Origin of the sequence: Stutzerimonas decontaminans, from assembly GCF_000661915.1 — a bacterium.
GTDB classification, from domain to species: domain Bacteria; phylum Pseudomonadota; class Gammaproteobacteria; order Pseudomonadales; family Pseudomonadaceae; genus Stutzerimonas; species Stutzerimonas decontaminans.
Genome location: NZ_CP007509.1, coordinates 3,603,870 through 4,521,204, shown reverse-complemented (window position 1 = coordinate 4,521,204; position 917,335 = coordinate 3,603,870). Strand labels below are relative to the sequence as shown.

The 917,335-nt window shown below is 62.2% G+C and carries 815 protein-coding genes, 11 tRNA genes, 3 rRNA genes, 1 other RNA gene, 23 pseudogenes and 1 riboswitch (2 of these 854 only partly in view); of the genes and pseudogenes, 472 read left to right on the top strand and 381 right to left on the bottom strand.

Annotated elements, in window-relative coordinates:
- Nucleotides 1-341 carry the 3' portion of a hypothetical protein gene (locus UIB01_RS20870; protein ID WP_038664811.1) on the top strand. 178 nt of this gene lie to the left of the window's left edge, so the window shows 341 of its 519 coding nt (coding positions 179-519); the start codon falls outside the window, past its left edge; it ends in the stop codon at nt 339-341.
- Between the two features lie 128 nt (nt 342-469).
- A complete protein-coding gene (locus UIB01_RS20865) occupies nt 470-1,402 on the top strand; it encodes an AEC family transporter (protein WP_038664808.1) in 933 nt (310 codons plus the stop codon).
- Nucleotides 1,403-1,515: 113 nt separating this feature from the next.
- On the opposite strand, the gene UIB01_RS20860 is transcribed toward UIB01_RS20865, so the two are convergent.
- Both UIB01_RS20860 and UIB01_RS20855 read right to left on the bottom strand, forming a co-directional pair.
- Complete coding sequence (locus UIB01_RS20860; protein WP_038664806.1) at nt 1,516-2,463, bottom strand: methyltransferase; 948 nt, start codon at nt 2,461-2,463, stop codon at nt 1,516-1,518.
- A gap of 22 nt (nt 2,464-2,485) precedes the next feature.
- Nucleotides 2,486-3,904 carry an iron-containing redox enzyme family protein gene (locus UIB01_RS20855; protein WP_038664803.1) on the bottom strand — a complete coding sequence of 473 codons (1,419 nt, stop codon included), beginning with the start codon at nt 3,902-3,904 and terminating at the stop codon, nt 2,486-2,488.
- Between the two features lie 186 nt (nt 3,905-4,090).
- Between UIB01_RS20855 and UIB01_RS20850 the strand changes: the two genes are divergently transcribed.
- Complete coding sequence (locus tag UIB01_RS20850) at nt 4,091-4,297, top strand: hypothetical protein (protein WP_038664800.1); 207 nt, start codon at nt 4,091-4,093, stop codon at nt 4,295-4,297.
- Between the two features lie 166 nt (nt 4,298-4,463).
- Nucleotides 4,464-4,805 (top strand): PilZ domain-containing protein, encoded by a 342-nt coding sequence (locus UIB01_RS20845; RefSeq protein ID WP_038664797.1) that lies wholly within the window; start codon nt 4,464-4,466, stop codon nt 4,803-4,805.
- Between the two features lie 27 nt (nt 4,806-4,832).
- On the opposite strand, the gene UIB01_RS20840 is transcribed toward UIB01_RS20845, so the two are convergent.
- The 7 genes from UIB01_RS20840 to UIB01_RS20810 all read right to left on the bottom strand — a co-directional run bounded on the left by UIB01_RS20840 (nt 4,833) and on the right by UIB01_RS20810 (nt 12,041).
- Nucleotides 4,833-6,929 (bottom strand): flagellar biosynthesis protein FlhA, encoded by a 2,097-nt coding sequence (locus UIB01_RS20840; protein ID WP_038664795.1) that lies wholly within the window; start codon nt 6,927-6,929, stop codon nt 4,833-4,835.
- Nucleotides 6,926-8,068 carry a flagellar type III secretion system protein FlhB gene (gene flhB, locus UIB01_RS20835; protein ID WP_038664792.1) on the bottom strand — a complete coding sequence of 381 codons (1,143 nt, stop codon included), beginning with the start codon at nt 8,066-8,068 and terminating at the stop codon, nt 6,926-6,928. Before flhB ends, UIB01_RS20840 begins: the two co-directional genes overlap by 4 nt.
- Complete coding sequence (fliR, locus tag UIB01_RS20830) at nt 8,061-8,840, bottom strand: flagellar biosynthetic protein FliR (protein ID WP_038664790.1); 780 nt, start codon at nt 8,838-8,840, stop codon at nt 8,061-8,063. Before fliR ends, flhB begins: the two co-directional genes overlap by 8 nt.
- A 21-nt stretch (nt 8,841-8,861) precedes the next feature.
- On the bottom strand, nt 8,862-9,134 hold the full coding sequence (locus UIB01_RS20825; RefSeq protein WP_014595416.1) for a flagellar biosynthetic protein FliQ: 273 nt from the start codon (nt 9,132-9,134) through the stop codon (nt 8,862-8,864).
- 947 nt (nt 9,135-10,081) lie between these two features.
- Nucleotides 10,082-10,837 carry a flagellar type III secretion system pore protein FliP gene (gene fliP / locus UIB01_RS20820; protein WP_038664787.1) on the bottom strand — a complete coding sequence of 252 codons (756 nt, stop codon included), beginning with the start codon at nt 10,835-10,837 and terminating at the stop codon, nt 10,082-10,084.
- A complete protein-coding gene (gene fliN / locus UIB01_RS20815; RefSeq protein ID WP_038664784.1) occupies nt 10,834-11,205 on the bottom strand; it encodes a flagellar motor switch protein FliN in 372 nt (123 codons plus the stop codon). Before fliN ends, fliP begins: the two co-directional genes overlap by 4 nt.
- A complete protein-coding gene (locus UIB01_RS20810; RefSeq protein WP_038664781.1) occupies nt 11,202-12,041 on the bottom strand; it encodes a FliM/FliN family flagellar motor switch protein in 840 nt (279 codons plus the stop codon). The genes fliN and UIB01_RS20810 overlap by 4 nt, the downstream gene beginning before the upstream one ends.
- Before the next feature lie 433 nt (nt 12,042-12,474).
- On the opposite strand from UIB01_RS20810, the gene UIB01_RS20805 reads away from it, so the two are divergent.
- From UIB01_RS20805 to UIB01_RS20725, 17 genes are all read left to right on the top strand, one after another.
- A complete protein-coding gene (locus UIB01_RS20805) occupies nt 12,475-13,857 on the top strand; it encodes a sigma-54 dependent transcriptional regulator (protein WP_038664777.1) in 1,383 nt (460 codons plus the stop codon).
- Between the two features lie 20 nt (nt 13,858-13,877).
- The gene (fliE, locus tag UIB01_RS20800) at nt 13,878-14,198 is read left to right on the top strand and encodes a flagellar hook-basal body complex protein FliE (protein WP_038664773.1); all 321 of its coding nucleotides are present in this window, start codon (nt 13,878-13,880) and stop codon (nt 14,196-14,198) included.
- Between the two features lie 20 nt (nt 14,199-14,218).
- Nucleotides 14,219-15,895, top strand: coding sequence for a flagellar basal-body MS-ring/collar protein FliF (gene fliF, locus UIB01_RS20795; protein WP_038664770.1), 1,677 nt, complete (start codon nt 14,219-14,221; stop codon nt 15,893-15,895).
- On the top strand, nt 15,867-16,934 hold the full coding sequence (locus tag UIB01_RS20790; RefSeq protein WP_038664767.1) for a FliG C-terminal domain-containing protein: 1,068 nt from the start codon (nt 15,867-15,869) through the stop codon (nt 16,932-16,934). Before fliF ends, UIB01_RS20790 begins: the two co-directional genes overlap by 29 nt.
- A 1-nt stretch (nt 16,935) precedes the next feature.
- On the top strand, nt 16,936-17,634 hold the full coding sequence (gene fliH / locus UIB01_RS20785) for a flagellar assembly protein FliH (RefSeq protein WP_038664764.1): 699 nt from the start codon (nt 16,936-16,938) through the stop codon (nt 17,632-17,634).
- Between the two features lie 3 nt (nt 17,635-17,637).
- Entirely contained in the window at nt 17,638-18,972 is a 1,335-nt protein-coding gene (gene fliI, locus UIB01_RS20780) for a flagellar protein export ATPase FliI (protein ID WP_038664761.1), read from the top strand.
- The gene (locus UIB01_RS20775) at nt 18,969-19,394 is read left to right on the top strand and encodes a flagellar FliJ family protein (RefSeq protein WP_038664757.1); all 426 of its coding nucleotides are present in this window, start codon (nt 18,969-18,971) and stop codon (nt 19,392-19,394) included. Before fliI ends, UIB01_RS20775 begins: the two co-directional genes overlap by 4 nt.
- A 134-nt stretch (nt 19,395-19,528) precedes the next feature.
- Complete coding sequence (flgM, locus tag UIB01_RS20770; protein WP_038664754.1) at nt 19,529-19,804, top strand: flagellar biosynthesis anti-sigma factor FlgM; 276 nt, start codon at nt 19,529-19,531, stop codon at nt 19,802-19,804.
- On the top strand, nt 19,801-20,241 hold the full coding sequence (locus tag UIB01_RS20765; RefSeq protein ID WP_038664752.1) for a flagella synthesis protein FlgN: 441 nt from the start codon (nt 19,801-19,803) through the stop codon (nt 20,239-20,241). The genes flgM and UIB01_RS20765 overlap by 4 nt, the downstream gene beginning before the upstream one ends.
- A gap of 340 nt (nt 20,242-20,581) precedes the next feature.
- A complete protein-coding gene (gene fliD, locus UIB01_RS20760) occupies nt 20,582-21,850 on the top strand; it encodes a flagellar filament capping protein FliD (protein WP_038664748.1) in 1,269 nt (422 codons plus the stop codon).
- Nucleotides 21,850-22,245 carry a flagellar export chaperone FliS gene (gene fliS / locus UIB01_RS20755; RefSeq protein ID WP_038664745.1) on the top strand — a complete coding sequence of 132 codons (396 nt, stop codon included), beginning with the start codon at nt 21,850-21,852 and terminating at the stop codon, nt 22,243-22,245. Before fliD ends, fliS begins: the two co-directional genes overlap by 1 nt.
- Complete coding sequence (locus UIB01_RS20750; protein WP_038664742.1) at nt 22,229-22,549, top strand: hypothetical protein; 321 nt, start codon at nt 22,229-22,231, stop codon at nt 22,547-22,549. Before fliS ends, UIB01_RS20750 begins: the two co-directional genes overlap by 17 nt.
- Nucleotides 22,549-23,691, top strand: coding sequence for a flagellar hook-length control protein FliK (locus UIB01_RS20745; RefSeq protein ID WP_038664739.1), 1,143 nt, complete (start codon nt 22,549-22,551; stop codon nt 23,689-23,691). Before UIB01_RS20750 ends, UIB01_RS20745 begins: the two co-directional genes overlap by 1 nt.
- A gap of 36 nt (nt 23,692-23,727) precedes the next feature.
- Nucleotides 23,728-24,177 (top strand): flagellar basal body-associated FliL family protein, encoded by a 450-nt coding sequence (locus tag UIB01_RS20740; RefSeq protein ID WP_038664736.1) that lies wholly within the window; start codon nt 23,728-23,730, stop codon nt 24,175-24,177.
- Between the two features lie 11 nt (nt 24,178-24,188).
- Nucleotides 24,189-24,923 carry a FliA/WhiG family RNA polymerase sigma factor gene (locus UIB01_RS20735; RefSeq protein ID WP_038664734.1) on the top strand — a complete coding sequence of 245 codons (735 nt, stop codon included), beginning with the start codon at nt 24,189-24,191 and terminating at the stop codon, nt 24,921-24,923.
- Between the two features lie 4 nt (nt 24,924-24,927).
- The gene (gene motA, locus UIB01_RS20730; protein WP_038664731.1) at nt 24,928-25,800 is read left to right on the top strand and encodes a flagellar motor stator protein MotA; all 873 of its coding nucleotides are present in this window, start codon (nt 24,928-24,930) and stop codon (nt 25,798-25,800) included.
- Nucleotides 25,797-26,741: an OmpA family protein gene (locus tag UIB01_RS20725; protein ID WP_038664729.1), complete on the top strand. Its 945-nt coding sequence runs from the start codon at nt 25,797-25,799 to the stop codon at nt 26,739-26,741. Before motA ends, UIB01_RS20725 begins: the two co-directional genes overlap by 4 nt.
- Nucleotides 26,742-26,777: 36 nt before the next feature.
- Here the strand turns inward: UIB01_RS20725 and UIB01_RS20720 are convergent, their stop codons facing one another.
- The 4 genes from UIB01_RS20720 to flgA all read right to left on the bottom strand — a co-directional run bounded on the left by UIB01_RS20720 (nt 26,778) and on the right by flgA (nt 30,401).
- Nucleotides 26,778-27,260, bottom strand: coding sequence for a hypothetical protein (locus UIB01_RS20720; protein ID WP_038664726.1), 483 nt, complete (start codon nt 27,258-27,260; stop codon nt 26,778-26,780).
- Nucleotides 27,257-28,084: a transcriptional regulator gene (locus UIB01_RS20715; protein ID WP_038664723.1), complete on the bottom strand. Its 828-nt coding sequence runs from the start codon at nt 28,082-28,084 to the stop codon at nt 27,257-27,259. The genes UIB01_RS20720 and UIB01_RS20715 overlap by 4 nt, the downstream gene beginning before the upstream one ends.
- A gap of 372 nt (nt 28,085-28,456) precedes the next feature.
- On the bottom strand, nt 28,457-29,338 hold the full coding sequence (gene lafA, locus UIB01_RS20710; protein ID WP_038664720.1) for a lateral flagellin LafA: 882 nt from the start codon (nt 29,336-29,338) through the stop codon (nt 28,457-28,459).
- A gap of 274 nt (nt 29,339-29,612) precedes the next feature.
- The gene (gene flgA / locus UIB01_RS20705) at nt 29,613-30,401 is read right to left on the bottom strand and encodes a flagellar basal body P-ring formation chaperone FlgA (RefSeq protein WP_080695119.1); all 789 of its coding nucleotides are present in this window, start codon (nt 30,399-30,401) and stop codon (nt 29,613-29,615) included.
- 98 nt (nt 30,402-30,499) lie between these two features.
- Here flgA and flgB point away from each other — a divergent pair, with 98 nt between their 5' ends.
- From flgB to UIB01_RS20645, 12 genes are all read left to right on the top strand, one after another.
- Nucleotides 30,500-30,865, top strand: coding sequence for a flagellar basal body rod protein FlgB (gene flgB / locus UIB01_RS20700; RefSeq protein WP_038664717.1), 366 nt, complete (start codon nt 30,500-30,502; stop codon nt 30,863-30,865).
- The gene (flgC, locus tag UIB01_RS20695) at nt 30,865-31,293 is read left to right on the top strand and encodes a flagellar basal body rod protein FlgC (RefSeq protein ID WP_014595442.1); all 429 of its coding nucleotides are present in this window, start codon (nt 30,865-30,867) and stop codon (nt 31,291-31,293) included. The genes flgB and flgC overlap by 1 nt, the downstream gene beginning before the upstream one ends.
- On the top strand, nt 31,293-31,958 hold the full coding sequence (locus tag UIB01_RS20690; RefSeq protein ID WP_038664712.1) for a flagellar hook capping FlgD N-terminal domain-containing protein: 666 nt from the start codon (nt 31,293-31,295) through the stop codon (nt 31,956-31,958). The genes flgC and UIB01_RS20690 overlap by 1 nt, the downstream gene beginning before the upstream one ends.
- A 50-nt stretch (nt 31,959-32,008) precedes the next feature.
- Nucleotides 32,009-33,199, top strand: a complete 1,191-nt coding sequence (flgE, locus tag UIB01_RS20685; protein WP_038664709.1) for a flagellar hook protein FlgE — start codon at nt 32,009-32,011, stop codon at nt 33,197-33,199.
- Nucleotides 33,200-33,208: 9 nt separating this feature from the next.
- The gene (locus UIB01_RS20680; RefSeq protein WP_038664706.1) at nt 33,209-33,937 is read left to right on the top strand and encodes a flagellar basal body rod protein FlgF; all 729 of its coding nucleotides are present in this window, start codon (nt 33,209-33,211) and stop codon (nt 33,935-33,937) included.
- A gap of 14 nt (nt 33,938-33,951) precedes the next feature.
- The gene (flgG, locus tag UIB01_RS20675) at nt 33,952-34,737 is read left to right on the top strand and encodes a flagellar basal-body rod protein FlgG (RefSeq protein WP_038664703.1); all 786 of its coding nucleotides are present in this window, start codon (nt 33,952-33,954) and stop codon (nt 34,735-34,737) included.
- Entirely contained in the window at nt 34,737-35,405 is a 669-nt protein-coding gene (gene flgH / locus UIB01_RS20670) for a flagellar basal body L-ring protein FlgH (protein ID WP_015278779.1), read from the top strand. Before flgG ends, flgH begins: the two co-directional genes overlap by 1 nt.
- Before the next feature lie 12 nt (nt 35,406-35,417).
- Nucleotides 35,418-36,530 carry a flagellar basal body P-ring protein FlgI gene (locus UIB01_RS20665; RefSeq protein ID WP_038664700.1) on the top strand — a complete coding sequence of 371 codons (1,113 nt, stop codon included), beginning with the start codon at nt 35,418-35,420 and terminating at the stop codon, nt 36,528-36,530.
- A 147-nt stretch (nt 36,531-36,677) separates the two neighbouring features.
- Nucleotides 36,678-37,799, top strand: a complete 1,122-nt coding sequence (locus UIB01_RS20660; RefSeq protein ID WP_038664697.1) for a lytic transglycosylase domain-containing protein — start codon at nt 36,678-36,680, stop codon at nt 37,797-37,799.
- Nucleotides 37,796-39,175 carry a flagellar hook-associated protein FlgK gene (gene flgK, locus UIB01_RS20655; protein ID WP_038664694.1) on the top strand — a complete coding sequence of 460 codons (1,380 nt, stop codon included), beginning with the start codon at nt 37,796-37,798 and terminating at the stop codon, nt 39,173-39,175. The genes UIB01_RS20660 and flgK overlap by 4 nt, the downstream gene beginning before the upstream one ends.
- Before the next feature lie 37 nt (nt 39,176-39,212).
- The gene (gene flgL / locus UIB01_RS20650; RefSeq protein ID WP_038664691.1) at nt 39,213-40,121 is read left to right on the top strand and encodes a flagellar hook-associated protein FlgL; all 909 of its coding nucleotides are present in this window, start codon (nt 39,213-39,215) and stop codon (nt 40,119-40,121) included.
- Nucleotides 40,122-40,137: 16 nt separating this feature from the next.
- A complete protein-coding gene (locus tag UIB01_RS20645) occupies nt 40,138-41,175 on the top strand; it encodes a hypothetical protein (RefSeq protein ID WP_038664689.1) in 1,038 nt (345 codons plus the stop codon).
- An 11-nt stretch (nt 41,176-41,186) separates the two neighbouring features.
- Here UIB01_RS20645 and UIB01_RS20640 read toward each other — a convergent pair whose 3' ends face one another.
- Nucleotides 41,187-42,380, bottom strand: coding sequence for a lactonase family protein (locus UIB01_RS20640; RefSeq protein ID WP_051605122.1), 1,194 nt, complete (start codon nt 42,378-42,380; stop codon nt 41,187-41,189).
- Nucleotides 42,381-42,502: 122 nt separating this feature from the next.
- On the opposite strand from UIB01_RS20640, the gene UIB01_RS20635 reads away from it, so the two are divergent.
- Both UIB01_RS20635 and UIB01_RS20630 read left to right on the top strand, forming a co-directional pair.
- Entirely contained in the window at nt 42,503-43,660 is a 1,158-nt protein-coding gene (locus tag UIB01_RS20635) for an acyl-CoA dehydrogenase family protein (protein ID WP_038664686.1), read from the top strand.
- A complete protein-coding gene (locus tag UIB01_RS20630; RefSeq protein WP_038664684.1) occupies nt 43,657-46,443 on the top strand; it encodes a response regulator in 2,787 nt (928 codons plus the stop codon). Before UIB01_RS20635 ends, UIB01_RS20630 begins: the two co-directional genes overlap by 4 nt.
- Here UIB01_RS20630 and UIB01_RS20625 read toward each other — a convergent pair.
- From UIB01_RS20625 to UIB01_RS20615, 3 genes are read right to left on the bottom strand one after another with little or no spacing between them, the layout of a single operon-like run.
- Complete coding sequence (locus tag UIB01_RS20625; RefSeq protein ID WP_038664683.1) at nt 46,406-46,627, bottom strand: hypothetical protein; 222 nt, start codon at nt 46,625-46,627, stop codon at nt 46,406-46,408. The genes UIB01_RS20630 and UIB01_RS20625 overlap by 38 nt on opposite strands.
- The gene (locus UIB01_RS20620; RefSeq protein ID WP_038664680.1) at nt 46,624-47,751 is read right to left on the bottom strand and encodes a PepSY-associated TM helix domain-containing protein; all 1,128 of its coding nucleotides are present in this window, start codon (nt 47,749-47,751) and stop codon (nt 46,624-46,626) included. The genes UIB01_RS20625 and UIB01_RS20620 overlap by 4 nt, the downstream gene beginning before the upstream one ends.
- On the bottom strand, nt 47,751-49,955 hold the full coding sequence (locus UIB01_RS20615) for a TonB-dependent receptor (protein ID WP_038664677.1): 2,205 nt from the start codon (nt 49,953-49,955) through the stop codon (nt 47,751-47,753). Before UIB01_RS20615 ends, UIB01_RS20620 begins: the two co-directional genes overlap by 1 nt.
- 288 nt (nt 49,956-50,243) lie before the next feature.
- Here UIB01_RS20615 and UIB01_RS20610 point away from each other — a divergent pair, with 288 nt between their 5' ends.
- From UIB01_RS20610 to UIB01_RS20600, 3 genes and pseudogenes are all read left to right on the top strand, one after another.
- Entirely contained in the window at nt 50,244-50,702 is a 459-nt protein-coding gene (locus UIB01_RS20610; RefSeq protein WP_038666047.1) for a YybH family protein, read from the top strand.
- An 88-nt stretch (nt 50,703-50,790) separates the two neighbouring features.
- Nucleotides 50,791-51,147 carry a YciI family protein gene (locus tag UIB01_RS20605; protein WP_038664673.1) on the top strand — a complete coding sequence of 119 codons (357 nt, stop codon included), beginning with the start codon at nt 50,791-50,793 and terminating at the stop codon, nt 51,145-51,147.
- A 2-nt stretch (nt 51,148-51,149) separates the two neighbouring features.
- A pseudogene (locus tag UIB01_RS20600) lies at nt 51,150-52,398 on the top strand (RNA polymerase sigma factor).
- A 279-nt stretch (nt 52,399-52,677) separates the two neighbouring features.
- Here UIB01_RS20600 and mifR read toward each other — a convergent pair.
- Together mifR and UIB01_RS20590 are read right to left on the bottom strand one after the other, a co-directional pair.
- Complete coding sequence (mifR, locus tag UIB01_RS20595) at nt 52,678-54,021, bottom strand: sigma-54-dependent transcriptional regulator (protein ID WP_038664670.1); 1,344 nt, start codon at nt 54,019-54,021, stop codon at nt 52,678-52,680.
- Nucleotides 54,022-54,052: 31 nt separating this feature from the next.
- Nucleotides 54,053-55,816 (bottom strand): sensor histidine kinase, encoded by a 1,764-nt coding sequence (locus tag UIB01_RS20590; protein WP_038664666.1) that lies wholly within the window; start codon nt 55,814-55,816, stop codon nt 54,053-54,055.
- Between the two features lie 201 nt (nt 55,817-56,017).
- On the opposite strand from UIB01_RS20590, the gene UIB01_RS20585 reads away from it, so the two are divergent.
- The 3 genes from UIB01_RS20585 (at nt 56,018) to UIB01_RS20575 (ending at nt 59,877) form a co-directional block, all read left to right on the top strand.
- Nucleotides 56,018-57,232: a cyclic di-GMP phosphodiesterase gene (locus UIB01_RS20585; protein ID WP_080695118.1), complete on the top strand. Its 1,215-nt coding sequence runs from the start codon at nt 56,018-56,020 to the stop codon at nt 57,230-57,232.
- 291 nt (nt 57,233-57,523) lie between these two features.
- Nucleotides 57,524-59,011: a SulP family inorganic anion transporter gene (locus UIB01_RS20580; protein WP_038664660.1), complete on the top strand. Its 1,488-nt coding sequence runs from the start codon at nt 57,524-57,526 to the stop codon at nt 59,009-59,011.
- Between the two features lie 14 nt (nt 59,012-59,025).
- The gene (locus UIB01_RS20575) at nt 59,026-59,877 is read left to right on the top strand and encodes a universal stress protein (RefSeq protein ID WP_038664657.1); all 852 of its coding nucleotides are present in this window, start codon (nt 59,026-59,028) and stop codon (nt 59,875-59,877) included.
- Nucleotides 59,878-59,916: 39 nt separating this feature from the next.
- Here the strand turns inward: UIB01_RS20575 and cfaB are convergent, their stop codons facing one another.
- The gene (gene cfaB / locus UIB01_RS20570; protein WP_038664654.1) at nt 59,917-61,098 is read right to left on the bottom strand and encodes a C17 cyclopropane fatty acid synthase CfaB; all 1,182 of its coding nucleotides are present in this window, start codon (nt 61,096-61,098) and stop codon (nt 59,917-59,919) included.
- Between the two features lie 147 nt (nt 61,099-61,245).
- Between cfaB and UIB01_RS20565 the strand changes: the two genes are divergently transcribed.
- Entirely contained in the window at nt 61,246-61,620 is a 375-nt protein-coding gene (locus tag UIB01_RS20565) for a DsrE family protein (RefSeq protein ID WP_038664651.1), read from the top strand.
- Nucleotides 61,617-62,081, top strand: a complete 465-nt coding sequence (locus tag UIB01_RS20560) for a glycine cleavage system protein H (RefSeq protein WP_038664648.1) — start codon at nt 61,617-61,619, stop codon at nt 62,079-62,081. The genes UIB01_RS20565 and UIB01_RS20560 overlap by 4 nt, the downstream gene beginning before the upstream one ends.
- Nucleotides 62,082-62,175: 94 nt before the next feature.
- Here UIB01_RS20560 and UIB01_RS20555 read toward each other — a convergent pair whose 3' ends face one another.
- The 9 genes from UIB01_RS20555 to UIB01_RS20510 form a co-directional block, all read right to left on the bottom strand.
- Entirely contained in the window at nt 62,176-62,493 is a 318-nt protein-coding gene (locus tag UIB01_RS20555; RefSeq protein WP_038664645.1) for a hypothetical protein, read from the bottom strand.
- A gap of 130 nt (nt 62,494-62,623) precedes the next feature.
- Nucleotides 62,624-62,719: transfer RNA gene (locus UIB01_RS20550), tRNA-Sec, on the bottom strand.
- 39 nt (nt 62,720-62,758) lie between these two features.
- A complete protein-coding gene (gene selB / locus UIB01_RS20545) occupies nt 62,759-64,675 on the bottom strand; it encodes a selenocysteine-specific translation elongation factor (protein WP_038664642.1) in 1,917 nt (638 codons plus the stop codon).
- Nucleotides 64,672-66,081, bottom strand: a complete 1,410-nt coding sequence (gene selA / locus UIB01_RS20540) for an L-seryl-tRNA(Sec) selenium transferase (RefSeq protein WP_038664640.1) — start codon at nt 66,079-66,081, stop codon at nt 64,672-64,674. The genes selB and selA overlap by 4 nt, the downstream gene beginning before the upstream one ends.
- The gene (gene fdhE / locus UIB01_RS20535) at nt 66,078-66,995 is read right to left on the bottom strand and encodes a formate dehydrogenase accessory protein FdhE (protein WP_038664638.1); all 918 of its coding nucleotides are present in this window, start codon (nt 66,993-66,995) and stop codon (nt 66,078-66,080) included. The genes selA and fdhE overlap by 4 nt, the downstream gene beginning before the upstream one ends.
- Before the next feature lie 130 nt (nt 66,996-67,125).
- Nucleotides 67,126-67,749, bottom strand: coding sequence for a formate dehydrogenase subunit gamma (locus UIB01_RS20530; protein ID WP_015278740.1), 624 nt, complete (start codon nt 67,747-67,749; stop codon nt 67,126-67,128).
- A gap of 56 nt (nt 67,750-67,805) precedes the next feature.
- On the bottom strand, nt 67,806-68,744 hold the full coding sequence (fdxH, locus tag UIB01_RS20525; RefSeq protein WP_038664631.1) for a formate dehydrogenase subunit beta: 939 nt from the start codon (nt 68,742-68,744) through the stop codon (nt 67,806-67,808).
- On the bottom strand, nt 68,744-71,818 hold the full coding sequence (gene fdnG, locus UIB01_RS20520; RefSeq protein WP_146031063.1) for a formate dehydrogenase-N subunit alpha: 3,075 nt from the start codon (nt 71,816-71,818) through the stop codon (nt 68,744-68,746). Before fdnG ends, fdxH begins: the two co-directional genes overlap by 1 nt.
- A gap of 154 nt (nt 71,819-71,972) precedes the next feature.
- Nucleotides 71,973-72,809, bottom strand: coding sequence for an AraC family transcriptional regulator (locus tag UIB01_RS20510; protein ID WP_038664621.1), 837 nt, complete (start codon nt 72,807-72,809; stop codon nt 71,973-71,975).
- Nucleotides 72,810-72,928: 119 nt separating this feature from the next.
- On the opposite strand from UIB01_RS20510, the gene UIB01_RS20505 reads away from it, so the two are divergent.
- On the top strand, nt 72,929-73,357 hold the full coding sequence (locus UIB01_RS20505; protein WP_038664618.1) for an organic hydroperoxide resistance protein: 429 nt from the start codon (nt 72,929-72,931) through the stop codon (nt 73,355-73,357).
- 37 nt (nt 73,358-73,394) lie between these two features.
- Nucleotides 73,395-74,345, top strand: coding sequence for an alpha/beta fold hydrolase (locus tag UIB01_RS20500; protein ID WP_038664615.1), 951 nt, complete (start codon nt 73,395-73,397; stop codon nt 74,343-74,345).
- A 120-nt stretch (nt 74,346-74,465) separates the two neighbouring features.
- On the opposite strand, the gene UIB01_RS20495 is transcribed toward UIB01_RS20500, so the two are convergent.
- The 3 genes from UIB01_RS20495 to uvrD form a co-directional block, all read right to left on the bottom strand.
- The gene (locus UIB01_RS20495) at nt 74,466-75,308 is read right to left on the bottom strand and encodes a Tim44 domain-containing protein (RefSeq protein ID WP_038664612.1); all 843 of its coding nucleotides are present in this window, start codon (nt 75,306-75,308) and stop codon (nt 74,466-74,468) included.
- Between the two features lie 169 nt (nt 75,309-75,477).
- A complete protein-coding gene (locus UIB01_RS20490; RefSeq protein WP_038664608.1) occupies nt 75,478-76,581 on the bottom strand; it encodes a TRAP transporter substrate-binding protein in 1,104 nt (367 codons plus the stop codon).
- Nucleotides 76,582-76,654: 73 nt separating this feature from the next.
- On the bottom strand, nt 76,655-78,844 hold the full coding sequence (gene uvrD, locus UIB01_RS20485) for a DNA helicase II (protein WP_038664607.1): 2,190 nt from the start codon (nt 78,842-78,844) through the stop codon (nt 76,655-76,657).
- A gap of 257 nt (nt 78,845-79,101) precedes the next feature.
- Here uvrD and UIB01_RS20480 point away from each other — a divergent pair, with 257 nt between their 5' ends.
- Entirely contained in the window at nt 79,102-81,954 is a 2,853-nt protein-coding gene (locus UIB01_RS20480; RefSeq protein ID WP_038664604.1) for a putative bifunctional diguanylate cyclase/phosphodiesterase, read from the top strand.
- 33 nt (nt 81,955-81,987) lie between these two features.
- Here the strand turns inward: UIB01_RS20480 and trhP are convergent, their stop codons facing one another.
- The 8 genes from trhP to zwf (UIB01_RS20440) all read right to left on the bottom strand — a co-directional run bounded on the left by trhP (nt 81,988) and on the right by zwf (UIB01_RS20440) (nt 90,703).
- Nucleotides 81,988-83,361: a prephenate-dependent tRNA uridine(34) hydroxylase TrhP gene (gene trhP, locus UIB01_RS20475; RefSeq protein WP_038664601.1), complete on the bottom strand. Its 1,374-nt coding sequence runs from the start codon at nt 83,359-83,361 to the stop codon at nt 81,988-81,990.
- A gap of 127 nt (nt 83,362-83,488) precedes the next feature.
- Nucleotides 83,489-83,707: an HP1242/YdcH family protein gene (locus tag UIB01_RS20470; protein ID WP_038664598.1), complete on the bottom strand. Its 219-nt coding sequence runs from the start codon at nt 83,705-83,707 to the stop codon at nt 83,489-83,491.
- A 174-nt stretch (nt 83,708-83,881) separates the two neighbouring features.
- Nucleotides 83,882-85,312 (bottom strand): aspartate kinase, encoded by a 1,431-nt coding sequence (locus UIB01_RS20465; RefSeq protein WP_038664594.1) that lies wholly within the window; start codon nt 85,310-85,312, stop codon nt 83,882-83,884.
- 154 nt (nt 85,313-85,466) lie between these two features.
- Nucleotides 85,467-86,375, bottom strand: coding sequence for an ectoine hydroxylase (thpD, locus tag UIB01_RS20460; protein ID WP_038664592.1), 909 nt, complete (start codon nt 86,373-86,375; stop codon nt 85,467-85,469).
- A gap of 67 nt (nt 86,376-86,442) precedes the next feature.
- On the bottom strand, nt 86,443-86,844 hold the full coding sequence (locus UIB01_RS20455) for an ectoine synthase (RefSeq protein ID WP_003284068.1): 402 nt from the start codon (nt 86,842-86,844) through the stop codon (nt 86,443-86,445).
- Nucleotides 86,845-86,854: 10 nt separating this feature from the next.
- A complete protein-coding gene (gene ectB, locus UIB01_RS20450) occupies nt 86,855-88,132 on the bottom strand; it encodes a diaminobutyrate--2-oxoglutarate transaminase (protein ID WP_038664590.1) in 1,278 nt (425 codons plus the stop codon).
- On the bottom strand, nt 88,129-88,644 hold the full coding sequence (gene ectA, locus UIB01_RS20445) for a diaminobutyrate acetyltransferase (protein WP_180983597.1): 516 nt from the start codon (nt 88,642-88,644) through the stop codon (nt 88,129-88,131). The genes ectB and ectA overlap by 4 nt, the downstream gene beginning before the upstream one ends.
- Nucleotides 88,645-89,260: 616 nt before the next feature.
- The gene (zwf, locus tag UIB01_RS20440; protein ID WP_038664584.1) at nt 89,261-90,703 is read right to left on the bottom strand and encodes a glucose-6-phosphate dehydrogenase; all 1,443 of its coding nucleotides are present in this window, start codon (nt 90,701-90,703) and stop codon (nt 89,261-89,263) included.
- A gap of 142 nt (nt 90,704-90,845) precedes the next feature.
- Here zwf (UIB01_RS20440) and hexR point away from each other — a divergent pair, with 142 nt between their 5' ends.
- Nucleotides 90,846-91,712 carry a transcriptional regulator HexR gene (gene hexR, locus UIB01_RS20435; RefSeq protein ID WP_038664582.1) on the top strand — a complete coding sequence of 289 codons (867 nt, stop codon included), beginning with the start codon at nt 90,846-90,848 and terminating at the stop codon, nt 91,710-91,712.
- A 102-nt stretch (nt 91,713-91,814) separates the two neighbouring features.
- Complete coding sequence (locus tag UIB01_RS20430; RefSeq protein ID WP_038664579.1) at nt 91,815-92,027, top strand: PA3496 family putative envelope integrity protein; 213 nt, start codon at nt 91,815-91,817, stop codon at nt 92,025-92,027.
- Here UIB01_RS20430 and UIB01_RS20425 read toward each other — a convergent pair.
- Complete coding sequence (locus UIB01_RS20425; RefSeq protein WP_038664577.1) at nt 91,972-92,931, bottom strand: LysR family transcriptional regulator; 960 nt, start codon at nt 92,929-92,931, stop codon at nt 91,972-91,974. The two genes, UIB01_RS20430 and UIB01_RS20425, sit on opposite strands and share 56 nt — an antisense overlap.
- Before the next feature lie 238 nt (nt 92,932-93,169).
- On the opposite strand from UIB01_RS20425, the gene UIB01_RS20420 reads away from it, so the two are divergent.
- The 6 genes from UIB01_RS20420 (at nt 93,170) to UIB01_RS20395 (ending at nt 99,579) form a co-directional block, all read left to right on the top strand.
- Complete coding sequence (locus UIB01_RS20420) at nt 93,170-94,585, top strand: acetyl-CoA carboxylase biotin carboxylase subunit (protein ID WP_038664574.1); 1,416 nt, start codon at nt 93,170-93,172, stop codon at nt 94,583-94,585.
- A gap of 10 nt (nt 94,586-94,595) precedes the next feature.
- Nucleotides 94,596-96,413, top strand: a complete 1,818-nt coding sequence (gene oadA, locus UIB01_RS20415) for a sodium-extruding oxaloacetate decarboxylase subunit alpha (RefSeq protein ID WP_038664570.1) — start codon at nt 94,596-94,598, stop codon at nt 96,411-96,413.
- A 196-nt stretch (nt 96,414-96,609) separates the two neighbouring features.
- Nucleotides 96,610-97,551 carry a sodium-dependent bicarbonate transport family permease gene (locus UIB01_RS20410; RefSeq protein WP_038664567.1) on the top strand — a complete coding sequence of 314 codons (942 nt, stop codon included), beginning with the start codon at nt 96,610-96,612 and terminating at the stop codon, nt 97,549-97,551.
- Between the two features lies 1 nt (nt 97,552).
- Entirely contained in the window at nt 97,553-97,855 is a 303-nt protein-coding gene (locus UIB01_RS20405; protein ID WP_038664564.1) for a P-II family nitrogen regulator, read from the top strand.
- 64 nt (nt 97,856-97,919) lie between these two features.
- Nucleotides 97,920-98,828 (top strand): glutaminase B, encoded by a 909-nt coding sequence (glsB, locus tag UIB01_RS20400; RefSeq protein ID WP_038664562.1) that lies wholly within the window; start codon nt 97,920-97,922, stop codon nt 98,826-98,828.
- Between the two features lie 52 nt (nt 98,829-98,880).
- The gene (locus UIB01_RS20395; RefSeq protein WP_014822032.1) at nt 98,881-99,579 is read left to right on the top strand and encodes a carbonic anhydrase; all 699 of its coding nucleotides are present in this window, start codon (nt 98,881-98,883) and stop codon (nt 99,577-99,579) included.
- Nucleotides 99,580-99,605: 26 nt separating this feature from the next.
- Here UIB01_RS20395 and UIB01_RS20390 read toward each other — a convergent pair whose 3' ends face one another.
- The 3 genes from UIB01_RS20390 to UIB01_RS20380 form a co-directional block, all read right to left on the bottom strand.
- Nucleotides 99,606-100,415, bottom strand: a complete 810-nt coding sequence (locus UIB01_RS20390; RefSeq protein WP_038664559.1) for a substrate-binding periplasmic protein — start codon at nt 100,413-100,415, stop codon at nt 99,606-99,608.
- Between the two features lie 124 nt (nt 100,416-100,539).
- Nucleotides 100,540-101,523, bottom strand: coding sequence for an asparaginase (locus UIB01_RS20385; protein WP_038664556.1), 984 nt, complete (start codon nt 101,521-101,523; stop codon nt 100,540-100,542).
- Between the two features lie 100 nt (nt 101,524-101,623).
- Nucleotides 101,624-103,045 carry an alanine/glycine:cation symporter family protein gene (locus tag UIB01_RS20380; RefSeq protein ID WP_038664553.1) on the bottom strand — a complete coding sequence of 474 codons (1,422 nt, stop codon included), beginning with the start codon at nt 103,043-103,045 and terminating at the stop codon, nt 101,624-101,626.
- A gap of 170 nt (nt 103,046-103,215) precedes the next feature.
- Here UIB01_RS20380 and UIB01_RS20375 point away from each other — a divergent pair, with 170 nt between their 5' ends.
- Nucleotides 103,216-104,034, top strand: a complete 819-nt coding sequence (locus UIB01_RS20375; protein WP_038664550.1) for a helix-turn-helix domain-containing protein — start codon at nt 103,216-103,218, stop codon at nt 104,032-104,034.
- Nucleotides 104,035-104,043: 9 nt separating this feature from the next.
- Here UIB01_RS20375 and UIB01_RS20370 read toward each other — a convergent pair whose 3' ends face one another.
- Together UIB01_RS20370 and UIB01_RS20365 are read right to left on the bottom strand one after the other, a co-directional pair.
- Nucleotides 104,044-105,303, bottom strand: a complete 1,260-nt coding sequence (locus tag UIB01_RS20370) for a dicarboxylate/amino acid:cation symporter (RefSeq protein WP_015278709.1) — start codon at nt 105,301-105,303, stop codon at nt 104,044-104,046.
- Between the two features lie 88 nt (nt 105,304-105,391).
- Nucleotides 105,392-106,816, bottom strand: coding sequence for an aspartate ammonia-lyase (locus UIB01_RS20365; protein WP_015278708.1), 1,425 nt, complete (start codon nt 106,814-106,816; stop codon nt 105,392-105,394).
- 162 nt (nt 106,817-106,978) lie between these two features.
- Here UIB01_RS20365 and UIB01_RS20360 point away from each other — a divergent pair, with 162 nt between their 5' ends.
- The 9 genes from UIB01_RS20360 to UIB01_RS20320 all read left to right on the top strand — a co-directional run bounded on the left by UIB01_RS20360 (nt 106,979) and on the right by UIB01_RS20320 (nt 118,859).
- The gene (locus UIB01_RS20360; protein WP_015278707.1) at nt 106,979-107,911 is read left to right on the top strand and encodes a LysR substrate-binding domain-containing protein; all 933 of its coding nucleotides are present in this window, start codon (nt 106,979-106,981) and stop codon (nt 107,909-107,911) included.
- Nucleotides 107,912-108,057: 146 nt separating this feature from the next.
- Nucleotides 108,058-110,790 (top strand): AMP-binding protein, encoded by a 2,733-nt coding sequence (locus UIB01_RS20355; protein WP_038664547.1) that lies wholly within the window; start codon nt 108,058-108,060, stop codon nt 110,788-110,790.
- 70 nt (nt 110,791-110,860) lie between these two features.
- The gene (locus UIB01_RS20350) at nt 110,861-112,786 is read left to right on the top strand and encodes a bifunctional sugar phosphate isomerase/epimerase/4-hydroxyphenylpyruvate dioxygenase family protein (RefSeq protein ID WP_038664544.1); all 1,926 of its coding nucleotides are present in this window, start codon (nt 110,861-110,863) and stop codon (nt 112,784-112,786) included.
- 119 nt (nt 112,787-112,905) lie between these two features.
- A complete protein-coding gene (locus UIB01_RS20345; protein WP_038664542.1) occupies nt 112,906-115,398 on the top strand; it encodes a sensor histidine kinase in 2,493 nt (830 codons plus the stop codon).
- A 158-nt stretch (nt 115,399-115,556) separates the two neighbouring features.
- The gene (gene purE / locus UIB01_RS20340) at nt 115,557-116,045 is read left to right on the top strand and encodes a 5-(carboxyamino)imidazole ribonucleotide mutase (RefSeq protein WP_015278703.1); all 489 of its coding nucleotides are present in this window, start codon (nt 115,557-115,559) and stop codon (nt 116,043-116,045) included.
- 103 nt (nt 116,046-116,148) lie between these two features.
- Nucleotides 116,149-117,234 (top strand): 5-(carboxyamino)imidazole ribonucleotide synthase, encoded by a 1,086-nt coding sequence (locus tag UIB01_RS20335; RefSeq protein WP_015278702.1) that lies wholly within the window; start codon nt 116,149-116,151, stop codon nt 117,232-117,234.
- An 84-nt stretch (nt 117,235-117,318) separates the two neighbouring features.
- Nucleotides 117,319-117,570 (top strand): GlsB/YeaQ/YmgE family stress response membrane protein, encoded by a 252-nt coding sequence (locus tag UIB01_RS20330; RefSeq protein WP_003297756.1) that lies wholly within the window; start codon nt 117,319-117,321, stop codon nt 117,568-117,570.
- A gap of 52 nt (nt 117,571-117,622) precedes the next feature.
- Nucleotides 117,623-118,159 carry a DUF3299 domain-containing protein gene (locus UIB01_RS20325; RefSeq protein WP_038664538.1) on the top strand — a complete coding sequence of 179 codons (537 nt, stop codon included), beginning with the start codon at nt 117,623-117,625 and terminating at the stop codon, nt 118,157-118,159.
- Nucleotides 118,160-118,169: 10 nt separating this feature from the next.
- The gene (locus UIB01_RS20320) at nt 118,170-118,859 is read left to right on the top strand and encodes a uracil-DNA glycosylase family protein (RefSeq protein ID WP_038664535.1); all 690 of its coding nucleotides are present in this window, start codon (nt 118,170-118,172) and stop codon (nt 118,857-118,859) included.
- Here the strand turns inward: UIB01_RS20320 and UIB01_RS20315 are convergent.
- Nucleotides 118,849-119,838, bottom strand: coding sequence for a 2-hydroxyacid dehydrogenase (locus UIB01_RS20315; protein ID WP_038664532.1), 990 nt, complete (start codon nt 119,836-119,838; stop codon nt 118,849-118,851). The two genes, UIB01_RS20320 and UIB01_RS20315, sit on opposite strands and share 11 nt — an antisense overlap.
- Nucleotides 119,839-119,979: 141 nt before the next feature.
- Entirely contained in the window at nt 119,980-120,204 is a 225-nt protein-coding gene (locus UIB01_RS20310) for a DUF2188 domain-containing protein (protein ID WP_038664529.1), read from the bottom strand.
- 122 nt (nt 120,205-120,326) lie between these two features.
- Between UIB01_RS20310 and UIB01_RS20305 the strand changes: the two are divergent.
- Nucleotides 120,327-120,885, top strand: a pseudogene (locus UIB01_RS20305) (nucleotidyltransferase family protein).
- A gap of 21 nt (nt 120,886-120,906) precedes the next feature.
- On the opposite strand, the gene UIB01_RS20300 reads toward UIB01_RS20305, so the two are convergent.
- The 7 genes and pseudogenes from UIB01_RS20300 to UIB01_RS20275 all read right to left on the bottom strand — a co-directional run bounded on the left by UIB01_RS20300 (nt 120,907) and on the right by UIB01_RS20275 (nt 134,338).
- A complete protein-coding gene (locus UIB01_RS20300) occupies nt 120,907-121,335 on the bottom strand; it encodes a hypothetical protein (RefSeq protein ID WP_038664525.1) in 429 nt (142 codons plus the stop codon).
- Nucleotides 121,336-121,759: 424 nt separating this feature from the next.
- Nucleotides 121,760-123,244, bottom strand: a complete 1,485-nt coding sequence (locus tag UIB01_RS20295; RefSeq protein ID WP_038664523.1) for a TolC family protein — start codon at nt 123,242-123,244, stop codon at nt 121,760-121,762.
- Between the two features lie 1,262 nt (nt 123,245-124,506).
- Nucleotides 124,507-128,745: pseudogene (locus tag UIB01_RS23645) on the bottom strand (beta strand repeat-containing protein); the annotation flags it as partial.
- Nucleotides 128,746-129,315: 570 nt separating this feature from the next.
- A pseudogene (locus UIB01_RS23640) lies at nt 129,316-129,939 on the bottom strand (DUF4347 domain-containing protein); the annotation flags it as partial.
- Nucleotides 129,940-130,158: 219 nt separating this feature from the next.
- Nucleotides 130,159-132,255, bottom strand: a complete 2,097-nt coding sequence (locus tag UIB01_RS20285; protein ID WP_180983595.1) for an efflux RND transporter periplasmic adaptor subunit — start codon at nt 132,253-132,255, stop codon at nt 130,159-130,161.
- Nucleotides 132,252-133,571: an efflux RND transporter periplasmic adaptor subunit gene (locus UIB01_RS20280; protein ID WP_038664517.1), complete on the bottom strand. Its 1,320-nt coding sequence runs from the start codon at nt 133,569-133,571 to the stop codon at nt 132,252-132,254. Before UIB01_RS20280 ends, UIB01_RS20285 begins: the two co-directional genes overlap by 4 nt.
- Complete coding sequence (locus tag UIB01_RS20275) at nt 133,568-134,338, bottom strand: efflux RND transporter periplasmic adaptor subunit (protein WP_038664514.1); 771 nt, start codon at nt 134,336-134,338, stop codon at nt 133,568-133,570. The genes UIB01_RS20280 and UIB01_RS20275 overlap by 4 nt, the downstream gene beginning before the upstream one ends.
- A gap of 529 nt (nt 134,339-134,867) precedes the next feature.
- Here UIB01_RS20275 and UIB01_RS20270 point away from each other — a divergent pair.
- From UIB01_RS20270 to UIB01_RS20195, 17 genes are all read left to right on the top strand, one after another.
- Nucleotides 134,868-136,223 (top strand): tyrosine-type recombinase/integrase, encoded by a 1,356-nt coding sequence (locus UIB01_RS20270; RefSeq protein ID WP_230585320.1) that lies wholly within the window; start codon nt 134,868-134,870, stop codon nt 136,221-136,223.
- 356 nt (nt 136,224-136,579) lie between these two features.
- Nucleotides 136,580-138,061: a sigma-54 interaction domain-containing protein gene (locus tag UIB01_RS20265; RefSeq protein ID WP_038664508.1), complete on the top strand. Its 1,482-nt coding sequence runs from the start codon at nt 136,580-136,582 to the stop codon at nt 138,059-138,061.
- A gap of 48 nt (nt 138,062-138,109) precedes the next feature.
- Nucleotides 138,110-141,526, top strand: coding sequence for a DEAD/DEAH box helicase family protein (locus UIB01_RS20260; RefSeq protein WP_038666041.1), 3,417 nt, complete (start codon nt 138,110-138,112; stop codon nt 141,524-141,526).
- Nucleotides 141,527-143,110: a type I restriction-modification system subunit M gene (locus tag UIB01_RS20255; protein WP_038664505.1), complete on the top strand. Its 1,584-nt coding sequence runs from the start codon at nt 141,527-141,529 to the stop codon at nt 143,108-143,110.
- Complete coding sequence (locus UIB01_RS20250) at nt 143,107-144,237, top strand: restriction endonuclease subunit S (protein WP_038664502.1); 1,131 nt, start codon at nt 143,107-143,109, stop codon at nt 144,235-144,237. The genes UIB01_RS20255 and UIB01_RS20250 overlap by 4 nt, the downstream gene beginning before the upstream one ends.
- Nucleotides 144,238-144,251: 14 nt before the next feature.
- A complete protein-coding gene (locus UIB01_RS20245) occupies nt 144,252-146,078 on the top strand; it encodes an AAA family ATPase (RefSeq protein ID WP_038664499.1) in 1,827 nt (608 codons plus the stop codon).
- A gap of 103 nt (nt 146,079-146,181) precedes the next feature.
- Entirely contained in the window at nt 146,182-146,559 is a 378-nt protein-coding gene (locus UIB01_RS20240; protein ID WP_038664496.1) for a hypothetical protein, read from the top strand.
- Between the two features lie 63 nt (nt 146,560-146,622).
- On the top strand, nt 146,623-149,460 hold the full coding sequence (locus UIB01_RS20235) for an ATP-dependent DNA helicase (protein ID WP_038664493.1): 2,838 nt from the start codon (nt 146,623-146,625) through the stop codon (nt 149,458-149,460).
- 356 nt (nt 149,461-149,816) lie between these two features.
- Nucleotides 149,817-151,352, top strand: coding sequence for a DUF7017 domain-containing protein (locus tag UIB01_RS20230; RefSeq protein ID WP_155268720.1), 1,536 nt, complete (start codon nt 149,817-149,819; stop codon nt 151,350-151,352).
- A gap of 148 nt (nt 151,353-151,500) precedes the next feature.
- Nucleotides 151,501-151,662 carry a hypothetical protein gene (locus tag UIB01_RS23165; protein ID WP_153574101.1) on the top strand — a complete coding sequence of 54 codons (162 nt, stop codon included), beginning with the start codon at nt 151,501-151,503 and terminating at the stop codon, nt 151,660-151,662.
- 199 nt (nt 151,663-151,861) lie between these two features.
- Nucleotides 151,862-152,527 (top strand): vWA domain-containing protein, encoded by a 666-nt coding sequence (locus UIB01_RS20225; protein WP_038664489.1) that lies wholly within the window; start codon nt 151,862-151,864, stop codon nt 152,525-152,527.
- Entirely contained in the window at nt 152,527-153,222 is a 696-nt protein-coding gene (locus UIB01_RS20220; RefSeq protein ID WP_038664486.1) for a PP2C family serine/threonine-protein phosphatase, read from the top strand. Before UIB01_RS20225 ends, UIB01_RS20220 begins: the two co-directional genes overlap by 1 nt.
- Nucleotides 153,223-153,263: 41 nt before the next feature.
- Entirely contained in the window at nt 153,264-154,664 is a 1,401-nt protein-coding gene (locus UIB01_RS20215) for a protein kinase domain-containing protein (RefSeq protein WP_230585269.1), read from the top strand.
- Between the two features lie 6 nt (nt 154,665-154,670).
- The gene (locus tag UIB01_RS20210) at nt 154,671-158,066 is read left to right on the top strand and encodes a DEAD/DEAH box helicase (RefSeq protein ID WP_038664480.1); all 3,396 of its coding nucleotides are present in this window, start codon (nt 154,671-154,673) and stop codon (nt 158,064-158,066) included.
- On the top strand, nt 158,050-159,540 hold the full coding sequence (locus UIB01_RS20205; protein ID WP_038666039.1) for a hypothetical protein: 1,491 nt from the start codon (nt 158,050-158,052) through the stop codon (nt 159,538-159,540). Before UIB01_RS20210 ends, UIB01_RS20205 begins: the two co-directional genes overlap by 17 nt.
- On the top strand, nt 159,540-162,011 hold the full coding sequence (locus UIB01_RS20200) for an AAA family ATPase (protein ID WP_038664477.1): 2,472 nt from the start codon (nt 159,540-159,542) through the stop codon (nt 162,009-162,011). Before UIB01_RS20205 ends, UIB01_RS20200 begins: the two co-directional genes overlap by 1 nt.
- Nucleotides 162,011-163,831 (top strand): hypothetical protein, encoded by a 1,821-nt coding sequence (locus UIB01_RS20195; RefSeq protein WP_230585268.1) that lies wholly within the window; start codon nt 162,011-162,013, stop codon nt 163,829-163,831. The genes UIB01_RS20200 and UIB01_RS20195 overlap by 1 nt, the downstream gene beginning before the upstream one ends.
- 21 nt (nt 163,832-163,852) lie before the next feature.
- On the opposite strand, the gene UIB01_RS20190 is transcribed toward UIB01_RS20195, so the two are convergent.
- The gene (locus tag UIB01_RS20190; protein ID WP_051605121.1) at nt 163,853-164,632 is read right to left on the bottom strand and encodes a site-specific integrase; all 780 of its coding nucleotides are present in this window, start codon (nt 164,630-164,632) and stop codon (nt 163,853-163,855) included.
- 23 nt (nt 164,633-164,655) lie between these two features.
- Here UIB01_RS20190 and UIB01_RS22970 point away from each other — a divergent pair.
- A pseudogene (locus UIB01_RS22970) lies at nt 164,656-165,422 on the top strand (IS3 family transposase); the annotation flags it as partial.
- Nucleotides 165,423-165,635: 213 nt separating this feature from the next.
- Here the strand turns inward: UIB01_RS22970 and istB (UIB01_RS20175) are convergent.
- The 3 genes and pseudogenes from istB (UIB01_RS20175) to istA (UIB01_RS20165) all read right to left on the bottom strand — a co-directional run.
- Nucleotides 165,636-166,385 carry an IS21-like element IS1474 family helper ATPase IstB gene (gene istB, locus UIB01_RS20175; protein ID WP_038661430.1) on the bottom strand — a complete coding sequence of 250 codons (750 nt, stop codon included), beginning with the start codon at nt 166,383-166,385 and terminating at the stop codon, nt 165,636-165,638.
- A complete protein-coding gene (gene istA / locus UIB01_RS20170) occupies nt 166,273-167,958 on the bottom strand; it encodes an IS21 family transposase (RefSeq protein ID WP_038661432.1) in 1,686 nt (561 codons plus the stop codon). Before istA (UIB01_RS20170) ends, istB (UIB01_RS20175) begins: the two co-directional genes overlap by 113 nt.
- A 229-nt stretch (nt 167,959-168,187) precedes the next feature.
- Nucleotides 168,188-169,054: pseudogene (gene istA, locus UIB01_RS20165) on the bottom strand (IS21 family transposase); the annotation flags it as partial.
- A gap of 567 nt (nt 169,055-169,621) precedes the next feature.
- Here istA (UIB01_RS20165) and UIB01_RS23485 point away from each other — a divergent pair.
- Nucleotides 169,622-169,931, top strand: a pseudogene (locus UIB01_RS23485) (DUF3363 domain-containing protein); the annotation flags it as partial.
- A gap of 122 nt (nt 169,932-170,053) precedes the next feature.
- Here UIB01_RS23485 and arcC read toward each other — a convergent pair.
- The 12 genes from arcC to phbB form a co-directional block, all read right to left on the bottom strand.
- On the bottom strand, nt 170,054-170,980 hold the full coding sequence (gene arcC / locus UIB01_RS20160) for a carbamate kinase (protein ID WP_038664471.1): 927 nt from the start codon (nt 170,978-170,980) through the stop codon (nt 170,054-170,056).
- Between the two features lie 89 nt (nt 170,981-171,069).
- Entirely contained in the window at nt 171,070-172,080 is a 1,011-nt protein-coding gene (locus tag UIB01_RS20155) for an ornithine carbamoyltransferase (RefSeq protein WP_038664468.1), read from the bottom strand.
- Between the two features lie 118 nt (nt 172,081-172,198).
- Nucleotides 172,199-173,449 carry an arginine deiminase gene (gene arcA / locus UIB01_RS20150; RefSeq protein WP_038664465.1) on the bottom strand — a complete coding sequence of 417 codons (1,251 nt, stop codon included), beginning with the start codon at nt 173,447-173,449 and terminating at the stop codon, nt 172,199-172,201.
- Nucleotides 173,450-173,500: 51 nt separating this feature from the next.
- Complete coding sequence (gene arcD, locus UIB01_RS20145) at nt 173,501-174,928, bottom strand: arginine-ornithine antiporter (protein WP_011911900.1); 1,428 nt, start codon at nt 174,926-174,928, stop codon at nt 173,501-173,503.
- Between the two features lie 141 nt (nt 174,929-175,069).
- Entirely contained in the window at nt 175,070-175,285 is a 216-nt protein-coding gene (locus UIB01_RS20140) for a YgdI/YgdR family lipoprotein (RefSeq protein ID WP_010563423.1), read from the bottom strand.
- The gene (locus tag UIB01_RS20135) at nt 175,282-176,733 is read right to left on the bottom strand and encodes a TolC family outer membrane protein (protein WP_038664460.1); all 1,452 of its coding nucleotides are present in this window, start codon (nt 176,731-176,733) and stop codon (nt 175,282-175,284) included. The genes UIB01_RS20140 and UIB01_RS20135 overlap by 4 nt, the downstream gene beginning before the upstream one ends.
- Nucleotides 176,734-176,798: 65 nt before the next feature.
- Nucleotides 176,799-177,914 carry an ABC transporter permease gene (locus tag UIB01_RS20130; RefSeq protein WP_038664457.1) on the bottom strand — a complete coding sequence of 372 codons (1,116 nt, stop codon included), beginning with the start codon at nt 177,912-177,914 and terminating at the stop codon, nt 176,799-176,801.
- Nucleotide 177,915: 1 nt separating this feature from the next.
- Entirely contained in the window at nt 177,916-180,654 is a 2,739-nt protein-coding gene (rbbA, locus tag UIB01_RS20125) for a ribosome-associated ATPase/putative transporter RbbA (RefSeq protein ID WP_038664454.1), read from the bottom strand.
- Nucleotides 180,651-181,724 (bottom strand): HlyD family secretion protein, encoded by a 1,074-nt coding sequence (locus UIB01_RS20120; protein WP_038664451.1) that lies wholly within the window; start codon nt 181,722-181,724, stop codon nt 180,651-180,653. The genes rbbA and UIB01_RS20120 overlap by 4 nt, the downstream gene beginning before the upstream one ends.
- 26 nt (nt 181,725-181,750) lie before the next feature.
- Entirely contained in the window at nt 181,751-183,451 is a 1,701-nt protein-coding gene (phaC, locus tag UIB01_RS20115) for a class I poly(R)-hydroxyalkanoic acid synthase (protein ID WP_011911904.1), read from the bottom strand.
- A 140-nt stretch (nt 183,452-183,591) separates the two neighbouring features.
- Nucleotides 183,592-184,770, bottom strand: a complete 1,179-nt coding sequence (locus UIB01_RS20110) for an acetyl-CoA C-acetyltransferase (protein ID WP_003464250.1) — start codon at nt 184,768-184,770, stop codon at nt 183,592-183,594.
- Nucleotides 184,771-184,806: 36 nt separating this feature from the next.
- Nucleotides 184,807-185,562 (bottom strand): acetoacetyl-CoA reductase, encoded by a 756-nt coding sequence (gene phbB, locus UIB01_RS20105; protein ID WP_011911905.1) that lies wholly within the window; start codon nt 185,560-185,562, stop codon nt 184,807-184,809.
- A 241-nt stretch (nt 185,563-185,803) separates the two neighbouring features.
- Between phbB and UIB01_RS22960 the strand changes: the two are divergent.
- Nucleotides 185,804-186,784, top strand: a pseudogene (locus tag UIB01_RS22960) (AraC family transcriptional regulator); the annotation flags it as partial.
- A 51-nt stretch (nt 186,785-186,835) separates the two neighbouring features.
- On the opposite strand, the gene gltS reads toward UIB01_RS22960, so the two are convergent.
- Genes gltS through UIB01_RS23155 form a run of 6 tightly spaced genes read right to left on the bottom strand, consistent with a single transcriptional unit; the run spans nt 186,836 to nt 193,720 of the window.
- Nucleotides 186,836-188,056: a sodium/glutamate symporter gene (gene gltS / locus UIB01_RS20090; RefSeq protein WP_010563430.1), complete on the bottom strand. Its 1,221-nt coding sequence runs from the start codon at nt 188,054-188,056 to the stop codon at nt 186,836-186,838.
- A 15-nt stretch (nt 188,057-188,071) separates the two neighbouring features.
- Entirely contained in the window at nt 188,072-188,851 is a 780-nt protein-coding gene (gene fabI, locus UIB01_RS20085) for an enoyl-ACP reductase FabI (protein WP_010563431.1), read from the bottom strand.
- Nucleotides 188,848-190,056, bottom strand: coding sequence for an acetate/propionate family kinase (locus tag UIB01_RS20080; protein WP_003464233.1), 1,209 nt, complete (start codon nt 190,054-190,056; stop codon nt 188,848-188,850). Before UIB01_RS20080 ends, fabI begins: the two co-directional genes overlap by 4 nt.
- Nucleotides 190,053-190,985: a phosphate acetyltransferase gene (locus UIB01_RS20075; protein WP_003464230.1), complete on the bottom strand. Its 933-nt coding sequence runs from the start codon at nt 190,983-190,985 to the stop codon at nt 190,053-190,055. Before UIB01_RS20075 ends, UIB01_RS20080 begins: the two co-directional genes overlap by 4 nt.
- Nucleotides 190,982-193,531: a DUF3141 domain-containing protein gene (locus tag UIB01_RS20070; protein ID WP_003464227.1), complete on the bottom strand. Its 2,550-nt coding sequence runs from the start codon at nt 193,529-193,531 to the stop codon at nt 190,982-190,984. Before UIB01_RS20070 ends, UIB01_RS20075 begins: the two co-directional genes overlap by 4 nt.
- A 39-nt stretch (nt 193,532-193,570) precedes the next feature.
- On the bottom strand, nt 193,571-193,720 hold the full coding sequence (locus UIB01_RS23155) for a hypothetical protein (RefSeq protein WP_153336801.1): 150 nt from the start codon (nt 193,718-193,720) through the stop codon (nt 193,571-193,573).
- A 58-nt stretch (nt 193,721-193,778) separates the two neighbouring features.
- Here UIB01_RS23155 and UIB01_RS20065 point away from each other — a divergent pair, with 58 nt between their 5' ends.
- Complete coding sequence (locus tag UIB01_RS20065; RefSeq protein WP_003464225.1) at nt 193,779-194,345, top strand: phasin family protein; 567 nt, start codon at nt 193,779-193,781, stop codon at nt 194,343-194,345.
- Nucleotides 194,346-194,379: 34 nt separating this feature from the next.
- On the opposite strand, the gene phaR is transcribed toward UIB01_RS20065, so the two are convergent.
- A complete protein-coding gene (phaR, locus tag UIB01_RS20060) occupies nt 194,380-194,904 on the bottom strand; it encodes a polyhydroxyalkanoate synthesis repressor PhaR (protein ID WP_010563433.1) in 525 nt (174 codons plus the stop codon).
- A 300-nt stretch (nt 194,905-195,204) separates the two neighbouring features.
- Here phaR and UIB01_RS20055 point away from each other — a divergent pair, with 300 nt between their 5' ends.
- From UIB01_RS20055 to UIB01_RS22955, 4 genes are all read left to right on the top strand, one after another.
- Nucleotides 195,205-197,127, top strand: coding sequence for an esterase/lipase family protein (locus UIB01_RS20055; RefSeq protein WP_230585267.1), 1,923 nt, complete (start codon nt 195,205-195,207; stop codon nt 197,125-197,127).
- Entirely contained in the window at nt 197,124-198,158 is a 1,035-nt protein-coding gene (locus UIB01_RS20050) for an Lnb N-terminal periplasmic domain-containing protein (RefSeq protein WP_003464218.1), read from the top strand. Before UIB01_RS20055 ends, UIB01_RS20050 begins: the two co-directional genes overlap by 4 nt.
- Nucleotides 198,158-198,322 carry a hypothetical protein gene (locus UIB01_RS23325; protein ID WP_010563435.1) on the top strand — a complete coding sequence of 55 codons (165 nt, stop codon included), beginning with the start codon at nt 198,158-198,160 and terminating at the stop codon, nt 198,320-198,322. Before UIB01_RS20050 ends, UIB01_RS23325 begins: the two co-directional genes overlap by 1 nt.
- Before the next feature lie 319 nt (nt 198,323-198,641).
- Entirely contained in the window at nt 198,642-199,121 is a 480-nt protein-coding gene (locus UIB01_RS22955; protein WP_080695116.1) for a very short patch repair endonuclease, read from the top strand.
- Nucleotides 199,122-199,159: 38 nt separating this feature from the next.
- Here UIB01_RS22955 and UIB01_RS20045 read toward each other — a convergent pair whose 3' ends face one another.
- From UIB01_RS20045 to UIB01_RS20025, 5 genes are all read right to left on the bottom strand, one after another.
- The gene (locus tag UIB01_RS20045; protein ID WP_230585266.1) at nt 199,160-199,951 is read right to left on the bottom strand and encodes a site-specific integrase; all 792 of its coding nucleotides are present in this window, start codon (nt 199,949-199,951) and stop codon (nt 199,160-199,162) included.
- A gap of 881 nt (nt 199,952-200,832) precedes the next feature.
- The gene (locus UIB01_RS20040; RefSeq protein WP_050572642.1) at nt 200,833-201,177 is read right to left on the bottom strand and encodes a hypothetical protein; all 345 of its coding nucleotides are present in this window, start codon (nt 201,175-201,177) and stop codon (nt 200,833-200,835) included.
- Between the two features lie 36 nt (nt 201,178-201,213).
- Nucleotides 201,214-201,543, bottom strand: a complete 330-nt coding sequence (locus UIB01_RS20035) for a DUF6957 family protein (RefSeq protein ID WP_226342867.1) — start codon at nt 201,541-201,543, stop codon at nt 201,214-201,216.
- Nucleotides 201,544-201,612: 69 nt separating this feature from the next.
- Nucleotides 201,613-202,338 (bottom strand): phage antirepressor N-terminal domain-containing protein, encoded by a 726-nt coding sequence (locus UIB01_RS20030; RefSeq protein WP_003464201.1) that lies wholly within the window; start codon nt 202,336-202,338, stop codon nt 201,613-201,615.
- A 4-nt stretch (nt 202,339-202,342) separates the two neighbouring features.
- Entirely contained in the window at nt 202,343-202,828 is a 486-nt protein-coding gene (locus UIB01_RS20025) for a hypothetical protein (RefSeq protein ID WP_003464199.1), read from the bottom strand.
- 96 nt (nt 202,829-202,924) lie between these two features.
- Here UIB01_RS20025 and UIB01_RS20020 point away from each other — a divergent pair, with 96 nt between their 5' ends.
- Entirely contained in the window at nt 202,925-203,179 is a 255-nt protein-coding gene (locus tag UIB01_RS20020) for a helix-turn-helix domain-containing protein (RefSeq protein WP_003464196.1), read from the top strand.
- Here UIB01_RS20020 and UIB01_RS20015 read toward each other — a convergent pair.
- From UIB01_RS20015 to UIB01_RS19995, 5 genes are all read right to left on the bottom strand, one after another.
- Nucleotides 203,176-203,481: a hypothetical protein gene (locus UIB01_RS20015; RefSeq protein ID WP_038664426.1), complete on the bottom strand. Its 306-nt coding sequence runs from the start codon at nt 203,479-203,481 to the stop codon at nt 203,176-203,178. The genes UIB01_RS20020 and UIB01_RS20015 overlap by 4 nt on opposite strands.
- 491 nt (nt 203,482-203,972) lie before the next feature.
- Nucleotides 203,973-204,048 (bottom strand) — tRNA-Thr (locus UIB01_RS20010).
- A gap of 70 nt (nt 204,049-204,118) precedes the next feature.
- A complete protein-coding gene (locus UIB01_RS20005; RefSeq protein ID WP_038664419.1) occupies nt 204,119-205,351 on the bottom strand; it encodes a methyltransferase in 1,233 nt (410 codons plus the stop codon).
- A 94-nt stretch (nt 205,352-205,445) separates the two neighbouring features.
- Nucleotides 205,446-206,822, bottom strand: a complete 1,377-nt coding sequence (locus UIB01_RS20000) for a TRAP transporter large permease (protein ID WP_038664416.1) — start codon at nt 206,820-206,822, stop codon at nt 205,446-205,448.
- Nucleotides 206,815-207,360, bottom strand: coding sequence for a TRAP transporter small permease subunit (locus UIB01_RS19995; protein WP_038664413.1), 546 nt, complete (start codon nt 207,358-207,360; stop codon nt 206,815-206,817). The genes UIB01_RS20000 and UIB01_RS19995 overlap by 8 nt, the downstream gene beginning before the upstream one ends.
- Before the next feature lie 291 nt (nt 207,361-207,651).
- Between UIB01_RS19995 and UIB01_RS19990 the strand changes: the two genes are divergently transcribed.
- Complete coding sequence (locus UIB01_RS19990) at nt 207,652-208,758, top strand: TRAP transporter substrate-binding protein (protein WP_038664410.1); 1,107 nt, start codon at nt 207,652-207,654, stop codon at nt 208,756-208,758.
- 94 nt (nt 208,759-208,852) lie between these two features.
- Here the strand turns inward: UIB01_RS19990 and UIB01_RS19985 are convergent, their stop codons facing one another.
- The 4 genes from UIB01_RS19985 to UIB01_RS19970 all read right to left on the bottom strand — a co-directional run bounded on the left by UIB01_RS19985 (nt 208,853) and on the right by UIB01_RS19970 (nt 216,159).
- Entirely contained in the window at nt 208,853-209,278 is a 426-nt protein-coding gene (locus UIB01_RS19985) for an OsmC family protein (RefSeq protein WP_038664407.1), read from the bottom strand.
- Nucleotides 209,279-209,318: 40 nt separating this feature from the next.
- Nucleotides 209,319-209,627, bottom strand: a complete 309-nt coding sequence (locus tag UIB01_RS19980) for a DUF2388 domain-containing protein (protein WP_038664404.1) — start codon at nt 209,625-209,627, stop codon at nt 209,319-209,321.
- Nucleotides 209,628-209,693: 66 nt separating this feature from the next.
- Complete coding sequence (locus UIB01_RS19975) at nt 209,694-214,391, bottom strand: PAS domain S-box protein (RefSeq protein ID WP_038664401.1); 4,698 nt, start codon at nt 214,389-214,391, stop codon at nt 209,694-209,696.
- A gap of 175 nt (nt 214,392-214,566) precedes the next feature.
- Entirely contained in the window at nt 214,567-216,159 is a 1,593-nt protein-coding gene (locus UIB01_RS19970) for a L,D-transpeptidase family protein (protein ID WP_038664397.1), read from the bottom strand.
- A 218-nt stretch (nt 216,160-216,377) separates the two neighbouring features.
- Here UIB01_RS19970 and UIB01_RS19965 point away from each other — a divergent pair, with 218 nt between their 5' ends.
- Nucleotides 216,378-217,091: a murein L,D-transpeptidase catalytic domain family protein gene (locus tag UIB01_RS19965; protein ID WP_038664395.1), complete on the top strand. Its 714-nt coding sequence runs from the start codon at nt 216,378-216,380 to the stop codon at nt 217,089-217,091.
- 194 nt (nt 217,092-217,285) lie between these two features.
- Here the strand turns inward: UIB01_RS19965 and tfpB are convergent, their stop codons facing one another.
- Together tfpB and UIB01_RS19955 are read right to left on the bottom strand one after the other, a co-directional pair.
- Nucleotides 217,286-219,070 (bottom strand): type IV pilus assembly ATPase TfpB, encoded by a 1,785-nt coding sequence (gene tfpB, locus UIB01_RS19960; RefSeq protein ID WP_038664392.1) that lies wholly within the window; start codon nt 219,068-219,070, stop codon nt 217,286-217,288.
- Nucleotides 219,071-219,174: 104 nt separating this feature from the next.
- Complete coding sequence (locus UIB01_RS19955; RefSeq protein ID WP_038664389.1) at nt 219,175-220,539, bottom strand: CYTH domain-containing protein; 1,365 nt, start codon at nt 220,537-220,539, stop codon at nt 219,175-219,177.
- A gap of 113 nt (nt 220,540-220,652) precedes the next feature.
- On the opposite strand from UIB01_RS19955, the gene UIB01_RS19950 reads away from it, so the two are divergent.
- From UIB01_RS19950 to argA, 4 genes are all read left to right on the top strand, one after another.
- Entirely contained in the window at nt 220,653-221,330 is a 678-nt protein-coding gene (locus UIB01_RS19950; RefSeq protein WP_015278654.1) for a TIGR00153 family protein, read from the top strand.
- A gap of 38 nt (nt 221,331-221,368) precedes the next feature.
- On the top strand, nt 221,369-222,634 hold the full coding sequence (locus UIB01_RS19945; RefSeq protein WP_038664386.1) for an inorganic phosphate transporter: 1,266 nt from the start codon (nt 221,369-221,371) through the stop codon (nt 222,632-222,634).
- Between the two features lie 129 nt (nt 222,635-222,763).
- Complete coding sequence (gene argE / locus UIB01_RS19940) at nt 222,764-223,924, top strand: acetylornithine deacetylase (protein ID WP_038664383.1); 1,161 nt, start codon at nt 222,764-222,766, stop codon at nt 223,922-223,924.
- A gap of 39 nt (nt 223,925-223,963) precedes the next feature.
- Complete coding sequence (gene argA, locus UIB01_RS19935) at nt 223,964-225,262, top strand: amino-acid N-acetyltransferase (RefSeq protein ID WP_015278651.1); 1,299 nt, start codon at nt 223,964-223,966, stop codon at nt 225,260-225,262.
- Between the two features lie 33 nt (nt 225,263-225,295).
- On the opposite strand, the gene UIB01_RS19930 is transcribed toward argA, so the two are convergent.
- From UIB01_RS19930 to UIB01_RS19915, 4 genes are all read right to left on the bottom strand, one after another.
- A complete protein-coding gene (locus UIB01_RS19930; protein ID WP_038664380.1) occupies nt 225,296-227,032 on the bottom strand; it encodes an alpha/beta hydrolase in 1,737 nt (578 codons plus the stop codon).
- A gap of 207 nt (nt 227,033-227,239) precedes the next feature.
- Nucleotides 227,240-228,817 carry a glutamate--cysteine ligase gene (gene gshA, locus UIB01_RS19925; RefSeq protein ID WP_038664377.1) on the bottom strand — a complete coding sequence of 526 codons (1,578 nt, stop codon included), beginning with the start codon at nt 228,815-228,817 and terminating at the stop codon, nt 227,240-227,242.
- Nucleotides 228,818-228,943: 126 nt separating this feature from the next.
- A complete protein-coding gene (locus tag UIB01_RS19920; protein ID WP_015278648.1) occupies nt 228,944-229,333 on the bottom strand; it encodes a PaaI family thioesterase in 390 nt (129 codons plus the stop codon).
- Between the two features lie 2 nt (nt 229,334-229,335).
- Nucleotides 229,336-231,669, bottom strand: coding sequence for a Tex family protein (locus tag UIB01_RS19915; protein ID WP_038664374.1), 2,334 nt, complete (start codon nt 231,667-231,669; stop codon nt 229,336-229,338).
- 225 nt (nt 231,670-231,894) lie between these two features.
- On the opposite strand from UIB01_RS19915, the gene ompR reads away from it, so the two are divergent.
- Both ompR and UIB01_RS19905 read left to right on the top strand, forming a co-directional pair.
- Complete coding sequence (gene ompR, locus UIB01_RS19910) at nt 231,895-232,629, top strand: osmolarity response regulator transcription factor OmpR (protein ID WP_015278646.1); 735 nt, start codon at nt 231,895-231,897, stop codon at nt 232,627-232,629.
- Between the two features lie 76 nt (nt 232,630-232,705).
- Nucleotides 232,706-234,037, top strand: a complete 1,332-nt coding sequence (locus UIB01_RS19905; protein ID WP_038664371.1) for an ATP-binding protein — start codon at nt 232,706-232,708, stop codon at nt 234,035-234,037.
- Between the two features lie 22 nt (nt 234,038-234,059).
- Here the strand turns inward: UIB01_RS19905 and rimK are convergent, their stop codons facing one another.
- Together rimK and rimB are read right to left on the bottom strand one after the other, a co-directional pair.
- Nucleotides 234,060-234,965: a 30S ribosomal protein S6--L-glutamate ligase gene (rimK, locus tag UIB01_RS19900; protein WP_014821965.1), complete on the bottom strand. Its 906-nt coding sequence runs from the start codon at nt 234,963-234,965 to the stop codon at nt 234,060-234,062.
- A complete protein-coding gene (gene rimB, locus UIB01_RS19895; RefSeq protein ID WP_014821964.1) occupies nt 234,962-235,429 on the bottom strand; it encodes a retropepsin-like aspartic endopeptidase RimB in 468 nt (155 codons plus the stop codon). The genes rimK and rimB overlap by 4 nt, the downstream gene beginning before the upstream one ends.
- A 101-nt stretch (nt 235,430-235,530) precedes the next feature.
- On the opposite strand from rimB, the gene UIB01_RS19890 reads away from it, so the two are divergent.
- Nucleotides 235,531-235,923, top strand: coding sequence for an RNA-binding S4 domain-containing protein (locus UIB01_RS19890; protein ID WP_038664369.1), 393 nt, complete (start codon nt 235,531-235,533; stop codon nt 235,921-235,923).
- On the opposite strand, the gene UIB01_RS19885 is transcribed toward UIB01_RS19890, so the two are convergent.
- The 16 genes and pseudogenes from UIB01_RS19885 to UIB01_RS19810 all read right to left on the bottom strand — a co-directional run bounded on the left by UIB01_RS19885 (nt 235,924) and on the right by UIB01_RS19810 (nt 253,761).
- A complete protein-coding gene (locus tag UIB01_RS19885; protein WP_038664366.1) occupies nt 235,924-236,679 on the bottom strand; it encodes a ChbG/HpnK family deacetylase in 756 nt (251 codons plus the stop codon).
- 16 nt (nt 236,680-236,695) lie between these two features.
- Nucleotides 236,696-237,847: a GNAT family N-acetyltransferase gene (locus tag UIB01_RS19880; RefSeq protein ID WP_051605120.1), complete on the bottom strand. Its 1,152-nt coding sequence runs from the start codon at nt 237,845-237,847 to the stop codon at nt 236,696-236,698.
- Nucleotides 237,840-238,547 carry a GNAT family N-acetyltransferase gene (locus tag UIB01_RS19875; protein ID WP_038664363.1) on the bottom strand — a complete coding sequence of 236 codons (708 nt, stop codon included), beginning with the start codon at nt 238,545-238,547 and terminating at the stop codon, nt 237,840-237,842. The genes UIB01_RS19880 and UIB01_RS19875 overlap by 8 nt, the downstream gene beginning before the upstream one ends.
- Nucleotides 238,544-240,469 carry a hypothetical protein gene (locus UIB01_RS19870; RefSeq protein ID WP_038664359.1) on the bottom strand — a complete coding sequence of 642 codons (1,926 nt, stop codon included), beginning with the start codon at nt 240,467-240,469 and terminating at the stop codon, nt 238,544-238,546. The genes UIB01_RS19875 and UIB01_RS19870 overlap by 4 nt, the downstream gene beginning before the upstream one ends.
- Nucleotides 240,466-241,776 carry a lipopolysaccharide biosynthesis protein gene (locus UIB01_RS19865; protein WP_038664357.1) on the bottom strand — a complete coding sequence of 437 codons (1,311 nt, stop codon included), beginning with the start codon at nt 241,774-241,776 and terminating at the stop codon, nt 240,466-240,468. Before UIB01_RS19865 ends, UIB01_RS19870 begins: the two co-directional genes overlap by 4 nt.
- Complete coding sequence (locus UIB01_RS19860; protein ID WP_038664353.1) at nt 241,773-242,768, bottom strand: polysaccharide deacetylase family protein; 996 nt, start codon at nt 242,766-242,768, stop codon at nt 241,773-241,775. Before UIB01_RS19860 ends, UIB01_RS19865 begins: the two co-directional genes overlap by 4 nt.
- Entirely contained in the window at nt 242,769-243,905 is a 1,137-nt protein-coding gene (locus tag UIB01_RS19855) for a glycosyltransferase (RefSeq protein ID WP_038664351.1), read from the bottom strand. It lies immediately after the preceding gene.
- Nucleotides 243,898-244,863, bottom strand: a complete 966-nt coding sequence (locus tag UIB01_RS19850; RefSeq protein ID WP_038664348.1) for a glycosyltransferase family 2 protein — start codon at nt 244,861-244,863, stop codon at nt 243,898-243,900. The genes UIB01_RS19855 and UIB01_RS19850 overlap by 8 nt, the downstream gene beginning before the upstream one ends.
- Nucleotides 244,860-246,233, bottom strand: coding sequence for an O-antigen ligase family protein (locus UIB01_RS19845; RefSeq protein WP_038664346.1), 1,374 nt, complete (start codon nt 246,231-246,233; stop codon nt 244,860-244,862). Before UIB01_RS19845 ends, UIB01_RS19850 begins: the two co-directional genes overlap by 4 nt.
- A complete protein-coding gene (locus UIB01_RS19840; protein WP_051605119.1) occupies nt 246,230-247,339 on the bottom strand; it encodes a glycosyltransferase family 4 protein in 1,110 nt (369 codons plus the stop codon). The genes UIB01_RS19845 and UIB01_RS19840 overlap by 4 nt, the downstream gene beginning before the upstream one ends.
- On the bottom strand, nt 247,312-248,904 hold the full coding sequence (locus UIB01_RS19835; protein WP_038666010.1) for a GumC family protein: 1,593 nt from the start codon (nt 248,902-248,904) through the stop codon (nt 247,312-247,314). The genes UIB01_RS19840 and UIB01_RS19835 overlap by 28 nt, the downstream gene beginning before the upstream one ends.
- A gap of 14 nt (nt 248,905-248,918) precedes the next feature.
- Entirely contained in the window at nt 248,919-249,920 is a 1,002-nt protein-coding gene (locus UIB01_RS19830) for a polysaccharide biosynthesis/export family protein (protein WP_038664343.1), read from the bottom strand.
- Between the two features lie 9 nt (nt 249,921-249,929).
- A pseudogene (locus UIB01_RS19825) lies at nt 249,930-250,569 on the bottom strand (CpsD/CapB family tyrosine-protein kinase).
- Entirely contained in the window at nt 250,569-251,333 is a 765-nt protein-coding gene (locus tag UIB01_RS19820; RefSeq protein WP_080695140.1) for a sugar transferase, read from the bottom strand. The pseudogene UIB01_RS19825 and the gene UIB01_RS19820 overlap by 1 nt, the downstream one beginning before the upstream one ends.
- The gene (locus UIB01_RS19815; protein WP_038664340.1) at nt 251,333-252,406 is read right to left on the bottom strand and encodes an NAD-dependent epimerase/dehydratase family protein; all 1,074 of its coding nucleotides are present in this window, start codon (nt 252,404-252,406) and stop codon (nt 251,333-251,335) included. The genes UIB01_RS19820 and UIB01_RS19815 overlap by 1 nt, the downstream gene beginning before the upstream one ends.
- On the bottom strand, nt 252,403-253,761 hold the full coding sequence (locus UIB01_RS19810; protein WP_038664337.1) for a UDP-glucose dehydrogenase family protein: 1,359 nt from the start codon (nt 253,759-253,761) through the stop codon (nt 252,403-252,405). The genes UIB01_RS19815 and UIB01_RS19810 overlap by 4 nt, the downstream gene beginning before the upstream one ends.
- A gap of 265 nt (nt 253,762-254,026) precedes the next feature.
- Here UIB01_RS19810 and hslO point away from each other — a divergent pair, with 265 nt between their 5' ends.
- The 3 genes from hslO (at nt 254,027) to UIB01_RS19795 (ending at nt 257,449) form a co-directional block, all read left to right on the top strand.
- Nucleotides 254,027-254,914 (top strand): Hsp33 family molecular chaperone HslO, encoded by an 888-nt coding sequence (hslO, locus tag UIB01_RS19805; RefSeq protein WP_038664334.1) that lies wholly within the window; start codon nt 254,027-254,029, stop codon nt 254,912-254,914.
- 221 nt (nt 254,915-255,135) lie between these two features.
- Nucleotides 255,136-256,680 carry a phosphoenolpyruvate carboxykinase gene (locus tag UIB01_RS19800; RefSeq protein WP_038664331.1) on the top strand — a complete coding sequence of 515 codons (1,545 nt, stop codon included), beginning with the start codon at nt 255,136-255,138 and terminating at the stop codon, nt 256,678-256,680.
- A gap of 166 nt (nt 256,681-256,846) precedes the next feature.
- A complete protein-coding gene (locus UIB01_RS19795) occupies nt 256,847-257,449 on the top strand; it encodes a nitroreductase family protein (RefSeq protein ID WP_038664328.1) in 603 nt (200 codons plus the stop codon).
- Nucleotides 257,450-257,538: 89 nt separating this feature from the next.
- On the opposite strand, the gene UIB01_RS19790 is transcribed toward UIB01_RS19795, so the two are convergent.
- A complete protein-coding gene (locus UIB01_RS19790; RefSeq protein ID WP_038664326.1) occupies nt 257,539-257,781 on the bottom strand; it encodes a DUF2790 domain-containing protein in 243 nt (80 codons plus the stop codon).
- 312 nt (nt 257,782-258,093) lie between these two features.
- On the opposite strand from UIB01_RS19790, the gene UIB01_RS19785 reads away from it, so the two are divergent.
- Nucleotides 258,094-260,019, top strand: a complete 1,926-nt coding sequence (locus tag UIB01_RS19785; RefSeq protein ID WP_038664323.1) for a RecQ family ATP-dependent DNA helicase — start codon at nt 258,094-258,096, stop codon at nt 260,017-260,019.
- Nucleotides 260,020-260,035: 16 nt separating this feature from the next.
- Here UIB01_RS19785 and UIB01_RS19780 read toward each other — a convergent pair whose 3' ends face one another.
- A complete protein-coding gene (locus tag UIB01_RS19780; protein ID WP_038666004.1) occupies nt 260,036-262,057 on the bottom strand; it encodes an FIST N-terminal domain-containing protein in 2,022 nt (673 codons plus the stop codon).
- Here UIB01_RS19780 and UIB01_RS23150 point away from each other — a divergent pair.
- Together UIB01_RS23150 and UIB01_RS19775 are read left to right on the top strand one after the other, a co-directional pair.
- Nucleotides 262,056-262,208 (top strand): hypothetical protein, encoded by a 153-nt coding sequence (locus UIB01_RS23150; RefSeq protein WP_155268718.1) that lies wholly within the window; start codon nt 262,056-262,058, stop codon nt 262,206-262,208. The genes UIB01_RS19780 and UIB01_RS23150 overlap by 2 nt on opposite strands.
- Before the next feature lie 245 nt (nt 262,209-262,453).
- Nucleotides 262,454-263,335 (top strand): dienelactone hydrolase family protein, encoded by an 882-nt coding sequence (locus UIB01_RS19775; protein ID WP_051605118.1) that lies wholly within the window; start codon nt 262,454-262,456, stop codon nt 263,333-263,335.
- A gap of 15 nt (nt 263,336-263,350) precedes the next feature.
- Here UIB01_RS19775 and UIB01_RS19770 read toward each other — a convergent pair whose 3' ends face one another.
- The 4 genes from UIB01_RS19770 to UIB01_RS19755 are packed head-to-tail and all read right to left on the bottom strand — an operon-like array spanning nt 263,351 to nt 268,335.
- Nucleotides 263,351-265,495 carry an urea transporter gene (locus UIB01_RS19770; RefSeq protein WP_180983594.1) on the bottom strand — a complete coding sequence of 715 codons (2,145 nt, stop codon included), beginning with the start codon at nt 265,493-265,495 and terminating at the stop codon, nt 263,351-263,353.
- Nucleotides 265,496-265,536: 41 nt separating this feature from the next.
- Nucleotides 265,537-266,967 carry a type III PLP-dependent enzyme domain-containing protein gene (locus UIB01_RS19765; protein ID WP_038664316.1) on the bottom strand — a complete coding sequence of 477 codons (1,431 nt, stop codon included), beginning with the start codon at nt 266,965-266,967 and terminating at the stop codon, nt 265,537-265,539.
- Nucleotides 266,968-266,971: 4 nt separating this feature from the next.
- Entirely contained in the window at nt 266,972-268,045 is a 1,074-nt protein-coding gene (locus UIB01_RS19760) for an ATP-grasp domain-containing protein (RefSeq protein WP_051605116.1), read from the bottom strand.
- Nucleotides 268,042-268,335, bottom strand: a complete 294-nt coding sequence (locus tag UIB01_RS19755; protein WP_038664313.1) for a PqqD family protein — start codon at nt 268,333-268,335, stop codon at nt 268,042-268,044. The genes UIB01_RS19760 and UIB01_RS19755 overlap by 4 nt, the downstream gene beginning before the upstream one ends.
- 229 nt (nt 268,336-268,564) lie before the next feature.
- On the opposite strand from UIB01_RS19755, the gene UIB01_RS19750 reads away from it, so the two are divergent.
- The gene (locus tag UIB01_RS19750; protein ID WP_038664311.1) at nt 268,565-270,121 is read left to right on the top strand and encodes an ABC transporter substrate-binding protein; all 1,557 of its coding nucleotides are present in this window, start codon (nt 268,565-268,567) and stop codon (nt 270,119-270,121) included.
- A gap of 59 nt (nt 270,122-270,180) precedes the next feature.
- Here UIB01_RS19750 and UIB01_RS19745 read toward each other — a convergent pair whose 3' ends face one another.
- Entirely contained in the window at nt 270,181-270,819 is a 639-nt protein-coding gene (locus tag UIB01_RS19745; RefSeq protein ID WP_038664308.1) for a hypothetical protein, read from the bottom strand.
- A gap of 257 nt (nt 270,820-271,076) precedes the next feature.
- Between UIB01_RS19745 and UIB01_RS19740 the strand changes: the two genes are divergently transcribed.
- The 6 genes from UIB01_RS19740 to UIB01_RS19715 all read left to right on the top strand — a co-directional run bounded on the left by UIB01_RS19740 (nt 271,077) and on the right by UIB01_RS19715 (nt 276,496).
- Nucleotides 271,077-271,994, top strand: a complete 918-nt coding sequence (locus UIB01_RS19740) for an aldo/keto reductase (protein WP_038664305.1) — start codon at nt 271,077-271,079, stop codon at nt 271,992-271,994.
- 7 nt (nt 271,995-272,001) lie between these two features.
- Nucleotides 272,002-273,309 (top strand): NTP/NDP exchange transporter, encoded by a 1,308-nt coding sequence (locus UIB01_RS19735; protein ID WP_038664302.1) that lies wholly within the window; start codon nt 272,002-272,004, stop codon nt 273,307-273,309.
- 41 nt (nt 273,310-273,350) lie between these two features.
- Nucleotides 273,351-273,929, top strand: coding sequence for an Sbal_3080 family lipoprotein (locus tag UIB01_RS19730; protein ID WP_038664299.1), 579 nt, complete (start codon nt 273,351-273,353; stop codon nt 273,927-273,929).
- 131 nt (nt 273,930-274,060) lie between these two features.
- Nucleotides 274,061-274,483 carry an HPF/RaiA family ribosome-associated protein gene (locus UIB01_RS19725; RefSeq protein WP_038664296.1) on the top strand — a complete coding sequence of 141 codons (423 nt, stop codon included), beginning with the start codon at nt 274,061-274,063 and terminating at the stop codon, nt 274,481-274,483.
- A gap of 111 nt (nt 274,484-274,594) precedes the next feature.
- Complete coding sequence (locus tag UIB01_RS19720) at nt 274,595-275,155, top strand: histidine phosphatase family protein (protein ID WP_038664294.1); 561 nt, start codon at nt 274,595-274,597, stop codon at nt 275,153-275,155.
- Between the two features lie 129 nt (nt 275,156-275,284).
- The gene (locus UIB01_RS19715; protein WP_038664291.1) at nt 275,285-276,496 is read left to right on the top strand and encodes an aldose 1-epimerase family protein; all 1,212 of its coding nucleotides are present in this window, start codon (nt 275,285-275,287) and stop codon (nt 276,494-276,496) included.
- Between the two features lie 496 nt (nt 276,497-276,992).
- On the opposite strand, the gene UIB01_RS19710 is transcribed toward UIB01_RS19715, so the two are convergent.
- The 8 genes from UIB01_RS19710 to UIB01_RS19675 form a co-directional block, all read right to left on the bottom strand.
- Nucleotides 276,993-277,205, bottom strand: coding sequence for a cold-shock protein (locus tag UIB01_RS19710; RefSeq protein ID WP_014821949.1), 213 nt, complete (start codon nt 277,203-277,205; stop codon nt 276,993-276,995).
- A gap of 679 nt (nt 277,206-277,884) precedes the next feature.
- Nucleotides 277,885-279,834, bottom strand: coding sequence for a PAS domain-containing hybrid sensor histidine kinase/response regulator (locus tag UIB01_RS19705; protein ID WP_038664287.1), 1,950 nt, complete (start codon nt 279,832-279,834; stop codon nt 277,885-277,887).
- Nucleotides 279,824-280,696 (bottom strand): sensor histidine kinase, encoded by an 873-nt coding sequence (locus UIB01_RS19700; protein WP_038664284.1) that lies wholly within the window; start codon nt 280,694-280,696, stop codon nt 279,824-279,826. The genes UIB01_RS19705 and UIB01_RS19700 overlap by 11 nt, the downstream gene beginning before the upstream one ends.
- The gene (locus tag UIB01_RS19695) at nt 280,689-281,699 is read right to left on the bottom strand and encodes an ATP-binding protein (protein WP_038664281.1); all 1,011 of its coding nucleotides are present in this window, start codon (nt 281,697-281,699) and stop codon (nt 280,689-280,691) included. The genes UIB01_RS19700 and UIB01_RS19695 overlap by 8 nt, the downstream gene beginning before the upstream one ends.
- Complete coding sequence (locus tag UIB01_RS19690; protein ID WP_038664278.1) at nt 281,696-282,100, bottom strand: ATP-binding protein; 405 nt, start codon at nt 282,098-282,100, stop codon at nt 281,696-281,698. The genes UIB01_RS19695 and UIB01_RS19690 overlap by 4 nt, the downstream gene beginning before the upstream one ends.
- Entirely contained in the window at nt 282,097-282,459 is a 363-nt protein-coding gene (locus UIB01_RS19685) for an STAS domain-containing protein (RefSeq protein ID WP_015278623.1), read from the bottom strand. Before UIB01_RS19685 ends, UIB01_RS19690 begins: the two co-directional genes overlap by 4 nt.
- On the bottom strand, nt 282,459-283,307 hold the full coding sequence (locus UIB01_RS19680) for an STAS domain-containing protein (RefSeq protein WP_038664273.1): 849 nt from the start codon (nt 283,305-283,307) through the stop codon (nt 282,459-282,461). The genes UIB01_RS19685 and UIB01_RS19680 overlap by 1 nt, the downstream gene beginning before the upstream one ends.
- A gap of 191 nt (nt 283,308-283,498) precedes the next feature.
- A complete protein-coding gene (locus UIB01_RS19675) occupies nt 283,499-284,398 on the bottom strand; it encodes a LysR family transcriptional regulator (protein WP_038664270.1) in 900 nt (299 codons plus the stop codon).
- A 102-nt stretch (nt 284,399-284,500) separates the two neighbouring features.
- On the opposite strand from UIB01_RS19675, the gene UIB01_RS19670 reads away from it, so the two are divergent.
- The 4 genes and pseudogenes from UIB01_RS19670 to UIB01_RS19655 all read left to right on the top strand — a co-directional run bounded on the left by UIB01_RS19670 (nt 284,501) and on the right by UIB01_RS19655 (nt 289,231).
- Nucleotides 284,501-285,739, top strand: a complete 1,239-nt coding sequence (locus tag UIB01_RS19670; RefSeq protein WP_038664267.1) for a 3-hydroxyacyl-CoA dehydrogenase — start codon at nt 284,501-284,503, stop codon at nt 285,737-285,739.
- Between the two features lie 2 nt (nt 285,740-285,741).
- Nucleotides 285,742-287,532: pseudogene (locus UIB01_RS19665) on the top strand (acyl-CoA dehydrogenase C-terminal domain-containing protein).
- 64 nt (nt 287,533-287,596) lie between these two features.
- The gene (locus UIB01_RS19660) at nt 287,597-288,760 is read left to right on the top strand and encodes an iron-containing alcohol dehydrogenase (protein ID WP_038664265.1); all 1,164 of its coding nucleotides are present in this window, start codon (nt 287,597-287,599) and stop codon (nt 288,758-288,760) included.
- A 39-nt stretch (nt 288,761-288,799) separates the two neighbouring features.
- Nucleotides 288,800-289,231 (top strand): acyl-CoA thioesterase, encoded by a 432-nt coding sequence (locus tag UIB01_RS19655; RefSeq protein ID WP_038664262.1) that lies wholly within the window; start codon nt 288,800-288,802, stop codon nt 289,229-289,231.
- Nucleotides 289,232-289,344: 113 nt separating this feature from the next.
- Here the strand turns inward: UIB01_RS19655 and UIB01_RS19650 are convergent, their stop codons facing one another.
- The 4 genes from UIB01_RS19650 to yrfG all read right to left on the bottom strand — a co-directional run bounded on the left by UIB01_RS19650 (nt 289,345) and on the right by yrfG (nt 294,364).
- Nucleotides 289,345-289,806 (bottom strand): YMGG-like glycine zipper-containing protein, encoded by a 462-nt coding sequence (locus UIB01_RS19650; protein WP_038664258.1) that lies wholly within the window; start codon nt 289,804-289,806, stop codon nt 289,345-289,347.
- A gap of 209 nt (nt 289,807-290,015) precedes the next feature.
- Complete coding sequence (fdhD, locus tag UIB01_RS19645) at nt 290,016-290,864, bottom strand: formate dehydrogenase accessory sulfurtransferase FdhD (RefSeq protein ID WP_038664255.1); 849 nt, start codon at nt 290,862-290,864, stop codon at nt 290,016-290,018.
- An 88-nt stretch (nt 290,865-290,952) separates the two neighbouring features.
- Nucleotides 290,953-293,514 carry a hybrid sensor histidine kinase/response regulator gene (locus UIB01_RS19640; protein WP_038664252.1) on the bottom strand — a complete coding sequence of 854 codons (2,562 nt, stop codon included), beginning with the start codon at nt 293,512-293,514 and terminating at the stop codon, nt 290,953-290,955.
- 169 nt (nt 293,515-293,683) lie between these two features.
- Nucleotides 293,684-294,364 (bottom strand): GMP/IMP nucleotidase, encoded by a 681-nt coding sequence (yrfG, locus tag UIB01_RS19635; protein ID WP_038664249.1) that lies wholly within the window; start codon nt 294,362-294,364, stop codon nt 293,684-293,686.
- Nucleotides 294,365-294,482: 118 nt separating this feature from the next.
- Between yrfG and nudE the strand changes: the two genes are divergently transcribed.
- Complete coding sequence (gene nudE, locus UIB01_RS19630; RefSeq protein ID WP_038664246.1) at nt 294,483-295,049, top strand: ADP compounds hydrolase NudE; 567 nt, start codon at nt 294,483-294,485, stop codon at nt 295,047-295,049.
- Nucleotides 295,046-295,864 carry a 3'(2'),5'-bisphosphate nucleotidase CysQ gene (gene cysQ, locus UIB01_RS19625; RefSeq protein ID WP_038664243.1) on the top strand — a complete coding sequence of 273 codons (819 nt, stop codon included), beginning with the start codon at nt 295,046-295,048 and terminating at the stop codon, nt 295,862-295,864. The genes nudE and cysQ overlap by 4 nt, the downstream gene beginning before the upstream one ends.
- Nucleotides 295,865-295,933: 69 nt before the next feature.
- On the opposite strand, the gene UIB01_RS19620 is transcribed toward cysQ, so the two are convergent.
- Together UIB01_RS19620 and UIB01_RS19615 are read right to left on the bottom strand one after the other, a co-directional pair.
- The gene (locus UIB01_RS19620) at nt 295,934-296,386 is read right to left on the bottom strand and encodes a thioesterase domain-containing protein (protein ID WP_038664240.1); all 453 of its coding nucleotides are present in this window, start codon (nt 296,384-296,386) and stop codon (nt 295,934-295,936) included.
- 180 nt (nt 296,387-296,566) lie between these two features.
- On the bottom strand, nt 296,567-296,968 hold the full coding sequence (locus tag UIB01_RS19615; RefSeq protein ID WP_038664237.1) for a YkgJ family cysteine cluster protein: 402 nt from the start codon (nt 296,966-296,968) through the stop codon (nt 296,567-296,569).
- 205 nt (nt 296,969-297,173) lie between these two features.
- Here UIB01_RS19615 and UIB01_RS19610 point away from each other — a divergent pair, with 205 nt between their 5' ends.
- The 5 genes from UIB01_RS19610 to UIB01_RS19590 all read left to right on the top strand — a co-directional run bounded on the left by UIB01_RS19610 (nt 297,174) and on the right by UIB01_RS19590 (nt 302,318).
- Nucleotides 297,174-299,624 (top strand): glycogen/starch/alpha-glucan phosphorylase, encoded by a 2,451-nt coding sequence (locus tag UIB01_RS19610; RefSeq protein WP_038664234.1) that lies wholly within the window; start codon nt 297,174-297,176, stop codon nt 299,622-299,624.
- Nucleotides 299,625-299,806: 182 nt separating this feature from the next.
- Complete coding sequence (locus UIB01_RS19605; protein WP_038664231.1) at nt 299,807-300,817, top strand: class 1 fructose-bisphosphatase; 1,011 nt, start codon at nt 299,807-299,809, stop codon at nt 300,815-300,817.
- 3 nt (nt 300,818-300,820) lie between these two features.
- A complete protein-coding gene (locus UIB01_RS19600; RefSeq protein WP_038664228.1) occupies nt 300,821-301,423 on the top strand; it encodes a DUF924 family protein in 603 nt (200 codons plus the stop codon).
- A 76-nt stretch (nt 301,424-301,499) separates the two neighbouring features.
- Nucleotides 301,500-301,754 (top strand): outer membrane protein assembly factor BamE, encoded by a 255-nt coding sequence (locus UIB01_RS19595; protein ID WP_038664224.1) that lies wholly within the window; start codon nt 301,500-301,502, stop codon nt 301,752-301,754.
- Between the two features lie 27 nt (nt 301,755-301,781).
- The gene (locus UIB01_RS19590) at nt 301,782-302,318 is read left to right on the top strand and encodes a lipocalin family protein (protein WP_038664221.1); all 537 of its coding nucleotides are present in this window, start codon (nt 301,782-301,784) and stop codon (nt 302,316-302,318) included.
- 12 nt (nt 302,319-302,330) lie between these two features.
- Here UIB01_RS19590 and UIB01_RS19585 read toward each other — a convergent pair whose 3' ends face one another.
- Nucleotides 302,331-302,756, bottom strand: a complete 426-nt coding sequence (locus UIB01_RS19585) for a hypothetical protein (RefSeq protein ID WP_038664218.1) — start codon at nt 302,754-302,756, stop codon at nt 302,331-302,333.
- A 78-nt stretch (nt 302,757-302,834) separates the two neighbouring features.
- On the opposite strand from UIB01_RS19585, the gene pip reads away from it, so the two are divergent.
- Entirely contained in the window at nt 302,835-303,809 is a 975-nt protein-coding gene (pip, locus tag UIB01_RS19580) for a prolyl aminopeptidase (RefSeq protein ID WP_038664215.1), read from the top strand.
- The gene (dtd, locus tag UIB01_RS19575) at nt 303,806-304,243 is read left to right on the top strand and encodes a D-aminoacyl-tRNA deacylase (protein ID WP_038664213.1); all 438 of its coding nucleotides are present in this window, start codon (nt 303,806-303,808) and stop codon (nt 304,241-304,243) included. The genes pip and dtd overlap by 4 nt, the downstream gene beginning before the upstream one ends.
- 9 nt (nt 304,244-304,252) lie before the next feature.
- Here dtd and UIB01_RS19570 read toward each other — a convergent pair whose 3' ends face one another.
- The 10 genes from UIB01_RS19570 to ubiE form a co-directional block, all read right to left on the bottom strand.
- Complete coding sequence (locus UIB01_RS19570) at nt 304,253-304,672, bottom strand: UPF0158 family protein (RefSeq protein ID WP_038664210.1); 420 nt, start codon at nt 304,670-304,672, stop codon at nt 304,253-304,255.
- 163 nt (nt 304,673-304,835) lie between these two features.
- Nucleotides 304,836-305,543: a 16S rRNA (uracil(1498)-N(3))-methyltransferase gene (locus UIB01_RS19565; RefSeq protein ID WP_038664207.1), complete on the bottom strand. Its 708-nt coding sequence runs from the start codon at nt 305,541-305,543 to the stop codon at nt 304,836-304,838.
- On the bottom strand, nt 305,540-306,343 hold the full coding sequence (tatC, locus tag UIB01_RS19560; RefSeq protein WP_038664204.1) for a twin-arginine translocase subunit TatC: 804 nt from the start codon (nt 306,341-306,343) through the stop codon (nt 305,540-305,542). Before tatC ends, UIB01_RS19565 begins: the two co-directional genes overlap by 4 nt.
- Nucleotides 306,340-306,771 carry a Sec-independent protein translocase protein TatB gene (gene tatB, locus UIB01_RS19555; protein WP_038664201.1) on the bottom strand — a complete coding sequence of 144 codons (432 nt, stop codon included), beginning with the start codon at nt 306,769-306,771 and terminating at the stop codon, nt 306,340-306,342. Before tatB ends, tatC begins: the two co-directional genes overlap by 4 nt.
- Before the next feature lie 68 nt (nt 306,772-306,839).
- Entirely contained in the window at nt 306,840-307,070 is a 231-nt protein-coding gene (gene tatA, locus UIB01_RS19550; protein WP_015278596.1) for a twin-arginine translocase TatA/TatE family subunit, read from the bottom strand.
- A gap of 20 nt (nt 307,071-307,090) precedes the next feature.
- Entirely contained in the window at nt 307,091-307,423 is a 333-nt protein-coding gene (locus tag UIB01_RS19545; RefSeq protein ID WP_038664198.1) for a phosphoribosyl-ATP diphosphatase, read from the bottom strand.
- Nucleotides 307,416-307,811, bottom strand: a complete 396-nt coding sequence (gene hisI / locus UIB01_RS19540) for a phosphoribosyl-AMP cyclohydrolase (RefSeq protein ID WP_038664194.1) — start codon at nt 307,809-307,811, stop codon at nt 307,416-307,418. Before hisI ends, UIB01_RS19545 begins: the two co-directional genes overlap by 8 nt.
- A gap of 49 nt (nt 307,812-307,860) precedes the next feature.
- Nucleotides 307,861-309,471, bottom strand: coding sequence for a ubiquinone biosynthesis regulatory protein kinase UbiB (ubiB, locus tag UIB01_RS19535; protein ID WP_038664190.1), 1,611 nt, complete (start codon nt 309,469-309,471; stop codon nt 307,861-307,863).
- Nucleotides 309,468-310,091 carry a ubiquinone biosynthesis accessory factor UbiJ gene (locus UIB01_RS19530; RefSeq protein WP_038664185.1) on the bottom strand — a complete coding sequence of 208 codons (624 nt, stop codon included), beginning with the start codon at nt 310,089-310,091 and terminating at the stop codon, nt 309,468-309,470. Before UIB01_RS19530 ends, ubiB begins: the two co-directional genes overlap by 4 nt.
- Nucleotides 310,091-310,861: a bifunctional demethylmenaquinone methyltransferase/2-methoxy-6-polyprenyl-1,4-benzoquinol methylase UbiE gene (gene ubiE / locus UIB01_RS19525; protein ID WP_038664182.1), complete on the bottom strand. Its 771-nt coding sequence runs from the start codon at nt 310,859-310,861 to the stop codon at nt 310,091-310,093. The genes UIB01_RS19530 and ubiE overlap by 1 nt, the downstream gene beginning before the upstream one ends.
- Before the next feature lie 234 nt (nt 310,862-311,095).
- Here ubiE and UIB01_RS19520 point away from each other — a divergent pair, with 234 nt between their 5' ends.
- Nucleotides 311,096-311,371, top strand: a complete 276-nt coding sequence (locus UIB01_RS19520; RefSeq protein ID WP_038664178.1) for a polyhydroxyalkanoic acid system family protein — start codon at nt 311,096-311,098, stop codon at nt 311,369-311,371.
- 167 nt (nt 311,372-311,538) lie between these two features.
- On the opposite strand, the gene UIB01_RS19515 is transcribed toward UIB01_RS19520, so the two are convergent.
- The 5 genes from UIB01_RS19515 to trmL all read right to left on the bottom strand — a co-directional run bounded on the left by UIB01_RS19515 (nt 311,539) and on the right by trmL (nt 317,014).
- Nucleotides 311,539-311,913 carry a gamma-butyrobetaine hydroxylase family protein gene (locus UIB01_RS19515; protein WP_038664175.1) on the bottom strand — a complete coding sequence of 125 codons (375 nt, stop codon included), beginning with the start codon at nt 311,911-311,913 and terminating at the stop codon, nt 311,539-311,541.
- Nucleotides 311,914-311,960: 47 nt separating this feature from the next.
- The gene (hslU, locus tag UIB01_RS19510) at nt 311,961-313,304 is read right to left on the bottom strand and encodes an ATP-dependent protease ATPase subunit HslU (protein WP_038664172.1); all 1,344 of its coding nucleotides are present in this window, start codon (nt 313,302-313,304) and stop codon (nt 311,961-311,963) included.
- Nucleotides 313,305-313,394: 90 nt separating this feature from the next.
- Entirely contained in the window at nt 313,395-313,931 is a 537-nt protein-coding gene (hslV, locus tag UIB01_RS19505; protein WP_038664170.1) for an ATP-dependent protease subunit HslV, read from the bottom strand.
- 137 nt (nt 313,932-314,068) lie between these two features.
- On the bottom strand, nt 314,069-316,441 hold the full coding sequence (locus UIB01_RS19500; protein WP_038664167.1) for an FdhF/YdeP family oxidoreductase: 2,373 nt from the start codon (nt 316,439-316,441) through the stop codon (nt 314,069-314,071).
- A 90-nt stretch (nt 316,442-316,531) separates the two neighbouring features.
- Entirely contained in the window at nt 316,532-317,014 is a 483-nt protein-coding gene (trmL, locus tag UIB01_RS19495) for a tRNA (uridine(34)/cytosine(34)/5-carboxymethylaminomethyluridine(34)-2'-O)-methyltransferase TrmL (protein ID WP_038664164.1), read from the bottom strand.
- Here trmL and UIB01_RS19490 point away from each other — a divergent pair.
- Nucleotides 317,013-317,462, top strand: coding sequence for a hypothetical protein (locus UIB01_RS19490; protein ID WP_038664161.1), 450 nt, complete (start codon nt 317,013-317,015; stop codon nt 317,460-317,462). The genes trmL and UIB01_RS19490 overlap by 2 nt on opposite strands.
- An 86-nt stretch (nt 317,463-317,548) precedes the next feature.
- Here UIB01_RS19490 and ntrC read toward each other — a convergent pair whose 3' ends face one another.
- The 5 genes from ntrC to glnA form a co-directional block, all read right to left on the bottom strand.
- A complete protein-coding gene (gene ntrC / locus UIB01_RS19485) occupies nt 317,549-318,985 on the bottom strand; it encodes a nitrogen regulation protein NR(I) (protein ID WP_038664158.1) in 1,437 nt (478 codons plus the stop codon).
- On the bottom strand, nt 318,982-320,064 hold the full coding sequence (gene glnL, locus UIB01_RS19480) for a nitrogen regulation protein NR(II) (RefSeq protein WP_038664155.1): 1,083 nt from the start codon (nt 320,062-320,064) through the stop codon (nt 318,982-318,984). The genes ntrC and glnL overlap by 4 nt, the downstream gene beginning before the upstream one ends.
- A 169-nt stretch (nt 320,065-320,233) precedes the next feature.
- Nucleotides 320,234-320,866: a DUF4124 domain-containing protein gene (locus UIB01_RS19475; protein ID WP_180983593.1), complete on the bottom strand. Its 633-nt coding sequence runs from the start codon at nt 320,864-320,866 to the stop codon at nt 320,234-320,236.
- Nucleotides 320,863-321,417: a DUF4124 domain-containing protein gene (locus tag UIB01_RS19470; RefSeq protein ID WP_038664150.1), complete on the bottom strand. Its 555-nt coding sequence runs from the start codon at nt 321,415-321,417 to the stop codon at nt 320,863-320,865. The genes UIB01_RS19475 and UIB01_RS19470 overlap by 4 nt, the downstream gene beginning before the upstream one ends.
- Before the next feature lie 164 nt (nt 321,418-321,581).
- Entirely contained in the window at nt 321,582-322,988 is a 1,407-nt protein-coding gene (gene glnA / locus UIB01_RS19465; RefSeq protein ID WP_038664147.1) for a glutamate--ammonia ligase, read from the bottom strand.
- A 339-nt stretch (nt 322,989-323,327) separates the two neighbouring features.
- Between glnA and thiI the strand changes: the two genes are divergently transcribed.
- The 3 genes from thiI to UIB01_RS19450 all read left to right on the top strand — a co-directional run bounded on the left by thiI (nt 323,328) and on the right by UIB01_RS19450 (nt 328,946).
- Nucleotides 323,328-324,782 carry a tRNA uracil 4-sulfurtransferase ThiI gene (gene thiI / locus UIB01_RS19460; RefSeq protein ID WP_038664144.1) on the top strand — a complete coding sequence of 485 codons (1,455 nt, stop codon included), beginning with the start codon at nt 323,328-323,330 and terminating at the stop codon, nt 324,780-324,782.
- A gap of 167 nt (nt 324,783-324,949) precedes the next feature.
- Nucleotides 324,950-326,770, top strand: coding sequence for a translational GTPase TypA (typA, locus tag UIB01_RS19455; RefSeq protein ID WP_038664141.1), 1,821 nt, complete (start codon nt 324,950-324,952; stop codon nt 326,768-326,770).
- A 538-nt stretch (nt 326,771-327,308) separates the two neighbouring features.
- A complete protein-coding gene (locus UIB01_RS19450; RefSeq protein ID WP_038664138.1) occupies nt 327,309-328,946 on the top strand; it encodes a methyl-accepting chemotaxis protein in 1,638 nt (545 codons plus the stop codon).
- Nucleotides 328,947-329,023: 77 nt separating this feature from the next.
- Here UIB01_RS19450 and UIB01_RS19445 read toward each other — a convergent pair whose 3' ends face one another.
- The gene (locus tag UIB01_RS19445) at nt 329,024-330,337 is read right to left on the bottom strand and encodes a 2-hydroxycarboxylate transporter family protein (protein ID WP_038664136.1); all 1,314 of its coding nucleotides are present in this window, start codon (nt 330,335-330,337) and stop codon (nt 329,024-329,026) included.
- 245 nt (nt 330,338-330,582) lie between these two features.
- On the opposite strand from UIB01_RS19445, the gene dcuS reads away from it, so the two are divergent.
- Complete coding sequence (gene dcuS, locus UIB01_RS19440) at nt 330,583-332,187, top strand: DcuS/MalK family sensor histidine kinase (protein ID WP_038665995.1); 1,605 nt, start codon at nt 330,583-330,585, stop codon at nt 332,185-332,187.
- On the top strand, nt 332,184-332,909 hold the full coding sequence (locus tag UIB01_RS19435) for a response regulator (protein ID WP_038664133.1): 726 nt from the start codon (nt 332,184-332,186) through the stop codon (nt 332,907-332,909). The genes dcuS and UIB01_RS19435 overlap by 4 nt, the downstream gene beginning before the upstream one ends.
- Before the next feature lie 86 nt (nt 332,910-332,995).
- Here UIB01_RS19435 and UIB01_RS19430 read toward each other — a convergent pair whose 3' ends face one another.
- Complete coding sequence (locus UIB01_RS19430; RefSeq protein WP_038664131.1) at nt 332,996-333,439, bottom strand: DUF2147 domain-containing protein; 444 nt, start codon at nt 333,437-333,439, stop codon at nt 332,996-332,998.
- 308 nt (nt 333,440-333,747) lie between these two features.
- Here UIB01_RS19430 and UIB01_RS19425 point away from each other — a divergent pair, with 308 nt between their 5' ends.
- The 5 genes from UIB01_RS19425 (at nt 333,748) to UIB01_RS23145 (ending at nt 346,818) form a co-directional block, all read left to right on the top strand.
- Entirely contained in the window at nt 333,748-335,466 is a 1,719-nt protein-coding gene (locus UIB01_RS19425) for a ShlB/FhaC/HecB family hemolysin secretion/activation protein (protein ID WP_038664128.1), read from the top strand.
- Nucleotides 335,467-335,548: 82 nt separating this feature from the next.
- A complete protein-coding gene (locus UIB01_RS19420) occupies nt 335,549-339,952 on the top strand; it encodes a two-partner secretion domain-containing protein (protein ID WP_051605115.1) in 4,404 nt (1,467 codons plus the stop codon).
- A 37-nt stretch (nt 339,953-339,989) separates the two neighbouring features.
- Nucleotides 339,990-341,018, top strand: a complete 1,029-nt coding sequence (locus UIB01_RS19415; protein WP_038661402.1) for an IS30 family transposase — start codon at nt 339,990-339,992, stop codon at nt 341,016-341,018.
- A 53-nt stretch (nt 341,019-341,071) separates the two neighbouring features.
- A complete protein-coding gene (locus tag UIB01_RS19410) occupies nt 341,072-346,504 on the top strand; it encodes a hemagglutinin repeat-containing protein (protein ID WP_080695115.1) in 5,433 nt (1,810 codons plus the stop codon).
- Nucleotides 346,501-346,818, top strand: a complete 318-nt coding sequence (locus UIB01_RS23145; RefSeq protein ID WP_146031062.1) for a hypothetical protein — start codon at nt 346,501-346,503, stop codon at nt 346,816-346,818. The genes UIB01_RS19410 and UIB01_RS23145 overlap by 4 nt, the downstream gene beginning before the upstream one ends.
- Before the next feature lie 58 nt (nt 346,819-346,876).
- Here the strand turns inward: UIB01_RS23145 and UIB01_RS19405 are convergent, their stop codons facing one another.
- Nucleotides 346,877-347,740 (bottom strand): IS3 family transposase, encoded by an 864-nt coding sequence (locus UIB01_RS19405; RefSeq protein WP_038664125.1) that lies wholly within the window; start codon nt 347,738-347,740, stop codon nt 346,877-346,879.
- Nucleotides 347,737-348,039: a transposase gene (locus UIB01_RS19400; protein ID WP_038664122.1), complete on the bottom strand. Its 303-nt coding sequence runs from the start codon at nt 348,037-348,039 to the stop codon at nt 347,737-347,739. Before UIB01_RS19400 ends, UIB01_RS19405 begins: the two co-directional genes overlap by 4 nt.
- Nucleotides 348,040-348,135: 96 nt before the next feature.
- Between UIB01_RS19400 and UIB01_RS19395 the strand changes: the two genes are divergently transcribed.
- The 5 genes and pseudogenes from UIB01_RS19395 to UIB01_RS19380 all read left to right on the top strand — a co-directional run bounded on the left by UIB01_RS19395 (nt 348,136) and on the right by UIB01_RS19380 (nt 351,345).
- On the top strand, nt 348,136-348,366 hold the full coding sequence (locus tag UIB01_RS19395) for a hypothetical protein (protein WP_038664120.1): 231 nt from the start codon (nt 348,136-348,138) through the stop codon (nt 348,364-348,366).
- A 112-nt stretch (nt 348,367-348,478) separates the two neighbouring features.
- Nucleotides 348,479-348,868 (top strand): annotated as a pseudogene (locus UIB01_RS22950) (transposase); the annotation flags it as partial.
- A 191-nt stretch (nt 348,869-349,059) separates the two neighbouring features.
- Nucleotides 349,060-349,734 carry a YajG family lipoprotein gene (locus UIB01_RS19390; RefSeq protein ID WP_038664117.1) on the top strand — a complete coding sequence of 225 codons (675 nt, stop codon included), beginning with the start codon at nt 349,060-349,062 and terminating at the stop codon, nt 349,732-349,734.
- Nucleotides 349,735-349,842: 108 nt separating this feature from the next.
- Nucleotides 349,843-350,232: a hypothetical protein gene (locus tag UIB01_RS19385; RefSeq protein ID WP_051605112.1), complete on the top strand. Its 390-nt coding sequence runs from the start codon at nt 349,843-349,845 to the stop codon at nt 350,230-350,232.
- A gap of 216 nt (nt 350,233-350,448) precedes the next feature.
- Nucleotides 350,449-351,345, top strand: coding sequence for an alpha/beta fold hydrolase (locus UIB01_RS19380; RefSeq protein ID WP_038664115.1), 897 nt, complete (start codon nt 350,449-350,451; stop codon nt 351,343-351,345).
- Between the two features lie 305 nt (nt 351,346-351,650).
- On the opposite strand, the gene UIB01_RS19375 is transcribed toward UIB01_RS19380, so the two are convergent.
- Nucleotides 351,651-352,043, bottom strand: a complete 393-nt coding sequence (locus UIB01_RS19375; protein ID WP_015278566.1) for a DUF4168 domain-containing protein — start codon at nt 352,041-352,043, stop codon at nt 351,651-351,653.
- A 149-nt stretch (nt 352,044-352,192) separates the two neighbouring features.
- Here UIB01_RS19375 and UIB01_RS19370 point away from each other — a divergent pair, with 149 nt between their 5' ends.
- The 10 genes from UIB01_RS19370 (at nt 352,193) to UIB01_RS19325 (ending at nt 362,801) form a co-directional block, all read left to right on the top strand.
- A complete protein-coding gene (locus UIB01_RS19370; RefSeq protein ID WP_038664112.1) occupies nt 352,193-353,674 on the top strand; it encodes an ATP-binding protein in 1,482 nt (493 codons plus the stop codon).
- Nucleotides 353,667-355,055, top strand: a complete 1,389-nt coding sequence (locus UIB01_RS19365) for a sigma-54-dependent transcriptional regulator (RefSeq protein WP_038664109.1) — start codon at nt 353,667-353,669, stop codon at nt 355,053-355,055. The genes UIB01_RS19370 and UIB01_RS19365 overlap by 8 nt, the downstream gene beginning before the upstream one ends.
- A 63-nt stretch (nt 355,056-355,118) precedes the next feature.
- On the top strand, nt 355,119-355,577 hold the full coding sequence (locus UIB01_RS19360; protein ID WP_038664106.1) for a YehS family protein: 459 nt from the start codon (nt 355,119-355,121) through the stop codon (nt 355,575-355,577).
- A 152-nt stretch (nt 355,578-355,729) separates the two neighbouring features.
- Nucleotides 355,730-356,998 carry a PQQ-dependent sugar dehydrogenase gene (locus tag UIB01_RS19355; RefSeq protein ID WP_038664102.1) on the top strand — a complete coding sequence of 423 codons (1,269 nt, stop codon included), beginning with the start codon at nt 355,730-355,732 and terminating at the stop codon, nt 356,996-356,998.
- 54 nt (nt 356,999-357,052) lie between these two features.
- The gene (locus tag UIB01_RS19350) at nt 357,053-357,391 is read left to right on the top strand and encodes a c-type cytochrome (RefSeq protein WP_038664099.1); all 339 of its coding nucleotides are present in this window, start codon (nt 357,053-357,055) and stop codon (nt 357,389-357,391) included.
- 67 nt (nt 357,392-357,458) lie between these two features.
- A complete protein-coding gene (locus UIB01_RS19345) occupies nt 357,459-358,133 on the top strand; it encodes a DUF1028 domain-containing protein (RefSeq protein WP_015278560.1) in 675 nt (224 codons plus the stop codon).
- Nucleotides 358,134-358,309: 176 nt separating this feature from the next.
- Nucleotides 358,310-358,837, top strand: a complete 528-nt coding sequence (locus UIB01_RS19340; RefSeq protein WP_038664095.1) for a hypothetical protein — start codon at nt 358,310-358,312, stop codon at nt 358,835-358,837.
- 46 nt (nt 358,838-358,883) lie between these two features.
- Nucleotides 358,884-360,980, top strand: coding sequence for a formate dehydrogenase subunit alpha (gene fdhF / locus UIB01_RS19335; RefSeq protein ID WP_038664093.1), 2,097 nt, complete (start codon nt 358,884-358,886; stop codon nt 360,978-360,980).
- On the top strand, nt 360,967-361,977 hold the full coding sequence (locus tag UIB01_RS19330; RefSeq protein ID WP_038664090.1) for a 4Fe-4S dicluster domain-containing protein: 1,011 nt from the start codon (nt 360,967-360,969) through the stop codon (nt 361,975-361,977). Before fdhF ends, UIB01_RS19330 begins: the two co-directional genes overlap by 14 nt.
- On the top strand, nt 361,974-362,801 hold the full coding sequence (locus UIB01_RS19325; protein ID WP_038664087.1) for an FAD/NAD(P)-binding protein: 828 nt from the start codon (nt 361,974-361,976) through the stop codon (nt 362,799-362,801). The genes UIB01_RS19330 and UIB01_RS19325 overlap by 4 nt, the downstream gene beginning before the upstream one ends.
- A 40-nt stretch (nt 362,802-362,841) precedes the next feature.
- On the opposite strand, the gene UIB01_RS19320 is transcribed toward UIB01_RS19325, so the two are convergent.
- From UIB01_RS19320 to UIB01_RS19310, 3 genes are all read right to left on the bottom strand, one after another.
- A complete protein-coding gene (locus UIB01_RS19320) occupies nt 362,842-363,321 on the bottom strand; it encodes a BCAM0308 family protein (protein ID WP_038664084.1) in 480 nt (159 codons plus the stop codon).
- Between the two features lie 187 nt (nt 363,322-363,508).
- Nucleotides 363,509-365,866: a putative bifunctional diguanylate cyclase/phosphodiesterase gene (locus tag UIB01_RS19315; RefSeq protein ID WP_038664081.1), complete on the bottom strand. Its 2,358-nt coding sequence runs from the start codon at nt 365,864-365,866 to the stop codon at nt 363,509-363,511.
- Complete coding sequence (locus tag UIB01_RS19310) at nt 365,853-366,935, bottom strand: ABC transporter substrate-binding protein (RefSeq protein ID WP_038664077.1); 1,083 nt, start codon at nt 366,933-366,935, stop codon at nt 365,853-365,855. The genes UIB01_RS19315 and UIB01_RS19310 overlap by 14 nt, the downstream gene beginning before the upstream one ends.
- Before the next feature lie 220 nt (nt 366,936-367,155).
- Here UIB01_RS19310 and UIB01_RS19305 point away from each other — a divergent pair, with 220 nt between their 5' ends.
- The 3 genes from UIB01_RS19305 (at nt 367,156) to UIB01_RS19295 (ending at nt 369,017) form a co-directional block, all read left to right on the top strand.
- Nucleotides 367,156-367,824, top strand: coding sequence for a phosphoribosyltransferase (locus tag UIB01_RS19305; protein ID WP_038665983.1), 669 nt, complete (start codon nt 367,156-367,158; stop codon nt 367,822-367,824).
- Nucleotides 367,821-368,474, top strand: a complete 654-nt coding sequence (locus UIB01_RS19300; protein ID WP_080695114.1) for a dienelactone hydrolase family protein — start codon at nt 367,821-367,823, stop codon at nt 368,472-368,474. Before UIB01_RS19305 ends, UIB01_RS19300 begins: the two co-directional genes overlap by 4 nt.
- 114 nt (nt 368,475-368,588) lie before the next feature.
- Nucleotides 368,589-369,017 carry a DUF2628 domain-containing protein gene (locus tag UIB01_RS19295; RefSeq protein WP_038664074.1) on the top strand — a complete coding sequence of 143 codons (429 nt, stop codon included), beginning with the start codon at nt 368,589-368,591 and terminating at the stop codon, nt 369,015-369,017.
- Here UIB01_RS19295 and UIB01_RS19290 read toward each other — a convergent pair.
- Genes UIB01_RS19290 through UIB01_RS19280 form a run of 3 tightly spaced genes read right to left on the bottom strand, consistent with a single transcriptional unit; the run spans nt 369,012 to nt 371,949 of the window.
- Nucleotides 369,012-370,019, bottom strand: coding sequence for an ArsA family ATPase (locus tag UIB01_RS19290; protein WP_038664071.1), 1,008 nt, complete (start codon nt 370,017-370,019; stop codon nt 369,012-369,014). The genes UIB01_RS19295 and UIB01_RS19290 overlap by 6 nt on opposite strands.
- Entirely contained in the window at nt 370,010-370,276 is a 267-nt protein-coding gene (locus UIB01_RS19285) for a cory-CC-star protein (RefSeq protein WP_013981518.1), read from the bottom strand. The genes UIB01_RS19290 and UIB01_RS19285 overlap by 10 nt, the downstream gene beginning before the upstream one ends.
- Nucleotides 370,273-371,949: a carbon starvation CstA family protein gene (locus UIB01_RS19280; protein WP_038664067.1), complete on the bottom strand. Its 1,677-nt coding sequence runs from the start codon at nt 371,947-371,949 to the stop codon at nt 370,273-370,275. Before UIB01_RS19280 ends, UIB01_RS19285 begins: the two co-directional genes overlap by 4 nt.
- 264 nt (nt 371,950-372,213) lie before the next feature.
- On the opposite strand from UIB01_RS19280, the gene UIB01_RS19275 reads away from it, so the two are divergent.
- Genes UIB01_RS19275 through UIB01_RS19240 form a run of 8 tightly spaced genes read left to right on the top strand, consistent with a single transcriptional unit; the run spans nt 372,214 to nt 378,978 of the window.
- Entirely contained in the window at nt 372,214-372,705 is a 492-nt protein-coding gene (locus tag UIB01_RS19275; RefSeq protein WP_038664064.1) for a Na+/H+ antiporter subunit E, read from the top strand.
- Nucleotides 372,705-372,956, top strand: coding sequence for an MrpF/PhaF family protein (locus tag UIB01_RS19270; protein WP_038664061.1), 252 nt, complete (start codon nt 372,705-372,707; stop codon nt 372,954-372,956). The genes UIB01_RS19275 and UIB01_RS19270 overlap by 1 nt, the downstream gene beginning before the upstream one ends.
- The gene (locus UIB01_RS19265) at nt 372,949-373,239 is read left to right on the top strand and encodes a cation:proton antiporter (RefSeq protein ID WP_038664059.1); all 291 of its coding nucleotides are present in this window, start codon (nt 372,949-372,951) and stop codon (nt 373,237-373,239) included. The genes UIB01_RS19270 and UIB01_RS19265 overlap by 8 nt, the downstream gene beginning before the upstream one ends.
- The gene (locus UIB01_RS19260) at nt 373,232-374,140 is read left to right on the top strand and encodes a Na(+)/H(+) antiporter subunit B (RefSeq protein ID WP_038664056.1); all 909 of its coding nucleotides are present in this window, start codon (nt 373,232-373,234) and stop codon (nt 374,138-374,140) included. The genes UIB01_RS19265 and UIB01_RS19260 overlap by 8 nt, the downstream gene beginning before the upstream one ends.
- Entirely contained in the window at nt 374,137-374,418 is a 282-nt protein-coding gene (locus UIB01_RS19255) for an NADH-quinone oxidoreductase subunit K (protein WP_038664054.1), read from the top strand. Before UIB01_RS19260 ends, UIB01_RS19255 begins: the two co-directional genes overlap by 4 nt.
- Nucleotides 374,415-375,839 (top strand): complex I subunit 5 family protein, encoded by a 1,425-nt coding sequence (locus UIB01_RS19250; protein ID WP_038664051.1) that lies wholly within the window; start codon nt 374,415-374,417, stop codon nt 375,837-375,839. The genes UIB01_RS19255 and UIB01_RS19250 overlap by 4 nt, the downstream gene beginning before the upstream one ends.
- Nucleotides 375,836-377,332 (top strand): complex I subunit 5 family protein, encoded by a 1,497-nt coding sequence (locus UIB01_RS19245; protein WP_038664048.1) that lies wholly within the window; start codon nt 375,836-375,838, stop codon nt 377,330-377,332. The genes UIB01_RS19250 and UIB01_RS19245 overlap by 4 nt, the downstream gene beginning before the upstream one ends.
- Nucleotides 377,329-378,978 (top strand): proton-conducting transporter transmembrane domain-containing protein, encoded by a 1,650-nt coding sequence (locus UIB01_RS19240; RefSeq protein WP_038664045.1) that lies wholly within the window; start codon nt 377,329-377,331, stop codon nt 378,976-378,978. The genes UIB01_RS19245 and UIB01_RS19240 overlap by 4 nt, the downstream gene beginning before the upstream one ends.
- A gap of 9 nt (nt 378,979-378,987) precedes the next feature.
- Here the strand turns inward: UIB01_RS19240 and UIB01_RS19235 are convergent, their stop codons facing one another.
- The 8 genes from UIB01_RS19235 to UIB01_RS19200 form a co-directional block, all read right to left on the bottom strand.
- Nucleotides 378,988-379,431: a ketosteroid isomerase-related protein gene (locus UIB01_RS19235; protein ID WP_038664042.1), complete on the bottom strand. Its 444-nt coding sequence runs from the start codon at nt 379,429-379,431 to the stop codon at nt 378,988-378,990.
- A 76-nt stretch (nt 379,432-379,507) separates the two neighbouring features.
- Entirely contained in the window at nt 379,508-380,905 is a 1,398-nt protein-coding gene (locus UIB01_RS19230) for an ATP-binding protein (protein ID WP_038664039.1), read from the bottom strand.
- Complete coding sequence (locus tag UIB01_RS19225) at nt 380,902-381,579, bottom strand: response regulator (RefSeq protein WP_038664036.1); 678 nt, start codon at nt 381,577-381,579, stop codon at nt 380,902-380,904. Before UIB01_RS19225 ends, UIB01_RS19230 begins: the two co-directional genes overlap by 4 nt.
- A 70-nt stretch (nt 381,580-381,649) precedes the next feature.
- Nucleotides 381,650-382,255, bottom strand: a complete 606-nt coding sequence (locus UIB01_RS19220) for an outer membrane beta-barrel protein (RefSeq protein WP_038664033.1) — start codon at nt 382,253-382,255, stop codon at nt 381,650-381,652.
- 136 nt (nt 382,256-382,391) lie between these two features.
- Nucleotides 382,392-382,787 (bottom strand): hypothetical protein, encoded by a 396-nt coding sequence (locus UIB01_RS19215; RefSeq protein WP_038664031.1) that lies wholly within the window; start codon nt 382,785-382,787, stop codon nt 382,392-382,394.
- Between the two features lie 47 nt (nt 382,788-382,834).
- Nucleotides 382,835-383,716, bottom strand: coding sequence for a hypothetical protein (locus UIB01_RS19210; protein ID WP_038664027.1), 882 nt, complete (start codon nt 383,714-383,716; stop codon nt 382,835-382,837).
- A gap of 15 nt (nt 383,717-383,731) precedes the next feature.
- Nucleotides 383,732-384,226 carry a curli production assembly protein CsgB gene (locus tag UIB01_RS19205; RefSeq protein WP_038664024.1) on the bottom strand — a complete coding sequence of 165 codons (495 nt, stop codon included), beginning with the start codon at nt 384,224-384,226 and terminating at the stop codon, nt 383,732-383,734.
- 200 nt (nt 384,227-384,426) lie between these two features.
- Entirely contained in the window at nt 384,427-385,011 is a 585-nt protein-coding gene (locus UIB01_RS19200; RefSeq protein ID WP_038664022.1) for a helix-turn-helix transcriptional regulator, read from the bottom strand.
- Nucleotides 385,012-385,274: 263 nt separating this feature from the next.
- Here UIB01_RS19200 and UIB01_RS19195 point away from each other — a divergent pair, with 263 nt between their 5' ends.
- From UIB01_RS19195 to UIB01_RS19180, 4 genes are all read left to right on the top strand, one after another.
- Nucleotides 385,275-386,990: an OPT family oligopeptide transporter gene (locus tag UIB01_RS19195; protein ID WP_038664019.1), complete on the top strand. Its 1,716-nt coding sequence runs from the start codon at nt 385,275-385,277 to the stop codon at nt 386,988-386,990.
- Nucleotides 386,991-387,059: 69 nt separating this feature from the next.
- On the top strand, nt 387,060-388,133 hold the full coding sequence (locus UIB01_RS19190) for an AI-2E family transporter (protein WP_038664016.1): 1,074 nt from the start codon (nt 387,060-387,062) through the stop codon (nt 388,131-388,133).
- A 117-nt stretch (nt 388,134-388,250) separates the two neighbouring features.
- Entirely contained in the window at nt 388,251-388,622 is a 372-nt protein-coding gene (locus UIB01_RS19185) for a hypothetical protein (protein ID WP_038664013.1), read from the top strand.
- Between the two features lie 151 nt (nt 388,623-388,773).
- The gene (locus tag UIB01_RS19180) at nt 388,774-389,070 is read left to right on the top strand and encodes a hypothetical protein (RefSeq protein ID WP_038664010.1); all 297 of its coding nucleotides are present in this window, start codon (nt 388,774-388,776) and stop codon (nt 389,068-389,070) included.
- Nucleotides 389,071-389,156: 86 nt separating this feature from the next.
- Here UIB01_RS19180 and serA read toward each other — a convergent pair whose 3' ends face one another.
- A complete protein-coding gene (gene serA, locus UIB01_RS19175; protein ID WP_038665977.1) occupies nt 389,157-390,386 on the bottom strand; it encodes a phosphoglycerate dehydrogenase in 1,230 nt (409 codons plus the stop codon).
- Nucleotides 390,387-390,585: 199 nt separating this feature from the next.
- On the opposite strand from serA, the gene UIB01_RS19170 reads away from it, so the two are divergent.
- The 4 genes from UIB01_RS19170 to UIB01_RS19155 all read left to right on the top strand — a co-directional run bounded on the left by UIB01_RS19170 (nt 390,586) and on the right by UIB01_RS19155 (nt 394,641).
- On the top strand, nt 390,586-391,980 hold the full coding sequence (locus UIB01_RS19170) for a D-2-hydroxyglutarate dehydrogenase (protein ID WP_038664007.1): 1,395 nt from the start codon (nt 390,586-390,588) through the stop codon (nt 391,978-391,980).
- A 27-nt stretch (nt 391,981-392,007) separates the two neighbouring features.
- A complete protein-coding gene (locus tag UIB01_RS19165; RefSeq protein ID WP_038664004.1) occupies nt 392,008-392,673 on the top strand; it encodes a fumarylacetoacetate hydrolase family protein in 666 nt (221 codons plus the stop codon).
- A 93-nt stretch (nt 392,674-392,766) separates the two neighbouring features.
- On the top strand, nt 392,767-393,669 hold the full coding sequence (locus UIB01_RS19160; RefSeq protein ID WP_038664001.1) for an SdiA-regulated domain-containing protein: 903 nt from the start codon (nt 392,767-392,769) through the stop codon (nt 393,667-393,669).
- Nucleotides 393,670-393,744: 75 nt separating this feature from the next.
- Entirely contained in the window at nt 393,745-394,641 is an 897-nt protein-coding gene (locus tag UIB01_RS19155) for an SdiA-regulated domain-containing protein (protein WP_038663998.1), read from the top strand.
- Between the two features lie 36 nt (nt 394,642-394,677).
- Here UIB01_RS19155 and UIB01_RS19150 read toward each other — a convergent pair whose 3' ends face one another.
- Both UIB01_RS19150 and rpiA read right to left on the bottom strand, forming a co-directional pair.
- Nucleotides 394,678-395,025 carry a YegP family protein gene (locus tag UIB01_RS19150; protein ID WP_038663996.1) on the bottom strand — a complete coding sequence of 116 codons (348 nt, stop codon included), beginning with the start codon at nt 395,023-395,025 and terminating at the stop codon, nt 394,678-394,680.
- Between the two features lie 98 nt (nt 395,026-395,123).
- Entirely contained in the window at nt 395,124-395,795 is a 672-nt protein-coding gene (rpiA, locus tag UIB01_RS19145) for a ribose-5-phosphate isomerase RpiA (protein WP_014821851.1), read from the bottom strand.
- Between the two features lie 163 nt (nt 395,796-395,958).
- Here rpiA and ilvA point away from each other — a divergent pair, with 163 nt between their 5' ends.
- Nucleotides 395,959-397,473, top strand: coding sequence for a threonine ammonia-lyase, biosynthetic (ilvA, locus tag UIB01_RS19140; protein WP_038663993.1), 1,515 nt, complete (start codon nt 395,959-395,961; stop codon nt 397,471-397,473).
- Between the two features lie 20 nt (nt 397,474-397,493).
- The gene (locus tag UIB01_RS19135) at nt 397,494-397,922 is read left to right on the top strand and encodes a DUF2269 domain-containing protein (protein ID WP_038663990.1); all 429 of its coding nucleotides are present in this window, start codon (nt 397,494-397,496) and stop codon (nt 397,920-397,922) included.
- 33 nt (nt 397,923-397,955) lie between these two features.
- On the opposite strand, the gene UIB01_RS19130 is transcribed toward UIB01_RS19135, so the two are convergent.
- Nucleotides 397,956-398,609 (bottom strand): histidinol-phosphatase, encoded by a 654-nt coding sequence (locus UIB01_RS19130; protein WP_038663988.1) that lies wholly within the window; start codon nt 398,607-398,609, stop codon nt 397,956-397,958.
- A gap of 183 nt (nt 398,610-398,792) precedes the next feature.
- Here UIB01_RS19130 and UIB01_RS19125 point away from each other — a divergent pair, with 183 nt between their 5' ends.
- Both UIB01_RS19125 and ptsP read left to right on the top strand, forming a co-directional pair.
- Complete coding sequence (locus UIB01_RS19125) at nt 398,793-399,272, top strand: RNA pyrophosphohydrolase (RefSeq protein WP_015278517.1); 480 nt, start codon at nt 398,793-398,795, stop codon at nt 399,270-399,272.
- A 24-nt stretch (nt 399,273-399,296) separates the two neighbouring features.
- Nucleotides 399,297-401,570 carry a phosphoenolpyruvate--protein phosphotransferase gene (ptsP, locus tag UIB01_RS19120; protein ID WP_038663984.1) on the top strand — a complete coding sequence of 758 codons (2,274 nt, stop codon included), beginning with the start codon at nt 399,297-399,299 and terminating at the stop codon, nt 401,568-401,570.
- A gap of 6 nt (nt 401,571-401,576) precedes the next feature.
- On the opposite strand, the gene UIB01_RS19115 is transcribed toward ptsP, so the two are convergent.
- Nucleotides 401,577-402,332 carry an NRDE family protein gene (locus UIB01_RS19115; RefSeq protein WP_038663982.1) on the bottom strand — a complete coding sequence of 252 codons (756 nt, stop codon included), beginning with the start codon at nt 402,330-402,332 and terminating at the stop codon, nt 401,577-401,579.
- Between the two features lie 158 nt (nt 402,333-402,490).
- Between UIB01_RS19115 and UIB01_RS19110 the strand changes: the two genes are divergently transcribed.
- The 4 genes from UIB01_RS19110 (at nt 402,491) to UIB01_RS19095 (ending at nt 405,842) form a co-directional block, all read left to right on the top strand.
- Complete coding sequence (locus UIB01_RS19110) at nt 402,491-403,273, top strand: sulfite exporter TauE/SafE family protein (protein WP_038663979.1); 783 nt, start codon at nt 402,491-402,493, stop codon at nt 403,271-403,273.
- A gap of 10 nt (nt 403,274-403,283) precedes the next feature.
- Entirely contained in the window at nt 403,284-404,084 is an 801-nt protein-coding gene (gene lgt, locus UIB01_RS19105) for a prolipoprotein diacylglyceryl transferase (RefSeq protein WP_038663975.1), read from the top strand.
- Nucleotides 404,085-404,187: 103 nt separating this feature from the next.
- Nucleotides 404,188-404,982: a thymidylate synthase gene (locus UIB01_RS19100; protein WP_038663972.1), complete on the top strand. Its 795-nt coding sequence runs from the start codon at nt 404,188-404,190 to the stop codon at nt 404,980-404,982.
- 86 nt (nt 404,983-405,068) lie between these two features.
- Nucleotides 405,069-405,842 carry a ParA family protein gene (locus tag UIB01_RS19095; protein ID WP_038663969.1) on the top strand — a complete coding sequence of 258 codons (774 nt, stop codon included), beginning with the start codon at nt 405,069-405,071 and terminating at the stop codon, nt 405,840-405,842.
- A gap of 27 nt (nt 405,843-405,869) precedes the next feature.
- Here UIB01_RS19095 and UIB01_RS19090 read toward each other — a convergent pair whose 3' ends face one another.
- The 6 genes from UIB01_RS19090 to UIB01_RS19065 all read right to left on the bottom strand — a co-directional run bounded on the left by UIB01_RS19090 (nt 405,870) and on the right by UIB01_RS19065 (nt 411,642).
- On the bottom strand, nt 405,870-406,856 hold the full coding sequence (locus tag UIB01_RS19090) for a branched-chain amino acid ABC transporter permease (RefSeq protein WP_038663966.1): 987 nt from the start codon (nt 406,854-406,856) through the stop codon (nt 405,870-405,872).
- Entirely contained in the window at nt 406,856-407,743 is an 888-nt protein-coding gene (locus tag UIB01_RS19085) for a branched-chain amino acid ABC transporter permease (RefSeq protein ID WP_013981555.1), read from the bottom strand. Before UIB01_RS19085 ends, UIB01_RS19090 begins: the two co-directional genes overlap by 1 nt.
- Complete coding sequence (locus tag UIB01_RS19080) at nt 407,743-408,447, bottom strand: ABC transporter ATP-binding protein (RefSeq protein WP_038663963.1); 705 nt, start codon at nt 408,445-408,447, stop codon at nt 407,743-407,745. Before UIB01_RS19080 ends, UIB01_RS19085 begins: the two co-directional genes overlap by 1 nt.
- The gene (locus tag UIB01_RS19075; protein ID WP_051605111.1) at nt 408,440-409,240 is read right to left on the bottom strand and encodes an ABC transporter ATP-binding protein; all 801 of its coding nucleotides are present in this window, start codon (nt 409,238-409,240) and stop codon (nt 408,440-408,442) included. The genes UIB01_RS19080 and UIB01_RS19075 overlap by 8 nt, the downstream gene beginning before the upstream one ends.
- A 2-nt stretch (nt 409,241-409,242) precedes the next feature.
- Nucleotides 409,243-410,448: an ABC transporter substrate-binding protein gene (locus UIB01_RS19070; RefSeq protein ID WP_038663961.1), complete on the bottom strand. Its 1,206-nt coding sequence runs from the start codon at nt 410,446-410,448 to the stop codon at nt 409,243-409,245.
- Between the two features lie 381 nt (nt 410,449-410,829).
- Nucleotides 410,830-411,642: a universal stress protein gene (locus tag UIB01_RS19065; protein WP_038663958.1), complete on the bottom strand. Its 813-nt coding sequence runs from the start codon at nt 411,640-411,642 to the stop codon at nt 410,830-410,832.
- A gap of 179 nt (nt 411,643-411,821) precedes the next feature.
- Here UIB01_RS19065 and UIB01_RS19060 point away from each other — a divergent pair, with 179 nt between their 5' ends.
- Nucleotides 411,822-412,739, top strand: coding sequence for a response regulator (locus tag UIB01_RS19060; protein ID WP_038663955.1), 918 nt, complete (start codon nt 411,822-411,824; stop codon nt 412,737-412,739).
- 143 nt (nt 412,740-412,882) lie between these two features.
- Entirely contained in the window at nt 412,883-413,779 is an 897-nt protein-coding gene (locus UIB01_RS19055) for a peptidoglycan DD-metalloendopeptidase family protein (RefSeq protein ID WP_038663952.1), read from the top strand.
- A gap of 55 nt (nt 413,780-413,834) precedes the next feature.
- Here UIB01_RS19055 and UIB01_RS19050 read toward each other — a convergent pair whose 3' ends face one another.
- The 6 genes from UIB01_RS19050 to glcC form a co-directional block, all read right to left on the bottom strand.
- Nucleotides 413,835-415,172, bottom strand: coding sequence for a hemolysin family protein (locus UIB01_RS19050; RefSeq protein WP_038663949.1), 1,338 nt, complete (start codon nt 415,170-415,172; stop codon nt 413,835-413,837).
- A 98-nt stretch (nt 415,173-415,270) separates the two neighbouring features.
- Nucleotides 415,271-416,572, bottom strand: coding sequence for a phosphate regulon sensor histidine kinase PhoR (phoR, locus tag UIB01_RS19045; protein WP_038663946.1), 1,302 nt, complete (start codon nt 416,570-416,572; stop codon nt 415,271-415,273).
- 68 nt (nt 416,573-416,640) lie between these two features.
- On the bottom strand, nt 416,641-417,330 hold the full coding sequence (gene phoB, locus UIB01_RS19040) for a phosphate regulon transcriptional regulator PhoB (protein ID WP_003283304.1): 690 nt from the start codon (nt 417,328-417,330) through the stop codon (nt 416,641-416,643).
- A gap of 106 nt (nt 417,331-417,436) precedes the next feature.
- Complete coding sequence (ubiA, locus tag UIB01_RS19035; RefSeq protein WP_038663942.1) at nt 417,437-418,330, bottom strand: 4-hydroxybenzoate octaprenyltransferase; 894 nt, start codon at nt 418,328-418,330, stop codon at nt 417,437-417,439.
- 43 nt (nt 418,331-418,373) lie between these two features.
- Nucleotides 418,374-418,928, bottom strand: a complete 555-nt coding sequence (locus tag UIB01_RS19030) for a chorismate--pyruvate lyase family protein (protein WP_038663939.1) — start codon at nt 418,926-418,928, stop codon at nt 418,374-418,376.
- A gap of 97 nt (nt 418,929-419,025) precedes the next feature.
- Complete coding sequence (gene glcC, locus UIB01_RS19025) at nt 419,026-419,799, bottom strand: transcriptional regulator GlcC (protein WP_038663936.1); 774 nt, start codon at nt 419,797-419,799, stop codon at nt 419,026-419,028.
- Between the two features lie 233 nt (nt 419,800-420,032).
- On the opposite strand from glcC, the gene glcD reads away from it, so the two are divergent.
- The 11 genes from glcD (at nt 420,033) to UIB01_RS18970 (ending at nt 432,429) form a co-directional block, all read left to right on the top strand.
- Nucleotides 420,033-421,532 carry a glycolate oxidase subunit GlcD gene (gene glcD / locus UIB01_RS19020; protein ID WP_038663932.1) on the top strand — a complete coding sequence of 500 codons (1,500 nt, stop codon included), beginning with the start codon at nt 420,033-420,035 and terminating at the stop codon, nt 421,530-421,532.
- A complete protein-coding gene (glcE, locus tag UIB01_RS19015) occupies nt 421,532-422,593 on the top strand; it encodes a glycolate oxidase subunit GlcE (RefSeq protein ID WP_038663929.1) in 1,062 nt (353 codons plus the stop codon). The genes glcD and glcE overlap by 1 nt, the downstream gene beginning before the upstream one ends.
- A 184-nt stretch (nt 422,594-422,777) precedes the next feature.
- Complete coding sequence (glcF, locus tag UIB01_RS19010; RefSeq protein WP_014821828.1) at nt 422,778-423,995, top strand: glycolate oxidase subunit GlcF; 1,218 nt, start codon at nt 422,778-422,780, stop codon at nt 423,993-423,995.
- A gap of 73 nt (nt 423,996-424,068) precedes the next feature.
- Nucleotides 424,069-424,473: a heme-binding protein gene (locus UIB01_RS19005; protein ID WP_015278494.1), complete on the top strand. Its 405-nt coding sequence runs from the start codon at nt 424,069-424,071 to the stop codon at nt 424,471-424,473.
- A gap of 20 nt (nt 424,474-424,493) precedes the next feature.
- The gene (locus UIB01_RS19000; RefSeq protein ID WP_038663926.1) at nt 424,494-426,674 is read left to right on the top strand and encodes a malate synthase G; all 2,181 of its coding nucleotides are present in this window, start codon (nt 424,494-424,496) and stop codon (nt 426,672-426,674) included.
- 216 nt (nt 426,675-426,890) lie between these two features.
- A complete protein-coding gene (locus UIB01_RS18995) occupies nt 426,891-428,594 on the top strand; it encodes an L-lactate permease (protein WP_038663923.1) in 1,704 nt (567 codons plus the stop codon).
- 114 nt (nt 428,595-428,708) lie between these two features.
- Nucleotides 428,709-428,876: a rubredoxin gene (rd, locus tag UIB01_RS18990; protein WP_003283319.1), complete on the top strand. Its 168-nt coding sequence runs from the start codon at nt 428,709-428,711 to the stop codon at nt 428,874-428,876.
- Nucleotides 428,877-428,911: 35 nt separating this feature from the next.
- Complete coding sequence (locus UIB01_RS18985; protein ID WP_038663920.1) at nt 428,912-430,096, top strand: FAD-dependent oxidoreductase; 1,185 nt, start codon at nt 428,912-428,914, stop codon at nt 430,094-430,096.
- Between the two features lie 149 nt (nt 430,097-430,245).
- Nucleotides 430,246-430,518: an HU family DNA-binding protein gene (locus UIB01_RS18980; protein ID WP_003283322.1), complete on the top strand. Its 273-nt coding sequence runs from the start codon at nt 430,246-430,248 to the stop codon at nt 430,516-430,518.
- Between the two features lie 139 nt (nt 430,519-430,657).
- Nucleotides 430,658-431,032 (top strand): SCP2 sterol-binding domain-containing protein, encoded by a 375-nt coding sequence (locus UIB01_RS18975; RefSeq protein ID WP_038663917.1) that lies wholly within the window; start codon nt 430,658-430,660, stop codon nt 431,030-431,032.
- Between the two features lie 230 nt (nt 431,033-431,262).
- Nucleotides 431,263-432,429 carry a Fic family protein gene (locus UIB01_RS18970; RefSeq protein ID WP_038663914.1) on the top strand — a complete coding sequence of 389 codons (1,167 nt, stop codon included), beginning with the start codon at nt 431,263-431,265 and terminating at the stop codon, nt 432,427-432,429.
- Nucleotides 432,430-432,477: 48 nt separating this feature from the next.
- Here UIB01_RS18970 and UIB01_RS18965 read toward each other — a convergent pair whose 3' ends face one another.
- The gene (locus UIB01_RS18965) at nt 432,478-433,386 is read right to left on the bottom strand and encodes a LysR family transcriptional regulator (protein ID WP_038663911.1); all 909 of its coding nucleotides are present in this window, start codon (nt 433,384-433,386) and stop codon (nt 432,478-432,480) included.
- 173 nt (nt 433,387-433,559) lie between these two features.
- Between UIB01_RS18965 and UIB01_RS18960 the strand changes: the two genes are divergently transcribed.
- Entirely contained in the window at nt 433,560-434,741 is a 1,182-nt protein-coding gene (locus tag UIB01_RS18960) for an acyl-CoA dehydrogenase (RefSeq protein ID WP_038663908.1), read from the top strand.
- A 120-nt stretch (nt 434,742-434,861) separates the two neighbouring features.
- On the top strand, nt 434,862-436,085 hold the full coding sequence (locus UIB01_RS18955) for a CaiB/BaiF CoA transferase family protein (RefSeq protein ID WP_038663905.1): 1,224 nt from the start codon (nt 434,862-434,864) through the stop codon (nt 436,083-436,085).
- Nucleotide 436,086: 1 nt separating this feature from the next.
- Here the strand turns inward: UIB01_RS18955 and UIB01_RS18950 are convergent, their stop codons facing one another.
- The gene (locus UIB01_RS18950; RefSeq protein ID WP_038663902.1) at nt 436,087-437,100 is read right to left on the bottom strand and encodes a zinc-binding alcohol dehydrogenase family protein; all 1,014 of its coding nucleotides are present in this window, start codon (nt 437,098-437,100) and stop codon (nt 436,087-436,089) included.
- Between the two features lie 100 nt (nt 437,101-437,200).
- Between UIB01_RS18950 and vimR the strand changes: the two genes are divergently transcribed.
- The 4 genes from vimR to UIB01_RS18930 all read left to right on the top strand — a co-directional run bounded on the left by vimR (nt 437,201) and on the right by UIB01_RS18930 (nt 440,220).
- Entirely contained in the window at nt 437,201-438,121 is a 921-nt protein-coding gene (gene vimR, locus UIB01_RS18945) for a transcription regulator VimR (RefSeq protein ID WP_038663899.1), read from the top strand.
- Between the two features lie 90 nt (nt 438,122-438,211).
- Entirely contained in the window at nt 438,212-438,835 is a 624-nt protein-coding gene (locus UIB01_RS18940) for a LemA family protein (RefSeq protein WP_180983612.1), read from the top strand.
- Nucleotides 438,832-439,584: a TPM domain-containing protein gene (locus UIB01_RS18935; RefSeq protein WP_038663896.1), complete on the top strand. Its 753-nt coding sequence runs from the start codon at nt 438,832-438,834 to the stop codon at nt 439,582-439,584. The genes UIB01_RS18940 and UIB01_RS18935 overlap by 4 nt, the downstream gene beginning before the upstream one ends.
- An 18-nt stretch (nt 439,585-439,602) precedes the next feature.
- Nucleotides 439,603-440,220, top strand: coding sequence for a TPM domain-containing protein (locus tag UIB01_RS18930; protein ID WP_015278481.1), 618 nt, complete (start codon nt 439,603-439,605; stop codon nt 440,218-440,220).
- A 32-nt stretch (nt 440,221-440,252) separates the two neighbouring features.
- Here UIB01_RS18930 and UIB01_RS18925 read toward each other — a convergent pair whose 3' ends face one another.
- Entirely contained in the window at nt 440,253-441,530 is a 1,278-nt protein-coding gene (locus UIB01_RS18925; protein ID WP_038663893.1) for a tetratricopeptide repeat protein, read from the bottom strand.
- Nucleotides 441,531-441,641: 111 nt separating this feature from the next.
- Between UIB01_RS18925 and UIB01_RS18920 the strand changes: the two genes are divergently transcribed.
- Nucleotides 441,642-442,718 (top strand): GlxA family transcriptional regulator, encoded by a 1,077-nt coding sequence (locus UIB01_RS18920; RefSeq protein ID WP_038663890.1) that lies wholly within the window; start codon nt 441,642-441,644, stop codon nt 442,716-442,718.
- A 43-nt stretch (nt 442,719-442,761) separates the two neighbouring features.
- Here UIB01_RS18920 and UIB01_RS18915 read toward each other — a convergent pair whose 3' ends face one another.
- The gene (locus UIB01_RS18915) at nt 442,762-444,735 is read right to left on the bottom strand and encodes an AAA family ATPase (protein ID WP_038663888.1); all 1,974 of its coding nucleotides are present in this window, start codon (nt 444,733-444,735) and stop codon (nt 442,762-442,764) included.
- A gap of 500 nt (nt 444,736-445,235) precedes the next feature.
- Here UIB01_RS18915 and UIB01_RS18910 point away from each other — a divergent pair, with 500 nt between their 5' ends.
- From UIB01_RS18910 to UIB01_RS18900, 3 genes are all read left to right on the top strand, one after another.
- Nucleotides 445,236-445,994 carry a substrate-binding periplasmic protein gene (locus tag UIB01_RS18910; protein WP_038663884.1) on the top strand — a complete coding sequence of 253 codons (759 nt, stop codon included), beginning with the start codon at nt 445,236-445,238 and terminating at the stop codon, nt 445,992-445,994.
- A gap of 350 nt (nt 445,995-446,344) precedes the next feature.
- Nucleotides 446,345-446,806, top strand: a complete 462-nt coding sequence (locus tag UIB01_RS18905; RefSeq protein ID WP_038663881.1) for a FecR domain-containing protein — start codon at nt 446,345-446,347, stop codon at nt 446,804-446,806.
- A gap of 8 nt (nt 446,807-446,814) precedes the next feature.
- The gene (locus UIB01_RS18900) at nt 446,815-447,387 is read left to right on the top strand and encodes an OmpA family protein (RefSeq protein WP_373278844.1); all 573 of its coding nucleotides are present in this window, start codon (nt 446,815-446,817) and stop codon (nt 447,385-447,387) included.
- A 43-nt stretch (nt 447,388-447,430) separates the two neighbouring features.
- On the opposite strand, the gene ridA is transcribed toward UIB01_RS18900, so the two are convergent.
- From ridA to UIB01_RS18875, 5 genes are all read right to left on the bottom strand, one after another.
- Entirely contained in the window at nt 447,431-447,811 is a 381-nt protein-coding gene (gene ridA, locus UIB01_RS18895) for a RidA family protein (protein WP_038663878.1), read from the bottom strand.
- A gap of 112 nt (nt 447,812-447,923) precedes the next feature.
- On the bottom strand, nt 447,924-450,032 hold the full coding sequence (gene spoT / locus UIB01_RS18890) for a bifunctional GTP diphosphokinase/guanosine-3',5'-bis pyrophosphate 3'-pyrophosphohydrolase (RefSeq protein ID WP_038663876.1): 2,109 nt from the start codon (nt 450,030-450,032) through the stop codon (nt 447,924-447,926).
- Nucleotides 450,033-450,092: 60 nt separating this feature from the next.
- A complete protein-coding gene (gene rpoZ, locus UIB01_RS18885; protein WP_015278473.1) occupies nt 450,093-450,356 on the bottom strand; it encodes a DNA-directed RNA polymerase subunit omega in 264 nt (87 codons plus the stop codon).
- A 115-nt stretch (nt 450,357-450,471) separates the two neighbouring features.
- Nucleotides 450,472-451,092: a guanylate kinase gene (gene gmk, locus UIB01_RS18880; protein ID WP_038663874.1), complete on the bottom strand. Its 621-nt coding sequence runs from the start codon at nt 451,090-451,092 to the stop codon at nt 450,472-450,474.
- A gap of 69 nt (nt 451,093-451,161) precedes the next feature.
- Complete coding sequence (locus UIB01_RS18875) at nt 451,162-452,025, bottom strand: YicC/YloC family endoribonuclease (protein ID WP_015278471.1); 864 nt, start codon at nt 452,023-452,025, stop codon at nt 451,162-451,164.
- 151 nt (nt 452,026-452,176) lie between these two features.
- Between UIB01_RS18875 and rph the strand changes: the two genes are divergently transcribed.
- Both rph and UIB01_RS18865 read left to right on the top strand, forming a co-directional pair.
- Entirely contained in the window at nt 452,177-452,899 is a 723-nt protein-coding gene (gene rph, locus UIB01_RS18870) for a ribonuclease PH (protein WP_038663870.1), read from the top strand.
- A 17-nt stretch (nt 452,900-452,916) separates the two neighbouring features.
- Complete coding sequence (locus tag UIB01_RS18865; RefSeq protein ID WP_038663867.1) at nt 452,917-453,285, top strand: DUF4870 domain-containing protein; 369 nt, start codon at nt 452,917-452,919, stop codon at nt 453,283-453,285.
- 69 nt (nt 453,286-453,354) lie between these two features.
- On the opposite strand, the gene crc is transcribed toward UIB01_RS18865, so the two are convergent.
- On the bottom strand, nt 453,355-454,134 hold the full coding sequence (gene crc, locus UIB01_RS18860; protein WP_038663864.1) for a catabolite repression control protein Crc: 780 nt from the start codon (nt 454,132-454,134) through the stop codon (nt 453,355-453,357).
- 85 nt (nt 454,135-454,219) lie between these two features.
- Here crc and pyrE point away from each other — a divergent pair, with 85 nt between their 5' ends.
- The 3 genes from pyrE (at nt 454,220) to UIB01_RS18845 (ending at nt 457,152) form a co-directional block, all read left to right on the top strand.
- The gene (gene pyrE, locus UIB01_RS18855) at nt 454,220-454,861 is read left to right on the top strand and encodes an orotate phosphoribosyltransferase (RefSeq protein ID WP_038663862.1); all 642 of its coding nucleotides are present in this window, start codon (nt 454,220-454,222) and stop codon (nt 454,859-454,861) included.
- A gap of 20 nt (nt 454,862-454,881) precedes the next feature.
- Nucleotides 454,882-455,475 (top strand): DUF4124 domain-containing protein, encoded by a 594-nt coding sequence (locus UIB01_RS18850; RefSeq protein ID WP_180983613.1) that lies wholly within the window; start codon nt 454,882-454,884, stop codon nt 455,473-455,475.
- Between the two features lie 201 nt (nt 455,476-455,676).
- Nucleotides 455,677-457,152, top strand: coding sequence for a DUF3360 family protein (locus UIB01_RS18845; protein WP_080695113.1), 1,476 nt, complete (start codon nt 455,677-455,679; stop codon nt 457,150-457,152).
- 53 nt (nt 457,153-457,205) lie between these two features.
- Here UIB01_RS18845 and argB read toward each other — a convergent pair whose 3' ends face one another.
- Genes argB through coaBC form a run of 4 tightly spaced genes read right to left on the bottom strand, consistent with a single transcriptional unit; the run spans nt 457,206 to nt 462,404 of the window.
- Nucleotides 457,206-458,108, bottom strand: coding sequence for an acetylglutamate kinase (argB, locus tag UIB01_RS18840; protein ID WP_038663859.1), 903 nt, complete (start codon nt 458,106-458,108; stop codon nt 457,206-457,208).
- A gap of 16 nt (nt 458,109-458,124) precedes the next feature.
- Nucleotides 458,125-460,698 (bottom strand): phosphomannomutase/phosphoglucomutase, encoded by a 2,574-nt coding sequence (locus UIB01_RS23610; RefSeq protein ID WP_038663856.1) that lies wholly within the window; start codon nt 460,696-460,698, stop codon nt 458,125-458,127.
- 40 nt (nt 460,699-460,738) lie between these two features.
- On the bottom strand, nt 460,739-461,194 hold the full coding sequence (gene dut / locus UIB01_RS18830) for a dUTP diphosphatase (protein WP_015278462.1): 456 nt from the start codon (nt 461,192-461,194) through the stop codon (nt 460,739-460,741).
- 1 nt (nt 461,195) lies between these two features.
- Nucleotides 461,196-462,404 carry a bifunctional phosphopantothenoylcysteine decarboxylase/phosphopantothenate--cysteine ligase CoaBC gene (gene coaBC / locus UIB01_RS18825; protein ID WP_038663853.1) on the bottom strand — a complete coding sequence of 403 codons (1,209 nt, stop codon included), beginning with the start codon at nt 462,402-462,404 and terminating at the stop codon, nt 461,196-461,198.
- Nucleotides 462,405-462,543: 139 nt separating this feature from the next.
- Between coaBC and radC the strand changes: the two genes are divergently transcribed.
- The gene (gene radC / locus UIB01_RS18820; protein ID WP_038663850.1) at nt 462,544-463,218 is read left to right on the top strand and encodes a RadC family protein; all 675 of its coding nucleotides are present in this window, start codon (nt 462,544-462,546) and stop codon (nt 463,216-463,218) included.
- Between the two features lie 3 nt (nt 463,219-463,221).
- On the opposite strand, the gene UIB01_RS18815 is transcribed toward radC, so the two are convergent.
- Together UIB01_RS18815 and UIB01_RS18810 are read right to left on the bottom strand one after the other, a co-directional pair.
- Complete coding sequence (locus UIB01_RS18815; protein ID WP_038663847.1) at nt 463,222-464,565, bottom strand: hypothetical protein; 1,344 nt, start codon at nt 464,563-464,565, stop codon at nt 463,222-463,224.
- Between the two features lie 3 nt (nt 464,566-464,568).
- Nucleotides 464,569-465,012: a PaaI family thioesterase gene (locus tag UIB01_RS18810; protein ID WP_038663845.1), complete on the bottom strand. Its 444-nt coding sequence runs from the start codon at nt 465,010-465,012 to the stop codon at nt 464,569-464,571.
- Between the two features lie 118 nt (nt 465,013-465,130).
- Here UIB01_RS18810 and UIB01_RS18805 point away from each other — a divergent pair, with 118 nt between their 5' ends.
- The 3 genes from UIB01_RS18805 to UIB01_RS18795 all read left to right on the top strand — a co-directional run bounded on the left by UIB01_RS18805 (nt 465,131) and on the right by UIB01_RS18795 (nt 469,011).
- Nucleotides 465,131-466,657: a 3-hydroxyacyl-CoA dehydrogenase gene (locus UIB01_RS18805; protein ID WP_038663842.1), complete on the top strand. Its 1,527-nt coding sequence runs from the start codon at nt 465,131-465,133 to the stop codon at nt 466,655-466,657.
- Between the two features lie 160 nt (nt 466,658-466,817).
- Nucleotides 466,818-468,383: a methyl-accepting chemotaxis protein gene (locus UIB01_RS18800; RefSeq protein WP_038663839.1), complete on the top strand. Its 1,566-nt coding sequence runs from the start codon at nt 466,818-466,820 to the stop codon at nt 468,381-468,383.
- 103 nt (nt 468,384-468,486) lie between these two features.
- Nucleotides 468,487-469,011 (top strand): Mpo1 family 2-hydroxy fatty acid dioxygenase, encoded by a 525-nt coding sequence (locus UIB01_RS18795; RefSeq protein WP_038663836.1) that lies wholly within the window; start codon nt 468,487-468,489, stop codon nt 469,009-469,011.
- A 6-nt stretch (nt 469,012-469,017) separates the two neighbouring features.
- Here UIB01_RS18795 and UIB01_RS18790 read toward each other — a convergent pair whose 3' ends face one another.
- From UIB01_RS18790 to UIB01_RS18775, 4 genes are all read right to left on the bottom strand, one after another.
- Entirely contained in the window at nt 469,018-469,755 is a 738-nt protein-coding gene (locus UIB01_RS18790) for a hypothetical protein (RefSeq protein WP_038663833.1), read from the bottom strand.
- A gap of 156 nt (nt 469,756-469,911) precedes the next feature.
- The gene (locus UIB01_RS18785; RefSeq protein ID WP_038663830.1) at nt 469,912-471,459 is read right to left on the bottom strand and encodes a phospholipase D family protein; all 1,548 of its coding nucleotides are present in this window, start codon (nt 471,457-471,459) and stop codon (nt 469,912-469,914) included.
- A gap of 58 nt (nt 471,460-471,517) precedes the next feature.
- Complete coding sequence (locus UIB01_RS18780) at nt 471,518-472,828, bottom strand: NAD(P)/FAD-dependent oxidoreductase (protein ID WP_038663827.1); 1,311 nt, start codon at nt 472,826-472,828, stop codon at nt 471,518-471,520.
- A gap of 126 nt (nt 472,829-472,954) precedes the next feature.
- The gene (locus tag UIB01_RS18775) at nt 472,955-473,443 is read right to left on the bottom strand and encodes an Lrp/AsnC ligand binding domain-containing protein (protein WP_003295466.1); all 489 of its coding nucleotides are present in this window, start codon (nt 473,441-473,443) and stop codon (nt 472,955-472,957) included.
- 146 nt (nt 473,444-473,589) lie between these two features.
- On the opposite strand from UIB01_RS18775, the gene dadA reads away from it, so the two are divergent.
- The 5 genes from dadA to UIB01_RS18750 all read left to right on the top strand — a co-directional run bounded on the left by dadA (nt 473,590) and on the right by UIB01_RS18750 (nt 477,162).
- Entirely contained in the window at nt 473,590-474,888 is a 1,299-nt protein-coding gene (gene dadA / locus UIB01_RS18770) for a D-amino acid dehydrogenase (RefSeq protein ID WP_038663822.1), read from the top strand.
- A complete protein-coding gene (locus tag UIB01_RS18765; RefSeq protein WP_038663819.1) occupies nt 474,863-475,237 on the top strand; it encodes a RidA family protein in 375 nt (124 codons plus the stop codon). The genes dadA and UIB01_RS18765 overlap by 26 nt, the downstream gene beginning before the upstream one ends.
- Before the next feature lie 118 nt (nt 475,238-475,355).
- The gene (locus UIB01_RS18760; RefSeq protein ID WP_038663817.1) at nt 475,356-475,904 is read left to right on the top strand and encodes a cupin domain-containing protein; all 549 of its coding nucleotides are present in this window, start codon (nt 475,356-475,358) and stop codon (nt 475,902-475,904) included.
- A gap of 162 nt (nt 475,905-476,066) precedes the next feature.
- Nucleotides 476,067-476,492 carry a c-type cytochrome gene (locus tag UIB01_RS18755; RefSeq protein WP_038663814.1) on the top strand — a complete coding sequence of 142 codons (426 nt, stop codon included), beginning with the start codon at nt 476,067-476,069 and terminating at the stop codon, nt 476,490-476,492.
- Nucleotides 476,493-476,625: 133 nt separating this feature from the next.
- Complete coding sequence (locus UIB01_RS18750) at nt 476,626-477,162, top strand: cupin domain-containing protein (protein ID WP_038663811.1); 537 nt, start codon at nt 476,626-476,628, stop codon at nt 477,160-477,162.
- A gap of 7 nt (nt 477,163-477,169) precedes the next feature.
- On the opposite strand, the gene UIB01_RS18745 is transcribed toward UIB01_RS18750, so the two are convergent.
- From UIB01_RS18745 to UIB01_RS18730, 4 genes are all read right to left on the bottom strand, one after another.
- On the bottom strand, nt 477,170-477,742 hold the full coding sequence (locus UIB01_RS18745; RefSeq protein ID WP_038665960.1) for a xanthine phosphoribosyltransferase: 573 nt from the start codon (nt 477,740-477,742) through the stop codon (nt 477,170-477,172).
- A 136-nt stretch (nt 477,743-477,878) separates the two neighbouring features.
- Nucleotides 477,879-478,463, bottom strand: a complete 585-nt coding sequence (locus UIB01_RS18740; protein WP_038663808.1) for a 3-keto-disaccharide hydrolase — start codon at nt 478,461-478,463, stop codon at nt 477,879-477,881.
- A 10-nt stretch (nt 478,464-478,473) separates the two neighbouring features.
- Nucleotides 478,474-480,093: an alpha-amylase family protein gene (locus UIB01_RS18735; RefSeq protein WP_038663805.1), complete on the bottom strand. Its 1,620-nt coding sequence runs from the start codon at nt 480,091-480,093 to the stop codon at nt 478,474-478,476.
- Between the two features lie 2 nt (nt 480,094-480,095).
- Nucleotides 480,096-481,631 (bottom strand): alpha-amylase family glycosyl hydrolase, encoded by a 1,536-nt coding sequence (locus UIB01_RS18730; RefSeq protein WP_038663802.1) that lies wholly within the window; start codon nt 481,629-481,631, stop codon nt 480,096-480,098.
- A gap of 186 nt (nt 481,632-481,817) precedes the next feature.
- Here UIB01_RS18730 and gap point away from each other — a divergent pair, with 186 nt between their 5' ends.
- The 5 genes from gap to UIB01_RS18705 all read left to right on the top strand — a co-directional run bounded on the left by gap (nt 481,818) and on the right by UIB01_RS18705 (nt 487,125).
- On the top strand, nt 481,818-482,828 hold the full coding sequence (gap, locus tag UIB01_RS18725; protein WP_038663799.1) for a type I glyceraldehyde-3-phosphate dehydrogenase: 1,011 nt from the start codon (nt 481,818-481,820) through the stop codon (nt 482,826-482,828).
- On the top strand, nt 482,828-483,406 hold the full coding sequence (locus tag UIB01_RS18720) for a cyclodeaminase/cyclohydrolase family protein (RefSeq protein WP_038663796.1): 579 nt from the start codon (nt 482,828-482,830) through the stop codon (nt 483,404-483,406). The genes gap and UIB01_RS18720 overlap by 1 nt, the downstream gene beginning before the upstream one ends.
- Before the next feature lie 166 nt (nt 483,407-483,572).
- The gene (locus UIB01_RS18715) at nt 483,573-484,739 is read left to right on the top strand and encodes an iron-containing alcohol dehydrogenase (RefSeq protein WP_038663793.1); all 1,167 of its coding nucleotides are present in this window, start codon (nt 483,573-483,575) and stop codon (nt 484,737-484,739) included.
- A gap of 4 nt (nt 484,740-484,743) precedes the next feature.
- Complete coding sequence (locus UIB01_RS18710; RefSeq protein WP_038663790.1) at nt 484,744-486,246, top strand: CoA-acylating methylmalonate-semialdehyde dehydrogenase; 1,503 nt, start codon at nt 484,744-484,746, stop codon at nt 486,244-486,246.
- Nucleotides 486,247-486,336: 90 nt separating this feature from the next.
- Complete coding sequence (locus tag UIB01_RS18705) at nt 486,337-487,125, top strand: IclR family transcriptional regulator (RefSeq protein ID WP_038663787.1); 789 nt, start codon at nt 486,337-486,339, stop codon at nt 487,123-487,125.
- 1 nt (nt 487,126) lies between these two features.
- Here UIB01_RS18705 and trhA read toward each other — a convergent pair whose 3' ends face one another.
- Nucleotides 487,127-487,744, bottom strand: a complete 618-nt coding sequence (trhA, locus tag UIB01_RS18700; protein WP_038663784.1) for a PAQR family membrane homeostasis protein TrhA — start codon at nt 487,742-487,744, stop codon at nt 487,127-487,129.
- 364 nt (nt 487,745-488,108) lie between these two features.
- Nucleotides 488,109-490,118, bottom strand: coding sequence for a DNA helicase Rep (gene rep, locus UIB01_RS18695; protein ID WP_038663781.1), 2,010 nt, complete (start codon nt 490,116-490,118; stop codon nt 488,109-488,111).
- A 246-nt stretch (nt 490,119-490,364) separates the two neighbouring features.
- On the opposite strand from rep, the gene UIB01_RS18690 reads away from it, so the two are divergent.
- Nucleotides 490,365-492,002: a putative bifunctional diguanylate cyclase/phosphodiesterase gene (locus UIB01_RS18690; RefSeq protein ID WP_038663778.1), complete on the top strand. Its 1,638-nt coding sequence runs from the start codon at nt 490,365-490,367 to the stop codon at nt 492,000-492,002.
- Nucleotides 492,003-492,058: 56 nt separating this feature from the next.
- Here the strand turns inward: UIB01_RS18690 and betT are convergent, their stop codons facing one another.
- The 3 genes from betT to UIB01_RS18675 all read right to left on the bottom strand — a co-directional run bounded on the left by betT (nt 492,059) and on the right by UIB01_RS18675 (nt 495,957).
- Nucleotides 492,059-494,032, bottom strand: a complete 1,974-nt coding sequence (gene betT, locus UIB01_RS18685; protein WP_038663776.1) for a choline BCCT transporter BetT — start codon at nt 494,030-494,032, stop codon at nt 492,059-492,061.
- Between the two features lie 131 nt (nt 494,033-494,163).
- A complete protein-coding gene (locus UIB01_RS18680) occupies nt 494,164-495,660 on the bottom strand; it encodes a YifB family Mg chelatase-like AAA ATPase (RefSeq protein WP_038663773.1) in 1,497 nt (498 codons plus the stop codon).
- A gap of 36 nt (nt 495,661-495,696) precedes the next feature.
- Nucleotides 495,697-495,957: an accessory factor UbiK family protein gene (locus UIB01_RS18675; protein WP_013981620.1), complete on the bottom strand. Its 261-nt coding sequence runs from the start codon at nt 495,955-495,957 to the stop codon at nt 495,697-495,699.
- Between the two features lie 398 nt (nt 495,958-496,355).
- Between UIB01_RS18675 and glnK the strand changes: the two genes are divergently transcribed.
- From glnK to sutA, 5 genes are all read left to right on the top strand, one after another.
- On the top strand, nt 496,356-496,694 hold the full coding sequence (gene glnK, locus UIB01_RS18670; protein ID WP_003096476.1) for a P-II family nitrogen regulator: 339 nt from the start codon (nt 496,356-496,358) through the stop codon (nt 496,692-496,694).
- Nucleotides 496,695-496,732: 38 nt separating this feature from the next.
- Nucleotides 496,733-498,049: an ammonium transporter gene (locus tag UIB01_RS18665; RefSeq protein ID WP_038663769.1), complete on the top strand. Its 1,317-nt coding sequence runs from the start codon at nt 496,733-496,735 to the stop codon at nt 498,047-498,049.
- Nucleotides 498,050-498,173: 124 nt separating this feature from the next.
- Nucleotides 498,174-499,424 (top strand): ammonium transporter, encoded by a 1,251-nt coding sequence (locus tag UIB01_RS18660; RefSeq protein ID WP_038663766.1) that lies wholly within the window; start codon nt 498,174-498,176, stop codon nt 499,422-499,424.
- Between the two features lie 102 nt (nt 499,425-499,526).
- A complete protein-coding gene (locus tag UIB01_RS18655) occupies nt 499,527-499,952 on the top strand; it encodes a secondary thiamine-phosphate synthase enzyme YjbQ (RefSeq protein WP_015278430.1) in 426 nt (141 codons plus the stop codon).
- A gap of 78 nt (nt 499,953-500,030) precedes the next feature.
- Complete coding sequence (gene sutA / locus UIB01_RS18650) at nt 500,031-500,360, top strand: dormancy-specific transcriptional regulator SutA (protein ID WP_015278429.1); 330 nt, start codon at nt 500,031-500,033, stop codon at nt 500,358-500,360.
- Nucleotides 500,361-500,432: 72 nt separating this feature from the next.
- On the opposite strand, the gene UIB01_RS18645 is transcribed toward sutA, so the two are convergent.
- The 6 genes from UIB01_RS18645 to lptM form a co-directional block, all read right to left on the bottom strand.
- Entirely contained in the window at nt 500,433-501,134 is a 702-nt protein-coding gene (locus tag UIB01_RS18645) for an HAD family hydrolase (RefSeq protein ID WP_038663762.1), read from the bottom strand.
- A complete protein-coding gene (gene xerC / locus UIB01_RS18640) occupies nt 501,131-502,030 on the bottom strand; it encodes a tyrosine recombinase XerC (protein WP_038663760.1) in 900 nt (299 codons plus the stop codon). Before xerC ends, UIB01_RS18645 begins: the two co-directional genes overlap by 4 nt.
- A 66-nt stretch (nt 502,031-502,096) precedes the next feature.
- Nucleotides 502,097-502,792 (bottom strand): DUF484 family protein, encoded by a 696-nt coding sequence (locus tag UIB01_RS18635; RefSeq protein ID WP_038663757.1) that lies wholly within the window; start codon nt 502,790-502,792, stop codon nt 502,097-502,099.
- The gene (dapF, locus tag UIB01_RS18630) at nt 502,789-503,619 is read right to left on the bottom strand and encodes a diaminopimelate epimerase (protein ID WP_038663754.1); all 831 of its coding nucleotides are present in this window, start codon (nt 503,617-503,619) and stop codon (nt 502,789-502,791) included. The genes UIB01_RS18635 and dapF overlap by 4 nt, the downstream gene beginning before the upstream one ends.
- A 10-nt stretch (nt 503,620-503,629) precedes the next feature.
- A complete protein-coding gene (gene lysA, locus UIB01_RS18625) occupies nt 503,630-504,877 on the bottom strand; it encodes a diaminopimelate decarboxylase (RefSeq protein ID WP_038663751.1) in 1,248 nt (415 codons plus the stop codon).
- Between the two features lie 12 nt (nt 504,878-504,889).
- Nucleotides 504,890-505,030 carry an LPS translocon maturation chaperone LptM gene (lptM, locus tag UIB01_RS18620; protein ID WP_014821761.1) on the bottom strand — a complete coding sequence of 47 codons (141 nt, stop codon included), beginning with the start codon at nt 505,028-505,030 and terminating at the stop codon, nt 504,890-504,892.
- Nucleotides 505,031-505,219: 189 nt separating this feature from the next.
- Here lptM and cyaY point away from each other — a divergent pair, with 189 nt between their 5' ends.
- Nucleotides 505,220-505,552 carry an iron donor protein CyaY gene (gene cyaY, locus UIB01_RS18615; protein WP_038663748.1) on the top strand — a complete coding sequence of 111 codons (333 nt, stop codon included), beginning with the start codon at nt 505,220-505,222 and terminating at the stop codon, nt 505,550-505,552.
- A 161-nt stretch (nt 505,553-505,713) separates the two neighbouring features.
- The gene (rnk, locus tag UIB01_RS18610; RefSeq protein WP_038663745.1) at nt 505,714-506,118 is read left to right on the top strand and encodes a nucleoside diphosphate kinase regulator; all 405 of its coding nucleotides are present in this window, start codon (nt 505,714-505,716) and stop codon (nt 506,116-506,118) included.
- Between the two features lie 175 nt (nt 506,119-506,293).
- Here the strand turns inward: rnk and UIB01_RS18605 are convergent, their stop codons facing one another.
- The 11 genes from UIB01_RS18605 to argH all read right to left on the bottom strand — a co-directional run bounded on the left by UIB01_RS18605 (nt 506,294) and on the right by argH (nt 519,091).
- Nucleotides 506,294-509,116, bottom strand: a complete 2,823-nt coding sequence (locus UIB01_RS18605; protein ID WP_038663742.1) for a class I adenylate cyclase — start codon at nt 509,114-509,116, stop codon at nt 506,294-506,296.
- Nucleotides 509,117-509,267: 151 nt separating this feature from the next.
- Complete coding sequence (locus UIB01_RS18600) at nt 509,268-509,513, bottom strand: TIGR02647 family protein (RefSeq protein ID WP_038663739.1); 246 nt, start codon at nt 509,511-509,513, stop codon at nt 509,268-509,270.
- Nucleotides 509,514-509,591: 78 nt separating this feature from the next.
- Entirely contained in the window at nt 509,592-510,035 is a 444-nt protein-coding gene (locus UIB01_RS22945) for a hypothetical protein (protein ID WP_080695112.1), read from the bottom strand.
- A gap of 218 nt (nt 510,036-510,253) precedes the next feature.
- Nucleotides 510,254-510,577: a hypothetical protein gene (locus UIB01_RS18590; RefSeq protein ID WP_038663736.1), complete on the bottom strand. Its 324-nt coding sequence runs from the start codon at nt 510,575-510,577 to the stop codon at nt 510,254-510,256.
- A 35-nt stretch (nt 510,578-510,612) separates the two neighbouring features.
- Nucleotides 510,613-510,969, bottom strand: a complete 357-nt coding sequence (locus tag UIB01_RS18585) for a hypothetical protein (protein ID WP_038663733.1) — start codon at nt 510,967-510,969, stop codon at nt 510,613-510,615.
- A 51-nt stretch (nt 510,970-511,020) separates the two neighbouring features.
- Nucleotides 511,021-512,229, bottom strand: a complete 1,209-nt coding sequence (locus tag UIB01_RS18580) for a hypothetical protein (RefSeq protein WP_038663730.1) — start codon at nt 512,227-512,229, stop codon at nt 511,021-511,023.
- A 106-nt stretch (nt 512,230-512,335) separates the two neighbouring features.
- Nucleotides 512,336-514,936 (bottom strand): outer membrane beta-barrel protein, encoded by a 2,601-nt coding sequence (locus tag UIB01_RS18575; protein ID WP_080695111.1) that lies wholly within the window; start codon nt 514,934-514,936, stop codon nt 512,336-512,338.
- A 265-nt stretch (nt 514,937-515,201) separates the two neighbouring features.
- Complete coding sequence (locus UIB01_RS18570) at nt 515,202-515,729, bottom strand: hypothetical protein (RefSeq protein ID WP_038665956.1); 528 nt, start codon at nt 515,727-515,729, stop codon at nt 515,202-515,204.
- Nucleotides 515,730-515,819: 90 nt separating this feature from the next.
- Complete coding sequence (locus UIB01_RS18565) at nt 515,820-516,968, bottom strand: NnrS family protein (protein ID WP_038663724.1); 1,149 nt, start codon at nt 516,966-516,968, stop codon at nt 515,820-515,822.
- A 41-nt stretch (nt 516,969-517,009) separates the two neighbouring features.
- Nucleotides 517,010-517,489 carry a GNAT family N-acetyltransferase gene (locus tag UIB01_RS18560; protein WP_038663721.1) on the bottom strand — a complete coding sequence of 160 codons (480 nt, stop codon included), beginning with the start codon at nt 517,487-517,489 and terminating at the stop codon, nt 517,010-517,012.
- A 207-nt stretch (nt 517,490-517,696) separates the two neighbouring features.
- Nucleotides 517,697-519,091, bottom strand: coding sequence for an argininosuccinate lyase (argH, locus tag UIB01_RS18555; RefSeq protein WP_038663718.1), 1,395 nt, complete (start codon nt 519,089-519,091; stop codon nt 517,697-517,699).
- 207 nt (nt 519,092-519,298) lie between these two features.
- On the opposite strand from argH, the gene UIB01_RS18550 reads away from it, so the two are divergent.
- The 9 genes from UIB01_RS18550 to UIB01_RS18510 all read left to right on the top strand — a co-directional run bounded on the left by UIB01_RS18550 (nt 519,299) and on the right by UIB01_RS18510 (nt 527,664).
- Complete coding sequence (locus UIB01_RS18550) at nt 519,299-520,357, top strand: sensor histidine kinase (RefSeq protein WP_038663715.1); 1,059 nt, start codon at nt 519,299-519,301, stop codon at nt 520,355-520,357.
- Nucleotides 520,354-521,100: a LytR/AlgR family response regulator transcription factor gene (locus UIB01_RS18545; RefSeq protein ID WP_038663712.1), complete on the top strand. Its 747-nt coding sequence runs from the start codon at nt 520,354-520,356 to the stop codon at nt 521,098-521,100. The genes UIB01_RS18550 and UIB01_RS18545 overlap by 4 nt, the downstream gene beginning before the upstream one ends.
- Before the next feature lie 155 nt (nt 521,101-521,255).
- Nucleotides 521,256-522,194 (top strand): hydroxymethylbilane synthase, encoded by a 939-nt coding sequence (hemC, locus tag UIB01_RS18540; protein ID WP_038663709.1) that lies wholly within the window; start codon nt 521,256-521,258, stop codon nt 522,192-522,194.
- A complete protein-coding gene (locus UIB01_RS18535; RefSeq protein WP_038663707.1) occupies nt 522,191-522,961 on the top strand; it encodes a uroporphyrinogen-III synthase in 771 nt (256 codons plus the stop codon). Before hemC ends, UIB01_RS18535 begins: the two co-directional genes overlap by 4 nt.
- Before the next feature lie 16 nt (nt 522,962-522,977).
- Nucleotides 522,978-524,159, top strand: a complete 1,182-nt coding sequence (locus UIB01_RS18530; RefSeq protein ID WP_038663705.1) for a uroporphyrinogen-III C-methyltransferase — start codon at nt 522,978-522,980, stop codon at nt 524,157-524,159.
- Nucleotides 524,156-525,376 (top strand): heme biosynthesis HemY N-terminal domain-containing protein, encoded by a 1,221-nt coding sequence (locus tag UIB01_RS18525; RefSeq protein ID WP_038663702.1) that lies wholly within the window; start codon nt 524,156-524,158, stop codon nt 525,374-525,376. The genes UIB01_RS18530 and UIB01_RS18525 overlap by 4 nt, the downstream gene beginning before the upstream one ends.
- Before the next feature lie 118 nt (nt 525,377-525,494).
- Nucleotides 525,495-525,986: a disulfide bond formation protein B gene (locus UIB01_RS18520; protein ID WP_038663699.1), complete on the top strand. Its 492-nt coding sequence runs from the start codon at nt 525,495-525,497 to the stop codon at nt 525,984-525,986.
- A 262-nt stretch (nt 525,987-526,248) separates the two neighbouring features.
- On the top strand, nt 526,249-526,716 hold the full coding sequence (locus UIB01_RS18515; protein WP_038663696.1) for an Rsd/AlgQ family anti-sigma factor: 468 nt from the start codon (nt 526,249-526,251) through the stop codon (nt 526,714-526,716).
- Nucleotides 526,717-526,821: 105 nt separating this feature from the next.
- On the top strand, nt 526,822-527,664 hold the full coding sequence (locus UIB01_RS18510) for an AlgP family protein (RefSeq protein WP_038663693.1): 843 nt from the start codon (nt 526,822-526,824) through the stop codon (nt 527,662-527,664).
- Here UIB01_RS18510 and UIB01_RS18505 read toward each other — a convergent pair.
- A complete protein-coding gene (locus UIB01_RS18505) occupies nt 527,640-528,116 on the bottom strand; it encodes a TIGR02444 family protein (protein WP_038663691.1) in 477 nt (158 codons plus the stop codon). The genes UIB01_RS18510 and UIB01_RS18505 overlap by 25 nt on opposite strands.
- 69 nt (nt 528,117-528,185) lie before the next feature.
- Between UIB01_RS18505 and UIB01_RS18500 the strand changes: the two genes are divergently transcribed.
- The 5 genes and pseudogenes from UIB01_RS18500 to UIB01_RS18485 all read left to right on the top strand — a co-directional run bounded on the left by UIB01_RS18500 (nt 528,186) and on the right by UIB01_RS18485 (nt 532,103).
- Nucleotides 528,186-530,096, top strand: a complete 1,911-nt coding sequence (locus tag UIB01_RS18500) for an ATP-binding cassette domain-containing protein (RefSeq protein ID WP_038663688.1) — start codon at nt 528,186-528,188, stop codon at nt 530,094-530,096.
- On the top strand, nt 530,093-530,674 hold the full coding sequence (locus tag UIB01_RS18495; RefSeq protein WP_038663685.1) for a mechanosensitive ion channel domain-containing protein: 582 nt from the start codon (nt 530,093-530,095) through the stop codon (nt 530,672-530,674). The genes UIB01_RS18500 and UIB01_RS18495 overlap by 4 nt, the downstream gene beginning before the upstream one ends.
- 15 nt (nt 530,675-530,689) lie before the next feature.
- Nucleotides 530,690-530,952, top strand: a pseudogene (locus UIB01_RS22940) (TerC family protein); the annotation flags it as partial.
- A 48-nt stretch (nt 530,953-531,000) separates the two neighbouring features.
- Entirely contained in the window at nt 531,001-531,633 is a 633-nt protein-coding gene (locus UIB01_RS18490; RefSeq protein ID WP_038663682.1) for a LysE family translocator, read from the top strand.
- A gap of 14 nt (nt 531,634-531,647) precedes the next feature.
- Entirely contained in the window at nt 531,648-532,103 is a 456-nt protein-coding gene (locus UIB01_RS18485; RefSeq protein WP_038665953.1) for a YaiI/YqxD family protein, read from the top strand.
- 6 nt (nt 532,104-532,109) lie between these two features.
- Here UIB01_RS18485 and UIB01_RS18480 read toward each other — a convergent pair whose 3' ends face one another.
- Complete coding sequence (locus tag UIB01_RS18480; RefSeq protein ID WP_038663679.1) at nt 532,110-532,577, bottom strand: thioesterase family protein; 468 nt, start codon at nt 532,575-532,577, stop codon at nt 532,110-532,112.
- 142 nt (nt 532,578-532,719) lie between these two features.
- Entirely contained in the window at nt 532,720-533,385 is a 666-nt protein-coding gene (elbB, locus tag UIB01_RS18475; protein WP_038663676.1) for an isoprenoid biosynthesis glyoxalase ElbB, read from the bottom strand.
- A gap of 299 nt (nt 533,386-533,684) precedes the next feature.
- On the opposite strand from elbB, the gene hemB reads away from it, so the two are divergent.
- Entirely contained in the window at nt 533,685-534,698 is a 1,014-nt protein-coding gene (gene hemB / locus UIB01_RS18470; protein WP_038663672.1) for a porphobilinogen synthase, read from the top strand.
- A 19-nt stretch (nt 534,699-534,717) separates the two neighbouring features.
- Nucleotides 534,718-536,928 carry a polyphosphate kinase 1 gene (ppk1, locus tag UIB01_RS18465; RefSeq protein WP_038663670.1) on the top strand — a complete coding sequence of 737 codons (2,211 nt, stop codon included), beginning with the start codon at nt 534,718-534,720 and terminating at the stop codon, nt 536,926-536,928.
- A gap of 118 nt (nt 536,929-537,046) precedes the next feature.
- Here ppk1 and ppx read toward each other — a convergent pair whose 3' ends face one another.
- Complete coding sequence (gene ppx / locus UIB01_RS18460; RefSeq protein ID WP_038663666.1) at nt 537,047-538,549, bottom strand: exopolyphosphatase; 1,503 nt, start codon at nt 538,547-538,549, stop codon at nt 537,047-537,049.
- Nucleotides 538,550-538,732: 183 nt separating this feature from the next.
- Here ppx and trxA (UIB01_RS18450) point away from each other — a divergent pair, with 183 nt between their 5' ends.
- The 4 genes from trxA (UIB01_RS18450) to UIB01_RS18435 all read left to right on the top strand — a co-directional run bounded on the left by trxA (UIB01_RS18450) (nt 538,733) and on the right by UIB01_RS18435 (nt 543,183).
- Nucleotides 538,733-539,059 (top strand): thioredoxin TrxA, encoded by a 327-nt coding sequence (gene trxA / locus UIB01_RS18450; RefSeq protein WP_003283463.1) that lies wholly within the window; start codon nt 538,733-538,735, stop codon nt 539,057-539,059.
- Between the two features lie 230 nt (nt 539,060-539,289).
- On the top strand, nt 539,290-540,549 hold the full coding sequence (gene rho / locus UIB01_RS18445; protein WP_038663660.1) for a transcription termination factor Rho: 1,260 nt from the start codon (nt 539,290-539,292) through the stop codon (nt 540,547-540,549).
- Between the two features lie 122 nt (nt 540,550-540,671).
- Entirely contained in the window at nt 540,672-542,138 is a 1,467-nt protein-coding gene (ubiD, locus tag UIB01_RS18440; RefSeq protein ID WP_038663657.1) for a 4-hydroxy-3-polyprenylbenzoate decarboxylase, read from the top strand.
- Nucleotides 542,139-542,211: 73 nt separating this feature from the next.
- Nucleotides 542,212-543,183, top strand: a complete 972-nt coding sequence (locus tag UIB01_RS18435; RefSeq protein ID WP_038663654.1) for a CDP-6-deoxy-delta-3,4-glucoseen reductase — start codon at nt 542,212-542,214, stop codon at nt 543,181-543,183.
- 57 nt (nt 543,184-543,240) lie between these two features.
- Here UIB01_RS18435 and UIB01_RS18430 read toward each other — a convergent pair whose 3' ends face one another.
- From UIB01_RS18430 to UIB01_RS18420, 3 genes are all read right to left on the bottom strand, one after another.
- Nucleotides 543,241-543,906, bottom strand: coding sequence for an SPOR domain-containing protein (locus tag UIB01_RS18430; protein WP_038663652.1), 666 nt, complete (start codon nt 543,904-543,906; stop codon nt 543,241-543,243).
- Entirely contained in the window at nt 543,907-545,646 is a 1,740-nt protein-coding gene (argS, locus tag UIB01_RS18425) for an arginine--tRNA ligase (protein WP_038663649.1), read from the bottom strand.
- Between the two features lie 113 nt (nt 545,647-545,759).
- Nucleotides 545,760-547,982 carry a primosomal protein N' gene (locus UIB01_RS18420; RefSeq protein WP_038663647.1) on the bottom strand — a complete coding sequence of 741 codons (2,223 nt, stop codon included), beginning with the start codon at nt 547,980-547,982 and terminating at the stop codon, nt 545,760-545,762.
- A 196-nt stretch (nt 547,983-548,178) separates the two neighbouring features.
- Between UIB01_RS18420 and rpmE the strand changes: the two genes are divergently transcribed.
- The 3 genes from rpmE to UIB01_RS18405 all read left to right on the top strand — a co-directional run bounded on the left by rpmE (nt 548,179) and on the right by UIB01_RS18405 (nt 550,628).
- On the top strand, nt 548,179-548,391 hold the full coding sequence (rpmE, locus tag UIB01_RS18415; protein WP_014821726.1) for a 50S ribosomal protein L31: 213 nt from the start codon (nt 548,179-548,181) through the stop codon (nt 548,389-548,391).
- A gap of 20 nt (nt 548,392-548,411) precedes the next feature.
- Complete coding sequence (locus tag UIB01_RS18410; RefSeq protein ID WP_038663645.1) at nt 548,412-549,206, top strand: thermonuclease family protein; 795 nt, start codon at nt 548,412-548,414, stop codon at nt 549,204-549,206.
- A gap of 153 nt (nt 549,207-549,359) precedes the next feature.
- Complete coding sequence (locus UIB01_RS18405; RefSeq protein ID WP_038663642.1) at nt 549,360-550,628, top strand: malic enzyme-like NAD(P)-binding protein; 1,269 nt, start codon at nt 549,360-549,362, stop codon at nt 550,626-550,628.
- 67 nt (nt 550,629-550,695) lie between these two features.
- Here UIB01_RS18405 and UIB01_RS18400 read toward each other — a convergent pair whose 3' ends face one another.
- Complete coding sequence (locus UIB01_RS18400) at nt 550,696-553,113, bottom strand: penicillin-binding protein 1A (protein WP_038663639.1); 2,418 nt, start codon at nt 553,111-553,113, stop codon at nt 550,696-550,698.
- A 180-nt stretch (nt 553,114-553,293) separates the two neighbouring features.
- Here UIB01_RS18400 and UIB01_RS18395 point away from each other — a divergent pair, with 180 nt between their 5' ends.
- The 11 genes from UIB01_RS18395 (at nt 553,294) to hemE (ending at nt 568,844) form a co-directional block, all read left to right on the top strand.
- Entirely contained in the window at nt 553,294-554,358 is a 1,065-nt protein-coding gene (locus UIB01_RS18395; protein WP_038663634.1) for a pilus assembly protein PilM, read from the top strand.
- Nucleotides 554,358-554,930, top strand: coding sequence for a type 4a pilus biogenesis protein PilN (gene pilN / locus UIB01_RS18390; RefSeq protein WP_038663631.1), 573 nt, complete (start codon nt 554,358-554,360; stop codon nt 554,928-554,930). The genes UIB01_RS18395 and pilN overlap by 1 nt, the downstream gene beginning before the upstream one ends.
- The gene (pilO, locus tag UIB01_RS18385) at nt 554,927-555,550 is read left to right on the top strand and encodes a type 4a pilus biogenesis protein PilO (RefSeq protein ID WP_038663629.1); all 624 of its coding nucleotides are present in this window, start codon (nt 554,927-554,929) and stop codon (nt 555,548-555,550) included. The genes pilN and pilO overlap by 4 nt, the downstream gene beginning before the upstream one ends.
- A complete protein-coding gene (gene pilP / locus UIB01_RS18380; protein WP_038663626.1) occupies nt 555,547-556,074 on the top strand; it encodes a type 4a pilus biogenesis lipoprotein PilP in 528 nt (175 codons plus the stop codon). Before pilO ends, pilP begins: the two co-directional genes overlap by 4 nt.
- A gap of 53 nt (nt 556,075-556,127) precedes the next feature.
- Complete coding sequence (locus UIB01_RS18375) at nt 556,128-558,248, top strand: type IV pilus secretin PilQ (protein ID WP_038663623.1); 2,121 nt, start codon at nt 556,128-556,130, stop codon at nt 558,246-558,248.
- A 4-nt stretch (nt 558,249-558,252) separates the two neighbouring features.
- Nucleotides 558,253-558,798: a shikimate kinase AroK gene (aroK, locus tag UIB01_RS18370; RefSeq protein ID WP_038663620.1), complete on the top strand. Its 546-nt coding sequence runs from the start codon at nt 558,253-558,255 to the stop codon at nt 558,796-558,798.
- 23 nt (nt 558,799-558,821) lie between these two features.
- Complete coding sequence (aroB, locus tag UIB01_RS18365; RefSeq protein WP_038663617.1) at nt 558,822-559,925, top strand: 3-dehydroquinate synthase; 1,104 nt, start codon at nt 558,822-558,824, stop codon at nt 559,923-559,925.
- A 10-nt stretch (nt 559,926-559,935) separates the two neighbouring features.
- The gene (locus UIB01_RS18360; RefSeq protein ID WP_038663614.1) at nt 559,936-561,489 is read left to right on the top strand and encodes an AAA family ATPase; all 1,554 of its coding nucleotides are present in this window, start codon (nt 559,936-559,938) and stop codon (nt 561,487-561,489) included.
- 176 nt (nt 561,490-561,665) lie between these two features.
- Entirely contained in the window at nt 561,666-566,114 is a 4,449-nt protein-coding gene (gltB, locus tag UIB01_RS18355; protein ID WP_038663611.1) for a glutamate synthase large subunit, read from the top strand.
- A 107-nt stretch (nt 566,115-566,221) separates the two neighbouring features.
- Entirely contained in the window at nt 566,222-567,640 is a 1,419-nt protein-coding gene (locus UIB01_RS18350; protein ID WP_003283491.1) for an FAD-dependent oxidoreductase, read from the top strand.
- Between the two features lie 139 nt (nt 567,641-567,779).
- Nucleotides 567,780-568,844 carry a uroporphyrinogen decarboxylase gene (hemE, locus tag UIB01_RS18345; RefSeq protein ID WP_038663608.1) on the top strand — a complete coding sequence of 355 codons (1,065 nt, stop codon included), beginning with the start codon at nt 567,780-567,782 and terminating at the stop codon, nt 568,842-568,844.
- 57 nt (nt 568,845-568,901) lie between these two features.
- Here hemE and UIB01_RS18340 read toward each other — a convergent pair whose 3' ends face one another.
- Nucleotides 568,902-570,128, bottom strand: a complete 1,227-nt coding sequence (locus tag UIB01_RS18340; protein WP_051605142.1) for an MFS transporter — start codon at nt 570,126-570,128, stop codon at nt 568,902-568,904.
- A gap of 228 nt (nt 570,129-570,356) precedes the next feature.
- On the opposite strand from UIB01_RS18340, the gene UIB01_RS18335 reads away from it, so the two are divergent.
- Nucleotides 570,357-571,256 (top strand): LysR family transcriptional regulator, encoded by a 900-nt coding sequence (locus UIB01_RS18335; RefSeq protein ID WP_038663601.1) that lies wholly within the window; start codon nt 570,357-570,359, stop codon nt 571,254-571,256.
- A gap of 21 nt (nt 571,257-571,277) precedes the next feature.
- Here the strand turns inward: UIB01_RS18335 and UIB01_RS18330 are convergent, their stop codons facing one another.
- From UIB01_RS18330 to rpsU, 28 genes are all read right to left on the bottom strand, one after another.
- The gene (locus tag UIB01_RS18330) at nt 571,278-571,568 is read right to left on the bottom strand and encodes a hypothetical protein (protein ID WP_038663598.1); all 291 of its coding nucleotides are present in this window, start codon (nt 571,566-571,568) and stop codon (nt 571,278-571,280) included.
- A 123-nt stretch (nt 571,569-571,691) separates the two neighbouring features.
- Nucleotides 571,692-572,132, bottom strand: a complete 441-nt coding sequence (locus tag UIB01_RS18325) for an excinuclease (protein WP_038663595.1) — start codon at nt 572,130-572,132, stop codon at nt 571,692-571,694.
- Between the two features lie 33 nt (nt 572,133-572,165).
- Nucleotides 572,166-573,398: a beta-ketoacyl-ACP synthase gene (locus UIB01_RS18320; protein WP_038663592.1), complete on the bottom strand. Its 1,233-nt coding sequence runs from the start codon at nt 573,396-573,398 to the stop codon at nt 572,166-572,168.
- Nucleotides 573,398-574,126, bottom strand: a complete 729-nt coding sequence (gene fabG / locus UIB01_RS18315; protein WP_038663588.1) for a 3-oxoacyl-ACP reductase FabG — start codon at nt 574,124-574,126, stop codon at nt 573,398-573,400. The genes UIB01_RS18320 and fabG overlap by 1 nt, the downstream gene beginning before the upstream one ends.
- Nucleotides 574,123-574,575 (bottom strand): hotdog family protein, encoded by a 453-nt coding sequence (locus UIB01_RS18310; protein ID WP_038663585.1) that lies wholly within the window; start codon nt 574,573-574,575, stop codon nt 574,123-574,125. The genes fabG and UIB01_RS18310 overlap by 4 nt, the downstream gene beginning before the upstream one ends.
- Nucleotides 574,572-575,765 (bottom strand): beta-ketoacyl-[acyl-carrier-protein] synthase family protein, encoded by a 1,194-nt coding sequence (locus UIB01_RS18305; RefSeq protein ID WP_038663582.1) that lies wholly within the window; start codon nt 575,763-575,765, stop codon nt 574,572-574,574. Before UIB01_RS18305 ends, UIB01_RS18310 begins: the two co-directional genes overlap by 4 nt.
- Nucleotides 575,762-576,268: a DUF3261 domain-containing protein gene (locus UIB01_RS18300; RefSeq protein ID WP_038663579.1), complete on the bottom strand. Its 507-nt coding sequence runs from the start codon at nt 576,266-576,268 to the stop codon at nt 575,762-575,764. Before UIB01_RS18300 ends, UIB01_RS18305 begins: the two co-directional genes overlap by 4 nt.
- Before the next feature lie 10 nt (nt 576,269-576,278).
- A complete protein-coding gene (locus UIB01_RS18295; RefSeq protein WP_038663576.1) occupies nt 576,279-577,529 on the bottom strand; it encodes an NAD(P)/FAD-dependent oxidoreductase in 1,251 nt (416 codons plus the stop codon).
- Nucleotides 577,516-579,864, bottom strand: coding sequence for an MMPL family transporter (locus UIB01_RS18290; RefSeq protein WP_038663573.1), 2,349 nt, complete (start codon nt 579,862-579,864; stop codon nt 577,516-577,518). Before UIB01_RS18290 ends, UIB01_RS18295 begins: the two co-directional genes overlap by 14 nt.
- Nucleotides 579,854-580,465 carry a LolA family protein gene (locus tag UIB01_RS18285; protein ID WP_038663570.1) on the bottom strand — a complete coding sequence of 204 codons (612 nt, stop codon included), beginning with the start codon at nt 580,463-580,465 and terminating at the stop codon, nt 579,854-579,856. Before UIB01_RS18285 ends, UIB01_RS18290 begins: the two co-directional genes overlap by 11 nt.
- Complete coding sequence (locus UIB01_RS18280) at nt 580,462-580,887, bottom strand: acyl-CoA thioesterase (protein WP_038663567.1); 426 nt, start codon at nt 580,885-580,887, stop codon at nt 580,462-580,464. The genes UIB01_RS18285 and UIB01_RS18280 overlap by 4 nt, the downstream gene beginning before the upstream one ends.
- The gene (locus UIB01_RS18275; RefSeq protein ID WP_038663563.1) at nt 580,880-582,412 is read right to left on the bottom strand and encodes an HAL/PAL/TAL family ammonia-lyase; all 1,533 of its coding nucleotides are present in this window, start codon (nt 582,410-582,412) and stop codon (nt 580,880-580,882) included. The genes UIB01_RS18280 and UIB01_RS18275 overlap by 8 nt, the downstream gene beginning before the upstream one ends.
- Nucleotides 582,405-583,349: a lysophospholipid acyltransferase family protein gene (locus UIB01_RS18270; protein WP_038663560.1), complete on the bottom strand. Its 945-nt coding sequence runs from the start codon at nt 583,347-583,349 to the stop codon at nt 582,405-582,407. The genes UIB01_RS18275 and UIB01_RS18270 overlap by 8 nt, the downstream gene beginning before the upstream one ends.
- Nucleotides 583,346-584,167, bottom strand: a complete 822-nt coding sequence (locus UIB01_RS18265) for a glycosyltransferase family 2 protein (RefSeq protein ID WP_038663557.1) — start codon at nt 584,165-584,167, stop codon at nt 583,346-583,348. Before UIB01_RS18265 ends, UIB01_RS18270 begins: the two co-directional genes overlap by 4 nt.
- Complete coding sequence (locus tag UIB01_RS18260) at nt 584,164-585,840, bottom strand: acyl-CoA synthetase family protein (RefSeq protein WP_038663554.1); 1,677 nt, start codon at nt 585,838-585,840, stop codon at nt 584,164-584,166. The genes UIB01_RS18265 and UIB01_RS18260 overlap by 4 nt, the downstream gene beginning before the upstream one ends.
- Nucleotides 585,837-586,412, bottom strand: coding sequence for a COG4648 family protein (locus tag UIB01_RS18255; RefSeq protein ID WP_230585263.1), 576 nt, complete (start codon nt 586,410-586,412; stop codon nt 585,837-585,839). Before UIB01_RS18255 ends, UIB01_RS18260 begins: the two co-directional genes overlap by 4 nt.
- 66 nt (nt 586,413-586,478) lie before the next feature.
- Nucleotides 586,479-586,736: an acyl carrier protein gene (locus UIB01_RS18250; RefSeq protein ID WP_038663551.1), complete on the bottom strand. Its 258-nt coding sequence runs from the start codon at nt 586,734-586,736 to the stop codon at nt 586,479-586,481.
- Nucleotides 586,737-586,748: 12 nt separating this feature from the next.
- The gene (locus tag UIB01_RS18245; protein ID WP_038663546.1) at nt 586,749-587,015 is read right to left on the bottom strand and encodes a phosphopantetheine-binding protein; all 267 of its coding nucleotides are present in this window, start codon (nt 587,013-587,015) and stop codon (nt 586,749-586,751) included.
- Nucleotides 586,993-587,802 (bottom strand): lysophospholipid acyltransferase family protein, encoded by an 810-nt coding sequence (locus tag UIB01_RS18240; RefSeq protein ID WP_038663543.1) that lies wholly within the window; start codon nt 587,800-587,802, stop codon nt 586,993-586,995. The genes UIB01_RS18245 and UIB01_RS18240 overlap by 23 nt, the downstream gene beginning before the upstream one ends.
- Nucleotides 587,778-588,503 carry a beta-ketoacyl synthase chain length factor gene (locus UIB01_RS18235; RefSeq protein ID WP_038663540.1) on the bottom strand — a complete coding sequence of 242 codons (726 nt, stop codon included), beginning with the start codon at nt 588,501-588,503 and terminating at the stop codon, nt 587,778-587,780. The genes UIB01_RS18240 and UIB01_RS18235 overlap by 25 nt, the downstream gene beginning before the upstream one ends.
- A 195-nt stretch (nt 588,504-588,698) precedes the next feature.
- On the bottom strand, nt 588,699-589,136 hold the full coding sequence (gene trxC, locus UIB01_RS18230) for a thioredoxin TrxC (RefSeq protein ID WP_038663537.1): 438 nt from the start codon (nt 589,134-589,136) through the stop codon (nt 588,699-588,701).
- A gap of 68 nt (nt 589,137-589,204) precedes the next feature.
- Nucleotides 589,205-590,482 carry a bifunctional O-acetylhomoserine aminocarboxypropyltransferase/cysteine synthase gene (locus tag UIB01_RS18225; RefSeq protein ID WP_038663534.1) on the bottom strand — a complete coding sequence of 426 codons (1,278 nt, stop codon included), beginning with the start codon at nt 590,480-590,482 and terminating at the stop codon, nt 589,205-589,207.
- A gap of 91 nt (nt 590,483-590,573) precedes the next feature.
- On the bottom strand, nt 590,574-592,364 hold the full coding sequence (locus UIB01_RS18220; RefSeq protein WP_038663530.1) for an SLC13 family permease: 1,791 nt from the start codon (nt 592,362-592,364) through the stop codon (nt 590,574-590,576).
- Between the two features lie 373 nt (nt 592,365-592,737).
- Nucleotides 592,738-594,588 carry a reverse transcriptase domain-containing protein gene (locus tag UIB01_RS18215; protein WP_038663527.1) on the bottom strand — a complete coding sequence of 617 codons (1,851 nt, stop codon included), beginning with the start codon at nt 594,586-594,588 and terminating at the stop codon, nt 592,738-592,740.
- 124 nt (nt 594,589-594,712) lie between these two features.
- Nucleotides 594,713-594,788: transfer RNA gene (locus UIB01_RS18210), tRNA-Ile, on the bottom strand.
- Between the two features lie 587 nt (nt 594,789-595,375).
- Nucleotides 595,376-597,229, bottom strand: coding sequence for an RNA polymerase sigma factor RpoD (gene rpoD / locus UIB01_RS18205; protein ID WP_038663524.1), 1,854 nt, complete (start codon nt 597,227-597,229; stop codon nt 595,376-595,378).
- Between the two features lie 67 nt (nt 597,230-597,296).
- Nucleotides 597,297-599,240, bottom strand: a complete 1,944-nt coding sequence (dnaG, locus tag UIB01_RS18200) for a DNA primase (protein WP_038663522.1) — start codon at nt 599,238-599,240, stop codon at nt 597,297-597,299.
- Nucleotides 599,241-599,378: 138 nt separating this feature from the next.
- Nucleotides 599,379-599,594 (bottom strand): 30S ribosomal protein S21, encoded by a 216-nt coding sequence (rpsU, locus tag UIB01_RS18195; RefSeq protein ID WP_003283508.1) that lies wholly within the window; start codon nt 599,592-599,594, stop codon nt 599,379-599,381.
- A gap of 196 nt (nt 599,595-599,790) precedes the next feature.
- Here rpsU and tsaD point away from each other — a divergent pair, with 196 nt between their 5' ends.
- Nucleotides 599,791-600,816, top strand: coding sequence for a tRNA (adenosine(37)-N6)-threonylcarbamoyltransferase complex transferase subunit TsaD (tsaD, locus tag UIB01_RS18190; RefSeq protein ID WP_038665947.1), 1,026 nt, complete (start codon nt 599,791-599,793; stop codon nt 600,814-600,816).
- A 15-nt stretch (nt 600,817-600,831) separates the two neighbouring features.
- Here the strand turns inward: tsaD and plsY are convergent, their stop codons facing one another.
- Nucleotides 600,832-601,401, bottom strand: a complete 570-nt coding sequence (plsY, locus tag UIB01_RS18185) for a glycerol-3-phosphate 1-O-acyltransferase PlsY (protein ID WP_038663519.1) — start codon at nt 601,399-601,401, stop codon at nt 600,832-600,834.
- A gap of 75 nt (nt 601,402-601,476) precedes the next feature.
- On the opposite strand from plsY, the gene folB reads away from it, so the two are divergent.
- Together folB and folK are read left to right on the top strand one after the other, a co-directional pair.
- Nucleotides 601,477-601,830, top strand: coding sequence for a dihydroneopterin aldolase (gene folB / locus UIB01_RS18180; protein WP_038663516.1), 354 nt, complete (start codon nt 601,477-601,479; stop codon nt 601,828-601,830).
- A complete protein-coding gene (gene folK / locus UIB01_RS18175; RefSeq protein ID WP_038663513.1) occupies nt 601,821-602,363 on the top strand; it encodes a 2-amino-4-hydroxy-6-hydroxymethyldihydropteridine diphosphokinase in 543 nt (180 codons plus the stop codon). The genes folB and folK overlap by 10 nt, the downstream gene beginning before the upstream one ends.
- A gap of 7 nt (nt 602,364-602,370) precedes the next feature.
- Here the strand turns inward: folK and UIB01_RS18170 are convergent, their stop codons facing one another.
- From UIB01_RS18170 to UIB01_RS18120, 11 genes are all read right to left on the bottom strand, one after another.
- A complete protein-coding gene (locus UIB01_RS18170) occupies nt 602,371-603,537 on the bottom strand; it encodes a multifunctional CCA addition/repair protein (RefSeq protein WP_038663512.1) in 1,167 nt (388 codons plus the stop codon).
- 96 nt (nt 603,538-603,633) lie between these two features.
- On the bottom strand, nt 603,634-605,181 hold the full coding sequence (locus UIB01_RS18165) for a SpoVR family protein (protein WP_038663510.1): 1,548 nt from the start codon (nt 605,179-605,181) through the stop codon (nt 603,634-603,636).
- A gap of 10 nt (nt 605,182-605,191) precedes the next feature.
- Nucleotides 605,192-606,463: a YeaH/YhbH family protein gene (locus tag UIB01_RS18160; RefSeq protein ID WP_038663506.1), complete on the bottom strand. Its 1,272-nt coding sequence runs from the start codon at nt 606,461-606,463 to the stop codon at nt 605,192-605,194.
- Between the two features lie 80 nt (nt 606,464-606,543).
- Entirely contained in the window at nt 606,544-608,466 is a 1,923-nt protein-coding gene (locus UIB01_RS18155) for a PrkA family serine protein kinase (protein ID WP_038663503.1), read from the bottom strand.
- A 270-nt stretch (nt 608,467-608,736) separates the two neighbouring features.
- The gene (gene glpE, locus UIB01_RS18150) at nt 608,737-609,066 is read right to left on the bottom strand and encodes a thiosulfate sulfurtransferase GlpE (protein WP_038663500.1); all 330 of its coding nucleotides are present in this window, start codon (nt 609,064-609,066) and stop codon (nt 608,737-608,739) included.
- Nucleotides 609,063-609,890, bottom strand: coding sequence for a symmetrical bis(5'-nucleosyl)-tetraphosphatase (locus tag UIB01_RS18145; protein WP_038663497.1), 828 nt, complete (start codon nt 609,888-609,890; stop codon nt 609,063-609,065). Before UIB01_RS18145 ends, glpE begins: the two co-directional genes overlap by 4 nt.
- Nucleotides 609,887-610,270 (bottom strand): Co2+/Mg2+ efflux facilitator ApaG/CorD, encoded by a 384-nt coding sequence (gene apaG / locus UIB01_RS18140; protein ID WP_038663494.1) that lies wholly within the window; start codon nt 610,268-610,270, stop codon nt 609,887-609,889. Before apaG ends, UIB01_RS18145 begins: the two co-directional genes overlap by 4 nt.
- Before the next feature lie 40 nt (nt 610,271-610,310).
- Nucleotides 610,311-611,105 carry a 16S rRNA (adenine(1518)-N(6)/adenine(1519)-N(6))-dimethyltransferase RsmA gene (rsmA, locus tag UIB01_RS18135; RefSeq protein ID WP_038663491.1) on the bottom strand — a complete coding sequence of 265 codons (795 nt, stop codon included), beginning with the start codon at nt 611,103-611,105 and terminating at the stop codon, nt 610,311-610,313.
- Between the two features lie 114 nt (nt 611,106-611,219).
- A complete protein-coding gene (gene pdxA, locus UIB01_RS18130) occupies nt 611,220-612,212 on the bottom strand; it encodes a 4-hydroxythreonine-4-phosphate dehydrogenase PdxA (RefSeq protein ID WP_038663488.1) in 993 nt (330 codons plus the stop codon).
- A 112-nt stretch (nt 612,213-612,324) separates the two neighbouring features.
- Nucleotides 612,325-613,632 (bottom strand): peptidylprolyl isomerase, encoded by a 1,308-nt coding sequence (locus tag UIB01_RS18125; RefSeq protein ID WP_038663483.1) that lies wholly within the window; start codon nt 613,630-613,632, stop codon nt 612,325-612,327.
- Nucleotides 613,613-616,381: an LPS-assembly protein LptD gene (locus tag UIB01_RS18120; RefSeq protein WP_038665945.1), complete on the bottom strand. Its 2,769-nt coding sequence runs from the start codon at nt 616,379-616,381 to the stop codon at nt 613,613-613,615. The genes UIB01_RS18125 and UIB01_RS18120 overlap by 20 nt, the downstream gene beginning before the upstream one ends.
- A gap of 129 nt (nt 616,382-616,510) precedes the next feature.
- Between UIB01_RS18120 and UIB01_RS18115 the strand changes: the two genes are divergently transcribed.
- From UIB01_RS18115 to UIB01_RS18105, 3 genes are read left to right on the top strand one after another with little or no spacing between them, the layout of a single operon-like run.
- Nucleotides 616,511-617,530 (top strand): aminoglycoside phosphotransferase family protein, encoded by a 1,020-nt coding sequence (locus UIB01_RS18115; RefSeq protein WP_038663479.1) that lies wholly within the window; start codon nt 616,511-616,513, stop codon nt 617,528-617,530.
- Nucleotides 617,527-618,198 (top strand): N-acetylmuramate alpha-1-phosphate uridylyltransferase MurU, encoded by a 672-nt coding sequence (murU, locus tag UIB01_RS18110; RefSeq protein ID WP_038663476.1) that lies wholly within the window; start codon nt 617,527-617,529, stop codon nt 618,196-618,198. The genes UIB01_RS18115 and murU overlap by 4 nt, the downstream gene beginning before the upstream one ends.
- 1 nt (nt 618,199) lies before the next feature.
- Nucleotides 618,200-618,967 carry a TerB family tellurite resistance protein gene (locus UIB01_RS18105; protein ID WP_038663473.1) on the top strand — a complete coding sequence of 256 codons (768 nt, stop codon included), beginning with the start codon at nt 618,200-618,202 and terminating at the stop codon, nt 618,965-618,967.
- Nucleotides 618,968-618,974: 7 nt separating this feature from the next.
- Here UIB01_RS18105 and UIB01_RS18100 read toward each other — a convergent pair whose 3' ends face one another.
- Nucleotides 618,975-620,000 (bottom strand): alpha/beta hydrolase family protein, encoded by a 1,026-nt coding sequence (locus UIB01_RS18100; protein ID WP_038663471.1) that lies wholly within the window; start codon nt 619,998-620,000, stop codon nt 618,975-618,977.
- A gap of 96 nt (nt 620,001-620,096) precedes the next feature.
- On the opposite strand from UIB01_RS18100, the gene UIB01_RS18095 reads away from it, so the two are divergent.
- The 14 genes from UIB01_RS18095 to trpC all read left to right on the top strand — a co-directional run bounded on the left by UIB01_RS18095 (nt 620,097) and on the right by trpC (nt 636,233).
- Nucleotides 620,097-622,514, top strand: a complete 2,418-nt coding sequence (locus tag UIB01_RS18095; protein WP_038663468.1) for a PAS domain-containing sensor histidine kinase — start codon at nt 620,097-620,099, stop codon at nt 622,512-622,514.
- Entirely contained in the window at nt 622,511-623,140 is a 630-nt protein-coding gene (locus UIB01_RS18090) for a response regulator (RefSeq protein ID WP_038663465.1), read from the top strand. The genes UIB01_RS18095 and UIB01_RS18090 overlap by 4 nt, the downstream gene beginning before the upstream one ends.
- 156 nt (nt 623,141-623,296) lie before the next feature.
- A complete protein-coding gene (locus UIB01_RS18085; RefSeq protein WP_038663458.1) occupies nt 623,297-624,406 on the top strand; it encodes an ABC transporter ATP-binding protein in 1,110 nt (369 codons plus the stop codon).
- 49 nt (nt 624,407-624,455) lie between these two features.
- Complete coding sequence (locus UIB01_RS18080; protein ID WP_038663455.1) at nt 624,456-625,487, top strand: ABC transporter substrate-binding protein; 1,032 nt, start codon at nt 624,456-624,458, stop codon at nt 625,485-625,487.
- A 63-nt stretch (nt 625,488-625,550) separates the two neighbouring features.
- Nucleotides 625,551-626,804, top strand: a complete 1,254-nt coding sequence (locus UIB01_RS18075) for an ABC transporter permease (RefSeq protein WP_038663452.1) — start codon at nt 625,551-625,553, stop codon at nt 626,802-626,804.
- A 63-nt stretch (nt 626,805-626,867) separates the two neighbouring features.
- On the top strand, nt 626,868-627,695 hold the full coding sequence (locus UIB01_RS18070) for an ABC transporter permease (RefSeq protein ID WP_038663449.1): 828 nt from the start codon (nt 626,868-626,870) through the stop codon (nt 627,693-627,695).
- A 12-nt stretch (nt 627,696-627,707) separates the two neighbouring features.
- Complete coding sequence (gabD, locus tag UIB01_RS18065) at nt 627,708-629,174, top strand: NADP-dependent succinate-semialdehyde dehydrogenase (RefSeq protein WP_080695110.1); 1,467 nt, start codon at nt 627,708-627,710, stop codon at nt 629,172-629,174.
- Between the two features lie 157 nt (nt 629,175-629,331).
- Entirely contained in the window at nt 629,332-630,612 is a 1,281-nt protein-coding gene (gene gabT / locus UIB01_RS18060) for a 4-aminobutyrate--2-oxoglutarate transaminase (RefSeq protein ID WP_038663446.1), read from the top strand.
- A 103-nt stretch (nt 630,613-630,715) separates the two neighbouring features.
- Nucleotides 630,716-631,390 carry a ribulose-phosphate 3-epimerase gene (rpe, locus tag UIB01_RS18055; RefSeq protein WP_038663442.1) on the top strand — a complete coding sequence of 225 codons (675 nt, stop codon included), beginning with the start codon at nt 630,716-630,718 and terminating at the stop codon, nt 631,388-631,390.
- Nucleotides 631,387-632,088, top strand: coding sequence for a phosphoglycolate phosphatase (locus UIB01_RS18050; RefSeq protein WP_038663440.1), 702 nt, complete (start codon nt 631,387-631,389; stop codon nt 632,086-632,088). The genes rpe and UIB01_RS18050 overlap by 4 nt, the downstream gene beginning before the upstream one ends.
- Before the next feature lie 179 nt (nt 632,089-632,267).
- A complete protein-coding gene (trpE, locus tag UIB01_RS18045) occupies nt 632,268-633,752 on the top strand; it encodes an anthranilate synthase component I (RefSeq protein ID WP_038663437.1) in 1,485 nt (494 codons plus the stop codon).
- Between the two features lie 2 nt (nt 633,753-633,754).
- Nucleotides 633,755-634,348 (top strand): aminodeoxychorismate/anthranilate synthase component II, encoded by a 594-nt coding sequence (locus UIB01_RS18040; RefSeq protein WP_038663434.1) that lies wholly within the window; start codon nt 633,755-633,757, stop codon nt 634,346-634,348.
- Complete coding sequence (trpD, locus tag UIB01_RS18035; RefSeq protein ID WP_038663431.1) at nt 634,348-635,394, top strand: anthranilate phosphoribosyltransferase; 1,047 nt, start codon at nt 634,348-634,350, stop codon at nt 635,392-635,394. The genes UIB01_RS18040 and trpD overlap by 1 nt, the downstream gene beginning before the upstream one ends.
- Nucleotides 635,391-636,233 carry an indole-3-glycerol phosphate synthase TrpC gene (gene trpC / locus UIB01_RS18030; protein ID WP_038663428.1) on the top strand — a complete coding sequence of 281 codons (843 nt, stop codon included), beginning with the start codon at nt 635,391-635,393 and terminating at the stop codon, nt 636,231-636,233. Before trpD ends, trpC begins: the two co-directional genes overlap by 4 nt.
- 45 nt (nt 636,234-636,278) lie before the next feature.
- Here the strand turns inward: trpC and crp are convergent, their stop codons facing one another.
- Nucleotides 636,279-636,923, bottom strand: coding sequence for a cAMP-activated global transcriptional regulator CRP (crp, locus tag UIB01_RS18025; protein ID WP_015278313.1), 645 nt, complete (start codon nt 636,921-636,923; stop codon nt 636,279-636,281).
- A 212-nt stretch (nt 636,924-637,135) separates the two neighbouring features.
- Here crp and UIB01_RS18020 point away from each other — a divergent pair, with 212 nt between their 5' ends.
- Nucleotides 637,136-637,558 carry an OsmC family protein gene (locus tag UIB01_RS18020; RefSeq protein WP_038663425.1) on the top strand — a complete coding sequence of 141 codons (423 nt, stop codon included), beginning with the start codon at nt 637,136-637,138 and terminating at the stop codon, nt 637,556-637,558.
- Nucleotides 637,559-637,796: 238 nt separating this feature from the next.
- Nucleotides 637,797-638,054, top strand: a pseudogene (locus tag UIB01_RS23140) (adenosylmethionine decarboxylase); the annotation flags it as partial.
- A gap of 150 nt (nt 638,055-638,204) precedes the next feature.
- Here the strand turns inward: UIB01_RS23140 and coq7 are convergent.
- Complete coding sequence (gene coq7, locus UIB01_RS18015; RefSeq protein ID WP_038663422.1) at nt 638,205-638,852, bottom strand: 2-polyprenyl-3-methyl-6-methoxy-1,4-benzoquinone monooxygenase; 648 nt, start codon at nt 638,850-638,852, stop codon at nt 638,205-638,207.
- 51 nt (nt 638,853-638,903) lie between these two features.
- Entirely contained in the window at nt 638,904-639,245 is a 342-nt protein-coding gene (locus UIB01_RS18010; protein WP_038663419.1) for a histidine triad nucleotide-binding protein, read from the bottom strand.
- Between the two features lie 78 nt (nt 639,246-639,323).
- Between UIB01_RS18010 and UIB01_RS18005 the strand changes: the two genes are divergently transcribed.
- Nucleotides 639,324-640,802: an AAA family ATPase gene (locus tag UIB01_RS18005; RefSeq protein ID WP_038663416.1), complete on the top strand. Its 1,479-nt coding sequence runs from the start codon at nt 639,324-639,326 to the stop codon at nt 640,800-640,802.
- Nucleotides 640,803-640,818: 16 nt separating this feature from the next.
- Here UIB01_RS18005 and UIB01_RS18000 read toward each other — a convergent pair whose 3' ends face one another.
- Nucleotides 640,819-641,775 carry a DUF805 domain-containing protein gene (locus UIB01_RS18000; protein ID WP_038663413.1) on the bottom strand — a complete coding sequence of 319 codons (957 nt, stop codon included), beginning with the start codon at nt 641,773-641,775 and terminating at the stop codon, nt 640,819-640,821.
- A 120-nt stretch (nt 641,776-641,895) separates the two neighbouring features.
- A complete protein-coding gene (gene hemJ / locus UIB01_RS17995) occupies nt 641,896-642,324 on the bottom strand; it encodes a protoporphyrinogen oxidase HemJ (protein ID WP_038663412.1) in 429 nt (142 codons plus the stop codon).
- Nucleotides 642,325-642,452: 128 nt separating this feature from the next.
- On the opposite strand from hemJ, the gene argC reads away from it, so the two are divergent.
- Both argC and erpA read left to right on the top strand, forming a co-directional pair.
- Nucleotides 642,453-643,487 (top strand): N-acetyl-gamma-glutamyl-phosphate reductase, encoded by a 1,035-nt coding sequence (argC, locus tag UIB01_RS17990; RefSeq protein WP_038663411.1) that lies wholly within the window; start codon nt 642,453-642,455, stop codon nt 643,485-643,487.
- 107 nt (nt 643,488-643,594) lie between these two features.
- Complete coding sequence (gene erpA, locus UIB01_RS17985) at nt 643,595-643,945, top strand: iron-sulfur cluster insertion protein ErpA (RefSeq protein ID WP_003285497.1); 351 nt, start codon at nt 643,595-643,597, stop codon at nt 643,943-643,945.
- 51 nt (nt 643,946-643,996) lie between these two features.
- On the opposite strand, the gene UIB01_RS17980 is transcribed toward erpA, so the two are convergent.
- Nucleotides 643,997-645,088, bottom strand: coding sequence for an anhydro-N-acetylmuramic acid kinase (locus UIB01_RS17980; protein ID WP_038663407.1), 1,092 nt, complete (start codon nt 645,086-645,088; stop codon nt 643,997-643,999).
- Between the two features lie 2 nt (nt 645,089-645,090).
- The gene (locus UIB01_RS17975) at nt 645,091-646,497 is read right to left on the bottom strand and encodes a peptidoglycan DD-metalloendopeptidase family protein (RefSeq protein ID WP_051605109.1); all 1,407 of its coding nucleotides are present in this window, start codon (nt 646,495-646,497) and stop codon (nt 645,091-645,093) included.
- 170 nt (nt 646,498-646,667) lie between these two features.
- Between UIB01_RS17975 and tyrS the strand changes: the two genes are divergently transcribed.
- Entirely contained in the window at nt 646,668-647,885 is a 1,218-nt protein-coding gene (gene tyrS / locus UIB01_RS17970) for a tyrosine--tRNA ligase (RefSeq protein ID WP_038663406.1), read from the top strand.
- Between the two features lie 9 nt (nt 647,886-647,894).
- Here the strand turns inward: tyrS and UIB01_RS17965 are convergent, their stop codons facing one another.
- Nucleotides 647,895-648,335, bottom strand: coding sequence for a hypothetical protein (locus UIB01_RS17965; protein ID WP_038662833.1), 441 nt, complete (start codon nt 648,333-648,335; stop codon nt 647,895-647,897).
- 101 nt (nt 648,336-648,436) lie between these two features.
- Here UIB01_RS17965 and UIB01_RS17960 point away from each other — a divergent pair.
- The 54 genes from UIB01_RS17960 to UIB01_RS17695 all read left to right on the top strand — a co-directional run bounded on the left by UIB01_RS17960 (nt 648,437) and on the right by UIB01_RS17695 (nt 689,800).
- Nucleotides 648,437-649,973 (top strand): 16S ribosomal RNA (locus UIB01_RS17960).
- Between the two features lie 91 nt (nt 649,974-650,064).
- Nucleotides 650,065-650,141 (top strand) — tRNA-Ile (locus UIB01_RS17955).
- 30 nt (nt 650,142-650,171) lie between these two features.
- A tRNA-Ala gene (locus tag UIB01_RS17950) sits at nt 650,172-650,247 on the top strand.
- 255 nt (nt 650,248-650,502) lie between these two features.
- Nucleotides 650,503-653,393 (top strand): 23S ribosomal RNA (locus tag UIB01_RS17945).
- Nucleotides 653,394-653,542: 149 nt separating this feature from the next.
- Nucleotides 653,543-653,658, top strand: a 5S ribosomal RNA gene (gene rrf, locus UIB01_RS17940).
- The 16S, 23S and 5S rRNA genes sit together here with 2 tRNA genes alongside, the layout of an rRNA operon.
- Nucleotides 653,659-653,779: 121 nt before the next feature.
- Nucleotides 653,780-654,727, top strand: coding sequence for a bifunctional biotin--[acetyl-CoA-carboxylase] ligase/biotin operon repressor BirA (birA, locus tag UIB01_RS17935; RefSeq protein ID WP_038663404.1), 948 nt, complete (start codon nt 653,780-653,782; stop codon nt 654,725-654,727).
- The gene (locus tag UIB01_RS17930) at nt 654,724-655,464 is read left to right on the top strand and encodes a type III pantothenate kinase (protein WP_038663401.1); all 741 of its coding nucleotides are present in this window, start codon (nt 654,724-654,726) and stop codon (nt 655,462-655,464) included. Before birA ends, UIB01_RS17930 begins: the two co-directional genes overlap by 4 nt.
- A 27-nt stretch (nt 655,465-655,491) precedes the next feature.
- Nucleotides 655,492-656,169, top strand: a complete 678-nt coding sequence (locus UIB01_RS17925) for an SPOR domain-containing protein (protein ID WP_038663398.1) — start codon at nt 655,492-655,494, stop codon at nt 656,167-656,169.
- A 141-nt stretch (nt 656,170-656,310) separates the two neighbouring features.
- A tRNA-Tyr gene (locus tag UIB01_RS17920) sits at nt 656,311-656,395 on the top strand.
- A 25-nt stretch (nt 656,396-656,420) separates the two neighbouring features.
- Nucleotides 656,421-656,494, top strand: a tRNA-Gly gene (locus UIB01_RS17915).
- A gap of 26 nt (nt 656,495-656,520) precedes the next feature.
- A tRNA-Thr gene (locus tag UIB01_RS17910) sits at nt 656,521-656,596 on the top strand.
- Nucleotides 656,597-656,680: 84 nt separating this feature from the next.
- Nucleotides 656,681-657,874, top strand: coding sequence for an elongation factor Tu (tuf, locus tag UIB01_RS17905; RefSeq protein WP_038663376.1), 1,194 nt, complete (start codon nt 656,681-656,683; stop codon nt 657,872-657,874).
- Between the two features lie 51 nt (nt 657,875-657,925).
- Nucleotides 657,926-658,001: transfer RNA gene (locus UIB01_RS17900), tRNA-Trp, on the top strand.
- 42 nt (nt 658,002-658,043) lie between these two features.
- Nucleotides 658,044-658,412, top strand: coding sequence for a preprotein translocase subunit SecE (gene secE / locus UIB01_RS17895; protein ID WP_038663396.1), 369 nt, complete (start codon nt 658,044-658,046; stop codon nt 658,410-658,412).
- Between the two features lie 9 nt (nt 658,413-658,421).
- On the top strand, nt 658,422-658,955 hold the full coding sequence (gene nusG / locus UIB01_RS17890) for a transcription termination/antitermination protein NusG (RefSeq protein ID WP_038663393.1): 534 nt from the start codon (nt 658,422-658,424) through the stop codon (nt 658,953-658,955).
- A 108-nt stretch (nt 658,956-659,063) separates the two neighbouring features.
- Nucleotides 659,064-659,495, top strand: coding sequence for a 50S ribosomal protein L11 (gene rplK, locus UIB01_RS17885; RefSeq protein ID WP_003280820.1), 432 nt, complete (start codon nt 659,064-659,066; stop codon nt 659,493-659,495).
- Nucleotides 659,495-660,190, top strand: a complete 696-nt coding sequence (gene rplA, locus UIB01_RS17880) for a 50S ribosomal protein L1 (RefSeq protein ID WP_038663390.1) — start codon at nt 659,495-659,497, stop codon at nt 660,188-660,190. The genes rplK and rplA overlap by 1 nt, the downstream gene beginning before the upstream one ends.
- 192 nt (nt 660,191-660,382) lie before the next feature.
- Nucleotides 660,383-660,883: a 50S ribosomal protein L10 gene (gene rplJ, locus UIB01_RS17875; RefSeq protein WP_003280824.1), complete on the top strand. Its 501-nt coding sequence runs from the start codon at nt 660,383-660,385 to the stop codon at nt 660,881-660,883.
- Nucleotides 660,884-660,958: 75 nt separating this feature from the next.
- On the top strand, nt 660,959-661,327 hold the full coding sequence (rplL, locus tag UIB01_RS17870; RefSeq protein WP_003291419.1) for a 50S ribosomal protein L7/L12: 369 nt from the start codon (nt 660,959-660,961) through the stop codon (nt 661,325-661,327).
- A gap of 213 nt (nt 661,328-661,540) precedes the next feature.
- The gene (gene rpoB / locus UIB01_RS17865; protein WP_038663388.1) at nt 661,541-665,611 is read left to right on the top strand and encodes a DNA-directed RNA polymerase subunit beta; all 4,071 of its coding nucleotides are present in this window, start codon (nt 661,541-661,543) and stop codon (nt 665,609-665,611) included.
- A 65-nt stretch (nt 665,612-665,676) separates the two neighbouring features.
- On the top strand, nt 665,677-669,876 hold the full coding sequence (gene rpoC, locus UIB01_RS17860) for a DNA-directed RNA polymerase subunit beta' (protein WP_038663385.1): 4,200 nt from the start codon (nt 665,677-665,679) through the stop codon (nt 669,874-669,876).
- Between the two features lie 139 nt (nt 669,877-670,015).
- Complete coding sequence (gene rpsL, locus UIB01_RS17855; RefSeq protein WP_003280832.1) at nt 670,016-670,387, top strand: 30S ribosomal protein S12; 372 nt, start codon at nt 670,016-670,018, stop codon at nt 670,385-670,387.
- 98 nt (nt 670,388-670,485) lie between these two features.
- Nucleotides 670,486-670,956 carry a 30S ribosomal protein S7 gene (rpsG, locus tag UIB01_RS17850; protein ID WP_038663382.1) on the top strand — a complete coding sequence of 157 codons (471 nt, stop codon included), beginning with the start codon at nt 670,486-670,488 and terminating at the stop codon, nt 670,954-670,956.
- 30 nt (nt 670,957-670,986) lie between these two features.
- Entirely contained in the window at nt 670,987-673,107 is a 2,121-nt protein-coding gene (gene fusA, locus UIB01_RS17845) for an elongation factor G (protein WP_038663379.1), read from the top strand.
- Nucleotides 673,108-673,137: 30 nt separating this feature from the next.
- The gene (tuf, locus tag UIB01_RS17840) at nt 673,138-674,331 is read left to right on the top strand and encodes an elongation factor Tu (protein WP_038663376.1); all 1,194 of its coding nucleotides are present in this window, start codon (nt 673,138-673,140) and stop codon (nt 674,329-674,331) included.
- Between the two features lie 150 nt (nt 674,332-674,481).
- A complete protein-coding gene (gene rpsJ, locus UIB01_RS17835) occupies nt 674,482-674,793 on the top strand; it encodes a 30S ribosomal protein S10 (protein WP_003186070.1) in 312 nt (103 codons plus the stop codon).
- A gap of 82 nt (nt 674,794-674,875) precedes the next feature.
- Nucleotides 674,876-675,511, top strand: coding sequence for a 50S ribosomal protein L3 (gene rplC, locus UIB01_RS17830; protein WP_003304073.1), 636 nt, complete (start codon nt 674,876-674,878; stop codon nt 675,509-675,511).
- Between the two features lie 12 nt (nt 675,512-675,523).
- The gene (rplD, locus tag UIB01_RS17825; RefSeq protein WP_038663373.1) at nt 675,524-676,126 is read left to right on the top strand and encodes a 50S ribosomal protein L4; all 603 of its coding nucleotides are present in this window, start codon (nt 675,524-675,526) and stop codon (nt 676,124-676,126) included.
- The gene (gene rplW, locus UIB01_RS17820) at nt 676,123-676,422 is read left to right on the top strand and encodes a 50S ribosomal protein L23 (RefSeq protein WP_003281842.1); all 300 of its coding nucleotides are present in this window, start codon (nt 676,123-676,125) and stop codon (nt 676,420-676,422) included. The genes rplD and rplW overlap by 4 nt, the downstream gene beginning before the upstream one ends.
- Nucleotides 676,423-676,436: 14 nt before the next feature.
- Nucleotides 676,437-677,258: a 50S ribosomal protein L2 gene (gene rplB / locus UIB01_RS17815; RefSeq protein ID WP_003281841.1), complete on the top strand. Its 822-nt coding sequence runs from the start codon at nt 676,437-676,439 to the stop codon at nt 677,256-677,258.
- 16 nt (nt 677,259-677,274) lie between these two features.
- Nucleotides 677,275-677,550, top strand: coding sequence for a 30S ribosomal protein S19 (gene rpsS, locus UIB01_RS17810; RefSeq protein WP_003293029.1), 276 nt, complete (start codon nt 677,275-677,277; stop codon nt 677,548-677,550).
- A gap of 13 nt (nt 677,551-677,563) precedes the next feature.
- On the top strand, nt 677,564-677,896 hold the full coding sequence (rplV, locus tag UIB01_RS17805; RefSeq protein ID WP_003103908.1) for a 50S ribosomal protein L22: 333 nt from the start codon (nt 677,564-677,566) through the stop codon (nt 677,894-677,896).
- A gap of 13 nt (nt 677,897-677,909) precedes the next feature.
- The gene (rpsC, locus tag UIB01_RS17800; protein WP_003289210.1) at nt 677,910-678,596 is read left to right on the top strand and encodes a 30S ribosomal protein S3; all 687 of its coding nucleotides are present in this window, start codon (nt 677,910-677,912) and stop codon (nt 678,594-678,596) included.
- 12 nt (nt 678,597-678,608) lie between these two features.
- Nucleotides 678,609-679,022, top strand: a complete 414-nt coding sequence (gene rplP, locus UIB01_RS17795) for a 50S ribosomal protein L16 (protein ID WP_003281836.1) — start codon at nt 678,609-678,611, stop codon at nt 679,020-679,022.
- On the top strand, nt 679,022-679,213 hold the full coding sequence (rpmC, locus tag UIB01_RS17790) for a 50S ribosomal protein L29 (protein ID WP_003281834.1): 192 nt from the start codon (nt 679,022-679,024) through the stop codon (nt 679,211-679,213). The genes rplP and rpmC overlap by 1 nt, the downstream gene beginning before the upstream one ends.
- A 2-nt stretch (nt 679,214-679,215) precedes the next feature.
- Complete coding sequence (rpsQ, locus tag UIB01_RS17785; RefSeq protein ID WP_003293030.1) at nt 679,216-679,482, top strand: 30S ribosomal protein S17; 267 nt, start codon at nt 679,216-679,218, stop codon at nt 679,480-679,482.
- A gap of 23 nt (nt 679,483-679,505) precedes the next feature.
- Nucleotides 679,506-679,874: a 50S ribosomal protein L14 gene (gene rplN, locus UIB01_RS17780; protein WP_003281831.1), complete on the top strand. Its 369-nt coding sequence runs from the start codon at nt 679,506-679,508 to the stop codon at nt 679,872-679,874.
- Nucleotides 679,875-679,885: 11 nt separating this feature from the next.
- Nucleotides 679,886-680,200 carry a 50S ribosomal protein L24 gene (gene rplX / locus UIB01_RS17775; RefSeq protein ID WP_003304067.1) on the top strand — a complete coding sequence of 105 codons (315 nt, stop codon included), beginning with the start codon at nt 679,886-679,888 and terminating at the stop codon, nt 680,198-680,200.
- A 19-nt stretch (nt 680,201-680,219) separates the two neighbouring features.
- Nucleotides 680,220-680,759 (top strand): 50S ribosomal protein L5, encoded by a 540-nt coding sequence (gene rplE / locus UIB01_RS17770; RefSeq protein WP_038663365.1) that lies wholly within the window; start codon nt 680,220-680,222, stop codon nt 680,757-680,759.
- A 13-nt stretch (nt 680,760-680,772) separates the two neighbouring features.
- On the top strand, nt 680,773-681,078 hold the full coding sequence (rpsN, locus tag UIB01_RS17765) for a 30S ribosomal protein S14 (RefSeq protein WP_015278287.1): 306 nt from the start codon (nt 680,773-680,775) through the stop codon (nt 681,076-681,078).
- Between the two features lie 181 nt (nt 681,079-681,259).
- Complete coding sequence (gene rpsH / locus UIB01_RS17760; protein WP_003293036.1) at nt 681,260-681,652, top strand: 30S ribosomal protein S8; 393 nt, start codon at nt 681,260-681,262, stop codon at nt 681,650-681,652.
- 13 nt (nt 681,653-681,665) lie between these two features.
- A complete protein-coding gene (rplF, locus tag UIB01_RS17755) occupies nt 681,666-682,199 on the top strand; it encodes a 50S ribosomal protein L6 (RefSeq protein WP_014821628.1) in 534 nt (177 codons plus the stop codon).
- A gap of 10 nt (nt 682,200-682,209) precedes the next feature.
- Nucleotides 682,210-682,560, top strand: coding sequence for a 50S ribosomal protein L18 (rplR, locus tag UIB01_RS17750; RefSeq protein WP_003281822.1), 351 nt, complete (start codon nt 682,210-682,212; stop codon nt 682,558-682,560).
- Between the two features lie 3 nt (nt 682,561-682,563).
- Nucleotides 682,564-683,064, top strand: a complete 501-nt coding sequence (rpsE, locus tag UIB01_RS17745) for a 30S ribosomal protein S5 (protein ID WP_003304059.1) — start codon at nt 682,564-682,566, stop codon at nt 683,062-683,064.
- Between the two features lie 2 nt (nt 683,065-683,066).
- Nucleotides 683,067-683,246: a 50S ribosomal protein L30 gene (gene rpmD, locus UIB01_RS17740; protein WP_003281818.1), complete on the top strand. Its 180-nt coding sequence runs from the start codon at nt 683,067-683,069 to the stop codon at nt 683,244-683,246.
- Nucleotides 683,247-683,249: 3 nt separating this feature from the next.
- A complete protein-coding gene (gene rplO / locus UIB01_RS17735; protein WP_038663361.1) occupies nt 683,250-683,684 on the top strand; it encodes a 50S ribosomal protein L15 in 435 nt (144 codons plus the stop codon).
- Nucleotides 683,685-685,013 carry a preprotein translocase subunit SecY gene (gene secY, locus UIB01_RS17730; protein ID WP_038663358.1) on the top strand — a complete coding sequence of 443 codons (1,329 nt, stop codon included), beginning with the start codon at nt 683,685-683,687 and terminating at the stop codon, nt 685,011-685,013. It abuts the gene before it with no gap.
- A 29-nt stretch (nt 685,014-685,042) separates the two neighbouring features.
- On the top strand, nt 685,043-685,159 hold the full coding sequence (gene rpmJ, locus UIB01_RS17725) for a 50S ribosomal protein L36 (RefSeq protein ID WP_003281814.1): 117 nt from the start codon (nt 685,043-685,045) through the stop codon (nt 685,157-685,159).
- 129 nt (nt 685,160-685,288) lie between these two features.
- Nucleotides 685,289-685,645, top strand: coding sequence for a 30S ribosomal protein S13 (gene rpsM, locus UIB01_RS17720; RefSeq protein WP_003289190.1), 357 nt, complete (start codon nt 685,289-685,291; stop codon nt 685,643-685,645).
- A gap of 30 nt (nt 685,646-685,675) precedes the next feature.
- Nucleotides 685,676-686,065 (top strand): 30S ribosomal protein S11, encoded by a 390-nt coding sequence (gene rpsK, locus UIB01_RS17715; RefSeq protein ID WP_003281811.1) that lies wholly within the window; start codon nt 685,676-685,678, stop codon nt 686,063-686,065.
- Nucleotides 686,066-686,082: 17 nt separating this feature from the next.
- The gene (gene rpsD / locus UIB01_RS17710) at nt 686,083-686,703 is read left to right on the top strand and encodes a 30S ribosomal protein S4 (protein WP_003293044.1); all 621 of its coding nucleotides are present in this window, start codon (nt 686,083-686,085) and stop codon (nt 686,701-686,703) included.
- A 22-nt stretch (nt 686,704-686,725) separates the two neighbouring features.
- Nucleotides 686,726-687,727, top strand: coding sequence for a DNA-directed RNA polymerase subunit alpha (locus UIB01_RS17705; RefSeq protein ID WP_014821626.1), 1,002 nt, complete (start codon nt 686,726-686,728; stop codon nt 687,725-687,727).
- A 45-nt stretch (nt 687,728-687,772) separates the two neighbouring features.
- Nucleotides 687,773-688,159 (top strand): 50S ribosomal protein L17, encoded by a 387-nt coding sequence (rplQ, locus tag UIB01_RS17700; protein ID WP_003304056.1) that lies wholly within the window; start codon nt 687,773-687,775, stop codon nt 688,157-688,159.
- Nucleotides 688,160-688,339: 180 nt separating this feature from the next.
- Nucleotides 688,340-689,800, top strand: coding sequence for a catalase (locus tag UIB01_RS17695; protein ID WP_038663355.1), 1,461 nt, complete (start codon nt 688,340-688,342; stop codon nt 689,798-689,800).
- Between the two features lie 67 nt (nt 689,801-689,867).
- Here the strand turns inward: UIB01_RS17695 and UIB01_RS17690 are convergent, their stop codons facing one another.
- Together UIB01_RS17690 and uvrA are read right to left on the bottom strand one after the other, a co-directional pair.
- A complete protein-coding gene (locus UIB01_RS17690; RefSeq protein WP_038663353.1) occupies nt 689,868-691,133 on the bottom strand; it encodes a M14 family zinc carboxypeptidase in 1,266 nt (421 codons plus the stop codon).
- 98 nt (nt 691,134-691,231) lie between these two features.
- The gene (gene uvrA / locus UIB01_RS17685) at nt 691,232-694,075 is read right to left on the bottom strand and encodes an excinuclease ABC subunit UvrA (protein WP_038663351.1); all 2,844 of its coding nucleotides are present in this window, start codon (nt 694,073-694,075) and stop codon (nt 691,232-691,234) included.
- 131 nt (nt 694,076-694,206) lie between these two features.
- On the opposite strand from uvrA, the gene UIB01_RS17680 reads away from it, so the two are divergent.
- The 4 genes from UIB01_RS17680 (at nt 694,207) to UIB01_RS17665 (ending at nt 698,054) form a co-directional block, all read left to right on the top strand.
- Nucleotides 694,207-695,574: an MFS transporter gene (locus tag UIB01_RS17680; protein WP_038663348.1), complete on the top strand. Its 1,368-nt coding sequence runs from the start codon at nt 694,207-694,209 to the stop codon at nt 695,572-695,574.
- A gap of 168 nt (nt 695,575-695,742) precedes the next feature.
- Entirely contained in the window at nt 695,743-696,237 is a 495-nt protein-coding gene (locus tag UIB01_RS17675) for a single-stranded DNA-binding protein (protein ID WP_015278280.1), read from the top strand.
- 10 nt (nt 696,238-696,247) lie between these two features.
- A complete protein-coding gene (locus UIB01_RS17670) occupies nt 696,248-697,132 on the top strand; it encodes a sugar nucleotide-binding protein (protein ID WP_038663346.1) in 885 nt (294 codons plus the stop codon).
- Nucleotides 697,125-698,054 (top strand): NAD-dependent epimerase/dehydratase family protein, encoded by a 930-nt coding sequence (locus UIB01_RS17665; RefSeq protein WP_038663344.1) that lies wholly within the window; start codon nt 697,125-697,127, stop codon nt 698,052-698,054. The genes UIB01_RS17670 and UIB01_RS17665 overlap by 8 nt, the downstream gene beginning before the upstream one ends.
- A 71-nt stretch (nt 698,055-698,125) precedes the next feature.
- On the opposite strand, the gene UIB01_RS17660 is transcribed toward UIB01_RS17665, so the two are convergent.
- Complete coding sequence (locus UIB01_RS17660; protein WP_038663342.1) at nt 698,126-698,809, bottom strand: OmpW/AlkL family protein; 684 nt, start codon at nt 698,807-698,809, stop codon at nt 698,126-698,128.
- A gap of 183 nt (nt 698,810-698,992) precedes the next feature.
- On the opposite strand from UIB01_RS17660, the gene UIB01_RS17655 reads away from it, so the two are divergent.
- From UIB01_RS17655 to UIB01_RS17630, 6 genes are read left to right on the top strand one after another with little or no spacing between them, the layout of a single operon-like run.
- Nucleotides 698,993-699,790 (top strand): DUF3450 domain-containing protein, encoded by a 798-nt coding sequence (locus UIB01_RS17655; RefSeq protein WP_038663339.1) that lies wholly within the window; start codon nt 698,993-698,995, stop codon nt 699,788-699,790.
- On the top strand, nt 699,787-701,133 hold the full coding sequence (locus tag UIB01_RS17650; protein ID WP_038663337.1) for a MotA/TolQ/ExbB proton channel family protein: 1,347 nt from the start codon (nt 699,787-699,789) through the stop codon (nt 701,131-701,133). Before UIB01_RS17655 ends, UIB01_RS17650 begins: the two co-directional genes overlap by 4 nt.
- Nucleotides 701,126-701,671 carry a MotA/TolQ/ExbB proton channel family protein gene (locus UIB01_RS17645; protein WP_015278274.1) on the top strand — a complete coding sequence of 182 codons (546 nt, stop codon included), beginning with the start codon at nt 701,126-701,128 and terminating at the stop codon, nt 701,669-701,671. Before UIB01_RS17650 ends, UIB01_RS17645 begins: the two co-directional genes overlap by 8 nt.
- 11 nt (nt 701,672-701,682) lie before the next feature.
- Nucleotides 701,683-702,096 carry an ExbD/TolR family protein gene (locus UIB01_RS17640; protein ID WP_015278273.1) on the top strand — a complete coding sequence of 138 codons (414 nt, stop codon included), beginning with the start codon at nt 701,683-701,685 and terminating at the stop codon, nt 702,094-702,096.
- Nucleotides 702,096-702,809, top strand: a complete 714-nt coding sequence (locus tag UIB01_RS17635; RefSeq protein ID WP_038663327.1) for an energy transducer TonB — start codon at nt 702,096-702,098, stop codon at nt 702,807-702,809. Before UIB01_RS17640 ends, UIB01_RS17635 begins: the two co-directional genes overlap by 1 nt.
- A gap of 1 nt (nt 702,810) precedes the next feature.
- A complete protein-coding gene (locus tag UIB01_RS17630) occupies nt 702,811-703,902 on the top strand; it encodes a tetratricopeptide repeat protein (protein WP_038663324.1) in 1,092 nt (363 codons plus the stop codon).
- A 45-nt stretch (nt 703,903-703,947) separates the two neighbouring features.
- On the opposite strand, the gene UIB01_RS17625 is transcribed toward UIB01_RS17630, so the two are convergent.
- The 4 genes from UIB01_RS17625 to UIB01_RS17610 are packed head-to-tail and all read right to left on the bottom strand — an operon-like array spanning nt 703,948 to nt 707,091.
- Nucleotides 703,948-704,460: a DUF3299 domain-containing protein gene (locus UIB01_RS17625; RefSeq protein ID WP_038663322.1), complete on the bottom strand. Its 513-nt coding sequence runs from the start codon at nt 704,458-704,460 to the stop codon at nt 703,948-703,950.
- Between the two features lie 8 nt (nt 704,461-704,468).
- A complete protein-coding gene (locus UIB01_RS17620) occupies nt 704,469-705,734 on the bottom strand; it encodes an ABC transporter permease (protein ID WP_038663320.1) in 1,266 nt (421 codons plus the stop codon).
- Between the two features lie 3 nt (nt 705,735-705,737).
- Entirely contained in the window at nt 705,738-706,445 is a 708-nt protein-coding gene (locus tag UIB01_RS17615) for an ABC transporter ATP-binding protein (protein ID WP_038663318.1), read from the bottom strand.
- A 16-nt stretch (nt 706,446-706,461) separates the two neighbouring features.
- The gene (locus UIB01_RS17610; protein WP_038663316.1) at nt 706,462-707,091 is read right to left on the bottom strand and encodes a DUF2796 domain-containing protein; all 630 of its coding nucleotides are present in this window, start codon (nt 707,089-707,091) and stop codon (nt 706,462-706,464) included.
- Nucleotides 707,092-707,184: 93 nt separating this feature from the next.
- Between UIB01_RS17610 and UIB01_RS17605 the strand changes: the two genes are divergently transcribed.
- Nucleotides 707,185-707,532, top strand: a complete 348-nt coding sequence (locus tag UIB01_RS17605) for a hypothetical protein (RefSeq protein ID WP_038663314.1) — start codon at nt 707,185-707,187, stop codon at nt 707,530-707,532.
- 25 nt (nt 707,533-707,557) lie between these two features.
- Here UIB01_RS17605 and trxA (UIB01_RS17600) read toward each other — a convergent pair whose 3' ends face one another.
- Nucleotides 707,558-708,427, bottom strand: coding sequence for a thioredoxin (gene trxA, locus UIB01_RS17600; RefSeq protein ID WP_038663313.1), 870 nt, complete (start codon nt 708,425-708,427; stop codon nt 707,558-707,560).
- Nucleotides 708,428-708,632: 205 nt separating this feature from the next.
- On the opposite strand from trxA (UIB01_RS17600), the gene yedE reads away from it, so the two are divergent.
- Nucleotides 708,633-709,859: a selenium metabolism membrane protein YedE/FdhT gene (yedE, locus tag UIB01_RS17595; protein WP_051605108.1), complete on the top strand. Its 1,227-nt coding sequence runs from the start codon at nt 708,633-708,635 to the stop codon at nt 709,857-709,859.
- A complete protein-coding gene (gene yedF, locus UIB01_RS17590; RefSeq protein ID WP_023444682.1) occupies nt 709,828-710,067 on the top strand; it encodes a sulfurtransferase-like selenium metabolism protein YedF in 240 nt (79 codons plus the stop codon). Before yedE ends, yedF begins: the two co-directional genes overlap by 32 nt.
- 29 nt (nt 710,068-710,096) lie before the next feature.
- Here the strand turns inward: yedF and thpR are convergent, their stop codons facing one another.
- The 3 genes from thpR to UIB01_RS17575 are packed head-to-tail and all read right to left on the bottom strand — an operon-like array spanning nt 710,097 to nt 711,710.
- Nucleotides 710,097-710,618, bottom strand: a complete 522-nt coding sequence (gene thpR, locus UIB01_RS17585; RefSeq protein ID WP_038663309.1) for an RNA 2',3'-cyclic phosphodiesterase — start codon at nt 710,616-710,618, stop codon at nt 710,097-710,099.
- A gap of 16 nt (nt 710,619-710,634) precedes the next feature.
- Entirely contained in the window at nt 710,635-711,288 is a 654-nt protein-coding gene (locus UIB01_RS17580; protein WP_038663306.1) for a class I SAM-dependent methyltransferase, read from the bottom strand.
- Nucleotides 711,285-711,710, bottom strand: a complete 426-nt coding sequence (locus UIB01_RS17575) for a YbaY family lipoprotein (protein WP_038663303.1) — start codon at nt 711,708-711,710, stop codon at nt 711,285-711,287. The genes UIB01_RS17580 and UIB01_RS17575 overlap by 4 nt, the downstream gene beginning before the upstream one ends.
- 113 nt (nt 711,711-711,823) lie before the next feature.
- On the opposite strand from UIB01_RS17575, the gene nrdR reads away from it, so the two are divergent.
- The 12 genes from nrdR (at nt 711,824) to UIB01_RS17515 (ending at nt 720,873) form a co-directional block, all read left to right on the top strand.
- Entirely contained in the window at nt 711,824-712,291 is a 468-nt protein-coding gene (gene nrdR, locus UIB01_RS17570; RefSeq protein WP_003281766.1) for a transcriptional regulator NrdR, read from the top strand.
- Nucleotides 712,288-713,388 (top strand): bifunctional diaminohydroxyphosphoribosylaminopyrimidine deaminase/5-amino-6-(5-phosphoribosylamino)uracil reductase RibD, encoded by a 1,101-nt coding sequence (ribD, locus tag UIB01_RS17565; protein ID WP_038663301.1) that lies wholly within the window; start codon nt 712,288-712,290, stop codon nt 713,386-713,388. Before nrdR ends, ribD begins: the two co-directional genes overlap by 4 nt.
- A gap of 522 nt (nt 713,389-713,910) precedes the next feature.
- A complete protein-coding gene (locus UIB01_RS17560; protein WP_003281763.1) occupies nt 713,911-714,573 on the top strand; it encodes a riboflavin synthase in 663 nt (220 codons plus the stop codon).
- 11 nt (nt 714,574-714,584) lie between these two features.
- Nucleotides 714,585-715,664, top strand: coding sequence for a bifunctional 3,4-dihydroxy-2-butanone-4-phosphate synthase/GTP cyclohydrolase II (gene ribBA, locus UIB01_RS17555; protein WP_003281762.1), 1,080 nt, complete (start codon nt 714,585-714,587; stop codon nt 715,662-715,664).
- Between the two features lie 58 nt (nt 715,665-715,722).
- Nucleotides 715,723-716,199 carry a 6,7-dimethyl-8-ribityllumazine synthase gene (gene ribH / locus UIB01_RS17550; protein WP_003289143.1) on the top strand — a complete coding sequence of 159 codons (477 nt, stop codon included), beginning with the start codon at nt 715,723-715,725 and terminating at the stop codon, nt 716,197-716,199.
- Nucleotides 716,196-716,681 carry a transcription antitermination factor NusB gene (gene nusB, locus UIB01_RS17545; RefSeq protein WP_038663296.1) on the top strand — a complete coding sequence of 162 codons (486 nt, stop codon included), beginning with the start codon at nt 716,196-716,198 and terminating at the stop codon, nt 716,679-716,681. The genes ribH and nusB overlap by 4 nt, the downstream gene beginning before the upstream one ends.
- Before the next feature lie 12 nt (nt 716,682-716,693).
- Nucleotides 716,694-717,656, top strand: a complete 963-nt coding sequence (gene thiL, locus UIB01_RS17540; protein WP_038663294.1) for a thiamine-phosphate kinase — start codon at nt 716,694-716,696, stop codon at nt 717,654-717,656.
- A gap of 53 nt (nt 717,657-717,709) precedes the next feature.
- The gene (locus UIB01_RS17535; RefSeq protein WP_038663293.1) at nt 717,710-718,207 is read left to right on the top strand and encodes a phosphatidylglycerophosphatase A family protein; all 498 of its coding nucleotides are present in this window, start codon (nt 717,710-717,712) and stop codon (nt 718,205-718,207) included.
- Nucleotides 718,208-718,293: 86 nt separating this feature from the next.
- On the top strand, nt 718,294-718,941 hold the full coding sequence (locus tag UIB01_RS17530) for a retropepsin-like aspartic protease family protein (protein ID WP_038663292.1): 648 nt from the start codon (nt 718,294-718,296) through the stop codon (nt 718,939-718,941).
- A gap of 110 nt (nt 718,942-719,051) precedes the next feature.
- A complete protein-coding gene (gene ribA / locus UIB01_RS17525) occupies nt 719,052-719,669 on the top strand; it encodes a GTP cyclohydrolase II (RefSeq protein ID WP_015278253.1) in 618 nt (205 codons plus the stop codon).
- Nucleotides 719,666-720,073, top strand: coding sequence for a hypothetical protein (locus tag UIB01_RS17520; RefSeq protein WP_038663291.1), 408 nt, complete (start codon nt 719,666-719,668; stop codon nt 720,071-720,073). The genes ribA and UIB01_RS17520 overlap by 4 nt, the downstream gene beginning before the upstream one ends.
- A complete protein-coding gene (locus tag UIB01_RS17515; protein ID WP_038663290.1) occupies nt 720,073-720,873 on the top strand; it encodes a cobalamin-binding protein in 801 nt (266 codons plus the stop codon). Before UIB01_RS17520 ends, UIB01_RS17515 begins: the two co-directional genes overlap by 1 nt.
- A 22-nt stretch (nt 720,874-720,895) precedes the next feature.
- Here the strand turns inward: UIB01_RS17515 and UIB01_RS17510 are convergent, their stop codons facing one another.
- From UIB01_RS17510 to UIB01_RS17495, 4 genes are all read right to left on the bottom strand, one after another.
- Nucleotides 720,896-722,755, bottom strand: a complete 1,860-nt coding sequence (locus UIB01_RS17510; RefSeq protein WP_038663289.1) for a TonB-dependent receptor domain-containing protein — start codon at nt 722,753-722,755, stop codon at nt 720,896-720,898.
- Nucleotides 722,756-722,853: 98 nt separating this feature from the next.
- Nucleotides 722,854-723,069, bottom strand: a riboswitch (cobalamin riboswitch).
- Between the two features lie 255 nt (nt 723,070-723,324).
- On the bottom strand, nt 723,325-726,978 hold the full coding sequence (locus tag UIB01_RS17505) for an AAA family ATPase (RefSeq protein ID WP_038663286.1): 3,654 nt from the start codon (nt 726,976-726,978) through the stop codon (nt 723,325-723,327).
- Nucleotides 726,975-728,210 (bottom strand): exonuclease SbcCD subunit D C-terminal domain-containing protein, encoded by a 1,236-nt coding sequence (locus UIB01_RS17500; RefSeq protein WP_038663283.1) that lies wholly within the window; start codon nt 728,208-728,210, stop codon nt 726,975-726,977. The genes UIB01_RS17505 and UIB01_RS17500 overlap by 4 nt, the downstream gene beginning before the upstream one ends.
- A gap of 1,078 nt (nt 728,211-729,288) precedes the next feature.
- Nucleotides 729,289-730,161 (bottom strand): helix-turn-helix transcriptional regulator, encoded by an 873-nt coding sequence (locus UIB01_RS17495; protein WP_038663281.1) that lies wholly within the window; start codon nt 730,159-730,161, stop codon nt 729,289-729,291.
- A 325-nt stretch (nt 730,162-730,486) separates the two neighbouring features.
- On the opposite strand from UIB01_RS17495, the gene UIB01_RS17490 reads away from it, so the two are divergent.
- Nucleotides 730,487-730,702, top strand: coding sequence for a hypothetical protein (locus tag UIB01_RS17490; RefSeq protein WP_038663277.1), 216 nt, complete (start codon nt 730,487-730,489; stop codon nt 730,700-730,702).
- Nucleotides 730,703-730,708: 6 nt separating this feature from the next.
- Here the strand turns inward: UIB01_RS17490 and UIB01_RS17485 are convergent, their stop codons facing one another.
- Genes UIB01_RS17485 through UIB01_RS17470 form a run of 4 tightly spaced genes read right to left on the bottom strand, consistent with a single transcriptional unit; the run spans nt 730,709 to nt 733,309 of the window.
- Nucleotides 730,709-732,025, bottom strand: a complete 1,317-nt coding sequence (locus tag UIB01_RS17485) for a sensor histidine kinase (protein ID WP_038663275.1) — start codon at nt 732,023-732,025, stop codon at nt 730,709-730,711.
- Complete coding sequence (locus UIB01_RS17480) at nt 732,022-732,687, bottom strand: response regulator transcription factor (protein ID WP_038663272.1); 666 nt, start codon at nt 732,685-732,687, stop codon at nt 732,022-732,024. Before UIB01_RS17480 ends, UIB01_RS17485 begins: the two co-directional genes overlap by 4 nt.
- A complete protein-coding gene (locus UIB01_RS17475; RefSeq protein ID WP_038663269.1) occupies nt 732,687-732,992 on the bottom strand; it encodes a PepSY domain-containing protein in 306 nt (101 codons plus the stop codon). Before UIB01_RS17475 ends, UIB01_RS17480 begins: the two co-directional genes overlap by 1 nt.
- Before the next feature lie 8 nt (nt 732,993-733,000).
- Nucleotides 733,001-733,309: a PepSY domain-containing protein gene (locus tag UIB01_RS17470; RefSeq protein WP_038663267.1), complete on the bottom strand. Its 309-nt coding sequence runs from the start codon at nt 733,307-733,309 to the stop codon at nt 733,001-733,003.
- A 173-nt stretch (nt 733,310-733,482) separates the two neighbouring features.
- Between UIB01_RS17470 and UIB01_RS17465 the strand changes: the two genes are divergently transcribed.
- Nucleotides 733,483-733,839 carry a copper-binding protein gene (locus UIB01_RS17465; RefSeq protein WP_038663264.1) on the top strand — a complete coding sequence of 119 codons (357 nt, stop codon included), beginning with the start codon at nt 733,483-733,485 and terminating at the stop codon, nt 733,837-733,839.
- Here the strand turns inward: UIB01_RS17465 and UIB01_RS17460 are convergent, their stop codons facing one another.
- Nucleotides 733,840-734,622, bottom strand: a complete 783-nt coding sequence (locus UIB01_RS17460; protein ID WP_038663261.1) for a DUF899 domain-containing protein — start codon at nt 734,620-734,622, stop codon at nt 733,840-733,842.
- Between the two features lie 227 nt (nt 734,623-734,849).
- On the opposite strand from UIB01_RS17460, the gene UIB01_RS17455 reads away from it, so the two are divergent.
- The 3 genes from UIB01_RS17455 (at nt 734,850) to UIB01_RS17445 (ending at nt 737,001) form a co-directional block, all read left to right on the top strand.
- Nucleotides 734,850-735,113: a PepSY domain-containing protein gene (locus tag UIB01_RS17455; protein WP_038663258.1), complete on the top strand. Its 264-nt coding sequence runs from the start codon at nt 734,850-734,852 to the stop codon at nt 735,111-735,113.
- A 154-nt stretch (nt 735,114-735,267) separates the two neighbouring features.
- Complete coding sequence (locus UIB01_RS17450) at nt 735,268-736,152, top strand: RluA family pseudouridine synthase (RefSeq protein WP_038663254.1); 885 nt, start codon at nt 735,268-735,270, stop codon at nt 736,150-736,152.
- A gap of 66 nt (nt 736,153-736,218) precedes the next feature.
- On the top strand, nt 736,219-737,001 hold the full coding sequence (locus UIB01_RS17445) for a DNA-formamidopyrimidine glycosylase family protein (protein ID WP_038663251.1): 783 nt from the start codon (nt 736,219-736,221) through the stop codon (nt 736,999-737,001).
- 95 nt (nt 737,002-737,096) lie between these two features.
- Here UIB01_RS17445 and UIB01_RS17440 read toward each other — a convergent pair whose 3' ends face one another.
- Nucleotides 737,097-737,483, bottom strand: coding sequence for a putative zinc-binding protein (locus tag UIB01_RS17440; RefSeq protein WP_038663248.1), 387 nt, complete (start codon nt 737,481-737,483; stop codon nt 737,097-737,099).
- 96 nt (nt 737,484-737,579) lie between these two features.
- The gene (locus UIB01_RS17435; RefSeq protein ID WP_038663245.1) at nt 737,580-738,257 is read right to left on the bottom strand and encodes a Crp/Fnr family transcriptional regulator; all 678 of its coding nucleotides are present in this window, start codon (nt 738,255-738,257) and stop codon (nt 737,580-737,582) included.
- 231 nt (nt 738,258-738,488) lie between these two features.
- Between UIB01_RS17435 and UIB01_RS17430 the strand changes: the two genes are divergently transcribed.
- From UIB01_RS17430 to UIB01_RS17420, 3 genes are all read left to right on the top strand, one after another.
- Entirely contained in the window at nt 738,489-740,507 is a 2,019-nt protein-coding gene (locus UIB01_RS17430) for a ribonucleoside triphosphate reductase (protein WP_038663242.1), read from the top strand.
- 74 nt (nt 740,508-740,581) lie between these two features.
- Nucleotides 740,582-740,737, top strand: coding sequence for an anaerobic ribonucleoside-triphosphate reductase (nrdD, locus tag UIB01_RS17425; protein ID WP_003279708.1), 156 nt, complete (start codon nt 740,582-740,584; stop codon nt 740,735-740,737).
- On the top strand, nt 740,734-741,429 hold the full coding sequence (locus UIB01_RS17420; protein ID WP_038663238.1) for an anaerobic ribonucleoside-triphosphate reductase activating protein: 696 nt from the start codon (nt 740,734-740,736) through the stop codon (nt 741,427-741,429). Before nrdD ends, UIB01_RS17420 begins: the two co-directional genes overlap by 4 nt.
- Before the next feature lie 48 nt (nt 741,430-741,477).
- On the opposite strand, the gene UIB01_RS17415 is transcribed toward UIB01_RS17420, so the two are convergent.
- From UIB01_RS17415 to UIB01_RS17400, 4 genes are read right to left on the bottom strand one after another with little or no spacing between them, the layout of a single operon-like run.
- On the bottom strand, nt 741,478-742,854 hold the full coding sequence (locus tag UIB01_RS17415; RefSeq protein WP_038665931.1) for a 4Fe-4S binding protein: 1,377 nt from the start codon (nt 742,852-742,854) through the stop codon (nt 741,478-741,480).
- The gene (locus UIB01_RS17410; RefSeq protein ID WP_038663235.1) at nt 742,851-743,708 is read right to left on the bottom strand and encodes an FTR1 family iron permease; all 858 of its coding nucleotides are present in this window, start codon (nt 743,706-743,708) and stop codon (nt 742,851-742,853) included. Before UIB01_RS17410 ends, UIB01_RS17415 begins: the two co-directional genes overlap by 4 nt.
- Nucleotides 743,709-743,730: 22 nt before the next feature.
- On the bottom strand, nt 743,731-744,069 hold the full coding sequence (locus tag UIB01_RS17405; RefSeq protein ID WP_015275782.1) for a cupredoxin domain-containing protein: 339 nt from the start codon (nt 744,067-744,069) through the stop codon (nt 743,731-743,733).
- Nucleotides 744,069-744,602 carry an iron transporter gene (locus tag UIB01_RS17400; RefSeq protein WP_038663231.1) on the bottom strand — a complete coding sequence of 178 codons (534 nt, stop codon included), beginning with the start codon at nt 744,600-744,602 and terminating at the stop codon, nt 744,069-744,071. Before UIB01_RS17400 ends, UIB01_RS17405 begins: the two co-directional genes overlap by 1 nt.
- A gap of 336 nt (nt 744,603-744,938) precedes the next feature.
- Between UIB01_RS17400 and mdtD the strand changes: the two genes are divergently transcribed.
- The 4 genes from mdtD to UIB01_RS17380 all read left to right on the top strand — a co-directional run bounded on the left by mdtD (nt 744,939) and on the right by UIB01_RS17380 (nt 749,739).
- A complete protein-coding gene (gene mdtD / locus UIB01_RS17395; protein ID WP_038663229.1) occupies nt 744,939-746,366 on the top strand; it encodes a multidrug transporter subunit MdtD in 1,428 nt (475 codons plus the stop codon).
- 232 nt (nt 746,367-746,598) lie between these two features.
- Nucleotides 746,599-746,859 carry a hypothetical protein gene (locus tag UIB01_RS17390; protein ID WP_038663226.1) on the top strand — a complete coding sequence of 87 codons (261 nt, stop codon included), beginning with the start codon at nt 746,599-746,601 and terminating at the stop codon, nt 746,857-746,859.
- Nucleotides 746,860-746,956: 97 nt separating this feature from the next.
- A complete protein-coding gene (gene edd / locus UIB01_RS17385) occupies nt 746,957-748,783 on the top strand; it encodes a phosphogluconate dehydratase (RefSeq protein ID WP_038663223.1) in 1,827 nt (608 codons plus the stop codon).
- Entirely contained in the window at nt 748,780-749,739 is a 960-nt protein-coding gene (locus UIB01_RS17380; protein ID WP_038663221.1) for a glucokinase, read from the top strand. Before edd ends, UIB01_RS17380 begins: the two co-directional genes overlap by 4 nt.
- Nucleotides 749,740-749,813: 74 nt before the next feature.
- On the opposite strand, the gene UIB01_RS17375 is transcribed toward UIB01_RS17380, so the two are convergent.
- Nucleotides 749,814-750,683 carry a MurR/RpiR family transcriptional regulator gene (locus UIB01_RS17375; RefSeq protein WP_038663218.1) on the bottom strand — a complete coding sequence of 290 codons (870 nt, stop codon included), beginning with the start codon at nt 750,681-750,683 and terminating at the stop codon, nt 749,814-749,816.
- A 171-nt stretch (nt 750,684-750,854) separates the two neighbouring features.
- Here UIB01_RS17375 and zwf (UIB01_RS17370) point away from each other — a divergent pair, with 171 nt between their 5' ends.
- The 6 genes from zwf (UIB01_RS17370) (at nt 750,855) to sugE (ending at nt 756,947) form a co-directional block, all read left to right on the top strand.
- Nucleotides 750,855-752,324, top strand: coding sequence for a glucose-6-phosphate dehydrogenase (gene zwf / locus UIB01_RS17370; RefSeq protein ID WP_038663216.1), 1,470 nt, complete (start codon nt 750,855-750,857; stop codon nt 752,322-752,324).
- The gene (gene pgl, locus UIB01_RS17365) at nt 752,311-753,024 is read left to right on the top strand and encodes a 6-phosphogluconolactonase (RefSeq protein ID WP_038663213.1); all 714 of its coding nucleotides are present in this window, start codon (nt 752,311-752,313) and stop codon (nt 753,022-753,024) included. Before zwf (UIB01_RS17370) ends, pgl begins: the two co-directional genes overlap by 14 nt.
- Before the next feature lie 18 nt (nt 753,025-753,042).
- Nucleotides 753,043-753,780, top strand: coding sequence for a bifunctional 4-hydroxy-2-oxoglutarate aldolase/2-dehydro-3-deoxy-phosphogluconate aldolase (locus UIB01_RS17360; RefSeq protein WP_038663210.1), 738 nt, complete (start codon nt 753,043-753,045; stop codon nt 753,778-753,780).
- Between the two features lie 70 nt (nt 753,781-753,850).
- Nucleotides 753,851-755,479 (top strand): NADP-dependent glyceraldehyde-3-phosphate dehydrogenase, encoded by a 1,629-nt coding sequence (locus UIB01_RS17355; RefSeq protein ID WP_038663208.1) that lies wholly within the window; start codon nt 753,851-753,853, stop codon nt 755,477-755,479.
- A gap of 12 nt (nt 755,480-755,491) precedes the next feature.
- On the top strand, nt 755,492-756,355 hold the full coding sequence (locus UIB01_RS17350) for an aldo/keto reductase (RefSeq protein ID WP_038663205.1): 864 nt from the start codon (nt 755,492-755,494) through the stop codon (nt 756,353-756,355).
- Nucleotides 756,356-756,626: 271 nt separating this feature from the next.
- Nucleotides 756,627-756,947, top strand: a complete 321-nt coding sequence (sugE, locus tag UIB01_RS17345) for a quaternary ammonium compound efflux SMR transporter SugE (RefSeq protein WP_038663204.1) — start codon at nt 756,627-756,629, stop codon at nt 756,945-756,947.
- Between the two features lie 265 nt (nt 756,948-757,212).
- On the opposite strand, the gene UIB01_RS17340 is transcribed toward sugE, so the two are convergent.
- Nucleotides 757,213-758,136 carry a MalM family protein gene (locus tag UIB01_RS17340; protein WP_038663202.1) on the bottom strand — a complete coding sequence of 308 codons (924 nt, stop codon included), beginning with the start codon at nt 758,134-758,136 and terminating at the stop codon, nt 757,213-757,215.
- 120 nt (nt 758,137-758,256) lie between these two features.
- The gene (locus UIB01_RS17335; protein WP_038663200.1) at nt 758,257-759,549 is read right to left on the bottom strand and encodes a maltoporin; all 1,293 of its coding nucleotides are present in this window, start codon (nt 759,547-759,549) and stop codon (nt 758,257-758,259) included.
- A 388-nt stretch (nt 759,550-759,937) separates the two neighbouring features.
- Between UIB01_RS17335 and mta the strand changes: the two genes are divergently transcribed.
- The gene (gene mta, locus UIB01_RS17330; protein WP_038663198.1) at nt 759,938-761,596 is read left to right on the top strand and encodes a glucan 1,4-alpha-maltotetraohydrolase; all 1,659 of its coding nucleotides are present in this window, start codon (nt 759,938-759,940) and stop codon (nt 761,594-761,596) included.
- A gap of 357 nt (nt 761,597-761,953) precedes the next feature.
- Here the strand turns inward: mta and UIB01_RS17325 are convergent, their stop codons facing one another.
- Both UIB01_RS17325 and UIB01_RS17320 read right to left on the bottom strand, forming a co-directional pair.
- Nucleotides 761,954-763,072, bottom strand: a complete 1,119-nt coding sequence (locus UIB01_RS17325) for a hypothetical protein (RefSeq protein WP_038663195.1) — start codon at nt 763,070-763,072, stop codon at nt 761,954-761,956.
- Nucleotides 763,069-765,138, bottom strand: coding sequence for an alpha-amylase (locus tag UIB01_RS17320; protein WP_038663192.1), 2,070 nt, complete (start codon nt 765,136-765,138; stop codon nt 763,069-763,071). The genes UIB01_RS17325 and UIB01_RS17320 overlap by 4 nt, the downstream gene beginning before the upstream one ends.
- 252 nt (nt 765,139-765,390) lie before the next feature.
- Between UIB01_RS17320 and malE the strand changes: the two genes are divergently transcribed.
- The 7 genes from malE (at nt 765,391) to malK (ending at nt 775,598) form a co-directional block, all read left to right on the top strand.
- Complete coding sequence (malE, locus tag UIB01_RS17315) at nt 765,391-766,578, top strand: maltose/maltodextrin ABC transporter substrate-binding protein MalE (protein ID WP_038663189.1); 1,188 nt, start codon at nt 765,391-765,393, stop codon at nt 766,576-766,578.
- A gap of 67 nt (nt 766,579-766,645) precedes the next feature.
- Nucleotides 766,646-768,211: a maltose ABC transporter permease MalF gene (gene malF, locus UIB01_RS17310; protein ID WP_196247246.1), complete on the top strand. Its 1,566-nt coding sequence runs from the start codon at nt 766,646-766,648 to the stop codon at nt 768,209-768,211.
- 10 nt (nt 768,212-768,221) lie between these two features.
- On the top strand, nt 768,222-769,112 hold the full coding sequence (malG, locus tag UIB01_RS17305; RefSeq protein ID WP_038663183.1) for a maltose ABC transporter permease MalG: 891 nt from the start codon (nt 768,222-768,224) through the stop codon (nt 769,110-769,112).
- A gap of 99 nt (nt 769,113-769,211) precedes the next feature.
- Nucleotides 769,212-771,959 (top strand): HTH-type transcriptional regulator MalT, encoded by a 2,748-nt coding sequence (malT, locus tag UIB01_RS17300; protein WP_038663180.1) that lies wholly within the window; start codon nt 769,212-769,214, stop codon nt 771,957-771,959.
- 114 nt (nt 771,960-772,073) lie between these two features.
- On the top strand, nt 772,074-772,622 hold the full coding sequence (locus UIB01_RS17295) for a sugar O-acetyltransferase (RefSeq protein WP_038663177.1): 549 nt from the start codon (nt 772,074-772,076) through the stop codon (nt 772,620-772,622).
- A 150-nt stretch (nt 772,623-772,772) separates the two neighbouring features.
- Entirely contained in the window at nt 772,773-774,401 is a 1,629-nt protein-coding gene (locus tag UIB01_RS17290) for an alpha-amylase family glycosyl hydrolase (RefSeq protein WP_038663174.1), read from the top strand.
- Between the two features lie 81 nt (nt 774,402-774,482).
- Nucleotides 774,483-775,598, top strand: coding sequence for a maltose/maltodextrin ABC transporter ATP-binding protein MalK (gene malK / locus UIB01_RS17285; RefSeq protein WP_038663171.1), 1,116 nt, complete (start codon nt 774,483-774,485; stop codon nt 775,596-775,598).
- A gap of 189 nt (nt 775,599-775,787) precedes the next feature.
- Here malK and UIB01_RS17280 read toward each other — a convergent pair whose 3' ends face one another.
- A complete protein-coding gene (locus tag UIB01_RS17280) occupies nt 775,788-776,402 on the bottom strand; it encodes a LysE family translocator (RefSeq protein WP_038663169.1) in 615 nt (204 codons plus the stop codon).
- A gap of 220 nt (nt 776,403-776,622) precedes the next feature.
- Here UIB01_RS17280 and UIB01_RS17275 point away from each other — a divergent pair, with 220 nt between their 5' ends.
- Nucleotides 776,623-777,078: an NUDIX hydrolase gene (locus UIB01_RS17275; RefSeq protein WP_038663166.1), complete on the top strand. Its 456-nt coding sequence runs from the start codon at nt 776,623-776,625 to the stop codon at nt 777,076-777,078.
- Between the two features lie 602 nt (nt 777,079-777,680).
- On the opposite strand, the gene UIB01_RS17270 is transcribed toward UIB01_RS17275, so the two are convergent.
- Nucleotides 777,681-778,298 (bottom strand): HAD family hydrolase, encoded by a 618-nt coding sequence (locus UIB01_RS17270; RefSeq protein WP_038663164.1) that lies wholly within the window; start codon nt 778,296-778,298, stop codon nt 777,681-777,683.
- Nucleotides 778,299-779,275: 977 nt separating this feature from the next.
- Between UIB01_RS17270 and UIB01_RS17265 the strand changes: the two genes are divergently transcribed.
- The 10 genes and pseudogenes from UIB01_RS17265 to UIB01_RS17220 form a co-directional block, all read left to right on the top strand.
- On the top strand, nt 779,276-779,680 hold the full coding sequence (locus UIB01_RS17265; protein WP_038663161.1) for a DUF6957 family protein: 405 nt from the start codon (nt 779,276-779,278) through the stop codon (nt 779,678-779,680).
- Complete coding sequence (locus tag UIB01_RS17260; protein ID WP_038663158.1) at nt 779,680-779,994, top strand: hypothetical protein; 315 nt, start codon at nt 779,680-779,682, stop codon at nt 779,992-779,994. The genes UIB01_RS17265 and UIB01_RS17260 overlap by 1 nt, the downstream gene beginning before the upstream one ends.
- Before the next feature lie 51 nt (nt 779,995-780,045).
- Entirely contained in the window at nt 780,046-780,420 is a 375-nt protein-coding gene (locus UIB01_RS17255) for a hypothetical protein (RefSeq protein ID WP_051605107.1), read from the top strand.
- Nucleotides 780,421-780,514: 94 nt separating this feature from the next.
- Complete coding sequence (locus tag UIB01_RS17250) at nt 780,515-781,168, top strand: 3'-5' exonuclease (protein WP_038663155.1); 654 nt, start codon at nt 780,515-780,517, stop codon at nt 781,166-781,168.
- Nucleotides 781,169-781,376: 208 nt separating this feature from the next.
- Nucleotides 781,377-783,860: a tellurite resistance TerB family protein gene (locus UIB01_RS17245; RefSeq protein WP_038663151.1), complete on the top strand. Its 2,484-nt coding sequence runs from the start codon at nt 781,377-781,379 to the stop codon at nt 783,858-783,860.
- A complete protein-coding gene (locus UIB01_RS17240) occupies nt 783,857-785,152 on the top strand; it encodes an ATP-binding protein (protein ID WP_038663148.1) in 1,296 nt (431 codons plus the stop codon). The genes UIB01_RS17245 and UIB01_RS17240 overlap by 4 nt, the downstream gene beginning before the upstream one ends.
- Nucleotides 785,127-786,110 (top strand): annotated as a pseudogene (locus UIB01_RS17235) (DEAD/DEAH box helicase); the annotation flags it as partial. The gene UIB01_RS17240 and the pseudogene UIB01_RS17235, both read left to right, overlap by 26 nt.
- A 228-nt stretch (nt 786,111-786,338) precedes the next feature.
- The gene (gene istA / locus UIB01_RS17230) at nt 786,339-788,024 is read left to right on the top strand and encodes an IS21 family transposase (RefSeq protein WP_038661432.1); all 1,686 of its coding nucleotides are present in this window, start codon (nt 786,339-786,341) and stop codon (nt 788,022-788,024) included.
- Nucleotides 787,912-788,661, top strand: a complete 750-nt coding sequence (gene istB / locus UIB01_RS17225) for an IS21-like element IS1474 family helper ATPase IstB (protein ID WP_038661430.1) — start codon at nt 787,912-787,914, stop codon at nt 788,659-788,661. The genes istA (UIB01_RS17230) and istB (UIB01_RS17225) overlap by 113 nt, the downstream gene beginning before the upstream one ends.
- A gap of 93 nt (nt 788,662-788,754) precedes the next feature.
- A pseudogene (locus tag UIB01_RS17220) lies at nt 788,755-789,996 on the top strand (helicase-related protein); the annotation flags it as partial.
- A 158-nt stretch (nt 789,997-790,154) separates the two neighbouring features.
- On the opposite strand, the gene UIB01_RS22930 reads toward UIB01_RS17220, so the two are convergent.
- The 5 genes from UIB01_RS22930 to UIB01_RS23315 all read right to left on the bottom strand — a co-directional run bounded on the left by UIB01_RS22930 (nt 790,155) and on the right by UIB01_RS23315 (nt 797,970).
- Complete coding sequence (locus UIB01_RS22930; RefSeq protein ID WP_080695109.1) at nt 790,155-792,506, bottom strand: RNaseH domain-containing protein; 2,352 nt, start codon at nt 792,504-792,506, stop codon at nt 790,155-790,157.
- Nucleotides 792,503-795,574, bottom strand: coding sequence for an ATP-dependent DNA helicase (locus UIB01_RS17210; protein WP_038663144.1), 3,072 nt, complete (start codon nt 795,572-795,574; stop codon nt 792,503-792,505). Before UIB01_RS17210 ends, UIB01_RS22930 begins: the two co-directional genes overlap by 4 nt.
- Nucleotides 795,558-796,595 (bottom strand): restriction endonuclease-related protein, encoded by a 1,038-nt coding sequence (locus UIB01_RS17205; RefSeq protein WP_038663141.1) that lies wholly within the window; start codon nt 796,593-796,595, stop codon nt 795,558-795,560. Before UIB01_RS17205 ends, UIB01_RS17210 begins: the two co-directional genes overlap by 17 nt.
- An 18-nt stretch (nt 796,596-796,613) precedes the next feature.
- Entirely contained in the window at nt 796,614-797,447 is an 834-nt protein-coding gene (locus UIB01_RS23135; protein WP_146067150.1) for a hypothetical protein, read from the bottom strand.
- A 163-nt stretch (nt 797,448-797,610) separates the two neighbouring features.
- Nucleotides 797,611-797,970, bottom strand: coding sequence for a hypothetical protein (locus tag UIB01_RS23315; RefSeq protein ID WP_196247245.1), 360 nt, complete (start codon nt 797,968-797,970; stop codon nt 797,611-797,613).
- A gap of 314 nt (nt 797,971-798,284) precedes the next feature.
- On the opposite strand from UIB01_RS23315, the gene UIB01_RS17200 reads away from it, so the two are divergent.
- From UIB01_RS17200 to recD, 6 genes are all read left to right on the top strand, one after another.
- A complete protein-coding gene (locus UIB01_RS17200) occupies nt 798,285-799,157 on the top strand; it encodes a tetratricopeptide repeat protein (protein ID WP_038663137.1) in 873 nt (290 codons plus the stop codon).
- Nucleotides 799,158-799,222: 65 nt separating this feature from the next.
- A complete protein-coding gene (locus tag UIB01_RS23130; RefSeq protein WP_128121604.1) occupies nt 799,223-800,140 on the top strand; it encodes a hypothetical protein in 918 nt (305 codons plus the stop codon).
- Nucleotides 800,141-800,150: 10 nt separating this feature from the next.
- Nucleotides 800,151-800,744 (top strand): hypothetical protein, encoded by a 594-nt coding sequence (locus tag UIB01_RS17190; RefSeq protein WP_038663134.1) that lies wholly within the window; start codon nt 800,151-800,153, stop codon nt 800,742-800,744.
- 139 nt (nt 800,745-800,883) lie between these two features.
- A complete protein-coding gene (gene recC / locus UIB01_RS17185; RefSeq protein ID WP_038663131.1) occupies nt 800,884-804,336 on the top strand; it encodes an exodeoxyribonuclease V subunit gamma in 3,453 nt (1,150 codons plus the stop codon).
- The gene (recB, locus tag UIB01_RS17180; RefSeq protein WP_038663128.1) at nt 804,333-808,016 is read left to right on the top strand and encodes an exodeoxyribonuclease V subunit beta; all 3,684 of its coding nucleotides are present in this window, start codon (nt 804,333-804,335) and stop codon (nt 808,014-808,016) included. The genes recC and recB overlap by 4 nt, the downstream gene beginning before the upstream one ends.
- On the top strand, nt 808,013-810,100 hold the full coding sequence (gene recD, locus UIB01_RS17175; RefSeq protein ID WP_038663125.1) for an exodeoxyribonuclease V subunit alpha: 2,088 nt from the start codon (nt 808,013-808,015) through the stop codon (nt 810,098-810,100). Before recB ends, recD begins: the two co-directional genes overlap by 4 nt.
- A 456-nt stretch (nt 810,101-810,556) precedes the next feature.
- Here the strand turns inward: recD and UIB01_RS22920 are convergent.
- Both UIB01_RS22920 and UIB01_RS23480 read right to left on the bottom strand, forming a co-directional pair.
- Nucleotides 810,557-811,009, bottom strand: a pseudogene (locus UIB01_RS22920) (hypothetical protein).
- Between the two features lie 256 nt (nt 811,010-811,265).
- Nucleotides 811,266-812,252, bottom strand: a complete 987-nt coding sequence (locus UIB01_RS23480; RefSeq protein WP_038663123.1) for a helix-turn-helix transcriptional regulator — start codon at nt 812,250-812,252, stop codon at nt 811,266-811,268.
- Nucleotides 812,253-812,444: 192 nt separating this feature from the next.
- Here UIB01_RS23480 and UIB01_RS23475 point away from each other — a divergent pair, with 192 nt between their 5' ends.
- Entirely contained in the window at nt 812,445-812,696 is a 252-nt protein-coding gene (locus tag UIB01_RS23475) for a hypothetical protein (RefSeq protein WP_230585261.1), read from the top strand.
- A gap of 253 nt (nt 812,697-812,949) precedes the next feature.
- Here the strand turns inward: UIB01_RS23475 and UIB01_RS17160 are convergent, their stop codons facing one another.
- Nucleotides 812,950-813,384 (bottom strand): hypothetical protein, encoded by a 435-nt coding sequence (locus UIB01_RS17160; protein WP_003291593.1) that lies wholly within the window; start codon nt 813,382-813,384, stop codon nt 812,950-812,952.
- Nucleotides 813,385-813,954: 570 nt separating this feature from the next.
- Here UIB01_RS17160 and UIB01_RS17155 point away from each other — a divergent pair.
- The 4 genes from UIB01_RS17155 (at nt 813,955) to UIB01_RS17140 (ending at nt 818,687) form a co-directional block, all read left to right on the top strand.
- Complete coding sequence (locus UIB01_RS17155) at nt 813,955-814,848, top strand: site-specific integrase (RefSeq protein WP_003291594.1); 894 nt, start codon at nt 813,955-813,957, stop codon at nt 814,846-814,848.
- Between the two features lie 192 nt (nt 814,849-815,040).
- The gene (locus tag UIB01_RS17150) at nt 815,041-815,280 is read left to right on the top strand and encodes a ribbon-helix-helix domain-containing protein (protein ID WP_003089107.1); all 240 of its coding nucleotides are present in this window, start codon (nt 815,041-815,043) and stop codon (nt 815,278-815,280) included.
- Nucleotides 815,280-815,690: a putative toxin-antitoxin system toxin component, PIN family gene (locus tag UIB01_RS17145; protein ID WP_017246347.1), complete on the top strand. Its 411-nt coding sequence runs from the start codon at nt 815,280-815,282 to the stop codon at nt 815,688-815,690. Before UIB01_RS17150 ends, UIB01_RS17145 begins: the two co-directional genes overlap by 1 nt.
- A 3-nt stretch (nt 815,691-815,693) precedes the next feature.
- Nucleotides 815,694-818,687 (top strand): Tn3 family transposase, encoded by a 2,994-nt coding sequence (locus UIB01_RS17140; RefSeq protein ID WP_003299771.1) that lies wholly within the window; start codon nt 815,694-815,696, stop codon nt 818,685-818,687.
- 12 nt (nt 818,688-818,699) lie between these two features.
- On the opposite strand, the gene UIB01_RS17135 is transcribed toward UIB01_RS17140, so the two are convergent.
- The 3 genes from UIB01_RS17135 to UIB01_RS17125 are packed head-to-tail and all read right to left on the bottom strand — an operon-like array spanning nt 818,700 to nt 819,558.
- Nucleotides 818,700-818,912: a GDCCVxC domain-containing (seleno)protein gene (locus tag UIB01_RS17135; protein WP_003089113.1), complete on the bottom strand. Its 213-nt coding sequence runs from the start codon at nt 818,910-818,912 to the stop codon at nt 818,700-818,702.
- A gap of 7 nt (nt 818,913-818,919) precedes the next feature.
- Nucleotides 818,920-819,195, bottom strand: a complete 276-nt coding sequence (gene merP, locus UIB01_RS17130; RefSeq protein ID WP_003150552.1) for a mercury resistance system periplasmic binding protein MerP — start codon at nt 819,193-819,195, stop codon at nt 818,920-818,922.
- A 12-nt stretch (nt 819,196-819,207) separates the two neighbouring features.
- Entirely contained in the window at nt 819,208-819,558 is a 351-nt protein-coding gene (locus UIB01_RS17125) for a mercuric transporter MerT family protein (RefSeq protein ID WP_003089115.1), read from the bottom strand.
- A 74-nt stretch (nt 819,559-819,632) separates the two neighbouring features.
- Between UIB01_RS17125 and merR the strand changes: the two genes are divergently transcribed.
- On the top strand, nt 819,633-820,031 hold the full coding sequence (gene merR, locus UIB01_RS17120) for a mercury resistance transcriptional regulator MerR (protein ID WP_003089120.1): 399 nt from the start codon (nt 819,633-819,635) through the stop codon (nt 820,029-820,031).
- Nucleotides 820,032-820,115: 84 nt separating this feature from the next.
- Here merR and UIB01_RS17115 read toward each other — a convergent pair.
- Both UIB01_RS17115 and UIB01_RS17110 read right to left on the bottom strand, forming a co-directional pair.
- A pseudogene (locus tag UIB01_RS17115) lies at nt 820,116-820,973 on the bottom strand (IS5-like element ISPst7 family transposase); the annotation flags it as partial.
- Nucleotides 820,974-821,145: 172 nt separating this feature from the next.
- Complete coding sequence (locus UIB01_RS17110; protein WP_037041098.1) at nt 821,146-822,066, bottom strand: cation diffusion facilitator family transporter; 921 nt, start codon at nt 822,064-822,066, stop codon at nt 821,146-821,148.
- A 378-nt stretch (nt 822,067-822,444) separates the two neighbouring features.
- Between UIB01_RS17110 and UIB01_RS17105 the strand changes: the two genes are divergently transcribed.
- Entirely contained in the window at nt 822,445-822,774 is a 330-nt protein-coding gene (locus UIB01_RS17105) for a hypothetical protein (protein ID WP_128576267.1), read from the top strand.
- A gap of 639 nt (nt 822,775-823,413) precedes the next feature.
- On the opposite strand, the gene UIB01_RS17100 is transcribed toward UIB01_RS17105, so the two are convergent.
- Genes UIB01_RS17100 through UIB01_RS17090 form a run of 3 tightly spaced genes read right to left on the bottom strand, consistent with a single transcriptional unit; the run spans nt 823,414 to nt 829,271 of the window.
- Nucleotides 823,414-826,584 carry an efflux RND transporter permease subunit gene (locus UIB01_RS17100; RefSeq protein WP_038663116.1) on the bottom strand — a complete coding sequence of 1,057 codons (3,171 nt, stop codon included), beginning with the start codon at nt 826,582-826,584 and terminating at the stop codon, nt 823,414-823,416.
- 17 nt (nt 826,585-826,601) lie between these two features.
- Nucleotides 826,602-827,954 (bottom strand): efflux RND transporter periplasmic adaptor subunit, encoded by a 1,353-nt coding sequence (locus tag UIB01_RS17095; protein ID WP_037041095.1) that lies wholly within the window; start codon nt 827,952-827,954, stop codon nt 826,602-826,604.
- 9 nt (nt 827,955-827,963) lie between these two features.
- On the bottom strand, nt 827,964-829,271 hold the full coding sequence (locus UIB01_RS17090; RefSeq protein WP_038663111.1) for a TolC family protein: 1,308 nt from the start codon (nt 829,269-829,271) through the stop codon (nt 827,964-827,966).
- 837 nt (nt 829,272-830,108) lie between these two features.
- Here UIB01_RS17090 and UIB01_RS17085 point away from each other — a divergent pair.
- From UIB01_RS17085 to UIB01_RS17075, 3 genes are all read left to right on the top strand, one after another.
- On the top strand, nt 830,109-831,428 hold the full coding sequence (locus UIB01_RS17085) for an OprD family porin (protein ID WP_014822255.1): 1,320 nt from the start codon (nt 830,109-830,111) through the stop codon (nt 831,426-831,428).
- 320 nt (nt 831,429-831,748) lie between these two features.
- Nucleotides 831,749-832,423, top strand: coding sequence for a heavy metal response regulator transcription factor (locus tag UIB01_RS17080; protein WP_008569962.1), 675 nt, complete (start codon nt 831,749-831,751; stop codon nt 832,421-832,423).
- Entirely contained in the window at nt 832,420-833,793 is a 1,374-nt protein-coding gene (locus tag UIB01_RS17075) for a heavy metal sensor histidine kinase (RefSeq protein ID WP_017246078.1), read from the top strand. The genes UIB01_RS17080 and UIB01_RS17075 overlap by 4 nt, the downstream gene beginning before the upstream one ends.
- 122 nt (nt 833,794-833,915) lie before the next feature.
- Here the strand turns inward: UIB01_RS17075 and UIB01_RS22915 are convergent.
- Nucleotides 833,916-834,035, bottom strand: a pseudogene (locus UIB01_RS22915) (Cd(II)/Pb(II)-responsive transcriptional regulator); the annotation flags it as partial.
- Nucleotides 834,036-834,625: 590 nt separating this feature from the next.
- On the opposite strand from UIB01_RS22915, the gene lnt reads away from it, so the two are divergent.
- The 3 genes and pseudogenes from lnt to UIB01_RS17060 all read left to right on the top strand — a co-directional run.
- Nucleotides 834,626-836,065 carry an apolipoprotein N-acyltransferase gene (lnt, locus tag UIB01_RS17070; protein ID WP_017246079.1) on the top strand — a complete coding sequence of 480 codons (1,440 nt, stop codon included), beginning with the start codon at nt 834,626-834,628 and terminating at the stop codon, nt 836,063-836,065.
- A gap of 100 nt (nt 836,066-836,165) precedes the next feature.
- Nucleotides 836,166-836,820 (top strand): annotated as a pseudogene (locus UIB01_RS17065) (IS5 family transposase); the annotation flags it as partial.
- Between the two features lie 218 nt (nt 836,821-837,038).
- Nucleotides 837,039-837,578, top strand: a pseudogene (locus tag UIB01_RS17060) (IS5-like element ISPsp6 family transposase); the annotation flags it as partial.
- Here UIB01_RS17060 and mobA read toward each other — a convergent pair.
- Nucleotides 837,578-838,054, bottom strand: a pseudogene (gene mobA, locus UIB01_RS22910) (molybdenum cofactor guanylyltransferase MobA); the annotation flags it as partial. The pseudogenes UIB01_RS17060 and mobA overlap by 1 nt on opposite strands.
- A 230-nt stretch (nt 838,055-838,284) precedes the next feature.
- Between mobA and UIB01_RS17055 the strand changes: the two are divergent.
- The 4 genes from UIB01_RS17055 (at nt 838,285) to UIB01_RS17040 (ending at nt 842,534) form a co-directional block, all read left to right on the top strand.
- Nucleotides 838,285-839,316, top strand: coding sequence for an acyltransferase family protein (locus UIB01_RS17055; protein WP_038663097.1), 1,032 nt, complete (start codon nt 838,285-838,287; stop codon nt 839,314-839,316).
- Nucleotides 839,317-839,385: 69 nt separating this feature from the next.
- Nucleotides 839,386-840,381, top strand: coding sequence for an IS5-like element ISPsp6 family transposase (locus UIB01_RS17050; protein ID WP_017246247.1), 996 nt, complete (start codon nt 839,386-839,388; stop codon nt 840,379-840,381).
- 360 nt (nt 840,382-840,741) lie between these two features.
- On the top strand, nt 840,742-841,932 hold the full coding sequence (locus tag UIB01_RS17045) for a protein-disulfide reductase DsbD family protein (protein WP_017246246.1): 1,191 nt from the start codon (nt 840,742-840,744) through the stop codon (nt 841,930-841,932).
- 17 nt (nt 841,933-841,949) lie between these two features.
- Nucleotides 841,950-842,534, top strand: coding sequence for a protein-disulfide reductase DsbD domain-containing protein (locus UIB01_RS17040; RefSeq protein WP_017246245.1), 585 nt, complete (start codon nt 841,950-841,952; stop codon nt 842,532-842,534).
- A gap of 157 nt (nt 842,535-842,691) precedes the next feature.
- On the opposite strand, the gene UIB01_RS17035 is transcribed toward UIB01_RS17040, so the two are convergent.
- A complete protein-coding gene (locus UIB01_RS17035; protein WP_038663091.1) occupies nt 842,692-843,939 on the bottom strand; it encodes a cytochrome P450 in 1,248 nt (415 codons plus the stop codon).
- Nucleotides 843,940-843,960: 21 nt separating this feature from the next.
- On the bottom strand, nt 843,961-844,401 hold the full coding sequence (locus UIB01_RS17030; RefSeq protein WP_230585260.1) for a sterol desaturase family protein: 441 nt from the start codon (nt 844,399-844,401) through the stop codon (nt 843,961-843,963).
- Between the two features lies 1 nt (nt 844,402).
- Between UIB01_RS17030 and tnpA the strand changes: the two genes are divergently transcribed.
- The 4 genes from tnpA to UIB01_RS17010 are packed head-to-tail and all read left to right on the top strand — an operon-like array spanning nt 844,403 to nt 847,247.
- Nucleotides 844,403-844,780: an IS66-like element accessory protein TnpA gene (gene tnpA / locus UIB01_RS17025; protein ID WP_170934318.1), complete on the top strand. Its 378-nt coding sequence runs from the start codon at nt 844,403-844,405 to the stop codon at nt 844,778-844,780.
- Nucleotides 844,777-845,121: an IS66 family insertion sequence element accessory protein TnpB gene (gene tnpB / locus UIB01_RS17020; RefSeq protein ID WP_003291615.1), complete on the top strand. Its 345-nt coding sequence runs from the start codon at nt 844,777-844,779 to the stop codon at nt 845,119-845,121. Before tnpA ends, tnpB begins: the two co-directional genes overlap by 4 nt.
- Before the next feature lie 35 nt (nt 845,122-845,156).
- Nucleotides 845,157-846,665: an IS66 family transposase gene (tnpC, locus tag UIB01_RS17015; RefSeq protein ID WP_038658850.1), complete on the top strand. Its 1,509-nt coding sequence runs from the start codon at nt 845,157-845,159 to the stop codon at nt 846,663-846,665.
- Between the two features lie 3 nt (nt 846,666-846,668).
- A complete protein-coding gene (locus UIB01_RS17010) occupies nt 846,669-847,247 on the top strand; it encodes a plasmid pRiA4b ORF-3 family protein (RefSeq protein ID WP_038658853.1) in 579 nt (192 codons plus the stop codon).
- Nucleotides 847,248-847,273: 26 nt separating this feature from the next.
- Here the strand turns inward: UIB01_RS17010 and UIB01_RS17005 are convergent, their stop codons facing one another.
- From UIB01_RS17005 to cadR (UIB01_RS22905), 5 genes are all read right to left on the bottom strand, one after another.
- Nucleotides 847,274-847,834: a sterol desaturase family protein gene (locus tag UIB01_RS17005; protein WP_038665909.1), complete on the bottom strand. Its 561-nt coding sequence runs from the start codon at nt 847,832-847,834 to the stop codon at nt 847,274-847,276.
- Nucleotides 847,835-847,902: 68 nt separating this feature from the next.
- Entirely contained in the window at nt 847,903-848,649 is a 747-nt protein-coding gene (locus tag UIB01_RS17000) for a helix-turn-helix transcriptional regulator (protein WP_026006647.1), read from the bottom strand.
- Entirely contained in the window at nt 848,646-849,155 is a 510-nt protein-coding gene (gene lspA, locus UIB01_RS16995; protein WP_017246252.1) for a signal peptidase II, read from the bottom strand. The genes UIB01_RS17000 and lspA overlap by 4 nt, the downstream gene beginning before the upstream one ends.
- Nucleotides 849,152-849,499 carry a DUF3703 domain-containing protein gene (locus UIB01_RS16990; RefSeq protein ID WP_017246253.1) on the bottom strand — a complete coding sequence of 116 codons (348 nt, stop codon included), beginning with the start codon at nt 849,497-849,499 and terminating at the stop codon, nt 849,152-849,154. The genes lspA and UIB01_RS16990 overlap by 4 nt, the downstream gene beginning before the upstream one ends.
- 107 nt (nt 849,500-849,606) lie before the next feature.
- On the bottom strand, nt 849,607-850,014 hold the full coding sequence (cadR, locus tag UIB01_RS22905; protein ID WP_017246254.1) for a Cd(II)/Pb(II)-responsive transcriptional regulator: 408 nt from the start codon (nt 850,012-850,014) through the stop codon (nt 849,607-849,609).
- 101 nt (nt 850,015-850,115) lie between these two features.
- Here cadR (UIB01_RS22905) and UIB01_RS16985 point away from each other — a divergent pair, with 101 nt between their 5' ends.
- Nucleotides 850,116-851,009, top strand: a complete 894-nt coding sequence (locus tag UIB01_RS16985) for a cation efflux transmembrane domain-containing protein (RefSeq protein ID WP_026006648.1) — start codon at nt 850,116-850,118, stop codon at nt 851,007-851,009.
- A gap of 125 nt (nt 851,010-851,134) precedes the next feature.
- On the opposite strand, the pseudogene UIB01_RS23470 reads toward UIB01_RS16985, so the two are convergent.
- Together UIB01_RS23470 and UIB01_RS16970 are read right to left on the bottom strand one after the other, a co-directional pair.
- A pseudogene (locus UIB01_RS23470) lies at nt 851,135-851,560 on the bottom strand (DNA cytosine methyltransferase); the annotation flags it as partial.
- 407 nt (nt 851,561-851,967) lie between these two features.
- Nucleotides 851,968-852,609, bottom strand: a complete 642-nt coding sequence (locus UIB01_RS16970; RefSeq protein WP_017246258.1) for an SOS response-associated peptidase — start codon at nt 852,607-852,609, stop codon at nt 851,968-851,970.
- Between the two features lie 243 nt (nt 852,610-852,852).
- Between UIB01_RS16970 and UIB01_RS16965 the strand changes: the two genes are divergently transcribed.
- Entirely contained in the window at nt 852,853-853,716 is an 864-nt protein-coding gene (locus tag UIB01_RS16965) for a DUF6685 family protein (RefSeq protein WP_020307701.1), read from the top strand.
- Between the two features lie 40 nt (nt 853,717-853,756).
- Here UIB01_RS16965 and UIB01_RS16960 read toward each other — a convergent pair whose 3' ends face one another.
- The 4 genes from UIB01_RS16960 to cadR (UIB01_RS16945) all read right to left on the bottom strand — a co-directional run bounded on the left by UIB01_RS16960 (nt 853,757) and on the right by cadR (UIB01_RS16945) (nt 858,097).
- Nucleotides 853,757-855,001 carry a helicase/relaxase domain-containing protein gene (locus tag UIB01_RS16960; RefSeq protein ID WP_080695108.1) on the bottom strand — a complete coding sequence of 415 codons (1,245 nt, stop codon included), beginning with the start codon at nt 854,999-855,001 and terminating at the stop codon, nt 853,757-853,759.
- 367 nt (nt 855,002-855,368) lie between these two features.
- Complete coding sequence (locus tag UIB01_RS16955; RefSeq protein ID WP_014818820.1) at nt 855,369-856,739, bottom strand: IS1182 family transposase; 1,371 nt, start codon at nt 856,737-856,739, stop codon at nt 855,369-855,371.
- 178 nt (nt 856,740-856,917) lie between these two features.
- Entirely contained in the window at nt 856,918-857,379 is a 462-nt protein-coding gene (locus UIB01_RS16950) for a methyltransferase family protein (protein WP_017246261.1), read from the bottom strand.
- Between the two features lie 265 nt (nt 857,380-857,644).
- Entirely contained in the window at nt 857,645-858,097 is a 453-nt protein-coding gene (gene cadR / locus UIB01_RS16945) for a Cd(II)/Pb(II)-responsive transcriptional regulator (protein WP_017246263.1), read from the bottom strand.
- A 235-nt stretch (nt 858,098-858,332) separates the two neighbouring features.
- On the opposite strand from cadR (UIB01_RS16945), the gene UIB01_RS16940 reads away from it, so the two are divergent.
- The 7 genes from UIB01_RS16940 (at nt 858,333) to UIB01_RS16905 (ending at nt 865,183) form a co-directional block, all read left to right on the top strand.
- A complete protein-coding gene (locus tag UIB01_RS16940; RefSeq protein ID WP_017246264.1) occupies nt 858,333-860,615 on the top strand; it encodes a heavy metal translocating P-type ATPase in 2,283 nt (760 codons plus the stop codon).
- A gap of 16 nt (nt 860,616-860,631) precedes the next feature.
- Nucleotides 860,632-860,994 carry a DUF3703 domain-containing protein gene (locus UIB01_RS16935; protein WP_017246265.1) on the top strand — a complete coding sequence of 121 codons (363 nt, stop codon included), beginning with the start codon at nt 860,632-860,634 and terminating at the stop codon, nt 860,992-860,994.
- Between the two features lie 8 nt (nt 860,995-861,002).
- Nucleotides 861,003-861,230, top strand: coding sequence for a hypothetical protein (locus tag UIB01_RS16930; RefSeq protein ID WP_230585259.1), 228 nt, complete (start codon nt 861,003-861,005; stop codon nt 861,228-861,230).
- A gap of 45 nt (nt 861,231-861,275) precedes the next feature.
- Nucleotides 861,276-862,429, top strand: a protein-coding gene (locus UIB01_RS16920; protein WP_116620521.1) for an IS3 family transposase whose coding sequence is annotated in 2 segments (ribosomal slippage) — nt 861,276-861,522 and nt 861,522-862,429 — 1,155 coding nt in all. Because the reading frame shifts where the segments join, the coding sequence is not laid out codon by codon here.
- Nucleotides 862,430-862,436: 7 nt separating this feature from the next.
- Nucleotides 862,437-862,685 (top strand): hypothetical protein, encoded by a 249-nt coding sequence (locus UIB01_RS16915; RefSeq protein ID WP_230585258.1) that lies wholly within the window; start codon nt 862,437-862,439, stop codon nt 862,683-862,685.
- A gap of 225 nt (nt 862,686-862,910) precedes the next feature.
- Nucleotides 862,911-863,471, top strand: a complete 561-nt coding sequence (locus tag UIB01_RS16910; protein WP_017246267.1) for a hypothetical protein — start codon at nt 862,911-862,913, stop codon at nt 863,469-863,471.
- A 341-nt stretch (nt 863,472-863,812) separates the two neighbouring features.
- Complete coding sequence (locus tag UIB01_RS16905; RefSeq protein ID WP_014818820.1) at nt 863,813-865,183, top strand: IS1182 family transposase; 1,371 nt, start codon at nt 863,813-863,815, stop codon at nt 865,181-865,183.
- 291 nt (nt 865,184-865,474) lie between these two features.
- Here UIB01_RS16905 and UIB01_RS16900 read toward each other — a convergent pair whose 3' ends face one another.
- The gene (locus UIB01_RS16900; protein ID WP_038663076.1) at nt 865,475-866,281 is read right to left on the bottom strand and encodes a hypothetical protein; all 807 of its coding nucleotides are present in this window, start codon (nt 866,279-866,281) and stop codon (nt 865,475-865,477) included.
- 332 nt (nt 866,282-866,613) lie between these two features.
- Nucleotides 866,614-867,327 (bottom strand): SOS response-associated peptidase family protein, encoded by a 714-nt coding sequence (locus UIB01_RS16895; protein ID WP_011914413.1) that lies wholly within the window; start codon nt 867,325-867,327, stop codon nt 866,614-866,616.
- An 82-nt stretch (nt 867,328-867,409) separates the two neighbouring features.
- Between UIB01_RS16895 and UIB01_RS16890 the strand changes: the two genes are divergently transcribed.
- A complete protein-coding gene (locus UIB01_RS16890; protein WP_011914412.1) occupies nt 867,410-867,841 on the top strand; it encodes a LexA family protein in 432 nt (143 codons plus the stop codon).
- Nucleotides 867,828-869,110, top strand: a pseudogene (gene umuC / locus UIB01_RS16880) (translesion error-prone DNA polymerase V subunit UmuC). The gene UIB01_RS16890 and the pseudogene umuC overlap by 14 nt, the downstream one beginning before the upstream one ends.
- Nucleotides 869,111-869,235: 125 nt before the next feature.
- Here umuC and UIB01_RS16875 read toward each other — a convergent pair.
- From UIB01_RS16875 to UIB01_RS16835, 10 genes are all read right to left on the bottom strand, one after another.
- Complete coding sequence (locus tag UIB01_RS16875; protein ID WP_017243953.1) at nt 869,236-869,601, bottom strand: histone-like nucleoid-structuring protein, MvaT/MvaU family; 366 nt, start codon at nt 869,599-869,601, stop codon at nt 869,236-869,238.
- 1,095 nt (nt 869,602-870,696) lie between these two features.
- Nucleotides 870,697-871,956 carry a site-specific integrase gene (locus UIB01_RS16870; RefSeq protein ID WP_011914403.1) on the bottom strand — a complete coding sequence of 420 codons (1,260 nt, stop codon included), beginning with the start codon at nt 871,954-871,956 and terminating at the stop codon, nt 870,697-870,699.
- 162 nt (nt 871,957-872,118) lie between these two features.
- Nucleotides 872,119-874,560, bottom strand: coding sequence for a site-specific integrase (locus UIB01_RS16865; protein ID WP_026006482.1), 2,442 nt, complete (start codon nt 874,558-874,560; stop codon nt 872,119-872,121).
- Nucleotides 874,561-874,658: 98 nt separating this feature from the next.
- Nucleotides 874,659-875,037, bottom strand: a transfer-messenger RNA (tmRNA) gene (gene ssrA, locus UIB01_RS22895).
- 132 nt (nt 875,038-875,169) lie between these two features.
- Entirely contained in the window at nt 875,170-875,475 is a 306-nt protein-coding gene (locus UIB01_RS16860) for a PA2433 domain-containing protein (protein WP_038663061.1), read from the bottom strand.
- A gap of 181 nt (nt 875,476-875,656) precedes the next feature.
- Nucleotides 875,657-878,509 carry an FAD-binding and (Fe-S)-binding domain-containing protein gene (locus UIB01_RS16855; RefSeq protein WP_038663059.1) on the bottom strand — a complete coding sequence of 951 codons (2,853 nt, stop codon included), beginning with the start codon at nt 878,507-878,509 and terminating at the stop codon, nt 875,657-875,659.
- Nucleotides 878,506-879,177, bottom strand: a complete 672-nt coding sequence (locus UIB01_RS16850) for a LutC/YkgG family protein (protein ID WP_038663056.1) — start codon at nt 879,175-879,177, stop codon at nt 878,506-878,508. The genes UIB01_RS16855 and UIB01_RS16850 overlap by 4 nt, the downstream gene beginning before the upstream one ends.
- Nucleotides 879,174-880,634, bottom strand: a complete 1,461-nt coding sequence (locus UIB01_RS16845) for a LutB/LldF family L-lactate oxidation iron-sulfur protein (protein ID WP_038663053.1) — start codon at nt 880,632-880,634, stop codon at nt 879,174-879,176. Before UIB01_RS16845 ends, UIB01_RS16850 begins: the two co-directional genes overlap by 4 nt.
- Nucleotides 880,631-881,452, bottom strand: coding sequence for a (Fe-S)-binding protein (locus tag UIB01_RS16840; protein ID WP_038663051.1), 822 nt, complete (start codon nt 881,450-881,452; stop codon nt 880,631-880,633). The genes UIB01_RS16845 and UIB01_RS16840 overlap by 4 nt, the downstream gene beginning before the upstream one ends.
- Nucleotides 881,453-881,701: 249 nt before the next feature.
- Nucleotides 881,702-883,396, bottom strand: coding sequence for an L-lactate permease (locus UIB01_RS16835; protein ID WP_038663049.1), 1,695 nt, complete (start codon nt 883,394-883,396; stop codon nt 881,702-881,704).
- Between the two features lie 267 nt (nt 883,397-883,663).
- On the opposite strand from UIB01_RS16835, the gene UIB01_RS16830 reads away from it, so the two are divergent.
- Nucleotides 883,664-884,449: a GntR family transcriptional regulator gene (locus UIB01_RS16830; protein WP_038663046.1), complete on the top strand. Its 786-nt coding sequence runs from the start codon at nt 883,664-883,666 to the stop codon at nt 884,447-884,449.
- 71 nt (nt 884,450-884,520) lie between these two features.
- Here the strand turns inward: UIB01_RS16830 and smpB are convergent, their stop codons facing one another.
- Nucleotides 884,521-885,003, bottom strand: coding sequence for an SsrA-binding protein SmpB (smpB, locus tag UIB01_RS16825; protein WP_003299438.1), 483 nt, complete (start codon nt 885,001-885,003; stop codon nt 884,521-884,523).
- A gap of 207 nt (nt 885,004-885,210) precedes the next feature.
- Between smpB and UIB01_RS16820 the strand changes: the two genes are divergently transcribed.
- Both UIB01_RS16820 and UIB01_RS16815 read left to right on the top strand, forming a co-directional pair.
- On the top strand, nt 885,211-885,645 hold the full coding sequence (locus UIB01_RS16820; protein ID WP_014819218.1) for a type II toxin-antitoxin system RatA family toxin: 435 nt from the start codon (nt 885,211-885,213) through the stop codon (nt 885,643-885,645).
- Entirely contained in the window at nt 885,638-885,964 is a 327-nt protein-coding gene (locus UIB01_RS16815; RefSeq protein ID WP_038663042.1) for an RnfH family protein, read from the top strand. The genes UIB01_RS16820 and UIB01_RS16815 overlap by 8 nt, the downstream gene beginning before the upstream one ends.
- A gap of 41 nt (nt 885,965-886,005) precedes the next feature.
- Here the strand turns inward: UIB01_RS16815 and UIB01_RS16810 are convergent, their stop codons facing one another.
- On the bottom strand, nt 886,006-886,521 hold the full coding sequence (locus UIB01_RS16810; protein WP_038663039.1) for an outer membrane protein assembly factor BamE: 516 nt from the start codon (nt 886,519-886,521) through the stop codon (nt 886,006-886,008).
- Between the two features lie 95 nt (nt 886,522-886,616).
- On the opposite strand from UIB01_RS16810, the gene fur reads away from it, so the two are divergent.
- Nucleotides 886,617-887,021: a ferric iron uptake transcriptional regulator gene (gene fur / locus UIB01_RS16805; RefSeq protein ID WP_003280866.1), complete on the top strand. Its 405-nt coding sequence runs from the start codon at nt 886,617-886,619 to the stop codon at nt 887,019-887,021.
- A 57-nt stretch (nt 887,022-887,078) separates the two neighbouring features.
- Here fur and recN read toward each other — a convergent pair whose 3' ends face one another.
- Nucleotides 887,079-888,752 (bottom strand): DNA repair protein RecN, encoded by a 1,674-nt coding sequence (gene recN / locus UIB01_RS16800; RefSeq protein ID WP_038663036.1) that lies wholly within the window; start codon nt 888,750-888,752, stop codon nt 887,079-887,081.
- A 202-nt stretch (nt 888,753-888,954) separates the two neighbouring features.
- Between recN and grpE the strand changes: the two genes are divergently transcribed.
- The 8 genes from grpE (at nt 888,955) to UIB01_RS16760 (ending at nt 899,178) form a co-directional block, all read left to right on the top strand.
- Complete coding sequence (grpE, locus tag UIB01_RS16795) at nt 888,955-889,524, top strand: nucleotide exchange factor GrpE (protein ID WP_038663033.1); 570 nt, start codon at nt 888,955-888,957, stop codon at nt 889,522-889,524.
- Nucleotides 889,525-889,623: 99 nt separating this feature from the next.
- Entirely contained in the window at nt 889,624-891,537 is a 1,914-nt protein-coding gene (dnaK, locus tag UIB01_RS16790; protein WP_038663031.1) for a molecular chaperone DnaK, read from the top strand.
- Nucleotides 891,538-891,659: 122 nt separating this feature from the next.
- Entirely contained in the window at nt 891,660-892,790 is a 1,131-nt protein-coding gene (gene dnaJ, locus UIB01_RS16785; RefSeq protein ID WP_038663028.1) for a molecular chaperone DnaJ, read from the top strand.
- A gap of 76 nt (nt 892,791-892,866) precedes the next feature.
- Complete coding sequence (gene dapB, locus UIB01_RS16780; RefSeq protein WP_038663025.1) at nt 892,867-893,673, top strand: 4-hydroxy-tetrahydrodipicolinate reductase; 807 nt, start codon at nt 892,867-892,869, stop codon at nt 893,671-893,673.
- 216 nt (nt 893,674-893,889) lie between these two features.
- A complete protein-coding gene (gene carA / locus UIB01_RS16775) occupies nt 893,890-895,038 on the top strand; it encodes a glutamine-hydrolyzing carbamoyl-phosphate synthase small subunit (protein ID WP_038663022.1) in 1,149 nt (382 codons plus the stop codon).
- A 36-nt stretch (nt 895,039-895,074) separates the two neighbouring features.
- A complete protein-coding gene (gene carB / locus UIB01_RS16770; protein WP_038663019.1) occupies nt 895,075-898,296 on the top strand; it encodes a carbamoyl-phosphate synthase large subunit in 3,222 nt (1,073 codons plus the stop codon).
- A complete protein-coding gene (greA, locus tag UIB01_RS16765) occupies nt 898,293-898,769 on the top strand; it encodes a transcription elongation factor GreA (RefSeq protein ID WP_015275879.1) in 477 nt (158 codons plus the stop codon). Before carB ends, greA begins: the two co-directional genes overlap by 4 nt.
- On the top strand, nt 898,747-899,178 hold the full coding sequence (locus UIB01_RS16760; protein WP_038663015.1) for a hypothetical protein: 432 nt from the start codon (nt 898,747-898,749) through the stop codon (nt 899,176-899,178). The genes greA and UIB01_RS16760 overlap by 23 nt, the downstream gene beginning before the upstream one ends.
- Nucleotides 899,179-899,211: 33 nt before the next feature.
- Here the strand turns inward: UIB01_RS16760 and UIB01_RS16755 are convergent, their stop codons facing one another.
- The gene (locus UIB01_RS16755) at nt 899,212-899,523 is read right to left on the bottom strand and encodes a YhbY family RNA-binding protein (protein ID WP_038663012.1); all 312 of its coding nucleotides are present in this window, start codon (nt 899,521-899,523) and stop codon (nt 899,212-899,214) included.
- 480 nt (nt 899,524-900,003) lie between these two features.
- On the opposite strand from UIB01_RS16755, the gene ftsH reads away from it, so the two are divergent.
- The 15 genes from ftsH (at nt 900,004) to UIB01_RS16680 (ending at nt 915,153) form a co-directional block, all read left to right on the top strand.
- Nucleotides 900,004-901,923, top strand: coding sequence for an ATP-dependent zinc metalloprotease FtsH (gene ftsH / locus UIB01_RS16750; protein WP_256380615.1), 1,920 nt, complete (start codon nt 900,004-900,006; stop codon nt 901,921-901,923).
- A gap of 168 nt (nt 901,924-902,091) precedes the next feature.
- A complete protein-coding gene (folP, locus tag UIB01_RS16745) occupies nt 902,092-902,943 on the top strand; it encodes a dihydropteroate synthase (RefSeq protein WP_038663008.1) in 852 nt (283 codons plus the stop codon).
- Between the two features lie 10 nt (nt 902,944-902,953).
- On the top strand, nt 902,954-904,291 hold the full coding sequence (gene glmM, locus UIB01_RS16740; RefSeq protein WP_038663004.1) for a phosphoglucosamine mutase: 1,338 nt from the start codon (nt 902,954-902,956) through the stop codon (nt 904,289-904,291).
- A 65-nt stretch (nt 904,292-904,356) separates the two neighbouring features.
- Nucleotides 904,357-905,112 carry a triose-phosphate isomerase gene (gene tpiA, locus UIB01_RS16735; protein WP_038663002.1) on the top strand — a complete coding sequence of 252 codons (756 nt, stop codon included), beginning with the start codon at nt 904,357-904,359 and terminating at the stop codon, nt 905,110-905,112.
- A 4-nt stretch (nt 905,113-905,116) separates the two neighbouring features.
- Nucleotides 905,117-905,500 carry a preprotein translocase subunit SecG gene (gene secG / locus UIB01_RS22540; protein WP_051605105.1) on the top strand — a complete coding sequence of 128 codons (384 nt, stop codon included), beginning with the start codon at nt 905,117-905,119 and terminating at the stop codon, nt 905,498-905,500.
- A gap of 7 nt (nt 905,501-905,507) precedes the next feature.
- Nucleotides 905,508-905,593: transfer RNA gene (locus UIB01_RS16725), tRNA-Leu, on the top strand.
- Nucleotides 905,594-905,689: 96 nt separating this feature from the next.
- Nucleotides 905,690-905,766: transfer RNA gene (locus UIB01_RS16720), tRNA-Met, on the top strand.
- A 127-nt stretch (nt 905,767-905,893) separates the two neighbouring features.
- On the top strand, nt 905,894-906,352 hold the full coding sequence (gene rimP, locus UIB01_RS16715) for a ribosome maturation factor RimP (protein ID WP_038662996.1): 459 nt from the start codon (nt 905,894-905,896) through the stop codon (nt 906,350-906,352).
- A 47-nt stretch (nt 906,353-906,399) separates the two neighbouring features.
- The gene (gene nusA / locus UIB01_RS16710) at nt 906,400-907,881 is read left to right on the top strand and encodes a transcription termination factor NusA (protein WP_038662993.1); all 1,482 of its coding nucleotides are present in this window, start codon (nt 906,400-906,402) and stop codon (nt 907,879-907,881) included.
- A 28-nt stretch (nt 907,882-907,909) separates the two neighbouring features.
- Nucleotides 907,910-910,411, top strand: a complete 2,502-nt coding sequence (gene infB / locus UIB01_RS16705) for a translation initiation factor IF-2 (protein WP_038662990.1) — start codon at nt 907,910-907,912, stop codon at nt 910,409-910,411.
- Between the two features lie 102 nt (nt 910,412-910,513).
- A complete protein-coding gene (gene rbfA / locus UIB01_RS16700) occupies nt 910,514-910,903 on the top strand; it encodes a 30S ribosome-binding factor RbfA (protein WP_003280893.1) in 390 nt (129 codons plus the stop codon).
- A gap of 2 nt (nt 910,904-910,905) precedes the next feature.
- Nucleotides 910,906-911,823: a tRNA pseudouridine(55) synthase TruB gene (gene truB, locus UIB01_RS16695; RefSeq protein ID WP_038662986.1), complete on the top strand. Its 918-nt coding sequence runs from the start codon at nt 910,906-910,908 to the stop codon at nt 911,821-911,823.
- A 113-nt stretch (nt 911,824-911,936) separates the two neighbouring features.
- Nucleotides 911,937-912,206, top strand: coding sequence for a 30S ribosomal protein S15 (gene rpsO, locus UIB01_RS16690; protein ID WP_038662983.1), 270 nt, complete (start codon nt 911,937-911,939; stop codon nt 912,204-912,206).
- Nucleotides 912,207-912,412: 206 nt separating this feature from the next.
- A complete protein-coding gene (pnp, locus tag UIB01_RS16685) occupies nt 912,413-914,518 on the top strand; it encodes a polyribonucleotide nucleotidyltransferase (protein WP_038662980.1) in 2,106 nt (701 codons plus the stop codon).
- 269 nt (nt 914,519-914,787) lie between these two features.
- Nucleotides 914,788-915,153, top strand: coding sequence for a BON domain-containing protein (locus tag UIB01_RS16680; RefSeq protein ID WP_038662976.1), 366 nt, complete (start codon nt 914,788-914,790; stop codon nt 915,151-915,153).
- A gap of 75 nt (nt 915,154-915,228) precedes the next feature.
- On the opposite strand, the gene UIB01_RS16675 is transcribed toward UIB01_RS16680, so the two are convergent.
- The 3 genes in view from UIB01_RS16675 to UIB01_RS16665 are tightly spaced (at most 17 nt apart) and all read right to left on the bottom strand, a layout consistent with a single transcriptional unit that may run on beyond the window.
- On the bottom strand, nt 915,229-915,537 hold the full coding sequence (locus tag UIB01_RS16675; protein WP_038662973.1) for a DUF2845 domain-containing protein: 309 nt from the start codon (nt 915,535-915,537) through the stop codon (nt 915,229-915,231).
- Between the two features lie 17 nt (nt 915,538-915,554).
- Entirely contained in the window at nt 915,555-915,851 is a 297-nt protein-coding gene (locus UIB01_RS16670) for a DUF2845 domain-containing protein (RefSeq protein ID WP_038662970.1), read from the bottom strand.
- Nucleotides 915,851-917,335 carry the 3' portion of a DUF748 domain-containing protein gene (locus UIB01_RS16665; RefSeq protein ID WP_038662967.1) on the bottom strand. 1,407 nt of this gene lie beyond the right edge of the window, so only the last 1,485 of its 2,892 coding nucleotides appear in the window; the start codon falls outside the window, past its right edge; the stop codon is at nt 915,851-915,853. Before UIB01_RS16665 ends, UIB01_RS16670 begins: the two co-directional genes overlap by 1 nt.

Sequence of the window (917,335 nt, the reverse complement as noted above, 5' to 3'; positions counted from 1 at the left end):
TCGCCACCGGGGTCGGCATTCTGCTGGCGGATGATCCGAAGCCCTGGATCTACGGCCGTATTGGCGGCGATGCGTTGGACCTGGCCGGTCTCGGCTGGAGCATCGAACACGGCCGCGAGCCGGCGAATGCGGCTATTGCCGCCGGCGCGGTGGCCGGCATTACCGCGCTGGACCTGAGCTGCGCCAAGGCACTGGATGAGGAGCGGGTTCCGGCAGTGGAGTGGGACTACAGCGACCGCAGCGGTTTCCCCGGTGGCACTGCGCAGGTTCGTGGCAGCGTCGAAGCCGAGTTCGCCGCCGCGCGGGCTGAGCCTAACGGTTATTCGCCGTCGCTTCACTGAGCTGAAGTCCGGGTCGGACGAGCACAGCCTGGTCGACTCTGTGCGCGACGATCCGCCGCATTTGCTATGGTGGCCGGCCGTTTTGGTCCAGGCCTCGTGCCGCGCCGCCAGTTTGCAGATGAGAGTCCATGTCTTCGGTCGTCAATGTCGTCCTGCCCGTCTTTGCGCTGATCCTGCTCGGTTACCTGTGCCGCCGTAGCGGCAGGATGGGGCCGACCGGCGCCTCCGAACTCAACCGTTTCGTGGTCTGGCTGGGACTGCCGGCGCTGCTGTTCAGCGTCGTTGCCACCTCGACCTGGGAGCAGCTCTGGCAGCCCGGCTTCATCGCGGCGTTTGCCATCGGCTGCCTCGGCGTGTTCGCCTTCACCCTTGCGTATCGCATGCTGCAAAAGCAGCCGCTGGTCGACGCCAGCCTGGATGCGCTAGGTGCCTCCTACGCCAACACCGGCTATGTCGGGATTCCGCTGTGCATGCTGGTGCTCGGCGACGAGGCGCTACAGCCGGCGATGGTCGCCTCGATCGTGGTGGTCTGCGTGCTGTTTGCCATCGCCCTGGCCTGCGTCGAGACCGGACTGCATGCCGGGCAGGGCGTGTTGCGCACGCTGGGTAAGGTCAGTGGTGCGCTGGCGCGCAATCCGCTGGTGATCGCGCCGCTGCTCGGGGCGCTCTGGGCGGCGAGTGGCCTGCAATTGCCGGTGCCGCTGGCGACGCTGCTCAAGCTGCTGGGTGCGGCCGCGGCGCCTTGTGCGCTGGTTTCGCTGGGGCTGTTCCTCGCCCAGCCGCAGCCGGGAGGCAAGGTGCAGGGGGTCTGGCCGCTGGTGGGGCTGAAGCTGGTGGTGCAGCCGCTGATCACCTGGTATCTGGCTTTTCAGGTATTCGAGCTGCCAACGCTGTGGGCCTATTCGGCACTGCTGCTCAGCGCGCTGCCCACTGGTACCGGCCCGTACATGCTTGCCGAGTTCTACGGCCGCGAAGGCTCGCGGGTCTCGCGCGTGGTGTTGCTCTCGACGTTGGGCTCGCTGATCACCTTGTCGCTGATTCTGGTGCTGCTGCCGGTCTGATATGCGCGCTCACTTTCGCGTGGATAAGCCTGCGGCGTTATCCACCCTACGCCTGGCCGATCGCAGCGTGGAAAACCGCGAAGCGTTTTCCACGCGCCAACCTCCGCCTACTGTCAGCCCATCGCCCGCGTCACTTCCAGCACCACGGCCGCAATGCGATCGCATTTGACGTAGGCGCCACCCAGCAGCTCCTCGCCAAACACGTCCGGGTCGATTTCGCGGTAGCCCCATTGCAGGTCAGTGCGTTCCAGGCGCTGGCGTACCTCGGTCAGGAAGGGGTCCTGGTTTTCCAGCATCGCCACGCCGGTGTACAGCAGCAGCGTGCCGCCTGGAGCCAGGCGGGCGAGTGCCGCGTCGAGAATGGCGAGAGACAGCCCGGCGCCAAGCGGTCCACCGCCGTGGCGATAGGCGCGCTGATCGGCGTCGACCAGATAGGGCGGGTTGGCCAGGATCAGGTCGAACTCGCCCTCGGCCGCACTCAGCAGGTCGCTGTGCATGGCGCGCAGGTTGTCCGCCCCAGCTAGCGCCGCGTTGATGCGCGTCAGGCGCAGCGCCTCTGGGTTGATATCCACCGCCAGCACCTCGGCATGGGGGCGCGCCAGGGCGGTGAGGATCGCCCCGGCACCCGAGCCGCAGCCGATGTCCACCACGCGGCGGATCTCGCCGGCGTGCTGGTTGAGGTGACAGCGGATGGCGCTGGCGAAACGGTAGGTGTCCGGGCCGAAGAACACCGCATCGCTGGCTTCGGTGGGAAATGCCGAATGCAGGAATAGCTGACCGTCGAGGCTGGACAGGCGCACCTTGGAGCGCCAGCGCGAGCCGTGGGGTTCCAGTACATCGGCCTGATCCATCAGGCTGAACAGCGGTGGTGGCAGCAGTTCGTGCTGGAATGGGCGACTCCAGCCGAACACCCCAGGCAGGTCTTCGGCGAGCGCATTTTCCGGGCGCTGGTTGACCCGTTCATGGGTCAGCGGCGTGGGGGTGATGAAGTGATAGCCGCGGTCCCGCAGGGCCTGGCCCAGGTGCAGCAGCGCGCGGTCCTGCGCATTGTCCATGGTCATCGTTGCTTTCCTTGGTGGTGCCTCAGTTGAAAAGTCCGTTGAACAACCGCGTGGCCAGCAGACCGGCGGCGCTGTGGTGCCGCTGCGGGGCGAGCAGTGGCAGCAGCAGCCGCATGCGCGCGGCGCGATCGGGCAGACGCGCCACCTGCTGCTCGAGCAGCTGCAGTTCCTCGTCGAAATCGTTGCCGGCGGCAGCCTCAGCCGGTTTTGGTGCACTCTCCTGCGGCACGCGGCGGGTGTTGAACAGCGCCTGCCGCTGCAGCAACGCACCGCGCGGGCTGCGCTTGCCTTCTGGCTGCCAGTCGGCGGCGATCCAGTCATGGATCATCTGCTGCTCGTAGGCGCTGAAGACGCCGAACATCGGCGCCTGTTCGCCGACGATGAGCTGCCAGAAGCGGCTCTCGTGTGGGTCGTGGCCACGCTTGATCCAGCCGCGCTTGTCCAGCACGGTGAGGAACTGTTGGACGTCCTCGGCCAGCCACTGATTGACCGTGCGGCCTTCGAAGCGGCAATAGTCCGAATGCACGAACTGGCCGACCGCGGCCTTCTTCTCAAAGATGCGCTGTACCTCGGCGGACAGATCGAAGTCACCGATCACCGAGACGGTGCTGGCGCCGAGGTCGTTGAGCCGGTAGCCGTCGCGCACCCGTCGATAGAACTCAGCGCTGTCGCCAACTTGCGGCAAGGCGTCCAGCACGCCCTGCACGGCCTTCCTCGCGTGGCCGTTGTCGGCATTGTCGACGGTGACGTGCAGGGTGAAGTAGTAGGGGTCGATGCCCAGTTCGGTCAGCTCGTAGGAGGTGATCAGCAGGTGCAGCGGCAGCTGTTCGTAGCCCAGGTTGAAGCCGATCACTTCCGGCAGGAACTGCTCGGCGTGCTCGGCCAGCGCAAGCTGGATGGCGCCCTGGACGAAATGCTCATCGTCGAGCTCCTGCCAGTCGTCGCAGCCCTGATTGGCCAGCAACTTGCGATAGAGCACCACGTGGTTTTTCTCCGGAAGGCCTTCACCGAGCTCTTCCAGGTAAGTCTGGATCAGTGCGGTGAAACGTGCGTCGTCCCAGCGCTGCAGCAGCCCGTAGAGCCAGGCGCCATCGACCAGCTTGGTCGGGGCCACCCCGCGCAGAAAATGCAGCGCATGGGCCTTGCTGGCGAAATAGCGACGTGCTCCCCCGGCCCGGCGCTGATCCAGGTACGCCTGATACTGGCGCCCGACCGTTTCGGTGCGTTGCATGACCCAGGCATCCAGCTCTGCTGGGTGTTCCGGCAAGTCACAGGGCAAGGCGGCAGCGGCATCCAACTGCAGGCGCAGGTAATCCGCGGCACTGTCGCGCGCGTGCTGATCAACCTCGCGCAGAAGGGCGAAGTACAGCGCCCGAGACGGCTGGTCCGGCTCCGGATTGATGGCAGGGGTGATCGGCAGGCTGCGAGAATTCAGTTGCATGGTTCTGTTCTATGGCAGGTTCTAGTCCAGTTTTGGCTGCCAGCCCGCTGGTTTAGTTCAGCTGCCCCGCCGAGCGGCCATTGGTCCAGAAAGCCGGCTTGGTCTTGCAACTTCCGCCGGCGAGGCACTTCCTAAGCCAGAGGAACCCCGGATGGGCCGGGGCGCCGTTACAACGAGGAGCGCGTGATGAGCGAGAATGAACAGGGCCGCGAAAGCGTCGAGTCCATCGATCAGACTGGCGCCGCCCACGAGCAGAATCCGGAGACCACCTCCACCCAGGGCGAGGTCGCCGGCGGCGATGAAAGTGATGTGCCGGGCGGCGCCTACAACGTACCGCCGGGGCTGGCCGATGAGGTGAGTGAAGAGCAGGCCCAGGGCGAGCCGGAGCGCTAGCTTTGGTGGGCAGCGGTGTGACGGATGTCACGGGGATGATCGGCAGGGCGCTATGAGCTTAACTACAGCGGCGATCCGGTCGCCTGCTGGCTCTATACACTGCCAGCGACCGCGGTAGCGGAGCCTTCCGTGCCGCGGCACCGATCCATCTGCCCGAGCAACGGACATGCGCCAGCACAGCCGCTTCAGCTTCCGCCACATCAGCAGCATCCAGGTCACCAACCGGCTGAACGGCGAGCCGATGGGCTATGTCGCCGATCTGTCGCTCGGCGGGTTGCGCCTGGTCGCCAAACAGCCGCTGGCGGTGGGCGGTTGCTACGAGATGGTGCTGCATGTGCCGGGGCACGGTGAGCGGGTGCGACAGATCGAGGCGGTGGTGATCTGTCAGTGGTCGCGCAAGGACTCGCGGCGCGACAGCTTCGAAATGGGCTTCGCCCTCGATCGGCCGTCGGCGGAGTTCACTGCCATGGTGGCCGAGCAGCTGCCGCGGCGGCGCAAGGTTTACTGACCCTCGCGCCGCTGCGGGCAGCGCGGCTCAGCCGAGCGTGCCGAGGATATTCACGCCGACCCGGTCGGGGATCTCGTTCTGCGACAGCACGTGCAGGCCCGGACTGAACACACGGGCGTAACGCGCCAATAGTGGGCGCAGCTGCGGCATTACCGTGAGGATCGGCGGGTGACCGTCCTTGCGCAGTTTTTCCTTCACCACCGGCATGCTGTTCTGCAGCTGATTGAGCAGGCTTGGCTCCACCGGAATGTTGTCCAGGCTCACCGGCCCGGCCTGCTGAGCGATGGCCAGCGCATTGAGCAAGGTGTTTTCCAACGCATTTTCCAGCACGAACACGCCCAGTTCACGACGGTCGCCGGCGACCATCGAAACGATACTGCGGCGCAGTGCGTAGCGCACGTCGGCGGCCAGCAGCACCGGGTCCTTGGTGGTTTCGCTGCATTCGAGCAGGGTGCTGGCGATGGTCTCGATGTCGCGCAGCGGCACTTCTTCCAGCAACAGCTGACGGTACACGCGCATCTGCTGGGTGTAGCTCAGGGCGTTCTTCAGGCTTTCGGCAAGTTTCGGCGCCTGCACGGTCAGGCGCTGCATCAGGTGCTCGACGTCGTCGTGCTTGAACAGATCCGGCAGATGCTCGCGGATCACCTTGTTCAGATGCGTGGCGATGACGCTGGCGCAGTCGATCACCTGATAGCCGAGGTTCAGCGCCCGCGACTTGTCGGTCGGCTGAATCCACACCACCTGCATGCGATAGGCCGGGTCGGTGCCGAGGATGCCGTCGATCTCGCCATACAGCTCCGGCGAGGGAATCGCCATCAGGCGGTCGGCATGCAGCTCGGCGCCGTCGATCTTCTCGCCGTTGATGTAGATGTCGTACTGCGAGGCCTTGAGCCTGAGGCTGTCGCGGATCTGCACTTCCGGCAGCAGAAAGCCCAGATGCTCGGAAAGCGTCTGCCGTACACCGCGTACGCGTGCCGGCAATGGCGCCCCGGAGGCCTCGTTGACCAGCCCGACCAGCTTGTAGCCGAGCGATACCGACAGCCGCTCGACCAGCGGGATGTCTTCCCAGGCCAGCGATTGCGCCTTTTCCTTGTCCATCGCCTGGCCGATGGCCTGGATGTCCTTGAGATCGGCACCGGCGGCTGGTGGCTCGTGCAGCGATACGCGCCAGGCGATGAAGGCGATCAGTGCGGCGAAACCGATGAATGCCAGGTGCGGCATGCCCGGCACCATGCCGAGCACGAAGAGAATGCCGGCCACGGTGTACAGCGAGGCCGGGTTGGCCAGCAGCTGGCGCTGTACCTGGCTGGTGATGTCGCTGGATTCATTGATGCGGGTGACGATGATTGCCGCCGCGGTGGACAACAGCAGCGCCGGAATCTGCGCCACCAGGCCGTCACCGATGGTCAGCAGGGCGTACTGTTTGAACGCCTCGCCGGCGCCGAGATCATGGACGAACACGCCGATGGCGAAACCGCCGAAGAGGTTGATCAGCAGGATCAGGATGCCGGCGATGGCATCGCCGCGGACGAACTTCGACGCGCCGTCCATTGCACCGTAGAAGTCGGCTTCCTTGGCCACTTCCTGGCGCCGCGCCTTGGCATCTTCCTGGGTCAGCAGGCCGGCATTGAGATCGGCGTCGATGGCCATCTGCTTGCCCGGCAGGGCGTCCAGGGTGAAGCGCGCGGTGACTTCGGAGATGCGCTCGCCGCCCTTGGTGATGACGATGAAGTTGATGATCATCAGGATCACGAACACCACCAGGCCGACGATGAAGTTGCCGCCAATCACCACCTCGCCGAAGGCCTCGATCACCTTGCCCGCCGCGCCGGTGCCGGTATGGCCTTCGAGCAGCACAACGCGCGTCGAGGCGACGTTCAACGTCAGACGCATCAGCGTCGTGACCAGGATCACCGTGGGGAACAGCGAGAAGTCCAGCGGGCTCTTCGACGACACGCTGACCAGCAGCACCAGCACCGCCATGGCGATGTTGAAGGTGAACAGAATATCCAGCAGCTGCGGCGGCAGCGGCAGGATGATCATCGCCAGAATCGACAGAATGATCAGCGGAATGCCGATCCGTCCGCTGCGGAATGTGGGCGTGAGTTTCTGAATCAGGCTCATGAGCGCGCTCGGTTGAACAGTTCTTCGGGGATGTGGATGTTGCTGGCCAGCGCCGGTTTGCTTTCCCGGCGGCCCTGTTTCCAGGCCTTGAGCTGGAGGATGTAGGTCAGCACGTGAGCCACGGCGGTGTAGAGCGGCGCCGGAATCTGCTGATTGACCTGAGTGCTGTAGTAGATGGCGCGGGCCAGTGGCGGCAACTCGAGCACTTCGCGTTGATTGGCCTGGGCCATCTTGCGGATGTACAGCGCCATCTCATCGACACCGCGGGCGATCACGAATGGTGTTTCGGCCTTCTTCGGGTCGTACTTGAGTGCCACGGCATAGTGGGTCGGGTTGACGATCACCACGTCGGCCTCCTTGATCACCTTGGTGATCTGCCGTTGTGCCAGTGCGCGCTGCAGTTGCTTGATGCGCGCCTTCACCTCGGGTCGACCTTCCTGGTTCTTGTGCTCTTCCTTGCGCTCCTGCTTGGTCATGCGCATTTTCTTCAGGAAGAAGAAGCGCTGTAGCGGGATGTCGATGAAGGAGAACAGCACGAACACCAGCAGCAACGAAATCGCCAGGTCGAAGGTCAGCGAGAAGGCACCGCCGATGGCGTTGAAGATATCGGTGCGCTGCAACGCGATCAGCCGCGGCGCCGCGTAGTAAAGCTGCCAGGCGGCGATGCTGAGCAGGGCGGTGATCTTCAGCAGCGACTTGGCGAGCTCGCTCCAGTTCTGCGCGCCGACCATCCGCCCCAGTCCGGTGATGGGGTTGAGCTTGCTGAACTTGGGCGCGAAGTTCTTCGAGGCGAATACCCAGCCACCCGGCACCAGGGCGAAAACGATGACCAGGATCGGCGTCAGCAGCAGTGGCAGCAGCACGCTGATGAACACCAGCAGGTTGTGCAACAGGATCACCTGCACATCGTCGATGCCGATCTCGCTCTGCTGGAAGTTGATGTAGGAGTAGCTGAAGCTCTGTTGCATGCCGTCGAGGAACAGCCCGGCGCTGAGCTTGAGCAGCAACAGCGTGGCGAGCAGAGAGACGGTGGTGGCCACGTCCTTGGAGCGGGTGACCTGGCCGTCGTCGCGGCTCTTCTTGAGTTTCTGCTCGGAGGCCTCTTCGGTCTTTTCCTGACTGCTGTTCTGCTCAGACATGGCCGCTGCTCCTGAGCAGTACGCCGATCTTGTCCAGCAGGTCGCGGGTCAGGTGCAGGTAGGCCTCGGCGAGGTTCGGCAGGGTCAGGTAGATCAGCGACAGCCCGGCCAGGATCGCCATGGGAAAGCCCAGCGAGAACAGGTTCATCGCCGGCGAGATGCGATTGAGCAGGCCGAAGCAGAACTGCACCAGGGTCATGCAGAAGACGATCGGCAGGGCGATCAGCAGCGCCGCCGAGATCACCCAGGCCATAGACCAGGCGATGGTCTGCAGGCCGTCGTAGAACAGCCCGCTGCCGATCGGCCAGTAGACGAAGCTCTGGTAGATGATGCTCACCGTGACCAGATGGCCGTCGATAGCGAAGAACAGCAGCGCCAGCAGGATGAAGTACAGCTGGTAGATGATCGACGCCGAGGACACGCCGTTCATGGGGTCGTTGAACACCGCCATGGACAGGCCGAGCTGGGTCGAGACCACGTCACCGATCAGGGTGAACACGGTGAACACCAAGAGCAGCGCCAGGCCCAGCAGCAGGCCCATGGCGATCTGCTCGATGGCAGCCAGCATGCCAGCCAGCGACAGCGGGTCGAGATTGGGCGGCGTCGGCAACGCCGCGCCCAGCACCAGGGTCAGCGCCAGCGCCAGGAGGATGCGCACACGCACGCTGATCGCCTTGTGACTGAACATCGGCGCCAGACTGAACACGGCCATGATCCGGCAGAACGGCCACCAGTAGGCGAGCAGCGATTGCAGGTATTGGCCGGCGTGCATCAGGGGATCGTTGGGCATGATTCAGCCGACCAGGCGACCCGCCTGCTGGAAGGTTTCGATGAACAGATCGCTCAGCGTGCGCAGGATCCAGTGCCCGGCGAACACCAGCATGCCGAGGGTGATCAGCAGGCGCGGGAGAAAGCTCAGCATCTGTTCGTTGATCTGCGTGGCGGCCTGGAAAATGCTGATCAAGAGGCCGCCAAGCAGGCTCGGCACGATCAGTACGCAGACCACCAGGACGATCACGTGGATGGCGTTGGAGACGATATGGACGGCGGTGTCGGGGGTTAGCATTGGGGCACCTGGAAGGTGGTTTGCGCGCCGCTTGGCGTTGCGGCGTGCAAAGCGTTTGGGCTTTGGGTTCGCTGAGTGAGCCCTATTGGCCTAGTTGGCAGGCGCATTGGTTTCGCCCTGCTGGGCGAGTCCCTTTTGGCAGTCGCCCCAAAAGGAACCAAAAAGTATTGCCCCTCCATCCGGGTCTCGCTGCGCTCGACTTCCCTCATTCCATCCACGCTCCGGGGGCCGGCGTACAAGGGCCATCCATGGCCCTTTACGCCTCTCGCGGCATCCATGCCGCTCGCTCCCCTCCACGCGGATTCCATTCGGCCTACTGAAAGGGGCGTCTGGTGTCGCCTGTCAGGCCGTGCGATGCAAAAGCAGCTTTGGCCGCAGGCAGGCTCCGTAGGGTGGAAAACTGCGAAGCATTTTCCACCGCAATCGGCGCGGCAATCGGTATCGAAATTTGCCTTTGAATATCGGTGGGTAAGCTTCGCGTTACCCACCCTACGATCCTGGTGGCGCCTGGCAGGCCGTGCGCGTAGGAACAAGCGAAGCGATTTTTTGCGTTCGTTGCTTGGACACTTCCAGGCACCTCGGTCCTTAATCCCCTTCAGGAGGCCGAGCGTAGGCGTTGCGTAGGGGGTCGCGAGGCATGGATGCCGAGCGAGGAGCGATGGGTCAGGGATGGCCCTTCGCGACGACCCCCGGAGCAGCGCCGAAGCGAGGGAAGTTTTGCTCAGCAAAACCCGGATGTAGGGGTGGCCTTCTTTTTGGTTACTTTTTCTTGGCCAGACAAGAAAAAGTGACGCGCCGTGCAAGGCGCAACCTGTAGTTCCAGCCGAGGAAAGCGTGGCGCCGAATACCGATGTCAGAGCCGGCAAAGGCAAAGCTTCGCGGCCAAAGCACACTGCCTCCCCATTCCCCAAGCCCCACCACCCGGCCAACGCTTTCATCCCCGTCACCTAAAACGGCTGAATACTGGTGGTCAACGTCCCCATCAACAGCGCCCAGCCGTCAACCAGCACGAACACCATCAGCTTGAACGGCAGCGAAATCATCATCGGCGAGAGCATCATCATGCCCATCGCCATCAGCACGCTGGCCACCACCAGGTCGATCACCAGAAACGGCACGAAGATCATGAAGCCCAGCTGAAATGCAGTCTTCAGCTCGCTCAGCACGAACGCCGGCAGCAATAGCGAGAAGTCCAGCTCGTCGAGGTTTTCCGGCAGTTCCTCGCCGGCCAGGGCCACCATGGTTTCCAGGGAGTTCTTGTTGGTCTGCGCGAGCATGAAGCCGGCCAGGCTGCCCTTGGCCGAGTCCAGCGCCTGTTCGAGGGTGATTTCGTCGTTCTGGAATGGCTCGTAGGCCTGGCTGTGGATGTCCTGCCAGACCGGGCGCATCACCAGCAGGGTGACGATCAGGGCGATGCCAATCAGCACCTGGTTCGGCGGGCTCTGCTGCAGGCCGATGGCCTGGCGCAGGATGGCCAGCACGATGATGAAGCGGGTGAAGCACGTCATCATCATCAGCATCGCCGGCAGGAAGCCGAGCAGGGTCATGATGATGAGGATCTGCAGCTTCACCGAGAATTCCTGCCCGTTCTCGGTATCGTTCAGGTTGAACAGGGTGATCTCACCGCCAGCGGCCTGGGCTGCCAGAGGCATCAGCCCGATCAGCAGCAGGCCGAACAGGCTCAGGCCGCGACGCAGGTTCATGGCGTGAAGGCGTCCAGGCTGGTGCCGGACAGTTCGACGATGCGCAGGCCGTAGTTGCCGTTCATCACCACCACCTCGGCCTTGGCGAAGAGGGTGCCGTTGACCTTCACGTCCAGGGGTTCGCCAGCCAGTTTGTCGAGCATGATGACGCTGCTGGTATCGCAATCCATCAGCTCCTTGAGGGAGATCTCCGCGGAGGCAACCTCAAGGGTGACGTTCACCGGAATCTTGCCGAAGAAGCTCAGATCCTGGCGCGGTGCAGGTGCGGCGGCCGGAGCCTCGAGCGCCGGAGCGTCGACCGCATCCAGGCTGAGGTCGCCTTCGTTGATGAGGTTTTCGAATTCGTTGTCGGAAAGATGGCCGTTCATTGGGTGTTCACGCTTTCAAGTGAAGTAAGGAACAGGGCCCCGTCCTCTTCGAAGATGGTGCCGCGATAGAGCTTCTGCTGGTTGATGCGCACTTCGTAGCGGTCCAGCGGGCGCAGCATCAGGATGTCGTCGAGCTGCAGCGCGAGTACCTGCGCCAGCGGCATCTGCGCCGACGCGACCACGCAATCGAGGCGCACCGGCAGGTGCTTGATGTGATCGATGGGATTGCCCGGCAAGCGCGCCGGAGCCGGGCCGGCGAGGCGGCTGGTCAGCTCGTCGACCAGATCGGTATCCAGATAGATGTAGATCGAGGAGCGACTGCCGGTGATATGGCTGATGTACTCGTACTCGGCGACATACTCCCAGCTGGCTTCCTCGTAGTCGTTGCGATAGCTGTCGAGCTTGCCGAACGTCTCGCCGGACAATATCGAGCGCGCAAATATATCGGTGATGTCCATGCCCAGACGATTGCGCATCCGTTGCTCGGACGTACTGATCGGTGGCGTGTCCTGGCTGGCGACTACCGTGCCGCCGTAATAACACTCCAGGGCTTCTGTAAGCAGTGCGCGATCAATTGAAAAACCAACTTTGCCCATGGCCGAGCGATAAATGCAGTCCGGCTCTTCGCTGCGTTCTTCCTGAACATCGATCCTGTTCAGTTCGAGATTGATCCGATAGTTACGCAGGAAGTAATCGCCAATCAGGCGCGGGTTCTTGTTGGTGCTTTCCTTGATGTACTGCGGAATCTTGTGGTGATGCCGTCCCAGCTTCTGCGGTTTCAATACAGTCAGGCTTTGGGCGGGCACGCCATGGTGGACTTTTGAATTGCCAGTCATGTTGTGAACTGTATTTCCTGGGGTCGGTGAACACGGTGGCGTTGCCGCTGGCCGTGCATGCAGATGATTGGCTGGCAGGCACGGGTGTTTTCCCGGGCACGGCTCTAGCGTGCCGCCATCCTAGGCCTGGGCGCGTGAGGGGGTTAAATCAAGAGATATCAAATGAGCTTTTTTGAGCCCATCAGGCATTCGTTGATTTCAATTAAGCAGAACTGATTGGGGCGTTGATCCGGCGTCCTGATAGCGTGCGCGCACTTGTCCGGGAAGTGCCGTTGGGAAAATCGCTTGGATGGCGAAGTTGCCTTGCAGAAGACGGCCGTCACTTCCGGAAAATTAAATCTTTTTTCTTCCGCTTTTTTTGGCGTCGTGCTGTGTCTCGGCAAGGCAATACCAGAAGGGCAAGGTGGTCACATTGAAAAGTGTCAGTCAGGCAATGAATTACTCATGCGACGAGCTATTCGATGAATTGCCGGCGAAGAAGGTCGCGATCATCGGAAGTGCGCAGGAGCCCGCTTGCGATTTTCTCCAGGCCGGGTTGCGCCGACAGGGCTGCAAAGTTAGCCGTTACGATGCTCTGGATGGACTGGGTAGAACCGAGTTCGATCAGTTTTCCCTGATGTTCGTTGTTGTCGGTAGTTTGCCGGCACGTTCCTTATATGCGCAGGTAGAAGCACTGACGCGCCGGGCGCGCAATCTCAGCGTCATTCCGGTGGTTGAATACGCCGATCAGGAAAGGGCGGCAGCGCTGCTCGAGATCGGTTGCGTCGATTACTTGCTGTCGCCTTTCAGTGAAGCCCAGTTGGCTGCATTGCTGCGCCGCCAGGTCTGCGCCGAGACCGCCCAGGAAAGCTTCGTCTCCTGTTCCCAGGCCGGCCGCCGGCTGCTGGCCATGGCTCAGCGCGTTTCGCTGACTCGCGCGCCGATCCTCATCACTGGCGAGACCGGTACCGGCAAGGAGCTGATGGCGCGCTACATCCATCGCTTCTCCGCCAGCCCGGATGCTCCGTTCATTGCGGTCAACTGCGCGGCAATTCCCGAGCAGATGCTCGAATCCATTCTCTTCGGTCATGAAAAGGGCGCCTTCACCGGTGCGGTGAGTGCCCAGCCCGGCAAGTTCGAGCTGGCCAACGGCGGCACCCTGCTGCTCGACGAGATCGGCGAGCTGCCGCTGGGCCTGCAGGCCAAGCTGCTGCGCGTGCTACAGGAACAGCGTGTGGAACGTCTGGGTGGCCGGCGCGAGATCGAACTGAACGTGCGCATCATCGCCGCGACCAACCGCGATCTGCAGCAGGAGGTGGCCGAGGGCCGCTTCCGTGCCGACCTGATGTTTCGCCTCGACGTGCTGCCGTTGCATATCAGCCCGCTGCGCGAGCGCAAGGAAGATGTGCTGCCGCTGGCGCGTCGCTTCATCGGCAAGTACGCGCCGCAGGAAGCCCATGACGAGCTGCTCACCGAGGACGCTTGCCGCGCGCTGCTGCAGCACGACTGGCCGGGCAACGCCCGCGAGCTGGAGAACACCGTGCAGCGTGCGCTGGTGCTGCGCAACGGCCTGTTCATCCAGCCGCAGGATCTCGGCCTGGCGGTACCTGCCGCCGCATCGGTCCGGGTCGAGAAGCCGCTGACCCTCGCGGCCGAAAACGGCAAGGCGGCGCTGCGTGCCAGCGGCAAGTGGGCCGAGTACCAGCATGTGATCGACACCATTCGCCGCTTCGACGGCCACAAGACCAAGGCCGCCGCGAGCCTGGGCATGACCTCACGCGCCTTGCGCTACCGCCTCAATGCGATGCGCGAGCAGGGCATCGAGCTGAATTTTTGAATGATCGGGGGAGAGCAACCATGAGTTCCATTACTCAGGTGCAGCAGGATCTGCTGGGCCGCATGCAACAACTGGCCGGTGCCGCCGAAGGGCAGCCAATCCGTCCGTCGAGCATGGCGGCCAATGCCATCAGCGGCTCGTTCGAGGCGGCGCTGCGTTCGGTGGATGCCGAGCAGCACCAGGCCAGCGCGGCGATGGCGGCGGTCGACAGCGGCAAGAGCGACGACCTGGTCGGCGCGATGATCGACAGCCAGAAGGCCAGCGTGTCGTTCTCCGCCCTGCTGCAGGTGCGCAACAAACTGACGACGGCGTTCGACGACGTCATGCGAATGCCGCTGTAATCGGCCCAGAGAGCTAAAACGTGCTGCAGAAACTCAAATCCAGGTTGCCCGCAGGTGGGCTGCAACTCGATCCGCGGGTGACGCTGGCCGGCATGGCGGTGATCGCCGCGGCGTTGGCTGTGGCCGTGGCCTTCTATCTATGGCGCGACAATGGCTCGTTCCGCCCGCTGCACGGTGCCGGCGAATCGTTCCCGGCCGCCGAGGTGATGCAGGTGCTCGACGGCGAAGCGCTGCAGTACCGCATCCATCCGCAGAGCGGGCAGATCCTGGTGCGCGAGGATCAGCTGGCGCAGGCGCGGCTGCTGCTCAACGCCAAGGGCGTGAAGGTGGCGCAGCCGGCCGGCTACGAGCTGTTCGACAAGGAAGAGCCGCTGGGCACCAGCCAGTTCGTTCAGGACGTGCGCCTCAAGCGCAGTCTGGAAGGCGAGCTGGCGCGCACCGTGATGGCGCTCAAGGGCGTGCAGCATGCCCGGGTGCATCTGGCGCAGGAGGAGAACAGCTCCTTCGTGGTCAGCAAGCGCGCCCCGAGCAAGGCCTCGGTGATGCTGCAGCTGGAACCGGGCTACACGTTAGCCCACGATCAGGTCGGCGCCATCATCAATCTGGTCGCCAACAGCGTGCCCAACCTCAAGCCTGAGGATGTCGGTGTGGTCGACCAGTACGGCGCGCTGCTTTCGCGCGGGCTCAACGTCGGCGGCGGGCCGGCGCAGAACTGGCAGGCGGTGGCGGACTATCAGCAGAAGGCGGTCGCCAATATCGAGCAGGTGCTGGCGCCGGTGCTGGGCCTGGGCAACTACCGCATCAGCGTCGCCGCCGATATCGACTTCAGCCAGAAGGAAGAGACCTTCCAGTCCTACGGCGACACGCCGCGCCTGCGCAACGAGGTGCTGCGCAACGAGAGCGCACTCGATCAGCTTGCTCTGGGCATTCCCGGTTCGCTGGCCAACCGCCCCGTGGCGCCACCGAAGGAAGGTGAAGAACCTGCCCCGGCCAAGGCGGAAACCAAGGGTGCTACCTCGCTGCGCGAGGAATCGACGCGCCAGCTGGACTACGACCAGAGCGTGGTGCACGTCAAACATGCCGGCTTCGCATTGCGCCAGCAGAGCGTGGCGGTGGTGCTCAATGCTGCGGCCGCACCAGAGGGTGGCTGGACCGACGAGGCTCGTGCCGAAATGGAGGCGATGGTGCGCAACGCTGTCGGTTTCAAGCAGGAACGTGGCGATCTGCTGAGCCTCAGCGTGTTGCCGTTCGCCGCCGTCGAGCAGATCGAGCAGGTCGTGCCCTGGTGGGAGAACAGCCAGATTCATGCGCTGGCCAAGGTCGGCGTCGCCGGGCTGATCGCCTTGTTGCTGCTGCTGATCGTGGTGCGCCCGGCAGTACGCAACCTGACCCAGCGTAACGTCGCGGCATTGCCGCAGGGCGAGGGGCTGGAAGGCAGTCTGGTCGAGCCGAGTGCCCCTGCCGCACTGGAAGGCGACGCCCGGCCGGCACTGGCCAGCCCGCGCGAATCGAACGGGCCGCATATTTTCGGCGAGCTCAACCCGCTTTCGGAGATCCGCCTGCCGGCGCCGGGCTCGGGCCTGGAGCTGCAGATCGAGCATTTGCAGATGCTCGCCAAGAACGATCCCGAGCGTGTCTCGGAAGTCATCAAGCATTGGATAGGGCGCAATGAAAGAGACCTCAACCCAGCAGGCTGAAGACAGCCAGGCATCCTCCCGCGAGATCAAGCCGCGGCCGGTGCAGCTGCGCTCGGTCAGCTCGCTGGATCAGGCGGCGATCCTCATGCTGAGCATGGGCGATGAGATTTCCGCCGGCATCCTGCGCAACTTCTCCCGCGAGGAGATCATCAGCATCAGCCAGGCGATGGCACGACTGTCCAACGTCAAGCAGCCGATGGTTTCCGATGTGATCAGCCGCTTCTTCGACGACTACAAGGATCAGAGCAGCATCAAGGGGGCCTCGCGTTCCTACCTGGCGGGCATGCTCGGCAAGGCGCTGGGCGGCGACATCACTCGCTCGTTGCTCGACTCGATCTATGGCGAGGAAATCCGCGCCAAGATGGCCAAGATGGAATGGCTGGACCCCAAGCAGTTCGCCGCGCTGATCGCCAAGGAGCATGCGCAGATGCAGGCGGTGTTCCTCGCTTTCCTGCCGCCAGGCATGGCCACCGAGGTGCTCGAGTGCATGCCGGCCGAGCGTCAGGACGAGCTGCTTTATCGCATCGCCAACCTCTCGGAGGTCAACAGCGATGTCATCGCCGAGCTGGAGCAGCTGATCGACCGCAGCCTCAAGGTGCTCAGCACCCAGGGCTCGCAGGTGCGCGGCGTCAAGCAGGCGGCGGACATCATGAACCGCTTCAAGGGCAACCGCGACCAGATGTTCGAGCTGCTGCGCGCGCACAATGAGGAGCTGGTCGGCAAGATCGAGGATGAGATGTATGACTTCTTCATCCTCTCGCGGCAGAACCAGGATGTGCTGCAAACCCTGTTGGAGGTCATCCCGCTGGATGAGTGGGTGGTCGCGCTGAAGGGCGCCGAGCCGGAGCTGGTCAAGGCCATTCAGGGCGCCATGCCCAAGCGCCAGGCGCAGCAGATGGAGTCGATCAACCGGCGTCAGGGCCCGGTGCCGCTGAGCCGTGTCGAGCAGGTGCGCAAGGACATCATGGCCGTGGTGCGCGAGATGTCCGCCGATGGCGAGCTGCAGGTCCAGCTGTTCCGCGAACAGACGGTGGAATGAGATGACGGTCAAGGTGATCAAGGGTGCCGACCGCAGCTGGCGGCCGTTCCGCTTTCCGCCACGGGTGAAGACCCCGGCGCAGGCTGCGGCTGATTTAGCCGGTGACCCGGCCGCGCTGCAACGCGCGGTGGCCGATGGCTTCCAGGAAGGCATCGACAAGGGCTACCGCGAAGGCTTGGAGCAGGGCCGCGAAGCGGGGCATCGCGAAGGCTTTCAGCGCGGTGTCGAAGACGGCAAGGCGCTGGGCCTGGAAGAAGGTCGCCATCAAGGCCGTCGCGCCTTCGATGAGGCCGGCCGGCCGCTGGACCGTTTGATCGAGGCATTCGAAGGCTTTCGTCAGGAATACGAGCAGGCACGTCGCGAGGAATTGCTGGAGCTGGTGCAGAAGGTCGCGCGGCAGGTGATCCGCTGCGAACTGACGCTGCATCCGACGCAATTGCTGACCCTGGCCGAGGAAGCGCTGAGCGCCATGCCGGGTGATCAGGAGGACGTGCGTATCCACCTCAATCCGGAAGAGTGCGCGCGCATCCGCGAGCTGGCGCCGGAGCGCGCCGCCGCCTGGCGCCTGGTGCCGGACGAGAAGCTGGCGCTTGGTGAGTGCCGCGTGATGACGGCACAGGCCGAAGCCGATATCGGCTGTCAGCAGCGCTTGGACTCGTGCATGGAAACCCTTGCCGAACACATCACGGCGCAGGGCTGACCGATGGCCCTGCGCGACAGCTTCCGCCTCGACGAGGCCCTGCGTTCGCTGGACAAGGTGCAGCTGGCCAAGGTCAGCGGGCGGCTGGTGCGTGTCTCCGGCATGCTGCTGGAAAGCCTCGGCTGCCAGCGCATGACCGGCCAGCGCTGCTACGTCGAGCAGGGCGATGGCAGCATGCTGGAAGCGCAGGTGGTGGGCTTCAACCGCGATATCACCTACCTGATGCCGTTCAAGAAGCCGGTCGGCCTGACCGCCGGTTCGCGGGTGTTCCCGGCGCCGGATGACGCCAAGCTGCATATCGACGAATCCTGGCTGGGGCGGGTGGTCAACGGCCTCGGCGAACCGCTGGATGAGCTGGGCAAGCTCGGCGGGCGCGACCCATTGCCGACCGAGCTGCCTTCGGTCAATCCGCTCAAGCGCAAGCCGGTCAGCGATGCGCTGGATGTCGGCGTGCGCGCGATCAACGCCACCCTCACCCTGGGCAAGGGCCAGCGCGTCGGCCTGTTCGCCGGCTCCGGCGTCGGCAAGAGCGTGCTGCTGGGCATGATCACGCGGCAGACCAAGGCCGACGTGGTGGTGGTCGGGCTGATTGGCGAGCGTGGCCGCGAGGTGCAGGAGTTCATCCTGCATTCGCTGGGCGAGGAGGGCCTGAAGAAGGCCGTGGTGGTGGTCGCGCCGGCCAACGAATCGCCGCTGATGCGGCTGAAAGCCACCGAGCTCTGTCACAGCATCGCCGCCTATTTCCGCGACCAGGGTCATGACGTGCTGCTGCTGGTCGACTCGCTGACCCGCTACGCCATGGCCCAGCGGGAAATCGCCCTGGCCCTCGGCGAGCCGCCGGCGACCAAGGGCTACCCGCCATCGGTGTTCGGCATGCTGCCGGAGCTGGTGGAAAGTGCCGGCAATGGCGCCAGCGACAATGGCAGCCTCAGTGCCATCTATACGGTGCTGGCCGAAGGCGACGACCAGCAGGACCCCATCGTCGACTGCGCGCGGGCGATTCTCGACGGCCACATCGTGCTCTCTCGGCGCCTGGCCGAAGCCGGGCACTACCCGGCCATCGACGTCTGCGCCTCGGTCAGCCGCTGCATGAGTCAGGTGGGCCAGCCGGCGCATCTGGGCGCAGCGCGCCAGCTCAAGGAGTGCTACAGCACCTTCGAGAAGATCAAGGAGCTGATCCCGCTCGGTGGCTACACGCCGGGTGCCGACATCAAGACCGATCGTGCGGTGCAGCTGGCACCGACCATCGAGCGTTTCCTACGCCAGGATGTGGGCGAAGCCGCCGAGCTGGAAGCCAGCGTTGCCACCTTGCAGAACATCATCGGGAAGCCGCGATGAAACAGCAGATCGAAACCCTCGGCCGCCTGGCCAGCCTGCGCAGCCACCGCGTGCGGCAGATGCTCGGTCGCGTGCAGTACCAGCAGAGCCTCTGCCAGCGCTACCGCAACAACATCACCGGCCTCAGCCGCCTGTGCGGATTTTCCGTGCCAATGAGTACGCCGCTGCAGCGCGACAACCAGCAGCGCTACAAGGCCACCCTGTACAAGATGGTGGAGCTGCAGCGCCGCGAACTGGCAGTCGCCGAACAGGCGCTTGAGCGCATTCAGCGTGAGTTGCTGCAGGCCATGCGCAGCGAAAAGGTGGTCGAGCACATGATCGATGACAAGATGCAGCAGTGGCAGCAGCTGCTTGCGCAGCAGGAACAGAAGATTCAGGACGGCCTGGCGGCGCAGAGCTGGTGGCGTAATCGAATGGCCTGACGGGTTGGACTCGAACTGAGCTGCAGGATCAGCAGTGCCGGATACGCCACCCATCCGTGTCGTGCAAAATAGATTTAAGGTTTTTACTTAAGCGGTCGCTTCTTTGGCTGTAACCACCGAGTTGGAACGCAATCATGGAAATCAGCCGGCATTTCAAGCCCGCCCTGACACCGGCCGCCGAGGCCAATACCACCCGCCAGCCGGCTCCACGGCCGCTGGCCGACACCGCCGTGCGCCAGCCGGAAAGCCTGCCGCTGGAGCAGATGCATGACGCACTGCGCGCCATGCCGGATGTCGACCTCGATCGCGTCGCGGCGATCAAGCAGGCCCTGCAGCGCGGTGAGATCTCCACCGATCCCGCCGAACTGGCTGGCAGCATGCTCGCCTACCATCGCGGAAGCGATGCGTGAACCAGCGTGACAAGCTGCTCGCGGTCGTTGCTGTCGATCTCGAGCAGGACTGTGCCGATTACCTGGCCCTGCGTGACCTGATGCAGGCGCTCTACGCATTCCTGCTCGAGCGCGACAGCCCGGAAATCGATCGTCTCAATCTGCAGATCACGACACGCGTCGAAACCATCGGTGCACGCGCGCAGCGCCGGGCGAAGGTGCTGAGCGCCTTCCGCTTGCAGGCCGATGCCGATGGCATGCAGCGCCTGCTCGGTTCCTATCCCGACGACCAGGCCATGCGCTTGCGCCAGTCCTGGCAGCAACTTGGCGTGCTGGCCAGCCAGTGCCAGCAGATCAACGAGCGCAACGGCAAGCTGCTTGCCATGCATCACGAGATCCTTGGCCAGTTGCTGGCGGGCAGTCACGATGCGCGGCTTTATCAGCCGCAGATGTACTGAGCTCAGGCAACGGCCCCCGGCCCGTTGTTATGACGCCGCTGCCGATGCGGCTTCGTTGGCGACCCTTTGCCAACCCATCGAAACACGTCCAGCCCGTGCAGGCGGACGCCTCCCCCTCGCTGATATTTCCTGCAGCGCTTAAGCGCACCCCCCTTTTCCGTCGCCTTTAACCAGAGATGTTCCGTCCCTTCGCCAGGCGGAAGCGGCATTTCCCCGTTTCCTCCTCTGGCAGCCGGGCGGAAGCGTTTCTTCTCCGCAGGCGCTTAAAAAATGCCTGTAAATCAATGAGTTGCCAGTTGGCACTCAACTTGCTATAGAGAACGCAGGAAGGGGATCGGTAATGGCGATAGATTCAGATTACGTAAAGCAGATGTCGACGCAGCTCGCGACCTACGAAGTTCAGTCTTCGCTGGACCGGCTCAATCGCAACGAAAGCAACTACAAGACTCAGCGCGATGCGCTGAGCAAGTTGCGCACCTCCCTGACGACTTTCAAATCCGCTGTCTCCGGGCTGAAGACCGGCAAGGCGACCATGCTGGTCAACAGCGCCTCCTTCAGCCAGGACGGCTATGTCACCGCGACGGTCGGCGCGAAGGCCCAGGCCGGCAGCTATCAGTTCTATGTCGAGCAGCTGGCCAGCAAGCAGCAGGTCGCGGTGCAGGGCTTGGTCGACGGCAGCCTCAGTGGGACCCTGACGCTCGAAGGGCAGGATTTCGATCTGGCGGGTTACGCCTCGCTCGACGACGCAGCCAAGGCGATCAACGCCACCGCCGACCTCGGCGTGCAGGCGACGCTGGTGCGTAGCAATGGTGAAGTCAGTCTGGTGCTGACCAGCACCGAAAGTGGTGCGAGTAATGCCTTTGCGCATTCGCTGACTGGCACTGCCGCTACCAGCACCACCCTGTCCACTGCGGCCGATGCGCGTATTCGCATGGGCGGCAGCTTCGGCGTTGGCGGCATCGAGCTGACCAGCTCGAGCAACAACTTCGACAACGTCATCGATGGTGTCAGCCTGTCGGTCAACAAGGTGCACAAGGACGGTGATGCGGCCCTGACGCTGACCATCGACCAGGACAAGAGCGCCACCAAAGGCAAGGCGCAGAGCTTCGTCGACGCCTTCAATGCCTTGATGACCAGCTTCGATTCGCTGACCGCCAGCGGCAGCGACAGCAGCGCCCGTGGCGCGTTGGCCGGTGACTCCAGCATCCGCTCCATCGAGAGTCGCCTGAACGGCTTGTTGCGTACTGATTTCGGCGGCACCAGCCTGATCAATTTCGGGATCAGTGCTGACCGCAACGGCAAGCTGACCATCGACACCGCTCGCTTCGAAGCTGCCGTAGCGAAGGATCCAGCCGGTTTCGAGGCGCTGTTCACCGGCAAGGACAACCTGCTCGACAGCATCGACAAGACCGTCGCCAGCTACACATCCAGCACCAATGGCCTGCTGAAGAACCGCATGGACACGCTGGATATGAGCCTACGGCGCATTGATGAGCAGTTTGAGAATCTGCAGCAGCAGTACGACACCTATTACTCCCGCTACCTCAAGCAGTTCACCTCCATGATGCAGACCATGCAGAGCATGGAGCAGACCTTCGGAATGTTCTGATGACCTATCTCCCCAACGACAGTTACGACAGCTACCGCGCGGTGGATCTCGAGGCGCGTGCCGCCTCGGCGTCGCCTTACGAGCTGGTGCTGGTGCTGATGGACGGCCTGCTCGACGAGCTGGCCCGCGCGCGCGGCCACATCGAGCACAAGCGCTATCAGCAGAAGGGTGCCTCGCTGGAAAAGTGCATGAACATCCTCAACGGTCTCAATGGCGCCCTCGATGAAGAGAACGGCGGCGAGGTCGTGCAAGGCCTGGCGCGGCTCTACGAATACTGCATCTACCGTCTCTCCGACGTCAGCGTGACGCTGTCGCTGGAGGGGCTGGACGAGGTGGTGAACCTGCTCGGCACGCTGCGTGAAGGTTGGGAGGGCGTCAGTGCCGCACGCAAGTGACGAGCGACGCCTGCGCGCGTTGCACGAACAGCTGGCAGCCGCATTGCAAAGCCAGGACTGGCGCGCCGTCGGCGAGGTCGATCAGGCGATCCGGCAGTGTCTCGAGCAACTGCCGCGTGAGGCGCAGGACCCGTCCGTACAGACTGCCAGGCAGCAGCTCAAGCGTTTGCATGGTCAGGCGCTGAAGGCCTGCGCCGAGGAATGCGAACGCCTGCGCCTGCTGCTGGTGAATCATCTGGAGTACGCCGAAGGGCGTGCGGCCTATCAGCGTATCGACATGTACCAGGCGGGAGACGGCAGGTGATGCAGTTGATCTCGGCTTCGGCCCCGGCCACCGCAGTGGCGGAAGCATTGGCGCAACCGCTGCGTCCGGCCTCGCTGGGCGGGCACGCGGCTGCCCGAACGGCAGACGTCCCAACCGGATTTGCCAGCGAGTTTCACGCACGCATGCTGGGTGCGGCCCTCGATCTCGACGTGGATGCGTTGCAGCAGCCGCTGGAAGTGCAGGCGCCAGCGTTGCCGCTCGCCCTAGCGGAACCCGTTGTCGAGGCGGGCGCCGATGAGGCCGAGCAAGGTCCGGCCGAGCTGTGGCTGCTGGGTATGCTCGATCAGCAGCAGGTGCAAGTACAGGCGCGCGAGGCCGCGGTTCAGTTGGGCTGGCCGGTGGCGCCCGAACAGCCAGGCGCGGCGCCGGATGGCCAGGCCGGTGCGGTCATCGAAACACAGTTCCACAGCCGGGTAACCCCGCTGCCCGCAGGGCTACCTGGCCAGCAGCTCGGCGATCAGCTCGTCGACCGCCCGCTGCCCGCGGCTCCGGTCGCGCGCCCGGTCATCGAGCTCGGTGCAGCGTTGAATCAGCTGGGAGCCGGTGCAGCAGGAAACGATCTTGGCGCAGAGCTGGCGGTCGAGCCGCTGAGGGAGCTCGCCAGTATCGACGAGGGCAGCCAGTCAGCGCCGCTAGTGGCCGAGCGCCCGGCCAGCAGCGTCGCTCAGGGCGCCGAGCGCCTGCTCAAGCTGCAGGCGCCCGAGGCCAAGTGGGGCGAGCAGATGCTGCATGCGCTGCGCGAGCACGTCGAGGTTCAGCTGCAGCAACGCCAGCAGAGCGCAAGCATCCGGCTGGATCCGCCGGAGCTGGGCAGCCTGGAGATTCACCTCAGCCATGAGTCCGGTCGCCTCACCGTGCAGCTCAGTGCGGCCCATGCGGATGTGGCGCGCCTGCTGCAGCAGACCAGCGACCGTCTGCGCCAGGAGTTGGTGGCGCAGCACTTCGTACAGGTCAACGTGCAGGTCGGCGCCGACGGCCAGTCGAGCCGTCAGGGTCAGTCGCAGCAGGGGCATGACGGCGATGCGGTCCTCGCCGCAACCGCGCCGGCGAGCGCAGCCGTGGCTGCGGATGGCGGCAGGCGTTCGGCAGGTCGCGGTAACGATGTGCTGGTCACGGTCTGACCGGTTCAACTTCAACTACAGGATTGTGAATTGGTTATGTCGACGCCCCGTCTGGTTCTTCTGATGCTGCTACTCAATGTTGTCACCGTGGCCGGTGGCGTCGGTGCCGCCTACTGGCTGCTCAAGCCGGGCATGGTCGGTGGCGATGTGGTGGCCGAAACCATCGAGCCGGTGGAGTACCAGTTCTATCCGGTGAGCAAGGTTATCGTCAGCCTGCGCGGTGACGGCCGCGAGCGCTATTTCGTGCTCGACCTGGCGCTGCAGGCGGAAGCATCGGACGAACCGAAGAATTTCGAACAGGTCGAGCCGCTGGTGCGCAACTCGGTGGTCAGCTACCTCTCCGGCCTCGAGTTCGCCGACCTGCGCGCCATGCCGATCGGCGAGTTGCAGACGCGCCTGGAAGAGGCGCTGTTCGCCGACTTCGCCAGCAAGAAGGCGGTGGCGCCGTTCCACCACGTACTGGTCAACAAGATGATCGTTCAATAAAGGCCCTCGCCATGAACGCCACCTGTTCCGTCGATTACTACGCCGCCAGCCCGGCCAGCCCTGCGCTATTCGCGCCGGGTGCCGAACAGCGCTGGCTGATGCAGTACCTGCCACTGGTCAAGCGCATCGTGCGCCAGCTTTCGCTGCAGGCCAATCAGGTGCTCGACCGCGAGGACATGGAGCAGATCGGCATGATCGGGCTGCTCGAAGGTCTGCGCCGCTATGGCGAGCCAGACGAGCAGTTTGGCCGTTTCGCCGCGTTGCGCATTCGCGGAGCCATTCTCGATGAGCTGCGCCGTCAGGACTGGCGGCCACGTCAGGTCCGGCAGCAGGCGCACAAGGTGCGCGACGCCATCCGCGAGCTCACCCGTCAGCTCGGCCATACGCCGAGCGACGAGGAGATCAAGACGTTCACCGGCTTGGACGAAAAGGACTACCAGGCGTTTCTCTGGGCCGATTCGTCCGAGGCCATCGAGAGCCTCGACGAACTGCTGCAGAGCGGTCATGAGCACTTCCCTGACACCGCGGAGCTGTTCGAGGAGCGCTTGATCAAGGAGCGTCTGCTGGAGCAGGCCCTGGCGCGGCTGGACGAGCGCGAGCGGCTGGTGCTGACGCTGTACTACCAGCACGAATTGAGCCTCAAGGAAATCGCCCTGGTGCTGGAAGTCAGCGACGCCAGGGTCTGTCAGTTGAGCAAGCAGGCGATCGGCAAGGCCTGTCGCTTTTTAACCGAGAGAAGTCAGTAACGTCATGCAGAAAGTATTAGGTGCGTTCATCATCATCGGTTGTGTGCTGGGTGGCTACGCCATGGCCAACGGCGACATGCGCATGCTCTGGCAGCCGGCTGAGGTCGTCATCATTGTCGGGGCGGCACTCGGTAGCCTGGTCGTGGGTAACCCGAAAGAAGTCCTGATCGAGATGCTGCATCAGATCAAGGGCGTGTTCGCCTACCAGCGCCGCGGCGAGGAATTTCAGCGCCAGTTGCTGATGCTGCTCTACGAGTTGCTGGAAATGGTCGATGTGGGTGGCCTCAAGGTGCTCGACTCGCACATTGAAGAGCCTGATCAGAGCGACCTGTTCGTGCGCTATCCGCTGATCCTTCAGGAAAAGAACCTGATGGCGTTCATCGCCGACAATTTCCGCCTGATGGCCATGGGCAAGATCACTGCCCATGAGCTCGAGGGCTTTCTCGAGCAGGAGCTCGAAGCCATGGAACACGCGCTGCTGCAGCCGGCGCGTTCGCTGCACAAGATTGGCGAGGCGATGCCGGGGTTCGGCATCCTCGCGGCGATCATGGGGATCATCATCACCATGGGCAGCATCGGTGGCAGCGTCGCGGAAATCGGCGCCCATGTGGCCGCGGCGCTGGTCGGCACCTTCCTCGGCATCTTTTTCTGCTACTGCCTGATGGAGCCGCTCTCCAATGCCATGAGCCAGCGGATCAAGACCGAACTCTCGGCGCTGGAGTGCGTACGTACCACGCTCGTCGCTCATGTCGCCGGCAAGCCCACGCTGCTGGCGGTGGATGCCGGTCGCAAGCTGATCGAGCAGGACGTCAAGCCCGCTTTCCGTCAGCTGGAAAAATGGGTCACCCAGTATGAGGAAGAAAGGGACGCCGCATGAGAAGCAGGGGCAAGGGTGGCGCAGGCGGCGAGCACGAGATCATCATCAAGCGTCGCGGCAAGAAGGGCCACGACGATGAGCACGGCGGCGCCTGGAAGGTGGCCTTCGCCGACTTCACCCTGGCGATGATGGCGTTGTTCATGGTGCTGTGGATCATCCAGCCGCAGATGAATCTCACCAATCCGGCTTTCGGCGATGAGGAAAGCAATCCGCTGGTCGATGGCGGCGCCGGCATCTTCGACGGCACCAGCACCTCACCGCTGGAACTCGATGGCGTGCCGGTGCGGCAGGCGCGGGATGAGGATGAGCCAGAGCGTCAACGTGTCGAGACTGCGCGTGGCGAGGGTGAAACGTCCGAGGATGGTAGCCGCCGCTATGCCTCGACGGCCGAGCTGCAGGCCCTGGCGGCACTGATGCAGGAGGTTGCCGGGCAGGTCGACGCCTTGGCGAACCTGGAAGTGGATGTGGTGCCGCAGGGGCTGCGCATCCTGATCAAGGACGACCAGCAGCGCTTCATGTTCCAGCGCGGCAGCGCCGTGCTCAATCCGCATTTCGCCCGTTTGCTCGGTGTGCTGGCCGGCGTGCTGGCCAAGGTCGAAAACAAGCTGATCATCAGCGGACATACGGATGCCACGCCTTACCGCCTGCAATCGGGCTATGACAACTGGAACCTGTCCGGTGACCGCGCTCTGCGGGCGCGCAATGTGCTGGTGGAGGCTGGTCTGCCGGGGCGCTCGGTGCTGCAGGTGACGGCGCAGGCCGACGTGATGCCGTTGCGCCCGGATGCGCCGGAAGATGGTGCCAATCGGCGGGTGGAGATACTTCTGCTGACCGACTCGGCGGAGACCCTGTACAAGGAGCTGTTCGGTGACAGCTACGGCAAGGTGCGTTTCTCGGAGAAGGGCGCCAGCTACAGCGGCCCGGACGGCGCCGGGATTTGATCGCAAGTGGCCGGGCTGCCCTTGCGCTGCCCAGCGTCAGCGTTGGGCGACGAGATGGTCGGCGCAGTAAACCTGTTGCGTTTCGACACCATATAGACAGGCTCCCACCTGCTCCAGGGTGATACGTGCGCCTTTGTGTTTGCCATACAACAGATTGAAGATCAGTTCCTCATCCAGTTCGCTGCCTGCGGCCAGGCCGCTGATTTCGCCTTCCTCGACCACCAGCCGCGCGCGACCGAGAAAATCGGTTTCCACCCGCCCGGACGCTTCGGCGATAGCTTCGCTGTTGCGGGTCATCGAGTAGAAACGACCGTCGGCGAACACCACGCTCTGGCTGACCGGAGCCAGCTGACCGTTGCTAAGCAGCACTTGGCCAGTCGAGGAGTATCGTCCGTCGAGGTTGGCGCTGTAGTTGGTCGTGGTGCCCATCGCCACGAAGGCCCACAGTGCCAACGCAGTAGGCACCATCACGCGCAGCATGCGTTTGCTCGCCGTACCGGCTTCGGAAGAACAACTCATCGCAGACATCCTTGCAGTGTTTCGTTCGGGATCGCGTTCACCTGGCTGCGGTGAACCTTCAGCCAGTTGACCCGGCCGTCGTTTTGCAGGCAGCGCAGCTCGTAAAAGCCGGGCGACATGTTCACGATCAGCCGGCCCGGGCGCGAACTCATGCCCGCAACACTGGCTACCAGCAGGCGGGTCTCTTGCATCATCCGTTCCAGCATCTGCTGGCTCTTTTCCACGTAGAGCACTTCGAGCGGGCCGATGGAGTGGGTATAGGTCAGCGAACCCTTGGGCGCATGCATGAAGCGATAGCCCAGAGCGACGAACGCCAGCAGTAGCGCTACAGCAGTGCCGAGCATTGTGGGGGCGAGCCAGGGAGAGCGGAGCGGTGTCCGACGTGAAAGCGGCAATGCTGCATTGGGCTGTTCGACCGGCGTCGGTGCTGGCTGCTGCGAGGTGTTTTCGACGCTGACGAGATAGTTCGGGTTGAACAGGTAGCCCCGGCGCGGCAAGGTCTGGATGATCTGGCTGTCTGCATCGGCCAGAATCTGGCGCAGGGTGTAGATCTGCTGGTTCAGACTGCCTTGACCAACCACACGCTCCTGCCAGGCGTAGCTCAGCAGTTCCTCACGCGAAACGACCTCACCAGGCACCTGCAACAGACGCTCCAGGACCCGACTGCCGGAAAAGCCAAGGTCCACTTTTTCTACCTCGTCGCCAGTGGAAAGCGATAGCTGATAGAGCGAGCGATCGAAGCGAACCAGGCAGCCATCGCGGCCGCTCCTCAGGAGCGGACAAACGGTGCCATCGGTGGCCTTCATGGTCAGAGATGAAATCATGGTGCCCTGAGAAACGAAATGGATGTTGTGTGATCTGGGACAAGGGTATGTCGTGAACTAGTCGGCAGTATCTTGGCGCCGTTTTTTTGAACTTACAAGAGAACTAATCTGGGTTATAGCTGTCGTCTATGATGGCTATATGACACTGTCAGGCCTTTTCTTGACTTGATGGTCATTCATAAGCGTCGTTGGAAGCCGCGTCGCGCGCGGCCTTGCGCGGTGTGCTGGTGCGCTTGTCTTGACTGTGGCTCGGCTAATAACCTTTAGTCGGATGCCCCGTTTTTTTACGCACGAACGAAAACGCCCCGAACCAGTCGGGGCGTTTTCGTTGCAGCGAGTCGGTCGGCCATGTTTTGGCCGACCCAGCGATCATTAGCCCAGCAGGCCCATGACCATGCCCGGCATCTGGCCGGCTTGCTTGAGCATGGAGATGCCCGACTGCATGAGCATGGAGTTCTTGCTCATGTTGGCGCTTTCCATGGCGAAGTCGGCATCCATGATGCGACCTTTGGCCATCTCGGTGTTGTCCTTCATGTTCGCCAGGTTGTTGCTGGTGTGGTTCAGGCGGTTGATGTTGGCACCGAACTTGGCGCGCAGGGCACCGATGTCATCCAGAGCATCGCTCAGCGTGTCGATCATGGTGTTGGCGCCAGCTTGTGCGGCGATTTCGGTACCGGCAGTGCCCGCGGCGGAGTACGCGCTGGAGAGGCCGCCCAGGGCGGTCTGCAGATCGGTCACCTCGGTGTCGGCTTGCACGGTCATGGTTTCGGCGGTGCTGGAGCCGATCTGCAATACCACGCCAGCGGCTGCGCTGAACTTGCCGGTGGTGGCGGTAGCGGTGAACAGAGTCTCTCCCGCGTATTTGGTGTTCTCCATGATGTTGTACAGCTCTTTGCCCAGCTCGTCGTACTCGGCTTGCAGGGCGTCGCGGTCATCCTGGGAGTTGGTGTCGTTCGCTGACTGAGTGGCCAGGTCTTTCATGCGCTGGACGATGTCGGTCATTTCGCTCAGCGCGCCTTCACCGGTCTGCAGCAGCGAAACCGAGTCGTTCACGTTGCGTATCGCAACGCCCATACCACGGCTCTGAGCGGTCAGGCGGGTGGCGATCTGCAGGCCGGCGGCATCGTCGGCGGCGCTGTTGATACGCAGGCCGGTGCCCAGACGCTGCTGGTTGGTGCCCAGGGCGTTGTTGGTCTTGGTCAGGTTGGTCTGGGTAACCAGCGAGGAGTAGTTGGTATGAATGGACAGGGCCATGAGTAAATCCTTCGTGCTAAGTGGGCTGTAGGAGCTGGCTTGACTGCCTGCTGAAGGGGTAAGGCGACAACCCACCAGGAAGGATTAAATCCTGACGTCAAATTTTTTTAGCGGCTGCGATCTCTGCCGATGCGGTCAGTGTAGCGTTAGCCACACCCGGCGGGGTGGCTAGAGTTCGCCCCGAGGGCGGCCCTCCACAAGAGCCGGGGGCCTGCACTAACCCGCTTTATAGTGGGAGGCGCGCCCTCGCGGCGAAGCAGGGCGACGATCACCACTAGAACGTACTGGTCACCACGCCTTCTTCCACCACCTTCGCATCGATCACCTTGCCGCTGCGTACGTTGCGTACGCGAATTACCTCGCCGGGTTGTCCGTCACCCAGCGCCTCGCCGCTGGTGGAGGCTTCGATACCGTCGTGGCTGGCAACGATCTTTACCGGCTGGCCGCGCTTGACTGCCAACGGCTGCGCCAGCAGCGAGGGGGTAAGTGTCTGCCCGGCGCGGATGCGTCGTTTCGCGGCCATGCCCTGCACCTCTTCCAGGCGATTGAAATAACCGCGCTGGGCCTTGCCGATATTGATCGGTTCGAGCCTGAGGTCGTCCCGCCCCAGCGTCTGCCCGCGTTCGATGATGCCCTGGGCGTGCACTGCCGGCAGCCACACACTGGGTTGACTGGTGACTTCCAGCGTCCAGCCATTCGCTTGCGCACAACGGATCATCAGGCGCTGGCGGTCCAGCAGAGACTGGCTGCCACCCGTTTCGCCAATCTGTAGCGGCTCGTCGCAGCGGGGCAGTCGCGCGGCGCTGGCCGGCAGGCTTGTGTCATGGCTCAGACGTGCGCCCTGCCAACCCTGGCGCTTCGCTTCGCGCAGCAGCGCATCGTTCAGGTGCCGGTCGACGGCCTGGCGAATCTGCTCATCGGCACCGCCTTGCGCCCACACCAAGCCAGGCAGCAACAGCAGCGCTGCCCAGGCGGAAGTACGTTTTCCGCTTCCGTCCTCAGGTTGCGCTCGATGCGGAAGCAGGGTGTTGGAGAGGGACCTGTGCTTTGCGCTTTTTGTCATTGAAAACAACGGGTTACCTATGTGTTGGCGGGCCGGCACGAATGCTGCAGAAGCGATGGTCGGTTATCACACCGCTCATGCTTCAAGGGTATCGGCGAATGAGTATACGGATTGAAGACGCCCTCGGCGTTCACGAACGCGCGCTGGGTTTGCGCATGCAGCGCAGCGAGGTCCTCGCGGCGAACCTGGCCAACGAGGACACCCCGGGCTTTCAGGCTCGCGACATCGATTTCGGCGCCGAAATGCAACGCCTGGATGATCGCGCCTCATCGCGCCTGAGCATCGCCGGCAGCGATCCGCGCATGCTCTATCGCGTACCGACCCAGGCCTCGCAGGACGGCAACACCGTCGAGCTGTCGGTCGAGCAGGCGCAGTTCTCGCGCAATTCCATGGATTTCCAGACCAGCCTGACCTTCCTGACCATGAAATTCCGTGGCCTGAAGCAGGCCATCGAGGGCCGCTGATGTCATTCGATTCCATCTACCGTATCGCCGGCTCGTCGATGAACGCGCAGACCGTGCGGCTGAACACCGTGGCCAGCAACCTGGCCAACACCGACTCGGCGGCGGCCAACCCTGCCGACGTCTACCAGGCGCGCAAGCCGATGTTCGCCGCGGTGTACGAGAACAACTCGCTGACTCGCGGCGTTGGCCTGGGCGGCGCCCATGTGCAGGTGCTCGACGTGGTGACTTCCGGTGCCGAGCCCAAGCGCCGCTATGAGCCGGGCAATCCGCTGGCCGACGGCGAGGGCTACGTCTATTACCCCGACATCAACGAGATCGAGGAAATGACCGACATGATGTCGGCCACCCGTAGCTTCGAGACCGGTGTCGAGGTGCTCAACCGCGTCAAGAGCATGCAGCAGAGCCTGCTGCGCCTGGGAGAAGTCTGATGAGTAGCGTCAATTCCGCGCTGGATAGCAGCCTGGCCGGCAACAGCATCGATCAGGTCAAGCGCGCCGTGAATGTCAGCGACGCCACCACGATGGAGAACAACTTCATCAGCCTGATGGTCGCGCAGATCAAGTATCAGGACCCGACCAAGCCGGTCGACAGCACCGAGTTCCTCAACCAGTTCTCGGCGATGTCCCAGGTCAAGAGCATGGAGAACATGACCAGCCTGGCGCAGAACAACCTGGTGCTGATGGACAACCTGCAGACGCTGACCGCTGCCGGCCTGGTCGGCCAGCAGGTGCGGGTGACGGTGGACAGCCTGCAGCTGGGCACGCAGCCGCTGCAGGGTCAGTTCACCCTGGCCCATGCCTCCAACCGCACGGCGGTGGTACTGACCGATTCCAACGGAATCAAGACCACCATCGAGCTCGGCGCCCGCTCTCCCGGCCAGGTGCCGTTCGACATCGATCCGCAGCGCCTCGGCCTGCCGGCCGGCCAGTACAGCGTGGTGATCGAGTCGGATAACGGCGAATACCCGCAGGTGGAAGTCGCCGGTCTGGTCGGCAACGTGCGCGTCAGCGCCGAAGGCCCGGTGCTGCAGATCGACGGCGTCGGCTCGGTGCCGTTCTACAACATTCTCGAGTTCGGTGCCGGCCGCGCCTGAGCGCGGCGACCAGCCACCGAACCTCCATCCAGCAGAGTCGAGACGCAACCATGAGCTTCAATATCGCCCTGACCGGCCTGTCCGCCGTCAACGAACAACTCAACACCATCGGCAACAACATCGCCAACTCCGGCACCGTGGGCTTCAAGTCCTCGCGTACCAACTTCGGCAGCCTGTATGCCGAGACCCAGGCCATGGGCGTGGAAGTGATCGGCACCACCCAGAGCATCAGCCAGGGCGGCGCGCTGACCTCGACCAACCGCACCCTCGATCTGGCCATCTCCGGTGGCGGCTTCTTCGTCACCCGCGCCAGCAATGGCGACATCGGCTACACCCGCGCCGGCATCTTCGGCACCGACAAGGACAGCTACATCACCAACAGCCTGGGCCAGCGCCTCCAGGGTTACCCCGCCGATGCCACCGGCAACCTGCAGACCGGCACCGTCGGTGACCTGCAGCTGCGCTCCGGCGGCATTCCGGCCCGCGCCACCGATGCGCTGAGCTTCGTCGCCAATCTGGATGCCAACCAGGAGGTCCCGGCCGTGGCCTTCGACCCGCTGGCGGCGGACAGCTACAACTCCACCTACACCACCAAGCTGTACGACTCTCAGGGTAAGGAACACACCCTGACCCAGTACTTCGTCAAGACTGCCGACAACAGCTGGAATGCCCATTACTACGTCGACGGCGCTGCCCTCGCTGGCGCCCCGCAGGCGCTGACCTTCGACACCGCTGGCGTGCTGGCCACTCCGATCGGCACGGTCGCCCTGGCCGCTCCGCTGGCCGGCGGCGTCGCGCCATTGGCCATCGACCTCGACTACAGCGGCACCAGCCAGTACGGCTCGGAGTTCAGCGTGACCAACAACCGTGCCACCGGCTATGCGGCTGGCGAACAGACCGGGATGACCGTGGAGAAGGACGGCAGGGTCTACGCCAGCTATTCCAATGGCGAGCGCATGCTGCAGGGCCAGGTGGTGCTGGCCAGCTTCGTCAATGCCGAAGGCCTGAAGAACGTCAGCGGCACGGCCTGGACCGAAACCGCCGCCTCCGGCGCGGCGATGCTCGGCGCTCCTGGCGTCGGCCAGTACGGCACCCTGGCCTCCGGCGCGCTGGAAAGCTCCAACGTCGACCTCACGCAGCAGCTGGTAGGCCTGATGGAAGGCCAGCGTAACTACCAGGCCAACACCCAGGTCATTTCCACCAACAAGGAACTGACCCAGGTCCTGTTCAACGCAATCTGAGGCTGACCCATGGATCGCTTGGGATACACCGCGATGACGGCCGCCAGCCGCACGATGATGTCGCTGCAGGTGCGCTCGAACAACCTGGCCAACGTCAACACCCCCGGCTTTCGCGCCGATCTGGAGCGCGCCCAGGCCGTGGCGGTGGAAGGCTACGGCTACGACAGCCGGCACATGGCGCTGATCGAGAACAACGGCGTCAGCCTGGCCGCCGGGCCGATGGTGGCCACCGGTCGCGAGCTGGACTTCGCCGTCAAGGGCAACGGCTTGATCGTGTTGCAGGACGGCGAGGGCGAGGCCTTCACCCGTCAGGGCAGCATGCAGGTCGATGCCGAAGGACGCCTGACGCTCAACGGTCGTGCGGTGCTCGGTGAGGGTGGCCCCATCGTTCTGCCTGAGTACGACCGCATGGAAATCGGCAACGACGGCACCGTGTCGGTCATGGCGCCCGGCGACTGGATGATGGCCGAGGTCGACCGCATCCGTCTGGTCGACGTGCCCGCGGCCAACCTGATGAAGAACCAGGCCGGCCTGCTGGTGACCCGCGACGGCGAGCCGGCGCAGCCCAGCGAGGACGTGCGGCTGGCCAGCGGCTTTCTCGAGTCGAGCAACGTCTCGGCGATCGATGAGCTGGCCTCGACCATGAGCCTGAACCGCCTGTTCGAAACCCAGGTAAAGATGATGAAAGCCGCCGAGGACCTCTCCGACGCCGGCAACCGAATGATCCGCGGCAGCTGATCGGGAGATAACGTATGAATTCCGCACTTTGGGTCAGCAAGACCGGCCTGGCCGCCCAGGACAAGGCCATGGCGACCGTCGCCAACAACCTGGCCAACGTCAACACCAACGGCTTCAAGAGCGATCGCGCGGTCTTCGAGGACCTGTTCTACGTCATCGAAAAGCAGCCGGGCGCCCAGGCCGACGAAATCAACACCGTGCCGTCCGGCATCCAGCTGGGCAGTGGTGTTCGCGTCGCCGGCACGCAGAAGGTGTTCACCGAGGGCAGCATCCAGACCACCGGCCAGCCGATGGATCTGGCTATCGTCGGCCGCGGCTTCTTCCAGGTCGAGTCGCCCAACGGCGACATCTTCTACACCGAGAACGGCCAGTTCCAGCTCAATGCCGAAGGCATGATGGTCAACGCCCAGGGCCTGCCGCTGAACCCGGCGATCGAAGTGCCTGAGGGCAGCACCGGCTTCACCGTCGGCAGCGACGGCATCGTCACTGCCGTGCTGGCCGGCGACACCCTGCCGTCCGAGCTGGGGCAGATCACCCTGGTCAACTTCACCAACCCCGGCGGGCTGGAAGCGCTGGGCGGCAACCTGTACCGCGAAACCGTCGCCAGCGGCGAGCCGGTGGAAGGCGTACCGGGCGAGGAGGGCCTGGGCCAGCTCAAGCAGGGCGTGCTGGAAGGCTCCAACGTGCAGGTGGTGGAAGCCATGGTGGCGATGATCGCCATCCAGCGCGCCTACGAGGCCAACGCCAAGGTCCTCGATGCCGCCAGCGGCATGCAGCAGTTCCTCAACCAGACCGTGTGATGCCGATGAAGCCGATCGCCCTCCTGTTCGCCTTTCTGCTGCTCGGCGGCTGCGCCAGCTTCGACGAGCTGCTGCCGGACGAGGATTCCAGCGAGTACGAGCCGCTGGAACTCGACTACAGCCTGCCACCGACCACCGGCGGCGGTCTGTTCCGCTCCGGCTACGGCGGCTCGCTGGTCAGCGATCGGCGCGCAGTACGGGTCGGCGACATTCTCACCGTGGTGCTGGATGAGTCCACTCAGTCGAGCAAGAGCGCCGGCACCAGCTTCGGCAAGGAATCGAGCGTAGGCATCGGCGTGCCAACTGTTCTGGGCAAGACCTACCCGGACGTGGAAACCTCGGCCTCCGGCGAGCGTGAGTTCAAGGGCTCGGCCAAGAGCTCACAGCAGAACACCCTGCGCGGCTCGATCGCCGTCAGCGTGCACCGCGTGTTGCCGAACGGGACCTTGCTGATCAAGGGCGAGAAGGCCCTGCGCCTGAACCAGGGCGACGAGTACATCCGCCTGACCGGCCTGGTGCGAATCGATGACATCAACCGCTACAACCAGGTTTCTTCGCAGAGCGTGGCCAACGCCAAGATTTCCTACGCGGGCCGCGGCGTGCTCAACGACAGCAACTCGGCTGGCTGGCTGACGCGATTCTTCGCATCGCCGCTGTTCCCCCTTTAAGCGGTAACTCCAATGACTAGCCCCTTGCGCTCCGTGAAGCTGTTCTTCGCCTTTCTTGTTCTGTGCTGGCAGCTGCCGGCGCAGGCCGTGCCGTTGATGGATCTGGTGGATATCGAGGGCATCCGCGGCAACCAGCTGATCGGCTACGGTCTGGTGGTCGGCCTCGATGGCACCGGCGACAAGAACCAGGTGAAGTTCACCAGCCACTCGGTGGCCAACATGATCAAGCAGTTCGGCATCAACCTGCCGGCCAACGTCGACCCCAAGCTGAAGAACGTTGCCGCAGTAACCGTTACCGCCACGGTGCCGCCGTCCTACAGCCCTGGGCAGAGCGTCGACGTCACCGTGTCCTCGCTGGGCGACGCCAAGAGCCTGCGCGGTGGCCAGCTGCTGATGACCCCGCTGCAGGGCGTCGATGGCGAAATCTATGCCGTGGCCCAGGGCGCGCTGGTGGTCGGCGGAGTGAATGCCAAAGGTGCCAGCGGTTCCAAGGTGGCGATCAATACCTCCAACAGCGGGCTGATCCCCAACGGCGCCACGGTGGAGCGGATGATTCCCACCGATTTCACTGAGCGCCCGGACGTGATGCTCAATGTGCGCCAGCCGAGCTTCCAGACCGTCACCCGCGTGGTCGATGCGGTCGATGCCTACTTCGGCAAGGGCACCGCCACCGCGCTCAATGCCACCAAGGTCTCGATTCGTGCCCCGGTCACCAGCACCCAGCGCATGAGTTTCATGGCCATGCTCGAACGCCTGGACGTTGAAGAAGGCCGCGTGCGGCCGAAGGTGGTGTTCAACAGCCGCACCGGCACTGTGGTGGTCGGCGAAGGCGTGCGGGTGAAGGCCGCTGCGGTCGCCCATGGTTCGCTTACCGTCACCATCAGCGAGCGGCCGCAGGTCAGCCAGCCGGGACCCTTCTCCCAGGGTCAGACCGCGGTGGTGCCGCAATCGGACGTCGCTGTCGAGCAGGACCGCAACGCCATGTTCAAGTGGCCCGAAGGTGCCAGCCTGGAAAGCATCATCAACACCATCAACAGCCTGGGCGCGACCCCGGATGACGTGATGAGCATTCTCCAGTCGCTGGAACGCGCCGGCGCGCTGAACGCCGAACTGATCGTGATGTAACAAGAGCCTGTTCAAGTCTCGCGAGCTAGAGGCCTGCGAGGCGAAAACAGGCGAAGAAGCGCAGTTTACGGTTGTAAATGAGCATTCTGAGCCTGCTTTCAACGAAGCAGGACCGAAGCGCAGCAGATTTGAATAGGTTCTTGCCGGATGAGCATCGTTTCCCTACCGCACCACCTCAATGCCATGCGCGCGCGCAACGACGGTCCGAGCGCCGCGCGCCGGCAGCAGCTGGAGATGGTTTCCGAGCAGTTCGAGGCCATGTTCCTGCAGCAGATCCTCAAGCAGATGCGCAAGGCCGGCGACGTGCTGTCGGCCGGCAACCCGATGCGTAGCCGCGAGCTGGACACCATGCGCGACTTCTACGACGAGGTGCTCGCCGAGACCCTGGCCGGCAAGCGCCAGACCGGGATTGCCGACATGCTGGTGCAGCAGCTCTCCGGCGGGCTGGACGGCACCGCCCCAGCGCCTGTTGCGCTCGGTCTGGCGACGGGCGCGAGCACGCAGCCGGTCGGCCAGCATGCGCTGCGCGGCACCTGGCAGCGCGGCGTCGATGCGCTGGACAACGCCTGGGCCGCGGGCAAGGCGGGCTTTCGCGCGCTGGTCGATAGCGTCATCAAGCATGAATCGAGCGGCAACGTGGCGGCGGTCTCGCCCAAGGGCGCCCGCGGCCTGATGCAGCTGATGCCGGGTACCGCCCGCGACATGGCCGCCGAACTCGGCCTGCCATTCGACGAAGCGCGGCTGACCAGCGATGCCGATTACAACAAGCGTCTCGGCAGCGCCTATCTGAACAAGATGCTCGAGCGCTACGACGGTCATCAGGCGCTGGCATTGGCGGCTTACAACGCCGGTCCCGGCAAGGTCGACGAGTGGCTGAAGAACCATGGCGACCCGCGCCGCGGCGAAATCGATGCGGCCAGCTGGATCCACAAGATTCCGTACCAGGAGACTCGCGACTACACGCGCAACATCCTCAAGGACCTGCAGGCTGCCAACAGCCAGCCACGCGAGCCGCAGGCCGCCGTGCAGGCGTCTGGCTGGCCGCAGGCAGCACAGGCCAGCCTGGCCACTGCCGAGCGCCTGTCGCAGGGGCAATTGCTGGCAGCTGTCGAGGGCAAGCGCATCAGCGGCGGACAGCCAGCGTCCGTCGCGCTTAATAGCGCGCCCGCCGCAGTCGCCTTGGATAGGCAACAGCCGGTTGCTGCCCGTCATCTCTCCGTGGCGTTCGCTCAACCGATCCGCATCGATTCGAAGGAAGCCTTGTCGTGAGTGTCTTGAGTCAGATTGGCTACAGCGGCGTACGCGCCTCGCAGATCGCCCTAACCGCGACCGGGCAGAACATCGCCAACGTCAAAACGCCCGGCTTCAGCCGCCTGGCGCCGGAGATGCATTCGGTCGGCGGGCAGACTGCCACCAGCATCGGTGGCGGCGTGCAGGTCAGCAGCATCCGCCGGCTGTCCAACGATTTCCAGAATCAGCAGCTCTGGCGCGCCAGCACCGACAAGAACTACTACGGCACCAGCCAGCAGTATCTGACCGCGCTGGAAGGCCTGATCCACAGCGAAGGCTCCAGCGTCAGCGTCGGCCTGGACAACTTCTTCGCCGCGCTCAGCGAGGCCAGCTCGACGCCGGAATCCATCGCCCTGCGCCAGCAGATCATCGGCGAGGCCAAGCAGCTGGCGCAGCGCTTCAACGGCCTGAACGGCAACATCGGCACCCAGCTCAACGCCCTGCAGGGCCAGCGCGTGGCGATGGTCGCCGAGATCAACGGGCTGTCCGGCAACATCGCCGAGCTGAACGCGGAAATCCTCAAGATGGAGTCGGCCGGGCGCGATACCGCCACGCTGCGCGACTACCGCGAGAACCTGATCAAGGACCTCAGCCAGTACGCCGGCATCCGCGTGCAGGAAGTTGCCGATGGCACGCTCACCGTGTCCCTGGCCAACGGTCAGCCGCTGGTGGCGGGCGCGACGGCCGGTGAGCTGCGCGTGGAGCAGAACCTGGCCGGCGAACAGGAACTTACCCTGGTGTTCGCCAAGACCACCTTCCCGCTGGTACAGGAAGGCCTCGGCGGCTCGCTGGGCGCGCTCTACGACATGGAATACGGCGCGTTGCGTCCCGCCCAGGCGGACCTGCACGACATGGCCGCGGCCCTGGCGCAGATGGTCAACGACACCCTCGCCGGTGGCTTCGACCTCAATGGCAATGCCGGCCAGCCGCTGTTCGTCTACACCCCCGGCAGCACCAGCGGCATGCTCGCGGTGACCGCGCTGACGCCGGAACAACTGGCGTTCTCTTCTGCCGGCCAGAGCGGCACCGGCGAAGTCGGCAACAACGAGAATCTGTTGGCCCTGCTGGAGCTCAAGTCGGCCAAGGTCAACGTGGCCGGCAGCGATGTTCCGCTGAACGATGCCTACGCCGGCCTGGTCGGCCGCGTCGGCAGCGCCAGCCGGCAGAACAAGGCCGACCTCGCCGCCGCCACGGTTGTCGCCGAGCAGGCCCAGGCCCAGCGCGACAGCGTCAGCGCAGTGAACCTGGACGAGGAAGCGGTCAACCTGATGGCTTACGAACAGGCCTATCAGGCCAACATGAAAGTAATCAGCACCTCCAACGACCTGTTCAACGCCGTATTGGCGATGTTCTGAGCGCTCGCCGCCCGATTCGACTGACGAGAAAGACACCATGCGCATTTCCAACGCCCAGATCACCGCGATGATGCACGGCTCGCTGAACAACAGCTCCGAGAAGCTCGGCAAGCTGATGCAGCAGATGGCCAGCGGCGAGCGCATGCTGGTGCCGTCCGACGATCCGATCTCGGCGGTCCGCGTGCTGCGCATCCAGCGCGAGGAAGCCAGCCTGACGCAGTACCGCACCAACATCGCCAACGTTTCCGGCAATCTGTCGAAGCAGGAGGCGAATCTGAAGGCTGCGTCGGACAGCATGCTGAGCATCCGCGATCTGCTGCTGTGGGCAGCCAACGGCAGCAATACCGATGAAGACCTGTCGGCCATCGCCAACGAGCTGGATTCGCTGGAAAACACCGTGCTGAGCTTTGCCAACGTGCGTGACGAAGAAGGCCGCTACCTGTTCTCCGGCACCCGCTCCAACCAGTCGGCGATCGCCCTGGTCGGCGGTGCCTATGTGCTGCAGGGCAACGATCAGCACCGCCAGGCGGCGGTGGCCAACGGCGTGCTGGTAGAAGAGAACGTCACCGCGGCGCAGATCTTCGGTGCCGACGTCGGCATGCTCAACGAGCTGCGCGCGCTGGTACAGGTGCTCAAGGACCCGGCGCTGGACTCCACCGACCCCGCCGTGCGTGCCCAGATCACCACCACCATGGACAACCTGGATGCCACCCATGCCCGCCTGCTCGGCGCGGTGACCGACCTCGGCGGCCGGCAGAACACCTTGACCCTGCTCAGCAGCAGCAACGAAGACGTCTCACTGGTAAACCAGAAGATCGACGGCGAGCTGTCGCGTCTGGACTATGCCGGCGCCAGCATCGACCTGAACAACTACCAGCTGTCGCTGCAGGCCACCCAGAAGACCTATCTGAAAATCAATGGCCTGACCCTGTTCGGCATGCTCTGAGGCGAGGAACGCTTGAATGAAGATTGGCAAGCCGCTTCCCGCCGTTTCCGCCATCAACCCCCATGAGCGCCGACAGGCCCTGCTTGCCGACGTGCCTACGGCATCGCGGCGCCTGCCGGTGCCGGGCGATACCGCGCATGCGGAAACCGCCAACAAGAAGAGCACCAGCTTCAGCCTGCAGCTCAATCAGCAGCTGTCGTCGATGCAGTCGGCGGAAAGCTACCTGAATGATCTGCACGCCCGGCTTTCCCAGCTCAAGCTCAGCCTCAGCCGCGAAATCAGCTCGCCGACCTCGAGTAGTGGGCCGGATGCGATTCGGAACGCCATGCAGGAGGTGGAGCAGCTGTTGCGCGAGCGCAGCAAGCGCTCGGCCAACTCTCTGGACGCGACGCTGAAGCTGCGCCTGAGCGAGCCGGTGCGCAGCCGCTTCAGCCTGCAGGGCCTGGAATCGCTCGAAGCCATCCGCCAGTCCGGTCGCGAGACGCTGCTGTTCAGTGGCGGGCGCCAGCTGGCCGAGCCGGTGGCGGTGGTGCTCGACGATGACATGAGCGATGAACAGATCCTGCGCCGCTTCAACGGCAGCCTCGGGCAGTCGGGTATCCGTGCCGAACTCGACGACAGTGGTCGGCTCAGGTTCTCGGCGCGGGAAAGTGATTGGCAGCAGCTCAAGGACCAGCTGGCGGTGCAAGGCGAGGACAAGCTTTTCACCCAGGGCCGCTTCCAGCGTGTGCAGAGTCACGAAGAGCAGTTGTTGAAGCTTCCCGAAGAACCGGCACTGGATTCGCTGCGTGAACTGCGGCGCATGCTCGATACCGTGGTGGCCGGGCTGGAGAAGGTCGGCGCGCTGCGCGAGCAGCTTGGTCAGCGTCAGCGCGAGATCCGCGAATTCCTGGCGCAGCAGGCCGATATCGATGAGCAACAGTGGGCGAAGGATTTCTCCCACTCAGTGTTCAACCTGATGCAGCGCAGCCCCTCTAGCTACGCAGCGGTCACCCAGACGGTGGTGGCGCAGGCCAACATCAGCCGCTTCGCGGTGGTCAGCCTGCTGTCCTGACCGGCTTGCGGTCAGTTCGGGGCGAGCAGCTTGATATCCGAAGGACGGCCGAGCGGCAGTGTTTGCAGGGTCTCGCCCAGCTTTCCACTGTCCGGATCGCGGCGTAGCAGCACCAGGGCATTGCTCAGCTGATTGGCGATCAGCATGAAGCGTCCGTCCGGCGTGATGGCAAATTCCCGCGGTTCGCGGCCTTCGCTGGAACGGCGTTGTATCTCCCGCAGCATACCGTCGCCATTGATGGCGAAGACAATGATGTGGTTGTAGTCGCCGCGGTCGCTGACATAGAGGAAGCGGCCATCGGCAGAGGTATGGATCGCCCCTGGTGAATGCCGCACGTCGCTGCCGGCATCTTTGAGGTCCAGCAGTTGCCGGCGGGTCAGCCTGCCATCGGTGTAGTCGAAGCTTGCCACCTGAGCGCTCAGCTCGAGGGCGAGATAGGCGTGTTTGCCTTTGGGGTGGAAGACCAGATGGCGCGGGCCGCTGCCGGGCGGCAGTTCGATGCTTGCCGGCTCGTCGGGCCGCAGCGGGCGTTCGGTATTGCTCGGGTCGTAGCGGTAGACGAACACCCGATCGGCGCCCAGGTCGCTGACCAGCAGGCGCCTGCCATCCGGGCTGGGTACGGCGGAATGCACATGCGCCGACTGCTGGCGTTCGGGGTGTACGCCGCTCGGCTGATGCGCAGCGATCTGCGTGACCGGCAAGGGGCGACCATCCTCGGCCAGTGGCATCACCGCCAGGCTGCCACCCGGGTTTGGTCGCGAACCGTAATTGCTGATGAACAGGTAGCGGCCGTCATGGCTCAGGCTGGCGTGGGTCGGCTCGTCGCCGAGGCTGATGCTCCTTCCGATGGGCTGGTGTTGGCCGCTGGCCTCGAGCCGCCAGGCGCTGACCCGTCCGACCGGGTCGTCGTGGGCCGGGCCGTTCTCGTTGGTGGCGTAGAGCCGGCCGCGCTTGTTATCCAGCACCAGCCAGGAGGGGTTGTCGCTGGTGAAGGTTTGCACGGGCTTCGGGTCGATCTGCCCGGTTGCGGGATCGAAGCGCAGGCGCAGAACGCCCGGGCTGTCGCTGTCGTGCGTGTAGCTGCCGATGAGAATGTGCATGTCGTCTGTTTCGGCTCGCGCACCTGCCGCCAGCATCGCGCCGACCAGCAGGGCGAAGCCGAAGCGAAGCAGGTTGGGCCGATTGCCCTTGGTCGATGAAGTCATGCCACTATGACCATCCACATGGCACAACGCTCCCGAGAAATGCGGGCCGAACAATGTCCGAGCTGTGTGGTCTGATATACACCCGAGCGGATGCCGGCCTCCCTTGATTTTCAGGAAGATTAATGGACCATTTGCTACCCGTTCAGCTCGTCGAACTGCAGGGTGTCGCCGCCAATCTGGCCGAAACCGTAATCGCACCATTGGCTGCCGAGGTAGACGCTGAATGCCGCTGGCCTGCCCATTCGATGCAGGCGTTCGCCGACGCCGGCCTGCTCGGGCTGCAGGTGCCGAGCGAACTTGGCGGGCTCGGCCAGGGGCTGCTGGGTTTGTGCGTACTCACCGAAACCATCGCTCGCGCTTGCTCGTCGTCGGCGCTGTGTTACGGCATGCATTGCGTGGCGACTGCGGTGATCGCCGCCAAGGCCACCGAGCATCAGCGTGATCATTATCTGCGCGAGATCGCCCAGGGGCGCCATATCACCACCTTGGCGCTGTCCGAGCAGGGCACCGGCGCGCATTTCTATCTGCCGGAAACGCGTCTGGATGCCGACGGTGAGGACTTCATCGTCGACGGCACCAAGCAATTCGTTACCAATGGCGCGCATGCCGATTCCTACGTTGTCTCCACCGTGGCCACTGGCGCGGAAGCCGGGGATTTCAGCTGCCTGATCGTCGACAAGGGCAGCGCCGGCATGCAGTGGCTCGATGCCTGGGCCGGCTTCGGCATGCGCGGCAACTCCTCGCGGCCTCTGCGGCTGGAACAGGTCCGGGTGCCCGCGCGCAATCTGCTCGGCGAGCCGGGCGACCAGGTCTGGTATGTGTTCGAGGTGGTCGCGCCGTTCTTTCTCATGGCCATGGCCGGCACCTATCTCGGCGTTGCCCAGGCGGCGCTGGATGAAGCCAGCCTGCAGCTGCGCTCGCGGCGCTACAGCCATTCCGGCGAAGCCTTGCGGGATGTGGAAAGCCTGCAAGTTCGCTATGGCGAACTCTGGACCGATCTGGTCAAGACCCGCGCCCTGGTGCGTGAAGCGGCACGTCGCGGCGATGCCGCGCATCCCGAAGCGCTGCCGTTCATTCTGTCGTGCAAGGCAGATGCGGCGGAAACTGCGGTGCGCCTGGCGAATGAGGCGATGACCCTGTGTGGCGGTGCGGCCTATCGGGAAAACAGCCGCGTTGCGCGTTTGCTGCGTGATGCGCGTGCGGGACATGTTATGACGCCCACCACCGGCCTGCTCAAGCTCTGGACGGGCCGCAGTTTGCTGGGGCTGCCGTTGCTATGAGCGAACTGCTGCTCGATCGGATCGTGCTGCTGGAGGCAGACGATGCCCCGTTGCGCGAGCGGATCGGCAGTTGGGCGGCTACGCACGGACTGCAGTTGAGCTGCCTCGACATAAACGCCTTGCCGCCTGACGACGATCAACCCGCGTTGGCGCTCCTGGCGCCCGGGCTGCCGCGTCCGGTGGCCCTGGCGCGCCAACTGCGCAGCCGCTGGAAGGCTACGCAGTTGCTGTTCCTCAGCGAAGATGCGGATGTCGACGCGTTGCATCGCGAACTGGGCCCGGCGCCTTTGCTGGGGCCTTACTGGTCCATCGTCATCCTCGGTTCCCGGCCGCTGCAGCAGCTCGACGAGGCGCTGGCGAGCGTACGACGACGAATGCGCCTGCGCACGACGCTGGCGCGGGCCAACGTTACCGTCGATGGCACCAACGTGAGCCGGCGACCACTGCCTGCGGCCGAGCTCTATCTGCATCACTTCATCGACGCGGCGCGCGACGCCATCATCGGTCTCGATCATGCGGGCGCGGTGCTGTACTGGAGTGCCGGAGCCGCCGAACTGTTTGGCCTGCCGCGCGCCGAGGTACTGGGGCGTCCCGCGAGTGGCCTGCCGTTCTGGAGTGCCGAGCTGGGCCAGGCACTGACGCGCGCGCAAGGCTGTGATGAGACGCTGACCCTGCAGCACGACGATGCAGTCGGGGCGCGGACGCTGGAAATCGTCGTGGCGGCTGTCTGTGCGGCGGATGGCGCGGTGGTGGGAGCGGCGCTGACCGTGCGCGATGTCTCGGCGCTGGTCGCCGAGCGGCGCGCCAGTGAGCTGCATGGGCATCAGCTCAGCGAAGAGCGCGCGCACCTGCAGCGCCTGTTCGACCAGGCGCCCGGCTTCATCGCCATCACCGAAGGCCCGCAACATCAGCTGAAGATCGCCAACCGTGCATTCCACCAGTTGGTCGGCGCCCGCGAGCTGCTCGGCCGCCCGGCCTTCAAGGCGTTTCCGCAGCTGGAGAGCCGGGCGCTTTCCGATCTGCTGCAACAGGTCTATGTCACCGGTCGGCCCTATATCGGCCGCGACATCGCTGTGCGCGTGCGGCCACAGGCGCGCGGCAAGGCCGAGCGACGCTTCGTGAACTTCATCTTCCAGCCGGTCTTCAGCGACGACGAGCAGGTCAGCGGCATCTTCTGCCAGGGCCATGACGTCACCGCCCAGGTGCTGGCGCAGCAGGCGCTGCAGCGCTCCAGCGAGCGGCTGCAGGAACTGGTCGAGGAACGCACCCGCGAACTCGAGCTGAGCCGGCAGGCGCTTTATCAGTCGCAGAAACTCGAGGCCATCGGCAAGCTCACCGGTGGTGTCGCACACGACTTCAACAACGTGCTGCAGGTGATTGCCGGCAACCTGCAATTGCTGCAGCCACTGGTGGAAGATGACCGCAATGCGGCCAAGCGGGTCGATGCTGCGGGTTCGGCTGTCGAGCGCGGCGCCAAGCTGGCGCGTCAGCTGCTTGCCTTCGCGCGCCGCCAACCGCTGCGTCCGCAGCCGACCAATCTCGGCCGATTGCTGCGCGATCTCGACGAGCTGCTGCGCCAGGCCCTCGGCGAGCGCATCGAGATCGAAACCGTGGTGGCGGGCGGGTTATGGACGACCATGGTCGACCCGAATCAGCTCGAACAGGTGGTGCTGAACCTGGCGATCAACGCCCGCGATGCCATGCCCGAGGGTGGCAAGCTGACCCTGGAGCTCGGCAATTCCATGCTCGACGAGCATTACGCCGAGACCCAGGCCGACGTCGCGCCCGGTCAATACGTGTTGCTGGCGGTGTCCGACACAGGCATCGGCATGCCCGCCGAGATCATCGAGCAGGCCTTCGAGCCGTTCTTCACCACCAAGCCGGAAGGCCACGGTACCGGGCTGGGACTGAGCATGGCCTACGGCTTTGCCAAGCAGAGCAGTGGGCATATACGCCTGTACAGCGAGCAGGGCGCCGGCACTACGGTGAAGCTCTATCTGCCGCGCACCGAGCAGCCAGAAGTACAGGCCCAGCCATCCACCGTTGGCCCGGTGGTCGGCGGTAGCGAAACCATTCTGGTAGTCGAGGACGATCTGCCGGTGCAGGCCACTGTGATCGAGCTGTTGACCGGCCTCGGCTATTCGGTGCTGCGCGCCAACGATGCGCAGAGTGCGTTGAGCATCTTGCAAAGTGGCCTGAGCATCGACCTGCTGTTCACCGATGTGGTCATGCCCGGACCGCTCAGCAGCACCGAGCTGGCAAGGCAGGCGCGCCTGCTGCTGCCGGACATCGCCGTGTTGTTCACCTCGGGCTATACGCGCAATGCCATCGTGCACGGCGGCCGCCTCGATCCTGGCGTGGAGCTGCTGAGCAAGCCCTATCGGCAGGAGGATCTGGCGCGCAAGGTGCGCCAGTTGCTGGGTATGCAGCACAGCGACGGCAAGCCCATCGAGCAGCAGTGGGTGATGGTGGTCGAGGATCAGCCGCAGCTGCTCGCGCTGGCCTGCGAGATGGTCGAGGAGCTGGGTTACCGCGCCTGTGGCTATCCGAATGCGGAAATGGCCGCGCAAGGATTGCATGAGCAACGCTTCGATCAGCTACTGCTGGACGTCAACCTGCCAGGCCGGTCGGGCCGCGACTTCGCCGCCGAGGCCCTGAAAACCCAACCTTGGCTGCGGCTGGTATTCGTCTCCGGAGAAGGGCGTATCGAGAGCAGCTTGCCGGCGCGCTCGTTGCCCAAGCCGTTCAGCTTCGACCAGCTCGCCGAGGTGCTGCGCCCCTGAGTGCGCCGCCGCGCGTTTGAGCGCGGGCGCCGCAGCGCGACAGACCATGCAGGCCGATGGCGACAGGCGCGGCGAGGGCCAGCCAGCTCAGCCAGTCACCCGTGTCTTCGGATACCAGCCCGGCGATCAGCCCGAGCGTGGACGCGACGCCGATCAGCACCGGCCACAACCAGATGCGCATCATGTCCGCACCTCCGTTGCACCGCGCTTGAGCCACAGATACAGGCCGCTGCCGAGCACGACGATGGTGAGGATATCCAGCAGCGCCCAGAGAATCTTCAGCGGCAGTCCGCCGTAGTCACCGAAGTGCAGCGGTTCGGACAGTTGTAGCGCGGTGACGTACCAGGGCCGGGGCCCGGCTTCCAGCACCGCTCCATCGGCCGGGTCGACCAGCAGTGCCTGGCTCAGGCGCGACGTCAGCGGCGTGTCGCCACGCAGGATCACCGCGACATGCTCCGGCGTGGCGCGCAGCGTGCCGGGGTAGGCGATCATCGCCACCGCCATGCCCGGTGCGGCTGCCAGGACGCGGTCGACTGCCGTTTGTAACGAACCATCTGCGGCGGGAGCGTCGTCAGCATCAGCTGCCAGCAGCACTCGCGTCTCGCCGGCCTGCAGCGCGGCGACCTGCTCGGCCTGCCAAGCCTGAAAGATCAGATCCGCCCAGGTATTGATCACCCCGGTAAAACCAACCGCCATGGCCCACACCAGGGTGACGATGCCGAGCAGGTTGTGCAGATCCAGCCAGCGGGTGCGGGCTGTGCGTTCCTGGCGCACTTCGGCGAAGCGCAGCTTGCGCATGAACGGCGCATAGAGCACCACACCGGAGACGATGGCCACCATCAGCAGCAGCCCCATGAAACCGAGGAACAGCTTGCCCGCGAGCCCCGCGTAGAGGTCTACGTGCAGGCGGTACATCACGCTCATGAAGCCTTCGTCGATGTTCGGCGCGCCGAGCACCTCGGCAGTACGGGCGTCGGAGAGGATCAGCGTTGACGCGCTCTCGTCGGTATCGACGCGGGTATCGAGCTTGACGTACCAGACATCCGGAGCGTCTTCCTCGGCGAAGAAGTACAGCGGCACCAGACCCGGATAGGCCTCAACCGCCTTGGCGGCCACCCGATCGACCGGAGCGCGCGGCGTGCCTTCGGGCATCGCCGGCGCTTCGATTTCGTTGCCGGTGAGGTGGTCGATCTCGTGAGAGAAAACCAGCGGCAGGCCGGTCAGGCACAGCATCAGAATGAACAGCGTGCAGATGAGGCTGGACCACTTATGGACCCAGCCCCAACGGCGAAGCGTGACTGCCTGCATCAGAAGTCGACCGTGGCGCTGACCGAGAGCGTGCGCGGGGCGCCGAGGACGAGGTAGTTGGCATTCGGATAGCCGCCCACCGAGGCCCAGTAGTCGCGACCGGTGACGTTGTCGAGGCGGGCACGCAGGGTCACGTCACGCTCGTCGATCACCATACGGTAGCGGGCGCCAAGGTCCAGGCGGGTCCAGGACGGCGCCTCCATGTCGTTGGCGGCATCGGCGTACTGGCTGCTGGTGTAGACGACACGGCTGGTCAGGGTCAGGCCATTGGTGCCGGGCACATCCCATTCGCCGCCCACGTTGGCCTGAGTACGAGGTACACCGATCGCGCGGTTGCCCTCGTTGACGCCGTCCTGGGTGCTGGTCAGCTCGGCATCAAGCAGGGTCACACCGCCCAGCAGGCGTACATCATAGGTCGGTTCACCGAACACTGACAGCTCGATACCACGGTTGCGCTGCTCGCCGCCGTCGGTGAACACGCCATTTTCCACAGTGCTGAATGGACGCTCGGTAGTGAACAGCGCCAAGCTGCCGCCGAGGCTGCCACCGTCGTACTTGATGCCGATCTCGGTCTGCTCCGAAACATAGGGCTCCAATGCCTCGCCGGCATTGATGATGCTGACGCCGCCGCTGGTGGCCGGCGCTATATCGCCCTTGACCAGGCCCTCGATGTAGTTGGCATAGACCGAAACTTCATCGGTCAGCTGATACACCACGCCAGCGACCGGGCTGTTCTTGTAGCGGTTGTAGGAAGACAAACGGTCACCGCTGTTGTAGTCGTAGCTCTTGGCCTCGATGCCCTGGCGGCGAGCGCCCAAGGTGACCAGCAGGCGGTCATCCATGAAGCCGAGGGTATCGGCGATGGCCAGGCTCTGGGTGTGAGTGCGCTCGGTGACGTTGGGGTTGGACATCGAACCGCCAACCCAGACGGCATCCGGCATTGCAGCGGCGAACGGCTGGTAGATATCAGCTGCATAGCTGCCCGACATGGCATAGGCGTTGCGAGCCTCCAGATCGAACATAGCCGCCGACATCACCCATTCGTGGGAGACGTCGCCAGTCCGGCCGCGGGCGCGCAGGCCCACTTCGCTGGTGAATACCTCCTCCTCACGCACGTTGTCGAAGCGGTAGAAGGTGCCGGCGCCCGAACTGCCTGCGGTCATGCTGGCCAACCGATTCTTCTCCTCGCCTTCACGTACGCCGGCTGCGAGCCAGCCGGTCACCGCATCGGAGAAATCATATTCGGCGCGGAAGGTACCGAAGGTCTGCTTCTCCTTCGAGTAGGTCCAAGGCTGCGCGAAGTTGTCCTCGGCATCCGGTGCGCTGGGAATACCGCCGCTGGGAGTGACGCTTGGCCGCGGGTTGTCGATGAAGTGATACTGATGGCCGATGTCACCGGAGAGACGGAAGTTGTCGCCCTGATAGTCGAGGCCGAGGGCGAACATGTCGAGAGTACGATCCTCATCCTCGACCGTGGTCTCGCCGGCGCGCTTGGCTGCGTTCAGGCGTACGCCGAAGCGCTCCTCTTCGCCGAAGCGGCGGGTGATGTCCGCGTGGGTCATGGCCTGGCCACCGTTCTCGGCACCGACTGTCAGGCGCGTCAGCGGCTCGTTCGGCGCGCGCTTGGGCAGGATGTTGATTGCGCCGCCAATGCCGCTGCCACCTGGGGCCGCGCCGTTGAGGAAGGTGTTGGCGCCGCGGAACACTTCCACGCGCTCGATGAACTCGGCGGCCACGTACTGGCGCGGCAGCAGGCCATAGAGGCCGTTGTAGGAAATGTCGTCGGAGTACACCGGAAAGCCGCGTACCACGTACAGCTCCTGGAAGTTGCCGAAGCCGCGCGCTACCCGCACCGAAGGGTCGTTCTGCAGCACGTCGGACACGCTTCGCGCCTGCTGGTCCTGGATCAGCTGCGAGGTGTAGGACGTCGAGGTGAACGGCGTTTCCATGTAATCGCGATTGCCAAGAATCCCAACCCGCCCGCCACGAGCAACCTGTTCGCCGGCGTAGGGTTGGGTCAGGCCATCAGCCGAGGCGTCGGCGCTGGCGGTGATTTCCACCGATTGCAGTTCGAACGGCTCGGCGGCAGTGCCTTGAGAGTGATCTTCGAGTTGCTCCTGAGCCATGAGCGGCGAACCAGCGAGGCTAGCGGCAAGGCAAACGGGCAGCAGTGCGGTTTTACGCGGGAAGCGAAGAGTGGGCATGACGAACCTGACCGAACGTTGAGCTGTGAGGGTGGCGGAGGACGGCTCGGCTGGCGATGCGAGCCTGTGCCATATGAGAGCCACTATCATATTTCAACGATAACAATTCGCAACTACATTCCGCTTGGCGGCACCTTACCGCGCTGGCGTGCTTAACGTGCACGCTGTCTGGCTCGGGGGACCTGTGCCATCTGCCTATGCAAAAAATTTTTGGCAGGCCTGTCGATTCCTGGGCGTGGCGCACGACTAGCTGGTGAACCCCGTTCAACCAGAGGACAGGACATGGACATGAACACCGAAAACCGGCAGGACGAAATCGCCATTCGCCAGCTGCACGAAACGTTCGAACAAGCCACCAAGGCCAAGAACCTCGACCGGATCATGGCGCAGTACGCCGACGACGTAGTCGCCTTCGATGCGGTCGGCGCACTGCAATTCAAGGGCATCGACGCGTACCGGGCGCACTGGCAGCGCTGCTTCGAGTTCTGTCAGGGCGAAGGCTTCTTCGAGACCCACGAGCTGCATGTGGATGTCGGTGGCGAGCTGGCCTGCAGCCGCATGCTCACCCACTGTGGCGGACCCAATGCCGAAGGCGAGATGCAGGCCGCCTGGATGCGCGGCACCAGGGTATGGGCGCGGCGGGGTGGTGAATGGAAGGTGATCCATGAGCATTTCTCGATGCCCTTCGACATGCAGACCGGCCAGGTGTGCCTGGATCAGGCTCCGTCGCAGCAACAGGCCGGGTGAGGCTGGCTGGCAATCTTCGTCGCCTGATCGGGCGCACTTCGTCATCGGCTGCTAGCTTTGCTGCGTTGCCGGCAGACGGAGCCCCGCCATGAACTACCTGTGCCTGATCTATTACGACGAACAGCGTGTGGATGCGATGACCGATGAGCAGTGGCATGCGCTGGTCGCGCGTTGCTTGAGTTGTGCCGAAGAGTTGCGTGCCAGCGGCCACATGCTCGCCGGCGAACCGCTGCAGTCGGTGCGTACCGCGCGCACGGTGCGCGTGCGTGACGGTGTCACCTCGGTGGTCGACGGCCCGTTCGCCGAAACCCGCGAGCAGCTGGCAGGCTTCTACCTGATCGAGGCGGCGGACCAGCGGGAGGCCGAAGCCATTGCGGCGAAGATCCCGCCGGCCAGCCTTGGCTGCGTCGAGGTCCGGCCGTTGCGCCAGCTGCCGCAGCGCTGAGCATGCCGCTGACCGGGCATTTCACTGCGGCGCGGGTCGAAGCGGTCTATCGCAGCGAATCGCGGCGCGTGCTGGCCACGCTGATCCGTCTGCTGGGCGATTTCGATCGTGCCGAAGAGGCCTTGCACGATGCCTTCGCCGCGGCCTTGCAGCAGTGGCCGCGCGATGGTGTTCCGGACAATCCGCGCGCCTGGCTGGTTTCCGCTGGCCGCTTCAAGGCCATCGACGCGCTGCGCCGCCGGGCGCGCTTCGATACCTCGTTGCGGCTGCTGGCTGAACAGCTGGAAGATGCGGCGCAGACGGTGGAGGTCGACGAGATGGAAGACGATCGTCTGCGGCTGATCTTCACCTGCTGCCATCCGGCATTGCCGGCCGATGGGCGCGTGGCGCTGACCCTGCGCGAAGTCTGCGACCTGACCACCGAGGAGATCGCCCGCGCGTTTCTTGCTCCGCCGGCCACCATTGCCCAGCGCATCGTGCGCGCCAAGGCCAAGATCCGTGACGCCCGGTTGCCCTATCGCGTGCCGGAGCGCGACGAGCTGCCGGCGCGGCTGGAGAGCGTGCTGCGGGTGGTCTATCTGGTGTTCAACGAGGGCTATACGGCATCGGCCGGCGGCGAGCTGACCCGCGCCGATCTTTGTGCCGAGGCAATTCGGCTGGGCCGCTTGCTGCTCGAATTGCTGCCCAACGCCGAAGTGATGGGGCTGCTGGCGCTGATGCTGCTGCACGATGCCCGCCGGGCTGCGCGTACCGATGCGGCCGGGGAGCTGGTGCGCTTAGACGAACAGGACCGCAGCCTGTGGAATCGACAGCGGATCGTCGAAGGCGTGCAGTTGGTGCAGCTGGCACTGACCAGCCGCGCATTCGGTGCCTACTCATTGCAGGCTGCGATCGTCGCCGTGCATGCCGAAGCGCCGAGCGCCGAGCGCCGCGCAGACCGACTGGCCGCAGATCGTGCGGCTCTACGATGTGCTGCTGCAGCTCGGCCCTTCGCCGGTGGTGGAACTGAATCGTGCGGTGGCGGTGGCCATGCGCGACGGGCCTGTGGCCGGCCTGGCGCTGGTGGATGAACTGCTCGGGCGTGGCGATCTGCAGGACTACCACCTCAGCCACGCCACCCGTGCTGACCTATTGCGCCGGTTGGCGCGCACCGACGAGGCCCGCGAGGCCTATCGCAACGCACTGCGCCTGGTACAGCTGGAGCCGGAACGGCGTTTTCTGCAGCGGCAGCTGGATGAGTTGGGCGACTGACCGTATCCAGAACCCTTCTGTGGGAACGGTCTCGACCGCGAAGGGCGACCGGTGCGCTGATCCCATGCTCTAGCCGCCGTGCAGCGGCACAAAAACTTCGCGGCCAACGCCGCTCCCACGGTTTGTTCGGGGTGCGAGCCGGGTGCTGCTGTTCAGCGCCGCTAGCCATGAATGGCCAAGCGCAAAGGCCTGCAGGTCAGCTGCAGTACGGCGCTTGAGGTGATCGTTGCCACGTTGCACGGAAACGTCTGCCGGAAGTTCTACAGCCCGGCCAACTGCTCAGCTATCCGCGCTGCCCGCCGGCAAATAGTCGCTGCGGCTCAGCCCGTGGCGCTGCATCTTCTCGTTGAGGGTGCGGCGTGGCAGCTGCAGCTGGGTCATGACCTCGGTGATGTTGCCTTTGCACTGCTGCAGGGCGTTGTGCAGGCATTGTGCCTCGAAGGCTTCCATCTGCTCGGCGAGCGACTGGCCGCTGCTGCTCGCCGGGGCCGGCGCGCTGAGGCCGAGGGCGTGGCGTTCGGCGGCGTTGATCAGTTCGCGCACGTTGCCCGGCCAGTCATGGGCGAGCAGTTGCGTCAGTTCGCCGGGCGTCATCGGTGGTGCGGCACGGCCATGGCGCTGGGCGGCCTGGCTGGCGAAGTGTTCGAACAGCAGCGGGATGTCTTCACGCCGTTCGCGCAATGGCGGGATGTGCAGTTCGGCGACGTTCAGCCGGTACAGCAAATCCTCGCGGAAGCGCCCACCGCGCACCTCTTCCAGCAGGTCCGGCTTGGCCGCGCTGATCACCCGCAGGTCGACCTCGATGCTGCGGTTCGAGCCCAGGCGCTCCAGGGTCTTTTCCTGCAGTACGCGCAACAGCTTGACCTGCTGGGCCAGCGGCATGCTTTCGATCTCGTCGAGAAATAGCGTGCCACCCGCGGCGTGTTCGATGCGGCCGATGCGCTTGCCCTGGGCGCCGGTAAAGGCGCCGCTCTCGTGACCGAACAGCTCGCTTTCGAAGATGGTTTCCGGGATCGCCGCGCAGTTCAGCGCCACGAACGGCCCACCGGCGCGCGGGCTGAAGTCGTGCAGGCAGCGCGCGACCTGCTCCTTGCCACTGCCGGTCTCGCCACGGATCAGCACGTTGACGTCGGTACCGGCCAGCTCCAGCACCTGCCGGCGCAGGTTATCCATGGCGCGGGAAACGCCGAGCAGCTGCGATTCGATGCGGCCCTTGCGGGCGAACTGCTCGCGCAGCTGGCGGTTCTCGCAGACCAGCCGGCGCTTGTCCATGGCGCGGCGCACGCTGTCGAGCAGGCGTTCGGGGGTGAAGGGTTTCTCGATGAAATCGTAGGCGCCCTGGCGCAGCGCCTGCACCGCCATGGGCACGTCGCCGTGCCCGGTGACCATGATCACCGGCAGGTCGGCGTCCAGCGCCACCAGCTGTTCGAGCAGGCCGAGGCCATCGAGATCGGGCATGCGTACGTCGCTGATCAGCACCCCTGGAAAGTCCCGATCCAGCGCCGTCAACGCTTCGCGGGCGCGGGAAAAGGTGCGCACCTGGAAGCCGGACAGCTCCAGCCACTGCTGCACGGCTTGGCGGATCGCCGCCTCGTCGTCGATGAAGATTACCTGCCCGCTCATTGCCTGCTCCTCGCGGTCGCGTCGCGGCAGTTTACTCGGCGGCGCGCCCTTCGGCAGCCGGCAGCGTGAGGGTGAACACCGCGCCCTGCTCATCGTTGCTGACTTCCAGCGTGCCGCCCATGTCGCGCACGATGCCGTAGGACACCGCCAGCCCAAGGCCGAGGCCCTGGCCCACCGGTTTGGTGGTGAAAAAGGGCTCGAAGACCTGATCCAGATGCTCGCTGGCGATACCGCCGCCGTTGTCGCCGACGCTGAGCTGCCAGCTGTCACCGTTGAGCTGACAAAGAATGCGCAGGCGGCGTTGCGGACGTCCGGCCATGGCATCCAGCGCGTTGTGCAGCAGATTGATCAGCACCTGCTCGAGGCGGATGGCGTCGCCACTGACCAAGGCCTCGGCCGGCACCTGGCGGAACACTTCCACCTGCTCACTACGAATGCGCGGCGAGAGCAGCTGCAGGGCCTGCTCCAGTACCTCGGCCAGGCTCAGGCGCTGGCGCAAACCGGCCGGGCTCTTGCGGGCAAAGGTCTTCAGGTGGCCGGTCAGCGCCGCCATGCGTTCGAGCAGGCCTTCGACATGCCCGAGGCCTTCGCGCACTTCGCCGTCTCGGCCGCTGTCGAGCAGCAGACGCAGACTGGCGAGCTGCATGCGCAGGGCGGTCAGCGGCTGGTTGATCTCATGGGCGAGGGCGGCAGACATCTGCCCCAGCGCGGCCATGCGCGCGGCATGCACCAGTTCGTCCTGAGCGGTGTGCAGTTCGCGGGTGCGCTCCTGTACCAGCCGCTCCAGCTCGCTGCGGCTGCGCATTTCCACGCGCCGCGTCTTGCGCCGTTGCGCCAGGTAGAGCAGCAGAAAGGCCAGGGTCATCCACACGCCCGCCGCGGCCAGACGATAGCTGCGCACGCTGGCGACGACTATCTGCGGGTCGTGCAGCAGGTGCAGCGTCCAGTCTTCCTCTGGCAGTGCCAGGCGTTGCCAGAGGTACTCGCGGCGGCCGTCCGGGCCATCCACCAGACGCCTTTCGCTGCTGTCGGAGAGCTGTTGCACACGACTGCTCTGCAACGGCTGCAAGGTCTGCTCGGCATAGCGGCGGGCGTCAACAAGGCGGCTGCGCACCTCGTCGCTGAGCGGGCGCAGATAGCGGAAGCGCCAGGCCGGACGATTGGTGAGGATGACGATATCCAGCGAATCGGCGATCAGCAGGATGCCCGGCTGGCCTACCCAGTCGCGCTGCATGTCTTCCAGCTCGAGCTTGACCACCAGCACACCGAGCACCTCGCCGGCGGCGTTCTTCACCGAGCTGGAAAGGAAGTAGCCGGGAATGCCGGTGGTGACGCCGACGGCGAAATAGCGCCCGCTGTCGTTGGCCACGGCGTCGCGGAAATAGGGGCGAAAGGCATAGTTGTTGCCGACGAAGCTGCTCCAGTCACGCCAGTTGCTGGCGGCGATGGTCTCGCCGTTGCGGTCGAGCAGGTACAACACCGAAGACCCGGCGGCGTGATTCTGCTGTTCCAGGCGCTGGTTCAGTTCGAGACGCAATGCACGGTTGTCCGGGTCGGCAAGGAGCCCCTGGATGTCGCTGTCCAGCGCCAACAGCGCCGGCACCGAGCGGAAGCGCTCGACCTGGGTATGGATCGCCTGGGCATAGAGTTCAAGCTGACCCTGGGACTCCTGACTGCGCTCGGCCCAGGCACGCTGTTCCGCCAGCCGCCCGGCCCAGTACATGCTCAGCAGCAGGCCGATGAGGATCAGTGCAACGATCAGGATTACCCGCAGGCGGTTGGACAGTGCTGGCATGACGGCGCTCGCAACAGGACGCGACGATGGTAAGCGATAGCCGGCAGCGGTGGCGCATTGCCGCGGCTCGCCATAGCACCAAAGTCTTGATCTGGCTCGATAGAGGCATAGTGCCATCATCGATATACTGCCGGGAGTTACCTTCAGCTTCAGCAGGGATCGCTAGTACGGAACGGCCAGCCGCTCCAGTCGAGGTCTGCCTTGCTCAGAAAAATCCTTGTCAGCCAACTCCGCTTAGGCATGTACGTCCATGGGCTGGACGGCAGCTGGTTCGATCACTCCTTCTGGCGCAGCAAATTCCTGCTGACCGACCCCGCCGACCTGCAGGCGCTGCGCTGTGGCGGCATCAAGGCGCTGTGGATCGATACGGGCAAGGGCGCCGATATCGAAACGACAACGCCGCCGGCAGCCGAGGAGCCGCAGCGGGTCTCCGAAGCGATGCCGATAGCGCCTGGACCGGCCACTTCATTGGTCCAGCAATGTAGCGTTCAGGAAGAATTGCAGCGCGCCGTGCAGTTGCTCAAGCGCTCCAAGCAGCAGGTGACTTCACTGTTCAACGAGGCGCGGCTGGGCAAGGCCGTCGACCCGCAACAGTGCCTGCCACTGGTCGAGCAGATTTCCGCCTCGCTGGCACGCAATGGCTCGGCGCTGCTCGGCTTGGCGCGGCTGAAGACCAAGGACGAGTACACCTATATGCATTCGGTGGCGGTCTGCGCGCTGATGGTCGCGCTCGCCCGGCAGTTGGGTCTTAGTGAGCAGGAAGTTCAGGAAGCCGGCTTTGCTGGGCTGCTGCACGACATCGGCAAGATGGCCATGCCGCTGGATGTGCTGAACAAGCCCGGCAAGCTCAGCGACGACGAGTACGCGGTCATGCGCAGCCACCCGGAGCGTGGGCATGCCATATTGCTTGCGGCGCAGATGCCGGTGTCCGATGCGGTGCTGGATGTCTGCCTGCATCATCACGAGAAGATGGACGGCACCGGCTATCCGCATCGGCTGGCCGGCGAGCAGATCAGCCGGCTGGCGCGCATGGGCGCGATCTGCGACGTGTATGACGCGATCACCTCGGATCGCCCGTACAAAACGGCCTGGGATGCCTCGGGCTCGCTGGCGCGCATGGCGCAGTGGCAAGGGCATTTCGACACCCAGATTCTGCATGCCTTCGTGCGCACGGTGGGCATCTACCCGCTGGGCTCGCTGGTGCGGCTGCAGTCGGGGCGGCTCGGCGTGGTCATCGAACACAACGCGCAGCAGCTGACGGCGCCACGCGTGAAGCTGTTCTATTCCACCCGCGCCCGCGCGGCGATCGTGCCGGTGGAACTGGATCTCTCCAGTCCGCAGAGCAGCGAGCGCATTGTCGGCCGTGAAGACCCCGCCGCCTGGGGCTTCAGCAACCTCGATGCCCTCTGGACCTAGATTGGCGGTCGTAAAACGGGGGCGATGCGACTAGAATACGGCCCCCCGAATGCGACCCGCCCGGCGAGTCGCTCAGCGAAGAGTTCGTAATGCCCATGACCTGGCTGCCTAGTCCGCCATAGCGCTCCGCCCCCTCGCGTCACTTTGCGACTGCCTGTCATGGGGCGGTCGTACGCTGCTGTCCGTGCATTTCGCTCAGCGACAGCTGAATCATTCAAACTAAAAACTAGCCTTGTATCCCTGCTGGCCGCCCGCGGTCTGCATGGTGGTGCTTTTGCTCTGGATAGTCCGATGCTGCAATCGATCAAACAAAACTGGTTCTCCAACGTCCGTGGCGATGTGCTGTCCGGCCTCGTCGTCGCGTTGGCGTTGATTCCCGAGGCCATTGCCTTCTCCATCATCGCCGGGGTCGATCCGCGGGTCGGCCTGTATGCCTCCTTCTGTATCGCTGTGGTGATTGCCTTCACCGGTGGCCGGCCAGGGATGATTTCTGCAGCCACCGGCGCCATGGCGCTACTGATGGTCACGCTGGTGCGCGAACACGGCCTGCAGTACCTGCTGGCGGCGACGCTGCTCTGCGGCGTGCTGCAGATTGTTGCCGGCTATCTGCGCCTTGGGTCGCTGATGCGCTTCGTCTCGCGCTCGGTGGTCACCGGCTTCGTCAACGCGCTGGCTATCCTGATCTTCATGGCGCAGCTGCCGGAATTGACCAACGTCACCTGGCACGTCTACGCCATGACCGCAGCGGGCCTGGGCATCATCTACCTGTTCCCCTATGTGCCGAAGCTCGGCAAGGTGATCCCTTCGCCGTTGGTCTGCATCCTCTCGATGACCGCGGTGGCCGTCTACTTCGGCCTGGATATCCGCACCGTTGCCGACATGGGCGACCTGCCTGACACGCTGCCGGTCTTCCTCTGGCCGGAAGTGCCGCTGACCTTCGAAACCCTGGCGATCATCTTTCCGTATTCCGCCGCGCTGGCCGTGGTCGGCCTGCTGGAATCGCTGATGACCGCGACCATCGTCGACGACTTGACCGACACCGGCAGCGACAAGAACCGCGAATGCAAAGGGCAGGGCGTTTCCAATATCGTCTCCGGCCTGTTCGGCGGCATGGCTGGTTGCGCGATGATCGGCCAGTCGGTGATCAACGTGAAATCCGGCGGCCGCACCCGTCTGTCGACGCTGATTGCCGGCGTGGTGCTGTTGCTGATGGTGGTGTTCCTCAGCGATTGGGTCGGGCAGATCCCCATGGCCGCGCTGGTAGCGGTGATGATCATGGTGTCCATCGGCACCTTCAGCTGGGATTCGCTGCGTAATCTGAAGAAGCACCCGCTGTCGACCAACATCGTCATGGTGGTCACCGTGGTGGTGGTGGTCTTCACCCACAACCTGGCCTACGGTGTTCTGGCAGGCGTGCTGCTGGCGGCAATGTTCTTCGCCAACAAGGTCGGCCACTACCTGCATATCGGCTCGGAGCTGGATGCCACCGGCAATCAGCGCACCTACATGGTGATCGGGCAGGTATTCTTCAGCTCATCGGACAAATTCACCGGTGCGTTCGATTTCAAGGAAGCGCTCGGCAAGGTCACCATCGACCTGTCCCGCGCGCATTTCTGGGACATCACCGCCGTGGCGGCGCTGGACAAGGTGGTCATCAAGTTCCGCCGCGAAGGCACCGAGGTCGAAGTGCTGGGGCTGAACGAAGCCAGCGCCACCATCGTCGACCGCTTTGGTGTGCATGACAAACCCGAGGCCATCGACAAGCTCATGAGCCACTGACCAGGAGAACAACAATGACCCACGTAATGGCTTGTATCGACGGATCACCGCAGGCTGCGGCGGTTTGCGACTATTCGGCCTGGGCCAGCAAGCGCCTGGACGCGCCCCTGACGCTGCTGCACGTGCTGGATCGCCAGCAGTACCCGGCATCGGGTGATCTGAGTGGCATCATCGGTCTGGGCAGCCGCGAGTTTCTCCTGCAGGAGCTGGCGACGCTGGATGAAAAGCGCGCCAAGCTGGCGCTGGAAGAAGGCCGCATGATGCTCGATGCCGCACGTCAGCGCGCCACTGCCGCTGGCGTTGCCCAGCCCGAGTGCCGCCAGCGCCATGGTGATCTGGTCGAGTCCTTGCGCGATCTGCAGAACGAGACGCGCCTGCTGGTGATCGGCCGTCAGGGCGAGGACAGCGGTGATGCCATTCAGCACATTGGCAGCCAGCTGGAAAACGTCATTCGTACCATGCAGCGGCCGATTCTGGTTGCCTCGTGTGGTTTCAGCGAGCCGCAAAGCGTAATGCTCGCCTTCGACGGCAGCGCCACCAGCCGCAAGGGTGTGGAAATGCTGGCTGGCAGCCCGCTGTTCAAAGGCATGCCGATTCATCTGGTGATGGTCGCAGCCGACACCGCCGATAACCATGCCCAGCTGGAAAGCGCCCGTGACGTGCTGATTGCTGCCGGTTTCAGCGTCGAAATCGCCATCCGCGCCGGTGAAGTCGAGCCGACCCTGCATGCCTATCAGGCCGAGCACGGTATCGACTTGCTGGTGATGGGCGCCTACGGCCACTCGCGCATCCGCCAGTTCTTCGTCGGCAGCACCACCACCAACATGATCCGCACCACCTCCACGCCGCTGCTGTTGCTGCGCTGATCGCTATCCGCTGCGCGCCCGTCCCGGGCGCGGCTGCAGTCAGCGGTAAAGGTCCGCCCGGCTCCACGGCAGCTCGTGAGAGCCGTTCGGCAGCGGCTTGCTGGCAAGGATCTGATGCAGGTTGATCCAGTTGTGGCGGAAGCCGTAGGCGCAACCGGCCAGATAGAGGCGCCAGATGCGCAGCGCGCGCTCGGGGATCATCCGTTGCGCCTGCTCTAGCTGCGCTTCCAATCGCTCGCTCCAGAAGTCAAGTGTGCGCGCATAGTGCAGGCGCAGGCTTTCCACATCGACGATCTCCAGCCCGGCCTCGCTGACGCTGGCGCTGATGTTCACCAGATGCGGCAGCTCGCCATGCGGGAATACGTAGCGGTCGATGAACTCGCCGGCACCATGCCCGACCGGCCGGCCGTCGATATGCCGCGCGGTGATGCCATGGTTCATAACCAGCCCGCCCGGCCGCACGGCGTCGAACAACCGCTGGCAGTACAGCGGCAGGTTGGCGTGGCCGACGTGCTCGAACATGCCGACGCTGACCACCTTGTCGAAACGGCCATCCTGCGGCAGATCGCGGTAATCCATAAGCTCCAGAGTGACCTGCTTCTGCAGTCCTTCGGCAAGCACACGTTCGCGGGCCAGCTCGAGCTGTTCGCGGCTGAGGGTGATGCCGAACACCTGCGTGCCGAACTCACGCGCGGCATAGCGCGCCAGTCCACCCCAGCCACAGCCGACATCCAGCAGGCGCTCCCCTGGCTTGAGCCGCAGCTTGCGACACAGGTGGCGCAGCTTGGCCTGCTGCGCCTGCTCGAGGTCTTCGCTGCCGGTTTCGAAATAGGCGCAGGAATAGACCATGTCCTTGTCCAGCCAGAGCCGGTAGAAATCGTTGGAGAGGTCGTAGTGATAGGAGATGGCTTCCGCGTCGGTCGCCTTGTCGTGCGCCTCGCGGGAAGGCAGCGGGGAATTGTCCTCACCCAGCGCCCGGGTGATCACATCGCCGATGCGGATCACCTCGTTGACCGGCCCCTGTAGGTCGATCAGGCCTTCGACATAGGCGGTGCCGAGCAGATCGAGGCTTGGCCGGGCCAGGTGAGTCACCAGATTGGGATCCTTGATCACCAGAGTGACGCAGGGCGAAGGCCCGATATCGATGTCGTTACCGTCCCAAAGGCGCAGGCGCAATGGCAGACCAAGTTCTTTCAGGGCCGGAAGCAATGTTGCAAGCATGCCTGGATCTCCTGTCATTCCATCGAAGAAATCGTAGTCCAACAAATGGCAACTGTAGGCTATGGTGATGATAGTTTCATGCTATGAGGCAAAAAGCGGCAAACGTGCGGCTAACGGCTTAAACCTTCAATCTCTAAACGAGGTCCCATGGAGCACCCCCCCTCACAACGTGTACTGATTCTGGTCACCAGCGGCCCCAGCATCCCAGCGCGCTGCGCAGCGCCTTTTCATATCGCCACGTTGCTGGCCTGCATGGATGCCGAGGTAACCCTCTACCTCACCGGCGAAGGCGTGCAACTGGCGCGCCGCGAGGTGGCCGAATCGCTGCGCGCGGCAGAGGGCGGCGAGCCGCTGCAGCATTTCATCCGCAACGCCAAACAGGCAGGTGCGCGCCTGCTGATGTGTCGCCAGCCCGGCGTCCAGTTCGACCCCGCTACGCTGATCGCCGAACTGGACGAAATCTCCAGCGGCGGTGAACTGGCGCAAATGATCCTTGAGTACGAGCGGGTGCTGACCCTATGAATGTGCACGGTCTGGAGTTTCCCGACTCGCTGCGCTACGCGCCGGAGCACAGTCTGTGGCTGCGCGAGGAGGCCGACGGCAGCCTGACGGTCGGCCTGACCGCTTATGGTTGCGCGCTTTATGGCCAGATATTCGCCTTCACCCCCAAACGCGTCGGCGCCCGCATCGAGCGCGAGCGCAGCTTCGGCGTAGTGGAATTCGCCAAGGCCGCCTCGTCGGCACGCAGCCCGGTGTCCGGTGAGCTACAGGCGGTGAACGAAGCACTGCTAAAGCGTCCGGCGCTGATTAACCAGGATTGTTACGGAGAGGGCTGGATGGTCCGCCTGCAGCCCGAGAACTGGGCCGCCGTGCGCGACGAATTCCCGCTGGGCGAGACCGCAGCGGCAGCCATCGCCGAACGCATGCGGCTGGACAACTTCGACCCGGCCAACGCCCATGTGCAGGCGTTGCAGTGGAAATAACGGGTGCCTGAGGCGGGTTAGGAACGGGGGCTTCAGCTCGCCGCCTCAATACGATGCGGGGACGCAAGCCTGGCAATTGCGGCGCGATATGCGCTCAGGGCTCGTCCGGCGTCGGTAGGTCCAGCACCTTCACGCAGCTCGCCTTGATCGCATGGTCCAGCTGGCGGATGCAGATATCGATCGCCAGGTCGCGCGTGCGCTTGTTCGTCCACTCCAGCTCGGCCAGCGTCTCGATCAGGTCCTCATGGCCGTTCTCGTTGACCAGCATCCCGTGCCTAACGGTCAGCGTCCGCCCCTGCAGACTCAACTGCACAGGGTCACGCCCGATCAGCGAGCCGCCCGCTTCCAGCAGGCATTCAATGTGGTCACGCAGCGCATGAAACGCTCGACGCTCGTCGGCCCGATCACTCACAAAGCCTCTCCTATCCCTGGAAAGAAAAACCGCGATTGTGACGTGCTTCGCCCTTTAGTGCGATGGCTTTTTGATATTGCCAAGTGGGGCGGGCTGTCGCAGGGTGATGAGAAGGGTAGAGCGGGGTAAATGGCGGAAGGCAGTGAGAGTCGAACTCACCCGGGAACGGCTGCCGCCCCCAACCGGGTTTGAAGCCCGGCCGCACCACCGGGTGCGATTGCCTTCCTTATCTGGTTTTGACGTGAGAAAGGAAGCGGCGACCAGCCTACCCCAGGCCTGACTGTATCGCCAAGGCGCTGTCCTGGCGGACTTTGCGTTCGTTGCCGAAGCGGCGGGTGAGGCCGATGCGGTCGAAGTGTTCGAGCAGTTGGATGCTGCGTTTGCGGCCGAGCTGGATGCGGTCGCGGAAGGCGGCGGCGCGGATTACGCCGCTTTGTGCTTCCAGTTGCAGTACATGCCCCGCAAGTTGGCGAATGGTGAACTCGGGATAGAACAAATCTTTCACCACCTGTTGCAGCAGACCGAGGCGGGCGAGCTTGCGTAGCAGGTTGCGCATCCGTGTTTCGTCGACGCCGAGGTCGCGGGCCAGGTCGCGGACCCAAGGTGGGTCGAAGTGGCCGGCTTCGAGCAGTGGCCACAGGCGTTCCTTCAAAGCTTCTTCCGCATCGCTCAGGCGCACCCGGTGATCGGGGCGGTGCAGCCACGGGCCGCTGGTTTCGATGCGGCCGGTGGCCAGTGCCTGTTCCAGCAGGGCGATGAACACCGGCCGCTCCAGCTGCGGCAGGGCGTAGCGACGCAGGCGGTCGCGGTCGGGGCCGAGTTCGTCGGGTTGTTCTTCGTGAAAACGCTGCAGAGCGGTGAGCAGGGTGGCTTCGAGTTCGCTCCAGCGGGCGTGATCGAACAGTCGTGGGCCGAGTCGGGTGCCGACTTCCAGTACGCCTTGCGGGAGCTGCCAGCCGTCGCGCGGGCGGTTGAACTGGCGTTCCAGGCTTTGCGGGTCGAAGCCGTTGGTGGCGCTGGCGAGCAGCGGCGGCAATGCCTGCTCCAGGCTCGGCTGGTCGAGGGCGCGAAGTTGTTCCAGCCGTGCGGCGCGGCGGCGATTGCGCGGTGGTGCGTACGGGTCGAGCACGCGACCACCGCCGAGGGTGCGCTGGGCGGACTGATCGCGCAGGACGATACGGTCGCCATGCACGGCGTGGCTCGGTGCATTCAGCAGCAGTTGGGCAAAGGCGTGCTCGCCCGGGGCCATGCTCGCATCTTCGAGCAGGGCGATACGCGCTGTGACGTCCTGGGCGCCGAGGTGCACGTGCACCGGCGTCCAGTGCTTGAGTTCGTGGGCTTCGCCGGGCAGCAGCTGGAGGTCGATATCGATGCGTTGCGTGGGTGCATGCAGCAAGGGGTGCAGCAGCCAATCGCCGCGATGGATCTGCTCGACGGCCAGGCGCTCGCCGGCAAGATTCAGTGCCACCCGCTGGCCGGCATGGGCTTCGCCCGCTTCACGATTCTGCGCATGCAGGCCGCGGACGCGCACACGTTTGCCGGTGGGGCCGAGCAGTAGTTCGTCGCCGATGCGCACGCGCCCGGCAAACGCGGTGCCGGTGACCACCACCCCGGCGCCGGTAACGCTGAAGGCACGATCAATGGCCAGCCTGAAGTGCCCGCTGTCGCTGCGGGCGGCGGTGCGTGCGGCTTCGTCGATCAGCGCGACGCGCAGGGCGTCGATGCCATCGCCGCGGATGCTGGACACCGGAAAGATCGGCGCGCCGGCCAGTGGCCCGGCGGCCAGCAGGTTTCCGATCTGTTGCTCGACTTCGGCGATGCGCGCCGGCTCCACGCGGTCGATCTTGGTCAGCGCCACCAGTGCCCGGCGGATGCCGAGCAGCTCGACGATGGCCAGGTGCTCGCGGGTCTGCGGCATCACACCGTCATCGGCAGCCACCACCAGCAACACGCAGTCGATGCCGCTGGCGCCGGCCAGCATGTTGTGCACGAAACGCTCATGGCCCGGCACGTCGATAAAGCCGGTAAGGCTGCCTTCACCGAGGTTGGCGTAGACGTAGCCGAGGTCGATGGTGATGCCGCGCTCGCGCTCCTCGCGGCGGCGGTCGCCCTGTTGCCCGGTGAGGGCTTGCAGCAGTGCGGTCTTGCCATGGTCGATGTGGCCGGCGGTCCCGACGATCAACGGGCCATCTCCTCTTGCAGTTGCGGTAGTTGCTGAAGGAAGGCCGGCTCGGCGTCGAGCTGGCGCAGGTCGAGCCAGAGGGCGTCGTCATCGATGCGCCCGAGCACCGGAATCGGCAGGCAGCGCAGGGCTTCTTCCAGCTGGCGCAGGCTGCGGCCGCGCAGGCGCTTGGGCTGCTGCGGGCGGATGCACAGGGCGGCGCTGGGCAGGCGTGCCACCGGCTGCGCGCCGCTGCCGATCATGCCCAGGGCATCCACAACGGCGACACTCCAGCTTTCCCCGAGCACGGCGGTCAGCGCCGGGGCGATGCGTTCGGCCTGGGCGCGGATCTCCGTCTGCGGGCGGCTGAGCAGGCGCAGGCTGGTGAGGCGTTCGGCCAGGCGGTCGGGGTCGCGATAGAGGTTGAGCACCGCTTCCAGCGCCGCAAGGGTCAGCTTGTCCACGCGCAGGGCGCGCTTGAGCGGGTTCTTCTTGATCTTCTGGATCAGCGCCTTGCTGCCGACGATAAGCCCGGCCTGCGGGCCGCCGAGCAGCTTGTCGCCGCTGAAGGTGACGATGTCGGCGCCGTCACGCAGCGCTTCCTGCACCGTCGGCTCCTTGGGCAGGCCCCAGCGCGAGAGGTCGAGCAGGCTGCCACTGCCCAGATCTTCCAGCAACGGCAGATCGTGGGCATGGGCGATGCGCGCCAGCTCGGCGGTGGCGACGCTGGCAGTGAAACCCTGCACGCTGTAGTTGCTAGTGTGCACACGCATCAGCAGGCCCGAGCGCGGGTTGATCGCCGCTTCGTAATCCTTGGCGTGGGTGCGGTTGGTGGTGCCGACTTCATGCAGCTTCACGCCGGCGCGGGCCATGATGTCGGGGATGCGAAAGGCACCGCCGATCTCGATCAGCTCGCCGCGGGAAATGATGCCTTCCTTGCGTGCGCCGAGGCTGTTCAAGGCCAGCAGTACGGCGGCGGCGTTGTTGTTGACCACGGTGACGGCCTCGGCGCCGGTCAGCTCGCGGATCAGTCCTTCGATGAGGTCGTCGCGATCGCCGCGCTTGCCGGTGGCTAGATCGAATTCCAGATTGAGCGGGTAGCGCGCGGCTAGGGTGATTGCCTCGATGGCTTCATCCGGCAACAGGGCGCGGCCGAGGTTGGTGTGCAGCACCGTGCCGGTGAGGTTGAACACGCGGCGCACGCGGCTGCGGTGCTGGTTGGCCAGCCGCTCGCCAGCGCGCCCGGCGAGCACCGCTTCGGACAGTTCCAGTGCGGCCAGCTGGCCATTGCGGGCCGGCTCGCGCAGTTCATCGAGCAGGTCGCGCAGGGTGCTCAGCAACGCCTGGCGGCCGTAACGCTGCTGCAGCGGCTGGCAGGCCGGGTCACGCAGCAGCTTGTCGACCGAGGGCAGGTGGCTGCTGCTCATGCATCGCCCCCCGGTGCCAGCAGCAGATTGGGCGCGTGACGCTGGAAGCCCTGCTCGGCTAGCAGCATGTCCAGGTCCAGCGTGGCGAGGTCGGCGGAGAGGCTTTCACCATCCGGCGCCAGGTCGAGATAGAGCTGCTTGAGGTAGCTGTTGCACTCGGGGCAGACCTCGGCCTTGACGCCCTGAGGCGAGCCTTCGAAGTGCAGGTAGTCGAGCTTCTTGGTGCTGCGGCAGTGGCTGCATTTGACGCGCACGTAATGCCACTCGCAGGCACACAGCGAGCAGACAAGATAGCGCAGGCCGTTGAGCTGGCCGCGATGACGGATGATGCCGGCCATGGGTGGCGCGCCGCAGCAGGGGCAGAGGGCCTGGTCTTCGCGCTCGCGCAGGTCGGAGAGGTCGAGCTGCAGCAGCCAGTGGCTCCACGCCAGTTGCAGGGCGGCGCCGAGAAAGGGCACCAGCGCCGGCGGCAGGCTGTCGTACTGGCCGCTGACCAGTGCCACGGCCCAGGCCTTGCGCTGGCCGCTCTCGGCCTCGCGCAGTTGCCTGATGGCCGCGACTACCGCGGGATTTTCCGGCACCACGAAGGCATCCAGCCAGGCATCCAGCATCGTCAGCCAGGCATCGTCGCGGACCAGGGTGTCGGCAGCCAGCGGCGGCAGATTGTGTTTGAGGCTTTCACGGGTGCGGTGTTCGTTCAGCGGTGGCATTGCCGGCGGGTTGTCCAGCACCTGCTGTTGCGCCTGGCAGACCGCGGCCAGCAGGCGCAGGTAGTCGGCGAATGGATGGCCTTCAGCGAGCTTGCTGAAACGTTCGCTGCGCAGAGCGAATAGATCGCGCGGCGGCAGGTTGGTGAAGGGTGGTTTGCTGGCCGCGGCTTCGATCTGCCCGGGCTCTAGAATGGTGCCTGCCACGCAGGACTCCTTTTCTTGTGGTTATGCCGAACAGCATAGTCCGTCAGCGGTTGTCGCTCGGCTTTCGATGGTGCGCGTCGCCGAAGATTCCCGCGCGGCGCGGGAATCTCCGGTTGAACAGCGGTGCCGCTTATTTGCGTTCGGTGATCTCCCGGTACCAGGCTGGATGGTGCTTGCGTGCCCAGGCGCGGCTGACGGTGCCATAGAGCATCGAACCCATCGAACCCTTGATCCAGATGGCGGCGTAGATGTGCACGATGATGCTGACGATCAGCACGAAGGCGGCGATGGCATGCAGCAGGCTGGCCCAGCGCAACGAGACGATGCCGAAGAAGCTGCTGAAGTACTCGCGCCAGATGACGATGCCGCTGAGCAGCAGCACCAGCATGCTGAGGATCAGCACCCAGAACAGCACCTTCTGCCCGGCGTTGTAGCGGCCGACTTCCGGTAGTCTGTCTTCGCGGTTGTGCACCACGTCGTTGATCTGCCTGAGCCACTGGCGATCCCTCGCCTCGATGCGGTTGTGCCCGGCGAAGCGGATCGCCAGCCAGAGGAAGAAGACGAACATCGCGACCCCGATGAAGGGGTGCAGGATGCGCGTCCAGGTGCCGCCGCCGAACAGCCCGGAGAGGCCGAAAAGCGCCGGATGGAACAGTGCCAGGCCGGACAGCGCGGCGAGCACGAAGAGAATCGCAACGATCCAGTGGTTGGTCCGTTGCGAGGGGTTGTAGCGTTCGATCTCGTTGTTGTTCATCGTTGACTCCTTGAGCGAGCGGACTCCGAGGGCGGCCCGCGAACGGGGCCGCGCGGTCAGGGTCGCGGCTCCTTGGGATCGACCACATGCACCGAAGGATCGACCTGGTGCACCACGGGCTCGCTGAGTTCGGTCTTGTCCTCGTCTTCCTCGACGCGGATCGGGCCGACCCGCGTGTAATGGAAGAAGCCGGCCAGCACCGCCGCGCCCATGCCCAGCAGGGCGAGGGGCTTGGTCACGCCTTTCCACAGGCTGACCAGCGGGCTGATGGTCGGCTCGTTCGGCAGGTCGCTGTACAGCGAGGGCTGATCGGCATGGTGCAGCACGTACATCACGTGCGTACCGCCGACGCCATCGGGGTCGTACAGGCCGGCCTGGTCGAAACCGCGCTCCTTGAGATCGGCAATGCGCCCGGCGGCATGCTCCTTCATGTCCTCCTTGCTGCCGAAGACGATCGCCCCGGTGGGGCAGGTCTTCACGCAGGCCGGCTCCAGGCCGACCGATACGCGGTCGGAACAGAGCGTGCACTTGTAGGCTTTCTTGTCCTTCTCGGAGATGCGCGGGATGTCGAACGGGCAACCGGTGATGCAGTAGCCGCAGCCGATACAGTGGTCCTGGTTGAAGTCGACGATGCCGTTGGCGTACTTCACGATCGCCCCCGGTGCCGGGCAGGCCTTGAGGCAGCCCGGGTCGGCGCAGTGCATGCAGCCGTCTTTGCGGATCAGCCACTCGAGGTTGCCGCTGCCGGGGTTCTCGTACTCGGCGAACTTCATCACCGTCCAGGACTCGGCGGTGAGGTCGATCGGGTTGTCGTAGGTCCCGTTGCTGGTGCCGACGTCGTCACGCAGGTCGTTCCATTCCGAGCACGCCACCTGGCACGCCTTGCAGCCGATGCACTTGGAGGTGTCGATCAGTTTCGCCACTTCGCCGATCTCGCGGATCGACGGCCGCTCGGTGGTCGTGGCGGAGCGGGCAATCACGTCTTGAGTAGCCATCATGCCTTCTCCACGTTGACCAGGAACGACTTGAACTCCGGCGTCTGGGTGTTGGCGTCACCGACGAACGGCGTCAGCGTGTTGGTCAGGTAGCCATTGCGCGCCACCCCGGCGAAGCCCCAGTGCAGCGGGATGCCGATCTGGTGCACCGTCTGCCCGTCCACGGTCAGCGGCTTGATGCGCTTGGTCACCACCGCTACCGCCTTGATATAGCCGCGGTTGGACGACACCTTGACCCGCTCGCCGGCGACGATGCCCAGTTCCTTGGCCAGCACTTCGCCGATCTCGACGAACTGCTCGGGCTGGGTGATCGCATTGAGCCGGCAATGCTTGGTCCAGAAGTGGAAGTGCTCCGTGAGCCGGTAGGTGGTAGCCGCGTAAGGGAAGTCCTCCGCGGTGCCGAACAGCTCCATGTCGTTCTTGAACACCCGTGCGGCGGGGTTGCTGATCGCCTGCGCGTTGTCGGGATGCAGCGGGTTGCGACCGATTGGCGTCTCGAACGGCTCGTAATGCTCGGGGAATGGCCCCTCGTTCATCTTGTCCACGGCGAACAGCCGCGCCACCCCTTCGGGGTTCATGATGAACGGGTTCATGCCGTCCTCGGGCTTTGAGTCGACCTTGAAGTCCGGCACGTCGGTGCCGCCCCATTTGCCGCCGTCCCACCAGACCAGGCGCTTTTTCTGCTTATCCCAGGGGTTGCCTGCCGGATCGGCCGAGGCGCGGTTGTAGAGGATTCGCCGGTTGGCCGGCCAGGACCACGCCCAGCCCAGCGTCTGGCCCATGCCGTAGGGGTCGGCGTTGTCGCGCCGGGCCATCTGGTTGCCGGCCTGGGTCCAGGCGCCGCTGAAGATCCAGCAACCACACGAAGTGCTGCCGTCGGCGCGCAGCAGGCCGAAGCCGGGCAACTGCTCGCCGGCCTTGGCCAGCTGAGCGCCGGTCTGCAGGTCGAAGACGTCGGCCAGCGCCTTGCCGTTGTACTCCTGGGCGATTTCCTCTGCAGTCGGCTCTTCCGGTTGGCGGTAGCCCCAGTCGATATTGAGCAGCGGTTCGGCATAGGCGCCGCCTTCCTTGCGATACAGCTCGCGCAGCCGGTGGAACAGACCGCCCATGATCACCACGTCGGTCTGCGCCTGGCCGGGCGGCTCGGCGGCCTTCCAGTGCCATTGCAGCCAGCGGCTGCTGTTGACCAGCGACCCGTCCTCCTCGGCGAAGCAGGTGGTCGGCAGGCGGAACACCGTGGTCTGGATGCTGGCGGTGTCGACGTCGTTGTACTCGCCGGCGTTGCGCCAGAACTCCGAGGTCTCTGTGGCCAGCGGGTCCATGATCACCAGGTACTTGAGTTTGGCCAGCGCGGCACTGACCTTGGCCTTGTTAGGGAACGAGGCGATGGGGTTGAAGCCCTGGCAGAAATAACCGTTCACCTGTCCCTGGTACATCATGTCGAACACCTTGAGCACGTCGTAGCCGGGAATATCCAGCTTCGGCAGCCAGTCGTAGCCCCAGTTGTTCTCCGCCGTGGCGTTCTTGCCGTACCAGGCCTTCATCAGGCTGACGTGGAATTTCTCGTAGTGCTGCCAGTAGGACAGCTGCCCCGGCCGCAGCGGCTTGGCGGTGCGCTTGGCGATGTAGGCCGTGTAGTCCTGTTCGGCGTCGAGCGGCAGGGTCATGTAGCCCGGTAGCAGGTTGGAGAGCAGTCCCAGATCGGTCAGCCCCTGGATGTTGGAGTGCCCGCGCAGGGCATTCATGCCGCCGCCAGGCATGCCGATGTTGCCGAGCAGCAGCTGCACCATGGCGCCGGTGCGGATCATCTGCGAACCCACCGAGTGCTGCGTCCAGCCTAAGGCGTACATGATGGTCATGACCTTGCCCGACGCCGAGGTCTCGGCAATGGTTTCCCAGACCTGCAACATCTTTTCCTGCGGCGTGCCGCAGATGTTGCTGACCACCTCCGGCGTATAGCGGCTGTAGTGCTGCTTGAGCAGATTGAACACGCAGCGCGGGTGGGTGAGGCTCTTGTCGACGCGGGCGAAGCCGTCCTCGTCCAGCTCATAGCTCCAGGCAGACTTGTCCGGATAGCTGCGTTTCTCGGCGTCGTAGCCGTTGAACAGGCCATCCTCGAAGCCGAAGCCTTCCTTCACGATGAACGAGACATCGGTGTAGTTGACCACGTACTCGTGCTGGATCTTGTCGTTTTCCAGCAGGTAGTTGATCAGCCCGCCGAGAAAGGCGATGTCGGTGCCGGTGCGGATCGGTGCATACAGGTCGGCCACCGAGGCCGAACGGGTGAAGCGCGGATCGACCACCACCAACCGCGCCTTGTTGCGCGCCTTGGCTTCGGTGACCCACTTGAAGCCGCACGGGTGCGCTTCGGCGGCGTTACCGCCCATGATCAGGACCAGATCGGCGTTCTGGATATCACTCCAGTGATTGGTCATGGCTCCACGGCCAAACGTCGGGGCAAGACTTGCCACCGTCGGGCCGTGTCAGACACGTGCCTGGTTATCGAACGCCAGTATGCCGAGTGATCGAACCACCTTGTGGGTGATATAGCCGGCCTCGTTGGATGAAGCCGAGGCGGCGAGGAAACCGGTAGTCAGCCAGCGATTGACCGTCTGGCCCTTGTCGTTGCGCTCGATGAAGTTGGCATCGCGGTCGTCCTTCATCAGCCGGGCGATGCGGTCGAGGGCGTCGCTCCACTCGATGCGCTTCCACTCGTTGCTGCCGGCCTCGCGGACCTCCGGGTGGGTCAGGCGGTTGGGGCTGTGGACGAAGTCCAGCAGGCCAGCGCCTTTCGGGCACAGGGTGCCGCGGTTGACCGGGTGATCGGAGTCGCCTTCGATGTGGATGATGTTCTGCGCGACGTTCTTGCCGCCGCTGCCCTGGCTGTAGAGGATCAGTCCGCAGCCGACGGAGCAGTAGGGGCAGGTGTTGCGCGTTTCACGGGTGTTGGTCAGTTTGAAATGCCGGATCGACTCGGCATACGCCGTCGGCGGGGCCATGCCCAATGCCGCCATGCTCGACGCCCCAAGGCCCACACCGCAGACCTTGAAGAACTGTCGACGGTTCATATCCATCGGAGGTTCTCCTTCTTATCAGGCTTGGACGCCGATACGTTGTCGGCGTCTGCCAAGGAGCTTAGTCAAAGTTCCGCAAAGCGAAGGATTACTGCCGCCAATTTACTGCTCGTGCCACTGCACTCCGCCATCCAAGTCAGTGTTTGCGCTGCGTTCAGGAATTCGCCGGCATGGACAGCTGATTCTTCCATTCGCGTGGGGACAGTCCGGAATGTGCCTTGAAGGCTCGGGAAAACGCAGCTTCGCTGCCATAACCGACTTCGGCCGAGATCATCTTCAGCGGACGCCCAAGGCGTAAGGCTTTCTGCGCCAGCCGTACACGCCAGCCCTGCAGATACTGTCCCGGCGTGGTGCCGACCGTCTCGCGGAATGCCGTGGCGAACACGCTACGCGACATCCCGGCGACGCCGGCCAGTTGTTCGAGCGTCCAGTCCTGCGCTGGCGCCTCGTGCATCGCCACCAGGGCATTGCGCAGGCGTGGATGTGCCAGCCCGGACAACAGCCCGCCATTCACCGCATCGCTTTCCATCAGCTGGCGCAGGACCTGGATCATCACCACTTCGATTAGCCGCTCAACCATTGCCACGCGGCCGCAGCGCTGCTCGAAGGCTTCTTCGAACAGCAGTGTCAGCACCGGCTCGGCGCCCCATACCTCGTCCAGCGGCAGGCAGACGGCATCCGCTAACCCGGACGCGATGGGGTTGCTGGCGCCGCCCTCGAACGACAGGTTCGCGCAGACCATATCTGCGTTCTGCCCGGGGGCGACGAGGAAACGGTGCGTCAGCGGCCGCGGGAACAGCAGCAGGCTGGGGCGCTCGACCTGCAACTTGTCCCTGCCGTAATGCACCTCGACGGCACCGCTGCGCACCAGATGCAGCTGTCCGTGCATGCCATCGCTTTGCAGCGTGTTGATGCCGCACAGCGGCCCGGTATTGAACACCTGTGCGCTCATCGGGAAGTGCGTCATCAGCGCAGCGAGCCTGTCGGCCATCTTCGTACTCCTGATCATGTTTTCAGGATTTTACGTCACCAATAGTTTTTCGTGGTGAGCAGAATAGCTCTCACCGGGCAACAACGCCCTGGCCTACCAACAGAACAGGAACCGTAGCCATGACCATCGAAAAAATCCTCTACACCGCCACTGCAACCGCCACCGGCGGCCGCGAAGGTCGCGCCAGCTCCTCTGACGCAGCGCTCGACGTGCAACTGTCCACCCCGCGTGAACTGGGTGGCGCCGGCGGCCCCGGCACCAATCCGGAGCAACTGTTCGCTGCCGGCTACTCGGCCTGCTTTCTCGGCGCGCTGAAGTTCGTCGCCGGCAAGCAGAAGGTCACCCTGCCGGCCGACACACGCATCACCGGCAAGGTCGGCATCGGCCAGATCCCCACCGGTTTCGGCATTGAAGCCGAGCTCACAATCAGTGCCCCCGGCGTCGCCCGCGACGTGCTGCAGAACCTGGTCGAGCAGGCCCACGTGGTCTGCCCCTATTCCAACGCCACCCGCGGCAACATCGACGTCACCCTGATCATCGCCGACTGAGCCAGCCCACCGTATTTACGAACAGGAGACACACGCCATGAATGCCATCATCCGCACCTTCACCCTCCCGCTGCTGGCCATCGCGATGCAGCCAGTTTTCGCCGCACAACCGGAACAGGCCACGCAACCGACATCCAGTATCACCAGTGCCCGCACCGTCAGCACCATCACCACCGCTGACGGCGTGCAGCTCTACTACAAGGACTGGGGCCCGAAGGACGGCCCGGTGGTCACCTTCAGCCACGGCTGGCCGCTCAACTCGGACAGCTGGGAATCGCAGATGCTGTTTCTCGCCTCCGAGGGCTATCGCGTAGTTGCCCACGACCGCCGCGGCCATGGCCGCTCCAGTCAACCGTGGGAAGGCAACGACATGGATCATTACGCCGACGACCTGGCCGCGGTGATCGAAGCGCTCGACCTGAAGGATGTCACGCTGGTGGGCTTCTCCACTGGTGGCGGAGAGGTGGCGCGCTACATCGGTCGCCACGGCACCAAACGGGTCAAGAAGGCCGTGCTGGTCAGCGCCGTGCCGCCGATGATGCTAAAAACTGCGGATAACCCGGGTGGCCTGCCGCTGGAAGTCTTCGACGGCATCCGCAAGGCATCGTTGGAGGATCGCGCGCAGCTGTACCTCGACCTCGCCTCCGGTCCGTTCTATGGCTACAACCGTCCGGGCGCCAAGGTATCCCAGGGGCTGATCGACAACTGGCGCGCCCAGGGTCTGCAGGCTGGCCACAAGAACACCTATGACTCCATCGCTGCGTTCTCGGCCACCGATTTCCGCGGTGATCTGAAGAAGTTCGACGTACCGACCCTAGTGATCCACGGTGACGATGACCAGATCGTGCCGCTGGACAGCTCGGGCAAGGCGTCCGCAGCACTGATCAAGAATGCGAAGCTGATCGTCTATCCCGGTGCACCGCACGGCCTGACCGACACCCACAAGGAGCGCTTCAACAACGATCTGCTGGCCTTCCTCAAGGAATGAGGCCGACCCGCTTTACTGAGTGGATCGCAGCACCGTCGCTTCAGAAACGACAAACCCCGCCAGTTGGCGGGGTTTGTTTGTGGTCTGCCCTGGGCATACCGGCTTTCTACATGACGCCAATCAGGCGTTCTGGCGGATACCAGCGACCAGCCAGGGCTGGTTCTCGCCCTGGGCACGTTCCATGCGCCAGCTTTCGCTGAACGGCTCGCCCTGGTCGAAGCGCGAGGTCTTCGATACACCGGTGAAGGTCAGGGTGGCGGTGGTCTTCTCGGCATCGTCGTCGACGCCGTCGAGCTGGATCTGCAGGTCGTCGATGTAGGTCGACTGATAAGCATCACCGATCTCGGCGCGCTCCTGCTTGAGGAAGCCCAGCAGCTGCGGGGTGACGAACTCGGAGATCTTGTCCATCTCGTTGGCGTCCCAGTGCTGCTGCAGCGACAGGAAATGCTCGCGGGCCGCAGCGACGAAGCTCTGCTCGTTGAACCAGGCCGGGGCGTTGATCACCGGAGCGGCGGCAACCGGGGCGGCGCTGCCACCGAAGATGGAGGTCGCCGGCTGCTGCGGCATCTCACGCTGCATCGGTGCATGGCCGGCCATGGCTGGCTGCTGCTGGCGACGACGGGCGGCGAGGAAGCGGAACAGCAGGAACGCGATCACGCCGAAGATCAGGATATCCATGAACTGGATGCCTTCGAAGCCGTCGCCCATGAACATGGAAGCGAGCAGGCCACCGGCGGCGAGACCGGCCAACGGGCCGAGCCAGCGCGAAGCACCGCTGGCAGCGGCGGGCGTCTGACGGCCTGCCTGATTCGGCGCGGCCTGAGTCTGCTGGGGCGCCTGGCGGGTCTGGTGGCTCGGTGCCGAGCCGAAGCTCTTGCCGCCGCCGAAGCGCTTGGCGTGGGCGTCGAGCGCGAAGGTCAGGCTGATACACAGCGCCATGAAAATGCTAAGCACACGTTGCATTGAGTGTTCCCGCTGAAAAGAGTGGAGTACGCGCGCCATCCTGCCGAGGCGGGCAGGGGTTGGCCAGGGGCAGTATGTTACCGGCTTTTGCTTGCGACCGTTGGTCGCGCCCGGCAGTGCGGGTGACGATGCGAAAACGGAGCCAGGCGGCTCCGTTTTCAGGTCCGGCTCAACGCCAGTTGTACAGCTCCTTCTCGGAGATCTCGTGCATCGGCTTGACCTGTTCCTGGAAGGCCTTCATCGATGCCCAGATGCGGCCGTTCAGCTCGCTCTGCGCGGCCAGCTCGCCGAGCACCAGCTCGGATTGCTCCTGCATGGCGCCGAGCACTTCGTCGGGGAAGCGCTTGAGCTGCACACCCTGCTGCTTGAGCTGGTCCAGGGCCAGGGCGTTGTTGTAGACGTAGTCATCCATCATGTCGCGGCTGGCCGCGCGGGTCGCCTCGGTGAGGATGGCCTGCAGGTCCTCGGGCAGGGTGTCCATCGCCTTCTGGTTGACCAGCAGCTCCAGCACCGCCTGCGGCTCCTGCCAGCCTGGGTAGTAGTAGTACTTGGCAGCCTTGTGCAGGCCGAAGGCCAGGTCGTTGTACGGGCTGACCCAATCGGTGGCGTCGATGGCACCGGTCTGCAGCGCGGTGAACACTTCGCCGCCGGGCAGGTTGACGGTGGTGGCGCCGAGGCGTGCCAGCACTTCGCCGCCCAGGCCCGGCATGCGGATCTTCAGGCCGCGCAGGTCGTTCAGCGAATTGATTTCCTTGTTGTACCAACCGCCCATCTGCATGCCGGTGTTGCCGACCACCATCGGTTTCACGCCGAAGGGGGCATAGGCCTCTTCCCAGAACTTCTGGCCTTCGCCCTTGCTCAGCCAGGCGTTCATCTCGATGGCGGACAGGCCGAACGGCACTGAAGTGAAGAATTGCGCAGTGGGCACCTTGCCCTTCCAGTAGTAGGCGGCGCCATGGCCCAGTTCGGCGGTGCCGCGAGAAACGGCATCGAACACTTCCAGCGCCGGGACCAGTTCGCCGGCCGCATAGACCTTGATGGTCAGGCGGCCGTCGCTCATCACCTTGACCCGCTCGGCCAGGCGCTCGGCGGCGGTGCCGAGGCCCGGATAGTTCTTCGGCCAGGCGGTGACCATCTTCCAGCTGTAGGTCTTGGCGGGTTCGCTGGCGGCCTGTTGGCCGGCGTTTTCGACTTTCTTGTCGTCGTTGCAACCGGCAAGGCCGAGGGTGGCAAGCAAGGCAGCGGCAGCACCGAACAGATGGCGGCGTTTCATGGGTCGGTATCCTTGGAAGATTCTTCTTATAGGAATGGCTGGTTGGTATGACGGGTTGACGTTAGCGTCAACCTCACAGGGCTTCAAGTTTTGCGTAGCTGAGCATCAGCCATTTGCTGCCCTCGTCTTCGAAATTCACCTGCACCCGGGCCTGAGCGCCGGAGCCTTCGAAGTTGAGGATGGTGCCTTCGCCGAACAGCGAATGACGCACGCGCTGGCCGAGGCTGAACGGCGTTTCCGGCACGCCGGCGCCGTCGAACAGCGAGGAGCCGCTCATGCTCTTGCCACTGAACGAGCGCGTCACGGTATTGCTCAGGCGCACTTCCTGGATCAGCGCGGGCGGCACCTCGCGGACGAAACGGGAGATCTTGTTGTAGGTCTCGCTGCCGTACAGTCGGCGGGTTTCGGCGTAGGTAATCACCAGCTGCTGCATGGCGCGGGTGATGCCGACGTAGGCGAGGCGGCGTTCCTCTTCCAGACGGCCGGATTCCTCCAGGCTCATCTTGTGCGGGAACAGACCTTCTTCCATGCCGACCAGGAACACCAGCGGAAACTCCAGACCCTTGGCGCTGTGCAGCGTCATCAGCTGCACGCTGTCCTCGTGGTCGCCGGCCTGCTGTTCGCCGGCCTCCAGCGAGGCGTGGTCGAGGAAAGCCGCCAGCGGCGACTGGATGTCGTCGTCTTCTTCGCTGTAGCTGTCGAAGGCACGTGCGGCGGAGACCAGTTCCTCGAGGTTTTCCACCCGCGCCTGGGCCTTCTCGCCCTTCTCGTCGCGGTGATAGGCCAGCAGCCCGGACTGCTCGATGACCAGCTGCGCCATGTTGTGCAGCTGCATGCCTTCGACTTTCAGCGCCAGGGTGTCGACCAGTTCGACGAAGCCGTTCAGTGCGCTGGCTGCACGGCCGGAAACCGCCTTGGTACCGACCGCCTGATGCAACGCCGCCCACATCGACAGGCCCTGCTCACGCGCCAGCTGGCGCAGGCACTCGACGGTCTTCTCGCCAATGCCGCGCGCCGGAACGTTGATCACCCGTTCCAGCGCCGCGTCGTTATCGCGGGTCTGGATCAGGCGCAGGTAGGCCATGGCGTTCTTGATCTCGGCGCGTTCGAAGAAGCGCTGGCCGCCGTAGATGCGGTAGGGGATCTTCTCGCGCAGCAGCGCCTCTTCCAGCACCCGCGACTGGGCGTTGGAGCGGTAGAGGATGGCGATCTCGCTGCGGCTCATGCCGTCGCGGATGGCCTTCTCGATGCTCTCGACCACGTAGCGCGCTTCGTCGTGCTCGTTGAAGGCGGCGTACAGGCTGATCGGCTCGCCTTCGCAACCGGAGGTCCAGAGCTCCTTGCCAAGACGGCCCTGATTGTTGGCGATCAGCGCGTTGGCGGCCTTGAGGATGCAGGCGGTGGAGCGGTAGTTCTGCTCCAGACGGATGGTTTCGGCGTCCGGGAAGTCCTGGCTGAACTGGTGCAGGTTCTCGACGCGTGCGCCACGCCAGCCGTAGATCGACTGGTCGTCGTCGCCGACCACCATCAGGCTCTCCCCGCCCTTGGCCAGCAGCCGCAGCCAGGCGTACTGCACGGCGTTGGTGTCCTGGAACTCGTCCACCAGCACGTGGCGGAAGCGCCGCTGGTAGTGCTCGAGCAGGCCCGGATGGTCGCGCCACAGGTCCAGGGCGCGCAGCAGCAGCTCGGAGAAGTCGATGACGCCAGCGCGGGTGCAGGCCTCTTCGTAGGCTTCGTAGATCTTCAGCTGGGTGGCGAGGAACAGATCGCCGCCGGCCTGGATGTTGCGCGGGCGCAGGCCTTCATCCTTTTGCGCGTTGATCCACCACTGCGCCTGGCGTGCCGGCCAGCGCTGCTCGTCGAGGCCGAGTTCGCGGATCACCCGCTTGACCAGGCGCTGCTGGTCGTCGGAATCGAGAATCTGGAAATTCTGCGCCAGCTTGGCTTCCTGCCAGTGCGCCCGCAGTAGGCGGTGGGCCAGGCCGTGGAACGTGCCGACCCACATGCCCTGCGGGTTGACGTGCAGCAGCTGCTCGATACGCTGGCGCATCTCGGCGGCAGCCTTGTTGGTGAAGGTCACCGACAGGATCGAGTGCAGCGAGGCGCGTTCAACCTGGTGCAACCAGGCGATGCGATGCACCAGGACGCGGGTCTTGCCCGAGCCGGCGCCGGCCAGCACCAATTGACGACCCAGCGGCGCGGCCACGGCCTGGCGCTGAGCATCGTTGAGGGAATTCAGAAGGAGAGAGAGATCGTCATGCATCGCGGCATTCTATTGGAATTGCTTGCGCTGCGCTCGCCCTGTGGTCCGCTGTCGTGGCGTTTGCAGGCTTGGCGAAAGCGACTGCCGGGCGCCCATGCGGGGCGCTCCAGTGCGATTCCGCCGGTCGGCGGATGTGATGACGGTGGCCTTTTCCGACGTATCGCCGTATGACGCAGCGCTAGCAACGTGCCATTATCGGCAGTGGTTCGGTGCCGAGGAGCACTAATTCGGGTGCAGCTACTATTAGAACAACAATCATGACCGATTCCATTCGAGCCGCTTGCCCTGCATCGGCACAGCTTCTTCCAGATGCGCTGGCGCTCTCCGATCAAACCGCTGAGCGTACGCGTCTGCTCTACCGTGGCTCTCGCATTCCAGCCGTGCTGCTGGTGCTAGCCACCCTGGCCTGTGGCGCTGTGCTGTGGGGCGAACAGGCAGGCATCGAGCTTGGTATCTGGCTGTCGTGGATGCTTGGCCTCGGTTTGCTACGGCTGCAGCAGGTCAAGGCGTTCAATCGTGCAAGCCCCATGCAGCAGGCCGCGCCGTATTGGCGTTGGCGGTTCATGCTGGGCAGCGCTGCGTCTGCCCTGAGTCTCTGTTACGCCATGGTTGCGCTGGTTCCGGCCGATGCCTTCGCCACCCAGGCGCTGCTCTATGGATTGATCGGCTCGGTGGTGGTGTCTGCCAGCGTCGCCTACGGCGTCAGCCTGCCGGCTTTTTTCAGTTTCGCGGCGCCGAGTCTGCTGCCGACTGGTGTGCTGCTGATGAACAGCGGTCATCCGCTGCAGCAGGGCTGGGGCCTGTTTGCGCTGATCGTCCTGGCGACGCTCAGCCTGATTGCCTGGCAGATCAGCCGCCTGCTCAGCGACGGTCTGGAGCAGCGCCAGCACAAGCTGCAGCTGATCGAACGGCTGGAAACGGTTGGCCGCGATGCGGAGCAGCTGAACGTCATGCTGGCCAACGAAATTGATCAGCGCCGTCACGCCGAGCAGAAGTTGCAGCGCGCCTATGAGAGTCTCGAACAGCGGGTGGCTGAGCGGACCGCAGAGCTTGCCCGGGTGGCCGAAGAGCTCGGCGAAAGCGAGGCGCGGCTCAATCTGGCGCTGGATGCCAGCGGTCTCGGTTTGTGGGACTGGGACCTGCAGCACAATCGCGTTCACCACTCGCGGCTCGAGGTCGTTTTCGGCATCGGCCTGCAGAAGCGTCGCGCCGAGGATGGCGCGCAATTGCCAGACATTCATCCCAGCGATCTGGAGGCCGTACGCGCCACGCTGATCGCACACCTGAAGGGTGAAACCGAACTCTATGGCGTCGAATTCCGCGCGGTGCGCGCCGACGGCAGCGAAATGTTCATAGAAGATCGCGGGCGCGTGATCCAGCGCGACCCCTCCGGCCGTGCGTTACGCATGATCGGTACTCGTCGCGACGTCAGTGATGTGCGCCGTCAGGCCGAGCAGCAACGGCTGGCCGCGACGGTGTTCGAGGCGGCCAGCGAAGGCATGGTGATCATGGACGCCAATTACCGGGTACTGGCGGTTAATGACGCCTGCTGTGAGCTGTCTGGCTATGGCCGTGAAGAACTGCTCGGGCGCAGCATCGCGCGCATCGCCGGCTCGCCGGAGAGCCAGCGCCAGTATCAGGCGATGCGTGAGGCGTTGGAGCGTAATGGCCACTGGCAGGGCGAGTTGATCGAGACGCGCAAGAGCGGCGAGGTGTACCCGCAATGGGTGCAGTTGCGCGAGGTGCGTGCCGCCGATGACAGTGTCACCCACGTGGTCGCCTTCATCTCCGATCTCAGCGTGCGGCGCAAGATCGAAGAGCGCCTGCGCTACCTGACCCATTACGACGACCTCACCGGGTTGGCCAATCGTGGGTTGTTCAAGGAGCGTCTGCACGACGCCTGTCAGCGCGTGCGCCGAAACGGGCGCAACCTGGCAGTGCTCTACATCGATCTGGATCGCTTCAAGCTGCTCAATGAAAGCCTAGGGCATGAGGCGGCCGATGCATTGCTGCGCGAAGTCTCGCGCCGACTGTCCATGACGCTGACCGAAGCCGACACCATTGCGCGCCTGTCCGGCGACGAGTTCGTCGTGCTGCTCGATGCCTACGGCAGTCTCAGCAGCCTGGCACATCTGGGCAGCCGGCTGCTGCAGCGAATCCGCAAGCCGATGACCATCGGCGAGCAGGAGCTGGTGATCAGCGCCTCCATCGGCGTCAGCCTGTTGCCGGACAACAGTCGTGACGCCGATGCGTTGCTGCGCCAGGCGAACAGCGCCATGCAGCAGGCCAAGCACCTGGGCGGCAACACCCTGCAGTTCTTCACCGATCGGCCGCAGGCCTCGAGCATGCATTACCTGCAGCTGGAGAATCAGCTGCGCAAGGCGCTGGAGCTGAGCCAGCTGGAGGTGTTCTACCAGCCGCGGCTGAGTCTTGCCGATGACCGCCTGGAAGCCGCCGAGGCGCTGGTGCGCTGGCGTCACCCGGAACTGGGGCTGGTTGCGCCGGCACAGTTCATCCCGCTGGCCGAGGAGACCGGGCTGATCATTCCGCTCGGTGAGTTCGTGCTGCGCGAGGCCTGTCGCCAGGCGCGACAGTGGCAGCTGGAAGGATTGGCCGAGATTCGCGTTTCAGTGAACCTGTCGGTCAAGCAGTTGCGCCAGGGCAACTTCGTCAGTCTGGTACGTCAGGTGCTGGAGGAAACCGGGCTGCCGGCGACGATGCTGGAACTGGAGCTGACCGAAAGCCAGTTGCTGGACGATATCGACAATGCCATCAGCATCAGTGAACAGCTGCGCGCGCTGGGTGTGCGGCTGGCGATCGACGACTTCGGCACTGGCTTCTCGTCACTGAGTTACCTCAAGCGCTTCCCGGTGGACTACGTGAAGATCGACCGTTCGTTCATCTGCGAGCTGGAGCATTCCAGTCAGGACGCGGCGATTACCCGGGCGATCATCGCCATGGTTCACAGCCTGGAACGCAAGGTGGTGGCCGAGGGGGTGGAAACCCAGGCGCAGATGGATTTCCTCAAGGCCAACCACTGCGACGAGATTCAGGGCTACCTGCTCAGCCCGCCGGTGCCGGTCGAGCAGTTTGTGGAGCTGCTGCGCTAGGCGCGGCGTCGCAACGCCACGCCGAGCCCGGGCTCAGCCGCGCGTGGTGCTGCCGTCCAGTTCGCGCATCAGCAGGGCGTAGCGCAGATCGATGTCTTCCGGCACCGGCAGGTACACCGTATGGCCGTCGCCCGGCGCCACCTCTATGGCCTCGCTGCGCTTGTTCTCCAGCCGCTCCAGGCGCAGGTTGAGGTTGCCCTGCGGCGTCATCAGCTCCAGCCTGTCGCCCACCGCGAAGCGGTTCTTCACCTTCACCTCGGCCAGGCCGTTGCGGCGCTCGCCGGTCAGCTCGCCGACGAACTGCTGACGCTCGGAGAGCGAGAAGCCGCGTTCGTAGTTCTGGTATTCGTCGTGCACGTGACGGCGCAGGAAGCCCTCGGTGTAGCCGCGGTGGGCCAGCGATTCGAGGGTGTCCATCAGCGACTTGTCGAACGGCCGGCCGGCGAGGGCATCGTCGATGGCCTTGCGATAGACCTGCGCGGTACGTGCCACGTAGTAGTGGCTCTTGGTGCGGCCCTCGATCTTCAGCGAGTGCACGCCCATCTTTACCAGTCGCTCGACGTGCTGCACGGCACGCAGGTCCTTGGAGTTCATGATGTAGGTGCCGTGTTCATCCTCGAAGGCGGACATGAATTCGCCCGGACGGCTGCTGTCCTCGAGCAGGAACACTTCGTCGGTTGGCGCACCAACACCGAGGGTCGGCTCGGCGCTGGCAGCTTGTGCCGGCTGCACGACGATCGGTTCGTACTTGTGCACGATGTCGCCGACTTCGTTCTCCTTCGCCTCGTGGGTCTTGTATTCCCAACGGCAGGCGTTGGTGCAGCTGCCCTGGTTGGGGTCGCGCTTGTTGATATAGCCCGACAGCAGGCAGCGGCCGGAGTAGGCCATGCACAGCGCGCCGTGAACGAAGACTTCCAGTTCCATGCCCGGCACCTGTTCGCGGATCTCGCCGATCTCCTCCAGCGACAGCTCACGGGAAAGGATCACCCGGGAGACGCCCTGGCTTTCCCAGAACTTCACGGTGGCCCAGTTGACCGCGTTGGCCTGCACCGAGAGGTGGATGGTCTGCTGCGGGAAGTGCTGGCGCACCAGCATGATCAGGCCGGGGTCGGACATGATCAGCGCGTCGGGACCCATCGCCACGACCGGCTCCAGGTCCTTGATGAAGGTCTTCAGCTTGGCATTGTGCGGCGCGATGTTGACCACCACGTAGAACTGCTTGCCCAGCGCATGTGCCTCGTCGATGCCGAGCTTGAGGTTGGCATGGTCGAACTCGTTGTTGCGCACGCGCAGGCTGTAACGCGGCTGCCCGGCGTATACCGCATCGGCGCCGTAGGCGAAGGCGTAGCGCATGGATTTCAGCGTGCCGGCGGGCGACAGCAGCTCGGTGCGGTAAGGGGTGCTCATGGCGCGGGACTCGCAGGAGGGCATCGAAGAAGCGCGGCATTTTACTGCGCTCGGCGGGCGATTGCGCGTCGTCTGCGATATTCGGGGTGAGGCGCAATGGCGCCCCGCCTGAGCGGGGCGCCGAGGCTCAGGCGGCGGATGCTTCCTTGAGCATGGCGTAGAGGCGGTCCTTGAGCTGCAGCTTTTCCTTTTTCAGGTTTTCGACCTCGCTGTCGGTGCCCGGCACGATGTGCGCTTCGATGTTCTTGACCCGTTGGTCCAACGCATTGTGCTCGTCGAACAGGTGAGCAAAGGTCTTGTTTTCTGCCTTGAGGCGGGTGATCAGATCGCGGTACTCGGGAAACATGGCAACTCCTGCGTAATGGGTAAGCCGGTGAGCAGGTCAGGCGTCAGCGGTAAGGCGGGACCTGCTTCTTGTCTCCATAGTCATCCTGCGCGTTGCTGGCAGTATTGATCGGCGTCATACGCCGGACAGCAAAACGCCGGGACGAGCCCGGCGTTCTGCTGCTGCGAGTGCGGATCAGGCCGCGGCGATCACGTCGCCGTGGTTTTCCGGCTCGATCAATGCGCGGTGCAGCGCAGCGATCGCGGCGTCGTAGTCCTCTTCGTTGACCACGCACTGCATCTCCACCTGGCGGATCGACTGGTGGATCGCCTGGATGCTGATGCCCGCTCCAGCCAAAGCCGCTACGGTCTTGGCCAGGATGCCCTTGACCTTCAGATCCGAACCGATCGCCGAAACGATGGCCAGGTTGTGCACCGTGACCTCGGCGGCCGGGTACTTCTCCTCGATCAGCTTGGCCGCGCGGTTGATCAGCTTGCGCGAGCCGGAGGCGTAGTAGGTGATGCTGTTGGCATCGGAGTCCTTGTTCACCACGTAGAGCTTGAGCTGCTTGAGCAGCTTGCTGATCTCCATGTCGTGGCTGATGTCGCCGAGCATGTCCTGGTCGAACACCTCGATGCCGAAAACGTCTTTGCGCCCGGCGATGATTTCCACGCAGGGCTTCTCGGACTTGTAGTCCTGGCTGATCAGCGTGCCGCCGTGCTCGGGCTCGAAGGCATTCTTGATGCGCAGCTCGACACCGGCACGACGCAGGGTTTTGGCCGCGCGCGGATGGATCGCTTCCATGCCGAGATTCGACAGCTGGTCGGCAACGTCATAGTTGGTGCGGCCGATGGTCACCACCTTGTCGGCACCAACCAGGTTCGGGTCGGCGGAAGAGAGGTGGAATTCCTTGTGGATGATCGCTTCATGGGCGCCGGTGGCGGCGGCGATCTGGGCGAAGGTGATCTCGCTGTAGCCGCGGTCGTAGGTGTTCATCAGGCCTTCGGCGCAATGCGTGTAGCCGGTGGCGACCACCAGTTCGCGGCTCAGATCGAAGCCGGCGAAATGGCTGGCGATCATCTCCTCGAACGGCAGCGGTGCTTCCTGCTGCCAGCCGGTGAGGTCGGCCAGACGGGCGTTGACGCCGCGCTGCTTGAGCGCCAGCACCGAGTTGAAGGCGCTGTGCGCTTCACCGAGGGAGGCGAGCATCTCGCGTACCTTCATCAGGTGCTCGGAGAGCTGGAAGTGGCCGTAGGCACAGAGCTTCTGCAGGCTGTGCATGCACTCGCTGGCATCGTCGATGCGCGAATTGATGAACTGGTTGGCGGCATGCAGCTCATATTCGGAGCTGAACAGCTCGGCGTTCTTTTCCAGCATGCGCTGGCGCACGTTCTCCAGCGCCTCGCGCCAGGCGCCTTCGCTCTGCGCATCGGCGAAGCGCTGATAGACGCCCGGCTCGCCGGTCTTCTTGTGCTCCAGCAACAGATTGGTCATGCCGCTGTAGGCCGAGACGACGAAGATGCGCTGGTACAGCGCTGCGCCTTCCCGGCGGCCGATGAAGATGTTGTCGAGGACTTCCTCGAAGCGGCTCATCGACGTGCCGCCGATCTTTTCTACGGTATGCATCTTTATGTTGCGTCCGAATCTGGCAGGCCGTTGACGGGCCCGGCGCGGCTGGCGCACCTGTCGATCAACGAGCTGGAAGTGAGTTCATCCCTGGGCCAATAAGCGATCGGCCAAGCCGGGGGATCGGGCCCGTCATCAGACGCGCCCGATCGCCTCAGAGATACTGTTGCGGCTGAATGTCCAGCGGCTTGAAGTTCTCACGCTCGGCGACGAAGGCCGGGCGGGGTTTCTGCTCGCAGAACGGCGGCTGCACGGCATTATCCACGTGGTTGTAGACGTAGAACAGATTGCTCCGTGCACTTGGCGTGATGTTGCTGTTGGAGCCGTGCATGGTGTTGCAGTCGAAGAACACCACGCTGCCGGCCGGGCCGGTGGCGCAATCGATGCCGAAGCGGCTGGCCAGCTCGCTGAGACTGTTCTGATCGGGGATGCCGATCTCCTGCTTGCGCAGGGATTTTTCGTAGTGGTTTTCCGGCGTGGCACCGACGCAACGCACGTAGTGCTTGTGCGAACCGGGCATGAGCATCAGCGGGCCGTTGTGCGGCTCGTTGTCGGTCAGCAGGATCGAGCAGGACAGGCAGCGCATGCGCGGCATGCCGTCTTCGACGTGCCAGGTCTCGAAATCCGAGTGCCAGTAGAACTCCTTGCCAGTGAAGCCGGGCTTGAAGTTCATCCGCGACTGATGCACGTACAGATCGCCACCGAGAATGAAGCGGGCGATGCCGGCGGTGCGCTCGTCGGCTGCCACGCGGGCGAACAGATCATTGTCGCTATGGATGTCGAACACCGAGCGGATCGCACCGCTGTCGGGTTCCTTGATGGTCTTGCCGGAGCCGGCGACGGCCGGGTCCTGGCGCATGCGCTCGAGTTCGGCACGGAATACCGCGACTTCGTCGGCGCTGAACAGATTGGGGATGACCAGGTAGCCGTCGCGCTCGAAGCGCTCGATCAGCTCTGCCGCTATCGGCGCATTCTCCAGGTCGCTGCGGTAGACGACCGGATCCAGGCGTTCCTGCCAGCTGGGCTGGTCTTCCTGGCGCGAGGGATACAGGTCGGCTTGCATAGGGTTCACGCATACCTCCTTTTCTTGTGATGGGGGGCGGCTCGGCGGCCGCCCCGGTAAACCGGTATCAGACGGTTTCGGCCTCCAGCGGATAGACGCCGCTCTCGTCATGCACTTCCTTGCCGTTGAGCGGCGGGTTGAAGACGCAGGCCATCTTCATATCCTCGCTGCCGCCACGCAGCAGGTGCTCGTCGTGCTTGTCGAGGATATACAGCGTGCCGGGTTCGATCTTGTAGATCTTGCCGTCGGCGATGGTCTCGATCTCGCCATTGCCGCTCATGCAGTACACCGACTCCAGGTGGTTCTGGTAGTGGATGTGCGTCTCGCTGCCGGCGTAGATGGTGGTGATGTGGAACGAGAACCCCATGTTGTCGTCTTTGAGCAACAGGCGGGTGCTGTCCCAGGTGCCGGTCTTGCTGTGGACCTTGCGGTCGGTCTGCTCGCACTCGGCGAGGGTTCTGACGATCATTGCAAATACCTCAGGAAGCTTGGTTTTCGGTCTGCTCGCTCATCACGGCGGCGAACGCCTTGTCGAGGATGGCGAGCGCCTTGTCGATCTGCTCGTCGCTGATGATCAGCGGGCAGAGGCACTTGACCACTTCGCTGTGGGCGCCGCTGGTTTCGATCACCAGACCGTTCTCGAAGGCGTGACGGCAGACGGCGGCGGCGATGTCGCCATCCGGGCAGCTGATGCCGATCATCATTCCGCGGCCCTTGAGGAACAGTGAATCCGGGCCGTGCCGGCGGACGATGCGCTGCATGCCGTCGGCAATGCGCTTGCCCTTGGCCTTGACGCTGTTGGCGAACTCGTCGTTCTGCCAGAAGTGCTCGACGGCTGCGGCGGCAGTGACGAACGCATGGTTGTTGCCGCGGAAGGTGCCGTTGTGCTCGCCCGGCTTCCACTGGTCCAGCTCCTGGCGCAGCAGCACCATGGCGAACGGCAGGCCGTAGCCGGACAGCGACTTGGACAGCGTGACGATATCCGGCTGGATGCCCATCTCTTCGAAGCTGAAGAAGGTCCCGGTGCGGCCGCAACCGGCCTGGATGTCGTCGACGATCAGCAGCATCTCGTGCTTGCGGCAGAGCTTCTCGAGCTTGCGCATCCACTCGGTCGACGCGGTGTTCAGTCCGCCTTCGCCCTGCACCACCTCGACGATCACCGCGGCCGGCTTGTCGATGCCGCTGGAGGGGTCGGAGAGCAGCTTGTCCATCATGCCGATGGTGTTGGTCTTGTCGCCGAAATAGTTGGCGTACGGCATGCGGCTGACGTCGGTGAGGCTGATGCCCGAACCACCGCGGTGATGCTGGTTGCCGGTTGCGGCCAGCGCGCCGATGCTGCAGCCGTGGAAGCCGTTGGTGAAGCTGATGATGTTGTTACGTCCGGTGACCTTGCGCGCCAGCTTCATCGCCGCCTCGACCGCGTTGGTGCCGGTCGGGCCGGTGAACTGCATGCGGTAGTCGCCCATGCCGCGCGGTTCGAGGATCAGACGGTTGAAGGTTTCGAGGAAACGCTCCTTGGCCGCGGTGTACATGTCCAGGCCGTGAGTGATGCCGTCGTTCTGGATGTACTCGAGCAGCGCCTGCTTGAGTACCGGGTGGTTGTGCCCGTAGTTGAGCGTGCCGGCACCGGCGAGGAAGTCGATGTAACGCTTGCCGTCCTGGGTGACCAGCTCGGCGCCCTGGGCCTGGTTGAAGACCACGGGGAAGGAACGGCAATAGCTACGAACCTTGGATTCATTCAGTTCAAAAGTTTTCATGCGTGCTCCTTGAGCTCTTCTTCTAGATGGGAAACGGTGAACGGGCCGGCGCGGTAGAGCACCTCGTCCTCGTGCTGCCCGCCGAAGTGCGCAGCGCGGGAAAACAGCGTGCGCGTGGTGCAGTCGGCACCCAGCCGGTCGAAGGCCCGCTTGAACAGTGCCTGCGACGCCGCGTTGTCCGGGGAAATGGTGGTTTCCATGAAGCGCACATCGTGCTCACGGGCCACACGGGCCGTCAGCGCCAGCAGCATGCGCAGGGCCAGGCCCTGACCGCGCATCGAACTGTCGACGGCGACCTGCCAGACGAACAGCGTGTCCGTCCGGGCAGGGGGGCTGTAACCCGAGATGAAACCAACCAGTTCGCCCTGGGCGTTCTCTGCGGCGATGGCGGTGTCGGCGAAATCGGAGCACTGCAGCAGGTTGCAGTAGACCGAATTGGTATCGAGGGGCTGGCAGCGCGCCACCAGCTGATGCAGGTTGTAACCGTCGCCGTCGGTTGGGCGACGGAGCACTACGGTGGGGAAACTCAAAACAATGCCTTTGGGGTTGTTGATTGAATTCCTTATTAGGGTAGGCATATCCGGCAAAGTTTCTCAACCCGAACTTCGTAATATGCGAAGTGCAGGGTCGCGTATATATCGCTGAATGCCGCGTGATAGAAGCGATTGCGCCAAGGATGTTTCAGTCTGTTTCTTTTCGATGTGCCGGAGCTGATCGGCTAGTTGGGATTTTATGTGTAAATCAATCCAAGAAGTTGGACTGTGAGGAGCTGCACGAGTTCGGCGATGAGCGGCCATAAAGCGCTGAAAGCCTTATGTTCTATGGGTTGCGCTCCATTTTCTGACGCGCATGCTGGTTGTCCCGTGCTGGTCTTTCGGCCAGGGAAATGCGGCAGGGAGATCAAGCGGAGAGTCGGGGCAGAAATGCTGCAGATATGCGCTTCGCGCGAGTAATTATATTTAGCTGATATGGCGTGCATACGACGGTCGATGACGGCCAAGGCTGCGCTAGTTGCTCAGGCTAGTTGCCAAGGCCGTATCCGGCTATTTCTGGAATTGTTCCGATCCGCTCTATCTCAGATAATACGGGGGCTGTGGCGAAGTTTGAGTTAGTTGCAGGTTGGGCAGATCATTGCCACCACTGGTGACCCTGGCGCTCGATGAATTGGTGGGCCTGATCCGGGCCATCCTCGCCGGCCGGATAGGGTCGCGGTTTGCGATAGTAACTGTGCCAGCCACGCAGGATGGGGTCGACCCAGTTCCAGGCTGCTTCCACCTCGTCGCGACGCATGAACAACGTCGAATCACCTTCGATCACATCCAGCAGCAGCCGCTCGTAGGCCTCCCAGCGACGGGTGCTGCTGAAGGCATGCGCCAGGTTCAGATCCAGCTCCACCGGCTCCAGTTGCATGCCCTTGCCGGGTGCCTTGGCCATGAGCTGCAGGCTGATGCTTTCTTCCGGCTGCAGGCTGATCACCAGCCGGTTCACTTCACCCTTGCTGAACAGCAGGTGCGGCACCTGCTTGAAGGTGATGATGATCTCCGAACGCTTGCGCGCCATGCGCTTGCCGGTGCGCAGATAGAAGGGCACGCCGGCCCAGCGCCAGTTGTCGATCTCGGCCTTTACCGCGACGAAGGTTTCGGTGTCGCTGTCATTGTCGATGTTCGGCTCGAAGTAGTACGCCTGCACGTCATGGCCGCCGATGCGTCCGGCGCCGTATTGCCCGCGCACGGTCTTGTCCAGCACGTCGTTGCCGGTGATCGGCTTGAGCGCTTCGAGCACCTTCACCTTCTCGCCGCGGATATGCTTGGCGTCGAAACGCACCGGCGCTTCCATCGCCACGAGGCAGAGCAGCTGCAACAGGTGGTTCTGCAGCATGTCGCGCATGGCGCCGGCATTGTCGTAATAGCCGCCGCGGTTCTCGACGCCGAGGGTCTCGGCGACGGTAATCTGCACATGGTCGATGTGTGCGGCCCGCCAGATCGGCTCGAACAGCGCGTTGGCGAAGCGCAGGGCCATGAGGTTCTGCACCGTCTCCTTGCCCAGGTAGTGGTCGATCCGATAGATGCGCGATTCGGGGAACACGGCGCCGATCGCTTCGTTGATTTCCAGCGCCGAGTCCAGCGAATGGCCGATGGGCTTTTCCAGCACGATGCGCGCATCGTCGCCGGCCAGTCCGGCACTTTCCAGGTTGGCAGCAATGGGCTCGAACAGGTCCGGCGCGGTCGCCAGGTAGAACACTCGTACACGGCCTTCGGCCTGGCCTAGGTGGTGGGCGAGGCGCACGTAATCGCCACGCTGGGAGGCGTCCATGGCGAAATAGTCCAGGCGCTGGGCGAAGGCCTGCCAGGTGTCGCTGCTGAAGTCGCTGCGGGCAACCTGGGCGCGGCAATGCCGCTCGGCCAGCGCCACGTAGCCGTCGCGGTCGAGCTTCTTGCGCGCCAGAGCGAGTATCCGTACGTCGGCGTGCAGGCGCCCGTCGCGGTGCAGGTGGTAGAGCGCCGGAAGCAGTTTGTGCAGCGTCAGGTCACCGGTCCCGCCGAACACGAGCATGTCACAGGATATCGACATCGATTCTCTCCCAGGGCCAAAAAATGGGCGTCGTGGCGAGGCTTGTAGTATAACTACCGCCCCACTACAACCCGCTGACGGCTCAGCGGCGCCGATCGCGCCCGAGCAAAGCCATCAGACGAGAGCATAGCGAGTCCGGAACGTGAATCTGCTGCAGCACATCGCCCAATCCAGAAGCCTGCTACGGAAGTCGGAGCTGAAAGTGGCCGACCATGTCCTGCTCGATCCGGCCTCGGTGATGCACAGTTCCATGGCCGACCTGGCCCATGTGGTGGGTGTCAGCGAGCCGACCATCGTGCGTTTCTGCCGCGCCATCGGCTGCCTGGGCTTCCAGGATCTGAAGCTCAAGCTGGCGCAAAGCCTGGCCGCTGGTGCCAGCTTTGGTCAGTTCGCCATCAGCGAGAACGATTCGGTGGCCGACTTCGCCTTGAAGATCTTTGACACCACCCTGCATACCCTGATGGAAGTGCGCGAGCGGCTCGATCCCGAGGCCTTGCAGCGCGCCATCACGGCCATGGCTAGTGCCGAGCGGGTGGAGTTCTACGGTTTCGGCGCCTCGGGTGCCGTGGCCACCGATGCCCAGCACAAATTCTTCCGCCTGCTGCTGTCGGCTGCGGCCTATTCCGATCCGCACATGCAGGCCATGTCGGCGGTGACGCTCAAGCCCACCGACGTGGCGATCTGCATCTCGCAGTCCGGGCGCTCGAAGGATCTGCTGATCACCGCCAACGTGGTGCGTGAATCCGGCGCGACGCTGATCACCCTGTGTCCGAGCCAGACGCCGCTGGCCGAGCTGGCCACCATCAATCTGGCCATCGATGTGCAGGAGGACACCGAGATCTACACCCCGCTGACCTCACGTATCGCCCATCTGGTGGTAATCGACGTGCTGGCAATGGGCGTCGCCATGGCTCGCGGGCCGAGCCTGGTCAATCACCTCAAGAGCGTGAAGCGCAGTCTGCGCAGCCTTCGCCTGTCACCGCAGAAGGTCAAGTCGCACGACGACTGAGGGCTTCGTTGCGCCTTCATTGCCGCGTAATCACCCTGACTTCAGGTTGTCATCCACTGCGTTGATGCTGATCTCTCCTTACCTGTTCTGGGAGATCGCCTCATGCTCCGGCACACCGACGACAACGGCCAGCTCGACAGCAAGACCCGTCGCAAACAGCAGGATGAGCGCCGCATGCGCTTTCGCCGTGCCATCGAAAGCTATACCGAACAGCGCCAGCTGCATGCCGAACTGAACGATTACGCCGATGCGCTGGTGCTCAGCTCGCTGCGGGAGTCGTCGGTGAGCCGGCGAAGCGCTCCGCCAGCACACTGATCTGCGCGCGCTCTTCACGGAGGAAGGCGAAGAACGCCTGGGCTACCGGGCTCAGGCGCTTGCCGCGCGAATGCACCACGCACCAGCTGCGGTACAGCGGCAGTTCCACCACCGGCAGCTCGCGTAGCAGTCCGCTGGCCAGCTCCAGATGTACCGCATGCCGCGGCAGCAGAGCCAGGCCGAGCCCAGCCACCACGCATTCACGCAGGGCATCCAGCGAGGCGACCTGGATGGTCTGGGCGAAATGCGCGCGTTTCTGGCGCAGGTAGTCTTCGCCCGCCCGCCGCGTGCCGGAACCCGGCTCGCGCACCAACAGCGGGTAGCCGGTAAGGTCCTGCAGGGATAGCGTCGCAGCGTGGCACAGCGGATGGTCGGGCGGCGCCACGGCGATGATCGGGTTGTTCAGAAAGGGCATGAACTCCAGATCCATGTCGGTGGGCACCTGGGACATGATCAGCAGGTCATCGCGGCTCACCGACAGGCGCTTGACTGCCTGGGCATGGTTGACCACCACCAGCTGCAGGCTGACCTCCGGATGCAGGCGCTTGAACGCGGCAAACAGGTGCGGCGTGACGTACTTGGCGCTGGATTCCACCGCGAGGTTGAGCTGGCCCTGTAGCGAGCCCTGCAGATCCGAGAGCTGCATGTCGAGGCTGTCCAGCCGACCGAAGATGTCGGTGCTGGCGCGTTGCAGCGCTTCGGCGGCATCGGTGAGATAGAGCTTCTTGCCGACGTACTCGAACAGCGGTTGCCCGACCAATTCCTCAAGCTGGCGAATCTGCAAGCTGACGGCGGGCTGGGTCAGCGCCATTTCCTCGGCGGCACGGCTGTAGGAGCGCGTCTCGCATACTGCGCGGAAGACCTGAAGCTGGCGCAATGTCATGCGCATAAGCGATTTTCGCATCACGTTCTCTGCAATTTCAGATAAAGGTCGACTAGGTCATGGTCGGCGGCGTGCCTGTCCAATCGGTCAGTTTGATGCGCGATTCGGGACATCTATAAGTAATTACTTATCCTTAAGCAAACAATTATTCATTTTCAGTAATCACCCCGGCGGGCGTAGGGTGAAACGGCTCGTTGCAAATGCGAGTGATCATGACCCGCACGCGGGTCGCCTGCTCAACGATCCGAGGGAAGACAGCGTGATCAAGAAGCTGCTGATCGCCAACCGCGGGGAAATCGCGGTGCGCATCGTCCGCGCCTGTGCCGAAATGGGTGTCCGCTCGGTGGCGGTGTTCTCCGAAGCCGACCGTCATGCGCTGCACGTCAAGCGCGCCGACGAGGCCCATTTCATTGGCGAAGACCCGCTGGCCGGCTACCTGAACCCGCGCAAGCTGGTGAACCTGGCTGTGGAAACCGGCTGCGATGCGTTGCATCCAGGCTATGGATTTCTTTCCGAGAATGCCGAACTGGCGGAGATCTGCGCCGAACGTGGCATCCGCTTCGTCGGCCCCAGCGCCGAAGTCATCCGCCGCATGGGCGACAAGACCGAAGCGCGGCGCAGCATGATCAAGGCCGGCGTGCCGGTCACGCCGGGCACCGAAGGCAACGTTGCCGACCTCGCCGAGGCGCTGCGCGAAGCCGAGCGTATCGGCTATCCGGTAATGCTCAAGGCCACCTCCGGCGGTGGCGGTCGCGGCATTCGTCGCTGCAACTCGCAGGGGGAGCTGGAAGCGGCCTACCCGCGCGTGATCTCCGAAGCGACCAAGGCCTTCGGCAGCGCCGAAGTCTTCCTGGAAAAGTGCATCGTCGAACCCAAGCACATCGAGGCACAGGTGCTGGCCGACAGCTTCGGCAATACGGTGCACCTGTTCGAGCGCGACTGCTCGATCCAGCGCCGCAACCAGAAACTCATCGAGATCGCACCGAGCCCGCAGCTGACCCCCGAGCAGCGCGCCTACATCGGCGACCTCGCCGTGCGCGCGGCCAAGGCGGTGGGCTACGAGAACGCCGGTACCGTGGAGTTCCTGCTCGCCGATGGCGAGGTGTACTTCATGGAAATGAACACCCGGGTGCAGGTGGAGCACACCATCACCGAGGAAATCACTGGGATCGACATCGTTCGCGAGCAGATCCGCATCGCCTCCGGCCAGCCGCTGTCGGTCAAGCAGGAGGACATCCAGTATCGCGGCTTCGCCCTGCAGTTCCGCATCAATGCCGAAGAGCCGCGCAACGACTTCCTGCCCTGCTTCGGCAAGATCACCCGCTATTACGCGCCGGGTGGTCCCGGTGTGCGCACCGATACGGCGATCTACACCGGCTACACCATTCCGCCGTACTACGACTCCATGTGCCTGAAGCTGATCGTCTGGGCGCTGACCTGGGAAGAGGCACTGGCCCGCGGTTCGCGAGCACTGGACGACATGCGCGTGCAGGGCGTGAAGACCACCGCCACCTATTACCAGCAGATTCTCGCCAGTCCGGATTTCCGCAGCGGCCAGTTCAACACCAGCTTCGTCGAGAACCACCCGGAACTGCTGAATTACTCGATCAAACGCAAGCCGGGCGAGCTGGCCCTGGCCATCGCTGCCGCCATCGCCGCCCACGCAGGACTGTGAGGAACGAACCATGACTGCTCAGAAGAAAATCACCGTTACCGACACCATCCTGCGTGATGCTCACCAATCGCTCATCGCCACTCGCATGCGCACCGAAGACATGCTGCCGATCTGCGAAAAGCTCGACCGCGTCGGCTACTGGTCGCTGGAAGTCTGGGGCGGCGCAACCTTTGACGCCTGCGTGCGTTTCCTCAAGGAAGACCCCTGGGAGCGCCTGCGCCAGCTCAAGGCAGCGCTGCCCAATACCCGTCTGCAGATGCTGTTGCGCGGGCAGAACCTGCTGGGTTACCGGCACTACGCCGATGACGTGGTCGAGGCCTTCTGTGCCAAGGCGGCCGACAACGGCATCGACGTGTTCCGCATCTTCGATGCGATGAACGATGTGCGTAACCTGGAAACTGCCATTCGCGCGGTAAAGAAGACCGGTAAGCACGCCCAGGGCACCATCGCCTACACCACCAGCCCGGTGCACACCGTCGAGCTGTTCGTCGAGCAGGCACGGGCGATGCGCGACATGGGTGTCGATTCCATCGCCATCAAGGACATGGCCGGCCTGCTCACGCCATTCGCCACCGGTGATCTGGTGCGCGCGCTGAAGGCCGAGATCGACCTGCCGGTGTTCATCCATTCCCACGACACCGCTGGTGTCGCCAGCATGTGCCAGTTGAAAGCCATCGAGAACGGCGCTGACCACATCGACACGGCGATTTCCTCCATGGCCTGGGGCACCAGCCATCCCGGCACTGAGTCGATGGTCGCGGCCTTGCGTGGCACGCCGTATGACACCGGCCTCGATCTGCAGCTGCTGCAGGAGATCGGCCTGTACTTCTACGCCGTGCGCAAGAAGTACCACCAGTTCGAAAGCGAATTCACCGGCGTCGATACCCGCGTGCAGGTCAACCAGGTGCCGGGCGGGATGATTTCCAACCTGGCCAACCAGTTGAAGGAGCAGGGCGCGCTCAACCGCATGGATGAAGTGCTCGCCGAGATTCCGCGCGTACGCAAGGATCTCGGTTACCCGCCGCTGGTGACCCCGACGTCGCAGATCGTCGGCACCCAGGCGTTCTTCAATGTGCTTGCCGGCGAGCGCTACAAGACCATCACCAATGAGGTGAAGCTCTACCTGCAGGGCCGCTACGGCAAGGCGCCGGGCACCATCGACGCCAAGCTGCAGCGCCAGGCCATTGGCGGCGAGGAAATCATCGAGGTGCGCCCGGCCGACCTGATCAAGCCGGAGCTGGACAGGCTGCGCCAGGAAATCGGTGCGTTGGCCAAATCCGAAGAAGACGTGCTGACCTTCGCCATGTTCCCCGACATCGGTCGCAAGTTCCTTGAGGAGCGCGAGGCCGGCACCCTGCAACCGGAAGTGCTGCTGCCGATTCCCGACGGCACCACGGCCAGCGCTGCCAGCGGCGGGGGCGTGCCGACTGAGTTCGTCATCGACGTGCACGGCGAGACCTACCGCGTCGACATCACCGGTGTCGGCGTCAAGGGCGAGGGCAAGCGGCACTTCTTCCTCTCCATTGACGGCATGCCGGAGGAAGTGGTGTTCGAACCATTGAACAACTTCGTCGGCGGCAGCGGTGGCAGCCAGCGCAAGCAGGCCAGCGGACCGGGCGATGTCAGCACCAGCATGCCGGGCAATGTGGTCGACGTACTGGTCAAGGAAGGCGACGTGGTCAAGGCCGGCCAGGCCGTGCTGATCAGCGAAGCGATGAAGATGGAAACCGAAATCCAGGCGCCCATGGGCGGAACGGTCAAAGCGGTTCATGTTGCCAAAGGTGACCGGGTGAACCCGGGAGAAGTCTTGATAGAGATCGAGGGCTGAGTGAAGGGTGGCGTGGCGGTCTGATCACGCCACGCCAGCGCTGTTCGACTGTTTGGCAGCGCTGCGCAGCATGCGCGGTTGTCAGCGGAACGGACGGCGCTGGCAGTGTGTCCCCTTTGGGAGCCCATGCGGCTCCTTTTTTTCGAGCCAGTGCCTGCCAGGGATCGGTCCAATGTCCAAGCTGTGGAGGCTGTAGATGGGTATCGACCCAGTAGTGCTGTTCTTCGTCTTCGGCCTGTTTGCCGGCCTGGTGAAGAGCGAGTTGAAACTGCCGCCGGCGCTCTACGAGACGCTGTCGATCATCCTGCTGCTGGCGATCGGTCTGCACGGTGGCGTGGAGCTGGCCGAGCAGGCCAGTGCTGCATTGCTCGGCCAGTCGCTGCTGGTCTTGGCGTTGGGCGTGCTATTGCCGATCCTGGCCTTCATCCTGCTGCGCGGGCTGCGCTTCGACCGGGTCAACGCGGCGGCGGTGGCGGCGCACTACGGTTCGGTGAGCGCGGGTACCTTCGCCGTGGTGGTGGCCTATCTGGCGGCGCGGGAAATCTTCTTCGAAAGCTACATGCCGCTGTTCGTGGCGATCCTCGAGATTCCGGCGATCTTGGTCGGCATCCTGCTGGCCAAGGGCGTCTCGCGTGACACCGACTGGAAGGAGCTGGGCCGCGAAATCTTCCTCGGCAAGAGCATCATGCTGCTGCTGGGTGGCCTGCTGATCGGCGCGATCGCCGGCAAGGAAGCGATCAAGCCGCTGGAACCGCTGTACACCAGCATGTTCAAACCGGTGCTGGCGTTCTTCCTGCTGGAGATGGGCCTGATTGCCTCCGGTCAGCTGGGCTCGCTCAAGCGTTACGGGATCAAGCTCGCCGCCTTTGCCCTGATCATGCCACTGATCGGCGCGCTGGTCGGCGCCATGCTGGCGCGCTTCATGGGCTTGTCGGTGGGCGGTACGGCGATGCTCGCCACCCTGGCCGCCAGTGCGTCCTACATCGCGGTGCCCGCGGCAATGCGCCTGGCGGTGCCGGAAGCCAATCCGTCACTGTCGCTGACCGCTTCGCTGGGCATCACCTTTCCGTTCAACATCCTGATCGGCATACCGCTCTACCTGGCCCTGGCCGAGCGGCTGATCGCCTGGGGGTTCTGAGATGAACGCGCACAACCGCACGCTGCTGACCGTGATCTGCGAGGCAGCGCTGGAACACAAACTCGTTGCCGACCTGAAGACTCTCGGTGCACCTGGCTGGACGCTGTCGGACGCCCGTGGCAGCGGCAGCCGCGGCGTACGCAGTGCCGGCTGGGACACCGACGGCAATATCCGCCTGGAGGTGATTTGCAGCCGCGAGATCGCCGAGCGTATCGCCGAACACCTGCAGGCCCGTTATTACGAGCATTTCGCCATGGTCTGCTACCTGGCCGAGGTCGAAGTGCTGCGGCCCGAGAAGTTCTGACCCGCCTGTGATGCCCCACGATCTCCGGGCGTCCACCCTCCATCCGGAACCGATGGAGTTGCCAATGCATGCCCTGCTGCAGGAGATTCTCGACGAGGTGCGCCCACTGCTCGGGCAAGGCCGAGTAGCCAGCTACATCCCGGCACTGGCCGATGTGGCGCCCAACCAGATGGGCATCGCCGTGTGCAGTGCCGATGGCGAAGTGTTCGAGGCCGGCGATGCGCAGACGCCGTTCTCGATCCAGAGCATTTCCAAGGTCTTCAGCCTGGTGCAGGCCATCGGGCACCGCGGCGAGTCGTTGTGGGAGCGGCTGGGCCACGAGCCTTCCGGGCAGCCGTTCAATTCGCTGGTGCAGCTCGAGTTCGAGCGCGGTCGTCCGCGCAACCCCTTCATCAATGCCGGGGCATTGGTGATCTGCGACGTCAATCAGTCGCGCTTCGCCACCCCGGAGCTGTCGATGCGCGATTTCGTCCGGCATCTGTCCGGCAATCGGCTGATCGTCTCCGACACCCGCGTCGCCGAGTCCGAATACCAGCACCGCGCGCGCAACGCCGCCATGGCCTATCTGATGCAGGCCTTCGGCAACTTCCACAACGATGTGGAGGCGGTGTTGCGCAGCTATTTTCATCACTGTGCGCTGCGCATGAACTGCGTCGACCTGGCCCGCGCATTCGCCTTCCTCGCCCGTGACGGTGCCTGCCCGCAGAGTGGCGAGAGGATGCTGGCACCGCGTCAGGCCAAGCAGGTCAACGCGATCATGGCCACCAGCGGCCTTTACGACGAGGCTGGCAACTTCGCCTATCGGGTCGGCCTGCCCGGCAAGAGCGGGGTCGGTGGCGGCATCGTTGCGGTGGTGCCGGGACGCTTTACCGTCTGCGTCTGGTCGCCGGAACTCAACGCCGCGGGCAACTCGCTGATCGGCATGGCCGCCCTTGAGGCGCTGTCGCAGCGTATCGGCTGGTCCATCTTCTGAGGCGCCGTTGCGGCGGCGCCCACCCTTCGAATTCCTCTGGAGAGAACCAAGCATGAATGACGGCAAGAAGAGCGAAACGGCCCAGGAGGCCCTCGAACACATCGTCTCGGGCGTTAAACGCTTCCGCGAAGAGGTCTATCCCGAGCAGCGCGAACTGTTCGAAAAGCTCGCCTACGAGCAGACGCCGCGGGCCATGTTCATCACCTGTGCCGACTCGCGGATCATCCCCGAGCTGATCACCCAGAGCTCGCCCGGTGACCTGTTCGTCACCCGCAATGTCGGCAACGTGGTGCCGCCCTACGGACAGATGAACGGTGGCGTATCGACCGCCATCGAGTTCGCCGTGATGGCGCTTGGGGTGCAGCACATCATCGTCTGCGGCCATTCCGACTGCGGCGCGATGAAGGCGGTACTCAACCCGGCTCAGCTGGAGCGCATGCCGACGGTCAAGGGTTGGTTACGACATGCCGAGGTGGCAAAGATCGTCGTCGAGCAGAATTGCGGCTGCGCCGATCACAACACTCTCGGCATCCTCACTGAGGAAAACGTCGTGGCGCAGCTCGATCACCTGCGCACCCATCCCTCGGTGGCGGCGCGGCTGGCCAGCGGTCAGCTGTTCATCCACGGCTGGGTATACAACATCGGGACCAGCGAGATTCGCGCCTACGATGCGGAGAAGGGCGAGTTCCGCCTGGTCGGCGACGGCCCGCTGCCGATGGCCACGCCGCGGGCGCGCTATCAGGTGAGCTGAGGCCCGCCCGGCGACGAGGCGACGGCTCAGCGGTTGCCGGCCAGCGCGTTGCCGCGCTCCTGGATCAGATAACAGAGATCCGGGGTCTTGCTGCAGCCGGCGTAGCCTTCGGCGATCACGTCGTCGAGCGCCTGCTGTAGGCGACTGACGACCTCGTCCGGTGTATCAGGGCTCAGCGCCAGATACAGCGGCTCGCTGCGATAGCTCAGCGCTATGCGCAGCTGGCTTTCATCGATGCCCTGCAACCGCGCGTAATGGCGCCACACCGGATCGGCCACCGCCCACAGGTCGATGCGCCCGGTCAGCAGTTTGCGCAGGTTTTCGGCGTCGTTGAGACTGTTGCTGGTGCGGATGCCCTGGCTTTCCAGGAACAGGCTGACACTGCCGTTGGCGTGGCCGCCGATCTGGTAGCTCTGAGCCTGCTCCAGGCTGTCGAACTTCAGGCCACTGTCGGCCGGTGCCAGCAGCACGCTGGCGTGGTGGGCCAAGGGCCCGACCCACTTAAACTGGCCGGCGTTCTGCGGCGTGCGCGCCACCGAGAACAGGCCGTGGGCCGGCTGTTGCTGGGTCTGCTCGTAGAGCCGGTTCCACGGGCCGCGCAGGGTCAGGTTGTAGGCGATGCCGGCGCGGCGAAAGATATCGCGCACCGTATCGGCATCGATGCCTTGCACATCGTCGCCGCGGGCGAAACCCTTGCTGTTGGGACCCATGTTGAAGGGCGGGAAGCTGTCGGTTTGCAGGGTGATCTGGTAGTTGGCAGGCAGGTCAGCTTGGGCGGTGCATGCAGCGCTGATGAGCAGGGCGAACAGCGCCCCGGCAGTTCGGGATCTGGCCATGGCATCGGCTCCTTGACGCTTTTTTTATTGTTGGCGTATGCAAGGGTAGCGGTGCCAGGCGCCTGCCGCCAGTTGGCAGCATCCGCGCTGCGGGACAGCGCGCATTCTGCCGCGGCGGAGGGTTTCAGTCGGCCATTTCGCCGCAGATGTCGCGGCAGAACCAGTGTTCCACCTGGGCCTGGTTCAGTCCCGCCGTGAGCAGCGCAAACAGCTTGCCCAGTGCCGCTTCGCGGGTCATGCCACCGCCGGAGACCAGGCCGGCATCGCGCAGGCCGCTGCCGGTGGCATATACCCCAAAGTCGACATGGCCGCCCGGGCACTGGCTGATCGCCGCCAGCACCACGCCCTGTCGATGCGCCTGGCGCAGCGCTTCGATGAACGGGGCGTCGTCCGCCGGGCCGGTGCCGCTGCCATAGCACTCGAGCAGCAGCGCCTGAGCGCCACTGGCGACCAGCGCCTGGACCTGCGCGGCGCCGACGCCGGGATACAGTGGCAATATCACGACCTGGGCCGGCTGCTGCGGCAGCAGCATGGGCGGGTGTTCGCTGGCGGCTGCAGCCGACCGTTTGCGCGGTGCTTCGGCAAAGGCATCGAACGCATCGCTGCGCAGTTTGCTGACCCGCGCGCCGTGCAGCAGCACGCCGTTGAAGAACAGCCGCACGCCCTCAACGCGACCCGCCTGCAATGCGCGCATGGAACCGAACAGGTTGGGCCAGGCATCGCTGCCCGGGCTTCCCGCCGGCAGCATTGCGCCGGTAAGCAGAACGGGTATCTCAAGATCGAGCAGCAGGAAAGACAACGCAGCGGCGCTGTAGGCCAGGGTGTCGGTACCGTGCAGTAACAGCACCGCATCGCAATCGCCCTGCGCTACGGCTTCGCGGACGGCGGTCGCCATCTGCAGCCAGTGACTTGGCTGCATGTTGGCGCTGTCCAGCAGTGGCTGCAGTTCGCGGAAGCTCCAGCTCGGCAGTGGCCCGGTTTCCAGCGCTTGCTGCGCCCGCAGGCGGGCTTCGAAACCGGAGGCCGGCATCAAGCCGGCGGCGCTCTGTTGCATGCCGATGGTGCCCCCGGTGTAGAGCACCAGCAGGCGTTCGATTGGTTGGTTCACACGCGCACCTCGCTCGTTCGGCGCAGGCCATCAGGAAATCAGGCGGATGGGCCAGCCCGTGCGCAGTTGCGCACGGGGCTGGCCGGTCGCGGCGGAGCGTTTAGCGGCGCTCGGTGGCGTCGGGCGTGGCAGGCATGTTCGCCTTCCACACGGCCGGGTCGAGATCCAGGTCGGCGAAGTCCTTCGGATCGAGCACGGGCTGTTCGATGCCGGCGCGGATCTGCCGGTCGTAGTCGCGCATCAGACGCAGGCCGACCTTGAACAGCAGGGCCACGGCGATCAGGTTGGCGATCGCCAGCAGGCCCATGGTCACGTCGGCGAAGGCGAACACGGTGCCCAGGTCCTGCACCGAACCCCAGAGCACGAGGATGACCACCAGGATGCGATAGATCACCACCGGCATGCGCTTCTCGGTGAAGAAGCCCAGCGCGTTCTCGCCCAGATAGTAGTTGTAGATCAGCGTGGTGAACACGAACAGCAGCAGCGCGACGCTGACGAACACCCGGCCCCACTCGCCGACGACGGCCGCGACGGCGGTCTGGGTCAGCACCACGCCGGCCTGGTCCATGCCCGGCTCGTAGACACCGGAGAGCAGGATGATCAGCGCGGTGCAGCTGCACAGGATGATGGTGTCGATGAACACCGAGAGCGACTGCACGATGCCCTGCGCCACCGGGTGCTTGACCTCGGCGACCGCGGCGACGTTTGGCGCGCTGCCCAGGCCCGCCTCGTTGGAGAACAGGCCACGCTTGACGCCCATCAGGATCGCCGCGCCAATGCCGCCGGCGAACGCCTGCTCCAGACCGAAGGCGCTACGGAAGATCAGGCCGAAGGTTTCCGGAATCGCGCTGAAATTGCTGCCGATGACGAACAGCGCCATGGCCAGGTAGGAGAACGCCATGACGGGTACCAGCACGTCCGCCCACTTGGCGATACGGCGGATGCCGCCGAAGATGATGCCGGCGATCACCAGCGTCAGCGCGATGCCGCTGGCCACGGTCGGTACGCCGAAGGTGTCATGCAGCGAGCTGGCGACGGTGAACGACTGCACGGCGTTGAAGCCGAAGCCGAAGGTCATCAGCAGCAGGATCGACACCACGATGCCCAACCAGCGCTGACCGAGGCCATGCTGGATGTAGAACGCCGGGCCGCCGCGGTAGGTGCCGTCCGGCTCGCGACGCTTGTACAGCTGCGCCAGCGAACACTCGAAGTAGCTGGTCGCCATACCTACCAGCGCCACCACCCACATCCAGAAGATCGCGCCCGGGCCACCGAGCATGATCGCCACCGAGACGCCGGCGATATTGCCCGCACCGACGCGGCCGGCCACCGAGAGCATCAGGGCCTGGAAGGAAGAGAGTTGTCCCGGCTGACGCTCGAAGGCGTGGCCGAAGATCGTGAACATGTTGCCGAAATAGCGGAACTGGACGAAGCCGGAGCGAATCGTGAAGAGCAGACCGAGGCCGATCAGCATGACGATCAGCAGCTTGCTCCAAATGAGGTCATTCAGAAGGTCGAGCATGGCAATGTTCACCTTGTTGTCGTTGTTAGGGTGCCGGCGCGCGCCGCTGCGCCGTGCAAGCGGGGGATGTTTCAACAGTAGCGGCGACAGGACAATTTCGCAGGTGGCCGCGATGTGGCGCGACCTGATGCTAGACTGGCGACACTCGCGCCAAACTTCAGGGCATCCCCGTGACCTCCCACCTCGCCGAAAACCTCAAGTTGCTCTGCAGCCACTACCGCTCGATTGCCGAGGTATGTCGCAAGCTGGCCATCAATCGGGCGCAGTTCAACAAGTACCTGGGCGGGCAGAGCCGACCGACGCCGTTCAATCTCAAGCGCATCGGCGACTTCTTCGGCGTCGAGGGCTACGAGCTGGAAATGCCACCCGAGCAGTTCGCCCGCCTGGTCGGCGCGCGTCATCCGGAAGCGCAGGCGCTGCCGCGGACCGATCCGCTGCTGACCTTGCTGCAACCGTTGCGCGAGCACGCCGCGAGCCTGTCGCGCTATTGCGGCTACTATTTCGAATACGCCAACTGCATGTCGGTGCCGGGCAGCATCCTGATGTCGCTGGTACACCTGCGCGAGGAGGACGGGCTTTACCTGTTCGAGCGTCAGGAACGCCAGGAGCGCGCCAGTCCGACCCTCGGCGATGCCGAGGACTGGGTGCGTTGTCGTTACCTGGGTGCGGCCTTCGGCCTGCAGGACCGACTGTTCCTGATCGACTACGAATCGCTGACGCTCAACGAGATGAGCCAGACCATCCTCATTCCCAGCTTCAAGAGTCGCATTACGCGCCTCAATGGAATGAAAACCGGCGTCTCCTCGGGCGACCGCCGCACACCGGCCTGCACCTCGGTGGTGTGGGAATACCTGGGCCGCGAGATCAACCGGGTCAGTGCCTATCGCCAGGTGATGCTCTACAGCCCGGACGACCCGCGCATCGACCCGGAGATCCGCGAGCGCCTGGCGACGCCGCATGTGGAGAAAGGGCTGTTCGGCATCGAGTGACACGCGCCGTTACTCCTTGTTGCTGCTGTCATAGATCGCGCGGTCGAGCTCCTGCTCGCTACGACCGACCAGGGTGGTGGTCATCAGGTCGCCGGCGACGTTCACCGTGGTGCGCGCCATGTCGAGGATGCGGTCGATTCCGGCGATCAGCGCCACGCCTTCCAGCGGCAGGCCGGCAGCGGTGAGCACCAGGCCGAGCATGATCAGCCCGGCGCCGGGGATGCCGGCGGTGCCGATGGAGGCCAGCGTCGCGGTGAGGATGATCATCGCGTACTGCCCGGCACTGAGGTCGATGCCGAAGGCCTGAGCGATGAACAGTGCGAGCACGCCCTGATAGATCGCGGTGCCGTCCATGTTGATGGTCGCGCCCACCGGCAGCACGAAGCCCGCCACACCCTCCGATACACCGAGGTTCTTGCGTGCACACTCGATGGACACCGGCAGGGTGCCGGAGCTGCTCGACGTACTGAATGCCACCGCCAGTGCCGGGGCGATGCCCTGGAAGAAACGCAGCGGATTGAGTCGCGCCAGCAGGCCGAGCAGCCCGCCGTAGACCAGCAGTACATGGGCGATGCTGGCCAGGTAGATCACCCCGATCACGCCTGCCAGCGGCAGCAGCACTTCGGCACCATGGCTGCCGACCACACCGGCGGTCAGGGCGAAGACGCCGATCGGCGCGACGCGCATCACCAGGTCAGTGAGCTTGTAGAAGGTTTCGGCCAGCGCATCGAACAGGCGCACCGCCGGCGCGCCGCGCTCGCCGATCAGGTTGATGCTCACGCCCAGCGCGATGGCGAAAACGATGATCTGCAGGATGTTGCCTTCGGCAAAGGCGGTGACCGGATTGGCCGGCACCAGGCCGACCAGGATCGACACCAGCGAGGGCGCCTGCTTGGCCTGTTCATTGCCACTGGCGACCATGTTCATCCCTTCGCCGGGGCTGAACAGCGCGCCGAACAGCAGGCCGATGCTGACCGCGAAGGCGGTGGTCACCAGATAGATGGCGATGGTTTTCAGGCTGATACGGCCAAGCTTGGCGCTGTCCTGCATCGAGGTGATGCCGGCCACCAGCGAGACGAACACCAGCGGCACGATGAGCATCTTGATCGCATTGAGAAACAGCGTGCCGATCGGTGCCAGCAGCTGCGCGTCTGCGCCGAAGGCCATGCCGGCGGCGACGCCGAGGGCGAGGCCAATGAGGATCTGCTGCCAGAGCGGCAGGCGGACGAGCAGGCGCAGGGGAGCGGAGAGGGTCGTACTCTGAGTCATGGGTTTTCCTGTTGTTTTTATTGTGCGAACGGGCCGGACTGGCGGCCCGTAAAGCAAGCGCCCGGCTATGTGCCGGGCGCAGGGATGATCAGACCGCCAGCGGTGCCAGGCGTGGCGCGATCATGTTTTCCGGGCGCAGGATCTCGGCCAGCATGGCGTCGTCCAGCAACCGCTCTTCGCGCACCAGCTCCAGCACGCTGCGGCCGCCGAGCAGCGCCTCGCGGGCCAGGCGGGTGCTGTTGTCGTAGCCGATGTAGGGGTTCAGCGCGGTGATCAGGCCGATGGAGCTTTCCATCAGCTCGCGGCAACGGTCTTCGTTGGCGGTGATGCCTTCGATGCAATGCTCGCGCAGCATGTCCATGGCGCGCTGCAGTAGACGGATCGAATCGAACAGCTTGTAGGCAATCAGCGGCTCCATGACGTTGAGCTGCAGCTGCCCGCCTTCGGCCGCCATGGTCAGCGCCAGGTCGTTGCCGATCACTTCGAAGGCGACCTGGTTGACCGCTTCCGGAATCACCGGATTGACCTTGCCCGGCATGATCGAGCTGCCCGGCTGGCGCGGTGGCAGGTTGATCTCGTTAAAGCCGGTGCGCGGGCCGCTGGAGAGCAGGCGCAGGTCGTTGCAGATCTTCGACAGCTTCACCGCCAGGCGCTTGAGCATGCCGGAGAACAGCACGAACGAGCCCATGTCCGACGTGGCTTCGATCAGGTCCGCGGCCTGGCGCAGCGGCTGGCCGCTGATCTGGGCCAGGCGCTGCACGGCGATGGCTTGGTAGCGCGGGTCGGCATTGATGCCGGTGCCGATCGCGGTGCCGCCGAGGTTCACTTCCAGCAGCAGTTGCGGGGCGAAACCGCGCAGATGCTGCAGGTCCTCGCCGAGGGTGGTGGCGAAGGCGTGGAATTCCTGGCCGAGGGTCATCGGCACGGCGTCCTGCAGCTGGGTACGGCCCATCTTCAGCACGTGGGCGAAGGCATGGCCCTTGCCGGTCAGCGACTGGCAGAGGCTTTCCAGGCTGGCCAGAAGGGTGTCGTGGCCGAGCAGCAGGCCGAGGCGGATCGCGGTGGGGTAGGCGTCGTTGGTCGACTGCGCCATGTTCACGTCGTTGTTCGGGTGCAAGTACTGGTACTCGCCTTTGGCGTGGCCCATGGCTTCCAGGCCGAGGTTGGCGATCACCTCGTTGGCATTCATGTTGGTCGAAGTGCCGGCGCCGCCCTGGATCATGTCCACTACGAACTGCTCGTGGAATTCGCCGCGGATCAGCCGCGCACAGCCCTGGCTGATCGCCACGTGCTTGGTCTCGGGCAGGTAGCCCAGCTCGCGGTTGGCGTCTGCCGCCGCCTGCTTGACCATCGCCAGAGCGACGATCAGTTTGGGGTAATGCGACAGCGGCACGCCGGAGAGGCGGAAGTTGTGCAGTGCGCGCAGGGTCTGGATGCCGTAATAGGCGTCGGAAGGAACGGGGAGGGTGCCAAGCAGGTCTTTTTCGACTCGCGATGATGCAACTTCGGACATGATGGTAATGTGGCTTCGGTAGGCGCAGGCAGTGCTGCAGTGCGCCTAAAGTAAGGCTTTCAGAGGTTTTGCGGCCAATGCCGTTGCTGGCTGCCCTATGCCGAAACGGCATAATGTGGCTGTGACTTTGTACTGGCCGCAATCGTATCGAGGGATGTTCAGTTGAATCTGGAAACCAAGTGGCTGGAGGACTTCATCGCCCTGGCAGCGACCCGCAGCTTCTCCCAGGCCGCGCAACGCCGCTTCGTCACCCAGCCTGCCTTCAGCCGGCGGATCCGTTCGCTGGAAGAGGCTCTCGGTCTGCAGTTGATCAATCGTTCGCGCACGCCGATCGAGCTGACCGAGGCCGGTCAGCTGTTTCTTGTCAGTGCGCGCAACATGGTCGAACAGCTCGGCGAAGTGGTGCGCCATCTGCACCACGTCGAGGGCCAGCAGGGCGAGGTGCTGCAGATTTCCGCCGCGCACTCACTGGCGCTGGGCTTCTTCCCCGCCTGGATCGCCGGGCTGCGCCACGAAGGACTGAACCTCGCCACCCGGCTGATCGCCACCAACGTCGGCGAAGCCGTGCATGTGCTGCGCGAAGGTGGCTGCGACCTGATCCTCGCCTACTACGACCCGGACGCCGCGCTGCAGCTCGACCCGGAGCTGTTTCCCTCGCTGCACCTGGGCCGCACCGAGATGCTGCCGGTTTGCGCGGCGGGTGCCGACGGCGTCCCGCTGTACGACGTCGACAGCGGGCAGACGGTGCCGCTGCTGGCCTACAGCGCCGGCGCCTTTCTCGGTCGTTCGGTGAACCTGCTGCTGCGCCAGCGCGCACTGCGTTCGACCACCGTTTACGAGACGGCCATGGCCGACAGCCTGAAAAGCATGGCGCTGCAGGGGCTGGGCATTGCCTGGGTGCCGCGGCTCAGTGTCGAACCCGAACTGCAGCGCGGCGAGCTGGCGGTCTGCGGTAGCGAGCAATGGCGCGTGCCACTGGAGATCCGCCTGTATCGCTGCTCGCTGATGCGCAAGGGCGCGGTGCGATTGCTCTGGCGAAGGTTGGAAAACCGTGCCGCGGAAGCCCAGCGACAGGCGGGCGAAGCGGCGGGTTAAAGCGTTCTGCGCAGCCAAATGAGCGTATCAAGCGGCTAATTGCACACATTTTGTTGCGTCGTGCAGGGCAACTTTTTCTGGCGGCACTGTCTTAGCTGAGCAATCCGAGCCGTGGCCAGGCCGGACCCAGCCTAGGACAGACAGCCGTGAACCACGACTCCGACGCCACCGTGCCCGCTACGGACGCGGTCTTTGCTATACCCGACCCGGCGACCGGCAGCATCGCGCCCGTCACGCTGCATGCCGCGCTGACCCGAATTGCGCAAGGCGCGCCCGATCGACCGGCGGTGCTTTCGACCCGCTTCGCGCCGCTGGACCATCGCGGCCTGCAGCAGATGATCGAGCAGACCCGTCGCCAGTTGCGCCTGGCCGGCTTCGGCCGCGATGCGCGGATCGGTGTATTGCTGCCGGAAGCCCCGCAGGCGGCGGTCGCGATCATTGCCATCGCCTGTTCGGCGGTTGCCGTACCGCTCGATCCGCGCCTCGGCCCGGCCGAGCTGGACCAGTTTCTCAAGCAATTGCCGCTCGATGCCCTGCTGATCGGCAGCGATGGCGATCAGCAGGGCCGAGCCGCAGCCGAGCGCCATGGGCTGACGCTGATCAGCGCCGAAGCGGCTGCGGACGGCAGCCCGGCGTTGCTGCTCGATATGCCGCTCGCCGCACAGCCGGCCTCCGATGGCCTGCCGCTACCTGACGCCCCGGCGTTCATCCTGCGCAGCTCCGGCACCACCGCCCTGCCCAAGCTGATTCCCTTCACCCATCGCAACATGCTGACCGCTGCGCGCAAGTGGCAGCGCTGGTTCGGCCTGGATGCCGGCGACCGCTGCCTGTGCGTGTCAGCGCCCTATTATTCCCACGGGCTGAAGGTCACCATCCTGACACCCTTGCTCGCAGGCGGCAGTGTCGCCTTCCCGCTCAGCCCTGCGGTGGTGGACCTGCACGAGTGGTTCGACGCCCTGCGCCCCACCTGGTATTCCGCCGGTCCGGCGCTGCACCGCGCCATTCTCGAGGCCGCCACTACCCATCCCGAAGGCCTCGGCGCGCACCGACCGCGCTTCGCCTCTTCCGGTGGCGCGCCGCTGGGGCAGGACATCATCGATGCCTTCGAACAGGCCATGGGCTTCCCGCTGCTGGAGCATTACGGTTCCAGCGAGGCAGCGCAGATCGCCGTCAATACCCCCGTGGAGCGCAAGAATGGCAGCGTAGGCCGACCCTGGCCGGAAACGCTGAGCATCGTCGACGAGGACGGCCTGCCGGTGCCGACCGGCCAGCGCGGTGAAATCCGCGTCCGCGGCGCAACGGTGATGCCCGGCTATCTCGGCGATCCCGCGCTGAATGAGGTGCTGCGAGAGGGCTGGTTCCACACCGGCGACATCGGCAGCCTCGACGAGGACGGCTTCCTCTACCTGCACGGGCGCCTGCGCGAAGTCATCAACCGCGGTGGCGAGAAGGTCAGCCTGCCGGAAGTCGACGCCGCTTTGCTGCGCCATCCGGCGGTGGCGGATGCCGCCGCGTTCGCCGTGCCGCATCCGCGTCTCGGCCAGGACGTAGCCGCGGCGGTCGTGCTGCATCCGCAGACGGGTGTCTCGCCCAGTGAACTGCAGAACTTCCTGCGTGGTGAGCTCGTTTATTTCAAGGTGCCGCGGCGCGTACAGGTCGTCGACGCCTTGCCGCGCGGGCTGACGGGCAAGGTACTGCGCCATCACCTGGCGGATGCGTATGTCGAGCAGCGCAGCGAGCGAGCCCGTCAGGCCGGCGCCAGCGAGGCCGCCTCGCCGCTGGAGCAAGAAGTGCTGGCGCTCTGGCGCCGCCTGCTGAAAACCGAAGCGGTAGGCCCGCAGGACAACTTTCTCGATTGCGGCGGCGATTCGCTGCTGGCCACCGAGATGCTGACCGAACTGGAGCAGATGCTCGGCCGGGTGATTCCCGAGTCGGTACTGGTGGAGGCCGAGACCGCACGAGAGCTGGCCGAGCGCCTGGAAAATCTCGCGGCGCACGTCATCCCCGTCATCGACTTTAACGCGCAGCCGGGGCGGACGGCGTTGTTCTGGTTCCACGGCGATTTCGCCCATGGCGGTTACTACATCCGCCGCCTGGCCAGGCTGCTCGGCTCTCAGCAGCCGCTGACCGCCATTGCGCCGCACGGCATGGGCGACGAGCCGATTCCCGAATCGGTGCAACAGATGGCCCGCGAGCGCCTGCCGCTGATCCTCGAGCGTCAGCCCGAAGGGCCGTATCGCATTGGCGGCTACTGCAACGGCGCGCTGGTGGCCTTCGAAGCGGCTCGCCTGCTCGTGGAAGCCGGACACCGCGTGGAAATCGTCGCGCTGATCGACCCGCCCACCGCCAATGTGCGGCCCTGGTCGCGAGCGATCCTGCGCACCCTCGACCGCGTGTTGCCGGATAGCTATCTCGCCCGTGCCTACGAGGCGCTGAGCCGCTTCGGCGAAACCAGCAAATGGCCCTACCCGAAGCGCCTGGCCAACCTGGCCTGGAAGCTCACGCACCGCGGTACGCGCCTGGTGCAGCAGCGGCTGGCCGGCGAGGTGGCGCCGCCCCCCACGGCGCGGGACCGCGAAGTGCGCGTGCGCTTCCTGCAGTACTCGCTGGTGATGGCGCGCTACCTGCCGCAGCGCATCGACGCGCCGGTGGTCTATTTCTCTGCCGATTACACCAGCCGGGCCTGGCGCAACATGGGTGCGAGCTTCGAAAGCTACGACGTCCTCGGCGGCCACCACCGCTGCGTCAAGGATTACACCGCCTCGATCGCCACTCCGCTGCGCGCACTGCTGGAGGATTCGGCAGCGCCGATGCCAGCCCAGAGCGGTCTGAGGCTGCCGCTGACCGATCCGGTCAAGCGTGATGGTCTGGTGCCTTGATCATGACTCTGGCTTCGCATATCCGTCGGCGGCCTGCACGGCCGAAGCCCCCGGTAACAGGATTAACCGCATGAAGCGCTCCATCGCCACCGTGTCTCTCAGCGGTACTCTGCCGGAAAAGCTCGAGGCCGCAGCGGCCGCGGGGTTCGACGGTATCGAACTGTTCGAGAACGATCTGCTGTACCACTCCGGCAGCCCGCTGGACGTCCGCCGGCGCTGCGAGGAGCTGGGGCTGGCCGTGACGCTGTTCCAGCCATTCCGAGACTTCGAGGGCTGCCCGCGCGAGCGGCTGCAGCGCAATCTCGACCGTGCCGAACGCAAGTTCGATCTGATGCAGGAACTTGGCGCCGAGCTGATGCTGTTGTGCAGCAACGTGCAGGCCGATGCGCTGGGCGATCGCGAGACGCTGCTCGGCGACCTCGGCCTCATCGCCGAGCGGGCTGGCGCACGTGGTCTGCGGGTCGGCTACGAGGCGCTGGCCTGGGGTCGCCACGTGAAGACCTGGCGTGATGTCTGGACGCTGGTGCAGCAGGTGGACCATCCGGCACTGGGCGTGATTCTCGACAGCTTCCATACCCTGGCCCTGGGCGACGATCCGAGCGGTATCGTCGAGATTCCCGGTGAGCGGATCTTCTTCGTGCAGCTGGCTGATGCGCCGGTGCTGGCCATGGACGTGCTGGAGTGGAGCCGGCATTTCCGCTGCTTCCCCGGCCAGGGCGAGTTCGATCTGGCGGGCTTCCTCGCGCCGGTGCTGCAGGCCGGCTACAGCGGTCCGTTGTCGTTGGAGGTGTTCAACGACGGCTTCCGTGCCGCACCGCCGCGTGGCATCGCGGCCGATGGCTTGCGTGCGCTGCGGCACCTGGAAGAAAAGACCGGCCAGCGACTGAGCGCTTCGGCGCCGTCCGCAGCCGTCGTACCGTCGCTGTTCACGGCGCCAGCGGCACCGCGCTACGAGGGCATCGATTTTCTCGAGTTCGCGGTGGACGAGCCGCACGCGGTGCGCCTCGGCAGTTGGCTGCAGCAGCTCGGCTTTGCCCATGTCGGCCAGCACCGCTCGAAAGATGTGCAGTTGTTTCGTCAGGGCGAAATCAACATCGTGCTCAATGCCGAACCCTATTCCTTCGCGCACAACTACTTCGAGGCACACGGTCCTTCGGTGTGCGCCATGGCGCTGAAGATCGATGACGAAGCATCGGCGCTGGCGCGTGCCTGCGCCTTCGGCGGGCAGCCCTATCGCGGGCTTATCGGGCCGAACGAGCGGCAGATTCCGGCGGTGCGCGCGCCGGACGGCGGACTGATCTACCTGCTCGAATCCGGGGCGCCAGGACAGAGCAACTACGACATCGATTTCCGCCTGCACGCCGTGACCCCAGTGGGCGCCGGCCTGCAGCGGATCGATCACATGGCCACCGCACTGCCGGCCGAGAGCCTGGCCAGCTGGGTGCTGTTCTACCGTAGCCTGTTCGATTTCGAGGCCGACGACGAGCTGCTGCTGCCCGATCCCTATGGCCTGATGAAATGCCGTGCCATGCGCAGCCCTTGCGGCCGGGTCCGCCTGCCGCTGAACACGTCGCAGGATCGCGACACGGTGATCGCCCAGGCGCTATCCAGCTACCGCGGCGCCGGCGTGCACCATGTGGCGTTCGCCTGTGACGACATCTTCGCCGAGGTGGCCCGCGCACAGGCGGCCGGCGTGCCGCTGTTGCAGATTCCGCGCAACTATTACGACGACCTGGCCGCGCGTTTCGACTTCGACGACTCGCTGCTCGCCGAGCTGGCGCGTTACAACGTGCTGTACGACCGCGACGCCGAGGGCGGCGAGCTGTTCCACGTCTATACCGAGCCGTTCGAGGGGCGCTTCTTCTTCGAGATTCTGCAGCGCTGCAACGGCTACGCCGGCTACGGGACGGCTAACGTGGCGGTACGCCTGGCCGCCATGGCCAAGCAGTGTCGCCGCACTGCACCCACCGCGACCGCTCTGGCCAGCGCCTCCTGAAACCGCGGCGGTGCTTGCGGCGAAGGTGATGGTTTGCCGCCGCGGCTGGGGTGCTATGATCGCGACCCTGCTGCGCCTACTGCTGATGGCGTGCCTTGCGCGGTTGCTGGAGCCCGATCGTGCCCATCCCAAAACCAATCGGCTTGCGTCAATGGATCTGGCGAGCCTTCGTTCGCAGCGCGCTGATTCCGCTGGTCTTGGTGGAAACCGCGCTGATCGCGATCTATCTGCTGACCAACGGCGCGATCCGCGACGCGCAGATCGACCATCTACGCCAGACCGCGCTCAATGACCTGCAGGCCTCGGCCAGCCTGGAGTCGCGCCTGATCAGCGAGCAGCTTGCCCAGGTTGGCTCGCTGACCCAGCTGTATCGCAACCTCACTGCTCAGGCGCTGCAGGATGGCGACCCGGTCGCGCTGCCGGACCTAGCACTGAGCGCCGACGGCGTGCGCTACAGCCCCGACGACGATGGCGGCGCAGCGGTGTTCTACTCCGGTGCGACGCCGGCTGAGCAGCATGATCTGCAGAAGATCGCCAGGCTGCGCCAGCTGGAGCCGTTGATGAAGGAGATCGAGGCGCGCAATCCGTTGGTTGCCAGCCTGTATTTCAACAGCTGGGACAGCTTCAACCACATCTATCCATGGTTCTTCACCCTCGATCAGTACCCGGCGGATATGGATATTCCTCGGTACAACTTCTATTACCTGGCCGACGCCGAGCACAACCCGTCACGCGGCGTGGTGTGGACCGATGTCTACCTCGATCCGGCCGGTCATGGCTGGATGATGTCGGCGATTGCGCCGGTCTACCGTGATGACTTCCTCGAAGGGGTGGTCGGTATCGACATCACCGTCAGCGTCATCCTCGATCAGATCGGTCAGCTGCAGGTGCCCTGGGGTGGCTATGCCATGCTGGTCAGCGATGACCTGACGATCATGGCGCTGCCGGAGCCGGGCGAGGATGATTTCGGCCTCGCCGAGCTGACCGATCATTCCTACCAGCAGGCGATCCGCAGCGAGATGTTCAAGCCGGAAGATTTCCAGCTCGACAGCCGGGCTGAAACCGCGGAACTGGCCGCCGCCATTTCCGGCGCCAGCAACGGCGTGCAACAGGTGATGCTCGGTGGCCGCCCGCAGCTGGTGGCCTGGACCACCGTGGCGCAGACCGGTTGGCATCTGCTGGCGGTGGTGGACGAAACGGCGGTGTTTCGTCAGACCAATATCCTGGCCAGCCGCTACCAGCAAATCGGTTATCTGCTGATCGCCGGCCTGGTGCTGTTCTACATCGGCTTCTTTGCCGTCATGTGGCTGCGCGCGCGGCAGCTCAGCCAGGCACTGCTGGCGCCTATCGCCGGCATCTCGCGGATGCTCGGCGATATCGGCTTGGGCCGCTGGCGTCCAGATCCGGTGCGTGCGCAGATCCGCGAGCTCGACGAGATGTCCCGGCACACTCAGGACATCGGCAGTCGTCTGTCCCACAGTGAGTCCGAGCGCTGGGAAGCGCAACGGCGCCTGGAGCTGGTGCTGGAGAGCGCGACCGAGAGTCTCTGGGAATACGATATTCCCAATCACACGCTGCGCGTGCGAGGCAGCATGCTGGGCCGCTTCGGTCTGCCCACCGGCCAGCTCAGCGACCGCGAGTTCCGCCAGCGCATCCATCCGGACGACCTGCCCCAGGCGGTGGCCCAGGTTGAGCGGATACAGCAGGGTCTGCAGCAGCGCTACGAAGCTGAATACCGTTTTGCCGATGCGCTAGGCGAGTACCACTGGCTGCTCAGCCGTGGCCGCGTTCTGGAGCAGGACCCAGAAACCGGCATGGCGCGGGTGCTGGCCGGCACTCATGTGGATATCGATGCGCTCAAACGCGTCGAGGCCGAATTGCGCGCGGCAACGCTGCAGGCCCAGGCTGCCAGTGAAGCGAAGGGACGCCTGCTCTCGGGTATCAGCCACGAGTTGCGCACGCCGCTCAATGCGATCCTCGGCTTCGCCCAGCTGATGCGCATGGACTGCGATGACAGCAGCCAGTCCGAAGCGGCCGAGTACCTTGATGAAATCCTTCTGGCCAGCCGTCATCTCAACCAGCTGCTGGGCGAGATCCTCGAATGGTCCAGTCTGCAGAAAGAGCGCCCACAGCTGGAACTGCAGCCGGTGGATGTGTGCAGCCTGATGCGCGAATGCGCCGAGCTGATCGCGCTGGAAGTGCAGCAGCGGGGCCTGCAACTCGATCTGAGCCTGCCGGACGACGGCCTGCTGGTGCTCGCCGAACCGCGGCGCCTGCGCCAGGTGCTGCTGAACTTGCTGTCCAACGCGATGAAATACAACGTACCCAACGGCCACATCAGCCTGCGCGCCGAAACCAGCCCCGGTCATGTGCGCATCCTGGTCGAGGACACCGGCCTGGGCATCGATCAGGCGCAGCAGGCGCAGGTGTTCGAGCCGTTCCAGCGGCTCGGGCGCGAGAACAGCATGATCCAGGGCACCGGTATCGGTCTGTCGCTGTGCCTGGAGTTCGCCCGGCTGATGAACGGTCAGCTGGGGCTGCACAGCGAACCGGGCGTGGGCAGCCGTTTCTGGATCGAGCTGCCGCGGGTGGCGCCACTGCAACCGCAGTAGCGGCCCGACTGCTGGGGTACTGGCCGGTCACGCCTTGCGCTATACTGCGCGGCTTTCGCGCGAGCGGCCGAGGCCGTTTGCCGACCATCCAGGCCACGCTCTTTTGCGTGGTTTGTTGTTCTTGACGCGCCCGCGGGCGCCCGATGAGAGGCACGACGATGAGCGCACTGGTAGGCGTGATCATGGGCTCCAAGTCCGACTGGTCCACCCTGAGCCACACCGCCGATATGCTGGAAAAGCTGGGCATCCCCCACGAAGTGACGGTGGTTTCCGCCCACCGCACCCCGGACCTGCTCTTCCAGTACGCCGAACAGGCCGAAGCCCGCGGCCTGCGTGTGATCATCGCCGGCGCCGGCGGCGCTGCCCACCTGCCGGGCATGTGCGCGGCCAAGACGCACCTGCCGGTGCTTGGCGTGCCGGTGCAGTCGTCGATGCTGTCCGGTGTCGATTCGCTCTTGTCGATCGTGCAGATGCCGGCTGGTGTTCCGGTTGCCACGCTGGCCATCGGCAAGGCCGGCGCGATCAACGCCGCGCTGCTGTCGGCAAGCATCATCGGGCATGAATTCCCTGAGTATCACCAGGCGTTGAAGAAATTCCGCGACGAGCAGACCCAGACTGTACTGGACTGCCCAGACCCGCGCCTCTGAGCCGCCCTTCGCCAGTCCCGGCGACGCGGCTGGCGGGTATAAACTTGCTTTCCTGCGCCGTAACGCGCGCGCTTGATCTGCCGCCTACTGAAGGGCCGTTGATATGAAAATTGGTGTGATCGGTGGCGGCCAGCTCGGCCGCATGCTGGCGCTGGCGGGCACCCCGCTAGGCATGAACTTCGCCTTCCTCGACCCGGCCCCGGATGCCTGCGCCCAGGCCCTCGGCGAGCACATCCGCGCCGACTATGACGACAAGGATCACCTGCGCCGGCTGGCCGACGAAGTGGATCTGGTGACCTTCGAGTTCGAGAGCGTGCCGGCCGAGACGGTGGCCTTTCTCTCGCAGTTCGTGCCGGTCTACCCGAGCGCCGAATCGCTGCGCATCGCCCGTGATCGCTGGTTCGAGAAATCCATGTTCAAGGAGCTCGGCATTCCCACCCCGGAGTTCGCCGATATCCAGTCCCAGGCCGACCTCGACGCCGCGGTGGCCAGCATCGGCCTGCCAGCCGTGCTCAAGACCCGCACCCTGGGTTACGACGGTAAGGGCCAGAAGCTGCTGCGCAAGCCGGCCGATGTGAGCAATGCCTTCGCCGAGCTGGGTAGCGTGCCGTGCATCCTCGAGGGCTTCGTACCCTTCACCGGCGAAGTCTCGCTGATCGCCGTGCGCGGGCGTGATGGCGAGACCTGCTTCTATCCGCTGGTACACAACAGCCACGAGAGCGGCATCCTGCGGCTGTCGGTTGCCAGCAGCAACCATCCGCTGCAGGCGCTGGCCGAGGACTACGTCGGTCGCGTGCTCAAGCAACTCGACTATGTCGGCGTGCTGGCCTTCGAGTTCTTCGAAGTCGATGGTGGCCTGAAGGCCAACGAGATCGCGCCGCGCGTGCACAACTCCGGGCACTGGACCATCGAAGGCGCCGAGTGCAGCCAGTTCGAGAACCACTTGCGTGCCGTCGCCGGTCTGCCGCTGGGCTCGACTGCCAAGCTGGGCGAAAGCGCGATGCTCAACTTCATCGGTGAAGTGCCGCCGGTGGAGAAGGTGATCGCCATTCAGGACTGCCACCTGCACCACTACGGCAAGGCCTTCAAGGCCGGACGCAAGGTCGGCCACGCGACCTTGCGCTGCCCTGACCGCGCCACGCTGGACCGTCAGATCACCGCGGTCGAGACGCTGATCCCGCATTCCTGACGCCCGGCCGTCAGGCTTCGGCGAACCGCCGCAGAGCCCTCGGGTCCATTGGTTACCCACCTTTCGGACCTGAGGAGATTATCCATGGGCATCATCGGCACCATCATCATCGGCTTGATCGTCGGCCTGATCGCACGCTTCCTGAAACCCGGCGACGACAGCATGGGCTGGATCATGACCATCCTGCTGGGTATCGGCGGCTCGCTGCTGGCGACCTACGGTGGCCAGGCGCTCGGCCTCTACCAGGCGGGTGAGGGCGCAGGCTTTATCGGCGCCGTGGTCGGTGCGATCATCCTGCTGGTCATCTACGGCATGGTCACCAGTCGCAAGCATTGATGCACCGCGGGGCCGCGCCCTGCGGCCCCGTTCTCTCTCATGTAGTTGCCCTATGCGCAAATCCCTCCTTTCACTGTTCTGCTGTCTTGCATTCGCGTCCACCGTTCATGCCGCACCGGCGGAGCTCGACTGGCTCGAACTGATGCCGCCCGAGGATCGCCAGGCGCTGGAGGAAATGCCCGAGATCGGCCACGCGACGCCCGAGGATCTGGGCTTCAGCGACCAGGGAGGGCTCAAGCAGGAGGCCGGGTTGCCGGCGGTGATGTACTCCGCCAAGACCGTCGCTGAGCTGAACGGCCGCGAGATCCGCCTCGGTGGCTATCCGGTGCCGCTGGAGAGCGACGAGCGCGGGCGCAGCACCGAATTCTTCCTGGTTCCCTATCCGGGCGCCTGCATCCACGTGCCACCGCCGCCACCGAACCAGATCGTGCTGGTGCGCTACCCGAAGGGCATCGCCCTAGAGGACATCTACGCGCCGCTGTGGGTCGACGGTCGTCTGCAGATCGAGCCGGTCAGCAACGACCTGGCCGATGCCGCCTATGCGCTGGAAGCCGCAGCAGTCGAGCTGGTCGACGAAAGCGACTTCTGAGCCACAGGCAATGACGCTACCCACCGAGATACGTCAGGCGCTGCGCGAGCTCGCCGCGCACACCGATGGCATCGATCTGCCGATCTATCAGGCATTCGAACGTGATCCACTGGAGCCGATCATCGGGCTTGGCGATGCCGACGCGCCGCTCTGCTTCTTCGGCCGTGACCCCGGTCGCGAGGAGGTTCGCCATGGCGAGCCCTTCATCGGCTCTGGCGGGCAGATCGTCCGGCGCGTGCTCTATCGCCACCTGCACGGCGCAGAGATGCCGGACTTCGCGGCCGGACGGGCGCTGGGCCGGCACTACTTCTGGATCAACACCGTGCCGTACAAGCCGGTTGGTAACAAGGCCTGGTCGATGGCGGTGAAGCGCCGTTTCCATCCGCTGATGCGTCAGCTGCTGGTGGATAGCTGGCACGGCCGGCAGATCGTCACGCTCGGCCGCGAGGCATTTCTCTGGTTCGGCATCGACCAGCCGCGCGCAGAGCGTCAACGCCTGGAGGCCTTCTGGCAGCGTGAGGATCGCTTCACGGCCAGCCTCGATGTCGAGCTGCAGGACGCGCAAGGCCATGCGCGAAGCTTCACCTTGCACCCGCTGCCGCATCCCTCGCCATTGAACCAGACCTGGTTCAAGCGCTTCCCCGCACTGCTCGAGGCGCGCCTGTGCCAACTCGTCGGGCAGCTAAGCGCTAGTCACTGACCCGGTTGCTGATCTGCCCGGCGTGCCAGGCCGCGACGTTGCCCAGGGTGGTGCCGGCGATGGCGGCCAGCGCCTCCTCGGTGAGAAACGCCTGATGCGCGGTGACAATGACATTGGGGAACGACAGCAGCCGCGCCAGCACGTCGTCCTGCAGCGGCAGGCCGGAATGGTCCTCGAAGAACAGCCCGGCCTCTTCCTCGTAGACGTCCAGGCCCAGATAACCGAGCTGGCCGCTCTTCAGCGCGCCGATCAGTGCTGGTGTGTCGATCAACGCGCCACGGCCGGTGTTGATCAGCATGGCGCGGGGTTTCATGGTCGCCAGGCTTTGCTGATTGATCAGATGGTGGGTCTGCGCGGTGAGCGGGCAGTGCAGGCTGACGATATCACTGCTGGCGAGCAGCTCGTCGAGCGCCACGTAACGCATGCCGAGGCGCTCCAGCTCCGGGTTCGGGTAGGGGTCGTAGAGCTGCACCTCGCAGCCGAAACCGAGCATGATCCGCCCAAACACGGCGCCGATCTGCCCGCTGCCGACCACGCCGACACGCTTGCCCGCCAGGTCGAAGCCGGTCAGCCCCTGCAGCGAGAAATTGCCTTCGCGGGTACGGTTGTAGGCCCGTGGCAGGCGTCGGTTGAGCGCCAGGATCAGCGCCACGGTGTGCTCGGCCACCGCGTGCGGCGAATAGGCTGGCACGCGCACCACCGGCAAGCCGAGGCGCTGGGCGCAAGATAGGTCGACATGGTTGTAGCCAGCCGAACGCAGCGCGATCAGCCGCGTACCGCCAGCGGCGAGCTTCTCCAGCACCGGTGCTGAGAGCACGTCATTGACGAACGGGCAGACCACCTCAGCCCCGGCTGCCAGCGCGGCGGTGTCCGGGTCGAGCCTCGTCTCGAGAAAATGCAGTTCGAAGCCATAGGCCCGATTTGCGGCCTGAAAGCTATCGCGGTCGTAGGGTTTGCTGCTGAACAGGGTGATGCGCATCGGAATGCCTCGCTGGAAGGACGACTGCCGACAGGGTGCGGCAGTTGTCCGCCCAGGCCAAGCCGATTCTACTGGCGGGCTCCGCCAGACCTGCGACACGGCAAAGGCGGCTGCGTCGGAGTTTGGCTCTGGTCCGGCCGCTCAGCCTTCACTGCGACTCGGGTCGGCACTGCGCGGATAGGTGCGCTCTTCCTGAATGGTGCCGTCCTTCTTGTGAATCTTCACCGAGGCCGTCTTGCCTTCGAGGAAGGTTGCAGTCACCTGCAGCATCTCCTCCTTGGTCGCAGCGGTTTTCGAGGCGCGGGTCGCCCCCTGCTTGCGCAGCTCCCAGCCGTTATCGGTAGCATTGATGTGGTAGTTGTCCATGCGCGGCTCCTCTGACGTGATGCAGGGTTAGAGGGCCGCCGGCCCAGGCGGTTCGGTCGAGTTGCGCGAGTGCTCTGCGCAGGCTGATAGCCTGCCCTTTCCGACCTTCGGGGAAAACACTTATGCATGCACACGCCCGGTTGCGCGCCATCATCACAGCCGACCCGGTGCGCATGCGGGTGCTCACTCTCGTGAAAGCGCTCGCCTTGCCGGATTGTTGGGTGGCTGCAGGCTTCGTGCGCAGCGCGGTCTGGGACCATCTGCACCTGCGCAACGCTGGCACATTACCGCCGGACATCGATGTCATCTGGTTCGACCCCGACCGGCTTGAAAAGGCGGTCGATACCCGAATCGAGGCCGCACTACGGCTTGTGGGCGGCTCACTCAACTGGTCGGTGAAAAACCAGGCCCGCATGCACCATTCATAATGGTGACCAGCCCTACCGGTCGGCGATGGATGCAATGAGCCGCTGGCCGGAAACGGCCACTGCAGTTGGAGTAAGACTGGGAGACATGGATGAGATCGAGGTGGCGGCTCCGCTGGGGCTGGACGATCTGTTCAATCTGATCGTCCGACCCACGGCGGCCTTTGGTGCCGGTAAGCGACAGGTCTATCTGGAGCGCCTGGCAACGAAGGGCTGGTCTGAAACCTGGCCAGGCCTGCACATACTGCAGGACTGATCGCCAGCACCGCGTTTCGGGCTAGATGAACGCCTGCCGCGAGACGCCACGGGGCAGGCGATTGCGCCCCGGCAGCTGCTCCAGGCGCTTCTGCCATTCGGCGCGTGCGGACAGGACGGAGGCCGGCTTTGCTGCCGTTTCGAGCCCACTCGGAGCGGGCTTCACCGACGCCGCGGGCGCACTCGCAGTAGTTCTCGCTGCCGCTGAGGGGGCCGTCGTCGCCGTCTTCGCCACGGCTGCAGGTACACCCGCGGTGGTCTTCGCCGCCTTCGCGGCAGCCCTCAGTTCGGCGAGGCTCGGTGTCTTGCGTACAGGCTCGCTCACCGTCTTTTTCACGCTGCGCAGGCACAGCTTGCATGAAACCTGAGTGGCGTCCGCCGAACTGTTCAGGCTCGATCCCGCGCGCCCACATGCGACATTGCCATTGGAGGCGGAGTAATGAATCACCAACGTTCTGTCTCCTGAATTTCGGGGCGCGGGATTCTACACGCTCAGTCCGTCCAGGCAACGCAGGTGAGAAAAACTCAGGGAGCAGCAGTCCGTCCGCTGGCGGGTTTCGATTGCATTGCGTCGGCATTTAGCGAGTCAGGAGGCAAACCCTGATTTGTTAGCAGCAGTTACTATTCTGGCATCAGCGATCCATAGCAGCTGTCGGCGAATGGCAAAACACGGCCGACTCTTCTGAAAAAGCCGGTCTTGGGGTGGGTAAATATTTTGAAGCGTACGGCTTATAAGCCTGGCTAGCTCATCGAGCTGTTAGCTGTGGCTGCAGTATCCGAGAGCTGCACTTGCCAATGTTACCGGGCAAGTGCTCCCTGAGCGCCTTGTTGATGTATACAAATCCCGGCAAGGGCCTTTGCCAGCTGTTACGACGCTATAGCTCTCCGGCTTGCCACTTGGCCTCTTGATTAGCTAACGCCTGAGCAATGGAGCTCAACTCGCTTGATGGTAGCTGTTCTGGCAATGGATCAAACCCCGCACTTGCGAACAGTTGGCCGTAGCTATTGCGTAACTCTGCATAAGAGAGGTCGCGGCGCAAATTGGCCTGCAATGCATTCAGTTCACCCTGAATCAGCTCCAGCTCGCCAATTCCCTGGGCCTTATAGCGGTTCCGCAGTTGCTCGACGATTTGGTTATCGAGTCCAGCCAGTTGCTGGCTTGTTTGGAACTGGCGCTGGGCTTCGTTGAAGTTGGCGTTAGCAACATAGAGCTGTGCAAGAATCGCCATGGACATGGCCTGGCGGCGAGCTTCGGCTACTTGCTCACCTGCTTTCGATACATTAATGGAGGCCGGTGCCGATAGAACGTTAAAGAGGTTCCAGGTGATCTTAACGCCATAGTCAGCCCAACTCTGGTTCACCAGAAAGCTGTTGCTGTCGTAGTGGCCGCCCGCCGAGAACTCCAGGCCCGGCAACAGGCGCAGCATGGCTTTGCGCGTTTCTGCGGCGCTGATGCGTGCTTGATAGTCCTGTTCACGCAGCTCGGGGCGAGTCGCCAGAGCCTCACGTTCCAGCTCACTAAGTTGGACGTTCAGCCGCGGCACTGGATAGTCACTGTTGGAAGCTAAGGTCAAGTCAGTACCTAGCGGTAGGTTGATCAGCGTCGCCAGCTCTGTCTTGGCCAGGGACAAGGCGCGACGCTGATCTTCCAGCTGGCGGGTGGCTTCGATTAGAGCGCGTTGGTAGCTCAGTGCCTGAACAGGGTCGCCGATACGCTGCTCGCTCAGACGCTGGCTGTTATCACGTGCTTGCTTGACACGATCCATCAAGCTGTCGATCTGGGTGAGTAGACGCTCCGCGGCCAGTGCGCGCCAATAAGCCGAGCGCACGTCCTGAATGATGGTATGCACTACCTTGCGCCGGCGCTCTTGAACGATCAGGCGCTGGTCGCCCTGTTGCTTGGCACTGACGTAGCTGACGCCAAAGTCCAGCACGTTCCACACCATGGTCAGGTCTGCGACGCCACGGTCGCGATCCTGCGAAGTGGAAGGTTCCAGCGACTGGGTGCCGGTGCGGATGCTCTCGCTGCTCGAGGCGCTTATGTTGCTGCGTCCGGCGTAGCCAGCCGACAGCGCCATACGTGGCAGCATGTCGAAGGTGGCCAGGTCGACTTGGCGCTGGGCCATGGCCTCTTCCATGACTTTTAGGCGCGCCTCAAGGTTGTACTTCACCGCGCGGGCCATGGCCTCATGCAGAGTCAGTGGGCCGCTGAGCGGTTCCTGATCCTTGAACATGATCGCCAGATCCTGCTGAGCGCGTTGCTCGCTGACGCTACGGTCGATGGGCTGGCTGGTCACTGCACAGCCGCTGACTGTCAGCGCCAGTACACTGATGCTGAAAAACTTCGCTGCTTTGCTCATCCTTGGGCCGCCCCCTGGTACGGCACACATTCAATTCTTATCTGTTGTGTCGATTACGCTTGTGGCATCTGCAACGATATTTCCCCCAACGCCCAGGCAAGATTTCTGATCTGGCGCTGTTCGCTTTCCCCTATCTCCAGCAGTTGCTGGCTCAGCGTCGGCGCTCCGAGAGTCTCGCCACCGCCCAAACCATTGCTGGGCGAGCCACCCCAGCGTAGTTGTATCTCACCCGACTCCAGCGGTACTTCCTTACCGAAAATGCTGGAAAAACTGCTGGTGCCGAAGATTCCGCCATCGCCGCCGCCAAAGCCGAGGAAGCCGGCGGCGCCCCCATTGCCTGAGCTGCTATCACTGCTGGTAAAGACCTGGGCGATGTAGCTGGGCGCTGGCGCGCCGTTGTTGATGAAAACGTTGCCCAGAGTCGGTACGCCGCTGCCCAGGGTCGGTACCTCGAACAGTGGCGGCGGCAACAACGGAGAGAGGGTGTTGGATGGCGGCACGCTCGGCACACTTGGTTGTGTCGGTGCAGCAGGCATGGGTGACACGCTCGGTGCCGGATTGGCCCGGAATTCTGGGTCGCCAGTATTGAGTCCACCCAGCGTATAGGTGGCACCGGAGAAGTTGCTCAGCATGGCGTTACCGACGCCGTCGACGATGCCACTACCCGCGGCCGTGAGCGATAGACCTAGTGTGCCCTGGCCGGTCACCCCGCCGACAGTGATGCGATAGGTGCGTGCATCCACCTGCACAAGTGATAGCAGCGTGCCGCTGGCGCTGCCTGTGGTGGCCAGAGCGAAATCGCTCAGGTCGACGCCGTTGACGCCTTCGCTGAAGGCGACGGTGAAACCGAGAGTGCTATTGGAGGTGGGCGAGGGGCCGTCGAGGGTGATGGCTGTGACTTGCGGCGGGGCTGCATCCACCAATACGTCGGTTGTGGCGCCGACGTTGTTGAGGGCTGCGGTCGTGTCGTTACCGGCAGCATCGCGCAGTGTCGCGCCGTTGGTCTGGAGGTTGGTGCCGATGGCAATGCCGTCGCTGTCCTGCTGGCCGTCGGCGATCGTCAGGCGGAACACCAGCGCAGCGCTGCCCGAACCGCTGATGTAGTTAGCGTAGACGATGCCGCCGGTGTCCAGGGTGATTGCCAGGCGTGGCGTACCCCCGCTGGTGTCTACGGTCACGGCCTCGTCGAAGTTCACCGTGAAGTCGAGGGTGTTGCCGGCCACATAGGTACCGTTGGCGGGCACGCCGACGGAGGTGACCGCTGGAGCTTGGCTATCGATGGCGTAGTTGTTCGAGTCGGTGGCGCCGGTACCGGTATTACCGGCGATATCGCTGTAGCCGGTGTTGTCGATGGTGATCAGATTGCTGCTGTCGGTGACATCGGCGTTTGGCGTCAGGGTCGCCGTCCAGGTGATGCCGCCGTCGCTGGAGCTGAGTCCGCTGAGGCTGCCGTTGGCCACGCTGAAGTCGGCGGTGGTTAGCCCGGTAACCGCCTCGCTGAAGGTGATGGTGACCGTGGTGCTCTGGCCGGCCTTCAGTGCGGTGTCGGTGACCACGATGCTGGCCGTCGGGCGCTGGGTGTCGATGGCGTAGTTGTTCGAGTCGGTGGTGCCGGTGCCGGCATTGCCTGCCACGTCCTGCACGCCTGTGTTGTCCAGGGTGATCAGGTTGCTGGAATCAGTGATGTTGGCGCTTGGCGTCAGGGTGGCGGTATAGGTGATGTTGTCCGCGGTGAACAGGTTGCTGAGGGTGCCGTTGGCGACGCTGAAGTCGGCGATGGTCAGCCCGGTCACCGCCTCGTTGAAGGTGATGGTCACTGTCGCCGTCTCGCCAGCCGCGAGTGCGCTATCGCTCACCACGATGGTCGCGCTGGGGCGCAGGGTGTCGATGGCATAGTTGCCTGAGTCCGTGGTGCCGCTGCCGAGGTTGCCGGCCTGGTCCATCACGCCAGCGTTGTTGAGTGTGATGACGTTGCTTGCATCAGTGATATTGGCGCTCGGGGTGAAGATCGCTGTCCAGGTCAAGCCACCGTTGCTGCTAGTGGGGTTGCTGAGAGTGCCGTTGGCTACGTTGAAGTCGCCGACATCCAGTCCGAGCACCGCCTCGTTGAAGGTGATGGTGACGGTGGCGGTTTCGCCTATGCCCAGGGTCGTGTCACTGAGGGTGATGCTGGTGGCGGCCGGGCGCACGCCATCTACTATCAGCGCTTTGTTGGCGCCCAGGGAGCCGGAGGTGCCGGGCGTTGGCAGGATGAGGATGGCCGATCTGTTGCTGGCGTCCGTGATGGTGCCGCCATTGAGGCTTAGCGCCGATGACGAAACGTACTCGAGGTCGGCAGAGGTATCGCCGGCCTGCACGGTGTAGCTGAAACTCAGGGTGTTGCTGCCAGAGCCGGAAACGTAGTCGAGCACGCGGTCGGTGCTGCCGGTTTCCAAGGTAAGGGTCGGGGTGCCGGTGACATCGACCGCGCTGTCGAACTGCACGGTGACGGTGATGACATCGCCAATCTTGTAGGTGCCATTGGCATTGCTGGACGAGACGTTGGTCACCACTGGCGCGATCGGCGTGATGAGCGCCAGATCATTTCCCGTACCGCCGATGTAGCTGGCAGTCAGCTCCGTACCGTTGCCCGATGCGCTGAATGTGCTGCCCTCTGTGACGCCGCTGAAGGTGCCAGTGATGGCGTCCGCAGCATCGTTGACGATCACGTTGTAAACCACGCCAGGGCCAGCTGCGTAGCCGTGGCTGACTGCCAGGGTGGCCCCGGAAATGTCGACTGCGCCGTTGACCACCACTTGGTCGTAGCCGCTGCCGGCGCTGGCACCGTTGATGTCCACGGCCAGGGTGCTGCCTGCAGCCATGTTCAGGTTGCCGTTGATGGTCAGAGTGCCTGCTCCGGCGTTGCCCGGCGACAGGGTCGCGCCGTTCTGCACGATGACGTCGCCACCCAGGGTGCCGCCGCCGGCCAGGGTGGCGCCATTGGCCACAGTGGTGGCGCTATTGGTGCTGCCATCCACGACCAGGGTGCCAGCAGACACGGTGTTGCTGCCCAGATTGGTGTTGCTGGCCGTGAGGGTCAGGCTGCCGGCGCCGGCTTTGCTCAGACCGCCGCTGCCGCTGATCACGCCGGAGAGCGTTGCGGCAGCGCCAGCGTTCACCGTGGCCACACCAGTGAGTACCAGGGCGTTGTCGATGGTGGTGTTGCCGGTGATCAGCAGGGTGGTGCCAGTGGCCAGGTTGAGCGCGCCCGAGCCGAGGTTGGCATCACTGGCAATGCTCAGGGTGCCGGCATTGAGGCTGGTGGTGCCGCTGTAGGTGTTGCTGGCGGAGAGCGTCAGTGTCCCTGCGCCGGTCTTGGTCAGGTTGTTGCTCCCGCTGATCACACCGGACAGCGTGGTGTCGGCGCCGGTGCTCACTGTGGCGTTGCCGCTCAGGGCGATGGCGTTATCGATGGTGGTGGCGCTGGTCACGGCCAGGGTCGATCCGGCTGCCAGGGTCAAGGTGTCGCTGCCCAGGTTGCTGTCGCTGGCGACGCTGAGCGTGCCGGCGCTGACGGTGGTGGCACCGTAGGTGTTGCTACCGGACAGGGTCAGGTTGCTGGCACCGGCCTTGGTCAGGGTAAATGCCCCGCTGACCACCCCAGACAGGGTCGCTGCCGCCGAGTTGCTTACCGTGGCATTGCCCGTCAGGGTGATGGCGTTGTCGATGGTGGTGGCACCGCTGATCTGTAGCGTGCTGCCGCTACCCAGGGTCACCGATCCGCTGCCCAGGTTGGCATCGCTGCTCACGCTGAGCGTGCCAGCATTGATGAAGGTTTGCGCGTAGCTGTTGTTGCCCGCGAGGGTCAGGGTGCCTGCGCCGGCTTTGGTCAATGCGTAGGCGCCGCTGACTGCGCCGCTGAGCGTTACGTTGTCGGCATTGCTGATGGTGCTGTTGTTCGCAAGGATGATGGCATTGTCGATGGTGGTAGCTGCAGTGATATCGAGCGCACCTCCTGCCAGGGTCAGACTGCCTGCACCCAGATTGAAATCATTGCTGATCGACAGCGTGCCAGCGGACACGGTGGTGGTGCCTGTGTAGCTATTGGTGCCGGCCAGGGTGAGGACGCCACTGCCTTGCTTGATCAGCGAGCCGCTGCCGGAAATGGCCCCGGCAGTAAAAGTGCTGGTATTGTTTTCGCCCGCTGTCAGCGTATGGCTGCCGAGCTGGATGCTGGCATTCGAGTTGCTACTGGCCAGGCTGCCGATGGTTTGATCCGAGAGCAGCGTCAGCACGCTGTTGCCATTGACCCGCACGGCGCTGCTGCTGGACATCGAGGCGTCGCCATCGAGTCTGAGCCAGCCATAGTCGCTCAAGGTGGTCGCGCCGGTGTAGGTATTGCTGCCCGAGAGCGTCAACGAATAGGTCGCGGCGCTGCCCTGGCTGAGCGCCAGGCCACCAGTACCACTGATGTTGCCGGAGAAGATGGTATCTGCCGTTTGCAGCGTGGTCAGAGTACTGTTGCCGAGGTTTATCGATCCCGCGCCGGAAAGGTTGCCGATGGTCTCGTTACTGGACAGTGCCAGGGTGGCGCCTGCTTCGACGGAAACGCTGCTTGCGTTGTAGATGGCGCCGCCGCCGCTGAGCGTGAGAGTCCCCGCGGCCAGGGTGGTGTCTCCCATATAGCTGTTGCCAGCGCCGGACAGGGTCAGGTTGCCCGCACCGTCCTTGGTCAGCGCGCCGTTGCCGGTGATCAGGCTGGAAATAGCGGCCGTATCGCCAGAGCCGTTGGTGAAAGTCTGGGTGGTGCCGCCGGCCAGGGTGATGGTGCCACCGGTCAGCGTCAGGCCATTGGCCTGGTCCATGTCGAAGGTCAGGCTTTCGTTGATAGACACGTTGTTTAGAGTCAGCGTCTGCCCGGCCAGATTGCTGGCGAAGACGATGGTCTGGCTACCGGTGTTGTCGGCAGCGGCAATGGCGATGGCCTCACTGAAGCTCACGCCATTGCTGGGATCGATGGTGGCTGTGTCGCCAGTGCTGGTGACGTAGATGGTGTCGCTGGCAACGGTGACAGTGGCGATCGCGCTGCCCCCGCTGCCATCGTTGACGGTGACGCTCATGATGGCATCGCCCGCCGGCGTATCGCTGCGATAGGTGATGCGCTGCGCCACATCGTTTACCAGTGCGGTGGTCGCCATGGTGCCGCTGCTGGTGAAGTTGATGGTCAGCACCCCACCCGTGTTGGTGAAGGTGGCGAAGGTCTGGCCGCCCGACTGCAGGTTGTTGCCGCTCACGGTGAACAGCGCGCCCTCGGTGTTGAAATCCAGGGCATCGCTGGCCACCGCTGTGCCGTTGCGCTGGATCACCAGGCTGGCACCCGCCCAGTTGCCGTTACCGCCGTTGAGTGCGCCCAACTCGGCATCGCTCAGGCTGGCGTTGCTGCCGACATCCAGGGGGACGCTGCTGCTGACCCCGGCCCAGGTGACGCTGCCATTGATGTTGTTGATGGTGGGGGCGGCGTTGGGGAGTACCGCTGGCGCAAAGTTCAGATCGTCGACAGCAACAATGGTGTCATTGCCAGTAATCCTGATTTCATCGATGTACTGCCAGGCACTGGAAAAGGTCAGCGTGCCTCCAGAGCCGCCAGGAACAGAATTTTTTGTGTAGGTGATCGAGCCTGAGCTGTCCGATGCACCAGTATTCAGCGTGTCGGACGCCACCTCGACGCCATTGAGGTAACCCTTGATTGTCAGGCTCGGGCTAGTATCCATGTTTGTTCCAGTATCGACCTCCATCGATACCAGCTTGAACTCGTCACCGTTGGCAGAACTGATGCGGGCGTCCAGAGGACCAGGCACGCCTACATTGTTCTGATCTAGATTGAATACGAGGGCCAGGTCATAACCGTAAGTTTTGCTGGGATCTGGCGGAGTAATGCTGAAGTCGTCGGTGGCCGTGATGGTGGAGAAGCCGCCGGCCGGCGATACCAGGTTGTAGGTGACACCGTTAATGGTCTGTGAGCCAATAAATGAATACGGAGCCCCACTAGGTGGGTTTTCGAAGTCCTGGTCCACGGGCTCCAAAGTGTGCAGGTAGTTATCCGCTGTTAAAGTCGAGACTGCTGCCGAAGCCTCTACGCTGCCAGTGCTCACCTCCAGTATCCAGTTCCCTTGCAAGGCACTGTGCCCAGTCAGGTCATTGGAGGCCGCGATGTCGGCGCTTGTCGCAGAGGCAAATGCCTGGATGAATTCGGCTCCAGCACCGTCTGCTCCTACGCTGCAGCCGTAAAGCAGAATGTCGCCATTCTCGCTGAGCGCGCTGCCAAGCGCAGCGAGCAACTCGCTTCGGTTTTCGAGGCCATCTTGGTCGAGCCAGGTATTACCCAGCAGGATACGGCCGGTATCGCCGTGACTAAGGATATGTACGGCGTCAATGTCCTCCCTGTTTTGCAGATAATCGGCAATCTGCTGCAGACCGTCTTTGCTGCTATCGAGAATGACGATCTCGACACCAGGCCTGATGCCATCGATTAACTGTTGTTTGTCGCTGACCTTACCGTCGATGAATACGACCTCCTGACGCTCGTCACTACTCGCGGCAAGCGGCACCGAGTTATCGCGGATATCGGACGTATCATGGGCGCGAACGTCATCAGGCGAGGGAGCGGCATCGTCGACGACATCCCCGGCAGTTGCGGCGATCGCGCCGTCAAACATCATGCGCGGCTCTAGGGAAGTGGCCATCGGTGCTCTTGGCATGGCGATATGGGAGCGGGGCGATGAATTCTTATTGTGATTCCAGAACATGGAACAGCTCCCTGCGATCGCATCATGCCATTAGGTTGGAGGGCCGATTAGGATTGCTTTGAGTCTAACTGTCAATGGCCCTCAGGTAATGACCAGGCCGCGGGTTCAGGCTCATATGGATAGTGGGGCCTAAAATCCGCTTTCGCGCACGCCGAGTGCCGCGATCCGCCGCCAGGCAGCGCCCAGCAGCGACTGCCGCTCACCATCGAGCAGCACCATGCCGCGCAGCGGATGAGCAGGGTGAGTGTCGTTATCGAGCAGGCTCAGGCGTACACCGTATTGTGCCTGCACGGGTTCAGCGCGCTGCTGGGCGTTGCGGCGTACGGCGATCGGGCCGCTGTTGTCGGAACTGAGCGCTTCCAGCTCCAGATAGGCGACGCCGGTGGCATCCACTTCATCCAGGCGCACCGACATGGCGGGGCGTGCCGGGTCATCGGGGATGAAGCGCCCAACGCTGCCCGTTTCGACTCGCCAGAGGTTCTCTTCGGCCAGATAGCCGCGCAGGCGCAGCCCGGGCTCGACGATGCGCGCCAGCGGCTCGGCGGGATGCAGCCAGCGATCCGCGCTTAGGTCGCGCTGCAGATCGCGCACCACGCCGGTCTGAGGCGTGCGTATCTGCAGACGCTCACGTTGCGCGGCGAGGCCGCGGTATTCGGCCACGGCCTCGGCCAGGCGCTGTTGGAGGACGCCGGCGTCGGCCGCCGTTTCGCTGCGCGCAGACAGGCGGCGTAGCTGCAGTTGCAGAATCTCGATCTCACGACGAACGATGGTTTGCCGTGAGTCCAGGTCGGGCGAGTCCAGTTCCAGCAGCAGATCGCCGGCAGCCACCGTCTGACCGTCTTGCACGTGCACGGCCTTCAGACGCGCCGCCACCGGCGCATGCAGGCCGTGGGTGCGCGATGCTTCCAGCAGGGCTGGTATTTCCACCGAACTGCGCCAGGGCACGATCAGCACCAGCAGTACCGTACCAAGGCCCAGGCCAGTGATCAGCACTTTGCGCGATTCGGCCTGTTCGCGGCGTTGCCACCATTCGCCCAGCTCGCGCCAGATGGGCAAGCCTATGAACCAGAGCAGTTCCACCAGCATCAGGAATATGCCAAGCACCTTGAAGAACAGGTGGTAGACCGCCAGGGCAATACCGAGGAACAGGATCGCGCGCCAGAGCCAGGAGCCATAGCCCCAGATCAGCAGGCGCTTGGTCATGCTCGATGACCAGGGCTCGGGCGCCGGTTCGCCATAACCGAACAGTGCCTCGCGCAGGCGCCATCGGCACAGGGCGAAGGCGCGGTGTTGCAGGTTGTCCACACCCCACAGGTCGCTGATCAGAAAATAACCATCGAAGCGCATGAAGGGGTTGAGGTTGATCACCAGGGTAGTGATCCAGGTGGCGCTGGCCAGCATGAAGGCCGAGGTGCGCAGGGGGCCGTCCGGCAGCAATGACCAGGCCAGCAGTGCCAGTACCGCCAACAGCAGTTCGGCGAGCACGCCGCCAGCGCCGATCAGCAGCCGTGAGCGGCGGTCACGCACGCGCCAGGCGTCGCTGACATCGGTGTAGAACATGGGCAGCAGCACCATGAAGGCCAGGCCCATGCTCTGCACTCGGCAACCGGCGCGCTTGGCCATGAAGGCATGGCCGAATTCATGACAGAGCTTGGCGAAGGTCAGGGCCACGCCGAACGCCAGGGCACCACCGAGGCTGAACAGATGGGGGAAGGTGGTGAGAAAGCGCTGCCAGTCGCGTATCACTAGGAACAGGCCAAGGACGAAGACCAGCGGCAGACCCCAGCGCAGCAGCCAAGGGCCATGTCGCTTGAGTACCGGCCAGGCGCGATTGAGGAAGGGATCCGGACGCCAAAGTGGAATGCGGAAGAATAGATATTGATGCAGCACCCGCTTCCAGGGGCTCTGCTGTTGGGCGGCTGCCTTCATGGCGTAGCTGGCGCGCTGCTTGTCATCCAGGGCGGCGACCAGGTCATGGTGACTGAGAAAGCTCAGCATTTCTTCCAGTTCAGTTTTGCCTAGGGGCAGGCCCGGCTCGGCGTTGGCGGCAGCCAGCACATGCTGCGGATCGCCCAGGGGCCAATGCCGCAGCAGGCGCACAGCGGCGGCGCCAAGCTTGAAGTAGCGACCACGCAGCGGGTCGGCCAGCGTCCATTGCGGCGCGCCGTCGAGGCCAGGGGCAGCCGGCGATAGCTGCAGATCGGCGCGCAAGGCGGGCAGCATCACAACCCCAAACTCTGCCGCACCGCGGCTAGGGGCCGGCGCAACAGGTAATAAGCCAGTGGCGCACGCTCGCCGAACAGCTTGGCCGTGCCACGCAAGCCGATTCGCGGCGGCGTCTCGACGAAGGTGGCGTCGAGGCGGTAGGCCAACTGACCGGCTGCGGTGTTCTGCGCCTCGTAGGCAGAGCGCTCCAGCCGTGCCTCGTGCCGGTTGAGCGGGTCGCTGTCGAGAAACAGCGCCACTTCGGCACCGGGCTGTAGGGCGATGGCATCGCCGACCGGCAGTTCGATGCGCAATTCCGCTTGGATCGGATCGGCAATCTGCATCAGGCGCTCGCCGGTCTGTACCGGTTTTCCGGTCAGGCGTTCGGCATCGGCAAATACGGCGATACCTGATCGTTCGGCGCGTACTTCGCTGCGGGCCAGCAACTGCTGGGCGTAGTCGCGTTCAGCGCGTTTCTGTTCGACGCGCGCAGCCAAAAGATCCAGGCGGGCGCTGGATTCGGCATCGGCGAAGGCCCGCTGGCTGTTGGCCTTGAGTTCTGCTTCGGCCACGCCCAGGGCGCGTTCTGCGACATCGGCCTGGGCTTTGAGACTGGTGGCATCGAAGCGCACCAGCAGGTCACCGGCCGCGACGCTCTGGTTGGGCTTGACCAGAAATTCGGTGATTACGCCATCGAGCGGCGCCGACACCACACGGCCACCCAATGGCACGACCTCAGCGGGGGCCAGCACCGACTGGCGCACTGGAATCAGCAGCAATAGCGAGAGCGCGGCGGCAACCGCCAGCAACTTACGACGCGGCCAGCGCATGCGCCACGGCTTGCGCGGTTGCAGGGCGAGCCAGGCGTGGGCGTATGTGTCGGCCGACTGTTGGAGCAGGGATTGCTCGGCGTTGCTGAATGCTTGGTCGCGTGCCAGCCACAGGCCGCCGAAGGTTACGCCGCTGCGGTTCTTCAAAGGCAGCCAGTAGGCATGCGGCGCGGACAGGGCGTTCATGTCGAGACGGGTCTGCTCGTCCAGCTGCGCCGGGTCGACGCAGTGGCCTTCATCCAGTCGGCCATGTTCTAGCAGGGTCGCGGCCGCGCGCTCGACGAAGGCGACGAAGGGCGCGTGCGCTTCCACCACGCTGATGCCTGTCAGGGCCTGTACCTTCCCGGCAATCAGCAGGGCGGCATGACGAAAGCCGAACAGCGCCTGGCCGTCATTGACCATGGCGAAGGCTAGTTGCTCGGTGCTAGCGGCCTTGCGCGCCTGCTGCTCGAGGCCGAGGAACAGGGCGAAAACCCGTTCAGTCGTGCCGGGCAGCGGTGCGTTCATTCCGCCACCTGAAATTGGGCGGTTCCACTCATACCGGCGAGCAGGCCTTTAGCGTCCTCGGGCAGGCTGCCGATCAGTAGCAGGGTCTGGCTGCCTTCGTCGATGCGCGCGCCCAAGCGTTTGATTTGGACCTGCAAGGGTTGGCCGGTTTCATCCGGCGTGAACTGAAATGCAGTACCGGGTACGACGCGTTCGAACCAGCTTGACGATACTAGGATGTGTACCTCCAGCGTGCGATTGTCGACAATTTCCAGCAGCGCCGAACCGGCTGCGACGCTTTCGTGGGGGCGCACATGGCGTTGCACCACGCGGCCAGCGAATGGAGCGATAACGCTGCAGCGGTTTACCTGTACTTGAAAAACCTGTGTTTCCGCGAGGGCTTGGGCGTGTCTGGCCTCGGCCAAGGCCACTTCAAAACGGCCGACAGAGTTCAGGGCCGCCAATTGCTTCTTGTGAGCCAGCTCTTCGCGAGCGGCCCGACCAGCCGCCTGGGCCGCACTCAGCTGAGCCTGGTAAGCACTGCAATCAAAGCGCACCAGCACATCACCCTTCTTAAAGTCCTGACCGTCGGAATAGGGCATTTCGATGATGCGGCCTGCCAGTTCACTGGACAGCAGCGCCTGATCGCGGGCGCGTAATACGCCACGAGCAGCTCGCTCCGTATTGATTGCTGTAGAAAAAGTTAGAAGCGGGGCATCAATTGGCGGCACCTCCGCCCAAGCCGTAGTACCCAATAGGCTCAGCAGCGCCAATAGCATGTTTTTCATACGGCATTCCCTATAGTCGACGCGCCTCGGGAGTTTACTCGAGAACAGCCGAACCTCTGGAACGTAGTTGAGAAAGACAGTAGGGGGCATTACTGAGGGGGAAGCCCCCCAGAGCTAGCGTAAACGCTGGGCTAGCTCAATGCTCGCGGCACCAATCGACGTTGCAGGAGGGCGCCGTCAAGCAATGCATCAAAGAAGTTGATTTCTAAGAACGAAAAAGGCCCGCATTTCTGCGAGCCTTTTAATCGTGGTGCCGGCACCAGGAGTCGAACCCGGGACCTACTGATTACAAGTCAGTGTAAAATGCAGGTTTTCCACAGGTCGTATCAGCAAAATTGACAAGCATTTAGGCTATGTAAATGCATGAATATAAAGGGATAAGTCGATTTTACTGGGCTGCGTTGAAAAATCTAACCGCTGTTTAATCTTTAGTCAAATTCCTACCCCAAACCTACCCCGTGGGCTATAGTCCTACCCCAAACCTACCCCGGAATTGGTCAGGAGCGGGCAGATGAAACAGCGCGTGGCGATGAAGGAGCACATCCTCCAACGGCTCAAGTACGACCCGCAAAAAGGCCGTCAGGACTACCTCGATCCGCCCATGCCCGGGCAGGGTACCTTCGGCGTGCGGGTCAACAAAACATGCATAAGTTTCATCTTGCTCTACAGCTTTCATGGCGACTCTCGGCGTCTGACCCTGGGCAAATACCCCGAGCTGTCCCTCGCTGAGGCGCGTGCTAAGGCCGCGCAGGCGGGGGAGCTGCTCAAGCAGGGCGTCGATCCTGGGAAGAAGAAGCTCGTCGAGTTGGTTGCGTACCGCACTAGCCCGACGCTCGAAGAGGCGATTGTCAGCTACCTGGAGTGGGCCGAAAAGAACAAGAAGTCGTGGCGTGAGGATGAGCGCATGCTGCGCAGCGAGTTTGTCCCCCACCTGGGCAAGACCAAAATTGCTGACATCAGGCGCAAGGAGGTGATTGCGCTGCTTGATCACAAAGCCAAAACCGCGCCGGTGCAGGCCAACCGCCTGCTGTCCGTGATCCGCAAGCTGTTCAACTTCTGCGTGGAGCGGCAGATTCTTGAGGCCACACCGCTGGTGAAGATGCCGCGTGTCGCCAAGGAAAAACGCCGCGAGCGCAGCCTTAACCGGCATGAGTTGGTGTGGTTTCTGCACCAGCTGGCCGGTGCCTCGCTGACAACCAATACGCGGTTTTCGCTGTTGCTGAGTCTGATGCTGGCGCAGCGTTCCGGGCGCATCGTCACCATGCGTTGGGTCGACATTGATCTCGACGATGTGATCTGGGACCGCAGTGGCCTGTTTGAAAAAAACGAAAACCCGATTGCCATTCCGCTTTCCGAGGATGTGCTGAGCATTCTGAAATACCTGCGTGAGCGGCAGGTTCAGAACGTGATGTCGAGTGACCCTGAGCGCTGGGCTGACAGTAGAAAATTGCCGAGCCCGGGGCAGTACGTGTTTCCGGGGCGCTGGCCCGCCAAGCCGCAGACACAGCCCTCACTCAACCGCGCCATGCGCCGCTTCTACGATGACTATCTGAAGGACCCAGAGCGTGTTGAAGAGGAGAGCCTGCTGCGGGTCGCAGACGGCTATCCGCGTCCGACCGTGCATGACTTGCGCCGTACGGCAACCACGCACATGTCCAAGCATGGCTTGGGCAAGGACGTGCGCAGTCGCATCCTCAACCATAAGGACCTGTCGGTGGATGCGATCTATGACCGTTACTCATACTTTGAAGAAAAGGCTGAGGCTCTCCAGGGGTGGCATGCCTATCTGAAGGGGTTGCTGCAGAAGGAGTTTGGTGACGTGGACTGGGTAGGGTTCTACGGGCGGCGCATGGAGGCCTCTGCACCAGATGATGAGGGGGAATAAAGCTATGTCCTGAGCAGCCTCGCTGCTGCGGGCGATCAGGGGCTGTGGGTCAATGATTAGCCCGAGCCGCCTCCCGACCCAGCCCCCAGGCTGGTGGCGCGGGGGATCGGTAGTGTCAGCGTACTCTGTCTCACTGGTACGTAGGATTTTCAGTCCTACAGTCTTTTGCCTTCAGCAACGCCTACTCACCTGTAGAAACCTTGCTTCGCCCCGCATTTGCTAATGCGTTTCAAGTCGCATCGTCTCACTCAGCCCGAACCTAACCAGATGGTTTACTATCCAGAAACTGTGAGGCGGAGCACGGTGCTGGGTGATTCGCGCATTTGGAAGCGAGTAAAAGCAGAGGGTTAGGAAGCGTGGCTAAAAAGCAGAATGTGCTGCTCTGCTGGGTAGGTGGAAACGACCTCAAAGCACCATCAGGAAGTGATGCTGGGCCTGTGCTTTCGACGCTGAAAGCGGAGTCTTTCGATCAGGTCGAACTGCTCTCTTCTTACCCGGCTGCGCAGGTTGAGCCCTACCTGGCCTGGCTGCGTGAGCAGGTGAATTCGCAGGTCAATCTTAGCTATGAGTCGCTTAGGTCTCCGGTGCATTTCGGAGATATCTACCAGGCTGCCAATGCACACCTAAAGCGGCTGCATGTCTCTGGCACACAGCTATCCATCCTGCTCAGTCCCGGCACGCCAGCCATGCAGGCGGTTTGGATTTTGCTCGGTAAGACCCGCTATCCAGTCACCTTCTACCAATCCTCGTTAGAGCAGGGGGTGCAGAAGGTCGATGTGCCATTCGAGATTGCTGCGGAATATGTGCCGGCAGCCAACACCATTACGGGTGACAAGCTGCTTCAGCTTGCTGACGGCCAGGCCCCAGTCAACGCGGCCTTTGACAGCATCGTTACACAGAGTGAGCGCATGTTCAGGCTCAAGGCGCAGGCGCAGGTTCTTGCTCAAAAGCAGGTGCCTGTCCTGATCTATGGCGAAACGGGCACTGGCAAGGAGCTATTCGCCAGAGCGATTCACAATGCCAGTCCTCGATCATTAGGGCCATTTGTAGCGGTCAACTGCGGCGCTATTCCGCCGGAGCTGATTGACTCCACATTGTTTGGTCACCGCAAAGGCGCGTTCACAGGCGCTGTTGAGAATCGAGCTGGTGTCTTCCAGCAGGCTGATGGTGGAACCCTGTTCCTGGACGAGTTTGGTGAGCTGGCTCCTGATGCCCAGGTGCGTCTGTTGCGGGTGCTGCAGGAGGGTGTAGTGACTCCGGTAGGTGGCAGTCAGGAAGTCAGAGTGGATGTGCGTCTGATTACCGCGACTCACCGCAATCTGATGCAAGCCGTAGCAGAGGGTGGCTTCCGTGAGGATCTTTTCTATCGCGTTGCCATCGGTGTCCTGCATCTACCGCCACTGCGTGAGCGCGAGGGTGACCTGCTGTTGTTGGCCGACTCCCTGTTGAGTGGGATTGTCGCAGGGGACGAATCGCTAAAGGGTAAGAAAATTTCCGCAGAAGCAAAAAATCTTATCCTTAATCACCCGTGGAGAGGCAATGTGCGGGAGTTGCAGTCCACCTTGTTGCGCGCCGCCCTCTGGTGCCCGGGTGATGTGATTGGCGCTGCGGATATTGAACAGGCGATGTTCCAATCGCCTCGTGAGCAGAAGAGCTCCTTGTCTCAAGATGTATCTCAAGGCATTGATTTACAAGGGGTAATTGCCGAGGTTGCCGGGCATTATCTGCGCAAGGCGCTGACGCTTACCGGCAATAACAAGACCCGGGCGGCCAGCCTGCTAGGCCTCAAAAGCCAGCAAACGCTGAGCAACTGGATGGACAAATACGGCATCGAATAAAACTGGCACGGTCCTCGCTCTAGGACCCTCATGGACAGAATCGCCTACATGAAATCAGTCAACTTCGAGTTCCTCCGCACCGGCAACGAATTGCTGGCGAACCTCGCAGGCCTCGCTGAAGCCGTCCTGCATATCGATCCGGGCAGCGCACTCACTCGCCTGCGCAGCTTTGCCGAAGAGCTGACCAAAGCCATCTACAAGGAAGAGCTGCTGCCGCGCATGCCGCAGTCAACCTTCTACGACCTGGTGAAAAACTCGGTTTTTGTCGATTGCGTCAGCAAGCCGCTGGTGCACCAGATCAATTTCCTGCGCATCCAGGGTAACGACACCGCACACGGCGCTGAAGGTGACCTGCGCAATGCACAACTGGCACTGAAGACCGCCCATCAGCTGGCCATGTACATGGCCATCAAGTACTACGGTACCGCACAGGCCGATATTCCGCCCTTTGCCGAGGTGCAGGATCCGACCGCGACCCTCGTCCGCCTGCAGAAAACCGTCTCCAGCTATGAGAAGGAACTCAACCAGCAGCAGGAAGCGCTGCAGAGCGTGATGGACAAGCTGGAGCAGGAGCGCACCCGCCACCTCGACAAGGTCGACCCGCCTGCCAAGCCTGATCAGCAAAAGCGTCAGCAGCAGAGCCAGAAGGTGGCCGACAGCCTGCAGTGGAACGAAGCCAAAACCCGCGCATTGCTGATCGACGCCATGCTCCTGCAAGCCGGCTGGGATGTCAGCAACCCCGCGCAGGTCGGCCAGGAAGTGGAGGTCGATTTCCCCGGCAACGTCTCCGGCAAGGGCCGTGCGGACTACGTGCTATGGGGCGACAACGGTCAGCCCCTGGCCGTGATCGAGGCCAAGAAATCCGGCAATGTCAGCCTGCAAGCCGGGCGCGAACAGGCGCGCATGTACGCCGACGGCTTCGAGCGCATGGGCATGCAGCGCCCGGTGATTTTCTACAGCAACGGCTACGAAACCTTTATCTGGGACGATAAGCAGTACAACACCTACCGCCCGGTGTACGGCATCTACAGCAAGGACAGCCTGGAATACCTCGCCTATCAGCGCCAGTACCGTGTCCCCACGCTGGAGAAACACAACCCAGAGCTGAGCATTGCCGACCGCCCCTACCAGATTGAGGCGATCAAAACCGTCGCCGCCCACTTCCAGCAGCAGCGCCGCAAGGCCCTGATCATCCAGGCCACCGGCACCGGCAAAACCCGCGTGGCCATCGCCCTGGCTGAGTTGCTGCTGCGCACCGGCTGGGCCAAGCGCGTGCTGTTCCTCTGCGACCGCAAAGAGCTGCGCGTGCAGGCCGATGACGCCTTCAAGCAAAACCTGCCCAGCGAGCCGCGCTGTGTGATCGGCGAAACCGGCAAGGTCGACCAGACCGCGCGCATCTACATCGCCACCTACCCGGGCATGATGAACCGCTTCGCCCAGCTTGATGTGGGCTTCTTCGACCTGATCATCGCCGACGAAAGCCACCGCAGCATCTATAACAAGTACCGCGACCTGTTCGACTACTTCGACGCGCTGCAGGTCGGCCTCACTGCCACGCCGGTGAAGTTCATCAGCCGCAACACCTTCGATATTTTCGACTGCGAAACCACAGACCCGACTTTCGAGTTCGGCCTCGATGCTGCCATCAATAATGAGCCGCCTTATCTGGTGCCATTCCGCGTGAAGGACCTCACCACGGACTTCCTACGCGACGGCATCCACTACAACGACCTCAGCGACGAGCAGAAGCGCCAGCTCGAAGAGGACCTCGGCGAGGAGGAGGCCAAGCGCACCACCATCGCCGGCAAGGACATCGGTCGCAAAATCTTCAGCGAAGACACCGACCGCATCATCCTGGAAAACCTGATCAACAACGGCATCAAGGATGAGACCGGCTCACTGGTCGGCAAAACCATCGTCTTCGCCCAGCGTCAGGACCACGCCGAGCACCTGGAAAAGCTCTTCTGCAAGCTCTACCCGCAGTACGGCACCAAGGTCTGCAAGGTCATCCACAACGCCATCCCGCACGTGGACACCCTGATCAAGGAATTCAAAAAGCCGGATAACGACTTCCGCATCGCCATCTCGGTGGACATGCTCGACACCGGCATCGACGTACCGGAAGTGGTCAACCTGGTGTTCGCCAAGCCGGTCAAATCCTGGGTTAAGTTCTGGCAGATGATCGGCCGCGGTACGCGCCTGCGCCCCAACCTGTTTGGCCCCGGTAAAGACAAAACCGAGTTTTTGATCTTCGACCACTACGGCAACTTCGATTTCTTCGAGCAGGAGTATCAGGAGCCGGAAGACACCGGCAGCAAATCCCTGCTGCAAACCACCTTCGAAGCTCGCCTGGCGCTGGCCCAAGCCGCCCTACGCCACAACCATGCCGCTGCCTTTGACGCCGCCATTGCCCTGCTGCGTGCCGACATCAACGACCTGCCCGACACCAGCGTGGCGGTAAAGCGTGAACTGCGCGCCGTGCACCAGTTGCAGCAAACCCAGCAGCTGCAGCAGTTCGATGGCAAAACCCAACACCTGCTGACAAACACCATTGCCCCGCTGATGTCGGCCCGCGTGCTGCGCGACAAACACGCCACTGCGCTGGATAAGCTGATCGCCGGTATTCAGTGCTGCCTGGTCGAGCAGGCCACCTGCTTCGAGGACGGCAAAATTGCCCTGCTGGCCGAGTTGGACAAGCTCGCCGTGAATATCCAGGCCGTCCGCCAGAAGGATGCCCTGATCGCCGAAGTACGCAGCGCCGACTTCTGGCTGCAGCCGAGCATCGACAAGCTGGAAAACGCCCGCCAGGAACTGCGCGGCATCATGAAATATCGTCAGACCGGCACCGGGCCAGGTGATGGCATAGGAACCACCAAAACCAAGGATGGCAACCTGCTGGGCGACGAGCGCGCGGTGTACATCACTGGCGCCAGCGAGGCCATGATCTACCGCCGCCGCCTCAAGGACATCCTTGCCGGCATGCTCGCCGCCAACCCGACCCTGCAAAAAATCCACAAGGGCGAACCCATTGCCGAGAGCGAGCTGAAAACCCTGACCTCGACCATCCTCACCAGCCACCCCGGCGTCAGCCTGGAGGTGCTCAACGAGTTCTACGGTCGCACAGCCGATCAACTGCACCTCACCGTACGCGAGATCATTGGCCTGGATGCACACGCCATTGAGGAACACTTCAAACAGTTCCTCCATGCCCATCCCAGCCTGACCGCCCAGCAGGTGCGCTTTATGAACCTGCTGAAAAACTACATCGCCCAGCACGGCAGCATCGTGATTGAAACACTCTACGACGCGCCGTTTTCCAGCATCTCCCACGAGGGCATCGACGGCGTGTTCGCCCCCGCCGATGTCACCGAACTGGTGGCCGTGCTCAAACCCTTTTTGAAGAACCCCGACCAGCCCGGCCCCCCCCGCCTGATGGCCGCACAACCTATAGATCGAGACCACTGAATGCTCACCGGCAAAATCCGCAACGATATCGACAAGCTCTGGGAAAAATTCTGGACCGGCGGCATCACCAACCCGCTGACTGTGATCGAACAGATCAGCTACCTGATGTTCGCCCGCATGCTCGACATGCAGGAAGACGTGGCCGAGCGCAAAGCCAATCGCACCGGCAAGCCCTTCGACCGCCTCTTTCCCAATACCCCGGAAGGCCAGCTGCTGCGCTGGAAGAACTTCCGCAACATGAGTGGCAAGGAGCTGCACAGCCATCTCAAGCAGAAGGTCTACCCCTTCTTCGCCCAACTCGGCGGTGCTGAAGGCGAGGGCGGTGAGCGCGAGGGCCTCGGTCATATCAGCGAGTACATGCAGGACGCCGATCTAGAGATCAAGAACGAGTCCGTACTCACCTCCGCTGTGGAGATGGTCAATGACCTGCCGCTGACCCAGAGCGACGTCAAGGGCGATATCTACGAATACCTGCTGAGCAAGCTCACCACCGCCGGCATCAACGGCCAGTTCCGCACCCCGCGCCACATCATCGACGCGATGATCGAACTGATCGCCCCGCAGCCGACCGAGGTAATCTGCGACCCGGCCTGCGGCACGGCGGGCTTTCTCGCCCGCACCATGGAATACCTCAACCGCGTGCATTCAAGCCCGGAAGGCACCTTCACCGACGAAGACGGCAACCTGCATTACTCCGGCGACCTGCTCGAACCCTACCGCCAGCACATCAACAGCCAGATGTTCTGGGGCTTCGACTTCGACACCACCATGCTGCGCGTCTCCAGCATGAACATGATGCTGCACGGCGTGAACGGCGGGAACATCCGCTACCAGGACTCCCTGAGCAAATCCATCAAGGAGCACTACCCGCGTCAGGAACAAGACTTCTTCGACGTGGTGCTGGCCAACCCTCCGTTCAAAGGCAGCCTGGACGAAACCAACACCAACCCCGACGTGCTCGGTCTGGTGAAAACCAAGAAGACCGAGCTGCTGTTCGTTGCCCATATCCTCCGCTCGCTCAAGCTCGGCGGCCGCGCCGCCGTGATCGTGCCGGACGGCGTGCTGTTCGGCTCGTCCAAAGCCCACCAGCAACTGCGCCAGGAGCTGCTCGACAACAACCAGCTCGAAGGCATCGTCAGCCTGCCCAGCGGTGTGTTCAAACCCTACGCCGGCGTCAGCACTGCCATCCTGATTTTTACCAAGGGCGGTACCACCGAACGTGTGTGGTTCTATGACCTGCAGGCCGACGGCTACTCGCTGGACGACAAGCGCACCGAGCTGAAAGGAGAGGGCAGCAACGACCTGCCCGATGCTATAGCCCAGTGGCATAAGTACCGGCAGATGATTGAGGGCAACCTCAGCGCCAGCACCATCAATACCCTGTTCGGCGACAAGCGCAAAAAGGCCTTTGTCGTGCCCGCAGAGGATATTGCTGCCAACAAGTACGACCTCTCCATCAATCGCTACAAGGAAGTGGAGTACCGGCAGGAACAGTACGAGGATCCCAAGGTGATTCTGCAACGGCTAAAAGGGCTGGAGCAGGAAATTCTGGCGGATCTGGATGAGCTGGAGGGGATGCTGTGAGCTGGCCTCTTGTTGCCATAAAAGAAGTGGCAAAGGTTGTTACAGGGAAGACACCATCAACGGTGGATGATCAGAACTTTGGCGGGGATATTCCGTTTGTCACTCCTGCTGAGCTTGGACTGGAGACTTATGTAACGAGTGCGCCAAGAACCTTGTCCGCTAAAGGCGCCTCGGCAATTAAGCTGGTACCAAATAATGCTGTAATGGTTTGCTGTATAGGCTCGCTTGGGAAGATGGCGATTGCGGGTACGCCTGTTGCCACAAATCAACAGATCAACTCAGTGATCTTTGACGAGAATAGAGTTGACGCAAAGTATGGCTTCTACGCTTTGCAGCTTTTAAAGCCAAAAATGGAGGCTATGGCTCCATCAACTACCGTAGCGATTATTAATAAGGGCAATTTCGAGGCGATGCAAATCCCTCTCCCACCTCTGCCCGAACAAAAGCGCATCGCCGCTATCCTAGACAAGGCCGATGCCATTCGCCTCAAACACCAGCAAGCCATCCAGCTCGTCGACGACTTCCTCCGCGCCGTGTTTCTGGACATGTTCGGCGACCCGGTAAGCAATCCGAAGGGATGGCCCAAGAAAAGCCTTAAATTACTGGGTAAGTCAGCAACTGGCAGGACGCCCCCAGGTGAGAAAGTTGGTATGTGGGGCGAAGGTTTGCCTTTTGTAACTCCTGGTGATTTGTGTGGGAAAGTTGACTCTTCTGTTCGGGAGGTGACCCGAGAGGGGGCTGAGTATTCAAAAATTTGCCGCAAAGGCAGCTTGTTGGTCTGTTGTATAGGTACTGTTGGGAAGGTTGGGATTGCTGGCCGCTCTTTAGCATTCAATCAGCAGATAAATGCGCAGGAGTGGGGTTCTGAAATTTCAGATATTTATGGGTTTTTTGTATTTAAGCTGTCTCCTGGGTTGGTTAGCTCTAAAGCAATTCAGACTACACTTCCGATTCTAAAAAAATCACTATTTGACGAAATTGAAATCCCTGTCCCGCCGATAGGCCTTCAGGAGAAATTTTCCGCTATTGCGCAGAAAGTATCGGAGTCTAGCCTCCGCCACGAATCTGGGTTGAATACGCCACTTTTCGAATCGCTATCCCAGCTGGCGTTTTCAGGACAGCTTTAGATAAGGAAATCCCCATGCGCCTCAAGTCCGTCAAGCTCACACATTTTCGCGGCTACCGCGCCACTACCGTCATTCCCATCGACGAAGCCATGACCGGCATCGTCGGGCGCAATGACTATGGCAAATCGACCATCCTCGAAGCCCTGGCGATCTTCTTCGAGAGCGGCGACGTCAAGGCCGACAAGAGCGATATGAACTGCTTCAGCCTGGCCGAGGGCGCCGAGCAGTTCGAGATTGCCTGTGAGTTTGATGATCTGCCTGAGGCGCTGGTGCTCGATGAAAATGCAGAGACCTCCTTGGCGCAGGAGTACTTGCTCAACGCCGAGGGTGCGCTGGAGATTGTCAAAACCTTCAAGGCCAATACCGGCAAGCTGGAGCGCACCGCTATCCGCTGCCAGCACCCTGCGGATGAAGCGCTGGCTGGGCTGCTGAGCCTGAAGATGACCGAACTGAAAAGGCTCGGTGAGCAGCAAGGCGTTGCTGAGCAAGTAGCAGACAAGCGCGTGGCTTCACAGTGGCGGCAGGCTATCCGTGCTGCAGCGCAGCCCATTGCCTGTCAGGAGAGGCTGCTGGACGTTAGCAAAGGACTTTCGACCGACAGCAAATCCATTTGGGAAAAGATCGAGGCCCAGTTGCCTACCTTTGCCCTGTTCAAGGCGGATCGTGAAAGCAGTGACGGCGATGCTGAGGCCAAGAACCCGCTGCAGCAGGCGGTCAAGGAAGCTCAGGCTGCGCTGCAGGATCAGATCAGCGCGCTGGAGCAACAGATCGAAGCCAGTGTGCTGGATGTCGCTGAGCGTACCCTCGACAAGCTGCGGGAAATGGCCCCCGAGCTGGCCAATGAACTGACCCCACGTTTCAAGGAAAAGCCCAAGTGGAGCTTCAGCTTCACCCTGGATGGCGAGAACGGTATCCCCATCAACAAGCGCGGCAGCGGCGTGCGCCGGCTGATCCTGCTCAATTTCTTCCGCGCCGAGGCGGAGAAGGCGGTAATGGGCTCCCAGCGTAATGTGATTTACGCCATCGAAGAGCCGGAAACCTCCCAGCACCCGAACTACCAGATGATGCTGATGAAGGCGTTGCTGGAACTCTCCAACCAGCCCAACCGGCAGATCATTGTCACCACCCACGTTCCCGCCCTGGCCGGCCTGATGCCCATCGATGGCATCCGCTACGTCACCAAGGATGAGAACGGCATCCCCATCGTCAAGATGCCAGATGACAATGTGCTCAAGGAGGCCGCCGAGAGTTTGGGTGTGCTCCCCGAAACGGGGATGGAGCGTGCGAAGGGAATCATCCTGGTGGAAGGCAAGAGCGACATCACCTTCCTGCGTCACACAGCTAGCACCCTCAAGGCAGCAAGCGTTATTGACCGCGATCTCGATGATCAGGGGCTTATCCCGATTCACGTTGGCGGCTGTGGAAACGTGAAGCATTGGGTCACTCATCAACTTGCCGACGAAATTGGCCTGCCTTGGTGCGTTTTCCTCGACTCAGATCTTGGTGATCCCTTTCAGCACAAGACAAACCTCAAGCGAAAACAAGAAGTTGAAGGGCTTGGACGGGCGTTTTATTCGACTCGTAAGCGTGAAATCGAGAACTACCTGTGTCCAGATTTGATTCTGCAAGAAGCCGGTGTCGTGGTTAATTTCACCGATACCAGCGATGCCAAGCAGATCATTGGTGACGCAGTAGGGATGAAACCAGACGATGTTTCAGATCGATTTTGGCCACTGATGAGTGCCGACAAAATCCTCCAGCGCTCGATGTACCAAGATGGCGACAAACAGCGCTCGGAGCTGAAAGAGCTCGTTGAGAGTTTGCTGGCGTTGGTTCCTTGAATCCCGCGTGGTGTATGGCTCTGCTGAAGCGGTTTGGTCTGCCTGCTCCCAGTGCAGGGGATAAACGGGACAGATTTATTTATTCAGGATTTGAGGCAGTTATATGTCAATCTGGACGGGCTTGAAACGCACTGTCGCTGTGCTGGGTTCGGCTGCGGAGGCCGTTTCGCGAGCGCTTACAGTGCTCAACGACTTTCTGGATGACGTTAATCGCTCATCGGCTGAATTTAACCGTTCACTCAAGGAACGCCTTGAGGCAGGAAGGACTCCTGCTCTGGAAACGCAGGTGAAAGTTCTTGAGGCTCAGATTGCCCATCCGGAGATTTTTGCGGTTTTACCGCGTCAGGTCATGGCCAAGCGTAAGGAGCTTTTGCAGGTGTATGAGGAGCTGGCTGGCCGCCTGACGGGAGAAGCCGCAGATGAGGTTCTGGTGAAAAGGGACAAGCTCCGGGCGGAACTGCGCGAAAAGACTGCAAGGTAGTCTTGGTATTGGATTAGGGTTTCTGAGTTGTCTCTGGGCTCGCCTGTTGTGTAAGGAATATGGATGGTTTCGGATAACTTTGCCCCGCTGAAGTCTCGCTGGCCCGAGCTGTATCAGCATGCCTCGCTGGCAGAACGCTATGTGTTTGCTGACCCGCATACCGCCGTGGTCAAGTTGCGTTGTTTTGCCGAGGTGCTGGTGGGGGTGCTCTACCGGGATTTGCGCCTGCCCTGTGAACCAAGTGATGGCTTTTTCGAGAAGCTCAAGTCCCCGGCCTTTGTGGAGCTGGTTGGCGACATCGTGCTACAGAGGCTGCATGCGCTGCGGATGATCGGCAATAAGGCCGCCCATGGCGGCTTGATCGACTCCAGCGTTGCGCTGGCCCTGATTGGTGATGCGTATCTGATCGGTCAGTGGTTTTACAAAACCTGTGGCGGTGAGTCTGCCGACAGCTATCCGCCTTTCACTGTGCCTGTCGAAGCCAATGAGCAGGGCAGCCCTGCAGAAGACCATGCCGAGCAGTTGGCCATGGCGAAAGACGAGTTGAGCCGCCTTGAGGCTGCAGAGAAAGCGGCGCAGGCAGAAGCTGCGTCACTCAGTCCGGCGCCAGAACAGGCCAGGATTGATGATTTCAAGTGCGCCTCGGCTCAGGCGCAGCGCACCATCGATTTCAACGGCCCGAACACGCGCCGACATATCAGCATTCACGACGCCTTTGCCGGCTATACGCTGACCAGTGGCCAGACGGAGCTGGTCAAACAGATCGAGCGCTTCCTAAGTAGTAGGTCGGAGAGCGTTTTCCTTCTCAAAGGCTACGCGGGCACCGGCAAAACCTTCATCACCAAGGGGCTGACCGAGTATTTCCGGGCCATTGGCCGCAACTACGTGCTCGCCGCACCCACCGGCAAGGCCGCGAAGGTGATCGCCAGCAAAACCCAGTCGCCGGCTTACACCCTGCACAAGACTCTCTATGCGTTCGACGATATGGACGAGTACCGCGATGCAGACACCGAGGGTACCGAGACTTTCAAGTTCTACGCCAAGCTGGCGGTGAACACGCTCTCGGTGGATACGGTGTACATCGTGGATGAGGCGTCCATGGTGGCGGACATCTACCAGGAGGCAGAGTTCTTCCGCTTTGGTTCGGGCTATCTGCTTGCCGACCTGTTCGAGTTCGTTAATCTGGACCATAACGATCACCGCAAGAAGGTGATTTTTATCGGCGACGACGCGCAGCTGCCACCGGTGGGGATGAACTTTTCCCCTGCTTTGGATGCGGAGTATCTGTTGCGCCATCACCGCGTCCGTTGCAGCGAATACGAGCTGTCTGAGGTGGTGCGGCAGAAAGCGCAGAGCGGCATTCTGGCCAACGCTCAGCCCCTGCGACAGTCATTGCAGAGCAAGGTGTTCAACCGCCTGACCATGGACCTCGCCTATCCAGACGTTGAGAAGGTCGAACATCAGGCGCTGTTGCAGCGTTACTTGGACTCCTGCGGTGGCAAGATCAACGGCGAGTCCATCGTCATTGCTCATTCCAACGCTGACGTGGGCGATTACAACCGGCTAATTCGCGAACACTTCTTCCCCGGCTGGGCGCAGGTGCGTCCGGGGGACAAGGTGATGGCTGTTGCCAATAGCAACGCGTACGGGTTCTTTATCTCGAACGGTGACTTCGGCCTGATCCGTGAGGTGCTCGGAGAGGTTGAAGAGCGCAGCGTCAAGCTGAAGCGGAGAAATCCCGAAACCTCAGTGGTCGAGGAAATTGTTGTGCCGCTGCGCTTCAGGGACGTGCTGGCAGGCTTCCGTGATCTTGATGGCTCGCCCCGGTTTTTCCAAGCCAAGATCATGGAAGATCTGCTCTACAGCAAGGAGCCCACGCTTTCGTCAGATGAGAACAAGGCGCTCTACCTCGATTTCTGCATGCGTCACAAGCACTTGCCAAGGCGGACTAAGGCGTTCAAGGACGCCCTGATGGCGGATCCGTATTTCAATGCCTTGCGGCTCAAGTTCGGTTACGCCATCACTTGCCACAAGGCACAGGGCAGTGAGTGGAACCATGTATTCGTTAAATGCAAAAGCCATCAAAGCCAGCTGACGGCTGACTATTTCCGCTGGTTCTATACGGCGATCACGCGAACGGCGCGCCACCTTTATCTGCTCGATCCACCGAATATCCAGCCGTGGAGTGGTATGCAGATGGTGGCCAATCCGGCGCTGGAGTTGCTCGGCGCAGCGCCCAGCATGCCCGCGGCTCCGGCTCCGGCTCCGGCTCCGGCTCCGGCTTCCAGCGTTGCTGCGCCTGCATCTGCAGCGGTTGCCCCTGCGCCGCAATCCGAAACATTTGGCATCCCCGCCAGCGCAACAACGCTGCTCGCGTTGCTGGCCGAGGTGCGCAGGTTGATTGCCGGGCGGGGGATCAGTATCGAGGACGTCCTCCATCACCAGTACCAGGAGGTTTACCTCTTCAGCCGTGAGGCAGAGTCTGCCCGCATAGACATTACCTATAACGGAAGAAGCAAGATTACCGGTGTAGCGGCACCTTACCTCTCCGAGTTGAGCAGCGAGCTGAGTGCTGTGCTGGCCGCGCTCAAGGGCTTGCCGCTTGCAGATGGCGGAACGGCCGGAGTTGCCGAGGCCCATTTCGCCAAGCCGTTCCTCAATGAGCTCCACGCCAAGGTGCTTGGCCTGTGCGCTGACAGTGGTATCACGTTGCAGAAGGTTGTTGAGCTGCAGTGGTGCCAACGCTACAGCTTTGCCCGCGATGGTGCCGTGGCTGTTTATGACATCTGGTACAACGGCAGAGACCAGTTTACGAAATGCCAGCCCGTGGTCGCAGCGTGCTCCCCGGGCACCTTGGCCGCTGAGGTGGGGCAGCTTCTTACGGTAGGTATGCAAGCGTGATTAGCAACAAGGAGGTTTTCGCCAAGCGCAGGGAAGGAGCGATCGACGAGGCCTACAAGATGGCGCTTGAGTTGATGGCTGCGCCGCAGGTAGATGACTGGGACCGCAAGGCATTTGCCTGGTGTCTGGTCGACCTGATCAAGCGAGACGTCAAGGGCGGGGATCTGGAGAACCTGCCGCACTATCGCAGCCAGTTGGAGAGTCTTGCTGTCGATCCTGGTGACGATGTGCTGAGTAAAGGCGTTCGCCATGCGCTATCGCTGTGCAATCCCTTTGGCCAGCAGATCAGCGAGGCCAAGGGGCTGAGTAAGAGCGGGCAGCATGCGCAGGCTGCAGCCATCTACCGCAAGGTATGGATGAACGGTGCTGCCGATCAGGAGATCCAGACCAGTTTCGGCTGGGAGCTTTACCAGCACACCAAGGCGCTGCTGGCCAAGGAGAACTTCAGCGTTGGCGAGGTCAAGCGCAATTTAAGTGACTATCTCAAGCTGGAGATCGAAAAGCCCTCTCCGCTCCACTCTCGCATGCTGCAGTTGGCCGCCAAACTGGCCGGGCAGGACAAGCTGAAAATGCTGGCCTTTTCCCGCCATTGGGATCTCCAGCACCTGCGCGGGGAAGACTATGAGCGTTACCGCGCCGAGGATGGCAGGGAGTATCCGTCACTGGCTGAGAAGGTCATCCAGCTCGCGGGCAAGGAGGCGGCCGCTGCGGATGATGCTGACGGACAGGAGTACATACTGCCCTTCATTGATAGTGCCATGGGCCGCTTCCCGGACAACGTATTTCTCAAGCTGAACAAGGCCAAGCTGCTGCTGGCGCTGGGCCGGCATGACGAGGCGCTGGCTTTCGGGATTGCGGTGACCAAGGCCAAGTCCAACGATTACTGGGCCTGGGGGCTGCTGGGGGAAATTGTCTCGCAAAAGGATCAGGACGCTGCGCTGGGCTGTTATTGCAAGGCGCTGACCTGCTCGGCAGAGGACAAGTTCACCGGGAAAATCCGCCTGAAAGTCGCCGAGCGCATGCTGGAGGCTAATGACCATGCAGCAGCCAAGCATGAGGTCGAGGCTATTGTTCGAGCCAAGGAGCAGGAGGGCTACAAGATCCCTGAAGAGGTTGCCAGTATAGCGGCGCAGGACTGGTTTGCCGGTGTGCAGGCCAAGGTATCCAACCGTGACTACTACAGGCTGCATGCAAAGGCGGCTGAGGCGCTGCTGTTCAATGACTTGCCCTGGATTGATGCTTGCCTGGGCGAGACCTTTGTCGTGCCGGGTAGAGAGAACAAGCCCAAGCGCAAGGTTTTCCTGAAAACGGGCTCAATCCCCGCGGAGGTGTCGATTCCTGAGTCAAAGGTCGCGCGGATGAGTTTGGCGGCCGGGGATGCCGTCAGGATCAAGGGCGAGTTTGATGAGAAGCAGCGCTTCAACCTGTTTGTGCTGGAGCGCCGGCCTGGCGCTACTGCGTGGGATGTGGCACCCGAGCTTTTAGGGGTTGTGAGCCAGGTGAATGAGGACAAACAGGTCATTCGCTACATCGTCAGCCGGGAGATCAATGGTGAGATCCCGATGTCGGTGTTGCCGTGTGCGTTTGCCGAGGGCGATGCCATCGAGGTGCAGCTTGTTCGCTATGTTTCGAAGCGTGGCCCTCAATACCGCGTGCTTTCCGCAAAGGCGAGCGAAAAAGTGCCAGGCGATTTGTTGCGCAAGGACTTCACCGAGGCGGTTCGCGTCTCTAACGGCATGGGATTTACCCCAAGCGAAATATTTATTCCTCCGCCATTGGTGGAGCGCTGCGAGATCGAAGACGGTCAGCAGGTTTCCGGTACGGCGGTACAGGTCTACAACAAAAAGCGTGAAAGCTGGGGATGGAAGGCCGTATCCATTCAGCCGTTGTAGACGGCTACATGTTGGTCGTTCTCTGGCTTTTGAGAGTTCACAAATAATTGCGAAAGAGAATTCTGCAGTCCGGCTTTTTCAAGGCAGCACCCCTGGCCGCCGCCCCAAGCCTGATCATGGGTGCACTTCCACTGTTGGGTTACGCGCCGTGGGGGCGTACCACCGCCTGGAGGGCCTCAAGGCGAACCTGGCTGCTAACTGTCTGCCGGACAATCTGGATGCCTACGCGCCGGATCAGTTCGACGAGTTTCTGCTCGAACGCCGACAGCGGATGGCGCAGAAGATTAAGCAGTATTACTGGGGATTGTGAGGGGTATTTCCCACAGCGTTGTGAATGAGCCCCTGTTCGTGTCGGTAAACAAAATTACCAATAAATAACGGTTTTTACGTATATAACGATATTTCTCGGCCTTCAAGATTGCATAACATACTGTTTTTAAAAGAAAACATGAGTTGGCACGGAATGCGCTTATAGGGAGATATCCAATTGACTATCAAGGAAGTACACAGTGTCAGAACTCAAAAAATTCCAGGTCCAAACCGCCCGTCCGCTGCCGATCATCGTTCTGGCTGACACCAGTGGCAGCATGTCTGTGGATGGCAAGATCGAGGCGCTGAACAAGGGCCTGAAAGACATGATCAGCAGCTTTGCCGGCGAGAGCCGCCTGCGGGCTGAACTGCAGGTCAGTTTGATCACCTTTGGCAGTCAAGCAGAGGTGAATTTGCCTTTGACTCCGGCTCATCAGTTGCAGGGCTTCACCCCGCTTACTGCTGCGGGGGCGACTCCGCTGGGTGGTGCTCTGGCACTGGCCAGCCAGATGATCGAAGACAAGGACAGCATCCCCTCCCGCGCCTACAAACCGGTAATCGTGCTGGTTTCCGATGGCCACCCTACTGATGACTGGCAGGGTTCCTTTGCTCGTCTGGCCAATGGCGAGCGCTCGTCCAAGGCCACTCGCTTTGCCATGGCCATCGGTGCTGATGCCGATGAGAGCATGCTCGGTGATTTTGCCAATGACCCGGAGGCACCGCTGTTCCGTGCCGAGAATGCTGCGGATATCCACCGTTTTTTCCGCGCTGTGACGATGAGCGTCAGTGCACGTAGCCGCTCGGCGACGCCGAATCAGTCTGCTCCGCTGCAAATCCCGACGGATGATCAGGACTGGGATTTCTGATGCGCTTGTTGGCGAGTGGGGCTTCGGTGAGGGGCCCCGCCCACCAACAGGATGACTCACCTAACCAGGATGCCCTGGCCGTCAGTGGTATACGCGGCGGTTGGTGCGTTGCAGTTGCCGATGGATTGGGCAGTCGCCCCTTGAGCCACTTCGGTTCGCGCAAGGCGGTGCAGTTGTCACGGCACGTGCTTCGGTGCCAGGCGGACATTACTCATGCAGCGGTTACTGACGAGGTTCGCAAGGCCTGGCTGGCCTGTTTTGGCGAGCGTTATCGCCTACATGAAACGACCTGCCTGTGGGCGCGCGTGGATGCCCGTGGCCGGGCTGTTGCCGGGCAGATTGGCGATGGATTGCTGCTGGCAAGAAGCGCTGGCGCTTTCAGGGTGCTGACCGATCAACGCCAGGGCTTCGGTAATCAGACCCTGACCTTGGCCCAGGCGGATGCCCGGAATACTCGCAGCTTCGAGTTTGAGTTGAGCCAGCCGGGTGATGGCGTACTGCTGATGACGGATGGTATCTCGGATGATCTGATTCCATCGCAGCTTGAGTCGTTTTTTGATGCCATTTACCGGCGCCAACTGCGTTGTAGTAGCAAGCGCAGCATGCGCCGCTGGCTGACGGGTGAGCTGCTGGACTGGTCGACGCCACGCCATGGTGACGACAAGAGCATTGCTGGAATTTTCTTAACGGATTGATACAGATGAGCACGAACAAGGCCGCGCCGCAGAAGCAGCGCATGGTGCAGGACAGCAAAGGTTCGGTTTATGAGCTCACGAGTGAGTTGAGCAGTGGTGGGCAGGGCGTTGTTTACCGCACCCAGTACCCACAAGCTCTGATCAAGGGGTTTACCAATAAGGATGAGCAGGCGCGCCGTCGTTGGCGTGAGCACATCGAATGGCTGACCCGGCAGGATCTGGCCGATTTGAAGCTGGCTAGACCGCTTGTACTGCTGGCTGAGCCACGCTGCGGTTATGTGATGGAGCTGATGGACGGGCTGGTGCCTTTGCAGGGGCTGCTGGGCAGTTTTGCTAATGCTGAAGAAGAGGCACCTGAAGATTATCTGCGCCAGGGCGGGCTGCGTCGGCGTATTCGTATTCTGGGCCAGATGGCCAGAACACTGAATCAGTTGCACGGGCGCGGCATGCTCTACGGTGATCTGTCGCCGAACAATATCTTTGTCTCGGATGATTCTGCACATGCCGAGACCTGGTTGATTGACTGCGACAACATCAGCCTCGATAGCCACAGTGGCTTGACCCTGCACACCGTGGACTATGGCGCACCGGAAGTGGTGCGTGGTGAGGCGTTGTTGTCCAGCCTCACCGATTGCTGGAGCTTCGCCGTTATTGCCTATCAGTTGCTGACACACAACCACCCGTTCAAGGGTGAGATGGTCAGCGACGGTGAGCCTGAAGTCGAGGATGCCGCGCTGCGAGGTGAGCACCCCTGGATCAACGATAGCGAGGACGACAGTAACGCTTGCTTCGTTAATCTGCCGCTGCAGTTGCTGGAGCACAGCAAGCTACCCCAACTGTTTAGCCGTTGCTTTGAGGGGGGGCGAGCCAGCCCCTATGAGCGCCCGGCTATGGCCGAGTGGCTTGAGGCGCTGGTTGAAGTGGACGAGCGCATCTATTGCTGCCCTGGCTGCGGCAGTACCAGCCTGTTGCCAGTGGACTTGCGGGCAGCGGACGAAGCGGAGTGTTTTTTCTGTGAGGCGCCAGCTGACAGCCGTCTGGTTCTGTTTGAGGAGTTCATTGCCTTGCCTGCCGAGCAGGAAGGGGATGTGGAGACTCCTCAAGAGCTGGTAGCGACGGGGCGCAAGGTCTGGCTGCAGCCGGGAGGGCAGGTTGAGCTCAAGCGCTTGCTGCCGACGTTCAGCTATGACCGTTGGCCGGCTGACCATATCCGTATCGAGTACAGCGACAAGGGCCTGGGGATTTTCCCGCTGCCTGAGAGCCAGTTGCAGTTGCAGCGCGGGGAGAACATTAAACCGTTGCAGCGTTATCAGGGCCTCAAGGAGAGCCTGCGTGGCCAGGATGAGGAACCCTTCCTGATTCATGTAGGTGAGCCTGCGAAGTCAGGGCATAAGGACTCCGGGTTGCCCTCCAGCAAAGTCGTCTGGCAATTCCGGTGGTGATAGCAAATGGAATTTAAAGATTTCCCCATGCTGTCAGCCGATGTGCTGGCGCTTTCTACAGATGAGTCTGTGGATGCCTTGCAGGACGGGCAGGCTATTTTCCTGCAGCGCTATCAAGATGACTGGCTGGCGGTACAGGGAGATGTGCGCATCCGCGTCAATTGTGCCAAGGCCGATGCCGAAATATTTGGCCGTCTGGCCCTGCGTGATCAGACCCGCTGGTTGCTGACCGGTACGAAGAAAAACGAGCTGCTGGTGCAATACTGCGCACCGGTTGAAGTAACGGCAATGCAGCTTGAACTGGGTGTTGATGAGCTGCTTGCTGAGGATTTGCACGCCAAGCGCGAAATTGCCGGCAGCACTGTTGAACTGGCCTGTCGCTGGTTTGTCGAGCACTTTGTGGTGAAGGGTCTGGCCGAGGGGGACTGGCTGACGGTTGCTCGTTTCAGCAACACCGCTAGCAAGGGCGGTTTTCAGTTGCTGGGTAATGGCTGGCGTGCCGATGTCGAGCAGCGCCAGGATGGCAGTTTTCTGCTCAAGCGTGTTAACCGTCATACCCATCGTGATGGTGCATTCTCCATCCTGCTTGGCCAATTTGAATTTAAGGATGCCTCTGTTGCGGCTGCGCTCGGCAGCGCCAGTCAGCAGGCTCTGCTGAGTGCGGCGCTGCGTGACAACGCCAGCTATCTCGAACTCTGGAATCTTTACAACGATAAAGAGTGGCAAAGAGCTTTAGAGCAGGCAGAAAGTTTGGGTTCTCTGGCTTACGCCGAGTGCCACGGCTTTCAGGAGGGGCGTGGCAATGCCTGGCGTCTGATTCCCAAGTCGCAGGAGCAGTATCAGGCGTTCCGCGAGCGCTGGCGCGATCTGGAGCTGAGCAGCAATGATCAGTTTGATCTGGGCGATCAGCGCCCGGACTGGCTGGAAGAGCTTTCATCCGAGAAGGCTCAAAGGACTGCCAATGCTCCGCGGGGGACTATTCGCTTCGAGCCAGATTGCGTGATTTTCAAACAGGCGGCGGGTAAGACCAACATCCGACCGAAAGCGGGGGAGGGCTGGTTGTATCTGTCTCTTGCCGGCCAACGTTCGATGGGTAAGCGTCGCTTGGCAGCCAAGCAGTCGATTGACTCGGGCAAGCGGCTGCCGCAATTGAAATGGCTGCTGGAAGGGGTTGCGGTTCCTGCTGCGCGACGACGCCCGATCAGCGGGCTGACCCCATACGTGCTGGAGTCTTTCAAGGGTGGCAAGCCGACCGAGAAGCAGGCGCTGGCGCTGGATTGCGCGCTCAATACCCCTGATCTGGCAATCATCATCGGCCCTCCTGGTACCGGTAAAACCCAGGTTATTGCAGCATTGCAGCGTTGTCTGGGTGAGCGAGCGGAGAAGCAGAATATTGCGGCGCAGGTACTGGTCAGCAGTTTTCAGCATGATGCCGTCGACAATGCACTGGAGCGTAGCGATGTATTCGGCTTACCTGGCGCGCGGGTGGGCGGCAAGCACGGCGAGAGTGATCAGGCGGCTTTGATTGAGCCTTGGCTGGAACGCCAGGCGGCTCATTTGCACCGCAAGATTGCGCAGGAATACAGCCGCTTCCCTGAGCTTGAGCAGTTGCGGGCCATTTCCGCGAGGTTGGCCCTTGCCCGGGTAGCGAGTACCGGCCCTGCACAGCAGGCGGATGAGTTCCAGCGCCTTTTGCATGACTTGCGTGAACTGGAGCAAAGCGGCCTGGCATTGCCGCCCCGGCTTGAAAGTCAGTTCGAGGAGTATATCGATACGCTTGCCGGTCAAGCGCCGGCTACAGCTGCGGGAGGTCTGCCTCCCTCTCAGCTGCTCAGGCGTATCCGTGCTCTGCGTGTCGAGGTTGCTGCCTTTACCGATGATGGCGGCGAGCGTGCCTGGGATCTGCTGAGCTGGCTCAAGCGCCATGAAAAAGGTGTGGCCCCGGAGCTGCTGCGCCTGCTGGAAGAACTTGCCGACAGCTCGCACGTTGAGCCGGCGACCCTTCAGGCTCTGAAGATCTGGAAGGATCTGTTGCTTGATCAGCACTTGCCGGATTACCGGCCGGCTGCGCTGAAACGCCAGGTAGACCCTGATGGCCTAGCGCTGCTTGATGAGGTGGATCGCTATCTGGAAGACCGCATGGCCAAGCGCAAGCAGGGGGTTGCATGGGTCTTGGAGCAACTGGTCGATAGTCTGGAGTCCGATCGTTCCGCTGCGCGGGCTGTGGTCAATGAGTATTCGATGGTGGTCGGTGCAACCTGCCAGCAGGCTGCGGGCAAGCAGATGGAAATGTTGAAAGAGGTATCCACTAGCTCCAACTCGGATATCGAGTTCGATACGGTTGTCATCGACGAGGCAGCACGGGCCAATCCATTGGATCTGTTTATTCCGATGTCCATGGCCAAGCGGCGGATTGTTCTGGTGGGCGATGACCGCCAGCTCCCGCACATGCTTGAGCCGGATATCGAGGGGCAGTTGCAGGAGGAGCATGAACTGACCGAACTGCAACTGGCGGCTTTCCGATCCAGTCTTTTCGAGCGTATGCGGGTCAAGCTACAGGATTTGGAAAAGCAGGATTCGATTCGCCGTGTGGTGATGCTTGATACCCAGTTCCGCATGCATCCGGTCTTGGGCAACTTTGTCAGTAAGCACTTCTACGAATGTGAAAACCTGGGGGTTCTGCATTCCGGCAGGCCGGCAGATGCGTTTGTATTCAGCCAGGAGCTGCTTTCCAGGCTGGGGCCGCTGGCGGAGTCCTACCGCGGCCATGTTTGTCAGTGGATTGATGTGCCGGCGGTGCAGGGGCGTGATCAGCGCCGGGGAACTAGCCGGGTTCGAGAGATTGAGGCGCAGCGCATTGCTGACGAAGTGGTAAAGCTGATGCAGGCCGGCGGTGAGGCGTTGTCTGTTGGCATCATTACTTTCTACGCGGCACAGCGCGATCTGATCATGGAGAAGCTCGCTCAGCAGAAAATCGACGGTACTCCCTTGATGGTAAAGCGCGAGGGGGGCTACGAGCCGCATGAGCAGTTCAAGTTGACCCGCAAGGTGCAGGCAGATGGAAGCGTGGTTGCAGAGGAACGCTTGCGGGTTGGCTCGGTGGACGCCTTCCAGGGCAAGGAGTTCGATGTGGTGCTGCTGTCTTGCGTGCGCAGTTTCCAGCCCAATCGCTCGGTGCGAGCTGCTGCCAGCGAGGGGGGTGAGCGTGAGCTGCAACTGAACCGTCAGTTTGGTTTCCTGCGTTTGCCAAACCGCATGAACGTGGCCATGAGCCGGCAAAGGCAGATGCTGATTTGTGTCGGGGATGCTGCTTTGGCCAGTAACCCGGATGCACAAGAGGCTGTACCAGCTCTGGCTGCTTTTTATCAGCTGTGTGGGGGTGAGCATGGCTGCATTCGCTGAAACCGGTACTTATCTGCAGTTTGCTGAAAAGCCTCGCGGCGAGGCTAGGCCCTTGTTGTGGCCGGTGCTGGTTCATCGCGTGCTTTATCCCGAGGCAAAAGAGGCTCAGTTGAATCTGTTCCAGCGCGCTGTGCTGGGGTTGATCCGGGCACAGTTGACGCAAGCGGAGGCAATCGCTGAGTTGACCGGGCTGCATGTCAATCTGATCAAGCTGATACTGGCTCAAGGGGTGAGTAACGGCTGGCTGACTGATAGTGCCCGTGGGCTGACTGAAAAAGGCGAGCAACTGCTGGATGGTGAGTCTGTTGAGGATGACAACCTGAAGGCTGGTTATCTGTTCCAGGATGCTATCAGTGGTCAGTTCTGGCCACGCTTCGCTGAGCAGCTTGATTCGATCGAGCCCGAAGATCCGCTGCAACGCTATCCCGTATTCAAAGGGGAGCGGAAAAGCGGCAAGTCAATCCGGCCGTTTGTGATGGCGGCGGGCAAGTCATCACTGCCGACGTTGGATCATGAGGCTCTGGCGATAGCTTATCGCGACTATCGGGATGATTGCCGGGCAGCTCGGCAGCTCGATAGCGGCCAGTTCCCGCAATTCCTTAAGTTGTCTGGGGTGCAGCGGCTGGATGATACCGCCAAGCCTGCAAGGGTACTGCTCTGGGCCAAGCCTGATGACGAGGGGCTGGAGCTGTGGGCAGTCGACGATCCGTTTGCGCTGCGAGCCAACGCCTGGTGGTTACAGGATGCTTTGCGGGAGCAGACTGAGGGGGGTAGCAAGTACCTGCTCAACCATTTGCAGCCTTTGGTTTCTGTTCCGCGTGCGGATGATCAGACGGTTGAGCAGTGGCTGCAGGCCATGCGCCAGCAGGCGGATATGCAGGTGCTCACGGAATACCCCTGGGCGGCGCGGCAACCGGATATCAAGCGGCATTTGGCAGCCCTGCTACTGCGTATGAACAAGCTGGAACAAGGCGACCAGAGTGAGCAGGAACTGGATGCTGCAGTGATGGAGTGCCAGAAACTGCTTGAGGTCCTCATGCAGTGGTTGATTCACCAATATCCAGTTGAAGCAGGCCATCTGCCCAAACAGAAAAACCTTGGCCGAGGGCTAAATGCGCGCGTGCTATCCGCCTTGCAGTTGCCGGCGTTTACCGACGGGGTAATCAGCAAACTAGCCGGGCAAAACATCAATCAGATCATTTTGGCTTGCTCTCGGCCAGGCAGCTCCCTGAAGGCTTTGCTGTTTGCTGCAGCAATGGGAACGCTCAACCACTCCGGGCACCCGTTCAAGACGCTGTTAGCTCGCGAGCTGCAACTTGACAGGCTGTTGCTGCTTGCGGATTTGCGTAACCGCAGCAGCCATGCGCAGAGCCGCTTTACCGGACGAGAAGTCGCCCCCCTCACCTATGAGGAAACGCTGGATAACATCCAGTACGCGCTGGGCTTCACCGAATTTTTTAAGGAATGGATGTAATGGGCAAGAAAAGCTCGAACAAGTTTGGTCCACAGCAAATCCCTGCAGCGGCACCGTCTGCGGTCGGTATGGCCCGTGCTTCAGTGGAGCAGCAAGTGAATGTATGGAGCGCTTCTTTCGAGAACGCTTCCAAGGCCTATCAGTCTTTTGACATGACACTGGATATTTCTGTCGAGCGTGAGTGGTTGCGCGGCGTCTGCGAGCGTTTTGAGGGCGACAGTGATCTGGTTCGCTGGATTGAGCAATTCGCCACGCTCTGCAAGGAGTTGGTGCGCTTCAAGGAGCGTTTGCATGACGAATATGCCGAGAGGTGGGCTGCTGCCAGCAAACTAGCTGAAACTGCCGAGGCGGCGGCACTGGCGCAGGTAGCCGAACAGGAAGCGCTTGTGGCCGTCCGCTCCGGACTGGATGCAGAGAAAGCTGAGCTCAAGGCTGAGTGGGACAAGCTGCTTGAGGCTCAGCAGGAATTGGCGCTGAAGATGGCCGAAAATTTGGAGGCCGAGCGTTCCCTGAATATGCGAGAGGCCAATGCGCAAGCCGGCTTTGTTGCGGAAAACGAAGCGGCTTTACGTAAGCTGGAGGCGCAACAACGTCAGCAGGTGCGTCAGCATGAAGCGGATCTTCAGTCGTTGCGCGAAGACAAGCACCAGCTCGACGGTGAAATTTCCCAGGCAGCAAGGCGGCTGGCGGAGGTCAAGTTCAGTTGCACGGAGGCAGAGGCTGAACGTGTCAGGTTGCTTGATCAGCGTGAGCACGACATCAAGCAGAAAGTGGTCGAGTTAGATCGTGCGCGTAGCCGCCTGGATCGTGAGTGGGCGGATATCCAGGCAGAGGAAAAGGCCTTGCAGCAGCGTCTGGATGAGGAAATGGCATCCGAGCGGGCGAATCATCACCAGGTTGTTGCCAAGCTGGAAGAGCAGCGTGAGCGGGCCTGGAGCAAGGCGAATGAACTCAAGGAGCAGCTGCTCGATATTCAGGAGCTCAAGCAATCCCTGGGCGAAGTATCCGGAGCTGAGATCCTGCAGCAACTGGAAGCGCTGCGTCAGGAAAACCGTGAACTCAAGCGCAGCCTGGAGCAATCGGATACGGCGCAATTGCAGCGCGATAATGACTACCTGCGTGACAGCAAGGCTGATCTTGAAAGAGAAGTAGCTGAGCTACGCCCTGAGCGGGATGAGCTGCGTCGTGAGTTGAGCAACAAGCGTGTCGCGGCTACAGAGCTTGAGGCTGTGGCGCGTGAGAAACGTGTTCTGGAGCAACACAAGAATACCCTTACCGTTCACATTGATGATCTGGAAAGCCGCATCGAGCAGCTGACCAGTGCGCAGAAGACCCAGACGCCATTCCCTGCCATGTCGCTGATGGATAGTGAGCGTGATTACCGGGCGCGTATGGAACTGGATGAAGTGCCTGATCTAGAGACATTTGCCACCCAGTTACAGCATCGGATTGCTAAAGCTGAAAAGCATGTAGAACTGTTCTATCCGATCGAGGATATCCGCGTGCTGCTGGGTGGTTTGGCCATGAGCCAGCTGCATGTCTTCCAGGGTATCAGTGGTACCGGTAAAACAAGTCTTGCCAAGGCTTTTGCCAAAGCAATGGGGGGCTTCTGCACAGACATCTCAGTGCAGGCCGGTTGGCGTGATCGGGATGATCTTCTTGGTCATTACAACGCCTTTGAGCGACGGTTCTACGAGAAGGACTGCTTGCAGGCGCTATACAAAGCGCAGACCCCGCGTTGGGAAGACACCTGCAACATCATCCTGCTGGACGAGATGAACCTGTCGCGCCCTGAGCAATACTTTGCCGAGTTCCTCTCTGCCCTGGAGAAGAACAACCCCGATGAGCGCTTGATCAGCCTCTCGGAAACGTCGTTGCCCAATGCACCTGCGATGCTGGCCGAGGGACGCAAGATCAGGGTGCCAGCCAATGTCTGGTTTATTGGTACCGCGAACCATGATGAAACCACCAATGAGCTGGCGGACAAGACCTATGATCGTGCTCATGTAATGACTCTGCCCAAGCAGGATAAGCGCTTCACGATCAAGTCGTTTGAGCCGGCCAACTACTCTTATCGCTCCTTGCGCAAGGCATTTGGCAAGGCACGTGCTGAGCGCAAGGAGGAGGTCGTCAAGCTGCTGAAGGACTTGACCGGCGATGCCTTCACCGAACAGTTGGGCAGCCAGTTTGAGCTGGGCTGGGGGAACCGCTTTGAAAAACAGGCGCTGGATTTCATCCCTGTCATGCTGGCCTGCGGGGCCTCTTCGGGGGAGGCGCTCGATCACTTGCTGGCCACGAGAATCATGCGTCCTGGCAAAGTGACCGGCCGCTACAACGTTTCTGCCGAGACGCTGCGTAATCTGAAGGGCGCTCTGGAGGAGTTCTGGATCAGCGCTGATCTGGCGGGTGATCCGCGCAAGTCTATGGAGCTGTTGGAGGCTGATATTCGTCGCCTGGATGGGCGTAGCTGATGTGGATTGATCGTTTTACTGGTGAGCAGTGCCGGCACTTGCCCGCCCTCATTCCGCCCGGTCGCTATCAGTCTGTGGGTGACGGGCCTGCGTTCAATGGACATACACCGGTATTTACGGGTGTGCTGGTGAGTGATGGGGACCAGCGCTGCCAGTTGGGTGATGAGGCTTGCACTTTTACGCCGTCGCAAAAAAGTCTGGCGGCGGCAACGGAATTGCTGAGCAAGGTCATTACGACTATTGATGCCGAGGCGCTGCAGGCGCCTTTGATGTCCCCCCTGATGCCCGCTTCCATCATTGATGCCAAGAGCCATCTGCAGCCCTTTGAGGAGCAGCTTCTGGATGTGGTGAAGCAAGGGCATCTGCATCACATCTCGCAGCGTCCGCGCCTTGATCTGCATTATGAGGATGAGGTGGCTGATATCGGGCGCGCACGCCGTTTGGCAAAAGGGGCTTTGGTGCATCTGGCCTCGCACTCGGAGTGCTGGCAGCGGCAGACCTTGAGTGGCGTGATCCCCAAGAAGGTACTGGCCCGCTTCAGCGAAGATGACTATGGCATCTATGAGAATCGTGTCTTTGCGCGCTTGCTGGATAAGATTGAACGCTATTTGCACGGACGCCTGGCGGAGTTGCGTGGCTTGCAGGCGACGCTGAATCAGGCGCTGCGCTTCTATGAGGCGGAGAATGTCGATTACCGTCTGCGTGAAGAAATTTGTCGCTTGTGGGGGATGACATTCAGCGCAGAGGAAACCAGTAACGCATCAACGTTGCTTGGTAAAACGCTTAATCAACTTGAGGGCTTGTACCAGACGATTACGGGTCTGCAGCAAAGTGGTCTGTATTTGTTGGTCAGTCGGCAGGCGCAAGTGACAGGTGCGCTGCATATGACCAACATACTTGGCCACGACCAGCATTATCGGCATCTGGCTATCTTGTGGGATCAGTTGGCGAAGGTGGCGCAGGCCAAGCGTGCCACGCCAGCAGAGCGCTTCAGGCAGAACCAGTCTCTTGCTTCTGTCTATTCTCGTTACGCCGGTCTGGTTATGAGGAGGGCACTGCTGCCTTATCTGAATGGCCAGGACGAAGGTGTCTGGGCCGGAAGGCACATACTTCTTCGGCAACGTGGGCTGGAGTGGCAATTGCTTTGCAGTTCTCCTGGCCTTTCAGCGCCAGAGGAGGTATTGCTTACCATTGTGCCTTGGTTGAGTGATGCGCCTGCTCCTGAGGTGACCCCACAGAGCAAGGAGCGGTTTATCGCCTGGCCGGCAATGGGGCAGGAGATTGATGCGGCTTATTGCCCGGAGCAGTGGATACCGCTGTCTCCCACGGACATGTATTGCACGGAGCGCTTTGGCTTGCTGGTTGACCAGGTGCTTTGCCGAATGGCTCTGATTACGTATGCGCAGCCGTTGCAAAAAATCCCGCAAAAAGTGCTGGAACAGGCAAAGCAGGTTGCGGGGGTTCAGGTTAATTCAGAGCAAAATGAACTGATTGTTACTGAGGCCTTGGCCGGGGAGGCAGTGACGGCGCTCAAGGAGGCATTGGTTGCCTCTAACTCCACTGCGCAAGCGTCAGCCCTGGAAGGTCACAACCAGGCGATTCTTGCTTTGGAAAAGTGCCCGGTGTGCTCTGGCAGGGCTCCGCTGGTTTTCCAAAGCCCTTTAGGGTTCAAAGCCAACTGTTTGGATAAAAAGTGCGCAACGCGCTATCTGCGCTTGGAGCAGACCGGGCGTGTTTTTGAACAGTCAATACCGGAGTCCACTGGGTTTACGGTGGTTGGACGAAGGGCATTTACGATTAGGCAGATGGCTGGCGCCTGAGATGATGCCCGGCCGCTAACGCTAACGTTCATTTGCGACAGGGTGTGCAGTTGTTCGTCGGTTTGTCAGGCGCTGTGGCGCCTCGATACGGCCGACCACTCGTTCTCGACCAAAAACAGCAGGCTGTTTGGGGTGGCGAACTTTTGACAAGTCAGCGTCCTGTGCAGGTCTGATATGCAATTTGTGACCAGCCCCAGATCGACGGTTCCCATAGACGCTGATGGATTCAATGGATTGGTGCCCCATCATGTAGGCGAGAGCTTCATCGCTTTCACCTGACGCTTTCAGGTTCGAACCAATCTGGTGCCTGAAGCTTTTCAGGGTCGGCTGCTGTTTGCGCCGTGGCCACAGAGCACGGCACTCCTTGCGCAGGCGATCCCGAATAGCTGTATTAGTGCGAGGGCAGATACGCATCCATTTCGCGGCGCCAGCCACAACCTGGAGCACGGCAGGGTCGTCAATGACCAGTGTTCTGTCGGCGCCCCTATCCTGCGGAGCATTTTTTTTGCCGCCAATGATATGAACGTGATTGCCTGTCACCGTGATCGAGCGCATCTCACAGGGGCGTACCCCCAAGTAATAGGCAAGTACGAGCGACCAGGCCTCGTCCATGAATTCACGCGCTAACAGATGCTCCTGAAGCTCTCTGTAGTCTTCTTCAGTGATCGAGCGGATTTGCTTGAGTTTGGGTTTCTTGGGAAGTGTTGAACCTTGCGCTGTCACTGGGTTGACAAGCTGCTTGATGGCTTTGGCCGCTTGGTGTGAATCGCCCCTAGTTTCGTAGACACCTCCAAGCCTCATAATGAGGCCTATCAGGAGGTGCCATGAGCAACCAGCGTTACCCCGAAGAATTCAAGATCGAAGCGGTCAAGCACATCACTGAGCGCGGCTTGCGTGTTGCCGATGTGGCAGAGCGTCTAGGTGTGTCCGCGCATAGCCTGTACGCCTGGGTAAAGCGCTACAGCAAGCCCCAAGTACAGCGGCAGCAGGTAGATGATCAGCAAGCCGAACTGCGTCGTTTGCGCGCTGAACTCAAGCGAGTGACCGAAGAGCGAGACATCCTAAAAAAGGCCGCCGCGTACTTTGCCAAGGAGTCCGGCTGAAGTACGCCGTTATCAGCAAGCTGTCGGTGGAGTACCCGGTGCGGCGCCTCTGCCAGACCCTCCAGGTACATCCCAGCGGTTACTACGCCTGGCTGGCCGAGCCGAAATCTGCACGCGCCAAGGAGGATCAGCGTCTGCTCGGATTGATCAAGCATGCCTGGTTGGAAAGCGGCGAGGTCTACGGCTACCGCAAGATCCACGACGACCTGCGTGAGCTGGGCGAGTCTTGTGGCCGGCACCGCGTGGCTCGCCTGATGCGGGGAGAGGGACTGCGCTCGCAGACCGGTTATCGTCGGCGCCCCGGGTACTATGGTGGCAAGCCGACTGTGGCCTCGCCCAACCGTCTGGAGCGGAAGTTCAACGTCAGTGAACCGAACAAGGTCTGGGTCACCGACATCACTTACATCCGCACCTATGAGGGTTGGTTGTACTTGGTGGTGGTACTGGATCTGTTTTCGCGCCAAGTGATTGGCTGGTCGATGAAGCCACCCGCGCCTTCTTCCACTCGGCGTAGACGTAGGGTTGCACCGGCAAGGGGCGCAGCGCCAGACGATCCAGAGCCTCGAAGGCCGAGTGCCGGGAGCCCGGCAGCTTGCGAAACGGGCGGCTGCGGATTTCGGTGAACGTGACCGAGCGTTTCGCTAATACGTGACCGGTGCTTCCGTCCCGGTTGCGCGGTTTTGAGATTGTAATCGCATCGGTCACGATGCGGTGTCTTCCTCGGCTTTTTTCCGGCGCAGTGACTCGCCCTTCATCGTCAATCGGTAAGCGTTGTGCACCAGGCGATCAAGGATGGCATCGGCCAAGGTCGGGTCGTTGATCCAGCCGTGCCAGTGTTCGATGGGCAGTTGACTGGTCAGGATGGTGGAGCGGTTGCCGGCGCGGTCGTCGATCACCTCCAGCAGGTCATGCCGGGCCCCTTCCTCCAGCGGGGCTAGCGCCCAGTCGTCCAGAACCAGGACGTCGACCTTTGCCAGCTGTTGCAGGGTGCGGCCGAAGCTGCCGTCGCCGTGGGCGATGCGCAGTTGCTCCAGCAGGCGCGGGGTGCGCAGATACAGGGTGCTGTAGCCCTGGCGGCAGGCTTGGTTGCCCAAGGCACAGGCCAGCCAGGTCTTGCCGGCACCGGTCGGGCCGGTCAACAGCAGGTTGTGCTGCTGGCGGATCCAGTCACCGTTGGCCAGAGCGGCGATCAGGCGCTCGTCCAGGGCGCGGCCGGGACGCCGATCGAGATCCTCTAGGCAGGCATTGCTGTACTTGAGCTTGGCTTTCTTGCGCAGCCGCACCAGGCGCTGGTTGTCACGCCAGGCCAGTTCACGGTCAAGCAACAGGCCGAGGCGTTCATCGAAGCTCAGGCTGTAGCTGGCCGGCAGCGTCCATTGCTCCTCCAGTGCGCGGGCCATGCCGTCCAGGCGTAGCTGGTGCAGTTGATTCAGGGTGTGTTGCGGCATCATCGAACAGCTCCTGTTGCGGGGGTTGGTAGTAGTCGGCGCCACGGACGTTTTCGTGGTGCTCGGGGAGGCTCGCTTCGGCCGCACGCTTGGGCAGCGGCTGTCGATCCAGGCCTTGCTGAAGTAGGTTGCGCACGCTGCGCCCGGTGAAAGCGCGTAGCTGGACGGCCCGTTCGGCGGCGGCTTCCAGGCGGGCATTGCCATAGCGGCGGGCCAGCGAGAGCAGGCCGAGGCAGGCGCGGTAGCCCATCTCCGGGTGCGGCTTGTGGGTCAGTTGGTGATCGATCAGTTGGCGCGTGTAGGGGCCGATCCGCTCGCCCCAGTCGAGCAGGCGTTGCGGCGTCCATTCGCGATGCGCCTGGTGCGCGGCGGGCATGTGCTCGCGCTGCGTGCTGTAGGCGCCGCGACGGCCCAGCAGCAGGTGGCTGGCCACCCGCCGGTTGCCATGCAGCACTTCCAGGGTGTGCGCCGTCAGCCGCACCTCGACGCTCTGCCGGGCCAGGGCCGAGGGCACGCTGTAGAAGCTGCCATTGACCTCGATGTGGTAGTCGATGTTGACCTTGCAGCGCTTGAAGCTGGCGACCTCGTAGGGATGCTCCGGCAGCGGGCGTAGGGCTGGGCGATCCAGGCGCTCGAACCAGTCGCGCCGGCAGCCGTCGAGGCGCTTGAACGGGCGTCGATTCAGCTCCTCCAGCAGTTCGGCGATGGCCTGGTTGAGCGCATGCAGGCTGAAGAACTGCCGGTGGCGCAGCCGCGCCATGATCCAGCGCTCGACCACCTGCACCGCCACCTCGGCCTTGGCCTTGTCCTGAGGTTTGCGTGGCCGGGCTGGCAGCATCACCGTCTGGTAATGCCGCGCGCACTCCAGCGTCGCCCGGTTCAGGCCGGGCTCGTAGCGATCCGGCTGGGCGACCAGGGCGCGCGGATTGTCCGGCACCACCATCTCCGGCACGCCGCCGAAGTAGGCAAGCGCCTGCCCCAGCGAAGTCAGCCAGTCCACCTGGGTTTCGCCCGGCGTCGCGCAGGCATAGGTGTAATTCGAGGCGCCCAGGGCGGCGACGAAGATGTGCGCCCGGCGGACTTCGCCGGTGCCTGGATCGACCACCGGCAGCGTCGGGCCGGCATAGTCGATAAACAGCTTCTCGCCCGCGCGGTGCAGCTGGCGCATCGAACGCTTGAGCGTCTGTGCGTAACGCCGGTAGTGCTCGACGAACTGGGTGTAGCGGTAGGTCGGCTGCCCCGCATGCGCGGCGAGATACTCCTCCCACAGCAGCTGCAAGGTCACGCCCTTGCGCCGCAGCTCGCGATGGATACTCAGCACATCGGGCAGTACCCGCTCACCGCGCGGCTTGCCCGGTGGCATCGGCGCAAACAAGGCGGCTGCCAACGCGGCCTCATCCATCGCCACCAGCGCCGGCCAGTCCAGCCCGGCCACGCGCGCCGCCGTGACGTACTTGCTGACCACGCCCTTGGACAGCTGCAAGGCGCGGGCAATCTTCTCGTGGGACAAACCGGCCTCAAGCTTGAGGCGCAGACATTCTTTGATGTTTCGCATGGCTACTCGCGGCGCCGCCATCCCTCGTCTCCCGAAATCGGGCGAGGGTGACGGTCGCGTCAGGTCATGCGCAACGCAGGGGGAAGGTTTTCGCTAAACCGTGACCGACGATTTCGGTAAGCCGTGACCGCCTGTTTCGGAACAGGTGGAAAATCGGTCACGTTGTTAGCGAAATCAGCGGTCACGCGTTAGCGAAATGACCGGTCACGATCAACCGAAACGGCCGGTCACGATGCTCCGAAATCCGCAGGCGGCGATTGAGCCGCTCCAGCAACACGGAGATGGCGCTGTTGAGTTCATCCAAGGAGAAGAACTGACGGTTGCGCAGGGCCGCGAGGATCCAGCGCTCGACCACCTGCACGCCGACTTCGGCCTTGGCCTTGTCGCGCGGCTTACGCGCCCGCGCCGGCACCACCGCCACTCCGTAGTGCTCGGCAAGGTCGCGGTAGCTGGGGTTGATGTCCGGCTCGTAACGATGGGCCTTGCTTACCGCGCTGCGCAGGTTGTCCGGCACCACGATCTCCGGCACGCCGCCGAGGAAGGCGAAGCAACGGGTATGCGAGCCTAGCCAGTCCGGCAGCTGCTGCGACCAGGTGGCTTCGGCGAAGGTGTAGCTGGACGCGCCAAGCACCGCGACGAACACCTGCGCCCGGCGGATCTCGCCGCTGTGGCGGTCGATAACCGGCACCGTCTGCCCGGCGTAGTCGACGAACAACTTCTCGCCGACGCGATGCTCCTGGCGCATCACCACGTCCAGCTTGCCCTGCCAGGCCCGGTAGTGCTCGCAGAACCAGCTGTACTGAAAACCCTGCGGCTGGTTCAGGCGGTACTCCTGCCAGAGCAGCGCCAGGGTCACGCCGGGGCGACGCAGCTCGGCATGCACCCAAGACCAATCAGGCAGCGGTCGTTGTTCGGAGGGTACCGCCGGCGGTGGCGGGAACAGCTGCTGCTCCAGTTCGGAATCGGACAACGAACAGGGCCAGGCTAGACCGCTGGCGGCAAAGCGGTTGAGGTAATCGCCGACGGTGACACGACCGACCTGCACACTGACTGCAATCTGGCGAGCCGATAGCCCGACCTCGAACTTGAGACGAAGTACTTCGCGAATCTTACGCATGGATAAACGCTCCACGACGACCTCTCTGCTTCGAAAAAGAGGTCGATGGTAGTGAAGAAATCCTGCGTTACTGCCTGCCCGGTTGAGTGGCCGGATGGCCGTGGAATCAGTGGCCGGATCACCGTGGAATCGGTGGTCAGATGCTTATGGAATGGGTGGCCAGATGACCGTGGAATCCGCACTATACCTAGTGAGAGGCTATGAACCAGCTGTTCCTTTGGACTTCGATTCTGCGGCCCGACGGAGCGTCCCGAATGAGTTGTCTCAAACCGGGAAGCGAATCTTGCGTTGTTTTCGGTAGCTGCTGCTCAGTTTTGAAGTCAGCGCGACTTCTAGCTCTTTCGCCGCCATATTCCCGGCCGCCTTTCCGCTCTGGTTCTACCCGATCACTCTCCTGCTGACTAGAGTGCTACTCCTAGGTTGGCAAATCGGGCTCGTTTGGATTTTCGGCACGTTGGCCTTTCGTGATGGCTACCTGCGTATCGGGCTATGAACGGTTGGGCCGGTGGGGCACTGGTGGCATTTGGGTTCCAGAAGATCTTCGCGCGCTGAGACGCCTGAGCAGTTCAAGGTCGTCGTGTAATCCTGACGCGTAACCTGCAGGCGACGTTGCGCAATCGAGAGCGAACCCAGTTCGCTCTCGAGATCGCCGCCGAAACGGGGTTAGAGCACCGACCAATCCTTGATGATCGGCGCGTGATAGGCATCTACGGCGTAGCGTCTGCTCGCCAGTGGACGTTACGCCGTGCTCGATGACGGTAAGGGATTCAGCCTAATGCCGTGAACCCCATCATCGAGCAACGACTCGGGCAGCAAATTGCAGTGACCCATGCGCCATGGCAGAGTGTTCTGGGAGATTAGTCGGTCGCAAGGCTGAGATGTAGAGTCGAAGCATACTGGTGAAAACCAAGTGAACCTCGTAGCCCTCTAGATTGTCTCGAGTTTGTCCAAGTTATCGCGATGCAGATGGCCGGGCTCGAACATGTTGGCATCTCTCCTTCAGCGATAGGCGATGGCGCTGTAATCCAGGCTGATCCGGGTACCGGATTTGCCCTGGACGATGGCCTCGATATTTTCCAGCGAGCCGATCACCGCCGTGCTGCCAGTGTTGCGGGCGAACTCGCAGGCGGCTTGCACCTTCGGCCCCATGGAGCCGGCGGCAAAGCCGAGTTTGTCCAGCTCGTCGGGGTGAGCTTCGGCGATGGATTTCTGCGTCGGCTTGCCCCAGTCGATATAGGTGGCGTCGACGTCGGTGGCGATTACCAGCAGGTCGGCGTTGAGCTGTTCGGCGAGCAGTGACGAGCACAGATCCTTGTCGATCACCGCCTCCACGCCATGCAATTTGTTGCCGTCGTACATGGTGGGAATACCGCCGCCACCGGCGCAGATCACCACGCTGCCTTTTTCCAGCAGCCATTTGATCGGGCGAATTTCGAAGATGCGTTGTGGCCGTGGGCTGGCCACGACGCGGCGGAACTTGTCACCGTCCGGGGCGATGCTCCAGCCTTTCTCGGCGGCCAGGCGTTCGGCTTCTTCCTTGGCGTAGACCGGGCCTATAGGTTTGGTTGGTTTCTTGAACGCTGGATCGGCGCTGTCCACTTCGACCTGGGTGAGGATGGTGGCGAAGGGCACCTCGAACGGCAGCAGGTTGCCCAGCTCCTGCTCGATCATGTAGCCGATCATGCCTTCAGTTTCGGCGCCGAGTACATCCAGCGGGTAAGGATTGGCGGCGTCGAAGGCATTGCCCTGCAGGGCCAGCAGGCCGACTTGTGGGCCGTTGCCGTGAGCGATCACCAGCTCGTTTCCGCCTGCAACCTTGGCTATCTGCTCACAGGCGATACGTACATTTTCACGCTGGTTTTCCGCGGTCATGGCTTCGCCGCGACGAAGCAGGGCGTTGCCGCCCAGGGCGATGACGAGTCGCATGATGGTTGCTCCTTGTTCTCGTTCGTAGCCCGGATGCAATCCGGGGATGGCGAGGGGGCGATTGCCCCGGATTGCATCCGGGCTACGGTTTAGATGTCGGCCAGGGTCGCGACCAGAATCGCCTTGATGGTGTGCATGCGGTTTTCCGCCTGCTCGAAGGCGATGTTCCATGGCGACTCGAAGACGTCCTCGGTCACTTCGATGCCGTTCTTCAGGTGCGGATACTGTTCGGCGATCTGCTTGCCGACCTTGGTTTCGCTGTTGTGGAAGGCCGGCAGGCAGTGCATGAACTTCACCCGCGGGTTGCCGGCGGCCTTCATGATTTCGGCGTTGACTTGGTACGGCAGCAGTTCCTGGATGCGTTCACCCCAGGCTTCCACCGGCTCGCCCATCGACACCCAGACGTCGGTGTGGACGAAGTCGACGCCCTTGACCGCTTCCTTCGGGTCTTCAGTGAGCAGCAGGCGGGCGCCGCTTTCCTCGGCGAATTTCTTGCAGGCGGCGACATGTTCGGCGCTCGGCCACAGCGCCTTGGGCGCGGCGATGCGCACGTCCATGCCGAGCTTGGCGCCGATCAGCAGCAGCGAGTTGCCCATGTTGTTGCGCGCATCGCCGAGGTAGGCGTAGGCGATGTCGTGCAGCGGCTTGTCGCTGTGCTCGCGCATGGTCAGCACGTCGGCGAGCATCTGCGTGGGGTGGTACTCGTCGGTCAGACCGTTGAACACCGGCACGCCGGCGTAGGTGGCCAGTTCCTCGACAATCTCCTGCTTGAAGCCGCGATACTCGATGGCGTCGTACATGCGTCCGAGCACGCGAGCGGTGTCCTTCATCGACTCCTTGTGACCGATCTGCGAGGAGCCGGGGTCGATGTAGGTGACGTTGGCGCCCTGGTCGTAGGCGGCCACCTCGAAGGCGCAGCGGGTGCGGGTCGAGGTCTTCTCGAAGATCAGCGCGATGTTCTTGCGGCTCAGGTGCTGCTGCTCGGTGCCGGTGTACTTGGCGCGCTTGAGGTCGCGCGACAGGTCGAGCAGGTAACGCAGCTCACGGGTGCTGTGGTGCATCAGGCTGAGCAGGTTGCGGTTGTGCATGTTGAAAGCCATGAGATTTCGCTCCGTTGGCAAGGGCAACTGTAGGGCGGACATGCTGCAGGCTTGTCCGCCTTCTTGCTGGCAAAGGTGGACAAGGCTGCGCCATGTCCACCCTACGAATATGTGTCCGTCAGTAATCGATTGGGTCGCGGATGATCGGACAGGTCATGCAGTGGCCGCCGCCACGGCCGCGTCCCAGTTCGCTGGCGCTGATGGTGATGACCTCGACGCCGGCCTTGCGCAGCAGGGTGTTGGTGTAGGTGTTGCGGTCGTAGCCGATGACCACGCCGGGTTCCAGGCAGACCACGTTGTTGCCGTCGTCCCACTGCTCGCGTTCGGCCTCGTAGGCGTCGCCGCCGGTTTCCACCACGCGCAGTTTCTTCAGGTTGAGCGACTCGGCGACCACGTCGAGGAAGCTGCGCTCGTCGCGGCGCAGGTCGATACCGCCAGGCTTGCTTTCATCCGGGCGCAGCACGAAGGGCACGATGGAGTTGGCCACTTCCGGGAAGATGGTCACTAGGTCGCGGTCGCAGAAGCTGAACACGGTGTCCAGGTGCATGGCCGAGCGCGATTTGCCCAGGCCGGCGACTATCACCTTGTCGGCGGCGCCTTTGGCGAACAGGGTACGCGCCACCTGGCCGATGGCCTGGTGCGAGCTGCGCTCACCCATGCCGATCAGCACGGTACCGTTGCCGATTGGCATCACGTCGCCGCCTTCGAGGGTGGCCGAGCCGTGATCCTGATCCGGGTCGCCATACCAGACCTCGAACTCTTCATTGATGAAGTCCGGGTGGAATTTGTAGATGGCACTGGCGAGCAGGGTTTCCTGGCGGCGCGCCGGCCAGTACATCGGGTTGAGGGTTACGCCGCCGTAGATCCAGCAGGTGGTGTCGCGGGTGAACTGGGTGTTGGGCAGCGGCGGGAAGATGAAGCTGGACTCGCCCAGATAGGCGTTGAACATCTTCGCTGCTTCCGAATCTTTGTATTTCTGCAGGTCTGCGCCGGACACGCCGCCGATCAGGAATTCGGCGATGCGCCGTGGCTCCAGGCTTTCGATAAACGAACGAACTTCGTTCTGCAGACCGAGGCCGACGCTGTTGGGGGTGATCTTGCGCTCGAGAATCCACTGCAGCGCTTGCGGGTTGCGCACGGTCTCTTCGAGCAGGTTGTGCATCTCCACGACCTCTATACCGCGTTCACGCATCTTGGTCATGAAATCGAAATGGTCGCGCTTGGCCTGCGATACCCAGATCACGTCGTCGAACAGCAGTTCGTCGCAGTTGGCGGGGGTCAGGCGCAGGTGCGCAAGGCCGGGCGAGCAGACCATCACCTTGTGCAGCTTGCCGGCTTCGGAATGAACGCCTAGGGCTTTCTTGGACATGTCAAACTCCTTCTCGTGGAACGTGGCCCCGGAAGGTCCGGGGCGGCACTTTTACAAACTCAGGAAACCGTCATACAGGCCGAATGCGGCAATGCCGGCGCCGATCAGTACGGCGATGAAGATCAGCTTCTCGACGCCCGTGAACACCGGTTGGCCCAGCTCGCGCTTGGCCTTGGCGAACAGGATTGCGCCAGGGGCATAGAGCAGCGCGGAGAGCAGCAGGTACTGCACGCCGGCGGCGTACACCAGCCACACCGCATACAGCGTGGAGATCAGCGCGATCAGCAGATCCTTGTTGCGTTCGCCGGCGGCGTTTTCGTAGGTCTCGCCGCGCAAGGCCAGCAGCACGGCGTAGGCACTCGACCAGAAGTACGGCACCAGAATCATCGAGGTGGCCAGATACAGCAGGCTGAGGTAGGTGGACTCGCTGAACAGGGTGATGATCAGAAACAGCTGGATCAGCCCGTTGGACAGCCACAGCGCGTTAGCCGGGACCTGGTTGGCGTTCTCCTTGCGCAGGAACTCCGGCATGGTGTGGTCACTGGCGCTGGCGAAGAGAATCTCGGCGCACAGTAGTGTCCACGACAGCAGCGCCCCGGCCAGCGAGATGATCAGGCCGATGGAGATCAGTTGCGCCCCCCAGGGGCCGACTACCTGTTCCAGCACGGCAGCCATCGACGGGTTTTTCAGTCCGGCCAGTTCGGCCTGGGCGAGGATGCCCTGACTGAGGATGTTGACCAGCACTAATAGCAGGAGCACGCCGATGAAGCCGATGACGGTGGCCTTGCCGACATCGCTGCGTTTCTCGGCGCGGGCGGAGAAGATGCTCGCACCCTCGATACCGATGAACACCCAGACGGTGACCAGCATCATGTTGCGCACCTGATCCATCACGCTGCCGAGCTCGGTGTTGCCGCTGCCCCAGAAGTCCGAGGTGAACACGTCCATCTTGAAGGCGACGGCGGCGATGACGATGAACAGCGCCAGCGGCAGCATCTTGGCGATGGTGGTGATGGTATTAATGAAGGCCGCTTCCCTGATCCCGCGCAGCACCAGAAAGTGCAGCAGCCAGAGCACGATAGAGGCGCAGATGATCGCCGGCAGGGTGTTGCCCTCGCCGAATACCGGAAAGAAGTAGCCGAGGGTGGAGAACAGCAACACCATGTAGCTGACGTTGCCGATCCAGGCGCTGATCCAGTAACCCCAAGCCGAGGAGAAACCCATGTAGTCGCCGAAGCCGGCCTTAGCGTAGGCATACACCCCGCCATTGAGGTCGGGTTTGCGGTTGGCCAGGGTCTGGAAGACGAAAGCCAGGGTGAGCATGCCGACACCGGTGATCAGCCAGCCAATAAGGGTGGCGCCGGCACTGGCACTGGCGGCGATATTCTGCGGCAGGGAGAAGATCCCGCCGCCAACCATTGAACCAACAACCAGAGCGATCAACGCGCCGAGGCGCAGTTTTTGAGTCGAGTCAGACATAGCGAGACCTCCTTGGTCTAGTAATAACTACCGGGCAGACTCTTTCGGAGTTTTCCTAATGTTTAACAAGTTCAATGCAGTCGTGATAAATGGGGTTAGAAAGTTTGAAGGTGGTATCACGAAACCGCTGTCATTGCTGAATCAGAGCGTCCTGATGGTATTCACCTGATCTTTATTTATACGTTGGGGTTTCCCGTCAGGTTGCTTAAATTCGTAGAAACCACTTTTTGCATCGTATTTGGGTTCGTCTAGTGTCTGGATTTCCTGACCGCTGTTGAGCACGATCAGCGAGGGGGTAGAACAGCCAGCAAGCAGGCTGAGAGTCAGAGCGGAAAGTACAAGGCAGATTTTTTTCATGATGATGCTCCTAAGTTGTCGTCAGTAAAGTTGGCTTCTAATGTTTCTTCCGGTAGGAAGTCTTTGTCCGGGTTGTAGTCAGGCTTGAGGAAGCTGTCCAGCGCTTCCAGGTCAGCCGGACTGAGGGTGCCGGCGGCCTGCTTCAGGCGCAGGTTGTTGAGGATGTAGTCATAGCGCGCGTCGTTGTAGTTGCGCACCGCGCTGTACAGCTGACGCTGGGCATCGAGCACATCGACGATGTTGCGGGTGCCGACCTGGTAGCCGATCTCGGTGGCTTCCAGGGCGCTCTGGTTGGAGATGATCGACTGGCGGCGCGCCTGCACGGTCTCCACGTCGGTATTCACCGCACGGAACAGGTTACGGGTGTTCTGCACCACCTGGCGGCGCAAGCTTTCGCGCAACTGCTCGGTCTGCCCCAGGCGCTGATAGGCCTCACGCACCTGCGAGCTGGTCAGGCCGCCGCTGTACAGCGGGATATTCAGTTGCAGGCCGATGGAGCGCTGCGAAACATCGCCACCGTATGTAGTGGGTGACGCAGCAGAGTTGGTAAAGCCCAGGCTGTCATTGTCGCCCTTCTGATAGCTGGCCACGGCATCCAGGGTCGGCGCATGGCCGGCCTTGCGCTGGCGCAGGTTTTCCTCGGCAGCATCGACCGCGAAGAAGCTGGCCTGCAGATTGAGGTTCTGCGCAGCGGCGGTATCGACCCAGGTTTTGGCGTCGTTCGGTGTCGGCGCCAATACCGGCAAGGTATGCACGATACCTTCGACTGCCGTGTAGCTGCGATTGGTCAGCGCCACCAGGGCCTCGAAGGCATCATCCACGGCGCGCTCGGCGAGAATGCGGTTGGCTCGGGCAGTGTCGAAACCGGCCTGCGCTTCGAGCACGTCGGTCTTGTCGGAAAGGCCAACATCGAAGCGCTCGTTGGCCTGATCCAGCTGGCGCTTGAACGCCGCCTCTTCGGCACGGGTCGAGGCCAGGGTGTCCTGGGCGCGCAACACGGCAAAGTAGGTCTCGGCGCTCTGCAGAATCAAGCTCTGCTCGGTCGCTGACAGCTCCAGCGCCGCCTGCTCACTGGTCGCCTCGGCCGCCTGCAGCTGGAACCATCGATCGGCACGGAACAGTGGCTGGCTCAGGTTGGCCTGATACACCAGACCGCTGCGCGACAGGGTGTTACTCGGCGAATCGAGCTCGGTGCGGGTATCGCCATAATTGGCCCCCGCCGACAGGTTGGGCAGCAGCCCGGCACGCGCCTGCGGCACCACTTCGCGACGCGCCTGGTAGTCGGCGCGAGCGGCAGCGATATCGGCGTTGTTCTTCGCTGCTTGTTTGTACACGGTGACCAGGTCGGTTTTGGCCGGGGTGGGTAGGGAGGTTGCCCAGCCCTGTGCTGGGATGCCCAGGCAGATGGCTGTCACCAGGGCCAACCTAGCGGTTGTGGTTATCTCCACGTATTAGTTTCCTTATTTGGTCTGTCTTGCATGTCTATTCGAATGGCACCGTGTGGATGGCCTTCTCAATGCAGGGATTTGCGCAGCCGCGACAAGGCACCGATGAAAAACACGCTACCGATGGCGCCTAGGGCAAGCATTTGCGGCCAGACGACAGCCGGGCCGGCGCCACGGAAGAGAATGGCTTGGGCTAGCTCGACGAAGTGCGTGGTGGGTGCCGCCAGCATGACGTTCTGTACGACTTCCGGCATGCTTTCGCGCGGGGTCATGCCGCCGGAGAGAATCTGCAGAGGCATCAGCACGAGAATGATCAGCAGGCCCAGCTGTGGCATCGAGCGGGCCAGGGTGCCGAAGAAGATGCCCATCGAGGTGGTGGCGAACAGGTGCAGGGCGACACCGCCGAGGAACAACAGCACGGAGCCGGGAATGGGGACGGCCAGCCAGCCCTCGATGATGATGCGCATGGACAGGGCGGTGGCGGCCAGCACCACTAGGCCCATCGACCAGACCTTGGCCGACATGATCTCGAACGGCGTGACGGGCATCACCAGCAGGTGCTCGATGGTGCCGTGTTCGCGTTCGCGGATCAGTGCGGCGCCGGTGAGGATGATCGACAGCATGGTGATCTGGCTGACGATTGCGTTGACGGAGCCGAACCAGGATTGCACCAGGTTGGGGTTGTACTGCATGCGTACCACCGCTTCGACGGGTACCGCGTTGGCGCCACGAAAGCGCCTGAGGAACTCGCCGACCTCGTCATTAATGATCTGCTGGATATGTCCAGCCCCCGTGAACGCTTGGCTGACTTGTGTGGCATCGACATTGAGCTGGATGGTTGGCTGGCGTCCGGCTAGCAGATCTTGCTGGAACTGCGGCGGGATGTTCAGGGTGAAGGTATAGCGCCCGGCGTCCATGCCGCTGTCCATGGTTTCCAGGTCGATGGCCGCGGGCTTGATGAAGTAGGGCAACTGGAAGCCGCCGACGATGCGCGTCGACAGTTGCGAGCGATCCTCGTCGAGCACGCCAATGCTGGCCCGGTGCGGCGACTCCGGCACACTGTTGGCTTGGGAGTAAATGCTCAGGGTGAAGGCGTAGAGGATCAGCAGCAACAGGGCCGGGTCGCGATACAGGCTGCGCAGTTCCTTGATGCCCAACTGCAGGATGTTGTTCAGTTTGCGCATCTTATTTCTCCTGCTTCTTCAGGCCGGCGACGCTGAGCAGGGTCAGTGTGGGGATGGTGATCAGCAAGGGAATGAAGTAGGGGTAGAGTTCGGCCAGGCCCAGCGCCTTGGAGAACACGCCACGGCTGATGATCAGGAAATGGCTGGTCGGGTAGAGGTTGCCGATCAAGGCGCTGGCGCCTTCCAAGGCCGATACCGGGTGGATCAGACCGGAGAATTGCGTAGCCGGCACCACGGTGGCGATGGCGGTGCCGAAGATCGCGGCGATCTGGCTATTGAGCACCGAGGAGATCAGCAGGCCGAGGCTGGTGGCGCAGGTCACGTAGAGCAGTGCGCCGAGTGTCAGGGTCAGCATGCTGCCCTTGACCGGCACATCGAAGAAGCAGACCGAGAAGGCCACCAGCATGAAGAAGTTGGCCATGCCCAGGGCGATATAGGGCAACTGCTTGCCGATCAGGAACTCCAGGCGGGTCACCGGCGTGACGTAGAAGTTGGTGATCGAGCCCAGCTCCTTTTCCCGCACCACGCCCAGGGCGGTGAGCATCGCCGGAATCATCATCAACAGGATCGGGATCACCGCCGGCACCATGGCTTGCAGGCTTTGCACATCGGGGTTGTAGCGGTAGCGCAGGGCGATGTCGAACTGGCTGCGGGCCGCATTCCCGGGAGCCGTCGCGGCAAGCTGCTGCAGGTAGCCCTGGTGGATGCCCTGTACGTAGCCCTTGACCGTATTGGCGCGGGTCGGCATGGCGCCGTCGACCCAGAATCCCAGCTGTGGTACGTCACCGCGCTTGAGCTCGCGACCGAAGCCTGGCGGAATCTCCACGGCCAGGCTGATATCGCCCTGGCGCATGCGCCGTTCGAGTTCGTCGTAGTCGCGCAGTGGCGGTTTTTCCTGGAAATAGCGCGAGCCGGTAAGGGTCTCGGCATAGGCGGCGCTGGTGGTGGTCTGGTCGCGATCGAGTACCGCGTAGCTCAGATCCTCGACATCCAGGTTGATGCCGTAGCCCATGATGAACATCAGCAGAACCGTACCGATCAAGGCCAGGGTGGCGCGAACAGGATCGCGGCGCAGTTCCATGGCTTCGCGCTGGGCGTAGCTGTACAGGCGCCGAGGGCTGAAACATGATTTTGCCGCGCTGGCATGGACGAATTCCGCCTCCTCTGGTGCCTGCTGCGGGGCGTCCGCCGGTGTGTCGTCAGCGGCATCGCGCAGGTAGGCGATGAAGGTTTCTTCCAAGGTGGACAGGCCGCGCTTGGCCATCAGCGCCTGCGGCGTGTCACTGTCCAACACGCGGCCGGCGTGCATCATCGACATGCGGTCGCAGCGCAGCGCCTCGTTCATGAAATGGGTGGAAATGAAGATGGTCACGCCATCCTTGCGCGACAGGTCGATCAACAGCTCCCAGAAGCCGTCGCGGGCTACCGGGTCGACGCCGGAAGTCGGCTCGTCGAGGATCAGGATCTCCGGCTGGTGAATCACCGCCACCGCCAGCGACAGGCGCTGGCGCACCCCCAGGGGCAGATCCTCCGGCAACTGCTCGGCGACTCCCTGAAGATCGAACCTGTCGAGCATTTCCTGAATGCGCGCGGGACGCCGTTGCGGCGGGATTTCGAACAGCCGGGCATGCAGGTCGAGGTTCTGCAGCACACTCAACTCGCTGTACAGCGAGAACGCCTGGGACATGTAGCCGACCCGGCGGCGGGTGTCGATGTTCCTTGGGTCGACCGGTTTGCCGAACAGGAAGGCTTCGCCTTCGCTGGCCGGCTGCAGCCCGGTGAGCATCTTCATGGTGGTCGACTTGCCGCAGCCGTTGGAGCCGAGGAAGCCGAAGATTTCCCCGCGCTCGATGCGGAAATCTACATGATCGACGGCGACGAAATCACCAAAGCGGCAGGTCAGGCCGTGCGCCTCGATGGCCACCGCATTCTCGCCGCTGGCCGCCGGGCGCGGTGGAATCACTAGGGTATGGTGGCCGCTGCGCTTGGCTTCGGGCAACAGGGCGATGAAGGCTTCTTCCAGATTGTCGGTGCCGGTGCGTTCGAGCAGTTCGCCAGGGGTTCCGATATCCAGCACCTTGCCGTCGTCCATGGCCATCAGCCAGTCGAAACGCTGGGCTTCGTCCATGTAGGCGGTGGCGACCAGCACGCTCATGCCGGGGCGGCGCTTGCGAATGCGCTCGATCAATTCCCAGAACTGGTTGCGCGCCAGCGGGTCGACGCCGGTGGTGGGTTCGTCGAGGATCAACAGATCCGGATCGTGGATCAGCGCACAGCACAAGCCGAGCTTCTGTTTCATGCCGCCGGACAGCTTGCCCGCCGGGCGTTCGACAAACGGCGCCAGGCCGGTGCTTTGCGTCAGGTCGGCAATCCGCGCCCTGCGCTCCTGCTCATCCTGGCCGAACAGGCGGCCGAAGAAGTCGAGGTTCTCGAACACGGTCAGGGTCGGGTAGAGATTCTTGCCCAGGCCCTGGGGCATGTAGGCGATGCGCGGGCAGACGTCGCGGCGGTGGCCGGCATCGGCCATGTCGCCGTCGAGCACCCGTATCGTGCCGTCCTGCATCCTACGCGCCCCGGCGATCAGGGCCAGTAGGCTGGACTTGCCCACGCCATCTGGGCCGATCAGGCCGACCATGCGGTTGGCGGGGATGTCGAGGGTGACCGCGTCCACCGCGCAGGTTTTGTTGTAGCGCAGGCTGACCTCGATCAGTTGCACCACGCTGGGGTCGTTCGCTGTCATGGTGTGATTCGCACGTGCAGGCTTTCGGGCCACTCGGCGGAGGCGTCGAGTTTCAGGTAGGCCATGCCGGGAACCCCGGTCTTGACCTGCTCGAGGTGTTTCTGCAGCAGTACGGGATCGATCCGTGCCTTGACCCGGAACATCAGTTTTTCCCGTTCGTTGGCGGTTTCCACTGTCTTAGGGGTGAACTGCGCGACGCTGGCGACGAAGGTCACCTTGGCCGGGATCACATATTGCGGCGCGGCATCCAGGATCAGCCGCACCTCCGCGCCGAGGGCGACCCGACCAGCCTGTTGCGCCGGCAGGAAGACGTTCATGTACACGTCGTTGAGGTCGACCAGATTGAGTACCTTGCCGCCTGCACCCAATACTTCGCCTGGCTGGCTGACACGATACTGCACGCGGCCACTGCGCGGTGCCTTAAGCTGGCTGTCCTCGATATCGGCCTGCAGACGTTCGACGCTGGCCTGGGCTGCTTCCACAGTGGACTCGGCTTCGATCACCTGCGATTGTGCCGCCTCGATGGCTGCCTGGGTCGACAGAACCTGGGAGCGGGCTGCGCTGAGGGCGGCCTGGCCGCTTTGCAGGGCGGCCAGGTCATCGTCGAGTTTCTGCTGGGGCAAGGCATTGCGTCTGACCAGGGTCTCGGTACGGGCGTAGCGCTTCTGTGCCGCGGTCAGTTCGGCCTGGCGCTGGTGCACCACGGCTTCGGCGGTGGCCTTCTCGCTGATACGCAGGGAAACCTGGGAATGAGCCGTGCGGGTGGCGTTCTGTGCTTGGCGAACCTGGGCCTGGGCCTGGCTCAACTGGGCGGTGAGCACCTGGATGTCCATTTGCGCGAGTACTTGTCCGGCGGCGACGAAATCGCCTTCGTCGACGTCGATCTGTAGCAGACGGCCAGCCAGTTTTGCGGCGACATCCACTTCGGTTGCCTCGATCCGGCCATTGGCGCTGGCGAAACCGGAACCCAGGCCGCTCGGGCGCAGTTCCAGCCAGACCAGTGCGGCCACGGCGGCCAGGGCGACGGCGGAGGCCGTGTGGATCAGGGTTTTCTTCTGTTGTGGCTTCATCGAGGGTTTTCCTAAACTTCGGGCGGTCATTGCTTCACGTAGCGCCCAGGCGCTTGTTCTAGGGGAGGGTATTCGGCATTGCCCATCCGCGTGATGGCGGGCCGGAGCTCGCCGGCATGCCCGGCCAGCCAGGCGAACCAATCGACCCACCAACTACCTGCGTGTTGTTGAGCGCTTTGTAGCCAGTCGTCAGCAATCGGCGTGATGTGCTCGTTTACCCAGTAATGGCGTTTGTTGCTTGCTGGTGGGTTAATCACTCCGGCGATGTGGCCAGAAGATCCGAGGACGAAGCGTTTCGATCCCCCAAGAAGAGCCGTGCTGGCATAGGCACTGCGCCATGGGACTATGTGGTCATCGTGGGTTCCGAGGAGGTAGGCTGGCGCCTCTATGGAGCGCAGATCCAGCTTGACCCCGCACAGCTCCAGCTCGCCCGACTTGAGGTCGTTCTGCAGGTAGGTGTGGCGCAGATACCAGCAGTACATGGGGCCAGGTAGGTTGGTACTGTCGTTGTTCCAGAACAGCAGATCTAGGGCGCGTGGTTTCTGTCCCTTGAGGTACTTGTCGACGTTGTAGTTCCACCACAGCTCGTTGGGCCGCAGCAGGGAGAAGGTGTTGCCCATATCCTCTCCGCGGAACAGGCCACATTTACCACCATGGCCACCGATGGTGCGCTCGCGGTAGGCCACCAGTTGCTCATCGACAAAGACACTGATCGGCCCGGTATCAAGGTAGTCGAGGAAGGTGGCGAACAGGCTCAGACTGGCAATGTCGTGGTCGCCCCTCGCAGCCAGCACTGCCAACGCGCAGCTCAGCAGGGTGCCGCCGATGCAGAAGCCCAGGCAGTTCAGATGACGCTCGCCACTGATGACCCGGGTAGTGCGTAGGGCGCTGATCACTCCGTCCTGGATGATCTGCTCCCAGGTGATGTCAGCCTGTTTCTGGGTGAAGTTGCGCCAGGACATCAGGAATACCGGGTGACCCTGTTCCAGCAGATGGCGAACCAGAGAATTTTCCGGGCTGAGGTCGAGGATGTAGTACTTGTTGATGGCCGGCGGGACGATAAATATTGGCCTCTGGTACTGTGTATCGGTGAGCGGCAGGTATTGGATCAACTGGAACAGCGGAGTTTCCAGCACCACCTCACCGGGAGTGACGGCGAGATTCACGCCAACTTCGAAGTCGCCTCGGTCGCATTGACGCAACTTGCCTTCTTGTAGGTCTCCGGCCAGATGCAATAGACCACTGAGCAGGCTGGCCCCCTGGGTTTCCACCAGGCATTTCAGGGCATCGGGATTGCTCAGCAGGAAGTTGCTCGGGGCGCTTGCGGCGATTGCCTGCTCGATCAGGTAGCGCAGACGCTGACGTGGCTTCTCTTCTTTGATGGTGAGCAGCTCCAGCAATTTCAGCAGAAATCCGGAATTCAGCAGGTAGAAGGCGGCCATGGAACCGAACAACGGTTCACTCCAGTTGCCACTAGCGAAACGCCGGTCGTCGAAGTCGAACGGTTGACGGGCCAGCAGTTGCTGGCCAAGCGCTGTCCATTGTTGCTGGTAGTCAACCTGCAATTGTTCCAACGCTTCGGGGGAGACATTGAACCACTGGCTTTGGTCATGCCCGTTGAACCAAGAGTTTTGCGCTACGTACAGGCGCAGTTGCTGTAGGGCGAAGCTGGTGATGAAAGGCGCCTGTCCTGACCAGTAGTGAGCGAAAGAATGTGAATTGTTCATGTTCATGGTTTGTCCAAGAAAATGAAAAAAGGCCGCGCCCGGCAAAGGGCACGGTGCGATCATTTCGGGGAATACCCTCACCGCCATCCAGGCGGTGAGGGTGCAGGGGAGCTCGCCCGATAGATCCGCGAAATCGTTAGTCAGCGTTCAATGGCCAGCGCCACGCCCTGGCCGCCGCCGATGCACAGCGTCGCCAGGCCTTTCTTGGCATCGCGGCGGATCATCTCGTGCAGCAGGCTGACCAGCACGCGGCAGCCGGAGGCGCCGATCGGGTGGCCAAGGGCGATGGCGCCGCCGTTGACGTTGACCTTGGCGGCATCCCAGCCCAGCTCCTGACCAACGGCCAGTGCCTGGACGGCGAAGGCTTCGTTGGCTTCGATCAGGTCTAGCTCGTTCAGGCTCCAGCCGGCTTTGTCCAGGCAGTGGCGGCTGGCCGAGACCGGGGCGATACCCATGATCGCCGGATCGACGCCTGCGTTGGCATAGGCGCTGATTTTCGCCAGCACCGACAGGCCCAGCGCTTTGGCCTTGGCTGCGCTCATCAGCAGCACGGCGGCGGCGCCATCGTTGAGGCTGGAGGCATTGCCGGCGGTAACGCTGCCGTCCTTCTTGAACGCCGGCTTGAGTTTGGCCAGCGACTCGGCGGTGGTGCCGGCACGCGGCTGCTCGTCACGGGCGAAGGCGATTGGATCGCCCTTGCGCTGCGGGATCAGCACCGGGGTTATCTCGGCGTCGAAACGACCAGCTTCGATGGCGGCCACGGCCTTCTGCTGCGAGGCGGCGGCAAAGGCGTCCTGGGCTTCACGGCTGATGCCGTACTTGTCCACCAGGTTCTCGGCGGTGATGCCCATGTGGTAATCGTTGAAGGCATCCCACAGGCCATCGACGATCATGCTGTCGAGCATCTGCGCATGGCCCATGCGCAGGCCGGTGCGGGCTTTGGGCAGCACGTAGGGCGACAGGCTCATGTTCTCCATGCCGCCGGCAATGATCACCTCGGCATCGCCGCAACGGATAGCCTGGGCAGCCAGGTGCAGGGCCTTGAGGCCCGAGCCGCAGACCTTGTTCAGGGTCATCGCAGGAACGACGTGGGGCAGGCCGGCGCGAATCACAGCCTGGCGTGCGGGGTTCTGTCCGGACGCGGCAGTGAGCACCTGGCCGAGGATCACTTCATCGACCTGGGCAGCATCGAGGCCGGTCTGCTCGAGCAGGCGCCGGATGACGATGGCGCCGAGTTCCGGTGCCGGAATCTCGGCCAGGCTGCCTTGGAAGCTACCGATGGCGGTGCGGGTTGCAGCGACGATAACGACGTCGATCATCTGGAATGCCTCATGTTATGACTAGTCGATTGCGCATCACTGCATATTCATGCCGCCGTTCACCGAGAAGTCGGCGCCGGTGGCATAGGCGGATTGATCAGAGGCTAGCCAGGCTACGATCGAGGCAATTTCCTCAGGCTGGCCGAGGCGACCGACGGGGATTCCGGCAATCATGCCTTCAAGGATGTCTGGGCGAATTGCCGCAGTCATATCTGTCTTGATATAGCCAGGGGAAACCGTATTGACGGTCACGCCCTTGCCACTCACTTCTCGGGCCAAAGCCATGCTGAAACCATGGATACCGGCTTTGGCTGCAGAGTAGTTGGTCTGGCCGAACTGACCCCGCTGTCCATTGATCGAGGATATGTTGATGACACGCCCCCAGCCCTTGGTCAGCATGCTCTCGATGACCTGACGGGTTGTGTTGAACAGGCCGGTGAGGTTGGTATCGATCACTGCTTTCCAGTTTTCGGGAGGCATCTTGCGTAGCGTACCGTCTCGGGTGATCCCCGCATTGTTGACCAGTACATCAATCGGGCCGACATTTTCGCGCACCATCTCAAAAGCCTGGCGGGTGCTGTCCCAGTCGGTGATGTCGCAGTCGATGCAGTGGAAGTGGAAGCCAGCCTCTAATTGCTTCGCCATCCAAGAGGCTTTGCGGCTTGAGTAGGGGCCGCAACTCACCACTACGGTGAAACCATCCTGGTGCAGGCGCTGGCTGATCGCTGTGCCGATGCCGCCCATGCCGCCGGTGACCAGTGCTATACGTGTCGAATTACTCGAAGTAGCCACTGACCATGCCTCCTTAATCGAAGCCTTGATATTTTGGTCAAGCTTCCGGTGCTTCACGGGCAGGAACAATGTTTCTGGGTGACGCTGGGTTGTCCTTGCGCGCCAATTCTGTCGCGTTTTGACAGTGGTTCGGCCTGGTCTTGATCTGGATCAGGAAGAATGCCTTGCGGGCCTCTAATATGCGTATTTCACGGCGATCAATCGTTTGCCTTTCGGCTGGGAACGGGCGCAGAGGGATGCTATGTACAGGATCAGTTCCAGTTACGTCGGGATGCTGGTGGCTATGCTGCAGGCGGAGGGACTGGATGCGGTGCGTTTGTGTCGTGAGGCAGGAATCGATATGTGTTTGCTGGCACAGGAGGATGCGTTCTTCACGCGCGCTAGCGCCTATCGACTGATGGCGCTGGCCGAGTTGGATTCGGACAATCCGAATCTCGGCCTCAAGGCTGCCGTGCATTTCAAACCTGGCAGTTTCCAGTTGGTGGGCTACGTGATGATGTCCAGTGCCAACCTGAAACAGGCTCTGGAGCATTTTGTGCGTTTTCACTTGCTACTTGGCAATGGTGTCACTCTCGCACTGTCTCCTGAGCAAGGCGGGCGTCTGCGTTTGACATGTTTGGAGCATCCTGAAGAGGGCTGTCCCAGAAATCGAGCGTTTGAGGATGCCGGTGCCGCAGCCCTGTTGGGTTTTTGCCGTTGGCTGATGGGGGGAGGGCTGCCGCAACCGCTGCAATTCGATTTTGTCCATGACGAGCCGGGTAATCTCCCTGAATATCAGCAGTTATTCGGGTGTTCGTTACGTTTCGGTGCCCAGCACACTAGTGTCCTGTTCGACCAGCAAGAATTGTTGCGCCCGTTGAGCACGGCCAATGAGGCGCTTGCGTTGTTACATAAGCGCTTCGCCGAGTTTCGTCTGGGGCAGTTGGGTGGTGTCTCCTTGGGGGGGCGCGTGCGTGGCCTGATAATCGAGCGCCTGGGTCAGGAAGGATGCGACATGGAGTCGATCGGACTGGCTCTTTGCATGAGCAAGCGTACCCTGCAGCGAGGCCTGGAAAAGGAAGGGCTGAAGTTCAAGGACATTCTCGGTGATGTTCGCCGGCAGTCGGCCGATTATTACCTGTGCCGCAGCTCATACAGTCTGACCCAGGTGGCCGAGTACCTGGGGTTCCACGATCAGAGCAGTTTCCACAAGGCCTGCCTGCGCTGGTTCGGGAGGTCTCCGGGTCGATACCGGCTGGACGAAGGCGAGCAGAGTACGCCCCATGAGGATGTCTCAGATGCCGCTCATCAGGCTGATGATCAGTGCATTGACGATATCGATGAAGAAGCCGCAGACCAGCGGAACGATAATGAACGCCTGGTGCGCGGCTCCGTAGCGCTGAGTAACTGCCGTCATGTTGACGATGGCCGTTGCAGTTGAACCCAGGGCGATGCCGCCGAAGCCGGCGGCTATCACGCTGGCTTCGTAGTTGCGGCCCATACAACGGAAAACCAGCAATACGGTATAGAGGATCGTCAATGTTATCTGCAATGTCAGGGCTGTGACGACGAAGACCAGAACACCGCCTAACTGCCACAACTGCAGTCCCATCAGCGCCATGACTAGAAACATACCCAGGCAGATATCGGATATCAGCGCCAACCCTTGGCCGGCTCCGCTCCAGTGCTTGATGCGTTGACCGCCGATGGCTGCTTGCAACAGGTTACGAATGACGATCCCGGCCAACAGGCAACTGACAAACGAGGGGAGGGTGATTCCGCTGTTGAGCAGCAGCAAGTTGAAGCCGTGGCCCAACATCAGCGTCATGTTCAACCACATCCAGGCCCACAGGATGTCGTAATGGCTGATGGGGGCGGAGATGTCTGCCGAGGTTGCTGGTACTCCAACTTCCAGGTCTGAATCGCGAGAGGGGGTTAAGGCGTGGCGGCGTATCAGGTAGTTAGCGATCGGCCCGCCGATACAGCACGCTGCGATCAACCCCACTGTGTTACTGGCAATACCTAGCTCCATGGCATTTTCGATGCCCAATTGCTCGGTGAACAGCGGTGCCCAGGCCAGGGTGGTACCGACGCCGCCGGTGAGCGAGATCGAGCCGAGCATCAGGCCGGCTCTGGGATCCAGGCCGAAACCGCTGGCCACGCCCATACTCAGCAGGTTCTGCAAGACGATGAACACGCTGGCGAGTACCAGCAGAATTAGCAGCGGGCGGCCACCCTTGACCAGGTTGCGGATATCCGACTTCAACCCGATGCCTGCGAAGAAGTAGAGCAGCAGTACATCGCGTACCTCCAGGTCGAAGACCACTTCGATATCCAGTATGTAGAACAGAACGGCGGTAACAGCGGCACAAAGGAAGCCACCGAGCACTGGTTCTGGAATGCTGTAGCGGCCTAGTGGTTCGTAACGCTGTGCGAGCCTCTTGCCCGCGAACAGCAGCATGATCGCCAGAGTAAAACTGACCAGCCCCTCAACGAGAAAGGTATTGTCCTGCATGAAGAGTCCTTGCGGTTAGCCGAGGATGTTCAGGCCGCCATCGACGAAGTGGACGCCGCCAGTTTGGCCCTGACTGGCATTACTGACCAGCCATGCGCACAGACCGCCGACTTCTTCCAAGCTGACTAGGCGGCGCAGGGGCGCGCGATGGGTAGAGGTTTGCAGCAGGTGATCAAAGTCTTTCAGCCCGGATGCTGCTCGAGTCGGCATGGGGCCGGGGGAAATGGCATGCACGCGGATGTTGTGTGGCCCCAGCTCGGTGGCCAGGTAGCGCACACTTGATTCCAGGGCGGCTTTGACTGGGCCCATCAGTGCGTATCCTTCGATCGTTTCCTGGGCTCCCAAGTAACTCATGGTTACCAGACTGCCGCCCTGGGGCATCAACGGCTCGGCCAGGTGCGCCATGCGGATGAAGGAGTGGCAGGAAATGTCCATGGCCTGCTGAAAGCCGCTGCTGGAACTGTCCAGCAGGCGGCCGCGGATTTCCTCTTTGGGTGCGCTGGCCAGGCAGTGTACGACGAAGTCCAGTGATCCCCATTGCTCTGTAATGTGCTCGAATAGAGCCTCTAGCTCGCCGGGCCGGGTGACGTCCAGCGGCATCCGCACGCTGGCTTGCACCTGTTGCGCCAGGGGCTCGACATGCGCCCTGGCTTTCTCATTCAGCCAGGTGATGGCCAGTTCCGCGCCCATTTCATGTAGCGCTTGGGCACAGCCCCAGGCGATCGAATGGGTGTTTGCGATGCCTACCACCAGGCCGCGCTTGCCAGCCAGGGACAGACTTTCTTTGATGCTCATGGGTGTTGCTCCTGATACAGGTGCCAGCTATGGCGCGCGATGATGCTCTCTTCGTCGGTGGGGATGACCCATACTGATCGGGTGCTGGATGTACCGGATATAAGCTCGGCGTTGCGTCGGTTCGCCGTGTCGTCTAGCTGCAGCCCGAAGAGCGGCGCGAGATGCTGTAGTACCTGGGCACGCAGCTCAGCATCCTTCTCGCCGATACCGGCCGTGAATACCAGTGCGTCCAGTCCGCCCAGGCATGTGGCAAGCCGACCGACTTCCTGGGCGATACGGTAGGCGTAGTAGTCGATGGCCAGGGCCGCGCGCGGCTCGTTGCTGGCGCGTAGCTTGCGCATGTCGCTGCTGACCCCGGATATGCCGAGCAGGCCGGATTGTCTGTACAGCAGTTTTTCCAGCTCATCAACAGATATGCCTTGCCCCAGCAGGTACAGCAATACGCCTGGATCCACGGCGCCGCAGCGGCTTCCCATGGGTAAGCCGTCGAGAGCACTAAAACCTGTTGTCATTTCGATGCTGCGGCCAGCTTCGATAGCGCAAAGGCTGGAACCATTGCCTAGGTGAGCGATGACCAGCTTGCCAGTAGCGAGCTCCGGTGTTTTGTCGATTAGGCGCTGGCTGACGTATTCGAAGGACAGGCCATGAAAGCCGTAACGGCGTACGCCCTGTTCGTATAGCGCGTAGGGCAAGCCGAAGAGTTGACTGATTTCATTGCGTCCAGCATGGAAAGCCGTGTCGAAGCAGGCGATCTGGGGCAGTTGAGGGTCGTGCTCGAGCGCGGCATGGATTGCCGCGAGGTTGTGCGGTTGATGCAGTGGTGCCAGAGGCTCCAGCGTCTTCAGACGTGCCAGTGTAGTGTGATCCACGCGCACCGGTGCGCTGAAATCCATGCCCCCGTGCACCACACGATGGCCGATCAGCACCGGTGGGCGATCCTGTAGGCCTTCTTCAAGGACACGATAAATCTGCTGGAAGGCCGCCTGCATATTGGCAATCTGTTCCGGCTCGAAACTCGTGTCCTGCATTATCGTTCCGTCGGCCATGACGACCTGTAGACGTGGCGCCACGCCAATCCCGTCCAGCTTTCCGCGCGCCAGCAAGCGAGGTTGATCTTCGCCCCGGCGACCGGAGAATAGGCCGGTCTTAATGCTCGAAGAGCCTGCGTTGACGGTGACGATGAGTTCGTCCTGAACAGGGCTCATACAGGTATCCCCAGGCGAGCGCGCCGTGCTTCGGCAAGTAGCACGGCCAGCCCACAACTGGCGATGCGCGCTCTTGGACTGTCAGCGCGGCTGGTGAAAACAATAGGTACTCGGGCGCCAAGGACGATGCCAGCAGCTTCGGCTCCGGCTAGATAGATCAGCTGCTTGGCGAGGATGTTGCCCGCTTCCATGTCCGGTACCAGCAGGATGTCCGGGTCGCCGGCGACTTCTGAGTGGATACCCTTGACCCGCGCGGCTTCGGCGTTGATCGCATTGTCGAAGGCCAGTGGCCCGTCGAGCAGCGCGCCGTCGATCTGTCCGCGCCGGGACATGACCACCAGTGCGGCGGCCTCCAGGGTTGAAGGCAGCTTGGCGGTGACGGTTTCCACCGCCGACAGCAGCGCCACCTTGGGCTGTTCGATGCCGAGAGCGTGCAGCATCTGGATCACATTGCGGCAGATGTCGGCCTTGTCTTCCAGGCCGGGGAAGATGTTGACCGCCGCGTCGGTGACGAACAGCGGCTTGTGGTAGCTGGGCACGCTCATGGCGAACACATGGCTGAGGCGCCGTTCCGTGCGCAGACCGTTTTCGCGGTCGGCCACGGCATGCAGCAGTTCATCGCTGTGCAGGCTGCCTTTCATCAGCAACTCGCCACGGCCTTGGCGGATCAGGGCGACACCACGCTCGGCGGCGGCGTGGCTGTGTGGCACGTCCTCCACGGTCAGCCCGTCGATATCCAGACCGGCTTCGCTGGCGGTTGCCGCAATCTTCTGGCGCGGGCCAACCAGAATCGGTGTGATCAGCCCGGCCTGGGTGGCCTCCAGCGCCCCGCGTAGCGCGTTCGCCTCGCAAGGATGCACGACGATGGTGGGCAGCGGGCCAATCTCGGCGCAGCGGTTCAGCAGCGCCTGGTAGTGATCCAAGCTCATTCGGCGTTGCCTCCCTTGTCCGGGCTCGCGAGGCCAGGTGCGGGCGCGGAGCGGGTTGCCTTGATGCGTGCTGGTTTTTCCGGCGCGGCCACTGGGCTCCTGCTCCGGGTCGCTGCCGGGGGCGGGCTGGCATCAGTCTGTGCCTGCGCCTTGGCAGGCCGGGCGGCATTTTTCTTCCTTGGTCGCGTGGCGGCCTTGGACGTAGGGGCGTCCGCCTCGGGGAGGCGCAGGCTTGCCTGGATTTGCTCTGGCGGGCTGTCCACCGTGATGAGTGGCACGGATGGTTGGGCGAAATCCGGCAATGGGTGTTCGAGCAGATCATGCAACCGACGCCAAAGATCACCCACGGCACCCTCGGCGTACAGCAACTCAGGCACGAGGTGCGTGGCGGCTGTCAGGACGACTTCACGCTGGCTGGCCTTGGCTAGCAAAAGGGGCAAGGTGTTCAGGCTTTCCTCGGGGTGGGCGAAGACCAGTAGATCCTGCAGGCGGACGCTGTCACGTACGGCGAGAGGGTCGATGCCGAGCTGTTGCGAGAGCGTGCGAGCGCGCTGGGCGAGCTCTTCGATGCGTTCTTTGCCGAACCTGCCGCTGGCACGTGCGAGCAGGCAGAAAATGCGAATGAGCGCTTCCCGCTCCCCACCCTGGAGAAGCGAGTCGTGCAGATGCTCGATCAGAGCCTTGTCCCGTTGTTCTATGTGGCTCTGTTGCGAGCGCGGTGCTTGCCCTCCGGTCAGGGTGCTCAGCCCGCCGTAGAAGCTGTGGAAGAGCAACTCCTGGGATGCATCGCGGATGTCGCGATAACCATCGAGCTGGGCCTCGATGACGCTGGAGAATACCTCTTGCCAGGCAAGCAGGGGGTTGTTGGGGGATGCCGGGCGGCGATTGGTGCGGGTCAGGGCCGCGCTTCCCGCCAGCCACCAGAGGGCTGGATTGAGGCTGCTCCAGACGATCTGCTGCTGGTGAAATGGGTGGCTCTTGCGCAGGGATTCGGCGAGTGGTTCGTTGATCGCCCTGCGCATCCAGGGCCGCACGAACCAGTCGTAAAGCGTGCTGTTGAGTCCGGAGACGCGGTCGACCAGGGCGAATTCACGCTCGTCGCTTCGGCCATCTTCATCGTGGGCGAGAATATCGGCGATACGCCGGGACTCGAAATGTACCTGATACGCCTGGTCACCACTGGGGGATGCCGGTAGATCGTCGATCATCAACTCGTACAGGCCAGGCGACAGCAGGGCGATGGCATCGATGGCGCCGAGCAGCTGCCGGTGTTCGCGCCGGGCGACCTTGCCGGAGACGAAGATGCCCAGGTGGCCGATGCTGGCATGCTGCAGGTAGACGATGGTGCGTCCGGCGCTGCGCAGTGCCAGGTCGCTGGGGTAGACGTCGGCTATCCAGTTCAGTGCCTGCTGCGGCGGAGTGATGTTGTCGCCGTACGAGCAGAACACCACCACGGGCGCCTCGATGCGTTTCAGATCGATGCCGCTCGTGCGACCGGAACCGCCGGCCAGGCGGTTGCCGATGAACAGGTCGTCGACGATCACCTCGATCTCCTCGCTGTTGAGCAGGGTCGGGCTGCCCCACCAGCGTTCGAAATCGAGAAAGCGCGGGGTTTCGGCGTCGACGTCGCGGAACAGGTTGTAGTACTTGCTCCAGTAGGTGTTGGCCGGGTTCAGGCTCTCGAAGTTGCTGACCAGCCAGGTGCCGTCGAAGCGGCCGTTGCCCAGGTCGCTGCCCAGGCGGGTCATCCAGGCGCCGCCGAGCAGGCCGCCGGCATAGCGCATCGGGTTGCGCCCGTTGACGCCGGCCCAGTAGGACAGCGGCGCACCGTTGACGATCACCAGGCCCGGCAGTTCCGGACGTGCCGCCGCCAGGCCCATCAGCGCCCAGCCGGCCTGGCAGTTGCCGATCACCACCGGCTTGCCGGCCTCGGGATGGCGCGCGCTGACCGTTTCGATATAGCGGGCTTCGGCCTCGGCGATGTCGAGCAGGGTCTGGCCGGGCGCGGGGGCATGGCTGAAGGCGATGAAATAGGTCGGATGCCCGGCGCGCAGGCTTTCGCCAATTTCGGAGTCTTGCTTGAAGCCGCCGATGCCGGCGCCATGACCGCCGCGCGGATCGATGACGATGACCGGCTGACGCGTGGCATCGCTTGGCTGGTCAGCCGTTGGAAGGATGCGCAGCAGGGAATAGTTGACCGGATGAGGCAGGTCGTGGCCGTCGATCAGCACCTCGTAGGGAAACTTGAGCAGCAGGGGATAGCCGGCGCGCTCGTGGGCCAGGGTATTGTCGCCACGCTGGCGCAGTGCATCCCAGAACAGCAGGCCGCGTTGCCCGCAGTCGACCAGGTATTCCCAGCAGTCTCCCGGGCTGGGGGCACGCAGGCGACCTTCGTTGAGGGGCGCGAGCAGGGCCGCATGGCGTTGGCCGAAGGCATCGAGCATAAGCTTGCCGTGCAACTGCTGCAGACGGCTGAGGTGTTCGAACAGATTATGGAATGAGGAAAAGCTGTCTTCTCGCTTCGCAAAAAAACTTTCCTGGCTCATGAGCATTTCCTATCTCGGTGGCGTGCTAAAGGCCTGCGCTCAATCCTCCCCTTGGAGAGGCTGCATGGCGTTAAGGCTAGGTTTATAGCGAATCGCTGCGGCTTGGGCAAAATTTTTTTGCAGTGCAAAAAAGCTCTTGCGATCTTTTTTGTGCGGTGCAATATTATGCTGGCGCGGCAGCTCCATCATGGATGGCTTTCGCGTGTCAGGCCGTAGGTGGCCTTCCCCATTGCCAGGAGATCCGACCATGTCTTTTTTTGATTCGGAAAAACTGCAAAGCGCACAGAAAGCCAACCTTGACCTGCTGCAGCAGATCAGTGGCAAGGTATTCGAGAGCGTCGAGCAGCTCAGTCAGTTGCAATTCAAGGCGCTACGCGCTTCCAGTGGCGAGCAGTTCGACAGCTTGCGCAAGCTGCTGTCAGTGCGTGACCCGCAGGCCTTCGCCGAGTTGCAGGCGTCCTTCGCTCAGCCGGCAGCCCAGGCGGAGCGCCTGCTGGAGTTCAATCGCGAGGTGTACGATCTGGTCTCCAGCACGCAGGCGGATATCGCCAAGCTTGCCGAGCGCCAGGTCGAGGCGGGCACCAAGCAGGTGCGGGAACTGGTGGACGTTATCGCCAAAAACGCCCCGGCGGGTGCGGAACCGGCGGTAGCCGTGCTCAAGTCGGCACTGGAAAGCGCCGGCAGTGTCTATGAAAGCGCGCAGAAAGCCGCCAAGCAGGCAGCCGAGATCGCTGAGAACGGCATCGCTGCCGCCGCTTCCGCGGCCGGTCAGGCCACTCGTGAAGCCGGCAAGGCTGCGGGCGGGCGCAAGTAAGGCAGGGCGGCCGTGTCACGGACGGTGATGAGTTTCATTGCTCATCACCGTCTTTTTTCGTCTGCCTGAAATTGCCGGGTGGGATGCCGCCGAACATACCGAATAGGTTCTGGGTGCCCAAGTAGAGCTTCTTCGACTGTTCTACGTACTGGCTCATCATCTCCTGCATGACGGGCACCTGCTTGTGCATAAAGTCGCTCCAGGCCTGTGAGGATTGCACCCCGGTCTGGGTCTGGATTTCGATCACAGTCTGGATGCTCTTTTCCAGATAGTTGCCGAGCATGCCCTGGAATGGGCCATAGAAACGGATGATGCCCTTGAGCATATCGCTGGAGAAGAGCGGCTCGCCGTCGCTTTCCGCTTCCTGAATGATCTGCAGCAGGATGCTGCGAGTCAGATCCTCGCCAGTCTTGGCGTCGACCACCTGGAACGGTACTTCGTCGATGACCAACTGGCGGATGTCGGGGAGGGTGACGTGGGTGCTGGTATGGGTGTCGTACAAACGGCGGTTGGCGTATTTCTTGATCAGGCGTGGGGCTCTGTGGCCGTCATCGGACATGTGTAGCGTCTCATTATGAGTCGGAGTGTCTGTGGCAGGTATTATCTCAGGCCTCTCCCGGTGTAGATATATTGTTAATGCGGGGATAATTGGTTGTTTTAGTTTTTCGGATATAAGGCCGTAAGATATTCGCAGATACTTACTTGGGGCTGGCATCTACCGCCAGCAGAATCACTTCGCGCTGTATCAGTCGAGATGGCGTCTGAACCATATGCGGATCGTGATGATCCGCGCCATCTCCGACGTAATGGGTATCTACCGATTGTGAGCTCTTCAACTTATACCACCACTTCGTTCACTGTGAGTCGTTCACTGCGTTGCTTTCCGTCAGTCCTGCTGGTTCTAGTGCTGGCCGGGTGTGCAGGGGTCAAGGTCACGGCGGTCAGCAACAATGATTACCTGGCCCAGCGCCGCGGTGATGTGTTGACCACCGGCAACCTCAGTGCTTCGGCGGTTGCTGCCCTGCAGGTCGTGGGCAGTGATGAGAAGCGCTGCCTTGCTGACCTGCCGGCCTGCCGCGAGGCGCTGGACAGCACAACGGGGTTGCGTGACGAACAGCGGCTTTCCACGCTGGCCGAGCTGTGGCTGAAGGAAGCCCAGGACGGCGGCAAGGTGATGGCGGCGGAGGCCCGCACCGATGCCTACCTGGAGAGTGCCCGGTATGCCTACGCCTACCTCTTCCTGACCACCCGCACACCGAGCCAGCGCGCCCTGGAAGACCGGCAGACGCAGGTGCGCGACTACTACAACTTTTCGGTGCAGCAGGCGCTCGTCGAGGTCTTCGATCGCTACCGTGGACGGCCACCATCACCCGAGGACACTCAGGGTAATTTCCGCCTCAAGACCGGGCGCTGGACGATCGGCGGGCGCATGACCGATGTGAGGCTGGCCGATGACCGCCTGTTGCCGAAGGAGCTGATTCCGGCTGCGTCCCTGTCCTTTGGCGGGTTGCGCAACCAGTACCGTCGGGATGGACTGGGTGCCGAGTTGGTAGCGGTGACGGCCAAGCGCGTGGTGAGCAAGGGGAGCGATGAAATACCCTGGAGCGAAACCCCCTTCCCGGCGATTACTGCCGTGGCGCGCTTTCCCGGGGAGTCCCTGGAGCAGGTGTTGTCCACCTATCAGGTGGAAGTGATCGGTTATGACCCCTACCGGCAGGATTCGGTGGACATGGCAGGTGTGCAGGCGCCCCTGGCGGCCAACTTCACGTCGGGCTATGGCCTGTGGCTGGCGCGTTCCGGGTTTGCCCGGCAGTCCCTGCTGACTCTGGTCGGACGCGGCGAAGTGTTGGAACGCCCCCATGTCTACCTGCTGCAGCCGTTCGATCCCGACCGGCGCATCGTGGTCATGCTGCATGGCCTGGCCAGCAGCCCGGAGGCCTGGATCAACGTGGCCAATGAAGTGCTGGGCGACGAGGAACTGCGCCGCAATTACCAGATCTGGCAGGTCTACTACCCGACCAACCTGCCGCTGGCCGTCAACAATCAGGCCATCCGCGAGGCCATCGAGCAGACCTTGGCGAATTTCGATCCGCAAGGCACGGCCAAGGCCAGCCACGATATGGTGCTGGTCGGGCACAGCATGGGGGGCGTGTTGTCACGGCTGATGCTGTCCTCATCGGGTGACCAGTTGTGGGATGCCATGCTGGGAAGTTACGGGATGCAAGGCGCGCGCCTGGAAAAAGCCCGGGCGAAGCTCGGGCCCTACCTGTATTTCGAGCCATTGCCTCAGGTGAGCCGGGCCGTATTCGCTGCGGCGCCACACCGGGGTACCCCGTTTGCCGAAAATCGCGTGTCGCGCTGGGCCGCAGGGCTGGTGAAGATGCCGGTGTCGATGTTGAACCGTTTCAAGGAGGTTGCCCAAGTGCTGGTTGACCCCAATGCGGCGGCACCGGTCGCGTTGGTGCGCCCCCTCAACAGCATCGACAACCTGAGCAACCAGGACCCCTTCGTCAAGGCCGCAGCCGACCTGCCCATTTCGCCACGAGTGCACTATCACTCGATCATCGGCAACTACACGCCAGACCTCGAGGTCCTGCTGTCCAGTGACGGCGTGGTGCCGTACGCCAGCTCGCACCTGGCTGGCGCCGACTCGGAGCTGGTCGTGCCATCGTGGCACAGCGTGCAGGAAACACCGCAGGCGATCATCGAAATTCGCCGCGTGCTGCATGAACACCTCACCGGCCTGGCCAGCCCCAAGGTGGCTACGGTACGAGCGCCATGAACGGGCTGTTGGGTCTTCTCCTGCGCAGTGTCCTCGCGCTGTCGTTTTTTCTGATCATGGCCTGGGGCGTGCTGGCGCTGTTCTACCAGACTGGAGGGCTGGCAACCTGGGTGCTGATTGCGGGCTGGTGCCTGCTTGGCTGCATTCTGCAGGTTCTGCTGTGGCGCGGGCGTCCCATACTGGCGCTTGTCGGTCAGGTGCTTGTCTTCGCCGCGTTGCTGGTCTGGTGGACAAGCCTGGAACCGTCAAACCAGCGTATCTGGGCTGGTGATGTCGCGCAGATGACCCAGGGCGAGCTCGTGGGCAATCAGCTCATCCTGCACAATGTGCGCAACTTCAACTGGCGCAGCGATGATGACTATGACGTTGCCTGGGAAACACGTCGCTACGATCTCGACCAGCTCGCCTCGGTCGACCTGATCACCTCCTATTGGGGCATGCCGGCCATCGCCCATGTTCTGGTTTCTTTCGGCTTCACGGATGGGCGTTTTCTGACGTTCACCGTTGAGGTGCGCAAGGAGCAAGGCGAGGCCTATTCGGAGATTGGCGGTTTCTTCAAGCAGTTCGAGTTGAGCATCGTCGCCACTGACGAGCGTGATGCCTTGCGCGTGCGCACCAACGTGCGCGGCGAAGACAGCTATCTCTATCGTATTGCTATGCCCGACGAGGCGATGCGTGCGTTGCTGCTCTCCTATGTGCAGCAGGCCAACGCCCTGGTCGATCAGCCGCGTTTCTACAACACCATTACGGCCAACTGCACCACCATCGTTTTCGACATGCTGCAGACGATCATTGGCGGACTGCCGGTCGATTACCGTTTGCTGCTGACAGGCTACCTGCCGGCCTATGTCATGTCGGTCGGTGGCCTGCAGGGTGGCTACAGCCTCGATACGTTGCGTCAGCACGGGCGCTTTACCGAACGGGCACGGATGGCCAACGATGCGAGCGATTTTTCCAGGCAGATCCGGCGCGGAGTGCCCGGCTGGGTCTCTCCCACCGATACCAGCCACAATGATGAAGGCAGAGACTGATGCGAGAACTTGAAGTGATGATTGGCCTGATCGGCCTGGGATTCCTGCTCCTGATGGTCGGCTACAGCCGGCGGGAACGGGACAGTGGTGTGCTGGTGATGGCCACAGGGATAGTGGTGATGTTGGCTACCATTGGTTACAAAATCTACATTGAGCTGAGGTAATGAACCATCCTGCACTCGTTGTTTGTTAGTTTTTGCAGCAGAGCGCCCGTTCCGTGAGCTTAAGTCGGGGCGGAGGCTCTCGATGGGGTATTGGTGAGCTAGTTTTGAATTTCGATAAAGTAGCCTGATGACTTTACCAATGGGTGATGTCGCTTGGGTTGCCACAACTATGTCGAACCGTCTACCGTCCCCGAATGAAGTGAATCCCTCACCCAGGCCACCCGGCCCCGCGAAGAGGTCCACCACCTGAATGGCGTGGTCGAGCTCACCTGTAGGGTCTGTGGGCGTACTATCGAAAAGATTCTTTTGGCCTTGAGTCATGGACATAGTCAGTAAGGAAGTCAGGTCTCGCATGATGGCGGGCATTCGGGGCAGCAACACGTCACCAGAAATGAAGGTCCGACGCCTGCTGCATCGGCATGGTTTCAGGTATCGCCTGCACCAGAAGGATCTTCCTGGAAAGCCTGATTTGGTGCTTTCTCGCTATCGTGTCTGCATTTTTGTTCACGGTTGCTTTTGGCACAGACACCCCGGATGTCGCTACGCTACTAGCCCCAAGACCCGGTTGGACTTCTGGCAGAGAAAATTTGACCAGAACGTCGCCCGAGATACCAGGAACAAGGCTGTGTTACTGGCATCGGGGTGGCGGGTGATACAGCTGTGGGAATGTGGGTGGTGCCCATCCACGGTGGTGGTCACAAGGTGCCACAGCCATACTTCCCCGGCCCCAGAGTGCTTGGCCGCAATAGCTCATTCAATAGCCCCGAGCATGTCTGGAGATTTTTCATGCGAGCTATAGATCCCTGCGACTAGGGGCCACTCACAGCAGTCACGTGGCTACGACTGCGGAGCAGGTAGGATCTTGCCTGCTTGCCGTTGCTTCATCTCCGTATACCAATGGCCCCGGGTTGCGGCGGGAAATTCGATTGCTCCCAGAATGCGCCCCTGACCATATCGAGGTGGCTTCTGCGGCTGGCGAATGCTCGCCAAGACGGCGCTCTCTGCGGGGCGTACATGTGATTTCATGCCTGCGCCCAGTCGGCCATCACCGTACACGCTGATCGACGAGATGGACTGGTGCCCCATGATGTAAGCCATGCTTTCTGGGCTTTCTCCGGATGCTTTCAGAATTGATCCCATCTGGTGCCGGAAGCTTTTCAGCGTTGGCTGCTTTTTCCTCTTGGGCCAGAGGCGTCGGCACTCCTTGCGCAGGCAGTCTCTGATGGCGGTATTAGTGCGTGGGCACCCGGCCATCCACTGCGCGGCCCATTCCACCAACTTCAGCGTTCTTGGTTTGTCGATTACCAAGGTGCGGTCAGCGCCACGGTGCAGTTCAGCCGATTTCTTGCCTCCAATGATGTGCACGTGGTTGCCGGAGATAGTGATCGTGCGCATCTCGCATGGGCGTACACCGAGGCAATAAGCGAGCACCAGTGATGCGGCTTCGTCGAGATTGCCGCCTGCGCGCAGGTGCTGGTGCAGCAATTTAAAGTCTTCGAAGGGGACTTTCCGAATCTGCCCCGGCTTGGGCTTTTTCACTATCTGACTGCCTGGTGCCGTGACCGGGTTGACCAGCGCTCTGATGGTGTTTGCTGCCTCGATGTTTCGCCGGGCAAGCTGGTCATTCATTAGGGTGTTCTTGAGGGTGCTGAACGCATTCGGTCGATAGTCCGGTGCACAGGCAAGCAAAGCTGCGCAGATCTGCGCCGAAGATGGATCGTCCTCACCGCAGTGAGACCGATAAAAGTTTTGTGCCCGGGTTTGGTACCGCTGCAAGGTCGTAGGTTGCATCGCTGTCATCTCTCTTCTTGTTGTTTTGATGACAAAGCTAAGCCGCTTCGCGAACGGCGTTGTGTCAGCTCGAACTCCACTGAAACACTCCGCAGCCGCTCCGTTTTTCTCGTTACGTCCGAACTGCCTCAACGCCCCCTTACTCGCGGCGCGAGTAAGGGTTGCGCGCTCTCACTCACGCGACCCGCTTCATCTAAATTCAGCGTGCGCCGTGAGCAAAAGCGCGCGCAAGCGTTTTGTCATCAAAATCGAAGAGCAGCCAGCGCCATGGCGCTGAAAGGACGAGCCGGGGTAGCGCGAAGCGGTGCGTGGCTGGCGTGTCGAAATGGGGCATTCAAAAATGCTAGCCACGCAGTGGCGATTTGGTTATGAAAAAAAGTCGCCGAAGTCAGTGTTTTCAAGGGTTGTAGCGATAATATAACCAAAAAAAGGAGTGCCAGTTTTGGCACGCTGAGCGCCATAACTGGCCAGCTCGGTGTCGGTTTGGGCCACTTTCAGCGCCGTATTGGGCACTCAAACTGCCGCTAGCGGCACGACCCCGAGTGTCGCAAAGTCATGGTGCGACATACACGGTGTATCGTTGCGACATGGCCAGCGTGTCGCAGCGTATCTGTGCGACAGTCCACGTGTGTCGCATAGGGGTTCCGCGACACTCACTGAGTGTCGCAGTGCCTCCTGCGATACGCAGGTCATGTCGCATCGGCTATCCCATCGCACTGCTAGTGCAGCTGCCATGGCTCTGGATACTCCATAGTTAGCATTCGATGCAGATAGTCATCCAGCGATTGCGCACCTTTTAAAATGTTGAAGCTGAGGATTACGTAGAAGCTGCCACTTAGCGTGTGCAGCACCCAAAACGGCCCCTCTCGCTCAGCCTGAACGATGGCTGATGTATGAATGTAGGCACCGTCACTGAAACGATCAGCTCTCACATGCCGGTAAGTGATCCCGTAGCCGCTTGATCCGCGAATATAGGCATCAGTCAGGTATCCGGTGACGGGTCTGCTGAAAGGAAGGTCTTCGACCTGCTCCAGCAGCTTCTGCAAGACTGGGTGTGTATACATGGCTATGTCGACAGATCAGTAAATGTGTTGGCTCGATCAGAAAATGCTCGCAACGGCGTCTGCGCTGACCTGGATGCGCGTGCCTGGTCCTAGAAGCAAGTAGGCTGTATTGAGCGTTCTGAAATGGAACTCCTCGTGATGGTGCAGAAGCGACGTTCGGACGAAGTCTCCGACATCCCACCGTCTTTCACTGTCGAAGATAACCGTGTGTGCATAGACCAGAGCAGGTTGTCGTCGGGTCTTTGCCAGTTGTAGGCGCTGGCTTTCAGTGACATCCAGATCAAGCCACCGCCAGTTCCGCACCAAGCAATAGCCGCCATAAACAAAATGCTGCCGTGCATAGGCCATGGCCTCAGTGTCGTTCATGCCACTGCCGCTCATCGGCTCGCCTGCTGAATACAGCAAGTCCGCCATTTCCCTAAGTGTGGCCATGGTCTAAGGCTGTTCGTGCTGAGCGCTGCTATGGTGGTGCTCCTCAAGCTCAATGCTGCACAACAGGGCCGCAAAGTCCGAGTCGAGCAGATGAATGCGCTGAGGGCGGGCATCCACGATGGATTTGATGATCGCGTCGACCCGTTGTGAAACAGGCATCTGGCTTGGCGATTTCGAGCGGTCATGCTGATAAATGATCGTGCTGAGCGAAGCGACGGCTCCACGCAACTGGTGCTCCTGCGCTTCAGCAATTTCAAAACCGTTTTTCGCACTGAATTGGTCGGAGAGCTCTTTGAGCACGGCTTTGCGGTTTCCTGGCTCAGCCTGTTGCGCTCGCCAGTTCAGAATCCGCTTCAGCACCGCAGGTGCTGCCGTTGCAGTTGGCGGTGTCGGCCCTGCCAGCGGTGTGGGCTCACCAAAGAAATGTGCGCGCAACTGATCGAGTCGCATGCGGGCGCCGGGGGAAACCTTGCGCGAGCTAAGGCTTTTCAGCCAGAACTCGAATTCCGACTGCGGCAGGCACAGCATTCGTTTCAGCAGTGGTTCCCCAGGCAGGGCAACGTCATGCTCGGTCGGGCTGTAGCGAGGGGGCTGCAGTTTGGCGGCTTGAGCATGCCAGTTAAGACCCATAGCTTCGCAAATGGGGCGTATCGGCCAGTAACGCTCATTGTCGCTGCTGATCAGACTTGGAATCGACAGTCCCTGGATTTTGATTTTGGTGGCGCGCATCGGATTACTGTCCTCCCGGAGCTGCATGGTTGGGGGAAGTGGCCGGTGGGTGTTGATGCTGTCTGCTGAGGATCTTGTGCATTGTTTGCGTGGCTTCATCAGAGTCCATCCACTTCAGCCATGTCTCGTAGACGTGGGGTTTGGTCTGTTGCAGCCTGGAAATCTTGTTGGCGCTAGCTTCAATGGTTCGGCAAGCATCTCGGAATTGCACGGCATCTGTTCTGCTATCTGAATCCAACTGGTCAAGAATCAGATCGATGAAGTCAGCAGATAGCTGCATTGGTAAGTAGTACAGCGGTGATCCTGAGTCGGGATCCTCTTTAATTAAGAGCTCGTTTTCCCAGATCGAAGCTGCAGCTTTAGCCAGGGTGGTGGGTGCGCTGAACGCGCAGAGCAGTGAGCCAAGTTCGATCTTGGTTTGCTGTGTTTTCTTGTCGATCAAAAACAGGATTTCCGAATTGCTCGATGGTGTCTTGGTGAGGGTATCCATGAATGGCTCCGTGAACCTTTATCCAGATAATCTGTAAATCAGATATCTGTAGATTAGATATACCCTTGCCGGATTGTCAAGCGTGAGGTGTACCCGTTGGAAAAGTCGGTGTATCGGGATGAGAACCTGGTGCTGCTCAGACTGCTAAAGCAGTGTCGAGTGGAAGCTGGTTTGACCCAGGCGCAATTCGCCCAAGCGCTGGAGCGCCCACAGTCGTTTGCTAGCGATATCGAGCGCGGCTTGCGCCGGATTGATCTCGTCCAACTGCGGGATATCTGCCACGCGCTGAACATCGGCCTCGTCGAATTCGTGCAGCGCTTCGAGACCGAGTTAGCGCGTAAGGACGCTTAAGGCTGGAGCAGATTTTCTGCTTTGCTGCGTTCGCATGCTGCCGCGTACAGCGCAGCCGCATCGGAGCACAGCAGCCGTAGTGCCATGATGCAGTCCAGAAGCAAATGGTTTTCCAAGGTGTTCAAGTCACTTGCACTGGAGAGTGCGTGGAGCATGCCGACTGCGGCGTTTTGGCGAAGCTGGGCTTCATCATGCAGTTGGCCGGAGGTGACGTCAGTGCGAACAGTGAACAGGCCATTAAACGCGTCGAGGGCTTGGGGCACTGAGTCGGTGGTGCCCGAAGGGATGTTGGTCTGCGGCATAGGGTGACCTCTAGAGTTTTAGAGAGGCCACCACCTTTCGCTTCCACACGAAGGGTGGCGGCTGCATGCGGGTGTGGAAGACCGAGACTCTAGGAACTCGGCGCGCCGAAGCGCCCCGCATGCAGCCACCATGACACAAGAATCCTCTGGCGCTGTGTTCCTGAAGCCAGGTCTGTCGACCCGCCCAATCACCCTATGCTGCCCGCAGAGGCCCTGCAAGGTGGCACTTTACGGGATATCGGCGAAAAAGGCTCTGACCATGAGTAGCCTTCAAGATGCTGGTAATGCCTAGATTTTGATGGCGGGGGATGTGATGCGGAGGGCGTCATCGGTGATGGCGGATGAAATAGCCCGATGAGCGGTCGTAAGACTGGTGCAGATTTTTTCTAACCGAGTGGTGGTGTGGTGGCAAATCCCTACCCCAATCCTACCCCAAGCCGAATTTCAGGCACAAAAAAGGGCTACGCTTTCACGTAACCCTTTGATTTGTATGGTGCCGGCACCAGGAGTCGAACCCGGGACCTACTGATTACAAGTCAGTTGCTCTACCAGCTGAGCTATACCGGCAAGTGAGGGTCGCCATTATATCCATTGCGCGCGGCGAGTAAACCGTTTGGTTACGGTGACTTGCAGTCGCTTATTCAGGCCGCTTCACATTCTGTGCGGGCGCGTCGAGTTCGGCGAGCAACAGCAGGTTCCTGGGGGTCAGTTGGCTGGGACAGAAGGTGCCCAAGCGAACGCGGTAGCCTTGTTCTTCCAGCAGCAGTGCACGGTCGAGCAGCAGCCAGAGTTCGAGCGGGCGGCGGAACAGGCCGCGTACCAGTTCCAGGTTGCGAACTTCGGCCAGGCGCTGCCAGCCGGCGCGTTCCAGCGCCTCCCAGTTCTCTTCGCCAGGTGCCGGTAGCTGCTTGAGCATGGCGAGGTCGCGGCAATAGTCTGCGAAGTCTTTCTTCAGCCAGGCACTTGGTAGCGACGGTGTCGGTAGGTAGTCATCCTGCTGGCGCAAGCGGCGTTGCAAGGTATCGAAGCCCAGGCGCCAGGCCATGGATTGATCACGGTTGCGCCGTTCGCGGGCGCCGGCGGTGACCGTTTCGCTCAGTGGCAACCCAAGATCATCGCGGCTGAGCTGCAACGATGACGCCCTCGCCGCCTGCGACAGCGGGGTGTAACGCTCATTGGACGTGCGGTTGTAGCAGCAGGGCGCAACGGCGAGCTGGCGGCATTGTTTGGCGATGGCCAGCTGCAGCAGCCGGACATGCAGGTCGCCGCAGGCATGCAGGGCGACAGGCGTGTGGAAGGCGTGCAGCTGCTCCGCAGCGCTTGCGGCCAGCACGTCCTGGCAGCGATGACTTGCCGCGATGCCGAGGCGCTGGCTGAGTTGCGCGCCTGCTTCGACCAGAGCCTCGTCCCATTCCAGGCAAGTCAGCGCGGCTCCGTCGCGGGCCAGATGCCGCCCGAGGTGCCCTTTGCCCGCGCACCAGTCCAACCAGTGAAGCGGCTTTTCGCGGAACCGCAGGCGCGCGCCGAATGCCTGGATCTGCAGTGATTTGCGCCCTGGTATGTCGAGATTCTGGCGATGTTCAACAGCCGGCAGCTCGCTTGCGGGCAGTTCATCGATCTGGCCCAGCTCGCAGGCAAACGCAGCCAGGTGCGGGAAAGGCTCCGGTGCGGCGAGTTCGCCTGGCTGGTTGTGCGCGGTTTCGGCGTCGGCCAGTGAGCGGGCACGGAGCCAGGCGGCGAGTTCGGGGTAGTCGGCTTCCCAGGGCAGTGTTCGGCAGACGAACGGGCGCGGCCGCCACAGCGACTGATGCTCGGTGAGGAAACGGTCCAGCGCATGAAAGCGCTCGTGCATGCTGGGGGCAGTTGACATCGACGGGACAGGCGTTCGGCGGGGAGCCGATTGTAGCGGTACGGTACGGCTGAAAGCACAACGCCCGTCGTGGACGGGCGTTGCTGGGCGGGTATTACTTGCCGTAGACCTGCTCAGGCAGCCAGGTGACGATTCCCGGCCACATATAGGCCACCACCAGCATACCGATCTGGATCGCGATGAACGGCAGCACGCCTTTGTACATCACGCTGGTGGGTACGCTGCGGGGTGTAACGCCGCGCAGGTAGAACAGCGAGAAGCCGAATGGCGGGGTGAGGAACGACGTCTGCAGGTTGATGGCGAACATTACGCCGAGCCAAACCGGGTCCAGGCCCATGGCGAGCAGGATCGGGCCGACGATGGGCACCACCACGAAGATGATCTCGATGAAGTCGAGGATGAAGCCAAGCAGGAAGATGACCAGCATCACCACCAGGAAGGCGCCGAGCACACCACCAGGCAGCGAGTGCAGCGCGTCTTCGATCAGCGCTTCACCGCCAAAGCCGCGGAACACCAGCGAGAACAGCGACGCACCAATGAGGATGAGGAACACCATCGAGGTGATTTCGGTGGTGCCGAAGGCCACCTGCTTGAGCTGGCTGAAGTTCAGCTGGCCCTTGGCGATCGACAGCAAGGTGGCGCCGAGGGCTCCGATCGCGGCAGCCTCGGTCGGGGTGGCATAGCCAGCCAGAATCGAGCCGAGGACCGCGGTGATCAGTGCCAGCGGTGGCAGCAGCGCACCGATCAGCTTGCCCCATTCGATCGGGCCCAGCTCTTCCTGCGGCAGGGCGGGCAGTTTCTTCGGCTGGAAGATCGCCACGGCGATGAGGTAGAGAATGTACATGCCGACCAGCACGAGGCCCGGAATCAGCGCGCCGACGAACAGGTCACCGACCGAAACGGTCTTCGGCGAGAAGATGCCCATCTTCAGCTGCGCCTGCTGGAAGGCGCTGGACATCACGTCGCCGAGCAGAACCAGGATGATCGATGGCGGGATGATCTGGCCGAGGGTGCCGGTGGCGGCGAGGGTGCCGGTGGCAATGGCCGGGTCGTAGCCGCGACGCAGCATGGTCGGCAGCGCCAGCAGGCCCATGGTGACCACGGTGGCGCCGACGATGCCGGTGCTGGCCGCGAGCAGCGCGCCGACCACGCAGACCGAGATCGCCAGGCCGCCACGCATGGTGCCGAACAGGCGCGACATCGATTCCAGCAGGTCTTCGGCGACGCGGGATTTCTCCAGCATCACGCCCATGAAGACGAACAGCGGCACCGCCAGCATCGTCTGGTTGTTCATGATGCCGAAGATGCGGTTTGGCAGCGCGTGAAGGTAGCCCACGTCGAAGGAGCCCGTGACCACGCCGATGCCGGCGAACAGCAGCGCCATACCGCCGAGCGTGAAGGCGACCGGGTAACCCGACATGAGGGCAAAGCAGATGCTGATGAACAGCAGGATGGCCATGAACTCAGCCATGCTTCACCTCCGCTTCCGGCAGGCGGCCGGCAATGCGATAGCCCGCCTTGATCAGGTCGGAAACGGCCTGCAGGGCGAGGCTGGCAACCAGCAGCAGGATGATGCTTTTCTGCAGGTAGACGAACTTCAGCCCGCCGGACTCATTCGAGCCCTCCAGCGTCGACCAGGAGTTGCTGACGTAATCCCAGCTGTTCCAGCCGAGGAACAGACACACTGGTAGGAGGAACAGCAAGTGGCCCATCCCGTCGACCGTCGCCTGCCGACGGCTGCTGAACTTCTGATAGAAGATGTCGACGCGAACATGGCCGTTGCGCTGCAGGGTCCAGGCGGCAGCGCCCATGAACACCAGCGCATGGCCGTACATCACCGCTTCCTGCAGGGCGATGGCGCCGATGCCGAAACCGTAGCGCAGCACCACCACGATGGCGGTGCCGATGACAAGAAACAGGGTGATCCAGGCGCATAACTGGCCGAGGCGCATGTTGCACGCATCGATGAGGCCGGCCACGCGCAGCAGGGGCGAGGGGCTGTGGGACATTTGTAGTCCTTCTTAGGAGACGCAAGGTTGGCGGAAGCGGCGATTCTTGCAGCAGTGACGCTTCGCAGCAATCGGCCTACGACTTTTAGCTTATACGCTAGGCTTGAGACGCCGGAGGCTCTAATGTTAGTTGAGCCCGGAATGGCGTCTGCATTTCCGGCGCAGATTTCGCCGCATGCGCCCCGCGGCCAACATGGTCAGAGGGCGCGCACGGAATGGCAGCGTAAGCGGTCCGGCAGACAGCGTGGCCTTGCCGTTGCGCAATAAGAATAAATAACAAGGAGTAACTACATGAAACGTCGTGACATTCTTACCGCCGCCGGCGTGGGCCTGGCGGCTACCGCTCTGGCCGGCTGCAATGACAAGAGCGACAAGCCGGTCGCTGGCGAAAGCAAGCAGGCCAGCGAACAGCAAACATTCAACTGGAAGATGGTCACCTCCTGGCCGAAGAACTTCCCTGGCGTGGGTGTCGGTGCCGAGCGTTTCGCCAATCTGGTCAACGAGATGAGCGGTGGCCGGCTGAAGGTCAAGGTCTACGCCGCGGGTGAGCTGGTCCCGGCGCTGGAAGTATTCGATGCGGTATCGCGTGGCACGGCGGAAATGGGCCACGGAGCGCCTTACTACTGGAAAGGCAAGGTACCGGCCGCACAGTTCTTCTGCGCCCTGCCGTTCGGCCCGAATGCGCAGGAAATGAATGCCTGGCTGCATCGTGGCGGCGGTATGCAGCTGTGGGAAGAGGTCTACAAGCCCTACGGTGTACTGCCGATGGCCTGTGGCGCCACTGGCGTGCAGACCGCGGGCTGGTTCAACAAGGAAATCAACTCGGTCGATGACTTCAAGGGCCTGAAGATGCGCACCCCGGGCCTGGGCGGCGAAGTGCTGACCAAGATGGGCGGGACCGTGGTGAACATGCCGGCCGGCGAGATCTTCACTGCCCTGCAGACCGGCGCGATCGACGCCACCGAGTGGATCGGGCCGTACAACGATCTGGCGCTGGGCCTGCACAAAGCCTCCAAGTACTACTACACCCCGGGCTGGCAGGAGCCAAACGTCACCTTCGAACTGGACGTGAATCTCAAAGCGTGGGAAACCCTGCCGGATGATCTGAAAGCCATCGTTCGTGCTGCCGCGCGTGACGTGAATGGCGACATGCTCGACGACTACAACGCCAAGAACATGGAGGCGCTGGAGCAGCTGCGTGAGCAGGGCGTTGAAGTGCGTCGTCTGCCAGACGAAGTGCTGGCCCGCCTGAAGGAAGTCGCCGCCGAAGTGGTCGATGCTTCCGCCAAGGCCGATCCGGTCGCTTCCAAGGTATGGGAGCAACAGAGTGCCTATCTCAAGCGGTTGTATGAGTATGCCGAGTTGAACGAGAAGGACATCTACAACATCCGCGGCTGATTTCCGCTGGATGCATAAACGCCACCCCGGCAACGGTGTGGCGTTTTTTTTTTGCGTCAGCCGAGTCGGTCGGGCGTCTGGCCTACCGGGCCGATCAGCCTTCCAGCGTGGCGTTTAGGCTGATGCGCGCGTTAAGCACTTTCGACACCGGGCAGCCTTCCTTCGCCTGCTTGGCGATCTGCTGGAACTGCGCGTCGTCCGCACCGGGGATGCGCGCCTTGAGCGTGAGATCGATCGCGGTGATGCTGAAGCCTTCGCCGTCCTTGTCGAGGGTGACCTCGGCGCGGGTGTCAATGCGCTCGGCGGTAAGCCCGGCCTGGCCGAGCATCATGGACAGCGCCATGGAGAAGCAGCCGGCATGGGCTGCTCCGATCAGTTCTTCCGGGTTGGTTCCGGGTGCGCCTTCGAAGCGGGTGTTGAAGCCGTAGGGGTTGTCCTTCAATGCACCGCTTTCGGTGCTGATGGTGCCCTTGCCGTCTTTCAGGCCGCCTTGCCAGGCGGCGGAAGCGCTCTTCTTCATGAACTGCCCTCGCGTAAGTCGGTGATGGTTGGGCGTGCGCTCAGCGCGACTGTTCGCTCGCCAGAATTGCGCTAGCAAGCTCCATGTCGGAGGCCTGCAGGTCGGGCTGCTCGCTACGCAATTGCTTGAGCATGGCCTCCAGGTACGGACCGCGGATCTCGCCGTTGCTGGCGACGAAGCTGCCCGCGTCCTCACGTGCCGGAATCACCAGCTTGTCGTCCTTGAAGGTCAGGTAGGTCGAGGCGGTGGTCGCCCCGGAGGAAAGGATGTCACGTACCAGGCCATCGGCCACGGCGCTGCCAAGTGGCGCTAGGGCTAGGGTGAAAGCTGCAATAAGTGTCTTGCGCATGAGCGGAAACCTCCTTGCTATCGTCCTTCTGAGAGTGCGATGTGCGAAGGAGAGTTCCGGGCGCGGCTAGTCGCGCCCGTCGATCAGGCGCCGGATGCGCGCAGCGAGGATGTCGATGCTGAATGGCTTGGCCAGGATATCCATGCCTGGGCCAAGAAAATCGTTGCGCATCTCTTCGTCCGGCACGTAACCGGTAATGAATAGCACCTTCAGCTCGGGCCGATGCTCCCGCGCGCTTTCCACCAACTGCCGGCCGTTGAGGCCAGGCAGGCCGAAGTCGCTGACCAGTAGATCGAGGCGCTGATCGCCGTGCAGGTAAGGCAGTGCGCTACTGGCATCGCAGGCCTCCAGAACCTGATAGCCGAGCTCATGCAGTACCTCCACCACCAGCATGCGCACTGCTGCTTCGTCTTCCACGACCAGTACGATCTCGCCGTTCGTTGCGCTGGGCGCGTCGAGCTGTTGTTTCGTGGCCGGCTCAACATCGCCCTCGTTCTGGTTGCGCGGGAGGTAGAGGGTCACTCGGGTGCCTTCGCCCAGCTTGCTGTCGATGCGCACGTGGCCCCCGGTCTGCTTGGCGAAGCCGTAGACCATCGACAGGCCAAGGCCGGTGCCCTGGCCAATCGGTTTGGTGGTGAAGAATGGATCGAACGCTTTGGCGATGGTCTGTGCCGACATGCCCGCACCGTTGTCGGCGACGCAGAGCACCACGTAGTCGCCCGGTTCCGGGGTGTCTGGATGATGCTGCTCGATGCGCAGGTTCTCAGTATGGACGCCGAGTTTGCCCCCGTCAGGCATGGCATCGCGGGCGTTGATGACCAGATTGAGCAGGGCATTTTCCAGCTGATGGCCGTCGGTATAGGCGAGCCAGGCGTCGGCCTGCAGCTCGACTTCCAGCTGGATGTGTTCGCCCATGGTGCGGCGCAGCATGTCCTCCATCGACACCACCAACAGGTTCACATCGACGGGCTTCGGGTCCAGTGACTGCCGGCGGGCGAACGCCAGCAGGCGATGCGTCAGCGCCGCGGCGCGATTGGCCGAGGTGGTGGCGGCGTCGATGTAGCGATCCAGCTCACCGGTGCTGCCGCTGGCGACGCGCCGCTGGATGAGGTCGAGCGCGCCGAGCACACCGGTCAGCATGTTGTTGAAGTCGTGCGCCAGACCGCCGGTGAGTTGACCAATGGCTTCCATCTTCTGCGCGTGGCGCAGAGCGTCCTCGGCTCGCTCGCGCTCGGCCATTTCGATGTGCAGGCGGCTGTTGATCGCCGCCAGTTCGCGTGTGCGTTCCGCCACGCGGCGTTCGAGGCTGTCATTCAGCTCGCGCAGCGCCTCCTCGGCGGCGACCTGGGCGGTAACGTCGGTATTGGTGCCGAACCAGTGGGTGACCTGGCCGAAATCGTCGCGAATGGGCAGCGCGCGCGAGAGGAACCAGCGGTACTTGCCGTCCTTGCCACGCAGTGGAAAGGTCTCCTCCCAGATCGAGCCGATGGCGAAGGCGCGCTTCATCGAGGCACTGACCCGTTCGTGGTGATCGGGGTGGTTCACGGCGCGCCAGCCCAGGGCGCGCATGGCCTCGCCGGTGGTGCCGGTGTAGTCGTACCAGCGCTTGTTGTACCAGTAGATGCGCCCGGTGGGGTCGGCCATCCAGGCGAACTGGCTCATGTTGTCGGCCAGGGTGCGGAACTGCTCTTCGCTCTCGCGCAGCGCCCGTTCCGCGCGCATGCGCTCGTCGGCCGTCCAGGCGCGGTCGGCGACTTCGCGGATGAAGGAGACGTCGTCATCGAACCAGCTGCGCGGCTGATCTTCGAGCAGCATGAACACAGCGGAAATGCGGCCCTGCTCGAACAGCGGCACGCAGACGAGGCTGCGGATCTGGCTTTCGGCGAAGTTCTCGGCGTGGCTGGCGGTGCGCGCGTCGTGCAGCACGTCTTCGATTACTACCAGCTCGTTTTCCTGCAGATCGTAGAAGAAGTCGCCATAGTCGGCGAAATGGACCATCTCGTTGCTGCTGTCGGAGCTGCCGTCGCTCCAGTAGCGCTCGATGGTGGCGCTCTGGCTGGATGCATCGACGCTGGCGAACAGCACGCGTGATACGCCGATCGTGCGGCCGATCACGCTGACAGCCGCATGGGCGATGGTCTGGCTGTCGTGCTGCTCGCGCAACAGGTCGCCCAGTTCAACCAGTGCCGTCTGGCGCTGCTCGGCCTGTTGGCGATCCTTGATCTGCGCTTCGAGCATCTCGTTCATGCGCAGCATGCGTTCGGCTGCGTTGCGCTCGGCAGTGATGTTGCGTGCGGTGCCGAGGATGCGCAGCTCCCCGCTGGGGTCGAGCAGCCGGCGGCCCCGATTGGCCAGCCAGACGAATTCGCCGATGCGGGTATCGAAGATCCGGTAGTCCAGCTGAAACTCGCCGTCGCCTTTGCCGGCCAGGGTGTCGCCTAGCGCCTTGAGCAGCTTGCCGCGATCGTCGGGATGCACCCGTGCGAGGATTTCATGCACATCCAGCCCTGGCTGATCCGGCGTTATGCCGGCCATGGCCTTGAGCTGGGCGTCCCAGTGCAGGGAATGTTGGCTGTCGCGGTACTCCCAGACGCCGATCGAGGCGATTTCGTTGGCCAGGCTGATGCGCTGTTCGGCGTCGCGCAGCGCCTTGTTCGCCCGAATGCGGTCGGCGGCGCCGCGCAGGCGTTCCTGTACTTCGCGGGCCAGGGTGACGTCGTCCAGGCTCCAGGGTTGCGCATGGCTGCGGACAAAGATGAGCAGCGCGGGTCGGTTGCTGGACTCAACGCCTGGCAGCTCGCTGATCAGCAGCGTCGCACCAGCCAGGCTGTGGCGCAGGGGTTGCTCGGCGTCGAGCACGACGATGTGTTCGTGCGGTAGCCGGGCGACGAGCTCCATGCCGTCGGCCCCCATGGGGTGACGGCCGAGGCGACTCGCGGCGTTCGCTGCCAGCCACTCCTGTTGCACGATCAGCTCGCCGTCCTCGACACGACCCCAGGCGATGCAGTCGCAACGGGTCAGCTGCGCCAGTCGCGCATCGAGCACGCAGCAGAGGTCGACACGCTCGCTATCGGCCTGCAGGCAATCGCTCAGCTCCAGCAGGAATGCCTGCAGTGCCTGATGCTGAGTGCGCTCGCTGATATCGCTGAAGGTGCAGATCGCGCCCTGCAGCTCGCCGTCGCGGTAAATCGGCGCCACGCGGTACTCCACCGGCAGGCTGCTGCCGTCGACGCGGAAGAACAGCTCCTGCTCCACATGCCGTGGCTCGCCTGTGATCGCCGTATGCTGGATCGGGCATTCCTGCACCGGATAGGGGCTGCCATCCGGACGGCTGTGGTGGATCACCTCATGCAGGTGCTTGCCGAGCACCTCTTCGCGGCTGGCGAAGCCGAGGATGTTGAGAAAGGCGTCGTTGCACAGGGTGACGGCGCCGTTGCGGTCGATCGAGTAGAAGCCCTCGTTGGCCGAATCGAGTAGCAGACGGGTAAAGGCCTCGCTTTCCAGACGCTGCATTTCCGAACGCCGGCGGCTGTCGACGTCCTGCGCCACGCAAATCCAATGCAGCAGGTCGCCGTCTGCATCGTAGATGGGCGCAGCGTTGGCCTGGAACCAGCGCAGGTTGCCATCGACATCTCGTAGCGGCAGTTCCAGCCGGTACGGCAGCTCCCGGCGGATGGCCTGCCGCCATTGTTCGGCAAGTGCCTCGCGCTCGCTGGCCGTGACCGCCGCAAGCCAGCCTTCACCGCGTGACTGTTGCTCGTCGAGACCGGTGAACTCGCACCAATAGCTGTTGCAGAAGTTCAGCTGACCCTGTGCATCGCACTGCCAGACCACCTGTGGGCTGAGATCGACCAGGGTGCGGTAGCGCTCTTCGGTCTCGCGGGCGGCAGCCTGTTGCAGGCGGCTCTCGGTCAGGTCGCGCAGAATCTTTACGAAACCCCGCGGCTGGCCGTCGGCCAGCAACGGAGTGAGGAGGCCGCTGGCCCAGAAGCGTGAGCCGTCCTTGCGCTGATGCCAGCGTTCATCGACGGCTCTGCCCTGCTCGAGCGCGCTGCGCATTTCCTGTTGATCGGCGTTCTGCGCGCGATCTTCAATGGTGAAGATCAGCCTGGCATGCTGCCCGATGGCTTCGTCGGCGGGCCAGCCGAACAGCAACTGTGCGCCGCTGTTCCAGCTGGTGATGTAGCCGTTCAGATCGGTCGCGAGGATGGCGTAATCCTGTGCGCTGTCGATGATCTGCCTGCTGCGCTCCTCCTCGGCGCGGAGCCGGCGTAGCTCCAGCAACGCCATGATCTGCCGCGCGACGGCCTGCAGCTGCGCAGCTTGTTGCGCTGTCAGCTCGCGCGGTTGGTGGTCGCAGACGCACAGGGTGCCCAGCGGCAGTCCGCCGCCGTCACGCAAGATTGCGGCGGCATAGAAGCCGGCAACTTCCCCGTCGACTAAACGCGGCAGCTCCCGCGGGGCGGCGGGGCCGTTTGCGTAGTACACCGCCAGCGGTCCGGCTTGCTGAATGACCGCGGCGCACAGCGCATGTTCGCGAGCAACCGGTTGTTGAGGCAGGCAGATGGCGGCCATGCAGCGCTGATAGTGCGCGTCGATGAAGTGGATGGCTGCTGCCGGACAGGCACACAGCTGCGCAGCCATGGCGGCGAGCTCGGCGAAGTCCGCGTCGGAAGGAGCGTCCAGCGCGGGGTAACGAGCCAGTGCAGCCAGCCGTTCAGCTTCGTTCCAGGTCGCTGCGGGGGCGCTGTAATCGGCGTTCAAAATGTCCTGCTCGGCTGTCCATGGCCTGAGTAATTCAGACGGGTCGCGTAACGAAAACACTCGACAGCGGAAGCCGTTGTCGAGTGGTCAGCAAAAGACTACGCCGAGGGCACGAGGTTCAGACGACCGGCGAGAAAATCCCCGACGAACGGCGCTGCGTGTACACGCTTGCCGGTCAGCGTGGCCGCACGGCGTTCAATGCCTGGAGCAGAGCAGCATCGCGTTTGTAGATATCCGGCCGATAAACGGGACGGCCGTTTTCATCACTTTCGGCTGTCCAGTAGGCCATCAGGATCGGCGTCGGCCGCGCCAGGCGGTATTCGTGTGTCTTGCCGCTCTGCAGCAGCGCAGCCACGGTGTCCCGCTCGCTGGCTTCGAGCAGCAGATCGACCAGTTGCAAGGCCGCCTCGACCCGCACGCAGCCGGAGCTGAACGCGCGTGCAGCGCGATCGAACAGCGGTTGACTCGGCGTGTCGTGCAGGTACACCGAGAAAGGGTTGGCAAAGCGGATCGCGACCTGGCCGAGCGGGTTGGCTGGTCCGGCATCCTGGCGCAGCAGAATGCCGTGCGGGTTGCCCCAGTCGACGCTATGCGGATCCAGGCTATTGCCCTGCGTGTCGAGCACGCGCGTCTGGTGGCGCGCCAGGTAGCCGACATCCTGGCGGATCAGTGGCAGCTTGTCCTGGCGCAGGATGGTCGGCGGTACGGTCCAGGTGGGGTTGAGAGTCAGGCGGGTGATGCTCGATTTCAGTGGTGGCGTCTGGCGTGCCTCACGGCCGACCTGGGTGCGTGTTTGCCAGAACGGGCAGCTGTCGCGGAAGTAGATCAGCCGGGCGCCGGCGATATCCACCAGCAGCGACTGCGGCTCGAGGTCACGAGTGATCCAGCGCAGCCGCTCGAGGTTGATGCGCAGCTGGTCCAGACGGCTGGCCGGGCTGACGTTCAGCGCGGCCAGCGTGGCGGCTCCGACGATGCCGTCATCCTCGAGTCCGTGCTGCAACTGGAAGCCCTTCACCGCCTCGACCAGCTCGTTGTCGTAACGCAGTTCCATGGCTGACGTACTGCCGGCGCCGGCGAGCAGCAGTTCGCGCAGCAGCGGCACCCGCGCATCGCTCATCCCTGGCCGTAGCGTCGGGCCCGCCGGCACGGATCGCCAGGCGGGCAACGGGTTCTGACGTGCCGCCGCATAAGCCGCGCGCAGATCGCGGTACAGCGCATGTTCCGGCCGGGCACGATCGAAGACACTCGGCAGATCGCTGAGGCCTTGTACGGCGATCTGCACCAGCGGCCCGGTATCATCAGGCTCCGGCAGGTCGGGGCTGCGCCAGATCGGCTCGACCTGGGCCTGGCGCAGACGACCGTAAGACAGATGGTAGAGCGCTTCGAGGTAGGCGTGGCTGGCAAGGATATCGCTGCACTCGCGCTGCAGCGGCGCGGGGGAAGGCCGCTGCAACAGCGCGCGAATGCGTTCCGGCTGATACTGGGCAGGGTCAAGGCCATCGTCCGCCAGTGATGCGAGTTGCTGCAGCAGGCCGTCGAGCATGGCGTAGGCGTTCCACACCGGCTGATGATGCACGGCCTGGTAGAACGCCGAGAGCCGCTGCAGCGCGGCTGGTTCGAGCCTGCCCGGCAGTGACGGGCAGCTCTGCGGCAGGCTTTGCAGAGTGGTCGCGAGCGGCGTCGGCTGGGTGGCGACTGGCTCGGCGACGGCTGCGCCCGCGATGAGGCAGAGCCAGATGGTCAGACGGGGTGCACATTTTTTAACCAACGTTTCGCTCCAGACCGTTCCGGTGGCTGCTAGACTGCGCCCTTGTGAGGCTGTGGCCGCGGCAGCGCCGCTGGCCGCGCGAATCATAAAAACATATCGCGCCGGATATGGGGTGCTCGTTCATCCCGCCCGGCTTCGTGTGCGCTGCTGCTGCGGCGAGTATAAGGCGCCGGCCGGACAGGAAGTCGTCACGCCGTGCCCGATGAGGTTGCTTGCTCATGATGTCCATGCTTCGACGCGCCTGCCTGGCCGCAGGTCTTTTCGTGTTCGTCTCGCCTGTATGGGCGGCCAACGCCACCTATCAGCCGATGGTCGACAGTCTGGCCCGGCTGGCCCCCAAACTCGATAAGCAGGTGCTGACCCACGCGGTCGCCGCCATGCAGTGTGCGGTCAACAATGGCGCGAGTGCCGCCCAGCGCCTGGCGGTGATCGACTTCTCGCTGCCTTCCAGCGAACGCCGGCTATGGATCTTCGATCTGGAGAAGGAGCAGCTGCTGCTCGAGGATCTGGTTGCTCACGGGCAGAAGTCAGGCGACAACCACGCCACCAGCTTTTCCAATGCGGTGGGCAGCCATCAGTCCAGCATCGGTCTGTTTCGCACCGCGGAAAGCTACAGTGGCAAGCACGGCTACTCGCTGCGCATGGACGGGCTGGAGCCGGGCATCAATGACCGCGCCCGCGAGCGGGCCATCGTCATTCACCCGGCGGCGTACGTGAATCCTTCCTGGATCGCCACGCAGGGCCGTATCGGTCGTAGCCAGGGTTGCCCGGCAGTGCGGCCGGAAGTGGCGCGGATGGTGGTCGATAGCCTCAAGGGCGGCCAGTTCATGTTCTCCTGGTACCCCGACCAGCAATGGTTGCAGTCTTCGGCCTACCTCAACTGCAAGCCCAATCAGGTGGCGAGCATTCTCGCTGCAAGGGCGGATGGCTGAATCGCCGTTCAACTTTAGGTTAAGGCAGACCCCACCGGTCGTTTCGGCAGCTGATGCTGATTAAGTGCTGAGCTATTCGTGGCGAAGGCCGCTCCCACAGCTGGCGTAGGGTGATCACGCTTCACCGATCCACCGGATGGAGTTGCGGTGGATGTAAAAGCGACATCCACCCTACAAACGCGTCGAGCCTCCGGCTATTTCTGCTCGCTCTGCGGCGTAACCCGCAGCACTTCTTCCACGGTGGTCAGGCCGGCGGCGATCTTCTGAGCGCCGGATAGGCGCAGGCTGCGCATGCCATCTTTGAAGGCCTGACGGCGTAGGGCGACGATATCGGTGTCGGCGGTGATCAGCGGTTTGATCGCGTCGTTCAGCAGCATGATCTCGTAGACCCCGGCACGACCGCGGAAACCGGTGTCGCGGCATTCCAGACAGCCCACGGCCTTATGCGCGGTGGTCGGTAACGGGGCATTCCAAGGCCGGGTCAATGCCGTCCAATCATCGGCGTCCAGCTGCATCGGCGTCTTGCAGTGCGGGCACAGTGTGCGCACCAGACGCTGGGCCATGACACCGAGCAGCGTTGCCTTGAGCAGGTAGTGCGGCACACCCAGTTCCAGCAGGCGAGTAATTGCGCTGGGGGCGTCGTTGGTGTGCAGGGTGGAGAGCACCAAGTGACCGGTCAGCGCGGCCTGGATGGCCATCTCGGCGGTTTCCAGATCGCGGATTTCGCCGATCATGATGATGTCCGGGTCCTGCCGCATCAGCGCGCGCACGCCGCTGGCGAAGGTCAGCTCGATATTGTGCTGCACCTGCATCTGGTTGAAGGCGCCCTCGATCATCTCGATCGGGTCCTCGATGGTGCAGACGTTCACCTCTGGCGTCGCCAGCTGCTTGAGCGTGGTGTAGAGCGTGGTGGTCTTGCCTGAGCCGGTCGGCCCGGTGACCAGGATGATGCCGTTGGGCTGGCCCGTCATGCTCTGCCAGCGACGCAGGTCGTCGGCGGAAAAGCCCAGCTGGTCGAAGCCCTTGAGCAGCACCTCGGGGTCGAAGATACGCATCACCATCTTCTCGCCGAAGGCGGTCGGGAGCGTCGACAGGCGCAGCTCCACCTCGCCGCCGTCCGGCGTCTTGGTCTTCACCCGGCCGTCCTGCGGCTTGCGCTTCTCGGCAACGTTCATGCGGCCGAGGGACTTCAGCCGGCTGACTACCGCCATCGTTACCTGCGGCGGGAACTGGTAGACGTTATGCAGCACACCGTCGATACGGAAACGCACCGTGCCCTGCTCGCGGCGCGGTTCGATGTGGATATCGCTGGCGCGCTGCTGAAAGGCGTACTGGAACAGCCAGTCGACGATGTTGACGATGTGCGAGTCGTTGGCATCCGGCTCCTGGTCGCTGGCGCCGAGGTTGAGCAGTTGCTCGAAGTTGCCGACGCCGCTGATCTTCTGGTCCGTGCCGCTGGCGCCGCTGACCGACTTGGCCAGGCGGTAGAACTCGACGGTGAAGCGCTGGATGTCCGTCGGGTTGGCCACCACGCGCTTGATCGGGCGCTTGAGCACGTGGGTCAGGTTGGTTTCCCAGCCGTGCACGAACGGCTGGCTGCTGGCGATGGTCACGGCGCTGCTGTCCACCGCTACAGCGAGGATGCTGTGGCGCTGGGCGAAGGCGTAGGACATCAGCGGCGTGACCGCGGCGACATCGATCTTCAGCGGGTCGATGCGCAGGTAAGGCTGACCGGCCCGCTCTGCGAGCCAGACGGTCAGGGTTTCCAGGTCGAGCTTCTTGCCGGGGCGCAGCAGATCATCGAGCTGCTGCGCGGCGAGGAATTCCAGCGGATGCTGCTGGTTGGCCACCGCGCTGCGGCGGACCGTCAGGCACTGTTCGGCGCTGTCCTGAGCCACCCGGCCCTGAGCGACCAACTCGCGCAACAGATCGTTGAGATCGAGAGGGCGGTCCTTGGGGGGCGAGTTCAGCACGGACATGGGATTCCTTGGATGCGACGGCGGAAAAGCCAAGCTTGCCGCTAAACCCCGGCGTTGTCTGCCGCCGGGGTCCAACTTTGAGCAGCCAGCGCCGCCTGGTGAGCTTATTTCTCCAGTAGCTTCCAGGCCTTGAGCGTCCAGACCAGATGCGCCTGTTCGACACGCAGTTCCAGCGCTTGATCGTCGATGGGCTGGCGGGCCAGTTCATGCAGTTTGGCCAGCTCGCCATACAGACGGTCAACCTCGGGCAGCTCCAGTACGCCGCGGGCGAGGTGCAGCCAGACCAGCAGCCGCTCCATGCGCGGGCTCTGTTCGGCGAGGTCCTCGGGCTGCTGCTGGTAACGCGGCAGTTGCAGCGCCTTGGCTTCTTCGGCGAGCAAATGCAGCAGCCACTTGCCTAGTTCGGCCGCACCCTGACGATCGCCACGGGCGTTGCGGCCTTCGGTCCAGCTGCGTTGCAGCAGCCACAGCGAGGCTTTCAGCGACAGCAGGCCCCAGCGGGTCTGGTCCAGTTCGGCGGCGAATTGTGTCGGCGCGGCCTTGCGCACACCTTCATCGTTCTGGCCGGCTTCGACCCGTGGGCGCCAGTCCAGGATCAGCGCGTCGAGCAGCTCACGCAGCTCCCGGCTACTGGCGCGCGGGGCGGCCTGGCCGAGGCTGCCGAGCAGGGCGCGCAGCTCGATCAGCTGCTGCAGCCAGTCACTCAGCAGTTTCCAGCGGCCATTGAAACGGTACTGCTCAGCCAGGCGCTGGCTATTGCCCAACAGCTGCCAGCCGAGAGCGACCACCGCGTCGTCCAGCGGCATCGTGGCGTCCAGTGCCGGCGCAGGTAGCTGCAGGTTGTAGCCGTCGGCGTCGTGCAGGCGGTAGCCGCGTTCGGCCTTGCTGATGTCGCAGGGCATCAGCGGCAGATCGGCAGCCAGCTCGGCGGCCAGTTCCAGCAATGCCTCGGGATCGCCCTGGCGTAGCTCGAGCTCCAGCTCGCAGATCTCCTCGGACTGCTTGCCGGCCTTGACCTGGCCCAGATCCAGCGCGGCCTCGATGACCACCTTGGCCTTGCCGCGGCCCCAGGCGATTTCGGCCTTCTCGCGGACGAAATCAGTGGTGAAGATCGGCTTCAGGGTTTTCTTGTCCAGCTCGGCAAGGCTGGCCGGCCAGCAGTCGTCGCCGAGCTTCTTGGTGTCGAGCTTGGCCTTGTCCAGATACCAGTCCCATTCGTTGCGCTCGGACAGGCCGGCGACACTCTGGCCGCGGCTCTTCAGGGTCTGGATGAACTGCTCGCCGTCGCGACGCAGGCGCAGCGCGACGCGGGCCTGGGCGAGGGCGCGGTCGGCGGTGTCGTAATACTGGTTGAATAGCTCATGGCGCGACCAGCCACTCTTGTTGCGCTTCTTCAGCAGCGGATGTTCGCGCAGGGCGAGCAGGGTTTCGCGGCTGGCGCGTAGCTTGATTTCGGTTTCTTTCTGCATGATGCCGACTGGGTGCCTATGATGTGTTGATGTTGCAGCCTGATGACACACGGTAGCAGGCGTGATGGCCTGTCCGTATACTTGCCGCCTCTTTCAAGCCGGGGCCTTACCCTATGCCAGTCAATCCTTTCGTCAGCTTGTTCGGACGTTCGCCAATCGGCCCGATGCAGCAGCATATGGCCAAGTCGCATGAATGTGCGGCGAACCTGGTACCGCTGTTCCAGGCGGTGATGGCCGAAGACTGGGAGAAGGTCGAGCAGATCCAGCAGCAGATGGCGCAGCTGGAAAACGAGGCCGACAAGCTGAAGAAGAGCGTCCGCCAGCACCTGCCGAAAAGCCTGTTCTTGCCGGTGCCACGTTCCGATCTTCTTGACCTGCTGAGTGTACAGGACAAGATCGCCAACCGTGCCAAGGACATCGCCGGCCTGATGCTGGGCCGCTGCATGACCATCCCGCAGCCGCTGCAACCGCAGATGCTGGCCTACGTGCAACGCACCGTCGACGCCAGTGCCCAGGCGCTCAAGGCTCTGAAAGAGCTGGATTCGCTGCTGGAAACCGGCTTTAGCGGCCGCGAAGCCACCCTCGTCGAAAAAATGGTCGAAGAGCTCGAGGAAATCGAGCGCGAAACCGACCGCATGCAGATCACGGTTCGCCGTGCGCTGTTCAATCTGGAAAAGGATTTGCCAGCAGTCGACGTGATCTTTCTCTACAAGATCATCGAATGGATCGGTGATGTAGCCGACCGCGCCGAGCGCGTCGGCAACCGTCTGGAACAATTGCTGGCGCGCTAAGGCGCCAGCGTCCTTTCTGGGTTCAACAGGTAATTCTTATGTCCTTTATCGCGGATTACGGCTTCGTACTCCTGGTGCTCGCCTGCATGTTCGGTTTTTTCATGGCCTGGGGCGTGGGCGCCAACGACGTGGCCAACGCCATGGGTACCTCGGTAGGCTCCCGCGCGCTGACCATCAAGCAAGCGATCGTCGTGGCGATGATCTTCGAGTTCTGCGGTGCGTATCTGGCCGGTGGCCAGGTCACCGAGACGATCAAGAGCGGGATCGTCGATGCATCGGCCATCTCACCAGAGCTTATGGTGCTGGGCATGATGTCGGCGCTGCTGGCAGCCGGTACCTGGTTGTTGATCGCCTCGGTCAAGGGCTGGCCGGTATCGACCACGCACTCCATTGTCGGTGCGGTGATCGGCTTCGCTGCCGTGGGTGTCTCGGTGGATGCGGTGCACTGGAGCGGCGTCGGCCCGATCGTCGCCAGCTGGGTCGTCTCGCCCATGCTCTCGGGCACTATCGCCTTTGGTCTGTTCATCAGCGTGCAGCGCCTGATCATCGATACCGATGAGCCCTTCCAGAACGCCAAGCGTTTCGTGCCGCTGTACATGTTCCTGACCGGTTTCATGGTCGCGCTGATGACCCTGTCCAAGGGCCTCAAGCACATCGGGCTGGACCTGAGCGGCGGGCAGAGCTTCATGCTGGCGGTGGGCGTCGGCGCACTGGTGATGTTGATTGGTATCGCCTTGCTGACGCGGATCAAGGTCGACGTGGAGGCGGACAAGGCCTTCCATTTCTCCAGCGTGGAGAAGGTCTTCGCCGTACTGATGATCTTCACCGCCTGTTCCATGGCCTTCGCCCATGGGTCCAACGATGTGGCCAACGCGGTTGGACCGCTCGCGGCAGTGGTTGGTGTGCTGCAATCGGAAGGTGCCGCTGTCATTGGCGCCAAGGCCGCTGTGCCGGGCTGGGTGCTGCTGCTGGGCGCTGTCGGTATCGTCATCGGTCTGGCGACTTACGGTTACAAGGTGATCGCCACTATCGGCAAGCAGATAACCGAACTGACGCCGAGCCGCGGTTTTGCCGCCGAGCTGGCCACCGCCACCACCGTAGTCGGCGCCTCCGCTATTGGCCTGCCGGTTTCCACCACCCATACGCTGGTCGGTGCGGTACTCGGTGTGGGCATCGCCCGCGGTATCGGTGCGCTGAATCTGGGCGTGGTCGGCAAGATCTTCATGTCCTGGCTGGTCACCCTGCCGGTCGGTGCGGGTCTGGCCATCGTGTTCTTCCTCATTCTGCGCGCCATCTTCATCTGATCGTTCGCGCAGCCTGTGGTTGTTGAAACGCCCCGTCGATCTGACGGGGCGTTTTCGTTTGTGGGTCCCGCCGTGGCGCGTTTCATGCTTCACTGCAGGCTCGTTCCGATTGCATCACGGAGGTAGCCGGTGCCCATTCCATCATTCAAGGAGCAGTTCGCTGCGCTCCTCGCGGCACCCTCGGTCAGTTGTACGCAGCCTGGCTGGGATCAGAGCAATCGTCCGGTGATCGAGTTGCTGGCGGCCTGGCTCGGTGAGTTGGGCTTCACCTGCGAAACGCCGGAAGTCGCTCCCGGCAAATTCAACCTGCTCGCCAGCTACGGCAGCGGTCCCGGCGGTCTGGTGCTGGCCGGACACAGCGATACCGTGCCGTTCGATGCCGGGCTGTGGACGTCCGATCCGCTCAAGCTGCGCGAGGCCGACGGCCGCTGGTACGGCCTGGGCAGCTGCGACATGAAGGGCTTCTTCGCGCTGATCATCGAGGCGGTTCGCCCGTTGCTGGAGCAGCCGTTCCGCCGTCCGTTGCTCATTCTCGCCACCTGCGACGAGGAAAGCTCGATGTCCGGCGCCCGTGCGCTGGCCGAAGCCGGCCAGCCGCTCGGGCGTGCGGCAGTGATCGGCGAGCCCACCGGCCTGCGCCCGGTGCGTCTGCACAAGGGCATCATGATGGAGCGCATCGATATCCTCGGGCAGAGCGGCCATTCCTCGAACCCGGCCTACGGCCATAGCGCGCTGGAAGCGATGCACGGCGTGATCGGCGAGATGATGACGCTGCGCCGGCAGTGGCAGGCCGAGTACGACAACTCGTTGTTCGACGTGCCCAAGCCGACGCTCAACTTCGGCTGCATCCACGGCGGCGACAACCCCAACCGTATCTGCGGCCAGTGCGCGCTGGAGTTCGACCTGCGCCCGTTGCCGGGTATGGACCCACAGCAACTGCGCGGGATCATCCGTCAGCGCCTGCAGCCGCTGGCCGAGCAGCATCAGGTGAAGATCGATCTGGCGCCGCTGTTCCCCGCAGTGCCAGCCTTCGAGCAGGCGGCGGAAAGCGAGCTGGTGCGCCTCGCCGAGCGCCTCACCGGGCACCGTGCCGAGGCGGTGGCGTTTGCCACCGAAGCGCCTTATCTTCAGCAGCTCGGCTGCGAGACGCTGGTGCTGGGCCCTGGCGACATCGCCTGCGCGCACCAGCCCGACGAATACCTGCAGCTCGACCGCATCGAACCGACCCTGCAGCTGTTGCGCCGGATGATCGAGCACTATTGCCTGCAGCCGCACGCCGCCCCGAACTGATTACTTTCAGACGAACAAGACCGCCACGAAGGCTTTTACATGCACGACTACGTCACCTGGCTTCGCGACTCCTCGCCCTACATCAATTCGCACCGTGACCGCACCTTCGTCGTCATGCTGCCGGGCGATGGTCTGGAGCACGCCAACTTCGCCAACATCGTCCACGACCTGGTGCTGCTGCACAGCCTCGGCGTGCGTCTGGTGCTGGTGTTCGGTTCGCGTCCGCAGATCGAGGCGCGCCTGGCCGCGCGCGGCATCGAACCGCGTTTTCATCGCGATCTGCGCGTCACCGACGCGCCGACCATGGAGTGCGTGATCGACGCGGTCGGCCAGCTGCGTATTGCCCTGGAAGCACGCCTGTCCATGGACATGGCGGCATCGCCCATGCAGGGCGCGCGGCTGCGCGTGGCCGGTGGCAACTTCGTCACCGCGCGGCCGATCGGCGTGCTCGATGGCGTCGACCTGCACCACACTGGCGAGGTGCGCCGTATCGACCGCAAGGGCATCGGCCGACTGCTGGACGAGCGCACCATCGTGCTGCTCTCGCCGCTGGGCTACTCGCCTACCGGCGAGATCTTCAACCTGGCCTGCGAAGACGTCGCCACCCGTGCGGCCATCGATCTGCAGGCCGACAAGCTGGTGCTCTACGGCGCCGAGCCGGGCTTGCTCGACGAAAGCGGCAAGCTGGTCCGCGAGCTGCGTCCGCAACAGATCCCGGCCTATGTCGAGCGCCTCGGCAGCCAGTACCAGGCCGAGTTGCTGGATGCCGCCGCGCAGGCTTGTCGCGGCGGCGTGCGGCGCAGCCATGTGGTCAGCTACGCTGACGACGGTGCGCTGCTCAACGAGCTGTTCACCCGCGACGGTGGCGGCACGCTGGTGACCCAGGAGCAGTTCGAGCAGTTGCGCGAGGCGACCATCGAGGACGTCGGCGGCCTCATTGATCTGATCACGCCACTGGAAGAGCAGGGCATTCTGGTACGGCGCTCGCGCGAAGTGCTGGAGCGCGAGGTCGAGCAGTTCAGCATCGTCGAGCGTGACGGGCTGATCATCGCCTGTGCGGCGCTCTATCCGATTGCCGACTCGGATGCCGGCGAGCTGGCCTGTCTCGCGGTCAATCCGGAATACCGTCACGGCGGGCGCGGCGACGAGCTGCTCGAACGCATCGAGGAGCGCGCGCGCAAGCTGGGGTTGAAGAAACTCATCGTCCTCACCACCCGTACCGCCCACTGGTTCCGCGAGCGTGGCTTCGAACCGATCAGCGTCGATCGCCTGCCAGCAGCGCGCGCCTCGCTGTACAACTTCCAGCGCAACTCGAAGATCTTCGAGAAGCCACTCTGAACCGAAGGCGGGCCCATGAGCCCGCCTTTTTCGTCAGTGCAGGGGCAGGTCGACCGTCCCGCTCAGCTGCACCGCGCTCGGTACACGGGAGAAGCTCAGCGTGTACTGCGGATGGAAGCCGTAGAGCATCAGCCCCACCTGATCGCCGTGGTTGAGACGCGTGCTGACACCGATCAGCTCGGTCTGCCGGCTGCCGACCCCGCGCAGCGGTAGCACCTGATCGTTCAGCAATTCGGTGCGGCCGCTGCCCATGCGCTTCACACCGATGCCGACGAACAGCCGTGGGTCGAGCTTGCCCAGACCCTCCACTTTGAGATCTGCCAGGGGAATGCCTGCCAGAGTTTGTTCGCCGCTGGCCTGGTACAACGGCACGAAGCGCGGTGCCGTGCCGAGTTCGGCGATCAGATGCGGCGGCAGTGTGGTGACCAACTCGGTGAGGATCTTGGTGACCTGATCTGGACTGCCCGAGCCGATCCCGCTCAGCGCACCGAGCAGCACGCGCACCGCGTCTGCCGAGACGCGGCTGAGGACGTCCGACAGCGTGACCGGGTCGAGCTTGCGCAGCAGGTTCAGCACCAGATCGATGGACGGCGGACCGACCAGCAGGCTGCCGCTCTGCGTGGCGAAGCGCTGGCCGCCGCGCATGACCTCATCACCAACCACGCCGTGCTCGCTGCCTTGGGTGAAGCACACCCGCGGCATCTCGATGCGCTGTTGCAGCTTGCGCAGCTTGCCATCGAGAAAGCCGTACGCCAGATCAGCGACCTGGTAGTCCTGCTCGCCGCAGCGCACCTGGGCAGCCACCGAGCCGATCTGGCCGATCTGCAGGCCCGGCAGTACGTGGCCACCGTCGGACATCAGCAGATAGGCATCATTGCCGGCTTCGCGCAGGCAGTTGTAGTTCCACACCGCCTCGTTGCCGTTGAACAGGGTGTCGTTGATGCCCTGAATGATGAAGGCATCCACCCGCGGCGCGTTCGCGCCACAGAATGCCCCGAGACCATGGCCGGCCAGGCGCTGGCGGGTGCTTTCGTCGACGCTGCCGCCCAGTGACTGGGCGTAGGCCTGGGTGACCCAGGGTGCCTGGTCGTTGATCGCGATGGCGCTGAGGAAGGTCAGCCAGAGGGTTTTCGGCACCGTGCCGGGCGTCAGGCTGTAGGACAGGTCATTCCAGGTGATCATCGGGACCAGCGCGTCGAAACGCGGATCGACGCTCGCGCCGATCAGCTGGAAGCCGCCGCCGTAGCTCAGGCCGATACCGCCGACCAGTGGGTCGCCACGCAGATAGGCCAGGTGCGGCGTCAGCGCGCCTTCGGCCCAGTCGAGCAGGGTCTTGATGTCGCGCCCTTCGATCTGTGGGTCCTGAACGTTGGCCTGGCCGCCGCTTTCGCCGAAACCGCGCTGGTCGAAGGTCATGACGAAGTAGCCGTTTTCCCAGGCCTTGCGTGCCGCTGTGGTGAGCGAGTCGCTTTCGCTGAGATCGGTGGAACGGCTGCCGCCCCAGCCATGGCTGTACATCAGCAGCGGCGCGGCCTGGCCTTTGCTCAGTGCGGGCTGGAAGACGGTAACGGCTATCGGGGTGCCGTCGAAGGATGTGATGGTCAGGTCGTAGCGCAGGGCTGACAGTGCCGGCCCGCCGCCGCTGATGGCACCGGCGATCGGTGGGCTGGCGGCGTCGACGGTTGCAGGCTGGCTCAAACCCAGCAGGCTGCCAAACAGCACGGCAACGGATACGCCACGCAAGCGGCGCAGCATTGATTTCAGAGACATGGACGCACCTCTTTTGTTGTTGTTCTGGCTTGTTCTGTCTAGCGTGCAGCCGCGGTGACGCGCCCCGGATGCACTCATGACCGGGATTTAGAGCGGAAGTGGGTGGGATAATTTCGTCAGACGAAGCCGCCGCACGGAGCAGGCCGCGCGGCATAGGTGCTAGAGCGTCTATGACGCCCTATAAGTTTCGCTGATGATGAGCGCTGCTCAGAGGCTCAGGCTGCGCTGGTATTCAACGACGAAGCTGTCGAAATCCAGCTCGTCCTCGGCTTCCATAGCGGCCTGTCGCTCCAGCGATTGCTGTGCGGCGGCTTCGAACTGCTCCAGCTCGGCGCGGCTCGGCGGCTGGCTGCGGAAATAGTCGGCATGCGCTTGGGTCTGACGCAGCGCGAACTGGCTGAAACTCTCGCCATGGCGGCGCAACTCGGCGAGCACCCGTGCCGAGGGGGTCAGGCTGCTGTCGGCCACCTTGGCGCGCTGCTCGGCTAGTGCCAAGGTGTGGCGCGCATCACCGTGGCTGCGATCGAGGAGAGCGGCGACCTGGGCGATCTGGTCGAGCAACTGCCCGGCCCAATCGCTCAGCTGCACGTTCTCGCCGCAGCGTTGCAGTTCGAGTCCCGGCCGACGGCCTTCCTTGACCACCTTGAGGAAGTTGTCGGTGGCCGTGCCACATTCGCCCTCGGCCAGGCACGGGCTGTCGTCCAGCGCGCAGAACAGCAGGAAGGCGTCGAGGAAATGCGCTTCGCTGGCGTCGATGCCCAGCGGCAGGAATGGGTTGATGTCCAGGCAGCGCACTTCGATGTACTGGATGCCGCGCGCGCGCAGCGCCTGCAACGGCCGTTCGCCGGTGGCAGTGACGCGCTTCGGGCGGATGTTGGAGTAGTACTCGTTTTCGATCTGCAGCACGTTGGTGTTGAGCTGCTGCCAGTTGCCGGCGGCGTCCTTGGTGCCCATCGCCTCGTAGGGAGCGTAGGGCGTCGAAACGGCGCGGAAGAGGCTTTCGGTGTAACTGTCCAGATTGTCGTAGCAGGGCGTCAGGCCGGCCTGGGCATTGTTCTGGTAGCCCAGGTCGCTCATGCGCAGGCTGGTGGCGTACGGCAGGTACAGGGTATCGGCGTCGAGCGTCTCGAGCTGGTGCTCGCGGCCACGCAGGAAGCCGGCATCCAGCGCCGGTGAGGCGCCGAACAGGTACATCAGCAGCCAGCTGTAACGGCGGAAGTTGCGGATCACGCCGATGTAGCGCGTGGAGCGATAGTCCTGGATCGGACCGGCATCGCCATCGTCGGCCTGCAACACCGGCCACAACGCCTCGGGCAGCGAGAAGTTGTAGTGGATGCCGGCGATGCACTGCATGGTCTTGCCGTAGCGCAGGGCCAGACCCTGGCGGTAGACATGCTTGAGCCGGCCGATGTTGGAGCAGCCGTATTCGGCGATCGGGATATCCGCCTCGCTCGGCAACGGGCAGGGCATCGACGGGCTCCAGAGGAATTCGTTGCCAAGCTTGGCATAGGTGAAGCGGTGAATCGCTTCGAGCTCTGCGAGGGTGTTGTTCGGATCGCTGTCGGTGCCGGTGATGAACTCCAGCAGCGCCTCGGAATAATCCGTGGTGATCTGCGGATGAGTCAGCGCCGAGCCCAGCGCAGCGGGGTGCGGGGTCATCGCCAGCTGACCGCGAGCGTCGACGCGCAGGCATTCGCGTTCGATTCCGTGCAGGCATTGGTTGAGCAGCGGCAGGTGTGGAGCCTCGGCCAGCAATGCCAGGCGGTGGGTGAGAAGAGCGCTCAACTTGTGGATTCCTTCACGCGACAGTCGCCCCAATATGGGGATGGAAACGCCGCTTCACAAGAGGCGGCGTTGCTTCGACCGCTGCCGATGCATGCCGACTCCGCGAGCGGCTAGTGGCACAGGCCACTAGAGGCAGGCGAAGGTCGCCTGGGCCTTGGCGATCAGCTTGTCGCCCTGGTGGACTTCAGCTTCCAGCACCTGGGTGCGCCGGCCGCCATGCACCACCCAGGCGCGGCAACGCAGCTCGCCGTCGCTCACCGGGCGGATGTAGTTGACCTTGCACTCCAGCGTCACGCTGTTCGGCGAGCCGTCGCCGAGGCTGTGGCTGGCCTGGCCCATGGCCGTGTCGATCAGCGAAAACAGCGCGCCGCCGTGCAGCTTGCCATGCAGGTTGCGCAGGCCGTCGTGCATGCTCAGGCCGAGCACCGCCTCGCCGTTGCCGACCTGGTGAATCTCCAGGCCGAGCAGGCGGCCGAAGGCGCTGGAACTGCCCACCGCCTCGACTTGAATGCTCATGCCTACTTCCTCAGTTGCTTGGCGTTGGCGAACAGCGCGGCCATGGCGGCGTTGGCCGGTGCCGGCTTTTCTTCCTTGGCATGACGCTCGCTGCGCGGCGTGTTGCCGTGCGGCTTGCCGGCGCTGCCGCGCGCTTGGCCACCGCGTGGTCCGTCGGTCTTGGCGCCGGGCGTGTCGCTCATGCGCATCGACAGACCGACGCGCTGGCGTGGGATGTCCACTTCCATGACCTTGACCTTGACGATGTCGCCGGCCTTGACCACCTCGTAGGGGTCCTTGACGAACTTCTCCGACAGCGCGCTGATGTGCACCAGACCGTCCTGATGCACGCCGATGTCGACGAAAGCACCGAAGTTGGTCACGTTGGTCACCACGCCTTCGAGCACCATGCCCGGCTCCAGATCGCTGAGCTTCTCGACGCCGTCCTGGAACTCGGCGGTCTTGAACTCGGGGCGCGGATCGCGGCCGGGTTTTTCCAGCTCCTGGAGAATGTCGCTGACGGTCACCAGGCCGAAGCCTTCATCGGTGAACTGCTTGGGGTCCAGACGCTTGAGGAACGCCGAGTCGCCGATCAGCGAGCGGATATCGCGCCCGGTGTCCTGGGCGATGCGCTTGACCAGCGGATAGGTTTCCGGGTGCACCGCCGAGGCGTCCAGCGGGTTGTCGCCATTCATCACGCGGAGGAAGCCGGCGGCCTGCTCGAAGGTCTTGTCGCCCAGGCGCGGCACCTTCTTCAGCTCGCTGCGCGACTTGAACGCCCCGTTGGCATCGCGGAACTGCACGATGTTCTGTGCCAGCGTCGAGTTGAGACCGGAGATGCGCGCCAGCAGCGCGGCGGAAGCGGTATTCACATCGACGCCGACGGCATTCACGCAGTCCTCGACCACCGCGTCCAGCGAACGCGCCAGCTTGAGCTGGGACACGTCGTGCTGGTACTGACCGACGCCAATGGACTTCGGGTCGATCTTCACCAGCTCGGCCAGCGGGTCCTGCAGGCGGCGGGCGATAGACACGGCGCCACGCAGGGAAACGTCCAGATCGGGGAACTCCTTGGCGGCCAGTTCCGAGGCCGAGTACACCGAAGCGCCGGCTTCGCTGACCATGATTTTGGTGAGCTTGAGACCCGGCACTTTCTTGATCAGCTCGCCGGCCAGCTTGTCCGACTCGCGGCTGGCGGTGCCGTTGCCGATGGCGATCAGGTCGACCGCGTGCTTGGCGCAGAGCTTGGCGAGGATTGCCAGGGTGCCGTCCCAGTCATTGCGCGGGGCGTGCGGGTAGACGGTGGCGGTTTCCAGCAGCTTGCCGGTGGCGTCGACCACCGCGACCTTGCAGCCGGTGCGCAGGCCCGGATCCAGCGCCAGCGTCGCGCGCGGGCCAGCCGGCGCGGCGAGCAGCAGGTCATGCAGGTTGCGGGCGAAGACGCCGATGGCGTCATCCTCGGCCTTGTCGCGCAGCTCGCCGAGCAGATCGGTTTCCAGATGGGTGTAGAGCTTGACCTTCCAGGTCCAGCGCACCACTTCGCCCAGCCACTTGTCGGCGGCACGGCCGCGGTTGGCGATGCCGAAGCGCTCGCCGATCATGCCTTCGCCGGGGTGCATGCTGCCCGGCGTCTCATCGCCGACCTTGAGGCTGACGCTGAGGATGCCTTCGTTGCGACCACGGAAGATCGCCAGCGCGCGGTGCGAAGGGGTGTTCTTCAGCACTTCGTCATGCTCGAAGTAGTCGCTGAACTTGGCGCCCTCGTTCTCCTTGCCCGGCACCACACGGGCGCTGAGGGTGGCGTTGTGCTTGAGGAAGTCGCGCAGCTTGGCCAGCAGATCGGCGTCTTCGGCGAAGCGCTCCATGAGGATGTACTTGGCGCCTTCGAGCACCGCTTTCACATCGGCAAAACCCTTCTCGGCGTCGATGAAGCGCTCGGCTTCCTGCTCCGGAGTGAGCTCCGGGTTGCCGAACAGCGCATCGGCCAGCTCGCCGAGGCCGGCTTCGAGGGCGATCTGGCCCTTGGTGCGGCGCTTCTGCTTATAAGGCAGGTAGAGGTCTTCGAGGCGGGTCTTGGTGTCGGCGAGGTCGATCTCGCGCTTGAGCTCGGGGGTCAGCTTGCCCTGTTCCTCGATGCTGGCGAGGATCGAGACGCGGCGCTCGTCCAGCTCGCGCAGGTAGCGCAGACGTTCTTCCAGGTTGCGCAGCTGGGTATCGTCGAGGCTGCCGGTGACTTCCTTGCGGTAACGGGCGATGAAGGGAACGGTGGAACCTTCGTCGAGCAGCGCCACGGCGGCGGCGACCTGTTGCGGGCGCACGCCCAGCTCGTTGGCGATACGGGAATTGATGCTGTCCATGAACCTACCTGGGTCAGTCAAACCATGCAGGCCGTGCCTGCGCGAAAGCCGGCGATTATAGGGGAACTGCGGCGGCTGGCCTCAACCGATTGCCGGTGAGCGGTCGTCAGCCGTGATCGAATGCCGCGTAGGCCTGCTGCGCGGCGAAAAATCTGCTAACAATGGCTCGCAGTAGGGCCGATCCACACTGCGCAATAATGCGCCGTCGACCATCCGGGAGTTTCCATGAGCAGCACTGCGCAAGCCAACGAAGGCGAAAAGATCCTCATCGTCGATGACGATGCCCGTCTGCGGCGTCTGCTCGAGCGTTTTCTCGATGAGCAGGGTTACCGCGTCCGTACCGTGGAAAACACCGAGCAGATGGACCGTTTGCTCAGCCGCGAGCTGTTCCAGTTGGTGGTGCTCGATCTGATGATGCCGGGCGAGGACGGTTTGTCCGCCTGCCGTCGGTTGCGTGAGGGCAACAATCAGATCCCGATCATCATGCTCACCGCCAAGGGCGACGAGGCCAGCCGCATCCAGGGGCTGGAGCAGGGCGCCGATGACTACCTAGCCAAGCCGTTCAATCCCCGTGAGCTGCTCGCGCGCATCCGTGCGGTGCTGCGTCGGCAGGCGCCGCAGGTCCCTGGCGCTCCGGCCAGCGAGGACGAAACCGTCACCTTCGGCGAGTACGAGCTGTCGCTGGCGACCCGTGAGCTGAAGAAGGGCAACGAAGTGCACATGCTCACCACCGGTGAGTTCGCCGTGCTCAAGGCGCTGGTTCAGCACGCCCGCGAGCCGCTGACCCGCGACAAGCTGATGAACCTAGCCCGCGGCCGCGAGTGGGATGCGCTGGAGCGTTCCATCGATGTGCAGATTTCCCGCCTGCGCCGGCTGATCGAGCCGGACCCGTCCAAGCCGCGCTACATCCAGACCGTCTGGGGTGTGGGTTACGTGTTCGTGCCGGACGGCAACAAGTGAGTCGGCTGCGGCCTGCTTCAGGCTGCGTGCGCGATAAGCTCGCAGCCTGCCGTCCTGGGCCTGCCGCCGCGTTTTCATGAAAACTCCACTCTGGTTCCCGCAAAGCTTCTTCGCCCGCACCCTGTGGATGGTGCTGATCGTTGTGCTGTTCTCCAAGGTCCTGACGCTGGTCTATCTGATGACCAACGAGGACGTGCTGGTGGACCGACAGTACAGCCACGGCGCGGCGCTGACCCTGCGTGCCTACTGGGCTGCCGACCTGGAGGACCGCGACCGCATCGGCCGCGCCGCCGGCCTGCAGCTGGTGGCCGAGCAGAACGTGCCGCGCAGCGAGTATCACTGGCCCTACACGGAAATCTTCCAGCGCCAGATGCGCGACGAGCTGGGCGACGATACCGAGGTGCGCGTGCGCATCCAGCCGTCCACAGCTATCTGGGTTCGCGCGCCGAATCTGGGGCCGGACTGGGTGCAGGTGCCGCTGTATGCCTATCCGCTGCGCGGTCAGCGCATCTGGAGTGTGCTCGGCTGGTTCCTTGGCATCGGCCTGCTGTCCACCGGCGCGGCCTGGATCTTCGTCAGCCAGCTCAACCTGCCGCTCAAGCGGCTGGTCTTCGCCGCGCGGCAGATCGGCAAGGGCCGGCGCGTGCGGCTGCCGATCAGCGACACGCCGAGCGAGATGACCGAGGTCTACCGCGCCTTCAACCAGATGGCCGAGGACGTCGAGCAGGCCGGTCGCGAGCGCGAGCTGATGCTCGCCGGCGTGTCCCACGACCTGCGCACGCCGCTGACGCGCCTGCGCCTGTCGCTGGAGCTGATGGCCAGCGACGACGAGCTGACCGAGGACATGATCCGTGATGTCGAGGACATGAATGCGATCCTCGACCAGTTTCTCGCCTTCGTCCGCGACGGCAGTGACGAGCCGGTGGAAACCACCGACCTCGGCGAGCTGATCCGCGAGGTGGTGGCGCCCTACAATCAGCAGCAGGAAACCGTGCGGCTGTGCGTCGAGCCGATGCCGCCGTTCGCTCTGCGCCGGGTGTCGATCAAACGCCTGCTGGTCAACCTGATCGAGAATGCCCTGCGTTACGCGGGCGGCGGCGTCGAAGTGGCCGCCTATGTCTCTGGCGACCAGCACGCGCCCTACGTGGTGCTCAGCGTGCTGGACCGCGGCCCGGGGGTCGATCCGGCCGAGCTGGAAGGCATCTTCAATCCGTTCATTCGTGGCGATCGTGCCCGTGGCGGGCAGGGCGCCGGGCTGGGCCTGGCGATCGTCAAGCGCATCGCCTCGCAGCATGGCGGGGTGGTCGAGCTGCGCAATCGTGAGGGCGGTGGTCTGGAGGCGCGGGTCAGCCTGCCGCTGGGGCTGCTGCTGCCGCGCGATGCGGTGCAGGGCAAGCCGGCCGAATAAGCCGGCTCCCCGCGCGGTGGGATCAGCCTTTGCCCTTGGTGCGGGTCAGGTGCGGGCCGCCGTTCTTTTCCAGGTACTGGATGATCAGCCCGGCGACATCCTTGCCGGTGGTCTCCTCGATGCCGGCGAGGCCCGGCGAGGAGTTCACCTCCATCACCAGCGGGCCGTGGTTGGAACGCAGGATGTCGACGCCGGCGACGTTCAGGCCCATCACCTTGGCCGCGCGGATGGCGGTCATGCGCTCTTCCGGGGTGATCTTTATCAGACTGGCGGAGCCGCCACGGTGCAGGTTGGAGCGGAACTCGCCGGGCTTGGCCTGGCGTTTCATCGCCGCGATCACCTTGTCGCCGACGACGAAGCAGCGGATATCGGCGCCGCCGGCTTCCTTGATGTACTCCTGCACCATGATGTCCTGCTTGAGCCCCATGAAGGCCTCGATCACCGACTCGGCGGCCTTCTCGGTTTCGCAGAGCACCACGCCGATGCCCTGGGTACCTTCCAGCACCTTGATCACCAGCGGTGCGCCGTTGACCATCTGGATCAGATCGGGAATGTCGTCCGGCGAGTGCGCGAAGCCAGTCACCGGCAGGCCGACGCCGCGCCGCGACAGCAGCTGCAGCGCACGCAGCTTGTCCCGCGAGCGGGCGATGGCCACCGATTCATTGAGTGGGAACACGCCCTGCATCTCGAACTGGCGCAGCACCGCGCAGCCGTAGAAAGTCACCGAAGCACCGATACGCGGAATTACCGCATCGAAGCCTTCCAGTGGCTTGCCTCTGTAATGAATCTGCGGCTTGTGACTGGCGATGTTCATGTACGCGCGCAGCGTATCGATCACCACCACTTCATGGCCACGCTGCTCGCCGGCTTCTACCAGGCGTCGAGTGGAATACAGGCGCGGATTGCGCGACAGCACGGCGATTTTCATTGAGCACCGGAAGAAGTGAGGATCTGGGGTTTGTCCTGGATATAGGTTCGCGACGGATCGATCAACCATTGGCCGTCGACCAGTGCCTTGGAGCCGAGCAGCAGGCGGTAGCGCATGGTCTTGCGGCAGGTCAGGGTGAATTCTACTGGCCAGACGTGGCTACCCAGTGCGAGCAGGGTGCGCACCACGTAACGCGTCTGCACCTGCCCGTTGGAACTCTTGATCAGTTTGCGGGTGACCAGAGGCGCCTCGCAGCGATGGCGGCGCTGCACCAGCGTGCCCAGGTGCGCGGTGAAGCGAACCCAGCGCTGCCCATCGCGCTCGAATTCGCTTATATCGGTGGCGTGCAGCGCTGAGGTACTGGCTCCGGTATCGACCTTGGCGCGCAGGCCCACCACACCGAGATCCGGCAGGGCGATCCATTCACGCAGACCGATCACGGTATGGGGGTCGAGTCTCTTCAATGGGAGCGTCCGAAGATTTTGCGGGCATTCTAGACGGCGCGCATGACAACTGCATCCGTCTGTAACACCCTAGAACGACGTGTGGAAAACAGAGTTGGACGATGGCCGAAAAAGACGACGACAAGGTGCGCCTGGACAAGTGGTTATGGGCTGCGCGCTTCTTCAAGACCCGTGCGCTGGCCAAGGCGGCCATCGAGGGCGGCAAGGTGCACTGCCGCGGCGAGCGTTGCAAGCCGAGCAAGGAGCCTAAGGTGGGCGATGAGCTGGTGATTCGCGTTGGCTTCGACGAACGCACGGTGGTTATCCGCGCACTGTCGGCGGTGCGCCGCGGCGCGCCCGAGGCGCAGACGCTCTATGAAGAGACGGTGCAGAGTCTGGCCGCTCGCGAGGAAGCGGCAGCCCAGCGCAAGGCAGGTGCGCTGGGCATGCAGACGGACGGCCGGCCGAGCAAGAAGCAGCGCCGAGCGTTGCAGCGCTTTCACACCGAGGGCTAATCAGAGCTCGCTATATGCGATGCGCTGGATATCCGGAAAGCTGCGCCTCAGCAACTCGTCCAGGCGCACGTCAGCGGCCAGATATTCGTCACCGAAGCCATCGGCCAGTTGGGTTGGGTGCGCTATGACTTCGAGGGTGCCGCAGGCGGGTAGCGGGGTATTGGTCAGATCGTAGGGCGTACAGGCAAAGTCGGCCGTTCGCCCTGCCAGTTGGCGCAATCGGTCATTGAGCAGTCGCTTGAAAAGACGCTTGGGTAGGCTGATGTTGTGTCCGAGGTTGCGCGCCGGGCGCAGGGGCACTCCGCGCTCGGCGGCGAAGCGAGCCAGCTCTTCGCCGACCGGCCACAGATTGTGCACGTGCTGGTGCGAGTCCAGATGGCTCGGCCGTATGCCCTGGTCCAGACAGCGCTGCCATTGGGCCTGAATCTCTTGGCGTACCGCTTGGCGCGCCTGTTGCGATAGCGAAAAACGGTAGCGTGAAATGCTCAAGTCGAACTCGCCGACGGGTGAGCAGAATTCCCGCTGCCGTGCGATGGGCTGAGATAGCGGTCGGCCATGGGTCAGGTTGAGGTGCAGGCCGACCCGCCCGTGCAGGCGCTCCGCATGGATCAGCTGACAGGCTTGGTCAAAACCCGGGGTGTTGGCCATCAAAGTCGCGGAGCTGATAAGGCCTTGGTTGAAGGCGGCCACGATCACTCGATTGTTCGAGCTCGACAAACCGAAGTCGTCGGCGTTGATGATCACTCTGGATGGCATACCTGCTCTCAATGAATCAGCTGGACGGTTGCTTGACATCGCCATGCGCTGCGCCCCTGGCCGCACGTCGAGTGCGCCAGGTTTGCAGCTGCGGTTTGATACGCAGCCACATCCTGTAGACCAGGCCCAGTACGATGCCGCTAGGCCTGCGTGAATAAAAACTCCACCGCAGATGCTCAATTCGATCGGTCATGCGCTCATGGAGTTGGTGGCTTGATTGGTGCAGGCTTACCCGGGATGCGTCAATGTAATCCCAGCCCTCGTCCAGCCCCCAGTGGAACCACTCGTCCAGCAACAAGCGGCCGCTACCCAGCGAGGCAAACTCGGGCAGAAAGGCGAGGTTGTAGTCGTATAGCCGCCCTTGATCGAGCAGACCGAGGCGATAGCTGATGCAGCGGCCCTCAAGCGCCAATTGCACCACGCGTACCCGGCCTTCGGCCGCGAGGGCGGTGAATCCGTTGATGACCCAGTCCCGATGAGGGCCAGGGCTGAATATCCCGACCCCGTCGTCGCCTTTCCAGCTTGCCTCCTCGACCATGGCAAGTTGTTCCAGACACGGGATGATGGTCGTTGAGTTCGGTGTGATTCGCTCCACCACAGCACCGCAGGCCTGCGCCCGTTTGCGAGCACGTCGCAGCTTGTAGCGCGTATCGCCGCTTACCTCCTGACGATCCTCTTCGCTCAGTCGATGCTCCGGTACGTGGCAGCTGGTCCGTGCTTCCCATTGCCAACTATGCCGGGCCCATGGTGTAAGCAGGTTGCGATGCTCAAGGCTTGCCGGAATTTCGCTGAGCTGCAACCGCGCATGGGGGATTCGTCCGCGAATGGCCGCCAGTGCAGGCTCAAGCAGATGAACCGCATCCGCATCTAGCATCAGACCGATCCGGTCGCTCAGCGGATGGCCAAGGTGCCTGACTTCCGTCATCGTTACGCCAAGCATGCGAAGTGGGCAGCGAATCAGCGGTATGCAACCGACCAATCGCTCGCTCTGCCATAGCAGTAGCACATGCAGCTTGCATGCAGGCGAGAGTGTCTGCTCAGCAGCCCGCAGCCAGGCTAGGCGATTGAACGGTGTGGTTTGTACCAGGCGTTCGCATAGTGCTTCATAAGCTGCGGCAGGGAATGCCGCTGTGCATAGGCTCGTTTGCCATTCCAGACGTTCAGTCATCGTGTAAACGCTCCGCCGCGGCAGACTGGGGGGCTTGAGCACTGAATCGGGACTTGCGCAGGTGCTGAAGGCGCTTGCCCTTGTAACGGCTATACCTGTGAAAATGTATGCAGTTGAGTAGGCAGTAGATGTGAATGCTCTCGCCGATCTCGTCGAACCCGAGTTTTACGTGCATTTTCAGCGCGGGCTGATTACTCAAATTGACTACCGACCGCGTATGACTGAATCCCTCGGTCAGGAAGTTTTTCCACGGCTCGCGCTGCAATAGCACAGCCATGCCGGTGCCTCGATACGGCAGCGCCACTTCCCCAGCAAATTGATAAATGCGTCCTGGCGGTAGGCGTAGCCAACAGTGGTAGGTTTGGTCATCGTAATAATCATTTCGACGGAACCACGCCATTCCTATTACCTGGCCATCGGCGTCGAGATAGGCTTCACCAACGCTGTCTGAGCGGATGAGCGACAGAAGACCTGGCTTATATCGTGAGAAATGCCGATCGAACGCGGGCAACAACGCTTCGGTGATGGATGCCTTGCGCCAGGGACTCTGGCGAGGGAAGTGCGGTGCGGGCAGGTCCAATGCCCGCTCCATCCAGATCAGTTCGTCGTGGCGGTAGACATAGCGTGCCCACAGCAGCCTAGCGGTACCGAACAGGCCTTTGCGCCTGATTTTGTCGAACAGCGAGGGTGATTCCATCATGGCCGCTCCCACTCGATAGAGAACAGTGTTTCTCCCGGCAGGCTGAAGCTGACGATGTTTTGCTCACAGCGCCAATGCCCTTCGCGTGGAGTGCTGTCCGGGCCAAATAGCGTCAACCGGATTGCTCCAGCGCAGCCGATCGGTTCGGCGCGGATGTTTTGCTCCCGAGGCGTCTTGTTCACCCCCAGCACGCGCCTCCGTTCCTCACTCTCGGTAGACGCATCCAGTGCCAGAGCGTCGACCTCGAACGCATCGTTATCCATCTTCATGACGCGGGGACCCCAGTGTCTGGCGATGAACGCCTGTGCCAGTCCGACCGGCTTGAGCGAGTATTCGTCTTGACCGTCTGCGTGCAGTAAACCTTTTGGATAGTCCGGCTCATCGGCGGCCTGGAAGTAATTGATCATGTCTAGTAGGCCGTCCTGTGATGCGTTGATAACAACAGATGCCCACCACAGCGATGCGAAGTGCGTGTTCTGCTCGTAGGGGCTCAGGCTCGATCCGCTGGAAATGTTGGTCTGATCCAGAAGCAACGCCTTGCGCGGGCGAGCATTTTCATCCAGCCCGACCAGTTTCGCTGCCGCGAGAACGTTGTCTCGATAGACGCGCGTGGCGAGCAGATCGCGCACCATCCACTCGTGCCAGGCCAGTGCGTCGATGTAAGTGTCGTGGCGCGCCAGTAGTCGTTCGGCCCAGTCAGCACCAAGGCGCCGGGCGGCACCATCGCGCGTCGGTCCGTTGGTCAGGCGCGAACTGGCCGGCATCGCGATGCGAACACCGGCGGCATGGGCGGCAGTGTCGGCGCGGATGTGCCGACTGAGCGTGGCGAAATAGCGCTCGTAACTGTCGAAGTCCGGGTAGTTGAGATTCGGCTCGTCCGCAACGGATAGGTAATGCAGGCCGCCGGCGAGTGCACGGCTGTCATTCAGCCAGGCGGTCAGGCCGGCGAGGGTGGCTGTGTCGGCCTTAAGGACCGCTCTACGGCCGCTGCCGGCGAGCAAGGTGATGCTGCGCTCGATGCCGAAGCGTTGCTGGTAGAGCTGGCGAAATGGTCGCTCCCGGTCGGGCTGCCGGCTCAATACATCGACGAAACTGTAGTACCCGCCAGCGTGGGGGTTGAGTATATCCAGCGCAGCAAAGGCCGATTCCGGCGGTAGGGCGTAGGGCAATGCGATGCCGATGGCTGGGGTGGGGCCGAGGACGACATCATGCAGCTTGAGGCGAACCTCGCCTGGGTTCCAGCGTGGTGCGCGCAAATGTTCGGGGCGCTGAGCGAATAGATTGGAGGTTCCGTCCAGCCAGAAAGCTGCTTTGCCGCTGCCCTCCAGCTTCAGTTGCCAGACCTGGTTCTGCTCCGACACAGGAAGGGCGACTTGGTCGAATTCTGAGTAGGTGTCGTAGGCTCTCAGGGGCAGCTCGACTCGCTGGCCATCCGTGAGCCGTCGGGCCTGCAGCGCTTTCACACCACCATGATATTTACCAGCTAGCACGGCACGCTCGCCGGCGCGGGTCATGAAGTACAGGATCACCCCATGGCTTACGTCAGCACTGAAGTGCAGTTTCACCGGCTCGAGCATGGCAGCGACGTTGTCGGAATGGCGGATCCGGTAGTCGCGAAAACTGTATCCAGGTACCTCCAAGCGATACGGAGCGGCAGCTTCTGATAGCGTCCATTGCTGCTGCCCGCTTGTCTCGCTGGCCATGATCACCCGGTCAGCCTGCAACCGACCTTTGCCGTCGACCAGATAAAGCTGCTCAGCGTTAGCTTCCGCTTGCCAGGCCGGAACCCAGCTGATGTGCACCTGTTGGGTGTTCTGCGGATACAGATACAGAGCGCCATCGCGCAGGGCCTGCCAGCTAAGGTCGGCAGCAGCGGCGGATTCTGCCAGCAGGACGGCCAGGAACAGGATGATTCGCTTCATGGGCTGATATCTCCACCCTTTAGAAGCGGGCGCAGCCGCGCCAAATCGCTTGGCAGGATAAAGAGCGTATGAGCCAGAGATACCTGGCTGATCCGGCAATAAAGCAGCAGCATTGCCAGGCTGACCAGCAAGTAGGCTGTCGACGATGCAATGCCAGCGCCCACGATGCCTATCGACGGGATCAGCAGTAGATTGAGCAGCAGGTTGATTGCGGCACCGGCGCCCATCATCAGCGATACGCTTCCCGGTCGATTCTTGCCAAGCAGATCCAGGCGCAGGATGCTGGCATAGCACAGCCCGAACAGGCCCGGCAGCAGCGCTAGCAACGCAGGGTAGGCCGGTGCGTAGCTTTCGCCGAACAGGCTCACGATCAGCCAGTTGCCCACGAGCGCCATGCTCAGGCAGGCGGCAAGCATCACGGTGGCTGTGATACGCAGCGCGAACGGAGTGAGTTGTTCAATGCCGTCACCCTGCCTGAGCAGACGCTTCATCAATGGGGTGGTCACGGCCTCAGGTACGATCAACAGCAGTTCGGCCGCCGCTGTGGCCATCGCGTAATAGCCCAGCGCTTCGCTACCCATGAAGGCACCGATAAACAGATAGTCGGAGCGCAGCAGCACCTGCTGGAACAGCACGTCGGGATGACTCTTGCCGCTGTAACGCAGCAGTTCCCTATGGCTGCCCGTGTTCCAGCGCAGCCGCAATTGATGGAAGCGTCCAAGCCAGCACCAGCCCGCTATCGTCACGAGACCTATGCCCACCAGCCAACTGATCACCGCAGCCTGTAATGCAGCGGTTTGCCACATCCAGAAAAGGGCCAGGAACAACACCAGTGGTGCCAGCGATTCCAGCAGACGCAGGGCGTTGAAAGAGGTAACCCGGCCGTCGCCATTGTGTAGCGTCAACAGCCCACTCTTGAGAATGATCAACGGCACGGCCAGCAGCAGGATCCAGATCAGCGGCCCCAGCTGTTGGGACGCGTCCAGCGCCGAACCGAACTGATCGACGATCAGCACACCGCACAGTGTCAGTAGCCCGGCAGCAAGGCAGCCGAACACCAGCACCTGAGTGAGCAGCAGGCCCATGGGGCGCTGTTGGGCGGCCTGGTAGCCCAGCGCCGTATTGAGGCCCCCACTGGTGAGCGCTGCAAGCAGGTCCGGCAAGGCACTCAGCAGTGCGAACAAACCGCGCTCGGCCGGGCCCAGGACTCTTGCCAGCAGCACATTGCGCAGCAGTCGCAGCCCGATCATGGCCAGGCGCGTTGCCACGCTCAGCGCCAGGTGGCGCAGATACTGGTTGCGGCTCATTGCGCCAGGCTCCGCATCAACCGCCAGGCAAATAGCCCGGGGTGTCGAGCCATTTGATGACTGACGCCGATGCGGGCCAGCGCTAGCGGATCATCGTTGTCGCGACAGGGCCCAGGACGAGTGCTAAGGGCGTGGCGATATCCGAGCTGCGCGACCGCTTGTCGGACACGAGCGTCGTGATCTCCATTGGGGTAGCAGTAGATCGGTAGCGGCGCTAGACAATGGGTCGCGAGATCCCGATGGCTACGCTGCAGGTCTTCGGCCAAGGTTGCGTCGTTCATTTGCGTGAGAATCCCGTGACGCGATCCGTGCGGGCCGAAGCGTACCCAGCCAGAGCGTTCCAGCTCGGCAACCTGTTCCCAGTCCATCGCGTGTTGCGTTTCTTGTGGGCACACGTCGGCCAAACCTTGCAGCGTGGCGGCCGGCAGGGTCTTGAGCGATTGCAGATAGTGCGCCAGGAATTGGCTGCGGCGTCGCTCAGACAAGTTGTCAAAGCCGGCCGGCAAAGGCGCCGCGCCGGATTCGGCTAACCGCGCCTGCAATAGCCGACGGCCCGGTGCGCCAGGATTGGCCCAAAGCGTCTCGCCGATGCTTTCCCACCAGAAGCCTCGAGTACTACCGATGAAGTCTGTCGAGAGGAAAATGCTCGCGGGTACGCGATAACGCGCAAGTAACGGGTAGGCCACTTCTGCGTTATCGCGCCAGCCGTCATCGAACGTCAGGGTGACCCGAGCGCGGCCGTCGCAAGGCGCGGCGAGCAGCTCTCCGAGCGGAACGCATGCGAAATGTTGCTGCAACCAGGCGAGCAAGCGGCCGAATGCGGATTGACCGATGCAGAGCTCAGCACGGTGAGGCAGGGCGGCTGCATTGTCGTCGGCGAGTACGCGGTGCAGCATCAGAATCAGCCTTACACCACGGAGTTTGCGCCGCCCGCCGGGGCTGTTGAACTGAAGCCAGCCGATTGTGGCTTTGCACGCTTTAGAAGGGGTCATTTAGCGATTCTGCTGGGGATTCCACTGCTGATAGCTGTGTCCCCTGAGGAATTGCCAGAGGCCACCGCACATCCCGGCCATCGTGATGAGCAGGAAAGCCGCCAACCGGAATGGCTTAGGCAGAATGCCTCGCGTGTCCAACAATCCAAGCAGGCCGACTGCGTAGCCAGCCAGCTGTGCGATCAGGAAGAACCGATAGAATGGCCCGCTCCCCTGCAGCCATAAGCTGCTGAGCAGCAGGGGAACGAGCAGGGTCGGGGCTAGTCGACGAATCAGTTTATGGCTCACAAGCGCTATCGAATAGAAACCATGGCGTAACGGATTCATCAGCGTGCGGCGACAGGCCAGGCTCTGCAGCCCCCCGACGGTGACGCGCAGCCTCCGCCGAAACTGTTTGCCAGCCTCGTCCACACCTTGGTCGAGCACGACTGCGTCGTCGGCATAGACGATACGTTTCCCGGCCATTGGCGCACAGGTACTGAGGAAAAAATCATCGTTGACCTGTCCTGGCACTGGCTGGAATAGCTCGCTACGCAACGCAAGCAGCGCGCCGTCTGCGGATACCATGCAGCCGGTGCGGTTTTCGGCGCGGCGCAGCCACGCTTCGTAGTGACGGTACAGGCTGTCGCCCAAGCTCAGCGAATGCCCCGGATCGGGAATTATCATCTGGCCGCCGACGCAGCCTACGTCTGGGTCCGCCAGCGGAGCCAGTAACCGACCGAGGGTATGTTCGTTCCACTGGTTGTCGGCATCGGTGAACACCAGAACCTCACCGTCTGCCAGTGCGACGGCGGCATTAATCGCGGCGGCCTTACCGCCGCGCGGCAGATCCAGCACTTGGATGCGCGGGTCCTCCAGCGCACGGGCACGGCTGACGGTGTCATCGCTCGAGCCATCACTGGCAACGATGATTTGCATACGATCAGCCTGGTGGGCCTGGGTCAGCAGCGTCCGTAGCTTCTGCTCGATGTGAGCCTCTTCGTTGTGCGCTGCGATGATCACGCTTACTGACAGCGGCTCGCTCGCTGGTACCGGTTTGGTCGGGGTGAGCCGCGCGAGCAGAGCTAGGGTCAGCGGGTAACCCAGATAGGCATAGGCCGGTAGTAACAGGCATAGCCAGAATACGAAATCAGCCACGGGCAGGTCTCCTGGCGGTCCAATTGAACAGGCTAAGCAGGAATGCCCCGCCAGCAAGATGCAGGCGCAACCAGTGCAGAATCCACAGTTGCAGCGTCAGAGAAAGGTCGCGCTGACGGGCGCTTTGGCGAAGGCTAAGCAGCAATGCCGGCACTGTACTGAGCGACCCGCTGATCAATGCGAGAGGGAGCAGACCACCAAGGGCGGCGGACAGCGCGAGCAATGTCGGCAGCCAGTTGCTCAGCGCAAGCAATGGAAAACGCAGCAGGCGCCAGCGGGGGTGCCCCTGATTGTTCATTAACTGCCAATGGCTGCCCTGGCGCCAGAGCTCCTTGCCGAACCACTCGTGCCAGCTGCCTTCGTAGCCCCAATGCAATACGGTTGGCGATTTCAGCATCAGCTGACGCGCGCCCAAATGATGTAGGCGCAGCCCGAGGTCTTTATCCTCTCCTGTGCGCAACTGTTCGTCGAAGCCGCCGGTGGCCTCGAATGCCTCGCGGGTCAGGCAAAGGTTGGCGCTGGGTAGCCAGTTAGGACGAAGCTCAGCAGTGGCTGGCAGGCTGCGGCGCTGCCAGGCGCAGGCATACCAAGGTGCCTGCGCCGGCGTATCGCAGGCCAGGGCGAGCACGTCGGCATCCCCACGTTCATTGCGCGATATCCACTGCTTTAGCCAATCGAGCGGAACTTCGATGTCTGCGTCGAGAAAGGCCAGGCCTTCATATCGGGCAGCAGCAGCGCCGCGGTTGCGGAGCGCGCCGATATGAAGGCCTGGGTGGTGCAATACACGTGCTCCTGCCGCCTCGGCGAGCGCAGGCCCCCCGTCGTGCGAGCCGTTGTCTACCACGATGAGTTCGCAGGCAACTCCTGCGGCATCGGCCGCGGCCCGTGCAGCTTGCAGGGTCCGAATTATGTGCCGGGCCTCGTCGAACATGGGAATGACGACGCTGACACCGTTCATACCAGCTGCCTCATGCGGGCGAGCCGAGCTTCAGCCTCGAGCCGCAAGTAGCCGGAAAGGCCCAGCATGATCCATAGATATTTGTGGTTGGGGGCACTGAGGAACATCAGGAACAATGCCATCGCCAGAAAACTTAGGGCCAAGTGGGTGGCTAGGTCGGCTCGCTCGGCATCTCCGCAGGCTTGCGACGCCTGTCGTGCTCGTTCGAAGTTGCGAAGGCCGAGCAAGATCAGTGCAGCGAACAGCAAACCGCCGGGGATGCCGACCTCGCTGAAAATCTCCAGATAGGTGTTGTGTGCGCGACGGTAGAGATCGGCGGTGCCGGCCTCCTCCGAAAATGCCTTGGCGAAGCCGGTCGCGGCATAGTGCACTGGGAAGGTCCCAGGACCGCTGCCGGCCAGCGGATTATCACGGATCATCTGGCTGCCAACGACCAGGTACGAGGCACGACGCCCGAGCGAAGCATCCTGATGAGCGTTAATGCCAGATTTGAGTTCGACAAGGGATTTGATACGTGCCACGTAGTCGGCCGGCAGGGACATCAGACCCAGCGGTATCACAATGGCCGCTCCCAAGAGGACGAAACCCAGATGTCGCGAGCGGATTTGGCGCAGTTCGGCGCGATGATGCCAGAGCCCGATCAACAAGCAGCCGACCAGCACCACCAGTCCGGAGCGGGAGTCGGTCTTGGTCATTCCAGCCAGCAGCAACAGGGTGACAGCCAGCCAAGCCACCCTTGCCAGCAGGTGGGGCGCGCGCAACGCGAGCCAGGCGGACATCGGCGCGGCGAAGGCGATCAGCAATGCAAAATAATTGGCATCTTCGAGCAGGCCGATTGCCCGACCGCCGATCTGGTGCTTGGCCGATATCAGCGCCAGGGCGCAGGTCGCAGCCACGCTCAACGATACCAGCCTGAATAGCATCTTAATGTTCAGTTCAGCGGCGACCAGCACGGTAATGACGAACAACGCAAGGCCCACGGCCAGCTCACGCAGGTGGCCTAGAGAAAGGTCGTATCGCTCGCTGAACATCAGGCTGATCAGATAGGCGAGCAGGAACAGGGCGAGCGGCCGCCAGAGATTGTTTCGCAGGCGCTCGTCAGGCAACTGTCGCAACAGCAGCTGCAGTGCAAGGATGACGATCATTGAGGCGCCAAGCAGCTTAGCCCCGGTGAAGTCGCTGCCCTTGAACAGACCTTCGAACGGCACCAGCGCAGCGATACCGAGTAACCCCCAGGCGGGGCGGCGATAGAGCCCCGCCAGCCCCGCCAGTCCGACTATCACGACAGGCGAGAGGAAGGGCCACGGGCTCGCCAGTAGTCCTAGGCAAATCAGTGCCAGCGCGCCGCCCACGGCTACTGTTGCGATCATCCTGTCAGCCCTCTGGCGCGGTAGTACAGCTGCGACCAGCGCTCCGCGAGCACGGGAAGATGGTAGCGGCTGCGCTGCGTCGCTTGTGCCTGGGCGGAAAGGCGCCCGGCAAGCCCAGGCTCACAGACCAGACGTTCGATTTGCCTGGCAAGGGATGCGACGTCGCCAGGTATCGCCAGCAGTCCGTCGTGCTCGTCGCTAAGCATGTCCGGTATGCCACCGACCCCAAACGCGGCAACCGGCGTCCCGGCCTGCATGGCCTCGAGCAGGATCATTGGGGTGCCTTCGGTACGCGAGCTAATCACCAGCACCGACAGACGAGATAGCCATGCCGGCATGTCCTGCTGATAGCCGAGCAAGCGGATACGCTCTGCCAGGCCGGCATCGTCAATCCGAGCCTGTAGAGTTTCGCGTTCCTCGCCATCGCCCAATACAACGGCATGCCAGTCTGGATGGCTTAGACACAGTGGAATCAGCGCATCGAGAAAGAGGTCGGGTCCTTTCTCGGCGCTAAGACGGCCGGCATAGCCGATCAGCGGCGTGTCTGCGTTTGTTCCGGCCGGTATCGAGGCTGTCTCGGGGAGGCCATTGGGAATTACGTGTAGCTTGTCCCTGTGAACGCCAGCTGCACGATGTATGCGCTCAATGCTGTCAGCCACGCAGACGATCTGGCGTACTTGAGGAAGACGGCACAGCTGCAAGCTGGCCCAGGTGTAGAACCGTTGCTTGCGACTGCGTGGGGTAAAGCCGTGCTGCGTGGTCACCAGCGGCAGGCTGTACAGAGCGGCAGCGATCGAGCCGAAAATCATCCCCTTGAAGTTATGGGTGTTGATTAAGGGCTGCTCGGTGCGGCGCTGACGCACGTGGCGCAGTAGCTCCGTCAGGTTTCGGCAGGCGAGGCTGTCTACACCTGCCTGGCGAAAGCGCTCGATTAACGCGACGGGTGCGTCGAGAAACACAACCTGATGCTGGCCAGGCGTACCCTGACAATGATCCAGCAGCATACGTTCCGCGCCGTAGAAGCCGCTGCTGCTGATCAAATGAATGATCGGCAGCGTCGCTGGCTGTTCCACTTCGGTCACTGCCGTATCCAGTACCAGACCCATGGCCAACTCCAGGCTTTCGGTGCGGTAGGCTGAGGAACCTCTTTCTCGTTGATCACGATCAGGACCGGAAGGCCCAGATGCTCCGTCAACTGTGCCGGATGCTTGAAGCGATGGTCGAAGAACTCGCGCAGGTATCCGAGCGACACGGCGAGCATCAGCCCGGTCAACAGGCCTAGCGGCAGGATCAGCATAGGCTTGGGAAAGGCCGGCTCTGACGGTTCGTACGGCCAGCTGAGCACTCGGGCATTGGACGCACTGCCATCGAGCAGTCCTTGCGAGCGGCTCTCCTCATAGCGCTGTGTATAGGTGAAGAACGCCTTATGCAGCGCATCGATCTCAGTATCAAACAGGCGAAGTTGCGCCTGGACGTTCTGCAGGTCACTTACGCGAGCCTTGTATTCGTCGATGCGTTCAGTTTTCTGTGCAATGACCTTTTGCAACGTCGCGAGCTCGCTGTTGCGCTCGAGAATGCGGTTCTCCACGACGTTCAGGAATTGGTCGCGTGTGCGAGCAATGCGCTCGCGTTGTTGTTGCACCGGCAGGCTGTTTTCCTGGAACGAGGCGGTAGCATTGCCATAGTTGCTGACCTGGTCGATCAGCTTTTCGCCGAGCTGTTTGATTTCGCGGTCTTCGTAGGCGGCATTGTCCACCGTGTGGGTGAAGGTGAACGGAAAGGTGGCGTCATTGAAGCTGGCCTTGCGGGCCGCCCTGAGATTGCTGTTGAGGTAGTCGAGCCAGCGCTGATTTTCAAGGAAACGGTCACGGTAAAGATTCAACGCCTGCTCTTCTGTATTGATTGCGTTCAGGCGAAAGGTGATCTCTTCCTTGGGGTCAGACGCGCCGATGCTTTCTAGCAGACTTCTGCGGCGCTGTTCGAGCTCGCCAATGCGGACCTGGTACTGGCTCTTTTTCTGCTCGAAAAAGGACTCGGGCAAGTCGCTGGACTGCAGGTTCTGACGACTCTTGAGGTAGTTTTCCAATAAGCGGGTGACTAGCCTGGTGCCCAGCTCGGGATCGGCAAAGCTGTAGCTCACCGAGATGACGTTGGATCCGGGCAGGGTCTCGACGGTCAGTGCGGCGCGCGCCTGCTCGGTCAAGGCGTCGACGGTACCGTCGCGCACTGGATCGATCTCAAGCCCTACGGCGCTTCGCAAGGGGTTAATGACATGCTCGCGCAGTGGATTGGCGACGTAGGTGCGCAGCGGATTTAGCGCCAATGTATGAAGGATGCCTTGGCTCGGGCTGTACACACCTTCCTGATGCAGCTGGCGAACCGTTTCGCGCATCAACGAGGGCGAACGAAGAATGTTGCTTTCCGTTTCCATATCGGCCAGCGACGGCGGTAGGAACTTGTCCGTCTCCTGGCTAAGCGCGGTGTTGGCATCGCTCTGGGGCAGCTTCTTGGATTGCACCAACACTTCGGCTGTGATGTCGAAGGTCTGCTTGAGCAGCAGCGGCATCATTAGCGTGATAACAGCGAATACCAAGAAGACCCGTTTGATGACCTGCCGGTTGGCAAAGAAAATGCGCAGAAACTCATGCAGATAATTTTCTTTCGGGGACATGACCTGCAACCTGTTCAATTGTCGTCATCCTTATTGTCGACCCGGTATGAGAAGCCGAAGCCGACTCCGTTGAACAGCAGCACATCAGCAACCTGTCGGCTGATCTCCCCCGCCCGCGCAAGCTTGGTCTTGGGCACGTAGAGCAAATCGTCCGGTTGCAGGTAGGCAAAGGTATCGGCCGAGGCGTCAAGTGCTTTGCCAACGTCGTACAGTCGCGCTTCCATCTGGTCGCCTTTGCGCCGCATGATCACTACCGAGTCCAGGCGAGCCAGCGGGTTGGCGCCATGTGCCAGGGTCAGCGCCTCAAGCACCGAGACCGGCCGACGGATCGGATACACGCCAGGCTGGGTCACTTCACCGAGTACAAATATCTCGTTTGCGCTGGTGCTCTTGAGTAACGCGTCCACTTGCACGTTGGCTGCATGTGCGGCGTAGCGCTCGTTGAGGGTGGTGTTGAGTTGGGCGAGCGTCATGCCCTGGAGCGCAACAGCGCCGATGAGCGGAAACATGGCGCGGCCGTCCGAGCCCACGGTGATTTCTCGGCTCAGTCCGGTAGCGGGATGGTTCAGCGTCAGACGGAGGTTTTCTTCCGCGGTAAGCGGACGGGGTACCGACAGCGATACAACGGGGCGTTTGAGAATCGCCTGATAGCTACCGATGACCTTGTCCTGGGCCTGCAAAGCTGTCATGCCGGCGATTGCCAGCGTACCGACATAAGGCAGCTCGATGGTGCCGTCGGGCATGACCAGTTTGGTGCCGCTGAGCTCCGGTGCGGTGAGGAAGTTGATCTCCACCTGATCACCAGGCTGGATGCGGTAGGGCCGCACGCTGGTATGGTCGATGTAGAAGATCAAGTCCAGAACGTCCTGAGGGCGCAGCGTTTTTTCAATTGTGAACACCTCAGTGCGCAGTGCGTCGGAAGGGGCTGCCGTCACAATTTCCGCGGGCATGTGCTGGACTGCTGGGCTGGAGCAGCCGGCTAAAGCCAGAAGCAGGGGTACCGATTTGAAATTCATGATGGCGCCTCAGAGGTGGTCATAGACCCATTTGGGCATGTAGTACTTGCGTGCGTTGAACACGCTCCCCATCAATTTGGCACCAGCCAGCGCCAGGCGCTGCGGCCTGGGCGACTTCCCAGCGGGTTTCTTCGGCGCGCACCACCAGGATGACGCCGTCGACCAGTGAACCTATGGTCAGCGTGTCGCCGCCGGTGTAGACAGCTTCACCATCAATCACCACGAAGCGGTAGCGCTCGCTGAGCTGTGCAAGAAGCTGCCGCAACTGCTCAGTCGAAAGCCCCCGGCTGTCACTGCTGCGCTGCCCCAGAGGCAGCAGGTCGAACGAATTGGCGGGCAGCTCCGTCAGGCAATCATCCAGCGCAGTTATGTGACCCGCCGCTAGGTCCAGGAAGCCCGGACGCTCTTGCAGACCGAGCTGACATGTGACGCTGTTGGCCGAGAGGCTCGCATCAATCAGTAGCACCTTTCCGGTACAGGCAGAAGCAAGCTGGTGAGCCATGGTGATGGCACTGGTCGTCACACCGCAGCCTTTATTGGCGCTGGTCAATAGCAATACCTGCTGCTGTTGATCGAGCACGGTGGAGGCGATGTTGATTTCGCTCGGAGTGGTGACGTCCAGACGGATGGTTGGGAGTGAACCGTCCATTAGCTTGCTCCATGGCCGCTGACGACCTTGAAAGGGGTTTTGAGTAGGATTTTTAGGTCGAGCCAGGGGCTTTGTTGGGAGATATAGGCCAGATCAAGCGCAACTCGGTCATCGAAGTCGATTTCACTGCGGCCGGATATCTGCCAGAGCCCAGTGATGCCGGGATAGATGCTTAGCCGTCCCAGGTGATGGTTGTGATAGCGATGTGCGTCGAATGAGGTCGGGCGTGGCCCCACCAGGCGCATGTCCCCGCGTACTACGTTGAGTAGGTTGGGTAGTTCATCGAGACTGGAGCGTCGAAGCCATTGCCCTATGGCGGTCACCCGAGGATCGCGGTCGATCTTGAAGTCGACCGAGCCTGCACCATGCTTGTTCAGGTGCCGTAGGCTCTCTTTCAGCTCTTCGGCGTTCACGACCATGGTCCGGAACTTGACCATGCCGAAACGGCGGCCGCGAAAGCCGGTGCGTTGCTGAATAAAAAAAACTGGTCCCTGGCTCGTAAGCTTGATGCTCGCCGCAACCATGACCAGCAGCGGCGACAGCACGATCAACATCACGACAGCACATAGGGCTTCGGTCACGCGCTTGGTGCGCGAAAGGCTCCAAGGGGTCCCTCCAGGCCGACCTAGAAGCCAGCCGCGTTGCTGGAGCAGGACGGCAGCGTCGATTTTATCGCGCAGGGCCGGGCTACGGCGCTTTTCCCAGCTCGGCAGCTCCTCTCGGGCGCTCGGGTCAGGCACCAATGTCTCCGCAGGCGTCTCCATCATGCTATCTCTCCTTTAGGTTCGAGCGAGCAGGCTTGTTCGTTGACTACCGGTATGTTGAGCGGACGAAGGTAGTAGCTACGGAACCATGCGACGAAGTGTGCGAGCCCTTCATCCAGGGAGGTTTGCGGTGTGAAGCCGATAGCCTCTTCCAGTGCACTGGCGTCCGCACAGGTATTGATCACGTCACCTGGTTGCAATGGCAGCAACTGCAGCTGGGCCTGCAGGCCCAGCAGACGGGCCAGGGTGTCGACGTAGACGCGTAGATGAACAGGGCGGTTGCCGCCGATGTTGTAGAGGCGCCAAGGCGCCGCGCTGGTCGAAGGGTCAGGGTCCCCGTGATTCCAGTATTGATTGGCACTAGGTGGTTGCGGCAGCAGGCGCACCAGGCTTTCGACGATGTCGTCGATGTAGGTAAAGTCCCGCTGATGTTCGCCGTGGTTGAAAAGCTTCAATGGCTGTCCATGGCTGATAGCACTGGCGAACAGCATGGGTGACATGTCTGGCCGGCCCCAGGGGCCATATACCGTGAAGAAGCGCAGGCCGGTTGCGGGGATGCCGAACAGGTGGCTGTAGCTGTGTGCCATCGCTTCGTTGGCCTTCTTGCTGGCGGCGTACAGCGACAAAGGGTGGTCGGTATTGTGCCGCTCGGAGTAAGGCGTGCAGTGGTTGGCGCCGTATACCGAGCTGGACGACGCGAAGATCAGATGTTGCACTGGATGGCGGCGGCAGGCCTCCAACAGGTTTAGGAACCCTGCAAGGTTGCTATCCAGATAAGCGCGCGGGTTGTCCAGCGAATAGCGCACGCCCGCCTGGGCAGCGAGGTGGATGACTGCGTCCGGACGATGCTTGGCAAAAAGCCGTTCGAGTTCGTCGTGGTCTTCGACATCGATACGGTACAGCGGGAAGTCGCCAGCTGCTTCCTGCACCCACCGCACCCGTGCTTCCTTTAGCTGCGGGTCATAATAATCGTTGAAGTTATCCAGACCGATAACCTCATGGCCCTCTCGCAGCAGGCGCAGAGTGGTATGCGCGCCTATGAACCCGGCCGCTCCAGTAACTAACGTCTTCATGCTGGGACCGATGCGCTCGAAGGGCGGATATAGGGTAAGCCAATGCCGATGTAATGCAGCCCGGCGCGTGCCAGCTGCTGTGGGTTGAACAGGTTGCGGCCGTCGATAACCAGTCGCGCGCGAAGCTTTTTCCTCAGCTCGTCAAAATCGACTACACGAAACGCCTTCCACTCGGTGCAGATCACGAGAGCATCGGCATCCTGCAAGGTGTCATCCCGGGTTGCGCAAAGTTCGAGGTCATTCCTGTAGCCGTAGATGCGGCGGCACTCAGTCATGGCCTCCGGATCGAAGGCGCGCACGCGGGCGCCTTCTGCCCAGAGCGCTTCCATGAGATAGCGACTCGGTGCTTCGCGCATATCGTCGGTATTGGGTTTGAACGCCAGACCCCAGACCGCGATAGATTTACCGGCCAGCCCTTCGGGAAATTGGGCTTTTAGTTTGTGCAGAAGGAGCTGCCGCTGATCGTCGTTGATCCGCGTGACAGTCCTGAGCAGACGTGGCTCGATTCCGTTTTCTTCCGCGGTATGGATCAGAGCCTTCAGGTCCTTCGGGAAGCACGAACCGCCGAAGCCACATCCGGGATAAATGAAGTGATAACCGATTCTTGGATCAGAGCCGATACCCTTTCGTACCGCCTCGATGTCCACGCCTAGGCTTTCCGCCAGGCTGGCCAGCTCGTTCATAAAGCTGATGCGGGTGGCGAGCATCGCGTTGGCCGCGTACTTGACCAACTCGGCGCTGCGGTTGTCCATGTAGGTGGTGCGTTCGTGGTTGCGGTTGAATGGCGCGTACAGCTCGGCCATTTGCGCCTGAGCGATCGGGTCCTGGCTACCGATGATGATGCGGTCGGGGCGGCTGCAGTCGGCGACTGCGCTGCCTTCCTTCAGGAATTCGGGGTTGGACACGACGTAAGCGTTCAGATGAGTTTTATCGCGCGCATCGAGCGTTGCGCGTGTTTCCATTCTGACCTTGTCTGCAGTGCCAACCGGTACGGTGGACTTGATCACAAGGGTGCGGTCTTGCTCCATCATCCCTGCGATCTGGCGGGCAACACTTAGGACGTGTTGCAGGTCCGCAGAGCCGTCTTCATTCGGCGGTGTGCCCACGGCGATGAAGATCACTTTTCCGTGGGCTACGGCATCGCTTGCTTGGGTGGTGAAATGTAAGCGCCCAGCCTTGATGTTCTCCTCGAGCAAAGCGGCTAGACCTGGCTCATGGATAGAAGGAATGCCCTGCCGCAGCTGAACTATTTTCCGGTCGTCTATGTCCACACATATGACTTGGTGACCTACATCAGCCAGAACGGCAGCTTGAACGAGGCCCACATAACCAGAACCAAAGACGCTAACTTCCATGATGCACCTTGGACGCCAATGTTTGACATCAAAACAATATCACTGGCCAGAAGCCATGATGATTGTATTTTGTGCGCTGGTAGCCTTTAAGTGACGCACTTGTGGCGCCTTTTTGTTGACAAGGCTGGTAAGTTCTGGGTTGCTTGGTGTCGGGTCGTCCTATAAGGAGATAAGGGGCCCATATTGGCGCAGGGTGGGCTTGACCTTGGAGGTGATCGAAGCTGGCTCTAGAATGCGCCATTAATTCTAGGTACGAGCGTTCAGCATGCCCGATCAAACCCAGCGTTTTCTCTTCGATGATTCCGATGTTCGCGGCGAGATTGCCACGCTCGAGGAAAGCTACCAGCACGTACTGGCCAAGCACAGCTATCCCGAACCGGTCGCGCAACTGCTCGGCGAGCTGCTGGCGGCTGCGGCGCTGCTGGTCGGTACGCTTAAGTTCGATGGACTGCTGATTCTCCAGGCGCGTTCCAGCGGCGCCGTTCCGCTGCTCATGGTCGAGTGCTCCAGTGCACGCGAAGTGCGTGGCATCGCGCGCTATCACGCCGAGCAGATCCATCCAGGCGCAACCCTGGGCGAGCTGATGCCCGAAGGCATGCTGGCGATTACCGTCGATCCGGCCAATGGTCAGCGCTATCAGGGCATCGTCGGCCTCGACGGGGTCAACCTGGCGGCCTGTCTGACCGATTACTTCGCGGCCTCCGAACAGCTGCCGACGCGTTTCTGGCTGAACGCTGACAGCCGCCGCGCCTGTGGACTGCTATTGCAGCAGCTGCCGGCCGATCGCATCAAGGATGCCGAGGAGCGCGACGCCAGCTGGGAGCACTTGCGGACCCTGGCCGATACCCTGACCGCGGAAGAACTGCTGGGCCTGGACAGCGAAACGCTGCTGCATCGCCTCTATCATCAGGAACAGCTGCGCCTGTTCGATGCGCTGCCGATCCGTTTCCGCTGTAGCTGTTCGCGCGAGCGTTCGGCCCGTGCGCTGATCAGCCTCGGCGAGGAGGATGCGCAGAAGCTGGTGGCCGAGCAGGGCGGTGCGGTTAGCATCGATTGCCAGTTCTGCAACGAGAAATACACCTATGACGCCGCCGATGTCGCCCAGCTATTCGCTGGCGGCGGCAGCGACAGCCCATCGGATACCCGCCACTGAGCGTCGTGAGCTGCGCGGCAGCTTGCCGTTGAGCGTCGATACGGTGAGGGATGAGGCGGGGATGGATCGGTAGGCAGGCAATGAACTATTTGGCCATCACGGCCTCATACCCAGCGCGGCGCATTATCTGGCATAATCGCGCGCACTTTTTTCGATGTAGTTCGCTCTTTGGCGGGCTACAACAGCATGGAGGAATCGGCCCAGGGCCGACGGGAACACTCATGACGCAAGCCACCAACGCCGTGTACACCGACATCAGCACCGCTCAACTGATTGAAGAAGCCGTCAAGCGCGGAGAGGGCGAACTGTCCGCCAATGGCTCTCTGGTGGTGAAGACCGGGCACCGCACGGGTCGTTCTCCGGCTGACCGCTTTATCGTCGAGGAGCCCAGCACCCAGCACCAGATTGCCTGGGGCCCGATCAACCGTCCGTTCCCTGCTGGCAACTTCGAAGCGCTGTGGAATCGCGTTGAAGCCTATCTTGGCGAGCGTGACAGCTTCGTTTCCCATGTTCATGTCGGCGCCGATCCCGAGCACTACCTGCCGGTCAAGATGACCACCGAGACTGCCTGGCACAACCTGTTCGGTCGCTGCCTGTTCATCACCCCCGAGCAGTTCAATCAGGCGGGCCTGAGCGAGTGGCGTATCCTCAATGCACCGTTCTTTCAGTGCGTACCCGAGCGTGATGGCACCAATTCCGATGGCTGCGTGATCATCAACTTTGCTGAGAAGAAGGTGCTGATCGCCGGCATGCAGTACGCCGGTGAAATGAAGAAAGCCATGTTCTCCGTGCAGAACTTCCTACTGCCGGACGTCGACGTGCTGCCGATGCACTGTGCGGCCAACATCGGCGAAGACGGCGACACCACCCTGTTCTTCGGTCTGTCCGGCACCGGCAAGACCACCCTGTCGGCGGACGAAAGCCGCTACCTGATCGGTGACGACGAGCACGGCTGGGGCGTTGGCCGCGTGTTCAACATCGAGGGGGGGTGCTACGCCAAGTGCATCGACCTGTCCGAGAAGAACGAGCCGGTGATCTGGAAAGCCATCAAGTTCGGCGCCGTGCTGGAGAACGTGGTGCTCGACGAGCGTACCCGTCTGCCGGACTACGCCGACGCCAGCCTGACCCAGAACAGCCGCGCCGCGTACCCGCTGCAGCACGTCGAGAAGCGTTCCGAGAAGAACCTCGGTGGCGAGCCGAATGCGGTGATCTTCCTGACCTGCGACCTGACCGGCGTACTGCCGCCGGTGTCGATCCTGAACAACGAGCAGGCCGCCTACCACTTCCTCTCCGGTTACACCGCGCTGGTCGGTTCCACCGAGATGGGTTCGGGCAGCGGCATCAAATCGACCTTCTCCACCTGCTTCGGCGCGCCGTTCTTCCCGCGTCCGGCTGGCGAGTATGCCGAGCTGCTGATCAAGCGCATCAATGGCTTCGGCTCCAAGGTCTACCTGGTCAATACCGGCTGGACTGGCGGCGGCTACGGCGTTGGCAAGCGCTTCAACATCCCGACCACCCGTGCGGTGATCGCTGCGATCCAGAGCGGTGCGCTGATCGGTGCCGAGACCGAGCATCTGCCGATCATCAACCTGGACGTGCCGAAGGCCGTCGCCGGCGTCGACACCCAGCTGCTGAACCCGCGTAACACCTGGGCCGACAAGAGCGCCTACGATCAGGCGGCAAAGGAACTGGCAGCGAAGTTCGTAGAGAACTTCAAGAAGTTCGACGTCTCCGACGCCATCCGCAACGCCGGCCCGCAGCTCTAAGCTGCCTGCAGGGTCATCGAAAAAGCCGCCTTTGGGCGGCTTTTTCGTTTGCGCCAAGTGCGACTCGCATCAAATGGGTCGATGATTCTTATCGGTTTAGGCGCATGGATTCGATCGATTGGCACCCTTAGCATGGCGCCACTGTTTTCCTATGAGGGGCACCGCCATGAATACCGAAGAAGCCATCCGCAGCCGTCGCGCCGTCAAGGCCTACGACCCGAGCTTTCAGCTCAGCCGTGAAGAAAAGGACGAGCTGCTGCAGCTGGCGCTGCTGGCACCGTCTGCCTTCAACCTGCAACACGTACGACTGGTCGAAGTCAGCGACCCGGCCTTGCGTGCGCAGATCCGCCAGGTGGGCTGGAACCAGGCGCAGATGACCGATGCCTCGATGCTGGTGGTGATCTGCGCCCAGATCGATAGCTGGGAAAAGGATGTCCGCCGCGTCTGGGACGGTGCGCCAAGCGAGGTGCAGGATTTCATGGCCGGCGCCATCGACGCCTATTACCGTGGTAAGCCCCAGGTCCAGCGTGACGAAACCATGCGCAGCTGCGGGCTGATGGCGCAGACCTTGATGCTTGCCGCTCGCGGCAAAGGCCTGGATTCCTGCCCCATGGACGGTTTCGATTTCGATGCGGTAGCAAAGCTGATCAACCTGCCGGACAGCCATGTGATCGCCATGATGGTCGCGGTGGGCAAGCGTGCTGCCGAGCCCAAGCCGCGTATCGGCAAGCTGCCATTCGACGAGGTGGTGATCCGCGATCGCTTCTGACACGTTCTCGATTCGCAGCACGCGTTGGCGGTAGGCCGGGCGCGTCGCTCGCGCTCAGCCCCGCCGTGTTTTCGTTGCTCTGCTGGCGCTCAGTTCTGGTATTTGCACGCTTCGGACAGCGTCCGGTAGGCCAGCTTGCGTTCGGCACCGGCCGAGTCACGATAGGTCATCACCGCGTCGGTCACCTCGCAGTAGGGGGTCGGCTTTATCTTCACCGACAGTACCGAGGCGACATCCAGCTGGGTGCCGTAGGTGTAGGGCTGAGCCTTGGCTTCGTCAGCCTGGGCCAGAGAGGAAAACAGAAGGGCAGTGGCAATAAGGGTTGCGCGCATGGCGAGGGCATCCTGTTCTAGTTCATAGGTCCGTCCTGTTCGCGTGTCGGATCACCTGACCCGGCGACGCTTGTGCTTGTTCTCAGGAGCGCGCCAATCGTAGAAGTAGATAGGCCGCTAACGGTAATTGCCGATTCCAATCCCGCCGATTGACTGAAATGGTTGGCCGTTTCGCTTGTTGACTGTCTTTCTTGAACCCGGCCCATGCTTGGCCGCGCTTTATCGATGAGCGGCCACACCTGCCCGCCGCTTTGCAGTACCGTCTCCCTCCTTTTGCTACCTTCCGGCCTCCAGTCAAAGGAGTGACTCAGCATGATCGAGCAGACCCTCGTCCAGACATTCGGCTACGACCGCTTCCGTACCGGCCAGGAGCAGGCCATTCGCGCTGTGGTGGCCGGCCGTTCGGTGGCCGCGATCTTTCCTACCGGCTCCGGAAAATCCCTGTGCTACCAGCTGCCGGCGCTGCTGTTGCCGCATCTGACCCTGGTGGTCTCACCCTTGTTGGCACTGATGCAGGACCAGCTGGCCTTTCTGCACCGGAACGGCATTGCCGCCGGCAGCATCGACTCGGCGCAGAGCCGCGAGCAGGCCAGCGAGACCATGGCCCGGGCCAAGTCCGGTGAACTGAAGATCCTGATGATTTCGGTGGAGCGACTGAAGAACGAACGCTTCCGTAACTTCATCAGCCAGGTGCCGATCTCGCTGCTGGTAGTGGACGAGGCGCACTGCATCTCCGAGTGGGGGCACAACTTCCGCCCGGATTACCTCAAGCTTCCCGACTACCAGCGTCAGTTCAACATTCCCCAAGTGCTGCTGCTGACCGCCACGGCGACGCCGCCGGTGATCGCCGATATGCAGGCCAAATTCTCGATTGCGGCGGACGACGTCGTGACTACTGGCTTCTACCGGCCCAACCTCAATCTGCTGGTGGAGCCGGTCAGCGGCTTAAACAAGCAGCGCCGGCTGGTGGAATGGCTGGCCGACAAGGGTGGTCAGCCGACCATCGTCTACGTCACCCAGCAGAAGACCGCCGAGCAGGTTGCCGAGCATCTGGCGCAGCGCGGCTTCCCGGCCAGCGCCTACCACGCCGGCATGGCCCATGAGTTGCGTGAGGCGATCCAGCGCCGCTTCATGGCCGGCGAGCTGAACTGCATCGTCGCCACCATCGCCTTCGGCATGGGCATCGACAAGGCGGACATCCGCAACGTGGTGCACTACGACCTGCCCAAGTCGGTGGAGAATTACAGTCAGGAGATCGGTCGAGCCGGGCGCGATGGCAAGCCATCGGACTGCCTGGTGCTGGCCAACCGCGACAGCCTCAGCGTGCTGCAGAACTTCGTCTACGGCGATACGCCGGAGCGCAAGGGCATCCGCTGCGTACTCGACGAGCTGCTGCAGGCGGGCTCAGGCGGACAGTGGGAGCTGATGCTCAACCAGCTATCGGACCAGAGCAACATCCGCCAGCTGCCGCTGAAAACCCTGCTGGTGCAGCTGGAGCTGCGCGGCATCATCGCGCCACGCTTCGCCTATTTCGCCGAGTACCGCTTCAAGTACCTGCTCGAACCCGAGGTGCTGGTGGCGAAATTCGAAGGCGAGCGGCGGCAGTTCGTCGAGGCCATCGTGCACAGCTCAGCGCGGGCACGGACCTGGTGCACTCTGGATTTCGACGCGCTCTATCAGCAGCACGGCGCCGACCGCGCGCGGGTGGTCAAGGCACTGGAGTACTTCCAGGAAAAGGGCTGGATCGAGCTGGAGAGCAAGCAGATGACCGAGGTCTATGCGCTGCTCGACACGGGCTTCGATGCCGAAGCTCTGAGCGACGAGCTGCACGCCTATTTCAAGCAGCACGAAGCCAGTGAAATCACCCGCATCGACAACATGCTGGCGCTGTTCGAATCCGCCGAATGCCTGAGCCAGCGGCTGGCCGCCTATTTCGGTGATCGCCAGGCACCACAGCACTGCGGGCATTGCTCGGTCTGTCGTGGACAGGTCGCGCAACTGCCGGAACCGCCGACGCTGGCGCCACTGGATCAAACGGACCTGGCCGGCCACTGCGTCGAATTCAGTCAGCGCTACACGCAGCTACAAGGCGATGCGCCCAGCACCGAATGCTTGACGCGCTTTCTCTGCGGCATCAGCGTGCCGGTGTTCACCAAGCTCAAGGCGCGACAGATCCCCGGTTTCGCCTCGCTGGAGGCTTATCCCTACGCAGAGGTTCGCGCGCGCCTGACGCGCTAACCATCGGCGAAGCGCCTCAGCGCGCGGTCAGGCCGATCAGCCGGTCGGCGACGCCCTTGGTCTGGCGTGAGGTGCCAGCGGTGAGGTTGCTCGAGTTCTCCAGTGCATCGAGCAGCCCGGTCAGCGAGCCGACGCCAGCCGACTGGGTCTCGATGTGTTGCGCCACCGCCCGAATCTCGCTGGCCAGGCGGTCGATATCGGTGCCAATCTCCTCGGCGTTCTTACCGGTGATCTCGGCCAGTTTGCGCACCTCGTCGGCCACCACGGCGAAACCGCGGCCTTGCTCGCCGGCGCGCGCCGCCTCGATCGCCGCATTGAGCGCCAGCAGGTTGGTCTGCCCGGCGATCTGCTGGATGGTCTGCACCACCGACTGGATGCGCTGGCTCGACTGCGCCAGGTCGCGGGCGCTGCTGACCACCTCATCGGCCTGGTGAACCATCTGCTTGACCGAACTGCCGGCCTGTTCGATGACGGTGCCCTGCTGGTTGATGTTCAGGGTCAGGTCGTCCATCGAACCGTGCAACTCGTTGGCGCATTGGCTCAGCTGCTCGGACATGGACTGCCGTTCATGGTCGGCCTGGGACAGCACCTGGCCAAGGTCGGCCAGGCCACGGAACACCGGGCGGATGTGTTCGTCGAGGCCGTTGATGTCCACCGCGCTGCTGTAGTCCTGGCGCTTGAACTGCTCGATCTGCTTGACCACCACCTGGCTGAGGCCAGTCAGCTTCTTGATCTGCCGGCGCAGGAAGAACGCCTTGAACTCGCCGTGGTAGGCGATGAAGTTGTCGGTGTACTCGTCGTGGAACTCTTCCTTGCTGTTGGTGCGGAAGAAGAACACCGCCGTCAGGGTCTGGTTGAGGTTGAGGCCGAGGATCTCGCCGAAGGTCGAGTAACCGGCTACCGGCACGTCATCGAACACCGGGTCCATACCGCCGAGTGCCTGCTCGTTGTTCAGCCGGCGCAGGATGCAGTCGTTGAGGATGCCCACCAGCGGCTTGCCGGGCTTGTTGCGCATGAACTGCTGGTAGTCGCGGCGGGTAGCTTCGGCCAGCGGTGTGCGCTTGACCATGATCAGCTCCTCACCCGGGGCCACGTCGCAGAACAGGTGGACCCGTTCGTTGGCGAAGTCGATCTGCGAAATCGAACGGACGAACACCTCCTCGCCGACGCGGATGGCGAAGGAATAGTCGGCGAGCCGCTGCTCCAGCTCCTGCGGCGCGCACTTGAGCGCCTCGCACAGCGCCTGGACCATGGTGCGGATGTTGCCGCGAGCGTCGACCACCTGGCTGATGTAACGGTCTTCCAGGGAGGCGCTGAGCACGCTCAGGCTGAGCGGCGTCGGCTCGAAGTTCTGGCTCTTGAACACGCCGAAGCGTACGTCCCGCGCGCACTTGAGAAAGACGATCAGCGCGTGGTTCTGGTAGCTGCGTTTGCCGTCATGCAGCTGGGTCTTCTGAAAATCCAGCTTGCCACCGGCTGAGCCGCCGACGAACAGGCAGGGGAAGCGCCCGGATTCGTACAGCGCCTCCATGAAAAAGGATTCGGAGGCCGAAAGGCCGTCGAAGAAGATGTTCGCCAGGGTGTCGCGGTAATCGATCTTCATCGATACCTGCAGGCGTTTGATCGAGGCGGTAAGGCGCGCGATGCGTTCAGCCATCGGCAGGCGCTGGCCATCGCCACGGATGTCCTCACTGCCCAGTGGTACGTGCACGACTTCGGCGCTGGCGATCACGCTGGCGTCGAACAGCTGCAGCACCACCCCGTCCCACTGTCCGCTAGTGGTGCAGTACAGCTGCCTGTTCTGGCTGGACAGTTCGCCAGCGGTACTGCACAGGCTTATCGTCGCGTGCCCGAAACGCTGACGCAGTTGCTGCGCGACCGCATCAATCTCGACGTGGGGCGAGACGAAGCCTGCGATATAGGTAGGTTCGAAGCGCAGTCCGGCCAGTTCCGCCGCCAGCTGCCGAGCACTGACATGCAGACTGAGAACACCTTCGCCGGCACCAGTGCCGGCCTTGAGACGGGAAAACAGGGACATGGTCATCACTCTCATGCTGGGCGGCGGGCTGGCGCGGCGTCGCGTATCGTCTATCGAACTAAAGCTCTATCGGCAGCAACCTGCGCCTGCCGCACTACCGTCCGGCGCCTCGCCGGAAGAAGTCGACCGTAGCGAGTGGCGCGGGGTGTGACCATGCCTCAATGGTTGCTGTACGAAAGTAGGAGCTGAAGGCGCGGTGATGATGAGCGCTGACAGATAGTTTGGATCGTTATTAAAGAGGTTGCTTAAATAGCTACTGGGTGTAGGGGCTTTTTTATATCGGTGAGATAATTAAAAATTAAACGCTGAATTTTCTGTTGTTTATTCTTTGAAAATTTGATTTGGCGAATTTTGATATAATTGTAATATGTATCCGCTATAGCTCGGAGTGAAAGTATGACCGCAATGATCCGCTTGGCTCGCTCTGCTTGTGCTCTTACGCTGGCCTTCGCTTTTCCACTCGTGGCGCAGGCATACAGTGCGGTAACACTCAAGGCCAGCGACCCGCATACAGCGAAGGCGCTATCTCTGCAGGGCGAGTTGTTCGTGCCGGACGGTACGGGGCCTTTTCCTGCCATTGTGCTGATGCACGGCTGTGGTGGCTGGCAGGCGCCGGTGCGTCATGGTCTACAGACACATGCCGAGTTTCTGCGTAATCAGGGTTTCGTTGTGTTGAACCTTGATAGTTTTGGACCTCGCAACTTTGGCGGTGGCAAGTTGTGTTCGAATAATCCAGCCTTGTTCAAGGCGCTTACATATCGCACGAACGACGCTTATGACGCTTTGGCCTATCTGGCTCAGCAGGATTACGTTGCGGCGGATAACATATTTTTGATGGGACAGAGCAACGGCGGCGCGGTCGCCATTCGAGCAGCGAAAGCGTCAGCACCGAAGAATTATGGTGATGGCCAAACAGCCTTTCGCGGTGTGGTGGCCTACTACCCCTGGTGCGGTGAACTGGGACGCTCCAGTGTGGCGTTGAGTGCGCCGCTATTGATTCTGGCCGGAGGCAAGGACAACTGGGTGCCGGCACGGGAGTGTCAGGGCGTGCGCGGCGAAGGCGCGGCGCTGGAGGTAAAGGTCTATCCGGATGCGGCACACTCGTTCGATCTGGATATACCGCCGCAGAGCTTCCAGGGCAAACGGGTTGGCGGCGACCCGGCAGCGACCGTGGATAGCCGGACCCGCATGCTGCGCTTCCTGCTCGGCAACCTGACCCGGGAACAGCAGCTGGCTTATGCGGCGCGAAGCGGCCGTGACGTAGCGCTCGTCAACTGAGCGCTGGTCACGCACTCAGCGACCGAATGGCAAGCCTGGCTCGAACGAGACCAGCGTGTAGGTGATCCGCCCATGGGGAAAGTCGGCCTGCAGAAATACAGGGCCGCACAGACGGTCCAGACGACATTGCAAGCGTGTCGGCAGCCAGGTCAGCGAGCCGCTTGTCTCGCTGACGATGCTCAGACCGTGCCCTTCGCCGTCCGGTGCTGTGACGCAATGACAGCGAACTCGCACGAAGGGCTTGGAACGATAGGGCGCGAGAAACAGCGGCAGGCTGCCGCGCAGGCGTGATGCCAGCAACGGCGCGAGATCATCCCATTTCATCCCCGGCGTGGCGGCGTAGGGCACCGAGGGCACTGCCAGAGCGAGCAGCCAGAGCAAGGCGGAGCAATTCTTCTGTACCTCACCGACACGCCAGGCGTCTGGTGACAGATGCACGGTTATCATGCCGCCGCTATCGCTGCGCAGCAGGTGCTGACCGGCGGCATCCAGCGTGACGCTCACTCGCTCGGTATCGCCCTGATGGCCGAGGATATTGGGCACCGTTCCCTCCGTTTCGATGCTCCATACGGCGATACCCGGCGCGGCGCTGGCCAGCAGCGACTGGACGGCGGGGTTGGCCGGGGCGGGCGAAATCAGGCTGCCTTGCGATGGCATCGTCGCCGCATGCCAATGCTGGAACGGCTGGCTGACGTCTGGTGCCGAGAGGAAGTTTGCTAGCTGAAACGGCTTGGTCGGTCCGCTCGGGTCAGCGGTTCGCTGGCACTGCAGATGCACGTGTGGGGTCGGCGAGCGCCCGGAGTTTCCCATCCGGGCAATGAAGGCTCCGACCTCGACTCGTGAGCCTGGACTCACCAGGATGGAGCCCTGCTGCAGGTGCGCCAGCAATGCCCAGCCACCCTGGTCGAGGCGGATCATCACGAAGTTGCCCCAATTATCGGCGTAGTTGCAGATGCCCATCGGGTTATCGCTGACTCCGTCATGAATACGCTCGACATAGCCGGACGCTGGTGCCATGACCATGCCGTCGTACAGGCCTGGCTCGACCGCCGGTAGCGGTTGGAAGTCCAGCGCGTGACGCCAGGGGCCGACGTGGCTGAGCAGGCCGTCTTCGCCTTGGGTGATGCGCGATCTACCGCATAGCGGCACGATGAGGAAGGGCCCGCTGCCGCTGCGGCGCGACCAGTAGTCCAAACGCTGCCAGGCCGCTTCCGGCGGCAGGTGCATGGTTCGATTGCGCCGTACGAGAAAGTTTTCGGTGACACCCACAGCGCTAAGCGCAATCCAGATCGTCAGGGCGGATGCCAGCGGCAGGTAACCGACCGCGGTGTATGGCGACAGATGCTGAAAGCCCGCCGCCAGTAATGCGGCTGCGGCTCCGCCGAGCGCTGCCAGGGGCAGGCTGATACGGCTGGGAACCAGGAAGATGGCGCCCAGGGCGGCACCAGCCAGAAAGAAGTTGTAGGCCGTTGGCATCCAGTAGAACACCACGCCCAGCTGATTGAGCTGGACGGCCGTGATGATCCCGGCGACCCAACCGAGCGTGCCGGCTACGAATGCCAGGCGCGACCAGAGCAGGATCGCCAGCGCGATGATGGTGCCTACGCCCAGGGTCGGCGAGAACAGTAGGGCACCCAATGTGCGGAAATAGGTGATCAGCCATTGCTGGGGTGTTTCGGGCACCGGCCACCACTGCATCTCTGCCATAGAGGAGAGGGTCCAGTGCGGGAAAATGGCGAAGAGAAACACCGATACCATGCAGTAGGCGACCACCAACGGTGGCAGCCCTGCTTTGAGGAGTGGGCGTAGGGTTGCCATCGCCAGTATCGTCGTGGCGGTGACGGTACAGGTCACCACCAGAACCTGCGCTTCAACGGCGAGCCCGGAATGTTCGGTGAGCCAGGATGCGGCCACTGCTGAGAGCAGGGCGTTGGCCTTGAGGTTGCCTTCGGCGGCGGAGTGATCGCGGATCTGGAACAGCCGCAGGATGCTCTCAGCCAGTACAGCGCCGAACAGCGCGAAAGCGGCAAAGCGCAGGTTCTGGAACAGGCCCAGCCAGAGCAGCGCACCGATCCACGGGTGCGGGATCATGAAGGCCCCACCTAGGGCAGGGCCGAGAATGGAGATCAGCGGTGTGGTGAAGCGATGGGCGGCGCGCATTGACGCGCGTTTCGGTTCACTCGCGGAGTAGTCGCTGTCCATCACGTAACCGCCAGTCTTGCGGGCAGGCGCTCCAGGCGCTGTACATCGTCGAGCGATTCGGCAGGTTTGATCAGCTCAGGCATGCCGTTCTCGTCGATCAGTACGATCGCCGGCCGATAGGCGATGAACTGCATCGACTGGCCGACGTTGTAGGCGCCGACCGGATGAACACTGAGCACATCGCCGATTTCGAGCGGCGGCAGGTCCACCTGTTCGCGGATGACGTCGATGGCCATGCACAGCGAGCCGTAGATGCGCGACGGCACGGGCGCAGCCGCGATCAGGCGAGATGGGCGGACATCGAAGCGGTACCAGGCTGCGGTATAGAGCAGGTTGATGCCGGCGTCGGCGATGTAACTGACCTTCGGGTCTTCGCCGAGGATCAGCTGCTCTTTGTAGTCCCGTGCGGAGAGGCTTTCCGCCTCGACGCGGGAGCGATGCATACCCTTGACCGCCACGATGCTGGTCAGCAGATAGCCTGCCTCGTCGACGATGTGGCGGCCGGACTCCAGACGCAGCAGAGGTCGTTTTTTCTCCGGCAGTCTGTTCAACACTTCGGTGATGGCATCAGCGTAGGCCTCGATCGGCGGCACCACCTGTTCGGCCGGTCCGGCCATGCCATGCAGCAGACTGTTGGAAGGGAAACCGCCGCCGAGGTCCAGACACTCGACCAGGTGATGATGGTGTTCATGGATGGCGTCGCGCAGCGCCAGCAGCTTTTGCGTAGCGTTGCGGTAGGCTTCCGGTGCCAGGATGTAGGTACCGATATGCGTATGCAGAGTGTGCAGCCGCAGCCCGGGATTCTTCACGATGCGCGCGGCGGCTCGTTCGGCCTCGCCATTGGCCAAGGCGAAGCCGAACTTGGACCACACAGGTCGGATGCCCGCATCCAGCCAAACCCTGATGCCGACATCCAGCGGCTGTTTGCGGCCCTTCGTCAGCTCCTCGATCAGGTTGAGCTCGTCCCAGTTGTCGATGTGCAGCAGCGCGCCTTCCTCAATCGCGCGCTCGAGTATGTGGCGCGGCTTGTAGGGACCGTTGAAGACGATCTCCGAGCCCGCAAAGCCCAGCGCTCGAGCCTTTTCATACTCGAAGTCCGAAACCACTTCGGCAATCCAGCCCTCCTGACGCAGGATGCAGCAGATGCTGTTGAGGCTGTTGGTCTTGAACGACCAGGCGAAGCTGGTTTTCGGATAGCGCCGCTTGAACGCTTCGCGGGCATGACGGGCCTTGTTGCGCAGCGTGTGTTCGGAAAATACGAACAAGGGTGAACCGAACTCTGCGACCAGGGCCGGAATGGGGTTGCCGTCGATCTCGAAGAGTGCAGGAACGTGCATGCCCCGTGCATAGTAATTGCGGTCCACTGCAGCGTTTGGGTTATTGCTGCCAAGCTCGCCACTGATCATGGGTTGGGAGTAATTCTGGCTCACGTGATCACCTTGAGGTTGGCTGGCTGTCGGCCGAGACGCCGGCGCGCTCGCCGGTAATGGTCATCTGGGCGACGTCGGCGATATCGGTCACGACATCGATGCTATGGCGTATGAACATCTGTCCCGGCTTACAGCTGGTTAGCGGCTGAGGTGGGAGATTCTGGAGCTGTTCCAGCAACCGAGCGGGCAGGTTGCAGCCGATCTGGGACGGGAAATCCACCCATGCCGGAAACCGGGGATTCATTTCGAACAATGCGTGGGGCTTGCCGGGCACCTTGATGAACTCCAGCTCGAACGGACCAGCCCAGCGCAGCGCGCCGATAAAGCGGGCGACCAGCTCGTCCAGCTCGGGATCGGCAATCACGACGCCGGCAAAGCCCTTGCCCGCCGAGGTGCGCAGCATCTTGCGAATCGAGCAGGAAGCGATCAGCCCACCCTGGCCGTCGCCAAGGCCGACGATGTCGTATTCCTCGCCGACGACCATCTCCTGCACCAACACCGGTGCGCCCCAGACGCGGATGATCTCGTCGAACGCTTCGTATAGCTCTTTCGGCGTCGTCGCCAAGTGCGCCTCGTAGAAGCGGCCCTTCACATACACCGGGTAACCGAGCTGCCAGGCCAGCGCGGCAAGCGTATCGGGATCGTTTGCTGCCAGCGTGCGGGGAGTCGGCACGCCGAGGGAGCTGCAGAAATCGTAGAGGTTCGCCTTGGCGCGATCATCCAGCGCCCGCTTGGTTGGCAACAGGCAGCCGATCCCTCTTTTACTTAGCTCCGGCTGTAGCTCGATGTAGTTGTCCAGCTCCGAGTCCAGGCAGGGGATGATGTAGTCGATCGGCTCGGATGCGAGTATTTCGTCCAGCCGATCCAGCGTGGCCTTGGCACCAGCGCCGGGAAACGGGATCAGGTAGGCCGCGTCAGGACGCCCAAGGTCGTGGCAGTACAGCCCGCTCTCAAGGGGGTCGTAGGACAGTCCGATGATCCGGACGTCCGGAAAGCTCCGACGCAGCCCGGCAGCTACAGCTGCTCCAGGTTGCGGATTGTTGCCACGATGAAGGCCGGTGATGGCGACGCTGGTCATGATTTGCCCGCCTTGGCGTCGAAAAGCCGATCGAGCGGCTCCATTGCCGCAAGATTGTTGATAAACAGTTGAGCGTCACGGGTTGCCGTTGCGTTATCGAGGCCGTAACGCTGGACGAGCAGTTGCGGTAGTTCGCTCGGGCTTGCACCAGAATCGATCGCTCGCAGCATGTAACTGGCTGCAGGGTTGAGTCGGAAAAACATTCCCGAAACAACATCAAAAACAAACTCGTCGCCATAGAAACGCAGGCGGCTTGCGGATTCGCCCGCCGGCGGGATGTGGTTTGACATGATGTTTGCCTAATAAGGCGTAATGCCGAGGGGATGAGTAGATAAGTTGGACATTATACGGGTGCCCAAGAACAAGAATTGATCTTTGTCATGTGCTTGTTGTTTTTATTGCCTGGCTAGAAATTTTGATCCGGATCAAGCGGTGGGAGAGGAAAGAGAGTATTTATATTGAAAGAAAACTTTTGGAGCGCCATCAGGCGGTCTTTCGTACAGGGCTCAGGAGGCCACCGTGATTCACAAAAAACTGTTCACCTTATCTGCCATAGCTGCCTCGGTGCTGCTCGCAGGCTGCGCGGATAAGCTGGTTGTGGCTTCCCATGCCCGGCTGACCAGCCTTGACCCGGTTACCAGCACCGCCTACGTCACGCGCAGTCACGGTTACATGATTTATGACACATTGTTCGCACTTGACGAGAATCTGACGCCGCGTCCGCAAATGGCGGAAAGTTGGACATCTTCCAGTGACCTGAAAACATGGAAGTTCAAACTTCGTGATGGATTGAAGTGGCATGATGGTAACGCAGTGACGGCCGAAGATTGCGTGGCGTCATTGCAGCGTTGGGGTCAGCGTGATGGTAATGGCCAGCAACTTTTCCAGAATATTGAAAGTTTGACGGCCGATGGTGATAAAAGCTTCGTTGTCGTATTGAAGGAGCCGGACATCAGTATTATTCAGACGCTGGCAAAAGTTTCGGTAAACGTACCGTTCATGATGCCCAAGCGTATTGCGCAGACTGACGCGTTTACCCCCATCACCGAAGCCGTCGGTTCGGGCCCATTCATCTACAAGGCGGACAAGAAAACAGCCGATACGGCTGTTTACGTACGGAACCCGGATTACGTGCCTCGGCGAAATCCCTCGTCGCTGGCGGCCGGAGCGAAGATTGCCAAGGTGGATGTGGTCAAGTGGCAGTATTTCCCCAATCAGGAAGAAGCAGTCCGCAAACTGATTGATGGCAAAGTCGACTATGTGGAATCGCCGTCTACCAGCCTGGTGTCGCTGATGGAAGGCAACGAGGACGTTACCGTAGCCTCGACCGATCCGCTGGGTAACGTTGCCATGGCGCGGTTCAATCACCAGCAGGCCCCCTTCAACAATGCCGGCGTGCGCCGCGCGGTGTTGATGGCGATGCAGCAGGATGCCTATATGTCGGCGGCGTTGGGCGACAGTCGTTACTGGCGCAATTGCTACTCGGTGTTCCCGTGCGGCACGCCTCTGGCCAACGAAGCAGGCAGTGAGGTGATGAAGAGGGGGGATCTGCAGGCGGCCAAGCAGGCCCTCAAGGATGCCGGTTATGACGGCACGCCCGTGGTACTGCTGAATCCGACCGATATGCCAGTCATGGCTGCCTTCACCAAGGTAACAGCCGATCTGCTGCAGGAATTAGGTATGGTCGTTCAGGTTCGCGACATGGACTGGGCCATGCTGCTGGAGCAACGTGAGCGGCGCGTGTCGGTAGCGGACGGCGGCTGGAGCATGTTCCACACCTGGTGGAACGCGGCAGACCTCGCCGACACCTCGGCCATCGCCTTCTCCGGCGACGCCAAGACTGGCTGGTATGGATGGGCCGAGGACGCCGAACTCGAGCAGTTGCGCGCGGCGGCGGCAAAAGCGACGGGCGCCCAGAAGGCCGACCTGGCCGCGCGCATTCAGCAACGGCTGTGGGACATCGGTGCGTTCGGTGTGCTGGGCCAGTTCTTCGAACCTGTTGCCTTCCGCGCCGATCTGCAGGGCATCACATCGCCGATGCAGTTCTACTGGGGTGTTTCTCGCGAAGAGGAATGATCCGACTGTGCTGAATGAACAAGGCCCGCCAATGGCGGGCCTTGTTCATTCTGAAACGGCTACTGGTTTGGATAAGGCTTGACCCAGCCCGACAGCTCGAAGAAAAGGTCGCCCAAGTCGCGATAAGGCCCAGCGGCGGGGCTCCAGCGGTCAACGAGGTGGTAGCGGCCGCGATCGTTGCCTTCGATGACCCATTGGCCGCCGTGACTGCCATAGAGATTGCCTGAAGTCGGAAGACGCCAGAACTCGGCGTTTTTCAACGCCGTTTGCAGTTGCTGCCAGTCGCCACTGTCAAGACGCCTGTGGGTATAGCCGGTCAGGCTGCCAGGGTCGGTGGTCCCCCAGCCGGACAACTGAAACGCGTACAGCATGATCGCATCGCCCGTACGCGTGATGCGGATCGCCACGGGATGCCCCTGACTGTTGAGCCAGAGCAGGCGATAGCTCTGCGCATTGGCAGAGTGACCGCAAGACAGCGAAGGCTCGCCGACGCGCGCCAGAGGCGCGGCGTACCAGCTTCGTCGCTGATCGTCCGATGCCGGGTAGTGCCTGGGAAAGCTATCGGCTGGAAAGTAGTAGTTCGGCCCGGAGCAGCTTGCTGGCGGTGGCAGGCTCTGACAGCCGTAAAGGGCCAATACCAAGCCCAGCGTGATTCCGCGCAACGTTGTCGGTGTGGGTGAAGCCATGAGCCCAGCCATGCGTTATATCCGTTCGAACGACGATAACTGCACTATGGGCCATTGCGTCGGTGGATCACTGACCAGGCTCAAGCGCTTGCGATTTCTTGACCTGCCCGGGGCAGCCGGCCGGTCACTGCACCCCACCGGCCGCATCAGCAACATCAGGAAAAGGGTTATCCGTCACGTTCGCAGCCGATTGCCGCGCGGCTGGCCATACTCGTTGGGCTCATGTCTGTCTCATTCGCTCACATCGATTTGGTTAAAGGAGGACGCCCATGTATCGCCGTCGTCAGTTTATCCAGGGCTCGGCCGCCTGCATGGCCATGGCTGCGCTTGGCCCGTTATTGCCGGCGTTGAGCTTCGCTGCGCAGGGGCTGCTGAAGAGAACCATCCCCAGCAGTGGCGAGGCGCTTCCGGTAATCGGACTCGGCACGTCGATCACGCACAACATGGATCTGGAAGATCCACAGATGTCGCGCCTGCTTGAGGTGCTGCGCGTACTGGTCGAGGGCGGCGCATCGGTGATCGACACCGCGCCGAGCTATGGCAATGCCGAGCGTGTAGTCGGTGAGCTGGTCAAGCGCTTCGGTCAGCGCGACAAGGTCTTCCTCGCGAGCAAGGTCTCCTCCACCGGCCGCGAGCGGGGCATGGCGCAGATCGAGGCCAGCTTCCAGGCGCTGCAGACCGACACCATCGACCTGATCCAGGTGCACAACCTGCAGGACACCGGCACCCAGCTCGGCCTGCTGCGCGAACTCAAGCAGGAGGGGCGGGTGCGCTACATCGGCGTGACCCACTATCTGGAGTCGGCCCACGACCGGCTGCTGGAGACGCTGAAGCAGGAGCAGGTCGATTTCGTTCAGTTCAACTACTCGGTCAGCGAGCGCAACGCCGAGAAGCAGTTGCTGCCGTATTGTGCCGACAACGGCATCGCCACCTTGATCAACCGGCCCTTCACCCGCGGCAATCTGCTCTCCCGTGTCAAGGACAAGCCACTGCCGGCCTGGGCCGCGGAGATCGATGCCAGCTCCTGGGCGCAGCTGCTGCTCAAGTTCATCCTCGCCGAGCCAGCGGTGACGGCAGTGATTCCAGCGACCTCGAATCCGCGCTACATGGCCGACAACCTGCTCGCCGGGCAGGGGCGGCTGCCGGATGCGCGGCAACGGCAGATGATCGTAGACGCCTTCCGCTGAGCGCCGAATGACTTCGCTAGCCGCACGCAGTGCTGCACTGATTAATGCCCGCCCCGGCGAGCTGCGCGCCGCATTGGCCGGCTTCGGGCTGTTCTTCTGCCTGTTTGCCGGCTACTTCATGCTGCGGCCGATTCGCGAGTCGATGGGCATTCAGGGTGGTGTCGAGAACCTGCAATGGCTGTTCACCGCCACCTTCTTTGCCATGTTGCTGGCGGTGCCGCTGTTCGCCTGGCTCAACTCGCGGGTGGCGCGCATCCATTACATCGATTGGGTGTACGGCTTCTTCTGCGTCAACCTGCTCGTGTTCGCCGGGCTGTTCTTCCTGCTGCGCGACAGTATCTGGCTGGCGCGGGTGTTTTATGTATGGATATCGGTCTACAACCTGTTCGTGGTGTCGGTGGCCTGGAGCCTGATGGCCGACGTGTTCGACGCGCCCCAGGCACGCCGGCTGTTCGCCTTCATTGCCGCCGGCGCCAGCGTCGGCGGGCTGGTGGGGCCGGCCACGAGCGCCTTGTTGGTGGGTGTGCTCGGCCAATACGGGCTGATGCTGCTGGCGGCACTGCTGCTGGCCGTGGCGGTGGCGATCAAGCACTACCTGATGACCTGGCGCGAGTTGCTGGGTGCCGGCCGCCCTGGTGCCGAGCATGCCGAAAGCCCGAAACGTCCGGTAGCCGGCAACCCGTTCAGTGGCCTGACTCGCGTGCTGGGTTCGGGCTATCTGCTGGGCATTGCGGCATTCGTGTTGCTGTTGACGACCGCCAGCACCTTTCTCTACTTCGAACAGGCGCGTCTGGTCGCCGAGCTGTTTCCGGATCGTGCCGAGCAGGTGCGGGTGTTCGGCATGATCGACTTCGTAGTGCAGGCCGGCGCATTGCTGTCGCAGCTGTTCATCACCGGACGGATCGCGCAGCGGCTAGGCGTGCGCGTATTGCTCGCGGCCGTGCCGGCGCTGGTCTGTCTCGGCTTCGTTGGCTTGGCCCTGGCACCGACTTTTGCAGTGCTGGCTGCGGTGATGATTGTCCGTCGCATCGGCGAGTACGCCTTCGTCCGCCCGGGTCGCGAGATGCTCTTCGCGCCGTTGGATGCCGAAAGCAAGTACAAGGCGAAGAACTTCATCGACACCGTGGTCTACCGCGGCGGCGATGCCTTGAGCGGCTGGGCCAAGAGCCTGCTCGACAGCCTCGGCCACGGCGCCTGGCTGGTCGCCCTGGTCGGTGCCGTATGCGCGGCAGTCTGGGCTGTGTTGGGCTGGTTTCTCGGTGGCCGGGCGGACCGAGCCAGCAAGCGAACCGACAAGACTCGTCATTCTGGTTGATGGCACAATGCCGTCTCTTTGGTTCTAGACAGGACGTCCATATGCGCGCCGCGCCGCTGCCCGTACTTTTCGCCATGCTTTTCATGACCGGCTGCAGTATCAAGCAGACCGTTACTCCTGCCAGCCTGTCGGCCGAGCTTGCGCCCGAGATCTGCACCATTCCGGCTGTCGGGCTCCGGGCCGGCTTCAATACCACCTATCAACAACTTCTTCGGGACAAGGGCTTCAAGACCCGGCAGCTTGCCGCGGGCAGCAGCCCGACTCGTTGCCCGTTAACTACGACCTATACCGGTACGTGGCGTTGGGACCTGCTGTTGTATATGAGCTATGCCGACATTCGTGTCTATGAAAATGGCCGCCAGGTCGGTCAGGCCGAGTATGACGCGCGCTGGGGCAGTGGCCGACCAGACAAATTCATCAGCGCCGAGGACAAGATTGCCGAGCTGACCCATCAGCTATTCCCCCACGGCGCCCAGGGCCTCGGTGCGGTTGCTGAGCAGCCGGTCGATGTGCCGCTGAGCAAGGATGCCTATCGCCAGCACCAACTCAAGCAGCTGATGAGCGAGAACCTGCCGTACGATCAGTACCACCAGCGCTACCGCGAACTGATGCAGGATTGACCGACCCGAAGAATCAGGTTTTTTGCGACCTGCAGCCGGCTCGCTGGTTCGCAACCGGACGAAGCACCTGAACCTCGCCGGCGCGCACGCCTCGAAGCCTAGTAGGTACGTCATCTATCAGGAGTAGTCGTATGCATGTTCAAGTCAATAGCAACCACATTCCCGGCAGTGTCGAGCTGCACGAGTGGGTCGGCACGACCGTAGAGGATCGGCTCGAGCGCTTCGATGATTTTCTCACTCGAGTCGAAGTTCATATCAGCGACGAGAACGCGCAAAAGGCTGGTGCCGATGACAAGCGTTGCCAGATCGAGGCTCGCCCCAAAGGTCATCAGGCCGTGTCGGTGACGCACAAGGCTGAGTCTTTGCAGCTCGCTGTCGATGGCGCCGCGGACAAGATGCAGCACGCGCTGGAGCATCTGATGGGCAAGCTGGACACCCGTGTGCTGTCCAGTGGAGAGCTGAACGATCCGCTGCTCGACGAGCAGCCCCAGGCCGTCAAGGATGCGATGCTCGAAGAAGAATTTCTGGAAAAGCAGGACGAGCTGGACAGGTGACCCCATCGCCCCCGGCTACGTGCCGGGGCGATACACACCGCCTCCATTTCCCTGTCTGCTTGCCGCTAGGCCGATGCTTTGGCGGACCAGCCCTGCGTATCCGGTAGTTAAATGCAGATCATCCTCGTGCGGCACGGTAGACCCGACCACGGCGTGGCGCGCTGGAGTACGCCGGTCGGCATGAAAACCTGGGTCGAGCGCTACAACGCCGCCGATGTCGTCGCCGCCGAGCGGCCGGACAGCCTGGTCGCGCTGGCGGGCTCGGTTGGCATCGTGGCCTGTAGCTCCGTGCAGCGCTGCATCGAATCGCGCTCGTATCTGGAATGCGACTGCTGCGAGGTGCCTGATCCGCTATTCGCCGAGCCGCACCTGCCATACCCGGAGTGGGGCCTGCCGCTGTTGCCGTCGCGCTTCTGGCGCCTGACGTTCCGCACGGCCTGGTTCTTTGGTTTCGCCAGCCATACCGAGCCTGTTCATGAAGCAACCGAGCGTGCCAGCGCCGCGGCCGATCGATTGATCGAACTGGCTGAGGCCAATGCAAGTGTGTTGCTGATGGGGCACAGGATCATGAATGCGTTGATCGCACGGCAGCTTCGTCAGCGCGGCTGGCGTGGTCCCGCGCTGCCGCTGCTCACCGGCTACTGGCAGCCGAGTCGCTACACCAAAGGCTGAAAGTCACTCAGCTGTCATCGTTCCAGACACGCGTTCCGCTGCCTTCGGTCATCCAGCAACCGCTTTGGCTTGCCAGATGAAACGTTTCAGCTACCTTGAGCAGGAGTCATAACAACAAAGGGAATCCCCATGACCCGTTTGCAGCTTCTCCTCGGCCTGGGCATCTGCCTGGCCACCCCTGCCATGGCCTGGGAACAGGTGCTGATCGACCACAACAAGCCGGCGAAGAACTGGCGCATCACCAGCGAAGAGCTGGGCATCGACGCGCCGACGCCATTCTCGGTCAGCATGCGTACCTTGCATGGCGGCCGGCAAGAAGGCGTCAGCCTGATCGAGATCGACAATGGCAGCATGCGCATGATCGTCGTGCCCACACGCGGCATGAACGTGCTGGAAGCGGTGGCTGGCGATGTACGCCTGGGCTGGGATTCGCCGGTGGATGAAGTGGTCAATCCAGCCTTCATCGAGCTCAACGGGCGTGGCGGGCTGGGCTGGCTCGAGGGCTTCAACGAGCTGGTGACCCGCTGCGGCTTCGAATGGGTCGGCCACCCCGGCGAGGACAACGGCGAACTGCTCACGCTGCATGGCCGTGCGGCCAACATTCCGGCCTCGCGGGTGGTGCTGCAGATAGACGAGAAGCCGCCTTATGCCATTCGCCTGCGCGGCGAACTGCAGGAGAAGGCCTTCAAGAAACTCGACTTCGCGATTCTCACCGAGCTCAGCACCGAGCCGGGGCGTGCTGGCTTCTCGTTGCACGATACGCTGACCAACCAGGGCGACTACGCCAAGGAATACCAGGTGCTATACCACACCAATTTCGGTACGCCACTGTTGGAGGAGGGCGCGCGGTTCGTGGCGCCGGTCAAGCAGGTTTCTCCGTTCAACGCCCGCGCGACCAAAGAGCTGGCCGACTGGCAGCATTACCGCGGGCCGAGCAGGGACTACGACGAGACGGTGTTCAACGTGGTGCCCTATGCGGACGAGCAGGGCCAGACCCTGACCATGCTGCACAACCGGGCCGGCAACCTTGGTGTCAGCGTCGGCTTCAATACCGCCGAGCTGCCGGTGTTCTCACTGTGGAAGAACACCGATACCGAGAAGCAAGGCTACGTGACCGGCCTGGAACCAGGCACCAGCTATTCCTACAACCGCCGCTATCAAAGGCCGCTGGGGCTGGTGCCGACGATCGAGCCGGGCGAGCAGAAGCACTTTCGGGTGAGCTACGAACTGTTGGCCGATAGCGCCGCAGTGGATGCTGCACGCAAACAGATCGCTGCGCTGCAGGCCGGCCGTGATACCGAGATACGCAACGAGCCACTGGTTGATCTGGACAAGGACTAACAGGGTATCGGATGGGGGCGATACGCGAGCCCTTGTGGCGGCGAACAGCTGCTTCCAGAACGCAAGGCCAGAGACCAGCAAAAGGATTTGGGCGCTTCCGCAGCCGGCATGGGCAAATGCAAAAGTTCCCCATGGCGCGGAGGTATAGCGAAAGGCTTACAAGAAGGTGCGGTGTTCGCCGCTTTTGTAGTCTGCAGCAGGTAATTAATCTACACCCGCTCTGAAGCACAGGACGTGCTCAGGATCAGGAAGATCGACCATCGCCAGGACGGCACTCGAAGGGACTTCGGAAAGGTCAGAAAAAACCCGCTTCGGCGGGTTTTTGCTTTTCTGGCCGAAACGGATTTCGCTGCAGCATCGGGATATCGTCATTTGACCCCTGTGGCTTCAGGGCAAATGTCTTCAATTGCGTTCGTCCCGCTTGGAACACGCGCTGCTAAATATTGCGCACAAAAAAAAAGCCCCGCCGAAGCGGGGCTTTTTTATATCAGGCGTCTTAGGAGACTTGAACCTGATCGGCCTGCATCCCTTTCTGGCCTTTAGTAGCCATGAAAGAGACCGCTTGGCCTTCGCTCAGGCTTTTGAAGCCCGTGCTTTCGATTGAACGATAATGAACGAAAAGATCTTCGCTACCATCGGTCGGCGTGATAAAGCCGAAACCTTTTTCATCGTTGAACCACTTGACTGTGCCATTTTGACGAGTAGACATGAGTATCTCCCAGGTTGTTTGAAGGCTGCAGCACTGAAGCATTCAGCGCCGAGACTGAGAAGCGAGAAGCAAAACGAACCGAGGAGATGAAACAGAAACATCATGCCGGGTGTCGAAGTGTTAATTGCGAAGCAGTGGGGGCGAATATACGCACATTTAACTATATGTACAGTTTTATCTTTTGTTTGTGCTCAATCCGCGTCAGCTGATAATTGCTTTTTTCAGTTTATTTCAGGCTTAACTAGCTGTTAGTTATCAATATTGTGTGCGGATAACACGGCCTAAATAAATTATTCCAAAAAAGCTGCTTGGCGATAATTATTAGTTTTTGAAGCACCGTCCTCCTGTGACCGTGCCCGGAAAGCCCTGGTGGCTTCCAGCGTGAGGTTTGCCTGGCGCCGCAGAACGCTGTGTTGGCTTCGGTATAGCAAAAGGCTTACAAGAAACGCCGTCATCGGCTCTTTAGGGCCTGCATCAATGTGATTAATCTGCACCCACTCTGACGCGCAGGATGCGCTCAGGATCACGGATGATCGACCACCGCCAGGAAGGCAGCCGGAAGGATTCGGTACGGTCAGAAAGAACCCGCTTCGGCGGGTTTTTTGTTGCCCCGAGAAAAGCGCCATCAGCCTGATGCGTGCATGTCGGCGGAGCGGCGGCGGATGGCTTTTCGGCACTATCAGGTTTCGTCGAGCAAGCCGCGGATCTTGATCAGCAGGTCTGCGCCCTCGAACGGCTTGAGCACCAGTTCCATGCGCTCATCGACGAAGCCCTCGCGACTGGATGCGTTCTCCGCATAGCCGGTCATCAGCACCACTGGCAGTGTCGGGCGCTCGCGGCGTGCCCACTCGGCCAGCTGGCGGCCGGATAGGCGGGGTAGCCCGACGTCAGTCAGTAGCAGATCGATTGATGGGTCGGCCTCAAGCAGCGACTGGGCGGTTTCCACATCGCCCGCCTGGCTGCAGCGGTAGCCGGCCTCGATAAGCGTCTCGGCGATCAGCATTCGCACGCTGGGCATATCCTCCACCACCAGCACATGTTCATGGCCAACCAGGCGGATTGCGCTATCGAGCGTCGCGGTGGGCGTCGCTGTCTGTTCGCCGTCGCCGGCGGGCAGCAGCAGGGTGACTTCGGTTCCCGCGCCAAGCGTGCTGCGGATGCTCGCGTCGCCGCCCGACTGCAGGGCGAACCCGTAGATGCTCGACAGACCCAGCCCAGTGCCACGCCCTTGGGGCTTGGTGGTGAAAAAGGGGTCGAACACCTTGTCCAGCACGCCGGGCTCGATGCCTGTGCCGTCATCGCTCACGCACAAACCGATGTAGCGCCCGGCCGCGAGCTCCGGCTTCTGGCTGGCATCCGATGCGAAGGTACTGATGCGAATATGCCCGCCTTCGGGTAGCGCATCGCGGGCGTTGATCACCAGGTTGAGCAGGGCACTTTCGAACTGGCTGACGTCTACCCGCGCCACCGCGGGCTCGGCGGTGAAGTGGAACGTCAGCCTGATGCGTTCGCCGATCGTACGCCGTAGCAGGTCCTCCAGTGAGCGGATGCGCTCGTTGAGGTCCAGCGCCCGGGCATCGAGCGGCTGTTTGCGGGCAAACGCCAGCAGGCGATTGGTCAGTGACGCCGCACTGCGCGCCGAGCTGAGCGATGCATCGGCAAAGCGCAGCACGCTGTCGGCGCGACCCTCGATGATGCGCTGTTTCATCAGCTCGATGCCGGTGATGATGCCCGTGAGCAGGTTGTTGAAGTCGTGGGCAATACCGCCGGTGAGCTTGCCCAGAGCGTCCATTTTCTGCGCCTGCAGCAGCTGCTCTTCGGTGCGTGCTCGTTCGGCGACTTCATGGGCGAGCTGGCTGGTGGTGGTCGCGATTCTCTGCCGTTGGACGCGCTCGCGCAGCCGCTGTTCGGTTACGTCCTCAACGAACACCAGGCCAAGACCCTGTGCGCGGTACGGCGATATCTGCCATTCGGTCTCGCGGGTCTCGCCGTTGACCTGCATCTGCAGCGGCGTGTGCCATCGGTCGCCTGCCTGCAGATGCGCGCGTAATTCGGCGAGTACAGCCTCCTGCCCAGCGGCGAAGCTTTGCGACAGAGGCGCGGACGGGCCGACGGTACCGACCAGCAGTTCGAACGCATGATTGCATTCATGCAGCTGCAGTTCGGCGTCGAGCACCGCGATGGGCGCGGCGACATGGAAGAAGATTTCCCGGAAGCGCGCCTCGCTGTCACGCAACGCGCGTTCGGTATCGCGCACCCGCAGCAACGTGCGTAGCGTCGCCAGCAGCACGTCGGGATCGACTGGGTGAATCAGGTAGGCATCGCCGCCAGCATCGAGGCCGGTAATGATGTCGTTGGTCTCGATGGAGGCGGCTGAAACGTGTATCAGCGGCAGCAGAGCGGTGCTTGGATCGGCGCGCAGCTGGCGGGCGATGTCGAAGCCGCTCATGTCCGGCAGGTTGACGTCGAGAATCAGCGCATCTGGCGCGGCGTTGGCGACCAGTTCCAGTCCTTCGCTACCGGTTCCGGCTTCCAGCACCTGATAGCCGTGGCGTTCCAGCACCCGGCGCATCGCGTAGCGCGTGGTGGCGTTGTCGTCGACGATCAGCAGGCGGTTGTCACGCACCATCGAAAGGCTCCGCTTGAATCGCTAGAGGAAGGATGACGTAGAACTCCGAGCCCTTGCCCGGCTCGCTTTCGAGGCCGACACGGCCGCCGAGCAGTTCGGCGAAACGCTTACACAGTGCCAGGCCGAGGCCGGTGCCACGCAGGCGCTTCTGCAGTGGCGAGTCCACCTGGGCGAAGTCTTCGAAGAGGCGGTCGTGCAGTTCGGCGGCGATGCCGATACCGGTATCGCTGACGGCGAAGCGTACCTGCTGCGGGTTCTCCATCCGTGCCGACACACGTACTTCGCCCTGCGGGGTGAACTTCAGGGCGTTGGAGATGAAATTGCGCAGAATCTGCGCAAGCTTCTTGTCATCGGTATAGAGGCGCGGGATGCCGTCGGGCTCTTCAAAGATGAGGTCTACCGTCGAGCCCTCGACGATGGGGCGAAACATGCCGCGCAACGCCGAGAACAGGTCGAGCATGTCGAACCAGGCCGGTGAAATGCTCACGCGTCCGGCCTCGATCTTGGCCAGGTCGAGCAAATCATCGACCATCTCGCTCAGTTCGCTGGCGGCTGAGCTGACGAAGCGCACCTGTTTATGCTGTTCTTCACTCAACGGCCCGTCCAGTTCATCGCTGAGCAGGCGGGTGATGCTGAGTATCGAGCCCAGTGGTGTGCGGAACTCGTGGCTCATGTACGACAGGAAGCGGCTCTTGAGGTCCGAGGCCTGGCGCAGTTGCTCGGCCTGAGTGTCGAGCTCCGCATAGAGCGCCAACACGCCCTGATTGGTTTCTTCGAGCTCGGCGCGCAGCGATTCGTTTTCGCGGCGCAGCTGCTCGAGCTGGCCGGCGTCGCCGGACTCCGGGAGCGTCGGGTCAGTCACGAGGAGCCTCCAGATTGAGTGCCAGCACGGTCACGTCGTCGCGACCGCGGCAGAAGTCCCGATGCAACAGTGCGGCGATGATGGCCGGGTGTCGGTGAACGAGACCGGGGTAATCGCGCAGGTTCCAGCGGGTTTGCAGACCATCGCTGTAGAGCACCACGAGCCGCGCCTCGCCCAGCGGATAGTCGAAAACATGCGCCTTGCGAAAGCGCACGCCGACGATACCGGGGTGCGAGGCAAGGCCGCGCGAGCCATCGCTACCAATCAGGCTGGCGCCGATATTGCCGATGCCGGCGAAGTCCAGCACCTGACGCTGGCCGTCGAAGTGTGCGATGGCCGCCGCGCCACCACGACTGCCGCTCATCGCCTGGTGCATGCTGCTGAACAGTGTGAACGGCGAGTCCAGCGGGGCTTCTGCAAACGCCACGGTGCCTGCCTGAGCGGCCTGCTGGGCAAGCTCGCCATGGCCGATGCCATCGATGACCAATGCACTGCAGCGTTGCCCATCGAAGGCCAGGTGCCAGGCGTCGCCACAGCTGGTTTCGCCCGGGTAGGGATGCTGGCTGACGCCGTAGCGCCACTGCGGCGGCTGCACGCCACGGGGAAACAGCTGCGCCAGCACCACCGAGCCGCGGGCATCGGAATAGGCGTCGAACACCTGCGCCTGCCGCGCCAGCGCGCCGAGTCCTATGCCCTGAGTGCCCCGGGTGGAAAAGCCGTCCGTCAGGCACTGATTGAGGTCGAAGCCCGGCCCGCGGTCGACCGCGATGATCTCCACACCGCGCCCCTCGCGTCCATACACGGCGCGCAGATGCAGCTCGCCGCGTCCGGCATGCTTGAGTACGTTGCTGCCCAGTTCGGTAGCCAGCAGGGCGACGCGCCCGGCATCGGTCGTGTCGAAACCATGCTGTTCGGCCAGCCGCTGGGCAACCCGACGGGCGTGGCCGATCTGGCTGCTGTCTTCGATCAGCAGAACCTGAGTGACGCTTCCCTGAACGTTCATGTCCACCGCGTGATGGTGATTCGGGTGCCCACACCGACCGTGCTGTCGAGTTCGAACTCGTCGACCAGTCGTTTGGCGCCGGTTAGCCCCAGGCCAAGCCCGCTCCCGGATGTCCAGCCATCAGTCATGGCCAGCTTGATGTCGGCGATGCCCGGGCCTTCGTCGCGGAAGGTCAGGCGCACGCCGACGCGGGCGCCGTCCTCGATCAGCTGCCAATCCATGTCGCCGCCGCCGCCATAGACCACGGTGTTGCGCGCCAGCTCGCTGACCGCGGTGACCAGCTTGGTCTGGTCGATCAGGCGCATGGCGCATTCCTGGGTCAGCTTGCGCACGGTCTGCCGCGCCAGCACAACATCCTGTTCGAGGCGCACCGGCTGGCTGCCGCTGCTGCGCACGATCATTGCGCGGCCACGCGGGCGCGCAGCAACTGCATGCCACGCTCGACGTTCAATGCGGTGCTGACGCCGGGAAGCTCGAGGCCGAGTTCGACCAGGGTAATGGCCACGGCCGGTTGCATGCCGACCACTACGGTTTCGGCGTCCATAATCCGCGACAGGCCGGAGATGGTGCCGATCATGCGACCAATGAAGGAATCGACCATGTCCAGCGCGGAGATGTCGATCAGCACGGCCTTTGCCGAGGTTGCGCTGATGCGCTCGGCCAGGTCGTCCTGCAGGGTCAGCGCCAGTTGGTCGTGCATGTCGACCTGGATGGTGACGAGCAGAAACTCGCCCATCCGCAGAATGGGTATGCGGTCCATTAGACGGCCTTCGTCACGGTGAGGCCCGAACGGCGCAGGGCCAGGGCGAGGGCGTCGGCCAGGCTGGCCTTCGTGACGATGCCTTGCAGGTCGAGGCCCAGGTGCACGATGGTCTGCGCGATCTGCGGACGCACGCCGCTGATGATGCAATCGGCACCCATCAGGCGGATGGCGGTAACCGTCTTCAGCAGGTGTTGGGCAACCAGCGTATCGACCGTCGGCACGCCGGTGATATCAATGATGGCGATTTCCGAACCGGTATCGACGATGCGTTGCAGCAGCGACTCCATCACCACCTGGGTGCGCTGCGAGTCGAGGGTGCCGATCATCGGCAGGGCGAGCACGCCGTCCCACAGTTTGACCACCGGCGTCGACAGCTCCAGCAGCTCTTCCTGTTGGCGCTTGATCACCTCTTCGCGGGACTTCTGGAAGGTGCGTACGGTGTACAGGCCCAGGTTGTCGATCAGCTCGGATACCGCCCACAGCTGCTCGGCGAATACCGCCGGCTCGTTGGCGTATTCGCTCTGCAGCAGGGTCATCAACGGACGCTTGATGGCAAAGATGAAGCCAGCGGTCTGTTGCGAATCCATGCCGAGCAGCGCGCGGCTGCGCGAGAGCTTTTCCAGATACAGGCGCATGCCGTCCCAGCTCGGGCCATTGATGTCGGCGGAGCCGTCTGCCGTTCCGCTGATCAGCTGGCGGATCAGGTCGGTGGTCTGCTGCGCCAGTTCTTCCGCCTTGAGGTTGTGATAGCCGCCCAGCTTGTGCAGGTCGGCTTTCCAGCTGCTGAGCAGTTCGGCCTGGTTGCGAGTGATGGTGTCGAGGGTGCGTTGCAGCAGGGCTGCCATAGGTCTAGCTCCAGATTTGATTGATCGTCCATGTTCACCATGGCGCACTAGCAAGAATAGATATCGGGCTTGCTGCGATGTTCCGCGCAGCAGGCAAAGCTCGGTTGCTTTGCGGGTATTTCCGACAAAGAAGCTGGGAGATGGTAGCAAATAGGCATCAAGTGCAGCATTCGTTTCGCCGCGATCACCGCTCAGGCGGGCGCAACCGCATCGATCTGCTCGATCAGCCACTGCAACGCCGAGTCGTTCTGCCGCTGCGCGACGCTGACGATATCCAGCGCGAAGGTACCCAGGTCGAACGGCAGATCGAACAGCTGCAGGGGGAGCAACGTAGCGAAATAGCGCGCCAGCTGGGTCGGCAATACGGCCGCGAGGTCGCTGCTGGCGACGATATGGGCGGCCTGCAGGTAGTTCGGTGTGGTGTAGACCACCTGACGTTCAAGCCCCTGCGCCTCCAGCCACTGATCGACCATGCCGCGGGTCTGGCCGCCATGCACCCACAGGTGGCGCAGGCGCAGAAACGCATCCAGATCCAGGCCCGCACTGAGCAGCGGATGGTCGCGGCGCACCGCTACCTGCAGCGTCTCGCTGGCCCAGCGGCGTGCATGAAAGCGTGAGGGCACGTCTAGAAAGCGCCCGAGCACCAGGTCGACCTCGCCATTGTCCAGCGCTTCGACCGGCAGCGTTGGCGTCAGGTGCTGGATCGCCAGCTGAATGCCGGGTGCATGCTCGGCCAGCCGCCGCATCAGCGCCGGCATGCAGATCAGCTCGACATAATCGGTGACGGCGATGCGGAAACGCTGCTGGCTGCGCGCCGGATCGAAGGCTTCGCCGGCAATCAGGCTGTGCTCGATCTGCTGCAGCGCATGGCGAATCGGCGCTTCCAGTGCCAATGCCCTTGGCGTCGGCTGCATGGCTCGGCCGGCGCGCACCAGCAACGGGTCGTCGAGCAACTCACGCAAGCGATTGAGCGCGTTGCTGACTGCCGGCTGGCTGAGCGACAGCCGCTCCGCCGCCCGCGAGACGTTGCGCTCGCGCAGCAGGGCGTCCAGCACACGGAGCAGGTTGAGGTCGAAGTTGTAGATATTCATTTGGTGAATCCGAAACATCACAAGACTAAATTTCAAAAATAGTAGCGTCTTCGTCTATGGTTGGTCTCCAGTTTTTCCAGCCTTGCAACGAGGACAGCTGCAATGAGCCAAACCCGCTTCGATATCCAGACCGCCGCCGTGATCGGCGCCGGCACCATGGGCCGCGGCATCGTCATGAGCCTGGCCAACGCCGGCGTGCAGGTACGCTGGCTGGACAACAATCCCGAGATGCTCGAACAAGCACTGGGCACGGTGGCCGATACCTACGCGCACAACGTGCGCCAGGGCCGGATCGATGAGGCAGAAGCGGCCGCGCGGCGCGGGCGTATCGCCAAGGCGGCCGACTACCAGGCGCTGGCGGACGTGGATCTGGTGATCGAGGCGGTCTACGAGAACCTCGAACTCAAGCAGAAGATCTTCCGCGAGCTGGACGGCATCGTGAAGCCGGGCGGCATCCTCGCCAGCAACACCTCGGCGCTGGATATCGATGCCATTGCCGCGGTCACCAAGCGCCCGGAGCAGGTCGTGGGCCTGCACTTCTTCAGCCCTGCGCACATCATGAAACTGCTGGAAATCGTCCGCGGCGCGAAGACCTCTAAAGCGGTGCTCGACGCCTCCACCGAACTGGGCAAGCGCATGGGCAAGGTCAGCGTGATCGCCGGCAACTGCCAGGGCTTCATCGGCAACCGCATGCTCGCCACCTATGTGCGCGAGGCGCGGATGATGCTGCTCGAAGGTGCCTATCCACATCAGGTCGATGCTGCGCTGCAGGGCTTCGGTTTTGCCATGGGCCCGTTCCGCATGTATGACGTGGTCGGCATCGACCTGGAATGGCGCGCCCGCGAACTGGCCGGCAAGGGCCAGGATGAGGCTGAAGTGCAGATCGACAACCGCCTCTGCGAGCTGGGCCGCTTCGGCCAGAAGTCGCGCATGGGCTACTACCGCTATGCCGAGGGCAGCCGTCAGGCCGAGCATGACCCCGAAGTGGACGCGCTGGTGCAGCGCGAGTCCGAGCGGCTCGGCTTCCAGCGTCGCGAGATCGGCAGCGAGGAAATCCTCGAGCGCTGCCTGCTGGCGCTGGTCAACGAAGGCGCGAAGATCCTCGAGGAAGGCATGGCCGAGTCCAGCAGCGACATCGACACTGTCTATCTATACGGCTACGGCTTCCCCGCTGAAGTCGGCGGGCCGATGACCTGGGCTGATCGCCAAGGGTTGCCGGCCATCCGCGACCGTCTGAATGCGCTGGCTGAGCAACACGGCCCACACTGGCGGCCTGCCGAGCTGATCGACAGCCTGGCGACGCTAGGCGGCCGCTTCGTCGATTACAAGAAGGAGGCTTGAGCATGGAATACAAGGCGCCCCTGCGTGACATGCGCTTCGTGCTGCACGAGCTGTTCGACGCTACCGCTCATTGCGAGCTGCTCGGCAATGGCCTGGATCGCGAGCTGATCGACGGCGTACTGGAAGAGGCCGCCCGCTACACCGGCGGCGAAATCGCGCCGCTCAATCGCAACAGCGACGAAGAGGGCGTGACCCTGGATAATGGCGAAGTCCGCACGCCGCAGGGCTTCGTCGAGGCGTACAGGCAGTACGTCGACAACGGCTGGGCGAGCATGACTGGGCCGACCGAGTACGGTGGCCAGGGTTTTCCGCAATTGGTCGCCTGCAACTTCCACGAGATGCTGATGGGCGCCTCGCTGTCCTTCCGCATCTACTCGGGCCTGACCGAGGGCGCGGTGCTGGCGCTGTACAAGCACGGCAGCGACGAGTTGAAGAACGCCTATCTGGAAAAGCTGGTCAGCGGCAGTTGGAGCGGCACCATGTGCCTGACCGAGCCGCAGGCCGGTACCGATCTCGCCTTGCTGCGCACCAAGGCTGAGCCGTAAGCGGACGGTAGCTACAAGGTCAGCGGCAGCAAGATCTTCATTTCCGGCGGCGAGCACGATATGAGTGAGAACATCGTGCATCTGGTGCTGGCGCGCCTGCCGGATGCGCCGGCCGGGGTGAAGGGCATCAGCCTGCTCTTGGTGCCCAAGTTCATCGCCAACACCGATGGCACGCCAGGCGTTCGCAACGCGCTGTCCTGCGGCGCCATCGAGCACAAGATGGGCATCAAGGGCGCGGCCACCTGCGTAATGAACTTCGACGGCGCCACCGGCTGGATCGTTGGCGAGCCCAACCAGGGCCTGGCGTGCATGTTCACCATGATGAACGACGCGCGGTTCCAGGTCGGCTTGCAGGGGCTCGGGATCGCCGAACAGGCGTATCAGGGTTCGCTGGCCTATGCCCGCGAACGCTTGCAATCGCGTGGCCTGGCCGGCGTGCAGCACCCGGACAAGGTCGCCGACCCGATCATCGTGCATCCGGATGTGCGCCGCATGCTGCTCACCCAGAAGACCCTGGTCGAAGGCAGCCGCATGCTCGCGGCCTACTGCGCCCGGCAGCTGGACCTTGAGCACGGCCACCCCGAACCGAGTTACCGCAAGGCCGCGAGCAAGCGCGCGGCGCTGCTGATCCCCATCGTCAAAGCCTTCTTCACCGATATGGGGCAGGAAGTCGCCAGCCTCGGTGTGCAGATCTATGGCGGCCACGGTTACATCCGCGAGTGGGGCATGGAGCAGCTGATGCGCGACAGCCGCATCACCCAGCTCTACGAGGGCACCAACGGCATCCAGGCGCTGGACTACATCCGCCGCAAGCTGCTCGGCGATGGCGGCGCGGAGCTGTCGGCGCTGCAGGCGGAATTCAGCGAGGTCTGTGACCGGCAGATCGACCGGCCCGCACTGCACGAGATGGCCAGCAAGGTGCAGGCGCGCATCGGCGAATGGCGTGAGCTGAGTGCCGAGATCATTGCCGCGACTGGCCGTGATCCGCAGGAGATTGGCGCGGTGTCGGTGGATTTCCTCCAGTACTCCGCCTACGTCCTGTTGGCCGGGCTGTGGCTGCAGGCGGCAGGTCGCGCGCAGGACGCGCTGGAGCAGGGCAGCGCTGAAGAAGCGTTCTATCAGGCCAAGCTGGCCAGTGCGGATTTCTACCTGCGCCGTGTGCTACCGCGGGCGAGTGCGCATCGGGAAGCGATTCAAGGTGGCGCTGACTGCTTGATGGCGTTGCCGGAAACGGACTTCGCCTTCTGATTGCGTCTACGTAACGATCCGGCAGCGCTTCTCATCGGGGCGCCGCCATTCCACAGGAGGCAGCATGCATCCGTTCAGCTTTGCCACAACCGCGCAATTGATCTGCGAGCCCGGCTCTTCTCGCCGTTTGGCCAGTCTGTGCAAGGAGCGCGGCGCGCGTTCCGTACTGGTCGTCACTGATCCCGGGATTACCCGTTTCGGCCTGCTCAACGAAGTCCTGCCTGGCTTTGAGAGCGAGGGCCTTGTGGTTGCCGTTTACGACCAGGTGATCGCCGACCCGCCAGAGCACATCGTCATGGCTGCGGTCGAGCAGGCCAGGGCGGTTGGAGCCGATCTGATCATCGGCTTCGGTGGCGGCAGCTCGATGGATGTCGCCAAGCTAGTGGCACTGCTGGCTCATCCGGACTGCAGTCAATCGCTGCAGGATATCTATGGCGTCGGCAACGCCCGCGGCCAGCGCCTGCCGCTGATTCAGGTGCCGACCACTGCTGGCACCGGCTCGGAGGTCACGCAGATCGCCATCATCACCACCGGCGAAACCACCAAGATGGGCGTGGTATCGCCATTACTGCTGCCCGATCTGGCGCTGCTCGATGCCGATCTCACCCTCGGCCTGCCCCCAGCGGTGACCGCCGCCACCGGTATCGACGCCATGGTGCACGCCATCGAGGCCTACACCAGTGCATTGAAGAAAAATCCCATGTCCGATTTGCTGGCGCGCGAGGCGCTGCGCCTGCTGGCCGCGAACCTCGATGAGGCGGTGCGCAACGGGCAAAACCGCGAGGCTCGCCAGGCGATGCTGCTCGGCGCCTGCCTGGCGGGTCAGGCGTTCGCCAATGCGCCGGTTGCCGCCGTGCATGCGCTGGCTTATCCATTGGGCGGCAACTTCCACATTCCGCACGGTCTGTCCAATGCCTTGGTGCTGCCGCAGGTGCTGCGCTTCAATGTCAGTGCGGCGGCCACGCACTACGGCGAACTGGCGCCGATCATCCTTGGCGAGCGCCTGCGCAGGGATGATCCATCCACCTATGCCGAACAGCTGATCGAGGAGTTCGAGCAGATGAGCGCCCGCGTTGGCTTGCCGACCCGCCTGCGCGATGCCGGCGTGCCGGAGGCGATGCTGCCGCAACTGGCGAAGGAGGCGATGCTGCAGCAGCGCCTGCTGGTGAACAATCCGCGCGAAGTGACCGAGGCCGATGCCCTGGCGATCTACCGGGCGGCCTACTGAGCGCACCCTTCATCTCATTGCGCACCGCGGAGAACGACCATGTCCGAGCAACCCAAGCACCTGCGCCGCGACTACAAGCACTTTCAGCCGATCACCACGCGCTGGCACGACAACGACATCTACGGCCACGTGAACAACGTCGTCTACTACGGTTTCTTCGACACAGCCGTGAACAGCTACCTGATCCAGCACGGCGGACTGGATATCCAGGGTGGCGACATCGTCGGTTTCGTGGTCAGTTCGGCCTGTGACTATTTCGCCTCCATCGCCTATCCGGACCTGATCGAAGTGGGCGTGCGCGTGGCCAAGCTTGGCAATTCGTCGGTGCAGTACGAACTGGCGATCTTCCGGGAGGGCGAGAAGGAGGCCTGCGCCGCGGGGCGCTTCGTGCATGTGTTCGTCGAGCGGGCGAGCAATCGGCCGACCGCGATTCCGTCGCGGCTGCGTGCGGCGCTGGAGGCCCTGGCGTAGACGCTGGATTATCGGCCGACGGAAACGAGAACGCCCGGAGGCGGCAGGGCCGAATCCGGGCGTCTTTGCAATGAGACTGCGTTGCCAGGCCGCTAGCGCGGCCTGGCCGGGTATTAATGGTGCTTGTGACGATGCTTGTAGTGCCCCTTGGCCTTGCCGGGCGGGCCGTAGTAGCGGCTGTCACGATAGCGGCGATCACCCCGGTAGCGGTCGTCATCATCATCGCCGTAGGCATTACCGATCGCACCACCGGCACCGCCGCCGACCGCTGCGCCGATCAGGCCGCCGGTGCTGCCACCGACCTTCTGGCCGATGACGTTGCCGCCCGCCGCGCCCAGGCCACCGCCGATGGCCGCTTCGGTGCGGCTGCGCTTGTCTGCGCCAACCATGCCGCCGGCGGCACCACCAACACCGGCACCGATGGTGGCACCCGTGGAGCCACCCAGATGTTCTCCAACCACGGAGCCAAGTGCACCACCGAGCGCACCGCCGACGGCGGCTTCGGTGTTACTGCCGGCAAAGGCCGCACCGCTGAGCAGACTGGCAGACAACAGGAAAATCGAGGCGTACTTCATGGTGTGATCCCGTATGTGGAATTGCGGCGTGATCCTTACCCGCCGCTTCGCTTCCGACAAGGGCTTCCCGATGAAATGCGTGATGCAGTTCAGCTTTGTTAACTATTTGATATTGAACGGGAACTTTGGATTGCTGCGGTGGTCTCGGCTAGTTCCCAGGCCTCGCCGATAGAGCGCTGCAGGCGCGCGAACGAAGGCCTCGACTAGGCTCAGCAGCTGCTTTGCGCCGGCGTAGCCGGGCTGTAGACGCGCGGCGGACTATGGTGCGGCAGATGGATGAGATTCAGGTTGTGCTGCTGTGCCCACTGTGCGGCAAGCCCGGTGGGAGAGGACAGGCTCACCAGTGTCGGGATGCCGGCCCGCTGCACCTTATGCACCAGCTCCAGGCTGCAGCGACTGGTCACGATCGCCAGCCCACCCTGGGCGCTGTGCCTCGCCCGAGCCATGGCGCCGATCAGCTTGTCCAGCGCGTTATGTCGGCCGATATCCTCGCGACCCAGACGGATCTCGCCGCTGGCATCCATGAATAGCGCGGCGTGCACGGCACCGCAGTCGCGACCCAGTGGCTGAAACTCACCGATGCGCTGGCGCAGGTCCAGCAGCCAGTGCGAAGGCGGCAGCGCGGACCGCGGCATCACCGGCAGTCGGGGCAGCGCCTGCTCCAGCGCCTCGACCCCGCACAACCCACAGCTGCTGTTGCCCGGTAGCTGGCGGCGTTGCTGCTTGAGGCGCCAGAAGGCGCGGCTGGCTATCTCGACTTCTGCCCTTCGCGCATTGCCGCGGCCATGCAGACGGATGTCGTAGATATCGTCCAGCCTGTCGACGAAGCCATTGGCCAGGCTGAAACCGACCACGAAGTCCTCGAGGTCGGCCGGTGAAATCATCATCACTGCCTGGCTGAGTCCGTTGTAGGCAATCGCCAGTGCGCATTCCTCGGCGAGATCGACCGTGCGCTGCTCGGGCTCGTCGATTGGCTGGTAGCAATAGCGCTGGCTGGCCCCGGCGGGCGATTGCACGGCACCGGCGCATTCAGTGGTCAGGCGAGACGGAGCGTTCATCGGCAGCTGGTCCTGAATGATCCTACAAGGCCGGATGCCTGAGAGCGGCCGGCGGATAGGGTTATGACCCCATCCGGCCGCGGACGATTCACCGTTGGTCGTTCTCCGCCAGCATGTCGCGGACGCGCTTGGCCAGCGCGTCCAGGTTGAATGGTTTGCTGATCATGTCCATGCCCGGTTCGAGAAAATCCGCGCTGGCCGCCTGTTTGGCATAACCGGTCATGAACAGTACCGGCAACCCGGGGCGCTGCTGCCGCGCGACATCGGCGAGCTGGCGGCCGTTCATGCCGGGAAGGCCGACATCGGTGACCAGCATATCGACGGCTTCGGTGCTTTCGAGGAGGCGTATCGCCGCATTGCCGTCCGCGGCCTCCAGTGCCTGATAGCCGAGCATCTCCAGCACATCGATCACCAGCAGGCGCACCGCCGGATCATCCTCGACGACCAGCACGGTCTCACCCTGCTGTGCCTGAAGTGGGCCTTCGACCTCGCTGGTGGGTATGACCGCGGCGTTCTGCTCCTCGAACACCGGCAGATAGAGGCTGACCTGGGTGCCTTCGCCGGGTTCGCTGGTGATCTGTATGTGGCCACCAGCCTGGCGGGTGAAGCCGTAGACCATCGAAAGACCGAGCCCGGTGCCCTGGCCGATGGGTTTGGTGGTGAAGAACGGCTCGAAGACGCTGGCCAGCACCTTGGCGGTCATACCGCAGCCGCTGTCGGTCAGGCTCAGGATCACATAGCGGCCGGCAGCCAGATCGCCCACTTCGCCCTGCCGGAACAACTCGACATTGTGGGTTTCCAGCAACAGGCTGCCACCTTCGGGCATGGCGTCGCGGGCGTTGATGACCAGGTTGAGCAGGGCGCTTTCGAGCTGGTTCTCGTCGCTCGATACCGGCCACAGGCCCTGCTGCAGGCGGCTGTCGATCTGGATGTGGCGGCCCAGGGTGCGACTGAGCAGGTCGTGCATCGACTCGATCAGCTGGTTCAGTTCGACGCGCTTGAGATTCAAGGGCTGCCGTCGGGCAAATGCGAGCAGCCGGTGGGTCAGCGCGGCGGCGCGGTTGGCCGAGGTCACCGCGGCGTCGATGAATCGCTGGGTCTCGCCGTGGCGGCCGGACTGGATGTAGCGCTGGATCAGGTCCAGGCCGCCGATGATGCCGGTCAGCATGTTGTTGAAGTCATGGGCGATGCCGCCGGTCAGCTGGCCCACGGCTTCCATCTTTTGCGCCTGACGCAGGGCTTCCTGCGCCTGCTCGCGGCTGGCCATTTCCTTGAGCAGCCGCTCGTAGACCTCCGCCAGCGCCTGGGTGCGCTCCTGAATGCGGCTCTCCAGTGTCTCGTTGAGCTCGCGTAGCGCCTGCTCCGCGCGCCAGCGTTCGGTGACATCCAGCGCCATGACGAAGAAGCCCAGCACGCCGCCGTTAGCGTCGCGACGGGGTAGGTAGTGCACCAGCATTCGACGCGGCTGGCCGTCGCGGTGCGGGCTGTCCGCCTCGAAGGTCACGTCCTGGCCGGCCAGGGCGGCGCGGATATTTGTCCGGCGCTCAGCGTAGCCGGGCTCGCCGAGCACCTCGCGGGCGCTTTTGCCCAGCAGCCATTCGGTCGAATGACCGAACCACTCGGTGTAATAGCGATTGTTGAAGCGAAAGCGCTCGTCGGAATCGATGTAGCCGATCAGTACCGGCAGTGCATCGGTGATCATCTTCAGCTCGGCTTCCCGTTGGCGCAGCGCGTCTTCGCTGGCCTGCTGGCTCGTGATGTTCATCACGGCGCCGGGAAAGCGCACCGGTCGGCCCTGCTCGTCGCAATGGCAGCGGCCGCGCGCCAGCGCCCAGCGTGTCTCGCCGTTCGGCATCTGCAGTCGGTAGCGCTGGTCGAGGGTGCCGCGTTCGGCGATGCAGCGTTCGAGGGCGGCGCGCAGTCGCGGCGCGTCCTGCGGGTGAACGTGATCAAAGAAGGCTTCGCTGCTCAGGCCCTTGGGACCGGATCGCTCCACCGGCAGAATGCGGGACAGTTCCGCGCCCAGTGGAATTTCGCTCGTCTGGATGGCCCAGTCCCAGATACCGATCAGGTCGCTGGCCTCAAGTGCCAGCTGCAGGCGTTGCTCGCTGGCCCGGTGAACCTCGGCGCTGAGCTTGTAGTGCAGTGCGGTTTGCGACAGGCGGGTTTCGGTGCGCACACGCTCGCTGGTTTCGCTCAGACACAGCAGCAGGCCGCCGATGCTGTGTGGAGTGACGCGGATCGGGCTGAGCGCGAGGTCGAACCAGGCTTGCGCCTGTACACCTTCACGGTCGACCACCAGTTGCTGATTGCGCAGCACCCGTGGCTCGCCGCGGCGGGCGGTGTCACAGGCTGGAGCGAGCAGTTCCCAGGTCATGCCCCAGCGATGGCAGGCCGGCTGGCCAAGTTCGGTCGGATGGCGGTCGCCGATCAGCGCGGCGTGGGCGTCGTTGTACAGCTGCAGCGCCTGGTCGCCCCAGAGGATGCACATCGGCAGGGGCGCCTCGAGCATGGTGTCCAGCAGCAGTCGCAACGCCGGCGGCCAGGTGTCGGTCGCGCCGAGCACGGTCGCGCCCCAGTTGAACCGGCGAATTCGCTCGCTCATCTCGCTGTGACTATGGGGCCAGAGCTCGGCGCCTACTGCTGCCATGTTGCTTCCTATCGATCATCCGTGGCTGAACTACGAGTCGACGGCTTCTGCTGCCTTCGGATCGCTGTTTCGATGCGTGTCGGCCCGGCTCGTCCTGAGCGGGTTTGCTGCCGACGGCAACTGTGCTGCCTAGTGTAAGTCCTTCGGACGTCGGTAGCAGTGCCTGCCGTCACGCTGGCTCGCCACGTAGATTGCTTACCAGATCCAGGTAATCGCCAACCGCGGCGAATTCCTCGGTGTCCTTGGGCGCGCGTCGGCTGTCCGGCTCGCGCACCGCCAGCAGATGGGCAATGCCGAAGGCGCGCGCGCTGCGCAGGATCGGCAGGCTATCGTCGATGAAAAGTGCGCGTGTCGGATCGAAGTCCAGATCCTGACGCAGTGCATGCCAGAACTGCGGCTCCTCTTTGGGGTAGCCATAGTCATGCGAGCTGATCAAGCGATCGAACCAGGGCGCCAGCTCGACTTTCTCGAGCTTGAGCGAGAGTGAGTCGCGGTGCGCGTTGGTGATCAGCACCACGCGCTTGCCGGCCTGGCGCAATGCTGCGAGGAATTCGTCGGCGGAGGGACGCAGGGCAATCAGCTCGGCGATCTCGCGCTTCATCTCGCGGATTGGCAGGTTCAGTTCGCGGCTCCAGTAATCCAGGCAGTACCAGGTGAGCTTGCCGACGTGTTCGTTGAACAGCGGCGCCAGCTCCAGCTCGGCCATGGTGCGGCTGATGCCATGCAGTTCGGCGTAGCGTTGCGGCAGCAGCTCGAGCCAGAAGTGATTGTCGAAGTGCAGATCAAGCAGGGTGCCATCCATGTCGAGCAGGACGGTATCGATGTCGGACCAGGGCAGGTGGGCAGTCATTGGCGGGGCTCGGTTCGGCGTGGATGGACAGGCGGTTGCGGTCAGCTGGTCGCAAAGCACTCACGGCCAGCGCAAGAAGCCGGGTTATGATAGCTGCTCGCGTTTCCAGGAGTTTCCCATGCGCCAGAAACCCACTGTACTTGCCCGTGAGATCGTTGCCAGCAGCCGGCTGTTCCGTGTCGAGGAGCTGCAGCTACGCTTTTCCAATGGTGTCGAGCGCACCTACGAGCGCCTGGTCGGCAAGGGCAGCGGTTATGGCGCGGTGATGATCGTGGCGCTGGCCGACGCGGAGAACGCCCTACTGGTCGAGGAGTACTGCGGTGGTACCGACAGTTACGAACTGTCGCTGCCCAAGGGATTGATCGAGCCGGGTGAAGACGTGCTCGAAGCGGCCAACCGCGAGCTCAAGGAAGAGGCTGGTTTCGGTGCGCGCCGTCTTGAGCTGCTCACCGAGCTGTCATTGTCGCCGGGCTACATGAGCCAGAAGATTCAGGTGGTCCTGGCGCGTGATCTGTATCCCGAGCAACTGCCCGGCGACGAGCCCGAGCCGATGCGTCTCGACAAGGTGAGCCTGCACGAACTGTCCAGCCTGATTCAGCATCCACAGTTCAGCGAAGGTCGCGCACTGGCCGCGCTTTATCTGGCCAAAGATCTTTTGACCCAACGTGGGGAGTTCGGCCGATGAGCCATCCTTATTTGTCATCGGTCATCGACCTGGTGCGCCAGGCCGGTGATGCGATCCTGCCGCACTGGCGCAGCGAGCTGACGGTACAGGCCAAGGCCGACGAGTCGCCAGTGACGGTCGCCGATATGGCCGCGCATCAGGTTCTGGTGGACGGGCTCAGGGCATTGGACAGCGCCATTCCGGTGCTCTCGGAAGAGGATTGCGACCTTCCGTTTGCCGAGCGCGCCAGCTGGACGCGCTGGTGGCTGGTCGATCCGCTGGATGGCACCAAGGAATTCATCGCCGGCAGCGAGGAGTTCACCGTCAACGTCGCGCTGATTGAAGAGGGCAAGGTGCGCTTCGGCGTGGTCGGCATTCCGGCATCCGGGCGCTGCTACTACGGTGGCGAGGAGTTCGGTGCCTGGCGCAGCGAGGCGAACGGCGCGGCTGAGCCTCTGCGTGTGCGCCAGTGCCCCGCGGATGTGTTCACTGTGGTCGCCAGTCGACGCCACAGCAGTCCGGCGCAGGAACAGTTGCTAAGTCGCCTGAGCGAGCGTTTCGGCGAACTGGCGCTGGCCAACGTGGGTAGTTCGCTTAAGTTCTGCCTGCTGGCTGAAGGCGCTGCGGATTGCTATCCGCGCCTGGCTCCGACCTCGCAGTGGGATACGGCTGCAGCGCAGGGAGTGCTGGAAGGTGCCGGTGGCGAGGTGCTGGATGTCAGCGGTGCGGCGCTGCGCTATGAAGCGCGGGAAAGCTATCTGAACCCGTTTTTCCTGGCCCTGCCCAGAGGTGTCGACTGGCGCGAGTGGCTGATCGAGCTGGCCAACCGAGGCTGAATCCGAAGCGGCTGCCCAGCATCGCCTGATGCGGAACCGCCGCGGCAGCAGCGGTTGCAGGGCTACTGCCTATTTGTGCAGAACGAACTGGCCGGTGAAACGCACAGCGTCACGCCCGTCGGCGGCGAGGATGCGGCTTTGGAGTTCCAGGCGCGAACGGCCACGGCGGCGATAGATCGACTCGAAACGCTCCCAGGCTTCGGGAGTCGGCGCGGAGCAGATGGCCATGGCGTCGTCGACTACCGGTAGCGGGTACTCGATCTTGCCTTCGTGAATGACGATGTGCCCATCCTCGATGCCGGCTTCACGCAGTCGCAGATGCAGCCAACCCCAACCCGCCAGCACGGCAGCGCAGTACAGACTGCCGCCAAACATGCTGCTCTTGTGATTGATGTTCGGCTGCAGCGGTACCTGCAGGCGCAACTCGTGGTTTTCCCAGCGCTCGACACGCAGTCCCAGCGAGCGGGTCAGCGGAATGTCGTGGTGGAGGATGGCTTCCAGGTAGCGGCTATCGCGGCTCATGCCGGCAGGTTCCTAAACATTGCGAAGATACAGACAGACGCCAAGCATGACTCTTGAGTCACGGTTTGGCCAGTGCGTTCATGTCATTGCCCGGGCACGCCTTTACCTCCGGCGAATCCGCGCCGGCATGGTCCGCATCGGTGCCGTATTGGCCCTACTCGATAGCAGTTGGTGCGCCGCTCAGCCTTGAGTTTTGCTGCGGTAGGCGCAATAGCCCGGGCGCGGGCCGATGCGCGGGTGGTTGCGGCAGGTGTCCGGACGCTTGGCATAGACCGTGCAGAGCCGGGTCTTGCGGTCCAGATAGAGGCAGTCGCCATTGGTCAGGCGCGTCAGCGTGAAGATTTCATGCTTGTGGTTGAAGTGCTCGACGATCCCCGCCTTGCTGAGGCGCTTGGCAATGTTCTTCGCCGGCTCGTCGCGCTCGAAGGCATCGACCAGTTCCAGGCGAATCAGGTCGCCGATGCGCACCTCGACCGGCAGGGTGCAGCAGGTCGCATGGCAGTCGCGGCACAGGCCGGCGCTATAGCGCACCCAGGTTTCCAGGCGTTCCGGGTCGGCGGAGGCGATCAGTCTTGTCTTCACGGGCAGTCATTTGGGGGGGATTGGGCGGGCGGATCATAGCGAGTCGCGCGCCAATTGCCAGCGCCTTTCAAAGGCGACGACCGGACGGGTGGTAGCGCGGATGTAAAGGAAACCTGCGACGCTTTTTCTGGAATGTTGAACGGAGGTGAACGGGCATGGCTGCCGCGAGTCCCTCTTGTGTGTCTTCGCTAACCGAGGTCTGTCCATGACGCAGGAAACAGCCATTGCCACCGCCGAAGAAGTTGCCGCTTTCCGTGAGCGGGTGTTGCGCAAGCTCACCTACTCGGTGGGCAAGGACCCGGAAAACGCTTCCGATTACGACTGGTTCCATGCGGTAGCCCTGGCCACCCGCGACAGCACCATCGATCGCTGGATGGATTGCACGCGCGGGGCATACACCAGCGGGCAGAAGCGCGTGTACTACCTCTCGCTGGAGTTCCTCATCGGCCGCCTGCTGGTCGATAGCCTGAGCAACCTCGGCCTCTTTGATGTCGCCCGGGAGGCGCTGGCCGAGCTCGACGTGGATATCGACCGCATTCGCCTGCTCGAGCCTGACGCAGCGCTGGGTAACGGTGGCCTCGGTCGTCTCGCCGCATGCTTCATGGAGAGCATGGCCACCCTCGGCGTGGTCTCCCACGGCTACGGCATCCGTTACGACCACGGCCTGTTCCGTCAGGCTATCGTCGATGGCTGGCAGCATGAGCAGACCGAAACCTGGCTGGATTTCGGCAACCCCTGGGAGTTTGAGCGCTCCGAGGTCAAATACCTGATCGGTTTCGGCGGCAACGTCACCGCGGCCACCAACGAAAAGGGCGAGGTTCAGCATTTCTGGCACTGGGCCGAAGGCGTGCGGGCGATCGCCTATGACACGCCTATCGTCGGCTGGCGTGGCGCCGGGGTGAACACCCTGCGCCTGTGGCGTGCGCGCCCGGAGGCGGATTTTCACCTGGCGCGCTTCAACGCCGGCGACCATATCGGTGCCGCGGCGGAAGAAGCGCGGGCCGAAAGCATTTCGCGCGTGCTCTATCCGGCGGACAGTACCGAGGCCGGGCAGGAGTTGCGCCTGCGCCAGGAGTATTTCTTCGTCGCCGCCTCGCTGCAGGACCTGTTGCGCCGCCACATCAAGCAGCGCGGTTCGCTGGGCAGCCTGCCCGAGTACACCGCCATCCAGCTCAACGACACCCACCCGGCGATTGCCGTGGCCGAGCTGATGCGGCTGCTGGTCGACGTGCACAGCTACGAGTGGCAGCACGCCTGGCGGCTGACCACGGCCACGCTGTCCTACACCAACCACACGCTGCTGCCCGAAGCGCTGGAAACCTGGCCGGTAGGTTTGATGGAGCGCCTGCTGCCAAGACACATGCAGATTATCTACCTGATCAACGCCCATCACCTGGATTGCCTGCGCGAGCGAGGTATTCACGACGCCGAGCTGCTGCGCTCGGTGTCGCTGATCGAAGAAGATCATGGCCGCCGAGTGCGCATGGGCAACCTGGCTTTTCTCGGCTCGCACAGCACCAATGGCGTGTCCGGGCTGCACACCCAGCTAATGCGCAAGACCGTGTTTACCGATCTGCACAGCCTTTATCCGCAGCGGATCAACAGCAAGACCAACGGCATCACCTTCCGCCGCTGGCTCTATCAGGCCAATCCGCAGCTGACTCAGCTGCTGGTAGAACATCTCGGCGAGAAAGTCCTCGATGAGCCGGAAACCCGCCTGCGCGAGCTCGAACCCTATGCCGAACAAGCGGCTTTTCGCCAGCGCTTCGCCGAGCAGCGCCTGGTCAACAAGCGTCATCTGGCCAATGTGATCGAGGAGCGGCTGGGTATCAGTGTCGATCCGACCGCGCTGTTCGACGTGCACGTCAAACGCATTCACGAGTACAAGCGTCAGTTACTGAATCTGCTGCACACCGTTGCGCTGTATCAGGCGATTCGCTCCGACCCGGGCGGCAACTGGGTGCCGCGGGTGAAAATCTTCGCCGGCAAGGCGGCGGCCAGCTATCACCAGGCCAAGCTGATCATCAAGCTGACCAACGACATCGCCAACACCATCAACGCCGATCCCACCGTGCGCGGGCTGCTCAAAGTGGTGTTCCTGCCCAACTACAACGTCAGCCTGGCCGAGGACATCATTCCCGCGGCCGATCTGTCCGAGCAGATTTCCACGGCCGGGCTGGAGGCCTCGGGGACCAGCAACATGAAGTTCGCCCTCAACGGCGCGCTGACCATCGGCACGCTGGACGGCGCCAACGTGGAGATGAGCGAGCAGATCGGCCTGGAGCACATGTTCATCTTTGGCCTCACCGCGCAGGAGGTGAACGCGAAGAAGCAGGCCAATGAATACAACGCCGAGGCGATCATCGGCGCCTCGCCCCGACTTGCTGAGGTACTTTCGGCAATTCGCGGTGGTGCGTTCTGCTCGGGCGATCCGGGCCGTTATGTCGGCCTGGTGGATGGCATCAGCTGGCACGACACCTTCATGGTCTGCGCCGATTTCGAGGCCTACTGGCAGGCGCAGCTGGACGTCGAAGAGTGCTGGCGCGATCCGGATCGCTGGTGGCGCTCATCCGTGCTGAACACGGCGCGCACCGGCTGGTTCTCGTCGGATCGCACCATCCGTGAATACGCGCGGGAAATCTGGAAGGTGATGTGAGCGCAGGCCCGCCGGTGCTTCCCGCCGGCGGGCGGTCCCGTACTGGTGAGCGTCGCTGGTCGTACTGGCGATCTGCTCGCCGCTGCGCTGAACTCTGCCGGGGGCGGACCGGTCTGAGGGGAGTTAGTTTTCCTACGGCCTGCTAAACTGCGCGGGTTTATCCTTCCTCCGGAGTCATTTCCATGTCACGCGTAACCCTCAGTCGCTACCTCATCGAGCAGACTCGCAGTAACAACACCCCTGCTGATCTGCGCTTTCTCATTGAGGTCGTGGCACGAGCGTGCAAGGAAATCAGCCACGCGGTCTCCAAGGGCGCCCTCGGCGGCGTACTCGGCAGCGCCGACAGCGAGAACATCCAGGGCGAAGTGCAGAAGAAGCTCGACGTGCTCTCCAACGAAATCCTGCTGGAGGCCAACGAGTGGGGCGGTCACCTGGCCGGCATGGCTTCCGAGGAAATGGACAACGCCTACCAGATTCCCGGCAAATACCCCAAAGGCGCTTACCTGCTGGTCTTCGACCCGCTGGACGGCTCGAGCAATATCGACGTCAACGTCTCGGTCGGCACCATCTTCTCCGTGCTGCGCTGCCCGGATGCCTGTTTCAGTCAGAACGACGCGCTCGGCGAGGAAGCCTTCCTGCAGCCGGGGACCAAGCAGGTTGCCGCCGGCTACGCTATCTACGGCCCGCAGACCATGCTGATTCTGACGCTCGGCCATGGCGTGATGGGCTTCACGCTGGATCGCGAGCTGGGCAGCTTCGTGCTGACCCATGAAAACCTCAGCGTTCCGCAGAGCACCGCCGAGTTCGCCATCAACATGTCCAACCAGCGCCACTGGGAAGAGCCGGTGCAGCGTTATGTCGGCGAGCTGCTGGCCGGCAAGGAAGGCCCGCTGGGCAAGAACTACAACATGCGCTGGATCGCCTCGATGGTGGCCGACGTGCATCGCATCCTCACCCGTGGTGGCCTGTTCATGTACCCGCGTGACAACCGCGACCCATCGATGGCGGGCAAGCTGCGCCTGATGTACGAAGCCAACCCGATGGCGATGATCGTCGAGCAGGCCGGCGGTGCCGCCACCAACGGTACGCAGCGCATTCTGGAGATCCAGCCGGAGTCCCTGCACCAGCGCGTGCCGGTATTCCTCGGCTCGAAGGAAGAAGTCGAACGCGTCACCGGCTACCACAAGGGCTGACCGATGCAGGCGCCCTGGCAGGACTTGCTCCACTGGTGGTTTGGCCAGGGCACCAGCGCCAGCGAGATCGCGGCTGAAAAGCAGCGGCTCTGGTTCGGTTACCGCGCAGAACAGGACGACGAGGCGCGCCAGCGCTTCGGTGCGCTGGTCGAGCAGGCACTGAACGGCGAGCTGCAGGATTGGGCGGAGTTGCCCGAGGGCTGGCTGGCCCTGGTGCTGCTGCTCGATCAGCTGCCGCGCATGATCCATCGCAACACACCACGGGCGTTCGCCGGCGACGAGCGCGCGCAACATCTCGTCCGCGACGGCCTGGCGCATGGCGGCGACATGCTGCTGGCGCCGATCCAGCGCGTGTTCATCTACCTGGTCCTGGAGCACACGGAGAACCTGGCAGCGCAGGATCTTGCCGTCTCGCACTTCAGTGCTCTGCGTGATATTGCCGACGAGCATGAACAGGCGCTGTTCGTCGACTTCCTCGACTATGCCGAGCGCCACCGTGAGGTGATCTCACGCTTCGGCCGCTTCCCCCATCGCAACGCCATTCTCGGTCGTGAAACCAGCGACACCGAGCAGTTATTTCTGGAACAGCCGGGCTCGTCCTTCTGAGGTCGGCTACTACTCAGGCAACGCCCCGCGGCGTGTTTGCGGGACATTGAACCTTAGAACAAGCAAGGAGCTCGATATGCCATTGCGTACCCCATTGCTGATTGCCTGCGCTGTGTTACTGGCTGCCTGCAGCCCGATCACCCAGGAGAACTTTGCCAAGCTCAAGCCAGGCATGGAGCGGGTGGAGGTGGAGAAACTGCTTGGTAAACCCGCCGAGTGCGCGGGCGCGCTGGGTATGTCCAGCTGCACCTGGGGCGAAAAGGATCGCTTCATCAGCGTCCAGTTCGCCGGTGACAAGGTGATGATGTTTTCCGGCAAGGGGCTGAAATAGTCGCTGTTGCAACTCAGGAGAGATCTCATGCGTGCGAGTGTCGTTGCCCTGCTGTGCCTGATGCTGTTGAGCGGATGCGTAGGTGGCGGACGCGAGCAGCCCCCTGAGACGGTGGGCGAGGTCGACCTTCAGCGCTATCAGGGAACCTGGTACGAACTGGCACGCTTGCCGATGTTCTTTCAGCGCGATTGCATACGCTCCGAAGCGTATTACCAGTTGCAGTCCGAGGGCAGCGTGGCGGTGACCAATCGTTGCGAAACCGAAGATGGCGACTGGCAGGAGGCCAAAGGCGAAGCGGTGCCGCAGGAAGCCGGCAGTACCGATCGGCTCTGGGTGCGCTTCGACAACTGGTTCAGCCGGCTCTTTCCCGATCTGACCAAGGGCCACTACTGGGTACTCTATCTGGACGAGGGCTATAGCACCGCGTTGGTCGGCAGCCCGGATCGCAAGTACCTCTGGCTACTGGCACGGGACACCGAAGTCGATCAGGCGACTCGCGCGCGTCTGCTCTCCGAGGCCGAGCGGCGCGGTTATGACACCAGTGCACTGATCTGGCGGCAGTGAACATCGGTCCTTTCACTCCCACTCCAGACGCGCCAGCAGCCATTCGCCCTGCTCCTGACGCCACTCGAGCCTGATCTGATAATGCCCCGCTTGCTGCGGTAGTAACGACTCGGCGCCGGCGAGCGTTACCTGTGCTTCGGTATGGCCGCGATCGGGATAGGTCGGCTCGATCCAGCTGCGCTGACTGAGCGCGATTACCCGGACATTGCGATGACGCAGGAACATCAGCGTCGCCGTGCGCCGCGCCCATTCACGATCGTACTGCCGCTGAGCCTGAAAATCGGCGTGCAACAGTTCCATCAGGTCGCCTACCTGCTTGTTCTCCAGGGTCGTCTGCAGTTGCTCGGCGGCCTGCTGCAGCGCCGTTTCCGGGTCGTCGCGGCCGCAGCCGACCAGGGTCATCAGTAGCGCCAGTGCCGCTATTTTCCATGCTGACATGCTCAACTCCGTGAACCTCGTTATGATGCCGCTAACGTCATGGGGGCCGGCCGGCCCGCCGCAGATCAGGAGTGTGCCATGCAGACCTTGTATCCGGAGATCAAACCCTACGCCCGGCACGAGCTGGCGGTGGAAGAACCGCATGTGCTCTATGTCGACGAGAGTGGGTCGCCGGATGGTCTGCCCGTGCTGTTCGTCCACGGCGGTCCCGGCGGCGGCTGCGATGCCCTCAGCCGGCGCTTCTTCGATCCGACCCTGTACCGCATCATCACCTTCGATCAGCGTGGCTGCGGACGTTCGACGCCCCATGCCAGTCTGGAAAATAACACCACTGCGCATCTGCTCGCCGACATGCAGCGTATCCGCGAGCATCTGGGCATCGACAAGTGGGTCCTGTTCGGTGGTTCCTGGGGCTCGACGCTCTCGCTGGCCTATGCGCAGGCCTATCCCGAACACGTGCACGCCTTGATCCTGCGCGGCATCTTCCTCTGTCGCCCGCAGGACCTCGCCTGGTTCTATCAGGAAGGCGCCAGCCGGCTCTTCCCAGATTACTGGCAGGACTTTCTCGCGCCGATTCCGCCGGAGGAGCGTGACGATCTGATGCAGGCGTTCTATCGGCGCCTCACCGGACCCGACCAGATCGCTCAGATGCACGCCGCCAAGGCCTGGTCCTGCTGGGAAGGGCGCACCGCGACGCTGCGGCCGAACAGCCACGTCGTCGAACGTTTCTCCGATACTCACCGGGCGCTGTCGATGGCTCGCATCGAATGTCACTACTTCGTCAATCAGGCGTTTCTCGAGCCAGATCAGCTCTTGCGCGACATGCCGAAGATCGCCCACCTGCCGGGCATCATCGTGCATGGCCGCTACGATGCGATCTGCCCGCTGGACAATGCCTGGGCATTGCATCAGGCGTGGCCGAACAGCGAGTTGCAGATCATCCGCGATGCCGGGCACTCGGCGGCGGAGCAGGGCATTACCGATGCCCTGGTACGCGCCACCGGCGAGATCGCCCATCGCCTGCTCGATCTGCCGCCGGCGGATGCCGAATGAAGGGGCTGATACAGCGCGTGCGCCAGGCGCGCGTCGAGGTAGCGGGGGAGGTCGTCGGGTCCATCGACCAGGGGTTGCTCGTACTGGTAGGTGTCGAGCGCGAAGACGACCACGCGCGGGCAGACAAGCTGCTGCACAAGTTGCTCAGTTATCGTGTCTTCAGCGACGATCAGGGCAAGATGAATCTTTCGCTGAAGGATACCGGCGGCGGCCTGCTGCTGGTTTCCCAGTTCACCCTGGCGGCCGATACCCGCAGCGGTCTGCGGCCGAGTTTTTCCAGCGCGGCGCCACCTTCGCAGGGCGAAGCGTTGTATGACTATCTGCTGGCGCAAGCGCGCGCCCAGCACCCTCAGGTGGCATGCGGGCGTTTCGGCGCCGACATGCAGGTGCATCTGGTCAACGACGGTCCTGTGACCTTTCTCCTGGAAAGCTGAGGTGCAACGTCAGTGGCGCACTGGCTCCAGGTCGTTGTCGCGCAACCAGGTCATCGCGTATTCGCGTAGCTGGACGGTCTGGTAGCGCAGCCAGGCCTCCCTGACCTCGGGAAAGTCCTCCAATTTGAAGTCGAATGTGCGCAGCGGCTTGCGGCCCTTCAGCGCATTGCTCAGCACCGCGTGGGCGATGGGGTCGTGCTGGGTGAACAGGAAGGCTTCACGCATGGCGATTGATTGCGCCAGCTCCAGCGGCTCGATGTGCAGATAGCGGTCCTGCTGTACGTCGTATTTCTCCATGACACCGGGGGCGGGCTCGCTCGGGAACACGGCACGGATCTCACCGTTTTCCAGGTCCAGGTAGTATTCGGCGCTGTCGCGTCCATCCAGAGCGTACTCCAGACGGTGCATGTCGATGGTCAGTGGTCGCATGGCTAGAACGGCTCTTTATTGGATTAGGGCATATGTCGGGTGCCGCGCGTGTCGCACGGAACCATGAGCAGTCTTAGCCTCTGACTCCCTTGCACCGGGTGGGTGCGTTACGTTCATCGGGCGCGCTCATCAGCCCGGCGAACGGCTGCGCTAGCTGCGGGGTTTAGAACAGCCTGGCCAGCAGCGCGCTGACTGCAGTCTCGACGCGCAGGATGCGCTCGCCCAGCTGTACCGGCTGCAGACCCGCGGCGGCGAGCTTTTCCACCTCGTAGGGAATCCAGCCGCCTTCCGGGCCGATCGCAAGGGTGACAGGCCCAACGACAGCGCGTGGACAGTGCGGATAGTCGCCGGGATGACCGACCAGGCCCAGGGTGCCCGCGCTGAGTTGCGGTAGGCGATCCTCGACGAAGGGCTTGAAGCGCTTTTCGATGATGACTTCCGGCAGCACGGTATCGCGGGCCTGCTCCAGCCCGAGAATCAGCTGTTCATGGATCGCGGCTGGTTCAAGGAAGGGTGTCTGCCAGAAGCTTTTCTCCACCCGATAACTGTTCAGCAGCACCAGCCGCGGCACGCCCATGGTTGCGACGGTCTGCAGCACGCGGCGGAGCATTTTCGGTCGCGGTAGCGCCAGCAGCAGCGTCACCGGCAGCTTGGCCGGGGGTGGTTGGTCGAAGCTGACCTGCAGCTCCGCCTCGCCGGCATCCAGACGCAGCAGACGGCCATTGCCCATCTTGCCGCCGACCAGGCCGACCTTGAGGCTTTCGCCGACCTCGGCACGATGCACCTGTTGCAGGTGCGTCAGGCGACGATCACGCAACAGCACGCGGTCGTCGGCGACAAAGTCCGCCTGATCGAGCAGCAGCAGGTTCACGGGCGTGGGGTGGGGGGCTGATCACCGGTGTCCGGCGCTTCGCCCTCGGCATCGCCGCGGAAATGCGGGTCGCGCTTCTTCACCAGGCTGCCGCAGATCACTCCGGCTTCGAACAGCAGCCACATCGGCACGGCCAGCAGCGCCTGGGAGAACACGTCGGGCGGGGTCAGCACCATGCCGACGGCGAAGCAGCCGACGATCACGTACGGGCGACTCTTGCGCAGGGTGGCGACGTCGACGATGCCGACCCAGATCAGCAGGAACGTCGCCACCGGAATCTCGAACGCCACGCCGAAGGCGAAGAACAGCGTGAGGACGAAGTCCAGGTACTGGCCAATGTCGGTCATCATCGCCACGCCTTCCGGTGTCACGCTGGCGAAGAAGCCGAACATGATCGGGAACACCACGAAGTAGGCGAACGCCATGCCGGCGTAGAACAGGAAGATGCTCGACACCAGCAATGGCACGGCGATGCGCTTTTCATGCTTGTACAGGCCGGGCGCGATAAAGCCCCAGATCTGATGCAGGATGACCGGCATCGACAGGAACAGCGCGACCATCAGCGTCAGCTTGAACGGGGTCAAGAAGGGCGAGGCCACGCCAGTGGCGATCATCGTCGCGCCTTCGGGCAGATAGGCGCGCAGCGGCGCCGCGACCAGTGCGTAGATCTGCTGCGAAAAGTAGAACAGCCCGCCGAACAGCAGGGCGATGGCCACGACACAACGCAGCAGGCGCTTGCGCAGCTCGGTCAGATGCGCGACCAGCGGCATTTCCTGGTCGTCGATGGAGGACTGGCTCATGGTTCGGGTGATCTGTCCAGGCGAGGAGTGGGGGCGGGTTCGGCGCCAGCGGCGGGCGATTCCGCAGGCGGCGCTACCGTACTGCTGGTGTCAGGCGCGCTGCTGGCCGCGCTGGTATCGCCGACCTCGGTTGCGTTGCCCGCAGGTGGCGGCGTGGCAGCGGTCGAGGGGCTGGATGGCGCCGACGGCATGATGCTCTGCTTCATTTCCCGCTCGAGGTCGAGGATGCGCTCGTTATGCAGCTGACGGCGGATCTCGTCGGCGCCGATTTCGCGCTCCACCTCGGCCTTGATATTGCTGAAGCTGCGTTTCAGCCTGCCTACCCATAGGCCGGTGGTCCGCACCGCGCCCGGCAAGCGTTCCGGGCCGAGCACCATCAGTGCCACCAGGCCGACCAGTAGCAGTTCGGTGAAACCGATATCGAACATCAGAACGTGCTCACATCAATAGAGAGAGCGGCCGCGCAGCGACTGCACGGCCGCATCGAACCAAGGGACTAGTCTTTCTTGGTCGGTTCTTCGACCTTGCGCGCCTGCGCATCGATGGTGTGGTTCTGCTTGTCTTCGACGCCGGGCTTTTCCTCGTCGGTGCCCATGGATTTGCGGAAGCCCTTGATCGCATCACCGAGATCGGAGCCCAGGCCCTTGAGGCGCTTGGTGCCGAACAACATGATGACGATGAGCAGGATGATCAGGAGTTGCCAGATGCTGATGCCGCCAAAACCCATGGTGATATCTCCGATGTGAATCAGGATTGCGGACGCGCGGCTTTCTCCGCGTGTCCGGAAAGACCGAAGCGCCGATCCAGTTCGTCCAGCACGGCCTGCGGGTGCTGGCCGAGGGCGGCGAGCATGACCATGCTGTGGAACCACAGATCGGCGGTTTCGTAGATCAGGTCGCTGGCGTCGCCACTGGCGGCGGCGTCCTTGGCGGCAAGGATGGTTTCCACCGACTCCTCACCGACTTTCTCGAGAATCTTGTTCAGGCCCTTGTGATACAGGCTGGCAACATAGGAGCTGTCCGGCGCCGCACCTTTGCGCGCCTCCAGCACTTCGGCCAGACGGGTGAGGGTGTCACTCATGCTTGTGCTCCGCATAGATGGCGTGCGGGTCCTTGAGAACCGGCTCGACGACCTTCCAGGCGCCGTTTTCGAACACGCGATAGAAGCAGCTTTCCCGGCCAGTATGGCAGGCGATGCCGCCGATCTGCTCGACCATCAGGATGATCACGTCCGCATCGCAGTCCAGGCGTAGTTCATGCAGCTTCTGTACATGCCCGGATTCCTCGCCCTTGCGCCACAGCTTGCCACGTGAGCGTGACCAGTAGATGGCGCGGCCTTCCTGCGCGGTCAGCGCCAGCGCCTCGCGGTTCATCCAGGCCATCATCAGCACGCGACCAGTCTTGTGGTCCTGGGCGATCGCCGGGACCAGACCGTCGGCGTTCCAGTTGATTTCGTCCAGCCAGTTCATCGGGTTCTCCGCTCAATGGGGCAAGTGTGCCAGCCCGCACCCGCGATGGCTATCGGCGCACCACTATGAAGACGCCGGCTACCAGCATGACCCAGGCCGGCCAGGCGGCGATTGCGGCAAGGTTCTCGGCGCCGGCTGCCAGCGTGGCGCCACTGCCCAGCAACACCGCACCGGTCAGCCGCAGCGGCCAGCCGTGGTGACGCTCGCGCCAGGGTGGCGGCGGGTTGTTCGCATGCGGATGCGCCATGCGCTCGAGCAGCTCGCGGGTCATGTGCGCCAAGTGCGGCAGCTGCTCGATCTGCGCATGTACGTTCTTGACCAGCTGCTTGGGACTCATGCGCTCGCGCATCCAGCGCTCGAGATAAGGCTGACCGGTGCTCCAGAGGTCGAGATCCGGGTACAGCTCGCGGCCGAGACCTTCGATGTTGAGCAGCGTCTTTTGCAGCAGCACCAGTTGCGGCTGCACTTCCATGTTGAAGCGCCGCGCCACCTGGAACAGACGCACCAGCAGCTGGCCAAAGGAGATGTCCTTCAGCGGTTTCTCGAAGATCGGCTCACAGACGGTGCGGATCGCAGCTTCGAACTCGTTGACCTTGGTTTCCGCCGGCACCCAGCCCGAATCAATGTGCAGCTGCGCCACCTTGCGGTAGTCGCGCTTGAAGAACGCCATCAGGTTGCGCGCCAGGTAATCCTGATCTTCCGGCGTCAGGCTGCCGACGATGCCGAAATCCACCGCGATGTATTGCGGGCTCCAGGGCTGGTGGGTGCTGACGAAGATATTGCCGGGGTGCATGTCGGCATGGAAGAAGCTGTCGCGAAACACCTGGGTGAAGAAGATCTCCACGCCGCGCTCGGCAAGCTGGCGCATGTCGGTGTTCTGCCGTGCCAGCCCGGCCATGTCGGTCACCGGGACGCCGTAAATGCGCTCCATCACCAGCACCTGCGGGCGGCAATAGTCCCAGTAGACCTGCGGCACGTAGAGCAGCGGCGAGCCTTCGAAATTGCGCTTGAGCTGGCTGGCGTTGGCGGCTTCGCGCAGCAGGTCGAGCTCGTCGTAGATGGTCTTGGCGTAGTCGTCGACCACTTCCACCAGATGCAGACGGCGCGCGTCGATGGATATGCGCTCGGCGCTGTTGGCCAGCATGAACAGCCAGGCCAGGTCCTGGCTGATGATCGGTCGAAGATTCGGGCGCACCACCTTGACCACCACTTCCTCGCCGGAACGCAGCTTGGCCGCGTGCACCTGAGCTACCGAAGCGGACGCCAGCGGCTTGCTGTCGAAGCGAGCGAAGATTTTGCTTACCGGAGCGCCCAGCTGGCGCTCGATCAATGCCGTGGCGACCGCTGAATCGAAGGGCGGCACGCGGTCCTGCAACATCGCCAGCTCTTCGGCGATATCCGGCGGCAGCAGGTCGCGACGGGTGGAAAGGATCTGCCCGAACTTGATGAAGATCGGCCCCAGTCCCTCCAGCGCCAGGCGCAGGCGCGCGCCACGTGACAGCTCGCTGCGTCGCCGCGGAATCCAGCGCCAGGGCAGCAGGTAGCTGGTGCCACGTAGCCACCAGGGCATCGGCAGGTCGAGAATGATGTCATCGAGGCGGTAGCGGATCACCACCAGCAGGATGCGAAACAGGCGGCGTGCGGCGGCGAACAGCTTCATTCGGGGCGATCTGGATTCAGGTTGAGGGCGAGGCGCTCGATGCGGGCTTCGAGCCGGTCGAGGGCAAGTTTCATGTCATCCAGCTCGTCGAAACGCGCCTGGGCTTCGGCCTGGCCGACCAGCGTGCGCGACTCCTCACTGAGGTAATCGGCCAGATCCTGACGCAGCGAGCCGGCGCTGTCGCGCAGCCAGTCCAGCGGGTTGCGCAGGCTGGAGCCGAGCAATTGTGCGCCGACCGGGCCGAGCCAGCGGGAGATCTCGTATTCCCAGTCCAGCTCCAGATCCTGCAGCACCTCGGCGAGGTTCATCAGCAGGCCGCTGTCGCCATCGATCTGGACCTCGGGGCCATGCAGCACCGCGGTCTTGTTGCGGCTGACGGCCAGGCGCAGCAGGCTGCTCGCCGGCGCGCGCAGGCGGCAATCGGCATCCGCGCCCCAGCTGCTGGCCAGGCGCAGGCCTTCGTCATCGGCGAGGATGAACAGGCGCCAGGCCGGCGCCGTGCAGTCGATCTCGATGATCCTGCCGCTCAGGCGTGCCAGCCGCGGTAATGCCGTGGGGTCCAGGCGCAGGACGCGATTGATGCCGCGCTCGGCGCCGGCCAGCAGGGCAGTGCGCAACATCAGGGCTTGATGCCTCGGTGCAGGGCGACGATGCCGCCGGTCATGTTGTGATAGCTGACGCGCTCGAAACCGGCGGTCTCCATCATGCTCTTGAGGGTTTCCTGATCCGGGTGCATGCGGATCGACTCGGCCAGGTAGCGATAGCTCTCGGCATCGTTGGTGATCAGCTTGCCCATCATCGGCAGCAGACTGAACGAGTAGGCATCGTAGGCCTTGGAAAACAGCTGGTTGGTCGGCTTGGAAAATTCCAGCACCAGCAGGCGGCCGCCCGGCTTGAGCACGCGCAGCATGGAGGCGATGGCGTCTTCTTTATGGGTGACATTGCGCAGGCCGAAGGCAATGGTGACCACGTCGAAGTGGTTGTCCGGGAAGGGCAGCTTCTCGGCATCGGCCTGGACGAACTTGACGTTGCCGGCCACGCCCTTGTCCAGCAGCTTGTCGCGGCCGACCTTGAGCATCGAAGCGTTGATGTCGGCCAGTACCACCTCGCCGGTGGGACCGACGATGCGCGAGAACTGGCGGGTCAGGTCGCCAGTGCCGCCGGCGATGTCCAGTATGCGGTTGCCGTGGCGGGCGCCGGACAGCTCGATGGTGAAGCGCTTCCACAGCCGGTGCACGCCGCCGGACATCAGGTCGTTCATCAGGTCGTACTTGGCGGCCACGGAGTGGAACACCTCGGCCACCTTCTGCGCCTTCTGGCTTTCCGGCACGTTCTTGTAGCCGAAATGGGTGGTCGGTTCTGCGTCATGCGCTTTGCGAGGGTCGGTCATGTCACTTTCGCCGAGAAGAATGTGCCCGGCATTCTAAACCTAAATAGACGGCTGATAAGCGTCGAGCTGGCGGACGCGGGCAAAAGGTCTAGCGGCGGCATGTCGCAGGATGGCGCTGGCGGCGACAGGGTTGCAGGAGTTGGACTCAGCGATAGGAGCATGCGGGGCGGCGAAGCGTCGCCGGCCGCTGCTTTGCTATAGTGCGCGCCTTTTCGGGCGCAGCCAGGAGTCCTCATGGCCCAGATCATCGTCGAACGTACCCATAATCTTGGCCGCGAGGCCGCTCGCGAGAAGGCCGACGAGCTGGCCGCACGGCTGGCGCGCGAATTCGGCGTGAGCTGTCAGTGGCAGGGCGACGTGCTGGCAGTCCGGCGCAGCGGTGCGGATGGGCGTATCGAAGTCTACGAGGACAGTGTCAAGGTGCTGCTCAACCTTGGCCTGTTGCTCTCGGCCATGGGCAACAGCATTCAGGGTCAGATCGAGCGGGCGCTGGATAAGGCGCTGGCCTGAGCTGGCGCAGCTTAACGGGCGCCTCGATAGGTGCGGGGACGTAGGGTGGATGTCGCTTTTTACATCCACCGCGACTCCAATCGGTGGGCCGCCACCCGGTGGATCGCCATCCGGTGTGCCGCCACCCGGTGGATCGGTGGAGCGTGATCCACCCTACGGTTTGCCTTTCAGAGCATCAGCTTGACCACGGATTCGTTCGGGTCGCGCGACTTGCCAGCGGCCGCCAGCGCCGCGAGATAGTCATCCCACAACGCCTGCTGATTCAGCGCCAGGCGTTCCAGATAGTCCCAGGTGAACAGGCCGCTGTCGTGGCCATCGCTGAAGGTCAGCTTCAGCGCGTACTGGCCGGCGGGTTCGATCTGCTCCAAGCCGACATTCAGCTTGCCGGTCTGCAGCACCGGATTGCCGTGGCCCTGCACCTCGGCCGAGGGTGAATGCACGCGCAGAAACTCGGCAGTCAGCACATGGCGCTCGTCACTACCGTATTCCAGTTCCAGCGTTTTCGACGCCTTGTGCAGCTTGATTGCGGTGGGAATGCGCATGCGACGCTCCGGAAAACCGGCCGTGGCGATCGCCACGGCCGCGACGGTTAGAGAATGTAGCGCGACAGGTCTTCGTCCTGCGCCAGCTCGCCGAGGTGCTCGTTGACGTAGGCGGCATCGATGCAGATCGCCTCCCCATCCTGCTTGGTCGCGATATCGGCAGCGCTGAAGGAAACCTCCTCCAGCAGGCGCTCGAGCAGGGTATGCAGGCGACGGGCACCAATGTTCTCGGTCTTCTCGTTGACCTGCCAGGCGATCTCGGCGATGCGCTTGATGCCGTCTTCGAGGAATTCGATGTGCAGGCCCTCGGTCTTCAGCAGCTCGCGGTACTGCTCGGTGAGCGCGGCATGCGGTTCGGTGAGGATGCGCTCGAAGTCTTCTGGCGACAGTGCCTTGAGCTCGACGCGAATCGGCAGACGACCCTGCAGCTCCGGCACCAGGTCGCTGGGCTTGGACAGGTGGAAGGCGCCGGAGGCGATGAAGAGGATGTGATCGGTCTTGACCATGCCCAGCTTGGTGTTGACCGTGCTGCCTTCGATCAGCGGCAGCAGGTCGCGCTGCACGCCCTCGCGGGAGACGTCGGCACCGCTGGTGTTGCCGCGCTTGGCAACCTTGTCGATCTCGTCGATGAAGACGATACCGTTCTGCTCGACCGCTTCCAGGGCTCGGGCCTTGAGGTCTTCTTCGTTGACCAGGCGCGCGGCTTCCTCGTCGCGGATCAGCTTGAAGGCTTCCTTGATCTTCAGCTTGCGGCTCTTCTTCTTGCCCTTGCCCATGTTGGCGAAGAGGTTCTGCAGCTGGTTGGTCATCTCCTCCATGCCGGGTGGGGCCATGATCTCCACCCCGGCCGGGCTTTCGGCCACTTCGATGTCGATTTCCTTGTCGTCCAGCTGGCCTTCGCGCAGGCGCTTGCGGAACAGCTGGCGGGTGTTGGAATCGCTCGGCTGCATTGGCTCCTCGGAGAAGCCCACCGGGCGCGCCGGCGGCAGCAGCGCATCGAGAATGCGTTCTTCGGCGGCGTCTTCGGCGCGATGGCGCATCTTGTGCACCTCCTGCTCGCGCAGCATCTTCAGCGCGGCGTCGGCCAGGTCGCGGATGATCGACTCGACGTCGCGGCCGACATAGCCGACCTCGGTGAACTTGGTCGCTTCCACCTTCAGGAACGGCGCATTGGCCAGCTTGGCCAGGCGGCGGGCGATCTCGGTCTTGCCGACGCCGGTCGGGCCAATCATCAGAATGTTCTTCGGGGTGACTTCCTGGCGCAGCTCGGCCGGCAGCTGCATACGCCGCCAACGATTGCGCAGGGCGATGGCGACGGCACGCTTGGCGTCGTCCTGGCCGATGATGTGGCGGTTGAGTTCGTGGACGATCTCGCGGGGCGTCATGGACATTGATTCGTTACTCCGGAAGGCTGGACGGGGTACAAACAGGCAGCTTGAAAAACCTAGGCGAGGCAACGCAGCTGGTTTTTCATCGGCCTGTCAGACCGCGCTGTCCAGCTCCTCTATGGTCAGATTCTGATTGGTGAACACGCAGATGCTGCCGGCGATGGTCAGTGCCGTCTCGGCGATTTCCTGGGCCGACATATCGGCGCCGGCCTTGAGCAGCAGTGCCTTGGCCGCGGCCTGGGCGAAGCCGCCGCCGGAACCCATGGCGATCAGGTCGTCTTCCGGCTGCACCACGTCGCCGTTGCCGGTGATGATCAGCGAGGCGTCCTTGTTGGCCACCGCCAGCATGGCCTCCAGGCGGCTCAGCGAACGGTCGGTACGCCAGTCCTTGGCCAGCTCGACGGCGGCGCGGACCAGATGCCCCTGATGTTTCTCCAGCTGGCCTTCGAAGCGTTCGAAGAGGGTGAAGGCGTCGGCGGTGGCGCCGGCGAAGCCCGCCAGCACCTGGCCGTGATAGAGGCGGCGGACCTTCTTGGCGTTGCCTTTCATGACGGTGTTGCCCAGGGAAACCTGGCCGTCGCCGCCCATGACGACTTTGCCGTTGCGGCGCACTGAAACGATGGTGGTCAAAGGAAAATCTCCACACTGCGGGGCGATGAATGCCCGAATGCGGTTGATATGGGGGACTGCTGGCGGCTTTTCAACGGCTGTCGATGAGGTTCATCGACAGCCGTGTTACAGCGCTTTGCTTTGCAGCGCTCAGTCGCTCAGGCCGGTCCGGGCTCTTCGCTGCGCTGCCATCGACCGGGCTGGCGCGGCACGTCGCCGGCAACCGCCGCGGCGATCAGCTTGCGCAGGCGCACCGGGATCGACTTGGCCGCCGGCACCTTGCTGCGTTCGGCGTGGTGCCAGACGGGCAGCAGCGCGTTGCATTCCGGGTAATAGCCGGCGCAGCAGCCCTCGGGAATGTTGTAGGGCGTCACCCGCAACGGGCTGACTGCGCGATGCACGCCATCGTCGACCACGGTGATCGCTTCGATGCGATCGTTCTCGGCCAGGCCCAGGCGGGCGATGTCGTTGCGGTTCATCAGAATCACCGCGCGGGTGCCATGAATGCCGCGGAAGCGGTCGTCGTAGCCGTAGACGGTGGTGTTGAACTGGTCATTGCTGCGCAGCGTCATCATCTGCAGTACGTCGTGCCGCTCGTGGCCGTTTTCTTCGGTATCCGGGTCGGCGGACAGCGATGGCGGATTGATGAAGTTGGCCTTGCCCGACTCGGTATCCCAGCGTCGTTCGCTCGCACCGAGCGGGCGGTGGAAGCCGCCGGGCTCCATCATGCGCACGTTGAAGTCGTGGAAGATCTCCGGGTAACTCTCGGCAATGGCGTCGCGTATCAGGCTGTAGTCCGCGACCCAGGCATCCCAGTCGAGCTGTGGGTTGGGCGCCAGCGTGGCCTTGGCCAGCCGCGCGATGATTGCCGGTTCCGACAGCAGTAGCTCGCCGGCAGGCTGGGCGGCGCCGCGCCAGGCGCGGATGCAGCCGGTGCTGTCCTCGGTGGTGTGGCGCTGCTCGCCGGCGGCCTGACGGTCGATCTCGGTGCGCCCCAGGCAGGGCAGGATATAGGACACCTCGCCGGTGACCAGATGGTTGCGATTGAGCTTGGTCGATACCTGCACCGACAGCCGCAGCTTGCGCCATGCCGGCTCCATCTGCAGGGTGTCGGGAATGGCGCGGACGAAGTTGCCGCCCAGGCCGATGAAGCCACGGATGCTGCCGTCTAGAATGCCTTCGCAGGCCTCCACGGTATTCACGCCATCCTCGCTTGGCGGCTCGAAACCGAACTGTCGGCGCAGGTTGTCCGCCGGGACCTTCGCTGCTTTTTCGGTGATGCCGACGGTGCGCTGGCCCTGCACGTTGGAATGGCCGCGCACCGGCAGGATGCCTGCGCCCTCCTTGCCGATGTTTCCGCGCAATAGCAGCAGATTGACCAGCATCTGGATGGTCTGCACGCCATAGCGGTGCTGGGTCAGCCCCATGCCGTATGGCGCGATAACCCGTTCACAGCTGGCATAAACGGTGGCCGCGGCCTCCATGGCGGTACGGCTCAAGCCCGACCGGCGTTCCAGCTGCGCCCAGCTGTAGCTGCGGATGCGTTGCTCAAAGGCTTCGAAACCGTGCGTGTGCTGCTCGATGAAAGCCATATCGAGTACGCGCTTGCGACCCTCGGCAACGGCCTGGTCGTCCATCTCGAACAGCGCCTTGCACATGCCGGCGATGGCGGCCATGTCGCCGCCGATGGCGAGCTGGTGATATTGGGTGCTGATCACCGTGCTGTCCGGGGTGAGCATCTCGCGCGGCGATTGCGGATTGACGAAGCGTTCCAGCCCGCGCTCGCGCAGCGGGTTGAAGGTGACGATCTGCGCGCCGCGCTCACGAGCCTCTTGCAGCTGATGCAGCATCCGCGGGCTGGAGGTGCCGGTGTTGTGGCCGAAGAAGAACAGGCCGTCGGTGTGTTCGAAATCGTTCAGGGTAACGGTCGCCACCGGCACGCCGATGCTCTCCGGCAGCGCCACCGAGGTGCTCTCGTGGCACATGTTGGAGCTGTCCGGCAGGTTGTTGGTGCCGTACATGCGCGCCAGAAGGCCGTACATGTAGGCCGTCTCCAGCGCCGCGCGGCCGGACATGTAGAACACCACCTGATCGGGATCGGCCATGGCCTTGAGCTCGGTGCCGACCTCGGCGAACGCCCTCTCCCAGCTGACCGGCTGGTAGTGGTCGCTGGCGGGGTCGTAGCGTAGCGGATGGGTCAGCCGACCTTGCTGCTCGAGGTCGAAATCGCTCCAGTTGAGCAGCTCGCTGACGCTGTGCCTGGCAAAGAATTCCGGGCCGCAGCGCAGTGAGGTGGTTTCCCAGGCCGTGGCCTTGGCGCCGTTCTCGCAGAAGGACAGCGGTCGCGACGGGTGCGGTTTGGCCCAGGCACAGCTGACGCAGGCGAAACCGTCGATCGGTTTGTTCTGCTTGAGCAGCAGGCCGATACCCGCTGGCGAGACGCGCTCACGCAGCAGGATGTTGGCGACGGAGTAGGCTGAACCCCAGCCGCCGGCGGGCGCGCGGTAAGGCCTGAACTTGGTCTGGGACACGTCGTTTCTCCTTCTGCCAGGGGAGCTTGTCTGTTTACGACGGGGACCACGGCGGATCGTTCAGGGCGCTTTGTCACAAGGTTGTGCGATTCACTCCATGGCGAAACCGTGCTGACGCCAGGCCTCGTACACCGCGACGGCCACGGTATTGGACAGGTTCAGGCTGCGGCTGTCGGGGCGCATCGGCAGGCGTAGGCGTTGCTCGTTAGGCAGGGCATCACGGATCTCCGCCGGCAGGCCGCGGCTCTCCGGGCCGAACAGCAGCGCATCGCCGCGCCGATAGCTGACTTCGTGAAAGGGCTGCGAACCCTTTGTGGTAAAGGCGAACAGCCGCGGGCCGTCGGGGTTTGCGGCGTCGATGCCGATCTGCGCCAGGCAGCTCGGCAGGTCGGCGTGACGCTCCAGCGTGGCGTACTCGTGGTAATCGAGGCCGGCGCGGCGCAGACGCTTGTCGTCCAGTTCATAGCCGAGCGGTTCGATCAGGTGCAGGTGGCAGCCGGTATTGGCGCAGAGCCTGATAATGTTGCCGGTATTGGGCGGAATCTCCGGTTGAAACAGGATCACGTGAAACATGCGCAGCACCGAGGTTGAGGATCGGCGGCATTCTACCGGGGAGCAGGACCCGATGCCGCGGCTGCGCCGGCGCTTTTTTGGCTCGCTGGTGCTGATCGGCCTGCTGGTCGGGCTGATGATCGGGCGACTCACTGCGCCTGGGCCGGTCCAGCTCGAAGCGGTTGAGTCGCAACCGCAAGGCCTTTCGTTGCAGTTCGACCGCGAGCCCGAGATGTATGACGAGCACCTTGAGGGGGCGTTCGCATTGTTGTTCCAGGCCGAGGGCGAGCCGCAATCCGGACAGCTGCAAATCGACGGCATGCCGGTGGCCTGGCGTGTGCAGCAGACCGAGAAGGGCTTGCTGCTGCATCTTGTGGCGGCGCGGCCGTTGCAGGGGCAATGGCAGGGTGAGCGTCGCGATGGCGGCTGGCATCTCGCGGTACAGGTGGTGGCGGCCAAGCGGCCCTGACCTGAAGCGCTGCGTCAGAAACGACGAACCCCGCCAGTAGCGGGGTTCGTGGTCACTCTCTATATCTCGCCGTCTACGCGGCAGCGTCAGCTGTCGTCGCCTTCATCGTCATCGCTGCCATCGACGCGCATGCCCAGCTCCTTGATCTTGCGCGTCAGGGTGTTGCGACCCCAACCGAGCAGCAAGGCAGCGTCGCGGCGGCGGCCGGCGGTGTGCTTGAGCGCGGTCTCGATCATGATCCGTTCGAAGGCCGGCACGGCTTCGTCGAGTAGATTGCTCTGGCCGCGCGCCAGGGCCTGATCGGACCAGTTGCGCAGTGCTTGTTCCCAGTTGTGCGCCGGCTGCGCCTCGGCCTGCTGGTTGAGCAGCTCCGGTGGCAGGTCGTCGACATGCACTTCGCGGCCGGAGGCCATCACCGTGATCCAGCGGCAGGTGTTCTCCAGCTGGCGCACGTTGCCGGGCCACGGCAGATGCTGCAGGTATTCCTTGGTTTCCGGCTTTAGCACCTTGGTTTCCACCGAGAGCTCCTGCGCGGCGCTGGCGAGGAAGTGTTCGGCCAGTGCCGGAATGTCTTCGCGGCGATCGGACAGCCGGGGAATATGAATGCGGATGACGTTCAGGCGGTGGAACAGGTCCTCGCGGAACTTGCCGGCCTGCACCAGGGTTTCCAGGTCCTGGTGCGTCGCGGCGATGATGCGCACGTCGACGCGCACCGGCGTGTGGCCGCCGACCCGGTAGAACTCGCCATCGGCCAGCACGCGCAGCAGGCGGGTCTGGGTGTCGGCCGGCATGTCGCCGATCTCGTCGAGGAACAGGGTGCCACCGTCGGCCTGCTCGAAGCGGCCGCGGCGCTGGTTGGCCGCACCGGTGAAGGCGCCCTTCTCGTGGCCGAACAGCTCGGACTCCATCAGATCCTTGGGGATCGCCGCCATGTTCAGCGCGATGAACGGCGAGGCCGAGCGCGGACTGTGGCGGTGCAGGGCGTGGGCGACCAGCTCCTTGCCGGTACCCGACTCGCCATTGATCAGCACGGTGATGTTGGAATGGCTGAGGCGACCGATGGCGCGGAACACCTCCTGCATCGCCGGCGCTTCGCCGATGATCTCCGGCGTGTGATGGCGGTTGGCCGGCTGCTGCTGGTTCTGCTGCTCCTGGGCGTGCTGATTGGCGCGCTTGACCAGCGAGACGGCGTCGTCGACGTCGAACGGCTTGGGCAGGTATTCGAAGGCGCCACCCTGGTAGGAGGCCACCGCGCTGTCCAGATCCGAATGCGCGGTCATGATGATCACCGGCAGGCGCGGGTACTGCTCACGGATCTGCGAGAGCATGTCCAGGCCGCTGAGGCCGGGCATGCGGATGTCGGAGATGATCACATCCGGCTGCTGGCGGGCGAGGCGGGCGAGCACACCGTCGGCGCTGTCGAAGCTCTGCGTGGCCATGCCTTCCTGTTGCAGGGCCTTTTCCAGGACCCAGCGGATGGAGCGGTCGTCGTCGACGATCCAGACGTTTTCGCTTCGGCTCATGCTGATGTGGCTCCTTGTTCCAGCGGTAGGAAGATCGAGAAGACGGTATGGCCGGGGTGGCTCTCGCACTCGATCAGGCCCTGGTGCTGACTGATGATGTTCTGGGTGATGGCAAGGCCGAGCCCGGTGCCGTCCGGGCGGCCGCTGACCATCGGGTAGAAGAGCGTGTTCTGCAGTTCGGCGGGGATGCCTGGACCGTTGTCGATGATCTCGATGCGCGCCACCAGGCGATGACGGATATGTCCGATGGTGAACTGGCGCAGCGTGCGGGTGCGCAGGGTGAGGCGGCCGAGGCCGAGCTCGTTCTGCCCGGCGAGCGCCTGCATGGCGTTGCGCATGATATTGAGCACGGCCTGGATCATCTGTTCACGGTCCATCAGGACCTCGGGAATGCTTGGATCATAGTCGCGCACCAAAATGATGCTTCCCTGGCATTCCGCCTCGATCAGGCTGGCGACATGTTCGAGCACTTCGTGGATGTTGGTCATCGCCAGCGACGGCAGCTTGTTCGAGCCGAGCATGCGGTCCACGAGGTTTCTCAGCCGGTCGGCCTCTTCGATGATGACTTCGGTGTAGTCCTTCAGGTGTTCCTCGGGTAGCTCACGGGCCAACAGCTGCGCGGCGCCGCGGATGCCACCCAGCGGGTTCTTGATCTCGTGGGCGAGGCCGCGCACCAGCATCTTGGTGGTTTCCTGCTTGGACAGCTGCGCCTCTTCCTTGGTGATGCGCAGCAGCCGGTCGCGTGGCAATACTTCCAGCAGCAGCATGGTTTCCTGACGGGTCAGTACCGGTGTAACGGCGTAGTCCACGGTCAGTGTCTGGCCGGTGGCGGACGTCAGGGTGGCTTCGCGCTTGGTAAAGGGATGGGCTTCCTCCACCGCCTGGCGCAGCGCGGCCAGGGCTTCCGGCGACTCGGTGAACAGTTCGCTGATGAACTGGCCGTGGCTACGCTGGCCGCTGACGGCGAGCAGCATCTCGGCTGCCGGGTTCATGTATTCCAGGCGCAAGCGCGAGTTGAGCAATAGCGTCGCGGTGGTCAGATTCTCGATCAGCAGGCGTTGCAGGGCTTCGTTGATCATGGCTGGTCTGCGTCCGGAAGTTCTGGCAGGAAATGCAAGAACCAAACCAAACGCGCCATTGCGGCGCGGATCGGCGTGATGCTGCAGCCCTACGGGCTGTCCGGTGACCCAAATTGGTGACGAACGAGTTGGTCACCTTCAGGGCGCACCAAACAGGTGCACCCAGTGATCATAGAAAGGGCACGAAGGGAATGTCGCGTTTTTCTACCGGCTTGTCCTTCAGCGGGCATTCCGGACGCACGCCGTAGTCGGCTTTCTTGCATGGATTCACCATCCGCCGCTGAGCCAGGGAGGTGCGAATCAGATGGAAGGGTTGGTTCTCGGTGCGCTGCAGGATGCGCTCCTCTTCATCTACCACCGCAACCGCCAGCTGGTGAGTGCCGCGATCGACATTACTCAGTTCAAAGGACGGCTGTTCGCCCGGCGCGCCGAACGGCTGACCATCGAGCAGCACCTGGTAGGCATGGCCGGGTTGCAGCGCAGGTTCCGCCTGCACGATGACGTTGATAACGCCGGCATTGTTGCGGATCGCCGCATCGGCCGCAGGGCTGAGGATGCGCAGCTGGTAGCTGGTAACGGTGGCGGCCTTGGGTGCGATCGGTTCCGCGGCGCGCATGGCAGGTGCCGCTGGCGCGGGCATGCTGTTAGACGGCTTCAAACGTACCTCTTCGACCGCCTGGCCGATCGGGCGATCGGTAAATACCCGGTTGCCGTCGGCGTCGGTATAGCTGTAAACGGCAGCGGAAACGGGTACGGCAGCCGCGAGCAAGAGGGCGACGAGCGCTTGTCGGAGCATACTCAAGGCGCCGGCTTGGGCTTGGGTGGCGGCGGGCGCAGCGCCGGGCTGGAAGTATTGACCCGCTGCACGGTGAACGGCACCGCCTCGCTGCGCTGGATCACTCTTTCGCCGCTGAGTACCTCGACCTGCAGGCGATGGTCGCCGCGCTCGACATTATTCAGTTGCAGCGTGGTGGCAGGGCTTGGCGCCGCCTGGGGGATGCCGTCGAGCAGAAAGCGCAGGGTATGACCGGGTTGCAAGGAGGGTTGCAGCACGGCGCTGACGACGAAAGTACCGTTGTTGGCGCGTAGCGCCTCGGCATCCGGAATGTCACTCAGCATCAGGGTCTGGTAGGGCGCTTGCTGCGCCTGTTGACGGTCCGGCAGCGGCGGTGGCGGCTCCGGGGTGCGGATGTTCACGGTGTTGGCCGGCGGCAGGTCGACGGTATCGGCCTGGACACCTTCTGGCGGCTGATTGGTGAACACCGTATTGCCTTGCGCATCGGTGTATTTATAGATCTCGGCGAAGGCCGGAAGGCTGAGAATGAACAGCAGGCTGAACAGTGCGCTACGCATGGGAGGCTCCGCGGAGTTGGACTGCCGAAGCCTTGCACTGCAGCGGCTGGCAGGCAAGTCCGATCAGCAGGATTTGCGAGGCGTGACAAGCTGCACGAATCAGCGTCCGGCAGCAGAAACGAAGAAGGCCACCCGAGGGTGGCCTTCCTGTCACGCGAGCTGGATCAGACGCTGTAGTACAGGTCGTATTCCAGCGGGTGCACGAAGGTGCGCACCTTGATCTCTTCTTCCGCTTTCAGCTCGATGTAGGCATCGATGAACTCGTCGGAGAACACGCCGCCCTTGGTCAGGAATGCGCGACCCTTATCCAGCTCTTCCAGGGCTTCCTTCAGGCTGCCGCAAACCTGCGGGATCAGCTTGCCTTCTTCCGGCGGCAGATCGTACAGGTTCTTGTCGGCCGCATCGCCAGGGTGGATCTTGTTCTGGATGCCGTCCAGGCCAGCCATCAGCAGTGCAGCGAAGCACAGGTATGGGTTGGCAGCCGGGTCCGGGAAGCGCGCTTCGATGCGGCGGGCTTTCGGGCTGGAAACGTACGGAATACGGATCGAGGCGGAACGGTTGCGAGCCGAGTAGGCCAGCATGACCGGTGCTTCGAAGCCCGGAACCAGACGCTTGTAGGAGTTGGTCGACGGGTTGGTGAAACCGTTCAGTGCCTTGCCGTGCTTGATGATGCCGCCGATGAAGTACAGGGCGGTCTCGGACAGGCCGGCATAGCCTTCGCCAGCGAAGGTGTTCTTGCCATCCTTGGAGATGGACATGTGTACGTGCATACCCGAACCGTTGTCGCCATACAGCGGCTTCGGCATGAAGGTCGCAGTCTTGCCATAGGCGTCGGCGACATTGTGTACGCAGTACTTCAGTGTCTGAACTTCATCAGCCTTGTTGACAAGGGTGTTGAACTTCACGCCGATCTCGTTCTGACCGGCAGTGGCCACTTCGTGGTGGTGCACTTCGACGACCAGGCCCATCTCTTCCATGGCGTTGCACATGGCGGTACGGATTTCGTGGTCGTGATCGCACGGCGGAACCGGGAAGTAGCCGCCCTTGACGGCCGGGCGGTGGCCCTTGTTGCCGCCTTCGACGTCCTGGTCGGTCATCCAGGAGCCTTGCTCGGAGTAGATCTTGAACATCGAGCCGGAGATGTCCGACTTGAACTTGACCTGGTCGAAGATGAAGAACTCCGGCTCCGGACCGACGAATACGGTGTCGCCGATGCCGGTGGTCTTGAGGAACTCCTCGGCGCGCTTGGCGATGGAGCGCGGGTCACGGTCGTAGCCTTGCATGGTGCTTGGCTCGACGATGTCGCAGACCAGGATCAGGGTCGGCTCTTCGGTGAACGGGTCCAGTACGGCGGTTTCGTCGACCGGCATCAGGATCATGTCGGAGGCTTCGATGCCTTTCCAGCCATGGATGGACGAACCGTCGAACATCTTGCCGTGCTCGAAGAAGTCTTCATCCTGGGCATCACGCGCCGGAACGGTGACGTGGTGCTGCTTGCCTTTGGTATCGGTGAAGCGCAGATCAATCCACTTCACATCGTAATCTTTGATCAGTTGAAGCGACTTCGACATGGTGTTCTCCAAGTGGTGGAAGCGAGACAGTGAGCTTCCGAATCAGGGTGAAGCCGGGCGGCGATGTTCCGCCAAGGCGACCTGCCTCACAAGAGAGCAAATTGCATGCCAGTGCTCCGTATTGGTACCGCAGGCCTGCGGTGGCGCCGTCGCCGGGATTGTGCGGGCTAAAGCGTAGCTGTCTCGGAAAAATACTGCGCTGTATTGGTGCGAATAGATAGCGTGGTGCTTTGTTTTGGTGCATTACGGTGCGTTTGAAGAAAGCGATTAAATGTTGAGCAGTTTCGGCTATACTCCGCGCCCCTCTTTTCCTGCCACGTCGGCCCCCGCGCTGTTTCCATGAAGCTGATCGTCAAGGTTTTCCCCGAAATCACCATCAAGAGTCCGCCGGTGCGCAAGGGCTTCATTCGTCAGTTGGCGAAGAATATCCGCTCCGTACTGCGCGAGCTCGATCCCGACCTGCGGGTCGAGGGCGTGTGGGACAACATCGAGGTGGAAACCGCGCTCGGCGAGCCGAAGCTGCTGCGCGAGATGATCGAGCGCCTGCGCTGCACGCCCGGGATCGCCCATTGCCTGGAGGTGCACGAGTACCCGCTGGGCGATCTCGACGACATCGTTGCCAAGTGCAAGGCGCACTATGCCGAGCGCCTGCCAGGCAAGATCTTCGCCGTGCGCTGCAAGCGTGCCGGCAAGCATCCGTTCAGCTCCATGGACGTCGAACGCCATGTCGGCAGCCAGTTGCGTCAGCAGTGCGGCGCTGCCGGGATCTCGCTGAAGGCGCCAGAAGTCGAAGTGCGCATGGAGATTCGCGACCAGCGCCTGTTCGTCGTGCACGAGCAGCATGACGGCATCGGCGGCTACCCGCTGGGTGCGCTGGAGCAGACGCTGGTATTGATGTCCGGTGGTTTCGATTCCACCGTCGCCGCCTATCAGATGATGCGCCGCGGGCTGATGACGCATTTCTGCTTCTTCAATCTCGGCGGGCGTGCCCACGAGCTGGGCGTGATGGAAGTTGCCCACTACCTGTGGAAGAAGTACGGCAGCTCGCACCGTGTGCTGTTCATCAGCGTGCCGTTCGAGGAAGTGGTTGGCGAGATCCTGCAGAAGGTCGACAACAGCCAGATGGGCGTGGTCCTCAAACGCATGATGCTGCGCGTCTCGACGCAGATCGCCGAGCGCCTGCATATCGATGCGCTGGTGACGGGTGAAGCCATTTCCCAGGTCTCCAGCCAGACGTTGCCGAATCTGTCGGTCATCGACTCGGCCACCGACATGCTGGTGCTGCGCCCGCTGATCGCCAGCCACAAGCAGGACATCATCGACACCGCCTTCGAGATCGGCACTGCCGAGTTCGCCAAGAACATGCCCGAGTACTGCGGCGTGATCTCGGTGAACCCGACCACCAAGGCCAAGCGCTACCGCATCGAGCACGAAGAGAAGCAGTTCGACATGGCCATTCTCGAACGCGCCCTGGCCAATGCCCGTCAGGTCGCCATCGACCGCGTGATCGACGAGCTGGGCCAGGATTTGCAAGTAGAGGAAGTTGCCGAGCCGAGCGCCGGCCAGGTGATCATCGACATTCGTCACCCCGACAGCGCCGAGGACGAACCGCTCGAGCTGTCCGGTATCGAAGTACAGACGCTACCCTTCTATGCGCTGAACAACCGCTTCAAGGAGCTGGATGAAAATCGCCAGTACCTGCTTTATTGCGACAAAGGTGTCATGAGCCGCCTGCATGCTCACCATCTGCTGAGCGAGGGGCATGTCAATGTACGCGTCTATCGTCCGGCCTGACTCATCGGTGAAACAGCCGGGGCTGCTTGGCGGCAGCATCCGCCACCGCCCTCCCGACCGGCGCTGATCGCAAGGCCAGGCCGTTACAACCTCGGACAGGCTGAAGTCGTCCGGACTACTTCCAGCTTCCAGCCTCAGCTCGAAGCTATCTACAGAGAAAAGAATCAGTGATCGAGAATCTACGCAACATCGCCATCATCGCCCACGTTGACCATGGCAAGACCACCCTCGTCGACAAGCTGCTGCGTCTGTCCGGCACCCTGGACCGCAAGGAGCTGGAAAACGAGCGCGTGATGGACTCCAACGACCAGGAAAAGGAACGCGGCATCACCATCCTGGCCAAGAACACCGCGCTGAAGTGGAACGGCTACAACATCAACATCGTCGACACCCCCGGTCACGCCGACTTCGGCGGTGAAGTCGAGCGCGTCATGAGCATGGTCGACTCCGTGCTGCTGGTGGTCGACGCCCAGGACGGCCCCATGCCGCAGACCCGCTTCGTGACCCAGAAGGCCTTCAAGGCCGGCCTGCGTCCGATCGTCGTGGTGAACAAGATCGACCGTCCGGGCGCGCGTCCTGACTGGGTCATCGACCAGATCTTCGACCTGTTCGACAACCTCGGCGCCACCGACGAGCAGCTGGACTTCCCGATCGTCTACGCCAGTGCCCTGAACGGCATCGCCGGCATGGACCACGAGAAGATGGACGACAACATGGATGCCCTGTTCCAGGCCATCATCGACCACGTTCCGGCCCCGAAGGTCGACCTCGACGGTCCGTTCCAGATGCAGATTTCGCAGCTGGACTACAACAGCTTCCTCGGCGTGATCGGCATCGGCCGCATCGCCCGCGGCACCATCAAGGCCAACAGCCCGGTCACCGCCATCGGTGCTGACGGCAAGAAGCGCAACGGCCGCATCCTGAAGATCATGGGTCACTCCGGTCTGCAGCGCGTCGAAGTGCAGGAAGCCGAAGCCGGCGACATCGTCTGCGTATCCGGCATGGACGAGCTGTACATCTCCGACACCCTCTGCGACCAGAGCGCTGTCGAGGCTCTGCCGCCGCTGACCGTCGACCAGCCGACCGTGAGCATGACCTTCCAGGTCAACGACTCGCCGTTCGCCGGCAAGGAAGGCAAGTTCGTCACCAGCCGCAACATCAAGGACCGTCTGGAGAAGGAACTGCTGCACAACGTCGCCCTGCGCGTAGAGCCGGGCGACAGCCCTGAGAAGTTCAAGGTTTCCGGCCGTGGCGAGCTGCACCTGTCGGTGCTGATCGAAACCATGCGTCGTGAAGGCTTCGAGCTGGCCGTTGGGCGTCCGGAAGTGGTGATCATCGAGAACGAGGACGGCGAGAAGCAGGAACCGTACGAGAACGTCACCATCGACATCGAAGAGCAGCATCAGGGCCCGGTGATGGAGCAGATGGGTCTGCGCAAGGGCGACCTGAGCAACATGGTTCCGGATGGCAAGGGCCGTGTCCGTCTGGAATACACCATCCCGGCGCGTGGCCTGATCGGCTTCCGTAACAACTTCCTGACCCTGACTTCGGGCTCCGGCATCCTGACCTCGACCTTCAGCCACTACGGCCCGATCAAGGCCGGCGAAGTGACCAACCGCCAGAACGGCGTGCTGGTCTCGATGGCCACCGGTACCGCGCTGACCTACTCGCTGGAAACCCTGCAGGCACGCGGCAAGCTGTTCCTGGCGCCGGGCGACGAGATCTACGAAGGCCAGCTGTGCGGCATCAACAGCCGTGACAACGACCTGGTGCTCAACCCCACCAAGGGCAAGAAGCTCGACAACATGCGCGCTTCCGGCAAGGACGAGGTCATCGCCCTGGTTCCGCCGATCAAGTTCACCCTCGAGCAGGCGCTGGAATTCATCGCCGACGACGAGCTGGTGGAAGTAACGCCGAAGTCGATCCGCCTGCGCAAGAAGTACCTCAACGAGAACGACCGCAAGCGCTTCGAGCGTAGCAAGGTCTAATTCCCGTAGCGGAACGACACAAAGGCGCCTTCGGGCGCCTTTGTGCTTTTTGGGGATCGGCTATTGCTGCCGTGCGCTCCTTTCGGCTCGTCACGAGCTACGGCGACGGCCTTACACGGCATCGACCCTCCGGATAGCACCAGGCTGCCCCGACATTTTCTCCTTCCCCGATTGCGGCAGGTTCACTGCTGGACCAAGCGGCTGCCGGCCTGGCATAGACCAGCCAGCGCAGGGTTGGGCCGCTGCAGGCCTGTCGCAACCTTCTGCTGCTCAGCAGTGACGGGCAAATTTTTCTCGCTGCTGAAAGTTGTACAAAACCTCTGCGCGGCGCGTTCTAGAAGCCTGCTTGCTAGCTATTCAGGGTCCACATGGCTGAATTCTCTGGGATTTTGTGAGATCACCTGTCAGCAAATACTTGTACAAGAAGTGGCGTAATGACACTATGTTGTACAGGTTTTGGCTCGGCTGCACTCGCCGTCCGAGTAATCAACGACTGGCCGCACTTGCTGCCACGCAGTCCGGTTAGGGAGAAAGCTCGATGAACAAGCAGATGTCGGTATCCAAGCGCCTAGGCTTGGGGTTTCTGGTGATTCTGGCGCTGATGGTGGCGGTCGCCGTTGTCAGTGCGCTCAAAGTCGACATCATCGACCGCAGCATGAGTCAGATCAGCTCGCAGGCGGGCCTGAAGCAGCGCTATGCGATCAACTTCCGCGGCAGCGTGCACGACCGGGCGATTGCCGTGCGGGACGCGGTCAGCGCGGCCGATCCGGCGTTCGCCCGGCAGCAGGTGGCGGAGATCGAGCGATTGGCGCAGCTGTATGCCGAGTCCGCCGTACCGATGAAGGCGATGCTTGCGCAGCCCTCAGCCGATGCCCTCGAGCGCCAGCTCATGGGGCAGATCGAGACCATCGAGGCGAAAACCAACGCATTGACCCGCCAGGTGGTCGAGCTGCGCTTCAACGAAGGTTCGGATCGCGCCTATGAATTTCTCCTGGATAACGTCGCCGGGGCCTATAGCGAATGGCTGCGCCTGATCAACGCGTTCATCGATCATCAGGAATCGAGCATCAATCAGGACGTGACCGTGGTCCGCGAGACCGCCAGCGGCTTCCTCGCGCTCATCGTCGCGGTGACCGGCGTAGCGGTGCTGCTGGGTGTGGCGATCGCGGTGGTGATCATTCGCAAGCTGCGTTCGACCCTCGGTGCCGAGCCCGACGAGGTGGCGCGGGTGATCGGCAATCTGGCCAACGGCGACCTGGGACAGCGGATCGTCACGCCATACCCGGATAGCGTCATGGGCGCGACGGCAAAGATGGCCAGCCGGCTCACCTCGATCATCGCCGAGGTGCGCACCGCAGCCGATGGCGTCGGCACGGCATCGAGCGAGTTGCTGACCTCCTCGGCGAGCAGCAATCAGCAGATTCAGCGGCAGTCGGCCGAGGCCGAGCAGGTGGCCACGGCGATCAACCAGATGGCTGCCACCGTGAGTGAGGTGGCCAGTTTCGCTGCCAACGCCGCGACTGCGGCGAAAAGCGCCGACGAGCAGGTCGAGACTGGCACCCGCATCGTCGGTGAAACTGCCGTGTCGATTCACAACCTGGCCAAGGTGCTGGAGAGCGCCACCGATACCGTCAATCAGGTCTCGGCACAGAGCGGGGATATCGAGAAGATTCTGCAGGTGATAACCGCCATCGCTGAACAGACCAACCTGCTGGCGCTCAACGCAGCCATCGAGGCGGCGCGCGCCGGCGAACATGGTCGTGGTTTTGCGGTGGTGGCCGACGAGGTGCGTTCGCTGGCCAACCGCACGCAGCAGTCGTCCAGCGAGATCAGCGAAATGATCGCCTCGCTGCAGGCGGGCGCCGGCAGGGCGGTGGAGGTGATGCAATCGAGCAAGCAGCTGGCACAGCAGACCGTGGAACAGACCCTGCAGGCAGAGAACGCCCTGGCCAAGATTCGTCAGGAAGTAGGCGCGATCAACGAGATGAATGCACAGATTGCGACCGCTTCGGAGGAGCAGAGCGCGGTGGCCGAGGAGGTCAACCAGAGCGTAACGCGCATTCACGACTCGACGGTGACCAGCTCGGCGGCATCGAATCAGGTCGCAGCCTCCAGTCAGGATCTGACCACCCTGGCGCAGGAGCTGAACCGGCGGGTGAATTACTTCCGCGGCTGATGGCGCTGCAGCCAAACGAAAAAAGCCCCGACCGCAAGGTCGGGGCTTTTTCACTTCCGGATGGCTGAAAACGTCGGTCAGGTGAAGAACAACGGCACCACCACGCTGGAGATCAGCAGGATCAGCGCACCGCCCAGGCGCGAGGAAATCTGCGCGAACGGCATCAGCGACATGCGCCGGGCCGCGGAGAGCACCGCGACGTCACCGGTGCCGCCCATGTTGGCCATGCACAGCCCGGCGGTGATTGCCGATTCGATGGGGTAGAAGCCGACCAGGCGGCCTACCAGGCCCGCGCCGAAGGCGGCGCCGGCGACCACGGCGAAGACGATCAGCACGTAGGTCAGCGAGATGGCGTCGAGCACCTGGCCGAGGTCGGTGAAGGCCACGCCGATGCCGAACAGCAGCGCGAAGGTCCAGTTGCGCGCAACGAAGCGGAACCACTGGGAGGCGGCGTCGTTGATCGACTCGGGCACCAGGTTGCTCACCTTGAGCAGCGCCACCAGCACGATCATCAAGGCGTAGGGATGCAACGGCACGAACTTGCCGAGGATCTGCCCGGCAATGAAGAAGCTCAGCGCGGCAACCAGGCCGATGCCCAGGGCGGGCAGGGTGATCGGGCCTTCCTTGTCGCTGACATCCACGCCCGGCATCATCTGGCCGTTGCCGGTCAGGGACGGGTAGCGATTACCCAGGCCGTTGAGTAGCCCGGCGATGATGATCGCGAAGACGTTGCCCAGGGCCAGGGCCGGCACCAGGATCGAGATGTAGTAGCTGGCCGGCTGGCCGAGCAGCTGCTCGTAGATCTGGCTCATCGGCACCGCGCCGGCACCCATGCCACCGCCCATGATAGGCATGGCGATGACCACCACCGCATCCTGGGGCGAGAAGCCGAGCAGCGCGCCCACGGCCATGGCGAACAGCGCGGCGAACAGCACCGAGCACAACAGAGGTAACGCGTAGCGCGAGCCGACCTTGACCAATACCTTGGCATCCATGCCGAGGATGCTGCCGGTGATCAACGCGGCGATATAGAAGTCGAGAAAGCCGCCGCCCTTCATGAAACTGGCGACGTCATCGGCGACTGCGGCGGGCAGCCAGCCGAAGTAAACCATCGATGCGGCGCCGAACAGCGCCATGATCGCGCCGCCGCCGAGGTAGGTCCTGATGATAGGTAGGCGGTCGCCGGCGAAACCGAGCAGCTCGCCGAGCAGCATCATCACCAGCAGCGCGCCGATCATGCCAGTGGGCAGGGTATCGGTGACGATGGCGGCGGCCATGACGAGCAGGGCGATGGCGAACAGCGGCAACGGCAGGTTGAAGATGCGTTGGGAAAGCAGCGAAACGTTCGGGGTGCCTTCAGACACGGCAGGGCTCAGCGTGGTCCGATTCATTGTTGTACTCCTTCGAACGTGACAGCCGGGTGGCGCACGCACGGGTGATGGTTGCGAATGCGCGGTCGGACAACCGCGGCGGGGCTACCTTAAGCAGAGTTGCTTCGCCGCCAATGTTTGGCGAAGTTAAAAAACCATTACGAAACTAAAAAAAGCAGAGCCGAGCTTGACCCGCGATTGCCGGGCTGGCTCGATCCGGCCCTTTACCGCGGCGTTTAGCGCCGATCACCGATGGGAGAATGGCTTTGCGCTTGCGCCTGAACATGCTGATCTCGCTGCTGGTCGCCGTCATGGTGGTGCTGGCCCTGGCGCTGGCCCTCTGGCTGTTCAACGTGCAGCTGCAGGACACCCTGGAAGAAGGCCAGGCTTCGCGGGTCACCAACCTGGCGCAGAGCGTGGCCGCGCGTACCGACGTGCAGCTGGCCCTTGCCGGCCCCGCCGATTTCAGTGCGGATAACCAGTTGCAGCGGCAGATCGACGGCTTGCGTCAGCGTCTGGGTGTGGACTTCATCGTGGTGATGAATCCGCGCGCCCTGCGCCTGACGCACCCGCAGCCGACCCTCATCGGGCAGGCCTTTCGCGGCGACGACGAAGGTCGCGCGCTGGCCGGTGAAACCTATGCCTCGCGGGCCGATGGCAGCCTGGGCAGCAGTATTCGCGGTTTCGCCCCGGTGCTGGACGACGAGGGTGTGGTGATCGGTGCCGTTTCCGTGGGCGTCACCCTGGCCTCGCTCGGCGAACTGTTGCGGGCGCATCAACGCGGCGTGGTCTTCGGCGTGCTGACGCTGATGCTGATCACCGCCCTCGGCGCGCACCTGCTGGCGCGCTATATCAAGCGGGTGTTGCTCGGCCTGGAGCCCTATGAGATCACCCGGCTGGTAGAGGAGCGCCAGGCGATGCTGGCCTCGGTGCGCGAGGGCGTGCTGGCGGTCGACGATCAGGCGCGCATCACCCTGGTCAACCCGGCAGCGGAACGGTTGCTGGTCAGCACCGGGTTGGGCAAGCCGCCGCTGGGGCGGCCGATCTGCGAATACCTGCCCAACAGTGGTCTGCCCGAGGTGCTGGCCAGCGCGACCGAGCAGCTGGACCGTGAATTCAGTCTCAATGGCAGGGCGATCCTCGCCAATCGTGCGCCGATTCGTCACCAGGGGCGGGTGATCGGTGCCATCGCCACCTTCCGCGACAAGAGCGAGGTCAACGCGCTGGCTGAACAGCTGACCGGCGTCAGTCGCTATGCCGAAGCGCTGCGCGCCGCGACCCACGAATTCAAGAACAAGCTGCACGTGCTGCTCGGCCTGGCGCAGCTGGGTGATCTGGATGCCCTGCGCGTCTACCTGCGCGACCTTGCCGACCACCAGCTGGCGCCGGCGACAGTGCTGGTCGAGGGGATTGGCGAACCGGTGCTGGCGGGTTTTCTGCTGGGCAAGCAGAGCGAAGCCCGCGAACGTGGCATCGACTTTCAGGTCGACGTCGAACATCCCCTGCCAGCTGCCGCGCCCGAGCAGATTCATGGCCTCGTCACCATCCTCGGCAATCTGCTGGAAAATGCCTTCGAGGCGGTGGCCGAGCAGGACGAGCGTCGGGTCAGTCTGACGCTGAACTACGACGAAGCGCTGCTCTCGCTGCATGTGCAGGACAGTGGTGGCGGTATCGAGGCCACCGTGCGCGAGCAGATATTCGAGCGCGGCGTGTCGACCAAGGGCGAGCGTCGCGGCATCGGCCTGGCTGCTGTGCAGGAGCAGGTCGAGGCCTGGGGTGGCAGCCTGGCGGTCTATTCCGAAGCGGGCCGCGGCAGCCTGTTCGAGGTCGAATTGCCCTATCGGACCGCCGCGGAAGGGGAGGCACCATGAAAACCGCCATGCGCGTGCTGATCGTCGAGGACGACCCGATGGTCATGCGCCTGAATGTCGACTACCTCGCCCGTCTCGACGGCATCGAGTTGGTCGGCCAGTGCGAGAGCGTGCCAGCAGCGCTGGAGATGCTCGAACGCGAGCCGGTGGACCTGCTGCTGCTTGATGTCTACCTGCGCAATCGCTCCGGCCTCGAGGTGCTCCGTCACCTGCGCGCGCAGGACCGCAATACCGATGCGGTGCTGATCACCGCGGCTTCGGAGATCGACACGGTACGCGCGGCGCAGCGCCTCGGCGCGCGTGATTACCTGGTCAAACCGTTCAGCTTCGAGCGCTTTCGCGATGCCATCGAGACGTGCCGCCGCGCCCGCGAGTCGCTCTCCCGGCTGCCGGATCAGCTCGGCCAGGGCGATATCGACCGGCTGTTCAGCCAGCCTGCTGCAGTCGAGGTGCGCCGTCCCGGCGATCTGCCCAAGGGGCTGACCCCGGCGTCACTGGCACAGGTGGCGCAGGCGATCCTTGCGCTGGAGGACGACGGCTTCACCAGCGAAACCCTGCTGCCCGCCACCGGCATGTCGCGCGTCTCGGTGCGCAAATACCTCAAGCACCTGAACGACATGCAGCTATTGGAAGAATCCTTTCACTACGGGCAGATCGGCCGGCCGTCGTTCCGTTATCGCTGTCTGGATCGCGCCGCGCTGCAGCGGCTGGCACAAGGCTGACGGTGTCTGTCGCCGCCCCATGCCAGCAGGGCTAGGTCATTGACGCAGCATGACGTGCGGCATGACCTGCCGTGGCGAGGGTGGCCTTACTGGCGCACCCAGGTCTGCGTTCGGCCCAGTGCCTCGATGCCGATGTAACCACGCACTTCCAGCTTATCGCCGCCTTCCAGCAGCTTCGCCTTGGCGCGGTAGGTCTTGCCCTTCGCCGGGTCAAGGATGGTGCCGTCGCTCCAGACCTGCTCGCCGTCCGGCTTGAGGTCCTGCAGGATGGTCATGCCGGTGATGGGCTGGTCCTTGCGCTCGCCTTCGCATTGGCTGCACACCGGATTGGCACCCTGATCCGACTTGAGAATCTCCGCGACCTTGCCAGTCAGCGTACCGTCGGCCGCCTGCTGGATTTCGACGATGGACTTGGGCTTGCCGGTTTCGTCGTCGATGGTCTGCCAGCGTCCGGCCGGTGATTCGGCAGCGAAGGCCAGTGACGAGAGCATGAGCGGCAGGGCCAGCAAGGGAACGAATAACGAACGCATGGTTTCTCCGATGATCAAGAAGACGCCGCTGACTCTACCACCGGTGTTTCAGCCCGGTTGCGCCCAGCCGCCTGACCGGTTGGTTCTCGTCACATACGCCCTTTGAGTCGTCCTGTTTCGGGGTTCTGTTGGCGCCATCCATTGACGTGCCGACAGGTCGCCTCCGGCGGAAAGTTCCCCCCAGGCGGCACGGTCCGTTTCAAATATGCGAAACCGTTTGTGTTTTTCCGCCGCAAACGGGACGGAAGGCAGTTGTTCAGTGATGGCACTGCGCCCATCATCGCCGCCGCCGCTTTACCTGACCAAGGATGGTTGCCGTGCGCCGGCTGTTATTCGCCTCGTTGTTTTCCGCTATTTGCTTTTCTGCCTCGCCGGCTTCCGCACAAGTGCCGCCAGCCAATATCCCATCGCCAGGCGATCGCGATCTGATTCGTGATCGGCAGGAGCGCCTGCTCGAAGAGCAGCGCCGACGCATCGAGGAGCTCCAGCAGTTACCAGGCCGCGAGGCGCTGGTGCCGCCGCCACAGCCGACCGACGATGAGCGCTGTTTCGAAATTCAAACTATTCGGCTGGAAGGCGCGACCCATATCTCGGCCGAACAGCAGACCGAGCTGCTGGCGCCCTTTGTCAATCGCTGCCTCGGTGCCAGTCAGCTCAACGCGCTGCTCAAGGCCGTCACCCAGTTCTACATCGACCGTGGCTACGTCACCTCGCGTGCGTACCTGCCGCAGCAGGACATGGCTGATGGCGAGCTGGAGGTGCTCATCGTCGAGGGGCAGCTCGAAGGCCTCGACCAATCGGCGGTCGCCAGTGAGCGCGAACTGGCCATGGCGTTTCCAGGGCGTACAGGCCAGATCGTCGACCTGCGCGAACTGGAACAACTGGTCGACCAGCTCAACCGTCTGCCCTCTCGTCCTGCTCAGCTCGAGCTGATGCCGGGGCAGGAAGTGGGCGGCAGCCGCGTCAGGCTGCAAGGTGATCCGCTCAAGCCTTGGCGCCTCAGCTTCAATCGCCACAACAATGGCGAGAAAAGCACTGGAGAACAGCAGTGGGGACTGGGCCTCGATTGGGACAGTCCGTTGGGCCTGGCCGATCAGCTGAGCCTGCGTGCCGGCGGCGATGCGGTCAGCGACCACTATCGACATTCCGCGAATCAGGGCCTGTTCTACACACTGCCGTATGGCTGGTGGACGTTCAGCTACGGCTACAATCAGAGCTACTACCGTACGCAAAACGATGCCGCCGGCTTCGCGTTCGAACTCGACGGTGAAAGCAAAAGCCATCAGCTCGGCGCCGAGCGCGTACTGCACCGCGATGCCGTGAGCAAGACCGCCGTCAACTTCGGCCTGTCCCACCTGCGCACCCGCAACTACATCGAGAACAGTCTGCTGGATGTATCCAGCCAGCGCCTGTCCGAAATGCAGCTGGGCCTCAATCATGGCCGGCGGATTGGCACCGCGTTCGTCAACGTCGATGCCGGCTGGCAGCACGGCATCGGTGCCTTCGATGCCCAGCGTCGTGGCGATCCGCTCCCAGGCGAGCCCGAGGCGCGCTACCACAAGTACACCCTGACCCTGAGCGCACTCCAGCCGTTCCAGCTGTGGGGCGAGTTCTTCAGTTTCGACAGCCTGCTTAACGGCCAGAAGAGTGAAGACGCGCTCTACAGCCCGCAGCGCATCAGCGTTGGCGGTCTGGCCTCGGTGCGCGGTTTCAAGGAGCAATCCCTGTCCGGCGACACCGGCGGCTATTGGCGCAACCAGTTGCGCTGGCGGCGGCCGGTCGGCTGGGAGCCACTGCGGCCTTTCCTGCATGAATACGGCCTGGCCTATGCCTACGACGTCGGGGTGATCCACGGCGGGCATTACAACCCGGACCGGCACGGACGCATGTCGGGCCATGCCTTGGAGCTGACCGCCCGCGGCGCGCATCTGGCCACCTCGCTGACGTTCGCCCACTCGCTGGAGCGGCCCGACGCGATTACCGAGCGTGAGCGCCCGGTGTATTTCCGCATCGATCTGTTTTTCTGAAATGCCGTCCCGCCATACAGGCGGGCTTGAAGAGTCGATCTCTTCCCGAATTCTGTTGATTTGAGCAAGCCGGAGTCATCACATGGACGTGCGCAGCCCCTTCTTCCAGAACATTGCCGCAGTACTCGCTGGCGTGATGTTTCTTAACCCCATCGTCGCTGCGGCTGCGGAACTGACAGTGGCGGCTGGCAGCGGGGCAGTCATCGGCCAGGCCGGCAACGGCGTACCGGTCGTCAACATCGCCGCACCCAACAGCAACGGTTTGTCGCACAACAAATTCAAGGACTACAACGTCGGTCAGCAGGGACTGATCCTCAACAATGCCACCGAGCGCACCCAGGCCACGCAACTGGGCGGCATCATCCTTGGCAACTCCAATCTCAATGGAAAAGCGGCCGGGATGATCCTCAACGAGGTCACTGGCAGCAACGCCAGCCGGCTGCAGGGCTATACGGAAGTGGCCGGCAAATCGGCCCACGTGATCGTTGCCAATCCGCACGGTATCGCCTGCGATGGTTGCGGCTTTATCAACACCCCGCGCGTCACCCTGAGCACCGGCACGCCGGTGATCGACAACGGCCGCCTCGACCGCTTCGATGTCAATGGCGGTCAGATCGCCATCGAAGGGCAGGGCCTGAACGCCAACAATGTCGACCAGTTCGACCTCATCACCCGCAGCGCCAAGATCAACGCCGAGCTGCACGCCAAGAAGCTCAACATCATCACCGGCCGCAACGAGGTCAAGGCGGGCGACCTCAGCGTTACCGCGAAAGCACTGGACGACAGCGACAAGCCACTGCTCGCCATCGACAGTTCCGCATTGGGTGGCATGTACGCCGGCGCCATTCGCCTGGTCGGCACCGAAGCGGGCGTTGGCGTGAAGTTGGCCGGCGATATGGCGGCCAGTGCTGGGGATATTCAGATCGATGCTAATGGCCGGCTAAGCATGGGACGCAGTGCTGCCGCCAAGGATCTGCACATTGCCGCGCAGCAGGTCGAGCTGAATGGCGATACCTACGCTGCGGGTGCCGCTCGTATCAGTGCACAGGACAGCCTGATCAACAGACAGAGCCTGGCAACTGGCGGCAACGCCGTGCTCCGGGCCGGCGTGCTGACCAACGAGGGTATCGTCGAAGCGGGCGTCAAAGCGGACAACAGCCGCATCGCCAGTGCCGACCTGGCACTTGCCGCCGAGACAATCCGCAACAGCGGCACGCTGATAGCCGGACGCACCCTTGAGGCAACGGCGCACCAGACGCTAAACAACCAGGGCGGCACGCTCAGCGCCGGCACGACTCGCATCGATACCTCCGCTCTGAACAACCAGCAGGGCCGCGTGCTGGGCAGCCAGCAGGTCACGGTCAATGCCGCGCAGCTGGACAACCGCGATGGTCTGCTGCAAAGCCGCGGCAATGCCGAACTACGCGGTGACAGCCTGGATAACCGGGGTGGCGATATCGTCGCGCTCGGCGATCTGACGGTTGCTGTCGGAACGCTAAACAACGGCGAGCAGGGCCGCATTACTGCCCAGGGGCAGGCGCGGCTTGAAGCCGAAGCGCTGAACAACCGCGGCGGTCTGGTCAGTGGCGAGCAGGTTTCGGTTCGTGCTGCAGACCTGATCGACAACCGCGACGGTGGCCTGATTGTCAGCGATGGCGCGCTCGTCCTCAACGCCAGCCGCCTGGACTCCAGCAATGGCGGCGAGGTCTCGGCCCGTGGCGATCTGACAGCCGATCTCGGCTCGCTGACCCAGACGGGCGGACGCATGATCGGTGAGGCGGCAGTCTCTCTGCAGCTCAACAATGGGGAGTTGGACAACCGCGGCGGGCTGATCCACGGTAACGGGCCGGTAAGCTTGGCCGGTGCCAGCACGCTGGATAATCGCGGCGGCGAAGTATCTTCCTCGTCTTCATTGAAGGTCGACGCCGAGCAGCTCGACAACAGCCAGGGTGGCCGCCTGATCGCGGAGCAAACACTTGATGCCCAAGCCAGGCAGCTGAACAACCAGGGCGGGCTCGTTTCCGGCTGGCAAGGTGTGACAGTCAGCGGCGGCAGCCTCGACAACAGCCAGGGCGGCACCCTGTCCAGCCGTAATGGCGGGTTGAACCTGGAGCTCAGCGGGCATCTGAACAACAGTGGTGAGGGCGCACTGGTCAGCCGGGGCGACCAGCAGCTGCGTGCGGCCAGCCTGGATAACAGCGGCAACGGCCTCATCTCCAGCGAAGGTGCGATCGCCGCCGAACTGGACGCTGCCCTGGACAATGGAAACGGCGGCCTGATCAGCGCCATCGGTGAGCTCGACCTCCAGGCGGGCACCGTGCGCAACGTCGGCGGGCAGCTGGGCGGTGCGTCCGATGTACGTGTGCGCGCCGAATCACTGGACAACAGCGGTGGACAGCTGACCGCCACCGGCACCCTCGATTTGCTGCTCGGTGCGGCTCTGCTCAACAGCGGCGGGCGTCTGGCCAGCGGCCGCGATCTGCTGCTGCGCGCCGGAGACGTCGACAACCGCAGCGGACGGATTGCCAGCCAGGGGCTGCTCGACCTTTTCGCCGTGAGCCTCACCAATGCGGGCGGCACCGTCGGTGCGCAGGTCGGCCTGACCATCCAGGCGACCGGCACGCTGGACAACAGTGCGGACGGTCTCGTCTTCAGCCAGACCGACTCCGTAACGGTAGCGGCCCAAGACATCGACAACCGCCAAGGCGCGCTGCAGGGGCAAGCAAGCGTACTGGTCAGAACTGCCGGTGCCGTGGATAACCGCGGCGGCAGTATCCTCAGCCAGCAGGGCAATATCGACGTCGAAGCCGCGAGCCTGAACAACGGTAATGGAGGCGTTCTCAACAGCCTGGTCGGCCAGCTGAAGCTGGCCACGTCCGGCCTGTTCAGCAACGTTGGCGGTACCACCCAGGCACAAACTCTCAGCGTCCAGGCCGGTCGCCTGGACAATTCCCATGGCCATCTTTCCGCCATCGGCGGCGACACACGCATCACCACCGGCGACCTGCTCAATGTCGGCGGTGGTCTGTACGCCCGCGACACCGTGCGGATCGAGGCGGACGCACTGGACAACAGCGCCGGCAAGGTCGGCGCCCAGTACATTGACTTCAGTCTGCGCGGCATCCTGAACAACACCGCAGGCCTTGTCGAAAGCGCCAGCGGCCTAACCGTACACAGCGCCGGCCTGACCAACGACAGTGGCGCACTACGCGCGCTCGGCCAGCTGGAAAGCACAGTGATCGCCACCAGTGGCGCGCTGGACAACCGCCGCGGCCTGATCGAATCAGCCAGCCGTGACCTGAATCTGAACGTTGGCAGCTTCCTGAACGACGGCGGCACCGTTCGCCACGTGGGCATCGGCACCTTCGGTCTCGCCAGCAGCCTGGCCACTTCTGCTGGCGGCACGCTGATCACCAATGGCGCGCTAAAGCTCGATGCCGCCAACTGGACCCACAGCGGCGTTATCCAGGCCCAGCGTCTGGAGCTGAATGTCGGCAACTTCACCCAGACAGCCAGCGGCCAGTTGTTGGCTGGCGAGAGCCTCGTCGCAACCGGCGGGCGCTGGATCAACAACGGCCTGATTGCCAGCGATGGCAATCTGAGCCTGAACCTCACCGCTGGTTACAGCGGCAGCGGCCAGCTCACCAGCCTCGGTGGCCTAACGCTCAATGCCGCTTCCCTCGATCTCGCTACAAGCGGCCGCATTGCTGGCGGCGCGATCACCTCGATGGATATCGCAGGGCTTGCCGTAAACCGCGGCCGAGTGACATCTACCGGCGACTTCACCCTGCGCAGCGCGACGCTGAATAACTACGGGACGCTTGGTGGAGCTGAGGAGGTGCGCATCCAGGCGGGCACCTTGATCAATGAGCAAGGGCTGATTTTCAGTGGCGGAAATATGGCGTTGCGCGTTGACGCGCTAACAAACCGGTTCGCCGATATTTACAGCCTGGGCGCGCTGGAAGTATCAAAGGACGATAGGGGGGCTTGGGCGGCTGTGCTGGAAAATATATCTTCGACGATTGAAAGCGTTGGCGATATGCAATTACTAGCGGCTCGGATGGAGAACAAGAAAGACCGTTTCGATCTGTCCGAAAGATTGGTGTCCGGAGATATCAATTATCAATGCTTAGATTGTAAGGGGCGGCACTACGACTTTTATTATTTTGTCGAGGAGGTGCTGGAACGAAACGTAGTCTCCGACTCTCCTGCGTCGGTGATCTCTGCGGGTGGAAATTTGCAGTTCATTGGGAGCGAGCTCGGAAATTACTATAGTGTCATATCGTCTGGTGAGGACTTGTCCATTTCTGTGGATTCACTAGTTAATCAAGGAGCTGCAACTTCAACGGTAAAGCGAACTACTCAACTTCGAAATCCAGTCGACTCTGAACGCGGTGGTGTGTTTTTCAGTCTTTTTGAAGAGGGAGGGGCCGCATTTCAGTATGCAAAATATAATTCTATTTATGTGGGCGGCGGCAAAAACTGAGTGCAACACCTGACCTTTCCGGTACGGTGCTGCCCCCATGTCTTATACCGAACTCAGCGTTGAAGAGCGCGCCACCATTCAAATCGGTCATGCCCAAGGTTTCAGCCTGCGTGGGATTGCCTGCTTGATCAACCGATCCCCTTCGACCATCAGCCGGGAGCTGCGCCGCAATCGAGATGCCTGTGGTGGCTACTCGGCCCGTGTAGCCCAACAGCAGATGCAAGCCCGCCGCCAGGTGTGTCGACCGATGCGAAAGCTGTTGCCGGGTAGCGAGCGCTTTGAGCTGGTGGTTCATATGCTGCGTGAGCGTTTGTCTCCCGAGCAGATTGCCGGCAAGCTGCGCAGCATGAACATTCCCAGCCTCAGAGAGGCCTACGTCTGTCGTGAGACGATCTATAACGCGATCTATGCCCTGCCGGTCGGTGAACTGCGCAAGGAGCTGATCATCTGCCTGCGCCAAAGCAAGACGACGCGCAGGCCGCGCTCTGGCGGTGTGGATCGGCGCGGTCAGATCCCTGAGATGGTCAGTATTCATGTACGTCCGCCGGAGATCGAAGACCGGCTGATGCCAGGGCATTGGGAAGGCGACCTGATCAAGGGCAAGGCCAACGCCTCGTCTGTAGGTACGCTGGTGGAGCGCACCAGTGGCTACCTGATGCTGGTGAAGATGAACGACGCGACGGCGACCTCGGCGATGGAAGGCTTCAGTGCAGCGCTCAATGGCATGCCGCTGGCGATGCGCAAGAGCATGACCTACGACCAGGGCCGAGAAATGGCGCGGCATGCTGAAATCACTCAGCAGACCGGGGTGGCCATTTACTTCTGCGACCCGCACAGCCCTTGGCAGCGCGGCAGCAACGAAAACATCAATGGCTTGATCCGCCAGTACCTGCCCAAAGGCACAGACCTGTCGGTACACAGCCAGGAAGAACTGGATGCCATCGCACTGCAACTGAACATGCGCCCACGTAAGCGCTTCGACTTCAAATGCCCAATTGAAGTTATGGGCAAAGTGATGCAGGAAGCCATGGCTATGCGGCATGATGCGCCTGCTTCAATTCAATAACCGTGTTGCACTCAGCCCCTGCAACCGCCCTGTATAACTACTTCGATGAGTTAATGGGTGATTCAGGAAGCTACTTCCAGCTTGTAGATAGAAATCGCCAGAAGACCAATAAGCTGAATCCATACTATTCTGCTGCTACCTACTACCCACTACCGTCGATTTTCTCGACCTATAGGGTCGTAAGCTCCACAGAGACCAGCATTAGCTCAGGATCAGCGGCGGACGCGGTGATACAAGCTGGAGGGCAGGTATCCATCGACGCCAAATCCTCGCTGGCCAATGGGGTAGTCAAGAGCAATATAGCCCACGTTGACGGGCAGGTCCGCCAGGGCGAAACCGCCACCATCTCGCGGGTCAACACGACGGCGATCCATCTCAATCCTCAGCTGCCACCCGAGCTGCAGCAGCGTGCTGTCAACCCAGTCGCTTTGCCGGATTTCAACTTGCCTCAAGGTGAGAATGGCTTGTTCCGCCTTAGTGACCAAAGTGGGCAGAGCGGCAGCGGCTTCGGCACCGTGCTTCCATCCACGGGCGAACAGCATCTCGCCCGGGCAGGTGAGCTTCCAGTGACGTCGCGGCCGGCCACTGCCCACAGATACCTTATCGAAACCAACCCGGCGCTCACGGACCTCAAGCAGTTCATGAGCTCGGACTACCTACTTGGCAACCTCGGTTACGACACCGATGCCGCGCAGAAGCGCCTTGGTGACGGTCTTTATGAGCAGCGCCTGATCCGCGAAGCCATCGTTGCCCGCACCGGCCAACGTTATCTGGCCGGGCTGACTAGTGACGAGGCGATGTTCCGCTACCTGATGGACAACGCCCTGGCCAGCAAGAACGCCCTTGGGCTGTCCTTGGGGGTTACGCTCACTGCCGAACAGGTTGCCGCGCTGACCCACGACATTGTCTGGATGGAAGAGCACGAAGTGCTGGGCGAGAAGGTCCTGGTGCCGGTGCTTTACCTGGCTCAGGCCGAAGGCCGTCTGGCACCCAATGGCGCGCTGATCCAGGGCCGCGACGTCGCGCTTATCTCCGGCGGCGACCTGACCAATCAGGGCACCCTACGTGCCAGTCGTAACCTCGATATCACCGCCGGCGCCATCACCAACAGCGGCCTGATGCAGGCGAACGAGCGCTTGCAACTGCTAGCTACCGACAGCATCCGCAACACTGCAGGCGGCATCATCGCTGGGCGCGATGTATCGGCGGTTGCCCTAACAGGCGACATCATCAATGAGCGTAGCGTCACTCGTCATGACGTTAGGTTCGGCAGCCAACACAACATCCGTGACTTCGTCGACAGCGCTGCACGAATTGAGGCGGCGAACGATCTAAGCATCAGCGCTGGACGTGATGTAGCCGACCGTGGCGGTGTACTGGAGAGCCGCGGCGACCTGGTGATCGACGCGGCCCGCGACGTTACTTTGACCTCGGTGGAAGAGCGTGTCAGTCAGGCACGCGGCAATCATTACCTCAACGAGAAAGTCACCCAGCTAGGCGCCCAGGTTAGCGCTGGCGGGGATATCGATATCAGCGCCGGGCGTGATCTGGCGGTGATCGCCAGCCAGATCGATGCCGGTCGTGATCTTGCCTTGAACGCCGGTGGCGATGTGTTACTGACTTCGGCAGCCAACGAGGATCACTTCTACTCGCGAAGCAAGAAAGTCACCCGTAGCACCGACAAGATCGTCCAGCAGTCCTCCGTCGTTCAGGCGGGACGGGACATCGCCATCGCCGCTGGCGAAGATCTGACCCTGGTGGCCAGCCAGGTCAAGGCCGGCAACAACGTCGCGCTGGATGCCGAGCAGGACATAAACATCCTCTCGGCCAAGGATGAAAGTGCTTCCTTCTATTCTAAAAAGAAAAAAGGCTCCTTCGGGCGTAGCAGCAGCAAGCAGCAGGAGAGCTATCACAGCACCAACATCGCCTCGGTGATCGAGGCCGGCAATGACCTGACAATCAACACCAGCAAGACTGAAGGCGGTGGTCTGAGCATCGATGGCGGCCGTGATGTCACGGTTATCGGCAGTCAACTCAGCGCTGGCAACGATCTGCTGGTCGGCGCTACTGGCGATGTGGCGATCCTGTCCGGGGTTGAGGAGCATGGCTCCTACAGCAAGAAGACCAAGTCCGGTTTCCTTGGCATGTCGAAGAGCGGCAAGAGTCAGCTCAAGACAAGCGCGACTCAGGTCGCCAGCGAGCTGGATGCCGGCAATGACGTGGTGATCGCGGCGGGTAACGATATTCGGTTGCGAGCCAGCGAAGCGATAGCAAGCAATGATGTCGAGCTTCGCGCGGGACTTGTAACCGAAACGGGCGATATCAATCTCGTCTCGGCGAATGACGAGGCCTACAGCCGGAGCGAGGAATACAAGAAGAAGGTGGGCTTGTCGTTCTCCGATGCCGCAGGCCTTGCCGTCGGTACGCCTGGTTTCGGTGGCGACATCACCCTCGCCTCGGCAAAGAAGGCCGGCAGGGAAGCCATCAGCTCGACCATCGTAGGCAGCCAGGTGATCGCCGATCGGGACGCCACCCTGGCAGCCGAGCGGGACATCAACATCGTTGGAAGCGGCGTAAGCGCTGGTCGAAATGTTCTGCTCGATGCCGGCCGTGATGTGAATGTGGTTGCTGGCACAGAACGCATGCAAACCACGTCCTGGGAAAGCACCAAGACGTTCGGCATGCAGCAGGACTTCGACCGCAACGGCTATAGCACCTTCATTGGGCAGGAGGCGCTCAAGGACAAGCAACTCAACGCGCAGCAAACCGCGGCAGCCAGCCAGATCACCGCGGGGCTGAACCTTGATGTCAAGGCTGGGCGAGACGTTGTTCAGCAGGGCTCCGACATGTCCGCTGGCTATGACCTAAATGTTCAGGCCGGCCGCAACATCCTCATCGACTCGGCAGGCGAGCAGTCGGTGTACGAGCGCGAAACCAGCCAGAGTCGTACCGGCACCACAACGACGGTCAACCATAACTTCGGCAACATGATCGACGGCATCAACGGCGCGGGCAAAGGTGACAATACGGTCAGCCAGGCATCAGGCGTCCTGAAAGCGGTTGGTGGCGTCAGCCAGTTCCTCTCGGGGCCGACGTTTGACGGCCATGTTGGCAGCACGAGCCATAGCCAGACCGTCACTCAGAGCGGTACAGGTAACCGCGGCTCAAGCCTGGATGCTGGTAACGACGTCACCCTGACGGCTGGCAACAGCGTAGTGGTCAAAGGTGGCCAACTGCAGTCGGGTCGTGACATCAAAGTCAGTGCACAAGACATCGTGCTCGACGTCGCGCGTGGTGAGCAGCGTTATGAGCATGAGCAGACCCAGGCGAAAGGCGGCTTCGTCGGCGGAACCACGGGCGGCTTCAAGGTAGGCATCGGCGGTAGCCAGGGCACGGCCACGCAAGAGGGCAGCCAAGGCACAGCCAGCGGCACCCAGCTGCAGGCAGGGCGAGACATCGTTCTGGATGCCCGTAACGACCTGAGCCTTATCGGGACCCAGGCGATGGCTGAGCGCGACATTAAGCTCAATGCCGGTAATGACCTCCTGATCACCGCCGCCGAAAACGCGCAAAGCGCCGAAGAACGGCGCCGCAGCGGTGGCGGCGAAGTGGGCCTGACCTTCGGTCAAAGCGGCATCGGCGTCTACGCGAGCGTAAATATTGGTCGCGGTGAGCTTGATCGCGAAGGTGGGCAACAGCAGGAGGCCTACCTGTACGCCGGGCGCAACGTCGACATGAAGAGCGGTCGCGATACGGCGATAACAGGTGCTCAGATCGAAGGCGAAAACGTCACCGGCGACGTGGGGCGCAACCTGACTGTGAGCTCGGTGCCCGACACGGGCAAGGTGAGCGGCAAAGAGTTCGACGCCAGTGCGACGGTCACCGTGGGTTATGGCTTCAGCGTCAGCGGCTCGGTTGGCTATGGGCAAACCAACGGCGAAACAAACTGGGTGGGTAACCAGACATCAATCACCGCCCGTGACCGGCTCGATCTTCGCACCGAAGGCCATACCCAGATCGATGGCGCGCTGATCGCCTCGAACACCGGCAACCTCAAGCTCGATACCGACACCCTCGGCTTCCGCGACATCCAGGGAGAGGACAAGGAGCACAGCTACTACCTCAATGCGGGCGGCAGTTACGGCAACGGCCAGCAGGATCAAAGCCAGCAGGGCAAGGGGGAGGCGGGGGTAAACGGCTGGAGTGTCAACGGCTACGACTATGATAAAGAGCGGGAGCAGATCGTCCGTGCGACGGTGGGGGCGGGTGAGATTGTCGTCCGGAGCGATGCGGAGTCTGGGAAGGACTCTACGGCTGGGCTGAATCGTGATGTCAGTAAGGCGTATGAGGTCACGAAGGACGAGGAGGAGCGGACTGACCTGTATGTGAGTAAGACGTCGGTGGAGGCGTTGCAAAACCCGGAGGCCACGGTCAAGCAGTGGGCAAACGCTCTTGCTACATATGACGAGAAGGCCAAGGCGAATCTGGGCGAAGTCGGTGTCGGATTGAATGGTACCTTCAACCGCTTGGAAAGAGCGCTTGGCCGAGAGCTGCCGGCTGGTGCGAAGGAGACGGGCGGTGCGGACATCGCCGAAGCGGCCTTGGAGGCCATGCTGCTCAATGGTAAAAGCCTATCAGAAGCGAAGGCGCTGCTAGCTGATGAGAGCTTTCAGAAGAACCTGCTTGTACATATAAAAGACTTGGAGGACATCAGTAAGGCTGGGGGTCTAACCATTGCGCTTCAGTTTCTTGATGAAGAATCGGGGGAATGGATTGACGCAGGTAATTCAAAGAAGCTGATACCGACGCAGAGGGTGCTACGTAGGCTCGCGGCCATTAATAGCTACTTAGAAGATAATCCCGATGCTGGGACAGCCTTAGCTTGGGGCCTTGCTGCGATGCAAGGGCCGAAAGCGGTGATTCAGCTTGCGGCGGAGCAGGCGCTGGGAGCTACCGAACTTGGGCAGCGGCTTGCTCAGTATGTTGAGCAGATGCAGTATGAATTTGGCAAAGACATTGCCGAAACTATCGAGCGTAAGGACCTATACGAGCAGGAGATCAAGGATAAATTATTGATCGGCGGCGGTACGCTGCTGGTGGACATCATAGCTGGTGGGGTACCGGTAGGAAGAAAAGCCGGCAAGAGTGAGATAACGGTTGGTGCAAAAGATAAATACACCCCGAATGCTGGCAGTGTTGCTGATATGGGGAAGTTTTTGAAGCAGCCAGGTTTTGGTTCGCAAGTTCATCCGTCGTCCCAGAAAACAAAGCAAATATTCCAAGGGCAAAGCGTTTACCAAGTAACCTCTCCTGTTGGAGATTATCTTGCTAAGGGAGATAAGTTTTATTTGGACGGTATGCACAAAAACCATCTTGAGGTTTTCGATAGTAAGGGGCGGTTCAAGGCTGTATTAAATCTTGATGGGTCTTATAATTCGGCCAAGACAAGCAAGGCTATTTCTGAAGGGAGGAGATTAGCGAAATGAATGAGCTTTTGTCTCTTGATGTTTTAAGAACTCTATTTGAAGAAATTGCAAAAGAAAAAGTTGGTGGTTTCGATAGTGGTAAGTTAAGTATTGATTATGGATGCAATATGGATGAGGCTTGTGCTAAATATGCTGGCCTGCTGAATAGGTCTATAGAGGCGCTTAATTCAGGTGGTTCGGATGACTTAGTTGCCCAGCGTGCATTGATGATGATACGTACCCATGCAATAAGTTTATCTAGCTTTTTTGACGCTATAGCTGATGATGCTGAATTTTTGATAAGGTCTGGGGTTTGGACAGAAATCCCTGAGTAGCATAAGTAGAGGGGAGAAGGGGACAGATTGAACTAGCCCCGGTTTCACGGACACCGGCCTAAGAGACAGCGTGTAGGCGCTCATACTCAAACGGCGTCATGTACGCCAGGTATGAATGCCGTCGCTGCCGGTTGTAAAAAACCTCAATGTAGTCGAATAGGCTTTGCCGGGCTTCGTCGAAGGTACGGTACTTGTGGTGACGTACATGCTCGGTTTTCAGGGTATGGAAGAAGCTCTCCATCGCTGCGTTGTCATGGCAATTGCCCTTACGGCTCATGCTCGGTTGGATATTGTTTTGAGCCAGCAACGCCTGGTAGCGAGCAGTTCTGTACTGCACTCCTTGGTCGGTGTGTAGCAACAATCCAATCGGTTTGGCACGCCTGCCCAAGCTCATTTCGAGCGCTAACGTTGCCAATTCCTGACTGGGTTTTTTATCCATCGCCCAGCCTACGATCAGCCGAGAGTAAAGATCCATAATCACCGACAAGTAAAGCCATCCTTGGGCTGTTGGGATGAATGTGATGTCCGCCACCCAGCGCTCATTTGGTCGATCCGCGTAGAAGCGTCTCAGTAGCCGGTGCTCAACGATGTGCTCAAAGGTCCTTCCACGACCAGCCTGCTGCCATACCAAGGCCTGCCTCGTTCTGAGGCCCGCCTCCCGCTTCAAACGGGCTATACGGTTCAGGCCTGCGGTGCTGCCTTGGCTGTGCAGCTCCCGATGAATCCGGATAGGGCCATACGTTTGACGGCTATCGAAATGAACGGTCTCGATCTGGGCAAGCAATGTGCGGTTTGCTTTTGAACGTCGAGACTCGGCTCTGTTAAGCCAGGCATAGTATCCACTTGGCGAAGCTCCAACCGTTCGACAAAGCCTGCGGATCGGATATTGCGCTGCATGATCACGGACGAAGGCGTACTTCACACGAGGCTCTTGGCAAAGTACGCAGCCGCCTTTTTTAGGATTTCGTTCTCTTCGCGCAACCGCTCCAGTTCGCGTTTCAGCTGGGCAACTTCACCATCAGCTTCTGCCTGGCGGCCAGACCCTGGAAAGGCATCGGCTTGGCTCTGATCAATCTGCTGCTTCCACTTGTAGAGCTGGTTGACACGGATGCCGAGCTCGCGCGCAAGCTGCGTACAGGACTTATCCGTGTCGGTGAGCTGGCGTACAGCCTCTCGCTTGAACTCTGGGCTGTAGCGTTGATACGTACGTTTGTCGGTCATGGGACACCTTCCTCTCTGACGGTATAGTCACATTCGAGGTGTCCGTAAAATCAGGGTCAGTTCAGCGCTGGTTGCCGTGTACAGATATTTTGCAAAATGGCTTCAGGCTCCCAGTGGCTTATGTATCAAGGCAAGAAATATGAGGAGGGTGGATTTGAGACGACTCCGGAGTCCCTTTGGGAGGGGCTTGATGCCGCTCTTTTCCTTCGGGATGATCTGCTGAAAAAGGATGGGCGTCGTATTTGGGGGTTGGTATTTATTCTTTACCCTGATGGCCGCTTTAATATTGAGTATGATTACAATAAACCCAAGGATTATGATGAATAAGTGAAAAAGGAAAAGGGGCAGATTTATTTTCCGCCCTATGCGACATGTGCTCCAGACCGCTTTCGGGGCTTCACTACTCTGACGCCTTACCCATGGAATGGAGAGCACCACTATGCCCAGGATGGGCCGTCTTGTTTTAGCGAACTACCCGCACCATGTCGTCCAGCGAGGCCACAACCGCCAGGCCGTGTTCGCCGCTGACGAAGATTACCAGCGATACCTGGCCGATCTGCATGAGCTGAAGGATGCCTTTGGCGTCAAGGTTTACGCCTACTGCTTGATGACGAACCATGTTCACTTGCTGATGGCTCCGGGTGAGGCGATAGCAGGGCTAGGTCAGTTGATGAAAGCACTCGCTGCACGAGCCACTCGGTATCGAAATCGATTGGAAGGCCGGTCTGGAACGCTTTGGGAAAGTCGCTATAAATCGAGCGTCGTACAAACTGAAACCTATCTACTTGCATGTTCTCGCTCTATCGAACTGAACCCAGAAAAGCGAAAAAGGAAACAGCGAAAAGGGAACGCCGTTTTTCGCTGGATTCGCCAATAAACAGACTGCCCCTGTTTTTGGGTGCTGGCAATTAAGTATCATGCGTGCTTTCGCTATCGCCACATCGCCTAACGATCGACGTTGGTGATGAGGTGATACCTATGTGTATGTGAAACCCTGCTCAACTGGAATGGATGCCGGATATGCCTCGCTTTGTTTGTTTTGCAATCATTTGTCTCATGCTCACCGGGTGTGCCTATGGCAGGAAGGTCGATTACGCACACAGTTTTCCTTCAATGCCGAACGTCCCTCCCCAGTCGGTGGAAGTGAGAGTGTCCGACGCTCGACCCTACGTGGTATCTGGCAACAAGAAAGGTACGTTCGTAGGGCTTGTTCGAGGCAGTTACTACATTCCTTATGACGTAAATACCCGCTCTGGCCGCCCCTTGGCCAGCGATCTGCAAGCAGCGCTTATCGGTGGCTTTGAACGTAAAGGCGTCGCTGCGCGCGTGGCTGATGTTGGCGCGAAAGCAGCTTCGAAACCGGGTGTGCTGTTGCTCGACGTTTCCATTCAGGAATGGAAAAGTGAGGCCGCTATTGGCGAGATTCTTACTTATTCGTTGCGTGCCGAGTTGATCGACCAAACAGGTCAGCAGCTGGCAGTGGCACATGCCCGCGGGTCCGACCGCATCTATGACTACACCCAGGCAGGTCGGAACGCACTTGCCTCCTTGCTGGCGCAGCCGACGGTCGTGCAGGCGCTCGGTGGCGATGTGGTGATCGATACGGCCCAAGGTGAGCCAGTCCAGTCTGAGCCGGTACGTAAAGCTGCTGCCGAGCTGTTCATCCCCCGCTTTGGTCGTGATGGCGTTTATTGACGGCTGCAGTTATTCGTTTTTGCTGGCGGATCTGATCATTTAACCCTCTGGGCGGCTGCGCGCGCCCATGCGCGAAAGGAATGTCGCCTTTCTTTTCAAGGATTGTGTATGCAAGCCCGTACCCTGTTGTTTCCCCTCGTTTTGTTCGTCACTGGTTGTTCGACCGGGGCTTGGTTCAAATTGCCGGATGAAACTCGACTCCTCGTCAACGAACGCCCCGCCAGTTTCGATCAGGGGCTTGTGCGCAGCCGTCCGTTCTCATGGGGCGCGGCGGGCGGTATTCCCTACCGGCTGGTAGATCGTCAATCACTGACGGTCAAGAGCGGCAAGCTGCGAAGCCGCTTTCGGGTGGCTTCGATTTTCTGGCCGCCGGTAGGCATCGCATATTGGCCGATGGGCTACGGCCAACGCTGCTATGACCTCACCGGCGATGAACCCAGTACCTGTACACACGAGGATTACCGGCAGTTGCGATTGGCCGAGCGGATGCGGCGCTGATCGCCCAGCTCGGACTGGCCGTCTACGACCTGCGCTTCCGTGAGAGCCGCCTCCTCAATAAGGGAAGGCGCCATGCCCTGCCGCCAGCTAACTGGCAACAGCTGAGCCTCCGCGCTTACCTGACTCGCCGAGCCATTAACCTGGCCGGCAGGGCAAATCGTCGTGCCACACCAGACCGCTAGACTGTCTTCGTCTCCACAAAAACAAGAAAAGCTAATGAGTACCACCGACGGCATAGCGCTGGACGCCTGGCGCGCCAGCGCTCGCGAGTTCTCGTTCGGCGGCAAGCGCATCCGCTACTGGACGGCCGGCGAAGGTGAGCCGCTGCTGCTGATCCATGGCTTTCCCACTGCCAGCTGGGACTGGCACAAGGTCTGGCAGCCACTGGCGGTGCGCTATCGGCTGATTGCCTGCGACATGCTCGGCTTCGGCTATTCGGCCAAGCCGCGCGGGCACGCCTACAGCCTGATCGAGCAGGCTGATCTGCAACAGGCGCTGCTGGCGGAGCTGGGTATCGACGGTGCAATCCATGTGCTGGCCCATGACTATGGCGACAGCGTCGCTCAGGAGCTGCTGGCGCGGCATTGTGAAGGGCGCATCGCGCTGGCCAGCTGCGTGTTTCTCAATGGCGGGCTGTCCCCTGAAACCCATCACCCGGTGCGAGTGCAGAAGTTGCTGCTCGGCCCGTTCGGCTTTCTACTGGGCAGGCTGTTCTCGCGGCGTTCGCTAGGGGCGACCTTCGGAAAGGTATTCGGTGCGCAGACGCAGCCGAGCGACTCCGAGCTGGACGATTACTGGCGACTGATCGCCGAGGGCAATGGGCCTGCGGTGATGCACCGGCTGATCCGCTACATGCCGGAGCGCGTCAGGCAACGCGAGCGCTGGGTAACGGCCATGCAGCGCTGCAACGTGCCGTTGCGGGTGATCGACGGCGCGGCCGATCCGATTTCTGGTGCGCACATGGTCGCCCGCTACCGCGAGCTGATTCCTGCGCCCGATACCGTGCTGCTGGAGGGCATCGGCCACTACCCGCAGGTCGAGGCGCCGGAGCAGGTGCTTGAACACTACTTCGACTTTCGCACGCGCCTTGCGCCCGGGGCGTGTGGTCGTTGAGTCGGGGCGCGTTATCGCCTCTTCGGTGGGCGGTGCGGTCGCGTGGGGCTCAGCTTTGCGTCGCTGGCAAAACTGCGAGGTAGGGTTCTTGTGGAGGGCTCCAAGCGCGGTGGATAGCGCTGAATACGAATCTGGAGGATGGCCGCCCGACCGATTGCTTCTTGTCAGATATCCCGTTTGGAATCGGGCGCTTGCAGGATTCTGGCACCCCAACGCAAGAAGCCCCGCCGGCATCGGCCAGGCGGGGCTTGCTTGTCACCCAGCGCGAACGCCTCAGACAGCGCCGCGCGGTGTCAGTGGTGCAATCACTGCTGCATCATCGCAATCACGCGGTTGCGCAGTTCTGGGTCGGTCTGCACGGCTTCGTTGATGGCGTTGTACTCGTCGATGCTGATGTCATTTTCCTCGATCACACCGAGCATTTTCTCGTTGGCTTGCTGCTGAAGCTCACGGGCCTTGTCGGCGTCTTCGGTCTTCTGCAGCTTGCCGGTGAACTCCTCGCGAATCTCCATGATCTCGCCCAGTGATTCGGCGAAGTTCTCCAGTTTCTTTTCACTGAACTGCTGCGCCTGAGCGCCAGTTGCCGGCTGAGCAGTGGGGGCTGGGCTGGCTGATTGCGCCGATGCAAGGGGGGCGGCCAGGCCGAGGAACAGCGAGAAAATTCCGGCGAAGGCGAGACGAGCGTTGTGCTGAGTCATGTTCATTCCTGCTTCGGTTAAAGACGGATTGGTTATTGCAGCAGCCGTGCCAGCTTTCTCTTTAATAGTTAAGCCATTGTTGTTTAAAGACTTTACCGTTTCGTCGGGGCAGGGTGGACCCATATGTCGGGCCTCTGTAGTGTGCCTATATGACACATGTATCAATCTGGCAGCGTCCATCCAGCTTACGCGGCGCACTCTTGCTCAAGGTCGTCGTGCCGCTGATGGCGATCATGTTCGGCTTCAGTTCGGTGGTGCTTTGGACGGTCGAGCGCAACAGCGAGCGGCGCTTGCAGGCGGAGGTCGAGCTGGTGGCGAGAGCGGTGCGCCTGCCGCTCAGCGCCAGTCTGGAGAAGAACCACGAGCGCACCCTGCAGCAGGTTCTCGAATCGGTACTCGGCGTCGGCCGCGTCTATGGCGCCTATGTCTACGATCGTGACGGCAAACTGGCCGCCTATGCCGGCGCGGTGGAGCCGGATCAGGACGAGTCGGCGATCCAGCAGCTCACCGCGGGAGGCGAACTGACCGGCACCTATCAGCGCATCAATGGCCGCCCGGTTTATTCCTATTTCGTGCCACTGGAAGAGAGCGGTGGGCAGATCAACGGCCTGCTTCAGGTGACCCGGCGCTGGGGCGATTTCGAGCAGGACATCCGCCGCCTGCGCCTGATCGCCGCGGGCCTGGGTGGCTTACTGGCCGGGGTGGCGCTGGTGGTGATCCTGCTTGGCCACCGTTCAGCCGTGGGCAAGCATCTGCAGCAGCTGGCGCGCAGCATGGAGCGGGTTGCCGCGGGGGAGCGCGAGCATCGAGCGCCACGCAGCGGGCCGCAGGAAATCGTCGTGCTGTCCGGCGCGTTGAACCAGATGCTCGACAGCATTGCCGCCGCCGAGCGCCAGGTGGCCGAGCAGCAGACCCGCGAAGAGCAGCTGCAGGCACGCTTGCGCCAGAGCCAGCAGCTGGCGGCGGTAGGACGGCTGGCAGCAGGGGTGGCGCATGAGCTGGGCAGCCCGCTCAGCGTCATCGACGGCAAGGCGCAGCGGGTGTTGCGCGACGACGACCTGGCCGAACCCCATCGCCGCGCGCTGTTGCAGATTCGCCAGCAGGTGGCGCGGCTCAGTGCCATCGTCCGCCAGTTGCTGGATTTCGGTCGCGCCGCCGGTTCGCTCCCGCGCAAGGTGGCCGCCGAGGTGCTGGCGCACTCGGCCGCGGCGGCGGTGGCCGATGAGCTGGCCGCGCTACAGGTTCGGCTGGAACTGCTGGCGCCAGCGCAAACAGTTTATTGCCGTGTCGACCCGCCGCGTTTCGAGCAGGCGCTGACCAATCTGTTGCGCAATGCCGCTCAGGCGAGCCCTGGTGGGCTGGTGCGGCTGAGCTGGTGGCGCGAGGGAGACGAGCTGCTGCTGCAGGTGGAAGACGACGGCCCGGGTGTGGCCGAGGCAAACCGTGCGGCGCTGTTCGAGCCGTTCTTTACCACCAAGCCGGTGGGCGAGGGCAGTGGGCTGGGGCTGGCAGTGGCCCATGGCGTGGTCAGCGAGTGTGGTGGACGTATCGAACTGGTCGACGGCAGCCTGCCGGGCGCGGCCTTCCGTATCGCACTGCCATTGATCGACGAGGAGGTCGAGCATGACTGAGGTGACGCAGGAGCGGGTGCTGCTGGTCGAGGACGATGACAGCCTGCGCCAGTTGCTGGTCGAGGAGCTGGAAGACCGCGGCTTACAGGTGCGTGCGCTGGCGAGCGCGGAGGAGGCGGTGGGCTCGCTGGAAAGCTGGGAACCGGCGCTGGTGGTCAGCGACCTGCGCCTGCCCGGTGCCGATGGCATGGCGCTGCTGCGGCGGGTGAAGAGCATGCAGGCCGCGCCGGCATTCCTGGTGATCACCGCGTTCGGCAGCATCCAGCAGGCGGTGGCGGCGCTCAAGGAAGGTGCCGACGAGTTCCTCACCAAGCCGCTGGACCTCGAGCACTTCGCCCTGGCGGTGGCCCGTGCGCTGGAGACGCGGCGCCTGCGCGATGAGGTACGGCGCTTCCAGCAGCTGCTCAGTGATGATCGCTTCCACGGAATGCTCGGCCGCAGCCGGGTGATGCGCGGCTTGTTCGACCAGATCCGCCAACTTGCCCGCGCCGAGGGGCCGGTGCTGGTGATCGGCGAGAGCGGCACCGGCAAGGAGCTGGTCGCCCGTGCCGTGCATGCGGAAAGCGAACGTGCCAAAGGGCCATTCCTTGCGATCAACTGCGCCGGGCTGCCGGCCGAATTGCTGGAAAGCGAATTCTTCGGCCATGTCGCTGGCGCCTTCACTGGCGCCAATCGCGCGCACAAGGGTCTGTTCCAGCAGGCCGACGGCGGCACGCTGTTTCTCGACGAGATTGGCGAAATGCCGCTGCCGCTGCAGGCCAAACTCCTGCGTGTGCTGCAGGAAGGCACGATCCGTCCGGTGGGTGCCGAGCGTGAGTTGACGGTTGATGTGCGCATCATCGCCGCCAGCAATCGCCCGCTGGAAACCGAGGCCGGCCGCGAGGCGTTCCGCGAGGACCTGTTCTTCCGTCTGGAAACCTTCATCCTGCAGGTGCCGCCGCTGCGTGATCGCGAGGAGGACCTCGAACTGCTGGCCGCCGGCTTCGTCGCCCACTTCGCCGCGCGCAGCGGGCGGCCGGTGCGCGGCCTGGCACCGGCAGTGCTGGCACAACTGCGGCGCTATCCCTTCCCCGGCAACGTGCGCGAATTGCAGAACGCCATCGAACGCGCGGTGACCTTCTGCCACGGGCGCAGCATCGAGCTGGAGCACCTGCCCAGTCGCATCGCCGACTATCGTGATGACAACGCCCGCAGTGCCGGCGCCGAACTGCTCGCCCAGCTCAGTGATGGCCCGCTGCTGCCGACTCTGGAGGAGCTGGAGCAGCGTTATATCGAGCACGTGCTCAAGCTGGTGGACGGCAACAAGCGCCGCGCCGCGGCCTTGCTCGGCATTGGCCGGCGCACGCTGTACCGCCGTCTCGGCGAGCGCGAAGACGGTTGATCGGACTCGCCGCAGGGCGCTCGAAAGCGCACACTGCCGGCCTTTTCTCAGTGAGGAGCGAACATGCTCAATAACGACGTCCTGCGCAGCCTGCGCTACACCCTCAAGGTCAGTGATGCGCAGATGGCCGAAATCGCCGCGTTGGGTGGCTGCACGGTTGCCGAGGCCGAGGTTCGTGCCTGGCTTAGCCGCGAGGACGAGGACGGCTATCAGGAATGCCCCGACGAGGCGATGACGCGTTTTCTCGACGGGCTGATCTATTTCAAGCGTGGCAAGGACGAAAGCCGCCCGGCGCCGCCGCTGGAGCTGCCGGTCAGCAACAACCAGATCCTGAAAAAACTGCGGGTGGCCTTCGAGCTGCGCGACGAAGACCTGCAGGCGATCCTGCATGCCGCCGATCTGCAGCTGTCGAAATCCGAACTCGGCGCACTGTTCCGCAAGCCCGGCCACAGCAACTATCGCGCCTGCGGCGATCAGCTGCTGCGCAATTTCCTCAAGGGCCTTTCGCTGCGCCAGGGCTGATCCACACCGCAGGGCACCTCAAGTGGTAAATGGCCAGGCGGCCGCTACGCTGAAGCAGGCAGCTAGCCGCATGCCCGGTGCGCAGCTCGTCGCCGGGAACGCCATAACAACAAGATGACCGCCCCACGTGGCGGTGCCCCGAGGTGCGTGCCATGAAGACCTTTCGCCTGACCCTGAGCGCCCTGCTCGCGATGAGCTGCGCCGCTGCGATTGCAGCGCCGACCAGTGATGAAGCCCTTGAGCGCATGCGCTCGATGAAGACCACCGGCCAGTCGCTGGACATGAAGACCATCCCCCAGGATGGACCCACCGCCGACGCCATCCGTGACAACCTCAAGCGCATCAAGCTGCCCGAGGGTTTTCGCATCGATCTCTACGCCGTGGTCCCCGATGCCCGTCATATGGCAGTCGGGCCGTCCAGCGGGGTGGTCTTCGTCGGCACCCGCAAGATCGATCTGTGGGCGGTCACCGACCGCACCAAGAACCGCACCGCCGACGAGGTGAAGCGCTTCGCTCCAGCAATTTCCTTCACCCAGCCCGGCCCCTGCTTCAGCCCGGACGGCTTTCTCTTCGTCGCCGAGCACAACCGCGTGCTGGTGTTCCCGGCCGCCGAGTTCTTCTACGAAGGGCCGGACGTGGCGGCTGACATCGTGGTGCCGACCGGCGAGCTGATCCCCAAGGACGAGGAAAGCTACAACCACGGCGCGCGGGTCTGTGCCATCAGTCCGGACAACAAGCTCACCATCTCCCTCGGCCAGCCACACAACGTGCCGCCCAAGGACAAGCTCGATCTGTACGCCAAGCACGGCATCGGCGGCATCGTGCGCATGGAGCGTGACGGCAGCAAGCGCGAGGTCTACGCCACCGGTGTGCGCAACTCGGTGGGCATCACCTATCACCCGACGACGAAGGAGCTGTGGTTCACCGATAACCAGGTCGACGGCATGGGCGACGACACGCCGCCGGGCGAGATCAATCGTGCGCCCAAGGCAGGAATGAAGTTCGGCATGCCCTGGTACGGCGGTGGTCAGGTGCGCACTAACGAGTACGCCGACGAGACCCCGCCCGAGGGCCTGACCCCGCCGGTGGTGGAGACCATTGCTCACGCCGCCGACATGGGCCTGATGTTCTACACCGGCAAGCAGTTTCCCGAGCAATACCGCGGCGGCCTGTTCAGTGCCCAGCGCGGCAGCTGGAACCGCACCGTGCCGGCTGGCGCACGGGTGATGTTCACCCCGTTTGCCGCCGATGGCAGCGGTCCGTCCGGTGAGACGGTGCCCTTCGCTGAAGGCTGGCTGGACGAGGAAACCGGCGAGTACTACGGCCGCATCGTCGATGTCGCGCAGCTCAAGGACGGCTCGCTGCTGGTCAGCGACGACACCGCCGGGGCCATCTACCGCATCTCCTACCAGGGCAAGTGAGCCGTCGCGCCGGCCTGCCGTTCGCGCGGGCCGGCGCTATTGGAGGATTCCTGCATGTCGATGGATTTCAAGCGGTGGCTGTGTCTGGTGCTTGCACTGCTGCCGGGCAGCGCCTGCCTTCCGGCGCTGGCGGCCGATCTGAGCGCTGCCAAGGCCAAGGCCAAGATGTGCGCGGCGTGCCATGGCATCGATGGCATCGCCAAGGTCGCCGATGCACCGAACCTGGCCGGCAACGGCGAGCTGTACCTGGCGCGGCAGCTGCAGGCCTTCCGCTCCGGTGAGCGCAAGCATCCGCAGATGAGTGTCATCGCCTCCGGGCTGAGCGACGAGGACATCGCAGCGGTCACGGCCTGGTACTCGGCGATCAAGGTCAGTGCCGAATTGCCGGAGTGAGCCGCCCGCTCTGAACGTTTGCCGCTCGGCCCGGGCCTAAGCTCTGACGAATCCAGAGAGCACGCCCATGACCTTTTCCATCGTCGCCCGCTGCCCGCGCACCGGCCAGTTCGGCGTGGCCGCTGCCACCGCCATGCCCGCTGTGGGCAAGTTGCTAACCCACGCGGCGGCGCATGTCGGCGCTGTGGCGACTCAGGCGCAGATCAATCCGTACCTGGGTATTGATGGCCTGCGCTTCCTGCGTGAATTCAGCCCGGCGGCGGAGGTGCTGGAACGGCTGCGGCGCACCGACCCCTGTATGGAGCTGCGCCAGTGCGCGGTCGTCGACAACCAGGGCCGTACCGCCTGCTGGACCGGTGAGCGCTGTCTGCCCTGGGCCGGCTCCATCGCCGGCGAGCAGTTCTGCGTGCAGGGCAACCGGCTGAAGGGACGCGAGGTGCTGGAGGCCGCCTGCGAGGCCTATGTCGGCAGCGCGCATCTGCCACTGGTGGAGCGCCTGATGGCCGCGCTCGCGGCCGGCGATGCGCAGGGCGGCGATCGCCATGGCGAGTCGTCGGCAACGGTGTATGTGGTCGACCAGGAGCAATATCCGCTGTGGGACATCCGCGTCGATCATCATCCTGATCCGTTCGCCGAGCTGCACCGGCTGCACGATGTGTTCGCCCGCGAGGTGGTGCCGGAGATCCTCGCCATGCCGACGCGCGCCAATCCGGCGGGTGCGGCTGGAGAAGAAATCATCTGATCGCTGAACCGGCTTGCAGCGCGGGGCTGGCCGGCTGCGACTGCGGAGCGCAGAGCTCGACTCCGTCAAATGCTGGCGGTTGGCTATGCTCCAGGCAGTAACACGCTGTTCGTGCGCGGCGCCGCTTGTCGGTCGACTGCGCCGGCGCGGGTGGTCGGGCGGTGGAGGTGCATGCTATGCGGATCGCGCTGATTCTTCTGTGTCTCGTTCTGAGCGGCTGCGCCAATATCTGGCGTATGGAGAACGGTCCGTTGACCGCCTTCAGCGAATCGCTGCGCGAGTCGTCAGAGCCGCGTTACACCATGGTCTGGATCGATCTGCAGAAGAAAACCGATGCCCGTGTGCTCGCCGCGCAGATCAAGCTGGCCGAGCAGGCGCCGCTGGTGGCGATAGGCGCGCTGCGCCCGGAATTCGTCGCCCGCTACCTGCCGGCGTGGGAACCTCCGCCGCAGTGGCCGGAGATCGTCAAGGAGAAGGCGCGCCAGGATGACAATTACCAGGGCGGCGGCATCTATGTGAGTTTCCGCCAGGGACGGCTGGTGTATGTCAGTCTGGTCTCGCGGCTGCGCGATGAACGCTTCTACCCGCAGGTCGCCGCGCCCGCTGCGACCGAGCTGCTGACCCTGCCGCTCAGCCGTGCGCAGATGGAGGAGGTGTTCGGGCCGCCGCGGCGCGTCTATCGTGTTTCCGAGGTGCGCTACTGATCGGCGGATGCGGTTTCGCCGCCAGGGGTAGCCAGGGAGGATTCTCATGCAGGTGGTGCCGAGCATATGCACGTTCTGCGGCGTCGGCTGCGGGCTCGGCCTGCGCGTCGAAGGTGGCCGCGTGGTGGGTGTGGAGCCGCAGCCGGGGCATCCGGTCAGTGCCGGGCAGCTGTGTGCCAAGGGTTGGGCCAGCGGATTTGCCATCGACGCTGGCAATCGCCTGCACATGCCGCTGATCAAGGAGCATGGGCGGTTCCGCGAAGCCAGCTGGGAGGAAGCGCTTGCACTGGTCGCGAGTGAATTCCGCGCTGCGCTGGATGCCGCCGGGCCGGCCGCGGTCGGGGTCATCAGCTGCGCCCACGCCACCAACGAGGATAACTACGCCGCGCAGAAGTTCGCGCGCGCGGTGCTTGGCACCGCCAACATCGATCACTGCGCGCGCATCTGCCACAGCCCCTCGGTAGCCGGTCTGAGCCGTACGCTGGGCTCTGGCGCTATGACCAACTCCATTGCCGATATCGACGAGGCCGAGCTGATTCTGGTGATCGGCGCCGACGTTACCGAGAACCACGCAATGATCGGTGCGCGCATGCTGCGGGCGCAGGCCCGCGGCGCCCGGCTGATCGTCGTCGACCCGCGGCGCACCCGGCTGGCGCGGCTGGCCGACCAGCACGTGCAGCTGCGCGTGGGTAGCAACATCGCGCTGCTCAACGGACTGCTGCACATCATCTTCGCCAACGGCTGGGAGGACCGCGAGTTCCTCGCCTGCCGCTGCGACAACGAGGCAGCGCTGCGCGCCCATGTACGCGACCTCACTCCGGAAATCACCAGCGCGCAGACCGGCGTGCCGGTGCTGGCGCTGATCGAGCTGGCACGGGCCTACAGCCAGGCGCAGCGTGCCTTCATCGCCTACGGCATGGGCATCACTCAGTTCCAGAGCGGCACCCACAATGTCATCGCGGTGGCCGACCTGGCGCTGGTCTGCGGTCAGCTCGGCCGGCCGGGCAGCGGGGTCAATCCGCTGCGTGGGCAGAACAACGTGCAGGGCGCCTGCGACATGGGCTGCCTGCCGGACGTGTACCCCGGCTACCAGAAGGTTGCCGACGCGGCGATACGCGCGAAATTCGCCCGCGCCTGGGGCGTGGCGCAGCCGCCGGCGCCCGGGCTGACCTCGCTGGGCATGAGCGAGGCGGCGCTGAGCGGCGATTTTCGCGCGCTGATGGTGCTCGGCGAGGAGTTGGTAATCACCGATCCGGACCAGCACAAGCTGGCCCGCGCGCTGCAGGCACTGGACTTCCTGGTGGTGGTTGAGCTGACCATGAGCGAAACCGCGCGCTATGCCGACGTGGTGCTGCCCGCCGCGTCGTTCGCCGAGAAGGACGGCACCTTCAGCAACTGCGAGCGGCGTATGCAGCTGCTGCGCAAGGCCATCGAGCCGCCGGGGCAGGCGCGTGCGGACTGGCAGATTCTCGCCGCGTTGGCCGAGCGCATGGGCTATGACGGCATGCGCTGGGCTGATGCCGAGGCAGTGTTCGCCGAGATGGCCGCGCTGTCGCCGATCTTCAGCGCCATCAGCCACGCGCGTCTGGCGCAGTGCGGGGGGCTGCAATGGCCGTGCGATGCCGAGCATCCCGACGGTACGGCGATTCTCCATCGGCAATGCTTCCCGCGTGGGCGGGCGCAGCTGTTACCCGTTTCGCAGGTCGAGCCGGATGAATGTCCGGATGCCGACTATCCGTTCTGCTTCACTACCCAGCGCCTGCACTTTCACTACGGCGGCGGGGCGATGACGCGCAAATCACCGCTGCTCGAGCGCGAGATCCCTGCCGGGCTGCTGTTCATCCACCCGCAGGATGCCGTACGACTGGGGCTTGGCGAGGCGCAGGGGGTACGCGTGGCGTCGCGCCGCGGCGCGCTGGAGACCCGCGCGCACCTCACCGACGACGTGCCGCCGGGCACCGTTGCCATGCCCTATCACTTCCGCGAGGCGCCCTGTAACCGGCTGACCAACAGCGCTCAGGACCCGATCAGCCACATGCCGGAGCTCAAGGCTTGCGCGGTGGCGCTGACCCCGCTTGCGCCCGGCCAAGCGCCGCGCATCGAGCTGGAACGACCGCGGGAGGCCGACCATGCAGGCCTATGAGCTGGATAGCCCCGAGCGGTTGCGCGCGCACCTCGCCCGTGAGCGTCTGCTTTACCAGCCGCTGCCGGATGCACAGGGCGCGCTGCGTTGGCAGGCGCTGGCGCCTGGCGATCCACGGCCGTTCGCGGCTCCGGGCGAGCCACCGCCATTCTCGGCCAAGGCGTTCTTCTTCGCCGAGCGTGAGGCGTTGTTTCGCTACGAGAACGGCCAGTTCATCCCGCTGCTGCCCGAGGTTCACCCGCAGGTGCTGTTCGGCCTGCAGGCCTGCGATCTGACCGCGTTGGCCTACCAGGATCGCTTCTTCGCCGCCGATGCGCATTACCAGGCACGCCGCGCGGCGACCCTGCTGGTCGGCGTCGATTGCCCGCAGAGCTGCCGGTACGGCTTCTGCGCAATCATGGACAGCGGCCCGGAGGTGCGGTCGCAGACAGCCGACCTGATTCTCTGTCCGCTGGCGCAACGCTGGCTGCTGCTGGTCGCCTCCGAACGTGGTGCCCAGGCGCTCGTCGGGCTGGCCTTGGCAATCGCGCCGGCGGACTGGGTGCAGCAGCGCAGCGCACAGGCTTTGCAGGTGGCCGCCGAGCAGGGCGAACAGGCCGATCTCGCCTTGGGCTGTGCGGCGCTCAATGGTGAAACGGTGGACAGCCAGACCTGGGAAGCGCTCGGCCTACGCTGCCTGGGCTGCTCCGGCTGTACCTCGGTATGCCCGACCTGTTCCTGTTTCGCGCCCTTCGTGCAGGCCGAGGCTGCGGGTGGCAGCAGGCAGGAGCGAGTCTGGGATTCCTGCCTCTACCAGGGCTTCCAGAAGGAGGCCAGTGGCCACAACCCCAGTGCCACGCCGGGTCAGCGCGTGCAGCGCTTCTGGTATCACAAGTTCGGCGAGGATTTCCGCCAGCGCTTCGGCCGCGACGGCTGCGTCGGCTGCGGGCGCTGTGATGCGGTGTGCCCTGGTGGCATTGGCGTGCACCAGGTGATGAGGAGAATCGGCCAGCCATGATCAGCCTGACGCCCCGCCCGATGCGCCTGCTCGAGGCCTACGCCGATGGCGAGGCGGCGCGGCATTTCACCTTCGCCATCGAGCCACGGGGCGACCAGTCGCTGGTAGCGCCCGGGCAGTTCTTCATGCTGACCGTGCCCGGCGTGGGTGAGGCGGCCTTCACCTACGTCAGCCAGCCGGACGCCGCCGGGCGGTTCAGCGCGCTGATCCGCCAGACCGGGACCCTCACCGCCGCGCTGTTCGCCCTCGCGCCGGGGGCCGTGCTCGGCTATCGCGGGCCGTTCGGCCGCGGCTGGCCGTCGCCCGGGTTTGGCGAGCGACTGTTGCTGGTGGCCGGCGGCTGCGGCCTGGCGCCGCTGGCTGGGCTGATCGATGGCGCTGCCGGCGACGTGCAGCTGATCTACGCGGCGCGCTCGCGCGCCTATCAGGTACTGGCGCGCGAGCGCACGCGCTGGCGCCAGCGGCTGACGCTGATCGAGACGCTGGATCAGGACGATGACGGCGTGGAGCAGGGCAATCCGCTGGACGCGCTGCAGCTGGCGCTGACCTCAGATACGGCGCCGGCACGAGTGTTCTGTTGTGGGCCGGAGGCGTTGATGCTGGCCGTGGCGCGCCGCTGCGTCGACCACCACTTGCCGGCCAGTCGGGTCTGGCTGTCGCTGGAGCGGCGTATGCATTGCGGCGTGGGCCTGTGCGGGCACTGCTACATCGGCAGCAGCTATGCCTGCGTCGACGGGCCGACCTATCGCTATGACGAGTATCTGCGCTTGCTGGCGGCCAGCGGCCAAGTGGCGGCCGGCTGCCTGCCGCCACAACCCTGCTGATCGGGACCGGGCGGCGTTGCACCGCCGCGACCCGTTGGCGTCAATCGCGCTGCCAGTGCACGTCGACGTAATACTCCTCGCCGTCGTAGTGGATCTTCAGCTCGCCGTCATAGGCGGCTTCCAACGCGTGGCCAATGCGCTGCGCCAAGTGCAGGCCGGTGGTGGTCACGCGCAGCCCGTCGGGTTCGTCGCTGATGGCCATCAGTCGCTCGAGGGGATGTTCGCTTTTCTCCTTTTCCTCGGTGTTGCGGATCAGCCCGCAGAGGTCGTCGGCGTGGGCTTTGATGAAGGCACCGCGCAGGCTGATCGTCCCTGCCGGCACGTTTTCGGCGATGCGCTGGCAGGCCGGGCATACCGCTTCCTGGGCAGTGCTGGCGTCCACCAGGCCGTGCCAGGTCCAGCGTCCGGCCTGGTAGGCGGCGCCGCACTGCGGGCAGAGGGTGTCGCTGCGCTGATGCCAGGCCTTCAGATAGGGGTCGTGGTGTTCGGGTTGCAGCAGCTTGTCGCGCGTCTTGTCCATGGCGAAGGTCTCGATGATTGAGGAACTACCTTTGCAGCGTAGATCAGCCTTGGCCCTGTATCCGCCTTACACCCGCGCCGACCGCTGGTTGCGATACCTTGTCGCAGGCGGCTTCTTACGGATGCTGGGATCTGCTGTATCGTCAGATGCGGCCGGGCTCGCCAAACAGGCTGAGCCGCTCAGCCGCTCAGCCGGACTGCGGCAGTGGCTCCAGGCGCAGCGCGCCCTGGACGCGGTTGCGCACTGCCATCCAGTCTTCCAGCGCGGCGAGCGAGCGGGGTGGCGAGATCAGGTAGCCCTGGAACAGGTCACAGCCGGCCTGCAGCAGCGCCGACTGTTTGTCCATCGTGTCTACGCCTTCGGCATTCACGCGCCTGCCCTGCGCATGGCAGAACGCGACGAGGGCGCTCAGGCTCTGCTGCATGTCCGGCTGTGTCAGACGGGTGATGATCGCCATGTCGAGCTTGATGGTGTCGGCCGGGTATTCGAGCAATTGCTGGATCGAGGTATAGCCGACGCCGAAATCGTCGATGGCGACGCGAAAGCCGGCGCGCCGGATCGCCTGCACCACGTCCATGGTGCCGGCACAGAGTTCGGCGGCGTAGGTTTCCGTCAGCTCGATCTCGATCCTGCCCGGTGCGACGCCGTGATGGGCGGCACGCTCGAGCAGATAACGGCAGATGCGGTCATCCGTGAGCTGCGCGGACGATACGTTGATCGCCAGGATGACCTCCGTGCCGAACAGCTGCACCAGCTTCGGGTATTCCGCCAACGCGTGGTCGATGACCCAGTTGTCGATCCTTGTATGAAGTCCGGCGCGCTCGGCGATGGGAATGAATTCGCCGGGCGATACCGTACCCAGCACCGGCGAATGCCAGCGCAGCAGCACCTCGCAACTGACCACCGCACCGTCGCGGTTGAGCGCTGGCATGTAGACCAGCCGCAGCTGGTCGTCGCCGTCCAGCGTGCGCAGCTGGTCCTCGATCAGGCGGATGCGCTCGTTGCGTTCTTCCAGTTCGCTGCTGAAAGCCACCGCCTTGCTCTTGCCTTCGGCCTTGGCCTGGTACATGGCGGTATCGGCGCGAGTGAGCAGCTGGGTGATCGAATCCGCATCGTCCGGATAGCGGGCGGTGCCGATGCTGACGCCGACCGGATAGAGGCGGTCTTCCAGGCGGAAGCCGCCGCGACACAGGCCGAGCAGCGCCTCGCATAGCTCAGCGAGCCCATCGTCGCCGGCATCGGTCAGCAGCAGGATGGCAAACTCGTCGCCGGACAGCCGTGCAAAGGCCACCTCCGTCTGCGCATGCTCCAGCTGATGGCGCTTGAGCAGCCCGCGGACACGCTGGGCGAAGATGCGCAACAGGGTATCGCCGGCGTCATGGCCGTTCTGGTCGTTGACCTGCTTGAAGTTGTCCAGATCGAGGAACAGCAGCGCCAGGTGCTTGCGCGCGTGCAGGCAGCGCTCGTACATGGCGTTGGCCAGCACCCCGAAGTGCGCGCGGTTGCTGATCTGCGTCAGGCTGTCGGTCCAGGACATGATCTGGATTCGCTCCAGTGCATCGGTGTTGCGTTCGTGCAGCGTCTTCATGTTGATCGTCAGGCGGCCGATCTCGCCGCCGTCGGTGGGCTCGTCGAGTGCAGTGCGCTTGCACTGCAGCAGATCGGTGAGCTGGTCATCCAGCTGGCTGATGGGGGCGGTGACGTAACGGCGGATCAGCCACAGCAGCAGGCCGATGGACACCAGGCAGATCAGCGCGCCGCCGGCGATGAACGCCAGCGCCAGGCTCTGCAGGCGCTCGGCGGTATAGGCCGCTGCCGGCGTCAGCCGCGCGTGCATGGCTCGGGAAAGCGAGATTGCGGCTGACAGCCCCGACTCGACCGGCAGCTGCCGCACTGCGATCTCGACCGCGGCGCCATATTCTTCCTCCAGGCTGCGCTTGAGCTTGATGAATCGCTCCGGACGCACCGCCAGTTGCAAGGCAAAGGCTTCACCGCGCTGGCTCGGCAGCGGGCGGCTGCCGGAGGCCGGCAGGATGAAATCGGTGTCGAGCAGCAGCGGCCCACCATCGGCCTGCTCGACGTAGCGTGTGGCCCCGGACCGCGACGAGCGCCTGGCCTCGGCAATGATCTGCTGCTGAGCCGAATTCATCGTCGCGAACGGCGACAGGCTGCTTTCGAAGTAGTAGGCCAGCTCGCCGTTCGGCTGCAGCACGGCAAAGGACACGAACGAGAGCTTGGTGTTGGACAGCGAGCGGATGCTCTGCTGAATGCGCAGCCCGAGCGTCTCGTTGCGAAACGCCGTGTCCGACTCCCGCAGGAACAGCAGCAGCGCTTCGCTATCCATGATCGAGTAGAGCACGCTGCGGTTGAACGCCTCGTAGTCGAGATAGGCCGACTGCAACGCCAGCAGCTGCTGCTCCAGACGTGCCTGTTCCAGCCCCAGCAGCGAGGCGCGCTGAGTCCGGTAGGCGGCGGTCGAGGCGACGAGCTGGATGATCAGAATGACCGGGAAGATCACCAGCAGCGCGCGTTTACCGAGCGTCATGGGCGTTGATCAAGGCGCTGATGATGCGCCGCCGGGTTTGCGTGGCTTCCAGCGGTCGCGTCTCGTAGACCTGGCTGCGTGCAAGCACCTCCTCGGCGGGATAGATGGTCCGGTCCTGGCGGACCTCGGCGGGCAGCAGCGCTTGAGCGGCGGTGTTCGGGGTGGCGACGCCCAGTTCGGCAGCGTTCAGCGCAGCAATGTCCGGCCGGTTGAGGAACCTCAGGAAACGATAGGCCAGCGCCTTGTCGCGGGCGATGCTCGGTACCGACAGGCAGTCGACCCAGAGCAGGGTGCCTTCTTCGGGCACCACGTAGCGCCAGGGTTCGCCCTGCACGCCTTCCACCTCGTTGAGCACCTGCTGGTCGCCGCTGTAGGCCAGCGCCATATCGGCCCGATCGAGATGCCGCCGGCTGCGCAGCGCGGTGATCACGTATTCGTAGGTCAGTACGGCTTCGGATTGCGCTTTGAGCAGCTCGAAGGCGGCCTTGAGTTCGTCGGTGTGCGCGCTGTTGATCGAGTGCCCGAGCAGGATCAGCGGGCCGGCGAGGATGTCCTCGTGATCTTCCGTCATGATGATGTGCGGTTCGTCCGGCCGGGCCGGTTTCAGTAGGTCCGCCCAGGAGCGCGGCGCCTGTTCGATGCGGTCGCTGCGATAGGCGATGCCGAGCGTGCCCCACAGGTACGGCACGCTGTAGGGGCCGCAGCTGTCGCGCCAGCGCGGCGCTGTGTTGTGCAGCTCGGCCAGGTCCGGTGCGTCCAGCGGCTGCAACAGCCCACGGGCGCCGAAGCGGGTCGCGCTGATCAGCTCGGTCAGCGCCACGTCGATCTGGTGGTCGGGTTTGGCGAGGATTTCGTCGCGTTTGTCACCGCTGTCGAAATACACCTGTCTGATCTCGACGCCGGTTTCCGCCTGCCAGCGCTCGATCACCGCTTCGCTGAGGTATTCCTCCCAGGTGAGCAGCGTCAGGGTTTGCGCCGCCTGCAGGGACGTCGATGGGAATAGCAGGCTGATGGTCATCAGCAGAATGCTGCGCGCACGCCAGGGAGCCGGCTTCTTCTGATTGGTCATGGGCATCGTCCGCTGATGGTGGTCGCTTCGCCGATGGATTCGGCATAGCGGCAGTGATGGCACTTTACTGGCGCCAGACATATGACGGCAATTCCTTTTTCGCAACTGCCGCGCAAGCCCGATCGACGGCTGCACCGAGGTTGTTTGTCGCGACAACCGACGGATGTCGGATTCTTGAGCCAGACTTCACATGATTCGGCAGCTCAGCGAGGATCCGGCCATGACCCTGAAGATTCCTTTCCCCGATCGAACGCAGGCCGGCATGGCGCTGGCCGAGCGCCTGGCACAGGATGGCGGCTGGCAGGACGCTCTGGTCCTCGCGCTGCCGCGTGGCGGCGTGCCGGTGGCTTTCGAGGTGGCGCAACGGCTGGCGCTCGAGCTGGACATTCTGGTCGTACGCAAGCTCGGCACACCTGGTAACCGCGAACTGGCTATGGGGGCCATTGCCAGCGGTGGCGTCCGGGTGATGAACGAGGACATCGTGCGTTACGTGCACGTCTCCAAGGCCGAAATCGACGGAACCGTCGCTCAGGAAATCCATGAGTTGCAGCGCCGCGAGCAAGCCTACCGGGGTGATCGGCCGCAGCCAGTCATTGCCGGGCGCCCAGTGATTCTGGTCGATGACGGTCTGGCCACCGGGGCCACCATGCGCGCCGCGGTGCAGGCCGTGCGCCAGCTGGGTGCCAGTAACATCACGGTGGCGGTGCCGGTGGCGGCGCCGGAAAGCGTCGCGCAGCTGAAGCGTCTGGCCGACCGCATCGTCTGTCTGCACCTGCCGCATGATCTGTATGCCATCGGCCGCTGGTACGAGAATTTCGATCAGACGTCGGACCGGCAGGTGGTTGAGCTGCTGCAACGCGCCTGGAACCGAGGAGGGCAGTCGGTATGACCCAGCATCCAGTGACACCGATGCGCTTCACACTCGGCAAGGCGCGCCTGCATGGTGATCTCTGCGTACCACCGGATGCTGTAGGCCTGGTGGTGTTCGTGCATGGCAGCGGCAGCAGCCGGCACAGCCCGCGCAATCAGAGTGTGGCGCACTATTTCAATGGGCTTGGTCTGGCGACGTTGCTGTTTGATCTGCTTACCGCCGATGAGCAGGCTATCGACGAGATTACCCGTCAGCTGCGTTTCGACATTCCGTTACTTAGCCAGCGTTTGAGCGGCGTGGTCGATCAGCTGGGCAACGAGGCGGACCTGCGCGAGTTGCGCATCGGTCTGTTCGGCGCCAGCACCGGTGCCGCCGCGGCGTTGATCACCGCGGCGTCGCGCCCGGCGGATATCGCCGCGGTGGTTTCGCGCGGCGGCCGCGTCGATCTCGCCGACCAGTCGCTGGCTCGGGTCAAGGCCGCTTCGCTGTTCCTCGTCGGGAGTCGCGATCTGGAAGTGCTGGAGCTCAATCGCGAGGCCGCGGCGCGGCTGCAGTGCGTGCATCAGCTGCAGGTGGTACCCGGCGCGACCCATCTGTTCGAGGAACACGGCACTCTGGAACAGGTGGCCCAGCTGGCAGGCGACTGGTTCGTGCGGCATCTGGTGTGACCGTTGCAGCGGCTCAGCGTCCGGAAACTTGCGGCGCAGCACGTGGCGGGCACGTCGGATTGGCACTGGCCAGCGGCGGGCGCGATCATGGGCGCTCGAAAACAAGGAGGTTTCATGAGTACCCAGAATCCCTACGCACCCCCGCTTGCCCCGCTGACCGGCGCTGAGGCGGGCCGGATCGAGGCGCTGCCCGTTTCCGACAGCTGGAAGCGACGTTTCCAGGCCATCGCGCAGGCTGGCGGCCCGCGCCTGCCCGCGTTCAAGAGCCTGTCCGCAGCCGATCGGCGCCAAGCCATGGCCTTCAACATCCTCGCCTTTCTGTTCGGGCCGCTGTACTACCTGGCCAAGGGCATGTGGCGCAGGGCGCTCAGCTATACGCTGCTGGCGCTGGGCGCGGTTACCCTGATCATCATGGGGCTCGACGCCGTGGGCTACGGCGACTTCGCACGCTTCCTCGCCTATGGTGTCGCCGGCGTGTTCGCCATGCGCGCCAACCTCGATTTCTACAAGAGCCAGGTGCTGGGCGACAACGGCTGGCTATAGCGCGGCCGTTGCACCACCCAGGCGTCGCGCGAACGCCTCCAGTGCCGCTTCGCCGACCACGTCGACGGGCAACAGCGGCAGCTCCAGCAGTGGCAGCTGGCCCAGCGCCTGGCGCAGAGTGGCGAGATGCTGTTCCTCCAGGGCGTGGCGTTCGGCGAGAAAGGCGCCGGCATCGACGGGTGAGCGCTTGTTCACCACCAGCGCGCCGACCGGAGTGCCGGCGCGCTGCAGCTGTGCGTGCAGTTCGATGGTTTCCAGCACCGGCAGCCGCTCGGCTGCGAGCACGATGACGAAAGCGCACTGCTGCGCATCACCGAGCACCTCGCGCAGCCGGTTGAAGCGCTCGCGGCGGCGGTCGAGGATCTGGCGGATACGGCTGTCGCGGTCCGGGGCTGCCGCGCCATCGCTCTGGCCGAGGATGGACTGGCCGAACCCACGATCGTCCTGGCCGAGATTCTTCAGCACCTGGGCAAAGCGTGAGCCGCGCTCTTGCCGGCGCAGCAGGCCTTCGGTCCAGGCGCTCATCATTTCCGGCAGGGCCATCAACCGCGCGGTGTGTCCGGACGGCGCGGTGTCGAACACCAGAAGGTCGTAGTCGGCCAGCCCCTGATCAACCGTCTCGGCGATGCGTTCGAGCAGTGCCGCTTCGTGCATGCCCGGCGCATCGCGCGAGAGCGCAATGTGCTTGTCCACTTCGCCGGCCAGGTGCGCCGGCATCAGCTTGCGCAGGGCGGCGCCGACCTCATCGAGGTGCTGCTGCACGGTGAGTTCCGGGTCCAGTTCCAGGCCGTCCAGTCCGGCCGCGAGGCGCACCCTCTGCGGACCCACCGGGCGATGCCAGAGATGGCCGAGGTTGTGTGCCGGGTCAGTGGAAATCAGCAGCACCCGGCGGCCGGCTTTTGCCTGGGCCAGCGCCGTGGCCGCGGCCACGGTGGTCTTGCCGACACCGCCCTTGCCGCCGAAGAACAGCACGCGGCGCTGCTCGGCCAGCGCTAGCAGCATGCGATATGGTCCAGTGGCGAGTGCTCCATGCCCATGCGCCGGTGCCAGTCATGGAAGCGCTCGTAGAGTGCCGGCATCAGCTCCAGGGTGTACCAGGCGGCCGGGTTCGGCACGCCGAGGGTTTCGCTGAACACCAGCAGCATGAACAGGTCGTCTTCGTCGCGCCGGGCACGAGCGAAGGTCCGGCGATAGGGTGCGACGTAGAACTCGCGCAGCCCCGCCGAAACCTTGCCGAGGATGCTCAGCGGCTCGCTCACGGCTGCGCCTCGAAGGCCTGCTCGGCCGGGTCGCGGCCTTTGCGCATGGCGATCACCGCTTCCAGGGTGACCCACAGCGCGGCGATCAGGATGATCACGTCCATGCCCAGCAGCAGCCAGTTTTCGGCGCGGTAGAACTGGCCCATCTGCACCAGCAGCGCGTAGATCGACATGGCCAGCAGGAACACCAACGGCACCAGGGTGTACACCGGCGAGCGGCCGAGCTTGATCAGGATGACGGTGATCACCGCCAGGGTCAGGCCGGCCAGCAGCTGGTTGGTGGTGCCGAACAGCGGCCAGATGACCATGCCGCCGGTGCCATCGGAGCCGGCGCCGAAGGCCAGCGCCATGCACACGCCGACGGCGATCAGCGTACCGATCAGGGTGTTGACCTTCAATCCGGCCAGTTCACCGGCTTCCTGGATGACGAAGCGCTGCAGGCGCAGGCCGGTGTCCATGGTGGTGCCGGCAAAGAGGATCGCCATCACCGCGAGAATGGTCCCGCCGAGCTCGGCGGGCAGGCCCAGGCCGTTAGCCAGCAGCGTGCCGCCGCCCTGCACGAAGGCGGTGACGCCGCCGGTGCCGAAGGCGGTGTAGACCTGCTGCCAGTCGGTCAGGGTGGCGAAGCCGGCGGTGCAGCAGATGATCGCCGCCAGCGACAGCATGCCTTCGCCCATGGCGCCGAAGTAGCCGACGAAGCGGGCGTCGGTTTCTTTATCCAGCTGCTTGGAGGTGGTGCCCGATGCGACCAGGCCGTGGAAGCCGGAGATCGCGCCACAGGCGATGGTGACGAACAGCAGCGGCACGATGCTCGGCGTGTCGGCCGGCAGCTCCTGGTTGAACGCCGGCGCCACCAGCTCCGGCGCGCCGAACAGCACGGCCAGATAGAGCAGGCCGAGGCCGACGAACAGCTGCAGGCCGTTGATGTAGTCGCGCGGCTGCAGCAGCACCCACACCGGTAGCAGCGAAGCGATGGCGGCATAGACGAACAAGAGCAGGATCCACACCGACTTCGCCGACAGGCCCATGATTTCGTCCGGCAGCGCGACGGGGTACTGGTTGCCGATCAGGATCAGCGTATAGAGCACGATCACCCCGCCCAGCGAGGGCCAGAGCAGCTTCATGTTGTAGCGGTAGATCATCTGGCCGATCACCAGCGCTACCAGGATCGCGCCCCACACTGGGATCACCGAGGTCGGCGTCGACACTAGCAGGTTGGAGATCACCGCGGCGAAGGCGCCGTTGACCATCAGCAGCACGAGGAAGATCACCACCAGGAACAGGCTGCGCCCGCGTGCACCGATCAGCCGGCCACTGAGCATGCCCACCGATTGACCGCGGCTGCGGGCGCTGGCCCAGAGCGCGCCGAAATCATGCACACCGGCGAAGAAGATGGTGCCGAAGACCACCCAGGCAAAGGCCGGGCCCCAGCCCCAGATCACCGCGATCGCCGGGCCGACGATGGGCGCGGCACCCGCCACCGAGGTGAAGTGGTGGCCCCAGAGCACGAATTTGTTGGTCGGGACGTAATCCACGCCGTCGCGCATGCTGTGCGCCGGCGTGCGGTAGTTGGGATCGAGACGGTAGATCCGTTCGGCGATGAACTTCGAGTAGAAAACGTAGCCCAGCGCCATGGCGATCAGGCCTACCAGCAACAACGCAATTGCACTCATCTCGGATTCCTCGGCGTGCCGCTCGCCGGCAGCTCAGCCCTGTTTGGCCCTCGTGGGGTGATTGTTATGACCGGGCGTCCACGCCGCGGCCTCAGGGAGGACAGACCAGCCTCGCGCACGGACGTTCCGCCCGCTGTCCGGGGCGTGGTTGCGCCAGGCCGCGCGGCAATCTGCTGATACAAGGCATTTCGCCGCGGGTTATGGACAGCGGCGAACTCTTGGCCTCGACTTGATTACAAAGATCGGAATGCCAAGGAGGATGTGATGACACAGGCCGCACTGCGTCGCGGAGCTACCGACGCGCTCTTCTGGTCACTGATCTATGCCGCTCTCTGGGCGCTGTTCGCTGCCGGGCAAGGCTGGCTGCTGGGCGCGCCGACGGTGGCGCTGGCGGTTGCCCTGAGCCTGTGGCTGGGATTGCGCCCGTTGGGCATGCGCCTGGGCGCGCTGCCAGCATTCCTTGGTTTTTTCCTCAAACACATGCTGCTCGGCGGCTGGGACGTGGCGCGGCGTGCCCTGCAGCCGCGTTGCCCGCTGCAGCCGGCCTGGCATCCGTATCCGCTCGCCGTTCAGTCGCCGCGGGTGCGTCTGCTGCTATCGGCGCTGGTCGGGTTGCTGCCCGGCACGCTGGCTTCGCGCATTGAGGATGACCAGATGCGCGTGCATGTGCTGGATGAACGCTTGCCCTGGCAGGCCACGGTCGCCGACCTCGAACGGCGTCTGGAGCGCCTGCTCGGAAGTGGGGAGGGGCGCTGATGGCACTGTTCGCGGCGCTGTTGCTGTTGACCCTGATCATCGGTCTGTGGCGTGTACTGCGCGGGCCGGGGCGGGTCGATCGGCTGCTTGCCGTGCAGCTGTTCGGCACCTCCGGTGCTGCGCTGTTGCTGGTACTGGCGCAGTGGCAGGGCGCCCCCGGCTTGCGTGATGCGGCGCTGGTGCTGGCGCTATTGGCGGCGATGATCAGCGCCGCTCTGGTACAGCTGCTGCGGTGCAGTCGCCATGAGTGAGCTGCTGAACATCTTCAGCTGGCTGCTGGCTGGCGGCCTGCTGTTCTTCGCCGCCGGCAGCATCGGCCTGCTGCGCTTTCCGGACACCCTCAGCCGTCTGCACGCGTTGACCAAGGCCGACACCCTCGGCCTCGGTCTGGTGGTTGCCGGGCTGTCGCTGCGCGCCGGTAGCCTGCTGGAAGTGGCGCAGATGCTCCTGATCTGGCTTTTGGTGCTGGCCTCCGGCGCCACCGCCTGTCAGCTGCTGGCACGCCAGGCTGACGAGGAGGGCGGCGATGAGTGAGTGGCTGCTCGATGGGGTGCTCGGTCTGTTGCTGCTGGGCCTGGCCGGCGGTGCGCTGCATGTGCGCCAGCTGTATGCCGGCGTGCTGCTGTTCATTGCCTTCGGCCTGGTGCTGGCGCTGGTCTGGGCACGCCTGGGCGCCGCCGATCTGGCGCTGGCCGAGGCCGCCATCGGTGCCGGGCTGACCGGCGTATTGCTGTTCGCCGCGCTGGCGCGCCAGCCGCAGGCCGGCAGCGAACCGCGCCTGTCGCGGCGCCGCCGCTTGGCCGCGCTGTTGGTGTTGTTGCCGCTGCTGATGCTGCTGTTGCCGCAGTTGGCTCCGCTGGCCGAGCTGCAGCCGACGGTACCGGGGCAGATCGACGCGGCGCTGGCGCAAAGTGGCGTCGAGCATCCGGTGACGGCGGTGCTGCTCAATTTCCGCGCCTGGGACACGCTGCTGGAACTGGCAGTGTTGTTATTGGCGCTGCTCGGCGCCCGCCAGCTCGGACCGCTGCAGCCGCAGTTGAGCGAACCCTGGCCGCTGCTGCAGGCCTGGGGTCGCACGCTGGCGCCGCTGCTGGTGTTGGCCGGCGGCTATGTGCTCTGGCGCGGTGCCGCCTCGCCAGGCGGCGCCTTCCAGGCCGGCGCCTTGCTGGCTTCCGGCATCGTCCTGCTGCGCCTGGCGGGTGCGCTGCCGGCCTTGCACTGGGGTTTCTGGCCGCTACGCCTGCTGGTACTGATCGGCTTGCTGCTGTTCATAGGCGTGGCCGCTAGCTGCGCCTGGTTCGGCGATGGCTGGCTGCATTACCCGGCCGGCTGGGCCAAGCCGCTGATTCTGCTCATCGAGGCGGCGGCAACGCTGTCCATCGCTGCCAGCCTGAGTCTGCTGGTGATCGGCGACGAACCGGAGCCGCAGCCATGAGCGCCACGCTGTACTGGATCGCCATCGGTTTCGCCCTCTGGCTGCTCGGCCTGCATGGGCTGCTGACACTGCGCCATGCGCTGCGACGCATCATTGCCATCAACCTGATGGGCAGCGGCGTGTTCCTGGTGATGATCGCCCTGGCGGCACGCCATGATCCGAGCGACCCGCTGCTGGTGGCGCTGGTGGTCACCGGGTTGGTGGTGGCGGTGAGCGCGACCGCGCTGGCGTTGCGCCTGAGTAGTGCGCTGGCTTCATCGACGGAGCACGAGCGATGAATGCCGCGCTGGCCAGCCTGCTGCTGCCCTTGGTCGGCGCGTTGCTGCTGATCCTGCTGCGCCCGACGCGCAGTGGGCGCTGGGTGATCGCACTGAGTCTCGGCGCGCTGGTGGCGGCGATCATGGCGCTGCAGGTGGTGCTCGATCATGGCGAGCGCAACCTGCTGGTCGGTGGCTGGGAGACGGGGCTGGCGATCCGCTTTCGCCTGACGCCCCTGGCCGCGCTGTTGCTGGTATTTACCGCTGGGTTGCACCTGCTGGTGGCGCTATACGCGGCGCGCATCCCTCATGCTGCTGGCAGGGAAGATTACTGGCCGCTGTCCTGCCTGCTGCATGCAGCGCTGGCTGCGTTGTGGCTGTCGGCGGACCTGTTCAACCTCTACGTCACGCTGGAGCTGCTCAGCCTGGTCGCGGTGGCGCTGGTGTCGCTGGCTGGGCGCAAGGCCTGGAAGCCGGCGCTGAATTACCTGTTGCTGTCGCTCGCCGGCTCGCTGGCCTATTTGCTGGGCGTGGCGCTGGTCTACGGACGCTACGGCGTGCTCGATCTAACCTTGCTGGCGCAACTGAGCGAAGCCGATGGTGTGACCCATCTGGCGTTGCTGCTGATGACCCTCGGGCTGATGCTCAAGGCCGCGCTGTGGCCGTTGCACCTGTGGTTGCCGCCGGCCCACGCCGCGGCGCCGACCGCGGTCAGCGCGCTGCTCTCGGCGCTGGTGGTCAAGGGGCCGTTGTACATTCTGTGGCTAATCTGGAGCGAGATTGCCCCGGCTGAATTCGGTCGCGATGCCGGCCTGCTGTTCGGCACCGCCGGGGTGCTGGCGCTGCTGGCCGGCGGCTGGTCGGCACTGCGTGCGCCACGCCTGAAAACCCTGGTGGCCTATTCAACTGTGGCGCAGCTGGGCTACGCGCTGCTGGCGCTGGGGCTGCTGCTGCACCTCGATGAACCACGTTTGCACGCGGCCCTGTGGCTGTTCGTGCTGGCCCATGGGCTGGCCAAGGTGTCGATGTTCCTCGCTGCCGGTGAGCTGCAAAGCATTCTCGGCAGCAAGCGCGTAACCGGCATGCGCGGCGCCAGCCAGAACGTGCCGATCGCCTTGGCGGCATTCGCTGTGGCCGGTGGCAGCCTGGTGGGCCTACCACCCAGCGGTGGCTTTCTGGCCAAGTGGCTACTGCTGCAGCCACTGTTCGAACAGCCGCAGCACTGGCCCTGGGCCGTGGGCGTTCTGCTCGGCACGCTGATGTCCGCCGCCTATGTGTTCCGCGTCGTCGCACACGGTTTCGACCGCGCCCGGCCGAACCCGCCGAGCATCCATCCCGATCGTCTGGCGCAGTGGCTGGCCTTGCTGCCGGCCCTGCTGGTCTGGGGACTGGCGCTGATCAGCGAGCCGCTGCTGCTCTGGCTCGGAGGGCTCGGACGATGAACTGGCACGGCCTGCTGCCGCTCGGCATCGTGCTCAGCTCGCTACTGCCGGGCCTGGTGATCTTCGGCCTGCGCGAGGACCAGCAGCGCCTGCGGGGCACGCTCAACCTGCTCGGTGTAACACTCAAGCTGTTGCTGGTCGGCAGCATGCTCTACGGCGTCAGCCAGGGCAGCGAGTACCGTTTCAGCGTGCCGCTGCTGCCGGGTGCGCCGCTGGTGCTGCAGGCCGATGCCCTGTCACTGCTGTTCGTTGCGCTGTCGTCTCTGCTCTGGGCGCTGACCACGATCTATGCCATCGGCTATCTGGAAAACTCGCCGCTGCGCTCACGCTTCTTCGGTTACTTCAGCCTGTGCGTCAGTGCCACCGTGGGCCTGGCGCTGGCCGGCAACCTGGTCAGCTTCCTGCTGTTCTACGAGCTGCTGACGCTGGCCACCTTTCCGCTGGTGGTGCATCGCGGTACGCCCGAGTCGCTGCGGGCCGGGCGGGTCTACCTGGCGTATACGGTGGGTGGCGGCACCCTGGTGCTGATGGGGGTGGCGCTGCTGCATAGCCTGGCCGGCACGCCGGATTTCCAGGCCGCCGGCTATCTGTTGGAGCAGGTCGGCAAGCATGACGTCGGACTGCGGGTAGCCTTTGCGTTGCTGATTCTCGGCCTCGGTGTGAAGGCCGCGCTGATTCCATTGCATGGCTGGCTGCCGCAGGCGATGGTCGCGCCGGCACCGGTCAGTGCGCTGCTGCATGCGGTGGCGGTGGTGAAGGCGGGGGCGTTCGGCATCGTGCGGGTGGTCTATGACGTGTTCGGCGCCGAGGCGCTGACGCGGCTGGATCTCACCAAGCCGCTGCTCTGGCTGGCAGCGGCGACCATCATCTACGGCTCGTTGCGCGCCTTGCAGCAGCAGGAGCTGAAGAAGCGCCTGGCCTACTCGACCATCAGCCAGGTGTCCTACGTAACGCTTGGCGTTGCGTTGCTCGGGCCGATCGCTGCAGTGGGCGGACTGGTGCATCTGGTGCATCAGGGGTTGATGAAGGTCACGCTGTTCTACTGTGCAGGCAACTTCGCCGAAACCTTGGGGATTCACCGCATCCGTGAAATGGACGGTGTCGGCCGGCGCATGCCCTGGACCATGACGGCATTCTCCATCGGTGCGCTGGGCATGATCGGCATTCCGCCAATCGCCGGCTTCATCAGCAAATGGACGCTTGGCCTCGGTGCGCTGGAAGTCGGCCAGGACTGGGTGCTGCTGGTGCTGCTCGGTTCGGCGCTGCTCAACGCTGCCTATTTCCTGCCGCTGCTCTGGCGCGGCTGGTTCGCCGAGCCGGCTGACTGGCATGAGAATCGTTGGGCGGAGGAGCGTTTTGAAACCCACTGGATGTTGCTGCTGCCGCCAGTGATTACGGCGCTGCTGTCGTTGCTGGTGGGCCTGCTGGCCGCCACCGCATTGAGCCCGCTGGGCTGGAGCCAGCTGATCGTCGAGCGGGAGTTCGCCATATGAGCGCCTGGTTGTGGTTGCTGGTGCCCTTCGCACCGTTGCTTGGCGGCGCACTGCTGCTGTGGCTGCGTGAGCGTTGTCTGCCATGGCTGTGGCTGGCTTGTGTGCCGGCCCTGCTGGCGGCGCTGCAACCACCGCCGGCACTTGAGCTGCCGTGGTTGTGGGAAGGCGTGCGCTGGGGCGCCGACGACACACTGACCCGCGCCTGGCTGGGTTTTACCGCCGTGCTCTGGGGCTGCGCAGCGGTCTTCGCCAATAGCAGCCTGAGCCGGGACCCGCGCCAGCTGCGTTTCTGGGCGTTCTGGCAACTAGCGTTGGCTGGAAACCTGCTGCTGATCGTCGCCACCGACGCGCTGAGCTTCTACCTCGGCTTCAGTGCCATGAGCCTGTCGGCCTATGGGCTGATCGTGCACCGCGGCGGCCCGGGGCCGCGGCGAGCCGGGCGCTTGTATCTGCAACTGGCGATCTGCGGCGAGATGCTGCTGCTCGCCGGTCTGCTGTTGCGCACCCATGCCACCGGGCAGGCGTTCGACTTTGCCAGCTGGCAGGCGCAGCCGATTGACCATCTGACCCTGGCCCTGTTGCTGCTCGGTCTTGGTCTGAAAGCTGGCTTCTGGCCGCTGCACGTCTGGCTGCCGCTGGCCCATCCGGAGGCACCGGCTCCGGCCAGTGCGGTGCTCTCCGGTGCGATGCTCAAGGCCGGCATCCTCGGTATCTGGCGCTGCGTACCGGAGGCCGATCCGACGCTGGCGGCCTGGAGCACGCCGCTGCTTGTCGCCGGGATTTTCGGCGCGCTCTATGCGGCTGCGTTGGGGCTGTGTGCTGGCAAGTCGAAGGCGGTGCTGGCCTATTCTTCGGTGAGCCAGATGGGCTGGATGCTGATGATCCTGGCGCTGGCCTGGAGCCTGCAGCAGCCGTCGGCTGCGCTTCTCGCAATACTGCTGTTGTTCGGCATGCATCACGGCCTGGCCAAGGGCGCGTTGTTCCTGGCAGCGGGGATGGTCCACGAAGGGCGCCTGCCGCGACTGGCTTGGGCGCTGTTGCTACTGCCGGCGCTGGCGATCATGGGAGCGCCGCTGACCAGCGGCGCAGCAGTGAAGTACCTGCTCAAGGATGCCTGGCACGACAGCGCTTTCGCCGCCTGGGCGCCCTGGCTGACGCTTGCCAGCTTCGCCACCGCGCTGCTGCTGTTGCGTGCACTCTGGCTGATGTGGCGCGATCAGCAGCATGCCAGCGCGCGTCCGCCGGCCGGTCAATGGTTGCCGTGGGCAACGCTCAGTCTGACATCACTGCTGTTGCCCTGGGTCTGGCCTGCATTGCGTGAGCCCTTGCTGGCCGGCCTCTATCCGGGGGGCTTGTGGGCAGCGCTTTGGCCGCTACTGGCTGTCGTGGTGCTAACCGGATGGGTACTGCGCCGTGGCTGGCGAGTGCCGCCACGCCTGGCCAGGCTGCCAAATCCCGCGTTGTGGGCATCGTTGTATCTCACCCGTGTGTTGCGCCAGCCGCCACTGCCTGTACCCGCGATTCACCATGATCGCTCCCGCTGGCGTCAGCGCGAGCGGCGCTGGAATCGGCAATGGGAACGCGGCACTCTGACGCTCAGCGCCTGGCTGCTGGTGGCGCTGCTCTGGCTCGGCTGGCTGTGGTGAGCGGCTGGCTCAGGGCTGGGATTTTTCGGCGTAGGGGCGGGTGTCCAGGCCCAGCTGGGCACGGAAGCTCTCCATGTCGAACATGGTGCAGATCTCCTGCACCTGCTGCGTCGGGGTGATGCTCCAGAACGCCATGGCGGAGATGCTCAGCACCTTGTCGCTGGGCGGGTAGCCGAATGCGGCGTGTTCGATGGTGCCGATCAGCGTGCTCCAGGTGACCACCCGGTTGCCTTCGGCGATGCATTCCTCGACCACTACTTCCAGCTCCGGCATGGCATGGCGGATCTGCCGGACCATGTCGAGAAACTCGGCGCTGACCAGTGGCCGGCCGATAAAGGAGCTCTTGTAGAGGAAATCCTTGCTATGCAGGTGCTCAGCCAACGCCAGGCGCCCGCGATTCCAGGTCAGGTCGATATGCTGGCGGACGAGTTTCTTGCGGTCATCCAGTGACATGCGCGCTCCATGAGGCTGCAGATGGCTCGGCAGCGAACTCTAACAGCGGCCGGAGCGCAGCGGGAGAGCCGTTCGATCAGTCCGCCCGCAACCTGATCTGGAAGGCTGCGCCGCCAAGCTCCGACTCGCCGAGGCTGAGCTCGCCGCCGTAGCTGTCGAGGATGTCCTTGACCACCGCCAGACCGATGCCCTGGCCGGGGTGCTGGCCGTCGAGGCGTTCACCGCGGCGGATGATCCGCGCGCGCTGGTCGACCGGCACGCCGGGGCCGTCGTCCTCCACCAGCAGGAGCAGGTTGTCGCCATCGGGCAGCGCGCTGATGCGGATCTGCCCGAGGCAAAGCCGGTAGGCGTTTTCCAGCAGGTTGCCGAGCAGCTCCATCAGCGCGCCCTGTTCCATTGGCACCACGCAGGGCTCGGCCAGCTGCAGTTCGACCTGCACGCGCTTGTCGCGGTAGACCTTGTCCAGTGTGCTGCACAGGCTGTCGAGCAACGGCCGCAGCTGGACCCGGTGACGCACCAGGCCGCTCTTGCCGAGGCTGGCGCGCTGCAGCTGATAGCCGATCTGCTGGCTCATGCGTTCGATCTGCGCTTGCATCACCTGCGCCTGCTCGCGGCTCTGCGCCTGCGCCGCGAGTGTTTCGCCGACGCCCTGCAGCACGCTGAGCGGGGTTTTCAGGCTGTGTGCCAGGTCACCCAACGAATTGCGGTACTGCTCGCGCTGGCGTCGTTCGCTGTCCAGCAGGCGGTTCAGCGAGCGGGTCAGGCGCAGCAGCTCGCGCGGGTGCTCGTCGCTCAGCCGCTCGCGCTGGCCGGCTTCGACCTGGTCGAGTTCGGCGCTGACCCGCTTGAGCGTGCGAAAGCCCCAGGTCAGGCCGAGCCAGAGCAACACCAGCAATACCAGCAGGCCGCTGCCCAGCCACAGGTACAGCTGGCGACGAAACTCCTCGAACAGGCTCAGGTACTCGCTGGTCGGCTGCATGGTGACGAAACTGAAGGCATTCTCACGGCTACCTGCCAGGTGCAGTTCGACGTCATAGACGAAGTACTCCACGCCGTCGGCATCGCGCACACGGAGGAATTCGGTGCTGCCACCCTCGTAACGCGGACGATAGTCGATGCGCTCGTCGGCGGCCGAGCGCGAGTGCCAGATCAGCTCGCCGCGACGGTCATAGATGAAGCCGAGCAGCTGTGCATCCGGCAGGTCGAATTCCTCGTCCGGTAGGCGCTCGGGCATTTGCAGTTGGCCGCCCTCGACCTGGGCGGCGGTGATCAGCGTGCTGGCGTCGGCGGCCAGGCGCTGTTCGATGACCTTCTCGAAGGACAGGCTGAAGGCGCCTTGCAGCGCTGGCAGCAAGGCCAGCATGAACAGTGCGGCGAGGCTCGCCGCGCCGAACATCAGGCGCAGGCGCAGCGACATGGCGCCGGTCAGTCGGTTGCGAACGCGCGCCTGCAGGCGGCGCCAGCGTCGACTCATCGGCAGCGCTCGGTGAACAGATAGCCGAGGCCACGCACGGTTTCGATGGGCTTCATCGCACACTGGGCCTCGAGCTTGCGCCGCAGCCGCCCGACCAGCACTTCGATCACGTTCGGGTCGCGCTCCTCGTCACCGCTGTAGAGCTGTTCCATCAGCCGCTCCTTGGCCACCACCTGCTGCTGATGGCGCATCAGGTATTCGAGGATGCGGTATTCATAGGCGGTCAGCGCCAGCGGCTCGCCATTGGCCGTGGCCTGCTTGCGATTGAGATCAAGCAGCAGCGGGCCGGCTTCGATGGTGGCCTGGGTGAAGCCGCTGGAGCGGCGCAGCAGCGCGTTCATCCGGGCTTCCAGTTCCTCGAACTGGAACGGCTTGACCACATAGTCGTCGGCGCCGGCGGCCAGGCCTTCGACCTTGTCTTGCCAGTTGCCACGGGCGGTGAGGATAAGAATGGGGAAGGTCTTGCCGCGACTGCGCAGCTGGCGGATCAGGTCCAGCCCGCTGATACCCGGCAGGCCGAGATCGATGACGGCAAGGTCGTGATTGAATTCGTGGGTTTGATACAGCGCTTCTTCGGCGTTGGGCACGGCATCGACGATATGCCCGCTTTCACCGAGCCGCGTCTGCAAGTGGTGGCGCAGCAGCGCCTCGTCTTCCACCACCAGCACTTTCATTTTTCTGCTCCCTGGGCAAACGGCCGGGCAATGCCCGGCCGTTGTTCAACATTCTGTCAGCGTAACGCCATCAGAAGTGATAGTTCAGACCCAGATAGGCCTGCTTGCTGCTGTGTACGTCGATTGAGCCCAGCTTGCCGACGCCACGCTCGGACACTTCGGTACCGGCGTTGCTGCGCAGGTAACGGTAGCCGGCTTCGACCGAGGTGTTGTCGCCGAGCTTCTGCAGGATACCGGCCTGCAGGCCGACCAGGTAGCCGATGTCGCTGTCACGGGTGTAGCCCTTGGACTCGTTCTCCAGCTTGGTCAGACCGGCGCTGGCACCACCGAACAGGCGGGTGGTGTCGCCCAGCGGGACGAACATGTCGTAGCTGCCGATCAGGTTCTGCTGACGCAGCTTGAGACTGCTGCCGTAATCGTCGGAGACGTTCTCGTAGGTCATGTAATAGCGGGCCTCATCGGTCATCTGACCGGCGCGCACGCCCCAGGTGCCACTGTTCTTGATCACGTCATCGAAGCGGTTCTTGCCGTCCATGTTCTGCTTCAGCGAGCTGGAGCGATCAGTGTTGACGGTGCTTTTGCCCCAGGTGAAACCGGCGAAGTTCTCAGCGGCGTGAGCGCCGAAGCTGAAGATGCCGAGGGTGGTGGCGAGGGCCAGAGTGCTAAGTTTTTTCATCGGTGACTCCTTTTCAGGCAGCGGGATACTGACGGCCCCTAGCCTGAACGGTTGTCACTGAACCCTTCCTGAACCCCGCCTGAACCTACGCTGAACGACTGGCTCATGCGGTGCCGTTGGTCCTCTTGCAGCGCTTTCAAGCGATCAGCTGCGGCTCGTTCTGCTCGTCGGCGTCACCCTTGTCTTCCGGATGGCGGCGCAGGATCGGCGCCTGCTCGGCATCGTCGATCCACCACTGCAGTTCGGCTTCGACATGGGTGTCGCCAGCGATGCCGAGCCGATTGCTCACGGGGCATTGCTGTGTCGCGGTGGCCGTGAGCGTGCCGCTCTGGGCAGTCTGGGAATTACCTGCGCGGCCGCTGGAGCGAACCTTGAGGCGGAAGCGCACCTGCTGGCCGCTGCCCTTGAAGCATAGAGCCAGGGAGAGGCGGTCGCTCTCGACAGGTTGCAGCTCGAGGCTGACGTCCACCGGGACATCGGCAGGTACGGGGGCGGCTGCGAGCAGCCAGGTGGTGAGGGTCATGGTCAGCATCCGTTCTGTTTCCGTTGAAGCCGGTCCGTGGCTGGAGGGTCGTTGCGTTACTGCTGGACGATGGTGGCGCTGTTGCCGGTACCGCTCTGGTGGATCGTCGCGACGCTGGGCAGTCGGGTGACGTCGTTGACCGGCAGACTCTGGCGGATCATCGCCTCGTTGGCACTGCCCAGCTGGCTGATGGTGGCCTGATGACTGTAGTTGCCCTGTTCGATGCTCGCCAGATTGTCGTTGCCGTTCTGGATCACCGTGGCCTGGTTGGACATGAAGCTCTGGGCGATGTCGACGCTGTTACCAGTGCCGGTTGACGAGCCGCTGATGCGGCCGCCGAAGCCATTCTGGTCGACCGTCAGCCGGTTGCCATCGCCGCTCTGGGTGAAGTCGAGTTCGTTGTGGTAGTCGTTCTGCTGAATCTCTGCGAGGTTGTAGGTGCCAGCCTGGGCAAGCGTCATGCGGTTGCCGTCGCCCTGAAAGATGTCGGCCATGTTGCCCAGGCCGTCCTGGGACACGTTCATCCGCGAACCTTCGAAATAGCCCTGCTGGTCGAAGGTCAGCACGTTGGCATCACCGCGCTGCTCGATCTCTGCCGTGACGAAGGCAGTCTGGCTGCCGGTGATCTGGTTGCCGTTGCCGATGCTGCTGGCATCCAGCGTGCTGGTGCGCCCGGTCTGCTCGACGATGGCGACGTTGGCGTTGCCGATTTGCTGCAGATTGGCGACCTTGAAGTAGGCCTCGCCGATTTGCGCGATGCTGGCGGTGTTGAGGTTGCCGGCCTGGCTGACGTCGATTGTGCTGGATTCGACCAAGCCGGTCTGTTGCAGATCGGCGACGTTGGCCGTGCCGCTCTGTTCCAGTTCGATACTGTTCTGCGCCATGGTCTGGGTGGCGCCGAGGGCGAGCAGGGTGGCAATTGCAGCGGGCTTGAACATGGACTCTCCTGATCGCTAACGACCCTGCACGATGTTGATCTGCTGGCCGACGCCGTATTGCGTCACGGCGCTGCGCAGGCCGCTGCCGGTCTGTTCGATGCGTGCATCGTTGTAAGCGCCGTACTGGCTGATGCTGGCCTGATTGTCGCTACCGGTCTGGCGGATTTCGGCGAAATTGCCCTGGCCGACCTGTTCGACGATCGCCAGCAGGTTGTCACCGTGCTGAAGAATGAAGGCTTCCTGGTCGGTGCCCTGCTGCAGTATCTGTGCGTTCAGGGCCTGGCCGTTTTGGCGCAGCTCGGCCAGGTTGCCGTGGCCCATTTGCTGGACGTAGGCCGCCTGCGACGCGGTCAGCTGGATTGCCGGCGGTGAAACGGGCGCGGCCCCGGGAATGCCACCCGGCGAAAGGTCGCCGTTATCCATCAGGTCAGCGGCGTGTAGCGGCGAGCCGGTCAAACCGGCAAGCAGGGAAAATAGAAACGTGGCACGGCGGAGGGCGGGGCGGGTCATTGGTGTGTACCGGATGACAGTGGACGCGATTCTTGAACGCCGCGTGCAGCCTTGAACATCCATCCGATGATGTAAAACGAGCCGCTCGCTTAGGCGCTTCGGGATTAATGCCAGGCATATCGTTCGTTCACGCCGCCGCCGGAAGCACCGCGTCCGGCAGCGCCGCCACACGGCGCGGACTGCCGCACGGGCAGCGTCCTTCAGACGCTGCAGGTCTTGTCCCAATCGAGATGACTGCGCAGCAGATATGCCGCCTCGGCTCGGTTGGATGCGCCGATCTTGCGCAGCAGGTTGTGGATATGACTCTTGATCGTGTGCGGGCTCAGGCACAGCTGTTCGGCGATCTCGGCGTTGGACAGGCCCTTGCCGGCCAGGCTCAGGATCTCCCGCTCGCGCAGCGTCAGGCTGGACTTGGTCTCGGCAAGCTGGCGCATCCGCCGCCATTGTCCCAACAAACGCTCGGTCAGCACGCGTGGCAGCCAGTCGCCGCCCTGCAGCAGCACGCGGATGCCTTCGAGCAGGTGCTCACGGGTGGCATGGCTGTAAAAGACGCCACGAATCACCGGATGCTTTTCCACCAGTTGCTCGGCCTGTTCGGGAACGATGTTTACCAGCGCTACCGGCGTATGTTCGTCCAGCTGATCGATCAGGCTGGAAATCTGTTCGGCCTCGGTGTGGCCGGCATCGACCAGAAACAAATCGGCACCACGATGCTCAGCCGATTCCAGTCCGGCCAGTGAAACCTCGACTTGCGCCTGCTCGCCGAGAAAGTGGCGAAAAAACAACCCCAGCAGTTCATTTCCGGTTAATAGCGTGACCCTTGGGGAGGATGTATCCCGTGTAAGCTCCGCGTCCATGTTCGGTACCTAGTCAGTCGGGCGTGATTGATTAAAAAGTTACTAAACGACCAGCACCCTGCAGTGAAGTTCAGCCCAGCGATGGCGAACGGGCGTTATCCGGCCAGCGCGTGCGCAACTCTGCCAAGGGGCGCCGGCGCCGCTGGGAAGGACGCGCGTTTTTGCACCGGGCTGACTGCTAAGGTAGTTGCATGATTGCCACTACCCCAGCCGTTTCACCCCGCGAACTCACCACGCGTGCGCTGCTGACCGGGCTGCTGCTCGGCGCACTGTTGGCGCCGTCCAATGTGTACTCCGGCCTCAAGATCGGCTGGTCGTTCAATATGTCGATCATCGCGCTGCTGATTGGCTTCGCTTTCTGGCAAAGCATTGCCGCTGCGTTCGGCCGTCCGCGCTGGTCGTTGTTGGAAAGCAACATTAACCAGACCACCGCTTCTTCCTGCGCGTCGATCATCTCCGGCGGGTTGGTGGCGCCGATTCCCGCCTACACGCTGCTCACCGGCCAGCAGCTGGACAGCCTGCCGCTGATGGCCTGGGTGTTTTCGGTAAGCTTTCTCGGCATCTGGGTCGCCTGGTATCTGCGTCCGTCGCTCATCGTCGAGTCGGGGCTGCGCTTTCCCGAAGGCATGGCGACGCTGGCGACGCTGCAGCAGATCTACAGCCATGGCGCCGAAGCCGGGCGCCGGCTCTGGGTGCTGGGCAGTGCCGCCGTGCTGGCGGCAGGGACCAAGCTGATCGATACCTTCTTCTGGACGTTGCCGCGCTGGGCGCCTTCCGCGCAGCTGGAGCGCCTGACCTTCACCTTCGAGCCTTCACTGCTGCTGCTTGGCTTCGGCGGCATCATCGGCCTGCGCGTCGGCCTGTCGCTGTTGCTCGGTGCCCTACTGGCCTGGGGGTTGATCGCGCCATGGCTACTGGCTGAAGGCCTGGTGCGCCTGCCGGCCGCCGCGCAGGGGCCGCAGTTCGCCGCGCTGATCGAATGGCTGCTATGGCCGGGTGTCAGCCTGATGGTCTGCGCGACGCTGACCTCGCTGGGCTTGCGCCTGCTGCGCTCACGTTCGACATCGCCACGCCAACAGTCGAGGCTGCGGCGCCCGCACGGCTGGCCGGCGGCCGGATTCCTGCTGTCGGTTGGGCTGGTGCTGGCGCTGCAGGTCAGTCTGTTCGGAATCGATCCCTGGCTGGCCTTGCTCTCGATTCCGCTGGCACTGCTGCTGGCGATGGTTGCCGCGCGGGTGGTCGGCGCCACCGGGATTCCGCCAATCGGTGCCATCGGCCAGCTGTCGCAGTTGAGTTTCGGTGTGTTCGCGCCGGGCCAGGTGCCGGTGAATCTGATGAGCGCCAACACCGCTGGTGGCGCGGCGGGGCAGTGCACCGATCTGCTCAACGACTTCAAGGTCGGCCACGCCATCGGTGCGGCGCCGGGGCGGCAGGCAGTGGCACAGTGTCTCGGCATTCTGTTGGGCAGCGTAGTGGGCGTACTGGCTTATCAGCTGCTCATCCCCGACCCGCAGAGCATGTTGATCACCCCCGAATGGCCCGCCCCGGCAGTGGCAACCTGGAAGGCCGTCGCCGAAGCACTGACCGGTGGCCTCGGCGCGCTGGCTGCCGACGTGCGCTGGGCGATGCTCGCCGGGGCGCTCTGTGGCGTGCTGCTCGGAACACTTGAGGGGCTGCTGCCGGAGCGGCGCCTGCGCTGGTTGCCAAGTTCCGCGGCGCTCGGACTGGCGTTCATCATTCCGGCCTCGATTTCGCTGATGATGACCTTCGGTGCCGTACTGGCCTGGGCCTTCGCGTCACGCTGGCGCAGCCTTGGCGAGCGTTTCGTGATTGTCGCCGCGGCCGGGCTGGTGGCGGGTGAAAGCATGGCGGGCGTCGGCGAATCGCTCTGGCAGCTGCTGCGCTGAATGGTGAAACGTCTGAATTAATACGCCGGGCAACCGGTCGTACCCCTTGTACTCACCAGGGGGAGAACCATGTCCACACCCACGCCGCAGAGCGACTCCAAGAAGGTCGCCAACCGTGCCATGGTGCAGGCAGCTGTGCTTGCCGCAGTCGTCTTACTGAGCATCGTCGCCTGGCTGGCCTTCGATTTTCTTCTGCTGCTGTTCGCCTCGATCCTGTTCGGCGTATTGATTCACGGCGTGAGCCAGTGGATCAGCAACCACACCTCCATGCCCTACAAGCTGGCCATGCCGGTGTTCTTCCTGGTGATGCTGCTCGCCCTTGGCGGCGCGGGCTGGTGGGTCGCGCCAAACATCGCCGAGCAGGCCGATGCGTTGTCCGACTCGCTGCCACAGGCCGTCGAGCAGCTGCGTGAACGTGCCGAGCAGCTGCCTTGGATGAACGAATTGATGCAGCAGGGGGATCGCCTCGAAGACTCCCTCCCTGACGGCTCCAGCGCCTTTAGCGTCGTGACCAAGGTGATGGGCTCGGTGGCGGGCGCCCTGAGTAGCTTCGTTATCGCGTTCGCCATCGGCATCTGCCTTGCCATCAATCCGCAGGTTTATGTCCGTGGGCTGCTGAAGCTGGTTCCGCTCGGCTATCGATCGCGTGCGGCTGAGGTGCTCGGCGAAAGCGGTGCGACCTTGCGCGCCTGGCTGCTGGCCAAGCTGCTGGAAATGCTGCTGATCGGCGTGCTGACTACCCTCGGTCTCTGGCTGCTGGGCATCGAGCTGGCTCTGGTGCTCGGGTTGATCGCCGGGTTGCTGTCGTTCATACCCAACATCGGACCGGTGCTGGCGGTGATTCCAGCGCTCCTGCTGGCCTCGCTGGAAGGCGGGCGTACGGTGCTCTACGTCGCCGGTCTCTACCTGTTCGTTCAGGCGCTGGAAAGTTATGTCTTCACGCCGCTGATGCAGCAACGCATCGTTTCGATCCCACCCGCGCTGACCATCGCCGTGCAGCTGCTGTTCGGCCTGCTTGCCGGCACGCTAGGGCTGCTGCTGGCGACGCCACTGGCGGCGGTCGGCATGGTGCTGGTGCGCATGCTGTATGTGGAGGATCTGCTCGGTGATCGGGCCGACGCGACAGACGGTTCTTCCCAGTAGCAGCTCTGCGACGGGGCTTTTGGGTCATGTCACGTTTTGTAAAGGCTGCCGAGGAAACCCCTGCTGCGCCTCGGTGCCGGAATCTGTGAACCCCCTGAAAATAGGCAGGAGAACATCATGACCATGCACAAGATTGCGGCATTTACCCTGGCTGGGCTGATTTCTGGCGCGGCGTTCGCTGCGGGCAACACCGGAACGGGCGCCGAGGCCGGCTCTGGCACCCATGACTCGATGGGCCACGGCACCCATGAGCAAGGCACGATGGGCGGCACCGGCACCGGCACCGGCACCGGCACCGGCGGTATGGACAGCGGCACTGGCACTGGCACGGGCACTGGCACGACCGATATGCCGGGTTCGGCAGATCGTCCGGCGACCACCACCGGCAGCGACCAGGGCACCGGTGCCGATACCGGCGCGGATGGCGCCACCGGTGCGCCGGGCACCAGCGGTACCGGCGGCGAGGGCGGTGCGCGCGGCGCGTATTGATTTCGGCAACGCCGCGACGGCCCGGCGAGCCAGTGGCTTGCCGGGCCGTTTTGCGTCTTGCCTGCGACCGCTCGGCCGATCGCCGCGGCGTCGGCGAAACCTTGGCGACGCGGGCGTGCCGAAAGCGCAAGAGACGATCGGAGGTGCAACGATGAGCTTTGTGCGCTACAGCATCCTGCTGCTTTCGCTGGCGTTCGCTTCAGGCGTTACCGCTGAAGGCACTGGCCCGACCCAGCCCGACAAGGCGCGGCAGCACCCGTTGGACAATCGCGAGCCCCGTGATGAGCCTGCCGAGCAGCCGAGGCAGCAACAGCCACTCGATCAGCCGCCGACGCTGCAACCGCGCCAGGCGCCGACCGAAACCGATGTTCCGCCCCAGCTCGATCCGGTGGACGAACGGCCCGGTACCGATGTGGATGCCGCCGGTCCGCGCGTGCTGCGCAGCTAGTCCGCTGCGGCGCGCCGAACGAAAGCCGCGCAATAAAAAAAGGGAGGCCGAAGCCTCCCTTTTTTCAGTGCCGCCGGGTCAACGCATCAGAACAGCACGCGGCTGCGGATGGTGCCGTTGACGTGCTGCAGCTTTTCCAGCGCCAGGTCGGAGTATTCCTTGTCCACGTCGATGACGACGTAACCGACCTTCTCGTTGGTCTGCAGGAACTGGCCGCAGATATTGATGCCGTTGTCGGCGAAGACCTTGTTGATCTCGCTCATCACGCCCGGAATGTTCTGGTGGATGTGCAGCAGACGGTGCTTGCCCGGGTGCGACGGCAGCGCCACTTCCGGGAAGTTGACCGAGGACACCGAGGTGCCGTTGTCGCTGTACTTGACCAGCTTCTCGGCGACTTCCAGGCCGATGTTGGCCTGCGCTTCGGCGGTGGAACCACCGATGTGCGGGGTGAGGATCACGCGGTCCAGGCCACGCAGCGGGCTTTCGAATTCCTCGTCGTTGGACTTCGGCTCGACCGGGAACACGTCGATGGCGGCGCCGATCAGGTGCTCGTCCTTGATCGCGGCGGCCAGGTGATCCAGCTCGACCACGGTGCCGCGGGCGGCGTTGATCAGGATGGCGCCCTTCTTCATGGCGCGGATTTCCTTCTCGCCGATCATCCACTGGGTCGATGGCAGCTCGGGGACGTGCAGCGAAACGATGTCGCACATGCCCAGCAGCTCGTACAGCGAGCCGATCTGGGTGGCGTTGCCCAGCGGCAGCTTGGTCACCACGTCATAGAAGAAGACCTGCATGCCCAGCGCTTCGGCGAGTACCGACAGCTGGGTGCCGATGGAGCCGTAGCCGATGATGCCGAGCTTCTTGCCGCGGATTTCGAACGAGTTTGCCGCCGACTTGATCCAGCCGCCGCGATGGCAGGAGGCGTTCTTTTCCGGAATGCCGCGCAAGAGCAGGATGGCTTCGGCCAGCACCAGTTCGGCCACCGAGCGGGTGTTGGAGTAGGGCGCGTTGAACACCGCGATGCCGCGCTCGCGGGCGGCATTCAGGTTGACCTGGTTGGTACCGATGCAGAAGCAGCCGACAGCGATCAGTTTCTTGGCCGCGTCGAAGACCTCTTCGGTGAGCTGGGTGCGCGAACGGATGCCGATGAAGTGGACGTCGGCGATCTTCTCCTTCAGCTCCTCGGTGGACAGCGCGCCCTTGAGGTACTCGATGTTGGTGTAGCCGGCCGCCTTGAGGGTGTCGACGGCGTTCTGGTGCACGCCTTCGAGAAGAAGAAACTTGATCTTGCTCTTGTCGAGAGAGGTCTGGCTCATCTGCATTAAAACCTTAAGGCCGAAGGATAGGACTGAAGTGTCCAGCGAAGGCTGGCCGACCCGTCATTAGCGGTGTCGGGAGTCTGCCGAGGCACGTTTCAAAGGGGGGCGTATGCTAGCATACGAGCCCCGCGAAACACCCCCACCCCTGTGCTGAAGCGTGCTCAGGGTGACCATGAATCGTATGAGAGTTCCCGTGATGACCGACCCCGCCCTGATCGATGAGCTGAAAACCCTGGTCGAGCCCGGCAAAGTGCTGACCGACGCCGATTCGCTGAATGCCTACGGCAAGGACTGGACCAAGCATTTCGCTCCGGCGCCCTCGGCCATCGTCTTCCCCAAGAGCATCGAGCAGGTCCAGGCCATCGTGCGCTGGGCCAACGAGCGCAAGGTTGCGCTGGTGCCCTCGGGCGGTCGCACCGGGCTTTCGGCCGCCGCAGTCGCCGCCAATGGCGAGGTGGTGGTGTCGTTCGACTACATGAACCAGATTCTCGAATTCAACGAGATGGACCGCACTGCTGTCTGCCAACCCGGCGTCGTCACCGCGCAGCTGCAGCAGTTCGCCGAGGACAAGGGCCTGTACTACCCGGTGGACTTCGCCTCCGCCGGCTCCAGCCAGATCGGCGGCAATATCGGCACCAACGCCGGTGGCATCAAGGTGATCCGCTACGGCATGACCCGTAACTGGGTCGCCGGCATGAAGGTGGTGACCGGCAAGGGCGATGTGCTCGAGCTGAACAAGGACCTGATCAAGAACGCCACCGGCTACGATCTGCGCCAGCTGTTCATCGGCGCCGAGGGCACGCTGGGCTTCGTCGTCGAGGCGACCATGCGCCTGGAGCGCCAGCCGACCAACCTCACCGCGCTGGTACTGGGCACCCCCGATTTCGATTCGATCATGCCGGTGCTGCATGCCTTCCAGGACAAGCTGGACCTGACTGCCTTCGAGTTCTTTTCCGACAAGGCGCTGGCCAAGGTGCTGGCGCGTGGCGACGTGCCGGCCCCGTTCGAAACCGACTGCCCGTTCTACGCGCTGCTGGAATTCGAGGCCACCACCGATGAGCGCGCCGATCAGGCACTGGCGACCTTCGAGCATTGCGTCGAGCAGGGCTGGGTGCTCGATGGCGTGATGAGCCAGAGCGAGCAGCAGCTGCAGAATCTGTGGAAGCTGCGCGAGTACATCTCCGAGACCATCAGCCACTGGACGCCGTACAAGAACGACATCTCAGTCACCATCGCCAAGGTGCCGGCCTTCCTCAAGGAAATCGATGCCATCGTCGGTGAGCACTACCCCGACTTCGAGATCGTCTGGTTCGGCCACATCGGCGACGGCAACCTGCACCTGAACATCCTCAAGCCGGATGCGATGGACAAGGACGAGTTCTTCGGCAAGTGCGCCACGGTGAACAAGTGGGTGTTCGAAACCGTGCAGAAGTACAACGGTTCGATCTCCGCCGAACACGGCGTCGGCATGACCAAGCGGGATTACCTCGAATACAGCCGTTCGCCGGCAGAAATCGAATACATGAAAGCGGTCAAGGCGGTGTTCGATCCCAACGGGATCATGAACCCGGGCAAGATCTTCGCGGCCTGAGTGGCCCACCGACCCAAGGAGTCATCGATGAGCTACCAGCACCACTACACCGACGGCACGCCGATCCACTACCCGCTGGGCAAGGTGGTCTGCATCGGCCGCAACTACGCCGAGCACGCCAAGGAGCTGAACAACCCGGTGCCGACCGAGCCGCTGCTGTTCATCAAGGCCGGTAGTTGCACCGTGCCGCTGGAGAATGGCTTCAGCATCCCGAGTGATCGCGGTGCCGTGCATTACGAAGCAGAAATCGCCGTGCTGATCGGCAAGCCGCTGTCGCGCAAGCCCAACGAAGAGGAGGTGCGCGACGCCATCTCCGGCTTCGCCCCCGCGCTCGACCTGACCCTGCGCGACGTGCAGGCCAAGCTCAAGGAAAAGGGCCACCCGTGGGAGATCGCCAAGAGCTTCGACGGCGCCTGCGTGCTGGCGCCGTTCGTGCCGGGCGATGCGGTGGAGGATCTGGGCGACATCGGCATCCGGCTGACCATCAACGGCGAAGTTCGCCAGGACGGCAACAGCAGCCAGATGCTCAATGCCATCCTGCCGCTGCTGCAGCACATAGCCGGGCACTTCAGCCTGCAACCGGGCGACGTGGTGCTGACCGGCACGCCGGCCGGTGTCGGCCCGCTCCAGCAGGGCGACCAGCTGGTGCTGGAGCTGGTCGGGCTGTCGCGTTTCGAAAGCCGCGTGCTCTGATCCTCTCGCGGCGGGGCAAACCCGCCGCGTCTGCTGCTTCTTTGCGAACCGTTCTCGTGTTGTAATCCGGCACCTTCCGCCGGAACGTATTTCATGCCCGTTCGTTATTCCCGCTGGCGTTTGATCGTCGCTGTCATCCTGCTGCTGCTTTTTATTGCCCTGCTCGTCGCCGGTCGCTTGCTGCACTGGGACGATCAGCTCCGGCTGTACTGGAGCGAGCGGTCGGTGACGGCCGAGCAGCGCGCAGCCGGTATCTGGCTACCGGATTACGAGCTGGCGCTGGAAACCACGCTGGCCGGCCTCGAGGACGACGAGACCTCAGGGCTGACCTGGAATCCAATGACCGGCACGCTTTTCACCGTCACCGGCAAACATCCGCAGCTGATCGAGTTCACCCCGGCCGGCGTCGTGCTGCGGCGTATAGCGCTCACCGGTTTTTCCGATCCGGAAGCGGTGGAAGCAATGGGCGATGGCCGCCTGGCGATCGTCGACGAGCGTCGTCGACTGGTCGCGGTGTTCTTCCTGGAGCCGGACGTAGAGAGTCTCGATCTGGACGACCTGGCCAGCTACGACCTCGGCTTCGCCGACGCGGGCAACAAGGGCTTCGAGGGCCTGGCCTGGAATCCGCGTACGCAGCGCCTGCTGCTGGCCAAGGAGCGCGACCCGCAGGGCCTGTTCGAGCTGCCTTTCCCCGGCGAGGATGGCGCCGTCGGTGCGCTCGAGGCGCTGGCCAACCAGCCCTTGCTGGTGCGTGATCTTTCCTCTGTGGCGATCGATCCGCACAGCGGTCATACCCTGCTGCTGTCGGACGAGTCGCGCTTGCTGGTCGAGCTGGACCTGCAGGGTCAGCCACGCAGCTTCATCTCGTTGTTCGGTGGTCTGAATGGCCTGGTGCAGGGCATCGAGCAGGCCGAAGGTGTGGCGATGGACGGCGAGGGCAATATCTATGTGGTGGGTGAGCCCAACCGCTTTTATGTCTTCAGCCGCAAGCGCTGAGGCCAAGCCGGCCGTTAAGCTTGATGCAAGCCGCGCTGGGCATAATCGGATGTCCAATTAGAAGAAGTGAGCATTATGCGTGCGTTGAAATTCCTCCTGGCTGCGCTGGTGGGCGTAGCCCTGCTGCTGGCGGTTGTCGCTGGCGTTCATTACCGCCTGTTCGAGCGGAGCTGGTTTCATTTCAATCAGTGGCATCAGGGCGAACAGGCTCAGGAAGCCTCGCTGTGGCTGCCGGATTACCAGGCGACCATTCAGGGCAAGGTGGTCAGTGGCATCGATGACGATCTATCGGCACTGACCTTCGACCCGGATCGCAACAGCCTGATCGCCGTCACCAACGGCAAGCCGCACTGGCTGGAACTCAGCCTGGAGGGTGAGCTGTTGCGCGCGATTCCCCTCGTTGGTTTCGGTGACCCAGAGGCCATCGAATACATCTCCGAGGGCGTCTATGTGATCAGTGACGAACGCCTGCAGCGCCTGCTGCGCATCGAAGTCAACGAGCAGACCACGCTCATCGATGCGGCGCAGGCGCAACAGCTGTCCCTGGGCATTGACCTTAACGGCAATAAGGGCTTCGAAGGCCTGGCCTACGACACGGCGGGCGCGCGACTGTTCGTTGCCAAGGAACGCAATCCGGTGCGCATCTACGAGATCTCCGGCTTTCCCTTTGCCGAGTCGACAGCGTCAGTGCATATCAACGAGCACGACGCCAGACTGTTCGTCCGCGACCTATCCAGCCTGCAGTTCGACGAGCAGACCGGGCATCTGCTGGCGCTTTCCGACGAGTCGCGGCTGGTGATCGAACTGGACAACAATGGCCAACCGCTCAGCAGCCTGTCGCTGAGTGCGGGGCGGCATGGGTTGGAACGCGATGTGCCACAGGCGGAGGGGATGGCGATGGGGCCGGACGGCACGCTCTATCTGGTCAGCGAGCCGAACCTGTTCTACGTGTTTCGCAAACCGGCCAAGTGATCGGATACCGCGACGATCACCCGGCCGGGAAGCCGCTCAGGCGACCGGCGAGGCGCTTTCGTCCTGCAGGGCGGCATTCGGGGCGTGCCGCCGGACCGAATCGCAACCCTGCTCGGCACTGTGCAGGCTGGCGTACATCTGACTCTGGCCGATGACCTGACCGTTGCTGGCCTTGAGCACGAAGTAGAACTTGCCGTTGCTGGACTCCTTGACCTCGAACGCGGCCTCGCGCACGGCGTTCTTGCGTACCGAGTCGATGCCATTGAGCGCCGAAGCGTGGGCCTTGTACTGCTCGCTGGCCAGCACCACCTGGCCGTTGCTGGCCAGCAGGTTGAAATGGAACTGGCCATTGCTGGCGCGCTTCAACTGGAACTTGCCGGACATGGCGACACCTCCTGTGATGAGCTGTGCCGGACTCGACACAGCTTATCCAAGCGTAGCCGCCAATCCGGTGGCGCGCCCTTGCGCTTCGCCCAGGCCGATCAGCGCTTGAGAGTCTGCACGCCGTCCTTGGTGCCGAGCAGCAGCAGGTCGGCCGGACGCATGGCGAACAGGCCGTTGCAGACCACGCCGACGATGTCGTTGATCTTGCCTTCCAGCTCCGGGGCGAAGCCGATCATCAGGTTGTGTACATCGAGGATGACGTTGCCGTTGTCGGTCACCACGCCGTCGCGGTAGACCGGGTCGCCGCCCAGCTTGACCAGTTCGCGCGCAACGTGACTGCGTGCCATCGGGATGACTTCCACCGGCAGCGGGAAGGCGCCTAGCTGTTCGACCAGCTTGCTGCCGTCGGCGATGCAGATGAAGGTCTTGGCCACGGCGGCGACGATCTTCTCGCGGGTCAGCGCCGCGCCACCGCCCTTGATCAGCTCGAGGTGCTTGTTGGCTTCGTCGGCGCCGTCGACATAGAACTCCAGTTCGCTCACCGAATTCAGGTCGTAGACCGGAATGCCATGCTGCTTCAGGCGCTCGGCGGTAGCTTCGGAGCTGGCCACGGCGCCATCGAAGAAGCCCTTGTGTTTGGCCAGCAGGTCGATGAAGAAGTTTGCGGTGGAGCCGGTGCCCACGCCAATGATGCTGCGATCGCTGAGGTGCGGAACGATATGGTCGACGGCGGCCTGGGCGACGGCCTGCTTGAGCTGATCCTGGGTCATGGGGGAATCCGGACGGGAAAGACGAGGCGCGGATTATAGCCCTCTGCCGGCGGCCGGTCTTGTCTGCTGCGGATGCCGAGCTGTCGAGGATTGCCGGTGGTCGCCAGGGGCGTGCCGGGGGTAGACTCCTCGTTCCCTCGCACTGCCCGCCAAGACAGCCAGAATGCTCGAACATTACGTCAAGAAGATCCTCACCTCCCGCGTCTACGACGTCGCCATCGAAACCCCGCTACAGCCTGCTCGCCAGCTTTCCGAGCGAATCGGCAACCAGATTCTGCTCAAGCGCGAGGATCTGCAGCCGGTGTTCTCATTCAAGGTGCGCGGTGCCTACAACAAGCTGGCGCAGCTGTCCGCCGAGGAGCTGGCGCGCGGCGTGGTGACGGCGTCGGCTGGCAATCATGCCCAGGGCGTTGCGCTGGCCGCCAAACAGCTGGGAATCAAGGCCACCATCGTCATGCCGCGCACCACGCCGGAACTGAAGGTGCAGGGCGTGCGCGCCCGCGGCGGCAAGGTGGTGCTGCACGGCGATGCCTTCCCCGAGGCGCTGGCCTATTCACTGAAACTGGTGGAAGAGAAGGGCTACGTCTATATCCACCCCTACGATGACCCTGACGTGATCGCCGGGCAGGGCACCGTGGCGATGGAAATCCTCCGCCAACATCAGGGACCGATCGATGCGATCTTCGTCCCGGTGGGCGGCGGTGGCCTGGTGGCCGGTATCGCCGCTTATGTGAAATACCTCTACCCGCAGACCAAGGTGATCGGCGTCGAGCCGGACGATTCCAATTGCCTGCAGGCGGCCATGGCCGCAGGCGAGCGCGTGGTGCTGGAGCAGGTCGGGCTGTTCGCCGACGGCGTTGCCGTGGCGCAGATCGGTCAGCACACCTTCGAGATCTGCCGGCACTATGTCGACGAGGTGATCACCGTCAGCACCGACGAGATCTGCGCGGCGATCAAGGACATCTACGACGACACCCGCTCGATCACCGAGCCGGCTGGGGCGCTGGCCGTCGCGGGTATCAAGAAGTACGTTGAACGTGAGGCTGTCAGCGGCCAGGTGTTGGTGGGCATCGACTCCGGTGCCAACGTCAATTTCGACCGCCTGCGCCACGTCGCCGAACGCGCCGAGCTGGGCGAGAAGCGCGAGGCGATCATCGCCGTCACCATTCCCGAGCAGCCCGGCAGCTTCAAGGCCTTCTGCGAGGCGATCGGCAAACGCCAGATCACCGAGTTCAACTACCGCTACCACACCGACCGCGAGGCGCACATCTTCGTTGGCGTACAGACGCATCCGGAGAACGACCCGCGCGCGGCGCTGGTGGAGGGGCTGCGCGACAAGGGCTTCCCGGTACTCGACCTGACCGACAACGAGCTTGCCAAGCTGCACACGCGGCACATGGTCGGCGGCCACGCGGCCGGGGTCAGCAACGAGATGGTGCTGCGCTTCGAATTTCCCGAGCGCCCCGGCGCGCTGTTCAACTTCCTCAACAAGCTCGGCGGGCGCTGGAACATCTCGATGTTCCATTACCGCAACCACGGCGCCGCCGACGGTCGGGTGGTGGCGGGCCTGCAGGTGCCAGTCGACGAGCGCCATCTGGTGCCGGCCGCGCTGGACAAGATCGGCTACCGCTACTGGGACGAAAGCGAGAATCCGGCCTACAAGCTCTTTCTCGGCTGAACAGACATAAAGGATCGCGAATGGAACACTATTTGACCCTACGAATCGTGCATGGCGCCACCGCGGTGCTGTTGCTGCTGGGTGTGATCGTGCACCTGATCATGCTGTGGAAAGCCGGGCGCGGCGGTGACCAGGCCGTGCTGCAACGCAAACTGCAGCGTACCCGTCGGCTCTCGCTGCCACTGCTAGCCGTGATCGGTCTGTCGCTGCCGGTGACCGGTTGGTGGCTGACGCATCTGGCCGGCTGGCCGCTGGGCCAGTTCTGGCTGCTGGCCAGTTCCGTGCTGTTTCTCGCGCTGATACCACTGGTGCTGCTGCTGGCCGGTCGTCTCAGCGCCTGGCAGGCGCCGGGTAGCCCCACCGCGGCACGTAATGCCGGCATCTACGGCGTGCTGGTGCTGGTCGTGCTGATCGCGATCACCGCGCTGATGGGCGCCAAGCCGGTCTGATTCGACCGGCTCGGGCATGGCTGCTGCGCTGACTCAGCGCAGCGAGATGATCTGCCAGCCACGTTCGGTGGCGATGTCACGCAGCACAGGGTCCGGATCCACGGCCACCGGGTGGGGCACGCGCTGTAGTAGCGGCAGGTCGTTGCGCGAGTCGCTGTAGAAATAGGCGCCTTCGAGGCTCTGCTCGGTTTCTGCCAGCCAGCGCTCGATCCGCTGCACCTTGCCTTCCTGGAAGCAGGGGATGTCGGTCAGGCGGCCGGTGTAGCGGCCATCGCGCATCTCGCATTCGGTTGCCAGCAGGGTATCGACGCCCAGACGTGCGGCGATCGGCCCGGTGATGAAGCGGTTGGTGGCGGTGATGATCACCACCTTGTCGCCGGCTTCCAGATGCTGGCGCAGTAGCGCCTCGCCTTTACTCAGCACGATGGGCTCGATGAAGTCGCGCATGAATTCCTCGTGCCATTCCTGCAGCTGCGACATTTCGCTGCGACCGAGCAGTTCCTGGCAGAAGTTCTGGTAGGCATGCACGTCGAGGTTGCCGGCCAGGTAATCCTGATAGAAGGCATCGTTGCGTGCCTTGTAGTGACTCGCGTCGACGATGCCGCGCTGGCAGAGGTATTCGCCCCAGGCGTGGTCGCTGTCTCCGGCCAGCAGGGTATTGTCGAGATCGAATAGAGCCAGGCGCACAGATGATTTCCTCGGGGATGGTTAGGGCTGCGTCAAGCATAACGGCTAGACCAGCCCTGGTGCAGCCTCCATCGGCCTTTTGCCGCACAGGCCGGCACGAGCCCAACGGCGGTTTGCCGCGCTTTCGGCTTATCGCGGTTTTGTGGAACAATGCCGCGACATGCGTCTGCGAGGTTGTATGCCGTGATCGATTCCGATGGTTTTCGCCCGAATGTCGGCATCATCCTGACCAACGATGTCGGTCAGGTGCTGTGGGCCAGGCGGATCAATCAGGATGCCTGGCAGTTCCCGCAAGGCGGGATCAATGCCCGTGAAACGCCAGAAGAAGCCCTGTTCCGCGAACTCAACGAAGAAGTTGGCCTGGAAGAGCAGGATGTGAAGATCCTCGCCTGCACCCGTGGCTGGTTGCGCTATCGTCTGCCGCAGCGACTGGTGCGTACCCACAGCCAACCGCTGTGCATTGGCCAGAAACAGAAATGGTTTCTGCTGCGCCTGACCAGTGCCGAAGAGCGTGTGCGGATGGACCTGACCGGCAAACCGGAGTTCGACGGTTGGCGCTGGGTCAGTTATTGGTATCCGCTGGGACAGGTGGTCACCTTCAAGCGCGAAGTCTATCGTCGCGCACTTAAAGAACTCGCACCGCGTCTACCGGTGCGGGACTGAGATTCGGGGAGAAAGCCTCTGAGCATGCTCGGCACGCTGCGCAAGATTGTCCAGGAAGTGAATGCCGCCAAGGACCTCAAGGCGGCGTTGGGCATCATCGTGCTGAGGGTCAGGGAGGCCATGGGTAGCCAGGTCTGCTCGGTCTATCTGCTCGATCCGGAAACCGAACGCTTCGTCCTGATGGCCACCGAGGGTCTCAACAAGCGCGCCATCGGCAAGGTCAGCATGGCGCCCAACGAAGGCCTGGTCGGCCTGGTGGGCACCCGCGAAGAGCCGCTCAACCTCGAACACGCCTCCGAACACCCGCGCTACCGCTACTTCGCCGAAACCGGCGAGGAACGCTATGCGTCTTTCCTTGGTGCGCCGATCATCCACCACCGGCGGGTGATGGGCGTACTGGTCATCCAACAGAAGGAACGCCGTCAGTTCGACGAGGGCGAAGAAGCCTTCCTGGTCACCATGAGCGCGCAGCTCGCCGGCGTTATCGCTCATGCCGAGGCTACCGGCTCGATCCGTGGCCTCGGCCGGCAGGGCAAGGGCATTCAGGAAACCCGCTTCATCGGCATCCCGGGCGCGCCAGGCGCCGGTGTGGGAACTGCCGTGGTGGTGCTGCCGCCGGCCGATCTGGATGTGGTGCCGGACAAGAACATCGACAACATCGACGCCGAACTGACGTTGTTCGAAGCCGCGCTGGAGGCGGTGCGCGCCGACATGCGCAACCTGTCGGAAAAGCTCGCGACACAGATGCGCAAGGAAGAGCGCGCGCTATTCGACGTGTATCTGATGATGCTCGACGACTCGGCCCTCGGCGGTGAAGTGATCAAGGTGATCCGCACCGGGCAGTGGGCGCAGGGCGCGCTGCGTCAGGTGGTCAGTGAGCACGTGCGGCGTTTCGAGATGATGGACGACGCCTACCTCCGCGAGCGGGCATCGGACGTCAAGGATATTGGCCGGCGCCTGCTTTCCTATCTGCAGGAGGCGCGCCAGCAGACCCTGACCTACCCGGACAAAACCATTCTGGTCAGCGAGGAGTTGTCCCCGGCGATGCTCGGCGAGGTGCCCGAAGGCAAGCTGGTGGGGATGGTCTCGGTACTCGGTTCGAGCAACTCCCACGTCGCCATTCTCGCCCGCGCGATGGGCATTCCGACGGTGATGGGCGCGGTCGACCTGCCGTATTCCAAGGTCGACGGCATCGAACTGATCGTCGATGGTTACCGCGGCGAGATCATCACCAATCCAGGCAAGGTGCTGCGCGAACAGTACGAGGTGCTGGCCGAGCAGGAGCGTCAGCTCTCCGAGGGGCTCGATGTTCTGCGTGAACTGCCCTGCGAGACCACCGATGGCCATCGGATTCCTCTGTGGGTGAACACCGGACTGCTGGCCGATGTGGTGCGCGCCCAGGAGCGTGGCGCGGAGGGCGTGGGGCTGTATCGCACCGAAGTGCCCTTCATGATCAAGGAGCGCTTCCCCAGCGAAAAGGAGCAGATGGCGATCTACCGCGAGCAGCTGGAAGCCTTCCATCCGCTGCCTGTGACCATGCGCAGCCTCGATATCGGTGGAGACAAGTGCCTGCCGTACTTCCCGATCAAGGAAGAGAATCCGTTTCTCGGCTGGCGCGGTATCCGCGTCACCCTCGACCACCCCGAAATCTTCCTGTTGCAGACCCGCGCCATGCTCAAGGCCAGCGCCGGGCTGAACAACCTGCGTATCCTGCTGCCGATGATTTCCGGCATCGGCGAGCTGGAAGAGGCTTTGCACCTGATCCATCGCGCCTGGTGCGAGGTGCGCGACGAAGGGCTGGACGTGCATATGCCGCCCGTTGGCGTGATGATCGAAGTGCCGGCGGCGGTGTATCTCACCCGTGAACTGGCACGCCAGGTGGACTTCATCTCGGTCGGGTCCAACGACCTGACGCAGTATCTGCTGGCGGTCGATCGCAACAACCCGCGGGTCGCCGATCTCTACGATTATCTGCACCCCGCCGTGCTCGAAGCGCTGCAGCGGGTGGTCAAGGAAGCGCACAGCGAAGGCAAGCCGGTGAGCATTTGCGGCGAGATGGCTGGCGATCCGGCGGCCGCCGTACTGCTGCTGGCGATGGGCTTCGACAGCCTGTCGATGAATGCCACCAACCTGCCCAAGGTGAAATGGCTGCTGCGCCAGATCAGCATGGACACCGCCCAGCAGTTGCTCGCGCGGGTCATGCTTCTCGATAGCCCGCACGTGATCCAGAGTACGGTTCAGCTGACCCTGCGCAACCTGGGCCTGGACAAGCTGATCAACCCGTCTGCCGCCGTCTGAGTCCGATCAGTTGCGCGGCGGATGGCGGTAGCGCACCTCGCTCAGCGGGCCGTGCGGGCCAAAACTGCGTTCCAGAATCTCCAGCGTGTGGTCGGCATGGCGGATCAGCGCTGTGCTGGCGCGCGTGCCGTATTCGGGGCTGGCGATGAAGATGCTGGACAGCCGCCGTTCCCACTCCAGCGATACGCCTGTCTGTGGCAGCTCATGCTCGGCGGCCGGTCGCGGATCGGCGAGCAGGGCCAGCAGGCGCTCGATATCCGGCTGGTCGAGTTCGTCCGCCAGCGCGGCTCGGGCCTTCCTTAGCTTCGGCCAGGGCGTGTCCAGGCCGGCATTCGACAGGCCGTAGACCCCGGCCCTCAGCGGCGTCGCTTCGCCGCTGTGGGAATTCAGGTGCCAGAGGCTCTGGGCATCCCCGACCAGCAGGTTGAAGCCAGCGTAATCGCTGCAGCGGGCGGCCAGTTCAGCGAGGTACTCGGCCGGCGACAACTCGCCGCGCAGGTATTGCTCGGGTAGTTCGCCGCGCGAACGCAGACCGATCGGCTGGCCCGGTGCACGGATGTTGGTCAGCGCGGCGAAGCGCCCGCGGGTGGTGATGCCCATCCAGGTGCCGCCGGCCTGCAGATCGCGTCCGGCGATGATCCAGGGTGCGTCCTTCCATTGCCCCAAGGGCAGGCTGGGCCGGGCGTGGAATTCGTCACGGTTGGCCGCTACCACCAGTGGCTGGATATGGTCGGGGCGCCAGGCGAAGACGATCAGGCACATGGGAAATCTACTCTCTCTGCCGGTTCGCTAGAGTACAGACGCAGCGTGCACGGGAGCCACTGCCGGTCCGCGCTGCGTCTGCCGGTGTGGGCAACCAGGCGAGCGTCCTGCGCGGGTTTTCCGCTAACATGTCGCTTTGTTTCGCCGGGACGGGGCACATGGAGTTTCTGCTGTATCTGCTGCTGGGTGGCTTCGCTGGAGTGCTGGCCGGGCTGTTTGGTGTGGGCGGCGGACTGATCATCGTGCCAGTGCTGGTCTTCAGTTTCAGCGCCCAGGGGTTTTCCGGGGATATTCTCACTCACCTCGCCGTCGGGACGTCGCTGGCCACAATCGTTTTCACCTCGATCAATTCGATTCTCACGCACCATCGCAAGGGCGCGGTGCGCTGGCCAATGGTGCTGTGGATGACTTTCGGTATTCTGCTTGGTGCGGCTCTGGGCAGTCTGACCGCCGCGGCGATCCAGGGTCCGATGTTGCAGAAAATCATCGGTGTGTTCGCCCTGGCGATGGCGGTGCAGATGGGGTTTGATCTGCGGCCCAAGGCCACCGGCCAGGCGCCGGGTCGACCAGAGCTGTCGTTGGTTGGGGTGGTCATTGGCTGGGCATCGGCAATCTTCGGCATCGGCGGCGGCTCGCTGTCGGTGCCCTATCTGACCTGGCGCAGCGTGCCGATGCAGCAGGCGGTGGCGACATCCGCGGCGTGCGGCCTGCCGATCGCCATCGCCGGAGCGCTGAGTTTCATGGTCGTCGGCTGGCATGAGCCGCAGCTGCCGGATTGGAGTCTGGGCTTCGTTTATCTGCCAGCCATGCTCGGCATCGCCGCCACCAGCATGTTCTCCGCCAGGCTGGGTGCGAAGCTGGCCCATCGGCTGTCGGCAAAGGTTCTGAAACGGCTGTTCGCTCTGCTGCTGCTGAGCGTCGGCATCAATTTTCTGGTTTGAGGAGTAACGGATGCTGCCCTATCCGCAGATCGATCCGGTGGCCATCGCCATCGGCCCTTTGCAGATTCACTGGTACGGCCTGATGTACCTGATCGGCATTGGCGGCGCCTGGTGGCTGGCCTCGCTGCGCGTGCAACGCTTCGCGCCGGAGTGGCCGAAGGACAAACTGTCCGACCTGGTGTTCTGGGTCGCCATGGGGGTGATCGTCGGCGGTCGTCTGGGTTACGTGCTGTTCTACGACCTGGCTGCCTACATCAATCAGCCGAGCCTGATCCTGCAGGTGTGGAAGGGCGGCATGTCGTTCCATGGCGGCTTGATCGGGGTGCTGCTGTGCAGCTGGATATTCGCGCGGCGCAACGGCAAGAGCTTCTTCGAGCTGATGGACTTCATCGCGCCGTTCGTGCCGATCGGCCTGGGCGCCGGGCGCATCGGCAACTTCATCAATGCCGAGCTGTGGGGCAAGGCCACCGATGTGCCCTGGGCGATGGTCTTCCCGACCGATCCGCAACAGCTGGCCCGGCACCCGTCGCAGCTCTATCAGTTCGCCCTGGAGGGCATCGCGCTGTTCGTGATCCTCTGGTTCTATTCGCGCAAGCCGCGGCCGACCATGGCGGTCTCCGGGCTATTCGCGGTGTGCTACGGCATCTTCCGCTTCATCGTCGAGTTCGTCCGCGTGCCGGATGCGCAGCTGGGTTATCTGGCGTTCGGCTGGCTGACCATGGGGCAGGTGCTCTGCGTGCCGATGGTGCTGCTCGGTGCCGGGATGATCGCCTGGGGTTACCGGCGCGACGCTGGTCGGGCGCCGGCCTGATTCGAAGGCCTGCCTGTCGCCGCAAAGGCGACAAGCGGGCCCCAGGCTTTTACTATTCGCGCAGCCTTTTCACCGCGCTCCGGCGCCTGCCTCGAGTCAATCGATGAAACAGTATCTCGACCTGATGCGCCACGTGCGCGACCACGGCACCTTCAAGACCGACCGTACCGGTACCGGCACCTACAGCGTGTTCGGCCACCAGATGCGCTTCGACCTGGCCGAAGGCTTTCCGCTGGTCACCACCAAGAAGTGCCACCTCAAGTCCATCATCCACGAGCTGCTTTGGTTCCTGCAGGGCGACACCAACATCAAGTACCTGAAAGAGAACGGCGTACGGATCTGGGATGAGTGGGCCGACGAGAATGGTGAGCTGGGGCCGGTGTACGGCTACCAGTGGCGTTCGTGGCCGGCGCCGAACGGTGAGTCCATCGATCAGATCGCCAACCTGCTGGCGATGATCAAGAAGAACCCGGATTCACGCCGGCTGATCGTTTCGGCCTGGAACCCGGCCCTGGTCGAGCAGATGGCGTTGCCGCCGTGCCACGCGCTGTTCCAGTTCTACGTTGCCGACGGCAAGCTCAGCTGCCAGCTGTACCAGCGCTCGGCGGATATTTTCCTCGGCGTGCCGTTCAATATCGCCAGCTACGCGCTGCTGACGCTGATGGTGGCGCAGGTCTGTGACCTGCAGCCGGGCGAGTTCATCTGGAGCGGCGGCGACTGTCATCTGTACGCCAATCACCTGGAGCAGGCCGACCTGCAGCTGACTCGTAAGCCGCTGCCGCTGCCGACCATGAAGCTCAATCCCGAGGTGAAGGACCTGTTTGCCTTCCGCTTCGAGGACTTCGAACTGGTCGGCTACGAAGCGCATCCGCACATCAAGGCACCCGTTGCCGTCTGACTTTGGTCGGGTTTGCTGCCGCAGATAACCCGGCTGTCATATTTGCCGTATAGACTCGACCGCTCAGGGTTATCGAGGATCGAGTCATGCGCAGGGTCGTGTTCAATCAGAAGGGCGGTGTCGGCAAGTCGAGCATCGCCTGCAATCTGGCCGCGGTCAGCGCATCGCAGGGCTACCGCACACTGCTGGTGGACCTGGACGCTCAGGCCAACTCCACGCATTACCTGACCGGGCTGACCGGCGACGATATTCCCACTGGCATCGCCGACTTCTTCAAGCAGATCCTCGCCGGCGGTACCGCGGGCAAGAAGGCGCGCCCGCCGATCCTCGAAACGGCCTTCGACAACCTGCACCTGATCAGCGCCACGGCCGAGCTGGCCGACCTGCAGCCCAAGCTGGAGGCCAAGCACAAGATCAACAAACTGCGAAAATTGCTCGACGGCCTTGCCGAGGATTACGACCGCATCTACCTCGACACTCCGCCGGCGCTGAACTTCTATACCGTTTCCGCGCTGATCGCTGCCGACCGCTGCCTGATTCCCTTCGACTGCGACAGCTTTTCCCGTCAGGCGCTGTACAGCCTGCTCGACGAAATCGAAGACATGAAGGACGACCACAATGAGGCACTCGAAGTGGAGGGCATCGTGGTCAATCAGTTCCAGCCGCGGGCCGCGCTGCCGCAGCAGATGATCGACGAACTGTTGAGTGAGGGTTTGCCAGTGCTGCCGGTCAACCTGATGAGCTCGGTGAAGATGCGCGAGTCGCACCAGGCCTGCATGCCGCTGGTGTACCTGGACCCGCGGCATAAGCTGAGCCAGCAGTTCGTCGAACTGCATGACCTGCTCGAAGCGAACGGCTGAGTCGGCTCCGGGCTGAGCCCGGCGGCCCTAGTCGTCGGCGCGCCGCTCCAGCTTCTTGCCCAGCCGCGAGGCATAGAGTTCGCCGATCATCCCGCGGCGGAACACCAGTACGCAGGCCATGAAGATGATCCCGGTGACCAGCGTCACCGGCAGCTCCGAGGTGGCGAAGTAGTTGCCCAGGCTGGTCACCAGCGCGGCGCCGAACACCGGGCCGACCAGCGTGCCGATGCCGCCGAGCAGGGTCATCAGCACCACCTCGCCGGACATCTGCCAGCTGACGTCGGTCAGCGTGGCGAACTGGAATACCAGCGCTTTCAGCCCGCCGGCGAGTCCCGCCAGCGCGGCGGACATGACGAAAGCCCCGAGCTTGTAGCGCGACACCGAATAGCCGAGGGAAATGGCGCGGTTCTCGTTCTCGCGGATCGAGCGCAGGATCATGCCGTACGGCGAGTGAATGACGCGCCAGATCAGCAGCATGCCGGCGAGAAACACCGCGAGCACGAAGAAGTACATGTACAGCGGCTCCTCGAGATCGATCAGGCCGAACAGATGGCCGCGCGGAATGTTCTGGATACCGTCCTCACCGTGGGTGAACGAAGCCTGCAGGCAGAAGAAAAAGAACATCTGCGACAGCGCCAGGGTGATCATCGTCGAGTAGATGCCCTGTCGGCGGATCGCCAGAAAACCGATGATCAGCCCTAGAAACGCCGCGCCGGCAACGCCGACGAGAATGCCCAGTTCCGGCGTCAGCCCCCATTCCTTCACTGCATGCGCGGTGAAATAGGCGGCACCGCCGAAGAACGCCGCGTGGCCGAAGGAGAGAATGCCGGTGTAGCCGAGCAGCAGGTTGAAGGCGCAGGAGAAGAGGGCGAAGCACAGCACCTTCATCAGGAAGATCGGGTAGAAGTAGAACGGTGCCAGCGCCAGCGCAACCACGCCGATCAGGATCAGTACGGTCTCCAGGCGCAGCAGCGGGCGTTTGGTGGTCGGCGTGACGTTCACCTGGCTGTTCATCAGGCGTCCCTCCCCATCAGACCGGCGGGACGCACCAGCAGCACGATCGCCATGATCACGAAGATCACGATGTTGGAAGCCTCCGGATAGAACACCTTGGTCAGCCCCTCGAGAATGCCGAGCATGTAGCCGGTGATGATGGCGCCGAGAATCGAGCCCATGCCGCCGACCACGACAACGGCGAACACCACGATGATCAGGTTCGAGCCCATCAGCGGACTGACCTGGTAGATCGGCGCGGCGAGCATGCCGGCCAGCCCGGCCAGTGCCGCGCCCATGCCGTAGGTGAAGGTCAGCAGCAGCGGCACGTTGATGCCGAAGGTGCGCACCAGCGTCGGGTTCTCGGTGGCGGCCCGCAGGTAGGCGCCGAGCTTGGTCTTCTCGATCAGCAGCCAGCTGGCGATGCAGATCACCAGCGACGCCAGCACCACCCAGGCGCGGTACTTGGGCAGGAACATGAAGCCCAGGTTGTAGCCGCCGGCCAGCTCCTTGGGCACCGCATAGGGTTGCCCGGAGGAGCCGTAGAAGTAGCGGAAGGCGCCCTCCAGGGCGAGCGCCAGGCCGAAAGTGAAGAGCAGGCTGTAGAGGTGGTCGAGGTTGTACAGCCGCGACAGCGCCAGGCGCTCGATCACCGCGCTGCACAGGCCGACGATGATCGGCGCGAGGATCAGCGCCGGCCAGTAGCCGATGCCCAGGGTGGCCAGCAACAGGTAGCCGGCGAAGGCGCCGATCATGTACTGCGCGCCGTGCGCGAAGTTGATGATCTTCAGCATGCCGAAGATGATCGCCAGGCCCAGGCTGAGCATGGCGTAGAACGAGCCGTTGATCAGGCCGATCAGCAATTGCCCGAGAAACGCCTGGATCGGCACATCGAAAATCGTCGTCATCAGACCCCCAGGGCTTCGTTGAGCATGCTCATGCGATCAGGCAGTTCGTCGACGGCGAAGTGGTCGATGACCTGGCCGTGGTCCACCACGTAGAAGCGGTCGGCCACCTTGCTGGCGAAGCGGAAGTTCTGCTCCACCAGCAGGATGGTCATGCCGCGTTGCTTGAGCGTCTGCAGCACCTCGCCGATGCGCTGGATGATCACCGGTGCCAGGCCTTCGGTGGGTTCGTCGAGCAGCAGCAGTTTGGCGCCGGTGCGCAGGATGCGCGCCATGGCCAGCATCTGCTGCTCGCCACCGGAGAGCTTGGTGCCGGGGCTCCTGCGGCGTTCCTCGAGGTTGGGGAACAGCTGGTAGATCTCCGCCAGGGTCATGCCGCCCTTGGCGATCACCGGCGGCAGGGTGAGGTTCTCTTCCACCGTCAGCGTGGAAAAGATGCCGCGTTCTTCCGGCACGTAGCCGATGCCGTGGCGGGCGGTGCGGTGCAGCGGTACGCGCAGCATGTCTTTGCCGTCGAAGCGGATCGTCCCGCTGCGCTTGCGGATGATGCCTACGATGGCGCGCAGCGCGGTGGTCTTGCCCACCCCGTTGCGGCCGAGCAGGGTCACTGTCTCGCCCTGGTGTACGTCGAGGTCGATGCCGTGCAGGGCATGGCTTTCACCGTACCAGGCGTTGAGGTCGCGCACGCTGAGCAGTGGTTCAGTCATCGTCGGTCCCCATGTAGGCCACGCGTACGCGCTCGTCCTGGCTGACCGTACGGTAGTCGCCGGAGGTAAGAATTTCGCCCCGCTGCAGCACCGTGACCTGATGGCAAAGGTCGGCGACCACCTTGAGGTTGTGCTCGACCATCAGCACCGCACGCTGGGTAGCCACTTCGCGGATGATCTCGGCCACCACGTGCACGTCTTCATGGCCCATGCCGGCCATGGGCTCGTCGAGCAGCAGCACCTTGGGCTCCAAGGCCAGGGTGGTGGCGATTTCCAGCACGCGCTTGCGCCCGTAGGAGAGATCGGCCGCCAGCTCGTTGCGCTTGTCGGCCAAGCCGACGGACTCGATCAGCTGCAGGGCGCGCTCGTTGAGGCGGTTGAGCGAGCGCATCGGCAGCCAGAATTGCGTGGCCAGCCCGCCCGGCCGCTGCAGGGCGACGCGCACGTTGTCCAGCACGGAAAGGTGCGGGAACACTGCGGAGATCTGGAACGAGCGCACCAACCCCATGCGCGCCACCTTGGCCGGGTCGGTGCGGGTGATGTCATGGTCGAGCAGGCGGATGGTCCCACTGGTGGGTTGCAGAAACTTGGTCAGCAGGTTGAACACCGTAGTCTTGCCGGCGCCATTGGGTCCGATCAGGGCGTGCACCTGTGCGTGGTGCACGTCCAGGTCGACATTGTTGACCGCCACGAAGCCGCCGAACTCCTTGCGCAGGCCGCGGGCAGAGAGCATGACCGGCGCGTCCGCCTCCGCAGTCAGCCCGTGGCTGGTGGCCTTCTGAACTGCCGCCATGCTCACTGCCCGACCAGTTCGCAGCCGCTATCGGCCGGCTTGATGTAGGCCTCGTCGCCTGGCACGGTGGCCAGCACCTTGTAGTAATCCCAGGCGCGTTTGCTCTCCTCGGGCTTCTTCACTTCCATCAGGTACACATCGCTGATCAGTCGGCCGTTGGCGCCGACCTTGGCGTTGCGCGCGAAGACGTCGTCCACCGGCATCTCGTGCATCGCCTTGGCGACCGGCTCGGTGGCGTCGGTGCCGGCCTTCTCGATCGCCTTGAGGTACTGCATGACGCCGGAGTAGGTGCCGGCATGCACCATGTTCGGCATACGGCCGGTGCGCTTGAAGAAGCGTTCGCCGAACTCGCGGGATTTGTCGTCGCGGTCCCAGTAGAAACTTTCGGTTAGCGTCAGGCCCTGCGCAGCGTCGAGGCCCAGGCCGTGCACTTCGGCGAGGGTGAAGAGCAGGGCGGCGAGGCGCTGGCCGCCGGCGACGATGCCGAATTCGGCGGCTTGCTTGATGCTGTTGGCTGTGTCCAGCCCGGCGTTGGCCAGGCCGATGACCTTGGCACCGGAGGATTGCGCCTGCAGCAGGAACGACGAGTAATCGGTACTCGCTAGCGGATGGCGCACCGCGCCCTTGACCTCGCCGCCCTTGGATTTCACGAACTTGCCGGTCTGTTCTTCCAGGGAGTAGCCGAAGGCGTAGTCGGCGGTGAGGAAATACCAGCTGTCACCACCCTGAGACACCAGCGCGCCGCCGGTGCCGACCGCCAGCGCATGGGTGTCGTAGGCCCAGTGGAAGCCGTAGGGCGAACACTGCTTGCCGGTCAGCTCGGTGGTGGCGGCGCCGGTCACCAGGTTGATCTTCTTCTTGCTCTTGGAAATGCCCTGTACCGCCAGCGCCACCGAGGAGGTGGTCAGCTCCATGATCGCGTCAACCTGCTCGCGGTCGTACCACTGCCGCGAGATGTTGGAGGCGATGTCCGGCTTGTTCTGGTGATCGGCGGTAACGATCTCGATGGGCGCGTCCAGCACCTTGCCGCCGAAGTCCTCGGCGGCCATCTTCGCCGCCTCGAACGACCACTTGCCGCCGAAGTCGGCATACACACCGGATTGGTCATTGAGAATGCCGATCTTCACCTTGCCGTCGGAAATTTCGGCCGAGGCGGGTACTGCGACCACTGCCGTCAGAGTTGCCGCTGCGATTGCTGAAAGCTTCATGCGTATCTCCTTGCACGGTTTGCTCGGCATACGGGCTCGCCCCATGCGAAGCGGTCCGTATGGGCGGGTTAGGGGAAAGCTGGGCAAGCGGTCAGGCGCGCAATGCCGTGGATCACCGGCTTGGGTGCAGTGGCCTGGCTTTGACGCGTGCACGGCGAACGCAAGCGTGCGCGGGGCACCACGTCGTCGTGGAAATTCGGAAAGATGAGAGCTGGAAAGCGGGACCAGAAACGAGTCGAAGCGAGGCACATGGGCATCTTCTTCTTATTGTTGTTCTGGCTCTAAACGTAGCAGGGGTTTGCAGGGACGCAACCTGGCGGTGGTGTGTCGATCAGCTATGCAGTGCCTGCGCCATCGAGCGCAGGCGGGCAAAGGCGCGCCTCAGCGCGCGATAAGGATGTCGCAGGGCGGGTTGTCGATAAACTGCCGCGCCAGGCTGCCGAGCAATGCGCTGCTCAGTTCACCGCGGCTGTGACTGCCAAGGGCCAGCAGCTGCGGTTGCAGGTCGCGCAATGCCGCGTCCATGCAATTGTTGCGCTCGCCCTGGTGCAGGCTGTAGCTCAGCAGTGCGCCCGTATCCGGCAGCTGCGGCTGGATGTCTTCGATCAACTGGTCGAACAGCTCCTGCTGCAGCGACAGGCCTTCGTAATCGGGGCCGTGTACTTCGGCCATCTCGTCGATATGCAGGGCATGCAGCTCGGCACCGTCGCCCAGCAACTCCCAGGCGCACTGCATGGCGCGGGTGGCGCAGCGGGAGAAGTCCAGTGCAGCCATGGCGCGTTGATACGGAGCTTCCGCGGGTGCGATAGCCAGCAGCAGCGGTGCCGGGCTTTCAAGCATGATGCGCTCCAGCGTGGTGCCGGCGAATCCCTGGCTCGCCCCCTTGTGGTGACGGCCCAGTACCAGCAGGTCGACCTCCAGGCCTTCGGCTTGCGTGCGGATTTCCTCCACCGGCTGGCCGCGACGAATCCAGGGCTCGAGCTGACCCAGCTCGTTCTCCTGCAGGCGCTGTTGCAGAAGTGCGCGTGCGTGCTGTTCGTCGCTCGCCGCGTCGCGATCGTCGAGTACATGCAGCAGGCTGATACGGGCGCCAGTCTGGCGCGCCAGGCCGGCTGCACGCTGCAGCGCGAGGTCGGCGTCCGGGCTGAGATCGTGGGCGACGAGAATGTGCTGAACCCGATTTTGCTGAAGCATGGGCGGCCTCGCGAGGCTGGCGAAAGCCGCAAGTATGCCGTGGCGGCAGAGTCATGTCCCGTCCATGGCCCGCGTCGCTGGGTTGATCGGAGGCAACAACTTTGCTGGCGATGGGTCGTCGTGCTTTTGTCGGGCCGGTCCTGCCGCTATGCTTGCCGACATTCGAGCAGGAGTTAAGGATGAGCAAGGTCAGTGTGCTGGTAGTGGATGATGCGCCCTTTATCCGGGATCTGGTGAAGAAGGCGCTCCGTAGTCACTTTCCGGGCATTCGCATCGAGGATGCGGTCAACGGGCGCAAGGCCCAGCAGATGCTCAGCCGCGAGCGGTTCGACCTGATTCTCTGTGATTGGGAAATGCCGGAGATGTCGGGCCTGGAGCTGCTGACCTGGTGTCGCACCCAGGATGCGCTGAAGATCACCCCGTTCATCATGGTCACCAGCCGTGGCGACAAGGAGAACGTGGTGCAGGCCATTCAGGCTGGCGTTTCAGACTTTATCGGCAAGCCCTTTTCCAACGAACAGCTCACCAGCAAGGTGCGCAAGGCCCTAGGGCGCGCCGGCAAGCTGGATGCCCTGGCTGCCAGCGCACCGACCAGAACGTTGGCCACCGGCATGGCCAATGACTCTCTGGCGGCTCTGACCGGAGGCAAGGCCGAGGTTGTCCGTCCTGCGGCACCTGCCGCTACCGCCGCGGAAAGCAAAGCCTCGCCCCTGATTCAGCCGTCGGCAGCACCTGCCAGCGCTCCGGCCGGTGCTGCGTCCGGTCGTGGACAGGGCCAACTGCGCCTGGCCAATGGCAGTGTTGCCTGCGTGATCAAAGCGCTGAGCCTCAAAGAGGCGCTGCTGGTGGTCAAGCGTGGCGAGCAGCTGCCGCAGGTGCTGGAAAGCGCCGTGCTCGATCTTGAGCAGGGCGAGGGCGGTGAGGTCGCGCGCCTCAACGGCTATTTGCACGCCGTTGCGGCGTTCGAGCCCAAACCCGACAGCGAGTGGCTGCAGCTGTCGTTCCGCTTCGTCGACCGCGACCCGCAGAAGATGGACTACCTGTCACGCCTGATCGCCCGCGGCACAGCGCAGCGTCACTTCGTTCCGGGGGCCTGAGCAATCCGGGCAGGCGACCGTTCGGCGCCTGCCGTCACGTACAAACTGACGAGCATCACACCCCGACGGTCGGTGGCTCGCGTAGGCTGGCCGCCACTGCTAGTCTTCCCGCTCCAACACTATAACCATTAGAAACTGCCGTTATGCTGGGGCGCATTCTCTTGTTGCTCGGGCTGCCACTGCTGGCCACGCCAGCGCTGGCCCTGACCATCTACAAATACACCGACGCCAATGGGGTCGTGACCTATAGCGACCAGGCCGCGCCTGGCGCGCAGGTCTTCGTCTTCAGTGATCGCATGGTGGAAAAGCTCGATACCCAGGTCAAACTGGAAACCCGCAAGCACGATGCGGGCGAAACGCTGCTGGTGCGCAACGACCTGTTCGCGCCGGTGGATATCGAGCTGAAGCTGGAAAATGTCGAGAACGCCGTGGGCGCGCCGGCCAAGCCGATCCGCTGGGTATTGCCACCGCGCAGCCAGATCCGCCTGGCGACCCTGGCACCGCGTGATGCCTCCAAGCCGCTCAAGTACACGCCCAAGCTGCGCCATGCGCTAGGCGATCCGCGGCTGATTCCCAAGCCTTACAAATACCCGCTGCCCTGGCGCGGCGGCCCTTTCCGCCTGACCCAGGGCGCCAACGGCCAATACAGCCACTTCACCCCCAAGGGTCGCTACGCGGTCGACATCGCCATGCCTGAAGGCACGCCCATCGTCGCGGCGCGCGGTGGCATGGTGGTCAAGATCGAGAACGAGCAGAGCGGGCGCGGCAACAACCCGGCTGGCAACTTCGTGCGCATCCTGCATGACGACGGCACCATGGGCGTCTACCTGCACCTGATGAAGGGTTCCGTGGCGGTGCGCGAAGGCCAGCGCGTGGAAACCGGCGCCCGCATCGCGCGCTCCGGCAACACCGGCAACAGTACCGGCCCGCACCTGCACTTCGTGGTGCAGCGCAACGTCGGCCTGGCCATCGAGTCGATTCCGTTCGACTTCTCGCAGCCGGTCAACAGCCTGCCTAACTTCGCCGTGGGTGGCGATTAAGGCCGTTGCGGCTGTGGAGGCTCGTCTGGCAGCGCCAGTGTGGCGGCTGTCAGATTCAGGCTTTGAGTACCTTCGCGAGCACGATTTTCGGCCCGCGCATCTTTTTGATGACGATCTGCAGGCCTTCTACCTGAAGCACTTCATCTTCGTCGGGTACGCGCTTGAGGGTTTCGTAAACCAGCCCTGCCAGTGTTTCCGCCTCGACGTGGTCGAGATCGATGCCGAGAAGGCGTTCGAGCTTGAATAGCGGCGTGTCGCCGCGCACCAGCAGCTTGCCGGGCTGGTAGGCGAGCACGCCGCGTTCGGTCTTGCGGTGCTCGTCCTGAATGTCGCCCACCAAGACCTCCAGCACGTCTTCCATGGTCAGGAAGCCGATCACCTTGTGGTCACCTTCCTCGACCAGCACAAAGTGCGCGCCGCCCTGGCGGAACTGTTCCAGCAGGCTGGCCAGCGGCATGTGCTTGGACACCCGTTCCAGTGGGCGCAGCAGCTCGCTCAGGCAGAAGTTCTCGGCAAGGCGGTCGTTGCCGGCCAGCGCCAGCAGCAGATCCTTGATGTGCAGCAGGCCGACATACTCGCCTTTGCTGCTGTTGTAGACCGGATAGCGGCTGTACTTGTGACGGCGAATCACCTCGAGGATCTCACCTAGCGGCGCATCGTGCTCCAGCTGCAGCAAATCCTCGCGGGAGTTGGCCCAGTCGACGACTTCCAGCTCGCTCATCTCCACCGCCGAGGCCAGCACCTGGATCTGCTGGTTGCCGGGATCGCGGGCGCGGTTGGAGTGCAGGATCAGTTTGAGCTCTTCGCGGCTGTAGTGATGGTCGTGGTGTGCGCCCGGCTCGCCCTGGCCGGCGATGCGCAGGATGGCGTTGGCGCTGGCGTTGAGCAGGTAGATCGCTGGGTACATCAGCCAGTAGAACAGGTACAGCGGTACGGCCGTCCACAGCGACAGCAGCTCCGGTTTGCGGATCGCCCAGGATTTCGGTGCCAGCTCGCCGATGACGATGTGCAGATAGGAAATGATGAAGAATGCGGTGAAGAAGGCGATGCCATGCACCAGTGCCGGCGACTGGATGCCGATGCCGCCCAGCAGAGGTTCGAGCAGGTGCGCGAACGCCGGTTCACCGACCCAGCCCAGGCCCAGAGATGCCAGGGTGATACCCAGCTGGCAGGCAGAGAGATAGGCATCAAGCTGATTGTGCACGGTACGCAGGATGTGGCCGCGCCAGCCATGCCGGCTGGCAATGGCTTCTACCTTGGTGGCGCGCAGCTTGACCATGGCGAACTCGGCGGCGACGAAGAAGCCGTTGAGCAGCACGAGGAACAGAGCGAAGAGAATCAGGCCGAAATCGGCGAAGTAGGAGGAGGCGGCGTAACTGGGGGAAGGGTCCATGAAGGGGTCGGGTGGCCAATGATCGCGACAGGATGGCGGCGGCGCGCCGGCTTTTCAAGCGACAGCCGGGGATTTTTCCGGCTGACAGGTAGTGCGAGTCAGCGGCCGGATATCTGGCTGTTCTGGAAATGGCAGGAGAAGCGGCTGCCCTGGCCGGGGGTGCTGCTGATGTCCAGGCGGCCCTGATGGCGTAGCAGCACGTGCTTGACGATCGCCAGGCCGAGTCCCGTGCCGCCGGTGCTGCTAGCGCGGCTGGAGTCGACCCGGTAGAAACGCTCGGTCAGCCGTGGCAGATGCTTTTGTTCGATGCCGATGCCGCTGTCCTCGACGCTCAGGTGGGCGCCGACCTCGTCGCCCCACCAACGCACATGCACGCTGCCACCGTCGGGGGTGTACTTCACCGCGTTGAACACCAGGTTGGAGAAGGCGCTGCGTAACTCCGTCTCGCTGCCCTTGAGCTGCAGCGCCGGATCGGCATCGAGGCTGATCAGGTGGCCGCGACTGCCTGACAGCGCCCGAGCATCGCTGATGATCGACTGCAACAACAGCCCCACCGCCACCGGCTGGTTGTCGGTCGGCCGGGTGCTGGTTTCCAGGCGGGCCAGCAACAGCAGGTCGTTGAGCAGGTGCTGCATGCGCCCGGCTTGCTGATTCATCTGCTGCAGGGCGCGAAGCCAGCGCGGATTCACCCCCTCGGCGTTTTCCAGCAGGGTTTCCAGATAGCCGGCGATCACCGTGAGCGGGGTGCGCAGCTCATGGGAAACGTTGGCCACGAAGTCTTTGCGCATCTGCTCCAGCTGGTGCAGGCGGGTTACATCGCGCACCAGCAGCAGATGTTCACTGTTGCCATAGCGGGTGATGTTGAACTGCAGACGAAGACGATCATCTACCGGCGAGGCCAGCTCCAGCGGCTGGTCGTAGTTGCCGCTGTCGAAGTACTCCTTGAAGGCTGGATGGCGCACCAGGTTGCCGATCGGGTGGCCGGCGTCCTGCGGCTTCTTCAGCCCCAGCAGCCGGGTTGCGGCGGGGTTCCACCACTCCAGATTGCCGTCGCTGTCGAGCATGATCACTGCGTCCTTGAGGGCTGCGGTCGAGCCCTGAGCGCGGTCGATGATGCCCTGCAGCTGCCCACGTAGGCGCAGATCGCGTCGTTGCATCTGGTACAGGCTGTCGAATATGTCACCCCAGATGCCGGCTGAATCCGGTGGCGGCTCGTCGGGGTCGGCGCGGCGCAGCCAGCGTTGCAGGCGCAGCAGCTGGCGCAGGGTCCAGACGAGATAGCCGCTCAGGCCGAGAACCAGCGCCCAGGCATATTCCCCGGAGATCAGGCCGAGCAGCAGGCAGCCGCCCAACAGCAGCAGCAGGCGGCGAACGAGGGCTCCTTGCCAGTCCTGATTCAACCGATGCACTCCAGAGCGGTGGCGATGATGGGGTGGATGACGCCGGGACGTATGTTCACCCGGCGTGCTCAGCTTTTGCTGGAGAAACGATAACCGGTGCCGCGTACTGTCTGCACCAGATTCTCGTAGGCTTCACCGAGCGCCTTGCGCAGGCGACGGATATGCACGTCGACGGTGCGCTCCTCGACATAGACATTGCCGCCCCAGACCTGATCGAGCAGCTGGCTGCGGGTGTAGGCGCGCTCCTGGTGGGTCATGAAGAACTGCAGCAGGCGGTACTCGGTGGGGCCCATCTCGGCCGGCTTGCCGTCGATGGTGACGCGGTGGCTGACCGGGTCGAGCAACAGACCGCCGATCTCGATCGGCGACTCGCTGTCCACTGGCGTCGCACGGCGTAGCACGGCTTTCAGGCGGGCCACCAGTTCGCGTGGTGAGAACGGCTTGGTGATGTAGTCGTCGGCGCCGACTTCCAGGCCCTGGATCTTGTTGTCCTCTTCGCCCTTGGCGGTAAGCATGATGATCGGCGTGTCGGCGGTCAGTTCGTCACGCTTGAGGCGGCGGGCCAGTTCGATGCCGGAGGTGCCGGGTAGCATCCAGTCGAGCAGGATCAGGTCCGGCTTGCGGTCGATGATCAGCGCATGGGCCTGCTGGGTGTTCTCTGCTTCGAGACAGTCATAGCCGGCCATTTCCAGGGCGACGACGATCATCTCCCGGATCGGCGCCTCGTCATCGACGATCAGTATGCTCTTGCCGTTCATGGTCAAGCCTCGGGTCCGTTCTTGTCGTCCGGCATTAGATAACGGAATTATTGCAGCTATGTGACAGGCAGACGGCAGCAAGGGCTCTAGCGCGGCTCGCTGAGCATTAAGCCCGGGTCGCGTAATCCAGCACGATGCCAAGCAGAATCGCCAGCCCGGCCCAGTGATTGTGCAGGAAGGCCTTGAAACAGACCTGCGGCTTGCGCGATTGGGTCTTCCAGAATTCCCAGGCGAAACAACCGGCGGCGACCACCAGTCCGAGGTGGAACCACTGGCCGAGTTCGAAGCGCACACCGGCGAGGAGCAGACAGAAAAGTGCCAGGCCCTGCAGGGTGGCGATGATGACGCGGTCCGCTTCGCCGAAGAGGATGGCGGTGGACTTGATGCCGATCTTCAGGTCGTCGTCGCGGTCGGCCATGGCGTAGTAGGTGTCGTAGGCCACCGTCCACAGCAGGTTGGCGATGAACAGCAGCCAGGCTTCCGGCGGCAGGCTGCCGGTCTCGGCGGTGAAGGCCATCGGCATGCCCCAGGAGAACGCCGCGCCGAGCACTACCTGCGGGTAGAAGGTGTAGCGCTTCATGAACGGGTAGCAGGCGGCCAGCGCCAGCGCGCCGAAAGACAGGTAGATGGTTGTCGCGTTGGTTAGCAGTACCAGCCCGAAGCTCAGGCCCACCAGTACGGCGAACAGCGTCCAGGCCTCGCGCGAGCTGATCTTGCCTGCGGCCATGGGGCGTGCCTGAGTGCGCTGCACGTGACCGTCGAAGTTGCGATCGGCGAAGTCGTTGATCACGCAGCCGGCGGCGCGCATCAGGATCACGCCGGTGACGAAGATGAACAGGTTCTTCGCGCTGGGCACACCCTCGGCCGCGATCCACAGCGCCCACAGCGTCGGCCACAGCAGCAGGTAGGTGCCGATAGGCCGATCCAGGCGCATCAGCTGGATGAAGTCCCAGGCGCGCGGGTGCAGGCGGTTGCTTGATTGCAGCAATTTCAGATACATCGGCGGCTCTCCTTGGCGGAAGGGGGCATGCAGAGCGGCGCGCTCAGGGTGTGATGGCAGCGGCCTGCCATAGCTCGGGAAGAAACACCTCGGTGACCAGCACGCCGAGCTGATTCTGGCGGAAGCACGAGCGGCGTGCCCAGAGGCCGTCCGCGCGTCGTTCTGCAGGCAGCCAGTCAGCAGGGTAATGACATGCCTGAAGTGTGCCGCGCGCGAATGCCGGATTGCTGAACAGCAGTTCGCCCAGCGAACGATTGCCCAGGCGCTGCAGGTCAAGCCCGGAGTCGGTCAGCTGTGACCGGGCTGCGACGCTGCGGGCGAACACCCAGGGCCGACCATGACCGCACAGATAGACCTCGCGCACCCAACCCTCGCTCTCGGGCGGAACGCCGAGCGCGGCGCACTCGTCGGCGCGCAGGGCCTGCCAGGCTTCATGCAGCGGCGTCACGCTGAACGCGCCATTGGCCAAGTCGGTCAGGCGTCGCGTCAGCGAACCCTTGTCGACGTACAACCAGTCGTGCAGGGCGGGATCGAGGGGAGAGGGGAGATGATCGGCACTCAGCCAGTCAAGGAATTCGGACACGGCGCGTTCGGGCATAGCGGAAAGAGCGGCGAGTCTAGCATGCGCCCCGGCCGTTGCAGGGCGTAGGCGGCGATGCGGCCTGTAGGGCGCAGCCGGCGGCGCTACAGGATGATCAGGTCCAGCCTTCCAGGCGCATGGTGGCGCGCACCAGACGCTGCTCTTCCTGCTCGATCTCCTTGAGGTTGTCGCGAATGCCGTGGATATGGTCGCGTGCGGCGCGCTGGGCCTGTTCGGGCAGGCGCTCGATCACCGCGTGATAGAGCCGCGAGTGCTGACGGTCGATCTGCCGCTTCTGCGCCGGGCGGTGGTAGAGGTTGTTTACCGACGCGAAAACCGTCGAGAGCATCAGATCGGTCAGCGACTGCAGCGTATGCACCAGCACCGGGTTGTGCGAGGCCTCGCAGATCGCCAGATGAAAGGCATGGTCGAGGCGGGCGTGTTCGCGCGGGTCGGCGCCGTTCTCGCTGGCGTGGGCGGCCAGCATTTCCTCGTAGCGTCGGCGCAGCAGGATGAAATCCGCATCGGTGCCGCGCAAGGCGGCCAGCCGGGCCGATTCGCCTTCCAGCAGCGCGCGTACCTCCAGCAGGTCATAGAGGGTGCGCGGCTGCGAGTTGAACAGGTGCATCAGCGGGCTGGCGTCATGGTTGCCGGACAGTTCGGCAACGAAGGAGCCGCGGCCCTGGGATGTCTCGATGATGCCGCGCCCGCGTAGTACGCGCAGGCCCTCGCGCAGCGCCGAGCGTGAGATGCCGAGCTTTTCGCACAGGCGACGTTCCGACGGCAGCGCCTGGCCGACCTTCAGAACGCCATCGACGATCAGTCTTTCGATGCGCTCGGCTACGACATCGGCGACTTGACGACGGTCATTGTTGGTTTCGCTCGGCATGTCTTTCTCCAGCTGGTAGGACCAGTTGGCGGGAAGTTTAGCCTTATCGGCGCTGCGAGAGTAGATATGCGGCCTAGAGGCTATTCAGGTAGTGCTCTTGAGTGGCCAACTACAAAAAACTGGTAGGACCAGTTGGCTGGGGCATAGACGGCTGGAGGTCATCGGCGCTAAAGATGCGTCATTCCACCGCAGCGGCGCGCGCTGCCTGCAACTCACGAGAACCGGAACCTGCCATGAACATTCTCTACGACGAACGCGTCGATGGGGCGTTGCCAAAGGTCGACAAGGCCGCCCTGCTGGCCGAGCTGCAGGCGCAGTTGCCCGACCTGGACATCCTCCACCGCAGCGAAGACCTCAAGCCCTACGAGTGCGATGGGCTCTCCGCCTACCGCACCGCGCCGTTGCTGGTGGTGCTGCCCGAGCGTGTCGAGCAGGTCGAGACGCTGCTCAAGCTCTGCCATCAGCGTGGTGTTCCGGTAGTTGCCCGTGGCGCTGGTACCGGTCTGTCCGGCGGCGCGCTGCCGCTGGAGCAGGGCATCCTGCTGGTGATGGCGCGCTTCAACAAGATTCTCGAAGTCGACCCCGCCGGCCGCTTCGCCCGCGTCCAGCCCGGCGTGCGCAACCTGGCGATATCCCAGGCTGCCGCACCCTATGAGCTGTACTACGCGCCGGACCCCTCGTCGCAGATCGCCTGCTCCATCGGCGGTAACGTCGCCGAGAATGCCGGTGGCGTGCATTGTCTGAAGTACGGCCTGACCGTGCACAACCTGCTCAAGGTCGACATTCTCACCGTCGAAGGCGAGCGCATGACGCTCGGCTCCGATGCGCTGGATTCGCCGGGCTTCGACCTGCTGGCGCTGTTCACCGGCTCCGAAGGCATGCTCGGCATCGTCACCGAGGTGACGGTCAAGCTGCTGCCTAAGCCGCAGGTGGCCAAGGTGCTGCTGGCCGCCTTCGACTCGGTGGAGAAGGCCGGGCGTGCAGTGGGCGACATCATCGCTGCCGGCATCATCCCTGGCGGGCTGGAGATGATGGACAACCTGTCGATCCGTGCTGCCGAGGACTTCATCCACGCCGGTTATCCGGTGGATGCCGAGGCGATTCTGCTCTGCGAACTGGATGGCGTCGAAGCCGACGTTCACGACGACTGCGCCCGCGTCAGCGAAGTGCTCAAGCTGGCCGGCGCCACCGAAGTGCGCCTGGCCAAGGACGAAGCCGAGCGCGTGCGCTTCTGGGCCGGACGCAAGAACGCCTTCCCGGCGGTCGGGCGCATCTCGCCGGACTACTACTGCATGGACGGCACCATTCCGCGGCGCGAACTGCCGGGTGTGCTCAAGGGCATTTCCGATCTCTCCGAGCAGTTCGGCCTGCGCGTGGCCAACGTGTTCCATGCCGGCGACGGCAACATGCACCCGCTGATCCTCTTCGATGCCAACCAGCCCGGTGAGCTGGAGCGCGCCGAAGACCTGGGCGGCAAGATTCTCGAACTCTGCGTGAAGGTCGGCGGCAGCATCACCGGCGAACACGGCGTCGGCCGCGAGAAGATCAATCAGATGTGCTCGCAGTTCAATGCCGACGAGCTGACGCTGTTCCACGCGGTCAAGGCGGCCTTTGACCCGAGCGGCCTGCTCAACCCGGGCAAGAACATTCCGACCCTGCATCGCTGCGCCGAATTCGGCCGCATGCACATCCACAACGGCCAGCTGCCTTTCCCCGAACTGGAGCGTTTCTGATGTCCGTAATCGCCAACGACGCCAGCGCGCAGTTGCTGGATCAGGTCAACCAGGCGCTTGCCGCCAACACGCCGCTGCGCATCCAGGGCAGCGGCAGCAAAGCTTTCCTCGGCCGGCAGGTCGACGGCGTGCTGCTCGATACCCGCGAGCACCGCGGCATCGTTAGCTATGACCCCACCGAGCTGGTGGTCACCGTTCGCGCCGGCACGCCGCTGACGGAGCTGGAAGCCGCGCTGGATGCCGCCGGGCAGATGCTGCCTTGCGAGCCGCCGCACTTCGGCGAAGGCGCCACCGTTGGCGGCATGATCGCCGCTGGGCTGTCCGGGCCGCGTCGCCCGTGGAGCGGTTCGGTGCGCGATTTCGTGCTCGGCTCGCGCGTGATTACCGGCCAGGGCAAGCACCTGCGTTTCGGCGGCGAGGTGATGAAGAACGTCGCCGGTTATGACCTGTCGCGCCTGATGGCCGGCAGCTTCGGCTGCCTCGGCGTGCTCACCGAAGTCTCGCTCAAGGTCCTGCCCAAGCCGCGCCTGTGCACCAGCCTGCGTCTGGAAATAGACCTCGACCGCGCGCTGCTCAAGCTCGCCGAATGGGGTCAGCAGCCGATCCCGATCAGTGCAGCCAGCCATGATGGCCAGGCGCTGCACCTGCGTCTGGAAGGCGGCGAAGGCTCTGTTGGTGCGGCCCGCGAGCGCATCGGTGGCGAGGATCTCGACCCCGGCTACTGGAACGAGCTGCGCGAACAGCGCCTGGCGTTCTTTGCCGACCCGCGCCCGCTGTGGCGCCTGTCGCTGCCGAACAACACCCCGGCGCTGGCACTGCCGGGCGATCAGCTGGTGGACTGGGCCGGTGCTCAGCGCTGGCTGAAGTCCGACGCCGATGCGGTGACCATCCGCGGCATCGCCATCGAAGTCGGCGGTCACGCCACCTGCTTTACCGCCGGCGCCACGACCAATCCGTTCCAGCCGCTGTCGGCACCGCTGCTGCGCTATCACCGCCAGCTCAAGGCCGCGCTGGACCCGCAGGGGATCTTCAACCCCGGCCGCATGTATTCCGAGGTCTAGGTCGTGCTCAGCGCGATTGGCCGCTGCGACGCTGCGCCAGAAGGCGCAAGACAAGGCGAGAGGAGAGAAGTTTGGTAGCTCCAAATGAACGACGAACAACGATGGATTGCGCCTTCTGGAGCGCGTCCCGAAGGGTTGGCGCGAAGCGCCAACGCAAAGAGCCATTCGTGTTGAGAACGACCTCATGCAAACCAATCTGAGCGAAGCGGCGAAAAAGCTGCCGCGCGCCGAAGAAGCCGAAAGCATCCTGCGCTCCTGCGTGCATTGCGGCTTCTGCAATGCCACCTGCCCGACCTACCAGCTGCTCGGCGACGAGCTGGACGGCCCGCGCGGGCGCATCTACCTGATGAAGCAGATGTTCGAAGGCGGCGAGGTGACCGAAAGCACCCAGCTGCATCTGGACCGCTGCCTGACCTGCCGCAACTGCGAGACCACCTGCCCGTCGGGGGTGAAGTACCACAACCTGCTGGACATCGGCCGTGACTTCATCGAGCAGCAGGTGCAGCGCCCGTTGGGCGAGCGCATCGTTCGCGGTGGCCTGCGCACGGTGATCCCGCGTCCGGGCCTGTTCAAGGCATTGCTGGGGGCCGGCAATGCGCTGAAGCCGCTGATGCCGGCCTCGCTCAAGGACCACCTGCCGCGCGAGATCCGCCCGGCCAAGCCGCGCCCGCAGGTGATGCACAGCCGTCGCGTGCTGATGCTCGAAGGTTGCGTGCAGCCGAGCCTGTCGCCGAGCACCAACGCCGCCGCCGCGCGCGTGCTCGACCGCCTGGGCATCAGCGTCAGTCCGGCGCGCGAAGCCGGTTGTTGCGGCGCGGTGGATTACCACCTCAACGCGCAGGATGCCGGCCTGGACCGCGCACGGCGCAACATCGACGCCTGGTGGCCGGCCATCGAAGCCGGTGCCGAAGCCATCGTGCAGACCGCCAGCGGCTGCGGTGCCTTCGTCAAGGAATACGGTCATCTGCTCAAGGATGACCCGGCCTACGCCGCCAAGGCCGCGCGGGTCAGCGAGCTGGCCAAGGACCTGGTCGAAGTGCTGCGCAGCGCCGAGCTGGAAAAGCTCAATGTGCGCGCCGACAAGCGCATGGCCTTCCACTGCCCGTGCACCCTGCAGCACGCACAGAAGCTCGGCGGCGCGGTCGAAGACGTGCTCACCCGTCTGGGCTACCAGCTCACCGCGGTGCCGGATGCGCACCTGTGCTGCGGCTCGGCCGGCAGCTATTCGATCACCCAGCCGGAGATTTCCCACCAGCTGCGTGACAACAAGCTCAACGCGCTGGAGAGCGGCAAGCCGGAAGTGATCGTCACCGCCAACATCGGTTGCCAGACCCACCTCGACGGTGCCGGCCGCACGCCGGTCAAGCACTGGATCGAAGTGGTCGAGGAATCGATGCAGTAGCAATGCCTCATGGTTCGGTCGCCCACCTAGGGTGGCCAACGAACAACCGAAATACGAAGACAGGAGAATCGAGATGAAAAGCAAAGCCGTACTGAGCCAGACCGAAGTCGCCACCATCCTCGCCGCTGCCCGCGCCGAAGCGCAGGCCAACGGCTGGGCCGTGACCATCGTCGTCGCCGACGACGGCGGCCATCCGCTGGCGCTGGAGCGTCTGGACGGCTGCGCGCCGATCGCCTCCTACATCGCCACCGAGAAGGCCCGCAGCTCGGCCCTCGGTCGTCGTGAAACCAAGGGCTATGAAGACATGGTCAACGGCGGCCGCAGCGCTTTCCTTTCCGCGCCGGTGGTCTGCTCGCTGGAAGGCGGCGTGCCGGTAGTGGTTGACGGCCAGGTCATCGGTTCGGTTGGCGTCTCCGGCGTGACCGCCGCGCAGGACGCCCAGATTGCCAAGGCCGGCGTCGCCGCCCTGGCCAACTGAACAGACAAGGAGAACGACAGATGACCGAGCGTGTAACCCTGGGCCGCCTGCAAGTCGCGGCCAATCTGCAGCGTTTCATTGAAGACGAAGTTCTGCCGGGCACCGGTATCGAAGCCGCCGCCTTCTGGCAGGGCCTGGACGCCCTGGTCCACGACCTGGCGCCGAAGAACCGTGAACTGCTCGCCGAGCGCGACCGTATGCAGGTCGAGCTGGACACATGGCACAAGGCCAACCCGGGTCCGATCAAAGACATGGTCGCCTACCGCGCCTTCCTCGAATCCATCGGCTACCTGCTGCCGGTGCCGGGCGAGGTGAAGATCGAGACCGCCAACGTCGACAGCGAGATCGCCACCCAGGCCGGCCCGCAGCTGGTGGTGCCGATCATGAACGCGCGCTATGCGCTGAACGCCGCCAACGCCCGCTGGGGCTCGCTGTACGACGCGCTCTACGGCACCGACGCCATCTCCGAAGAGGGCGGCGCGCAGAAGGGCCCGGGCTACAACGAAGTCCGTGGCGCCAAGGTCATCGCCTATGCACGCAACTTCCTCGATCAGGCCGCACCGCTGGCCGAAGGCAGCCACGCCGACGCCACCGCCTACCGCGTGCAGGACGGCCAGCTGAAGGTCACCCTGGAGAACGGCAGCGTCACCGGGCTGGCCCAGCCTGAGAAGTTCGTCGGCTTCCAGGGCGAAGCGGTCGAGCCGAAGGCCGTACTGCTGAAGAACAACGGCCTGCACGTCGAAATCCAGATCGATCCGAACAGCCCGATCGGCCAGACCGATGCCGCTGGCGTTAAGGACCTGCTGGTCGAGTCCGCCGTTTCCACCATCCTCGACTGCGAAGACTCGGTTGCTGCGGTGGATGCCGATGATAAGGTGCTGGCCTACCGCAACTGGCTGGGCATCGTGCAGGGCACCCTGAGCGAGGAAGTCGCCAAGGGCAGCTCGAGCTTCGTCCGCCGCCTGAACCCGGACCGCGAATACAGCGCACCCAACGGCGGCGAGCTGAAGCTGCATGGTCGTTCGCTGCTGTTCATCCGCAACGTCGGTCACCTGATGACCAACCCGGCGATCCTGCTGGAAGACGGCCGTGAAATCCCCGAAGGCATCATGGATGGCGTGTTCACCAGCCTGATCGCCAAGCATGATCTGGCGCGCAAGGGCAACTCGCGCACCGGCAGCGTCTACATCGTCAAGCCGAAGATGCACGGACCGAAGGAAGTCGCCTTCGCCGACGAGCTGTTCGGTCGTGTCGAAGACCTGATCGGTGTGCCGCGCTACACCCTGAAGATGGGCATCATGGACGAGGAGCGCCGCACCAGCGCCAACCTCAAGGCCTGTATCGCCGCGGCCAAGCACCGCGTGGCGTTCATCAACACCGGTTTCCTCGACCGTACCGGCGACGAGATGCATACCTGCATGGAAGCCGGCCCGGTGCTGCGCAAGGGTGACATGAAGTCCACCCCGTGGATCCAGTCCTACGAGCGCAACAACGTGCTGGTCGGCCTGGCCTGCGGCCTGCGCGGCAAGGCGCAGATCGGCAAGGGCATGTGGGCCATGCCGGACCTGATGGCAGCCATGCTCGAGCAGAAGATCGGCCATCCGAAATCCGGCGCCAACACCGCCTGGGTACCTTCGCCGACCGGCGCCACCCTGCATGCGCTGCACTACCACCAGGTGAACGTGCAGGCCGTGCAGAGCGAGCTGGAAAAGGTCGACCTGGCCGCCGAGCGCGAGCAGCTGCTCAACGATCTGCTGACCATCCCGGTAGTCGCCGAAGACAAGTGGAGCGCTGAGGAGAAGCAGCAGGAGCTGGACAATAACTGCCAGGGCATCCTCGGCTACGTGGTGCGTTGGGTCGAGCAGGGCGTCGGTTGCTCCAAGGTGCCGGACATCCACAACGTCGGCCTGATGGAAGACCGCGCCACCCTGCGTATCTCCAGCCAGCACGTGGCCAACTGGCTGCACCATGGTGTGGTGACCCGCGAGCAGGTGCAGGAAACCCTGGAGCGCATGGCCAAGGTGGTCGACCAGCAGAATGCTGGCGATCCGCTCTATCGCGCCATGTCCAGCGACTACACTCAGTCGGCGGCCTTCCAGGCAGCCTGTGATCTGGTGTTCAAGGGGCGCGAGCAACCGGCCGGTTACACCGAGCCACTGCTGCACGCGTGGCGCCAGCGTTTCAAGGCGAGCCAGGCCTGACAGCGGCAGCAAGCCGCGCGTTGCCGGAGGCCGGCGCGCGCGGTGCAGGACAGCAGCCCCAGGCGCCGATTGGCGTCCGGGGCTTTCGAGCATGAGCGGCACGGTTTCGGCCGGGCCGTCGGGAAGCGCACCGCGTGGGGGCGTTTCATGCGAGGCACCGGGCATGCCCGGACACAATAGAAGCGGTTCACAACAAAAAACGCAGGGACCCAACAAATGAGTCAAACACTACTGTCCATACTGGCCTTCGTGCCGCTGGTGCTGGCGGGCGTGCTGCTGATCGGCTTTCGCTGGCCGGCCAAGTACGCCATGCCGCTGGTTTTCGTCCTCACTGCGCTGATCGGTCTGCTGGCCTGGGACATGACCCTCAACCGGGTCATCGCTTCCACCTTGCAGGGTTTGATCCTCACCGCGGCGATCCTCTGGATCATCTTCGGTGCGATCCTGCTGCTCAACACGCTGAAACATTCCGGGGGGATCAGTTCGATTCGGCGTGGCTTCTCCAATGTCAGTCCTGACCGTCGCGTTCAAGTGCTGATCGTCGCCTGGCTGTTCGGTTGCTTCATCGAGGGTGCCTCGGGCTTCGGCACGCCGGCGGCGGTGGCGGCACCGCTGATGGTCGCGCTGGGCTTCCCGGCGCTGGCGGCAGTGGTCATGGGGATGATGGTGCAGTCCACGCCGGTGTCCTTCGGGGCGGTCGGTACGCCGATTCTGGTTGGCGTCGGTGCGGGTCTGGACAAGACCGGCATCAGCGAGCAGCTGGCTGCGGTGGGCAGTAACTGGGAGGTGTTCTTCCACCTGATCTTCTCGCGGGTGGCGATCATCCACGCACTGTGCGGGATTCTGATGCCGCTGATCATGGTCAGCATCATGACCCGCTATTTCGGTCGCAACAAATCCTGGACCGAAGGTCTGGCGGTTGCGCCGTTCGCCGTGTTCACCGGTCTGGCCTTTGTCATTCCGTACGCCGCGGCCGGTGTTTTCCTCGGTCCGGAGTTCCCGTCGATGATCGGTGCGCTGGTCGGTCTGGCCATCGTCGTACCGGCGGCCAAGGCAGGCTTCCTGCTGCCCAAGGACACCTGGGATTTCGCTCCGGCGAAGGAATGGCCGTCCGAGTGGATGGGCAAGATCGAGATGAAGATCGAGGACGTGGCCGGCAAGACACCGATCTCCGTGCCGATGGCTTGGGCGCCGTACCTGGTGCTTGCCGGGCTGCTGGTCGCATCGCGGGTGTTCCCTGACTTCAAGGCGCTGCTGATGTCGTTCAGCTTCGGCTGGAAGGATATCCTCGGCGAAACCGGCGTTTCCGGTACGCTGGAGCCGCTGTACCTGCCGGGCGGGATTCTCTGCATCGTGGTGCTGATCACCTTCTTCCTGCATCGCATGAAGGCGCAGGAGCTGGGGGCGGCGATCTCCGAGTCGAGCAAGACCCTGCTCGGCGCTGGCTTCGTGCTGATCTTCACCATTCCGATGGTGCGGATCCTGATCAACTCCGGCGTCAATGGCTCCGACCTGGTGTCCATGCCGGTGGCGATGGCGCAACTGGTGGCCAACAGCGTGGGCGGTGTCTATCCGTTCTTCGCTCCGGCAGTCGGCGGGCTGGGTGCCTTCATTGCCGGTTCCAACACCGTGTCCAACCTGATGCTGTCGCAGTTCCAGTTCAACACCGCAGGCCTGCTGGGTCTGTCCGGTGCACTGATGGTGGCGCTACAGTCGGTGGGCGCGGCGGCGGGCAACATGATCGCCATTCACAACGTGGTGGCGGCTTCGGCCACGGTAGGCCTGCTCGGTCGCGAAGGGATCACCCTGCGCAAGACCATGCTGCCGACCCTGTACTACCTCATCCTGGCCGGCACCATCGGCCTGATCGGGTTCTACGTGATGGGTATCAGCGATCCGCTGGTAGGTGCCGCAGGCTAAGCCTGACGGTATAGCGACGGGCGGCCTAGGCCGCCCGTTTTCATTTGTAGGTTTGGTGCGGCGTGCCGTTCTGGTATAGCGTGCGTCGCAGTCGAATGAGCATCGAGGTTAGCGATGAAGAAATGGCAATGTGTGGTATGCGGCTACATCTATGACGAAGCGCTGGGTGTGCCGGAAGAGGGCATTGCGCCCGGCACGGCCTGGGAAGATGTGCCGGAAGACTGGGTTTGCCCTGACTGCGGCGTCGGCAAGATGGACTTCGAAATGATCGCCATCGGCTGAAGCCGTTTCCCCAACCATCCATACGAGGACATGACGTGAGTGCACCTGTAGTCATCATCGGTACCGGCCTGGCCGGCTACAACCTGGCCCGGGAATTCCGCAAGCTGGACACCCAGACGCCGCTGTTGCTGATTACCGCCGATGACGGGCGCTCCTACTCCAAACCGCTGCTGTCGACCGGTTTTGCCGCGAACAAGAACGCCGAAAGCCTGGGCATGGCCACCGCAGGTGCCATGGCCGAGCAGCTCAACGCCGAGATTCGCACCCATACCCGCGTCACCCACCTCGATCCGGCGAATCAACGCGTGTGGATCGGCAACGAGCCGGTGCCCTACCGCGACCTGGTGCTGGCCTGGGGGGCGCAGACGATTCAGGTGCCGGTCGCAGGCGATGCGGTCGACGCAATCTTCCCGATCAACGACCTGCACGATTATGGCCGCTTCCGCGCAGCGGTCGCTGGCAAGCGCCGCGTGCTGATCCTCGGTGCCGGGCTGATCGGCTGTGAATTTGCCAACGACCTGCTGCTGGGTAATCACGAAGTGGATCTGGTCGCGCCAAGCGAACAGGTCATGCCCGGTCTGCTGCCGCCCGAAGCGGCCCAGGCTGTAAAAAACGGCCTGGAGGGCATCGGTGCGCGCTTCCACTTGGGGGGCACGCTGCAGCGCCTCGAGCGTGGTGACGATGGGCTGCAGGCGACGCTTTCCGATGGGCGCCGGCTGACGTGCGATCTGGTGGTCAGTGCTGTCGGCCTGCGTCCGCGCACCGAGCTGGCAGCAGAGGCAGGACTCGAGGTCAAGCGCGGTATCGTTGTCGATCGCCTTCTGCAGACCTCGGCGGAACACGTCTACGCGCTGGGCGACTGCGCCGAAGTGGAGGGGCTGAACCTGCTCTACGTGATGCCACTGATGGCTGGGGCGCGGGCCTTGGCTAAAACGCTGTTTGGCAATCCTACCTTTGTCAGTTATGGCCCCATGCCGGTCACCGTGAAGACACCAGCATGCCCGGTAGTGGTCTCGTTGCCGGCGGTTGGGAGTGCCGGCAACTGGACCGTAGAGGCCCAAGGAAATGCCGTAAAAGCGCTCTATCTCGGCGCTTCCGGACAGCTGCTCGGCTATGCGCTGACTGGAGCAGCGGTGCAGGAGCGCCTGGCGCTGAACAAGCAGCTGCCGCCGGTGCTGGCGGAACTACCGCAAATTCTGTCGCTAAAGTCCCCCAGTTGAGCCTGCGGGGCGTTCGGAGGGACTGGCGCAGGTGCTAGCGCCGTGCCATTCTCCAGAAGTCTGCCCCAGCCTAGAGCTGTTGCAGCGCCTTTAGCGCTGTTCTTGTGAACAGTACGGACACAACAACAAAAACGTCTCAGAGGCTCCCAATGCGTAAACCGGAACTCGCCGCAGCCATTGCCGAGAAGGCCGATCTGTCCAAGGACCAGGCCAATCGCGTACTCAACGCCGTGCTGGATGAAATCACCAATGCACTGAACCGCAAGGACAGTGTGACCCTGGTTGGTTTCGGCACCTTCGTTCAGCGCCACCGCGGTGCCCGCACCGGGAAAAACCCGCAAACCGGGCAGCCGGTGACCATCAAGGCCAGCAACACCGTGGCCTTCAAGCCCGGCAAGATGCTCAAAGACGCCGTCAACTGACGCTGCGCCGCCCCGGAGCCAGCGGGCTCCGGGTCAACCTGACTGTCCGGTCCGTCTCGGACCCATTCGTACCCATCCTTTCCCCCGCCGACCAAGCCACTACAATGCGGCCTTTTCTCGTACCGGTCGGGACCTCACCATGAAATTCCGTTTTCTGCTTTGGATGCTGGGCCGCCTGATGGCCAAGGCCAGCCGCACCAATCCCGAGTTCCAGCAGCAGCTGGGCGACAAGGACCTGAGCTTTCAACTGCATACCCTGGACGGCAAGGTCGCCCGGCACTTCGTGGTCAAAGACCAGCGCGTCACCAGCAAGCGCGGCCCGGCGAGCGAGCCGGCGTTCTCGCTGGGGTTCAAGGATGCCACCTATGGTTTCGCCACCATGACGGCGAAGAACAAGCAGCTGGCGTTCATGCAGGGGATCCAGAACAAGGACATCCAGATCCAGGGGAATCCGGCGCTGGTGATGTGGTTTCAGGGGCTGACCAAGTACCTGAAGCCTCGTAAGAAGAAGTGATCCTGCCGCGTCACCTTCTCATGTCTGGCCAAGAACCGTAGGGTGGAAAACCGCGTAGGGCGTCCATGCCTGAGCGGATCAGCTTTGACTTGGTCGTCACTCAGATTTAAGTTCGCTGAATGCATGAGTTGACTTGTGGTGTGGATTGAATCGTGACATTGGCTAGTATTTTTGCGGTTTTGCGTGGCATTGTGTCGACTTAATTGTTGAGCGGGTTGGAGATTTTCAACATGTCAAATTTCACTCATCACGACTTGGCTCTCCTCAATCCAGCCTTCGACTCACCACTTGTCGATGTCTTGAATGAGCTGGAGCACTTACGCCGCTACAGGCTGGCGGGCACGACTCCAGCAAGCCTTTTCTTCCAGCTCAAGAACGTTTTCCACATCCTGGAAAGCCTCGGATCTGCCCGCATTGAAGGCAACCACACAACCCTCGCTGATTACGTGGAAAGCAAGATGGAGGGAGATGACACGGCTACCGATCAACTGCGGGAAATCTCCAACATCGAGAGAGCCATGAGCTTCATCGAGCAGCATTTCAAGGAAGGAGACGACGTCAGCCTCCATCTCATTCGAGAATTGCACGCCATTACTGTAGGGGGGCTCGACAGAGAGGGAGACCGGACTCCCGGTCAGCTCAGGACGACCCAGGTTCGCATTGCGCAATCGGAGCACCTCCCGCCGGACGCCGTGCAAGTTGGTGGGTACATGGATGAGTTGGTGGCGTTCATCAATGCGCGCGATCCGCAGAAGTACCACCTCATGAAAGTGGCGCTCGCGCACCACCGATTCGGATGGATTCACCCGTTCACCAATGGCAATGGGCGGGTGGTTCGTTTGTTGACGTACCTGATGCTCATTAAGTACGGATTCGATGTCTCCGCCGGCGGTCGACTGCTGAACCCCACTGCAGTGTTCTGCAATGATCGTGAGCGTTACTACGAGATGCTGGGCGAGGCTGATCGCGGTACACAGCAAGGCCTGGAACAGTGGTGTATCTACGTACTCCAAGGCATCCTCACAGAGCTAAGCAAGCTCGATCGGCTGTGTGACTATGGCTACCTTAAAGCCAGAATCCTGCAGCCGGCACTCGCCTTCTCTCGCGAGAGAGAACACATCACCGGCCAGGAGCACTCAATTCTTCGTCGACTTCTGGACACTGACAGCGGCGTGGCGAAGTCTGGAGACCTAGCGGATGCGATGCCGGACCTGAACGGGCCGCAGCGGACCTATCAAATCAAGAAGCTGGTGGACAGACGAATGCTGGTCCCGATTCAGCCCAACTCCCGTCAGTACACACTGGGCTTCACAAACAACTACCTACTTCGGGGAGTCATTCGTACGTTGACGGCCGAAGGCTTTATTCCTGAGCCTGTCGTAGCAGCACGGCCATAAGTGGCTCCTGCTAAGGTTAGCTGCTTGATTCTCTTGGTGCGGTGAGCCCTAGGAGTCTGCCCCCTCCCGCCACACCCTCGCCTCATCCTTCAACCAATCCCGAAACGCCACCAGCCCCGCCGACTCCACCTTGCGCTCCGGAATCATCAGGTAATACGCCCGCGTCTCGCTGCGGTAGGCCTGCGGATGCGCCAGCACCAGCCGCCCGTCGGCCAGTTCCCGCTGGATCAGGAACGGCGGGATCAGCGCTACTCCCATGCCATGCTCGGCCGCCTGCGCCAGCATGGAGAACAGCTCCAGCCGCGGACCGGTCATGTCGCGGGCGACTTTCAACCCCAGCGAATCGAACCACTGCCGCCAGGCGTAGGGTCGGGTGGTCTGCTGCAGCAGCGGCATGTCCGCCAGCGTCTGCGCCGTAAACGGCTGACCGTCGTGCAGCAAGGCGGGGCTGCAGACGGGCTGCAGGTCCTCGGGCATCAGGTAGTGCGCCTCGGTACCGGACCAGTCGGCGTCGCCGAAGTAGATGGCGGCGTCGAACTCGGTATCGGCAAACAGAAAGGGCCGGGTGCGGTTGGTCAGGTTCACCGTGATTTCCGGATGCAGCGCCTGGAAATGCCTGAGGCGCGGCACCAGCCACTGGGTGCCTAAGGTCGGCACCACGGCCAGCTCAAGGCTCATCGCGCCCTGCTGGCCCATCACCGACAGTGTGTCGCGTTCCACCGCGTCCAGCTGCGCGGCGATGCGGCGGGCGTAGGACTGGCCGGCGGCGGTCAGCTTTACGCCGCGTCGCGAGCGGCGGAACAGCGCCAGGCCGAGAAATTCCTCCAGCCCGCCGATCTGCCGGCAGATGGCGCTCTGGGTCAGCGCCAGCTCGTCGGCCGCGCGGGTGAAGCTCTCGTGGCGGGCGGCGGCCTCGAAGGCGATCAGCGCGGCGGTGCTGGGAATCTTGCGGCGCATTATGCAAAGACCTCACGGGATAAGCCTGATAATCAGCAAAGAGCTTATCTCGGAGTGATCAAAGCGCACAGTTCGGTGCGAAATCCTCGTTTGCGACGCACCGTCGCTGCGCCTAGGATCAGCTTATCCCGCCCGCGTGACCGCGGTGCCGAAGACAACAAGAGGAGCCCCGAATGGCCGGCAAAGCAAGCTTCAACTGGATCGACCCGCTGCTGCTCGATCAGCAGCTGACCGAAGAAGAGCGCATGGTGCAGGGCAGCGCGGCGCAGTTCGCCGCCGACAAGCTGGCGCCGCGGGTGCTGGAAGCTTTCCGCCATGAACAGACCGATCCGGCGATCTTCCGCGAGATGGGCGAAACCGGCCTGCTCGGCGCGACCATTCCCGAAGCTTATGGCGGCAGCGGCCTGAACTACGTGTGCTACGGCCTGATCGCCCGCGAGGTGGAACGCATCGATTCCGGCTACCGCTCGATGATGAGCGTGCAGTCCTCGCTGGTGATGGTGCCGATCTTCGAGTTCGGCAACGAGGCGACCAAACAGAAGTACCTGCCCAAGCTCGCCAGCGGCGAATACATCGGCTGCTTCGGCCTCACCGAACCGAACCACGGTTCCGACCCAGGCAGCATGGTCACCCGAGCGAAGAAGGTCGACGGCGGCTATCGCCTGTCCGGCAGCAAGATGTGGATCACCAACAGCCCGATCGCCGATGTATTCGTGGTCTGGGCCAAGGACGACGCCGGCGAGATCCGCGGCTTCGTGCTGGAGAAGGGCTGGGAAGGGCTGTCTGCCCCGACGATCCACGGCAAGGTCGGCCTGCGCGCCTCGATCACTGGCGAGATCGTCATGGACAACGTGTTCTGCCCGGAAGAGAACGCCTTCCCCGACGTGCGCGGGCTGAAGGGGCCGTTCACCTGCCTGAACAGCGCCCGCTACGGCATCAGCTGGGGCGCGCTGGGTGCCGCCGAGTTCTGCTGGCACACCGCACGCCAGTACGTGCTCGACCGCCAGCAGTTCGGCCGGCCGCTGGCCGCCAACCAGCTGATTCAGAAGAAGCTCGCCGACATGCAGACTGAGATCACCCTGGCCCTGCAAGGCTGCTTGCGCCTCGGCCGAATGAAGGACGAGGGCAGCGCCGCGGTGGAGATCACCTCGATCATGAAGCGCAACAGCTGCGGCAAGGCGCTGGACGTGGCGCGCATGGCGCGCGACATGATGGGCGGCAATGGCATCAGCGACGAGTTCGGTGTGGCCCGGCACCTGGTCAACTTGGAGGTGGTGAACACCTACGAGGGCACCCACGATGTGCACGCGCTGATCCTCGGCCGCGCGCAGACCGGCATCCAGGCGTTCTTCTGACGCCGCCGTAGGGTGGATGACGCTCTCTTCATCCACCGTTTGGCCACGCACGGTGGATGGGTGAAGCATCAGCTACGCCCCGATCCACCCGACGTTCACTTGAGCTTCGAGGTTTCGTCCATGCCTGGCGCCCTGTCCCATATCCGCGTGCTCGACCTATCCCGCGTGCTCGCCGGGCCCTGGTGCGGGCAGATCCTCGGTGATCTCGGCGCCGAGGTGATCAAGGTCGAGCGCCCTGGCACGGGCGACGATACCCGCCACTGGGGCCCGCCCTATCTCCAGGATCAGCACGGTGAGAACACCTTGGAGGCGGCCTATTACCTGACCGCCAACCGCAACAAGCAGTCGCTGACCGTCGACTTCACCCGGCCCGAGGGCCAACTCATCATCCGCGAGCTGGTGGCGCAGTGCGATGTGCTGCTGGAGAACTTCAAGGTCGGCGGGCTGGCCGCCTATGGTCTGGACTACGCCAGTCTGAAGGAAATCAATCCGCGGCTGATCTACTGCTCGATCACCGGTTTTGGCCAAGACGGGCCTTACGCCACACGTGCCGGCTACGACTTCATGATCCAGGGCCTAGGCGGGCTGATGAGCCTGACCGGCCGCAGCGATGCCGAGGAGGGCGCCGGGCCGGTGAAGGTCGGCGTGGCGCTGACCGATATCCTCACCGGCCTGTACGCCACCGTTGGCGTGCTCGCTGCGCTGGCACATCGCGAACGCAGCGGCGAAGGCCAGCATATCGATACGGCGCTGCTCGACGTGCAGGTCGCCTGCCTCGGCAACCAGGCGCTCAACTACCTCACCACCGGCGTGGCGCCCAAACGCATGGGCAATGCCCATCCGAACATCGTGCCCTATCAGGATTTCCCCACCGCCGATGGCGACATCATCCTCACCGTCGGCAACGACGGTCAGTTCCGCAAGTTCTGCGAGGTGGCCGGGCGTCCCGAGTGGGCGACCGATCCGTGCTTCGCCACGAACCGCGCGCGGGTTGCCCATCGCGCCGAGCTAATTCCGCTGATTCGCCAGGTCACGGTGTTCCGCACCACGGCCGAATGGGTAGGTGCGCTGGAGCAGGCCGGCGTGCCTTGCGGGCCGATCAACGACCTGGCCCAGGTGTTCGCCGACCCGCAGGTGCAGCATCGCGGGCTGAACGTCGAGATGTCGCACCCGCTGGCCGGCCGTGTGCCGCAGGTGGCCAGCCCGCTGCGGCTGTCTGCTTCACCCGTGGATTACCGCATGCCGCCGCCACTGCTCGGCGAGCACAGCGAGGCGCTGTTGCAGCGCCTGCTGGGCATGAATGACGAGCAGATTGCTGGCCTGCGCGCGGCCGGCGTCATCTAGTTCAGAAACCTTCCAGCACGGTCTTGCCCTTGGCCTTGCCGCTTTCCAGCAGGGCATGGGCGCGGCGCAGGTTGGCCGCGTTGATGGTGCCGAAGTGCTCGCCGAGGGTGGTGCGCAGCACGCCCAGATCGACCAGCTGGCTGACGCGCTGCAGCAGGTGATGTTGCTCGATCATATCCGGCGTCTCGAACAGTGAGCGGGTGAACATCAGTTCCCAGTGCAGCGACAGGCTTTTGCGCTTGAGCTTCATCACGTCCAGCGGCTGGGCTGGATCGTCGATCAGCGCCAGGCGGCCCTGCGGCGTCAGTGCCTCGACCAGCTGGTCGAAGTGCTGATCGGTTTGCGTCAGGCTGGAGACATGGCTGACGCTGGCGAAACCGGCGCGCTGCAGCTCGGCGTGTAGCGGCTGGCTATGGTCGATGACATGATGGGCGCCGAGTTCGCGGGCCCAGGCCTGGGTTTCCGGGCGCGAGGCGGTGGCGATCACGCTGACCTTGGTGAGCTGGCGGGCCAGCTGCAGCATGATCGAGCCGACACCGCCGGCAGCGCCAACGATCAGCAACTGCTGCCCGGCGCCCTGGCCTTCGACCAGTTGCAGGCGCTCGAACAGCAGTTCCCAGGCGGTGATGGCGGTCAGCGGCAGCGCGGCGGCTTCGGCGAAGCTCAGGCTCCGCGGCTTGCGCCCGACGATGCGCTCGTCCACCAGATGGCGTTCGCTGTTGCCGCCGGCGCGGGCGATGGAGCCGGCGTAGAACACCTCGTCGCCGACCTTGAACAGGCTGACTTCGCTGCCCACACCGACGACCACGCCAGCCACGTCCCAGCCCAGCACCTTCGGCTGGCCGGCCTCGGGCTGGGTGTTGCGGCGTACCTTGGTGTCCACCGGGTTGACTGAGATGGCGCGCACCTCCACCAGCAGGTCACGCGGGCCGGGCACCGGCTCGGGCAGTTCCACGTCCTGCAGGGCGCGGGGATCGTCGATGGCGAGGGATTCGAAGTAGGCGACCGCTTTCATGCTGTTGCTCCGTATGGGTTCGGTGGAGGGACATGCTCAGCTATTTGACGCGGCGGGAAAACGGGGCGATAAGCGAGGCTCTTTCAACAGGATTTTGAAAATGCTGCGTATCGATGACCTGCAGCTCTTCGTGCGTACGGCCGACAGCGGCAGCCTTTCCGCGGCCGCGCGCGGGCTCGACGTGTCGCCGGCAGTGGCCAGCGCGGCCTTGAAGCGGCTGGAGGCGAGCCTGGGAGCGCGACTGTTCGCGCGCTCCACCCGCAGCCTGCGCCTGACCGCCGAGGGCGAGGCTTATCTGCTGCATGCCCGGGCGGCACTGGCCAGCCTGCACGAGGGCGCCCAGGCGCTCGCTGGCGGGCGCGAGGCGATCAGCGGCGTGCTGCAGCTGTCGGCGCCATCGGACTTCGGGCGCAACGTGCTGCTGCCGTGGCTCGACGAATTCCAGGCGAGTCATCCGCAGTTGCAGGTGCGCCTGCTGCTGGGCGACGGGCTGACCGATCTGTTCCGTCAGCCGGTGGATATCGTCCTGCGCTATGGCGCGCCGGAGGATTCCAGCCTCGTCGCGCTGCCGGTCGCTGGCGAGAACCGCCGTGTGCTGTGCGCCTCGCCGGCCTATCTGCAGCGCCATGGCGCGCCGCAGCGGCTGGACGAATTGGCGGGGCACAGCTGCCTGCGCTTCATGCTCGCCGGCCGCGTGCATGACCGCTGGTGTTTTCAGGAAGGACGCCGGGCGCTCACCGTGCAGGTAAGCGGCGACCGGGTCAGCGATGACGCCGATGTGGTGCGGCGCTGGGCGCTGGCTGGCGCCGGGCTGGCCTACAAGTCCTGGCTGGACATTGCCGACGACGTCGCCGCGGGCCGTCTACAGGTGCTGTTGCCGGACTGTCTTGGCGAGGCGGCGCCACTCAGCCTGCTTTGCGCGCACCGTGCACAGCTGAGCAAGCCGGTGCGGCTGCTGCACGCGCATCTGCAGACGCAGTGCGCGGAGCTGCTGGAGCGCGCGCCCTGGCAGTTCCGGTAGTTCCGTTTTCCAGACGCAGCCGAGCACTTTCGTTGCTCACCTGAACTCTTATGGCGCTTGGCTATTCTTATCTGCGTACTGGTTAACAGAATGGACGAACGCATCATGCATACGCAGCGTTTTCGCTACACCTGGCAACTGACCGTTGTCGTCCTGATGTCGTGGCTGCTGGCCGGCTGCGGTATCAACAACATCCCCCGCTATGACGAGCAGGTGAAGGCCGCCTGGTCGCAGGTCGAGAACCAGTATCAGCGGCGTGCCGACCTGATCCCCAATCTGGTCGAGACGGTGAAGGGCTTTGCCCGCCAGGAGCAGGAAACCCTCACCGCGGTGGTGGAAGCGCGGGCCAAGGCCACCTCGATTCAGGTCGATGCCAGCACCCTCGACGATCCGCAGAAGCTGCAGCAGTTTCAGCAGGCGCAGAATCAGCTGACCGGTGCGCTGAGCCGGCTGATGGCGGTTTCCGAACGCTATCCGGAGCTGAAATCGAACCAGAACTTCCTTGCCCTGCAGTCGCAGCTGGAAGGCACCGAGAACCGTATTGCGGTAGCGCGCCGCGACTTCATCGCTGCGGTCGAGCGCTACAACACCGAGATTCGGACCTTCCCTGGCCGCATCTGGCACAAGGTGATGTACAGCGACATGCCGATCCGTGAGAACTTCGAGGCCACGGCTGAGAACGCCGAGCAAGCGCCACAAGTGCAGTTTCAATGACCTCCAGGTTCCCGCTACTGCTGGTCCTGCTGCTCTGGGCTGCTGGCCTCGTCGCTCAGGAGAGCGAGCTGCCGGCGCTGACCGGCCGTGTGGTCGACCGCGCCGAGCTGCTTGATACCCAGGCCGAGGCGCGGCTGACCAGCATGCTGGCCGGGCACGAGCAGGCCACGGGCGAACAGGTCGTGGTCGTGACGGTGCCGGATCTGGGCGGGCGCAGCATCGAGGAATTCGGGCTGGAGCTGGGCCGCACCTGGGGCATCGGCCAAAAGGACGAGGACAACGGCGCACTGCTGATCGTCGCGCGCGATGACCGCAAGATTCGCATCGAGGTCGGCTATGGGCTGGAAGGTCGGCTCACCGACGCGCAGTCCTCGGTGATCATCAGCCGCATCATCGCGCCGGCGTTCCAGCGCGGTGACTTCACTGCCGGGATCATCGAAGGGGCGGAGGCGATTGTCACGGTGCTCGGCGGCGACCCGTTGCCGGCCGAATTGCGTCCGGTGATGCCAATGGGGCAGGAGCAACCCGGCGGCCTCGGGATTCTCGGTTTCTTCCTCATGCTGGTAGCGATCTTCGTTATCGGCGGCGGGCGAGGCGGTCGCGGCGGTGGTCGTCGTGCCTTGCTGCTCGGCGCTTTGCTCGGCGGCATGGGCCGTGGTGGCGGCTTCGGCGGTGGTGGTTTTGGCGGTGGCGGCTTCGGTGGTGGCGGTGGGGGCTTCGGCGGCGGTGGTGCTTCCGGTGGCTGGTAATTCAATGATGGATGAACGATGACCTTACTCAGCGAAAGCGAACTGCAACAGGTGGCCGCGGCGATCGAGCAGGTCGAGCGCAATACCGATGCCGAACTGGTAACGGTGCTGGCTGCGCAGGCAGACGACTACCGCTACATACCGCTGCTCTGGGCCAGCCTGATCGCGCTGCTGCTACCCGGCGCTTTGCTGTTCTTCAGTGGCTGGCTCGGCGCCTGGCAGTTGCTGCTGGTGCAGTGGGCGACCTTTATCGTGCTGGCGGTGTTGTTTCGCATGCCTGGACTGACCAGCCGCCTGATCCCGCGCTCCGTACGCTGCTGGCGCGCCTGCAATCTGGCGCGGCGCCAGTTTATCGAGCTCAATCTGCATCACACCGATGCCGATACCGGCATCCTGATCTTCGTTTCCGAAGCTGAGCGTTATGTAGAGATTCTCGTCGACCGCGGCATATCCAGCCGCATTGACAACGCCGCCTGGGAATCCATCGTCGCCTGTTTCACCGAGCGGGTGAAACAGGGACAGGTGCTGGAAGGCTTTCTCGGTTGCATCGAGGCCAGCGGCGCGCTGCTGGCGCAGCATGTGCCGAAGACCCATGAGCGCAACGAACTGCCCAACCGCCTGGTGGTGCTGCCGTAACCTCGCGAAAGGCGCCCGTGGGCGCCATCCGATCACTGCATGCGGCGTTGTTCGGCGAGTAGTTGCCGCTCGCGTTGCAGGGCCCGCGCAAGACGTTGCTGACCGCTGCGCTCGGCGGCGGCGATCAGCGTCTGGTCGACCAGATCGCGCTGAGCATGACTGCCGCCAAACAGCTGCGCCTGATTGCGGATCGAGCGCAGCAGCTCCACAGATCGCCCGTGGTTGCCTTCGACGAACGCCACTACCGCCTCGACGCCCGGAGCGCCGATCTGGCCGGTGAAACGTGCGTTGTCGTCGTCCCGCGCGCAGGCCCGTTGCTGGGCTGCGCGCAGCAGGCCCAGCAGGTCGTCGCGGCCAGCGCAGGCGAAGGCCATGGCGGCGTGAAAGTCGTTGAACGCATAGTTGCCATCCGCCGCCATCGCGGCCCAGCGCTCGGCCACGCCGGCCCAGCGGTTGCCGACATCCACTCCACGCAGTTGCAGCCGCCAGAGCAGTGCGCTGGCGTCGATCAGCTCCAGCGCCAGGGTGCTCTGATGGCCATTCACGGGGCCGTCGAACAGGTCCAGGGCCGCGCCGCAATCGTCGAGCTCGATGTGGTGCAACGCCAGGTGCCACCAGTTGTGCACCGCCAGCATGCTGTCCTGCTGCCAGGCCGGATTACCGCGCATCCAGGCGATGCCTTCCTCGCGCCGTCCCTGCATCTCAAGGACGTGGGCGACTGCGTGCTGGGCCCACGCGTCGGCGGGTTGCAGGGCGATAGCTTCACGGCCATAGCGCTCGGCGAGCCGATAGTCGCCACTTTCTTCCAGCCCGAACGCGTACAGGCCAAGCAGTGCGTGGTAGCCAGGCAGCTGCAGTGACCAGTCCGGCAGCACACGGGCAATGCGGTCGCGCAGCATGCGTGCGTCGCCGGTGAAGAAGTCGATCTGCTGCCCGGCCTGCAACGCCAGCATGTCGTGGGGGTAGTCGATGCTGAGGTCTTCCAGCACGCGCCCGGCCGCGTGCCAGCGACCATCCAGCAGTTGCCCCAGCGCCTTGAGGTGACGGCCCTCGCGATCATTGTGCGGCAGCTCCAGGGCGCGCTCGTACGAGGCTCGGGCCACCGGTAGTGCGGCCGCCTCGGTGCCGAGCAGGTAGAGCCAGGCGTGCAGGACATGGCCCATGACCAGTTCCGGCGAGGCCTGCAGTGTGGCTTCGGTGGTCGCCAGGGAGTCGGCGTGCAGGCAGCGGAACTGTGCGAGCGCCTGATCGAGCAGGGCCTGCGCCTCGCTGTTGCAGCCGGTCAGTTGGTACCCGTGTGCGTCTTTCATTGTTCTATGCTCCATGAGTCCGGTTCGTTGGCATCGGCCAACGCGCCCATACTCGGGGTTACGTCTGCGTTGGACCCCAGTCATCCTGGAAACAAACCGGCTATTTCCGCCATGGCCCGCTCAGAGATCGCCGAACGTCCGCCATTGACCGTCGCTCTGCTGGCGACGCCGGACAGTACGGCCTCGACGCTGTTCGGCCTCTACGATCTGCTGCTGGGTGCCCGTCGCGACTGGCAGCAACTGCTGCACCGCGCCGACGTGGCGTCGCCCTTCCTGCCGCTGATCGTCAGCCGCGACGGCCGCTCGCTGCGGGTCTACAACGATATTCCGGTCCACCCTCACACCAGTCTGGACGATGCGCCGCCGACCGATGTGGTGATCGTCAGCAACCTGGCGGTCAGCCCCTGGGAACCGCTGGATGATCGCTACGCGCCCGAGGCGCAATGGCTATGCGAGCGCTACGCGGCCGGCGCGACGCTGGCCGCAGCCTGCTCCGGGGCGATGCTGTTGGCGCGTACCGGGCTCTTGGCCGGCTGCGAAGGGACTTCGCACTGGGGCTACTGCGATTGCCTGCGACGCGAATACCCGGACGTGCACTGGCACCCGGACAAGGCATTGGTCAGCACCGGCGTCGGTCAGCGCCTGGTGATGTCCGGCAGTGGCAGCAGCTGGCATGCGCTGGGGCTGTTTCTCATTGCCCGTTTCGTCGGTGCGCGGGAGGCGATGGAGGTGGCGCGGATGAACCTGTTCGACTGGGATGCGACCAGCCCGCTGGCCTACGCCGCGATGATGCGCACCGGGCAGCTGGCCGACCCGGTGATCGCGCGTTGTCAGGAATGGGCGGCGCAGCACTACGAGGAGGAGGCGCCGGTGAGCGCCATGGTGCGCATCAGCGGCCTGCCGGAACGAACCTTCCAGCGCCGCTTCGCCCTGGCCACGGGACTGACGCCGCTGGATTACATCCATACGCTGCGCCTGGAAGAGGCCAAGCAGCTGCTGGAAAGCGGTGAGTTGTCAGTGGAGGCGATCGCCTGGGAGGTCGGTTATCAGGACGCCGGCTTCTTCGGTCGACTGTTCCGGCGCAAGGTCGGCCTCACGCCGGCGCAGTACCGGCGCCGCTTCGGCGTACTGTCGCGGCGCCTGGCCGGCATCGCCACGCTGCAGCAGGCGGCGCCGGCCATGCACTGATCCCGGCGGATGTGACGCCCGCCGGGATCGTTACGCCCCCGGCTCAGAGCCGGGTCGGGCCGTCGTCTTCCGGCTCGCTGGATACCACCGGCGACAGTTCGAAGCTGTCGGTGCTGTCCATGGCGCTGGCCGCGACGCGGTCGATGCTGTTCAGCGCGTGGCCAATGATCGAGCTGACACTGGCTTCGTGATGTTGCACCGGCAACCGCTCGATGGCCGCCAGCACCTCTTCCCCCGGCACGGTTTCCACCGCGAGCAGGCGTTCGGTGATGTGGTCGAGCGCCGGTTTCAACCGCTGCAGCAGCGCCAGGCACTCCTGATTGAGCTGCTGCAGCAGCTCGTCGGCCGCTTCCAGCGCTTCGCGCGGATCGCTGTCCAGATGCGCGTCGCGCACGGCCTGCAGGCTCAGCAGCGAGCCGCGCGGGCCCATGCCAAGGGCGCCGACCATGGAGAGAGCGATCTTCGAGGCTTCCTGCAGGTCCTGCCCGGCACCCGAAGACACCTCATGGAAGTACAGCTGCTCGGCACCGCGCCCGGCCAGCAGCATCTGGATGCGATTGCGCAGCTCGGAGTACATGTGCAGGCGCTTGTCTTCCACCGGCGTCACCAGGGTCACGCCCAGTGCCTGGCCGCGCGGGAGGATGGTGACTTTTTCCACCCGCCCCACATTCAGCGCCGCCGCCACCAGCGCGTGGCCGGCTTCGTGCACGGCGATGCGCTTGCGGTCGGTGGCGGACATCGGTGTCACGCCGGAGGGCTGCTCGCCGATGCGGCAGGTTTCCACCGCGTCGACGAAATGTGCCATATCGACCTGTCTGGCGCCCGCGCGAGCCGCCAGCAATGCTGCGTGGTTGACGATATAGGCGATCGCGGCCGGCGTCAGGCCGACGGTGTTGCGCGCCAGCTGCGGGAAGTCCAGATCGGTCGCCGCGCTGATCTTGCCGGCGTACAGGCGGAACAGCGCTTCGCGATCATCGAGCCCTGGCAGGCCGACGGCGATGGAGCGGTCGAAACGGCCTTCACGTACCAGCGCCGGGTCGAGCGAGTTGGGGAAGTTGGTGGCGCCGAGCACCAGCACGCCGGCGGCGCCATCGAAGCCGTCCATCTCGGCGAGGAACTGGTTGATGATGCGGTTGCTCTCGGCGTCGCTGGAGCGCGTCTGCTCGGCACGCTTGCCGATGCCGTCGATCTCGTCGATGAAGATGATGCATGGCGCCTGCTTGCGCGCGGTGCGGAACAGCGCCTTGACCTTCTGGATGCCGACGCCGAAGTACATCGACGAAAAGTCGCTGCCGGTGACCTGGATGAAGCTGGCATTCGACTCACTCGCCAGCGCCTTGGCCAGCTGGGTCTTGCCGGTGCCGGGTTCGCCGGTCAGCAGCACACCCTTGGGTGGTCGGGCGCCGAGGCGGGCATAGGCGGCCGGTTCGCGCAGGTAGGCGGTGACGTCGCTGAGGGCCTGCTTGGCCTCGGCGGCGCCGATGACGTCGGCGAAGGTCACGCCGCTGCCCTTGCGCTGGACCTCAAAGCTGCGGGTCTTCATGGCGAAGAAGAGCGCCGCGCCGATCAGCAGCAGGGCGATCGGTGAGTAGGGAAGAAGAACCATGTAGAACGGCTTTTCTGCGTCGGTCTGGAACATCGCCAAGGGAAAGAGCTCGCCGCTGCCCTGTGCGTAATGATCGAGCAGCAGCCCGGCCACGCGTCCGGACTGGTCCGGCACCCAGTAGCGCAGGCCATCGTGCAAGTTTACGTAGACCGCATCCTTGCCCAGCGCCGCGCTGGCGATAGTGGCGCCACGCAGATCGCCCATCAGCACGGAGAGGTCGCGCCGATTGGCCTGCCAAGGTTCGGTGGAGTCCTGCAAGGCTTCGAGCATGCTGGCCGCCGCGCCAGTGGCCGGCGTCGATGGTGCGCTGGGGCGCAACTGCCAATAGGCGACGCTGGCGGTGATCAGCAGGAGCAGGAAAATGGAGAGCACAGGGCCGCGGCGACCTTGTAGCAGACGGGGTATTTTCATTTCACATCCAATCGGGAAGGCCCGACGTTTCGACAAACCACCGCCAGGAGGCGGACCACAGTTGTTTGCGGGAAACCCCGCAGCGCCAATTGCGTGGCGCGCCACAGTTCGGATGTGTTGGATGCGATTTATATGCCCGACTGTGTCTCGGGTCGGCAGACTCCGATAGCCGGCGAGAATACGGCAAGAGCCACCACGGGGGCGGCTACGCGACGAACGGGCAGCAGGTTTTCGACGAATGACCGGTCGCCTGCGGAACGAAAAGCCGCACTTGAAGACGCGTCGCGGCGCCTCGCACGCCGTATGCAAGAACGGCTGATGAATGGCTTCTGTCGCGTAAGTGATCCGACGCAGAGATTGGCTCGCCAAGGCCTGCTACGGTCCGTCGCCGCGCGGTCGCTTGTCACGAACTGCTGCGGGCCAAACAACAATCTGCCGACAGCCGCCCGGGCTTGATACCGGTGCGGAAAAATAATGTCCGATCGACGCGAGACTTCAACATGCCGACCAACAACAAGTATCTTCGCCGCGCTTTGCTGGGCGCCCTGATTACCTTTTTGCCTTTCGCCTCCGCCAGCGCCGACGAGGAAACGATCAACCTGCTCACGCAGAACTTCCCGCCGTTCAGCATGGCCGTCGATGGCAAGAACTTCGCCAAGGAGGACGCGATCAGTGGCATCGACGCCGAGGTGGTGGCCGCTCTGTTCAAGCGCGCAGGCGTGCCCTACGCGATGACGTTGCGTTTCCCGTGGAGCCGCCTGCAGCAGCTGGCCGAAAAGACCCCGGGTTTCGCCGTGTTCTCGCTCAGCCGCACCCCCGAGCGCGAGCCCAAGTACAAGTGGGTCGGTCCGCTGAGCGAGATTCAGATCGTGCTGCTCAAGACTCCGGATAGCCAGATCCAGCTTTCCAGCCTGGAAGACGCCAAGCGATACCGGATTGGTTCGAAGGAGGGCAGTGTGGGTAGCCAGTACCTGATCAACCGCGGTATCGAGGTGCAGAGCTCGCTGATCGAGACACCGGCCAAGCTGAAGGCCGGTCAGTTCGATCTGTGGGCGACCACCAATCCCTCCGGCGAATACGAGGCGAAGCAGGCCGGCGTCGGACCGCTGGCCGTGGCGCTGACCCTGAGCCGGGTCGACCTCTATCTGGCGCTGAACAAGGAAACGCCGGATGCGGTCGTCGAGAAACTGCAGCGCACCCTTGACCAGATGAAGCAGGAAGGGTTGCTGCGACAGGTAGCGCAGCGTTACGTGAACTGAAGACGTTTCGCGCTAACGGGGAAGAGTGATCGCCCCCGTAGCGATTTGCTGGATTTCTATCTGCGCTCGGATCGCATCACTACTCAGGAGTGAAGCGCAGCGCATGTGAGTCATCTGAGTGCGCAGGCTGCCGCAGCGAGAGCCTGCTCGCTCCGACTCCCATATTTCCCAAGGCCGGGCGGCTGACAATCGTCTCTGAGGCGCCTCGACAAGACAGGGCCGGCTTCGCCCCTGTTCGGCCAACAAATCACCGGAAAACGAAACGGTACGGATTTTTTGCCGGTTTGGACTGCCTTAGTCCAGTGGAGCGGGATCGCTCCAACTGCATTTCCTGACGATTCGAGAATTCGATGACTTGCTTCAACAACTATATGCTGCGTGCCTTCAGCATGGTCGCTGCAGTCTGGATTGCGCCTGCCGCCGCCGAAAACCTGCCCGAGCCGGTCGGGCATGTAGCGCGGGTGGAAGGCGCTGCGTACATCAGCAGCCGCGGCTATACCAACCCCGCCAAGGTCGGCCAGGCGATCGTGCCAGGTGTGGCTTTGAGCACTGGCGCCGAAGGTGGTCTGGGGGTGATCCTCGGTGACGGCAGCGTATTGGCGTTCGGCCCGCACAGCGAGCTGACTCTCGACGACTATCGCTTCGCCCCGGCATCGGATGAGCTGCGTCTGCGCGCGACGCTCAATCGCGGCACGCTCAACCTGATAGCTGGCGACATGGCCCGCCTCGATCCGCAGGCCATTGCCGTCGACACGCCGGACGGCCGGATCGGCGTACGTGGCGGCCAGGTGTTGATGAAGGTGGCGCCGTGAAGCCGTCAATGCTGATGCAAACGATGGTGCTGCTGGCGATGTCGGCAATGGGTGGCTGCGCGCAGCAATCCTACGTGATGCTGGCGGACGACAACGGCGGACGCGGCGGCGTGGCGCTTGGAGAGGACGGGCAGCGTCGGCTAGAGGTGACCGGCCAGGGCATGGTGATCGCCGGCACCGGTCAGGCCTATGCCGTGTCCGAGATGCGGCGCAAGGCGGATTTCGACAGGGCGCTGGCCGCCCAGCCGGCATTGCCGGAGCGGTTCACCCTTCATCTGGCGTCATCCAGTGCGCTGGATAGCGCGGCTGAACAGCTGCTGGACAGCGTTCTGCTGGCAGCCCGGCGTCGGGACTATCCGGTGGTAACGGTGATTGGTCATACCGATACCCTGGGGCATCGTGCGGCGAACGAACAGGTTGGTCTGCGCCGCGCCCAGGCGGTCGCCGAGCTACTGCGCGCCAAGGGGCTGGAGGCGATGGAGTTGCGGGTGGAGTCCCACGGTGAGCGCAATCTGCTGGTGGCGACGCCGGACGCCACTGCCGAGCCGCGCAATAGACGGGTCGAAATTCTGGTGCGTTGATTCAACGACGCGGCGGCTGGCGCCGCGTCGACATACGACCCGATCAGTCGATGACAAGAACCGCGTCCATTTCCACCTGCGCGCCCTTCGGCAGCGCGGCGACACCGATCGCGGCACGAGCCGGGTACGGCTGCTGGCAGTAGCGACTCATCACCTCGTTGACGGTGGCGAAGTTGCCGAGGTCGGTGAGGAAGATATTGAGCTTGACGATGTCCTTCAGCGAGCCGCCTGCTGCTTCGGCCACTGCCTTGAGGTTTTCGAACACCTGCACGGCCTGCGCTTCGAAACCTTCCACTAGCTCCATGCTCTGCGGATCCAGCGGGATCTGCCCGGAAAGGTAGACGGTATTGCCGACCTTGATGGCCTGGGAGTAGGTGCCAATGGCGGCCGGGGCCTTGTCGGTGTTGATCACGGTCTTGCTCATGGGGACTCCTCTGGGAATTGGGCAACGGTCCGCCAGCATAATGGCTGGCGGCGAGAGCGGCCAGCCGTGGCGTCGTGCAGCTGTCGCCGGTTAGGGCGGCGGAGTGAGGGGCTCAGGCCTTGACGCGGGTGATGCGGGTGACGCCCTTGATGGCGCGCAGCTTCTTGATCACTCGCGCGAGATGCACGCGATCATGCACGCTGACCACCAGCTGGACGACGCTGATGCGGCCGTCGCGCTCGTCCATGCCGATCTTCTCGATGTTGCCGTCTGCGGCATTGACGCTGCCGGCCAGCAACGCGATCAGGCCACGCTGGTGCTCCAGCTCGACCCGCAGCTCGACGTTGAACTCGCCTGTAACATCCTTCGACCAGGACAGCTGGATGCACTTGTCCGGGTTGTGGCGAACATCGGCGATGTTCCGGCAGGTTTCCAGATGCACGACCATGCCCTTGCCGGCGGACAGATGCCCGACGATGGGGTCGCCCGGGATCGGTGTACAGCACTTGGCGTAGTTCAGCACCAGCCCTTCGGTGCCGCGAATGGCCAGCGGGCCTTCGAGGGCCGGCGCCTGTTCATCGTCGCGCAGGATCAGCCGGCGCGCGATGACGTAGGCCATGCGATTGCCAAGGCCGATGTCCTCCAGCAGATCCTCGACGTACTCCATGTGGTACTCGGTCAGGACCTGTTGGATACGTTCGGGGCTGATCTTCTCCAGGCTGGTCTCGAAACCGCTGAGCGCCTTGCTCAGCAGGCGTTCGCCGAGGTTGATCGACTCCGAGCGGCGCTGCAGCTTGAGGGCATGGCGGATATGCGTGCGTGCCTTGCCGGTGACGACGAAATTCAGCCAGGCCGGATTCGGCCGCGCGCCCGGCGCGGTGACGATCTCCACCGTCGAGCCACTCTCCAGCGGTTGCGACAGCGGCGCCAGGCGACGGTTGACGCGACAGGCGATGCAGGTGTTGCCGACGTCAGTGTGCACCGCATAGGCGAAGTCGACGGCGGTGGAGCCCTTGGGCATCTCCATGATGCGACCCTTGGGCGTGAAGACGTAGACCTCATCGGGGAACAGGTCGATCTTGACGCTCTCGATGAATTCCAGCGAGTTGCCGGCACGCTGTTGCAGCTCGAGTACGCCCTTGACCCACTGCCGCGCGCGGGCATGGGTGCCCTTGGGTACTTCGTCCTCGGGGGACTTGTACAGCCAGTGCGCGGCGATGCCGTTATTGGCCATCTCTTCCATTTCGCGGGTGCGGATCTGGATCTCGATGGGCACACCGTGCATGCCGAACAGCGTGGTGTGCAGCGACTGGTAGCCGTTGGCCTTGGGGATCGCGATGTAGTCCTTGAAACGGCCCGGTAGCGGTTTGTACAGGCTGTGCACGGCGCCGAGCACGCGGTAACAGGTGTCGACCTTGTCCACCACGATGCGGAACGCGTAGACGTCCATGATCTCGTGGAACGCCTTGCGCTTGCCGCGCATCTTCTTGTAGATGCTGTACAGGTGCTTCTCGCGGCCCAGTACGTCGCCTTCCAGGCCTTCGCGCTCTAGGCAATGGATCAGCGATTGTTCGATCTTCTCGACGATCTCGTTGCGGTTGCCGCGGGCGCGGCGTACGGCTGCGCGGATGCGTTCGGAGCGCATCGGGTGCATGGCCTTGAAACCGAGATCCTCGAACTCCACGCGCATGGTGTGCATGCCCAGCCGGTTGGCGATGGGCGCGTAGATCTCCAGGGTTTCCTTGGCGATGCGGCGGCGCTTTTCCCCGGCCAGCACTTCCAGGGTACGCATGTTGTGCAGGCGGTCGGCGAGTTTGACCAGGATCACGCGGATATCGCGAGCCATGGCCATGGCCATCTTCTGGAAATTCTCGGCCTGTGCCTCGGCCTTGGTCTCGAAGTTCATCTGGGTCAGCTTGCTGACCCCGTCGACCAGTTCGGCAACGGTTTCGCCGAACTGCGCAACCAGCGCTTCCTTGGGAATGCCGGTGTCTTCGATGACGTCATGCAGCATCGCGGCCATCAGGCTCTGATGGTCCATGTGCATGTCGGCGAGGATGTTGGCTACCGCGAGGGGATGGGTGACGTAGGCTTCACCACTGCGCCGGCGCTGCCCGTCATGGGCCTGCTCGGCGTAGAAATAGGCACGGCGGACCAGATTGACCTGGTCTGGGCCGAGGTAGGTCGATAGGCGATCCGCAAGCGCGTCTATGGCTGGCAAGATAATGCTCCTTGCCAGCGGGCTTCGATGTTATCGGTTCGACTTCGACCTGGCATTTATTCAGATGGCCTCGTTCGGCTCTTCCTCGTACTGGGTGAAGAGCGGTTCGTCGTCAACGATCTCGTCCTGTGCAATGACATCGTAGTCGACCAGGCCGGAAGCGATCTCGCGCAGGGCGACGACGGTCGGCTTGTCATTTTCCCATGGGACCTTGGGCTCCTTGCCACCGGTGGCCAACTGGCGCGAGCGCTTGGTAGCGAGCATGACCAGCTCGAAGCGGTTATCGACGTTGTCCAGGCAATCTTCAACGGTAACGCGGGCCATGGTGTTCCTCATCAGTAGCGGTAGAGCGTGCCCGAATGGGCGAGCGGACGGAGTAGTCTAAAAAATCACCAGCCTTAATGGAAGCGCTGTTTCTGCGGGCTGTGCGCCAACCGAGCTATGCCAGCAGTTCGCCGAGCAGACGGGCATGGCGTTGCTGCTGGGTCGTCTGTATCAGACGGTTGGCGCGGAAGATCGATTGCAGGTCGATCAGCGCGTGCGCGAAGTCGTCGTTGATCACCAGGTAGTCGTACTCGACGTAGTGGCTCATCTCGCTGACCGCTTCGCGCATGCGCTTCTCGATGATCTCGTCGCTGTCCTGACCGCGGTTGTTCAGGCGCTGACGCAGGGCTTCCTGGGTTGGTGGCAGGATGAAGATCGACTTGGCCTTTGGCATCAATCGACGCACCTGCTGCGCGCCCTGCCAGTCGATTTCCAGGATCAGGTCCAAGCCTTCGGCGAGGGTGTCTTCCAGCCAGCGCTGCGAGGTGCCGTACAGGTTGCCGAATACTTCGGCATGCTCGAGGAATTCGTTGCGCTCCAGTCGGGTGACAAAATCCTCACGACTGACGAAGTGGTAGTTGACCCCGTCAACCTCACCCGGGCGCATGGCGCGGGTGGTGTGGGAAACCGACACCCGTACCTGCGGTTGTGCATCGACCAGCGCCTTGACCAGGCTGGTCTTGCCGGCCCCGGAAGGCGCGGAAACGATATAGAGCGTACCGGTGGTGGCGGACATGACGGGTTCCTGGAAAGCGCTATGAATGCTGTGGGACAAAAATAGACCAGCCGCCAAGGCGGCTAATGGTTATTCGAGGTTCTGCACCTGCTCGCGCATCTGCTCGATCAATACCTTGAGGTTGACCGCGGCCTGGGTGCTGCGCGGGTCGAATGCCTTCGAGCCGAGGGTGTTGGCTTCGCGGTTGAGTTCCTGCATGAGGAAGTCGAGGCGGCGTCCGGCCGCACCGCCGGTCTTGAGCACTCGGCGCACTTCCGTCACATGGGTGCTGAGGCGGTCGAGCTCTTCGGCGACATCACTCTTCTGCGCCAGCAGCACCATTTCCTGTTCGAGACGCTGCGGCTCGAGTTCGGCGCGCATCTCGGCGAAGCGGTCGAGAACCTTCTGACGCTGGGCTGCAAGCATCTGCGGCACCTGCTCGCGCAGCGTGGCGACTTCTTCGAGGATGCTGTCCAGGCGCTCGTTGAGCAGCTTGGCCAGCTCCTCACCCTCGCGGCGGCGGCCTTCCTTCAGCTGTTCGAGGGCGTCGTGGAACAGTTGCAGAGCACTCTGGTTGAGCGCCTGCGGGTCGAGCGCATCGCCAACCAGCACGCCTGGCCAGCTAAGCACCTGCAGGGGATCGATGGCCGCGGGTTGGCTGATCAGCGCAGCAACGCTCTCGGCGGCCGCGATCAATTGACTGGCGCGTTCGCGGTCGACCTGCAGTGCGGTGCGGTTGTTTTCTTCGGCGAAGCGCAGGGTGCATTCGACCTTGCCGCGCGAGAGGCCTTTGCGCAGGGCATCGCGGACCGCGCCTTCGAGGTCGCGGAAGGCTTCCGGCAGGCGCAGGTGCGGCTCCAGATAGCGATGGTTGACCGAGCGGATTTCCCAGCTGAGGGTGCCGTGGGTGCCGGCCTGCTCGCTGCGGGCAAAGGCCGTCATGCTGTGGACCATCGGGGATACCTCTCGAATGGGGGCTGCGAAAGGCGGAGGATTGTAAAGTAAAACCAGCCATCACTGCAGCGATGGCCAGACGGCCGCGACCCTTTTCCGTGGTAATGGGCTCTATAATGCCGTTCACTTTCTTCTCTAGCAGGACGTATCCATGAAGCGACCCAGTGGCCGTGCCGCCGATCAGCTGCGCTCGATCCGCATCACCCGCAACTACACCAAGCACGCCGAGGGTTCGGTGCTGGTGGAGTTCGGCGATACCAAAGTGATCTGCACGGTCAGCATCGAAACCGGCGTTCCGCGCTTCCTGAAAGGGCAGGGTCAGGGCTGGTTGACTGCGGAGTACGGCATGCTTCCCCGCGCTACCGGTGAGCGGAACCAGCGTGAGGCTTCGCGAGGCAAGCAGGGTGGACGCACGCTGGAGATCCAGCGTCTGATCGGTCGCTCGCTGCGCGCCGCTCTGGATATGAGCAAGCTTGGCGAAAACACGCTGTTCGTCGATTGCGATGTGATCCAGGCCGACGGCGGTACCCGCACCGCATCTATCACCGGTGCCATGGTCGCGCTGATCGATGCGCTCAAGGTGCTGAAGAAGCGTGGCGGTCTGAAGTCGGGCGACCCGATCAAGCAGATGATCGCGGCGGTTTCGGTTGGTATCTATCAGGGCGAGCCGGTGCTGGATCTGGATTATCTGGAAGATTCGGCGGCCGAAACCGATCTGAACGTGGTGATGACCGACGCGGGCGGCTTTATCGAGGTGCAGGGCACCGCGGAGGGCGCGCCGTTCCACCCGCAGGAACTCAACGCGATGTTGGCCTTGGCCCATGACGGCGTGCGTCAGCTGTTCGACTTGCAGCGCGCAGCGCTGGCCGACTGAGCGAGAGGTAGCGCGAAATGACCGATCAGGAGCTCGTACCGCTGCCCAGTCGCGAGGCGCGTCAGTGGGCAATGTTCTGCCACTACTCGTCCTTTTTCTGGTTTCTGGCGCCGATGATCGGCAACGTGATTGGTCCGCTGGTCGTCTGGCAGCTGAAGAAGGACATGGATCCCTTCGTCGATCAGCAGGGCAAGGAGGCGCTGAATTTCCAGCTCACGTTCAGCATTCTGATGATGATCTGCGGCGTGCTCGCCTGGATCCTCATCGGATTTCCGCTGATGGTGCTGGTGAGTGTGGTGGCACTGGTGCTAGTGGTGATCGCCGGTATTCGGGCCAACGAGGGCAAGCCCTACCGCTATCCGTTTTGCTGGCGGATCGTCAAATAGGACTGCTTCGGCCTTCGGTTGACACCTGAGCGGCGGCCGACACATTTCGCGTCGGTCGCCAATGCGGGCTTACAGGCTCAGCGTCCAGTCGTAATCGACAATCAGCGGCGCGTGCTGCGAGAAGCGCGGCTGACGTGGCAGGCGCGCGCTGCGCACGAAGCGGCGCAGGCCGGACGTGAGTATCTGGTAATCGAAGCGCCAGCCGAGGTTCAGCATCTCAGCCTGTTCGGTATCCGGCCACCAGCTGAACAGGTCACCTTCGCGATTGACCTCGCGCAGAGCATCGATATAGCCCATGTTGCCGAAGATCTCGTCCAGCCAGGCGCGTTCCGGCGCAAGGAAGCCCGGATCCTGCTGGCAGTCGCGCCAGTTCTTCACGTCCAGCTTCTGATGCGCAACATACAGAGAGCCGCAATAGATGTACTCTCGGCGCTTGCGGCGCTGCTTGTCCAGATAATGCGCGAACTCGTCCATGAACTTGAGCTTGTGGTTCAGATTGGCGTCGCCGCCATGGCCCGAAGGCACCAGCAGGCTGGCAATGCTGACCTTATCGAAGTCGGCCTGCAGGTAGCGGCCGTAACGATCCGCCGTTTCGAAACCCAGTCCGGTGATAACGGCCTTTGGCTGCAGTCTGGAGTAGAGCGCCACGCCTCCCTGCTCCGGAATCTCGGCATCGCAGGCATAAAGAAAATAACCGTCCAGCTGGTAGGCCGGATCGTCGAGTTCCAAGGCAGAGGCGCTGGTATCCTGCAGGCAGATGACATCGGCATTCTGCGCTTGCAGCCAGCTGAGCAATCCTCGCTGTGCCGCCGCTTGAATGCCATTCACGTTGACACTGATGATCCGCATAAATGGCCCCTAAAAACACGTGCGTGTATGATAACCCAAGCTCTTCGCAATTAGCTAAAACAGTGGTTTTCCGGGAAATTTCTTCATGCAGGCGTACCAGCGCGAGTTCATCCGCTTCGCCATCGAGCGCGGCGTTCTGCGTTTCGGTGAGTTCACTCTCAAGTCGGGCCGCACCAGCCCTTATTTCTTCAATGCCGGCCTGTTCAACAGCGGTAGTGCACTGGCCCAGCTCGGGCGCTTCTACGCTTCGGCGGTCATGCAAAGTGGCCTGGAATTCGATGTCATCTTCGGTCCGGCCTACAAGGGCATTCCGCTGGGCGCGGCTACGGCCATCGCGCTTGCCGAGCAACATCAGCGCGATCTGCCCTGGTGCTTCAACCGCAAGGAGGCCAAGGATCACGGTGAGGGTGGCACCCTGGTCGGCGCCCCGCTGACCGGGCGCGTGCTGATCGTCGACGATGTGATCACCGCAGGAACCGCCATTCGCGAAGTAATGCAGATCATCCGGGCGCAGAATGCAGAAGCGGCCGGCGTGCTCATCGCGCTGAATCGGCAGGAAAGAGGGCAGGGCGAGCTGTCGGCGATCCAAGAAGTTGAACGTGATTATCGAATGCCGGTAATCAGTATTGTGTCTCTGGAGCAAGTGCTGGAATATCTCGCCGACGACGTTCAACTAAAACAACACCTGCCGGCGGTACAAGCCTACCGCGAGCAGTATGGAATCTGAGCCAGGATAGGTATTCATTCATGCGCATTCCGGTAGCCGTTCGTACGCTGCTCCTGCTGAGCGTCATATGTCCGGTATTGGCCTCGGCTGCCGAGTTGTATCGCTATGTGGACGAGCGCGGGGTGGTTGTGCTCGATCGCCATGGGGTACCACCGCAGCATATCTCGCGAGGCTACCAAGTGCTCAATGAGCAGGGCCGGGTGGTGCGTGAGGTGCCGCCGGCACCGACTGCCGAGGAGTTCGCCCGCCTACAGGCTCAGAAGGCGCGTGACGCCTCGGATGCTCAGTTGCTTCGCCTGTACGCCAGTGTCGAGGACGTGGAACGCGCCGAAGCGCGCAAACTCTCCGAGTTGGACAGTGTGATTGGCCTGTCTCAGGGAAATCTGCAGTCAATTCGGAATCAGCGCAGCAGTCTGCAGAAGCAGGCAGCCAATCATGAGCGGGCCGGTCGTAAGGTGCCCGCCAACCTGATGGCGCAGATATCGAATCTCGAAAAGGAGGAGCAGAGCTTGCTGCGTGACCTTCAGCGCTTCGAGAAGGCGCGCGCCGATGCCGAGGTTAGCTTCGCCGATGACCGCCAGCGGGTCGCAGAACTGCTCGGTCAGGCTAGGTAAGCGTAACGCTGTTTCACCCCTCCCACCCTGACGTCTAGGAGTCAGCTTGCCTCAATTGTGGCCAATTGCCGCCTCGCCGGCCTAATGCGTAGCTTGCTTGCTATCATAACGGCCGCTCTATCTCAATAGTTTCAAGGTAGGGATGAGTTCAGGAGGGGCAGTCTGTACCGTTGCGCAAATTTTTCGGTATGGCTGACTAGCATGAATGATAGGGACCTACGCAGTTATCAGGAGCTTCACAAGCCGAAAGGAAATTTCGCGACGCGCTCTGAGTACCTCGAGCACGAACTGGAGATCATGGCGCCGAAACGCTGGGGCATAAACCTGCCGTTTCGTGACTATCGTTTCGAGTACGAAGACTGGGTGCCGGCCATGGCGGCGACCATCGGCAAGATCGTCATGGTCGCTGCAGTCGTTGCCGCGTTTGCCGGCCCGATGGGGCTGTCCAATGAGTTCGTCATCGAGAATGCTCGCTACGAGATGTTGATTGCGGCAGTGCTCTTCGTGGTGCTGTTCTCTGGCTTTCTCAATCCAACGGCCAACCTGGCCGGAACCCACGGCCCGCTGATTCCGTTGATTCCGTTGATCGTGGCGTCGGGTGGGCACCCGATGGCACTGGGTATCATGGTCGGCGTGCTCGGCTTCACGCTAGGTGTCTTCAAAGGCGGCAGTCTGTTGGCGCGGCTGACCAGCGATGGGGTGTGCGGTGGCCTGCTGCTCTATCTGGGCTTTATCGGAATCACCTCGCAGATCAAGAAGCTCTTCGGCTGGGCGGACAGCTTCGACATGGGCTACATCGCCTTCGTCGTGGTGTTCGCCACCATTGTCATGTACGCCTATCTCGAGCATATCCGCATGCGCTGGCTGGCGATTCCGCTGGGCTCGGCGTTGGCTGCGCTGATCGCTTTCCTGATGGGGGCTCCGTTCGAGTTCACCACCGAGCCAGGCGTGCCGAACCTGAATCCGACGTACTGGTGGGGTGAAACCACTGGTTGGCAGATCGGCCTGCCGGACCTGCACCACTTCATCGCGGTCGCCCCTTTTGCCGTGCTGGCCGTGGCGATGTGGTCGCCGGACTTCCTCGGTCACCGCGTGTTTCAGCAGCTCAACTATCCGCCGAAGGCAAAGAAGGTGCTGATGAACATCGACGACACCATGTGCGTCGCTGCGGCGCGGCAGATCGTCGGCACCTCGTTGGGCGGTGGCAACCTGGCCTCGTCCTGGGGCACCTTCATGGTCCCAGCGGCCATTGCCAAGCGGCCGATTCCCGCGGGCGCGCTGCTCACGGGCCTGCTCTGCGTGGTCGCGGCGTTGTGGGGTTATCCGATGGATCTGGCGATCTGGCCACCGGTGCTCAGCGTAGCGTTGATGGTCGGGGTGTTCCTACCGCTGCTGGAAGCCGGTATGCAGATGACTCGCGAAGGCAAAACCTCGCAGTCAGCAGCGATCGTGATCTTTTCCTCGGCGCTGGTGAACCCGGTGTTTGGCTGGTCGCTGACGGTGCTGCTCGACAACCTCGGGCTGATCGGTGACAAGGAGCGCGGCCAATCCCTGAGCCACCTGCACCGCTGGGTGATCCCGACGATCGTATTCATCGTACTCTGCGCGGTAATGCTGGGCATCGGCATGTTCCCCGGCATTCCGGCGATGCTTGAGTCGTTCCGCATCGATCTCTGACGTTCGACCATGAAAAAGGGGAGCCTCGGCTCCCCTTTTTCATTGCGCTGTTATCAGCCCTGACTGTTGGTGATCAGCGTCCCGACGCCTACGTCGGTGAAGATCTCCAGCAGCACCGCGTTAGGCACGCGACCATCGATGATGTGCGCACTGTTGACGCCGCCCTGTACCGCTTCCAAAGCGCAGCGGATCTTCGGCAGCATGCCGCCGTAGATGGTGCCATCAGCGATCAGCGCGTCGACTTGCGCAGTGGACAGTCCGGTCAGTACGTTGCCCTGCTTGTCCATCAGGCCGGCGATGTTGGTCAGCAGCATCAGCTTCTCGGCTTTCAACGCTTCGGCGACCTTGCCAGCAACCAGGTCGGCGTTGATGTTGTAGGACTCGCCATTCTCGCCCACGCCGATCGGTGCGATGACAGGGATGAAGTTGCCCTGCACCAGCATCTCCAGCAGCTCGGCATTGACCCCGGTGACTTCGCCGACATGGCCGATGTCGATGATTTCCGGCTTGGTCATCTCCGGTGTCTGACGGGTCGCCTTGAGCTTCTTGGCGCGGATCAGGCCGGCATCCTTGCCGGTCAGGCCGATGGCGCTGCCGCCATGCTGGTTGATTAGGCTGACGATGCTCTTGTTGACCTGGCCGCCAAGGACCATCTCCACCACATCCATGGTCTGGCTGTCGGTGACCCGCATGCCGTCGATGAAATGGCTTTCGATGTTCAGACGCTTGAGCAGATCGCCGATTTGCGGACCGCCGCCGTGCACAACCACCGGGTTAATGCCCACCGCCTTCATCAGCACAATATCGCGAGCGAAGCCGGTCTTCAGCTCCTCACTTTCCATCGCATTGCCGCCGTACTTGATGACCAGCGTCTTGCCGACGAAGCGGCGGATATAGGGCAGCGCCTCGGAAAGTACCTTGGCGAATTGGGTGGCAGCTTCACGGCTGAGGGTCATGCAGGGCTCCGCAAAATCAGAACGGCAGTTTGAGGTCGGGTGCAACGTTGAGCAGTTGGCCGCGGAAGACGCCCTGGATGCGGCTGAGTTCTTCTTCGCTATCCGCTTCGAAGCGCAGCACCAGTACCGGCGTTGTGTTCGAGGCGCGAATCAGGCCCCAGCCCTTGGGATAGTCGACCCGCACACCGTCGAGGGTGATGAGGTTGGCCTCGCCCCACTGAGCGTCGCGTTGCAGGGCGTCCATGATGGTGAATTTGCTTTCCTCTGTCACCGTGATGTTGATCTCCGGTGTTGAGATATCGCAGGGGAACGCAGCGAACACCTGCTCGGCGTCACGCTTGTCCTGACTGAGGATTTCCAGCAGGCGCGCGGCGCTGTAGATGCCGTCGTCGAAGCCGAACCAGCGTTCCTTGAAGAAGATATGACCGCTCATTTCGCCAGCCAGCAGCGCGCCGGATTCCTTCATCTTCTTCTTGATCAGCGAGTGACCAGTCTTCCACATCACCGGGCGGCCGCCGTAACCGCTGATCAGCGGGGTCAGGCGACGGGTGCATTTGACGTCGAAGATGATGTCGGCGCCAGGGTTGCGCGAAACGACATCCTTGGCGAACAGCATCAGCAGGCGGTCCGGGTAGATCATGGTGCCGGCGTTGGTCACCACGCCGACGCGGTCGCCGTCGCCGTCGAAGGCCAGGCCCAGATCGGCGTTCTCGGATTTCACCTTGGCGATCAGGTCGACCAGGTTCTCGGGCTTGCCCGGGTCCGGATGGTGGTTGGGGAAGTTGCCGTCGACGTCGCAGTACAGCGGAATCACGGTGCAGCCCAGCGCTTCGATCATGCGTGGCGCAATGACGCCAGCGACGCCGTTGCCGCAGTCGACCACCACCTTCATTGGTTTGGCCATGGCGATATCGCTGCGAATCTGCTGGAAATAACGCTCGAGCACATCGATTTGCTCGACCTTGCCGACACCGCTGGACAGATCGTTGGTCTCGATGCGCTTGCGCAGGGTCTGGATCTGCTCGTTGGCCAGGGTGTCCCCGGCAATGACGATCTTGAAGCCGTTGTAATCCGGCGGGTTGTGGCTGCCGGTGAGCATCACCCCTGACTTGCCGGCGAGGATGTTGGCTGCGTAATAGAGCACCGGGGTCGGCACCATGCCGATATCACTGACATCACAACCGCTGTCGAGCAGGCCTTGAATGAGGTGCTGGACCAGTTCGGGACCGGACAGTCGCCCATCGCGGCCGACCGAAACGTTGGGTTCACCCTTGGCCAGGCTCTCGGAGCCGATGGCGCGGCCGACCCAGTAGGCGGTTTCGGTGGTCAGGCTGTCGCCGACAACGCCGCGGATGTCGTAGGCGCGGAAGATACTGGCGGGCAGATTCGGGGCTTTGGCGCTGCTCATTGCGGTTTCTCGCTCCTTGGTGTCGAGGCCGAAGATATCCTGGTCCTCGTCGAGAATATCGATGTCGAGAATATCGGTGTCCGGCAAGCGCGGATCGACGTACTCGGTAGGTTTGGCGGGCCGAACGGCTGGAGCCGCGGCGGGTGCCTGGGTCGGGGCCGGTCCGGCGGCGCGGACGGGCAGTCGGACCATGTTCCTGGCCAGTGCGTCGAGGACCGGCAGGCTCAGGGCCGGTACTTGGATGGTCCTGCCGGTGGAGAGTTCCTGCAACAGACGGCTGATCTGCATTACGTCTTCGCGCAGCCTGCGCTGCTGGCCGCCAAGTACCAGCTGCAGGCCGATCAGCATGCCGGCGAGGGCCAGCAATGCAGCGCCTATCAGAAATATCGGCGCAAGCGTTGCCTGTCCCGCTTCGCTACCGGGGATGTAGACCAGTTTCCAGTTGGCGTTGCCACTGGCGAGCGTTTGCGCAGCGGCGCCATCCGCCGGCACGCCACGTTGCAGCAGTACTTGTTCCGGTGCGCCAGCGAACTGCTGGCTCAGCCGCAGTTGCCCGGCTCCGGCCGGCAGCGTTGGGAGACCGGCGAAGAGGCGTTCGAGGTCCGTTACCAGCAGCAGCGTGCCGCGTATCGCCTGTTGTCCTTCCGCGCGCAGTGGCACGGCGCTGTAGAGCAGCCAGCGATCCCCGACCTTGTAGGCTTCCGGTGCGGGTGATTGGCCGGCTTCGGCGCGCTGCAGCAGGTCCAGCGCGGCAAAGTTCAGCGGGCCTGGGCGGCTCGTGTCTGGCGCGGCTCTGCCGCGGATGTTCAGATGGGTATCGACGACGCCGGGCAGCTCTAGCAGACGCTCCTCGACTGCACGTCTGCGCTCGGCATCGCCGCGCAGCACGTCGACCAGTTGCTGGCGGCTCACTGTGGTCTCAGTGTCGGCACGTAGTTGTCGTAGTGCCTGCTGCAGCGTGCTGGCCTGGCTCTGGCCCCAGGCCTGGGCAAGTTGCGTCTGCTGTTGCTGTTGCGCGTTCTGCAGGCCGACCCAGAGCAGTGCGGCAGCTGCCCCGAGCCCGATCAGGCTGGCTGCGAGGCCGCCGAGCAATGGCTTGAGGGGAAAACCGCCGCGCTTGCTGCGGGTGTCGGTCGGGTTCAGTACGCCTGAATCCTTGGCGGTGCGCTTGAAGAGTGCCATGAAGCTCCTCGAATCATCCTGAAAGGTAAGCGATGTGTACTCAGTGGCTGCCGGAGTGTCCGAAGCCGCCGGCGCCACGATCACTGCTGTCAAAGCTGTCGACCAGTTCGAAGCGGGCCTGTACCACCGGCACCAGCATCAGCTGCGCAATGCGTTCGCCGACGGCGATGGTGAAGGCACTCTGGCCGCGGTTCCAGCAGGACACCATCAGCTCGCCCTGGTAATCCGAGTCGATCAATCCGACCAGGTTGCCGAGCACGATGCCGTGCTTATGGCCCAGGCCCGAACGCGGCAGGATCAGCGCCGCGAGTCCCGGGTCGCCGATGTGGATGGCAAGACCGGTGGGGATCAGCAGCGTCTGTCCCGGCTCGAGGACGGTGTCCTGCTGCAGCATGGCGCGCAGGTCGAGGCCGGCAGAGCCCGGTGTCGCATATTCGGGAAGCGGGAAGTCCTGGCCGAGGCGAGGGTCGAGAATCTTGGCTTGAAGTGCGTGCATGTCAGGACTCTTTGTAGCGGTCGGCGATAAAGGCCACCAGCGCGCGGGCGATATGTCCCTTGCTGGCCTGGCCGAAGCGGGTTTCGTGTTGCTGGCGATCGATCACGCTGACCGCGTTATCTTCGCTGTTGAAGCCGATGCTGGGGTTGGCCACGTCGTTGGCGACGATCAGGTCGAGGTTCTTGTCGCGTAGCTTGCGCGTGGCGTACTCCAGCAGGTTCTCGGTTTCCGCGGCGAAACCGACGCAGAACGGGCGGTCCGCGCGGCTGGCCAGCGTGGCGAGAATGTCTGGGTTGCGCACCATCTGCAGCAAGAGCCCGTCACCGGTCGTGGGGTCTTTCTTCAGCTTGTGCGGTGCCACCACTTCCGGGCGGTAGTCGGCGACGGCAGCTGCAGCAATGAGGATGTCGCAGGGCATCGCGGCCTCGCACGCGGCGAGCATGTCGCGGGCGCTGACCACGTCGATGCGCTGCACCCGATCGGGCGTCGGCAGGAACACCGGGCCGGTAACCAGCGTGACCCGCGCACCGGCTTCGGCGGCGGCTTCGGCCAGGGCGAAGCCCATCTTGCCGGAGCTGTGATTGGTGATGTAACGCACCGGATCGATGTTTTCCTGGGTCGGCCCGGCAGTGATCAGCAGGTGCTTGCCCGTCAGCAGCCCGGTCGCGAAGCAGTCCGCGGCGGCCTGAGCGAGTTCGTCGGCCTCGAGCATGCGGCCCATGCCGACATCGCCACAGGCCTGGCTGCCGGAGCCGGGGCCGAACAGGCGGATACCGCGCTCCAACAGCAATTCGCGATTGGCCTGAGTGGCCGGATCGGCCCACATCGCCTGGTTCATCGCCGGCGCCAGTGCGACGGGGGCATTGGTCGCCAGCACCACGGTGGTCAGCAGGTCATTGGCGACGCCCTGAGCGAGGCGGGCCATGAGGTCGGCCGTGGCCGGCGCGATCAATACCAGATCGGCCCAGCGCGCCAGCTCGATATGCCCCATCGCCGCTTCCGCCGCGGGGTCAAGCAGATCGAGATGAACCGGATGGCCGGAGAGCGCCTGCAGGGTGAGCGGCGTGATGAATTCGCGCCCGCCCTGGGTCATCACCACCCGGACTTCAGCGCCGTGGTCGCGCAAGCGGCGGACCAGTTCGGCGCTCTTGTAGGCGGCAATGCCGCCGCCGACGCCCAGGACGATGCGTTTACGATACAGCCGCTGCATAGGCCTGCCTTGTTGACTTTGTAGGGAGTGCCCGGAGTGAGAACCAGGTCAGAACTGGCCCGATACCCCGGAAAAATGACGGGCTAAGATAGCACAGCGCCCACAGCGGAAAAGTGGGCTTGCTCGACAGGGAGAGGACATGAGCATACGTGACTGGCCGGCGGCAGAGAGGCCGCGGGAAAAGCTACTCGAACAGGGCGCAGCCGCGCTTTCCGACGCCGAATTGCTGGCGATATTCCTGCGCACCGGGGTCGCCGGCAAAAGCGCGGTGGACCTCGCCCGCCATCTGCTCGCCGAGTTCGGCAGCCTGCGGGCGTTGTTGGAGGCGGAGCTCGATCAGTTCAGCGCGCACCTGGGCCTGGGGCCGGCGAAATTCGCTCAGCTGCAGGCCGTGCTGGAGATGGGTCGCCGGCATCTGGCCGAACGGTTGCGGCGCGATTCGGCGCTGGAGTCGCCCCAGGCGGTGCGCGACTATCTCAAGGCGCGCCTGCGTCACGAGCCGCATGAGCTGTTTGGCTGCCTGTTTCTCGACTCCAAGCATCGCGTACTGGCGTTCGAAGTGCTGTTCCACGGCACCATCGATGGCGCCAGCGTCTACCCACGGCAGGTGGTCAAGCGCGCCCTTGCGCAGAATGCGGCCGCGGTCATCCTCACCCACAACCACCCATCGGGCGTGGCCGAGCCGAGCCAGGCCGACCGCCAGCTGACCCAGCGGCTGAAAGAAGCGCTGGCGCTGATCGATGTGCGGGTGCTCGATCACTTCATCGTCGGTGACGGCGAGCCGCTGTCGATGGCCGAATACGGCTGGATGTGAACGCTACGCCAGCAACGGCACCACCAGCAGCGGGCCGAGCACCAGCAGCACGAAACGGCCGTTCCAACCGAAGGCGATGCGCCACGGCGACAATTGCGCGTGGCGCGCCAGCATCAGCGCCGACGGGCCGTAGGGCGAGAGCAACATGGCCAGCGAGAAGCCGACCAGCAACGCCACTGCAGGCTGCATGATCGCCACCCCATGCCCGGCCAGCTGCGCCAGCAATGCGGCGCACAGGCTCAGCGAGATGATCGGCGCGACACCGAGCAGGGCCAGGGCGATGATCGCCAGCATGCCGGCACTGCCGAGACCGAAGAGTGCCAACGGTGTGCTGCTGAAGTGGCTGGCGAGTCGTTCGACCGGGATCAGCACGGCCGTAAGCCCGCCAAGCAGTGCCGAGCAGGCGAAGATGAAGGTCTCGTTGCGCATGCCAGCGAGGGTGTCGCGTACCTCGGCATAGACCGTTGTCGGCGATCCACCCTGATACAGCAGCAGGCCGACCACCGCGAGCGGCACCAGCAGCATGGCGGCCTGGGTTGCCGATAGCGGCGTCAGGCTGGCCAGCAGGGCGATCAGCAGGATGCCGAGCAGGCTGGCGTACAGCAGGTTACGCAGCCCCTTTGCCGGCCCGGTAACGCTCGAGCCGCTTGCCGGGGCATCGGTCTCCCGCAACTGCTGCAGACGATGGTTTTCCATCGGCCAGCCCACCAGCAGCAGGATAGCCCCGCAGAGCAGGCCGAATGGCAGCAGGGCGCTCCAGCTCAGTCCCGGCAACTCGCGGGTGAGGATCGCCACCGCCACGCTGGTCGGTGCCAGCAAGGGCACCAGGGCGAAGCCGCGCAGGGCCGTCACCATTACGCCCCTGGCGCCCTCGCGGCGCTGGGTCGGGCTATACGGCTGCCGATCCAGATAACGTTCCAGTGAACCGCAGACCAGATTGAGCATGCCGAAGCTCAGCACCGAGCTGATCGCGAAGGTGCTGAACAGATAGCTCGGGTAGAGGCTGGTACGGGGTAGCCGCAGTAGGAGTCGATGCAGCTCGCCGAGCTGTGGCATTCGCTTGACCGCGCAATGGGCAAGCCCGAGGGCGCCGATGAAAGCGCCGTAGTAGGCCGCGGCGGAGAGCATCCGCTGGACCTGCTGCCAGTCGGGGTCACGGAGCAGTGCCCAGTAGGCGAACAGCCCCAGCGTGACCAGCCCGAGCCGGCGCGGATAGGGCATCAGCGAGCGCCAGTGCCAGGCGAAGAAAAGCACCAGCAGCGCACCGCTGACCACGCTCAGCAGCGGCAGGCGCGTGACCAGCGCGAACAGCTCGCAGACGAGCGCCAGCGGGAGCAGGGCAAGCATCGCTCAGGGCAGCTCGCTGCGCAGTTTGCCGCGCTTGTATACGCCTTCGCCGAAGGCCAGCAACTGGTCCTTCTCGTCCAGCAGGTCGCAGCTGGCCATGAACACCTTGTGCCCCGCGGAGCGGCAGACAGCGACAGCACGGATGCGGCTACCGGCTGGAGCCGGTGCGCTGAAGTTCACGTTCATCGACAGCGTGGTCGCCACGCGGCGCTGTTCCGGCTGTTCGACCCAGGTTCCGCAGAGCCCCATCGCCACGTCCAGCAGGGTCGCCGTGACGCCGCCGTGCAGGTTGCTGGCGTTGTTCAGGTGGCGCGGCAACAACAGCAGTTCGACCACCACGCACTCCGGGCCGTACTCCTTGAGCTGGCAACCCAGGTCCTGGAAGAACCCGGTCAACGAGCTTTCTACCTGTTGCAGCGTGGCGGCGGGATAGGACTGATCGGACATGAACGAGCGGTTCGGCGGCTGACTTGCACTGGAGATTGGCAGTCTTTACGCTCACGGTCAATTCGATGGAATCTTGTTCCGCACTGCGAAATATCGCGTTGCTCGTGAGGAGGTTTGCATGTTTGAGCGTATCGGTATCGTCGGCGCGGGCGCCATGGGTCGCGGGATCGCGCAATTGTTCGCCAGCGCCGGCAAGCAGGTGTGGTTGCACGATGCGCGCAGCGAGTCGATCAGCGAGGCACTGCGCTTCAACCGCGAACTGCTCGAACGCGGCGTGGCCAAGGGGCGGCTGAGCGTCGCCGAGCTGGACGCCACGTTGCCCCGCATGCAGGCGGCACCCGCGCTGGCTGATCTGTCAGGCTGCGATCTGGTGATCGAGGCGATCGTCGAGAATCTCGAGGCCAAGCAGGCGTTGTTCATCGAGCTGGAGTCCTTGCTCGCCGAGGACGCGGTGCTGGCGACCAACACCTCATCGCTTTCGGTCACGCGCATCGCCGCCGCCTGCCGGCGTCCGGAGCGGGTGGCGGGTTTTCACTTCTTTAATCCGGTGCCGCTGATGAAGCTGGTCGAGGTGGTGCGCGGTGAGCGCAGCGATCCGCAGGTCATCCAGCGGCTGGTACAGCTGGCCGAACGGGCCGGGCATTTCCCGGCAATCACGCCGGACACTCCCGGCTTTCTGGTCAACCACGCCGGCCGCGCCTACAGCACCGAGGCGCAGCGCATCCTTGCCGAGGGTATCGCCGATGCCGAGCAGATCGACCGCATCCTGCGCGACGGGCCGGGCTTTCGCATGGGGCCGTTCGAGCTGTTCGATCTCACTGGGCTGGATATTTCCCATGCGGTGATGGAGTCGGTGTATCAACAGTTCTATCAGGACCCGCGCTATACGCCGTCCTACCAGGCCGCCCAGCGGGTCGCCGCCGGTTTGCTTGGACGCAAGACCGGCCAGGGCTACTACCGCTACGAGAACGGCCAGCAGATCCGCACGCCGGAGCCACCAATGCCGCTGGTATCCGTCGAGCGCCCGTTCTGGCTGGACAGTCAGGATACCCAATTGCGCGGCTGGCTGGCGGCGTTGTTGTGCGAGGCTGGTACGCAGCTGGAAACCGGCGAGAGGCCATCGTCGCGCGCCATCTGCCTAGTCACCCCTTTAGGCGAGGATGCCAGCACGATGATCGCTCGGTTGGGTTTGCCCGCCACGCGCAGTATTGCTTTCGACCTGTTCGCCGATTTCGATCGGCGTCGGGTGCTGATGCGCCAGCCGGCGCTCGACCCTGCTCTCGAAGCACAGGCGCGGCAGGCACTGAGTCACGATGGCGTGCCGGTCGAGGTGATCAACGACTCACCCGGTTTCGTCAATCAGCGGGTGGTGGCAAGCATCGTCAACCTGGGCTGCGAGATCGCCCAGAAGGGCATCGCCGATCCGCAAACGCTGGACCGCGCGATCACTTTGGCGCTGGGCTATCCGAAGGGGCCGGTGGGATTTGCCGAGCACTACGGCGCCGCACGAATCCTCGCCATCCTGCAAAACATGCAAGGCTGTTACGGCGGCGAGGCGCGTTATCGCCCGAGCCCCTGGTTGCGCCGGCGCGTGCAGCTCTCGCTACCAGTGACCGCACCTGATCAGCCTGACATTGCCCGTTGATCGCGGTGGTCGAGGAGGGCGGCTTCAGTTTGCGCGGGAGCGGCCGCTAAGCCTGGAGTGAGCCTCCGATGACGGCACGTTGCTACTAAGGCACTACTGTTCTTTATCCGGGGCTATGGGTACAACGTCGGATCGATCCGACAAGAACAAGAGGCCGTCCATGAGCCCCGCCTACCGCCATCCCAAGCTTGTGGCGTTTCACGCCGCGTTGATCATAGCTTTGTTGCTTGTGCACTACTGGCTGGTCCCGCCGCTGGCAGTGACGGCGATATTGTTACTCGCTGCAGCGCTGTGGCCCTGGTTCAGTGCGTCCCTGGCGGCGAATGCCGACGCCGCGACCACTGACGATACGCCACGCGCCTTCGCCGAACTGAGCAAGAACCTCTCGCGCAATACCTGTCACAACGCCTTGTCGGCTGCCCAGGTCGCCTACAGCGCCGAGCAGCTGGCCAGCCGCCTGCAATCGCAACTGCAGGCGGTGAGCGAAATCGCCAACGGTGCACAGGCCATCGCCAGCACCGAGCAGGACAGTGCCGAGCGCGCCCGCCATACGCTGGACGCCGCGCAGGCGGTACGCCAGCGCAGCGATGCCGGGCAGGCCGAGCTGCAGAAGGCGATCGAGCGCATGCAGCAGCTCAGTGCGCAGACTCAGGCCAGCCGCGAGCTGATCGACGGGCTCTCCGCGCGTACTGAAGAGATCCGCCGGATCACCGACGTGATCCAGTCCATTGCCAGCCAGACCAACCTGCTCGCCCTCAACGCCGCCATCGAGGCCGCGCGGGCCGGTGAGGCCGGGCGCGGTTTCGCCGTGGTGGCCGATGAGGTCCGCAGTCTGGCGGCGCGCACTTCCAGCGCTACCGAGGAAGTCGGCCGCATGGTCGGCGACATCCGCCAGCAGAGCGAAGCGGTAGTCAGCTATATCCAGCGTCAGGCCAGCGAACTGGACGCTGCTGCCGAACAGATCGCCGCCACTGGCGAGCAGCTCAGCGGCATTGCCGGCCTGGCCGGCAGCGTCGAAAGTCAGGTGGAGCAGATCACCACTGGCACCGCCGACAACCATCAGCGCCTGACCGGTCAGTTCGTCGCCCTCGATCAGTTGCGCGCCGACGCGCTGGACAGCGAAAAGCAGACCCGGCAGCTCGAACAGGCCGCGGAACGGCTGGTGGCGCAAGCCGAGAGTGCCAGCGAGCAGCTGGCCGAGGTTCAGCTCGACGATTACCACCAGGCGATGTTCAACCTGGCTCGCCAAGGGGCGGCAGCGATTGCCGCGCGATTCGAGGCGGACATTGCCGCCGGACGCGTCAGTCTCGATGACCTGTTCGATCGCAATTATCGGGCGCAGCCCAATACCAATCCGGTCAAATACCAGACTCGCTTCGACCGCTACGCTGACGAGGTGCTGCCGGCGGTTCAGGAACCGCTGCTGCAGCAGCATTCGGCGCTGGTCTATGCCATCGCCACGACGCCCGAAGGCTACGTGCCGACGCACAACCGTGCCTTCAGCCAGCCGCCGGTGGGCAACCCGGAAATCGATCGGGTCAAGAGCCGCAGCAAGCGCCTGTTCAATGATCGAACTGGTGGACGCTGTGGCAGTCATCAGCGCCGGGTATTGCTGCAGACGTACAGCCGCGATACCGGTGAGCTGATGCACGATCTGTCAGTACCGATCATGGTCAATGGTCGGCATTGGGGCGGGCTGCGATTGGGCTATCGGCCCGAGGAATAGCGCAATCACATCCTGATGTTGGCGCGATCGTCCTAGCCCATCCGAGGGCGGCGGCGCACCGACCGGCTAAGCTTGGCGGACGCGACCTCTGGAGATGCCGCCAATGAAAACCCTCACCGATCACCTGGCACAGTACGCGGCCTATCATCGTGACCCGCGCAACCTGCTGACCCATTTCATCGGCATCCCGCTGATCGTGCTGGCGGTAGCTGTGTTGCTGTCGCGGCCCGGCATGGACGTGGCCGGAATATGGCTCAGCCCGGCCGCACTGGTCTCGCTCGCCGCGGCGCTGTTCTATCTACGCCTCGATCTGCGTTATGGCCTGCTGATGAGCGTGGTGCTGCTGCTGTGCATCTGGTTGGGCGCGCGGCTTGCCAGTGCGACGACGGCAGTGTGGCTGGGTGTTGGGCTGGGGTTGTTCGTGCTTGGCTGGGTCATCCAGTTCGTCGGGCATTATTTCGAGGGGCGCAAACCGGCCTTCGTCGATGACCTAACCGGGCTGATCATCGGGCCGCTGTTCGTCGCCGCTGAACTCGGATTCATGCTCGGCCTGCGCGAGCCGCTGCGCCTCGCCATCGAAGCGCGCGTCGGGCCGGTGCGTCTGCGCGAGTCGGCCGCCCACGGCTGACAGAGGTCAGGGTTTGGCGGCCATCCACTGGTCACTCAGGCTGCGGGCGTGACGGTCGACCATGATCGGCGCGAAAGGTCTGCCCGACGCGGTGGTGAGATTGTTACTGCCGCTGTTCATATCTTCCAGCGCCACCTTGAGGAAGTCCCAGCGGGTCTTGAGCTTCGCCAGGGCCGGATCGCGCTTGCCATCCAGACCGGCTAGCTGTGCGTCGATGGCGGGCACCAGGTGACGCTCGTCCTGGCCGAGATAGGTTTCCGGCTGCTCACGGGCAATTTCGAAGGAGCCGATATAGGCGCGGCTGAGGTATTGAACGGCCAGGTACTCCACTTTTGCCGGCAATTCCGCCTGGGCGTCGGCGCCCTGCTGCGCGCGAGCGGCAGTGAGGAAGTCGCGTAACGCCTTGCTCATCTGCAGTGGCCAGCCCCAGGGCATGTCGTCTTCCTTGTAGCCAAAGCTCGCGCCTTCGCGCAGGCGTGTCTGCAGTTCCAGATGGCTTTCGCGAAGCGCACTGGTGGGGTTGGCGACTTGGAGCAGGGCCGCGTTCAGCGCGCGAATGTCTTCCTCCAGACGCAGCAGGTGGGCCTTCTGGAAGCCTTCGCCGCGATACAGCAGCAGGCTGCTGGTGGCGCGGTTGGCGTGGATCTGCATGTTCTGCAGCGGGGTGCTCGGCTCAGCCGCCTCGGTAAGGCCGGGCAGCATTGCGAGAATCAGCAATAGCCAGAAGCGAGTGAAACGGTCCATTGTCGTGCTCCTTTTTTATTTTTATAGAAGCGATGCGTGCGTGGCAGCAGCGTTCTGAGCCTAACGGACGGCTGGCCAAGTGGTATCACCCCAAAGAATGATTTGTGGAGGATTGAATACAATGAGGCGCCAACGTGACGTATTCGGTGGCAAACGCTAGAGCATCTTCTCCAGGCCGATGATCTCGGCGAACCAGGCATTGAAGCGCCGCCAGAGCCCGCCCGGTTCCTTATCGATCACGCGCAACCGCCCATCATCCTCGGCGATCCATACCAGCTGCTTGCGGCCGCCGCGCTCCTCCAGGCGTACCTCGTAGCTGAGCGCCGGCGACATACCCTCCAGCGTGAGTCGCTGAACCTCGCGGGCCAGCTCCTGGCTTTCCACCAGAACGCCGACCTCGCTGTTCCACAGCACGGAACGAGGGTCGAGGTTCAACGAGCCGACAAATACCTTTTCCTGGTCGAACACCGCTGCCTTGCTGTGCAGGCTCGACTCCGACTCGCCGAGAAAGCTGTAGGACGGCTCCTGCTCCGGTTGCCGGCGCAGTTCGAACAGGCGCACACCAAGCTCCAGCATGGCCTCGCGATAGGGCGCGTAGCCGCCATGCACGGCCGGGACGTCGGTGGCCTCCAGGGAGTTGGTGAGGATGCGCACGGTGACGCCTGCGCCAGTGCGATCTGCCAGATACTCCACGCCGCTGTCGGTGGGCACGAAGTAGGCGGAAACCAGGGTCAGCTCGCGACTTACGGTCTGCATGGTCGGTGCGAGCTGGGTCGTCAGCAGCAGTGAGGTGGCCGGTATGCCTTCGGCGAGCAGCTTCTCCGGAGCGTCCCACATCGCCTCGCCGGGCGCCCAGATGAGGTCGTCCAGCCATTGCTGCAGTTGCGGATCCTGCTTGTACTGCATCAGCCGCTGATACTGCTCGCTGTTGTCCTGCCTGGCCTGCTGCAGGTAGTCACGCAGCTGTTTGCGTGCCTTGTCCAGCCCGCTGGGTTTCGGCTGCCACCAGAGAAATCGCTGGATCGGCACGCTCAGCTGATTGTTCCAGTACTCATCGAAACTGCGCGCCAGCTGCTCGGCCACCGGGCCGGCACTAAGCAGGTCGATATCGGTGAAGTTGAAGGCTTGATCGGCATCGAAATACTCATCGCCCAGGTTGCGCCCGCCGACGATAGCCAGGCTGCCGTCGACCAGCATCAGCTTGTTGTGCATCCGTCGATGCTGCAACGACAGGTGCAGCAGTCGCCCCATGGTGCGGGTAACCGCATTGCTGCGCCCGAGATGAAGAGGGTTGAAGACGCGGATCTGGATGTTGGGGTGTGCTGCCAGGGTGCCGATGCGGTAGTCGTGCCCGTCGCTGGTGGTGTCGTCCAGCAGCAGGCGCACCCGCACGCCGCGGTCGGCGGCCTGCAGCAGCTCGTCGATCAGCGCGCGGGTGGTCATGCCGTCATGGACGATGTAGTACTGCACGTCGAGGCTGAGCTGTGCCGCGCGAATCATCTCGGTGCGCGCGGTGAATGCTTCGGTGCTTTCCGCTAGCAGACGATAACCGGAGTAGCCGTGCGGCTGCTGCGCAGCGAGCTGCTGGATGCGTCGTCCGAGCGGCGATGCATCCGGCGCCACGGAGTAGGACTCACTCGGTTGGGGATGGCTGGCACAGCCAACCACAAGTGTTACCAGCAGAAGGGTCAGGTAAGCGCGCAAGATCTCTCCGGGTATGCATCCTTTCATTCTGCTTGGACGTTGCGCTTCGTCCGAAAATTCAGAATCGGTCCTTCAGTCGATACCAGAGCATGCCCATTGCCAGCAGCGGCGAGCGCAATGCCGGTCCGCCGGGGAAGGTCGGATGCGGTACCTTGGCGAACAGCTCGAAGCCGCGGCTTTCCTGCGCGGCGATAGCCTCGGCCAGCAGGCGTCCGGCCAGGTGCGTGGCATTCAGCCCATGGCCAGAATAGGCCTGGGCATAAAACACGTTGGGATGCTCCGCTAGCCGACCGATCTGCGGCAGGCGGTTGGCCCCGATGCCGATCATGCCGCCCCATTGGTAATCGATTCCGATGCCGATCAGCTGCGGGAAGACCTCGAGCATCTTCGGCTGCATGTATGCGGCAATGTCTTTCGGATCGCGGCCGGAGTAGTGGCAGGCACCGCCGAACAGCAATCGGCCATCGGCGCTGAGACGGAAGTAGTCGAGTGCCACCCGCTGATCGCATACCGCCATGTTCTGCGGCAGCAGTTCACGCTGCAGCGGTTCCGGCAGTCGCTCGGTGGCGATGATGTAGCTGCCGGCCGGCAGAACCTTCCCCGCCAGCTTCGGCTGCAGGCCGTTGAGGTAGGCGTTGCAGGCCAGCACCAGATTGTCCGCGTGCACCACGCCCTGCGCGGTATGGACTTTCACCTGCTGGCCATATTCGATGCGCTCGACAGCGGATTGTTCGAACAGACGCACGCCGAGTGATTGGGCTGCCGCCGCTTCGCCGAGTGCCAAATTCAGCGGATGCAGGTGACCCGAGCCCATGTCCAGCAGACCGCCCAGATAGCGCTGCGAGCCAACCACCGTGGCCAGGTTGGGGCGCGATACACGCTGCAGCGGATGCGGATAGCCGAGGCGCAGCAGGTCGGAGTATTCCTCGTCGAAGCCTTTCAGGTGTCGCGGTTTGGTCGCGAGGTCGCAATAGCCCCAGGTCAGATCGCAGTCGATGGCGTAGCGCTCGATACGCTGGCGGACGATGTCCACGGCTTCGAAGCCCATGCGCTTGAGCTCGTCGACACCTTCCTCACCGAGGATGTTGGTGAATTGTTCGACGTCATGGCCGACGCCGCGAATCAGCTGACCGCCGTTGCGGCCGCTGGCGCCCCAGCCAATCCGATGAGCTTCCAGCAGCACGACGCTGAGACCGCGCTCCGCCAGTTCGATGGCGGTATTGAGGCCCGAGAAGCCGCCACCGACGACGCAAACGTCGGCCCGCTGTTCGCCTTGCAATGGCGCAAAGGAGAGCTCGCGATTGACGGTCGCGGCATAGTAGGAAGGAGCATGTACGCCGTCGTTCGGCGCGGATGCGCGGTGATTCATTGAGGAGTCATGAAAGGTCTGCATGCTTCTAGGGTAGACCGGAGCGGTATCGCGGGGCAAAGCCAAGCTTGACCGACGGTTCAGGTCTGGCGACGTCCGAGGCGGGATCGTCGAGGCCCATCCGCTCTAATCCGGCACCGGCAGGTCAAGCGACTCCTTAATCTCCTCCATCACGATATAGCTCTTCGACTCGCGCACATGGGGCAGCTTCAGCAGGATGTCGCCGAGCAATTTGCGGTAGGAGGCCATTTCCGAGATGCGCGCCTTGACCAGGTAATCGAAGTCACCGGAAACCAAGTGGCATTCGAGCACGTGCGGCAGCTTGAGCACAGCACGGCGGAATTCCTCGAAGATGTCGCCGGACTTGTACGCCAGGCTGATTTCGACGAACACCAGCAGGCCGGCCTTCAGATGTTGCGGATTCAGCCGCGCCGAGTAGCCCATGATGATGCCCTCGCGTTCCAGCCGGCGCACTCGCTCGGTACAGGGCGTGGTGGACAGGCCGACACGCTCGCCCAGCTCGGTGAAGGGCAAGCGCCCTTCGGCTTGCAGAATGCGCAGGATATGGCGGTCGATCTTGTCCAGTTCGCGGCGTGTCTGATGCCGGGTTCTCAAGGGATATGCCCTCCGAATAAAGCGCAATTGGCGTGAATAAAGGCCAAAGATAGCTTTTTATATGGTGAATAACACTGCGTTCGCCTTTTTATACTCCGTTTCAATAGTGATCCGGAAAAGTCCGTTCGAGCGGGCGGGAGGCTGCAATGCGTGTACTGGTATTGGGTAGCGGCGTGGTCGGCACTGCCAGCGCCTATTATCTGGCGCGGGCCGGTTTCGAAGTGGTGGTGGTCGATCGGCAGCCGGCGGTGGCGATGGAGACCAGTTTCGCCAATGCCGGGCAGGTTTCGCCTGGCTACGCCTCGCCCTGGGCTGCGCCCGGCGTCCCGCTGAAGGCGATGAAGTGGCTGCTGCAGCGCCATGCGCCTTTGGCGATCAAGCTTACCGGTGACGTCGACCAGTACCTGTGGATGGCGCAGATGCTGCGCAACTGCACGGCGGCCCGCTACGCGGTGAACAAGGAGCGCATGGTGCGCCTGTCCGAATACAGCCGTGATTGCCTCGACGAGCTGCGCGCGGAAACCGGCATCGCTTACGAAGGCCGCCAGCTGGGCACTACACAGCTGTTCCGCACCCAGGCGCAGCTCGATGCTGCCGCCAAGGACATTGCCGTGCTGCAGCGCTCCGGTGTGCCCTATGAACTGCTCGATCGAGCGGGCATTGCGCGGGTCGAACCGGCCCTGGCGAAGGTTTCGCACAAGCTCAGCGGAGCCTTGCGTCTACCCAATGACCAGACCGGCGACTGCCAGATGTTCACCTCACGCCTGGCCGAGATGGCCGTAGCCCTCGGGGTCGAATTCCGCTTTGAACAGAATATTCAACGCCTCGACTACGCCGGTGATCGGCTGGCCGGGGTGTGGATCGACGGCAAGCTGGAAACCGCTGACCGCTACGTGCTGGCGCTCGGCAGCTACAGCCCGCAGATGCTCAAACCGCTGGGCATTCGTGCGCCGGTGTACCCGCTCAAGGGCTATTCGCTGACGGTGCCGATCAGCGATCCGGCGATGGCACCGCAATCGACCGTGCTCGATGAAACTTACAAGGTCGCCATCACCCGCTTCGATCAGCGCATCCGCGTCGGTGGTATGGCGGAGATCGCCGGGCACGATCTATCGCTCAACCCGCGCCGCCGTGAAACGCTGGAAATGGTGGTGGGCGATCTCTATCCGCAGGGCGGTGATCCGGCCGACGCGGTATTCTGGACCGGCCTGCGACCGGCCACGCCCGACGGCACGCCGATCATTGGTGCGACACCCTATCGCAACCTGTTCCTCAATACCGGCCATGGCACCCTCGGGTGGACCATGGCCTGCGGCTCCGGCCGTGTGCTCGCTGACTTGCTGGCGTCCAAGCGTCCGCAGATCAGCACCGAGGGGCTGGACATCTTCCGTTACGGCAAGCACAAGGAGACTCGTAAACATGCCCATCCGGCGGCTGCACACTGAAACCCGCTACAGCGAAGCGGTGATCCACAACGGCGCGGTGTATCTCTCCGGGCAACTGGCAGACGACCTGACCGGCGACATCCGCGAGCAGACCCACGAAACCCTGTCGAGCATCGAGCGCTTGCTGGAAGAGGCGGGTACCAGCAAGGCGCGCCTGCTTTCGGCAACCATTCACCTGAAGGATATCGCCGCCGATTACGCCGGGATGAACGAGGTATGGGACGCTTGGATTGCGCCGGGCACCGCGCCGGCACGCACCACCGTGCAGGCGTTGATGTATTCCCCGGATGTACGGGTGGAGATCACCGTTATCGCCGCCATGCCGGACCTTGCCGGTCCGGTGCTCTGAGGTCGAGCTGAGCTGCAAGCGCCGGGCGACGAGCCGTTCGGCGGCAGTGTTGTAAATTCTGAACGCCATTGCCATGATAGCCCCCTCTTCGCACTGCTCTTGAAAGGGGGCTCCCGTATTGGACGTTGGCGTTCGACTGCAAACCATCCGCAAGCTCAAGGGTCTGTCCCAGCGTGAACTCGCCAAGCGTGCCGGCGTTACCAACAGCACCATTTCCATGATCGAAAAGAACAGCGTCAGTCCCTCGATCAGTTCGCTGAAGAAGGTGCTGAGCGGCATTCCCATGTCGCTGGTGGAGTTCTTTTCTCCCGACTTCGAGCAGGACAGCGACACCCAGGTGGTCTACAAGGCTGGCGAGCTGATCGATATATCCGACGGTGCGGTGAGCATGAAACTGGTGGGCAAGGCGCATCCCGGGCGTGCCATTGCCTTTCTGGCCGAAACCTATCCGCCTGGCTCGGATACCGGTATGGACATGCTCGCCCACCAGGGCGAGGAGGCCGGGATGCTGGTCGAAGGCCGCTTGGAGCTGACCGTTAACGGTCAGGTGTACGTGCTGGAGAGCGGTGACAGTTACTACTTCGAAAGCAGCAAGCCGCATCGTTTTCGCAATCCATTTGATGCGCCAGCCAGGTTGATCAGCGCCACGACGCCAGCGAACTTTTAAAAGCCACTGGCCTCGATTCGTTTGAAAGTTTCGATGCGACAAAGCGTCGCTGGGAATGGCCGGGCCTTTGGTATTGTTTCGGCCGGCATGGCTTGTCGTTATACTGTTCGCCGCTCGCGATACCGTGGCCGCGGGCGTGTCTAGCCACAATGAGGGTGTAAGGTGAACCTGATTAAGAAGATCCTGGTAGCACAGACTGCCGTATTGGCCCTGTGGGCAATGAGCGCCCAGGCTGCGACCGACGAAGCAATCGCCGAGCGCCTCAAGCCGGTGGGTAGCGTATGTATTCAAGGTGAAGAGTGTGCTGCTGCTGGTGCCGGCGCTGCCGCTGCCGCTGGTGGCGCTGCTCGCAGCGGTTCCGACGTGTACGGCAAGTTCTGCACTGCCTGCCACGGTTCCGGCCTGCTCAATTCGCCGAAAACCGGTGACAGCGCTGCCTGGTCGGCGCGTGCCGATGCCGCCGGTGGCCTGGATGGTCTGCTCAAGCACGCCATCAACGGTATCAACGCCATGCCGCCGAAGGGCACCTGTGGCGACTGCTCTGATGACGAGCTGAAGGCCGCCATCCAGCACATGTCCGGCCTCTGATCGAGCGTCGAGCATTACTCGCAAAGCCGCCTTCGGGCGGCTTTGTCGTTTCTGCGGGGAGCAAATATCGGCTGCTTCAAGTCGAAGCTGATACGGCCGGGAGGCCGATTCATCAATCCGAGAGGAGGCCCGCATGCCCAGCTCCGCGCCACAACCCGAACAGCTCCGGCTTTTCAGCGACGGACGCACGCCCAACAGCCCGCATCCGGTGCTGATCTATCGCCAGCTGCCGTTGGCCGGACCAAGTCCCGCCGACGCTTTCGAGCGCCTGTTCGACTGCCATCTGTGGCCTTCCGCCTGGCGCGGGACGGTTTATGACTACCACCACTACCACTCCACCGCCCACGAGGTGCTCGGCGTGGCCAGTGGTTCGGTGCGGGTCATGCTGGGCGGTGAGAATGGTCAGGAGGTTGAGCTGAAAGCCGGCGACGCCGTGGTGCTGCCGGCCGGGACCGGGCATTGCGCACTGCACGCGAGCGAGGACTTTCAGGTGGTGGCCGGCTACCCGGTCGATCAGCAGTACGATATGCAGCGGCCGGACGCGGCCACCCACGACGCGGCGCGTGAGCGGATCGCCCAGGTCGGCGTGCCCATCAGCGATCCGCTGGCAGGCACGCAGGGCGCGCTGGTGACGTTGTGGCGCGGGGAGGCGGCGCCGGTCAGTCGGTAAAGCGTACTCAGTCTATGAACTGCACTTGGCCGTCTGCCAGCGACGCGACCCGGGCCAGCGACTCGACGCGGTAGCCGGCTTCTTCCAGCTCCTGGCGACCGGCCTGGAAGGCTTTTTCGATAACGATACCGAGGCCGGCGATGCTCGCCCCGGCCTGGTTGATGATCGAGATCAGCCCCTTGGCGGCTTTGCCGTTGGCCAGGAAGTCATCAATGATCAGCACGCGGTCGTTCGAAGACAGATGCTGGGTCGAAACTGCGATGGTGCTCTCCACCTGCTTGGTGAATGAATAGACCGTGGCGGTCAGCAGGTTGTCCTGCAGGGTGAGCGACTGGTGCTTGCGGGCGAAGATCACCGGCACGCCCAGCTCCAGGCCGGCCATGACCGCCGGTGCGATGCCGGAGGCCTCGATGGTGACGATCTTGGTGATGCCATCATCGCGGAAGAGACGGGCGAATTCCTTGCCGATGGCCTGCATCAGCACGGGGTCGATCTGGTGGTTGAGGAACGCGTCGACCTTCAGTACCCGGTCGGAAAGCACGATGCCCTGACTGCGAATCTTATCTTTCAGCTGTTCCACGAACGCTACCTCAAGCGTGGGCGGCCGCGGCTTGCCTGACGCTTGGCGCCGGGGCGCTTCTGCCGTCACTGCGTTTCGCAGCCTGGAAAAGCCGCGCATTCTCGCTCAATTCGCGGTGCCGATCCAAGGTCGGCGTTCAGCTCAACGCTTCGATCGACAGGCGGCGAAAGCGCACCGCCTCGCCATGGTGCTGGAGGACGATATGTCCGGCCGGCGCCTGGGCGAACAGCGGCTTGTCGGCGAACTTGCTGGATTCGATTCGCGTGCGCAAGGCTGGGTCGTCCAGGCGATAACTCAGCACCATACGATTGCCTAGCCAGTGCTCGACCTCTGCACCGCGTAGCTTCAGCGCGCCTTCCATGAAACTGCCCGGTTCGATCGGTGTTGCCTGCTGCGTGGCGAGCAGCCCGTACAGGGCACCGTTGCGCGTGGTCGGTTCGGCTCCGTCCGGATGAACTTCATCATCCAGCAGCTGCATCTCCGGCCCGCTGTGCCAGGCAAGGTCGGCGGTCTCGTCGACGCGGTAGAACACCCCGGAATTGCCGCCCACCGGCAAGGCGTATTCGAAGCGCAGAATGAAATCGCCATAGCGTTCGCGCGAAATCAGGTCGACCCTGGGTGCGCCGACGATGGCGCACAGCTGCTCATCGTCGCGATACCAGCTGGCCTCGGGAAAATCGTCGCCGTGCCAGCCACGCCACTGCGTTGCGTCGAGAATCATCGGGCAGCCCTCATCCGAACAATTGCTGTTTGCGCCGCAACCAGCGGTAGCCATACGGGCCTAGGCGAATCTTCAGCGGCGTACCTTCCGGTTGGTCATAGTCACAGTCGGCGAGCACATCGACCATGTCCTGCAGGTCGTCGTCAGTGATCTCCACGGTGGTGTCCTGGTCTGCCAGGTTGACCAGCATGAGTACCGTCGAGCCGTTGTCGTGGCGGATGGCGAACACGGCGGGATCGTCCACCTCCACGGTTGTGCGCTTGCCGATGCCAATCTCGCGCAGGCCGATGCGTGTGCGGATCATGTTGCCGGTGCGCGCCATCAGCGAGTCACTGCGCAGGGTCTGGGCGAACACGTTGATCTTTTCGTAGGTGAAGGGCCCTTCGTCGATCACCGGTGCGGCCAGCTCCCCTTTGCTGCAGGAGAAGCCGGCGTTGGGCTCGTTGGACCACTGCATCGGCGTGCGCACGGCGAGTCGTTCAGGGCGGTCGAGGTCGTCGCCCATGCCGATTTCCTCGCCATAGCGAATGATCGGCGTGCCGGGTAGCGAGAAGAGCAGGGCGTGAGTGGCGGCGATGCGGCGCTCGTCGCCGTCGAGCATGGGTGCAAGGCGGCGGCGAATGCCGCGATCGTAGGCGCGCATGTTCTCGTCGGGGGCGAAGGTGTCCATCACCTCGTTGCGCTCATCCTCTTCCAGTCGGTCGAGGCTCAGCTCGTCGTGGTTGCGGATCCACAGCGCGTATTGCGAATGACTGGGCGGCAGCGGTTGGCTGTTCAGCGCGCGCACCAGCGGCTCGGCCTGTTGGCGTGCCAGGGCTAGGAACAGGTGATTGTTGGTCCAGAAATCCAGTAGCAGGGTGACACGATCGGCCTCGTCGCCGAAGTATTCGACGTACTTCTCCGGATCGGTGTCGATCTCGCCGAGCAGCACGGTTTCGGGGCGGCGCATGGTAACGAAGTCGCGCATGTGCTCGAGCAGCCAGTAGCCCTTCTCCAGTTCACCACCGCCGGCCTGGCGCACCATGTGCACCGCGGCGTCGATGCGAAAACCGGACACGCCCAGGCGCAGCCAGAACGACATGATTCGCTCGATCTCGTGGATGACCCGCGGGTTGGTCAGATCCAGGTCCGGCTCGTGTTTGTAGAACAGGTGGCGATAGTACTGGCCGGCTTCGTCGTCCCAGGTCCAGATGCTGTCCTCGACCGTCGGAAAGATCGGCTCCATGAAATCGTCGGGCTCGTCGGCCCAGATGTAGTAGTCGCGGTAGGGCGAGTTGCGATCGCGGCGCGCCTCCTGAAACCACTTGTGCTGGATGGAGGTGTGCTGCACCACCAGCTCGATGATCACGTGCAGACCCAGTTCCTCGGCCTTTTCCAGCAGGGCGACGACATCGGCCAGATCACCGAAGCGCTCGTCCACCTGCAGATGGTCGCTGATGTCGTAGCCGGCATCCTCGAAGGGCGACTGGTAGAAGGGCATGAGCCAGATGGCGGTGCAGCCCAGGCCGCGAATGTAGTCGAGCCGTTCAGTGACGCCGCGCAGATCGCCGCAGCCGTCGCCGTTGCTGTCACGAAACAGGGTTGGGTCTATCTGATAGATCGCCGCGTTGCGGTACCAGAGTGGGCGCATGCTCAGTTCTCCATCGGGCGCAGCACGACGGCCTGGCCCGGGTTCAGGGTGCCGGAATAGGGTTCGCCTTCGTCGCAGCCGTCGCTGGCGATTTCTACCGCCCATTCGCCGCTCTGGGGAAAGGCCTGGGCTGCGTCGGCGAAATTGATGCAGACCAGCCGCCGGTCATCGCCGTGCTGTCTGCGGTAGGCGAGCACTTCGGGATGTGACGGCAGTTCTTCGTAATCACCGTGATGCAGCGCCGGGCTGGCCTTGCGCGCCGCCAGCAGGCGCTGGTAAAGCGCGAACATGGAGTTCGCCGCGCCGGTCTGGCGTTCGGCCGCCAGTTGGTCCGCATCGGGTGGAAAGGGCAGCCAGGGCTTGGCGCCGTCCCAGCCATGGGGCGGCTCGGCGTGCCAGGGAATCGGCGCGCGGCAGCCATCGCGGCCGCCCGGATCGGTGCGTGTTTCGGCCGTGATCACCGCGTCTTCCAGCCCCAGTTCCTCACCCTGGTAGATGAAGGGCGTGCCGCGCAGGGTCAGCAGCAGGACCGCTGCCGCGCGGGCGGCTCGCTCGGAGCCCTGATAGCGGCTGCGCTGGCGCACGTTATCGTGATTGGACAGCACCCAGGTCGGCCAGGCACCGGCCGGCTGCAGCCAGTGCTCGACCTCGCGGATGCAGGTGCGAAACAGCACCGGATCCCAGGGCGCGTCGAGCGGGTTGAAGTTGAAGGCCAGGTGCAGCTCGTCGCCAGCGCCGTAGTACTGCAGCACGCGTTCGGTGGAGCGGATGTTCACTTCGCCCACTAGCATGCGGTCGCCCGGGTAGCTGTCGACCAGCTTGCGCAGGCCGCGCAGCACTTCATGGCTGTAGGGCTGGTCGTTGAAGTCCGACAGCGGCTGGCCGGCCTGGCAGCGCGGGTCGTCGGCGAAACTCGGGTCCTTGCCGGTGCAGTGGATGACGTCGATACGAAAGCCGTCCACGCCGCGATCGAGCCAGAAGCGCAGTACGTCGTGCATCGCCTCGACTACCTCGGGGTTGCGCCAGTTGAGGTCCGGTTGCTTGGCGAGGAACAGGTGCAGGTAGTACTGCTGGGTGTGCTCGTCCCAGGTCCAGGCGCTGCCGGCACCCAGCGCGGCGCGCCAGTTGTTCGGCTGGTCGCGCCAGATGTACCAGTCGCGCTTGGGGTTGTCCCGCGAGCTGCGCGACTCGACGAACCAGGGATGTTCATCAGAGGTGTGATTGGGCACGAAATCCAGCAGCACGCGGATATCGCGAGCGTGGGCTTCGGTGATCAGCCGGTCGATATCGGTCAGCGAGCCGAACAGCGGATCGATATCGCAATAGTCGCTGATGTCGTAGCCGGCATCGGCCATCGGCGAGCGGAAGATTGGCGACAGCCACAGCGCGTCGACGCCCAGCTGCTGCAGATGATCGAGGTGGCGCCGCACGCCGTTGAGGTCGCCGATGCCGTCGCCATTGCTGTCGGCAAACGACCGTGGATAGATCTGATAAACGGTCGCGCCTTTCCACCACGGTGTTCGGGTTGTCTCGCTCATGCCACGCACCCCCTGATTTGTCTCAGGTTGCGGTCGGCTCTGTACCGCCGCCTTGTCAGGTGTACGACTGGCCAGCGGCACGTGGGTTCGCCAGTTAATTGATCCTGGTCGGTCCGTGATGAACGCAAGGGTGGATACTCCGCCTAAGCTAACGACAGACTTTCACCCCCCTCCGAGGAGATTTGCATGCTACGTATTGCCATCAACGGGTATGGACGTATCGGTCGCGCCGTCGTGAGAGCGCTGTTCGAGCGTGGATTGCAGGATCGGGTACAGGTGGTCGCGATCAACGATCTCAGCGACCACAAGACGCTGGTGCATCTGACCCGCTTCGATTCGACCTTTGGTCGTTTTCCCGAGCCGGTCGAGCTGCAGGGCGAATCGATGGTGGTGCGCGGCCAGGCGATCCGCCTGCTGGCCGAGCGCGATGCGACCCAGCTGCCATGGAAGGAGCTGAACGTCGATGTGGTGCTGGAGTGCACCGGCAAGTTCAAGAAACGCGCGATGATCGAGCAGCATCTGCAGGCCGGGGCCGGCCGCGTATTTGCCTCGCACCCATTGGATGGCGGCGACCTGACCGTGGTCTACGGCGTGAATCACCAGTTGCTTGGCGATCAGCGCGTCGTCTCCAACGCCTCCTGCACCACCAACTGCCTGGCGCCGCTGGCCAAGGTGCTGCATGAGGCGGTCGGCATCCGCCAGGGCCTGCTCAACACCGTGCACTCCTACACCAACGACCAGAACCTGCTGGACAAGGCACACAGCGATCTCTATCGGGCTCGCGCCGCGGCGTTGTCGATGATTCCGTCCACCACTGGTGCGGCCAAGGCCATCGGCCTGGTGCTGCCGGAGCTGGCCGGGCGTCTGGACGGCCTCTCGGTGCGGGTGCCGACGCCGAACGTCTCGTTGGTCGACCTGACCTTTATCGCAGAGAACGCACCGGAGAGCGTCGAGGCGATCAACGACATCCTCCGTGCCGGGGCGCAGAAGCTGCCGGCCGGCGTCATGGAGTGCAATGAGGAAGCGCTGGTCTCCTGCGACTTCAACGGCTACCCGGCGTCCTGCGTCGCCGACCTCAGCCAGACCCGCGTGCAGGGCGAGCTGGTCAAGGTGATGGCTTGGTACGACAACGAGTGGGGCTTCTCCAACCGCATGCTCGATGTGCTGCTGCATTGGGACGGCGCCAAGTCGGCCTGATGGGCGAAACCGACAGGCCGGGCGCGGGGCAGGGGCTCTGGCAGCTGAGCCTCGCGCAGTTTCGCCATGCCGTTGCCGAGCGCGCCTTACCCGGCTGCGGTGCGGTCGCTGCGGTGACTGCGGACCTCGCTGTGGCGCTGATCGTTAAGGCGCTGCGGGTTAGTGCGGCGCACGGCGATGCGTGCTGTAACGCGCTGCTGACCGACGCCCGCTCACTGCTGGGGCGTCCCGGTGCTTTTGCCGATGACGACGTGGCGGTCTTTTCCGACTATCTGAAGGACGACGAAGACCGGAAGGCTGACTTGTCGCGCCAGGCCTGCGCAGTGCCGCTGGCGACGGCACATGCCTGCGTCGAGGCGCTGGGTATCGCCGAGCGCGCCTTGCCGATGGTCGAGCCGTCGCTGCGCTGTGATGTCGAGGCGGCGGTGCTGTTGCTGGTCGCCGGCGTCGATGCCGTGTTGCTCAACGTCGAGGCCGATCTGCAAGGGCTGGGCGACTCGCAAGCACGAGCGCGGGTGCAGGCGGTGGCCGAGCGACTGGCCATGGCGGCAAACCACTACCGGCGACCTTCGGGTTGATCGGTATGGCAGATAACGACCACGCAGCAGATAAAACGAGACCATCGGTCTCGTTTTTTATTGACGGCTGTCAGTTCGCTTTCTACTCTCCTGATTCGATAGTGAGACATAAAGTCTCAGAATAAGAAGCTGCCAGCTTGTCAGGCGGTCCATTTCGGAGAGTGCCATGAGTCATCGCATCGTCCTGCCGCGCCTGATGGAAGTCGGCGCCGGCGCCAGTGGGCAACTCGCCCGCGTGCTGCAGGAGCTGGGCTGCAATCGCCCGCTGATCGTCACCGACCGCATGATGGTCGAGCTGGGCTACGTCGCCCGTATTGCCGGGCAGCTGGAAGAAGCCGGCATCGCCAGCCAGTGTTTCGCCGATACCCTGCCCGAACCGACCGCGGCCTCGATTCGCGCCGGCGTGGAAATGGTCCGCCAGGGCGATTTCGATTCCATCGTCGCCCTCGGTGGCGGCAGCCCGATCGATTCGGCCAAGGCCATCGGCATCCTCGGCAAGTTCGGCGGCGAGATGCGCGACTACCGCTTCCCGCGCGACGTCAGCGAAGCCGGCTTGCCGCTGATCGCCATCCCCACCACTGCCGGCACCGGCTCGGAGGCGACGCGCTTCACCATCATCACCGACGAGACCAGCGACGAGAAAATGCTCTGCGCCGGCCTCGGCTTCATGCCCATCGCCGCGCTGATCGACTACGAGCTGACCCTCTCGCTGCCGCCGCGGGTCACCGCCGACACCGGCATCGATGCGCTGACCCACGCCATCGAGGCCTATGTCAGCCGCAAGGCCAGCCTCTACAGCGATGCCCAGGCGCTGGAAGCCATGCGCCTCCTGGCACCGAACCTGCGCGCGGCCTTCCACGAGCCGGGCAACCGTGCCGCGCGTGAGGCGATGATGCTCGGCGCGACACTGGCCGGGATCGCCTTTTCCAACGCATCGGTGGCGCTGGTGCATGGCATGAGTCGGCCGATCGGCGCCTTCTTTCATGTGCCGCACGGGCTGTCCAACGCCATGCTGCTGCCGGCGATCACCGCCTTCTCGATTCCCGCGGCGCCCGAGCGCTATGCCGACTGCGCCCGCGCCATGGGCGTCGCCATGCAGACCGACAGCGTCGAGGTAGCCAACGACAAGCTGCTCGCCGAGCTGCGCGCGATCAATCAGGAACTGCAAGTGCCGAGCCCCGAACAGTTCGGCATCGCCCGCGAGCGCTTCTTCGAGCTGCGCGAGACCATGGCGCGCCAGGCGCTGGCCTCCGGCTCGCCGGGCAACAACCCGCGCGTGCCTACCGAAGCGGAAATCATCGACCTCTACGAAACCGTCTGGAACCAGGAGTGAAGCCATGCAGACCCTCGGCAACCTGATCAACAACGAGGCCGTCGCCGGCCGCTCCGAGCGCCACGCCACCGTCTATAACCCGGCCACCGGCGAGCCGCGCCTGTACGTCTCGCTGTCCTCGGCGGATGAAACCCGCGAAGCGATTGCCGCCGCCCAGGCCGCCTTCGACGGCTGGTCGAAGACGCCGCCGCTGGTACGCGCGCGGGTCATGTTTCGTTTCAAGGAACTGCTCGAACGGCGCCGTGACGACGTTGCCCGCTTGATCACCAGCGAGCACGGCAAGGTCTTTTCCGACGCCCAGGGCGAAGTCACCCGCGGGCTGGAAGTGGTCGAGTTTGCCTGCGGCATCCCGCACCTGCTTAAGGGCGAGTTCTCCTCCAATGTCGGTCGCGACATTGATTCCAACTCGCTGATGCAGCCGCTGGGCGTCTGCGTCGGCATCACCCCGTTCAACTTCCCGGCGATGGTGCCGCTGTGGATGCTGCCGGTGGCCATCGCCTGCGGGAATACCTTCGTCCTCAAGCCCTCGGAAAAGGACCCCAGCGCGACCATGCTGCTCGGCGAGCTGCTGGCCGAAGCCGGGCTGCCGGCTGGCGTGCTGAATATCGTCAACGGCGACAAGGAAGCGGTGGACGTGCTGCTCACCGACGAGCGGGTGCAGTCGGTCAGCTTCGTCGGCTCGACGCCCATCGCCGAATACATCTATGCCACCGCCTCGGCCCACGGCAAGCGCTGCCAGGCCCTGGGCGGGGCAAAGAACCACATGGTGGTGATGCCCGACGCCGATCCGCAGCAGGTGGTCAGCTCGCTGATCGGTGCGGCCTACGGCTCGGCCGGCGAGCGCTGCATGGCGATCTCCGTGGCGGTGTGCGTCGGTGACGAGGTGGCGGACAAGCTGGTCGGCATGTTGCAAGGCGAGATCGGCCAGATGCGCACCGGCCCGGGGCTGGGCGTCGAGCCCGAGCCGCACATGGGCCCGCTGGTGACCCGCGAGCACCAGCAGAAGGTCAGCGGCTACATCGATCTCGGCGTGGAAGAGGGCGCGACGCTGGTCTGCGACGGTCGCGGCATCAAGGTCGCAGGCTACGAGAACGGCTTCTACCTCGGGCCGACGCTGTTCGACCGGGTCACGCCGGACATGCGCATCTATCAGGAGGAAATCTTCGGCCCGGTGCTGGCCGTGGTGCGGGTGAAGAGCTTCGACGAGGCGCTGCAGCTGATCAACGACCACGAGTACGGCAACGGCACCTCGATCTTCACTCGCGACGGCGACACCGCGCGGCAGTTCGAGGAGAACGTCAGGGTCGGTATGGTCGGCGTCAACGTGCCGATCCCCGTGCCGATGGCCTTCCACTGCTTCGGCGGCTGGAAGCGCTCGGTATTCGGTCCGCTGAACATGCACGGTCCGGACGGGGTGCGCTTCTTCACCCGCATGAAGACCGTGACCCGGCGCTGGCCCACCGGTATCCGCGCCGGTGCCGAGTTCGCCATGCCGACCATGAAGTAAACCGCGCGGCACCGTTGCACAGACGGTGCCGGTCGCTACACTCGTGCGCGCCCTGCGGGGCGCTCATCTCATCGAACGACAAGGCAGGCGATGCGCAGCACTCCCCGCGAAAAAGGCTCCTCCATCACCCGCGTGCTGGAAATCATCGAGGCGGTCGCCGCGGCGAAGGAGCCGCTCAGCCCGACCGCGCTGGCCGAGCGTCTGGAGATTCCCAAGGCTAGCGCGCACCGGCTGGTGCAGACGCTGGAAAAGGAAGGCTTCCTGCAGTTCGGTCTGCGTGGCGGCCTGCTGCCGGGCGAACGGCTGCATGTCGCGGCGCTGAACATTCTGCGCAGCAGCCGGCACAAGGCGCTGCGCCAGGCGATCCTGCGCCAGCTCTCCGAAGCCATCGGCGAAACCTGCGGGCTGGCCATCCCGGATGGGCTGGACATGCTCTATTTCGACCGGGTGCAGACCAACTGGCCGTTGCAGATCAACCTGCCGATCGGTAGCCACACGCCGCTCTGGTGCACCGCCAGTGGCAAGCTCTACCTGGCCTCGCTGTCGCCGGAGCAACTGGAGCGGGTGCTGCCGCGCCTGCCGCTGCAACGGATGGCGCGCAACACGCTGACTGACCTCAGCGCGCTGCGTGACGATCTGGCGCGGGTGCGTGAAGAACAGCTGGGCACCGATTGCGAGGAGTTCATCGACGGCATGGTCGCCTGTGCGGTGCCGGTGCGGGATGCCGACGGCGAGCTGCTGGCCTGCCTGTTCAGCCATGCGCCGGTGATTCGCTGCTCGATGGCGCAGCTGCTGGAGTTCGTGCCCCGGCTGCGCGCCGCGGCGGACGAGCTGGAAGCCGTGCTCGGCAGCGCGGCGGCGCTGGACGAACAACGCTGAGTCAGATCACGTAGAACAGAATCGCGATGAAGTGCAGCAGGCTGCCGACCATCACGAAGATGTGCCAGATGCCGTGCCAGTGGCGGAAGCGGTCGTCGAAGACGAAGAACACGATACCCACCGTGTAGCAGATGCCGCCGGCCAGCAGCCAGGCGAAGCCGGCACCGCCGAGCGCCGCCAGCAGCGGCTTGACCGCCACCAGCACGATCCAGCCCATCACCGCGTAGATCACCAGTGACAGCACCCGCGCCTCGGAGCGCGGCTTGATCTCCTGCAGCATGCCGATAACGGCGAGGCCCCAGACGATGCCGAACAGCGTCCAGCCCCAGGGCCCGGCCAGAGTGACCAGGCAGAACGGCGTGTAGCTGCCGGCGATCAGCAGATAGATCGACAGGTGATCGAGCTTGCGCATGACCACCTTCGCCCGTCCGCGCAGGCTGTGGTACAGCGTCGAGATGCTGTAGAGCAGGATCAGGCTGAGGCCGTAGATCGCGGCACTGACGATCTTCGCCAGCTCGCCGTCGAGCGCCGCCAGCACCAGCAGCCAGATGGCACCCAGACTCGCCAGAACTGCACCGATCAGGTGCGTCCAGGCATTGAAGCGTTCGCCGTGGTACATCGAATCCCTCCAGAAACCGCAATCTGCAAAGCATGCCGCGGTTGGGTTACGGGATACAAACAGATCAGTGGAAGTTGCTTGGAGTTCAGGCGCAGAGCGGTGTCAGGCTTATGGTTGGCGCCGGTCCTTCAACCTGCATCGCCGCGAGGGCGCGCCTCCCACAGGGAAGCGGTATGCAGCAGCTTGCCCTTGTCGCCTACCTCGGGGCGAGGCCTTTGACTTGGCGTCGGTCCGCAGTCTCTATCATGGCCAGGGCGCTCCTGCTGCCGGCCGCGGTGTTTGCAGGCCACTTTCGTGGGAGGCCCGACCTCGGGGCGAAGCTCTTTGGACATCAGCTCCGTAGCTTCGCCTGTCGCGGCTTTTCTCAACGCTTGAGCATCGCCCGCATCGCCGCCAGCGCGTCGTTGCCGCGCGCGGCCTTGACCTCCACCGGCGCGTCCTCCTGGCCTTCCCAGACCAGGTCCTCCGGCGGCAGCTCGTCGAGGAAGCGGCTCGGCGTGCAGTCGATCACCTCGCCATACTGTTTGCGTTTGGCGGCAAAGGTCAGCGCCAGGTTGCGCTTGGCGCGAGTGATGCCGACGTAGGCCAGGCGCCGCTCTTCCTCGATGGTGTCGGCCTCGATGCTGGAGCGGTGCGGCAGGATCTCTTCCTCGAAGCCGATGATGTACACCGAGGGAAATTCCAGGCCCTTCGAGGCGTGCATGGTCATCATCTGCACACCTTCGGCACCTTCTTCCTCTTCCTGCTGACGTTCGAGCATGTCGCGCAGCACCAGCTTGCCGATGGCGTCCTCGATGGTCATGTCGCCGTCTTCGTCTTTCTCCAGCGTGCTCTTCAGCGCATCGACGAGAAACCAGACGTTGCCCATGCGCGCGTCGGCCACCTTGTCGCTGGAGGCGTTCTGGCGCAGCCAGTTCTCGTAGTCGATGTCCATCACCATGCTGCGGATGGCGGCGATCGGGTCGTTCTGCGCGCACTGCTGGCGCACGTTGTCCATCCAGTGCTTGAAGCGTGACAGGCGCTCGGCGTAGCGGCTGTCCAGATGCGCGCCGAGGCCGATCTCGTCGGCGGCGGCATACATCGAGATGCCGCGCTCGCTGGCGTAGTTGCCGAGCTTTTCCAGGGTGGTGGAACCGATCTCGCGGCGCGGCACGTTGATCACGCGCAGGAAGGCGTTGTCGTCGTCCGGGTTGACCAAGAGGCGGAAGTAGCTCATCAGGTCCTTCACCTCCTGGCGGGCGAAGAAGCTGGTGCCGCCGGACAGGCGATAGGGAATCTGGTGGTGCTGCAGCTTCAGCTCCATCAGCTTGGCCTGGTAGTTGCCGCGATAGAGGATGGCGAAGTCGCTGTAGGGGCGCTGGGTACGCAGGTGCTCGGTGAGGATTTCCAGTGCTACGCGCTCGCACTCGGCGTCCTCGTTGCGCGTGCGGATCACGCGGATCTCGTCGCCATGGCCCATCTCCGACCACAGCTGCTTCTCGAACACGTGCGGGTTGTTGGCGATGAGGATGTTGGCGCACTTGAGGATGCGGCTGGTGGAGCGGTAGTTCTGCTCCAGCATCACCACCTTCAGCGAGGGGTAATCCTCCTTCAGCAGCATCAGGTTTTCCGGACGCGCGCCACGCCAGGCGTAGATCGACTGGTCGTCGTCACCGACCACGGTGAACTGGTTGCGCATACCCACCAGCAGCTTCACCAGCAGGTATTGGCTGGCGTTGGTGTCCTGATATTCGTCAACCAGCAGGTAGCGGATGCGGTTCTGCCACTTCTCCAGAATGTCGGCGTGCTCTTGGAAGAGTTTCACCGGCAGCAGGATCAGGTCGTTGAAGTCCACCGCGTTGTACGCCTTGAGCGTACGCTGGTAGTGCAGGTAGACGATGGCGGCGGTCTGCTCCTTGGGGTTGCGCGCGTTGGCCAGGGCTTCGTCGGGCAGAATCAGGTCGTTCTTCCAGCTGTCGATGTAGTTCTTGATCTCATCGGCGCCGTCGTCGCCGGAATACTCCTTCTGCATGATGTCGGTGAGCAGCGCCTTGATGTCGCCGTCATCGAAGATCGAGAAGCCGGGCTTGTAGCCCAGGCGCGCGTATTCCTTGCGGATGATGTTCATGCCCAGATTGTGGAATGTGGACACGGTCAGGCCGCGCGCCTCGGCGCCCTTGAGCAGGCTGCCGACGCGCTCCTTCATCTCGCGCGCGGCCTTGTTGGTGAAGGTCATGGCGACAATATGGCGGGCCTGGATGCCGCAGTGCTGCACCAGATAGGCGATCTTGCGAGTGATCACGCTGGTCTTGCCGGAGCCGGCACCGGCGAGCACCAGAAGTGGGCCGCCGACGTAGTTCACGGCTTCCTGCTGCCGAGGGTTGAGTCGGGACATGGTATTCAGGTCATTCGAAGCGGGGGCGGGAGTTTAACAGGCTGATGGGTGGATGCCGGCCCGCTGCGTGCTCAATAAAACGCCGATCGTCGCGCATGGGGCTTGGCTGAACGAAATAATGGATTAGTCTTGTGCGCGCTGCAGGAGGCAGGGCGTTTGCAAGGGACTGTGCTGGAAGCCCGGGTAGCTTCGCCCGTCTGCAAACCTATCGAGTCCGGAGGTCGCTTGCCAGCGCCTGTCCAAACCATGCCGCTGCTGTTGCGGGCCGAGCGCCCCGAGTGGGCCGAGCGGCTGCGTGCCTGCCTGCAGGGTTCGCACTGCACTGAGCGGCTGGTCGTTGCGTCTGACTGGGAGTCGGTCAGGGAGCAGCTCGAGTCGCCCTGTCTGTTATTGGCCACGCCACAATGCCGGCCGGCTCCCGGACGCTATCCCTGGCCTCTGATCCTGCTGCTCGACGAGGAGCCGGCGCAAATGCCGGAAGGCGCAGTCGACTGGCTGGTGGCCGATCAGCTGAGCCCCGAAGTGCTGCGTCGCTGCCTGCGTTACGTGCGTGAACGCTGCAACCTGCAGGGCACCTTGCGCAAGCTCGCCGAGCAGGACCCGCACACCGGTATCGTCAACCGCCAGGGCTTCCAGACCCTGCTGCGCGATGCCCTGGCCGAGCATCAGGAACAGGGCCTGGTGCTCGGTTATCTGGATCTCGACAACTTCCGCCACGTCAATGACGCGCTCGGCCATCAGGCCGGGGACCGACTGATCCTGCAGGTGGTGGCGCGGCTGAAGGCGCAGCTGGAGGTCGGCGACATGCTGGCACGGCTGGGCGGTGACGAGTTCGCCCTGCTGCTCGATACCCGCAACGAGCCCGAGCGCGCCGAGGAGGTTGCCGATCGCATCGTCGAAGCCCTGGCGGAGCCCTACTGGGTAGAGGGCGAGAGTCTGATGCTTGGCTGCAGTCTCGGCTTGGCGCGGGTGAGCGAGGGTATCAAGGCCGATCCGCTGCTCTGGCACGCGCAGATCGCCATGCGCCAGGCCAAAGCCCGCCAGGGCTGCACCTGGTGTTTCTATGACGAGCAGGTCAGTCGCAGCGCGCGCAGCCTGGCCGATCAGGAGGGCGAGCTGCGCCGCGCCCTGCGCCGTGGTGAACTGGAACTGCACTACCAGCCGCGCCTGTGCCTGGACAGCGGGCGCATCGTCGGCCTGGAGGCGCTGGTGCGCTGGCTGCACCCGGAAAGAGGGCTGCTGGGGCCGGATGCCTTCATTCCCATGGCCGAGGAGAGCGGGCTCATCGTGCCGCTGGGCTACTGGGTGATCGCCCGAGCGCTGCGCGACCTGCAAAGCCTGCACGAAGGCGGGGCGGATTCGCTGCACATGGCGATCAACCTGTCCTTCCGCCAGTTTCAGGACAGCCAGCTGCTGCCAACGCTGAACCGCCTGATAGAAGAACGCGACATCGATCCGCACTGGCTGGAATTCGAACTCACCGAAACGGCGGTAATGCGCCGCAGCGAGCAGGTGCAGAGTGCCATGCACGCGCTGGGCGAACTGGGTGTGCGCTTCTCGCTGGACGACTTCGGTACCGGGTTTTCGTCGTTCGTGCACCTGTCCAGTCTGCCGATCACCCTGCTGAAGATCGACAAGAGCTTCGTCGCCGGTATGGTCGTGCGGCCGGAGAAACTGCAGCTGGTGCAGGCGATGGTCGGGCTGGCGCACAACCTCGGCCTGGAAGTGGTCGCCGAGGGCGTCGAAAGCACTGAACAGCTCGAACTGTTGCGCCAGTTCGGAACGCAGCAGGTGCAGGGTTACCTGGTCAGCCAGCCGTTGCCGCTGGCCGAGTTGGTGAGTTTCATGAGTGCCGAGCGCTTGGCGGCTGGCGTGGCGCACTGATGCACTGATGCACTGATCAGGTGCGTCCTGGCCCAGCGGCCAGGACGCTAACCGATTCAGCGGACCATGTGCAGGAAGTGCATGTGCTTTTCGTACTGGCCGAGGATGTCGCTGATGACGTCCTCGCGGCTCCAGCCCATCACGTCGTAATCCTGGCCGCCTTCCTTCAGGTGCACCTCGGCGCGGAAGTACTTGCGCTCCTCGCGCTCGTCGTCCTCGCTGCTGGCAACGAAGCTCGGCATGGCATAGGCGCGCGGGCGAACCTCGTAGATGAAATCCGGCTCGCCATCATGGGTGATTTCGAAGCGCAGGCGCCGGTCATCGCCTTCGCTGATCTCGACCACATATCCCTGCTTGCGCATTTCCTCGGCGATGTCGTCGTAGGCCGGGCGCACCACTTCGGTGATGAAGCGCACCACATGGGCGCGCCGCGGGAACAACATCAACGTGCGCAGTCGGCGCTGCCAGCCACCCGCGCTGCGCGGCGCGCTGGGCGAGGTGCTCAGGGCCTGGTAGCGCAGCCCCTGCTTGGTCGCGTCCAGGCGCAGCGCCTTGAGCAGGCCCCACATCGAGCAGAGCAGGGCAATGGTGAAGGGCAGGGCACTGGCGATGGTGGCGGTCTGCAATGCGGTCAGACCATCCGCCAGCAGCAGCGCGATGGCCACGCCGCCCATGGAAACGGCCCAGAAGATCCGTTGCCATACAGGCGTGCCCTGCTGCCCGCCGGAGGCGAGCATGTCCACCACCAGCGCGCCGGAGTCCGCCGAAGTGACGAAGAACACCACCACCATGATGATGGCGATCAGCGAGATGAGCGCCGAGAACGGGAAGTGCTCGAGGAAGGCGAACAGGGCCAGCGAGCTGTCGCGTTCGATCGCTTCGCCAAGGCTGGTCACGTGCTCCCAGAGAATCATGTGAATCGCGGTGTCACCAAACACGGTCATCCACAGCAGGGTGAAGGCGGTCGGTACCAGCAGTACGCCGGCGACGAACTCGCGGATCGTCCGGCCGCGCGAGATACGCGCGATGAACAGCCCGACGAAGGGCGACCAGGCCAGCCACCAGCCCCAGTAGAACAGCGTCCAGCCGCCGATCCAGTCGTTCGGCTCGTAGGCGTAGAGGTTGAAGGTCTTGTCGACGATGTCTGACAGGTAGCTGCCAGTGTTCTGCACGAACGTCTGCAGGATGAACACCGTCGGCCCGGCAACGAGCACCATCAGCAACAACAGTGCTGCCAGCGTCAGGTTCAGCTCGGACAGCCGGCGCACGCCCTTGTCCAGTCCGGTAACCACTGAAACCGTGGCCAGCAGCGTGGTGGCGATGATCAGGCCGATCTGCACCGGCACGGAGATCGGCAGGCCATAGAGGTGGTTCAGGCCGGTGTTGATCTGGGTGACGCCCAGGCCCAGCGACGTGGCGACCCCGAGTACGGTACCGATGATGGCGAAGATATCCACGGCATGGCCGATCGGCCCGTAGATGCGCTCGCCGATCAGCGGATAGAGCGCCGAGCGCAACGTCAGCGGCAGACCGTGGCGATAGGCGAAGTAGGCCAGGATCATCGCCACGATGGCGTAGATCGACCAGGCATGCAGGCCCCAGTGGAAGAAGGTGATCTTCATCGCTTCGCGCGCAGCGAGCGTGGTGCCGCCTTCGCCGGTCGGTGGTGAGAGAAAGTGCATCACTGGCTCGGCGACACCGAAGAACATCAGACCGATGCCCATGCCTGCGGAGAACAGCATGGCAAACCAGGTCAGTGCGCTGTAGTCCGGCTCGCTGTGATCCGGGCCGAGCTTGATGTCGCCGTAGCGACTGAACGCCAGCAGCACCACCATCAGCAGGATGAGTGCGACAGCGAGAATGTAGAGCCAGCTGACATTGGCGATGATCCAGGCCTGGGTGTCGCCAAACAGGGTTTGGGCGTGGCTCTGGAATGCGACGCTGTAGATCACCAGCGCCAGGATGATGACTGCCGAGCCATAGAAGACCGGGGCGTTGAGGTGGGAAGACGAGGGCTGTTTTGCCTCCATGCTGCGCTCCTTCGGGTTGTGTCTGGGGAGTGGCCGCCTGTGGCGAAAGCCAGCCAATTTAACACAGACCGCGAAAGGCGCCGGTTGTCCGCGGCCGATTGCTGCCAGTCGGAGCTCGGTCTAGAGCAGGTTCATTCTTGGCTGGCAGGCCGATATTGCAGGGCTTCAGCGAGGTGCTGGCGGCTGATGCTCGCAGCCTGTTCCAGGTCGGCAAGGGTGCGCGCCACCTTGAGCAGGCGGTGCGCCGCACGCAGCGACAGCGTCAGCCGCTCGCAGGCGCGTTCCAGCCAGACCTGATCCTCCGCTATCAGCTGGCAATGGTGGCGCAGGCCGGCGAGGTCGAGAAAGGCATTGGCGCAGCCTTGGCGGGCCAGTTGCAGCTGCCGCGCCTGGGCCACCTGGGCGGCCAGAACGGCACTGCTTTGCCCCATTTGCGGCGGGGCGTTGAGCGCCGTGGCCTCGCGCGCCACGGTCAGGTGGAGGTCGATGCGGTCAAGCAGGGGGCCGGAGAGCTTGTTGCGATAGCGCTGGATCTGATCCGGCGTGCAGCGGCAGCGGCCGTTGGGATCACCGAGATAGCCGCACGGGCAGGGGTTCATCGCCGCCACCAGCTGGAAGCGCGCAGGAAAGCGCACCTTGTCGCGCGCCCGGGCAATCACGATATGTCCCGACTCCAGCGGTTCACGCAGGACCTCGAGCACCTTGCGGTCGAACTCCGGCAGCTCGTCGAGGAACAGCACGCCCTGATGCGCCAGGGTGATCTCGCCCGGCTGCGGCCGGCTACCACCGCCAACCAGTGCCGGGCCGGATGCACTGTGATGGGGCTGACGAAAGGGCCGTTGCGGCCAATGCTCCAGGGGGCTGTGGCTGGCCACCGAGTGGATGGCGGCCACCTCCAGCGCCTCCTGTTCGTCCAGCGGTGGCAAGAGGCCGGGCAAGCGGCTGGCCAGCAGCGTCTTGCCGGTGCCTGGCGGCCCGGAAAAAAGCAGATTATGCGCCCCGGCCGCAGCGATCAGCAGGCCGCGTTTGGCCGCCTGCTGCCCTTGGACCTCGGCCAAGTCCGGGTAGGGCTGAACCTGCCGCAGCAGGCCTTGCGCCACATAGGGCTGCAAAGGCGTGACGCCATTGAAGTGCGCAGCGACCTCGAGCAGGTGCTCGGCCGCATACACGGTGAGTCCGGAAGCGAGGCTGGCTTCTTCGGCGTTGGCCCGCGGCACCAGCAGGGCGCGCCCGGCAGCACGAGCGGCGAGGGCGGCTGGCAGCACGCCCTGGACCGGACGCAAGGCACCGGACAGTGCCAGCTCGCCGAGGCATTCCAAACCGTCCAGTCGCTCGGCCGGCAGCTGACTGCTGGCGGCGAGGATGCCCAGGGCGATGGACAGGTCGAAGCGACCACCGTCCTTGGGCAGGTCGGCGGGTGCGAGGTTGAGGGTGATGCGTCGTGCGGGGAAATCGAAGCCGGAGGTCAGGATGGCGCTGCGTACGCGATCCTTGCTTTCCTTGACCGCGGTTTCCGGCAGGCCGACCAGGGTCAGCGCTGGTAGACCGTTGGCCAAATGGGCTTCGACGGTCACCGAAGGTGCTTCGACGCCGATCTGCGCTCGGCTATGAACTATGGCCAGGGACATCCGATCACTCCTTTGATCGTGTCGCGGCCCGGTCTGTCAGGACGCGGGCGGCGTGAGCTTTTCTTCCAGTTCGGCAACCTTGGCTTCGAGCGCCTCCAGGCGAGCGCGGGTGCGTGCGAGCACCACCATCTGGCTATCGAATTCATCGCGGCTGACAACGTCGAGCTTGTTCAGCGCACCCTGCACTACGCCCTTGAGCTGGGCTTCGAACTCACCACGCGGCAGCGGCGTCTCGCCGTTGAACAGGCGCGAGGCCTGGGAGCCGATGGCATCTAGAAAAGCTTTTGGCGGCAACATGGAATACACCTGTCGTTGAACGGGGCGCAGTGTAGCACGGCGCCTTTTTCGTCTTTCCGGCGAGGCGTGCACAGAAAATGAGCAGCTCGTGGTGCGTCGATGCACCAATTGAGTGCGTTGCGCGCTCTGAACCGTTCGTCGGCCGTAGTTGGCGGGCGGCTAACCCGCGAAACAACGGGGCTCGCGTAAAGCTGGCATTGATTCTGCTTTGTCCCTGGCGACGCATGCACCACCCGGTTGCGATGCGCGAACGATTCGAGACGCTTTGTCGGAGAGGTTGGTGGTGTCGGTCCGCTGCCGGCTGCAAGCCGGAGCGTTACAAGAGCCAGACACTGAGCTTAGACTTGAGCCGGGTTCGTACTTCTGGGGCAAGTCCACCTAAAACGGGAGAAGTTTTCATGAAACTAGTCACTGCCATCATCAAGCCGTTCAAGCTGGACGACGTGCGCGAGTCGCTGTCGGAAATTGGCGTACAGGGCATCACCGTCACCGAAGTCAAAGGCTTCGGTCGCCAGAAGGGTCACACTGAGCTGTATCGCGGTGCCGAATACGTTGTCGACTTCCTGCCGAAGGTGAAGATCGACGTAGCCATCGCCGACGATCAGCTCGATCGCGTGATCGAGGCCATCACCAAGGCGGCCAACACCGGCAAGATCGGTGACGGCAAGATCTTCGTGGTCAACCTGGAACAGGCCATCCGCATCCGTACCGGCGAAACCGATACCGACGCGATTTAAGCGGCACCTCCGAACCCCCACGCCCCAGGAGTAAAACCATGACTCTGCGAAAATTCGCAGGGCTAGGAGCCCTTTTGTCTCTGATCAGCCCAGGCCTGGCCCTGGCGCAGGAGGCAACGCTGGATTCAGGCGACACGGCATGGATGCTGACGGCCACTGCGCTGGTGCTGTTCATGACCATCCCTGGGCTGGCGCTGTTCTACGGTGGCATGGTCCGCTCGAAGAACATTCTCTCGGTGATGATGCAGTGCTTTGCGGTCACCGGCCTGATGAGCATCCTCTGGATGGTCTACGGCTACAGCCTCGCGTTCGATACCACCGGTATGGAAGCGGGGGTAACCAACTTCAATTCCTTCGTCGGTGGCCTGGATCGCGCTTTGCTGAGCGGTCTGACACCCGACAGCCTGGTCGGCGCCTTCCCGGAAAGCGTCTTCATCACCTTCCAGATGACCTTTGCCATCATCACCCCGGCGCTCATCGTCGGCGCATTCGCCGAACGCATGAAATTCTCCGCGATGCTGGTGTTCATGGGCGTCTGGTTCACCCTGGTCTATGCGCCGATCGCGCACATGGTCTGGGGTGGCGACGGCGGCCTGATGTGGGACTGGGGCGTGCTCGATTTCGCTGGCGGCACTGTGGTGCACATCAATGCCGGTATTGCCGGTCTGGTGGCCTGCCTGGTGCTCGGCAAGCGCAAGGGCTATCCGACCACGCCGATGGCACCGCACAACCTGGGCCTGACTCTGGTCGGTGCCGCGATGCTCTGGGTCGGCTGGTTCGGCTTCAATGCGGGCTCGGCCATCGCCGCCAATGGAACCGCGGGCATGGCCATGCTGGTGACCCAGATCGCTACCGCAGCCGCGGCGCTGGGCTGGATGTTCGCCGAGTGGATCGGTCACGGCAAACCCAGCGCGCTGGGCATCGCTTCGGGCGTGGTTGCCGGTCTGGTCGCCATCACGCCGGCCGCCGGCACCGTGGGCCCGATGGGCGCGCTGGTCATCGGCCTGGTCTCCGGGGTGGTCTGCTTCTTCTGCGCCACCAGCCTGAAACGCAAGCTTGGCTACGACGACTCGCTGGATGCCTTCGGCGTGCACGGTATCGGCGGCATCGTCGGTGCGCTGCTCACTGGCGTCTTCGCCGCACCGATGCTGGGCGGTTTTGGCGAGGTGGAGAACATCGGCCTGCAACTGTGGATTCAGTTCAAGGGCGTGCTCTTCACCGTGGTGTACACCGCCATCGTCACCTACCTGATCCTCAAGGCGATCGATCTGGTGATGGGGCTGCGGGTCAACGAGGAGCAGGAAACCATCGGTCTCGACCTCAGCCTGCATAACGAACGCGGCTACAACCTGTAACCCATTTCAGCGCAGACCCCGGAGCCAACCCGGGGCCAACCCAAAAGCGGCGCAGATCACCGGAGCGGTATGCGGTGGCTTGCGGACCGAATAGCGCACACAGCGCGACAGCAAGAGGTGACACATGGATAGCACTGCATTGATACCCGTTCAGTACGGACTCGATACCTTCTACTTCGTGATCTGCGGAGCGCTGGTGATGTGGATGGCGGCGGGTTTCGCCATGCTCGAAGCCGGTCTGGTCCGAGCGAAGAACACCGCCGAGATCCTCACCAAGAACATCGTGCTCTACGCGTTGGCGTCGATCATGTATCTGCTGGTCGGCTACTACATCATGTACTCCAGCCCGGAAGGCGGCATCCTGCCGAGCCTGGGCTTCCTGATCGGTGACGAGCATGCGGCCGACCTGGTCGCCGCCGGCGGTGAGGACGCGCCTTACTACTCCGCGCGTGCCGACTTCTTCTTCCAGATCGTGTTCGCCGCGACCTGCATGTCGGTGGTTTCCGGCGCGGTGGCCGAGCGCATGAAGCTCTGGGCCTTCATCGCTTTCGCAGTGGTGATGACCGGCTTCATCTACCCGATCCAGGGCTTCTGGAAGTGGGGCGGCGGCTTCCTCGATGCTGCCGGCTTCCTCGACTTCGCCGGTTCCGGTGTGGTGCACATGGCCGGTGCGGCCGCGGCCCTGGCCGGTGTCCTGCTACTCGGTGCGCGCAAGGGCAAGTACGGTCCGAATGGTCAGATCAATGCCATTCCGGGTGCCAACATGCCGCTGGCGACACTCGGCGCCTTCATCCTGTGGATGGGCTGGTTCGGCTTCAACGGTGGCTCGCAGCTGAAGATGAGCACCATCGAGGACGCCAATGCCGTTGCTCAGGTCTTCGTCAATACCAACATGGGCGCCGCTGGTGGCCTGATCGCCGCGCTGATCACTGCGCGTCTGCTGTTCGGCAAGTCCGATCTGACCATGGTGCTCAACGGCGCGCTGGCCGGTCTGGTGGCGATCACCGCCGAGCCGCTGACGCCGAGCGCCCTGCAGGCGACGCTGATCGGCGGCGTCGGTGGTGTACTGGTGGTGTTCAGCATCCTCGGCCTGGACAAGCTCAAGCTCGATGACCCGGTCGGTGCCATCTCGGTACACGGTGTCGCCGGTATGTGGGGGCTGCTGGCCGTGCCGCTGACCAACGCCGATGCTACCTTCGGTGCTCAGTTGCTGGGCCTGGTGTCGATCTTCCTCTGGGTGTTCATCGCCAGCCTGATCGTCTGGGGCATCATCAAGGCGGTGATGGGCCTGCGTGTCAGTGAGGAAGAGGAATACGAAGGCGTGGACGTGGTCGAGTGCGGTCTGGAAGCCTATCCGGAGTTCACTCGCCAGTAACGATTTGCTGCTACATGACAAGGGCGCCTTTTGGCGCCCTTTGTTTTTTTTGGCGCCACGCTAGAATGCGCGCGACCAGCCGTTGAACATGAGCCTTCGAACATGTGGCAACAGACCCTGATCACCTTGCGCGCGCGACCACGTGGCTTCCACCTGATCACCGACGAGCTGCTCGCCGCATTGCCGGAACTGCGGCAATGTCAGGTCGGTCTGTTACACCTGTGGCTGCGGCATACCTCGGCGTCGCTGACGATCAACGAGAATGCCGATGCGGCGGTACGGCGTGACTTCGAGCGCTTCTTCAATCGCCTGGTGCCGCAGGGTGAGGGAGGCTACGAGCATGACTACGAAGGGCCGGACGATCTGCCGGCGCATTTCAAGGCCAGCCTGCTCGGCTGCCAGTTGAGCCTGCCGGTCAGTGAGGGTCGCCTGGCGCTCGGCACTTGGCAGGGCATCTATCTCGGGGAGCACCGTGACCAGGGTGGGGCGCGGCAGATAGTGGCAACGCTGCATGGGACGGCAAGTTGAATTTTTTTTGGCGGTGTCGGTCTTTCGGCATCGCTGGGCTATAACTTACTCCGCTTTGGCTAGGCCATGAGGTTGAACATGAGCGACGAAGAACTAGAACAAGACGATCTGGACGTTAGCGACGAGGAGGACGGGGAGGAGCTGAGCGCCGCCGACGAGGGCGACGACAGCCTCGACGACGAAGGCACCGACAGCGAGCGTGCCACACCGGCGAAAAAGACCAAGGCCAAGGCCGTCGAACCTGACGAGCTGCCGAGCCTGGAAGCCAAGCAGAAAGAGCGCGAGGCGCTGGCGCGGGCCATGGAGGAATTCCTGGCGCGTGGTGGTCAGGTGCAGGAAGTCGAACCCAATGTGGTCGCCGACCCGCCGAAGAAGCCGGATAGCAAATACGGCAGCCGTCCTATCTGAAACGGCACGGAAGAATTGCGATAAGCCCGCCTGCAAAGCGGGCTTTTTCGCATATGGCGGAAGGCTTCTCGCTCAGGCGCCGCGCCAGCCAAGCAGCAGCTTGGGCAGCTCGGCCAGGCTCTGGATTTGCGCGTCGGGATGGTAATCGTGTGGCCAGTCAACCCGCTTGGGGTTGAACCAGATCGCCCGTAGCCCGGCTTGCTGGGCGCCAGCGATATCGTCCAGCGCGTGATCGCCTATGTGCACGGCCTGCTCCGGACGTGCGTCGCCCAGGCGCAGGGCCTGCTGAAAGGGATGCGGATCGGGCTTGCCGACCCCCAGCTCTTCGGCGCACAGGGTGAACTGGAAGTAGTCGGCCAGGCCCAGGCGGCGCACGTCGGCATTGCCGTTGGTGATCACGCCAAGGGTGTAGTGATTGGCGAGAAATTCCAGGGTCGGTTGCACGTCCGGGAAAATCTGCACTTCATGGCGCGCGTCGAGAAATACCTGAAAGGCCCGTTCGGCCAGTTCTCCCGCTTCATCGGCGGGATAGCCGGCATCGTGCAGCGCGTGCTGCAGGATGCGCCGGCGCAGCTCGCTGATGCGGTGGCGTAGCGCCGGTTCCTGTTCGATCAGCATGCGGCGGATAGCGCCCAGTGCCTCGACGGGAAATTCGCCCAGGCGCGGCGCATGCACGCCCAGCCAGTCGCGCAGGGCGGTTTCGGCGCTCTGGATGGCCGGCGTGGTTTCCCAGAAGGTGTCGTCCAGGTCGAAGGTGATCAGGCGAATGCTCATGTGTCGGTGTCCTGCTTGCGCTTGGCGCGCGGATGCGCCTGATCGTAGACCTTGGCCAGGTGCTGAAAGTCCAGATGGGTGTAGATCTGCGTGGTGCCGATATCGGCATGGCCGAGCAGCTCCTGCACCGAGCGCAGGTCCTGCGACGATTCCAGCAGATGGCTGGCGAAGCTGTGACGCAACATGTGCGGATGCAGGTGTTGGCCGAGCTCGCGCACACCGGCCTCACGCACTCGTAGCTGCACGGCCCGCGCGCCGAGGCGACGGCCCTGCTGGCCGATGAATACCGCCCCATCGGCCGGGTTGGCCAGCGCGCGTATTGGCAACCAGGCCTGCAGGGCCTCGCGTGCCTTGCGTCCGACCGGCAGCTCGCGCACCTTGTTGCCTTTGCCGAGCACTCGCACCATCCCCGCCGGCAGGTCGAGCTGATCAAGGTTCAGGCCGACCAGTTCCGACAGCCGCAGGCCGGATGAATAGAACAGCTCGAGCATGGCCTGATCGCGCAGGCCGATGAAATCGTCCTCGACGCCACCCTCGAGCAGCTGCATGGCCCGATCGGTATCCAGCAGCTTCGGTAGACGGCGTTCGCCTTTCGGTGCGGACAGGCCGGCCGCCGGATCGTGCTGGCAGATGCCTTCCTGATTCAGATAGCGATAGAAACCACGTACCGATGACAGCAGGCGGGCCAGGCTGCGGCTGGACTGGCCCAGGCGATGCAGCTCGCCAACCAGCTGGCGCAGGTGTCGACCCTGCAGCGCGGTCCATTCGCCGATGTTTTCCCGCTCACAGTAAGCCAGCAGCTTGTTCAGGTCGCGCCAGTAGCCGTCCAGCGAGTGGCCCGACAGCTGTCGGGCGCTGCGCAGGTGTTCGAAGTAGGCGTCGAGTTCGTTCTGCATGAACAGGCTCCAGCCTCAGGCCGCGAGCGGGCGCGTGTGGTGCGTGGCGTTGGTCCGCAATTGCGCTCAGCGTACCGAGCGCAGCGGCGTACCGAAGCGCGGCAACACACGGGTCAGCACTTCGGCGATATAACCGAGGAACAGCGTGCCCAGCGAGCTCTTGTAGTGCTGTGGGTCCGGGCTGCCGATCGCCAGTACGCCCAGCTGATTGTTCAGGCTGACTACCGCCGCGGAGCCCACGCTGCCGCTGTCTTCGGCGCCGAACAGGAAACTCAGCTCGAGCGGGCGGAGCACGCCGCAGATGGTCTTGCCGCCGTCGAGCAGGCCGCCGATGCTCTGCTGCGCTTCGCCGGTGCTGACGCAGCGGCCCACCGGCAGTGTCGCGTCGCTGAACAGGATCAGGCTGACGTAGGGCACCTGGAACTCGTGGCGCAGGCTGTCTTCCACTGCGCTGACCACTTCCTCCAGGCTGCTGGCGTCAAGCAGATCGAGCACCAGCCGGCGGGTCTTGTCGAACAGGCGGTCGTTGTCGCGCGCCACGTCCATCAATTGCGACAGGCGATGGCGCATCTCGATGTTGCGCTCGCGCAGCAGCTTGACCTGGCGTTCGACCAGCGACACCGCGGTGCCCGGCTGATGGGGAATGCGCAGCTCGGGAATCAGCTCGTCGTGATCGACGAAGAATTCCGGGTGGGCGCGCAGGTAGGCGGCGACGGCTTCGGCATCGGGTAGCGGGGTGCTGCCCTGAGTCTGGTCGGTCATAGGCGAACCTGTCCTTCAAATACACGAACGGCGGGGCCGGTCATCATAACCGGCTGTCCGGGACCTGCCCATTCGATGGACAGACGGCCACCCGGCAGGTCGATCTGCACCGGCGAGTCCATCCAGCCCTGGCGAATGGCAGCTACCGCGGCGGCGCAGGCGCCGGTACCGCAGGCCTGGGTTTCCCCGGCACCGCGTTCCCAGACGCGCAGCCGCGCATGGCGGCGGTCGACGATCTGCAGGAAGCCAACGTTGACCCGTTGTGGAAAGCGCGGGTGATGCTCGATCTTCGGTCCCAGCTCATGCAAGGGTGCCTGCTCGACGCTGTCGACGCGCAGCACCGCATGGGGGTTGCCCATGGATACGGCGGCCAGCTCGACGCGCTGGCCATCGACTTCGAGCGGATAGCTCAGGGCTTCCTGATCGGCCTGGAACGGAATCTCGGCCGGCACCAGGCGTGGCGGGCCCATGTCGACGCGGATCTGTCCATCCGGGCGGATATCCAGCTCGATGATGCCGCCCTTGGTTTCGACCTTGATCTTGCGTTTGACGGTCAGGCGCTTGTCGACCACGAAGCGGGCGAAGCAGCGCGCGCCGTTGCCGCACTGCTCCACTTCCGAACCGTCGGAGTTAAAGATGCGGTAGCGGAAATCGACATCCGGATTCTGCGGCGGCTCGACGATCAGCAGCTGATCGAAGCCGACGCCGGTATGGCGATCGCCCCACTGCTTGGCGTGCTTGGGCTGGATGTGCGCGTGCTGGCTGACCAGGTCGATGACCATGAAGTCATTGCCCAGACCGTGCATCTTGGTAAAGCGCAGAAGCATGATCTTGGCCTCAAGTGGGCAGCAGGCTTTCGCCGGCGTATAGCTCCTGAACGCTCTCGCGACGGCGCACTTCGAAGGCCTGGTCACCGTCCACCAGCACCTCGGCAGCGCGGCCGCGGGTGTTGTAGTTGGAGCTCATGACGAAGCCGTAGGCACCGGCCGAACACACCGCCAGCAGGTCGCCCTCGATCAGCGCCAGCTCACGATCCTTGGCGAGGAAGTCGCCGGTCTCGCAGATCGGTCCGACGATGTCGTAGCGACGCGTATCGCCTTCGTGCGGCTGCACCGCGACCACGTTCATCCAGGCCTGGTACAGCGCCGGGCGGATCAGGTCGTTCATCGCCGCATCGACGATGGCGAAATCCTTGTGCGCGGTGTGCTTGAGGTATTCCACGCGGGTCAGTAGCACGCCGGCGTTGGCGACGATGGAGCGGCCCGGCTCGAACACCAGCGCCAGCCCGCGGCCTTCGATGCGCTGGCGCACGGCCTGGATGTAGTCGCCGGCCAGCGGTGGCTGCTCATCCCGGTACCGCACGCCGAGGCCACCACCGAGGTCAAGGTGACGAATCTGGATGCCGCGTGCGGCGAGGCGGTCGGTCAAGGCGAGCAGGCGATCGAGCGCATCGAGGAAGGGCGGCAGGCTGGTCAGCTGCGAGCCGATGTGGCAATCGACGCCGACCACGTCCAGGTTCGGCAGCTCGGCTGCGCGGGCATAGACCGCCTCGGCGTTGTCGATATCGATGCCGAACTTGTTCTCTTTCAGACCGGTGGAAATGTACGGGTGGGTGCCGGCATCGACGTCCGGATTGACCCGCAGCGATACCGGCGCCTTTTTACCGAGCTCGGCGGCGACCTGCTGCAGGCGCTCCAGCTCGTCGGTGGATTCCACGTTGAAGCAGTGCACACCGACTTCCAGCGCGCGGCGCATGTCGTCGCGGGTCTTGCCGACGCCGGAGAAGACGATACGGTCCGGCTGCCCACCAGCGGCCAGCACGCGCTCCAGCTCACCGCGCGAAACGATATCGAAGCCTGCGCCGAGACGCGCTAGCACGTTCAGCACGCCCAGGTTCGAATTGGCTTTGACGGCGAAGCAGACCAGATGCGGCATGCCAGCCAGCGCATCGGCATAGGCCCGGTACTGGGCTTCGATGTGCGCGCGGGAATAGACATAGGTCGGGGTGCCGAAGCGTTGCGCAAGTGCGGGCAGTGCCACGCCTTCCGCGAAGAGTTGACCGTCGCGGTACGAGAAGGCCTCCATGAACAGCCTCCTTTAGAGTTCGAAACGGTCTTTGGAACGTTCTTTGACGGTTTTCTCGTCATCCGGCAGGTACAGCGGACCTTTCTGGCCACAACCGCTGAGCGCGGCGGCGAAGACGGCGAGGGCGATGAAGGGAAGCAGAAGGCGCTTCATGGGGGCTGGAATCCTTGAAAAATCTAATCGCCGGAGTATACCCAGCACCCGGCGGATTGCCTATGCGAGCAGCACGTCACACGGCGGCAGTGCTGGCGGGCGGCTCGCTTGATCCGGCTGCGCCCTGCTAAGCTCGCGGCCATCGCATGCGGCCCGCGTCGCGTGCAGAACAATTCGAGGAAGTGTTGCATGAGCCTGAGCGAAGCCCGTTATCACGATCTGGTCGATGCTGTGCAGGAGAGCGTCGAGGACGTGTTCGATGACACCAGCATGGACGTCGACCTGGAAAACTCCGGTGGTGTGCTGACCGTGCGTTTCGATAACGGCAGTCAGCTGATCCTCAGCCGGCAGCCGGCCCTGCGTCAGTTGTGGGTGGCGGCGCGCTCGGGGGGCTTTCATTTCGACTACGACGAAGGCGGCCAGCTATGGTTGTGCGATGCCAGCGGCGAACGCCTTGGTGAGCTGCTGTCGCGGGTAACGCTGGAGCAGGGCGGTGAAGCGCTGGAATTCGAGGATATCTGACCCGATCTGCCTGCAGCCCCCGCGCGCCGGGCGCTGCAGGCAGGGGCCTTGCTTATTCGGGCTGCTGTGATAGTGTCTCTCGCAGGTCAACAAAACCCCGCCTTCGGGCGGGGTTTTGCTTTTTTCGTGTTTTATTTTTTCGCAGGAGCTTGCCAGAACCCATGACCAGTGCACCGCCGATCATCCTTACCCAACTCGATCTGCAGCGCCTTGAGCGGCTGCTCGACAGCCTGGACGACTACGGTCCGGCCGCCGAAGCGCTCGAGCAGGAACTGTCGCGGGCGCAGATCGTGGAACGCAGCGAGATGCCTGCCGGTGTCGTCACCATGAACTCGCGCGTGCACTGCCGCGACGAAGGCTCCGGCAAGGACTACCACCTGACGCTGGTCTATCCCCACGACGCCGGCAAGGAAGGCACCGTGTCCGTCCTCGCGCCGGTCGGTACGGCGCTGCTGGGCATGAGCGTCGGCCAGCACATCGACTGGCCGACTCCATCCGGCAAGATGATCAAGCTCACCCTGCTCGCGATCGAATACCAGCCCGAGGCGGCAGGCGACCCGTTCTGACCGGTAGCGCTTGCAAGATGATCAGCCCGGCCGCTGCTGCGATCGGGCTGGTAGCTGCTTCCGGCAGCTCTGCCGTTGTCGAAGCAAAAAGCATTCGATAGCCACTGCGCAATGCAGCTGGTTCGTCAGGCCGGAACCTCGCCGCGACGTTTTCTGAAGCCCCGCCAGCGCCCTCTTATGAGTCCATTGCCGCGTTCAGCGCTGCCTCCAGCCGCGTCTTGTAGCGCAGGTATTGCACCGTCTGGCTGCGTCCGTTGCCGTGCAGACCGGTAAGGTCGAGGTCGGTGATGTAGCAGGGGTAGCGTTCACCGTCGCGGCGTCGGGAAATGATCGTGCGTGTCACGGCGGCGAACAGTTCGGCGCCATATTCCAGGCCGGAAAACTCCTGGTGGTTGCAGTACAGCGTGACCTGTGAGCGGCCGTTTTCGCCCGCTTCGACAATTGCCTGCACGTCGTAGAACGGATCATTCACCTCGCCCTGAGGCGCTGGCCTTCGTTCGAGTTGCGCAGGCCGGGTGCCTCGCCCCGGTTGTATGCGGTAGAAGAGGATCGCCGGGTCGACCAGCACCTCGCTTTGGCCGGCCTGCTGCGCGCTACGCCGATAGAGCATCGACTCGAGGAAGCGCATCAGTGGGCGCAACAGGGTGCGCTCATCGCGGTACGGCAGTTGCTGGCGCCAGAGGGCGTTGCACTCATCGAGCACGCTGAGTTCGGCGATTTCCCCTGCCGTGCGGTAGAACACCTGCAGGCACCCCGGGCGACCTTGCGCAAGGATCAGCGCCAAATCGTCACCTTCCAATGCCGCGCGATCGAGCCGGAGCGGACTGTAGGCGTGGTGAGCCTCGCCAAGGTGTTCGAGCAATGCTGCGCGATCGCTCAGGCTGGTCAGCTGTAGGGCGTTCGCGTCGCGCTGCAGCATGTGGAAATGCTGGCGAATCTGCAGCAGGTAGCGTCCGTGAGCGACACTGGCGAGGCTCTGCTGGACATCCTCGAAAATCTGTTCGACCCGGCGGGTGATGGTCTGACCGCGATTGCGGGCGAAGCAGAAGACTTGCAGCAGCGGTGCCTGCGCGGCCTGCTCGAGGCTATCCAGGTAATCGCGCATGCATAGTGGCAGCGCTTTCGGCCCTTCGTAGCGCGTCACCAGCATCTCGTTCCAGCTGTTGAGCGTGACCTGATCCACGCTCAGCACCAGATTTTCCGGCGCCGCGCTCAGTATCGACTGCTCGCCGATGGCAGATGCTGTCGGGGTTTGCAGAGTAGGGTCCAGGCCGACGTTGATCAGTAGCAGCACCCGGCTGGGTTTGCAGGCTGCCAGCAGCGCCTCTTCGTCCACCGGGCACAGGGGCATCGGCAGCGCACGGCGCAGGCCGTTGAACAGGGCGAACAGTTCCGCTTCGCTCAGGCCGCTGTCGCCAGGGAACAGGGAGAGATGGGTGCCGACATCCACCACGCCGTTGCGGTGACACCAGGCCAGCAGCGCGACCAGCTCGCGAGAGCGCTTCAACGGGGCGAAATTGCTCAGTTCCGGCGCGGTGAGCTGGCCCTGATAGAGCGACCAGCGCTCGTCGCCCGCTGCGTCGTAATCCTGCACCAGGGTCAAACTGTGTTCGGCCATATCCGGAGAGATACCGAGATTGACCACCTCCACCTTGCCGGCCTTGCGTTCGATCGCTGCGTACAGGCGCCGACCGAGCACGCCGAGATCGCGACTGGTGAGCGGACTAGTCGCCTGCAGGCGTCGGGTGAAGTCGCTGAGAAAGCGGTAGCCGTAGGTCAGTTCGTTAACCAGCACGCGGCGTTCCTGGCTGACCTGCCGCACTTTCCAGTGGCTGCGGTTGTCGAGCAGCGCGAGCTGCCGCTCGTCCCAATGCCAGTCGTGCGTGAGGCGCTCAAGCAGGCTGCGTTGCCAGCTCTTGTTACGGTTGATCGGCGGTCGGCTAAGCGGGCGGTTGACCTTCAGATACAGACAGCGCCGCGCTAGCTCCAGACGCTCTCGATCGCCGCGCTCGCTCAGGTAGCGCTCAATGGTGTGGTAGGCGGCGATATAAGGGTCGAGTTCGTCGAGCTCGATTCGGCCGTGATAGATGGCCTGTTTGAAATCCAGTGCCAGGCAGCGCAGCTGTGGGTACTGGCTGGCATACACCTCTACCAGCAGCAGCTTGAACAGGGACTTGTACGGCGCGGCGATGGCCTTGTACAGCTGCCAGAGCCCGGCACCGACAAACTCACCGGGTGGCACCTGGCCAAGATGACCGAGGTCGAGCACCTCGTCGGCACGCACGAAGCGCTTGGCCAGCAACGTCGCCACGTACTCGTCGTAGCGGTGCTCCTCGTAGTCAGGCACCAGCCACCAGAGCGGGGTGCGCCCGCCGAGCCAGAGCGCGGTGCGGTAGAACTCGTCGAGCAGCAGGTAGTGCTGGGTGGTGCCGCAGTCATCGGAGGTCAGCCTGGCTTCGCGCTGGCCCTGGGGGAAGCGTTGTGGATCGACCAGGAAGAAGTGCGCTTCGCTGCCCTGGCTGGCCGCCCAGGCCTGCAGCAGGTCGCACTTACGTCGCAGTTCTTCAAGTTGCCGGGCATCCAGTGCCGGGTCGTGGCAGACCCAGACATCCAGATCGCTGTGCTCGTCCTGAGCCACGGTGCCTAGGCTGCCCATGAGGAAAAGGCCGAGAATCGGCTGGGGTGATTTTCCGCGCACCGGCTTGTAGGCGAAGGAGCGGCTTAGGCGCTGCGCCTCGGCGAGCTGTTCGGCATCTGGCACGAAGTGGGCGAGCCCGGCCGGGGTGGTCGCCGAAACATAGCCAGGGAGAATCGGGTGGTTGACGTGAAACAGCAGTGGCAACAACTTGAGCACTTGTTGCTGGCGCGTCGACATCGCCTGCAGAGCCCGTTCCAGCCGTGCGGCGTTGACTGCTAGAAAGCGCGCACGCAGTGTCGCCAGCACCTTGCGGTCGATGCCTTCTTCGAGAATCGGGTTGATGTGCTGAATGCGGGTCATGGAGATTCGTGCAGGCCAGACTAACCCCTGTTCATCGGCCAATTCGCGCGTGGCTTGAGGCAGGGGATGCGTTTGCCTGTCGCGGGCGACCAGCGGACAGGGCCGGCGTCATCCGGGCCCTGAGCTGGTGAAGCGGAACCACAGCGGTTTGTCAGGCCGTGACAGTTTCCGAAAGGATGGTGAGCAGCGTTTGCGCCTGTTCGGCCGCGTCACGGCCCAGGCTGGTGAGGTAGCCGCCGTCGGCCTGGGTGATCAGGCCCTTGGCGTGGAGACGGCCAAAAGCAGCGATGGTGGCGGGGCTGGCTTCGTGATGCACCTTCAGGCCTTCCTGCAGGTTTTCCAGATTGAACTGTCGGAGTACGTCCAGTTCGGCGACCAACTCAGGGGTGTACGACATGCTCGCTCCTCGGATGGTGGGCTCGTGCCCTGTTTGCTGAGTGTAGATGCTGTCAGTGGCCCTGCCTTGATCCAGGTCTTATTCGGTGGCTTCCGGCAACTCCGGCAGCTTGCGCAGCATCGCCTCGTAGACGGCGCCGTCGAACGGGCGGTCTTCGGCCAGCATGCTGCGGATTTCATGTGCCAGGACCAGCGCCATCATCTGCAGGCATTCGTCGCGCTCGTAGCCGACGAGGGTGAGTTTGTTCAGCGTGGCCTGAACGGCGGCTGGCTCGCCAGCTTCGAGCTGATTTTCGATCGCCTGGATCAGGGTGGACTCGGCAAAGGCTTCGTTTTCTTCGTTACTGGGGTCGTCTTGCGCCATGGCGGGATTCTCGTCGAGCGGTGCCGGATTTTCCTCGTCGAGCTGACAAAGCGTGCAGCTGCCGTCGTCCGGTCGGTTGGTTTCGACGTAGCGTACCCGTCGATGGGCGGTCTGGCGATCGGCATCGACGCGATAGCGGGGGCGATCTGAATCGGCCATGGCGGGCTCCTGGACGGTTGAGGAGTCCTTAATAACCCCGTCAGACGGAGGCGGCAAGGCATTCCTGGATTGTCGGTATGAGCGGGGCATGCAGGCGAAACTACGTGGTGGTGCTGTGGCGAGAGGAGGGTAGAGAGCGGGTCATAGTCGTCGCAGGACGCGTCTGCCGGTGAAGGATGGCCGGGCCGGAAGTTCAGCTCGGCCCGGTTACCGGTTGGTCAGCGACCTGGTCCCTTGCCCATGCCTCCACCCATGCCGCCGCCCATGCCGCGCGCGGGTGGATCGTCGGGCAGGGTCACGCCACGCTCTTTGGCGCGCATACGCATCTGTTCATGATGCTGGGCTCGAATCTGCTCGCGTTGTTCGTTTGTCGTGGCTTCGCGTATGCGATTGCGATATTCCAGGCGCTCCTGCTGGGTCATTATTTGCGAGCCGTAGACTTGTTCGTCGCCGCCCGTGCCCTTGCCGGTAGTGGACTGCGCCAGCGCTGCACTAGATAGCAGGGCCAGCGAAAGGCCGATGGCGAATTTGATGCTTTTCATGGGTATCTCCTCATCAGGATGTGCGCGGCGACGCGTCAATGCTCGTGCTCTTCGTCGTCGGAGTGGTGGGATGATTCCTCGTCCCTGGGCTGACCGCCCATGTACTTCGGACCCTTGCCGCGACCACTGTCGAACACTTTGCCTTCCAGTGCCTTGCTGCCGCCTGGCCCGCCGGTATGCCCTGAGTGGCTCCCTTCTTCGTGGGTCTGATCGCTGTGGCTACTGCCGTGGTCCCGGCCGCCGCCATACTTTGGGCCTTTGCCCTTGCCGCCGGAACTGTGGCTGCTGTCATGGCTTGAATGGTCGTCAGCCGCCACCACCGGGCCAGTTATCCCGGCCAGCACTAGCGCCATGATTGCCGCCAACAAACCGGACTTGTAGCGAATGTACATAGTGCTCTCCCGGCATGGAGCTGGCTGGCCTGGGGGCCAGCCAGTCCAGCCTTACCTGACTTCGTTGTCGTGCACAAACTCGATGACCCGCAGGTAGTCGTTGGCGGCTGCGGCAAAATCGTCGGCGCCGCCGTCGCTGGTCGGGTCGGTCCAGTTGGTGTTGTTGAACACGGCGTCATAGAGGTTCACCAGCGTCGGCCGGTAGACGTCATCGGCAGGATCGGCTGGGTCGCCTGCGTCCAACACCAGCACGGTGGCGGTTGCATCAGACCAGGTAGTGGCGCGGTCGTACTGGTAGTCCGAGAAGTCGTAGTAATTCGCTCCCTTGTTGATGCCGAGGATCGAGTTCACGTAGACGACGGTATCGATTGAGATCGACCCGGTCTTGTCGCCTGCGGCGGCGAGCAGGGCTGCAGGATCGAAGCCCTCCGGCAGGGTGGTGACGCCTGGCAGTGTGCCGGTGGTCATGTACGCCACGTACAGCGCCAGGTTTTCCAGCGGTGAGTCGATGGTGGTGCCGTCGACCGTCAGCCGACCGGTGGAGTCGAGGGTAATCACTGCTCCATCTGCGGTCAGCTTGGACAGTGCTTCTTCCAGGCGGTGATCGAATACCTTGGACGGCGAACGACTGACGCTCAGGCGACCCAGTTCGACTTCGCCGGGCACAACCTCGTAGGTGGTTGCGCCTACGGTGACTGATGTCAGCAGATCGCCTTCCTCGTTGCGCGGAATGGCGACCAGTTTGCCGTCGGCGTCCGTTACGGGAACCAGCGCGCCAGTGCTGTCGTAGTAGAACGCCACGACCAGCTCAGCGCCATTAGCATCCTCCAGCGGGACGCCATTCACGTCGCGCAGCACGATGTACATTTCGCCGAATAGGTCGCCCTTCTTGGTGCCGGCGCCGAACGGCTTGCCACCGCCGCCAGACTTTCCGCCTTTAACACCGGCCCATTCGGGGCGGTCGCTATCTTCTTCCACCGAGGCGTCAACGCGAAAAATCTTGTCGACCGCGCCATGGCCGCCGCTCGAGCGCGAACTGCCCTGGCCTTTCTCGCCGACGCCACCCTTGCCACCCTGACCGCCACGGCTGCCGTGGCTATCGCTGCCACCCTTGCCGGAGCTGCTGTGCTCGGCAGCAAGGCTCGGTGAGACAAAGCTCAGCGACAGTGCGCCTGCGACCATGAGCGGGGCCGCGAGTGCGACCAGAAGTGCCCCGCCGGCAGGTCCGAACTTGTTGCGCTTGAACTGATTGTTTGACATGACATTGCTCCTTTGCTTGCGGGGCCGGTCTTCCAGGGCGATTGCACAAAGAAGGCACCGGTTCTGCGGTTGACGATGGCTCATTTGCGCGCCGTCGCCGATGTGCTTAAAAGCGGAAGCCGAGTCCCATGCGGAACAGGCTTTCGCGGTTGTCGAAGTTCATTTCGTCCGGGTTGCCATGCCCGGTTCTGAAGCCGTAGCTGTCGTAGTCGGTACGGGTGTAGTCCAGGCGGGCGAAGGCCTGCTGGGTGAGCGGAACTTCTGCGCCGACGCCGTAACGCATGCCATCGGCGTCGTAACTGCGGTCAATATTGGCGTCGGCGTTGCCGCCCTTGGCCCAGGTGGTATTGAAGCGAGCCCGTACCGGGCCAACGCGCCCGTAGAGCAGGGTGCCGTTGGGCAGGCTGTAGCCCAGGCGCAGTGCCAGGCCGTAATCGCTTTTCTTCTCAACGGAGAAGTCGCGACCGCCTTCGCCGCTAGTCTCGCGGCTGTGCGACCACTCTGTCCGACCGGTATCGACTTCCGCTTCGAGGCCGACATACCAGCGATCGAAGCTGTGGCCATAGCCGACGAAGACACCGTAGATTCCACCCATGCCGCTGAAGTCGCCGGTGTAGGCCTGCGATAGCGGCGGGGCCCCATCCTCGGAGTGGTAGCCGTCGAGGTGCGAGTCCAGGCTGCCATGTCCAGCATGAGCGCCGATATAGAAGCCCTGCACCGACGGCTGTAGTGAGACTGGCGACGTTTCCGCAGCAAAGCGCCAGCCGACACCGAGCCGGAACTGGCCCTCCTCGTTGGCGAAGCGTTCTGTGGCGCGGCCTTCACCATCGACATAGTCCACGTCGTAGGCGTCGTAATCGGTGTAGGCGTATTCCATGCGCAGAAACAAGCGGTCACCGGCCGGCAGGTCGGCGCCGACGCCCAGACGGGAGCCATCTTGTCGGTCGTCCTGCGCGCGGGTTGCTGCCGCTTGATCGTTGATCGTGTAGTAAGAGTCGAACCGGGTGCGCACCCGACCGACGCGCAGATACAGCAGCGAGCCGTTGTTCACTACGTAGCCGCCACGCAGGCTAAGCCCGTAGCCGTCATCCTTGTCCAGCGACGTGGTGCGCGCGTCCGCCTTGTCCTTGCTGAGCGACCAGTGCGCGCGGCTCTGCTCGACTTCGGCTTCGATACCGGCATACCAGCGGTCAAGCTGCCAGCCATAGCCGAGAAACAGTGCCTCGCCGAGCCCTGAGGCGCCGAATTGGCTGACGTCGCTGCCGCCATCCTCGCGAGGGCCGGAAGTCGTACTGGTCAGCGGGCCGTGGCTCAGCGCGGCTCCAGCGTAGGGGCCGGCAAACAGACCATCGAGCGGTAGGGCGGCCAGCAGCAGGTCACCGGTGGAGCGTTGCAGCGCCTGAGCCGGTAACTGATAGGTCTTCGAGCGTCCGGGCGTGTAGCCGACGCTGAATGTCACCTGGCTGCGGCTGTACTCGCCGTCCAGGTCATCCGAGTTGCGGTCGATGACGCGCATGTCGCCGCCGACGTAGACGGTGGACGAGACGTAGTAGCGCAGCCCCGCGCCGGCATCAATGATCTTGTCGCGCCGGTCGTAGCTCTGATACTCGCTGTCGGTGTAGTTCGCATGGCCGAGTACCGACAGGCGACTGGTCAGTGCCCGCTCGATTTCGAGGCCGTAGGTGGTATCCAGCGATGCCGCGGCGTACACGCCATCGTCACTGACGGTGGTTTCCTCCAGTGAGCGATCAATGTAACCGGTGACGCGTGTGGTAGGTGTCGGTCGCCAGCTGGCCAGTGCGCCGAAGTAAGGCTTGTGGATGTCTGAGAACGTCGAATAGTCAAAGCGCTGTTGCAGCGTGCCGGCAAAGACTTCCCCGACGAAGCGCTGCTGCGGATAGCTCACACGCAAACCGAGCGCCGCGCGGTAGCCATCCGAATCACGATTGAACGTCGTTCCGTTGATGTTATTGGCGTAGCGCCGACGGTCGGTCGCGTACTGAATGAACGGCTCGTGGTTCGGCGTTAGGGCATAGCCGGCACGTAGTCCGAGCGAGCTCAGGTCATGCTTGCGGTCGCCGTTGTCGATGCGTGCGCCGGCGAGGGTCTGTGCGCTGTAGTAATCGTAGCGGTCGTAGGTACCACCACCGCGCAGGCGCAGGCGGCCGATTTCGCTGGCGACCCCCAGGTAAGCTTCATCGTGCTCGTAACGGGTGGGTTCGCGCTGCAGCTCCGGTCCGGCCGCACCAGGGACGTAGCGATCCTCATGGTCGCGGGTGTGGCGTAGACCGCCGAATACGCGCGCGTGCTCGGTCAACTCACGGGTGCCGTCGAGGCCCAGCCAAAAGTCCTCTACGTCTTCGGAGTTCGCATCCTGATAACGGTCAAGGTCGGCACCTACATCCACGCTCAGTTCGTGCCGTTCCCAATCCGATTGCAGCACCAACGAAGGTGACAGGGTGAAGACGGTGTCTTCGGTTTCATCGGTGCGCTGGGCGTATATGTTGTCGTCGCGAGTCGCCGACAGAATTACCTGCGGTAGCGCGACGAACGTTCCGATGGGCAGACCGGGAAACTCGCGTGTGTCGGTTTTCTTGAGTGTCGCGCTGGTGGGAGGTGTGCTGGGCGCCGGCTCCGGCGCTGCGTCGACATGCGCAGTCGAGCCTGCTCCGAGCGCCGCCAGCGCCATTACTAACTTTCTTCCCATTGATCGCTTCCCTACGTCCGTACGACAAAAACTGCGCTCCCCAGGACGCTCCTTGGCTGATAGCCGGCGGACAAGCCCCCGGACTATGTGGCTTAAGCCATTCGGCTGAAACCCGCAGTGTTTTTAGACAGTAGTGGAGGAAGTGAAAAAAATTTGATCTTGATCACGTTGGAAGCGCGATTGCCGGTGATCAGGAAATAAAGATTCGGACTGTGGAAAATCGGCTATAAGCGCCGTGGTGCAGGGCCTGAGAGTTGAGCGCCGCTCAGTCCATGAAGCTCAGTGCCAGGCACAGTAGGCCGAATGCGCTCCAGACCATAGAGAAGATGATCGGTGTGCGCAGTGAGAACAGCAGGGTGCGCTTGTAGCGCCGTCCGCCGACCGGGCTGTTGCCCTCGCCGAACAGCGCCGACTCGTTGTTTGGCAGCATCCCCACCCGCCCTTCGAGCTGTAGCAGTTCGGCCTGCTTCTCGTGCCAGCGCTCGATGACTTCGAAATTGGACTTGATGCCGGGCATGGCGTGAATGGACGTGATCAGCCCCAGTACCGAGAGAATTGCCGGTACTACGAGGCGGAAGAGGTCGCCCCATTCGGGGTTGCTGTTGGCCATCGAGGAGGCGAAGGCGATCATCAGAAACGACTGCGATGACAGGTAGGCGCTGGTGCGTTCGGCCAGCAGCGAGGATTCGAAGTGGATTTCGGAGCGGTAGAAGATCAGGCGCTCCTTGGGCGAGTCGAAGAGCTCGGCGCCCTGGGTGTCCTGGTTCAGCAGCAGGGTGCGCAGGTCAGTCATGCGGGCCTCGATGAGTGGGGAGGCGCGGCTGGGATTCGCCGCTTGCTGCATGTAGGTCAAGCGTAACGTCCGAGAGTTCCTGTCGATGAGTCAGTGTTCAGGGCTGCCGCGCGAGCTATCCGGATGCGCATCACGGCAGCGCCAGAGCAATAGCGTCAACGCCAGAAAGGCCAGCGACCAGCAACCCGCGGCGAGCAGTAGCCAGGCCGGGCGAGGCCGATCGAGCAGAGCGGGCAGTACCCGAGCCAGCGCCGCCAGGCTGATCAGCAGGGCCGCAGGTTGAGCCCATGCTTGCGCGCCGGCATCGCGAAAACGATAGATCAGTCGTGTGCGGGCCATGACCGCGAAGGTCAGGCTGCCCAGCGCGCCAACACTTAATGCGTGCAGCATTGCGCTGAGCGGCAGCCACGGCAGCAGTGTGCCTAGCCCGAACAGCAGCAGCCCGAACGCGAGCCAGGCATAGCCGAGCAGTAGGTTCAGCAGGTCCGGGCGAGCGCAACGCCAGGGCTGCCAGCGCAGGAGGCGGATGCTCGTGAGCACGCCGGCGGTGATCATGATGGCTCCGGCCAGTTGCCGGGCCAGTGGCCAAGACAGCAGATTCAGCAGCAGGGCGAGCCCCAGCAGAATCAGCACGGCGCCCTCGATATGTGGCTGGACCCGGCTGTCCAGCCGCCAGCCCTGGCTCTGCGCGTATCCCGCAATTGCCGGTGCGATGATTCGTCCACCCATGAAGAACATCAGCGTGGCGAGCAGCAGCAGGGTTTGCGACAGCATGAGACGGTCGACCGCCTCGCCGAAGCCGCTGCTGGCGACTGCACTGAGCAGGCCGAGCCCGGCTACCACCGGTGCTACGGTTTGGTTGCGCCACTTTTTCGCTGCGCCAAGAAAGCGCGGCAGCACCCTCCAGGCAAGGCCGACGGCAAAGGCGGCGGCGCTGCCCAGAGCCAGCCAGGACCCCGGCCACAACAGAAAACTCATGCGCGCCAATGCCCAGCAGCCAAGCAATGTGAGGGTAAAGCGCAGCGGTTGCGGGCCGAGCAGGTAGCCGGCAACCACGGCCAGGGCGAAGCCGAACAGCATTTCATGAGCGTGACCGACGGACGTCGCCAGCCCTGGTAGAGCGGGGACCAGCCCGAGCAGGGTGAGAACCGACCACGGCAGCAAAAACGCCGCATACAGCGCCGCCGCGGGAAAGAACCAGGCATTGGCAAAGGGCAGGCGGGGGCTGCGCGGCTGCATCATATCTCCGGGATCTGGGGCAGACGCGCTTGAGCGGCCGATCAACCTGCTGCGAAATCTGTCAGTGCGTCGCCAGTAAGACGGTAGCCGATCCATTCGTTCTGGGGCTTGGCGCCAATGGATTCGTAGAAGTCGATAGCTGGTTGATTCCAGTCCAGCACCGACCATTCGAAGCGCCCACAGCCACGCGCCACCGCCAGTTTGGCCAGATGGCGCAGCAGCGCCTTGCCGGCGCCGACGCCGCGCTGCTGCGGAGTGACGTAAAGGTCTTCCAAATACAGGCCGTGCTTGCCCAGCCAGGTCGAGTAGTTGAAGAAATACACCGCATAGCCGATCGGCTCGCCGTCCAGCTCGCAGATCAGGCCGTGGGCGGTGCTGCCTTCGGCGAACAGGCTGTTCTCGATGCCAGCGACATCGGTCTTCACCTCGTGTTCGGCCTTTTCGTAGATGGCCAGGTCGGTGATGAAGCGCAGGATCAGTGCGGCGTCTTCGCGTACCGCAGGGCGAATGTTGAGTGGCATCTCGATCTTCCTGAGCGGGAGAGGGTGAGCGGGTTGTTGCGCCAGTTGGCAGGTAGGTGAGGACTTTCAATCTGCCGGCAGCGAACTGCTACTCGATCCGCGCATCCAGCGATATGACGATCACCGAGCTGTTGCGCCAGGCGACGCGACAGCCCGGTCCTGCCGGGACCTGAGCGGCCGATCAGCGAACTGATCGGCCGAGTGCGATCAACGGGAAGCCAGCAGCGCCTGGCCACGCTTGACCGAGGCGCGTACCTGATTCGGTGCGGTGCCGCCGATGTGATCACGCGCATTCACCGAGCCTTCCAGGGTCAGCACGGCGAACACGTCGTCAGTGATCTGATCGCTGAACTGGCGCAGCTCGTCGAGGCTCATTTCGGCCAGGTCCTTGCCGGTCTGCACGCCGTACTTCACCGCGTGCCCGACGATCTCGTGGCAGTCGCGGAAGGGCAGGCCCTTGCGCACCAGATAGTCGGCGAGATCGGTAGCAGTGGAGAAGCCGCGCAGCGCCGCCTCACGCATGATTTCGCGCTTGGGTTTGATCGCCGGAACCATGTCGGCAAAGGCGCGCAGGCTGTCGCGCAGGGTGTCGGCGGCGTCGAACAGCGGCTCCTTGTCTTCCTGATTGTCCTTGTTGTAGGCCAGCGGCTGGCCCTTCATCAGCACCAGGAGGCCGGCCAGCGCGCCGAACACGCGGCCGGTCTTGCCGCGCACCAGTTCCGGCACATCGGGATTCTTCTTCTGCGGCATGATTGAGGAGCCGGTGCAGAAGCGGTCGGGCAGGTCGATGAACTGGAACTGTGCGCTGGTCCAGAGCACCAGCTCTTCGGAGAAGCGCGACAGGTGCATCATCGCCAGCGAGGCGGCGGCACAGAACTCGATGGCGAAGTCGCGATCGGATACGCCATCGAGCGAGTTGCCGGAGATCGCTTCGAAACCCAGCAGTTCGCAGGTGATCTCCCGCTGGATCGGATAGGTGGTGCCAGCCAGGGCAGCGGAGCCCAACGGCATGCGGTTGGTGCGCTTGCGGCAGTCGACCAAGCGCTCGTAGTCGCGGCTGAGCATCTCGAACCAGGCCAGCAGGTGATGGCCGAAGGTCACCGGCTGTGCGGTCTGCAGATGGGTGAAGCCGGGCATGATGGTGTCCGCTTCGGCTTCGGCCAGGCCCAGCAGACCCTGCTGCAGACGGGTGATCTCGGCGAGGATGATGTCGATCTCGTCGCGCAGCCAGAGGCGGATGTCGGTGGCTACCTGGTCGTTGCGCGAGCGGCCGGTGTGTAGCTTCTTGCCGGTGACGCCGATGCGGTCGGTAAGGCGCGCCTCGATGTTCATGTGCACGTCTTCCAGATCGACGCGCCAGTCGAAGGTGCCCGCCTCGATCTCGTTCTGGATGTCCTTCAGATTGGCGATGATCTGCTCGCGCTCATCGGCGCTCAGCACACCAGCCTTTTCCAGCATGGTGGCGTGGGCGATCGAGCCCATGATGTCGTGGCGGTAGAGGCGCTTGTCGAACTCGACGGAGGCGGTGAATCGGGCGACGAAGGCGTCGACGGGCTCGCTGAAACGGCCGCCCCAGGACTGGTTGGTCTTGTCGGTGCTCATGAATGCGCTCGCTGAAATCCGAAGGCTGAGGAAAGGCGGCGATGATAACAGGGATGGCGCTGCGATCGGGCACGTCGGAACCTCGTCGTGAAGGGTGAGCTGGCTGGCAAATCCCGACTAATCCCAGCATGGCGACGAGCGATCGTCTTGCCGTTGCCGGGGCGGCCAAGGAAACTCGCCCACCAGATAACCAACAGGCCGAATCGCGTGAAATCCACTGCCCTAACCGACGACTTCTTCGTGCCCGAGCTGTGCCAGCCCGAGGCCCTGCTCGGTCTCGTCCTGCTCGCCGAGCTGCTGGTGTTCGTGCTGGTCCTGGCCGAGCCGATGCAGCCCAGCTTCAACTGGATGCGCCTGGCGCTGACCTCGCTGTTCGTGCAGTGGATCGTGCTGCTCTCGGCCGGCACCATGTGCCTGCTGCGGCCTCTGCTGGCGCGGCTGCGCGCGGCCTTCGCGGGGCTTGCCTGCTGCGCGCTGGTGGTCGGCTTGACCCTGGCTTGCACGGCGGTTGCCGATATCTACCAGCTCGGCGGGCCGCTTTCACGCGACGGCGAGGTCAATCTCTACCTGCGACATGCGTTGATCAGCCTGATCATGTCGGGGCTGCTGCTACGCTATTTCTATCTGCAGAGCCAGTGGCGGCGTCAGGAGCAGGCCGAACTGCGGGCACGGATCGAATCGCTGCAGGCGCGTATCCGGCCGCATTTCCTGTTCAACAGCCTCAACAGCATCGCCGCACTGGTGGCCAGCGACCCCGCGAAGGCCGAGCAGGCGGTGCTGGATCTGTCAGATCTGTTCCGCGCGAGCCTGGCGCGCCCCGGCACGCTGGTGGCCTGGCGCGACGAGCTGGAGCTGTCGCGACGCTACCTGTCGATCGAACAGTATCGGCTGGGCGACCGTCTGCAGATGGACTGGCAGGTCGACGGCGTACCGGACGATCTGCCGATACCGCAGCTCACGCTGCAGCCACTGCTGGAAAACGCACTGGTGTATGGCATCCAGCCACGTATCGAGGGAGGAGTGGTGAGCGTAACCGCCGAATATGCCAATGGCATGTTTCAGTTGGTGGTCAGCAACCCGTTCGATGAAACCGCTCAAGCGCAGGCTTCACGCGGGACGCGCCAGGGGTTGCAGAACATCGACGCACGATTAGCGGCACTTTTCGGTCCGCTAGCGAGTCTCAGCGTGGAGCGCCGTGAAGGCCGCCATTACACATGTCTACGCTATCCATGTGCGAGACAAACGCAGGAAGCCAGATCTATATGAATGTCCTGATTGTCGATGACGAACCTCTAGCCCGCGAGCGCCTCAGCCGACTGGTAGGTGACCTCGACGGCTATCGTGTCCTCGAGCCTGCTGCCAGCAATGGCGAAGAAGCACTGACGCTGATCGAGGAACTGCGCCCTGATGTCGTGCTGCTGGATATCCGCATGCCCGGGCTCGATGGCCTGCAAGTTGCCGCCAAGCTCTGTGAGACGGATGCGCCGCCAGCGGTGATTTTCTGTACTGCCCATGATGAATTCGCCCTGGAGGCTTTCCAGGTCAGCGCGGTTGGCTATCTGGTCAAGCCGGTGCGCCCGGAACACCTCACCGAGGCCCTGAAGAAGGCGGAGCGGCCCAACCGTGTACAGCTCGCTGCGTTGACCCGTCCGGCGGCGGTATCCGGTGCCGGGCCGCGCAGCCATATCAGCGCACGTACCCGCAAGGGCATCGAGCTGATTCCGCTGGATCACGTGATCTACTTCATCGCCGACCACAAGTACGTCACGCTGCGCCACGTCGGTGGCGAGGTGCTGCTGGACGAGCCGTTGAAGTCCCTGGAAGACGAGTTTGGCGAGCGCTTCGTGCGCATCCACCGTAATGCGCTGGTCTACCGCGATCGCATAGAGCGTCTGCAACGCACGCCGCTCGGGCATTTCCAGCTGTTCCTCAAGGGGCTCGAGGGCGAAGCATTGACTGTGAGCCGGCGCCATGTGGCCGGTGTGCGCAAGCTGATGCAGAACCTCTGAACCAGTACGGTTCGCCGCGTCGGTGGCCGTCAGCTCCTGCAGCTGGCGGCCTCCGGCGCGATGGCGTGACACCAACTTTTACTTGATTCCGGCCAACCCAGGCTGGTTGTCCGGCCTGTTATCATCGCCGGCAATTCACTGTTCTGGAATTGCCCATGTCTCGCGAAATCCGCATCGCCACCCGCAAGAGTGCCCTGGCCCTGTGGCAGGCCGAATACGTCAAGGCGCGCCTGGAAGCGTCGCATCCGGGGCTGAAGGTCAGCCTGGTGCCGATGGTCAGCCGCGGCGACAAGCTGCTCGATGCACCGCTGGCAAAAATCGGCGGCAAGGGGTTGTTCGTCAAGGAGCTGGAAACGGCGCTGATGGAGAACGAAGCGGATATCGCCGTGCACTCCATGAAGGACGTGCCGATGGAGTTTCCCGAGGGGCTCGGTCTGTACTGCATCTGCGAACGCGAAGACCCGCGCGACGCCTTCGTCTCCAACCATTTCGACAGTCTCGATGCACTGCCGCCCGGCAGTGTCGTCGGCACCTCGTCGCTGCGCCGCCAGGCCCAGCTGCTGGCCCGTCGACCGGACCTGAAAATCCAGTTCTTGCGCGGCAACGTCAACACCCGTCTGGCCAAGCTCGATGCTGGCGAGTACGACGCCATCATCCTCGCCGCGGCCGGACTGATCCGTCTTGGCTTCGGTGAGCGCATCCGCTCCAGTATCGGCGTTGACGAGAGTCTGCCGGCCGGCGGTCAGGGTGCGGTCGGCATCGAGTGCCGTACGACCGACAGCGAATTGCATGCGTTATTGGAATGCCTGAACCACGCACCGACCGCGACCCGTGTTGTCGCTGAGCGTGCCCTGAACAAGCGCTTGAACGGTGGCTGCCAGGTGCCGATCGCCTGTTACGCGGTGCTCGAAGGCGAGCAGCTGTGGCTGCGCGGGCTGGTCGGGCAGCCGGACGGCACCTTGCTGCTGCGCGCCGAGGGGCGTGCGCCGGCTGCCGACGCCGAGGCGTTGGGCGTGCGGGTTGCCGAACGGTTGCTGGACCAGGGCGCCGAGCAGATCCTCCAGGCGGTTTACGGTGAGGCTGGTCACGAGTGAATGACTGGCGTCTGCTGCTGACCCGGCCGGCCGAGGAATGCGGCGCGGTCGCGGCGTCATTGGCCGAAGTTGGGATTCACAGTGCAAGCCTGCCGCTGCTGGCAATCGACCCCTTGCCGGAAACCGCCGAGCAGCGCGTGACGATTCTCGAGTTGGATCGCTACTGCGCGGTCATCGTGGTGAGCAAGCCGGCGGCGCGGCTGGGTGTTGAGTTGCTCGACCGCTACTGGCCGCAGCCACCGTTCGCCCAGGCCTGGTTCAGCGTCGGTGCCGCCACTGGCGCGATACTCGCCGACTACGGGCTGGACACCAGCTGGCCGGAGCGTGGCGACGACAGCGAGGCGCTGCTGGCGCTGCCGCGCCTCGACGAGGCGCTGGCCAGGCCTGACCCGAGGGTGCTGATCCTGCGTGGCGAAGGTGGGCGTGAGTTGCTCGCCGAGACGTTGCGCGGGCGTGGGGTGCAGGTGGACATCCTCGAACTGTACCGGCGCTCGCTGCCCGACTACCCGCCGGGCACGCTGGCCGCTACGGTCCGTTCGGAACGGCTCAACGGCCTGGTGGTCAGCAGTGGGCAGGGTTTGCTGTCGCTGCATGAGCTGGCGGCCGATACCTGGCCTGAATTGCTTGAGCTAACCTTGTTCGTACCCAGTCCGCGGGTGGCGGAGATGGCGCGGCAGTTGGGCGTCAAACGAATTGTGGATTGCCGCGGCGCCAGCGCCGCGGCCTTGCTGGCGGCCTTGCGGGAAACCGCGGTGACTGCCTCCTGAAGCAAAGGATGGAAACGTGAGCGAAGCAGATTCCAAGAAAGAACCGCTGCAACCCCCCGCCAGTGAGCCGACTCCAACCGTAGAGTCTGCTAAGCCCGCCAAGCCTGCTCCATCCAAGCCAGCTGCCAGCGCCAATGGCGGCGGCAAGTCCCTGGCCGCGCTAGCACTGCTGGTCGGCCTTGGCGGCGTAGCACTCGGCGGCTATGGCCTCTGGCAGTTACAACAGCTTGGCGCCAGCGAGGATCGCCAGCTCGAAGCGCTGCAGAGCACCGGCGAGCAGACTCGCCAGCTCGCTGAACGCGAGCGCGAGCTGGCGGCACGCCTGGGCCGCCTGGAGCAACTGCCGTCGGCCAGCGAGCTGGAGGAGCGGCGTCGATTGCTGGCTGCATTGCAGAGCGACCAACAGCGCCTTTCCGGGCGTGTCGAGCAGGTACTCGGGGCCAGTCGCGAAGAATGGCGTCTGGCCGAGGCCGAACATCTGTTGCGTATGGCCATGTTGCAGCTGTCGGCGATGCAGGACGTCAAGAGCGCCGAAATGCTGGTGCACGAAGCCGATCTGATTCTGCAGCAGCAGGATGACCCTGGTGCCTACGGGACGCGGCAGAAGCTGCTGGAGGGCCTGGAAGCGCTGCGCAGCTTGCCGGAACTCGATCGTACCGGGCTGTTTTTGCAGCTCGGCGCGCTGCGCGGGCAGACCGGTCAGCTCAGCGCGCTTGCGCCAGAGTTCGTCAATGGTGAGACGCTGCCAGAAAACGTTCAGGACAGCCGCTGGCAGCGCTGGCTTAACGAGCTGACGCGCTACGTGCGGGTGGACTTCGATGCCAGCGGCGACGTCAAACCGCTCCTTGCGGGACAGACGCTGGGACAGGTGCGGCTAGCCCTGTCGCTGGCTATAGAGCAGGCGCAATGGGCCGTGCTCAACGGCAATACCGAGGTTTATCGGCAGTCGCTGGAGCAGGCGAGCGCGGTCCTCAAGGACCACTTCAGCGAAGACAACGGCCAGGCCCGCGGTCTGCGCGAGCGCCTCGAAGCGCTGTCCCGGCGTGAAGTTGAGGTTACGCTGCCTGATCTCGCCCCGGCGTTGCAGGCGTTGCAGGTGTATGTGCAGAAGCGTGAGCGTCGCGAAGACGGCCAAGCGCCCGAATCTTCGGCTCAGCCCGAGCCGGAGAAAGAGGCGCAGGAGGCTCAGCGCACATGAAACGTCTGGCCCTGGTATTCATCCTTCTGCTTGCGGTCGCAGGCTTTCTCGGTTGGGCGATCAGTCAGAGCGCCGGCTACGTGCTGATCACCTACGACCAGTTCCGTTACGAATCGAGCTTCTGGGTATTCCTTGCCCTGGTCGCCTGCCTATGGCTCCTGGCATTGGCGGTGCACTGGCTGCTCGGGCTGCTGCAGGTCTCCGGGGCGCTGGTTAACCCGTGGTCGCGCCGGCACCGTGCGCGGCGCGCGGAAAAGGCCTCCCGCAGGGGGCTGCGGGAACTCGCGGAAGGGCAGTGGGGGCCGGCGCTGACTCACCTGCAACTGGCTGCCGAAAAGGACCGCCAGCCACTGGTGCATTATCTGGGTGCGGCGCGTGCAGCCAACGAGCTGGGCGAGTATGCGCAGAGCGACGAGCTGCTGCAAAAGGCGCGCGAGCGCGAGCCCGAGGCGGCGCTGGCGATCGGCCTGACGCAGGCACAGCTGCAGATCGCCCGCGGCCAGTATGTCGAAGCGCGTGCTTCGCTTAGCGAATTGCAGAGTGAGCACCCGCGCCACCCTTACGTTCTTACCTTGCTCCAACAACTCTACGTGCAACTGGAGGACTGGTCGGCGCTGTGCCGGTTGCTGCCGGAGCTGCGCAAGCACCGCGTGCTGCCACCGGCGCGCCTGAGCGAACTCGAAGTGCTGGCCTGGACCGCTGCGGTCGAGCAGGCCGGTCAGCCTTCCGAGCTGCCGGTCGAGTCGGGCATTGAAACGCTGAATCAGCGCTGGCAGACGGTCCCGAGTTCCCTGCGCGGCGAGCCGCTGGTGGTACGCGCTTACGCCGACGGGCTAGCCCGGCTGGGGGCGCAGCCCAAGGCGGAGGAAGTGCTGTATGCAGCGATCAAGCGTCAGTTCGATGATCGCCTGGTCGAGCGCTATGGGCGGATACATGGCCGTGATCCGGCCCGCCAGCTGGCGCACGCCGAGGGCTGGCTCAAGGAGCATCCGCAAAACCCGGTGCTGCTGCTCGCTCTGGGCCGCCTGAGCCTACGCAACGAGTTGTGGGGCAAGGCGCGCGATTATCTCGAGGCAAGCCTGCGTTTCGATCATCGGCCGGAGACCTGCGCCGAGCTGGCTCGCCTGCTGGCCCAGTTGGGCGATACCGAAAGCAGCAACCGCTTGTTTCAGCAAGGCGTCGGCTTGCTCGATCGCAATCTTCCAGCCACCTTGTGATCGGCTCGTCAGGTCCGCCATGGCGCGGGCCTGACGCATCCCCACGGCTATCCCGCCGCTTGTAAGGCTGTCGCGGTTTCCACTACCGTAGCGAACTTTTCCAGCTAGTGGAGCCACCATGCGCCTGGCCAGCCCTCGTCCCGTGTTCGTCATCGCCTTCCTGGGCAGTGCTCTGTTGATCGCCATTGCGCTCTACATGGAGCACGTGATGGGGCTTGCGCCGTGTCCGCTGTGCATCGTCCAGCGTGTCTGCGTGATCGGCTTCGGCCTGATCTGCCTCGCCGCGGCAATTCACGGGCCGGCGCGGACAGGTCGTCGCGTCTATTCAGGCTTCGCCCTGTTGTTCGTGCTTGCCGGCGCAGCCACGGCGATACGGCAGATCTGGTTGCAGAGCGTGCCGGCCGATCAGCTGCCGAGCTGCCTGCCGAGCCTCGAATACATGATGGAGGCACTACCATTCCAGGAGATTGCCCGTCTGGTACTGCATGGCACCGCCGAGTGCGCCGAAGTGAGCTGGACGATGCTGGGCCTGAGCATTCCGGAATGGAGCCTGCTGGGCTTCATAGGCATGGCCATCCTCTGCTTCTGGCAGCTGCTCCGTCGCGATTGAGCAGATATTTATCCTTCTTTGTCGAACTCCCGTTGCGTTTGTACGGTCTTCTCATGGACGCGCGGCACCGCTGGATGCCGGTGCGCGCTGGCAAGATTCATCGGCATTTTGCTTGATGCTTCGAGCAGCGCGGCATAGTCTGCTCGTGCGGTGACGGATTCCTGCCATTCGTCGCCGCCACTCACCCAAGGCCGATACCGAAAGACAAAAAACCGTCTCGGAATGGCTAACAAGCATCATCGATTAGGGAAGTGAGGTCATCATGCTCGAGAGCTGTCGAAATGCCCAGGAACGCTGGGGTGGTGTACATCTGCTGATCGACCGTTGGTTGAACGAGCGCCACGCGCTGATCAATGCGTACGACGGGCTGCATGCCGAGCGCGACGATGCTGCTGCTCGCCAGGGCCTGCAGCGGTTCTGCGAATATCTGGTCGACTACGTCTCGGCCGGCCATTTCGAAATCTACGAACAGTTGCTCGCCGAGGCTGAGGCTTTCGGCGATGTGCGAGCCATCGAGCTTGCCAAGCAGATCTACCCGCGTATCGAAACCATCACTCAGGTCGCGCTGGGCTTCAATGATCGCTGCGAGAAGGGCGACTGCCTGGGGAGTCCGGGCCTGGCCGATGAGCTGAAGAAGCTAGGCCAGCTGCTGCATGAGCGTTTTGAGCTGGAAGATTGCCTGATCGAAGTGTTGCATAACGCGCACAAGCAAGCTGCTACTCCGGCCTGAGCATCGGGCGAACCGTCTCCTGCGTATTGCGCGCCTCCTGGCCTCTGGCGGCTACCTTGCGGGCCGTCTAGTATGGCTGCATCGTTCCTGCCAGGAGGCACTTATATGCCCGCCAAGAAGAAGTCGGTCACCACTCCGCTGCATCTGCTGCAACAGCTTTCGCACAGCCTCATCGAGCATTTGGAAAAGGCCTGCAATCAGGCGGTCAAGGATGCCGAGAGCGCGCTCGCCAAGCTGCAGAAGCAGCGCGGCAAGGCCCAGGACAAGCTGACCAAGGCCCGTGCCAAGCTGGACGAGGCCGGTAGCGCGGGCAAGACGAAGGCGCAGAGCAAGGCGCGAACACGGCTTACCGAGCTCGAAGATTCCCTCGCGCTGTTGCAGAGCCGTCAGAGCGAAACCCTGACCTACCTGGCCGCACTCAAACGGGACGCCGAACAGAGCCTGAAGCTGACTCAGGGCATCCGGAAGGTCGCCGATGACGCCGACAAGGCCTTGCGCAGTCAGCAGCAGGCGAATGTCGCCAAGCCCGCTGCAGCTCCCCGTCCGGCAGTGCGCAAGCCTGCCAGCAAGGCCGCCCCGGTTGCAGCCAAGCCGGCAGTCGCATCCGCCAAAGCTCAGACCGCCAAAGCAGCGGTAACGCCGGTGGCTAAAACTCCAACCAAGGCCCCGGCGAAAGCACCGGCCAAGACATCAGCTAGTGGTGCTGCGGCCAAGCCTGCAGCTCCACGCCCTGCAACGGTCAAGACACCGACTCGCACCCGCTCGGCCACTGCCGGCAAACCCGCTTCAGTCCCGCAATCAGCAGGCAGCGCAGCACCCGCCGCGGCTGAGACAATCGCCAAGCCCGCGCCAGCCAAGCCGGCCGCCAAGGCCGCAGCGAAAAAACCTGCCGCCCGTAAGCCTGCCGCCAAGCGCACCGCAACTCAGACGCCCGTCAGCTCCAGCTGAGTCTGATAGGCCGCGTTGCGCAGGGTTTCCAGCGCAGCGCGGCAACCGCCTTTCGGGGCAAGAGCGCTCAGCCACTGATTGGCGCTAGCGCTTGCGCTCCATTCGCGGCTTGCCGTCTGTAGTCGTTCCAGCAGGCTGCGCTCGGCTTGTAGTTCCAGCCCCTTGAGCGCTTCGCGCAGTTCTCGCAGCGCTTCGTCCTCTTCCGCCAGCGGGCGCCATGCCTGGCGCAGTGCGCGCAGCGGCTCCACCACCCTGTGTCGCCAGGGGGCGGCAACTTCTTCCAGCGCACGCATCCGCTCCTGATTGCAGGCTATCCCACGTACCTCCAGCCAGGCTGCGCAGATCAGCACGCAGACATCCGTGCCCTGACGTTGCAGTTCCAGGCAGGCAGTCTCGACTCCCGCTCGTGCGTAGCAGTTCAGGGCGAACGTCCAGAGATCCGGGTTGGGCATAAGTGGTACGCCTTTTTTTGCGGGTGGCCCGGCTGGCTTTCCAGGCGAACTGATAAACTCGCCGGCATTATGATCCGACTCCAGAACCTCACTCTACAGCGTGGCCCTCAGCGTTTGCTCGAAGGCGCCGAGCTGACCCTGCACCCCGGCCAGAAGGCCGGCCTGATCGGCGCCAATGGCGCCGGCAAATCCACCCTTTTCGCACTGCTGCGCGGCGAGCTGGTGCCCGACGGCGGCGATTGCCAGTTGCCGCCGGACTGGCGCATCGCGCACATGCGCCAGGAGATCGATACCCTCGATCGCCTGGCCGTGGACTATGTGCTCGATGGCGACGTAGAGCTGCGGCGCATTCAGCGGGAGCTTGCCGCCGCCGAGCAGGCGCACGATGGCAATGCTCTGGCGCGCCTGCATACCGAACTGGACAACGTCGACGGCTACAGCGCCGACGCCCGCGCGCGCAAGCTGCTCGCTGGGCTGGGCTTTGCCAACGAGCAGATGACGCTGCCGGTCAGCAGCTTTTCCGGTGGCTGGCGCATGCGTCTCAACCTCGCCCAGGCACTGATGTGCCCGTCCGACCTGTTGCTGCTGGACGAACCGACCAACCACCTGGATCTCGATGCGATCCTCTGGCTCGAGGACTGGCTCAAGGGCTACCCCGGCACCTTGCTGCTGATTTCCCACGACCGTGACTTCCTCGACTCGGTGGTCGATCACGTCATCCATCTGGAGCAGCGCAAGCTGACCCTGTATCGCGGCGGCTACTCGGCCTTCGAACGGACACGTGCCGAGCGGTTGGCACAACAGCAGCAGGCCTTCGAGAAGCAGCAGGCGCAGCGCGCGCACATGGAAAGCTATATCCGCCGCTTCAAGGCCCAGGCGACCAAGGCGCGCCAGGCCCAGAGCCGGATCAAGGCGTTGGAGCGTCTCGAAGAACTGGCGCCGGCGCACGTGGATTCGCCGTTCGACTTCCGCTTCCGCGAGGCGGACAAGGTTTCCAGCCCGTTGCTGGACCTCGCCGAAGGGCGTCTCGGTTATGGCGAAAAGGTGGTGCTGGACAAGGTCAAACTGCAGCTGGTGCCCGGCGCGCGTATTGGTTTGCTGGGACCGAACGGAGCGGGCAAGTCGACCCTGATCAAAACACTCGCTGCCGAGCTCGTCCCGCTCGGTGGTCGCTTGCAACGCGGCGAGAACCTGGCGGTCGGCTATTTCGCCCAGCATCAGCTGGATTCGCTCGATCCCAAGGCCAGCCCCTTGCTGCACATGCAGCGCATCGCTCCGGCCGAGCGCGAGCAGACGCTGCGTGATTTTCTCGGCGGCTTCGATTTCCGCGGCGCGCGCTGCGACGAGCCGGTGCTGAATTTTTCCGGCGGCGAGAAAGCGCGCCTGGCGTTGGCGCTGATCGCCTGGGGCAAGCCCAACCTGTTGCTGCTCGATGAGCCGACCAACCACCTCGATCTGGAGATGCGCCTGGCGCTGACCCTGGCCCTGCAGGATTTCGAGGGCGCGGTGCTGGTGGTATCCCACGACCGTCATCTGCTCAAGAGCACCACCGACGAGTTCCTGTTGGTCGCCGACGGCCAGGTGCAGAGTTTCGACGGCGATCTGGAGGACTACGCACGCTGGTTGGTGGACTACCGCGCCCGTCAGCAACCCGCCGTCAGCGGCGAGCCCTCGGCGGACAAAACTGACAAGCGCGCCCAGCGTCAGGCCGCGGCCGCTTTGCGCCAGCAGTTGGCGCCGCACAAGCGTCAGGCGGACAAGCTGGAGAAGGACCTGGCGACGGTGCACGAGAAATTGGCCGAGCTGGAAATGAACCTGGGTGACAGCGCGCTTTACGAAGCGGCACGCAAGGATGAGCTGCGCCAGCTGCTGGCCAAACAGGCCGAGCTGAAGGTTCGCGAAGGTGAGCTGGAGGAAGCCTGGTTGGAGGCGCTGGAAATACTGGAGAGTCTGCAGGCGCAACTGGAGGCCAGTGCATGAGCGAACCCTGGCTGACATTGGTCGAAGAGTGGCGACTGCAGTGGATGCTGGGTTTGCAGGTGCTGTTGATTCTGCTGGTGGCCTATGTGCTGCAAAGGGTGCTCGCCCGCGGCCTGACCCGGCTGTCGTCGCGCTACCCGTTGCCGCCGGAATTGCTGATCCCGGTGCGCGGCGGTATTCGCTGGTTCATCATCGGCGGCGCGCTGATCATGGTACTGGAGCGCTTCGGCGTCTCCGCCACCGTGCTGTGGACAGCCATCTCCGGGTTCGTCGCAGTGGCGGCCATCGCGTTCTTCGCGATCTGGAGCGTGCTGTCCAACCTGCTCTGTGCGGTGCTCATCCTCACTGTCGGCCCGTTCCGGCTGGGTGATGTGGTGGAAATCGTCGAGGCGTTCGACAAGCCGATCGTCAAGGGGCGGGTGATCGACATCAATCTGGTCTACACCACCCTGGAAGAGGTGGCCGAAGCCGGCACCGGTGCCATCGTGCAGGTGCCCAACAGCCTGTTTTTCCAGAAGGCCGTGCGCCGCTGGCGTGGCAGTGAAGTTCAGCTCCACAACCGTAACCCCAACGAGTAACAACCCTCATGGAGTGCCGTGTTGGTGATGACACTGGCGACGGGCACCATCAGCGACTTCATTGGTAAGCACCCGACGCTGAAGGTTCTCGCGCTATCGTTCCTCACCGTCGTTGGTACGCTGCTGATCGCTGAAGTATTCGCACGTACCCAAGGGGCTACGTCTACTTCGCCATGGCCGTCTCGCTGGGCGTTGAGGCGCTGAACATCCGCATGCGCAAGGTCATGAAGCGCAAGCTCAAGGAACCGGTGAAGCTGGGCAAAGGCTTACCGGACTGAATCGAAGCGCCGGGCGACCGGCGCGACCGCCTGAACGGAGGGACTCACATGTCACTGGAAACCTGGCTCGCTTTCTTCGTTGCCTGTTGGGTGATCAGCCTGTCGCCGGGTGCCGGTGCGATCGCATCGATGTCCTGCGGCTTGCAGTACGGCTTCTGGCGCGGCTACTGGAATGCCATCGGCCTGCAACTGGCGCTGGTGCTGCAGATCGCCGTGGTCGCCGCGGGTGTCGGCGCCGTGCTGGCTACCTCGGAACTGGCGTTCAGCCTGATCAAGTGGTTCGGCGTCGGCTATCTGCTGTGGCTGGCCTGGAAGCAATGGCAGGCACAACCGCAGGCGCTGGATGATTCCGCCGCGCCGCGGCCCATCGGCAGGCCGCTGAGCCTGGTACTACGCGGGTTCGTGGTGAATGCCAGCAACCCCAAGGCAATCGTCTTCATCCTGGCGGTTCTGCCGCAGTTCCTCGACCCGCAGCGGCCGTTGCTGCTGCAGTACAGCGAGATGGCCGCGACCATGGTGGTGGTCGACCTGATCGTCATGGCTGCATACACCGGGCTGGCGGCGAAAGTGCTGCGGCTGTTGCGCACGCCGCGTCAGCAGCGTCTGGTCAATCGCAGTTTTGCTGCGGCGTTCGCTGGTGCGGCGGCGCTGCTGGCAACGGTACGGCGCGCTGTCGTATGAGCGAGGCGACCCCCATGCGCGTTTGGATCGATGCCGATGCCTGTCCGCGGGCGGCAAAAGATCAGGTGATCAAGTTCGCCCTCAAGCGCAAGTTCGAGGTGCTGCTGGTCGCCGGACAGAGCCAGGTCAAACCGACGTTCGCCTGCGTGCGGCTGATCGTGGTGCCGAGCGGGCCGGACGCAGCCGACGACTATCTGGTCGAACATGCCGAGCCTGGTGATCTGGTGATCTGCAGCGATGTTCCGTTAGCCGACCGGCTGGTGAAGAAGGGCGTTGCGGCGCTCGATCCGCGCGGCCGCGAGTTCGACGAGCGCAACATGGGCGAGCGGCTGGCAGTGCGCAATCTGTTCACCGATCTGCGTGACCAGGGCCAGATGGGGGGCGGCCAGGCGGCCTACGGCGAGCGTGATCGGCAGGCCTTCGCCAATGCACTGGACCGCTTGCTGACGCAGCTCTCCAGAGCCCGCTGAACGGTATCAGCCGCACAGGTAAGTCCCGGTGCCCACGGCCACCAGCACGCCGAGTTCGTTGTGCAGCTCCGAGCGGACCACCGCGACCTTGTTGCCGGAACGCAGCAGCATGGCGCTGGCGCTGAACCGGGTGCCGCGGCCCGGACGCAGATAATCGATGCGCAGGTCGATGGTGCCCAGCCGGGACAGGCGCTCGGCGCGCTCCTGGGTGGTCAGGTGGCGGTGTTTGTCGAAGGCGCCGAGCATCGCCATTGCGCCACCGGCCACGTCCAGCAGCGAGGCGATGACGCCACCATGCAGAATGCCGTGGACGAAATTGCCGACCAGCTCCGGCTTCATCGGCAGGTGCATGACCACCTGTGTCGTTGAAACTTCGTCGAGTTCGATACCCAACGCCTGATTGAAAGGGATGCGCTCGAACATCTGGCGTACCGCCTGGGCCTGTTCGGCGAGCAGTGCATCATCTTGATTCATGGTCGGCGCTCCTGTGGATGAGCAAGCAAACTGCCCGAGGATGTTTGCCCTGAACAGTGTGGCGGCACGAGCAGCCGCGGCTTTGGCGCCTTTCGCGCAAAAAAAATCCCGGGCAGGCCCGGGATTCTCTATGGCGTTCGAATCAGTCCTCGGTGGTCATCTCCAGCACTCGGTCGACCAGCTTGTAGATACCCGAAGCGGCCTCGCTGATGGACTGTGCCAACATGTAAGCCGGGGTGGTGACCAGCCGATGCTGCTTGTCCACAACGATGTCACTGACTTCGCATGCTTGGTGTTCGGCGCCCATCTGGCCAACCGCCTTGGCCGCATCGGCGTCGTCGCTGCCCAGGGTGCAGACCACGCCGGCGCCGAAAATCTGCGCGGCCATGGTCGGTGCGATGCACATCATGCCGATCGGCTTGCGTGCTTCGGCAAAGGCCTGGGCCAGTGCGATCACCTCGGGCAGCGCCTTGCTGCTAGCGCCCTCTGTGGCAAAGGTCGACAGGTTCTTTGCGGCACCGAAACCGCCAGGAATGATCAGCGCATCGAAATCCTCGGCGCGGGCTTCGCGCAGATCCTTGATCTCACCGCGTGCCAGGCGGGCCGACTCGGTCAGTACGTTGCGCGACTCCGGCATCTCTTCGCCGGTCAGGTGGTTGATCACATGCATCTGTGGGATGTTGGGTGCGAAGCACTGAACCTTGACGCCACGCTGATCGAGGCGCAGCAGGGTGATGACGCTCTCGTAGATCTCCGAGCCGTCGTAGACGCCACAGCCGGATAGGATCACGGCGACTTTCTTGTTCATAGCGATACTCCTGGTCAGTTCAACGGCCCAGCGGTGGGCGCTGTGATGCATTCGATGCTAATACCTGAGACGGCTCCAGGTAAGCCCCGCATGTTTCTTCGATCCGCAGGATGCGCCGGTGTTCATTGCCGCAGGTCTGGCACGCCGCTTTGCGCTTGATCAAAGCACTGGCAGTCGTCGGCATGGCTGGCGACAATGGAGGCGATTTCCCAGGCCCGGCAGCGTGTGTTGTCATCATTTCGTCATGTGCCAGGCCTATAAACGTCATATTCGCCCGTTCTGCGGGCCAGGAGTCCGTCGTGAGTTTCGTTCCTGCCAGCCGGCTGTTCCCCGCTACTCGTCTGCGTCGCAACCGTCGTGACGATTTTTCCCGCCGCCTGGTGCGCGAGAATGTGCTGACGGTCGATGACCTGATCCTGCCGGTGTTCGTGCTCGATGGCGAGAATCGCCGCGAGCCAGTGCCGTCGATGCCCGGCGTGGAGCGGCTGTCCATCGATCTGCTGCTCGAGGAAGCCGAGGAGCTGGTGGCGCTGGGCATTCCGGCGCTGGCGCTATTCCCGGTGACGCCGCTGGAGAAGAAGTCTCTGGACGCTGCCGAGGCGTGGAATCCCGACGGCATTGCCCAGCGCGCCACCCGTGCCCTGCGTGCGCGTTTCCCAGAGCTGGGAATCATCACCGATGTCGCGCTCGATCCCTTCACCACTCACGGCCAGGACGGCATCCTCGACGACAACGGCTACGTGCAGAACGACGTCACCGTCGATGCGCTGGTCAAGCAGGCGCTTTCGCATGCCGAGGCCGGCGCCCAGGTGGTCGCGCCATCGGACATGATGGACGGTCGCATCCAGGCGATCCGTGAGGCGCTTGAAGTGGCCGAGCACCATAACGTGCGCATCATGGCCTACTCGGCGAAGTACGCCAGTGCCTACTACGGCCCCTTCCGCGATGCGGTCGGTTCGGCGGCCAACCTCGGCAAGAGCAACAAGAACACCTACCAGATGGACCCGGCCAACGGTGACGAGGCCCTGCATGAAGTCGCCGCCGACCTGGCCGAAGGCGCTGACATGGTGATGGTCAAACCGGGGCTGCCCTATCTGGACATCGTCTGGCGGGTCAAAGATGCCTTCAAGGCGCCGACCTTCGTCTATCAGGTCAGTGGCGAGTACGCCATGCACATGGCGGCCATCCAGAACGGCTGGCTGAGCGAGGCAGTCATCCTCGAGTCTTTGGTCGGCTTCAAGCGTGCCGGGGCCGATGGCATCCTGACTTACTTCGCCAAACACGCGGCACAACAATTAAAACGGGGCCAGTGAGCCCTTTCGAGGCAAAGCGATGAACAACCAGGGACTCAGCGAAATGGAACTGCAGGACGCCGTTGTCAGCGAGGTGCTGGAGCCGGTGGTGCCTGAGACGGTGGTGCCCGCAGCGCCGGAGGTCGTCGAGGAAGCGCCGGCGGCGCTGGTGACCAATCTGGATGACAGTGCGCTGTATATCCACCGCGAGCTTTCGCAGCTGCAGTTCAACATTCGGGTGCTGGAGCAGGCGCTGGATGAGTCCTACCCGTTGCTGGAGCGGCTGAAGTTCCTGCTGATCTTCTCCAGCAACCTCGATGAGTTCTTTGAGATTCGCGTTGCCGGGCTGAAAAAGCGCGTCACTTTCGCCCGCGAACAGGCCGGCGCCGACGGCCTGCAGCCGCATCAGGCGCTGGCACGTATTTCCGAGCTGGTGCATGAACAGGTCGACCGGCAGTACGCGATCCTCAACGACGTGCTATTGCCGGCACTGGCCGAACATCAGATTCGCTTCATTCGCCGTCGGCACTGGACGGCCAAGCTCAAGACCTGGGTGCGCCGCTATTTCCGTGACGAGATCGCGCCGATCGTCACGCCGATCGGTCTCGACCCGACCCATCCGTTCCCGTTGCTGGTGAACAAGAGCCTGAACTTCATCGTCGAGCTGGAGGGCGTGGATGCCTTCGGCCGCGATTCCGGTCTGGCGATCATTCCGGCGCCGCGGCTGTTGCCGCGAGTCATCCGCGTGCCGGAGTCGGTAGGCGGACCGGGCGACAACTTCGTCTTCCTCTCCTCAATGATCCATGCCCATGCCGACGACCTGTTCCACGGCATGCGGGTCAAGGGCTGCTATCAGTTCCGTCTCACCCGTAACGCCGACCTTTCGGTGGACACCGAGGACGTCGAAGACCTGGCCCGTGCGTTGCGCGGCGAGCTGATCTCGCGCCGCTATGGCGATGCCGTGCGCCTGGAGGTGGCTGACACCTGTCCGCAGCACCTGGCCGACTTCCTACTCAAGCAGTTCAGCCTCAGCGAGGGTGAAATGTATCGGGTCAATGGCCCGGTCAACCTGACTCGGCTGTTCAGCATCACCGGTCTGGACAGTCACCCAGAGCTGCAATACAGCCCGTTCACGCCATCGATCCCCAAGTTGCTGCAGAACAGCGACAAGATCTTCAGTGTGATCAACAAACAGGACATTTTGCTGCTGCACCCGTTCGAGTCCTTCACGCCGGTAGTTGACCTGCTGCGGGAAGCGGCCAAGGACCCCTGCGTGCTGGCGATCAAGCAGACGCTGTATCGCTCGGGTGCCAATTCGGAGATCGTCGATGCGCTGGTCGATGCGGCGCGCAGCGGCAAGGAGGTCACCGTGGTGATCGAACTGCGCGCCCGCTTCGACGAGGAGTCCAATCTGCAACTCGCCAGTCGCCTGCAGCAGGCCGGCGCGGTGGTGATCTACGGTGTGGTCGGCTACAAGACCCACGCCAAGATGATGCTGATCCTGCGTCGAGAGAACGGCGAGCTGTGCCGCTACGCGCACCTTGGCACCGGCAACTACCACGCCGCCAACGCCCGGCTGTATACCGACTACAGCCTGCTGACCTCTGACGACGCGCTGTGCGAGGACGTCTCCAAACTGTTCAGTCAGCTGATCGGCATGGGCAAGACCATGCGCATGAAGAAGCTGCTGCATGCGCCGTTCACGCTGAAGAAAACGCTGCTCGACCTGATCGCACAAGAGACGCAGCACGCGGCCGAGGGCCGGCCCGCGCATATCATCCTGAAGATCAACGCACTGACCGATCCGAAAATGATCAAGGCGCTGTACAAGGCTAGCCAAACCGGTGTGCGCGTTGATCTCATCGTGCGCGGCATGTGCTGCCTGCGTCCGGGTATAGCCGGGGTCTCGCACAACATCCACGTGCGCTCGATCATCGGCCGCTTCCTCGAGCACAGCCGGGTGTTCTATTTCCAGAACGATGGCGACGAGAAGCTCTATCTGTCGAGCGCCGACTGGATGGAGCGCAACCTCGATCGGCGGGTGGAAACCTGCTTCCCGGTCGAGGGCAAGAAACTGGTGATGCGGGTGAAGAAGGAGCTCGAAGGCTTCCTCAGCGACAACACCCAGAGCTGGATTTTGCAGCCTGATGGCAGCTACCTGCGCAACAGCCCCACCGGCAACCAGAACGCACGCAATGTGCAGAGCACGCTACTGGAGCGTCTGACCGGTCCGCAAATCGTCACGCGCTGAGAAACCCGGCCGGCAGTACAGCAGAGATCCAGTTGATCGCTGCTGCGCTGCCAAGGGCGTCGGGCAGGCTCGAAAGTGGTCGTCCGACGGGCTGGGGCCGATTTCTGATCCGGCCGCTTTATTTCATCCGTAGTTCGTAACCAACCCGCGCGAGCCAGGCGGCCTCGGCCTCGAAGTCGGCGTGGGTCAGCGGGTTGGCGCTGAGCCAGCCGTCCGGGAAGATCAGCTCCAGGCTGCGCTCGACGGCCTTCAGCTGTACCTCGGAGACGGCATTGGCGCCGCGGATGTGGTGAAACAGGATGGCAAAGCGCAGCAGGATGCACAGGCGAACCAATGCATCGGCGTCGGCTCCGGTCTCGCCAAACTTGTCCTGCGGGATATTACGACGGTGGCCGCGTACCAGCAGCGCCAGCATCAGCTGGTCCTGACGCGAGAAACCCGGAAGATCGGAGTGTTCGATCAGATAGGCGCCGTGCTTGTGGTAGTGGTAATGGGCGATGTCCAGGCCCACCTCATGTACGCGCGCAGCCCAGGCGAGCAGTTCGCGGTGCCAGTCCTGGTCGAGGTTCCAGGCTTCGGCGACCTGGTCGAACGCTTCCAGTGCCTTGGCTTCGACCCGTGCGGCCTGCTCCATGTCGACGTGGTAGCGCTCCATCAGGAAGCTCAGCGAGCGGTCGCGAATGTCCTCGTCGTGGTGGCGGCCGAGCAGGTCGTAGAGTACGCCTTCGCGCAGCGCGCCTTCGGAGTGGGTCATGCTGCTGATTTCCAGCGCGTCGAAGATCGCCTCAAGAATCGCCAGGCCCGCCGGAAACACGCCGCGGCGGTCCGGCTTGACGCCGTCGATGTCGATCTTCTCTACGTCGCCGAGCTTGAACAGCTTGCGTTTGAGCCAGCCCAGCCCTTCGACGTTGACCTCGCCACTGCCAAAACCGCCGCTCTTGATGGCCAGCCCTACGGCACGGATGGTACCGGACGCGCCGATGGATTCCTGCCAGCCAAGCCGGCGCAGGCCATGCTCGATTCCCATCAGCTCGACCCGTGCCGCGGTGTAAGCCTGGGCATAGCGTGCCGGGGTGATCTTGCCGTCACGGAAGAAACGTTGGGTGTAGCTCACGCAGCCCATCTGCAGGCTTTCGCGCAGTTGCGACTCGAAGCCTTCGCCAATGATGAATTCGGTGCTGCCACCGCCGATGTCTGCGACCAGGCGGCGACCCTGGCTAGCGGGAATGGTGTGCGATACGCCGAGGTAGATCAGGCGGGCCTCTTCACGGCCGGAGATGACTTCGACCTGATGATTGACGATCTCTTCGGCGCGACGAATGAACGTGGCGCGATTGCGTGCTTCGCGTAGGGCGTTGGTGCCGACAATACGCACGGCGCCCTGCGGCAGATGATTGACCAGTTGGGCGAAGCGCCGCAGGCAGTCCAGTCCGCGCTGCATGGCAGCTTCGTCGAGCAGGCGATTGTCGTCGATGCCTGCGGCCAGCTGGACCTTTTCGCCGAGGCGTTCGAGGATGCGCATTTCGCCGTTGGCGGTGCGGGCGAGCACCATATGAAAACTGTTCGAGCCCAGATCCAGGGCGGCGATCATGGGAAAGGTCTCAGCGGTGTTCTGGCGCATTAGGCGGTCTCGATGCAAAACCCCGACATCCTGACATGATCATCTCCATCCGCCAACGCAGTCGTCGCCGCACCTCGCGGCCAGGAGCGGGTGCTCGTCGCTCGCTGGCGGGTCTGCGGCTTTCGGTCCGCTCCCAGTAGGGCTATGATGGCGACCTTTCCGTTCCGACCCTGGAGAAAATCCATGAGCGAATACATCAACAATGTCAGCGACAGCAGTTTCGAGCAGGACGTCCTCCAGGCCGACGGTCCCGTACTGGTCGACTACTGGGCTGAATGGTGTGGCCCCTGCAAGATGATCGCGCCGGTACTCGACGAGATCGCCAAGGACTACGAAGGCCGTCTGAAGGTTTGCAAACTCAATATCGACGAAAACCAGGAGACCCCGCCCAAGTATGGCGTGCGTGGTATTCCGACGCTGATGCTGTTCAAGAACGGCAACGTCGAGGCCACCAAGGTCGGCGCGCTGTCCAAGTCGCAGCTGGCAGCGTTCCTCGACAGCAACATCTGAGTTCGCCGTCGTTCCTTGCAAAGCCCCCGCAGACGCGGGGGCTTTTTTTATCGGCAGGGTGGACGCTTCGTCTGCGCGGTGCTAAATTCGGCCTCGCGACGCATTCTTCCGTCGCCCTCTGCACGCCGTCGCCGACGCACTTCAGCCTCATAAAGCACAACGAACCTGTTCGTCTCTTGCTGCGCGGCTTCTCAAGCTAATCGCTTTCTACATCCTTCCTGACTCTTTCTATGAATCTGACTGAACTCAAGCAAAAGCCCATCACCGAACTGCTGGAAATGGCCGAACAGATGGGCATCGACAACATGGCCCGTTCGCGCAAGCAGGACGTGATTTTCTCCCTGCTCAAGAAGCACGCTAAAAGCGGCGAGGAAATCTCCGGTGATGGCGTGCTGGAGATTCTCCAGGACGGCTTCGGCTTCCTGCGCTCCGCGGATTCCTCGTATCTGGCGGGCCCGGACGACATCTATGTCTCGCCGAGCCAGATTCGTCGCTTCAACCTGCGCACCGGTGACACCATCATCGGCAAAATTCGCCCTCCCAAGGAAGGCGAGCGCTACTTCGCCCTGCTCAAGGTCGACTCGATCAACTACGACCGACCGGAGAACGCGAAGAACAAGATTCTCTTCGAGAACCTGACGCCGCTGTTCGCCAACCAGCGTCTGAAGATGGAAGCCGGCAACGGTTCCACCGAAGACCTCACTGGTCGCGTGATTGACCTCTGTGCGCCGATCGGCAAGGGCCAGCGTGGCCTGATCGTCGCACCGCCGAAAGCGGGCAAGACGATCATGCTGCAGAACATCGCCAGCAACATCACCCGCAACAATCCCGAATGCCACCTGATCGTCCTGCTGATCGACGAGCGCCCGGAAGAAGTGACCGAGATGCAGCGCACCGTGCGCGGCGAAGTGGTCGCCTCGACCTTCGACGAGCCGCCAACCCGTCACGTGCAGGTTGCCGAAATGGTCATCGAGAAGGCCAAGCGCCTGGTCGAGCACAAGAAGGACGTGGTCATCCTGCTCGACTCCATCACCCGTCTGGCGCGTGCCTACAACACCGTGATTCCAAGCTCCGGCAAAGTGCTCACTGGTGGTGTCGATGCCCACGCCCTGGAGAAGCCCAAGCGTTTCTTCGGTGCCGCCCGCAACATCGAGGAAGGCGGTTCGCTGACCATTCTCGCCACCGCGCTGGTGGAAACCGGCTCGAAGATGGACGAGGTGATCTACGAGGAATTCAAGGGCACCGGCAACCTCGAGCTTCAGCTCGATCGCCGCATCGCTGAGAAGCGCGTATTCCCGGCCATCAACATCAACCGTTCGGGTACTCGTCGCGAAGAGCTGCTGACCAGCGAAGAAGAGCTGCAGCGCATCTGGATTCTGCGCAAGCTGCTGCACCCGATGGACGAGAGCGCCGCCATCGAGTTCCTGCTCGACAAGCTCAAGGACACCAAGACCAACGACGAATTCTTCATGTCCATGAAGCGTAAGTAAGCGACTCGTCGTTGCCAACAAGGCCGGGGAAACCCGGCCTTTGTCTGTCTGCAGGTTTTGGAAAACCCGACGCGGGCGCTAAACTTTGCGCCCCGACCTGCCGGCCCATGCGAGGCTCAAGCATGCAGTATCGCGATCTGCGCGACTTTATCAGCGGCCTGGAAAAACGTGGTGAGCTCAAGCGCGTTACCGCCGCCGTTTCTCCTGTTCTGGAAATGACCGAAATCTGCGACCGAACGCTGCGCAAGCAAGGCCCGGCGCTGTTGTTCGAAAACCCTACCGGTTTCGACATGCCGGTGCTCGGCAACCTGTTTGGCACGCCACAGCGGGTTGCCCTCGGCATGGGCGCGGAAGACGTCTCCGAACTGCGTGAGATCGGCAAGCTGTTGGCGTTCCTCAAGGAGCCGGAGCCACCGAAGGGGCTGAAGGATGCCTGGAGCAAGCTGCCGATCTACAAGAAGGTCATCAGCATGGCACCCAAGGTGCTCAAGGATGCGCCCTGCCAGGAAGTGATCATCGAAGGCGATGACGTCGACCTGGGGACAATCCCCGTACAGCACTGCTGGCCGGGTGACGCGGCGCCGCTGATCACCTGGGGCCTGACCATCACCAAGGGGCCGAACAAGGAACGGCAGAACCTCGGCATCTACCGCCAGCAGGTTATCGGTCGCAATAAAGTGATCATGCGCTGGCTCAGCCATCGCGGCGGGGCGCTGGATTTTCGTGAGTGGTGCGAGAAGTACCCGGATCGCCCGTATCCGGTGGCAGTGGCCCTGGGTGCCGATCCGGCGACGATTCTCGGCGCGGTCACGCCGGTACCCGATACGCTCTCCGAATATGCCTTCGCCGGTCTTTTGCGTGGCTCGCGCACCGAACTGGTCAAGGCGATCGGCTCCGGTCTGCAGGTGCCGGCGTACGCGGAAATCGTCCTCGAGGGGCATATCCATCCGGGCGAGATGGCCGACGAGGGGCCTTACGGCGACCATACCGGCTACTACAACGAGGTCGACCGTTTTCCGGTGTTCACGGTCGAGCGCATTACCCATCGCAAGAATCCGATCTACCACAGCACCTATACCGGTCGACCGCCAGACGAGCCGGCGATTCTCGGCGTGGCGCTGAACGAGGTGTTCGTGCCGATCCTGCAGAAGCAGTTCCCGGAAATCGTCGACTTCTATCTGCCGCCGGAAGGCTGCTCCTACCGTATGGCTGTGGTGACGATGAAGAAGCAGTATCCCGGTCACGCCAAGCGGGTCATGCTGGGGGTGTGGAGCTTCCTGCGCCAGTTCATGTACACCAAGTTCGTCATCGTCACCGATGACGACATCAATGCCCGCGACTGGAACGACGTGATCTGGGCCATCACCACGCGCATGGATCCCAAACGCGACACGGTGATGATCGACAATACACCGATCGACTATCTGGATTTCGCCTCGCCAATCTCAGGGCTGGGCTCGAAGATGGGCCTGGATGCCACCCACAAATGGCCGGGCGAGACTAACCGCGAGTGGGGGCGAGCCATCGTCCAGGATTCGGCGGTGAAGCAGCGGGTCGATGAACTCTGGTCGCAGCTGGGTATCGACTGACATAACCGAAGAGGCGGGCCCGAGCCCGCCCGAAGCCTTGGCGGGTCATCCCGTTCACTGATAAGACGTGCACATGAAAGTTACCTTGCAGCCATCCGGCGCCGTGCTCGACGTGCGGCCCGGCGAACGATTCCTCGACGCCGCCCGGCGTCTGGGCTACGAATGCCCGCAGAGCTGTCGCAACGGCAATTGCCATATCTGCGCTTCGCTGTTGGTCGAAGGACGTGTGCGGCAGGCCGGCGAAGTGCGCGATCACGGCGAGCTGCTCGCCTGCTTGGCCGAGCCGCTGGAAGACTGCGTGCTGCTCTGGGATGGCGTGCTGGCGCCCGGCGAACTGCCAGTGCGCGAGCTGAGCTGCCAGCTGAGCGGCTACGAAGAGGTCGGCGGCGATGTAGTGCGCCTGCGTCTGCGTCTGCCTGCCGGCCGACAGCCGCGCTATCACGCCGGCCAGTACCTGTTGCTGCAACGGGAGGATGGCGAGTGGTCGGCGTTTTCCCTCGCCTCGGCGCCCGGCAGTGGTCGAGAGCTCGAGCTGCATGTGCTGGCTCGCGAGGAGTCCGCTATCGAGCTACTGGCGTTCCTGCGGCGACAGGGCTTTGCCCGGATCCAAATGCCCTTCGGCGATACGCACCTGGCCGAGCTGCCGGACGGCCCGCTGGTGCTGATCGCCGCTGGCACCGGCATGGCGCAGATGCACAGCCTGATCGAATATTGCCGCGCCGCCGGCTTTGTCCATCCGGTGCATCTGTACTGGGGAGTTCGGCGGCCGGAAGACTTCTACCAGCTGCCGCATTGGGACGAGTGGCAGGGCATGAGCAATTTGCACCTGCATCGGGTGGTCAGCGATGTCTGCGGTTGGGAGGGGCGCTGCGGCCTGCTGCACGAAGCGATCCGTGAGGATTTCAGCGATCTCAAACCGCTGCATATCTATGCCAGCGGTTCGCCGTCGATGGTCTATGGCACGCTGGATGCGCTGGTGGAGGCAGGGATGGACCCGCATCAGATGCGCGCGGACGTCTTCGCCTACGCACCGCGTGAAGCCTGATACAGGTTGGCTTTCTGCGATAAAGAAAACGCCGGGTCGAAACCCGGCGTTTTTCGTTCAGCGCGTTTGCCGCTGTTGCAGCAGCAGATTCTTGTAACCGCTGGCGGCCAGCGTCTTCTGCGCGGCGTTCAGTTGCTCGCGACTGCCGAAGGGCCCGACCAGTACGCGATACCAGGGCTCGTCGCGCACCTTGACGCTTTCCACGCGCACATCCTGGCCAAGCAGGATGATTTGCGCGCGTACCCGATCGGCCTCCGCCTGCTGGCGGAACGAGCCGGCCTGCAGGAAGAATTGGGTGACCGGTGCCTTGGCCACGGTGGGCGGTGGCGGCGGCACCTGGCCGTTGAGTGCGGCCTGCGCGCGGGCTTCGTCGATCTTTGCCGCTTCCTCAGGCGTTACCGGCTTGGCGGGCGGCTCCGGCTGCTTGGCTTCCGGCGGCAGAATCACTTCCGACTCGGGCAGCAGCGTATAGAAGTCATACTTCGGACGTGGCGGCTGTTCGCTGGTCGGTGTGCGCTTGGGCTGCTCCTTTATCGCCGTCTTGGGGGCTTCCTTGGTGCGTTTGACCTCTTCGCCGCCTGGCTCGAGGCTCATCAAAAACATGATGAAGCCGCCGATCACCAGGCCGCAGACCAGCCAGACCCAGCCCGGCACGGCCTGTTTGGCTGGCGCCTGATAACGGCTGGCGCCCCGCTTGGGCGCGGCTTTCTTCCTTGCAGCCACTTACATGCGCTCCAGAGTTTCCAGGCCAAGAAGTTCCAGGCCCTGCTTGAGGGTCTTGCCGGTCAGGGCGGCCAGGCGCAGACGGCTCTGCTTCTGTTCCTCCTGCTCGGCACTGAGAATGGGGCAGTGTTCGTAGAAGCTGGAGAACAACCCGGCCAGATCGTACAGGTACGCGCACAGTAGGTGCGGTTCGCCTTTTTCGCCAACGCTGTTGAGCACCTCGCCGAACTGCGCGAGCTTGGCAGCCAGGGCGAGCTCTTGGTCGGCCTGCAGCTGAATCTGCCCGCTGATCTCGTCGATGCCTTGACCCAGCTTGCGGAACACACTGGCCACGCGGGTGTAGGCGTACAGCAGATAAGGTGCGGTGTTGCCTTCGAAGCTCAGCATCAGCTCGAAGTTGAAGCGGTAATCGCTGGTGCGGTGCTTGGACAGGTCGGCGTATTTGACTGCGCTGATACCAACGGCGCGGGCGATCTGGCGCAGCTCGGTTTCGTCGAGGTCCGGATTCTTGCCTTTAACCAAGGCGTAAGCGCGCTGCTCGGCTTCGTCGAGTAGGTCGATCAGCTTCACCGTGCCGCCATCGCGAGTCTTGAATGGGCGACCGTCGGCGCCGTTCATGGTGCCGAAGCCCATGTGCTCCAGTTGCATGCCTTCATGAACGAAGCCGGCGCGGCGCGCCACTTCGAAGGCCATCTGGAAGTGCAGCGCCTGGCGCTGATCGACGAAGTACAGTGCGCGGTCGGCATGCAGGACCTGGCTGCGGTAACGCATGGCGGCCAGGTCGGTGGTGGCATAGAGATAACCGCCGCCGGCCTTTTGCACGATTACCGGCAACGGATTGCCTTCGGCGTTCTTGAATTCGTCGAGGAAAACGCATTGGGCGCCGTTGTCCTCGGTGAGCAGTCCCTTCTCGCGCAGCGCATCGACGATGCCTGCCAGCTCAGCGTTATAGGCGCTTTCACCCTTCACGTCGGCAGGAGTCAGTTTGACGTTGAGGCGATCGTAGATCTTCTGGCAGTGCGACAGGGATATGTCGTTGAAGCGCGCCCACAGGCTTAGGCACTGTGCGTCCCCGGCTTGCAGCTTGACCACCAGTTCGCGGGCGCGGTCGGCGAACTCGGCGGACTCGTCGAAACGCTGTTTGGCGGCGCGATAGAACTGTTCCAGGTCGGACAGCTCGCTTTCCGCGGCGGCCGGCTTTTCCTCGAGGTAGGCCAGTAGCATGCCGAACTGGGTGCCCCAGTCGCCGACATGGTTCTGCCGGATCACCTCGTCGCCGAGGAATTCCAGCACGCGGCCGACCGCATCGCCGATGATGGTCGAGCGCAGATGGCCGACGTGCATCTCCTTGGCGAGGTTCGGCGACGACAGATCGATCACCACGCGCTGCGTGGCGTTGACCTTGCGTACCGCAAGTTGTGGGTCGGCCAGGGCCGTCTCGAGGCGCTCGGCGAGTGCGGCGCTGTTCTGGAAAAAATTCAGAAAGCCCGGCCCGGCGATTTCCACTTTGCTGACCTGCGCATCCTGCGGCAGCGCGGCGATCAACTTCTCGGCCAGGTCGCGCGGCTTCAGGCCGGCCGGTTTGGCCAGCATGAGGGCGATATTGCTGGCGAAATCACCGTGACTCTTGTCCTTGGTGTTTTCCACCTGGATAGCAGGTGTCAGCCCTTCGGGCAGCACGCCTTCGCTAGTCAGACGAACAAGGGCTTGCTGGATCAGGTGGCGAATGCTGTCTTTCATGGTCGGCTCGGTCCGCAAGAGTGCGCGAAAACCCGGCATTATCGGGGCGCAAAGGGGCTCGCTTCAAGCTGCGTGGCGCTTAGTACCGGAAAAGTCGACATTTCGAGTCCTGGTCAGAACAGATCGATCGGATCGACATCCACACTCCAGCGTACGGCGCGGCCACCGGGTAGCTGTTCGAGCATGGGCACCCAGGCGCCCATCAGGCGGTGCAGGGACGCCCTGGCGTTGCCCTGCAACAGCAACTGAGCCCGATAGCGCCCGGCACGCCGCTCCATCGGAGCAGGTATCGGACCGAGCAGTTCGACTCCGTTGAGTTGCAGTTGCTCGAGCAGCTGTTCGGCAAGGCTGCAGGCATCATCAAGGAAGGCTTCGGCCTGCCCGGGTTTCTGTGCTTCCGCGCGTAGCAGCGCCAGATGGCTGAAAGGTGGCAGCCCCGCTGCACGGCGTTCGGACAGCGCCTGCTCGGCAAAGGCGAAGTAGCCCTGCTCGGTTAGCTGTACCAGCAGAGGGTGGTCGGCCAGGTGCGTCTGGATGATCACCTTGCCCGGTTCATCCGCCCGCCCAGCACGTCCGGCGACCTGGACGATGAGCTGGGCCATGCGTTCGCTGGCGCGAAAGTCCGCGGAAAACAGTCCTCCGTCTGCATCGAGAATTGCCACCAGCGTGACGCGCGGAAAATGGTGGCCCTTGGCGAGCATCTGCGTGCCGACCAGCAGGCAGGGCTCGCCGCGGTTGATGGTGCCGATCATCTGCTCCATCGCACCCTTGCGTGCGGTGCTGTCACGGTCGATGCGCAGCACCGGATAGTCCGGAAAGAGGATGCCCAGGCGCTCCTCGGCACGTTCCGTTCCGGCACCCACTGGGCGCAGGTCCACCTTCCCGCAGTCCGGGCAATTGCGCGGGGGCCGTTCGACATGGCCGCAATGGTGGCAGCGCAGTTCGTTGTGGCGTTGGTGCAACGTCATTCGTGCGTCGCAACGCGGGCATTGGCTGAGCCAGCCGCAGTCGTGGCAGAGCAGGGTGGGGGCGAAGCCGCGCCGGTTGAGGTAGACCAGCACCTGTTGGCCGGCCGCAAGCGTTTGGCCGATGGCCTGTTGCAGTGGGCCGGAAATGCCGGCATCCAGTGGGCGACTCTTCACATCCAGGCGCATGAATCGCGGTGACTGGGCGTTGCCGGCGCGTTGCGTCAGTTTGAGCAATGCGTAGCGCCCGCTGTGGGCGTTGTGCAGGCTTTCCAGTGACGGCGTGGCGGAACCGAGCAAGATCGGCAGATTTTCCTGGCGTGCGCGCAGCAGGGCCAGGTCGCGGGCGTGATAGCGCAGGCCCTCCTGCTGTTTATAGGAGGCGTCGTGCTCCTCGTCGATGATGATCAGTCCCGGATTCTTCATCGGCGTGAACAGCGCCGAGCGGGTGCCGATGATGATGTCAGCTTCGCCGTCGCGGGCCGCGAGCCAGGCATCGAGCCGCTCACGGTCGTTGACATTGGAGTGCAGCAGGGCGATCCGTGCGTTGAAGCGCTGTTCGAAGCGGGCGAGCGTCTGCGGTCCGAGGTTGATCTCCGGGATCAGCACCAGCGCCTGCTTGCCAGCCTCGAGCACGCGATGGATCAGCTGCAGATAGACTTCTGTCTTGCCGCTGCCGGTCACGCCCGCCAGAAGGAACGCCTGAAAACCACCAAGGCCGGCGTTGACGGCCTCGAACGCTGCACGTTGCTGCGCGTTGAGTGTCAGCTCGGCCTGCAGCAGCCAGCTCCCGCTGTGCTCGCGCGACGGTCTGCTGCGGCGGGACTCTATACGCACCAAGCCCTTTTCCAGCAGCAGGTCGAGGCTGTCCTTGTTCAACTGCAACTTGCTGAGCAGTGCATGCGGCAAGCCGTGGGCATGCTGGGCGATGGCCTTCAGCGCTTCGCGCTGCCTGGGTGCACGAGCCAACCGCGGATCGTCAGGGCTCGCGCCATCGACCAAACGCCAGTAGCGCTCCTGGCGCGCCTCCGCGGGTTCGCCCTGGCGCAGCAGCACCGGCAGCGCCCAGCTGAGGGTGTCACCAAGACTGTGCTGATAATACTGCGCGGTCCACAGGCAAAGCTTGAACAGTGGGGCAGGTAGGGGCGGTTTGCTATCCAGCAGTTCCAGAGCAGGCTTGAGCTTCTCCATCGGCACCTCGCTCTGGTCAGTTACCTCCACCAGAATGCCGATCACTTCGCGCCTGCCGAACGGTACGCGCAGACGCATGCCCGGTAGCAGGGCGGCGCGCGCGATGCCAATCGGCGGCAAGTAATCGAACAGGCGGCGCAGGGGCGAGGGCAGCGCCAGGCGGAGAATGCTGGAAGACACGCGATGATCCTTGGCAGTGAGCGGCGATGGTAAACGATCGTAACGTCCGCTGCCGGCGATAAGCGCATCCGCTCCGGGGCTGCACACCGGTCGCCTGTGCTTGCATCACCCTAGCGCTCTGGTATGATTCGCGCCCTACTTCGTGCGGTACTCGACATAGGGTCGGGTGGCGGCACACAATCCTAGAGGATTCACCATGAAAGCCGATATCCATCCTAATTACGTCGAAATCGAGGCCACCTGCAGCTGTGGCAACGTCATCAAGACCCGCTCCACGCTGGGCAAGAACCTGAGCCTCGACGTGTGCTCCGAGTGCCACCCGTTCTACACCGGCAAGCAGAAGGTGCTGGATACCGGCGGCCGTATCGATCGCTTCAAACAGCGTTTCGGTGTGTTCGGCGCCAAGTAAGCTGGCGTACTGGGAATCCGATGAGGTTTTCCGAGCACATAAAAAAGGCGTCCCTGGTGGGCGCCTTTTTCGTTTCCGTCTTCTGGCAAGTTCAAGCGCTGGCTTTTTGCCCATCGCCTGGGCGCTTGCCTACGGTGGAGGTCGCGCGAGTAGTAGATGGTGACACGCTGCGCTTGGTCGATGGGCGCAACGTCCGCCTGATCGGTATCAACACGCCGGAGCTGGGTCGTGACGGTCGCAGCGCGGAGCCCTATGCCATAGCGGCGCAGCGGCGGCTGCAGGCACTGGTGAAGGCCAGTGATGGGCGGGTGGGGCTGGTTATGGGGCGCGAGCGCCAGGACCGCTACGGGCGTACCCTGGCCCATGCCTACGACGCCCGAGGTCGCAACCTTGAGGCTGCGCTGCTCGCTGAAGGTCTCGGCTTTATGGTCGCCATTGCGCCGAACACGGCATTGGTAGGCTGTCATCAGCGAGCAGAGCAGCAGGGCCGACAGGATCGTCTTGGCATCTGGCGCAAGCTGACGCCACGCTCGCCGCAGTCGCTGAGGCAGGGCGGCTTCACGCTGATCGCTGCCAAAGTCGAGCGGGTCGAGCGCAATCGCGGCGGTTATTGGCTGGAAATGGACGGGCCGCTGGTGGTGCATATTCCGCCCCAGGCGTTCGAAGCATTCGATCTTCGCGCACTGGATGCCCTCGCGGGGCAGCGACTTGAGCCGCGAGGCTGGGTGGTTGATCGTCGTGGGCGGGCTGGCTCGAGCCGGGCTCGCTGGATGTTGCGCGTTACCCATCCGGCCATGCTGGGCCTGTCTCGCTGAGCGATTTCCTGATTGCTGACCGGGCTCCATCTACCCGGAAAGTCTTACTGGCTCGGGCTTGACAGTCTGCTTGGCGACTGGCTTGTGAGTCCGCTTGTTCTTGGCGTATGCTCGACCGCCTGTCTGTCCCAGTAAAATAAGCGGAAATGCCACATGACTGACCTGAAAACTGCCGCGCTCGAATACCATGCCCAACCCCGTCCGGGAAAACTGAGCGTCGAGCTGACCAAGCCCACCGCCACCGCTCGTGACCTGTCCCTGGCCTACAGTCCGGGCGTCGCCGAGCCTGTTCGTGAGATCGCTCGCGATGCGGAGCTGGCTTACCGTTACACAGGTAAAGGCAACCTGGTTGCGGTTATCTCCGATGGCACCGCTATTCTGGGCCTGGGTAACCTCGGTCCTCTGGCATCCAAGCCGGTGATGGAAGGCAAGGGCGTGCTGTTCAAGCGATTCGCCGGCGTCGACGTATTCGACATCGAAGTCGATGCCGAAAGCCCTCAGGCTTTCATCGATACCGTCAAACGCATCTCCATCACCTTCGGTGGTATCAACCTTGAGGACATCAAGGCACCCGAGTGCTTCGAGATCGAACGTGCATTGATCGAGCAGTGCGACATTCCAGTTTTCCATGATGATCAGCATGGAACGGCCATCGTCACAGCGGCAGGCATGCTGAACGCGCTGGAAATCGCCGGCAAGACGCTTGAGCAGGCCAAGATTGTCTGCCTCGGCGCCGGTGCGGCTGCGACGTCGTGCATGAAGCTGCTGGTCAGCATGGGAGCAAAGATCGAGAACATCTTCATGATCGACCGCAAGGGCGTGATCCACGCTGGTCGTGACGATCTGAATCAGTACAAGGCTGTATTCGCTCATGAGACCGACAAGCGCACGCTGGACGACGCCCTCGAAGGCGCCGACGTTTTCGTCGGCCTGTCAGGCGCCAACCTGCTGAGCGCTGAGGGTCTAAAGCGCATGGCAGCCAATCCGGTGGTCTTCGCCTGTTCCAATCCTGATCCGGAAATCAGCCCTGAGCTCGCACATGCAACGCGCTCCGATGTCATCATGGCCACCGGTCGTTCGGACTATCCGAACCAGGTCAATAATGTGCTCGGCTTCCCGTTCATCTTCCGCGGTGCGCTGGACGTTCGTGCCAAGCGCATCAACGAGGAAATGAAGATCGCCGCCGCCAATGCGCTGCGTGAGCTCGCTAAGTTGCCAGTGCCGGCTGAAGTGGCAGCTGCTTATGGAGTGGATAGCCTGGAGTTCGGGCGCGAGTACATCATCCCGAAACCGATGGATCCGCGCTTGATCACGCTGGTATCTGATGCTGTCGCCAAGGCGGCGATCGAAAGCGGTGTGGCGACGCTGCCTTACCCCTCGCACTACCCGCTGCAGTCGGTACACGACGTATTCAACGGCTGATCGTCATTGAATAAACAGAAACCCCGCCTAGGCGGGGTTTTTTGTTCCTCGAAAAATGCTTCGGCAATCAGAACAGGTCGAGCGGTGCTGCTTCATCAGCGGGCAGTGGGCTGCCGGGCGCTTGGTAGCCAGGGTCGAACTCGCCCATCGGGGGCGGCGAATCTTCGCTTTTGAACACCTCGAAATAGGCGTCGGGCGTGCTCGGCGTCGCCGCCCGGCCGCTGACCGGGTCAATGCGCAGTTTGAGCAGCCCGTCCGGTTCCGCCGGTGGATGCTCGGGGGTGTCCTTGAGTACGGCACTCATGTAGCTCATCCAGATCGGCAGCGCGACCGTGCCGCCATACTCGTTGCGACCAAGGCTTTGCGGCTGATCGAAGCCCGCCCACACCGTGGTAACAATGTCAGCGTTATAGCCGGAGAACCAGCTGTCTATGGAGTCGTTGGTAGTGCCGGTCTTACCGGCGATGTCATTTCGGCCCATGGCCAGCGCACGACGGCCTGTGCCGCGTTTGATAACGTCCTGCAGCATGCTGGTCATGATGTAGGCAGTGCGCTCGTCCAGCACTTGCTCGGCGAGTCGCGGCTCCGTCTCTGTCGATTCGTCTGCGCCAGATACATGACTTGCGGGCGCGGCATCGGCCTCTGCATGCTGGGCATCGCGTTGCGGGACCCGTGCCGGGTTGGCTTCAAAGACCAGATTGCCCTCCCGATCTTCGATCCTTTGAATAAGGTACGGCTCGATCTTGTAGCCACCGTTAGCGAAGGTCGTCCAGCCGGTGGCAATTTCCATTGGTGTCAGCGTGGCCGTGCCCAGCGCCAGTGATAGGTTGCGAGGCAGGTCTTGCGGGTTGAAGCCGAAGCGGCTGATGTAGTCGACCGTATGATCGATACCCATCGTCTGCAGCAGGCGGATCGAAACCAGGTTTCTCGATTTGTACAATGCCTCCCGCATGCGGATCGGTCCGAGAAAGGTATTGTTGTCATTCTTGGGGCGCCAGATTCGATCCATGCCCTGCTCAACAAAAACGATGGGGGAGTCGTTGACCAGGCTCGCTGCGGTGTAGCCCGCGTCCAGTGCCGCGCTATAAATGAAGGGCTTGAAGCTCGAGCCGGGCTGACGCTTGGCTTGGATGGCGCGGTTGTAGTTGCTTTGGCCAAAGGAGAAGCCACCCGCCAGTGCTTCGATCGATCCGTCTTGCGGGTCAAGGGAGACCAAGGCTGCTTGTGCCAGCGGGACTTGGCTGAACGCAGCGGTCTCTTCCTGCCAACGAATGCGCACGATATCGCCAACCTTCACCACGTCCGCAGGGCGTTGGGGCCTGGGCCCCATGCTATTGACGCCCAGGAATGGGCGGGCCCATTTCATGCTCTCCCAACTCACGGGCTGCTCTTTGCCGTCGCGGGTGAGAACAAGGATGCCGCTGTTCTCGACTTGCGTAACTACGGCAGGTTGTAAGCCGCCCAAGCCTCTGTACTTGGCAAGCTCCTGCATCCAGCTATCGCGGGGTAGCTCAGCGAGGCGAGCCTCGGGCCCGCGATAGCCGTGTCGTTGGTCGTATTCGATAAGGCCGCTGTTAAGTGCAGCGTTAGCCGCTATCTGCCGCTCGCTGGACACTGTGGTATGCACCCTGAAGCCATCGGTGTACGCCGCGCTACCGAACCGGCCGACCATCTCGGCTCGGGCCATCTCGGCTATATAGGACGCATCCAGTTCAGGTGCGGCGCCGTGATAGCGGGCGGTCTCAGGTTCGGCCAGCGCCTGCCGATAAGCTAAGTCATCGAGTGAGCCAAGTCTGTACATTCGGCCCAGAATCCAATCACGGCGTTCCTTGCTGCGGCTTGGGTTGACCAATGGGTTAAAGGCCGAGGGTGCCTTCGGCAAGCCCGCGATCATGGCGAGTTGTGCGATGCTTAGTTCGGCGATGGGCTTGCCGTAATACACCTGGGAGGCCGCCTCGATCCCATAGGCCCGATTGCCTAGGTAAATCTTGTTGACGTACAGCTCAAGGATCTCGTTTTTACTGAGCTCGCGCTCGATCTGCAGGGCCAGCAGAATTTCATTGATCTTGCGCGAGAAGCTGCGTTCGCTGGTGAGGAAGTAGTTCTTTGCCACCTGCATGGTGATCGTGCTGCCGCCGGTCTGAATCTGTCCGCTTTTCAATAATTGCGTGGCAGCGCGCATCAGGCCGGTTATGTCGACGCCATAATGATTGGCGAAATTGTCATCCTCTGCGGCAAGTAGCGCCTGGATGAATTCTTGGGGGATTTCTTCGAAACGAATAGGCGAGCGTCGCATCTCGCCGAACTCCGCAATCAGCTTGTCATCGGCGCTGTAGACCCGCAGCGGAATCTGCAGCTGTATGCTGCGAAGCGAGTCGACCGAAGGCAGGTTGGGGCTGAGGTAGAGAAATGCACCGCTGACGCTGAGCAACAGGGCGCAAAAAACTGCGAAGCACGACCAGAGAAGAAATTTCAAAAAACGCATCGGGGTTCTTGGAATCCAGGATTTTGGGGGGAGGAGCGGCGGCGATGCTGAAAGGGAAAACCGTTCACATTATATGCGCTTTTTTTGCCAGGTAGCCATTTGCGCTTCTGTCAAGGCTGTTATCTAATGTGGATAAACATAATTAATCCGTAAGTTGCGGATAAAGATAGGAAATCGGTCGTGCTAGGGCTCTTCACTAAGAAAGCGAACACGCTGCTTGGGATCGATATCAGTTCGACCTCAGTCAAGCTCCTCGAATTAAGTCGCTCGGGTAGTCGGTACCGCGTCGAGGCTTATGCCGTCGAGCCGCTTCCGCCAAACGCCGTGGTCGAAAAGAATATCGCCGAGCTCGAAGGGGTCGGTCAGGCTTTGCAGCGCGTGGTTGCCAAGGCCAAAACTGGGTGCAAATCGGCTGTTGTGGCTGTCTCGGGGTCTGCGGTCATCACCAAGATGATCGAGATGGATGCCGGGTTGTCGGATGAAGAGCTCGAGAACCAGTTGAAGATCGAGGCCGATCAGTACATTCCCTACCCGCTTGAAGAAGTTGCAATCGACTTTGAGGTCCAGGGAGCAGCGCCTCGTGCCCCGGGCCGGGTTGAAGTCCTGCTTGCGGCGTGCCGTAAAGAGAACGTCGAAATTCGCGAGGCAGCGCTGGCGCTGGCTGGACTCACCGCTAAAGTAGTCGACGTTGAAGCATATGCGCTGGAACGGTCATATGGGCTGCTAGCGTCCCAGTTGGGGGCGGGGCATGGCGAGCTGACCGTCGCGGTTGTGGATATCGGCGCGACGATGACAACGCTCAGCGTGCTGCATAACGGCCGTACGATCTATACCCGCGAGCAGTTGTTCGGTGGGCGCCAGCTGACTGAAGAAATACAGAGGCGTTACGGCCTATCACAAGAAGAGGCCGGCCTCGCCAAGAAGCAGGGCGGTCTCCCAGATGACTACGACAGTGAGGTTTTGCTTCCGTTCAAGGAAGCTGTCGTCCAGCAAGTTTCCCGCTCGCTGCAGTTTTTCTTTGCCGCTGGGCAATTTCACGATGTCGATTGCATTCTGCTTGCCGGGGGAACGGCATCTATTCCCGGTCTTGATCACATGATCCAACAGAAGATTGGCACGCAGACTCTAGTGGCGAACCCCTTTGCTGATATGGCCTTAAGTAGCAAGGTCAACGCCGGGGCGCTGGCCAGTGATGCGCCAGCATTGATGATCGCCTGTGGCTTGGCGCTGAGGAGCTTCGACTGATGGCGCAGATCAATTTACTTCCGTGGCGTGAACAGCTACGCGAAGAGCGAAAGCAGCGTTTTCTCGCCTCTCTTGTCGGCGTGCTGGTTGTGGCCGTGGGCCTGGTTTTCCTTGGTGACCGTTATTTTCAGGGGGCTATTGAGCATCAAAATGCCCGTAACGAGTTCGTCAAGAAAGAGATCGCGGTCCTTGATGCGCGCATTAAAGAGATCAAGGAGTTGAAAGAGCGTAGGCAGCAGCTCTTGGAGCGAATGAAGATCATTCAGGATCTCCAAGGAAATCGGCCAATTATTGGTCGCGTCTTCGATCAGCTCGTCAGAACCTTGCCGGACGGTGTTTATTTCACGTCGCTTAAAATGAACGGAAAGAACATCGCGATCGTTGGGGCTGCCGAGTCCAACAACCGTGTTTCAAATCTCATGCGCAATCTTGATAGCTCCGACTGGCTCCAGTCGCCCAATCTGAATGAGGTTAAGGCTGTCACTGCGGGCGCCGTAGATCAGGAGAACGTGTTCCAGTTGACGGTGCAGCAGACGCAGCCGGTCGTTGCCACGGAAGGAGCAAAGCCATGAGCCTGGCTGAATCGTTAGATAGTCTTCGTAAGGTCGATTTTGCGGATCTCGATTTAAATAATCTTGGATCTTGGCCCGGTCCGGTCAAGTTCATAGCAGGTGCCTTTTTGCTCGCGGCGGTGCTCGGTCTGGGTTATTACTTCCATTTGCAAGACATGCAGATCCAGTTGGAGCAGCAGCAAGCTCAGGAAGTAACGCTAAAACAGCAGTTTTCAACCAAGGCATTTCAGGCGGCTAATTTAGAAGCCTATAAAGACCAGATGGCAGAGATGGAAACTTCCTTCGGTGCGTTGCTCCGGCAGTTGCCCAGTGATACCGAGGTTCCTGGTCTACTGGAGGACATTACCCGTACGGGCTTGGGTAGTGGCTTGGAGTTTGAGGAAATAAAACTCCAGCCAGAGGTTGCGCAGCAGTTTTACATCGAGTTGCCGATAAATATAAAAGTCGTAGGTGGTTATCACGATTTGGCTACCTTTGTTAGCGGTGTTTCGAGCCTTCCTCGAATCGTTACGCTGCATGATTTCGAGATCATCCCGGAGAAGAATGACACGACATCGAAGTTGCGGATGAGCATCGTTGCCAAGACTTACCGCTATAACGACAAGGGGCTGCAGAAATGAAGGGGGGGCGACTCACTGCGCTGGGTTTAAGCTTGGCGGTCCTTACGGGCTGCGGGGGCAATGCAGACTTCAGCGATCTGCAGCGATACTTGGATGAAGTTAGGGCTAAGCCGAAAGGCACAATCGAGCCGCTTCCTGCATTTATACCTTATGAGGCCTTTACCTATAGCGCGGCAGCCCTGCGTCATCCGTTCCAGCCGCCAGTTAAGCTCGATCTGGCGCAGCGGCAAAGGGGGTCGAAGGACATCAAGCCCGATGAGTCGCGTGTCAAGCAGTTCCTTGAAGGTTTCAATATCGAGAACTTCACCATGGTCGGTACGCTAACCAATGGGGGAGGGCGATACGCGTTGATCAAAGGCGGGGATGGCGTTCATCGAGTCAAGATCGGTGACTATCTGGGACGTAACCACGGCCGCATAGTTGAAATAAGCGAAGCCGGGGTGGATGTAGTGGAAATCGTTCCTGATGGAGAGGGTGGGTGGCTTGAACGCCCGCGCAGTCTGACTTTGAAAGAGCGCGCCTAGCGCGGGGCAAAAGCATGGAAAACCTTTACCGGTCTGCACAACGGAAGCAATTTATGAACACTACCCTTTCACGCCTAGGCGTTGCTCTGCTGGCGGCATTTCTCTCGCCTGCTCTGCTGGCGGCCAAACTTAATGCTCTTGATGTTGCGGCGCTGCCTGGCGATCGCGTCGAGCTGAAACTCGCTTTTGACGAGCCGGTTGCGTCGCCGCGTGGATACACGTTGGACCAGCCTGCGCGCATCGCGCTCGATCTTCCTGGTGTCTCGAACAACCTCGGGGCTAAGAATCGCGAGCTTGGAGTTGGCAACGCGCGAAGCGTAACCGTTGTTGAGGCTCAAGGGCGCACACGGCTCATAGTCAACTTGACCTCTCTTGTGCCTTACTCCACGCGAGTAGATGGCAATAATCTGTTTGTAGTGCTGGGCGAGAGTGGGGGGGCTGGCAGTTCTGCGGTTTCTTCAGCAGCGGCTGTAGCTCCCTCAGTAGTCTCAGCGCCTGCAAAATCTGCACTGGTTGGTAAGGCGGTCGAGAATATTGATTTTCGTCGTGGTGATGATGGTGCTGGTAATGTGGTTATCAGCCTGTCTGACCCTTCGATAAGTCCTACCATTGAAGAGCAGGGCGGCAAGATTCGCGTCATTTTCGACAAGACGCAGCTGCCCGAGTCTCTGCGGGTTCGCCTCGACGTTCAGGATTTTGCTACACCCGTACGGTTCGTCGATGCCACTGCGCAGGCAGATAAGACCAGCATTGCAATCGAGCCGACAGGGCGCTATGACTACTTGGCTTATCAAACTGATAATAAGCTGACGATCAGCGTTAAGCCTCTAGCCGAGGATGAAGCGGACAAGCGCAAGGCTGACCGTTTCGCCTATTCAGGCGAAAAGCTCTCGCTTAACTTTCAAGACATCGATGTTCGTTCTGTGCTGCAGCTGATCGCTGACTTCACTGATCTGAACTTGGTAGCGAGCGACACAGTCAGTGGCAATATCACACTGCGACTACAGAATGTGCCCTGGGATCAGGCCCTTGATCTGGTATTGAAAACCAAGGGGTTGGACAAACGGCAGGTTGGCAATGTGCTGCTAGTCGCCCCGGCCGACGAGATCGCTGCTCGTGAGCGGCAGGAGCTGGAATCGCAACGCCAGATTGCCGAGCTCGCCCCGCTGCGTCGGGAGGTTGTACAGGTCAATTATGCCAAGGCGGCAGATATTGCTCGGTTGTTTCAATCGGTGACTAGTGCCAATGCGGTCGCAGAGGATCGCGGCTCGATTGCGGTTGATGATCGGACGAACAATATCATTGCTTATCAGACGCAAGAGCGGCTCGATGAGCTCCGCCGGATCGTAGCTCAGCTGGATATTCCGGTAAGGCAGGTGATGATCGAGGCGAGGATCGTCGAGGCTAACGTTGGGTACGACAAGGCGCTTGGAGTGCGTTGGGGTGGCAGCTATACCAATGATAATTGGGGCTTCTACGGTAAGGATGGCGCGATCGGTGTTGACGAAGATACCGGGCGAGCGGGTTTGCCTGGTACTGACAAGGTCGGTAACTTCACCTTAAAGGATGCTTTAGCCCCGGTTCCATTTGTCGACCTGGGTGTTGCGAATAGTACTGCTGGTATAGGGATTGGGTACGTATCGGACTACGGCATCTTGGATCTTCAGCTGTCTGCAATGGAAAAGACAGGAAATGGAGAGATTGTTTCTCAGCCGAAGGTCGTAACCGCGGATAAAGAAACAGCCAAGATCCTTAAAGGGTCGGAGATTCCATATCAGGAGGCAAGCTCAAGCGGTGCGACGTCGACCTCGTTCAAGGAGGCAGCTCTGTCGCTTGAAGTGACTCCGCAGATAACACCCGACAACCGCATCATCATGGAGGTCAAGGTCACCAAGGATGCTCCTGATTTCGCTAACGCCCTGAATGGCGTGCCGCCAATCAACAAGAATGAAGTCAATGCCAAGGTGCTCGTGACGGATGGAGAAACAATCGTCATCGGTGGTGTATTCTCCAACAGTCAGATCAGCAGCATCGAGAAAGTCCCGTTCTTGGGTGATGTTCCTTTCGTGGGTCGTTTGTTCCGCCGGGATATCGTTGAGGATAAAAAATCCGAGCTTCTGGTCTTTCTGACGCCTAGAATCCTCAACTATAGAGCGGTCGCAGTAGGCCAATAATCGTTTGCACAATTTGATCCTCGTAGGCCCGATGGGAGCTGGAAAAAGCACCATCGGGCGTTTGCTTGCCAAAGAATTGCGTCTGCCGTTCAAGGACTCCGACAAGGAGATCGAGCAGCGGACCGGAGCCAGCATTCCTCTGATTTTTGATGTCGAAGGGGAGGCCGGCTTTCGCGAGCGTGAACGCGCGGCAATCGCAGATATGTGTAAGCTCGAGGGCGTAGTGCTTGCCACTGGTGGTGGTGCGGTGTTGCGGGAGGACAATCGACAGGCGCTTCGTGCGGGCGGCCGTGTCATCTATCTGTGTACATCGGTCGATCAGCAGCTTGAGCGTACTTCTCGTGATCGCAACCGGCCGCTATTGCAGGCTAGCGACCCGCGCAGCGTTCTGACCGCTCTTATGTCCGTTCGCGATCCTTTGTATCGTTCAATTGCGGACATCATCATCGAGACTGACGAGCGCCCGCCGAGACTGGTGGTTATGGAGATTCTCGACAGGCTTGCCTCGCTGCCGCCCCGTGAAAGCTTGGATGAATCTGCGCTATCCTAAGCCCCTTTATTGTTGGGGGCACCATGCAGACTCTTCAGGTCGATCTCGGCGAGCGTAGCTATCCCATCCATATTGGTGAGCGGTTGATTGATCGCGCCGAGCTTCTTGCTGACCGGATTCGGGGTCGTCAGGTGGCAATAGTCACTAATGAGACCGTTGCGCCGCTATATCTTGATCGGCTGACCCAGACGCTTTCCGGCTACGCCGTTACTCCGGTGATTCTCCCCGATGGGGAGGAGCACAAGAATTGGCAGACTCTGCAGCTCATCTTCGATGCGTTACTCGGTGCCAGGCATGACCGCAACACCACGGTGATCGCGTTGGGTGGTGGCGTTATCGGTGATATGGCAGGTTACGCGGCGGCTAGCTATCAGCGCGGCGTCGATTTCATTCAGATGCCAACCACATTGTTGTCGCAGGTTGACTCCTCGGTAGGCGGCAAGACGGGCATCAACCACCCGTTAGGCAAGAATATGATCGGTGCCTTCTATCAGCCACGCGCGGTCATTATTGATACGACGACTCTGGCAACCCTGCCGCCGCGCGAGCTGTCGGCGGGCCTTGCAGAGGTCATCAAATACGGGTTGATCTGCGACGAGCCGTTCCTTGGCTGGCTTGAGAGAAATATCGATAGGATTCGGGCGCTGGATTCGGCGGCGCTGACCGAGTCAATTCATCGTTCCTGTGCTGCAAAGGCCAAGGTTGTGAATGCCGACGAGCGCGAGTCCGGGGTGCGGGCGATTCTCAATTTGGGTCACACTTTCGGCCATGCGATCGAGACGCATATGGGCTACGGCGTGTGGCTGCATGGTGAGGCAGTCTCGGCGGGAACCGTGATGGCATTAGAGATGTCATGTCAGCTTGGCTGGATTAGCCCGCCGGAGCGTGACCGCGCTATTCGGCTGCTGCGCCGCGCGGCTTTGCCCGTGGTTCCCCCTGCGCAGATGAAGCCACAGGAGTTCCTTAAGCACATGGCCGTCGATAAGAAGGTTTTGGATGGCCGGCTGCGTCTTGTCCTGTTGCGACAGATCGGCGAGGCGGTTGTGACCGGCGACTTTCCGTACGACGTGCTAGAGGCCACCTTGAGCGCCGATTACGGTGCAATGACCGAACATTTGGGAGCATAAGAAGATTTCCATGACCAGTTTGTCTGCGGACGACGCGTTTCTGAATCACTATGGCTTCAGCCATGATCCATTCGCCGCTCGCGTTCCCGGCTTCAAGTTCTTCCCTGCCCAACGCAAGCCGGTGCTTGGGCAGCTTCATCATCTGGCACGGTACAGCCAGTTGTTGCTGTTGGTGACCGGGCCGGAAGGCAGTGGCAAGACGCTCCTGCGTCAGGCTCTTGTGGCCAGCAGCAACAAGCAGTCGGTACAGAGCGTGGTCATTACACCGCAGGGCACAATGGATGCTAGTGCCTTGCTCGTGCAGATCGCACAGGCATTAAACAGTCCTGCTGCGGATTTCGATGGGGTCATGGCGCAAGTGACCCAGCTGGCCCTCACCGGGCAGGAAGTCTATCTGCTGGTGGATGATGCCGAATGTTTGACCGGCGCCGCGGTTGAAACCTTGCTGCGCCTGGCTGCGGGCAGCCCCGAGGCGCGCCCGCATATCTTCCTGTTTGGCGAGTCCGCGCTGGCCGGGCGCCTTGAAGCTTTGAGCGAGGGCGAAGAGCGCTATCACGCCATCGCGCTGCAGCCGTACGAGGAAGACGAAACGCGGGAATACCTTGCGTTGCGTCTCGAGGGTGCCGGCAGCGGTATCGAGTGCTTAAGTGACGAGCAAATTGTCCGCATCCATGAGCAGTCTGGCGGCTGGCCTGGTTCGATCAATCAGGTGGCGCGCGACGAGCTGCTTGCTGCGATACAAAGCCGCCGCGGCCGTCGCAAGGCGAGCGGGATCATGTTACCGCTGCCCAAAAAACATTTGCTGGCGGCTGCTGCAGTCATTGCGGTTGTCGCGGTTGGTTTCCTGGCGCTGCGTGGCGGCGACAGTCAGCCTCCAGCTGCTCCGGCCGTCACGAATTTGCCACTCGATAACGCGCCGGGTGATGGCTCCTCGTCTCAGGATCGTCAGACTGCCATCGAGTTCGATGGACAAGACCGTCCTCTGTCGCTGCCGTTGGGGGGCGCTGCCCAGCCGGTGATCCGCGAGCCGCTTGCGGCGGCGGCCGGTAACGAAGACGACGGCGAGGCTTCCTTCCCAGGCTCGAACGACCCAACGATACCAGCACCAGCACCAGCACCAGCACCAGCACCAGCACCAGCGCCAGCACCAGCACCGGTGGAACGTATTCAGCCAGCTCCTGCGCCGCCGGCTGTTGCTCCTGCTCCTGTGGCGCCGCCCGTGCGACCGAGTGTCGCTGAGCGCGCTCCGGTGCCTGCGGCGCCAGCTGCGAGCTCGGGTCATGGCGCGTGGTATGCGAGCCAGCCGGGGAGCAACTATCTGGTTCAGATCCTGGGTACGCGCGTCGAAAAGAATGCCCAGGCACTCGTTCAACAGCATGGTGGTAACTACCGATATTTTGCCAAGACGCACGAAGGTAAGCCGCTCTATGTCGTCACGTACGGCAATTTCGCGAGTCGTGCTGCTGCGGTTGCAGCGGTCAAGTCGTTGCCCGCTTCGCTGCAGGCTGGCAAGCCTTGGGTGCGAAGCCTGGCGAGCATTCAGCAGGAAATGAAACAGCCGTAGCATTAAAGTGCCCCAAAAAAGTGCGCAATGCACCTTTTTGGGGCTTGCAAAAATAAATTGTGCCGATCTAGCGGGATTTGTAAACTGCTCCCCCTTTTGCCCACGTGAATGACGGGGTGATTTTCTGCCCGTCAATAAGGGGTTGATTTACAACGCATTTAGCTGGTGGAGTGCCTATGAGAGCAGGTCTGTTTCGTCCTGAAGAGTTCAAGGATAACTGCGGCTTCGGCCTGATTGCCCACATGCAGGGCGAGGCAAGCCATCACCTGCTAAAGACTGCCATTCAGTCCCTGACCTGCATGACTCACCGCGGCGGCATCAACGCCGATGGAAAAACTGGCGACGGCTGCGGTCTGCTGATGCAGAAGCCCGATGCCTTCCTGCGCGCCAAAGCGTTGGAGCATTTCGGTGCCGAGCTGCCGATGCAGTATGCCGTTGGGATGATCTTTCTGGATCCGGACGCCAGCAAGGCGGATCACGCCCGTGCTCGACTGAGCGAAGAGATCGTCGCGCAAGGCTTGACTCTGGTTGGCTGGCGTGAAGTGCCGATCGATACCAGCGTGCTGGGCCAGCTGGCCCTCGAGCGGCTGCCGCGAATCGAGCAGGTGTTCGTCTCCGGCGATGGGCTGGGCGAGCGCGAGTTCGGTATCAAGCTTTTCTTCGCGCGGCGCCGCGCCGAAGTCGCTCTCGCTGACGACAGCGCCTTCTACGTCTGCAGTCTCTCCGACAAGGACATCATCTACAAAGGTCTGATGATGCCCGCCGACTTGGCGCAGTTCTACCCGGACTTGGGTGATGAGCGCCTCGCGACGGCCATCTGCGTGTTCCACCAGCGCTTCTCCACCAACACCATGCCGCAGTGGCGGCTGGCTCAGCCGTTCCGCTTTCTTGCCCACAACGGCGAAATCAACACCATCACCGGCAACCGCAATTGGGCACAGGCGCGTCGCCTGAAATTCGCCAACGAGTTGCTGCCTGATCTGGAAAGCCTGTCACCGCTGATCAATCGCACCGGCTCGGACTCCTCCAGCATGGACAACATGCTTGAGCTCTTGGTCACCGGCGGAATGGATCTGTTCCGTGGCCTGCGTATGATCATTCCGCCGGCGTGGCAGAACGTCGAGACCATGGACCCCGATCTGCGGGCGTTCTATGAATTCAACTCCATGCACATGGAGCCCTGGGATGGCCCGGCTGGCGTGGTGTTGACCGACGGTCGCCATGCAGTCTGCCTGCTCGACCGCAACGGCCTGCGCCCGGCGCGCTGGGTGACCACCAAGAACGGCTACATCACCCTCGCCTCCGAAGTTGGCGTCTGGGATTACAAGCCGGAAGACGTCCTGGCCAAGGGCCGCGTCGGTCCGGGGCAGATCCTCGCCGTTGATACCCACACCGGCAAGGTGCTGCACACCGATGACATCGATAACCGCCTGAAGGCCCAGCAGCCCTACAAGAAGTGGCTGCGCCAGAACGCCCTGCGCATCCAGTCGACCCTGGACGACAACGATCACGGCTCGGCCTTCTACGATGCCGACCAGCTCAAGCAGTACATGAAGATGTACCAGGTCACCTTCGAGGAGCGTGATCAGGTGCTGCGCCCGCTGGCCGAGCAGGGCCAGGAAGCGGTCGGCTCGATGGGTGACGATACGCCGATGGCGGTGCTGTCGCGTCGCGTGCGCTCGCCCTACGACTACTTCCGTCAGCAGTTCGCGCAGGTCACCAACCCTCCGATCGACCCGCTGCGCGAAGCCATCGTCATGTCGCTGGAAACCTGCCTGGGTGCCGAGCGCAATGTCTTCGAGGAAACTGCCGAGCACGCCAACCGCGCGATTCTGACCACGCCGGTGATTTCACCGGCGAAGTGGCGCACGATCATGCACCTGGAGCGTCCGGGTTTCGAGCGTCTGGTCATCGACCTAAATTACGACGAAACCATCGGCCTCGAGGCGGCGATTCGCAATATTGCCGACCAGGCCGAGGAAGCCGTACGCGGCGGCAAGGTCCTGCTGGTACTCAGCGATCGTCATATCGCCCCGGGCAAGCTGCCGGTGCATGCTTCGCTGGCTGTGGGTGCGGTTCACCACCGCCTGGTCGAAACTGGCCTGCGCTGCAGCTGCAATATCCTGGTGGAAACCGCCACCGCCCGTGATCCGCACCACTTCGCGGTGCTGATCGGCTTCGGCGCGACTGCGGTCTACCCGTTCCTTGCCTTCGAGGTGCTGGGTGACTTGATTCGCACTGGCGAAGTGCTGGGCGACCTCTACGAGGTGTTCAAGCACTATCGCAAGGGCATCTCCAAGGGGCTGATGAAAATCATCTCCAAGATGGGCATCTCGACCATCGCCTCCTACCGCGGTGCGCAGCTGTTCGAAGCAGTCGGCCTGTCCGACGAAGTCGTCGAGCTCAGCTTCCGTGGCGTCGCCAGCCGTATCAAGGGCGCGCGCTTCGAGGATCTCGAGGCCGAACAGAAGGCGCTGGCCGCCGAAGCCTGGAGCAGCCGCAAGCCGATTCAGCAGGGTGGCCTGTTGAAGTTCGTCTACGGCGGTGAGTACCACGCCTACAACCCTGACGTGGTGAGTGCGCTGCAGATGGCGGTTCAGAGCGGTGATTACAGCCGCTTCAAGGAGTACACCGCGCTGGTCGACCAGCGTCCGGTGGCCATGCTACGCGACCTGCTCAAGGTCAAGGTGGCTGACCAGCCGCTGGCCCTGGAAGAGGTCGAGCCGCTGGATGCGATCCTCAAGCGCTTCGACTCCGCCGGAATCTCGTTGGGCGCCCTGTCGCCGGAAGCCCACGAAGCCATCGCTGCGGCGATGAATCGCATCGGTGCTCGTTCGAACTCCGGTGAGGGCGGTGAAGATCCGGCCCGTTACGGCACCGAGCGCAGTTCGAAGATCAAGCAGGTCGCGACTGGTCGCTTCGGCGTCACGCCGGAATACCTGGTCAATGCTGAGGTGCTGCAGATCAAGGTCGCCCAGGGTGCCAAGCCTGGTGAGGGCGGCCAGCTGCCCGGTGGCAAGGTCAACGGCCTGATCGCGCGGCTGCGTTACGCAGTACCGGGCGTGACGCTGATCTCCCCACCGCCGCACCATGACATCTACTCCATCGAGGATCTGGCGCAGCTGATCTTCGACCTCAAGCAGGTCAACCCGCAGGCGCTGGTTTCGGTCAAGCTGGTGGCTGAGCCGGGTGTCGGCACCATCGCCGCAGGTGTGGCCAAGGCCTACGCCGACCTGATCACCATCTCCGGCTACGACGGCGGTACCGGTGCTTCGCCGCTTACCTCGATCCGTTACGCCGGTTCGCCGTGGGAGCTCGGCCTCGCCGAAACCCACCAGACCCTGCGCGGCAACGACCTGCGCGGCAAGGTCCGGGTGCAGACCGATGGCGGCCTGAAGACCGGCCTCGATGTGATCAAGGCTGCGATCCTGGGCGCCGAGAGCTTCGGCTTCGGTACCGCGCCGATGATCGCCCTGGGCTGCAAATACCTGCGCATCTGTCACCTGAACAACTGCGCAACTGGCGTTGCCACGCAGAACGAGCAGCTGCGCAAGGATCACTTCATCGGCACGGTCGACATGGTAGTCAACTTCTTCCAGTTCGTAGCCGAGGAAACCCGTGAGTGGCTGGCCAAGCTGGGCGTGCGCAGCCTCGGCGAGCTGATCGGCCGCACCGATCTGCTCGAGCTGCTGCCAGGCGAAACGGCCAAGCAAAACAATCTCGATCTGTCGCCGCTGCTTGGAAGCAGCAACATCCCGGCCGACAAGCCGCAGTTCTGTCTGGTCGAGAAAAACCCGCCCTTTGACCAGGGCCTGCTGGCCGAAGAGATGGTCAAGCTGGCCAAAGGCGCCGTCGATACCAAGAGCGGTGGCGAGTTCGAGCTGGAGATCTGCAACTGCGACCGCTCCATTGGTGCCCGTGTTTCTGGCGAGATCGCTCGTCAGCATGGTAACCAGGGCATGGCTGGCGCGCCGATCACCTTCCGCTTCAAGGGTACTGCCGGCCAGAGCTTCGGCGTCTGGAACGCCGGTGGTCTCAATCTGTACCTAGAAGGCGATGCCAACGATTACGTCGGCAAGGGTATGACCGGCGGCAAGCTGGTGGTCACGCCGCCGCAGGGCGCCAGCTATCGGTCCCAGGATTCGGCGATCATTGGCAACACCTGCCTATACGGCGCTACCGGCGGCAAGCTGTTCGCTGCAGGTACCGCGGGCGAGCGTTTCGCGGTGCGCAACTCTGGCGCCCATGCGGTGGTCGAGGGCACTGGCGACCATTGCTGCGAGTACATGACCGGTGGCTTCGTCTGCGTGCTCGGCAAGACCGGACACAACTTCGGTTCGGGCATGACCGGTGGTTTCGCCTATGTGCTGGATATGGATAACAGCTTCGTTGATCGCGTGAACAATGAACTGGTCAACCTGCAGCGCATCACCGGCGAGGCGATGGAAGCCTATCGCAGCCATCTGCAGGACGTGCTGCGCGAATACGTTGCTGAAACCGCCAGTGAGTGGGGGGCTGAACTGCTGGATAATCTCGACGACTACCTGCGTCGGTTCTGGCTGGTCAAGCCCAAGGCGGCCAACCTGGCTTCGCTGCTTTCGAGCACCCGGGCCAACCCGCAATAACAATAAGCCGCTTCAGGCAGCGGCCCCAGCCAACGCGGGGCCGCTGCTCACCCTGATTGTCTTGCAGCCGTATGTATTGCCTACGGTTGCTGTTGAGAGGTTTTGAAATGACTGAACGTCTGAATAACGACTTCCAGTTCATCGAGGTCGGGCGCAAGGATCCGAAGAAGAAGCTGCTGCGCCAGCGCAAGAAGGAGTTCGTCGAGATCTACGAACCCTTCAAGCCGCAGCAGGCGTGCGAACAGGCCCACCGCTGCCTGGGTTGTGGCAACCCCTATTGCGAGTGGAAGTGCCCGGTCCACAACTACATTCCCAACTGGCTCAAGCTGGTCTCCGAGGGCAACATCCTCGCGGCCGCCGAGCTGGCGCACCAGACCAATACCCTGCCGGAAGTCTGCGGCCGCGTCTGCCCGCAGGATCGCCTCTGCGAGGGCGCCTGCACCCTGAATGATGGCTTTGGTGCAGTGACCATCGGCTCGGTGGAGAAGTACATCGCCGATACTGCCTTCGCCATGGGCTGGCGGCCCGACATGTCCAAGGTCAAGCCGACCGGCAAGAAGGTCGCGATCATCGGTGCCGGCCCAGCAGGACTGGGCTGTGCCGATATTCTCGTGCGCAACGGCGTGACCCCGGTGGTGTTCGACAAGAACCCCGAGATTGGTGGCCTGCTGACCTTCGGTATTCCCGAATTCAAGCTGGAAAAGACCGTACTCAGCCGTCGTCGCGAAATCTTCGGTGGTATGGGCATCGAGTTCCGTCTGAACACCGAAGTGGGCAAGGACATCACGATCGACCAGCTGCTGGCCGATTACGACGCCGTGTTCATGGGTATGGGCACCTACACCTACATGAAGGGCGGTTTCCCCGGTGAGGACCTGCCGGGCGTCTACGACGCGCTGGATTTCCTCATCGCCAACGTCAACCGCAACCTCGGCTTCGAGAAGTCCGCCGAAGACTTCATCGACATGAAGGGCAAGAAGGTCGTGGTGCTGGGCGGCGGTGATACCGCGATGGACTGCAACCGCACCTCCATTCGCCAGGGTGCGAAGAGCGTGACCTGCGCCTACCGTCGTGATGCGGCGAACATGCCGGGCTCGCGCCGCGAAGTGAAGAACGCCAAGGAAGAGGGCGTGAAGTTCCTCTTCAACCGCCAACCCATCGCCATCGTCGGCGAAGGCAAGGTTGAGGGTGTAAAGGTGGTCGAGACACGTCTCGGCGCACCAGACGCCCGCGGTCGCCGCAGCCCGGAGCCGATTCCGGGTTCCGAGCAGGTGCTGCCGGCCGATGCCGTGGTCATCGCCTTTGGTTTCCGTCCGAGCCCGGCGCCGTGGTTCGAAGCCCAGGGCATCCAGATCGACAACCAGGGCCGCGTCGTGGCACCTGAGGTGGGTCAGTTCAAGCACCAGACCAGCAACCCGAAGATCTTTGCCGGCGGCGACATGGTCCGCGGCTCCGATCTGGTGGTGACGGCGATCTTCGAAGGTCGTCAGGCTGCCGAAGGCATCATGGATTATCTCGGCGTCTGATCGGGCGTTGCCGGGCATCGAAGGGCGCCCGGAGTGGCCTGATTTGAATCAAGCCCATAGCTAAATGGCACGGCGCTCGCCGTGCCTTTTTTTTTCTGCTTTGCGACAATGCACGGCACTTTTACGCTGGAACCCTGCCATGACCGCCTTGAAGAACGACCGCTTCCTTCGTGCCCTGCTCAAGCAGCCTGTCGACGTCACCCCGGTGTGGATGATGCGCCAGGCCGGCCGCTATCTGCCCGAGTACCGGGCCAGCCGCGCCAAGGCCGGTGACTTCATGAGCCTGTGCATGAATCCCGAACTCGCTTGCGAGGTGACGCTGCAGCCGCTGGATCGCTATCCGCTGGATGCCGCGATCCTCTTCTCCGACATCCTCACCGTGCCGGACGCCATGGGTTTGGGGCTGTACTTCGAGACCGGCGAGGGACCGCGCTTCAAGAAGGTGGTGAGCACCGCTGCGGACATCGAGGCGCTGCCGATTCCCGATCCGGAGAAGGACCTGGGCTATGTGATGGACGCAGTGCGTACCATTCGCCGTGAACTCAATGGCCGCGTGCCGCTGATCGGGTTCTCCGGCAGCCCCTGGACCCTGGCGACCTACATGGTCGAGGGCGGCTCGTCGAAGGATTTCCGCAAGTCCAAGGCGATGCTCTACGAGAACCCGCAGGCGATGCACGCCCTGCTGGACAAGCTGGCGCAGTCGGTCACCAGCTACCTCAATGGCCAGATCCTCGCCGGTGCCCAGGCGGTGCAGATCTTCGATTCCTGGGGTGGCAGCCTGTCGGCCGCGGCCTATCAGGAGTTCTCCCTGGCCTACATGCGCAAGATCGTCGATGGCCTGATTCGCGAACATGACGGCCGCCGCGTGCCGGTCATCATGTTCACCAAGGGCGGCGGCCTCTGGCTGGAATCGATGGCCGACTCGGGCGTCGAAGCGCTGGGGCTGGACTGGACCTGCGATATCGGCGAGGCACGCCGCCGCGTCGGCGGCAAGGTCGCACTGCAGGGCAACATGGACCCGAGCGTGCTCTATGCCAAGCCCGATGCCATCCGCGCGGAGGTGGCGCGCATTCTGGCCAGTTTCGGCCATGGCGAAGGCCACGTGTTCAACCTGGGCCACGGCATCACGCCGGAAGTCGATCCCGCTCATGCCGGCGCCTTCATCGAGTCGGTCCACGAGCTGTCGGCGCAGTACCACGGCTGATTTGCCAGCGGCTCCAGGAAAACGCCCCGCATTTGCGGGGCGTTTTGCTTTACCGGCTCAGTGAGCCGCTTGCGGCTCCGGCAGTGGGCGCAGGCGCGCTAGGTGCAGGGCTACAGCGAGGGCGATCAGCAACAGCGAGGCGATGAACAGACCTACGCCGTCCCAGCCGGCAGCGTGCCAGAAGACCCCGCCCAGCGTGCCGGCGATGCTCGAGCCCAGGTAGTAGCTGAACAGATAGAGCGACGACGCCTGGCCGCGAGCCTGTTGCGCGCGGCGGCCGATCCAGCTGCTGGCCACCGAATGGGCGCCAAAGAAACCGAAGGTGAACAGCAGCATGCCCAGCAGTACCAGCGGCAGTCGGTCGAACAGGGTCAGGGCCACGCCTGCCAACATGAGGGCGATTACCAGCCAGAACACCCGGCGACGGCCGAAGCGATCGGCGAGCGCCCCCACCTGTGCCGAACTGTAGATGCCCGACAGATAGAGCACCGCCAGCAGGCCGATCATGGTCTGGCTGAGGTGGAACGGCTCGGCAATCAGCCGATAGCCGATGTAGTTGTACAGCGTGACGAAGCTGCCCATCAGCAGGAACCCCTGCAGGAACAGCCACGGCAGGACGGCATCGCGAAAATGCAGCGTGTAGCCCTGCAGCAAGCCGCGTAGGCGCAACGGGCGTGGGTGGAAGTGCCGCGACTCCGGCAGGAAGCGCCAGAGCAACAGCGCCGCCAGTAGCGCCAGACCGCCCATCACTCCGAGCACGCTGTGCCACGACAGGTAGTCCACCAGCACGCCGCTCAGCAAGCGTCCGCTCATGCCGCCGATGGCATTGCCGCCGATATACAGCCCCATCGCCAGGCCGAGGTGGTGCGGGTGGATCTCTTCGCTCAAGTAGGTCATGGCCACCGCAGCCACCCCGCTGAGCGCCAAGCCGACCAGCGCGCGCATCAGCAGTACGCCTTCCCAGCTGGGTGCGAGTGCACTGCCGACGGTGAACATGGCGGCAGCGAGCAGGGAGACGACCAGCACCTGCTTGCGGCCGATGGCATCGGAGATCGGTCCGGTGATCAGCAATCCGACGGCCAGTGTCAGGGTCGAGAGCGAAAGGATCAGGCTGCTCTGCGCTGCGTTGATACCGAACGCCTGCGACAGCATGGGCATCATCGGCTGCACGCAGTACAGCAGGGCGAAGGTGGCGAAGCCGCCAGCGAACAGGGCCAGGGCAGTGCGCGCGAAGCGCTGCGTGCCTTTCTCGGTATGGCTGATGGGCGCGCCAGGCGCAGGTATCTCTGCTGACGCGCCACTGGCGCCGTGCGTACTGCTCACGATGGAGACCTCTGTCCGATTCGCTTTTTCCGGCCAAAAGCAGCCCGTTACGCCTGTGATCCCTTTTCGATCAAGGGGCGCGACTGCTGTTGTTCGGGTTTATGGGCGAAATGATAGGAAGCTTTGTTTAAGCTATCCAATATATTATTCGACCTTATTGATATGTTTTACGAATCGTTTGGAGCGCACGTGGAACTGAGACATCTACGCTATTTCGTGGCAGTGGCCGAAGAGCTGCACTTCGGTCGAGCAGCCGAACTGCTGCGCATCTCTCAGCCGCCGCTTAGCCAGCAGATCCAGGCCCTTGAACAGGAACTGGGCGTGCGCCTGTTCGATCGCACCAACCGCCGGGTTTCTTTGACCGACGCGGGGCGGCTGTTTCTCGACGAGACCCGGCGCACGCTGGCTCAGGTGGACAAGTCGGTCGATGTGGTGCGGCGTGCCGAGCAGGGTGAGATCGGCGAGTTGCAGGTCGGCTTCACCTCGTCAGCGCCCTTTACGTCAATTCTGCCGCGGGCGATTCTGGCCTTTCGCCAGGCCTTCCCAGCGGTGCACCTTGCGCTGCAGGAGATGACCAGCAAGCAGGTGATCGACGCGGTGCAGGACGAGACGCTGCAGGTCGGCATGATCCGTCCCTTTGCCTTGCCGCCGGGCCTGCAAACCGTCGAGCTGTTCAGCGAGCCACTAGTCGCGCTGATGCATACGGGGCATCCGCTTGCCGAAGCTGGGGAGGAGGGCCTGGCGCTGGCGGAGCTGGCTGATGAACCCTTCGTGTTCTTTCCGCGCAGCTACGGCACCGGGCTCTACGACCAGTTGCTGAACCTGGCGCGGCAGGCGGGATTCAGCCCGCGCATCGCCCAAGAAGCGAACGAGGCGCTGACCATCATCGGACTGGTCGCGGCGGGACTGGGGGTGTCGGTGCTGCCAGCATCGTTTCGCCGTATCCGTATCGACGGAGTACGCTTTCGCACCCTGTCGGATCAGGATGCCACCACGGCCGTGTGGCTGGTCAAACGCCGCCAGGAGCAGTCGCCCCTGGCGCAGGCCTTCATGGATCTGGTGACGCGCGAGGCGCTGAGCCAGCGTTAACGCTGTAACCGCAACGGTGGTTCAGGGCTGCTTGTAATGAGCGGGCGTTTCGCCCTTTTCCTGTTTCGGAACACGGGTGACGCGGATGTCGGTGATGCCCATGACCTCGGCCTGTTCCAGCAGTCGCGCCTCGTCGGCATCGGCCTTCGGCATCACCAGGCTGTTCTCGGCATCTGCATTGTGCAACTGGATGAGGTGGCGCGCGGCTTCGCCCTGGGACAGGCTGTCGACATCGGCGTCGTAGGTCTCGGCGCGTGGGTCGTTCTGGTAGATGTAGTTGATTTCGAAGGTATGCGAGGGCTTGCCGAACATGGTGGGCTCCTGTCGAGTTCACTGATGTTCAGTGGACTCGACGGCGCCGCCAATCGTTCCAGTAGGCTATCGCGCAGCGATTGAAGTGGCGGAGGCCTGCACCGACGCATCCGTCTGTGGCGCTTACTTGACGTCTGCCAGATCGCCTTTGATCGCGACGCCAGCCATGATGGCACCGGCATGGCATTCGTACTTGGCGCTGTCCTTGTACTCGACGTGCTTGTAGTTGCTGGCGATGTTCACCACCGCATTGGCGCCGGCGGCCTTGGCGGCTTGCTGCATGGCGATCAGCGCCGATTGCAGGGCCCAGCTGCAGGCGCCTTCGTCGGTCTTGTTGAAGGCGTTGGTCTTCTTGCTGGTGGTAACACCGCTACGCACGACCTTGGCATTGCCCGGCGTCTTGCCGGCCAGGTAGAACTTGACGCTGCCGTCCAGGCGGCCGGCTTGGGTGGCTTCGGCTACAACGGCGTCAAAAGGCAGGTAGTGAGTGGTGTCGCGGGCTTGGCTGATACCGGGTACAGCCAGAAGCGCTAGTGCAGCGCCGATCCATGCGGTTGTTTTCATCTGCTTTTCCTTGCGGTGTGGTGAGTAAAGCGCTCAGGCCCAGCGGCGGAAGATGAGCGAAGTGTTGATCCCGCCAAAGGCGAAATTGTTGTTCATGACGTATTCATGCTGCATGGCACGCGGCGCACCCCGCAGGTAGTCGAGTTCGCCGCAGCGCGGGTCGACGTCGTCCAAGTTGAGCGTGTGGATGTAGTGGTCGCGGTTCATCATCTCGATGCTGAACCAGGACTCCAGCGCCCCGCACGCGCCCAGTGTGTGGCCGAGGAAAGACTTCTGCGAGCTGATCGGCATGCTGTTGCTGAACAGCGCCTGGGTCGCCTGGGTTTCGGCGATGTCGCCCTGCTCGGTGGCGGTGCCGTGGCCATTGACGTAGCCGATGGCAGCCGGTGTGAGGCCGGCATCTTCCAGGGCCAGCTCCATGGCCCGGCGCATGGTCAGCTGCTCGGGTTTGGTCGCGTGTTGGCCGTCGGCATTACTGCCGAAGCCGACCAGCTCGGCGTGGATCGTCGCACCGCGCGCCAGTGCGTGTTCCAGCTCCTCAAGCACCAGCATGCCGGCGCCTTCGCCGATCACCAGTCCATCACGGCCGCTGTCGTAGGGGCGCGGCGAAGTATGCGGTGCGTCGTTCTTCAGGCTGGTGGCATAGAGGGCATCGAAGACCATGGCCTCGGTGGCGCACAGCTCCTCGGCGCCGCCGGCGAGCATCAGCGGCAAGCGGCCGAACTTGATCGCCTCGTAGGCGTAGCCGATGCCCTGGCTGCCACTGGTACAGGCGCTGGAGGTGGGGATTACCCGGCCAGTGAGGCCGAAGAAGATGCTGATGTTGGCCGCCGTGGTGTGCGGCATCATGCGGATATAGGAGTTGGCATTGAGCCCATCGGCCACCGAGTTCAGCAGCATATTGCCGAAGGCCTTGATTTCTTCGGTGCTGCCGGTGGAGGAGCCGCAAGCGACGCCCATGCGACCATCGCGGATCGAAGCATCGTCTAGCAGGCCGGCATCGGCCAGTGCCCGCACGGCGGCCAGCACCGACAGCCGCGACACGCGGCCCATGCTGCGCAGCTGCTTGCGCGTCCAGTGCGTCGGCACGGCGAAATCATCCACAGGACCCGCCAGGCGGGTGTTCAGCTCGGTGAAGCGATCCCATTCATGCATGCGGCGAATACCGCTGCGGTTGGCGCTGAAATTGGCCTCGATGCTTGCCCAGTCGCTGCCCAGCGAGGTAATGCCAGCCATGCCGGTGACGACCACACGTCTGCCGCTCATCAGCACAGCCCTCCGTTGACGGCGATGACCTGCCGGGTGATATATGCCGCCTCGGCGGACATGAGGAAATTAACCGCACCGGCGACCTCTTCCGGCGTGCCCATGCGCTGTGCCGGAACCATCTTCAGCATTTCTTCGATGGGCAGTTCGGCGTCGAGCATCTCGGTATCGATCAACCCCGGCGCAACGCAGTTGACGGTGATTCTGCGCTTGCCCAGCTCCACCGCCAGCGCTTTCGCGGCGCCGATGACGCCGGCCTTGGACGCGCTGTAGTTGACCTGGCCGCGGTTGCCGATCAGGCCAGATACGGAGGTGATGCAGACGATTCGCCCCGGCTGGCGACGGCGAATCATCGGCATGGTCAGGGGGTGCAGCACGTTGTAGAAGCCGTCCAGGTTGGTGCGCAGCACCTGATCCCAGTCGTCGTCGCTCAGCGCCGGGAAGGCACCGTCGCGGGTCAGACCAGCGTTGCAGACCACGCCGTAATAGGCACCATGGGTTTCGACATCGGCTTCCAACTCGTGACGGCAGGCGGCACGGTCGGCGATATCGAACTGCAGGATGCGTGCGCTGCGACCCATCCCCTGTATTTCGGCCTGGACCGCTTCGGCCTGGTCGCGGCGTGAGCGGCAGTGCAGCACGATGTCATGGCCGGCACGGGCCAGGCGCAGCGCGATGGCGCGGCCAATGCCGCGGCTGGAGCCGGTGACGAGGACGGTTTCACTCATGGGGCAGACTCTTGTAGGTAGCTCGCCACTTCGGGCGGGCGGAACACGTTCAGACGCGCTTCGGCATGGATGCCGGGGCCGTCGAGATGACATTCGAAGACGCCCATGCCGTTGTCGTCCTGCAGCGACCGGGTGGCACGGACGCGTAGCCGGGCGCCGACCGGGAAGGTTTCGACATTGCACTGGTAGTTGCGCGTACCGAGCAGGAAGCCGAGGGCGACCGGCTCGCCGGCCTGGCGTGCATGGCAGCCGGCGAAGGCCGCGACGCTTTGCGCCATGATCTCGACACCGACCCAGGCCGGCAGGCTGCCGTCGGCCGCGCTGAGCAGGCCGTCGGCGCGTACCAGCAGGTGAGCGTCCACGCTGTCTTCATCGAAGCGCTCGACAGCGTCGAGCAGGATCATGTCGCCAGCGTGGGGTAGCAGTTCGGCGAGGGGCCAATCGATCACGGCGCGTCTCCCAGGATCAGGCTGATATTGTTGCCACCGAAGGCGAAGGAGTTGCTCATCAGCCGTCGCGGCGCGGCTCTATCCATCCGCAGCTCGGCCGTGACCAGGCGCAGCGGCGGCAGGTCCGGGTCCGGCTGGCCGTCCCAGCGGTGCGGTGGCAGCTGCTGGTCGGCGTTGAAGCGCGACAGCGCCAGCCAGCAGAATGCCGCCTCCAGCGCGCCGGCGGCGCCGAGGGTATGGCCGGTCAGCGGCTTGCTCGAAGAGCAGGCGACGCCCTGGGGAAACAGCGTGGCGACGGCCAGGCTTTCCATGGCGTCGTTGTGCGCGGTGGCGGTGCCGTGCAGGTTGACGTAGTCGATCTGTTCGGGCGTGCAGTCGGCAGTGGCCAGTGCCTGGCGCATGGCGGCCAGCGCGCCGCGGCCCTGTGGTTCGGGGGCGGAGATATGGTAGGCGTCGGAACTGGCGCCGCCGCCTAGCAGGGCGATGGCGCCATTACCGGGCTCGCGGGTCATCAGAAACAGCGCCGCCGCTTCACCGATGTTGATGCCGTTGCGGTTGCGCGAGAAGGGATTGCACAGCGACTCGCTGGTGGCTTCCAGCGCGGTGAAGCCTTGCAGGGTCAGGTCGCTCAGGCTGTCGACACCGCCGCACAGCACCGCATCGCAGAGGCCAGCATCGAGCAAGCGTTTAGCGCTGAGCAGGGCGCGGGCGCTGGAGGTGCAGGCGGTGGAGATGGCATAGCAGGGGCCGGCCAGTTGCAGCCATTCGCCGAGAAAACTCGCCGGCGCCGCCAGTTCCTGGTGCCCGTAGTGATAGTCGGGTGGAAAGGCGTCGTTTTGCAGCAGACCGGCGATACCTTGCGCGGCCTCTTGGATGCCGGTGGTACTGGTGCCCAGGACCACACCGATGCGATGCCGGCCGTGGCGGGCGATGGCCTGGCGAATATCGCCTTCGATCTCCAGTGCAGCGGCCAGCAGCAGCTGGTTGTTGCGGGTGGCATGGCGCGGATCGTCATCAGGCAATGCCGGCAACGCTGAGCGGACCGCGCCCACCGGTAAGCGTCGACCGGCGACCGGCTGGGTATGGGGCTGCATGCCGGAGGTGTCGCCGGCGAACAGCCGTAGGGCCACCTCGGCCTTGCCACTGCCAAGCGCGCAGATCACGCCAAGGGCGTCGAGGTAGGCGGTCATCGTTGGCTTCCGGTCGAGTCGGGCAAGGGGGCGACACGATAGGTCAGCCCTGGCGCTACGTCGAGTTCGAAGCTCTGTGCCGCGCGATAGCGAACCTGCCAGCGCAGGTCGTCGCCCTGACGCAGCCGGCGCTCGCCAGCACCTAGCTGTTCGGCCGCGGCGCCATACAGCGCGGCCAGCTGGTCGCGGTCGGTCAGGGCGAACAGCAGGGCGGCGAACAGCTCGCGCGCCTCCGGATTGGGTCGCAGCAGCCCATCAGCCTGCCAGGCGCCGGCGCGCAACTGCTGCCGCGCCAGTGGAATGCCCAGCGGGTCGAGCAGCGACCAGCGCAGCGACGTCCCTTCGCGCTGGATCACCAGCAACCAATCGGCCGGCTCGCTGCCCTGGCGTTGCACATGCAGCTGCAGCGGTACCTGCAATGCGGGTGTGCTGGCAGGCAGCGGCAGGCGCGCCGCGCAACCGGCCAGCAAGACCAGACACAGGCCCAGCAGGAGTCGCCTCATCGCCGCGCGCTCACGCGTCGGCACCGGCCGAGCAGAGTTCGGCCAGGACGCGCAAGCGGCGTTTGGGTTCGGCGACATAGGGGTTCTTTTCGTCCCAGGCATAGCCGGCGAGGATCGAGCTGATCATCCGGCGGATCTCCGGCTGGGCGTGTTCGTAGTAGATCACGTCCTGGAAGCTGCAATCGTACCAACCCTCCACGTAGGTCCGGAAGGTATCGACGCCGCGCTTGAGCGGCGCGGCGAACTCGCGCTCCCAATCCACCGGTTCGCCGCTCAGCTGGCGATGCAGCACGGCGGCGGCCATGTGCGCCGAGCGCATGGCGATGGTCACGCCGGAGGAGAACACCGGGTCGAGGAACTCGGCGGCGTTGCCCAGCAGGGCGAAGCCTGGACCGTGCAGGCTCTTGACGTTGGCCGAGTAACCGCCGATCAGTCGCGCCGGGGTATCCCATTCGGCATTTGCGAGAATGCGCCTAAGGTTCGGTGCCTCCTGGACGAACTCGCGCAGGCAGGCATCGAGGTTCACCGGCCGGCCTTCGTAGCGCTCGGCACTGGCGACCACGCCCAGCGAGCAGCGGCCGTTGCTGAAGGGAATGGTCCAGTACCAGACGTCCCGCAGCTCGGGATGGGTGGTGATGAGGATCTTCTCGCGGTCGAAGCGCGGATCGTCGATGCGGTCCTCGATATGGGTGAAGATCGCCCGGCGCACCGGGAAGCCCGACGGCGCTTCCAGGTCCAGCAGCTGCGGCAGTACCCGGCCATAGCCGCTGGCATCGAGCACGAAGGCGGCATCGACGCGGTATTCGCTGCCATCGGCCCGACGAATCTGCAGCCAGGGCTGCGCGCCGCTGAAATCCACCGCGGTGACTTCTTCCTCGTAGCGGATTTCCACGCCCTGTAGCTCGGCCTGGTCGGCCAGCAGCTTGTCGAAGTCCGCGCGCTGGACCTGATAGGTGCTGCCATGGCCGGCGGTGAACTTGTCGCGGAAATCGAATTCCGTGTAGCGCTCACCCCAGCCGAAGGCCGCGCCGTGCTTGGTCTGGAACCCCGCCGCGCGCACCGCCTCGAGCATCCCGGCTTCCTCGATGAAGTCCAGACAGTGCGAAAGCAGGCTCTCGCCGATGGAGAAGCGCGGAAAGCGCTGTCGTTCGACGATCAGCACGTCGTGGCCCTGGCGCTTGAGCAGCGCGCCGGCGATTGCGCCGGACGGGCCGGCTCCGATGATCACGACTTCACGGTGTTGCGTCTCAAGCGGCGCCATACGGCCTCCCTGCCTGTGCTGGTGTGTCTTGCTGATGGATGGCCCAGGGGGCCAGGAAGAAACTGAATGCCAGCCCGAGGCTGACGGTGAGGCCGAAGTTGCTCACCGCCGGCGTGCTGGACACGGCCAGCAGGCCGAACGACAGCCAGGTGGTGGTGGCCGCCAGCAGGGTGCCGACCAGGCTGACCGCGGCGCCGCCGACCTGCTCGCGCATCAGAATGGCGTAATCCACGCCGATCGCGGTGACCAGCAACAGGCCGAACAGGCCGAACAGCGTCAGCGGCTGACCGAGCCAGCCGAGACTGGCCAAGCTCGCCAGGGCGGCCAGCAGCGGCACGGCTAGGCAACGCAGGGCGCCGCCCGGGCCGAAGGGAAAGCAGAGCAGGGCAAAGATCAGCAGGCTGGCGAGCAGCTTGAGTTCGCCGGCCTGCAGCTTGGTCGCGGCAAACAGCTGGTTGAGACGGGCCGGCTGGTCGACCAGTGTCGTGCCGGGCACGTCTTCAGCGATGTGTTCCAGGGCGGCTCCGTCGCGCAGGCCCTGCAGGCTGATCAGCCCGGCGACGCCGTCGTTCTGCGCGCCGAGCCAGAGTGCACGCCAGGGCTCGCCCAACGGGCCTGCCAGCGCCGCCTCGATGGTCACCGGTGGCTGTGCCTGCAGGCGCTCGATTTCGGCATGCAGGTTATTCGTCGCGGCGCCCAGCGCGGCGAGCGGCTGGCTGGCTGCGAGCAGTTGCGCCAGGGCGGCGCGCAGGCGGGTTTGTTCGGCAGTCGGTGCAACCAGCTGGCTCAGGGCGAGGTGCCCGCCCAGGCGTTGCTCGGCCTGCAGGTCGGACAGGCGGCGGCTGAGCTCGGCCTGGCGTTCGAGCAGCGCGCCGGCATCGGCGGCGCGCACGAGGAGGTATTGGCTGGTGGGCCGGAAGCCGGTGATCGTACCGATACGCTCGGCTTGCTGCTGCAGTACCGGTGCGCGGCTGACCCACTGGCGCAGGTCGTCCTCGAATGACAGCTGCAGCACGCCGCCCAGGCAGAACAGTCCGAACACCGCCAGCAGCCAGGGCGAGCCGATGCGTGCAAGCAGGGCCTGGCGCAGCTGCAGCCAGCGCTGCGCCCAACCCAATGGGCGGGGCCAGGGTTGCAGGCGACCATTGAACAGCAGCGGCAGCAGGCAGGTGGTGCAGAGGAAGGCGCCGAGCAGCCCGGCGGCGGAGAACACCGCCACCTGGGTCAGCGCCGGGAAGGGCGTGAAGGCCAGCGCCAGGTAGCCGATCAGGTTGGTCAACAGGGCCAGCGCCAGCCCGGGCAGGATCAGACGAAGTGCGCGCCGGCCGTGCCAAGGCTGCAGCGTCCAGCTCTTGGACAGGTAGTGCAGCGGGAAATCCAGGCTGACGCCGATCAGGCTGGCGCCGAGCACCAGCGTCAGTACGTGCATCTGGCCGAACAGCGCGACGCAGGCGGCCGCCCCCGCCAGCGCACCGACCAGTACCGGCAACGCGGCGAGGAGGATGCGCGGCGTGCGGAACAGCCAGAGTAACAGCAGCAGCGTGGCACCCAGCGACAGGCTGCCGATCAGGCTCGCCTCAGCGCGGGCCGAGCGTTGACCATGGGCGGCATGCAGTACACCGCCGGCAGCGAGCAGTTCGCCGCCGGCGGTTTCGACAGCACTGCGGGCGGTCTCGACGAGTGTGGCTACCTGTTGCGGCAGGCGCTCATCGAACGCATCGCCCTGCGCGCGCGCGTGCACGACGGCCCAGCGCTGGCCGGCGTGCTCGGCAATCAGACGGCCATCGCCACCGGTGCGAAGGGTGCCCAGCTGCGGCAACTGTTGCAGGGCCAGGCCGGCGATGCCGAACCAGTCCTGTTCGAGCGGCAGCGGGCTGGCGGCGAACGGGTCGTAGAGGCGCTCGACACGCTGCTGGACGAACCGCGCGGGATGTTCGATGAGCTGCTGGCGCTCGGTATCGCTAAGCAATCCGAGGGACTGCTCGCGCAGCTGGCGCGCGACCGCCGGCAGATCGGGCTGTACCCGCTCGCGCACCTGGGCGAACAGGCCGCTGCCACGCAGTTCGGCTGCCAGGCTTTCAGTCAGGCGCTGGGCTTCACGCTCGTCGTCATGCCGGATCAGCAGCATCAGGTCGTGCTTGAGCGGCACCTGCATGCGCTCGGTCGCCAGCCCTTCGAGCGCGTCGTGACTCGCGTTGGGCAGGAGCTGCAGCAGGTTGGCACTCAGCGGCGGACCATCGCGCCATTGCCAGGCGCTCAGCGCCAGCAGACCGAGCAGCGCCAGGCAGAACAGGGTGGCCAGCCAGCGCCGGGTCTGCAGGCGCTCAGTCGCCAAGATCGCGCTGCTCGCTGGCTGTGAGGGCGACGCCGGTCTGGCTGTCGAGCAGACGGATCAGCGTGCGATCACCCTGGGTTTCGTGCAGCTCGATTTGAGTCACCGTCTCGCCGCCTTGGATCTCGATGTCAGCGAAGATCTGCTTGAGCAGCGCGCCGCGTGGCGTCAGTTGCAACCGCCAGGCCGTGGCTGCACCGCTCAGCTCGAGTTGAAAGTCGCGCTGCAGGGCCTTGGTGTCCCCGCTCAGCACGGCGAGGAACAGCTGGTTCTGTCGGGCTGAACCGCCCTGCGGGTCGACCGCCTGCCAGCCATTCTCACTGCGCCGCGCGATCCCCTGAGGCGTGATGCGATAGTCCTGGCGGATCGGCTGTTGCAGCAGCCAGAGCAGGCCGTGTTCGCGGGACAGGGCGAACTGGCCGTGACTGGTCAGTGGCTGCGGCAAGGCTCTCAGGTGCTTTTCCTGAATGAAGTCGCCACGTACCACGGCCGGCCCGCTCAGTTGTTCGGCGAGTTGTGGCAGGTCGAAGGGCTGCGCCATGGCGACGCTGGTGACCATCAGCAGGACGGCGGCGGCCAGCCATTTCTTGAAGAGCGGCGTCATGCCAGTGCGCGCTCCACCGCGTCGATGAAGACTCGTGGTGAGGCCAGCAGCATCTCGCGGCTGGCGATCTCCACGGCGACCTGCACGGTGCTGCCGCGGGTCATGCGCTCGCCGGTTTCGGCATCGCGGATCAGGTAGTTGATCTTCAGGCGGTTCTCCCACTCCACCAGGTCGGCGCGTACCACGATGCGCTGGTTGAAGCGCGCGCCACGCATGTAGCGCAGCTGCACGTCGATGATCGGCCAGGCATAGCCGGCGTCGCGCATCTGCTGATAGTTGTGGCCGATACGCTCGAGCAGCGCACAGCGGGCGACCTCGAAGTACTTGACGTAATGGCCGTGCCAGACCACGTCCAAGGAGTCGACGTCGAAGAACGGCACGAGCATCTCGACCTCGGCCTGCAGTACGCCGTCCTTACGCATAAAGCCTCCAGTGCCGGTTGCGGATCTGCGCGAGACACAGGCGCAGTTCGCCTTCCAGCGCGCGGTCTTCGATCAGCGGCGGGAAGGTCTCCGACAGTTCGCTGTGCATGGCCGCCAGTGGTGCGGGCAGCGGGCGCGCGTCTTCCTGGCGCTGGCGCAGCCAGACGCCCTGCTGGGCGGCGAGCAGCGTGGCCGCGGCGACCTGCTCGCTCAGCTCCAGGCTGCGCAGCGCGTCGCGGGCGGCGATGGTGCCCATGCTCACCTTGTCCTGGTTGTGGCATTCGGTGGAGCGCGAGAAGACGCTGGCCGGCATGCTGTTCTTCAGCGCCTCGGCAGTCCAGGCGCTGGTGCCGATCTGCACCGCCTTGAAGCCATGGTTGATCATCGCCGTGGCGGCCGGCGCGCCGGAGAGGTTGCTCGGCAGGCCGTGGTTGTAGCGTGTGTCGACCAGCAGGGCGAGCTGGCGGTCGAGCAGGTCGGCGACATTGGCCACCAGATTCTTCAGGCTGTCCATGGCGAAGGCGATATGCCCGCCGTAGAAGTGTCCGCCGTGCAGTACGCGCTCGTTGTCGGCATCGATGATCGGGTTGTCGTTGGCGCTGTTCAGTTCGGTTTCGATGAACTGGCGCAGCAGGCCCAGGCTGTCGGCCAGCACGCCGAGCACATGGGGCGCGCAGCGGATGGAGTAGCGGTCCTGCAATCGATGCAGCGGCGCAGCGGGCGCGTCGATGGCTAGGTCCTGGCGAATCCAGGCGGCGACCTGGGCCTGGCCAGGATGAGGCTTGGCGGCGAACAGGCGCTCGTCGAAATGCTCCGGGTTACCTTGTAGCGCGATCACGTTCAGCGCGGTGATGCGGGTCGCCAGCTGCAGCAGGTAATCGGCACGGGCATAGGCCAGGCAGGCGAGGCCGGTCATCACCGCGGTGCCGTTCATCAGTGCCAGCGCCTCCTTGGGGCGCAGGGTCAAGGGTGTCCAGCCGAGCTGGCGATGCACTTCGGCGGCGCTGCGGCGCTCGCCGCGATACAGCACCTCGCGCTCGCCGGCGAGGGCGGCAGCGACATAGGACAGTGGGGTCAGGTCGCCGCTGGCGCCAACCGAGCCTTCCTCAGGAATCAGCGGCAGCACGTCGTGCTCGAGAAATGCCTGCATGCGTTCCAGCAGCTCGATGCGTACACCGGACATGCCATGGGTAAGCGAACGCAGGCGCGCGGCGAGCACTGCACGGGTGGCTTCGGCGTCCAGCAACTTGCCCAGCCCGCAGCCATGAAAGGTGAACAGATGCTGCGGCAACGCTTCCACCTGATGCAGCGGCACCGCCACTACGCAGGAGTCGCCATAGCCGGTGGTGACGCCGTATATCACGCCTTCGCGGTCCAGCAGGGTGTCGAGAAACTGCGCGCCGCGGGCTATGCGGCTGCGAAAGGCCTCGTCCGCCTGCAGCCGTGCCGGCGCCCGGCGCTGCGCCACGGCCAGCACGTCCTCGATGCGCAGAAGGTTTTCGCCAAAGATCACGGGCTCAGTCACGACGCGGGTCCTGTGTGTTCCAGAAGGGATAGAAGTTGAACCATTGCAGGGGGGCCTCCAGGCAGCGCGCGGCGAGGCGGTCGGCGTAGCGCTGCACCGCCTGCGCGATCACCGCGTCGCGGTCGGCGCGGCGCCAGCGGATGCGTTCGGCGAAGGGCTCGAGATGCACATGGAAGCGCTCGTCCTGCTTGAGACAGAACAGCAGATTCACCGGGCATTCCAGCAGGCCGGCGAGCAGCCAGGGGCCCTGGGGAAAGGCTGCTGGCTGACCGAGGAAGTCGGCCATGGCGGTGCGCCCGCCATGCAGTGGCACCCGATCACCGGCAATGGCCAGCCATTCGCCGCGCTCCAGGCACTGGGACAGCTGCAGCATGGTCGCCGGGTCCAGCTCGCTGACCTGGATCAGCCGCAGGTTGTCGGCGCCGGACTGGTTCAGCAGGCGATTGAACTGCTCGGCGTGACGGGTGTGCACCAGCACGTTCATCCGTACTTCACCGCCCATTTCCGCCAGTGCCCGGCAGATCTCCAGATTGCCCAGGTGCGAGCCGACCAGCAGCTGACCGCGCGCCCCGGCGAGACTGGCGTGCAGGTTGGCCGGATCGTGGATCACGAGGCGTTCCCGCCCGACGCGCCCGCTCCAGACATCCAGCTTGTCCAGCAGCGCTTCGGCGAAACTCATGAACTGGCGATAGACCGAGCGCGTGCTCGGCTGCAGTTCGGCGCGACGGCTCCAGCGCGCCAGGTTGCCCTGATACTCGCGCGCGCTGTCCCGGGCGCTGCGGCCGAAGAGGTAGAAATACAGCACGATCAGATACAGCAGCGGCGCCATGGTGCGCCGACCCAGGACCCGTACCGCCCAGGCGGTCAGGCGCATCAGCGCGAAACTGCCCCGCTCGCGCTGCGCCGCCCAATGGGAGGGTATCGGGGCTTCGCTCATCGCTGCAGGCGCCGGGCAAGCAGTTTTGGCGCGCGCAGCAGCATGCCGAAGAGCAGCCGGGCATGCATGGCGGAGATCAGTGCATTGTCCAACCAGAGGCGGAAGTGCGAGACGCCATCGGCCGGGTAATGCACCCGCGTCGGTAGCCAGACCATCGGCTGCTGCTGCCAGTGCAGACGCACCAGGATCTCGGTGTCGAAATCCATGCGCCGGCCCAAGCGCACGCGGTCGAGCAACGCCAGCGTCGGCTCCAGCGGGTAGACACGGAAGCCGCACATGGAGTCGCGGATCGCCAGCGACAGGGTGTTGATCCAGACCCAGACATGGGTCAGGTAGCGGGCATACAGACGCCCCTTGGGCACGCTGGCGTCGTATCGCGGATAGCCGCAGATCACCGCGTCCGGCGCCTGGCTGGCGCGGTCGAGGAACAGCTCGACACCGGACAGGTCGTGCTGGCCGTCGGCGTCGACCTGCAGCGCATGGCTGAAGCCCAGTCGCCGCGCCTCGCGCAGGCCGCTGATTACCGCACCGCCCTTGCCCTGGTTGCGCGGATGGCGGAGCAGGAAGACGCCGTCTTGCTCCGCCAGTCGGTCGATGACCGTTGCCGCGGCTGGGGAGGAACCGTCGTCCACCAGCACGCAGGGAAGATCCGCCGTCCGAAGCGCGGCGACCACAGCGGGCAGGCTGCGCTCGTGGTTGTAGACCGGAATCACCGCGCAGGGCTTGAACCAGTCTTCCTCCGGCTGGGCGGGAGGTGTAACCACTACGGTCGCAGTGGGCGCAACTGCCATGGGTGGCAGCTCGTTGAGGGTGCTCATGGCTTTGCTCCCAGCAGGATGCGTCCGGACGAGCAGGGCTTGCCGTCGTTGTGGTAGGTGAAGTACAGCTTGCCGCGCTCATGGTCGAATCGCAGGCTCAGCTGCAGCCGGTCGCCGGGGCGGGCGAGCTGTTGGAATTTCAACACTTCCATGCCGCCGAAGCGTGGTGGCAAGTCGCCGATCAGTTCGCGTGCAAGGCTCATTGCCCACTCGATCTGGACGACGCCGGGCAGCACCGGTGTGCGCGGAAAATGGCCGCTGAAGTGGGCCAGATCCAATGGCACTGCCAGTTCGATCTGCCAGTGATCGTCCAGCCTCTGCAGTTGCAGACGTTCTGGTTGCCGGGGACGCGGTGTCTGCAGCAGTGCATCGAGTTCGGCCTGGGGCAGCTTGCCCTGAGCATTGCTCGGCAGCTCCCGCACCAGCCGCCAGCGCCGTGGTAGGGCCAGAGCCTCGCAGTGGGCGATCAGGTGCTTGCGCAGCGCCTGAGTAATGGCGCGTCGCCCCTGATTGCGCAGCGCGAAAATCCCGGCGTCGCTCAGTGCCACCAGCGCGCCGAGATAGGCCCGGTTGTCCTGAATGACGCCAAGGCGCGCCTCACCGACCCAGAGGTGCTCGGCTAGTGCGCATTCGAGCATCGGCAGCGAGATGCGCTTTTCTTCCAGCTTGACGATGCGATCGAGCCGTCCTCGCAATACGAACCGATTGTTCGGTTCGATTTGCACGGCATCGGCGGTCTGCTCGACATGACCGCGCGGCAACCAAGGCGAGGCGACTAGCAGTGCACCTTGATCGTCTTCGCCCAGATTTACGCCCGGTAGTGGCTGCCACAGTTGTCCGCCCTGGCGCCAGGCGATGCCGCCTGTTTCCGAACTGCCGTAGATCTCCGTAGGCCACTGGCCAAGGCGCTGTTGTAGAAGCTCCGCGGCTTCGGTCGGCAATGATCCTCCGGAGGAGAACACCCGGCGCACCTGGCGCAGCGCTGGCCAGTCGAGGTTGTCGCCCATGCGCTTGAGCAGGGCGGGGCTGGCCACCCAGCAGAACGCCTGTTGTTCGCGGCTGGCCAGCTGCATGTCCTCGGCGAACGGCAGGGCGCGGCGCAGAAAAGGACGGCCGGCGCACAGCGGCCAGAGCACACGAAACAGCAGGCCGTAGATGTGCTGTGTGGCGACGCTGCCGATCACCGCGGAATCGCCAAGGTCTGCGCCCCACAGGGCCTCCAGCGCTTCGACTTCGCTGGCGAGCTGGTGCAGGCGCTTGTCGATCAGCTTGGGCTCGCCACTGGAGCCGGAGGTGCAGAGCGTAAGGCCGAGCAGGTCGGGATCGAGCTCGGCTGCGGCGAGCGGGGTCGCCAGCAGATCCGTCAGGTGCAGGTCGTCCGCCTGGTCGGTCAGCCAGAGTTCTGCATGGGCGCTCAGTCGCGCGCGGCTCGCCGGCTGCAGGTCAGCAGGCAGCAGCACGCGTACATCAGCACGCCAGGCGCCGAGCAGGACGATGGCCAGCTGCGCGGCATCTTCCAGGTGCACGGCGAGCGTTTGTAAGCCGCGCTGTTGCAGGCCGCCGGCCAGTTGCAGCGCCTGCTGCTGCAGTTCGCCGAAGGATAGCTCCGGATGTGTAGTTACCGGGCGCGACCCGCTATGCACCAGGAGTTCGCACATTGCAATCCAGTTCACAGGCGACTCCTGACACGTTGACGTATCAGCCATTCACCAGCGAACAGCAGGCCCATCAGGCCGTAGGCGATCAGGCCGTTGTACAGCGTCCACCAGGCCAGCGGCGCCCAAAGCGTCAGCGCTGTAGCAATCGAGCCGTTGAAAATGAAGAAGCCTACCCAGACCCTGGTCACCTGCCGCGTATAGCGCACACCCGAGGGCGGTAGATCCGGCTCCTGTAGCCGCGCCAGACGCTCGATCACCGGCATGCCGACGAACAGGCTACCGGCGAACAGCGCGAGCATGGCGGCGTTGATCAGGACCGGATACCAGCGCAGCAGGATGGCGTTGTCGAGCAGCGCCAGCACTAGGCAGAACAGCAGCGCGACGCCCGCCGTCCAGCGGCTTGCAGAGCGTCCGCTGCTCAGTAAGCGCGCGCACCAGAGCGCCCCGAGCAGCGCAGCGAAAACGCGCGGTGAGAGGTGCTCAATGCCGAAATAGACGGCAAAGGGATACGCCAACCCGGCAAGGAGCAGCGCGAAGCCCGCCATCCGGGCCATACCGGCCGGGATGCTGGAAGAGCGTGTAAGCATCAGATGATCCGGAAAATGCCGAGGGTTGCGCTGTACGTCATCCAGTTGGTGACGCCGAGGCGCTTGTCAGGCCGTCTCCGTGTTGGTTAGACGGTAAACCGCCTCGACCACATCGCCGACGGTGCGCACAGTCTTGAATTCTTCGGCGGCGATCTTCTTGCCGGTCTGGCGCTTGATATGGTCGATCAGGTCGACAGCGTCGATGCTGTCGATTTCCAGGTCCTGATAGAGATTGGCTTCGAGGGTGATGCGCTCGGATTCGAGTTCGAACAGTTCCACCAGGGCGTCGCGCAGGGTCTGGAAAATCTCGTTACGGCTGTTCACGGCAGATGCTCCTCAGGCGATGGCGCGGCTGGCGCTGACGAAGGCTGCCAGGCTGTCGACGCTGGCGAAATGCTTGCGGGTGTCCTTGGCGTCGGCGTCGATCTTGATGCCGAAGCGCTTCTGGATCGCCAGACCTAGTTCCAGGGCGTCCACCGAGTCGAGGCCAAGGCCTTCGCCGAACAATGGCTGGTCGGCGACGATGTCATCCGGACCAAGGTCTTCAAGACCCAGAGCGTCGATGATCAGTTGTTTGATTTCACGTTGTAATTGTTGGCTCATCGAATGCGAGCTCCTTTATGAAGTGCCGGTGCAGATGGTCGTTGAGTCGTCGCGAGGCGATTGGCGCTGCGCCTAGGGCGGCGAATGTCTGTGGGTCGATATCGACGCCAACGCGTAGATGAAAGTGAAAGCGCCGCGAGGGGATGCGATACCAGGGTTCGGCCTTGGTCAGGGTAGTGGGTGTCACACTGATCACCACCGGTGTTACCAGCCGCGCGCCGCGCAGGGCGATGGCTGCCGCACCGCGGTGGAATTCAGGCGGCTGGCCTGGAGTGGTGCGGGTGCCCTCGGGAAAGATGATCAGCGTCTGGCCTTGCTGCAGGGCTTCAGCCGCTTCGTCGAGCATTTCGGCACTGCCATTGTTGCTGATGTACTGGGCGGCGCGGATCGGGCCGCGGGTAAAGGGGTTGTCCCACAGGCTCTGCTTGACCACGCAGTTGGCGTCGCGAATCAACGCAATCAGCACGACGACGTCGATGAGCGATGGGTGATTAGCGATGATCAATTGCCCCGGGCGACCGAGCCGTTCGGCACCCTCGACCTCATAGGTCAGCACACCGCTGCGGTACATGAACTGCACGAACAACCAGAACAGCCGGCTGACTGTCTGCCGCGCCCGGCGACGATGCGTGTCCGCATCGCCCGGGAGCAGCGAAAGCAGCGGGAATACGATCAGCCGCAGGCAAAGACCGCCAATGCCGAACAGAACGAACGACAGGCCGGTGGCGACGAGGCGCCATAGCCAGGGCGCGTTGGGCCGCTTTAGCGAGTCCGCTGCCAATTCCATCTGCGCGTCTTCCATTGATGCGTGAATTGGGAATGCTCGGTGAGCAGCGCCCGGATGAGCTGCAGGGCATGGGGCTGCGGCTGTTGCCGCGCGGTGTCATCGCCTGGCTGCAGTTGCAGCTGCCAGCGGTCACCGGCGGTCAGTCGCAGCGCCAGCGCATAGGGCATGCCGGTGCCGTCGATCCATGGGCGATATGCCTCGGGCGGAGTTTCTTCTGCTATCACCAGCATCACGGCGGGCGCGCCTTCGTTCAGCAGCAGGCTGGCCTCAATTACGGCGTGTTCCAGCCCATCGCCCTCTGCCGCGATAGCCGTCATCTCACTGGGGTCGCCTTGGAAAATCGACCAGAGTCCGACGATGGCGTTGTGCACGGACAGACTGAACTGAGTCGGCGACAGCGGCTGCTGGTTCGCCAGATCGCTGAGCAGGGCGAAATTGCGCGTGGTTTCGCCGTGCCGCGATGCGTACACCAGCGGCATCGGCGGTCGACCTTCTGCCAACGGGTAAGCAACGGCATACACCATCCGCGCCAGACGGCTCAGGCGGCGGCGCTGCATTGCTGGCAGAAAGGACACATCCGGTTGCGCTTCGGGGTCATCCGACCACTGGCTGGTACTCGCCCAGCGCAACCAGTCGGCCTGGCAGGCACGACCCGGGGCCCAGGCCTGCCAATGGTCGATGTCGAAGCGTGTCGTGTTCATGCTCGCGCGGCTCTCATGGCGAGACCGGCGTCTAGACGTCCGTGTAATGCTTGCATTGGAAATGCCGCTCGAAAAGTGCGCGCATTATCCAAGTGCCATTAACGCTAGGCAAACATTGCGATACATATCCTGATGGGAGGTCGCAAATACGTTAGGAACTTGCCTGCGTTTCGGTTGTCATCGAGCGGTTTGTGTCTAGCTGATGCCCTGCTGCGCCAGCCACGACATGAGTTGCGGCAGCGGCATCGCACCGCTCTGGCGGGCGACCTCGCGGCCGTTGCGAAACAGGATCAGGCTGGGAATCGAGCGGATGCCGAGTTGCGCCGACAGTTGCGCATTGGCTTCGCTGTCGAGCTTGGCCAGGCGGCAGCGGCCTTGCAGTTGGCTGGCGGCTTGAGCAAAGGTCGGGGCGAAACTGCGGCACGGCCCGCACCAGCTGGCCCAGACATCCACCAACAGTGGCAGGTCACCCTTGATCTGGTTGGCGAACTGGCTCTGCTGCAGGTCGAACGGTGCGTTCGGCAGTGCCTCGGCCTTGCAACGACCGCAGCGCGGCGCGTCTTGCAGCCGGTCGGTGGGGATGCGATTGAGACTGGCGCAGTGCGCGCAGGGGACGATCAGCGATTCGGTCATGACGAGGCTCCACGGCGGTATGCCGATAATGTGGAGCCTCGCTCGCGGATATCAAGCCGCGGATTGCCTCAACCCTTGGATGCGCTCAGTGCCTGGGCCAGGTCGGCAAGGATGTCGTCGATGTGCTCGATGCCGACGGACAGCCGGATCAGATCCTGCGATACACCGGCCCGGGCCAGCTCCTCGGCATTCAGCTGGCGATGCGTGGTGCTGGCCGGGTGGCAGGCCAGAGACTTGGCGTCGCCGATATTGACCAGGCGCACCACCAGCTTGAGCGCATCGATGAAACGCGCGCCAGCTTCCATGCCACCTTCGATACCGAAGCAGAGGATCGATGCCGGGGTGCCGCCCATGTAGCGACGCGCCAGCTCATGTTCGGGGTGATCCGGCAGTCCGGCGTACTTCACCCAGGCCACTTGCGGATGCGATTGGAGGAACTCGGCAACTTTCAGTGCATTCTCGCAGTGGCGTTCCATGCGCAGCGCCAGGGTTTCCAGGCCCTGCAGGATCAGGAACGAATTGAATGGCGAGATGGCCGCACCCATGTTGCGCAGTGGCACCACGCGGCAGCGACCGATGAATGCGGCGGGGCCGAATGCCTCGGTGTAGGTGACGCCGTGATAGGACACATCGGGCGTGTTCAGTAGTGCGAAGCGCTCCTTGTGCTGCGCCCAGGGGAACTTGCCGGAGTCGACCACGATGCCACCGATGCTGGTGCCGTGGCCGCCCATGTACTTGGTCAGCGAGTGCACCACGATGTCCGCGCCATGCTCGAACGGCCGGCAGAGCATCGGTGTGGCAACGGTGTTGTCGACGATCAGTGGTACGCCATGGCGGTGCGCGGCTTCGGCCAGCGCGGCAAGGTCGATGACGTTACCGGCTGGGTTGCCGATGGATTCGCAGAACACCGCCTTGGTGCGCTCGTCGATCAGCGACTCCAGCGCGGCGATGTCGTCATGGGCAGCGAAGCGCACCTCGATGCCCTGGCGCGGCAGGGTATGGGCGAACAGGTTGTAGGTACCGCCGTAGAGCTTGGCGACCGATACGATGTTGTCACCGACTTCAGCGATGGTCTGAATAGCGTAGGTAATCGCCGCCATTCCCGAGGCAACGGCCAGTGCCGCCACGCCGCCTTCCAGTGCCGCCACGCGCTGCTCGAGCACGTCGGTGGTGGGGTTCATGATGCGCGTATAGATGTTGCCCGGCACCTTCAGGTCGAACAAGTCCGCACCATGCTGGGTGTCGTCGAAGGCGTAGGAGGTGGTCTGGTAAATCGGCACCGCCACCGCTTTGGTGGTCGGGTCGGGGCTATAGCCGGCGTGGATGGCGAGGGTTTCCAGTTTCATGACGGGCTCCTTGTTCTTGTTCGTCGGGCAAAGGCCGCAGAGCATGAAACTGAACGCCAACCCGGTCAATGATTCAGGACAAACCTTGCTGTCAAAGTGGCGTGAGGGGCCAGAACAGCGGTATCACCAGGGTTCCGACCATCCACAGCAATAGGTTCAGCGGGATGCCGACCTTAAGGAAGTCGGCGAAGCGATAGCCACCAGCGTTGTAGACGAAGGTGTTGGTTTGATAGCCGATTGGTGTGGCGAAGCTCGCGCTGGCGGCGAACATCACCGCGACAACGAACGCTCGCGGATCGACACCCAGTTGCTGGGCTAGGCCGATGGCAATTGGGGTGATCAGTACCGCCACCGCGTTGTTCGACAGCATCTCGGTGAGCAGCGAAGTAAGCAGATAGATGAAGGAAAGCATGAACAAGGGGCCTGCCCAGGGCGTAAGCGTGGTCACGTTCTGCACGATCAGCTGCACCAGACCCACCTTGTCCATGGCGATGCTGATCGCCAGCATGCCGAAGATCAGGCTGAGGATCTTCCAGTCGACGGCCTTGTAGGCGTCTTCGACGTCCAGGCAGCGGGTCGCCAATACGGACGCCGCACCAATGATCGCCAGGCCTTCGATCGGCATCACGCCGAAGGCCGCCAATACCATGACCGCCAGCGTCGCGATGATCGCGATCGGCGCCTTGTCGCGGCGGAAGGCGCGTTCCTGCACCGCGTTGAGGCTGATCAGCTCGCCGTTGTCGGCGAAGCGCTTGATCTGCGCCGGCGTGCCTTCGACCAGCATCACATCGCCGAACTGCAGCTGGAAATCGTCGAAGTTGCCCTGGATATTCTCGTCCTGCCGGTGCACCGCGAGCACGCTGATGCCGTAACGCGCGGAAAGGTCGAGATCGCGCATCGGTCGGTGGCTGTAGCGCGAGCCGCGGCCGACGATGGCCTCGGCCAGGATCACGTCTTCGCTGCTGATGGTTTCGAAGGCGTCGCCACGGTTGAAGGTCAGGTGACCGCTTTCGCGCAGCTCCACCACGTCCTTGACCTGGCCGTGAATCATCAGCAGGTCGCCGGCGGTGAGGGTGAAGTCATGCTCCGGGCGGCTGAACAGCTGGGTGTCGCGGTTCACCTGTAACACCTGCAGGCCGCTGCCGCCGTTGAGGTTGGCCTCGGCGATGGTCTTGCCGATCACCGGCGAGTTCGACGGCACGCGCAGCTCGGTCATGAAGTTGCGGTCCAGGCGCGGGCCGAGCAGCTTGGACAGCGTGTCGCGTTCCGGCAGCAGATGCTTGCCGATGGTCAGCAGGTAGACCATGCCCGCGGCGGCCATGATCAAGCCCGCCCCGGTGATCTCGAACATGCCGAACGGCTCCAGGCCCGCCTTGCGCGCCACCCCATCGACGAGGATGTTGGTCGAGGTGCCGATCATCGTCAGCGTGCCACCGAGAATGGTCGCGTACGACAGCGGAATCAGCAGCTTGGAAGGCGTGGTGCCGGCGCGCTTGGCCAGCGAAATCGCCACAGGGGTAAGGATCGCCACCACCGGCGTGTTGTTCAGGCAGGCAGAGATCACCAGCGCAGTGATCGTCAGGCCGAACAGCACCCGCGTAGGGCTGGTGCCCACCAGATTGCCGAGCCAATTGCCCAGCGCATCGATGCAGCCGGTACGTTCGAGTGCCGCGGAAATGATGAACATGCAGGCAATGGTGACCGGCGCCGAGTTGGACAGCACACCGAGCACTTCCCCGGGCGTCAGCAACTGCGTCGCCAGCAGCACCGCCACAGCAATCGCCACGACGATATCCGGGCTCCAGCTCTCCCTTACGAACGCCACCAACACCCAGATCAGCAAGGCGCAGACGAACAACAGCGGCAGCGATTCTGGAAGCATGGACGTCCTTAAGGGTGGCGAGTAGGCAGGTCGAAACAAGGACCCCGCGGCGCACGATAGAGACGTCAGCTTAGAGAGTCCAGAAACCTTTCCTGCTGTTTATATGCGATTTGGTTATTAATGACGGTGGCATGATTACGAGCGCATGGCCGGAGGCAGAGGCCAAGCTGATTCAAGGCTCGGATCAGTGGGAGATAAACGAAAAAGCCGCGCAATGCGCGGCTTTGAAGGTGGTGGGCCCACACGGACTCGAACCGTGGACCAAAGGAGTAGGATGGCCTGCCAGAACCTTCTCCTCACAGAGTTAGGCGACCAACAGGCTTCCTCCGAACGCAGCGTGCAGGTTTCCAAGCACTGCGCTCTCCAGATGTAATCAGGCCGCTGCCACATGAGGTAGGGCGAATTGGTTGAGGGAGATGCCGTCGTACTTCCCACTGTGTATCTTGTGGTGGCATTCGTGGCATACCGGTATTTGCTTTCTGTTTAGGATTGCCATTACCCGGTTGAACCCTTTTACCTCTTTACCCAGCTTCCTTATGTGTTTCACGTGGTGCATGGCCACACGGTCGCCACTTCCGCAGATGACGCATAGTGATCCCAGTTTAGACCTCGTTCGAAGCCTGAGGTTGCGTTCGAGGAAGTTGATGTCAACTTCGTTCGTTTTAAACCTATCTGGCGATGATTTCCACGATTTTACAAGCGGGAAGCTCACCGTTTTAACCACTTCGCCAGCCTCATTTCTGACCCTAAATCGAAGGTTTGCACCGTGTTTAGAGAAGACCTTGCTACGCGACGACCGATGTTTGGCCGCCAAGGTCTTAGCTACTGCGTGTTGGAGAATGAACTGGATTCTTGAAAGTTTCGCGAATCCGTCAACGAAGGAGTAATAATTACAGATCCCCCTCCATACCGCTCCAACTTGCTCAACGATTTGTGTATCGTCCAGGTATATCCATTTTTTGATCGCGGTGGGGTTGCCCTTGGGGTCGCAAAACCCTTTGGCGCTTAGTCTCTTGATGATCTCGCCGATAGGCGCGTACATCAGGGGAGTCCACCCAGCTACCCTTTTCTTGAATATCCTACCCCCACGGCTGACTTTCATGATCTTGGGTGTTGCGGAACCGACCCTGAAGGTGGTTCCTAGGAAGGTTGCGGATTCGGTCTTTGCATGACGGATGTGTGTCTTTTCCATGCTGAGTTCGAGACCCATTGTGGAAAGAGTGTCTCCGATGTCTGCGCGGATCGTTTCAGCTAGTTTCCTCGGCCCGTTGACCCCAATTACCCAGTCGTCGGCGTATCGGACATACTTAACCCTGATGAAACCATTACTCGTGATCAGATTAGGGGACATGGTGAGGGACTGGTTGTTCAACGCTCGAATTTCGGCGATGGCAGCCTCTCGTTCCGTACCTTCTTTCCGTTCCAGAGTTTTCTGGAGGTAGGCTCTTCTCTTCACGACCTTTCTGTACTCGGGGTTCAAGGCTTTCTTATCCTCTTCGCCGATCTCGTTTTCCTCGATGATCTTCTCGGCCTTGCGGTCGAGTTGATGCAGGAAGATGTTCGCCAGTATGGGGGAGATGATGCTTCCCTGTGGCGTCCCGAGATCACCGCTGAAGAATGCCCCGTCCTCGAAGTAGCCCGCGTTGAGCGCCTTCCTTACAAGGTTAATAAATCGCTCATCCGTGATTCGCTTAGCCAGTTCCCTGATTAGTTTCTCGTGGTTGATATTGTCGAAGCAGCCTTTAATGTCTCCTTCGATGATCCACGTTACTCCTGACCAGTTCTTCCGGATCTGCTTCAGAGCTGTGTGGCAACTCCTCCCTGACCTGAACCCGTGACTGTTGGAACTGAACGTGGGCTCGAAAATGGCTTCCAAGATCATTCTCATGACCTCTTGCACAACCTTGTCAGTGGGTGGCGCTACCGATAGTGCTCTGGTTTTGCCGTTTGCCTTGGGGATAAGAACCTTTCTGGCACCTCTGAATGAAAAGCTTTCGCTCTTCATCTTTTCGATGATGTTCTTGATTGTTCTGATCGAGAATTCATCTAGGGTTGTACCATCCGCACCCGCTGTCATATTTCCGGGTTTGCTCTTGATCTTCTCGTATGCGGCTATGTACAAGTCTTCCTTGAACATAAGTCGATAGATGCGATCATTCACGTAGGTCGGGTCGGCGTTGGCCTTCCTGATTGCCTCTATTCTGGTGAAGCTTTTATTTTGCATCGCGCATACCCCCACCGTCCTAGAAGCGTTACATCCTAGGTTCCTTCCCTTTCACCGGGGATTAGCCGGTCGTATATGCGGAGGGTGGCGATAGATGACGGGCACAGCCCCTCACCTCGAAAGATGGTGGGCCGGGCGGGATTCGAACCCGCACTCAACGGCTTATGAGGCCGCTGCATTAACCGTTATGCTACCGGCCCTTGCAAATAGGTACTACGAACCTTCCGTCACCATGGGGATTACTCCCGTTAGGTGATCCCGCAGTTAACGCAACAACGTGCTCAGGTTTTAGGTCGCCCTTTCGGTTGTTTTTCACGCTACTAGCGCTAGTGCCTTTGTAGTGACTTGAGGGAAACTCATAATCGTTTTCCCTCACACAAAGGAAGTGGCGTCAATCTCATGCCACCCCGGTGCCGACCTACCCACACTTCACCTAGGCTTCAAGCAATACAGCCTTGACCATGACCTGCACTAACTGACTCTCTCTATTGGTAGTGAGATTCCACCGCAGAAAGCCTTTTCACGGCATGCTCTGTTCCCTTACGGGGTTTCCCCCTCCGGTAAGCCGCTGTTTTACTCCCGATGTCACAGGGAGGTGGCTATTAACCACAACGTTGTTGCGCCATCTTACGGCGCACTTATGAGTCCTCTGCTCTAACCAACTGAGCTATAGGCCCCCAGAAGGCCGGCGGATTATACCGGCGGTGTAGCGGCTGCGCCAATTGAAGCTGGTGCTTGATAGCCATTAGCACAAAAAAGAACCCCCGGCATGCCGGGGGTTCTGGTCTTACTCGTCAAGGAAGGAGCGCAGGTGCTCGCTTCTCGTCGGGTGGCGTAGCTTGCGCAGCGCCTTGGCTTCGATCTGACGAATCCGCTCGCGGGTGACATCGAACTGTTTGCCGACTTCCTCGAGGGTATGGTCGGTATTCATGTCGATGCCGAAGCGCATCCGCAGTACCTTGGCTTCACGAGCCGTTAGGCCGGAAAGGACTTCGCGGGTGGCTTCCTTGAGGCTTTCCACGGTGGCTACATCGATCGGCGACTGCATGGCCGAATCTTCGATGAAATCACCCAGGTGCGAGTCTTCGTCGTCACCGATTGGCGTTTCCATGGAGATCGGCTCTTTGGCGATCTTCAGCACCTTGCGGATCTTGTCCTCGGGCATTTCCATGCGCTCGCCAAGCTCCTCAGGTGTGGGTTCGCGACCCATTTCCTGCAGCATCTGACGGGAGATGCGGTTGAGCTTGTTGATCGTCTCGATCATATGCACCGGGATACGGATGGTCCGTGCCTGGTCGGCAATGGAGCGAGTGATCGCCTGGCGAATCCACCAGGTAGCGTAGGTCGAGAACTTGTAGCCGCGGCGGTATTCGAACTTGTCTACCGCCTTCATCAGGCCGATGTTGCCTTCCTGAATCAGGTCGAGGAATTGCAGGCCGCGGTTGGTGTACTTCTTGGCGATGGAGATCACCAGGCGCAGGTTGGCCTCGACCATCTCTTTCTTCGCCCGGCGTGCCTTGGCCTCACCGATGGACATGCGACGGTTGATGTCCTTGATGTCGGCAATTGCCAGGTCGCATTCCTGTTCCAGCTCGATCAGTTTCTGCTGGCAGCGCTGGATGTCTTCCTTGCGGTTGCCGATGGCTTCGGCATATTTGCCCTTGCCGGAGGCCAGCTGCTCGGCCCAGTCGAGATTGGTCTCGTTACTCGGGAACTGACGCAGGAAGTCGGCGCGCGGCATGCGGGCGTCACGCACGCATAGCTGCATGATGGCGCGTTCCTGGGCGCGAATCTGGCCCAGTGCACTGCGTACGCGTTCGACCAATGCTTCGTACTGCTTGGGTACGAGCTTGATTGGCATGAACAGGATGGCGAGGGCTTCGAGTTCCTCGACGGCCTGCTGGCTGGCGCGACCATGCTTCTTCAGCGCCTTGTTGGCCTTTTCCAGCTGCTCCGCGACTGCGCCAAAACGCAGGCGTGCAACCTCTGGGTCGGGACCGCCGTCGCCTTCTTCTTCCTCGGTGTCGGAGTCGTCCTCGTCCTCGTCGTCCTTCTCGTCGGCTGCCGCTTTCGCGGTGGTCTGCGGGGCTTCAGGTTCGACTTCCTGAGGGGCGGCGGCACCGTCGTCGTCAGGGTCGATGTAACCACTGAGGATGTCGGACAGGCGGCCACCTTCGGTCGTTACACGCTCGTAGTCTGCGAGGATGCTGTCGACGGTACCGGGGAAGTGAGCGATGGCGCTCATCACTTCGCGAATGCCTTCCTCTATGCGTTTGGCGATTTCGATCTCGCCTTCGCGGGTCAGCAGTTCAACGGTGCCCATTTCGCGCATGTACATGCGCACAGGGTCGGTAGTGCGACCGATGTCGGTTTCGACCGCAGCGAGTGCGGCCGCGGCCTCCTCGGCAGCGGCTTCATCGGTATCGGCTTCGGCCAACAACAGGGCATCGGCATCCGGGGCAACCTCGAATACATTGATGCCCATGTCGTTGATCATGCGAATGATGTCTTCCACCTGTTCCGGATCGGAAATATCCTCCGGTAGGTGGTCGTTGACCTCGGCGTAAGTCAGGTAACCCTGCTCACGGCCACGCTGGATCAACTCTTTGAGGCGAGACTGCTGTTGCGCTTTTCCGGACATATAACCCTATCCACTGAAGGTTCTGGCGGGCTGAAAACAAGCTGAGCATTATAGCTGAGCTAGGACCTCAGGCGCCAGTTGAGGTCGGTGTTGCGGGTATTGCGTTACGGCTCAATAGGTTACGCAGTTGGTCTTTTTCCTCTGCGCTGAGTTCACCTTGGCGAGCCTTGCGCAGCAGACTTTCGAGTCGGCGTTCCCGCTGTCGGGTGGCAAGGCTATTAATGGTGTCGAAAAACTGCTGTTCAAGGTTATCGGCAGAGATCAGCCATTCTTTCTCTGCAAGTGCACGTAAAAGTCGCCCTTGGTCGGTTCCGTGCCAGCGTGCGATCAGCTGCAGGCTGCGCAGCTTGGGGTTCTTCTGCAGCGTGCCGAGCAGGGCAACAAGCAATTGCGCGTATGTATCGTCTTCTGCTGCGAAATGACTGACATCTTCCACTTTCTGCGCGAGCCCGGGATGGTGCAGCAGGGTGCGCAGGGTAGTCAGGGTCGGTGGCTCGACTGTTGCTGGTGTGCGGGGGGCGCGAGGTTTGAAGTCTGGCCGTTGTCCGGATTTTTTCCAGTCTTTCTTCCATTCTTTCTTGGTGCTGCGTTGTTGCTTCGCGGCTTCGGGAGGCTCGAAGTAATCCGTCTCAGTGTAGTGCGCGCCGGTGTCGTAGTAGGCCGAGTCGTCATATTCGGGCGTGCTGCTGCCGGTGTTCGGCGCGGGCGCGGTTGCCATGTGTTGCAGGGCTTCACCGTTCAGCCCGGTGATCTCGGCGAGGCGCTGGCGCATTAAGGCGCGCAGGTTGCTGCCGGGAATCTTTTCGATGAGCGGCGCCGCGAGCGTGGCTAAATGGGCCTTGCCTTCCAGTGACCGCGGATCGGCTTCATCGCTCAGCTGCTGGAAGAAATAGTCGGCCAGCGGCTGCGAATGCTGCTGAATGCGCGCGCGAAATGCATCGGTGCCCTCTGAGCGGACCAGTGTGTCAGGGTCTTCGCCATCCGGCAGGAACAGAAAGCGGGCGCGGCGGCCGTCCTGCAGGTTCGGTAGCGTGGCTTCCAATGCACGCCAGGCGGCTTTGCGTCCGGCGGCGTCGCCGTCGAAGCAGAACAGCACGCTGGGCACTATGCGGAATAGCCGCTTGAGGTGTTCTTCGCTGGTTGCGGTGCCGAGGGTGGCGACGGCGTTGCGCAAGCCTTGCTGGGCCAGGGCGATGACATCCATGTAGCCTTCGACCACCATGATTTCGTCGAGGTCGCGGTTGGCCTGGCGGGCTTCGTAGAGGCCGTAGAGTTCCTGGCCCTTGTGGAATACCGGGGTTTCCGGCGAGTTCAGGTATTTGGGCTTGTCGTCGCCTAGGACGCGGCCGCCAAAGGCAATGACTCGGCCGCGGCTGTCGCGGATGGGAAACATCACGCGGTCGCGGAAGCGGTCGTAGCGTTTGCCGTTCTCGGCGTTCTCGATCAGCAGGCCGGCATCGATCAGGGCTTTCTGCTGCAGTGCATCGCCACCGAGATGCTTCATCAGGTTGTCCCAGCCGGGCGGCGCGAAGCCAAGTCCGAAATCTCGCGCGATAACGCCGGACAGGCCGCGGCCCTTGAGGTATTCCACCGCTGATTTGCGGGTCGGGTGGCTCTTCAGGGCTTGGCGATAGTAATCGGCGGCGGCAGCCAGCAGCGGGTAGAGCGGCGAGTCGACTGGTTGACGTGGCTTGTGCTTGCGGCCGCTTTCCTCGTGGGGGACTTCCATTCCTGCGCGCTTGGCCAGTTCCTCGACCGCCTGGGGGAAATCCAGTTGGTCGTGGTCCATAACGAAGCCGAGCGCGTTGCCGCCAGCGCCGCAGCCGAAGCAATAGTAGAACTGCTTGTCAGGACTGACGCTGAACGAAGGTGTCTTTTCTTTGTGAAAAGGGCAGAGGGCGCTGTAGTTCTTGCCAGCCTTTTTCAGCTGGATGCGCGAGCCGACCACTTCGACGATGTCGGAGCGATTGAGCAAATCATCGATGAAGGATTGCGGGATCAGGCCGGCCATAGGGGTGTCAGATTACGCTCGCATTGCATGGGCCAGAAATGAAAAAACTCCGGCCTTTCGCCGGCTGGCGAAGCGGAGTATGCATGCAATGCAAAGCCCGGCCTGAGCCGGGCTTGATGCGGCGTCAGCTGTACTGGATTAGTACAGGCGAACGCTGCGGCGCTGCTCGCGCTGCACTTTCTTGGCGTGACGCTTGACTGCGGCAGCAGCTTTACGCTTGCGCTCAGCAGTAGGCTTCTCGTAGAACTCACGGCTGCGGACTTCGGCCAGAACACCGGCCTTTTCGCAAGAACGCTTGAAGCGACGCAGAGCTACGTCGAATGGTTCGTTCTCTTTGACTTTAACGTTGGGCATCCAGGACGTACCTTCACTTGTTTACCGGTTACAACGCGCTTCGGCAAATATCGCGAGCACGCTGGTTTTAAGGGTTGCGGATGTTAACGCCTTGCCGCGCGGAATGCAAAGCCCCTGAACGAAAAGCGCTGGTCGGTCGCTGGCCCCGGCGATTAATATGCGCGGCTTCATTCGCTTCTTTGAAAGGGTCGTGCCCATGCTGGTGCTAGGGCTGGAAACTTCATGTGATGAAACCGGCGTCGCGTTGTATGACAGCGAACAGGGCCTGCTGGCGGACGCGCTATTCAGCCAGATTGACCTGCATCGCGTCTACGGCGGCGTGGTGCCCGAGCTGGCCTCGCGCGATCACGTGAAACGCATGCTGCCGCTGATTCGCCAAGTGCTGGAGGAGGCGGGGCGCGAGGCTGGCCAGATCGATGCTGTAGCCTACACGGCCGGCCCCGGGCTCGTTGGTGCGCTACTGGTTGGCGCCTCCTGTGCCCAGGCGCTGGCATTGGCCTGGGGTGTGCCGGCTGTCGGCGTACATCATATGGAAGGCCATCTGTTGGCGCCGATGCTCGAAGCGCAGCCGCCGCAATTTCCGTTCGTCGCCTTGCTGGTGTCGGGTGGTCATACGCAGCTTGTTCGCGTGGATGGGATCGGCCAGTACGAGCTGCTCGGCGAGTCGGTGGACGATGCCGCTGGCGAGGCCTTCGACAAGACCGCCAAGCTGATGGGCCTGCGTTATCCCGGCGGGCCGGAAATCGCCCTCCTGGCCGAGCAGGGCACTCCAGGTCGCTTCGTCTTTCCGCGACCTATGACCGACCGGCCGGGCCTGGATTTCAGTTTCAGCGGCCTGAAGACATTCACCCTCAACACCTGGCAGCAATGCCGCGCCGCGGGTGACGAATCCGAGCAGACCCGCTGCGACATCGCGCTGGCATTTCAGCAGGCGGTGGTCGAAACCCTGACCATCAAGTGTCGCCGAGCGCTCAAGCAGACCGGCCTGAAGTCACTGGTGATCGCCGGAGGGGTGAGCGCCAATCAGTCGCTGCGCCAGTCGCTGGAGCGGATGCTCGGCGAGCTCAAGGGCCAGGTGTTCTATGCGCGACCACGTTTCTGCACCGACAATGGCGCGATGATCGCCTACGCTGGCTGTCAACGGCTGCTTGCCGGCCAGCATGATGGTCCGGCGATCAGCGTGCAGCCGCGTTGGTCGATGGACACACTGCCGGCGATCTGATGAGCGCCAGTGCGGTCAGAAATGTCGTTCCCGGCCGGCGAACAGGTCGCGCACGTTGCTGCGATGGCGCCAGACGATCAGTGTGGCGAGCACGCTCATTGGCAGCAGCGCGCCGGGTTGCTGCCAGGCCAGCAATGGCAGACATAGTGGCAGGGCGATAAGGGCGGCCAGTGAGCTGGTGCGGGTCAGGCGGAATACCAGCAGCCAGGCGACGATGGCTAGCAGGGCGGCCGGTGGATAGAGCGCCAGCAGGGTGCCGGCAGCAGTGGCGACACCCTTGCCGCCGCGGAAGCGGAAATACAACGGATAGAGGTGGCCGCAGACCGCTGCCAGACCGATCCAGGCCTGTTGCTGGACGGACATGTCCAGCGCGGAGGCCAGCAGCACGGGCAGCAGGCCCTTGAGCAGATCGCCGAACAACGTGCAGATCGCCAGTCGCTTGCCTGCCAGACGAAGCATATTGGTGGCGCCGGGGTTGCCGGAGCCGCCGGCACGCGGGTCGGGCATTCCGGCCAGGCGGCTGAGCAGTATGGCGAATGACAGCGAGCCGATCAGGTACGCGAGCAATGTCAGCAGCCAGAACATGGAATCCATCCGGGGCAGGGAGCCCTTGAGTCTAACGGCGCGTATCGAGCTTGTCGTGCCGCAGGAGAACGTTGCGTGGACACAGTCTTCATCGAAGGCCTGGAAGTGGATACGGTAATTGGCGCGTATGACTGGGAGCGTGGCATTCGACAATGCCTGCACTTGGACCTGACGCTGGGCTGGGACATTCGTCCCGCCGCCGAGAATGATGAGTTGGACAAGGCCCTGGACTATGCCAAGGTCGCTGCCGCCATCGATCAGTTCGCCTCCGAGGCACGCTTCGAGCTGGTCGAAACTTTTGCCGAGCGCCTGGCACAGCGCCTGATGAGCGAGTTCGGCATCGTCTGGCTGCGCCTGCGCGTAACCAAGCCCGGCGTCAATGCGCGCGCCCGTGCGTTGGGCGTGGAGATCGAACGCGGATGTCGCTGACCCCCGTCATGCTCGGCCTGGGCAGCAATGTTCAGCGCGAACTGCGTCTGCAGGCCGGGCTCGATGCTCTAGCCGATTTGTTGCAGGACATGCGTTGCTCGCCGGTGTTCGAGAGCCTGGCGGTGGGCTACAAGGGCGACAACTTCTATAACCTGGTGGTGGGCGGCTATACCGATCTGCCGTTGACTGAACTGGACCGCCGGCTCAAGTTCATCGAGGCGGACAACGGTCGCTACGCGCCGGATCGTAAAGGCCTGCCGTTGGATATCGACGTGCTGCTGTATGACGAGTTGGTCGGCAATTTCCATGGTTTGCTGCTGCCGCGCGCGGAAATTCTGAAGAATGCCTTCGTGCTCTGGCCGTTGGCCCTATTGGCTCCGGCCCTGCGGCATCCGGCAGTTGGGAAAAGCTTTGCTGACCTATGGGCGCATGCCTCAATCGACCAGCAACTCTGGCCGGTCCCGTTTCAGTGGCGTGGCAGCGAGCTCACGCCTGCCGAACTAGTCCGTAGCCATCCCTCTCAGCGCGCCTGAGTCCGCGTTATTTCGCATTTCGCTGGCAGTAGCCGCGTAGAGTTTCGAGCCGCGCGGCACTGAGTGCCTTACCTAGCTCGGCGCCTTTGTATCCCTGATCCAGCAGCGGTTTGACCGCGACGGCCCGCGCCGCGCTCGCCGCGCCGCGGAGATAATCCGCTTGAGAAAACAGTCCGTGCTCCGGCCCTGTCCAGGCGTCCATCTCACAAGCCGCTATGAACTGCTCGAAACGCTCGGGACGGCGGTAGATGTCGAAGTGCTGCAACATGTCGAGCAGTGTCTCTGCCGGCAGTGTTCGCGCAGCGGAAGCAGCCTGATGAAATCGACCGAGCAGCATTGCCAGCTCCTGACAGTCTCTCGGCGCCTTACAACGCTGGTTGAGCGCATCGATGGCGGCCAAGCGCTCCTCTCCGTCCTCCCGGGTTGCGCAGCCAAGCAACAGGCACGCCCAGCGTACCGGCAGCGGCTGGCCATGCCTGGCGCACTGCCGAAGCGCGCCCAGCAGGTGCTCACCGGCAGCGTTGCCCATGGCGAAGGTCGCAGCCAGTTCCGGGAACAGCTCGGCCAGCGCGTCGCTGGCCTGCAGCACCTGAACGAACACGTCCGGGCGCGGCTCCATCAGCGCACGCGAAATCTCTTTCCAGCTGCGCTCCGCCGTCAGCGCCGACAACTCGCCGGAGCGCGCCAGTTGGCGCATCAGCTCCAGCGTTTCATCGGCGATCTGGAAGCCAAGCTCTGCGTAGCGTGCGGCGAAGCGCGCCACACGCAGCACGCGGAGCGGGTCTTCGGCGAAGGCCGGGGAAACGTGGCGTAGCAGGCGCGCTTGCAGGTCGTGCTGACCGCCGTAGGGATCAATCAGCTGGCCATCGTGGTCTTCGGCGATGGCATTGATGGTGAGATCGCGGCGTTGCAGATCTTCTTCTAGTGTGACGTCGGGGCTGGCATGGAAGGTGAAGCCACCATAGCCGCGGCCGCTTTTGCGCTCGGTGCGTGCCAGGGCATATTCGTCACCGGTCTGCGGATGCAGGAACACGGGAAAGTCGGCACCGACCGGGCGAAAGCCGCGCGCCAGCATCTCCTCCGGCGTGGCGCCGACCACCAGCCAATCGACTTCAGTTACCGGGCGCCCCAACAGGCGATCGCGCACCGCGCCGCCGACTTTATAGATCTGCATGTCCACCTCCGTTGGCGCGGAGGATAAAGGATATCCATGCTGAGGCTACAGCACGGTGAGGCAGACAGGGCCGCGGAGGATGTCCGCGGCCCGGGGTCATGCGAAGTTCATGCCGGGAAAACGGCTGTCGCTTTCCGGCTCGCTGCTGGGGCGTGGCGGCATGTGGTGGGTATTGACCAACTTGTCGTCCTGCATTGACTGCAGGTGTACGTCGAAGCCCCACAGCCGGTGCAGGTGCTTGAGCACTTCCTCGGTGGAGCCTCCCAGTGGCTTGCGGTCGTGCTGTGTATGACGCAGGGTCAGCGAGCGGTCGCCACGCCGGTCGACGTTCCATACCTGCACGTTGGGCTCGCGGTTGCCGAGGTTGTATTGCGCGGCAAGCAGTTCGCGAATGGTGTGGTAGCCACTTTCATCATGGATCGCCGGGACTAGCAATTCATCCTTGCGATCGTCGTCGAGAATGCTGAACAGCTTGAGGTCGCGGATCACCTTGGGTGAGAGAAACTGCAGGATAAAGCTCTCGTCCTTGAAGTTGTTCATGGCGAATTTCACCGTGGTCAACCAGTCGCTGCCGGCGATCTCGGGGAACCAGCGCTTGTCTTCCTCCGTCGGGTTCTCGCAGATCCGGCGGATGTCCTGGTACATGGCGAAGCCGAGGGTGTAGGGGTTGATGCCGCTGTAGTAGGGACTGTCGAAACCCGGCTGGTAGATGACGCTGGTGTGCGATTGCAGGAACTCCATCATGAAGCCGTCGGTGACGAGGCCCTCGTCGTACAGGTCGTTGAGCAGGGTGTAGTGCCAGAAGGTGGCCCAGCCTTCGTTCATGACCTGGGTCTGGCGCTGTGGATAGAAGTACTGCGCGATCTTGCGCACGATACGCACCACCTCGCGCTGCCACGGCTCCAACAAAGGGGCGTGCTTCTCGATGAAATAGAGAATGTTCTCCTGCGGTTCGGCCGGGAAACGCTGGCTGTCGGCCTGCCCGTCGCCCTTGTCCGCGCCCTTGGGAATGGTGCGCCAGAGGTCGTTGATCTGCCGTTGCAGGTGCTCTTCGCGATCCTTCTGTCGGCGTCGCTCTTCTTCGGCGGAGATGGGGTAGGGCCGCTTGTAGCGGTCGACGCCGTAGTTCATCAGCGCGTGGCAGGAGTCGAGCAGGTCTTCCACCGCATCAATGCCGTGGCGCTCTTCGCATTGCATGATGTACTGCTTGGCGAACACCAGGTAATCGATGATCGAGCTGGCGTCAGTCCAGGTGCGGAACAGGTAGTTGCCCTTGAAGAAGCTGTTGTGGCCGTAGCTGGCATGAGCGATCACCAGCGCCTGCATGCACATGGTGTTCTCTTCCATCAGGTAGGCGATGCAGGGATCGGAGTTGATGACGATCTCGTAGGCCAGGCCCATCTGGCCACGCTTGTAATGCTTCTCGGTGTGCAGGAACTGCTTGCCGTACGACCAGTGGTGGTAACCCAGCGGCATGCCGACCGAGGCGTAGGCGTCCATCATCTGCTCGGCGGTGATCACCTCGATCTGGTTCGGGTAGGTGTCTAGCGCGTAGCGTTCGGCGATGCGGCCGATCTCTCGGTCGTACTGCCGAATCAGGTCGAAGGTCCATTCCGAGCCGGTGGAAATGGGCTGTCGTTTCATGCTGCACACCTCAGCTGGTCATTCGCCGCTGGAACAGTTCGCGGAACACCGGGTAGATGTCCGCGGGGCCGACCAGTTGCTGTTGGGCAAACGCGTCGGAAAAGGCTTCTGCCACCTGGTTGTACTCATACCAGAGCGCCTGGTGCTCGCGCGGGGTGATTTCGACGTAGGTGAAGTACTGCACGAACGGCATGATCTGGTTGATCAGGATGTCGCGGCACAGCGGCGAGTCGTCGTTCCAGTTGTCGCCGTCGGAGGCTTGGGCGGCGTAGATGTTCCACTCGTTGGCCGGGTAACGCTCGGCCATGATCTCCTGCATCATCTTCAGCGCGCTGGAAACGATGGTGCCGCCGGTTTCCCGCGAATAGAAGAACTCCTCCTCGTCGACTTCCTTGGCACTGGTGTGGTGACGGATGAAAACCACGTCGATCTTGTCGTAGTTCCGCTTGAGGAACAGGTACAGCAGGATGAAGAAGCGCTTGGCGATGTCCTTGGTGGCCTGGGTCATGGAGCCGGAAACATCCATCAGGCAGAACATCACCGCCTTCGAGCTGGGGTTGGGGTGCTTGACCAGCAGGTTGTACTTGAGGTCGAAGGTGTCGAGAAACGGTACGCGGTTGATACGCGCCTTCAGCTTTTCGATCTCTTCTTCGGTGGCCTTGATATCGCCGAAGTTGTTCGGTTCCTCCAGGCGCAGTCGCTCCAGTTCCGTCTTCAGCGCGCGGAGCTGGGCGCGGCTGCTGCCGGACAGCGCGATGCTCCGGGCATGAGCCGAGCGCAGCGTGCGCACGATGTTGATGCGCGAAGGGTTGCCTTCGTTGCTGATGCCGGCGCGCACGGTCTTGAAGGTATCAGTGCCGGTGAGGTGGCGCTTGACCAGATTGGGCAACTCAAGGTCCTCGAACATGAAGTCGAGGAACTCCTCCTGGGTGATCTGGAAGACGAAGTCATCCATGCCTTCGCCGCTGTTGCTGGCCTGGCCAGCGCCCTGACCACCTCCGCCGCCCTGCGGCCTGGGAATGCGTTCGCCGGCGACGAACTCCTTGTTGCCGGGATGGACGATGGTCTGGCGGCCACCGCGGCCGTGGTGAAGCACCGGTTCGTCGATATCACGCCCGGGAATGCTGATCTGCTCGCCATGCTCCATGTCAGTGATGGAACGCCGGCCGACGGCTTCCTCCACCGCTTTTTTGATATGTCCACGGTATCGTTGCAGGAAGCGCTGGCGGTTCACCGTGCTCTTGTTCTTGCCATTCAGGCGACGATCGATCACGTAGCTCATAGGCCCTCCGGGCTAGGCTGAAACCATAGGCCTGAAGCTGGAGCGTGGCGCAGTGCTTCCAGCTTCAGGCGTCCAGCCACTTACTGCGATTTACGCACCCGCAGATACCATTCGGACAGCAGGCGAACCTGCTTCTCGGTGTAGCCACGCTCGACCATGCGCACGACGAAGTCGTTGTGCTTCTTCTGGTCTTCCTTGCTCGCCTTGGCGTTGAAGCTGATGACCGGCAGCAGGTCCTCGGTGTTGGAGAACATCTTCTTCTCGATCACCACGCGCAGCTTCTCGTAGGACAGCCACGACGGATTCTTGCCGTTGTTGTTGGCCCGCGCGCGCAGCACAAAGTTGACGATCTCGTTGCGGAAATCCTTCGGGTTGCTGATGCCGGCCGGCTTCTCGATCTTTTCCAGCTCCTCGTTGAGCGCCACGCGATTGAGGATCTCGCCGGTCTCCGGATCGCGATATTCCTGATCCTGAATCCAGAAGTCCGCGTACAGCACGTAGCGGTCGAAGATGTTCTGCCCATACTCGCTGTAGGACTCGAGGTAGGCGGTCTGGATCTCCTTGCCGATGAACTCGATGTAGCGCGGCGCCAGATACTCCTTGATGAAGCGCAGGTAGCGCTCACGCACCTCGGCCGGGAACTGTTCCTGCTCGATCTGCTGCTCCAGCACGTAGAGCAGGTGCACCGGGTTGGCAGCGATCTCGTGCGGGTCGAAGTTGAAGACCTTCGACAGGATCTTGAAGGCGAAGCGGGTGGAAAGGCCGTTCATGCCTTCGTCGACGCCGGCGGTGTCGCGGTATTCCTGGATCGACTTGGCCTTGGGATCGGTGTCCTTCAGATTCTCGCCGTCGTACACGCGCATCTTCGAGTAGATGTTCGAGTTTTCCGGCTCCTTCAGGCGCGACAGCACGGAGAACTGCGCGAGCATCTTAAGGGTGTCCGGCGCGCAATGGGCATGGGCCAGCGAGCTGTTGGTCAGCAGCTTGTCGTAGATCTTGATCTCGTCACTGACGCGCAGGCAGTAGGGCACCTTGACGATGTAGATGCGGTCGATGAAGGCCTCGTTGTTCTTGTTGTTGCGGAAGCTGTGCCATTCCGACTCGTTGGAGTGAGCCAGCAGGATGCCGCTGTAAGGAATCGCGCCAAGGCCTTCGGTGCTGTTGTAGTTGCCTTCTTGTGTCGCCGTCAGCAGTGGATGCAGCACCTTGATCGGCGCCTTGAACATCTCGACGAACTCCATCAGGCCCTGGTTCGCCCGGCACAGCGCACCCGAATAGCTGTAGGCGTCCGCGTCGTTCTGCGGGAATTCTTCCAGCTTACGGATATCCACCTTGCCCACCAGCGAAGAGATGTCCTGGTTGTTTTCGTCACCCGGTTCGGTCTTGGCCACGGCGATCTGGTTGAGGATCGACGGGTACAGCTTGACCACGCGGAACTTGGAAATGTCACCGCCGAATTCCTGCAGACGCTTGGTGGCCCATGGCGACATGATCGAGTTCAGATAGCGGCGCGGGATGCCGTAATCCTCCTCGAGAATCTGCGCGTCCTCGACCGGGTTGAACAGCCCCAGCGGTGACTCGAACACGGGGGATCCCTTGATCGCGTAAAAAGGCACACGCTCCATCAGCTGCTTCAGCTTCTCCGCCAAGGATGACTTGCCGCCACCCACCGGACCGAGGAGATAGAGGATCTGCTTCTTCTCTTCCAGCCCCTGCGCGGCGTGGCGGAAGTAGGAAACGATCTGGTCGATGCACTCCTCCATGCCGTGGAAATCCTCGAAGGCGGGATAACGGCGGATCACCTTGTTGGAAAAGATGCGCGACAGTCGCGAGTCAACGGATGTGTCGACCAGTTCGGGCTCACCGATCGCCATCAGCAGGCGCTCGGCGGCGCTGGCATAGGTGCCTGGGTCCGCCTTGCACAGATCGAGATATTCCTGGAGGGAATACTCCTCCTGGCGGGTCGCTTCGAAACGTTGTTGGAAGTGGCTGAAAATGCTCATGACTTCACCTCGATCGATGCACGAATAGGCGCGTCATCAGGCACTCTGGGCCCGGCCGAAGTGGCGGCCAGTGGAGTTCCCCCGAACACCTAATGGTCGAAACCCTGAAATCCGTCAGCCGTTTGCCGGCTTCGTTTATTTGGATGGCCTGAACTCAAGGATAGTTCGGATTCGGCAAGGTCAAGGGCGGGGAGGGGATTTCGGCGCTGCCGTTCGGCTGTTGACAGCGCCTAGCCCGCGGAGGGCGGGCGATCGGGGGGAAATAATTTTTTACGCTTGTTCGTCGTGCTCGACATCGGCCGGATAGGTGTGGCGCCAGAGTTCGAAGCCGCCGTCGAGGCTGTAGACGTCCGAAAAGCCCTGATTGACCAGATAGGCCGCTGCGCTCTGGCTGGAGTGGCCGTGATAGCAGGTGACGATCAGCGGCTGGTCGAGATCGGCGGCGGCAATGAAATCCGGCAGCGAGTGGTTGTCCAGATGCAGCGAGCCACTGATGTGGCCGTTGGCATAGCTGTGCGAGTCGCGGATGTCCACGATCACGGCGCCGCTGCTGCGCATGGTCTGCGCCTGTTCCGGTGGGATGCGTTTGAAGTCTGTCATGCGGGTTTACCGTGTTCACATTCGCAGCGAAGCATTTCGCCGCTGTCGAGGTTCATCAAGGTCATGGCGTTGCCCCAGACGCAGCCGGTGTCTAGCGCGAAGACGTTCGGCTCTTCGCACTGGCCTTCCAGCGCGGCCCAGTGGCCAAAGATCAGCTTGACGTTGCGGGTCTTGCGATTGGGATGGCTGAACCAGGGTGCGTAGCCGGCGGGTGCGCTGTCGGCGCCTTCTTTCGCTTCAAGATCGAGGGTGCCGTCGGCCTTGCAGAAGCGCATGCGGGTGAAGTAGTTGGTGATCAGGCGCAGCCGCGGTACCCCGTGCAGATCCTTGTTCCATTTCGCTGGTTGATTGCCGTACATGCCATCGAGGAACGGCAGCAGCAAAGCGTCGTCCTGCAGCGCCTGCTCCACTTCCGCGGCACGCTTGAGGGCTTTTTCCAGCGACCATTGCGGTGGAATGCCGGCGTGCACCATGGCGGTATGGCGTGTGGCCTCGTAATGGATAAGCTTTTGCTGACGCAGCCAGTCGATCAGATCGGTCCGATCCGGGGCGTCCAGGATTGATTGCAGGGTATCGGATTTGCGCAGGCGCTCGATGTTGTGGGCGGTCGCGAGCAGATGCAGGTCGTGATTGCCGAGTACGGTGATTGCGGAAGACTCGAGGTCGCGCACGAAGCGCAGCGCTTCCAGCGATTGCGGGCCGCGGTTAACCAGGTCGCCGGCCAGCCACAGGCAGTCGCGCGAAGGACTGAAGTCGACGCGCTCCAGGAGGCAGATCAGCGGTTCGAGGCAACCTTGCAGGTCGCCGACGGCATAGGTCGTCAATGCAATGCTCCGGGTACGGCAAGGCGGAACGGCGCAATGAGCGCATCGAATTTGTGACCATCCTCGGCCAACATCTCATAGCTGCCCTGCATGCTGCCGACGCAGGTCGCCAGCAGTGTTCCGCTGGTGTAAACGTGGTATTCGCCAGGAGCGATCAGCGGCTGCTCGCCAATGACGCCGGCGCCACGCACTTCCTGCACTTGGCCATCACCATCGGTGATGATCCAGTGTCTCGACAGCAGCTGCGCCGCCACCTCGCCATTGTTTTCAATGGTTACGGTGTAGGCAAAGGCATAACGGTTTTGTTCCGGCTCCGATTGCGCGGCCAGATAGCGAGGCGTGACGCTGACGTCGATGCGGTAGCGGTTATCGTCGGACATGAGTCTGCTCGCTGTTGAAGGCAGGTTCCAGGCCGAAGCCTTAGCTGCGTTCTGTCAGTTGATCGGACAGGCGAACAAAGGCCGCCAGGTCCAGTTGCTCGGGGCGCAGGCTGCCATCTACATCTGCAGCTGCGATGGCGTCGGCGTCCAGCAGCCCCTTGAGGGTATTGCGCAAGGTCTTGCGCCGTTGGTTGAACGCCTCGCGCACTACGCGCTCCAGTTGATGGTGATCGCGGGCCGGATGCGGCAGCGTCTCATGCGGCACCAGGCGCACGATCGCCGAATCAACCTTTGGCGCCGGGTTGAACGCGCCCGGCCCGACGTTGAACAGGTGCTCCACGCGACAGTGATACTGCACCATGATCGAAAGGCGGCCCCAATCACCACCGCCTGGCGTGGCCGCAAGGCGCTCAACTACTTCCTTCTGCAGCATGAAATGCATGTCGCGAATGAGGTGCGCATGGGCGAGCAGGTGAAAGATCAGCGGGGTAGAGATGTTGTAGGGCAGGTTGCCGACGATGCGCAGGCTGTTTGGCTCCGTACTCAGGCGGCTGAAGTCGAACTTCAAAGCGTCGCCCTGGTGCAGGTTGAAGTTTTCGCGTTCGGCAAATTTGCTCTGCAGGATGGGGATCAGATCCAGGTCGAGCTCGACGACATCCAAATGTGCGCCGCTGTCGAGCAGACCTTCGGTCAGTGCGCCCTGGCCCGGTCCGATCTCCACCAGCCGCTCACCCTGCTTGGCATGAATTGCCCGCAGGATACGGTGGATGACGCCGGCGTCATGCAGGAAGTTCTGGCCAAAGCGCTTGCGCGCGCGGTGCTGATAATCGGACATCGGGGCTCCAGGGAGCAGCTTGAAGCCTGAAGCTCGAAGCTGAAAAACGAATAAGGCGCCTATTTTAGCAGGCAAGGACGGCAAGAAGATCGCTCGAGCCGCGCGCACTGCTCGCTAGCTGCGGCTGCGTGCCATCTGATAAGCCGTCTCCAGCGCAACCCGCAGGCTGCCGGTGTCGATCCTGCCGCTGCCGGCCAGATCCAGCGCGGTGCCGTGGTCGACCGACGTGCGGATGATCGGCAAGCCGAGCGTGACATTGACTGCTGCACCGAAACCCTTGTACTTGAGTACCGGCAGGCCCTGGTCGTGGTACATCGCCAGCACCGCGTCGCAATGCTCGAGGTTCTTCGGGGTGAACAGCGTGTCGGCAGGCAGTGGGCCGATCAGGTCGAGGCCTGCTTCGCGGAGCCTGGCAAGCGTCGGCTCGATGATCTCGATTTCCTCACGGCCCAGGTGTCCGCCTTCGCCAGCATGCGGGTTTAACCCGCATACCAGAATGCGCGGCTGAGCGATGCCGAACTTGCTGACCAGATCGTTGTGCAGGATCCGCGTAACCCGCTCCAGTCGCTCCGGGGTAATCGCCGCGGCGACATCCTTGAGCGGCAGATGGGTGGTCACCAGTGCCACCCGCAGGCCGTGCGTTGCAAGCATCATGACCACCTGCTCGGTGTGGGTCAGCTCGGCGAGGAACTCAGTGTGGCCGGAAAAGGGGACGCCGGCTTCATTGATCACGCCCTTGTGCACAGGCGCGGTGATCATGCCGGCGAAGCTGCCATTCAGACAGCCGCGTCCGGCGCGGGTCAGTGTCTCCAACACGTAGCGGCCATTGCGTGGATCAAGTTGGCCCGCCAGCACCGGCGCATCGAGTGGTGTGTCCCAGACGTACAGGCTGTTGGCGGGTGCTGGTTCGCTTGGCCAGTTGTCTGGGCCGACATCATGTAGTTCGATCGCAAGCCCTAGCTGCGCGGCGCGCTCGGCCAGCAGCGAATGACTGGCAATGGCTATCAGGGGCTGGGGCTGGGCCTCGCGCGCCAGCAACAGGCAGAGATCCGGGCCAATGCCGGCTGGCTCGCCGGGCGTGAGAACGAAGGGGCGGGAAACAGACATCGAGGCACTCTCGGCTTGGAGGCGGCGGATGCCCCCTTAAATGAAAACGGGGTGGCGGCCCTTCGGCCAACACCCCGCGTTCCTGTCTTGCTAGTAACTTGCTACCTACTGCTTAGAGCTTGATCTCGACGTAGGCTTCGTCGCGAATCTGGCGTAACCAGGCCTGCAGCTCTTCGTCGTACTTGCGGTTGCGCAGCAGGGTCAGCGCCTGTTGCTCGCGGAATTGCTCGCTGGCATCGGTCGCGCGGCGGCCGAGCACTTCGAGGATGTGCCAGCCGTAGGGGGACTTGAATACCGGGGAGAGTTCACCGCTCGCGGTGTTCGCCATGACTTCACGGAACTCGGGTACCAGCGAAGCCGGGTCGATCCAGTTCAGGTCGCCACCGTTGAGCGCCGAACCGGGATCTTCGGAAAAGCTCTTCGCCAGCTGGGCGAAATCTTCGCCGGCACTGATGCGGTCACGCAGGCGCTGCACCAGCAGGCGTGCTTCCTCTTCGCTACGGATCGCGCTGGGTTTGATCAGGATATGACGGACATGCACTTCGTCACGCACCTGCGTCTCGCCGCCGCGCTTGTCCAGCAGCTTGAGCATGATGAAGCCCGGCGGTGTGCGGACCGGCTCGGTTACTTCACCGACCGCTAGTTCGCGTACCGCAGTATCGAAGGGCGGCGGCAGCTGAGCAGCCTTGCGCCAGCCCATGTCGCCGCCTTCCAGCGCGTTCTCGCTGCCGGAGCGCGATACGGCGAGACGTGCGAAATCAGCACCCTGTTGAAGCTGCTGGTAGGTTTCCATGGCCGTACGTTCGGCAGCTTGGATGGTTGCCGAATCGGCAGCTTCCGGCACGGCGATCAGGATATTGGCGAGGTGGTACTCCTCGGACAGCTGAAGCTTGCCCAGATCGGAGGCCAGGAAGTTCTGCACTTCCTGATTGGACACCTGGATGCGCTCGGCGACGCGACGCTGACGCACGCGGCTGATGACCATCTCCCGACGGATCTGCTCGCGGGCGCTCTCCAGGCTAAGGCCGTCACGCGACAATGCTTCGCGGAACTGCTCCAGCGACATGTTGTTGCGCTGGGCGATGGTACCCATAGCCTGGTTGAGTTCTTCGTCGGCGATGCGAATGCCGGAACGATCGCCGATCTGCAGCTGCAGGTTTTCGGTGATCAGGCGCTCCAGCACCTGTTGTTGCAGCACATCCATCGGCGGCGCGTCGGCGCCACGCTTCTCGATGGTTTGCTGGACTTCACGAATCCGCTGCTGCAGCTGGCTCTGCATGATGACGTCGTTATCAACGATCGCCACCACGCGATCCAGTGGTTGAACCTGGGCCAGGGCCGCAGGCGCGAGAGTCGCACCGCTCAGCAGCAGAGCGCCGAGCGCGAGCGGGCGCAGTACTTCAGAAAGCTTGATCTTCACGTTCACGGTAGCCTTGGATGCCTTCGTCGAGGAAAGTTTCGGTCGCATTGCCGACTACGCCGCCGAGTCCCTTGAGGACGATCTGCAGGAAGATGCCGCGGTCCGGCTCGTCGTTGCGGTCGGGGTTGAGGCTGGTCTCGTCGTAGTCGATCCAATAGCGATTGATCAGGCGCAGTTTCCAACAGCAGCTGTCGTACTCGAAGCCACCGAAGGCCTCCAGCGTGCGGCTGCGGCTGTAATCATGCTGCCAGCGGGCGATGACGCTCCACTGCGGGACGACCGGCCAGATGACCGAGAAGTCATGCTGGTTGATCTTGTAGTAGTCCTTTATGTATTCCGGCGTGCCAGGGGTGCCGTAATCGCCACCATAGGTCCACTCGCCGCTAGCCTGGTCGAATCGCATGGTGTCGTTGCGATAGCGATAGCCGAGGTTGACGATCTTCCCTGGGTTTTCTTCCGGCTGGTAATGCCACATGGCGCTGCCGGAGCGAGTGCTGTGGCTGTCTGGATCCCAGTTGAAGGTCGAGGTGAAGCGCCAGTCGCGGTTGTAGCGATACATGTATTCCAGTGCATACGGCGACACATCGGAAGTGGCGCTGGCGCGTGTGCGGTAATCGATGCCACGCAGTTGCACCTTGCGATCTTCGAAGTAGAACGCCTGGCCGATACTGAAGCGCTGACGCTCAAAGCCATTGGGCTCTACCCAGCGATTGGTCACGCCGAGCGAAACCTGATTGGCATCGCCGATGCGGTCCTTGCCGGAGAAACGGTTCTCGCGCCAGAGCGAGGAATAGCTGAAGCTGCTCTCGCCGGTATCGAAGATCGGGATGTCGTCCTGATCTTCCTCGGGTACGTAGAGATAGAACAGGCGCGGTTCGAGCGTCTGGCGATAATTCTTGCCGAACCACTGGGTGTCGCGGTCGAAGTACAGGCCGCTGTCGACACTCAAGATCGGCACGCTGCGGTTCTGGCTGCTGTCGAACGATTCGTAGCTGGCCAGTGTGCTCTGGCCGCGGCCGTCCAAGTCGAGGTCGTACTGGGTGTACGCATATTTCAGCGAAGGCTTGAGGAAGCCCCACGACCAGTTCAGAGGGAGGCTGACGCCCGGCTCAAGATGCAGACGCTCGCCTTCGGCGCGGGTCAGACCGCGCAAACGATCGTCATACCACTGCTCAGGATTGCCGTCTTCGTTGATGAAGTTGCCGCTGCGCAGGCTGCGCTGGAAGCTGACGAACTCGGTCTTGTAGGCGAAGTTCAGGCCGCCTGGCTGGAAAGGCAGGCGCCCATCCAGGGTCAGCTGCGGCAGTCGCTCGTAAGGCGTGATGTCTGTAACCGTGGCGCGCTCATAGGCGTGCATGTTCAGGCGCGCCGTATAGGTGTTGCCGCGGTAGGTGAGCGTGCCGCGCTGATCAAGGTGATCAGGTTGGCTGATATTCAGGTTGGTATCCAGATCCTGAAAGTAATAAGGATCGCTGATATCGGTGTAGTCCACCTCGGCGAGCCAGCGCGAATCCAGCCCGGTGCGGTTCTGCCAGCTGTACATCCAGCGCTGGTCTTCGTACTCGGACTGCAGCTTGCGATCGTCGTTGCTGTCGTCCAGATAGGCCGCGCCGAACTGGCCCTCGCTGCTACGCGTCAGGTAGCGGAATTCGCCTTCCATCAGCAGGCCACGATCGGTCATCAGGTGCGGATACAGCGTGGCGTCGAAGTTCGGCGCCAGGTTGAAGTAGTAGGGCGTCTGCAGAGAGAAGCCGTTGTCGCTGGACGAGCCGATGCTCGGTGCGAGGAAGCCCGATTGGCGACGGTCATCGATGGGGAAGTGGATATAGGGGGTGTAGAACACCGGGATATCCTTGACCCGCAGCGTGACGTTGGTTGCCGAACCGAAGCCAGTGGCCGGGTTCAGCGTGACGTTGTTGCCCTTCAGGTGCCAGGTGTTTTCACCCGGTTCGCAGCTGGTGTAGGTGCCGTCCTTGAGGCGGATGATCGCGGTTTCTTCGCGCTTGGCGTATTGCGCGCTGCCGCGGACCTTGCCGGAGTGCACGACGTACTCGGCGTTTTCCACCTTGGCTTCGCCGCTGTCGAGGAATATCTCGGCACGGTCACCGACGAGCAATGCGTCACGGTCGCGGAAGCGAACGTTGCCGGTCAGTTCGCCGCGATTTTCCAGCTGGTGCAGGCTGGCTTCGTCCGCCTCGACCTGGATGCTGCCTTGGCGCAGGATCACGTCGCCGGCGAGGGTAGCGATTTCCTGCGCCTGTTCGTAGCGCGTCGCCTTGGCCGACACATAGGTCGGCGCTTCGCTCATCGGTGTGGTGTCGAATTTGCCGGGACGGTCGGGCTCGACATAGGTGCCGGCGCAGTACGGGCCGGTTTCGGCGAGCTGGGCGGGCGTCAGCTGATCGCGAGGCACCCAGTCGAGGTGGCTGAAATCGGCGCTGCGCGATGCTAGGGCGCGGCCTTTGCTTTCGGTGACCAGCTTGGTGGTTGCGGTCGGCGCCTGCGCCTTGGCAGTCGTCGACTTGCTGGTGCTCGGCGTGCTTGCAACGCTACCGCTTTGTGTCGGGCGCGGCGGCAGCGCTTGGCTTGGCGCGCTGGACGCGCAATTCCAGCCACCGGAAGCGTCCGGCTGGCAGGCAAACTGTTCGGCTGCGAAAACAAAAGGTACCGCTACCGGTTGCAATGCAAGCAGGCCGCCAGTAACCAGTAGAGGGAATTTTTTACGAAACGCGGGGTATTTGACTGCCATCTTGTTTTTTGGTCCGTGCTTGCGGCGAGCCATCGGCCGGCTGGGCCGCACGCCTCTCGATGGGCTGAGAAAGATGCAGGATAATAAAGCATGACCCGCCTATCGGCTAGCGCCGTGGAGACCCCCTGGATGCCGCATCAAGATCAACGTCTGCTGGACCTGAGCGCCTGGCTGGAACAGCAATTACCCGAAGTCTTCGCCCGTTGCGGCTGGGGCGAAGTGCCGGCGGCGCAGCTCACTGCCGCCAGCAGTGATGCCAGTTTCCGCCGTTACTTCCGCTGGCAAGGGGGCGAGCGCAGCCTGATCGTGATGGATGCGCCGCCGCCCCAGGAAGACTGCCGGCCCTTCGTCAAGGTCGCACAGATGCTGGATGACGCCGGTGTTCATGTGCCGCAGATACTGGCCTCCGATCTCGAGCGTGGCTTCCTGCTGCTGACCGACCTGGGCCGCCAGACCTATCTGGATGTGATCGATCAGAGCAATGCCGAGCAGCTGTTCGAAGACGCCGTCCAGGCGTTGCTCAAGTTCCAGCTGCATCCGGTGACGCAGCCGATGCCAGCCTACGACGAGGCCTTGCTGCGCCGCGAACTGCAGCTCTTCCCCGAGTGGTATGTGCAGCGCCATCTCGGCCATACGTTAACTGAAGCGCAGCAGGCTGCGTGGGAGCGTATCTGTCGGCAACTGATCGATTCGGCGCTGGCGCAGCCGCGGGTGCTGGTGCATCGCGATTACATGCCGCGCAATCTAATGATCAGCGAGCCGAACCCCGGCGTGCTGGACTTTCAGGACGCGGTGCTCGGTCCGGTCAGCTACGACATCACCTCGCTGTTCAAGGATGCCTTTCTCAGCTGGCCAGAGGCGCAGGTGCAGGTCTGGCTGGAAGGTTACTGGCACAAGGCGCGTGCCGCCGGCGTGGCCCTACCCGAATCGCTTGACGAGTTCCTGCGGGCCAGTGACCTGATGGGTATGCAGCGGCACTTGAAGGTGATCGGCATTTTCGCCCGAATCTGCCACCGCGACGGCAAGCCACGTTACCTGGCCGACGTTCCGCGCTTCTTTGCCTATATCGAGGCCGTGCTGGCGCGGCGGCCAGAGCTAGCCGAGCTGCAGCAGCTGCTGGCCGAACTGCCGCAGGCGCCGCAAGCATGAAGGCGATGATTCTGGCTGCCGGCAAGGGTGAGCGGTTGCGCCCGCTGACACTGCATACGCCCAAACCGTTGGTTCGCGCCGCTGGCGTGCCGCTGATCGAGTATCACGTTCGTGCCCTGGCGACCGCCGGCTTCGACGAGCTGGTGATCAACCATGCCTGGCTCGGGCAGCAGATCGAGGACTATCTCGGTGATGGCAGCCGCTTCGGCGTGGCGATCCGCTATTCGGCCGAAGGTGAGCCGCTGGAGACCGGCGGCGGCATTCATCGGGCGTTGGGACTGCTGGGCGGTGAGCCGTTCCTCGTAGTCAACGGCGATATCTGGACCGACTACGACTTCGCCCAACTGCGGCGCCCTCTGTCGGGGCTCGCGCATCTGGTGCTGGTGAACAACCCGCCGCATCACCCGGGCGGTGATTTCAGTCTGGTGGATGCGGCCGTCAAAGAGCCTGAGGGCAATGGTGAGGCGCTGACCTACAGCGGCATCTCCGTTCTGCATCCGGCGCTGTTCGAAGGCTGCCAGCCGGGGGCCTTCAAGCTGGCGCCATTGCTGCGACGAGCCATGGCTGATGGACAGGTGAGTGGTGAGTGCCATGCCGGGCTCTGGGTGGACGTAGGCACCCACGAGCGCCTGGCCGAAGTCGAGCAACTACTGGAGGCGCGACGCTGACATGTTCTGGCCCATCACGCTGTTGGGGCTGCTGATCGGCTGGTTGCTGGCCAGCATTCCGGGCGCTTTGCTCGGCGGTCTGCTGGGGCAGGTGCTGGATCGCCGGCTAGGGCTCGATTCCTGGGCCAGCCTGCGTGCGCGCCTGGCCGGCAAACCGGTGCTGCAAGGCCAGGATTTGCTGTTCTTTCTGTTGGGGCGTTTGGCCAAGAGTGGCGGACGCGTGAGCCCGGCACATATCCAGGCCGCCCGTGACGAAATGCGCCGGCAGGGTCTTGATGCTGCGGCGCAGCGGCAGGCCATCGCTGCGTTCAATCGCGGCAAGGCCAGCGGTGATGGCCTGCGTGACACCCTGCAGCGACTGCGAAGCCAGCGCGAAGAGAATCGTCGTCTGATCCAGGCCTGCTGGCGTATGGCGCGTGCGCAGGGTCAAATCGGCGCTTGCGAACATGAGCTGGTGCTGCTCTGGGGCAAGTGGCTGGGTTGGGATGCGGCCGAGGTGGCGGCGTTGGACCCGGGCGCGACTCGACGCAAGGAGGCACCGGCTGGTCGGGGTGGCGCTTATGAACAGGCCATGCAGTTGCTGGGTGTGCGTCCGGATACCGATCCGCAGCTGATCAAGCGCGCCTATCGCCGCCTGCTGAGTAAGCATCATCCCGATAAGCAGGCCGGAGCCGGTGCGAACGCCGCTCAGGTGCGCGACGCCACCGAGCGCACCCGCGAGCTGCATAGCGCCTACGCATTGATCCGCGAGCGCCGCGGCTTTCGTTGATACGGACTTACCGGGCTGGCTTACGGTCCAGCCAGCCCCGTACGCGGCGCACCAGTTGTTCCTGTTCGTAGTGCCGGTCGCCGGTCAGATTGGTCAGTGCGACCTGTCGGTAATCCCTGTGGCCGGCACGGCGCGCCGCGTTGCGTCGTTGCATGGCCTGCTCCTGTGCAGCCGGCCGATCATTCATATAGAAGTCGCCTACGCCGATGGCGAGCGCCGCAAGATAGGCCTCCAACGGCTGCTCCGGCATCGGCGGCGTACGTGGATCGACCACCACCAGTTGCCCGACATCCTTTGGCTGAAGCTGTGCCAGGTACTGGCTCGCCCAGTAGGCGCCGGTGCCATGGCCGATCAGAACAATCGTCGACGCCTGCAGTGTGCGCGCATGCTCGATGGCAGCATCCAGGCGCGCCAGCATGCGCTCGGCATGAGTTGGGGGCGGCGTGTCCTGCTCGGCTTGTGGCGGCGTCGATTCGTCGTTGTCCGTGGCTGCCGTCTGCTCAGGCAGGTAGCCCGCCGAAGTGGTTTGCGCCGCGGCCGGCTGGGTATCGGTGGTGTCAGGCTCAGCGTTTTCTTCCGTTTCGGGCTTCTCTTCCGCAGCCGGGGCTTCTGGCGTTGGCGGGCGCGGGCCAGGGCTAAGCGCCGGATCAGCGGGTGTCAGGCTGAGGGTATGCCAGCCATGCTCGGGAAGGCCGCGCCGTAGCGGGCCGACTGCACGTGGCCAGTCGGCGGTTTCGCCTTCGCTGGGCACGATGACCAACACGCCGCGGGCCTTTGCCGTGTTCGCCGGGTGCCAGAGCGCAAGGAACTTGTCCTCCTCGCCCAGCTGCAGCTGGGCAGCGGCTTCGAGCTGCCGTTGCAGCCCTGCGGCCAACGCTTCGCTGCGTGTTTGAGGCGATGGCCGGGACGTTGCAGCTGGCTCGTCCGGTGGTGTTTCCTGAGCCGCCTCCGGTTCCTGCGCCGCGGCCATGTACGGCACGCCGCCGCCAAGCGCGACGCCGAACAAAAGCACTAGAGCAGGCAGGCAGCGCATGGATTATCTCCGCTATGGGTGTCGGCACCACGCTGGCGCCGGCAGGGGTTATGCATTACAACAGCGTGTCGGCACGCCCATCAATTGCGTGAATATATGCTCGCCTTATCCCTGCGCTTCCTTCTTCTCATCAGCCTGGCGCTGCCGTTCGCGGCCGGTGCCGTGACGCTCGACGACGACAGCCGTGCCTGGCTGGAGCAGCATCCGGAGTGGCGCGTCGGCGTGGTGATGGGCGCGCCCTACGCCGAGTATGACCAGCGCCAGCGGCGCCTGTCAGGCTTTCATGTGCAGCTGATGGAGCGTCTGGCGGACGACCTCGGGGTGCGCCTGCAATGGCGCCGCTTCAGTGACGAGGCTGCGCTGGAGAAGGCCGCCCGCGAAGGCCTGATCGATGTGGCGCCGGGCCTGCGGCAGACGCCGGCCGGTTTGCGGCTGTGGCGCTACAGCGATCCCTTTCTGCGCATCCCGCGCTTGTTGGTCGGAGATCGCGGCGGTCCGCGCGCCATCGACCTGGAGTATCTGCACCCGAGCGAACTGGTTTCCGCCGTCGGGCCGGGTCCAGTCAGCGAGTTTCTTGCCAGCAACTATCCCAATATCACCGTGCTGACGGCGACCAGCCAGGCCGATGCGCTGCGTCAGGTGCTGGAGGCCAAGGCCAGCTATGCCGTGATCGACGAACCGGTGTTCGCGCGGCTGTCGCAGCAGGTGGAGTATGACTCGCTGGCGGTGGTCGGTGATCTGGGCAACCCGCAGCTGCTGCGTATCGCTTCGCGGCGTGACAGCGCCGAACTCGCTGCCGTGCTCGATACGGCGCTGCGGCAATTTCCGGCGCGGGAATTCAGTCAGTTGCAGGAACAGTGGCTCAAGACCCGCAGCATTGATCTCGGCCGCGAGGTCAGCTACTGGCGCAGTCTCAGCCTGCTGCTCGGCGTTCTGCTCCTGGCCTGCCTGCTGATGCTCGCCTGGCAGCGGCGCCAGCATGGACTGCTGGAGAGCCGGCTGAAGACCGCCCGCCGCGACATCGAGCTGCGCGAGGCGGCCGAAGAAGCGCAGCGGCTAACGCAGTTCTGTCTCGATCACAGCACCGTCGGCATCCTCTGGCTCAACTGGGACAGTCGCGTGCGCTACGCCAACCAGGCCGCCGAGATGTTGCTCGGGCATGCCTCCGGCGGTTTGCTCGATCAGCCGTTGGAAACATTCGACCCGGCGCTGGGCATGGATGCCTGGCTGGCGCGTTGGCGGGCCGCGCGCACGGGCGAAGACGACCGCCAGGTGCACGAATGCGAGTGGCAGCGCGCCGACGGCCAGCGCTTTCCGGCGGCGGTCACCTACAGCTTTCTGCGCTTCGGCAGCCGCGAATACCTGGTGGTGTTTCTTGCCGACATCACCGAGCGGCGCCGCGCCAGCGCCCAGCTGCAGGAGAGCGAGGCGCGGCTCAAGGCCATGGCCGGCAACGTGCCGGGGCTGGTGTTCCGCCTGGAGCGCGACGGGCCGCAGGCCCCGGTACGGGTGGCTTATATCAGCGAAGCCAGCCAGCGCCTGGTGGGCTATTCCGCCGAGCGCCTGCTACAGCCCGGACTGGGCATTCGCAGCCTGGTGCATGCCGATGACGAGGCCGGCTACTGGGCCAGTCAGCAGCTGGCATTGGAGAAAAGCCAGGACTGGCGCTGGCAAGGGCGCATTCTCAATCGCGATGGCGAGGTGCGCTGGGCCGATATCCGTGCCTCCGTGCGCGGCCAGCCGGATGGCCGCCAGGTGTGGGACGGTATCGTCTGGGACATCACCGACAACAAGCGCATCGAGCTGGAGCTGGATGCCTCGCGCGCGCAATTGCGCGAGTTGGCCGCGCACCTGGAGACGGTGCGCGAGGAGGAGAAGGCGCATATCGCCCGCGAGGTGCACGACGAGCTGGGCCAGGTGCTGACCGTGCTCAAGCTGGAAACCTCGATGTGCGAGCTGGGCTTCGCCGACCTCGATCCGGCCCTGGCGCAGCGGCTGGAAAGCATGAAGCGGTTGATCGCCCAGCTGTTCCATCGGGTGCGCGACGTGGCCACCGCGCTGCGCCCGCCGATTCTCGACGCCGGCATCGCCTCGGCCGTGGAGTGGCAGGCGCGGCGCTTCGAAGAACGCAGCGGCGTGGCCTGTTTGGTCGAAGTGCCGGAATGCCCGCCGTTGCTGGGTAACGCCAAGGCCATCGGCCTGTTCCGCATTCTTCAGGAATCGCTGACCAATGTGATGCGTCACGCTCAGGCGCAGACGGTAAGCGTGCAGTTACTGCTCGAAGGCAACATGCTCTGTCTGCGCGTCAGCGACGATGGTTGCGGTTTTCCTGTGGCCGCGCGCGGCGCCGGCAGTTCGTTCGGTCTGGTCGGCATGCGCGAGCGGGTGCAGATGCTCGGCGGGCAACTGATAATCGACAGTCAGCCCGGCGAGGGCACCACCATCACGGCGCGGGTTCCACTGGACCCGGTGCCGCTTCCATCAGCCGCAAGCACTGGAGCATTGCCGTCATGATCAGGGTCATGGTCGCCGAAGATCACACCATCGTCCGCGAGGGCATCAAGCAGCTGATCGGCATGGCGCGTGACATGCAGGTAGTCGGCGAGGCCGCCAATGGCCAACAGCTGCTCGACCAGTTGCGCCAGATCAGTTGCGATGTGGTCCTGCTGGACATCTCCATGCCCGGCGTCAACGGCCTCGAGGCGATTCCACGGATCCGCGCGCTGAACCAGCCGCCGGCGGTACTGGTGCTGTCGATGCACGACGAAGCGCAGATGGCGGCGCGGGCGCTGAAGATCGGCGCGGCCGGCTACGCGACCAAGGATAGCGAGCCAGCGCTACTGCTGACCGCCCTGCGCAAGGTCGCCGGTGGCGGGCGCTACATTGATCCGGCGTTGGCCGACCGCATGGTCTTCGAGGTTGGCCTGACCGATTCGCGGCCGCCGCATGCGCTGCTTTCCGAACGGGAATACTCAGTATTCGAACGGCTGGTGCAGGGCGATTCGGTGAACGACATCGCCGGCAAGCTGGCGCTGAGCAGCAAGACCATCAGCACCCACAAGGCCCGCCTGATGCAGAAGCTGGCAGCGCATTCGGTGGCCGATCTGGTGCGCTACGCCATGGAACACAAGCTGGTCTGAGCGCCAGCCACCGACCCGTCGTGTAGGGCGTTCCCTACACGCGACTCTCCCTCACGCCTAGGCCAATCGCTCCGCTGTACCGATTTTTCCGCCGCCGCTGCGCTTCTACGCTGTGGCCACGGTTCAACGGTTCAACGGTTACGCAGGTGCAGCAGCATGGTCGAGTCAACGGCGAACGATATCCTGGTGAGCTTTCGCGGCATCCAGAAGAGCTATGACGGTGAGTCGCTGATCGTCAGGGATCTGAATCTGGACATCCGCCGCGGCGAATTCCTCACCCTGCTCGGGCCGTCCGGCTCGGGCAAAACCACCAGCCTGATGATGCTGGCCGGCTTCGAAACGCCCACGGCGGGGGAAATCCTTCTCGATGGCCGGGCGATCAACAACGTGCCGCCGCACAAGCGCGACATGGGCATGGTGTTCCAGAACTACGCGCTATTCCCACACATGACCGTGTCGGAGAATCTGGCGTTTCCGCTCAGCGTGCGCGGCATGGCCAAGCCGGACATCAAGGAGCGGGTCAAGCGCGCGCTGGCGATGGTCCAGCTGGAGGGTTTCCGCAATCGCTATCCGGCGCAGCTCTCCGGCGGCCAGCAACAGCGCGTGGCACTGGCTCGGGCGCTGGTCTTCGAGCCGCAGCTGGTGCTGATGGACGAACCCCTGGGCGCGCTGGACAAGCAGTTGCGCGAGCAGATGCAGATGGAGATCAAGCATCTGCACGAACGCCTCGGCGTCACCGTGGTGTACGTCACCCACGATCAGGGCGAAGCGCTGACCATGTCTGATCGGGTAGCGGTATTCCATCAGGGCCAGATCCAGCAGATCGAAGACCCGCGCACCCTCTACGAAAAGCCAGTGAACACCTTCGTCGCCAACTTCCTTGGCGAGAACAACCGCCTGCCGGCGCATCTGCTCGACCGGCGTGGCGATAGCTGTACGGTCAAGCTCGGCCGCGGCGAAACCGTCGAGGCGCTGGCGGTCAACGTCGGTGCGGCGGGGACGCCGGTCAGCCTGTCGATCCGTCCGGAGCGGGTGCTGCTCAACGGTGCCAGTGCCAACTGCCCGAACCGCTTCACCGGGCGCGTTGCCGAGTTCATCTACCTCGGCGACCACATCCGCATCCGTCTCGAGGTCTGCGGGGTCAACAACTTCTTCGTAAAGCAGCCGATCGCCGAGTTCGACAGCGCCCTGCGCGTCGGCGACGTGGTGCCGATCGGCTGGCATGTCGAGCACGTTCGCGCGCTCGATCCACTGCAGGCGGCTTGAAGCGAAGCGAACAAGAAACCCAAACAACTGCATCAAGGAGCGAACTGGTATGAGCAACTACCTGAAACTGTCCGCGCTGGCGCTCGGGCTCGTCTGTGCCGGTCAAGCCACTGCCAACAGCCTCACCGCGGTGAGCTTCGGCGGCGCCAACAAGCAGGCCCAGGTCAAGGCCTTCTATCAGCCTTGGGAAGCCGCCGGGCATGGTCGCATCGTCGCGGGTGAGTACAACGGCGAAATGGCCAAGGTCAAAGCGATGGTCGACACCAACAGCGTGTCGTGGAACCTGGTGGAAGTGGAGTCGCCGGAACTGTCCCGCGGCTGCGACGAAGGGCTCTTCGAGGAACTCGACCCGAGCATCGTCGGCAACCCGGACGATTTCGTCGAAGGCGCGATCCAGCCGTGCGGCGTTGGTTTCTTCGTCTGGTCGACGGTGCTGGCCTACAACGCCGACAAGCTGAAAAGCGCGCCAGCCAGCTGGGCAGATTTCTGGGATACCGAGAAATTCCCCGGCAAGCGCGGCCTGCGCAAGGGCGCCAAGTACACCCTCGAATTCGCGCTGATGGCCGACGGCGTGCCGGTCAAGGACGTCTATCAGGTGCTGGCCACCAAGGACGGCCAGAACCGCGCCTTCAGGAAGCTCGACCAGCTCAAGCCGCACATCCAGTGGTGGGAAGCCGGCGCGCAGCCGCCGCAGTTTCTCGCTTCCGGCGACGTGGTGATGAGCAGCGCCTACAACGGCCGCATCGCCGCCGTGCAGAACGAGAGCAACCTGCAGATCGTCTGGAGTGGCGGCATCTACGACTTCGATTCCTGGGCCATCCCCAAGGGCGCGAAGAGTCAGGAGCAGGCGCGCAAGTTCATCGCCTTCACCGTCGAGCCGCAGCAGCAGAAGGCTTACTCCGAGAATATCGCCTACGGCCCGGCGAATACCCAGGCCGTGTCGTTGCTGGATCAAAAGCGCCTGGCGCAGATGCCCACCGCGCCGGAGAACATCGCCGACCAGGTGGCGATGGACGTGACCTTCTGGGCCGACTACGGCGAGCAGCTCGAACAGCGCTTCAACGCCTGGGCGGCACGCTGACCTGAGCGCCCCGCCGCATTGGCGGGGCCGGTCCCAGCTATCGGAACGAATCGCGGAGTCTTCATGGCCACAGCAATATCCCTGCCGGCGAACGAGATCGCCGAGCCCAATCTGAAACAGCGACTGGCACGGGCCGAACGGGTGAACAAGCTCAAGTCGCAGGCGCTGATCCTGCCGCTGCTGCTGTTCGTGCTGCTGACCTTTCTGGTTCCCATCGCCTCGCTGCTCTGGCGCAGCGTCGAAAACCCTGAGGTGGTGAACACGCTGCCACGCACGCTGGCAGCGCTGGCTGAATGGGATGGTCGTGGCTTGCCAGCCGAGCCGGCCTATCAGGCGCTGGCCGAGGATCTGTATCAGGCGCGCCGTGAACAGAGCCTGGGCGATCTGTCCAAGCGGTTGAACATGGAGCTGGCCGGCTACCGCAGCCTGCTGACCAAGACTGCGCGGGCGCTGCCGTTTCGCGAGGTGCCTGCCTCCTATCAGGATGCGCTGGAAGCGCTCGACGAGCGCTGGGGTGATCCGGCGTTCTGGCAGGTGATCCAGCGCAACGACAGCGCTGTCACTGGCTATTACCTGCTGGCAGCGCTTGATCACCGTATTGACGAGCTGGGCGAGCTGGCCAAGGTCTCGCCGGATCAGGCGGTGTATCTGGACATCTTCGCCCGCACGTTCTGGATGGGCCTGGTGATCACGGTGATCTGCCTGCTGCTGGCCTATCCGCTGGCGTATCTGCTGGCCAACCTGCCGGCGCGGCAGAGCAACCTGCTGATGATCCTGGTGCTGCTGCCGTTCTGGACCTCGATCCTGGTGCGCGTGGCGGCGTGGATCGTGTTGCTGCAGTCCGGCGGTCTCATTAATGGTGCGTTGCTGAAGATGGGCCTGATCGACGAGCCGCTGCAGCTGGTGTTCAACCGCACCGGCGTGTACATCGCCATGGTGCACATCCTGCTGCCGTTCATGATCCTGCCGATCTACAGCGTGATGAAGAACATCTCGCCGAGCTACATGCGCGCCGCGGTGTCGCTGGGCTGTCATCCGTTCGCCAGTTTCTGGCGGGTGTACTTCCCGCAGACCCTTGCCGGTGTCGGTGCGGGCTGCCTGTTGGTGTTCATCATCGCCATCGGCTACTACATCACCCCGGCGCTGCTCGGCAGCCCGAACGACCAGATGGTCAGCTACTTCGTCGCTTTCTACACCAACACCACCATCAACTGGGGCATGGCCACGGCGCTGGGCGGTTTGCTGTTGCTCGCCACCATGCTGCTGTACGTCATCTACAGCTGGCTGGTCGGTGCCAGCCGTCTGCGGCTGGGTTGAGATGAACCACGTCGCGGCGTGGCCGCCTTTCCAGAGTCTTCATGCCGGGCAGGAGAACCTTTCATGCTGAGCCCCTACATGTCGCCCGTCGAACGGGCCTGGTACTACGCACTGCGCATCCTTTGTGCGCTGGTGCTGCTGTTTCTGATCGTGCCGGTGCTGGTGATCGTGCCGCTGTCGTTCAACTCCGGCTCGTTCCTGGTCTATCCGCTGCAGGGCTTCTCGCTGCGCTGGTACGAGGCGTTGTTCACCTCGGCAGACTGGATGCGCTCGCTGAAGAACAGCTTGCTCATCGCACCGGCGGCGACCTTTCTCGCCGTGGTGCTCGGCACCCTGGCGGCGGTCGGCCTGACCCGCGCGGAGTTCCGCGGCAAGGCGCTGCTGATGACGGTGCTGATCTCGCCGATGGTGGTGCCGGTGGTGATCATCGGTGTCGCCAGCTACCTGTTCTTTGCCCCGCTGGGCCTGGGCAACAGCTACCTGTCGCTGATCCTGGTGCACGCGGTGCTCGGCGTGCCCTTCGTGATCATCACGGTGTCGGCGACGCTGCAGGGCTTCAACTACAACCTGGTGCGCGCCGCGGCCAGCCTTGGCGCCTCGCCGCTGACGGCGTTCTTCCGGGTGACCCTGCCGCTGATCGCACCGGGGGTGATTTCCGGCGCGCTGTTCGCCTTCGCTACCTCGTTCGATGAAGTGGTGGTGACGCTGTTCCTCGCCGGCCCCGAGCAGATCACCTTGCCACGGCAGATGTTCAGCGGCATCCGCGAGAACCTCAGCCCGACCATCGCCGCCGCGGCGACGTTGCTGATCGGCTTCTCCATCGCTCTGCTGCTGACCCTGGAGTGGCTGCGAGGCCGCGCCGAAAAGCTACGCACCCAACAACCTGCCTGACGGAATACGCACATGACTCTGCAACTTGGGCAACCCGATCTGTTGCGCCAAACGGCCTATCTCAACGGTGAGTGGTGCGAGGCCGACAGTGGCGCGCGCACCGAGATCTTCAACCCGGCCACCGGCGAGCTGATTGGCGCCGTGCCGAACATGGGCCGCGGCGAAACCCGCCGCGCCATCGAAGCCGCGCAGGCAGCCCAACCGGCCTGGCGCGCGCTGACCGCGAAGGAGCGCGCGGCGCGCCTGCGGCGCTGGTACGAGCTGATGCTGGAGAACCAGGAAGACCTGGCGCGCATCATGACCGCCGAACAGGGCAAGCCGCTGGCCGAGGCCCGGGGCGAGGTGGCTTATGCTGCTTCCTTTCTCGAGTGGTTCGCCGAGGAGGGCAAGCGCCTCTACGGCGATGTGATTCCTGCCCATGCCGGCGACAAGCGCATCCTGGTGCAGAAGGAGCCGGTCGGCGTCACCGCGGCGATTACGCCGTGGAATTTTCCCAGCGCCATGATCACCCGCAAGGCCGGGCCGGCGCTGGCGGCCGGTTGTGCCATGGTCCTCAAACCGGCACCGCAGACACCGTTTTCCGCACTGGCGCTGGCTGCACTGGCCGAGCGTGCGGGCATTCCGGCTGGGCTGTTTAGTGTGATTACCGCCGATGCGGCAACGTCCCGCGAAGTGGGCGCCGAACTTTGCGAAAACCCAATCGTACGCAAGCTGTCCTTCACCGGCTCGACGGCGGTGGGCATCAAGCTGATGCAGCAGTGCGCGCCGACGCTGAAGAAGCTCTCGCTGGAGCTGGGCGGCAACGCACCCTTCATCGTCTTCGACGACGCCGATCTGGATGCGGCGGTGGAAGGCGCGATGATCTCCAAATACCGTAACGCCGGGCAGACCTGCGTCTGTGCCAACCGCATCTACGTACAGGACGGCATCTACGACGCCTTCGTCGACAAACTCTCCGCGGCGGTGGCGCGGCTGAAGGTCGGCAATGGTGCGGAGGAGGGCGTGACCACCGGTCCGCTGATCGATGCCGCGGCGGTGGCTAAGGTGCAGCGCCATTTGCAGGACGCCCTCGCCAAGGGCGCCACCCTGCTGACCGGCGGCAAACCCCATGCGCTGGGCGGCAACTTCTTCGAACCGACGCTGGTGGGCGGCGTCACTGCCGAGATGGCCGTGGCGCGCGAGGAAACCTTCGGTCCGCTGGCGCCGCTGTTCCGCTTCCGCGACGAGGCCGAGGTGATCCGCCAGGCCAACGACACCGAGTTCGGCCTCGCCGCCTACTTCTACGCCCGCGACCTGAGCCGGGTGTTCCGTGTCGCCGAGGCGCTGGAGTACGGCATGGTCGGCATCAACACCGGAGTGATCTCTACCGAGGTGGCGCCGTTCGGCGGCATGAAGGCCTCCGGCCTGGGCCGTGAAGGCTCGAAGTACGGCCTGAATGAATACGTGGAAATCAAATACCTGTGCCTGGGCGGCATCTGACCAAGCGGCTCAAATCAGGCGTGCAAAATAATGCACGGAGTTTTACTGTAATCCGAACGCTTTGGATGGTGCGGCAGTCGATCATCGTATGCTGCCGCGCCCGCTTCCTGGCGTTCTTTCCGACCCGTGCCGACGATGAGCGGCTACCGAGGAGCTTATGAGCAAGACCAATGAATCCCTGATGCAACGCCGTGTCGCCGCCGTCCCCCGTGGCGTCGGCCAGATCCATCCAATCTTTGCCGACCACGCCAAGAACAGCAGCGTAGTCGACGTCGAAGGCCGCGAGTTCATCGATTTCGCCGGTGGCATCGCCGTGCTGAATACTGGCCACCTGCACCCGAAGATCATCAAGGCAGTGGAAGACCAGCTGCACAAGCTGACCCACACCTGCTTCCAGGTGCTGGCCTACGAGCCCTACGTCGAGCTGTGCGAGAAGATCAACGCGCGGGTGCCGGGTGATTTCGCCAAGAAGACCCTGCTTGTCACTACCGGCTCCGAGGCTGTGGAAAACGCGGTGAAGATCGCCCGCGCCGCCACCGGGCGTGCCGGCGTGATCGCCTTCACCGGTGCCTATCACGGCCGCACCATGATGACCCTCGGGCTGACCGGTAAGGTCGCGCCGTACTCGGCCGGTATGGGCCTGATGCCGGGCGGTATCTTCCGTGCGCTGTACCCCTGCGCCATTCATGGCGTCAGCGTCGATGACTCGATCGCCAGCATCGAGCGCATCTTCAAGAACGACGCCGAGCCGCGCGACATCGCCGCGATCATCATCGAGCCGGTGCAGGGCGAGGGCGGCTTCAACGTCGCGCCGAAGGACTTCATGGCCCGCCTGCGCACACTGTGCGACGAACACGGCATCCTGCTGATCGCCGACGAAGTGCAGACCGGCGCCGGGCGTACCGGCACCTTCTTCGCTATGGAGCAGATGGGCGTGGTCGCCGACCTGACCACCTTCGCCAAGTCGGTCGGCGGTGGTTTCCCGATTGCCGGTGTCTGCGGCAAGGCCGAGATAATGGATGCCATCGCCCCCGGCGGGCTGGGCGGCACCTACGCAGGCAATCCGCTGTCCTGCGCAGCCGCCCTGGCGGTATTGGAAGTCTTCGAGGAAGAGAAGCTGCTCGACCGCTGCAAGGCGGTAGCTGAGAGGCTGACCACGGGCCTCAAGGCAATCCAGGCCAAGCACAAGGAAATCGGCGAGGTGCGCGGGCTCGGCGCGATGATCGCCATCGAGCTATTCGACGATGGTGATCATGCGCGACCGGCTGCCGCCCTTACCTCGCAGATCGTTGCCCGTGCGCGAGACAAGGGGCTGATCCTGCTGTCCTGTGGCACCTACTACAACGTGCTGCGGGTGTTGGTGCCGCTGACTGCCGAAGACGAACTGCTCGACCGTGGTCTGGCCATCATCGGCGAGTGCTTCGATGAACTGACCTGATCCAACGGCGGCGCGCCGGCATCCGCAATGGATGTCAGGCGCGCCGCAACCCTGACCCCTCGGGTACAATGCGCGGCATCTTGCCGTGCTACCCGAGGTCGTCATGCAGTCGTTCGCCATCGCCCCTTCGATTCTTTCCGCCAATTTCGCCCGCCTGGGCGAGGAAGTGGACAACGTGCTGGCCGCCGGCGCCGACATCGTCCATTTCGATGTGATGGACAACCACTACGTGCCCAACCTCACCATCGGCCCGATGGTCTGCTCGGCCCTGCGCAAGCATGGCGTCACCGCGCCCATCGACGTGCACCTGATGGTCAAACCGGTGGATCGCATGATCGGCGACTTCCTCGAAGCCGGCGCCAGCTACATCACCTTTCACCCGGAAGCCTCCGAGCACATCGATCGTTCGCTGCAGCTGATCAAGGACGGCGGCGCCAAGGCCGGCCTGGTGTTCAACCCGGCGACACCGCTGGACGTGCTCAAGTACGTCATGGACAAGGTCGACCTGGTCCTGTTGATGAGCGTCAACCCGGGCTTCGGCGGGCAGAAGTTCATCCCTGGCACGCTGGACAAGCTGCGCGAGGCGCGCGCGCTGATCGATGCCAGCGGCCGCGAGATTCGCTTGGAGATCGATGGCGGCGTCAATCCAAAGAACATCCGCGAGATCGCCGCAGCCGGTGCCGACACCTTCGTCGCAGGCTCGGCCATCTTCAACCAGCCGGACTACAAGGCGGTGATCGACCAGATGCGCGCCGAGCTGGCGCTGGCTCGTCCATGAGTCGTCTGGAACAACTGTTCGACGGCACGTTGCCACGGCTGGTGATGTTCGATCTCGATGGCACCCTGATGGATTCGGTACCGGACCTGGCCGCCGCGGTGGACAAGATGCTGATGTTGCTCGGCCGCGAGCCTGCCGGCATCGAGCGGGTACGCGACTGGGTCGGCAATGGCTCGCGGGTGCTGGTGCGTCGCGCATTGGCCGGGCAGCTGGACCATGATGGTGTAAGCGACGAGCTGGCCGACGAGGCGCTGGCGCTGTTCATGCAGGCCTACGCCGGCGGCCACGAGCTGACGGCTGTCTATCCGGGCGTTCTTGAATGCCTGGACTGGCTGCGCGAGCGTGAGGTGAAGCTCGCGATCATCACCAACAAGCCGGCGCAGTTCATCGAACCGCTGCTGGAGGAGAAGGGGCTGGCCGGTTACTTCGATTGGCTGGTCGGCGGCGATACCTTGCCGCAGCAGAAGCCCGATCCGGCGGCGCTGTTCTGGGTGATGGACAAGGCGGGCGTTGCGTCTGACGAATCGCTGTTCGTGGGGGACTCGCGCAACGACGTACGGGCTGCGAAGGCCGCGACAGTTCGCTGTGTCGCCCTTACCTACGGCTACAACCACGGCGAGCCCATCGCGGATGAGCAGCCAGCGCTGGTGCTCGACGACCTGCGCGAGCTGGTTGCTTCGGCTCCGGGCCTGCGCTAGTGTGGCCGGACTCTTTTTGACCCACCGAAGAGATCAGCTCGTGGTGCTCACCCGCAGACAATGGATGAAAGTCATCAAGGCCTTGGCCCGTTGGCGCTGGCGCGCCTGACTTTTCCTGCCGGCCAGGCCGGCGCGTTTGCCGTTGTTCGTTCGAATCCTCCTCAGACCACGAGGCTGACATGACCCGCGAAGAATTCCTGCGTTTGGCCGCCGAAGGCCATAACCGCATCCCTCTGTCGTTCGAAACCCTTGCCGACTTTGACACGCCACTGTCGCTGTACCTGAAATTGGCCGATGCGCCGAATTCCTATCTGCTTGAATCCGTTCAGGGCGGCGAGAAGTGGGGGCGCTATTCGATCATCGGTCTGCCGTGCCGCACCGTGCTGCGCGTGCAGGATCACCGCATCAGCGTGGCCACCGATGGCATCGAGACCGAGGCCTGCGAGGTCGAGGATCCGCTGACCTTCGTCGAATCCTTCCAGCAGCGCTACCGCGTCGCGCCGGTCGAAGGCCTGCCGCGCTTCAATGGCGGGCTGGTCGGCTATTTCGGCTATGACAGCGTGCGCTATGTCGAGCGCAAGCTGGGCAACTGCCCCAATCCGGATCCGTTGGGCACGCCGGATATCCTGCTGATGGTTTCCGACGCCGTGGTGGTGTTCGACAACCTTGCCGGCAAGTTGCACTGCATCGTGCTGGTCGACCCGTCGCAGCCGGACGCCTACGAGGCAGGTCAGGCTCGCTTGCAAGCGCTGCGGGCGAAGCTGCGCCAGTCGATCACGCCGCGGCTGGGCCTGGATTTCGAAAGGAGCAACGGTGCCGAACCGACCTTCCGCTCCAGCTTCAGCGACGAGGATTACGAGCAGGCCGTCAACCGCATCAAGGACTACATCCTCGCCGGCGACTGCATGCAGGTGGTGATTTCCCAGCGCATGTCGATCCCGTTCAAGGCCGCACCCATCGATCTCTACCGCGCGCTGCGCTGCTTCAACCCGACGCCCTACATGTACTTCTTCAACTTCGGTGACTTCCACGTGGTGGGGTCGTCGCCGGAAGTGCTGGTGCGGGTTGAGGAGGGTCTGGTCACGGTTCGTCCGATCGCCGGCACGCGTCCGCGCGGTGCCAACGAGGAAGCTGATCTGGCGCTGGAGCAGGACCTGCTCAGCGATGCCAAGGAGCTTGCCGAACACCTGATGCTGATCGACCTGGGCCGCAATGATGTCGGGCGCGTCGCCGAGACCGGTACCGTGCGCCTAACCGAGAAGATGGTCATCGAGCGCTATTCGAATGTCATGCACATCGTCTCCAACGTCACCGGTCAGCTCAAGGCACCGTTGACGGCGATGGACGCGCTGCGCGCGATCCTGCCGGCCGGCACGCTCTCCGGGGCACCGAAGATCCGCGCTATGGAAATCATCGACGAGCTGGAACCGGTCAAGCGTGGTGTCTATGGCGGCGCCGTCGGCTATCTGGCCTGGAACGGCAACATGGACACCGCCATCGCTATTCGCACCGCGGTAATCAAGGACGGCGAGCTGCACGTGCAGGCTGGTGCAGGCATCGTCGCCGACTCGCAGCCGGCGCTCGAATGGGAAGAGACGCTGAACAAGCGCCGCGCCATGTTCCGCGCAGTGGCCCTGGCCGAACGCGACCAGCAGGAGAACTGATCATGCTGTTGATGCTCGATAACTACGATTCCTTTACCTACAACGTCGTGCAATACCTTGGCGAGCTTGGTGCTGACGTCAAGGTGGTGCGCAACGACGAGCTGAGCGTGGCTGAGATCGAAGCGCTGAATCCGGAGCGCATCGTCGTCTCGCCGGGCCCGTGCACGCCGAACGAGGCGGGTGTGTCGCTGGAGCTGATCCGTCATTTCGCCGGCAAGTTGCCCATTCTCGGCGTTTGTCTCGGCCACCAGAGCATCGGTCAGGCCTTCGGTGGCGATGTGGTGCGCGCTCGGCAGGCCATGCATGGCAAGACCAGTCCGGTGTTTCACCATGATCAGGGTGTGTTCGCAGGGCTCAACAATCCGCTGACCGTCACCCGGTACCACTCGCTGGTGGTCAAGCGCGAGACGTTGCCCGAGTCCCTGGAGATCACCGCCTGGACCCAGCTGGACGATGGCTCGGTCGACGAGATCATGGGCTTGCGCCACAAGACGCTGAACATCGAGGGCGTACAGTTCCACCCCGAATCGATCCTCACCGAACAGGGCCATGAGCTGTTCGCGAATTTTCTGAAGCAGACCGGAGGCGTGCGCTGATGGATATCAAGGAAGCCCTCAACCGCATCGTCGGCCAGCTCGACCTGACCACTGAAGAGATGCAGGCGGTGATGCGCCAGATCATGACCGGTCAATGCACTGATGCGCAGGTCGGTGCGTTCCTCATGGGCATGCGCATGAAGAGCGAAACCATCGACGAGATCGTCGGCGCGGTGCAGGTCATGCGTGAGCTGGCCGCTCCGGTGCGTTTCGACACCGATAAGCTGGTCGATACCTGCGGCACCGGTGGCGACGGCATGAATATCTTCAATGTGTCCACCGCTGCCTCGTTCGTTGTTGCCGCGGCTGGCGGCAAGGTCGCCAAGCACGGTAACCGCGCAGTATCCGGCAAGAGCGGCAGCGCCGATCTGCTCGAGGCGGCCGGGGTCTTTCTCGACCTGACGCCCGAACAGGTGGCGCGTAGCGTCGATACGGTCGGTGTCGGCTTTATGTTCGCCCCGGCACATCATGGCGCCATGAAGCATGCAGCCGGCCCTCGCCGCGAACTCGGTTTGCGTACCTTGTTCAACATCCTCGGCCCCATGGCCAACCCGGCCGGCGTCCGCCATCAGGTGCTTGGCGTGTTCAGCAAAGCGTTGTGCCGGCCGATGGCCGAGGTGCTGTCGCGTCTGGGCAGCAAGCATGTACTGGTGGTGCATGCGCAGGATGGCCTGGATGAAATCAGCCTGGCGGCGCCGACCCATGTCGCTGAGCTGAAGGATGGTGAGATCCGCGAATACAGCATTCAGCCCGAGGATTTCGGCATCAAGAGTCAGAGTCTGATCGGCCTGAATGTCGAGGACGCACAGGCCTCGTTGGCCTTGATCCGTGATGCGCTGGGACGACGACAGAGCGAAAACGGCCAGAAAGCTGCTGACATGATCGTGCTCAATGCCGGTGCCGCGCTGTATGCCGCCGACCTGGCGAGCAACCTGAAGCAAGGCGTCGAGATGGCGCACGACGCGCTCAGCACTGGACTGGCGCGTGACAAGCTGGAGGAACTGGTGTCCTTCACCGCAGTGTTCAAGCAGGAGAATCAGAAATGAGCGTGCCGACCGTGCTCGAAAAGATCATCGCGCGCAAGTTCGAGGAGATCGCCCAGCGTAGTCGTGAAGTTGGCCTAGGCGAGCTTGAGCAGCGGGCAGCCGTGGCCGATCCGGTGCGGGGTTTTGCCGCTGCGATCGAGCGGCGTGTGCGCAGCAAGGAGCCGGCCGTCATCGCCGAGGTGAAGAAAGCGTCGCCGAGCAAGGGCGTCATTCGTGACCCGTTCCTGCCCGCCGAAATTGCCGCCAGCTACGAGGCGGGTGGCGCAGCTTGCCTTTCGGTGCTGACCGACATCGATTTCTTCCAGGGGGCCGACGCGTACCTGCAGCAGGCGCGTGCGGCCTGCTCACTGCCGGTAATCCGCAAGGATTTCATGATCGACCCGTATCAGGTGGTCGAAGCGCGAGCGCTTGGCGCCGACTGCATTCTGCTGATCGTCGCGGCACTGGACGATGCGCGTATGCACGAGCTGGCCGCGGTAGCCAAGGACCATGGGCTGGATGTGTTGGTCGAGGTGCACGATGCTGTCGAGCTGGAGCGTGCTCTGCGCTTGGAAACACCGCTGGTGGGCATCAACAACCGCAACCTGCATACCTTCGAGGTCAATCTGGAAACCACACTGGATCTGCTGCCGCGGATTCCGAAGGATCGGGTGGTGGTGACCGAGAGCGGGATCTTCAATCGAGCCGATGTCGAGCTGATGGAGATCAACCAGGTCTATGCGTTCCTGGTTGGCGAGGCGTTCATGCGCGCCGAGCAACCTGGTGTCGAACTGCAGCGCCTGTTCTACCCTGATCGTTCGCGCGGCCGCGTGGCCCCTGTGGCTGCCGATCCGGAGTGACCGCCTGCCAGCGCGTGTTGCGCCGGCAGGTAGCGGTCTGAATGATCAGCGAGTACCGAACACCACCATGGTCTTGCCTTTAACGTAGACAAGCCCCTGGGCTTCCAGGCTCTTGAGTACGCGGCCGACCATTTCGCGGGAGCAGCCGACGATACGGCCGATTTCCTGGCGAGTGATCTTGATCTGCATGCCATCAGGATGGGTCATGGCGTCGGGCTGCTTGCACAGGTCCAGCAATGTACGCGCCACGCGGCCAGTAACGTCGAGGAAGGCCAAATCTCCGACTTTGCGTGTGGTATTGCGCAGCCGCTCGGCCATCTGGCTGCCGAGGGCGTAGAGAATGTCCGGGTCCTGCTGGGTCAGCTCGCGAAACTTCGCATAGCTCAGTTCGGCAACTTCGCATTCGGTCTTTGCGCGGACCCAGGCACTGCGTTCCTTTTCCGTCCCTTCCTTCTCGAAAAGCCCCATCTCTCCGAAAAAGTCACCCGCATTCAGGTAGGCGATGATCATCTCGCGGCCATCGTCATCCTCGATAAGAATGGTGACTGAGCCTTTGACGATGAAAAAAAGCGACTCGCACCGGTCGCCTGCGTAAATGATCGTGCTTTTCGCCGTGTACCGCCGTCTATGGCAGTGCGCGAGCAACTTGTCGATATTCTTTATCTTGGGCGTAAGAGAGATAGCTACCATGCTGTGGGTCCCGGATAAGTATTCAATAAAGACTGATTATTGTTATATGTGGCTGTCATTCAGCTTTCGTGAGCTTAACAGACCAAGGCGGAGCAGTTGTTAAGTTGCGACAGGCGAAACGTGTGGGTCAACGCACCTTTAGTCGCGTATGTGACGCTGTCGATTTAAAGGCCCATGCTAAGCTACCCGCCCTGTTTTTATTGGAGTTGGCGATGAAAGCGCGCATTCAATGGGTCGACGGTGCGATGTTCCTTGGCGAGTCCGGCAGTGGCCATGTCGTCGTGATGGATGGCCCACCCGAAAACGGCGGACGTAACCTTGGCGTGCGCCCCATGGAGATGCTGCTACTTGGCTTGGGTGGTTGCAGTAACTTCGATGTAGTGAGCATCCTGAAAAAATCGCGGCAGGCGGTGGATAGTTGCGAAGTCTTCGTTGAGGCCGACCGCGCATCCGAAGACCCAAAGGTGTTTACCAAGATTCATCTGCGTTTCGTCGTCAAGGGTCGCTCGCTGAAGGACGCCCAGGTCAAGCGCGCGGTCGAGCTTTCGGCAGAGAAGTATTGCTCGGCCTCCATCATGCTTGGTCGTGCCGGCGTCGAGATCAGCCATGCTTACGAGATCGTCGAGCTCGACTGACTGCCAACTGCCCCACCCGTCGGGGGAAGTCGACCTCCGACAACGCCGACGGCCTCACTCTGCATCATGCGTGCCCTGATTGACTCGGGCGTTCGTTCCCGCGCGGAAAGGCCTCACCGTCTACGCCGATACTTCGGCCTATGGCGGGGATAAATCCCGGCAAGGGTGTTCTTCAATGGTAAAAGCAAACTGCAAGCTCCACGGGTCCAGTAACTCGACCAGGGCCTGAAACATCTAGGACATCCGTTATGTCGGGACGTCTGAAGACCCGCAAGCATGTGTGGTACATCAATGGAGAATACGACGCCAAGTGGCTTGACCATGTTCTGGCCGAGGTTGTAGGCATCATTGGCGCCAACATACTGAATATTGCCGGCCGGTATTACGAGCCGCAGGTCGCCGGCGAGACTATCCCGTTCTGGTGACGCCCGCCGCTAGTCAGATTAAGAAGTCGCCTGCCCCCTGCTCCCTGTCAGAAACCATACTTGCGCTGCTCCTCTTGTCGGAGCAGCGCAAGCATATCGAAGAGCGGTTGCGTCACGGGATGCTGGAAGTCTTCGCTGCGTTCAGCATGCCGCGTCCTGCGTAGGCTTCAGCAGCCTTGTCATTGATAAGGGCGATTCTGCGCCCTTCTTCGTGGCAAACGTCAGATGCGATAAGTCGCCTTGGTCATGACCTTGGAAACCAGGCTCATGCCGAACTTTATGGGGGCCGGGAAGCGCAGGCCGCCTGCTTCGATGGCTGCCGTGGAATGCTGTGCTTCATCCTCGCGCATCTGTTCGAGAATGGCGCGGGATTTTTCGTCGCTTGCCGGCAACTGGCCTAAATGCTCGTCCAGGTGTTTGCAGACCTGATCCTCCGTCGCGGCAACGAAGCCCAGGCTGATGCGGTCGCTGATCAGGCCAGCCGTAGCTCCAATACCGAACGACAGCCCGTAGAACAGTGGATTGAGCACGCTGGTGTGGCTGCCTAACTGACGGATGCGTTGTTCACACCAGGCCAAATGATCGATCTCCTCATCAGCGGCCTGTTCCATTGCTTGGCGCACCTGCGGGAGGCGGGCCGTTAAGGCCTGGCCTTGATACAACGCCTGGGCGCAGACTTCGCCTGTGTGGTTGATGCGCATCAGGCCGGCGATGTGTCGAGTTTCGCTCTCGCTCAGCTCCGCCTCGTCCTTCAGTACGGCCGGAGACGGGCGTGCTGGCTGGCCACTGAAAGGCAGCAGCGTCCGCAGTGCTGAATCGGCCTGCATCAACAGACGGTCAGCTGGAGAATAGTGGCGTTGGCTGGTCATATGTCCTCCGGGACAAGTTGAAACCGCGGGTGAGGCTGCAGCGCTTGACTGTCAGCCCGGCGGCCAATGCATCTGCCGCTGACCGAGTACATGCATGTGAATATGGTTGACCGTTTGCCCGCCCAGGTCGTTGCAATTCATCACCACGCGAAAACCGTCCTGGCAACCTTGTTCTTTCGCCAGGCGCTGCGCAGTCAAGAGGATATGTCCGGCGAGCGCCTTGTCGTGCTCCTCGCTCAGGTCGTGCAAGGTGGCGATATGTTTCTTCGGAATCACCAGAAAGTGCACCGGGGCCTGAGCCGCGATGTCGTGGAAGGCGATAACCTGATCGTCTTCGTAAAGCTTGCGTGCGGGAATTTCCCCGGCCACGATCTTGCAAAACAGACAATCCATGGCGGTTCTCCGGAAGAGCGTCGGCCACACAGTGTATCAGGGCATATGCGCCATGGTGAGACGGTACAGGGAGGTGATATGAAGAACGATATTCATGATTTGGGCCTAGTGTTGGATTCGAGAGTCCGTCTAGTGCTGGTCGAGTCGTGGGACGAGCGCAGGGTGCTGGAGACGCTGACGGGGCTTGCTGTGCGGCAGGGGTTGGGCTTCTACCTGTGGTCGGCGACTGAGGGGCTACGTCACCTGTCCTTTGGCGGCGAGCTGCAGGGGGGCGAGGAAAGCTGTGCGCCTGAGCTAGCGCTGAAACTGGTCAAGCACGACTCCCAGCCGAATTTGTACGTCTTCTGCGACCTGCACCCGTACCTCGACGAGCCGAAGTTGGTGCGGCTGCTTAAGGACATTGCGATGAGTGAAGCGCCTGTCGCGCCGACGCTGGTGCTGGTCTCGCACGCGCTGAAACTACCGCCTGAAGTGCAACGCTATGCGGCACGGTTCAGTCTTTCGCTACCGGCCGAGGAGGAGCTGCTCGCCATCGTCCGTGAAGAGGCCACGCGCTGGAGCGAGCGTAATCGCGGCGCTCGAGTTCGCACCGACAACCGCACCTTGCAGCAGGTGGTGAAAAATCTACGTGGGCTAAGCCATGCGGAGGCGCGGGCGTTGGCGCGCAATGTTATCTGTGATGACGGTGCGATCACGCAGGAAGACCTGCCTGAGCTCAATCGCAGCAAGTTTCAGCTGCTGGATCTCGATGGGGTGCTGGGTTTCGAGTACGAGACAGCGCGTTTCGCGGAGGTGGCTGGGCTGGCCAATTTCAAACGTTGGTTGGCGGAGCGGCAGGGTGCCTTTCTGGGGGGGCAGGGCGATGATCTGCCGCGCGGCGTGATGCTCGTAGGGGTGCAAGGTGGAGGCAAAAGCCTTGCCGCCAAAGCGGTCGCCGGGTTGTGGGGCTTGCCTTTGCTGCGGCTGGATTTCGCGTGCTTGTACAACAAGTACTTTGGCGAAACGGAGCGTAATTTGCGCGAAGCGCTGAGCCTTGCGGAACAGATGGCGCCCTGTGTGCTGTGGATGGATGAGATAGAAAAAGGCCTGGCGACCGGCGATATGGATGGCGGGGTAAGCCAGCGGGTACTGGGTACGTTGCTGACATGGATGGCCGAACGCTCGGCGCCAGTGTTCATGGTCGCTACGGCAAATGCTATTGATCGGTTGCCGGCAGAGCTGTTGCGAAAGGGGCGCTTCGACGAGCTTTTCTTCGTTGATCTGCCGGATCTCGCGACGCGCGCGGAGATCTTCCGCATCCATCTCGCGCGACGTGAGCTGAAACCTGATGAATTGGGCCTGATGGTGCTGGCCGACGCCAGCGACGGCTTCTCGGGGGCGGAGATCGAGCAGGTCGTGGTCAGTGCGGTCTATGCCGGCCAAGCCCAGCAACGACATGTCGATCAGGCGATGCTGCTCGAAGGCATACGCGCAACATCACCGTTGTCGGTGGTCATGGCCGAGCGTCTCGATGCACTGCGGGAGTGGGCAAGGGGGCGTACGGTACAAGCCGATTGAGGCTCGCTTCCGGTAGCTAGAAGCCGGCTCCCTGACGCATTGCTACCAGTGCTGGGACAGTCAACGCAGCCACCAGACCGGAGATGATCAGCAACAGCCACAGCGCGGCGAGGATTTTCACCGGTCGGCTGTTAGGCGGTGGTGGCGAACCATAGCGATTGGCCTCGCGGTTTCCAGGCATCAATAGCATGACGAAGGGGAACAGGCTGCCCAGCACGGGAACCAGATTGAGCAGGATCAGCCAGCCGGACCACCCGAAGTCATGCAGGCGCTGAACACCGATCTGCACGCTGACCACGAGCATGCCGACGCCGATCAAACCCATGCAGATAAGCCCCATTGTGCTGGAGATTGCCATGATGATTGCGGCGACACCGAACAGCCCCGTTGCCACAAACATGATGACCAGAGACCACGCCAGATAGCGCAGGCGGCCGATCCGGCCGGTGACGGATAATGGCTTGAGCTCGCCATGCAGCGGCATTGCTTCGCTGACGTTGGCAGAAGGCGGCGTGTAAGGGGAAATGGTCGTGCTTGCCACCTGAGTCGCAGCGCTCTCGCGAAGCTGCGCCTGACGCGCCAGATACTTCTCGATGACGATGCCGCACGCACTGCATTCGCTGGCCTGGCTTTGTGCGTGCCCGCATTTGGGGCACGTCATTACTGCGGCTGGCGGGTTGTCGGCCTGGGCAGCCGCGAGCTCTTCGTCCGTCTGAACAAGGCTCAAGGCGGGAACGGGGCGATCGAGCTCTTTGTGTGCTTTGGCGCCAGCGCGGTGCAGTGCGCCGAGATACTTGTCGGCTTCTTGGCTATTGAGTTTGCTTTTGATCACGGCCGCCTGGCCGCTGAACAGTCGATCGACCTTGCTTGGGTCGGTCTTGAACAGCGCGGCCAGGTTCGCCTTGACTGCCTCGAGCGGCATGTTGGGCATCAACTCGCCAGTGAAGACGATCTTGAATTGAGCTTCTTGCATGTGGCGTCCATGTCACAACTAAATGGTGGGGGCAGATTAGAGGGGTGGAACGGCCGAAACAATAATGTTTGCTCCGGATTCCGAGTCAGGTAACACAATGCTCATCAGAGGTCAGTCGTCTCAGAAGGGTTTAACGACGACGAGAATCACGATGGCCAGCAGAAATAGAACCGGAACCTCATTGAACCAGCGATAGAACACGTGCCCGCGCATGTTCTCGTCACGAGCGAACCGCTTCAGCTGTGCGCCGCATACGTGGTGATAGCCGACCAACATAAGCACCAGCGCCAGCTTGGCGTGAAGCCAGCCCCCCGTACCGAACAAGCCCGGATTCAGAATGACCATCCAGATGCCGAACACCAGCGTGGCGATCATCGATGGAAGCATAATGCCGCGGTATAACTTGCGTTCCATGACTTTGAAGCGCTCCCGACTGGGTTGATCGTCACTCATCGCGTGATAGACGAACAGGCGGGGCAGATAGAACAGGCCAGCGAACCAGCAGACAACGGCAATGATGTGCAGCGCTTTTAGCCAGAGGTAGAGCATCGATTGAATCCTGTGAAGGCGAATGCGTCGATAGTAGTGGCTGTGTTCGCCCTCGTCACCCCGACTGTTGGCCCGCGACTAAAGCAGCTTTATCATCGCGCTTTTACGTTTTCAGTTGAGGGCAGGTCATGATCAAGGTCGGTATCGTTGGCGGCACAGGCTATACGGGTGTCGAATTGCTGCGCCTGCTTGCTCAGCATCCCCAGGCGGAAGTGGCTGTCATCACATCTCGCTCCGAAGATGGGGTGAAGGTCACCGACATGTATCCCAATCTTCGAGGCCACTATGACGATCTCGCTTTCAGCGTTCCAGATGCCGCGACGCTGGGTGGGTGCGACGTTGTGTTCTTCGCAACCCCCCACGGCGTCGCCCACGCATTGGCCGGCGAATTGTTGGCGGCCGGTACACGGGTTATCGACCTGTCCGCCGATTTCCGTCTGCAGGATGCCGAAGAGTGGGCGAAGTGGTACGGTCAGGCTCACGGTGCACCCGAGCTGCTTTCCGAGGCCGTGTACGGTCTACCTGAGGTCAATCGCGAGCAGATCAGAAAGGCACGCCTGATTGCTGTTCCTGGGTGCTATCCGACGGCCACCCAGTTGGGCTTTTTACCGTTACTTGAAAACGGTCTTGCTGATAATTCGCGCCTGATTGCCGACTGTAAATCCGGCGTAAGCGGTGCCGGTCGTGCGGCCAAGATAGGCTCTCTGTTCACCGAGGCTGGCGAAAGCATGATGGCGTACGCGGTAAAAGGGCATCGCCATCTACCGGAGATTAGCCAAGGTCTGCGCCGAGCAGCGGGGGGCGGCGTCGGGCTGACTTTCGTACCACATCTGACGCCAATGATTCGTGGTATTCACGCGACGCTGTACGCCACCGTCGCTGACACGTCCGTGGACCTTCAAAGCCTCTACGAGCAGCGTTACGCCAACGAGCCTTTCGTCGATGTCATGCCGGCCGGAAGTCACCCGGAAACACGTAGCGTACGCGGCGCCAACGTCTGCCGCATCGCCGTGCATCGCCCTCAAGGCGGAGATCTCGTGGTCGTACTGTCCGTGATCGACAACCTGGTGAAAGGCGCGTCTGGCCAAGCGATCCAGAATATGAATATCTTGTTCGATCTGAACGAGAAGCTGGGGCTCGGCAACGTTGCATTGCTGCCATAAGGTTTACAGCTCGTTCGTCGTGAATGGTCGAATAGTTGACCGGTTTTGTCAGGAAAGCCGATAATGCGCCGTCAATGCAGTAGGGCATTTCACGCCAGGAGAAACCAATGAGTGTCGAATCCTTCACGCCCACCGCCATCCAGTTCAGTCAGGGGGCCGCGAGCAAGGTGAAGAGCTTGGTCGATGAGGAGGGCAATCCGCGCTTGAAGTTGCGAGTCTTCGTCACAGGTGGTGGCTGCTCGGGTTTCCAGTACGGTTTCACCTTCGATGAAGATGTGGCCGACGACGATACGATCATCGAGCGAGAAGGTGTGAGTCTCGTGGTCGACCCCATGAGTTACCAGTACCTGGCTGGTGCAGAAGTGGATTATCAGGAAGGGCTGGAAGGCTCGCGTTTCGTGATCAAAAATCCAAACGCTACGACCACCTGTGGATGTGGCCAGTCGTTTTCTATCTGACTTTTTCTGGCTCGAAGCGCCGTGCACTGCACGGCGTTTTCGTTTCAAGCATCAAGCAGGGTAGATAGCGCCAAGGACTCGAGTGCCCCGTGCGCCGGTGACCGCAGGGCGATTTGCGGGTATGCGCTCCAGGCAGCAGTGGGCCAGCCAGGCAAAGGCCATTGCTTCCACCCAGTCCGGCGGCACCCCCTCGCTGTCTGTGCTTTTGACCTCGCAGGTCGGCAGCAGCATCTGTAGCCTCTGCATCAGCGCAGCGTTATGCGCCCCTCCGCCACAAACAAGCAGCTCCTGCACTTGTCGCTGAGTTCCGATGAGCGACTCAGCAATGCTCCTGGCCGTCAATTCCAGCAGTGTCGCCTGGACGTCCTCAGTCCGCAGATAATCACGTCCTTTGAGATGCGTATCTAGCCAGGCCAGGTTGAAAAGTTCGCGTCCGGTACTCTTTGGGCCGAGGGTCTTGAAAAACGCTTCGCCGAGCATCGACGTAAGTAAGTCCTCATCCACGATGCCGGTCGCGGCCCAGGCGCCATTGCGGTCAAATGCCAATCCCTTGTGGCGCTGAATCCAGGCGTCCATCAGGACATTGCCAGGTCCGCAATCGAAACCATGGGTCGGGTTGCCCGGATACAGGATGCTGAGATTGCTGAATCCTCCGACGTTTAGAACCGCACGAACTCGTTGGGAGCTGCCGAAGATTGATTCGTGGAAAGCAGGCACGAGCGGCGCGCCATGACCGCCGGCCGCGACATCGCGTCGGCGGAAATCGCTAACGACGGTTATGCCGGTCAATTCCGCTAGTAGGGCAGGGTTGCCAATCTGGATTGTGAACCCAAGATGGGGCTCATGCCTAACAGTCTGGCCATGGCTGCCAATAGCGCGTATTGACTGCGGGGTAAGCTGCTGTTCGATGAGCAACTGAGCGATTGTTTCGGCTGCCAGCGTAGCCCATTGATTCTCCGCCATGGCTGCGCGTGCCAGCTCGTCGTCGCCGGAGGAACACAAAGTCAGTAGCTCGTGGCGGAGTTGCGCAGGCATTTCCTGGAAGCGGGTGGCTATCAGCCGAGTTCGAGTGCTCTGCTCGATGAGTGCGACGTCCAGGCCGTCAAGGCTGGTGCCGGACATCACTCCCAGATAAAAAGACATGCTTATTGCTGGTTGAGCGCCAAAACGGTGGCCTTCTCTTCATCCATCCGCGCCATCAAAGGCTGGCTCAGTTGCATGAATCGCTGTTTCTCGTTTTGAGCGATTGGATCGGCCATCGGCAGCTTCAGGCCAAGCGGGTCGACATGGACGCCATCGACCTGAAACTCATAATGCAGATGTGGGCCGGTAGAAAGGCCAGTGGTGCCGATGTAGCCAATGATCTGACCTTGCTTGACAGTGGATCCGTTACGCACACCTTTGGCAAATCCTTGCATATGTGCATAAAGGGTGCGGTAGCGCTGCCCGTGCTGGATGATCACCGTGTTGCCATAACCGCCCTTGCGCCCGGCAAGCAACACCTTGCCGTCACCAGCGCTTTTGATTGGCGTTCCGTGCGGAGCTGCATAATCAACCCCTTTGTGTGCTCGGATCTTGTTCAGGATCGGATGCTTGCGACCGTTGGAGAAGCGAGAGCTGATACGGGCAAAATCAACTGGCGTTCGGATGAACGCTTTGCGCATGCTGGTACCGTCAGCATTGTAGTAGCTGGTCACGCCATCTTTATTGGTGTAGCGAACGGCGGAATAGGTTTTGCCTCGATTGGTAAAGCGCGCCGCGAGGATGTTGCCGGTTCCGACGCGCCGCCCTTCTACTGTCTTCTCTTCGTAAATGACTTCGAAACTGTCGCCTTTACGAATATCGAGTGCGAAGTCGATGTCGTAACCAAATACGTTGGCTAAATCCATCGTCAGGTTATGGCTGAGGCCAGCACGCTTCGCTGCGAGAAAAAGGCTGCTATCGATCTCGCCACGAGCATATGTGGGGGTGACGTCGGGCCTGACCTGTTCCTTTTTGAACGTATAGCCATCGGAGGTCTTCTCAAGCGCAAGCGTTTCCAAGCTGCTGAGTTTGCTACGTAGACTCGCCAGCTCGCCCAGCTCGGTCAGCTGGAACTCAAGTGACTGACCAATCCTCAAGCGAGAGAACTCCTTAGCGTCCTTGCTGCTCGAGAGTACGGCATGCATCACCGATGGAGAAAGGCCCACCTTGGCGAATACCGTTGATAGCGTATCTCCATTGGCCACTACTACGGTCTTCGTCAGAGGGTCTGGCGTTGGAGCGGGCACCTGAGCGGATTGCTCTTCCGGTAGCTCAGCAGTCTTGGCGGCGGACGAAATGCTCGGTGTGGTGGCGAACGGAGACTCAGCCAGGCCCGGTTCGCTGTCGCCAGGCTCCACAACTATCTGTCCAGATGAAGACTGAAGCTGCAGATCAATGAAGGTCTTCTTCGCCTCCACTTCACGCGATGGAAATACAAGCAGCGCCAGGCTCAGCAGCGCAGCTACACCACTGGCAGCCAGAAGGTGGCTCTTGGGGTAGTTCGGAGCTTTTGATTTGGAAGGCATCATTGGGCTTCTGGCATATTTTTGTACGGGAAATAACTGTCTAAAATATAAGCAAAGTGCCGTGGAGGCAACCCTTGTGGCGGCTGCCCTGCCGGCCGGTCGAGGCGTGCGGCTTGTAATCGGCCGGCGATCTTGTAAGGTTGTTGCCCTTTAACAATGGTACGGGGCTTGCGATGAAGTCGGTTGAAGAGCAACTGTCGGTGATCAAACGGGGTGCTGATGAGGTACTCGTTGAGTCGGAGTTGATCGCTAAGCTTGAGCGGGGCGAGCCGCTGCGCGTTAAAGCGGGATTCGACCCAACCGCTCCCGATCTTCATCTCGGGCATACCGTCCTCATCAATAAAATGCGCCAGCTTCAGGAGCTGGGGCATCAGGTGATCTTCCTTATAGGGGATTTCACCGGGATGATTGGTGACCCAAGTGGCAAAAGCGCTACGCGGCCACCGTTGACGCGGGATCAGGTTCTAGAGAACGCCGAAACGTACAAGGCTCAGGTTTTCAAGATTCTCGATCCGGCGAAAACCGAAGTGGCGTTCAATTCGACCTGGATGGATCAGCTTACTCCTGCCGACTTCATTCGTCTGGCCTCTCAGTACACTGTCGCGCGCATGCTTGAGCGTGATGATTTCAACAAGCGCTACTCGACCAATCAACCAATCGCCATCCATGAGTTTTTGTATCCGCTGGTGCAGGGCTACGACTCTGTAGCGTTGAGGGCTGACATCGAGCTGGGCGGGACGGATCAGAAATTCAACCTTCTGATGGGGCGCGAGTTGCAGCGGGCCTACGGTCAGGCATCTCAGTGCGTAGTGACGATGCCGTTGCTAGAGGGGTTGGATGGCGTGAAGAAAATGTCGAAGTCCCTCGGGAATTATGTCGGCATCCAAGAGTCTCCGGGAGTCATGTATAGCAAGCTGGTGTCGATTCCCGATGCTCTGATGTGGCGGTACTTTGAGCTGCTCAGTTTTCGTTCGCAGGCCGAAATCGATCAGCTCCGTGCGGATGTTGAGCGCGGGGCCAACCCGCGGGATATTAAGATCAAGCTGGCAGAGGAGATTGTCTCGCGCTTCCATGGTGACGAAGCTGCCGCGGCGGCACATCGCTCCGCTGGCAATCGCATGAAAGATGGCGAGCTTCCTGACGATCTGCCGGAGGTCGAGCTGTTATCTGATCAGGATATGCCTATTGCATCAGTGCTTAATAAGGCCGCTCTTGTTAAGAATGCAGCGATGGCGCGCGATCTGTTGGGTGCGGGCGGGGTGCGTGTTGATGGAGAAGTCGTGGATCGTACCTTTGTATTCAAGTGCGGGGCGACCCATGTTTGCCAGGCTGGCAAGAAGGCCTTTGCGCGTGTTTCGCTGAAACTGGAGAAAACTGAAATAACCGGTTGACGCTGAATTTCAGGCCCCTATAATGCGCACCACTTCCGGCGCAGTCCTTAAGCAAAACCTCTTGTAAATCAAAAGGTTAGCGAGATAAAAAGGTTGCACGGATGGCGGATTCGAGTAGAATGCGCTGGGCTGGCAGGGTGGTGGTTGAGTCCTGTTGGTGGCTTCGGTCAGGTTGATCGGAAGCGGATGAAAGAGGTGGTTGACAGCGGTTTTGAACGCTGTATGATTCGCCTCCCGCTGACGAGAGATGAGAATTGATCGGAAGCGCAAGCGGTTGAGAAGAAACGAAAAATTCTTCAAAAACAGCTTGACAGGTAACAAGGCTGCTGTAGAATGCGTGGCCTCGGTTGAGACGAAAGACTTGATCGAAACGCTCTTTAACAACTGAATCAAGCAATTCGTGTGGGTGCTTGTGAATGTAAGACTGATGGTCAGATAGATTATCAGCATCACAAAGCAACACTCGTTTATTCGAGAGTTACTCTTTACTTGTAAAGAGATTTGCGATTGCTGAGCCAAGTTTAGGGTTTTCTCAAAACCCAAGCAGTATTGAACTGAAGAGTTTGATCATGGCTCAGATTGAACGCTGGCGGCAGGCCTAACACATGCAAGTCGAGCGGATGAAGGGAGCTTGCTCTCTGATTCAGCGGCGGACGGGTGAGTAATGCCTAGGAATCTGCCTATTAGTGGGGGACAACGTTTCGAAAGGAACGCTAATACCGCATACGTCCTACGGGAGAAAGCAGGGGACCTTCGGGCCTTGCGCTAATAGATGAGCCTAGGTCGGATTAGCTAGTTGGTGAGGTAAAGGCTCACCAAGGCAACGATCCGTAACTGGTCTGAGAGGATGATCAGTCACACTGGAACTGAGACACGGTCCAGACTCCTACGGGAGGCAGCAGTGGGGAATATTGGACAATGGGCGAAAGCCTGATCCAGCCATGCCGCGTGTGTGAAGAAGGTCTTCGGATTGTAAAGCACTTTAAGTTGGGAGGAAGGGCAGTAAGTTAATACCTTGCTGTTTTGACGTTACCGACAGAATAAGCACCGGCTAACTTCGTGCCAGCAGCCGCGGTAATACGAAGGGTGCAAGCGTTAATCGGAATTACTGGGCGTAAAGCGCGCGTAGGTGGTTCGTTAAGTTGGATGTGAAAGCCCCGGGCTCAACCTGGGAACTGCATCCAAAACTGGCGAGCTAGAGTATGGCAGAGGGTGGTGGAATTTCCTGTGTAGCGGTGAAATGCGTAGATATAGGAAGGAACACCAGTGGCGAAGGCGACCACCTGGGCTAATACTGACACTGAGGTGCGAAAGCGTGGGGAGCAAACAGGATTAGATACCCTGGTAGTCCACGCCGTAAACGATGTCGACTAGCCGTTGGGATCCTTGAGATCTTAGTGGCGCAGCTAACGCATTAAGTCGACCGCCTGGGGAGTACGGCCGCAAGGTTAAAACTCAAATGAATTGACGGGGGCCCGCACAAGCGGTGGAGCATGTGGTTTAATTCGAAGCAACGCGAAGAACCTTACCAGGCCTTGACATGCAGAGAACTTTCCAGAGATGGATTGGTGCCTTCGGGAACTCTGACACAGGTGCTGCATGGCTGTCGTCAGCTCGTGTCGTGAGATGTTGGGTTAAGTCCCGTAACGAGCGCAACCCTTGTCCTTAGTTACCAGCACGTTATGGTGGGCACTCTAAGGAGACTGCCGGTGACAAACCGGAGGAAGGTGGGGATGACGTCAAGTCATCATGGCCCTTACGGCCTGGGCTACACACGTGCTACAATGGTCGGTACAAAGGGTTGCCAAGCCGCGAGGTGGAGCTAATCCCATAAAACCGATCGTAGTCCGGATCGCAGTCTGCAACTCGACTGCGTGAAGTCGGAATCGCTAGTAATCGTGAATCAGAATGTCACGGTGAATACGTTCCCGGGCCTTGTACACACCGCCCGTCACACCATGGGAGTGGGTTGCTCCAGAAGTAGCTAGTCTAACCTTCGGGGGGACGGTTACCACGGAGTGATTCATGACTGGGGTGAAGTCGTAACAAGGTAGCCGTAGGGGAACCTGCGGCTGGATCACCTCCTTAATCGAAGACTTCAGCTTCTTCATAAGCTCCCACACGAATTGCTTGATTCACTAGCGAAAAGCGATTGGGTTTCGACCCGAGAGAGACGATTGGGTCTGTAGCTCAGTTGGTTAGAGCGCACCCCTGATAAGGGTGAGGTCGGCAGTTCGAATCTGCCCAGACCCACCAATTGTCATGGGATGTGGCCGATCTGTAGATGGGGCCATAGCTCAGCTGGGAGAGCGCCTGCTTTGCACGCAGGAGGTCAGGAGTTCGATCCTCCTTGGCTCCACCATTAACTCGATAATCGCTGAAAGCTCAGAAATGAGTGCTGCTTGGGCATCCTGCCGGATGTTTGAGGGTATTGATTTCTGGTCTTTGCGCCAGAAGTGTTCTTTAAAAATTTGGGTATGTGATAGAAGTAGATTTGAGTGATCACTTTCACTGGTGGTTATTCAAGTCAAGGTAAAATTTGCGAGTAAAATTGCGGATTTTCGGCGAATGTCGTCTTCACGTTATTAGACAGTAACCAGATTGCTTGGGGTTATATGGTCAAGTGAAGAAGCGCATACGGTGGATGCCTTGGCAGTCAGAGGCGATGAAAGACGTGGTAGCCTGCGAAAAGCTTCGGGGAGTCGGCAAACAGACTTTGATCCGGAGATGTCTGAATGGGGGAACCCAGCCATCATAAGATGGTTATCACACACTGAATACATAGGTGTGTGAGGCGAACCAGGGGAACTGAAACATCTAAGTACCCTGAGGAAAAGAAATCAACCGAGATTCCCTTAGTAGTGGCGAGCGAACGGGGATTAGCCCTTAAGCTTCTTTGATTTTAGCGGAACGCTCTGGAAAGTGCGGCCATAGTGGGTGATAGCCCTGTACGCGAAAGGATCTTAGAAGTGAAATCGAGTAGGACGGAGCACGAGAAACTTTGTCTGAATATGGGGGGACCATCCTCCAAGGCTAAATACTACTGACTGACCGATAGTGAACCAGTACCGTGAGGGAAAGGCGAAAAGAACCCCGGAGAGGGGAGTGAAATAGAACCTGAAACCGTATGCGTACAAGCAGTGGGAGCCTACTTTGTTAGGTGACTGCGTACCTTTTGTATAATGGGTCAGCGACTTATTTTCAGTGGCGAGCTTAACCGAATAGGGGAGGCGTAGCGAAAGCGAGTCTTAATAGGGCGTTTAGTCGCTGGGAATAGACCCGAAACCGGGCGATCTATCCATGGGCAGGTTGAAGGTTAGGTAACACTGACTGGAGGACCGAACCGACTACCGTTGAAAAGTTAGCGGATGACCTGTGGATCGGAGTGAAAGGCTAATCAAGCTCGGAGATAGCTGGTTCTCCTCGAAAGCTATTTAGGTAGCGCCTCGTGTATCACTGCTGGGGGTAGAGCACTGTTTCGGCTAGGGGGTCATCCCGACTTACCAAACCGATGCAAACTCCGAATACCAGCAAGTGTCAGCACGGGAGACACACGGCGGGTGCTAACGTCCGTCGTGAAAAGGGAAACAACCCAGACCGTCAGCTAAGGTCCCAAAATCCTGGTTAAGTGGGAAACGATGTGGGAAGGCTTAGACAGCTAGGAGGTTGGCTTAGAAGCAGCCACCCTTTAAAGAAAGCGTAATAGCTCACTAGTCGAGTCGGCCTGCGCGGAAGATGTAACGGGGCTCAAACCAGGTACCGAAGCTACGGGTTCAACGCAAGTTGAGCGGTAGAGGAGCGTTCTGTAAGCCTGTGAAGGTCAGTTGAGAAGCTGGCTGGAGGTATCAGAAGTGCGAATGCTGACATGAGTAACGACAATGCGAGTGAAAAACTCGCACGCCGAAAGACCAAGGGTTCCTGCGCAACGTTAATCGACGCAGGGTGAGTCGGTCCCTAAGGCGAGGCTGAAGAGCGTAGTCGATGGGAAACGGGTTAATATTCCCGTACTTCTAGTTACTGCGATGGGGGGACGGAGAAGGCTAGGCCAGCAAGGCGTTGGTTGTCCTTGTTTAAGGTGGTAGGCAGAGATCTTAGGTAAATCCGGGATCTTAATGCCGAGAGCTGATGACGAGCTTTCTTTTAGAAAGCGAAGTGGTTGATGCCATGCTTCCAGGAAAAGCCTCTAAGCTTCAGGTAACTAGGAACCGTACCCCAAACCGACACAGGTGGTTGGGTAGAGAATACCAAGGCGCTTGAGAGAACTCGGGTGAAGGAACTAGGCAAAATGGCACCGTAACTTCGGGAGAAGGTGCGCCGGTGAGGGTGAAGTATTTACTACGTAAGCCCATGCCGGTCGAAGATACCAGGCCGCTGCGACTGTTTATTAAAAACACAGCACTCTGCAAACACGAAAGTGGACGTATAGGGTGTGACGCCTGCCCGGTGCCGGAAGGTTAATTGATGGGGTTAGCGCAAGCGAAGCTCTTGATCGAAGCCCCGGTAAACGGCGGCCGTAACTATAACGGTCCTAAGGTAGCGAAATTCCTTGTCGGGTAAGTTCCGACCTGCACGAATGGCGTAACGATGGCGGCGCTGTCTCCACCCGAGACTCAGTGAAATTGAAATCGCTGTGAAGATGCAGTGTATCCGCGGCTAGACGGAAAGACCCCGTGAACCTTTACTATAGCTTTGCACTGGACTTTGAATTTGCTTGTGTAGGATAGGTGGGAGGCTTTGAAGCGTGGACGCCAGTTCGCGTGGAGCCATCCTTGAAATACCACCCTGGCAACTTTGAGGTTCTAACTCTGGTCCGTTATCCGGATCGAGGACAGTGTATGGTGGGTAGTTTGACTGGGGCGGTCTCCTCCTAAAGAGTAACGGAGGAGTACGAAGGTGCGCTCAGACCGGTCGGAAATCGGTCGTAGAGTATAAAGGCAAAAGCGCGCTTGACTGCGAGACAGACACGTCGAGCAGGTACGAAAGTAGGTCTTAGTGATCCGGTGGTTCTGTATGGAAGGGCCATCGCTCAACGGATAAAAGGTACTCCGGGGATAACAGGCTGATACCGCCCAAGAGTTCATATCGACGGCGGTGTTTGGCACCTCGATGTCGGCTCATCACATCCTGGGGCTGAAGCCGGTCCCAAGGGTATGGCTGTTCGCCATTTAAAGTGGTACGCGAGCTGGGTTTAGAACGTCGTGAGACAGTTCGGTCCCTATCTGCCGTGGACGTTTGAGATTTGAGAGGGGCTGCTCCTAGTACGAGAGGACCGGAGTGGACGAACCTCTGGTGTTCCGGTTGTCACGCCAGTGGCATTGCCGGGTAGCTACGTTCGGAAGAGATAACCGCTGAAAGCATCTAAGCGGGAAACTTGCCTCAAGATGAGATCTCACTGGAGCCTTGAGCTCCCTGAAGGGCCGTCGAAGACTACGACGTTGATAGGTTGGGTGTGTAAGCGCTGTGAGGCGTTGAGCTAACCAATACTAATTGCCCGTGAGGCTTGACCATATAACACCCAAACAATTTGATGTTTGCGTGTCAGACGGTTGAAGTCGACAAACAAACCGAAGATCAGCAACACTCGCAAGTAACATCGAAACAGACATCACATACCCAATTAGGGGAAGCGACTCAACACCGACTCCCCAACCGAATTGCTTGACGACCATAGAGCGTTGGAACCACCTGATCCCATCCCGAACTCAGTAGTGAAACGACGCATCGCCGATGGTAGTGTGGGGTCTCCCCATGTGAGAGTAGGTCATCGTCAAGCTCTTATCCCAAACCCCCGATCGGAGTAATCCGGTCGGGGGTTTGCTTTTGCGCTGAAGAAAGCCGCTGTAGGCACTGGCTGCCGCTGCCGCTATTATTCGGACCTCGCTATTGGGGGTGGCATGAATAGGCTGTTGAGGTTGCTCCAAGATGGGCGCTTTCATTCCGGTGAGGAGTTGGGGGAGGCGCTAGGCGTTAGTCGAAGCGCTGTCTGGAAGCTTGTTCAGCGTATCCAGGCCGATGCTTTGGTTACGGTCTTTAAGGTTCCTGGGCGCGGATACCGCTTAGCCGAGTCTCTCTCATTGCTCGAGAAGGAAAAGCTTGCACCGGAATTAATGTGCTTCGGATGGTCGTTGCATCTTTGTGAATCGGTGGGTTCGACTAATGCCGAAGCCTTACGCCTTTTACAGTTAGAAGAGGTTCCGTTCCTGGTGCTTGCGGAAGCGCAGACTTCAGGGCGCGGCAGGCGTGGCCGCTCCTGGGTGAGCCCCTTCGGGCAGAACTTGTACTTCAGTCTAGCAATCAGGGTGCAGGGTGGGGCGGGGCAACTTGCCGGCATGAGTTTGGTTGTTGGGCTAGCTGTTATGCAGACTCTGCGTTTGATTGGGCTTCCGCAGGCTGGTTTGAAATGGCCAAACGACGTTTACGTTGATGGCCGTAAGATCGCGGGAATCTTGTTAGAGCTAACTGGCGACCCGGCCGACGTATGTCATGTGATCATCGGTATAGGCATCAACGTAAATATGGTTGAGGCTGCAGGTATAGATCAGCTCTGGACGTCAATCAGAGAGCACGTCGGCATGGTTGATCGGAACGAACTAGTACTGACGTTGGCAGGCACGCTAAAGCGATATTTAGAACGACATGCCGAAGCAGGTTTCTCCGCACTGAAGCAGGAGTGGGAGTCCAACCATATATGGCAGGGGCGGAGCTGTACGTTAAGCACAGGATCGCAAGATTATTCCGGCGTTGTGTTGGGTGTAGACGAAGAGGGTGGGCTTAGGCTCATGATCAACGGGGACCAGCGCTCGTTCAGTGGTGGAGAGTTAAGCTTGAGGCTGGATCAATGATTCTGGAGCTGGATTGCGGAAACAGCTTTATTAAATGGCGCGTGCTGGGCATCGACACCGGTTTGGTGGCTGCCCAAGGCGCTTCTGCCTCCGTTGTCGATCTAGTTAATGAAATTTCCGGTGTGGTGGGAGCGGACGTCATACGTGCACGGCTAGTCAGCGTTCGCGGAGACCGCGAGACGGATGAGTTATGCCTGCGCCTCTCTGAGGTCCTGGGTGTTGATGTTGAACGAGCGTCTCCATCAATCCAGCTTGGAGGTGTGATAAATGGATATGTCGATCACAGGCAACTAGGGATGGATCGTTGGCTCGCCATGGTTGGGGCGTTCCAGCTCAAGCGTAATGCAATGATGGTGATTGATTTAGGGACGGCCGTCACGGTCGATTTAGTGGATTCCCAAGGCATGCATCTGGGGGGATATATAAGCCCGGGTATTGCTCTGCTACGGCATCAGTTACATACCCATACACGTCGTATCAGCTATTCGCTGGAGGACATTACTACGTCCCGACGCGTGACTGCCCCGGGGCGGTGCACTACTGAGGCGGTGGAGAGAGGCTGCCTTCTGATGTTGCGCGGCTTCGTGAGCTCTCAAATTCTGCAGGCGGACGAGTATCTGGGGGCAGAATTCGAGATCTATGCCACCGGCGGAGATGTGGCGCTGATAAACGATATCCCTCGAATACGGTGCATACCTGATCTGGTGTTTCGGGGCTTAGCTATCGCTTGCCCATAGAGTCATGTCTATAAGGTCGAAGTTTGCATGCGTTGGCTATTCCTTTTGTTGGTGCTGTTGAATATCTTCTTCTGGGCGCAGCACCTTTACCAGTCGCCTGTACGTATTAAGGAGGTTGCGCCTCTCGATGCGTACAGTCGCCCCCAATCGAACATCACTCTGCTCAGTGAGTCGTCGCGTACGCGAAGGGCGGCGGAGGGTGCGCGTTCCGGGGCCATCGATAATAGTGGTTGCCTCTTTCTCGGCGGGTTTGATGACGAGCTGTCGGCGCAGTCGTTGGAGCAGCGGCTTCTGAGTCTGGATATCCAGTCTGAAGTCCAGCAGCTGGACGTGGCCACGGGCGTGGATTATTGGGTGTATTTGCCGCCGCTAGCTTCGAGGCAGGCGTCCCTGCGGCAATTGCGCGAACTGCAAAGCCGCAATATTGATAGCTACATTATTACGGTCGGCGACCTGGCAAACGGAATTTCGCTGGGTATATTTTCCCGTAAAGATTCGGCTGAGGGCGTGGTGGCTCGGTTGCGTGAAGTGGATTACTCGGCCTTGGTGAGAGAGTTGCCGAGAGTGCACAACAAGTACTGGGTGCGGGTAGCGCCTGCTAGCCAGCGTCAGTTAGGTGACAGCATCTTGGAGGCCCTTAAGAACGACATGCCTGCGTTGCAGCATCGTCAAATGCCTTGTGTGGGCGTTGCATCTTCCGAATAGTTTGCATAGAATGGCGCCCGCTTCGCCGTAGGGTTTGAGAGTTTCCCCGGTGAGGCGACTGTCAGTGCAGCTAACCTCAAGATTTATATGAGAAAAAGCTTGACAGTAGGGTGGCTAGTGATGAAAATGCCGCCTCACTTTGGAGGGGTTCCCGAGCGGCCAAAGGGATCAGACTGTAAATCTGACGTCATAGACTTCGAAGGTTCGAATCCTTCCCCCTCCACCAGATTCAAGCGTAGGCTTCGGCGTTCGCGGGTATAGTTTAGTGGTAGAACCTCAGCCTTCCAAGCTGATGATGCGGGTTCGATTCCCGCTACCCGCTCCAGCTTCGATGGTTACGAAATATGCTTCGCTCATGTAGCTCAGTTGGTAGAGCACACCCTTGGTAAGGGTGAGGTCAGCGGTTCAAATCCGCTCATGAGCTCCAAACTCCAAAGGCAGATATGTAAATATCTGCCTTTGTTTTAATGGTGGCGTGACTAGCTCAATTCAACGATGGGAGACGGTCTCGATGGCTAAAGAAAAGTTCGAACGTAACAAACCGCACGTCAACGTCGGCACCATTGGTCACGTCGACCATGGCAAGACCACTCTGACGGCTGCTCTGACCCGTGTGTGCTCCGAGGTTTTCGGTTCCGCTCGTGTCGACTTCGACAAGATCGATAGCGCCCCGGAAGAGAAGGCTCGCGGTATCACCATCAACACCGCTCACGTAGAGTACGATTCCAATATTCGTCACTACGCGCACGTTGATTGCCCGGGTCACGCTGACTATGTGAAGAACATGATCACCGGTGCTGCCCAGATGGACGGCGCGATCCTGGTTTGCTCGGCTGCTGACGGCCCCATGCCGCAGACTCGCGAGCACATCCTGCTGTCCCGTCAGGTAGGTGTTCCGTACATTGTCGTGTTCCTGAACAAGGCCGACATGGTTGATGACGCCGAGCTGCTCGAGCTGGTGGAAATGGAAGTGCGCGATCTGCTCAGCACTTACGACTTCCCGGGCGACGACACTCCGATCATCATCGGTTCCGCACTGATGGCTCTGAACGGTCAAGACGACAACGAGATGGGCACCACTGCCGTCAAGAAGCTGGTCGAGACCCTGGATACCTACATCCCTGAGCCGGTTCGCGCCATCGACAAGCCGTTCCTGATGCCGATCGAAGACGTATTCTCCATCTCCGGTCGCGGCACCGTGGTTACCGGTCGTGTAGAGCGCGGTATCGTCAAGATCCAGGAAGAAATCGAGATCGTTGGTCTGCGTGATACCACTAAGACCACCTGTACCGGTGTCGAGATGTTCCGCAAGCTGCTCGACGAAGGTCGTGCTGGTGAGAACTGTGGCGTCCTGCTGCGCGGCACCAAGCGTGACGACGTAGAGCGTGGTCAGGTACTGGCCAAGCCGGGCACCATCAAGCCGCACACCAAGTTCGAAGCAGAAGTGTACGTGCTGTCCAAGGAAGAAGGTGGTCGTCACACCCCGTTCTTCAAGGGCTACCGTCCGCAGTTCTACTTCCGTACCACTGACGTAACCGGTTCGTGCGAACTGCCGGAAGGCGTTGAGATGGTAATGCCGGGCGACAACGTGAAAATGGTTGTTACCCTGATCAAGCCGATCGCCATGGAAGACGGCCTGCGCTTCGCGATTCGCGAAGGTGGTCGTACCGTTGGTGCCGGCGTGGTTGCCAAGATCATCGAATAACGATTGATCTGTTTGAAGCAGGTCGGCATAATAGTCGGCCTGACTCTTTCTAGGCCAGTAGCTCAATTGGCAGAGCGGCGGTCTCCAAAACCGCAGGTTGGGGGTTCGATTCCCTCCTGGCCTGCCATTTTCAATAACGAAATTGGCAGTCTTTACAAGGTTCTAGCAGATGAATATCAAAGCTGAAGCCAATGACGCGCGCTTCGATCTGGTGAAGTGGCTTGTTGTGGCTGCTTTGGTGGTTGTTGCCGTCGTCGGTAATCAATATTACTCCGCTGAGCCGATTCTCTATCGTGTCCTTGCGGTCCTGGCGATTGGTGTTATTGCTGCGCTTGTTGCGCTGCGAACGTCCAAGGGGCGCTCGTTCGCTGTGTTGCTGAAAGAGGCGCGTGGCGAAATTCGCAAGGTCGTATGGCCGACCCGTCAGGAGACTACCCAGACTACGTTGATCGTGGTTGTTGTGGTGCTTGTGATGGCGCTGCTGCTGTGGGGGCTTGATTCCCTGCTCGGTTGGTTGGTCTCCATGGTTGTTGGTTAAGGGTGTCTCGTGGCTAAGCGTTGGTATGTTGTGCATGCTTACTCGGGTTACGAGAAGCACGTCATGCGCTCTCTGGTCGAGCGTGTCAAGCTTGCTGGCATGGAAGATGACTTCGGCGAGATTCTTGTCCCGACCGAAGAAGTGGTCGAGATGCGTAACGGGCAGAAGCGCAAGAGTGAGCGTAAATTCTTTCCGGGCTACGTTCTTGTTCAAATGGAGATGAACGAGGGTACCTGGCACCTCGTCAAGGATACTCCTCGTGTAATGGGTTTCATTGGTGGTACGGCAGACAAGCCGGCGCCCATTACCGATAAAGAGGCAGAGGCTATCCTGCGTCGCGTTGCTGACGGAACCGACAAGCCTAAGCCTAAAACGCTTTTCGAGCCGGGCGAGGTGGTCCGCGTCGCGGATGGTCCGTTCGCTGACTTCAATGGCGTAGTCGAAGAAGTTAACTACGAGAAGAGTCGGATCCAGGTGGCGGTCCTGATCTTCGGTCGCTCTACCCCGGTAGAGTTGGAGTTCAGTCAGGTCGAAAAGGTTTAACTGAACGAAGCATCCCGCCCCGCAGCTTCAAGCTGCGGGGTTTTGTCGTCACTGGGATAAAACAGCAATGGGGAGCCGCAAGGCGCTAAAACCCGTAACGGAGTTACTATGGCTAAGAAGATTCAAGCTTACATCAAGCTACAGGTAAAGGCCGGTCAGGCTAACCCGTCGCCGCCCGTTGGTCCTGCGCTGGGTCAGCATGGCGTCAATATCATGGAGTTCTGCAAGGCGTTCAATGCCCGGACCCAAGGCCAGGAGCCTGGTCTGCCGACTCCAGTGATCATCACTGTTTACAGCGATCGCAGCTTTACTTTTGAAACCAAGAGTACTCCTGCTGCTGTTCTGCTGAAGAAGGCTGCTGGTATAACCAGCGGTTCCGCTCGTCCAAACACCCAGAAGGTCGGCACCGTTACACGTGCGCAGTTGGAAGAGATCGCCAAAACCAAGCAGGCTGATCTGACTGCTGCCGAAATGGAAGCTGCCGTTCGAACCATCGCAGGTTCGGCTCGCAGCATGGGCCTGAACGTGGAGGGTGTGTAATGGCTAAGTTGACCAAGCGCCAGAAGGCTATTGCCGAGAAGATTGAAGCTGGCAAGCAGTACTCGTTCGAAGATGCCGCCAAGCTGCTGGCTGAAGTCTCTGCAGTGAAGTTTACCGAGTCGTTCGATATCGCGATCAATCTTGGCGTGGATCCGCGTAAATCCGATCAGGTTGTGCGTGGTGCTACCGTTCTGCCGAACGGCACTGGCAAGAGCGTTCGCGTCGCCGTGTTCACTCAGGGTCCGGGCGCCGAAGCTGCTTTGGCTGCTGGTGCGGATCGCGTTGGCATGGACGAGCTGGCTGCCGAAATGAAAGGTGGCGATCTGAACTACGACGTGGTGATCGCTTCGCCAGACGCCATGCGTGTCGTTGGTCAGCTGGGCCAGATCCTCGGTCCGCGCGGCCTGATGCCTAACCCGAAGGTTGGTACTGTTACTCCTGACGTCGCTACCGCCGTTAAGAACGCCAAGGCTGGTCAGGTGCGTTTCCGTACCGACAAAAACGGGATCATTCACACCTCCGTGGGTAAGGTCGGTTTCGAGGCAGGCCAGCTGAAGCAGAACGTTGAAGCGCTGCTCTCTGACCTGAAGCGTCTGAAGCCTTCCACTTCAAAAGGTATTTACGTCAAGCGCGTGACCCTGAGCACCACGATGGGTCCGGGACTGGTCATCGATCAGGCTTCCCTGGAAGCGTAAGACAGCAGCGCCTCGCTCGCGGGGCGTTTAAAAGATTGGGGTCCCTGCCTGGCGGGGGCTATCCAAGACCGTAGGCGGCGCAAGCCTTAAACCAAAAGCCTACGCAGAGGTGCTCCCGATTCGTACCGAATCAGACACCAACACCCGTCCGGTCTCGACCGGATGAAACGGTAACATCCAGGAGTGTAACCCGTGGCAATCAAACTCGAAGACAAGAAAGCCATCGTCGCTGAAGTCAACGAGGCTGCCAAAGCTGCCCTGTCCGCTGTCGTGGCTGATGCCCGTGGCGTGACCGTGGGGGCCATGACCGGACTCCGTAAAGAGGCCCGCGAAGCTGGCGTTTACGTACGCGTTGTACGTAACACCCTGCTGCGCCGCGCCGTTGATGGCACTCAGTTCGAAGTGCTCAACGACGTGTTCAAAGGCCCGACCCTGATTGCGTTCTCCAACGAACATCCGGGCGCTGCTGCTCGTATCTTCAAGGAGTTCTCCAAGGGTCAGGACAAGTTCGAGATCAAGGCCGCTGCGTTCGAGGGTCAGTTCCTCGCAGCCAATCAGATCGACGTTCTGGCAACTCTGCCGACCTACGACGAAGCCATTTCTCAGCTGATGAGCGTTATTCAAGGCGCTACCAGCAAGCTGGCTCGTACACTGGCGGCCGTTCGCGACCAGAAAGAAGCTGCTGCCGCTTAAGCGACTGGCTACTTTCGCAATCACTTTTTGAATTAGATGGCCGAAGGCCTTCACCTAAATACAGGAACTAGAGTCATGGCTCTGACCAACGAAGATATCATCAACGCCGTTTCCGAAATGTCCGTGATGCAGGTTGTTGAACTGATCAAGGCAATGGAAGAGAAGTTCGGCGTTACCGCTGCTGCCGCCACCGTTGCCGCTGCGGGCCCGGCTGCCGCTGCTGTAGAAGAGCAAACCGAGTTCACCATCGTTCTGGCTGAAGCTGGCGACAAGAAGGTCAACGTGATCAAGGCTGTTCGCGAACTGACCGGTCTGGGCCTGAAAGAAGCCAAGGCTGTCGTTGACGGCGCCCCGGGCGTAGTCAAGGAAGGCGTTTCGAAAGAAGAAGCCGAAGCAGCCAAGAAGACTCTGGAAGAAGCAGGCGCCAAAGTCGAGCTCAAGTAAGCGACGACCTTGCGTCTACAGCCCGAGCGACTCGCGAAAGGCTGATGGCTGGTGGCTCTTGCCACCGGCCTTTTTCCGTTATGAAGAGTCAGCCATGCTGGCTGTTCCGCGGAAAGCCACCTCGAGGTGGTGCGAATCAAGGGATTCGCAAGATTTTCTGGCTGCTCCCGTCGGGAGAAGCCAACAAGCAGGTGACCAAGCTGGGGAACGCTGATGGCTTACTCATACACTGAGAAAAAACGTATCCGCAAGGACTTTAGCAAGTTACCGCACGTGATGGACGTGCCGTATCTTTTGGCCATCCAGCTGGATTCGTATCGCGAATTCCTGCAGGCGGGAGCGACCAAAGATCAGTTCCGCGACATTGGCTTGCATGCAGCCTTCAAATCCGTTTTCCCGATCATTAGCTATTCTGGCAATGCAGCGCTGGAATACGTCGGCTATCGCCTGGGTGAGCCGGCTTTCGATGTCAAGGAATGTGTCTTGCGCGGCGTGACGTTTGCCGTCCCGCTACGGGTCAAGGTGCGCCTAATCATTTTCGACAAAGAATCGTCGAATAAGGCCATCAAGGATATCAAGGAGCAGGAAGTGTACATGGGGGAAATCCCCCTGATGACTGAGAACGGTACCTTTATTATCAACGGTACTGAGCGCGTCATCGTCTCCCAGTTGCACCGCTCGCCAGGCGTGTTCTTCGATCACGACCGCGGTAAGACCCACAGCTCCGGCAAGCTGTTGTACTCGGCTCGCATCATTCCTTACCGCGGATCCTGGCTTGACTTCGAGTTCGATCCGAAGGACGCCGTCTTCGTGCGTATCGACCGTCGCCGCAAGCTGCCGGCCTCGGTGCTTCTGCGCGCGCTGAACTACAGCACCGAAGAGATCCTCGATGCCTTCTACGACACCAACATTTTCCATGTGAAGGGCGAGAGCCTTGCCTTGGAATTGGTGCCGCAGCGTCTGCGTGGCGAAATTGCCAGCTTCGACATCAAGGATGAAAACGGCAAGGTCATCGTCGAGCAGGGTCGCCGTATCACTGCTCGTCACATCAATCAGCTCGACAAGTCCGGCATCAAAGAGCTCGAGATGCCGATGGACTACGTGCTGGGCCGTACCGTTGCCAAGGCGATCGTGCACCCGGCCACCGGCGAAATCATCGCTGAGTGCAACACCGAGCTGACCGTCGATGTCATGGCGAAGATCGTCAAGGCTCAGGTTGTGCGTTTCGAAACGCTATACACCAACGATATCGATTGTGGTCCGTTCATTTCCGATACGTTGAAGATCGACTCCACCACCAATCAGCTTGAAGCGCTGGTGGAAATCTATCGGATGATGCGTCCAGGCGAGCCGCCAACCAAGGACGCTGCCGAGACGCTGTTCAACAACCTGTTCTTCGCTTCGGAGCGTTACGACCTGTCCGCCGTAGGCCGGATGAAGTTCAATCGTCGTATCGGTCGTACCGAGATCGAGGGTTCCGGCGTACTGAGCCGCGAAGATATCGTTGCGGTCCTCAAGACCTTGGTCGATATTCGTAACGGTAAAGGGATCGTCGACGACATCGATCACCTGGGTAACCGTCGTGTCCGTTGTGTCGGCGAGATGGCCGAGAACCAGTTCCGTGTTGGCCTGGTGCGCGTCGAGCGTGCGGTCAAGGAACGTCTGTCGATGGCCGAAAGCGAAGGCCTGATGCCGCAGGATCTGATCAACGCCAAGCCGGTTGCGGCGGCGGTGAAGGAGTTCTTCGGTTCCAGCCAGCTCTCGCAGTTCATGGACCAGAACAACCCGCTCTCCGAGATCACCCACAAGCGCCGTGTTTCGGCCCTCGGCCCGGGTGGTCTGACCCGTGAGCGTGCCGGCTTCGAGGTTCGTGACGTACACCCGACCCACTACGGCCGCGTGTGCCCGATCGAAACGCCAGAAGGCCCTAACATCGGTCTGATCAACTCGCTGGCCGCCTACGCCCGGACCAACCAGTATGGCTTCCTGGAAAGCCCATACCGCGTGGTCAAAGAAGGCGAAGTTACCGACGAGATCGTGTTCCTCTCGGCAATCGAGGAAGCTGACCACGTTATCGCCCAGGCCAGCGCCAAGCTGGACGGCCGCAAGCTGGTCGACGAACTGGTGGCCGTGCGTCACCTGAACGAGTTCACCGTCAAGGCGCCGGAAGACGTAACCCTGATGGACGTGTCGCCAAAGCAGGTCGTCTCTGTCGCTGCCTCGCTGATTCCGTTCCTCGAGCACGACGACGCCAACCGCGCCCTGATGGGTTCGAACATGCAGCGTCAGGCCGTGCCGACTCTGCGTTCGGACAAGCCACTGGTCGGTACCGGCATGGAGCGCAACGTTGCGCGCGACTCCGGTGTCTGTGTGGTTGCTCGTCGTGGCGGTGTGATCGATTCGGTGGACGCCAGCCGTGTGGTCGTGCGTGTTCATGATGCTGAGGTCGAGACCGGCGAAGCGGGTGTCGACATCTACAACCTGACCAAGTACACACGGTCCAACCAGAATACCTGTATCAATCAGCGTCCGCTGGTTCGCAAGGGTGACGTGGTGGAGCGTGGCGATATCATGGCCGACGGTCCGTCCACCGATATGGGTGAATTGGCGCTCGGGCAGAACATGCGCGTCGCGTTCATGCCTTGGAACGGCTACAACTTCGAAGACTCCATCCTCCTCTCGGAGCGTGTGGTTCAGGAAGATCGTTTCACCACTATCCATATCCAGGAACTGACCTGCGTGTCGCGTGACACCAAGCTCGGCCCAGAGGAAATCACCGCAGACATCCCGAACGTGGGTGAGGCTGCGCTGAACAAGCTGGACGAGGCGGGCATTGTTTACGTCGGTGCCGAGGTCGGCCCGGGCGATATCCTGGTTGGCAAGGTCACGCCGAAAGGCGAAACCCAGCTGACTCCAGAAGAGAAGCTGCTGCGCGCGATCTTCGGTGAGAAGGCGTCCGATGTGAAGGACACCTCCCTGCGCGTGCCGACTGGCACCAAGGGCACCGTTATTGACGTTCAGGTGTTCATCCGTGACGGCGTCGAGCGTGATTCCCGTGCGCTGGCCATCGAGAAGATGCAACTCGACGAGATCCGCAAGGACCTCAACGAGGAGTTCCGCATCGTCGAAGGCGCTACCTTCGAACGCCTGCGCTCGGCTCTGGTGGGTGCGACTGCCGAGGGCGGTGCTGGTCTGAAGAAAGGTGCTGTGATCACCGACGAGATCCTCGACGGGCTGGAGCATGGGCAGTGGTTCAAGCTGCGCATGGCCGAAGATGCGCTGAACGAGCAGTTGGAAAAGGCCCAGGCCTACCTGTCCGATCGCCGTCAGTTGCTCGACGACAAGTTCGAAGACAAGAAGCGCAAGCTGCAGCAGGGCGATGACCTGGCGCCGGGCGTGCTGAAGATCGTCAAGGTCTACCTAGCGATCAAGCGCCGCATCCAGCCGGGTGACAAGATGGCTGGTCGTCATGGTAACAAGGGTGTCGTCTCGGTCATCATGCCGGTAGAAGACATGCCGCATGATGCCAACGGCACACCGGTCGACATCGTGCTCAACCCGCTTGGCGTACCGTCGCGTATGAACGTCGGTCAGATACTTGAAACCCACCTGGGCCTCGCGGCCAAGGGTCTGGGCGAGAAGATCAATCTGATGCTCGAAGAGCAGCGCAAGGTCGCTGAACTGCGCAAGTTCCTGCACGAGATCTACAACGAGATCGGCGGCCGTCAGGAAAACCTGGATGACCTGAGCGATCAGGAAGTGTTGGACCTGGCCAACAACCTGCGCAAGGGTGTTCCGATGGCTACTCCGGTATTCGACGGAGCCAAGGAGCGCGAGATCAAGGCCATGCTGAAGCTGGCTGATCTGCCGGAAAGCGGTCAGATGCAGCTGTTCGACGGGCGCACCGGCAACAAGTTCGAGCGCACCACCACTGTCGGCTACATGTACATGCTCAAGCTGAACCACCTGGTCGACGACAAGATGCACGCGCGTTCCACCGGTTCGTACAGCCTGGTCACCCAGCAGCCGCTGGGTGGTAAGGCGCAGTTCGGTGGTCAGCGTTTCGGGGAGATGGAGGTCTGGGCTCTGGAAGCCTATGGCGCCGCTTACACCCTGCAGGAAATGCTCACGGTCAAGTCGGACGACGTGAACGGGCGGACCAAGATGTACAAGAACATCGTGGACGGCGATCACCGCATGGAGGCCGGCATGCCGGAATCCTTCAACGTGTTGATCAAAGAGATCCGCTCGCTCGGTATCGATATCGATCTGGAAACCGAATAACCACGCACCGCCTGCGCGGCGCCCGGCACTAGCCGGGTGTCGCAGGTCCGTGAGGAGGAAAGGCCTTGAAAGACTTGCTGAATCTGCTGAAAAACCAGGGTCAAATCGAAGAGTTCGATGCCATTAAGATTGCCCTGGCTTCGCCCGAAATGATCCGTTCCTGGTCATTCGGCGAAGTAAAGAAGCCGGAAACCATCAACTACCGTACGTTCAAGCCGGAGCGTGACGGCCTGTTCTGCGCCAAGATCTTTGGCCCGGTTAAGGACTATGAGTGCCTGTGCGGTAAGTACAAGCGCCTCAAGCACCGCGGTGTTATTTGTGAGAAGTGCGGTGTTGAAGTCGCGTTGGCCAAGGTGCGTCGCGAACGCATGGCGCATATCGAACTCGCATCGCCGGTCGCCCATATCTGGTTCCTGAAGTCGCTGCCGTCCCGTATCGGTCTGCTGCTGGATATGACCCTGCGTGACATCGAGCGCGTGCTCTACTTTGAGAGCTACGTTGTCATCGATCCGGGCATGACCACCCTGGAAAAGGGTCAGCTGCTGAATGACGAGCAGTACTTCGAGGCGCTGGAAGAGTTCGGCGACGACTTCGATGCCCGCATGGGTGCCGAGGCTGTGCGCGAGCTGCTGATCCAGATCGACCTGGAGCACGAGATCGGTCGCCTGCGCGAAGAGATCCCGCAGACCAACTCGGAAACCAAGATCAAAAAGCTCTCCAAGCGGCTGAAGCTGATGGAAGCTTTCCATGGCTCGGGCAACCTGCCGGAGTGGATGATTCTGACCGTGCTACCAGTGCTGCCGCCGGATCTGCGTCCGCTGGTCCCGCTGGATGGCGGTCGCTTCGCGACTTCGGATCTGAACGATCTGTATCGCCGCGTTATCAACCGTAACAACCGTCTGAAGCGCCTGCTCGACCTGTCGGCGCCGGACATCATCGTGCGCAACGAAAAGCGCATGCTGCAGGAGGCGGTCGACGCGCTGCTGGACAACGGCCGTCGCGGCCGTGCCATCACCGGTTCGAACAAGCGCCCCTTGAAGTCCCTGGCTGACATGATCAAGGGCAAGCAGGGTCGTTTCCGTCAGAACCTGCTCGGCAAGCGTGTGGACTACTCCGGTCGTTCCGTGATCACCGTGGGCCCGACCCTGCGTCTGCATCAGTGCGGTCTGCCGAAGAAGATGGCCCTCGAGCTGTTCAAGCCGTTCATTTTCGGCAAGCTTGAAATGCGTGGCATGGCCACCACCATCAAGGCGGCCAAGAAGATGGTCGAGCGCGAACTGCCAGAGGTCTGGGACGTGCTCGCCGAAGTCATCCGCGAACATCCCGTGCTGCTCAACCGCGCGCCAACCCTGCACCGTCTGGGTATCCAGGCGTTCGAGCCGGTGTTGATCGAAGGCAAGGCGATCCAGCTGCATCCGCTGGTCTGCGCCGCGTACAACGCCGACTTCGACGGTGACCAGATGGCCGTGCACGTGCCGCTTACGCTGGAAGCTCAGCTGGAAGCGCGCGCGCTGATGATGTCGACCAACAACATCCTCTCGCCAGCAAACGGTGAGCCGATCATCGTTCCTTCGCAGGACGTCGTCTTGGGTCTGTACTACATGACCCGCGAAGCGATCAACGCCAAGGGCGAAGGTCGTGTGTTCGCCGATCTGCAGGAAGTCGATCGCGTTTTCCGTGCGGGTGAGGCATCGCTGCATGCGCGGGTAAAAGTGCGTATCAACGAAGTGATCAAGGATCGCGACGGCACCATTACCAAGAACACTCGCATCGTCGACACCACCGTTGGCCGCGCGCTGCTGTTCCAGATCGTGCCGGCCGGCCTGGCGTTCGATGTGGTCAACCAGCCGATGAAGAAGAAGGCGATCTCCAAGCTGATCAACCTGTGCTACCGCACCGTTGGTCTGAAGGACACCGTCATCTTCGCCGACCAGTTGATGTACACCGGTTTCGCTTACTCGACCATCTCCGGTGTTTCCATCGGCGTGAACGACTTTGTGATTCCGGATGAGAAGGCACGCATCATCGATGCGGCTACCGAAGAAGTTAAAGAGATCGAGAGCCAGTATGCGTCCGGCCTGGTAACCCAGGGCGAGAAGTACAACAAGGTGATCGACCTTTGGTCCAAGGCCAACGACGAAGTTTCCAAAGCGATGATGGCCAACCTCTCCAAGGAGAAGGTCATTGATCGAGATGGCAAGGAAGCCGAGCAGGACTCCTTCAACTCGATGTACATGATGGCTGACTCGGGCGCGCGGGGTTCCGCTGCCCAGATTCGCCAGCTGGCGGGTATGCGTGGCCTGATGGCCAAGCCGGATGGCTCCATCATCGAGACGCCGATTACCGCCAACTTCCGTGAAGGCCTGAACGTACTGCAGTACTTCATCTCCACTCACGGTGCTCGTAAAGGTCTGGCGGATACCGCGCTGAAAACCGCGAACTCCGGTTACCTGACTCGTCGTCTGGTCGATGTCGCGCAGGATCTGGTGGTCACCGAGGTCGATTGCGGCACCGAGCAGGGTCTGTTCATGACCCCGCACATCGAGGGTGGCGACGTGGTCGAGCCGCTCGGTGAGCGTGTTCTCGGTCGTGTGATCGCGCGCGATGTGCTCAAGCCGGGCACCGATGATGTACTGGTTCCAGCCGGTACGCTGGTTGATGAGCAGTGGGTCGACTTCATCGAGCTGAACAGCATCGACGAAGTGGTCGTGCGCTCGCCGATTTCCTGTGAAACCCGCTACGGTATCTGCGCCAAGTGCTACGGTCGCGATCTGGCTCGTGGGCATCAGGTGAACATTGGTGAGGCGGTAGGCGTGATCGCCGCGCAGTCCATCGGTGAGCCGGGTACCCAGCTGACCATGCGGACGTTCCACATTGGTGGTGCGGCCAGTCGTACTTCCGCGGTCGACAACGTCATGGTGAAGAACGGCGGCACCATTCGCTTGCACAACCTGAAGCACGTAGAGCGTGCCGACGGTGCGCTGGTCGCGGTTTCCCGTTCGGGCGAGCTGGCGGTTGCCGACGACTTCGGTCGTGAGCGCGAGCGTTACAAGCTGCCATACGGTGCGGTGATTTCGGTGAAGGAGGGCGACAAGGTTGACGCCGGTGCGGTGGTTGCCAAGTGGGATCCGCACACCCACCCGATCGTCACCGAGATGAAGGGCGTCGTGACCTTCGTCGGGATGGAAGAGAATATCACCATCAAGCGCCAGACCGATGAGCTCACCGGCCTGACCAATATTGAGGTGATGGATCCGAAAGACCGTCCGGCATCGGGCAAGGATATTCGTCCGGCGATCAAGATGGTCGATGTCAATGGCAAGGAGCTGCTGCTCCCGGGTACCGACGTTCCTGCCCAGTACTTCCTGCCGGCTAACGCACTGGTGGGCGTGGCCGACGGCGCCGAGATCAATGTGGGTGACGTTATCGCACGTATCCCACAGGAAACCTCGAAGACCCGCGACATCACCGGCGGTCTGCCGCGCGTTGCGGACTTGTTCGAAGCGCGTCGTCCGAAGGAGCCGTCCATCCTGGCGGAAATCAGCGGTACGATTTCCTTCGGTAAGGAAACCAAAGGCAAGCGCCGTCTGGTGATTACTCCGACCGATGGCAGCGATCCGTACGAAGAGCTGATTCCGAAGTGGCGTCACCTGAACGTCTTCGAAGGCGAGCAGGTGAACAAGGGTGAAGTGATCTCCGACGGTCCGAGCAATCCGCACGACATCCTGCGGCTGTTGGGTGTAAGCGCCCTGGCCAAGTACATCGTCAACGAGATTCAGGACGTGTACCGCCTGCAGGGCGTGAAGATCAACGACAAGCACATCGAGACCATCCTGCGCCAGATGTTGCGCAAGGTCGAAATTAGCGAGTCGGGTGATTCCAGCTTCATCAAGGGCGACCAGATGGAGTTGACCCAGGTGCTGGAAGAGAACGAGCGTTTGAGCGAGGAAGACAAGTTTGTCTCCAAGTACGTGCGTGTTCTGCTGGGCATTACCAAGGCATCGCTGTCGACCGAGTCGTTCATTTCGGCGGCGTCCTTCCAAGAGACCACGCGTGTACTGACCGAGGCTGCCGTTACCGGCAAGCGCGATTATCTGCGTGGCCTCAAGGAGAACGTAGTCGTAGGTCGTCTGATCCCGGCCGGTACCGGTCTGCAATACCACAGCGAGCGCAAGCGCAAGCGTGAAGCAGACAAACCCGTTCGTGTGAGTGCTGATGAGGTCGAAGCGGCTCTGACCGAGGCGCTGAACTCCAGCGGTAACTAAGTGCTGGGTCCTGGCGGTGAGCCAGGGCCTGCCTTGACGGTGGGCGAGAAGCTCTTTAAACTCTCGTACCCCTAATTTGGCGGGGCTTCGTGCCCTGCCATTTTTCGTTTGTGTCGAAAGACAACAGTGGAGCTAGTAGATGGCAACTATCAACCAGCTGGTACGTCAGCCGCGTAAGCGGGTCGTCGAGAAAAGCGACGTCCCTGCGCTGCAAAACTGCCCGCAACGTCGTGGCGTGTGCACCCGTGTGTACACCACCACGCCGAAGAAACCGAACTCTGCACTGCGTAAAGTGTGCCGTGTTCGCCTGACCAATGGCTATGAAGTCGCTTCCTATATCGGCGGTGAAGGCCACAACCTGCAAGAGCACAGCGTAGTGCTGATCCGTGGCGGTCGTGTAAAAGACCTTCCGGGTGTGCGTTACCACACCGTGCGCGGTTCGCTGGATACCTCCGGCGTTAAAGATCGTAAGCAGGGTCGTTCCAAGTACGGCGCCAAGCGCCCGAAGTAAGCAGCATTTCTATTTATTTGAGTCGATAAGAGTAAGGTCGGGCGTAACTTGAAAGTTACCGTTCCGAGCTAACCTGAAGACCGTTTGAGGGCTTATCAATGCCAAGACGTCGTGTAGCAGCCAAGCGCGAGATCCTTGACGATCCGAAGTACGGAAGTCTGATCCTGGCCAAGTTCATGAACCACGTGATGGAGAGCGGCAAGAAAGCCGTTGCCGAGCGTATCGTTTATGGTGCACTGGACAAGGTGAAGGAGCGCAAGAACAGCGATCCCCTGGAAATCTTCGAAAAAGCACTCGATGCCATCGCTCCGCTGGTCGAAGTCAAATCCCGCCGTGTTGGCGGTGCTACCTACCAGGTTCCGGTCGAAGTTCGTCCTTCCCGTCGCAATGCCCTGGCCATGCGCTGGCTCGTCGATGCTGCGCGCAAGCGTGGCGAGAAATCCATGGCGCTGCGCCTTGCTGGCGAGCTGATGGATGCTTATGAAGGTAAAGGCGCTGCAGTCAAGAAGCGCGAAGACGTGCACCGTATGGCTGAAGCCAACAAGGCCTTCTCGCACTACCGCTTCTAAATCAAGCGCAACTTTTACGAGGACCTTATTGTGGCCCGTACTACCCCTATCAACCGCTACCGTAACATCGGTATCTGTGCCCACGTCGACGCGGGCAAGACCACCACGACGGAGCGGATTCTGTTCTACACCGGCCTCAGTCATAAGATGGGTGAAGTGCACGACGGCGCAGCGACTACCGACTGGATGGTTCAGGAGCAGGAGCGTGGTATTACCATTACTTCTGCTGCTGTAACGACCTTCTGGCAGGGTTCGCGCGGTCAGTACGACAACTATCGCGTCAACGTCATCGATACTCCCGGTCACGTTGACTTCACCATTGAGGTGGAGCGCTCGCTCCGCGTTCTCGATGGTGCTGTGGTTGTATTCTGCGGTACTTCCGGCGTTGAGCCGCAGTCCGAGACCGTATGGCGTCAGGCCAACAAGTACGGTGTTCCGCGTATCGTCTACGTGAACAAGATGGACCGCCAGGGAGCAAACTTCCTGCGCGTAGTTGGTCAGATCAAGCAACGTCTGGGTCATACCCCGGTACCTGTCCAGCTTGCTATCGGCTCCGAAGAGAACTTCGAGGGTCAGATCGATCTGATCAAGATGAAGGCCATCTACTGGAACGATGAAGACAAGGGCACCAGCTACCGCGAGGAAGAGATTCCGGCTGAGCTGATGGATTTGGCTGAAGAGTATCGCTCTAACATGATCGAGGCTGCGGCCGAGGCCAACGAAGAGCTGATGAACAAGTATCTCGAGGGCGGTGAGCTTACCGTTGACGAGATCAAGGCTGGGCTGCGTCAGCGCACCATTGCTTGTGAAATCGTTCCGGCTGTCTGTGGCTCGTCGTTCAAGAACAAGGGTGTTCCCCTGGTTCTCGACGCAGTGATCGACTTCCTGCCTGCGCCGACTGAAATTCCGGCTATCCAGGGTGTCAATCCGGATAACGAGGAACAGGTCGACGAGCGCCACGCAAGCGATGAAGAGCCTTTCTCTGCGCTCGCATTCAAGATTGCGACCGACCCGTTTGTGGGTACTCTGACCTTCGCCCGCGTCTACTCCGGTGTTCTGTCGTCCGGTGACTCGGTGATGAACTCGGTCAAGGGCAAGAAGGAGCGCGTTGGTCGGATGGTGCAGATGCATGCCAACCAGCGTGAAGAGATCAAGGAATGCCGCGCCGGTGATATCGCTGCTCTGATTGGTATGAAGGATGTCACCACTGGTGACACTCTGTGCTCGATAGATAAGCCGATCATTCTCGAGCGTATGGACTTCCCGGAGCCGGTAATTTCGGTGGCTGTTGAGCCGAAGACCAAGGCTGACCAGGAGAAGATGGGTATCGCGCTGGGCAAGCTGGCTCAGGAAGACCCTTCGTTCCGTGTTCAGACCGACGAAGAGACGGGTCAGACCATCATCTCTGGTATGGGTGAGCTGCACCTCGACATCCTTGTAGACCGTATGCGTCGCGAGTTCAACGTCGAGGCGAATATCGGCAAGCCTCAGGTTTCGTATCGCGAAACCATCACCAAAGACAACGTCGAGATCGAAGGTAAGTTCGTTCGGCAGTCTGGTGGTCGTGGCCAGTTCGGTCATTGCTGGATTCGTTTCTCCACTCCGGATGTGGACGAAAAAGGCAACATCACCGAAGGTCTGGTGTTCACCAACGAGGTGGTGGGTGGTGTGGTTCCGAAGGAATACATCCCGGCGATCCAAAAAGGCATCGAAGAGCAGATGAAGAACGGCGTTGTTGCCGGCTATCCGCTGATCGGCCTGAAGGCGACCGTGTTTGATGGTTCCTACCATGACGTCGACTCCAACGAGATGGCGTTCAAGGTTGCAGCTTCGATGGCTACCAAGCAGTTGGCCAGCAAGGGCGGCGGTAAGGTGCTTGAGCCCATCATGAAGGTTGAAGTAGTGACCCCGGAAGATTACATGGGCGATGTGATGGGTGACCTGAACCGTCGTCGCGGTCTGATCCAGGGTATGGAAGACTCGGTCTCCGGCAAGGTTATCCGTGCTGAGGTTCCGCTCGGAGAGATGTTCGGTTATGCGACCGACGTTCGTTCCATGTCTCAGGGTCGCGCGAGCTACTCCATGGAATTCTCCAAATACGCTGAGGCTCCGGCGAATATCGTCGAGACACTCGTTAAAAAACAAGGTTGATTCAGCCCTTTAAGTAAGAGGTTTACTGTCGTGGCTAAGGAAAAATTCGAACGTAACAAACCGCACGTCAACGTCGGCACCATTGGTCACGTCGACCATGGCAAGACCACTCTGACGGCTGCTCTGACCCGTGTGTGCTCCGAGGTTTTCGGTTCCGCTCGTGTCGACTTCGACAAGATCGATAGCGCCCCGGAAGAGAAGGCTCGCGGTATCACCATCAACACCGCTCACGTAGAGTACGATTCCAATATTCGTCACTACGCGCACGTTGATTGCCCGGGTCACGCTGACTATGTGAAGAACATGATCACCGGTGCTGCCCAGATGGACGGCGCGATCCTGGTTTGCTCGGCTGCTGACGGCCCCATGCCGCAGACTCGCGAGCACATCCTGCTGTCCCGTCAGGTAGGTGTTCCGTACATTGTCGTGTTCCTGAACAAGGCCGACATGGTTGATGACGCCGAGCTGCTCGAGCTGGTGGAAATGGAAGTGCGCGATCTGCTCAGCACTTACGACTTCCCGGGCGACGACACTCCGATCATCATCGGTTCCGCACTGATGGCTCTGAACGGTCAAGACGACAACGAGATGGGCACCACTGCCGTCAAGAAGCTGGTCGAGACCCTGGATACCTACATCCCTGAGCCGGTTCGCGCCATCGACAAGCCGTTCCTGATGCCGATCGAAGACGTATTCTCCATCTCCGGTCGCGGCACCGTGGTTACCGGTCGTGTAGAGCGCGGTATCGTCAAGATCCAGGAAGAAATCGAGATCGTTGGTCTGCGTGATACCACTAAGACCACCTGTACCGGTGTCGAGATGTTCCGCAAGCTGCTCGACGAAGGTCGTGCTGGTGAGAACTGTGGCGTCCTGCTGCGCGGCACCAAGCGTGACGACGTAGAGCGTGGTCAGGTACTGGCCAAGCCGGGCACCATCAAGCCGCACACCAAGTTCGAAGCAGAAGTGTACGTGCTGTCCAAGGAAGAAGGTGGTCGTCACACCCCGTTCTTCAAGGGCTACCGTCCGCAGTTCTACTTCCGTACCACTGACGTAACCGGTTCGTGCGAACTGCCGGAAGGCGTTGAGATGGTAATGCCGGGCGACAACGTGAAAATGGTTGTTACCCTGATCAAGCCGATCGCCATGGAAGACGGCCTGCGCTTCGCGATTCGCGAAGGTGGTCGTACCGTTGGTGCCGGCGTGGTTGCCAAGATCATCGAGTAATATTTGTCGATGATGAAAAAGGCCCCTTCGGGGGCCTTTTTCTATTGTTGATCATTTATTGACACCCTCTGGACGCATCCGTACAATTGCGCCTCCTTTTACCGGGGGTATTGCGCCTGGTAGGGTGGCTACTTGGAGTCTGAGGTCAAAATGCAAAACCAACAAATCCGTATTCGGTTGAAGGCTTTTGACCATCGCCTGATCGATCAATCAACCCAGGAAATCGTGGAAACCGCGAAACGTACTGGTGCTCAGGTGCGTGGTCCGATTCCGCTGCCAACCCGCAAAGAGCGGTTCACTGTGCTGGTTTCTCCGCACGTCAACAAAGACGCGCGCGATCAGTATGAAATTCGAACCCATAAGCGTGTGCTGGATATTGTCCAGCCGACCGACAAAACTGTCGATGCGCTGATGAAGCTCGATCTTGCGGCTGGTGTGGAAGTGCAGATCAGCCTCGGCTAAAGCCTGAGAGTTTTAGTCGTGTAACGCTCTGAAATGGGCGGCCATAGCGGGTGAAAGCCCCGTACACTCAAGAGGTTTCAAAATGACTATTGGTGTAGTCGGTCGCAAATGCGGTATGACCCGCGTTTTCACCGAGGATGGTGTCTCTATTCCGGTTACGGTCATCGAGATCGAGCCGAATCGCGTCACTCAGTTCAAGAATGAAGAGAGCGATGGCTATCGTGCAGTGCAGGTCACTGTCGGTGAGCGTCGCGCGTCCCGTGTTACCAAGGCTCAGGCCGGTCACTTCGCGAAGGCGAATGTTGCTGCAGGTCGTGGCGTCTGGGAATTCCGCCTTGATGGCGAGGAGTTCCAGGTTGGTGACCAGATCAATGCCGAGATTTTCCAGGCTGGACAGATGGTGGATGTCACCGGTCAGTCCAAGGGTAAAGGCTTTGCCGGTACCATCAAGCGCTGGAACTTCCGTGGTCAGGACAATACCCACGGTAACTCCGTATCCCACCGCGTCCCGGGCTCTATCGGTCAGTGCCAGACTCCAGGTCGTGTATTCAAGGGCAAGAAGATGTCCGGGCACATGGGCGCCGAGCGCGTAACCGTGCAGTCTCTGGAAATCGTGCGTGTCGACGCTGAGCGGAACCTGCTGTTGGTAAAGGGCGCAGTGCCCGGCGCCACTGGCGGTGACGTGCTCGTGCGTCCGGCCGCCAAGGCTCGCGGTTAAGGGGGAGTTCACATGCAATTGAATGTAAATGGCGCACAGGCCATCGAAGTCTCCGATCGCACCTTTGGTGGCGATTACAACGAGACGCTGGTGCACCAGGCAGTCGTCGCCTACATGGCTGGCGGTCGTCAGGGTAGCAAGCAGCAGAAGACCCGTTCCGATGTGTCCGGTGGTGGCAAGCGTCCATGGCGCCAGAAGGGCACCGGTCGTGCTCGTGCTGGTACCAGTCGTGGTCCGATCTGGCGTGGCGGTGGCGTAACTTTCGCAGCTCGTCCGCAGAATCATGAGCAGAAGCTGAACAAGAAAATGTACCGCGCAGCAATGCGCTCCATTCTTGCTGAGCTGGTTCGCTCCGAGCGTCTGGTTGTCGTAGAGGATTTTGCTGTCGCTGCCCCGAAAACCAAGGAGCTCGCTAGCAAGCTCAATGGTATGGGTCTAAATGACGTGCTGATCGTTTCCGATGCTGTCGATCAGAATCTGTACCTGGCTGCACGTAACCTGCCGCACGTTGACGTGCGTGACGTCCAGGGTTCCGATCCGGTCAGCCTGATCGCCTATGACAAGGTGTTGATCACCGTGTCGGCTGTGAAGAAATTCGAGGAGCTGCTGGGATGAACCAGGAACGCGTATTCAAAGTCCTGCTTGGTCCGCACGTCTCTGAGAAGGCTACCGTGCTGGCTGACAGCAAGAAGCAATTCGTTTTCAAGGTTGCGACCGACGCAACCAAGCTGGAAATCAAGAAGGCTGTTGAAAGCCTGTTCGACGTGAAGGTTGCCGCCGTCAACACCCTGAATGTTCAGGGCAAGACCAAGCGCACCGCTCGCGGTCTGGGCAAGCGCAACGACTGGAAGAAGGCGTACATCGCGCTTCAGCCAGGCCAGGATCTCGATTTCTCCGGCAGTGCTGAGTAAGGAAGGGGTGCATCATGGCAATCGTTAAATGCAAACCGACTTCCGCGGGCCGCCGTTTTGTGGTCAAGGTGGTCAATCAGGAGCTGCACAAAGGCGCTCCTTACGCACCGCTGCTCGAGAAGAAGTCGAAGACTGGCGGCCGTAACAACAACGGTCGTATCACCACTCGTCACATCGGCGGTGGTCACAAGCAGCATTACCGTCTGGTCGATTTTCGTCGCAACAAGGATGGCATTCCTGCCATCGTCGAGCGTATCGAATACGACCCGAACCGTACTGCACACATTGCGCTGCTGAAGTATGCCGACGGCGAGCGTCGCTACATCATCGCGCCGAAGGGCGTGAGCGCTGGTGATCAGCTGGTCTCGGGCATTAACGCTCCGATCAAGGCTGGCAACAGCCTGCCACTGCGTAACATCCCGTTGGGTTCTACCGTTCACGGTGTCGAGCTCAAGCCGGGTAAGGGTGCTCAGATCGCTCGCTCCGCTGGTGCTTCGGCTCAGCTGGTTGCTCGCGAGGGTTCCTACGTGACGCTGCGTCTGCGCTCCGGCGAGATGCGCAAAGTGCTGGCCGAGTGCCGTGCGACTCTGGGCGAAGTCTCGAACTCCGAGCACAGCCTGCGTTCGCTGGGCAAAGCTGGTGCCAAGCGCTGGAAGGGCATTCGTCCTACCGTTCGTGGTGTCGCGATGAACCCGGTCGATCACCCGCACGGTGGTGGTGAAGGTCGTACCTCCGGTGGTCGTCATCCGGTGTCGCCATGGGGCTTCCCGACTAAGGGCGCGAAGACCCGCACTAACAAGCGCACCGATAACATGATTGTCCGTCGTCGCAAGTAACTAGAGGGATACGACAGTGCCGCGTTCTCTGAAAAAAGGTCCTTTTATCGATCTTCACCTATTGAAGAAGGTCGAAGCGGCGGTGGAAAAGAACGATCGTAAGCCGGTTAAAACCTGGTCGCGTCGTTCGATGATCCTGCCGCAAATGGTCGGTCTGACCATCGCTGTACATAACGGTCGTCAACATGTACCGGTCCTCGTGTCCGAAGACATGGTCGGCCACAAACTCGGCGAGTTCGCTGCTACCCGCACCTATCGCGGGCATGTGGCGGACAAGAAAGGCAAGCGCTAAGGGGTAAGGAAAGATGGAAGTAGCCGCTAAGTTGTCGGGCGCTCGCATCTCCGCCCAGAAAGCCCGCCTGGTCGCCGACCAGATCCGCGGGAAGAAGGTGGGCGAAGCGCTCAACCTCCTGGCTTTCAGTAGCAAGAAAGCCGCCGAGATCATGAAAAAAGTGCTGGAGTCGGCCGTTGCCAACGCCGAGCACAACGAAGGCGCTGATGTGGATGACCTGAAGGTCTCCACTGTCTTCGTCAACGAGGGGCGTTCGCTTAAGCGCATCATGCCGCGTGCCAAAGGCCGCGCTGATCGCATCGTCAAGCGGTCTTGCCATATCACTGTCAAGGTTGCGGACAAGTAACGGAGTCGATCAGATGGGTCAGAAAGTACATCCCACTGGCATTCGCCTGGGAATCGTCAAGGAGCACACCTCCGTCTGGTACGCAGACGGCCGTACGTATGCAGACTATCTGCTTGCAGATCTGAACGTGCGTGAGTACCTCCAAGACAAACTAAAAAGCGCGTCCGTAAGCCGTATCGATATCCATCGCCCGGCTCAAACCGCACGCATCACCATCCACACCGCTCGTCCCGGCATCGTGATCGGCAAGAAGGGTGAGGATGTTGAGAAGCTGCGTCAGGACCTGACCAAGCAAATGGGTGTGCCGGTGCACATCAATATCGAAGAGATCCGCAAGCCGGAGCTCGACGCAATGCTGGTTGCACAGAGCGTAGCTCAGCAGCTGGAGCGCCGCGTAATGTTCCGTCGTGCCATGAAGCGCGCCGTGCAGAACGCCATGCGTATTGGTGCCAAGGGCATCAAGATCCAGGTCAGTGGTCGTCTGGGTGGGGCTGAAATTGCCCGTACCGAGTGGTATCGCGAAGGTCGTGTGCCTCTGCACACCCTGCGTGCCGATATCGATTACAACACTTACGAAGCACACACCACTTACGGTGTGATCGGCGTGAAGGTGTGGATCTTCAAAGGCGAAGTGATTGGTGGTCGCCATGAAGAGCTCAAGCCTCAAGCGCCTGCGCCTCGTAAAAAAGCTGCTAAGTAAGGGGTACGCCAAATGTTGCAACCCAAGCGTACAAAATTCCGCAAGCAGATGACCGGTCACAACCGTGGTCTGGCTCAGCGCGGTAGTAAGGTCAGCTTCGGCGAGTTCGCGCTGAAGTCTGTTTCCCGTGGTCGTCTGACCGCGCGTCAGATCGAGGCTGCACGTCGTGCGCTGACCCGTCACGTTAAGCGTGGCGGCAAGATCTGGATCCGCGTGTTCCCCGACAAGCCTGTAACCAAGAAGCCTCTGGAAGTCCGGATGGGTAAAGGTAAGGGTAGCGTCGAGTACTGGGTAGCCCAGATTCAACCGGGCAAGGTGCTCTACGAGATCGAGGGTGTTTCCGAAGAGCTGGCGCGTGAGGCTTTCGCCCTGGCCGCTGCAAAGCTGCCGCTCGCCACCTCCTTTGTTAAGCGGACGGTGATGTGATGAAAGCGAATGAACTTCGTGAAAAATCCGTTGAGCAGCTGAACGAGCAACTGCTCGAGCTGCTGCGGGACCAGTTCAATCTGCGTATGCAGAAAGCGACTGGCCAGTTGGGGCAGTCTCACCTGCTCTCGCAAGTCAAGCGCGACATCGCTCGTGTCAAGACTGTGCTCAACCAGCAGGCAGGTAAGTGATCATGGCTGAAGCTCAGAAAACCGTCCGCACGCTGACCGGTCGTGTCGTCAGCGACAAGATGGACAAGACCATCACCGTTCTGATCGAGCGTCGCGTAAAGCACCCGATCTACGGTAAATACGTGAAGCGTTCGACCAAACTGCACGCCCACGACGAAACCAACCAGTGCCGTATCGGCGACAAGGTCACCATCCGCGAGACTCGTCCGCTGGCAAAGACCAAGTCCTGGATGCTGGTTGACGTCGTTGAACGCGCCGTCGAAGTCTAAGGGCTAGGGGTCGGAGAAATTATATGATTCAGACTCAATCCATGCTCGATGTGGCTGATAACAGTGGCGCTCGTCGCGTCATGTGTATCAAGGTGCTCGGCGGTTCCCACCGCCGTTACGCCGGCATCGGCGACATTATCAAGGTAACCGTCAAGGAAGCGATTCCTCGTGGCAAGGTCAAGAAAGGCCAGGTGATGACCGCTGTTGTGGTTCGCACCCGTCACGGCGTTCGTCGTCCCGATGGCTCCATCATTCGCTTCGATGGCAATGCTGCTGTTCTGCTGAACAACAAGCAGGAGCCTATCGGCACCCGTATCTTTGGGCCAGTGACGCGTGAACTTCGTACCGAGAAGTTCATGAAGATCGTCTCGCTCGCCCCTGAAGTGCTGTAAGGAGTAGCCGCATGCAAAAGATTCGTCGCAACGACGAGATCATCGTCATCGCCGGCAAAGACAAGGGCAAGCGCGGTAAGGTGCTCAAGGTTCTCGCGGACGACCGTCTGGTCGTTGGCGGGATCAACCTGGTAAAGCGCCATACCAAGCCGAACCCGATGTCCGGCGTTCAGGGCGGTATCGTCGAGAAGGAGGCGCCTTTGCACGTCTCTAACGTCGCCATTTTCAACGGTGAAACCAACAAGGCAGACCGCGTTGGCTTCAAGGTTGAAGAAGGCAAGAAAATTCGTGTCTTCAAGTCGACCCAGAAGCCGGTTGACGCTTGAGACTGCTAGGTAGATAACCATGGCACGACTAAAAGAAGTTTATCGGAAGGAAATCGCGCCGAAGCTGATGGAAGAACTTCAGCTCAAGAACGTGATGGAAGTTCCGCGCATTACCAAGATCACCCTCAACATGGGTATCGGCGAAGCGATCGGTGACAAAAAAATCATCGATAACGCTGTTGCTGATCTGGAAAAGATCACTGGTCAGAAGGTTGTTGTGACCCACGCTCGCAAGTCCATCGCAGGCTTCAAAGTCCGCGAAGGCTGGCCGATCGGCGTCAAAGTCACTCTGCGCAGCGATCGCATGTACGAATTCCTGGATCGTCTGCTTTCGATCTCCCTGCCTCGCGTGCGTGACTTCCGCGGGCTCAATGCCAAGTCCTTTGATGGGCGCGGCAACTACAGCATGGGTGTCAAAGAGCAGATCATCTTCCCGGAAATCGATTACGACAAGATCGATGCCCTGCGTGGTCTGGACATCACTCTGACCACTACTGCTCGGACGGATGACGAGGGTCGCGCGCTGCTGCGTGCCTTCCACTTCCCGTTCCGTAACTGATTGGAGTAGGCACATGGCTAAGCAAAGCATGAAGAACCGTGAGCTGAAGCGTCAGCAAACGGTCGCCAAGTTCGCCCAGAAGCGTGCTGCACTGAAGGCAATCATCGCTAGCCCGGAGTCCACTCCGGAGGCGCGTTGGGAAGCCCAGGTCGCACTTCAGAAGCAGCCCCGTGACGCGAGCGCTTCGCGTCTGCGTAACCGCTGCCGTCTGACTGGTCGTCCGCATGGCGTTTACCGCAAGTTCGGCCTTTCGCGCAATATGCTGCGTCAGGCTGCGATGCGTGGCGACGTACCGGGTCTGGTCAAAGCCAGCTGGTAAAAACCAGGCAGGACCTTCGGGTCCTGTTTGTTTTTCGATCAAGCCCCATATGGGGCTTGATTCGTTTATGGCAACTCTCTAGAATGCCCGGCTCGCCTGAGCCTCGCGTTTTTGTAGGGCTTGCCCATTGGCGACACGAGCCGTCCAAGGCTTATTTTTTTGTATTAGGAGCTAAGAGCCCATGAGTATGCAGGACCCGTTAGCGGACATGCTAACTCGTATCCGTAATGCCCAGATGGCCGAAAAGTCCGTCGTAAGCATGCCGTCTTCCACTCTGAAGGTGGCTGTGGCCAACGTTCTTCAGGGTGAAGGCTATATCGCGGGATACCAGGTCAGTGGCGACGCCAAGCCGCAACTGTCCATCGAGCTGAAGTATTTCGAAGGCCGTCCGGTCATCGAGGAACTCAAGCGCGTAAGCCGTCCTGGCCTTCGCCAGTACAAATCCGTTGATCAGTTGCCGAAAGTTCGCGGCGGTCTGGGTGTTTCGATCGTGTCCACCAATAAGGGTGTGATGACTGATCGGGCTGCTCGCGCTGCTGGCGTTGGCGGCGAAGTGCTCTGCACTGTGTTCTAAGGGGGGGATAAGCATGTCTCGCGTTGCTAAGAACCCCGTCAAGCTGCCAGCTGGCGTCGAAATCAAGATGTCCGGTCAGCAGCTTTCGGTGAAGGGCGCAAAAGGCGCTCTCGAACTGAATGTTCATCCGTCCGTGGAAGTAATCCAGGAGTCTGGTGAGCTGCGTTTTGCTGGCCGTAATGGCGATCAGCAAACTCGCGCCATGGCTGGTACTACCCGTGCTCTGGTCAATAACATGGTGATTGGCGTCAGCCAGGGCTTCGAGCGCAAGCTCCAGCTGGTTGGTGTTGGTTACAAGGCGCAAGCCAAAGGTCAAGTGCTGTCCCTGGCTCTCGGTTTCTCGCATCCGGTGGATTACGAACTGCCGCAAGGCGTTACCGCTGAGACCCCCAGCCAGACCGATATCCTGATCAAGGGTGTCGACAAGCAACTGGTCGGTCAGGTGGCTGCTGAAATCCGCGACTTCCGTCGTCCTGAGCCTTACAAGGGCAAGGGTGTGCGGTACTCGGATGAAGTAGTCCGTCGCAAAGAAGCTAAGAAGAAGTAGGGCATAGCAAATGAGCGTAAAGAAAGAAACTCGTCTGCGTCGCGCTCGCAAGGCACGCCTGAAGATGCGCGAGCTGGAAACCGTACGCCTCTGCGTGTACCGCTCTTCCCAGCACATCTACGCCCAGGTCCTTTCGGCCGACGGCGGCAAGGTCCTGGCCAGCGCCTCGACTCTGGACAAAGAACTGCGTGACGCTGCTACTGGCAACGTCGACGCTGCCAAGAAGGTCGGTCAGCTGGTCGCTGAGCGCGCGAAAGCCGCAGGTGTCACCCAGGTGGCGTTCGACCGTTCTGGCTTCAAGTACCACGGTCGTGTGAAGGCACTGGCTGATGCTGCTCGTGAAGGCGGGCTGGAGTTCTAAGTTATGGCAAATAACGAGCAAAAGCGCGACGAAGGCTACATCGAGAAGCTGGTTCAAGTTAACCGCGTCGCAAAAACTGTTAAAGGTGGTCGTATCTTCACCTTCACCGCACTGACTGTGGTGGGTGATGGCAAGGGTCGCGTCGGCTTCGGTCGTGGCAAGTCCCGTGAAGTTCCGGCTGCTATTCAGAAGGCCATGGAGGCGGCTCGCCGCAACATGATCCAGGTCGACCTTAACGGCACGACTCTGCAGTACGCTACCAAGGCTGCGCATGGCGCGTCCAAGGTCTACATGCAGCCTGCCTCTGAAGGTACTGGCGTCATCGCTGGTGGTGCCATGCGCGCCATTCTGGAAGTTGCCGGTGTGCAAAACGTCCTGGCCAAGTGCTACGGCTCTACCAACCCGGTAAACGTGGTTCACGCCACTTTCAAGGGATTGAAGGCGATGCAGTCGCCTGAGTCGATTGCTGCCAAGCGTGGCAAGAGCGTCGAGGAGATTTCCTGATCATGGCTAATACCGTAAAGGTCACGCTGATCAAGAGTGTCAGCGGTCGTATCCCCAATCACAAGCTGTGCGTCAAGGGCCTCGGCCTGCGTCGCATTGGTCACACCGTTGAGGTTCAGGATACTCCTGAGAATCGCGGCATGATCAACAAGGCTTACTACATGCTCCGTGTGGAGGGCTAAGCCATGCAACTGAACGATCTGCGTTCTGCGCCGGGTGCCCGTCGCGAAAAGCTGCGTCCTGGTCGTGGCATCGGTAGCGGCCTGGGTAAGACCGGTGGCCGTGGTCACAAGGGTCAAACTTCCCGTTCCGGCGGCAAGATTGCTCCAGGCTTCGAGGGCGGTCAGCAGCCTCTGCATCGTCGTCTACCGAAGTTCGGCTTCGTTTCGCTGAAAGCCATGGATCGCGCAGAAGTGCGTACCTCCGAACTGGCGAAGGTGGAAGGTGATGTTGTCACCGTACAGAGCCTGAAAGATGCCAACATCATCAATCAGAACGTGCAGCGTGTAAAAGTCATGCTGTCGGGCGAGGTTGGTCGTGCGGTCACTCTCAAGGGCATCGCAGCCACCAAAGGTGCGCGTGCGGCTATCGAAGCAGCTGGCGGCAAGTTCGAGGAATAAATGGCTAAGCAAGGTGCTCTCTCCGCGCTGAGTAATGGTGGTCTGTCCGAACTCTGGGCTCGTCTGCGCTTTCTGTTCATGGCGATCATCGTCTACCGGATTGGCGCGCACATCCCCGTTCCCGGGATCAATCCCGATCGGCTGGCCGAGCTGTTTCGTCAGAACGAGGGGACCATCCTTAGCTTGTTCAACATGTTTTCCGGCGGTGCGCTGGAGCGCATGAGCATTTTTGCGTTGGGGATCATGCCGTACATTTCGGCATCGATCATCATGCAGCTCATGACCGCTGTCAGCCCACAGCTGGAGCAGTTGAAGAAAGAAGGTGAGGCTGGGCGACGCAAGATCAGTCAGTACACGCGTTACGGTACGCTGGTCCTGGCAATCGTTCAGGCTGTTGGGATGTCGGTCGGGCTGGCGGGGCAAGGTGTCGCGTTCAGCAATGACTTCGGCTTCTACTTCGTAGCCATCACTACCTTCGTCTCCGGCGCGATGTTCATGATGTGGCTGGGTGAGCAGATCACCGAGCGGGGCGTCGGCAACGGTATCTCGATGTTGATCTTCGCTGGTATTGTCGCCGGCTTGCCTGGCGCGCTCGGTCAATCGTTCGAGTCGGCTCGCCAGGGTGATATTAATATCATCGCTCTGCTCGCTGTAGGGCTGTTGGCTGTTGCAATCATCGGCTTCGTGGTCTTTATCGAGCGTGGGCAGCGTCGCATTGCGGTGCACTACGCGAAGCGTCAGCAGGGTCGTAAGGTCTTCGCTGCGCAAACAAGTCACTTGCCGTTGAAGGTGAATATGGCGGGCGTGATCCCGGCCATCTTCGCCAGCAGCATCCTGTTGTTCCCTGCCTCTCTGGGGCAGTGGTTCGGTCAGTCCGAGAACATGGGGTGGTTGGCTGATATTTCGCAGTCGATCGCTCCAGGGCAGCCGTTGAATATCTTGCTGTTCAGTGCTGGGATCATTTTCTTCTGCTTCTTCTATACGGCATTGATGTTCAATCCGAAGGATGTGGCGGAGAATCTGAAGAAGTCCGGTGCGTTTATTCCCGGGATTCGTCCTGGTGAGCAGTCGGCGCGCTACATCGATGGTGTGCTGACTCGTTTGACCATGTTCGGCGCCCTGTACATGACGGCTGTCTGCCTGCTGCCACAGTTCCTTGTGGTTGCAGCCAATGTGCCGTTCTACCTTGGTGGGACCTCGTTGCTGATCGTTGTTGTGGTTGTCATGGACTTCATGTCCCAAGTGCAGTCACACCTCATGTCGCACCAGTACGATTCCCTGATGAAGAAAGCCAACCTGAAGGGCTACGGCAGCGGAATGCTCCGCTGAGGTGGTTCGTAAGGTTCTAGGAGTTGGTGATGAAAGTTCGTGCATCGGTTAAGAAGCTGTGCCGTAACTGCAAGATCATCCGTCGCGACGGTGTCGTGCGCGTGATCTGCAGCGCAGAACCGCGTCACAAGCAGCGCCAAGGCTGATTGTGTAAGGCGTTATAACCCGGCAGCTAGTGCGCTGCCGGGTTGAATATTTGTTATTACAGCGTTAATATCTCGCGCCCTTTTCTTGGCTTCCGGGGCGTAGGTAGCTGTCAATTGGAGTTTCACTGAATGGCCCGTATTGCAGGCGTCAACATTCCGGATAACAAGCACACTGTTATCTCGCTGACCTACATCTACGGTGTTGGTCGCACCCGTGCGCAGGAAATCTGTGCCGCTACCGGTGTGAATCCGGCAGCAAAGATCAAGGATCTTTCCGACGAGCAGGTCGAACTGCTGCGTGGCGAAGTCGGCAAGTTCATCGTTGAGGGCGACCTGCGTCGCGAAGTCAACATGAAAATCAAGCGCTTGATGGACCTGGGTTGCTATCGCGGCCTGCGTCATCGTCGTGGTCTACCGGTTCGCGGTCAGCGTACCAAGACCAACGCACGTACCCGTAAGGGCCCGCGCAAGCCGATCCGCAAGTAATCGCGTTAGCGAATCGACAGGAATTTAGTCATGGCAAAACCTGCTGCTCGTCCTCGTAAAAAAGTCAAAAAGACAGTGGTTGATGGGATCGCCCACATCCACGCGTCTTTCAACAACACTATCGTGACCATCACCGATCGTCAGGGCAATGCGTTGTCCTGGGCTACCTCCGGTGGTTCCGGTTTCCGCGGCTCGCGTAAGAGCACTCCGTTCGCTGCCCAGATCGCTGCAGAGCGTGCAGGTCAGGCTGCTCTGGAGTATGGCCTGAAGAACCTCGACGTTAACGTCAAGGGCCCAGGTCCGGGTCGTGAGTCCGCTGTGCGTGCTTTGAACGCATGTGGTTATAAAATCGCCAGCATCACCGACGTGACGCCTATCCCGCATAACGGGTGCCGTCCGCCGAAGAAGCGTCGCGTGTAATCAGGAGACAGTGAAGAATGGCTCGTTATATTGGTCCCAAGTGCAAACTGTCTCGTCGTGAAGGCACCGATCTCTTCCTGAAGAGTGGTGCGCGCGCGCTCGAATCGAAGTGCAATATCGAAACCCCTCCGGGTGTTCACGGTCAACGTCGCGGACGTCTGTCCGACTACGGCACCCAGCTGCGTGAAAAGCAGAAAGTACGTCGCATCTACGGTGTGCTGGAGCGTCAGTTCAGCGGTTACTACAAGGAAGCAGCCAGCCGTAAGGGCGCTACCGGTGAGAACCTGCTGCAGCTGCTCGAGTGCCGTCTGGACAACGTCGTGTACCGCATGGGCTTCGGCTCTACTCGTGCCGAATCGCGTCAGCTGGTCTCGCACAAGTCAATCAGCGTCAACGGTCAGACCGTGAACATCCCGTCTTACCAGGTCAAGGCCGGTGACGTCGTGGCTGTTCGTGAGAAGTGCCGTAACCAGCTGCGTATCGCCCAGGCCCTCGAACTGTGCGCTCAGCGCGGTCGCGTTGAATGGGTCGAAGTAGATGCCGACAAGAAATCCGGTGTTTTCAAAAATGTTCCGGCTCGCAGCGATCTGTCCGCCGACATCAACGAAAACCTGATTGTCGAGCTCTACTCCAAGTAAGGGCTAGAAAATAGGTGTATCCATGCAGAGTTCGGTAAATGAGTTCCTGACCCCCCGCCATATCGATGTGCAGGTGGTCAGTCCGACCCGTGCCAAGATCACTCTCGAGCCCCTCGAGCGTGGTTTTGGCCACACCCTGGGCAACGCGCTGCGTCGTATCCTGTTGTCCTCCATGCCCGGCTGCGCTGTGGTCGAGGCTGAGATCGACGGTGTGCTCCACGAGTACAGCGCCATCGAGGGCGTGCAGGAAGATGTCATCGAAATCCTGCTCAACCTCAAAGGTATCGCCATCAAGCTGCACGGCCGTGATGAAGTGACCTTGAGCCTGGTGAAGAAGGGCGCGGGCGCTGTTACCGCTGCCGATATCCAGCTGGATCACGATGTCGAAATCGTCAATGGCGATCACCTGATCGCCAATCTGGCGGCCAACGGCTCGCTCAACATGAAGCTCAAGGTCGCTCGCGGCCGTGGTTACGAGCCTGCTGATGCGCGTCAGAGCGATGAGGACGAAAGCCGTAGCATCGGTCGTCTGCAGCTCGACGCCACCTTCAGTCCGGTTCGTCGTGTGGCTTATGTGGTCGAGAATGCTCGTGTCGAGCAGCGCACCAACCTGGACAAACTGGTCATTGACCTGGAAACCAACGGTACTCTGGATCCCGAAGAGGCGATCCGTCGTGCAGCGACCATCCTGCAACAGCAGCTGGCTGCGTTCGTCGACCTGAAGGGAGACAGCGAGCCAGTAGTTATCGAGCAGGAAGACGAGATCGATCCGATCCTGTTGCGTCCGGTTGATGACCTGGAGCTGACCGTACGTTCGGCCAACTGCCTGAAAGCGGAAAACATCTACTACATTGGTGATCTGATTCAACGCACCGAAGTAGAGCTGTTGAAAACGCCGAATCTGGGCAAGAAATCCCTGACTGAAATCAAGGATGTTCTGGCTTCGCGTGGTTTGTCCCTCGGTATGCGTCTGGATAACTGGCCGCCGGCAAGTCTCAAGAAGGACGATAAGGCCACTGCCTGATCGCCCCCAGTAACCGAACTGAACGTTTGGTAAGGAATTTCAATCATGCGTCATCGTAAAAGTGGCCGTCACCTGAGCCGCACCAGCGCCCACCGCAAGGCCATGTTCCAGAACATGGCGGTGTCACTGTTCGAGCACGAACTGATCAAGACCACCCTGCCCAAGGCCAAGGAACTGCGTCGCGTTGCCGAGCCGCTGATCACCCTGGCCAAAGAGGACAGCGTCGCCAACCGTCGTCTGGCTTTCGATCGTACTCGTTCGAAAGCTGCTGTCGGCAAGCTGTTCAACGATCTGGGCAAGCGCTACGCCACCCGCCAGGGCGGTTATCTGCGCATTCTCAAGTGCGGCTTCCGCGCTGGGGACAACGCTCCTATGGCCTACGTCGAACTGGTTGACCGTCCGGTCACCGGTGAGGTCGAAGCCGCCGAGTAAAATCGGTTGCGTTAAAAAAACCGAGCCGTTTGGCTCGGTTTTTTTATGCCTGAGAGATTTCCTCTATGGAAGCCTTTGACCTTCATCATTAGTCGGCGTTGCGCTTGCTTCCTATGATGGCACTCAACTAGCCAGTGCTCACTGAGACGCTGGAGCCATTGAATGCCAAGGAGTAGCAATATGACTGACAAGCCGAAGCTGACGACCGTTGCCGGTGCGCCGGTGCCCGAGAACCAGAATTCGATGACGGCGGGGCGCCGGGGGCCAATGTTGCTTCAGGACGTTTGGTTTCTGGAGAAGCTCGCTCATTTCGACCGCGAGGTGATTCCGGAGCGTCGTATGCACGCGAAAGGCTCCGGCGCGTTTGGCGAGTTTGTCGTCACCCATGACATCACCCGCTACACCAAGGCTGCGTTGTTCTCCGAGGTTGGGAAGCGCACTCCGCTGTTTGCGCGCTTCTCTACTGTTGCCGGCGAGCGCGGTGCGGCCGACGCCGAGCGTGACATTCGCGGCTATGCATTGAAGTTCTACACGGAACAAGGCAACTGGGACATGGTGGGTAACAACACCCCGGTTTTCTTCTTCCGTGATCCGCTGAAATTCCCCGACCTCAATCACGCCGTCAAGCGCGATCCGCGTACCAACATGCGCAGTGCCAACAACAACTGGGACTTCTGGACGGGGCTGCCCGAGGCCTTGCACCAGATCACCTACGTCATGGGCGATCGCGGCATTCCAGCGTCTTACCGTCATATGCACGGTTTCGGTTCGCACACCTACAGCTTCATCAGCCCGAACAACGAGCGCTTCTGGGTTAAGTTCCACTTCCGTACCCAGCAGGGCATCAAGAACCTCACCGACGCCGAGGCAGCGGCCATCGTTGCAGGGGATCGCGAGAGTTCTCAGCGCGATCTGTTCGAAGCCATCGAGCGGGGCGACTACCCGCGCTGGACGATGTATGTGCAGGTTATGCCAGAAAGCGATGCCGCCAATGTGCCTTACCACCCCTTCGATCTGACCAAGGTCTGGCCGCACGGGGATTATCCATTGATCGAGGTGGGCTACTACGAGCTCAATCGCAATCCCGACAACTACTTCCAGGATGTCGAGCAGGCTGCGTTCACCCCGGCTAACGTTGTTCCTGGTATCAGCTTCTCGCCTGACCGGATGCTGCAGGGGCGCCTGTTCTCCTACGGTGATGCCCAGCGCTACCGTCTGGGCGTGAACCACCATCAGATTCCGGTCAATGCTCCACGTTGCCCTGTGCACAGCTACCATCGCGACGGAGCGATGCGCGTGGATGGCAATTACGGCGGGCGGCTGCATTACGAGCCGAACACCTATGGCGAGTGGCAGCAGCAGCCGGACTTCAGCGAGCCGCCGCTGGCACTCGAGGGCGCGGCGGATCGGTATGACTATCGTGCCGATGATGCTGACTACTTCACACAGCCGGGTAACCTGTTCCGTTTGATGAAGGCTGATGAGCAGCAGCGGCTATTCGAAAATACTGCGCGTTCGATGCAGGGAGTGGATCGTCACATCAAGATTCGCCACATTAGCCACTGCCTCCAGGCTGACCCGGCTTACGGTGCGGGAATTGCGGCAGCGTTGGACATTCCGCTGTTGGAAGTGCCGGCATAAGCGAGTCGGTAAGCTGGTAGATAGAACGCCCGCAGTGAGTGCTGCGGGCGTTTTCGTTTCGATGGTGCTATTCGTGCGGATTGCTCAGCGGTTTATCGCTTTCCTGTCCGGGCGGCAGGATACGATCGGCTTCTACCGGGTCGATTGTCGTCAGGCTGCCGTCAGCGGTTGCGACAAGCACGGCCTCGAGCATTTCACGAACGTTGTTGCGCAGCATGCCGACGGACTTTTGGCCGCGGCTATTCAGCCCGCCAATCTCCATCAGAATGCTGCCACCCAGTGGGCCCTCCTCACCGGCCGCTAGCCGCTCGCTACCCAGCAGGCCGTAGGCGTTGCGGGCGATGCCTGGGTCACCGCCGCCGCGGCGGATATCTCCGTTGGGGTGCTCGTAGTAGTAGTTGGTGATTTCCATGAACCCAAGCTGCTGAGAGCGCTGTTTCATCACAATGGCCAGTTGCTTTGATAGTGCTACCGCCTCCGGGGCGACGTCCGGGTGAGTTGGCCAAGTGATGGAGCCAGTCACCTCGCGTCCTGGGCGGTTTACTTCAGGGTTTACTTCCTCGAGTACGACCGCTGGGTTCTGGATGTGCACATCCACCATCCAGATGGGGCGATAACGGTCATAAATGCCGCGCACCGCTATCGCTTCGGGCACCGGGTTCTGTCCCGGGTTGAAGTGCCGTTCGCTGGCCAGGCCAGGATTGCAGCGTATCTGCGTGCTCTGGCTCCAGTCTGTCCAGTGGTAGCGGTTGATGTCGTAGCTGAATCGGCGTTGGCCGTCGGCATTGGTGTAGGCGGTCACGTTGGCGCCTAAGCGCTGGTCTAGCTTGGCGGGATCGGGGGTGCCATCGGCGCGAAGGCAGTCCGTACTGGTTTGCGGAGCGCTGAAGTCCATATTGCCGCGACTGAAGCGCTCGACGCCCTCCGGGTTGACCCTCGGCATGATCAACACCTGCAGATTGTCCAGCACCTGGCGGGACAGGGCGCCGCCCGAGGCGAGGCGCTGTATCAGGTGGACTGCCGCTTCGGTGCCGTGAGGTTCGTTGCCGTGCTGTTGGGTGATGATCATCACTGCCGGTTTGCTCGTAGCACCCAGCCTGGCCAACCAAATCGGCCGGCCTTCGTTGCTGCTACCGGCCTGCTCAAGTCGCAGGGCGTCCGGGAAGCGCCGTGAAAGTGCGTTGAGCTGATCGTAAAGTTGTGTGTTGCTCATGAACGCCTCCAGCGAGACGTTCTGCTCATCGGTGATCCAGGGGCCATTGGGTTGAGCGGCGGCGGCGAGACCGGGTAGCAGGCCGGCGCCAAGCAGGCAGGCAGCAAGCGCAATACGCATGAGGATTTCTCCTTGTCGGGCTGGGATGGTTCCGCCCAACTGCCCGGCTGGACCCGTAATGGACCCCGCTGCGCTTGCGCTTGTTGCCGAAACGGCGATCAACCTGCCGAGCGGTCGCGCTCGAGTAATGGTTTGAGAAAATGGCCGGTATGCGACTGGGCCATACCTGCCACCTCTTCTGGCGTGCCGCATGCGATGATCTGGCCACCCTTTGATCCGCCCTCCGGGCCGAGATCGACCAGCCAGTCGGCAGTCTTGACCACGTCGAGATTGTGCTCGATCACCACCACTGTATTGCCGTGATCGCGCAGGCGATGCAATACATCGAGTAATTGCTGAATGTCAGCGAAATGCAGGCCGGTGGTGGGTTCGTCGAGGATGTACAGCGTCTTGCCGGTATCGCGCTTGGACAGCTCGCGGGATAGCTTGACCCGCTGCGCCTCGCCGCCGGACAGCGTCGTCGCACTCTGCCCCAGCTTGATGTACGAAAGGCCCACATCCATCAGTGTCTGCAGCTTGCGCGCAACGGCGGGAACCGGATCGAAGAATTCGCGGGCTTCCTCGATGGTCATGTCGAGCACCTCGGTGATGCTCTTGCCCTTGTACTTCACCTCCAGCGTTTCGCGGTTGTAGCGCTTGCCCTTGCACACGTCGCAAGGTACGTAGATATCCGGCAGGAAGTGCATCTCCACCTTGATCACGCCATCGCCCTGGCAGGCTTCGCAGCGCCCGCCCTTGACGTTGAAAGAGAAGCGACCCGGACCATAGCCGCGCGAGCGTGCTTCCGGCACGCCAGCGAACAGCTCGCGAATCGGCGTGAACAGGCCGGTGTAGGTGGCAGGGTTGGAGCGCGGGGTGCGGCCGATCGGGCTCTGATCGATGTCGACCACCTTGTCCAGGTGCTGAAGGCCATCGAAGCTGTCGTGCGGGGCCACCTCCAGGGTCGTCGCCCCGTTGAGCGCCGTGGCGGTGATCGGGAACAGCGTGTTGTTGATCAGCGTCGACTTACCTGAACCCGACACGCCAGTGATGCAGGTGAGCAGGCCCACCGGGATTTCCAGGTCGACATTGCGCAGATTGTTGCCACGCGCGCCCTTGAGCTTGAGCAGCTTCTTCGGATCACGGCGGGTGCGTTCGGGTCGGTAGTTTATCTTGACCCGCCCAGAGAGGTACTTGCCGGTCAGCGAGTCCGGATGCGCCATCACCTCGTCCGGCGTGCCTTCGGCGACGATGCGGCCACCATGCACGCCGGCACCCGGCCCGATGTCCACCACATAGTCGGCAAGGCGGATCGCATCCTCGTCATGCTCCACCACGATCACCGTATTGCCGATGTCGCGCAGATGGCGAAGGGTGCTCAGTAGGCGTTCGTTGTCGCGCTGGTGCAGGCCGATTGAGGGCTCATCGAGGATGTACATCACCCCGACCAGGCCGGCGCCGATCTGGCTGGCCAGGCGGATACGCTGGGCTTCGCCGCCGGACAGGGTGTCGGCGCTGCGGTCGAGGGTCAGATAATCCAGGCCGACATTTACCAAGAACTGCAGGCGCTCGCGGATCTCTTTGAGAATCTTGTCCGCGATCTCGCCGCGTCGCCCGCTAAGCGAGAGGTCGCCGAAGTAGTCGGTGGCATCGCCGATGGGCATGGCCGTGACCGCCGGCAAGGTTCTGTCGCCGACCCAGACGTGGCGAGCCTCACGACGCAGGCGCGTACCGCGACAGTCCGGGCAGGGCTGGGTGCTGAGGTACTTGGCCAGTTCTTCGCGCACCGAATTGGATTCGGTCTCGCGGTAGCGGCGTTCCAGGTTGGGAATGATGCCTTCGAACGGGTGTGAGCGTTTGACGATGTCGCCGCGGTCGTTGAGGTAGCGAAACTCGACGTTCTCGCGTCCGCTGCCGCGCAGGATGGACTTCTGGTGATCGGCTGCCAGCGAGTCGAAAGGCTCGTCGAGACTGAAGCCGTAATGCGACGCCAGGGAGCCGAGCATCTGGAAATAATAGACGTTGCGCCGATCCCAACCGCGAATGGCGCCTTCGGCCAGGGTCAGCTCGCCATTGACTAGGCGCTTGGCGTCGAAGAACTGCTTCACGCCCAGGCCGTCACAGGTCGGGCAGGCGCCAGCCGGGTTATTGAAGGAGAACAGCTTGGGTTCAAGCTCGCTGATCGAGTGGCCGCAGATCGGGCAGGCGAAGCGCGCGGAGAAGATCATCTCTTCGCTTTCATCGTCCTCTTCCATGGAAGCAACCAGCGCGATGCCATCGGCCAGCTTCAGCGCGGTCTCGAAGGACTCGGCCAGGCGTTGCTGCAGGTCACTGCGGACCTTGAAGCGGTCGACCACCACATCGATCGAGTGCTTCTTCTGCTTGTCGAGCTTGGGTAGCTCGTCCAGTTCGTACAGCCGCCCGTTGATGCGGGCGCGCACGAAACCCTGGGCGCGCAATTCGTCGAACACGGCCAGGTGCTCGCCCTTGCGTTCGCGGATGACCGGCGCCAGCAGCATCAGCTTGCGGCCTTCGGGCAGTGCCAGCACCTGATCGACCATCTGACTGACCGTCTGCGCTTCCAGCGGAGCATCGTGGTCTGGACAGCGCGGCGTGCCGACCCGCGCGTAGAGCAGACGCAAGTAGTCGTAGATCTCGGTGATGGTGCCCACGGTGGAGCGCGGGTTGTGCGAGGTCGATTTCTGCTCGATGGAGATCGCCGGGGAGAGCCCCTCGATGGTGTCGACGTCGGGCTTTTCCATCATCGAGAGGAACTGGCGCGCATACGCCGAAAGCGATTCGACGTAACGGCGCTGGCCTTCTGCGTAGAGAGTGTCGAATGCCAACGATGATTTGCCAGAACCGGACAAGCCGGTGATGACGATCAGCTTGTCGCGCGGCAGGGTGAGGTCGATGTTCTTCAGGTTGTGGGTGCGGGCCCCACGAATCAGAATCTTGTCCAAAACAGCCTCGCGTGGCGGGCGGAAACCCGAAAGTATACGGCCGGGGTGATAGTCGCGGCAAAACCGCGCGCCTGTGCCGAACAAGGTTGGGCTGCTAGAATCGCCGCCGGTTCATACAAGCGAGACCTTCCATGCAGGACCCCTACAGCGAGCGCATGAGCGCCAGCGAAACACGTGCAGCCTCCGGGCTGGCTCTGGTGTTCGCTTTTCGCATGCTCGGCATGTTCATGGTTTTGCCCGTGCTGGCAACCTACGGCATGGACCTGGAAGGCGCTACGCCAACCCTTATCGGTCTTGCGATAGGTGCTTATGGTTTGACCCAGGCGCTGCTGCAAATTCCCTTCGGAATTCTCTCCGACCGGATCGGCCGCTTGCCGATCATCTATTTCGGCCTGCTGATCTTCGCTGCCGGTGCCGCACTAGCCGCGATGTCGGACAGCATCTGGGGTGTCATCGCCGGGCGCATCCTGCAAGGGGCGGGCGCGATTTCCGCGGCAGTGATGGCGCTGCTCTCCGACCTGACCCGGGAACAGCATCGGACCAAGGCGATGGCCCTGATAGGCGTGAGCATCGGTTTTTCCTTCGCGGTGGCGATGATCGTCGGGCCGTTGCTGACCCGTGCCTTCGGCCTCTCCGGGCTGTTCTGGGTTACCGCCGCGATGGCAGTGCTCGGCGGCGTAATCGTCGCGTTGCTGCCGAAGGCCCAGGCGCATGTGCGCCATCGCGAATCCGGTGTTGCCAAGCAGGCGCTCGGCCTGACGTTGCGCCACCCCGATCTGTTGCGCCTGGATTTCAGCATCCTGGCGCTGCATGCGATCCTGATGGCCAGCTTTGTCGCGCTGCCGCTGGCACTGGTAGAGCAGGGCGCGTTGCCCAAGGAAGAGCATTGGTGGGTCTATCTGACCGCACTGCTGGTCGGCTTCTTCGGCATGATCCCCTTCATCATCTACGGCGAAAAGAAGCGGCAGATGCGTCGCGTGCTGCTCGGCGCGGTTGTGGCATTGCTGGCGTGCGAGCTGTTCTTCTGGTGGTTCGGCAATGGGCTGTGGATGCTGGTGGTTGGCATGGTGGGCTTCTTCGTCGCGTTCAATCTGCTGGAGGCATCGCTGCCGTCACTGATCAGCAAGGTGGCGCCGGCCGGCGGCAAGGGCACCGCGATGGGCGTCTATTCCACCAGCCAGTTCCTTGGTGCCGGCCTGGGGGGCGTGCTGGGCGGCGTCCTGTATCAACAGGGCGGCCTGGCGTTGGTCTTCGCCGGCTGCGCAGCACTCTGTGCGCTGTGGTTCCTGGTCGCCTTCAGCATGCGCGAGCCCCCTTATGTAACCAGCCTGCGCTTGCCGCTCTCCAGCGGTGCGCTGGCCAATTCCGGGCTCAGTGATGAGTTGCTGCAAGTTGCTGGGGTCAGCGATGTACTGATCGTTCTTGACGAAGCCGCGGCCTACATCAAGGTCGATACGCAGCAGCTGGATCGTGATGCGCTGGACCGTCTGGTCGCTTGACCGTTCTATGCTTGCGGCAGCCGCAGGTGCGGAACCCGGCGCAACTTGAAGGGGCGTCGGTTGGTTGTCAGGGGTGGCTGAGGTAAGATTCGCGGTCATCGGGTTCGCTGGTAGCAGGACCGCCATCGGTGAGCCCACTTAATTTCATTGTTCCAAGAGGAGTTACCCATGGCCAGAGGGGTGAATAAAGTCATCTTGATCGGCAATGTCGGCGGCGACCCGGAAACCCGCTACATGCCCAATGGCAATGCGGTGACCAACATCACGCTGGCAACCACCGATAGCTGGAAGGACAAGCAGACCGGCCAGCTACAGGAACGCACCGAGTGGCACCGCGTCGTACTGTTCGGCAAGGTCGCCGAGATCGCCGGCGAATACCTGCGCAAGGGCTCGCAGTGCTACATCGAAGGCCGTCTGCAGACTCGTGAGTGGGAGAAGGACGGCGTCAAGCGCTACACCACCGAAATCGTCGTCGACATGAACGGCAGCATGCAGCTGCTCGGCGGTCGTGGCGGCAGTTCCGATGATGCTCCGCGTCAAGCTCGTCCGCAGCAGCGAGAGCCGCAGCAGGCGCCGCGTCAGCAGGCTCAGCCGCAGCAGCCCGCTGCACGGCAACAGCCGGCGCCGGACTACGACAGCTTCGACGACGACATCCCCTTCTAGAGTGTTCTGAATGCGAATGCGCCTGATGCTGTTGGGCGGCGGCAATGCCCTGGGCCAGGCGCTCATCCGCCTCGGCGCCGAGGAAGATATCGGCTTTCTCGCGCCGCGCCCGCCCGCCCAGGGCTGGGATGCCGCCAGTCTCACCCAGTTGCTCGATGACAACCGTCCGGATGTCGTGGTCAACCTTGCCTACTATTACGACTGGTTCCAGAGCGGGCAGCCCAACGAGCCGGCGCTCGCAGCGCAGGAGCGGGCAGTCGAGCGTCTCGCCGAGCTTTGTCAGCACCACGATTTCGTCTTGTTGCAGCCATCGAGCTACCGCGTATTTGACGGTGCGCGGACCACGGCGTACAGCGAGAAGGACGAAGTCGCACCGCTGGATGCGCGGGGCAGGGCGCTCTGGCGCATTGAGCAGAGCGTGCGCTCGCTATGTCCGCGCCACGTGCTGCTGCGCTTTGGCTGGCTGCTCGATGACAGTCGCGACGGTGTATTGGGGCGTGTTCTGCAGCGGCTCGAGCAGAGCGAACCGATACTGCTCGCGGATGATCGCAGGGGGAACCCAACGCCAGTGGACGATGCCGCGCGGGTGATCCTGGCGGTGTTGAAGCAGCTCGACTGCCAGGCTCCGCTGTGGGGGACGTATCACTACGGCGGACATGAAGCCTCCACCCCTTTGCTGGTCGCACAAGCGCTGCTCGGCGAGGCCGGCAAGTACCGTGATGTGACGACCGCCAACCTGACGGCGGTGGCACACGCCGACTGCTCGGATGCCGCTGCCGAGCCGCAGCACGGCGTGCTTGCCTGCAAGAAGATTTTCACCACTTTCGGCATCAAGCCGCGCGCCTGGCGCACGGGGCTGCCGAGCCTGCTGGAGCGCTATTACCGTCATGGCTGATGCCCCGATTCTGGTCACCGGCGGCGCCGGGTTCATTGGTTCGAACCTCGTAGATGCGCTGCTGGCGCGCGGCTACGCCGTTCGTGTGCTTGATAACCTTTCTACAGGCAAGCGCGAGAACCTGCCGCAAGACCCGCGCGTTGAGCTGATCGTCGGTGACGTGGCTGATGCCGGTTGCGTGCGTCGTGCGGTGCAGGGATGTCGGGCGGTGGTCCACCTAGCCGCGGTAGCGTCGGTGCAGGCGTCGGTGGACGATCCGTTCGGTACTCACCAGAGCAACCTGATCGGCACGCTGAACCTGTGCGAGGCGATGCGCAAGGCGGGTGTGAAGCGTGTGCTGTTCGCCTCGAGCGCGGCGGTCTATGGCAACAATGGCGAAGGCCAGGCCATCGACGAAGACACGCCGAAGGCGCCGCTGACGCCTTATGCTGCGGACAAGCTGGCCAGCGAGCATTACCTAGATTTCTACCGCCGCCAGCATGGCCTCGAGCCGGTGGTCTTCCGTTTCTTCAATATCTTCGGGCCGCGGCAGGATCCGTCGTCACCGTATTCCGGCGTGATCAGCATCTTCACCGAGCGGGCGCAGAAGGGTTTGCCGATAGCAGTATTCGGCGATGGTGAGCAGACGCGAGACTTCCTCTACGTGGCTGACCTGGTCGAAGTGCTGATGCAGGCGCTGGAGGCGCCCGAAGTGATGGAAGGCGCGGTGAATGTCGGGCTGAACCAGGCTACATCGCTGAATCAGCTGTTAGCCGCGATCAGTGATGTTTTGGGTGGGCTGCCCGAGGTGAGCTATCAGGCGGCGCGGCCGGGGGACATTCGGCATTCGCGGGCGAATAATGCCCGGCTGGTGCAGCGCTATCGCCTGCCAGAACCGCCAACCTGCATGCGTGAAGGATTGGCCAAGTTGTTGGGTCTGTAAGCGGATGCCGTAAACACAAAAGGCGCCATAGGCGCCTTTTGTTTGTCTGCGATTCGGCTAAGCCGGTTTCGTCAGAACTTGTAGCCGAGGCCAACCATGTAGACGAAGGGATCTACATCGACGTCGACTTTCACTTTGTCGCCAGCCAAGTAAGTGGTGCCGGTCGTGTCGATATCGATATAGCGAACCTGAGCGTTCAGCATGATGTTGTCGGTAAGCATGTAATCCATGCCTACTTGGGCGGCGAGGCCCCAAGAGTCTTTCATGTCCAGGCCGCTAAATTGCTTGCCTTCAGCTTCGCTACTGAGCTTGGTATCGAAGAACCATGTGTAATTGATGCCGGCACCGACATAAGGTTGAAACGCGGACTTGCTATCGAGTGGGTAGTAAATAACGCTCAGAGTTGGCGGCAAGTGCTTAAGGCTGCCCAGCTTTCCGTTCAGCTGTTCGAAGCCAGCCGGCATGCCCTTCACGCCTACGTCGTGGCTGAATGGGGTTGCCGCGAGCAGCTCGATACCCACCTTATCGGTGACCATATAAGCGAAGTTAAGGCCCAGTTGGGTATCGCTGTTCAGAGTCGCCTTGGTTCCGCCAATGTCACCTAGTAGGGCATGGTTGATGTCACTGCTATCTTCACGCGGATCAACGGTAATCGCACCAGCGCGAACGATGATGTCCCCGGCTTCGAAAGCCTGGGCGAAGGGGGCGGCCAGCGCCAGGGCCAGCGCGGAAGCGGTGAACAGGGTCTTGCGCATGATGATGCTCCGTTTGTTGGAATGCGATTGGGGGCCATGGTAGGGAGTGAGCGCGGGCGCTTTTTGATCCAGCTCAATGAAAGGGGCCTCGGCTACTGCGACGAAACGCCCGGGTTGCTTTGCGTCAATTCACAGATGATAATGTTTCTCTTTTGAGTTAGCGCCCGTCCCAAGGATCCTTCAATGCCTTCCTTCATCCCCCGCCTGCTGGCGGTTGCCGTGCTGCCATGCTGTCTGCAGCTTTACGCCGGGTCGCTGTCCGCGGCTCCGCTGGACGCTGCGCTGGATGAGAGCGAGCGTCTGTCTGCCGAGGCCAAGGCTTCGCAAGCGCGGATCGATCAGCTCGACGACGCCACCCGTGAAATGCTCAACGAGTACCGCAGTGCGTTGCAGCAGACCGAGGCGCTGAAGGCTTACAACAAGCAGTTGCAGGAACTGACGGCGGCGCAGCGCAAGGAGCTGGTCGGCTTTCAGCGCCAGTTGGACAGCATCGAGCGCACGCAGGAAGCGGTAACCCCGCAGATGAGCCGTATGGTCGAGGTGCTGGGTGAGTTCATTGCTGCCGACGTGCCATTCCTGCCCGACGAGCGCGCGGACCGTCTCGCTAGCTTGCAGGACTTGCTCCCGCGAGCCGATGTCAGCCTGGCTGAAAAGTATCGCCGCATCCTCGAGGCGTATCAGATCGAAAGCGACTATGGGCGCACGCTGGAGGCCTGGCGTGGCGAGCTGCCCGGAGACGGAGACGGAGACGGAGACTCGCGCAGCGTGGAGTTCCTGCGGCTGGGCCGGGTGATGCTCTATTACCAGACCCTGGATGCTCACGAGAGCGGCTGGTGGAACCCGCAGACGCGCAGCTGGGAGGTGCTCGATGGCAGCGCCCGGCGCCCGCTGACGCAGGCCATTGCCATCGCCCGCCAGCAGCAGGCGCCTGCCTACCTGCAACTGCCCGTGAAGACCCTGGCCGAGGAGGCCGCGCAATGAGCCGTCTGTTTTCTTTTTTCCTAGTCGCGCTGTTGCCCCTTGCGGCTCATGCGGCAGAACCGCTCAGCCCTGATCAGCTGCTTGAACGTATTCGCAGCGATCGAGCAGCGGAAGTCAGCGCCATGCAGGCGCGCGAACAGGCCTTCGTCCGCGACCGCGGCGAACAGCAGCAACTTCTCTCCCGTGCACGTGCCGCCCTGGCTGAGCAGAAAGCCGAGGCCGAACGGTTGAAAGCCGATTTCGACCGGCAGGAAGCCGAACTGGCCGAGCAGGAGAAGCTTCTGGCACAGCGCGTTGGCCATCTGGGTGAGTTGTTTGGCGTGGTCCGCCAGAGTGCCGGTGATATTGCGGGTCAGTGGCAGGACAGCATGCTCAATGCCCAGTATCCCGAGCGACTCAAGCAGCTGCGCAGCCTGGCGGAAAGCCGCGCCCTGCCTTCTGCCGAAGATCTGGACGCCTTCTGGATGACCCTGCTGGAAGATCTGGCCGCCAGTGGCCGGGTGGAGCGCGTTCCGTTGCCTGTGGTGGGCACCGATGGAGCGCGTCGTGAGCAGTCGGTGCTGCGTGTGGGCAGCTTCTCCGCCTTTACCGACAATGCTTTCCTGCGTTACGACGCCGATGCCCGCGAACTGCTGGTACCGACACGCCAGCCATCCGGCAAAGGCCTGATCGGCGACTACCTGAAAAGCTCCGACGCGCTCGCCACCCTGCCGCTGGACCCGAGCCGCGGCACGCTGATCGCCCAGCTGCAGCGCCAGCCCGATCTGTGGGATCGCGTCAAACAAGGCGGTCTGGTCGGTGGCGTGATTCTGGTGCTCGGCGCCATCGGCCTGCTGCTGGCGATCTGGCGTATGGCTTATCTCGGCGGCGTCGGCCGCAAGGTCGGTAGCCAGATGCGCGAGCTCAACCAACCGCGCGATGACAATCCGCTCGGCCGTATCATCGGCGTGCTGGGCCCCAAGCCTCAGCTATCGGATCTGGAAACCCTGGAGCTCAAGCTGGACGAGGCGATTCTCCAGGAGACTCCGCCACTGGAACGCGGCCAGCCGCTGCTCAAGCTACTCGCGGCCGTTGCACCGCTGCTCGGCCTGCTGGGTACCGTGACCGGCATGATCATCACCTTCCAGGCCATCACCCAGAGCGGGGGTGGCGATTCGCGGCTGATGGCCGACGGTATCTCCCAGGCACTGGTGACCACCGTGCTGGGCCTGGTCGTGGCAATCCCGCTGCTGTTTCTGCACAGCCTGCTGGCCAGTCGCAGCAAGGCGCTGATCCAACTCCTAGAACAGCAGAGTGCCGGTTTGATTGCACTGCATCTGTCGGGGGCGCCACGCCGTGACTGATCTGCGTGCCCACTGGCTGAGTCTGGTCGACAGCGGTCATGCGCTGCTCGATTTCATGACTGCAGGCGGGGTGGTGATGTGGGCGCTGGCGGGCCTGTGCGTGCTGTATTGGACGCTGGTTTTCGAGCGGCTGTGGTTCATGCGGCGGGTCTTCCCGCATTGGGTGGAGTCACGCCGGCAGGCCTGGGCGCAGATGGCCGACGAGCCTGGCAGCTGGCAGCGTGCGGTGCGCTCGGCCTGGCTGGCGCAAGCGCAGCAGCAATTGTCCGGACCTCTACGGCTAAGCAAGACCCTGGTTGCGATGTATCCGCTGCTCGGGCTGCTCGGCACGGTCAGCGGCATGATCGCGGTATTCGACGTGCTGGCGCTGAGTGGCTCCGGTAACCCACGCGGCATGGCCGCGGGTGTCTGGCAGGCGACCCTGCCAACCATGGCTGGCATGGTGCTGGCCATCACAGGATTGTTCAGTCTGGCGCGCCTTGAGCGTATCGCGCGCCAGTCTCTCGACCGGCTGGCTGACCAGCTGCGTCACGACTGAGGATTAGCGGGATGCGTATGCGTCGTCATCATTACCAGCAGGAAGAGGACACCGGCATCGACCTTACGCCGATGCTCGATGTGGTCTTCATCATGCTGATCTTCTTTATCGTCACCAGCTCCTTCATCAAGGAGTCCGGTGTCGAGGTCCATCGTCCGCAGGCGGATACCGCCAGTGCGCAGGACAAAGGCAATATCCTCATTGCCGTCACCGCCGACGGCCAGGTCTGGATCGACAAGCAGGCAGTGGACGTGCGCAGCGTGCGGGCGCATGTCGAGCGGCTGCGTGTGGATCAACCGGAAGGCGCAGTGGTGGTACAGGCCGACCAGGATGCGCGCACCGGGCTGGTGGTGCAGGTCATGGATCAGGCGCGTCAGGCCGGCGTGCAGGACGTCGCGCTGGCTGCCAGCACGGGGGCGCGTTGATGCAACCGCGGCTGGTGCGCTTCAGTCTGGCCTTCGTCGCCGCCTGCGTGGTGGCGCTGCTGCTGTTCGCTCTGATGCTGAGCATGGTCAATCCGCCGCGCAGCAAGATTCAGGAAGACCCGCTGGCGATCGCCAACTTCGTGCGCATGGACGGGCGCAACGAAGACAGCGCCACGCGTTCTCGCCAGCAGGCGCCGCAGCCGCCGCAACCCAAGACGCCGCAACCACCGACACCGCCGACGCCGAACATGGCGACGCCGGATGCGAATCTGCCGAAGCTCGATCTCGATCTGCCGAGCATCAACGCCGGTATTTCCGTCGCCACCGCGCCGGCACCTAGTCTGTCCGGTCTGACGGCTGCGCCGAGCGCCCCTGCAGCCGCTCCAGCGCCGGCCAGTGCGGCAGTGGAAGCGGCGGGTAACCCGGGTGGCCCAGAGCAGGAAGTGATGCCGCTCAATGATGTGCGCCCCGAGTATCCCTATCGTGCGCGGCAGCAGGGCATCGAAGGGCATATCAAGCTGGCCTTCACCATCAACCCGCAGGGTCGCGTGGAGAACATTCGTGTGCTGGAGGCTTCGCCACGTAACGTATTTGATCGCGAGGCTCGGCGTGCCGCGGCCCGCTGGCGTTTCGCACCGCGTACCGAAAACGGTGCGGCGGTATCCCGTGAAGCCGTGAAAACCCTGCACTTCCGCCTGCAAGGAGAACGCTGAGATGCTTCGTCTGCTGCTTGTGCTGACCCTTTCCCTCGCTGCTTCGGTCCAGGCTGCCCAGGCCATCGACCCGGCCGTGTTCATGGCCCTTGAGCGCGCACAGACCGCGCAGAGCAAGGGCGACTACGCGACAGCACGCAAGGCGCTCGAGGGGGTGACCGCCAAGGCCGGCAGCGGTGAAGAGGCGTTGCTCTGGCGCAGCCGTGGTTATCTGGCCTGGGCCGAGGGCAACAATCGCCAGGCACTTGAGTGGTTGGACAAGGCCGTAGCCAGCGGCAAGCTGGATGAAGAACTACTCGCCGGCGAACGGCGCAATCTGGCACGTCTGAATCTGGTCGAGGGTCGCTATGCCAAGGTGGTCAGGCTGTTGGGCTCGGCCAATCAGGCCAACGAAGAAGTGCTGCAGATGCTGGTGCAGGCCTATCAGGGCCTCGGCCAGCACGCCAAGGCGCTGCCCCTGGCCGAGCGCTATGTGCAGGCCAATCCGAAAGCCGGCGATACCTGGTTGCAGTTTCTGGTTGCCGGTAATGCCGAGCTGAAGCGCTATCAAGCGGCTGAAGGCTGGCAGAAAAAGCTGTTGCAGCGCCATCCCGATCAGGCCAAGGCCTGGCGTCAGTTAGCCGGTTTGCAGCAGCTGGCTGGTGCGGAAGATCGTGCGCTGGCCACCCTGCGGGCGGCGCACACCAAGGGGCTGCGCTTCAGCGAGGCCGAGCTGGACAACCTGGTCGCGCTGGCCAGTGCCGCCGGCCAGCCGTGGCAAGGCGCCAAGCTGCTCGAAGGGATGCTGGCATCGCGCTTGCTGCCGAGCAACGCGGCGCGCCAGGAGCGCATGGGTATGCTCTGGTGGCAGGCACGCGAGCGTACCGAAGCTTCAAAGATCTACCGCCAGTTGGCGACCCAGACGGGCAGCGCCAAGTTCTGGATGAACGTCGCCCAGCTCGAACTGGAACAAGCGCGCTGGCAGGCCGGGCTCGAAGCGCTGAAACAGGCGGAGCGGGCCGGCGCAGAGCGTCGTCGGGTGCGCGAATGGCGCGAGTGGGCCGAAGGCGAGCTCAGCTTCGAGCGCGAACGGCAGGTCGCCAGCGCACACTGATCAGACTGGCAAAACGTAATCGCCGCCGCGTTGGCCGACTGGCGTTTATTGCAGCTCGTAGGGATAGATCTTCTGTGCCTGCATGCGGTAACCCGCCTCCGCCAGCTCGCTGCTGGCGTGTTCGACGCTGAGGGGCCCCTCGATCCAGAACGGCTCGTATAGCGCATCCACCCGCACGCCCAGTTCGCTGGTGGCATGCACGATCTGGTTGGACGGCGGTGGCGGCACATGGATGCAGGCGCCGAAATACGGCACCAGCAGGAATTCGGTGACGCGACCTTCGTCGGTCATGTCCAGAGGCACGATATAGCCCGGCAACTTCACCATCTGACCATCGAGTGCTTCGACGACAGGCGCGGCCGGTGATTGCTGCGCGGCGGCTGGCCCTGCCTCGGCAGCCAGCGCATCGGCGAGCTGCGACATGTCATGTATCGCCAGCGGCGGCGGTGGTGGCGGCGCGCCTTCGGGAATTAGCTCTGCCCACTGCAGCAGACGGACTTCGGCTGCGTGCACGGGCAGCACGCAGACTAGGAGCAGGGCGATCAACAGGCGCGACATCGGGTTCCTCACAGTCGAATCGACAGGCCATCGGCCAGCGATTGGCGATAGGCACGCCAGGCCGGCACGCTGCCCATCAGCAGTGCCGCCAGCAGGATAGCGCCGAGCAGACTCCACTCATAGCTGCTCGGCCAGGCAAGCGGTAGAAACAGGCCGTAGAGGCTCTGCAGCGGTGACTGCGCCACGGCGATGCCGAGATAGAGCAGTGCCAGGCCCAGCAGTGTTCCAGCCAATGCCAAGCCGAACGCCTCGATGATCAGCAGGGCGGCGATATGCCAGGGACGGGCACCAACTGAGCGCAGGATCGCCATCTCGCGGCGGCGCTCGTTCAGGCTGGTGAGGATCGCCGTCAGCATGCCGATCAGGCCGGTCAGCACGACGAACAGTGAAACCGCGAACAGCGCCTTCTCGGCCGTACCCATCAGGCTCCACAGTTCCTGCAGGGCGACGCCGGGCAGAATCGCCAGCAGCGGCTCGCCGCGGTACTCGTTGATTTCCCGCTGCAGGGTGAACGTCGCGATCTTGCTGTTGAGGCCGAGCAGAAAGGCGGTGATCTGCTGTGGCTGAAGATCGAGCTGGCGCGCCTGCTCTGCGTCGATACGCGCCGCGCCGCGGGCCGGCATACCGTTCTGCCAGTCGACATGCAGCGCTTCCATGCCTTCAAGGCTGATGTGCAGGGTGCGATCGACCGGCGTACCGGTGCGCTGCAGCACGCCGACCACACGGAACGGCTTGTCCTCATGTTGAACCAGGCTGACCCGCGCTACGCCGTGGGCGAGGACGATGCTGTCATCCAGCTGGTAGCCCAGCGCGCTGGCCACTTCGGCGCCCAGTACAACCTCGAACGGGTCGCCTTCGAAGACGCGGCCTTCGCCCAGCTGCAGTGGCTGTTTGCGGCCGTAACGGTAGTGCTCGAAGTAATTGGTGCTGGTGCCCATCACGCGATAACCGCGATGGGAGTCGCCGAGGGAAATTGGGATTGCCCAGTCGACCCGCGGGTGCTCGGCGAAGCGTTGGTAACTGTCCCAGCGAATATTGTTGGTCGCATTGCCGATGCGGAATACCGAGTACAGCAGCAGGTTGACCGAACCGGAACGGGCGCCGACCACCAGATCGGTACCGCTAATGGTGTTGGCGAAGCTCGCGCGGGTTTCATTGCGCACCCGTTCAACGGCGAGCAGCAGGCACACTGACAGGGCGATGGCGAATACCGTCAGCAGGGCAGTGAAACGGCGATTGTTCAGGCTCGCCAGGGCCAGGCGCAGGAGATACATCGGCTAAAGCTCCGGATTGCTGGCTGCGCGGTTCAGCTCGGCCAGTGACAGGCTGCGGTCGAACAACGGCGCAAGGCTCTGGTCATGGCTGACGAACAGCAGGCTCGCGCCGGCCGCGCGGCATTCGGAGAACAGCAGGTGCAGGAAGGCTTCGCGGCTATCTGCATCCAGCGCCGAGGTCGGCTCGTCGGCGATGACCAGTTCCGGTTGGCCGATCAGGGCGCGAGCGGCCGCAACGCGCTGCTGCTGGCCGATCGAGAGTGCGTCGGCTCGCCGCTCGAACAGCTCCGGGGACAGTCCCAGATGCTCCAGCAGGCTCGCCGCCGCGGCATCGGTGCTGCCGTGACGCTTGCGCGCACGTTCGGCACGTAGCCGCGAAAAATGGCAGGGCAGACTGACGTTTTCACGCACCGAGAGAAAAGGCAGCAGGTTGAACTGCTGGAAGATGTAGCCGGTGTGATCGACGCGGAAGCGGTCCCGGGCACCGGCCGAAAGGCGGCCAAGATCATGGTCGAGCAGGCGAATGCTGCCGCGGCCGGCTTTCTGCACGCCGCCGATCAGCCCGAGCAGGGTGGTCTTGCCACTGCCTGAAGGGCCCTTGAGAAAGAGACTTTCGCCACGCTCGACGCGAAACGTGGGAATGTCCAATAGCTCGGCCTGGCGAGGCCAGGCGAAGCCGAGACTGTCGATTGCAAGTAGAGGAGCAGTCATCGAGGTCCAGTGTGTTTTAGAAGGGTAGCTGCGAGCGTGCCGGCGTCAGCTCCGCGCCCTGCTGACCGTTTGGGCCGATCAGTTGTACCTGAATCTTTTCCGTGCCGGGGAAGCTTTCGAACAGCCCTTTCAGCTCCAGTGCGCGCAGCGCCTCAGGGTTGCTGCAGTCGAACTGGTAGTGCGCTTCGATATCGCTATGGCCGGCGGCCTCATGGTCGTCGTGATCGTGCTTATGCTCCTGCTTGTGATCATGTTGATCGCCGCGCTGATATCCCGCATGTGCCGAGCCGAGCAGTTCGCCGGCAAGCTGCTGTTCACTCACGCTGCAGCCTGCCGCCGCCGGCAGGCCGAACAGGGCCTGGGGTTGCTCCAGTTGCGAGCGGACGCTGGCAATCTTCGCTTCATCCGCCGCATTGGCCGGTGCGTGCTCGAAACCCAGCAGATTCATCGCCGGACTGATCAGCTCCAGTTCCAGCCGCTTGCCGTCGAGTGCGGCATTCAGGCGCGCCGCGCCATGCTCATGCGCGCCCAGGCTTGAGGCCTCTTCGTGCTCATGGTGATGGTGTTCTTCGTGCGCGTGGCTGTAAGTCAAAGGCAGCAGAAGCACAGGCACTGCGAGCAGTAGGTGGCGCATGGTCAGCTCCATTGTGATAAGGCGTTACCTTATAACAACTTTGCCGCACCGCTGGCCAGCCCGTTGCCGTCATGTGAGCATGAGCCATCACTCAGGAGACGCAGCATGATTCGAATTCGCGGACGTATAGGGGATTGGCCGGTCGATCTCGAGATCGAGCTTGAAGAGCGTGACTGGTCGCAGTTGGCGCGCGGCTTTGCCAATGCCGGCGTGACCGGCAGTGTTCCGACGACTGCGACGCCTGCCGCCGATGCGCTTTGGCACAGCGCCCGCGAGCGCCTGCGCTGCGCTGGCAAGCTGGACGGCCCGGAGTTGCTCGCCGAACTGGAGGCGCTTACGGGCAACGCTCAGCTGGCCAAGCGGCTGCTGGTGCGGTTGCGCCACTGTGACGAGGTTAAGGTCGAGCACGGTGCCGACTCGCCCTGTTACCACTGGATTGGCGAGCCTTCCTGAAAGGCTCGCCTGCTGTTGCGAACGATCAGTAGATCGCCTGATAGAGCTTGCGGCGGTACAGCGTCACCAGCGGATGGTCGTTGCCGAGCAGCTCGAAGACCTGCAGCAGCGTCTTGTGCGGTTGCCCGTCGGCATAGTTGCGATTGCGCACGAACAGCTTGAGCAGGCCGTCGAGCGCCGCCTCGTATTGCTGGCGCGCCAGCTGCTGGATCGCCAGCTGATAAGCCGCTTCATCGTCCCCGCCGTTCTGTGCCAGGCGACTCTTCAATGTGGCTACTTCCGGCAGGTCGTTAGCCTGGCGCAGGAAGGTCAGCTGAGCGCGCGCACCGGCCAGAGCCTGCTTGTGCTCGTCGCCTTTCACCGCATTGAGCACCGTTTCCGCTTCGGCCAGCTCGGCGCGTTCGGCCAGGCAGCGGGCATACAGAATCAAACCGGCGCCGTTCTCGTTGTCTTCGCTGAGCAGTTGCTGCAGCTGCGCTTCCGCCTCGGCGAAACGGCCTTCGGCGAACAATGCCTGGGCGCTTTCCAGCAGGTTGCCCTGTGGGGTTTCCGGGGCCTGTACGTGCGGCTCGAGCATGGCGCGAATCGCGGATTCCGGCTGTGCACCGGCAAAGCCGTCCACCGGCTGACCGTCCTTGAACAGCACCACGGTCGGCAGGCTGCGAATGCCGAAGCGGGCGACGACTTCCTGCTCGATGTCGCAGTTGACCTTGGCCAGCAGCAGCTCGCCCTGATACTCCTCGGCGATCTTCGCCAGCATTGGCATCAGCGCCTTGCACGGCGCGCACCATTCGGCCCAGAAGTCGACCAGTACCGGCTTGTGAAACGAGTTCTCGAGCACCAGCTGCTCGAAGCTGGTGGTGGTGACATCGAAGATGTAGGGCGTCTGGCTCATCGGGATTCTCGTGGCAACGAATGTCAGGAAAGGCGTGCATGGTATGTGGGGGCGCCCGCCACGGGAAGCAAGGGCTCGCATGCCCGCGGCCATTGGTCTATGGTTGCGCCCGCCGGATGGCACGGCTCTTTGCCGGCTCATCGTGGCGCAACCCTTTTCCTAGACCGGTGCGGCGTTTGCAGTCGCGCGTCATAAGGAGCTTCACATGTCCGTTCTCTCCGACTTCTGGGAGCGCTACCTCGTGCGCTTCTGGTCGCCGCTGCCCGCGCTTGTCGCGCTGGGCGTCGCTTCCGCTTACTACTTCGCCATAACTGGCACCTTCTGGGCCGTCACCGGGGAGTTCACTCGCTGGGGTGGGCACGTCATTTCCTGGTTCGGCTACGCACCCGAGGAGTGGAGCTACTTCAAGCTGATCGGCCTTGCCGGCACGCCGCTCGATCGCATCGACGGCGTGATGATCATCGGCATGTTGCTTGGCGCACTGTGTGCGGCGTTGTGGGCAAACAACGTCAGCCTGCGCTGGCCGACCAGCAAGCGCCGCTTGTTGCAGGGGCTGATCGGTGGGGTGATCGCCGGGTTCGGCGCGCGCCTGGCGATGGGCTGCAACCTGGCGGCTTTCTTCACCGGGATTCCGATGTTCTCGCTGCACGCCTGGGCGTTCATGTTGGCCACCGTGGGTGGCGCCTGGATAGGTGTGAAAATTTGCCTGTTGCCCTGGTTGCGCACGCCGCTGAAGGTCGGCAGCCAGGCCAGTTCGCTGTTCGGCGATGCGGAAGGCACGCGGCGGCGGGCCACGGTGCAGGCCCGGATCGGCACGGCGGTCGCGGTGCTTGCGGTCGCCTTCGCCGCCTGGCGTTTCGATGCCTCGCTGGTGCTGGGCATGGCGGTGCTGTTCGGCTTGTTGTTCGGCGGGCTGATCGAGCGCGCACAGATCTGCTTTACCAGTGCCGCGCGCGACCTCTGGACCACCGGCCGAACCCGCGTGGCCTACGGCATCCTGCTGGGCATGGCTGTGGCCTGCGTCGGTACTTTCGGTGCCATCGGGCTAGGGGCAAGTCCGAAGATTTTCTGGATGGGGCCGAACGCAATCATCGGTGGCGTGCTGTTTGGCATCGGTATCGTCGTTGCCGGCGGCTGCGAAACCGGCTGGATGTATCGCGCCATGGAAGGGCAGGTGCACTTCTGGGTTGTCGGCGTCGGCAATGTCATCGGCGGCACGCTGGTGGCGGTCTACTGGGACGAGCTCGGCACCTCGCTGGCACTGCCCTATCCGAAGATCAATCTGCTCGAGAGCTTTGGTCCGGCCAGTGGCTTGCTGCTGACCTTCGCCGGCCTGGCCGTCGCCATGTTGCTGGTGCACCTCAACGCCCGTCGTTTCCAATCGAAAAGGAGCCCTGCCCGTGAGCCAGGCCAAACCGAATCTCTCGCTTGATCTGCGTGGCGAGCATTGCCCGTACAACGCCATCGCTACGCTGGAAACCCTGGAAACCATGCAGCCGGGGCAGTTGCTCGAAGTGGTGACCGACTGCTCGCAGTCGGTGCATGGCATCCCCGAGGACGCCAAGGCCAAGGGCTACAACTGCCTGGCGGTGGAACAGCACGGTCCGTTGTTTCGTTTTCTGATCGAAGTACCGCGTTGAGCGACAGCGCCATTGCAGCCTTCGGGTTGCTATGGCGCAGCCAGCGGCCAGCTGCCCAGTTCGTCGTAGTGCACACCATCCTCGGTATTGCGTGAGCGGTAGAGCACGAATCGATCGACGTGCCAGCTGAAATCCGGAGCCGGCTTCTGCGGTCGGCATCGGGCCTGGCGGCTCAACGTCAGGTGCGGCAGGAAGGGGCGGCAGTCGAGAATTACGCCAAGCGCCGCCAACCGCTCGCTCAGCGCTTCGACAAGCTGCAGGAGTGCGGGAGGCGTGGTGCTGGGCTGCAGGCAGATGAAACCTTTTCCGATAGTGGTCAGGCGGTCGAGGGTGAGGCTGAAGGAATCGGTCTGCACCGTCGCCGCCATCTGCAACAGGGCGTCGAGATGATCCTTCGGCTGTGCGCCGAGAAATGCCAGGGTCAGGTGCAGGTTGTCGCGTGGCACCGCTCGGCCGTCGATCGCCTGGTCGTCCCGCCACGCGCAGATCGCTGCCGCTTGCTCGGGCGGGCAGGGTAGCGCGAAGAACAGCCGCAGGTTTTCCTCGCTCATGGTGGTCTCCGTGCGACTAGCGCGTCGCGTGATAGAGGCTGACCTGGCGAAACTCTGCCGGCTCGGCCAGATCCGGCCAGGTGCAGGCATCCAGCACGTCCAGGCGCCGGTACAGCGGGTGGGCGAAATCGCGCACCCGCGAATCGGCCACCAGCGCTTCGCGTCCACGACTGAGGAAGTGATCCAGCAGCGGCAGATTGGCGCGGTCGTAGAGCACATCGGCCACGACGATCAGATCGTAGCGATCCGCCTCGGCGAAGAAGTCTTGGGAATAGCGTAGCTCGACGCCATTGAGCACGGCGTTGGCCTGGCAGGCGGCGAGCGCCAGCGGGTCGAGATCGCAGGCCACCACTTCGGCAGCGCCTGCCTTGGCGGCGGCGATGGCCGCGACACCTGAGCCGGCACCGAAATCCAGCACGCGCTTGCCGCGCACCCACTCGGGGTTTTCGGCCAGCCAGCGCGCCAGCACGAGGCCGCTGGCCCAGCAGAAGCTCCAGTACGGCGGGTCTTCGAGTATCCGCCGGGTTTCCTCGGGGCTGAAGGCGCGGTCCATATTGGCGGCGTCGATCAGCCAGAGTCGCAGATCGGTGCCCGGCAGCGGCTCGGCAACCAGGCGTGCGTCGCCCAGCAGTTCGTTCAGTGCCGCCTGTAATGCGGCCGGTGCGCTCACGGCGCCGGAACCAGCTGCAGCGGGCCGAGCGCCTGGCTGGCGGGGCTGGATATGGTTCGCGGCGGCAGCCGCATGATCAGCTGGCCGGCCCGGGTGACCCGGCCGCGCAGCTCGACACGCTGGCCGGTGGGAAAGGCGTCGGGGTTGAACTGCAGGATGAAGGGCAGTTGGCTATCGCGGCCTTTGAGCTGGACATTGCTGAGCAGGCGGTCCGGCTGGTCGCGACGATCGACCTCCAGCAGTGCCAGCTCCACGTCGCTGCCAGCCGGCGCGCCGATCAGGCTACCGCTCAGTTCGTTGAGCAGTTTGGAGTGCGGGGCGGTGCTCAGCTCGACCGGTGCGGTCGGCGCTTCGCTGGGCTTACTGCTGCAGCCGGCGAGCAAGGCCAGGAAGGCAGGGAGAACGAAAAAACGTGGCGGCACGGACAGCCTCCTGAACGACGATTGCGGGCTTGTATAGCAGCAAAGCCGTCGCCTTGTCTTGCCGGTCGGATGCGCTACCATGGCCGTCCCGACGTACGACCGATTTCAGCCAAATGCATTGTCCCTTCTGTGCCGCCAACGATACCAAGGTCATCGATTCCCGCCTGGTTGCCGAAGGCGATCAGGTGCGCCGTCGCCGCGAGTGCCTGGCCTGTGGCGAGCGCTTCACTACCTTCGAAACCGCTGAACTGGTGATGCCACGACTGATCAAGTCCGATGGCAGCCGCCAGCCGTTCGACGAGCAGAAACTACGCGCCGGTATGCAGCGCGCGCTGGAGAAGCGTCCGGTCAGCGTCGAGCGCCTGGAAGCTGCGATCGCCCATATCAAGCATCAGCTGCGCGCCACCGGCGAGCGCGAAATAAAGTCGCGGGTGCTCGGCGAACTGGTGATGGCCGAGCTGCAGAAGCTCGATGAGGTCGCCTATATCCGCTTTGCTTCCGTCTATCGCCGCTTTCAGGACCTCAACGAATTCCGTGAGGAAATCGAGCGCCTGTCCCGCGAGCCAGCGAAGCCCGAATGACCACCGATCACGCCTGGATGGCCCGCGCACTGCAGTTGGCGCGTAAGGGGCTGTATTCGACCCACCCGAACCCGCGGGTCGGCTGCGTCATCGTCGCTGATGGTGAGTTGGTCGGTGAAGGCTGGCACGTGCGTGCCGGTGAGCCGCATGCTGAGGTCCACGCGTTGCGCCAGGCGGGCGAGCGCGCCCGCGGCGCCACCGCCTACGTCACCCTCGAACCCTGCAGTCATTACGGGCGCACGCCGCCCTGTGCCGAAGCGCTGGTCAAGGCCGGTGTCGGGCGGGTGGTGGCGGCTATGCAAGACCCCAACCCGCAGGTCGCCGGGCGTGGCCTGCAATTACTGCGCAGCGCCGGCATCGAAGTCGCCAGCGGCGTGCTGGAAGCCGAGGCGCGGGAGCTCAACTGCGGCTTTATCAAGCGTATGGAAAGCGGCCTGCCGTTCGTTCGCGCCAAACTCGCGATGAGCCTGGACGGGCGCACCGCGATGGCCAGCGGCGAGAGTCAGTGGATCACCGGGCCGGCGGCACGCGCCGAGGTGCAGCGCCTGCGCGCTCGCTCCAGCGTCGTGCTGACCGGCGCCGATACGGTGCTGATGGACGCCGCGCGGCTGACCGTGCGTGGCGATGAACTGGGGCTGGACGCGGAAACCACCGCGCTGGCGCTGCAGCGCCAGCCGCTGCGGGTGCTGGTCGATGGTCGGCTGCGAGTGCCGCTGGATGCGCCGTTCTTTCAGGCTGGTCCAGCGCTGGTCGTCACGGCGGTCGCTGGTTGCGAGGAGACCTATCGTCGCGCCGGCCATCAGGCGCTGGTGCTGGGACAGGAGCGGGTCGACCTGACCGCGCTGCTGCGCGAGCTGGCTGCCCGTGGTGCCAACGAGGTGCTGGTCGAGGCCGGCCCGCGGCTGGTCGGTGCGTTCGCCAGTCTCGGCCTGATCGACGAATACCAAGTGTTCATGGCAGCCAAGTTTCTCGGCTCCACGGCGCGCCCGCTGCTGGAGCTGCCTCTGGAACGCATGAACGAGGCGCGCGAGCTGAAGATTGTCGACATCCGTGCGGTGGGTGACGACTGGAAAATCGTGGCGCGCCCGGCCAGCTGATCGGCAACCCGTGCCGGCAGCGTCTGCCGATAGCCTTCGTCTTGCACCCTCATAGCTGCTATCTGGCGATATCGGGCTGCCCCGCGCCGCTATTTGTGTTAAAAACGCTGCCGGGCCGCAAGCGGCCCAACGTTCTCAGGGCGGGGTGCGATTCCCCACCGGCGGTAATGGCGCAGTTACAAGGATGAAAGCGTAGCGAGCGCTGAGCAGGCAAGGCGTGATTCGACGAGAAGGCGGAGTTTACCCTGGTAAATGAGCACTTCGAGGAGGACCACAACGCAGCATGCTCTGCGCGCAGTAGCTTTCAATCGCGTCTAGCCCGCGAGCGCTTGCCTAGGCAAGGTCAGCAGACCCGGTGTGATTCCGGGGCCGACGGTATAGTCCGGATGAGAGAGAGCGGGATATCCCGATGGACGCCGTCCGTGCGCCCGTCATGCATCCCTATCGATCCGTAGCGCCCTGTTTTTCAAAAACAGGAGTTCGTCGTATGCAACGTTTTACCCGCCTTCCACGGGAGGCCACATGTTCACCGGAATAATCGAAGCCATCGGCACCATCCGTGCGCTCACGCCCAAGGGCGGCGACGTACGCGTGCTGGTCGAAACCGGCAAGCTGGATCTGGGCGACGTCAAACTGGGCGACAGCATCGCGGTCAACGGCGTCTGCCTGACTGCGGTCGAGCTGCCGGGCAACGGCTTCTGGGCCGACGTCAGTCGCGAAACCCTCGCGCGCACCGCCTTCATCGACCTCAAGGCCGGCAGCCGGGTCAACCTGGAAAAGGCCCTGACCCCTACCAGCCGCCTCGGCGGCCATCTGGTCAGCGGTCATGTCGACGGTGTCGGTGAGGTCGTCTCCCGGGAAGATAATGCACGTGCGGTGCAGTTTCGCATCCGTGCCCCGCGCGAGCTGGCCAAGTACATCGCGCTGAAGGGCTCAATCACCGTCGACGGCACCAGCCTCACGGTCAACGCGGTCAATGGCGCCGAATTCGAGCTGACCATCGTGCCGCACACCCTCGGCGAAACCATCATGGCCGACTACCGCCCCGGGCGGCAGGTGAACCTGGAAGTCGACCTGCTGGCGCGTTACCTGGAGCGCCTGATGATGGGCGACAAGGCCGCCGAACCCAAGGCCTCGGGGCTCACCGAAGGTTTTCTCGCCGAGCACGGCTACCTGAAGAATTGAGGAGACGCCCCATGGCGCTCAATACCGCTGAAGAACTGATCGAAGACATCCGCGCCGGCAAGATGGTCATCCTCATGGATGACGAGGATCGCGAGAACGAGGGCGACATCATCGTCGCTTCCGAATGCGTCACCGCCGAGCACATCAACTTCATGGCGCGCTTCGCCCGCGGCCTGATCTGCATGCCGATGACCCGCGAGCGCTGCGAACTGCTCAAGCTGCCGCTGATGGCGCCGCGCAACGGCTCGGGCTTCGGCACCAAGTTCACCGTCTCCATCGAGGCCGCCGAAGGGGTGACCACCGGCATCTCCGCTGCCGACCGTGCGCGTACCGTGCAGGCTGCTGTGGCGCGCAATGCCGTGGCCGAGGACATCGTCAGCCCCGGTCATATCTTCCCGTTGATGGCCCAGCCCGGCGGCGTGCTGGCGCGTGCCGGCCATACCGAAGCGGCCTGCGACCTGGCGCGCATGGGTGGTTTCGAGCCGAGCGGGGTGATTTGCGAGATCATGAATGACGACGGCACCATGGCGCGCCGTCCTGAGCTGGAAGCCTTCGCCGAGCAGCATGGTCTGAAGATCGGCACCATCGCCGACCTGATCCACTACCGCATGATCCACGAGCGTACCGTCGAGCGGGTTTCCGAACAGCCGCTGGAAACCGAGCTGGGCCAGTTCAACCTGGTCACCTACCGCGACGGCGTCGAGGACACCGTGCACATGGCGCTGACCCGCGGCGAAATCTCCCCGGAGGAGCCGACGCTGGTCCGCGTGCACAACATGGAGCCGCTGCGTGATCTGTTGCTGGTCACCGTGCCGGGCCGCTGGAGCCTGCGCGCGGCGATGAGCGAGGTTGCCAAGGCCGGCAAGGGCGTCGTGCTGCTGCTCGGCAACCCGCTGACCGGCCCGCAGCTGCTGGCGCAGCTGACCCGTCAGCAGCCGCCGACCCCGGCTACCTACAGCACCGTCGGCGCCGGTTCGCAGATCCTGCGTGACTTGGGCGTTCGCAAGATGCGCCTGATGAGCGCGCCAATGAAGTTCAACGCGATATCCGGCTTTGATCTGGAAGTTGTAGAATACCTCCCGGCCGAATAATCAGAGGCGCCGCGCAGTCCGCGGCGCCTTCGTTCTTTAAAGAGATGAGAAAGCACCCATGCCCCTGAAGACCATCGAAGGAACCTTCATCGCCCCGCAGGGCAAATACGCCCTGGTCGTAGGCCGCTTCAACAGCTTCGTCGTCGAGAGCCTGGTCAGCGGCGCGGTCGACGCGCTGGTTCGCCACGGCGTCAGCGAGAACGACATCACCATCATCCGCGCACCGGGTGCCTTCGAGATTCCGCTGGTCGCGCAGAAGGTCGCCCAGCAGGGTGAATACGACGCCATCGTCGCCCTCGGCGCGGTCATTCGTGGCGGCACGCCGCACTTCGAATACGTTGCCGGCGAATGCACCAAGGGTCTGGCTCAGGTTTCCATGGAATTCGGTGTGCCGGTCGCCTTCGGCGTACTGACCGTCGATTCCATCGAACAGGCCATCGAACGCTCCGGCACCAAGGCCGGCAACAAGGGCGCCGAAGCCGCACTTTCCGCACTGGAAATGGTGAGCCTGCTGTCGCAGCTGGAGGCGAAGTGAGCCTGAATCACGACGATAGCCAGGACGCTCCCCAGCCCAAGGCCAAGGGCAAGATCGCCACGCGCCGGGTCGCTCGCAGCCTGGCGATGCAGGCGCTGTATCAATGGCACATGGCCGGTCAGAGCCTCAACGAAATCGAGGCGCAGTTCCGCGTCGACAACGATTTCTCCGGGGTGGACGGCAGCTACTTCCACGAGCTGTTGACCGGTGTCGCGCGCACCAAGAGTGAAGTCGACGGTGCCATCGCGCCGAATCTCGACCGTCCGCTGGAGGAGCTCGATCCGGTGGAGCTGGCGATTCTGCGCCTGTCTACCTACGAGCTGATGCAGCGCATCGACGTGCCTTACCGCGTGGTCATCAACGAAGGTATCGAGCTGGCCAAAGTCTACGGCGCCACCGACGGACACAAGTTCGTCAACGGCGTGCTGGACAAGCTGGCCCCCACGCTGCGCAGCGCCGAAGTGCGCAACCACAAGCGCTGAGGGCCGCTCGCCTTGCTGGGTGAGTTCGAGCTGATCCGTCACTACTTCGCCGCCGCCGCTTGTGCCAGGGCGGGCGGCGAAGTCGTTCTCGGCATTGGCGATGATTGTGCCCTGCTGCAGCTTCCGGTCGGCGAACAGCTGGCTGTTTCCACTGATACCCTGGTCGCCGGGGTACATTTCCCCGATCCTTGCGATCCCTTCCTGCTCGGCCAGCGCTCGTTGGCCGTGGCCGCCAGTGATCTCGCCGCCATGGGCGCCACGCCCATCGGCTTCACCCTTGCCCTGACCTTGCCTGCTGGCGATCCACTCTGGCTGGCGGAACTTGCCCGTGGCCTGGATGCGATGGCGCTTGATTGCAGCCTGCGTTTGATTGGTGGCGACACCACCCGCGGCCCGCTGAGCCTTACCGTTACGGTGTTCGGCCGAGTCCCGGCCGGGCAGGCGCTGGTTCGGTCCGGTGCGCAGGTCGGCGATCTGCTCTGCGTCGGCGGCGTGCTTGGTGAAGCGGCCGGCGCGTTGCCGCTGGTGCTCGGTCAGGCCGAAGCCGAGGCGGATGTCGCCGAACACCTGCTGGCACGCTACTGGTCGCCGCAACCGCAGCTGGCCCTGGGTGAAGCGCTGCGAGGCAAGGCCACGGCGGCGCTGGATATCTCCGACGGTCTGCTGGCTGACTGCGGGCATATTGCCAAGGCTTCGGGTGTGGCCTTGCAGATCGAGCGTGACCGCCTGCCTCTGTCCGAGCCGCTACGCCGGTTCGCCGGTGAGGGCGAAGCGTTGCGCTGTGCGCTGGCCGGCGGGGATGACTATCTGCTCGCCTTCACGCTGCCGCCCGCTGAGCTATCTGCGCTGCTCGATGCCGGCTGGTCGGTGCACGTCATCGGTCGAGTGGCGGCGGGGCAGGGGGTGCAGCTGCTTGATGCGGCGGGCAACGAAGTGGCCGTGTCCGAGCGTGGCTACAACCATTTCAATGCGTAGGCGCTGGTTCGACCCCGTAGCTGCTTGCCATCGATCCGATAAGGAACGCTGTTTTGACTGACTCCGCACCGGTCGCGACCAAGCCACAAACCCTGGTCTGGTCCAATCCTTGGCACAATCTGGCGTTCGGCTTCGGTTCCGGGCTGATGCCCAAGGCGCCGGGCACCTGGGGTTCGCTGGTAGCACTGCCGTTCGTGCCGCTGTGGCAACTGCTGCCGGGCTGGGGTCATCTGCTGATGCTCGGGCTGACCATGCTGTTCGGCGTCTGGCTGTGCGGCAAGGTGGCGCGTGAACTCGGTGTGCACGACCACGAAGGGATCGTCTGGGATGAGTTCGTCGGCATCTGGATCACCTTCTGGCTGGTGCCGGAAGGCTGGTACTGGATGCTGCTTGGTTTCGTGGTGTTCCGCGTGATGGATATCGCCAAGCCTTGGCCGATCAGCTGGGTGGATCGGCACATCCATGGCGGGGTGGGCATCATGCTCGACGATATCCTCGCCGGTATCGCGGCCTGGGCGGTCATGCAGGGACTGGTGGCGCTGTTGGTTTGATTGTGCGTCCGGTCGCTGCAGCGTGCCGGCTGTTAATGGATGATCGGTCGTTCCGGCCCGGACGGCCTGGTTTCGAGGAAATAGCCATGCGTAGCATCCCCATTCTGTTCGCCAGCCTGTTGCTGCTGCCCGCACTGGCGCAGGCCGCGTCCATGGTGCAGGTGGTTGGGCTGTTTCCGGGGGCTGCGGTGGTCAATGTCGACGGCCAGCGCAAGCTGGTCAAGGTCGGCCAGACCGGCCCAGGCGGCGTTCAGGTAGTCAGCGCCGATGCCAGTGGCGCGGTGCTGCGGGTCGATGGCGTCGAGCGTCACTACAACCTGAGCCGCGAATACAGCGGCGCCTACGCCACACCAAGCAAGACCCAACTGAGCGTGGCCAAGGGCACCGGCGGCCATTACTGGATCGCCGGAGCGATCAATGGCCAGCCGATCCAGTTTCTCGTCGATACCGGCGCTACCTCCGTGGCGATCAACGAACATCAGGCTCGCCGCCTGGGCATCGACTACCGGGTCAACGGCCGGCCGATGGTGGTGAGCACTGCCAGCGGTACCGCCAAGGCCTGGCGCGTTCATCTCAACAGTGTGAAGGTCGGGGCGATCGAGGTGATCGGCGTGGAAGCGGTAGTCGTCGAGGGTGGCTCGCCCACCGACGCGTTGCTCGGCATGAGCTTTCTCGGTCGCGTCAGCTGGCGCGAGGAGCAGGGCGTGCTGGTGCTGGAGTCGAAAACCTCCTGAGCCGCTTCCCGACGGCACGATAGGCGCGGTCGACGGCCAAACTCTCCAGCCAGATTCGGGGTTAGTTGGTGTTACAATGTCCGCTTTTCTGCCTTCTGGGATTTCCGCCCGTGTCTGTCGTGTTCGTCGCCGCTTCCCAACTGCCGACGCCGTTCGGTGTGTTCACCATGCATGGTTTTCTCGACCAGGACACTGGCAAGGAACATGTCGCGCTGACGCTCGGCGACGTGGCCGATGGCAAGCCGGTGCTGGGGCGTCTGCACTCCGAGTGCCTGACCGGTGATGCGTTGTTCAGCCTGCGCTGTGACTGCGGCTTCCAGCTGGAAGCGGCACTGCGGGCGATTGCCGACGAGGGCCGCGGCGTGCTGCTCTATCTGCGCCAGGAAGGCCGCGGCATCGGCCTGCTGAACAAGATCCGCGCCTACGAGTTGCAGGACGCCGGCGCCGATACCGTTGAGGCCAACGAGCGCCTGGGCTTCGCCCCGGACATGCGCGACTACGGCATCTGCCTGCCGATGCTCGAGCATCTCGGCATCGCGGAGATCAAGCTGATGACCAACAACCCGCGCAAGGTCAAGGCTCTGCAGGGCTTCGGCATTCGCGTCGCCGAGCGCAAGCCGCTGCAGATCGCGCACAATCCGCATAATCGCAAATACCTCGCCACCAAGGCCGGCAAGCTCGGCCACATGCTCGGCGAGATTCACCAGGGCGAAGCCGAGCAGTCGTGACGCGAGACGCCGCCCTTCGCCAGCTCGCACGTGACGGCTGGCTGTATACGCTGCTGATGGTGCTGCCTGTGCTGGTGCTTGGGCGCACATCGGTGGTGTTTGCCGATTGGGGTCTGCCACTCTTCGCTGCCGGCCTGGTTTCGCTGTTCTTCAGCCTGCGGGCCTTCACCCGCTTCAAACATGCACTGATTGCCACCGAACAGGCGCTGAACGGCCCGGTGGAGGACGATGCCTGGAGCGATCTGCGCCGTGTTCGCCGTCGCGGTCTGCTGATCGCCTCATTACCGGCCTGGATCGGCGCTGCGGGTGCGCTATTCGGCATGGAGCCGGTTGCTCGCCTGTTGCTGGTATTTGGCAGCCTGGTGTTGCTGGTGCTCTACCGCATTCCGCGGCAATTGCATTGATGCGACGTCTGCTACTCGTCGCGCTGGTTTCGCTGGCGTCATTGCCTGCGTTGGCTGCCGAGCGAGTAGTGAGCCTGGCGCCATCGCTCAGCGAGATCATGCTCGAACTCAACGCCGCCGACCGGTTGGTTGGCGTCCTGGATGGCGGCGAGCGCCCAGCAGAGCTGCAGTCGGTGCCTTCGGTTGGGCGCTACGGCCAGGTGGAAATGGAAACCCTGCTCAGCCTGCGCCCGGACCTCGTGCTGCTCTGGCCGGACAGTGTGCCGCGCAGTCAGCGTGAGCAGTTGCAGCAGTTCGGTATTCGCGTTCTGGTTGCCGAGCAGACCCGTCTCGAAGGGCTGGCCGAGCAGTTCGTTGCGGTTGGCAATGCCGTAGGCCGCGCCGAACAAGGCGAGCGGCTGGCGGAGCAATTTCGCGCGGGCCTTGCCGAGTTACGCAGCAACTACAAGCGCGCTGAGCCACTGCGGGTTTTCTATCAGATCTGGAATCGCCCGCTGTATACCCTCGGCGGCCAGCAGATCATCAGCGAAGCGATAGAGGTGTGTGGTGGGCAGAACGTTTTCGCCGACCTGACCCTGGCGGCACCTCAGGTCAGCATCGAAGCCGTGCTTGCTCGCGATCCCGAAGTCATCCTGGCCGGCAGTGGTGCGCAGCTGGACGAGTGGCAGGCCTGGCCGCAGCTCAGCGCCGTGCGTGATGGGCGATTACTGGAAGTGCCCGACAAGGGGCTGGAGCGACCGAGCTTCCAGATGCTGGCGGCGATCCGGAAGCTCTGCGAAGTGATGGCCGCAGCGCCCTGAGCGGGCGCGCTGGTTAACGCGACTACAGCGACGGATTCCAGATGACGGCGAACAGTGCGGTGCGGCCCTGCTCCTTGTAGCCGTAGGCGCTGTCCATGTTGGCGAATTCGCGCTGGTACAGCGCCAGGTGATAGTCCTTGTCCAGCACGTTATCCAACTTGGCTTCCCAGCGAAGTTCGGGGGTCGCCTGCCAGCTCGTGCGAAGGTTCAGCACGGCATATCCTGGGATTGTGGTGCGCTCAGACTCGTAGTTTGAATTGAACGCGCTGTCGTCGAAGCGCTGGCTGAAGGCCTGCCAGGACGCGCCGACGCCGAATGCGCCGAATTGGCGATCCATGTCCAGGCTCAGCGAGCGCTTGGCGCGACGTTGTAGTACCCGTCCGCTGTTCCGATCACGTGGATCGATGATGCTAACGCCGAGGCTCGCCTGCCACCCCAGCAGTTCGCGCGCCGCACTGGCTTCGAAACCGTTGATCCGTGCCTGGCTGATGTTTTCCATTCGGGTTCCACCCCAGGCAATCATGTCTTCGACGTCGGTACGATAAAGCGCGGCTTCCAGCTGGGTCTCGTCGAATTCAGCGCGCCATTGCAATTCGTAGGTCTTCGAAGTCTCCGGCGTCAGGTCCGGGTTCGGACCCCAGGCTGGGGGTGCGTAGAGATCGGTGAACGTGGGCGCACGGAAGCCTTCACCGTAGCTCAGAATCCAGCGCTGCGACTCACCCACCGGCAGGCTGAGCGCCGCGTTCCAGCTGTTGTGGCTGCCGAACTGCTGATTGTCATCGTGGCGTAGGCCCAGCTCCGTACCGAATCGCTCGCTCTGGAAGCTGTGCTGGGCAAAGAAAGCGAGGTTGTCGCGGCTGTCTTCCTGGTAGGTGGTGGTGGCATCGAGACGGTCCTCGTACCAGTCGCTGCCGAGACTTAGTTGCTGGCGTTCGCTCAGCTGCAGGCGATTGATCCAGGCAGCCGAGTGACGGGTGGTTTCCAGCAGGCCGTCGTTGTAGTTGGAGCCGACCGCGCGGTTGCGATCGAAGCTGCGACCCATCTCCAGACGGCTGTTCCAGATGTCCGTCAGCTGACTGTCCAGGTAGCCGCTGTAGCTGCTGACGCGAAACTCGTCCTGCGGTGCGCCCGGAGCAAACTCGTAGGCATCGTCGTACTCGTTCTTGCCGCGCTGGTCGTTGAGACTCAAGCCCGCTTTCCAGTTTGCATCGAACTGGTGATCCAGCTTCAGGTGCAGCGCCTTGTTGCGCTGGCCATCGTTGTCTCGATCGGCGCCGCGGTTGTCGCGGGTGATATCGAGGCCGTCGCTCTCATCGAGGCTGGCGCCTAGATGGACACGGGTCTGCTCGGTCCCGGCTGCCAGGCTCAGGCTGCGCTGGAAGGTCTGGTCGCTGCCGGCGGCCAAGCGGACTTCCGGTTTTATTCCGGGTTTGCCGCCACGGGTAAAGATCTGGATGACGCCACCAATGGCATCCGCGCCGTAAAGCGAGGAGCGCGGGCCACGGATCACTTCGACACGCTCGATGTTGTCGATAGCCAGGTAGTCGAGGCGGGCGAAACCGCTGGTGGCTGAAGCAATGCGTTGGCCATCGACCAGCACCAGCGTTTGTGCAGTACCGGTGCCACGCAGCGACAGCGATGCCACACCGCCAGGGCTGCCCACCTGTACGCCTGGCACACGCCGCAGCAGCTCGGGCACGCTGCGGGCTTGTAGCCGCTCGATATCGGCTCGAGTGAATACGGTATTGGCTGCAGTGGCCTGGGCGCGGGGTTCAGCCTGGCGGGCTGAGGTAATGAGCATGCTTGGCAGCTCCTGCTCAGCAGCAAACACCTCAACGCCAGGCAGCAGCGCCACGGCCAGGGCAAGTCGGGACAGTTTCATTCTTGGAATTCCTCAAAAGATCGCAGACTTTTGAGGAGGGCAGGAACAAGCGCGGGGGATGACGGGCAGCAGCGCTTGACGGTGCTGCCCTCCGCAACACCAGTCGAATCCGTCAGGCCGGTCTCCGGGCTTTCGACGCGCATCGCGCTCACCTTCCCATGTCGGAACACAGTGGCTGTCGAGCGGACGGCGATCCCAAGGATCGCGGTCGATTACCGTTGCGGGGGCAGCGCCGGCCTTGCTCTTCGAGCGCACCGGCTTCCCGTTTAATGCGGACCTTGCGGTCGTGCACACCTGGGCGGATAAGAAAACGCGCGAACCTTACGGCGGGTAGTGGGCAAACACAAGCGGACGAATGGCCGCAAGGGCCGCCAGCGCCTGTGGTTTCCGAGCAAAGTCGCGTCCCAGGGCTGCTCGCAGGTTGTTTGAAAAACATCCAGCCGCGATGGTGTTGCGCGCAGCAGAATGTTCAGCGATCTGCGCTGACTTGTTTGACGGCCGCGTTGGGCTCGAAGCGACCGAGCCCGTTGCCGATCACCGTCGAACGACGGCGTCGAAAGCGCCGGTCCTTATGGCAGCCCTCCAACAATTTGCAGATCACTCTGCCCATTGCCCTGACGGCGTACACGGATCTGCACCGGAATGCGCTCGTGCATTTCCGCGACGTGGCTGATCACCGCCACCTTGCGGCCCTGGGCCTGCAGCGAATCGAGCGCGTCCATGGCGATTTGCAGCGACTCGGGGTCGAGGCTGCCGAAGCCTTCGTCGATAAACAGCGATTCGATCTTCAGCTTGCTCGATGCCATCGACGCCAGGCCCAGCGCGAGGGCCAGCGAGACGAGAAAGGTTTCGCCGCCCGACAGCGAATGCACCGAGCGCAGTTCGTCACCCATTTCGGTATCCAACACCAGCAACCCCAGTGGGCTGCCGCCGCGCTTGAGGCGATAGCGGCGCGCCAGTTGGCGCAGCTGCACGTTGGCGTGCTGCACCAGCAGGTCGAGGTTGTAGGCCTGGGCAATCTTGCGGAAGGCGCCGCCGTCGCTGGAACCGATCAGCGCGGCGATGCGTCCCCAGCGCTGATGCTCGGCCCGCGCGGCGTCGATCTGGGTGAGCAGCGCCTGGCTCTGACTGCGACGCTTATCATCGTCGATCAGCTTGGCGCGGGTTTCCGCGCAGCGCTGGTCGGCCTGCTCGCACTGCTGCAGTTGCTCGGCATGGCGTTGCTGCAGCAGTTCGGTGTCCGGCGTCTCGGCATGCAGTTGTTTGTGCGTGTTCAGGCGGCTGAGGCAGCCGTCCAGACGCTCGCGACAGCGGGTCAGGGTTTCACTGTTCTCTCGCAGGCGCTGGCGCGCCTCGGTAATCAGCTGGTCGTCCATGTGCAGCAGTTGGGCGAGAGTGGCATCGTCCAGCTCCGGATGGCTGACGCGCCAGGCTGCCAGTTCGGCATTCAGTGCATCGCGTTCCTGCTCCAGTTCAGCGTGGCGCTGCTGGCAGTTCTGCTGCTCGCTGTGCAGGCGCGTCAGGCCAAGCTTGCTCTCGTTGAGCTGCTGATCGATCTCGGCCTGGGCCTGGCGGGCGGCGTGGATTGCCGCATCCAGCTGCTGTTGCCAGGCGCTGGCGCTGGTCTGTTCGCCAAGGCTGGTGCGCAGTGCCTGCTGGCAGGCCAGCAGCAGTTTCTCGCGCTCGTTCAGCCGCGCGCTGCAGCTCGCCTGTTTCTCTTGGCGATGGCGTTGCTGCAATTGCTCGTCGCTGCGGCGCTGCTCGCACTGGCGCAGCTCCTCGGCCAGCTCGGATTGCGCCTGAAGTTGCTGCAATCGCATGGCGACGTTGGCGTCCAGCTGCATAAAGGTCTGCGCCGGGTTTTCGCGCCAGCGCTGCAGCTGTTCTGCGGGCAGTAGCTCGGCGAAGGCCTGCAGTTCCTCGTCGAGTTGTTGGCTGTCGCGGGCGAGCGCATCGCGTTGGCGGGCGAGTTGCTGGGTCGCCTCGACGCAGGCCTCGCGCGCGGCCTGCCAGGCCTGCTGCAGGGTTTCGCTGCGCTGTTGCAGCGCGAGCAGTTGCTGCTGACGCTGGCTGGTGTTGGCGATCTGGTCTTTGAGTGTCGTCAGCTGCGCTTCCAGCCATTGCGAACGCTCGGCTTCCGGCTGCTCAAGCAATCGCGTGTGTGCGGGCAGGGCTAGCAGGCGCGGTGCCAGGGCCTGCAGCTGCACCTCGACTTCGCCCTGGCGTTGTTGCGTCTGCCGCAACTGCGTGCTGAGCGCGACATGGCGATCGCGCAGTTCCTGCAGACGCCGGTCCTGTTCCTGCAGCGACTGGCGCGCGCGCTCGGCCTCGCTGTCGTCGTGTCGGTCGAGGCTGGCGACCAGCGCATCGGTCTGCTGCCAGGGATGCTCGTCGCTGCCGCAGACCGGGCAGGGCTCGCCGGGGACGAGCGCCGCACGCAGCGCTTCGACATTCTCGCTGCGTGCCAGGCGTTGGCGTTCAAGCAGGGCGAGGGTGACCTTGAGCGCCTGCTCGGCAGCATCACGGTCACTACGAAGCTGTTTGCCCTGCGGTACCAGGCTGTCCAGCTCGGCCTGCTGGCGGCTGTGGGCGTCGCTCAGTTCGCGCTGGCTGGCGGTGAGCGTGAGCTGCTGCGCCCAGAGTTCGCGCAGGGCCTCGGTTTCGCGCTCGGCCTGGCGCCATTCGTCGAGCTGTCGATGCAGCTGGGCCAGCTGTTCGGCCAGCCCGACATCGCTGTCGCGCTCGCGTTGCAGATTGTCCAGTGCCTCGCGCGCCAGGTTTTGCTGCGTCTCGGCAGCCTTGGCCTGTGCTTCCAGTGCCGGGAGTTCGCCCTGACCTTGCTGCAGGCGTGCCGCCAGCTGGACGGCCTGTTGCAGGCGCCGACTGTAGCCGCCCCATGCTGCACAGAGCGGTTGCAGCGCTGCGCTCGTCTCGAGTCGCTGCGTCAGCGTTGCTAGCTGTTCGGCGGCGCGCTGTTGCTGCTCACCAAGCTGCTTGAGCGTTGCCTCGCCGGCGCTGGCCGCGGCATCGGCCTGGGCGCTTTCTGCGCGGATCGAGGCGAGGTCGGCGTTCAGATGGCTGAGGCGCTCCTCTTCGCGGCGCGCTTGCGCAAGCCTCGGCTCGGCCGTCTGCCGCGCCTGTTCGGCTGCGCGCAGGTCGTTGCCAGCGGCTTCGCACTGCCTCTGCAAGCTGTCGAGACGTTGCTGCAGGCTTTGCGCCTCGTGCTGCAGGCGAGTGAGACTTTCGGCGGCCTTGCCCAGCAGGGGCTCGAGTTCCTGCTGACGCAGAAAACGATGGCGCTGCGGCGCGAGCAGTTCGAACAGGTCGAGGATACGGCGGGCCTCGGTCAGGCTCTCGCGCTCGTCTTCGGCGTCCTGCAGCTGCTGGCGTGCCGCTTCGCGCTCGTTTTCCAGGCGCTGCAGTTCGCTGAGCCATTGCCGCTGCACTTCCAGCTCCTTGAGCTGCTGTTGCAGCTTCTTCAATTCTTCGAGCTGGGCCTGATGCTCGCGCTCCAGTACGTCACGCTGCTCGGGTTCCAGCGGCTGCAGACCGCCGGCCTGCTGTTCCAGGCGAGTCACGCTTTCCTTCGCCTGCTTGGCGGCCTCGAAGGCGGCCTGGCCGAGTCGGCTGTAGAGACCGGTGTCGGTGAGCTTTTCCAGCAGCGTGCCGCGCTCGTTGTCGTCGGCCTTGAGGAAGGCGGAAAACTCGCTCTGCGCCAGCAGCACGGCGCGGGTGAACTGTGCCAGGGTCAGCCCCAGGCGGGCTTCGAGCAGTTCCTTGAATTCGCGTTTCTTGCCGCTGGCCAGCAGCGTGCCGCTGTCGAGATCCGTAAGGCTCTGGCTGCTAGCCTGCAGGCGTCCGTCGACCTTTTCGCGGGCACGCTTGACCTCCCAGCGCGCGCGGTAGCGGTGGCCGTCGACGCCGACAAAATCCACCTCTGCATAGCCGCTGCCGCAGCCGCGGCGCAGCAAGTTGCGCTCGTCGCCGCCGCCGATCTCGGCTTCGACGTCGGGTACCTTGTTCAGCGGTGAGACGCTGTCGAGCCGCGGTGTGCTGCCGAACAGCGCCAGGCACAGGGCGTCGAGAATGGTGCTCTTGCCGGCCCCGGTAGGCCCGGTGATGGCGAACAGGCCGGCGCTGGCCAGCGGCTCCGCGGTGAAATCGATGATCTGTTCGCCGGCCAGCGATGCCAGGTTCTTCAGGCGGATGGCGAGGATTTTCATTGGTCGCCCTCCGCATGGGCGAACTCGACCCGTTGCAGAAGCGTGGCGAAGTCGTCCAGCGCCTGATCGTCCGCCGGGTTGCCGTATTCGGCTTCCCAGGCCCGGGCGAACAGCTCCTGCGGGGTGATCTGATCCAGGCCGAGCAATACTTCCGATTCCGCCTCGCCGCGTTTGCCGGCGTATTCGCTGGCGATCCGCACCAGTCGGCAGGCCTTGCCGGTTATCGTGGTTTCGATGCGCTGGCGCAGGTCCGGCAGTGGCTCGTCGAGCAGCACGCGTACCTCCAGCCAGGGCAGGTGGTCGTCGAACAGGCCGGTGGGCGGCAGCGCCTCCAGCGCGGCGATCACCTCGGCCAGCGACGCGCGACCGATACGGATCATCTCCACCGCGCGCGGCACCGGCAGCTGTTCGACGTTTTTCAATTGGTCGCCGTCCAGTTCGACCAGCAGCACCTGATGCGGGTAATTGACCTCGGCGAAGGACAGCGGCAGCGGCGAGCCGCTGTAGCGGATGCGCGCCTGCCCGGCGACCTGCTGCGGCTTGTGCAAATGGCCAAGAGCGACGTAAGCGACGGACTCGGGAAACAGGCTGGCTGGCAGCGCTTCGGCGTTGCCGATGACGATGTTGCGCTCGGACTCCTCCGACACCGCGCCGCCGGCCATGTGCGCGTGACTCATGGCGACCAGCGCCTGGCCGGGCTGGCGTGTGGATTCGGCAGCAGCGATCAGCCGCTCGTGGACCTGGCGGATTCCGGTCATATAGTCGTCGCCCAGTTCCATTCCGGTGACTTCGGCCGGACGCAGGAAGGGCAGGGTGAGACACCAGGCGGCGGTGTTGCCATTGGCGTCGTGGAGCGGCACCAGCAGACGTTGGTGATCGAGCTGGCCCTCGTCGACCCAGCTGATGCGCCCGACGGCATGGGCGTTGAGGCGCTTCATCAGCGGTGCCGGCAGCTCGATGCGCCCGCCCGAGTCGTGGTTGCCGGCGATCATCACGATGTCCAGCTGCGGGAGTTTTTCGTGGGCACGGACGATGAAGTCGTAGAGGCGTTCCTGGGCCTTGAGTGGCGGGTTGACCGTGTCGAACACGTCGCCGGCGATCAGCAGGGCGTCGGCGCGGTGGGCTACCAGCTGGTCGAGCAGCCAGGCGAGGAATTGCGCGTGTTCGAAGTCGCGGTCCTGGCCATGGAGGGTCTGGCCGAGGTGCCAGTCGGAGGTGTGGATCAGGCGCATAGGCTCAGGCTCATTGTGTGCGGGCGTAGCGGCAAAGCGCTGGCTTGGGATGGGCGGCGGGTGGTTGCGTCGGATGTAAAGGCTTGTGGGCGCGGTTGGATGTGGCTGTCACTTATCGTGCTGGTATGACGCGCTGGTTTCGCCCTGCTGGGCGACTCACTTTTTTCAGTCGCGAAAAAAGTAAGCAAAAACGCTTGCCCCTCCATCCGGCCCCGGCTGCGCCGGGGTTCCCTCGTTCCGGTGACGTTCCAAGGGCCCGCTGCGAAGGGCCATCCCTGGCCCATCGCAGCTCTCGCGGCATCCATGCCGCTCAACCCTTTCCACGCCACCTGCACTCGGCCTCCTGAAAGGGGCGTTTGGTGTTGCCTGGAAGGTCGTGCAATTGGGGATGGGCAGGGGGCGCTGTAAATGGCCGAACCCACGCTCTGCTTGGTTGCGTTGTCTGTAGCTTGGGTAACGCGACGCTTACCCACCGGTTTGCAAAGTAACCCGCCGTGGTCCGGCAACACCTTGCTTGAAGCCAGCGGTGGAAAATGTTGAGCAGTGTTCCACCTTATATCGGGACACGTCATGACGGTACGTCCCTGTCCCGTCATTCCTCGCTCGGCGTCCATTGCTCGCGTCTCGCTGTGCAACGTCTGAGTTCGGCCTCCTGAGGCGGATTCCAGTCCGGGTCGCCTGATGGATCGAAGGCTAACTACGCTTTGCTTCGCAGTTGACTTCGCTTTGTGCGTTTCGATACTCGGCCTGATAGGCAGCACCGGATTCCCCTTCAGTAGGGAGAGCGGAATCGTTGCGAAGGGGGGTGAGCCGCATGGATGCGGCGAAAGGCTTAAAGGGCCATGGATGGCCCTTGTAAGCCGACCCCTGGAGCGGCGATGGAGCGAACGAACCCTGCGCGTAGCGCAGGGCCGGATGTAGGGGCGCGCTTTCTTTTGCTTACTTTTCTTTGCGCGTGCAAAGAAAAGTGAGTCGCCCAGCAGGGCGAAACCTGAGCTAAATGCCAAGAAAAGCGCGGCGCTCACATACCGAAATCCGTGCCGACGCTCTTCGCGCTCAAGACCACCCCCACAAGCCCTCACGAGTACAACCACCCCTTCAACGCCTGCAGATTCCCCACCTGCAGCTGCTGCGCTGCCGCATTCGCCTGCACGGTATTCGGATCGATGCCGAAGCGTTGCAGCACGTATTGCACCAGCGCGCCGCGCGTCTCTACCGGCAGTTGACCGTCGACCATGCCGAAGTCGACCTCGATGATTGCCTTCTGCGCCGGGCTCAGCCGCGCATCCGGCTCGATCAGCACGGTCACCGGCGTGTTCCACGCCTCGTCCTGTTCGCGGGTGTGTTCGCTGGTGTCCATCAGGTCCGGCTCGCCGCGGAAGCGGCTGAGTACGAAGTCGCGGTATTCGCGGTTCTTCTCGCAGTAGGCGCGCACGTGCCAGCGCATGCCGGTGAACACCAGCGTGTGCGGCGCCATCACGCGGATTTCCACCTCGGGATTGGCCAGCGAGACATACTCGCTCTCCAGCCGCAGCCCCTCTCGACAGGCCTGCAGGATCGGCCGCAGCACCTCGGGGCGGATACTGCGGTCCGGCACCTGCAGCACTTCGGTATGCGCGTAGGCCAGCGCCAGGCCCTCGATATGCGGGGCGCGCACACGGTTCTGGTCGAGTAAATGCAGATAGGCGCTGGCGCTGCCGTCGATAAACAGAGGCTGAAAGCCTTTGGTCGGCTTGTAGCCCTTCAGGTGGCGGTCATATGTCAGGTTTTTGGGCGCATGTTCGTTCAGATAGGTGTTGATGTCCTTCGAGGCCTGTTGGCGACTGATGCCAAAGCTCTGCATCAGGTGGCCCGTGGTTAGGCGGCCTTCCCACCAGGCGATGGTCTCGATCAGGCGGTAGCGCAGCGCCAGGTCCCAGCGAATCTGACTGATCGATTGCTTGCGTTTCATCGCCTCTGCACCTGTGCCAAAGATTTACATGCGTATGTCGAGCAGGTCGACGTGTCGCGCAACGCTACATATATTCAGGGTATGTTTCAACTCGATCCGGTGGATGAGGTGACCTGACATGAGCTTGATGATCAATGCCTTGGTGATGTCCTGCATGGCGTTCGCTGCGATGCTGTTTCTGGCCTGGCTGGCCTACGGCGGGAGCGATCGAAAGGGGGGATGAAGCGTTACAGTTCTGTGAAGAGAAGTGGCTTCCCGATGGACGGCATGAATCTCCAAGCGATGAACACGGTCTTTGTCTCAGGCTCATTGCTAGAGATGCTCCATGAAGACTCTGTCCCGCTACCTGGCCGATACCTTCACCTCGCAATACCGGACCCGCGTTGAACCGCAAGCGGACGGTAGGTTGGAGGTCCACGTCGGCTATCCGATCAATGGCACCCATGCGACGCGGATCGTGGCCGGGCATCAGGTACAGAACACGCTATTGGTTGAAACCATCCTCGAAGACATGCGCAACGAGCTGGCCCGTCCGCAATAGGCGCAATCAGCGATTGGCGGGCAGCGCGACGCGTACGCGCAATCCTCCCAACGGGCTTTCCTCCAGAGTCCATTCCCCACGCCAGGCCGTCAGGATATCGCTGACGATTCCCAGCCCCAGGCCGTGACCTTCCGCCGTCTCGTCCAGCCGCACGCCGCGGTCGATGACCTTTTCCCGCTGGTGCGCCGGAATCCCCGGACCGTCATCGTCCACCAGCAGGACGAAGGCGTTGCCGTCGCGCTCGATGGTGAGTTCGGCGCGGCTGCTGGCCCACTTGCAGGCGTTATCCAGCAGATTGCCGAGTAGCTCGAGCATATCTTCGCGATCACGCGGCAGACGACAGCCGGCGGGCGCCTGCCAGCGCAGGTCGAGGCCACTGCGATGGATCATCGCCAGGGTGTCGAAGAGCGCCGGCAGTTCCGCGTCGCAATCGAAATGGGCGCTGGGCAGCACGTCCACCGATAGCCGAGCGCGGCCCAATTCGCGGCTGACGCGTTGCTGAATCTGCTCCAACTGTTCCTGCAGGCTGGCCTGCAGTTCGGGGTGCGCGGCCAGTTCTTCGCGCTGTACCAGGCTGCCGAGCACCGCCAGTGGTGTTTTCAGCGCGTGGCCGAGATTGCCCAGCGCATGCCGTGAGCGCTGCAGTGTCTCTTCGGTGTGGCTGAGCAGATGGTTGATCTGCTCCACCAGCGGCTGCAGCTCGACGGGCGCCTGCTGGTCCAGTTGCTGACGCTGGCCCTGCTGCAGCTGGGCGATCTGCTGGCGTGCGCGCTCCAGCGGTCGCAGTGCCAGGCCCATGGCGTAGCGTTGCAACAGCAGCAGGGCGAGCAGGGCGAAGCCGACCAGGCCCAGCCCGCTCAGCCTGACGCGGGCAAAGCTGTCGAGGATCGGCGTGTAGTCCTGCGCCACGCTGATGATGATCGGCTGGCCGTCGCGGCGATATTCGGCGCGGTAGCCGAGCAGCCGCTGGCCCTGCGGGCCGTCGAGTAGTTCGTCCGCCAGACCCGCGCGTTCCGGCCATTGCGGTGTGGCGTCCCACAGCGAGCGGGAGCGCCAGGTTCGCCCGGGCAGCTCGATCTTGAAATAGTGGCCGGAAAAGGGGCGCTGATAGCGTGGATTGAGACGCTGCAGGTCCAATTGGGCACCGTTCGGTCCCTTTACCAGGGCGATCAGCAGGCCTTCGGTTTCTTCGCGCAGGTCGGTTTCCAGGCTGCGCCGGAGTCCCGATTCGAACAGCCACAGGCTGGTCTGTACCAATACCAGCGCCACCAGCAGCAGCGTGGCGATCAGCGCCAGGCTGAGGCTGCGCTGGATGGACTTCACGGCTGGCCGCCGAAGCGATAGCCCTGACCGCGGCGCGTTTCGATCAGCTCGCGGCCGAGCTTGCCGCGCAGCCGGTTGACGTGCACCTCGATGACATTGGAGTCGCGTTCGGTTTCGCCGTCGTAGAGGTGTTCGGTCAGCTGCGTCTTCGAGAGCAACTGCCCCGGATGCAGCATGAAATAGCGCAGCAGGCGGAATTCACCAGCGGTCAGTTCGATGTCCTGCCCATCCTTGCGGCAGCACTGGCGCGACTCGTCCAGCTCCAGGCCTCCGGCCTGCAGCATGGGCTGGTTGGCCAGGCCGTGGGCACGGCGCAGCAGAGCCTGAATGCGCAGCAGCAGTTCCTCGGGGTGGAAGGGTTTGGTCAGGTAGTCATCGGCACCGGCCTTGAGTCCGTCGATGCGCTCGGCCCAGGAGCCGCGCGCGGTGAGGATCAGCACCGGTGTGGTGAGGCCGCCGGCGCGCCAGGCGCGCAGCACCTCCAGCCCCGGTTTGCCAGGCAAGCCGAGGTCGAGAATGATCAGGTCGTAGGGCTCGCTTGCGCCCTGGTATTCGGCATCGCGGCCATCGGTGAGCCAGTCGATTGCGTAGCCGTTGCGGCTGAGGCTGGCGACCAGTTCGTCGGCCAGCGGAACGTTGTCTTCGACCAATAGCAGGCGCATCAGTCTTCCTCGTCCTTGATCAGGCGCCCGTCGCGGGCATCGAACTCCAGCTCACGGGCGACGCCCTGGGTGGTCAGCAATTCGATTTCATAGACGTAGATATCGTCGTCTTCTTCCAGTTCGGCTTCCAGCAGCCGAGCCCCGGGGTAGCGTTCCATGGCGCGCTGGATCAGCGATTCCAGCGGCACGATCAAGCCCTCGCGGCGCAGCCGCAGGGCTTCATCCTGGTCCAGGTCGCGGCTCGCCGCCGGAGTGGCGGCGAGCAGCAGCGCGAGTGGAAGCGTTACGAGAAGCGGGGCACGCATGGCTGGCCTCAGTCGTCCTGATGGTCCTTCAGCACTTCGCCGGTCTTGGCGTCGAGCTCGAGATCCCATTGCACACCTTTGTCGTCGCGCAATTCAAGCTGGTAGACGTAGCGGCCGTACTCTTCTTCCAGCTCGGACTCCTCGATGGTGGCGCCGGGGTGCTTGGCCAGTGCCGCTTCGTTGAGCTTCTCGAACGACTGGATGGTGCCGGCGTCACGCAGACGCAGCGCTTCGTCCGGACCGATGTCCTTGGCCAGCGCCAGGTTGGCACCGAGGGCGAGGGTGGCAGCGGTGAACAGCGTAGTCAGTGTTTTCATGGTGTTGATTCCTGTGGTTGGTTTCGACGATTCACAGGTTACGGGGGCTGGCTTAAACGAAACTGAATGCCCGCAGATGGCAGCGAATGCACCGTTAGAGCGAGGGTGAAAGCCGCCATGACGGCTAAGCTGGTCGGGGGAACCACGCAACCTGCTGATCGGAGTGGGTCGTCATGAAAACCGTCTTTCTTGCGCTACTCGTAATGCTCTGGCTGAGCGGCCCGGCGGCTGCCGAGGATCTGCTCAAGCCGTCCACCACGCCGCCGCCCGTGGATGATGTCTCGGCGGGAAATGCGCTGGAGGCCGAGCCCGCCCATCAGGCCGAAGGGGTGATCCGGGCCATCGACGTGCAGCAGGGCAGTGTGACCATCGCGCATGGACCGGTGCCTGAACTCAAATGGCCCGCCATGATCATGCCGTTCAAGGCGGGTGCCGCGCAGCTCCGTGGGCTGGCGGTCGGTGATGCGGTGGAGTTTCGCTTCACCGATGGCGAGATGGACCCGCAGATCGTCTCGATTCGACGGCGTTAGCTAGCGTCGTTGTTCCTGCTCATGACAGCAACCGGGCGCTGGCATGGGGCGCCCGTCTGGCGCAACGCCGTCACCGCTGTCGTAACGGTCGTGGAGGCGCACCCAATCGGTGAGGTTGTGTTGGGGCCCGGTTTCGTTGCGACCGTTGGGCGTCATGTCCAGCAGCACGTAGGTGCCGAGCAGCTCCTCCGCGCCGCGACCATAGGCCGAGAAGGTGTGGAAGATCTCGCCCTGCGGGTCCCGGTAGAAAACGCTGAAGCCCGACAGCTCCTCGCAGACGAAGGGTTGCCAGGCGTAGTTGTAGAAGACCTTGCCCTCGACGATGTCCTTGGCATCGAAGGACACGTGGAAGTCACGGTTGAACGCGCTGCCCGCCGAGGACAGCCAGCGGAACGGCCAGCCCATGCGGCGACGGAATGCCTCCAGCCGGTCGAACGGTGCGCGGGAAATAGCGGCGAAGCTGACGTCATGGTGCAGCAGGTGCAGCAGCGCGCCGCCGATATGGTCGGCCTCGAACGAACAGCCGACGCAGCCCTCGGTCCAGTCCGGGCCGAACATGAAGTGCTTGATCACCAGTTGGCTGCGGTCTTCGAACAGCTCGCTCAGGCGAACTGGGCCGCTGGCGTCGTGGAAGCGGTAGTCCTGGGCGACGTGTCGCCAGGGCAACTGCCGGCGCTTCTCGCTGAGTGCGTCGCGCTGGCGGGTGAGCTGTTTTTCTTCCTGCAGATGGGCGCTGTGGGCGGCCAGCCAGTCCTGATCGGATACCACCTTGTGCGTTGTCATGGGAGAACCTCCGTGCGCGGATATCGGGCGTGCGGCGGAGCCAGCGTCGCGCGGCGATGGCCCTGTGACAGAGTCGATTGGCGCCAGGCGAAATCGACAGCGAGCCGCCGGATACTGGGCGGCTGGCGGTGCCGCAGTTGAACTTAGCAGCCGGCGTTGCGCTCGTAATTCAGGCAAGGGTCATCCGTATGGCCCGATCCGAGTCCGTTCGCAGAAGGAAAAACGAGATGTACAACAAGACACTGACCGCCGCGTTCGCCGTTGCCATCCTGGGTTCTGGCGCTGCCTTTGCAGCCGACAAACCCGGCGCCGACTGGATCACCCTCGAGCAAGCCGTGGAGAAGGCCAAGGCCGCCGGCTACACCGAGCTGCACGGCATCGAAGCCGATGACGACGGCTGGGAAGGCGAGGGCATGAAGCAGGACGGCAAGAAATACGAGTTCAGCATCGACGGCCGCACTGGCGAAGTGACTAAGGAAAAGGAAGACTGAACGCGCCTAACCCGCGCGGCTGACAGCGCTGAGCGCAGCGCGCCGACCTCGGCGCTGCGCTCAGTTCACTCGCCGCGATGCTCCCGCAATGGGAGGCAGCCACTGACAGAGCGGGTATCATCCACATCCCTCGTCGTGCCGCGTAGCTGCATTCATGTCTGCTTCCAACTCCCGCCCCAGCACCCTGCATCTGCCCCAAGGCGACTGGGCTACGGTACTCGACTGCCTGTGCGAGCACTTCCCGGCGATCAGCCGTGCTACCTGGCTCGATCGCATGGCTCGTGGCCGCGTGCTGAACGCCGACATGCAGCCGATCGATGCCGCGCAGGCCTATCGGGTCGGCATGCGCATCCATTACTTTCGCGAAGTGCCGAACGAGACACCGGTGCCGTTCGAGGAGCGCGTCCTGCATGTCGACGAGCATCTGGTGGTGGCGGACAAACCGCACTTTCTTTCGGTGATGCCGGCCGGTGAATACGTCAATGAAACCCTGCTGGCGCGGCTGAGCAAACGGCTCGGTAACGCCGATCTGGTGCCGATTCACCGCATCGATCGTCTCACTGCCGGGCTGGTGCTGTTCTCGGCCAACCGCGAGAGCCGCGGTGCCTACCAGGCGCTGTTCCGTGAGCGGGAGATCAGCAAGCGCTACGAGGCGATCTGCCCGGCACTGCCTGGGCTTGAATTCCCCATGCGCCGACGCCTGTGCATGATGCCGGGTGAGCCGTTCTTCCTCATGCGCGAAGGCGAGGGCGAACCGAACAGCGAGACGCTGATCGAGGTGCTGGAAAGACGCGGCGACTTCTGGCGCTATGGACTTTCCCCCATCAGCGGCAAAAAGCACCAGCTGCGCCTGCACATGGCCACCCTGGGCGCTGGCATCTGTAACGACCCGTTCTACCCCAACCTGCTCGAGCGCAGCGAGCGAGAGGCCGACGACTATGCGCGACCGCTCAAACTGCTGGCGCGTGGCTTGCGCTTTCGCGATCCGTTGAGCGGGACGCTGCGCGAGTTCGAGAGCGCCCTGCAGCTGGAGTGGTGACGGCGAGCGCACCTTCCGGGCACCGGTGAGTCTCAGATCCTAGAGAGTCCACTCGCTGGTGCAGCCATGCCCGAAGGTCCATCCATCGTCATCCTGCGTGAGGAAGTTGCAGCGTTTTCCGGCTGCACCATCGAGCGTGCCGAGGGCAGCGCGAAGATCGACAAGTCCCGGCTGGTCGGTCAGGTAGTGCGCGGCTTCCGCAGCTGGGGCAAGCATTTGCTGATCGAGCTTGAGGATGTCTCCGTGCGCATCCACCTGCTGCTGTTTGGCAGTTACCGCATCAATGAGCGCAAGGACGCGGTAGCTCGGCTGAGCCTGGGCTTTGCCAACGGCGAGCTGAATTTCTACGCATGCTCGGTGCAGTTGATTGAGGGACCGCTGGACGCGACCTATGACTGGAGCATGGACGTGATGAGCGATGCCTGGAATCCTCGCACCACGCTCAAGCGTCTGCGTGAACGACCGCGGCTATTGGCCTGCGACGCGCTGCTGGATCAGCTGCTGTTCGCCGGCTCCGGCAACATCATCAAGAACGAAGTGCTCTACCGCATTCGGGTGCATCCGCTGTCGCTGATTGGGGACCTGCCGCCAGCGAAGCTGCGCGAGCTGGTACGTGAGGCGCGCACCTACAGCTTCGAGTTTCTCCAATGGAAGCGGGCTGGCGTGCTCAGGGCCCACTGGCTGGCGCACGGCCAGACCAGCTGCGTGCGCTGCAGAATCCCGCTGGTCAAGGTGAAGGAGTTGGGGCGCAGCCAGCGCCGTGCATTCTTCTGCGAACGCTGCCAAAAGCGCTATGGCGATTCAGAGCAGGTTGCGCCCGATGAGCCAAGTGGGGTCGCTGAGGGATAGCAGCGCATGTCGGATGGCACGACGCGCAGGATTACAGCTCGCCAACGCCCGCCTGATTGAAGTGGGCCACCAACAAGCCGGCCCGGGTGTTGAGCTCAGCGCGCCCGCAACTGCATCCGGTCGCTGGCGATGATGTCCTTCATATCCTCCAGCAGGGCGCTGATCTCGTCCTCGCTGCAGTCTTCCCGATAGCGTTTGCGCAGGCCGTAGCTGCTGAGGGTGATGTGCACGTCGGGCGTCACGCCATGCTGTGCCAGACAGGCGCGCGCGCAGTGCATCGGGCAGCCGTCGATAGCCAGGATCGGCCGGCCGGAATTGGCCTTCTTCACCAGTGCAGCGACGCGACCGCCTACCCCGGCGATGCACGACATTTCCGCCAGTCCGGCACGGTCGAGGCGCACCGCCAGGGTGTTGGCCAGTTGAGCGACATTCGAACAACCGGAGCAGGAATAGACCAAGGGCAGGGGCGTGCTGGTGATCATCGCGTTCTCCTGGCAGTGGCGTGACGCGGGCCATTGGAGGCGCGCGGGCAACAGGCTTGGACAGCCATCAAGAATGACGAACAACTGTGCCGCAACTCACTCGTCATAGGCGGCGAGCTTGCGGTTGTCGAGAATCTCGATGCGCCGTCGCTGCACCGATATGGTCCCCGCATCGATCAGCCGATGCAGGATGCGCGAGAAGGTTTCCGGCTGGATGCCGAGCTTCGAGGCGATCAGCCGCTTGGGCACGTCGAGCATCACCACGCCGCTGTCATCCTGCTGCGATTGCGCGAGAAAGCGCACCACGCGATGGCTGGCATTGGCCAGGGTCAGCGTGTCGATCTCGGTCATGCGCTGGTGCAGGCGGATGCTCAGGGTGGCGAGAATGTCCAGGCAGATATCCGGGTGCTGTTCGAGAATGCGCCGGTAATGCGGGCCGTTCAGGCTTGCCACCAGGCTCGCCTTGAGTGCGGTGGCGCTGACGGGGTAGGTGGGTGTGCCCTTGAACAGCAAGGCTTCGGCAAAGGACTCTCCGGCACGCATCACCTCGACCAGCTTTTCCTGGCCGTCGCAGACCACGCGGTGCAGTTTGATCTGCCCGCTGAAGAGGAAATAGAAACGGTCGGCCTTGTCGCCCTGGTGAAACAGCAAGCCCCCCGCCGGCAGGCGCTTCAGGTTGGCCGAGGCACAGACCTCCTGCAGCGCGGTTTCCGGTAGTCGACTGAACAGGTGGTGGCGGCGCAGTTCCGCGACCAGGGTTTTTTCGGTGAGCATGTGTCCTCCCCCGGACTGAACCGGGTTTCATCAGCCTGCATCCTAGGAGGCCGATGTCTGGCGCTTCCTTGATCAGGGACAAGTCTGCCCGTCACGGCGTGTGGAGGCCGTCTGGCGGTGCATCGGGCAGGCTTGACGTTGGTCAATTCGGTAACTGGGTTACGCCTCTAAAGTCACACCATATTGTGTCTGTTAAGAAAAAATACACTACATATGGTTGTGGAGGCGTTGATGCCCAGGCAGGCAGAGGTGGCGAAACCGGTTTCATTGCGCAAGCGTGACGGGCGGCTGGCAGCATTCGAAGTGGACAAGATCGCCCGCGCCGTTGCGGCGGCGGGTGCGGCGACCGGCGAGTTCGAGGCCGCGGTAGCGCAAGCGCTGGCCGAGGCCGTCCGCCTGCAGTTGGCCGATCGCACGGCAGTGGACGTCGAGCAGGTGCAGGACGCTGTCGAGCGGGCGCTGATGGCTGCCGGCTATTTCGACACCGCCCGCGCCTACATCGTCTACCGCGAACGCCACGCGCGGCTGCGGCGCGATCGCAAGGCAGTGGTGGACGTGGCGACCTCGATGAACGAGTACCTCTCCCGTGAAGACTGGCGGGTACGCGCCAACGCCAACCAGGGCTATTCGCTCGGCGGGCTGATCCTCAACGTATCGGGAAAGGTCACCGCCAACTACTGGCTGGACGAGGTCTACAGCCCTGAGATCGGCACCGCGCATCGGGAAGGCGATCTGCATATCCATGATCTGGACATGCTCGCCGGCTACTGCGCGGGCTGGTCGCTGCGCACGCTGCTCAATGAAGGCTTCAACGGTATTCCCGGGCGAGTCGAGGCCGGCCCGCCGAAGCACCTGTCCAGCGCGCTGGGGCAGATGGTCAACTTCCTCGGCACGCTGCAGAACGAGTGGGCCGGCGCGCAGGCATTCAGCAGCTTCGATACCTATCTTGCGCCGTTCGTGCGCAAGGACCGGCTGGGTTTTGACGAGGTGCGCCAGGCGATTCAGGAGTTCATCTACAACCTCAACGTGCCGTCGCGCTGGGGCACGCAGACGCCGTTCACCAACCTGACCTTCGACTGGGTCTGCCCGGAGGACCTGCGCGAGCAGATCCCCTATATCGGCGGTGAGGAAATGCCCTTCGCCTACGGCGAGCTGCAGGCCGAGATGGAGCTGATCAACCGCGCCTACATAGAAGTGATGCAGGCCGGCGACGGCCTCGGCCGGGTGTTCACCTTCCCGATCCCCACCTACAACATCACCCACGACTTCCCCTGGGACAGCGAGAACGCCGAGCGCCTGTTCGAGATGACCGCGCGCTACGGGCTGCCTTACTTCCAGAACTTCCTCAACTCGGACATGCAGCCGAATCAGGTGCGCTCGATGTGCTGCCGCCTGCAGCTGGACGTGCGCGAGCTGCTCAAGCGTGGCGGCGGGCTGTTCGGTTCGGCCGAGCAGACCGGTTCGCTCGGTGTGGTAACGGTGAACTGCGCGCGGCTGGGCTATCTCTATCGTGGCGACAAGGCGGCGCTGCTCGAGCAGCTGGATGTGCTGCTCGACATGGCGCGGCAGAGTCTGGAGGTCAAGCGCAAGGTCATCCAGCATCACATGGACGCCGGTCTCTACCCGTACACCAAGCGTTACCTCGGCACGCTGCGCAATCACTTCTCCACCATTGGCGTGAACGGCTTGCACGAGATGGTGCGCAACTTCACCGACGACACCGAGGGGCTGCAGACCGCTGCCGGCCGGGCGCTGGCGATCGAGGTGCTCGACCATGTGCGCGCACGGCTGGTGCAGTTCCAAGAAGACACCGGGCACCTCTACAACCTCGAGGCGACGCCGGCCGAAGGCACCACCTATCGCTTCGCCAAGGAAGATCGCAAGCGCTTCCCCGACATCCTCCAGGCGGGTTCGGCCGAGGCGCCGTACTACACCAACTCCTCGCAGCTACCCGTCGGCTTCACCGACGATCCCTTCGAGGCGCTGGAGCTGCAGGACGAGCTGCAGTGCAAGTACACCGGCGGCACCGTGCTGCACCTCTATATGGCCGAGCAGATTTCCTCGGCCGAGGCCTGCAAGAAGCTGGTGCGCAATGCGCTGTCGCGTTTCCGTCTGCCCTACCTGACGGTAACGCCGACCTTCTCGATCTGCCCGGTGCACGGTTATCTCGCCGGCGAACACGAGTTCTGCCCGAAATGCGATGAAGCGCTGCTGCACAAGCAGCAGGCCGAAGCGGCGCTCGCCGTCTGATCTGCGATCCCATGTCACGCCGCTCCAAGAGGTGCGGCGCCGCATACTTCACCCTCAGCAAAAGGAGCGTCACCATGAACCCAGCCAGCCAACTGCCCCAGGACCAGCGCCAGCGTTGCGAAGTCTGGACCCGCGTGATGGGCTATCACCGCCCGGTTACCGCGTTCAATCCGGGCAAGCAGTCCGAGCATCGCGAGCGCCTGCATTTCACTGAAGCGGCGGCGCGGTGACCGCAGCACTTCGCGTCGGGGGGCTGGTCCCCCTGACCACACTGGACTTCCCCGACCATCTGGCCTGTGTGCTGTTCTGCCAGGGTTGCGGCTGGCGCTGTCGCTACTGCCACAACCCGCAGCTGATCCCCGCCTGTGGCAACGAGGAAAAGCCCTGGCCGGAGATTCTCGCCTTTCTCGAACAACGCGTCGGCCTGCTCGAAGCGGTGGTGTTCAGCGGTGGCGAGCCGACCCTGCAGACCGCGCTGCCCGAGGCGACCGCCCAGGTGCGGGCGCTGGGCTACAAGGTCGGCCTGCATAGCGCCGGCATCAAGCCGAAGCTGTTCGCCAACATCTTGCCGCTGGTGGATTGGGTCGGTTTCGATATCAAGGCGCTACCCGAGCACAGCACCGCGATCACCGGCGTGGATGGCAGCGGCAAGGCCAACTGGAAGAGTCTCGAACACCTGCTGGAAAGCGGCGTCGAGCATGAATGCCGGACCACTGTGCACTGGCAGCTGTTCGACGCCGATACGCTGTGGGACATGGCGCAGCGCCTGCGCCGGCTGGGTGTCGAACGCTTCGCCGTACAGTGCGTGCGGACCGCACGGATGCTCGACGACAACCTCGCCGAGAGCCGCGCACCCTACGATCAGCAGCGCTTGTGGGAGCGTCTGGATCGACTGTTCCCATCCTTCGTGCTGCGCGGATAGACGCGTCGGGGTGCCACAACGGGCACCCCATTCAAGACCTGATCAGCCTCAGCTCCAGCCCCAGAACTGCAACCACCAGCCGTAGCCCACCAGCGCGCAGCCGGCGTTGACGCAGGCAAACGCCAGCAACCGGCGCAGGCCGTTGCCGCCGTGACGGCTGATCACGTTCCAGGCCAGATACAGGCTCCATGCGATGGCGCCGATCAGCAGCGCAGCGCGAGCCGGCTGTGCCCAGGCCAGCAGGAAGCCTTCGTAACGCAGCAGCTTCACCGTGGTGGCGGAAAGGCCGAGGAACAGCCCGGCGCCGCCCAGCGGTACCAGCGCCAGTGCCAGGTGCTGGAACACATTGTCGCCACGGCGCATCACGCGCACGGCGGCGCGTAGCAGCAGCCACAACGCGCCGCCGACGAGTAACGAGGCGCAGAAGATATAGGTGAGGATCGCCGCACCATCGAGCCAGGTGAAGGCATCGTTGGCTTGCGGGTAGTGGGTCAGCAGCCACCAGGGCGCGTTGGCTTCCAGCGGCCAGAATATGTCGCGATCCACCAGCCATTCCGCGGCGGCTTGCTTGAGGGTGATGAACCAGGGACTGACCGTCCACTGAAAGGCGCCCATGGCCAGGCCAATCATGCCGAACAGCAGCAGCGTGCTGTCCCAGTGATCGCTTTGCTGCTGACCGCCGACGATGAGGATTTCCGAGTTCGGTGAACGCGCGCTCAGCTGCACCGCACCGCGCTGGCCGCTGCAGCGGCCGCAGGCGTGGCAATCGGAATTGCCCTGCATGCGACGGATGTCGATCAGCGGCGCGCAGTTGGGCGTCGGCAGGTGCGGTTCGCGATTCTCCAGCCAGCGCTGTTCGTCGACCTTGTAGTGCACCGGCGCTAGGCGGGCGAGCAGGGCGAACACGCCGCTGACCGGGCACAGATGCCGGCACCAGACGCGCTTGCCGCGGCCGTAAAGAAAACCCACCAGCATCGCCGCGACGGTGGAGCCGCCGAGAATCAGCAGTGCCGCCTGGGCATAGTCATAGACGCTGATCAGCTGGCCGTAGACGGTGGTGAGGATAAAGGCGATGGTCGGCCAGCCGCTCCAGCGCACCCAGCGCGGTGTGCGTTTGTTCAGCCCGCGCCAGCTGATCCATTCGCTGAGCGAGCCTTCGGGGCAGAGCACGCCGCACCATAGGCGGCCGAAGAAGATCATCGACAGCAGCACGAACGGCCACCACAGGCCCCAGAAGATGAACTGCGCCAGTACCGTCAGGTTGTCGAGCATGCCGGCCTGGGCCGGCGGCAGATCGAGAAAGGCGGGGATCACCAGCAGCGTCAGATAGAAGCCAACCACCAGCCACTGCAGCGTGCGAATGGCCTTCGCATGCTGGCGCAGCAGGTCACCGAGTCGCGCCAGCCACGGCGCCTGGGCAATCACGCCGGCCTCGCAGCGAATTGCACCTGCGGCCGGGGTTTGAGCCAGGCCCATGCGGCGAGCCAGTACAGCCCCAGAATCACCGCCGCGGCCAGCGAAGGCATCGCGCGATAGCCAGTGAGGCCGGCGACGGTGCCGCCCAACGCGCTGCCGTCATCCAGCAGGGTGGAGGTGTCCCAGAGCGGATCGCCGAATACGGTGTAGAGCACTTCCGGTACGTCCATGCCCATCAGCTGGCCGCTGAAGCGGTCCAGCGCGGCCATCAGCAGCGCGCCGCCGAGCAGCAGCAACATCACCTCGCTGACCTGGAAGAAACGCCGCCAGCTGAAGTAGCGACTGCCGGCCTGCAAGGCCGCATAGCTGAGCAGGGCGAGCACGAAACCGAGCACCCCGCCGATGACGAAGCGGGTGAGGTCCATGCCCGCCTGCTGGTTACCGATGCCGTAGAGGAACACCACCGTCTCGCTGCCTTCGCGGCCGACGGCGAGCATGGCGAGCAGCAACAGGCCGAAGCCGCTGCCCTGGCTGAGCTTTTCCGCGGCGCTGTTCTGCAGGCTGGTCTTCAGCGTGCGGCCATGCTGGTGCATCCAGCCGACCATGTGCAGGATCAGCAGGCTGGCTACCAGCAGCATCGCGCACTGGAACCATTCGCCACCGCTGCCGGCGAGCCAGTCGCCGGCCTGCAGTACACCCCAGCCCAGCGCGGCAGCCAGGCCGAGGCCGGCGGCGACACCGGCCCAGAGCATGCGCAGCGCATTGCCCGCCCCCGGTTGCTGGCGCAGCCAGGCATGCAGAATGCCGATGACCAGCAGGGCCTCGACGCTTTCGCGCCAGACGATGAACATGGATTGGCCCATGGGACTCTCCTCAGAAAAGCAACTACTTGGCGATGATCTCGCCTTCGGGAAGATCCATATGGAATTCGTCGAAGAACGGATAGCGACCTGGCTTGAGCGGGTGGATCACGACGAAGGAGGTCACGCCGGGTGACAGCACCTTCTCGACGCGCAGCGGCGTGCTTTCGAACTCCGTCGGCCCGCTGCCGGCGTTGTGCACGATGATCTTGAAGCGCTGACGAGCCGGCACCTCGATGGTCGCCGGCTCGAAGTGCCCGTCACGGATGGTCAGCTCGTACGTCGGCAGCGCTGCCTGAGCCGGGCCCGCAAGCCCGAACAGCAGCGGCAGCACGCCGAGCAGCGCTTGCCCGGCGCGACGCATCAGTAGCCCCCTTTCTTGCCGATGCCGGCGTAGGTGAACTCGTAGTTCAGCTCGCAGCCTTCGAACCAGGGGGCGACGCCGGTTTCCTTGTCGGTGTGGCGACCGAACATGGCATGGCCGGAGCCCGGCGGCAGGATCTTGTAGGTCAGCTGGTACTTGCCGGGGCCGAGCAGCTTGACGTTGTCGCCGTAGTGCGGCCCGTCATTGGCCACCATCGGATGGAAGTCGCCTTCGACCACTTCGTCGGAGCCTTTCTTGCGCAGCGTGTAGTGGATACTCAGGTAAGGGACGAAGCTGCCTTCCTGCCAACCGTTGCGGTTGTCTTCGGTGGCGCTAATGTCGGCTTCAAGGTGCACGTCGGAGTCGGCGGCGGCGCGCATCATGCCCGGCGGGTCCATTTCGACCGGCTGCAGATACACCGCTCCGACCTCCATGCCGCCGCACTGCTGCGGTTCGCCGATGGGGTATTCCTTCGCCTGGGCGGGCGGGGTGAGCAGCAGGGTGGTGATGGCCAGTGTGGCGGGGATGCGCATTGAAGCCTCCGGTAGAGCAGAAAAGGACGGAGAGAAGATCGCACTTGCGCTTCCGAATGATAATGATTCGCGTCAATTTCCCAAGAAATATTTTGTTACCGCTGGCTGTATGCAAGTCCGTATGTCGCTGCAGCTCCCTGCTGGCGGGTGTCGGCAGGCAATCTGCGACCGGTCGTCACAGGAGTCGTCGCGGCACTGATTCCGTCTCGCGCGGCAGGCAGTTCTGCTGCCAATCGCTTACCGGCAGAGCGAACGGCGCGCTGGGGAGCCGTGGCAGCGCGAACCGTCGCCGAGGGAATCCTCTAAGATGATGCACCTTTCGTTTCCGGGGACTTCATGCAACCGCCCGTAGCTCTCGATGCCCGCACCGCGCGGATACTGCCGTGGCTGGTGGCCATCGCCTTCTTCATGCAGACGCTGGACGGCACCATTCTCAATACCGCGCTGCCAGCCATGGCGCGTGATCTGGCAGAGAATCCATTGCGCATGCAGGGCGTGGTGATCGCCTACATGCTCACCGTGGCGCTGCTGATTCCGGCGTCCGGCTGGATTGCCGACCGCTTCGGCAGCCGGCGCATCTTCGTTACCGCCATCGTGCTGTTCTCGGTGGGCTCGCTGTTCTGCGCGCTGTCCACCAGCTTCAACCAGTTGGTGGCGTCCCGTGTGCTGCAGGGGCTGGGCGGTGCGCTGATGCTGCCGGTGGGGCGCCTGGTGGTGCTGCGCGCATTTCCGCGCAGCGACTTCGTGCGGATCATGGCCTTTATCGCGCTGCCGGGGCTGGTTGGTCCGCTGCTCGGTCCGACCCTGGGCGGCTGGCTGGTGGAGTACGCCTCCTGGCACTGGATCTTCCTGATCAACTTGCCGGTGGGCGTGATCGGCTGCATCGCTGCGCTGCGCTTCATGCCGGATCTCAAGGGGCCCGAGCGGGTGCGTTTCGATACGCTGGGCTTCGTGCTGTTCGGCGCGGCGATGGTGCTGGTCACCATTGCGCTGGAAGGGCTAGGCCATATGCACATGTCGCATGCCCGCGTGATGCTGCTGCTGTTCGCTGGTGCGGCCTGCATGGCGGCCTATTGGCTGCGCGCCGGGCGCATCGATGCGCCGCTGTTCAGCCCCAAGCTGTTCCATACGCGCAGCTTTGCCGTGGGTATCTTCGGCAACCTGTTCGCCCGCCTGGGTGGTGGTGCGCTGCCGTTCCTGCTGCCATTGCTGCTGCAGGTGGCGCTGGGCTATTCGCCGGCGCAGGCCGGGATGAGCATGATCCCGCTGGCGCTGGGTGCGATGGCCGTCAAATCCCTGGCCAAGCCGATCATCGACCGCCTCGGTTACCGCCGTCTGCTGATCGGCAATACGCTGCTGCTCGGTTGCCTGATCGCCAGCCTGGCGACCATCGATACGCAAACGCCGACCTGGCTGCTGCTGGTGCACTTCGGATTGATCGGTATGGTCAACTCCATGCAGTTCACCGCGATGAATACCGTCACGCTAGTCGGCCTCAGCCATGCGGACGCGAGCAGCGGCAACAGCATGCTGTCGGTGGTGGTGCAGCTGTCGATGAGCCTCGGCGTGGCCACTGCCGGCGCGCTGCTGGGTGGCTTCACCGTGGCTGACGCGCAGGACAGCGAGGTGCTGCGGGCATTCCAGCTGACGTTTCTCTGTGTCGGCGGCATGGCGATGCTCGCCGCCGCGTTGTTCCTGCAACTGGAGCAGCGCGACCCTGTCCACGACGATGATGTGCGGCGGCCGGTGGACGTCAGCGAGTAGTTCTTTGCTGACCTGTAATAAAACACGACAGGTAGTAGCGATGCTACTGCGTCATGCTGGCACATCGCCGGACGGCGTGCGTGGTACGTGGCCATCCTCTGTGATCTGATGGCGGCAATGACCTGCTGCAATTGTTTACCTGTGCAAGTAAACATTATCGACCTGTAATCATAAGCTACATATCGTTAAAGCTCTGGAAGCGGCACTGCGCCGCAATCAAAGGAGCGAAACGATGAATGCAATGAGCCTGGCCTGGCTGCTGATCGGCACCTCGTTGTGCGGTGTGATGGTGCTAATGGTAGTGCTCTGGTTGCTATGGATGGGGCGGCAGAGCCAGGGCCGTGAGCTAGCGGTGCTGCGCGAGCTGCTGGACGAGCTAGGCCAGGTGATCGTCCAACTGGAACAGGAAAAGGCTGAGCTGACTTCCGGGCTGCGGGCGGAAAAGGCCCAGGCTGCCCAGCTGCGTCGTCAGCTGGAATTGTTGCGTGGCTGATTGTTTGTTGTTTAAACAAACATATTTCTTCGAAAGCGCCTGATTCGCCGTTATGATTCCGACCTATTGTTTATAAAAACTACAAATAGGAGGTTTCATGCATCCCGTAGTCGTTGAAGTCACCCAGCGCCTGATCGAGCGCAGCCGCCCGACGCGCGAAGCCTATCTCGCCATGATTCGTGGCGCTGCCAGTACCGGGCCCGCACGCAACGGGGCGCAATGCGCGAACTTCGCTCATGGCGTTGCCGGTTGCGGCGCGCAGGACAAGCAGCGCCTGCGGTTGCCGGATGCGGCCAATGTCGCCATCGTCACCGCCTACAACGACATGCTTTCGGCGCACCAGCCCTACGAGGATTACCCCGAGCGCCTGCGCCAGGCACTGCGCGAGATCGGCTCGGTGGGCCAGGTGGCGGGCGGCGTACCGGCGATGTGTGATGGTGTCACTCAGGGCGAGCCCGGCATGGAACTGGCTATCGCCAGCCGCGAGGTGATCGCCATGAGCACTGCGGTGGCGCTGTCGCACAACCTGTTCGATGCGGCGCTGCTGCTCGGCATCTGCGACAAGATCGTTCCCGGGTTGCTGATCGGCGCGCTGCGCTTCGGTCATCTGCCCGCCATGTTCGTGCCGGCCGGGCCGATGCCGTCCGGTCTGGCCAACAAGGACAAGGCCGCGGTACGCCAGCGCTATGCCGAAGGCAAGGCCAGTCGCGATGAGCTGCTGGCGGCGGAAATGCAGGCCTATCACAGCCCTGGCACCTGCACCTTCTACGGCACCGCCAACACCAATCAGATGCTGATGGAAGTGATGGGCCTGCATCTGCCGGGCTCGTCCTTCGTCAACCCGGGCACGCCACTGCGCGATGCGCTGACTGCCGAGGCCGCGCGCCAGGTCACTCGACTGACGCCACAGGGCGGCAGCTTCACGCCGTTGGGTGAACTGGTCGACGAGCGCGTGCTGGTCAACGCCATCGTCGCGCTGCATGCCACCGGCGGTTCGACCAACCACACCCTGCACATGCCGGCAATCGCCCAGGCGGCGGGCATCCAGCTGAGCTGGCAGGATATGGCCGACCTCTCCGCCGTGGTGCCGACGCTGGCGCGGGTCTATCCCAACGGCTCGGCCGACATCAATCATTTCCACGCTGCGGGTGGTGTGGCGGTGCTGGTGCGCGAGCTGCTCGCGGCCGGCCTGCTGCATGAAGATGTGCATACCGTGATGGGTCGTGGCCTCAGTCGCTATACCCAGGAGCCCTTCCTCGGAGGGGGGCGATTGACCTGGCGTGAAGGCGCTGCGGCGAGCCTGGACGAAAGCCTCCTGCGGCCGGTTGCACGGCCGTTCTCTGCCGAGGGCGGTCTGCGGGTGATGAGCGGCAATCTCGGTCGTGGTGTGATGAAGGTGTCTGCTGTGGCGCCCGAACACCGCGTCGTGGAGGCGCCGGCGCGGGTCTTCGCCGATCAGCTGGAGTTGGTCGAGGCATTCAAGGCGGGCGAGCTGGAGCGCGATGTCGTTGCGGTGGTGCGCTTCCAGGGGCCGCGTGCCAACGGCATGCCCGAGTTGCACAAGCTGACGCCCTATCTCAGTCTGTTGCAGGACCGTGGTTTCAAGGTCGCGCTGGTCACCGACGGGCGCATGTCCGGTGCGTCGGGCAAGGTGCCGGCGGCGATCCATGTATGTCCCGAGGCAATCGATGGCGGCCCGCTGGCGCGTGTGCGTGACGGCGATCTGCTGCGCGTGGATGGGCAGAGCGGCGTGCTTGAGGTGCTGGTCGATGCCGCCGAGCTGGCCGATCGTGCCCCGGCAGCGGCCCCTGCGGCGCAGGTGCAGGGTTGCGGGCGCGAGCTGTTTGGCTTCATGCGCTCGGCGTTCAGCTCCGCCGAGCAGGGCGCCAGCGTGTTCACTGCTGGGCTGGAGGCGCTGCGATGAGGCTGGCGCTGGTCGGCGATATCGGCGGCACCAATGCGCGCTTCGCGCTGTGGCGCGACTCGCGGCTGGAGTCGGTACGGGTGCTGGCGGCGGCGGATTTCGCCACGCCCGAAATGGCGGTTGAGTATTACCTGGCATCCCTCGGCCTGGCGCCGGGCAGCGTCGAGGCAGCCTGTTTGGCCTGCGCGGGGCCGGTCAAAGGCGAGCAATTCACTTTCACCAACAACCACTGGCGGCTGACGCGAAGCGATTTCTGCGGCGGCCTGCAGATGGACGAGCTGCTGTTGATCAACGACTTCGCCGCGATGGCGCTGGGTATGACGCGGGTAGGCGAAGCGGGGCGCCGCATGATCTGTGCTGGCGAGGCCGAGCCCGATGCGCCGGCACTGGTCATCGGGCCGGGCACCGGGCTTGGCGTTGCCGGGTTGCTACCCTTGGGTGGTGGCAGCTGGCGTGCGTTGCCGGGGGAGGGTGGGCATGTCGACCTGCCCGTGGCAGATGCGCACGAAGCGGCGCTGTGGCAGATGCTGTTCGCCCAGCTTGGCCACGTGCGTGCCGAAGACGTGCTCAGCGGCGGTGGCCTGTTGCTGCTCTACCGGGCGGTCTGCGCCCTGGCCGGTTTGACGCCGCGACTGGCATCGCCGGCTGAGGTCACGGCGGCCGCACTCGCTGGTGATCATGTCGCGGTGGCGACCCTGGAGCAGTTCTGCGTGTGGCTCGGGCGGGTTGCCGGCAACAACGTGCTCACGCTCGGCGCGCGCGGTGGGGTGTATATCGTCGGTGGTGTGGTGCCGCGTTTCGCCGATTTCTTCGCGGCCAGTGGTTTTGCCCGCGGCTTCGCCAGCAAGGGCTGCATGAGCGGCTATCTCGGCGATGTGCCGGTGTGGCTGGTTACCGCTGACTATCCGGGGTTGGAAGGCGCCGGGGTGGCGCTGGAGCAGGCGCTGGCACGCTGATCTGGCGGTATTGGGCGTGATGATGGCGGGATGTTGTTATAGCAACATCCCCGTCTCGTGTCGGCGCGGTTGCTTTAGCCCGGCTCTTCATCCGCCGGGTAGCGGCTGGCATTGAGGCTTTCCTTCACCTTGCGCAGGTGCGGCTGGAAATCCACGCCGCGGCGCAGGGTCATGCCGGTGGCGAGCACATCGAGCACGGTGAGCTGGATGATGCGCGAGGTCATCGGCATGTAGATGTCGGTGTCCTCGGGCAGCGGAATGTTCAGGCTCAGCGTGCTGGCCTGCGCGAGCGGCGAGCCGGCGGCGGTCAGGCCGAGTACCGAGGCGCCGTTCTGTCGCGCGATACGTGCCACCTCCACCAGTTCGCGGGTGCGCCCGGTGTAGGAAATGATCACGAACAGCTCGCCGGTATGCGCCACCGAGGCCAGCATGCGCTGCATCAGCACGTCCGAATGCGCGGTCACTGCCAGGTTGAAGCGGAAGAATTTGTGCTGCGCATCCAGCGCCACCGAGGCTGAGGCGCCGAGGCCGAAGAAGTGGATCTGCCGGGCCTGGATCATCAGGTCGACGGCGCGGCTGACCAGCTGCGGATCGAGGCTCTGGCAGGCGCTGTCCAGCGAGGCGATGGCCGAGCCGAAAATCTTGCGCGTGTATTCCGCGGGGCCGTCGTTGGGCTCCACCGCCTGGCTGACGTAGGCGGCGCCGCTGGCCAGGCTTTGCGCCAGCTGCATCTTCAGTTCCGGATAACCGCTGACGCCGAACGAGCGACAGAAGCGATTCACTGTCGGCTCGCTGACCTGCGCGGTCTGCGCCAGGGTGGCGATACTGAAGCGGGTGGCCTGCTGCGGATTGCGCAGGATCACCTCGGCGACCTTGCGCTCGGCCTTGTTGAGGTCTTCGATGCGGCGCTGGATCTGCTCGAGCAGGTTGTGTACGCGGTCCATGTCAGTCCTGATGCGGCTTGCCAAAGGGGTCGCCTATGCTACTGAGCGAGATGCGGAGCGACCATAGGAATCTTGTTTTGCAGTAAATGTTGTTTTTATTACTACATTGAACTTGAATAACAGGGCATCGCCGTGTATTCATAGTGCAGTTTTAGTAGAAGAACAAACATCATGACGCCACTATCTGTCGAACCCTGCACCCTGGCGCTGTTCGGCGCCCTCGGTGATCTGGCCCTGCGCAAGCTGTTCCCCGCGCTCTATCAGCTCGATCGCGCCGGTCTGCTGCCAACCGAAACGCGCCTGCTCGCGCTGGCTCGTGAGAGCGGCGAGGCGGCAAGCCATCTGGCGATGATCGAAGAGCATCTGCGCCGCCACGTAGGCGAACGCGACCTCGATGACGCCGTGCTGCAGCGCTTCATGGCGCGCCTGGACTACCTGAGCATGGATTTCCGCCGCGCCGAGGATTTCGCCGCGCTGGCGGACAAGGCCGGCAACGCGGAAAGCATCGTCGCGTTCTTCGCTACCCCGGCATCAGTCTACGGTGCGATCTGCGCCGGGCTGGCCGAGGCGGGCCTGGCCGAGCGCACCCGCGTAGTGCTGGAAAAGCCCATCGGCCACGACCTGGAGTCGTCCCGCGAAGTGAACGACGCGGTGGCGCGCTTCTTCCCGGAAGACCGCACCTATCGCATCGACCATTACCTGGGCAAGGACACGGTGCAGAACCTGATCGCCCTGCGTTTCGCCAACAGCCTGTTCGAAACCCAGTGGAACCAGAATCACATCTCCCACGTGGAGATCACCGTTGCCGAAACCGTCGGCATCGAAGGCCGCTGGGGCTACTTCGACCAGGCCGGCCAGCTGCGCGATATGATCCAGAACCACCTGCTGCAGCTGCTCTGCCTGATCGCCATGGACCCGCCCAGCGACCTCTCGGCCGACAGCATCCGCGACGAGAAGGTCAAGGTGCTCAAGGCGCTGGCGCCGATTGCGCCGGAGCATCTTGGTCAGCAGCTGGTGCGCGGCCAGTACGTCGCCGGCAGCATTCTTGGCCGCCACGTGCCGGGCTATCTGGAGGAAGAAAACTCCAACACCCAGAGCGACACCGAAACCTTCGTCGCGCTGCGGGCGGAAATCTGTAACTGGCGCTGGGCCGGCGTGCCGTTCTACCTGCGTACCGGCAAGCGCATGCCGCAGAAGCTCTCGCAGATCGTTATCCACTTCAAGGCACCGCCGCACTACATCTTTGCCCCGGAGCAGCGCCAGCTGATCGGCAACAAGCTGATCATCCGCCTGCAGCCGCAGGAGGGCATTTCGCTGCTGGTGATGACCAAGGACCAGGGCCTGGACAAGGGCATGCAGCTGCGCAGCGGCCCGTTGCAGCTGAATTTCTCGGAAACCTACAAGAGCCCGCGCATCCCCGATGCCTACGAGCGACTGTTGCTCGAAGTGATGAAGGGCAACCAGAACCTCTTCGTGCGCAAGGACGAAATCGAATACGCCTGGAAGTGGTGCGACCAGCTGATCGACGGCTGGCAGCGCGTCGGCGCCCCGCCCAAACCTTATGCAGCAGGCAGCTGGGGACCGGCTGCCTCGATTGCCCTGATCAGCCGTGATGGCAGGAGTTGGTATGACGATCTCTAATCTCGATCTGCCGGTGCAGACCCTGGGTTTCAGCCTCGGTGACGCCGAGCAGCTGGCCGGCGAACTGGCGCTGACCGTGAGCAATGCCCTGCGCAGCGCGATTGCCGAACGTGGCGCGGCGACCCTGGTGGTTTCCGGCGGCCGCAGCCCGATCGCCTTCTTCGAGCGCCTGGCGCAGCAGGAACTGGATTGGGCCAAGGTCACCGTCAGCCTCGCCGACGAGCGCTGGGTGCCGGTCAGCCATCCCGACAGCAACGAAGGCCTGCTGCGTCGCCATCTGTTGCAGGGGCCGGCCGCCGCGGCACGCCTGGTTGGCCTGTACCAGAGCGCGGCGAGTCTGGAAGAGGCCGCCGAACGCGCCGACGCCGTATTGGCCGAGCTGCCGCCGATCGACGTGCTGGTGCTGGGCATGGGCGAGGACGGCCACACAGCCTCGCTGTTCCCGGAGAGCCCGAATCTGCAGCAGGCGCTCGACCCGCGTGGTACGCGGCGCTGCCTGCCGATGCAGGCGCCAACTGTGCCGCGCCAGCGCCTGAGTATGAGCCTGTCGCTGCTGGCCAGCGCCCGCCTGACGCTGCTCGCTCTGCACGGCCCGGGCAAGCTGGCCACGCTCAATCAGGCCCTGGCTGGCGAGCCCCACGAAGCGATGCCGATTCGCGCCTTCCTCGCCCGTCCCCTCGAAATCTACTGGTGCCCCTGAGGCCGCAAGGAATTATCCATGACATCTATCCAAACCAGCGCCGACGCCATGAACGACAAGATCGCCCTGATCGACAAGTGGTGCAGCGCTGCGCGCATCCTGCCGGTGATCACCATCGAGCGTGAGGCGGACATTCTGCCGCTGGCCGATGCTCTGGCCGCCGGTGGCCTGCGCGTGCTCGAAATCACCCTGCGTTCGGCGCTGGGCCTGGGCGCCATTCGCCTGCTGCGCGAGCAGCGTCCGGAGCTGATCGTCGGCGCCGGCACCGTGCTCGACGCCAACATGCTCGAGCAGGCCGAGGCCGCTGGTGCACAGTTCATCGTCTCGCCCGGCAGCACGCCGGCGTTGCTTGAAGCCGCCTTGCAGGGCCCGCTACCGCTGCTGCCAGGCGTCGCCAGCGCTTCGGAAATCATGCTCGGCTATGCCATGGGCTATCGCCGCTTCAAGCTGTTCCCCGCCGAGATCTGTGGCGGCGTGGCGGCGCTCAAGGCGCTGGGCGGGCCGTTCGGTGACATCCGTTTCTGCCCGACCGGTGGTGTCAATGCGCGCAACGCGCGGGACTACCTGGCCCTGACCAATGTGATGTGTGTCGGCGGTACCTGGATGGTCGATGCCAAGGCCGTGCGAGCCGGCGACTGGGCCGCCATCGAAAGCGCCACGCGCCAGGCCCTGCAGGCGCTGGACAGCGCGTCGGCAGCCGAACTGCCGCGCGACTTCGACCTGCGCGCCGAGCGTGCCGAGCAGCGCGAGCTGTAATCGTCCCATCCCCTCGCGGCGGGCGAAGGCCCGCCGCATCTTCCCCATCTTCTCGCTACCTGGAGGTTGCATGAGCAACGCGCGCCCGCTTTCCGAGCTTTTCCCCCGTCTGGATGAGATTCCCGAGGCCTATCGTCCGGATGCACCGGTTACGCAGCGCGATTATCTGGTCGATGGCGAGCTGATGAACTGGGACGGTCCTTTGGCCGAGGTACGCAGCCCGGTGTTCCTGCGCGAGGCGGACGGCAGCGAGCGCCAGGTAGTCCTTGGCAGTACGCCGCTGCTGGATGCCGACGCCGCGCTACGCGCATTGGACGCCGCCGTCGCCGCTTACGATAACGGCCGCGGCGCCTGGCCGACCATGCGCGTGGCTGAGCGCATCGCCCATGTGGAGGCCTTCCTGGCGCGCATGCGCGAGCAGCGCGAGGCGGTGGTCAAGCTGCTGATGTGGGAGATTGGCAAGAACCTCAAGGATTCCGAAAAGGAATTCGACCGCACCTGCGATTACATCGTCGACACCATCCACGCACTGAAGGAGCTGGACCGTAGCTCCAGCCGCTTCGAACTGGAGCAGGGTACTTTGGGGCAGATCCGTCGGGTGCCGATGGGCGTGGCGCTGTGCATGGGACCGTACAACTACCCGCTGAACGAAACCTTCACCACGCTGATCCCGGCGCTGATCATGGGCAACACGGTGGTGTTCAAGCCGGCCAAGTTCGGCGTGCTGCTGGTACATCCGCTGCTCGAAGCCTTCCGCGACAGCTTCCCGGCCGGGGTCATCAACGTCATCTACGGTCGCGGCCGCGAGACGGTCAGCGCACTGATGGCCAGCGGCAAGATCGACGTGTTCGCCTTTATCGGCACGCACAAGGGCGCCGCCGACTTGAAGAAACTGCACCCGCGTCCGCACCGCCTGCGTGCTGCGCTGGGGCTGGATGCGAAGAACCCGGGCATCGTCCTGCCGCAGGTCGATCTGGACAACGCGGTGGAAGAGGCCGTGACCGGCGCGCTGTCGTTCAACGGCCAGCGCTGCACGGCATTGAAGATTCTCTTCGTGCACGAGGCGGTGCTCGATGGTTTTCTCGAACGCTTCGCCGCTCGCGTCAATGCGCTCAAGCCGGGCATGCCCTGGGAGCCCGGCGTCGCGCTGACGCCGCTGCCCGAGCCGGGCAAGACCGATTATCTGCATGCCGTGCTCGAAGACGCCGTGGCCAAGGGCGCGCGAGTGGTCAATGCCGGCGGCGGCGAGTCGCACCAGACCTTCTTTCATCCGGCGGTGCTGAGCCCGGTTGATTCGTCCATGCGTGTCTATCACGAAGAGCAGTTCGGCCCGCTGGTGCCCGTGGTGCCGTACCGCGACCTGCAGGAAGTAATCGACTATGTGACTGCCTCCGACTACGGCCAGCAGCTGTCGATCTTCGGCAACGATCCGGCGCAGGTCGGCGAGCTGGTCGATGCCTTCGTCAACCAGGTCGGTCGCATCAACATCAATGCCCAGTGCCAGCGCGGGCCGGATAGCTATCCGTTCAACGGCCGCAAGAATTCGGCCGAGGGAACGCTGTCGGTACACGATGCGCTGCGGGTGTTCTCCATCCGCACCCTTGTGGCGACCCGTTTCAACGAGGCCAACAAGCAGCTGGTTGACACCATCATCCGGGAGCGTCGCTCGGGCTTCCTGACCACCGATTACATCTTCTGACGGAGCCTTGCCATGGCCTCGCCCGTGCTCGCCCAGCCGCTGTTGCTGGGCATGATGCGCCTGCTGGAATACCCCGAGCTGGGTGAACCCCAGGCACTGCTGGCGTTCATCGAACGCTGCGCCGAGCGCGGGCTGAACGGTTTCGACCATGCCGATATCTATGCTGGCGGGCGCTGCGAGGCGCACTTCGGCGCGGCCCTGCGTCAGGCACCCGGGTTGCGCCAGCGCCTGCAGATCATCGGCAAGGCCGATATCGTGCCGGCGGAGCAGGACTGCTCGCGCTGGCGGGTCAAGCATTACGACTCCAGTGCTCGCTATCTGCGCCGGGCGGTGGACGGCAGCCTGGCGCGACTGGGCGTGGAGCGACTCGATGGTTTCCTGCTGCATCGCCCGGACCCGCTGCTGCAGGTCGACGAGGTGGCCGACACCCTGAACGACCTGATCGCCAGCGGCAAGGTCGGCTGGGTGGGGCTGTCCAACGCCGGCATCCTGCATTGCCAGGCACTGGCCCAGTGCGTGCCGCTGCGCTGCAACCAGATCGAGCTGTCACTGCAGGCCCAGCACTGGGTGTGGGATGGCAGCCTGCATGCGTTGCAGGCTGCCGGCTTGCAGGTGCTGGCCTGGTCGCCCATGGGCGGAGGACGTTTCGGTGAGCGCTTGTGCAGCGCACTCAGTGAGGTCGCCGCCGACCGGGGCGCCACGGCCAATCAGGTGGCGCTGGCCTGGCTGCGGCAGCTACCCGGTCGTCCGTTGCCGATCCTCGGCAGCCTGCGCTGGGAGCGGATCGAGGAGGCGCTGCTGGGCGCCGAACTGGAGCTGGACCGTCCCGCCTGGTTCTACCTGAGCGAAGCGGCCCGCGGGCATGAGGTGGCCTGAGGCAGGGGACATCGGCCCGCTATCCGAGGTGGAAAATGCTTCGCAGTATTCCACCCTACGCGACGGTTTGTAGGGTGGATGTCGCTTCATCCATCTACAGCGGACATCTGCGATGGTTCGGCATTTCCCGATTAGGAACGCTATCGATCAATGGGCGCTGTGAGTGGTCCAAAACGGTGCGCGGCTGTGCTAGGGTCGCGTCCGCCGCGGGACGACCCGCTGGCATGTCGAATCGTGCGGGGACGGCCCTGCAGTTGATGGAGTCATCGTCATGCATTCGGCCTGGATCATGTTGACCATTGCCGGCCTCCTGGAAGTGGGTTGGGCCATTGGCCTCAAGGCTTCCGAAGGCTTCACCCGCCCGCTGCCCAGTGTGCTTACCATAGTGGCCATGGCCGGTAGCTTCTTCCTTCTCGCCCGCGCAATGCAGGTATTGCCGGTGGGTACCGCCTATGCCATTTGGGTCGGAATCGGTGCGCTAGGCACTGTAGCCCTGGGTATTGTCATCTTCGGCGAGAGTGCTTCGACCGCGCGGCTCGTCAGTGTCGTGCTGCTGCTGGCGGGGTTGGTGGGGTTGAAGCTGACGGCCTGACGCGCAGCGCCGTGTCCTGACGTGCGCGCAAGGCGGTTTGCGCACTCGGCCTTCCTGCAATTGGTGGGCAGAAGCCCACCATACGGTGCCAGCAGACGTCGTAGGGTGGATGACGCTTTATCCATCCACCGCTTCGATGGCGCAGATGTGCGAATCGTCTCGTTCGTACCGGGCCGGCTGGGAGAGTCGGCCCTCCTGCAATTGGTGGGCTGAAGCCCACCCTACAGTGGTAGCAGGCGATGGTGCGCGCACTTGCCGGTTTTGTTCAGCGAATCTCGATGCGCTCCAGCAGGTACTTCTTCGCTCCGCTATCACCCACTCGTGTGGCTTCGTCGGCCAGGCGCAGGGCGCGTTCCAGGTCCTTCTGCGTCAGTGCGGCATCAATCGCCTGGCGGTAGTAGGCCGAGGTTTCTGGCAGTACTGCCGGTCCCGGCGTGCCGGGCAGTTCGTTGCCCATTTCCTGGCCGATGCTGTAGCCCGGCACGTAGCCCTTGGCAGGCGCATTGGCGTCACGGTCAGGAATCATCACCAGCCGGATCACACCTACGGGCGAGTGCTTCGCCACCGGATCGGGAATGCTCGGCGGCTCGTTGCCCGCCGCCTTGGCATAGGCCTTTGCCGGGTGCTGCAAAACGGTCTGCCCGGCCATCTGTGCGTCGCTGGTGTAGAGAATCAGGTAGCGCTCGTTGCCAGGGTGTTCAGGCTGGGAGCGGTCGATGCGGATGCGTGCATCGAGGCTGTCGCCTTTCAGCCCGGTGGGCGGCACGTAGGTGAAGTCGTCACCATCCAGCAGTCGGGTCGGGCGCATGCGGCTGTCCAGCAGCATGGCGTTGGGCGCCAGCACGCTGCTGCCGGCCTGGCTGTAGAGACGGATCTCGAATGAGGGGCCGCCGGCCGGCAGGCTGAAGGCGCGGAAGAAACTCTTGCCGGTCTCGAAGCTGTAAGCCGGCGCCTGGGTGTCGATCAGCACGTCACCGGCGAAGCCGGCTTCGAGTGGCTGGTACGGCAACTGGTCGATCCCACTGCAGCAGGTCGGGGCGGCTGCCAGCGCGCTACGTGCCTGCTCGATCGGTCGTTCCAGCGGCTTGGGGCTGGTGGTGAGGGCATCGACCCGGCGCAGCGGTTCGCTACCGCAGCCGGTGAGCGCCAGGATCAATAGCCCGGCGGTAAGAAAGGACAAGGGATGCATGATGGTTCTCCGAACAAAAAATGCCCCGACCTGCCAGCGTCGGGGCAAAGGCACCGTCAGGACGGTGGGAGCGGAAAGGGCGCCGTCGCGGTTGGCGCAACGGCGTTCAAACGGTGCGGTTTACCACCAGGCCTCGGCCTGCACGCCGAAGGTGATGCCGTCGTCGTCACCGGCATCGATGGACTCGCTGGCGGCCTGGTAACGTCCGCCGTCCCATTTGGCGTAGGTGGCGAACACGCGAATCTGCGGGCGCGCCCAGAAGCTGTTGCCCGCCGACCACTGCTGGGCGAGGGTGAGCTTCTTCAGGTCGCGGCTGCGCTCGCCGTCGGCCTGCGGATCAACGCGGTCATAGCCGAACTCCAGCGCGGTGCTCATCACGTCGCTCCACTTGTACACCGGGCGCACACCGAAGCTGGCCCAGGTCTGCCCAGAGTCGTTGTCGAAGTCGCGGTCCTCGTAGATCTGCACGTACATCATCTCGATGTTGTCGGTCAGGCCGACCACGCCCTGGTTGACCAGGCGGAACATCTTGCCGTCGCTGTTACCGGTGTTGTTGCGGCCGCTGCTGCCGATGATGCCGTCGGTGCCGTACTGCAGGGCGAGCTTGTTGTAGCCGCCGAACCAGTCGCTCTGGGTGTGCTCGAGGGTGACCAGATGACCTTTCTGGTCCTGGTAGCCGGGGTCGCGCTCCTGCTCGTCGGTGAGGTTGGCCTTGCCGTAGTCGTAGCCGATCTCCAGCTTGCCGCCCGGGTTGACGTCGATCTCGGCGAGGCGGAAGTCGAGGGTGTCGTTGGCCAGGTTGGTGCCAGTGCCCGAACCCTGGTAGACCCAGTCGCCGTCGGTGTTGCGAATCCACGCCACGCTGGCCTTGGCGAAGCCCAGGTCGATGTCTTCGATGCCGGCGCCGGGGCCGGAGACATCCCAGTAGTAGTAGTCGTTGATGTGCACGTCGTGGCGCTTGTAGTAGCGCTTGCCGGCCCAGATCGCCGCGCCCGGCAGGCTCGGGATGAGGTTCTTGCCGACCACGTTGAACTGGCGGATGGAGGTGGTGCCGGCCTCGTCGAAGGGATTGTTCTCGCCGCCGTTGGTGTCGGTGCCGGTGGCTTCCCAGTCGTTACCCTGGTCGGAGCGGTAGGCGATCATGCTGTCGACGTAGAAGCTGCGGTTGCCTTCGCTCCACACTTCCTTACCGAGGCCGATCTCGGCGTAGGTTTCGCATTCGTTGCCCAGACGATATTTCGCCGGTGCACCGGCGGCCTGGAAGCAGGCCTGATCGCCGCCGCCGGCAGTGGCACCGACGCCCGAGCGCAAGTAGCCGTGGAAGTCGACCGCCAGGGCCGGAGCGCTGACCAGCAGCGCAGCGAGGATGCAGGCGGGTTTGAAGGCAAAGCTAGGGTGCGCGGTGTGCTTCATGACGAGGTCCTTGTTTTTCTTGTTAATGCCGAATCGATCACGCCGTAGCTGCCTGCCATGGGCGGCGCAGCTGGGTGGCGAAAGCCTCGGGGATAGGGCCAGGGGCAGCATCCTCCCGGAAGAAGAATTCGCTGGCGCAGAGCGAGGGCGTACGAGGGATGAGAACGGCGTAATCCCTGGGGCGTGGATGAGGCGAGAGGGGCGCAGATGATTGCCAGGGGCCTTCCGCCTGGCCACTACGCCGCCGCAAAGCCCATGGGGGAGGTTGGTGGGGACCACGCGCAGGGGCAGCCTGGATGTTGCCGGTCGAAGACCCGGCCGGCGTTCATCCTCGTCTGGCGGCCTTGCCGTCGGATACCCGTACAAGCACAAGAACCGGAGTATTGCGATGAGCCACATCCTGCGTGCCGCCGTATTGGCGGCGGTCCTGCTGCCGTTTCCCGCATTGGCCGATCAGGCCGGCAAGAGCCCGGCCGGGGTTCGCTACCACGGCGGCGACGAAATCATCCTCCAGGGCTTCCACTGGAACGTCGTCCGCGAAGCGCCCAACGACTGGTACAACATCCTCCGCCAACAGGCCTCGACCATCGCTGCCGACGGCTTCTCGTCAATCTGGATGCCGGTGCCCTGGCGTGACTTCTCCAGCTGGAGCGAAGGCGGCAAGTCCGGCGGCGGCGAAGGTTACTTCTGGCACGACTTCAACAAGAACGGCCGCTATGGTAGCGATGCCCAGCTGCGCCAGGCCGCCGGGGCGCTGGGTGGTGCTGGGGTGAAGGTGCTCTACGACGTGGTGCCCAACCACATGAACCGCGGCTACCCGAACAAGGAAATCAACCTGCCGGCCGGTCAGGGCTTCTGGCGCAACGACTGCGCCGATCCGGGCAATTATCCCAATGACTGCGACGACGGCGACCGTTTCGTCGGCGGCGATGCCGACCTCAACACCAGCCATCCGCAGGTCTACGGCATGTTCCGCGACGAGTTCGCCAATTTGCGCAGCCAGTACGGCGCCGGCGGTTTTCGCTTCGATTTTGTTCGCGGCTTCGCACCGGAGCGGGTCAACAGCTGGATGACCGACAGTGCCGACAACAGCTTCTGCGTCGGCGAGCTGTGGAAAGGTCCCTCGGAATACCCGAGCTGGGACTGGCGCAACACCGCCAGCTGGCAGCAGATCATCAAGGACTGGTCCGATCGGGCCAAGTGCCCGGTGTTCGACTTCGCCCTCAAGGAGCGCATGCAGAACGGCTCGATCGCCGATTGGAAGAACGGCCTGAACGGCAACCCCGACCCGCGCTGGCGCGAGGTGGCGGTGACCTTTGTCGACAACCACGACACCGGCTACTCGCCCGGGCAGAACGGCGGGCAGCACCACTGGGCGCTGCAGGACGGGCTGATCCGCCAGGCCTACGCCTACATCCTTACCAGCCCCGGCACGCCGGTGGTGTATTGGTCGCACATGTACGACTGGGGCTACGGTGACTTCATCCGCCAGCTGATCCAGGTGCGTCGCGCGGCTGGCGTGCGCGCGGACTCGGCGATCAGCTTCCATGAAGGCTACAGTGGTCTGGTCGCCACCGTCAGCGGAACCCAGCAAACCCTAGTGGTGGCGCTCAACTCCAACCTGGGCAATCCCGGCCAGGTCGCCAGCGGCAGCTTCAGCGAGGCCGTCAATGCCAGCAACGGGCAGGTGCGGGTATGGCGCAGCGGCGCCGGGAGCGGTGGCGATAACGGTGGTGGTGAGCCCGGCGCCCTGGTCAGCGTCAACTTCCGCTGCGACAACGGTGTGACGCAACCTGGTGACAGCGTCTACGCGGCCGGTAACGTCAGCCAGCTTGGCAACTGGAGCCCAACATCGGCCGTGCGCCTGACCGATACCAGCGGCTACCCGACCTGGAAAGGCAGCATCTCGCTGCCTGCCGGCCAGAACGTGGAATGGAAATGCCTGATCCGCAATGAGGCCAACGCAACGCTGGTGCGGCAGTGGCAGGGCGGGGCGAACAACCGCCTGACGCCCAGCGAAGGCACCAGTACGGTCGGGCGCTTCTAGCCCTAAGAAGCACGAGCACCTGTGGCCCGCCTCGCCTATGTGAGGCGGGTTTTTTGTTGGCGGCACCGTTGTGTTGGGTTCGGCCGTGGTTCCTGGTAGCCGCGTGGCTGTTGCTGGGATCGTTGTGGTGGGCTGAAGCCCACCCTACGGCGGCTGGTCCAGCTGCGGATTTTGAGCGAGACAGCGCAGGTGCTGCTGGTACCTACAGGGACGACTGCCGTTGCGAGTCGCACGCTTACGCGTAGGGCGAGATTGGCCGCATCGTAGAATGGGCTTCAGCCCACCGCAGCGGAGCTTCGCCTTGCAGCCAACCTTCAGGTTCCCGCTGTGGCCATAGCGTCGCCACACCCGCGCGGCTCATACCTCTTGGGCGTTCTGAACATCTGCCGATTGCCAACGAATCGCCTGGGCTTCGGCCTGGCGTAGCTCGTCGAGCAAGGCATCGCGGCCGGGGTTTCGCTCGTTGGCCAGTGCGCCGCTGGCGAGCAGGTCGGCATGCAGGGCAGTGGCTTTATTCCGGAGCCAGGCCAGGCGCTGCAGGGTCAGCGGCGTGCAGCTCTGCCCGCTGAGGTCGTCCTTCACGTCCAGCCAGTGCGAGCGCCAGGCCTCCTGCAGGTATAACCCGCCTAGATCGCCAGCCAGCGCGTTGCGCCAGCGACGCATCAGGCCATTCAGCCAGTCCAGCACGCCCTGGCTGGCACCACGGGCGGCGAGTTCTCGATGCAACCGCTCGTAGGCATCCAGCGCAATGCGTTTCTCCAGCTCGAAATCCGCCAGTGCCCATGCCTCGCTTTGCTGTTCCAGACGCAGCAGGCAGGCGAACAGCTGGCGCGTCTCGAAGCGCTCGGCGGGGTGAAAGCCAGGCGAGGCCAGGCCGTCGCTGTTGTACTGGCGCAGCGGGTCGAAGGGGTAGAGGTAGCCGAAATCGAACAGGCGGATGCGGCCGTCGTCCAGGGTGTTGCCCGGCGCCAGATCCCATTCGAACAGGCCGGCCAGCAGCAGGGCGATCAGCAGGTCGAACAGCTCGACAAGCTGACGTTCGTCCCAGCGATCGATGCGCCGGCCTTCGACCCAGGGCGACAGCACGATGCCCTGCTGCAGCGAGGCGTACTGCGTCGGCACGATGCCGGTCAGGCGTTCGGCCTGCTCCGGCGTGCGCATCAGCCGGGCAAGGTCGCGGCGGCGCTGCAGCTCGTTGAGAAAGCTCGTCTGGCCGTCCGGGTTCTGCACACGACAGGGCCGCCGGGCGACCTTCAGCGCCCAGTCGCGCCCGGCCAGTTGCACGTGGTAGACCCGAGCGGTCAGGCCGTCGTCGAGGCAGGCGCGTACCCAGGGCTCGTTGCCACGCACCGCCGCCAGTTGTTCCGGTGGCAGCGGGCAATCCTCCGCGCGGCCCAGGCGAAACTCGGTGCCGCTGGCGAGAAAGGCCAGCTGGGCCTGGCGCCGTGCCGCGGCGGTCAACGAGGCGGCGCTCATCGTGCCTGCACCACGATGACCTTGTCCTTGCCCAGCTCGCGGGCGAAGGCATAGGGCTGGCCGGGCGAAAGCAGTTTGTGTTCACCCGCGCCGATGGCTGGATGGCGCGCACGGAACTGGCCAATCCGCTGCCAGTGCTCGATCAATCCAGCGATCTCGGGCCGCTCGTGCTCGGCCCAGTTCATCGAGCTGCGCGTGCCCTGATACGGGTCCGAACCGCTGGCACCGAAGGCGCGCGCGCTTTCGTCGCCGTAATAGATCTGCACCGCGCCGGGCGCCAGCAGCAGGGCGGCGGCCAGGCCGCGCTGGCGGGTCAGGTCGCCCTTGGCCAGCTGGTTGAACAGCGCTGTGTCGTGGGACGAGGCGTAGCTCAGCAGGTTGTGCCCGGGCGTCTCGGCTAGGCGCCTGGCATAGTCGGCGTAGCTGGGTTCGGCGGCGGCGAGGCAGTCGCTGGCAGCCACGGCCTGCTCCTGAAAGTCGAAGTTGATCAGCGCATCGAAGCCCTGGTTCAGATAGTCGCTGGCTTCGGGGCCGTGGCCGAACACTTCGCCGACCATCCAGAACGGCTCGCTGGCCATGGGATCGTCCGGGTTGGTACGAGCCCAATTGGCGCGGGCGCGCTCCGCGGCGGCGCGCAGTTCGGCCCAGGTGGCGGGTTCGACATGCTTGACGGTGTCGACACGAAAGCCGTCGACGCCGAACTCGCGGACCCAGCCGGTCAGCCATTCGATCAGGTAGTCGCGCACCCGGTAGCCTTCGCGCGGCTCGGCACGGGTCTGCGCCTTGTGCGCGAGAAACTCCGGCAGCGCGACGACCGCCTCGGACTCGGTGCGGAAATCCGGCAGAAAGGCCAGCGAGCCCTTGAGCGGATCGACCGTGCTGCTGGGCGGTGTGTCGTAATCGGCGATGCCGGCCCGCACCCAGTCGCGGCCCCACCAGGCGGCCCAGCTCGGGTGCTCGTAATCGACCAGGTTGTGGTAGGCGTGCAGGTTCTCGTGCGGCTCCGGCTGCCAGGCGCTCCACTGCTCGGGCAGGTAGGCGGCCATGCCGTCGCGCAGGGCGCCGAAGCCCTGTTGCTGCATGTCCTGCAGGGTCGAGTAGCCGGGGTGGTTCATCACCACATCGAAGAGCACGCGGATGCCGCGGGCATGGGCCGCGCTGATGAGGGTGCGCAGGTCGTCGTCGCTGCCCATGTTGGCGTCGAGCTGGGTGAAGTCGAGTGCGTAGTAGCCGTGGTAACCGTAGTGGCGGAAGTCGCCGCGATCGCCGCCGCCGACCCAGCCGTGGATCTGCTCGTAGGGCGCGCTGATCCACAGCGCGTCGACGCCCAGGCTGGCGATATGGTCGAGCCGCTCGGTCAGCCCCTTGAGGTCGCCGCCGTGGAAGGTGCCGATCTCCTGTTCTCCATCCGGCTCGCGGCCATAGCTGCGATCGTTGCTCGGATCGCCGTTGGCGAAACGGTCGGTGAGCACGAAATACACCGTGGCGTTGCGCCAGTCGCGTGGTGCCGGTTTGGCCGGCTCGGCGGCTTCGAGCAGCAAGAGGCCGTCGCTGCCGGTGGCGGGGTGCAGCCTGACCCGGCCGTCGCGGACCACCGTCGTGGCGCCGGACAGCGCGTCGCGCAGGGGCTGGCCATCGTGGAACACGTCGCCAACCGCCACCTCCACCGCGCCGCCATCCCAGGGCTGGCAGACCGACGCAGCCGCCTTCGGTGCGGCGGCCTTGATCGGCAACAAGCGCAGCGCCGCGTCCGGGCCGGTCTCGACGATCAAGCGATAGCGACCAGCTTCGGGCACTTCGTAGCGGTAGGCGCTGTCTTTGCCAAGCGGCTGACGACGGAACGGCGCAAGCGCGCTGTTTTCGACGCTTGCTTGCGGCATCACCAGATGCAGCCGACCGGGTTCCAGCTTCAGCTCCGTGTCGTAGCGATCGGCTGCCAGGGCGTTCCAGCTCGGTGACAGCGGCTGGTCATTCAGGCGAATGCTCAGCTCGGGAGCGGCGAGGCCGGACAAGGGCAGGGCGAGGCCGAACAGCAGCGGCAGGACGGATAACCGGTGGGCACGCATCAAATGTGGCTCCATTATGCTTTTTCGCTACATTTGACCGCGTGTTGGCAGCCGGGTATAGGCGTAAACCCGAGACCGATGGCGTATTTTGTGCCGCTGCGATGGTTGATCTACGCCCCGCTTCTACGCCCTCCGCCCCCTTGGGGAGGAGGATGCACATGGCATAGGACGCGCCGAGGATGGAACGACTGCCAGAGCCTCAGGCCGGCAGCAGGTGGAACAACTAATAAGAAGCCACGAGGAAAGCGAAGCATGAACAAGAAATTCTGGTGTATCGCCACCGTCGGCCTGGCGGCCACCTTCAGCCTGCCGCTACCGGCGCTGGCGGCGATCGAGGAAGGCAAGCTGGTCGTCTGGATCAACGGCGACAAGGGCTATAAAGGCCTGGCCGAAGTCGGCAAGAAGTTCACCGCCGAGACCGGCATCCCCGTCGAAGTGGCCCATCCCGACAGCGCCACCGACAAGTTCCAGCAGGCTGCGGCCACCGGCAACGGCCCTGACATCTTCATCTGGGCTCACGACCGCATTGGAGAATGGGCCAAGAGCGGCCTGCTCACCCCAGTCACCCCCAGCGCCGACACCAAGTCCGGCATCGCCGACTTCTCCTGGCAGGCGGTGACCTACGACAACAAGCTGTGGGGCTACCCGATTTCGGTGGAAACCATCGGCCTGATCTACAACAAGGCGCTGGTGGACACCCCGCCGAAGACCTTCGATGACGTTCTCGCGCTAAACGAGAAGCTCGCCGCCCAAGGCAAGCGCGCCATTCTCTGGGACTACAACAACACCTATTTCACCTGGCCGCTACTTTCGGCCAAGGGCGGCTACGTGTTCGAGCAGACCGATGGCGGTTACAACGTCAAGTCCACCGGGGTTAACAACGCTGGCGCCAAGGCCGGTGCGCAGGTGCTGCGCGACCTGATCGACAAGGGTGCAATGCCCAAGGGCGCCGACTACAGCGTGGCTGAGGCGGCGTTCAACAAAGGCGATTCGGCGATGATGATCAGTGGCCCCTGGGCCTGGTCGAACATCGAGAAGAGTGGCATCGACTTCGGCGTAGCACCGATTCCGGGAGTCGACGGCGAGCCGGGCAAGCCCTTCGTCGGCGTCGCGGCTGCGCTGCTCAACGCCGCAAGCCCGAACAAGGACCTGGCCGTGGAGTTCCTCGAGAACTACCTGCTGCAGGTCGAGGGGCTGAAGACCGTGAATGCCGACGTGCCGCTGGGCGCCGTGGCCAACACGGCCTATATGGAAGAGCTGTCCGCCAACCCGCACATCAAGGCGACTTTCGAGAACGCTCAGATGGGTGAGCCGATGCCCAACGTGCCGGAGATGGGCGCGTTCTGGTCATCCATGGCCGCTGCGCTGACCAACATCACCTCCGGCCGACAGGACGTCGATGCCGCGCTGGATGATGCCGCTAAGCGCATCACCCGTTGAACCCGTCGCCGGCCGCCTGCACAGGCGCGCCGGCAGACTAAGCTCCGTTCATATAGGTTCTTCTCCCGTGAATGCCCGTGCCGAGTTGCCCAGCCCTGCCATGACCCGTTCGACTCCCTGGGGCCTGCCCCGCCTCGTGACCACAGGCCTGCGCTGGCTGCTTTGGCTGGCCTTCAATGCCTTTGCGCTGTATCTGGTGGTTGCCCTCTACGTTCAGGGGCAGATGGCATTCGCCCTGCTCGGGCTGGTGGTCTCGGGCATCGCCAGCTACCTGTTCATCAACCGGCGCATGTACGCGCAGCGCTACATCTTCCCGTCGGTGGCGGGGATGCTGGTGTTCGTGATCTTCCCGCTGCTCTACACCGTGGGCATCGGCTTTACCAACTACAGCGGTAGCCATCTGCTGAGCCAGGCACAGGTCGAGCGTTATCACCTCAATCAGACCTACCTCGCCGGCGAGCGCTTCCGTTTCACCCTGCATCAAAGTCCTGACGGCGAGCGCCTGCGCATCGACAAGGGCGAGCAGGGCGTGTTCGTCAGCCCGCCGCTGACTGGAGAGCCCGACGTCGAAGCGCCGCTTTCCCTGCAGCCGGCCGAAGCCGCCGGTGAGTTGGGCGATGCGCTGGCGCTGCGCGAGGTGATACAGCGACGCAAGGCGCTGGAACAGTGGGTGATGCAGGCTCCGGACGGCAGCCTGCTGCGGCTGTACGGGCTGCGCGAGGTGGCGGCGGTGGAGCCACAATATCGGCAGGATGGCCCCGGCGTACTGGTCGACAACCGCACTGGCGCGCGGCTGACCGCCGACATGGAGCGCGGCTTCTATGTCGACGAAACTGGCAAGGCAGTGCCACCGGGCTTCACCGTGTTCGCCGGCTTCGCCAACTTCTCCCGGGTGCTGACCGAGCCGAGCATCCGCGAACCCTTCATGCAGATCTTCGCCTGGACCTTCGCCTTCGCCGGTCTGACGGTGGTCTTCACACTGGCCTTGGGCCTGGTGCTGGCCAGCCTGCTGCAGTGGGAACTGGTGCGCGGCAAGGCCTTCTACCGGCTGATGCTGATCCTTCCGTATGCGGTACCGGCATTCATTTCCATCCTGGTGTTCCGCGGCCTGTTCAACCAGAACTTCGGTGAGATCAACCTGCTGCTCGACAGCCTGTTCGGCATGCGCCCGGACTGGTTCAGCGACCCGGCCCTGGCGCGCACGATGATTCTCATCGTCAACACCTGGCTCGGCTACCCGTACATGCTGCTGCTGTGCATGGGGCTGCTGCAGGCCATCCCGCGGGACCAGTACGAGGCATCGGCGATCGACGGCGCCAGTCCGCTGGACAACCTGCTGCGCATCACCCTGCCGCAGCTGATCAAGCCGCTGATGCCGCTGCTGATCGCAAGCTTTGCCTTCAACTTCAACAACTTCGTGCTGATCACGCTGTTGACCCGCGGCGGCCCGGACATCATCGGCGCGACCACGCCGGCCGGCACCACGGATCTGCTGGTCAGCTACACCTACCGCATCGCCTTCCAGGACTCCGGGCAGGACTTCGCCCTGGCCGCGGCGATCGCCACGATGATCTTCCTGCTGGTGGGCGCCATGGCGCTGCTCAACCTCAAACTCTCGAAAGTGAAGGTATAAGGAGAACCACATGGCCATGGTGCAACCCAAATCCGCCCGTTACCGGCTGTGGGCAACCCACGCGGCGCTGCTGGCGTTCGTTGCGGTGATCCTCTTTCCGCTGCTGATGGTGATCTCGATTTCCTTCCGCGAGGGCAACTTCGCCACCGGCAGCCTTTTCCCCGAGAACCCGACGCTGGAGCACTGGTCGCTGGCGCTGGGCATCCCCTACACCCACGAGGATGGCAGCGTCACCCAGCCGCCATTCCCGGTGCTGCTGTGGCTGTGGAATTCGGTGAAGATCGCGCTGGTCAGCTCGGTGCTGATCCTGCTCTTGTCGACCACCAGCGCCTACGCCTTCGCACGCATGCGTTTCGGCGGCAAAGCGCCGATCCTCAAAGGCATGCTGATCTTTCAGATGTTTCCGCCGGTACTCTCGCTAGTGGCCATCTACGCGCTGTTCGACCAGCTTGGCCAGCACGTCAGCTGGCTCGGGGTGAACAGCCACGGCGCGGTGATCGTCGCCTCGCTGGGCGGCATGGCACTGCATATCTGGACCATCAAGGGTTACTTCGAGAGCATCGATGCCTCGTTGGAGGAAGCCGCCATCGTAGATGGCGCGACCACCTGGCAGGCGTTCTTCCATATCCTGTTGCCGATGAGCGTGCCGATCCTGGCGGTGGTGTTCATCCTGGCATTCATCACCAGTGTCACTGAGTACCCCATCGCCTCGGTGCTGCTGATGGACGTGGACAAGCTGACCCTGTCGGTGGGTGCCCAGCAGTACCTGTACCCGCAAAACTACCTGTGGGGTGATTTCGCCGCGGCGGCGGTGCTCTCCGGGATACCCATCACCGCGGTGTTCCTCTACTGCCAGAAGTGGATCGTCGGCGGTCTTACCGCGGGCGGCGTGAAGGGCTGAAGGATGTAGCGAAGCAGGGCGCGAGACCGGGGAGCGGAAGCCATGCGAGCCGGTGCGTCAGGCCACGACGAGAACAATAACGAGAACAGGGAGCCGTCCATGAATGCCTCGATGCCAGCCTTGCTGCCGCTGATCCCCACCAAGCTGGCGATCCCCATGCTGCCGCCGGGTCTGCTCGAACGCCCGCGACTGGACGAGTGGCAGCTGCGCCTGCCGCAGGTACGCCTGGCCGTGCTGCATGCGGCCAGCGGCTTCGGCAAAACCACCCTGGCAGCGCAATGGGCGCGGGCCTTCGATGGCCGTGTCGCCTGGCTACAGCTGCATGCCAGCGACAACCTGGCGCTGCAGTTCGGCCGCTACCTGACCCAGGCGCTGGACCGCCAGCTCGATGCCGGTTGCCCGCTATCCGCTGCACTCGCCGAGCAGGGCCAGGTCTCGCTGGATGCGCTGTTCACTCAACTGCTGGCCGAACTGCCGGGCGAGCACGAGGCGATCCTGATCGTGCTCGATGAATTTGAAGTGCTGCACGAGCGTGAGCTGATCGCCGGGCTGCGCTTCTTCCTGCGGCATATGCCCTGCTGGATGACGTTGCTGGTGTGCAGCCGCCGGCTGCCGGAGCTTGGCGTTGCCGAGCTGCGGGTCAAGCATCAGCTGCTGCTGCTCGATGCCCGTCAGCTGGCGTTCGAGGACGACGAAGTACAGGCCCTGCTGGAGCTGGGCGTGCCGGTAAACATCAACCGCGAGCAGGTCGAACGGCTCAACCGCCGCATCGGTGGCTGGCCCTGCGCACTGCAGCTGGCGCTGCAGGAAGTGCAGACCAGCCGCGGCATGGACCTGTTTCTGGAAAATCTGCTGCTCGGCCACCCCGATATCCGCGACTACATGCGCGAACAGGTGGTCGAGGGCCTGCCTGAAGACCTGCGTGGTTTTCTTGAAGCCACCTGCCTGCTCGATCGCTTTGATGCGGCACTGGCCGACCGCCTGACCGAAGCCTGCCACGGCCGCGAGATGCTCGAGCGGCTCGAGCGCAGCGGGCTGTTCATCCAGCCGCTGGACAGCCTGCGTCGCTGGTACAGCTATCACCCATTGTTCGCCGTGTTCCTGCAGGGCGAGCTGCGCACCCACCAGCCGCAGCGGGTCAATCAGCTGCATCTGCGTGCCGCCGAGGCGCTACTGGCCGAGAACATGCCCGAAGAGGCCGCACGCCACGCGGTGCAGGCCGGTGATCCGCAGCAGGTTGCCGAAATCCTCCAGCGCCACGGGCGCGCCTTCTACCGTCAGGGCCAGCTCGGGCTGTTGCAGCAATGCCTGGAAACCTTGCCGGAAACGGTGATCGCCGGCTCGCCGCTGCTGACCCTGCTGCAGGCCTGGGTATCGCAGAATTCCTACCAGTTCGAACATGTCGAACGCTGGTTCAAGGCCGCCGAACTGGCGCTGCAGCGCAGCTGCTCCGAGCAGGACTGGGCACGCATCGTCTGCGAATTCAATGCGGTGCGCGCGCAGGTCGCGATGAACCAGGGTGATGAGCAGCGCGCCATCACCCTGGCCCAGGAGGCACTGACCTGCGAACCGCTGATCATGCGCACCTCGCGGGTGGCGGCAATGTCCGGCCTGGCCGAAGTGCATTTCGTCCAGGGCGCGTTGCCACAGGCACAGAAGCAGTACGAGGAAGCCGAGCGCCGCGCGCGGGAGATCAATGCGTCGCACCTGGTGGTATGGAGCCTCGGCCAACTGTCGGAGATCGCCATCGCCCAGGGCCATCTGCAGAAGGCTTACACGCTGCAGGAACGGGCCATTCAGTACATCGAACAGCAGCACCTGCGTGCCACGCCCATCGTCGAGTTCATCTATCGGGTGCGCGGCCAGGTACTGCTGGAGTGGCATCAGCTGGACGCCGCCGAACAATGCGCGCTGCAGGGCATCCAGATCCTCGACGAGCTCGGCGACCAGCGCTGGCGCCTGCAGAGCCACACGTTGCTGGCCGGCGTCGCCTACGCCCGGGGCCAGCAGAGCGCCTGTGCCGATTACATCGGTCAGATGCAGACGATGCTCGCCGATGATCGCTACCACATCGACTGGTTGGCCAACGCCCATGCGGTGATGCTCGCTTATTGGGACTCCAGCCAGGATCGCGAAGCGATTCGCCAATGGCTGCTCAGTGCGCCGCCGGTCAGCGCCGGTGCCAACCACTTTTCACAATTGAACGCACGCAACCACGCGCGGGCCCACGTGACGCTCGGCCAGCTGGACAGCGCACTGCCGATCCTGCGCCAATTGCTGACCGACGCCGAGCGCCACGGTCTGGTGATGGATCGCAACCGCAACCACATCCTCCTGGCGCAGCTGCACTGGTTGCGCGAAGAACGTCAGCAGGCGCTCGATCACCTGCAGCGGGCCATGACCCTGGCCAGCGGCAGCGGCGCCATCGGTGGCTTTCTGCGAGTCGGCAAGCCGATCATCGGCATGCTCAAGAGCCTGCTGCACGAGCGCACCCTCGACGAGCCGGAAGCCCAGCGCGCCACGCGGCTGATCCAGCTGGCGCAGCAGCAGCGCGACTTCAGCCGCGCCATCCGCATCACCCTCGACGAGGCGGTGATCCAGGACATCATCAATCGCCCCGACGTCCCCGAGCTGATCCGTCGCTCACCGCTGACCCGGCGCGAATGGCAGGTGCTGAGCCTGATCCATGCCGGGCAGTCCAACGAGCAGATCGCCGACCACCTCAACGTCGCGCCCACCACCATCAAGACGCACATCCGCAGCCTCTACCAGAAGCTCAACATCACCCACCGCAGCGAAGCGGTACAGCTGGCGCGCGACCTGCTGAGCAAGATTCAGGGCGACTAGGGCGCCCGCTCTCGGGCCGCCGCTGGTCGCCATCTTCGCGATGGTGCGGTCAGGGAGGAGGAGGGCGGCGCCCGGTTGTGCCACCTTCGAGGCTTTGCAGACGGAGGCTCCGCAATGTCGATGAGCGAAAAACAAAAAATGCTGGCCGGCGAGCTGTACTACCCCGGTGACCCGGAGATTCTCGCCGATCAGGCCGCGGCCAAGGCCTGGATGGTGCGCTACAACGCAGCGCTGGCGGCCTCGCCGGACGAGCGTCGAGCGCTGCTGGCCGAGCGGCTGGCCACGGTCGGTGCTGGTGCGGTGATCCGCCCGCCATTTCACTGCGATTACGGCTACAACATCCACCTCGGCGAGGGCGCCTTTCTCAATTTCAACTGCGTGATTCTCGATGTGGTTGCGGTGCATATCGGTGCCGGTGCGCAGATCGGGCCGGCGGTGCAGCTCTACACCGCCGACCATCCGCGTGATCCCGAAGCGCGCGGCTCGGGCGTCGAGTTCGGTCGGCCGATCCATATCGGCCGCAACGTCTGGGTTGGCGGCGGGGCGATCATTCTTCCAGGCGTGACGGTCGGCGACGATGCGGTGATCGGCGCGGGCAGCGTGGTCACCCGCGATGTGCCGGCCGGCACCACGGTGGTCGGCAACCCGGCGCGGGTTCGCTGACCGGCTCGCTGTCGCCGTCTACGCCCTCGGCCAGCGCGCCGTCTACGCCCGGCCCTTACGCCTGCAAGACCCCGCCGCCGGAGGATGTTGTGACCGGATGCCGCACCTAGAGTGGCCACATCTTCACTGGTCACTCATAGGTAACGTGGCATGTCCGAGCAACTTCAGAATTGGTGGCGCGGCGGGGTGATCTATCAGGTCTACCCACGTAGTTTCTTCGACAGCAACGGCGATGGCGTGGGCGACCTGCCCGGCGTGCTGCACAAGCTGGACTACATCGCCAGCCTCAACGTCGACGCCATCTGGCTGTCGCCTTTCTTCACCTCGCCGATGAAGGATTTCGGCTACGACGTCGCCGATTACCGCGGCGTCGATCCGCTGTTCGGCACGCTGGACGACTTCGTCCGGTTGGTCGAGGCATGCCACGAACGCGGCATGCGCGTGCTGATCGATCAGGTGCTCAATCATTCTTCCGACCAGCATCAGTGGTTCGTCGAAAGCCGTTCCAGTCGCGACAACGACAAGGCCGACTGGTACGTCTGGGCCGATCCCAAGCCGGACGGCACGGTGCCGAACAACTGGCTTTCGGTTTTCGGCGGCCCGGCCTGGAGCTGGGACAGTCGGCGCCGGCAGTACTACCTGCACAACTTCCTTTCCAGCCAGCCGGACCTGAACTTCCACTGCGCGGCCGTGCAGGATCAGTTGCTCGACGACATGGAGTTCTGGCTCAAGCTCGGCGTGGACGGTTTCCGCCTGGACGCCGCCAACTTCTACTTCCACGACGCCGAACTGCGCGACAACCCGCCGAACACCGAGATTCGCGAAGGCAGCATCGGCGTGCGCATCGATAACCCCTACGCCTACCAGCGCCACATCTACGACAAGACGCGGCCGGAAAACATGGATTTCCTGCGTCGTCTGCGTGCCTTGCTGCAGCGCTATCCCGGTGCCTCTTCGGTAGCCGAGATCGGCTGCGACGAGTCGCTGCGTACCATGGCCGCCTACACCAGCGGTGGCGACACGCTGCACATGGCCTATTCCTTCGACCTGCTCACCGAGCAGTGCAGCCCGGGCTACATCCGCCATACCGTGGAAGGGATCGAGCGCGAACTGGCGGACGGTTGGTCCTGTTGGTCGATGGGCAACCACGACGTGGTGCGGGTGATGACGCGCTGGGCGCTCAACGGCCGGCCCGACCCGGAGCGCGGCCGCTTGCTGATGGCTTTGCTGTTGTCCCTGCGCGGCAGTGTCTGCATGTACCAGGGCGAGGAATTGGGCCTGCCGGAAGCGGAACTGCGCTACGAGGATCTGGTCGATCCGTACGGCATTACCTTCTGGCCGGAATTCAAGGGCCGCGACGGCTGCCGCACGCCGATGCCCTGGGAGAGCGAAGCACACCATGCCGGCTTCACCGGCAGCCAGCCGTGGTTGCCGGTGGACGACTCGCACCGTTCGCTGTCGGTGGCCGCGCAGGATGCCGATCCGCATTCGATGCTCAACTGCTACCGGCGCTTCCTGGGCTGGCGGCGCGAGCAGCGCCTGCTGATCGAGGGCGATATCCACATGGTCTACCATGACGACGCCTTGCTGGTGTTCGAGCGGCGACTGGGTGACGAAGCCTGGCTGTGCCTGTTCAACCTCGGCGATCTGTCGCGCAGCTACGAGCTGCCGGCGCAGGCGGTGCCGCTGGTGGACGTACCGGCGAGCTTTGCCGAATACGATGGCCACTGGGCGCGGCTGCCGGCACATGGTTTCGGCTATGTGCGGCTCGCGGGTTAAGGGAGCGTTGGCAGCGGTGGGGTTGGCCCACCGCTGCGCCAGATAACGAGAGCTTGGCGGCATCAACGGAGAACAATAACCATGGCCAGTGTCACGCTGCGCGACATCTGCAAGAGTTACGACGGTACGCCGATCACCCGGCATATCGACCTGGACATCGAAGACGGCGAATTCGTCGTCTTCGTCGGCCCGTCCGGCTGCGGCAAGTCCACCCTGCTGCGGCTGATCGCCGGGCTCGAGGACATCACCTCCGGCGATCTGCTGATCGACAATCAGCGCGTCAACGACCTGCCGCCCAAGGATCGCTCGGTGGGCATGGTCTTCCAGTCCTACGCCCTCTATCCGCACATGACCGTGGCGGAGAACATGGCCTTCGGCCTCAAGCTCGCCAGCGTCGACAAGCGCGAGATCAAGCGCCGCGTCGAAGCAGTCGCGGAAATCCTGCAGCTGGACAAGCTGCTCGAACGCAAACCCAAGGACCTCTCCGGCGGCCAGCGCCAGCGCGTCGCTATCGGGCGCACCATGGTCCGCGAGCCGAAGGTGTTCCTGTTCGACGAACCGCTGTCGAACCTCGACGCCTTCCTGCGCGTGCAGATGCGCATCGAGATCGCCCGCCTGCACCAGCGCATCCGCTCCACCATGATCTACGTGACCCACGATCAGGTCGAAGCCATGACCCTGGCCGACAAGATCGTGGTGCTCAACGCCGGCGAGATCGCCCAGGTCGGCCAGCCGCTGCACCTTTATCACTACCCGATGAACCGCTTCGTAGCCGGCTTTCTCGGCTCGCCGCAGATGAACTTCGTCGACGTGCGCGCCATCTCCCCCAGCCCTGAAACCGTCACCATCGAACTGCCCAGCGGCTACCCGCTGACGCTGCCGGTGGACGGCAGCGCCGTGAGCCCCGGCGATCCACTTACCCTCGGCATCCGCCCGGAACATTTCGTCATGCCGGCAGAGGCTGACTTCACCTTCCATGGCCAGATCACCGTGGCTGAACGGCTGGGCCAGTACAACCTGCTCTACCTCACCCTGGAACGCCTGCAGGACGTCATCACCCTCTGCGTCGACGGCAACCTGCGCGTCACCGAAGGCGAAACCTTCGCCGCCGGGCTCAAGGCCGACAAATGCCACCTGTTCCGCGAAAACGGCGAGGCCTGCGCCCGGCACTATCGGGAGCCGGCGATTTATGGGTGAGTGAAACCGCCCCGCTGGACTGGCGGCAGGGTTTAGCTAGGCCAGCTTTAATTGCGCCTGATCGAGTGCGGTAAATCGGCTCCTTCAGGCTGCCCAGTGCCGACGTCATACAGAGAGGCACAGTCCGCCTGATCGTTGACGCTAGAACCGTTGCCGTGGCGTTTGCTCGGTCGCGTCAAAGGCCAGGGCTCATCTGTCGGCCAAGGCCAGGTTTACACCGAGACCGGCAAATGATGCCGCGAAACCCCGGCGCAGCCAGGCCTGAACTCGCTGCGATTCGATGACCGCCTTGCGAAAGGCGTGCGCCAGCAGGCCGTAGACAGTAAAGATGGCGAATGTCATCAGCATGAAAGTCGCGCTGAGAACGAGCAGCTGCCCAAGCTCGTCACCCGCGCCCGGCCGGATGAATTGCGGCAGGAAGGCCAGGAAAAAAATGGTCAGTTTCGGGTTCAGCAGATTGACCAGCAGCGCCTTGGCAACCAGCGATCGAACCCTGAATGGTTCACTATCGCCGCCCACCGCCAGCGCAGAGCGGTCACGCCAGGTCGCATAGGCGAGATAGAGCAGGTAGGCGGCACCGGCATAGCGCAGAGTCTCGAAGACCAGCGCACTGGAATGCAGGATCGCCGCGACACCGAGAATGGTCGCCAGCAGATGCGGCAGAATCCCGAGCGTACAGGCTGTCGCGGCTAGAATACCGGCGCGACGGCCGTGCATCAGCGCCGTCGAAACGGTATAGATCACCCCCGCGCCGGGTATCAGCACGACGACCAGACAGGTAATCAGGTATTCGAGGCTGGGCATAGAGACTCCTTGCTACGGGGCTGATCGACTGAACTAGCATAGGGCATTGGCGGGCGCAGCCCCAACCGGCGCTTACCGCATCGCATGGTTCGTCGAAGGCCGCTGCCGCGAAGCTTCGAGACCTGAGCGCTGGGCTCCGTTGCTCCGCGATAAACCACCCGCGGTAATCTGGCACTTCGCGTCGGTTATGGCGCATTCGCTCGGAGACAGTGAGGTAGGAATGCAGGTCAGAAGATCCTCTCGATTGTTCATCCTGGATGCTGATGGACGCCTTTTACTTTTCTTATACAAAGACGAACGTGAGGCGCCCTTCTGGGCGACCGCTGGGGGCGAGCTACAACCTGGCGAAAGCTACGCCGATGCAGCAGCAAGGGAGCTGTATGAGGAGACCGGCCTAACGCTTCACGTCGGGAAGCTGCTGAAAGAACGAGACGAGGTATATGCCGTAGCACGCTCGACACCGGCGCGCTGGCTGGAGAAGTACTTCCTCGTGGAATGCCCAGCGGACACGAGCGTGTTCGCGGCAGAGTGGACCGAAGAAGAAAAGAGCACCATTCAGAAATGGAAGTGGTGGAGCTTGCGCGAGATGCAAGACGAGGCCCCGTCTTCGTTCAAGCCTGAGTGGTTGCCTGAACTTCTGGGCGTTCTCTTAGGTGATCGTCAGTGCAGCAATTGATTCTGATCGGCGTTCACTAGTGCGGGGTTAGCGGTGGGGTGACCCTGCGGAGTGGCCGAGTCGCTACCAAAGCCTTGCTCGAGAGCGTGAACGTGCAAGGGGAAGCGTGCCGAGGCCTTCAGTATTTTCCGATACACAAAAAAAAGCCCCGAGAATCTTGAGATTCTCGGGGCGCCGGGGGGATTTGAATCCCAAACTTCAATATCCCGGTCAAATCAAGGCTTCAGCGCGTTGGGCATGAAACTTTGATTTGTTGGATTGCTCACAGTGAGCGCGAGTATATGAACCTTTCGAGTCTTGTCAAGCATCGCATTCACCTATCTGAGAGAGCGGCTTTGCGTGCGTTGGCGAGTAGAGCTGCCCGCAGTCGGTTGGGTTTAGGCTGCGTTGAAGCCAAACGCTCCTGAGTTTGAAGTTACCAATGATCTAGCGAGGCGTCTTGGGCTTCTAAGGTGTTCCCGTTGGCACCCGATCATAATCACCTCAACTCAATTTACGGTCTTATCTTGACCGCGGTTCGAGGTTCATGGAGCAGGCTTGCTTGGTGTGATTCCAGGTTTCAATCGCGAGGTGCGAAAATGGATCGGGCTGGCATCGCTCGCTCAAGGCGCGGTTGCCAATACCTTACGAGCGAACGTAACCAATTCAGGGCAGTCACCGTTGTTGCAGGTTCGGTCGACAAAAAAGCCTCGGATGCCTACTGCGGTTGGCCCATCTCGGTCGCAACGCTGGGAGTCACCGACCATCCATGACGCGGTTGGGGATGCCCCAAGCTGATCGCAAACCCAACTGTAGATAGCGGGTTCCGGCTTCATTACGCCTAAGTCACAGCTAAATGCATACGCGTCTAGCGTGGGGTAACAACGCAGGACAGCTTGCCGGTACGGGAAAGCCAGGTTCGAGCAAACACCGATTCGAATGCCTTGCTCTTGGAGCAGTTTCACTGCTTTGAGCCCGTCAGGATATGCCTCAGCGGCTGCGATCTCATCTGCCAGGACAGTTTCCAGAGTGCTCAATTGTTCAGGGCTTGCAGTGATCCCCAAATGCGCTGCGGCTTGCGTCAACGTTATCGCAGATTTCATCAGGAAAGACGCGTCGTCCGGGCGGGGGCGCCGCCCATGCGCCTTTCCGATCTTCATCAACTGTCGGTACGGATGCGACCCATCTTGAATCTTCATCAGTGTCCCGAAAGCATCAAAAATGACGGCTTGTATGGTCATTAGACATCCCGTTACGACAGCGTAGCGTAGGCTGGCGCATTCAACCGACGTGCTTGATTGGCCCCGAATACCTCGCTCCAGCATGGTCACTGGTTACGAGGATGAAGCCTTTCCGAAGCTGCTTGTCCGATGAGCATCCGATCAAGGGTCACTGTGAAGGAGAGGGGGCGCAGCCGTAATGGCGTGTTGGCTGGATCACTTTCAGATTCACTGCCTGTCACCTTAAGTTAGATAACCTGCTTAGTCTATCCCCTCGCTGGGGGGGGCGAGGGGCAGCTGTCGAAGTCAACTACAGGCCGTAATTAATTGCGTTTTGTTCGTAACGTTGCGGTTATGTGAAATTATGAACAAGCCATAATTATTGCTGAGCCATAATTCCAATTATTTTCGTGGCACCGCCGTTCGTATGCGACGCGTGACGCGCCTCGCTTGTGGTGATAACCACCGGTGCGAAATTTCAAAATTCGAAAGGGCGACTCCGGACCGGTTGAATAAGTCTCCCATCGACCGAGGAGATAGGTGTCGATGCCTAATAGTCATTAACCGAGCTCGAGATGCGTCCGATAGAGCTATCTTCGTCCTTTTCTGGTGCGTGAGTGCTGGCGATATTTGTCAATATATATGTATTACAAATACCAGTTGTCGGTGGTTAGCTTTTTGTTTTCTAAAAGTGCTTGACGAGCAGTGGTCGGAATTGGATTATTTTCATTGACCTAGTTTTCAGATTGCTGTTTTTTGTCCAATGCTGAGCGTAGTGGGGCGATGCTCTAGGCCTGCATCGATGAATAAGCACGTAGTTAATGATGAAGGTTGATGGGGTTGCGCTGCTCGCCTTTAAGACCTTCAGGCCATATATTAATAGTCAGAACTGACGCTCATTGGGAAACAAGCTTTCATACTTGGTAGGTTCTTCAAGGTAGGGACGTTTTGCCCAGATTCTGCCTCTAGACATCTATGGCTCAGATAGAGAGATGGTTATGGTCGATTTAAAGAAAGTATCTCATTTGTTATACGCCCCGGGTGAGGTAATGCCTGGTATCGAGATGTCGTTAGCAGAGGCGTGCGCGCGCGGCTCAGCGGCTGCGTTGTTTGACGAGGTGCCGTTCTGTGTTGTGCGAGACTGGATATGGATCGATCTCATCATGCCTGACGCGATACGAGAAACGTTACTCGCGTCCGGGCAACAGCCCGCGATGGTGTATGCCGGCCGCGTGCTGTACGACAGTGCCCGCCGTTTCCAAGAGGGTGACTGGGTACGAACAACACAACTGATTGAGTTTGCCGATGGGTGCATATTCAGAACGCGCAATACGCGATATGTGCTTGCTGGCCCGGGGGCTCGCAAAAGCGCCGAGCTCACTACTGTGTTGAGGATTTTTTGATGCTCAGTCAGATATTGGCGGGCAGAGACGTACCAGACAACGGCCATCCCGATGTGCCTTGCGACGTCTGTGGTACCTCCACGCGAGTGCCTGGGTACGGTGAACAGTTCGGTGTGCTGCAAGCGCATTGGGGGTACGGCGCGCGACATGACGGTGAGCGTTATCGCGTGCGGATGTGTGAAACCTGCTTCTTCATGACCTTGGCGTTCCTGCGGCAGGAGCGACGCATACACCATTTGTTTGGCGACGCCCCGCAGCACGACGACTATAACTTTGGACGTATTGCTCGCGACGATTATTGGTTAGACAGCTAGCAGTTAGTAGGGGTAGGCAACGAGCTTTCATCCGAATTTGGGGCTGACGCAATGAGTTCAACTAAACGAAGTATCGACCAAGCACGTGATGTATCTGACGCGTTGTCGCGGGCAATGAATATGTCTTTTGGTAGGGAAGTTACGGCGTACCTCACGGACGCTTATTTAATCGCAGGCTGTTGTATCGGCGTGGTTCATCGTCACGTGCGGGCGGATGTGTATGGAAGGTTCCAGGACGGTCACCGGGTTCGGACCTCCGATGTACTGAAAGCTCATGAGCAAGGCGGGTTTTGGGCGCTGTTTACCGCCACGGGCAGCTTGTACGTTATTGTGACATTCAAAGAGGTCGGCGGGCGCCTGTCACTGGATTGGCTGTTGGCACAGAGGGAAAAAGGCATACACGCAACCCCAGTAACGATTCAGTGATCCGTTTCTCGTGTCACTACTATAAAACTGAGCCCACGGTCAGTGCTGATGCTCGTAGGTTTATATCCTCTGAGGAAAAGAAGGGTGGGGTGTCATGCAGGTAAAGCGTTGGGGGCAGCTTGATGCGCTTCGTCAACAACTTGGAGAAAGTCGCTTGTTACTTTGCGTGGATCTGGAAGCGACTTGCGATGACTACCCTGCCGGCCTAAACGAGGCGGCCTGGAACGCTCACGTATTGGAGGTCCAGCGCGACGAGATGGAGACGATCGAAATTGGCATCGCGCTGTTGGATGTTCAGTCGGAGTACAGGATTGTCGATCATTTCGGACAGTTTGTCCGGCCGCTACTTCGCCCCACGCTAACTGAGTTTTGCACGGGGCTGACCGGCATATCTCAATCTGACGTCGATACTGCAAAGCGTTTCGCGGAGGTACAAGATCAGCTTGGTGACTGGCTGAGGCCGCGAAATACAGAAGGCTGGCGCTGGTGCTCTTGGGGCGATTACGACCGAAACCAGCTGAAGAAGGATGCTTTCAGAGCAGGGGTAGATGTATTGCTGGATCCGGCGCGTCATATCAATCTAAAGAAGTGCTTTTGGAAGATTTTCGCTTGCCGTGCGCTAGGTCTGAAGTGTGCAGTGGAAAGCATAGGCCTTTCCTGGGAGGGTGAGCATCACAGGGCCATCGACGATGCGCGTAATCTGGCACGGTTAGCGCAGTTACTGCTCAGCGCGAGGCAATCGACGTAGTAGGGCGGACGGCGCTGTGCCTGCTCATCAATTCAACCCCGTGGCCGCCCGGCTCGCATCGAGCCGCCATCTCACCAGTGCATACGGAACACATTTGGATAACATCATAAAGAGATTCAACACGTAGCGTGGCGCGAGGTATTGGCTGATGCACCCGAATTGCTGATACTGCTAAATGGCCAGCATGCTTGTATAGGGAGTCGAAGCGATGGCAGGGAAGCGTAAGCGCAGCAGCAAGTCTGGTGTATCTGGAGCGATGGTTCTGTGTGCCCTAGTGATTGGGGGGCTTGCTTCCGTTCCCAAGGGTGCTTGGGTTTTCTTGGGCGGAGCACTCATTGTCGGTATAGGCGGGTGGCTAGTAATAAAGGCCTTCAGCAAACCGTCAGTCATGTCTTCGGCAACAACTATGCGGCCACCCCAAGGGGGAGCTCGTTCAAGTTCCTCGGACCTCGGCATAAGCACCGGCCTGACGTTTTCATTGGATGAGGTCTCGCCACTAAGTGAGCCCTCTGCTCCTGCGCAAGTCTCTGCGTCGCCCCGGCAGGGTTCGGCAAAGCGAGACGACTCTGGCTTTTTTACCGTAACTTTGGAGGCCACTGAGCGGCCTTCCCACCGAATTCCGAGCGCGCCGACGAACCTGAATAGTGCCAACGTGCGGTGGCTTTCTGCCGGCGAAACCATTGAAGTGGCGGGCGAAAACATCACTATTGGTCTGATCTACGTCGGCGAAGATAAAAACAGGCGCTATGGATCTTCGGAACCGTCACTGATCAACCCGAAACTGAAGGTCGCACGGGGCATCGTCGATATATCTGAGCGTCTCACCTCTTACTGGCCCAGTTACGACAGCATCTCTCCTGAGGCCCGCCGCGCATATTTGCAATGGCTATCCAGTGGTCGCAAGGCTCCGCATGCCAACATCGGCTACGTGTTCCTATTCTTCTACGGTCTTGAGCGTAGGGTTTTTGTCGACGCCAAGACGGATCAGGCTGCGGCGGCCGACATACCTATCATAATTGCCGAGGTGGAGCGGCTGCTCTCGATTTATGGCAAGAATAACTCCTTCAATAACTACGCCAGTCGCTTCGTAGACTTCCTCCGCCAAGGCCAAATACTCGCCAGGCGCTATCAAAAAGCGCCGCCGGCACCGTTACCTTACGGCTACGAAATGCCTGTAGAGCTGCGTGTTGGCCTGGGTCAGTTGGCGGCTGACAAGCAACCAATGCCGGCTGACTGGGCGTTGGCCTGGGTGCTGTCTGATCACAACATAGGGAAGCGAACACCCGTAACCCGCTGTAAAGAAGCGTTCGCCCAGTTGTTCTGCATGCGCTACGAGGAACGTTATGGCGCCGGTATGGTGCTCCCTCAGAACAAGACCCGTCTGAGACTCCAATACAACACCGCTTCTGCGGGTCTACCACCCCAAGAGCTGGATGGCCTATCCGGTATTCCTGATGTCACTGCGACTAGCGCAGCTCGGAAGAAACTGCAGCAGTTGGTTGACGAATGCACGGTGCAGTTGGAGCCCTACAGTCGTTATCTCGGCCGCAACCCCGGCACTCCTGACGCATTAGAAGGGCTGTTACAGCTGCCCGTAAACCTGTGGCCGCCAGCAGCTCGAACAGCGCTCGCCGAGCTAAAGCAACGCATCGGCGACGGCATGGTGGTAATGAGTTTCGGTGAGCTGGCAGGGCGACTGCAGAGCGCAGGTAGCCTGTCGCGAGACAAGGTTCTGACGCTCGCCCGCGCGCTGGAGTCTTTACACATCGGTATCGAGCCGGATGTGCTGACAGGCAGCCGAACACCCAAGTCAGAGGACAATGTGGCGCTCTTTGCGACCCAGGCTGAAGATGGTGACCTGCGGTCTTCGCCGGCTTATAGCGCCGCCTGTGTTACGTTGGACCTTGCTTGTGCTGTGGCGGCGGCCGATGGTGACACGTCGCCGCAGGAAATTATGCTGCTATCCCAGCATATCGACTCCTGGAGTCACCTGAGCGGTGCTCATCGGAAACGCCTGAAGGCCCACCTGCGTCTGCAGCTTAACCAGCCACCAACCCTGCAAAGCCTGAAGAAGAAACTGGAGCCCCTGGCCGAGCCGGCGAAGAGGGTTGTGGCGGCTTTTCTCGCTCACTTGGCGCAGGTCGACGGCGAGGTTAGCCCCGCAGAGGTGAAGTTGCTGGAGCGCGTCTACAAGACCCTGCAGCTGGATCCGCAATCGCTGTACAGCGACCTTCATGTGGCCGCCAGTGGCAGCCCCGTTGGCTCATCGCAGACAACGCCTTCCATACCCGGAGCAACCCCGTCCAAGCCCGTTGGGGGATTTGCTCTGGACCACGAGCGCATCGCTCAGTTGCAGCGTGAAACGGAACAGGTATCTGCGCTGCTGGCTCAGGTTTTCGTTGACGACAAGCCTGCTGAGCCAGATGACGTAGTTGTGGAAGAGACTGTTGAGGATACTTCCTACATTTGTGGCTTAGACGCCGATCACTCGGCCTTCCTGCGTGTACTCGTATCCCGTACCGAGTGGTCTCGTGACGAGTTGGAGGCCGTTGCAAGCGATATGGAGCTCATGCTCGACGGAGCATTGGAGCAGATCAACGACATGGCATTTGAGCATTTCGATATGCCAGTCACCGAGGGGGAAGACCCCTTCGAAGTCAACCCTGACATTATGGACAAACTACCGCTATGAGCAGCATCAGAGCCAAGGACCGCGATGCGGTCATCCAGTCCCTGCGCGCCGGCGTCGTTCCCCGTGCAGGCCAGCACCTGATTCAAGTGGGGCGTGTCGGGGAGCTGGAAGCACTCATCCGTGATGTGGAGCGCCTCGCGGAAAGCGGTTCCGCGTTCCGCGTAGTGATCGGTGAGTATGGTGCAGGCAAGACATTCTTCCTCAACCTGGTTCGCTCTATCGCGATGGAGCGCAAGCTCGTCACCATGCATGCCGATCTGAACCCGGATCGTCGTCTCCATGCTACTGGTGGCCAGGCTCGCTCGCTGTATGCCGAATTGGCCAAGAACATGTCCACCCGAACTAAGCCTGATGGCGGCGCTCTGCAAGGAATAGTCGAGAAATTCGTGGCACAGGCCAAGATGGAAGCCAAAGCGTCCGGCAAAGACAGTGAGGCTGTGATTCGCGAGCATCTAGACCAACTAGCAGAGATGGTCAACGGCTATGACTTTGCTGATGTAATCGCGGCCTATTGCAAAGGCTTCGAAGAGGGTAACGACCAGCTCAAGGCCGATGCTATCCGCTGGTTGCGTGGCGAGTTCACTACCAAGACAGATGCCCGCACCGCACTGGGGGTGCGAACCATCGTCGACGATGCGTCGGTCTACGATCAGCTCAAGCTGCTTGCGCGATTTGTTCGGTTGGCCGGCTTTAGCGGGTTGATGGTATGTCTCGATGAGCTGGTGAACCTGTACAAACTTTCCAACACCCAAGCTCGTAACGCTAACTACGAGCAGATTCTTCGTATCCTCAATGACTCCCTGCAGGGCTCTGCTGAGGGGCTTGGTTTTGTGTTGGGCGGTACACCCGAATTTCTCATGGATACTCGCCGCGGCCTCTACAGCTATCCGGCGCTGCAGTCGCGTCTGGCTGAAAATAACTTCGCGAAGTCCGGGCTGGTAGATCTTTCCGGCCCTGTTATACGCCTCACTAGTCTGACGCCTGAGGATTTCTACGTGCTGCTGCAGAAACTGCGTCATGTATACGCGGCAGGCGTGAGCGAGCGCTATCTGCTACCCGACGAAGCATTGCCGCTGTTTATGGCCCACTGCAACCAGCGGATGGGTGAGGCCTACTTCCGTACCCCGCGGACGACCATTACCGCATTCATCAGCCTGCTAGCGGTGTTGGAGCAGAATCCTGACGCTGATTGGCGGACCCTGTTGGGTGCCGTGGAGATTGCACCGGATCGAGGCGGTGAGGCCGATACCCAAGTGGATGCGGACGATGAGCTTGCCACCTTCCAGCTCTGAATCGGTTGGCTTCGATCTCCTTGAACCGCGAATCCAGCGCTGGATATGGGCCGAGGGCTGGACCTCCCTACGCGATGCCCAGGAGCGTGCTATCCCTGCGCTCTTGGGGGCCGACCAGGATGTCATCATCGCGGCGGCTACAGCTGCAGGCAAAACCGAAGCCGCGTTTCTGCCCATTCTTACCAATCTCCTGCAGAACACGGAAAACCCCGGGGCGGTGCTTTACATCAGCCCGCTGAAGGCTCTCATCAATGACCAGTGGGATCGTTTGGCGCGACTTTGCGATGAGCTTGAGCTTCCAGTCATTGCCTGGCATGGGGATATCTCAGCGAGCCGCAAACATCGCTTCCTCAAGTCCCCGGAAGGCGTTCTGCTGATCACCCCGGAGTCGCTCGAAGCTCTGTTCGTCAACAAGGGAACCAGCCTAGCGGGATTGTTTGCCAACCTGCGATATCTGGTGGTGGATGAGCTCCATGCCTTTATCGGTAGTGAGCGCGGCAAGCAACTGCAGTCACTCATGCATCGTGTTGAAACAATCATTGATCGCCCCCTGCCCAGGGTTGGGCTTTCCGCCACGCTGGGCGACATGACGCTGGCTGCTGCCTTCTTACGTCCCAATGCCCCTCATCATGTGTCGGTTATCGAATCCAAGGGTAGTGGGCAGATACTTAAGGTTCAGATCAGAGGGTATGTGGAGTGCAAGAAGGCGCTCCCGATACAGCCTGAAGGTGACGATGTTTTTTCTCCGGACCATTCCATCGCAGAGCATCTCTTTCAGGTGCTACGGGGCAGCAATAACCTGATCTTCCCCAACAGTCGAGCTCAGGTGGAGTGGTTCGCTGACAATCTGCGGCGCCGCTGCGAGCAGGATGGTGTACCGAACGAGTTCTGGCCGCATCACGGCAGTTTGGCGAAGGACATTCGAGAGGAAACCGAGAAAGCGCTAAAGGCCGGTGACTGCGGATTTCGGAGCATCGTGACCGGCCGTTTCGGTTGATCGTGACCGGTCATTTCGCTAACGCGTGACCGCTGATTTCGCTAACAACGTGACCGATTTTCCACCTGTTCCGAAACAGGCGGTCACGGCTTACCGAAATCGTCGGTCACGGTTTAGCGAAAACCTTCCCCCTGCGTTGCGCATGACCTGACGCGACCGTCACCCTCGCCCGATTTCGGGAGACGAGGGATGGCGGCGCCGCGAGTAGCCATGCGAAACATCAAAGAATGTCTGCGCCTCAAGCTTGAGGCCGGTTTGTCCCACGAGAAGATTGCCCGCGCCTTGCAGCTGTCCAAGGGCGTGGTCAGCAAGTACGTCACGGCGGCGCGCGTGGCCGGGCTGGACTGGCCGGCGCTGGTGGCGATGGATGAGGCCGCGTTGGCAGCCGCCTTGTTTGCGCCGATGCCACCGGGCAAGCCGCGCGGTGAGCGGGTACTGCCCGATGTGCTGAGTATCCATCGCGAGCTGCGGCGCAAGGGCGTGACCTTGCAGCTGCTGTGGGAGGAGTATCTCGCCGCGCATGCGGGGCAGCCGACCTACCGCTACACCCAGTTCGTCGAGCACTACCGGCGTTACGCACAGACGCTCAAGCGTTCGATGCGCCAGCTGCACCGCGCGGGCGAGAAGCTGTTTATCGACTATGCCGGCCCGACGCTGCCGGTGGTCGATCCAGGCACCGGCGAAGTCCGCCGGGCGCACATCTTCGTCGCCGCCCTGGGCGCCTCGAATTACACCTATGCCTGCGCGACGCCGGGCGAAACCCAGGTGGACTGGCTGACTTCGCTGGGGCAGGCGCTTGCCTACTTCGGCGGCGTGCCGGAGATGGTGGTGCCGGACAATCCGCGCGCCCTGGTCGCCCAGCCGGATCGCTACGAGCCCGGCCTGAACCGGGCGACGCTGGAGTGCGCGCGGCATTACCAGACGGTGATGCTGCCAGCCCGGCCACGCAAACCTCAGGACAAGGCCAAGGCCGAGGTGGCGGTGCAGGTGGTCGAGCGCTGGATCATGGCGCGGCTGCGCCACCGGCAGTTCTTCAGCCTGCATGCGCTCAACCAGGCCATCGCCGAACTGCTGGAGGAGCTGAATCGACGCCCGTTCAAGCGCCTCGACGGCTGCCGGCGCGACTGGTTCGAGCGCCTGGATCGCCCAGCCCTACGCCCGCTGCCGGAGCATCCCTACGAGGTCGCCAGCTTCAAGCGCTGCAAGGTCAACATCGACTACCACATCGAGGTCAATGGCAGCTTCTACAGCGTGCCCTCGGCCCTGGCCCGGCAGAGCGTCGAGGTGCGGCTGACGGCGCACACCCTGGAAGTGCTGCATGGCAACCGGCGGGTGGCCAGCCACCTGCTGCTGGGCCGTCGCGGCGCCTACAGCACGCAGCGCGAGCACATGCCCGCCGCGCACCAGGCGCATCGCGAATGGACGCCGCAACGCCTGCTCGACTGGGGCGAGCGGATCGGCCCCTACACGCGCCAACTGATCGATCACCAACTGACCCACAAGCCGCACCCGGAGATGGGCTACCGCGCCTGCCTCGGCCTGCTCTCGCTGGCCCGCCGCTATGGCAATGCCCGCCTGGAAGCCGCCGCCGAACGGGCCGTCCAGCTACGCGCTTTCACCGGGCGCAGCGTGCGCAACCTACTTCAGCAAGGCCTGGATCGACAGCCGCTGCCCAAGCGTGCGGCCGAAGCGAGCCTCCCCGAGCACCACGAAAACGTCCGTGGCGCCGACTACTACCAACCCCCGCAACAGGAGCTGTTCGATGATGCCGCAACACACCCTGAATCAACTGCACCAGCTACGCCTGGACGGCATGGCCCGCGCACTGGAGGAGCAATGGACGCTGCCGGCCAGCTACAGCCTGAGCTTCGATGAACGCCTCGGCCTGTTGCTTGACCGTGAACTGGCCTGGCGTGACAACCAGCGCCTGGTGCGGCTGCGCAAGAAAGCCAAGCTCAAGTACAGCAATGCCTGCCTAGAGGATCTCGATCGGCGTCCCGGCCGCGCCCTGGACGAGCGCCTGATCGCCGCTCTGGCCAACGGTGACTGGATCCGCCAGCAGCACAACCTGCTGTTGACCGGCCCGACCGGTGCCGGCAAGACCTGGCTGGCCTGTGCCTTGGGCAACCAAGCCTGCCGCCAGGGCTACAGCACCCTGTATCTGCGCACCCCGCGCCTGCTGGAGCAACTGCGCATCGCCCACGGCGACGGCAGCTTCGGCCGCACCCTGCAACAGCTGGCAAAGGTCGACGTCCTGGTTCTGGACGACTGGGCGCTAGCCCCGCTGGAGGAAGGGGCCCGGCATGACCTGCTGGAGGTGATCGACGACCGCGCCGGCAACCGCTCCACCATCCTGACCAGTCAACTGCCCATCGAACACTGGCACGGCTGGATCAACGACCCGACCTTGGCCGATGCCATCCTTGATCGCCTGGTGCACAACGCTTACCGATTGACGATGAAGGGCGAGTCACTGCGCCGGAAAAAAGCCGAGGAAGACACCGCATCGTGACCGATGCGATTACAATCTCAAAACCGCGCAACCGGGACGGAAGCACCGGTCACGTATTAGCGAAACGCTCGGTCACGTTCACCGAAATCCGCAGGTGACCGGCCTGCCACCGCAGTTTGCACTACCACGCTGGAGCTTGGGGTCGATATCGGCAGCATCAAGACGGTTGTGCAGATCGGGGCACCGCCATCGGTAGCCAGCTTGCGTCAACGCTTGGGGCGATCCGGACGCCGTCCGGGAGAGGCAGCCATTCTCCGAAGTTACTGCAAGGAGCGTCAGCTAGACGATGGCTCGCCCCTGTCAGATCGACTTCGCCAGGGTTTGCTGCAAAGCATCGCGATGATCCGGTTGTTGATGCAGGGCTGGTTCGAGCCTCCTCGTGTTCATGGCCTTCATTTATCGACGCTGGTACAGCAGTGCCTCTCGGTGATAGCCCAGCGGGGTGGAGCTACAGCTGCAGAGCTGTGGAGCATCTTGATACGCAGTGGTCCGTTCATTGGGGTGGAGCAGGGCAGCTTCCTCAGTTTGCTTCGTGCCCTCGGTGAGCGCGATTTGATAACCCAGGAAACATCAGGGCTCCTGCTGCCCGGCGTAGTGGGGGAACGCCTGATCAACCACTACGACTTCTACAGTGCATTTGTCAGTAATGAAGAGTTCCGCCTGGTATGCGATGGCAAACCACTTGGCGCATTGCCCGTCTCTAGGCCATTGACCGTCGATCAGCGAATCATCTTTGCTGGGCGCCGCTGGCGGGTAACGAGCGTGGACACTGAGGCCAAGGTCGTTGTCGTGAGATCCGATCCCGGTGGTGCTCCCCCGTCCTTTGACGGGCTTGGAGCCCGTGTACATGATCGGGTTCGGCAAGAGATGAGGAGCGTCTTGTTGGAGGCGGACGTCTACCCCTATCTCGATACTACGGCACAAGAGCTACTAGCTCAGGCACGTAGCGCTTTTTCGGACCTAGGACTGGCACATTCGAGCATGACCGAAAGCGGAGGTAAGACTTACCTTTTTACCTGGCAAGGCGATTGGACGAACGATGCCCTAGCCATATTGCTGACGCACACCGGACTAGCCAGTGAGAACAGCGGGTTGGTCATCGAGGTTGAGGGAGATCGGACGTCGCTTGAAAGCAAGCTGCGTGAGATCGCCGAGTGGGACGGTATTGATGAATCCGCTGTACTGGCGGACGTACAGAACATGGCCCAAGAAAAATGGGATTGGGTGCTTCCGTCATCGTTACTCATGCAGTCTTACGCCACGATGCATTTGGACTTGGGTGGAGCAAAGGCCCTGGCATTGGCTCTAGTGAGCCAGCTTGCGGAGACGGCCTGATATCTAGCTTATTCGTATGGTGCCTGCTTTGTTGAAAGCCGACTTTGGTTCATCTGGTCAATATGAACCAAAATCCAGTGCATATGGAGCACAACTTAAGACCGAGTGCTAACAAGTGACTATTTGACCGGCTTCAGTGCCTCCACACATTAGATTCCCTAATTTCCATACCGGTTCGCTTCAGACTTGCGTCGCATTTCCAAAATTGGATGGTCTGCCGCTACTTGTTTGCCCAAGTGCATGGGCCCAGGCAGACGCAGGTAGCCGTCCCACAGTGAAGGGTTCCTGCACAGCAAGGCGACCTGTTCAGCGATCACTGTCGCAGTGCTAAATGCCCCGGGCGTTATGATCGTGATTTCTGTTACGCCCAACTGCTGCCATGGATCTCGCAGGTCTCGTTCTGATACGTCGTATCTTGTGTTCTCGCGCTGTGAGCGAACGCTGCCGTACTGCTTAGACGGTGACACGAAATAAAATACCGAGGCGCTCTCGCAAGATTGAAAAGCTCCCACCTTCGTCCCGATGTAGTGAGCCGAGTTGGGAGACAAGGTGTGGTTGCCGCTGATCTGTGCTACCTGGTGATCGGCTCGAATGCGGACGACAGCGGCATCTGATGGGACGGGAGGAAGACCCTCCCCGGGGCCATCTTTCAATGCTCCATAGAAGGTTCTTAGATTGGCATCGAGGCAGACGATCAACGAGTCGTTCGAATTGATCTTGCAGTCCAGCAAGGATTGGGTGACCAATGTCTTCAATTGGTCAGGCTTGAGCAGAGTGTCCGTCCCGTGGATGGCGGCCAAGCCCTCGCCGTAGCTGAACCATTTGCCATTGGAGTCCAGGCAAGATTCGAACCAGAAAACCTCTGGTTTATTCCCGCCCAACACCGTCCGGGTGATAACCGGCAGATAGATGGCCGGGCCTTTATCCTGAATTCTATCCAGCAAAATCGACAGCACCGTTGTGCTCGCCGGCATCGATTTTACTTTGGGCGTTGGAACGGGGAGGTGCCCGCTTAGTCGAATCGCTTCGATGATCGAGTTGGTAGCTTTGAAATCACGATCATCCGCTTTGGTCTTCCGCCTCTTAGCTTGTGCATCAGGGTCGATATGCATGATGAACTGGGTCGCGATGCCGTGCTTTGCCAGTACCCTTCGAATGACGTGCTTGGGGTCTAGCCCTGCTTCCTGAGAGGCAGCGGACGTACTGGTCTCAACGATCATTACCTTTGCGCCATTTTCAGAAGCCTGCTTGCTCGCGGGCACCACATGGTTCATTAGCCAGTCGTTTAGGCTGTTGCTGTCATGTTTTCCTTCAAGCATTCGCTGCGCGTCCGGTACATCCAGGCGTGTCAGTGCCACGAGAGGAGGCATCACCTTATCGAAGAACTTGCTGTCCTGGGCCAGGGTGGTACTGGCTGCATGTAGCCGCAGCATCACGTCAGCGTGTGCTGCGAGTACCATCGCGTTCAGATTGGCGGCCTCTCCCGTGGTGACAACCTTCTCCTCTCGTAAGCTAGCCACCGCCTTCTTGACCAGAAGCGGAGCCGTTCCAGGCAGACTTGCAAGGAGGTGAAAGCCGGCTTGGTCGAGGAACAGCGGGCCAGGGCCTGACGCAATCATTGGATTCGACGGTGGGATGGCGTAGATGGGTCTCACGTCGCTGTCGACGGGGATGTCGCCGTCGACCATTGGAGGAAACGACTGTACGCCCATGAAGGTCAGCAGCTTCTCGACAGGGTGCTCGTACGTAGTTTCCCAGCCTTCGACCGTCTTCTTGGTTTTGAGCTTCGCTTTGACGATCAGGCCGCCGGTTTTGACCCAGGCATGTTTTTTCTTGCCTACAAGGTTGGGCATCACCTGGGTCAGTTTCACACGTAGCTGGATGTAGGGCTGCGGCCGACCGTGCAGCAAGACAAGAGTCGGCTCGATAGCATGCAGTGCACTGGCATATCGGACATCATTTTCGGAAACGATAGGGTCATCCCATGCAAGCAAGCTGGAATCAGCTGCCTGGTACAGCTTGATGGGCATCGCCGCCTGCATGGGCTTTTGTATGAGGGCTTGCCCCACCAGCCAAGGAATGACCGTATACGCGAGCGATGAAATGTCTCCAGGCGTGACTAGGTGACTTGTATCCAGCGGCACCACGTCGGTGACGATCAACTTTCCTTCAATGCCGACCAGTTGCTCGTTCCAAATCCTAAGGACGTCCATCGACCATAGGTGGAGTACCTCGTTGATAGTGTCGACTGACAGCGGATAGAGCATGATAATCGCCGAGACACCGCCCTCTTTTTGGGGGAATAGGTCCACCTTTACGGGGCCCCGGGAAAGAACCGCAAGCATCTCCTCCAATCCTGTCGTAGGCAGGCCCGGATGTGGCTTTTTAACCAGCCCCTGAAGCGCTTGCCACGCGTCGAGATACTGGGGGCCGATTACCACACGGTAGGCTTGCCCCAATTGGGTCGCATCAAATTTGAATAGGCTGGTGCGTAGCTCAAGAGCCTTCATCTCGCGTCCTTTCTTGATTCATTGATGTATTTCAGAAGTGCTGATGCGACGCCGGCATGGTGACGTTCGAACTGATCCCAATCCCCATCTTTCTTGAGTTGATGGACGCTCTCGTTGAGCATCTCGTGCCAAGGCTTGAGGCCATTCAGAAACGCGGCATCAGCGAAGTAACAAGTTACCGGAGTACCTCCTCGACGCCCCCGTCCGATGAGTTGAGTGAGGCTCACCAGGATGTTCATGATGGTGTAATGACGGATGTTATCCGGTTGCTGGCTAAACGCCGGGCGTGCGGTACGAATACTTTGTAGGAGAGCATTGGAATGCTTTCGCTCCTGCATCATCAGCAAGCCAGGGCTGCTGTAGAAGGCAACCGCTTTCCCCGTCTCGTAGCAGATATGGGCAAGGTTGTTGTTTGGGCTGTCCGAAGAGGGCAGTGGACGGACGCAGATCACTACGGCGCCAATCGCCGAAAGACCATCGGCGTTTACGATGTTGTGGCCGCGCGCCATAGGGCCAAGCGCACTGACCAGCAACGTCTTGTCCTTATGCCGGCCGCTGGTGAATTCCGCCAGGTCGTCGTAGACAAGTGTTTGCTGTGCTTCGAGTGAGGATGGCTTGTACTCGCTCTGTCGTCCTCGCACCCAGCCTACCAATTGGCCTGGGCCACCCTGCATTTTCGCGAGGGTCATGGCCAGCACTTCAGCATCCGTGTCGCTGTTGGTGACCAAGAGCAGGCGAGCGCGCTCTTGGGTCTTTGGGTCGTTTGCCAGACTCTGGAGACGGGCTTTCGCCCAGGGCCATATTTCTTTGGCAAATTTCGATACCAGGAACTTGCGCTCCGCAAAGGCGGCACCAGAGATGGCGGTCGTTTGGTTGACATTCTCGAAGGTGATCTGGCCAGCTGCATCCGGAACGTCGATGAAGTCTTTGGCTCGAAGGTCGTAAGCACTGGCTCCGGGAAAATATGCAGTGGCAGAGAACCCTATGAACAACCGTTTCACACCGGCATAGCCCAGAGCGCTGACATCCGGAAGTGAAAGTAGGGTGCTGTGCGGATCACCGCGCATGGCGACGACGTTCAGGGTCGAGTCATTGTTGCTACTGTCTTTCCGCTTGAAACCAAACACGGCCCGCTGCAAGGGGCCGTTGGGGGTAGGGCTCAACGGCTCTGGCCCTGCAATGCTCCTTCGAACCTCATAAGCGTTTGGGACCTCGGCGTTGACGAAGCCAGAAAGCTCAACCTGGAGGTTTCGCAGGTGTGTTTCGATGACCAGCAGCGTGCCACGCAAGATCAACGATGCTTTTAGGCGGATCTGGTCATGCTCTTTCAGCGGTGCAGGAAGCAGACCACTGTCGGACAATGCCTTGATGAGATGACCAAGGTTGACCGCCAGGGTTTCAAGCTTGTGTTCGCCATCGTTTGAGCGCCAGCAGGCAAGGTGGTGACTTAGCCTTTCCAGGTGGGGTGGTATGCGGTTCGTGTTGTTGAACAGCTGTTCCAGCTCCTCGCGATTGATTCCCAGCTTTTCGGTAATGAAGGTGTCGTCGGCATCTGACCAGGTTGTTTCCTTCTTTGGCCACTCGAAATATTTTTCCTGCTGAAGGTTCATGAGCTGGCTCACACTGAGCGTGCAATAGGTTAGCGCCCAGTTCACCCGGTACAGACTGCTTCGATCAATCCCAAGTATGTTTGACCGGCCAACAACGGTATTGAACAGGCGCAAGAGAGGGCTATTGTCACCCTGGTTGCCAAGCTTCAGCTCGATGACACTGCTGTCTATGGCAGACTTCAGCAGACCGTCGATTTCGTCGACGAGAAACACCGGGGCAGTCCGGAGCAGCAACTCGATCAGGCTGCGCGGTCCAGGAAACTGGTCGGCGTCGGACAGCGGAATGCGCGTAATGCCCGACAATAGGGCATGATGGTTGATCACCACGATGTCGGCTTCAAGAGCTTCTGACAACATTCTGGTCCGACCGCATTTGAAGAGAAAAGGACAGTGGTTAAGCCGTTTTGAATGCTCAAGTCGGCCTTCCTCCTGGGTCGATACCCGAACGTTGAAGCAAGGCTCTTTACCGGGTTCGACGTCGAGGAGGTCGGACGCGTAAGCATCCAGCAGGCAGGCATAGTCGTACGCGGACGCAGTATTGCTCTGCGCGAACTGGATCTGTGCACGCTCATAGACCCGCGTCGCTGAGTGCAATGGTGCAACCTTCAGATCAGCCGCTGCCACAGCTAGCGACTGCCTGAGAATACGTACGGTGTTTTCCAGTTCGACTAGCGTCGGTACCGCAATCACGACTCTGTGACCTCTGCGAGCCGCGTCAATCGACATCATCACCATGGCAACGCTTTTGCCGGTTCCAGTGGGGGCATTCACGCGGTAAAAATTGCCCGAGTCTGCTGCGCGTTTGGGTTCTGATCCCCAAATGTTGGTCAGGGAGGCTTCGTGTTGGCTGTGGAGATTGGGCGTTGCATCGAGTTGCTGGGCGAGTTCGCGTAGTGAGCCAAGCTCCCACTCGATTTCCTGCACAGCGGGCGATGAGGGGATATGGATGTGGCAGTCAGCGACTTCGAGGACGCTCCGCTCGCTTTCAGGTACAACGAAAACCCTGACCTGATCTCCAGCGATATGCTTGAGGACTACGTCCCCAGACTCTGGGAGCTGGGCATAGACCGGTGTCGCACGCCCATACTTGAGTGCCTCGAAGTATTCCCTGATGAGCTGGTCGGCATTCAGGTGCGGTGATATGCGATAGCAATCCTGTTCGTGGAGCTCGTCACTCAGCTTGCTCGCGTCGATCAACTCAAAGGGGCTGCGTTCACCTTTGATAATCGCCTCGGCGCTCATCAGGAAACGCTTGGGTTGGGCTACAAGTGAGGGCCTGAGCCGCAAGCTCTCGGCTATCAGCAGCTGATCAGCGTCCTGAAGCGCGCACCAGGTGCTCCAGCCGCGTGTTCGGCCCGCGCAGAGAGCTGCTGCATCGGCCAGCATGGGTTCACTGCCCACATATCGCGCAGCCAGGGCGAGGAAAAGCGTTGTACTAATGTCAGAAAGGGGCTGCATGTTTTTGTGCCTCCCTTACGCACTGGCTCTGCGTGAAGACCGCAACCCCTGCAGGGCAGCGTTGGCGGAGCAGGGGAATGTTTTGCATCTGGTAATCCGGGATTACGATCCAGCGAGGCTTGCTCGAAGGGATTGATTCGATGTGTTTGGCCAGCTCGTAGGACGATATCCAGACCTTGGCATCAATATCCTGGTAAGCGTGGCCAAGACGGATACGCAGATCCGTTCGATCCACATCAGGCCACAGCTGCACCTCCAAACCTTTCGCCACGAGCGCGCTTGCGAGCGCAACCTCAAGCAGTCCAGGTTGGAGCGTGAATTTCCATAATGGCGGTTTGAGCATCAGCCGGTCCTCGACGGGGTGTCCCAGAAGGATGCTGTTGTCTACACGGTTGATCAGTCTCGAACCATCACGAACAAAAAGACTCTTTTTGTCCTGGCACCAAGCAGAGTCGCAACTGACCTGGTGCCGCTGAGCATTCATCGGCCATTTGCATTCGGGACATAGATACAGAAGCCCGTTATGGTGCAGGTGAGGGGGGATGGGCTCGTAGAACTCGCTTAGAGAAAGATTGAGTGAAACGAAGGATTCTTGGGCCTGGAAGGGCACGATCACGCCATGCTCAATCAGAAACAACCGGAAGTTTCGATAGTGTGTCTCACCGTCAGCCCGAAGGCGGCACGCTTGCTTGACCCGGTTTACGCTGGCCTGGACTTGCTCCCACAGCTCCCTTACGTCGAGCTCAAGCAGCATCTCATTGCAGGTTTGCGTGGCGATGTTGGAATACAGTAAGGGGCCTGAGTAGTCGGCCCTGATAGCCGAAGACAGCCAGTCCTCAAGGGGAACGCTTAGCTTGCGCTCCAATTCTATGGCTGACATTGGGTAGCCAACAGGCTCAAGACGCCAGAGCAGGGCGCAAGCCCGCTGCAGCAAGGGAAACGCCAGTGCCCTGTTCTTACTGCTGAGTGATGCGCCTTGAGCGAGGAGTTGCAGCAAATGCTCAGGTTGTTGTTTATCCATGCACTGTTCTCCACTGCGTCAACTTTGGTCTTTAAGTGGGCCGAATGTGAGCAGCTTTAGGCCATAACCTGAGTATTCAGGGGCTACCCATCCAGTGGGTGCGATATCGCATTTGATTTTGGCCTCTAGCAGGATCAATAGGTCGAAATAGTCGCTTATCGACATATCGCAATTGCCTTCTATTACGAGGATTGCATCGACCGTAGTAGTGAGTCTTGTATGCCCAGCCTGCGCTAGTAATGAATCTATAGCTGCATTTGGTGTTGAGCCCCAGCTAGTTGCTGCTTGACCAATGCAGTGTTCAGGCAGCTGCCATGTGGGGTAACTATTCCAGTTCAACCCTGGGATGCTTTGCATCTCTCTTGCTAAGTACATGCTTGCCCAGAAGTCACACAGAGCTTGCTCAGTGCACCATAGATAGCTGCGATAACCCGGATATGCTTGTGCCATGCATGGGGCTAAATGATGGACGTGGATGATGGCTGCTAGTCGATCTAGGTGACTCGCGGGAGGTAGCTGGTCTGGAGATGAGCAGAAAAAATGAAGCTCATCAAATTGCTGTTCAGGCCAAGGTTCGTCTAGTCCGTGAGCAGAAAAACGATGCCTGTCGAGACAGGTGATGCTTTCGGGGAAATAAGCCTTGGGCAGTTCAAGTATTTGGTCTGCTAGTCGCTGAGCTTCGGCTTGTGTTTCTGCGATCAAGGCGATATCGAAGCTTACCGAGTATTGTTCCCGTAGATTGAGAGCTTTCTGGTGCGTTTCTGTCTTAGCGCTTTCGGTATCGTCACCTTGGTTTAAAAGGTGGTACAGATAGTCGCTAGGCTGCATGCGCTTGCGATGCGCGTTGTTCATCTTTAGCGCACCTGCACGGGGCCGTTTGCGCACTTGTAACCGGGGTATTGGGCTTCTGCCGTGACGCGAGCCATCTCGGAGCTGACGGCCTGTACCGTGATTGTAAAGTTAGCGCGTGGGCCCGCATTGGGTGTCCTGCGTTGCAGGAAGGCAAAGTAAGTCGTCATAGCTGAGTCTCCATGGTCAGATGACAGGAGACAGAATGGGTTGGGTATGCGACAGCCTGTGTCGTATTCAACCTTGTTCGTACAGTGCCGCCATCCGATGCGCCGATAAGGCCATCATGCAGAAGTGCTTGTTGGACAACCTCCAGTACCTCTGGCTTCACCTGACCTGGTTCCAGGACAACGAAGCGGGTGTTGCTGATGACCTTGCCTGAGCAGTCTTGGCTAGGCCGGTTTCCTTTCAACAGTGATGTCGCGTAATCCCGAAGGGGCGCCAGATTTTCTACCTGCGCCGCCATTCCGAATCTAGCAGCGTGCTCCATGATCATGACGAGGTTCATCGCATCTGTTGGCAGCATGCTCAGTCGCGATAGCGATTTCTCTGCCCACCACAGTTTTGCTTTGCCCTTGGGCCTGCTGTGCACATGGGGGAATTTCTATTCGAGTTCGCTGAGGTCACGTTGAATGGTGCGTTTATCAACCTGGACGCCTTGGTTGGCTACTCGTTGGTGAATGGCATTGCTATCGAGAGCGCTGTCCTTGCTAGGGAGAAGGCCAAGGATGAGCTCATGGCGGAGTAGCTGTTCCACACTTCCATCCCTACTTGTGTGCGACACAGGCTGTCGCATGGCTGTTGAAAATGGTCAGACACGATCATCGATGAGGCAGCAGCATGAGCAAATCTGCGGATGTCTTCAATCTCATGGATAACCTTCTTCCGCTGGCTGAAGACGTCGATCTAGCTGGGCCTGACGAGTTGCAACGCCTTTACGCTGGCATTGGAATGCCATCGCTGAGAGCGAAGGAGCTAAGCGGGCAGGCGGGTGTTACCTATCACGAGATAAAAGCAGCCAATCCGCTTCTTGGATTGGTTGATCCGATCAGGATTCGAAATCGCTATGTGGAGCTGCGTGAGCAGGCTCTGTTGGGCGATGCGGATGCGCTCAATGATCTAGGGTGGTTTTGGCTCAATGGTCTGCGGCTGAAGCCGAACCCTGCGCTGGCCAGGCGGTTATTCAAGGTTGCGGCAGTGATGGGAGCCTCAGAGGCTCTATTCAACCTCGCCGAGCTGGCCTTTTATGGCAAGGGGCTGGTGGTCAATCCGGGCTTGGCCATCGACTATTACGAGCAGGCTTTCGAAGCAGGGATTCCCTGTGCTGCGCAAGCATTAGGGAGCTTGTATGAGCGTGGGGACGAGGGTGTCATCGTCGATCATGGCAAAGCCATCAGTTGGTACAAGCGTGGAGCGGCCGAGCAGGACTTGATGGCGTGCTTCTCACTTGGCAGGTTGGCTCTGGATGAGACATCACCCGAGTATGATCCAGCACTTGGCTTGTATTGGCTGCAGTGGGCGGCCATGAGGGGGCTGGTGCTGGCGACTGAGCGACTTGCTGAATTTTACTTTTCTACCTTCGAGTCTCCACCGGATCCAGATGGGCTGCTGTTTCGTTTCTGGCGGGATCTGGCGATCAGCCAGGGAAGCTTGTGGGCCAGAGAGTTGCATGCATCGGATGTTGCTATTCAACAAGTATGCAAAAGCTCATAGCATGCTGGCTTTATGCCCCTGCAGCGATATCAATAGGTGCTGGGGTTAGGACTAAGAGGAAGGGAATGAGTCTGACTGGGAATCAAAAGGCCTTTGCACGGTACCTGGCTGATTTATGGGGCAGGCCAGAGGCACTGGGGGAGATGCGTGGTTTGTTCCCAGTGGGAGATGCTTCGGAGGCAGGGCTGCTGCATAGCTTTCGCATTAGCAAACATCAGAGCTGGAAGCCTTGGAAAGGGCGTATTGCCTCAGCGGTTCATCATTGGTGGTGTCATTCGCTTCAGGAGGCCTTTCTCCATTACTCCTGGCCTGATAGCCCTAAGCCTAATTCGTCCCAATGCATTGCTGCCCGTTTACGGCAAGCGCTAGCTGTGCGTGATCAAGCAACTGCCCGCGATGCATGCCTGGCTATATTCCACTGGGGGGGCGTCGCGCGTCGCCCTGGTGATAAATCTCTGGCTTGGGTCGAGGATCAGTACCTAAAAAAAACGCTATGCCAATCAATCATGCATGCAGTCCAACTGCTTCAACCTGGATCTGCTCAAGGGCTTGCTGCATTCGATGGCAAGGAACTCCTGATGAATTCCGCTATGACAAAGGTCTACGCGGCTGCCGACCCTGACCACATCATTATCTACGACGGCCGCGTTGGTGCTGCACTTGGATTGCTCGCCCGTTATTCACTCATGCGTTCTGGCGTACCTAGCGTCCCTGCTGATTTATCCTTTCGGTGGGGGGCCGGACAAGGCGACACGACGAATAGAGATCCATCGCTGGGGGCGTTCAAGTTTCGCAAGCTCAATGCCGCTCAGTGCCAGCTATGGGCGGGACAGGTGTTGCTTGCAGGAGAGTTGCTGCAGCAGGTGATGGCCTACAACCCAAGCATTGGCTCCATTGCAGAGCTTGAGAAAGCCCTCTTCATGATCGGTTACAACGTAGATACAGATCTCCCCCCTCTGCCGCTTCCCCGGGTTTCCCCATAAGGAGATTTAAATGGAGCTTTATCGGGCGATTCCTGCCAGCCAAGTGGGGAGGGCGGAAAAAGATCTTCGTCGTCACTCAACGATGCGAATACCCAGCAATGTTCCCTACGTGGTCGACAACCTCTGGGAGTCTCTTCGGCCGAGAAATATGCCGTCCCGCCGGCATGCAATTTACGCCAGCCCAACCCCTGAACTCGCTTTGCTGAATGCCAGTGCTCCGCTGGCTGATGGTGATGAATACGTTGCCTGCAGGGTTGTTGTAGAACCACAGAAAATCCGTATTGCTCAGCTTCAGGTGACCGATGCGCGCTACCACAGCGACATTCGCTTGATTAGCAAGTGGATCAGTCAGCATGGGCAGGAGTTGGCTGAGCTTTCGTTGGATCAAAAGCAGAAGCTTGCACCGCTCTTTATGCCGGGCCTGCATCGACGTGAGCTGACCGAGCTGTGGAAGGCTCATCCGTTGGTGGCCGCGCTTTGTACCTATGCGACGCAGCACTCTTCGTTCTGGTCCTCCGCATCTGACAGCCCTCGGTCTTCGGATGGCGAGCTGTTCTTTGAGTTGGTCGATGACGCCGATACCTACCGGCTTGAAGTCATTTGAAGTTGCCGGAGCGTTTCTCCAATCGCTGCCTCAGTTCAACGACGTCATTTTGCTTCTTCCGTGAAAGATCCCGTGCGACACAGGGTGTCGCATGCGTTGATTAGCTTTCACTCCAGCGTACCTAGAGGGATGTGTGTCTATGCAGGAGCATCAGCCTGGTCTTGTTGTCATCCATGGCAATCATCTAGAAGAACTGCGAGCCCTTGCAGTGCAGTGGATGCGCAGCCACCCGCTACATCCGCTGGAGAACGAGGTGCTGCTGGTGCAAAGCAACGGTATCGCCCAGTGGCTGAAACTGGCGCTGGCCGAAGACCCGCACAAGGGTGGCTGCGGCATTGCTGCGGCGCTGGATGTGCAGTTGCCTGCGCGCTTTCTGTGGCAGGTGTATCGCGGGGTGCTGGGGGCGCAGACCACGCCGCAGTCCTCGCCGCTGGACAAGGCAGCGCTGAGCTGGCGGCTGATGCGCCTGCTGCCCAGCTTGCTCACGAACCCGGTTTTCGCAAGCCTGCAGCGCTTTTTGGAAAAGGACGATGAACAGCGCAAGCTGCACCAACTGTGCGAGCGGTTGGCGGACTTGTTCGACCAATACCAGGTGTACCGCGCCGATTGGCTCGAAGACTGGGCTGCCGGGCGGGATCAACTTCAACACATCAAGGGCACTGTGCAGCCATTGGATGCGCCGAACCTGTGGCAGGCGCAGCTATGGCGCGAGGTATTGGCCGACGTTGGCGAGGGCGCGCTCGAGCAAAGCCGCGCCGGGGTTCACAAACGCTTCGTCGCCCACCTGCGCAGCGCTGCCCAGGCGCCAAAGGGGCTGCCACGCAGGGTTGTGGTGTTCGGCATTTCCTCGATGCCTGCGCAGGTGCTCGAAGCCCTGAAAGAGCTTTCCCGCTACAGCCAGGTGCTGCTGTGCGTGCACAACCCTTGCCGGCACCACTGGGGCGATATCGTTGCCGACAAAGACTTGCTGGCGCACCACTACCGCCGCCAACCTGCCCGTGAGGTTGCCGCAGCTGCGAATGAGCACGGCCAACCCTTGCTCGCCGCCTGGGGTAAGCAGGGGCGCGACTACATCAACCTGCTCGACTACCACGACGAGCCCGGCAGCTATCGCCACCTGCTCGATGGCCTCAATGGCGGGCGTATCGACCTGTTCACCGAGCCGGATACGGCAACCCTGCTAGGCCAGCTGCAAAGCGATATTCTTGAGCTGCGCCCGTTGCCGGAAACCCGCGAAGCCTGGGGGGCGGTAGACGCTACCGCCGACCGCTCGCTGCGTTTTCACGTGGTGCACAGCATGCAGCGCGAAGTGGAGGTGCTGCACGACCAACTGCTCGCCCGCTTCAGCGCCGACAAGCAGTTGAGCCCACGGGATGTGATCGTGATGGTGCCGGACATCAACGCCTACACCCCTCACATCGAGGCAGTGTTCGGCCAGGTGCCAAGGAGTGATTCGCGCTACCTGCCGTTTACCGTGGCCGACCAAGGCCAGCGCGGCCGCCAGCCGCTGCTGATTGCCCTGGAACACCTGCTCAAGCTGCCCCATAGCCGCTTCGCTGCCAGCGACATTCTTGACCTGCTGGACGTACCGGCCTTGCGCGCGCGTTTCACGATCAACGAAGCCGACGTACCCACACTGCAACGCTGGATCGACGGTGCCGGTGTGCGCTGGGGGCTCGATGCCGAGCAGCGCGAAAGCCTGGGCATGCCGGCGGGCCTCGAGCAGAACACCTGGCGCTTCGGAATGCGACGCATGCTGCTGGGCTACGCTGCTGGGCGAGCGCCTCAGCTCAACGGCATCGAACCCTACGACGAAGTGTCGGGGCTGGAAGCTGCCCTGGCCGGGCCGCTGCTGACCTTGCTCGACCACCTGGAAGTGGCCCTTCAGGAACTCCAGCAACCGGCCACGCCGGTGCAATGGGCAGAGCGCCTGCAAGCCTTGTTGAAGGTGTTCTTCCGCCCGGTAAACGATACAGAGGAACTGCTGGTCAACCAATTGCTCAAGCTGCTCGAAGGTTGGCTGCGCACCTGCGAGGTGGCGCAGTTCGCGCAGCCACTGCCACTGAGCGTGGTGCACGAGGCCTGGCTCAGCGGTATCGAAGATAGCGGCCTGTCGCAGCGCTTCCTGGCCGGCGCGGTGAACTTCTGCACCCTGATGCCTATGCGGGCGATTCCGTTCAAGGTGGTGTGCCTTCTGGGCATGAATGATGGCGATTACCCGCGCCAGCAATCACCGGTCGATTTCGACCTGATGCGCAACGACTACCGCCCTGGCGATAGGTCGCGACGTGAAGATGACCGCTACCTGTTGCTGGAGGCCGTGCTGTCGGCGCGAAAACAACTGTATGTGAGCTGGGTGGGCCGCAACATCCGCGACAACAGCGAGCGTGTGCCCTCGGTGCTGATTGGCCAATTGCGCGACCACCTGGCCAGCGGCTGGCGCTCGGCCAACGGCCAGCCATTGCTGCCAGCGCTGACCCAGGAGCACCCGTTGCAACCCTTCAGCGCCGCCTACTTCGCCAACGAGCCGGGGCCTGATGGCTTGTTCACCTACTCCAGCGAGTGGCGCGAGGTGCATGACGAATACAGCTCGCAGCCAGCAGGGGAGCGCCTGCCCGCGCTGGTGCAGGACACGCCATTGAGCCTGCGGCAACTTTCCGAGTTCGTGCGCGACCCGGTGGGCGCTTTCTTCAGCCAGCGGTTGAAGGTCAAATTCGACGACGACGAGTTGGTAAACCGCGATGACGAAGCCTTCCAGCTCGATGGCCTGGAAAACTGGCAGCACCAGGACAGGCTTACCCAGGCGCTGAAGCGCTGGGTCGAGGAGGCTTACGACCCCGAACAGGCCGTGACCGAACTGGGCCTGCAAGTGCAACGCCTGCAACGCGAGGGCGCCTTGCCACTGGGCGGCTTCGGCACCTTGAGCGCCTCGGCGCTGGTGGAGCCGATGCCGGGCCTGCTGGCGCGCTACCACGCCCAACTGCAAGCCTGGCCTGAGCTTGAAGAGGGCCAGAGCGCCGCAACCATCGAAGCCACTGACGAGCGTCCCGGCCTCAAGGATTGGCTGGGTGGCATTCGCCGCAATGCGTTGGATGAGCGAGCCTACCTGCAACTGGACAGCAAGAAGCTGTGCAGCGACGACAGCCTGCGTTGGCAGCACCTGGTGCGGCCTTGGTTGCGGCACTTGGCGTTGCAGTTGAACGGGCCTGCCTGCACGACCATTCTGGTGGGTTTGAATGGCGATGTGGTGTTCCGGCCAGTGCCTGAAACCCAGGCCCGGGAGCAGCTGCAAGCGCTGCTCCAGGCCTGGGTGGCGGGCATGCAAGAGCCGCTGCCGGTGGCCTGCGAAAGCGCCTTCGCCTGGTTGGCAGCGGGTGGGGAAAGCAGCGATTCGGCCTACGACAAAGCGCGCGATATCTATGAAGGCGGCTACATGAAAAAGGGTGAAGTGGAGCGCTCGTTCGCCCAACGGCGTGCCTACGAGGACTTCGACCAACTGTGCGCGAGCGGCCAGTTCGTGGCCTGGGCCCAGCGCCTGTATGGCGGCTTGTTCGGCCACTTCACCTCGACCGACGCAGGAAGCGCCCAATGACAGCGGTTAACCTCAACCCCCTCGATTTCCCACTGCATGGCAGCCGCTTGATCGAAGCGAGTGCCGGCACCGGCAAAACCTTCACCATCGCCTTGCTGTACGTGCGGCTGGTACTGGGCCATGGGGGCGATGCTGCGTTCAAGCAAGCGCTGACGCCGCCGCAAATTCTGGTGGTGACCTTCACCGACGCCGCCACCCAAGAGCTGCGCGACCGCATTCGCGCACGGTTGAACGAGGCTGCCCAGTGCTTTCAGGCACCTGATGAGCGTCACGACCCGCTGCTGGTGAAACTGCGCAACGGTTACCCCGCCGATCAGTGGCCGGCCTGTGCTCGTCGGTTGCAGTTGGCCAGCGAGTGGATGGACGAAGCCGCGGTTTCGACCATTCATGGCTGGTGCTACCGGATGCTGCGCGAGCACGCCTTCGACAGCGGCAGCCTGTTTACCCAGACACTGGAAACCGACCAGCGCGAGTTGCTCGATGAAGTGGTCAGGGACTACTGGCGCCAGCAGTTCTATGGCCTGCCGCCTGAGGTTGCCAGGGTGGTGACGGATAGCTTCAAAAGCCCCACCGAGCTACGCGAAGCGCTGACGCCGCTGCTGTCGCGTAGCGATGCCGAGTTTCAGCAGGCAGGGATGTCGATCACAGCGCCCGCGCACCTGGATGCTTTGCTTCAGGGGCCTGCTGACTGGGCTGCGCAGTGCGTCGCGCTCGAAGCGCAGGCAAGGGCGGCCTGGGCCAACGACATCGTGGCTCTGGAGGCGTTGCTGCACAGCGCGCGCAGCGCACTGAACGGCAAGTCCTACCCCACCAAAACCCCCGAAACTTTTGATCAAATGCTTGGCGATATCGCCGCCTGGAGCCAGGGAGGCGAAGCCAGTAGCCACGTTCGCAAATGCGGGCAAGCCCGCTTCAAGCTGAACAAAGGCGGTGCCATCGGTACGCACCCAGCGTTTCGAGCCATCGATGCTTGGGTCGACCATGAGGAGTCGAAGCAGGACATCCGCGCGCAGTTGCTGCTGCATGCTCTGCGTGAAGTGCAGGGCGCCTTCGAGGAAGAAAAGCTGCGCCGGGCGCAGATCGGTTTCGACGACTTGCTCAACCGCCTTGGTCGTGCCCTGGAAGGCCCCTCTGGCCCGCGCCTGGCGCAGACCATTCGCCAGCAGTACCCGGTGGCCCTGATCGACGAGTTCCAGGACACCGACCCGGTTCAGTACGGCATCTTCGACAAAATCTACTGCATTGGAGAAAACCTGCCCGACTGCGGCCTGTTCATGATCGGCGACCCGAAACAGGCAATCTATTCGTTCCGTGGCGCCGACATCTACACCTACCTCAAGGCGCGTGAGGCTACCAAGGGCCGGCATTACACCCTGGGCACCAACTACCGCTCCACTCAAGCGATGGTCGATGCCGCCAACCATTGTTTCAAGTTCGCCGAAGCCCACCCCCGAGCAGCGTTCCGGTTTGCCGAGGAGGGGAAGGAGAACCCGGTGCCGTTCGAAGGTGTTGATGCCAAAGGCCGCAGCGATACGTTGGAGATCGAGGGTGAAAAGCAGAAGGCCCTGACCCTCTGGCAGCTGCAAACCAACGGAGTAATCAACAACGCCACTTACCTGCGCGAGGCCTCCGAGGTATGCGCCTCGGCGATTCAGGCCTGGCTCGACCGCAGTGCAGAAAAACCCTCGGGCCTGCGCAACAGCGATGGCCAACTCACTGCACTCAAGCCTGCCGATATCGCCATTCTGGTACGCAGCCGCAAGGAAGCCGAAGCTATTCGCAAGGCCCTTGCGCGTCGCAAACTGGCCAGCGTTTATCTGTCTGACCGCGACTCAGTATTCGAAAGCGAAGAAGCCACCGACCTGCTGTGCATCCTGCGGGCCTGCGCCCAGCCCACCAGCGACCGCTTGCTGCGTGCGGCATTGGCCACCCGCAGCGTGGGCATTTCCTGGCAGGACCTGGAGCAGTTGAACCAGAACGAGCTGTGCTGGGAAGCGCATGTGCAGTGGTTCCGCGACTTCCGCGTGCTGTGGCAGCAACAAGGCGTGCTGCCCATGCTGCGCAGGCTGCTTGCAACCTTCAAGGTGCCGGCCCGTTTGCTGGCTGAAGAACAGGGCGAGCGCCGCCTGACCAACCTGCTGCACCTGGCCGAATGGCTGCAGCGCAGCGCCGCCGAACTCGATGGCGAGCACGCGCTGATTCGCCATCTGGCCGAGCAGATCAAGGAGCAGAGCGAGGAAGAAATTCTGCGCCTGGAAAGCGACTCGGACCTGATCAAAGTGGTGACCGTGCACAAGTCCAAGGGCCTGGAGTACCCCTTGGTGATGTTGCCGTTCGCGTGCAGCGCCAGGGCGGTGGATGGCCGTAGCAAGGCGCCGCCGATGTTCCATGAACGACAGGATGAGCATTACAGCCTGGTGCTTGAACTGGCCAAGGGCGACCCGGCAAAGCCTGCGCAGAAACGCGCTGACGATGAGCGCATGGGCGAGGAAATGCGCCTGCTGTATGTCGCCCTGACCCGCGCCCGCTACGCCACCTGGATCTGCGTGGCGCCCCAGGGGTTCAAGACCGGAGGCTCGTCGATAGACCTGCACAAGTCGGGCTTGGGCTACTTGCTTGCAGGCGAAGGCACGGTTGCCCCTGATTGGTTGGCTGAAGTGGTGGACGCCTTCGCGAAGGGCTGCGACGACATCGCGGTGTGCAAGGCCCCTGCGCAAACCGAGGGTGTCCATGTGGCACCTGCGCGCCCGACGGTAAGCGAGGCCTTGCGCCCGCTGCATGCGCTGGCGACCAACTGGTGGATCGCCAGCTACTCTGCCTTGGCCATCGCCGACGACCGTGCGCGGATGGGCGCCGAGTCGCCGGTTGCCCCTGAGCCTGCCACCGCGCTGGAAGCCAACCTGCAAGAGCAGGACGACGAGCAGAACCCGCCTGCCGGCGTTGGTATTCACGCCTTCCCCCGAGGGGCGGGGCCGGGCACTTTCCTGCACGGGCTGTTCGAGTGGGCCGGCGATGAGGGCTTCGGCAACGCTGCCAGCGACGAGCAAGCCCTGCACGACGCCGTGGCCCGGCGCTGCAACCTGCGCGGCTGGGAGCGCTGGATCGACCCGCTGTCGGCTTGGTTGAGCCATTACCTCAAGGCCCCACTGCGCTTCAACGGCACCCAGTGCACGCTAGCCGGGTTGAGCACCTATCAGGTCGAGATGGAGTTCTGGTTCTCCAGCCGCAACGTGAACGTCGAACGCCTCGATGCCTTGGTACGCGAACACACCCTCGGCGGTACGCCGCGACTGATACTGGCGCCCAACCAGTTGAACGGCATGTTCAAAGGCTTCATCGACCTGACCTTCGAGCACGAGGGCCGCTACTACGTGGCGGACTACAAATCCAACTGGCTGGGCAGCACCGATAGCGCCTATGTCGCTGAGGCCATGGCCGAAACCATGCTGGACAAACGCTACGATCTGCAGCTGTGCCTGTACCTGTTGGCCCTGCATCGCCAGCTCAAGCTGCGCCTGCCCGGCTACGACTACGAGCAGCACATGGGCGGGGCGCTGTACCTGTTCATTCGTGGGCACCAGGCGCCCACCCATGGCCTGCACTTCGAGCGGCCACCGCAGCAACTGATCGAGCAGCTTGACCAACTCTTCATGGGCCAGTTCGAGGAGGCCAGCGCATGAGCCAGACCCTCAAGCAACTGAGCAGCAGCCAGAGCGATACCGAGCAGGTGGCGGTGTTCATTGGCGCCGCCAGCAACAGCGAGCTCTTGCAGCAAGTCGATACCTGGGTGGCGCGTGGCTGGTTGCGCGCGCTGGATCGTGCCTTGGCGAAATTCATTCTTGAACAAGACCCTCAGGCCCAGGCCAGCGTGCTGCTGGCCGCCGCGATGACCAGCCACCAACTGGGCCGTGGCCATGCCTGCCTGGACCTTACCGCCACCCTGGCAGCGCCGGATTTCGTGCTGTCGTTGCCACCAGAAGGCGAGGAGGGCAGTACGCTGCCGTCGCAATGGTTGCAGGGCCTGGACGCTACGCAGTGGCGCCAGGCTCTGGCCGCCAGCACCCTGGTCGAGGACCGTGACGCCCGCCAGGACGCCCCCGAGCGGCCCTTGGTGCTGGTGGGGCTGCGCCTTTACTTGCGCCGCTACTGGAACTACGAGTGCAGCATCGCCCAAGCCTTAAGCGCACGCTTGAGCGTGGCGCCGGTCACACCAGATAACTTCGCTAGCCGTCTCGATGAACTGTTTCCCGCCCGTTCCGAAGCCGAGCGCGCGCAAGGCAGCAACTGGCAGAAAATTGCCTGCGCGCTGGCGGCCCGTGGCAACTTCAGCGTCATCACTGGCGGCCCGGGCACCGGCAAGACCACCTCGGTGGTGCGCCTGCTGGGGTTGCTGCAAACCCCGGCGGTCGAGAGCGGCAAGCCGCTGCGCATCCGCCTGGCGGCGCCGACCGGCAAGGCGGCGGCGCGGTTGTCCGAGTCCATTGGCAAGGAGGTTCGGGTGTTGCCGGTGAGTGATGCGGTGCGCGCCGAGATCCCGACGGATGTGTCCACCTTGCACCGCTTGCTGGGCAGCCGACCGAACTCGCGTAACTTCATTCACCAGCGCGATAAACCGCTGGAGCTGGATGTACTGGTGGTCGATGAAGCCTCGATGATCGACCTGGAAATGATGGCCTGCGTGCTGGATGCCTTGCCCCAGGCAGCGCGCTTGATTCTGCTAGGCGACAAGGACCAGTTGGCCTCGGTGGAAGCCGGTTCGGTGATGGGCGACTTGTGCCGCGAGGCTGAAAAAGGCGACTACAACGCGCAAACCGCCCAGTGGCTGAGCACCCACAGCGGTGAGGCGCTGGTTGACCCTGAGTTGCAGATGGCCGAAGGCGCGGGTGCCCCGCTGGCGCAGCAGACCGTGATGTTGCGCCGCTCTTGGCGTTTCGACCCGCAGAAGGGTATCGGGCGCCTGGCCAAGCTGATCAACAACAAGCAGGCGGGCGAAGCACGGCGTGCGCTCGAACAGCCCTCGGAGCAACTTTTCAACCTGCTGGTGCGTGGCGAGCAGGATGCGGCGCTTAGCGACCTGGCCATCGATGGCAACCGCAATGCGCCCGGCTACCGGCATTACCTGGTGCAACTGCGCGACTTGCGCCCTGTGGCTGATACACAGTGGGACAGCGAGCTATGGGCCGGTTGGGCAGGCAAGGTGTTGTCTGCATTCGACCAGTTCCGCCTGCTCTGCGCATTGCGCCGGGGGCCTTGGGGCGTCGAAGGGCTTAACCAGCGTGTGGCTACGCAATTGCGTCGCCGCGGCTTGCTGGACAGCGACCACGGCTGGTACGAAGGGCGTCCGGTGCTGGTGACGCGCAATGACTACAGCTTGAACCTGATGAACGGCGATATCGGCATCGCGCTATGGGTGCCGGGGCCGGACGGTGCGCTGGCCCTGCGCGTGGCCTTCCCGCGCAACGACGGCAGTGGCGGCGTGCGCTTCGTGATGCCGAGCCGGTTGGTGGAGGTGGAGACGGTGTTCGCCATGACGGTGCACAAGTCCCAGGGCTCGGAGTTCAACCACACCGCGCTGGTGTTGCCTGATGCGCTGAACCCGGTGTTGACCAAGGAGCTGCTGTACACCGCCATCACCCGCGCCAGGGAATGGTTCAGCCTGGCCGAGACTCACCCGGGTGTGTTCGAAGGCGCGGTGGGCCGCAACGTGCAGCGCACCAGCGGCTTGGCGTTGCAACTGCATGAGGCGCTGGCTCAACGCATCTGAGTGGGCGAATTCAGGCATTTGTAGCCGGGTTACTGGCCTGGGCCGTGACCTTTGCCATGTCAGAGCTTACGGCCTGGACGGTGATGGTGAAGTGACCTGAGGGCCGGCGGCGCTGCAGGAGGCCAACCCGCTGGGGGTATCGCGGCTGGTGGATGGCGAATACCGCCGCTAGGGCCTGAATAGACACAATCGTTGCGGTTCGTCGCCCCGACAAGCCAGCTCCCAGGCAAGTCCAACCTGTAGGAACCGGTTTGCTGCATCAGTGGACGCCTGCTTAAGAGGGGGTAGACAAAATCAAGAGGTAAGTCGACGAGCCAGCATGCGAGCCTTTGGCAGCCGTGCCCATGCTGCACTCATATTGATGTTCATCTCAATCACATGAACCTGTGTCCATCCTCAGCCAACCACTGGGTATTTGGCATCGCCCCATAAGGTGTCCGGGCTGTCCAGCGTGATCTAGATGATCAAGGGCATCAGTTTTCCTAGCAGGTAGCAGCAGTCTCGTAGCTAATCCCTACTCACTCTGCCATTCCAGGTTGCTCCACCATGAATGAGCTGGGTTGCGCAGGGTGTACGGGTTGTCCAGTAGTACGCGAATGCTGCCGGGAAACTCCGACCAGACGAAGTCTCGATGTTTTTGTTGCTACCAAGGAACACGGTTTTTCGAGAAAGGCTTTGAAGGTTTCCCGCTCGGATAATCGCTGCTGCTCGACGATATCGGTGGCGTAGGCAGCGTTGAATGCGATCCACAGAAAAAAGAAACGGCCATTTAGTGTCTTCGGCTTGTTTTGCTCGGTGCAGCTAACTGAGTGCTCGGTGTAGTCGTAGGCTGAGATTGGGATGATGTTGATCGTTTGGGTCGTCTTTACCAAATGGTACTGGTAATAAAGATGGTCTCCAGGCCCCAATTTGCCGAAGTGTGGCTTGGACACTTCAGCGTACCGGCACGGGGGCGTTGGCGCATTTGTAGCCCGGGTATTGGGCTTCGGCTGTGATGCGAGCCATTTCGGAACTCACGGCCTGCACTGTGGTCTTGAAATTGGCGCGAGGTCCCGCATTAGGGATTACGCGCTGAAGGAAAGCGGAATAGGTCTTCATAGCTGAGTCTCCATGGTCAGGTAATCGGAGACAGAATGCTCCCAGCATGCGACAGCCTGTGTCGCATTCAACCGTACAGTCTGGCCATCCGACGTGCCGACGAGGCGATTTGCTGCCTCAGTTCAGCCGGCTCTAGAACCTCCAGCTCCTCCCCTTGGCTCAAAAGCCATAGCTCGAGACCTTGGCTAAGAGGCAGACTGCCTGTCATCAACCACCAGCCATCAGCGGTGGGCTGTAGCTGTTGATCGGCAGTGAGCGCGTTCTCGTCCAGGCGTTCGTAGAGCGTCTGAGAAATGCGGAGCTTCAGTTGAGTTGGGTGCTCAGATTTTTGGGATATCAGGCTGCGCTTGACCTCGAACGAGTTCATCTCAAAACCGTCAGGAGTTCTTAGGTCTTCCCATGTAGCCTTGGCAGACTGAAAACGATGCAGGGGAAGGGAGGCCAGTTTGCCTTCGGGCAAGCCTTTGAAAACACATACGAGGTAGATATTGGAATCTTGATAGGAAAGACCTAGTGGCTTGATATGTAGTGTTCGTGGCTCACGGGCACCGCGCTTCAGGTAGAGCGCTTCGATAGAGGCATCATCCAGAAGTGCCTGTTGGACAGCCTCTAGGACCTCCGGCTTCACTTGGCCTGGTTCCAGAACAACGAAGCGGGTATTGCTGATGATCTTGCCTGAACAGTCCTGGCTGGGCCGGTTTCCTTTCAACAGTGATGTTGCGTAGTTCCGAAGGGGCGCCAAATTCTCAACCTGTGCCGCCATTCCGAATCTAGCCGCGTGATCCATGATCATGACGAGGTTCATTGCATCTGTTGGCAGCATGCTCAGTCGCGACAGCGACTTTTCTGCCCACCACAACTTGGCTTTTCCCTTTGGCCTGCTATGCACATGGGGGAATTTCTGTTCTAGCTCGCTTAGGTCACGCTGAATGGTGCGCTTATCAACCTGGACACCCTGGTTGGCTACTCGTTGGTGAATGGCATTGCTATCGAGAGCGCTTTCCTTGTTCGGGAGAAGGCCAAGAATGAGTTCATGGCGAAGCAGCTGTTCCACAGTTACGTCCTTGTTTGTGTGCGACACAGGTTGTCGCATGGCCGCTGAAAATGGTCAGACACGATCATCGATGGGCAGCAGCATGAGCAACTCTGCAGACATCTTCAATCTTATGGACAACCTTCTTCCCCGGGCTGACTGCGTCGAGATGGTGAGCCTGACGAGTTGCAACGCCTTTATGCTGGAATCGGTATGCCATCGCTGAGAGTGATGGAGCTGAGCGGGCAGGCGCGGGGTGTCAACTATTACGAGATCAGGGAAGCAAACCCGCTTCTTGGATTGGTTGATCCGATCATAATTCGAAATCGCTATGTGGAGCTGCGTGAACAGGCTCTGTTGGGCGATGCGGATGCGATCAATGATCTAGGGTGGTTTTGGCTAAATGGTCTGAGGCTGAAGCCCAACCCTGCGCCTGCCGGTTCGTCTGCTGTAGATGAACCATAATCCATGCGCTTTTGTTGGTGCAATCTTTAAGCGTGCGTCGGTTGCCGGGCATTAGTAAATGAAAGGCTACCGAGACAGTAAAGGTTTGAAGTGAGCAGCCTTCAAGTTAATCAGGCGAGCTACAATAAAGCCAACGTCTAACCGAGTCGCATTGAAGCCAATTTAGTCAATAAACGTCTTTATCTATAGCGCGCCTCGGTTGCATGCGGCTTTTGATTAGGAATGCAATGGCGGGACATTAGCGCTTGCACGCTTACCGTGGCGCATTGAAATCCAAAATATCCAGTTGCTCGGTCAGCCAGCGATATGCCTGATATGTGCTATTAAATTTACGAACTAGGGTGCGTACACCTTTATCTATGTTACAGTCGCGGAGCGTGAGGCCAAGACCTTCTTCGTCGATTTCGTAGGTCTTTGCTTTCATATCGCCGAGCTGCATCGCAAGCAGCCTAACGTCATCGAGTGAGTGAATGGGGGCGATGCTGTGCTTGCGCACGTAGGAGCGTACCTTCTCTGAAAGCTCATTGAAGTCATCTGCATTAATGCGGTGGACTATATCATCTGAATCTGGGATTTGCTCCGGATAGTCATCATCAAGTGATACGCAGTGTTCCACACCGTGAATGCTTGCTACTAGGTATTGACCGCCGACTTCGTCGCGCTCGCGGTTAAGAATTAGGATAGACATGTTTTTTCCTCAGGTTGTTGTTCTGTTCATTATTCTAAGTTGCTCCGCTTAAAAAAGGCAATAGGCTATACTGTATTTTTATACAGCCCATGGTTAACGCCCCGGAGGCCGTTCGGCTGGCTATCTAGTGAGTGTCCGGCCCAAAACCCATAATTTAAAAGTGGCATAAGCAGTATGTCGTGGGCAGTGGTGTCTCGGTAAGCGATTGCGCCAGTCCGTCGCCGCCCCGGGCTGTGAGCGCAATTTAAAATTACTCTACTTGGTTCTCGCATTTTAAAATGTGAATCGGCTGAAAGAGTGGAAGCACCTGCTCATACCCAGCGCTGTTCAGTCGGTCTATGTGCTGCTCCCGGCGGGTCGTCTTGTGGGGTCAGGTAACATGGTGCGTCCTTGGCCAACGAACCAAAGTCCGGAATGCGATATAGAAAGGATAGAATTTTTGCACCTTTGCAATGTTTGGCTTTTGGGGTTATATAAAAAATAATGCTCTGGTTGTTGTTTTTTTGTTTTCGTATTTGCAATAATTGATTGTGTGGCATGTGTCACGCAAATAATAATTAGAAGAATAATATGAATGCAGAGACTCAAAGCGCCTATATTAGTTTGGCCAGTAATTTTTATGCGACTCGGATGCAGGGCGTTGAGCTTGATGAGCTCAATATTATTGGTGCTTTACTACGGGCGGCCCCTGATTACCGCCCGGATTATTATCGGCGCCTACGTAACGCTTTGGCGTTTGATCAAAAGCATCGAGGAAATTTCTGGGCTGCCCAAGAAATCAATCGTACGCTCAATCCGGTCACTGTGTTAAATCTGCCGCGAAAGAAAAAGCAGCGACGTCCGCAGAAGCTTTCTACCGCTGATTTCGAAGCGTGGCTACGGTGTCTGGCTGAACGAGATATGCCTGTCGAAGCGGGAGCTTTAATGGTGATATCTCTTACCGGAGCGCGACCATGCGAGCTTAACGGAATTTCTATCGATGGCCGGCGCATCCATATATCCGGTGCAAAGCTTAGCCACAACGGTTTACGCGGCGCTAGCCGAACGCTTGAGGCTGATGGAGACGTCTGCAATATCTTGAGAAACGCTCTCGCTGCTTTTAAATGTCAGCCGCGCAGTATGGATTCAATACGCGTTGCGCTTCACCAAGTCGCTACTGAGCTATTCGGTAGGAGGAAGGTGCCGAGTATGTACACACTTCGTCACCAGTTCGGCTCAAATCTGAAAGCCTCAGGCATGTCCGCAATAGAAATGGCATACGTCATGGGGCACCAGGCTACCGATTCGATTAGCCGCTATGGCGATAAAAGATTTGGACGTGCAGAAGCGGTTAAGGTTAAGCCTGCAAGCGATGCTGACTTTTCAAAGGTGAGAGATACAGTGCCTGCTCGAATGCGTGCGGACGCCGTGGCTCTTAATGATCAGCGAGACTTGGATCGTAGGACTGAGGTCGCTGACGGCTGAGGTGATGTGGTCATTTCAGCGGACAATCATGAATTCCTTAGGCTATAGAGCGTTTGTATCTAGCTCTGGTTTTGATAGCGGTTTCCACCTTTACGTCGTCAACGCTCAGGTATCTGTTCGTTTTGTCGAACCATTGCATCGCCCTTTGTGATTGGCGTATAAACACACAAACACCTATTAGCGGAGAACGCTATGAATACCATTCGCTGGAATGTCGCCGTCTCGGCCGACACCGACCAGTCGCTTCGGATGTTTCTGGCCAGCCAGGGCGGCGGCCGTAAGGGCGACCTGTCGCGCTTCATCGAAGAAGCGGTACGGGCACACATCCTGGAGCTGAGCGCTGAGCAGGCCAAGGCCGCTAACGCCCATCTGAGTGAGGCAGAATTGACCAACGCGGTTGACGAAGCGCTCGACTGGGCACGTAAGCGCTGATGCGGGTCGTGTTGGATACCAACATCCTGTTCAGCGCCCTGATCTCGCCACATGGCGCGCCCGATGCGATCTACCGTGCCTGGCGGGCGGCGCGTTTCGAGGTGGTGACCTCGCGGATGCAACTCGATGAAATTCGTCGAGCCAGCCGCTATCCCAAGCTTCAGGCCATCCTACAGCCCGCCAAGGTGGGCGCCATGATCAATAACCTGCAACGGGCTGTGGTACTGGAGCGCCTGACCATCGAGGTCGAAGCCGATGATCCGGATGACTCGTTTTTGCTGGCCATGGCCTTGGCGGGCGATGCGGACTACCTGGTAACCGGTGATCGCCGCGCCGGCCTGCTGCAACGCGGGCACATCGAACACACGCGGATCGTCACGCCCGCCGTGTTCTGCGTCGAGGTGCTGTGATCAATGCCGGTCGGTTTTCTGACTCAAGAGCAACGCGACGGTTTTGGCCGCTATGTTGATTCGCCCAGCCGTGAAGAGCTGGAACGTTACTTCCACCTGAGCGATGAAGACCGTGAAGCCATCCAGGTGCTGCGGGGTAACCATAACCGTCTGGGTTATGCCGTTCTGCTGACCACCGTCCGCTTCGTTGGCGTTCTGCCGGACAAGCCCGCCGCCGTGCCGGTGGAAGTCCTGCAGGTGCTTTGCCGACAACTGGCGATTCCAGACCCCGACTGCCTCCAGCGCTATAGCGATCATCGCCGCTGGATACATGCCACCGATATTCAGAACCGCTTTGGCTATCGTCATTTCACCGATCCGGGCATCGGCTTTCGCTTGAGCCGCTGGCTGTATGCCCTCTGCTGGACGGGCACCGACCGGCCGGGAGTGCTGTTTGAGCGAGCCACCTCGTGGCTGTTCACACAGAAAGTCCTCCTGCCTGGTGTGTCTCAACTAGAGCGCTTTATCGCCCAGTTGCGCAGTCGGGTCGAAGAACGCCTCTGGTTTACGCTGGGCCGCAGCGTGACTGAGGAACAGCGATTGCAACTGCAAGACTTGCTGACGGTGGCCGAAGGCAACCGCAGCTCCCGGCTGGATCAATTGCGCTCCGGCCCGGTCATGGTCAGTGGCCCCGCGTTGATTCGGGCACTGCGCCGGCTCGATGACGTGCGCGGCATCGGCATCACCTTGCCGGCGGCGGCGCACATCCCTCCCAGCCGTATCGCCGCCCTGGCCCGCTTCGCCAACACGGCCAAGGTCACCGCGATTAATCGGCTGCCGGCGTCGCGGCGGATGGCGACACTGGTGGCCTTCGCACTCTGCCTGGAGGCGACTGCGCACGACGACGCACTGGAAGTCCTGGAGGCCTTGCTGCGCGACCTGTTCAGCAACGCGGAGAAGGCCGACAAGAAAGCCCGCATGCGCAGCCTGAAAGACCTGGATCGGTCGGCCGCGACGCTCGCCGCCGCGTGCAAGGTCGTGCTGGACAGCTCGATCAGCGATGACAACGTGCGCGCCCGGCTGTTCAACGACCTGCCGAGGACCACCCTGGAAAAGGCCCTGGAAGAGGTCAACGCGCTGATCCGCCCGGTAGATGACGTCTATTTTCTTGCATTGGAAGCGCGCTACCGCAGCGTGCGCCGCTTCCTGCCCGACCTGCTCAAGCACATCCGCTTCGGCTTCAGCCCGGCCGGCAAGGGCGTGGCGGCTAGTCTGGAGTGGCTGCAACTGAACCTGCCGCGCCGGAAGCCAGAGGATGACGCGCCGCAGGAGATCGTGGCCAAGGCTTGGCAGAAGCACATCACCCGCGAAGATGGCTCCCTCGACATGGGTGCCTATGTGTTCTGCACGCTCGATGCGCTGCGCACGGCCCTGCGCCGCCGCGATGTCTTCGTCTCGCCCAGTTGGCGCTATGCCGACCCGCGCCTTGGCCTGCTCGACGGTGCCGAATGGCTGGCGGCGCGACCGATCATCTGCCGGTCACTGGGCCTGACCATCGACGCCAAAACCACCCTGGACGCCTTGTCCGTCGAGCTGGATGCAACCTGGCTGGCAGTAGCCGCGCGCCTGCCCGACAACCCGGCGATTCAACTGAGCGAGAACACCGAGGGCAAGACCGAACTGTCGCTCGGGGCGCTGGACAAGCTGGACGAGCCCTGCTCGTTGCTGCAACTGCGGGCGGCCGTGTCTGACCTGATGCCGCGTGTCGATCTGCCGGAAATCCTCTTGGAAATCGCCGCCCGCACTGGCTTTTCCGAGGCCTTCACCCATGTCTCCGAACGCAATGCACGCGCCGACAACCTGGTCACCAGCCTCTGCGCGGTGCTGTTGGGCGGGGCCTGCAACACCGGCCTGGAGCCCTTGATCCGCACCGACAACCCGGCGCTGCGCCGTGACCGGCTGTCCTGGGTCAGCCAGAATTATATCCGCGACGACACCCTGTCAGCGGCTAACGCCATCCTGGTCGGAGCGCAAAGCCAACTGGAACTGGCCCAAGTCTGGGGTGGCGGCGAGGTCGCCTCCGCCGATGGCATGCGCTTCGTCGTACCGGTGCGCACCGTGCATGCCGGCCCCAATCCGAAGTATTTCGGCACCGGCCGGGGTGTCACCTGGTACAACCTGATTTCCGACCAATTCTCCGGCCTCAACGCCATCACCGTGCCCGGCACGCTGCGCGACAGCCTGGTGTTGCTGGCGGTCGTGCTGGAACAGCAGACCGAGTTGCAGCCGACGCAAATCATGACCGACACCGGGGCCTACAGCGATGTGGTGTTCGGGCTCTTCCGCCTACTTGGCTACCACTTCAGTCCGCGGCTGGCCGATGTCGGCGGTACCCGCTTCTGGCGCACGCGCCCGGACGCGGACTACGGCAAGCTCAACGGGCTGGCCCGCCAGTCGGTCAAACTCGACCTGATCGCCGAGCACTGGGACGACCTGCTGCGCCTGGCCGGCTCGCTCAAACTCGGCCGGGTGCCGGCGACTGGCATCATGCGCACGCTGCAAACGGGAGATAGACCCACCCGGCTGGCCCAGGCGCTGGCCGAATTCGGGCGGATCGAAAAGACTCTGCACACGTTGACCTATATCGACGACGAGTCCAAGCGCCGCGCCACCCTGACCCAGTTGAACCGAGGCGAAGGCCGGCACAGCCTGGCCCGCGCCGTGTTCCACGGCAAACGCGGCGAGCTCCGCCAGCGCTACCGCGAAGGCCAGGAAGACCAGCTCGGTGCTCTGGGCCTGGTGGTGAACATCATCGTGCTGTGGAACACCCTCTACATGACGGCGGCCGTGGAACGGCTCAAGCAGCACGGCTATCCAGTGCTGGAAGAGGATTTGGCCCGGCTATCGCCGCTGATCTACGAGCACATCAACATGCTCGGGCGGTATTCCTTTGCGGTACCGGAAGAAGTTGCGCGCGGCGAGCTGCGGCCACTGCGTAATCCAGACGACGACCTGTGATCCCCCTAAACGCTATGAGCAACACCCAAGCTGCTGCTGGATCGGCGGGCACTTCACCGAGCCGAACGAACAGAAAACGCAGCAATCCCCTGGGTTGGGGCGCAGCAGCGCCTTGCAGTTGCTGCACTCGTAATAGAACTGGCAGGCGTCCGTGGGCATGGTTTCCGGCTTGGCGAAGCCGCAGCGCGGGCAAGTCAGCACGGACTCAAGGACAATGGCGCTCATCGTGACCTCACTTCTGCACTGTGGAGGGGTATCCCGCGTTCGCGGTCGCCTCAGTCAGTGCCTCGGGCTGGGCCTTATCGGGATCGTAGGTGACGGTCGCCGTCTTCTGGTCGAAATTGACCTGGACGTCACTCACGCCGGACACCTTCTCCAGCGACTTCTTGACCGTGATCGGACAGAGTCCGCACGTCATGTTCTGCACGTCGAGCGTGACGGTTTTCGGGGGAGCCGCCAGCGCCACGAAGGGCAAGGCGAAAAGCACGGCGATCAGCAGTTTGCGCATGGTTAATCTCCTTCAGTAGAACAGCGGGGCGAGCCACGGCACGGCCAATAGGCCGAGCAGCAGCACGCTGACGATCCAGAACACGAGTCGCTGTCGCACGAGCGTGCGCGGATCGGCGCAGGGTGTACCTGGCGTACAAACCTGTGGCACCAGGTAGAGCTTGCGGAATGCCAATCCCAGGAACAGTAGAGTCAACCCGATGAAGAGGGGGCGTAGTGGCTCCATCATGGTCAGAGCGCCCACCCACGTACCGCCGACACCGAGTGCCAACAGCACCAGTGGCCCGACACAGCACACCGACGCACCGATGGCGGTCAGCGAACTCGCGACCAGCGAGCCTTTCCCGGTGAGTTGCATCCCCATTCCCATCTCCTGAGCCTGATTGCCTAGGTGCTATTCTAAACTCCGTACCAAAGTACGGAATCAAGGAGAAAGTGATGGCCACAGAGCTGACCATTGGCAAGCTGGCAGACGCCGCCGGGGTGAACGTCGAGACGATCCGCTACTACCAGCGACGCGGGCTGCTGGATGAACCAGCCAAACCCTTGGGTGGCCATCGGCGCTATCCGGTGGACATGGTGAAGCGACTGCGTTTCATCAAGCGGGCTCAGGCGCTGGGTTTCACGCTCTCGGAAGTCGGTGGACTGCTGACGCTGGATGAGTCGTGCGCCTGTGCCGAAACGCGAGCACGGGCTGCACGCAAGCTCGCGTTGATCGAGCAGAAGATGGCCGACTTGGTCGTCATGCAGCAACTGTTAGGCGAACTGGTGCAGCAATGTGATGCGGGAGACGGCGGAACGATCTGCCCGATCATCGAGGCACTGATCAGAGAGTAATGCCTGGCGGGTGAGCTGGAGATCGGAAAGCCCCTTTACGGTGGGATTCAGAGCTTACGTTGGTTTTTGGTTCCATTGCTCCCCAAACCCCAACTGCCGCTTGATCACCCGAAACGGGTGCTCAACCTTGGCCCGTACCTGAGCCTTGGCTTTCTCGATCTTGCGTCTGGCTTTGTACAGCGCGCTGCTCTTGCCCAGCTTTTTGTAAGTGCTGCGCCGTGCTGCCACCTGCCAAATCACTTCGCGGCCATCATGCTCGGCACGCTTCTCGACGCCGGTATAACCCGCATCGGCGCAGACCACGTTTTCCTCGCCATGCAGCAACTTGTCGACCTGGGTGACGTCCGCCACGTTAGCCGCCGTACCTACCACGCTATGTACCAGGCCCGATTCGTCATCGACGCCGATGTGGGCCTTCATGCCAAAGTAATACTGGTTGCCCTTCTTGGTCTGGTGCATCTCTGGGTCGCGCTTGCCGTCTTTGTTCTTGGTCGAACTCGGCGCATTGATCAGCGTGGCATCGACGATGGTGCCTTGGCGCAGCGACAGGCCACGGTCACCCAGGTAGCCATTGATCACGGCCAGGATGCCAGCAGCCAGTTCGTGTTTCTCCAGCAGGCGACGGAAGTTGAGGATGGTGGTTTCGTCGGGGATACGCTCCAGGCTCAGCCCCGCGAACTGCCGCAGGATGGTGGTCTCGTACAGTGCCTCCTCCATCGCTGGATCGCTATAACCGAACCAGTTTTGCATTAGATGAACCCGCAGCATTGCCATCAACGGGTACGCCGGACGGCCACCTTCACCCTTGGGGTAATGCGGCTCGATCAGGGCAATCAACCCCTTCCACGGCACCACCCGATCCATCTCGATCAGGAACAGCTCTTTGCGGGTCTGCTTGCGCTTGCCGGCGTACTCGGCATCGGCGAAGGTCATCTGCTTCATCAGAAAACTCGGTGGGTGGCGTTCGGCTATTTTGCCAAAATCAGAAAGTCTTTTTCAGACTGTCCCTAGCATGTCTCTGGTCGATGACATAGCGGCAACGAGTGATGTCACAAGTTCACTCCGGTTGATATCGAGCTAACTGTCTAGCAACAGCGTTGAGCGCAAAGCAGGCTTATGCTTCGCTGCGATGACTGTCGGCCTGCCTGGTGTCGATACAAACACTGCCGTCTAGTTCCATTTCAAGTGTCGAGTGGCTGACTTTGAATTGCTCATGAAGTACTCGTTTTAAATCAGTCTTTACTCGTTCAATTTCGGGCAGGCTAGCCTTCTTGATGACAACGTGAGCTTCCAATGCAGTTGAATGTTCGGCAATTTCCCAGACATGTACGTGGTGAACACTCACAACGTCGTCCACTTGCTCCATGACATTGATTATATCAGTGATGGAAACTCCTTCTGGTGCGCCCTCCATTAACAAGTGAATGGTTTTAGGCAGCATGCTAAAGCCCTGCCAGAGCACGTACCCAGCAATCATCAGTGTCAGGACAGTATCCGTCCAGTACCAGCCATACAGAAGAATCAATGTTCCGGCAATAATAACCCCGACGGAGGCCAGCGCATCCGACACATTGTGCAGGAATGCCGCCTTTATATTCATGCTATTCTTAGACATTGTGTAGGTGAGCAAGGCCGTGACGACATCTACAATCAAGGCTATTCCCGCCACCACGACCACTGTCCATCCTTCAATGGGCTGTGGGGCAAAAAACCGACCTATAGCTTCGTAGATGAGGTAGAGACCAACGATAATCAGCGTGACCAAGTTAATCAAAGCCGCTATGGTTTCACTGCGTCGGTAGCCGAAGGTTTTAAAAGCATCTGGCGGTTTGCGACCGATTTTACGTGCGATGAGCGCAATAACCAGTGATGCGGCATCGCTCAAGTTATGTAGCGCGTCAGCTATGAGCGATAAACTGCCAGAAAGTATTCCTCCAACAACTTGTGCCAGAGTTAGCACAGTATTAACGCCAATGGCAGCGATTAAACGCTTATCGCCTATGGCTTCGGTGTTATGGTTATGTTCGTGAGCCATTGGTTTTTAACCGTCCTTAAATAACATAAGTCAAGGATAGGGAGCCCAAAAAAAGTAATAGATAATACTAGCACCAATACCATCTGGCCTTCCAAACCACACTGACAGAAATGGGACCACTCTCAAGCGAGTTCGTGCATTATCGTCTGAAACTTGCCGATAACTGGCCGATCCCTCTCAAACGTTAAACGACGTTGCTCGCTAATGATAGATGATACGGCGTCAATCCGAGGATGACAAAATTGTAATCTTCCAATCATTCTTTTCGTAGGATAGGCCCTTGCAGATTGGTGCGCCTCGGTGCTGACATGACGAAGCAAGGCGCTCATGTCACCGCGCAATGGAAGCATTACATTTCAATAATGTAATGCTTGGCTCATGCTGCTGTTAGCTTCAATCACGCAAAATTCATTCGAACCTGCAGGGCTCAGCGAGAAAGCTCAGCAAGCCACCTTTGAATTTAGCGAGGACTGCCCTATGAATCTGTTGAAAGCTATTGTTGTTGGTTTGGTAATCTGCGGCTCCGCATTGTCTTATGCAGAAGATGGCTATGACCGCTCAATTAAATTTAATGAAAAATTCCGAGCAGATCAAAAACGAATTCACGGAACCGAATCCGCCAAACGAAAAATAGACGAATTACAGATTAAGGATACCCGCCAAGATCAGAACAATACGGAAAGCAAGAAAGAAACCAAAGCTGACTAACCGCTTCATATCTGAACGATATTCGCCTCCGGCAGCTTCCAAGCTCCTTTGGAAGCAGTTGCACTCTAAGCGCCTTCGGGGCGCTTTTTTGTTTCCATAACTTGCCCGCAACATCGCTACCAGCGAATCGCCCTTGATTTATAAAAGCCGTTTCGTTTAAGTCAGGCCGCCATCGCCTGATCTGTTGTTATTAGCCTTCGCAAGGAGCATATCGAGTGAGCTGAACAGACGCTGGTGGCCTACCCCGCATCCATGTCGGGGGTCGTCATCTCAGCGGTCTCGCGGTTCGTGCATGATTGAAGGTGTCAGCTCGGTCTTGTACAGCCTGCTGATCATTCCAGCCAGGGCGTTGTCGTAGCTATCGCCCCTTGCTGCCAACCAGGGCAGGTCAGCCGCTGCTCGCATAATCCTTCGTCAGCTCACCTTGGGTGAAAGCCATCAGGTCGAGGAGGCGTATGTAGCGCAGGTCATAGCACTTAGCGCGAGCAAGTTTCTTATTTACCGCTTAGATGCATCAGACCTGCGCCACCAAGGCTGTACTGCCCGCTGCGCCGCTAATGAACTTAGCGCTCCGATAATCAACACGCCCCGTTCTTGCTTGCTAGCAAGAACGGGGCGTTGTGTACCGCCATCCGATATCTAGCTCGTTCTGTCGGCGGCTAGCGCGATTTCTTGCTCCTCCAATTCGTCTTCGCGCCGATGAGCCATCTGGTAGAGCAACGGCAAAACTAATAGCGTTAGCACCGTTGAGGAGAGAATCCCCCCGATTACCACCGTCGCAAGGGGGCGCTGCACCTCTGCACCGGTACCCACATTCAAGGCCATTGGAACGAACCCGAGTGAAGCCACTAGGGCCGTCATCAATACCGGGCGTAGCCGGGTAAGAGCGCCCTCGCGGATCGCGGTGTCCAGAGGCAAACCTTGCTCCCGTAGGCTACGGATGAAGGAGATCATTACCAGGCCATTTAGAACTGCGACGCCTGACAGAGCAATAAAGCCAACACCTGCTGAAATGGACAATGGGATATCTCTGAGCCACAGCGCAACAATGCCTCCCGTGAGCGCAAATGGAATCCCGGTAAAGACCAACAAGCCGTCTTTGACATTGTTGAACATCATGAAAAGCAGAATGAAGACCAGGAGCAGCGCCACGGGGACGACAATCTGCAGCCGCTTCGTTGCCGATTCAAGCTGCTCAAAGGTACCGCCCCAATCGATCCAATAACCTGCCGGGATATCTACCTGAGCCTGGATTTTCTGTTCTGCCTCGGATACGAATGATCCAATGTCCCGACCACGGACGTTTGCACTGACAACAATTCGCCGTTTCCCTTCCTCTCTACTGATCTGATTCGGACCGGGGGCCAAATCCAGGGTGGCCACCTCGCCGAGGGGGATATAACTTATGGCGCTGTTTAATTCCCTTGGAAGGGCAATTGGAAGCCGCTCAATTGCGGCGAGATCGCTGCGTATCTCGTCCGGTAAACGAACTACGATATCGAAACGCCGGTCTCCTTGAAACAAGGTGCCTGCCTCTCGGCCCCCGATGGCTACTGCAACCGCTTGCTGTACGGTATCTAGACTCAGGCCGTATCGTGCGATTTGATCGCGATCGATATCGATCGTGAGCATAGGAAGACCAGTTGTTTGCTCGACCGTAACCTCTGAAGCGCCTGGTACTTGTCCTAGCACCTCGGACACTTCCGCCGCCGTGCTGTTAAGAACGTCCATGTCATCACCATAGATTTTCACGGCTACAGCGGCACGAACACCGGAAATCAATTCGTTGAAACGCAGTTGAATCGGCTGGGAAAACTCGTAGTTATTGCCCGGTAGCTCAGCGGCGGATGCTTGGACCTCGCTTAAGAGTTCATTGCGCGACTTGCCTGGATCCGGCCATTGTTCTTGAGGCTTCAGCATGACGTACCCGTCAGAGATATTTGGTGGCATGGCATCGGATGCCACCTCCGCAGTGCCTGTGCGCGCAAAAATCCGCTCGATCTCCGGAAACTCGTCCATAAGCTTTCGTTCCAGCTGCTGCTGCATCTCGACAGACTGACTAAGGCTGGTAGCCGGTACACGAAGGGCTTGGATAGCGAAGTCCCCCTCGTTGAGGCTAGGCACGAATTCACTGCCCATACGTGACCCTACGAGGCCGGAAAGTATGACTACAACTACGGCAAAGGTGAGAACCGCTGGCTTGTTGGCCATCACCGCATCGAGTGCAGGTGCGTAGGCCCGTTTAGCATTGCGGATTAGAAAGTTTTCCTTCTCCGTAACCCGCTTACCGATAAATAGCGCAACGGCTGCTGGGACGAACGTCACCGAGAGGATCATCGCCCCGAATAGCGCTGTCACTACGGTAAACGCCATGGGCGTGAACATCTTACCTTCGACCCCTGTAAGGGCGAATATCGGCAGATATACGATCATAATGATCAGCTGCCCATAGAGTAGAGGTCGACGCACTTCCTTTGCCGCAGCGAACACTTCATGAAGCCGTTCGGACAGCGTTAATGCCCGCCCGTGATGGGACTGAGCGTGAGCAAGTCGACGCACGCAGTTCTCAACAATCACCACGGCACCATCGATAATGATGCCGAAATCCAATGCGCCTAAGCTCATCAGGTTGGCGCTGACCTCGTTGGCTACCATGCCGGTGAACGTAAAGAGCATCGCCAGCGGTATAACAAGTGCGGTTAGGATCGCCGCACGGATATTGCCCAAGAAGAGAAAAAGTATAACCACAACAAGAATGGCACCTTCAGTGAGGTTCTTCTTAACGGTGGATATAGCTTTGTCTACGAGCACAGTACGATCGTAGACAGTAATCGCCTTTACGCCCTCCGGAAGCGAAAGGTTTATCTCTTTCATTTTGTCATCGACAGCCCTAGAAACTACCCGGCTATTTTCACCGATAAGCATGAAAGCCGTACCTAGCACCACTTCGCGGCCATTCTCGGTGGCTGCGCCAGTGCGGAGCTCCTTTCCAACCTTGACCGTCGCAACGTCGCGGATACGCACTGGGGTACCGTCAACGTTGCTAATAAGGGTATCGCGGATGTCCTCCACAGACTGCATTTGCCCTGGCGCGCGAACAAGATACTGCTCGCCGCGCTTTTCAATATATCCGGCACCTAGATTGTTATTGTTTTGCTCAACCGCCTCGATCAAATCTTGTAGTGTTAGTCCAAACGACCGCAAAGTGTCTGGGTTGGGGGCGATCTGATATTCCTTTGCATATCCTCCAATCGTATTGATCTCAGTAACACCAGGTACATTTCGGACTTGCGGTTTGATGATCCAATCTTGAATCTCACGCAAGTCAGCAGGGGTATACGGCGTACCGTCCGATTTGGTGGCACCTTCCTCAGCTTCAACCGTCCAAAAATAGATTTCGCCAAGCCCAGTGGAAATAGGTCCAAGTGTTGGAGTGACGCCATCTGGGAGCTGATCTTTGGCCCCTCCCAGGCGCTCGTTCACAAGTTGGCGGGCAAAATAGATGTCAGTGCCTTCCTCAAAAATAACTGTGATCTGAGAAAGTCCATATCGAGACAAGGATCGTGTCTGCTCGAGCTTGGGCAGCCCAGCCATTACCGTCTCGAGCGGGTAGGTAATACGCTGCTCCACTTCCAGCGGGGAATAACCTGGCGCCGCAGTGTTGATTTGCACCTGTACGTTGGTGATATCCGGGACAGCATCGATAGGCAGCTTTTGGTAGCTGTAAGCTCCTAACGCTGCCATGCCAAGCACGGCTAGCATAACCAACCAGCGATGCTCGATAGAAAAACGAATGATACGTTCGAACACGATTCTATAACTCCGTATCAGTGAGCATGCGAGGCGCTGGCTTTGCCAAGCTCGGACTTGATGATGAAGCTGTTATCCAAGGCATAGCGCGCTCCGGCCTGGAGGCCTTCCTTGATTTCGACCGCTTCACTATCGCTGCGGCCACTCACGATTGGCTGAGCAGCAAAGCCATGGTCGGTCCGTACAAACACCACCGGCTTTTCTTCCAATGTGTGGATCGCATCAGGACTTACTGCGACTGGCACGGATGCTTCGCCAGCGCCTACCTGCACTTTGACGAACAGGCCGGGGCGCCAAACCCCTTCAGGGTTGGGAAGTGTGACCCGGGCGGTAGCGGCGCGGCTTTGCTGACCAACAAGTGAGCCGACATAAGAAACGGTGCCATTGGCACTGGACTCGAATGCTGTGGCCTCGATAACGGCATTGCTGCCGACTCGTACCGCGCTGAGTGCATTGGCAGGAACGCTGATATCTGCCCAAACGGTAGAGAGATCGGAAATGATGAATATCTGGTCATCGGTATTGACTGACTCACCGAGCGTGATGTCCTTCTCAACGATCATCCCATCGAACGGCGCCCTGAGTTCGTAGCGGCTCAATGCGTCTGGCTTGCCAGCATCACTGCCAAGCGCTTGTAGCTGTGCGTTTGCATTCGCAACAGTCAGCTCTGCTTCCCGTAAAGCCTGTTGTGCCTGTAAATAATCCTGTTCCGCAGAAATACGCTCTTCCCATAGCTCCTTTTCGCGTCGATAGGTTTTTTGAGCCAATGCAAGACGTTTTTGCGCCGCGTAGAACTCGCTTCTACGTTCCGACAGGTCTGTACTCGCGATCACAGCAAGTACTTGCCCCTGTTTCACCTGTTCGCCCAAATCGACTTTGACCGCTTCAACGACACCTGAGAGACGAGGCACAACTTGCGCTGTGCGATCCTGGTTAAACGTAATTTCACCTGGCAGCTCGATTGCGCTTTGTATCTTTGCAGGCTGAGCGGTTGCCAGCGAGATGCCCGCGGCTAGGATTTGGGTCTCGGAGAGTTCAACCTCTGCTGCTTCGGCGTGCGCTGCTCCCTCAGGACCATCGTCATGCTCATCTTTCTCTGCCGCACCGACCTCGTGATCGCTATCGGCGCCTCCTTCATCATGGCCATGATCTCCTTCTGCTTCTGCTTCTGCATCCTCATCCGAATGCCCTTCATCCTCATGCTCCGATTCGTCACCATGCTCGCTATGTGCGTCGCCCGCATCGGGCACAGTTGGACTACTGCGAAGAAGCAATCCGCCAAGCATAAGTGCCACGCTTAATATGACGACGATCCAAAAAATCTGCTTCTTGTGACCAGCCAAGGAAGATGTATTCGATTTACTTTTCATATGGATTCCTTATGGCTGAGTGGCCGAGGTGATAACGGCCGACCCATCGCCGACAATTCGCGAGATTTCTGCCGCCGCCTGGTTAGCTTGTGATAGCGCAGACAGATACTGAGATCGGGCTTGGAAAAGCGTGCGTTGAGCATCCAGTACGTCAAGGAACGTGAATTTTCCAAGTTCGAACCCCTTGCTGGCAGCTTCATAAGCGCTTTGGGCACTGGGGAGCATATCGTTGCGCAACAGTTCAAACTGCTGGCGAGCAGTGCGCAGCCGCATGTGCGCTTGGGAAAGTTCGCTTTTCAGGCGTATATGGACGGCGTTGAGCTCGTCCTGCGCCTGGTAGGCCCGTTCCTGCGCTGCTCCGATGTTGCCTTGGTTTCGATCAAACAACGGCAGGGGCATCGAGATACTCACCAGTCCCAGCGTGCCGTTATATTCATCTGAGCGTTGGGCACCTACGCTAACCGTCACGTTAGAAAAGCGATTCGTCCTTTCCAGCTCCAACGCAGCCCGACGTCTTTCAGCCTCCCGACGCGCGCGGGTTAGTTGGGCGGAATCGTTCAAACGGCTGTAAAGCTCAGCTAGCTCTGGAAGAGGAGGCACTGCCTCTGCCGGCTCTTCTACTCGCTCAAAGCGTGGCTGTGGATTTCCCCAGTTGGCCGCCAGCCGAGTGCGCGCAGCTTCGAGTTCAGCTGTGGCTTGGGCAAGCTCTACTTGCACGCCAGTAGCCGCAACCTGCGCCCGGGTTTCCTCTACGGGAGAGACCATGCCGGCCCTCACACGTCGATTGGCCACGTTCACTGCTCGCTTCGCAAGATCTGAAGCAGCCTGGGCGAGTTCCAGCCGTTCTTGAGCAGTAAGCACATCGTAATATGCGCCCATCACTGCCCCCCTCAGTCGAGCTTGAGCGTCCTGTAGGTCAGCGGCCGCTACGTCCATGGCGCGTTGCGCTGCCTCAATACGAGCCGAACGTTTACCGCCCAGCTCTATTTCTTGGCTCAGCTCAAGCGTCGTCTCCGGAGCATCGCCCCGGATTCCCTCCTGGCTAGCGGACAATATTGGATTCGGACGTGCTCCGGCTTGGCTAATTAATGCGCGAGAAGCAGCCAGCTCACGTCTTGCAACAGCCAGTTCAGGGCTTGCAGAGCTAGCGAGTTCCAAGGCGCGTAGAAAGCTTATGGAATCGACAGACTCAACGGGGAATGTATTTGACACACCGACAGGTAAGGTCTGTGTGAAGGTCGGCAACTCTAAAGGCTGCGCAAAGGCAAGGTTGCACGACAATGTCGCCAACCCCAGCGGTAGAAGAACTTTTCGCACCGAAATCTCCTAAAAAAGGGAAGGTTCGGTGAGACGTAAGATACAGATAAATGGCGCTTACTGGTTACTTTGGCGTCCCACCGGTTTTGTACTGATGCGCCAATTAGGTTTCTCAGGACGCCCCGCTTCAGCCGATGCGTAGCTAGCAGAAAGAAACGGTTTCAAGCTCATTGATAATACCGAACCAGTACAGATCCCTTTCGTTATAAGCGGCTTGATATGGTCACCATGGAAAACACAATCTCTATCCAGACTGATTTTTTTTGCGGCTTTTGACGATCCATCCTCGTCCGTACCTAGAGATTCATGCGCATGTTCATGATGTCCAAGATGGTTTGATGCCGAACCATATTCATGACTGCAACTCGTGCTTACAACTGCCCATGATGATTGCAATGGGAAAAGGGCTAGCAACAACAGCAGAACTGTTTTTCTCATCCAAGGCAAAAAGATGACTTCCTGGTTTAAATATCGAATCCAATCATAGAACTACCCCGCCAAGACGCTGAATACATGCACCTCTACTGCGATAGTGATTCGCCCTGAATTTAGTAGACAAATACACGAAAGCGTTTTTATCAGCCTTGCCAAGCCGGCGAGATAGCTGATGGCTATGGGGTGGTGACTTTAAATAAGTGTGGATAACGACCTGGTGACCGCAACATTACAAATCTGTAATCGAAGGAGTGCGCGATTGGGCTTCCTCAGATTACAAAATAGTCATTTGCCGCTAATCCTGCCGTCATCTCTAGGGGAAGAACATGGCCAAGCGCTAAAAAACAAAAAGGCGAAAGGCGTCATTCGAGCACTGACCTGCCGTACATAAGGAGCATCATCATGAGCAAAAAGGCCGTTTTTTCGCTGACAGCCCTTTCACTGGCATTGGGCAGCGCCCCGGTCTTTGCCCAATCGGAAACAGCCGAGGGCTTCATCGAAGGCAGCACGCTATCGCTGATAAATCGCAACTTCTATTTCAATCGGGATTTTCGCGACGGTGAGAGTGCCGCCGGCAATGGCTACTCCGAGGAATGGGCCCACGGATTGATGGCCTTCTTCGAGTCCGGATATACCCAAGGCTCGGTAGGGATTGGCTTCGACGCTTTCGCCATGCTCGGCCTCAAGCTCGACTCCGGTTCGGGGCGCTCCGGTGTGGGCGGCAGCATCGACCTGCTTCCCCACGACAGCGCTGGCGATCCTGAGGATGACTTCACACGGGTGGGGGGCGCGGTGAAAGCACGCTTGCTGGACACCGAGATCAAGGCCGGCGATGTATTTCCCACTACACCTGTCGTGCACTTCGGCGACTCTCGGCTGCTGCCGGAGTCTTTCAAGGGTGTCACCGTTGTGAACAACTCGCTGGACGACCTCACCCTTCAGGGAGGCCGCTTGCACGCGATGAGCCAGCCCAACACCAGTAACATGAACGAAGACTTCGTCACCTTCTACGGCGGGGGCGTAGACGCGCCTTGGCTCGGCTACGCAGGCGGTGACTACAGCGTGAATGAAAATATCAGTCTTAGCCTGTACACCAGCCGCCTCAAAGATGCCTGGAACCAGCATTACTTCGGTGCGTCGGCCACCTATCCGCTCTCCGATATCGTCGCGCTGCTGGCCAGCTTCAACTATTACAAGGCAACCGACGAAGGCCGTGAGTTGCTGGGCGAGTTCAACAACAACATCTGGAGCTCCAGCCTGGGTGTCGCCTTCGGCGCGCACACCGTCACGGCGTCGTATCAGCGAAACAACGGTAACAACGACTTTGACTACTTGCGCCAGGCGGACTCGATCTACCTGAACAACTCCATTCAGTACAGTGATTTCAACTCACCTAAAGAGCAGTCCTGGATGCTGCGCTACGACCTGAACATGGCGGAGTACGGCATACCCGGGCTTACTTTCATGACCCGCTACGCCCGCGGTTGGGGCGCCGATTACAGCAACGCGAACGAGGTGTACATGCGCCAAGACGATAACGGTGCGCCGCTGACGGGACAGAACCGCTGGGAACGCGACGTCGAAGCCCGCTACGTTGTACAGACTGGCTCTCTCAAGGATTTGTCTCTGCGGGTGCGCCAGGCTACCACGCGGGCGACTGCTTTCGAGTCCGACCTCGATGAGGTCCGATTCATCGCCGAGTACCCTCTCTCGATCTTGTGAAACACCATGAGCAACACCACATCTTCTTTAGTTTTGCTCCCTTGGTTTGAAGATGTGTTTCAGGCGCCCATCAGGGCGCCTTTTTTCGTTTGGTGCACCCGCTCGCGCTGCGGGTCAACCAAATGACCGGTAGATTACAAATTCGCAAGATAGCCCTCACAGGGCTTTTACCGCGTTAAAGTGCTTCCCGCTTCCCTGGGCAGATCTTTTCGCCTCTGCCTTTCACGCTAGAGCCAAGCCGCTTTCGTCTTGACCTAGTTACTACATGGATTTTTTTGGTTCCGCTTACCGCGCACCTCCTTGCCGAGTTACCTGAAAACATGCGCATCCTGGTTGTCGAAGACGAGATCAAAGCTGCGGAATACTTGCAGCAGGGTCTTATCGAATGTGGTTACTTGGTCGATTGCGTAAGTGATGGCCTCGATGGGTTTCACCTGGCACTGCAGAACGACTATGACATCGTGCTGCTAGATGTGAATCTGCCAACCATGGATGGGTGGGAGGTTCTCGAACTCATCAGGCGGCGTAAGCAGACACGCGTCATCATGCTGACTGCCAATGGCCGCTTAGAGCAAAAAGTCCGCGGCTTGGAATCGGGCGCCGACGACTATCTGGTCAAGCCGTTCCAGTTCCCCGAGCTGCTTGCCCGTATCCGGACACTGTTGCGGCGAGGCGAGGCAGTCACACTTCCGAGCAACCTGCGTGTAGCCGACCTCGAACTGGACCCGGCCCGGCATAGGGCTTACCGGAGCGGTCAGCGTATCGACCTCACCAGCAAAGAATTTGCGTTATTGCATCTGCTCATGCGCCGGACTGGCGAAGTCCTCACGCGTACGGAAATAACTGCCATGGTGTGGGACATCAATTTCGACTGCGATACCAATGTGGTGGATGTTGCGATTCGTCGCCTGCGGATGAAAGTGGACGAACCCTTCGGCGATCGCCTGATACACACCATCCGGGGTGTGGGCTACGTGCTGGAGGCGCGGCCTTGAAGCCACTCAGCCTCGCATCGCGTCTCGCGCTTCAAATCACACTGACCGGCGCCGCTTTGGTCGCGCTGCTGATTGCACTGAGCTACTGGGTACTGGTGCGCCAACTGGAACTGCGCGCCCAGGAGGAAGTGACGGCCAAGCTCTCTCAGATCGATCATGGACTCCTCGAAGACACCAAAGCCCGTATGGGCCGCTCCTGGCAACACGCATTGAGCGATACCGTACTCGGCCATGACAACCTTTCGATTACGGTCATCGGCGATACAGCGAAATCACCCATTTTCAGTATCGGCCGATTCGCCAATGCGCCGCAGCAGCTGGATCTCGTGAGCAGGGACGGCGACTATCTTGGCTGGACAACGAAAGATGGCGTGCAGATGCTAACCGGGCGCAAGCAAATCCAAGTCCCGGGACTGGCTTCAATGACGCTTTTACTTTCGCAAGATCGCAGTGCCGATCAACGGCTGGTGGCTGCATTCCTGCGCTCGGCCTTAGTGACCGTGCCGATGCTACTGATATTGATCGGATTGGCTGGATGGCTAATCGCCCAAAATGGCTTGCGGCCGCTTCGCAAGTTCCGGGCCTTGGCGACTAAGGTATCTACACAGGATCTATCACCTCGAATCCGCACCGATCGGCTTCCGCAAGAGCTCCAGGCATTGGCGCACAGCCTCAACGTAATGCTTCATCGACTCGATGACGGCGTTCAGCAACTGTCACAATTCTCGGACGATGTGGCTCATGAGTTAAAAACTCCGCTGAACAACCTGATAGGCAAGGCGCAGGTGACTTTGGTGCGTGAGCGAAGCAAGGAGCATTATCGGGAGGTGATCGAGTCGTCGGTTGAAGAACTCGAACGCATGGATCGAATCGTGTCAGACATGCTGTTTCTCGCCCAGGCCAGCCACGCCAGCCCAGCACTGAAGCTCGAACAATTATCTTTAGGAAGCGAGGCGAGGCGCGTATGTGAATACTTCGAAGTCCTTGCCGAAGAAGCGGGAGTCGCTACGACAGTAACGGGCGATGCCATGATTTTGGGAAATCGACTTATGGTCCAGCGGGCCATTTCCAACCTGCTATCCAACGCGCTGCGGCATTCAAATACTGGCAGTACGGTCGAACTTAAGATCCTTGAGGAGGACGTAGACATCGTCTCGCTGGCTGTCACCAATCATGGCGCGACTATCGAATCGGATCATCTCCCACATCTGTTCGACCGCTTTTACCGCGTTAACGGCATACAACCTCACGGGGCAGGATTGGGGCTAGCGATTGTCCGCTCAGTGATGAACCTCCACAAAGGCCACGTGGCCGTCGCCAGCAAAGACGGTCGGACCACGTTTGAACTCACGTTTCCTCGGCAGGCCTGACTCAAAGTGATACCGCACGGAGACAGCCATCACTACGAAGGGGCAAAAACCACAGGGACAAACAACCATTTCGAGGGCATGCGCGTTGGCCGGGTAACCAGGCCCGCAAGCCCCAACGCCGTTCATTTAATGCATGCGTCCTCGCTAATTCCGGCGAGAATGCCGCAAGCCTCAACTTCCCGCCCATCGTTGCAATTAGCCCGCAGTGAAACGAGTTGTCGTTCGAGTGATTGCAGAGCGGTTTCAATACTTGTGCTTTGGCAACAAGCGTCACAGGTAACGTCTGAAGTCGTTTCCGTTGGCTGCATTGCAACGTGCCGCATGATCATCACCTCCGAGGGGAGGAAAGTTTACAGCTGCCATCGAGCCCACATTTGAGACTAATTGAAGGTGGGCGAACATGCGCAAGCATGTGAGAGCAACACAAAGCCTAGAAATCAAACATTTATGGTTTGAATGTCTTAATTTTCCGTGATCTCGTTATGATTCCATAAAAATTCCCGTCATGGAAATGTTCTGATAAATCAATCAGTTAGGATGGATGTGAGTGAATTTTCCCGTTATCTCGGCATGGCCCCGAATACGGAGCAGCTCCCAGCTTACGGCGCACCTTGTCGAGTTCAGAAAGTTCACTTTGCTACTCTGGTCAGCCCGTCGAATGGGTTGATGGGTGTGAGTTGAGCGGAGCAAGAAAGCATGAGCTACAGGGTTGATCTTGGCTTAGGAGGCGAGAGCATTGGGTGATAAGTGCGCTCTACCGTCCGACTTAACCTCGGGAATGCGCTACAAGACGTTTCTGACAAGGGTGATGGCTTTACTAGCCGGAGGCGCCATGCCGCTTGCCTTTGCCCCTGTGGGCTGGGCATGGATTGCGGTGATGGCTCTTGCCGCATTATTTGTCCTGGTCGCGCAATCTTCAAGGCGTCAGGCGCTATGGTCGGCCTACATATTTGGCCTTGGTTACTTCGGCGTAGGTGTCTCCTGGGTCTACATCAGCATCAGCCAGTACGGCAATGGCCCCGTGGTGGCAGTGTTAGCCACAACGGCCTTTGTCTCGCTGCTAGCTCTCTTCCCATGGGGCGTCGCGTATCTCGTACGCCGCCTGCACCCTGAGATCGATGCGACGGCGCTCTGGCTAGGGCTACCAGCGGCATGGGTGTTGAGTGAATGGATGCGCACCTGGTTCTTAACCGGCTTTCCTTGGCTTTTTATCGGCTACAGCCAGACCGACACCACACTTGCCACTATCGCTCCTGTCTTTGGTGTGCTTGGCGTGAGTTTTCTGGTGGCCTTGCTCGCTGGCGGGCTTGCGTGGGTTATCTTGGGCTTAAGCCTGCACCGTGCGACGGTAGCCGGTGCCGTGTTAATCGCTACTCTCGCCAGCTTGCAGATTCTGGATCGTGAGTGGACGCAGCCAGCCGCTGGCCCTATCAATATTGCCCTCTTGCAGGGAAACATCACGCAAGACAAAAAATGGGACCCGGATTCCCGGGAAATCACGCTTGACCGCTATCAGACGCTTACGAAGCAGCATCTCGGGGCCGACATCGTGATTTGGCCAGAAGCGGCAATCCCGATGTGGCATGACCAGGCTAGAGAATATCTTGCTGAGCTCGAGGCGTTAGCCGATCAGGCCGGCACCTCGTTAATGATTGGCGTCCCTATACGCGAGACGGACGGTCGCACCTACAACGCGGTGATAAGCCTCTCAGATCCCGCAGGGTACTACTACAAACGCCACCTGGTGCCATTCGGTGAATATGTTCCGCTCCGGAACTTCTTGGGTTCGGCCCTCGACGTGCTCGGGGCGCCTATGTCCGATTTCACACCAGGACGGGAAGCGCACGTCCTTAACGCAGCGGGTGTGCCCGTCGGAGCACTCATCTGCTACGAGGCGGTCTTTGGTGCTGAAGTCACGGAACTTCTGCCCGAAGCGCAGTTACTGGTGAATGTCAGCAACGATGCTTGGTTCGGCAGCTCAATCGGCCCTCTCCAGCACTTCCAGATGGTCCGCATGCGTGCCATCGAAACCGGACGTGACCTACTGCGAGCCACGAACACGGGCATCACAGCAACTGTCAGCTATGAGGGAAAGGTCCTTACACGCGCTCCTCAATTCCGCGTAGCCACCCTCAGCGCCGAAGTGACCCCCCGAACTGGCGCGACCCCTTATGTGCGCTGGCGGGATTGGCCTATCCTTGGCGTGATCGCACTCGGACTCGGTTTGCTCCTGCTTCGTCGAATTCGGCAGTATCATCGGTTGGATACATAACGCTTGCCATTCTCACAGCGAGCAGACTCTGTATCGGGTGAGAAGGAAGGGATTTGTCTACATATGGCATTGGCTCGCAGGAAAAAGCTCCAAAGCCGGGCTGGAGAAACATGAGCTGGCTGCCGGCATCCTGGCTGTGATCAACGGCCACCTGGGTGACCACGGCCTGTCGCTGCGCCAAGGCACTATCGTCGATGCCACACTGATCAACGCGCCGAGTTCAACCAAGAACAAGGACGGCAAGCGCGACCCGGAGATGCACCAGACCAAGAAAGGCCAGCAATACTACTTCGGCATGAAGGCGCACATCGGCGTGGATGACGAATCGGGCTTGGTGCACAGCGTGGTGGGCACGGCGGCCAACGTGGCGGATGTCACCCAGGTCGATAAGCTGCTGCACGGCGACGAGAATGTGGTTTGCGCCGACGCTGGTTACACCGGCGTTGAGAAGCGTCCCGAGCATGAGGGGCGTCAGGTGATCTGGCAGGTTGCGGCACGCCGCATCACCTACAAGAAGCTCGATAAGCGCAGCGCGCTATACAAAGCCAAGCGCAAGATCGAGAAGGCCAAAGCCCCAAGTACGCGCCAAGGTCGAGCACCCGTTCCGCGTGATCAAGCGGCAGTTTGGCTATACCAAGGTGCGCTTCCGCGGGCTGGTGAAGAACACCGCTCAGTTGGTCACGCTGTTCGCGCTGTCGAATCTGTGGAAGGCGCGCCGACGGTTACTGACCAACGCGGGAGAGGTGCGCCTGTAATGCGGGGAATGGCCGCCGCGAGGTGCTCGCGGCGGCTAAAAACACAGAAATGAGCGGTGATCTGATCATTTTTGGTCGATTTTCCGCTTTCAAAATCGGCGGAAGCTGAAGTCAGCCAGAAATACATGGCTACTTCAGACCATCCCTAGGGAGACACTGCATAAATAGCCAGCCGCCCCCACCCTTGGCACACTGAGCCCCCTCAACCAGCCCCCTCCATGAGCTTTGTTACGCGCGTGCAGAAGACCTTCTCCGAACTCGAATATACCGGCAAGAAAAAGCAGACTCGCCGAGATCGCTTCCTGGCTGACCTTGAACAGCTGGTGCCCTGGGCACAAGTGGAGGCGCAAGTGGCGCCGTTCTATAGCGACACCACAGGCAAGCGTGGACGCCCTGCGATTGGGTTGTCGCGCATGCTGCGCATGTATGTCGTGCAGCAGTGTTTCGGTCTCTCCGATGAAGGTACCGAAGATGCCGTCTACGACAGCCAGGCCATTCGTGGTTTCATCGGCATCGACCTGGGCCGTGAGTCGGCACCGGATGCCACTACCTTGTTGCGATTTCGCCGCTTGCTGGAAACCCATCAGCTAACGCGGGTGCTGTTTGAAACGATTAACCAGCATCTGGCCAGCCGGGGTCTGCTGCTCAAGGAAGGCACTATCGTCGACGCTACCCTGATCGCCGCGCCGCCCTCGGTCAAGAACCGAGAAGGTAAGCGTGATCCTGAGATGCATCAGGCCAAGAAAGGCAATCAATGGCGTTCTCCAGATTGCCAGCAAGCGTCAACTTCGGCCTGTCGGCCGGTGGGAATTATGCTGAACAGGGGCTCCCACTGGCCTTCGCAGCTCAGCATGACTGGCCTGTCTGGCTCTTCGAGCGCGGTCTGGTAGAGCGACTGCAGTAAGGGGCGATCAATCAACGGGGTGTCGCACGGCAGTACGAGCATCCACGCGTTGCGAGCAGCTGCAAGACCGCTGCGTATTCCTGCAAGGGGCCCGGGGAATCCCTGCTCTTCATCGCTAATCAATCGATCGGCATAGGCCGAGTAGCGGGCTCGATTGCGGTTGCAGGATAGCAGCAGGTCGTCTGTCAATGGCTGAACGGTCTCATGCAACCATGCAATCAATGGGCGTCCCTGCCATTCGACCAGTCCTTTGTCCTGTCCTCCCATGCGTTGCCCACGGCCACCCGCCAGAAGCAGGATGGAGCAGGAAGGCAGTAGCGGGTCGGGCATATCATCGCTCCAGAAAAGCTTGCATATAGCGCTCGGGCTGGCGGTCAGGCAACGTGCGCGCGGGAGGTGTGGAGGCCTGGCGCTCGGTTTATTGGAATCTGTGTCGCGCTTCGGCGACCCAGGAGTGCTTCAGCTAAACCAACGAAAAATCCTGTTGTCTATCTCCTCCATCCACTTTCTCTGGAAGAGGGTGCCGCCTGCTCATTGGCCGATACAAGGAGAACAATCAAATGCAGGAGAGAAACGTTTGGGTTGATTATGCCAAGGCGATCGGGATCATTCTTGTTGTCTACGGGCATGTCGCGCGAGGCGTATTCAATGCCGGGTTGCCGATGGATGAGGCGCGATTCGTGCTGGTCGACAGCATCATCTACAGCTTTCACATTCCGCTGTACTTCTTCCTGTCGGGTTTATTCTTCTTCGATTCGTTGCAGAAGCGGGGCCGGGGCGGGTTGATCATCAACAAGGTCGACACAATCGTCTATCCCTTTATTGTCTGGTCTTTACTACAAGGTCTGTTCGAAGTCGTCCTGTCGAATTACACGAACGGTCAGGTCACCTTGGTTGAGGTGTTCTCGCTGCTCTGGATGCCGCGAGCGCAGTTCTGGTTCCTGTACGCTCTGTTTCTGGTGTTCGTGGTTTGTGCGTTTCTTTATGCGCGGGCAGATCGGCGCTATTTCTTGCCATTCGTGGTCCTGTTTGGCTTGCTGTATGTCTTCCAGCAGGATCTGACGGTAAACAACATGACCCGCTTTATCCTGGGCAACACCGTCTTCTTCGCATTGGGCGTCTGGTTCAACGAGGTCAAGGCGTTCTTCCTAGCGCGTTATACACAGCTGACATTATTTTTCGGTGCGCTGTTCATCCTGGGGCAGTACCTGTTTCATGTGACCTTCGGTCTGAACTATGCCGATGGCGGCATGGCGGTACTCGCGCTTGCAACCATATCCATCTTTTTCATGATCGCGTTGTCGATGTGGCTAGGTCAGTTTCGCGTGGATTGGTTTCTGTTCATCGGCGCTTCGTCGATGACGATCTACCTGATGCATATTCTGGCCGGTAGCGGGGTGCGGGTAATACTCAGCAAATTCCTCGGTATTGATTCAATCACAGCGCATCTGATTATCGGAACGCTGATCGGTACGGCGGCTCCGTTGTTGGCGCAAGTCGTGATCAATCGTTACAAACTGTACTTCTTGCTTACCCCGCCCGAGCAGATTTCGGCATCTCAGTTCCATATGCGCAAGGCTGTTGCCCACTAGGGAGACACTGCATAAATAGCCAGCCGCCCCCACCCTTGGCACACTGAGCCCCCTCAACCAGCCCCCTCCATGAGCTTTGTTACGCGCGTGCAGAAGACCTTCTCCGAACTCGAATATACCGGCAAGAAAAAGCAGACTCGCCGAGATCGCTTCCTGGCTGACCTTGAACAGCTGGTGCCCTGGGCACAAGTGGAGGCGCAAGTGGCGCCGTTCTATAGCGACACCACAGGCAAGCGTGGACGCCCTGCGATTGGGTTGTCGCGCATGCTGCGCATGTATGTCGTGCAGCAGTGTTTCGGTCTCTCCGATGAAGGTACCGAAGATGCCGTCTACGACAGCCAGGCCATTCGTGGTTTCATCGGCATCGACCTGGGCCGTGAGTCGGCACCGGATGCCACTACCTTGTTGCGATTTCGCCGCTTGCTGGAAACCCATCAGCTAACGCGGGTGCTGTTTGAAACGATTAACCAGCATCTGGCCAGCCGGGGTCTGCTGCTCAAGGAAGGCACTATCGTCGACGCTACCCTGATCGCCGCGCCGCCCTCGGTCAAGAACCGAGAAGGTAAGCGTGATCCTGAGATGCATCAGGCCAAGAAAGGCAATCAATGGCACTTCGGGATGAAGGCCCACGTTGGTGTCGACGCCACATCGGGACTCGTGCACAGCGTGGTAGGGACTGCCGCCAACGTGGCGGATGTCACCCAGGTCGATCAGTTGCTGCACGGCGCCGAAACCTATGTTTCGGGTGACGCTGGATACACTGGTGCGGCCAAGCGACCGGAGCATGCTGAACGGGACGTTGTCTGGTCGATTGCAGCACGGCCAAGCAGTTACAAACATCACGGCAGAGACAGCGTGCTGTACCGAGTCAAGCGCAAAGTCGAATACGCCAAGGCGCAGCTGCGTGCCAAGGTCGAGCATCCCTTCCAGGTGATCAAGGTGCGCTTCAATCATCGTAAGGTTCGCTACCGTGGACTGGAAAAGAATACGGCGCAGTTGTTCAGTCTGTTTGGGTTGGCCAATCTGGTACTGGCCAAGCGGTATTTGCAACGGACGGCGGGATAAGTCCGTCCGAAAGGCGGGGCTGGCCCGCTAATCAGCAAAATCAGGGTAGAAATCGGCCCAAGAAACGCAGAATAAGGCCGGTAGGTTGAAAAAACCGGGTTGAAAAAGGGGGACGGTGAGAATTGGCTAATTGTTCAGCGTCTCCTTAATGTCATCTCAGCTCTTCGCGATGCCTGAAGCCGATGCGATAATCGTTACCGATAGCTGACGTTTGCCAATAACTCAAAGGACGGGGTCTATATGGAGAAGAGATATGAGCACTCAAAAAATCTGCTGTTTAAGTATGCAAGCAGCCAATGGCGGGGTCAGACCGGACGTTCCGGCCAGGAAGGGTGGGAAGGGGCTGGGAATAGCTGAGTGATGGATCAAATTCCCTCTTTACTCATCGCCGGCCAGCTCTTAATGGCGATAGTGGCAGGTTTGCTGCTCAACCTGACGCCCTGCGTTTTGCCTGCAATTCCCATTAAGGTCCGGACCATCTTACGAGAGGCGGGCAGCCAACGATCGCACCGCGTGCTGGCGGCATTGGCGTTCACCGCAGGAACGCTCGCGTTTTTCCTGACGTTGGGCGGACTGACCGCACTTCTGCAGTGGAGCTGGGGCACTTTGTTTCAGTCTGCGGTGTTCGTTGGTGTCCTTGTTGCCTTGATGGTCGGGTTTGCGGTGGTCACCTGGCTGGATTTGCCCATCCCGATCCCGGCGTTCGCCGCCTCGGTCCATGGCCGGCGCTACTTTGAAGCATTCGTATCTGGGTTATTGAGTGCGGTTTTGGCCGCACCCTGCGCCGGTCCTTTCCTTGGTGGAGTCCTAGCCTTTGCCGTTACCCAGCCGACGCCGGTAAGTATGGGGATATTCGGCAGTATCGGGCTGGGGTTGTCGCTGCCCTACGCAGCATTGATGCTCAAACCCGATTGGCTGAGCCGGTTGCCCAAGGCGGGGCCCTGGACCCTGGTCATTAGAGAAGTGCTCGCGTTGGTCTTGCTGGCCGCAGCCGTCTTTTTCAGCGCGAGCCTGGTGCCCAAAGCGGTTTATACCTGGCTATGGTGGTCTTGGCTGGCCCTGGTGCTGGCCTGGGGTGCCCGCCGTTTCGTCCAGGGTAATGGTACCGTGCGTGTGATCACCACAACGGCGGCAGGCCTTGCCCTTGCGATGACTGTGGAATTCGCATCCCCGCTGGGCAACAGCGAAGACGAACTCGTCTGGCAACCCTACTCCGCAAAACTACTGACGGAGACAAAAGCCCAGGGCACACCCTATTTGCTGGAGTTCACCGCCGACTGGTGCATCAACTGCAAGATACTTGAGCGCACGGTCTACCAGGAGGCCGCTGTGGCCGAAGCCGTGCGGCGCACCAAGATGGTGCCCATACAAGTTGACGTGACAGCGAGCAACCCAGAAAAAGATGCGCTATTAACTGCGACCGGCGGGCAGGCCTTACCCTTCGCAGTGGTTGTTGACCGTGACGACACCGTTATCGCCCGTTTCACGGGGCTTTTTGACACCGACAGCTTGGTCGAAGCTATCAATCGCACCGGAAACCCACAACCTTAGATACTGGAGACCCAATCATGGTGATTCGACAAAAAGGATTGCTAGCTGGAGTAGTGGTTTTTGCGATCGCGATCGCTGCGTTCATGTTGATCGACACCAACGGAAACAACCTCGACGCTGCCCAGACTGAACGTGCCGGTCTTGAAGTCCCGGTGCCGACCCGAGCAGGGTTGGCAAATTCCGCTGATAAGGTCCGCCTCACTGTTGCGGGAGGCGCCGCAGCAATGGCGGGAAAGACGGGTGATTTCGTTTTAACACTGAACATTCAACCGGGCTGGCATGTGAATGCAAATCCGGCCTCCATGGAATTCCTGATTCCCACCGTCGTCAGCTCTTCAGTCAACGGCCAGGCGCTTATAATCCCGACGCAGTACCCGCGCGGCCGGGTCAGTGACATTGTGCTGAGTGACACCGCCCTAGAGGTGTATGACGACGGTGCAAGTATTCGGCTGCGGCCCGACGAAAAACAGACCGCCGTGCTGGAAAAGGTAGGCAGGCTCGAAATGATTGTACGGGTGCAGGCCTGCAGTGACGAGGGCATTTGTCTGGCACCGACTGACCTGCCCGTTGCGCTGAATCTGGACGATACCAAGCGACAATAAGTCAGAACGGCCTTCGGAAATGACTCAATTGGGGAATGACTGTGAACAGCTTATTCTGAGTATTCCCCGATTGCCGTGGTTGCGCTGGGCAGCTCAACGCCATGCCCCACCGTTCATATCTTGAGATGGGCGAGACTCGCTTCGTTAAACACCAAACTTACATTGTGATTCGCGCATTCCGCATGACGAAGTGGCTTCGGGGCAGTGCCGGCAATCGGTCCCAGGTGATTGATAGATCCTGTTCGGGAACCTCATATTGGAGCGAGCGAGCCAGGAAGCGAACAGCAACGCTCATCAATGCGACGGCGACGCCTTCACCTGGACAGCGATGGTTAACATGCGGGTCGCCTGGTCCTTGTGGGATGAAGCAGTATGGCGACGGAGAGTTGGATCGAAAGCGCTCAGGCTTGAAACGATCTGCCTCCTCCCAGAGCTGGGAATCGTGATTGGTTCCGTATAAGTCCAGCAGGACTAAGGTGCCCCTGCCAAAGGAAAATCCTTCCCATAGAAAATCTTCTTTCACGCGAGCGCTGATCGCTGGGAAGAAGGGGTAGAAACGCCGCACTTCCTGCACAAAGCAACCTATATCTCTTTCATCTCCCGACTGCAGGTTTCTCAGACAGAACGGGTGCTTGTGCAGCGCTAGCGCTGCAAAGGTTATGAATACAGAGACGGCTACCGTCGGCCGCAGCAGATTTAGTAGTTCCACTGATGCGGTATGTAGATCCAACGGCTGTCCGTGCTGGTCCTTGTAATGGGCGATGCGTTCGAGAGGCGATTGCTCGGGTGTAGGGGGAGCGGCGCGAGTGGACTCGACGAGCTCTGCCGCCCATTGCTCCAATCGGCGACGTGCCTTCCGTGCCTGCCAGTGCTGCAGACCGATCGCGCCGGCGTGCTCATAGAGAGCTGCAAGATCTTGAGTCCATTGTTGAACATCTCTTTCAGCGATTGGAGCACCGGCCCAGTCGCATACGGTGCGGCATAGAATTTCGCGAGCAATCTCGTAGAGGACGATTGACTCACCGGGACGCCAAGTTCGCGCATACTCCCTCCAACGAACCTCGCTCAACTCTGCTAGTTCCTGCACGTTCGCGGGTGTGAGCACTCCCATGAAGAGGGCCTTTCGGTGACGATGCGCATCACCGTCCAAACCTTGGACACCGTCTTGTCCGAATAAGGTTTTTTGCAGTCGCTTGGGCGCAGCGTTCTGGCGAACGAATCGGTCAGGGTCGCAAATCAAGCGAGCAGCTTCGGCACCTGTTAGGCACAGAGTTTTCTGTAATATCAAGCGAGTTTGAAACACAGGCGATTGATGAAACTTACTGCGCGTGGAGATAAATCGGTAGGGATCTCGCAAAAAGGCCCAAGTACTGTCCAATCCGGTGTCACGCGGTATGTTTGGCATTGCTGACCCCACCCGTTCTAGCTACGTGTTGCGGATTTCATCCTGCTCTGAAGAATTGTGACCGGCCGGGTAAGCAGATGTTGGATGAACAGGATCAATAAATTGCCCGAAATAATTTCTGGGGTAGTCCTTTTCATGCAATCCAACCTCAGCCTCGCCCAGCTTCCCGGCGCTGTCGTAGAAGGTTCCAAACATCTGATCCCACACAGTTGAAAACTCACCGAAGTTGACCTGAGCGTCTTCGAAGTCGCGCTTATGGTGCCAACGATGGACCTCAGCAACCCCTAGCACATGCCGCAGCCAACCCACGCTGTAGTCCAGGTTCGAATGCTGAAAGGCCAGATGGACGGTTAGGATCCCAAACCACGTTGCGACTACGGCGTAAGCGTCCGCCCTGCACCCACTGCCTGCCCTAGCCTTGAATAGCCACAATGGTGCCCACCATTTTTTAGTGGACACCATTGTGGATACGCCCCCCTCTACTCCTCGCCGCAGTCGCCGCCCCAACTTTTCGGTGGAGTTCAAGCTTCGTGTCGTCGAGGCCACGCTATTGCCCGGCGCATCCGTCGCGTTGATCGCCCGAGAGCATGAGGTCAACGCCAACCTCGTCTTCAAATGGCGCCGTCACTATCGGGAGGGGCAGCTGAGGCCAGTTGCCCACCAGGTTACTTTGTTGCCGGTCAACCTGAGCAAGGCGCCGACGCCCTCAGCGGAAGAGGCAATGCCACTGCCGTCGAGTCCGGGCGGACTGGTTGTGGAGTGCGGTCGGGTCACCTTGCGCATTGAGGGCGTGCCCGACCCGCAAACCTTGCAACTGGTCTTGCAGCAGGTGTTGCGATGATTGCCCCGCCCATCGGGACTCGCATCTGGATCGTGGCTGGAGCCACCGACATGCGGCGGGGGTTCGATGGCCTGGCGGCCCTGGTGCAAACCCAACTTGAGGCGGATCCGTTCTCCGGCCAGATCTTCGTGTTTCGGGGACGGCGCGGTGACCGGATCAAATTGCTGTGGTGGGATGGCGATGGCTTGTGCCTGTTCTGCAAGCGGCTTGAGCAGGGGCGCTTCGTCTGGCCGCAAGCCACCAGCGGCAGCGTCTCCTTGACGACGGCACAACTCGCGATGCTGTTGGAGGGCATCGATTGGCGCCGACCGCTGCGCACCGCACCGGTACGAGCAGTCTGATGTTCAACGCTTGAGAACACCAGTAACATCGCGCCATGACTTGCGCGACCGACTTCCTTCCTGACGACATCCAGGCCTTGAAAGCCTTGGTTACCGCCCAGCGCGGGGAAATCGAGCACCTGAAACTGATGATCGCCAAGCTGCGGCGCATGCAGTTCGGTCGGCGTTCCGAGCAACTCGATGGCATGCTCGACCAACTGCAACTGACGCTCGAAGAGTTGCAGGTCAGCCAGGCCGCATTGGCCTCGCCACCACCAGCCCAATCGCGCCCACGTACACCCGTACGCCGCAAGCCATTGCCCGAGCATTTGCCCCGTGAAATCCACGTCCATCGACCCGATGCGCAGTGCCCAGGCTGTGGCGGCGAACTTCGTCATCTGGGCGATGACGTGGCCGAAGTTCTGGAGTACGTGCCGGCGCGCTTCAAGGTGATTCGCCACGTGCGGCCCAAGTTGGCCTGCCGCTGCTGTGACGGGATCGTGCAGGTGCCGGCCCCGAGCCGACCGATTTCCCGGGGTCTTGCCGGGCCGGGATTGTTGGCCCATGTGCTGGTGTCCAAATACGTGGATCATCTGCCGCTGTATCGGCAGTCCGAAATCTATGCGCGCGAGGGCGTGTCCCTGGAGCGCTCGACCATGGCCGACTGGGTCGGCGAAGCGAGCCGGCTCTTGCAGCCATTGGTCGGCCGGTTGCGGCAGCACGTCATGACCAGCAACAAAGTCCACGCCGACGATACGCCGATCGCCGTGCTCGCCCCCGGCCAGGGTAAAACCAAGACCGGACGCTTGTGGACGTATGTGCGTGACGAGCGCCCCACAGGTAGTAGCACACCTGCGGCGGTCTGGTTTGCCTACTCGCCGGATCGCAAAGGCGAGCACCCGCGAGCCCATCTCAAAGGCTTCGCCGGGACATTACAAGCCGATGGTTATGCCGGTTTCGCTCAACTCTATGCCGCGGGCACGATTCACGAGGCGGCTTGTTGGGCGCATGCCCGGCGCAAGTTTTTCGACCTGCACAAGGCATTGGCCTCACCGATCGCCGCTGAAGCCTTGCAGCGGATTGGTGCGCTATACGCCATTGAGGCGGAAATTCGTGGACAACCGCTCGATCAACGACGCGCAGTGCGGCAGCGGCGAGCCAGCCCGCTGCTAGCGCAATTTCACGCCTGGCTTAACCACACGCTGACGCAACTGCCGTCCAAATCGGCGCTGAGCGGTGCGATCCACTATGCCCTCGCACGTTGGCAGGCGCTGACGCGCTACTGCACGGATGGCCGCATTGAGATCGACAACAACGCCGCCGAACGTGCCCTGCGTACAGTCGCCCTGGGTCGCAAGAATTATCTGTTCGTCGGTTCCGACGCCGGCGGAGAAAGAGCGGCGGCGATCTATAGCCTGGTCGGTTCAGCCAAGCTCAACGCATTGAACCCACAGGCTTATTTGACGCACGTGCTGGAGCGCATCGCCGACTATCCAATCAATCAGCTCGACGATTTGCTGCCCTGGAATATTGCTCTGCCTACCTTAGAACATGAGGCCGCTTGACCCATGCCCAACGTCACCCGTTTGCGCCAGCCGGCCAGCGACCGTCTCCTGCAACTGCACATCGAGCTGACGTGGATAAAACCCGCCATCTGGCGCCGGGTCGCCGTGCCCGAGCGCATCACCCTAAGCAAGCTGCACCAGGTCATTCAGGTGGTGATGGGCTGGAGCGACACCCATCTTCACGAATTTGAAATCGCTGGCGAAAGCTACGGTATTCCCGATCCCGACTGGGGCCCTTCGGTCGTTTCGGAACAGCGCAAGACACTGACAAAGGTGCTGTATGGGTCGAAGACGTTTCGTTACGTCTATGACTTTGGCGACAACTGGGAGCACCGGATCAAGACCGAGCGGCTGTTGCCGGCCATTGCGTGCCCGCAAGTGCCGTATTGCATCGACGGCGCCAATGCCAGTCCGCCGGAGGATGTTGGCGGCGCACCGGGCTACGCTGATTTTCTGGATGCGCTTGCCGACCCCGAGCATCCCGAATACTTGAACATGCTCGACTGGTACGGCGATACCTTCGATCCCACGGCTTTTGACCGCGACGCCATCAACCAGCGCCTGAAGCGGATTAAGACCTGAGGGTCAAGACGGTAGCGAGCGTACGCTTACACTACGGCAGACGGAGCTCCAGATATGAGCAAAACCACCAGCCCCGGCCCGGCCATCAACGCCGCATGCAGAGGATGTCGACGTTCTCCGTTCATCCAGTAGAGCCGCTCAGCGCTGTGATGGATCATGTGAAAGCGCCACAGCCAATGCACCCGGTGGCTGATGCGGTGCATTACATACAGGCTCAAGTCGAGCACGGCGGCGACTAGTAGCAATTGCAGCCACAATGGGCTCTCGATCGGAAAGAGCCGAACCGAAGCCGGTACCGCATCGCCTAACTTAGCCAGGAATTCTGCAGTAAATTGAATGACAGACAGGTTCACCAGCATGTGCAGCAGATCCGTCAGGGTGTCCTGATGATCTTCCAGCCAGGCTCGCCGAAAAGGCTGGATGCGCTCCAAGCCAGCAATGAGTAGCAGCCCCGCCGCGGCGACTATGGGTGTGGTGGGCCAATACGGTATACCTGCATACAGCGCCCAAATCATGAAGGAGGCACAGCCGCCAAACACAAGTGGATAGCTCAGCCACCTTATGGCGAATCGCAAGGGAATAGACATCGCTCAGCTCCTGAGTAGGGAGCCATGACTGTATGTGGGAAGGTCCGCTTTCGGCTTGAACGAAAGAGCTACGACCCCTGAAGATCGACTTCAGCCAGGGCGGAGAAAGGATCGATGCCCAGCAGTGCCCGGAATGTCCGGGAGAAATGTGCCGAGTCAGAAAAGCCCGCCTCATGGGCCGCTTCGGTGAGTAGACCCCCTTTGGCTAGGTGCTGTAGGGCTTGTGTGAGACGTAACCATTTCGCATAGCTGCGCAGCGGCAAGCCTGTCTGTTCCACGAACCAATGGGAAAACCGTGTAGGGGATAAATGCACCAACGCGGCCATTTCTTCGCGCCTCATTTGGCCTCTATGCAGCGCTTCAATCACCTTTGTCAAGCGAGGATCTGGAATCGGTGGATCGGGTAGCCGCAGTGCCTGGCGCACCCCCGTCCTAACCTGGAGAGCGGTATGTCCTGTCTCGCGCAGCATATCGATAATCGCTACTACGTCCGCCGGGGCGATCACGACTACCCTTGCTTCTTCGGTACCCCGCATAGTTGGGGCTTCATCGGATAGTGCATCCAGATAGATCGACAGCACTCGACCAGCACTGATCCGGTGTTTCAGGCCCGCGGCGATGAAGATGGCAGCCCCTGTTTGAATGCCCAACGGAGTTTCAACCGATACAGGTGAATCGAGGCCCACTGAAATCTGATGCGCCTGATGGTGGTGCCACTCCTGGTGGCCGGCACGGCCATGAAAGATGCCGATGCCGGGCCCTATCCAGGCCTGGCCTGCCCAGCGTACGGTATCCGTTGAGAGCGAGCCTTTCATTCGTTGACTCGGTCGGCTTCCGCATTTGGGCTTAGCAAACTGCTCAGGATCAACATGGCGGCGCCACCGACGATAGCAATATCCGCCAGGTTAAACGCAGGCCAATGCCAGGACTGCCAGTAAAAATCCAGGTAGTCGATTACATGGCCTCGAAATGCGCGATCAATCAGATTCCCAACTGCCCCGCCCAAGATAAGGCTATAGCCTAGGGCTTCGCTTTTGGCTCTGCGTTTACGCAATATCAGAGCCAGCACGATCGAAACGACCAAAGCTATGACAATGAAGAAGTAACGCTGCCAACCACCCGCGTCAGCCAGGAAGCTGAACGCTGCACCGGTATTCCAGAAGTGAACCAGGTTGAAGAACGGGGTGAGAGGAATCACGGTGCCGACCGGGAGCGAACCCGTAATTGCGCTTTTCAACGCTAGGTCGGCCGAGGCAATGGCTAGCGATAGCATCCACCAGAACCCAGGAGCAACAAGAGGTGATCTAGGAGACGACCTCATTGCATTTCTCCTTGAAGAAGTCGCTGCAGCTCCGGTGAAATAGGCATCGGCGCAAAAGCACTAACCCTGGCGCGCCCGCTGTTTCCGAGCGGCACCCAGATCTTCGAGAACAGCAGGGCCGCCATGATTCGCGGTACTTGGCTGAGCACCTTTCGAAAGTCGCGCAACTGCCAGTCGGCCCTCAGCATCAGCCAATGGCTCTGAGCATGAAGAATAGGCATTCGCTGGCTCAATATGTGGGCTCGCTCCAGCCAGGAGAAAGCCTCGGTTGGCGCCTCTGCATTAAGTGCTTTCCTAGCCTGGAAGAAGGCCTCATCAATGGCAATGCTGAGGGTGGTATTCATCTGGATCTCACTTACGCAGTAGATGCCCGAGTGAACACCCTATAGCTGCTATAGGGTCAAGCGCTATGGGCGATTCAAGACGACGCAAAAATGACTTTATGTCGGAATTACGAAAGAGGTTTGTCGCCCCCCAGCAGGCCCGAAAGTATCCCGCAGTCCAGACTTTGTCGTTCGTTATCGCAGCAACCTCGCAACGTCACCAGCTGGTTTTCGAGAGCATGTAAGGATGCGATCTGAGCCCTTACCTGTGCGATATGTCTATCAAGGAGCTCATTGACCGCAACGCAGGGTTGCTGCGGCTGTTCCTGATAGCTCTGCAAAACACCAATTTCTTCCAGTGACATGCCAAAAGAGCGGCATCGGCGAATGAACAGCAGTTTGTCCGCATGGTCTGCTTTATAGGTTCGATAGCCATTGTCCTCGCGTTCGGGCGGTGGAAGCAGTCCCTGACGTTCATAAAAACGAATCGTCTGAGTGTCCACTCCTGTCCGCTGTGCAAGTTGACCGATGCGCATGGTCTGTCCCTTGGTAAAAAAGCCAGTATATCCAGGCTTGACCCTATAGCCACTACATGGTTTTTAATCGGTAGAATCAAGTCCTATAGGAGAGGCGAGTCATGACTTCTTGTGATAAATCCTGTGGCTGTGGCCCTGAGCCGGTAAGCACTGAAGCGGCAGCCGCGCCTTCGAATGAAGGGACTTGGGTCAGCAGTTTTTCTGTGCCCAAGATGGATTGCCCGTCAGAAGAGCGAATGATTCGGCTCGCGCTCAATGGCTTTTCTGAACTCAATTCGCTGTCCTTTGATCTGAGCAGCAGACAGGTACGCGCTTTCCATGACGGTCCGGTTGACCAGATCGCAACCAAGCTGGAATCACTTGGTTTGGGGGCAACATTGCTCGGTACTCAACCGGCCAGCCAGGAAGCAGCTTCGGCCAATAGCGCCAGTGAAGAGCTGACTGCTTCCAAGGAGGCTGGCTCGCTCAAAATCCTGCTCGGTATCAATGCCACGATGTTTGTCATCGAGTTGGGCGTAGGCTTGATTGCTCAGTCGACGGGTCTGATCGCCGACTCGCTGGACATGTTTGCTGATGCTGCCGTCTATGGTCTGGCTCTCTTTGCGGTCGGTCGGGCTGCGCAGCTGCAGGTTCGCGCTGCGCACCTGGCGGGTTTTATCCAGATCGTGTTGGCTCTGGGGGTACTCGTGGAGGTGGTTAGGCGCTTCATCTATGGCAGCGAACCTGAGTCGATGCTGATGATGGGGATTGGCTTAGTTGCACTCGTCGCGAACGTCAGCTGTCTCTTATTGATCTACGGCCATCGTGAAGGCGGTGCACACATGAAAGCGAGTTGGATTTTTTCGGCCAACGATGTGATCGCGAATATTGGTGTTATCGCCGCTGGAGCTCTGGTTGCGTGGACAGGCTCTTCCTATCCAGATTTGGTGATTGGTACGGTAGTTGGCCTCATCGTACTCAACGGTGCGCGCCGAATCCTGGCATTGAAAGCCTGACCAACCGGATCGACAGCACCCCCATTTTCCAAACAGAGACGCGTAGCTTGTGAGTGACGTTGAGACGGCTGAGATAGAACAGCTGATGGCTGGATTGGACGGCAAAATTGCCGAAGGGCATGCCGCTCGTTAAGGGCCTGATACTTGGGCGTTTTGCTGGTGGCCTCGGACAGCAGCCCACTGGCGCCCTTGCATGGCGAACTGATGAATACGGCGTCGGGGCGCAGATTCTGCGCGGCGCGGCGTATGTCCTCGGCAGTCGCCTCGGTCCAGCCAGCAGGCGGTTGCTGGCCATGGAAACGGGTGTATTGCTCGCGGGTAAAGAGGTCTAACAGGGTGCCGGGAACGCCAGCTAGTCGCTCGAAGTCACGGAGCCCAGCTGGGTCTACGTCTACACCTCCAAGACACTCCCATTGGGCCTCTACATTCCCGACAACGGGGCGCGCTCTATTGAACCCTCGAGCCCCACCCCCAAGGCCGCAGCAGAAATGGAAATGGTACAGGGTGCGTTTCAGGTGAGCAGAGCTGGAATCGCGGGAGCTGTCGTACATGCTAGATCCTCTAACGGATATTTTTGCATGCGCGACATTGAACTACAGTTCAACTTATGGCAACACAATAATTGAACTGTGGTTCAATTACTTGACGGACGGTAACCCGCGGACTGCATCATCCCAAATCTGATCACGCTCGGGATCGTTACCCACTTTGCTGATCCAAGCTACTGAGTAGCTCCACCGCTCAGCGAGCAGCCTGCCTGTCCAACCTTTGCTCTTATAAGCAGCCTTGAACTCGGCAGGAGTCATGCGTGCCGGCCTATCGGCCTCGCCGTCAGACATAATTTTTCCAGTCATAGTGATCTCTATCTGGCCGCGGCGCTGCCAAGCTATCGGCAGCAGGCCAACATTGAACTGTGATTCAACAAGGGGCAAGAGGTTTTATTGTACTTGGCGTCAACTCAAAGCTGGGGATAGGCAACCAGCCTATCGGCTGGATACTGGGTCATGAACTCACTGCTGATTTCAGCGGGAGCTGTCAGCCAGTCCTGGTACAGCGCCTGAGGGAGCACCACCACCATGCGCTTCTCATGCCCCGGGCGATGGAAGTTGCGCATCAGCGCATGGTCATCGGCATTCACCGTCAGCATTGAGAACGACAGCTCCCTATCACCTGCAGCAGTTTTCCTCTCCTCCCATAGGCCCGCTATCCCTAGCAGCCGCCCATCGGCACGGGAAATTCGAGTAGGAATAGCCTTGCCTGTTCGCCAGTCGGGCTCATAGATCGCCACCGCAGGGATGATGCAGTGCTGTGCCTTCTTCCATGCCTCCCTGAATGACCGCTTGACCGAGGCCGTCTCAGAACGGGCGTTGTAGGTGGACCGTGCCAGCTTTTTGTCGGCCCAGAAGGGCAGGAGCCCAAACACTCCCACCTCAGCTTCAAATGGCAACACGGCGTCATCGTACGGGTCGACATTGCGAGGCTTGCGCAGGAACGGCCCGGCATAACCTGGCCACAATTCGAGCTTCTCCTGAGCGTCGAACTCGACACCAAACTCTTCTTGGAGACGCTCTGGGGTAGGGGCTTCGTAACGACTGCACATAACACACCTCTCATTCGTCACTGTGCTGCTCGGTGTTGCGGCCCGCAACGCCTTGGCGAGTGGGATCTATGATTAGGACTATCTCTCGCGGCACCCCGCTTACTGAGTACATCCTTATACTGAACGCCTGCCTCCGACGATGGTGAATGCATGTCGATAGATCAGCCCCTCCCTTTCTGGCGCAGAGCAGGAACATTTCTATGGGACTCAGTGCGTGAGGACTGTGGGTATCCTGCAACGCTCATGAAGCTGATTAAGAGCCCAGTCAAACTTAATTCGCCCATCCAGGAAACAGCAAAAGGTATTGGCGCAGGAGCGGTTGTTAGGTGGCACGACTTCGGATCTCTTATTTATGAGCGCGGGATATATCGCGACAAGCTGAATGGATGGACCCACTGCCGCACCTATGGTCGGTATGGCTCGACTAGCATCGAATGCGCCCCACTATTGCGCGTTGGCAGCGAGATGCAGATCCAACGGTGGCGGTGCGATATCCAACAGGTAGATGGCTTCTCCGCGTCGAAATCCGAACTCAAGGAGTTCGCCACCATGGATGACATGGTGGTAAGGAACTCACCCGAGATGATCGACGAGATATCTCCGGCGAAGCTGGCGAAGAATCTGGCCTGGGATGAAATTCGGATCATCAGCCACGTCGATCACGATTATTTCGCCACTTGGGCTTGGGACGGACGCGTCTTTCTGATGAACTCCGGCGGTTCGCATCACTTCGCAGCTGCCAAGTACATCGCGGCGCGGCTTGAACAGCCGGTTGAGCTGACCGGAACCTATAAGATCTACGGGTTATGTGAGCAGGCTATAACAGAACTCAGGCGTGAATACGGCATGTTCGTGTTGTCGCATGAGCCTGATGCTTGGTTGGGGTTCAACGAAGCTATGGCTCGCTTCAAGGCAACGTATTATTGGAAGACATTGCCCCGCCCGCACAACCACCAGCGTTGCGCAATTTTTTTACCGCTAAAGGAGAAGCGCTCTGCCATGGTTGCGAGGATTCTCAAGGAAAACAATTTCCAGGACCTAGGCGCTTACTTGGCTGGCCTAGCTGCCCAGTCACAAGCGGTCATCAACAAAGTCAATCCGCCATAATTAGGGTAGTCCAGACCTCAGCGCAACTATCCAATGATAGCTAGTGATCATCCTGACTCTCACAAAGTTTGTGATTGGGATTATCCAGCATCTCAGTTGTGAATACGTCGCCGGGTTTTTTGAGCATATAACCCTTCAGTGTTTTCGTTTTACGAGGTCCAAAGACTTCGCACGTCCAGATGTTATGTCCGTTGCTCTTCTTAACGTGAAGCTTCAGCTTTTCGAACGACTTTTGGACCTGCAGCCATGGCTGTCCTTCGCCAGCCCTCGCTGAGAAGAGGGTCGGATGCTCTTGGGCATACCTTCTGAATATTTCAGGAGTCACCAGAAAAGCCGTGCCGTTGACGGTGTGAACCTTGGCTTTTGCATCATTGATAATGATCTTGTGGGTTCCTACACCCACTTTTAGCCAGTGCATGAAAAGGTGACCTAGCGTGTCGCCGATCGGGCCAGCGATGGTAGCGGTCGCGGCAGTGTCTGACTGAGCTTCGACCTCGGACGCCGCCGGCATCGCCGGGGCGGGTACCGAATTGGTCGGCGCGTCACGCATATCCATCAGATCCAGAAGGTAGTCCGTATCATCTACCTCATCGGGTTGCGGTCCATGGTCACTTGCGGGTTCGTCCCCTTGAGGCTCTGCCGCAACGGCATCGCCGCCCCCGGCAGTAAGGCTGGGCTTTTCCTCCTGCGCTTCGGAAGCTGCGGCAGGGGCTGCTTCTTCGTTGAGGACTTGCACCGAGCCGCCAAAAGGCTCCGGGCGGTCTTCGCCAGCTGCCCATATGAGTGAAGGTGAAACTCTCAAGAACGTGAATGCGTTCTTCCATCCCGTAGGGCTCAGGATTTCGGCATCCCAAATAGCTTTGCCAGCAGGATTCGCAACAATCAGGCCGTTATCCTGAAAGACATTGAAGAGAGTGGAGTTGCGGTCCGGAACACCCTCAATCCCTTGGCTGAGGAGGTGAGCACGCAGCCGATCCGAAACGGTCTTGCTGACCAGCCAGATCGCATCGGCCGTGATCCAGCCATCGGAAGCGTCTGGCTGATTCAACTTGAGCTCGTTCTTCACCAGGTAGCGCAGCCCATCGAGGAGCTGACGCTGAAGAGTGTTACGCGGTGCTGCCACAGCTCTGTCTGGATTGCCGCCAAGCTCATGGGCGACCGACGCCTGGTCAGACCTTACAACGATGTCCCCAAGAACCCCAGCGTGCTCAAACTGGCCAGCCAGTACGTACAGCAAAGCACCCCAGAGCTCTGGATTGGATGAGATCCATCCGATACCATTCAATCAATGTACCCATAGAACGCATACGCGGAATTCGTGTGTGCGTTGATTCGTGAGCGGCAGAGAGAGGGCATTCATTGGTGAAGCAGCGCTGCGGGGTTTAAGAGTGCTCAGCGAGCCTGCTCGAAGAGCCGGCGCCGTGCTGAAGCACGTGAACCGAAACGCCGCTCTGGCCCGGTAGCTGCCAGTCGTCACCGGCGGCAATCGGCCGATTCTGTTGAAAAAGTAGGTTTAGCGGCAGCAAGGCGGTCGGATGTACCTGCTGTCGAAGTGGCTGCAAGCCACTTCAAGTTACCTTTCGGCGTTTCACTGAGCGTCCTTGCTCAGGTTTGAGGGTTAATTCGAGGGTTTCTGCTCGCCACAGGCGTACCTATCCCGTGAGCGGTGGCCCTTGAGGCAAAAGCTTGGCCATGCGGCGCAGGTTCTGCACCATCGCAGCCATGGTGAATTCGTCAGTGGCGCCTGTCAGGCCACGCAGTCGTAAACGGTCGAGTTTCATGATCCGTTTAAGATGGGCGAAAAGCATCTCCACCTTCTTCCGTTCGCAACGTGAGACGAGGTATTCCGGTGTCTTGGCGATGCGTCGAGCCACATCGCGGGCAGCCTCATGGATGCTGCGAACGATCTTCCGATTCGGTGTGTTGGGGCAGCATTTCGCTTTCAACGGACAGGTGACGCAGTCGGTTTGGCTGGAGCGGTAGATGATGGTGTTGGCCTTGGTTACCCGCGATCTTTTCTGGGTGAAGGCGCGCCATTCACTGCGTAGCGGTTTGCCGGTTGGGCAGCGATATTCATTGGCTTCCTGATTCCAGTGGAAGTCGTTACTGGAGAGACTGTCGTCCTTGCGCTCAGTCTTGTCCCACACCGGCACATGCGGCTCGATGTCCTTCTCTTCGACCATCCAGGCCAGCATCGGGGCAGTGCCATAGGCGGTGTCGCCGATGAGGCGTTCCGGTGTGAGGTCGAACTGCGCTTCGACACGCTCGACCATCGTCCTGGTCGAGTCGACTTCGGTGGTACGGTGCGCCGGGGTCGCTTCCACATCCATGATCACACCGTGCTCAGTGTCGATCAGGTAATTTGTGGAGTAGGCAAAGAAGGCCGGGCCGCCTGGTGCTGCTGTCCAACGGGACTGAGGATCGGTGAGCGAAATCTTCTTGGGAAGAGCCTCAGCCAACGCATCTTCATCAAGTGCTTCGAGGTACTCGCGCACGGCGCGGCTGCTGAGCTTTGGATCGCTCCAATCGACTTCATCTCCCACCACCCCACGTTGCCGGCTGGCATCCGCCTTGATGATGCTGGCGTCGACGGCGAAACCTTCGCCCTTGACTAGGCCGGCTGCCATGCAGCGCCGCAGCACTTCATTGAACAACCAGCGGAACAGATCGCTGTCACGGAAACGGCCATGGCGATTCTTCGAGAAGGTCGAGTGATTAGGTACTTCGTCTTCCAGACCCAGCCGGCAGAACCAGCGATAGGCCAGGTTCAGGTGCACCTCTTCGCACAATCGCCGCTCGGAACGAATGCCATAGCAGTAGCCGACGACCAGCATGCGCACCATCAATTCCGGGTCAATCGAGGGACGCCCGATGGGGCTATAGAAATCCGCCAGATAGGCGCGCAGATCACTGAGATCCAGGCACTGGTCGATGCTGCGCAGGAGATGTTGGGCCGGGACGTGATCTTCGAGATTGAACGAGTAGAACAGGCGCTGCTGTCCTCCCGGTAACTGTCCCATCATGCTGTTCGCCTCCACGCCCGCTGACAAAGCAATTTTGCCAACGGCATGGGGAGGTCGCTACTTTTTCAACAGAATCGGCCAAAAGCGGCCATTCAACTTCTAGGCCGTTGCCACGAACTATTGCTTTGGAAGACCGCTGTCTTCCAGATGGCGACTCTAAACGATGGACAAACTAATGTTAAAGCCAGCGGCGAACCTGGGTTTGATAAGCCGAATACTCGCTGCCGAACAGAGTTATCAGAGCACGCTCCTCGGGCCTGATCTGGAAGCGATTCATATACAGCACAAACCCCAGTACCCCAAACAAGGCAATTGGTGAGGCCAAGTAGCAGGCCCAGGCCAGCAGCAACAGGGCAAAGCCGACGTACATCGGGTTGCGTGAGTATTGATAGATACCCGAGCGCACCAGTGCCGATGCGGTTTCAGGCTTCAGCGGATTGACGGTGGTCTGCGCCTGCCGAAACGACAGTACGCCGGCCACGCTGAAGCAAACGCCAACGGCCACCACTAGCAGCGCCACCAGTACCCGCACTGAATGCGCCAGGTCGAGGCCCGGCACATAGCGGGCGGCCAGCCACATCAACAGCCCAAACAGAGCGGTCACAACCGGCGGGGGTATCTTGTTTTCCAGTGCTCGCATAAAAACTCCCGATTAAGCAGCCATGACTTTTGCGCCAGTCGCTATGTTTAGCGCACTTTTTGCAGTTCGCTCTGCACCAGTTCTAGCAGCGGCTCAGGGCCGAACTTTGTCAGCAGCTTGGCGTTGCAACCAGTATGCACAGCAGCTATCGAGCTGGGCGGTTCATCTTGATGACGAAGCTCCCATTAAGGCCGGGGGTGGCCACTACAACGTGAATCGCGCCGGGGGCTTGTAACTACTTTTCCGCGCTCTTCTAAGGCGATGGTCAATGACGGTGGCTTTTCCCAACATGGGTGTGCCCGTCATCCGGAAGCGCACTGACTCCGCCAGTGGTGTTCAGGCGCTGGAGAATTCCACACTCGTCTACGCCCCGCTCAGAGGCGCAACGGTGTCGTAACTCAACCAGCTGTTGTTGCAGGGCCAGCAGGCTGGTCACGCGCGCTTGCACATGCGCAATGTGCTCATCCACTAAGCTATTCACACCTTCACAGTTTCCCTCTGGCCGATCCATCAGCGCCAACAAACTTCTGATCTCGTCCAGGGTCATGTCCAGTGTTCGGCAGTTACGGATGAACGTAAGCCGCTCAAGGTGCTCACTGCTGTAAAGGCGGTAGTTGCCCTCACTGCGAGCCGGAGCCGGCAACAGCCCCTCACGCTCGTAATAGCGAACCGTTTCAACCTGGCAATCGGCAAGCTTGGCCAGCTCTCCAATTTTCATGAAGCACCTCTTCGACAAACGCTTGACCCTGAAGTGGCTTCAGGGTGTTCACTCTGCACAACTGATCAATGAGGATACCTTCATGGCTGGCTGCTGCGGTGACGAATACAAACCTGAAGCGGTTTCAAAGGATGTCTGCTGTGACGCCAACGAAGCAAGCAACTGCTCTGCCACAGTGGCTACAGCGGTAAATACCGTAACCGGCTCCAGGCTCAGTAGCTTCCGCATTGCGCAAATGGACTGCCCTACCGAGCGGACGCTGATTCAGGACAAACTGAGCAAGCTCGCAGGCATCGATAAGCTCGACTTCAACCTGATCAATCGGATTCTTGGGGTATGGCACAGCTTGCCGTCGACCGCGCCTATCGAAGCGGCGATCTCGTCCCTGGGCATGCAAGCAGAGCCGCTATCTGCTGAAGGGCAAGCCCGCATCAAAATCGAACAGATGGACTGCCCAACGGAAGAAAAGTTAATCCGCGACAAGCTGACCTCACTACCCGGTATCAGTGCGCTGGAGTTCAACCTGCTTCAACGTGTACTGACGCTCAGCCACTCAGCAGAAGCCCTGCCAGTAGCACTGGCAGCTATTCGCGAGCTTGGTTTCACGCCAGTGGTTGAGGGTTCCGCAGCAGCAAACGAAGAAGCGCAAGGCACCCCGCGCAAGAAGGCCTGGTGGCCCTTGGCGCTATCGGGGGTGGCCGCCGTATCGGCGGAAGTGATCCACTTTGCCGAGCTTGCGCCAGATTGGGCTGTGGCTGGCATGGCGCTGCTCGCCATTCTGCTTTGCGGCCTGACGACCTATAAAAAGGGCTGGATCGCGCTGAAGAACCGCAACCTGAACATCAATGCGCTGATGAGTATCGCGGTGACCGGTGCGGTGCTGATTGGGCAATGGCCAGAAGCGGCCATGGTCATGTTCCTCTTTTCTGTCGCCGAGTTGATCGAAGCGAAGTCGCTGGATCGGGCTCGCAATGCCATCCGTGGCCTGATGGATCTGACGCCAGAGCGCGCCACGGTGCAGCAGATTGATGGCACATGGCTGGAAGTTGACGTTAAAACCATCGCCGTAGGCGCATTGGTTAGGGTTCGACCGGGCGAGCGAATCGGCCTCGATGGCGAGGTTACTGCCGGCAACTCCACCATCAACCAAGCGCCGATCACAGGGGAAAGCTTGCCTGTAGAGAAAACCATTGGCGATCCGGTTTTTGCTGGAACCATCAATGAAGCCGGCTCCTTGGAATACCGCGTCCTGGCCGCCGCTGCCAACACCACGCTGGCACGTATCATTCACGCGGTCGAGGAGGCGCAGGGTTCACGCGCGCCGACCCAGCGCTTTGTCGATCAATTCGCCAAGGTATACACCCCTGTCGTATTCCTATTCGCCCTGGCTGTCGCCATCGTGCCGCCACTCTTCATGGCCGAGCCCTGGTACGACTGGATCTACCGTGCCCTGGTACTGCTGGTGGTTGCCTGCCCTTGCGCCTTGGTCATCTCGACACCTGTCACCATTGTCAGTGGTTTAGCTGCGGCTGCACGCAAAGGCATCCTGATCAAAGGCGGCGTTTATCTGGAAACTGGCGGCAAGCTTGGCTTCCTGGCCCTCGACAAGACCGGAACCATTACCCATGGCAAACCCGTGCAAACCGACTACATGCCGCTGGTTGAACAGGACTCAGAACTCAATCGCACCCATGCTGCCAGCCTCGCCAGTCGCTCTGACCACCCGGTTTCGCAAGCGATAGCCAAGCATGCCACTGAGAATGGCCTGACGTTCGCTACCGTTGAGGGATTCGAAGCCCTGCCGGGTCGAGGTGTACGGGGCACCATTGATGGCATGGATTTCCACCTGGGTAACCACCGTCTGGTGGAAGAGCTTGGCCTCTGCTCACCCGAGCTGGAGGCGACGCTGGAACGTCTCGAACGCCAAGGCAAAACAGTGGTGGTGTTGTGCAATCCGCAGCGTGCCATTGCCCTGTTCGCGGTTGCCGATACCGTCAAAGACTCCAGCCGCCAGGCAATCGAGGAGCTTCATGCGCTGGGTGTGAAGACCACGATGCTGACCGGCGATAACCCGCACACCGCAGAAGCCATCGCACAGCAAGTGGGCATCGACGAAGCACGCGGTAATCTCCTGCCAGTCGACAAATTGCAGGCCGTTGAAGCATTGCAGGCGCGTGGCTACGTTGTTGGGATGGTCGGCGATGGCATCAACGATGCGCCGGCGCTGGCGAAGTCCGAAATCGGGTTCGCCATGGCCGCTGCCGGCACGGACACGGCTATCGAAACTGCGGATGTAGCCTTGATGGATGATGACCTGCGCAAGATCCCGGCCTTTATCCGCCTGTCCCAACAGACCGCCGTCATCCTCAAGCAGAACATCGTGCTGGCGTTAGGGATCAAGGCTCTGTTTCTCGCCATTACTCTAACGGGACAGGCGACGATGTGGATGGCAGTCTTTGCAGACATGGGTGTCAGTCTGCTGGTGGTGTTCAACGGCCTGCGCCTGCTTAAAAAGTAGGAACGGAGGATTGAAGATGAAAGCAGCATTGCAACTTGCAATTGAACAAGCCTTTCAACAGGCCGAGCACGCCATGCAGCAGAGGCGTAATACCGAGGCCTTTCAATGGCTGGAGCGTGCGCACATCCTGACTCAACGCCAGCCCTTGCCGCACGCCAGATCACACTGGCTGATGCTCACGCTCGGTTGGCAGATTGGCGATTATCGCGAGGTGGCCGGGCAAATACCGCGCATTTTCGCGGCCTTGTTGTTCTCCAGAATCTGGGTGCCCCTCGGCAATACAGGCCGCTCCAGAGTCAGTGCTTTCAAGCCCATGCCGGTTCCTGAAGAACTCCAGACCTTGCTTGCGAGTGACGAGCAAAACCTATCCAGCCGGTGATTGCGCCCATGCAAGTCGATCTCGCCACCCAACTGCCGTGCCCACTTGCAGAGGTGATCGCCCAGGTGCGCACACCACGCCTGCTGCGTCAGGTTGCTTCACCCTTATTGAGTTTCAGCCCGCTGGCTCCGGCTGAGTTTCCTGATACCTGGAGCGAGGGCACCTACTGGGTCAAGCTGAAGTTATTCGGCGTACTTCCCATTGGCCGTCAGGCGATTGGGGTTCTACCCCGTTAGCACGGACACTTTCAAGTAAGCTCACACCGAGCTGAAGGAGTGTTCATGAAGCGCAAGAAATACAGTCCCGAGTTCAAACGGGAAGCCGTCGAGCTGGTTCGTCGTTCAGGGGCCAGCTGCCGACAGGTGGCCCTAGAGATTGGTGTGGCTCCCAACCTGCTCACCCGCTGGGTTCGGGAGGCGCAACCAGGCACTGAGAAAGTCTTCCCTGGAACGGGAAGTCCGCGGGATGAGGAGCTTGCCCGTCTCAAGCGCGAGTTGGCCCGAGTAACCAAGGAACGTGATTTTTTAAGAGACGCGGCAGCGTACTTTGCCAAGGAGTCATCGAGCGGTACACGGTGATCCAGCGCTGCCGCAACGAGTACCCGGTACGATTGATGTGCCGTTGCCTGAAGGTTTCTGCCAGCGGCTATTACGCCTGGCAGGATCGTGAACCAAGTGCGCGAGCTCAGGAGAATGCGCGCTTGGTGAAGCGCATTCGGGAGATTCACGAGGACAGCCGGGGCGTGATTGGAGCGCCACGAATGCACGAGGATTTGCTCGACGAGGGCGAAGTCGTCAGCCTGAACCGAGTTGCTCGCCTGATGGCGGCTGAGCGAATTCAAGGCTGGCCACGCCGGAAACGACGTGGCTTTGGAAGAGCCGTCAGTGGCCGCCCAGCAGGCGTGAAAAACCTCCTGGAGCGCGATTTCACTGCACAGGAACCGGAGCGCAAGTGGGTCACGGACATCACGGAAATAGCCACACTGGAAGGCAAACTCTTCCTGTGCGTAGTGCTCGACCTGTACAGCAAGCTGGTGATCGGTTGGTCGATGCATCACCGCCAGGATCGGCAAATGGTGATCCGAGCAGTGGAGATGGCAATCTGGCAGCGCCAGGGTGACTGGTCAGTGATCCTGCATTCGGATCGCGGCAGCCAATTCACCAGTGCTGACTACCAGCGCTTTCTGAATCGCAACACGCTGGTTTGCAGCATGAGTGCCGTCGGGCATTGCGGCGACAACGCTGCCTGTGAAGGCTTCTTCGGTCAGCTCAAACGGGAGCGGGTTGCCCATCAGTCGTATCGAACTCGCGATGAGGCACGAGCAGATCTATTCGATTACATCGAGCGGTTTCACAACCCGAGAATGCGTCGTAGAGTCGCCAGGCAAGATCTGAAGTTTTCAGCCCTTTTCAAACCGTCCGTGGAAATGGGGTAGAACCCTTGTGATTACCTACCCGCAGATGGAAAACGCTCAGACCTTCATGCTTAGAGACAACGGCTATAGCCCGCTGATCACCAAGTGGGATCACGTCATTACGGCTCAAGAAGTGAGTGGCGGAACGCTTTACCGAGATCGCGTGACTATCGAGGCCGGCATCCTCACCCCGTTCGTGTGGCTTTTTGCGCGTCAGTTTTACGCCCACCGTCAGCGCCGCTGGGCAGCTTTGGCGGCAAATGGCTTTAGCTACTGAAGCACGCCATGCCCAGACAGGGCTGCTCACCTAGAGAGCAATACCTCTTGGCCACTGAAAATTCGCTCCCCCAGGCAACCTCCTTGGTCGGGGCAGCTTTAATACAACCTGTAGCAGGTACGGGGTCAACTTTTGACCTGCATCAGGCTACACCCGTCTTCGAGGTCTATATTGACTACTGGTGACTCACCCCACGACCCACTTTCACCTGCAAGGAACTGAGCAATGAAAGCACCAAAACTCGCCGCCTTCGCTTTGGCGGCTGCGCTTTTTCCGGCCTTAACCTTTGCGCAGCAGGACTCCAGCGCCACCAGCCAGGCTCAACAGCAGCCAATGAGCGTTGAGCAATTTGATCAAGAGATGGCGAAGGCACAAGAAAACCTGAAGAAAATGCAGGAGCAAATGAGCCAAATTCAGAAAGCTAGCGACCCTGCACAGCGTCAGAAACTGATGCAAGAGCACCAAACCATGATGCAGCAAGGAATGCACATGATGAACGGAATGCGTGGTGGCGGAATGATGGGGTGCTGCGGAGGGGGCATGAAGGGCGGTCACATGATGGGTGACGGTCAGATGATGGGCGGTGGCCACATGATGGGTAACGGTAAGATGATGGGTGGGGGTCACATGATGGGCTGGGATCAAATGGGCAGCCACTACTCCCAGATGACGCCTGAGCAGATGAAGCAGCATCAATACATGATGGACAGGTACATGGGTATGCAGCAGATGATGATGGATCAGATGATGCAGCATCAGCAGCATATGGGCATGCCACAGCGCTGAGACTTCACACTTATTCCACGGACAGCATGCTGTTCCCGTACGGTATGAATACTTTCATGCGCCAGCCCAACTCACACTAAGGGGCGTTGGGCTGGCGCCCACCGATTCAATTTTTGGCTCACCTGAAGATTCAGCGCTAAAGCACCTGTAAATGGTGACTCTTGTGTGCGCGCCGTCGACGCATCAACCAATAGGCGGCACGAATACGTCAACTCTGTATCAGCGGACACCTGCATGTATGGCTGGCTAATGGCTGCTTTTGGCCGATTCTGTTGAAAAAGTAGCGACCTCCCCATGCCGTTGGCAAAATTGCTTTGTCAGCGGGCGTGGAGGCGAACAGCATGATGGGACAGTTACCGGGAGGACAGCAGCGCCTGTTCTACTCGTTCAATCTCGAAGATCACGTCCCGGCCCAACATCTCCTGCGCAGCATCGACCAGTGCCTGGATCTCAGTGATCTGCGCGCCTATCTGGCGGATTTCTATAGCCCCATCGGGCGTCCCTCGATTGACCCGGAATTGATGGTGCGCATGCTGGTCGTCGGCTACTGCTATGGCATTCGTTCCGAGCGGCGATTGTGCGAAGAGGTGCACCTGAACCTGGCCTATCGCTGGTTCTGCCGGCTGGGTCTGGAAGACGAAGTACCTAATCACTCGACCTTCTCGAAGAATCGCCATGGCCGTTTCCGTGACAGCGATCTGTTCCGCTGGTTGTTCAATGAAGTGCTGCGGCGCTGCATGGCAGCCGGCCTAGTCAAGGGCGAAGGTTTCGCCGTCGACGCCAGCATCATCAAGGCGGATGCCAGCCGGCAACGTGGGGTGGTGGGAGATGAAGTCGATTGGAGCGATCCAAAGCTCAGCAGCCGCGCCGTGCGCGAGTACCTCGAAGCACTTGATGAAGATGCGTTGGCTGAGGCTCTTCCCAAGAAGATTTCGCTCACCGATCCTCAGTCCCGTTGGACAGCAGCACCAGGCGGCCCGGCCTTCTTTGCCTACTCCACAAATTACCTGATCGACACTGAGCACGGTGTGATCATGGATGTGGAAGCGACCCCGGCGCACCGTACCACCGAAGTCGACTCGACCAGGACGATGGTCGAGCGTGTCGAAGCGCAGTTCGACCTCACACCGGAACGCCTCATCGGCGACACCGCCTATGGCACTGCCCCGATGCTGGCCTGGATGGTCGAAGAGAAGGACATCGAGCCGCATGTGCCGGTGTGGGACAAGACTGAGCGCAAGGACGACAGTCTCTCCAGTAACGACTTCCACTGGAATCAGGAAGCCAATGAATATCGCTGCCCAACCGGCAAACCGCTACGCAGTGAATGGCGCGCCTTCACCCAGAAAAGATCGCGGGTAACCAAGGCCAACACCATCATCTACCGCTCCAGCCAAACCGACTGCGTCACCTGTCCGTTGAAAGCGAAATGCTGCCCCAACACACCGAATCGGAAGATCGTTCGCAGCATCCATGAGGCTGCCCGCGATGTGGCTCGACGCATCGCCAAGACACCGGAATACCTCGTCTCACGTTGCGAACGGAAGAAGGTGGAGATGCTTTTCGCCCATCTTAAACGGATCATGAAACTCGACCGTTTACGACTGCGTGGCCTGACAGGCGCCACTGACGAATTCACCATGGCTGCGATGGTGCAGAACCTGCGCCGCATGGCCAAGCTTTTGCCTCAAGGGCCACCGCTCACGGGATAGGTACGCCTGTGGCGAGCAGAAACCCTCGAATTAACCCTCAAACCTGAGCAAGGACGCTCAGTGAAACGCCGAAAGGTAACTTGAAGTGGCTTGCAGCCACTTCGACAGCAGGTACATCCGACCGCCTTGCTGCCGCTAAACCTACTTTTTCAACAGAATCGGCCGATTTCCGCCCTTGGTGAGCGGCAGTTTAGAGTTGATTTACACCTGTCAGGCTTGGCCAGTGGACTGGTCACGTCCGATGCAAGCGACTGGTCAAGTCGAATGCAAATGGGTGGTCAATTACTCTCTTTAGCTGATATGGCGATGGAAGTATTGAATGTTTTCACTCAGCGCGCGATCTACAGCCACGCAGCGAGCATCCACCCAATCTTGCTCATTATTCGCTGCAGACCAATCACGTGTTTGGTCTAGTAGCTTTACAGTCCAAGTCATGTTGAAGCCTTTGAATTTTCCTTGCTGAACTACCTTGCGCAATTCGTCAAAGAAATAAAAAACGACTAAACGCCCTACCACGGCATAGCAACCCAAAACAGACAGCGAAGCGTTTTGAGTAATATGGGCAAAGTTATTTTCCACGTCAGCCTTTTTGCTGCATTCGTGGCCATAGACCTCTTTGATATAGTCGAGTGCAGCAGTGAACACCTCCCACTTAGTCGTATCATCTGTGATGACAGAGCCAACCTGACGGCTCAATGCCAACGGATCAAAAGTCTTGGCCGGTGCGGTCCGGTGCGCGGGAGGAGCTAAGGTATAAGTAGCTTGCGGCTGGGCTTCTCTAATACGCAGAACATCATTCGCAGCCTGTCTTGCAGCGCCCTTTGTTTCTGGCGAAAGCCCAGCGCTATGCTCATAAATATCTAGAAAGCGGATCAGAGCCGTGGCGAGGACGAATCTCGACTCCGAGTCAGGGTGATTGCGAATCCACTTGATGAGGCTCCGAATCCACGCATCCTCTGCACGAAGACCAGTTCGCCTCATCAACTCCCTAGCAAACAGAGCTATTTGGCCATTATCGCCCGGATTGAGGCTCGTAGCATCCGCCCATTTTCCTGCTAGCGAAGCCATGCGGTTGCCAGCCATAAACCATCCAATCACTGCTCACACTCCTTTGCAAACTGGTCATCTCAATTGTTCATCAAACTTGTAGCATACATGGCCTTTTCATCAATCTAGGCAGCAACTGAATAGCCCCTATTTCTGTAGGCGCCTGACGTCCGCTGTTGGCTGCTTCTGGCCGTAAGCGGAAGCGGTGCTATCTGCCCCTAAGAGGTGTGTTCAAGCTCGTCGTTTGAGCTTTAGCGAATTTCCCTGGCTCACTTTTCTAAACTGACGACTCACCGTCGCGCGAGCCCATACAGTGGCGGGCCTGAAAGCAAAGCTCGCACTTGATTTAGGTTGTCACCAACGGTCATTGAAGCGAAATGCCTTTATACCAGCGGCTGGGCGATCCTATTGATAAGTTCCGGCCCATCATTCCGCACGTTCCCGACGTCCTTACCCACCGGATGCCACTCGAATTCCTCGACGCATAAACCATGCGCCAGTGCTAGCTCCTCAGCCTTGAGCGGCAAAAGCTCCTGCTGCATCCAGAGCGCAGCGTACTCTGGCGATAGAACCAGAGGACGCCGATCGTGAATATCGAGCATGCCGGCAGCGCTAGATGACGTAATGACAACAAAGCCGTCGCCGTCTCGGGGTTCCAGCGAGGCGCCTCGCTGAAACCGCCCGAGCGCAGCGAAAAACATCGGCTCGCCGCTACGGAGCGTGATGTAGTAGGGCTGCTTGATCTTCGGGTTGGCCGCGTCCTTCTTCCACTCGTACCAACCATCAGCGGGCACTATTGCGCGGCCGGTTTGCCAGATATCGCGAAAGAACTTGCTAGTCGCGGCCGTTTCCACCCTGGCATTTATCGCTGGTGGTCGCTTCCCCTGTGCCCACAATGGGGCGTAACCCCACTTGACCGGCTCCATGCGCAGGCCATCATCGTCCTGGTGCAGGAGCTGAACCAGTGATTGCGGACACACGTTGTAGCGTCCGATTGGCTCAGGATTCACGCTGCCACGCAATGGCAAGGGCAGCTGCATCGCGATCTTGTCCAGGTACTCATAGGCGATTCGGTACTGAGCGAAACGTCCACACATGGGTGCCCCCGCACATCTGGTTCAATTGACCGGACTCTAGCTTCAGAATACTGTATATGCATACAGTTATGAGGTCTGTGCCATGCCCGTCCATATGTTGGGACCTGCTGCTCCCGCCACAATTGCACTGCCGTTTTTCAGTTTCTGCGTGCCCGCCGGATTCCCGAGCCCAGCGCAGGACCACATGGAGGGGAGCATCTCGCTCGACGAGCTGATGAACATCCGAGCTCCGCATACCTACCTGGCGCGCGCAGACGGGGAGAGCATGATCCAGGTCGGCATTTTCGACCGAGACATTCTGATCATCGACCGGGGACGGGAGGCAGAAAAAGGGGAGGTGATCATCGCAGCGCTGAATAACGAGCCTCTGGTCAAGATTTTCGACCGAGCCGGCAGCCAGGTCATTCTGCGCTCGGCTAATCCGAAGTTCCCGCCGCGGTACCTCCTCGAAAGCGAAGAACTCTACGTATGGGGCGTGGTGTCATACAGCATCCGAATCCATGGCAAGTACTGAGCGGGCCATCGCCCTCATTGATTGCAACTCGTTCTACGCCAGCTGCGAGCGTGTCTTTCGACCAGACTTGCGCCGTACGCCTATCGTCGTGCTTTCGAACAATGACGGCTGCGTGATCGCGCGCTCGGCCGAGGCAAAGCAGCTCGGTATCAAAATGGGCGTGCCGTATTTTCAGATCCGGCGCGACCTGGAGCGTTGGGGCGTTGTGGTGTTTTCCAGCAATTACGCGCTGTAAACGGCGACATGAGCGAGCGCGTCATGACGGTCATCGAGAGCCTGGTGCCTGCGGTTGAGGTGTACTCAATCGACGAGTCGTTTGCCGACCTTACCGGTGTGCCAGACGTCGAAGTGCTCGGCAGGCGGATCCGCGCTGAGGTACTGCGCAGCACAGGTATCCCGGTCGGGGTGGGCATTGGGGGGACCAAGACGCTCGCCAAGTTGGCGAACCATTCAGCGAAGCGCTGGCAGAAGCAGACGGGTGGGGTAGTGGACCTTCTCGACCCGGTGCGGCGCGACAAGGTGCTGCGCGTGACTGACGTCGGCGATGTATGGGGTGTCGGTCGCCGGATGACCGAGCACCTGAACAGGTTGGGCATACGTACTGCTTGGGATCTAGCTAGCGCGGATGCCTGGACCCTGCGCAAAAAATTCAGCGTGGTCATCGAGAAAACCGCACGCGAACTGCGCGGGACGCCGTGCCTCGATCTGGAGGAGGTCGCGTCACCCAAACAGGAGATCTGCTGCTCGCGGATGTTCGGCAAGCGCCTGCGCGAGCTTGAGCCAATCAAGGACGCAGTGGCGGCATATGCCGCTCGGGCCAGCGAGAAGCTGAGGGCACAGCAGTCCATGTGCAAGCGCGTCCGAATCAGCATCCGTACCGGCATGTTTAATCCCGACGAGCCCAAGTTCGCGAAAGGCGTCGTGTGTGAGCTGCCGTATCCCACCAACGACACCCGCTACATCATCCGGGCGGCGATCGCTGGGTTGGAACACATCTATCGCGATGGCTTTTCGTTCAGCAAGGCAGAGGTCCTGCTGATGGACCTCTGCCAGCGCGGCGAGTACACCGACGATCTATTCGCCCAAACCCAGCCCGCCGCGTCGGAGCGCGTTATGGGCGTGCTCGATGCAATCAACGCCAAGTGGGGCCGCAATACCCTCCGGCCCGGCCGCGTAACCACCGCGCCGGACTGGGGCATGCGACGGGAGATGATGAGCCAAAGTTTCACGACCAGGCTGGATCAGTTGTGGGTGGTGCGGTGCAACTAGGCGAGTGCATGCGAGGACCGATGAATTCCAGGTACTGGTTGTAGTGCGATCGCTTGCATCCGTTGACCGCTGAAAGCGTAAAGAAAAAGCCAGGCAGTGCCTGGCTCTTGTGTTGGTCGGATAGCTTACTGAAGCCAACCCTCTACCTTTTCGGCGCCGTGCTTTTCTTTCCAAGCTTTCAAAATCTTATGATTGCCACCCTTCGTCTCTACCACCTCTCCAGTTTCTGGGTTTTTGTAAACCTTAACTTGGCGCTGCCGACGAGGCGCTTGAGACGTCGGGGTGGCGCTGATGCTGGTGCGGCTGGGCTGCGGATCCAATATTGAAATAATTTCGCGCAGGCCTACGTCATATTGCCCCATCAAATTGCGGAGTTTTTCCTCGAACTCGATTTCGCGCTTGAGTTTGTCGTCATTCTTAAGAGCATCAAGCTGCTTGAGCTGGGCTGCGAGCTGGGCTTCTAGAGCTTTGAATTCGGCGAGTTTGGACATGGGTAACCTTCGGAGAACGAAACTGCTTTGTGTGTCTCAGTCTACCGCTTGGGCACGGAGGGAGAAAACTAAGGACCGACCGATTTCGTGAGTAATTCAGTCATCGAGAAGGCTGGTACAGGGATGGCGCTGCGGAGTGTTTGTCAGCCAGAGAGGTGCGTACTTCCTGACATATGAAGTGGTGGGTTAGCAAAATGGGAGGTGACCAAGCGGCGGCCGTTGCATAGAAACGTCGCGCATCCCGTAGAGGAAGCGGACGTGAGCAGGCTTCTTCTGCTTTAGCAGAGGTAGCCATGCATAGCATCGAAATTGGAGCTAGCCATTTACCTGCGGCAAATGAAGAAAGCTGCCTTTTTTGACAACAATGGCAGCCGCTTCGCGAAGGCAGTTGATCATTTTGGTCTTATTGCTCGGTCTCGCTCCACATTCGTTTCGCTTACCTGCAAACGCCCAAAATGCTCAACTGCCCCATACTTGAAGGTTTCAAGTATGGGGCGCGGGGGCATACTTGAAGGAACGCTTCGCTGCTTCAAGTATGCCCCCGCAATTTTGTTGTCAAATCATAGCCGCCAGGCGTTGCCTGGCCGAAATGGCGATTGTGCACAGACGTGAGCTGCGCCATTCGCGGGCGCTGCCGCCCCGGCCTCAATCATAAGCCCGATCACTGCGGCACACTTGTCTTACGACCGCCATGTCACATGACTCGAGTGCTGCAGTCTCGCCGTGTCACTCGTAGGGCTTGCGGCAGTTAGTGAGTGTCGATGCGCCGGGTGACCGTGCCGTGTGTCTGTCACAGTGGCGTTATGAAGCGGTGTCCGGTCTGATGCCAAAGCGCCCACGCTTCAACTGAAATTTGTGTGGCAGCAGCCGACTGTCACGGAATTCTCGTCGCAGCGGATGCAAGTTCTTCGATGGTGGACTGTGCTCAGCGATAGGGCGTGCCAACCGTCGCCGCAAGCGATGCCCGGAGTTGCGTGAAAATTCGGTTTCTTTCCTGTTGTGTTCAGAACGAAAAAGGCCGCAGATTGGCTGCGGCCTTTTATTCATCCTGTCTCATAATCATCTCCAGGCGATGATTGTTTTGAACGCTACGCGCTAGCAAGGCTTTTGCTTAGTTCTCCTTCCTCGCTTTCCGCGTCCGGCTTGGTTTGCGAGCAGCTTTTTAAAATGCTCCCAGCGGATCTGCTCGGTCTGTGCGTTGTATGTCAGTCCCCGTTCCATCTGCTCCAGTAATCTCAGACTCAGTGGCTGCTCCAGGTAATGGTCTGCTGTGACTTCTGGTGCACCACCCTCATGGCCGAGCAGATAGGCGATCGTGGATGGAGATATGCCTGACCGTTCCAGCCGAACGGCAAACGAGCGACGGAGACTTTTAAAATTGAGCCCGCCATTAACCGCCGGCGGACAGTGCTGACCGATGTATCCTGTACCCGTGCACGGCCCGCAGAAAAACCGACTTGGGTCGCGGGAGTATAGGTGCTTTGGATCGAAGCTCAGCTCGTTGAAAAGCAGAGCGTCATTGCCATCGGCCTGGCGCCGTTCTTCTACGAAATTTAGAAAGCCCATCTCCACTAGCTTCGAGCAGATTGGAATCTGCCGAGCCGACGGCCCCGTCTTCAACGACTTGTTGTAGCCATTATCGTTGATATCGATAAGGTCTACGCCGTGGACATCCTGGATCACATCATGCACACGTAGCTGGCAGAGCTCGTTAAGCCGCGCGCCGGTATAGAGCCCAAGCGGGAGCAACCAAAACCGATAGGGCTTGGCGTCCTGGTTGATTTTCGGCAGGTCGCCTGCGAGATACTTTCTGTAGGGCCAGCCTGAGAACATCTGATTCAGATTGCTATCCAGAAATGGCTTGGTGATTTCGGCGTGTTTTGTATTGCAGGTCGCGACTTTGATCGCCTCGGTAATCAGCTTGCTCTCAAGTGCTTCGTCCAGCATTCGATTGAACAACTGATAGTAGGTCGTGAGGTTTGCGCCTTTGCTACCCGACGCAGCGTTCTGCTTGAGTAACGACGGTAGCTGATCCTTCAGACGCTGTACGTCGGCCCGATCAAGCTCAGCAACTCGGCGGGTAGGATTATCTTGCGTCAGAGCGATTTTTAGTTTCTCCATCCGCGCTCGAAGCATGTGCTCGGATTTCCCTGCGTAATTGTTTTCTCGCAGAAAGCGGGACAGCGTTATGTCCATGAACTCGGTAAGCAAAGGAGAAGACTGAAAGCGGTTTATCGCATCCGTAATCGCTGAAATGTTTGCCAACGCGATTCGCAAGTGTTCTTCATGGCCGGGTTCGACGATAAGACTCAGGCCTTTGTAAAAAGGAATGGAGAGGGGGGCAGTTACATTCATATATACCTCACAGTGGGTGAGGCTTGAGATTATTACTGGATGGATAAACAGTCAAGATAATCTATTAGGATTTACCATGCGATAGTTTTTATTGACAACTTGTCAATAATCGCAAGATGAGCAAAAGGTAAGAGCGAGCCCCTACCTTTTATTAGCTGAATATTATGCGTACGTTTTCCAGTGTCGCTTAGCAACCCGCACGCTGGGGAAGGGGGTGCCAACCGGGCGACCGACATTGAAAACGCCCTGGCGTTCTCGTAACTCTTGATAGTGCCGGTAATGGATGTGTCCCAGCCCTAGCCCGAAATCGAGCTTGTCGAGCTCGTCTTTGAGCACGTCAGACGGATAGCAGTCGCCGTACCCACCGGTGGTACTTTTATCCGAGTGGCCTACAAGCGCTTTGGCTTTCGCCAGGTCAAGGTTCTGTCTGCGAAATTGATTGATAAAGGTGTGGCGCAGACCGTGGTACGTCAGGCCGTCATCTCCCAGGCCGCAAAGCCCAAGGTAACCCCGGCTAATCTGGCTTGAGCCGAGAAACCAACGGCTCGCAACATGCCCGGGAGAAAGGTCGCCGTATACCCGAATATTGTCGAAAAGCGGAGCCTTGCCGTCTCGCTCGACAGCTTCCAGGCGTGCTTGATGAAACTCCAGGAAGCCCGACTCGATAAGCTGCCGGTGAATCGGCACCAACCTTTCCGAATCGGACGTCTTCAGCTGTTTCGACCCGCTTCGATTGATGCTGATGAGCCAGACGCCGAGTTCTTGCCGAATGTCTTCGAGCCGTAGCTGGCACAGCTCACTTAGCCTTGCGCCTGTAAAAAGGCCAAGCAGCGGCAGCCAAAACTTGTAGTCATCCAAGCGCCAGCGCGGCGGCGTGGTCAGTGTGTAGGCCGGACCGTGAAGAAGTTTCTCGATCTGGCTTGGGCTATACGTGCGCTTCCTCGGCGCCTCGGCTCCTTTGGTGCTGAATGCCAATCCGGCCGCGATATTTTCGGTGATGTAACCCTGATCATGAGCGTAGGTGACAAGGGCCCTTGCCAGCTCAAAAAACTTTTTCGCAGTGCGAGGGTTGATTGGCTCGAACTTACCGTCGCTAATGATCTTACTTAGCGGCTGGTTACGCGTGGCACGGAGGCGATGCCGGTTCTTCGGATAGCTACGCAGATGATCGCGTAGCGTGTTGAATTCAGCGCGAGTCAGCGTCTCGACTTGCCGGTGCCCGCCAAGCAGCTCGCACAGGCCTTCCAGGCGGGCCTTTGCGGTAATGCGAGTCCGCGGGTTAGCCCAGGCGCCTTCACGAATTTGCCGTTCTTCGTATTCCTTTACCAAAGCTGCGAGGCTCAACCCTGCGTTTGAACCACGCGCCGGCGAGACAATGCGATCGTTGACGGAGGGTTGCGTAAAGAGGGTTTCAAGCTTGGCTTTCTGCGCGTCGGGCAGAACGCTCCCGAGCGCATTCAGCAACGCGAGCGTGCCTGGATCCTGTGGCGGTGCCACAGCATCTGTCGGCGAGTTCAGCTCCGGAATCGTCTGCATAGGCTCGGCGGTTGCAGCAGAACCCAACATCCGCCGAACCAGGTCACCGATTTCCTGCATGGCTTGGGCGTAAGGATCTTGGTGATCGTCTTCCTGAAAGTAACGCAACAGCACCTTATCAACCTTCTGCAGCGTATACGTCAGCATGAGGACCGCAATGATGATGGAGCTAGTGAGCAGCTCAACCCGAAAGCTTTTCTTTTCTCTCAGATGCGCTTTCATGCACAGCGGATCGAGTTCGATAAGCATCACATAAAGCCCCGATCCCTCCTGCACCAAGAGCGCTCGATCAATGATGCGGAGCTTCAGATGCATCGCGTTGGCTTGCTGAAGATGAAAATGCAAAGCTTGCCGAGATTGCGGTAGTGCTGGGGGGATGTGCATGAGATTCCGACCCTGGTCTGGGCGGGCATGGCACAGGTATTCATAAAGCGTCATCGCTGCAAACGCAGGAGATTCTTTCGAGTAGCGACCTGGAGAGGGTGGGACAGTCTCAAGCACATCAAGGGCGGCGTAAATGTACCGGGCAGCGTCGCTGGCGACGTTGTGATTGCAGGTTCCGAGCGGCCAGTCGAAGCGTACGAACCCAACGCCAAGCGCTTTTACCAGTGCGGGCGTTGGTGTCAGTGCGAAGAAAATTTCGCCCCCTGGCTCGTGGCTATAGAGCACTACACGCTCGGCACTCTCTTTCATCATGCGAGCGTCGGCGACCGAAAGGTCTTGGTTCGCGAGCTTCATTGGCGACGGGCGGACTTTCCAAACTCGGTCGGCGAATTTAAGTGCTTCCGCTACCGCAAGGTGAAACCTTTGGAGGTCAACCAGCAGGCGGTCAGAAAAGAGCTCGACGTAGTGCTCGGTTGCCTTGGCAAGGAACTGCTCGAAAGAAGCATTCAGGTACTTAGCGAGATCGCGGGCTAGGGCTTCGTCGTGACTTAGCGCCCACCGGATTTGCGCGGGCAGCTTGGGGTTGGCTGCGAAATGCTTTGGGAAAGTCAGGTAGTACTGGAAGCCGGTTTTGGCTTGATAGACGAGGTGCGGAACACCTGTTTTGCTTTGGCGCTGGGACATGATGGCATACCTTTTGGATTCACAGACGGACTGTGAGTAATCCAATGCCATCAAATCTGGTCTGAAACCCGCGTTCTAGACGGGTTTCAGTGTTGAAATGGTGGAGCCGGGGGGATTTGAACCCCCGTCCGCCAGCTCTCCGCTATCGGTTCTACATGCTTAGCCAGATCTACTGAGTTAACTCCGCGCCGCCCGATTGGCAGGGTGCTTGGAGCGAGCTGTATGAGTTTTAGCCGTTACGTCTACAGCGAACTTGGCGGCGATCCTGTTCTGTCTGACAGTCATTTCGGGTTTACAGGCATCCCCTAGTGACCGCTGGAGCCGAAGCTACCAGATGAAGGTTAGGCGGCTAGCGCGTACCCTTCGTAGTTGTCGTCGTTGGCAACTATAAGTTTGCAACAGTTTATTTACGAGTTCTGTTACCAACTCGGCATGCCCCTCAAGTTTTGTTACCGGCGTCGAATCCTAATCGGCCCCTGGTGACGCTTGTGGTGCTGGGCGCGAGTGTACGGCGATCTTTACGGTGTGTCGATCACTTTTTAATCATGCTGGTTAAAAAGCGTACAGCTCGCTGCGGCAGGATCGTTTACACGATCCCACCGCCTTGGCTCAGTTGCCGCCGCCAGAGCCGGAACCGGCGGTGCCGCCACTGCCGGAGCTACCCGGGCCTTTCAACTCTTGCAGCGCTTTGGTGGAGTGGGCGATGCAGGCTTCGGTATCGCCGGACTGCTGAGCCTGGCGGGCCTGCTGGACGTACTCCTCGACCTTGCTCTTGGCCGGCTCACCCAAGGTGGCGGTGTTGGTGGCCATGTTGTCGTCGATTTCCTGCAAATTGGTCTGGCACAGATCGTTCTGTGCGAAGACGGCGGGGCTGGCGAGCAGTACCGCGGACGCGAGCAGTGCATGAACTTTCATTGTGGGTCCTCCAGTCTTGTGGACTTCCCGGGCCTGCCAGAGAACTGCTGAAACGGCGGCGCCGAGTCGAATCGAACCCGTCAGGGGCTCTAAAATTCCGACTGCGATTGCGCGTGAGCGTTCATCGAAGCGACACAAACGAAACGGCCCCGCTCCGCTGAGCAGGGCCGTAACGCCTGTGCTAGAGCGTTGGCGTCGCTGTTTTGCTTCGCGTTACGCGATCCACCAGGTAGACCAGCCCGTGATAGTCGATCTCGCCATGACGTGACAGGCCGATCTCGCAGGTGCGGCTGGTGGAGATGCCTTCATCGCATATCTGCACCGCATCTTTAAGGCTGCGCAGGGCGTGACTGTTGAGTTCCGGCGTGGTGAAGCCTTTGTCACCGGCGAAACCGCAGCAATGAATACCCTCCGGAACCACGACTTCCTTGGCGCAGCGGCGGGCGATATCGATCAGTGCCTGCGCTTCGCCCAGGTGCTGGGTGCTGCAGGTGACGTGCACGGCAATCGCTTTTTCCTGCGGCACGAAGTCCAGCTTGTCGAGCAGGTGTGTGCGGATGAAGCGCACCGGGTCGTACATGTCGAGGCGTTGATCTGTCAGGCCCTGGACCAAGCGCAGCGTGCAGGGGCTGGTGTCGCAGTAGATCGGATCAAGCCCGCCGCGGCTGGCCTTGAGCAGCGCGTCGAGCATTTCCTGGCGCTTGCGTTCGCCCTGTTCGGCATAGCCCTTGGAGGCGAACGGCTGGCCGCAGCACAGGTCGTTCAGGTGTTCGGGGAAGATCACTTGGTAGCCGGCCTTTTCCAGCAGGCTGCGGGTCTTGTCCAGTAGCGGCTCCTGCTCCTGGTCGCGTGCGGCCGGCGCCATTGCTCGGGAAACGCAGGCGGCCAAGTAGACAACGCGCGGGCGCTCGTCCTGAGCGCTGGGCTTGGGCAGATGCAGGTGTTGTAGCGGCTGCGGCGTGGCTGGGGTCCATTGCGGCACGCGGCCCTTGCTGGCGTTGGTCATGGTCGCGGACAGCTTGGCCAGGCGCTTGGTGCCGAGGATAATGTGCGCGCCATTGGCGGCATGCAGCATGAAACGGGTGCCCTGCACGGCCGTGGAGAAATGGTCGGCCAGCCAGTTGGCGGTGCCGGTTTTGTTCGCTTCACGCCCGCGTAGCTTGCGCACCAGGTCGCCGGTGTTGATGCCCACCGGGCAGCGCTGGGCGCAGAGGCCGGTGGCGGCGCAGGTTTCGATGCCGTGGTAATGGTAGAGGCGCTCGATCTCGGTGGTGTCGACACCGGCGCGCTTGCGTGCCTGGATGTCGCGCCAGATGACGATGCGCTGGCGTGGCGTCAGGGTCAGTCCGTTGGACGGGCAGACCGGCTCGCAGAAACCGCACTCGATGCACTTGTCGACGATCTCGTCGGCGGCCGGCATCGGCTTGAGGTTCTTCAGGTGGATGTCCGGGTCTTCGGAGAGCACCACGTCCGGGTTGAGGATGCCGGTGGGGTCGAGCAGGCGCTTGATCTTCCACATCAGCGCGTAGGCTTCGCTGCCCCATTCCAGCTCGACGAAGGGCGCCATGTTGCGCCCGGTGCCGTGCTCGGCCTTGAGCGCGCCGCCGAATTCGACTGCGACCAGCTGCGCCACTTCGCCCATGAAGGCTTCGTAACGGGCGACCTGGGCCGGATCATCGAAGCCCTGGGTGAAGACGAAGTGCAGGTTGCCCTCCAGCGCGTGGCCGAAAAGGATCGCCTCGTCGTAACGGTGCTTGTCGAGCAGCTCGATCAGCCGATTGACGCCCTCGGCCAAGCGCTCAACGGGGAAGGTCACGTCCTCGATGATCACTGTGGTGCCGGTCTGGCGCACGGCGCCGACTGCCGGGAAGGTGTCCTTGCGGATCTTCCACAGCTGGTTGTAGACAACCGGGTCTTCGCTGAAGTCGACCTGCTTTTCCACCGGGAAATGCGCGATGGAGGTCATGATCAGGTTGATCTGCTCGTGCAGCAGCGACTGACTGGCGGCGCGCGATTCGATCAACAGTGCGCAGGCGGTCGGCGATAGCTCCTTCACCCACTCGGGCATGCCGGCCTTGTGCTCGACCGAGCGCAGGCTGCGACGGTCGAGCAGCTCCACGGCGGACACCGGTTGCTGCTTAAGTACCGGTACGGCCAGGCAGCAGGTTTCCACGTCAGGGAACACCACCAGCGCGCTGGCTTTGTGCGGGTGGTCCGGCACGGTGTCGTAGGTCACCGCGCTGATAAAGCCCAGCGTGCCTTCGGAACCGACCATCAGGTGGTTGAGGATATCCAGCGGCTCGTCGTAGTCGACCAGCGCATTGAGCGAGAAACCGGTGGTGTTCTTCAGTCGGTACTTGTGGCGGATCTTCGCCGCCAGTTCGCTGTTGGCGCGGGTTTCGCGGCCCAGCTCGGCCAGCTGTTCGAGCAGCGCCGCATGGCTCTGGCGGAAGGCGGCAACGCTGGAGGCGTCCTCGCTGTCGACCACGGTGCCATCGGCCAGCACGACGCGCAGGCCGGCGAGGGTTTTGTAGGTGTTCTGCGCCGTGCCGCAGCACATGCCGCTGGAGTTGTTGGCGACGATGCCGCCGATCTTGGCGGCGTTGATCGAGGCCGGATCAGGGCCGATCTTGCGCTGAAATGGCGCGAGCACGGCGTTGGCGTTGGCACCGATTACGCCGGGCTGCAGGCGGATCTGCTCGCCGCCGTTGCGAATCTCGCGGCCGTTCCAGTTGTCGCCGAGCACGATCAGCACCGAGTCGCTGATCGCCTGGCCGGACAGGCTGGTGCCCGCGGCGCGGAAGGTCACCGGGACGTTCTCCGCATGAGCCAGTTTGAGCAGCGCGATCACCTCGGCTTCGGATTCGACGCGCACCACCAGTTTGGGAATCAGCCGGTAGAAGCTGGCGTCGGTACCGAAGGCGAGGGTGGAGAGCGGATCGTCGAAGCGCCGCTCAATCGGGATCAGGCGCTCGACTTTGCGGAGAAACTCGGCCGGCAGCGGCGCGCGTTCAAGCTGGGCGGCCGCGTTCATGCGTCCTCCAGGATCAGCAGGATCAGATCCTTCGGCCCGTGGGCGCCGTAGGCCAGCACCTGCTCGATGTCGGCGGTTTTCGACGGGCCGGAGACCAGCAGCGCATTGGTCGGCATGCCGGCGGCCCACTGGAACTTCTGCTGGATCTCGTAGAAGTTGTCGTGGATCTCACTGGCCTTGAGGATGGCGAAGTGCACCGGCGGCACCAGGCTCATCAGGCGCGGCTCCTCGCGGGTCGGCCACATGATCAGGCTGCCGGTGGAGGCGATGGCGCCGAGGGTGCCGGTGAGGCTCGCCGGGGTGTCGTTGAACAGCTCGTCCTTCCAGTCCTCGACCGGGCGGTCGTAGGCCTTCAGCGTCGGCAGGCCTTCACGGCCAGCGCAATGCGCGGTGAAGCGCTGGCCGTACGGCGTGGTCGGGGCGATCAGCAGGCTCGGCAGTTGACGATCATGCAGCAGCTGTTCGAGGAGGGCGGGCCAACCGGCGTCCGTGGTCAGGTGGATCTCGGTGTGCACCGCTTCCATCAGCTGGCGCAAGCGGGCGATGCGCTGCTCGGGCGCGTAGCTCCAGGGTTGGGTGACCAGCGATACGTCGTAGTCATCGACGATAGGCGTGGTGCCCTCCAGGCTCTTCTTCAGCTTGGCGAGGATATTGGCCTTGGCGCTCATCGCTTGCCCTCCAGGTGCTCGCGGGCCAGCTCGTGAAGCGAGCGGGCGGCAGGTTTCGGTGCGCTGTGGTTCTGCGTCCAGGGGCCGATGTTCGATGGCGTCAGGCCGCGCAGGCGAGTGGCGAAGAAGCCGAACACGCGGTACAGCGCCGGGCTGGTGTTGAGCAGGCGCCAGCCGGCCCACATCAGTCGTTCTTTCTTCGAGTATTTGCTGCCCTGGCCGCGCATGACCTTGTGCGGATCGTCCGGTGCCTTGATGTTCTCCTCACGCAGGCGGCGCAGGATGGACGGGATCGGGATCTTCACCGGGCAGACTTCGCCGCAGGCGCCGCACAGCGACGAGGCGCTGGGGTGATCCGGCACCTTGTCCAGGCCGACCATGTGCGGCGTGATGATCTTACCGATCGGTCCGGGATAGACCTCGCCGTAGGTGTGGCCGCCGACGCGGGTGTACACCGGGCAATGGTTCATGCAGGCGCCGCAGCGGATGCAGTTCAGCGTCTGGCGCAGCTCGCTGTCGGCGAAAGCCTGGCTGCGGCCGTTGTCCAGCAGGATCAAATGCACTTCCTGCGGGCCGTCGAGCTCGTCGGCCTTGCGCGGGCTGGAGATCATGTTGACGTAGGTGGTGATCGGCTGGCCCAGTGCCGAGCGGGTCAGCAGCGAGAGCAGCGGGACCACGTCACGCAGGTTCTCGACCACCTTCTCGATGCCGGTGACAGCGATATGTACCGGCGGCACGCCGGTGGACATGCGCCCGTTGCCCTCGTTTTCCACGAGCAACAGGGTGCCGGTCTCAGCCACCGCGAAGTTCACGCCGGAGACGCCGATATCGGCCTCGAAGAACTTCTGGCGCAGGGTGCGGCGGCCGATCTGAATGAGTTGGTCGACGTCCTTGGTGTACTCCACGCCGAGTTTCTCGTGGAACAGGGACGCGACCTGGCCGGCGTTCTTGTGGATTGCCGGCATGATGATATGTGAAGGCTTCTCGTGGTCGAGCTGGACGATGTACTCGCCCATGTCCGATTCCAGGCATTCGATGCCATGGCCTTCGAGGAAATGGTTCATCTCCATCTCTTCGCTGACCATCGATTTGCCCTTGATCACTTGGCGCGCCTCATGAGCGCGGGCGATCTCGAGGACGATGTTGTTCGCCTCTTCAACCGTCTCCGCCCAGTGCACGTTCACACCATTGCGGGTCAGGTTGGTTTCCAGTCGCTCGAGCAGTTCGGGCAGCTTGGACAGTGCACGGGCGCGGATACGGTTGCCCATCTCGCGCAGCCGCTCGCGTTCGTCGGCATCGCTGAAGGCCACTGCGCGCTTGGTCATCAGCGAGTCCATGGCGGTGCGGAAGTTGCGCCGCAGCTGGTCGTCCTTCAGGGACTTGCGGGCGCGGGCGCGGAAATCCGGGTCACCGGCGTTCTCGATCTGTATCGCGGGAATACGCTGTTCGGCGTTCATCGGGCACCTCCGGTGCGTTGCCAGAGGAAGCTCGCCAGATGCTGGCCGCGCAGGGCTTCACGCTGCTTTTCCAGCGAACCATTGATGTTCATCAGGCAGCCGCAGTCGGCGCTGATCACCTGATGCGCGCCGGATTCCTTCAGTGCGCGGGTCTTGTCCAGCACCATGGCGCCGGAGATATCGGGCATGCGCACGCTGAAGGTGCCGCCGAATCCGCAGCATTCGCTTTCGTGATCATGCTCGACGCGCTCGACCTGGCCCAGCTGGGCAAGCAGGGCACGGCCGTGCAGGTGGGTGTTCATTTCGCGGCGGGCCGAGCAGGAGGTATGCAGGGCAACCTTGGTCGGCGTGCCGGCGTCCTTGAATTCGACCTTGCAGACATTGAGCAGGAACTCGGCCAGCTCGAAGGTGCGCTCGGCCAAGGCCTGCGCCTTCTTCAGCGTGGCCGGTTCGTCCTTGAACAGGTCCAGATAATGGTGGCGCAGCATGCCGGCGCAGGAGCCGGACGGCACCACCACTGGCCAGTCGTTGGCGAACAGGTCCAGTTGCGCCCGTGCGACGTTGCGGGCCTCGTCGGTGTAGCCGCTGGTGTAGGCCGGCTGACCGCAGCAGGTCTGGCCCTGCGGGTAGTGCACGGTCAATCCTTCGCGTTCCAGCAGGCGGATGGCATCCAGGCCAGCCTCAGGATAGAACAGGTCGACCACGCAGGTGCCGAACAGATAAACCTGGCTCGGCTTGGCGGGGTATTCGCGCGGCTTTGGCAGCGGCGGCGCGACGCGGGTAGCGTTCGGCGCAGCATCGTAGAAGAGTTCGCTCATCGGCTTGGTCTCCGGGTTAGCCCGGTTATCCGCAAACAGGCTCTTGAAAAACTATCTGCGTTGGCAATACGTCGTTAAAAGCAGCCTCAGAATGCTCATTTAGGAACCTAAACTCGTATGCGAGCCCAGTCCTTTCTTCGGCTACTTTTGCCTCGTCTTGCCTGCCTCGCCTACGTTTTTCAATGCGCCTGTCAGGTGCGGTTTCTGGAATGCAACCGTGCCCCCAAGCGGGGGCACGATTCCTGTTTCTTACACTCCGACCAACGGGTCGGTCACGCCTAGCACGTAGATGGCGATCAGGCCGATCACCCCCGTGAACAGCACGTAGTACAGCGTAGGCCATATGGTCTTGCGCAGCGTGGAGCCTTCACGACCGAGCAGGCCGACGGTGGCGGATGCGGCCACCACGTTGTGGATCGCAACCATGTTGCCCGCTGCAGCGCCAACGGCCTGGGTGGCAACTACCATCGCTCCGGAAATGCCGAGCGACTGGGCAACGCCAAACTGGAACTGGCTGAACATCATGTTGCTGACAGTGTTGGAGCCGGCGAGGAACGCACCCAGTGCACCGACAGCTGGCGCCAGCAGCGGGTAGATGCTGCCGACGCTATCGGCGACGTAGCGCGCCATGACGATCGGCATGCTGGCCAGCTCGGCACCGTTGACGCCGGAGTTGATCAGGATGCGCACCATCGGCACGGTGAACAGCAGTACGAAGCCAGCGCTGAGCAGTACGCCGCTGGATTCCTTCACCGCCGCCTTGAGCTCGGAAACGCGCATGCCATGCAGGAAGAAGGTAATCAGCACCACCATGACGAGGATGCCGCCCGGCAGGTACAGCGGCTCGATGCCCGCATTGATACCGGTTTCGCCGAGGATGTTGGCAAAGGCGATGGATACCGATTTCAGCGCAGCGGTGACCTGCGGGAACACCCGGCTGATCACCAGGATCGCACCGACCAGCACGTAGGGCAGCCAGGCCCGGAAGGCGCTCATCGGGCGGGCAGCCATCTCGTCCAGCTTCATTTCGATGGTGCCCAGCCACTCGGCCGGCCATTCCTTGGCGTCGGCGAAGTCCCAGGTGGTCTTCGGCGTCAGGAACTTGAAGCGGGCAGCAGTGGTGACGATCGCCAGGCCAACCAGGCCACCCAGCAGCGACGGGAATTCCGGGCCGAGGAAGATGCCGGTGGCCGCGTAGGGCAGGGTGAATGCCAGGCCGGCGAAGATCGCGAACGGCAGCACCTCGAAGCCGGCTTTCCAGCTCTTCTCCTTGCCGAAGAAGCGGGTCAGCATCAGCACCATGATCAGCGGCATCACGGTGCCGACGATGGCATGGGTGATCGCCACGCTGCTGGTGATCTGCTGCAAGTAGGCGTTCCAGCTGGAACCCTGCGCGACCAGTTGCGCGCCGATGGTGGCGGTATCCAGGCCGCTATTGATGCCAACGACGATCGGCGTACCGACCGCACCGAAGGACACTGGCGTACTTTGCACCAGCATGCCGAGCAGGACTGCGGCCATCGCCGGGAAGCCGACCGCTACCAGCAGCGGTGCGGCGATGGCGGCCGGAGTGCCGAAGCCGGAGGCACCTTCGATGAAGCAGCCGAACAGCCAGGCGATAATGATGGCCTGGATGCGGCGGTCAGGGCTGATGGTGGTGAAGCCGGCACGAATGGCTGTGATGCCGCCGGAATGCTTCAGGGTGTTCAGCAGCAGAATAGCGCCGAAGATGATCCACAGCAGGCCCAGGGTGATCACCAGGCCTTGCAGCGTCGAGGCAATGATGCGATTGACGCTCATGTCCCAGACGAACAGCCCGATGGCTGCGGTGAACAGGAAGACCAGCGGCATGGCGCGGCTGGCGGGCCAGCGCAGGCCGATCAGCATGATTGCCGCGAGCAGAATGGGTGTGAAGGCGAAAAGTGCGAGCAGTCCGTTGGACATGTCAGGCTTCCCCTGCGGTTCGGTTCAGATGGGGCCCTGAGCGGACCGTGGAGTTGTTGTTGTGCGCAGATCTCATGCTGAGTCCTCTTATTTTTAGACCACCTGTAAAGTGGTAAGACCAATTAACAGGATGGAATGGCCAGCGTAAGAGCTGCGTATAGGGGCGTCAATTAGCTAGCTATAGACTTTGGTCGCAACAGTCACCCTTGTGCGGATGCACGGTCATGGCTAGCATTTCTCGATTGGTAAGACCATTCGGGGGCTGATATGGATGTGGGGATGGTGCGGCAGCGGCGGCTGGCGGACGACATCGTCGCGCAGCTGGAAACCATGATTCTCGAGGGCACGCTCAAAGCGGGTGAACGTCTCCCTGCCGAGCGCGCCCTGGCTGAAAGCTTTGGGGTTTCGCGGCCTTCGTTGCGTGAAGCGATTCAGAAGCTCGCGGCCAAGGGCTTGCTGGTCAGTCGGCATGGTGGAGGCACGTTCGTCGCCGAGTCGCTGGGCTCGACGTTCAGCGATCCGTTGCTGCACTTGCTGGAAAACAACAGCGATGCGCAGCGCGACTTATTGGAGTTTCGCCACACGCTCGAGGGCAGCTGCGCCTACTACGCAGCGCTGCGTGCGACCGAGGTGGATCGGAAGCGGCTCACCGAAGCCTTTTCCGCATTGCAGGACTGCTACGCCCGGGAAGGCAAGGTCTCCCGGGCGGAAGAGGGCGCAGCCGATGCCCAGTTCCATCTCGCCATTGCCGAAGCCAGCCACAACGCGGTGCTGCTGCATACCATCCGTGGCCTGTTCGACCTGCTCAAGCGCAACGTGGTGACCAATATCGGCGGCATGTACGCCCTGCGTGACGAAACGCGGGACATGCTGATGAGCCAGCATCGCGAGTTGTACGAGGCGATCATGGCCAGGCGAGCGACCGAGGCGCGGGAGGTCATTCATCGGCATATCAATTACGTGCAGGAAGTGCTGGCTGAAGGTCAGCAGGAGGCTCAGCGTCTGGCGCGCGCGCAGCGTCGGCAGGGTGAAAGGATGCAGAAGGAAGGTTGAGGGCGGGGCCGGCATTGGCTGCCGGCTCGGTATCACTGCTTGGGCTGATCAGGCCAAGCGCTGAGCGTGGCTCAGTCGTCCTTGCCCTTGGTACGCATGGCGCGCTGAATCTCCCGATCGGAATCACGTTCCTTCTCGGTGTGACGCTTGTCGTACTCCTTCTTGCCTTTGCCGAGGGCGATCTCGCACTTGATCATGTGCTTTTTCCAGTACAGCGAAAGCGCCACGCAGGCGTAACCTTTCTGCTGCACGGCACCGAACAGCTTGCCCAGCTCGCGCTTGTTCAGCAGCAGCTTGCGGGTGCGGGTCGGGTCAGCGATGACGTGGGTGCTGGCGCTGGTCAGCGGCGTGATGTGCGCGCCCATCAACCAGGCTTCACCGTCCTTTAGCAGGACGTAGCTGTCCACCAGCTGAGCCTTGCCAGCACGCATGCTCTTCACTTCCCAGCCGGCCAGGACCAGGCCTGCCTCGAATTTCTGTTCGATGAAGTAATCGTGTAGCGCTTTCTTGTTCAGCGCGATGGTCCCGGGGGACTGTTTCTTCTGTTTGGCCATAGGGGCCGCATTATAGGGAGTCCCGCTGCGGCTGGCGACAGCCTGCAAGAGGGCTGGCGGCAGAAACTTGAGGGGCAGCCGTTAATCCCCGACAATGTGTCCCGCTTTGCGCTGAGCGATTTCCCGGCATCGTCCGGAACGCGGTTGCGGGCTGGCTGCGCCAACGTTCGGGTGGCGCGCAATGAAATGACGACGTAGAAGGTCCGCATGACGACGCACATTCAACGTTCCGCGCTGCTGCCGTATCCCGCGCAGGCGCTGTTCGACATGGTCAATGATGTAGCCAGCTACCCGCAGTTCCTGCCTTGGTGTTCTGCGACCGAGGTGCTTTCCAGTAGCGAGACCGAAATGCATGCCAGCATGACGGTGGCGAAGGCTGGGTTGAGTCAGCGCTTCATGACGCGTAACGCGCTGGAGTTCGGCAAGCGGATCGAGATGACGCTTGAGGAAGGACCATTTAGCCATCTACATGGCATCTGGGAGTTCAAGGCGCTGGGTGAAAAGGCCTGCAAGATCAGCCTGGACCTGACCTTCGATTACGCCGGGCCGCTGGTCAAGGCTACGCTCGGGCCGCTGTTCAACCAGGCAGCCAACACCTTGGTCGATGCCTTCTGCGAACGGGCGAAGCAGCTTTATGGATAAGTCATCGATTGCGGTCGAAGTGGTTTATGCGCTGGCGGACAAACAGAAGCTGCTGCAGATGACTGTGCCCGCCGGCACCACCGTGCGCGAGGCTGCGCTGCGTTCGGGCCTGGATGCGCACTTTCCTGGACTGGATCTCTCTTCTGCGCCACTGGGGATTTTCGGCAAGGCGGTGCCAAAGCCCGAAGAAAGGGTGCTGGAGGAGGGGGAGCGCGTCGAGATCTACCGGCCGTTGATTGCCGACCCGAAAGAGGTGCGCAAGCAGCGCGCCGCGCGGGCGGCCAAAAGCAAAGGCGAGACGCCCGAAGCAGACGCCTGAACATGTTGAAACAAAAACGCCCGGGCTAGCCGGGCGTTTGGTTATTCGGTTTCAAGCGGTTCGGGAATCGGTACCGGAACCGGCTCGGCCTGGTCCACTTCTCGTTGAATTTGCTCGAGCAGCGAGCCCGGAGCTGGGCGCTCTTCAGGCTGGCTTGGCTTGGCTGCAGGTGAGGTGACCGGCGTCTTAGCGTCGCGACCAAGGATCTGCTCGTCACGACTCACGCCAGGCATGAAATCGCCAGCCAGACCCGCCAGTTGGTCGTTCGCGTTGAATACCAGGCTCACACGCTCCTGCTGGCGCTGACTTCCACCGGGCTGGATGCTGTACAGGTAGTCCCAGCGGTTGGCATGGAAGGTATCGGTGATCAGCGGGTTGCCCATGATAAACCGCACCTGCTGGCGGGTCATTCCGGGGCGCAACTGGTCTATCATGTCCTGCGTGACGACATTGCCCTGTTGAATGTCGACCTTGTAAACCCCGGGAAATGAACAACCGGCGAGTGCGAACAGACCCACGAGGGTGAGGCTGGTCAGCATGAGCTTGGTGTTTTGCATCGGTGGGTGACTTCCACTATCTTGGCTGGGCAAAGAACCCGGATCATACCCGTATTGAAGGAGGCTGCGAAACAGCAGCAGCGAGAAAGCCAACCATGGTCGAAAATAGCGAACTACGTAAAGCTGGGCTCAAGGTAACTCTGCCGCGGGTGAAGATCCTGCAGATGCTGGACACTACCGATCGCCGTCACATGAGTGCCGAAGACGTCTACAAGGCGTTGATGGAAGCGGGTGAGGATGTCGGTCTGGCGACGGTCTATCGCGTGCTGACCCAGTTCGAGGCGGCCGGCCTGGTAGTTCGGCACAACTTCGATGGTGGTCATGCCGTCTTCGAACTGGCCGACGGTGGCCACCATGACCATATGGTCTGCGTCGATAGTGGCGATGTCATTGAGTTCTTCGATCCCGAGATCGAGAAGCTGCAGAAAGAGATCGTCAAGCGCCACGGCTACGAGCTGGTGGATCACAATCTGGTGCTCTACGTGCGCAAGAAAGACTGATCTTCAGTGCGTGAAAAAGGCGGCCAAGGCCGCCTTTTTTGTGCCTGCCCATTGGGTTCAGGCCTGGGCCGATGTGACCATCTGCCGGGCATGTGCCAGCGATTGCTCGGTCAGGTCGACACCGCCGAGCATTCGCGCGATCTCCTCGACGCGGCCGGCCTGATCCAGTTCGGCTACCGCGGTACGGGTTTCATCGCTGCCGCGGGCCTTGTGCACGAACAGGTGATGGTGCCCCTGCGCGGCAACTTGGGGCAGGTGGGTGACAGTCAGCACCTGGCCGCGCTCACCGAGGCGTCGCAGCAGCTGCCCGACAACCTCCGCGGTGGGGCCGCCGATGCCAACGTCGACTTCGTCGAATACCAGCGTCGGTACGCGAGACGTCTGCGCCGTGATGACCTGAATCGCCAGGCTGATGCGTGACAATTCGCCGCCGGATGCGACCTTGGCCAACGGTCGCAGAGGCTGGCCGGGGTTGGCGCTGACCAGAAACTCCACTTGCTCGAGGCCATACGGCATCAGCTCACCTTCGGCAGCGGGCTTGAGTTGCACGCTGAACTTGCCGCCTGGCATGCCCAGTCGCTGGATTTCCACTTCCACCGCGCTCGCCAGCTGATCGGCTGCTGCCTGGCGTATGCGGCTAAGTTCGCCGGCTTTCTCTTCATAGTGCCGGGCATAGGCCGCCAGCTCCTCGCCAAGACGCTCAACGGCTTCGTCATCGGCGTTGAGTCCTTCGAGCTCTTCCAGCAGTTGCTGATGCAGGGCTGGCAGTTCGGTGGGTTGGACGCGGTGCTTGCGGGCCAAGGTGTAGATGGTGTCTAGGCGCTCTTCCAGCGTCTGCTGGCGCTCGGGGTCGGCGTCGAAATGATCGACGAAGCGGTTGAGTTCGCCGATGGCCTCTTCGACCTGAATCTGCGCGCTGGCCAGCAGGTTAACCGCTTCGCTCAGGGCTTGCGGCTGGTTCTGGAATGCGGTGAGGCGTTGCAGGCTGCTGGTGAGTGCCGACAGCACGTTGCCGGCATCGCTCTCGCTGCACAGCTCCATGACCTGGCGGCAAGCGCCGAGCAGCTGTTCGGCGTTGGCGAGGTGCTTGTGTTCCTGCTCCAGTTGCTCCAGCTCGCTTTCGCCAAGCGCAAGATTTTCCAGTTCTTCGAGCTGGTAGCTGAGCAGCTGATGGCGGGCGCGTTGTTCATCGCCGCTGTTACTCAGTCGCTCCAGCGTCTGGCGGGTCTGCCGCCAGCGTTGCGCAGCCAGTTGCACCTGGCGCGCTAGTTCCTGGCTGCCGCTGTACTCGTCGAGCAGGCGCCGATGGGTATCGGTCTTCAGCAGGGATTGGTGCTCGTGCTGGCTGTGGATATCGATCAGCAGCTCACCAAGCGCCTTGAGGTCGCCCTGTGGGCAGGGCGTGCCATTGATATAGCCGCGGGAACGACCTTCGGCGGTGATGACGCGGCGCAGGATGCAGGGGCCGTCGTGGTCCATGTCGCGCTCGGCAAGCCAGTCGCGGGCGTCGGGAATGTCATCCAGGTCGAAGCTGGCAAGAATGTCCGCCTTGTCGGCGCCGATGCGCACCACGCTGCTATCGGCCCGGTCGCCCAGCGTCAGGCCGAGCGCGTCGAGCATGATCGACTTGCCTGCGCCGGTTTCACCGCTGATGACGCTCATGCCGCGTTTCAGCTCGAGGTCGAGATGCTCGACGATGGCGTAGTTGTGTACCGACAGATGAACCAGCATGGCAAGGCTCCCGATGTTTGCGTGGCTGGCTATTTATACAGTGGTTTTCCCTGCGGCTACAAGCGCGGGTGGATGAATGTGCGGTCGCTCGTCATTTCGCTCGATGCACTTTGTGTTATGCCCTTGAAGCCGGCTTTCGCGCCCCCATATAGCGGCACAAGCGCGGGTTTGCTGCCCGCTGATCGTATAGAGAGGAGGACTCATGGCCGACGAGCAGAACCTGGATAACCAGAACCCGGAAACGCCCGAGCATTCGGAAGCGGACGTAGCCGAGGACCTGGCTGCACGCGTGCAATCGCTGGAAGAGCAGCTGGCAGCGGCGCAGGACCAGTCCCTGCGCGTGGCGGCCGAGTTGCAGAACATTCGCCGGCGCGCCGAGCAGGATGTCGAGAAAGCTCACAAGTTTGCGCTGGAGAAGTTCGCCGGTGACCTGTTGGCGGTTGCCGACAGTCTTGAGCGTGGTCTTGAGCTGTCCAGTGCTGATGACGAGGCGGTCAAGCCGATGCGCGAAGGCGTCGAGCTCACCCTCAAGCTGTTGCAGGACACGCTGGCGCGTCACCAGCTCGAGCAGCTCGATCCGCATGGCGAGCCGTTCAACCCTGAGCATCACCAGGCCATGGCCATGGAAGAGAGCACCCATGTCGAGCCGGGCAGTGTGCTCAAGGTGTTCCAGAAAGGTTACCTGCTCAACGGTCGCCTGCTTCGTCCGGCGATGGTCGTCGTCAGCAAGGCGCCCGCCGATGCGCCGCCTTCGATTGATGAGAAGGCTTGAAATCCGGTTGCCGACCCCCATCTGGTAGCCAAGCGTTTTTGTGTTACCCGCAGCCGGTAAAACAGGCGCGGACCAATCGAAATTTGGAGAGCGAATTAAATGGGCAAGATTATTGGTATCGACCTGGGAACCACCAACTCCTGCGTCTCGATTCTGGAAAACGGCAAGGCCAAGGTTATTGAGAACGCCGAAGGCGGCCGTACCACTCCGTCGATCATCGCGTATGCGAACGACGGCGAAATTCTGGTTGGCCAGTCGGCCAAGCGTCAGGCAGTGACCAATCCGCACAATACCCTGTATGCGGTGAAGCGTCTGATCGGTCGTCGTTTTGACGAGGACGTCGTGCAGAAAGACATCCAGATGGTCCCTTACAAGATCGTCAAGGCCGACAACAGCGACGCCTGGGTCGAGGTGAATGGCCAGAAAATGGCACCGCCGCAGATCTCCGCGGAAATCCTGAAAAAGATGAAGAAGACCGCCGAGGACTACCTCGGTGAGCCGGTGACCGAGGCGGTGATCACCGTTCCGGCCTACTTCAACGACAGCCAGCGTCAGGCCACCAAGGATGCCGGTCGCATCGCCGGTCTGGACGTCAAGCGCATCATCAACGAGCCGACCGCGGCTGCGCTGGCTTACGGCATGGACAAGGCCAAGGGCGACCACACCGTGATCGTTTATGACCTGGGTGGCGGTACCTTCGACGTTTCGGTGATCGAGATCGCCGAAGTCGATGGCGAGCACCAGTTCGAAGTGCTGGCCACCAACGGCGACACTTTCCTCGGCGGTGAGGACTTCGACATCCGCTTGATCGACTACCTCGTCGACGAGTTCAAGAAAGAAAGCGGCATGAACCTCAAGGGTGACCCGCTGGCAATGCAGCGCCTGAAGGAAGCGGCCGAGAAGGCCAAGATCGAGCTGTCCTCCAGCCAGCAGACCGACGTCAATCTGCCGTACATCACTGCAGACTCGACCGGTCCGAAGCACCTGAACGTGAAGATCTCCCGTGCCAAGCTGGAAGCGCTGGTCGAGGATCTGGTGCAGCGCACCATCGAGCCTTGCCGGATCGCGTTGAAGGATGCCGGTGTCGACGTTTCCAAGATCGACGACGTGATCCTGGTCGGTGGTCAGACCCGTATGCCGCTGGTGCAGCAGAAGGTCGCCGAGTTCTTTGGCAAGGAAGCACGCAAGGACGTCAACCCGGACGAAGCCGTCGCCATGGGCGCTGCCATTCAAGGCGCGGTCCTGGCCGGTGACGTGAAGGACGTGCTGCTGCTCGACGTATCGCCGCTGACCCTGGGTATCGAAACCCTGGGCGGCGTGATGACTCCGCTGATCGAGAAGAACACCACCATCCCGACCAAGAAGTCGCAGGTGTTCTCCACTGCCGACGACAACCAGAGCGCCGTGACCATTCACGTGCTGCAGGGCGAGCGCAAGCAGGCTACGCAGAACAAGTCGCTGGGCCGCTTCGATCTGGCCGAGATTCCGCCAGCGCCGCGCGGCATGCCGCAGATCGAGGTTACCTTCGATATCGACGCCAACGGCATCCTGCACGTGTCCGCCAAAGACAAGGCTACCGGCAAGCAGCAGTCCATCGTGATCAAGGCCAACTCCGGTCTGTCCGAGGAGGAAATCGAACAGATGGTGCGTGACGCCGAGGCGAATGCCGAGGAAGACCGCAAGTTCGAAGAGCTGGCGACTGCGCGTAACCAGGGCGATCAGCTGGTGCACGCGACCCGCAAGATGCTTGTCGAAGCCGGCGATAAGGCCAGCGATGACGACAAGGCCGCAATCGAGAAGGCGCTTGGCGAGCTGGAAGTGGCCATCAAGGGCGACGACAAGGCCGAGATCGAGGCGAAGATCGCTGCCGTTTCCCAGGCTTCCACTCCGGTCGCGCAGAAGATGTACGCCGAGCAGGCTCAGGCTGGTGAAGGTCAGCCGGCCGATGAGCAGGGCAAGCCGGGTGACGACGTAGTCGACGCCGAGTTCGAAGAGGTCAAGGACAACAAGTAAGCCCTGGCTTGCTTCCGCTCCAGCCCGTCCCGACATCGTTCGGGCGGGCCCGACCGCTGCGCGGGGGCTTGCTCCCGCGTCGGCGTGTCTGGAAGGCATGAAATTGAGGGTTCAGGATAGTTATGGCCAAACGCGATTTTTATGAGGTGCTGGGCGTCGAGCGCGGCGTCAGCGAGGCGGAGCTGAAAAAGGCTTACCGGCGCCTTGCGATGAAGCATCACCCGGACCGCAATCCGGGAGACAAGGCGGCTGAGGACGCCTTTAAAGAGGCTAATGAGGCCTACGAAGTACTTTCCGATCCGAGCAAGCGTGCTGCCTACGATCAGTACGGCCATGCTGGCGTCGATCCGCAGATGGGGGCTGGCGGCGCGGGTGCCGGCTACGGCGGCGCGAACTTCTCCGACATCTTCGGCGACGTATTCAGTGATTTCTTCAGTGGCGGTCGTGGCGGCGGTCGTGGCGGCGCTCAGCGCGGCAGCGATCTGCGCTATACGCTCGAGCTCGACCTGGAGGAGGCGGTTCGCGGCACTACAGTGACCATCCGCGTGCCGACGCTGGTCGAGTGCAAGACCTGCGATGGCTCCGGCGCGAAGAAGGGCACCAGTCCTGTGACCTGTACCACCTGCGGCGGCATCGGTCAGGTGCGCATGCAGCAGGGCTTCTTCTCGGTGCAGCAGACCTGTCCGCGCTGCCATGGCAGCGGCAAGATGATTTCCGACCCGTGTGGCAGCTGCCACGGCCAGGGTCGTGTCGAAGAACAGAAAACGCTCTCGGTCAAGGTGCCGCCGGGCGTCGATACCGGCGACCGCATTCGCCTTTCCGGCGAGGGTGAGGCGGGCACTCAGGGTGGTCCGGCCGGCGACCTGTATGTCGTGGTCAATGTGCGCGAGCACGCGATCTTCCAGCGTGATGGCAAGCATCTGTACTGCGAGGTGCCGATCAGCTTTGCCGATGCGGCGCTGGGCGGTGAGCTGGAAGTGCCGACCCTGGATGGCCGCGTCAAGCTGAAGATTCCTGAAGGTACGCAGACCGGCAAACAGTTCCGCCTGCGCGGCAAGGGTGTCGCGCCGGTGCGTGGCGGTGCCGCGGGCGACCTGATGTGCCGCGTGGTGGTCGAAACGCCAGTCAACCTGAGCAAGCGTCAGCGCGAAATGCTCGAAGAGTTCCGTGGCACTCTGCAGGGCGACACTTCTCATTCACCCAAGGCCAGTGGCTGGTTCGAGGGTGTGAAGCGCTTTTTCGGCGATGTATGACAAGGGCTGCGGGCGGTGGGCGAAAGGCTGCATGCCTTCGCCTGCTGTCTGAGGTCCACAGCCTGGAGCTGATTTGATGCGACGTATTGCAGTGACCGGCGCCGCCGGACGCATGGGTAAGACCCTGATCGAAGCGGTGCAGCAGACTGGCGGTGCCGCTGGTCTGACGGCTGCCATCGACCGGCCGGACAGCACGCTCGTCGGTGCCGATGCCGGCGAGTTGGCAGCCATCGGTCGTCTTGGGGTGCCGCTGACCGGCGAGCTGGCTCGGGCCGTCGACGAGTTCGATGTGCTGATCGATTTCACTCACCCCTCGGTGACCCTGAAGAATCTGGAGGTCTGTCGGCGCGCCGGCAAGGCCATGGTGATTGGCACCACCGGCTTTTCGCCGGAAGAAAAGGAGCGCCTCGCCGCGGCGGCCAGAGAAATCCCGGTCGTCTTTGCCGCCAACTTCAGTGTTGGCGTCAATCTGTGCCTCAAGCTGCTGGATACCGCAGCGCGGGTGCTGGGCGACGATGTGGACATCGAGATCATCGAAGCGCATCACCGGCACAAGGTGGACGCGCCTTCGGGCACCGCGCTGCGCATGGGCGAAGTCGTCGCCGAGGCGCTGGGGCGTGACCTGCAAAAGGTCGCGGTGTACGGGCGCGAGGGGCAGACGGGTGCGCGTCAGCGCGAAACCATCGGCTTCGCTACCGTACGTGCCGGCGACGTGGTCGGTGATCACACGGTGCTGTTCGCCGCCGATGGCGAGCGCGTGGAAATCACTCATAAGGCCTCCAGTCGCATGACCTTTGCCAAGGGTGCCGTGCGTGCCGCGCTATGGCTTGACGAGAGGCCGGCAGGTCTTTACGACATGCAGGATGTGCTCGGTCTGAAATGATTCATTGCGTGGGCTGGCAGCGTTATGCCCCGTTCAGGTGCGCTTGTCGGCTATTTTGGCTGGACCGGAAAGGCGGTTTTATGTAAGCTTCCCGCTTTAGTGTGTCCACTAAAAGTTGCGCAGAAATGAATCAAACAAAAAGCGGGATGACCTTCACACGTCATCCCGCTTTTTTACAATCTGCGTCTGCTCCAGCCTTGATCTACGGGAGGTCTCTTGACTAAGCCAGCCCTTACGCCAGCCATTCTGGCCCTTGCCGATGGCAGCATCTTTCGCGGCGAATCCATCGGCGCCGATGGGCAAACCATTGGTGAGGTGGTGTTCAACACCGCCATGACCGGCTATCAGGAAATCCTCACCGATCCTTCCTACGCCAAGCAGATCGTCACCCTGACCTATCCTCATGTCGGCAACACCGGTACCACGCCGGAAGATGCCGAGTCCTGGAAGGTCTGGGCGGCCGGCCTGGTGATCCGCGACCTGCCGCTGATTTCCAGCAACTGGCGCGACAAGCAACCTCTGCCTGACTATCTCAAGGCCAATGGCGCCGTTGCCATCGCCGGTATCGATACTCGTCGCCTGACCCGTATCCTGCGTGAGAAGGGTGCCCAGAATGGCTGCATTTTGGCCGGTAGCGATGCGACCGAAGAAAAAGCGCTGGAGCTGGCGCGCAGTTTCCCCGGCCTCAAGGGTATGGATCTGGCCAAGGAAGTCAGCGTCAAGGAGCGTTACGAGTGGCGCTCCAGTGTCTGGTGCCTGAAGGACGACGCGCATGCCGAGATCCCGGCCAGCGAGCTGCCCTATCACGTCGTCGCCTTCGATTATGGCGTGAAGTACAACATCCTGCGCATGCTGGTCGCTCGCGGTTGCCGCGTGACCGTACTGCCGGCGCAGACGCCTGCCAGCGAAGCCCTGGCGCTCAATCCGGACGGCATCTTCCTCGCCAACGGCCCAGGTGACCCCGAGCCGTGCGACTACGCGATCAAGGCGATTCAGCAGGTGCTCGAAACCGACATCCCGGTATTCGGTATCTGCCTCGGTCACCAGCTGCTGGCGCTGGCCTCCGGTGCCAAGACCGTGAAGATGCCAAATGGCCATCATGGCGCGAACCATCCGGTTCAGGATCTGAATACCGGCGTGGTGATGATTACCAGTCAGAACCATGGCTTTGCCGTGGACGAGGCGAGCCTGCCGGCCAATGTGCGCGCGACGCACAAGTCGCTGTTCGACGGCACCCTGCAGGGCATCGAGCGCACCGACAAGGCTGCCTTCAGCTTCCAAGGTCACCCCGAAGCAAGTCCTGGCCCGCACGACGTCGCGCCGCTGTTCGACCGTTTCATCGAAGCCATGGCCAAGCGCCGCTAAGCCTGTCGACTGACCAAAGGATTCGAGAGTAAGAAAATGCCAAAACGTACAGATATCAAAAGCATCCTCATCCTCGGCGCCGGCCCCATCGTCATCGGCCAGGCCTGCGAGTTCGACTACTCCGGTGCCCAGGCGTGCAAGGCACTGAAAGAGGAAGGCTTCCGCGTCATTCTGGTGAACTCCAACCCGGCCACCATCATGACCGACCCGTCGATGGCAGACGCCACCTACATCGAGCCGATCAAGTGGGCCACCGTGGCCAAGATCATCGAAAAGGAGCGCCCTGACGCACTGCTGCCGACCATGGGTGGCCAGACCGCGCTGAACTGCGCGCTGGACCTGGAAAAGCACGGCATTCTGGAGAAGTTCGGCGTCGAAATGATCGGCGCCAATGCCGACACTATCGACAAAGCCGAAGATCGTTCGCGCTTCGACAAGGCGATGAAGGACATCGGGCTGGCCTGTCCGGTATCCGGCATCGCGCACAACATGGAAGAAGCCTATGGCGTGCTCGACAAGGTCGGCTTCCCCTGCATTATCCGTCCGTCGTTCACCATGGGCGGCACCGGCGGCGGCATCGCCTACAACCGTGAAGAGTTCGAAGAGATCTGTGCCCGCGGCCTCGATCTGTCGCCGACCAGTGAGCTACTGATCGACGAGTCGCTGATCGGCTGGAAGGAATATGAGATGGAGGTGGTCCGCGACAAGAAGGACAACTGCATCATCGTCTGCTCCATCGAAAACTTCGACCCGATGGGCGTGCACACCGGCGACTCCATTACCGTTGCACCGGCGCAGACCCTGACCGACAAGGAATACCAGATCCTGCGTAACGCCTCCTTGGCAGTGCTGCGCGAGATCGGCGTGGAAACCGGCGGCTCCAACGTGCAGTTCGGCATCTGCCCGAACACCGGGCGCATGGTGGTGATCGAGATGAACCCGCGCGTGTCGCGTTCCTCGGCGCTGGCCTCCAAGGCCACCGGCTTCCCGATCGCCAAGATCGCGGCGAAGCTGGCCGTCGGTTACACCCTCGACGAACTGCAGAACGACATCACCGGTGGTCGTACTCCGGCCTCGTTCGAGCCGGCCATCGACTACGTGGTGACCAAGGTTCCGCGCTTCGCCTTCGAGAAATTCCCCAAGGCCGATGCGCGTCTGACCACCCAGATGAAATCGGTCGGTGAGGTTATGGCGATTGGCCGTACCTTCCAGGAGTCCATGCAGAAAGCGCTGCGCGGCTTGGAAGTCGGCGCGACCGGTTTCGATCCGAAGCTGAATCTGACTGATGCCGAAGCTGAAAGCACCCTCAAGCGCGAGCTGACCGTGCCGGGTGCCGATCGCATCTGGTATGTCGCCGACGCCTTCCGTGCTGGCAAGACGGTTGCTGAGGTGTTCGAGCTGACCCGGATTGACGAGTGGTTCCTGGTGCAGATCGAGGATCTGGTCAAGGACGAGGAGCACGTCAAGACGCTGGGTCTGTCCAGCATCGACCGGGATCTGATGTACAAGCTCAAGCGCAAGGGTTTCTCCGATGCGCGTCTGGCCAAGCTGCTGGGCGTCACCGAGAAGAACCTGCGCAGCCACCGCCACAAGCTCAAGGTGCTGCCGGTCTACAAGCGCGTCGACACCTGCGCCGCCGAGTTCGCCACCGACACGGCTTACATGTATTCGACCTACGAGGAAGAGTGCGAGGCCAACCCGTCGAGCCGCGAGAAGATCATGATCCTCGGCGGCGGCCCCAACCGTATCGGCCAGGGTATCGAGTTCGACTATTGCTGCGTGCACGCCGCGCTGGCGATGCGTGAAGACGGTTACGAGACCATCATGGTCAACTGCAACCCGGAAACCGTCTCCACCGATTACGACACCTCGGATCGCCTGTACTTCGAACCGGTAACCCTGGAAGACGTGCTGGAAATTGTTCGTGTCGAGCAGCCCAAGGGTGTGATCGTGCAGTACGGCGGCCAGACTCCGCTGAAGATCTGCCGTGCGCTGGAAGAAGCGGGCGTGCCGATCATCGGTACCAGTCCGGATGCGATCGACCGTGCCGAAGACCGCGAGCGCTTCCAGCAGATGGTGCAGCGCCTGAACCTGCGTCAACCGCAGAACGCCACCGCGCGCAGCGAAGAAGAGGCGATCGCCGCTTCCAAGGCCATCGGATATCCGCTGGTGGTGCGCCCGTCCTACGTGCTGGGCGGTCGTGCGATGGAAATCGTCTACGAGGAAGAAGAACTCAAGCGTTACATGCGTGAAGCGGTCCAGGTGTCCAACGACAGCCCGGTGCTGCTGGACCACTTCCTCAACTGCGCTATCGAAGTGGATATCGACGCCGTGTGCGACGGCACCGACGTTGTCATCGGCGGCATCATGCAGCACATCGAACAGGCCGGTGTTCACTCCGGCGACTCGGCGTGTTCGTTGCCAGCCTACTCGCTGCCGCAGCACATTCAGGACGAGATTCGCGATCAGGTGCGCAAGATGGCCCTGGAGCTCGATGTAATCGGTCTGATGAACGTGCAGATGGCGGTGCAGGGCGAGGACATTTACGTACTTGAGGTCAATCCACGTGCTTCGCGTACCGTGCCATTCGTGTCCAAGTGCATCGGCGAATCGCTGGCCAAGGTCGCGGCGCGCGTGATGGCGGGCAAGACGCTCAAGGAAATCGGCTTCACTCGCGAAATCATCCCGACCTACTACAGCGTCAAGGAAGCGGTATTCCCGTTCGCCAAGTTCCCTGGCGTCGATACCATCCTTGGCCCGGAAATGAAGTCCACCGGTGAGGTGATGGGTGTCGGCGACAGCTTTGCCGAAGCCTTTGCCAAGGCCCAGCTGGGCGCCAGTGAAATCCTGCCTACCTCGGGCTGCGCATTCCTCAGCGTGCGCGAAGACGACAAGCCCTACGTCGAGCAGGTCGCTCGCGATCTGGTCGGCCTCGGTTTTGAAGTGGTCGCCACTGCCGGCACCGCGCGGATCATCGAGGCTGCCGGGCTGCCTGTGCGTCGAGTGAACAAGGTGACCGAAGGTCGTCCGCACGTGGTCGACATGATCAAAAATGATGAAGTCACTCTGGTCATCAACACTACCGAAGGGCGGCAGTCCATCGCCGATTCTTACTCCATTCGTCGTAACGCCCTGCAGCACAAGATCTGCATTACCACCACCATCGCAGGTGGTCAGGCAATCTGTGAGGCGCTCAAGTTCGGTCCCGAGAAGACCGTGCGCCGCTTGCAGGATCTCCATGCAGGAATCAAGGCATGACAAAATTTCCAATGACCATCCAGGGCGCTCGCGCCCTGGAAGACGAACTCAAGCATCTGAAAACCGTGCTGCGTCCGCAGATCACCCAGGCGATCGCTGAGGCGCGTGAGCTGGGCGATCTCAAGGAGAATGCCGAATACCATGCCGCGCGCGAGCAGCAGGGTATGGTCGAGGCGCGTATTCGCGACATCGAGGGCCGGCTGCAGAACGCGCAGGTCATCGATATCGCCAACATCACGCCCACCGGCAAGGTGATCTTTGGCACCACCGTGGATATCGCCAACGTCGAGACCGACGAGCAGGTGACCTACCAGATCGTCGGCGACGATGAGGCCGATATCAAACAAGGCAAGCTTTCGGTAAGTTCACCGATTGCGCGCGCATTGATAGGCAAGGAAGAAGGCGACGTCGTTGCCGTCAAAACGCCCAGCGGATTGATCGAGTACGAGATTGTCGAAGTCCGCCACATCTGATAGGCCGCCCGCACGGGCAGGCATCATTACCTGGCAACTGGCTCAGACATTCTGGGTCGGTGGCTTGTGGCTGCTGCAGTTTATGGTTCTACCTGCGCTTGGGCGCATCGGGCTCGCGCCGTTGCTGGTAGAGGAAATCGCCGGCAGCCTGAAGCCATTGCTCGTGGGCTTCGCTGCATTGTGTAGCGCGCTGCAGGCGCTGGTCTTGATTCAGATGACGGGGTTGCGCGGGTTGTGGCGTGATGTGCGGGGGCAGCTGTTGCTGACGGTGATGCTGCTCGCTGGCAGCCAGCTGTTGATGCGGGCGGGCTGGTTCGAATCGCTCTACTGGGCCAGCTTCAGCTTTCTTGTGATGGGGCTGTGTGGCTTGATGCTGGTCTTGCAGCCCGCTCCGGGGCGCGAGCATTGAGAGTGCGGCAGATTGAGTCTGCCGCACACCTTCTCAGGCCTGGAAACGGTGAATATTCGAAAGCTGCTTGTTTGGCTTCGGATTCTTGCGGTACACCAGCGCCATCTTGCCGATCGCCTGGACCAGCTCGCACTTGCCGATCTTGCACAGCTCTTCCATCAGTGCGCGGCGATCTTCTCGCTCGGTGAGGCGGAACTGGATCTTGATCAGCTCATGATCGTTCAGGGCTCGCTCGAGTTCGGCTTGAACGCCTTCGGTCAGTCCGTTCTCGGCTACGATCAGGACCGGTTTCAGATGGTGGCCGATGGATTTGTACTGCTTCTTTTGCTCGTTGGTGAGCGGCATATGTCGACCCTTGCGTCAGAACCTTGAAAAACGGCGGCTAGTGTAACCGAGAGGTGCAGGACCGCACAGATGAGGCGTCAGCTTGGGGCGTGCTGTATCCGTCCGTACCGACAAAAAGTTCTTCTCGGTGGCTGGCGCCGTGCGTCGAATCTCTCTGGATACGCGTTCGGGCTAGCTGACGAAAGAACATGCCGGCCTTGTGATTGTCCATACGGCCCCAATATGAGTTGCAGGGCGGCATCGCGGGAGGCGCTGCTTCAAAAAATGTAGCGAATGGCGCTCGGTGCAAAATGCCATATCCTGCGGTCTATCAGGCAGGCTTCAGTTGAATGGACGGCTCGGTGTAACAAGGGCTAGGCTGTTTCATAGGGTTACAGACCGGCTGCCAGTTCCAGTACGTTTCGTAGTAAGTTAGGCCGAGCAACCAACCGGCCGTCATGCGGCCCGCAGACAACGGGTTTGCTCCAGAGGGTAGTTAATTTGAACGACATGGCAAAAAACCTGATTCTGTGGCTGATCATCGCCGCCGTCCTGGTCACGGTGATGAACAACTTTTCCAGCCCGAGCGAGCCGCAGACGCTGAACTATTCGGACTTCCTTGAGCAGGTCAAGGAAGGGCGCGTCGAGCGTGTGACGGTCGATGGTTTCGTGATCATCGGCAAGCGCAGCGAAGGCGATACCTTCAAGACCATTCGCCCGGCCATTCAGGACAATGGTCTGATCGGCGATTTGCTTGATAACAACGTGCTGATCGAGGGCAAGCAGCCGGAGCAGCAAAGCATCTGGACCCAGCTTCTCGTTGCCAGCTTCCCGATCTTGGTGATCATCGCCGTATTCATGTTCTTCATGCGGCAGATGCAGGGCGGTGCGGGTGGCAAGGGTGGGCCGATGAGTTTCGGCAAGAGCAAGGCGCGCCTGCTTTCCGAGGATCAGGTCAAGACGACCTTTGCTGACGTCGCCGGCTGCGATGAGGCCAAGGAAGAAGTCCACGAGCTGGTCGAGTTCCTGCGTGATCCGGGCAAGTTTCAGCGTCTCGGCGGTCGCATCCCGCGGGGTGTGCTGATGGTTGGCCCGCCCGGCACCGGTAAGACGCTGCTGGCCAAGGCGATCGCAGGTGAAGCCAAGGTGCCGTTCTTCACCATCTCCGGTTCGGACTTCGTCGAGATGTTCGTTGGTGTTGGTGCCAGTCGTGTCCGCGACATGTTCGAGCAGGCGAAGAAGCACGCGCCGTGCATCATTTTCATCGACGAGATCGATGCCGTCGGTCGTCATCGTGGCGCCGGCCTCGGCGGTGGGCACGATGAGCGCGAGCAGACCCTCAACCAGTTGCTGGTGGAGATGGACGGCTTCGAGATGAACGATGGGATCATCGTCATCGCTGCGACCAACCGTCCAGACGTACTTGATCCTGCACTTCTGCGCCCAGGTCGTTTCGACCGTCAGGTGGTGGTCGGTCTGCCGGACATTCGCGGTCGTGAGCAGATTCTGAAAGTGCATATGCGCAAGGTGCCTATCAGCGAGAACGTCGAGCCCGCTGTCATCGCGCGCGGTACGCCGGGTTTCTCCGGTGCGGATCTCGCCAACCTGGTCAACGAAGCTTCGCTGTTTGCCGCGCGTTCCAATAAGCGCATCGTCGAAATGCGTGAGTTCGAGTTGGCCAAGGACAAGATCATGATGGGCGCCGAGCGCAAGTCCATGGTCATGTCCGAGAAGGAGAAGCTCAACACTGCTTACCATGAAGCAGGTCATGCGATTGTCGGTCGCGTGGTTCCTGAGCACGATCCGGTCTACAAGGTCTCCATCATTCCCCGCGGTCGGGCGCTGGGCGTCACGATGTTTCTGCCGGAAGAAGATCGTTATAGCCTGTCGAAGCGGGCGCTGGTCAGCCAGATATGTTCGCTTTTCGGTGGCCGAATCGCGGAAGAGATGACCCTGGGGTTCGAGGGTGTCACCACTGGTGCGTCGAACGACATCATGCGTGCCACGCAGTTGGCGCGGAACATGGTTACCAAGTGGGGGCTTTCGGAAAAGCTCGGGCCCTTGATGTATGCCGAAGAAGAGGGCGAGGTATTCCTGGGGCGCAGTGCCGGCAGTCAGCACTCCAATGTATCTGGTGAGACCGCTCGGCTGATTGATGAGGAGGTGCGCAGCATCATCGATCATTGCTATGGCACGGCCAAGCAAATCTTGACCGACAATCGCGATAAGTTGGACATGATGGCTGAAGCGTTGATGAAGTACGAGACCATTGACGCGCCGCAGATCGACGACATCATGGCTGGGCGCACGCCACGCGAGCCGCGTGACTGGGAAGGTGGATCGGGCGAATCCGGTAAGCCGGTGGTGCCTGATGACAGCCGTCCCCAAACTCCGATCGGTGGTCCTGCCGGCGAGCATTGAGGGCGTACGCGGACCGATGATTATGTCGGTTGCGCGCGACGGGTACACCAGAAGGGGCGCATAGGCGCCCCTTCTGGTGTAAATTGTCCACCCCCGTTGCGCCATGGTGGTGCGGCTGGCTTGAGTCGCCTGCTAGAGGCGTCCAGCCTGAACGCTCAAGGCTTGTACATGACCGATTCTTTTCCCCCCTCGCGACTAGTCTGCGGTAGTCGCGTTCTCGATCTATCCCGTCCGCACGTGATGGGAATTCTCAATGTCACCCCCGACTCTTTCTCCGACGGTGGCCGCTTTGCCGAGCGCGATGTTGCTCTGCGGCATGCAGAGGCAATGGTTGCTGCCGGGGCTACGCTGATTGACGTTGGTGGAGAATCCACAAGGCCCGGTGCGCGCGCCGTATCGCCAACCGAGGAGTTGGAACGGGTTGCGCCAGTTGTCGAGGCGGTCGCACGGGAGCTGGATGTAGTGGTTTCGGTGGACACCTCTACACCTGCGGTTATCCGTGAATGCGCTCGGCTGGGTGCGGGGCTGATCAATGATGTGCGTGCTCTGCAGCGCGACGGCGCTTTGGATGCCGCCGCTGATACCGGTTTGCCGGTTTGTCTGATGCATATGAGCGGCGAGCCGGGCGATATGCAGAACGACCCCCGCTATGAGGATGTTGTTGATTCGGTCTGTTCATTTCTCGAGCAGCGAGTCGCGGCTTGCGCGGCAGCTGGGATTCCCGTTGAACGTATAGTTCTTGATCCCGGCTTTGGTTTTGCCAAGACGCTGAATCATAACCTTGTGCTATTCCGGCATATGGAGGTGCTCCATCGATTGGGGCTCCCTTTGCTGGTGGGGGTCTCGCGTAAGAGCATGATTGGGGCGGTCCTTGGGCGCCCGGTCGATGAGCGCTTGTATGGAAGTCTGGCATTGGCGGCGCTCGCGGTGAGCAAGGGGGCGCAAATTGTGCGTGTCCATGACGTTGCCGAGACGGTTGATGTGGTTCGAATGATTGCTGCAGTGCAGGCGGCGGAATAGGGAAGAAACCATGACTAGAAAGTACTTCGGCACCGATGGCATACGTGGGCATGTTGGGCAGCCTCCGATCACTCCGGATTTCATGCTCAAGCTGGGCTGGGCGGCCGGCATGGCGTTTCGCAAACAGGGCAAATGCCGGATTCTGATCGGCAAGGACACGCGCATCTCGGGCTACATGTTCGAGTCGGCCTTGCAGGCGGGTTTGTCAGCAGCTGGGGCTGACGTCCTGCTACTGGGGCCTATGCCGACGCCGGCGGTTGCCTATCTGACGCGCACCTTTCATGCGGAGGCTGGCATCGTCATCAGCGCCTCGCACAATCCGCACCACGACAACGGCATCAAGTTCTTCTCGGGGCGTGGTACCAAGCTTCCGGACGAAGTGGAGCTGATGATCGAGGAGTTGCTCGACGCACCTATGACGGTGGTCGAGTCGGCTCAGCTGGGGAAGGCGTCGCGCATCAACGATGCCGCGGGTCGCTACATCGAATTCTGCAAAAGCAGTGTGCCGACCAGTACCGATTTTTCCGGCCTGAAGCTGGTGATCGACTGCGCACATGGCGCGACATACAAGGTCGCGCCCAGCGTTTTCCGCGAGCTGGGTGCCGAGGTGGTGGTGATTGGTGCGCAGCCGGATGGCCTGAACATCAACGCGGATGTGGGTTCGACTCACGTCGCGCAGCTGCAGAAGGCTGTTGTCGATCATGGGGCTGATCTGGGTATCGCCTTTGATGGTGACGGAGATCGAGTGATGATGGTCGACCACACGGGAGCCGTGGTGGATGGCGACGAGTTGCTTTACATCATCGCAACTGATCTGCAGGAGCGCGACCGGCTCTCTGGCGGAGTGGTGGGTACGCTGATGAGTAATCTCGGTCTCGAGCTGGCCCTGAAAGCGCGGGAAATTCCCTTTATTCGGGCCAAGGTAGGGGACCGCTATGTGATTGCTGAAATGCTCGATCGTGGCTGGGCGTTGGGTGGTGAGAATTCCGGGCACATTGTCTGTGCTCAGCACACGACTACGGGGGACGCGATAATTGCAGCTCTGCAGGTAGTGCTGGCGCTGCGTCGGCGCGGGCAAACACTGGCTCAGGAGCGGCTGGCATGGCACAAGTGCCCTCAGGTACTAATCAATGTGCGCTTTTCAGGTGATCGTGACCCCATTGCTCATCCCAGCGTGCAGGCTGCTTGCGACAGTGTCACTGAGCGCATGGCGGGGCGAGGCCGCGTGCTCTTGCGCAAGTCCGGGACCGAGCCGCTGGTGCGCGTAATGGTCGAAGGCGATGACGAAGTCCAGGTGCGCGGTATGGCGGAAGAGCTGGCCAGAGTCGTGACTGAAGTTTGTGCATAATCGCGCTTGCCAGGGCGATTGCTGTTGAGTAACATCTGCGCCCACTTTGACCGATGAGGTAAAGCATGCGTCGCCCCATGGTAGCTGGTAACTGGAAAATGAACGGTACCCGCGCTAGCGTCGCAGAGCTGATCGAGTCTCTCGGGCTGCAGGCATTGCCTGCAGATGTCGAGATTGCAGTGTTCCCATCCTGCTTGCATGTCTCTCAGGTGCTGAGTGGTTTCGATGGCTCCGTTGTGGCTGTTGGTGCTCAGGATTGTGCGGTGCAGAACGGCTTCGGAGCGCTGACCGGCGAAGTGTCAGCCGAGCAGTTTGCTGAGGTCGGGTGTGAGTGGGTTTTGGTTGGGCACTCCGAGCGTCGCCTGCTATTGGGTGAGACGAATGAAGTGGTCAGTCGCAAGTTTTCAGCAGCTCAGGCGGGTGGTTTGAAGCCTGTGCTGTGCCTGGGTGAGACGCTCGAAGAGCGGGAGGCAGGCAAGACGCTTGAGGTGGTTGGGCGTCAGCTGGCGCAGGTGCTGGATGACCATGGTGTCGCGGTATTTGAGTCGGCGGTTATTGCTTATGAGCCTGTTTGGGCTATTGGTAGTGGCCTGACCGCAACACCTGAGCAGGCCCAGGAAGTACATGCTGCCATTCGAGAGCAGTTGTCGCGTAAGGATCGTCGCATCGCTGAAGGTGTGAGGCTTTTGTACGGCGGCAGCGTCAAGGCGGAAAATGCCGCTGAGCTATTCGCGATGGCGGATATTGATGGGGGGCTGGTTGGTGGGGCCTCTCTGAAAGCGGATGAATTTGGTGCGATCTGTCGCGCCGCGGGGAACTGATCAGATGTTGCAAACTGTCGTGATTGTGGTGCATCTGCTGGTTGCTCTAGGTGTTGTTGCGCTGGTGTTGCTGCAGCAGGGCAAAGGTGCGGATGCCGGTGCTTCTTTCGGTTCGGGTGCTTCGGCAACCGTTTTCGGAAGCCAAGGTTCTGCTACCTTTTTAAGTCGGCTTACTGCTATACTTGCTGGCGTTTTTTTTGTGACTAGTTTGGGTTTGGCGTTCTTCGCCAAGCAGCAAGCTGATCAGTTGTCCCAGGCGGGGCTGCCGGATCCAGCGGTATTGGAAGTTCCGGTAAGCAAGCCAGCAGTAGAAGATGTGCCTGTGCTCGAGCAGCGCAAGCCAGCAGATGCTGCAGGTGATTTGCCTGAAGTGGAAAAAGGGCAATAAGGTTTTTGCCGAGGTGGTGGAATTGGTAGACACGCTACCTTGAGGTGGTAGTGGCCATAGGCTGTAGGGGTTCGAGTCCCCTCCTCGGTACCAAACAAGCAGGCCCGCCTAGTGCGGGCTTTCTTGTGTTTTAAGGGTTTTAAGTTGACCTGTATTAGGCGCGAGTCGTATAATTCGTGCCCAGTTTGACGCGGGGTGGAGCAGTCTGGTAGCTCGTCGGGCTCATAACCCGAAGGTCGTTGGTTCAAATCCAGCCCCCGCAACCAGTCAATAAAGAGCCCCTGTTCAGGGGCTTTTTATTAGCTTGAGGCCAGGTCGCCGGCATTTACAGGCGGTCAAAGGGATGGGCGTTTCGCCCATTTTTTATTTGTACAGCATGCGCGAGGGACTTCGATGTCGAGCAAGCTAGAACAGTTGCAGGCCTTGCTGGCCCCGGTGGTTGAGGCGCTTGGCTATCAGTGCTGGGGTATTGAGTTCATTTCCCAGGGGCGGCATTCATTGCTGCGAGTCTATATCGACCATGCCGATGGCATCCTCATCGACGACTGCGAGAAGGTCAGCCGTCAATTGAGTGGTGTGCTCGACGTGGAAGATCCGATCAGCGTGGACTACACCCTTGAGGTTTCTTCTCCCGGTATGGACCGGCCACTGTTCACCATCGAGCAGTACGCGGCACATGTCGGTGACCAGGTAAAAATAAAGCTGCGCTCGCCCTTCGAGGGCAGGCGCAATTTCCAGGGTCTTCTCCGTGGGGTGGAAGAGCAGGATGTTGTGGTGCTGGTAGATGACCATGAATACCTGCTGCCGATCGACATGATCGATAAGGCCAATATCATTCCCCGTTTTGACTGAGAGCGGATCCCGCGGACCCCAATGGATTGCGAAAGGCGAGGCGTACGATGAGCAAAGAAGTACTGCTGGTTGTGGAGTCGGTGTCCAATGAAAAGGGCGTACCGGCGAGTGTGATTTTCGAAGCGCTGGAGCTGGCCTTGGCCACAGCTACCAAGAAGCGTTACGAGGACGAAGTTGACCTGCGTGTAGAAATCAATCGCCAGAACGGCAGCTATGAAACGTTCCGTCGCTGGACCGTGGTCGACGATGAGCATTTCGACGATCCGGCGCATCAGCTGGCTCTGGATCAGGCTCAGGAGCGCAATCCTGACGCCAAGCTCGGTGATGTCTTCGAAGAGAAGATCGAATCCATCGAATTCGGTCGTATCGCCGCGCAAACCGCCAAACAGGTGATCGTGCAGAAGGTCCGTGAGGCCGAGCGTGCGCAGGTGGTAGAAGCCTATCGCGATCGCCTGGGCGAAATAATTTCCGGCACGGTCAAGAAAGTCACCCGCGACAGCGTCATCGTTGATCTTGGCAATAACGCCGAAGCGTTGCTGGCCCGCGAAGACATCATCGCGCGTGAGACTTTCCGCGTCGGTGCCCGTGTTCGCGCACTGCTCAAGGAAATTCGCACCGAGAATCGCGGGCCGCAATTGATTCTGTCGCGTACCGCGCCGCAAATGTTGATCGAGCTGTTCCGCATCGAAGTGCCGGAAATCGCTGAGGGGCTCATCGAGGTCATGGGCGCGTCTCGTGATCCAGGCTCGCGGGCCAAGATCGCCGTTCGCTCCAAGGACAAGCGCATTGATCCGCAGGGAGCCTGTATTGGCATGCGCGGTTCGCGCGTTCAGGCGGTCTCGGGCGAAATTGGCGGCGAGCGGGTCGATATCGTCCTGTGGGATGAGAACCCCGCGCAGTTCGTCATCAATGCGATGGCGCCCGCTGAAGTTGCGGCGATTATCGTCGACGAAGATGCTCACGCCATGGATATCGCAGTCGCCGAGGATAACCTGGCGCAGGCGATCGGCCGTGGTGGTCAGAACGTGCGTCTGGCCAGTCAGCTGTCCGGCTGGACGCTGAATGTAATGACCGAAGCGGACATTCAGGCTAAGCAGCAAGAAGAAACCGGCGACATTCTGCGCAACTTTATCGAAGAGCTGGACGTCGATGAGGAGCTGGCTCAGGTGTTGGTCGAAGAGGGCTTTACCTCCCTCGAAGAGATTGCCTATGTCCCCATGGAGGAAATGCTTGGCATCGAAGGCTTCGACGAAGACATCGTCAATGAGCTGCGTACGCGGGCCAAAGATCGCCTGCTGACCAAGGCCATCGCTAACGAGGAGAAGCTTGCGGACGCTCAGCCGGCTGAAGATCTGCTGGCACTCGAAGGCATGGATAAAGAACTTGCGGTCGAGTTGGCCGTGCGGGGCGTCATCACCCGCGAAGACCTGGCCGAGCAGTCGATAGACGACCTGCTCGACATAGACGGCATCGATGAAGAGCGTGCCGGCAAGCTGATCATGGCCGCCCGAGCCCATTGGTTCGAGTAAGTAATTAGCGGCCTGAGGAGAGAAATGCATGACGGAAGTCACGGTGAAAGAACTGGCCCAGGTGGTCGCCACACCGGTCGAACGACTGCTTCAGCAGATGCGTGAGGCAGGACTGTCGCACACCAGCGCCGAGCAAGTAGTGACCGATAGTGAGAAACAAGCCCTGCTGGCCCATTTGAAAAGCAGTCATGGGGCAAAAGTGGATGAGCCGCGCAAGATTACCTTGCAGCGCAAAACCACTACCAAGCTGAAAGTTGGTGGCAGCAAAACCATCAGCGTCGAAGTGCGCAAGAAGAAGACCTTCGTCAAGCGTAGCGCCGAGGAGATTGAGGCCGAGCAGCGTCGTGAACTCGAAGAACAGCGTGCTGCGGAAGAGGCTGCTCGTCTGAAGGCCGAGCAGGAAGCCCGCGAGCGTGCCGAAGAAGAAGCGCGTCGTCAGGCTGAGTCGACCAAGCCTCAGGGCGAAGCGTCTGCGCCGGCAGCTGTTGAGCCGGCGGTGAGCGCCGAACCTGCGCCGGTTGCGGTCGAGCCTGCAGCTCCTGCGCCGGATCGCAAGAAGGAAGAGCCGCGTCGTGTCGAGAAGCCGCGCAGTGATGACGACGAGCGTCGTGATCGCAAGCATGCGCAGCATCGCCCGTCGCTCAAGACTAAAGCGCCGTTGGCACGTACCGTGCGCAGCGGTGATGACGAGGCCGATGGCTTCCGTCGCGGTGGCCGCGGCAAGTCCAAGCTCAAGAAGCGTAATCAGCATGGGTTCCAGAGCCCAACAGGACCTGTCGTGCGCGAAGTGTCGATCGGCGAAACCATCACTGTGGCTGAACTGGCCCAGCAGATGTCGGTTAAAGCGGCCGAAGTCATCAAGTTCATGTTCAAGATGGGTTCGCCTGTCACCATCAACCAGGTGCTGGATCAGGAAACTGCTCAGCTGGTTGCCGAAGAGCTGGGCCACAAGGTCAAGCTAGTCAGCGACAACGCTCTGGAAGAGCAACTGGCCGAACTGTTGAAGTTCGAAGGCGAGTCGGTCTCGCGTGCACCGGTCGTGACCGTGATGGGTCACGTCGACCACGGTAAGACATCGCTACTCGACTACATCCGTCGCGCCAAGGTCGCAGTCGGCGAAGCCGGCGGTATCACCCAGCACATCGGTGCTTATCACGTCGAAACCGAGCGTGGCATGGTGACTTTCCTCGACACCCCAGGTCACGCGGCGTTTACCGCCATGCGTGCTCGCGGTGCCAAGGCGACCGATATCGTGATCCTGGTGGTCGCAGCGGATGACGGCGTGATGCCGCAGACGCAGGAAGCCGTTCAGCACGCCAAGGCGGCTGGCGTTCCGATCGTGGTTGCGGTGAACAAGATCGACAAGCCGGATGCCAACCCGGACAACATCAAGAATGGCCTGGGCGCGCTCGACGTGATTCCGGAAGAGTGGGGCGGCGACACGCCGTTCATTCCGGTCTCCGCGAAGATGGGTACCGGCGTCGATGAGCTGCTCGAGGCCGTCCTGCTACAGGCCGAGCTTCTCGAACTCAAGGCAACGCCTTCGGCGCCTGGCCGTGGTGTCGTAGTCGAGTCGCGTCTGGACAAGGGGCGCGGTCCGGTAGCCACCGTACTGGTTCAGGACGGCACGCTGCGTCAGGGCGACATGGTGCTGTGTGGCGTCAACTTCGGCCGCGTTCGTGCCATGCTCGACGAAAATGGCAAGCCGGTGAAGGAAGCCGGTCCGTCCATTCCAGTCGAGATTCTTGGCCTGGATGGTACGCCGGAAGCCGGTGACGACCTGACCGTCGTGGCTGACGAGAAGAAGGCCCGCGAAGTTGCCCTGTTCCGTCAAGGCAAGTTCCGCGAAGTGAAGCTGGCGCGTGCGCACGCCGGCAAGCTGGAAAACATCTTCGAGACCATGGGTCAGGACGAGAAGAAGACGCTCAACATCGTGCTCAAGGCGGATGTGCGCGGCTCGCTCGAGGCTCTGCAGGGCTCGCTCAACGGCCTGGGCAACGACGAAGTGCAGGTTCGCGTAGTCGGTGGTGGTGTCGGTGGTATCACCGAGTCCGACGCTAACCTCGCGCTGGCCTCCAACGCAGTGCTGTTCGGCTTCAACGTGCGGGCTGATGCCGGTGCGCGCAAGATCGTCGAGGCCGAAGGCCTGGACATGCGCTACTACAACGTCATCTACGACATCATCGAGGACGTCAAGAAGGCGCTCACCGGTATGCTCGGTAGCGACGTTCGCGAGAACATCCTCGGCATCGCCGAAGTTCGTGATGTGTTCCGTTCGCCGAAGTTCGGTGCGATCGCCGGTTGCATGGTCACCGAGGGCATGGTGCACCGCAATCGTCCGATCCGCGTCCTGCGCGACGATGTCGTGATCTTCGAAGGCGAGCTGGAATCGCTGCGCCGTTTCAAGGATGACGTTGCGGAAGTCCGCGCTGGCATGGAGTGCGGTATCGGCGTGAAGAGCTACAACGACGTCAAGGTCGGCGACAAGATCGAAGTGTTCGAGAAGGTCGAAGTGGCGCGTTCGCTGTAAGCAAGCGTCAATCTGAAAGCTGGGAGCAAGGAGTCGGTGATCGCCTAGGCGCGGTTACCGCTTCGAGCTTCCAGCTTTCGGCTTTTAATCGGGTGGAAATTTATGGCCAAAGAATTCAGTCGTACCCAGCGTATCGGCGATCAGATGCAGCGCGAACTGGCGTTGCTCATTCAGCGTGAGATCAAGGATCCGCGTCTGGGCCTGGTCACCATCACCGCTGTCGACGTCAGTCGCGATCTGTCCCACGCAAAGATCTTCATCACGATCATGGGGCAGGACGACGATCAGGAAGCGGTCAAAGGTAACCTGCGCATCCTCAACGACGCTGCCGGCTTCCTGCGCATGCAGCTCGGCAAGAGCATGAAGCTACGTACTGTTCCGCAACTGCATTTCAACTACGACGCAAGCATTCGTCGCGGGGTCGAGTTGAGCTCGCTGATCGAGCGCGCAGTGGCCGAAGATCGCAAGCACAGCGACGAGCGCGGAGAGTAAGCGTGGCCCAGGTCAAGCGTGTACGCCGTAACGTCAGCGGCATCATCCTGCTCGACAAGCCGCGCGGGTTCACCTCCAACGCTGCACTGCAGAAGGTTCGCTGGCTGCTGAATGCAGAGAAAGCAGGGCATACCGGAAGTCTCGATCCGCTCGCCACAGGTGTGTTGCCGTTGTGTTTTGGCGAGGCGACCAAGTTCTCGCAATACCTGCTGGACGCCGACAAGGCTTACGAAACGGTCATGCAGCTGGGCGTCACCACGACCACTGCCGATGCCGAGGGCGAGGTTCTGGAGCGCAAGCCGGTGGCGGTCACCATCGAGCAGTTGGAAGCGCTGTTGCCGCAGTTTCGTGGCGACATCCTGCAGGTGCCGCCGATGTATTCGGCACTCAAACGCGACGGTCAGCCGCTATACAAATTAGCGCGTGCCGGAGAAGTGGTGGAGCGCGAGCCGCGTTCTGTTAACATTGCGCGCCTGGAGTTGCTATCGCTCGATGGCGACAAGGCGCGACTGGCTGTGGCATGCAGCAAAGGCACCTATATCCGTACCCTGGTCGAAGACATTGGCCACTTGCTCGGCTGTGGTGCGCATGTCGCCGAGCTTCGGCGAACCCAAGCCGGTCCGTTCGACCTGTCGCAGACAGTGACGCTCGAAACATTGGAGCAGTTGCATGGCGAGGGCGGCGCCGAGGCGCTGGATGGTCTCTTGCAGCCGGTGGATAGCGGGCTTGAGCATTGGCCGTTATTGCAGTTGTCCGAGCACAGTGCCTACTACTGGCTGCATGGACAACCGGTGCGGGCACCGGAGGCACCGAAGTACGGCATGGTTCGCGTACAGGATAACAATGGTCGCTTCATCGGCATCGGTGAAGTGAGCGAAGACGGGCGCATCGCGCCACGTCGGTTGATTCGGTCGGAATGACCGTTACGCGGCGCGTTCGCGCGCTGCGTCAGAGGGTGGCTGTCAGCAGGCACGGTCATTTCTCTTTATTAAACACGGGATGATTCCCGGCCTGTTCACTCTAGGAGCCCATCATGGCACTGAGCGTTGAAGAAAAAGCCCAGATCGTTGACGAGTACAAGCAAGCTGAAGGCGATACCGGTTCTCCGGAAGTGCAGGTTGCCCTGCTGACCGCCAACATCAACAAGCTGCAAGGCCACTTCAAGGCCAACGGTAAAGATCACCACTCGCGTCGTGGTCTGATCCGTATGGTTAACCAGCGCCGCAAGCTGCTGGATTACCTGAAGGGTAAGGACACCACTCGTTACAGCGCCCTGATCGGTCGTCTGGGTCTGCGTCGCTAAGCGATGCTGGTGCGAAGCTGAATGCCGAAGCTGGAAGTGGGGCTCGTCCCTGCTTCCAGCTTTTGCCTTTCAGAGCTACACCTCTGGACAGCGCTCGGGTTCGATACCCGGCACTGCCCAAGAATTCGAATAAGGCGCTTCGCGCGTGGCATGGCCCGTGAGGCGTGACAAAGTTTCCCCCAAGGCAACATAGAGAAGGAACCACCGTGAACCCGGTAATCAAGAAATTTCAATTCGGTCAGTCGACCGTAACTCTCGAGACTGGCCGTATTGCCCGTCAGGCCAGTGGCGCCGTACTGGTGACCGTTGATGACGACGTGACCGTGCTGGTCGCAGTCACCGGTGCCAAAACCGCTGATCCGAGCAAGGGCTTTTTCCCGCTCTCGGTCCACTATCAGGAAAAAACCTACGCTGCCGGAAAAATCCCTGGCGGCTTCTTCAAGCGCGAAGCGCGTCCTTCCGAAAAGGAAACGCTGACCTCGCGCCTGATCGACCGTCCGATCCGCCCGCTGTTTCCGGAAGGCTTCCAGAACGAAGTCCAGGTCATCTGCACCGTCGTATCGACTAGCAAGAAGACCGATCCGGACATCGCTGCGATGATCGGTACTTCCGCTGCGCTGGCAATTTCCGGCATTCCCTTCAATGGCCCGATCGGCGCTGCACGCGTCGCTTTCCACCCGGAAACCGGCTACCTGCTGAACCCGAACTACGAGCAGCTCAAGGCTTCCAGCCTGGACATGGTCGTAGCCGGCACCAAGGACGCCGTGCTGATGGTTGAGTCGGAAGCCAAAGAGCTGACCGAAGACCAGATGCTGGGCGCCGTACTGTTTGCCCATGATGAATTCCAGGCTGTGATCCAGGCTGTGACCGAGCTGGCTGCTGAAGCCGCCAAACCGCGTTGGGACTGGCAGCCGAAAGCGGAAAACACCGCGCTGCTCGATGCCATCCGCAGCGAGTTCGGCGAAGCGATCTCCCAGGCTTACACCATCATCATCAAGCAGGACCGTTACGCGCGTCTGGGCGAGCTGAAAGATCAGGTGGTTGCCAAGTTCTCTGGTGAGGAAGGCCAACCGTCTGCCGGCGAAGTCAAAGAAGCCTTTGGCGAAATCGAGTACCGCACCGTTCGCGAAAACATCGTCAACGGCAAGCCGCGTATCGATGGTCGTGATACCCGCACTGTGCGTGGCTTGAATATCGAAGTCGGCGTACTCGACAAGACCCACGGCTCGGCTCTGTTCACCCGTGGCGAAACCCAGGCGCTGGTCGTGGCCACCCTCGGTACTGCTCGTGACGCGCAGCTGCTCGACACCCTTGAAGGCGAGAAGAAAGATCCCTTCATGCTGCACTACAACTTCCCGCCTTACTCGGTGGGCGAGTGCGGTCGTATGGGCGCTACCGGTCGCCGCGAAATCGGTCACGGCCGCCTGGCTCGTCGTTCGGTTGCTGCCATGCTGCCGAGCGCTGACGAATTCCCGTACACCATTCGCGTGGTTTCGGAAATCACCGAATCCAATGGTTCCAGCTCCATGGCCTCGGTCTGCGGTGCTTCCCTGGCCCTGATGGACGCCGGTGTGCCGATGAAAGCACCGGTAGCCGGTATTGCCATGGGTCTGGTCAAGGAAGGTGACAAGTTTGCCGTTCTGACCGACATCCTTGGCGATGAAGATCATCTCGGCGACATGGACTTCAAGGTGGCCGGTACCGCCAAAGGCGTTACCGCACTGCAGATGGACATCAAAATCCAGGGCATCACCGAAGAGATCATGGAGCAGGCTCTGGAGCAAGCTCTGGAAGCCCGCCTGAACATTCTTGGTCAGATGAATCAGGTCATCGGTCAGTCGCGTACCGAATTGTCGGCCAACGCTCCGACCATGATCGCGATGAAGATCGACCAGGATAAGATCCGCGATGTCATCGGCAAGGGTGGCGCTACCATCCGCAGCATCTGCGAGGAAACCAAAGCCTCGATCGACATTGAGGACGATGGCTCGATCAAGATCTTCGGTGAAACCAAGGAGGCTGCAGAAGCCGCCAAGCAGCGCGTTCTTGGCATCACTGCCGAGGCCGAGATCGGCAAGATCTACGTCGGTAAGGTTGAGCGGATCGTTGACTTCGGCGCGTTCGTCAACATCCTGCCTGGCAAGGACGGCCTGGTGCATATCTCGATGTTGAGCGATCAGCGTGTCGAGAAAGTCACCGACGTGTTGAAGGAAGGTCAGGAAGTGAAGGTACTGGTACTGGACGTGGATAACCGCGGCCGTATCAAGCTGTCCATCAAGGACGTGGCTGCGGCGGAAGCTTCGGGCGTCTGACGCAACTGGCAGTAAACAAAAAGGGCCCTCTGGGCCCTTTTTGTTTGCCTGTCCGCCACGCGCCCGCCGGGCCTTCCGATATTGCAACTTGCAAGCAGCGGTACGCGCAAACTTGCAATGTGCAACTCGGCTGGATTTTTAGATAACCGTAACCTATTGATTTTGTTGATAAAAAATATGTGACCGAGTTGGCACACCGCTTGCGCTGTTATCTGTGCATCTGAGGCCGGAGTCATGCCCCAGAAATCACGAGAACAGGAGTGACATCTATGAAGACTACTCAGACCCTCACCGCCGCCGCCATTGCCGCCGCTCTCAGCCTGCCCTTCGCCGGTGCTGCGCTGGCCGACACGCCTGCAATCGACAAGACCGACACTGTCATGCTCGCTGCCAACACCATGGATGACGCAGGTGACGCCGCTTCCGATACCTGGATCACCACCAAGGTGAAGTCCACGCTGCTGGCTGAAGATGCCACCCCGGGCATGGATATCGAAGTGGAAACCAAGGATGGCGTCGTGTCGCTGTCCGGTACTGTAGCCACCGAGGCTGAGAAAGAGGCCGCGATTGCCAAGGCCAAAAGCGTCAAAGGCGTTCGTGATGTCGCCGCTGACGGCCTGAAAACGGCAGATTGATACAGTTCTTTTCCCCGCTTGCTGTTGGCGGGACGGAGCACGAAAACCCCGCTTGATAGCGGGGTTTTTTATTGGCTAGTTTCCTCGCTGGCTGTCGATCTTCCGTAGCCGACTACCTTCGAAGCGCAAGAAATGGAGCATTCCATGGTTCGGCCCATAGACCCATTCCTCGACTGATACCTCCTGCCGATAGCCATATTCGTCAATGATCTCCTTGTAGCCGACCATTGAGCTAGAGGTCGGCTCCCCGCATTTGCTGCGAACCTCTGCCGTGGTCGCGTCCAGGCTTACCAGGCGGCTGTTACAGCGATAAGTCGAGGATGCCTCTGCTTGCAGGCTGCCCAGCGACAGCAAGAGTAGTAACGCGGGTAGGTGACGGCTCATTGGCTGACTCCAGGCGTTCAGTTGGCTCGGCGGGTTTCGATTCGAACCAGGCGATTGCCCTCGAATGTGAGGATGCTGAGCATGCCGTTGCGGGGGCCGTAAACCCATTCTTCCAGGGCAAACTCCTGACGGTCGTTGCGGCTCAGGGTGTAGCCAACGAGATCACGGTGTTGCGGCATGCCACATTTGCGTTCGACTTCGAAGGCTCGATCCCCCGTAGTGACCAGTTGGCTGCCGCAGCGCATGGTGTCGGCCTGGGCGCTGGTAAAGGCTACCAATAACAAGCCCCCGACCAGATATCTTGTCGCCGTCATTAATCACTCCCCAAGTGCAATACGGTGGCTACTTTTCCGTCGCTCGCTTGCTCCGCGGTGCCGGTGTCCAATAGATAGACTCGTTCGGAGTCCAGGCCTGCCTCGACCAGATAGCCCTTTATAGCGGCGGCGCGCTCACGGGCGAGGCGACGTAGCAGCGCTGCATTGTCAGCCCAGGAGTCGAGCACTGACTGGCGCATCTGCTGGGTGCGCTGTTCGGGGTCGAGCTCGGCCCACTCGCTTGGTGGTTGCTGGCTAAGCCGACTACGGTAGATACCTTCGAGTAACGGCGCTTCATCTTCCGCCTCGATCTGGATCTGACCTGGCTCCGCCGGGACCTTGTCCCCGCGACGCTGCAGGATGCGGTACTGGGTTTCGCGCAGCTCCTGTTGCAAACGCTGCTCGGCTACCAGCGGGCCGTCGATGGCGCCCGAACTCATGCCCTCAACCTCAAGGCGCAGGCCTGGACGCTCTTTCAGCGCCGTGGCCAGGGTGTCCAGAGCCTTGCGCGCTTCGCTATTCAGATCGCTGCTGGCCGGGTCGAAACCGATGTGGCTGAGGTCGGTATCGTCACCACCGGCCAGCCCCGCGATGAACTTGAAGGGCGCCTGCGCCGCACGCACCACGAGGTTGCGCAGCGTCTGCCAGACGATCGGCATGACGCTGAACTGCGGGTCGTTCAGGTCGCCCTGTACCGGTAGTTCGATAGAGATAGTGCCCTTGCTGTCCTTGAGCAAGGCAACCGCCAGGCGTACGGGCAGATCTACCGCGTCAGGGCTGTCGACCTTCTCGCCAAGCTGCAGCTGCTCCAGTACCACCTTGTTCTCTGCGTTCAGGCGGCCTTGCTTAATGCGGTAGTGCAGGTCCAGGTTGAGGCGGCCCTTGCGGATGCGGTAACCGGCGAATTTGCCGGAATAGGGCGTCAGCGTGGTCAGCTCGACCTGGCGGAAACTGGTGGCGATGTCCAGACTTTGCAATGGATCGAACGGTGTCAGGCTGCCCTTGATACTGACCGGCGCGTACTGGTCCACTTTGCCGGCGATGTCCACCGAAGCAGCCTTCTGCGCCCGGTTGTCCAGCGTGCCAATGTCGCCGTTGAGCGACTGAATGGCAGTAGCGAAGGGCGGCCGCAGGCTGAAATCGGCGAAGTTCGCCGAGCCGTTGGCAATGCTGATCCCGCCGATACGAATGGCCAGTGGGTCGGTCGCCTCTTCCTGTTGTTGTTCCGCAGGGCTTGCCGGTTCGCTGCGTTGCACCAGCAGGTCGTTGATGTTGGTGCTCAGGTCCGGGTTGATGATGAAACGGGCATATGGCTGGCTCAGATCGACCTTGTCGATCGCCAAGCTGCTCGGGTGGCGATAGTCCAGACCGCTGAGCTGCAGCCGTTGCCATTTGACGAGGTCGCGGTTGTTGATCGTGTCGAGGGTATGCAGTTGCGTCGCGTCGATGCTGCCGCGCACGCTGAACGCTAACGGCTCGGTGCC

Coding starts and splice junctions, on each gene's coding strand:
- UIB01_RS18740 (WP_038663808.1), bottom strand. CDS start 478,463: ATGATTCTCGACGCAACGCAGTGGCGTGGCTGGCACGGCGACGATTTT.
- UIB01_RS19390 (WP_038664117.1), top strand. CDS start 349,060: ATGCCTCGCTTTGTTTGTTTTGCAATCATTTGTCTCATGCTCACCGGG.
- UIB01_RS18900 (WP_373278844.1), top strand. CDS start 446,815: ATGCTGATGCAAACGATGGTGCTGCTGGCGATGTCGGCAATGGGTGGC.
- malE (WP_038663189.1), top strand. CDS start 765,391: ATGAACAAGAAATTCTGGTGTATCGCCACCGTCGGCCTGGCGGCCACC.
- UIB01_RS19135 (WP_038663990.1), top strand. CDS start 397,494: ATGGAACACTATTTGACCCTACGAATCGTGCATGGCGCCACCGCGGTG.
- UIB01_RS18915 (WP_038663888.1), bottom strand. CDS start 444,735: ATGAAAATACCCCGTCTGCTACAAGGTCGCCGCGGCCCTGTGCTCTCC.
- hemJ (WP_038663412.1), bottom strand. CDS start 642,324: ATGCTCTACCTCTGGCTAAAAGCGCTGCACATCATTGCCGTTGTCTGC.
- UIB01_RS20840 (WP_038664795.1), bottom strand. CDS start 6,929: ATGAGCCTGATTCAGAAACTCACGCCCACATTCCGCAGCGGACGGATC.
- UIB01_RS19275 (WP_038664064.1), top strand. CDS start 372,214: ATGACACAGGCCGCACTGCGTCGCGGAGCTACCGACGCGCTCTTCTGG.
- UIB01_RS18795 (WP_038663836.1), top strand. CDS start 468,487: ATGAAAACCCTCACCGATCACCTGGCACAGTACGCGGCCTATCATCGT.
- UIB01_RS19840 (WP_051605119.1), bottom strand. CDS start 247,339: ATGGGTCTGGTACTGGATACGGCAGTGACCGAAGTGGAACAGCCAGCG.
- UIB01_RS17240 (WP_038663148.1), top strand. CDS start 783,857: ATGAGCAGCATCAGAGCCAAGGACCGCGATGCGGTCATCCAGTCCCTG.
- UIB01_RS19000 (WP_038663926.1), top strand. CDS start 424,494: ATGACCGAGCGTGTAACCCTGGGCCGCCTGCAAGTCGCGGCCAATCTG.
- trxA (WP_003283463.1), top strand. CDS start 538,733: ATGAGCGAATACATCAACAATGTCAGCGACAGCAGTTTCGAGCAGGAC.
- UIB01_RS20640 (WP_051605122.1), bottom strand. CDS start 42,380: ATGACTTCATCGACCAAGGGCAATCGGCCCAACCTGCTTCGCTTCGGC.
- UIB01_RS17650 (WP_038663337.1), top strand. CDS start 699,787: ATGAGCCGTCTGTTTTCTTTTTTCCTAGTCGCGCTGTTGCCCCTTGCG.
- rpmD (WP_003281818.1), top strand. CDS start 683,067: ATGGCTAATACCGTAAAGGTCACGCTGATCAAGAGTGTCAGCGGTCGT.
- fdhF (WP_038664093.1), top strand. CDS start 358,884: ATGCAGGTGGTGCCGAGCATATGCACGTTCTGCGGCGTCGGCTGCGGG.
- gabT (WP_038663446.1), top strand. CDS start 629,332: ATGAGCAAGACCAATGAATCCCTGATGCAACGCCGTGTCGCCGCCGTC.
- glmM (WP_038663004.1), top strand. CDS start 902,954: ATGACTAGAAAGTACTTCGGCACCGATGGCATACGTGGGCATGTTGGG.
- UIB01_RS17660 (WP_038663342.1), bottom strand. CDS start 698,809: ATGCGCAAGACCCTGTTCACCGCTTCCGCGCTGGCCCTGGCGCTGGCC.
- selA (WP_038664640.1), bottom strand. CDS start 66,081: ATGAGCAGCAGCCACCTGCCCTCGGTCGACAAGCTGCTGCGTGACCCG.
- UIB01_RS17290 (WP_038663174.1), top strand. CDS start 772,773: ATGTCCGAGCAACTTCAGAATTGGTGGCGCGGCGGGGTGATCTATCAG.
- ilvA (WP_038663993.1), top strand. CDS start 395,959: ATGCTCGAACATTACGTCAAGAAGATCCTCACCTCCCGCGTCTACGAC.
- arcC (WP_038664471.1), bottom strand. CDS start 170,980: ATGCGACTCGTCATCGCCCTGGGCGGCAACGCCCTGCTTCGTCGCGGC.
- UIB01_RS18805 (WP_038663842.1), top strand. CDS start 465,131: ATGTTTGAGCGTATCGGTATCGTCGGCGCGGGCGCCATGGGTCGCGGG.
- UIB01_RS22930 (WP_080695109.1), bottom strand. CDS start 792,506: ATGAAGGCTCTTGAGCTACGCACCAGCCTATTCAAATTTGATGCGACC.
- UIB01_RS22945 (WP_080695112.1), bottom strand. CDS start 510,035: ATGGCCGATTCAGATCGCCCCCGCTATCGCGTCGATGCCGATCGCCAG.
- glpE (WP_038663500.1), bottom strand. CDS start 609,066: ATGACAGACTTCAAACGCATCCCACCGGAACAGGCGCAGACCATGCGC.
- phaR (WP_010563433.1), bottom strand. CDS start 194,904: ATGTCCGATGACGGCCACAGAGCCCCACGCCTGATCAAGAAATACGCC.
- UIB01_RS16910 (WP_017246267.1), top strand. CDS start 862,911: ATGAAAGCACCAAAACTCGCCGCCTTCGCTTTGGCGGCTGCGCTTTTT.
- UIB01_RS18080 (WP_038663455.1), top strand. CDS start 624,456: ATGAGCAACTACCTGAAACTGTCCGCGCTGGCGCTCGGGCTCGTCTGT.
- UIB01_RS19745 (WP_038664308.1), bottom strand. CDS start 270,819: ATGGCTGGGCTCATGGCTTCACCCACACCGACAACGTTGCGCGGAATC.
- UIB01_RS23325 (WP_010563435.1), top strand. CDS start 198,158: ATGCGAGAACTTGAAGTGATGATTGGCCTGATCGGCCTGGGATTCCTG.
- UIB01_RS17975 (WP_051605109.1), bottom strand. CDS start 646,497: ATGATGCCTTCCAAATCAAAAGCTCCGAACTACCCCAAGAGCCACCTT.
- UIB01_RS19890 (WP_038664369.1), top strand. CDS start 235,531: ATGGCCGAAAAAGACGACGACAAGGTGCGCCTGGACAAGTGGTTATGG.
- UIB01_RS18155 (WP_038663503.1), bottom strand. CDS start 608,466: ATGAGCATTTTCAGCCACTTCCAACAACGTTTCGAAGCGACCCGCCAG.
- UIB01_RS19515 (WP_038664175.1), bottom strand. CDS start 311,913: ATGCGCATTCCCACCGCAATCAAGCTGCACAAGGCGTCGAAAACGCTG.
- UIB01_RS20240 (WP_038664496.1), top strand. CDS start 146,182: ATGTCAATCTGGACGGGCTTGAAACGCACTGTCGCTGTGCTGGGTTCG.
- UIB01_RS19280 (WP_038664067.1), bottom strand. CDS start 371,949: ATGAGTGCAATTGCGTTGTTGCTGGTAGGCCTGATCGCCATGGCGCTG.
- UIB01_RS19415 (WP_038661402.1), top strand. CDS start 339,990: ATGTCTTATACCGAACTCAGCGTTGAAGAGCGCGCCACCATTCAAATC.
- UIB01_RS17145 (WP_017246347.1), top strand. CDS start 815,280: ATGCGGGTCGTGTTGGATACCAACATCCTGTTCAGCGCCCTGATCTCG.
- UIB01_RS19570 (WP_038664210.1), bottom strand. CDS start 304,672: ATGCGACCACTGACCATCGACATGCACCGTCTGGAGTACGCTCTGGAT.
- UIB01_RS18980 (WP_003283322.1), top strand. CDS start 430,246: ATGCGTAAACCGGAACTCGCCGCAGCCATTGCCGAGAAGGCCGATCTG.
- ptsP (WP_038663984.1), top strand. CDS start 399,297: ATGCTCGGCACGCTGCGCAAGATTGTCCAGGAAGTGAATGCCGCCAAG.
- UIB01_RS17380 (WP_038663221.1), top strand. CDS start 748,780: ATGAGGCTGGCGCTGGTCGGCGATATCGGCGGCACCAATGCGCGCTTC.
- dut (WP_015278462.1), bottom strand. CDS start 461,194: ATGCACGCACTTCAAGCCAAGATTCTCGACCCTCGCCTCGGCCAGGAC.
- UIB01_RS17475 (WP_038663269.1), bottom strand. CDS start 732,992: ATGCGTGCCCCGCTTCTCGTAACGCTTCCACTCGCGCTGCTGCTCGCC.
- rplL (WP_003291419.1), top strand. CDS start 660,959: ATGGCTCTGACCAACGAAGATATCATCAACGCCGTTTCCGAAATGTCC.
- merP (WP_003150552.1), bottom strand. CDS start 819,195: ATGCGCAAACTGCTGATCGCCGTGCTTTTCGCCTTGCCCTTCGTGGCG.
- rep (WP_038663781.1), bottom strand. CDS start 490,118: ATGTCCCGACTCAACCCTCGGCAGCAGGAAGCCGTGAACTACGTCGGC.
- UIB01_RS20510 (WP_038664621.1), bottom strand. CDS start 72,809: ATGGCCGACAGGCTCGCTGCGCTGATGACGCACTTCCCGATGAGCGCA.
- UIB01_RS18995 (WP_038663923.1), top strand. CDS start 426,891: ATGAGTCAAACACTACTGTCCATACTGGCCTTCGTGCCGCTGGTGCTG.
- UIB01_RS20625 (WP_038664683.1), bottom strand. CDS start 46,627: ATGATGCGCATCTGGTTGTGGCCGGTGCTGATCGGCGTCGCGTCCACG.
- UIB01_RS18680 (WP_038663773.1), bottom strand. CDS start 495,660: ATGTCCCTGGCCATAGTTCATAGCCGAGCGCAGATCGGCGTCGAAGCA.
- UIB01_RS19270 (WP_038664061.1), top strand. CDS start 372,705: ATGGCACTGTTCGCGGCGCTGTTGCTGTTGACCCTGATCATCGGTCTG.
- glnK (WP_003096476.1), top strand. CDS start 496,356: ATGAAACTAGTCACTGCCATCATCAAGCCGTTCAAGCTGGACGACGTG.
- coq7 (WP_038663422.1), bottom strand. CDS start 638,852: ATGACCAGCCAACGCCACTATTCTCCAGCTGACCGTCTGTTGATGCAG.
- UIB01_RS20850 (WP_038664800.1), top strand. CDS start 4,091: ATGAGCGAGAATGAACAGGGCCGCGAAAGCGTCGAGTCCATCGATCAG.
- UIB01_RS19380 (WP_038664115.1), top strand. CDS start 350,449: ATGAGTACCACCGACGGCATAGCGCTGGACGCCTGGCGCGCCAGCGCT.
- rplR (WP_003281822.1), top strand. CDS start 682,210: ATGAGCGTAAAGAAAGAAACTCGTCTGCGTCGCGCTCGCAAGGCACGC.
- UIB01_RS19595 (WP_038664224.1), top strand. CDS start 301,500: ATGCCATTGCGTACCCCATTGCTGATTGCCTGCGCTGTGTTACTGGCT.
- UIB01_RS19710 (WP_014821949.1), bottom strand. CDS start 277,205: ATGTCTACTCGTCAAAATGGCACAGTCAAGTGGTTCAACGATGAAAAA.
- UIB01_RS20665 (WP_038664700.1), top strand. CDS start 35,418: ATGACTAGCCCCTTGCGCTCCGTGAAGCTGTTCTTCGCCTTTCTTGTT.
- UIB01_RS17245 (WP_038663151.1), top strand. CDS start 781,377: ATGGCAGGGAAGCGTAAGCGCAGCAGCAAGTCTGGTGTATCTGGAGCG.
- UIB01_RS16815 (WP_038663042.1), top strand. CDS start 885,638: ATGGATAAGTCATCGATTGCGGTCGAAGTGGTTTATGCGCTGGCGGAC.
- dnaG (WP_038663522.1), bottom strand. CDS start 599,240: ATGGCCGGCCTGATCCCGCAATCCTTCATCGATGATTTGCTCAATCGC.
- cadR (WP_017246254.1), bottom strand. CDS start 850,014: ATGCGCATCGGTCAACTTGCACAGCGGACAGGAGTGGACACTCAGACG.
- istB (WP_038661430.1), top strand. CDS start 787,912: ATGATGCCGCAACACACCCTGAATCAACTGCACCAGCTACGCCTGGAC.
- UIB01_RS19520 (WP_038664178.1), top strand. CDS start 311,096: ATGGCCCAGATCATCGTCGAACGTACCCATAATCTTGGCCGCGAGGCC.
- UIB01_RS18090 (WP_038663465.1), top strand. CDS start 622,511: ATGATCAGGGTCATGGTCGCCGAAGATCACACCATCGTCCGCGAGGGC.
- UIB01_RS20410 (WP_038664567.1), top strand. CDS start 96,610: ATGGGTATCGACCCAGTAGTGCTGTTCTTCGTCTTCGGCCTGTTTGCC.
- UIB01_RS20390 (WP_038664559.1), bottom strand. CDS start 100,415: ATGGCCAGATCCCGAACTGCCGGGGCGCTGTTCGCCCTGCTCATCAGC.
- UIB01_RS18515 (WP_038663696.1), top strand. CDS start 526,249: ATGCTCGAGAGCTGTCGAAATGCCCAGGAACGCTGGGGTGGTGTACAT.
- gltS (WP_010563430.1), bottom strand. CDS start 188,056: ATGCAGGACAATACCTTTCTCGTTGAGGGGCTGGTCAGTTTTACTCTG.
- UIB01_RS20775 (WP_038664757.1), top strand. CDS start 18,969: ATGAAACAGCAGATCGAAACCCTCGGCCGCCTGGCCAGCCTGCGCAGC.
- rplQ (WP_003304056.1), top strand. CDS start 687,773: ATGCGTCATCGTAAAAGTGGCCGTCACCTGAGCCGCACCAGCGCCCAC.
- UIB01_RS18295 (WP_038663576.1), bottom strand. CDS start 577,529: ATGGCGCCGCTTGAGACGCAACACCGTGAAGTCGTGATCATCGGAGCC.
- UIB01_RS17030 (WP_230585260.1), bottom strand. CDS start 844,401: ATGGTGTCCACTAAAAAATGGTGGGCACCATTGTGGCTATTCAAGGCT.
- rplP (WP_003281836.1), top strand. CDS start 678,609: ATGTTGCAACCCAAGCGTACAAAATTCCGCAAGCAGATGACCGGTCAC.
- UIB01_RS20045 (WP_230585266.1), bottom strand. CDS start 199,951: ATGAATGACCAGCTTGCCCGGCGAAACATCGAGGCAGCAAACACCATC.
- UIB01_RS19160 (WP_038664001.1), top strand. CDS start 392,767: ATGCCCGTTCGTTATTCCCGCTGGCGTTTGATCGTCGCTGTCATCCTG.
- UIB01_RS20860 (WP_038664806.1), bottom strand. CDS start 2,463: ATGACCATGGACAATGCGCAGGACCGCGCGCTGCTGCACCTGGGCCAG.
- UIB01_RS16875 (WP_017243953.1), bottom strand. CDS start 869,601: ATGTCCAAACTCGCCGAATTCAAAGCTCTAGAAGCCCAGCTCGCAGCC.
- UIB01_RS18710 (WP_038663790.1), top strand. CDS start 484,744: ATGCAGACCCTCGGCAACCTGATCAACAACGAGGCCGTCGCCGGCCGC.
- UIB01_RS20865 (WP_038664808.1), top strand. CDS start 470: ATGTCTTCGGTCGTCAATGTCGTCCTGCCCGTCTTTGCGCTGATCCTG.
- UIB01_RS19305 (WP_038665983.1), top strand. CDS start 367,156: ATGACCCTGAAGATTCCTTTCCCCGATCGAACGCAGGCCGGCATGGCG.
- UIB01_RS17265 (WP_038663161.1), top strand. CDS start 779,276: ATGGTCGATTTAAAGAAAGTATCTCATTTGTTATACGCCCCGGGTGAG.
- UIB01_RS20235 (WP_038664493.1), top strand. CDS start 146,623: ATGGTTTCGGATAACTTTGCCCCGCTGAAGTCTCGCTGGCCCGAGCTG.
- UIB01_RS17040 (WP_017246245.1), top strand. CDS start 841,950: ATGGTGATTCGACAAAAAGGATTGCTAGCTGGAGTAGTGGTTTTTGCG.
- fdxH (WP_038664631.1), bottom strand. CDS start 68,744: ATGGCTACTCAAGACGTGATTGCCCGCTCCGCCACGACCACCGAGCGG.
- UIB01_RS17695 (WP_038663355.1), top strand. CDS start 688,340: ATGACTGACAAGCCGAAGCTGACGACCGTTGCCGGTGCGCCGGTGCCC.
- UIB01_RS19640 (WP_038664252.1), bottom strand. CDS start 293,514: ATGGCAGCAGTAGGCGCCGAGCTCTGGCCCCATAGTCACAGCGAGATG.
- UIB01_RS22955 (WP_080695116.1), top strand. CDS start 198,642: ATGGACATAGTCAGTAAGGAAGTCAGGTCTCGCATGATGGCGGGCATT.
- UIB01_RS19715 (WP_038664291.1), top strand. CDS start 275,285: ATGACCCGTTTGCAGCTTCTCCTCGGCCTGGGCATCTGCCTGGCCACC.
- UIB01_RS19075 (WP_051605111.1), bottom strand. CDS start 409,240: ATGGCGGCAGTTCAGAAGGCCACCAGCCACGGGCTGACTGCGGAGGCG.
- UIB01_RS16675 (WP_038662973.1), bottom strand. CDS start 915,537: ATGAGCCGTCACCTACCCGCGTTACTACTCTTGCTGTCGCTGGGCAGC.
- ridA (WP_038663878.1), bottom strand. CDS start 447,811: ATGAGCAAGACCGTGATCAACACCGACAAGGCCCCGGCCGCCATTGGC.
- UIB01_RS19030 (WP_038663939.1), bottom strand. CDS start 418,928: ATGCCCGAACGCGCCGTGTCCGAATTCCTTGACTGGCTGAGTGCCGAT.
- UIB01_RS20590 (WP_038664666.1), bottom strand. CDS start 55,816: ATGCCAGCACTGTCCAACCGCCTGCGGGTAATCCTGATCGTTGCACTG.
- trpD (WP_038663431.1), top strand. CDS start 634,348: ATGGATATCAAGGAAGCCCTCAACCGCATCGTCGGCCAGCTCGACCTG.
- UIB01_RS17260 (WP_038663158.1), top strand. CDS start 779,680: ATGCTCAGTCAGATATTGGCGGGCAGAGACGTACCAGACAACGGCCAT.
- tpiA (WP_038663002.1), top strand. CDS start 904,357: ATGCGTCGCCCCATGGTAGCTGGTAACTGGAAAATGAACGGTACCCGC.
- UIB01_RS20120 (WP_038664451.1), bottom strand. CDS start 181,724: ATGAAGCCACAACAGAAGAAAACCCTGATCCACACGGCCTCCGCCGTC.
- UIB01_RS19670 (WP_038664267.1), top strand. CDS start 284,501: ATGAGCCAAACCCGCTTCGATATCCAGACCGCCGCCGTGATCGGCGCC.
- rpsD (WP_003293044.1), top strand. CDS start 686,083: ATGGCTCGTTATATTGGTCCCAAGTGCAAACTGTCTCGTCGTGAAGGC.
- UIB01_RS17490 (WP_038663277.1), top strand. CDS start 730,487: ATGAAGACTCTGTCCCGCTACCTGGCCGATACCTTCACCTCGCAATAC.
- folK (WP_038663513.1), top strand. CDS start 601,821: ATGTCGCTGACCCCCGTCATGCTCGGCCTGGGCAGCAATGTTCAGCGC.
- UIB01_RS19375 (WP_015278566.1), bottom strand. CDS start 352,043: ATGACTCAGCACAACGCTCGTCTCGCCTTCGCCGGAATTTTCTCGCTG.
- rimK (WP_014821965.1), bottom strand. CDS start 234,965: ATGAAAATCGCCGTGCTGTCGCGCAATCCGCGCCTGTATTCCACTCGA.
- UIB01_RS20430 (WP_038664579.1), top strand. CDS start 91,815: ATGCTCCGGCACACCGACGACAACGGCCAGCTCGACAGCAAGACCCGT.
- UIB01_RS18215 (WP_038663527.1), bottom strand. CDS start 594,588: ATGCAAAATAAAAGCTTCACCAGAATAGAGGCAATCAGGAAGGCCAAC.
- sugE (WP_038663204.1), top strand. CDS start 756,627: ATGCATTCGGCCTGGATCATGTTGACCATTGCCGGCCTCCTGGAAGTG.
- UIB01_RS18325 (WP_038663595.1), bottom strand. CDS start 572,132: ATGAAAACAACCGCATGGATCGGCGCTGCACTAGCGCTTCTGGCTGTA.
- rbbA (WP_038664454.1), bottom strand. CDS start 180,654: ATGACAGCGAACGACCCCAGCGTGGTGCAACTGATCGAGGTCAGCCTG.
- UIB01_RS18100 (WP_038663471.1), bottom strand. CDS start 620,000: ATGCGCTGCCTGCCTGCTCTAGTGCTTTTGTTCGGCGTCGCGCTTGGC.
- dapB (WP_038663025.1), top strand. CDS start 892,867: ATGCGACGTATTGCAGTGACCGGCGCCGCCGGACGCATGGGTAAGACC.
- rplW (WP_003281842.1), top strand. CDS start 676,123: ATGAACCAGGAACGCGTATTCAAAGTCCTGCTTGGTCCGCACGTCTCT.
- UIB01_RS19070 (WP_038663961.1), bottom strand. CDS start 410,448: ATGAAGCTTTCAGCAATCGCAGCGGCAACTCTGACGGCAGTGGTCGCA.
- argA (WP_015278651.1), top strand. CDS start 223,964: ATGCACGACTACGTCACCTGGCTTCGCGACTCCTCGCCCTACATCAAT.
- UIB01_RS16965 (WP_020307701.1), top strand. CDS start 852,853: ATGAAGCTGATTAAGAGCCCAGTCAAACTTAATTCGCCCATCCAGGAA.
- UIB01_RS23155 (WP_153336801.1), bottom strand. CDS start 193,720: ATGATGGAGCTGCCGCGCCAGCATAATATTGCACCGCACAAAAAAGAT.
- UIB01_RS19220 (WP_038664033.1), bottom strand. CDS start 382,255: ATGAAAAAACTTAGCACTCTGGCCCTCGCCACCACCCTCGGCATCTTC.
- flgH (WP_015278779.1), top strand. CDS start 34,737: ATGCCGATGAAGCCGATCGCCCTCCTGTTCGCCTTTCTGCTGCTCGGC.
- tfpB (WP_038664392.1), bottom strand. CDS start 219,070: ATGTCCGTGCTGAACTCGCCCCCCAAGGACCGCCCTCTCGATCTCAAC.
- flgA (WP_080695119.1), bottom strand. CDS start 30,401: ATGACAAAAAGCGCAAAGCACAGGTCCCTCTCCAACACCCTGCTTCCG.
- UIB01_RS18960 (WP_038663908.1), top strand. CDS start 433,560: ATGGCCGGCAAAGCAAGCTTCAACTGGATCGACCCGCTGCTGCTCGAT.
- rsmA (WP_038663491.1), bottom strand. CDS start 611,105: ATGTCCGATTATCAGCACCGCGCGCGCAAGCGCTTTGGCCAGAACTTC.
- UIB01_RS18020 (WP_038663425.1), top strand. CDS start 637,136: ATGAAAGCGCGCATTCAATGGGTCGACGGTGCGATGTTCCTTGGCGAG.
- UIB01_RS20480 (WP_038664604.1), top strand. CDS start 79,102: ATGACCGATTCCATTCGAGCCGCTTGCCCTGCATCGGCACAGCTTCTT.
- UIB01_RS19330 (WP_038664090.1), top strand. CDS start 360,967: ATGCAGGCCTATGAGCTGGATAGCCCCGAGCGGTTGCGCGCGCACCTC.
- UIB01_RS18220 (WP_038663530.1), bottom strand. CDS start 592,364: ATGCTTCCAGAATCGCTGCCGCTGTTGTTCGTCTGCGCCTTGCTGATC.
- rpmC (WP_003281834.1), top strand. CDS start 679,022: ATGAAAGCGAATGAACTTCGTGAAAAATCCGTTGAGCAGCTGAACGAG.
- UIB01_RS19340 (WP_038664095.1), top strand. CDS start 358,310: ATGCGGATCGCGCTGATTCTTCTGTGTCTCGTTCTGAGCGGCTGCGCC.
- UIB01_RS17135 (WP_003089113.1), bottom strand. CDS start 818,912: ATGAGCGCCATTGTCCTTGAGTCCGTGCTGACTTGCCCGCGCTGCGGC.
- UIB01_RS18490 (WP_038663682.1), top strand. CDS start 531,001: ATGTCACTGGAAACCTGGCTCGCTTTCTTCGTTGCCTGTTGGGTGATC.
- UIB01_RS18085 (WP_038663458.1), top strand. CDS start 623,297: ATGGTCGAGTCAACGGCGAACGATATCCTGGTGAGCTTTCGCGGCATC.
- trmL (WP_038664164.1), bottom strand. CDS start 317,014: ATGTTTCACGTGATCCTGTTTCAACCGGAGATTCCGCCCAATACCGGC.
- UIB01_RS18735 (WP_038663805.1), bottom strand. CDS start 480,093: ATGCGCCCACTCTGGTACCGCAACGCGGCGATCTATCAGATAGACCCA.
- UIB01_RS19150 (WP_038663996.1), bottom strand. CDS start 395,025: ATGTCCGGCAAGTTCCAGTTGAAGCGCGCCAGCAATGGCCAGTTCCAT.
- UIB01_RS19435 (WP_038664133.1), top strand. CDS start 332,184: ATGAAAACCGCCATGCGCGTGCTGATCGTCGAGGACGACCCGATGGTC.
- recC (WP_038663131.1), top strand. CDS start 800,884: ATGCAGGAGCATCAGCCTGGTCTTGTTGTCATCCATGGCAATCATCTA.
- grpE (WP_038663033.1), top strand. CDS start 888,955: ATGGCCGACGAGCAGAACCTGGATAACCAGAACCCGGAAACGCCCGAG.
- UIB01_RS17050 (WP_017246247.1), top strand. CDS start 839,386: ATGAGCTTTGTTACGCGCGTGCAGAAGACCTTCTCCGAACTCGAATAT.
- UIB01_RS20680 (WP_038664706.1), top strand. CDS start 33,209: ATGGATCGCTTGGGATACACCGCGATGACGGCCGCCAGCCGCACGATG.
- UIB01_RS17480 (WP_038663272.1), bottom strand. CDS start 732,687: ATGCGCCTGCTATTGGTCGAAGACAACGTTCCGCTGGCCGACGAACTG.
- UIB01_RS23315 (WP_196247245.1), bottom strand. CDS start 797,970: ATGCTGCCAACAGATGCGATGAACCTCGTCATGATCATGGAGCACGCT.
- UIB01_RS18645 (WP_038663762.1), bottom strand. CDS start 501,134: ATGAGCATTCGCCTGATCACCTTCGACCTGGACGACACCTTCTGGGAA.
- serA (WP_038665977.1), bottom strand. CDS start 390,386: ATGAGCCAGACCTCTCTCGACAAGAGCAAGATCAAGTTTCTTCTTCTC.
- fliP (WP_038664787.1), bottom strand. CDS start 10,837: ATGAACCTGCGTCGCGGCCTGAGCCTGTTCGGCCTGCTGCTGATCGGG.
- UIB01_RS20500 (WP_038664615.1), top strand. CDS start 73,395: ATGAATGCCATCATCCGCACCTTCACCCTCCCGCTGCTGGCCATCGCG.
- UIB01_RS17190 (WP_038663134.1), top strand. CDS start 800,151: ATGGAGCTTTATCGGGCGATTCCTGCCAGCCAAGTGGGGAGGGCGGAA.
- UIB01_RS20565 (WP_038664651.1), top strand. CDS start 61,246: ATGGAGCACCCCCCCTCACAACGTGTACTGATTCTGGTCACCAGCGGC.
- UIB01_RS20260 (WP_038666041.1), top strand. CDS start 138,110: ATGAAATCAGTCAACTTCGAGTTCCTCCGCACCGGCAACGAATTGCTG.
- trxC (WP_038663537.1), bottom strand. CDS start 589,136: ATGACCGAATCGCTGATCGTCCCCTGCGCGCACTGCGCCAGTCTCAAT.
- UIB01_RS19930 (WP_038664380.1), bottom strand. CDS start 227,032: ATGTCTCTGAAATCAATGCTGCGCCGCTTGCGTGGCGTATCCGTTGCC.
- UIB01_RS17080 (WP_008569962.1), top strand. CDS start 831,749: ATGCGCATCCTGGTTGTCGAAGACGAGATCAAAGCTGCGGAATACTTG.
- UIB01_RS17445 (WP_038663251.1), top strand. CDS start 736,219: ATGCCCGAAGGTCCATCCATCGTCATCCTGCGTGAGGAAGTTGCAGCG.
- UIB01_RS18930 (WP_015278481.1), top strand. CDS start 439,603: ATGACCTTACTCAGCGAAAGCGAACTGCAACAGGTGGCCGCGGCGATC.
- argS (WP_038663649.1), bottom strand. CDS start 545,646: ATGAAAGACAGCATTCGCCACCTGATCCAGCAAGCCCTTGTTCGTCTG.
- UIB01_RS18575 (WP_080695111.1), bottom strand. CDS start 514,936: ATGGGAAGAAAGTTAGTAATGGCGCTGGCGGCGCTCGGAGCAGGCTCG.
- nudE (WP_038664246.1), top strand. CDS start 294,483: ATGCGCCAGAAACCCACTGTACTTGCCCGTGAGATCGTTGCCAGCAGC.
- rplV (WP_003103908.1), top strand. CDS start 677,564: ATGGAAGTAGCCGCTAAGTTGTCGGGCGCTCGCATCTCCGCCCAGAAA.
- UIB01_RS18285 (WP_038663570.1), bottom strand. CDS start 580,465: ATGACGCCGCTCTTCAAGAAATGGCTGGCCGCCGCCGTCCTGCTGATG.
- aroB (WP_038663617.1), top strand. CDS start 558,822: ATGCAGACTCTTCAGGTCGATCTCGGCGAGCGTAGCTATCCCATCCAT.
- UIB01_RS19655 (WP_038664262.1), top strand. CDS start 288,800: ATGTCCGAGCAACCCAAGCACCTGCGCCGCGACTACAAGCACTTTCAG.
- UIB01_RS16670 (WP_038662970.1), bottom strand. CDS start 915,851: ATGACGGCGACAAGATATCTGGTCGGGGGCTTGTTATTGGTAGCCTTT.
- UIB01_RS19170 (WP_038664007.1), top strand. CDS start 390,586: ATGACCGACCCCGCCCTGATCGATGAGCTGAAAACCCTGGTCGAGCCC.
- UIB01_RS18970 (WP_038663914.1), top strand. CDS start 431,263: ATGTCAAATTTCACTCATCACGACTTGGCTCTCCTCAATCCAGCCTTC.
- UIB01_RS19355 (WP_038664102.1), top strand. CDS start 355,730: ATGAAGACCTTTCGCCTGACCCTGAGCGCCCTGCTCGCGATGAGCTGC.
- fabI (WP_010563431.1), bottom strand. CDS start 188,851: ATGAGCATCAAAGAAAGTCTGTCCCTGGCTGGCAAGCGCGGCCTGGTG.
- UIB01_RS20725 (WP_038664729.1), top strand. CDS start 25,797: ATGAGAAGCAGGGGCAAGGGTGGCGCAGGCGGCGAGCACGAGATCATC.
- UIB01_RS19755 (WP_038664313.1), bottom strand. CDS start 268,335: ATGTCAAACCACATCCCGCCGGCGGGCGAATCCGCAAGCCGCCTGCGT.
- UIB01_RS17160 (WP_003291593.1), bottom strand. CDS start 813,384: ATGTCTATCCTAATTCTTAACCGCGAGCGCGACGAAGTCGGCGGTCAA.
- UIB01_RS18300 (WP_038663579.1), bottom strand. CDS start 576,268: ATGAGGCGACTCCTGCTGGGCCTGTGTCTGGTCTTGCTGGCCGGTTGC.
- UIB01_RS17430 (WP_038663242.1), top strand. CDS start 738,489: ATGCCCAGGCAGGCAGAGGTGGCGAAACCGGTTTCATTGCGCAAGCGT.
- UIB01_RS17325 (WP_038663195.1), bottom strand. CDS start 763,072: ATGAGCGCCGCCTCGTTGACCGCCGCGGCACGGCGCCAGGCCCAGCTG.
- hslU (WP_038664172.1), bottom strand. CDS start 313,304: ATGTCCATGACGCCCCGCGAGATCGTCCACGAACTCAACCGCCACATC.
- UIB01_RS16895 (WP_011914413.1), bottom strand. CDS start 867,327: ATGTGTGGACGTTTCGCTCAGTACCGAATCGCCTATGAGTACCTGGAC.
- rpsL (WP_003280832.1), top strand. CDS start 670,016: ATGGCAACTATCAACCAGCTGGTACGTCAGCCGCGTAAGCGGGTCGTC.
- UIB01_RS16860 (WP_038663061.1), bottom strand. CDS start 875,475: ATGAAAGTTCATGCACTGCTCGCGTCCGCGGTACTGCTCGCCAGCCCC.
- UIB01_RS20620 (WP_038664680.1), bottom strand. CDS start 47,751: ATGCAGGCAGTCACGCTTCGCCGTTGGGGCTGGGTCCATAAGTGGTCC.
- UIB01_RS19920 (WP_015278648.1), bottom strand. CDS start 229,333: ATGAGCATTCAAGTCGAGGCGGTGGGCAGTTCCAGCGCCTTCGGCCGC.
- dadA (WP_038663822.1), top strand. CDS start 473,590: ATGCGTGTACTGGTATTGGGTAGCGGCGTGGTCGGCACTGCCAGCGCC.
- UIB01_RS19780 (WP_038666004.1), bottom strand. CDS start 262,057: ATGTCCCTGTTTTCCCGTCTCAAGGCCGGCACTGGTGCCGGCGAAGGT.
- UIB01_RS17705 (WP_014821626.1), top strand. CDS start 686,726: ATGCAGAGTTCGGTAAATGAGTTCCTGACCCCCCGCCATATCGATGTG.
- ubiE (WP_038664182.1), bottom strand. CDS start 310,861: ATGACCGACCCTCGCAAAGCGCATGACGCAGAACCGACCACCCATTTC.
- rplC (WP_003304073.1), top strand. CDS start 674,876: ATGACTATTGGTGTAGTCGGTCGCAAATGCGGTATGACCCGCGTTTTC.
- UIB01_RS18665 (WP_038663769.1), top strand. CDS start 496,733: ATGACTCTGCGAAAATTCGCAGGGCTAGGAGCCCTTTTGTCTCTGATC.
- nusA (WP_038662993.1), top strand. CDS start 906,400: ATGAGCAAAGAAGTACTGCTGGTTGTGGAGTCGGTGTCCAATGAAAAG.
- betT (WP_038663776.1), bottom strand. CDS start 494,032: ATGGAGGCAAAACAGCCCTCGTCTTCCCACCTCAACGCCCCGGTCTTC.
- UIB01_RS16810 (WP_038663039.1), bottom strand. CDS start 886,521: ATGCAAAACACCAAGCTCATGCTGACCAGCCTCACCCTCGTGGGTCTG.
- tuf (WP_038663376.1), top strand. CDS start 656,681: ATGGCTAAAGAAAAGTTCGAACGTAACAAACCGCACGTCAACGTCGGC.
- UIB01_RS19385 (WP_051605112.1), top strand. CDS start 349,843: ATGCAAGCCCGTACCCTGTTGTTTCCCCTCGTTTTGTTCGTCACTGGT.
- UIB01_RS18000 (WP_038663413.1), bottom strand. CDS start 641,775: ATGCAAGAAGCTCAATTCAAGATCGTCTTCACTGGCGAGTTGATGCCC.
- plsY (WP_038663519.1), bottom strand. CDS start 601,401: ATGTTCTGGCTGCTGACATTGCTCGCGTACCTGATCGGCTCGCTGTCA.
- UIB01_RS16835 (WP_038663049.1), bottom strand. CDS start 883,396: ATGTCCAACGGACTGCTCGCACTTTTCGCCTTCACACCCATTCTGCTC.
- UIB01_RS19785 (WP_038664323.1), top strand. CDS start 258,094: ATGATCGAGCAGACCCTCGTCCAGACATTCGGCTACGACCGCTTCCGT.
- sutA (WP_015278429.1), top strand. CDS start 500,031: ATGAGCGACGAAGAACTAGAACAAGACGATCTGGACGTTAGCGACGAG.
- dapF (WP_038663754.1), bottom strand. CDS start 503,619: ATGCTTCTGCGCTTTACCAAGATGCACGGTCTGGGCAATGACTTCATG.
- hisI (WP_038664194.1), bottom strand. CDS start 307,811: ATGAACTGGCTGGACGAAATCAACTGGAACGCCGACGGTCTGGTCCCG.
- UIB01_RS20035 (WP_226342867.1), bottom strand. CDS start 201,543: ATGAACGACACTGAGGCCATGGCCTATGCACGGCAGCATTTTGTTTAT.
- yedE (WP_051605108.1), top strand. CDS start 708,633: ATGTCCGTTCTCTCCGACTTCTGGGAGCGCTACCTCGTGCGCTTCTGG.
- tyrS (WP_038663406.1), top strand. CDS start 646,668: ATGAAGTCGGTTGAAGAGCAACTGTCGGTGATCAAACGGGGTGCTGAT.
- rpmE (WP_014821726.1), top strand. CDS start 548,179: ATGAAAGCCGATATCCATCCTAATTACGTCGAAATCGAGGCCACCTGC.
- UIB01_RS18005 (WP_038663416.1), top strand. CDS start 639,324: ATGAAGAACGATATTCATGATTTGGGCCTAGTGTTGGATTCGAGAGTC.
- UIB01_RS20575 (WP_038664657.1), top strand. CDS start 59,026: ATGACCCACGTAATGGCTTGTATCGACGGATCACCGCAGGCTGCGGCG.
- lnt (WP_017246079.1), top strand. CDS start 834,626: ATGCCGCTTGCCTTTGCCCCTGTGGGCTGGGCATGGATTGCGGTGATG.
- UIB01_RS19445 (WP_038664136.1), bottom strand. CDS start 330,337: ATGAATCGGACCACGCTGAGCCCTGCCGTGTCTGAAGGCACCCCGAAC.
- UIB01_RS20580 (WP_038664660.1), top strand. CDS start 57,524: ATGCTGCAATCGATCAAACAAAACTGGTTCTCCAACGTCCGTGGCGAT.
- UIB01_RS20220 (WP_038664486.1), top strand. CDS start 152,527: ATGCGCTTGTTGGCGAGTGGGGCTTCGGTGAGGGGCCCCGCCCACCAA.
- UIB01_RS17210 (WP_038663144.1), bottom strand. CDS start 795,574: ATGCAGCCCCTTTCTGACATTAGTACAACGCTTTTCCTCGCCCTGGCT.
- UIB01_RS20040 (WP_050572642.1), bottom strand. CDS start 201,177: ATGTATACACACCCAGTCTTGCAGAAGCTGCTGGAGCAGGTCGAAGAC.
- ppx (WP_038663666.1), bottom strand. CDS start 538,549: ATGCGCCAGAACACCGCTGAGACCTTTCCCATGATCGCCGCCCTGGAT.
- edd (WP_038663223.1), top strand. CDS start 746,957: ATGCATCCCGTAGTCGTTGAAGTCACCCAGCGCCTGATCGAGCGCAGC.
- secE (WP_038663396.1), top strand. CDS start 658,044: ATGAATATCAAAGCTGAAGCCAATGACGCGCGCTTCGATCTGGTGAAG.
- UIB01_RS17610 (WP_038663316.1), bottom strand. CDS start 707,091: ATGGAGCTGACCATGCGCCACCTACTGCTCGCAGTGCCTGTGCTTCTG.
- UIB01_RS18305 (WP_038663582.1), bottom strand. CDS start 575,765: ATGACCGCCTACCTCGACGCCCTTGGCGTGATCTGCGCGCTTGGCAGT.
- UIB01_RS16845 (WP_038663053.1), bottom strand. CDS start 880,634: ATGAACGCCGAACAGCGTATTCCCGCGATACAGATCGAGAACGCCGGT.
- UIB01_RS17095 (WP_037041095.1), bottom strand. CDS start 827,954: ATGAAAAGTAAATCGAATACATCTTCCTTGGCTGGTCACAAGAAGCAG.
- cyaY (WP_038663748.1), top strand. CDS start 505,220: ATGAGCCTGAGCGAAGCCCGTTATCACGATCTGGTCGATGCTGTGCAG.
- UIB01_RS19585 (WP_038664218.1), bottom strand. CDS start 302,756: ATGTCAGCATGGAAAATAGCGGCACTGGCGCTACTGATGACCCTGGTC.
- UIB01_RS18690 (WP_038663778.1), top strand. CDS start 490,365: ATGCCGCTGCTGTTGCGGGCCGAGCGCCCCGAGTGGGCCGAGCGGCTG.
- UIB01_RS19875 (WP_038664363.1), bottom strand. CDS start 238,547: ATGATGGAATCACCCTCGCTGTTCGACAAAATCAGGCGCAAAGGCCTG.
- UIB01_RS17045 (WP_017246246.1), top strand. CDS start 840,742: ATGGATCAAATTCCCTCTTTACTCATCGCCGGCCAGCTCTTAATGGCG.
- UIB01_RS20110 (WP_003464250.1), bottom strand. CDS start 184,770: ATGATCGACGTCGTTATCGTCGCTGCAACCCGCACCGCCATCGGTAGC.
- phaC (WP_011911904.1), bottom strand. CDS start 183,451: ATGAACAATTCACATTCTTTCGCTCACTACTGGTCAGGACAGGCGCCT.
- UIB01_RS18010 (WP_038663419.1), bottom strand. CDS start 639,245: ATGGATTGTCTGTTTTGCAAGATCGTGGCCGGGGAAATTCCCGCACGC.
- UIB01_RS19680 (WP_038664273.1), bottom strand. CDS start 283,307: ATGGCAGCCCTGCTGCAACGCACCCTCGACACCATCACTCGCAACCAG.
- UIB01_RS18245 (WP_038663546.1), bottom strand. CDS start 587,015: ATGAGCCAACAATTACAACGTGAAATCAAACAACTGATCATCGACGCT.
- UIB01_RS19690 (WP_038664278.1), bottom strand. CDS start 282,100: ATGATCGTGCGCAGCAGCGGCAGCCAGCCGGTGCGCCTCGAACAGGAT.
- UIB01_RS20210 (WP_038664480.1), top strand. CDS start 154,671: ATGGAATTTAAAGATTTCCCCATGCTGTCAGCCGATGTGCTGGCGCTT.
- lptM (WP_014821761.1), bottom strand. CDS start 505,030: ATGAAGCGCCTTCTGCTTCCCTTCATCGCCCTCGCCGTCTTCGCCGCC.
- UIB01_RS18050 (WP_038663440.1), top strand. CDS start 631,387: ATGAGTCGTCTGGAACAACTGTTCGACGGCACGTTGCCACGGCTGGTG.
- UIB01_RS17390 (WP_038663226.1), top strand. CDS start 746,599: ATGAATGCAATGAGCCTGGCCTGGCTGCTGATCGGCACCTCGTTGTGC.
- lgt (WP_038663975.1), top strand. CDS start 403,284: ATGCTGCCCTATCCGCAGATCGATCCGGTGGCCATCGCCATCGGCCCT.
- UIB01_RS20205 (WP_038666039.1), top strand. CDS start 158,050: ATGGCTGCATTCGCTGAAACCGGTACTTATCTGCAGTTTGCTGAAAAG.
- UIB01_RS20845 (WP_038664797.1), top strand. CDS start 4,464: ATGCGCCAGCACAGCCGCTTCAGCTTCCGCCACATCAGCAGCATCCAG.
- UIB01_RS17500 (WP_038663283.1), bottom strand. CDS start 728,210: ATGCGCCTGATCCACACCTCCGACTGGCACCTCGGCCAGACCCTCCAT.
- UIB01_RS17965 (WP_038662833.1), bottom strand. CDS start 648,335: ATGCTGATAATCTATCTGACCATCAGTCTTACATTCACAAGCACCCAC.
- UIB01_RS18405 (WP_038663642.1), top strand. CDS start 549,360: ATGACTGACCTGAAAACTGCCGCGCTCGAATACCATGCCCAACCCCGT.
- UIB01_RS17635 (WP_038663327.1), top strand. CDS start 702,096: ATGCAACCGCGGCTGGTGCGCTTCAGTCTGGCCTTCGTCGCCGCCTGC.
- fliS (WP_038664745.1), top strand. CDS start 21,850: ATGACCTATCTCCCCAACGACAGTTACGACAGCTACCGCGCGGTGGAT.
- lspA (WP_017246252.1), bottom strand. CDS start 849,155: ATGAGGTCGTCTCCTAGATCACCTCTTGTTGCTCCTGGGTTCTGGTGG.
- rpsU (WP_003283508.1), bottom strand. CDS start 599,594: ATGCCCAACGTTAAAGTCAAAGAGAACGAACCATTCGACGTAGCTCTG.
- UIB01_RS18865 (WP_038663867.1), top strand. CDS start 452,917: ATGACCGATCAGGAGCTCGTACCGCTGCCCAGTCGCGAGGCGCGTCAG.
- UIB01_RS18170 (WP_038663512.1), bottom strand. CDS start 603,537: ATGCAGATCTATAAAGTCGGCGGCGCGGTGCGCGATCGCCTGTTGGGG.
- UIB01_RS17205 (WP_038663141.1), bottom strand. CDS start 796,595: ATGGATAAACAACAACCTGAGCATTTGCTGCAACTCCTCGCTCAAGGC.
- UIB01_RS18075 (WP_038663452.1), top strand. CDS start 625,551: ATGGCCACAGCAATATCCCTGCCGGCGAACGAGATCGCCGAGCCCAAT.
- UIB01_RS18510 (WP_038663693.1), top strand. CDS start 526,822: ATGCCCGCCAAGAAGAAGTCGGTCACCACTCCGCTGCATCTGCTGCAA.
- UIB01_RS17440 (WP_038663248.1), bottom strand. CDS start 737,483: ATGATCACCAGCACGCCCCTGCCCTTGGTCTATTCCTGCTCCGGTTGT.
- UIB01_RS20690 (WP_038664712.1), top strand. CDS start 31,293: ATGAGTAGCGTCAATTCCGCGCTGGATAGCAGCCTGGCCGGCAACAGC.
- UIB01_RS20805 (WP_038664777.1), top strand. CDS start 12,475: ATGAATTACTCATGCGACGAGCTATTCGATGAATTGCCGGCGAAGAAG.
- ntrC (WP_038664158.1), bottom strand. CDS start 318,985: ATGAGCCGAAGCGAAAACGTCTGGATCGTCGACGACGACCGCTCCATC.
- UIB01_RS19245 (WP_038664048.1), top strand. CDS start 375,836: ATGAACTGGCACGGCCTGCTGCCGCTCGGCATCGTGCTCAGCTCGCTA.
- UIB01_RS18810 (WP_038663845.1), bottom strand. CDS start 465,012: ATGTCCGATCAGTCCTATCCCGCCGCCACGCTGCAACAGGTAGAAAGC.
- rph (WP_038663870.1), top strand. CDS start 452,177: ATGAAGCGACCCAGTGGCCGTGCCGCCGATCAGCTGCGCTCGATCCGC.
- UIB01_RS20065 (WP_003464225.1), top strand. CDS start 193,779: ATGTCTTTTTTTGATTCGGAAAAACTGCAAAGCGCACAGAAAGCCAAC.
- UIB01_RS19950 (WP_015278654.1), top strand. CDS start 220,653: ATGCCAGTCAATCCTTTCGTCAGCTTGTTCGGACGTTCGCCAATCGGC.
- UIB01_RS19360 (WP_038664106.1), top strand. CDS start 355,119: ATGCTCAATAACGACGTCCTGCGCAGCCTGCGCTACACCCTCAAGGTC.
- UIB01_RS17405 (WP_015275782.1), bottom strand. CDS start 744,069: ATGCGTCGCGCCGGGCAAGCGCTGCTCGGCGTGCTGCCGCTGCTGTTC.
- UIB01_RS19835 (WP_038666010.1), bottom strand. CDS start 248,904: ATGTCCCCGAAAGAAAATTATCTGCATGAGTTTCTGCGCATTTTCTTT.
- UIB01_RS19410 (WP_080695115.1), top strand. CDS start 341,072: ATGGGTGATTCAGGAAGCTACTTCCAGCTTGTAGATAGAAATCGCCAG.
- ompR (WP_015278646.1), top strand. CDS start 231,895: ATGAGCAGCACTGCGCAAGCCAACGAAGGCGAAAAGATCCTCATCGTC.
- trxA (WP_038663313.1), bottom strand. CDS start 708,427: ATGAGCCAGACGCCCTACATCTTCGATGTCACCACCACCAGCTTCGAG.
- UIB01_RS20350 (WP_038664544.1), top strand. CDS start 110,861: ATGAAGCGCTCCATCGCCACCGTGTCTCTCAGCGGTACTCTGCCGGAA.
- rpiA (WP_014821851.1), bottom strand. CDS start 395,795: ATGACCCAGGATCAGCTCAAGCAGGCCGTCGCCCAGGCCGCCGTCGAC.
- UIB01_RS18525 (WP_038663702.1), top strand. CDS start 524,156: ATGAAACGTCTGGCCCTGGTATTCATCCTTCTGCTTGCGGTCGCAGGC.
- UIB01_RS19905 (WP_038664371.1), top strand. CDS start 232,706: ATGAAAACTCCACTCTGGTTCCCGCAAAGCTTCTTCGCCCGCACCCTG.
- hemC (WP_038663709.1), top strand. CDS start 521,256: ATGTCTCGCGAAATCCGCATCGCCACCCGCAAGAGTGCCCTGGCCCTG.
- UIB01_RS17010 (WP_038658853.1), top strand. CDS start 846,669: ATGCCCAACGTCACCCGTTTGCGCCAGCCGGCCAGCGACCGTCTCCTG.
- UIB01_RS18955 (WP_038663905.1), top strand. CDS start 434,862: ATGCCTGGCGCCCTGTCCCATATCCGCGTGCTCGACCTATCCCGCGTG.
- UIB01_RS18780 (WP_038663827.1), bottom strand. CDS start 472,828: ATGAATCACCGCGCATCCGCGCCGAACGACGGCGTACATGCTCCTTCC.
- UIB01_RS19345 (WP_015278560.1), top strand. CDS start 357,459: ATGACCTTTTCCATCGTCGCCCGCTGCCCGCGCACCGGCCAGTTCGGC.
- UIB01_RS18715 (WP_038663793.1), top strand. CDS start 483,573: ATGAGTCATCGCATCGTCCTGCCGCGCCTGATGGAAGTCGGCGCCGGC.
- UIB01_RS19695 (WP_038664281.1), bottom strand. CDS start 281,699: ATGAACGTTCAGGGAAGCGTCACTCAGGTTCTGCTGATCGAAGACAGC.
- greA (WP_015275879.1), top strand. CDS start 898,293: ATGACAAAATTTCCAATGACCATCCAGGGCGCTCGCGCCCTGGAAGAC.
- UIB01_RS17435 (WP_038663245.1), bottom strand. CDS start 738,257: ATGCTCACCGAAAAAACCCTGGTCGCGGAACTGCGCCGCCACCACCTG.
- UIB01_RS23610 (WP_038663856.1), bottom strand. CDS start 460,698: ATGGCACTCTTCAAGCGCACCGCCAAGGATTCAGGCGTACTGAACCCG.
- UIB01_RS18815 (WP_038663847.1), bottom strand. CDS start 464,565: ATGCTTGCCCTGCTCCCGCTGGCGCTCGTCTGCGAGCTGTTCGCGCTG.
- UIB01_RS17200 (WP_038663137.1), top strand. CDS start 798,285: ATGAGCAAATCTGCGGATGTCTTCAATCTCATGGATAACCTTCTTCCG.
- UIB01_RS20370 (WP_015278709.1), bottom strand. CDS start 105,303: ATGACTCAGAGTACGACCCTCTCCGCTCCCCTGCGCCTGCTCGTCCGC.
- UIB01_RS18545 (WP_038663712.1), top strand. CDS start 520,354: ATGAATGTCCTGATTGTCGATGACGAACCTCTAGCCCGCGAGCGCCTC.
- flgM (WP_038664754.1), top strand. CDS start 19,529: ATGGAAATCAGCCGGCATTTCAAGCCCGCCCTGACACCGGCCGCCGAG.
- UIB01_RS19760 (WP_051605116.1), bottom strand. CDS start 268,045: ATGACCAGCGTCGCCATCACCGGCCTTCATCGTGGCAACAATCCGCAA.
- UIB01_RS17340 (WP_038663202.1), bottom strand. CDS start 758,136: ATGCATCCCTTGTCCTTTCTTACCGCCGGGCTATTGATCCTGGCGCTC.
- UIB01_RS17250 (WP_038663155.1), top strand. CDS start 780,515: ATGCAGGTAAAGCGTTGGGGGCAGCTTGATGCGCTTCGTCAACAACTT.
- thpD (WP_038664592.1), bottom strand. CDS start 86,375: ATGCAAGCCGACCTGTATCCCTCGCGCCAGGAAGACCAGCCCAGCTGG.
- UIB01_RS19295 (WP_038664074.1), top strand. CDS start 368,589: ATGAGTACCCAGAATCCCTACGCACCCCCGCTTGCCCCGCTGACCGGC.
- UIB01_RS17630 (WP_038663324.1), top strand. CDS start 702,811: ATGCTTCGTCTGCTGCTTGTGCTGACCCTTTCCCTCGCTGCTTCGGTC.
- smpB (WP_003299438.1), bottom strand. CDS start 885,003: ATGGCCAAACAGAAGAAACAGTCCCCCGGGACCATCGCGCTGAACAAG.
- UIB01_RS19055 (WP_038663952.1), top strand. CDS start 412,883: ATGCTGGGGCGCATTCTCTTGTTGCTCGGGCTGCCACTGCTGGCCACG.
- UIB01_RS17505 (WP_038663286.1), bottom strand. CDS start 726,978: ATGAAAATCCTCGCCATCCGCCTGAAGAACCTGGCATCGCTGGCCGGC.
- UIB01_RS19250 (WP_038664051.1), top strand. CDS start 374,415: ATGAATGCCGCGCTGGCCAGCCTGCTGCTGCCCTTGGTCGGCGCGTTG.
- UIB01_RS19980 (WP_038664404.1), bottom strand. CDS start 209,627: ATGCGCAAGACACTTATTGCAGCTTTCACCCTAGCCCTAGCGCCACTT.
- purE (WP_015278703.1), top strand. CDS start 115,557: ATGAGCGCACTGGTAGGCGTGATCATGGGCTCCAAGTCCGACTGGTCC.
- rplN (WP_003281831.1), top strand. CDS start 679,506: ATGATTCAGACTCAATCCATGCTCGATGTGGCTGATAACAGTGGCGCT.
- UIB01_RS18720 (WP_038663796.1), top strand. CDS start 482,828: ATGGGCGAAACCGACAGGCCGGGCGCGGGGCAGGGGCTCTGGCAGCTG.
- thpR (WP_038663309.1), bottom strand. CDS start 710,618: ATGAGCGAGGAAAACCTGCGGCTGTTCTTCGCGCTACCCTGCCCGCCC.
- UIB01_RS19945 (WP_038664386.1), top strand. CDS start 221,369: ATGTCCTTTATCGCGGATTACGGCTTCGTACTCCTGGTGCTCGCCTGC.
- UIB01_RS19545 (WP_038664198.1), bottom strand. CDS start 307,423: ATGAGTGACACCCTCACCCGTCTGGCCGAAGTGCTGGAGGCGCGCAAA.
- fabG (WP_038663588.1), bottom strand. CDS start 574,126: ATGAGTGAAACCGTCCTCGTCACCGGCTCCAGCCGCGGCATTGGCCGC.
- UIB01_RS20735 (WP_038664734.1), top strand. CDS start 24,189: ATGAACGCCACCTGTTCCGTCGATTACTACGCCGCCAGCCCGGCCAGC.
- UIB01_RS20380 (WP_038664553.1), bottom strand. CDS start 103,045: ATGCTCGACCTTCTGAATGACCTCATTTGGAGCAAGCTGCTGATCGTC.
- UIB01_RS17335 (WP_038663200.1), bottom strand. CDS start 759,549: ATGAAGCACACCGCGCACCCTAGCTTTGCCTTCAAACCCGCCTGCATC.
- UIB01_RS19770 (WP_180983594.1), bottom strand. CDS start 265,495: ATGCGCGCCGCCCATCGCTTCACCACACCGCTGATCTCCATTCTCGGC.
- UIB01_RS16865 (WP_026006482.1), bottom strand. CDS start 874,560: ATGTCCCAGCGCCAAAGCAAAACAGGTGTTCCGCACCTCGTCTATCAA.
- UIB01_RS20560 (WP_038664648.1), top strand. CDS start 61,617: ATGAATGTGCACGGTCTGGAGTTTCCCGACTCGCTGCGCTACGCGCCG.
- UIB01_RS20030 (WP_003464201.1), bottom strand. CDS start 202,338: ATGCGCGCCACCAAAATCAAAATCCAGGGACTGTCGATTCCAAGTCTG.
- UIB01_RS19850 (WP_038664348.1), bottom strand. CDS start 244,863: ATGAACGGTGTCAGCGTCGTCATTCCCATGTTCGACGAGGCCCGGCAC.
- UIB01_RS18280 (WP_038663567.1), bottom strand. CDS start 580,887: ATGCGTAAGGACGGCGTACTGCAGGCCGAGGTCGAGATGCTCGTGCCG.
- UIB01_RS19620 (WP_038664240.1), bottom strand. CDS start 296,386: ATGAGCCGCGATAGCCGCTACCTGGAAGCCATCCTCCACCACGACATT.
- UIB01_RS17375 (WP_038663218.1), bottom strand. CDS start 750,683: ATGGACCGCGTACACAACCTGCTCGAGCAGATCCAGCGCCGCATCGAA.
- UIB01_RS20315 (WP_038664532.1), bottom strand. CDS start 119,838: ATGCGCATCACCCTGTTCAGCAGCAAACCCTACGACCGCGATAGCTTT.
- UIB01_RS19915 (WP_038664374.1), bottom strand. CDS start 231,669: ATGGACAGCATCAATTCCCGTATCGCCAACGAGCTGGGCGTGCGCCCG.
- UIB01_RS19320 (WP_038664084.1), bottom strand. CDS start 363,321: ATGGACAAGACGCGCGACAAGCTGCTGCAACCCGAACACCACGACCCC.
- UIB01_RS19815 (WP_038664340.1), bottom strand. CDS start 252,406: ATGAAGACGTTAGTTACTGGAGCGGCCGGGTTCATAGGCGCGCATACC.
- UIB01_RS17560 (WP_003281763.1), top strand. CDS start 713,911: ATGTTCACCGGAATAATCGAAGCCATCGGCACCATCCGTGCGCTCACG.
- UIB01_RS16850 (WP_038663056.1), bottom strand. CDS start 879,177: ATGAGCGCCAAGGCCAATATCCTCGCCAAGCTGAAGAAGAGCCTGGAG.
- uvrD (WP_038664607.1), bottom strand. CDS start 78,844: ATGCATGACGATCTCTCTCTCCTTCTGAATTCCCTCAACGATGCTCAG.
- UIB01_RS17530 (WP_038663292.1), top strand. CDS start 718,294: ATGCGTAGCATCCCCATTCTGTTCGCCAGCCTGTTGCTGCTGCCCGCA.
- flgG (WP_038664703.1), top strand. CDS start 33,952: ATGAATTCCGCACTTTGGGTCAGCAAGACCGGCCTGGCCGCCCAGGAC.
- rplO (WP_038663361.1), top strand. CDS start 683,250: ATGCAACTGAACGATCTGCGTTCTGCGCCGGGTGCCCGTCGCGAAAAG.
- UIB01_RS20200 (WP_038664477.1), top strand. CDS start 159,540: ATGGGCAAGAAAAGCTCGAACAAGTTTGGTCCACAGCAAATCCCTGCA.
- UIB01_RS17515 (WP_038663290.1), top strand. CDS start 720,073: ATGCGACGTCTGCTACTCGTCGCGCTGGTTTCGCTGGCGTCATTGCCT.
- UIB01_RS19110 (WP_038663979.1), top strand. CDS start 402,491: ATGGAGTTTCTGCTGTATCTGCTGCTGGGTGGCTTCGCTGGAGTGCTG.
- UIB01_RS16950 (WP_017246261.1), bottom strand. CDS start 857,379: ATGCGAGCACTGGAAAACAAGATACCCCCGCCGGTTGTGACCGCTCTG.
- rpoD (WP_038663524.1), bottom strand. CDS start 597,229: ATGTCCGGAAAAGCGCAACAGCAGTCTCGCCTCAAAGAGTTGATCCAG.
- UIB01_RS19265 (WP_038664059.1), top strand. CDS start 372,949: ATGAGTGAGCTGCTGAACATCTTCAGCTGGCTGCTGGCTGGCGGCCTG.
- rplA (WP_038663390.1), top strand. CDS start 659,495: ATGGCTAAGTTGACCAAGCGCCAGAAGGCTATTGCCGAGAAGATTGAA.
- UIB01_RS20070 (WP_003464227.1), bottom strand. CDS start 193,531: ATGAGCCAGGAAAGTTTTTTTGCGAAGCGAGAAGACAGCTTTTCCTCA.
- UIB01_RS19315 (WP_038664081.1), bottom strand. CDS start 365,866: ATGACGCTCGGTAAACGCGCGCTGCTGGTGATCTTCCCGGTCATTCTG.
- UIB01_RS19365 (WP_038664109.1), top strand. CDS start 353,667: ATGACTGAGGTGACGCAGGAGCGGGTGCTGCTGGTCGAGGACGATGAC.
- UIB01_RS17510 (WP_038663289.1), bottom strand. CDS start 722,755: ATGAAACTGTCCCGACTTGCCCTGGCCGTGGCGCTGCTGCCTGGCGTT.
- UIB01_RS17930 (WP_038663401.1), top strand. CDS start 654,724: ATGATTCTGGAGCTGGATTGCGGAAACAGCTTTATTAAATGGCGCGTG.
- UIB01_RS19650 (WP_038664258.1), bottom strand. CDS start 289,806: ATGAAGTACGCCTCGATTTTCCTGTTGTCTGCCAGTCTGCTCAGCGGT.
- rpsC (WP_003289210.1), top strand. CDS start 677,910: ATGGGTCAGAAAGTACATCCCACTGGCATTCGCCTGGGAATCGTCAAG.
- UIB01_RS16985 (WP_026006648.1), top strand. CDS start 850,116: ATGACTTCTTGTGATAAATCCTGTGGCTGTGGCCCTGAGCCGGTAAGC.
- UIB01_RS18105 (WP_038663473.1), top strand. CDS start 618,200: ATGTTCTGGCCCATCACGCTGTTGGGGCTGCTGATCGGCTGGTTGCTG.
- UIB01_RS20790 (WP_038664767.1), top strand. CDS start 15,867: ATGAAAGAGACCTCAACCCAGCAGGCTGAAGACAGCCAGGCATCCTCC.
- UIB01_RS20855 (WP_038664803.1), bottom strand. CDS start 3,904: ATGCAACTGAATTCTCGCAGCCTGCCGATCACCCCTGCCATCAATCCG.
- istA (WP_038661432.1), bottom strand. CDS start 167,958: ATGGCGGCGCCGCGAGTAGCCATGCGAAACATCAAAGAATGTCTGCGC.
- UIB01_RS19065 (WP_038663958.1), bottom strand. CDS start 411,642: ATGCTTCAGCAAAATCGGGTTCAGCACATTCTCGTCGCCCACGATCTC.
- ppk1 (WP_038663670.1), top strand. CDS start 534,718: ATGAACAACCAGGGACTCAGCGAAATGGAACTGCAGGACGCCGTTGTC.
- UIB01_RS19185 (WP_038664013.1), top strand. CDS start 388,251: ATGACCATGCACAAGATTGCGGCATTTACCCTGGCTGGGCTGATTTCT.
- UIB01_RS19790 (WP_038664326.1), bottom strand. CDS start 257,781: ATGCGCGCAACCCTTATTGCCACTGCCCTTCTGTTTTCCTCTCTGGCC.
- UIB01_RS19740 (WP_038664305.1), top strand. CDS start 271,077: ATGTATCGCCGTCGTCAGTTTATCCAGGGCTCGGCCGCCTGCATGGCC.
- pyrE (WP_038663862.1), top strand. CDS start 454,220: ATGCAGGCGTACCAGCGCGAGTTCATCCGCTTCGCCATCGAGCGCGGC.
- UIB01_RS18320 (WP_038663592.1), bottom strand. CDS start 573,398: ATGAGCGGCAGACGTGTGGTCGTCACCGGCATGGCTGGCATTACCTCG.
- UIB01_RS20075 (WP_003464230.1), bottom strand. CDS start 190,985: ATGAGCTTGGATCACTACCAGGCGCTGCTGAACCGCTGCGCCGAGATT.
- UIB01_RS20810 (WP_038664781.1), bottom strand. CDS start 12,041: ATGACTGGCAATTCAAAAGTCCACCATGGCGTGCCCGCCCAAAGCCTG.
- UIB01_RS20190 (WP_051605121.1), bottom strand. CDS start 164,632: ATGAGGCTTGGAGGTGTCTACGAAACTAGGGGCGATTCACACCAAGCG.
- UIB01_RS18235 (WP_038663540.1), bottom strand. CDS start 588,503: ATGAACACGACACGCTTCGACATCGACCATTGGCAGGCCTGGGCCCCG.
- UIB01_RS18590 (WP_038663736.1), bottom strand. CDS start 510,577: ATGAAAAGCATCAAATTCGCCATCGGCCTTTCGCTGGCCCTGCTATCT.
- UIB01_RS20230 (WP_155268720.1), top strand. CDS start 149,817: ATGAACGGTGCTGCCGATCAGGAGATCCAGACCAGTTTCGGCTGGGAG.
- rplK (WP_003280820.1), top strand. CDS start 659,064: ATGGCTAAGAAGATTCAAGCTTACATCAAGCTACAGGTAAAGGCCGGT.
- UIB01_RS17110 (WP_037041098.1), bottom strand. CDS start 822,066: ATGGCTCACGAACATAACCATAACACCGAAGCCATAGGCGATAAGCGT.
- UIB01_RS19115 (WP_038663982.1), bottom strand. CDS start 402,332: ATGTGCCTGATCGTCTTCGCCTGGCGCCCCGACCATATCCAGCCACTG.
- UIB01_RS20310 (WP_038664529.1), bottom strand. CDS start 120,204: ATGGACAACTACCACATCAATGCTACCGATAACGGCTGGGAGCTGCGC.
- UIB01_RS20635 (WP_038664686.1), top strand. CDS start 42,503: ATGGACCATTTGCTACCCGTTCAGCTCGTCGAACTGCAGGGTGTCGCC.
- mdtD (WP_038663229.1), top strand. CDS start 744,939: ATGCAACCGCCCGTAGCTCTCGATGCCCGCACCGCGCGGATACTGCCG.
- rplB (WP_003281841.1), top strand. CDS start 676,437: ATGGCAATCGTTAAATGCAAACCGACTTCCGCGGGCCGCCGTTTTGTG.
- UIB01_RS17280 (WP_038663169.1), bottom strand. CDS start 776,402: ATGCCCAGCCTCGAATACCTGATTACCTGTCTGGTCGTCGTGCTGATA.
- ubiB (WP_038664190.1), bottom strand. CDS start 309,471: ATGAAGCTGTTCGCCGCCGCACGCCGCCTGTTTCGCATCCTGCTGGTG.
- glcC (WP_038663936.1), bottom strand. CDS start 419,799: ATGCCGAGCGAAACCAACAATGACCGTCGTCAAGTCGCCGATGTCGTA.
- UIB01_RS17105 (WP_128576267.1), top strand. CDS start 822,445: ATGCTGCTGTTAGCTTCAATCACGCAAAATTCATTCGAACCTGCAGGG.
- UIB01_RS20395 (WP_014822032.1), top strand. CDS start 98,881: ATGAATGACGGCAAGAAGAGCGAAACGGCCCAGGAGGCCCTCGAACAC.
- UIB01_RS20330 (WP_003297756.1), top strand. CDS start 117,319: ATGGGCATCATCGGCACCATCATCATCGGCTTGATCGTCGGCCTGATC.
- UIB01_RS19660 (WP_038664265.1), top strand. CDS start 287,597: ATGCATCCGTTCAGCTTTGCCACAACCGCGCAATTGATCTGCGAGCCC.
- tatC (WP_038664204.1), bottom strand. CDS start 306,343: ATGAGCCAGTCCTCCATCGACGACCAGGAAATGCCGCTGGTCGCGCAT.
- rpsJ (WP_003186070.1), top strand. CDS start 674,482: ATGCAAAACCAACAAATCCGTATTCGGTTGAAGGCTTTTGACCATCGC.
- UIB01_RS19720 (WP_038664294.1), top strand. CDS start 274,595: ATGCAGATCATCCTCGTGCGGCACGGTAGACCCGACCACGGCGTGGCG.
- UIB01_RS20320 (WP_038664535.1), top strand. CDS start 118,170: ATGACGCTACCCACCGAGATACGTCAGGCGCTGCGCGAGCTCGCCGCG.
- UIB01_RS18400 (WP_038663639.1), bottom strand. CDS start 553,113: ATGCGTTTTTTGAAATTTCTTCTCTGGTCGTGCTTCGCAGTTTTTTGC.
- UIB01_RS18850 (WP_180983613.1), top strand. CDS start 454,882: ATGCGCATTCCGGTAGCCGTTCGTACGCTGCTCCTGCTGAGCGTCATA.
- UIB01_RS20530 (WP_015278740.1), bottom strand. CDS start 67,749: ATGAACAACAACGAGATCGAACGCTACAACCCCTCGCAACGGACCAAC.
- UIB01_RS17620 (WP_038663320.1), bottom strand. CDS start 705,734: ATGTATCTCCTGCGCCTGGCCCTGGCGAGCCTGAACAATCGCCGTTTC.
- carB (WP_038663019.1), top strand. CDS start 895,075: ATGCCAAAACGTACAGATATCAAAAGCATCCTCATCCTCGGCGCCGGC.
- UIB01_RS17680 (WP_038663348.1), top strand. CDS start 694,207: ATGCAGGACCCCTACAGCGAGCGCATGAGCGCCAGCGAAACACGTGCA.
- hemE (WP_038663608.1), top strand. CDS start 567,780: ATGACCGCCTTGAAGAACGACCGCTTCCTTCGTGCCCTGCTCAAGCAG.
- malT (WP_038663180.1), top strand. CDS start 769,212: ATGAATGCCTCGATGCCAGCCTTGCTGCCGCTGATCCCCACCAAGCTG.
- cfaB (WP_038664654.1), bottom strand. CDS start 61,098: ATGCTTGCAACATTGCTTCCGGCCCTGAAAGAACTTGGTCTGCCATTG.
- UIB01_RS18330 (WP_038663598.1), bottom strand. CDS start 571,568: ATGTTCGGCAAGCCCTCGCATACCTTCGAAATCAACTACATCTACCAG.
- pgl (WP_038663213.1), top strand. CDS start 752,311: ATGACGATCTCTAATCTCGATCTGCCGGTGCAGACCCTGGGTTTCAGC.
- UIB01_RS23130 (WP_128121604.1), top strand. CDS start 799,223: ATGAGTCTGACTGGGAATCAAAAGGCCTTTGCACGGTACCTGGCTGAT.
- UIB01_RS19610 (WP_038664234.1), top strand. CDS start 297,174: ATGACGCAGGAAACAGCCATTGCCACCGCCGAAGAAGTTGCCGCTTTC.
- UIB01_RS18165 (WP_038663510.1), bottom strand. CDS start 605,181: ATGAAACGACAGCCCATTTCCACCGGCTCGGAATGGACCTTCGACCTG.
- fur (WP_003280866.1), top strand. CDS start 886,617: ATGGTCGAAAATAGCGAACTACGTAAAGCTGGGCTCAAGGTAACTCTG.
- UIB01_RS19795 (WP_038664328.1), top strand. CDS start 256,847: ATGAATACCGAAGAAGCCATCCGCAGCCGTCGCGCCGTCAAGGCCTAC.
- UIB01_RS18505 (WP_038663691.1), bottom strand. CDS start 528,116: ATGCCCAACCCGGATCTCTGGACGTTCGCCCTGAACTGCTACGCACGA.
- UIB01_RS20615 (WP_038664677.1), bottom strand. CDS start 49,955: ATGCCCACTCTTCGCTTCCCGCGTAAAACCGCACTGCTGCCCGTTTGC.
- UIB01_RS19210 (WP_038664027.1), bottom strand. CDS start 383,716: ATGTTCAAGCCCGCTGCAATTGCCACCCTGCTCGCCCTCGGCGCCACC.
- UIB01_RS20295 (WP_038664523.1), bottom strand. CDS start 123,244: ATGAGCAAAGCAGCGAAGTTTTTCAGCATCAGTGTACTGGCGCTGACA.
- thiI (WP_038664144.1), top strand. CDS start 323,328: ATGAAGCTGATCGTCAAGGTTTTCCCCGAAATCACCATCAAGAGTCCG.
- UIB01_RS18925 (WP_038663893.1), bottom strand. CDS start 441,530: ATGAAAGACGCACACGGGTACCAACTGACCGGCTGCAACAGCGAGGCG.
- UIB01_RS19685 (WP_015278623.1), bottom strand. CDS start 282,459: ATGGACCGCATACCCATTCTGCGGATGGGCGAGTTTCTGCTCGTCACC.
- rpsH (WP_003293036.1), top strand. CDS start 681,260: ATGAGTATGCAGGACCCGTTAGCGGACATGCTAACTCGTATCCGTAAT.
- crc (WP_038663864.1), bottom strand. CDS start 454,134: ATGCGGATCATCAGTGTCAACGTGAATGGCATTCAAGCGGCGGCACAG.
- UIB01_RS19325 (WP_038664087.1), top strand. CDS start 361,974: ATGATCAGCCTGACGCCCCGCCCGATGCGCCTGCTCGAGGCCTACGCC.
- UIB01_RS17665 (WP_038663344.1), top strand. CDS start 697,125: ATGGCTGATGCCCCGATTCTGGTCACCGGCGGCGCCGGGTTCATTGGT.
- rbfA (WP_003280893.1), top strand. CDS start 910,514: ATGGCCAAAGAATTCAGTCGTACCCAGCGTATCGGCGATCAGATGCAG.
- lafA (WP_038664720.1), bottom strand. CDS start 29,338: ATGGCCCTGTCCATTCATACCAACTACTCCTCGCTGGTTACCCAGACC.
- UIB01_RS20645 (WP_038664689.1), top strand. CDS start 40,138: ATGAAGATTGGCAAGCCGCTTCCCGCCGTTTCCGCCATCAACCCCCAT.
- UIB01_RS17140 (WP_003299771.1), top strand. CDS start 815,694: ATGCCGGTCGGTTTTCTGACTCAAGAGCAACGCGACGGTTTTGGCCGC.
- UIB01_RS20740 (WP_038664736.1), top strand. CDS start 23,728: ATGTCGACGCCCCGTCTGGTTCTTCTGATGCTGCTACTCAATGTTGTC.
- argH (WP_038663718.1), bottom strand. CDS start 519,091: ATGAGCACCGACAAGACCAACCAGTCCTGGGGCGGCCGTTTCAGCGAG.
- UIB01_RS19425 (WP_038664128.1), top strand. CDS start 333,748: ATGGTTGCCGTGCGCCGGCTGTTATTCGCCTCGTTGTTTTCCGCTATT.
- UIB01_RS19165 (WP_038664004.1), top strand. CDS start 392,008: ATGAGCTACCAGCACCACTACACCGACGGCACGCCGATCCACTACCCG.
- UIB01_RS16935 (WP_017246265.1), top strand. CDS start 860,632: ATGAAAGCAGCATTGCAACTTGCAATTGAACAAGCCTTTCAACAGGCC.
- UIB01_RS20425 (WP_038664577.1), bottom strand. CDS start 92,931: ATGCGAAAATCGCTTATGCGCATGACATTGCGCCAGCTTCAGGTCTTC.
- UIB01_RS16930 (WP_230585259.1), top strand. CDS start 861,003: ATGCAAGTCGATCTCGCCACCCAACTGCCGTGCCCACTTGCAGAGGTG.
- UIB01_RS17005 (WP_038665909.1), bottom strand. CDS start 847,834: ATGTCTATTCCCTTGCGATTCGCCATAAGGTGGCTGAGCTATCCACTT.
- trpE (WP_038663437.1), top strand. CDS start 632,268: ATGACCCGCGAAGAATTCCTGCGTTTGGCCGCCGAAGGCCATAACCGC.
- trhA (WP_038663784.1), bottom strand. CDS start 487,744: ATGTACCACGGCGAACGCTTCAATGCCTGGACGCACCTGATCGGTGCA.
- secY (WP_038663358.1), top strand. CDS start 683,685: ATGGCTAAGCAAGGTGCTCTCTCCGCGCTGAGTAATGGTGGTCTGTCC.
- UIB01_RS17450 (WP_038663254.1), top strand. CDS start 735,268: ATGTCTGCTTCCAACTCCCGCCCCAGCACCCTGCATCTGCCCCAAGGC.
- radC (WP_038663850.1), top strand. CDS start 462,544: ATGAGCATACGTGACTGGCCGGCGGCAGAGAGGCCGCGGGAAAAGCTA.
- coaBC (WP_038663853.1), bottom strand. CDS start 462,404: ATGCAGCGGCTGTATCGTAAACGCATCGTCCTGGGCGTCGGCGGCGGC.
- UIB01_RS18705 (WP_038663787.1), top strand. CDS start 486,337: ATGCGCAGCACTCCCCGCGAAAAAGGCTCCTCCATCACCCGCGTGCTG.
- UIB01_RS18240 (WP_038663543.1), bottom strand. CDS start 587,802: ATGGAATTGGCAGCGGACTCGCTAAAGCGGCCCAACGCGCCCTGGCTA.
- UIB01_RS19590 (WP_038664221.1), top strand. CDS start 301,782: ATGCGTGCGAGTGTCGTTGCCCTGCTGTGCCTGATGCTGTTGAGCGGA.
- rpsN (WP_015278287.1), top strand. CDS start 680,773: ATGGCTAAGCAAAGCATGAAGAACCGTGAGCTGAAGCGTCAGCAAACG.
- UIB01_RS16820 (WP_014819218.1), top strand. CDS start 885,211: ATGACGACGCACATTCAACGTTCCGCGCTGCTGCCGTATCCCGCGCAG.
- UIB01_RS20505 (WP_038664618.1), top strand. CDS start 72,929: ATGACCATCGAAAAAATCCTCTACACCGCCACTGCAACCGCCACCGGC.
- rnk (WP_038663745.1), top strand. CDS start 505,714: ATGACCAGTGCACCGCCGATCATCCTTACCCAACTCGATCTGCAGCGC.
- UIB01_RS19810 (WP_038664337.1), bottom strand. CDS start 253,761: ATGGAAGTTAGCGTCTTTGGTTCTGGTTATGTGGGCCTCGTTCAAGCT.
- UIB01_RS19100 (WP_038663972.1), top strand. CDS start 404,188: ATGAAACAGTATCTCGACCTGATGCGCCACGTGCGCGACCACGGCACC.
- UIB01_RS17465 (WP_038663264.1), top strand. CDS start 733,483: ATGAAAACCGTCTTTCTTGCGCTACTCGTAATGCTCTGGCTGAGCGGC.
- UIB01_RS20660 (WP_038664697.1), top strand. CDS start 36,678: ATGAGCATCGTTTCCCTACCGCACCACCTCAATGCCATGCGCGCGCGC.
- malG (WP_038663183.1), top strand. CDS start 768,222: ATGGCCATGGTGCAACCCAAATCCGCCCGTTACCGGCTGTGGGCAACC.
- UIB01_RS20715 (WP_038664723.1), bottom strand. CDS start 28,084: ATGATTTCATCTCTGACCATGAAGGCCACCGATGGCACCGTTTGTCCG.
- UIB01_RS20325 (WP_038664538.1), top strand. CDS start 117,623: ATGCGCAAATCCCTCCTTTCACTGTTCTGCTGTCTTGCATTCGCGTCC.
- rpsQ (WP_003293030.1), top strand. CDS start 679,216: ATGGCTGAAGCTCAGAAAACCGTCCGCACGCTGACCGGTCGTGTCGTC.
- UIB01_RS16990 (WP_017246253.1), bottom strand. CDS start 849,499: ATGAATACCACCCTCAGCATTGCCATTGATGAGGCCTTCTTCCAGGCT.
- UIB01_RS23135 (WP_146067150.1), bottom strand. CDS start 797,447: ATGAACAACGCGCATCGCAAGCGCATGCAGCCTAGCGACTATCTGTAC.
- UIB01_RS17255 (WP_051605107.1), top strand. CDS start 780,046: ATGAGTTCAACTAAACGAAGTATCGACCAAGCACGTGATGTATCTGAC.
- UIB01_RS20365 (WP_015278708.1), bottom strand. CDS start 106,816: ATGTCCGAAGTTGCATCATCGCGAGTCGAAAAAGACCTGCTTGGCACC.
- UIB01_RS17675 (WP_015278280.1), top strand. CDS start 695,743: ATGGCCAGAGGGGTGAATAAAGTCATCTTGATCGGCAATGTCGGCGGC.
- UIB01_RS20245 (WP_038664499.1), top strand. CDS start 144,252: ATGCGCCTCAAGTCCGTCAAGCTCACACATTTTCGCGGCTACCGCGCC.
- UIB01_RS19260 (WP_038664056.1), top strand. CDS start 373,232: ATGAGTGAGTGGCTGCTCGATGGGGTGCTCGGTCTGTTGCTGCTGGGC.
- UIB01_RS17410 (WP_038663235.1), bottom strand. CDS start 743,708: ATGGGCCAATCCATGTTCATCGTCTGGCGCGAAAGCGTCGAGGCCCTG.
- UIB01_RS19235 (WP_038664042.1), bottom strand. CDS start 379,431: ATGTCACTGGATGACCGCAAGAAACTCGTCCGCCAGCATATCGACCTG.
- UIB01_RS23150 (WP_155268718.1), top strand. CDS start 262,056: ATGGTCATCACTCTCATGCTGGGCGGCGGGCTGGCGCGGCGTCGCGTA.
- nrdR (WP_003281766.1), top strand. CDS start 711,824: ATGCATTGTCCCTTCTGTGCCGCCAACGATACCAAGGTCATCGATTCC.
- UIB01_RS18375 (WP_038663623.1), top strand. CDS start 556,128: ATGAACACTACCCTTTCACGCCTAGGCGTTGCTCTGCTGGCGGCATTT.
- UIB01_RS18120 (WP_038665945.1), bottom strand. CDS start 616,381: ATGGCAGTCAAATACCCCGCGTTTCGTAAAAAATTCCCTCTACTGGTT.
- trpC (WP_038663428.1), top strand. CDS start 635,391: ATGAGCGTGCCGACCGTGCTCGAAAAGATCATCGCGCGCAAGTTCGAG.
- UIB01_RS18730 (WP_038663802.1), bottom strand. CDS start 481,631: ATGAGCGAGACAACCCGAACACCGTGGTGGAAAGGCGCGACCGTTTAT.
- UIB01_RS18485 (WP_038665953.1), top strand. CDS start 531,648: ATGCGCGTTTGGATCGATGCCGATGCCTGTCCGCGGGCGGCAAAAGAT.
- UIB01_RS17320 (WP_038663192.1), bottom strand. CDS start 765,138: ATGCGTGCCCACCGGTTATCCGTCCTGCCGCTGCTGTTCGGCCTCGCC.
- UIB01_RS20495 (WP_038664612.1), bottom strand. CDS start 75,308: ATGCAACGTGTGCTTAGCATTTTCATGGCGCTGTGTATCAGCCTGACC.
- UIB01_RS18940 (WP_180983612.1), top strand. CDS start 438,212: ATGGACGAACGCATCATGCATACGCAGCGTTTTCGCTACACCTGGCAA.
- UIB01_RS19090 (WP_038663966.1), bottom strand. CDS start 406,856: ATGAACAGCCAGGTGAACGTCACGCCGACCACCAAACGCCCGCTGCTG.
- UIB01_RS16840 (WP_038663051.1), bottom strand. CDS start 881,452: ATGAGCGAACTCTTCTACGATGCTGCGCCGAACGCTACCCGCGTCGCG.
- UIB01_RS19490 (WP_038664161.1), top strand. CDS start 317,013: ATGCGCAGCACCGAGGTTGAGGATCGGCGGCATTCTACCGGGGAGCAG.
- UIB01_RS20155 (WP_038664468.1), bottom strand. CDS start 172,080: ATGGCTTTCAACATGCACAACCGCAACCTGCTCAGCCTGATGCACCAC.
- UIB01_RS18875 (WP_015278471.1), bottom strand. CDS start 452,025: ATGGTCCACAGCATGACGGCCTTTGCCCGCAGCGAGCAGGCCGGCACC.
- UIB01_RS17270 (WP_038663164.1), bottom strand. CDS start 778,298: ATGACCATACAAGCCGTCATTTTTGATGCTTTCGGGACACTGATGAAG.
- UIB01_RS19085 (WP_013981555.1), bottom strand. CDS start 407,743: ATGACGACGATTTTCGATGTGCCGATCCAGGCGTTTCTCGGGCAATTG.
- UIB01_RS19290 (WP_038664071.1), bottom strand. CDS start 370,019: ATGCTGCTAGCGCTGGCCGAGCAGCGCCGCGTGCTGTTCTTCGGCGGC.
- UIB01_RS20140 (WP_010563423.1), bottom strand. CDS start 175,285: ATGAAAAAAATCTGCCTTGTACTTTCCGCTCTGACTCTCAGCCTGCTT.
- UIB01_RS18660 (WP_038663766.1), top strand. CDS start 498,174: ATGGATAGCACTGCATTGATACCCGTTCAGTACGGACTCGATACCTTC.
- glsB (WP_038664562.1), top strand. CDS start 97,920: ATGCATGCCCTGCTGCAGGAGATTCTCGACGAGGTGCGCCCACTGCTC.
- UIB01_RS18095 (WP_038663468.1), top strand. CDS start 620,097: ATGCTCGCCTTATCCCTGCGCTTCCTTCTTCTCATCAGCCTGGCGCTG.
- rpsK (WP_003281811.1), top strand. CDS start 685,676: ATGGCAAAACCTGCTGCTCGTCCTCGTAAAAAAGTCAAAAAGACAGTG.
- ribBA (WP_003281762.1), top strand. CDS start 714,585: ATGGCGCTCAATACCGCTGAAGAACTGATCGAAGACATCCGCGCCGGC.
- dnaJ (WP_038663028.1), top strand. CDS start 891,660: ATGGCCAAACGCGATTTTTATGAGGTGCTGGGCGTCGAGCGCGGCGTC.
- UIB01_RS23145 (WP_146031062.1), top strand. CDS start 346,501: ATGAATGAGCTTTTGTCTCTTGATGTTTTAAGAACTCTATTTGAAGAA.
- rplD (WP_038663373.1), top strand. CDS start 675,524: ATGCAATTGAATGTAAATGGCGCACAGGCCATCGAAGTCTCCGATCGC.
- glcD (WP_038663932.1), top strand. CDS start 420,033: ATGAACATTCTCTACGACGAACGCGTCGATGGGGCGTTGCCAAAGGTC.
- UIB01_RS20630 (WP_038664684.1), top strand. CDS start 43,657: ATGAGCGAACTGCTGCTCGATCGGATCGTGCTGCTGGAGGCAGACGAT.
- ribH (WP_003289143.1), top strand. CDS start 715,723: ATGCCCCTGAAGACCATCGAAGGAACCTTCATCGCCCCGCAGGGCAAA.
- UIB01_RS19400 (WP_038664122.1), bottom strand. CDS start 348,039: ATGACCGACAAACGTACGTATCAACGCTACAGCCCAGAGTTCAAGCGA.
- UIB01_RS17125 (WP_003089115.1), bottom strand. CDS start 819,558: ATGGGGATGCAACTCACCGGGAAAGGCTCGCTGGTCGCGAGTTCGCTG.
- gmk (WP_038663874.1), bottom strand. CDS start 451,092: ATGTCCGCCACCACCGGTACGCTCTATATCGTTTCCGCGCCTTCCGGG.
- crp (WP_015278313.1), bottom strand. CDS start 636,923: ATGGTAGCTATCTCTCTTACGCCCAAGATAAAGAATATCGACAAGTTG.
- UIB01_RS20275 (WP_038664514.1), bottom strand. CDS start 134,338: ATGAAAAACATGCTATTGGCGCTGCTGAGCCTATTGGGTACTACGGCT.
- pdxA (WP_038663488.1), bottom strand. CDS start 612,212: ATGTCTGTTTCCCGCCCCTTCGTTCTCACGCCCGGCGAGCCAGCCGGC.
- ubiA (WP_038663942.1), bottom strand. CDS start 418,330: ATGTATCTGAAATTGCTGCAATCAAGCAACCGCCTGCACCCGCGCGCC.
- rho (WP_038663660.1), top strand. CDS start 539,290: ATGAATCTGACTGAACTCAAGCAAAAGCCCATCACCGAACTGCTGGAA.
- rpsM (WP_003289190.1), top strand. CDS start 685,289: ATGGCCCGTATTGCAGGCGTCAACATTCCGGATAACAAGCACACTGTT.
- UIB01_RS18500 (WP_038663688.1), top strand. CDS start 528,186: ATGATCCGACTCCAGAACCTCACTCTACAGCGTGGCCCTCAGCGTTTG.
- UIB01_RS20465 (WP_038664594.1), bottom strand. CDS start 85,312: ATGCATACCGTAGAAAAGATCGGCGGCACGTCGATGAGCCGCTTCGAG.
- ectB (WP_038664590.1), bottom strand. CDS start 88,132: ATGAAAACTTTTGAACTGAATGAATCCAAGGTTCGTAGCTATTGCCGT.
- UIB01_RS19990 (WP_038664410.1), top strand. CDS start 207,652: ATGAAACGTCGTGACATTCTTACCGCCGCCGGCGTGGGCCTGGCGGCT.
- flgB (WP_038664717.1), top strand. CDS start 30,500: ATGAGTATACGGATTGAAGACGCCCTCGGCGTTCACGAACGCGCGCTG.
- UIB01_RS16940 (WP_017246264.1), top strand. CDS start 858,333: ATGGACTGCCCTACCGAGCGGACGCTGATTCAGGACAAACTGAGCAAG.
- UIB01_RS19955 (WP_038664389.1), bottom strand. CDS start 220,539: ATGCAGAAAGAAACCGAAATCAAGCTACGCGCCAGCCGCGAAACCCTG.
- vimR (WP_038663899.1), top strand. CDS start 437,201: ATGCTGCGTATCGATGACCTGCAGCTCTTCGTGCGTACGGCCGACAGC.
- UIB01_RS18585 (WP_038663733.1), bottom strand. CDS start 510,969: ATGTACATTCGCTACAAGTCCGGTTTGTTGGCGGCAATCATGGCGCTA.
- fdhD (WP_038664255.1), bottom strand. CDS start 290,864: ATGAACGCTCCGTCTCGCCTGACCACTGAATGCGCCGGTGCCGTGCAA.
- UIB01_RS18655 (WP_015278430.1), top strand. CDS start 499,527: ATGTGGCAACAGACCCTGATCACCTTGCGCGCGCGACCACGTGGCTTC.
- lysA (WP_038663751.1), bottom strand. CDS start 504,877: ATGGAGGCCTTCTCGTACCGCGACGGTCAACTCTTCGCGGAAGGCGTG.
- UIB01_RS17470 (WP_038663267.1), bottom strand. CDS start 733,309: ATGAAAACACTGACTACGCTGTTCACCGCTGCCACCCTCGCCCTCGGT.
- rpsO (WP_038662983.1), top strand. CDS start 911,937: ATGGCACTGAGCGTTGAAGAAAAAGCCCAGATCGTTGACGAGTACAAG.
- UIB01_RS17655 (WP_038663339.1), top strand. CDS start 698,993: ATGCCTTCCTTCATCCCCCGCCTGCTGGCGGTTGCCGTGCTGCCATGC.
- fliD (WP_038664748.1), top strand. CDS start 20,582: ATGGCGATAGATTCAGATTACGTAAAGCAGATGTCGACGCAGCTCGCG.
- UIB01_RS20280 (WP_038664517.1), bottom strand. CDS start 133,571: ATGAACGCACCGCTGCCCGGCACGACTGAACGGGTTTTCGCCCTGTTC.
- UIB01_RS19350 (WP_038664099.1), top strand. CDS start 357,053: ATGTCGATGGATTTCAAGCGGTGGCTGTGTCTGGTGCTTGCACTGCTG.
- UIB01_RS19860 (WP_038664353.1), bottom strand. CDS start 242,768: ATGACCCCTTCTAAAGCGTGCAAAGCCACAATCGGCTGGCTTCAGTTC.
- UIB01_RS17455 (WP_038663258.1), top strand. CDS start 734,850: ATGTACAACAAGACACTGACCGCCGCGTTCGCCGTTGCCATCCTGGGT.
- UIB01_RS19775 (WP_051605118.1), top strand. CDS start 262,454: ATGACCGCAATGATCCGCTTGGCTCGCTCTGCTTGTGCTCTTACGCTG.
- fliN (WP_038664784.1), bottom strand. CDS start 11,205: ATGAACGGCCATCTTTCCGACAACGAATTCGAAAACCTCATCAACGAA.
- UIB01_RS19965 (WP_038664395.1), top strand. CDS start 216,378: ATGATGTCCATGCTTCGACGCGCCTGCCTGGCCGCAGGTCTTTTCGTG.
- UIB01_RS18605 (WP_038663742.1), bottom strand. CDS start 509,116: ATGACCCGCATTCAGCACATCAACCCGATTCTCGAAGAAGGCATCGAC.
- UIB01_RS19060 (WP_038663955.1), top strand. CDS start 411,822: ATGAGCAAGGTCAGTGTGCTGGTAGTGGATGATGCGCCCTTTATCCGG.
- pilN (WP_038663631.1), top strand. CDS start 554,358: ATGGCGCAGATCAATTTACTTCCGTGGCGTGAACAGCTACGCGAAGAG.
- UIB01_RS17690 (WP_038663353.1), bottom strand. CDS start 691,133: ATGCGTATTGCGCTTGCTGCCTGCCTGCTTGGCGCCGGCCTGCTACCC.
- UIB01_RS19005 (WP_015278494.1), top strand. CDS start 424,069: ATGAAAAGCAAAGCCGTACTGAGCCAGACCGAAGTCGCCACCATCCTC.
- UIB01_RS20455 (WP_003284068.1), bottom strand. CDS start 86,844: ATGATCGTCAGAACCCTCGCCGAGTGCGAGCAGACCGACCGCAAGGTC.
- UIB01_RS19230 (WP_038664039.1), bottom strand. CDS start 380,905: ATGAGTCGACGCTGGCGCCGCCTGCAGGCGCGCGTTCGCAACCGACTG.
- UIB01_RS19225 (WP_038664036.1), bottom strand. CDS start 381,579: ATGAAAGTGCTGGTGGTGGAAGACGAGGCGCTGCTGCGCCACCACTTG.
- UIB01_RS18790 (WP_038663833.1), bottom strand. CDS start 469,755: ATGGACCGTTTCACTCGCTTCTGGCTATTGCTGATTCTCGCAATGCTG.
- fliE (WP_038664773.1), top strand. CDS start 13,878: ATGAGTTCCATTACTCAGGTGCAGCAGGATCTGCTGGGCCGCATGCAA.
- UIB01_RS17360 (WP_038663210.1), top strand. CDS start 753,043: ATGACATCTATCCAAACCAGCGCCGACGCCATGAACGACAAGATCGCC.
- zwf (WP_038663216.1), top strand. CDS start 750,855: ATGACGCCACTATCTGTCGAACCCTGCACCCTGGCGCTGTTCGGCGCC.
- UIB01_RS19050 (WP_038663949.1), bottom strand. CDS start 415,172: ATGGACCCTTCCCCCAGTTACGCCGCCTCCTCCTACTTCGCCGATTTC.
- UIB01_RS19080 (WP_038663963.1), bottom strand. CDS start 408,447: ATGACTGAACCACTGCTCAGCGTGCGCGACCTCAACGCCTGGTACGGT.
- UIB01_RS18580 (WP_038663730.1), bottom strand. CDS start 512,229: ATGTCAAACAATCAGTTCAAGCGCAACAAGTTCGGACCTGCCGGCGGG.
- istB (WP_038661430.1), bottom strand. CDS start 166,385: ATGATGCCGCAACACACCCTGAATCAACTGCACCAGCTACGCCTGGAC.
- UIB01_RS18070 (WP_038663449.1), top strand. CDS start 626,868: ATGCTGAGCCCCTACATGTCGCCCGTCGAACGGGCCTGGTACTACGCA.
- UIB01_RS18360 (WP_038663614.1), top strand. CDS start 559,936: ATGACCAGTTTGTCTGCGGACGACGCGTTTCTGAATCACTATGGCTTC.
- merR (WP_003089120.1), top strand. CDS start 819,633: ATGGCCACAGAGCTGACCATTGGCAAGCTGGCAGACGCCGCCGGGGTG.
- zwf (WP_038664584.1), bottom strand. CDS start 90,703: ATGTCGATATCCTGTGACATGCTCGTGTTCGGCGGGACCGGTGACCTG.
- UIB01_RS19430 (WP_038664131.1), bottom strand. CDS start 333,439: ATGCGTTCGTTATTCGTTCCCTTGCTGGCCCTGCCGCTCATGCTCTCG.
- rpsE (WP_003304059.1), top strand. CDS start 682,564: ATGGCAAATAACGAGCAAAAGCGCGACGAAGGCTACATCGAGAAGCTG.
- ribD (WP_038663301.1), top strand. CDS start 712,288: ATGACCACCGATCACGCCTGGATGGCCCGCGCACTGCAGTTGGCGCGT.
- UIB01_RS17980 (WP_038663407.1), bottom strand. CDS start 645,088: ATGTCTTTTTATCTGGGAGTGATGTCCGGCACCAGCCTTGACGGCCTG.
- UIB01_RS17155 (WP_003291594.1), top strand. CDS start 813,955: ATGAATGCAGAGACTCAAAGCGCCTATATTAGTTTGGCCAGTAATTTT.
- UIB01_RS19395 (WP_038664120.1), top strand. CDS start 348,136: ATGGCTTCAGGCTCCCAGTGGCTTATGTATCAAGGCAAGAAATATGAG.
- UIB01_RS19845 (WP_038664346.1), bottom strand. CDS start 246,233: ATGATCGCAACAGTAGCCGTGGGCGGCGCGCTGGCACTGATTTGCCTA.
- UIB01_RS23475 (WP_230585261.1), top strand. CDS start 812,445: ATGCCATCGCTGAGAGTGATGGAGCTGAGCGGGCAGGCGCGGGGTGTC.
- UIB01_RS18570 (WP_038665956.1), bottom strand. CDS start 515,729: ATGACTGACCTGCGCACCCTGCTGCTGAACCAGGACACCCAGGGCGCC.
- pip (WP_038664215.1), top strand. CDS start 302,835: ATGCAGACCTTGTATCCGGAGATCAAACCCTACGCCCGGCACGAGCTG.
- UIB01_RS19735 (WP_038664302.1), top strand. CDS start 272,002: ATGACTTCGCTAGCCGCACGCAGTGCTGCACTGATTAATGCCCGCCCC.
- UIB01_RS17000 (WP_026006647.1), bottom strand. CDS start 848,649: ATGAAAGGCTCGCTCTCAACGGATACCGTACGCTGGGCAGGCCAGGCC.
- hslO (WP_038664334.1), top strand. CDS start 254,027: ATGCCCGATCAAACCCAGCGTTTTCTCTTCGATGATTCCGATGTTCGC.
- recD (WP_038663125.1), top strand. CDS start 808,013: ATGAGCCAGACCCTCAAGCAACTGAGCAGCAGCCAGAGCGATACCGAG.
- UIB01_RS18750 (WP_038663811.1), top strand. CDS start 476,626: ATGCCCAGCTCCGCGCCACAACCCGAACAGCTCCGGCTTTTCAGCGAC.
- UIB01_RS18265 (WP_038663557.1), bottom strand. CDS start 584,167: ATGAGCACCCTCAACGAGCTGCCACCCATGGCAGTTGCGCCCACTGCG.
- flhB (WP_038664792.1), bottom strand. CDS start 8,068: ATGTCTGAGCAGAACAGCAGTCAGGAAAAGACCGAAGAGGCCTCCGAG.
- murU (WP_038663476.1), top strand. CDS start 617,527: ATGAAGGCGATGATTCTGGCTGCCGGCAAGGGTGAGCGGTTGCGCCCG.
- UIB01_RS20215 (WP_230585269.1), top strand. CDS start 153,264: ATGGTGCAGGACAGCAAAGGTTCGGTTTATGAGCTCACGAGTGAGTTG.
- argC (WP_038663411.1), top strand. CDS start 642,453: ATGATCAAGGTCGGTATCGTTGGCGGCACAGGCTATACGGGTGTCGAA.
- UIB01_RS18950 (WP_038663902.1), bottom strand. CDS start 437,100: ATGAAAGCGGTCGCCTACTTCGAATCCCTCGCCATCGACGATCCCCGC.
- flgE (WP_038664709.1), top strand. CDS start 32,009: ATGAGCTTCAATATCGCCCTGACCGGCCTGTCCGCCGTCAACGAACAA.
- rpsG (WP_038663382.1), top strand. CDS start 670,486: ATGCCAAGACGTCGTGTAGCAGCCAAGCGCGAGATCCTTGACGATCCG.
- UIB01_RS17925 (WP_038663398.1), top strand. CDS start 655,492: ATGCGTTGGCTATTCCTTTTGTTGGTGCTGTTGAATATCTTCTTCTGG.
- rd (WP_003283319.1), top strand. CDS start 428,709: ATGAAGAAATGGCAATGTGTGGTATGCGGCTACATCTATGACGAAGCG.
- UIB01_RS19730 (WP_038664299.1), top strand. CDS start 273,351: ATGCGCGCCGCGCCGCTGCCCGTACTTTTCGCCATGCTTTTCATGACC.
- UIB01_RS19180 (WP_038664010.1), top strand. CDS start 388,774: ATGAGCTTTGTGCGCTACAGCATCCTGCTGCTTTCGCTGGCGTTCGCT.
- malK (WP_038663171.1), top strand. CDS start 774,483: ATGGCCAGTGTCACGCTGCGCGACATCTGCAAGAGTTACGACGGTACG.
- UIB01_RS19725 (WP_038664296.1), top strand. CDS start 274,061: ATGCATGTTCAAGTCAATAGCAACCACATTCCCGGCAGTGTCGAGCTG.
- UIB01_RS17295 (WP_038663177.1), top strand. CDS start 772,074: ATGTCGATGAGCGAAAAACAAAAAATGCTGGCCGGCGAGCTGTACTAC.
- UIB01_RS17350 (WP_038663205.1), top strand. CDS start 755,492: ATGGCCTCGCCCGTGCTCGCCCAGCCGCTGTTGCTGGGCATGATGCGC.
- UIB01_RS19675 (WP_038664270.1), bottom strand. CDS start 284,398: ATGAATATCTACAACTTCGACCTCAACCTGCTCCGTGTGCTGGACGCC.
- UIB01_RS19880 (WP_051605120.1), bottom strand. CDS start 237,847: ATGACTGAACGTCTGGAATGGCAAACGAGCCTATGCACAGCGGCATTC.
- rpoZ (WP_015278473.1), bottom strand. CDS start 450,356: ATGGCCCGCGTTACCGTTGAAGATTGCCTGGACAACGTCGATAACCGC.
- UIB01_RS20470 (WP_038664598.1), bottom strand. CDS start 83,707: ATGTTTCCCGAGTACCGCGATCTGATCACCCGCCTCAAGGCAGAAAAC.
- flgL (WP_038664691.1), top strand. CDS start 39,213: ATGCGCATTTCCAACGCCCAGATCACCGCGATGATGCACGGCTCGCTG.
- UIB01_RS17460 (WP_038663261.1), bottom strand. CDS start 734,622: ATGACAACGCACAAGGTGGTATCCGATCAGGACTGGCTGGCCGCCCAC.
- UIB01_RS18160 (WP_038663506.1), bottom strand. CDS start 606,463: ATGAGCTACGTGATCGATCGTCGCCTGAATGGCAAGAACAAGAGCACG.
- UIB01_RS19885 (WP_038664366.1), bottom strand. CDS start 236,679: ATGCCATCCAGAGTGATCATCAACGCCGACGACTTCGGTTTGTCGAGC.
- UIB01_RS20080 (WP_003464233.1), bottom strand. CDS start 190,056: ATGAGCCCTGTTCAGGACGAACTCATCGTCACCGTCAACGCAGGCTCT.
- UIB01_RS18350 (WP_003283491.1), top strand. CDS start 566,222: ATGACTGAACGTCTGAATAACGACTTCCAGTTCATCGAGGTCGGGCGC.
- UIB01_RS17150 (WP_003089107.1), top strand. CDS start 815,041: ATGAATACCATTCGCTGGAATGTCGCCGTCTCGGCCGACACCGACCAG.
- UIB01_RS17055 (WP_038663097.1), top strand. CDS start 838,285: ATGCAGGAGAGAAACGTTTGGGTTGATTATGCCAAGGCGATCGGGATC.
- UIB01_RS19300 (WP_080695114.1), top strand. CDS start 367,821: ATGACCCAGCATCCAGTGACACCGATGCGCTTCACACTCGGCAAGGCG.
- UIB01_RS16955 (WP_014818820.1), bottom strand. CDS start 856,739: ATGATGGGACAGTTACCGGGAGGACAGCAGCGCCTGTTCTACTCGTTC.
- trhP (WP_038664601.1), bottom strand. CDS start 83,361: ATGAGCACCCCTTACCGCACCGAGCTGCTGTCGCCCGCCGGCACGCTG.
- birA (WP_038663404.1), top strand. CDS start 653,780: ATGAATAGGCTGTTGAGGTTGCTCCAAGATGGGCGCTTTCATTCCGGT.
- recN (WP_038663036.1), bottom strand. CDS start 888,752: ATGCTGGTTCATCTGTCGGTACACAACTACGCCATCGTCGAGCATCTC.
- UIB01_RS18935 (WP_038663896.1), top strand. CDS start 438,832: ATGACCTCCAGGTTCCCGCTACTGCTGGTCCTGCTGCTCTGGGCTGCT.
- motA (WP_038664731.1), top strand. CDS start 24,928: ATGCAGAAAGTATTAGGTGCGTTCATCATCATCGGTTGTGTGCTGGGT.
- flgC (WP_014595442.1), top strand. CDS start 30,865: ATGTCATTCGATTCCATCTACCGTATCGCCGGCTCGTCGATGAACGCG.
- UIB01_RS19255 (WP_038664054.1), top strand. CDS start 374,137: ATGAGCGCCACGCTGTACTGGATCGCCATCGGTTTCGCCCTCTGGCTG.
- UIB01_RS18910 (WP_038663884.1), top strand. CDS start 445,236: ATGCCGACCAACAACAAGTATCTTCGCCGCGCTTTGCTGGGCGCCCTG.
- UIB01_RS19155 (WP_038663998.1), top strand. CDS start 393,745: ATGCGTGCGTTGAAATTCCTCCTGGCTGCGCTGGTGGGCGTAGCCCTG.
- UIB01_RS20720 (WP_038664726.1), bottom strand. CDS start 27,260: ATGAGTTGTTCTTCCGAAGCCGGTACGGCGAGCAAACGCATGCTGCGC.
- UIB01_RS19095 (WP_038663969.1), top strand. CDS start 405,069: ATGCGCAGGGTCGTGTTCAATCAGAAGGGCGGTGTCGGCAAGTCGAGC.
- infB (WP_038662990.1), top strand. CDS start 907,910: ATGACGGAAGTCACGGTGAAAGAACTGGCCCAGGTGGTCGCCACACCG.
- rpoB (WP_038663388.1), top strand. CDS start 661,541: ATGGCTTACTCATACACTGAGAAAAAACGTATCCGCAAGGACTTTAGC.
- UIB01_RS19215 (WP_038664031.1), bottom strand. CDS start 382,787: ATGCTGACCATGACCCTCACCACCTGGCTGCTCGCAGCCGCCCCCGTA.
- rpe (WP_038663442.1), top strand. CDS start 630,716: ATGCAGTCGTTCGCCATCGCCCCTTCGATTCTTTCCGCCAATTTCGCC.
- UIB01_RS18495 (WP_038663685.1), top strand. CDS start 530,093: ATGAGCGAACCCTGGCTGACATTGGTCGAAGAGTGGCGACTGCAGTGG.
- dnaK (WP_038663031.1), top strand. CDS start 889,624: ATGGGCAAGATTATTGGTATCGACCTGGGAACCACCAACTCCTGCGTC.
- UIB01_RS19420 (WP_051605115.1), top strand. CDS start 335,549: ATGGACGTGCGCAGCCCCTTCTTCCAGAACATTGCCGCAGTACTCGCT.
- tnpB (WP_003291615.1), top strand. CDS start 844,777: ATGATTGCCCCGCCCATCGGGACTCGCATCTGGATCGTGGCTGGAGCC.
- tatB (WP_038664201.1), bottom strand. CDS start 306,771: ATGTTCGATATCGGTTTCACCGAACTGCTACTGGTCGGCCTGGTGGCA.
- UIB01_RS18115 (WP_038663479.1), top strand. CDS start 616,511: ATGCCGCATCAAGATCAACGTCTGCTGGACCTGAGCGCCTGGCTGGAA.
- UIB01_RS20405 (WP_038664564.1), top strand. CDS start 97,553: ATGAACGCGCACAACCGCACGCTGCTGACCGTGATCTGCGAGGCAGCG.
- rimP (WP_038662996.1), top strand. CDS start 905,894: ATGTCGAGCAAGCTAGAACAGTTGCAGGCCTTGCTGGCCCCGGTGGTT.
- pilO (WP_038663629.1), top strand. CDS start 554,927: ATGAGCCTGGCTGAATCGTTAGATAGTCTTCGTAAGGTCGATTTTGCG.
- UIB01_RS17400 (WP_038663231.1), bottom strand. CDS start 744,602: ATGCGCATCCCCGCCACACTGGCCATCACCACCCTGCTGCTCACCCCG.
- UIB01_RS20025 (WP_003464199.1), bottom strand. CDS start 202,828: ATGGATACCCTCACCAAGACACCATCGAGCAATTCGGAAATCCTGTTT.
- UIB01_RS18920 (WP_038663890.1), top strand. CDS start 441,642: ATGGCCCGCTCAGAGATCGCCGAACGTCCGCCATTGACCGTCGCTCTG.
- UIB01_RS19190 (WP_038664016.1), top strand. CDS start 387,060: ATGTCCACACCCACGCCGCAGAGCGACTCCAAGAAGGTCGCCAACCGT.
- UIB01_RS18435 (WP_038663654.1), top strand. CDS start 542,212: ATGAAAGTTACCTTGCAGCCATCCGGCGCCGTGCTCGACGTGCGGCCC.
- UIB01_RS18255 (WP_230585263.1), bottom strand. CDS start 586,412: ATGCTTACACGCTCTTCCAGCATCCCGGCCGGTATGGCCCGGATGGCG.
- UIB01_RS19600 (WP_038664228.1), top strand. CDS start 300,821: ATGCAGGCGCCCTGGCAGGACTTGCTCCACTGGTGGTTTGGCCAGGGC.
- gap (WP_038663799.1), top strand. CDS start 481,818: ATGCTACGTATTGCCATCAACGGGTATGGACGTATCGGTCGCGCCGTC.
- UIB01_RS18520 (WP_038663699.1), top strand. CDS start 525,495: ATGCGCCTGGCCAGCCCTCGTCCCGTGTTCGTCATCGCCTTCCTGGGC.
- UIB01_RS19310 (WP_038664077.1), bottom strand. CDS start 366,935: ATGACCAATCAGAAGAAGCCGGCTCCCTGGCGTGCGCGCAGCATTCTG.
- UIB01_RS20745 (WP_038664739.1), top strand. CDS start 22,549: ATGCAGTTGATCTCGGCTTCGGCCCCGGCCACCGCAGTGGCGGAAGCA.
- UIB01_RS18225 (WP_038663534.1), bottom strand. CDS start 590,482: ATGAAACTGGAAACCCTCGCCATCCACGCCGGCTATAGCCCCGACCCG.
- UIB01_RS20050 (WP_003464218.1), top strand. CDS start 197,124: ATGAACGGGCTGTTGGGTCTTCTCCTGCGCAGTGTCCTCGCGCTGTCG.
- fliR (WP_038664790.1), bottom strand. CDS start 8,840: ATGCACGCCGGCCAATACCTGCAATCGCTGCTCGCCTACTGGTGGCCG.
- oadA (WP_038664570.1), top strand. CDS start 94,596: ATGACTGCTCAGAAGAAAATCACCGTTACCGACACCATCCTGCGTGAT.
- UIB01_RS20255 (WP_038664505.1), top strand. CDS start 141,527: ATGCTCACCGGCAAAATCCGCAACGATATCGACAAGCTCTGGGAAAAA.
- UIB01_RS18560 (WP_038663721.1), bottom strand. CDS start 517,489: ATGCCACTCAACATTCGCCCTGCGGTACGCGAAGACGCCGCACTGATC.
- UIB01_RS18800 (WP_038663839.1), top strand. CDS start 466,818: ATGAGCCCCGCCTACCGCCATCCCAAGCTTGTGGCGTTTCACGCCGCG.
- UIB01_RS19605 (WP_038664231.1), top strand. CDS start 299,807: ATGTCACGCGTAACCCTCAGTCGCTACCTCATCGAGCAGACTCGCAGT.
- UIB01_RS18410 (WP_038663645.1), top strand. CDS start 548,412: ATGAGGTTTTCCGAGCACATAAAAAAGGCGTCCCTGGTGGGCGCCTTT.
- UIB01_RS19985 (WP_038664407.1), bottom strand. CDS start 209,278: ATGAAGAAGAGCGCTTCCGCCGCCTGGCAAGGCGGCCTGAAAGACGGC.
- apaG (WP_038663494.1), bottom strand. CDS start 610,270: ATGTCCGACGATAACCGCTACCGCATCGACGTCAGCGTCACGCCTCGC.
- rplF (WP_014821628.1), top strand. CDS start 681,666: ATGTCTCGCGTTGCTAAGAACCCCGTCAAGCTGCCAGCTGGCGTCGAA.
- UIB01_RS18905 (WP_038663881.1), top strand. CDS start 446,345: ATGACTTGCTTCAACAACTATATGCTGCGTGCCTTCAGCATGGTCGCT.
- istA (WP_038661432.1), top strand. CDS start 786,339: ATGGCGGCGCCGCGAGTAGCCATGCGAAACATCAAAGAATGTCTGCGC.
- UIB01_RS18845 (WP_080695113.1), top strand. CDS start 455,677: ATGAATGATAGGGACCTACGCAGTTATCAGGAGCTTCACAAGCCGAAA.
- pilP (WP_038663626.1), top strand. CDS start 555,547: ATGAAGGGGGGGCGACTCACTGCGCTGGGTTTAAGCTTGGCGGTCCTT.
- UIB01_RS20825 (WP_014595416.1), bottom strand. CDS start 9,134: ATGCTAACCCCCGACACCGCCGTCCATATCGTCTCCAACGCCATCCAC.
- UIB01_RS17355 (WP_038663208.1), top strand. CDS start 753,851: ATGAGCAACGCGCGCCCGCTTTCCGAGCTTTTCCCCCGTCTGGATGAG.
- cysQ (WP_038664243.1), top strand. CDS start 295,046: ATGAGCCATCCTTATTTGTCATCGGTCATCGACCTGGTGCGCCAGGCC.
- UIB01_RS16870 (WP_011914403.1), bottom strand. CDS start 871,956: ATGAATGTAACTGCCCCCCTCTCCATTCCTTTTTACAAAGGCCTGAGT.
- UIB01_RS19830 (WP_038664343.1), bottom strand. CDS start 249,920: ATGAATTTCAAATCGGTACCCCTGCTTCTGGCTTTAGCCGGCTGCTCC.
- tatA (WP_015278596.1), bottom strand. CDS start 307,070: ATGGGTTTTGGCGGCATCAGCATCTGGCAACTCCTGATCATCCTGCTC.
- UIB01_RS19800 (WP_038664331.1), top strand. CDS start 255,136: ATGACGCAAGCCACCAACGCCGTGTACACCGACATCAGCACCGCTCAA.
- ubiD (WP_038663657.1), top strand. CDS start 540,672: ATGCAGTATCGCGATCTGCGCGACTTTATCAGCGGCCTGGAAAAACGT.
- UIB01_RS17035 (WP_038663091.1), bottom strand. CDS start 843,939: ATGCCAAACATACCGCGTGACACCGGATTGGACAGTACTTGGGCCTTT.
- UIB01_RS18270 (WP_038663560.1), bottom strand. CDS start 583,349: ATGAGCGAAGCCCCGATACCCTCCCATTGGGCGGCGCAGCGCGAGCGG.
- UIB01_RS18765 (WP_038663819.1), top strand. CDS start 474,863: ATGCCCATCCGGCGGCTGCACACTGAAACCCGCTACAGCGAAGCGGTG.
- UIB01_RS18975 (WP_038663917.1), top strand. CDS start 430,658: ATGAAATTCCGTTTTCTGCTTTGGATGCTGGGCCGCCTGATGGCCAAG.
- UIB01_RS18040 (WP_038663434.1), top strand. CDS start 633,755: ATGCTGTTGATGCTCGATAACTACGATTCCTTTACCTACAACGTCGTG.
- UIB01_RS18675 (WP_013981620.1), bottom strand. CDS start 495,957: ATGTTGCCGCCAAAAGCTTTTCTAGATGCCATCGGCTCCCAGGCCTCG.
- UIB01_RS20000 (WP_038664416.1), bottom strand. CDS start 206,822: ATGGCTGAGTTCATGGCCATCCTGCTGTTCATCAGCATCTGCTTTGCC.
- mta (WP_038663198.1), top strand. CDS start 759,938: ATGAGCCACATCCTGCGTGCCGCCGTATTGGCGGCGGTCCTGCTGCCG.
- UIB01_RS20335 (WP_015278702.1), top strand. CDS start 116,149: ATGAAAATTGGTGTGATCGGTGGCGGCCAGCTCGGCCGCATGCTGGCG.
- UIB01_RS19530 (WP_038664185.1), bottom strand. CDS start 310,091: ATGTTGCGCACTGCCCTGCTGGCCGGCGCCGAGCGCGGCATCAATCGC.
- UIB01_RS19870 (WP_038664359.1), bottom strand. CDS start 240,469: ATGAAGCGAATCATCCTGTTCCTGGCCGTCCTGCTGGCAGAATCCGCC.
- UIB01_RS16830 (WP_038663046.1), top strand. CDS start 883,664: ATGGATGTGGGGATGGTGCGGCAGCGGCGGCTGGCGGACGACATCGTC.
- UIB01_RS19995 (WP_038664413.1), bottom strand. CDS start 207,360: ATGTCCCACAGCCCCTCGCCCCTGCTGCGCGTGGCCGGCCTCATCGAT.
- rpmJ (WP_003281814.1), top strand. CDS start 685,043: ATGAAAGTTCGTGCATCGGTTAAGAAGCTGTGCCGTAACTGCAAGATC.
- UIB01_RS16890 (WP_011914412.1), top strand. CDS start 867,410: ATGCCCGTCCATATGTTGGGACCTGCTGCTCCCGCCACAATTGCACTG.
- folP (WP_038663008.1), top strand. CDS start 902,092: ATGACCGATTCTTTTCCCCCCTCGCGACTAGTCTGCGGTAGTCGCGTT.
- UIB01_RS18480 (WP_038663679.1), bottom strand. CDS start 532,577: ATGAATCAAGATGATGCACTGCTCGCCGAACAGGCCCAGGCGGTACGC.
- UIB01_RS19865 (WP_038664357.1), bottom strand. CDS start 241,776: ATGAGCCGCAACCAGTATCTGCGCCACCTGGCGCTGAGCGTGGCAACG.
- tnpC (WP_038658850.1), top strand. CDS start 845,157: ATGACTTGCGCGACCGACTTCCTTCCTGACGACATCCAGGCCTTGAAA.
- UIB01_RS20490 (WP_038664608.1), bottom strand. CDS start 76,581: ATGAAACGCCGCCATCTGTTCGGTGCTGCCGCTGCCTTGCTTGCCACC.
- UIB01_RS17640 (WP_015278273.1), top strand. CDS start 701,683: ATGCGTATGCGTCGTCATCATTACCAGCAGGAAGAGGACACCGGCATC.
- cadR (WP_017246263.1), bottom strand. CDS start 858,097: ATGAAAATTGGAGAGCTGGCCAAGCTTGCCGATTGCCAGGTTGAAACG.
- nrdD (WP_003279708.1), top strand. CDS start 740,582: ATGAACCCAGCCAGCCAACTGCCCCAGGACCAGCGCCAGCGTTGCGAA.
- UIB01_RS19240 (WP_038664045.1), top strand. CDS start 377,329: ATGAGCGCCTGGTTGTGGTTGCTGGTGCCCTTCGCACCGTTGCTTGGC.
- argB (WP_038663859.1), bottom strand. CDS start 458,108: ATGACCCTCAGCCGTGAAGCTGCCACCCAATTCGCCAAGGTACTTTCC.
- arcA (WP_038664465.1), bottom strand. CDS start 173,449: ATGTCCAAGAAAGCCCTAGGCGTTCATTCCGAAGCCGGCAAGCTGCAC.
- gltB (WP_038663611.1), top strand. CDS start 561,666: ATGAGAGCAGGTCTGTTTCGTCCTGAAGAGTTCAAGGATAACTGCGGC.
- UIB01_RS16970 (WP_017246258.1), bottom strand. CDS start 852,609: ATGTGCAGTCGTTACGAAGCCCCTACCCCAGAGCGTCTCCAAGAAGAG.
- fliH (WP_038664764.1), top strand. CDS start 16,936: ATGACGGTCAAGGTGATCAAGGGTGCCGACCGCAGCTGGCGGCCGTTC.
- yrfG (WP_038664249.1), bottom strand. CDS start 294,364: ATGACTGCCCACCTGCCCTGGTCCGACATCGATACCGTCCTGCTCGAC.
- UIB01_RS19470 (WP_038664150.1), bottom strand. CDS start 321,417: ATGCGTAGCGCACTGTTCAGCCTGCTGTTCATTCTCAGCCTTCCGGCC.
- glcE (WP_038663929.1), top strand. CDS start 421,532: ATGTCCGTAATCGCCAACGACGCCAGCGCGCAGTTGCTGGATCAGGTC.
- UIB01_RS17605 (WP_038663314.1), top strand. CDS start 707,185: ATGATTCGAATTCGCGGACGTATAGGGGATTGGCCGGTCGATCTCGAG.
- glnL (WP_038664155.1), bottom strand. CDS start 320,064: ATGATCAACGAAGCCCTGCAACGCCTGCTGATCGAGAATCTGACCACC.
- arcD (WP_011911900.1), bottom strand. CDS start 174,928: ATGTCTGACTCGACTCAAAAACTGCGCCTCGGCGCGTTGATCGCTCTG.
- UIB01_RS19195 (WP_038664019.1), top strand. CDS start 385,275: ATGATTGCCACTACCCCAGCCGTTTCACCCCGCGAACTCACCACGCGT.
- UIB01_RS16855 (WP_038663059.1), bottom strand. CDS start 878,509: ATGAACGCGGCCGCCCAGCTTGAACGCGCGCCGCTGCCGGCCGAGTTT.
- gabD (WP_080695110.1), top strand. CDS start 627,708: ATGACTCTGCAACTTGGGCAACCCGATCTGTTGCGCCAAACGGCCTAT.
- UIB01_RS20195 (WP_230585268.1), top strand. CDS start 162,011: ATGTGGATTGATCGTTTTACTGGTGAGCAGTGCCGGCACTTGCCCGCC.
- mifR (WP_038664670.1), bottom strand. CDS start 54,021: ATGAGCGGGCAGGTAATCTTCATCGACGACGAGGCGGCGATCCGCCAA.
- glcF (WP_014821828.1), top strand. CDS start 422,778: ATGCAAACCAATCTGAGCGAAGCGGCGAAAAAGCTGCCGCGCGCCGAA.
- UIB01_RS17670 (WP_038663346.1), top strand. CDS start 696,248: ATGCGAATGCGCCTGATGCTGTTGGGCGGCGGCAATGCCCTGGGCCAG.
- UIB01_RS20005 (WP_038664419.1), bottom strand. CDS start 205,351: ATGTCAACTGCCCCCAGCATGCACGAGCGCTTTCATGCGCTGGACCGT.
- UIB01_RS18965 (WP_038663911.1), bottom strand. CDS start 433,386: ATGCGCCGCAAGATTCCCAGCACCGCCGCGCTGATCGCCTTCGAGGCC.
- erpA (WP_003285497.1), top strand. CDS start 643,595: ATGAGTGTCGAATCCTTCACGCCCACCGCCATCCAGTTCAGTCAGGGG.
- elbB (WP_038663676.1), bottom strand. CDS start 533,385: ATGAACAAGAAAGTCGCCGTGATCCTATCCGGCTGTGGCGTCTACGAC.
- UIB01_RS20270 (WP_230585320.1), top strand. CDS start 134,868: ATGAAGGAGCACATCCTCCAACGGCTCAAGTACGACCCGCAAAAAGGC.
- UIB01_RS20130 (WP_038664457.1), bottom strand. CDS start 177,914: ATGCGCAAACTGAACAACATCCTGCAGTTGGGCATCAAGGAACTGCGC.
- secG (WP_051605105.1), top strand. CDS start 905,117: ATGTTGCAAACTGTCGTGATTGTGGTGCATCTGCTGGTTGCTCTAGGT.
- UIB01_RS18565 (WP_038663724.1), bottom strand. CDS start 516,968: ATGCAGCCGCGCAGCCCCCGCCTGCCCTTTGCCAATGCCTGGTTCTTT.
- tsaD (WP_038665947.1), top strand. CDS start 599,791: ATGCTGGTGCTAGGGCTGGAAACTTCATGTGATGAAACCGGCGTCGCG.
- UIB01_RS19820 (WP_080695140.1), bottom strand. CDS start 251,333: ATGGAGACGCCTGCGGAGACATTGGTGCCTGACCCGAGCGCCCGAGAG.
- phoB (WP_003283304.1), bottom strand. CDS start 417,330: ATGAACGGCAAGAGCATACTGATCGTCGATGACGAGGCGCCGATCCGG.
- UIB01_RS17275 (WP_038663166.1), top strand. CDS start 776,623: ATGCAGGTCAGAAGATCCTCTCGATTGTTCATCCTGGATGCTGATGGA.
- UIB01_RS20610 (WP_038666047.1), top strand. CDS start 50,244: ATGAACACCGAAAACCGGCAGGACGAAATCGCCATTCGCCAGCTGCAC.
- glnA (WP_038664147.1), bottom strand. CDS start 322,988: ATGTCGAAGTCGCTTCAACTGATCAAAGATTACGATGTGAAGTGGATT.
- UIB01_RS19370 (WP_038664112.1), top strand. CDS start 352,193: ATGACACATGTATCAATCTGGCAGCGTCCATCCAGCTTACGCGGCGCA.
- UIB01_RS20605 (WP_038664673.1), top strand. CDS start 50,791: ATGAACTACCTGTGCCTGATCTATTACGACGAACAGCGTGTGGATGCG.
- UIB01_RS19450 (WP_038664138.1), top strand. CDS start 327,309: ATGAACAAGCAGATGTCGGTATCCAAGCGCCTAGGCTTGGGGTTTCTG.
- UIB01_RS17615 (WP_038663318.1), bottom strand. CDS start 706,445: ATGACTGCTCCTCTACTTGCAATCGACAGTCTCGGCTTCGCCTGGCCT.
- UIB01_RS18600 (WP_038663739.1), bottom strand. CDS start 509,513: ATGTCGTACACCCCTGAGTTGGTCGCCGAACTGGACGTACTCCGACAG.
- UIB01_RS19205 (WP_038664024.1), bottom strand. CDS start 384,226: ATGACCCGCCCCGCCCTCCGCCGTGCCACGTTTCTATTTTCCCTGCTT.
- rplX (WP_003304067.1), top strand. CDS start 679,886: ATGCAAAAGATTCGTCGCAACGACGAGATCATCGTCATCGCCGGCAAA.
- rplE (WP_038663365.1), top strand. CDS start 680,220: ATGGCACGACTAAAAGAAGTTTATCGGAAGGAAATCGCGCCGAAGCTG.
- UIB01_RS17085 (WP_014822255.1), top strand. CDS start 830,109: ATGAGCAAAAAGGCCGTTTTTTCGCTGACAGCCCTTTCACTGGCATTG.
- UIB01_RS17495 (WP_038663281.1), bottom strand. CDS start 730,161: ATGAAACGCAAGCAATCGATCAGTCAGATTCGCTGGGACCTGGCGCTG.
- fliI (WP_038664761.1), top strand. CDS start 17,638: ATGGCCCTGCGCGACAGCTTCCGCCTCGACGAGGCCCTGCGTTCGCTG.
- UIB01_RS18635 (WP_038663757.1), bottom strand. CDS start 502,792: ATGACCGACCAGACTCAGGGCAGCACCCCGCTACCCGATGCCGAAGCC.
- UIB01_RS16755 (WP_038663012.1), bottom strand. CDS start 899,523: ATGCCGCTCACCAACGAGCAAAAGAAGCAGTACAAATCCATCGGCCAC.
- dtd (WP_038664213.1), top strand. CDS start 303,806: ATGAAGGGGCTGATACAGCGCGTGCGCCAGGCGCGCGTCGAGGTAGCG.
- UIB01_RS20015 (WP_038664426.1), bottom strand. CDS start 203,481: ATGCCGCAGACCAACATCCCTTCGGGCACCACCGACTCAGTGCCCCAA.
- UIB01_RS16905 (WP_014818820.1), top strand. CDS start 863,813: ATGATGGGACAGTTACCGGGAGGACAGCAGCGCCTGTTCTACTCGTTC.
- UIB01_RS16680 (WP_038662976.1), top strand. CDS start 914,788: ATGAAGACTACTCAGACCCTCACCGCCGCCGCCATTGCCGCCGCTCTC.
- UIB01_RS19705 (WP_038664287.1), bottom strand. CDS start 279,834: ATGGTGCGTGACAACCGCCTGCTGATCGTCGACGACAACGCCACCACG.
- UIB01_RS17625 (WP_038663322.1), bottom strand. CDS start 704,460: ATGTCGCGCCTGTTGATCGCCCTGCTCCTAGTCTGCGTGCTGCCCGTG.
- recB (WP_038663128.1), top strand. CDS start 804,333: ATGACAGCGGTTAACCTCAACCCCCTCGATTTCCCACTGCATGGCAGC.
- xerC (WP_038663760.1), bottom strand. CDS start 502,030: ATGCAGAACGAACTCGACGCCTACTTCGAACACCTGCGCAGCGCCCGA.